This is a genomic window from Exiguobacterium sp. MMG028 (assembly GCF_027947425.1).
In the GTDB taxonomy this organism is placed as follows: Bacteria; Bacillota; Bacilli; order Exiguobacteriales; family Exiguobacteriaceae; genus Exiguobacterium; species Exiguobacterium aestuarii_A.
The window spans coordinates 1-922,746 of sequence record NZ_JAQJIN010000001.1 but is presented as its reverse complement, the minus strand read 5'-3'; the positions used below and the strand labels follow the sequence as shown (position 1 = coordinate 922,746).

At 47.3% G+C, this 922,746-nt stretch carries 969 protein-coding genes, 4 tRNA genes, 2 other RNA genes, 5 pseudogenes, 7 riboswitches and 4 other annotated features (1 of these 991 only partly in view); of the genes and pseudogenes, 414 read left to right on the top strand and 566 right to left on the bottom strand.

What is annotated here, in order from left to right:
• From smc to PJK55_RS04475, 84 genes are all read left to right on the top strand, one after another.
• On the top strand, positions 1-3,252 hold the 3' portion of the coding sequence (gene smc, locus PJK55_RS04890; protein ID WP_271304992.1) for a chromosome segregation protein SMC. Its footprint begins 306 nt before the window's first position; only the last 3,252 of its 3,558 coding nucleotides appear in the window; the start codon falls outside the window, past its left edge; it ends in the stop codon at positions 3,250-3,252.
• On the top strand, positions 3,249-4,274 hold the full coding sequence (gene ftsY / locus PJK55_RS04885) for a signal recognition particle-docking protein FtsY (protein ID WP_074034782.1): 1,026 nt from the start codon (positions 3,249-3,251) through the stop codon (positions 4,272-4,274). Before smc ends, ftsY begins: the two co-directional genes overlap by 4 nt.
• Before the next feature lie 96 nt (positions 4,275-4,370).
• Positions 4,371-4,694, top strand: coding sequence for a putative DNA-binding protein (locus PJK55_RS04880; protein WP_074034780.1), 324 nt, complete (start codon positions 4,371-4,373; stop codon positions 4,692-4,694).
• An 11-nt stretch (positions 4,695-4,705) separates the two neighbouring features.
• Positions 4,706-6,046, top strand: coding sequence for a signal recognition particle protein (gene ffh, locus PJK55_RS04875; protein ID WP_214745492.1), 1,341 nt, complete (start codon positions 4,706-4,708; stop codon positions 6,044-6,046).
• 82 nt (positions 6,047-6,128) lie between these two features.
• Positions 6,129-6,404, top strand: a complete 276-nt coding sequence (gene rpsP, locus PJK55_RS04870; RefSeq protein WP_015881366.1) for a 30S ribosomal protein S16 — start codon at positions 6,129-6,131, stop codon at positions 6,402-6,404.
• Positions 6,405-6,458: 54 nt separating this feature from the next.
• Positions 6,459-6,974, top strand: a complete 516-nt coding sequence (gene rimM / locus PJK55_RS04865; protein ID WP_271304991.1) for a ribosome maturation factor RimM — start codon at positions 6,459-6,461, stop codon at positions 6,972-6,974.
• Positions 6,964-7,680, top strand: coding sequence for a tRNA (guanosine(37)-N1)-methyltransferase TrmD (trmD, locus tag PJK55_RS04860; protein ID WP_224860659.1), 717 nt, complete (start codon positions 6,964-6,966; stop codon positions 7,678-7,680). The genes rimM and trmD overlap by 11 nt, the downstream gene beginning before the upstream one ends.
• A 114-nt stretch (positions 7,681-7,794) precedes the next feature.
• Positions 7,795-8,148 (top strand): 50S ribosomal protein L19, encoded by a 354-nt coding sequence (gene rplS / locus PJK55_RS04855; protein WP_015881369.1) that lies wholly within the window; start codon positions 7,795-7,797, stop codon positions 8,146-8,148.
• An 82-nt stretch (positions 8,149-8,230) separates the two neighbouring features.
• Positions 8,231-8,773 carry a signal peptidase I gene (gene lepB, locus PJK55_RS04850; RefSeq protein WP_074034770.1) on the top strand — a complete coding sequence of 181 codons (543 nt, stop codon included), beginning with the start codon at positions 8,231-8,233 and terminating at the stop codon, positions 8,771-8,773.
• Between the two features lie 12 nt (positions 8,774-8,785).
• Positions 8,786-9,646 carry a ribosome biogenesis GTPase YlqF gene (gene ylqF / locus PJK55_RS04845; protein WP_214745483.1) on the top strand — a complete coding sequence of 287 codons (861 nt, stop codon included), beginning with the start codon at positions 8,786-8,788 and terminating at the stop codon, positions 9,644-9,646.
• 41 nt (positions 9,647-9,687) lie between these two features.
• Positions 9,688-10,440 carry a ribonuclease HII gene (locus tag PJK55_RS04840; protein WP_271304990.1) on the top strand — a complete coding sequence of 251 codons (753 nt, stop codon included), beginning with the start codon at positions 9,688-9,690 and terminating at the stop codon, positions 10,438-10,440.
• A 14-nt stretch (positions 10,441-10,454) separates the two neighbouring features.
• Positions 10,455-11,300, top strand: a complete 846-nt coding sequence (locus PJK55_RS04835; RefSeq protein WP_271304989.1) for a hypothetical protein — start codon at positions 10,455-10,457, stop codon at positions 11,298-11,300.
• The gene (locus PJK55_RS04830) at positions 11,297-11,557 is read left to right on the top strand and encodes an EscU/YscU/HrcU family type III secretion system export apparatus switch protein (protein WP_271304988.1); all 261 of its coding nucleotides are present in this window, start codon (positions 11,297-11,299) and stop codon (positions 11,555-11,557) included. The genes PJK55_RS04835 and PJK55_RS04830 overlap by 4 nt, the downstream gene beginning before the upstream one ends.
• Positions 11,558-11,677: 120 nt before the next feature.
• Positions 11,678-12,838, top strand: coding sequence for an ADP-forming succinate--CoA ligase subunit beta (sucC, locus tag PJK55_RS04825; RefSeq protein ID WP_074034761.1), 1,161 nt, complete (start codon positions 11,678-11,680; stop codon positions 12,836-12,838).
• A gap of 12 nt (positions 12,839-12,850) precedes the next feature.
• The gene (gene sucD, locus PJK55_RS04820) at positions 12,851-13,768 is read left to right on the top strand and encodes a succinate--CoA ligase subunit alpha (RefSeq protein ID WP_026826262.1); all 918 of its coding nucleotides are present in this window, start codon (positions 12,851-12,853) and stop codon (positions 13,766-13,768) included.
• A gap of 50 nt (positions 13,769-13,818) precedes the next feature.
• Positions 13,819-14,613 (top strand): DNA-processing protein DprA, encoded by a 795-nt coding sequence (gene dprA, locus PJK55_RS04815; RefSeq protein WP_271304987.1) that lies wholly within the window; start codon positions 13,819-13,821, stop codon positions 14,611-14,613.
• A gap of 65 nt (positions 14,614-14,678) precedes the next feature.
• A complete protein-coding gene (gene topA, locus PJK55_RS04810; RefSeq protein WP_214745468.1) occupies positions 14,679-16,775 on the top strand; it encodes a type I DNA topoisomerase in 2,097 nt (698 codons plus the stop codon).
• On the top strand, positions 16,775-18,085 hold the full coding sequence (gene trmFO, locus PJK55_RS04805) for an FADH(2)-oxidizing methylenetetrahydrofolate--tRNA-(uracil(54)-C(5))-methyltransferase TrmFO (protein ID WP_214691808.1): 1,311 nt from the start codon (positions 16,775-16,777) through the stop codon (positions 18,083-18,085). The genes topA and trmFO overlap by 1 nt, the downstream gene beginning before the upstream one ends.
• 184 nt (positions 18,086-18,269) lie before the next feature.
• Positions 18,270-19,151, top strand: coding sequence for a tyrosine-type recombinase/integrase (locus PJK55_RS04800; RefSeq protein ID WP_214783782.1), 882 nt, complete (start codon positions 18,270-18,272; stop codon positions 19,149-19,151).
• An 11-nt stretch (positions 19,152-19,162) separates the two neighbouring features.
• Entirely contained in the window at positions 19,163-19,711 is a 549-nt protein-coding gene (hslV, locus tag PJK55_RS04795) for an ATP-dependent protease subunit HslV (protein ID WP_074034743.1), read from the top strand.
• Positions 19,708-21,078, top strand: coding sequence for an ATP-dependent protease ATPase subunit HslU (hslU, locus tag PJK55_RS04790; RefSeq protein ID WP_214745463.1), 1,371 nt, complete (start codon positions 19,708-19,710; stop codon positions 21,076-21,078). The genes hslV and hslU overlap by 4 nt, the downstream gene beginning before the upstream one ends.
• A gap of 36 nt (positions 21,079-21,114) precedes the next feature.
• Positions 21,115-21,894, top strand: coding sequence for a GTP-sensing pleiotropic transcriptional regulator CodY (codY, locus tag PJK55_RS04785; protein ID WP_214691812.1), 780 nt, complete (start codon positions 21,115-21,117; stop codon positions 21,892-21,894).
• Between the two features lie 273 nt (positions 21,895-22,167).
• Positions 22,168-22,536 carry a flagellar basal body rod protein FlgB gene (gene flgB, locus PJK55_RS04780; RefSeq protein WP_214745459.1) on the top strand — a complete coding sequence of 123 codons (369 nt, stop codon included), beginning with the start codon at positions 22,168-22,170 and terminating at the stop codon, positions 22,534-22,536.
• Positions 22,537-22,539: 3 nt separating this feature from the next.
• Positions 22,540-22,968, top strand: coding sequence for a flagellar basal body rod protein FlgC (flgC, locus tag PJK55_RS04775; RefSeq protein ID WP_074034731.1), 429 nt, complete (start codon positions 22,540-22,542; stop codon positions 22,966-22,968).
• Positions 22,969-22,981: 13 nt separating this feature from the next.
• Positions 22,982-23,263: a flagellar hook-basal body complex protein FliE gene (gene fliE / locus PJK55_RS04770; RefSeq protein WP_214760359.1), complete on the top strand. Its 282-nt coding sequence runs from the start codon at positions 22,982-22,984 to the stop codon at positions 23,261-23,263.
• A 22-nt stretch (positions 23,264-23,285) separates the two neighbouring features.
• A complete protein-coding gene (fliF, locus tag PJK55_RS04765; RefSeq protein ID WP_271304986.1) occupies positions 23,286-24,857 on the top strand; it encodes a flagellar basal-body MS-ring/collar protein FliF in 1,572 nt (523 codons plus the stop codon).
• 5 nt (positions 24,858-24,862) lie between these two features.
• Positions 24,863-25,870 carry a flagellar motor switch protein FliG gene (fliG, locus tag PJK55_RS04760; RefSeq protein ID WP_074034724.1) on the top strand — a complete coding sequence of 336 codons (1,008 nt, stop codon included), beginning with the start codon at positions 24,863-24,865 and terminating at the stop codon, positions 25,868-25,870.
• Entirely contained in the window at positions 25,854-26,579 is a 726-nt protein-coding gene (locus tag PJK55_RS04755; protein ID WP_271304985.1) for a FliH/SctL family protein, read from the top strand. Before fliG ends, PJK55_RS04755 begins: the two co-directional genes overlap by 17 nt.
• The gene (gene fliI / locus PJK55_RS04750) at positions 26,566-27,885 is read left to right on the top strand and encodes a flagellar protein export ATPase FliI (RefSeq protein WP_271304984.1); all 1,320 of its coding nucleotides are present in this window, start codon (positions 26,566-26,568) and stop codon (positions 27,883-27,885) included. The genes PJK55_RS04755 and fliI overlap by 14 nt, the downstream gene beginning before the upstream one ends.
• Positions 27,882-28,316: a flagellar FliJ family protein gene (locus tag PJK55_RS04745; protein ID WP_214745454.1), complete on the top strand. Its 435-nt coding sequence runs from the start codon at positions 27,882-27,884 to the stop codon at positions 28,314-28,316. The genes fliI and PJK55_RS04745 overlap by 4 nt, the downstream gene beginning before the upstream one ends.
• Before the next feature lies 1 nt (position 28,317).
• Complete coding sequence (locus PJK55_RS04740) at positions 28,318-28,887, top strand: MotE family protein (RefSeq protein ID WP_271304983.1); 570 nt, start codon at positions 28,318-28,320, stop codon at positions 28,885-28,887.
• A gap of 22 nt (positions 28,888-28,909) precedes the next feature.
• On the top strand, positions 28,910-29,974 hold the full coding sequence (locus PJK55_RS04735) for a flagellar hook-length control protein FliK (protein WP_271304982.1): 1,065 nt from the start codon (positions 28,910-28,912) through the stop codon (positions 29,972-29,974).
• Entirely contained in the window at positions 29,946-30,374 is a 429-nt protein-coding gene (locus tag PJK55_RS04730; protein ID WP_214691822.1) for a flagellar hook capping FlgD N-terminal domain-containing protein, read from the top strand. Before PJK55_RS04735 ends, PJK55_RS04730 begins: the two co-directional genes overlap by 29 nt.
• Before the next feature lie 18 nt (positions 30,375-30,392).
• On the top strand, positions 30,393-31,304 hold the full coding sequence (gene flgG, locus PJK55_RS04725) for a flagellar basal body rod protein FlgG (RefSeq protein WP_271304981.1): 912 nt from the start codon (positions 30,393-30,395) through the stop codon (positions 31,302-31,304).
• Positions 31,304-31,522 (top strand): flagellar FlbD family protein, encoded by a 219-nt coding sequence (locus PJK55_RS04720; RefSeq protein WP_031421671.1) that lies wholly within the window; start codon positions 31,304-31,306, stop codon positions 31,520-31,522. Before flgG ends, PJK55_RS04720 begins: the two co-directional genes overlap by 1 nt.
• Positions 31,515-31,967, top strand: coding sequence for a flagellar basal body-associated FliL family protein (locus PJK55_RS04715; protein WP_074034701.1), 453 nt, complete (start codon positions 31,515-31,517; stop codon positions 31,965-31,967). The genes PJK55_RS04720 and PJK55_RS04715 overlap by 8 nt, the downstream gene beginning before the upstream one ends.
• 9 nt (positions 31,968-31,976) lie before the next feature.
• The gene (fliM, locus tag PJK55_RS04710) at positions 31,977-32,966 is read left to right on the top strand and encodes a flagellar motor switch protein FliM (protein ID WP_074034699.1); all 990 of its coding nucleotides are present in this window, start codon (positions 31,977-31,979) and stop codon (positions 32,964-32,966) included.
• On the top strand, positions 32,963-34,099 hold the full coding sequence (gene fliY, locus PJK55_RS04705) for a flagellar motor switch phosphatase FliY (protein WP_271304980.1): 1,137 nt from the start codon (positions 32,963-32,965) through the stop codon (positions 34,097-34,099). The genes fliM and fliY overlap by 4 nt, the downstream gene beginning before the upstream one ends.
• Positions 34,100-34,112: 13 nt before the next feature.
• Positions 34,113-34,478 (top strand): response regulator, encoded by a 366-nt coding sequence (locus PJK55_RS04700; RefSeq protein ID WP_074034690.1) that lies wholly within the window; start codon positions 34,113-34,115, stop codon positions 34,476-34,478.
• Positions 34,475-34,969 (top strand): flagellar biosynthetic protein FliO, encoded by a 495-nt coding sequence (locus PJK55_RS04695; RefSeq protein ID WP_074034689.1) that lies wholly within the window; start codon positions 34,475-34,477, stop codon positions 34,967-34,969. The genes PJK55_RS04700 and PJK55_RS04695 overlap by 4 nt, the downstream gene beginning before the upstream one ends.
• Complete coding sequence (fliP, locus tag PJK55_RS04690) at positions 34,966-35,631, top strand: flagellar type III secretion system pore protein FliP (RefSeq protein WP_074034688.1); 666 nt, start codon at positions 34,966-34,968, stop codon at positions 35,629-35,631. The genes PJK55_RS04695 and fliP overlap by 4 nt, the downstream gene beginning before the upstream one ends.
• Before the next feature lie 11 nt (positions 35,632-35,642).
• Positions 35,643-35,915: a flagellar biosynthesis protein FliQ gene (gene fliQ / locus PJK55_RS04685; protein ID WP_015881403.1), complete on the top strand. Its 273-nt coding sequence runs from the start codon at positions 35,643-35,645 to the stop codon at positions 35,913-35,915.
• Complete coding sequence (fliR, locus tag PJK55_RS04680; protein ID WP_214745446.1) at positions 35,912-36,682, top strand: flagellar biosynthetic protein FliR; 771 nt, start codon at positions 35,912-35,914, stop codon at positions 36,680-36,682. Before fliQ ends, fliR begins: the two co-directional genes overlap by 4 nt.
• Positions 36,679-37,773, top strand: a complete 1,095-nt coding sequence (flhB, locus tag PJK55_RS04675; RefSeq protein ID WP_214745445.1) for a flagellar biosynthesis protein FlhB — start codon at positions 36,679-36,681, stop codon at positions 37,771-37,773. The genes fliR and flhB overlap by 4 nt, the downstream gene beginning before the upstream one ends.
• A gap of 13 nt (positions 37,774-37,786) precedes the next feature.
• Positions 37,787-39,808, top strand: a complete 2,022-nt coding sequence (gene flhA / locus PJK55_RS04670) for a flagellar biosynthesis protein FlhA (RefSeq protein ID WP_442899488.1) — start codon at positions 37,787-37,789, stop codon at positions 39,806-39,808.
• Complete coding sequence (locus tag PJK55_RS04665; protein WP_271304978.1) at positions 39,809-40,888, top strand: flagellar biosynthesis protein FlhF; 1,080 nt, start codon at positions 39,809-39,811, stop codon at positions 40,886-40,888.
• The gene (locus PJK55_RS04660) at positions 40,867-41,706 is read left to right on the top strand and encodes a MinD/ParA family protein (RefSeq protein WP_224860685.1); all 840 of its coding nucleotides are present in this window, start codon (positions 40,867-40,869) and stop codon (positions 41,704-41,706) included. Before PJK55_RS04665 ends, PJK55_RS04660 begins: the two co-directional genes overlap by 22 nt.
• A gap of 19 nt (positions 41,707-41,725) precedes the next feature.
• Positions 41,726-43,723, top strand: coding sequence for a chemotaxis protein CheA (locus tag PJK55_RS04655; protein ID WP_271304977.1), 1,998 nt, complete (start codon positions 41,726-41,728; stop codon positions 43,721-43,723).
• 12 nt (positions 43,724-43,735) lie between these two features.
• Positions 43,736-44,167: a chemotaxis protein CheW gene (locus PJK55_RS04650; RefSeq protein WP_214783739.1), complete on the top strand. Its 432-nt coding sequence runs from the start codon at positions 43,736-43,738 to the stop codon at positions 44,165-44,167.
• Entirely contained in the window at positions 44,157-44,756 is a 600-nt protein-coding gene (locus PJK55_RS04645; RefSeq protein WP_214691834.1) for a chemotaxis protein CheC, read from the top strand. The genes PJK55_RS04650 and PJK55_RS04645 overlap by 11 nt, the downstream gene beginning before the upstream one ends.
• Complete coding sequence (locus PJK55_RS04640; RefSeq protein ID WP_271304976.1) at positions 44,749-45,234, top strand: chemotaxis protein CheD; 486 nt, start codon at positions 44,749-44,751, stop codon at positions 45,232-45,234. The genes PJK55_RS04645 and PJK55_RS04640 overlap by 8 nt, the downstream gene beginning before the upstream one ends.
• A 12-nt stretch (positions 45,235-45,246) precedes the next feature.
• A complete protein-coding gene (locus PJK55_RS04635) occupies positions 45,247-46,017 on the top strand; it encodes a FliA/WhiG family RNA polymerase sigma factor (RefSeq protein ID WP_074034678.1) in 771 nt (256 codons plus the stop codon).
• 12 nt (positions 46,018-46,029) lie between these two features.
• Positions 46,030-46,419 carry a hypothetical protein gene (locus tag PJK55_RS04630; protein WP_224860693.1) on the top strand — a complete coding sequence of 130 codons (390 nt, stop codon included), beginning with the start codon at positions 46,030-46,032 and terminating at the stop codon, positions 46,417-46,419.
• 152 nt (positions 46,420-46,571) lie between these two features.
• Positions 46,572-47,312, top strand: coding sequence for a 30S ribosomal protein S2 (gene rpsB, locus PJK55_RS04625; protein ID WP_015881415.1), 741 nt, complete (start codon positions 46,572-46,574; stop codon positions 47,310-47,312).
• A 117-nt stretch (positions 47,313-47,429) separates the two neighbouring features.
• Complete coding sequence (tsf, locus tag PJK55_RS04620; protein ID WP_074034676.1) at positions 47,430-48,311, top strand: translation elongation factor Ts; 882 nt, start codon at positions 47,430-47,432, stop codon at positions 48,309-48,311.
• Positions 48,312-48,421: 110 nt separating this feature from the next.
• Positions 48,422-49,147: a UMP kinase gene (pyrH, locus tag PJK55_RS04615; RefSeq protein WP_074034675.1), complete on the top strand. Its 726-nt coding sequence runs from the start codon at positions 48,422-48,424 to the stop codon at positions 49,145-49,147.
• A complete protein-coding gene (gene frr, locus PJK55_RS04610) occupies positions 49,144-49,704 on the top strand; it encodes a ribosome recycling factor (protein WP_074034674.1) in 561 nt (186 codons plus the stop codon). Before pyrH (PJK55_RS04615) ends, frr begins: the two co-directional genes overlap by 4 nt.
• Before the next feature lie 84 nt (positions 49,705-49,788).
• Positions 49,789-50,526 carry an isoprenyl transferase gene (locus PJK55_RS04605; RefSeq protein WP_214691837.1) on the top strand — a complete coding sequence of 246 codons (738 nt, stop codon included), beginning with the start codon at positions 49,789-49,791 and terminating at the stop codon, positions 50,524-50,526.
• A gap of 1 nt (position 50,527) precedes the next feature.
• Complete coding sequence (locus PJK55_RS04600) at positions 50,528-51,325, top strand: phosphatidate cytidylyltransferase (protein WP_271304975.1); 798 nt, start codon at positions 50,528-50,530, stop codon at positions 51,323-51,325.
• A gap of 14 nt (positions 51,326-51,339) precedes the next feature.
• Positions 51,340-52,497: a 1-deoxy-D-xylulose-5-phosphate reductoisomerase gene (dxr, locus tag PJK55_RS04595; RefSeq protein ID WP_214691839.1), complete on the top strand. Its 1,158-nt coding sequence runs from the start codon at positions 51,340-51,342 to the stop codon at positions 52,495-52,497.
• Between the two features lie 3 nt (positions 52,498-52,500).
• Positions 52,501-53,751, top strand: a complete 1,251-nt coding sequence (gene rseP, locus PJK55_RS04590) for an RIP metalloprotease RseP (protein ID WP_271304974.1) — start codon at positions 52,501-52,503, stop codon at positions 53,749-53,751.
• A 32-nt stretch (positions 53,752-53,783) separates the two neighbouring features.
• Complete coding sequence (locus PJK55_RS04585) at positions 53,784-55,484, top strand: proline--tRNA ligase (RefSeq protein WP_271305270.1); 1,701 nt, start codon at positions 53,784-53,786, stop codon at positions 55,482-55,484.
• A 74-nt stretch (positions 55,485-55,558) separates the two neighbouring features.
• Positions 55,559-59,851, top strand: a complete 4,293-nt coding sequence (locus PJK55_RS04580; protein ID WP_271304973.1) for a PolC-type DNA polymerase III — start codon at positions 55,559-55,561, stop codon at positions 59,849-59,851.
• Positions 59,852-59,970: 119 nt separating this feature from the next.
• Positions 59,971-60,441, top strand: coding sequence for a ribosome maturation factor RimP (rimP, locus tag PJK55_RS04575; protein WP_015881425.1), 471 nt, complete (start codon positions 59,971-59,973; stop codon positions 60,439-60,441).
• Positions 60,442-60,455: 14 nt separating this feature from the next.
• Positions 60,456-61,619: a transcription termination factor NusA gene (nusA, locus tag PJK55_RS04570; protein ID WP_214691843.1), complete on the top strand. Its 1,164-nt coding sequence runs from the start codon at positions 60,456-60,458 to the stop codon at positions 61,617-61,619.
• Positions 61,616-61,891: an RNase P modulator RnpM gene (rnpM, locus tag PJK55_RS04565; protein ID WP_214788727.1), complete on the top strand. Its 276-nt coding sequence runs from the start codon at positions 61,616-61,618 to the stop codon at positions 61,889-61,891. Before nusA ends, rnpM begins: the two co-directional genes overlap by 4 nt.
• The gene (locus tag PJK55_RS04560) at positions 61,888-62,184 is read left to right on the top strand and encodes a YlxQ family RNA-binding protein (RefSeq protein ID WP_271304972.1); all 297 of its coding nucleotides are present in this window, start codon (positions 61,888-61,890) and stop codon (positions 62,182-62,184) included. The genes rnpM and PJK55_RS04560 overlap by 4 nt, the downstream gene beginning before the upstream one ends.
• A gap of 21 nt (positions 62,185-62,205) precedes the next feature.
• On the top strand, positions 62,206-64,407 hold the full coding sequence (infB, locus tag PJK55_RS04555; protein ID WP_214691844.1) for a translation initiation factor IF-2: 2,202 nt from the start codon (positions 62,206-62,208) through the stop codon (positions 64,405-64,407).
• A gap of 18 nt (positions 64,408-64,425) precedes the next feature.
• Positions 64,426-64,773, top strand: a complete 348-nt coding sequence (gene rbfA / locus PJK55_RS04550) for a 30S ribosome-binding factor RbfA (RefSeq protein WP_015881430.1) — start codon at positions 64,426-64,428, stop codon at positions 64,771-64,773.
• Positions 64,774-64,815: 42 nt separating this feature from the next.
• Complete coding sequence (truB, locus tag PJK55_RS04545) at positions 64,816-65,730, top strand: tRNA pseudouridine(55) synthase TruB (RefSeq protein ID WP_271304971.1); 915 nt, start codon at positions 64,816-64,818, stop codon at positions 65,728-65,730.
• Positions 65,731-65,746: 16 nt separating this feature from the next.
• Positions 65,747-66,673: a bifunctional riboflavin kinase/FAD synthetase gene (locus PJK55_RS04540; protein ID WP_271304970.1), complete on the top strand. Its 927-nt coding sequence runs from the start codon at positions 65,747-65,749 to the stop codon at positions 66,671-66,673.
• A gap of 124 nt (positions 66,674-66,797) precedes the next feature.
• The gene (gene rpsO, locus PJK55_RS04535; protein WP_074034662.1) at positions 66,798-67,067 is read left to right on the top strand and encodes a 30S ribosomal protein S15; all 270 of its coding nucleotides are present in this window, start codon (positions 66,798-66,800) and stop codon (positions 67,065-67,067) included.
• 130 nt (positions 67,068-67,197) lie between these two features.
• Positions 67,198-69,414 carry a polyribonucleotide nucleotidyltransferase gene (gene pnp / locus PJK55_RS04530; protein WP_214691847.1) on the top strand — a complete coding sequence of 739 codons (2,217 nt, stop codon included), beginning with the start codon at positions 67,198-67,200 and terminating at the stop codon, positions 69,412-69,414.
• A gap of 51 nt (positions 69,415-69,465) precedes the next feature.
• A complete protein-coding gene (locus tag PJK55_RS04525) occupies positions 69,466-70,683 on the top strand; it encodes a M16 family metallopeptidase (protein ID WP_271304969.1) in 1,218 nt (405 codons plus the stop codon).
• A gap of 84 nt (positions 70,684-70,767) precedes the next feature.
• Positions 70,768-72,228, top strand: a complete 1,461-nt coding sequence (locus tag PJK55_RS04520) for a UDP-N-acetylmuramoyl-L-alanyl-D-glutamate--2,6-diaminopimelate ligase (RefSeq protein WP_271304968.1) — start codon at positions 70,768-70,770, stop codon at positions 72,226-72,228.
• Between the two features lie 3 nt (positions 72,229-72,231).
• Positions 72,232-73,485, top strand: coding sequence for a lipid II:glycine glycyltransferase FemX (locus PJK55_RS04515; protein ID WP_271304967.1), 1,254 nt, complete (start codon positions 72,232-72,234; stop codon positions 73,483-73,485).
• A gap of 11 nt (positions 73,486-73,496) precedes the next feature.
• Positions 73,497-74,135 (top strand): M15 family metallopeptidase, encoded by a 639-nt coding sequence (locus PJK55_RS04510; protein ID WP_271304966.1) that lies wholly within the window; start codon positions 73,497-73,499, stop codon positions 74,133-74,135.
• 94 nt (positions 74,136-74,229) lie between these two features.
• On the top strand, positions 74,230-75,897 hold the full coding sequence (locus PJK55_RS04505) for a ribonuclease J (RefSeq protein WP_074034657.1): 1,668 nt from the start codon (positions 74,230-74,232) through the stop codon (positions 75,895-75,897).
• Positions 75,898-75,959: 62 nt separating this feature from the next.
• Positions 75,960-78,164, top strand: coding sequence for an FtsK/SpoIIIE family DNA translocase (locus PJK55_RS04500; protein WP_271304965.1), 2,205 nt, complete (start codon positions 75,960-75,962; stop codon positions 78,162-78,164).
• Between the two features lie 401 nt (positions 78,165-78,565).
• Positions 78,566-79,285, top strand: a complete 720-nt coding sequence (locus tag PJK55_RS04495; RefSeq protein ID WP_074034655.1) for a GntR family transcriptional regulator — start codon at positions 78,566-78,568, stop codon at positions 79,283-79,285.
• Between the two features lie 130 nt (positions 79,286-79,415).
• Positions 79,416-80,504: a BMP family lipoprotein gene (locus tag PJK55_RS04490; RefSeq protein ID WP_271305269.1), complete on the top strand. Its 1,089-nt coding sequence runs from the start codon at positions 79,416-79,418 to the stop codon at positions 80,502-80,504.
• 63 nt (positions 80,505-80,567) lie between these two features.
• The gene (locus PJK55_RS04485; RefSeq protein ID WP_271304964.1) at positions 80,568-82,094 is read left to right on the top strand and encodes an ABC transporter ATP-binding protein; all 1,527 of its coding nucleotides are present in this window, start codon (positions 80,568-80,570) and stop codon (positions 82,092-82,094) included.
• Positions 82,091-83,155, top strand: coding sequence for an ABC transporter permease (locus tag PJK55_RS04480; RefSeq protein WP_271304963.1), 1,065 nt, complete (start codon positions 82,091-82,093; stop codon positions 83,153-83,155). The genes PJK55_RS04485 and PJK55_RS04480 overlap by 4 nt, the downstream gene beginning before the upstream one ends.
• Positions 83,152-84,111, top strand: coding sequence for an ABC transporter permease (locus tag PJK55_RS04475; protein ID WP_214745401.1), 960 nt, complete (start codon positions 83,152-83,154; stop codon positions 84,109-84,111). Before PJK55_RS04480 ends, PJK55_RS04475 begins: the two co-directional genes overlap by 4 nt.
• A gap of 160 nt (positions 84,112-84,271) precedes the next feature.
• Here PJK55_RS04475 and PJK55_RS04470 read toward each other — a convergent pair whose 3' ends face one another.
• The gene (locus PJK55_RS04470) at positions 84,272-84,520 is read right to left on the bottom strand and encodes a ferredoxin (protein WP_074034651.1); all 249 of its coding nucleotides are present in this window, start codon (positions 84,518-84,520) and stop codon (positions 84,272-84,274) included.
• Between the two features lie 143 nt (positions 84,521-84,663).
• Between PJK55_RS04470 and PJK55_RS04465 the strand changes: the two genes are divergently transcribed.
• The 7 genes from PJK55_RS04465 to PJK55_RS04435 all read left to right on the top strand — a co-directional run bounded on the left by PJK55_RS04465 (position 84,664) and on the right by PJK55_RS04435 (position 91,409).
• Entirely contained in the window at positions 84,664-85,686 is a 1,023-nt protein-coding gene (locus tag PJK55_RS04465) for a helix-turn-helix domain-containing protein (RefSeq protein WP_271304962.1), read from the top strand.
• Positions 85,670-87,097 carry a RecQ family ATP-dependent DNA helicase gene (locus PJK55_RS04460; protein WP_271304961.1) on the top strand — a complete coding sequence of 476 codons (1,428 nt, stop codon included), beginning with the start codon at positions 85,670-85,672 and terminating at the stop codon, positions 87,095-87,097. Before PJK55_RS04465 ends, PJK55_RS04460 begins: the two co-directional genes overlap by 17 nt.
• 41 nt (positions 87,098-87,138) lie before the next feature.
• Positions 87,139-87,339, top strand: coding sequence for a hypothetical protein (locus tag PJK55_RS04455; protein ID WP_074034648.1), 201 nt, complete (start codon positions 87,139-87,141; stop codon positions 87,337-87,339).
• Between the two features lie 129 nt (positions 87,340-87,468).
• A complete protein-coding gene (locus PJK55_RS04450; protein ID WP_271304960.1) occupies positions 87,469-88,332 on the top strand; it encodes a MerR family transcriptional regulator in 864 nt (287 codons plus the stop codon).
• 60 nt (positions 88,333-88,392) lie between these two features.
• The gene (locus PJK55_RS04445; RefSeq protein WP_271304959.1) at positions 88,393-88,971 is read left to right on the top strand and encodes an adaptor protein MecA; all 579 of its coding nucleotides are present in this window, start codon (positions 88,393-88,395) and stop codon (positions 88,969-88,971) included.
• 96 nt (positions 88,972-89,067) lie between these two features.
• Complete coding sequence (locus PJK55_RS04440) at positions 89,068-89,994, top strand: D-alanine--D-alanine ligase (RefSeq protein ID WP_271304958.1); 927 nt, start codon at positions 89,068-89,070, stop codon at positions 89,992-89,994.
• A 146-nt stretch (positions 89,995-90,140) separates the two neighbouring features.
• Complete coding sequence (locus PJK55_RS04435; protein WP_015881453.1) at positions 90,141-91,409, top strand: Glu/Leu/Phe/Val family dehydrogenase; 1,269 nt, start codon at positions 90,141-90,143, stop codon at positions 91,407-91,409.
• Positions 91,410-91,448: 39 nt separating this feature from the next.
• Here the strand turns inward: PJK55_RS04435 and PJK55_RS04430 are convergent, their stop codons facing one another.
• Together PJK55_RS04430 and PJK55_RS04425 are read right to left on the bottom strand one after the other, a co-directional pair.
• Positions 91,449-92,429: a YpdA family putative bacillithiol disulfide reductase gene (locus PJK55_RS04430; RefSeq protein WP_271304957.1), complete on the bottom strand. Its 981-nt coding sequence runs from the start codon at positions 92,427-92,429 to the stop codon at positions 91,449-91,451.
• 51 nt (positions 92,430-92,480) lie between these two features.
• Positions 92,481-93,452, bottom strand: coding sequence for an asparaginase (locus PJK55_RS04425; RefSeq protein WP_214875528.1), 972 nt, complete (start codon positions 93,450-93,452; stop codon positions 92,481-92,483).
• A gap of 107 nt (positions 93,453-93,559) precedes the next feature.
• On the opposite strand from PJK55_RS04425, the gene prsW reads away from it, so the two are divergent.
• The 27 genes from prsW (at position 93,560) to PJK55_RS04290 (ending at position 115,238) form a co-directional block, all read left to right on the top strand.
• Positions 93,560-94,216 (top strand): glutamic-type intramembrane protease PrsW, encoded by a 657-nt coding sequence (prsW, locus tag PJK55_RS04420; protein ID WP_271304956.1) that lies wholly within the window; start codon positions 93,560-93,562, stop codon positions 94,214-94,216.
• Between the two features lie 14 nt (positions 94,217-94,230).
• Entirely contained in the window at positions 94,231-94,896 is a 666-nt protein-coding gene (locus PJK55_RS04415) for a flagellar brake protein (protein WP_271304955.1), read from the top strand.
• A gap of 74 nt (positions 94,897-94,970) precedes the next feature.
• Positions 94,971-95,645 (top strand): (d)CMP kinase, encoded by a 675-nt coding sequence (cmk, locus tag PJK55_RS04410; RefSeq protein ID WP_271304954.1) that lies wholly within the window; start codon positions 94,971-94,973, stop codon positions 95,643-95,645.
• Positions 95,642-96,265 (top strand): lysophospholipid acyltransferase family protein, encoded by a 624-nt coding sequence (locus PJK55_RS04405; protein WP_271304953.1) that lies wholly within the window; start codon positions 95,642-95,644, stop codon positions 96,263-96,265. Before cmk ends, PJK55_RS04405 begins: the two co-directional genes overlap by 4 nt.
• A 155-nt stretch (positions 96,266-96,420) precedes the next feature.
• Positions 96,421-97,569: a 30S ribosomal protein S1 gene (gene rpsA / locus PJK55_RS04400; protein ID WP_271304952.1), complete on the top strand. Its 1,149-nt coding sequence runs from the start codon at positions 96,421-96,423 to the stop codon at positions 97,567-97,569.
• A 138-nt stretch (positions 97,570-97,707) separates the two neighbouring features.
• Positions 97,708-99,018, top strand: a complete 1,311-nt coding sequence (der, locus tag PJK55_RS04395) for a ribosome biogenesis GTPase Der (protein ID WP_214691863.1) — start codon at positions 97,708-97,710, stop codon at positions 99,016-99,018.
• A 17-nt stretch (positions 99,019-99,035) separates the two neighbouring features.
• Complete coding sequence (locus PJK55_RS04390; RefSeq protein WP_214745386.1) at positions 99,036-100,061, top strand: NAD(P)H-dependent glycerol-3-phosphate dehydrogenase; 1,026 nt, start codon at positions 99,036-99,038, stop codon at positions 100,059-100,061.
• Between the two features lie 94 nt (positions 100,062-100,155).
• The gene (locus PJK55_RS04385; protein WP_074034636.1) at positions 100,156-100,356 is read left to right on the top strand and encodes a DUF2768 family protein; all 201 of its coding nucleotides are present in this window, start codon (positions 100,156-100,158) and stop codon (positions 100,354-100,356) included.
• A gap of 3 nt (positions 100,357-100,359) precedes the next feature.
• On the top strand, positions 100,360-101,070 hold the full coding sequence (locus PJK55_RS04380) for a hypothetical protein (RefSeq protein ID WP_214783674.1): 711 nt from the start codon (positions 100,360-100,362) through the stop codon (positions 101,068-101,070).
• 109 nt (positions 101,071-101,179) lie between these two features.
• Entirely contained in the window at positions 101,180-101,452 is a 273-nt protein-coding gene (locus PJK55_RS04375) for an HU family DNA-binding protein (protein ID WP_074034634.1), read from the top strand.
• Between the two features lie 125 nt (positions 101,453-101,577).
• Positions 101,578-102,150: a heptaprenyl diphosphate synthase component 1 gene (locus tag PJK55_RS04370; RefSeq protein ID WP_214875556.1), complete on the top strand. Its 573-nt coding sequence runs from the start codon at positions 101,578-101,580 to the stop codon at positions 102,148-102,150.
• Positions 102,151-102,170: 20 nt separating this feature from the next.
• The gene (locus tag PJK55_RS04365) at positions 102,171-102,872 is read left to right on the top strand and encodes a demethylmenaquinone methyltransferase (RefSeq protein WP_214691866.1); all 702 of its coding nucleotides are present in this window, start codon (positions 102,171-102,173) and stop codon (positions 102,870-102,872) included.
• A gap of 3 nt (positions 102,873-102,875) precedes the next feature.
• Positions 102,876-103,838, top strand: a complete 963-nt coding sequence (locus PJK55_RS04360; RefSeq protein WP_271304951.1) for a polyprenyl synthetase family protein — start codon at positions 102,876-102,878, stop codon at positions 103,836-103,838.
• A gap of 91 nt (positions 103,839-103,929) precedes the next feature.
• Positions 103,930-104,349 carry a nucleoside-diphosphate kinase gene (gene ndk, locus PJK55_RS04355; protein ID WP_214691868.1) on the top strand — a complete coding sequence of 140 codons (420 nt, stop codon included), beginning with the start codon at positions 103,930-103,932 and terminating at the stop codon, positions 104,347-104,349.
• 103 nt (positions 104,350-104,452) lie between these two features.
• On the top strand, positions 104,453-105,232 hold the full coding sequence (locus tag PJK55_RS04350; protein WP_271304950.1) for a CheR family methyltransferase: 780 nt from the start codon (positions 104,453-104,455) through the stop codon (positions 105,230-105,232).
• A gap of 9 nt (positions 105,233-105,241) precedes the next feature.
• Complete coding sequence (aroC, locus tag PJK55_RS04345; protein ID WP_271304949.1) at positions 105,242-106,405, top strand: chorismate synthase; 1,164 nt, start codon at positions 105,242-105,244, stop codon at positions 106,403-106,405.
• The gene (locus PJK55_RS04340; protein ID WP_271304948.1) at positions 106,399-107,454 is read left to right on the top strand and encodes a 3-dehydroquinate synthase; all 1,056 of its coding nucleotides are present in this window, start codon (positions 106,399-106,401) and stop codon (positions 107,452-107,454) included. Before aroC ends, PJK55_RS04340 begins: the two co-directional genes overlap by 7 nt.
• Positions 107,451-108,701, top strand: a complete 1,251-nt coding sequence (gene aroA / locus PJK55_RS04335) for a 3-phosphoshikimate 1-carboxyvinyltransferase (protein ID WP_271304947.1) — start codon at positions 107,451-107,453, stop codon at positions 108,699-108,701. The genes PJK55_RS04340 and aroA overlap by 4 nt, the downstream gene beginning before the upstream one ends.
• Positions 108,702-108,730: 29 nt before the next feature.
• The gene (locus PJK55_RS04330) at positions 108,731-110,005 is read left to right on the top strand and encodes a tetratricopeptide repeat protein (RefSeq protein ID WP_271304946.1); all 1,275 of its coding nucleotides are present in this window, start codon (positions 108,731-108,733) and stop codon (positions 110,003-110,005) included.
• Between the two features lie 23 nt (positions 110,006-110,028).
• Positions 110,029-110,562 carry a ReoY family proteolytic degradation factor gene (locus PJK55_RS04325; RefSeq protein ID WP_214691878.1) on the top strand — a complete coding sequence of 178 codons (534 nt, stop codon included), beginning with the start codon at positions 110,029-110,031 and terminating at the stop codon, positions 110,560-110,562.
• A 160-nt stretch (positions 110,563-110,722) separates the two neighbouring features.
• Positions 110,723-111,163: a DUF2487 family protein gene (locus tag PJK55_RS04320; RefSeq protein WP_271304945.1), complete on the top strand. Its 441-nt coding sequence runs from the start codon at positions 110,723-110,725 to the stop codon at positions 111,161-111,163.
• 110 nt (positions 111,164-111,273) lie between these two features.
• Positions 111,274-111,774 (top strand): QcrA and Rieske domain-containing protein, encoded by a 501-nt coding sequence (locus tag PJK55_RS04315; RefSeq protein ID WP_074034622.1) that lies wholly within the window; start codon positions 111,274-111,276, stop codon positions 111,772-111,774.
• Positions 111,775-111,793: 19 nt separating this feature from the next.
• Entirely contained in the window at positions 111,794-112,465 is a 672-nt protein-coding gene (qcrB, locus tag PJK55_RS04310) for a menaquinol-cytochrome c reductase cytochrome b subunit (protein WP_026826162.1), read from the top strand.
• 33 nt (positions 112,466-112,498) lie between these two features.
• Positions 112,499-113,293, top strand: coding sequence for a menaquinol-cytochrome c reductase cytochrome b/c subunit (locus PJK55_RS04305; RefSeq protein ID WP_074034621.1), 795 nt, complete (start codon positions 112,499-112,501; stop codon positions 113,291-113,293).
• Positions 113,294-113,381: 88 nt separating this feature from the next.
• The gene (locus tag PJK55_RS04300; RefSeq protein ID WP_271304944.1) at positions 113,382-113,999 is read left to right on the top strand and encodes a DUF1405 domain-containing protein; all 618 of its coding nucleotides are present in this window, start codon (positions 113,382-113,384) and stop codon (positions 113,997-113,999) included.
• Positions 114,000-114,037: 38 nt separating this feature from the next.
• Positions 114,038-114,721 (top strand): zinc metallopeptidase, encoded by a 684-nt coding sequence (locus PJK55_RS04295; RefSeq protein WP_214745364.1) that lies wholly within the window; start codon positions 114,038-114,040, stop codon positions 114,719-114,721.
• 61 nt (positions 114,722-114,782) lie between these two features.
• On the top strand, positions 114,783-115,238 hold the full coding sequence (locus PJK55_RS04290) for a GreA/GreB family elongation factor (RefSeq protein WP_271304943.1): 456 nt from the start codon (positions 114,783-114,785) through the stop codon (positions 115,236-115,238).
• Between the two features lie 41 nt (positions 115,239-115,279).
• Here the strand turns inward: PJK55_RS04290 and PJK55_RS04285 are convergent, their stop codons facing one another.
• A complete protein-coding gene (locus PJK55_RS04285; protein WP_271304942.1) occupies positions 115,280-116,155 on the bottom strand; it encodes a YitT family protein in 876 nt (291 codons plus the stop codon).
• A 112-nt stretch (positions 116,156-116,267) separates the two neighbouring features.
• On the opposite strand from PJK55_RS04285, the gene bshB1 reads away from it, so the two are divergent.
• From bshB1 to nth, 14 genes are all read left to right on the top strand, one after another.
• Positions 116,268-116,951, top strand: a complete 684-nt coding sequence (gene bshB1, locus PJK55_RS04280; protein WP_271304941.1) for a bacillithiol biosynthesis deacetylase BshB1 — start codon at positions 116,268-116,270, stop codon at positions 116,949-116,951.
• On the top strand, positions 116,948-118,069 hold the full coding sequence (gene bshA / locus PJK55_RS04275; protein WP_271304940.1) for an N-acetyl-alpha-D-glucosaminyl L-malate synthase BshA: 1,122 nt from the start codon (positions 116,948-116,950) through the stop codon (positions 118,067-118,069). The genes bshB1 and bshA overlap by 4 nt, the downstream gene beginning before the upstream one ends.
• Positions 118,066-119,205, top strand: coding sequence for a CCA tRNA nucleotidyltransferase (locus PJK55_RS04270; RefSeq protein ID WP_271304939.1), 1,140 nt, complete (start codon positions 118,066-118,068; stop codon positions 119,203-119,205). Before bshA ends, PJK55_RS04270 begins: the two co-directional genes overlap by 4 nt.
• Positions 119,178-120,140, top strand: a complete 963-nt coding sequence (locus tag PJK55_RS04265) for a biotin--[acetyl-CoA-carboxylase] ligase (RefSeq protein WP_271304938.1) — start codon at positions 119,178-119,180, stop codon at positions 120,138-120,140. The genes PJK55_RS04270 and PJK55_RS04265 overlap by 28 nt, the downstream gene beginning before the upstream one ends.
• Before the next feature lie 224 nt (positions 120,141-120,364).
• Positions 120,365-121,198 (top strand): 3-methyl-2-oxobutanoate hydroxymethyltransferase, encoded by an 834-nt coding sequence (panB, locus tag PJK55_RS04260; protein ID WP_271304937.1) that lies wholly within the window; start codon positions 120,365-120,367, stop codon positions 121,196-121,198.
• The gene (panC, locus tag PJK55_RS04255) at positions 121,198-122,028 is read left to right on the top strand and encodes a pantoate--beta-alanine ligase (RefSeq protein ID WP_271304936.1); all 831 of its coding nucleotides are present in this window, start codon (positions 121,198-121,200) and stop codon (positions 122,026-122,028) included. Before panB ends, panC begins: the two co-directional genes overlap by 1 nt.
• Before the next feature lie 5 nt (positions 122,029-122,033).
• The gene (gene panD / locus PJK55_RS04250) at positions 122,034-122,417 is read left to right on the top strand and encodes an aspartate 1-decarboxylase (RefSeq protein WP_015881490.1); all 384 of its coding nucleotides are present in this window, start codon (positions 122,034-122,036) and stop codon (positions 122,415-122,417) included.
• Between the two features lie 106 nt (positions 122,418-122,523).
• On the top strand, positions 122,524-125,334 hold the full coding sequence (dinG, locus tag PJK55_RS04245; protein ID WP_214691912.1) for an ATP-dependent DNA helicase DinG: 2,811 nt from the start codon (positions 122,524-122,526) through the stop codon (positions 125,332-125,334).
• Positions 125,335-125,397: 63 nt separating this feature from the next.
• Complete coding sequence (locus PJK55_RS04240; protein WP_015881492.1) at positions 125,398-125,583, top strand: YpmA family protein; 186 nt, start codon at positions 125,398-125,400, stop codon at positions 125,581-125,583.
• A complete protein-coding gene (locus PJK55_RS04235; protein WP_271304935.1) occupies positions 125,580-126,065 on the top strand; it encodes a hypothetical protein in 486 nt (161 codons plus the stop codon). Before PJK55_RS04240 ends, PJK55_RS04235 begins: the two co-directional genes overlap by 4 nt.
• A gap of 20 nt (positions 126,066-126,085) precedes the next feature.
• Entirely contained in the window at positions 126,086-127,273 is a 1,188-nt protein-coding gene (locus tag PJK55_RS04230) for a pyridoxal phosphate-dependent aminotransferase (protein WP_271304934.1), read from the top strand.
• Between the two features lie 20 nt (positions 127,274-127,293).
• Positions 127,294-128,595, top strand: a complete 1,302-nt coding sequence (gene asnS, locus PJK55_RS04225) for an asparagine--tRNA ligase (RefSeq protein ID WP_074034607.1) — start codon at positions 127,294-127,296, stop codon at positions 128,593-128,595.
• 62 nt (positions 128,596-128,657) lie between these two features.
• On the top strand, positions 128,658-129,242 hold the full coding sequence (locus tag PJK55_RS04220; RefSeq protein ID WP_074034606.1) for a DnaD domain-containing protein: 585 nt from the start codon (positions 128,658-128,660) through the stop codon (positions 129,240-129,242).
• The gene (gene nth, locus PJK55_RS04215) at positions 129,242-129,901 is read left to right on the top strand and encodes an endonuclease III (protein ID WP_271304933.1); all 660 of its coding nucleotides are present in this window, start codon (positions 129,242-129,244) and stop codon (positions 129,899-129,901) included. The genes PJK55_RS04220 and nth overlap by 1 nt, the downstream gene beginning before the upstream one ends.
• Positions 129,902-129,939: 38 nt before the next feature.
• Here nth and PJK55_RS04210 read toward each other — a convergent pair whose 3' ends face one another.
• The gene (locus PJK55_RS04210) at positions 129,940-130,791 is read right to left on the bottom strand and encodes a DUF3800 domain-containing protein (protein ID WP_198930015.1); all 852 of its coding nucleotides are present in this window, start codon (positions 130,789-130,791) and stop codon (positions 129,940-129,942) included.
• A 357-nt stretch (positions 130,792-131,148) separates the two neighbouring features.
• Between PJK55_RS04210 and recU the strand changes: the two genes are divergently transcribed.
• From recU to PJK55_RS04170, 8 genes are all read left to right on the top strand, one after another.
• Entirely contained in the window at positions 131,149-131,775 is a 627-nt protein-coding gene (gene recU, locus PJK55_RS04205) for a Holliday junction resolvase RecU (RefSeq protein ID WP_214783619.1), read from the top strand.
• A gap of 20 nt (positions 131,776-131,795) precedes the next feature.
• Complete coding sequence (locus PJK55_RS04200; protein WP_271304932.1) at positions 131,796-134,420, top strand: transglycosylase domain-containing protein; 2,625 nt, start codon at positions 131,796-131,798, stop codon at positions 134,418-134,420.
• An 80-nt stretch (positions 134,421-134,500) separates the two neighbouring features.
• Positions 134,501-135,061: a hypothetical protein gene (locus PJK55_RS04195; RefSeq protein ID WP_271304931.1), complete on the top strand. Its 561-nt coding sequence runs from the start codon at positions 134,501-134,503 to the stop codon at positions 135,059-135,061.
• Between the two features lie 15 nt (positions 135,062-135,076).
• Positions 135,077-137,326 (top strand): DEAD/DEAH box helicase, encoded by a 2,250-nt coding sequence (locus PJK55_RS04190; protein WP_214875613.1) that lies wholly within the window; start codon positions 135,077-135,079, stop codon positions 137,324-137,326.
• Positions 137,323-138,486, top strand: a complete 1,164-nt coding sequence (locus PJK55_RS04185; RefSeq protein ID WP_271304930.1) for a ribonuclease H-like domain-containing protein — start codon at positions 137,323-137,325, stop codon at positions 138,484-138,486. Before PJK55_RS04190 ends, PJK55_RS04185 begins: the two co-directional genes overlap by 4 nt.
• Positions 138,483-139,028, top strand: coding sequence for an SLOG family protein (locus tag PJK55_RS04180; RefSeq protein ID WP_271304929.1), 546 nt, complete (start codon positions 138,483-138,485; stop codon positions 139,026-139,028). The genes PJK55_RS04185 and PJK55_RS04180 overlap by 4 nt, the downstream gene beginning before the upstream one ends.
• Before the next feature lie 4 nt (positions 139,029-139,032).
• Positions 139,033-139,329, top strand: coding sequence for a cell division regulator GpsB (gene gpsB / locus PJK55_RS04175; protein WP_214691933.1), 297 nt, complete (start codon positions 139,033-139,035; stop codon positions 139,327-139,329).
• Positions 139,330-139,348: 19 nt separating this feature from the next.
• A complete protein-coding gene (locus PJK55_RS04170) occupies positions 139,349-139,924 on the top strand; it encodes an NERD domain-containing protein (protein WP_271304928.1) in 576 nt (191 codons plus the stop codon).
• 33 nt (positions 139,925-139,957) lie between these two features.
• On the opposite strand, the gene PJK55_RS04165 is transcribed toward PJK55_RS04170, so the two are convergent.
• Positions 139,958-140,245, bottom strand: a complete 288-nt coding sequence (locus PJK55_RS04165; RefSeq protein WP_214691937.1) for a hypothetical protein — start codon at positions 140,243-140,245, stop codon at positions 139,958-139,960.
• A gap of 95 nt (positions 140,246-140,340) precedes the next feature.
• Between PJK55_RS04165 and PJK55_RS04160 the strand changes: the two genes are divergently transcribed.
• Complete coding sequence (locus tag PJK55_RS04160) at positions 140,341-140,592, top strand: hypothetical protein (RefSeq protein WP_271304927.1); 252 nt, start codon at positions 140,341-140,343, stop codon at positions 140,590-140,592.
• Positions 140,593-140,642: 50 nt separating this feature from the next.
• Here the strand turns inward: PJK55_RS04160 and PJK55_RS04155 are convergent, their stop codons facing one another.
• Positions 140,643-142,181 carry an FAD-dependent monooxygenase gene (locus tag PJK55_RS04155; RefSeq protein WP_271304926.1) on the bottom strand — a complete coding sequence of 513 codons (1,539 nt, stop codon included), beginning with the start codon at positions 142,179-142,181 and terminating at the stop codon, positions 140,643-140,645.
• Positions 142,182-142,293: 112 nt separating this feature from the next.
• On the opposite strand from PJK55_RS04155, the gene PJK55_RS04150 reads away from it, so the two are divergent.
• The 13 genes and pseudogenes from PJK55_RS04150 to PJK55_RS04090 all read left to right on the top strand — a co-directional run bounded on the left by PJK55_RS04150 (position 142,294) and on the right by PJK55_RS04090 (position 153,773).
• On the top strand, positions 142,294-142,917 hold the full coding sequence (locus PJK55_RS04150; protein ID WP_224860765.1) for an NUDIX hydrolase: 624 nt from the start codon (positions 142,294-142,296) through the stop codon (positions 142,915-142,917).
• Positions 142,918-142,957: 40 nt separating this feature from the next.
• Positions 142,958-143,158 (top strand): DUF2187 family protein, encoded by a 201-nt coding sequence (locus tag PJK55_RS04145; protein ID WP_012726121.1) that lies wholly within the window; start codon positions 142,958-142,960, stop codon positions 143,156-143,158.
• A gap of 17 nt (positions 143,159-143,175) precedes the next feature.
• Positions 143,176-144,360 (top strand): DUF2157 domain-containing protein, encoded by a 1,185-nt coding sequence (locus PJK55_RS04140; RefSeq protein ID WP_271304925.1) that lies wholly within the window; start codon positions 143,176-143,178, stop codon positions 144,358-144,360.
• Entirely contained in the window at positions 144,357-144,809 is a 453-nt protein-coding gene (locus tag PJK55_RS04135) for a hypothetical protein (protein WP_271304924.1), read from the top strand. The genes PJK55_RS04140 and PJK55_RS04135 overlap by 4 nt, the downstream gene beginning before the upstream one ends.
• Positions 144,810-145,048: 239 nt before the next feature.
• Complete coding sequence (locus tag PJK55_RS04130; RefSeq protein ID WP_271304923.1) at positions 145,049-145,768, top strand: 3D domain-containing protein; 720 nt, start codon at positions 145,049-145,051, stop codon at positions 145,766-145,768.
• Positions 145,769-145,874: 106 nt separating this feature from the next.
• Positions 145,875-146,591, top strand: a pseudogene (locus tag PJK55_RS04125) (ABC transporter ATP-binding protein); the annotation flags it as partial.
• Between the two features lie 10 nt (positions 146,592-146,601).
• On the top strand, positions 146,602-148,107 hold the full coding sequence (locus PJK55_RS04120) for an ABC transporter permease/substrate-binding protein (protein WP_214783590.1): 1,506 nt from the start codon (positions 146,602-146,604) through the stop codon (positions 148,105-148,107).
• Positions 148,104-148,976, top strand: a complete 873-nt coding sequence (locus PJK55_RS04115) for a diacylglycerol/lipid kinase family protein (RefSeq protein WP_271304922.1) — start codon at positions 148,104-148,106, stop codon at positions 148,974-148,976. Before PJK55_RS04120 ends, PJK55_RS04115 begins: the two co-directional genes overlap by 4 nt.
• A gap of 122 nt (positions 148,977-149,098) precedes the next feature.
• Entirely contained in the window at positions 149,099-150,463 is a 1,365-nt protein-coding gene (locus PJK55_RS04110) for a sodium-dependent transporter (RefSeq protein ID WP_271304921.1), read from the top strand.
• A gap of 196 nt (positions 150,464-150,659) precedes the next feature.
• Entirely contained in the window at positions 150,660-151,382 is a 723-nt protein-coding gene (locus tag PJK55_RS04105) for a 5-bromo-4-chloroindolyl phosphate hydrolysis family protein (RefSeq protein WP_214691961.1), read from the top strand.
• Positions 151,366-152,595, top strand: a complete 1,230-nt coding sequence (locus PJK55_RS04100; protein WP_074034586.1) for a toxic anion resistance protein — start codon at positions 151,366-151,368, stop codon at positions 152,593-152,595. The genes PJK55_RS04105 and PJK55_RS04100 overlap by 17 nt, the downstream gene beginning before the upstream one ends.
• Before the next feature lie 51 nt (positions 152,596-152,646).
• Complete coding sequence (locus tag PJK55_RS04095) at positions 152,647-153,222, top strand: deoxycytidylate deaminase (protein ID WP_214783582.1); 576 nt, start codon at positions 152,647-152,649, stop codon at positions 153,220-153,222.
• A gap of 200 nt (positions 153,223-153,422) precedes the next feature.
• Positions 153,423-153,773 (top strand): hypothetical protein, encoded by a 351-nt coding sequence (locus PJK55_RS04090; protein ID WP_074034584.1) that lies wholly within the window; start codon positions 153,423-153,425, stop codon positions 153,771-153,773.
• 151 nt (positions 153,774-153,924) lie between these two features.
• On the opposite strand, the gene hisJ is transcribed toward PJK55_RS04090, so the two are convergent.
• The gene (hisJ, locus tag PJK55_RS04085) at positions 153,925-154,743 is read right to left on the bottom strand and encodes a histidinol-phosphatase HisJ (RefSeq protein ID WP_271304920.1); all 819 of its coding nucleotides are present in this window, start codon (positions 154,741-154,743) and stop codon (positions 153,925-153,927) included.
• Positions 154,744-154,853: 110 nt separating this feature from the next.
• On the opposite strand from hisJ, the gene PJK55_RS04080 reads away from it, so the two are divergent.
• From PJK55_RS04080 to hisIE, 9 genes and pseudogenes are all read left to right on the top strand, one after another.
• Complete coding sequence (locus PJK55_RS04080; RefSeq protein WP_214783576.1) at positions 154,854-155,777, top strand: ATP phosphoribosyltransferase regulatory subunit; 924 nt, start codon at positions 154,854-154,856, stop codon at positions 155,775-155,777.
• The gene (gene hisG, locus PJK55_RS04075) at positions 155,774-156,382 is read left to right on the top strand and encodes an ATP phosphoribosyltransferase (protein ID WP_214691980.1); all 609 of its coding nucleotides are present in this window, start codon (positions 155,774-155,776) and stop codon (positions 156,380-156,382) included. Before PJK55_RS04080 ends, hisG begins: the two co-directional genes overlap by 4 nt.
• Positions 156,379-157,596 (top strand): histidinol dehydrogenase, encoded by a 1,218-nt coding sequence (gene hisD, locus PJK55_RS04070; RefSeq protein WP_271304919.1) that lies wholly within the window; start codon positions 156,379-156,381, stop codon positions 157,594-157,596. The genes hisG and hisD overlap by 4 nt, the downstream gene beginning before the upstream one ends.
• Positions 157,593-158,609, top strand: a complete 1,017-nt coding sequence (locus tag PJK55_RS04065) for a pyridoxal phosphate-dependent aminotransferase (RefSeq protein ID WP_271304918.1) — start codon at positions 157,593-157,595, stop codon at positions 158,607-158,609. Before hisD ends, PJK55_RS04065 begins: the two co-directional genes overlap by 4 nt.
• The gene (gene hisB / locus PJK55_RS04060; protein ID WP_214783567.1) at positions 158,596-159,183 is read left to right on the top strand and encodes an imidazoleglycerol-phosphate dehydratase HisB; all 588 of its coding nucleotides are present in this window, start codon (positions 158,596-158,598) and stop codon (positions 159,181-159,183) included. Before PJK55_RS04065 ends, hisB begins: the two co-directional genes overlap by 14 nt.
• On the top strand, positions 159,180-159,767 hold the full coding sequence (gene hisH, locus PJK55_RS04055) for an imidazole glycerol phosphate synthase subunit HisH (RefSeq protein ID WP_271304917.1): 588 nt from the start codon (positions 159,180-159,182) through the stop codon (positions 159,765-159,767). Before hisB ends, hisH begins: the two co-directional genes overlap by 4 nt.
• Positions 159,745-160,458 carry a 1-(5-phosphoribosyl)-5-[(5-phosphoribosylamino)methylideneamino]imidazole-4-carboxamide isomerase gene (gene hisA, locus PJK55_RS04050; RefSeq protein WP_271304916.1) on the top strand — a complete coding sequence of 238 codons (714 nt, stop codon included), beginning with the start codon at positions 159,745-159,747 and terminating at the stop codon, positions 160,456-160,458. The genes hisH and hisA overlap by 23 nt, the downstream gene beginning before the upstream one ends.
• Positions 160,451-161,218, top strand: coding sequence for an imidazole glycerol phosphate synthase subunit HisF (gene hisF / locus PJK55_RS04045; RefSeq protein ID WP_271304915.1), 768 nt, complete (start codon positions 160,451-160,453; stop codon positions 161,216-161,218). Before hisA ends, hisF begins: the two co-directional genes overlap by 8 nt.
• Positions 161,167-161,804, top strand: a pseudogene (gene hisIE, locus PJK55_RS04040) (bifunctional phosphoribosyl-AMP cyclohydrolase/phosphoribosyl-ATP diphosphatase HisIE). Before hisF ends, hisIE begins: the two are co-directional and overlap by 52 nt.
• 37 nt (positions 161,805-161,841) lie before the next feature.
• Here the strand turns inward: hisIE and PJK55_RS04035 are convergent.
• Entirely contained in the window at positions 161,842-162,765 is a 924-nt protein-coding gene (locus tag PJK55_RS04035) for a DUF7916 family protein (RefSeq protein WP_271304914.1), read from the bottom strand.
• A gap of 85 nt (positions 162,766-162,850) precedes the next feature.
• On the opposite strand from PJK55_RS04035, the gene PJK55_RS04030 reads away from it, so the two are divergent.
• Positions 162,851-163,405: a maltose acetyltransferase domain-containing protein gene (locus tag PJK55_RS04030; RefSeq protein ID WP_274665082.1), complete on the top strand. Its 555-nt coding sequence runs from the start codon at positions 162,851-162,853 to the stop codon at positions 163,403-163,405.
• Between the two features lie 22 nt (positions 163,406-163,427).
• Here the strand turns inward: PJK55_RS04030 and PJK55_RS04025 are convergent, their stop codons facing one another.
• The 4 genes from PJK55_RS04025 to PJK55_RS04010 form a co-directional block, all read right to left on the bottom strand.
• The gene (locus tag PJK55_RS04025; protein ID WP_271304912.1) at positions 163,428-164,441 is read right to left on the bottom strand and encodes a pyridoxal phosphate-dependent aminotransferase; all 1,014 of its coding nucleotides are present in this window, start codon (positions 164,439-164,441) and stop codon (positions 163,428-163,430) included.
• Entirely contained in the window at positions 164,438-165,205 is a 768-nt protein-coding gene (locus PJK55_RS04020) for a transporter substrate-binding domain-containing protein (RefSeq protein ID WP_271304911.1), read from the bottom strand. The genes PJK55_RS04025 and PJK55_RS04020 overlap by 4 nt, the downstream gene beginning before the upstream one ends.
• Before the next feature lie 118 nt (positions 165,206-165,323).
• The gene (locus PJK55_RS04015; protein WP_271305268.1) at positions 165,324-165,827 is read right to left on the bottom strand and encodes a DNA topology modulation protein; all 504 of its coding nucleotides are present in this window, start codon (positions 165,825-165,827) and stop codon (positions 165,324-165,326) included.
• Positions 165,828-165,860: 33 nt separating this feature from the next.
• Positions 165,861-166,367 carry a hypothetical protein gene (locus tag PJK55_RS04010; protein WP_271304910.1) on the bottom strand — a complete coding sequence of 169 codons (507 nt, stop codon included), beginning with the start codon at positions 166,365-166,367 and terminating at the stop codon, positions 165,861-165,863.
• A 138-nt stretch (positions 166,368-166,505) separates the two neighbouring features.
• Between PJK55_RS04010 and PJK55_RS04005 the strand changes: the two genes are divergently transcribed.
• From PJK55_RS04005 to nhaC, 14 genes are all read left to right on the top strand, one after another.
• A complete protein-coding gene (locus PJK55_RS04005) occupies positions 166,506-167,972 on the top strand; it encodes a phytoene desaturase family protein (protein ID WP_271304909.1) in 1,467 nt (488 codons plus the stop codon).
• Between the two features lie 10 nt (positions 167,973-167,982).
• Positions 167,983-168,441, top strand: coding sequence for a GNAT family N-acetyltransferase (locus PJK55_RS04000; RefSeq protein WP_271304908.1), 459 nt, complete (start codon positions 167,983-167,985; stop codon positions 168,439-168,441).
• A 58-nt stretch (positions 168,442-168,499) separates the two neighbouring features.
• Entirely contained in the window at positions 168,500-168,931 is a 432-nt protein-coding gene (locus PJK55_RS03995; protein WP_012726155.1) for a RicAFT regulatory complex protein RicA family protein, read from the top strand.
• A gap of 53 nt (positions 168,932-168,984) precedes the next feature.
• Positions 168,985-171,513, top strand: coding sequence for a DNA mismatch repair protein MutS (mutS, locus tag PJK55_RS03990; RefSeq protein WP_271304907.1), 2,529 nt, complete (start codon positions 168,985-168,987; stop codon positions 171,511-171,513).
• Between the two features lie 4 nt (positions 171,514-171,517).
• Complete coding sequence (gene mutL / locus PJK55_RS03985) at positions 171,518-173,335, top strand: DNA mismatch repair endonuclease MutL (RefSeq protein ID WP_271304906.1); 1,818 nt, start codon at positions 171,518-171,520, stop codon at positions 173,333-173,335.
• Between the two features lie 165 nt (positions 173,336-173,500).
• A complete protein-coding gene (locus PJK55_RS03980; RefSeq protein ID WP_224860806.1) occupies positions 173,501-174,154 on the top strand; it encodes a 50S ribosomal protein L25/general stress protein Ctc in 654 nt (217 codons plus the stop codon).
• A gap of 212 nt (positions 174,155-174,366) precedes the next feature.
• Positions 174,367-175,197, top strand: coding sequence for a formate/nitrite transporter family protein (locus tag PJK55_RS03975; RefSeq protein WP_074035310.1), 831 nt, complete (start codon positions 174,367-174,369; stop codon positions 175,195-175,197).
• A 191-nt stretch (positions 175,198-175,388) separates the two neighbouring features.
• Complete coding sequence (locus PJK55_RS03970; RefSeq protein WP_271304905.1) at positions 175,389-177,239, top strand: anaerobic ribonucleoside triphosphate reductase; 1,851 nt, start codon at positions 175,389-175,391, stop codon at positions 177,237-177,239.
• The gene (gene nrdG / locus PJK55_RS03965; protein ID WP_271304904.1) at positions 177,217-177,672 is read left to right on the top strand and encodes an anaerobic ribonucleoside-triphosphate reductase activating protein; all 456 of its coding nucleotides are present in this window, start codon (positions 177,217-177,219) and stop codon (positions 177,670-177,672) included. Before PJK55_RS03970 ends, nrdG begins: the two co-directional genes overlap by 23 nt.
• 55 nt (positions 177,673-177,727) lie before the next feature.
• Positions 177,728-178,546 (top strand): fumarylacetoacetate hydrolase family protein, encoded by an 819-nt coding sequence (locus PJK55_RS03960; protein WP_271304903.1) that lies wholly within the window; start codon positions 177,728-177,730, stop codon positions 178,544-178,546.
• A gap of 111 nt (positions 178,547-178,657) precedes the next feature.
• Positions 178,658-179,923: a S1C family serine protease gene (locus tag PJK55_RS03955; protein WP_271304902.1), complete on the top strand. Its 1,266-nt coding sequence runs from the start codon at positions 178,658-178,660 to the stop codon at positions 179,921-179,923.
• 56 nt (positions 179,924-179,979) lie between these two features.
• Positions 179,980-180,324 carry a DoxX family protein gene (locus PJK55_RS03950; protein WP_074034557.1) on the top strand — a complete coding sequence of 115 codons (345 nt, stop codon included), beginning with the start codon at positions 179,980-179,982 and terminating at the stop codon, positions 180,322-180,324.
• A gap of 16 nt (positions 180,325-180,340) precedes the next feature.
• Complete coding sequence (locus tag PJK55_RS03945; RefSeq protein ID WP_271304901.1) at positions 180,341-181,429, top strand: amidohydrolase; 1,089 nt, start codon at positions 180,341-180,343, stop codon at positions 181,427-181,429.
• Positions 181,430-181,564: 135 nt separating this feature from the next.
• Complete coding sequence (gene nhaC / locus PJK55_RS03940; RefSeq protein WP_271304900.1) at positions 181,565-182,992, top strand: Na+/H+ antiporter NhaC; 1,428 nt, start codon at positions 181,565-181,567, stop codon at positions 182,990-182,992.
• 15 nt (positions 182,993-183,007) lie between these two features.
• On the opposite strand, the gene PJK55_RS03935 is transcribed toward nhaC, so the two are convergent.
• A complete protein-coding gene (locus PJK55_RS03935; protein ID WP_271304899.1) occupies positions 183,008-184,207 on the bottom strand; it encodes a hypothetical protein in 1,200 nt (399 codons plus the stop codon).
• Positions 184,208-184,287: 80 nt separating this feature from the next.
• On the opposite strand from PJK55_RS03935, the gene PJK55_RS03930 reads away from it, so the two are divergent.
• Positions 184,288-185,418, top strand: a complete 1,131-nt coding sequence (locus PJK55_RS03930; protein WP_271304898.1) for a mandelate racemase/muconate lactonizing enzyme family protein — start codon at positions 184,288-184,290, stop codon at positions 185,416-185,418.
• Positions 185,405-186,076, top strand: a complete 672-nt coding sequence (locus PJK55_RS03925; RefSeq protein WP_271304897.1) for a GNAT family N-acetyltransferase — start codon at positions 185,405-185,407, stop codon at positions 186,074-186,076. The genes PJK55_RS03930 and PJK55_RS03925 overlap by 14 nt, the downstream gene beginning before the upstream one ends.
• Positions 186,077-186,108: 32 nt before the next feature.
• On the opposite strand, the gene PJK55_RS03920 is transcribed toward PJK55_RS03925, so the two are convergent.
• Complete coding sequence (locus PJK55_RS03920; RefSeq protein ID WP_214745256.1) at positions 186,109-186,858, bottom strand: GDSL-type esterase/lipase family protein; 750 nt, start codon at positions 186,856-186,858, stop codon at positions 186,109-186,111.
• 118 nt (positions 186,859-186,976) lie between these two features.
• Between PJK55_RS03920 and PJK55_RS03915 the strand changes: the two genes are divergently transcribed.
• The 8 genes from PJK55_RS03915 (at position 186,977) to hfq (ending at position 194,787) form a co-directional block, all read left to right on the top strand.
• The gene (locus PJK55_RS03915) at positions 186,977-187,897 is read left to right on the top strand and encodes an ABC transporter ATP-binding protein (protein ID WP_214692074.1); all 921 of its coding nucleotides are present in this window, start codon (positions 186,977-186,979) and stop codon (positions 187,895-187,897) included.
• Complete coding sequence (locus PJK55_RS03910) at positions 187,890-188,888, top strand: ABC transporter permease (RefSeq protein WP_271304896.1); 999 nt, start codon at positions 187,890-187,892, stop codon at positions 188,886-188,888. Before PJK55_RS03915 ends, PJK55_RS03910 begins: the two co-directional genes overlap by 8 nt.
• A 175-nt stretch (positions 188,889-189,063) precedes the next feature.
• A complete protein-coding gene (locus tag PJK55_RS03905) occupies positions 189,064-190,593 on the top strand; it encodes a M4 family metallopeptidase (RefSeq protein WP_271304895.1) in 1,530 nt (509 codons plus the stop codon).
• 101 nt (positions 190,594-190,694) lie between these two features.
• Positions 190,695-191,555 (top strand): PPK2 family polyphosphate kinase, encoded by an 861-nt coding sequence (locus tag PJK55_RS03900; protein ID WP_271304894.1) that lies wholly within the window; start codon positions 190,695-190,697, stop codon positions 191,553-191,555.
• Between the two features lie 104 nt (positions 191,556-191,659).
• Positions 191,660-192,256, top strand: a complete 597-nt coding sequence (locus PJK55_RS03895) for an AmiS/UreI family transporter (RefSeq protein WP_271304893.1) — start codon at positions 191,660-191,662, stop codon at positions 192,254-192,256.
• A gap of 570 nt (positions 192,257-192,826) precedes the next feature.
• Positions 192,827-193,306, top strand: coding sequence for an SMI1/KNR4 family protein (locus tag PJK55_RS03890; RefSeq protein WP_271304892.1), 480 nt, complete (start codon positions 192,827-192,829; stop codon positions 193,304-193,306).
• Between the two features lie 269 nt (positions 193,307-193,575).
• Positions 193,576-194,511: a tRNA (adenosine(37)-N6)-dimethylallyltransferase MiaA gene (miaA, locus tag PJK55_RS03885; protein WP_271304891.1), complete on the top strand. Its 936-nt coding sequence runs from the start codon at positions 193,576-193,578 to the stop codon at positions 194,509-194,511.
• Between the two features lie 27 nt (positions 194,512-194,538).
• Positions 194,539-194,787, top strand: a complete 249-nt coding sequence (gene hfq / locus PJK55_RS03880) for an RNA chaperone Hfq (protein ID WP_012726185.1) — start codon at positions 194,539-194,541, stop codon at positions 194,785-194,787.
• 38 nt (positions 194,788-194,825) lie between these two features.
• Here hfq and PJK55_RS03875 read toward each other — a convergent pair whose 3' ends face one another.
• A complete protein-coding gene (locus PJK55_RS03875; protein ID WP_271304890.1) occupies positions 194,826-195,344 on the bottom strand; it encodes a hypothetical protein in 519 nt (172 codons plus the stop codon).
• 154 nt (positions 195,345-195,498) lie between these two features.
• Between PJK55_RS03875 and PJK55_RS03870 the strand changes: the two genes are divergently transcribed.
• The 6 genes from PJK55_RS03870 (at position 195,499) to PJK55_RS03845 (ending at position 201,945) form a co-directional block, all read left to right on the top strand.
• A complete protein-coding gene (locus PJK55_RS03870) occupies positions 195,499-196,677 on the top strand; it encodes an HD domain-containing protein (RefSeq protein ID WP_271304889.1) in 1,179 nt (392 codons plus the stop codon).
• Between the two features lie 15 nt (positions 196,678-196,692).
• Positions 196,693-197,643, top strand: a complete 951-nt coding sequence (locus tag PJK55_RS03865) for a CobW family GTP-binding protein (RefSeq protein WP_271304888.1) — start codon at positions 196,693-196,695, stop codon at positions 197,641-197,643.
• Positions 197,624-198,406 carry a 5'-3' exonuclease gene (locus PJK55_RS03860; RefSeq protein WP_214692097.1) on the top strand — a complete coding sequence of 261 codons (783 nt, stop codon included), beginning with the start codon at positions 197,624-197,626 and terminating at the stop codon, positions 198,404-198,406. Before PJK55_RS03865 ends, PJK55_RS03860 begins: the two co-directional genes overlap by 20 nt.
• A complete protein-coding gene (locus PJK55_RS03855; protein ID WP_271304887.1) occupies positions 198,387-198,779 on the top strand; it encodes a reverse transcriptase-like protein in 393 nt (130 codons plus the stop codon). The genes PJK55_RS03860 and PJK55_RS03855 overlap by 20 nt, the downstream gene beginning before the upstream one ends.
• A gap of 103 nt (positions 198,780-198,882) precedes the next feature.
• Entirely contained in the window at positions 198,883-200,286 is a 1,404-nt protein-coding gene (gene fumC / locus PJK55_RS03850; RefSeq protein ID WP_214761861.1) for a class II fumarate hydratase, read from the top strand.
• Between the two features lie 168 nt (positions 200,287-200,454).
• Complete coding sequence (locus PJK55_RS03845) at positions 200,455-201,945, top strand: GGDEF domain-containing protein (RefSeq protein WP_271304886.1); 1,491 nt, start codon at positions 200,455-200,457, stop codon at positions 201,943-201,945.
• A gap of 14 nt (positions 201,946-201,959) precedes the next feature.
• Here the strand turns inward: PJK55_RS03845 and PJK55_RS03840 are convergent, their stop codons facing one another.
• Both PJK55_RS03840 and PJK55_RS03835 read right to left on the bottom strand, forming a co-directional pair.
• A complete protein-coding gene (locus tag PJK55_RS03840; protein WP_271304885.1) occupies positions 201,960-202,448 on the bottom strand; it encodes a dihydrofolate reductase in 489 nt (162 codons plus the stop codon).
• On the bottom strand, positions 202,445-203,239 hold the full coding sequence (locus PJK55_RS03835; protein ID WP_271304884.1) for a thymidylate synthase: 795 nt from the start codon (positions 203,237-203,239) through the stop codon (positions 202,445-202,447). Before PJK55_RS03835 ends, PJK55_RS03840 begins: the two co-directional genes overlap by 4 nt.
• A gap of 163 nt (positions 203,240-203,402) precedes the next feature.
• Between PJK55_RS03835 and PJK55_RS03830 the strand changes: the two genes are divergently transcribed.
• The 3 genes from PJK55_RS03830 to PJK55_RS03820 all read left to right on the top strand — a co-directional run bounded on the left by PJK55_RS03830 (position 203,403) and on the right by PJK55_RS03820 (position 205,876).
• Positions 203,403-203,927 (top strand): type 1 glutamine amidotransferase domain-containing protein, encoded by a 525-nt coding sequence (locus PJK55_RS03830; protein WP_271304883.1) that lies wholly within the window; start codon positions 203,403-203,405, stop codon positions 203,925-203,927.
• Positions 203,928-203,953: 26 nt separating this feature from the next.
• On the top strand, positions 203,954-204,688 hold the full coding sequence (locus PJK55_RS03825; protein WP_214692109.1) for a Bax inhibitor-1/YccA family protein: 735 nt from the start codon (positions 203,954-203,956) through the stop codon (positions 204,686-204,688).
• A 75-nt stretch (positions 204,689-204,763) separates the two neighbouring features.
• The gene (locus PJK55_RS03820; protein ID WP_333781795.1) at positions 204,764-205,876 is read left to right on the top strand and encodes an NAD(P)/FAD-dependent oxidoreductase; all 1,113 of its coding nucleotides are present in this window, start codon (positions 204,764-204,766) and stop codon (positions 205,874-205,876) included.
• 36 nt (positions 205,877-205,912) lie between these two features.
• Here PJK55_RS03820 and PJK55_RS03815 read toward each other — a convergent pair whose 3' ends face one another.
• Positions 205,913-206,476, bottom strand: coding sequence for a TetR/AcrR family transcriptional regulator (locus PJK55_RS03815; RefSeq protein ID WP_271304882.1), 564 nt, complete (start codon positions 206,474-206,476; stop codon positions 205,913-205,915).
• Positions 206,477-206,597: 121 nt separating this feature from the next.
• Here PJK55_RS03815 and PJK55_RS03810 point away from each other — a divergent pair, with 121 nt between their 5' ends.
• From PJK55_RS03810 to PJK55_RS03785, 6 genes are all read left to right on the top strand, one after another.
• Positions 206,598-207,470 carry an ABC transporter ATP-binding protein gene (locus PJK55_RS03810; protein ID WP_271304881.1) on the top strand — a complete coding sequence of 291 codons (873 nt, stop codon included), beginning with the start codon at positions 206,598-206,600 and terminating at the stop codon, positions 207,468-207,470.
• Positions 207,471-208,265: an ABC transporter permease subunit gene (locus PJK55_RS03805; protein ID WP_271304880.1), complete on the top strand. Its 795-nt coding sequence runs from the start codon at positions 207,471-207,473 to the stop codon at positions 208,263-208,265.
• Positions 208,266-208,330: 65 nt separating this feature from the next.
• Positions 208,331-209,143: an aldo/keto reductase gene (locus PJK55_RS03800; protein ID WP_271304879.1), complete on the top strand. Its 813-nt coding sequence runs from the start codon at positions 208,331-208,333 to the stop codon at positions 209,141-209,143.
• A 116-nt stretch (positions 209,144-209,259) separates the two neighbouring features.
• Positions 209,260-210,012 carry a tryptophan-rich sensory protein gene (locus PJK55_RS03795; protein ID WP_271304878.1) on the top strand — a complete coding sequence of 251 codons (753 nt, stop codon included), beginning with the start codon at positions 209,260-209,262 and terminating at the stop codon, positions 210,010-210,012.
• A gap of 256 nt (positions 210,013-210,268) precedes the next feature.
• A complete protein-coding gene (gltB, locus tag PJK55_RS03790) occupies positions 210,269-214,708 on the top strand; it encodes a glutamate synthase large subunit (protein ID WP_271304877.1) in 4,440 nt (1,479 codons plus the stop codon).
• Positions 214,705-216,156: a glutamate synthase subunit beta gene (locus tag PJK55_RS03785; RefSeq protein ID WP_271304876.1), complete on the top strand. Its 1,452-nt coding sequence runs from the start codon at positions 214,705-214,707 to the stop codon at positions 216,154-216,156. The genes gltB and PJK55_RS03785 overlap by 4 nt, the downstream gene beginning before the upstream one ends.
• 138 nt (positions 216,157-216,294) lie before the next feature.
• Here PJK55_RS03785 and PJK55_RS03780 read toward each other — a convergent pair whose 3' ends face one another.
• The 3 genes from PJK55_RS03780 to PJK55_RS03770 all read right to left on the bottom strand — a co-directional run bounded on the left by PJK55_RS03780 (position 216,295) and on the right by PJK55_RS03770 (position 218,998).
• The gene (locus PJK55_RS03780; protein WP_271304875.1) at positions 216,295-217,614 is read right to left on the bottom strand and encodes a Na+/H+ antiporter family protein; all 1,320 of its coding nucleotides are present in this window, start codon (positions 217,612-217,614) and stop codon (positions 216,295-216,297) included.
• 143 nt (positions 217,615-217,757) lie between these two features.
• Entirely contained in the window at positions 217,758-218,471 is a 714-nt protein-coding gene (locus tag PJK55_RS03775) for a YebC/PmpR family DNA-binding transcriptional regulator (protein WP_271304874.1), read from the bottom strand.
• Positions 218,472-218,551: 80 nt separating this feature from the next.
• On the bottom strand, positions 218,552-218,998 hold the full coding sequence (locus PJK55_RS03770; RefSeq protein ID WP_031423822.1) for a MarR family winged helix-turn-helix transcriptional regulator: 447 nt from the start codon (positions 218,996-218,998) through the stop codon (positions 218,552-218,554).
• 389 nt (positions 218,999-219,387) lie between these two features.
• Here PJK55_RS03770 and adhE point away from each other — a divergent pair, with 389 nt between their 5' ends.
• From adhE to PJK55_RS03720, 10 genes are all read left to right on the top strand, one after another.
• Complete coding sequence (adhE, locus tag PJK55_RS03765; RefSeq protein ID WP_271304873.1) at positions 219,388-221,979, top strand: bifunctional acetaldehyde-CoA/alcohol dehydrogenase; 2,592 nt, start codon at positions 219,388-219,390, stop codon at positions 221,977-221,979.
• Between the two features lie 141 nt (positions 221,980-222,120).
• Complete coding sequence (locus PJK55_RS03760; protein WP_271304872.1) at positions 222,121-223,035, top strand: alpha/beta hydrolase; 915 nt, start codon at positions 222,121-222,123, stop codon at positions 223,033-223,035.
• Between the two features lie 135 nt (positions 223,036-223,170).
• The gene (locus PJK55_RS03755) at positions 223,171-223,914 is read left to right on the top strand and encodes a DeoR/GlpR family DNA-binding transcription regulator (protein WP_214875742.1); all 744 of its coding nucleotides are present in this window, start codon (positions 223,171-223,173) and stop codon (positions 223,912-223,914) included.
• Complete coding sequence (gene pfkB / locus PJK55_RS03750; protein WP_271304871.1) at positions 223,911-224,840, top strand: 1-phosphofructokinase; 930 nt, start codon at positions 223,911-223,913, stop codon at positions 224,838-224,840. The genes PJK55_RS03755 and pfkB overlap by 4 nt, the downstream gene beginning before the upstream one ends.
• Complete coding sequence (locus PJK55_RS03745; RefSeq protein WP_271304870.1) at positions 224,837-226,744, top strand: PTS fructose transporter subunit IIABC; 1,908 nt, start codon at positions 224,837-224,839, stop codon at positions 226,742-226,744. Before pfkB ends, PJK55_RS03745 begins: the two co-directional genes overlap by 4 nt.
• 140 nt (positions 226,745-226,884) lie before the next feature.
• Positions 226,885-227,406: a GNAT family N-acetyltransferase gene (locus PJK55_RS03740; RefSeq protein WP_214692154.1), complete on the top strand. Its 522-nt coding sequence runs from the start codon at positions 226,885-226,887 to the stop codon at positions 227,404-227,406.
• A gap of 276 nt (positions 227,407-227,682) precedes the next feature.
• Entirely contained in the window at positions 227,683-228,342 is a 660-nt protein-coding gene (locus tag PJK55_RS03735) for a hypothetical protein (RefSeq protein ID WP_271304869.1), read from the top strand.
• Between the two features lie 82 nt (positions 228,343-228,424).
• The gene (gene pyrH, locus PJK55_RS03730) at positions 228,425-229,165 is read left to right on the top strand and encodes a UMP kinase (RefSeq protein ID WP_271304868.1); all 741 of its coding nucleotides are present in this window, start codon (positions 228,425-228,427) and stop codon (positions 229,163-229,165) included.
• A 9-nt stretch (positions 229,166-229,174) separates the two neighbouring features.
• Positions 229,175-229,822, top strand: a complete 648-nt coding sequence (locus PJK55_RS03725) for an alpha/beta family hydrolase (RefSeq protein ID WP_271304867.1) — start codon at positions 229,175-229,177, stop codon at positions 229,820-229,822.
• A 58-nt stretch (positions 229,823-229,880) separates the two neighbouring features.
• Positions 229,881-230,393 (top strand): GNAT family N-acetyltransferase, encoded by a 513-nt coding sequence (locus PJK55_RS03720; protein WP_271304866.1) that lies wholly within the window; start codon positions 229,881-229,883, stop codon positions 230,391-230,393.
• A gap of 77 nt (positions 230,394-230,470) precedes the next feature.
• Here the strand turns inward: PJK55_RS03720 and PJK55_RS03715 are convergent, their stop codons facing one another.
• On the bottom strand, positions 230,471-231,106 hold the full coding sequence (locus PJK55_RS03715) for a peroxiredoxin-like family protein (RefSeq protein WP_271304865.1): 636 nt from the start codon (positions 231,104-231,106) through the stop codon (positions 230,471-230,473).
• 240 nt (positions 231,107-231,346) lie between these two features.
• Here PJK55_RS03715 and PJK55_RS03710 point away from each other — a divergent pair, with 240 nt between their 5' ends.
• A complete protein-coding gene (locus PJK55_RS03710) occupies positions 231,347-233,320 on the top strand; it encodes a methyl-accepting chemotaxis protein (protein ID WP_271304864.1) in 1,974 nt (657 codons plus the stop codon).
• Positions 233,321-233,359: 39 nt separating this feature from the next.
• On the opposite strand, the gene cls (PJK55_RS03705) is transcribed toward PJK55_RS03710, so the two are convergent.
• Positions 233,360-234,817, bottom strand: a complete 1,458-nt coding sequence (gene cls / locus PJK55_RS03705; RefSeq protein WP_271304863.1) for a cardiolipin synthase — start codon at positions 234,815-234,817, stop codon at positions 233,360-233,362.
• A 91-nt stretch (positions 234,818-234,908) separates the two neighbouring features.
• Here cls (PJK55_RS03705) and PJK55_RS03700 point away from each other — a divergent pair, with 91 nt between their 5' ends.
• From PJK55_RS03700 to PJK55_RS03685, 4 genes are all read left to right on the top strand, one after another.
• A complete protein-coding gene (locus PJK55_RS03700) occupies positions 234,909-235,343 on the top strand; it encodes an OsmC family protein (RefSeq protein ID WP_271304862.1) in 435 nt (144 codons plus the stop codon).
• A gap of 74 nt (positions 235,344-235,417) precedes the next feature.
• Positions 235,418-235,906, top strand: coding sequence for a GNAT family N-acetyltransferase (locus PJK55_RS03695; protein WP_271304861.1), 489 nt, complete (start codon positions 235,418-235,420; stop codon positions 235,904-235,906).
• A 57-nt stretch (positions 235,907-235,963) separates the two neighbouring features.
• Positions 235,964-236,959, top strand: a complete 996-nt coding sequence (locus tag PJK55_RS03690) for a Gfo/Idh/MocA family oxidoreductase (RefSeq protein ID WP_271304860.1) — start codon at positions 235,964-235,966, stop codon at positions 236,957-236,959.
• A 214-nt stretch (positions 236,960-237,173) separates the two neighbouring features.
• Positions 237,174-238,214, top strand: coding sequence for a lipid II:glycine glycyltransferase FemX (locus PJK55_RS03685; protein WP_271304859.1), 1,041 nt, complete (start codon positions 237,174-237,176; stop codon positions 238,212-238,214).
• A gap of 47 nt (positions 238,215-238,261) precedes the next feature.
• Here PJK55_RS03685 and PJK55_RS03680 read toward each other — a convergent pair whose 3' ends face one another.
• Entirely contained in the window at positions 238,262-239,296 is a 1,035-nt protein-coding gene (locus tag PJK55_RS03680; RefSeq protein WP_224860897.1) for a PTS sugar transporter subunit IIC, read from the bottom strand.
• Between the two features lie 264 nt (positions 239,297-239,560).
• Between PJK55_RS03680 and PJK55_RS03675 the strand changes: the two genes are divergently transcribed.
• Together PJK55_RS03675 and PJK55_RS03670 are read left to right on the top strand one after the other, a co-directional pair.
• The gene (locus tag PJK55_RS03675) at positions 239,561-242,224 is read left to right on the top strand and encodes a cation-transporting P-type ATPase (protein WP_271304858.1); all 2,664 of its coding nucleotides are present in this window, start codon (positions 239,561-239,563) and stop codon (positions 242,222-242,224) included.
• A 60-nt stretch (positions 242,225-242,284) separates the two neighbouring features.
• The gene (locus PJK55_RS03670) at positions 242,285-242,413 is read left to right on the top strand and encodes a hypothetical protein (RefSeq protein ID WP_256441151.1); all 129 of its coding nucleotides are present in this window, start codon (positions 242,285-242,287) and stop codon (positions 242,411-242,413) included.
• Positions 242,414-242,477: 64 nt separating this feature from the next.
• Here the strand turns inward: PJK55_RS03670 and PJK55_RS03665 are convergent, their stop codons facing one another.
• From PJK55_RS03665 to PJK55_RS03655, 3 genes are all read right to left on the bottom strand, one after another.
• The gene (locus PJK55_RS03665; protein WP_271304857.1) at positions 242,478-242,750 is read right to left on the bottom strand and encodes a hypothetical protein; all 273 of its coding nucleotides are present in this window, start codon (positions 242,748-242,750) and stop codon (positions 242,478-242,480) included.
• A 64-nt stretch (positions 242,751-242,814) separates the two neighbouring features.
• On the bottom strand, positions 242,815-243,456 hold the full coding sequence (locus tag PJK55_RS03660; RefSeq protein WP_271304856.1) for a hypothetical protein: 642 nt from the start codon (positions 243,454-243,456) through the stop codon (positions 242,815-242,817).
• Between the two features lie 88 nt (positions 243,457-243,544).
• The gene (locus PJK55_RS03655) at positions 243,545-243,901 is read right to left on the bottom strand and encodes a PilZ domain-containing protein (protein WP_271304855.1); all 357 of its coding nucleotides are present in this window, start codon (positions 243,899-243,901) and stop codon (positions 243,545-243,547) included.
• A 147-nt stretch (positions 243,902-244,048) separates the two neighbouring features.
• On the opposite strand from PJK55_RS03655, the gene PJK55_RS03650 reads away from it, so the two are divergent.
• Complete coding sequence (locus PJK55_RS03650) at positions 244,049-244,297, top strand: hypothetical protein (RefSeq protein ID WP_271304854.1); 249 nt, start codon at positions 244,049-244,051, stop codon at positions 244,295-244,297.
• A gap of 38 nt (positions 244,298-244,335) precedes the next feature.
• On the opposite strand, the gene PJK55_RS03645 is transcribed toward PJK55_RS03650, so the two are convergent.
• From PJK55_RS03645 to PJK55_RS03620, 6 genes are all read right to left on the bottom strand, one after another.
• Positions 244,336-245,031 carry a queuosine precursor transporter gene (locus tag PJK55_RS03645; protein ID WP_271304853.1) on the bottom strand — a complete coding sequence of 232 codons (696 nt, stop codon included), beginning with the start codon at positions 245,029-245,031 and terminating at the stop codon, positions 244,336-244,338.
• A gap of 569 nt (positions 245,032-245,600) precedes the next feature.
• Positions 245,601-246,794, bottom strand: coding sequence for a hypothetical protein (locus PJK55_RS03640; protein WP_271304852.1), 1,194 nt, complete (start codon positions 246,792-246,794; stop codon positions 245,601-245,603).
• Positions 246,795-247,000: 206 nt separating this feature from the next.
• A tRNA-Thr gene (locus tag PJK55_RS03635) sits at positions 247,001-247,071 on the bottom strand.
• 107 nt (positions 247,072-247,178) lie between these two features.
• The gene (locus PJK55_RS03630; protein ID WP_271304851.1) at positions 247,179-249,572 is read right to left on the bottom strand and encodes an immune inhibitor A domain-containing protein; all 2,394 of its coding nucleotides are present in this window, start codon (positions 249,570-249,572) and stop codon (positions 247,179-247,181) included.
• A gap of 138 nt (positions 249,573-249,710) precedes the next feature.
• Positions 249,711-250,502, bottom strand: coding sequence for a class I SAM-dependent methyltransferase (locus PJK55_RS03625; protein ID WP_271304850.1), 792 nt, complete (start codon positions 250,500-250,502; stop codon positions 249,711-249,713).
• Positions 250,503-250,542: 40 nt separating this feature from the next.
• A complete protein-coding gene (locus PJK55_RS03620; protein WP_026826028.1) occupies positions 250,543-250,854 on the bottom strand; it encodes a hypothetical protein in 312 nt (103 codons plus the stop codon).
• 180 nt (positions 250,855-251,034) lie between these two features.
• Between PJK55_RS03620 and PJK55_RS03615 the strand changes: the two genes are divergently transcribed.
• The 7 genes from PJK55_RS03615 (at position 251,035) to PJK55_RS03585 (ending at position 257,930) form a co-directional block, all read left to right on the top strand.
• The gene (locus tag PJK55_RS03615; protein ID WP_271304849.1) at positions 251,035-251,898 is read left to right on the top strand and encodes a cation diffusion facilitator family transporter; all 864 of its coding nucleotides are present in this window, start codon (positions 251,035-251,037) and stop codon (positions 251,896-251,898) included.
• Between the two features lie 87 nt (positions 251,899-251,985).
• Positions 251,986-252,462: an N-acetyltransferase gene (locus PJK55_RS03610; RefSeq protein ID WP_271304848.1), complete on the top strand. Its 477-nt coding sequence runs from the start codon at positions 251,986-251,988 to the stop codon at positions 252,460-252,462.
• A 48-nt stretch (positions 252,463-252,510) separates the two neighbouring features.
• Positions 252,511-253,500, top strand: a complete 990-nt coding sequence (locus tag PJK55_RS03605; protein WP_271304847.1) for a LacI family DNA-binding transcriptional regulator — start codon at positions 252,511-252,513, stop codon at positions 253,498-253,500.
• 107 nt (positions 253,501-253,607) lie between these two features.
• Complete coding sequence (locus tag PJK55_RS03600; RefSeq protein WP_271304846.1) at positions 253,608-254,546, top strand: carbohydrate kinase family protein; 939 nt, start codon at positions 253,608-253,610, stop codon at positions 254,544-254,546.
• Positions 254,547-254,548: 2 nt separating this feature from the next.
• Entirely contained in the window at positions 254,549-255,979 is a 1,431-nt protein-coding gene (locus tag PJK55_RS03595) for a sucrose-specific PTS transporter subunit IIBC (RefSeq protein WP_271304845.1), read from the top strand.
• A 19-nt stretch (positions 255,980-255,998) separates the two neighbouring features.
• Entirely contained in the window at positions 255,999-257,417 is a 1,419-nt protein-coding gene (locus PJK55_RS03590; protein WP_271304844.1) for a glycoside hydrolase family 32 protein, read from the top strand.
• 99 nt (positions 257,418-257,516) lie between these two features.
• Positions 257,517-257,930 carry a hypothetical protein gene (locus PJK55_RS03585; RefSeq protein WP_271304843.1) on the top strand — a complete coding sequence of 138 codons (414 nt, stop codon included), beginning with the start codon at positions 257,517-257,519 and terminating at the stop codon, positions 257,928-257,930.
• 22 nt (positions 257,931-257,952) lie between these two features.
• Here PJK55_RS03585 and PJK55_RS03580 read toward each other — a convergent pair whose 3' ends face one another.
• On the bottom strand, positions 257,953-258,798 hold the full coding sequence (locus PJK55_RS03580; protein WP_074034499.1) for an alpha/beta fold hydrolase: 846 nt from the start codon (positions 258,796-258,798) through the stop codon (positions 257,953-257,955).
• Positions 258,799-258,914: 116 nt separating this feature from the next.
• On the opposite strand from PJK55_RS03580, the gene PJK55_RS03575 reads away from it, so the two are divergent.
• The 4 genes from PJK55_RS03575 (at position 258,915) to PJK55_RS03560 (ending at position 262,280) form a co-directional block, all read left to right on the top strand.
• Positions 258,915-259,922 (top strand): helix-turn-helix transcriptional regulator, encoded by a 1,008-nt coding sequence (locus tag PJK55_RS03575; protein ID WP_214783147.1) that lies wholly within the window; start codon positions 258,915-258,917, stop codon positions 259,920-259,922.
• A gap of 200 nt (positions 259,923-260,122) precedes the next feature.
• A complete protein-coding gene (locus PJK55_RS03570) occupies positions 260,123-260,983 on the top strand; it encodes a metal-dependent hydrolase (protein WP_271304842.1) in 861 nt (286 codons plus the stop codon).
• 9 nt (positions 260,984-260,992) lie between these two features.
• The gene (locus PJK55_RS03565) at positions 260,993-261,757 is read left to right on the top strand and encodes a DUF817 domain-containing protein (protein WP_271304841.1); all 765 of its coding nucleotides are present in this window, start codon (positions 260,993-260,995) and stop codon (positions 261,755-261,757) included.
• Positions 261,758-261,839: 82 nt separating this feature from the next.
• Positions 261,840-262,280, top strand: coding sequence for a hypothetical protein (locus PJK55_RS03560; protein ID WP_271304840.1), 441 nt, complete (start codon positions 261,840-261,842; stop codon positions 262,278-262,280).
• Positions 262,281-262,298: 18 nt separating this feature from the next.
• Here PJK55_RS03560 and PJK55_RS03555 read toward each other — a convergent pair whose 3' ends face one another.
• Positions 262,299-262,613, bottom strand: a complete 315-nt coding sequence (locus PJK55_RS03555) for a hypothetical protein (RefSeq protein ID WP_271304839.1) — start codon at positions 262,611-262,613, stop codon at positions 262,299-262,301.
• Positions 262,614-262,820: 207 nt separating this feature from the next.
• On the opposite strand from PJK55_RS03555, the gene PJK55_RS03550 reads away from it, so the two are divergent.
• The 7 genes from PJK55_RS03550 (at position 262,821) to PJK55_RS03520 (ending at position 268,985) form a co-directional block, all read left to right on the top strand.
• Positions 262,821-263,681 carry an ABC transporter permease subunit gene (locus PJK55_RS03550; protein ID WP_271304838.1) on the top strand — a complete coding sequence of 287 codons (861 nt, stop codon included), beginning with the start codon at positions 262,821-262,823 and terminating at the stop codon, positions 263,679-263,681.
• Positions 263,681-264,724, top strand: coding sequence for an ABC transporter permease (locus tag PJK55_RS03545; protein WP_271304837.1), 1,044 nt, complete (start codon positions 263,681-263,683; stop codon positions 264,722-264,724). Before PJK55_RS03550 ends, PJK55_RS03545 begins: the two co-directional genes overlap by 1 nt.
• Before the next feature lie 99 nt (positions 264,725-264,823).
• On the top strand, positions 264,824-265,741 hold the full coding sequence (locus tag PJK55_RS03540) for an NAD(P)-dependent alcohol dehydrogenase (protein ID WP_271304836.1): 918 nt from the start codon (positions 264,824-264,826) through the stop codon (positions 265,739-265,741).
• A 146-nt stretch (positions 265,742-265,887) separates the two neighbouring features.
• On the top strand, positions 265,888-266,934 hold the full coding sequence (locus PJK55_RS03535) for a phosphotransferase (RefSeq protein WP_271304835.1): 1,047 nt from the start codon (positions 265,888-265,890) through the stop codon (positions 266,932-266,934).
• A complete protein-coding gene (locus PJK55_RS03530) occupies positions 266,931-267,569 on the top strand; it encodes a hypothetical protein (protein ID WP_271304834.1) in 639 nt (212 codons plus the stop codon). Before PJK55_RS03535 ends, PJK55_RS03530 begins: the two co-directional genes overlap by 4 nt.
• A 220-nt stretch (positions 267,570-267,789) precedes the next feature.
• A complete protein-coding gene (locus tag PJK55_RS03525) occupies positions 267,790-268,170 on the top strand; it encodes a DUF2199 domain-containing protein (protein ID WP_271304833.1) in 381 nt (126 codons plus the stop codon).
• Between the two features lie 125 nt (positions 268,171-268,295).
• Complete coding sequence (locus PJK55_RS03520; RefSeq protein ID WP_271304832.1) at positions 268,296-268,985, top strand: VOC family protein; 690 nt, start codon at positions 268,296-268,298, stop codon at positions 268,983-268,985.
• Positions 268,986-268,998: 13 nt separating this feature from the next.
• Here PJK55_RS03520 and PJK55_RS03515 read toward each other — a convergent pair whose 3' ends face one another.
• Entirely contained in the window at positions 268,999-269,814 is an 816-nt protein-coding gene (locus PJK55_RS03515; RefSeq protein ID WP_271304831.1) for a GGDEF domain-containing protein, read from the bottom strand.
• Between the two features lie 218 nt (positions 269,815-270,032).
• On the opposite strand from PJK55_RS03515, the gene PJK55_RS03510 reads away from it, so the two are divergent.
• Together PJK55_RS03510 and PJK55_RS03505 are read left to right on the top strand one after the other, a co-directional pair.
• Positions 270,033-270,569 (top strand): hypothetical protein, encoded by a 537-nt coding sequence (locus PJK55_RS03510; protein WP_271304830.1) that lies wholly within the window; start codon positions 270,033-270,035, stop codon positions 270,567-270,569.
• Positions 270,566-270,943 (top strand): NUDIX hydrolase, encoded by a 378-nt coding sequence (locus PJK55_RS03505; protein WP_271304829.1) that lies wholly within the window; start codon positions 270,566-270,568, stop codon positions 270,941-270,943. Before PJK55_RS03510 ends, PJK55_RS03505 begins: the two co-directional genes overlap by 4 nt.
• A gap of 78 nt (positions 270,944-271,021) precedes the next feature.
• Here PJK55_RS03505 and PJK55_RS03500 read toward each other — a convergent pair whose 3' ends face one another.
• Complete coding sequence (locus PJK55_RS03500; protein ID WP_333781794.1) at positions 271,022-272,254, bottom strand: MFS transporter; 1,233 nt, start codon at positions 272,252-272,254, stop codon at positions 271,022-271,024.
• Positions 272,255-272,312: 58 nt separating this feature from the next.
• Positions 272,313-272,566: a binding site (T-box leader), on the bottom strand.
• 101 nt (positions 272,567-272,667) lie between these two features.
• On the opposite strand from PJK55_RS03500, the gene PJK55_RS03495 reads away from it, so the two are divergent.
• A complete protein-coding gene (locus PJK55_RS03495) occupies positions 272,668-274,320 on the top strand; it encodes a M3 family metallopeptidase (protein WP_271304827.1) in 1,653 nt (550 codons plus the stop codon).
• Positions 274,321-274,343: 23 nt separating this feature from the next.
• Here PJK55_RS03495 and PJK55_RS03490 read toward each other — a convergent pair whose 3' ends face one another.
• Positions 274,344-275,582 (bottom strand): MFS transporter, encoded by a 1,239-nt coding sequence (locus PJK55_RS03490; protein WP_271304826.1) that lies wholly within the window; start codon positions 275,580-275,582, stop codon positions 274,344-274,346.
• 128 nt (positions 275,583-275,710) lie between these two features.
• On the opposite strand from PJK55_RS03490, the gene PJK55_RS03485 reads away from it, so the two are divergent.
• A complete protein-coding gene (locus PJK55_RS03485) occupies positions 275,711-276,475 on the top strand; it encodes an AraC family transcriptional regulator (RefSeq protein WP_271304825.1) in 765 nt (254 codons plus the stop codon).
• Here the strand turns inward: PJK55_RS03485 and PJK55_RS03480 are convergent.
• The 5 genes from PJK55_RS03480 to PJK55_RS03460 all read right to left on the bottom strand — a co-directional run bounded on the left by PJK55_RS03480 (position 276,462) and on the right by PJK55_RS03460 (position 279,264).
• Positions 276,462-276,866, bottom strand: coding sequence for a nucleoside 2-deoxyribosyltransferase (locus PJK55_RS03480; RefSeq protein ID WP_271304824.1), 405 nt, complete (start codon positions 276,864-276,866; stop codon positions 276,462-276,464). The genes PJK55_RS03485 and PJK55_RS03480 overlap by 14 nt on opposite strands.
• A gap of 18 nt (positions 276,867-276,884) precedes the next feature.
• Positions 276,885-277,169 (bottom strand): hypothetical protein, encoded by a 285-nt coding sequence (locus PJK55_RS03475; RefSeq protein WP_271304823.1) that lies wholly within the window; start codon positions 277,167-277,169, stop codon positions 276,885-276,887.
• Positions 277,153-277,632: a helix-turn-helix transcriptional regulator gene (locus tag PJK55_RS03470; protein ID WP_271304822.1), complete on the bottom strand. Its 480-nt coding sequence runs from the start codon at positions 277,630-277,632 to the stop codon at positions 277,153-277,155. Before PJK55_RS03470 ends, PJK55_RS03475 begins: the two co-directional genes overlap by 17 nt.
• A 29-nt stretch (positions 277,633-277,661) precedes the next feature.
• Positions 277,662-277,958 carry a hypothetical protein gene (locus tag PJK55_RS03465; RefSeq protein ID WP_271304821.1) on the bottom strand — a complete coding sequence of 99 codons (297 nt, stop codon included), beginning with the start codon at positions 277,956-277,958 and terminating at the stop codon, positions 277,662-277,664.
• A 100-nt stretch (positions 277,959-278,058) separates the two neighbouring features.
• Complete coding sequence (locus PJK55_RS03460) at positions 278,059-279,264, bottom strand: cation:proton antiporter (RefSeq protein WP_271304820.1); 1,206 nt, start codon at positions 279,262-279,264, stop codon at positions 278,059-278,061.
• A gap of 119 nt (positions 279,265-279,383) precedes the next feature.
• Between PJK55_RS03460 and PJK55_RS03455 the strand changes: the two genes are divergently transcribed.
• The 5 genes from PJK55_RS03455 to PJK55_RS03435 all read left to right on the top strand — a co-directional run bounded on the left by PJK55_RS03455 (position 279,384) and on the right by PJK55_RS03435 (position 282,779).
• Positions 279,384-279,752, top strand: coding sequence for a PH domain-containing protein (locus PJK55_RS03455; protein ID WP_214692319.1), 369 nt, complete (start codon positions 279,384-279,386; stop codon positions 279,750-279,752).
• Positions 279,753-279,853: 101 nt separating this feature from the next.
• Positions 279,854-280,537: a hypothetical protein gene (locus tag PJK55_RS03450; RefSeq protein WP_271304819.1), complete on the top strand. Its 684-nt coding sequence runs from the start codon at positions 279,854-279,856 to the stop codon at positions 280,535-280,537.
• 6 nt (positions 280,538-280,543) lie between these two features.
• The gene (locus tag PJK55_RS03445; RefSeq protein WP_271304818.1) at positions 280,544-281,200 is read left to right on the top strand and encodes a hypothetical protein; all 657 of its coding nucleotides are present in this window, start codon (positions 280,544-280,546) and stop codon (positions 281,198-281,200) included.
• Positions 281,201-281,306: 106 nt separating this feature from the next.
• Positions 281,307-281,783, top strand: a complete 477-nt coding sequence (locus PJK55_RS03440) for a GNAT family N-acetyltransferase (protein WP_271304817.1) — start codon at positions 281,307-281,309, stop codon at positions 281,781-281,783.
• A gap of 15 nt (positions 281,784-281,798) precedes the next feature.
• Positions 281,799-282,779, top strand: coding sequence for a Gfo/Idh/MocA family protein (locus PJK55_RS03435; protein ID WP_271304816.1), 981 nt, complete (start codon positions 281,799-281,801; stop codon positions 282,777-282,779).
• Between the two features lie 57 nt (positions 282,780-282,836).
• On the opposite strand, the gene PJK55_RS03430 is transcribed toward PJK55_RS03435, so the two are convergent.
• Together PJK55_RS03430 and PJK55_RS03425 are read right to left on the bottom strand one after the other, a co-directional pair.
• Positions 282,837-283,238 (bottom strand): carboxymuconolactone decarboxylase family protein, encoded by a 402-nt coding sequence (locus tag PJK55_RS03430; protein WP_271304815.1) that lies wholly within the window; start codon positions 283,236-283,238, stop codon positions 282,837-282,839.
• 82 nt (positions 283,239-283,320) lie between these two features.
• On the bottom strand, positions 283,321-284,205 hold the full coding sequence (locus tag PJK55_RS03425; RefSeq protein ID WP_271304814.1) for a LysR family transcriptional regulator: 885 nt from the start codon (positions 284,203-284,205) through the stop codon (positions 283,321-283,323).
• A 119-nt stretch (positions 284,206-284,324) separates the two neighbouring features.
• Between PJK55_RS03425 and PJK55_RS03420 the strand changes: the two genes are divergently transcribed.
• Positions 284,325-285,110, top strand: coding sequence for a 3-hydroxybutyrate dehydrogenase (locus tag PJK55_RS03420; RefSeq protein WP_271305266.1), 786 nt, complete (start codon positions 284,325-284,327; stop codon positions 285,108-285,110).
• A 132-nt stretch (positions 285,111-285,242) separates the two neighbouring features.
• Here the strand turns inward: PJK55_RS03420 and PJK55_RS03415 are convergent, their stop codons facing one another.
• Together PJK55_RS03415 and PJK55_RS03410 are read right to left on the bottom strand one after the other, a co-directional pair.
• Entirely contained in the window at positions 285,243-288,629 is a 3,387-nt protein-coding gene (locus tag PJK55_RS03415; RefSeq protein ID WP_271304813.1) for a dynamin family protein, read from the bottom strand.
• 16 nt (positions 288,630-288,645) lie between these two features.
• Entirely contained in the window at positions 288,646-289,266 is a 621-nt protein-coding gene (locus PJK55_RS03410; protein ID WP_271304812.1) for an NAD(P)-dependent oxidoreductase, read from the bottom strand.
• A 175-nt stretch (positions 289,267-289,441) separates the two neighbouring features.
• Here PJK55_RS03410 and PJK55_RS03405 point away from each other — a divergent pair, with 175 nt between their 5' ends.
• From PJK55_RS03405 to PJK55_RS03385, 5 genes are all read left to right on the top strand, one after another.
• Positions 289,442-290,533: an FUSC family protein gene (locus tag PJK55_RS03405; protein WP_214692333.1), complete on the top strand. Its 1,092-nt coding sequence runs from the start codon at positions 289,442-289,444 to the stop codon at positions 290,531-290,533.
• A gap of 252 nt (positions 290,534-290,785) precedes the next feature.
• Positions 290,786-291,253, top strand: coding sequence for a hypothetical protein (locus PJK55_RS03400; RefSeq protein WP_271304811.1), 468 nt, complete (start codon positions 290,786-290,788; stop codon positions 291,251-291,253).
• A gap of 140 nt (positions 291,254-291,393) precedes the next feature.
• Positions 291,394-292,068, top strand: coding sequence for a WGR domain-containing protein (locus tag PJK55_RS03395; protein ID WP_271304810.1), 675 nt, complete (start codon positions 291,394-291,396; stop codon positions 292,066-292,068).
• A 65-nt stretch (positions 292,069-292,133) separates the two neighbouring features.
• On the top strand, positions 292,134-292,661 hold the full coding sequence (locus PJK55_RS03390) for a PH domain-containing protein (RefSeq protein WP_271304809.1): 528 nt from the start codon (positions 292,134-292,136) through the stop codon (positions 292,659-292,661).
• Positions 292,658-294,157 (top strand): PH domain-containing protein, encoded by a 1,500-nt coding sequence (locus PJK55_RS03385; RefSeq protein ID WP_271304808.1) that lies wholly within the window; start codon positions 292,658-292,660, stop codon positions 294,155-294,157. Before PJK55_RS03390 ends, PJK55_RS03385 begins: the two co-directional genes overlap by 4 nt.
• A 212-nt stretch (positions 294,158-294,369) precedes the next feature.
• Here the strand turns inward: PJK55_RS03385 and PJK55_RS03380 are convergent, their stop codons facing one another.
• Positions 294,370-294,492 carry a hypothetical protein gene (locus PJK55_RS03380; RefSeq protein ID WP_255349577.1) on the bottom strand — a complete coding sequence of 41 codons (123 nt, stop codon included), beginning with the start codon at positions 294,490-294,492 and terminating at the stop codon, positions 294,370-294,372.
• Positions 294,493-294,774: 282 nt separating this feature from the next.
• On the opposite strand from PJK55_RS03380, the gene PJK55_RS03375 reads away from it, so the two are divergent.
• From PJK55_RS03375 to PJK55_RS03340, 8 genes are all read left to right on the top strand, one after another.
• Positions 294,775-296,037, top strand: coding sequence for an NCS2 family permease (locus tag PJK55_RS03375; protein ID WP_271304807.1), 1,263 nt, complete (start codon positions 294,775-294,777; stop codon positions 296,035-296,037).
• Between the two features lie 63 nt (positions 296,038-296,100).
• Positions 296,101-296,706 (top strand): Imm64 family immunity protein, encoded by a 606-nt coding sequence (locus PJK55_RS03370; RefSeq protein ID WP_271304806.1) that lies wholly within the window; start codon positions 296,101-296,103, stop codon positions 296,704-296,706.
• A 28-nt stretch (positions 296,707-296,734) separates the two neighbouring features.
• Positions 296,735-297,223 carry a hypothetical protein gene (locus tag PJK55_RS03365; protein WP_271304805.1) on the top strand — a complete coding sequence of 163 codons (489 nt, stop codon included), beginning with the start codon at positions 296,735-296,737 and terminating at the stop codon, positions 297,221-297,223.
• An 84-nt stretch (positions 297,224-297,307) separates the two neighbouring features.
• Positions 297,308-297,796: a DUF3916 domain-containing protein gene (locus tag PJK55_RS03360; RefSeq protein WP_271304804.1), complete on the top strand. Its 489-nt coding sequence runs from the start codon at positions 297,308-297,310 to the stop codon at positions 297,794-297,796.
• A gap of 452 nt (positions 297,797-298,248) precedes the next feature.
• Entirely contained in the window at positions 298,249-298,740 is a 492-nt protein-coding gene (locus tag PJK55_RS03355; RefSeq protein WP_271304803.1) for a GNAT family N-acetyltransferase, read from the top strand.
• Between the two features lie 5 nt (positions 298,741-298,745).
• Entirely contained in the window at positions 298,746-299,714 is a 969-nt protein-coding gene (locus tag PJK55_RS15160) for a barstar family protein (protein WP_333781793.1), read from the top strand.
• 24 nt (positions 299,715-299,738) lie between these two features.
• Positions 299,739-300,053, top strand: coding sequence for an NUDIX domain-containing protein (locus PJK55_RS03345; protein WP_333781792.1), 315 nt, complete (start codon positions 299,739-299,741; stop codon positions 300,051-300,053).
• Between the two features lie 172 nt (positions 300,054-300,225).
• On the top strand, positions 300,226-300,780 hold the full coding sequence (locus PJK55_RS03340; protein WP_271304802.1) for a suppressor of fused domain protein: 555 nt from the start codon (positions 300,226-300,228) through the stop codon (positions 300,778-300,780).
• Positions 300,781-300,833: 53 nt separating this feature from the next.
• On the opposite strand, the gene PJK55_RS03335 is transcribed toward PJK55_RS03340, so the two are convergent.
• The gene (locus tag PJK55_RS03335) at positions 300,834-301,544 is read right to left on the bottom strand and encodes a GntR family transcriptional regulator (protein ID WP_271304801.1); all 711 of its coding nucleotides are present in this window, start codon (positions 301,542-301,544) and stop codon (positions 300,834-300,836) included.
• A 135-nt stretch (positions 301,545-301,679) separates the two neighbouring features.
• Between PJK55_RS03335 and bglA the strand changes: the two genes are divergently transcribed.
• From bglA to PJK55_RS03300, 7 genes are all read left to right on the top strand, one after another.
• Positions 301,680-303,116: a 6-phospho-beta-glucosidase BglA gene (gene bglA / locus PJK55_RS03330; RefSeq protein ID WP_271304800.1), complete on the top strand. Its 1,437-nt coding sequence runs from the start codon at positions 301,680-301,682 to the stop codon at positions 303,114-303,116.
• Between the two features lie 92 nt (positions 303,117-303,208).
• The gene (locus PJK55_RS03325) at positions 303,209-304,018 is read left to right on the top strand and encodes an MBL fold metallo-hydrolase (protein WP_271304799.1); all 810 of its coding nucleotides are present in this window, start codon (positions 303,209-303,211) and stop codon (positions 304,016-304,018) included.
• Positions 304,019-304,087: 69 nt separating this feature from the next.
• Positions 304,088-304,411 carry an ArsR/SmtB family transcription factor gene (locus PJK55_RS03320; RefSeq protein WP_214692369.1) on the top strand — a complete coding sequence of 108 codons (324 nt, stop codon included), beginning with the start codon at positions 304,088-304,090 and terminating at the stop codon, positions 304,409-304,411.
• 88 nt (positions 304,412-304,499) lie between these two features.
• Entirely contained in the window at positions 304,500-305,324 is an 825-nt protein-coding gene (locus tag PJK55_RS03315) for an SDR family oxidoreductase (protein ID WP_271304798.1), read from the top strand.
• A 151-nt stretch (positions 305,325-305,475) separates the two neighbouring features.
• Entirely contained in the window at positions 305,476-305,700 is a 225-nt protein-coding gene (locus PJK55_RS03310) for an excalibur calcium-binding domain-containing protein (RefSeq protein ID WP_370149069.1), read from the top strand.
• 130 nt (positions 305,701-305,830) lie between these two features.
• Positions 305,831-306,385, top strand: a complete 555-nt coding sequence (locus PJK55_RS03305; RefSeq protein ID WP_271304797.1) for a helix-turn-helix domain-containing protein — start codon at positions 305,831-305,833, stop codon at positions 306,383-306,385.
• Complete coding sequence (locus tag PJK55_RS03300; RefSeq protein WP_271304796.1) at positions 306,378-307,322, top strand: alpha/beta hydrolase; 945 nt, start codon at positions 306,378-306,380, stop codon at positions 307,320-307,322. Before PJK55_RS03305 ends, PJK55_RS03300 begins: the two co-directional genes overlap by 8 nt.
• 22 nt (positions 307,323-307,344) lie before the next feature.
• On the opposite strand, the gene PJK55_RS03295 is transcribed toward PJK55_RS03300, so the two are convergent.
• Complete coding sequence (locus PJK55_RS03295; protein WP_271304795.1) at positions 307,345-308,196, bottom strand: alpha/beta fold hydrolase; 852 nt, start codon at positions 308,194-308,196, stop codon at positions 307,345-307,347.
• 181 nt (positions 308,197-308,377) lie between these two features.
• Between PJK55_RS03295 and PJK55_RS03290 the strand changes: the two genes are divergently transcribed.
• Positions 308,378-309,136, top strand: coding sequence for a glucose 1-dehydrogenase (locus PJK55_RS03290; protein WP_271304794.1), 759 nt, complete (start codon positions 308,378-308,380; stop codon positions 309,134-309,136).
• 16 nt (positions 309,137-309,152) lie between these two features.
• On the opposite strand, the gene PJK55_RS03285 is transcribed toward PJK55_RS03290, so the two are convergent.
• From PJK55_RS03285 to PJK55_RS03270, 4 genes are all read right to left on the bottom strand, one after another.
• Positions 309,153-309,809, bottom strand: a complete 657-nt coding sequence (locus PJK55_RS03285) for a helix-turn-helix transcriptional regulator (RefSeq protein WP_271304793.1) — start codon at positions 309,807-309,809, stop codon at positions 309,153-309,155.
• 334 nt (positions 309,810-310,143) lie between these two features.
• Positions 310,144-310,473 (bottom strand): hypothetical protein, encoded by a 330-nt coding sequence (locus PJK55_RS03280; RefSeq protein WP_271304792.1) that lies wholly within the window; start codon positions 310,471-310,473, stop codon positions 310,144-310,146.
• A gap of 76 nt (positions 310,474-310,549) precedes the next feature.
• Complete coding sequence (locus PJK55_RS03275; protein ID WP_271304791.1) at positions 310,550-310,933, bottom strand: hypothetical protein; 384 nt, start codon at positions 310,931-310,933, stop codon at positions 310,550-310,552.
• A gap of 24 nt (positions 310,934-310,957) precedes the next feature.
• Positions 310,958-311,218, bottom strand: a complete 261-nt coding sequence (locus PJK55_RS03270; RefSeq protein ID WP_214692393.1) for a DUF1294 domain-containing protein — start codon at positions 311,216-311,218, stop codon at positions 310,958-310,960.
• Positions 311,219-311,426: 208 nt separating this feature from the next.
• Between PJK55_RS03270 and PJK55_RS03265 the strand changes: the two genes are divergently transcribed.
• A complete protein-coding gene (locus PJK55_RS03265) occupies positions 311,427-312,215 on the top strand; it encodes a LysM peptidoglycan-binding and 3D domain-containing protein (protein ID WP_271304790.1) in 789 nt (262 codons plus the stop codon).
• Between the two features lie 48 nt (positions 312,216-312,263).
• On the opposite strand, the gene PJK55_RS03260 is transcribed toward PJK55_RS03265, so the two are convergent.
• A complete protein-coding gene (locus PJK55_RS03260; protein ID WP_271304789.1) occupies positions 312,264-313,484 on the bottom strand; it encodes a cation:proton antiporter in 1,221 nt (406 codons plus the stop codon).
• Between the two features lie 109 nt (positions 313,485-313,593).
• Here PJK55_RS03260 and cls (PJK55_RS03255) point away from each other — a divergent pair, with 109 nt between their 5' ends.
• Positions 313,594-315,060, top strand: a complete 1,467-nt coding sequence (cls, locus tag PJK55_RS03255) for a cardiolipin synthase (RefSeq protein ID WP_271304788.1) — start codon at positions 313,594-313,596, stop codon at positions 315,058-315,060.
• Positions 315,061-315,101: 41 nt separating this feature from the next.
• Here the strand turns inward: cls (PJK55_RS03255) and PJK55_RS03250 are convergent, their stop codons facing one another.
• The 5 genes from PJK55_RS03250 to PJK55_RS03230 form a co-directional block, all read right to left on the bottom strand.
• Entirely contained in the window at positions 315,102-316,079 is a 978-nt protein-coding gene (locus PJK55_RS03250; RefSeq protein WP_271304787.1) for a hypothetical protein, read from the bottom strand.
• Positions 316,076-317,104 (bottom strand): DUF58 domain-containing protein, encoded by a 1,029-nt coding sequence (locus tag PJK55_RS03245; protein WP_271304786.1) that lies wholly within the window; start codon positions 317,102-317,104, stop codon positions 316,076-316,078. Before PJK55_RS03245 ends, PJK55_RS03250 begins: the two co-directional genes overlap by 4 nt.
• 1 nt (position 317,105) lies before the next feature.
• Positions 317,106-318,014, bottom strand: a complete 909-nt coding sequence (locus PJK55_RS03240) for an AAA family ATPase (RefSeq protein WP_271304785.1) — start codon at positions 318,012-318,014, stop codon at positions 317,106-317,108.
• A 116-nt stretch (positions 318,015-318,130) separates the two neighbouring features.
• On the bottom strand, positions 318,131-318,829 hold the full coding sequence (locus PJK55_RS03235; RefSeq protein WP_214692406.1) for an amino acid ABC transporter permease: 699 nt from the start codon (positions 318,827-318,829) through the stop codon (positions 318,131-318,133).
• Positions 318,830-318,838: 9 nt separating this feature from the next.
• Positions 318,839-319,687 (bottom strand): transporter substrate-binding domain-containing protein, encoded by an 849-nt coding sequence (locus PJK55_RS03230; protein ID WP_214760938.1) that lies wholly within the window; start codon positions 319,685-319,687, stop codon positions 318,839-318,841.
• Positions 319,688-319,947: 260 nt separating this feature from the next.
• Here PJK55_RS03230 and PJK55_RS03225 point away from each other — a divergent pair, with 260 nt between their 5' ends.
• Positions 319,948-320,502, top strand: coding sequence for a GNAT family N-acetyltransferase (locus PJK55_RS03225; RefSeq protein WP_271304784.1), 555 nt, complete (start codon positions 319,948-319,950; stop codon positions 320,500-320,502).
• Positions 320,503-320,611: 109 nt separating this feature from the next.
• Here the strand turns inward: PJK55_RS03225 and PJK55_RS03220 are convergent, their stop codons facing one another.
• Genes PJK55_RS03220 through PJK55_RS03210 form a run of 3 tightly spaced genes read right to left on the bottom strand, consistent with a single transcriptional unit; the run spans position 320,612 to position 322,428 of the window.
• Positions 320,612-321,064, bottom strand: a complete 453-nt coding sequence (locus PJK55_RS03220) for a GNAT family N-acetyltransferase (protein ID WP_214782950.1) — start codon at positions 321,062-321,064, stop codon at positions 320,612-320,614.
• A 15-nt stretch (positions 321,065-321,079) separates the two neighbouring features.
• Complete coding sequence (locus PJK55_RS03215) at positions 321,080-321,793, bottom strand: MBL fold metallo-hydrolase (protein WP_271304783.1); 714 nt, start codon at positions 321,791-321,793, stop codon at positions 321,080-321,082.
• A gap of 11 nt (positions 321,794-321,804) precedes the next feature.
• Positions 321,805-322,428: an NUDIX hydrolase gene (locus PJK55_RS03210; RefSeq protein WP_271304782.1), complete on the bottom strand. Its 624-nt coding sequence runs from the start codon at positions 322,426-322,428 to the stop codon at positions 321,805-321,807.
• A 129-nt stretch (positions 322,429-322,557) separates the two neighbouring features.
• Here PJK55_RS03210 and PJK55_RS03205 point away from each other — a divergent pair, with 129 nt between their 5' ends.
• Positions 322,558-323,064, top strand: coding sequence for a DinB family protein (locus PJK55_RS03205; RefSeq protein WP_271304781.1), 507 nt, complete (start codon positions 322,558-322,560; stop codon positions 323,062-323,064).
• A gap of 32 nt (positions 323,065-323,096) precedes the next feature.
• Here PJK55_RS03205 and parC read toward each other — a convergent pair whose 3' ends face one another.
• From parC to PJK55_RS03190, 3 genes are all read right to left on the bottom strand, one after another.
• Positions 323,097-325,502: a DNA topoisomerase IV subunit A gene (gene parC, locus PJK55_RS03200; protein ID WP_271304780.1), complete on the bottom strand. Its 2,406-nt coding sequence runs from the start codon at positions 325,500-325,502 to the stop codon at positions 323,097-323,099.
• A 2-nt stretch (positions 325,503-325,504) separates the two neighbouring features.
• Positions 325,505-327,472: a DNA topoisomerase IV subunit B gene (parE, locus tag PJK55_RS03195; protein ID WP_214692431.1), complete on the bottom strand. Its 1,968-nt coding sequence runs from the start codon at positions 327,470-327,472 to the stop codon at positions 325,505-325,507.
• A 126-nt stretch (positions 327,473-327,598) separates the two neighbouring features.
• Positions 327,599-328,003: a CoA-binding protein gene (locus PJK55_RS03190; RefSeq protein ID WP_271304779.1), complete on the bottom strand. Its 405-nt coding sequence runs from the start codon at positions 328,001-328,003 to the stop codon at positions 327,599-327,601.
• Positions 328,004-328,344: 341 nt separating this feature from the next.
• Here PJK55_RS03190 and PJK55_RS03185 point away from each other — a divergent pair, with 341 nt between their 5' ends.
• Together PJK55_RS03185 and PJK55_RS03180 are read left to right on the top strand one after the other, a co-directional pair.
• Positions 328,345-329,406 (top strand): GGDEF domain-containing protein, encoded by a 1,062-nt coding sequence (locus PJK55_RS03185; protein WP_271304778.1) that lies wholly within the window; start codon positions 328,345-328,347, stop codon positions 329,404-329,406.
• Positions 329,403-330,416, top strand: a complete 1,014-nt coding sequence (locus PJK55_RS03180) for a tyrosine-type recombinase/integrase (RefSeq protein ID WP_271304777.1) — start codon at positions 329,403-329,405, stop codon at positions 330,414-330,416. Before PJK55_RS03185 ends, PJK55_RS03180 begins: the two co-directional genes overlap by 4 nt.
• A 62-nt stretch (positions 330,417-330,478) precedes the next feature.
• Here the strand turns inward: PJK55_RS03180 and PJK55_RS03175 are convergent, their stop codons facing one another.
• The 3 genes from PJK55_RS03175 to PJK55_RS03165 are packed head-to-tail and all read right to left on the bottom strand — an operon-like array spanning position 330,479 to position 334,054.
• Positions 330,479-331,618: a hypothetical protein gene (locus PJK55_RS03175; protein WP_271304776.1), complete on the bottom strand. Its 1,140-nt coding sequence runs from the start codon at positions 331,616-331,618 to the stop codon at positions 330,479-330,481.
• Entirely contained in the window at positions 331,615-332,826 is a 1,212-nt protein-coding gene (locus PJK55_RS03170; RefSeq protein ID WP_214782929.1) for a hypothetical protein, read from the bottom strand. Before PJK55_RS03170 ends, PJK55_RS03175 begins: the two co-directional genes overlap by 4 nt.
• Before the next feature lie 55 nt (positions 332,827-332,881).
• Positions 332,882-334,054 carry a MalY/PatB family protein gene (locus PJK55_RS03165; RefSeq protein ID WP_271304775.1) on the bottom strand — a complete coding sequence of 391 codons (1,173 nt, stop codon included), beginning with the start codon at positions 334,052-334,054 and terminating at the stop codon, positions 332,882-332,884.
• A gap of 115 nt (positions 334,055-334,169) precedes the next feature.
• Here PJK55_RS03165 and PJK55_RS03160 point away from each other — a divergent pair, with 115 nt between their 5' ends.
• On the top strand, positions 334,170-334,823 hold the full coding sequence (locus tag PJK55_RS03160; RefSeq protein ID WP_271304774.1) for a M48 family metallopeptidase: 654 nt from the start codon (positions 334,170-334,172) through the stop codon (positions 334,821-334,823).
• Positions 334,824-334,844: 21 nt separating this feature from the next.
• On the opposite strand, the gene PJK55_RS03155 is transcribed toward PJK55_RS03160, so the two are convergent.
• The 4 genes from PJK55_RS03155 to PJK55_RS03140 all read right to left on the bottom strand — a co-directional run bounded on the left by PJK55_RS03155 (position 334,845) and on the right by PJK55_RS03140 (position 338,969).
• Complete coding sequence (locus PJK55_RS03155; RefSeq protein WP_271304773.1) at positions 334,845-335,750, bottom strand: methyl-accepting chemotaxis protein; 906 nt, start codon at positions 335,748-335,750, stop codon at positions 334,845-334,847.
• A 157-nt stretch (positions 335,751-335,907) separates the two neighbouring features.
• Positions 335,908-337,194, bottom strand: coding sequence for a hypothetical protein (locus tag PJK55_RS03150; protein ID WP_271304772.1), 1,287 nt, complete (start codon positions 337,192-337,194; stop codon positions 335,908-335,910).
• Entirely contained in the window at positions 337,191-338,486 is a 1,296-nt protein-coding gene (locus tag PJK55_RS03145) for a hypothetical protein (protein ID WP_271304771.1), read from the bottom strand. Before PJK55_RS03145 ends, PJK55_RS03150 begins: the two co-directional genes overlap by 4 nt.
• A 99-nt stretch (positions 338,487-338,585) precedes the next feature.
• Positions 338,586-338,969: a DUF302 domain-containing protein gene (locus PJK55_RS03140; RefSeq protein WP_271304770.1), complete on the bottom strand. Its 384-nt coding sequence runs from the start codon at positions 338,967-338,969 to the stop codon at positions 338,586-338,588.
• Between the two features lie 161 nt (positions 338,970-339,130).
• On the opposite strand from PJK55_RS03140, the gene PJK55_RS03135 reads away from it, so the two are divergent.
• Positions 339,131-339,526, top strand: a complete 396-nt coding sequence (locus PJK55_RS03135; protein WP_012726343.1) for a Spx/MgsR family RNA polymerase-binding regulatory protein — start codon at positions 339,131-339,133, stop codon at positions 339,524-339,526.
• A gap of 30 nt (positions 339,527-339,556) precedes the next feature.
• Here the strand turns inward: PJK55_RS03135 and PJK55_RS03130 are convergent, their stop codons facing one another.
• The 5 genes from PJK55_RS03130 to PJK55_RS03110 form a co-directional block, all read right to left on the bottom strand.
• Positions 339,557-340,219 carry a methionine ABC transporter permease gene (locus PJK55_RS03130; protein WP_214794951.1) on the bottom strand — a complete coding sequence of 221 codons (663 nt, stop codon included), beginning with the start codon at positions 340,217-340,219 and terminating at the stop codon, positions 339,557-339,559.
• Positions 340,191-341,225, bottom strand: coding sequence for a methionine ABC transporter ATP-binding protein (locus PJK55_RS03125; protein WP_271304769.1), 1,035 nt, complete (start codon positions 341,223-341,225; stop codon positions 340,191-340,193). The genes PJK55_RS03130 and PJK55_RS03125 overlap by 29 nt, the downstream gene beginning before the upstream one ends.
• A gap of 11 nt (positions 341,226-341,236) precedes the next feature.
• Positions 341,237-342,058, bottom strand: a complete 822-nt coding sequence (locus tag PJK55_RS03120; RefSeq protein ID WP_271304768.1) for a MetQ/NlpA family ABC transporter substrate-binding protein — start codon at positions 342,056-342,058, stop codon at positions 341,237-341,239.
• A gap of 73 nt (positions 342,059-342,131) precedes the next feature.
• A riboswitch (SAM riboswitch) is annotated at positions 342,132-342,235 on the bottom strand.
• Between the two features lie 41 nt (positions 342,236-342,276).
• Complete coding sequence (locus tag PJK55_RS03115; RefSeq protein ID WP_271304767.1) at positions 342,277-343,293, bottom strand: iron-containing alcohol dehydrogenase; 1,017 nt, start codon at positions 343,291-343,293, stop codon at positions 342,277-342,279.
• Positions 343,290-344,465: an aminotransferase class I/II-fold pyridoxal phosphate-dependent enzyme gene (locus PJK55_RS03110; RefSeq protein WP_271304766.1), complete on the bottom strand. Its 1,176-nt coding sequence runs from the start codon at positions 344,463-344,465 to the stop codon at positions 343,290-343,292. The genes PJK55_RS03115 and PJK55_RS03110 overlap by 4 nt, the downstream gene beginning before the upstream one ends.
• Positions 344,466-344,543: 78 nt before the next feature.
• A riboswitch (SAM riboswitch) is annotated at positions 344,544-344,643 on the bottom strand.
• Between the two features lie 158 nt (positions 344,644-344,801).
• Between PJK55_RS03110 and PJK55_RS03105 the strand changes: the two genes are divergently transcribed.
• The 3 genes from PJK55_RS03105 (at position 344,802) to PJK55_RS03095 (ending at position 349,055) form a co-directional block, all read left to right on the top strand.
• On the top strand, positions 344,802-345,902 hold the full coding sequence (locus PJK55_RS03105) for an AI-2E family transporter (protein WP_271304765.1): 1,101 nt from the start codon (positions 344,802-344,804) through the stop codon (positions 345,900-345,902).
• A gap of 269 nt (positions 345,903-346,171) precedes the next feature.
• Positions 346,172-347,416: an MDR family MFS transporter gene (locus PJK55_RS03100; protein WP_271304764.1), complete on the top strand. Its 1,245-nt coding sequence runs from the start codon at positions 346,172-346,174 to the stop codon at positions 347,414-347,416.
• A gap of 145 nt (positions 347,417-347,561) precedes the next feature.
• Positions 347,562-349,055 (top strand): peptide MFS transporter, encoded by a 1,494-nt coding sequence (locus tag PJK55_RS03095; RefSeq protein ID WP_214874420.1) that lies wholly within the window; start codon positions 347,562-347,564, stop codon positions 349,053-349,055.
• Between the two features lie 42 nt (positions 349,056-349,097).
• Here PJK55_RS03095 and PJK55_RS03090 read toward each other — a convergent pair whose 3' ends face one another.
• A complete protein-coding gene (locus PJK55_RS03090; protein WP_271304763.1) occupies positions 349,098-350,393 on the bottom strand; it encodes a glutamine synthetase family protein in 1,296 nt (431 codons plus the stop codon).
• A 189-nt stretch (positions 350,394-350,582) separates the two neighbouring features.
• Here PJK55_RS03090 and PJK55_RS03085 point away from each other — a divergent pair, with 189 nt between their 5' ends.
• A complete protein-coding gene (locus PJK55_RS03085) occupies positions 350,583-351,620 on the top strand; it encodes an SDR family oxidoreductase (protein WP_271304762.1) in 1,038 nt (345 codons plus the stop codon).
• A gap of 31 nt (positions 351,621-351,651) precedes the next feature.
• Here the strand turns inward: PJK55_RS03085 and PJK55_RS03080 are convergent, their stop codons facing one another.
• Positions 351,652-351,972 carry a general stress protein gene (locus tag PJK55_RS03080; RefSeq protein ID WP_271304761.1) on the bottom strand — a complete coding sequence of 107 codons (321 nt, stop codon included), beginning with the start codon at positions 351,970-351,972 and terminating at the stop codon, positions 351,652-351,654.
• Between the two features lie 88 nt (positions 351,973-352,060).
• The gene (locus PJK55_RS03075) at positions 352,061-352,279 is read right to left on the bottom strand and encodes a hypothetical protein (protein ID WP_271304760.1); all 219 of its coding nucleotides are present in this window, start codon (positions 352,277-352,279) and stop codon (positions 352,061-352,063) included.
• Positions 352,280-352,363: 84 nt separating this feature from the next.
• Between PJK55_RS03075 and PJK55_RS03070 the strand changes: the two genes are divergently transcribed.
• Positions 352,364-353,422 (top strand): GTP pyrophosphokinase, encoded by a 1,059-nt coding sequence (locus PJK55_RS03070; protein WP_271304759.1) that lies wholly within the window; start codon positions 352,364-352,366, stop codon positions 353,420-353,422.
• A gap of 88 nt (positions 353,423-353,510) precedes the next feature.
• Positions 353,511-353,948, top strand: a complete 438-nt coding sequence (locus tag PJK55_RS03065) for a MarR family winged helix-turn-helix transcriptional regulator (RefSeq protein WP_074034413.1) — start codon at positions 353,511-353,513, stop codon at positions 353,946-353,948.
• 91 nt (positions 353,949-354,039) lie between these two features.
• Here PJK55_RS03065 and PJK55_RS03060 read toward each other — a convergent pair whose 3' ends face one another.
• The 5 genes from PJK55_RS03060 to PJK55_RS03040 all read right to left on the bottom strand — a co-directional run bounded on the left by PJK55_RS03060 (position 354,040) and on the right by PJK55_RS03040 (position 359,461).
• Entirely contained in the window at positions 354,040-354,558 is a 519-nt protein-coding gene (locus PJK55_RS03060) for a class F sortase (protein WP_271304758.1), read from the bottom strand.
• A 73-nt stretch (positions 354,559-354,631) separates the two neighbouring features.
• Positions 354,632-355,429, bottom strand: a complete 798-nt coding sequence (locus tag PJK55_RS03055; protein WP_074034410.1) for a DUF4397 domain-containing protein — start codon at positions 355,427-355,429, stop codon at positions 354,632-354,634.
• A gap of 248 nt (positions 355,430-355,677) precedes the next feature.
• Entirely contained in the window at positions 355,678-356,385 is a 708-nt protein-coding gene (locus PJK55_RS03050) for a glycerophosphodiester phosphodiesterase (protein ID WP_271304757.1), read from the bottom strand.
• Positions 356,382-357,854, bottom strand: coding sequence for a carboxypeptidase M32 (locus tag PJK55_RS03045; protein ID WP_271304756.1), 1,473 nt, complete (start codon positions 357,852-357,854; stop codon positions 356,382-356,384). The genes PJK55_RS03050 and PJK55_RS03045 overlap by 4 nt, the downstream gene beginning before the upstream one ends.
• Before the next feature lie 74 nt (positions 357,855-357,928).
• Entirely contained in the window at positions 357,929-359,461 is a 1,533-nt protein-coding gene (locus PJK55_RS03040; RefSeq protein WP_271304755.1) for an FAD-dependent oxidoreductase, read from the bottom strand.
• A gap of 193 nt (positions 359,462-359,654) precedes the next feature.
• Between PJK55_RS03040 and PJK55_RS03035 the strand changes: the two genes are divergently transcribed.
• Together PJK55_RS03035 and putP (PJK55_RS03030) are read left to right on the top strand one after the other, a co-directional pair.
• Positions 359,655-360,626 (top strand): D-alanyl-D-alanine carboxypeptidase family protein, encoded by a 972-nt coding sequence (locus PJK55_RS03035; protein WP_271304754.1) that lies wholly within the window; start codon positions 359,655-359,657, stop codon positions 360,624-360,626.
• A gap of 337 nt (positions 360,627-360,963) precedes the next feature.
• Positions 360,964-362,445, top strand: a complete 1,482-nt coding sequence (putP, locus tag PJK55_RS03030) for a sodium/proline symporter PutP (protein WP_271304753.1) — start codon at positions 360,964-360,966, stop codon at positions 362,443-362,445.
• Positions 362,446-362,496: 51 nt separating this feature from the next.
• Here putP (PJK55_RS03030) and PJK55_RS03025 read toward each other — a convergent pair whose 3' ends face one another.
• From PJK55_RS03025 to rnpB, 8 genes are all read right to left on the bottom strand, one after another.
• Positions 362,497-362,802 carry a hypothetical protein gene (locus PJK55_RS03025; RefSeq protein ID WP_083600139.1) on the bottom strand — a complete coding sequence of 102 codons (306 nt, stop codon included), beginning with the start codon at positions 362,800-362,802 and terminating at the stop codon, positions 362,497-362,499.
• A 15-nt stretch (positions 362,803-362,817) separates the two neighbouring features.
• Positions 362,818-363,372, bottom strand: coding sequence for a hypothetical protein (locus PJK55_RS03020; protein WP_271304752.1), 555 nt, complete (start codon positions 363,370-363,372; stop codon positions 362,818-362,820).
• A 71-nt stretch (positions 363,373-363,443) separates the two neighbouring features.
• On the bottom strand, positions 363,444-364,274 hold the full coding sequence (locus PJK55_RS03015; RefSeq protein ID WP_271304751.1) for a YihY/virulence factor BrkB family protein: 831 nt from the start codon (positions 364,272-364,274) through the stop codon (positions 363,444-363,446).
• 102 nt (positions 364,275-364,376) lie between these two features.
• Positions 364,377-365,795, bottom strand: a complete 1,419-nt coding sequence (locus PJK55_RS03010) for an alanine/glycine:cation symporter family protein (protein ID WP_271304750.1) — start codon at positions 365,793-365,795, stop codon at positions 364,377-364,379.
• 59 nt (positions 365,796-365,854) lie between these two features.
• On the bottom strand, positions 365,855-366,757 hold the full coding sequence (locus PJK55_RS03005) for a Gfo/Idh/MocA family protein (RefSeq protein ID WP_271304749.1): 903 nt from the start codon (positions 366,755-366,757) through the stop codon (positions 365,855-365,857).
• Positions 366,758-366,808: 51 nt separating this feature from the next.
• Entirely contained in the window at positions 366,809-366,991 is a 183-nt protein-coding gene (locus PJK55_RS03000) for a hypothetical protein (RefSeq protein WP_271304748.1), read from the bottom strand.
• A 117-nt stretch (positions 366,992-367,108) separates the two neighbouring features.
• Positions 367,109-368,275 (bottom strand): THUMP domain-containing class I SAM-dependent RNA methyltransferase, encoded by a 1,167-nt coding sequence (locus PJK55_RS02995; protein WP_214782847.1) that lies wholly within the window; start codon positions 368,273-368,275, stop codon positions 367,109-367,111.
• 125 nt (positions 368,276-368,400) lie between these two features.
• Positions 368,401-368,768, bottom strand: an RNA gene (gene rnpB / locus PJK55_RS02990) — RNase P RNA component class B.
• 120 nt (positions 368,769-368,888) lie between these two features.
• Between rnpB and PJK55_RS02985 the strand changes: the two genes are divergently transcribed.
• Complete coding sequence (locus PJK55_RS02985; RefSeq protein WP_271304747.1) at positions 368,889-369,293, top strand: hypothetical protein; 405 nt, start codon at positions 368,889-368,891, stop codon at positions 369,291-369,293.
• 44 nt (positions 369,294-369,337) lie between these two features.
• Here the strand turns inward: PJK55_RS02985 and PJK55_RS02980 are convergent, their stop codons facing one another.
• Together PJK55_RS02980 and PJK55_RS02975 are read right to left on the bottom strand one after the other, a co-directional pair.
• Positions 369,338-370,786, bottom strand: a complete 1,449-nt coding sequence (locus tag PJK55_RS02980; protein ID WP_271304746.1) for a S8 family peptidase — start codon at positions 370,784-370,786, stop codon at positions 369,338-369,340.
• 94 nt (positions 370,787-370,880) lie between these two features.
• Complete coding sequence (locus PJK55_RS02975; protein ID WP_214782839.1) at positions 370,881-371,288, bottom strand: hypothetical protein; 408 nt, start codon at positions 371,286-371,288, stop codon at positions 370,881-370,883.
• 169 nt (positions 371,289-371,457) lie between these two features.
• On the opposite strand from PJK55_RS02975, the gene PJK55_RS02970 reads away from it, so the two are divergent.
• The 5 genes from PJK55_RS02970 to PJK55_RS02950 all read left to right on the top strand — a co-directional run bounded on the left by PJK55_RS02970 (position 371,458) and on the right by PJK55_RS02950 (position 376,147).
• Positions 371,458-372,351 carry a hypothetical protein gene (locus PJK55_RS02970; protein ID WP_271304745.1) on the top strand — a complete coding sequence of 298 codons (894 nt, stop codon included), beginning with the start codon at positions 371,458-371,460 and terminating at the stop codon, positions 372,349-372,351.
• 71 nt (positions 372,352-372,422) lie between these two features.
• The gene (locus PJK55_RS02965) at positions 372,423-373,088 is read left to right on the top strand and encodes a response regulator transcription factor (protein WP_271304744.1); all 666 of its coding nucleotides are present in this window, start codon (positions 372,423-372,425) and stop codon (positions 373,086-373,088) included.
• Entirely contained in the window at positions 373,085-374,431 is a 1,347-nt protein-coding gene (locus tag PJK55_RS02960) for a sensor histidine kinase (RefSeq protein WP_271304743.1), read from the top strand. Before PJK55_RS02965 ends, PJK55_RS02960 begins: the two co-directional genes overlap by 4 nt.
• A gap of 67 nt (positions 374,432-374,498) precedes the next feature.
• Entirely contained in the window at positions 374,499-375,512 is a 1,014-nt protein-coding gene (locus tag PJK55_RS02955; RefSeq protein WP_271304742.1) for an FtsX-like permease family protein, read from the top strand.
• Positions 375,509-376,147: an ABC transporter ATP-binding protein gene (locus PJK55_RS02950; protein ID WP_271304741.1), complete on the top strand. Its 639-nt coding sequence runs from the start codon at positions 375,509-375,511 to the stop codon at positions 376,145-376,147. Before PJK55_RS02955 ends, PJK55_RS02950 begins: the two co-directional genes overlap by 4 nt.
• Here the strand turns inward: PJK55_RS02950 and PJK55_RS02945 are convergent.
• The gene (locus PJK55_RS02945; RefSeq protein ID WP_271304740.1) at positions 376,137-376,547 is read right to left on the bottom strand and encodes a hypothetical protein; all 411 of its coding nucleotides are present in this window, start codon (positions 376,545-376,547) and stop codon (positions 376,137-376,139) included. The genes PJK55_RS02950 and PJK55_RS02945 overlap by 11 nt on opposite strands.
• Before the next feature lie 179 nt (positions 376,548-376,726).
• On the opposite strand from PJK55_RS02945, the gene PJK55_RS02940 reads away from it, so the two are divergent.
• A complete protein-coding gene (locus PJK55_RS02940) occupies positions 376,727-377,650 on the top strand; it encodes an alpha/beta hydrolase (RefSeq protein ID WP_224861204.1) in 924 nt (307 codons plus the stop codon).
• Here PJK55_RS02940 and PJK55_RS02935 read toward each other — a convergent pair.
• Positions 377,583-378,278 carry a CPBP family intramembrane glutamic endopeptidase gene (locus tag PJK55_RS02935; RefSeq protein ID WP_224861206.1) on the bottom strand — a complete coding sequence of 232 codons (696 nt, stop codon included), beginning with the start codon at positions 378,276-378,278 and terminating at the stop codon, positions 377,583-377,585. The genes PJK55_RS02940 and PJK55_RS02935 overlap by 68 nt on opposite strands.
• Before the next feature lie 86 nt (positions 378,279-378,364).
• On the opposite strand from PJK55_RS02935, the gene PJK55_RS02930 reads away from it, so the two are divergent.
• On the top strand, positions 378,365-379,048 hold the full coding sequence (locus PJK55_RS02930; protein WP_271305265.1) for a lytic transglycosylase domain-containing protein: 684 nt from the start codon (positions 378,365-378,367) through the stop codon (positions 379,046-379,048).
• 28 nt (positions 379,049-379,076) lie between these two features.
• Positions 379,077-379,667, top strand: a complete 591-nt coding sequence (locus PJK55_RS02925; RefSeq protein ID WP_214692558.1) for a DUF1643 domain-containing protein — start codon at positions 379,077-379,079, stop codon at positions 379,665-379,667.
• Between the two features lie 13 nt (positions 379,668-379,680).
• Here PJK55_RS02925 and PJK55_RS02920 read toward each other — a convergent pair whose 3' ends face one another.
• The 7 genes from PJK55_RS02920 to PJK55_RS02890 all read right to left on the bottom strand — a co-directional run bounded on the left by PJK55_RS02920 (position 379,681) and on the right by PJK55_RS02890 (position 385,605).
• A complete protein-coding gene (locus tag PJK55_RS02920) occupies positions 379,681-380,415 on the bottom strand; it encodes an energy-coupling factor transporter transmembrane component T family protein (protein WP_271304739.1) in 735 nt (244 codons plus the stop codon).
• Positions 380,397-381,740: an ABC transporter ATP-binding protein gene (locus tag PJK55_RS02915; protein WP_271304738.1), complete on the bottom strand. Its 1,344-nt coding sequence runs from the start codon at positions 381,738-381,740 to the stop codon at positions 380,397-380,399. Before PJK55_RS02915 ends, PJK55_RS02920 begins: the two co-directional genes overlap by 19 nt.
• Positions 381,733-382,308 carry an ECF transporter S component gene (locus PJK55_RS02910; RefSeq protein ID WP_074034359.1) on the bottom strand — a complete coding sequence of 192 codons (576 nt, stop codon included), beginning with the start codon at positions 382,306-382,308 and terminating at the stop codon, positions 381,733-381,735. Before PJK55_RS02910 ends, PJK55_RS02915 begins: the two co-directional genes overlap by 8 nt.
• Positions 382,301-382,891: a YkoF family thiamine/hydroxymethylpyrimidine-binding protein gene (locus PJK55_RS02905; protein WP_271304737.1), complete on the bottom strand. Its 591-nt coding sequence runs from the start codon at positions 382,889-382,891 to the stop codon at positions 382,301-382,303. Before PJK55_RS02905 ends, PJK55_RS02910 begins: the two co-directional genes overlap by 8 nt.
• A gap of 82 nt (positions 382,892-382,973) precedes the next feature.
• Positions 382,974-383,074: riboswitch (TPP riboswitch) on the bottom strand.
• Positions 383,075-383,133: 59 nt separating this feature from the next.
• Positions 383,134-384,333 carry a GTP-binding protein gene (locus PJK55_RS02900; protein ID WP_271304736.1) on the bottom strand — a complete coding sequence of 400 codons (1,200 nt, stop codon included), beginning with the start codon at positions 384,331-384,333 and terminating at the stop codon, positions 383,134-383,136.
• Between the two features lie 111 nt (positions 384,334-384,444).
• Positions 384,445-384,711 (bottom strand): hypothetical protein, encoded by a 267-nt coding sequence (locus PJK55_RS02895; RefSeq protein WP_271304735.1) that lies wholly within the window; start codon positions 384,709-384,711, stop codon positions 384,445-384,447.
• A gap of 12 nt (positions 384,712-384,723) precedes the next feature.
• Positions 384,724-385,605: an SMP-30/gluconolactonase/LRE family protein gene (locus PJK55_RS02890; protein WP_271304734.1), complete on the bottom strand. Its 882-nt coding sequence runs from the start codon at positions 385,603-385,605 to the stop codon at positions 384,724-384,726.
• Positions 385,606-385,744: 139 nt separating this feature from the next.
• Here PJK55_RS02890 and PJK55_RS02885 point away from each other — a divergent pair, with 139 nt between their 5' ends.
• Positions 385,745-386,353 carry a class I SAM-dependent methyltransferase gene (locus tag PJK55_RS02885; RefSeq protein ID WP_333781791.1) on the top strand — a complete coding sequence of 203 codons (609 nt, stop codon included), beginning with the start codon at positions 385,745-385,747 and terminating at the stop codon, positions 386,351-386,353.
• Positions 386,354-386,390: 37 nt separating this feature from the next.
• Here the strand turns inward: PJK55_RS02885 and rlmN are convergent, their stop codons facing one another.
• Both rlmN and PJK55_RS02875 read right to left on the bottom strand, forming a co-directional pair.
• Positions 386,391-387,452 carry a 23S rRNA (adenine(2503)-C(2))-methyltransferase RlmN gene (gene rlmN / locus PJK55_RS02880; RefSeq protein ID WP_214692573.1) on the bottom strand — a complete coding sequence of 354 codons (1,062 nt, stop codon included), beginning with the start codon at positions 387,450-387,452 and terminating at the stop codon, positions 386,391-386,393.
• 65 nt (positions 387,453-387,517) lie between these two features.
• Positions 387,518-388,924 carry an amidase family protein gene (locus tag PJK55_RS02875; protein ID WP_271304732.1) on the bottom strand — a complete coding sequence of 469 codons (1,407 nt, stop codon included), beginning with the start codon at positions 388,922-388,924 and terminating at the stop codon, positions 387,518-387,520.
• A gap of 114 nt (positions 388,925-389,038) precedes the next feature.
• Here PJK55_RS02875 and PJK55_RS02870 point away from each other — a divergent pair, with 114 nt between their 5' ends.
• The 5 genes from PJK55_RS02870 (at position 389,039) to PJK55_RS02850 (ending at position 391,292) form a co-directional block, all read left to right on the top strand.
• Positions 389,039-389,200 carry a hypothetical protein gene (locus PJK55_RS02870; RefSeq protein WP_214692576.1) on the top strand — a complete coding sequence of 54 codons (162 nt, stop codon included), beginning with the start codon at positions 389,039-389,041 and terminating at the stop codon, positions 389,198-389,200.
• A gap of 44 nt (positions 389,201-389,244) precedes the next feature.
• Positions 389,245-389,344, top strand: a riboswitch (SAM riboswitch).
• 67 nt (positions 389,345-389,411) lie between these two features.
• Positions 389,412-389,936 carry a peptide-methionine (S)-S-oxide reductase MsrA gene (msrA, locus tag PJK55_RS02865; RefSeq protein WP_271304731.1) on the top strand — a complete coding sequence of 175 codons (525 nt, stop codon included), beginning with the start codon at positions 389,412-389,414 and terminating at the stop codon, positions 389,934-389,936.
• Positions 389,937-390,037: 101 nt separating this feature from the next.
• On the top strand, positions 390,038-390,559 hold the full coding sequence (locus tag PJK55_RS02860) for a DM13 domain-containing protein (protein WP_271304730.1): 522 nt from the start codon (positions 390,038-390,040) through the stop codon (positions 390,557-390,559).
• 144 nt (positions 390,560-390,703) lie between these two features.
• Positions 390,704-390,961: a hypothetical protein gene (locus PJK55_RS02855; protein WP_271304729.1), complete on the top strand. Its 258-nt coding sequence runs from the start codon at positions 390,704-390,706 to the stop codon at positions 390,959-390,961.
• 1 nt (position 390,962) lies between these two features.
• Positions 390,963-391,292, top strand: coding sequence for a DUF6678 family protein (locus PJK55_RS02850; protein WP_271304728.1), 330 nt, complete (start codon positions 390,963-390,965; stop codon positions 391,290-391,292).
• Positions 391,293-391,825: 533 nt separating this feature from the next.
• Here the strand turns inward: PJK55_RS02850 and PJK55_RS02845 are convergent.
• The 3 genes from PJK55_RS02845 to PJK55_RS02835 all read right to left on the bottom strand — a co-directional run bounded on the left by PJK55_RS02845 (position 391,826) and on the right by PJK55_RS02835 (position 394,008).
• Positions 391,826-392,152: a hypothetical protein gene (locus PJK55_RS02845; RefSeq protein ID WP_271304727.1), complete on the bottom strand. Its 327-nt coding sequence runs from the start codon at positions 392,150-392,152 to the stop codon at positions 391,826-391,828.
• 364 nt (positions 392,153-392,516) lie between these two features.
• Positions 392,517-392,939, bottom strand: a complete 423-nt coding sequence (locus PJK55_RS02840) for an SRPBCC family protein (RefSeq protein ID WP_271304726.1) — start codon at positions 392,937-392,939, stop codon at positions 392,517-392,519.
• Between the two features lie 205 nt (positions 392,940-393,144).
• Complete coding sequence (locus PJK55_RS02835) at positions 393,145-394,008, bottom strand: GRP family sugar transporter (RefSeq protein WP_271304725.1); 864 nt, start codon at positions 394,006-394,008, stop codon at positions 393,145-393,147.
• Between the two features lie 123 nt (positions 394,009-394,131).
• Here PJK55_RS02835 and PJK55_RS02830 point away from each other — a divergent pair.
• The 3 genes from PJK55_RS02830 (at position 394,132) to PJK55_RS02820 (ending at position 395,276) form a co-directional block, all read left to right on the top strand.
• Positions 394,132-394,204, top strand: a tRNA-Ala gene (locus tag PJK55_RS02830).
• Between the two features lie 113 nt (positions 394,205-394,317).
• Complete coding sequence (locus tag PJK55_RS02825; protein WP_271304724.1) at positions 394,318-394,650, top strand: four-helix bundle copper-binding protein; 333 nt, start codon at positions 394,318-394,320, stop codon at positions 394,648-394,650.
• 59 nt (positions 394,651-394,709) lie between these two features.
• Positions 394,710-395,276, top strand: coding sequence for a 3'-5' exonuclease (locus PJK55_RS02820; RefSeq protein WP_271304723.1), 567 nt, complete (start codon positions 394,710-394,712; stop codon positions 395,274-395,276).
• A gap of 23 nt (positions 395,277-395,299) precedes the next feature.
• Here PJK55_RS02820 and PJK55_RS02815 read toward each other — a convergent pair whose 3' ends face one another.
• The 5 genes from PJK55_RS02815 to PJK55_RS02795 form a co-directional block, all read right to left on the bottom strand.
• Complete coding sequence (locus PJK55_RS02815) at positions 395,300-396,361, bottom strand: bifunctional glycosyltransferase family 2/GtrA family protein (protein WP_271304722.1); 1,062 nt, start codon at positions 396,359-396,361, stop codon at positions 395,300-395,302.
• Positions 396,362-396,451: 90 nt separating this feature from the next.
• Positions 396,452-397,441 (bottom strand): sodium:calcium antiporter, encoded by a 990-nt coding sequence (locus PJK55_RS02810; RefSeq protein WP_271304721.1) that lies wholly within the window; start codon positions 397,439-397,441, stop codon positions 396,452-396,454.
• 187 nt (positions 397,442-397,628) lie between these two features.
• Positions 397,629-398,477, bottom strand: a complete 849-nt coding sequence (locus PJK55_RS02805) for an HD domain-containing protein (protein ID WP_271304720.1) — start codon at positions 398,475-398,477, stop codon at positions 397,629-397,631.
• Positions 398,478-398,577: 100 nt separating this feature from the next.
• Positions 398,578-399,282, bottom strand: a complete 705-nt coding sequence (locus tag PJK55_RS02800; RefSeq protein WP_271304719.1) for an SDR family NAD(P)-dependent oxidoreductase — start codon at positions 399,280-399,282, stop codon at positions 398,578-398,580.
• Positions 399,283-399,322: 40 nt separating this feature from the next.
• Entirely contained in the window at positions 399,323-399,868 is a 546-nt protein-coding gene (locus PJK55_RS02795; RefSeq protein WP_271304718.1) for a glycerol-3-phosphate responsive antiterminator, read from the bottom strand.
• A gap of 115 nt (positions 399,869-399,983) precedes the next feature.
• On the opposite strand from PJK55_RS02795, the gene PJK55_RS02790 reads away from it, so the two are divergent.
• Positions 399,984-400,409, top strand: coding sequence for a GNAT family N-acetyltransferase (locus tag PJK55_RS02790; RefSeq protein ID WP_271304717.1), 426 nt, complete (start codon positions 399,984-399,986; stop codon positions 400,407-400,409).
• Between the two features lie 25 nt (positions 400,410-400,434).
• A complete protein-coding gene (locus tag PJK55_RS02785; RefSeq protein WP_214874462.1) occupies positions 400,435-401,604 on the top strand; it encodes a cation:proton antiporter in 1,170 nt (389 codons plus the stop codon).
• 43 nt (positions 401,605-401,647) lie between these two features.
• Here PJK55_RS02785 and PJK55_RS02780 read toward each other — a convergent pair whose 3' ends face one another.
• Complete coding sequence (locus tag PJK55_RS02780) at positions 401,648-402,268, bottom strand: DedA family protein (RefSeq protein ID WP_271304716.1); 621 nt, start codon at positions 402,266-402,268, stop codon at positions 401,648-401,650.
• Positions 402,269-402,362: 94 nt separating this feature from the next.
• Between PJK55_RS02780 and PJK55_RS02775 the strand changes: the two genes are divergently transcribed.
• From PJK55_RS02775 to PJK55_RS02745, 7 genes are all read left to right on the top strand, one after another.
• Complete coding sequence (locus tag PJK55_RS02775) at positions 402,363-402,920, top strand: DNA-3-methyladenine glycosylase I (RefSeq protein ID WP_271304715.1); 558 nt, start codon at positions 402,363-402,365, stop codon at positions 402,918-402,920.
• Between the two features lie 120 nt (positions 402,921-403,040).
• Positions 403,041-404,528, top strand: coding sequence for a sodium/proline symporter PutP (gene putP, locus PJK55_RS02770; protein WP_271304714.1), 1,488 nt, complete (start codon positions 403,041-403,043; stop codon positions 404,526-404,528).
• A gap of 112 nt (positions 404,529-404,640) precedes the next feature.
• A complete protein-coding gene (locus PJK55_RS02765; protein WP_271304713.1) occupies positions 404,641-405,783 on the top strand; it encodes a CapA family protein in 1,143 nt (380 codons plus the stop codon).
• Positions 405,784-405,909: 126 nt separating this feature from the next.
• Positions 405,910-407,124, top strand: coding sequence for an argininosuccinate synthase (locus PJK55_RS02760; RefSeq protein ID WP_271305264.1), 1,215 nt, complete (start codon positions 405,910-405,912; stop codon positions 407,122-407,124).
• Positions 407,117-408,505, top strand: coding sequence for an argininosuccinate lyase (gene argH / locus PJK55_RS02755; protein ID WP_271304712.1), 1,389 nt, complete (start codon positions 407,117-407,119; stop codon positions 408,503-408,505). The genes PJK55_RS02760 and argH overlap by 8 nt, the downstream gene beginning before the upstream one ends.
• 130 nt (positions 408,506-408,635) lie before the next feature.
• A complete protein-coding gene (locus tag PJK55_RS02750) occupies positions 408,636-409,166 on the top strand; it encodes a biotin transporter BioY (RefSeq protein ID WP_271304711.1) in 531 nt (176 codons plus the stop codon).
• Between the two features lie 63 nt (positions 409,167-409,229).
• Positions 409,230-409,427: a hypothetical protein gene (locus PJK55_RS02745; RefSeq protein ID WP_214692645.1), complete on the top strand. Its 198-nt coding sequence runs from the start codon at positions 409,230-409,232 to the stop codon at positions 409,425-409,427.
• Positions 409,428-409,448: 21 nt separating this feature from the next.
• Here PJK55_RS02745 and PJK55_RS02740 read toward each other — a convergent pair whose 3' ends face one another.
• The 5 genes from PJK55_RS02740 to PJK55_RS02720 all read right to left on the bottom strand — a co-directional run bounded on the left by PJK55_RS02740 (position 409,449) and on the right by PJK55_RS02720 (position 416,182).
• Complete coding sequence (locus PJK55_RS02740; protein WP_214817722.1) at positions 409,449-410,297, bottom strand: sulfite exporter TauE/SafE family protein; 849 nt, start codon at positions 410,295-410,297, stop codon at positions 409,449-409,451.
• Between the two features lie 69 nt (positions 410,298-410,366).
• Positions 410,367-411,254: an alpha/beta hydrolase gene (locus PJK55_RS02735; RefSeq protein WP_271304710.1), complete on the bottom strand. Its 888-nt coding sequence runs from the start codon at positions 411,252-411,254 to the stop codon at positions 410,367-410,369.
• Positions 411,255-411,282: 28 nt separating this feature from the next.
• Positions 411,283-412,065 carry an aminoglycoside N(3)-acetyltransferase gene (locus tag PJK55_RS02730; RefSeq protein WP_271304709.1) on the bottom strand — a complete coding sequence of 261 codons (783 nt, stop codon included), beginning with the start codon at positions 412,063-412,065 and terminating at the stop codon, positions 411,283-411,285.
• Between the two features lie 5 nt (positions 412,066-412,070).
• Positions 412,071-415,079: an SbcC/MukB-like Walker B domain-containing protein gene (locus PJK55_RS02725; protein WP_271304708.1), complete on the bottom strand. Its 3,009-nt coding sequence runs from the start codon at positions 415,077-415,079 to the stop codon at positions 412,071-412,073.
• Positions 415,076-416,182, bottom strand: a complete 1,107-nt coding sequence (locus tag PJK55_RS02720) for an exonuclease SbcCD subunit D (protein ID WP_214782625.1) — start codon at positions 416,180-416,182, stop codon at positions 415,076-415,078. The genes PJK55_RS02725 and PJK55_RS02720 overlap by 4 nt, the downstream gene beginning before the upstream one ends.
• A 108-nt stretch (positions 416,183-416,290) precedes the next feature.
• On the opposite strand from PJK55_RS02720, the gene PJK55_RS02715 reads away from it, so the two are divergent.
• The 3 genes from PJK55_RS02715 to PJK55_RS02705 are packed head-to-tail and all read left to right on the top strand — an operon-like array spanning position 416,291 to position 419,163.
• Complete coding sequence (locus tag PJK55_RS02715) at positions 416,291-418,021, top strand: ABC transporter ATP-binding protein (RefSeq protein ID WP_271304707.1); 1,731 nt, start codon at positions 416,291-416,293, stop codon at positions 418,019-418,021.
• Positions 418,018-418,890: an NAD(P)-dependent oxidoreductase gene (locus PJK55_RS02710; protein WP_214749909.1), complete on the top strand. Its 873-nt coding sequence runs from the start codon at positions 418,018-418,020 to the stop codon at positions 418,888-418,890. Before PJK55_RS02715 ends, PJK55_RS02710 begins: the two co-directional genes overlap by 4 nt.
• Before the next feature lie 45 nt (positions 418,891-418,935).
• Entirely contained in the window at positions 418,936-419,163 is a 228-nt protein-coding gene (locus tag PJK55_RS02705; RefSeq protein WP_074033180.1) for a hypothetical protein, read from the top strand.
• A gap of 19 nt (positions 419,164-419,182) precedes the next feature.
• Here the strand turns inward: PJK55_RS02705 and PJK55_RS02700 are convergent, their stop codons facing one another.
• The 12 genes from PJK55_RS02700 to PJK55_RS02645 all read right to left on the bottom strand — a co-directional run bounded on the left by PJK55_RS02700 (position 419,183) and on the right by PJK55_RS02645 (position 433,449).
• Positions 419,183-419,827 carry a DUF975 family protein gene (locus tag PJK55_RS02700; protein ID WP_214782620.1) on the bottom strand — a complete coding sequence of 215 codons (645 nt, stop codon included), beginning with the start codon at positions 419,825-419,827 and terminating at the stop codon, positions 419,183-419,185.
• 72 nt (positions 419,828-419,899) lie between these two features.
• Positions 419,900-420,553 (bottom strand): copper homeostasis protein CutC, encoded by a 654-nt coding sequence (locus tag PJK55_RS02695; protein ID WP_271304706.1) that lies wholly within the window; start codon positions 420,551-420,553, stop codon positions 419,900-419,902.
• 13 nt (positions 420,554-420,566) lie between these two features.
• Positions 420,567-421,337: a DeoR/GlpR family DNA-binding transcription regulator gene (locus PJK55_RS02690; RefSeq protein ID WP_074033183.1), complete on the bottom strand. Its 771-nt coding sequence runs from the start codon at positions 421,335-421,337 to the stop codon at positions 420,567-420,569.
• A gap of 174 nt (positions 421,338-421,511) precedes the next feature.
• The gene (gene plsY, locus PJK55_RS02685) at positions 421,512-422,132 is read right to left on the bottom strand and encodes a glycerol-3-phosphate 1-O-acyltransferase PlsY (RefSeq protein ID WP_271304705.1); all 621 of its coding nucleotides are present in this window, start codon (positions 422,130-422,132) and stop codon (positions 421,512-421,514) included.
• A gap of 11 nt (positions 422,133-422,143) precedes the next feature.
• Positions 422,144-423,019 carry a M15 family metallopeptidase gene (locus PJK55_RS02680; protein ID WP_271304704.1) on the bottom strand — a complete coding sequence of 292 codons (876 nt, stop codon included), beginning with the start codon at positions 423,017-423,019 and terminating at the stop codon, positions 422,144-422,146.
• Between the two features lie 78 nt (positions 423,020-423,097).
• Complete coding sequence (locus tag PJK55_RS02675; protein ID WP_271304703.1) at positions 423,098-423,514, bottom strand: acyl-CoA thioesterase; 417 nt, start codon at positions 423,512-423,514, stop codon at positions 423,098-423,100.
• Positions 423,515-423,545: 31 nt separating this feature from the next.
• Positions 423,546-425,804, bottom strand: a complete 2,259-nt coding sequence (locus tag PJK55_RS02670) for an AAA family ATPase (protein WP_271304702.1) — start codon at positions 425,802-425,804, stop codon at positions 423,546-423,548.
• Positions 425,805-425,860: 56 nt separating this feature from the next.
• Positions 425,861-426,538 (bottom strand): hypothetical protein, encoded by a 678-nt coding sequence (locus PJK55_RS02665; RefSeq protein WP_271304701.1) that lies wholly within the window; start codon positions 426,536-426,538, stop codon positions 425,861-425,863.
• A 102-nt stretch (positions 426,539-426,640) separates the two neighbouring features.
• Entirely contained in the window at positions 426,641-428,206 is a 1,566-nt protein-coding gene (locus PJK55_RS02660; RefSeq protein WP_271304700.1) for a BCCT family transporter, read from the bottom strand.
• 124 nt (positions 428,207-428,330) lie between these two features.
• Positions 428,331-428,825 (bottom strand): DUF3939 domain-containing protein, encoded by a 495-nt coding sequence (locus PJK55_RS02655; protein ID WP_271304699.1) that lies wholly within the window; start codon positions 428,823-428,825, stop codon positions 428,331-428,333.
• A gap of 115 nt (positions 428,826-428,940) precedes the next feature.
• Complete coding sequence (gene acnA / locus PJK55_RS02650; protein WP_271304698.1) at positions 428,941-431,655, bottom strand: aconitate hydratase AcnA; 2,715 nt, start codon at positions 431,653-431,655, stop codon at positions 428,941-428,943.
• Between the two features lie 195 nt (positions 431,656-431,850).
• The gene (locus PJK55_RS02645; RefSeq protein ID WP_074033192.1) at positions 431,851-433,449 is read right to left on the bottom strand and encodes a peptide chain release factor 3; all 1,599 of its coding nucleotides are present in this window, start codon (positions 433,447-433,449) and stop codon (positions 431,851-431,853) included.
• A 178-nt stretch (positions 433,450-433,627) separates the two neighbouring features.
• On the opposite strand from PJK55_RS02645, the gene PJK55_RS02640 reads away from it, so the two are divergent.
• The 3 genes from PJK55_RS02640 to PJK55_RS02630 all read left to right on the top strand — a co-directional run bounded on the left by PJK55_RS02640 (position 433,628) and on the right by PJK55_RS02630 (position 436,201).
• Positions 433,628-434,059, top strand: a complete 432-nt coding sequence (locus PJK55_RS02640; RefSeq protein WP_074033193.1) for a DUF2621 domain-containing protein — start codon at positions 433,628-433,630, stop codon at positions 434,057-434,059.
• A 256-nt stretch (positions 434,060-434,315) separates the two neighbouring features.
• A complete protein-coding gene (locus tag PJK55_RS02635; protein WP_271304697.1) occupies positions 434,316-434,645 on the top strand; it encodes a DUF485 domain-containing protein in 330 nt (109 codons plus the stop codon).
• A complete protein-coding gene (locus tag PJK55_RS02630) occupies positions 434,642-436,201 on the top strand; it encodes a solute symporter family protein (protein ID WP_271304696.1) in 1,560 nt (519 codons plus the stop codon). Before PJK55_RS02635 ends, PJK55_RS02630 begins: the two co-directional genes overlap by 4 nt.
• A 33-nt stretch (positions 436,202-436,234) precedes the next feature.
• Here PJK55_RS02630 and PJK55_RS02625 read toward each other — a convergent pair whose 3' ends face one another.
• A complete protein-coding gene (locus PJK55_RS02625) occupies positions 436,235-436,687 on the bottom strand; it encodes a CcdC family protein (RefSeq protein ID WP_074033875.1) in 453 nt (150 codons plus the stop codon).
• A gap of 19 nt (positions 436,688-436,706) precedes the next feature.
• Positions 436,707-437,405 carry a cytochrome c biogenesis CcdA family protein gene (locus PJK55_RS02620; RefSeq protein ID WP_012726450.1) on the bottom strand — a complete coding sequence of 233 codons (699 nt, stop codon included), beginning with the start codon at positions 437,403-437,405 and terminating at the stop codon, positions 436,707-436,709.
• 188 nt (positions 437,406-437,593) lie between these two features.
• Between PJK55_RS02620 and PJK55_RS02615 the strand changes: the two genes are divergently transcribed.
• Positions 437,594-437,776: an aspartyl-phosphate phosphatase Spo0E family protein gene (locus PJK55_RS02615; protein ID WP_074033196.1), complete on the top strand. Its 183-nt coding sequence runs from the start codon at positions 437,594-437,596 to the stop codon at positions 437,774-437,776.
• A 77-nt stretch (positions 437,777-437,853) separates the two neighbouring features.
• Here PJK55_RS02615 and PJK55_RS02610 read toward each other — a convergent pair whose 3' ends face one another.
• The 7 genes from PJK55_RS02610 to PJK55_RS02580 form a co-directional block, all read right to left on the bottom strand.
• Positions 437,854-439,617: an ABC transporter ATP-binding protein gene (locus PJK55_RS02610; RefSeq protein WP_271304695.1), complete on the bottom strand. Its 1,764-nt coding sequence runs from the start codon at positions 439,615-439,617 to the stop codon at positions 437,854-437,856.
• Positions 439,607-441,361 carry an ABC transporter transmembrane domain-containing protein gene (locus PJK55_RS02605; protein ID WP_214693979.1) on the bottom strand — a complete coding sequence of 585 codons (1,755 nt, stop codon included), beginning with the start codon at positions 441,359-441,361 and terminating at the stop codon, positions 439,607-439,609. Before PJK55_RS02605 ends, PJK55_RS02610 begins: the two co-directional genes overlap by 11 nt.
• 124 nt (positions 441,362-441,485) lie before the next feature.
• On the bottom strand, positions 441,486-441,719 hold the full coding sequence (locus PJK55_RS02600; RefSeq protein ID WP_012726454.1) for a YneF family protein: 234 nt from the start codon (positions 441,717-441,719) through the stop codon (positions 441,486-441,488).
• Positions 441,720-441,844: 125 nt separating this feature from the next.
• Entirely contained in the window at positions 441,845-443,836 is a 1,992-nt protein-coding gene (gene tkt / locus PJK55_RS02595) for a transketolase (protein ID WP_214692706.1), read from the bottom strand.
• A 199-nt stretch (positions 443,837-444,035) separates the two neighbouring features.
• Complete coding sequence (locus PJK55_RS02590) at positions 444,036-444,269, bottom strand: DUF896 domain-containing protein (RefSeq protein ID WP_078147028.1); 234 nt, start codon at positions 444,267-444,269, stop codon at positions 444,036-444,038.
• Positions 444,270-444,329: 60 nt separating this feature from the next.
• Entirely contained in the window at positions 444,330-444,974 is a 645-nt protein-coding gene (locus tag PJK55_RS02585; protein WP_074033881.1) for a YneB family resolvase-like protein, read from the bottom strand.
• 71 nt (positions 444,975-445,045) lie between these two features.
• Positions 445,046-445,285, bottom strand: a complete 240-nt coding sequence (locus PJK55_RS02580) for a hypothetical protein (RefSeq protein WP_271304694.1) — start codon at positions 445,283-445,285, stop codon at positions 445,046-445,048.
• A 204-nt stretch (positions 445,286-445,489) separates the two neighbouring features.
• Here PJK55_RS02580 and lexA point away from each other — a divergent pair, with 204 nt between their 5' ends.
• Both lexA and PJK55_RS02570 read left to right on the top strand, forming a co-directional pair.
• Positions 445,490-446,110: a transcriptional repressor LexA gene (gene lexA, locus PJK55_RS02575; RefSeq protein WP_214794808.1), complete on the top strand. Its 621-nt coding sequence runs from the start codon at positions 445,490-445,492 to the stop codon at positions 446,108-446,110.
• Complete coding sequence (locus tag PJK55_RS02570; protein ID WP_271304693.1) at positions 446,110-446,550, top strand: metal-binding protein; 441 nt, start codon at positions 446,110-446,112, stop codon at positions 446,548-446,550. The genes lexA and PJK55_RS02570 overlap by 1 nt, the downstream gene beginning before the upstream one ends.
• A 65-nt stretch (positions 446,551-446,615) precedes the next feature.
• Here PJK55_RS02570 and PJK55_RS02565 read toward each other — a convergent pair whose 3' ends face one another.
• The 6 genes from PJK55_RS02565 to hflX all read right to left on the bottom strand — a co-directional run bounded on the left by PJK55_RS02565 (position 446,616) and on the right by hflX (position 453,065).
• Positions 446,616-447,557: a proline dehydrogenase family protein gene (locus PJK55_RS02565; RefSeq protein WP_271304692.1), complete on the bottom strand. Its 942-nt coding sequence runs from the start codon at positions 447,555-447,557 to the stop codon at positions 446,616-446,618.
• 65 nt (positions 447,558-447,622) lie between these two features.
• Positions 447,623-448,438 (bottom strand): AraC family ligand binding domain-containing protein, encoded by an 816-nt coding sequence (locus PJK55_RS02560; protein WP_271304691.1) that lies wholly within the window; start codon positions 448,436-448,438, stop codon positions 447,623-447,625.
• Positions 448,439-448,631: 193 nt separating this feature from the next.
• Positions 448,632-449,972, bottom strand: a complete 1,341-nt coding sequence (glnA, locus tag PJK55_RS02555; protein WP_214692727.1) for a type I glutamate--ammonia ligase — start codon at positions 449,970-449,972, stop codon at positions 448,632-448,634.
• A 47-nt stretch (positions 449,973-450,019) separates the two neighbouring features.
• Positions 450,020-450,424: a MerR family transcriptional regulator gene (locus PJK55_RS02550; RefSeq protein ID WP_271304690.1), complete on the bottom strand. Its 405-nt coding sequence runs from the start codon at positions 450,422-450,424 to the stop codon at positions 450,020-450,022.
• 92 nt (positions 450,425-450,516) lie between these two features.
• Positions 450,517-451,815: a methionine gamma-lyase family protein gene (locus PJK55_RS02545; protein ID WP_271304689.1), complete on the bottom strand. Its 1,299-nt coding sequence runs from the start codon at positions 451,813-451,815 to the stop codon at positions 450,517-450,519.
• 2 nt (positions 451,816-451,817) lie between these two features.
• The gene (gene hflX, locus PJK55_RS02540; RefSeq protein WP_271304688.1) at positions 451,818-453,065 is read right to left on the bottom strand and encodes a GTPase HflX; all 1,248 of its coding nucleotides are present in this window, start codon (positions 453,063-453,065) and stop codon (positions 451,818-451,820) included.
• Positions 453,066-453,166: 101 nt separating this feature from the next.
• On the opposite strand from hflX, the gene PJK55_RS02535 reads away from it, so the two are divergent.
• Entirely contained in the window at positions 453,167-454,171 is a 1,005-nt protein-coding gene (locus tag PJK55_RS02535) for a tyrosine-type recombinase/integrase (RefSeq protein WP_271304687.1), read from the top strand.
• Positions 454,172-454,268: 97 nt separating this feature from the next.
• Here the strand turns inward: PJK55_RS02535 and PJK55_RS02530 are convergent, their stop codons facing one another.
• The 5 genes and pseudogenes from PJK55_RS02530 to PJK55_RS02515 all read right to left on the bottom strand — a co-directional run bounded on the left by PJK55_RS02530 (position 454,269) and on the right by PJK55_RS02515 (position 458,014).
• Entirely contained in the window at positions 454,269-454,634 is a 366-nt protein-coding gene (locus PJK55_RS02530) for a transposase (RefSeq protein ID WP_442899493.1), read from the bottom strand.
• A pseudogene (locus tag PJK55_RS15175) lies at positions 454,627-454,770 on the bottom strand (GNAT family N-acetyltransferase); the annotation flags it as partial. The pseudogene PJK55_RS15175 and the gene PJK55_RS02530, both read right to left, overlap by 8 nt.
• Positions 454,771-454,963: 193 nt before the next feature.
• Positions 454,964-456,067 carry a hypothetical protein gene (locus tag PJK55_RS02525; RefSeq protein WP_271304685.1) on the bottom strand — a complete coding sequence of 368 codons (1,104 nt, stop codon included), beginning with the start codon at positions 456,065-456,067 and terminating at the stop codon, positions 454,964-454,966.
• A 387-nt stretch (positions 456,068-456,454) separates the two neighbouring features.
• Positions 456,455-457,048: a GNAT family N-acetyltransferase gene (locus PJK55_RS02520; RefSeq protein ID WP_271304684.1), complete on the bottom strand. Its 594-nt coding sequence runs from the start codon at positions 457,046-457,048 to the stop codon at positions 456,455-456,457.
• A gap of 15 nt (positions 457,049-457,063) precedes the next feature.
• On the bottom strand, positions 457,064-458,014 hold the full coding sequence (locus tag PJK55_RS02515; protein WP_271304683.1) for an alcohol dehydrogenase catalytic domain-containing protein: 951 nt from the start codon (positions 458,012-458,014) through the stop codon (positions 457,064-457,066).
• A gap of 158 nt (positions 458,015-458,172) precedes the next feature.
• Here PJK55_RS02515 and PJK55_RS02510 point away from each other — a divergent pair, with 158 nt between their 5' ends.
• Positions 458,173-459,330 (top strand): MFS transporter, encoded by a 1,158-nt coding sequence (locus tag PJK55_RS02510; RefSeq protein ID WP_271304682.1) that lies wholly within the window; start codon positions 458,173-458,175, stop codon positions 459,328-459,330.
• A gap of 31 nt (positions 459,331-459,361) precedes the next feature.
• Here PJK55_RS02510 and PJK55_RS02505 read toward each other — a convergent pair whose 3' ends face one another.
• Together PJK55_RS02505 and PJK55_RS02500 are read right to left on the bottom strand one after the other, a co-directional pair.
• Positions 459,362-459,880, bottom strand: a complete 519-nt coding sequence (locus tag PJK55_RS02505; protein WP_271304681.1) for a hypothetical protein — start codon at positions 459,878-459,880, stop codon at positions 459,362-459,364.
• Between the two features lie 14 nt (positions 459,881-459,894).
• Positions 459,895-460,686, bottom strand: a complete 792-nt coding sequence (locus PJK55_RS02500; protein ID WP_271304680.1) for a hypothetical protein — start codon at positions 460,684-460,686, stop codon at positions 459,895-459,897.
• Between the two features lie 88 nt (positions 460,687-460,774).
• Here PJK55_RS02500 and PJK55_RS02495 point away from each other — a divergent pair, with 88 nt between their 5' ends.
• Positions 460,775-461,323 (top strand): DUF4256 domain-containing protein, encoded by a 549-nt coding sequence (locus PJK55_RS02495; RefSeq protein ID WP_271304679.1) that lies wholly within the window; start codon positions 460,775-460,777, stop codon positions 461,321-461,323.
• Positions 461,324-462,012: 689 nt separating this feature from the next.
• Here PJK55_RS02495 and PJK55_RS02490 read toward each other — a convergent pair.
• The 24 genes from PJK55_RS02490 to PJK55_RS02375 form a co-directional block, all read right to left on the bottom strand.
• Positions 462,013-463,194 carry a glycine C-acetyltransferase gene (locus PJK55_RS02490; protein WP_074033211.1) on the bottom strand — a complete coding sequence of 394 codons (1,182 nt, stop codon included), beginning with the start codon at positions 463,192-463,194 and terminating at the stop codon, positions 462,013-462,015.
• Between the two features lie 13 nt (positions 463,195-463,207).
• Positions 463,208-464,284 (bottom strand): L-threonine 3-dehydrogenase, encoded by a 1,077-nt coding sequence (gene tdh, locus PJK55_RS02485; protein ID WP_214692771.1) that lies wholly within the window; start codon positions 464,282-464,284, stop codon positions 463,208-463,210.
• Between the two features lie 122 nt (positions 464,285-464,406).
• Positions 464,407-464,772 carry a histidine phosphatase family protein gene (locus PJK55_RS02480; RefSeq protein ID WP_271304678.1) on the bottom strand — a complete coding sequence of 122 codons (366 nt, stop codon included), beginning with the start codon at positions 464,770-464,772 and terminating at the stop codon, positions 464,407-464,409.
• Positions 464,730-465,032, bottom strand: a complete 303-nt coding sequence (locus PJK55_RS02475) for a histidine phosphatase family protein (RefSeq protein WP_271304677.1) — start codon at positions 465,030-465,032, stop codon at positions 464,730-464,732. Before PJK55_RS02475 ends, PJK55_RS02480 begins: the two co-directional genes overlap by 43 nt.
• A 90-nt stretch (positions 465,033-465,122) precedes the next feature.
• On the bottom strand, positions 465,123-465,383 hold the full coding sequence (locus tag PJK55_RS02470) for a stage V sporulation protein S (RefSeq protein WP_012726477.1): 261 nt from the start codon (positions 465,381-465,383) through the stop codon (positions 465,123-465,125).
• A 26-nt stretch (positions 465,384-465,409) separates the two neighbouring features.
• Complete coding sequence (locus tag PJK55_RS02465) at positions 465,410-466,204, bottom strand: TIGR00282 family metallophosphoesterase (RefSeq protein WP_214692776.1); 795 nt, start codon at positions 466,202-466,204, stop codon at positions 465,410-465,412.
• A 48-nt stretch (positions 466,205-466,252) separates the two neighbouring features.
• On the bottom strand, positions 466,253-467,815 hold the full coding sequence (gene rny / locus PJK55_RS02460; RefSeq protein WP_442899487.1) for a ribonuclease Y: 1,563 nt from the start codon (positions 467,813-467,815) through the stop codon (positions 466,253-466,255).
• Positions 467,816-468,002: 187 nt separating this feature from the next.
• Positions 468,003-469,052 carry a recombinase RecA gene (recA, locus tag PJK55_RS02455; protein WP_074033216.1) on the bottom strand — a complete coding sequence of 350 codons (1,050 nt, stop codon included), beginning with the start codon at positions 469,050-469,052 and terminating at the stop codon, positions 468,003-468,005.
• 76 nt (positions 469,053-469,128) lie between these two features.
• The gene (locus PJK55_RS02450; RefSeq protein ID WP_271304675.1) at positions 469,129-470,355 is read right to left on the bottom strand and encodes a competence/damage-inducible protein A; all 1,227 of its coding nucleotides are present in this window, start codon (positions 470,353-470,355) and stop codon (positions 469,129-469,131) included.
• A gap of 62 nt (positions 470,356-470,417) precedes the next feature.
• A complete protein-coding gene (gene pgsA, locus PJK55_RS02445; protein WP_214692781.1) occupies positions 470,418-470,996 on the bottom strand; it encodes a CDP-diacylglycerol--glycerol-3-phosphate 3-phosphatidyltransferase in 579 nt (192 codons plus the stop codon).
• Between the two features lie 32 nt (positions 470,997-471,028).
• Positions 471,029-471,901: a helix-turn-helix domain-containing protein gene (locus PJK55_RS02440; protein ID WP_074033219.1), complete on the bottom strand. Its 873-nt coding sequence runs from the start codon at positions 471,899-471,901 to the stop codon at positions 471,029-471,031.
• A 27-nt stretch (positions 471,902-471,928) separates the two neighbouring features.
• Positions 471,929-472,705, bottom strand: coding sequence for a YmfK family protein (locus PJK55_RS02435; RefSeq protein ID WP_012726484.1), 777 nt, complete (start codon positions 472,703-472,705; stop codon positions 471,929-471,931).
• 93 nt (positions 472,706-472,798) lie between these two features.
• A complete protein-coding gene (gene ymfI / locus PJK55_RS02430; protein WP_271304674.1) occupies positions 472,799-473,512 on the bottom strand; it encodes an elongation factor P 5-aminopentanone reductase in 714 nt (237 codons plus the stop codon).
• Positions 473,491-474,750, bottom strand: a complete 1,260-nt coding sequence (gene yfmH / locus PJK55_RS02425; RefSeq protein ID WP_271304673.1) for an EF-P 5-aminopentanol modification-associated protein YfmH — start codon at positions 474,748-474,750, stop codon at positions 473,491-473,493. The genes ymfI and yfmH overlap by 22 nt, the downstream gene beginning before the upstream one ends.
• Positions 474,747-475,985, bottom strand: coding sequence for an EF-P 5-aminopentanol modification-associated protein YfmF (gene yfmF / locus PJK55_RS02420; protein WP_271304672.1), 1,239 nt, complete (start codon positions 475,983-475,985; stop codon positions 474,747-474,749). The genes yfmH and yfmF overlap by 4 nt, the downstream gene beginning before the upstream one ends.
• A gap of 7 nt (positions 475,986-475,992) precedes the next feature.
• Positions 475,993-476,544: a cob(I)yrinic acid a,c-diamide adenosyltransferase gene (locus PJK55_RS02415; protein WP_074033223.1), complete on the bottom strand. Its 552-nt coding sequence runs from the start codon at positions 476,542-476,544 to the stop codon at positions 475,993-475,995.
• 49 nt (positions 476,545-476,593) lie between these two features.
• A complete protein-coding gene (locus tag PJK55_RS02410) occupies positions 476,594-478,303 on the bottom strand; it encodes a sensor histidine kinase (RefSeq protein ID WP_271304671.1) in 1,710 nt (569 codons plus the stop codon).
• Positions 478,300-479,016: a response regulator transcription factor gene (locus PJK55_RS02405; protein ID WP_026825821.1), complete on the bottom strand. Its 717-nt coding sequence runs from the start codon at positions 479,014-479,016 to the stop codon at positions 478,300-478,302. Before PJK55_RS02405 ends, PJK55_RS02410 begins: the two co-directional genes overlap by 4 nt.
• Before the next feature lie 160 nt (positions 479,017-479,176).
• Complete coding sequence (gene ccsB / locus PJK55_RS02400) at positions 479,177-480,361, bottom strand: c-type cytochrome biogenesis protein CcsB (RefSeq protein ID WP_214692798.1); 1,185 nt, start codon at positions 480,359-480,361, stop codon at positions 479,177-479,179.
• A complete protein-coding gene (gene resB, locus PJK55_RS02395) occupies positions 480,361-481,905 on the bottom strand; it encodes a cytochrome c biogenesis protein ResB (RefSeq protein WP_271304670.1) in 1,545 nt (514 codons plus the stop codon). Before resB ends, ccsB begins: the two co-directional genes overlap by 1 nt.
• A gap of 19 nt (positions 481,906-481,924) precedes the next feature.
• Positions 481,925-482,506 carry a redoxin domain-containing protein gene (locus PJK55_RS02390; protein WP_074033227.1) on the bottom strand — a complete coding sequence of 194 codons (582 nt, stop codon included), beginning with the start codon at positions 482,504-482,506 and terminating at the stop codon, positions 481,925-481,927.
• Positions 482,507-482,642: 136 nt separating this feature from the next.
• A complete protein-coding gene (locus tag PJK55_RS02385; RefSeq protein WP_074033228.1) occupies positions 482,643-483,401 on the bottom strand; it encodes a pseudouridine synthase in 759 nt (252 codons plus the stop codon).
• A gap of 4 nt (positions 483,402-483,405) precedes the next feature.
• Positions 483,406-483,999 (bottom strand): SMC-Scp complex subunit ScpB, encoded by a 594-nt coding sequence (scpB, locus tag PJK55_RS02380; protein ID WP_074033229.1) that lies wholly within the window; start codon positions 483,997-483,999, stop codon positions 483,406-483,408.
• The gene (locus tag PJK55_RS02375) at positions 483,977-484,744 is read right to left on the bottom strand and encodes a segregation/condensation protein A (protein WP_214692804.1); all 768 of its coding nucleotides are present in this window, start codon (positions 484,742-484,744) and stop codon (positions 483,977-483,979) included. Before PJK55_RS02375 ends, scpB begins: the two co-directional genes overlap by 23 nt.
• Before the next feature lie 83 nt (positions 484,745-484,827).
• On the opposite strand from PJK55_RS02375, the gene PJK55_RS02370 reads away from it, so the two are divergent.
• Positions 484,828-485,295, top strand: coding sequence for a DUF309 domain-containing protein (locus PJK55_RS02370; RefSeq protein WP_271304669.1), 468 nt, complete (start codon positions 484,828-484,830; stop codon positions 485,293-485,295).
• Positions 485,296-485,326: 31 nt separating this feature from the next.
• On the opposite strand, the gene PJK55_RS02365 is transcribed toward PJK55_RS02370, so the two are convergent.
• The 9 genes from PJK55_RS02365 to PJK55_RS02325 all read right to left on the bottom strand — a co-directional run bounded on the left by PJK55_RS02365 (position 485,327) and on the right by PJK55_RS02325 (position 492,240).
• Positions 485,327-485,605, bottom strand: coding sequence for a hypothetical protein (locus PJK55_RS02365; protein ID WP_271304668.1), 279 nt, complete (start codon positions 485,603-485,605; stop codon positions 485,327-485,329).
• Positions 485,606-485,694: 89 nt separating this feature from the next.
• Positions 485,695-486,051: a GCN5 family acetyltransferase gene (locus PJK55_RS02360; RefSeq protein WP_031423428.1), complete on the bottom strand. Its 357-nt coding sequence runs from the start codon at positions 486,049-486,051 to the stop codon at positions 485,695-485,697.
• A gap of 89 nt (positions 486,052-486,140) precedes the next feature.
• Positions 486,141-486,581 carry a peptidylprolyl isomerase gene (locus PJK55_RS02355; RefSeq protein ID WP_074033238.1) on the bottom strand — a complete coding sequence of 147 codons (441 nt, stop codon included), beginning with the start codon at positions 486,579-486,581 and terminating at the stop codon, positions 486,141-486,143.
• A 127-nt stretch (positions 486,582-486,708) separates the two neighbouring features.
• Entirely contained in the window at positions 486,709-488,010 is a 1,302-nt protein-coding gene (locus tag PJK55_RS02350; protein WP_271304667.1) for a pyrimidine-nucleoside phosphorylase, read from the bottom strand.
• A gap of 28 nt (positions 488,011-488,038) precedes the next feature.
• On the bottom strand, positions 488,039-488,848 hold the full coding sequence (locus PJK55_RS02345; RefSeq protein WP_271304666.1) for a purine-nucleoside phosphorylase: 810 nt from the start codon (positions 488,846-488,848) through the stop codon (positions 488,039-488,041).
• Between the two features lie 13 nt (positions 488,849-488,861).
• Positions 488,862-490,028 (bottom strand): phosphopentomutase, encoded by a 1,167-nt coding sequence (gene deoB, locus PJK55_RS02340; RefSeq protein WP_271304665.1) that lies wholly within the window; start codon positions 490,026-490,028, stop codon positions 488,862-488,864.
• Between the two features lie 23 nt (positions 490,029-490,051).
• Positions 490,052-490,936 (bottom strand): site-specific tyrosine recombinase XerD, encoded by an 885-nt coding sequence (xerD, locus tag PJK55_RS02335; protein ID WP_214761483.1) that lies wholly within the window; start codon positions 490,934-490,936, stop codon positions 490,052-490,054.
• 181 nt (positions 490,937-491,117) lie between these two features.
• Entirely contained in the window at positions 491,118-491,597 is a 480-nt protein-coding gene (gene fur / locus PJK55_RS02330; RefSeq protein ID WP_012726507.1) for a ferric iron uptake transcriptional regulator, read from the bottom strand.
• A gap of 112 nt (positions 491,598-491,709) precedes the next feature.
• Positions 491,710-492,240: an NUDIX hydrolase gene (locus PJK55_RS02325; protein WP_271304664.1), complete on the bottom strand. Its 531-nt coding sequence runs from the start codon at positions 492,238-492,240 to the stop codon at positions 491,710-491,712.
• A gap of 72 nt (positions 492,241-492,312) precedes the next feature.
• Here PJK55_RS02325 and PJK55_RS02320 point away from each other — a divergent pair, with 72 nt between their 5' ends.
• Entirely contained in the window at positions 492,313-493,143 is an 831-nt protein-coding gene (locus PJK55_RS02320; RefSeq protein ID WP_271304663.1) for an aldo/keto reductase, read from the top strand.
• Between the two features lie 6 nt (positions 493,144-493,149).
• Here the strand turns inward: PJK55_RS02320 and PJK55_RS02315 are convergent, their stop codons facing one another.
• Positions 493,150-493,692, bottom strand: coding sequence for a PadR family transcriptional regulator (locus tag PJK55_RS02315; RefSeq protein ID WP_074033894.1), 543 nt, complete (start codon positions 493,690-493,692; stop codon positions 493,150-493,152).
• Between the two features lie 57 nt (positions 493,693-493,749).
• Between PJK55_RS02315 and PJK55_RS02310 the strand changes: the two genes are divergently transcribed.
• Complete coding sequence (locus PJK55_RS02310; protein WP_271305263.1) at positions 493,750-494,136, top strand: thioredoxin family protein; 387 nt, start codon at positions 493,750-493,752, stop codon at positions 494,134-494,136.
• A 102-nt stretch (positions 494,137-494,238) separates the two neighbouring features.
• On the top strand, positions 494,239-494,592 hold the full coding sequence (locus PJK55_RS02305) for a hypothetical protein (protein WP_271304662.1): 354 nt from the start codon (positions 494,239-494,241) through the stop codon (positions 494,590-494,592).
• A 16-nt stretch (positions 494,593-494,608) separates the two neighbouring features.
• On the opposite strand, the gene PJK55_RS02300 is transcribed toward PJK55_RS02305, so the two are convergent.
• From PJK55_RS02300 to PJK55_RS02260, 9 genes are all read right to left on the bottom strand, one after another.
• Positions 494,609-495,535 (bottom strand): NAD(P)/FAD-dependent oxidoreductase, encoded by a 927-nt coding sequence (locus PJK55_RS02300; protein ID WP_271304661.1) that lies wholly within the window; start codon positions 495,533-495,535, stop codon positions 494,609-494,611.
• Complete coding sequence (locus tag PJK55_RS02295) at positions 495,532-496,113, bottom strand: CDP-alcohol phosphatidyltransferase family protein (RefSeq protein WP_214692829.1); 582 nt, start codon at positions 496,111-496,113, stop codon at positions 495,532-495,534. The genes PJK55_RS02300 and PJK55_RS02295 overlap by 4 nt, the downstream gene beginning before the upstream one ends.
• A complete protein-coding gene (locus PJK55_RS02290) occupies positions 496,106-496,993 on the bottom strand; it encodes an ABC transporter ATP-binding protein (RefSeq protein ID WP_271304660.1) in 888 nt (295 codons plus the stop codon). Before PJK55_RS02290 ends, PJK55_RS02295 begins: the two co-directional genes overlap by 8 nt.
• Positions 496,990-497,697 (bottom strand): ABC transporter permease subunit, encoded by a 708-nt coding sequence (locus PJK55_RS02285; protein WP_271304659.1) that lies wholly within the window; start codon positions 497,695-497,697, stop codon positions 496,990-496,992. The genes PJK55_RS02290 and PJK55_RS02285 overlap by 4 nt, the downstream gene beginning before the upstream one ends.
• Positions 497,694-498,467: an ABC transporter permease gene (locus PJK55_RS02280; RefSeq protein ID WP_271304658.1), complete on the bottom strand. Its 774-nt coding sequence runs from the start codon at positions 498,465-498,467 to the stop codon at positions 497,694-497,696. The genes PJK55_RS02285 and PJK55_RS02280 overlap by 4 nt, the downstream gene beginning before the upstream one ends.
• Positions 498,454-499,629 carry an ABC transporter substrate-binding protein gene (locus tag PJK55_RS02275; RefSeq protein ID WP_271304657.1) on the bottom strand — a complete coding sequence of 392 codons (1,176 nt, stop codon included), beginning with the start codon at positions 499,627-499,629 and terminating at the stop codon, positions 498,454-498,456. Before PJK55_RS02275 ends, PJK55_RS02280 begins: the two co-directional genes overlap by 14 nt.
• Positions 499,630-499,644: 15 nt before the next feature.
• Positions 499,645-500,388, bottom strand: a complete 744-nt coding sequence (locus PJK55_RS02270) for an SDR family NAD(P)-dependent oxidoreductase (RefSeq protein WP_271304656.1) — start codon at positions 500,386-500,388, stop codon at positions 499,645-499,647.
• The gene (locus PJK55_RS02265) at positions 500,385-501,359 is read right to left on the bottom strand and encodes an MBL fold metallo-hydrolase (RefSeq protein ID WP_271304655.1); all 975 of its coding nucleotides are present in this window, start codon (positions 501,357-501,359) and stop codon (positions 500,385-500,387) included. Before PJK55_RS02265 ends, PJK55_RS02270 begins: the two co-directional genes overlap by 4 nt.
• A gap of 108 nt (positions 501,360-501,467) precedes the next feature.
• Positions 501,468-502,904, bottom strand: a complete 1,437-nt coding sequence (locus tag PJK55_RS02260; protein WP_271304654.1) for an NADP-dependent glyceraldehyde-3-phosphate dehydrogenase — start codon at positions 502,902-502,904, stop codon at positions 501,468-501,470.
• Positions 502,905-503,126: 222 nt separating this feature from the next.
• Here PJK55_RS02260 and PJK55_RS02255 point away from each other — a divergent pair, with 222 nt between their 5' ends.
• On the top strand, positions 503,127-504,008 hold the full coding sequence (locus tag PJK55_RS02255; protein WP_074033256.1) for a chemotaxis protein CheV: 882 nt from the start codon (positions 503,127-503,129) through the stop codon (positions 504,006-504,008).
• A gap of 35 nt (positions 504,009-504,043) precedes the next feature.
• Here PJK55_RS02255 and PJK55_RS02250 read toward each other — a convergent pair whose 3' ends face one another.
• Complete coding sequence (locus PJK55_RS02250; protein ID WP_271305262.1) at positions 504,044-504,406, bottom strand: Hpt domain-containing protein; 363 nt, start codon at positions 504,404-504,406, stop codon at positions 504,044-504,046.
• A gap of 156 nt (positions 504,407-504,562) precedes the next feature.
• Between PJK55_RS02250 and PJK55_RS02245 the strand changes: the two genes are divergently transcribed.
• Positions 504,563-505,498, top strand: coding sequence for a magnesium transporter CorA family protein (locus PJK55_RS02245; protein ID WP_074033258.1), 936 nt, complete (start codon positions 504,563-504,565; stop codon positions 505,496-505,498).
• Between the two features lie 39 nt (positions 505,499-505,537).
• Here PJK55_RS02245 and PJK55_RS02240 read toward each other — a convergent pair whose 3' ends face one another.
• Entirely contained in the window at positions 505,538-506,650 is a 1,113-nt protein-coding gene (locus tag PJK55_RS02240; RefSeq protein ID WP_271304653.1) for a PP2C family protein-serine/threonine phosphatase, read from the bottom strand.
• Positions 506,651-506,794: 144 nt separating this feature from the next.
• Between PJK55_RS02240 and ytzI the strand changes: the two genes are divergently transcribed.
• A complete protein-coding gene (gene ytzI, locus PJK55_RS02235) occupies positions 506,795-506,986 on the top strand; it encodes a YtzI protein (protein ID WP_271304652.1) in 192 nt (63 codons plus the stop codon).
• A 15-nt stretch (positions 506,987-507,001) separates the two neighbouring features.
• On the opposite strand, the gene PJK55_RS02230 is transcribed toward ytzI, so the two are convergent.
• Complete coding sequence (locus PJK55_RS02230) at positions 507,002-509,128, bottom strand: DNA topoisomerase III (RefSeq protein WP_271304651.1); 2,127 nt, start codon at positions 509,126-509,128, stop codon at positions 507,002-507,004.
• A gap of 200 nt (positions 509,129-509,328) precedes the next feature.
• Between PJK55_RS02230 and PJK55_RS02225 the strand changes: the two genes are divergently transcribed.
• Positions 509,329-510,192 carry a DMT family transporter gene (locus PJK55_RS02225; protein WP_271304650.1) on the top strand — a complete coding sequence of 288 codons (864 nt, stop codon included), beginning with the start codon at positions 509,329-509,331 and terminating at the stop codon, positions 510,190-510,192.
• Here the strand turns inward: PJK55_RS02225 and PJK55_RS02220 are convergent, their stop codons facing one another.
• From PJK55_RS02220 to PJK55_RS02210, 3 genes are all read right to left on the bottom strand, one after another.
• A complete protein-coding gene (locus PJK55_RS02220) occupies positions 510,193-511,590 on the bottom strand; it encodes an MATE family efflux transporter (RefSeq protein ID WP_214748140.1) in 1,398 nt (465 codons plus the stop codon).
• Between the two features lie 78 nt (positions 511,591-511,668).
• Positions 511,669-512,910, bottom strand: a complete 1,242-nt coding sequence (locus PJK55_RS02215; RefSeq protein WP_271304649.1) for a peptidase U32 family protein — start codon at positions 512,908-512,910, stop codon at positions 511,669-511,671.
• 9 nt (positions 512,911-512,919) lie between these two features.
• Entirely contained in the window at positions 512,920-513,816 is an 897-nt protein-coding gene (locus tag PJK55_RS02210; protein ID WP_271305261.1) for a peptidase U32 family protein, read from the bottom strand.
• 154 nt (positions 513,817-513,970) lie between these two features.
• Here PJK55_RS02210 and PJK55_RS02205 point away from each other — a divergent pair, with 154 nt between their 5' ends.
• Positions 513,971-514,762, top strand: coding sequence for an SDR family NAD(P)-dependent oxidoreductase (locus PJK55_RS02205; RefSeq protein ID WP_271304648.1), 792 nt, complete (start codon positions 513,971-513,973; stop codon positions 514,760-514,762).
• Between the two features lie 197 nt (positions 514,763-514,959).
• Here PJK55_RS02205 and PJK55_RS02200 read toward each other — a convergent pair whose 3' ends face one another.
• The 7 genes from PJK55_RS02200 to rnz are packed head-to-tail and all read right to left on the bottom strand — an operon-like array spanning position 514,960 to position 519,621.
• On the bottom strand, positions 514,960-515,292 hold the full coding sequence (locus tag PJK55_RS02200) for a hypothetical protein (protein WP_271304647.1): 333 nt from the start codon (positions 515,290-515,292) through the stop codon (positions 514,960-514,962).
• 41 nt (positions 515,293-515,333) lie between these two features.
• On the bottom strand, positions 515,334-515,879 hold the full coding sequence (locus PJK55_RS02195) for a hypothetical protein (protein ID WP_271304646.1): 546 nt from the start codon (positions 515,877-515,879) through the stop codon (positions 515,334-515,336).
• Positions 515,852-516,808 carry an ATP-binding cassette domain-containing protein gene (locus PJK55_RS02190; RefSeq protein WP_271304645.1) on the bottom strand — a complete coding sequence of 319 codons (957 nt, stop codon included), beginning with the start codon at positions 516,806-516,808 and terminating at the stop codon, positions 515,852-515,854. The genes PJK55_RS02195 and PJK55_RS02190 overlap by 28 nt, the downstream gene beginning before the upstream one ends.
• The gene (locus tag PJK55_RS02185; RefSeq protein ID WP_271304644.1) at positions 516,786-517,472 is read right to left on the bottom strand and encodes a hypothetical protein; all 687 of its coding nucleotides are present in this window, start codon (positions 517,470-517,472) and stop codon (positions 516,786-516,788) included. The genes PJK55_RS02190 and PJK55_RS02185 overlap by 23 nt, the downstream gene beginning before the upstream one ends.
• Positions 517,423-517,830, bottom strand: coding sequence for a DUF4430 domain-containing protein (locus PJK55_RS02180; protein WP_074033270.1), 408 nt, complete (start codon positions 517,828-517,830; stop codon positions 517,423-517,425). The genes PJK55_RS02185 and PJK55_RS02180 overlap by 50 nt, the downstream gene beginning before the upstream one ends.
• On the bottom strand, positions 517,827-518,714 hold the full coding sequence (locus PJK55_RS02175; RefSeq protein WP_214820166.1) for a hypothetical protein: 888 nt from the start codon (positions 518,712-518,714) through the stop codon (positions 517,827-517,829). Before PJK55_RS02175 ends, PJK55_RS02180 begins: the two co-directional genes overlap by 4 nt.
• Before the next feature lies 1 nt (position 518,715).
• Positions 518,716-519,621, bottom strand: coding sequence for a ribonuclease Z (gene rnz, locus PJK55_RS02170; RefSeq protein ID WP_224861395.1), 906 nt, complete (start codon positions 519,619-519,621; stop codon positions 518,716-518,718).
• Positions 519,622-519,695: 74 nt separating this feature from the next.
• Between rnz and PJK55_RS02165 the strand changes: the two genes are divergently transcribed.
• Positions 519,696-519,869: a hypothetical protein gene (locus PJK55_RS02165; protein ID WP_214748115.1), complete on the top strand. Its 174-nt coding sequence runs from the start codon at positions 519,696-519,698 to the stop codon at positions 519,867-519,869.
• Between the two features lie 45 nt (positions 519,870-519,914).
• Here PJK55_RS02165 and PJK55_RS02160 read toward each other — a convergent pair whose 3' ends face one another.
• A complete protein-coding gene (locus PJK55_RS02160) occupies positions 519,915-521,042 on the bottom strand; it encodes a M20/M25/M40 family metallo-hydrolase (protein WP_214784020.1) in 1,128 nt (375 codons plus the stop codon).
• A 173-nt stretch (positions 521,043-521,215) separates the two neighbouring features.
• Positions 521,216-522,214, bottom strand: a complete 999-nt coding sequence (locus tag PJK55_RS02155; RefSeq protein WP_214782456.1) for an aromatic acid exporter family protein — start codon at positions 522,212-522,214, stop codon at positions 521,216-521,218.
• 77 nt (positions 522,215-522,291) lie between these two features.
• Here PJK55_RS02155 and PJK55_RS02150 point away from each other — a divergent pair, with 77 nt between their 5' ends.
• Entirely contained in the window at positions 522,292-523,362 is a 1,071-nt protein-coding gene (locus PJK55_RS02150; RefSeq protein ID WP_271304643.1) for an N-acetylglucosaminidase, read from the top strand.
• A 47-nt stretch (positions 523,363-523,409) separates the two neighbouring features.
• Here the strand turns inward: PJK55_RS02150 and PJK55_RS02145 are convergent, their stop codons facing one another.
• The gene (locus tag PJK55_RS02145; protein WP_271304642.1) at positions 523,410-523,955 is read right to left on the bottom strand and encodes a hypothetical protein; all 546 of its coding nucleotides are present in this window, start codon (positions 523,953-523,955) and stop codon (positions 523,410-523,412) included.
• A gap of 256 nt (positions 523,956-524,211) precedes the next feature.
• Between PJK55_RS02145 and fadH the strand changes: the two genes are divergently transcribed.
• Positions 524,212-524,982, top strand: a complete 771-nt coding sequence (gene fadH / locus PJK55_RS02140) for a 2,4-dienoyl-CoA reductase (RefSeq protein ID WP_271305260.1) — start codon at positions 524,212-524,214, stop codon at positions 524,980-524,982.
• A 43-nt stretch (positions 524,983-525,025) separates the two neighbouring features.
• Here fadH and PJK55_RS02135 read toward each other — a convergent pair whose 3' ends face one another.
• The 8 genes from PJK55_RS02135 to PJK55_RS02100 form a co-directional block, all read right to left on the bottom strand.
• Positions 525,026-525,595 (bottom strand): HD domain-containing protein, encoded by a 570-nt coding sequence (locus PJK55_RS02135; RefSeq protein ID WP_271305259.1) that lies wholly within the window; start codon positions 525,593-525,595, stop codon positions 525,026-525,028.
• A gap of 8 nt (positions 525,596-525,603) precedes the next feature.
• Positions 525,604-526,278, bottom strand: a complete 675-nt coding sequence (locus tag PJK55_RS02130; protein WP_214748101.1) for a metal-dependent hydrolase — start codon at positions 526,276-526,278, stop codon at positions 525,604-525,606.
• Positions 526,279-526,308: 30 nt separating this feature from the next.
• Positions 526,309-527,031 carry an amino acid ABC transporter ATP-binding protein gene (locus PJK55_RS02125; protein ID WP_214748098.1) on the bottom strand — a complete coding sequence of 241 codons (723 nt, stop codon included), beginning with the start codon at positions 527,029-527,031 and terminating at the stop codon, positions 526,309-526,311.
• Entirely contained in the window at positions 527,028-527,687 is a 660-nt protein-coding gene (locus PJK55_RS02120) for an amino acid ABC transporter permease (RefSeq protein WP_012726548.1), read from the bottom strand. The genes PJK55_RS02125 and PJK55_RS02120 overlap by 4 nt, the downstream gene beginning before the upstream one ends.
• A gap of 60 nt (positions 527,688-527,747) precedes the next feature.
• Positions 527,748-528,539 (bottom strand): transporter substrate-binding domain-containing protein, encoded by a 792-nt coding sequence (locus tag PJK55_RS02115; protein ID WP_012726549.1) that lies wholly within the window; start codon positions 528,537-528,539, stop codon positions 527,748-527,750.
• A 182-nt stretch (positions 528,540-528,721) separates the two neighbouring features.
• Positions 528,722-529,063: a DUF952 domain-containing protein gene (locus tag PJK55_RS02110; protein WP_074033280.1), complete on the bottom strand. Its 342-nt coding sequence runs from the start codon at positions 529,061-529,063 to the stop codon at positions 528,722-528,724.
• 56 nt (positions 529,064-529,119) lie between these two features.
• Complete coding sequence (locus tag PJK55_RS02105) at positions 529,120-529,548, bottom strand: BrxA/BrxB family bacilliredoxin (protein WP_214782447.1); 429 nt, start codon at positions 529,546-529,548, stop codon at positions 529,120-529,122.
• Between the two features lie 35 nt (positions 529,549-529,583).
• Positions 529,584-530,768 carry a class I SAM-dependent methyltransferase gene (locus tag PJK55_RS02100; RefSeq protein WP_214782445.1) on the bottom strand — a complete coding sequence of 395 codons (1,185 nt, stop codon included), beginning with the start codon at positions 530,766-530,768 and terminating at the stop codon, positions 529,584-529,586.
• A 99-nt stretch (positions 530,769-530,867) separates the two neighbouring features.
• On the opposite strand from PJK55_RS02100, the gene PJK55_RS02095 reads away from it, so the two are divergent.
• From PJK55_RS02095 to PJK55_RS02085, 3 genes are all read left to right on the top strand, one after another.
• Positions 530,868-531,641 (top strand): sporulation protein, encoded by a 774-nt coding sequence (locus PJK55_RS02095; protein WP_224861401.1) that lies wholly within the window; start codon positions 530,868-530,870, stop codon positions 531,639-531,641.
• An 80-nt stretch (positions 531,642-531,721) separates the two neighbouring features.
• Entirely contained in the window at positions 531,722-532,129 is a 408-nt protein-coding gene (locus PJK55_RS02090) for a hypothetical protein (RefSeq protein WP_271304641.1), read from the top strand.
• A 16-nt stretch (positions 532,130-532,145) separates the two neighbouring features.
• Entirely contained in the window at positions 532,146-532,361 is a 216-nt protein-coding gene (locus PJK55_RS02085; RefSeq protein ID WP_224861405.1) for a hypothetical protein, read from the top strand.
• A gap of 42 nt (positions 532,362-532,403) precedes the next feature.
• On the opposite strand, the gene PJK55_RS02080 is transcribed toward PJK55_RS02085, so the two are convergent.
• The 8 genes from PJK55_RS02080 to PJK55_RS02045 form a co-directional block, all read right to left on the bottom strand.
• The gene (locus PJK55_RS02080) at positions 532,404-533,720 is read right to left on the bottom strand and encodes a dihydrolipoamide acetyltransferase family protein (RefSeq protein ID WP_271304640.1); all 1,317 of its coding nucleotides are present in this window, start codon (positions 533,718-533,720) and stop codon (positions 532,404-532,406) included.
• Positions 533,721-533,732: 12 nt separating this feature from the next.
• A complete protein-coding gene (locus PJK55_RS02075) occupies positions 533,733-534,710 on the bottom strand; it encodes an alpha-ketoacid dehydrogenase subunit beta (protein ID WP_271304639.1) in 978 nt (325 codons plus the stop codon).
• Positions 534,710-535,717: a thiamine pyrophosphate-dependent dehydrogenase E1 component subunit alpha gene (locus PJK55_RS02070; protein ID WP_442899486.1), complete on the bottom strand. Its 1,008-nt coding sequence runs from the start codon at positions 535,715-535,717 to the stop codon at positions 534,710-534,712. Before PJK55_RS02070 ends, PJK55_RS02075 begins: the two co-directional genes overlap by 1 nt.
• 12 nt (positions 535,718-535,729) lie before the next feature.
• Positions 535,730-537,139, bottom strand: coding sequence for a dihydrolipoyl dehydrogenase (gene lpdA / locus PJK55_RS02065; RefSeq protein ID WP_271304638.1), 1,410 nt, complete (start codon positions 537,137-537,139; stop codon positions 535,730-535,732).
• Complete coding sequence (gene buk, locus PJK55_RS02060) at positions 537,123-538,214, bottom strand: butyrate kinase (protein ID WP_271304637.1); 1,092 nt, start codon at positions 538,212-538,214, stop codon at positions 537,123-537,125. The genes lpdA and buk overlap by 17 nt, the downstream gene beginning before the upstream one ends.
• 1 nt (position 538,215) lies before the next feature.
• Positions 538,216-539,337, bottom strand: coding sequence for a Glu/Leu/Phe/Val family dehydrogenase (locus tag PJK55_RS02055; protein ID WP_214782426.1), 1,122 nt, complete (start codon positions 539,335-539,337; stop codon positions 538,216-538,218).
• A 25-nt stretch (positions 539,338-539,362) separates the two neighbouring features.
• Positions 539,363-540,259, bottom strand: coding sequence for a phosphate butyryltransferase (yqiS, locus tag PJK55_RS02050; RefSeq protein ID WP_271304636.1), 897 nt, complete (start codon positions 540,257-540,259; stop codon positions 539,363-539,365).
• A 121-nt stretch (positions 540,260-540,380) separates the two neighbouring features.
• Entirely contained in the window at positions 540,381-542,018 is a 1,638-nt protein-coding gene (locus tag PJK55_RS02045; protein ID WP_271304635.1) for a sigma 54-interacting transcriptional regulator, read from the bottom strand.
• A gap of 135 nt (positions 542,019-542,153) precedes the next feature.
• Between PJK55_RS02045 and PJK55_RS02040 the strand changes: the two genes are divergently transcribed.
• Entirely contained in the window at positions 542,154-542,402 is a 249-nt protein-coding gene (locus PJK55_RS02040; protein WP_074033291.1) for a DUF2627 domain-containing protein, read from the top strand.
• A 655-nt stretch (positions 542,403-543,057) separates the two neighbouring features.
• Here PJK55_RS02040 and spo0A read toward each other — a convergent pair.
• The 15 genes from spo0A to aroQ form a co-directional block, all read right to left on the bottom strand.
• Positions 543,058-543,789 (bottom strand): sporulation transcription factor Spo0A, encoded by a 732-nt coding sequence (spo0A, locus tag PJK55_RS02035; RefSeq protein WP_224861415.1) that lies wholly within the window; start codon positions 543,787-543,789, stop codon positions 543,058-543,060.
• Positions 543,790-545,487, bottom strand: coding sequence for a DNA repair protein RecN (gene recN, locus PJK55_RS02030; protein WP_271304634.1), 1,698 nt, complete (start codon positions 545,485-545,487; stop codon positions 543,790-543,792). It abuts the gene before it with no gap.
• Positions 545,488-545,500: 13 nt separating this feature from the next.
• Complete coding sequence (ahrC, locus tag PJK55_RS02025; protein ID WP_214748051.1) at positions 545,501-545,950, bottom strand: transcriptional regulator AhrC/ArgR; 450 nt, start codon at positions 545,948-545,950, stop codon at positions 545,501-545,503.
• Between the two features lie 155 nt (positions 545,951-546,105).
• Positions 546,106-546,921: a TlyA family RNA methyltransferase gene (locus PJK55_RS02020; RefSeq protein WP_271304633.1), complete on the bottom strand. Its 816-nt coding sequence runs from the start codon at positions 546,919-546,921 to the stop codon at positions 546,106-546,108.
• A 6-nt stretch (positions 546,922-546,927) separates the two neighbouring features.
• Positions 546,928-548,820 carry a 1-deoxy-D-xylulose-5-phosphate synthase gene (dxs, locus tag PJK55_RS02015; protein WP_271304632.1) on the bottom strand — a complete coding sequence of 631 codons (1,893 nt, stop codon included), beginning with the start codon at positions 548,818-548,820 and terminating at the stop codon, positions 546,928-546,930.
• 123 nt (positions 548,821-548,943) lie between these two features.
• Complete coding sequence (locus PJK55_RS02010) at positions 548,944-549,822, bottom strand: polyprenyl synthetase family protein (protein WP_271304631.1); 879 nt, start codon at positions 549,820-549,822, stop codon at positions 548,944-548,946.
• The gene (xseB, locus tag PJK55_RS02005) at positions 549,819-550,043 is read right to left on the bottom strand and encodes an exodeoxyribonuclease VII small subunit (RefSeq protein ID WP_271304630.1); all 225 of its coding nucleotides are present in this window, start codon (positions 550,041-550,043) and stop codon (positions 549,819-549,821) included. Before xseB ends, PJK55_RS02010 begins: the two co-directional genes overlap by 4 nt.
• Positions 550,018-551,364, bottom strand: a complete 1,347-nt coding sequence (gene xseA, locus PJK55_RS02000) for an exodeoxyribonuclease VII large subunit (RefSeq protein ID WP_271304629.1) — start codon at positions 551,362-551,364, stop codon at positions 550,018-550,020. Before xseA ends, xseB begins: the two co-directional genes overlap by 26 nt.
• Complete coding sequence (folD, locus tag PJK55_RS01995; RefSeq protein ID WP_271304628.1) at positions 551,357-552,193, bottom strand: bifunctional methylenetetrahydrofolate dehydrogenase/methenyltetrahydrofolate cyclohydrolase FolD; 837 nt, start codon at positions 552,191-552,193, stop codon at positions 551,357-551,359. Before folD ends, xseA begins: the two co-directional genes overlap by 8 nt.
• A gap of 63 nt (positions 552,194-552,256) precedes the next feature.
• Entirely contained in the window at positions 552,257-552,643 is a 387-nt protein-coding gene (gene nusB, locus PJK55_RS01990) for a transcription antitermination factor NusB (RefSeq protein ID WP_214692966.1), read from the bottom strand.
• 112 nt (positions 552,644-552,755) lie between these two features.
• Positions 552,756-554,099: an acetyl-CoA carboxylase biotin carboxylase subunit gene (gene accC / locus PJK55_RS01985; RefSeq protein WP_214748033.1), complete on the bottom strand. Its 1,344-nt coding sequence runs from the start codon at positions 554,097-554,099 to the stop codon at positions 552,756-552,758.
• A 7-nt stretch (positions 554,100-554,106) separates the two neighbouring features.
• Complete coding sequence (accB, locus tag PJK55_RS01980) at positions 554,107-554,556, bottom strand: acetyl-CoA carboxylase biotin carboxyl carrier protein (RefSeq protein ID WP_271304627.1); 450 nt, start codon at positions 554,554-554,556, stop codon at positions 554,107-554,109.
• A 117-nt stretch (positions 554,557-554,673) separates the two neighbouring features.
• Positions 554,674-555,240: an elongation factor P gene (efp, locus tag PJK55_RS01975; protein WP_214692975.1), complete on the bottom strand. Its 567-nt coding sequence runs from the start codon at positions 555,238-555,240 to the stop codon at positions 554,674-554,676.
• A gap of 29 nt (positions 555,241-555,269) precedes the next feature.
• A complete protein-coding gene (locus PJK55_RS01970) occupies positions 555,270-556,337 on the bottom strand; it encodes a M24 family metallopeptidase (RefSeq protein WP_271305257.1) in 1,068 nt (355 codons plus the stop codon).
• A complete protein-coding gene (aroQ, locus tag PJK55_RS01965) occupies positions 556,333-556,770 on the bottom strand; it encodes a type II 3-dehydroquinate dehydratase (protein WP_271304626.1) in 438 nt (145 codons plus the stop codon). The genes PJK55_RS01970 and aroQ overlap by 5 nt, the downstream gene beginning before the upstream one ends.
• Positions 556,771-556,911: 141 nt before the next feature.
• Here aroQ and PJK55_RS01960 point away from each other — a divergent pair, with 141 nt between their 5' ends.
• On the top strand, positions 556,912-557,853 hold the full coding sequence (locus PJK55_RS01960) for a DUF1385 domain-containing protein (RefSeq protein WP_214748024.1): 942 nt from the start codon (positions 556,912-556,914) through the stop codon (positions 557,851-557,853).
• Positions 557,854-557,867: 14 nt separating this feature from the next.
• Positions 557,868-558,278, top strand: a complete 411-nt coding sequence (locus PJK55_RS01955) for an SA1362 family protein (protein WP_271304625.1) — start codon at positions 557,868-557,870, stop codon at positions 558,276-558,278.
• Between the two features lie 24 nt (positions 558,279-558,302).
• Here the strand turns inward: PJK55_RS01955 and hpt are convergent, their stop codons facing one another.
• Positions 558,303-558,830: a hypoxanthine phosphoribosyltransferase gene (gene hpt / locus PJK55_RS01950; RefSeq protein ID WP_074033308.1), complete on the bottom strand. Its 528-nt coding sequence runs from the start codon at positions 558,828-558,830 to the stop codon at positions 558,303-558,305.
• 174 nt (positions 558,831-559,004) lie between these two features.
• Positions 559,005-559,433 (bottom strand): transcriptional regulator MntR, encoded by a 429-nt coding sequence (mntR, locus tag PJK55_RS01945; protein WP_074033309.1) that lies wholly within the window; start codon positions 559,431-559,433, stop codon positions 559,005-559,007.
• Positions 559,434-559,596: 163 nt separating this feature from the next.
• On the opposite strand from mntR, the gene PJK55_RS01940 reads away from it, so the two are divergent.
• Entirely contained in the window at positions 559,597-559,977 is a 381-nt protein-coding gene (locus tag PJK55_RS01940; RefSeq protein ID WP_083600098.1) for a rhodanese-like domain-containing protein, read from the top strand.
• Between the two features lie 34 nt (positions 559,978-560,011).
• Here the strand turns inward: PJK55_RS01940 and gcvPB are convergent, their stop codons facing one another.
• The 13 genes from gcvPB to PJK55_RS01875 form a co-directional block, all read right to left on the bottom strand.
• On the bottom strand, positions 560,012-561,487 hold the full coding sequence (gene gcvPB / locus PJK55_RS01935) for an aminomethyl-transferring glycine dehydrogenase subunit GcvPB (RefSeq protein WP_371743085.1): 1,476 nt from the start codon (positions 561,485-561,487) through the stop codon (positions 560,012-560,014).
• Positions 561,487-562,824, bottom strand: a complete 1,338-nt coding sequence (gene gcvPA / locus PJK55_RS01930) for an aminomethyl-transferring glycine dehydrogenase subunit GcvPA (RefSeq protein ID WP_214748283.1) — start codon at positions 562,822-562,824, stop codon at positions 561,487-561,489. Before gcvPA ends, gcvPB begins: the two co-directional genes overlap by 1 nt.
• A gap of 25 nt (positions 562,825-562,849) precedes the next feature.
• Positions 562,850-563,926, bottom strand: a complete 1,077-nt coding sequence (gene gcvT, locus PJK55_RS01925; protein WP_271304624.1) for a glycine cleavage system aminomethyltransferase GcvT — start codon at positions 563,924-563,926, stop codon at positions 562,850-562,852.
• A 148-nt stretch (positions 563,927-564,074) separates the two neighbouring features.
• Positions 564,075-564,413, bottom strand: a complete 339-nt coding sequence (locus PJK55_RS01920; RefSeq protein WP_214748009.1) for a hypothetical protein — start codon at positions 564,411-564,413, stop codon at positions 564,075-564,077.
• Positions 564,410-564,898: a shikimate kinase gene (locus PJK55_RS01915; protein ID WP_271304623.1), complete on the bottom strand. Its 489-nt coding sequence runs from the start codon at positions 564,896-564,898 to the stop codon at positions 564,410-564,412. The genes PJK55_RS01920 and PJK55_RS01915 overlap by 4 nt, the downstream gene beginning before the upstream one ends.
• A complete protein-coding gene (locus PJK55_RS01910) occupies positions 564,891-565,190 on the bottom strand; it encodes a hypothetical protein (RefSeq protein WP_271304622.1) in 300 nt (99 codons plus the stop codon). The genes PJK55_RS01915 and PJK55_RS01910 overlap by 8 nt, the downstream gene beginning before the upstream one ends.
• Positions 565,166-565,570: a hypothetical protein gene (locus tag PJK55_RS01905; protein ID WP_271304621.1), complete on the bottom strand. Its 405-nt coding sequence runs from the start codon at positions 565,568-565,570 to the stop codon at positions 565,166-565,168. Before PJK55_RS01905 ends, PJK55_RS01910 begins: the two co-directional genes overlap by 25 nt.
• 13 nt (positions 565,571-565,583) lie before the next feature.
• A complete protein-coding gene (locus PJK55_RS01900) occupies positions 565,584-565,820 on the bottom strand; it encodes a hypothetical protein (RefSeq protein ID WP_271304620.1) in 237 nt (78 codons plus the stop codon).
• A complete protein-coding gene (locus tag PJK55_RS01895) occupies positions 565,807-566,238 on the bottom strand; it encodes a prepilin-type cleavage/methylation domain-containing protein (protein ID WP_271304619.1) in 432 nt (143 codons plus the stop codon). Before PJK55_RS01895 ends, PJK55_RS01900 begins: the two co-directional genes overlap by 14 nt.
• Positions 566,235-566,537 (bottom strand): prepilin-type N-terminal cleavage/methylation domain-containing protein, encoded by a 303-nt coding sequence (locus PJK55_RS01890; protein WP_083600099.1) that lies wholly within the window; start codon positions 566,535-566,537, stop codon positions 566,235-566,237. The genes PJK55_RS01895 and PJK55_RS01890 overlap by 4 nt, the downstream gene beginning before the upstream one ends.
• A 14-nt stretch (positions 566,538-566,551) precedes the next feature.
• Positions 566,552-567,529: a type II secretion system F family protein gene (locus PJK55_RS01885; protein WP_271304618.1), complete on the bottom strand. Its 978-nt coding sequence runs from the start codon at positions 567,527-567,529 to the stop codon at positions 566,552-566,554.
• Positions 567,511-568,317 carry an ATPase, T2SS/T4P/T4SS family gene (locus tag PJK55_RS01880; RefSeq protein ID WP_271304617.1) on the bottom strand — a complete coding sequence of 269 codons (807 nt, stop codon included), beginning with the start codon at positions 568,315-568,317 and terminating at the stop codon, positions 567,511-567,513. The genes PJK55_RS01885 and PJK55_RS01880 overlap by 19 nt, the downstream gene beginning before the upstream one ends.
• Positions 568,318-568,375: 58 nt before the next feature.
• Positions 568,376-568,762, bottom strand: coding sequence for a Spx/MgsR family RNA polymerase-binding regulatory protein (locus PJK55_RS01875; RefSeq protein ID WP_074033321.1), 387 nt, complete (start codon positions 568,760-568,762; stop codon positions 568,376-568,378).
• A gap of 250 nt (positions 568,763-569,012) precedes the next feature.
• Here PJK55_RS01875 and PJK55_RS01870 point away from each other — a divergent pair, with 250 nt between their 5' ends.
• A complete protein-coding gene (locus tag PJK55_RS01870) occupies positions 569,013-569,276 on the top strand; it encodes a DUF2626 domain-containing protein (protein WP_012726597.1) in 264 nt (87 codons plus the stop codon).
• Positions 569,277-569,306: 30 nt separating this feature from the next.
• Here the strand turns inward: PJK55_RS01870 and PJK55_RS01865 are convergent, their stop codons facing one another.
• A complete protein-coding gene (locus tag PJK55_RS01865) occupies positions 569,307-569,927 on the bottom strand; it encodes an MBL fold metallo-hydrolase (RefSeq protein WP_271304616.1) in 621 nt (206 codons plus the stop codon).
• A gap of 157 nt (positions 569,928-570,084) precedes the next feature.
• Between PJK55_RS01865 and PJK55_RS01860 the strand changes: the two genes are divergently transcribed.
• Positions 570,085-570,264 carry a DUF2759 domain-containing protein gene (locus PJK55_RS01860; protein WP_074033323.1) on the top strand — a complete coding sequence of 60 codons (180 nt, stop codon included), beginning with the start codon at positions 570,085-570,087 and terminating at the stop codon, positions 570,262-570,264.
• Positions 570,265-570,375: 111 nt separating this feature from the next.
• Here the strand turns inward: PJK55_RS01860 and PJK55_RS01855 are convergent, their stop codons facing one another.
• The 22 genes from PJK55_RS01855 to PJK55_RS01750 all read right to left on the bottom strand — a co-directional run bounded on the left by PJK55_RS01855 (position 570,376) and on the right by PJK55_RS01750 (position 592,777).
• Positions 570,376-572,292 (bottom strand): LTA synthase family protein, encoded by a 1,917-nt coding sequence (locus tag PJK55_RS01855; RefSeq protein ID WP_271304615.1) that lies wholly within the window; start codon positions 572,290-572,292, stop codon positions 570,376-570,378.
• A 224-nt stretch (positions 572,293-572,516) separates the two neighbouring features.
• The gene (locus PJK55_RS01850) at positions 572,517-573,479 is read right to left on the bottom strand and encodes an ROK family glucokinase (RefSeq protein WP_271304614.1); all 963 of its coding nucleotides are present in this window, start codon (positions 573,477-573,479) and stop codon (positions 572,517-572,519) included.
• A 93-nt stretch (positions 573,480-573,572) separates the two neighbouring features.
• On the bottom strand, positions 573,573-573,767 hold the full coding sequence (locus PJK55_RS01845; RefSeq protein ID WP_012726602.1) for a YqgQ family protein: 195 nt from the start codon (positions 573,765-573,767) through the stop codon (positions 573,573-573,575).
• Positions 573,764-574,786, bottom strand: coding sequence for a M42 family metallopeptidase (locus PJK55_RS01840; RefSeq protein WP_271304613.1), 1,023 nt, complete (start codon positions 574,784-574,786; stop codon positions 573,764-573,766). Before PJK55_RS01840 ends, PJK55_RS01845 begins: the two co-directional genes overlap by 4 nt.
• 12 nt (positions 574,787-574,798) lie before the next feature.
• Entirely contained in the window at positions 574,799-575,848 is a 1,050-nt protein-coding gene (locus tag PJK55_RS01835) for a rhomboid family intramembrane serine protease (protein ID WP_271304612.1), read from the bottom strand.
• A 122-nt stretch (positions 575,849-575,970) separates the two neighbouring features.
• The gene (locus tag PJK55_RS01830) at positions 575,971-576,927 is read right to left on the bottom strand and encodes an L-lactate dehydrogenase (RefSeq protein WP_074033328.1); all 957 of its coding nucleotides are present in this window, start codon (positions 576,925-576,927) and stop codon (positions 575,971-575,973) included.
• A 169-nt stretch (positions 576,928-577,096) separates the two neighbouring features.
• Positions 577,097-577,867: a DUF92 domain-containing protein gene (locus tag PJK55_RS01825; protein ID WP_271304611.1), complete on the bottom strand. Its 771-nt coding sequence runs from the start codon at positions 577,865-577,867 to the stop codon at positions 577,097-577,099.
• On the bottom strand, positions 577,846-578,400 hold the full coding sequence (locus tag PJK55_RS01820; protein WP_271304610.1) for a 5-formyltetrahydrofolate cyclo-ligase: 555 nt from the start codon (positions 578,398-578,400) through the stop codon (positions 577,846-577,848). Before PJK55_RS01820 ends, PJK55_RS01825 begins: the two co-directional genes overlap by 22 nt.
• Before the next feature lie 54 nt (positions 578,401-578,454).
• Positions 578,455-578,619: a 50S ribosomal protein L33 gene (gene rpmG, locus PJK55_RS01815; RefSeq protein ID WP_255313299.1), complete on the bottom strand. Its 165-nt coding sequence runs from the start codon at positions 578,617-578,619 to the stop codon at positions 578,455-578,457.
• 84 nt (positions 578,620-578,703) lie between these two features.
• On the bottom strand, positions 578,704-580,905 hold the full coding sequence (locus PJK55_RS01810) for a 1,4-alpha-glucan branching protein domain-containing protein (protein ID WP_271304609.1): 2,202 nt from the start codon (positions 580,903-580,905) through the stop codon (positions 578,704-578,706).
• A 15-nt stretch (positions 580,906-580,920) separates the two neighbouring features.
• Entirely contained in the window at positions 580,921-581,673 is a 753-nt protein-coding gene (locus tag PJK55_RS01805) for a DUF4912 domain-containing protein (protein WP_271304608.1), read from the bottom strand.
• A gap of 115 nt (positions 581,674-581,788) precedes the next feature.
• Entirely contained in the window at positions 581,789-582,451 is a 663-nt protein-coding gene (gene phoU, locus PJK55_RS01800; RefSeq protein WP_271304607.1) for a phosphate signaling complex protein PhoU, read from the bottom strand.
• Positions 582,452-582,467: 16 nt separating this feature from the next.
• Positions 582,468-583,229: a phosphate ABC transporter ATP-binding protein PstB gene (gene pstB, locus PJK55_RS01795; RefSeq protein ID WP_271305256.1), complete on the bottom strand. Its 762-nt coding sequence runs from the start codon at positions 583,227-583,229 to the stop codon at positions 582,468-582,470.
• A gap of 110 nt (positions 583,230-583,339) precedes the next feature.
• Positions 583,340-584,251: a phosphate ABC transporter permease PstA gene (gene pstA, locus PJK55_RS01790; RefSeq protein ID WP_271304606.1), complete on the bottom strand. Its 912-nt coding sequence runs from the start codon at positions 584,249-584,251 to the stop codon at positions 583,340-583,342.
• A gap of 1 nt (position 584,252) precedes the next feature.
• Complete coding sequence (pstC, locus tag PJK55_RS01785; RefSeq protein ID WP_271304605.1) at positions 584,253-585,197, bottom strand: phosphate ABC transporter permease subunit PstC; 945 nt, start codon at positions 585,195-585,197, stop codon at positions 584,253-584,255.
• Between the two features lie 83 nt (positions 585,198-585,280).
• Positions 585,281-586,222 carry a PstS family phosphate ABC transporter substrate-binding protein gene (locus PJK55_RS01780; protein WP_271304604.1) on the bottom strand — a complete coding sequence of 314 codons (942 nt, stop codon included), beginning with the start codon at positions 586,220-586,222 and terminating at the stop codon, positions 585,281-585,283.
• 153 nt (positions 586,223-586,375) lie between these two features.
• Positions 586,376-588,439, bottom strand: a complete 2,064-nt coding sequence (locus PJK55_RS01775; RefSeq protein WP_271304603.1) for a peptidoglycan D,D-transpeptidase FtsI family protein — start codon at positions 588,437-588,439, stop codon at positions 586,376-586,378.
• Between the two features lie 156 nt (positions 588,440-588,595).
• The gene (locus PJK55_RS01770; protein WP_271304602.1) at positions 588,596-589,204 is read right to left on the bottom strand and encodes a superoxide dismutase; all 609 of its coding nucleotides are present in this window, start codon (positions 589,202-589,204) and stop codon (positions 588,596-588,598) included.
• Between the two features lie 84 nt (positions 589,205-589,288).
• Complete coding sequence (locus tag PJK55_RS01765; RefSeq protein WP_271304601.1) at positions 589,289-590,761, bottom strand: alpha-amylase; 1,473 nt, start codon at positions 590,759-590,761, stop codon at positions 589,289-589,291.
• Between the two features lie 113 nt (positions 590,762-590,874).
• Positions 590,875-590,948, bottom strand: a tRNA-Ile gene (locus tag PJK55_RS01760).
• Positions 590,949-590,955: 7 nt separating this feature from the next.
• Positions 590,956-591,029 (bottom strand) — tRNA-Met (locus PJK55_RS01755).
• Between the two features lie 104 nt (positions 591,030-591,133).
• Positions 591,134-592,777, bottom strand: coding sequence for a Na/Pi cotransporter family protein (locus PJK55_RS01750; protein WP_271304600.1), 1,644 nt, complete (start codon positions 592,775-592,777; stop codon positions 591,134-591,136).
• 180 nt (positions 592,778-592,957) lie between these two features.
• Here PJK55_RS01750 and PJK55_RS01745 point away from each other — a divergent pair, with 180 nt between their 5' ends.
• Positions 592,958-593,416, top strand: a complete 459-nt coding sequence (locus PJK55_RS01745) for a hypothetical protein (protein WP_271304599.1) — start codon at positions 592,958-592,960, stop codon at positions 593,414-593,416.
• Positions 593,417-593,434: 18 nt separating this feature from the next.
• On the opposite strand, the gene PJK55_RS01740 is transcribed toward PJK55_RS01745, so the two are convergent.
• Positions 593,435-595,135, bottom strand: a complete 1,701-nt coding sequence (locus tag PJK55_RS01740) for a methyl-accepting chemotaxis protein (RefSeq protein WP_271304598.1) — start codon at positions 595,133-595,135, stop codon at positions 593,435-593,437.
• A gap of 213 nt (positions 595,136-595,348) precedes the next feature.
• Between PJK55_RS01740 and ispG the strand changes: the two genes are divergently transcribed.
• Both ispG and PJK55_RS01730 read left to right on the top strand, forming a co-directional pair.
• Positions 595,349-596,470: a flavodoxin-dependent (E)-4-hydroxy-3-methylbut-2-enyl-diphosphate synthase gene (gene ispG / locus PJK55_RS01735; RefSeq protein ID WP_074033343.1), complete on the top strand. Its 1,122-nt coding sequence runs from the start codon at positions 595,349-595,351 to the stop codon at positions 596,468-596,470.
• A gap of 76 nt (positions 596,471-596,546) precedes the next feature.
• Positions 596,547-597,131, top strand: a complete 585-nt coding sequence (locus PJK55_RS01730; protein ID WP_271304597.1) for a hypothetical protein — start codon at positions 596,547-596,549, stop codon at positions 597,129-597,131.
• Between the two features lie 39 nt (positions 597,132-597,170).
• Here the strand turns inward: PJK55_RS01730 and PJK55_RS01725 are convergent, their stop codons facing one another.
• From PJK55_RS01725 to PJK55_RS01710, 4 genes are read right to left on the bottom strand one after another with little or no spacing between them, the layout of a single operon-like run.
• The gene (locus PJK55_RS01725; RefSeq protein ID WP_271304596.1) at positions 597,171-598,559 is read right to left on the bottom strand and encodes an NAD(P)H-hydrate dehydratase; all 1,389 of its coding nucleotides are present in this window, start codon (positions 598,557-598,559) and stop codon (positions 597,171-597,173) included.
• 36 nt (positions 598,560-598,595) lie between these two features.
• Positions 598,596-599,021: a Fur family transcriptional regulator gene (locus PJK55_RS01720; protein ID WP_214747940.1), complete on the bottom strand. Its 426-nt coding sequence runs from the start codon at positions 599,019-599,021 to the stop codon at positions 598,596-598,598.
• Positions 599,014-599,871 carry a metal ABC transporter permease gene (locus PJK55_RS01715; protein WP_271304595.1) on the bottom strand — a complete coding sequence of 286 codons (858 nt, stop codon included), beginning with the start codon at positions 599,869-599,871 and terminating at the stop codon, positions 599,014-599,016. The genes PJK55_RS01720 and PJK55_RS01715 overlap by 8 nt, the downstream gene beginning before the upstream one ends.
• Positions 599,868-600,629 (bottom strand): metal ABC transporter ATP-binding protein, encoded by a 762-nt coding sequence (locus tag PJK55_RS01710; protein WP_271304594.1) that lies wholly within the window; start codon positions 600,627-600,629, stop codon positions 599,868-599,870. The genes PJK55_RS01715 and PJK55_RS01710 overlap by 4 nt, the downstream gene beginning before the upstream one ends.
• Before the next feature lie 187 nt (positions 600,630-600,816).
• Between PJK55_RS01710 and PJK55_RS01705 the strand changes: the two genes are divergently transcribed.
• The 3 genes from PJK55_RS01705 (at position 600,817) to PJK55_RS01695 (ending at position 604,778) form a co-directional block, all read left to right on the top strand.
• The gene (locus PJK55_RS01705) at positions 600,817-602,346 is read left to right on the top strand and encodes a Ppx/GppA family phosphatase (protein WP_271304593.1); all 1,530 of its coding nucleotides are present in this window, start codon (positions 600,817-600,819) and stop codon (positions 602,344-602,346) included.
• Positions 602,347-602,348: 2 nt separating this feature from the next.
• The gene (locus PJK55_RS01700) at positions 602,349-604,514 is read left to right on the top strand and encodes an RNA degradosome polyphosphate kinase (protein WP_271304592.1); all 2,166 of its coding nucleotides are present in this window, start codon (positions 602,349-602,351) and stop codon (positions 604,512-604,514) included.
• A 93-nt stretch (positions 604,515-604,607) separates the two neighbouring features.
• Entirely contained in the window at positions 604,608-604,778 is a 171-nt protein-coding gene (locus PJK55_RS01695) for a DUF1427 family protein (protein ID WP_012726630.1), read from the top strand.
• Between the two features lie 29 nt (positions 604,779-604,807).
• Here PJK55_RS01695 and PJK55_RS01690 read toward each other — a convergent pair whose 3' ends face one another.
• From PJK55_RS01690 to PJK55_RS01670, 5 genes are all read right to left on the bottom strand, one after another.
• On the bottom strand, positions 604,808-605,377 hold the full coding sequence (locus PJK55_RS01690; RefSeq protein ID WP_271304591.1) for a hypothetical protein: 570 nt from the start codon (positions 605,375-605,377) through the stop codon (positions 604,808-604,810).
• Positions 605,378-605,380: 3 nt separating this feature from the next.
• Complete coding sequence (locus tag PJK55_RS01685) at positions 605,381-606,283, bottom strand: deoxyribonuclease IV (RefSeq protein WP_271305255.1); 903 nt, start codon at positions 606,281-606,283, stop codon at positions 605,381-605,383.
• 81 nt (positions 606,284-606,364) lie between these two features.
• Positions 606,365-607,708, bottom strand: a complete 1,344-nt coding sequence (locus tag PJK55_RS01680; protein WP_214693072.1) for a DEAD/DEAH box helicase — start codon at positions 607,706-607,708, stop codon at positions 606,365-606,367.
• A 61-nt stretch (positions 607,709-607,769) separates the two neighbouring features.
• Positions 607,770-608,708, bottom strand: coding sequence for a sugar ABC transporter substrate-binding protein (locus PJK55_RS01675; protein WP_271304590.1), 939 nt, complete (start codon positions 608,706-608,708; stop codon positions 607,770-607,772).
• On the bottom strand, positions 608,705-610,459 hold the full coding sequence (locus PJK55_RS01670; RefSeq protein ID WP_271305254.1) for a sensor histidine kinase: 1,755 nt from the start codon (positions 610,457-610,459) through the stop codon (positions 608,705-608,707). Before PJK55_RS01670 ends, PJK55_RS01675 begins: the two co-directional genes overlap by 4 nt.
• A 129-nt stretch (positions 610,460-610,588) precedes the next feature.
• Here PJK55_RS01670 and PJK55_RS01665 point away from each other — a divergent pair, with 129 nt between their 5' ends.
• Positions 610,589-611,542, top strand: coding sequence for a 4-hydroxy-3-methylbut-2-enyl diphosphate reductase (locus tag PJK55_RS01665; protein WP_271304589.1), 954 nt, complete (start codon positions 610,589-610,591; stop codon positions 611,540-611,542).
• Positions 611,543-611,584: 42 nt separating this feature from the next.
• Here PJK55_RS01665 and PJK55_RS01660 read toward each other — a convergent pair whose 3' ends face one another.
• The 26 genes from PJK55_RS01660 to PJK55_RS01535 form a co-directional block, all read right to left on the bottom strand.
• Positions 611,585-612,697: a Nif3-like dinuclear metal center hexameric protein gene (locus PJK55_RS01660; protein ID WP_271304588.1), complete on the bottom strand. Its 1,113-nt coding sequence runs from the start codon at positions 612,695-612,697 to the stop codon at positions 611,585-611,587.
• The gene (locus PJK55_RS01655) at positions 612,697-613,413 is read right to left on the bottom strand and encodes a tRNA (adenine(22)-N(1))-methyltransferase (RefSeq protein WP_271304587.1); all 717 of its coding nucleotides are present in this window, start codon (positions 613,411-613,413) and stop codon (positions 612,697-612,699) included. The genes PJK55_RS01660 and PJK55_RS01655 overlap by 1 nt, the downstream gene beginning before the upstream one ends.
• A gap of 96 nt (positions 613,414-613,509) precedes the next feature.
• The gene (gene cccA / locus PJK55_RS01650; protein ID WP_012726639.1) at positions 613,510-613,848 is read right to left on the bottom strand and encodes a cytochrome c550; all 339 of its coding nucleotides are present in this window, start codon (positions 613,846-613,848) and stop codon (positions 613,510-613,512) included.
• Between the two features lie 132 nt (positions 613,849-613,980).
• Positions 613,981-615,075, bottom strand: a complete 1,095-nt coding sequence (rpoD, locus tag PJK55_RS01645) for an RNA polymerase sigma factor RpoD (protein WP_012726640.1) — start codon at positions 615,073-615,075, stop codon at positions 613,981-613,983.
• A 35-nt stretch (positions 615,076-615,110) separates the two neighbouring features.
• On the bottom strand, positions 615,111-616,922 hold the full coding sequence (gene dnaG, locus PJK55_RS01640) for a DNA primase (protein WP_271304586.1): 1,812 nt from the start codon (positions 616,920-616,922) through the stop codon (positions 615,111-615,113).
• 127 nt (positions 616,923-617,049) lie between these two features.
• Positions 617,050-617,892: a pyruvate, water dikinase regulatory protein gene (locus PJK55_RS01635; RefSeq protein WP_271304585.1), complete on the bottom strand. Its 843-nt coding sequence runs from the start codon at positions 617,890-617,892 to the stop codon at positions 617,050-617,052.
• A complete protein-coding gene (locus tag PJK55_RS01630) occupies positions 617,879-618,508 on the bottom strand; it encodes a helix-turn-helix transcriptional regulator (RefSeq protein ID WP_074033362.1) in 630 nt (209 codons plus the stop codon). Before PJK55_RS01630 ends, PJK55_RS01635 begins: the two co-directional genes overlap by 14 nt.
• A 20-nt stretch (positions 618,509-618,528) precedes the next feature.
• Positions 618,529-620,583 carry a glycine--tRNA ligase subunit beta gene (gene glyS, locus PJK55_RS01625; protein WP_271304584.1) on the bottom strand — a complete coding sequence of 685 codons (2,055 nt, stop codon included), beginning with the start codon at positions 620,581-620,583 and terminating at the stop codon, positions 618,529-618,531.
• Positions 620,576-621,469, bottom strand: a complete 894-nt coding sequence (gene glyQ / locus PJK55_RS01620) for a glycine--tRNA ligase subunit alpha (protein WP_214760239.1) — start codon at positions 621,467-621,469, stop codon at positions 620,576-620,578. The genes glyS and glyQ overlap by 8 nt, the downstream gene beginning before the upstream one ends.
• A 65-nt stretch (positions 621,470-621,534) precedes the next feature.
• Positions 621,535-621,714: a binding site (T-box leader), on the bottom strand.
• A 50-nt stretch (positions 621,715-621,764) separates the two neighbouring features.
• On the bottom strand, positions 621,765-622,514 hold the full coding sequence (recO, locus tag PJK55_RS01615; RefSeq protein WP_271304583.1) for a DNA repair protein RecO: 750 nt from the start codon (positions 622,512-622,514) through the stop codon (positions 621,765-621,767).
• A 3-nt stretch (positions 622,515-622,517) separates the two neighbouring features.
• Positions 622,518-623,426, bottom strand: a complete 909-nt coding sequence (gene era / locus PJK55_RS01610) for a GTPase Era (protein ID WP_074033366.1) — start codon at positions 623,424-623,426, stop codon at positions 622,518-622,520.
• A 30-nt stretch (positions 623,427-623,456) separates the two neighbouring features.
• Positions 623,457-623,804: a diacylglycerol kinase family protein gene (locus tag PJK55_RS01605; RefSeq protein ID WP_271304582.1), complete on the bottom strand. Its 348-nt coding sequence runs from the start codon at positions 623,802-623,804 to the stop codon at positions 623,457-623,459.
• Entirely contained in the window at positions 623,801-624,277 is a 477-nt protein-coding gene (gene ybeY / locus PJK55_RS01600) for an rRNA maturation RNase YbeY (protein WP_214782295.1), read from the bottom strand. The genes PJK55_RS01605 and ybeY overlap by 4 nt, the downstream gene beginning before the upstream one ends.
• Entirely contained in the window at positions 624,255-626,342 is a 2,088-nt protein-coding gene (locus tag PJK55_RS01595) for an HD family phosphohydrolase (RefSeq protein WP_271304581.1), read from the bottom strand. The genes ybeY and PJK55_RS01595 overlap by 23 nt, the downstream gene beginning before the upstream one ends.
• A gap of 41 nt (positions 626,343-626,383) precedes the next feature.
• The gene (locus tag PJK55_RS01590) at positions 626,384-627,340 is read right to left on the bottom strand and encodes a PhoH family protein (protein ID WP_074033920.1); all 957 of its coding nucleotides are present in this window, start codon (positions 627,338-627,340) and stop codon (positions 626,384-626,386) included.
• A gap of 134 nt (positions 627,341-627,474) precedes the next feature.
• Positions 627,475-627,897, bottom strand: a complete 423-nt coding sequence (locus PJK55_RS01585) for a hypothetical protein (protein WP_271304580.1) — start codon at positions 627,895-627,897, stop codon at positions 627,475-627,477.
• A gap of 5 nt (positions 627,898-627,902) precedes the next feature.
• Entirely contained in the window at positions 627,903-628,889 is a 987-nt protein-coding gene (floA, locus tag PJK55_RS01580; protein ID WP_074033371.1) for a flotillin-like protein FloA, read from the bottom strand.
• Positions 628,886-629,425, bottom strand: coding sequence for an NfeD family protein (locus PJK55_RS01575; protein ID WP_224861488.1), 540 nt, complete (start codon positions 629,423-629,425; stop codon positions 628,886-628,888). Before PJK55_RS01575 ends, floA begins: the two co-directional genes overlap by 4 nt.
• 105 nt (positions 629,426-629,530) lie before the next feature.
• On the bottom strand, positions 629,531-629,980 hold the full coding sequence (locus PJK55_RS01570) for a GatB/YqeY domain-containing protein (RefSeq protein WP_074033373.1): 450 nt from the start codon (positions 629,978-629,980) through the stop codon (positions 629,531-629,533).
• A gap of 34 nt (positions 629,981-630,014) precedes the next feature.
• On the bottom strand, positions 630,015-630,209 hold the full coding sequence (rpsU, locus tag PJK55_RS01565) for a 30S ribosomal protein S21 (protein WP_029334745.1): 195 nt from the start codon (positions 630,207-630,209) through the stop codon (positions 630,015-630,017).
• A gap of 74 nt (positions 630,210-630,283) precedes the next feature.
• On the bottom strand, positions 630,284-630,949 hold the full coding sequence (gene deoC, locus PJK55_RS01560) for a deoxyribose-phosphate aldolase (protein ID WP_271304579.1): 666 nt from the start codon (positions 630,947-630,949) through the stop codon (positions 630,284-630,286).
• A gap of 79 nt (positions 630,950-631,028) precedes the next feature.
• Positions 631,029-631,907 (bottom strand): EamA family transporter RarD, encoded by an 879-nt coding sequence (gene rarD, locus PJK55_RS01555; RefSeq protein WP_214693116.1) that lies wholly within the window; start codon positions 631,905-631,907, stop codon positions 631,029-631,031.
• Positions 631,908-632,015: 108 nt separating this feature from the next.
• Entirely contained in the window at positions 632,016-633,173 is a 1,158-nt protein-coding gene (locus PJK55_RS01550) for a bifunctional cystathionine gamma-lyase/homocysteine desulfhydrase (RefSeq protein WP_214749236.1), read from the bottom strand.
• Positions 633,139-634,077, bottom strand: a complete 939-nt coding sequence (locus tag PJK55_RS01545) for a PLP-dependent cysteine synthase family protein (RefSeq protein ID WP_271304578.1) — start codon at positions 634,075-634,077, stop codon at positions 633,139-633,141. Before PJK55_RS01545 ends, PJK55_RS01550 begins: the two co-directional genes overlap by 35 nt.
• Before the next feature lies 1 nt (position 634,078).
• Positions 634,079-634,546 (bottom strand): S-ribosylhomocysteine lyase, encoded by a 468-nt coding sequence (locus PJK55_RS01540; RefSeq protein WP_074033378.1) that lies wholly within the window; start codon positions 634,544-634,546, stop codon positions 634,079-634,081.
• A 16-nt stretch (positions 634,547-634,562) separates the two neighbouring features.
• Positions 634,563-635,186 carry a class I SAM-dependent methyltransferase gene (locus tag PJK55_RS01535; protein ID WP_214782286.1) on the bottom strand — a complete coding sequence of 208 codons (624 nt, stop codon included), beginning with the start codon at positions 635,184-635,186 and terminating at the stop codon, positions 634,563-634,565.
• A 310-nt stretch (positions 635,187-635,496) separates the two neighbouring features.
• Between PJK55_RS01535 and PJK55_RS01530 the strand changes: the two genes are divergently transcribed.
• The gene (locus PJK55_RS01530; protein ID WP_271304577.1) at positions 635,497-639,150 is read left to right on the top strand and encodes a S8 family serine peptidase; all 3,654 of its coding nucleotides are present in this window, start codon (positions 635,497-635,499) and stop codon (positions 639,148-639,150) included.
• 44 nt (positions 639,151-639,194) lie between these two features.
• On the opposite strand, the gene PJK55_RS01525 is transcribed toward PJK55_RS01530, so the two are convergent.
• From PJK55_RS01525 to hrcA, 6 genes are all read right to left on the bottom strand, one after another.
• Entirely contained in the window at positions 639,195-639,947 is a 753-nt protein-coding gene (locus PJK55_RS01525) for a 16S rRNA (uracil(1498)-N(3))-methyltransferase (protein ID WP_271304576.1), read from the bottom strand.
• A gap of 3 nt (positions 639,948-639,950) precedes the next feature.
• The gene (gene prmA / locus PJK55_RS01520) at positions 639,951-640,889 is read right to left on the bottom strand and encodes a 50S ribosomal protein L11 methyltransferase (RefSeq protein ID WP_214760170.1); all 939 of its coding nucleotides are present in this window, start codon (positions 640,887-640,889) and stop codon (positions 639,951-639,953) included.
• An 18-nt stretch (positions 640,890-640,907) separates the two neighbouring features.
• Positions 640,908-642,014 carry a molecular chaperone DnaJ gene (gene dnaJ, locus PJK55_RS01515; protein ID WP_214693130.1) on the bottom strand — a complete coding sequence of 369 codons (1,107 nt, stop codon included), beginning with the start codon at positions 642,012-642,014 and terminating at the stop codon, positions 640,908-640,910.
• 110 nt (positions 642,015-642,124) lie between these two features.
• Entirely contained in the window at positions 642,125-643,951 is a 1,827-nt protein-coding gene (gene dnaK, locus PJK55_RS01510) for a molecular chaperone DnaK (RefSeq protein WP_214693135.1), read from the bottom strand.
• 29 nt (positions 643,952-643,980) lie between these two features.
• Complete coding sequence (grpE, locus tag PJK55_RS01505; protein WP_074033385.1) at positions 643,981-644,568, bottom strand: nucleotide exchange factor GrpE; 588 nt, start codon at positions 644,566-644,568, stop codon at positions 643,981-643,983.
• A gap of 17 nt (positions 644,569-644,585) precedes the next feature.
• Complete coding sequence (gene hrcA / locus PJK55_RS01500; RefSeq protein WP_074033386.1) at positions 644,586-645,608, bottom strand: heat-inducible transcriptional repressor HrcA; 1,023 nt, start codon at positions 645,606-645,608, stop codon at positions 644,586-644,588.
• Between the two features lie 192 nt (positions 645,609-645,800).
• On the opposite strand from hrcA, the gene PJK55_RS01495 reads away from it, so the two are divergent.
• On the top strand, positions 645,801-646,406 hold the full coding sequence (locus tag PJK55_RS01495) for a DUF1054 domain-containing protein (RefSeq protein WP_271304575.1): 606 nt from the start codon (positions 645,801-645,803) through the stop codon (positions 646,404-646,406).
• Positions 646,407-646,450: 44 nt separating this feature from the next.
• Here PJK55_RS01495 and hemW read toward each other — a convergent pair whose 3' ends face one another.
• The 5 genes from hemW to lepA all read right to left on the bottom strand — a co-directional run bounded on the left by hemW (position 646,451) and on the right by lepA (position 653,014).
• Positions 646,451-647,629 carry a radical SAM family heme chaperone HemW gene (gene hemW, locus PJK55_RS01490; RefSeq protein WP_271304574.1) on the bottom strand — a complete coding sequence of 393 codons (1,179 nt, stop codon included), beginning with the start codon at positions 647,627-647,629 and terminating at the stop codon, positions 646,451-646,453.
• 43 nt (positions 647,630-647,672) lie between these two features.
• Positions 647,673-648,854, bottom strand: a complete 1,182-nt coding sequence (locus PJK55_RS01485; protein ID WP_271304573.1) for a DUF1015 domain-containing protein — start codon at positions 648,852-648,854, stop codon at positions 647,673-647,675.
• A 10-nt stretch (positions 648,855-648,864) separates the two neighbouring features.
• Positions 648,865-650,028, bottom strand: a complete 1,164-nt coding sequence (locus PJK55_RS01480; RefSeq protein ID WP_271304572.1) for a phosphoglycerate dehydrogenase — start codon at positions 650,026-650,028, stop codon at positions 648,865-648,867.
• Complete coding sequence (serC, locus tag PJK55_RS01475) at positions 650,006-651,076, bottom strand: 3-phosphoserine/phosphohydroxythreonine transaminase (protein ID WP_271304571.1); 1,071 nt, start codon at positions 651,074-651,076, stop codon at positions 650,006-650,008. The genes PJK55_RS01480 and serC overlap by 23 nt, the downstream gene beginning before the upstream one ends.
• Positions 651,077-651,190: 114 nt before the next feature.
• Entirely contained in the window at positions 651,191-653,014 is a 1,824-nt protein-coding gene (gene lepA / locus PJK55_RS01470) for a translation elongation factor 4 (protein WP_214693159.1), read from the bottom strand.
• A gap of 219 nt (positions 653,015-653,233) precedes the next feature.
• On the opposite strand from lepA, the gene rpsT reads away from it, so the two are divergent.
• Complete coding sequence (gene rpsT / locus PJK55_RS01465; RefSeq protein WP_012726675.1) at positions 653,234-653,494, top strand: 30S ribosomal protein S20; 261 nt, start codon at positions 653,234-653,236, stop codon at positions 653,492-653,494.
• Positions 653,495-653,521: 27 nt separating this feature from the next.
• Here rpsT and PJK55_RS01460 read toward each other — a convergent pair whose 3' ends face one another.
• Both PJK55_RS01460 and holA read right to left on the bottom strand, forming a co-directional pair.
• On the bottom strand, positions 653,522-653,959 hold the full coding sequence (locus tag PJK55_RS01460) for a GNAT family N-acetyltransferase (protein ID WP_271304570.1): 438 nt from the start codon (positions 653,957-653,959) through the stop codon (positions 653,522-653,524).
• Between the two features lie 9 nt (positions 653,960-653,968).
• Complete coding sequence (gene holA / locus PJK55_RS01455) at positions 653,969-654,979, bottom strand: DNA polymerase III subunit delta (RefSeq protein WP_271305253.1); 1,011 nt, start codon at positions 654,977-654,979, stop codon at positions 653,969-653,971.
• A 90-nt stretch (positions 654,980-655,069) separates the two neighbouring features.
• Between holA and PJK55_RS01450 the strand changes: the two genes are divergently transcribed.
• Positions 655,070-655,234, top strand: coding sequence for a YqzM family protein (locus PJK55_RS01450; protein WP_012726678.1), 165 nt, complete (start codon positions 655,070-655,072; stop codon positions 655,232-655,234).
• Positions 655,235-655,295: 61 nt separating this feature from the next.
• Here PJK55_RS01450 and PJK55_RS01445 read toward each other — a convergent pair whose 3' ends face one another.
• The 4 genes from PJK55_RS01445 to PJK55_RS01430 all read right to left on the bottom strand — a co-directional run bounded on the left by PJK55_RS01445 (position 655,296) and on the right by PJK55_RS01430 (position 660,852).
• Positions 655,296-657,413, bottom strand: coding sequence for a DNA internalization-related competence protein ComEC/Rec2 (locus PJK55_RS01445; protein ID WP_271304569.1), 2,118 nt, complete (start codon positions 657,411-657,413; stop codon positions 655,296-655,298).
• Position 657,414: 1 nt separating this feature from the next.
• Positions 657,415-657,990, bottom strand: a complete 576-nt coding sequence (locus tag PJK55_RS01440) for a helix-hairpin-helix domain-containing protein (RefSeq protein ID WP_214693170.1) — start codon at positions 657,988-657,990, stop codon at positions 657,415-657,417.
• A 250-nt stretch (positions 657,991-658,240) separates the two neighbouring features.
• Positions 658,241-659,884: a methyl-accepting chemotaxis protein gene (locus PJK55_RS01435; RefSeq protein ID WP_271304568.1), complete on the bottom strand. Its 1,644-nt coding sequence runs from the start codon at positions 659,882-659,884 to the stop codon at positions 658,241-658,243.
• Positions 659,884-660,852: a BMP family lipoprotein gene (locus PJK55_RS01430; protein ID WP_271304567.1), complete on the bottom strand. Its 969-nt coding sequence runs from the start codon at positions 660,850-660,852 to the stop codon at positions 659,884-659,886. The genes PJK55_RS01435 and PJK55_RS01430 overlap by 1 nt, the downstream gene beginning before the upstream one ends.
• 205 nt (positions 660,853-661,057) lie before the next feature.
• On the opposite strand from PJK55_RS01430, the gene PJK55_RS01425 reads away from it, so the two are divergent.
• A complete protein-coding gene (locus PJK55_RS01425; RefSeq protein ID WP_271304566.1) occupies positions 661,058-661,327 on the top strand; it encodes a hypothetical protein in 270 nt (89 codons plus the stop codon).
• A 52-nt stretch (positions 661,328-661,379) separates the two neighbouring features.
• Here PJK55_RS01425 and PJK55_RS01420 read toward each other — a convergent pair whose 3' ends face one another.
• The 3 genes from PJK55_RS01420 to PJK55_RS01410 are packed head-to-tail and all read right to left on the bottom strand — an operon-like array spanning position 661,380 to position 663,832.
• Positions 661,380-662,900, bottom strand: a complete 1,521-nt coding sequence (locus PJK55_RS01420; protein ID WP_214693180.1) for a flotillin family protein — start codon at positions 662,898-662,900, stop codon at positions 661,380-661,382.
• A gap of 3 nt (positions 662,901-662,903) precedes the next feature.
• On the bottom strand, positions 662,904-663,425 hold the full coding sequence (locus PJK55_RS01415) for an NfeD family protein (RefSeq protein ID WP_271304565.1): 522 nt from the start codon (positions 663,423-663,425) through the stop codon (positions 662,904-662,906).
• Positions 663,425-663,832, bottom strand: a complete 408-nt coding sequence (locus tag PJK55_RS01410; RefSeq protein ID WP_271304564.1) for a hypothetical protein — start codon at positions 663,830-663,832, stop codon at positions 663,425-663,427. The genes PJK55_RS01415 and PJK55_RS01410 overlap by 1 nt, the downstream gene beginning before the upstream one ends.
• A gap of 113 nt (positions 663,833-663,945) precedes the next feature.
• On the opposite strand from PJK55_RS01410, the gene rnhC reads away from it, so the two are divergent.
• The 3 genes from rnhC to PJK55_RS01395 all read left to right on the top strand — a co-directional run bounded on the left by rnhC (position 663,946) and on the right by PJK55_RS01395 (position 667,068).
• Entirely contained in the window at positions 663,946-664,860 is a 915-nt protein-coding gene (gene rnhC, locus PJK55_RS01405; protein ID WP_271304563.1) for a ribonuclease HIII, read from the top strand.
• A 71-nt stretch (positions 664,861-664,931) separates the two neighbouring features.
• Positions 664,932-665,744, top strand: a complete 813-nt coding sequence (locus tag PJK55_RS01400; RefSeq protein WP_271304562.1) for an alpha/beta fold hydrolase — start codon at positions 664,932-664,934, stop codon at positions 665,742-665,744.
• Positions 665,745-666,045: 301 nt separating this feature from the next.
• Complete coding sequence (locus tag PJK55_RS01395; RefSeq protein WP_271304561.1) at positions 666,046-667,068, top strand: PTS transporter subunit IIC; 1,023 nt, start codon at positions 666,046-666,048, stop codon at positions 667,066-667,068.
• 40 nt (positions 667,069-667,108) lie between these two features.
• On the opposite strand, the gene pheT is transcribed toward PJK55_RS01395, so the two are convergent.
• The 9 genes from pheT to infC all read right to left on the bottom strand — a co-directional run bounded on the left by pheT (position 667,109) and on the right by infC (position 674,659).
• Positions 667,109-669,484 (bottom strand): phenylalanine--tRNA ligase subunit beta, encoded by a 2,376-nt coding sequence (pheT, locus tag PJK55_RS01390; protein WP_271304560.1) that lies wholly within the window; start codon positions 669,482-669,484, stop codon positions 667,109-667,111.
• 12 nt (positions 669,485-669,496) lie between these two features.
• Complete coding sequence (gene pheS / locus PJK55_RS01385) at positions 669,497-670,519, bottom strand: phenylalanine--tRNA ligase subunit alpha (RefSeq protein WP_224861524.1); 1,023 nt, start codon at positions 670,517-670,519, stop codon at positions 669,497-669,499.
• Positions 670,520-670,821: 302 nt separating this feature from the next.
• Complete coding sequence (locus PJK55_RS01380) at positions 670,822-671,568, bottom strand: TrmH family RNA methyltransferase (RefSeq protein ID WP_074033405.1); 747 nt, start codon at positions 671,566-671,568, stop codon at positions 670,822-670,824.
• Between the two features lies 1 nt (position 671,569).
• On the bottom strand, positions 671,570-672,649 hold the full coding sequence (locus PJK55_RS01375) for a M42 family metallopeptidase (protein WP_271304559.1): 1,080 nt from the start codon (positions 672,647-672,649) through the stop codon (positions 671,570-671,572).
• 19 nt (positions 672,650-672,668) lie between these two features.
• Positions 672,669-673,151 (bottom strand): dUTP diphosphatase, encoded by a 483-nt coding sequence (locus PJK55_RS01370; protein ID WP_214749310.1) that lies wholly within the window; start codon positions 673,149-673,151, stop codon positions 672,669-672,671.
• A 24-nt stretch (positions 673,152-673,175) separates the two neighbouring features.
• A complete protein-coding gene (locus tag PJK55_RS01365) occupies positions 673,176-673,430 on the bottom strand; it encodes a hypothetical protein (RefSeq protein WP_271304558.1) in 255 nt (84 codons plus the stop codon).
• Positions 673,431-673,516: 86 nt separating this feature from the next.
• A complete protein-coding gene (gene rplT / locus PJK55_RS01360) occupies positions 673,517-673,876 on the bottom strand; it encodes a 50S ribosomal protein L20 (protein WP_012726696.1) in 360 nt (119 codons plus the stop codon).
• A gap of 27 nt (positions 673,877-673,903) precedes the next feature.
• Positions 673,904-674,098 carry a 50S ribosomal protein L35 gene (gene rpmI, locus PJK55_RS01355; protein ID WP_012726697.1) on the bottom strand — a complete coding sequence of 65 codons (195 nt, stop codon included), beginning with the start codon at positions 674,096-674,098 and terminating at the stop codon, positions 673,904-673,906.
• A 30-nt stretch (positions 674,099-674,128) separates the two neighbouring features.
• Entirely contained in the window at positions 674,129-674,659 is a 531-nt protein-coding gene (infC, locus tag PJK55_RS01350; RefSeq protein WP_074033409.1) for a translation initiation factor IF-3, read from the bottom strand.
• Positions 674,660-675,000: 341 nt separating this feature from the next.
• Here infC and PJK55_RS01345 point away from each other — a divergent pair, with 341 nt between their 5' ends.
• Positions 675,001-675,210: a hypothetical protein gene (locus tag PJK55_RS01345; protein ID WP_012726699.1), complete on the top strand. Its 210-nt coding sequence runs from the start codon at positions 675,001-675,003 to the stop codon at positions 675,208-675,210.
• An 81-nt stretch (positions 675,211-675,291) separates the two neighbouring features.
• Here PJK55_RS01345 and PJK55_RS01340 read toward each other — a convergent pair whose 3' ends face one another.
• From PJK55_RS01340 to PJK55_RS01300, 9 genes are all read right to left on the bottom strand, one after another.
• On the bottom strand, positions 675,292-675,705 hold the full coding sequence (locus PJK55_RS01340; protein WP_214749313.1) for a DUF2231 domain-containing protein: 414 nt from the start codon (positions 675,703-675,705) through the stop codon (positions 675,292-675,294).
• A gap of 98 nt (positions 675,706-675,803) precedes the next feature.
• Positions 675,804-676,676, bottom strand: a complete 873-nt coding sequence (locus tag PJK55_RS01335; protein ID WP_224861528.1) for a DUF1002 domain-containing protein — start codon at positions 676,674-676,676, stop codon at positions 675,804-675,806.
• Positions 676,677-676,780: 104 nt separating this feature from the next.
• Positions 676,781-678,724 carry a threonine--tRNA ligase gene (gene thrS / locus PJK55_RS01330; protein WP_214782220.1) on the bottom strand — a complete coding sequence of 648 codons (1,944 nt, stop codon included), beginning with the start codon at positions 678,722-678,724 and terminating at the stop codon, positions 676,781-676,783.
• Positions 678,725-679,024: 300 nt separating this feature from the next.
• A complete protein-coding gene (gene dnaI / locus PJK55_RS01325) occupies positions 679,025-679,939 on the bottom strand; it encodes a primosomal protein DnaI (protein ID WP_074033411.1) in 915 nt (304 codons plus the stop codon).
• A 4-nt stretch (positions 679,940-679,943) separates the two neighbouring features.
• On the bottom strand, positions 679,944-681,296 hold the full coding sequence (locus PJK55_RS01320; RefSeq protein ID WP_214693215.1) for a DnaD domain protein: 1,353 nt from the start codon (positions 681,294-681,296) through the stop codon (positions 679,944-679,946).
• A gap of 40 nt (positions 681,297-681,336) precedes the next feature.
• Entirely contained in the window at positions 681,337-681,804 is a 468-nt protein-coding gene (gene nrdR / locus PJK55_RS01315; protein WP_012726705.1) for a transcriptional regulator NrdR, read from the bottom strand.
• A gap of 12 nt (positions 681,805-681,816) precedes the next feature.
• Complete coding sequence (locus PJK55_RS01310; RefSeq protein ID WP_271304557.1) at positions 681,817-682,188, bottom strand: hypothetical protein; 372 nt, start codon at positions 682,186-682,188, stop codon at positions 681,817-681,819.
• A gap of 112 nt (positions 682,189-682,300) precedes the next feature.
• Positions 682,301-682,687, bottom strand: coding sequence for an adenosylmethionine decarboxylase (gene speD / locus PJK55_RS01305; RefSeq protein WP_026825618.1), 387 nt, complete (start codon positions 682,685-682,687; stop codon positions 682,301-682,303).
• A gap of 231 nt (positions 682,688-682,918) precedes the next feature.
• Positions 682,919-683,950: a glyceraldehyde-3-phosphate dehydrogenase gene (locus PJK55_RS01300; RefSeq protein WP_271304556.1), complete on the bottom strand. Its 1,032-nt coding sequence runs from the start codon at positions 683,948-683,950 to the stop codon at positions 682,919-682,921.
• 157 nt (positions 683,951-684,107) lie between these two features.
• On the opposite strand from PJK55_RS01300, the gene PJK55_RS01295 reads away from it, so the two are divergent.
• On the top strand, positions 684,108-684,590 hold the full coding sequence (locus PJK55_RS01295; protein WP_271304555.1) for a site-2 protease family protein: 483 nt from the start codon (positions 684,108-684,110) through the stop codon (positions 684,588-684,590).
• Between the two features lie 19 nt (positions 684,591-684,609).
• Here PJK55_RS01295 and coaE read toward each other — a convergent pair whose 3' ends face one another.
• The 15 genes from coaE to dnaE all read right to left on the bottom strand — a co-directional run bounded on the left by coaE (position 684,610) and on the right by dnaE (position 704,251).
• Entirely contained in the window at positions 684,610-685,215 is a 606-nt protein-coding gene (gene coaE / locus PJK55_RS01290; RefSeq protein WP_271304554.1) for a dephospho-CoA kinase, read from the bottom strand.
• A gap of 12 nt (positions 685,216-685,227) precedes the next feature.
• Positions 685,228-686,055: a bifunctional DNA-formamidopyrimidine glycosylase/DNA-(apurinic or apyrimidinic site) lyase gene (gene mutM / locus PJK55_RS01285; RefSeq protein ID WP_271304553.1), complete on the bottom strand. Its 828-nt coding sequence runs from the start codon at positions 686,053-686,055 to the stop codon at positions 685,228-685,230.
• A gap of 21 nt (positions 686,056-686,076) precedes the next feature.
• Positions 686,077-688,671 carry a DNA polymerase I gene (gene polA / locus PJK55_RS01280; protein WP_271304552.1) on the bottom strand — a complete coding sequence of 865 codons (2,595 nt, stop codon included), beginning with the start codon at positions 688,669-688,671 and terminating at the stop codon, positions 686,077-686,079.
• Between the two features lie 240 nt (positions 688,672-688,911).
• The gene (gene pnpS, locus PJK55_RS01275; RefSeq protein ID WP_271304551.1) at positions 688,912-690,639 is read right to left on the bottom strand and encodes a two-component system histidine kinase PnpS; all 1,728 of its coding nucleotides are present in this window, start codon (positions 690,637-690,639) and stop codon (positions 688,912-688,914) included.
• Entirely contained in the window at positions 690,636-691,337 is a 702-nt protein-coding gene (locus tag PJK55_RS01270) for a response regulator transcription factor (protein WP_271304550.1), read from the bottom strand. The genes pnpS and PJK55_RS01270 overlap by 4 nt, the downstream gene beginning before the upstream one ends.
• Positions 691,338-691,519: 182 nt before the next feature.
• On the bottom strand, positions 691,520-692,452 hold the full coding sequence (gene mdh / locus PJK55_RS01265; RefSeq protein WP_271304549.1) for a malate dehydrogenase: 933 nt from the start codon (positions 692,450-692,452) through the stop codon (positions 691,520-691,522).
• 37 nt (positions 692,453-692,489) lie between these two features.
• Entirely contained in the window at positions 692,490-693,758 is a 1,269-nt protein-coding gene (icd, locus tag PJK55_RS01260) for an NADP-dependent isocitrate dehydrogenase (protein WP_224862760.1), read from the bottom strand.
• A 99-nt stretch (positions 693,759-693,857) separates the two neighbouring features.
• On the bottom strand, positions 693,858-694,970 hold the full coding sequence (gene citZ, locus PJK55_RS01255) for a citrate synthase (RefSeq protein WP_271304548.1): 1,113 nt from the start codon (positions 694,968-694,970) through the stop codon (positions 693,858-693,860).
• A gap of 185 nt (positions 694,971-695,155) precedes the next feature.
• On the bottom strand, positions 695,156-695,620 hold the full coding sequence (locus PJK55_RS01250) for a DUF441 domain-containing protein (protein ID WP_012726718.1): 465 nt from the start codon (positions 695,618-695,620) through the stop codon (positions 695,156-695,158).
• Positions 695,621-695,687: 67 nt separating this feature from the next.
• Positions 695,688-697,430, bottom strand: a complete 1,743-nt coding sequence (gene pyk, locus PJK55_RS01245; protein ID WP_214693235.1) for a pyruvate kinase — start codon at positions 697,428-697,430, stop codon at positions 695,688-695,690.
• Positions 697,431-697,524: 94 nt separating this feature from the next.
• On the bottom strand, positions 697,525-698,493 hold the full coding sequence (gene pfkA, locus PJK55_RS01240) for a 6-phosphofructokinase (RefSeq protein ID WP_214693237.1): 969 nt from the start codon (positions 698,491-698,493) through the stop codon (positions 697,525-697,527).
• Between the two features lie 160 nt (positions 698,494-698,653).
• Positions 698,654-699,604: an acetyl-CoA carboxylase carboxyltransferase subunit alpha gene (locus PJK55_RS01235; protein ID WP_214693239.1), complete on the bottom strand. Its 951-nt coding sequence runs from the start codon at positions 699,602-699,604 to the stop codon at positions 698,654-698,656.
• Positions 699,582-700,436 carry an acetyl-CoA carboxylase, carboxyltransferase subunit beta gene (accD, locus tag PJK55_RS01230; RefSeq protein WP_271304547.1) on the bottom strand — a complete coding sequence of 285 codons (855 nt, stop codon included), beginning with the start codon at positions 700,434-700,436 and terminating at the stop codon, positions 699,582-699,584. Before accD ends, PJK55_RS01235 begins: the two co-directional genes overlap by 23 nt.
• 14 nt (positions 700,437-700,450) lie before the next feature.
• Positions 700,451-701,005 (bottom strand): FadR/GntR family transcriptional regulator, encoded by a 555-nt coding sequence (locus PJK55_RS01225; RefSeq protein ID WP_271304546.1) that lies wholly within the window; start codon positions 701,003-701,005, stop codon positions 700,451-700,453.
• A 78-nt stretch (positions 701,006-701,083) separates the two neighbouring features.
• Positions 701,084-704,251: a DNA polymerase III subunit alpha gene (gene dnaE / locus PJK55_RS01220; protein ID WP_271304545.1), complete on the bottom strand. Its 3,168-nt coding sequence runs from the start codon at positions 704,249-704,251 to the stop codon at positions 701,084-701,086.
• Positions 704,252-704,353: 102 nt separating this feature from the next.
• On the opposite strand from dnaE, the gene PJK55_RS01215 reads away from it, so the two are divergent.
• Positions 704,354-704,545 carry a hypothetical protein gene (locus PJK55_RS01215; RefSeq protein WP_074033430.1) on the top strand — a complete coding sequence of 64 codons (192 nt, stop codon included), beginning with the start codon at positions 704,354-704,356 and terminating at the stop codon, positions 704,543-704,545.
• A gap of 16 nt (positions 704,546-704,561) precedes the next feature.
• On the opposite strand, the gene PJK55_RS01210 is transcribed toward PJK55_RS01215, so the two are convergent.
• Positions 704,562-705,530 (bottom strand): DHH family phosphoesterase, encoded by a 969-nt coding sequence (locus PJK55_RS01210; RefSeq protein ID WP_214782187.1) that lies wholly within the window; start codon positions 705,528-705,530, stop codon positions 704,562-704,564.
• A gap of 75 nt (positions 705,531-705,605) precedes the next feature.
• Here PJK55_RS01210 and PJK55_RS01205 point away from each other — a divergent pair, with 75 nt between their 5' ends.
• Complete coding sequence (locus PJK55_RS01205) at positions 705,606-705,920, top strand: YtpI family protein (RefSeq protein ID WP_074033432.1); 315 nt, start codon at positions 705,606-705,608, stop codon at positions 705,918-705,920.
• Positions 705,921-705,962: 42 nt separating this feature from the next.
• Here PJK55_RS01205 and PJK55_RS01200 read toward each other — a convergent pair whose 3' ends face one another.
• A complete protein-coding gene (locus PJK55_RS01200) occupies positions 705,963-707,273 on the bottom strand; it encodes a DRTGG domain-containing protein (RefSeq protein WP_074033433.1) in 1,311 nt (436 codons plus the stop codon).
• 165 nt (positions 707,274-707,438) lie between these two features.
• On the opposite strand from PJK55_RS01200, the gene PJK55_RS01195 reads away from it, so the two are divergent.
• Positions 707,439-708,536, top strand: a complete 1,098-nt coding sequence (locus tag PJK55_RS01195) for a M24 family metallopeptidase (protein WP_214746449.1) — start codon at positions 707,439-707,441, stop codon at positions 708,534-708,536.
• Positions 708,537-708,582: 46 nt separating this feature from the next.
• Here the strand turns inward: PJK55_RS01195 and PJK55_RS01190 are convergent, their stop codons facing one another.
• Positions 708,583-709,305: a metallophosphoesterase family protein gene (locus tag PJK55_RS01190; RefSeq protein ID WP_271304544.1), complete on the bottom strand. Its 723-nt coding sequence runs from the start codon at positions 709,303-709,305 to the stop codon at positions 708,583-708,585.
• Between the two features lie 11 nt (positions 709,306-709,316).
• A complete protein-coding gene (locus PJK55_RS01185; protein WP_271304543.1) occupies positions 709,317-710,042 on the bottom strand; it encodes an SDR family oxidoreductase in 726 nt (241 codons plus the stop codon).
• Between the two features lie 183 nt (positions 710,043-710,225).
• Between PJK55_RS01185 and PJK55_RS01180 the strand changes: the two genes are divergently transcribed.
• A complete protein-coding gene (locus tag PJK55_RS01180; RefSeq protein ID WP_012726732.1) occupies positions 710,226-710,663 on the top strand; it encodes a universal stress protein in 438 nt (145 codons plus the stop codon).
• Between the two features lie 52 nt (positions 710,664-710,715).
• Here the strand turns inward: PJK55_RS01180 and PJK55_RS01175 are convergent, their stop codons facing one another.
• The 4 genes from PJK55_RS01175 to tpx all read right to left on the bottom strand — a co-directional run bounded on the left by PJK55_RS01175 (position 710,716) and on the right by tpx (position 714,501).
• The gene (locus PJK55_RS01175; protein ID WP_271304542.1) at positions 710,716-711,312 is read right to left on the bottom strand and encodes a 3D domain-containing protein; all 597 of its coding nucleotides are present in this window, start codon (positions 711,310-711,312) and stop codon (positions 710,716-710,718) included.
• Between the two features lie 379 nt (positions 711,313-711,691).
• Entirely contained in the window at positions 711,692-712,903 is a 1,212-nt protein-coding gene (locus tag PJK55_RS01170; protein ID WP_271304541.1) for an acetate kinase, read from the bottom strand.
• Between the two features lie 119 nt (positions 712,904-713,022).
• A complete protein-coding gene (locus tag PJK55_RS01165; RefSeq protein WP_074033439.1) occupies positions 713,023-713,916 on the bottom strand; it encodes a class I SAM-dependent methyltransferase in 894 nt (297 codons plus the stop codon).
• A gap of 96 nt (positions 713,917-714,012) precedes the next feature.
• Positions 714,013-714,501 (bottom strand): thiol peroxidase, encoded by a 489-nt coding sequence (gene tpx / locus PJK55_RS01160; RefSeq protein ID WP_074033440.1) that lies wholly within the window; start codon positions 714,499-714,501, stop codon positions 714,013-714,015.
• A gap of 149 nt (positions 714,502-714,650) precedes the next feature.
• Between tpx and PJK55_RS01155 the strand changes: the two genes are divergently transcribed.
• Positions 714,651-715,469, top strand: coding sequence for an NAD kinase (locus PJK55_RS01155; RefSeq protein WP_214694006.1), 819 nt, complete (start codon positions 714,651-714,653; stop codon positions 715,467-715,469).
• Between the two features lie 54 nt (positions 715,470-715,523).
• Here PJK55_RS01155 and PJK55_RS01150 read toward each other — a convergent pair whose 3' ends face one another.
• Both PJK55_RS01150 and ezrA read right to left on the bottom strand, forming a co-directional pair.
• Positions 715,524-717,095, bottom strand: a complete 1,572-nt coding sequence (locus PJK55_RS01150; protein ID WP_271304540.1) for an amidohydrolase — start codon at positions 717,093-717,095, stop codon at positions 715,524-715,526.
• 74 nt (positions 717,096-717,169) lie between these two features.
• Positions 717,170-718,900 carry a septation ring formation regulator EzrA gene (gene ezrA / locus PJK55_RS01145; protein WP_271304539.1) on the bottom strand — a complete coding sequence of 577 codons (1,731 nt, stop codon included), beginning with the start codon at positions 718,898-718,900 and terminating at the stop codon, positions 717,170-717,172.
• A 235-nt stretch (positions 718,901-719,135) separates the two neighbouring features.
• On the opposite strand from ezrA, the gene PJK55_RS01140 reads away from it, so the two are divergent.
• Together PJK55_RS01140 and rpsD are read left to right on the top strand one after the other, a co-directional pair.
• Positions 719,136-719,618, top strand: coding sequence for a GAF domain-containing protein (locus PJK55_RS01140; RefSeq protein WP_214782169.1), 483 nt, complete (start codon positions 719,136-719,138; stop codon positions 719,616-719,618).
• Positions 719,619-719,840: 222 nt separating this feature from the next.
• Positions 719,841-720,440: a 30S ribosomal protein S4 gene (gene rpsD / locus PJK55_RS01135; RefSeq protein ID WP_074033444.1), complete on the top strand. Its 600-nt coding sequence runs from the start codon at positions 719,841-719,843 to the stop codon at positions 720,438-720,440.
• A gap of 35 nt (positions 720,441-720,475) precedes the next feature.
• Here rpsD and PJK55_RS01130 read toward each other — a convergent pair whose 3' ends face one another.
• Positions 720,476-721,102: a GTP pyrophosphokinase gene (locus tag PJK55_RS01130; RefSeq protein ID WP_271304538.1), complete on the bottom strand. Its 627-nt coding sequence runs from the start codon at positions 721,100-721,102 to the stop codon at positions 720,476-720,478.
• Between the two features lie 96 nt (positions 721,103-721,198).
• Positions 721,199-722,446 (bottom strand): tyrosine--tRNA ligase, encoded by a 1,248-nt coding sequence (gene tyrS / locus PJK55_RS01125; RefSeq protein WP_214746427.1) that lies wholly within the window; start codon positions 722,444-722,446, stop codon positions 721,199-721,201.
• A 48-nt stretch (positions 722,447-722,494) separates the two neighbouring features.
• Positions 722,495-722,692 (bottom strand) — a binding site (T-box leader).
• A 168-nt stretch (positions 722,693-722,860) separates the two neighbouring features.
• Between tyrS and PJK55_RS01120 the strand changes: the two genes are divergently transcribed.
• On the top strand, positions 722,861-725,335 hold the full coding sequence (locus PJK55_RS01120) for a transglycosylase domain-containing protein (RefSeq protein ID WP_271304537.1): 2,475 nt from the start codon (positions 722,861-722,863) through the stop codon (positions 725,333-725,335).
• Between the two features lie 41 nt (positions 725,336-725,376).
• On the opposite strand, the gene acsA is transcribed toward PJK55_RS01120, so the two are convergent.
• A complete protein-coding gene (acsA, locus tag PJK55_RS01115; protein WP_271304536.1) occupies positions 725,377-727,083 on the bottom strand; it encodes an acetate--CoA ligase in 1,707 nt (568 codons plus the stop codon).
• Positions 727,084-727,238: 155 nt separating this feature from the next.
• On the opposite strand from acsA, the gene PJK55_RS01110 reads away from it, so the two are divergent.
• The 3 genes from PJK55_RS01110 to PJK55_RS01100 are packed head-to-tail and all read left to right on the top strand — an operon-like array spanning position 727,239 to position 729,679.
• Complete coding sequence (locus PJK55_RS01110) at positions 727,239-727,868, top strand: GNAT family N-acetyltransferase (protein WP_214693289.1); 630 nt, start codon at positions 727,239-727,241, stop codon at positions 727,866-727,868.
• A 12-nt stretch (positions 727,869-727,880) separates the two neighbouring features.
• A complete protein-coding gene (locus PJK55_RS01105; protein ID WP_012726747.1) occupies positions 727,881-728,513 on the top strand; it encodes an acetoin utilization AcuB family protein in 633 nt (210 codons plus the stop codon).
• Positions 728,510-729,679, top strand: coding sequence for an acetoin utilization protein AcuC (locus tag PJK55_RS01100; RefSeq protein WP_271304535.1), 1,170 nt, complete (start codon positions 728,510-728,512; stop codon positions 729,677-729,679). Before PJK55_RS01105 ends, PJK55_RS01100 begins: the two co-directional genes overlap by 4 nt.
• 52 nt (positions 729,680-729,731) lie before the next feature.
• Here the strand turns inward: PJK55_RS01100 and ccpA are convergent, their stop codons facing one another.
• The 4 genes from ccpA to PJK55_RS01080 all read right to left on the bottom strand — a co-directional run bounded on the left by ccpA (position 729,732) and on the right by PJK55_RS01080 (position 733,185).
• Positions 729,732-730,745 carry a catabolite control protein A gene (ccpA, locus tag PJK55_RS01095; RefSeq protein ID WP_214746416.1) on the bottom strand — a complete coding sequence of 338 codons (1,014 nt, stop codon included), beginning with the start codon at positions 730,743-730,745 and terminating at the stop codon, positions 729,732-729,734.
• 127 nt (positions 730,746-730,872) lie between these two features.
• Positions 730,873-731,964 carry a bifunctional 3-deoxy-7-phosphoheptulonate synthase/chorismate mutase gene (locus PJK55_RS01090; RefSeq protein ID WP_271304534.1) on the bottom strand — a complete coding sequence of 364 codons (1,092 nt, stop codon included), beginning with the start codon at positions 731,962-731,964 and terminating at the stop codon, positions 730,873-730,875.
• Positions 731,965-732,098: 134 nt separating this feature from the next.
• Positions 732,099-732,647, bottom strand: a complete 549-nt coding sequence (locus PJK55_RS01085; protein WP_271304533.1) for a YtxH domain-containing protein — start codon at positions 732,645-732,647, stop codon at positions 732,099-732,101.
• A 25-nt stretch (positions 732,648-732,672) separates the two neighbouring features.
• Positions 732,673-733,185, bottom strand: coding sequence for a DUF948 domain-containing protein (locus PJK55_RS01080; RefSeq protein ID WP_214782151.1), 513 nt, complete (start codon positions 733,183-733,185; stop codon positions 732,673-732,675).
• Positions 733,186-733,354: 169 nt separating this feature from the next.
• Between PJK55_RS01080 and PJK55_RS01075 the strand changes: the two genes are divergently transcribed.
• Positions 733,355-734,467 (top strand): aminopeptidase, encoded by a 1,113-nt coding sequence (locus tag PJK55_RS01075; protein WP_271304532.1) that lies wholly within the window; start codon positions 733,355-733,357, stop codon positions 734,465-734,467.
• A 41-nt stretch (positions 734,468-734,508) separates the two neighbouring features.
• On the opposite strand, the gene PJK55_RS01070 is transcribed toward PJK55_RS01075, so the two are convergent.
• From PJK55_RS01070 to PJK55_RS01045, 6 genes are all read right to left on the bottom strand, one after another.
• Entirely contained in the window at positions 734,509-734,961 is a 453-nt protein-coding gene (locus tag PJK55_RS01070; RefSeq protein WP_074033457.1) for a Dps family protein, read from the bottom strand.
• A gap of 97 nt (positions 734,962-735,058) precedes the next feature.
• Positions 735,059-736,366 carry a UDP-N-acetylmuramate--L-alanine ligase gene (gene murC / locus PJK55_RS01065; RefSeq protein ID WP_214746404.1) on the bottom strand — a complete coding sequence of 436 codons (1,308 nt, stop codon included), beginning with the start codon at positions 736,364-736,366 and terminating at the stop codon, positions 735,059-735,061.
• An 85-nt stretch (positions 736,367-736,451) separates the two neighbouring features.
• Positions 736,452-737,156, bottom strand: a complete 705-nt coding sequence (locus PJK55_RS01060; protein WP_271304531.1) for a hypothetical protein — start codon at positions 737,154-737,156, stop codon at positions 736,452-736,454.
• 54 nt (positions 737,157-737,210) lie between these two features.
• The gene (gene ytpR, locus PJK55_RS01055) at positions 737,211-737,825 is read right to left on the bottom strand and encodes a YtpR family tRNA-binding protein (RefSeq protein WP_224862764.1); all 615 of its coding nucleotides are present in this window, start codon (positions 737,823-737,825) and stop codon (positions 737,211-737,213) included.
• A gap of 54 nt (positions 737,826-737,879) precedes the next feature.
• A complete protein-coding gene (locus PJK55_RS01050) occupies positions 737,880-738,674 on the bottom strand; it encodes a DUF1444 family protein (RefSeq protein WP_271304530.1) in 795 nt (264 codons plus the stop codon).
• A gap of 6 nt (positions 738,675-738,680) precedes the next feature.
• Complete coding sequence (locus PJK55_RS01045) at positions 738,681-738,992, bottom strand: thioredoxin family protein (RefSeq protein WP_074033461.1); 312 nt, start codon at positions 738,990-738,992, stop codon at positions 738,681-738,683.
• A gap of 116 nt (positions 738,993-739,108) precedes the next feature.
• Between PJK55_RS01045 and PJK55_RS01040 the strand changes: the two genes are divergently transcribed.
• Complete coding sequence (locus tag PJK55_RS01040; RefSeq protein ID WP_214693325.1) at positions 739,109-739,441, top strand: hypothetical protein; 333 nt, start codon at positions 739,109-739,111, stop codon at positions 739,439-739,441.
• A gap of 37 nt (positions 739,442-739,478) precedes the next feature.
• On the opposite strand, the gene PJK55_RS01035 is transcribed toward PJK55_RS01040, so the two are convergent.
• Entirely contained in the window at positions 739,479-740,495 is a 1,017-nt protein-coding gene (locus PJK55_RS01035; RefSeq protein ID WP_271304529.1) for a PTS transporter subunit IIC, read from the bottom strand.
• Positions 740,496-740,647: 152 nt separating this feature from the next.
• Positions 740,648-741,721, bottom strand: coding sequence for a M42 family metallopeptidase (locus PJK55_RS01030; RefSeq protein ID WP_214782140.1), 1,074 nt, complete (start codon positions 741,719-741,721; stop codon positions 740,648-740,650).
• Positions 741,722-741,859: 138 nt separating this feature from the next.
• On the opposite strand from PJK55_RS01030, the gene PJK55_RS01025 reads away from it, so the two are divergent.
• From PJK55_RS01025 to dhaM, 4 genes are all read left to right on the top strand, one after another.
• A complete protein-coding gene (locus tag PJK55_RS01025; RefSeq protein WP_012726763.1) occupies positions 741,860-742,162 on the top strand; it encodes a PepSY domain-containing protein in 303 nt (100 codons plus the stop codon).
• Between the two features lie 102 nt (positions 742,163-742,264).
• Entirely contained in the window at positions 742,265-743,242 is a 978-nt protein-coding gene (dhaK, locus tag PJK55_RS01020) for a dihydroxyacetone kinase subunit DhaK (RefSeq protein WP_271304528.1), read from the top strand.
• A 19-nt stretch (positions 743,243-743,261) separates the two neighbouring features.
• Positions 743,262-743,852, top strand: a complete 591-nt coding sequence (gene dhaL, locus PJK55_RS01015; RefSeq protein ID WP_214693332.1) for a dihydroxyacetone kinase subunit DhaL — start codon at positions 743,262-743,264, stop codon at positions 743,850-743,852.
• A gap of 10 nt (positions 743,853-743,862) precedes the next feature.
• On the top strand, positions 743,863-744,213 hold the full coding sequence (gene dhaM / locus PJK55_RS01010; RefSeq protein WP_256441180.1) for a dihydroxyacetone kinase phosphoryl donor subunit DhaM: 351 nt from the start codon (positions 743,863-743,865) through the stop codon (positions 744,211-744,213).
• A 39-nt stretch (positions 744,214-744,252) separates the two neighbouring features.
• Here dhaM and PJK55_RS01005 read toward each other — a convergent pair whose 3' ends face one another.
• Complete coding sequence (locus tag PJK55_RS01005; RefSeq protein WP_224861577.1) at positions 744,253-744,762, bottom strand: hypothetical protein; 510 nt, start codon at positions 744,760-744,762, stop codon at positions 744,253-744,255.
• Positions 744,763-744,867: 105 nt separating this feature from the next.
• Positions 744,868-745,515 (bottom strand): tRNA (guanosine(46)-N7)-methyltransferase TrmB, encoded by a 648-nt coding sequence (trmB, locus tag PJK55_RS01000; RefSeq protein WP_271304527.1) that lies wholly within the window; start codon positions 745,513-745,515, stop codon positions 744,868-744,870.
• Between the two features lie 138 nt (positions 745,516-745,653).
• Between trmB and PJK55_RS15170 the strand changes: the two genes are divergently transcribed.
• Positions 745,654-745,764 (top strand): hypothetical protein, encoded by a 111-nt coding sequence (locus PJK55_RS15170; protein ID WP_012726769.1) that lies wholly within the window; start codon positions 745,654-745,656, stop codon positions 745,762-745,764.
• Between the two features lie 36 nt (positions 745,765-745,800).
• Here PJK55_RS15170 and PJK55_RS00995 read toward each other — a convergent pair whose 3' ends face one another.
• From PJK55_RS00995 to pepV, 6 genes are read right to left on the bottom strand one after another with little or no spacing between them, the layout of a single operon-like run.
• Positions 745,801-746,595, bottom strand: coding sequence for a phosphotransferase family protein (locus tag PJK55_RS00995; protein ID WP_214782134.1), 795 nt, complete (start codon positions 746,593-746,595; stop codon positions 745,801-745,803).
• 49 nt (positions 746,596-746,644) lie between these two features.
• Positions 746,645-748,810, bottom strand: a complete 2,166-nt coding sequence (pulA, locus tag PJK55_RS00990; protein ID WP_271304526.1) for a type I pullulanase — start codon at positions 748,808-748,810, stop codon at positions 746,645-746,647.
• 19 nt (positions 748,811-748,829) lie between these two features.
• Positions 748,830-749,669, bottom strand: coding sequence for an NERD domain-containing protein (locus tag PJK55_RS00985; RefSeq protein ID WP_271304525.1), 840 nt, complete (start codon positions 749,667-749,669; stop codon positions 748,830-748,832).
• Positions 749,639-750,214, bottom strand: coding sequence for an RNA 2',3'-cyclic phosphodiesterase (gene thpR / locus PJK55_RS00980; protein WP_271304524.1), 576 nt, complete (start codon positions 750,212-750,214; stop codon positions 749,639-749,641). The genes PJK55_RS00985 and thpR overlap by 31 nt, the downstream gene beginning before the upstream one ends.
• Positions 750,215-750,219: 5 nt before the next feature.
• Positions 750,220-751,371: an MFS transporter gene (locus PJK55_RS00975; protein ID WP_271304523.1), complete on the bottom strand. Its 1,152-nt coding sequence runs from the start codon at positions 751,369-751,371 to the stop codon at positions 750,220-750,222.
• Positions 751,372-751,430: 59 nt separating this feature from the next.
• Entirely contained in the window at positions 751,431-752,819 is a 1,389-nt protein-coding gene (gene pepV, locus PJK55_RS00970; RefSeq protein WP_442899485.1) for a dipeptidase PepV, read from the bottom strand.
• 308 nt (positions 752,820-753,127) lie between these two features.
• Here pepV and PJK55_RS00965 point away from each other — a divergent pair, with 308 nt between their 5' ends.
• Positions 753,128-753,349: a DeoR family transcriptional regulator gene (locus PJK55_RS00965; RefSeq protein ID WP_074033475.1), complete on the top strand. Its 222-nt coding sequence runs from the start codon at positions 753,128-753,130 to the stop codon at positions 753,347-753,349.
• Between the two features lie 98 nt (positions 753,350-753,447).
• On the opposite strand, the gene PJK55_RS00960 is transcribed toward PJK55_RS00965, so the two are convergent.
• Both PJK55_RS00960 and PJK55_RS00955 read right to left on the bottom strand, forming a co-directional pair.
• Entirely contained in the window at positions 753,448-754,158 is a 711-nt protein-coding gene (locus PJK55_RS00960) for a pseudouridine synthase (protein WP_271304521.1), read from the bottom strand.
• On the bottom strand, positions 754,158-755,855 hold the full coding sequence (locus PJK55_RS00955; RefSeq protein ID WP_271304520.1) for a putative polysaccharide biosynthesis protein: 1,698 nt from the start codon (positions 755,853-755,855) through the stop codon (positions 754,158-754,160). Before PJK55_RS00955 ends, PJK55_RS00960 begins: the two co-directional genes overlap by 1 nt.
• A gap of 143 nt (positions 755,856-755,998) precedes the next feature.
• Here PJK55_RS00955 and PJK55_RS00950 point away from each other — a divergent pair, with 143 nt between their 5' ends.
• A complete protein-coding gene (locus PJK55_RS00950; RefSeq protein ID WP_271304519.1) occupies positions 755,999-757,264 on the top strand; it encodes an NAD(P)/FAD-dependent oxidoreductase in 1,266 nt (421 codons plus the stop codon).
• Positions 757,265-757,380: 116 nt separating this feature from the next.
• Here PJK55_RS00950 and PJK55_RS00945 read toward each other — a convergent pair whose 3' ends face one another.
• The 6 genes from PJK55_RS00945 to PJK55_RS00920 form a co-directional block, all read right to left on the bottom strand.
• Entirely contained in the window at positions 757,381-758,373 is a 993-nt protein-coding gene (locus tag PJK55_RS00945; protein ID WP_271304518.1) for a DUF2268 domain-containing protein, read from the bottom strand.
• Positions 758,374-758,531: 158 nt separating this feature from the next.
• Positions 758,532-759,044 carry a hypothetical protein gene (locus PJK55_RS00940; protein ID WP_214693364.1) on the bottom strand — a complete coding sequence of 171 codons (513 nt, stop codon included), beginning with the start codon at positions 759,042-759,044 and terminating at the stop codon, positions 758,532-758,534.
• 17 nt (positions 759,045-759,061) lie between these two features.
• On the bottom strand, positions 759,062-760,204 hold the full coding sequence (locus PJK55_RS00935) for a hypothetical protein (protein ID WP_271304517.1): 1,143 nt from the start codon (positions 760,202-760,204) through the stop codon (positions 759,062-759,064).
• A 117-nt stretch (positions 760,205-760,321) separates the two neighbouring features.
• A complete protein-coding gene (gene leuS, locus PJK55_RS00930) occupies positions 760,322-762,727 on the bottom strand; it encodes a leucine--tRNA ligase (protein ID WP_214693368.1) in 2,406 nt (801 codons plus the stop codon).
• Positions 762,728-762,766: 39 nt separating this feature from the next.
• Positions 762,767-762,982: a binding site (T-box leader), on the bottom strand.
• Positions 762,983-763,035: 53 nt separating this feature from the next.
• Entirely contained in the window at positions 763,036-763,782 is a 747-nt protein-coding gene (locus tag PJK55_RS00925; protein WP_271304516.1) for a bacteriorhodopsin-like, read from the bottom strand.
• 129 nt (positions 763,783-763,911) lie between these two features.
• Positions 763,912-765,096: an MDR family MFS transporter gene (locus PJK55_RS00920; RefSeq protein WP_271304515.1), complete on the bottom strand. Its 1,185-nt coding sequence runs from the start codon at positions 765,094-765,096 to the stop codon at positions 763,912-763,914.
• Between the two features lie 179 nt (positions 765,097-765,275).
• Between PJK55_RS00920 and PJK55_RS00915 the strand changes: the two genes are divergently transcribed.
• Positions 765,276-766,250 (top strand): TIGR01212 family radical SAM protein, encoded by a 975-nt coding sequence (locus PJK55_RS00915; RefSeq protein WP_271304514.1) that lies wholly within the window; start codon positions 765,276-765,278, stop codon positions 766,248-766,250.
• Positions 766,204-766,776 carry a class I SAM-dependent methyltransferase gene (locus PJK55_RS00910; RefSeq protein ID WP_271304513.1) on the top strand — a complete coding sequence of 191 codons (573 nt, stop codon included), beginning with the start codon at positions 766,204-766,206 and terminating at the stop codon, positions 766,774-766,776. Before PJK55_RS00915 ends, PJK55_RS00910 begins: the two co-directional genes overlap by 47 nt.
• Before the next feature lie 30 nt (positions 766,777-766,806).
• Here the strand turns inward: PJK55_RS00910 and PJK55_RS00905 are convergent, their stop codons facing one another.
• Both PJK55_RS00905 and PJK55_RS00900 read right to left on the bottom strand, forming a co-directional pair.
• Positions 766,807-767,520 carry an alpha/beta hydrolase gene (locus tag PJK55_RS00905; protein ID WP_074033486.1) on the bottom strand — a complete coding sequence of 238 codons (714 nt, stop codon included), beginning with the start codon at positions 767,518-767,520 and terminating at the stop codon, positions 766,807-766,809.
• Positions 767,521-767,608: 88 nt separating this feature from the next.
• Complete coding sequence (locus PJK55_RS00900) at positions 767,609-768,079, bottom strand: GNAT family N-acetyltransferase (protein ID WP_271304512.1); 471 nt, start codon at positions 768,077-768,079, stop codon at positions 767,609-767,611.
• Positions 768,080-768,243: 164 nt separating this feature from the next.
• On the opposite strand from PJK55_RS00900, the gene PJK55_RS00895 reads away from it, so the two are divergent.
• The gene (locus tag PJK55_RS00895; protein ID WP_271304511.1) at positions 768,244-768,765 is read left to right on the top strand and encodes a hypothetical protein; all 522 of its coding nucleotides are present in this window, start codon (positions 768,244-768,246) and stop codon (positions 768,763-768,765) included.
• A gap of 43 nt (positions 768,766-768,808) precedes the next feature.
• Here the strand turns inward: PJK55_RS00895 and metK are convergent, their stop codons facing one another.
• Positions 768,809-770,017, bottom strand: a complete 1,209-nt coding sequence (metK, locus tag PJK55_RS00890) for a methionine adenosyltransferase (RefSeq protein ID WP_214782098.1) — start codon at positions 770,015-770,017, stop codon at positions 768,809-768,811.
• Positions 770,018-770,149: 132 nt separating this feature from the next.
• A riboswitch (SAM riboswitch) is annotated at positions 770,150-770,269 on the bottom strand.
• A gap of 322 nt (positions 770,270-770,591) precedes the next feature.
• Here metK and pckA point away from each other — a divergent pair.
• Positions 770,592-772,163 (top strand): phosphoenolpyruvate carboxykinase (ATP), encoded by a 1,572-nt coding sequence (gene pckA / locus PJK55_RS00885; protein ID WP_271304510.1) that lies wholly within the window; start codon positions 770,592-770,594, stop codon positions 772,161-772,163.
• A gap of 22 nt (positions 772,164-772,185) precedes the next feature.
• On the opposite strand, the gene PJK55_RS00880 is transcribed toward pckA, so the two are convergent.
• The 12 genes from PJK55_RS00880 to PJK55_RS00825 form a co-directional block, all read right to left on the bottom strand.
• Complete coding sequence (locus PJK55_RS00880) at positions 772,186-772,950, bottom strand: alpha/beta hydrolase family protein (protein ID WP_271304509.1); 765 nt, start codon at positions 772,948-772,950, stop codon at positions 772,186-772,188.
• Positions 772,931-773,404: an RNA deprotection pyrophosphohydrolase gene (gene ytkD / locus PJK55_RS00875; protein WP_074033492.1), complete on the bottom strand. Its 474-nt coding sequence runs from the start codon at positions 773,402-773,404 to the stop codon at positions 772,931-772,933. Before ytkD ends, PJK55_RS00880 begins: the two co-directional genes overlap by 20 nt.
• Positions 773,405-773,503: 99 nt before the next feature.
• Positions 773,504-774,856: a glucose-6-phosphate isomerase gene (locus tag PJK55_RS00870; RefSeq protein WP_074033493.1), complete on the bottom strand. Its 1,353-nt coding sequence runs from the start codon at positions 774,854-774,856 to the stop codon at positions 773,504-773,506.
• 106 nt (positions 774,857-774,962) lie between these two features.
• The gene (locus PJK55_RS00865) at positions 774,963-776,126 is read right to left on the bottom strand and encodes an iron-containing alcohol dehydrogenase (protein ID WP_271304508.1); all 1,164 of its coding nucleotides are present in this window, start codon (positions 776,124-776,126) and stop codon (positions 774,963-774,965) included.
• Positions 776,127-776,200: 74 nt separating this feature from the next.
• Positions 776,201-777,193 carry a Gfo/Idh/MocA family protein gene (locus PJK55_RS00860; protein ID WP_271304507.1) on the bottom strand — a complete coding sequence of 331 codons (993 nt, stop codon included), beginning with the start codon at positions 777,191-777,193 and terminating at the stop codon, positions 776,201-776,203.
• 101 nt (positions 777,194-777,294) lie between these two features.
• The gene (yugI, locus tag PJK55_RS00855; RefSeq protein WP_074033496.1) at positions 777,295-777,687 is read right to left on the bottom strand and encodes a S1 domain-containing post-transcriptional regulator GSP13; all 393 of its coding nucleotides are present in this window, start codon (positions 777,685-777,687) and stop codon (positions 777,295-777,297) included.
• A gap of 197 nt (positions 777,688-777,884) precedes the next feature.
• Positions 777,885-779,129 (bottom strand): lysine N(6)-hydroxylase/L-ornithine N(5)-oxygenase family protein, encoded by a 1,245-nt coding sequence (locus tag PJK55_RS00850; RefSeq protein WP_271304506.1) that lies wholly within the window; start codon positions 779,127-779,129, stop codon positions 777,885-777,887.
• Positions 779,130-779,187: 58 nt separating this feature from the next.
• Positions 779,188-780,372, bottom strand: a complete 1,185-nt coding sequence (locus tag PJK55_RS00845; RefSeq protein WP_214782077.1) for an aminotransferase — start codon at positions 780,370-780,372, stop codon at positions 779,188-779,190.
• Complete coding sequence (locus PJK55_RS00840; protein WP_074033499.1) at positions 780,369-780,863, bottom strand: Lrp/AsnC family transcriptional regulator; 495 nt, start codon at positions 780,861-780,863, stop codon at positions 780,369-780,371. Before PJK55_RS00840 ends, PJK55_RS00845 begins: the two co-directional genes overlap by 4 nt.
• 2 nt (positions 780,864-780,865) lie before the next feature.
• The gene (locus PJK55_RS00835; protein WP_271304505.1) at positions 780,866-781,666 is read right to left on the bottom strand and encodes a glycosyltransferase family 2 protein; all 801 of its coding nucleotides are present in this window, start codon (positions 781,664-781,666) and stop codon (positions 780,866-780,868) included.
• On the bottom strand, positions 781,663-781,911 hold the full coding sequence (locus tag PJK55_RS00830; protein ID WP_026825527.1) for a NifU N-terminal domain-containing protein: 249 nt from the start codon (positions 781,909-781,911) through the stop codon (positions 781,663-781,665). Before PJK55_RS00830 ends, PJK55_RS00835 begins: the two co-directional genes overlap by 4 nt.
• Positions 781,912-781,923: 12 nt before the next feature.
• Entirely contained in the window at positions 781,924-782,154 is a 231-nt protein-coding gene (locus tag PJK55_RS00825; protein WP_271304504.1) for a DUF1871 family protein, read from the bottom strand.
• 545 nt (positions 782,155-782,699) lie between these two features.
• Between PJK55_RS00825 and PJK55_RS00820 the strand changes: the two genes are divergently transcribed.
• The 3 genes from PJK55_RS00820 to PJK55_RS00810 are packed head-to-tail and all read left to right on the top strand — an operon-like array spanning position 782,700 to position 786,493.
• Positions 782,700-784,940 (top strand): ribonucleoside-diphosphate reductase subunit alpha, encoded by a 2,241-nt coding sequence (locus PJK55_RS00820; RefSeq protein WP_271305252.1) that lies wholly within the window; start codon positions 782,700-782,702, stop codon positions 784,938-784,940.
• A gap of 49 nt (positions 784,941-784,989) precedes the next feature.
• Positions 784,990-785,496 (top strand): flavodoxin domain-containing protein, encoded by a 507-nt coding sequence (locus tag PJK55_RS00815; RefSeq protein ID WP_214693399.1) that lies wholly within the window; start codon positions 784,990-784,992, stop codon positions 785,494-785,496.
• Positions 785,453-786,493: a ribonucleotide-diphosphate reductase subunit beta gene (locus PJK55_RS00810; protein ID WP_074033504.1), complete on the top strand. Its 1,041-nt coding sequence runs from the start codon at positions 785,453-785,455 to the stop codon at positions 786,491-786,493. Before PJK55_RS00815 ends, PJK55_RS00810 begins: the two co-directional genes overlap by 44 nt.
• A gap of 180 nt (positions 786,494-786,673) precedes the next feature.
• On the opposite strand, the gene PJK55_RS00805 is transcribed toward PJK55_RS00810, so the two are convergent.
• Positions 786,674-788,587: an N-acetylmuramoyl-L-alanine amidase gene (locus PJK55_RS00805; protein ID WP_271304503.1), complete on the bottom strand. Its 1,914-nt coding sequence runs from the start codon at positions 788,585-788,587 to the stop codon at positions 786,674-786,676.
• A gap of 126 nt (positions 788,588-788,713) precedes the next feature.
• On the bottom strand, positions 788,714-789,496 hold the full coding sequence (locus PJK55_RS00800) for a MazG nucleotide pyrophosphohydrolase domain-containing protein (RefSeq protein WP_271304502.1): 783 nt from the start codon (positions 789,494-789,496) through the stop codon (positions 788,714-788,716).
• Positions 789,497-789,581: 85 nt separating this feature from the next.
• On the opposite strand from PJK55_RS00800, the gene ytvI reads away from it, so the two are divergent.
• Positions 789,582-790,715: a sporulation integral membrane protein YtvI gene (ytvI, locus tag PJK55_RS00795; protein ID WP_214874589.1), complete on the top strand. Its 1,134-nt coding sequence runs from the start codon at positions 789,582-789,584 to the stop codon at positions 790,713-790,715.
• A 10-nt stretch (positions 790,716-790,725) separates the two neighbouring features.
• On the opposite strand, the gene PJK55_RS00790 is transcribed toward ytvI, so the two are convergent.
• Both PJK55_RS00790 and PJK55_RS00785 read right to left on the bottom strand, forming a co-directional pair.
• A complete protein-coding gene (locus tag PJK55_RS00790) occupies positions 790,726-791,385 on the bottom strand; it encodes a DUF429 domain-containing protein (RefSeq protein ID WP_271304501.1) in 660 nt (219 codons plus the stop codon).
• Between the two features lie 132 nt (positions 791,386-791,517).
• Positions 791,518-792,960: a leucyl aminopeptidase gene (locus PJK55_RS00785; protein WP_271304500.1), complete on the bottom strand. Its 1,443-nt coding sequence runs from the start codon at positions 792,958-792,960 to the stop codon at positions 791,518-791,520.
• A 325-nt stretch (positions 792,961-793,285) separates the two neighbouring features.
• Between PJK55_RS00785 and ptsP the strand changes: the two genes are divergently transcribed.
• Positions 793,286-795,004 carry a phosphoenolpyruvate--protein phosphotransferase gene (ptsP, locus tag PJK55_RS00780; protein WP_214746293.1) on the top strand — a complete coding sequence of 573 codons (1,719 nt, stop codon included), beginning with the start codon at positions 793,286-793,288 and terminating at the stop codon, positions 795,002-795,004.
• 50 nt (positions 795,005-795,054) lie between these two features.
• On the opposite strand, the gene PJK55_RS00775 is transcribed toward ptsP, so the two are convergent.
• The 6 genes and pseudogenes from PJK55_RS00775 to PJK55_RS00750 all read right to left on the bottom strand — a co-directional run bounded on the left by PJK55_RS00775 (position 795,055) and on the right by PJK55_RS00750 (position 802,520).
• A complete protein-coding gene (locus PJK55_RS00775) occupies positions 795,055-795,888 on the bottom strand; it encodes an aldo/keto reductase (RefSeq protein ID WP_271304499.1) in 834 nt (277 codons plus the stop codon).
• Positions 795,889-796,015: 127 nt separating this feature from the next.
• Positions 796,016-798,055: a glucose-specific PTS transporter subunit IIBC gene (gene ptsG / locus PJK55_RS00770; protein WP_271304498.1), complete on the bottom strand. Its 2,040-nt coding sequence runs from the start codon at positions 798,053-798,055 to the stop codon at positions 796,016-796,018.
• 137 nt (positions 798,056-798,192) lie between these two features.
• Positions 798,193-799,692: pseudogene (gene ptsG, locus PJK55_RS00765) on the bottom strand (glucose-specific PTS transporter subunit IIBC); the annotation flags it as partial.
• Between the two features lie 221 nt (positions 799,693-799,913).
• Complete coding sequence (gene glcT / locus PJK55_RS00760; protein ID WP_214746281.1) at positions 799,914-800,759, bottom strand: glucose PTS transporter transcription antiterminator GlcT; 846 nt, start codon at positions 800,757-800,759, stop codon at positions 799,914-799,916.
• A 104-nt stretch (positions 800,760-800,863) separates the two neighbouring features.
• On the bottom strand, positions 800,864-801,181 hold the full coding sequence (locus PJK55_RS00755) for a YuiB family protein (RefSeq protein ID WP_012726819.1): 318 nt from the start codon (positions 801,179-801,181) through the stop codon (positions 800,864-800,866).
• Positions 801,182-801,308: 127 nt separating this feature from the next.
• Positions 801,309-802,520: an NAD(P)/FAD-dependent oxidoreductase gene (locus tag PJK55_RS00750; RefSeq protein WP_214746276.1), complete on the bottom strand. Its 1,212-nt coding sequence runs from the start codon at positions 802,518-802,520 to the stop codon at positions 801,309-801,311.
• 263 nt (positions 802,521-802,783) lie between these two features.
• Between PJK55_RS00750 and PJK55_RS00745 the strand changes: the two genes are divergently transcribed.
• Positions 802,784-803,761: an NAD(P)/FAD-dependent oxidoreductase gene (locus tag PJK55_RS00745; protein WP_074033516.1), complete on the top strand. Its 978-nt coding sequence runs from the start codon at positions 802,784-802,786 to the stop codon at positions 803,759-803,761.
• 39 nt (positions 803,762-803,800) lie between these two features.
• On the opposite strand, the gene PJK55_RS00740 is transcribed toward PJK55_RS00745, so the two are convergent.
• Positions 803,801-804,655, bottom strand: coding sequence for an NAD-dependent epimerase/dehydratase family protein (locus PJK55_RS00740; protein ID WP_214820521.1), 855 nt, complete (start codon positions 804,653-804,655; stop codon positions 803,801-803,803).
• Between the two features lie 111 nt (positions 804,656-804,766).
• Positions 804,767-805,123 carry a HesB/IscA family protein gene (locus tag PJK55_RS00735; protein WP_074033519.1) on the bottom strand — a complete coding sequence of 119 codons (357 nt, stop codon included), beginning with the start codon at positions 805,121-805,123 and terminating at the stop codon, positions 804,767-804,769.
• A gap of 98 nt (positions 805,124-805,221) precedes the next feature.
• Positions 805,222-805,364, top strand: a riboswitch (FMN riboswitch).
• 163 nt (positions 805,365-805,527) lie between these two features.
• Here PJK55_RS00735 and PJK55_RS00730 point away from each other — a divergent pair.
• Positions 805,528-806,115: an ECF transporter S component gene (locus PJK55_RS00730; protein WP_214693438.1), complete on the top strand. Its 588-nt coding sequence runs from the start codon at positions 805,528-805,530 to the stop codon at positions 806,113-806,115.
• A 59-nt stretch (positions 806,116-806,174) separates the two neighbouring features.
• Here PJK55_RS00730 and PJK55_RS00725 read toward each other — a convergent pair whose 3' ends face one another.
• The 3 genes from PJK55_RS00725 to PJK55_RS00715 all read right to left on the bottom strand — a co-directional run bounded on the left by PJK55_RS00725 (position 806,175) and on the right by PJK55_RS00715 (position 808,527).
• On the bottom strand, positions 806,175-806,714 hold the full coding sequence (locus PJK55_RS00725) for a 2'-5' RNA ligase family protein (RefSeq protein WP_271304496.1): 540 nt from the start codon (positions 806,712-806,714) through the stop codon (positions 806,175-806,177).
• A 162-nt stretch (positions 806,715-806,876) separates the two neighbouring features.
• The gene (locus PJK55_RS00720) at positions 806,877-808,088 is read right to left on the bottom strand and encodes a NupC/NupG family nucleoside CNT transporter (protein WP_271304495.1); all 1,212 of its coding nucleotides are present in this window, start codon (positions 808,086-808,088) and stop codon (positions 806,877-806,879) included.
• 202 nt (positions 808,089-808,290) lie between these two features.
• Positions 808,291-808,527: a YuzB family protein gene (locus tag PJK55_RS00715; RefSeq protein WP_074033523.1), complete on the bottom strand. Its 237-nt coding sequence runs from the start codon at positions 808,525-808,527 to the stop codon at positions 808,291-808,293.
• Between the two features lie 98 nt (positions 808,528-808,625).
• Here PJK55_RS00715 and PJK55_RS00710 point away from each other — a divergent pair, with 98 nt between their 5' ends.
• Together PJK55_RS00710 and PJK55_RS00705 are read left to right on the top strand one after the other, a co-directional pair.
• Positions 808,626-809,681, top strand: coding sequence for an NAD(P)/FAD-dependent oxidoreductase (locus PJK55_RS00710; protein WP_214746262.1), 1,056 nt, complete (start codon positions 808,626-808,628; stop codon positions 809,679-809,681).
• A gap of 242 nt (positions 809,682-809,923) precedes the next feature.
• Entirely contained in the window at positions 809,924-811,354 is a 1,431-nt protein-coding gene (locus PJK55_RS00705; protein WP_271304494.1) for a S8 family serine peptidase, read from the top strand.
• Positions 811,355-811,445: 91 nt separating this feature from the next.
• Here PJK55_RS00705 and PJK55_RS00700 read toward each other — a convergent pair whose 3' ends face one another.
• The 3 genes from PJK55_RS00700 to PJK55_RS00690 form a co-directional block, all read right to left on the bottom strand.
• Positions 811,446-812,732: a globin-coupled sensor protein gene (locus PJK55_RS00700; RefSeq protein WP_271304493.1), complete on the bottom strand. Its 1,287-nt coding sequence runs from the start codon at positions 812,730-812,732 to the stop codon at positions 811,446-811,448.
• A 153-nt stretch (positions 812,733-812,885) separates the two neighbouring features.
• A complete protein-coding gene (locus PJK55_RS00695) occupies positions 812,886-814,169 on the bottom strand; it encodes a globin-coupled sensor protein (RefSeq protein ID WP_271304492.1) in 1,284 nt (427 codons plus the stop codon).
• 136 nt (positions 814,170-814,305) lie between these two features.
• On the bottom strand, positions 814,306-814,593 hold the full coding sequence (locus PJK55_RS00690; protein ID WP_271304491.1) for a YuzD family protein: 288 nt from the start codon (positions 814,591-814,593) through the stop codon (positions 814,306-814,308).
• 129 nt (positions 814,594-814,722) lie between these two features.
• Between PJK55_RS00690 and PJK55_RS00685 the strand changes: the two genes are divergently transcribed.
• A complete protein-coding gene (locus PJK55_RS00685) occupies positions 814,723-814,950 on the top strand; it encodes a NifU family protein (protein WP_012726833.1) in 228 nt (75 codons plus the stop codon).
• 19 nt (positions 814,951-814,969) lie between these two features.
• On the opposite strand, the gene PJK55_RS00680 is transcribed toward PJK55_RS00685, so the two are convergent.
• The gene (locus PJK55_RS00680) at positions 814,970-815,749 is read right to left on the bottom strand and encodes a TIGR01457 family HAD-type hydrolase (RefSeq protein ID WP_214693457.1); all 780 of its coding nucleotides are present in this window, start codon (positions 815,747-815,749) and stop codon (positions 814,970-814,972) included.
• Positions 815,750-815,753: 4 nt separating this feature from the next.
• Positions 815,754-816,197, bottom strand: a complete 444-nt coding sequence (locus tag PJK55_RS00675) for a DUF86 domain-containing protein (RefSeq protein ID WP_271304490.1) — start codon at positions 816,195-816,197, stop codon at positions 815,754-815,756.
• Between the two features lie 158 nt (positions 816,198-816,355).
• Here PJK55_RS00675 and glpX point away from each other — a divergent pair, with 158 nt between their 5' ends.
• Entirely contained in the window at positions 816,356-817,336 is a 981-nt protein-coding gene (glpX, locus tag PJK55_RS00670) for a class II fructose-bisphosphatase (RefSeq protein ID WP_047795127.1), read from the top strand.
• Positions 817,337-817,378: 42 nt separating this feature from the next.
• On the opposite strand, the gene PJK55_RS00665 is transcribed toward glpX, so the two are convergent.
• The 9 genes and pseudogenes from PJK55_RS00665 to PJK55_RS00625 all read right to left on the bottom strand — a co-directional run bounded on the left by PJK55_RS00665 (position 817,379) and on the right by PJK55_RS00625 (position 825,506).
• Positions 817,379-818,050, bottom strand: coding sequence for a DUF975 family protein (locus PJK55_RS00665; protein WP_271304489.1), 672 nt, complete (start codon positions 818,048-818,050; stop codon positions 817,379-817,381).
• A 103-nt stretch (positions 818,051-818,153) separates the two neighbouring features.
• The gene (locus PJK55_RS00660) at positions 818,154-818,459 is read right to left on the bottom strand and encodes a hypothetical protein (protein WP_074033530.1); all 306 of its coding nucleotides are present in this window, start codon (positions 818,457-818,459) and stop codon (positions 818,154-818,156) included.
• 214 nt (positions 818,460-818,673) lie between these two features.
• A pseudogene (gene tnpB, locus PJK55_RS00655) lies at positions 818,674-819,648 on the bottom strand (IS200/IS605 family element RNA-guided endonuclease TnpB); the annotation flags it as partial.
• A gap of 145 nt (positions 819,649-819,793) precedes the next feature.
• A complete protein-coding gene (locus PJK55_RS00650; protein WP_074033531.1) occupies positions 819,794-820,162 on the bottom strand; it encodes a YutD family protein in 369 nt (122 codons plus the stop codon).
• A 48-nt stretch (positions 820,163-820,210) separates the two neighbouring features.
• The gene (locus PJK55_RS00645) at positions 820,211-821,557 is read right to left on the bottom strand and encodes a bifunctional metallophosphatase/5'-nucleotidase (protein WP_271304488.1); all 1,347 of its coding nucleotides are present in this window, start codon (positions 821,555-821,557) and stop codon (positions 820,211-820,213) included.
• A 9-nt stretch (positions 821,558-821,566) separates the two neighbouring features.
• Positions 821,567-822,412 (bottom strand): DUF72 domain-containing protein, encoded by an 846-nt coding sequence (locus tag PJK55_RS00640; RefSeq protein WP_271304487.1) that lies wholly within the window; start codon positions 822,410-822,412, stop codon positions 821,567-821,569.
• Positions 822,413-822,423: 11 nt separating this feature from the next.
• Positions 822,424-823,605 carry an MFS transporter gene (locus PJK55_RS00635; RefSeq protein ID WP_214782026.1) on the bottom strand — a complete coding sequence of 394 codons (1,182 nt, stop codon included), beginning with the start codon at positions 823,603-823,605 and terminating at the stop codon, positions 822,424-822,426.
• A gap of 105 nt (positions 823,606-823,710) precedes the next feature.
• A complete protein-coding gene (brnQ, locus tag PJK55_RS00630; RefSeq protein ID WP_271304486.1) occupies positions 823,711-825,030 on the bottom strand; it encodes a branched-chain amino acid transport system II carrier protein in 1,320 nt (439 codons plus the stop codon).
• Positions 825,031-825,233: 203 nt separating this feature from the next.
• The gene (locus tag PJK55_RS00625; RefSeq protein ID WP_271304485.1) at positions 825,234-825,506 is read right to left on the bottom strand and encodes an acylphosphatase; all 273 of its coding nucleotides are present in this window, start codon (positions 825,504-825,506) and stop codon (positions 825,234-825,236) included.
• 92 nt (positions 825,507-825,598) lie between these two features.
• On the opposite strand from PJK55_RS00625, the gene PJK55_RS00620 reads away from it, so the two are divergent.
• Complete coding sequence (locus tag PJK55_RS00620; RefSeq protein WP_214760106.1) at positions 825,599-826,981, top strand: alanine/glycine:cation symporter family protein; 1,383 nt, start codon at positions 825,599-825,601, stop codon at positions 826,979-826,981.
• Positions 826,982-827,016: 35 nt separating this feature from the next.
• On the opposite strand, the gene PJK55_RS00615 is transcribed toward PJK55_RS00620, so the two are convergent.
• From PJK55_RS00615 to PJK55_RS00605, 3 genes are all read right to left on the bottom strand, one after another.
• A complete protein-coding gene (locus PJK55_RS00615; protein WP_271304484.1) occupies positions 827,017-828,000 on the bottom strand; it encodes an L-lactate dehydrogenase in 984 nt (327 codons plus the stop codon).
• 103 nt (positions 828,001-828,103) lie between these two features.
• Positions 828,104-828,526: a DUF6678 family protein gene (locus tag PJK55_RS00610; RefSeq protein ID WP_271304483.1), complete on the bottom strand. Its 423-nt coding sequence runs from the start codon at positions 828,524-828,526 to the stop codon at positions 828,104-828,106.
• Positions 828,523-828,957 (bottom strand): hypothetical protein, encoded by a 435-nt coding sequence (locus PJK55_RS00605; RefSeq protein WP_271304482.1) that lies wholly within the window; start codon positions 828,955-828,957, stop codon positions 828,523-828,525. The genes PJK55_RS00610 and PJK55_RS00605 overlap by 4 nt, the downstream gene beginning before the upstream one ends.
• Before the next feature lie 310 nt (positions 828,958-829,267).
• Here PJK55_RS00605 and PJK55_RS00600 point away from each other — a divergent pair, with 310 nt between their 5' ends.
• Together PJK55_RS00600 and PJK55_RS00595 are read left to right on the top strand one after the other, a co-directional pair.
• Positions 829,268-829,447, top strand: coding sequence for a hypothetical protein (locus tag PJK55_RS00600; protein WP_271304481.1), 180 nt, complete (start codon positions 829,268-829,270; stop codon positions 829,445-829,447).
• Between the two features lie 113 nt (positions 829,448-829,560).
• Positions 829,561-829,818, top strand: a complete 258-nt coding sequence (locus PJK55_RS00595; RefSeq protein WP_271304480.1) for a hypothetical protein — start codon at positions 829,561-829,563, stop codon at positions 829,816-829,818.
• 15 nt (positions 829,819-829,833) lie between these two features.
• Here PJK55_RS00595 and PJK55_RS00590 read toward each other — a convergent pair whose 3' ends face one another.
• Genes PJK55_RS00590 through PJK55_RS00555 form a run of 8 tightly spaced genes read right to left on the bottom strand, consistent with a single transcriptional unit; the run spans position 829,834 to position 835,004 of the window.
• Positions 829,834-830,103 (bottom strand): holin, encoded by a 270-nt coding sequence (locus PJK55_RS00590; RefSeq protein ID WP_271304479.1) that lies wholly within the window; start codon positions 830,101-830,103, stop codon positions 829,834-829,836.
• 1 nt (position 830,104) lies between these two features.
• A complete protein-coding gene (locus PJK55_RS00585) occupies positions 830,105-831,130 on the bottom strand; it encodes an N-acetylmuramoyl-L-alanine amidase (RefSeq protein ID WP_271304478.1) in 1,026 nt (341 codons plus the stop codon).
• A gap of 50 nt (positions 831,131-831,180) precedes the next feature.
• Positions 831,181-831,720 (bottom strand): hypothetical protein, encoded by a 540-nt coding sequence (locus PJK55_RS00580; protein WP_031423024.1) that lies wholly within the window; start codon positions 831,718-831,720, stop codon positions 831,181-831,183.
• A gap of 38 nt (positions 831,721-831,758) precedes the next feature.
• Positions 831,759-831,896: a hypothetical protein gene (locus PJK55_RS00575; protein WP_161777557.1), complete on the bottom strand. Its 138-nt coding sequence runs from the start codon at positions 831,894-831,896 to the stop codon at positions 831,759-831,761.
• A 51-nt stretch (positions 831,897-831,947) separates the two neighbouring features.
• On the bottom strand, positions 831,948-832,079 hold the full coding sequence (locus PJK55_RS00570) for a hypothetical protein (protein ID WP_271304477.1): 132 nt from the start codon (positions 832,077-832,079) through the stop codon (positions 831,948-831,950).
• A 50-nt stretch (positions 832,080-832,129) separates the two neighbouring features.
• Complete coding sequence (locus PJK55_RS00565) at positions 832,130-832,312, bottom strand: hypothetical protein (protein WP_271304476.1); 183 nt, start codon at positions 832,310-832,312, stop codon at positions 832,130-832,132.
• A 3-nt stretch (positions 832,313-832,315) separates the two neighbouring features.
• Positions 832,316-833,938, bottom strand: coding sequence for a hypothetical protein (locus PJK55_RS00560; protein ID WP_271304475.1), 1,623 nt, complete (start codon positions 833,936-833,938; stop codon positions 832,316-832,318).
• Positions 833,939-833,942: 4 nt separating this feature from the next.
• Positions 833,943-835,004 carry an RNA-directed DNA polymerase gene (locus PJK55_RS00555; RefSeq protein WP_271304474.1) on the bottom strand — a complete coding sequence of 354 codons (1,062 nt, stop codon included), beginning with the start codon at positions 835,002-835,004 and terminating at the stop codon, positions 833,943-833,945.
• A 77-nt stretch (positions 835,005-835,081) separates the two neighbouring features.
• Between PJK55_RS00555 and PJK55_RS00550 the strand changes: the two genes are divergently transcribed.
• A complete protein-coding gene (locus PJK55_RS00550) occupies positions 835,082-835,210 on the top strand; it encodes a hypothetical protein (RefSeq protein WP_271304473.1) in 129 nt (42 codons plus the stop codon).
• 49 nt (positions 835,211-835,259) lie between these two features.
• On the opposite strand, the gene PJK55_RS00545 is transcribed toward PJK55_RS00550, so the two are convergent.
• The 52 genes from PJK55_RS00545 to PJK55_RS00290 all read right to left on the bottom strand — a co-directional run bounded on the left by PJK55_RS00545 (position 835,260) and on the right by PJK55_RS00290 (position 866,578).
• Positions 835,260-835,619, bottom strand: coding sequence for a four helix bundle protein (locus tag PJK55_RS00545; protein WP_235189280.1), 360 nt, complete (start codon positions 835,617-835,619; stop codon positions 835,260-835,262).
• Positions 835,620-835,642: 23 nt separating this feature from the next.
• Entirely contained in the window at positions 835,643-835,951 is a 309-nt protein-coding gene (locus tag PJK55_RS00540; protein ID WP_031423017.1) for a hypothetical protein, read from the bottom strand.
• Positions 835,948-836,232, bottom strand: a complete 285-nt coding sequence (locus tag PJK55_RS00535; RefSeq protein WP_031423016.1) for a hypothetical protein — start codon at positions 836,230-836,232, stop codon at positions 835,948-835,950. Before PJK55_RS00535 ends, PJK55_RS00540 begins: the two co-directional genes overlap by 4 nt.
• Positions 836,229-836,888 carry a phage tail protein I gene (locus PJK55_RS00530; protein WP_031423014.1) on the bottom strand — a complete coding sequence of 220 codons (660 nt, stop codon included), beginning with the start codon at positions 836,886-836,888 and terminating at the stop codon, positions 836,229-836,231. The genes PJK55_RS00535 and PJK55_RS00530 overlap by 4 nt, the downstream gene beginning before the upstream one ends.
• On the bottom strand, positions 836,881-837,993 hold the full coding sequence (locus tag PJK55_RS00525; protein ID WP_271304472.1) for a baseplate assembly protein: 1,113 nt from the start codon (positions 837,991-837,993) through the stop codon (positions 836,881-836,883). Before PJK55_RS00525 ends, PJK55_RS00530 begins: the two co-directional genes overlap by 8 nt.
• Positions 837,980-838,300 carry a hypothetical protein gene (locus PJK55_RS00520; RefSeq protein ID WP_031423011.1) on the bottom strand — a complete coding sequence of 107 codons (321 nt, stop codon included), beginning with the start codon at positions 838,298-838,300 and terminating at the stop codon, positions 837,980-837,982. The genes PJK55_RS00525 and PJK55_RS00520 overlap by 14 nt, the downstream gene beginning before the upstream one ends.
• A 10-nt stretch (positions 838,301-838,310) precedes the next feature.
• Positions 838,311-838,988, bottom strand: coding sequence for a phage tail protein (locus PJK55_RS00515; RefSeq protein WP_051829413.1), 678 nt, complete (start codon positions 838,986-838,988; stop codon positions 838,311-838,313).
• A complete protein-coding gene (locus PJK55_RS00510) occupies positions 838,988-839,407 on the bottom strand; it encodes a phage baseplate assembly protein V (RefSeq protein WP_051829412.1) in 420 nt (139 codons plus the stop codon). Before PJK55_RS00510 ends, PJK55_RS00515 begins: the two co-directional genes overlap by 1 nt.
• Entirely contained in the window at positions 839,407-840,429 is a 1,023-nt protein-coding gene (locus tag PJK55_RS00505) for a phage late control D family protein (protein ID WP_031423006.1), read from the bottom strand. Before PJK55_RS00505 ends, PJK55_RS00510 begins: the two co-directional genes overlap by 1 nt.
• Complete coding sequence (locus PJK55_RS00500; protein ID WP_051829411.1) at positions 840,426-840,671, bottom strand: LysM peptidoglycan-binding domain-containing protein; 246 nt, start codon at positions 840,669-840,671, stop codon at positions 840,426-840,428. The genes PJK55_RS00505 and PJK55_RS00500 overlap by 4 nt, the downstream gene beginning before the upstream one ends.
• Before the next feature lie 12 nt (positions 840,672-840,683).
• The gene (locus PJK55_RS00495) at positions 840,684-844,298 is read right to left on the bottom strand and encodes a phage tail tape measure protein (protein WP_031423003.1); all 3,615 of its coding nucleotides are present in this window, start codon (positions 844,296-844,298) and stop codon (positions 840,684-840,686) included.
• Between the two features lie 171 nt (positions 844,299-844,469).
• Positions 844,470-844,793, bottom strand: a complete 324-nt coding sequence (locus PJK55_RS00490) for a phage tail assembly protein (RefSeq protein ID WP_271304471.1) — start codon at positions 844,791-844,793, stop codon at positions 844,470-844,472.
• Between the two features lie 23 nt (positions 844,794-844,816).
• Entirely contained in the window at positions 844,817-845,332 is a 516-nt protein-coding gene (locus tag PJK55_RS00485; protein WP_271304470.1) for a phage major tail tube protein, read from the bottom strand.
• Positions 845,332-846,783, bottom strand: coding sequence for a phage tail sheath family protein (locus PJK55_RS00480; protein ID WP_271304469.1), 1,452 nt, complete (start codon positions 846,781-846,783; stop codon positions 845,332-845,334). Before PJK55_RS00480 ends, PJK55_RS00485 begins: the two co-directional genes overlap by 1 nt.
• Positions 846,783-847,115, bottom strand: a complete 333-nt coding sequence (locus PJK55_RS00475; protein WP_271304468.1) for a hypothetical protein — start codon at positions 847,113-847,115, stop codon at positions 846,783-846,785. The genes PJK55_RS00480 and PJK55_RS00475 overlap by 1 nt, the downstream gene beginning before the upstream one ends.
• Entirely contained in the window at positions 847,112-847,591 is a 480-nt protein-coding gene (locus PJK55_RS00470; protein ID WP_271304467.1) for a hypothetical protein, read from the bottom strand. Before PJK55_RS00470 ends, PJK55_RS00475 begins: the two co-directional genes overlap by 4 nt.
• Complete coding sequence (locus PJK55_RS00465; protein ID WP_271304466.1) at positions 847,588-848,157, bottom strand: phage tail protein; 570 nt, start codon at positions 848,155-848,157, stop codon at positions 847,588-847,590. Before PJK55_RS00465 ends, PJK55_RS00470 begins: the two co-directional genes overlap by 4 nt.
• A complete protein-coding gene (locus tag PJK55_RS00460; RefSeq protein WP_271304465.1) occupies positions 848,154-848,477 on the bottom strand; it encodes a hypothetical protein in 324 nt (107 codons plus the stop codon). The genes PJK55_RS00465 and PJK55_RS00460 overlap by 4 nt, the downstream gene beginning before the upstream one ends.
• 5 nt (positions 848,478-848,482) lie before the next feature.
• Entirely contained in the window at positions 848,483-848,863 is a 381-nt protein-coding gene (locus tag PJK55_RS00455) for a hypothetical protein (protein WP_271304464.1), read from the bottom strand.
• Positions 848,864-848,866: 3 nt separating this feature from the next.
• A complete protein-coding gene (locus PJK55_RS00450) occupies positions 848,867-849,904 on the bottom strand; it encodes a major capsid protein (RefSeq protein ID WP_271304463.1) in 1,038 nt (345 codons plus the stop codon).
• An 18-nt stretch (positions 849,905-849,922) separates the two neighbouring features.
• The gene (locus PJK55_RS00445) at positions 849,923-850,294 is read right to left on the bottom strand and encodes a head decoration protein (RefSeq protein ID WP_271304462.1); all 372 of its coding nucleotides are present in this window, start codon (positions 850,292-850,294) and stop codon (positions 849,923-849,925) included.
• Positions 850,295-850,296: 2 nt separating this feature from the next.
• A complete protein-coding gene (locus PJK55_RS15165) occupies positions 850,297-851,394 on the bottom strand; it encodes a head maturation protease, ClpP-related (RefSeq protein ID WP_442899484.1) in 1,098 nt (365 codons plus the stop codon).
• A gap of 16 nt (positions 851,395-851,410) precedes the next feature.
• The gene (locus tag PJK55_RS00435) at positions 851,411-852,991 is read right to left on the bottom strand and encodes a phage portal protein (RefSeq protein ID WP_271304461.1); all 1,581 of its coding nucleotides are present in this window, start codon (positions 852,989-852,991) and stop codon (positions 851,411-851,413) included.
• An 18-nt stretch (positions 852,992-853,009) separates the two neighbouring features.
• Positions 853,010-853,246: a DUF6148 family protein gene (locus PJK55_RS00430; protein WP_200873982.1), complete on the bottom strand. Its 237-nt coding sequence runs from the start codon at positions 853,244-853,246 to the stop codon at positions 853,010-853,012.
• Positions 853,247-855,046 (bottom strand): phage terminase large subunit family protein, encoded by a 1,800-nt coding sequence (locus PJK55_RS00425; protein WP_271304460.1) that lies wholly within the window; start codon positions 855,044-855,046, stop codon positions 853,247-853,249. It lies immediately after the preceding gene.
• A complete protein-coding gene (locus PJK55_RS00420; RefSeq protein ID WP_271304459.1) occupies positions 855,024-855,617 on the bottom strand; it encodes a hypothetical protein in 594 nt (197 codons plus the stop codon). Before PJK55_RS00420 ends, PJK55_RS00425 begins: the two co-directional genes overlap by 23 nt.
• 152 nt (positions 855,618-855,769) lie before the next feature.
• Entirely contained in the window at positions 855,770-855,907 is a 138-nt protein-coding gene (locus tag PJK55_RS00415) for a hypothetical protein (protein WP_271304458.1), read from the bottom strand.
• Positions 855,908-856,231: 324 nt separating this feature from the next.
• Positions 856,232-856,747: a hypothetical protein gene (locus tag PJK55_RS00410; protein WP_271304457.1), complete on the bottom strand. Its 516-nt coding sequence runs from the start codon at positions 856,745-856,747 to the stop codon at positions 856,232-856,234.
• Positions 856,734-857,048 carry a hypothetical protein gene (locus PJK55_RS00405; protein ID WP_271304456.1) on the bottom strand — a complete coding sequence of 105 codons (315 nt, stop codon included), beginning with the start codon at positions 857,046-857,048 and terminating at the stop codon, positions 856,734-856,736. Before PJK55_RS00405 ends, PJK55_RS00410 begins: the two co-directional genes overlap by 14 nt.
• Positions 857,041-857,406 carry a hypothetical protein gene (locus PJK55_RS00400; RefSeq protein ID WP_271304455.1) on the bottom strand — a complete coding sequence of 122 codons (366 nt, stop codon included), beginning with the start codon at positions 857,404-857,406 and terminating at the stop codon, positions 857,041-857,043. The genes PJK55_RS00405 and PJK55_RS00400 overlap by 8 nt, the downstream gene beginning before the upstream one ends.
• Complete coding sequence (locus tag PJK55_RS00395; RefSeq protein WP_271304454.1) at positions 857,403-857,675, bottom strand: hypothetical protein; 273 nt, start codon at positions 857,673-857,675, stop codon at positions 857,403-857,405. The genes PJK55_RS00400 and PJK55_RS00395 overlap by 4 nt, the downstream gene beginning before the upstream one ends.
• 22 nt (positions 857,676-857,697) lie before the next feature.
• Positions 857,698-857,922, bottom strand: a complete 225-nt coding sequence (locus PJK55_RS00390; protein ID WP_271304453.1) for a hypothetical protein — start codon at positions 857,920-857,922, stop codon at positions 857,698-857,700.
• The gene (locus PJK55_RS00385) at positions 857,907-858,308 is read right to left on the bottom strand and encodes a YopX family protein (protein ID WP_271304452.1); all 402 of its coding nucleotides are present in this window, start codon (positions 858,306-858,308) and stop codon (positions 857,907-857,909) included. The genes PJK55_RS00390 and PJK55_RS00385 overlap by 16 nt, the downstream gene beginning before the upstream one ends.
• On the bottom strand, positions 858,268-858,465 hold the full coding sequence (locus tag PJK55_RS00380) for a hypothetical protein (RefSeq protein WP_271304451.1): 198 nt from the start codon (positions 858,463-858,465) through the stop codon (positions 858,268-858,270). The genes PJK55_RS00385 and PJK55_RS00380 overlap by 41 nt, the downstream gene beginning before the upstream one ends.
• Before the next feature lie 31 nt (positions 858,466-858,496).
• Complete coding sequence (locus PJK55_RS00375) at positions 858,497-858,682, bottom strand: DUF3797 domain-containing protein (RefSeq protein WP_271304450.1); 186 nt, start codon at positions 858,680-858,682, stop codon at positions 858,497-858,499.
• Positions 858,683-859,300 carry a hypothetical protein gene (locus tag PJK55_RS00370; RefSeq protein ID WP_271304449.1) on the bottom strand — a complete coding sequence of 206 codons (618 nt, stop codon included), beginning with the start codon at positions 859,298-859,300 and terminating at the stop codon, positions 858,683-858,685.
• 89 nt (positions 859,301-859,389) lie between these two features.
• A complete protein-coding gene (locus PJK55_RS00365; protein ID WP_271304448.1) occupies positions 859,390-859,701 on the bottom strand; it encodes a hypothetical protein in 312 nt (103 codons plus the stop codon).
• Positions 859,604-859,879 carry a hypothetical protein gene (locus PJK55_RS00360; RefSeq protein ID WP_271304447.1) on the bottom strand — a complete coding sequence of 92 codons (276 nt, stop codon included), beginning with the start codon at positions 859,877-859,879 and terminating at the stop codon, positions 859,604-859,606. The genes PJK55_RS00365 and PJK55_RS00360 overlap by 98 nt, the downstream gene beginning before the upstream one ends.
• On the bottom strand, positions 859,870-860,001 hold the full coding sequence (locus tag PJK55_RS00355) for a hypothetical protein (protein ID WP_271304446.1): 132 nt from the start codon (positions 859,999-860,001) through the stop codon (positions 859,870-859,872). The genes PJK55_RS00360 and PJK55_RS00355 overlap by 10 nt, the downstream gene beginning before the upstream one ends.
• A gap of 13 nt (positions 860,002-860,014) precedes the next feature.
• Positions 860,015-860,521, bottom strand: a complete 507-nt coding sequence (locus tag PJK55_RS00350; RefSeq protein ID WP_271304445.1) for a dUTP diphosphatase — start codon at positions 860,519-860,521, stop codon at positions 860,015-860,017.
• Positions 860,522-860,614: 93 nt separating this feature from the next.
• The gene (locus PJK55_RS00345; RefSeq protein ID WP_271304444.1) at positions 860,615-861,352 is read right to left on the bottom strand and encodes a hypothetical protein; all 738 of its coding nucleotides are present in this window, start codon (positions 861,350-861,352) and stop codon (positions 860,615-860,617) included.
• Between the two features lie 97 nt (positions 861,353-861,449).
• A complete protein-coding gene (locus PJK55_RS00340; RefSeq protein WP_271304443.1) occupies positions 861,450-861,848 on the bottom strand; it encodes a replication terminator protein in 399 nt (132 codons plus the stop codon).
• A gap of 3 nt (positions 861,849-861,851) precedes the next feature.
• Complete coding sequence (locus tag PJK55_RS00335; RefSeq protein WP_271304442.1) at positions 861,852-862,394, bottom strand: Holliday junction resolvase RecU; 543 nt, start codon at positions 862,392-862,394, stop codon at positions 861,852-861,854.
• Positions 862,391-862,849, bottom strand: a complete 459-nt coding sequence (locus PJK55_RS00330) for a hypothetical protein (protein ID WP_271304441.1) — start codon at positions 862,847-862,849, stop codon at positions 862,391-862,393. Before PJK55_RS00330 ends, PJK55_RS00335 begins: the two co-directional genes overlap by 4 nt.
• Positions 862,850-863,004: 155 nt before the next feature.
• Positions 863,005-863,262, bottom strand: a complete 258-nt coding sequence (locus PJK55_RS00325; RefSeq protein ID WP_271304440.1) for a hypothetical protein — start codon at positions 863,260-863,262, stop codon at positions 863,005-863,007.
• Between the two features lie 88 nt (positions 863,263-863,350).
• Positions 863,351-863,680: a hypothetical protein gene (locus PJK55_RS00320; protein ID WP_271304439.1), complete on the bottom strand. Its 330-nt coding sequence runs from the start codon at positions 863,678-863,680 to the stop codon at positions 863,351-863,353.
• The gene (locus PJK55_RS00315) at positions 863,677-863,826 is read right to left on the bottom strand and encodes a hypothetical protein (protein ID WP_161777551.1); all 150 of its coding nucleotides are present in this window, start codon (positions 863,824-863,826) and stop codon (positions 863,677-863,679) included. The genes PJK55_RS00320 and PJK55_RS00315 overlap by 4 nt, the downstream gene beginning before the upstream one ends.
• Entirely contained in the window at positions 863,823-864,932 is a 1,110-nt protein-coding gene (locus tag PJK55_RS00310; RefSeq protein WP_271304438.1) for a DnaD domain protein, read from the bottom strand. The genes PJK55_RS00315 and PJK55_RS00310 overlap by 4 nt, the downstream gene beginning before the upstream one ends.
• 41 nt (positions 864,933-864,973) lie before the next feature.
• Entirely contained in the window at positions 864,974-865,417 is a 444-nt protein-coding gene (locus PJK55_RS00305; RefSeq protein WP_271304437.1) for a single-stranded DNA-binding protein, read from the bottom strand.
• The gene (locus PJK55_RS00300) at positions 865,410-865,940 is read right to left on the bottom strand and encodes an HNH endonuclease (RefSeq protein WP_271304436.1); all 531 of its coding nucleotides are present in this window, start codon (positions 865,938-865,940) and stop codon (positions 865,410-865,412) included. The genes PJK55_RS00305 and PJK55_RS00300 overlap by 8 nt, the downstream gene beginning before the upstream one ends.
• A gap of 40 nt (positions 865,941-865,980) precedes the next feature.
• Positions 865,981-866,310, bottom strand: a complete 330-nt coding sequence (locus tag PJK55_RS00295) for a hypothetical protein (RefSeq protein ID WP_271304435.1) — start codon at positions 866,308-866,310, stop codon at positions 865,981-865,983.
• A 19-nt stretch (positions 866,311-866,329) separates the two neighbouring features.
• Positions 866,330-866,578: a hypothetical protein gene (locus PJK55_RS00290; protein ID WP_271304434.1), complete on the bottom strand. Its 249-nt coding sequence runs from the start codon at positions 866,576-866,578 to the stop codon at positions 866,330-866,332.
• A gap of 75 nt (positions 866,579-866,653) precedes the next feature.
• Between PJK55_RS00290 and PJK55_RS00285 the strand changes: the two genes are divergently transcribed.
• Positions 866,654-867,139, top strand: a complete 486-nt coding sequence (locus tag PJK55_RS00285) for a hypothetical protein (RefSeq protein WP_271304433.1) — start codon at positions 866,654-866,656, stop codon at positions 867,137-867,139.
• A gap of 5 nt (positions 867,140-867,144) precedes the next feature.
• Here the strand turns inward: PJK55_RS00285 and PJK55_RS00280 are convergent, their stop codons facing one another.
• From PJK55_RS00280 to PJK55_RS00245, 8 genes are all read right to left on the bottom strand, one after another.
• A complete protein-coding gene (locus PJK55_RS00280; RefSeq protein ID WP_271304432.1) occupies positions 867,145-867,546 on the bottom strand; it encodes a hypothetical protein in 402 nt (133 codons plus the stop codon).
• A 29-nt stretch (positions 867,547-867,575) separates the two neighbouring features.
• Entirely contained in the window at positions 867,576-867,764 is a 189-nt protein-coding gene (locus tag PJK55_RS00275; protein ID WP_271304431.1) for a hypothetical protein, read from the bottom strand.
• Complete coding sequence (locus PJK55_RS00270; RefSeq protein ID WP_271304430.1) at positions 867,761-868,015, bottom strand: hypothetical protein; 255 nt, start codon at positions 868,013-868,015, stop codon at positions 867,761-867,763. The genes PJK55_RS00275 and PJK55_RS00270 overlap by 4 nt, the downstream gene beginning before the upstream one ends.
• The gene (locus PJK55_RS00265) at positions 868,015-868,215 is read right to left on the bottom strand and encodes a hypothetical protein (RefSeq protein ID WP_214787046.1); all 201 of its coding nucleotides are present in this window, start codon (positions 868,213-868,215) and stop codon (positions 868,015-868,017) included. The genes PJK55_RS00270 and PJK55_RS00265 overlap by 1 nt, the downstream gene beginning before the upstream one ends.
• 95 nt (positions 868,216-868,310) lie before the next feature.
• Positions 868,311-868,589 carry a group-specific protein gene (locus tag PJK55_RS00260; protein WP_214787044.1) on the bottom strand — a complete coding sequence of 93 codons (279 nt, stop codon included), beginning with the start codon at positions 868,587-868,589 and terminating at the stop codon, positions 868,311-868,313.
• Positions 868,590-868,610: 21 nt separating this feature from the next.
• Positions 868,611-869,009, bottom strand: a complete 399-nt coding sequence (locus PJK55_RS00255; protein WP_271304429.1) for a hypothetical protein — start codon at positions 869,007-869,009, stop codon at positions 868,611-868,613.
• A gap of 214 nt (positions 869,010-869,223) precedes the next feature.
• Positions 869,224-869,976 (bottom strand): Rha family transcriptional regulator, encoded by a 753-nt coding sequence (locus PJK55_RS00250; protein ID WP_271304428.1) that lies wholly within the window; start codon positions 869,974-869,976, stop codon positions 869,224-869,226.
• A gap of 20 nt (positions 869,977-869,996) precedes the next feature.
• Positions 869,997-870,299: a helix-turn-helix domain-containing protein gene (locus PJK55_RS00245; protein WP_271304427.1), complete on the bottom strand. Its 303-nt coding sequence runs from the start codon at positions 870,297-870,299 to the stop codon at positions 869,997-869,999.
• A 145-nt stretch (positions 870,300-870,444) separates the two neighbouring features.
• Here PJK55_RS00245 and PJK55_RS00240 point away from each other — a divergent pair, with 145 nt between their 5' ends.
• From PJK55_RS00240 to PJK55_RS00230, 3 genes are all read left to right on the top strand, one after another.
• On the top strand, positions 870,445-870,855 hold the full coding sequence (locus tag PJK55_RS00240) for a helix-turn-helix domain-containing protein (RefSeq protein WP_271304426.1): 411 nt from the start codon (positions 870,445-870,447) through the stop codon (positions 870,853-870,855).
• Positions 870,856-871,272: 417 nt separating this feature from the next.
• Positions 871,273-871,641: a hypothetical protein gene (locus PJK55_RS00235; protein ID WP_271304425.1), complete on the top strand. Its 369-nt coding sequence runs from the start codon at positions 871,273-871,275 to the stop codon at positions 871,639-871,641.
• Positions 871,642-871,736: 95 nt separating this feature from the next.
• Positions 871,737-872,933 carry a tyrosine-type recombinase/integrase gene (locus tag PJK55_RS00230; protein ID WP_271304424.1) on the top strand — a complete coding sequence of 399 codons (1,197 nt, stop codon included), beginning with the start codon at positions 871,737-871,739 and terminating at the stop codon, positions 872,931-872,933.
• A gap of 126 nt (positions 872,934-873,059) precedes the next feature.
• On the opposite strand, the gene sufB is transcribed toward PJK55_RS00230, so the two are convergent.
• From sufB to PJK55_RS00180, 10 genes are all read right to left on the bottom strand, one after another.
• Entirely contained in the window at positions 873,060-874,457 is a 1,398-nt protein-coding gene (sufB, locus tag PJK55_RS00225; RefSeq protein ID WP_012726850.1) for a Fe-S cluster assembly protein SufB, read from the bottom strand.
• Positions 874,458-874,476: 19 nt separating this feature from the next.
• The gene (gene sufU, locus PJK55_RS00220) at positions 874,477-874,911 is read right to left on the bottom strand and encodes a Fe-S cluster assembly sulfur transfer protein SufU (protein WP_026825487.1); all 435 of its coding nucleotides are present in this window, start codon (positions 874,909-874,911) and stop codon (positions 874,477-874,479) included.
• A complete protein-coding gene (locus PJK55_RS00215; protein WP_031422927.1) occupies positions 874,901-876,121 on the bottom strand; it encodes a cysteine desulfurase in 1,221 nt (406 codons plus the stop codon). The genes sufU and PJK55_RS00215 overlap by 11 nt, the downstream gene beginning before the upstream one ends.
• Before the next feature lies 1 nt (position 876,122).
• Positions 876,123-877,391, bottom strand: a complete 1,269-nt coding sequence (gene sufD / locus PJK55_RS00210) for a Fe-S cluster assembly protein SufD (protein WP_271304423.1) — start codon at positions 877,389-877,391, stop codon at positions 876,123-876,125.
• 12 nt (positions 877,392-877,403) lie between these two features.
• The gene (sufC, locus tag PJK55_RS00205; protein ID WP_214786046.1) at positions 877,404-878,165 is read right to left on the bottom strand and encodes a Fe-S cluster assembly ATPase SufC; all 762 of its coding nucleotides are present in this window, start codon (positions 878,163-878,165) and stop codon (positions 877,404-877,406) included.
• Positions 878,166-878,343: 178 nt separating this feature from the next.
• Entirely contained in the window at positions 878,344-879,558 is a 1,215-nt protein-coding gene (locus PJK55_RS00200) for an MDR family MFS transporter (protein WP_271304422.1), read from the bottom strand.
• A gap of 96 nt (positions 879,559-879,654) precedes the next feature.
• Complete coding sequence (locus tag PJK55_RS00195; protein ID WP_074033542.1) at positions 879,655-880,488, bottom strand: MetQ/NlpA family ABC transporter substrate-binding protein; 834 nt, start codon at positions 880,486-880,488, stop codon at positions 879,655-879,657.
• A gap of 33 nt (positions 880,489-880,521) precedes the next feature.
• Entirely contained in the window at positions 880,522-881,184 is a 663-nt protein-coding gene (locus tag PJK55_RS00190) for a methionine ABC transporter permease (RefSeq protein WP_074033543.1), read from the bottom strand.
• Positions 881,174-882,202, bottom strand: a complete 1,029-nt coding sequence (locus PJK55_RS00185; RefSeq protein WP_214693486.1) for a methionine ABC transporter ATP-binding protein — start codon at positions 882,200-882,202, stop codon at positions 881,174-881,176. Before PJK55_RS00185 ends, PJK55_RS00190 begins: the two co-directional genes overlap by 11 nt.
• Positions 882,203-882,279: 77 nt before the next feature.
• Positions 882,280-882,386, bottom strand: a riboswitch (SAM riboswitch).
• 450 nt (positions 882,387-882,836) lie between these two features.
• Positions 882,837-883,094, bottom strand: a complete 258-nt coding sequence (locus PJK55_RS00180; RefSeq protein WP_214787019.1) for a thioredoxin family protein — start codon at positions 883,092-883,094, stop codon at positions 882,837-882,839.
• A 180-nt stretch (positions 883,095-883,274) separates the two neighbouring features.
• On the opposite strand from PJK55_RS00180, the gene PJK55_RS00175 reads away from it, so the two are divergent.
• Positions 883,275-884,330, top strand: a complete 1,056-nt coding sequence (locus tag PJK55_RS00175; RefSeq protein ID WP_251126844.1) for a PTS transporter subunit IIC — start codon at positions 883,275-883,277, stop codon at positions 884,328-884,330.
• Positions 884,331-884,372: 42 nt separating this feature from the next.
• Here PJK55_RS00175 and gcvH read toward each other — a convergent pair whose 3' ends face one another.
• The 6 genes from gcvH to PJK55_RS00145 form a co-directional block, all read right to left on the bottom strand.
• On the bottom strand, positions 884,373-884,756 hold the full coding sequence (gcvH, locus tag PJK55_RS00170) for a glycine cleavage system protein GcvH (protein ID WP_026825478.1): 384 nt from the start codon (positions 884,754-884,756) through the stop codon (positions 884,373-884,375).
• A 48-nt stretch (positions 884,757-884,804) separates the two neighbouring features.
• Complete coding sequence (locus PJK55_RS00165) at positions 884,805-885,158, bottom strand: arsenate reductase family protein (RefSeq protein WP_214693491.1); 354 nt, start codon at positions 885,156-885,158, stop codon at positions 884,805-884,807.
• Positions 885,159-885,205: 47 nt separating this feature from the next.
• Positions 885,206-885,937 carry a hypothetical protein gene (locus PJK55_RS00160; protein ID WP_271304421.1) on the bottom strand — a complete coding sequence of 244 codons (732 nt, stop codon included), beginning with the start codon at positions 885,935-885,937 and terminating at the stop codon, positions 885,206-885,208.
• A gap of 89 nt (positions 885,938-886,026) precedes the next feature.
• Positions 886,027-887,811 (bottom strand): acyl-CoA dehydrogenase family protein, encoded by a 1,785-nt coding sequence (locus tag PJK55_RS00155; RefSeq protein WP_214693500.1) that lies wholly within the window; start codon positions 887,809-887,811, stop codon positions 886,027-886,029.
• Between the two features lie 13 nt (positions 887,812-887,824).
• Positions 887,825-888,997 carry an acetyl-CoA C-acetyltransferase gene (locus PJK55_RS00150; RefSeq protein WP_012726865.1) on the bottom strand — a complete coding sequence of 391 codons (1,173 nt, stop codon included), beginning with the start codon at positions 888,995-888,997 and terminating at the stop codon, positions 887,825-887,827.
• 18 nt (positions 888,998-889,015) lie between these two features.
• Positions 889,016-891,427 (bottom strand): 3-hydroxyacyl-CoA dehydrogenase/enoyl-CoA hydratase family protein, encoded by a 2,412-nt coding sequence (locus tag PJK55_RS00145; RefSeq protein WP_271304420.1) that lies wholly within the window; start codon positions 891,425-891,427, stop codon positions 889,016-889,018.
• Positions 891,428-891,641: 214 nt separating this feature from the next.
• On the opposite strand from PJK55_RS00145, the gene PJK55_RS00140 reads away from it, so the two are divergent.
• The 3 genes from PJK55_RS00140 to PJK55_RS00130 all read left to right on the top strand — a co-directional run bounded on the left by PJK55_RS00140 (position 891,642) and on the right by PJK55_RS00130 (position 893,859).
• Positions 891,642-892,544, top strand: coding sequence for an SDR family oxidoreductase (locus PJK55_RS00140; RefSeq protein ID WP_271304419.1), 903 nt, complete (start codon positions 891,642-891,644; stop codon positions 892,542-892,544).
• 123 nt (positions 892,545-892,667) lie between these two features.
• Entirely contained in the window at positions 892,668-893,216 is a 549-nt protein-coding gene (locus PJK55_RS00135) for a YcxB family protein (protein ID WP_214760095.1), read from the top strand.
• 70 nt (positions 893,217-893,286) lie between these two features.
• Positions 893,287-893,859, top strand: coding sequence for a YcxB family protein (locus tag PJK55_RS00130; RefSeq protein WP_214693509.1), 573 nt, complete (start codon positions 893,287-893,289; stop codon positions 893,857-893,859).
• A gap of 15 nt (positions 893,860-893,874) precedes the next feature.
• Here PJK55_RS00130 and PJK55_RS00125 read toward each other — a convergent pair whose 3' ends face one another.
• From PJK55_RS00125 to secA2, 6 genes are all read right to left on the bottom strand, one after another.
• Complete coding sequence (locus PJK55_RS00125) at positions 893,875-894,792, bottom strand: proline dehydrogenase (protein WP_271304418.1); 918 nt, start codon at positions 894,790-894,792, stop codon at positions 893,875-893,877.
• A 157-nt stretch (positions 894,793-894,949) separates the two neighbouring features.
• Entirely contained in the window at positions 894,950-895,621 is a 672-nt protein-coding gene (gene trhA / locus PJK55_RS00120; RefSeq protein ID WP_271304417.1) for a PAQR family membrane homeostasis protein TrhA, read from the bottom strand.
• Positions 895,622-895,716: 95 nt separating this feature from the next.
• Positions 895,717-897,159 (bottom strand): carbon starvation CstA family protein, encoded by a 1,443-nt coding sequence (locus tag PJK55_RS00115; protein WP_271304416.1) that lies wholly within the window; start codon positions 897,157-897,159, stop codon positions 895,717-895,719.
• A 175-nt stretch (positions 897,160-897,334) separates the two neighbouring features.
• A complete protein-coding gene (locus tag PJK55_RS00110; RefSeq protein WP_271304415.1) occupies positions 897,335-899,620 on the bottom strand; it encodes a bifunctional 2',3'-cyclic-nucleotide 2'-phosphodiesterase/3'-nucleotidase in 2,286 nt (761 codons plus the stop codon).
• A 129-nt stretch (positions 899,621-899,749) separates the two neighbouring features.
• Positions 899,750-900,556 (bottom strand): SLAP domain-containing protein, encoded by an 807-nt coding sequence (locus PJK55_RS00105; RefSeq protein ID WP_271304414.1) that lies wholly within the window; start codon positions 900,554-900,556, stop codon positions 899,750-899,752.
• Positions 900,556-902,922 carry an accessory Sec system translocase SecA2 gene (gene secA2 / locus PJK55_RS00100; protein ID WP_271304413.1) on the bottom strand — a complete coding sequence of 789 codons (2,367 nt, stop codon included), beginning with the start codon at positions 902,920-902,922 and terminating at the stop codon, positions 900,556-900,558. Before secA2 ends, PJK55_RS00105 begins: the two co-directional genes overlap by 1 nt.
• Before the next feature lie 253 nt (positions 902,923-903,175).
• On the opposite strand from secA2, the gene PJK55_RS00095 reads away from it, so the two are divergent.
• Both PJK55_RS00095 and PJK55_RS00090 read left to right on the top strand, forming a co-directional pair.
• Positions 903,176-904,471: a Y-family DNA polymerase gene (locus PJK55_RS00095; protein ID WP_271304412.1), complete on the top strand. Its 1,296-nt coding sequence runs from the start codon at positions 903,176-903,178 to the stop codon at positions 904,469-904,471.
• Positions 904,468-904,797 (top strand): YolD-like family protein, encoded by a 330-nt coding sequence (locus PJK55_RS00090; protein WP_214746123.1) that lies wholly within the window; start codon positions 904,468-904,470, stop codon positions 904,795-904,797. The genes PJK55_RS00095 and PJK55_RS00090 overlap by 4 nt, the downstream gene beginning before the upstream one ends.
• Here PJK55_RS00090 and PJK55_RS00085 read toward each other — a convergent pair.
• From PJK55_RS00085 to PJK55_RS00075, 3 genes are all read right to left on the bottom strand, one after another.
• A complete protein-coding gene (locus PJK55_RS00085) occupies positions 904,794-906,350 on the bottom strand; it encodes a SulP family inorganic anion transporter (RefSeq protein WP_271304411.1) in 1,557 nt (518 codons plus the stop codon). The genes PJK55_RS00090 and PJK55_RS00085 overlap by 4 nt on opposite strands.
• A 133-nt stretch (positions 906,351-906,483) precedes the next feature.
• Positions 906,484-907,566: a hypothetical protein gene (locus PJK55_RS00080; protein WP_271304410.1), complete on the bottom strand. Its 1,083-nt coding sequence runs from the start codon at positions 907,564-907,566 to the stop codon at positions 906,484-906,486.
• 158 nt (positions 907,567-907,724) lie between these two features.
• Positions 907,725-909,137 (bottom strand): NAD-dependent epimerase/dehydratase family protein, encoded by a 1,413-nt coding sequence (locus PJK55_RS00075; protein ID WP_271304409.1) that lies wholly within the window; start codon positions 909,135-909,137, stop codon positions 907,725-907,727.
• A gap of 135 nt (positions 909,138-909,272) precedes the next feature.
• On the opposite strand from PJK55_RS00075, the gene PJK55_RS00070 reads away from it, so the two are divergent.
• Entirely contained in the window at positions 909,273-909,461 is a 189-nt protein-coding gene (locus PJK55_RS00070; protein WP_271304408.1) for a hypothetical protein, read from the top strand.
• Between the two features lie 245 nt (positions 909,462-909,706).
• Entirely contained in the window at positions 909,707-911,392 is a 1,686-nt protein-coding gene (locus PJK55_RS00065) for a GIY-YIG nuclease family protein (protein ID WP_271304407.1), read from the top strand.
• A gap of 185 nt (positions 911,393-911,577) precedes the next feature.
• Here PJK55_RS00065 and PJK55_RS00060 read toward each other — a convergent pair whose 3' ends face one another.
• The 12 genes from PJK55_RS00060 to PJK55_RS00005 form a co-directional block, all read right to left on the bottom strand.
• Positions 911,578-912,180, bottom strand: coding sequence for a hypothetical protein (locus tag PJK55_RS00060; protein ID WP_271304406.1), 603 nt, complete (start codon positions 912,178-912,180; stop codon positions 911,578-911,580).
• A 177-nt stretch (positions 912,181-912,357) separates the two neighbouring features.
• A complete protein-coding gene (locus PJK55_RS00055; RefSeq protein ID WP_214746089.1) occupies positions 912,358-912,501 on the bottom strand; it encodes an alcohol dehydrogenase in 144 nt (47 codons plus the stop codon).
• A 114-nt stretch (positions 912,502-912,615) separates the two neighbouring features.
• Positions 912,616-912,971, bottom strand: a transfer-messenger RNA (tmRNA) gene (gene ssrA / locus PJK55_RS00050).
• Between the two features lie 49 nt (positions 912,972-913,020).
• Complete coding sequence (smpB, locus tag PJK55_RS00045; RefSeq protein ID WP_214693541.1) at positions 913,021-913,491, bottom strand: SsrA-binding protein SmpB; 471 nt, start codon at positions 913,489-913,491, stop codon at positions 913,021-913,023.
• 54 nt (positions 913,492-913,545) lie between these two features.
• Entirely contained in the window at positions 913,546-915,951 is a 2,406-nt protein-coding gene (gene rnr, locus PJK55_RS00040) for a ribonuclease R (RefSeq protein WP_271304405.1), read from the bottom strand.
• A 15-nt stretch (positions 915,952-915,966) separates the two neighbouring features.
• The gene (locus PJK55_RS00035; protein ID WP_214758316.1) at positions 915,967-916,707 is read right to left on the bottom strand and encodes an alpha/beta hydrolase; all 741 of its coding nucleotides are present in this window, start codon (positions 916,705-916,707) and stop codon (positions 915,967-915,969) included.
• A gap of 102 nt (positions 916,708-916,809) precedes the next feature.
• Positions 916,810-917,034, bottom strand: a complete 225-nt coding sequence (gene secG / locus PJK55_RS00030) for a preprotein translocase subunit SecG (RefSeq protein ID WP_012726902.1) — start codon at positions 917,032-917,034, stop codon at positions 916,810-916,812.
• Between the two features lie 73 nt (positions 917,035-917,107).
• Positions 917,108-917,995, bottom strand: a complete 888-nt coding sequence (locus PJK55_RS00025) for a YitT family protein (protein WP_083600113.1) — start codon at positions 917,993-917,995, stop codon at positions 917,108-917,110.
• A 48-nt stretch (positions 917,996-918,043) separates the two neighbouring features.
• The gene (locus tag PJK55_RS00020) at positions 918,044-919,384 is read right to left on the bottom strand and encodes a glycosyltransferase (RefSeq protein ID WP_271304404.1); all 1,341 of its coding nucleotides are present in this window, start codon (positions 919,382-919,384) and stop codon (positions 918,044-918,046) included.
• On the bottom strand, positions 919,381-920,589 hold the full coding sequence (locus PJK55_RS00015) for a glycosyltransferase family 4 protein (protein WP_271305251.1): 1,209 nt from the start codon (positions 920,587-920,589) through the stop codon (positions 919,381-919,383). Before PJK55_RS00015 ends, PJK55_RS00020 begins: the two co-directional genes overlap by 4 nt.
• Before the next feature lie 21 nt (positions 920,590-920,610).
• A complete protein-coding gene (galU, locus tag PJK55_RS00010) occupies positions 920,611-921,492 on the bottom strand; it encodes a UTP--glucose-1-phosphate uridylyltransferase GalU (protein ID WP_214693547.1) in 882 nt (293 codons plus the stop codon).
• A gap of 330 nt (positions 921,493-921,822) precedes the next feature.
• A complete protein-coding gene (locus tag PJK55_RS00005; RefSeq protein WP_333781788.1) occupies positions 921,823-922,521 on the bottom strand; it encodes a phosphotransferase enzyme family protein in 699 nt (232 codons plus the stop codon).
• Positions 922,522-922,746: the final 225 nt, after the last annotated feature.

The window sequence follows — 922,746 nt, the reverse complement described above, 5'->3', positions numbered from 1 at the left end:
CGCGTGACCCGAAGTGGGGACAGCGACTATTTTATGAATAAAAAACCATGTCGTCTAAAAGACGTCATTGACCTCTTTTTAGACACAGGTCTTTCCCGGGATGCATTCGCAATCATCGGGCAAGGTCGAGTCGAACAAGTCATTTCCGGGAAGCCGGAAGACCGCCGTGCCGTCATCGAAGAGGCGGCGGGTGTCCTCAAGTATCGCCAGCGTAAAAAACAGGCTGAGCGTAAATTGCAAGACACTGAATTGAACTTGTCACGTGTCGACGACATTTTGTTTGAATTGGCTGACCGGGTGGAACCACTTCGTGAGCAGGCGGCGCTCGCTCGGGAATATACAGTGGCAAAAGCCCGTCATGACGAGCTCGAGACGGGGATCATGGGTGCCGAAATTCAGTTGCTCCAACAAGAAATTGAACAAGTGACGGTACGTCATACAGAATCAATCAAGCAATTATCGGATTGTGATCGTTCGGTACAACACCTCACGGAGGAACGTACTCAACTTGAGGCTACGCTATCGACCCTTCGTGACGAGTTATCCGAGATGAACCAAAAAGAGCGCGAACAGTCGACGTATGTCGAACGTTTGACCGGTGACATCAAGCTCGCGAAAGCACAAGAAGAGCATGGAGCCGAGATGAAAGAGCGTCTCGTCCGTCAACGTGAAGAAGTGAGCGCCGAGATGGAAGAGCTAGAGACTCGACTGGTGGTCGTTCGTGATGAATTGTCTAAAAAAGTAGATACGTTGCGACGAACGACCGAGGCGAGAGATACGCTTCAACAACAGTTGACAGCCGCCTCGCGTGATTTCAATGCCGAGATCGAAGCGTTACAAAGTGAGGCGTTCGAACTCGCGACAACACGAGCGACAATCAGTAACCAACAAAAGCGGGAGCAACGGGATATCGATGTCGCCATCGAGTCGAAAGAACGTCTCCTTCGTGAGAACAAACATCGTCTTGATGATCGGTCTTCACAAGAAGCAACACTCGAAGCGACACGGGAACGATATGAAGAAGTGCAAGGTCGTTTCGAACTACTGAGTAAAAAAGAAACGGAACTTCGCGACCAAGAGACGACGATCCGTGAGAAGTTGACGCGGGCAGAAACGTCTTACTATGACCTCGAACGTCGTCGTCAAAAGACGGAAGATCGGATTGAGATGCTTGAACGGATGAAACAATCGTATGAAGGATACTTCCATGCGGTCAAGTTTGTATTGAAAGAACGTTCATCAGGTGTGCTTGGTGCCGTCGCTGAACTGATTCGTGTTCGTCCTTCGTATGAAGCCGCCATCGAGACGGCTCTCGGACAGACGCAACAACATGTCGTCGTCAAAGACGAGACAGTCGGACGTCATGAAATCGATCGATTGCGCAAAGCGAACGCAGGTCGCGCGACGTTCTTACCGATGACGACGATCAAACCAAGATTCGTACCGACCGAAGTATTACACCGGCTCGAATCGATGACTGGATTTGTCGGAGTGGCATCTGATTTAGTCGAGACGGACGAGTCGTTCGAAACGTTGAAAAAATCACTTCTCGGTTCGGTGCTCGTCGCCGAGACATTAGAAGTCGCGAACCGGATTGCGCAAATGACCGGATACCGTTTCCGCGTCGTCACGCTCGAAGGAGACATCGTGAACGTCGGTGGTTCGATGACCGGTGGGAGTCGTAAGCAAGGGGTGGCCTTGTTCACACAATCGCGTGAGTTAGACGACTTGAAACAAGGATTGACGCAAGGGCTTGCGATGCTTCATGAGCAAAAACAACGTCTTCAAGAATACACGGAAGCGTTGAAGACAATCACTGAAGCATTATCAACGCTACGAGACGAGAAACGTACCGTCGAAGGATCGCTTCGAGAGGTCGAGGCAGCTTACCGTACCGCCGAACGCGCCTCGCTTGATGCCAAGTCACAACTTGAACTGTTCGATCATGAGATGCTGCGTTACGAGAAAACAATCGAAACATCGACAGCCGAACTCGAACGTTTGACGAAAACGTTGGCAGATACGGATAAAGAGCAAGCGGACATTCGTGTTCGACTAGAGTCGCTTCGTGCCGAACAGGCAAAAAGTGCCGAAAGTACGGGGCAACTTGAAACGTTGCTTCGTCAAAACGAGCTCGACCTACAACGCCATACGCTCGAAGAAGAACGGGTTCGTTATGAAGTGGAGCGCTTGACGACTGAACGGAAACGTCTACAGGATCGGACCGATCAGATGAATCGTGAACTTACGCGACTTGACAGTGGGGAAGTCGTCTCATCTGCCGAGTTAGAAGAAACGCTCGCTACGGCCAAACTTGAATTCACCAACATTCAAGAGCGACTTCAAGAGATGACGGCAACGCTCAAGTCAAATGAAGAGGCGTACCGCATCATGCGTCAACGTGTCGATCAAGCGACGGAAGCGCGGCGTCAAGCGGAAGCAGTCGTTCGAAAACTAGAGACGGCGAAACAAGAGTTCGAATTAAAACGACAGTGGAAGCTCGATGCGTTAGAGGAACACGGGCTTGTTGCAGAACTCTTACCGGCGCTTGAGATTCCTCTTGATGAGGCGAAAGAAGAGTTCAAATTACTCGTTCGTCAAATTGAAGAGATCGGACCGGTTAACTTGAATGCGATCGAGGAGTTCGATAGCGTTCACGAACGCTTTACGTTCTTGTCTGAACAGCGGGATGACTTGGTCAGTGCGAAAGAAGATTTGTATGAGATCATCGCCGAGATGGACCGTGAAGTGACACGTCTTTTCAAAGAGACATATACGAACGTTCGGGCACACTTCAAACAGACGTTCACCGAGTTGTTCGGTGGGGGCGAAGCCGATTTGAAATTGGTCGATGAGTCTGACTTGTTGAATACAGGGATTGAGATCGTCGCCAAACCGCCTGGCAAAAAGCTACAGACGCTCAGTCTGTTGTCTGGAGGAGAGCGTGCACTCACGGCAATCGCCTTACTGTTTGCGATTTTGAAAACGCGTCCGGTACCATTCTGTGTCCTCGATGAAGTCGAAGCGGCGCTTGATGAGGCGAACGTACATCGGTTCGGGGAATATATTCGCACGCTCTCAATCGACACGCAATTTGTCATCATCACGCACCGAAAAGGTACAATGGAAGCGGCAGATACGCTTTATGGCGTCACGATGCAACAGAACGGGGTGTCCGAAGTATTATCGGTCGAACTGTCTGAAGCAAAACGTGTCGTAGAAATGGATGAAGAGATGGAGGAATCACGTTGAGTTTTTTCAAGAAATTAAAAGAAAAATTAACGACATCTACCCAAGAGGTGTCACAAAAGTTTACAGACGGATTGACGAAGACGCGTGACGGATTTGCGAGTGCCGTCAACGACCTCGTTTATCGTTTTCGCGAGGTGGATGAGGACTTCTTCGATGAACTCGAAGATTTGCTCATCCAAGCGGATGTCGGCGTCACGACGACGATGGACCTTGTCGAAGACTTGAAAGAAGAAGTGAAACGACGCAACTTGAAAGACCCGGTCGCTGTTCGGGATGCTCTCGTTGAGGTGGTGGCGAAACGCCTTCAGGAAGACGAATCTGACCGTGAACTGAACATGCAAGACGGACTCACAGTCATCTTGTTTGTCGGTGTGAACGGTGTCGGAAAGACGACGACGATCGGAAAATTGGCGCATCAATTGAAGTCGGAAGGTCGTAACGTCATGCTCGCGGCAGGAGATACGTTCCGTGCAGGAGCAATCGAGCAACTTCAAGTATGGGGCGAACGCGTCGGAGTGCCGGTCATTCGTCAAACGGAAGGGTCTGACCCGGCCGCCGTCGTATACGATGCAGTTCAATCTGCGAAGTCACGTAACATGGACGTGCTCATCTGTGACACGGCGGGACGCCTTCAAAATAAAGTGAACTTAATGAAAGAACTTGAAAAAGTGAAACGGGTCATCGAACGAGAAGTCCCGAACGGACCACATGAGGTGTTACTCGCATTAGATGCAACGACCGGACAAAACGCTATGATTCAAGCAAAAGCGTTCAAAGAAGCGACGAACGTGAGCGGGATCGTCTTGACGAAACTCGACGGTACAGCAAAAGGTGGGATTGTTCTCGCGATTCGAAATGAACTCGATATTCCGGTCAAATATGTCGGTCTCGGGGAGAAGATGGACGATTTGCAAGAGTTTGACCCAGAGCAGTTCGTCCTGGGGTTGTTCGGAGACGTTTTCGAGGACAAATCAGAAGAGGACTCAACTGAAAATGAGGACACAAACAAAGACCTCGCCTAAGTTTTACTGTTAAGAAAAAAACTTGACAAGTACTAGGCACGGCTGTACTATTGGTAGTTGTAAAGGGATTTCACTTAACATGTGGAGGTGAAAGGTTTGACGCTCGAAAAAACGAATCGCATGAACTATCTCATCGATTTCTATCAAGCGCTCCTCACACCGAAACAGCGCAACTATATGTCTCTTTATTACCTAGATGACTACTCGCTCGGAGAGATAGCGGAAGAGTTTGAAGTCAGCCGTCAAGCGGTCTACGATAACATAAAGCGTACAGAAACGATGCTTGAACAGTACGAGGAAAAGCTCGCTCTATTCGAAAAATTCGAACAGCGTCAGCAACTTCTTCAGACCCTCAAACGTCAAGTCGAGCTCACGGATGACGTGCAGGCTACGATTTCTGCGCTTGAGAATTTAGAGTAGGGGGCTGGAGCATGGCATTTGAAGGATTATCAGAACGGTTGCAAGCGACGCTTTCAAAGATGCGCGGTAAAGGGAAAATCTCTGAGGCTGATGTCAAAGAGATGATGCGTGAGGTTCGCCTCGCCTTACTAGAAGCCGACGTCAACTTTAAAGTAGTCAAGCAATTCGTCAATGACGTGAAAGAACGTGCGGTTGGTCAGGATGTCATGAAATCATTGACGCCAGGTCAACAAGTTGTCAAAATCGTTCACGAAGAGTTGACGAATTTGATGGGAAGCGATGTCGTCCCGATCTCATTCAGTCAGAAACCACCGACAGTCGTCATGATGGTCGGTCTGCAAGGGGCAGGTAAGACGACAACGACCGGGAAGCTAGCGAACTTGATTCGCAAAAAGCATAACCGCAGTCCACTTCTCGTCGCGGCGGATATTTATCGTCCGGCGGCAATCAAGCAGCTCGAGACACTCGGGAAGCAACTCGATTTACCGGTCTTCTCACTTGGCGATCAAGTGAAGCCGGAAGAGATTGTGACGAAAGCGCTCGAGTACGCAAAAACAAATCATCACGATTTCGTGTTGATCGATACGGCGGGTCGCCTTCATATCGACGAGACGCTCATGGGTGAGCTCGAAAATGTGAAGACGATTGCCAAACCAAATGAAATCTTCCTTGTCGTCGACTCGATGACAGGTCAAGATGCGGTCAATGTGGCCGACAGTTTCAATGAGAAACTCGGAATCACCGGGGTCGTGCTTACAAAGCTCGACGGAGATACACGAGGCGGGGCAGCCCTTTCGATCAAGGCAGTCACGGGAGCGCCGATTAAATTCGTCGGTCTCGGAGAAAAGTTGGATGCCCTCGAACCATTCCATCCAGAACGCATGGCGTCACGGATCCTTGGAATGGGGGACGTGCTCTCGCTCATTGAGAAAGCCGAGACACAGATGGACCAAGACGCAGCGAGAGAGCTAGAAAGCAAAATTCGTGACGCGTCATTCACGTTCGATGATTTCATTGAACAGTTGGGTCAAGTGAAAAACATGGGCCCGATTGATGAATTACTTTCGATGTTACCTGGTGCAGGTAAGATGAAAGGGTTGAAAAACGTCCAAATCGACGAGAAACAACTCGATCACGTCGAAGCGATCATTCGCTCGATGACCAAACATGAGCGCGCCAACCCGGAAGTGCTCAATGCAAGTCGTCGGAAGCGGATCGCAAAAGGGAGCGGTCGCTCGATTCAAGAAGTGAACCGTCTCATCAAACAGTTCGATGACATGAAGAAGCTGATGAAGCAAATGTCAGGACAAATGAAAGGGAAGAAAAAGGGCTTAGGTCTTCCGTTCTTCTAACAAAAACTTTTGTCAGTCGGACAAAAAAGCTGTATACTATAAAAGTTGTCAATTCTTAAACACATGATGGAGGTATATTACCATGGCAGTTAAAATTCGTCTTAAGCGCATGGGCGCAAAAAAATCACCTTTCTACCGTATCGTTGTAGCAGACTCACGTTCACCACGTGACGGTCGCTTCATCGAGCAAGTTGGTCACTACAACCCGGTTGCAAAACCAGAAGCTGAAGTTCGCATCAACGAAGAACTCGCTCTCAAATGGTTGGCAGACGGCGCGAAGCCATCTGACACAGTACGTAACTTGTTCTCTAAAGCAGGGATCATGGAGAAATTCCACAACGCGAAAAACGCGAAGTAATGATGTGGCCGACCTTTTCTGAGGTCGGCCTATTTTGTTGAGGAGGGAACGCGAATGGATTGGTTATACGTTGGGAAAATCGCCAATACGCACGGCCTTAAAGGGGAAGTAAAGATTTTGGCGGCGACAGATTTTCCGGAAGAACGCTTTAAAAAAGGGAACACGTTGTTCCTTGACGTGGACGGAACGAAACAAGAGATGACGATCACGACGTATCGTCCGCACAAGCAGTTCCATCTCGTCACGTTCAAAGGGTTTGAGAATATCAACCTCATCGAGAAATATAAAGGCTTGAAGTTATATGTTCATGCCGAACACGTGCATAATCTCTCGGAGAACGAATATTACTATCATGAGATTATCGGTTGTGAGGCAATCGTCGATGGTGAGTCGATCGGTGTGATCGATGATATCTTTGAGACGGGTGCGAACGACGTATGGGTCATCAAACGCCCGGGTAAATCGGATGCCCTCATCCCTTATATCGAATCGGTCGTCAAAGAGATTGACGTCGAAGCGAAACGTGTCGTCATCACCCCGATTCCCGGAATGATTGACGATGAAGATTGATGTGTTGACGTTATTCCCGGACATGTTCAAGACGCTCGACCATTCCATCGTCGGCCGCGCGAAAGCGCTCGGACAAGTGGAGATGTCGTTCATCAATTTCCGGGATTTTTCAACGAACAAGCATCATAAGGTTGACGATTATCCGTACGGGGGAGGGGCGGGCATGTTGCTCACCCCACAACCGATCTTTGATGCGTTTGACTCGATCGAGGCGAAGTCACCACGTGTCATCCTTACGACACCGACCGGAAAGCCGTTCAATCAGCAGATGGCGGAAGAATGGGCGCGGGAAGAACACCTGATCTTTTTGTGTGGGCATTATGAAGGATTCGACCAACGCATCCACGATGAACTGGCGACAGACGAAGTGTCGATTGGCGACTTTGTCTTGACGGGTGGCGAGCTTGCGACGATGGTGATGATCGATGCGACGGTGAGACTGCTCCCGGACGTCCTCGGCGATCAGGCGAGCCACGAGGATGATTCGTTCTCGACCGGTCTACTCGAATATCCGCACTATACACGACCTGCCGATTTTCGTGGGTTGAAGGTACCGGACGTCCTCCTCTCTGGCAATCACGCCCGCATCGAGACGTGGCGACGCGAACAATCACTCGAGCGAACGTACAGACGTCGACCGGATCTACTCGAACAACTCGAGCTGACAGAAGACGATAAAAAGTTTCTCCAATCGTTGCGCGATTGAGAAATATATGCTATGTTTGAGCATGTGGGTTAAACCCATCGATTACCGATGTTCCGCTATTGGATGCTTGGGCATATGAAGATATGAACATTGAAGAAAAAGGAGATATGATTCATGAACACACAAAAACTGTTCCGTGAAATCACAGAAGAACAATTCAAATCGGACGTACCTGCTTTCCGTCCTGGTGACACAGTACGTGTCCACGTTAAAGTTGTAGAGGGAACGCGTGAGCGTATCCAGATCTTCGAAGGTGTTGTAATCAAGCGTAAAGGTGGCGGCATCAGCGAAACATTCACAGTCCGTAAGATTTCTTACGGCGTAGGTGTTGAGCGTGCATTCCCGCTTCACTCACCACGCGTTGCACAAATCGAAGTAGTACGCTACGGTAAAGTTCGCCGTGCGAAACTTTACTACCTCCGTAACCTTCGCGGTAAAGCAGCACGTATTAAAGAAATCCGTCGTTAAGATGGGAATTAAGCTTGTCGCTTGCGACAAGCTTCTTTTTTTCTAGTACAATAAGTTCAAATGGATAGAGGAGTGAGTGAAGTTGAAAGAAGTGTTTAGTTGGCTAAAGGCCATCGTTGTCGCTCTTGTCATCGCGTTCGTCATCCGGACGTTCATCTTCGTTCCTGTCATCGTTGAAGGGGAGTCGATGATGCCGACACTCCACAATGCGGATCGAATGATCGTCAGTAAAATTTCGAACTATGTTGGTGAGCTAGACCGAGGTGATATCGTCGTATTCCATGCGACAGAATCAAAAGATTATATTAAACGTGTCATCGCCATTCCAGGCGACACGCTCGAATATCGAGATGACGTGCTCTATATTAACGGTGAAGCGGTAGAAGAACCGTATTTAGATGAGTTCCGCGCACAGATGAACGGGTTCCCGCTGACGGAGAACTTCACGCTTGAACAAGTGACAGGCGAGTCAGTCGTCCCTGAAGACTCATACTTCGTCATGGGAGACAACCGTCAAAACTCGAAGGACAGTCGTGAAATCGGATTTGTGTCGAAAGAGGAGATTGTCGGTAAGACGAACTTCATCTTCTGGCCGCTCGACGATGTTGGCACGGTAGAAGATTAAGGTGGTGCTTTTTTGGCAATTCAATGGTTTCCTGGCCACATGGCCAAAGCAAGAAGACAAGTTACTGAAAAATTAAAATTAATCGATGTCGTCATCGAGCTCGTGGATGCACGTGTGCCACAATCGAGCCGTAACCCGATGGTCGATGAGATCACGGCAGGGAAGCCGCGACTCATCGTCCTCAATAAAGCGGACATGGCCGACCCTGTCGTGACGGACGCGTGGTTACGTGCCCTGAAGCGAGAAGAGGTCGAAGTCGTCGCGGTTGATGCAAAGCATAGCAAAGGCTTGAAACAGCTCATCACAGGCGCTCAAAAGTTGATGCAAGAAAAACATGACCGCATGCGTGAAAAGGGACGTAACCCTGGCCCGATTCGTGCGCTCATCATCGGGATCCCGAACGTCGGGAAGTCGACGCTCATCAACCGTCTCGCAGGTCGTAACATCGCTATCACAGGCGACCGACCGGGTGTGACGAAGCGTCAACAGTGGATCAAGATGAAAGGTGGCGAGATGGAGCTCTTGGACACGCCAGGTATTCTCTGGCCGAAGTTTGAGGACCAACTCGTCGGATATCGTCTAGCCGCGACCGGCGCCATCAAAGACGAGATTCTCAATTTAGATGATATCGCCTTGTATACGGTTCGTGAGCTGCATGCTCGTTATCCGGAACAATTAAAGGAACGGTTCAAACTCGAAACGTTACCGGAGGACGGCGTGGAACTCCTTGAGATGATTGGGAAAAAACGTGGTCTCATCAGTGGCGGTTACGTCGATTTTGAGAAGGCAAGCGAACTACTTTTGAATGAACTACGGCATGAAAAAATCGGACGGATCTCGCTTGAGACACCGGCTGACCATGAAATGGCGTAAAGTCCTGTGCAAACAGGGCTTTTTTGAATAGGAGGAAGAACGTGACGATTCAACAGATTAAACAACAACTAGCGGACATCCGATATGAAGAATGGGTACAAATCTTCCCAACCTTGTCACAAGACCCCCGTGCAGGCGTGCAAACGTTGCTTCGGCAAAAAGAGCGCCAATTTGAGCGAGAACAGGCATTGCAGGACGATTTTGAGCGTCGAATGACGTATGAACGTGAATGGAAGGCGCAAGGGTTCACTCGAATTGTCGGAGTCGATGAGGTCGGGCGTGGACCGCTCGCAGGACCGGTCGTGGCAGCTGCCGTCTTGCTACCGGAAGGGTTTTATATCGCAGGGTTGGACGATTCGAAGAAAATGTCGAAAACGGCGAGAGACACGGCATACGATTACATCATGGAAGTCGCGGAAATCGGTGTCGGAATTGTCGAGCCCGCGGTAATCGATGAGATCAACATCTATGAGGCGACGAAGCTTGCGATGATGGAGGCGATTCGTCAAGTCGGGGAGGTCGACGCTTTATTGATTGACGCCATGAAACTGGACCTCGACATTCCTCAGCAGTCCTTGATTAAAGGGGACACGCTCAGCGTCTCAATCGCTGCGGCGAGTGTTGTCGCTAAGGTCGTCCGGGACCGAATGATGGAAGAATACGACCGAACGTATCCTGGTTACGGGTTTGCCAATAACGCCGGGTATGGGACGGAGACTCATTTAGAAGGATTGAGACGCTACGGGGTGACACCAATCCACCGTCGTACATTTGCCCCCATCAAGCATATGTGAAAGGAGTGATGGCGTTGCGCATCGATCATCAAGGGGTTTTACCATTCAAAGTGACCGAACAGACGTCGCGACCGCTTTTGCTCGGGAATACAATTGTCGGGAAGGTGCTACAACTTCTGCCCGGAAACGAGGCAGTCATGCAGTTGCCGCAAGGAATATTCCGGGTCGGTGTCAATGCGAACGTGAAAGAGAACGTGACGTATAAGATGGTCGTCACGGACGTCGAGCCGAAGCTCGTCTTGAAAGTCGTCCCACAAGCGACAGAAGCGCTCGTGGCTTCCAAATCACCTCTCCAGACATTAGGGGAACAACTTGCCCGTTTCATACGTGAACCGATTCCGACACCAGAATCGGTCAAGACAGCCGGGAAAACGATGCTAGAGAGTGGAGCGGGATCTGATGTGAAGGCGCTCGTCGGCGAGCTGTTCAAAGCGAAAGGCGAGCCGAAGTTCGAGCAGTTCGTGCGAGCACAGGAAGCGTTCAATGCGACCCAAAGCCCTCCGTTCGTCGCTCAAGCATTTCACATACCGCATTTAGGTCCTTTTGAACACGTTCAACTTCGTTTAGAAGCACCAAAACGAGAGACGATTGATTCTGATCATGCCCGTATCGTCTTGTTTCTTGAAACGCCACGATTCGGCGAAACGGGAATCGATGTGTTGATTCAAAAAAGGTATGTATCCGTTCGGGTATTTAATGAGCAACATGATTTGAGTCCATACGTCCGTACATACGAACCGCTTCTAAAAGAAGGGTTGAAACGCGTCGATTTCGATTTGTCTTCTTTTTCATACGAAGCAAAGCGTGAGCGTGTGCCAGAAACATTTGCGCCTCTCGGAAAGGTGGATCTCCAAATATGAACGATCCAAAGAAAGCAATCGCTCTGTCATATGAGCAATCAATGGATGCCCCGCACATCGTGGCGAAAGGGACGGGGATTGTCGCTGAGCGGATGCTTGAGATTGCTCAAGCGAACGGAATTCCTGTTCATGAGGACCCGGCACTCCTATCCTTACTCTCAGCATTAAACATCGAAGAGCAGATTCCGGAGGACGTTTATCAAGTCATTGCCGAACTTTTTGTCTTTCTTTATCAAATGGAACAAGATAAAATTTGATTTGTCTAGGGTTATATGTGAAAAAAAGATGAAAACTTAAAGCAAGAACGATAGACAGCGCTTTCAGTTTTTCGTTACAATAGACGTGCCGATATTAAAGGGGACTAAGGGGGAAAACATATGAATATCCATGAGTATCAGGCGAAAGAATTGCTAAGAGAGTTTGGGGTAGCCGTTCCGACGGGTTATCCAGCCTTTACTGTTGAAGAAGCTGTAGCAGCAGCTGCTAAGCTTGACGGTGAGTTGAAAGTTGTAAAAGCTCAAATCCACGCAGGTGGACGCGGTAAAGCAGGTGGGGTCAAACTTGCGAAGACAGATGAAGAAGTGAAGCAATACGCGACAGAGATTCTCGGAAAAACGCTCGTGACACACCAAACAGGTCCGGAAGGAAAAGTTGTCCAGCGTCTCTATATCGAAGAAGGTTCTGCGATTGACCAAGAATTTTACTTAGGACTCGTGCTTGACCGTTCGATCGGCCGAATTGTCATCATGGGTTCATCAGAAGGTGGTATGGACATCGAGGAAGTCGCTGAACATACACCTGAGAAGATTCATAAAGAGATCGTCGATCCGGTTGTGGGCTTGCGTCCATTCCAAGCACGTCGTCTCGCATTCAAAATGGAAGTCCCGACGAAACTTGTGAACAAGTTCAGTGACATGGTCATGAAGTTGTACAAAGTATATGTCGAGACAGATTGCACAATCGCGGAAATCAACCCGCTCGTCACGACGAAAGACGGAAACGTCATCGCGCTCGATGCGAAGTTGAACTTCGATAGCAACGCACTTTATCGTCACTCCGATATCCTTTCGCTTCGTGATACGACGGAAGAAGATCCACGTGAAGTCGAGGCATCAAAACATGACCTCAGCTATATCGCACTTGATGGAAACATCGGTTGCCTTGTCAACGGTGCAGGCCTTGCGATGGCAACGATGGATATCATCAAACATTACGGCGCTGAACCCGCTAACTTCCTCGATGTAGGTGGCGGTGCGACAAAAGAAAAAGTTACAGAAGCGTTCAAATTGATTTTGTCTGATGACCAAGTCAAAGGAATCTTCGTTAACATTTTCGGTGGAATCATGAAGTGTGACATCATCGCAGAGGGGATTGTCGCAGCTACGAAAGAAATCGGACTCGACTTGCCACTCGTCGTTCGCTTAGAGGGAACGAACGTTGATGCCGGGAAGCGCATTCTCGATGAATCTGGACTTGCGATCACGACAGCTAGCTCGATGGCTGACGGTGCGGAAAAAATCGCAGCACTTGTTCGATAAGGGGGAAACGACATGAGTATTTGGGCGAATAAAGATACGAAAGTCATCATTCAAGGGATTACAGGGAAGCAAGGTTTGTTCCATGGTGAACAGATGCTTGCTTATAACACGAAATTGGTCGGCGGGGTCACGCCAGGTAAAGGTGGTACGACCGTTCTCGATAACGTTCCGGTCTTCAACACTGTCTCTGAGGCGGTCGAGGCGACTGGTGCAAACGCATCAATCATCTACGTACCACCAGCTTTCGCAGCTGACTCGATCATGGAAGCAGCGGACAGTGGCATCGAACTCATCATCTGTATCACTGAAGGCATTCCTGTAGTGGACATGATCCAAGTGAAACGCTATCTCGAAGACAAGCCGGCTCGCTTGATCGGACCGAACTGTCCTGGAATCATCACGCCAGGAGAAGCAAAACTTGGAATCATGCCTGGCTATATTCATACGAAAGGGCATGTCGGAATCGTGTCACGTTCTGGAACGCTCACGTATGAGGCGGTTCATCAGTTGACGACGGCAGGAATCGGTCAATCGACAGCTGTCGGAATCGGGGGAGACCCAGTCAACGGAACAAACTTCATCGATACGCTCAAGGCGTTCAACGAAGATGAGGACACGAAAGCTGTCATCATGATCGGGGAAATCGGTGGAACAGCTGAAGAAGAGGCGGCTGAATGGGTGAAAGCGAACATGACGAAACCAGTCATCGGCTTCATCGGCGGACAGACGGCTCCTGAAGGCAAACGTATGGGACATGCCGGCGCAATCATCTCAGGTGGTAAAGGGACGGCTGCTGAAAAGATTAAGACGTTGAACGCGAATGGAATCGAAGTAGCTGAAACACCAGCTGTCATCGGTGAAACGTTGATTCGTGTCTTGAAAAATGAAGGTCTATACGAAGCGTGTGTCACGGGTCAACCGACGACATAAGAATCATGAGGGATGCTTGCATCCCTCATTTTTTTAAAGGAGAGATTGTGATGAATCAAACAATAGCTCGGTTTGCCGCTGCACGAATTCCGGTTGAGTTTGTGCATCATTATTTGAACGGAACGCTAGAAGCACATCGCACTCATTTTTCTTCACATGTCTGGAAGCGAGCTAGTGCTGCGCTCCGATCGTCCGAATCGTTTACTCGATTTGTCACTTGGGAAGATGAAATGTTCCCGAAACGCTTGCTCGAGATTCCCAACCCGCCGTACTGTTTGTTTTACGATGGAGATTTAGAGGTACTACAAGAAAGAACGACCGCGATGGTCGGAAGTCGTGAGTTGAATCGAATTAGTCAATCGTTAGTGCAACACTATCACTCTTTAATAGAAGAAACTGTTTCCGTTTCGGGTGGAGCGCTTGGCATTGATGGTCTCGTCCACCATCATGCAGTAAATGAGAATCGTCCGACCGTGGCGGTGCTCGGAGCCGGACTGAACAACCTCTATCCAGCAGCGAATCGACAGTTGCTCTTACGGATTCCGAAGCAAGGGATTCTCTTAAGTGAGTATGCCCCGAACACACCTGTTCAAAAATTTCAATTTTTGGAAAGAAATCGATTGGTGAGCGGTCTCGGTGACACGCTCGTTGTGTTACAGGCGAGACGAAAGAGCGGAACGATGAATACGGTCGGACACGCGCTAGAGCAGGGAAAGACGGTGTTCGCGGTACCCGGTTCACCGCTTGATCCATTGGCGGAAGGACCGAATCGATTGATTGAAGAAGGCGCGATTCCATTGACGAATTCCGATCAAATTATTCGAGATCTCAGGATTGTACGTTGACAAACCGGTGAGAACATGAATATTATGGTAGGGATTTAAATGACCTCTAAAAGGGGAGCAGATGTATGGCAAAATATTTGGTGATCGTTGAGTCACCTGCGAAAGCAAAAACAATTAAACGTTATTTAGGTCCGAATTATATGGTCAAAGCTTCGATGGGACACGTCATCGATTTACCGAAGAGTCAACTCGGTGTAGACGTCGAACACGACTTTGAACCGAAGTATATTACCATCCGTGGTAAAGGACCCGTATTGAAAGAATTGAAGACAGCGGCGAAAAAAGCCACAAAAATCTTTCTCGCAGCCGACCCCGATAGAGAAGGGGAAGCGATTGCCTGGCATTTGGCTCGCGCTCTCGGCGTAGATGAAACGACTGAATGTCGTGTCGTTTTTAACGAGATCACAAAAGATGCAATTAAAGAATCATTTAAACATCCACGTAAAATCAATCATGACCTCGTCGATGCGCAACAAGCGCGACGGATTTTAGACCGTCTCGTCGGATACGGGATGAGTCCGTTATTATGGAAGAAAGTCAAAAAAGGACTATCTGCCGGACGAGTTCAGTCGGTTGCCGTGAAGATGATCATCGACCGTGAACGCGAGATCAATGCGTTCGACCCAGAAGAATATTGGACGATCAAGCTCGACTTGAATCATGACGGGGAGACGTTCGAGACTTCATTTTACGGAAAAGATGGGAAAAAGATGGAATTGAAGTCGGAAGAAGACGCTCAAGCCGTCCTTGATGCCATCAACGACGAATTCAAAGTCATCGACGTGACGAAGAAAGAACGTAAACGCAACGCTTCGTTGCCGTTCACGACAAGTTCGTTGCAACAAGATGCGGCACGTAAATTGAATTTCCGTGCGAAGAAGACGATGATGCTCGCCCAACAATTATATGAAGGAATCGACCTCGGTAAGAAAGAGGGGACGGTCGGTTTGATTACGTATATGCGTACAGACTCGACACGAATCTCGGACTTGGCGAAGGGAGAGGCGAAAGAATACATCGAATCGACATTCGGTGAAGAATACGTCGCCTCACAGAAGCAAAAGGAAAAGAAAGCGGCAAACGCACAAGATGCGCACGAAGCGATTCGTCCGACATCGGCACTCCGCGACCCTGCTTCTTTAAAACCTTATTTGTCTCGTGACCAGTTGCGCCTTTATAAATTGATTTGGGAACGTTTGATTGCGAGCCAAATGGCACCTGCCGTACTCGATACCGTCAAGATCGATGTAGAATCGAACGGAATGATCTTCCGTGCGAATGGCTCGACCGTCAAATTCCCAGGTTTCATGAAAGTATATATCGAATCGAAAGATGATGATATCGAGGATACGAATCAAGAGAAAGAGGGCTTGTTACCACCTCTTGAAGTCGAGGATACGGTCAGCTTTGAAGCGATTGAGCCGAAGCAACACTTCACGCAACCACCGCCGCGTTACACGGAAGCACGACTCGTCCGCGCGATGGAAGAGCTCGGTATCGGTCGCCCGTCAACGTATGCGCCGACACTCGACACGATTCAGCGTCGTGGTTATGTCGTCTTAGAAGAGAAGAAGTTCCTTCCGACAGAGCTCGGTGAACTCGTCATTGAAATGATTGATGAATATTTCAATGACTTCATCACCGTTCAGTTCACGGCCGATATGGAAACGCTCCTTGACTCGATTGAGCATAAAGAAGTGGAGTGGACAGAAGTCGTCGCCCCAATCTATCGTTCATTCGAGAAACGCTTGAAGCGTGCCGAAGAAGAAATCGAAAAGATTGAAGTGAAAGATGAGCCTGCGGGAATCGATTGTGAAGTTTGTGGTTCACCGATGGTCATCAAGATGGGTCGATACGGTAAGTTTATGGCTTGCTCGAACTTCCCAAACTGTACGAACACGAAACCAGTTCAAGTTGAGATTGGTGTCCCTTGCCCAGACTGTAAGGACGGACAAATCGTGGAACGTCGTAGTAAAAAAGGTCGCCTCTTCTATGGCTGCTCGAACTATCCAGAATGTGAGTTCGTCTCATGGGATAAACCGGTTGCGAAACCGTGCCCAGTATGCGACAGTTTGATGGTCGAGAAGAAAATTAAAGACGGCGTGAAATATCAATGTACGAAATGTACCCATACCGAGGTACATCAGCAAGAGGAGGATTAATGTTGCAACAACGTGTAACTGTAATCGGAGCCGGCTTGGCCGGTTCCGAAGCGGCTTGGCAACTCGCCAAGCGTGGCATTCAAGTAGATTTGTATGAAATGAGACCGGTCCGTCAAACACCGGCGCACCACACGGATCAATTCGCAGAACTCGTTTGTTCGAACTCGCTTCGGGCGAACGGCCTTCAAAACGCGGTCGGTGTCTTGAAAGAAGAGATGCGTACACTTGACTCACTCATCTTGAAAGCGGCAGATACGGCAAGCGTCCCAGCTGGCGGCGCCCTTGCTGTCGACCGACATGAGTTTGCTGGATTCATCACTGAGAAGTTGAAGAACCATGAAAACGTCACGGTGCATACCGAGGAATTAAAAGAAATTCCTGAAGGGATTGTCATCGTCGCGACAGGGCCATTGACGTCTCCGGATTTATCGGCATCGCTCAAAGCGTTCACAGGGGAAGATTATCTTTACTTCTACGATGCGGCCGCTCCGATTCTAGATGGCGATACGATCGATCGCGATAAAGTATACTTGAAGTCGCGCTATGATAAAGGTGAAGCCGCTTACTTGAACTGCCCGATGACAGAAGAAGAGTTTGACGTCTTTTACGAGGAATTGATCAAGGCGGAAGTCGTTCCGTTAAAAGAGTTCGAAAAAGAGATTTACTTCGAAGGTTGTATGCCGTTTGAAGTCATGGCTGAGCGTGGGAAGAAGACACTTCTCTTCGGACCGATGAAGCCGGTCGGTCTAGAAGATCCGAAGACGGGTAAACGTCCGTATGCGGTCGTTCAACTTCGTCAGGACAACTCGGCAGGAACGCTTTATAACTTGGTCGGCTTCCAGACGCATTTGAAGTGGGGCGAACAGAAACGTATCATCCGTCTCATCCCTGGACTCGAAAATGCAGATATCGTTCGTTACGGTGTCATGCACCGCAACACGTTCATCAATTCGCCGAGCTTGTTGAAACCGACGTATCAGGCGCGCACGCGTGACACATTATTCTTTGCCGGTCAGATGACGGGAGTAGAAGGATATGTGGAGTCAGCAGCGTCAGGATTGTTGGCGGGAATCAATGCAGCGAAGATGATCGCAGGAGAAGAGCTCGTCGTCTTACCACGTGAAACGATGCTCGGTTCGATGGCGCACTACATCACGACAGCGGACGGAAAGCATTTCCAACCGATGAATGCGAACTTTGGATTGGTCCCATCTTTAGAGGACGCTCCGAAGAAAATGAAAAAACAAGAACGGTACGAGCGTTACGCCAACCGTGCTTTAGAAACGATTCAACAGTTTAAGGACCTTTGAACAGGAGAGCCAATTTTTGGCTCTTTTGTTTTGAAATAAAGTTTCAATTGTGTATTTTGTTCCATACTTTGAAAATTTTCAGATTATTGAACGACTATCTATTGTCACTATACATTCTGTATGCTATGCTAATTTCGATTTGACGAGAACATGCGTTTTTACGTGTCATCGAGGAGGCGATAAAATGGGATTCTTAGAGGATCGACAATCATTTTTACGCTACTGCCAAATTGAACGTCGACTGTCTCCTCATACGAAACGCTCCTACGAGCAAACGCTCGACCAGTACGCCGCATATTGCCAATCGACGCATCAAGATCCCTACGATGCACAGACGGCGCGGCGTTATTTATATGTCCTTTATGAGAAGCAATTGGCCGCGTCTACAGTGTCCCAGAAAGTATCTTGCCTTAAACAGTTCGGGAAATATATGGCGAGAGAACATGGGGGAGAGCCCTTGTTCCACGACCTGACTTCACCGAAAAAGCGACAATCCTTGCCGACGTTCGCCGTACCGTCCGAAGTCGAACGGTTGTTAGAGGCGGCTTCCATGCAAGACGACCCTTTTTTACAGGCGAGAGACGTGGCAATTATTGAGGTGTTGTATGGAACGGGAATCCGTGTCGCAGAGCTTTGTGGGATGAACCTATCCTCCTTTGACGATGTCTTATCTTTCGTCCATGTGATGGGGAAAGGAAAGAAAGAACGGTACGTTCCAATCGGTCAATATGCCGTACAAGCATTGAAGCGCTATGTAGAAATACGGAAAGATGTCGGACTCCCGACGGAAAGCGCATTATTTTTGAGTCAAAAAGGGAATCGGATGACAACAGACCAAATTCGGTATGTCATGAAGCGTTTGAGAAAAGACAGTGGGGTACATAAGCCGTTGACCCCGCACTCGTTGCGACATAGCTTTGCAACGGACCTATTGGAGCGGGGAGCGGATTTGCGCGCTGTCCAAGAGTTGCTCGGTCACGAGTCCTTGTCAACGACCGGACGCTATACCCACGTATCGACTGAACGATTACGTTCGATTTATCAAGCGACACATCCAAGAAAGTAGGAGGTTACGATATGTTTCATGCAACAACGATTTTTGCAGTTCGACACAATGGCCAATGCGCGATGAGTGGAGATGGCCAAGTCACATTCGGGAATGCCGTCATCATGAAAAACAAAGCGAAGAAAGTCAGACGCTTATACGGCGGGAAAGTCGTTGCCGGTTTTGCAGGCAGTGTAGCCGATGCTTTCACATTGTTTGAAAAGTTTGAATCGAAACTTGAAATGTATAACGGTAACTTACCGCGTGCCGCGGTCGAGCTTGCCAAAGAGTGGCGCGGGGATAAAATCTTGCGGCAACTCGAGGCGCTATTGATTGTGATGGATGCTGACCATTTACTGCTCGTCTCTGGGAATGGAGAAGTGATTGAGCCGGATGACGGGATCCTTGCAATCGGTTCGGGTGGTAATTACGCACTCGCAGCAGGGCGTGCACTCGTCCGCCATTCCGCTGAGAAGTCAGCGGAAGAAATCGCACGAGCCGCTCTCGAGATTGCCGGTGAGCTTTGCGTGTATACGAATGATCAAGTCATTGTAGAAACGATCGGAGGCGATGCTGAATGAATCGAGAGTTGACACCAAGACAAATCGTATCGGAACTGGACAAGTTCGTAATCGGTCAGAAGGACGCCAAACGAGCTGTATCGATTGCATTGCGTAATCGTTATCGTCGTCAGAAATTAAGTGCAGACCTTCGTGATGAAGTCACACCGAAAAACATTTTGATGATCGGACCGACTGGGGTCGGGAAGACCGAAATCGCACGTCGTTTAGCGAAGTTGGTCGGGGCACCGTTCGTCAAAGTGGAAGCGACGAAATTTACGGAAGTCGGTTACGTCGGTCGTGACGTCGAGTCGATGGTACGAGATCTCGTCGAAGCATCCGTTCGTCTCGTGAAAGAAGAAAAGAAAGAAGACGTGAAGGAGCCGGCAGAGCGAGCAGCGACAGAACGATTGCTAGATGCCTTACAAGGGAAAGCGAAAGCTACACCAAGTGCATCAAACCCGTTCGAGGCGTTGTTCGGTGGGCAGACACAACAGCCTGAATCCACAACGGATACGTCAAAGAATGATCGGGCACAGCTTCGCCGTCTTCTCGAGCTCGGTGAACTAGAAGACCGAGTCATCGAAGTTGAGCTTGAAGAAAAGCAAACGATGGATTTGTTCCAAGGGCAAGGAATGGAAGGGTTATCGAATCTTCAAGATATGCTCGGACAAATCGTTCCGAAGAAACGGAAGCAACGGAAGTTGACCGTCCGTGAAGCGAGACCGCTTCTCATAGCGGAAGAAGCTGAAAATCTTCTGGATTTGAACGAAGTACATGATGAAGCGGTGCAGCGTAGTGAACAGATGGGCATCATCTTCGTCGATGAAATCGATAAGATTGCAACGAAGTCGCAAGACCATGCTGGTGTCTCTCGTGAAGGCGTGCAGCGCGATATCCTTCCGATTGTCGAAGGGTCAACGGTCGTCACGAAGTACGGACCGGTCAAAACCGATCACGTTCTCTTCATCGCAGCTGGAGCGTTCCATATGGCCAAACCGTCTGATTTGATTCCGGAGTTGCAAGGTCGCTTCCCAATTCGTGTCGAATTGAACAGCTTGACGGAAGAGGACTTCGTCAAAATCTTGACAGAACCATCTCAGGCGTTAATCAAACAATATACCGCATTATTGGAATCGGAAGAAATCACGGTCCGATTCACGCATGAAGCGATTGAAGAAATCGCAAAAATTGCGACACATGTCAATCGTGAGACCGATGACATCGGCGCGCGTCGCCTTTATACTATTATGGAACGCGTGTTAGAAGATCTTTCATTTGAGGCGGCAGATATGCCGCAAACGAGCGTGGAAATCACTCCCGCTTATGTACAAGCTAAAGTTGGGTCAATCGCGGATGATCGAGACCTCAGCCAATATATTTTATAAGATTCTGTATGCACATACAGGGAGGAAATAGACATTATGAATTTACTAGACAAAACTCGCCAATTAAACACGATGCTTCAACAAGAAGCGAGTGCGCACGTTGATTTTAAAGAAATGGCGGATAAAATGCGTGAAGTGCTTGAATCCAATACGTTTATCGTGAGCCGTCGTGGTCGCCTACTTGGCTTTGCGATCAAACAACAGATTGAGAATGACCGCATGAAGGCATTTCTCGTTGACCGACAGTTCCCAGAACCATATGCATCAAACTTGTTCAATGTGAAAGAAACGACAGCGAACATCGATATTGACAGCGAGTATACAGCGTTCCCTGTAGAGAACCACGATTTGTTCCTCAACTCAAAGACGACGATTGTCCCAATCATCGGTGGTGGTGAGCGTCTTGGGACGCTCGTGTTAGGTCGATTGGCTAACGAGTTCACAGAAGATGACCTCGTCCTCGCAGAATATAGTGCGACGGTCGTTGGCATGGAGATCCTTCGTGAGAAGGCGGCAGAAGCAGAAACGTCAGCCCGTAAAAAAGCTGTCGTTCAAATGGCAATCAATTCATTGTCGTATTCAGAGCTTGAAGCGATTGAACACATTTTCGAAGAGCTCGGCGGAAACGAAGGGTTGTTAGTTGCTTCCAAAATTGCCGACCGTGTGGGAATCACACGTTCTGTTATCGTGAACGCACTTCGGAAACTAGAAAGTGCAGGTGTCATTGAATCACGTTCGTTAGGAATGAAGGGAACGTATATCAAGATATTAAATGATAACTTCTTGTTTGAATTGCAAAAACTGAAATCAAACTGAAACACAACTTTAGATGTGTATTTTCCATTGAAAACACTATAAAAAGGGACTTTGTTCCTAAAAAACCGCTTTCTTCATTGAAGAAGCGGTTTTTTTTAGTGCAAAAGTAATCATTTTCAGAATTTGTCGTTAATTCGACAAAAAGATGCGAAGCCATTTACCTATGTTTTAAAAAATATCTTTCAGAACTGTTACAGATTTGTTTCAATGAAATAGTAGAATTTCCAAATCAGGTATATATCAGTAATGAGTATATGAAAGCGAGTGAACGCCGTGAATTGGATTGGTAGTGACTATCAATTACTCAAGCAAGCTGTAAATCATGCAGTCCTCAATCAAAAAGTGATTAGTCATAATCTTTCGAATATCGATACGCCAAACTTCAAAGCAAAGCAAGCCGTATTTGAACAGACGCTCCAAAGTGAGATGCGACTGAAGCTCCAAGGTGGGCGTCCGAGTGATTCGATGCAATCTACTGTCGTCGATCGGGCAGGTGGGGCGATGCGAAGTGACGGCAACAACGTCGACTTAGATTATGAGATGAGTGAACTGGCACGTAATCAACTCCAGTATGAGGCGATGATGGAGCAATTAAATCGTAGGCTAGGTGGATTGAAAACTGTTATCCGAGGAGGTCGTTAATCGATGGGAATGTTTGATAGTTTTCATATTTCAGCTACTGCCTTAACGTCTCAACGTTTAAGAATGGATACCGTATCGGCGAACATCGCCAACGCCCAGACGACTCGAGGGAAACTTGTCGATGGGGAGTGGCAACCGTATACGAGAAAGATGACGGTGTTACAGGAAGCACCTTTCCGTAAACAGTTAAATGCCGTCAATGGTGGGGTTCAGGTAGCTCAAATCATTGAAGACGATGCGCCGTATAAGCTTGCCTACAATCCGAGTCATCCTGATGCAGACGAGCGGGGGTATGTTCAAATGCCGAACGTTGATCTACTCAAAGAAATGGTCGACCTTATGGGTGCGACCCGCTCTTACGAAGCAAACATTGCCGCGATGAACGCATCAAAAGCGATGCTCGTCAAAGCGATGGAGATTGGAAAAGGATAAGGAGTGACGAAAGATGCAAATTAATCCGATTCAATTGATGAGCCCAGAGATCACGCCATCAATGAACAAAACGAACCCATCTCAATTTGGGTCATATTTGAATGAAGCGATGAATGCGTTGAACGAGACACAACAAGCAACGAGTCAAGCCCGTCAAGATTTAGCTGTCGGGAAAGCTGACCTTCATCAAGTTATGATCCAAAGTGAAGAGTCGTCGATTGCGATGCAACTTGCCATCGAGGTGAGGAACAAGGCTGTTGAAGCCTATCAAGAAATGATGCGAATGCAAGTTTAATTGTAGAGGATGACAAGTTGCGATGAATGAACAATTAAAAGAACGATTCAAATCGATGACCGATGGGCTGAAATCGATGCCAAAGAAGCGAAAACTCGTTTGGGGTATTTCCATCGCGGTCATTTTAATCGCGGCACTCTTACTCACTTTCTTCCTTGCACGACCAAATATGGCACCTTTGTACACGAACTTATCCGCACAAGAAGCGGGGGAAGTGACAGAGAAACTGACAGCGGACGGTGTGAAGTCGGAAATTAAAGCGACTTCGAACGGGGTCAGTGTATATGTGCCAAATGAAATGGTCGACCAATTGAAAGTGAGCCTTGCCGCGGCCGGGATTCCAAAATCCGGGTCGATTGACTATAGTTTCTTCAGTGAAAATGCTGGTTTCGGAACAACAGACCGAGAAATGGCGGTCATTGAACGAAGTGCGATGCAGACGGAACTCGAGCGGCTCATTACTCAAATCGAAGGAATCAATCAAGCGAAAGTCATCATCTCGCTTCCTGAGAAGTCAGTCTTTTTAGCGGAAGACCAAGGTGAGCCGACAGCCTCGATCGTGTTAAATATCGGAGCAGGAACGAATCTAGAACCAAACACGGTCAAAGGTCTTTACCATTTGATCAGTAAAAGTGTCCCGAACTTAAAACCTGAGAACATCTCAATCATGGACCAATACTTTACGTATTATGACCTTGATCAAACCGTTGTGGCTGGTGGCTCTTCCGCTGATCCGTTGGCACTGAAACGTCAAGTTGAAAAAGACGTCCGTCAACAAATTCAGCAGATGTTATCTGTTCTTCTTGGTGAACGAAGCGTTCTTGTCTCTGTCACAGCAGATATTGATACGACTCAGACGGCCGAAGAACAAAACCTTGTTACGCCAGTCAATGAAGAAAACATGGAAGGTATCGTGACGTCGGCTGAACGAATTGCAGAGGCGTATACGGGCGGTACGGGAACGGCGACAGAAGCGACAGGGACCGGTGAGAATGACACGATCAACTTCCCTGCTGCTACAGGTGACAGCACAGAAGAAAGTGAAAAAAATCATGAAATCATCAACTATGAAGTGAATCGCATTACGAAACAGATTCAAAATGCACCGTACACCATCCGCGACCTTGGGGTGCAATTGATTGTAGAACCACCAGACGGTGCGACGAGTATTGACCCACAGCTTGAAGGTGACCTGGAGACGATGATGTATTCCATCATTCGAACATCACTAGCGAAAACGGACGAAGCCATCACAGATGCGGAGCTTGAACAAAAAGTAGTCGTTGTTTCGAGACCGTTCGCTGAGGCAGAAGAGGTGGCAACGACAGAACAGCCTACACCATGGTGGATGTACGCTTCAGCAGCCGGAGCAGTCGTCTTGCTTGCTTTAATCTTCTTCGCAATGCGTAGACGCAAACAAGAAGTGGTGGAAGAGACGAACGAGTGGGAAGTTCCATACGAAGATGAAGTACCTGACCTAGACCTCGAGGAACGAGGCGAAGGGGCTGTGAAGAAGAAACAGTTAGAAAAATTAGCTGAAAGTAATCCAGAAGAGTTTGCTAAACTACTTCGTACTTGGATGTCTGAGGAGTGAGTAACGTGAACTATGCCAAACAATCGAATCGAGAAAAAGCAGCAATGCTCATGATCTCATTAGGTCCAGAAGTGGCAGCGAATGTTTATAAACATCTTTCGGAAGAAGAGATGGAACAGTTGACGCTTCAAATCTCAGCGCTCAAAAAAGTGTCTCCAGAAGAAAAAGAGAGCATTCTCGGTGAGTTCCACGAACTTGCGATGGCTCAGAGCTACATTACCCAGGGTGGGATTGGTTTTGCCAAAACAGTTCTTGAAAAAGCGGTCGGCGAAGAGAAAGCGATGGCATTGATTCATCGGTTGACGTCAACTTTACAAGTTCGGCCGTTCGAGTTTGCTCGAAAAGCCGACCCGAAACAGTTGCTGAACTTTATTCAAAACGAACATCCACAGACGATCGCTCTAATTTTAGCTCACTTGGAGCCGGTCAAATCAGGGCAAATCTTATCGGAACTTCCTCCTGAGATTCAATCGGAAGTTGCGAAACGGATTGCGACGATGGACCGACTCAATCCGGATGTCATTCATGAAGTCGAACAAATCCTTGAAAAGAACCTCTCGCAGACGGATATGCAAGATTATGCCCAGTCGGGTGGAATCGAGGCGGTCGTCGAAGTGTTGAATGGGGTCGATCGTACGACAGAACGTACCATTCTTGACGCTCTCGAGATTGAAGATCCTGAACTCGCAGAAGAAATCAAGAAGCGTATGTTTGTCTTCGAGGACATCGTCACACTCGATTCACGCGCGATTCAACGAATCATTCGCGAAGTGGCGAACGACGACTTGTTGCTTGCACTCAAAGTGTCGTCAGAAGAAGTGAAACAAATCATCTTCAAGAACATGTCTCAACGGATGGTCGAAACGTTCAAAGAAGATATGGAATTTATGGGACCTGTTCGATTGCGTGACGTCGAAGAAGCACAGAGCCGAATCGTCGGAATCATTCGTCGCCTAGAAGACGTCGGTGAGATCGTGATCAGTCGAGGTGGAGGAGATGACATCGTTGTCTAATGTGATCAAACGTCAACGCGCGACATCGCATATTCCACAGCGAATCGAATCAAAACGATTGGAAACATCTATTCCTGACCCGACTGATGGCATCGACCATCATCAAGTCATCGAGTCGCGTTATGAGAAATTAAGACAGGATGCAGAAGCGTTCCAACAGTTTCAACAGACAGAAATCGAGCAACTCGAAAGATTCAAACAAGAAGCGTATGAACAGGCTCGATTAGAAGGTTATGAAGCGGGTCTACTCCAAGGAAGACAAGATGGATATGCCGAATTTGAAGACGTCACGACACGCCTGAACTCGGTCTCCACTGAACTCGAACAACTGTTCCAAGAAAAATGGAAACAGGCAGAAGTACAACTCATTGACCTTGCGATTGCAATAAGTGCGCAAGTGACGACGGACCTTGTTCGAAAAGATGAGGCGCTGTTCGCGGCGATGATTCAAGAACAGATGGCGCAACTCATTGATGCGGAAGCGTTAACGATCTTCGTTCATCCCACACGTCTTGCTTCGATTCAGCGATTTGAATCGTTGTGGCGTGATGATGAGACACCACCTTTGAAATATCGGGGAGACAGCTCTTTAGATGAAACGTCCGTGCGCATTGAATCCCCGCATCGAGGAAGTGAAATGGATTTATCCTACAGTTTTGAACGAATCCAAGCCAAAATCGAGGAGGTTTTAGCGGATGGCGCTTATTGAGAAGGTCATCGATACGATCAAACAGTCTACAGATGGCGAGTTCACTCGCAAAATCGGGCGAGTTTGTCGGGTCGTAGGGTTGATGATCGAGTCAAATGGACCGAGTGCGTTTGTCGGGGAGCGATGTTTCATCATGCTCCCTTCAAATGAGTCGGTCGAAGCGGAAGTGGTGGGCTTTAATGAAGAGCGCGTCCTTCTCATGCCATACGGTGAAACGACACAGATTGCACCGGGTTGTTTAGTGAAAGGGACCGGGAAGATGCTCCAAGTCCCGGTCGGTGAGGAACTGATTGGACAAGTGCTCGACGGTCTAGGACGACCTTTGTCGGGTGAGAGACTTGCAACAGGTAAGCGATATGATGTCCAACGCAAACCGCCAAACCCGTTGAATCGTCCTCGGATTTTAGATACGTTGTCGACGGGTGTTCGTATGATCGATGGTCTCCTGACGGTAGGAAAAGGGCAACGTGTCGGTTTGTTTGCCGGTTCTGGGGTGGGGAAATCCACGTTACTCGGCATGATTGCCAAACGCTCTTCAGCAGATATTAATGTAATTGCTTTGATTGGGGAACGTGGTCGGGAAGTAAAGGAGTTCATTGAAAAAGAGCTCGGTCCAGAAGGAATGGCCCGATCTGTCGTCATAGTGGCGACGAGCGACCAACCCCCGCTCGTCCGATTGAAAGGAGCCTATACCGCAACCGCAATCGCCGAATACTTTCGTGACCAAGGCAAAGAAGTAGTGCTTATGATGGATTCGGTGACACGCTTTGCAATGGCTCAACGAGAAATCGGTCTCGCGACGGGAGAACCACCGACATCGAAAGGATATACACCGTCTGTTTTTGCGATGCTCCCGCAATTGTTAGAGCGAAGCGGGACGGCGGCGACCGGATCGATTACAGCATTTTATACGGTTCTCGTCGATGGTGACGATATGAACGAACCGATTGCCGATGCGGTGCGTGGGATATTAGATGGACACTTTGTCATGGACCGCGCGCTTGCAAACCGTGGACAGTTTCCTGCCATCCATGTCTTGAAGTCAATCAGTCGGGTCATGAACCAAATCGCCTCGCCATCACATCGTGAAGCGGCACAAACGTTTCGAAGTTGGCTGGCGACATATATCGATGCCGAGGACTTGATTAACATCGGCGCATATAAAAAAGGGTCGAATCCGGCGATTGACACCGCAATCGAGAAGTATCCATACTTATTGACATTTTTAAAGCAATCGATTGAAGAAGACGCCGCATTCCAACAAACGATGACTCATTTGTCACACATCGCGCGAGGTGAATCATGAACAGACTCATTCTAGAACGAATCATGCCAATTGCTGAACATGAGAAGGAAGATGCGGCTTCAGAAGTTAGAGGCTTCAAGGCGAAACTTGAAACGGAAATGGAAGCGTTGTATGACCTTCTCCTCATGTATGAGTCATTGATTAAGCATCAAGATGAACAGCAAGGGCATATTGATTTACTCATGTCTCAGTACCGAGAAAAAACACGTGAGCAAGTGAAGCGTCAAATCGAAACGCAACAGCTCGTCGTCCAACAAGCCCGCAATCGTTATCACGCATCGCAAGAAAGACTGCTTGGGAAAGTAGTGGAAGAAAAGAAATATGTGACGCTACATGAAAAGGTCAGTTTACAAGAGATGACAGCGGCAAAACTCACAGAGCAATTAATGATGGACGAACTCGCTGTGATTCATCATGGGAAAGGGAAGTAGCATGGCAAAAGAGAACAATAAACGAGGCAAACAAATGATTGTGGCGTTAGTCCTCATTCCAGCAATCTTCATACTAGTCGGCGGAATGGTCGTCATGAATTATGCGATGGATCGTCCACTTCTATCTGTACCATTCCTACCAGTTAGCGAGGAAGAAAAGTCATCAGAAACGCCTGAGACGTCTGAGGCGAAAGTGAACGTGACGGGCATCGACAGTGACACCACGAACCGGTTGAAAGCAGCAAACAATGAGATTGAGAAACTTCGAAATGAGAATGTGGAACTGACGAATGAAGTGAAAGCGAGACAAGAAGAGATCACCGATTTAATTCGAGAACGTGACCGTCTCGTCTCCGAACTTGCAGCAGCCACAACGGAAGAGGAAAATTCATCTGACATTTCGAGTGTGTATGAAGAGATGTCTGCCAAACAGGCGGCGGCCATCATGGGAGAACTAGAGAGTCCGCAAGTGGCCGAACTGTTGAAAGAACTATCACCGAAGCAACAGGCTGATATTTTAGGTCGGATGAATGCGCAACAAGCTGCGGTTGTGACGCAGCTTCTCCAATGAACATGAGAAGGGAGGACCCACATTGAATATTGCGTTACTAACTCAAGCCATTCAAGGTTCAACGACTCGTACCGGAGTAACGGAAGGCGAATCACAGGGGGCAGGCGGTTTTTTAAGCCTCTTATCCGCCATGCTTGCCCCAATGCAAGGCTCCGGGGAGCAAGCAGGGCTTCCTCAACTTGAAGAAGGCGCATTATCTGAAGAACTCGTCGACCTCGAAAAAGTGGCGCAGGAACTTGAGACATGGTTTCAAAAACCTGAAACTTTGAAATGGCTCAAATCACTTCCACAAGATGCGTATCGGACATTTATGGATGCATATGTAGGTGTACTCGGACAACTGTCTACGTCATCTGGAAATGTTGATTCAGCTCTTCCAAACGTTGCTCAAGCGGTCGCAACAAGTAGTGACATCGTCCAAAAGACGGATTTGTCTGCAAAAACAGGGTTGACACAGGCTGTCCCGAATCAAGAACTTGGAAAGCAAATCCAAACGATTCAACGGGTGATCACACAGTTTAATGGACCAGCCCGCAATATGAAGGAAGTTCCCGTTCTACCACAAGTTGAAACCGTGAAAGTGGCGAAAACGCTCCCTCAATCAAGCAGCGTGGATTGGTTACCGAAAGGCATGAACTGGTCACGACCACAAATTGATGTAGAGACTGTTATGTATGCTTCGAAAGGATCATTGCCTGAAAACTTACAGGCGAGAATTGAGTCCGCGCTTCAAAAAGCACCGTTTTCGAGCGGAGCGGACGGTTCGAAAGTGTTTACGGTACGTCTATATCCAGAACAGCTAGGGGAGCTCGTCGTCAAGCTTGAACGACATAACGGGGAACTCGTAGTCAAATTGTTCGCAAGCAATCAAGAAGCAAAACAACTGATTCAGTCACAAGTTCAGCAGTTGCAACAAACGTTAACGCCTCATTCCCAAAATGTTCGCGTCGAGGTCAACTTGACACAACAAGCACTCGATGCGAAGTCGACGATGCCAGACGGTTCCGAGCAACCGGAACAGGAGCAACCGCAGGAACAACCAAAAGGAGGATCTGAGGATGACGAGCATCCAGCCGAAGACGAATGATTTTACTTTGCCAGACCAGTCGCTTCCGAAAGCGACGAATCAATATGACAAGGACATGTTTATGAAGTTGCTGCTCGCTCAAATCGCGAACCAGGACCCGATGTCACCGATGGAAGACCGTGAGTTCATCGCTCAGATGGCGCAATTTTCTTCACTAGAACAAATGCAAACGATTTCGAAACAACTCGATTCGGTATTGGTTGACCGTCATATGGCCTCGATTTCTGAATTCAGTAGCATGATTGGTAAAACGATTGACTACAGTTCGGAATCGAGTGAAGAAACGACAAAAGGCTCAGGCCGTGTCGTCTCGATTTCACGATCTGATTTAACTGGATACATGGCCGACCTTGAAGACGGCACATCGGTCAGCGTGTACGATATCACTTCCATCAAATAAGCATAGGGGGAATTTATTATGTTAAGAGCAATGTACTCAGGGATCAGTGGTCTGAAGAACTTCCAATCGAAATTAGACGTCGTCGGGAACAACATCGCCAACGTCAACACGTTCGGTTATAAAAAAGGTCGTGTCACGTTTAAAGACCTCGTCAGTCAACAAGTCGGTAGTGCGTCTGCTGGAAATGCGACAACGGGTGGTATTAACCCGAAGGAAGTCGGCCTCGGGGGTACAATGGCGACGGTCGATAACGTCTATAACCAAGGGGCCATGCAAAACACAGGACGCGCCCTTGACGTCGGGATTTCAGGGGAAGGATTTTACGCTGCGATGGTCAATGGTCAACTCCAATACACGCGTGCAGGAAACTTCTATACGGACAACCAAGGTAATTTGGTAACAGGCGACGGGACGTATCTTGTTGGGTCACTCACTAGTACGTTGCCAGTTGCTGCTGGAGTAACAGCGACCCCAGTTGAAGCAAATTTCACAGGTCCATTAGCAAATTTAAATCATTATGCGGCAGATGATACGACAGCGAAAACAGATCGGTACGGAAGAATTCAAATTCCAACAGATGCAAAATCACTTTCAATTGGTAAAGATGGACAAGTTAGTTTCGTAGCAGCTAATGGTGAGCTTCGCATCGCTGGTTATATCGTCACGTCGAACTTCTCGAACAACGCTGGCTTATCAAAAGTCGGTGCCAACAACTTCGTACAATCACAAAACTCCGGTGCCCCTCAATTTGGCGTACCTGGTTCTGACGGTCGCGGAGAACTCGTTTCAGGTGCACTTGAAATGTCGAACGTCGACCTTTCTGAAGAGTTTACGGAAATGATTGTGGCACAACGTGGTTTCCAGGCGAACACACGAATTATTACAACGTCAGACGAGATTCTTCAAGAACTCGTCAACTTGAAACGCTGATGATTCGCGTCACAGCATTTCGGGGTGAGGAATTCGTGCTCAACGCTTTGCTCATTGAAACGGTGAAAGCAGAGCCCGACACGATTATCCAATTATTTAATGGCAAAACGTATCTCGTGAAAGAAACAAAAGATCAAATCATTGAACGAACTGAGGCCTTTTACCGCTCAATCGGTTTAGTCGGAACGATGTTCACAAGAGGTGAAGAAGATGAGTGAAGAAGAGAAGAAAAAGGGTGGCGGCCTGAAGGTTGTCATCATCTTACTAGTCGTCCTACTCGTCATGGGCGGAGCCGGTTTCATGACGTATAAATACGTGTTCGGGGATAACGTCACCGCTAAAACGAAACCGGTCACTGCCGAAGAATTGGCGGAACGAAGCTTTACGACCGATGACATGACGACGAACATTCAAGATGAGCGTTTCATCAACGTTCAATTCACGATTGTCACAGATTCTTTGGAAACAAAGGAGAATCTGGAGTTACGCAAATTCCAAGTACACAACGTCATTCTCGGAGATTTGGCTGGAATGACAAAAACACAGTTGGCAACAAAAGAAGATATGCAAAAGTTTGAACAAACACTACGAGAACAACTTAATGGACTGCTTGAAGAAGGTGAAGTCCAACGCGTCTATATGACGAAGAAAATTATTCAGTGAGGTGGCATCATGGGAGAAGTATTGTCTCAACAAGAAATTGATGCCTTACTATCTGCACTAAGCAGTGGGGATGTCGAAGCGGATTCCTTTCTTGCACAAGAGGAAGAAAAGAAAGTTCGGCAATACGACTTCAAGCGAGCCGTCCGATTTTCAAAAGATCAGATTCGCAGTTTGACTCGAATTCACGAGCATTTCACTCGCATGTTAACGACGTTCTTCTCGGCCCAACTTCGCACATATGTTCAGTTTTCTGTCAACTCGGTCGAACAACTACCGTATGATGAATTCATTCATTCTATCCCGAGTATGACGATGATCAACTTGATTGAAGCGCCACCGTTAAACGGACGATTCATCATCGAGGTCAATCCGAACATTTCTTATGCGATGCTGGATCGTCTACTCGGCGGACCTGGTGTCGAGATGGACAAAATTGAATCGTTCACAGAAATCGAGATGCGCATTTTGACGCAATTGTATAAGCGTGCCTTCTCAACGTATGGGGACGCGTGGGAATCGATTGCGGAAATCAAGGCGGAAATGTCTGCAGTGGAAGTGAATCCGCAGTTTCTTCAACTCGTTTCACCAAACGAGACGGTCGTCCTCATCTCGATTGGGGTGACAATCGGCGAAGTGAGCGGAACAATCAATGTTTGTCTTCCGTTCGTGACAATCGAACCTGTCTTGTCGAAGTTGTCGAGTCATTACTGGATGCAGGAGGCGAATCGTCGTAATGCGAGTGAGTCGAGCAAAGAACCACTCAAAGCACAGTTGATGAACTCGACGGTCGAGGTCGTCTCATTACTTGGCGAGACGACAATCACGTTTGGTGATCTGTTGCACCTTGAAGTTGGGGACTGTTTGGCACTCGATCAAGTGGCGAAAGAACCTCTATCCATCATGGTAGGGGAGAATAAAGTATTTAAAGGGCAAGTCGGTGTGAGCGGGAAGCGGATGGCGGTTCAGGTGCTTCACCGTGTGAAGGAGGAAGAGCAATGAGTGAAATGCTGTCACAAGATGAAATTGACGCGTTACTACGTGGGACAAGCGACAGTACGCCGACGCCAAAGGCGGAAAAAGAAGAGCACCTAGATTCGATGGAAAGCGATGCTCTTGGAGAAATCGGAAACATTTCGTTTGGGAATTCAGCAACGGCATTGTCGACGTTGCTACAACAAAAAGTAGAAATTACGACACCGGTTGTCAGTGAAGTGAGAATCGAAGAGTTGCGTGAACGATATCCGACGCCTCATGTGGCATTACGTGTCGGGTACACGGAAGGGATAAAGGGTGAAAACGTCCTCGTCTTGACTCGCGAAGATGCGGCCATCATCTCTGATCTCATGTTAGGTGGAACGGGAGAGAACGTCGATCCTGAAAGCCTTGATGAAATTCGCTTATCAGCCGTTCAAGAAGCGATGAACCAGATGATGGGTGCTGCCGCGACATCTTTATCGACGGTGTTCTCGAAGAAGATTGACATCTCCCCACCACTTGTCGAGGTGTTTGATGCGACGAAGAACCAAACCATTATCGACCGTCTCGAACTTTGGGAGACAATGGTACTGATTGAGTTCAATCTCAAAGTCGGTAATTTGATTGATTCAACAATTGTTCAAATTGCACCAATTCAATTCGGAAAACAGTTGGTCGACGAATTGATGAAAGCGACCGGTGAGGCACAAACGGCAGTGGAGCCTGTAAAAGAACAGCCGAAAACCGAGGCACCGAAACCTCAGCCACAGGCGCAACCACAGGCACAACCACAGGCGCAACCACAACCACAACCGGAAAAGCAAAAATCGATGCCAGAGGTCGCGGTAAGCCAAGCAGAATTCATGCCGCTCCAATCACCGGCTCCGCAAGAGTCCGTGCCGGCGAACTTAGGGTTACTGTATGACGTTCCGTTGAACGTGACCGTCGAACTAGGCAGAACGAAAAAATCTGTCCGGGAAGTACTCGAGCTATCACAAGGTTCCATCATCGAACTCGACAAGCTAGCAGGCGAACCGGTTGATATTTACGTCAACCAACAGCGGATTGCTAGAGGAGAAGTAGTCGTCATTGAAGAAAACTTTGGGGTACGTGTAACAGAAATTATTCAACCGCATGAGCGGATCGGAATCGTTTAAGGAGGAAAATAGAATGAGTGCAAAAGTATTAGTAGTAGACGACGCAGCGTTCATGCGTATGATGATCAAGGATATTTTGACAAAGAACGGATATGACGTAGTAGGTGAGGCAGAAAACGGAGCTGACGCGGTCGTGAAATATCGTGAGCTCACACCGGACCTCGTCACACTTGATATCACGATGCCAGAGATGGACGGACTTGCAGCATTGAAAGAGATTCGTAGTTTCGACTCGAACGCAAAAGTCATCATGTGTTCAGCGATGGGACAACAAGCGATGGTCATCGATGCGATTCAAGCAGGTGCGAAAGATTTCATCGTCAAGCCGTTCAACGCAGAGCGCGTCATCGAAGCGGTTTCTAAAACGGTCGCACAATGAAGAAATGGTGGTTGATTATTCTTCTCGTGGTCGGACTTTATATTCCGACCACGGTTGAGGCCGCCACCGTAGACCAACAATTCGAGCAAAAACAGACAGAAGAATTGGAAAGTAACGTTCCAACGACAGCGTCAACGATTGGGAATGGCGTGAAAGTCGTGTTGAGTCTCGTAGTCGTGGTCGGCGGTTTCATCGTCTTGATGCGTTGGCTCGGTTCCAAAACACAAGGTGTGAAAGCGACTCAGCATATGAAACATCTCGGAGGCGTTCCACTTGGAAAAGACCGTTCCGTCCAACTCGTGAAGCTTGGGGATCAAGTCTATGTCCTCGGCGTCGGGGAATCGATACAATTGATTGATCGGCTCGATGCGGAGACGATGGACGAAGAGCAGTCAGAGCCTTTATCACTCCGAACGGCGAATTCGAATGCATTTTTGGATACCTTTAAGAAACAACTTGCTCAACTAGAAGAAGTGAGGAAGAAGTCATGACAACGTTTGAGCAATTAATCAATTTAGAGACACCAGACAGTACATCTACATCGATCAAACTCTTGATTTTGTTGACGTTATTGACACTAGCACCATCTTTTTTAATTTTGATGACGTGCTTCACACGTGTCGTCGTCGTCCTATCTTTCATTCGGCCAGCACTCGGTACACAGCAAACACCGCCAAACCAGTTGATTGTCGGATTGGCCTTGTTCATTACATTGTTTGTCATGTCTCCCGTTCTCTCTGATTTGAATGAGAACGCATTAAAACCTTATCTCGATGACAAAATCTCACAAGATGAAGCGTTTGATGAAGCGAGCGGGACGATGAAAGAATTCATGTCGAAATATACGAGACAAGAAGATTTGCAACTCTTTTTGAAGTATGGGAACTACGAGCAGCCTGAATCACTTGATGACGTACCGCTTCTCGCGCTTGTCCCGGCTTATGCGATTAGTGAATTGAAGACAGCCTTCCAAATCGGATTCATGATTTTCTTGCCATTTTTAATTATCGATATGGTCGTCGCGAGTGTCCTCATGTCGATGGGGATGATGATGTTACCACCGGTCATGATCGCATTGCCGTTTAAATTATTGTTATTTGTATTGGTCGATGGCTGGCACTTGATTGTGGAATCATTGCTTAGAAGTATGTAGGGGGAACGGACATGACACAAGAAATGGTCATTTACTTGGCAACAGAGAGTGTGTGGACATTATTAAAAATTTCAATGCCATTGCTACTCATTTCACTGATTGTCGGTCTCGTGATCTCGATTTTACAGGCCACGACTCAAATTCAAGAACAGACGCTTTCGTTCGTTCCAAAAATTATCTCGGTCTTCATCGGTCTTGTCATCTTCGGACCATGGATGCTTCAACAAATTGAAGGATTTACGCGACTGATTTTTGAGCTGATGGTCGAGGTTGCGTCGAAATGAATGCGGTCGACTTCATCAGTATGTACGGTCTGACGTTTGCGCGACTTTCTGGCTTTTTTGTCAGTGTCCCTCTGTTCTCGACGAGGCAGTTGCCGGTTATGCATCGCGTCGGATTCAGCGCGTTTTTAGCGTATTACGCAATGTTCACATTGACTGAGCCAATCGTGATGACGAATGCGTTCGTCCTGCAAGTTGTCTATGAAGTCATGATTGGACTGTTACTCGGTCTATTGATTAATATTCTCTTTTTTGCTCCGCAGATTGCCGGTGGGGTCATCGATCTTCAACTCGGTTTGGCGATGGCTTCCGCATATGATCCGATGTTTGGCGGACAGTCGCCACTAATTGGACGATTTTATTATATTTTTACGCTGTTCATTTTATTGACGAGTAATTTACATTTACTCCTGATTGACGGTATATATTACAGTTTTCAAATCTATCCACCTGGTCAACCGATGATTAACTTCACGGAAGCTTCACTCATGATGGCAGTGAAAGTCGTTACGATGACGATGATGGTCGCCTTACAATTGGCTTTGCCGATGATGGCATCATTACTGCTGGTCGATTTGGCACTTGGTTTTTTAGCGAAATCGGCGCCACAGTTCAATATCTTTGCCATCGGCTTTTCGTTTAAACTCATTGCCGGATTTGCCGTCATGGTGTTGTTAATGGGATTGACATTGACAGGAATTAGTCAGTTCATTCCGCTATTACAAGATGTGATGCACGACTTTATGCTCATACTAGGAGATGCCTCATGAAGAAGCCTCTATATCCTTTATCGGTCAACTTGCAGTTTTTTGCAGGTGAAAAAACAGAAAAAGCGACACCGCGTAAGCGAGAGGATTCACGAAAGAAAGGGCAAGTCGCCAAATCAGCGGATTTGACGGGGGCATTTGCACTCTTTGCCATGTTTCTCATGCTATCTTTCTTCGGACCGATGATTGGGCAACAGCTGCTATCACTCATCGGAGATTTACTTAGCCCGCAATATTTACTCTTCAATGTATCTGAGGGCATGTCGGGTATGGTCATCGACTTGATGCTTCGAGTCGGATTGATTTTGGCTCCATTCTTCATCGTCGCTGTCGTGTTCGGGATTCTCATCAACTATTTACAAGTTGGAACGCTCTTTTCTTTGGAAGCAATCCAGCCAAAGCTCGAACGGATCGACCCAATCAAAGGGGTGAAACGGATTGTCAGCATGAAAGCGGTCGTCGAATTTTTAAAGTCCTTATTCAAATTTTTGATTATCCTGACAACCGCTGTCGCTGTCCTTTGGCAAAACCAAAAAGAATTGTCCCGTATGGCCGTCGAGCAGATTCGAGAATCCATCGTCGCGCTTGCGGGTATCACGATTGAGCTTGGGCTCTGGGTGAGTGTCGCCTTGCTCGCACTCGCATTACTTGACTTTTTTTATCAACGATTTGATTTCGAAAAATCGATTCGAATGTCAAAGCAAGACATTAAAGACGAGTATAAAAACTCGGAAGGTGACCCACTCATCAAATCCAAGATTAAGCAGCAACAACGAGAAATGGCGATGCGACGGATGATGCAAGAAATTCCGAATGCCGACGTCGTCATCACGAACCCGACCCATTACGCGGTCGTCATCCGCTACGATGACACGAAAGATTTTGCGCCGCTCGTTGTCGCAAAAGGGGTCGACCGAGTCGCCTTTCATATTCGAGATGTCGCAAAAGAGCACGATGTGGCGATTGTCGAGAACAAACCGCTCGCACGGGCGCTTTACGCCCAAATCGATATTGGAGAAGTGGTAGACGAATCATTCTATCAAGCAATCGCGGAAGTGCTCGCGTTCGTCTATCAAATGAAGCAACCGTCTTGAGGAGGAGTATGTGTTGGCAGTAAAAGCGAAAGACTTTGCAGTTTTGATTGGTGTCTTGATGATTGTCATCATGCTGATCATCCCGTTACCGGGCTTTTTATTAGACTTTTTAATCATCGTAAATATTTTAATCGCCCTCATGATCTTACTTGTGGCGATGAATGCCAGAGAAGCGCTCGACTTCTCCGTATTCCCTTCTCTCTTATTGATTGTGACGTTGTTTCGTCTCGGATTGAACGTATCGACGACCCGCTCGATCCTCTCGAACGGGTATGGAGGGGAAGTCATTGCGACGTTTGGTGACTTCGTCATCGGAGGAAATGTCCTTGTCGGATTCGTCGTCTTCCTGATTCTCGTCATCATTCAGTTCGTCGTTATCACAAAAGGTGCCGAGCGTGTATCTGAGGTATCCGCCCGCTTCACACTCGATGCGATGCCAGGGAAACAGATGGCCATCGATGCTGACTTGAACTCCGGATTAATTGATGACAAGGAAGCGCAGATGCGTCGCCGTAAAATTCAAAGCGAGGCCGACTTCTACGGTTCGATGGATGGGGCATCCAAGTTCGTCAAAGGGGACGCCATCGCCGGAATCATCATTGTGACGATTAACTTGATCTTCGGAATCATTATCGGCGTCGTTCAAATGGGATTACCGGTCGGGGAGGCGTTCCAAACGTTCTCGCTCATGACGATCGGGGACGGACTTGTCAGTCAAATCCCGGCACTCTTGATTTCGACGGCGACCGGGATCATCGTGACCCGTGCTGTCTCAGACGGCAATTTAGGGGAAGATGTCATCGACCAGCTCGGTCAAAACCCATCGCTTCTCTATATCGCAGGAGGCGTCGTCTTTTTGCTCGGTTTCGTGTCACCTCCACTTATTCCGGTGACGATGATCATCGCAGGTACGGCGTTCTTCGGAGCGTATACGATGCGACGAAACATCCGGCAGGCGACGGAGGAACCGATCATGGAAGAAGAACCTTCGACGGCTCCGACAGAATCTGTCGTCTCGCTCTTACAAATCGATTCGATTGAATTCGAGTTCGGATACGGCTTGATCCCCCTTGCGGATGAGTCACAAGGCGGTGACTTGTTAGATCGTGTCGTCATGATTCGTCGTCAGCTTGCACTCGAACTCGGCTTCATCTTGCCGACGGTTCGCATTCGCGACCACCTACAACTCTCGCCGAACGCGTATCGCATCAAAGTGAAAGGAAACGTCGTCGCAGAAGGAGAGTTGTTACTCGACCACTATTTGGCGATGAGCCCAGGGATTGAAGACCCAGAAGTATATGGGATTGAAACGACGGAACCGGCATTCGGGCTCCCTGCCCTTTGGATTGATGAGGAGACACGGACGCGAGCTGAAATGAGTGGGTACACTGTCGTAGACCCACCTTCCGTTGTCGCGACACATTTGACCGAAACGCTGAAAAAACATGCCGCTGATTTGCTCGGTCGTGAAGAAACGAAACAACTTGTCGAGCACTTGAAGGAAACTCATCCGGTTCTTGTAGAAGATGTCACGCCTTCAGTCCTTTCAATCGGTGAGATTCAAAAAGTGCTACGTCACTTATTACAAGAGAACGTATCGATTCGAAACTTGCCTCTCTTGTTCGAGACGATGGCAGACTACGGAAAGGTAACGAAAGATGCGGAAATCCTCGGGGAATATTGTCGCCAAGGATTGTCACGTCAGCTGACCGATCAAGTCAAGCCACCAGAAGGTCCATTGTATGTGGTTACGTTAGGTGGTCAGACGGAACAGACCGTTCAAGATGCCGTACAGAAGACCGAGTTTGGGAACTATTTGGCGCTCGACCCGGAGCAAGCACGTGAGATCATCGAGCGTACGGGAGAACAATTGTCGATGTTCGAACGCTACGGTGCGTCAGCGGTGATTTTATGTTCACCAACGATTCGATTGTTCGTCCGACAATTGCTCGAACGATACTATCCAGATGTTCCTGTTTTGGCCTATAACGAGTTACTCAGTTCCGTCGAAGTGAAAAGTATTGGGGTGATTTAAATGCAAATTAAAAAATTTACAGCGAAAACGATGTCTGAGGCGATGACGAAAGTGAAGCAAGAGCTAGGTGATGAAGCGGTCATCCTCAATTCGCGGCAAGTGAAGACCGGATGGTTTGGTTTATTCGCTTCGAAACAAGTGGAAGTCATCGCCGCACTCGAAAAAGAGAAGGTGGTCACGAAGACAAGACGGCCAGATCCGATTCGACCAGAGCCGGCGTCAGCGCCTGCATCTGAACCAACGCCATCACCTCAAGTACCGTCAACACCTCGTATGGTAGGAGGGACAGCACCAAGGCTCCATTCATCACTGCAACACATCGACGCGTTACTTTCGACGGAGTCGTTCGCAGAAGAGTCATGGGAAGAGACGTTGAACGAGCTATACTATACGACGAAGTCTGTAGAAGTAGCCGAACGATTCGTGTATGAGCAAGTCAAGTCATCCTTTATCGACCCGCCTGAAGCGAAACGTTATGTCATGCTCGTTGGACCGACGGGTGTCGGGAAAACGACAACACTTGCCAAGCTAGCTGCGCATTTCAAATTGACAGAAGGCAAAACGGTCGGGCTGATTACGACAGATACGTATCGAATCGCGGCCATCGAACAGTTGAAGACGTACGCTGAAATTATGAGTATCCCCGTTGAAGTGGCATACGACTTTCATGATTTTAAGCGAGCGAAACAATTATTTGCCCGAAAAGATATTGTATTGATCGACACGGCAGGTCGAAATTTCCGAGACCCAGCTTACGTGGAACAGTTTCACGAACATCATGACTTCACGGAAACGAGCCTCTCACTCGTATTGAGTCTGACATCCAAAATGAAAGATATGGATATGATCTATTCCCAGTTCGAATCACTTCCCCTCAGTTCGCTCATCTTCACCAAAGCGGATGAGACGAGTGACATCCACGCGATGTATCGAATGGTGAAAAAGAGCGGCTTGCCTGTCGCATGGATGACAGACGGTCAAGAGGTGCCAGATGATTTGATTCGAGGAGATGCGGAGGCATTGACGAAACGACTGTTCGAGAAAGAAGGGTGGGCCAGATGGACCAAGCAAGGCGTTTAAGAGCAATCAATGATGTCCATCCGACGACCATCGCTTTTGCGAGCGGAAAAGGCGGCGTTGGAAAGACGAACGTTTGCGTCAACACGGCCATCGCCCTTTCGGAACTCGGGAAACGGGTGTTGATTGTTGACTTTGATATCGGTATGGCCAACGTCCATATCTTGATGAACGCAATGAAGTCGAGAACGATGATCGAGTCCGTAAAAGCTCGTATTCCATTGGCTGCAGCTGTTCAGAAAAATGTGCATGGTGTCGATATATTACATGGAGGGAGCGGACAAGAGCAACTCGTCCATCTCTCAGATGATGACATGCAATTTCTCATGCGAGAACTCGAAGTACTGACCGCATATGATTACGTCCTTTTCGATATGGGCGCCGGGGCGACAGACACCTCCCTGCAATTTATTGCGGGGTGTGACGAAATGTTTTTGATTTTAACACCGGAACCGACTTCGCTCATGGACGGATACGCATATACAAAACTAGTGCATCATCAATATCCCGACTTACCACTCGGCGTCATCGTAAACCGAGCTCAGTCTGGAGAGGAAGCACTGCAATGTTTCGAACGGATGGAAGTCGCATGCAAGCAGTTCTTAAATAAGACGATTCGATTCCTCGGATTTTTACCGGATGACCCTTCAGTCCGAAAGGCAGTCATCGCACAAGTCCCGTTTTATCAATACAATCGAAAAAGTGATATTAGCTGGCGGCTCGAACGAATTTTGACAACGCTTACGGGAACGCCTCCAAAACCACGTCACTTGATGGACCGTTTGATGGGGAACTTACGGAAACAATGGAACCGAGTATAACGACAGGGAGGCAAAGAAGATGGACGTGAACGAATACTTAGGGTTGTTTTTAGATGAATCCCAAGAACATATCCAATCGATCAACACACAGTTACTTAAGTTAGAACAGTCGGGTGGGGCGGATGTCGTTCAAGAGATTTTCCGGTCTGCACATACGTTAAAAGGGATGTCTTCGACGATGGGGTACGAACGCGTCGCCAATTTAACGCATGAGATGGAAAGTGCACTCGACCTCGTTCGTGGTGGTAAAAAAGAAAGCAACCAACTTTTGTTGGACACGATGTTCATCGCTATGGAACAAATGGAAGACATGATCGCCGACATTGAGAACGGGGGACAAGGGGCAAACGTTGATGTTTCTGAAACGGTTGCCGCATTCCAATCATTCATCGGTGGAAAAGAGGCCGTGGTCACTGAAGCGAAAGAGTCGAGTACTTTCGACGTCGACCTTTACACAAACTCGGTCATCGACCAGGCGAAACAAACTGGGTTTGAAGCATATCAAATCACTGTGAAACTATCAGACGCCGTCGTCTTAAAAGCGGCTCGGGCGTACATGGTGTTTGATCGCCTTCAAGAATTAGGTGAAGTGGTACGGACACATCCGGAGACAGAAGAAATTGAACAAGAGCAATTTGACTTGTCGTTTGACGTCTTATTCCTCTCACAAGAGACAGCGGAAGTCATCGAACACGCCATCGCCCAAGTATCGGAAGTGGAACGTGTCGAAGTCAATGTGTTCACAGGAGCATCAGAAAGCGAACCAGAAGTCGCAGTCACAGCCGAAGCGGTAGTCCCAGAGCCAGTGGTGCAGACAGCTTTAGACCAGGAAGAAAAAGAAACAAAAGATACGAAAGAACAAGTTGCGGCACAGGCTCAAGCGAAGACGATTCGCGTCAACTTGGAACGGATCGATCGTCTCATGAACTTGTTCGAAGAATTCATCATCGACCGTGGACGTTTGGAACGACTCGCTGATGAGGTGGGGCAACCAGAATTGAATGAAACGGTTGAAAAAATCAAGCGGGGTACGAATGAACTGCAATCTCTCGTCTTGACACTTCGCATGATGCCAATCGAGCAAGTGTTCAATCGCTTCCCACGTATGGTGCGCTCAGTCGCAAAAGAAATCCATAAGAAAGTTCAATTGGATATTTCAGGTGCCGAGACAGAACTAGATCGGACGGTCATCGATGAGATTGGCGATCCGCTCGTTCACTTGATTCGGAATGCAATCGACCATGGAATCGAACGTCCAGAAGTACGCGTACAAGCCGGAAAGCCGGAACAAGGCATGCTCGCCCTTCGTGCTTATCACGGCGGGAACCGTGTCTTCATCGAAATTGAAGATGACGGCGCAGGGATCAATGTCGACAAAGTTCGTTCAAAAGCGTTAGAACGTGGCGTCATTTCAGATGAAGAGGCGACCATGATGTCTGAGAATGAGTTGGCGATGTTGATCTTCGCCCCAGGGTTCTCGACAGCAGATGTGGTGACAGACCTTTCAGGTCGTGGTGTAGGTCTCGATGTCGTCAAAAATAAAATCGAGTCGCTCGGTGGTGTCGTTTCGCTAGAGACGGTAGCGGGACAAGGGACGAAATTCCAAGTCAGCTTGCCACTCACCCTCTCCATCATCTCGGCCATGCTCGTACAAGTCGGCGAGGAATCGTATGCGATTCCGTTGTCATCGATTCTTGAGACGACCTTACTTGATGAAGCGGACATTTTGACGGCGCATCGTGAGCGCGTCTTTGATTTCCGTGGGCAATTGGTTCCGCTCGTCTACTTAAAAGAAATGTTCGGAATCGAATCAGAGACGAAGTCCCAATTCCCGGTCGTCGTCGTTCGAAAAGGCAACAAACTCGTCGGCGTCGTCGTCAATGATTTGATTGGACAACAAGAAATTGTCATGAAACCGCTCGGTACGTATCTTGAAGGGATTCCAGCTATCTCAGGTGCGACCATTCTCGGTGACGGTCGCGTCGCCCTTATCGTAGATAGTAACGATCTCTTTTAAGGAGGAATATAGATGGAACAGAAATGGGTAGTCTTTTCACTTGAAGAAAATACGTACGGGATCGATGTGCAGTCGGTCCGTTCAATCGAGCGGCTTCAGCCGATCACACGCGTCCCGAACGCCCCGTCACACGTGAAAGGGGTCATCAATCTTCGGGGTGTCGTCACACCGGTCATCGACCTTCGTCTACGCCTCGGTTATGAAGAAATCGAACCGACGGATGAGACGCGTATTTTAATCGCATCATTGAATCAAGGGGATGCGGGCTTCATCGTCGACCGCGCAAACGAAGTTGTCGAAAGTGATGAGGTTCGGATTGAACCGATTCCAGAATCAAGTCGTGACATGATTGCAGCACACTTAACCGCAATCGCTAAAGGGGAAGACAAACTCTTCTCGCTTCTCGATGCGAATGCGTTGTTTGAGGAACAATATGCTGAGTGAGTTTGAGCAAGATTTATTAAAGGAACTGGGAAATATAGGGTCTGGACATGCGGCAACTGCTTTATCCGCCATGTTAGCCAAACCGGTCAACATCACGGTCTCTTCAGCCGAGATGGAACCAATCTCGTATTTACCAGACCGAGTGGGTGGTCCGGAGCGACACGTCGCTTCGGTGCTACTCGAGTTAGACGGTGAGATTCGCGGCATGATTCTTATTTTATTTGCCGTTGAGGACGCCGAGCAGATGGTGTCGACACTGATCGGCATGCCATTCTCGTTCCAATCTGGTGATGAACTCGGACAATCGGCCTGGGAAGAAGTCGGGAATATTATGAGCGGTGCGTACGCACGTGCACTAGGTGATTGGTTGCAGACTCCAATCATGATCCAAGTACCGGCAACCGCCATCGATATGGCGGGATCGATCGTCGAGTTTGTCGTCACATCGGTTCAACCCGAGGAAGACGCCGCATTGTATATCGATACGACCTTTATGATTGATCAAAAAGTAAGTGCAGGACATGTGTTGTTCCTACCAACACATGGTTCACTCAAACGCATTCAAGAACGGTTGATTGGTCATGGCTGACGTTTTAAAAATTGGCATCGCCGAGTGGAAGCAAACGACGGCACCGAATCGGTTACGGACAGCAGGACTTGGTTCGTGTGTAGGTGTCATCTTATATGACACTCGTCTCCAATTGGCGGCAATGGCGCATGTCATGTTACCCGACTCGACCATTGCGCGGAAGAATCAAGCGATTGAAGTAGGAAAATATGCGGACACAGCCATCGATACGCTCGTCCGTTCTCTCAAACGAGAAGGAGCGACGCGGCTACAAGCGAAAATGGCTGGTGGGGCACAAATGTTTCAATTTAAATATGAGAATGAAGCGATGCGAATCGGTGAACGGAACGCCGAGGCGATTCGTCATGCATTAAAGGTTCATCGGATTCCGCTCGTGGCCGAAGATTGTGGGGGTCATAACGGACGGACGATTGAATTCGATGTTGCGACATCGGTCTTATCGATTCGGACGGTGAGCGTAGGTACGAAAGAACTATAAGGGGGGATCGACATGACGACTCATCTTACACAGTTGTGGGATCGCTGGAATACGGACCGTGATATGGATACAGCAAACGAATTACTAGCACATTACGAGTTTCTCATCCACTACCACGTACAACGGATGATCGTGACGCTTCCAAAGAGCGTCGAACGCGACGAATTGAAAAGTTTGGGTTACATGGGATTGTACGATGCCCTTATGAAATATGATCCAGAGCATAACAATAAATTTGATACGTACGCTGCATTTCGGATTCGTGGAGCCATCATCGATGGGTTGCGAAAAGTAGACTGGTTGCCTCGATCGGTTCGTGAGAAAGTGAAAAAAATCGATCAGGCGGCGGAACAACTTGAACAATCACTTCATCGCGCTCCGACGAAGAATGAGTTGGCGCTTGCTTGTGATCTCCCTGTTTCAGAAATCGAACGAACGATGGCAGAAGGGTATTTTGCTAATATGTTGTCGATCGACGAGGCCGTGACGTTACAAGAGGAAGGCAAAGTCATGTCAGTCACGTACTTCGACCCGGACTCCGAAAAACCGGAAGACACACTCCTTCAACGAGAGTTGATTGACGTGCTCGCGACAGAAGTGGACCATTTATCGGAAAAAGAACGGCTCGTCGTATCGTTATTTTATTTTGATGAATTGACATTGACTGAGATTGGGGAAGTGCTCGAACTATCGACTTCCCGCATTTCTCAAATCCATTCAAAGGCCTTGAAGACGTTGAAACAAGCGCTTGGACGATCCTATTTAGAAGAAAAGACATCGTGAGGAGATGAACAAGTGTATATTGTGTATGTAGTAACGGCTTGTTTGGTTGCTTACGGTTTTTTATTCGGGTACCGTCAAGTCCAGACGTTACAAGAACGGGTTGAGCGGCTCGAACGAGAGAAACAGGAGACGGAGACGTTGCTTCTCTCGTTTATGGAGTCGATGAATGATCTTGTCACGAAAGAACCGGTAGAGCGTAAAGTGGACGTTCATCAGGAGGATGTGTCCGTGCCCGTTGAAACAAAAGCGGATGTCGTGTCAAACGACTTAGATGAAGACAAGTCAAAACCGTCAATTGACGTAGACGATGTGTTACTGCGCCACTCGGTTCGAGACGCGGCCCGCATCCTCGGAAAAGGGGAAGGTGAACTCGCATTATATGCGAAACTTCGCAAAAAGTGAGAGTTGCCGGATTTCGTGACATATGCTATAGTAGTTCTCGGTGTTAAACACATCACACACGTCTCGGGATGGTATTCCTCGGTGCCGAAAGGTCGGAATACAACGATGAACGAGGCGGAGGACTTTTTTAAACCACAAGGAGGAAATTTATCATGGCAGTAATTTCAATGAAGCAATTGCTTGAAGCTGGTGTACACTTCGGTCACCAAACACGCCGTTGGAACCCAAAAATGGCGAAATACATCTTCACAGAGCGTAACGGGATCTACATCATCGACCTTCAAAAAACGGTCAAAAAAGTAGACGAAGCTTACAACTTTGTTCGTGAACTCGCGGCAGAAGGCGGAAACGTCCTCTTCGTTGGTACGAAAAAACAAGCTCAAGATACAATCAAAGAAGAAGCAATCCGTTCTGGAATGTTCTTCATTAACGAGCGTTGGTTGGGTGGAACACTCACTAACTTCTCAACAATCAAAAAGCGTATTAACCGCTTGAAGCAACTCGAAAAAATGGAAGAAGACGGCACGTTCGAAGTACTTCCTAAGAAAGAAGTCATCATCTTGAAAAAAGAAATGACTCGTCTTGAGAAGTTCCTCGGCGGAATCAAGGATATGCCTGGTGTGCCTGACGCCCTCTTCATCGTTGACCCACGTAAAGAGCGTATCGCAATCGCGGAAGCTCACAAATTGAACATCCCAATCGTTGCGATTGTCGACACAAACTGTGACCCAGATGAAATCGACTACGTTATCCCAGCGAACGACGATGCAATTCGTGCAGTTAAATTGCTCACTTCGAAAATGGCAGACGCAATTATCGAAGCGAAGCAAGGTGAAGAAGAAGTTGCTGAAGAAGCTGTAGCGACAGAAGCTGAAGCTACAGAAGCTGAGTAATCAGTGAGACAATAGGTGATAAAGGGAAAGCCTTTTATCACCTTTTTTTAGGACAAGTATTCAAAAAGCCTCGTGCTTTTTCTTAAAATTCGTAAGTTTTACAAGGAGGAATTTCCGATGGCAGTTACAGCAGCAATGGTAAAAGAACTTCGTGAAAAAACAGGAGCAGGAATGCTCGATTGCAAAAAAGCACTCGTTGAAACAGACGGTGACATGCAAGCAGCAATCGACTTCCTTCGCGAAAAAGGAATCGCTAAAGCAGCAGCAAAAGGTGATCGTATCGCCGCTGAAGGTTTGACAGCAGTAGCAGTTGAAGGCAACAAAGCTGTGCTCGTCGAAATCAACTCAGAAACAGACTTCGTTGCGAAAAACGAGAAGTTCCAAACACTCGTGAACAACGTAGCAAAAGCAGTACTCGCTTCAGGCGCAACAACTGCAGAAGCAGCACTCGCAGCTGATTACGAAGCAGGCAAAACGCTTGAAACGTACATCCAAGAAGAAGCTTCTACAATCGGAGAGAAAATCTCACTCCGCCGTGTAGCTGTTCTTGAAAAAGCTGACGACGCTGTATTCGGTACGTACCTCCACATGGGTGGTCGCATCGGTTCTGTAGTCGTAATCGACGGCACGTCTGACGAAACAGTTGCAAAAGACGTTGCAATGCATGTTGCAGCAGCACGTCCACTTTACGCGACACGCGATGAAGTATCAGCTGAAGAAATCGACCGTGAGAAGAAAGTCTTGACTGAGCAAGCTCTTAACGAAGGCAAACCTGCTAACATCGTTGAGAAGATGATTGCTGGTCGCATGAACAAGTACTTCGAGGAAATCTGCCTCGTAGACCAAACGTTCGTAAAAGACGGCGACTTCAAAGTTGGTAAGTATGTAGAATCTAAAGGCGGGAAAGTCAACTCATTCGTACGCTTCGAAGTAGGAGAAGGTATGGAGAAACGTGAAGAGAACTTTGCTGAAGAAGTTATGAACCAACTTAAAAAATAATCTGCGTCATCGTATATGATGCATTCAAAATTGGGAACACGTCTTTATAACCTTGAGTTAGTTCGTTAAGGGAGCGTGTTCCCTTTTTTCAAGCAAGAGGAGGCAAAGTTATGGAACCGAAATATAAACGAATTGTGTTAAAATTGAGTGGAGAAGCGCTCGCTGGAGATCAAGGTTATGGGATTGACCCTAACATTGTAAACTCAATCTCAAATCAAATTAAAGAATTGATCGAGATGGGTGTAGAAGTGGCCGTGGTTGTTGGTGCCGGAAACATTTGGCGTGGAAAGACGGGTAGTGAACTTGGAATGGACCGGGCAAACGCAGACTACATGGGAATGCTCGCCACTGTCTTAAACTCACTTGCCCTTCAAGACAGCCTTGAAACGTACGGTGTCCAAACGCGTGTCCAAACATCAATTGAAATGCGACAAGTTGCTGAGCCATACATTCGTCGCCGGGCAATGCGTCACCTTGAAAAAGGTCGCGTCGTCATCTTTGCAGCGGGTACAGGAAACCCATATTTCTCAACGGATACGACAGCTGCGCTTCGCGCTGCTGAAATCGAAGCCGATGTCATTTTAATGGGTAAAAACAATGTGGACGGCGTCTACTCTGCCGATCCGAAATTGGATGCCACTGCAGTGAAATATGAGTCGTTGTCATACCTTGATGTCTTAAAAGACGGGCTACAAGTCATGGACTCAACGGCAACATCACTCTGTATGGACAATCACATTCCATTGATTGTATTCTCATTGCTTGAAGAAGGTAACATTAAACGTGTCGTACTCGGGGAACATATCGGGACGGTAGTAGGAGGAGTCAATTCATGAGTGTCAAAGAAGTATTGCAAACAGCTGAAGAAAAAATGGAAAAAGCGCACACGTCACTGAAACGTGATTTTGGTACGCTTCGCACTGGCCGTGCCAGCGCATCGATTTTGGATCCTGTTCAAGTTGATTACTACGGTGTTCCGACACCACTCAATCAAGTAGCAAACATCAATACACCAGAAGCGCGCTTGCTCTTGATTCAACCATGGGATAAATCAATGGTTTCAGAAGTAGAAAAAGCGATTCAAAAGGCAGACCTCGGCTTGTCTCCATCTTCTGACGGAACAGTCATCCGTTTGGCGATTCCTGCCTTGACGGAAGAACGTCGTAAAGAATTGGTTAAAATCACGAAGAAATATGCGGAAGAGGCGAAAGTCGCTGTCCGTAACGTTCGCCGTGATGCCAACGAAAACTTGAAAAAACTCGAAAAAGATGGCGAGTTAACAGAAGACGATCTCCGCGGATATGCAGATGACGTTCAAACGTTGACGGATTCGTATATCAAGAAGATTGATGAATCTGCAGCAACGAAAGAAAAAGAAATCATGGAAGTGTAATCACGGAAGTGGTATACCAAAAAGCTGTGTGGGGACCCTTTTTCTGAGAGGGTCCTTCTTTCATACAATCAGGAGGATAACAGAATGTTTAAATGGGTGAATCCTAAAACAAAAATCGAGGCAGAATTAAGTGTTCCTGAGCACGTAGCCATCATCATGGATGGAAATGGACGTTGGGCCAAAAAACGTGGTCTCCCTCGCATCATGGGTCACCGAGAAGGGATGAAGTCAATCCGTGAAGCGGTTCGGACAGCGCAAGAACTCGGGATTCAATCACTGACGCTTTACGCGTTTTCTACGGAAAACTGGACTCGTCCGGAAGAGGAAGTCTCGTTCTTGATGAAGTTGCCGAAACAATTTTTAGAGACCGATTTGAAAGAACTTCATGAACAAAACGTCCAGGTGCTCGTCGCTGGGGACACGACGAAACTTCCACGCGAGACGCGTGAGGCTGTCGATCAGGCGAGAGAACGGACTGCTACAAATACAGGTTTGAAACTCGTCTTTGCACTCAACTATGGTGGTCGGGATGAACTTGTCCAAGCGATGCGTAGCATTGCCGAGGATGTACAGTCTGGTATGCTAGTACCAGACGCCGTGGATGATCAGTTAATCGGTGAACGACTCATGACTCACGTTCAAGATGTGGATCTCATCATTCGTACGAGTGGTGAACAACGACTGTCAAACTTTTTACTATGGCAAAGCGCATATGCTGAACTCCACTTCACAGAAGTATTGTGGCCGGAATTTAAGCGTGAGCATTTTGTAGAAGCGATTGAATCTTACAACGCGCGCACGCGACGTTTTGGTGGGGTGTAATATGAAGACACGAATTATTACAGGCCTATGGGCGGGCGCAATCTTTATTACCGTCATCGCACTCGGTGGTAACGCCTTTGTTTCTTTAATGGGGATTCTCGCCCTCATTGGATTGAGCGAATTCACATTGATGCGAAAACATAAGCTGTTGGCGTTCCCATTTTTAGTGACATCGCTCCTCGTTGCTTTCCCATTCGTCTTGTTGTTACTGGAAACGCGAATCGTCACGGGCGAGATGCCGTTCACGATTGAACAGTGGCTCGTATTAGGGCTTGTGTTATTACTGTTTTGGACAGTCGTCACAAAAAATCGATTCACGTATGAAGATGCTGGGTTCTATTTTGTATCCGCTGTCTACTTGGTCGTCGGTTTCTTAAGTTTCGCACTCGTACGCCTGTCTGACGACGGGTTGTCGAAAGTGTTGCTCATCTTGTTCATGATTTGGGCAACGGATTCTGGAGCCTATTTCACTGGGAAAGCGTTCGGGAAGGCAAAATTATGGCCATCAATCAGCCCGAATAAGACGATCGAAGGGGCAATCGGCGGAATTGTATCGGCCATTGTACTCGGCATCATCTTCGTCTGGATCGATCCGATTTTACCGGTATTAGAAGTGATTATTTTAGCCATTGTCGTTGCCGTCGTCGGACAGCTCGGTGATTTGGTACAATCCGCTTATAAACGTCAGTTCGGAGTAAAAGATTCAGGTCATCTCTTACCTGGCCACGGAGGAATCCTTGACCGGTTCGACAGTATGATTGCGGTTTTTACCGTCATTTGGGTGTTTAATCTGCTATAAGAAGGAGTGTCGAGATGAAGCGAATTAGCTTAATTGGGGCGACAGGTTCGATTGGCGTGCAGACATGTGACGTCATCGAACAGCACCCCGACCTGTTTGAATTAGAGGCGTATGCGTTCGGCACGAACGTCGATGTTGCCACGGAATGGATCAATCGACTTAGACCAAAATATGTGTCGGCGACAAGTATCGAGGTACTCGAACAATTGAAGCCGCGCCTTACATATGAACCTCTATATTTCATCGGTCCTGAAGGTCTCAAAGAGTGTGCGACGGCAGAACGCGCGGATATCGTCGTGACAGCAGTCGTGGGAGCGGTCGGTCTCGAGCCGACGCTTGCTGCGATTCAAGCAGGAAAAGATATTGCACTCGCCAACAAAGAAACACTCGTTACGGCAGGGCACCTCGTCAAGGCGGCCGTGAAAGAACATGGAGTTAAACTTTTACCTGTCGATAGCGAGCATTCTGCCATCTACCAATGTTTGAATGGGGAACGAAGAGAAGATGTTTCAAAAATTATTTTAACAGCGTCTGGTGGAAGCTTCCGTGACCGTTCGCGGGAAGAATTAGCCGACGTGACGGTTGAAGATGCATTGAATCATCCGAACTGGTCGATGGGGGCGAAGATCACAATCGACTCTGCGACAATGTTTAATAAAGGGCTCGAGGTGATCGAGGCACACTGGCTGTTCGATATCGATTATAATGATATTGAAGTCATCTTGCATCGTGAATCGATTATTCACTCGATGGTCGAATTTAAAGATGCAGCCGTGATGGCACAGCTCGGAAACCCGGATATGCGGGGACCGATTCTCTATGCGCTTTCGGAACCGAAGCGGCTTGAAATTGAGGGGAATAAGCGGTTAAACTTGAAAGAAATCGGTAAGCTACATTTTCAAGAGGCTGATTTCAACCGTTATCCGGCACTTCGGTTAGCGTTTGAAGCAGGAAGAATCGGCGGCTCCATGCCGACAGTCCTGAATGCGGCCAATGAGATGGCAGTGGACCTGTTCTTAAACGGTCAGATTACCTTCTTAGAAATTGAACGACTCGTGGAAGAGGCGATGGCTCAACATGAAGTGATTGCCGAACCGACGCTCGCACAAATTCTAGAAGTAGACCGAGCAGTACGTCAACAGATTCAGCAAGGAATTGAAGGTGGGGAATAAATCATGACGACTTTTATCGCCATCGTTCTGATGTTTGGGGTTCTCATTTCGGTACACGAATGGGGACACCTCGTCATGGCGAAACGGGCAGGCATTCTCTGTCACGAGTTTGCAATCGGATTCGGTCCAAAAATTGTTTCATTCCGTAAAAATGAAACGCTCTATACCATCCGTCTCTTACCAATCGGTGGCTATGTCAAAATGGCTGGGGAAGATTTCGAACCGATTGAAGTACGTGCAGGTCAACACGTGGGACTTCGTTTAACCGAACAAGGCACAGTGGACCGGGTCTATTTTCAGCCGGACACCGCTACGGATGTTCAAGTCGTCGGTACCGTCGATAAATTTGACGCGACGCATGAATTAAAAGTACAGCTCCTCATCGATGAGGAAGTGCGTGTCTATTCGTTAGAACGGGATACCCTTCTTGTCGACCAAGGGATGGAAATTCAAATCGCACCGTATGATCGCACGTTCGGTGCCCAATCGGTATGGAAACGGGTCTTGGCGATTGCAGCCGGTCCAGCGATGAATTTCGTTTTAGCGTTCATCTTGCTCATTATCGTGGGTCTCGTTCAAGGAACGCCCACGAACGATGGTCAAATCGGTACCGTTCAACCTGATTCAGCCGCTGATGAGGCAGGGTTGATGAGTGGAGATGAAATTGTTTCGATTGAAGGCGAACCAGTCACAGATTGGCTCGACTTGCGCACGGCTCTAGCTGACCGCGCCGATACGCCAACGGATGTCACGTACGTCCGTGATGGTGAGGAGGCGACCGTCACTGTCACACCACAAGCGGTTGAACAAAATGGAGAAACGGTTGGGATTCTTGGTGTCACGAACGCATTAGAGCGTTCACCATTCAAAGCTGTGACGACAGGTGCTGAGACGACGTGGACGATGTCCACCCTCATCTTCTCAGCCGTTGGTGATTTGGTGACGGGACAGGTTGGTGTCGATCAGTTGGCAGGACCTGTTGGAATCGTACGGATGACAGATGAAGTGGCAGCGAGCGGTTTGATTATGCTGTTGAACTGGACAGCGCTCCTTTCCGTCAACCTCGCTATCTTCAACTTGCTCCCGCTTCCGGCATTGGATGGAGGACGATTGATTTTCCTCTTGTTCGAAGCGGTACGAGGGCGTCCGATTGATCCGAAAAAGGAAGGATTCGTCCACTTTATCGGGTTCGCCTTATTGATGATCTTAATGTTGATTGTCACTTGGAATGACATTCAATCATTCTTTAAATAAGCTTTTTGTAGAGAAGGGAAACGTTGAACTGTATGAAACAATCTAGATTGCTCATGCCTACATTGAGAGAAGTACCGGCTGACGCGGAAGCGGTCAGCCACCAACTTCTCGTCCGGGGAGGATTCATCCGTCAAAATGCGGCAGGAATCTATTCTTATCTTCCACTCGGACATAAAGTGTTACACAACATCCAAACAATCATCCGTGAAGAGATGAATCGTGCGGGTGCACAAGAGTTATTAATGCCTGCCATCCAACCGGCAGAACTTTGGGAAGAGACGGGACGATGGGGCATTTATGGTCCGGAGTTGATGCGCTTGACTGACCGTCATGACCGTCGCTTCGCACTCGGTGCGACACACGAAGAATTGATTACGTCAATCGTCCGAGACGAGCTCAACTCGTATAAAAAACTTCCGATGAACTTGTATCAGATTCAAACGAAGTATCGCGACGAGCGTCGTCCGCGCTTTGGATTGCTTCGCGGACGTGAGTTCTTGATGAAGGATGCATATTCATTCCATGCGACACAAGAAGACTTAGATGAAGAATATACAAACATGTATAACGCGTACTCACGCATCTTCGACCGTACAGGTCTTAAGTATCGTCCGGTCGTCGCAGACTCTGGAGCAATCGGCGGGAAAGATACGCACGAATTCCAAGCGCTCGCTGATATCGGTGAAGACACGATCGTTTATACCGATTCATCGAACTATGCGGCGAACATTGAAATGGCAGAAACACTCGACCGTTATGAGATGCAACAAGCTGACGTACGTCCACTCGAAAAAGTGGACACGGAAGAAAATCGCACGATTGAAGACGTAGCGAAATTCTTGAACGTCGATCCAAAGACGACCATCAAATCTGTCCTATTCAATGTGGATGGAGAGACGGTGATGGCAATCGTTCGTGGCGACCACGAAGCGAACGAGGTCAAAGTGAAGAACGCACTCGGTGGACTCGATATTCAACTCGAAGATGAGGAAAAAATCGTCGAGTTGTTCAAGTGTGCACCAGGTACGCTCGGACCAATCCATGCGCCAGTTAAAGTCATTGCCGACTATGCGGTCAAGTATCTCGTGGACGCTGTTTGTGGAGCGAACGAAGCAAACACGCACTACACAGGCGTGAATGCCGAGCGTGACTTAGCAGAATTGACTTATCATGATTTACGTTTCGTTGTCGAAGGCGATTTAGCACCTGACGAGTCGGGTCCAGTTCGTTTCGCTCGCGGAATCGAAGTCGGACAAGTCTTCAAACTAGGGACACGTTATTCAGAAGCGATGGGAGCGACATTCTTAAACGAAGAAGGTCGTGCTGAACCACTCATCATGGGTTGCTATGGAATCGGTGTGTCACGGACACTTTCTGCCATCGTCGAACAACATCATGACGATCGTGGAATCATCTGGCCACGAAACGTGGCGCCGTTCGATCTTCATTTGATTGCAATCAATACGAAAGATGAGGCGCAAGTTGAACTTGCAAATCGTCTTTATGAAGAGCTCGGCCAAACGTACGATGTCTTGTTCGATGATCGAAAAGAACGAGCGGGCGTCAAATTTGCCGATGCAGACTTGATTGGTCTTCCGATTCGCGTCAACGTCGGGAAAAAAGCCGGTGAAGGAATCGTTGAAGTAAAAGTACGTGCCACAGGCGAAGTGATTGAAACTTCAATCGACGAATTGAAACAAGTCATCACTTCAAAATTTAGCGAAGTTCATTAATTAATGGATGAAGGTGACAGCGTAAGCGGTCACCTTCATTTGTCGAATTGGCATAAAGGGGGAAAGACGGACCCGTGGAAGCAAATCAAAAGATGCAACTATTATTAAGTGATCTTGGGATCACGACTGAGACAGACCTGTTCGACCAAGCGGAACTCTCACGACTCGTCGTCAATAAAAAACGACGCACGTGGACGTTTTATTTTACATTTCCGACAGTTTTACCGTATGACGTACATCAATTGTTCATGAGTCGATTAGAAAATCGGTACGCGACGTTCGCTGACGAAGTGTACGCGCGATTCTCGACGGCAAAAGGTGGGAGCGAGCAAGACTATATCGACTACTGGCCACGAATCGTCAGTGAATTGAGTCAAGTGTCCGGAGCGATGCGAAGCTATTTCGGATCGGTCTCACCGCGATTTGAACAGAATAAACTGTTGATCCCAGTACGGTCCGGACCTGAGGCGAGCTATGTGGACAAAGAGCTCTGTCAAGAAGTCCAAGCTCTCTATAGCGCTTATGGGTTCACGAAAAAACCGTGTCAGGCACACTTTTCTGAAGACGCCGAAGCCAGTCAGGCTTTACGTGAACAAGTGGTACAAGAAGATATCGAGCAAGCGAAAATGGCACTTGCGGCACAATTCGCTAAAGCGACGGAAACGAATGACGAGCCAATCACAGAGATTCGGATGGGTGCGCTCATCAAAGATGAGATTGTCCCAATCAAGACGATTATCGAAGAAGAGCGCCGCGTCGCCATTCGTGGTCTCGTCTTCTCCGCGGAGCGAAAAGAGCTGAAGAGTGGGAAAAAGCTATTCACCTTCAAAATGACCGACTACACCGATTCGCTCATCGTGAAAGTGTTTGCGCGCGATGACGATGACGATCGGATGTTAAGTGCCGTCAAAAAGGGCATGTGGATTCAAACGGCAGGACGAGTCGAGGATGATTCGTTCATGCGTGAATTATGCATGATGGCGTCGCAACTCCAAGAAGTAAAAGTCGAGCCACCCCGAGATGAGTGGGAAGGTGAGAAGCGGGTCGAACTCCACGCACATACACAGATGAGTCAAATGGACGCAGTCACGAACGTATCTGCTCTCGTCGCGCGTGCCGCGAAGTGGGGACATCGTGCGATTGCCATCACCGACCATGCTGGTGTCCAAGCGTTCCCGGAAGCGTATTATGCCGGGAAGAAAAACGACATCAAAGTGTTGTACGGAGTCGAGGCGAACGTCGTCAATGATGGCGTTCCGGTCGCATATCATCCAAGTGATGTGTCATTAGATGATGCAACATATGTCGTCTTTGACGTCGAGACGACGGGACTTTCTGCCGTCTACAATAAAATCATCGAGCTCGCAGGTGTCAAAATCAAGGACGGAGAGATTATCGACCGCTTTGAGGCGTTCGCTGACCCGAAACATGCGTTGTCGGCGACGACAATCGAGTTGACGGGAATCACGGATGACATGGTGCAAGGACAACCTGACCCAGAAGTCATCACGAAACAGTTCGTCGAATGGTGTGGTGACAGTATCCTCGTCGCCCATAACGCATCGTTCGACATGGGCTTCCTCGAGGCGACACTTCGGAGCGGAGGTCATGAACCGGATGATTACCCGGTCATCGATACACTCGAACTGGCTCGTACGTTGATGCCGACCTTGAAGAATCACCGACTGAACACGCTTGCGAAGCGATTCGATATCGAATTGACTCAGCATCACCGCGCGATTTATGATGCGGAGGCGACAGCGTACTTGTTGATGAAACTACTCGACCTCGCCAAACAGATGTTTGAGATGACGACGCATCGCTCGTTGAATGCCAAAGTCGGGAGTGACGTGTCGAAGATTCGTCCGTTCCATGCGACGATTTATGCGAAAAATAAAAAGCCGGGACTTCGTCATTTATACGAACTCATTTCACTCTCTCATATCGATTATTTATATCGGATGGCACGGATGCCACGTTCAGAGCTCGTGAAGCGCCGTGAAGGACTATTGATTGGTTCGGCTTGTGACAATGGTGAGATTTTTGACGCTGCTTTGAACAAGTCGGATGATGAGCTCGAGAAGATGATGTCGTTTTACGACTTTATCGAGATTCACCCGCCGGCGCTCTATCACCATTTGATCGATAAAGAGATTGTCGCGAATGAGATGGAGCTCCGTGAGATCATCAAACGAATCATTCGTGTCGCGGAGAAAGCCGAGTTACCGGTATGTGCGACAGGAAATGTGCACTATCTGGACCGGTCCGACCGTTCGTATCGTGAGATCTTGATTCGAACCCAAGGTGGGGCGAACTTCATCAATACACGTAAAGAGTTGCCACATGCCCACTTCCGGACGACGAAGGAAATGATGGAAGAATTCAAGTTTCTAGGTGACGACTTGGCACGTGAAATCGTCATCACGAACCCGAATGCAATAGCTGATCAAATCGAATCGATTCAAATCATCCCGGATGACTTGTATACGCCGAAAATTGAAGGCGCAGATGACGAGGTTCGGAATATGAGCTACGACATGGCCCGTTCGATTTATGGGGACGAGCTTCCTGAGATTGTGGAGGCGCGTCTAGAAAAAGAATTGAAGTCGATCATCGGCCATGGATTCGCGGTCATCTACTTGATCTCACATAAACTCGTTAAGAAATCTCTAGATGATGGGTACTTGGTCGGTTCGCGTGGGTCGGTCGGGTCGAGTCTCGTCGCTACGATGACAGAGATCACCGAGGTCAACCCGCTACCGCCGCACTATGTCTGTCCAAACTGTCAACACTCGCACTTCTTCAATGACGGGTCTGTCGGTTCTGGATATGACTTACCGGACAAAGAGTGTCCGGAATGTGGCACATGGTATACAAAAGATGGACATGATATTCCGTTCGAAACGTTCCTTGGATTCAAAGGGGACAAAGTGCCGGATATCGATTTGAACTTCTCGGGTGAATATCAACCGCATGCCCACGCCTATACAAAAGTGTTGTTCGGAGAAGAATATGTATATCGTGCTGGCACGATCGGAACGATTGCGGATAAGACGGCGTATGGGTACGTAAAAGGATATGCGACCGAGAACGACAAGATTTATCGTAACGCGGAAGTCGATCGTCTCGTCTCCGGGGTCACCGGTGTGAAACGGACGACGGGGCAGCACCCGGGTGGAATCATCGTTGTCCCTGACTATATGGACATCGCGGACATCTCACCGATTCAATATCCGGCGGATGACAACTCGTCTGAATGGAAGACGACACACTTCGATTTCCACTCGATCCATGACAACTTGTTGAAGCTCGATATTCTCGGGCACGATGACCCGACCGTCATCCGGATGCTTCAAGACTTATCCGGGATCGATCCGAAAACGATTCCGACAGATGATCCGACCGTTATGAAAATTTTCTCCTCACCAGAAGTGCTCGGGGTGACACCGGAACAGATTGAGTCGAAGACCGGCACACTCGGGATTCCTGAGTTTGGGACGAAGTTCGTCCGTCAGATGCTTGAAGAGACGAAACCGTCCACGTTCTCGGAGCTCGTTCAGATCTCAGGTCTGTCTCACGGAACGGATGTGTGGCTTGGGAACGCGAACGAGCTGATTTATAACGGGACGTGTGAACTGAAAGACGTTATCGGTTGTCGTGATGACATCATGGTCTATTTGATTTACGCAGGGCTCGAACCATCGTTCGCCTTCAAAATCATGGAGTCCGTCCGTAAAGGGAAAGGTCTCACAGAGGAGATGGAGTCAGAGATGCGGGAGAACGATGTGCCGGAATGGTATATCTCTTCTTGTAAGAAGATCAAATACATGTTCCCGAAAGCGCACGCGACGGCATACGTCTTGATGGCCGTCCGTATCGCATATTTCAAAGTGCATCATCCTATCTTGTACTATGCGACATATTTCACCGTGCGCGCCGGGGACTTTGACTTATCTGCGATGATCAAAGGCCCTCAAGCCGTCCGTAAAGCGATGTCGGATATTCGGGAAAAAGGCTTCGACGCGACAGCGAAAGATAAAGGATTGCATACGGTCCTCGAACTTGCCCTTGAGATGCTTGAGCGGGGCATGAAGTTCCAAAACATCGACTTGTATCGTTCAAGCGCGACAGAGTTCTTGATTGAGGACAATACGTTGATTCCACCTTTCAATGCGGTCGATGGGCTCGGGACGAATGCGGCAAAAGCGATTGTCGAAGCGAGGGAGGAAGGACAGTTCCTCTCGAAAGAAGATTTACGCAAACGAGCGAAGTTATCGAAAACGGTCATCGAGACACTTGATACAATGAAATGTCTTGAAGGCTTGCCTGATGAGAACCAACTCTCATTCTTTGATTTTGGGGTGTAAGTTGCGATTTGTCGGGAAAATATGATATATTGGTATCGAACAAAGTTGGATACTACGACGGAAAGGAGTAGGGAACCCTACTCCTTTCTTGTATGTAAAAGCCAGAAGGAGGGATGAGAGTGTCCAAAATAACAGAAGTCGTTGAATCGATTGCGTTGCCAATCGTCGAACGAGAAAACATGGAATTGGTCGATGTGGAATTCGTAAAAGAAGGTCCAGACTGGTTCTTGCGCGTTTATATCGATAAACCAGGGGGCGTCGATTTAGACGATTGCGTCAATATCAATGAACAACTCTCGGAAAAACTGAACGAAACCGATCCGATTGAACAGGCTTATTATCTTGATGTCTCGAGTCCTGGTGCGGAGCGTCCGCTGAAAAAGCCGAGTGATTTCGAACGTGCTGTAGGCAAAAACGTCTACATGAAAACGTTCGCTCCGATCGATGGTGCCAAAGAGTTTGAAGGAATTTTGACGGCATATGATGGGGAAACGGTCGTGATCGAGACACGCATCAAGACGAGAAAAAAAGCGGTATCGCTACCGGTAGACAAAATTGCACAAGCCCGCTTAGCGGTCACGTTTAGTTAAGGAGAGGGAAGAAGATGGGTCCACAATTACTCACTACAATCGATCAGATTGCCAAAGAAAAAGGAATTGACAAAAATATTATTATCGACGCTCTCGAACAAGCGCTCATTTCTGCATATCGCCGAAACGTCGCGAACCCGAACGAGCATGTGAAAGTCGAATTCGACCAGGTGACAGGAGACATTCGTGTCTATGCACTTTTAGAAGTCGTCGAACGTCTCACACAACCAGACCAACAGCTCTCGCTTGAGGAAGCACATGAAATCGACCCGAACTATGAGCTCGGTGATTTCCATAAAGAAGAAGTCACACCAAGTGATTTCGGACGTGTCGCAGCGATGACGGCGAAACAAGTCGTGACGCAGAAGATGCGTGAAGCGGAGCGTGAACGCATCTACAACCACTTCGCAGATAAAGAAGACGAGATCATGACAGGGATTGTGGAGCGTTTTGATCCACGCAACTTGTATATCGGTCTTGAGAACAACATCGAAGCGGTCCTTACTCCGAACGAACAAATGCCGAACGAGTCGTATCAGATTCACGACCGGATCAAGGTATACGTGACGAAAGTTGATTCGACGACAAAAGGTTCAGGTGCTGCGATTCAAGTGTCGCGTACGCATCCGGGACTTTTGCGCCGTTTGTTCGAACTTGAAGTGCCTGAGATTTCAAACGGAACAGTCGATGTCATGTCTGTATCGCGTGAAGCAGGTGACCGTTCGAAAATTGCTGTGCACTCGGATATCGTTGACCCGGTCGGCGCATGTGTCGGACCGAAAGGGCAACGTGTCCAAACGATCGTCGACGAGTTGAACGGTGAAAAGATTGATATCGTTCGTTGGTCTGAAGACCCGAAAGAGTTCGTTCGAAACGCACTCAGCCCGGCACAAGTCGTTGCCGTCTATGTCAATGAGCCTGCGAAGTCGACGACAGTCGTCGTACCGGACTACCAATTGTCACTCGCGATTGGAAAACGTGGTCAAAACGCTCGTCTCGCAGCGAAATTGACTGGTTGGAAAATCGACATTAAGAGCGAGACAGATGCGGAAGCACTCGATTTGTTCGATACGTTCGCTGAAAAAGTTGAATCAGAACCAGAAATTGTTCAAAATGAAGTTGAACAAGACTTATCAGATGCTTCAGTTGAAACAGCTGTGGTGAAAGAAGAGGAATGACCATGAAGCAAAAGAAACTTCCTTTGCGTAAGTGTGTGGTCACACAAGAAATGCTCCCGAAGAAAGAATTGATTCGTGTCGTTCGAACGCCTGAAGGTGACGTAGTCATCGATCAGACGGGTAAAGTGAACGGTCGCGGTGCCTACTTATCAAAAGATCTCGATGTCGTTCGTCAAGCAGAGAAAAAACGGACGCTCGATCATCATTTGAAAGTAAAGACGAGCGATACCTTGTATGAGCAGTTGAAAGCTGTCGCAGGTGACGAATCATGAGTAAGTGGGAATCATTGTTAGGCCTTGCCGCTCGAGCAAGGAAAGTAACGATGGGAGAAGAGTTTGTATTAAAGGATGTACGAGCAGGTCGTGCCAAGCTCGTCATTCTAGCCGGAGATGCAGGTGCCTCGACGAAAAAACGAGTCACCGACAAATGTGCATCTTACCAAGTGCCGCTGATTGAAGTGAGCGATCGCTATACGATCGGTGCCGCACTTGGGAAAGATATGCGTGTCGTCGTATCGGTGACAGAATCCGGATTTGCGAACAAGCTTAAGCAACTTCTCTCTTAACTATTAACGGAGGTGGATGCTTTGGGAAAACGCGTCTATGAATTTGCAAAAGAACAAAATGTAACGAGTAAGCAAGTTATTACTCAACTAGAAAAATTGAACAAACCGGTGAAAAACCACATGGCCGTCCTCGATGATGAGACAGTCAAACAGTTGGACCGTGTGTTCAATCCAGAAAAGTACCGTGCTGAGAAGCAAGCTGAAGCGAAAGCGACTTCAACTTCGAACGAGCCGAAACAAGAGAAAAAAGAACAGTCACGTCCGCAAGCGACGCAACAAAACCGTGGCGGTCAAAACAACCGCGGTGGTCAAAATCGTAACGACAACCGTAACAACGATCCACGCAATAAAAAACGTGGAAAAGGGAAAGGTAAAGGCAAGCCGGTAAAAGCGGCCGTGCCACAAGAAGCCGATCCAAATTCGAAGACAAGTCAGCGTAAAGCGGCTCGTCTCGCTCAAGAAGCCGAGATGGGGAACGTCATCAAGTATGAGGATGTGCTCAGTGTCTCTGACCTCGCAGAGAAAATGAACAAAAAACCAAACGAAATCATTATGAAGTTGATGGGTCTTGGTGTGATGGCGACAATCAACCAGACACTCGATGACGAAACAATCGAGTTGCTCGCTTCAGAGTTTGGTTTTGAAGTAGAAAAAGAAGTCGTCGTCGATGAGACAGACTTCGAAACAGTTGAGATTGACTTCTCACAATATGATCTTGAAGAGCGCCCAGCGGTCGTTACAATCATGGGTCACGTTGACCACGGTAAAACGACACTTCTTGACTCGATTCGTAACACGAAAGTCGTTGCAGGAGAAGCGGGTGGAATCACGCAGCATATCGGTGCGTACCAAGTGTCTGTAAACGACAAGAAAATCACATTCCTCGATACGCCAGGTCACGCGGCGTTCACAACGATGCGTGCACGTGGTGCGGAAGTGACAGACATCGCCATCATCGTCGTTGCGGCTGACGATGGCGTCATGCCACAAACAGAGGAAGCGATCTCGCACGCGAAAGCAGCGAACGTTCCAATCATCGTTGCGGTCAACAAAATGGACAAAGAAGGGGCAAACCCTGACCGTGTCAAACAAGAGTTGACTGAGTTCGGTCTCATTCCGGAAGAGTGGGGCGGCGAAACGATTTTCGTTCCAATCTCTGCGATTAAAGGTGAAGGAATCGATGAGTTGCTCGAGATGATTCTTCTCGTATCTGAAGTCGAAGAATACAAGTCGACGCCAGACATGCCAGCTCGTGGATCAGTCATCGAAGCAAAACTCGACAAAGGTCGTGGACCTGTTGCAACGCTTCTCGTTCAACACGGTACGCTTCGTATCGGTGACCCAATCGTTGTCGGTAGCACGTTCGGTCGCGTCCGTGCAATGGTTAACGACATCGGTCGTCGTGTGAAACAAGTCGGTCCATCTACACCGATTGAAATCACAGGTTTGAACGATGTGCCACAAGCCGGTGATCAGTTCATCGTGTTTGAAGATGAGAAGAAAGCACGTGCAATCGGGGAAAAACGTTACCAACGTTATCTCGAGTCACAACGCCGTGAATCAGCGAAAGTCAGCCTTGACGATTTGTTCAGCCGTATTCAAGAAGGTGAAGTGAAAGACTTGAACGTCATCATTAAAGCAGACGTACAAGGTTCAGCTGAAGCATTGGCTGGTTCACTTCGCAAGATCGATGTCGAAGGCGTCAAAGTTAACATCGTTCACCAAGGTGTCGGTGCCATCACAGAAGGTGACGTCATTCTCGCATCAGCTGCGAACGCCGTCATCATCGGTTTCAACGTACGTCCTGACGGTAACGCCCGTTCGATGGCTGAACAGGAAAATGTTGAAATGCGTCTCCACCGCATCATCTACAACGCGATCGAAGAAATCGAGAGCGCGATGAAAGGGATGCTTGACCCTGAGTTCGTCGAAGAAATCACTGGTCAAGTCGAAGTCCGTGACGTCTTCAAAGTATCGAAAGTCGGTACGATTGCAGGTTGTTATGTGACTGAAGGTAAAATCACACGTGACGCTGGTGTCCGTGTCATTCGTAACGGAATCGTCGTATATGAAGGCAAGCTCGATACGCTTCGCCGCTTCAAAGATGACGTAAAAGAAGTTGCGACTGGTTATGAGTGTGGGATTAAAGTAGAGAAATTTGATGACATCAAAGTAGAAGATGTTATTGAAGCGTTCGTCATGAAAGAAGTCGAACGTAAATAATGTGAGGAGGGATCACGTATGAAAATTCGTGCCCAACGTGTTGCCGAGCAAATGCGTAAAGAGATTACAGACGTCTTGTTACGGGAAGTGAGTGACCCACGTACAAAGAACGCTACAATTACGAGCGTTGATGTGACAGGGGACTTACAACAAGCAACGGTCTACTATACGGTGCTCGGTGATGAGGAAGATGTGAAAGCAGAAACGCAAGCAGGTCTCGACAAAGCGAAAGGATTTATCCGTCGCGAAATCGGGAACCGCATCCGTCTTCGTAAAACACCAGAAATCTCGTTTGAATACGATTCTTCGGTCGCATATGGTAGCCATATCGATTCATTGATTCGTGATTTGAACAAAGACCAATAATTTGAAAGGGGAGACATCGTTCTCCCTTTTTTGTATGGAGGGATGAAGTTGGAACCGAACGGAGTGCTTGTACTCGATAAGGACCGAGGCATGACGAGTCATGACTGCGTGTTCAAGTTACGAAAGTTGTTTCAAACAAAAAAAGTGGGTCATACGGGCACGCTTGATCCGGAAGTGACAGGCGTATTACCAATCTGTTTAGGACGTGCCACGAAGTTATCTCGTTTTATCACGGATGAGGGCAAGCGTTACGTGGCCGAGGTGACAATCGGGACGGCCACTATGACCGAGGACGCTCATGGCGAGGTCGTAGAACAGAAGACAGTCACACCGAATGAGTTGGACGAGTCACAGATTGATGAAGCGATGCGGCAATTGATCGGAACGATTGAACAGATTCCACCTTATTATTCAGCGGTCAAGGTCAATGGGAAGAAATTGTATGAGTACGCCCGCAAAGGCCAAACCGTGGAACGCCCCCGTCGGATGGTCGAGATTCACCGTCTGGAGCGGACGAGCGAGTTAACGTTTGAAGAAGGAGTATGTCGTTTCCAAATGGAAATCGATTGCGGAAAAGGGACGTACATTCGTACACTCGCTGTACAAATCGGTGAGAAGCTCGGTTACCCTGCCCATATGAGCGAACTGAGACGCACGAGCTCCGGCTCTTTCGAAGAAGCGAACGCTATATCCCTCGAACAGCTACAGGCATTAGAGACGGTCGAAGAACGAATGGCGCATGTCATCCCACTCGAAGAGGTCATCAAACGTTGGCCAGCCATCACGATTCCAAAGAATCGGGAGCGGTATATTCGGAATGGTGGCAAGCTGAACGGCGTTTCGCTCGAATTTGAGTTATTTACTGTCTATAATGAAGAAGGAATCCCTCTTGCTTTATATCGAAGACAAGATGGAACGACAGACGCTACAGTCGAGGTCATGCTGGCCATCGACTAAGGGGGAAATTGACAGTATGGAAACAAGACATCTCACCTATCCAGAAACGCCTGACCTGTATCCATCGGTCATGGTACTCGGTTTTTTTGACGGTGTTCATAAAGGACATCAAGCCGTGATCAATCATGCGAAGCGTGTCGCGGCAGAGCATCACCTTCCGGTGACGGTCGTCACGTTCGACCCACACCCGAAACAAGTGCTCTCAAATAAACCCGACGCGGTCCGTTATATTACACCGCTATCCCGGAAATTAAAACGAATCGAAGCGCTCGGGGTCGAGCGATGTCTCGTCTTGACGTTCACAAAAGAGTTGGCTGGATTATCTCCTCAACAGTTTGTCGATGATTATTTGATTGCTGCTGGAGCCGTACACGTGACGGCAGGATTTGATTACTCGTACGGCAAGTTCGGTGAAGGGACGATGGAAACTCTCCCATACCATTCTCGCGATCAGTTCACGACGTCCATTGTTACAGAACAGACGATAGATGGAGAGAAGGTATCATCGACGCGAATTCGTAAGCTATTGGCTGAAGGCCACGTTGATGCAGCTCAAGAGTTACTTGGTGCCCCATATGTCATCTGCGGTGAAGTCATTCACGGAGACGCGAGAGGCCGTACAATCGGGTTCCCGACAGCAAACGTGTTGATGGACGCCTCATATGTCATGCCACGGCTCGGCGTGTATGCGACACGTGTCACGCTCCCTGATGGTCGGACGTTCGAGGCAATGACCAATGTCGGGCGTCGCCCGACGTTCTATGAGACGGGAGCGGTCTCTGTCGAAAGTCATCTCTTTGACTTTTCGGAGGATTTGTACGGGCAAGTGATCGAGATCGAGTGGGTTCAGTATATTCGTAACGAGCGAGCGTTCGATGGGTTAGATGCATTGGTCGCTCAACTGAAACAGGATGAGGTATCGGCACGCTCAATCCTATCTTGACTTTCGGTTGCGGTTACGCTATCCTTGTCAAGTACGCAAAGTACACCGTTTCGCTTGGCTGGTCGATTCACCAACGCCGGCTCGGCAACGCGGCAATTTTTAATTAAATGGAGGTGGAGAGGCAATGGCACTCTCAAAAGAACGTAAAAACGAAATTATCGCGGAATACGCGACTAAACAAGGTGACACTGGTTCACCGGAAGTACAAGTGGCAGTGTTGACTGAACAAATCAACACATTGAACGCTCACCTTCGTACACACAAGAAAGACCACCACTCACGTCGCGGTCTCTTGAAAATGGTTGGACGTCGTCGTAACTTGCTTACGTACCTTCGTAACAAGGACGTTACGCGCTACCGTGAATTGATTCAACGCCTCGGTCTCCGTCGTTAATCGATCGAGACTGTTTAACGGGCTGGGACAACGTCCTAGTCCGTTTCTTGTTTGTTAAGAGGAAAATGATTAGACATTCGTAAGATAGAGTTACATAATAAACTAGATAAGGTTTGAGAGGAGAATGTACATGTTAGGTACGAAACAAGTATTCTCTACAGAGTGGGGCGGACGCCCATTGTCTGTAGAGGTCGGTCAACTTGCGAAGCAAGCAAATGGATCGGCGCTCGTTCGCTATGGTGACACTGTCGTCCTTGCGACAGTAACGGCTTCAAAAGCACCAAAAGATTTAGACTTTTTCCCATTGACGGTCAACTATGAGGAGAAACTTTACTCGGTAGGTAAAATTCCAGGAGGATTCCTTCGCCGTGAAGGACGTCCGGGGGAAAATGCGATTTTGACATCACGTCTCATCGACCGTCCGATTCGTCCACTCTTCCCAGATGGATTCCGTCATGACATTCAAGTCATGATTTACGTCATGTCGAACGATCCAGATTGCTCGGCGGAGATGGCGGGAATGCTCGGAACGTCAATCGCACTTTCGATCTCAGATGTACCGTTTGATGGTCCAATCGCAGGTGTGACGGTCGGACGTGTTGATGGCGAATTCGTCGTCAACCCAACGACAGCTCAAATGGAGAAAACGGATCTTGAACTTCAAGTTGCAGGGACATCGACTGCCATCAACATGGTTGAAGCTGGCGCGAATGAAGTACCAGAAGATGTCATGCTTGAATCGATCTTGTTTGGACATGAAGAGATCAAGCGTTTGATTGCGTTCCAACAAGAGATTGTTGATGCAGTCGGCAAACCGAAGTTTGAATATACGGTATCGAAATACGATGAGGCACTCACAGCAGAGCTTGAAGCAGCTCGTCCTGAAATCGTTGAAGCGGTTCAAGTGGAAGAGAAACATGCTCGCGATGAAGCCATCAACGAAGTCATTGCGAAATACGTGGCGATGTATGAAGAGCGCCTTGCTGATGAGCCATCAAAACTTGGAGAAGTTTCGGGCATCTTGAACAAATTCGTCAAAGATGAAGTCCGTCGCTTGATCACGGTCGACAAAGTCCGTCCAGACGGTCGTCGCCCAGATGTCATCCGTCCGCTCGCATCAGAGGTCGGATTGCTTCCACGCGCGCACGGTGTCGGTCTCTTCACACGTGGTCAAACACAAGTCATGTCGGTCGCAACACTCGGTGTCATCGGTGATGCGCAAATTATTGACGGAATCGGCTTAGAAGAGAACAAGCGCTTCATGCACCACTATAACTTCCCGCCGTTCTCTGTCGGGGAGGCACGTCCAGTCCGTGCACCAGGTCGTCGTGAGATCGGTCACGGGGCACTTGGTGAGCGCGCACTCTTGCCAATCATTCCGAAAGAAGCAGACTTCCCGTATACGATTCGTCTCGTCTCGGAAGTACTTGAATCAAACGGTTCAAGTTCACAGGCTTCAATCTGTGGCTCGACGCTTGCGTTGATGGATGCAGGTGTACCAATCAAAGCGCCGGTCGCTGGGATTGCCATGGGTCTCATCATGGAAGGGGAGCACTACACGGTCTTGACAGATATTCAAGGTCTCGAAGACCATCTCGGTGACATGGACTTCAAAGTTGCCGGAACGAAAGATGGGATTACGGCCCTTCAAATGGATATTAAGATTGCTGGAATCACGCGTGAAATCTTAGAAGAAGCGCTTGAGCAGGCACGTGTCGGTCGTCTACACATCCTTGACCATATGCTTGAAACATTAGACACACCACGTACACAATTGTCGAAATATGCACCGAAAATCGTGACGATGACAATCAATCCGGATAAGATCCGTGATGTGATTGGACCAGGTGGTAAGATGATCAACAGCATCATCGACCAAACAGGCGTCAAGATTGACATCGAACAAGATGGTACGGTGTTCATCGCCTCGACAGACCAAGAAGGTATTGATCTTGCCATGAAGATGATCGGGGACATCGTTCGCGAAGTCGTCGTCGGTGAAGTATTTGATGCAACGGTACGCCGCATCGAGAAGTTCGGCGCGTTCGTCGAACTCTTCAAAGGAAAAGATGCACTCGTACACGTTTCAGAATTCAGTCTCGAGCGTGTTGCAAACGTTGAAGACGTTGTGAAGCTCGGTGATACGATTCAAGTTAAAGTCACGGAAATCGATGATAAAGGTCGTGTCAACGCATCGCATAAAGCGCTCATCTTAGAAGGATTGTCTCCTGAAGAGCGTGAAGCGTATGAAGCGAAACGGAAGGCTGCACGTGAAAGCCGTCCACCTCGTGAAGGCCGTCCGCCACGTCGTGACGGGGACCGTCGTCCGCCGCGCTCGACAAATTAATTATTCTGGCCATCGTCTTGGTGCGATGGCCTTTTTCATAGGAGTGAGAATATGGAATGGATGACACTACAAAATGGTATCCGCGTCATCATCGAACCGATTGAAGGTTCTCGCAGTACGTCAACAGGTGTCTTTATTAAAGCTGGGACACGAACAGAGTCATTTGAAAACATCGGAATCAGTCATTTGATTGAACATATGTTATTTAAAGGAACATCGACGAAAAACGCGAAAGAAATCGCTTCCTTTTTCGATGAACTCGGTGGAAGTGTCAATGCCTTCACCTCAAAAGACCATACTTGTTTTTACGTGAAAACGCTCGACGAACATGCGGTCATGGCGCTCGACGTCTTGACGGACATGTTGTTTGATTCGGTACTCGATGAGACAGAACTTGAAAAAGAGAAACGTGTCGTCGTGGAAGAAATCAAAATGTATGAGGATACACCTGAAGATCTCGTACATGAACTATTGGCAGTTGCGGCATATCGTGACGATATTCTCGCACAACCGATCCTTGGAACGGAGGAGAGCGTCAATCGATTGACACGCGACCAACTCGTCGATTATTTACAAGAACGGTACGTGGCAGAAGAAATCGTCGTCTCCATCGCAGGACATGTCTCTGAAGAGTTGATGGAGGCAGTGAAGCGTAGGTTTGCCAACATCCCTTCTAGGGAATCGTCGAAAGAACTCAATCAACCAGAACTGTTCCATGATACGTTGACAAAACGTAAGGAAACAGAGCAAGCACATCTCTGTTGGAACTATGAAGCCATCTCGGCAACGGATGATCGTTTACCGCACTTGGCACTAATGAACAACGCCATCGGTGCAACGATGTCCTCACGGTTATTTCAATCGATTCGTGAAGAAGAAGGATTGGCCTACTCGATTTACTCGTACTATACGACGTTCGCCGATCATGGGACGTTTACCATCTATGTCGGAACATCTCCAGACACGTTGAATCAAGTCGAAGTCATTCTAGAAAGAGAATTGAAGCGTTTGTTCGAAGAAGGATTGACGGATGAAGAAGTCGATAAAGGGAAACGCCAATTGAAAGGTTCGCTCGTTCTCGGGAATGAAAGCTCGAGCGCTCGGATGAATCGGAATGGTCGGAACTTGTTACTACTTGATGAAGTGGAGCCGATTGAACAAGTGATTCAAAAAGTGGAGAAAATCAAGCGTGATGAGGTCAATGCGTTGATTCGTGAAGTGTTGAACCATCAGCCAGCGAAGTCATATGTCCTCCCAAACGAAGCGTGACTTGAAACCGAATTGTAAGTTCTCTACACTGATTAAGAGGTATTCTTTAGTTTGGATAGGATACAGGTGAAAGAAGGGAAAGACTTGAACTTAACGGACTTAGTGAAGACGATACAACTCATTAACCAACCAAATCTTGAAGGCATCGTGGTGACTCACGTGACAACCGATTCTCGGGAAGTTGTCCCGGGGACGTTGTTTGTCGCCATCAAAGGCTATACGGTCGATGGACATGAATATGCGGCTCAAGCTGTGGAACGAGGGGCAGTAGCGGTTGTCAGTGAACGACCGCTCGAACTTTCCGTTCCAAACTTGATTGTGCGCGATAGTTCTCGTTCAATCGGTCTTTTGGCTTCGGCGTTTTATGCGTATCCTTCTGAACAGATGCGACTTTTTGGAATCACTGGAACGAATGGTAAAACGACGACGACCACGATTTTACGGGATGTCCTAGACGTCCTCGGACACTCGACTGGCCTGATCGGCACCGTCGAGGTACGAATCAATGACAAGGTCGTACCGAGCAAGAATACGACACCGCAAAGCTCAGAACTGCAACAACTACTGGCACAAATGCGTGATGAAGGTGTGACAGATGTCATGATGGAAGTTTCTTCGCACGGTCTCGAGCTCGGTCGAGTCATCGGAACGGATTTTGATATCGTCGGATTCACGAATTTGACGCACGATCATCTCGATTTCCATGGAACGTTCGAAAACTATGCCCGCGCAAAGGGATTGTTGTTCGCTCAACTCGGTCAAATGGCATCACGGGGGAAAGTAGCCGTCTTGAATGCAGATGATGCACAAAGCGCTCTCTATGAGACAATGACAGGCGCTAAAGTGTTGACGTATGGAATCGACACAATGGCTGATTTGATGGCGTCAGAGATTGAACAGACGTTGTCTCAAACGAGCTTTGTGTTGAACTATCAAGGCAAACGCCTACCAGTGACCGTACAGTTTATCGGTCGTTTCAACGTGTATAATTTGTTGCTCGCGACAGGCTGTCTCCTCGCAGCAGGATACTCATTGGAGCAAATCGCTAAAGCACTTGAAATGATTCATCCGGCCAAAGGGCGTATGCAGCGTCTAGACGTGCCTGGGTACAACGTATACGCAGACTATGCCCATACACCCGACGGCATCGAACAATGTTTGAAATCGCTCGTCGGTGTACCGAAAGAGAAGATTGTCTTTTTAATCGGTACAGGTGGGAACCGTGACGTGACAAAGCGTCCAGCAATGGGAGAAATGGCGTCGACTTACGCTGGGACGGTCATCATTACCACGGACGACCCACGTTTCGAAGCGTATGAATCTATCACGAAAGGGATTGCGGCCGGAATGACACATGACAACTATGTGGAGATCGGCGACCGGGAAGAAGCAGTCCGATACGCAGCAACTTTAGCCAAATCAGATAATATTATCGTGTTAGCAGGAAAAGGGCACGAAAAATATCAAATTATCGGTAACGAGAAATTGCCACTCGACGAAGAGGCAATTGTCCGATCGACCATTTTGAATACGGAGGAAGCATGATTTATGGCAGTACAACCAGTTACGTTGACAGAAAAAGAACATGACGACTTCGTCAAAGCTCATGATCGTGGTGATTTATTACAACTATCAAGTTGGGGAGATGTAAAACGACAGAACGGATGGACGTCGGAGCGCGTTGCGGTTGCCCGTGATGGTTTAACGACCGGTGTTGCGTTACTGTTATTTAAGCGTGTCCCGAAATTACCGTATACGCTATGTTATGCCCCACGCGGATTAGTGGTGGATTATGATGACGTGGCGTCTCTTCAGGCACTTGTAGAAGAAGCGAAGCGAGTCGCTGCAACTCATAAGGCGATTGTCGTCAAAATCGATCCAAACATCGACCGCGATGAGATACCAGGCCTCTTGACGGAATTGGAAGCCGTCGGGTTCCATCATAAAGGATACGGGGGTGGCTTTGACTATGCACAACCTCGTTTCACGATGGAGACGGATTTACGTCCGAGTGAAAAAGAAATCTTTGCGAAATTCCATCATAAATTCCGTTATAACGTCCGATTAGCGGAGAAGAAAGGAATCGTCTGTAAAGAAGTCGGGCGAGACGGATTAAAGACGTTTGCTGACCTCATGAAAGTGACGGGAGAACGTGATGGATTTGCCATTCGAGGACTCAATTATTTTGAGAATCTATATGATTGTCTCCAACCGAATGATGCGCGACTCTTTTTGACAAAGCTCGAACCGAAAATTGCGCTCGATCAGCAACAAGCGACGCTTGAAAAAGCAAAAAAAGAGTTGGAAAAGATTGAACGTGGGTTAGAGAAGGAAACGGTCGAAAAGAAACGGACAAGCCTTCTTAACCGCAAAGAACAGACGGTGGCACAAATTCAAAAAGCTGAGCAGGCGTTACCTGAGCTCATCGAACTGAACAAGACTTATCCGGATGGACTCGTGTTGTCAGGTGGGCTATTGACACTTGCAGGACGACGTTCGTATTACTTATATGGTGCCTCATCGAATGAGTTCCGTGAGTTCATGCCGAACCATTTGATGCAGTGGACGATGATGCAAGCGGCGAAAGAGAGCGGAGCTGAACGATATGACTTCGGCGGTGTCTCAGGCAGCACAGACCCAGATGATGAATATGCGGGTCTCTATGCCTTCAAGTCCGGATGGGGAAGTGACATGATTGAGAAAGTCGGAGAGTTCGACCTCGTTTTAAACCGTCCTCTCTATATGGCACTTGAAAAAGGGTTACCAATCCTTAAAGGACTGCGTAAACGGTTAAGAAGATGAGGTGGACCGGCGTGTTATCACTTGCGATGGTCGCCTTCTTGATTGGGATTGTGCTGGCTTACTTTTATATGCAGCCACAACCTGTACCATGGGTAGATGAGCCGACGTTTGAAGCGGACATGTGTGTGCGGGACCTTGAGGCAGAAAGTACAATTTTGGCAAGAACCAACATTGACTTCGACCGCCTTCACCCACAAGTTGCGGAACGGGGAGCAACCTTTGTGCGCTTGGCGCATTCTTGTCTCGGTCTCGAAGTACGATTGACGTCAGGGTATCGTTCAGCGAAAGAACAGAACGCATTATATGCGCAAGGTCGGTCTAAACCCGGGCAAGTTGTGACGAACGCAAAAGCAGGTCAGAGCTATCATAATTATGGACTTGCAGTCGACTTTGTCATCATCCATGACAATAAAACGGATTATGACTTAAGTACGGACCGCAATCGTAACGATATACCAGACTGGCAAGAGCTCGGAGAATTAGGAAAGGCGCTTGGTTTTGAATGGGGAGGCGACTGGAACTCATTCCCTGACTATCCACATCTCCAAATGGACTTTGACTTGTCCATCCGACAACTTGACGCAGGGAAACGCCCGGACAAAGAAGCGGTCGCACCGCTTGCCGATACTCTAAAACCTCTACTAGATTGAACGGAAATGTTGGCAATGAAGCCGTTTTCCGATACAATATTCAGTAGCGATAAGGGACGAAACAGAATATGAAACATTTAGGAGGTTTTTGTTAGTGTCAAAAAAGAAGACAGAGAATATTAGCGTCTTTGCGCTTGGAGGCGTAGGCGAAATCGGAAAGAACATGTACGTCGTGGAGCTAGACGACGACATCTTCGTCATCGATGCCGGTCTCATGTTTCCAGGCGATGAGATGCTCGGGATTGATATCGTCATCCCAGACATCACTTATTTAAAAGAAAACAAGGATCGCGTCCGAGCGATTTTCATCACACACGGTCACGAAGACCACATTGGTGGACTTAGCTACGTCTTACGCGATTTAAAACACGTTCCGGTATACGGGACAAAATTGACTCTCGGGTTAATTGAACTGAAATTAAAAGAGGCCGGTTTGTTGAAAGAAGTCGACCTTCGCATGATTGATGCCAAAACGAAATTGACTATCGCTGATCATCTCGTCACGTTCTTCCGCGTCAATCACTCGATTCCCGACTGTGTCGGTGTTTGTATTCAAACATCTCAAGGTGCGATCGTCCATACCGGAGATTTCAAGTTTGATTATACGCCAGTCGATGGGAAACAATCCGATTTCAATAAATTAGCAGCGATTGGACAGCGCGGTGTACTCGCGTTACTTTCTGATTCGACAAACGCAGAGCGTCCGGGTCAGACTGGTTCAGAATCGATTGTCGGTGCTGAATTGAACGATGTGATTTATCAAGCCGAAGGTCGTGTCATCGTAGCGTCATTCGCGTCGAACGTCCATCGCTTACAACAAGTTTTTGCAGCTGCAGAAGCGAATGACCGTAAAGTCGCGGTTGTTGGCCGCAGTATGGTCAATATCGTCGAAGTCGCACAAAAATTAAACTACTTACGTTTCAAAGCGAAGACGCTCGTCGAGTTGTCGCAAGTGAATCGTCTTCCTGATAACAAAGTCGTCATCTTGACGACAGGGTCTCAAGGTGAGCCGATGGCTGCGTTGACTCGTATGGCACGTAACGCGCATAAGCAAGTGAACATTCGTTTGAATGACACAGTTGTCATTGCGGCGACACCGATTCCAGGGAATGAAAAGTCGGTTTCGAAAACGATTGATCTATTGTTCCGTTCTGGGGCAAACGTCATTTACAACCAACGTAAAGTCCACGTATCCGGACACGGTTCGGCTGAAGAGTTGAAGTTAATGCTCAACCTCGTCAAACCAAAATACTTCTTACCGATTCACGGGGAATACCGGATGCAAATGGCACACTCAAAACTCGCTGAACAAGTAGGTGTCAAACCGAACAACATCTTCATCGTCGAAAAAGGAGATGTCGTCGAGTTCACTGGTCGAAAAGCCCGGATGAGCCGAAAAGTTCCTGCAGGTAATGTATTGATTGATGGGATTGGCGTCGGTGACGTCGGGAACATCGTCTTACGAGACCGTCGTTTGTTGTCACAAGATGGGGTCGTGCTTTGCGTGGTCACATTGAATCGGAAACAGAAGAAATTGATTTCAGGACCTGAACTCATCTCACGTGGATTCGTGTATATGCGCGAATCGGAAGAAATGATTTCAGAGGCAAACCGTATTGTCACGAAACAGATTGAAAAGAGTCTGCAAGCTGGCAGTGATTGGACCGAATTGAAATCAAATATCCGCGAGCGACTTAGCGTCTTCTTATTCGAGCAGACGAAACGTCGTCCGATGATCTTGCCGATCATCATGGAGATTTAATGGAATGAGAGTGAGGCAAAAGTCATCTGACTTTTGCCTTCTTTTTTTAGGAGGAACTAAAAGTGGCTCAAAAAACGAGAAAGACACCCGTGAAGCGGAAGCGACCCGCAGCGCGAAACACGAGAAAACGGAAAAAACAACCGATTGCGCCACGTACATATGGATGGGGGATTTTCGTTCTTTCCATCGTCGCATTCGTATTTGCCTTATTCGATTTCGGATGGATTGGTCGGCAACTATCTGACTTGTCCGAATACCTGTTTGGTGGCTGGGGTGCGCTTACCTATTTGATGATTGCCATCCTGTTATGGATTATATTAAAACCGATGAAGCCGATGGAGCGAGCAGGATTGCTCAGTATGATCGCCTCATTTCTACTATTTGGAGATTTACTTTGGGGAGATAAGCGCGGTGGGGTCAACGGTGGACTTTATGACTTAAACCAATACTTATTTTCTGATTTCGGTCTCATCTTTTTAGGCATCGTCTGTTTGATCCTCGGTGTCTCCCTCTATGTGCCAACGATTTGGGGAACCATCTATCATCGCCTAGAGGAATCCGTAATGGCCGTGAAAAAAGAATGGCAATCGAGACCGAAAACAGAGAAAAAACAAGACAACAAGCAAAATCAAGAACCGAAGCGGTCGCGAAAACCATCGCCTGAGCCGATGCTGGCAGAAGCCGATTTAGAGGTGGAGTCAGAATCAGATGTGGTCACGATGAATGACATCCCAATCGTCGGATTCAGTGAGAAAGTTGTCGCGGAGAAAAAAGAGGAGCCTAAAACGGAGTCGTCTACGGAAACGGATGGATCCATCTCGACCGAGGAGATGATGATGACTGCGGCGCAAGATGTCTCAGACACGTATGAGCTCCCGCCGTTCACCAATCTGAAGGAACCGGTGATCACCGATTTATCTGGAGAAAATGCGCGATTGAAAGAGAATGCCGCCAAACTAGTGAAGACGTTAAAATCGTTTGGTGTAGGGGTGAAAGTATTGAAAATTCACCTTGGTCCGACGGTCACGAAGTATGAGTTACAGCCGGACATCGGTGTGAAGGTCAGTCGAATCACGTCGCTTAGCGATGATCTCGCACTCGCGCTTGCCGCGAAAGATATTCGAATCGAAGCACCAATTCCAGGCAAGGCGGCGATTGGTATCGAGGTACCGAACCAGGAAGTCGCTCCAGTCTGTTTACGAGAAGTGCTTGAAGCAGACCCAGTGAAACAAGACGATTCAAAGCTACTCGTCGCACTCGGACGAAGCATTAGTGGGGAGACTGTCGGCATCTCACTAAACAAAATGCCGCATTTACTCGTGGCAGGGTCGACAGGTTCCGGTAAATCAGTCTGTATCAACGGGATGATTGTATCCATCTTGATGCGTTCTCGACCGGATGAGGTCCGTCTCATGATGATTGACCCAAAAATGGTCGAACTAAATGTTTATAATGGTGTGCCTCATTTGTTGACGCCTGTTGTCACAGATCCGAAAAAGGCAGCCCAGGCATTGAAACAAGTCGTTGCCGAGATGGAAAGACGATATGAGCTGTTCAGTCGATATGGTGTCCGTAACATTGAAGGATACAATGAACTCGTCGACAAGTCCGATGATGAGGATGCGAAACGTCTACCGTTCATCGTCGTCATTGTCGATGAGTTGGCAGATTTGATGATGGTTGCTTCAAATGACGTTGAGGACGCCATCATGCGACTCGCTCAAATGGCACGGGCCGCAGGGATTCATATGGTACTGGCGACACAACGTCCGTCGGTTGACGTCATTACAGGGGTCATCAAAGCAAACATCCCGTCTCGAATCGCATTCGCGGTCTCATCACAAACCGATTCCCGTACAATCTTGGACGGAGGAGGAGCAGAAAAACTGCTTGGGCGTGGCGATATGCTCATGCTTGCTAATGGGATGAACAAGCCGGTGCGTGTCCAAGGAGCGTTCGTCTCCGATCAAGAGGTCGAAACGGTCGTCAATCACGTTATCGCACAGCAACGTGCGCAGTACGTAGAAGCGATGATGCCGAAAGAAGAAGAAGTGACGACAATTGACTCGGACGATTCATTGTTCGGAGAAGTCATTCAATTCATCGTTACCCAGGAAACGGCTTCGACCTCAATGATTCAGCGAAGATTTCGAATTGGGTATAATCGGGCAGCGCGTTTGATTGACTCGCTTGAAGAGGCGGGATACGTAGGTCCATCAGAAGGTTCGAAACCAAGGAAAGTATTAATTCATGAACAAGACGAATAAATTTAAAAACGAACGATTGTATACATAGATATACAATCGTTCGTTTTTTATTCCTTTTTCTACGATATGGAAATATTCGCGCAAATCAGAGAGGTTCGCTATAATATAAATGTAATATAGCACATATGTCCTATAACGTTTATTAGTACATACTTTTAAAAACGACTGAAACGCTTACATTTTTTAATAACGTTTACATTTTACAAAAGTTTTTCAAACTGAATCGAAATGGGTAAAATGGACTCAGAGGTACGGTTGGAGATGGTTTTTTAAAATATTTCCTTGATTCCGAACAAAAACTATTGCGTTCTAATTCTCGAATCCCTATACTTAATATTGGCAAGGACATTCATACGTCAGATGTCTGAGCACTGGTAAGTAAATTAAAGGTGGTGAGGCCAATGTCGATTAAGCTCGATCATCGATTGCTCTATCTTCGAGTGATTGAGAAAATTAAGCAAGATATCGACGCTGGTGTCTATCGTGAAGGTGAGAAGTTACCTTCAGAGTTCGAGCTTTCAAAGCAACTCGGAGTAAGTCGAGCGACACTTCGTGAAGCGTTAAGAATTCTCGAAGATGAGAAATTTGTCGTGCGAAAACATGGGGTAGGGACATTTATTAGTTCTAAACCGCCATTCACGTCAGGGATTGAAGAGTTGTTCAGTGTCACTGATATGATCACACGCGCAAAAATGACACCAGGAACGAAAGTATTGGTGGCCGAGAAAGTGTTGGCAACAGAGAGAGAAGCCGAGCGTCTCAAGATTGAGCCGAACTCACCGATTTATCGGATTGTTCGAATTCGATATGCGGATGACACACCGGTCGTTTATTGTGTCGACAAAGTGCCGGCCCATCTCGTCTCGAATCCCGAGGCATTGACTGAAGGGAAGTCTTTGTTTGACTCTCTCGAAAAAGAGGTAGGACGTCGAGTCGCATACGCAATCACGCACATCGAACCGAGTGTCAGCTCTGAAATTTCGTCACAACTTCAGACGGACCAACCGTTACTCGCTTTAAAACAATTGCATTACGATGAGAGTGATTTACCATTGCTCGATTCGGCCAACTTTTTCCGAGCTGATCGATTCGACTTCCACGTCGTACGTAAACGAGTGTAACCGAACAGTTTTTTGACGGAAGAGTTATTTTTGGGGAACAGCGTGAAAGCGCTTTCTTATACCGGTGTAAAGACTACTGATAACATGACAACAAAATTTGTTATGAACCGAAAGGGGAAACACGACGATGATGAACAAAAAGAAAACGATTCTCTCAGCTTTAGCAGCAGGACTCACACTCTCTACAGTACTCGCAGCATGCGGTGGAGATGACAACGAAGGCGGCTCATCTTCAAACGGCGAAGGCGGCGAGGGCGGCGACTTCAAAGTAGCAATGGTTACAGATACTGGCGGTGTTGATGACAAATCATTCAACCAATCTGCTTGGGAAGGTCTCACAAAATTCGGTGCAGACAACAACTTGACTGAAAACGAAGGATACAAATACCTTCAATCAGCTAAACAAGCGGACTACCAGCCAAACTTGCAACAATTGGCTCGTGACAACTTCAACTTGATCTACGGTATCGGCTTCTTGATGGCTGAAGACGTACAAAAAGTTGCTGAGCAGTTCCCAGACAACAACTTCGCAATCGTTGATATGGTTGTTGACGCTCCGAACGTTGCTTCAATCACGTTCAAAGAGCAAGAAGGTTCATTCCTCGTTGGTGTCATTGCCGGTCTCACAACGACAACTGATAAAGTCGGTTTCATCGGTGGAGTAGAATCAGACTTGATCAAGAAGTTTGAAAATGGATTTAAAGCGGGTGTCATGGCTGTTAACCCAGAAGCAACAATCGACGTGAAGTATGCAGAAGACTTCAACTCGGCTGAAAAAGGAACAGCAATCGCTTCAGGTATGTACGGTTCTGGATCGGACATCATCTATCACGCAGCTGGTGGTACAGGTGTAGGGGTATTCACAGAAGCGAAAAACCGTAAGAAGAACGGTGAAGAAGTTTGGGTAATCGGGGTTGACCGTGACCAGTACGAAGAAGGTCTTCCAGAAGACGTTACGTTGACTTCAATGGTTAAACGTGTAGATACAGCTACTTATGATGTATCGAAACAGACGATGGACGGAGAATTCCCAGGCGGCGAAATCATCGAGTTCGGTTTGAAAGATGACGGTGTCGGCATCGCAGAAACTTCTGACAAGCACGTTTCACAAGAGATTCTCGATAAAGTTGAAGAATACCGTACACAATTGGTTGACGGAGAACTCACTGCACCAGCAACTGACGCTGAGTTCGAAGAGTTCATGAAAAACGTAAAATAATTCATTTGAGTGAAGGGGGGACCCATGTGGTCTCCCTTTACTTAAAGTTAGGGGTGAACTTCCTTGGAATATGTAATTGAAATGCTAAATATTCGCAAAGAGTTCGGTACGTTCGTTGCGAACGACAATATCACACTCCAATTGCGCAAAGGAGAAATCCATGCGCTTCTCGGAGAGAACGGGGCGGGGAAGTCGACGCTCATGAACGTGTTATTCGGTCTCTATCAGCCTGAAGGCGGAGAGATTCGTGTGCACGGAAAGAAAGTGGATATTGAAAACCCGAACATCGCCAACGAACTTGGGATCGGGATGGTCCACCAACACTTTATGCTAGTTGAAAAATTCACAGTCACTGAGAACATCATCCTTGGACTTGAGCCAAAGAACGGTGTGACGATTGACCGTGCGACAGCCCGTAAAAAGGTCATGGATATTTCAGAACAGTATGGACTTAAGATTGATCCAGATGCCAAGATTGAAGATATTTCAGTCGGCATGCAACAGCGTGTAGAAATCTTGAAGACGCTCTATCGTGGGGCGGATATTTTGATCTTCGATGAACCGACGGCAGTGTTGACACCACAAGAGATTCAAGAACTTATCCAAATTATGAAACGTCTGATTGCTGAAGGTAAGTCGATCATCTTGATCACGCACAAGCTGAAGGAAATTATGCAAGTCGCAGATCGTTGCACGGTCATTCGCCGTGGACGTTATATCGGTACCGTTGAAGTGGATGAGACAGTTAACGAAGATAGTCTTGCTGAAATGATGGTCGGACGAGAAGTCAATTTTGATGCAGAGTATTCGAAAGCCGACCCGCAACAAGTCGTTCTCGACGTTCAAGGACTTGTCGTTAAAGACAGTCGTGGTTTGAAAGTCGTCGAAGGATTAGACCTTCAGATTCGTGCTGGAGAAGTACTTGGGATTGCCGGAATTGACGGTAACGGTCAGACGGAACTGATTGAAGCGATTTCTGGGCTGAAAAAACCGGAGTCGGGTAAAGTTTTGCTCAATGGAAAAGATGTGACGGGGCATACGCCGCGTAAAATGACGGAAGCTGGTATTGGACACATCCCACAAGACCGTCATAAACACGGGCTCGTCCTCGACTACTCGATTCGTGACAACATGGTTCTTCAAACGTACTATAAAGAACCATTCTCGAAACGAGGACTCATGAATTATAAAGCTGTAGCAGAGAAAGCGAAGGCGTTGATTGAGAAGTTTGACGTCCGAACTCCATCCATCGATGTTCCGGCGCGTGCCCTTTCTGGTGGTAACCAGCAGAAAGCAATCATCGCCCGTGAGGTCGATCGTTCACCTGATTTACTCATCGCAGCACAGCCGACACGCGGTCTTGATGTCGGTGCGATTGAATTTATTCACGAACAACTCGTTAAAGAACGTGAAAAGGGCCGTGCCGTCTTGCTTATCTCGTTCGAACTTGATGAGATTTTACACGTATCCGACCGTATCGCCGTTCTTTATGAAGGAAAAATCGTAGGAATTCGTGATCCGAAAGAGACGACGGAACAAGAGCTTGGCTTCTTGATGGCCGGCGGTCAGAGAGGGGACGACAAAGAATGAAAAAATTAAGTTTAAACCAACTTCTCATTCCATTCCTATCTATCATTTTAGGACTTCTCGTCGGAGCCATCGTCATGTTGATTGGTGGATACGACCCGATTCAAGGCTTTATCTCCTTGTTTGAAGGGATGTTTGGAAGCCCATATGCCATCGGAGAGACGCTACGAGCGGCAGCACCACTGATCTTCTCAGGTCTCGCGGTTGCCTTCGCATTCCGGACCGGGTTATTCAACATCGGGGTAGAAGGTCAAGTATTGATTGGATGGGTAGCTGCCGTTTATGTAGGAATTAACTTCGATTTGCCGATGTTCATCCATTTACCGCTTGCACTTCTCGCGGCGATGGTCGCGGCAGCACTCTGGGCGTTCGTTCCTGGATTCTTGAAAGCGAAGTTTTACGTTCACGAAGTCATCACATCCATCATGATGAACTATATCGCGCTTTACACGACGAATGCGATTTTGCGTAGCGTCATCGGTGTGACGAACGAACGTACTGACTCAATCAATGAATCGGCATCGCTTGCGTCACCTTGGTTGCAAGAGTTGACGACGTACTCACGTCTTCACTGGGGTGTCCTCGTTGCGGTGCTCGCAGCGATTGTGTACTACTATATTCTTCAGCGTACGACACTCGGTTATGAGTTGCGTGCGGTTGGTTTCAACAAACATGCCTCTCAATATGCAGGGATGAGCGTTGACCGTAACATCGTCCTTTCGTTTGTTATCTCAGGGATGTTTGCAGGTCTCGCCGGTGCGATGGAAGGTCTCGGAACGTTTGGTAGTATGACGCTCTCTGCATCGTTCACAGGTGTCGGTTTTGACGGGATCGCGGTAGCCCTTCTTGGTGCTAACACAGCAATCGGTGTCATTCTCGCAGCGATTCTATTTGCTGGATTGAACATCGGTGGATTGGCGATGCAGCTCGGTGCGAACGTGCCGTCTGAACTTGTCAAAGTCATCATCGCAGCAATCGTCATCTTTGTAGCATCTGGTTACGCCATCAACTATGTGGTTGAGAAACTTAAAGGAAATCGTAAGAAAGGAGTGGAGAAAAAATGAGCTTCTTAGAAGTCCTCTACATCGTCGTACCGGTTGCGCTCGCCTATGCGACTCCACTCATTATCGCAGCGCTTGGTGGGATTTTCAGTGAACGCTCGGGTGTCGTTAACATCGCTCTCGAAGGAATTATGATCATCGGTGCCGCAACAGGAATCATCACGACGCTTACGTTAACGGACTTAGGAGCCGGTGCATTTAGCCCATGGATCTCCTTGCTCGTTGCGATGGTAGTCGGTGCGCTCTTCTCGCTCTTCTTGGCTGTCCCTGCCATCCTATGGCGTGCAGACCAAACGGTTCTTGGAGTAGCAATCAACATGCTTGCGATCGGTCTCGCTATCTTCGTTGTACGTGTGCTTTACAACAAGGGTCAAACTGACTTTATCGAGTACCGTATTGCGAAAGAAAACGTACCATTTTTATCAGATATTCCGGTATTAAAAATGTTCTTCATTAACGTGCAATACACGTCATTCGTTGCCATCGCTTTAGCGTTTGTCGTCTGGTTCGTCATCTTCAAGACACCGTTCGGACTTCGTCTTCGCTCAGTCGGAGAACACCCGATGGCCGCTGACACGATGGGGATCAACGTCACAAAAATGCGCTTCATGGGCGTCATGCTTTCTGGTGCGTTTGGTGGTCTTGCCGGAGCAGTATATGCTGTCACGGTTACGACGAACTTCAGTGGAACGACAATTGTCGGTCAAGGATTCTTGGCAATTGCCGCAATGATCTTCGGGAAGTGGAATCCACTTGGAGCGCTCGGCGCTGGATTGTTCTTCGGATTTGCCCAGGCGCTATCGATTATCGGTAGCAACTTGCCTGTCATCAATAACGTGCCGCAACTTCTACTTTTGATTGCACCTTATGCCCTCACGATTCTTGCGCTCGCTGGACTCGTCGGTCGTGCGGATGCACCGAAGTCGGTCGGTATTCCATATATTAAAGGAAAACGGTAATCCGGAATAGGACATATGTCCATTATGAAAAGGTTGTTTGGTGCTTAAGCCGAACAACCTTTTTTGTTATACTTGGCTAGAGCTGTCATGATTAGAATGGAACGGAGAAGTGGATCAAAAAAAGACATATCGATCATTTGACCAATATGTCTTTCCAAATTTATTCGTACTTTAATGCATCGCCATCGAACGATTCGTCTGCCACTTTGATTGAATCGGTCGGGCACCCTTCGAATGCATCCATCATGTCTTCGTATAACTCGTCAGGGATTTCCACAGTACCTGTGTTGTCATCCATCAAGTTGAATGCGAGACCTTCATCATCGTAATCGTAAATATCTGGTGCTGCTGCGCCACAAGCTCCGCATGCGATACATGTATCTTTATCGACGATAGTAAATTTTGCCATGATAATAACCCTCCAAACGGTTCGTTTCTCTTAGAAATCAATCTACTGTCTACGAGTAATTGTAGTCTACATACCCAATTATTTCAATGAGGAAACGAGTGTCTTTTTGGTAGGATAATGATTTTTTTTAAGGATGTGACGACTTGGTTCATTTAGCAGATGGAGTTTTACTGCTGGCCATTAAGCGATTAAACGGGGAACGGAGTGAACGTAGCCTGTTCCATGTCTTGAACGGAAAGCGCTCGGCCACGACGTTACAAGACGCGTTCTTTTATGAGTTAGAGCCTGTTTTTGGTCAATTTCCTCAAACGACGTACTCATATGAGTCTTTATTAAAAGGATTTGAAAAGCGGGGATGGTTGGACCGTAAACAATTTAAACTGACAGAAGCGGGAAACCTATTGTCTTCACCTGAAACGGTTAAAGATTTATTCAATCGTTTAGGGGGAGAGCGCCGTGATTATAATGCGACGACGTGGAAACGTTTGAGCCTCTTTGTCCAGACATTCATGTCTAGGGAACATGAGAGGACGTTTTATCCCGTTCAAGCCGATCGACCCGCGGAACAATGGGTCAAACAGTTGTTGCAACTCGATCGAGATTGGAAGGTGCTTATGCAAACATTCCATCACGAGATTGAGGACGCTCTTGACATCATTGGGGACCCTTATGCGACAGCGGTCGTCTATCGTTTCACGGGAGCCTTCGAGACCGGTCTGACCTATGAACAAATCGCCAGTCTACTTGATGCCGACGCTGAGACGGCTCGCCTGTATTTTTTAGCGGGGTGGAATGAGCTATTGACCGTGTTACCGGAAGATGCGAAGCTTCGGGGTTTCACGTACGGGCTATCGACTGAACGTATGACCTTTTCGGCACGTGAATCGTTTGATCTCTTCCTCAAAGGATATTCGTTTCAACAAGTTCAGTCTCGCCGACGACTACGAACGAGTACGATCGAGGATCATGTGGTGGAGATGGCAATGTATTTAGACACCTTTCCCCTCGATCAATTTGTGCCGAGCGACGATATCGTCACCATCGAGAAGCTGCGAGACCCAGAGAGCTGGGCTTTGAAACCTATATTTGAAAAGATGGGCAACGTAAGTTACTTTCAAATACGCCTTGTGTTCGCAAGGTTGAAACGAGGTGAGACATTTGTATGAATCGACATTGAAACGCGTGTTCGGATATGATTCGTTTCGTCCTGGACAGCATGAAATCATCCATTCCGTTGTAGAAGGGCAAGATGTATTAGCCGTCATGCCGACAGGGGCAGGGAAATCGTTGACGTTTCAACTCCCTTCGTACATCAAAAATGGGGGATTGACGGTGATCGTCTCACCTCTCCTCTCTTTGATAGAAGACCAAATGCTCCATATCCGAGAGCGGGGAGAACGTGGTGTCGCACGTTTGACGTCGATGGAGTCTTCTGAAGAAAAACAAGAAATCATCAATCACTTGAAACGTTATCGATTTTTATATCTCTCCCCCGAACAGTTGGCCGTTCCGTACGTTACACGCGCACTCTCAAATGTGAAGATTCAAATGCTCGTCATTGACGAGGCGCACTGTATCTCACAATGGGGTCATGAGTTTAGACCAGAATATGCGCGCTTAGGCGAACTACGCAAACAAATCGGGAGTCCTCAATGCATGGCCGTCACAGCGACGGCGCCTGAGAGCGTGAAGCAAGATATCATTGAGAAGTTGGCACTCTTTTCACCGGAGCAGTTCGTGCATTCCGCGAATCGACCAGAAATTCGCTTGATGGTCGAACGACTTGAAAAAGAGAAGAAACTTGAACGGCTAAAAGAATTGGTGAGAGACGTTCCTAAACCGGCAGTCGTCTATACGGCGACACGTCGAGAAGCGGAAGCGTTGGCATTCGAACTAGACGACGCGTTATTTTATCACGGCGGCATGTCAACGGAAGACCGACGACTCGTCCAATCTCAATTTTTACGGAATGAAGTGTCGGTCATGGTGTGTACGAGTGCATTCGGGATGGGCGTGAACAAAGACAACGTTCGTTCTGTCATTCACTATCAAATCCCTGCAACGGTGGAAGCGTATATGCAGGAGATTGGACGAGCGGGTCGTGATGGAGAGCCGGCGTTTGCTGTCCTCCTCTATGCGGATGGGGATGAACGCATTCAACAATTTTTGATTGATGGTCAATATCCAAAAGACGAAGAGATTCGCTTAGCATACTTTGAGTGTGAAAATGGCACGACATTTTCGCAATTACCCCGTTTACTAAGGATGAACGAAGAAGACCCAAAATTCCTTCTTTTGAAGCAGATGCTGTCTGAACGCTCGCTTCAAGAGGCGCTCGATTGGGTAAAAGAAAGAAAACGGGATCGTTATCGTCAACTCGGACAGATGATGGATTATGCACTCATCCGAACGTGCCGACGTGATTATTTACTCCGTTATTTTTCGGAGCCGACAATCGAACAAGAGGAATGTTGTGATGTGTGTGGGACGATTGAGTTCCCTGAGACACCGCAAATCGTTCGAAAAAATGTGACAGAATGGAAAATACGGTTGACGCAAATCTTTTCCTTTGAATAATATCATAGTAAAATGATAAAAAAGGTAAAGGAGGGCATACGTTGCGACATCGGAATCAGGCAGATTCTTTGCGCGAGCAGTTGGCGGACACGTTGCCGTCTCGATCGGAGAGGCAAGAGCATGAACGAAAGAGAAAGTTGAATGATAACTTGATGAAGCGCCCGTTAGCGATGACTCTAACCTTCGCCATGTTAGCGATTATTCTCATTTTCATATATATCGGGCGAGATGCCATTTTTTAAGAAAGGTGCGGACATGGTCCGTGCTTTTTTTTTATTTTGGAAAAATACTCGATTGCACAATAAAAGGGGTAAACCTTTTCAATTGAGGATATACTTATATCATAGAACGAATAAGAGAGGAGGGCGGAGATGCCGAAATACTCCATTAAGACTGTGGCGACGTTGACCGGTGTCAATCCAACGACCATTCGAGCTTGGGAACGGCGATATCAATTTATCGTACCGAGCCGGACCGAATCAGGTCACCGCCTGTATTCAGATCAAGATGTCGAGAAAATTAAGTGGGTGGTAGACAAGCAAAAAGAGGGATTGACGGTCTCTCAAGCAATTCAACAACTCCACCAAGCTCCTGAACCAGAACCGACGTCTGTGAAGCTTTACGATGAAGAGTTGAAGGATGCCCTGCTTCAGGCATTGCTTTCTTTTGATGAGCGGACCTCGCATGATCTAATTAATCGTGCATTTAATACGTTCAGTTTTGAAAAGGTGACAAAAGATATCATCGGACCGTTACTGATGGATATTGGTTCAAAGTGGGAGCAAGGAACGATTACGATTGCCCACGAGCACTTCGCCACGGCGTTTTTACGGGCACGTCTCTCTACATTGTCACTTCAAATGCCGATGAACCCGTTTCTTCCCCGAGTCACTTGTGTCTGTGCACCGGGTGAGATGCATGAAATCGGATTGCTCTTCGTCACACTTTATTTGCGTCAACATGGGTACGACGTCATCTTTTTAGGAGCGGGCTTCCCAAAAGAAGATTTAAGCAAGGCGCTGCACGACATCAACACATCGTGCCTTATTTTTGCATGCACCTTGACGGATAATATCCCGAACTTGTTAGAGGCGATGGAATATATTCAAGAAGAGCATCCTACATTAAAGATTGGGGCGGGTGGATATGCGGTCAGCCTCGAACGGAGTCAGTTCGATGATGCATTTCTTGGCGATGCGCCAGAAGAGTGGACGAAATGGTTATCAACTATTTGACACGGGATTAAAACGGGAGTAGCTTATTAGTAGGATTGAATATTCACTGGAGGTTTTCGATTGAGATTTGAAAAACAAACAAAAGAACATCTTCGTGTATATGTGACTGCGAATGAGCTTTCGTTACGTGGAATCGCCATCGATACGATCGTGGGGGAAAACGGTCAACAGCTGTGGAAAGAATTACTTGAGACAGCAGAGAGTGAATACGGGTTTTCTCCGCAAGGAGCGGTCGATTTGAATGTGACGATGTTTCCACGCGATGGTCTCGTCATCGATGTTCAAAAAGGTGAGGCCATGGCAGAGCTTGATGTCGAGCAAGTTGAGATTCGACTCACAATTGATGTCATCCATCATTTGATTTATCAGTTTGATGATATTGAAGATGTGATTAACGCGTCGATTCAACTGTTTCCACATATACATGAAACTGAGCAGGGTGGAGCACTTTATCACTATGAGGGACGGTACTATCTCCACTTCGTGGAAGTACTACCAGAGAAAGTGGAAGAGCGTCTCGCTGCGATTTTATCCGAATATGGAAAGACGACCACGGTTAGTCCGTACGTCATGATGGAATATGGAAAAACGATTCAAACTGAACAGGCTGTGAAAGAGCTGTACGATGCATTCGCATAAGTACGGCTTTTTTACTTTTCTGTTTCTATTGTTTTTGACATGTCCGTGTTATGATTAGACATGAATTTTCAGTAGTTAGTTGAAGGAGAGATTGGAATGAAGGTCGCTGTATTGTATGGTGGAGTGTCAGGAGAACGTGAGGTATCCCTCACAAGTGGACAAGGGATGATTGAGGCATTGACGGAGCGTGGCCATGAGGTTACGGCAATCGATTTTCATCCAGAGCGCGCGAACGAGTTATTGACGTTAGATGTCGATGTCGTCGTCAGTGCATTACATGGGAAGTACGGCGAAGATGGTCGTGTCCAATCATTGCTTGAAATGGCGGGAATCCCGTACACAGGGTCAGGTGTCTTAGCGTCTGCTCTTGCGATGGATAAGGCACGAGCAAAAATCATCTTCGCAGCATCAGGCATCCGTGTGGCGCGCGACGTGTTAATTGAATCTGTGGATTCGATTGATGCGAAAGTAGCTGAGTGGGGAAATGAGTTTCCGTGTGTCGTCAAACCTGCCCAAGAAGGTTCTTCGAACGGTTTGACAATCGCGATGGACGAGTCGATGTTACGTGCGGGAATTGATCGAGCATTTGCATGTGATTCAGCGGTATTAGTCGAGCAGTACATTAAAGGAAAAGAACTGACGGTACCGGTCATCGGGAACTTCGGGAAAGAAGAAGCACTTCCTGTTATTGAAATCATTCCAAAAAATGAGTTTTACGACTATGAGTCGAAGTATACAGAAGGTGGTTCGATTCACGTATGCCCAGCCGAAATCTCAGATGAATTGACGACGGAAGTGCAACAAGCGGCCGTCATGGCTCACCGTGCGCTCGGTTGCTCAGGGTACTCACGTTCAGATTTCCTCGTATCGGAATCGGGTGAAGCGTATATTTTAGAAACGAACACGCTGCCTGGAATGACGCCGTTGAGCCTTTTCCCGGACAGTGCAAAAACAGTCGGAATTTCGTATGGCGAGCTTTTAGAGCGCTTTATGGATCTAGCACTCGAACGCGAGTCGAAGTAAGTTATCTGGATCATTCCACACTTCAAGAAAACGCTTTCATTATTTTTGTAAAACCCTTTCAAATTGAGCGTGTATCAGCTATACTTTTAAACGAATACGAGGTTAATTCTTGGGGGAGAATTGACAATTTAGGGGAGGAAACCTTCATGATTACGGATCAAGAAAAAGGTCATCAAAAACGAAAAAACATCTTGGAATCGACACAAGAGGTAATTCACGAAGCTTTAGATAAACTCGGCTATCCAGATGAGATGTACGAGTTGTTAAAAGAACCGCTTCGCATGCTGACCGTTCGGATCCCAGTTCGCATGGATGATGGCTCGACAAAAATCTTTACGGGTTATCGCGCTCAACATAACGATGCGGTCGGACCGACAAAAGGGGGAATTCGGTTCCACCCGAGCGTAACTGAAGTAGAAGTCAAAGCATTATCTGTATGGATGAGTTTAAAGGCGGGGATTGTCGACTTGCCATACGGTGGGGGGAAAGGCGGAATCGTCTGTGACCCACGCGAGATGAGTTTCCGCGAAATCGAACGATTGAGCCGCGGTTATGTGCGTGCCATTAGCCAAATTGTAGGACCGACAAAAGATATCCCTGCTCCGGACGTGTTCACGAACTCACAAATCATGGCATGGATGATGGATGAGTATAGCCGAATCGATGAATTCAACTCACCAGGTTTTATTACAGGTAAACCGCTTGTACTTGGCGGTTCGCACGGTCGTGAAACTGCGACTGCGAAAGGTGTAGCCATCATGATTCGAGAGGCGGCACTCCGCCGTGGCATCGAATTGAAAGGTGCCCGTGTCGTTGTTCAAGGATTCGGGAACGCGGGTAGCTTCCTTTCGAAATTCATGTACGATGCAGGAGCAAAAGTGATTGCGGTCAGTGACGCGTATGGCGCGATCCATGACGAGAATGGCTTAGATATCCCTTACTTGTTAGACCGTCGTGATTCATTCGGTACGATTTCGACGCTCTTCAAAAACACAATCTCGAATAAAGAGATGTTAGAACTCGACTGTGACATTCTCGTGCCAGCTGCTATCGAGAATCAAATCACGGAAGATAACGCCGATGCCATTAAAGCTTCCATCGTAGTGGAAGCGGCGAACGGACCGACGACGAACGAAGCGACGAAAATTTTGACGGAGCGCGGAATTCTCCTCGTGCCAGACGTATTGGCATCAAGTGGTGGGGTCACGGTTTCTTACTTCGAATGGGTACAAAACAACCAAGGTTACTACTGGACGGAAGAAGAAGTCGAGGAAAAACTTGAAAAAGTACTCGTTCATTCGTTCAACACTGTTTACAACACATCTTCAGCCCGCAAAGTCGATATGCGTCTCGCTGCCTATATGGTCGGTGTACGTAAGATGGCGGAAGCGTCACGTTTCCGCGGTTGGGTTTAAATCAAAAAGTTCGGTCAACATGCGTTGACCGAACTTTTTTTATACTTTAATACGATTTGCGATCGTGTCTGCGATGGCTTTCCCATGAAAGCGACCGTTCTCGATAAAAATCTTATTCGCATCGTTGCCGGCAGCGACAACGCCAGCGATGAACAAATGCTCGACATTCGTTTCGAACGTTTCCTCATCAAACGTCGGAACACCGCTCTCCTGATCGATCGTGATTCCCGCATTTTCAAAAAGGTGATGGTCTGGTTGATACCCTGTCATCGCGAGGACGTGATCGGCATACACATGCTTCTTTTCCCCATGTTGGTGATAATAGACGCCGTCTTCGGTAATGTGATCAATTGTCGCCTCAAATTCCATCCGAACTTTCTCATGTCGGACGAGTGAATCGAAGTTAGGGAGAACCCATGGCTTCACCGAAGGACTATAAGAGTCACCGCGATAAAGCACTGTTACATATGCTCCAGCCTTTTCGAGTTCGATTGCCGCATCGACTGCAGAGTTCTTTCCACCGATGATGGTGACGTGTTGTCGATAGTACGGATGGGCCTCGTGGAAATAATGATGGACATGTGGTAACTCTTCACCAGGCACGTCGAGCATACGAGGACGTCCATAATATCCTGTGGCTAAAATCACATAATCTGCCTCACGAACGATCTCCCCACGACGCTCATGTCTTGACGTCACGACAAACCGTTTGTCGATTTTCTCTACTGATTCGACGGTCTCGAACGGATGGACGTTCAATCCCGTACGGGTGACGACTTCCCGATAGTAGACGAGTGCATCTTGTCGCCGTGGCTTCAAATCTTTGCAGATAAACGGGATGTCCCCGATCTCTAACAGGTTTGCAGATGAAAAGAACGTTTGATGGGTCGGATATCGATAGATTGCATCAACGATATTTCCTCGTTCAATTATCGTACAAGAAACCCCAATCTTCTCTAACTCGATGGCCGCTGATAGACCACATGGTCCAGCACCCACAATAATCGCTTGTTTATTCACTGAAAATCACCTCTTTGCTCATTGTAGGGAAGGGAATGCGGAAGCGCAAGGTTATTGCTGGAAGCTAAAGCTATGCTCCATGACGGATTGAGATGAACCGGATTCGAGTTCCACGAGTAAACGCAGGCGAGCTTTTTGCGAATTCAACCCGTTCGAGAAAATGATCCCCATCTCTTTCAATTGTTTTCCGCCACCGGCATATCCGTATACGTCTTGGACGATTCCGTTAAAGCAACGGCTGACAATCACGACGGGGATTTCCTTGACTAAACGTTCAAGTGCCGGCAATAGTGTCGGTGGGACGTTTCCTTGCCCTAACACTTCGAGGACGAGTCCGTCGTATCCAAGTTCCATCACCGATTCGAGCAAATCAGGCTCCATTCCCGCAACGACTTTTAACACAGCTACCCGTTTTGAGATGGACGGAATCATTTTAGGCTGTCTCGTTGCCGGTTGACTATAGATGAGTACGTGGTCCTTTGTGACCATACCCACGTTTCCAAAATGAACCGACTTGAACGTATCGACGGATGACGTATGTGTTTTTGTGACGTTGAATGCCGAGTGGATCTCTCCGTTGAACACGACGAGTACCCCTTTTCCGCGAGCCGATTCACTCTTTGCGACCCGAAGAGCAGTAATTAAATTGAATTCCCCGTCTGAACCGACTTCATTCGAGGAACGCATCGCTCCTGTCAGGACGATTGGTACAGGCGCACCGAGCGTAATCTGCAAGAAGTAAGCCGTTTCTTCTAATGTATCTGTTCCATGCGTGATCACGACTCCGTCATACGTGTCCTGCGTCAACTCATGCTGAATGAAGTGGGCCAGTTCAAGCATTTTGTCGGGTGTCATATGCGGAGACGGGATATTTGAGAAATGCTTCGTCGTAATGTGGGCGATGTCCGTCGCCTTTGGAAGTGTAGCGTCGATTGGATTCACATCGCTCGGTTCGACGTGTCCTGTACCGGATTGGGACATAGCAATTGTACCGCCTGTGTGAATAAGTAATAAATGATTCATAAATGACCTCCTAATTATTTTTATGGATATTTCCATTTTCTAGGCGTTACACACTTTTTCTTTCAGACAATTCAGTGTATGCTAATGAGAGAAAGGAGAGATGCGTCATGATCGCAATCGCCTTGTCTGCGGTGGCACCAGGGCTTGCCCTTCTTTCCTACTTCTATCTTCGGCATGAATTGGAAGCAGAACCGCTCGGATATGTGATTCGTTCTTTCGTGGCCGGGGCCGTTCTTGTTTTCCCGATCATGTTTATCCAATATGCGTTCGTTGAAGAAGGGGTGCTGACTGGTCCGTTTTGGCAGGCATATGTCACCACTGCCTTACTCGAAGAGTTTTTTAAGTGGTTTATGATTTATTATACAATATATATACATAAAGTCTTTGATGATTACTACGACGGGATTCTCTATGCGGTCGCCTGCTCATTAGGCTTTGCGACGTTAGAGAATTTTTTATACTTATGGGTGTACGATTCATTGGAAATTGCGATTTGGCGCGCCATTTTACCGGTGAGCGGCCATGCGTTGTTTGCGGTTGTCATGGGCTATTGCTTAGGACGAGCCAAACATTCGGCACGTGAGCGGGTGTGGCTGTTTATGGCAGTCTTTTCTGCAACGGTCATTCACGGGACGTTTGATTTGATCTTGATTTTAGAACCGGATCATAAGTTACCGGCCGTGCTCTATATCGTCATTTTATGGATGGTTGCACTTCTGCTTGTGCGAGCAGCCAATCTGTCCAATCGTCGTCAATTTAAATAAAGGGGAGCATGCGTATGCTGAAAGAAGGACAAGAATTACGAATCGAAGTAGAAGGACGGAATGAGGGGAAAACAAAGATTGCTGCCATTGTGGATCAAATCGTTTGGATTGAATCACCAAGTGACATGACGACGCTCAAAACCTTCTTCTTACATGAAGAAGAAGAGATGCGTGTTTACTTTTTCAAAGGAGACAACCAATTGTTCGCATTTGATACGAAAGTTGCGAAGCGAATCAGTGATGCGCAGATGACGATTCGCTATGCTTTCAAGATGCCGGATGAGAAGAAAGTCAAACGGATTCAACGACGAGAATATTTGCGCGTTCCTGAAATGATTGACGTGACAGTCGTTGCGGCGGACGGGGCAGACTTTGAGTCGTTTGAAACGACATCGCTTGACGTATCGGCTGGTGGCATGAAAATCATTGCGAACCGTGCACCTGTCGAAGTGGATGAATCACTCATCGTCGTTTTTCGGATTGAAGACGAGCAAGGTGTGCCACAACTCTTTCGTGTGAAGAGTCGTTTAGTACGGATACATGAACAAGAAGTGAAGCAAGAGCTTTCCATGGCGTTCGAAGATTTGACCCCTCGTGATCAGGAGACGATTTTACGATACTGTTTCCGCGTTCAACTTGAAGCGCGTAAGCGGATAGGGTCTGTATTTTCTTCAAGATAAAAAACTGTTATGATGTTCTCGGGATTATAGACCGAGAGGAGGAGGGTATCGGGCACACTCGATACCCGTTTTGTATGAAAAAATCGTTACAAATTGCTTTAGATGGACCGGCTGGTGCTGGGAAAAGTACAATCGCCAAGTCGTTGGCGAAACAATTGGGCTATGTCTATATAGACACAGGTGCGATTTATCGAGCAGTCACATATCGTGCTTTAAACGAAGGGGTTAATCTTGAAGATGGTCCCGCACTTGCAAAGATGATCGAGAACATGTCGATTCGTCTCGTGCCATCTGAAGAAGGGCAACGTGTATTCGATGGCGAACAAGAAGTGACAGATGTCATTCGCTCTAGTGAAGTGACGAATAATGTGAGTTTTGTCGCTCGTCAATCGGAAGTACGGAATGCCTTGATGGATTTACAGCGTGGTTTAGCGAAGCATGGCGGTGTCGTCATGGATGGGCGCGATATCGGCACGCATGTGTTACCGAGCGCAGATTTGAAAGTGTTTATGACTGCCTCGGTCGAAGAACGGGCGCGCCGTCGTCATGAGGAAAATGTGTCGAAAGGAATCCCGAGTGATTACGAGCGATTGAAGGAAGAAATCGCCCTTCGTGACAAACGTGATTCAGAGCGTGAGGTCGCGCCTCTCCGTCAAGCTGAAGATGCTCATTATCTCGATACGACGACGTTGTCGATTGATGGGGTCGTCACGGCGATTGAACGATTAATTGAAGAGGTGAGAGCATGAGTAAACCGTTGAACAATGGTCCGTTTGGAATGTATCGGCTGGCGAGAGGCGTCGTGAATATCATTCAACGCGCATCGTTTCGTGTCGAGTTCATCGGACGCGAACATGTCCCGAAAGATGGGTCAATCCTCGTCTGTTCGAACCACCAGTCGAACTGGGATCCGGTCCTCCTCGCATGTGCGATTCCGAAAGAGCGCCCATTACGATTCTTTGCGAAAAAAGAACTTTTCAACGTTCCTGTATTGAAGCATATTTTGAACCGTGCGGGACAAATCCCGGTATCACGTGGGGAAGGTGACCGTCAGGCGCTACGTGTCGTTCTTCAAAAGCTAAAAGAAGATGAGGTCATCTCGATCTTTCCTGAAGGTACACGTTCAAAAGATGGGACGTTAGGAAAGGCGCAAGCTGGGGTTGGTTTCTTTGCGATGCGTTCGGACGCGCATATTTTACCGATTGCCATCATTGGTAGATATAAGTTTCGTGCGAAATTGCGTGTCGTCATTGGAAAGCCGATTGATTTGGCTCCTTTGAAGGAACGTAAGGCGAACGCACAAGAGGCAGCCGACTTAATCATGGATACAATCGCCGACCTCTATTTGAAACATTCATTCACGAAGTAATTATAGGTTTAGGGAATTGAGGTTTAAACTTCTTTCAATAGAGGTACAATCTTCATAACGCCTTGACAAATTCTCGGAATTATAAGAGATTTATACTAGGTGTAAGCGCCTCAGGGCGCTCCTTTTTGTACTCATCGTGAGGGGGTAGTGTTGGAATGGTCGAAGAAATGAAAGATATGCCTGATTTTGAAATTAATCGTGGTCAAATTGTGACCGGAACAGTTGTCAAAATCGAGGATAAGCAAGCGCTGATCGATATCGGTTATAAAACCGAAGCGATTTTGCCAATTAGCGAAGTATCAAGCATGCATCTAGACGATTTAAACGAATCACTCCAAGTGAACGACGAGATTCGTGTCAAAGTTAAAAAAGTCACGGACGAAGAAGTGGTCGTTTCGAAAAAAGACGTCGATGCTGAGGCAGCATGGGATCGAATTGTCCAGAAATTCGAATCGGGCGAAGTGTTTGAAGTGATGGTGAAAGATAAGGTCAAAGGTGGCCTTGTCGTCGATATCGGAATTCGTGGATTTATCCCGGCATCTCTTGTCGAAAGTCACTTTGTCGAAGACTTCTCGTCTTATTTAAACAAACCAATTACCGTAAAAGTCGTCGAGATTGATCGCGAAAAAAATCGCGTCATCTTGTCACATAAAGCAGTTGTCGAAGCAGAAATGAGTGCCAAAAAATCAGAGACGCTTGAATCGCTCGAAGTCGGTCAAGTGATCGAAGGAACGGTTCAACGGTTGACGGACTTCGGTGCGTTCGTTGATATCGGTGGTGTGGACGGTCTCGTCCATATCTCAGAAATGGCGCACAGCCGTGTTGAGAAGCCGAGCGATGTCGTTACAGAAGGCGACCGCGTCAAAGTGAAAGTCCTTGGTCTCGACTTAGATAATGAAAAAGTGAAGCTCTCGATTAAAGAGACACAACCAGGTCCGTGGGAAACGATTGAAGGGAAAATTCAACCGGGTGATGTGATCGAAGGAACTGTCAAACGTCTTGTGACGTTCGGTGCGTTCGTCGAGGTCGCACCACAAGTGGAAGGTCTCCTTCATATCTCGCAAATCGCGAACCGTCACATCGCAACGCCATCTGAAGTGTTATCAGAAGGCCAAGAAGTGAAAGTCAAAGTATTAGACGTTCATCTTGATGATAAGAAAATCTCATTGTCGATGCGTGCACTCGAATCATCTGAACCGACTCGTCAAGATGATGACCAAGCGTTACTCGACGAATACAGCGACCAAGGAGGATTCTCTGTCTCTGAATTGACAGGTGATGAATCTTCGGACGACTCTAAATAAGATGATCGTTCAAGCGGGAGTCATGCTCCCGCTTCTTTTTGTATGGTCACTTAATTTTGCCTGTGATATGATAGGTAAGTTGCGTTTCGAAATGTTGAAATGATGAAATTTTGATAGAAAGATTAGTGAGGTGTTGTTATGGGAATTCCAGCAGTGGCCATCGTTGGCCGCCCGAATATCGGGAAATCCACAATTTTTAACCGCATCATCGGAGATCGTGTCTCAATCGTCGATGATAAACCAGGTGTCACACGTGACCGTATTTATGGTACAGGAGAGTGGCTCAACCGTAAGTTCCATTTGATTGATACAGGTGGGATCGAAGTAGGAGACGAGCCGTTGCTCGTACAAATGCGTCATCAGGCTGAACTTGCCATCGATGAGGCGGATGTCATTATCTTCATGGTGAACGGTCGCGAAGGCATCACAGCAGCCGATGAAGAAGTAGCGAACTTGTTGTTCCGCTCGAACAAACCGATTGTCCTTGCCGTCAACAAAGTGGATAACTTTGAAATGAGAGATCTCATGTATGAGTTCTATTCACTTGGATTCGGCGATCCGTTCCCAATTTCGGGTACACACGGGTTAGGACTTGGTGACTTGTTAGACCAAGTGTTCGAACTTGCTCCTGAAAAGGATGAATTTGAATATAACGAAGACGTCATTCAGTTCTCGTTGATTGGTCGTCCAAACGTCGGGAAGTCTAGTTTGACGAACTCAATTCTTGGCGAAGACCGTGTCATCGTGTCAAACATCGCTGGAACGACGCGTGATGCCATCGATACACCGTTCACACGTGACGGACAAGAGTATGTCATCATCGATACGGCAGGTATGCGCAAACGCGGGAAAGTATACGAATCGACAGAACGTTACAGCGTCATGCGCGCGCAAAAGGCGATTGAACGGTCAAACGTCGTCCTTGTCGTCCTCGATGGTGAAGAAGGAATCATCGAGCAAGACAAACGTGTTGCCGGTCTCGCCCATGAAGCCGGGAAGGCGATTGTCATCGTCGTCAACAAGTGGGATGCAGTCGAAAAAGATGATAAGACGATGAAGAAGATGGAAGAGGAAATTCGCAAAGAATTCTTGTTCCTTGATTATGCACCGATTGTCTTCTTGTCGGCACTTACGTCGAAACGGTTGCAAACATTGTTGCCTGTCATCAAGCAAGTGGCAGAAACACATCGTCGTCGGATTTCGACGAGCGTATTGAACGATGTCATCGTCGATGCGGTCGCGATGAACCCGACACCGACAGATAAAGGACAACGTTTGAAGATCAACTACGCGACTCAAGTTGCCATCGAGCCGCCGACGTTCGTCTTGTTCGTCAACGATCCTGAATTGTTGCATTTCTCGTATAAACGTTATTTAGATAATCAAATCCGTAAAGCATTTGACTTCACCGGGACGCCGATTCATATCGTGGCTCGTCAGAAAAACTAATAACGGGGGTGCCACTTATGGCAAATGTAGCTGTCATTGGAGCGGGAAGTTGGGGAACGGCCATCTCGCTCGTATTAGCGGATAATGGTCATGACGTCCTGCTCTATGGACGTGAACAAGAGCATGTGGACGAAATCAATTCGTCTCATACAAACTCGTTTTATTTGAAAGACGCACCGTTACCGGAATCGATTCGGGCCACGACAGATTTGAAGGAAGCGCTCGACGGACGCAACATCGTCTTCCTTGTCGTCCCAAGCTCGGCGATTCGTCCTGTCTCGAAACAGTTGAACACCATGTTGAAGGAACCGGTCACCATCGTTCATGCCGCAAAAGGGATTGAACCGAAAACGCACAAACGCCTTTCGGAGATCATTGCGGAAGAAATCGACCCGTCGAAACGTCGGGCTATCGGTGTCTTGACTGGGCCGACTCACGCTGAAGAAGTTGCAGTGCGGAAACCGACGACAATCACGATTGCTTGTGAGGACCTCGATGTCGCTGACGAAGTGCAGGAGCTGCTTACAAACGATCAATTCCGTGTCTACTTGAACTCGGATGTCGTCGGTGCCGAGTATGGCGGGGCGCTTAAAAATATTATCGCTCTTGCTGCAGGTATGACCGACGGACTTGGTTATGGGGACAATGCAAAAGCTGCCCTCATGACACGTGGGATTGTGGAAATTGCTCGACTTGGAGTGAAGCTCGGAGCCAATCCGGCCTCTTTCTCTGGATTGACAGGAATCGGGGATTTGATTGTGACGGCGACGTCGCAACATAGCCGAAACTGGCGTGCCGGCAATGCGATCGGACGCGGCGAAAAGCTTGAAGACGTTCTTGGAAACATGGGAATGGTCGTCGAGGGTGTCCGTGCCTGTGAGGCAGCACACTCGCTCGCAAAAGAAGCGGGCGTCGAAATGCCGATCACGGAAGCGCTCTATAACGTGCTATTTGAAGAAAAGAGCCCTCATGATGAAGTGAAAAAACTTATGAGACGCCCACAAAAGCATGAGATGGAACAAGTATTTCATTTTGAAGAATAATACTTCGGAGAGGAGCTGACGTTTTCGTTCAGTTCCTCGCTTTTTTTTGCTACACTTGAAGTCTGGAGAACATAGAGAAAGTAGGGGGATAGACGTGACACCGTCACTCATCAAAATGTGGATTTCATTTGCGGGGATTGGTGCTTTTGCCATCGCTGCACTGATGGTCGCCATCAGTCACACGAAACTGACCGGATGGTTTGCGACACTTGTGCGCCTGATTGCGTTCATCATTTTCTTATTTGGGACAGTTATTATGATTTTTGTCGTCGTCTCAGGACCGACGGGAGGATAGACCATGAAAAAGAGCATCATCGCTGTTAGCGTACTGTTAACGACTTTGTTGGCAGGATGCATGTTTCCGGACTCGGAACGAGCTAACAATATTCCGTATGAAGACCAATTGAATACCGTACAAAGTGCGGTCGATGCATATCGTGAACAATCTGGCGTCTTGCCCATTAAAACAAAACCAGCGGAAACGCCGCTTATGGAGCGTTATCCAATCGAGTTTGCCCGGCTCGTACCAGGATATTTAGCAGACCCTCCAGGGAATAGCTTTGAGGGCGGTGGGTTGTTCCAGTATATTCTCGTCGATGTCGAAACGGAACCGACCGTCAAATTGATTGATTTGCGTGTATCGGAGCGTCTTCAACAGCTTCAGACAAATATTAATGCGTTTCGGGCAAAAGAAGGGAAGTTTCCGTTCGATGGCTCGCTCGGGAAAAACCAGTTCACGCTCGATTACGACAAAATATTTGTCACAGAAGAGCCGGTCATCCCAAGTCCGTACTCGGATCGTGAACTCCCGATCTACGTAGACGGTACCGGACAACTATTTGTGGACTATCGAGAAGACGTGAAAGAAGCGCTTCGAAATACGGATGAGTCGCCAGAAATCGGCGAAGACATTCGTTATTTGCTGTATGAAGACGCTCCATTCGCCCCTGCTTATTCACAAGGCTATACAATAGATGAACAAGGAGAAGTTGTTTTTTTAAACAACTGAGCTTGTTTTGATGGTGAATGTCGTGAATTCACGCAAAAAATGTTGTCATATCAACGTTTGTACGATATGATTAATCCCGTAAACTCCTAGTGAGAGGAGGTGAATCGTGATGAACAAAACTGAATTGATCCAAGCAGTAGCGGAGAAAGCAAATGTTTCGAAAAAAGAAGCTACAGTAGTTGTAGAAGCTACTTTCGAATCTATCACTGAAGCACTCCAAAACGGTGAAAAAATTCAATTGATCGGTTTTGGTACTTTTGAAGTTCGTGAACGTGCTGCCCGTAAAGGTCGTAACCCACGTACAAAAGAAGATATCGAAATCCCAGCGAGCAAAGTTCCTGCATTTAAAGCAGGTAAAGCGCTCAAAGATGCGGTCAAGTAATCTGCAATACATAAGTCGCCGAAAGGCGGCTTTTTTGTTTCGTTTGCGAGTTCGAATGACGTGAATGTGACAAAAATGTGCTATACTATGTCAGAATGACAATGAAGTGGACGAGGGGGGATAGCATGGAACAGTTGACAAATGAATTCGTTGTCACAGACCTTGCTCGTCAAATCCAACAACGTATGAATCATCCCTATTTGACGAAACACGAGGTTGTACCAGCGGTCGACATGCTGTTGCTTCGTTGGATGGTCGAGATGATTGATTTGGAATCGATTGAGCATCGACAACTCGTGATGGCAACTTATTTCGCTCATCAGGCGCTCGAATTACATGATCAAGTGAACAGTAGTCCGAAAGGGTCGCTAGAGCGCCAATTAAAAGTGCTCGCGGGCGATTTTGCTTCGGCTCAGTTTTATAAAATCTTGACGGCTTTCCCAGCGTCGTATAGCGATCGATTCGGACAGTCTGTACAACGTGTCAATGCTGCAAAGTGTACATTACTGCTCGATAAAAACGTTTCGATGAACATTTGGATCGAAGCGAACGTCGGATTGATTCAAACACTTTCCGAACTGATTGAACAACCTTATTTGACAACAAGTGGGAAACGAATGATTGATAAGAAAGCGACAGCGCTCAGACAGGACCAAAAGGAGCAGCTTAATACGTTGCTCGCGCATGCAGTCGCTTAGAACGGAAAGGATGTTACGCGTTGCAACCGATAGAAAAAGAGCAAAAAGTATACGAAGTATTTCAGTCCATTTCTCCGAGCTACGATACGATGAACTCGATTATCAGCTTCCGACTTCACAAATGGTGGCGTCGGACAACGATGAAGAAAATGAACGTCTTTCCGGGGGCTAAATGTCTAGATGTTTGTTGTGGCACAGCCGACTGGACGATTCAATTGGCTGAAGCTGCTGGAAATACGGGGGTCGTCAAAGGTCTCGACTTTTCAGAGAATATGCTGAAAGTTGGGGAGGAAAAAGTAAAATCAATGCCGACGATTGAGTTATTGCACGGGAATGCGATGGCGCTACCGTTTGGAGATCATTCGTTTGATTACGTCACAATCGGATTCGGACTTCGGAACGTTCCGGATTACATGACGGTTTTGCGTGAAATGCATCGTGTTTTAAAACCGGGTGGAACGGTCGTCTGTCTTGAAACGAGTCAACCGACGGCACCCGTCTTTAAGGAATTGTATCGATTTTACTTTGGGACGGTCATGCCTCTGTTCGGCAAAGTATTTGCCGGGTCATATGACCAATACAAATGGTTACAAGAATCGACCGATCAGTTTCCTGACCGTCTGACGCTCAAGCGCATGTTTGAAGATGCCGGGTTCGAACAAGTCGAAGTGAAGACATTCTCCGGAGGTGCATGTGCCATGCATCTAGGAAAGAAGTGGTGAAACATGTCTTTGAAGCGACTTTACCGTCACATGAATCGAGAGATTGATCAAATCGATCAATTTTTATCAACTCGAGTCAGGACGGACCACCCTGTTATTGAATCGGCATCTCGCCAACTACTCGATGCTGGTGGTAAACGCATCCGACCAGCTTTCGTTTTATTGAGTGCAGGATTCGGTGAGACGAAAGATATCCGTTTGACGAAAGTTGCCTCAAGTCTTGAGTTGATTCATATGGCATCGCTCGTACATGATGATGTCATCGATGATGCAATCCTTCGTCGGGGGAAACCGACCGTCATGGAGCGATATGATGAGACCGTTGCGATGTATACCGGAAATACGTTATTCGGAGAGGCGATTCGTCTCGTATCCGAAATCGATTCTCCGGAAGTGATGCGAATCATGGCGGACACGATGGAACGAATTTGCGTCGGCGAAATCAATCAAATCCAAGATCAATATGACTGGGGTCAATCACCTAAGCGATATTTAGATCGGATTGCACGAAAGACAGCCCTTTTGATTGAGACGAGTTGTGCGGCGGGCGCTGTTATTTCAGGAGCGTCACCTCAAGTCGTCAAACAGCTAAGCCTATTCGGATATGACATTGGGATGGCGTTCCAAATGACCGATGATTTACTCGATTTCACGGCAAAGAGTTTTCAACTCGGGAAACCGGTCGGAGAAGATTTAAAGCATGGTCATAAGACGTTGCCGCTACTCTATTCATCGGAGGATCCAACCTTTTACGAGCGTCTCCGTCAAGTGAGTGCATCGACAGACATGGAGATGACGAAATCACTTGTTCGTGAAGTGCAACGAAATGGAACGTTAGAACGAAGCCAACGCACGATTGACCGATACGTTGAACGCGCCATCCGACGACTCGATAGGTTGCCAGATGTGCCTGACAAACGATCTTTGATTGAAATTGCTCAATATATCGGGAAGCGTAAATGGTAAATGCCCATGTAACCCCTTTCAAAAATGTGCAGGAGCGTGTACACTAAATACGTACAACGTACACATTTATTGACTTAGGGGGATTTGGGGAATGGAAAAGACATTTTTAATGGTTAAACCGGATGGGGTAAAACGTGGATTGATTGGGGAAATCATCTCACGCTTTGAAAACAAAGGATATACATTGAACCGTCTCGAAATGGTGACACCGTCAGTTGAGGTCGCAGAGGCACACTATGCAGAGCATAAAGAAAAGCCGTTCTTTGGTGAATTGGTTGAGTTTTTGACTTCTGGTCCGGTCGTCGCGATGGAATGGGAAGGGGAAGACATCGTAGCCGTCTCTCGTCTCATGATCGGGAAGACAAAGCCGCTTGATGCACAACCTGGAACGATTCGTGGTGATTTTGCATCGACGATGTCACAAAACGTAATTCATGGTTCTGATAGTGTGGACAGCGCGGAACGCGAATTGGCACTTTGGTTCGCAGGAGTTGCCTCACACGTTTCATGACTTTTCGAAGGGACGGGGAAACCTGTCCTTTTTTTGATTCCCTTTTAAAAGCTTGTGGTCAGAAGAAAGAGGAAATGAGAAAGAATTGAGGTTGAAATTGGTGATGAATGATTATGCCATCTTCGTAAAAAAGTTTTATATCAAGTCTGGAATTGACTTGAATTTATATAAAGAGGCGCAGATGAAGCGTCGGATGGTCGCCTTACGCGAAAAGAAGGGATATGCGTCGTTCCTTGAATACTTAAAGGCGATGGATACAGATCGCCAGCTCTATGAAGAGTTCCTTGACAGAATGACGATTAACGTGAGTGAGTTTTATCGCAATCCGATACGTTGGCAACAGCTTGAGGAAGATATCCTGCCTCACCTAATTCGCTCGAGTCAAGGGAAACTCCGTGTGTGGAGTGCAGCGTGCTCGACAGGAGAGGAACCATACTCGCTCGCCATGTTATTGTCTAAACATCTGGCACCTTCTCAATTTTCCATTATGGCCACTGATTTAGATGACATTGTCATCGAAAAGGCGAAACAAGGGAAGTATCACGAACGTGCACTGATCGACTTGCCAGATGAGTTTAGAAACCGATACTTTACGCGTCGTGGAGACGACTATTTCATTTCGGATGAAATCAAACAACTCGTGACGTTTAAAAAACACAATCTACTAGCGGACGTGTATGAACGGAACTTTGATTTGATTGTTTGTCGAAACGTATTGATTTACTTTACGGAAGAAGCGAAAGAAAAAGTATATACGTCGTTTCAACGTGCCCTTCGTCCAGGAGGAATCTTGTTTGTCGGTGGAACCGAACAAATCTTCCAGCCGAAGCGTTACGGCTATGCGATGAAACAAAGCTTCTTTTACGAAAAAATAGATGGATGAGGTGAACAGATGCGCTATTTGACAGCTGGTGAATCACACGGTCCGGGACTGACGGTCATCATTGAAGGTGCCCCTGCCGGTCTCGCTATAGATTTAGATCAAATAAACCTAGAGTTGAAAAAACGTCAGTCGGGATATGGCCGAGGACGTCGCATGCAAATCGAGTCAGACCAAGTAGATGTTCGTTCTGGTATACGTCACGGTAAAACGACAGGCGCACCAATCACATTCTGGATTGAGAATAAAGACCATACCCATTGGAAGCACGTCATGCAAGCCGAGCCAATCGAAGAGGATGTTGAGATCAAGCGACGAGTCTCACGGCCGAGACCAGGGCATGCCGACTTAGTCGGTGGAATGAAGTATGACCATCGCGATTTGCGGGATGTTTTGGAACGTTCGAGCGCAAGGGAGACGGCGGCACGTGTCGCGGTCGGTGCCTTTTGTAAGCAATTGCTTCAACAAGTCGGGGTGTCCCTTTTCAGTTACGTCAAAGTGATTGGTGGTGAACAGGCGGCAATGCGTACGTTTGAATCGCTTCAAGAAGCAAAAGAAGTGATTGACGCCTCACCAGTTCGGACGCTTGACGAAGCAGCTGCTGAGCGGATGATGCGTCGCATCGATGAGGCTAAGGAAAATGGAGACTCGATTGGCGGCATTGTCTGTACGGAAGTCCATGGTGTCGTACCAGGTCTTGGTTCATATGTGCAGTACGACCGTAAATTGGATGCCAAAATTGCGCAGGCGGTCTTAAGTGTCAACGCATTTAAAGGCGTAGAGTTCGGAGATGGTTTTGAAATGGCATTCCGTCCCGGTTCTGAAGTGATGGATCCGATTGCATATGGAGACGAAGGATATACCCGGCTCAGTAATCACCTTGGTGGCTTTGAAGGCGGGATGACAACGGGTATGCCGATTATCTGTTCAGCCGTCATGAAACCAATCCCGACACTCTATAAGCCTCTTCAATCAGTCGATATTGATACGAAAGAGGCATTCCTCGCTCAAATCGAACGGAGCGATTCGTGTGCTGTCCCTGCAGCATCACTCGTCGTCGAGGCGGTCATTGCGTTTGAAATGGCGAAGGAAGTATGTGAGACGTTCGGTCATGATACGATGGACCGAATAAAACACCGAATCGATGAGTATCGAGAGGAGTTACGAGTATGGTGACCATTCCAATCGCGGCATCGACCCCGTATCAGGTTGTCGTCGACGATCAAGACCGCTGGATGGAAACAAATGATTGGTCACGTTACCCGATGCTCTGGGTCGTCACGGATGAAAGGGTCGACGCGCTTTACGGGGAATCGTTCCTTACAAAGTTGAAGCAAGTCCATCCATGCGTCGTCTCATCTGTCGTCAAGGCGGGTGATGCGTCGAAGTCGTTATCGCAACTCGAACAGCTCGTCACAGAAGGATTGAGACACGGATGCGACCGTCATACTCTGATTGTCGCTTTCGGTGGCGGGATGATTGGTGATTTGGCCGGTTTTTTAGCGAGTGTCTACATGCGTGGTGTTCCTTACATACAAGTCCCGACGACGATTTTGGCACACGATTCGGCTGTCGGTGGTAAAGTCGCCGTCAATCATCCGCTTGCGAAAAATGCGATTGGCTCATTCTATCAACCGATCGGTGTCTATTATAATGTTTCTCGTCTTCATACCTTGCCGATCCAAGAAGTTCGGAGCGGTCTCGGTGAACTATTGAAACATGCGTATTTATCACGTTACGTCCTCGAATCCTCTTTCGAGGACGACTTGTTTTCCGCTCTTTCTGAACATCAGGAACTGGATTGGGTCACATGGCTCGCACGCGGCATTGAAGTGAAACGAGAAGTTGTCGAGAAAGATGAGCAAGAGCAAGGTATTCGCGCTTGGCTGAACTTCGGGCATACGTTCGGTCATGCGCTTGAGTCCGTCGAGGCGTACCGTATCCCTCACGGAGAAGCGGTGTTACATGGGATGGTGTTTGCCTTTTTACTATCGGGAGACGAGACACGGGCGAAACGGTTGTTTGAATGGATTCGTCTGAACGATGTCACACCGATTGACTGGAAACCGTTCGAGCAATATGTCGAAAAAATGGTTCGTGATAAAAAGAATCGTCACGGCGAAATTCGGTTCGTCTTACTCCATGACACGATTGTCGTTGAATCTATGCCGCTCGAGCACCTTGAACATACATTTGAACAGATGAAAGGATGGTGGGAACAATGAGTTTAAACGGTTCAATCCGTGTGCCAAGTGATAAGTCGATCACTCATCGTGCGCTTTTATTCGGCATGATGGCGACTGGGACGACGCGCGTCGTGCATCCACTTCTCGGTGCCGATTGTCGCTCAACGCTCGAAATCATTCGATCACTCGGAGCAGAAGTGATCGAAAAACAAGACGAACTCCTCATCACGGGGGTCAAGTCACCACGTTCGGCACAATTAGACTGCGGGAACTCAGGGACAACGATGCGCTTATTGATTGGGCTCTTATCGGGGTATGACGGGTCATTTGAACTCGTGGGAGATGAGTCGTTGTCAAAACGTCCGATGCAACGTGTCAACGCACCACTTCGTGAAATGGGAGCGGACGTGAAAGGTGATCTGGCGCCAATCATGATTGAAGGAAAACCGTTACAATCCATCGACTATACGTTACCGGTAGCGAGTGCTCAAGTGAAATCGGCCGTCCTCCTTGCCGGGTTACGTGCGAAAGGGACGACGATTGTTCGTGAGCCGATGTTGTCTAGAGACCATACCGAGCGAATGTTGCCGCTCTTTGGGGCGCAACTCACTGTTGATGCGGAAAAAGAGGAACGAATCATTCGTGTCGAACCCTCTCGACTAAGGGGCGCGACGGTCGATGTACCGGCAGATCCTTCGTCGGCTGCCTTCTTCTGGGCAGGGGCGGCCATCGTGCCGAATAGCTCCGTCACGACGACGGACGTCTGTTTGAATGAGACGCGAATCGGATTTTTGCGGACGCTCGAACGGATGGGAGCAAATGTCGCTATTTCCAATGAACGAACCGTCGGGGAGGAATTGGTCGGTGACGTCACGGTGACGACAAGTGAATTGTCTGGGACGGTCGTAGAAGGGGATATGATTCCTTCACAAATCGATGAATTGCCGTTATTCGCACTCGTCGCTTCACAGGCAAATTCTCCGTCAATCGTGAACGACGCAGCGGAACTGAGGGTGAAGGAGACGGATCGGATTGACGTGGTCGTATCAGAGTTACGGAAATTAGGGGTGGACATCGTTGGAAAAGAGGACGGGTTTATTGTAAAACCGAGTCGTCTTCACGGCGGACACGTCTCGGCGCATGGTGACCATCGTCTGTCGATGATGTTACAAGTCGCTACACTCGTCACGGATGAAACCATCCAAATTGAAGACATTGATGCGTCCGATGTCAGCTATCCCGGCTTCCGTCAAGATTTACAACAGATTCAACGTGAGATAGAATAACGACAAACCGATGGCCAGGAGGACGAAATATGCTAGATGAAGCAGCATTAACACATATTATCGAGATGCTTGAATCAGGAGAGACTGAACATGCTCTTGCGCATATAGAAGAACTTGAGAAAGATGGGTCGGATGACGATCGCTTAGCGATCGCTGATTTGTATTTAGAGCTTGGTCTTGCCGACCGAGCGACAGAAGTCCTTTCAAAATTGTACGTGGATTACGAAGGTGACCCAAACGTCGCCCTTTCACTCGCGGAGGCATATTTAGACAGTGACCGTGAAGAAGAGGCAATTGCTGTATTAGAGAAGGTCAAGTCAGATGACGCGGAGACGCAAGTGAGAAGTCTTGTCTTATTGGCTGATTTGTATCAATCTCAAGGGCTCGATGAGGTAGCCGTGAAAAAATTGATGGAAGCTCTTGAAAAGAATCCGGACGAACCGTTACTCATTTATGGGTTGGCGGAATTGTACGCTTCGACCGGGTCGTTCGAGCAGGCTATCCCGCTCTATGCACGACTACCTAAAATGAATTTGCCGTCCGAAATCGATTACCAAGCTGACTATGCGGAAGCACTCACAATGGTTGGGTCGTTCGAAGAAGCGCTCGATGAGTATGAGAAAGCAACACATCGTAATTTAAATACCGTCTTCGGACATGCGATGACCGCACATCGAATCGGTCGAGAGGAAGTTGCCATCAAGCAGTTTAAAGAGCTTCAGGCGATGGACCCGGACTTTACCTCGCTCTATCTTCCTTACACCGAAGCATTGGACGCGAATGGTCAGACGGAAGAAGCGCTTGAAATCGTCGATCAAGGAATCACGCGCGACGACTATAATGACGAACTTCGTCACGTGAAAGCGAAATTGCTCCTCAAACTTGGTAATCGCGATGGAGCCGTTAAAGAGCTTCGAGAAGCACTCGTGTTGAATCCGGAATCGCTACAAGCGACAGAATTGATCTTATCGATTTTATTCGAAGCAGGAGAAATTGATGACGTCCTCGAAACAATAGATGCACTCGAAGATCATACGACGTCACCGCTGATGACTTGGTACAAGGCGAAGGCGAAATATGAGCTCGAGGAATATGACGAAGCTGTCAGTTTATATGCCTCGATTGAGCCGATGATGAAAGAGGACGTGTCATTTGTGACAGAATGGGCTACACTGTTGATAGAGGAAGGTCGTAGACAAGACGCGCGACGTGTGGTCGAGCAATCGCTTGCACTGGTGGTCGATCTTGAAGATCGCCAAGTGCTCGAAGTCCAGCTCGAACAATTGTCTGATGACGTAGAATGATAAAGGGAAGGGAATGAGGTCAGATGGTCGAGCGGAAACGGAATTTTTTGAAGCGATTTGTCGCTCATCATACACTTCGGAAACGTGAAGCGAAATGGATTCTTGACTACTGGTTGAGACATCCAGATAAGCTTGGCAACGTTCATTTCGTAACAAACGCCTCGGTCTCCCCACGTAGTCTTGTGATGACGGCGTATGGATTTGATGGTGAACCGTTTCGATATCGACGGGGAGACCTTGTGACCATGAATCCTGAAAAGGCTTATCATGACATCCGTCTGCACGATGGGCCAATTTATGTGGAATTGAATTTTCAAGGCATGATGATTGATGAGAATTGGATTGACATCGTGGAGCAAAATCCGTTTGAACCGGTGGCGGAAGTGAAAGATGAAGTATCGTCTTCTGCTCAGACGGTCATTCAAGCTTCCGTTGCCCAATTCGAAGAAGAGCGATTATTGATTGAAATCGATAAAGCGCTCGACCGTCGGGATGAGAACTTATTCCGCAATTTGACGAGTCAACTCCACCAAGTACGGGAATCTAAATTATTTTGAAAAAAACAAGCGCTTCCGTTCCGGTTAGCGCTTGTTTTTTGGTATATTAATAACGTAGGAATACACAATTATTTCACAGTTCGTTCATAAGTTTGAAACGTGAACGAAGTCATGTACGATACAATAGACATGATGAGATAAGTTGGAGAGGAGGGAAAAGATGAGGTTCGATAGTCAGGGGGCACTGCGCTCGATTGCCGAACGACAATACGTCGATACGCTCATCGTTCCGCTCGCAGAATTGGCGTTTGGTGAGGATATGGTTCGTAAAGCCGAAAGCTATGAAGTCATTCATGCCGTCACGGTTGAGACAGAACGTCAATTATCTGGTCGGACGATGCTCAGCCCAACGCTTAGTTACACCGATGTGGAAGCTGGTGTGGAACTGGCGAAAGATGTGGTGGCAAAAGCGGAATCATCCGGTTTTTCTCACGTTTTGTTTATTGCGTCAGACGTCCGTTTCAAGCCATATGATTTGCCGATGTTGTTCGTACCACCGCTTGCGCTAGGAGCGATGTCGAGCGATCAGGCGCACACGATGGTTCAAAATTTTGCGACACAAGTTATCACGGAACTTTCGAGCCGTTGGATGGCGACATGAAGCGGTTGACGTAGAGGTTTTATTGATATACTATTTTGTTGAGTGAGAAATTTTTGTGAAGAATGCATAAAGAATTATGGGGTTATGCACACGAATGAGGGGGGAACGAAATGGCTCAAAATGGGTCAAAAGTCACGCGCCGTCAGTTCTTAACGTACACACTGACTGGAGTAGGTGGCTTTATGGCGGCAACATTGATCAGTCCGATGGTCAACTTTGCGATCGATCCGGTTTTGAAAAAATCTGGAGCAGGCGACAAAGTAAAAGTAATGAGTCTTGATGACATCACGACTGAGCCGCAACGTGTCGACTTTAAGAAACAAACACAAGATGCTTGGTACGAATTTGAAGAAACGCTTTCGGCATGGGTATACAAAACAGAAAGTGGCGAAATCATCGCACTCTCTCCGATTTGTACACACCTCGGCTGTCAGGTAGCTTTTGCGGGTGATCCGACTCGTCCACAAGAATTTTTCTGTCCGTGTCACTTAGGACGTTACGAAAAAGATGGAACGAACATCCCGGGTACACCACCAACAGCACCACTTGCACGTTATGAAAAAGAAGAAAAAGACGGCTTCCTATACTTAGGTAGTCCAGTCGCTCAGTAATGAGAGGGGGAACTAGCCGATGTTACAAAAAATTTATGATTGGGTCGATGAACGCGTAGACATCACACCGCTCTGGCGCGATATCGCAGACCATGAAGTACCGGAACACGTCAACCCTGCTCATCACTTCTCTGCATTTGTCTATTGTTTTGGCGGTTTGACGTTCTTTACAATCGTCATTCAAATCCTTTCGGGGATGTTCTTGACGATGTACTATGTACCAGATATCATCAACGCGCACGCGTCGGTATACTATTTGCAAAATGAAATCGCACACGGACAAATCGTTCGTGGGATGCACCACTGGGGCGCATCCGTTGCCATCGTCATGTTATTCTTACATACGCTCCGCGTGTTCTTCACGGGATCGTATAAGAAGCCACGTGAGCTTAACTGGGTCGTCGGTGTTCTCTTGTTCTTCGTCGTCTTGGCGCTTGGACTTACAGGATACTTGCTTCCATGGGACATGAAAGCATTGTTCGCAACGAAAGTTACGCTTCAAATCGCTGAAAGTGTACCGGTCATCGGTGGTATTGCGAAGACACTTCTCGCCGGTGGTGAGATTGTCGGGGCGAGCACGCTCGCACGATTCTTTGCGATTCACGTCTTCTTCTTACCGGCTGCATTGTTCGGATTACTAGGGGCCCACTTCTTGATGATTCGTAAACAAGGTATTTCTGGACCGCTATAAGCCGATTCGAGGAGAAAAAGGAGGAGAAACGATATGCATCGCGGTAAAGGGATGAAATTTGTAACCGACTCTCGAGTAGGAATCTCGAATCGGAAACAAAACATTGCAAAAGACTATTCAGAATACCCAGGACGCACAGAGGCGTTTTGGCCGAACTTCTTGCTTAAAGAGTGGATGGTAGGGTCGGTCTTCTTGATCGGCTTCATCGCTTTGACAATCGTCGAAGCACCACCGCTTCAAAATATCGCCGATCCAACGAACACGTCATACATTCCGTTACCGGACTGGTATTTCTTGTTCTTGTATCAATTACTCAAATATCAATTCGCTGCAGGAGACTGGATCTTGCTTGGTACGGTCATCATTCCAGGTTTGGCGTTCACGGCACTTCTCATCGCGCCTTGGCTTGACCAAGGTCTCGAGCGTCGTCCGGCGAAACGTCCAGTCGCCATCAGTTTCATGTTGCTCGGTATTCTCTCGGTCTTCTACTTGACTTGGGAATCTGTTCAAACGACACACTGGGATCAAGTCCACGCTCAAGGTGAACTTCAAATTCCAGGTGAAGGTCCTGAAATTGATACAGCTGCACCAGGATATGAGATTTATTCAGCTCAATCTTGTGTGAACTGTCACGGTCAAAACCTAGAAGGTGGAGCAGCAGCTCCAGCACTCGTCGGAACACAGTATACAGCTGAAGAGATTGCGGATATCGCTGTAAACGGGATTGGGACGATGCCTGCTGGTCAGTGGGACGGCTCACCTGAAGATTTACAAGTACTATCTGAGTTCATCGCTTCATATGGTGAAGGCGGCGAAAATAACGAGTAAGCCATAAAGTGTAGCCTGAGAAACCAGGCTACACTTTTTTTACTTATGTATTCGTATTGCGATAAACTAAAGAAAAAAGGATGAGAACATGAACCCGACGTTTTTAAACACTTTCTTAATGAATCGAATCGTACTGGCGCTATTATTTGTCATCAACTTAGGCGGTACGATTTACGGTTATATTTGGTATGAGCCTCAACTTCGTGACACCCCATACGTATATTGGCCGTTTGTCCCGGACAGCCCGACAGCATCCCTCTTCTTTACGATCGTCCTCGGATTATGGATTGTGAAGAAGCGTTCTCCGCTATTCGAGACGCTTGCGTTCATTACCTTAATCAAATACGGGGTCTGGGCCGTCATCATGAATATCATGTTTTTAGGAACGTTACCCGTGGATGCACCGACCATCACCATCTTAATGGCGGTCATGTTGATGGTTTCTCATGGAGCGATGGCGCTTCAAGCACTCATCTACGCACCTTTTATGAAATGGACGATTACATCGTTTGTCTGTACATTGATTTGGGTAATTCATAATGACGTAGTTGATTATGTGCTTGGTCAATGGCCGCGCTATCCGTCACTCGCGGAACATATCATGTGGATCGGCTACGGCTCGTTTTGGTTAACGGGATTATGTTTTTTTATGGGATATGCGTTCGTCCTGCGCCCTTCGCTTGAAAATAAGTTCATAAGAATGTAAAATCAAATTATCAAATACACGCAGAGGTGAAATAGAAAATGTCATTAGGTGGCTATATTTTCTATCTTGCATTGATTATGCTCATCCCCTTATGGGCCCAGATGCGAGTGAAAAGCACGTACAAACAGTTTTTAAAACAACCGCTTCAAAGCGGTGTCACTGGCGCACAAGTCGCTGATTTCATTATGAAACAAAACGGTGTCCACAATGTACGAATCGAGATGGTTGATGGACTCATGAGCGACCACTATGACCCGGTCAATAAAGTTGTCCGTCTCTCTCGTGAAGTGTATCAAGGTTCGACGATTTCGTCGGCAGCCATCGCGGCCCACGAAATCGGTCACGTCATTCAAGATGCGACCGACTATAAGATGATGCGCGTTCGTCATAGTCTCGTTCCAGTCGTCAATATCACGTCGAACTTGTCGTTCCCATTATTACTCGGTGGTTTCTTGTTCGGTGCACTCGGATTGGCACAACTTGGTGTCATCATGATGCTCGGTGCGGTCGTGTTCCAATTGATCACGCTCCCGGTCGAGTTCGATGCTTCGAAACGGGCGATGGCTCAGTTGACGTCACACGGAATCGTGACGGCGACAGAAGAGTCTGGCGCACGGAAAGTATTGAATGCCGCAGCATGGACGTATGTGGCTGCAACGCTCGTTGCCGTTGCCGAACTCATCCGTTTGGCGCTCATCGTCTTCATGCCACGTGAGGAGTAGAACGAAATCCCGTCAAAATCGGCGGGGTTTTTTTATTTTTTGATGAAAGGAAATGTTGTTGATGAAACCGCAATTGACAGAGAACGGTCATGAGCAATTGAAAAATAAACTAGCCATGTTAAGACAGGATCGGACGGATGCTCGTGAACGTATACGTACAGCGCGGAAATTTTGTGATTTTCGAGAAGATGTCACCTATACTGAGGCGGTACGGGAATATGAGCGGGTAGAGGCGGATATTCAAGACCTTGAGCGCCTGCTTGCCGACGTGACAATCGTCGAATCCGAACAGTCAGAAGTCGTGACATTCGGGAATCGGGTCGTGATTCGTGAAGGCGACGAGGATACCGAGAGTTATCGAATCGTGAGTGAGGCAGAAGCGGATCTTGAACGAGGAAGCATTTCGATGACATCACCACTCGGTCTTAGTTTGATGGGGGCGACTGTCGGTCAAACGATTCAAATCGAAACGCCAGGAGGCACGATTCAAGTTGAGGTGCTCAACATTGAGCCATAAAAAATCGCCCGTTCATTCCTGTGAACGAGGCGATTTTTTGCTTATTTCAGCGGCATTCGATTCTCATCGAACGTAAAGCCTTCTCCGCCCACTTCATAGACGTGATGGAATGTGACGAACGCATGAGGATCGATCTGTTTGACGATCGTCTTCAAGCGATTCACTTCATTTCGCCCGACGACGACATACAGAACTTCAAGTTCGCGGTTCGAATAGCCACCTTTGGCAAGTAGTCTTGTCGTGCCGCGGTTCATCGTCGCATGAATACCGTCGGCGATGGCAGTCCGGTGGTCACTGATGATCATCGCCGCCTTACCGGCATACGTTCCTTCTTGCATTGAGTCGATGACACGTGCCCCGATATAGACAGCGAGAAGCGTATACATCGCCTCGCGGATATCGAGATACGTCAAACTGAGAACGATGACAAAGAAGTCAAAGATGAGGAACGTCTTTCCGATCGACCAGCCGATATAGCGTTGTACGAGTCGCGCGATGATATCGACACCACCCGTCGTTCCGCCATTGTTGAAGATGATGCCGAGTCCGACTCCGATAAAGAGACCGGCAAACAAACTTGCGAGCACCATGTCATCCGTCAAGTCGATGACGAGTGTAGAATATTTAGCGATGAGTGCATACCAAAATGAAAATGAGAATGTCCCGATAAGTGTATAGACGAAAGTCGTTCGCCCTAACAACTTATAACTCATGAAAAAGAGTGGGATATTTAACGCCAAGTTCGTGATGGAAGGCGAGATATCAAAGAGACCACGTAGAATCAAGGTGATCCCGGTGAATCCACCCTCTGCCAAGTTGTTTTGGACGTTGAAGTGATAAACGCCGAATGCAAAAATAAAAGAACCTATTAAGATGAATATAATATTTCGAACACGAATCGGTAATTGTACCGTCATCAGGTTCACCTCCCCTTAGATAGAGTACTCGAAAAACAGTTCGATTGACTACCCTGAACATATGACATTCAGAAACGAGTCGGCTATACTTTTCAAAGAAGAGGTGATGTAAATGAAAGTAGTAGCCATCGGGGCACATCCAGATGATATCGAGATCGGGATTGCAGGGATGACCGCCCAATGGACGAAAGAGAAGATTGAGGTCGTTTACGTCGATTTGACGAGAGCGGAACTTTCTTCAAATGGTGATGTAGAAACGAGACAACAAGAAGCCAGTGTGGCAGATGACGTGCTCGGTGTCCGCCGAATCAATCTCGGCTTTAAAGACCGGGGAATTGACGGGGGAGAAGAACAGCTCAAGGCAATCGTCTCCTTGATTCGACGTGAGCGTCCAACGCACTTGTTGTATCCATATGAAGTCGACCGCCATCCGGACCATGCGGCATGTGCTTATCTCGTGACAGAGGCGTTGTTCAACGCGGGTATTCGAAAATATTTACCGGAGCTTCCGGCATATCGACCAGAAAGTGTATATCAATATATGATCAATGCTCATGTCGAGCCGGATGTATGTGTAGATATTAGTGACACGATTGAAGTGAAGACACGGGCACTCCAATGTTACGCAAGCCAGTTCACTCCAGTCGATGGGGTGAAAACACCGCTCACCGATGCATACGTGGAACGGGTCATTGCCCGTGAACGCCATTTTGGGAGCTTGATCGGCGTGTCGTATGCGGAAGGATTGAAACGGGTGCGACCGTATGTCGTCAAACGGGCAGGTGAGCTCACATGACGTATCGAATCGGAATTCTGTGTTATCCATCTGTCGGTGGTTCGGGGATTTTAGCGACGGAACTCGGCATGAAGCTTGCGGACCGAGGACATGACGTTCATTTCATTACGAGCAGTATGCCGTTTCGTTTGAACGCCTATCATCCGAATATCACGTTCCACCAAGTCGAAATCAACCAATATTCGGTCTTTCGCTATCCACCGTACGATATGACACTCTCCGCGAAAATTGCGAGTGTCATCCAGTCATTCGGGCTCGATGTCATTCATGCGCATTATGCCGTACCACATGCCGTGTGTGCCGCACTCGGGCGTGAGATGGCCGGTGTGAAGACGCCAATCGTCTCGACGCTACACGGAACCGATATCACCGTTCTCGGTGAGGATGAAGAATTGAAACCGGCGATTTTATATGGGTTGCGCCAATCCAACGCGATTACGGCTGTCTCGCACAGTTTGAAACGGGAGACGGAGGAGCGGATTGCTAGTAATTTGCCGATTCAAGTCATTCACAACTTTATTGATGAATCGGTGTACACCCCACAATTCGACCCAACCTTACGGGAACGATACGGCTTAACGACAGACGACCGGGTCGTGATCCATATTTCAAACTTCCGTCCCGTCAAACGTGTCGACCTCGTCCTCGAGGCGTTCGACAAGATGGATGTCCCGCATAAAAAATTGTTACTCGTCGGAGACGGTCCACTCATGGGTTCCATGCGCCGTCTCGTGACGGAGATGGGGCTTGAAGATCAAGTCATCTTTGCTGGTAAACAAGAGCAAGTCGCTGCACTGCTCTCCATTAGTGACGTCCATGTCCTGTTATCAGATAAAGAGGCGTTCGGACTTGTGGCACTCGAGGCGATGGCAACGGGAGTCCCGTCGGTCGTCAGTGACGCAGGCGGACTACCTGAAGTGATCACGGATGGTGAGGACGGGTTCGTCGTTCCACGAGGCAATGCAACGAAAGCTGCTATGGCCATGCAACAGCTGTTGACAGACGCAACGTTACAGGAGCGTTTCAGACAAAACGGGTTGGTGAAATCGAAACGATTCGCCTCACAAGACATCGTGACACAATATGAACGCTTGTATGAACAGGTGGTGACATCATGACAGAATGGGAGTATGCAAAACAGATTATCGAGACAATTGAACAACATGGAGGCGAGGCGTATATCGTCGGTGGAGCCGTTCGGGACTATGTCCTTGGAAATTTGCCTGACGATATCGATTTGGCCACGTCCCTCTTCCCGGAAGAAGTGATGGCGCTGTTCCCGAAATCGGTCCCGACCGGCATCGAACATGGAACGGTCACGGTCATCATCGACCATCATCCGTTCGAAGTGACGACATTCCGGTCGGAAGGATCATATTCAGATTCAAGACGTCCGGATCATGTTGCACTCGGTGTATCGCTTGAAGAGGACATGTTACGTCGTGACTTCACAATGAACGCGATGGCGTTTCATGATGGACAAGTCGTCGATTTATTCGGAGGGCAACACGATCTAGATGAACGCATCATTCGCACGGTCGGGAGTCCTTTCGAGCGGTTTGGTGAAGATGCCCTTCGCATCATGCGTGCGCTCCGTTTCATGTCTCAGCTCGACTTCACATTACACGAAGAATTGCGTCACGCAGCGAGTTCGCTTAGTCATAAGCTTGAACAAATCGCGATGGAACGCATCGCAATCGAGTTTGAGAAACTGTTGACGGGACCGGCCTATCGAAAAGCGTTAGCAGAGATGGTCGAGCTCGGCATCCATCGGCATCTACCCAACGTGACGACTGAACTGATGCAACGGGTGCAACAAGATGATCGCACTCCAGTGAATGCGGTCAGTGGATGGGCCATCTTCCTCTATCACGCAAAAGATGAGGCATGGCTACTGCCATGGAAACGATCGAATGCGATTAAGCGGGAGGCTCGAGTGCTTGCGCAGCTCTGTGAGACCGGACTCGATGTGATGACGGTATATACGACGGATGAGCGGACTCTCTCGACCTACTTTAAAATGAATGGTGAACCAGACCGCAGTCGTGAACTGAAGGAGTCACTCCCAATCCAGTCACGCCAAGAACTGAAATTCAATGGACGGGATGCGCTCGAACTCGGTGCGACAGGCGAGGCGATCAAGCATCTATTGCTTGATCTCGAACGACGTGTCATTTCACAAGAGATTCCGAATTACGGGACCGTATTAAAAGAGGAGGCGAGACGATGGCTTCAACGCGCGGGCGTGTCTTGACATTATTACAAAATGGGGAAGTGTGGAGCGGACAAGAATTGGCGCGTCAATTGAATATTTCACGTACCGCTATTTGGAAACATATCGAAACCTTGAAGCAAGACGGATATGCGATCCATACCATTCCCCGTAAAGGATATCAACTGATCGAACAGAGTGACCGTCTGGATGAACCAGCATTTGTCTCATTCCGTAAAGGTCGATTCGGTCAGACAGTCCATGCGTATGAACAAGTCGATACGACACAACGAATCGCCCATGAATTGGCACAACAGCATGTGTCGGAAGGGACGATTGTCATCAGTGAGGAACAGACTGCCGGACGAGGACAACTCGGTCGTCATTGGCATAATCCGAAACATGTCAATATTGCGGCGAGCATCATCCTAAGACCCGATTTACCGATCCGAGACGCGTCGAAACTCACGTTGATGGCAGCGAGCGCATTCGCACGAGCGCTCAACCATCGAAATCTTGATGTCATGATCAAGTGGCCGAATGATTTATTATTGAATGGGAAGAAAATCGGTGGCATTTTGACAGAGATGCAGACGGAAGGCGACCGGATTCAGGCCGTCATCTTAGGGTTCGGGATGAACGTCAATGGTGAGGAGATTCCAGACGAGTTGACTCATCGGGCCACTTCTCTCTATCTAGAGACCGGAAAGCGATTCCGTCGAAGTGAACTGTTGGCTGAATTACTGGCTGAACTTGAAGTCGAATATGACCGATTCCTCGAAAGTGGTTTTGATCCGATTCGGGTCAATTGGATGCAATATGCTGCCTACTTGAATGAAAAAATCACGTTGAACGCTTCTCGTACTTCTCGTACAGGGGTCATGCGAGGGATATCCGAAGAGGGCGCGTTGCTTCTTGAAGAAGAAGGAAAGGTTGAACCGGTCTATTCTGCTGAGATTGCAGTGTGGAATGATTGATGAAAGCGAGACCATCGACTATACTTAATGTGTCGGACGCTATCAGTTTTTGAAGTGTACCGCGCTTGCAGACTGTCACAATCAGTTGTCTGCCTTGATCATTTTGACAGGGACAGAAGGACACTACTCATGAAAACCATGAAATTGTTTTTCGTGCGCCTTCTTGCCAACCGTGTAAGAAGGCGTTTTTTCTTTCCTGTCTCCACGTTTAGGAGGAGAAACAGATGCACACGATGACTTCATTATTGAAAAAGATGAACGAGCAGGAAAAGCTCGTCATGTTGACGGCGTATGATTATCCGTCAGCCAAACTTGCCGAAGCGGCTGGGGTCGATTTGATTTTGGTCGGCGATTCTCTTGGGATGGTCGTCCTCGGTTATGATTCGACAATCCCGGTGACGACAGAAGACATGCTTCACCATTCGAAGGCTGTTCGCCGTGGGGCGAAAAACACATTCGTCGTGGTGGATATGCCATTTGCGACATACCATGGTGATTTTGACCGAACACTTCAGGCTGCGTCCCGTCTCTTCCAAGAAGGACATGCGGATGCGATCAAACTAGAAGGTGCGGGTGAAGTCCTTCAGACGATTGAACGACTTACTCAAGTAGGAATGCCTTGTGTTGCCCATCTAGGGTTGACCCCGCAATCAGTCGGTGTACTAGAAGGGTATAAAGTACAAGGGAAATCCCTTGAGGCGGCAGAGACACTACTTCGAGATAGTTTGGCTGCCGAACGCGCCGGTGCGAAAATGCTCGTCCTTGAGTGTGTACCGCATCAGTTGGCGAAACGAATCGCAGAAGAGTTGACGATTCCAGTCATCGGAATCGGTGCCGGGGCAGAGGTAGACGGACAAGTACTCGTCTATCATGACGTGTTGAAATATGGCGTGGACCGCTTACCGAAATTCGTTCAGGCATATGCCGACGTGAATGAAGTGGCGACAGAGGCCATCCGTTCTTATGTGGAAGAGACGAAAGCTGGACAATTCCCGCTTGAACGTCACACGTTTACGATGGATGAGTCATTGCTCGACTCGCTGTATGGAGGAAAATGATGAAAATCGTATCAACAGTTGAAGAGTTACGTCACACGTTGCCAACGGATCAAACGATTGGTTTTGTACCAACGATGGGATATTTACATGAAGGACACATGAGTCTCGTCGAGAACGCACGACGTGAAAATGACGTCGTTGTCATGAGTATTTTCGTCAACCCGACTCAGTTCGGTCCGAACGAAGACCTCGACCGATATCCTCGTGACTTCGAACGAGATGAAAAATTGGCACGAGAAGCCGGTGTCGACCTTCTCTTCTATCCGACGACGGAGACGATGTACCCACTTGATATGGCGCGCGTCACTGTTCGCCAAGGGGCGGATGTATTATGTGGGGCGAGTCGTCCCGGCCATTTTGATGGTGTGTTGACAATCGTCTCGAAATTATTTAACCTTGTTCAACCGACACGTGCTTACTTCGGTCTGAAAGATGCTCAGCAAGTTGCACTCATCGAAGGATACGTCCGAGACTATTTTGTCCCGGTCGAGATTCGACGTTGCCCGATTATTCGTGAGGAGACAGGACTAGCCAAGTCTTCTCGAAACGTATATTTGTCAGACGATGAAAAAGAAGAAGCGAGTCAAATCTTTAAAGCGTTGACGACAGCGAGAGAAACACTTGAGACAGGACATGATCTTGAACAAGTGAAGCAACGACTGACTGAACGATTACACGAGATTCCGAACAGTCAAATCGACTATGTCGAACTCGTTGACTATCCAACGCTTGCTGACGCTTCAGGCGATTCGAAAGAAATATTGATGGCGGTGGCCGTTCAGTTTGAGCGAGCCCGATTGATTGATAATGTGATTTGGAAGAAGGGATGAATCCAATGATTCGTACATTTATGCACGCGAAGCTTCATAAAGCAACGGTGACAGAAGCAAACTTACACTACGTCGGTTCGATTACAATCGATGAGGATTTGATGGATGCAGTCGGCATCATGGAAAATGAACATGTGCACATCACGAACAACCATAATGGCGCTCGAATCGAGACATACGTCATCAAAGGCGAACGTGGTTCTGGTGTGATTTGTTTAAACGGTGCCGCAGCACGTCATTTCCAGGTTGGTGATGTTGTCATCATCATGGCGTACGGTCAAATGACTGCAGAAGAAGCGAAAACGCATCGTCCAAAAGTAGCAGTATTGAACGAGCAAAATGAGGTCGATCAACTTCTTTACGAAGAAATCGCTCACACGATTTTATAAAATATTCGGGGGTGTCGACAAAGGCATCCCCGTTTTTTCGTCGTTCGTTCTATGGTAAGATGAGACAGACAGAAAGCACGAGCGTGCCTAAGATGGGATGGATGTTATGGACACGTATGTGATTGTGGATATAGAGACAACGGGTCATTCCGTAAAGTCCGGTGATGAACTGATTGAGTTTGCGGCGGTCGTCGTACAAGATGGTGAAGTGATCGAGCGCTACAGCACCTTGATTCGACCGGGTCGACCAATCCCACCTTTTATTACGCAATTAACAACGATTAGCGATGATGACGTAAGTGATGCACCAACATTTGAAGAAGTGATCCCCGACATTTGGAAAATGCTAGATGGACGGGTATTTGTCGCGCATAACGTCGCATTTGATTTAACTTTTTTAAACGAGAGCCTTGAGCAAGCTGGCTATCTTTCGTTTCAAGGGAGAGCCATTGATACAGTTGAACTCGCTCGTATCCTCTACCCAACACTTGAGAGTCATGCCCTTGAAGCGTTATCCGAAACGTTCGACCTCGTACATACAGACGCGCATCGGGCACTCAGTGATGCAGAGGCGACAGCCGAGCTCTTTATCCGAATGCTCGAGCGCTTACGCGACTTACCGGTCGTAACGTTGAAACGACTTCGCGATTTGTCTGAATCGTGGACGAGTCATGTCGAGCCGTTGCTCGATGAAATCATCCTCGAGGTTGGGATTCGACCAGACGACGAAACGCGTTTTGATATTCATCGAAAGATTGCGTTACACCGTCCAAGCGATACGTTCGTTCCGGCAGAAGAACGAGAGCCATTTGAACCGTTTCTCCTTCGCACAATCGAAGAAACGCTCCCGTCAATTTTTGATCAATTTGAGCCGAGACAAAGTCAATTTGAAATGATGCGTCACGTCTATAAAGCGTTAGACGACGAAGAAACGTTGTTAGTCGAAGCAGGGACGGGAACAGGGAAGACGTTGGCGTATTTAATCCCGAGTGCTCATCATGCACTAGAGACGAAACGCCCTGTCGTCATCAGTACGCATACGATTCAATTGCAGGAGCAGCTTCTGAACCGAGATTTACCGGTACTTCGACAAATCTTTCCGGAAATTGAATTTACCTTGTTGAAAGGAAGACGGAACTATATCGATTTACGTAAATTCGAGATGGTGCTCGATGAATCGAATGATGGATTGCTGGTTTCGATGTGTAAGGCGATGGTACTCGTCTGGTTAACCGAGACTGAGACGGGGGATTTGGAAGAACTCTCATTCCCAGGATCTGCGACACAAGGTCCAGCTTCTTTTAAACGATTGATTCAAGCCGATGCTTCAAGTGAATTTGGTCGATTCGACCCTTGGTATAGCCGAGACTTCTTCACAAAAGCAGTCCTCCGTTCGAAAGAAGCAGATCTGATTGTGACGAATCACGCGCTCTTGTTCTCTGATTTACAACATCAGGCAGGCATCTTACCGACCGATACACCGCTCGTCTTAGACGAGGCACATCAAGTCGAAGAAGTGGCCTCTCACCATTTCGGTGTGACGTTTGATGCCATCCAATTTGATCGGTTGTTCAAATGGTTCGGATACGGTGCGGACGGGAAGTTTCATTCTCGGATCATTCAGCTGGCCGATTTGACGTCTGTGACAGAAGAGGCAGAAGCATTCAGTCAACAGATCGATTCTGCGCTCGCACGGGTTGAGGAAGAGCTCGAAGACCTCTTGACGGCACTACAGTCGCTAGGAAAGAAAAAAGAACCTCGGCAAACTGTTCGATTCGAGCGAGAAGGCGCATCATTCAGACCGATTCGTGAAGTGGCGAATCGATTAGAGGACAAGTTACGTACACTAAGGACGTCACTCAGACATCTACATCGACTGCTCGATGAGCGTAAAGAACACATGACGTTCAAACAACGCGCACTTTTGAGTGATTTGAAGACATTGATTAGCGACGTCCGTGAACTCGAAAGTGTCATTTATGAGACGATGTTGACACGCAATGATGATGCGGTCAGTTGGGTCGAGTTGAATTTAGGAAACCGTAAATTGACTTCGGTCTACACGCAACCGGTTGAAATCGGTCCGTTGCTGCACGAACGATTATTTAAGAAAAGACCGACGATTTTGACGTCGGCGACGATGACGGTCTCGGGCAAGTTTAGTTTCATGGAACGACGACTCGGACTTGAAGGAGAACCGGTCAGACGAGTCGTATTGCCTTCGCCGTTCAACTTTAAGGAACAGGCAAAACTGTTTGTTCCGTCAGACTTCCCATTGATCAATGATGTACCGCTGCCTCAGTTCGTCGATCAGACCGCTCAATCGATTGTTCAAATTGCAAATGTGACAAAAGGACGGATGCTTGTCCTCTTCACCTCGAATGAATTGTTACGTCTCACTTACGAACAAGTAAAAGATCATCTCGACCCTTCTTATACGCTACTTGCACAAGGAGTCAGTGGGGGATCGCGAAGCCGATTGACGAAACAATTCAAGCGGATGGAACAGTCGATTTTATTCGGGACGGCAAGTTTTTGGGAAGGTGTCGATATTCCGGGTGAGGCGTTGACGTGCCTCGTCATCGTGCGTCTGCCGTTCGCGCCGCCCGATCAACCAATCATGCAAGCACGTTCTGAAAAAATTGAATCGATGGGGAAATCTCCATTCTTCGAACTTTCGCTTCCTCAAGCAGTCATCCGTTTCAAACAAGGTGTCGGACGATTGATTCGATCGAAATCGGACTATGGTGCGATTTTTGTGTTCGACCGCCGGGTAGAGACGACTCGTTACGGGAAACAGTTCATCAATAGCTTACCGAAGGTGGACCGGATTGAAGGAACGCTAGAGACATCTCTATCCGAGTTGGAATTGTTCTTAGATGAAAAGGAAAACTCTGTGACAAGAAATGATAGATAACGCTAGGCATCATGATGTTATCGTTTTATAATGATACGTATAGGTTTTGGAGGAGGAGTCAACATGAATTCGAATATTGAGACGCTTGCGAGTGTGCGCATCGAACCGACTGCGGACGTTTATAAGATTGTCGATTTATTGAATCGGACGTTAAAAAGTCAAGATTTGATGTTCGGCCTTTCGCTTGAGAAGAAAGTGAATGATCCGAAGAAGGAAGAGATGGTCTTCACCATCTATCGTACAGAATGACCAGAAAAACAAAATGGATCGTCTCGTTACTGGCGGCACTGCTCGGTGTCGTCCTTGTCTTTAGCGTGATGTATCGATTCACGATTGGACACACAGAAAATCAAAAAGAGCAACTCATCGAGGAAGCATCGATTCGACTGAATGAGGAATCGCCAGACGTTCAAGTAGGTCAAGGAGAGCTGTTCAATGGGACAGAGGCATACGTCGTTTTTCCGGAAGAGGACGGAGACTCCATTTGGTTCGTTCCACTCGATGACGAGTTCGAGATTGAACAACGTGAAATCAGTGAAGTGAATGCGAATGACGTCTGCGCTCGTTCTGTCGAAGATACGGGCGGACAACTCATCAGTTGTAAGTACGGATTCGACGAGAGAGCACTCATCGAAGTGGTCACAAAGGCAGACGCTTCCTATACGTATTCGTATTACACGTTACAGACTGGAGAGTTTATTCGACGCGTCCAATTGACCGATCAAATGTGACGAATTAGAGGGGGATAACGATGGAACATCTATTAGCGAAACGAGTGAAACAACTCACGCCTTCGACAACATTAGCGATTACAGCTAAAGCAAAGGCGCTCAAGGCTTCGGGCAAAGATGTCATTGGACTCGGCGCAGGTGAGCCTGATTTCAATACACCGGAACGAATCATCGATGCTGCGTGTCAAGCGGCTCGTGATGGCGATACGAAATATACACCTTCGGGCGGAACTGTCGCGTTGAAGGACGCCATCATTGAAAAAACGAAGCGAGACAGCCAACTGACGTTTGAGCGCAATGAAGTAATGGTCGCTTCAGGTGCAAAACATGCGCTCTACGCATTGTTCCAAGCGATTTTAGATGAAGGTGACGAAGTCATTGTCCCGACACCTTACTGGGTCAGTTATCCAGAGCAAATCAAACTCGCTGACGGTGAACCTGTATATGTCGATACAAATGAAGACACATCCTTCAAATTGACACCTGAACTGCTCGAACGTGCGATTACAGATCGTACGAAGGCAGTCATTTTGAACAGTCCTTCCAACCCGACAGGAATGATTTACACGAAAGAAGAGCTACAGGCACTCGCTGATGTCGTTCTTCGACATAATCTTCTCGTCGTGAGCGATGAAATTTATGAGAAGTTGATTTACGGTGACGCTGAATTCGTATCGATTGCGACATTACCGAATATGCGTGAACGTACGATCATCATCAACGGTGTCTCAAAGTCTCATGCGATGACAGGGTGGCGTATCGGATATGCCGTCGGTGATGCGACAATCATCAGCGCGATGACAAACTTAGCTTCCCACTCGACATCAAACCCGACATCTGTCGCTCAGGCGGCAGCAGTTGAGGCATACAATGGACCACAGGATGATGTAGAGATGATGCGTCAGTCATTCGAAGAGCGACTCGACATCGTCTACAAACGTCTCGAACAAATTCCAGGAATCACTTGCCTGAAGCCACAAGGTGCATTTTACTTATATGCCAATGCGAAAGTTGCCGCGACTGAGAGTGGATACGACACAGTCGATGCTTGGTGCGAGGCAGTACTTGAAGAGGCAAACGTGGCACTTGTTCCAGGCTCTGGTTTTGGACAGGAAGACTACGTACGATTATCATATGCAACAGAATTAAAACGCGTATTAGAAGCGCTCGATCGAGTAGAAGACTTCATTACGAAGCGCACTCGATAAGCGAAAGGATGGAAATGAATATGACAACAATTTCGATTAACCAATTTAAAGACTACGAAGGACAGACGGTCCGCGTCGGAGCTTGGATTGCCAACAAACGTTCTAGCGGGAAGATTGCATTCCTTCAACTACGTGACGGTAGCGGATTTGCACAAGCGGTCGTCGTGAAGGCTGACGTCTCTGAAGAATTGTTCACTCTTGCTAAAGGTGTGACACAAGAGACTTCTGTCTGGGTGACAGGTAACGTCAAGTCGGATGGTGGACGTACACCACTCGGATTTGAATTAGAAGTGACAGATGTAGAGGTGATTGCAGAGTCAGTGGATTACCCAATCACACCGAAAGAACATGGAACAGAATTCTTGATGGATAACCGTCACTTATGGCTCCGTTCACGTCGCCAACACGCGATTATGAAAGTGCGTAACGAAATTATTCGTGCAACGTATGAATTCTTTAATAAAGAAGGATTCGTCAAAATCGATCCGCCAATCCTTACGAGCAGTGCACCTGAGGGCACGACAGAGTTGTTCGAGACAGACTATTTCGGTCAATCCGCTTACCTCTCACAGACGGGTCAATTGTATATGGAAGCCGCTGCAATGGCACTCGGTAAAGTATTCTCGTTCGGACCAACTTTCCGTGCAGAGAAATCAAAAACACGTCGTCACTTGATTGAGTTCTGGATGATCGAGCCAGAGATGGCGTTCTTCGATCACGACATGAACCTTGAGATTCAAGAGCAATACGTCTCATACATCGCACAATCAGCGCTTGAGAACTGTAAGGATGAACTTGAATTCCTTGGACGTGACCTTGAGAAGTTGGCACAAGTGAAGGCACCTTTCCCACGTGTCCGTTACGAAGATGCAATCAAATTCTTGAAATCAGAAGGATTCGACGATATCGAATACGGCGACGATTTCGGTGCACCGCATGAGACGGCGATTGCTAACGCACACGACCAGCCAGTGTTCATCACGCACTGGCCAAAAGAAATCAAACCGTTCTACATGAAAGTGGACCCTGAAAATCCTGAGCTCGTTCTTTGCGCAGACTTGATTGCACCAGAAGGATATGGAGAAATCATCGGGGGGTCTCAACGTGAAGACGATTACGACCGTCTAAAAGAAGAGATCATTAAAGAAGGTCTTGATGAAACAGATGCATACGACTGGTATCTCGAACTTCGTCAATACGGTTCGGTCCCACACTCTGGTTTCGGACTCGGACTTGAGCGTACGGTTGCATGGATTAGTGGAATCGAGCATATCCGTGAAGCCATTCCATTCCCACGTTTATTAAACCGAATCCACCCTTAACGATTAATCGGGGAAGACGTCATGTCCTCCCCGATTGATGTGTCTTAGAAAGGAAGTGCGACATGGATGCACATCAATTGATTCAATTATTCGAGCAAAGTCCGGTCGTTATTCCGCGCAAACTGTTCACTGACGCTAGACGACTCGACTTATCGCCTGTCGAATTCAGTCTCATCGTCCATCTTCTTGAAATGACGGGGGAAGGCATCGTCATGCCACTCCCGAGCGAGTTAGGGAAACGGTTGAACGTCTCTGAGAATGAGGCGCGTTCTGTGTTACTCGGCTTGTTGCAAAAAGAATTGATTGCCATTGACGCGTCGGGGAATAGCGAGCGTTATAGTCTATTACCGCTATTTGAGGCGTTACAAGGAGAAGAAAAAATCGCACCGCAACAGACGTTGAATGAAAATATCATCCATACATTCGAACGAGAATTTGGCACAATTACACCGTTTGAAATTGAACAAATCGTCGGGTGGATGACGGAAGATAATTTCAGCGAAGAACTGATCATGGCCGCGTTACGCGAAGCGAAACTTCGGAATGTTCGAAACTTCAAATACATGGATAAAATCTTACGCGTCTGGCAGGACCATCAAGTTGAGACGCTTGAGGATGTCGTGGAATATCAACGGAGGAATAAATGATGTTGACGAAAGTCCAGTTACAAGAAGTGTCTGATACGATGAGGCAAATGTTCCCGGATGCGCACTGCGAACTGACGCATCAAAATCCATTCGAATTAGTGGTCGCCGTCGCGCTCTCTGCCCAAGCGACGGATGCCCTCGTCAACAAGGTGACACCGGGCTTGTTTGAAGCGTTTCCGACAGTCGAAGCGATGGCTGCGGCAGACGTTTCGGAGATTGAGGCTTTGATCAAACGCATTGGATTGTATCGGAACAAAGCGAAGAATGTGAAGGCACTCTCTGAAAAAATCGTGAACGAGCATGACGGCATTGTGCCGTCGGACCGGGCATCACTTGAGGCCCTCCCAGGTGTCGGTCGTAAAACGGCCAACGTCGTCTTGTCGGTCGCGTTCCATGAACCGGCATTTGCGGTGGATACCCACGTCGAGCGCGTATCGAAACGTCTTGGTATTTGCCGCTGGAAAGATAACGTCCGACAAGTCGAGGATATGTTGATGAAGAAGTTCCCACGCGATGAGTGGTCACAACTTCATCATCAATTTATTTTCTTTGGACGCTATCATTGTAAAGCCCAACGACCTGCCTGTGAGACGTGCCCGCTTCTTCATATGTGTCGGGAAGGAAAGAAACGGATGAAATCCGCGAAAGTCACGACATAAAAAAGGCATCGACACAAATGTGTCGATGCCTTTTTGTGTTAATGATTCCAAGGATGGTCGCTCCACTCACGACGCTTTTTCGTGATGGGGACCTTTTTGAAGCCCCAGTTGCGGAAATCTTGGTCCGGACTTTCTTTACGAATGTAAATTTTGTCCTTGATTGCTTTAAAGATTCGGTTCTCGTCCCCATAATGGACGAACCGTGGTTTTACCTCAATCACACCTCGACGGACACGTGAAAGTGGGAGACAGACGAGGTCAGCGATTTCTAAACCGGATTGATACATCGTGTTCTGCTTCTCAGAGAAGATGAACCCTTTGATTTTTTGACGACTCTTTTCGACATCGAGATGGACCGTGCCCGAGTTGAAAATATCGAAGAATGCTTTTTGAATGAGTAAGTTCTGGTAATCATCTCGTGATTCGAGAACGACGCGTGCACTGACAGCCTCTGTTTCCTCTAAGAACGCATAGAACGACTTCATCAAGTGGGCGAAGGCGACTACATACGGATCTTTTGGTGTCGAATAAAAGTCATGTAGTTTTTGTTTATCGACTTCAACACTGACGATTGTACAATCGATTCCTCGCAAAAAATCAGGTAGCTTGTCCCAAAAATCACGCAACATGTCGATCGTGATGCCATCTTCTTTCCCATAAGGATGCTCGGCCTTTAAAATTTCTTTTAAATGAAGCGGGATTTGCTCGGTTTTAAAAACATCTCGCTTGAACGCGTGAAGACGTCGCTTCAATTCACATGGCATTCCAGTCTCATCCGCATCGATTGAATATTTGTACTCCATCAGAACACCAGTCAAATTGAACTGTGTGTTTCCTTTCGGTGTACCTGTTTCGTCGACGAACATGACATACTTCTTTCCACTTTCCATCCAATCCCTCCAAAACGGCTTAACAGTAACGTCTTTAAGCATTCTATTTTATTTCCGAATGATGATTCGGTCAATCAATTGCACAGGTATTGCACACTTTTTTTCAGAATGACATCAATTAGGTTTATCGATGTACAATCTTGGTTAAACAGAAGAGGTGCTATTATCATAGAAAAACAATCAAGTCTTACGTGACGAGAGCTTTTCAATTTGGATACACAATCGCTTACATACTAGTTTAACATACGGGAGTTTGGTACGATATGTGTTGCGGTAAATCCACACAAGTGTCGACCGACAGAAGTCGACAATCAGACCTGAGACGGAAGGAACGAGTGGACCGACCTGTTAATATGTATGTATGGGGTGACGACATTGTTCCATTATCCAAACGGTAAAAAAGCAAAAGTGACAAAGACACCAAAGGAGGAAGGAATTTCGAAACAACCCTCGAATTCTCCAACCTATGCGAATCGCGGAATGAATTTGGAGACATTGTTGAATGAAACGAATGAATTTTATCGAATCCATCAACGAGCCGTCATTCATAAGAAACCGACACCGTTACAAATCGTCAAAGTCGACTACCCAAAGCGAAGTGCAGCCAAAGTGACGGAAGCCTATTTCAAACAGGCATCTACGACTGACTATAACGGGGTGTATCGCGGCAAGTACATTGACTTTGAGGCGAAAGAAACGAATAATAAGACGTCGTTTCCTCTAGGAAATTTCCATGAGCATCAGATTGAACACATGCGCGAGTGCGAACGCCATGGAGGGATTTGTTTTGTCATCATCCGCTTTAGTCGCTATAATACGCAATATGTATTGACCACGGAACAACTAGTTCAGTGGTGGGAACAACGATTGACGGGACGTAAATCAATTCCACTTCGTTTTATCGAAGAGGAAGCGATTGAAGTCCCGACGAGAGCCTTGCCGTCGATTGACTATTTGGCGGTGCTCGATCAATGGCTCGATTGAATAGAAGGAGTGAACCATGAATGGAGCGAAGTAGGGTCGCACGTCGACAAGATTCGACGACGAATAAACGCAAAAAAACTGGCAAACAACCAAAGACGAAGAGTAAAAAACCGATGTGGAAACGCATCTTTTTATTAGGTTTCTTATTATTTATTGCAGCAGTCATCGCGTTCGGGGCTTATACCGTATATGCGATTGCAACGGCACCAGAGCTTGACGAAGAAAAACTAGTCGATACGTATCCGATTCAATTGATTTCGGCTGAAGGTGAACCGCTCGAAGGAGCTGGTCAGATTCGGGAATACGTCTCTATTGACGACATTTCAGAAGTGATGCAACAAGCGGTCGTCTCGATTGAGGACCGTCGTTTCTATGAGCACAACGGAATCGACTTACGTCGGATCGGTGGCGCAGTCGTGGCCAACTTGACTGACGGTTTCGGTGCAGAAGGTGGATCAACCATCACCCAACAGTTGGTGAAACAGTCGTTTCTTTCAACAGACAAGAAGTTGAAGCGTAAGCTTCAAGAGCAGTGGCTCGCGCTCAAACTTGAACGTGAGTATACGAAAGAACAGATTTTAGAGATGTATTTAAATAAAAACTACTATGGTAGTGGTGGATACGGTGTACAAACCGCATCGAAACGATATTTCAACAAGCCAGTCTCTGAGGTCAACTATCAAGAAGCGGCAATCCTTGCAGGTCTTCCGCAACGTCCGAGTGCATACGATCCAATCAACGGTGACCAAGAGTTAACGCGTTATCGCCAAGAACAAGTATTGTCTGCGATGAAGCGAGACGGTCACATTTCGGAAGAACAGTATAACGAAGCGCTTGATGTTGCCATTGCTGACGTCATCTCACCTGGTGAAGAGACGGAAGAAGAGGCGTTCACACGTGCGATTTATTCACGTGTCCAAGCAGAGCTTGAAGAAGATTATGGTCTTGAACAATCAGACATCTATGGCACAGGTTTGAAAGTATACACGTCAATCAATAAAGAACTTCACACAAAGTTTAATAGTGACATTAAGTCTGATAATGTAAACATTCCTAATGGTGCCTTTCCATCAGATGAACTTCGTATGGGTGCAACCGTGCTGAATACGAAGACGGGTGAAATTGTTGCCATCATCGATAGTCAACAGGCGAAGCAAGCTGATAAATATTATATTGATTATTCAAATGAAAAATATCAGATTGGATCCACGGCAAAACCGTTCTTTGACTATGGACCAGGTATTGAAAATGGACAATGGTCAACAGGAAAAATGTTACTTGATGCAGCATTTCCAGAAGGAAAACCAAGGAACTACTACGACGGTTATCGCGGTATGAACACGATGCGTCAATATTTGAAGATTTCAGCGAACACGCCGGCAGTTCGAGCATTCCAAGAAGTGCGAGATGAGTATGGACAAGAAGCCATCGAATCGTTTGTGAAGAACGTTGGAATTGAACCAGAGTATCCTAAGGGCGGCGATGAACTGCTTGAATCAAATGCTTTGGGTACGGCACAAGCGAGCACAACCCAAATGGCTGCAGCGTATGCAGCGCTCGGTGCGAACGGTATGTATACAAAACCTCACTTGATTCAAAAAATCGAATTTAACGACGGTTCAAGCATCAATTCGCCAGTCAAGGCGAAGCAGGCAATGGAAGACTATACAGCCTACATGTTGACAGACATGTTGCGTGATGTTGTAAGTGCCGAAGGTGGAACGTATGAACCAGGTGCATTCCCATGGGATGTAGCTGGTAAAACTGGAACAACAAATGATGAACAATATAAATGGTTTACAGGGTATTCAACCGATTACTCGATTTCGGTATGGACAGGAAAAGTTAATAAAGAAAGTAATAATAAACCGAACTACGCCCAATACTATTTCGAGTATATGATGCAACAGGTGACGAACGCGACGGGTCAACCAGATCGCTTCCAACGTCCAGACTCTGTCTTGTCTCTCGGGAATGAACTTTATGTCAAAGGGACGAAGCCAAAAGATCTTCAACCTGAGAAATTGACTGCTCCAACAGGCGCAAGCGTCAACTATGATGAAGATTCACAAGTCGGTTCTGTCACGTGGTCATACGATTTTGATGGCGCACAAGCAGATGGCTACTCAGACATTTCATTCACCGTGACGCAACAGTCAGCCGAAGGCGGTGAACAAGTCGTCGGTACGACGGGAGAGACGAGTATTGATATTTCAAACTTGGCTGAAGGGGACACAACGTTCACCATCGTCGCCAAGGCGACAAACCCATTGACGGGTGAACAGCAGTCTGCCCCGGCACAAGCGAGCTACTCGATTGAACCAAAAGAAGAACCGCAGGAGGAAGAAAATCCTTCTGATGAAGAGAATAACGAAGACAACCCATCGGACGAGAACAACGGTAACGGGAATAATAACGACAATGGTAACGGAAACGAAGACGGCAACGGAAACGGTGAAGATACCACTGACGAACAAAATCCTGATGAGCCAGCGACCGATGAAGGAACGGATGAAGGAACGGATGAAGGAACAGACCAACCGACTGACGGAGACGATGAAGGTGCTCCGCTAGAAGGTCAATCGAATAATGAATCGCCAGCCACGGAACGTGGGAACGGCAATTCGAATAACGGAAATAACTAAGGAAGGCAGGGCGACATTGTGCGCCCTGTTTTTCGTATGACTTTGTTATAATGGAAAGAAAGGGAACAGGATGGTGACACATGGTTCAACTCTCTTTAAAGCGAAAGATGAAAGTGTTATTTGTTATGGATCGACTGCAAGACGACGATTTCGGCGTACCGCTCAGTGGACATCTCGGATTAAAGCTTTCCCATCTGTTATTAAAAGAGTCGATTCCACTCGGACGTCTCATCCAAGATCAGACCGTCGCTGAAGCGATTGGACATTCTTACTTAAAACGAATCGGAGTCGAAACGATGTTCACGGGTGAGGAATCTTATTATCCAGACCTACTCCGTGGCAACCGTCAACTGTTATCGACAGACGAGGATTATTATAAAACGGTGCAACGCTACGCCAAACATCTATTAGCGGTTCATTCGAAATGTACGAAACTACATACCATTGTCTTATTCGGACGATCGACGCAACGTCTGTTTTCAGACGCGCTCATCCGTCTCGAAGAAGAGAATGCGCATGTGGCTGATACGTTTCAAAACATGACCATTTTAAAAATGCCCGCTGTATCGAGAATGATACGAGATGAACGGATTCAATCGATCCGACAAACCGTAGTCGAACTTGCACCTTCGAACTCATAAAAAGAAGGTGAACTGATGCGAAAATCACGCTCCGTCGAAGAGATGATTCAAGAATTAAAAGAAGACCCGAGCTTTGCCAAAAACGTCCGTCACTGGCATACAGTCGATGCACGCCCGGCACAATATGCACCCATTCCAGAGCAAGTGCCGGAACAATTGACAAACGTATTGAAAAGTCGGGGAATTGAGCAACTATACACGCACCAAGCTGAAGCCGTGAAACAAACGGCTGCTGGTCATTCGACCGTCATTGTGACACCTACCGCATCAGGGAAAACACTGTGTTATAACTTACCGGTACTTTCAAAGATGATTGAAAAACCAACAGCACGTGCGCTATATTTGTACCCGACAAAAGCGCTCGCCCAGGACCAAAATAGTGATTTGATGGAGATGGTCGAGGCACTCGAAGGGAATTTACGATGCTTTACGTATGATGGGGACACGTCTCCAGCTGCCCGAACGAAAGTCAGGGATGCGGGGAATATCGTCATCACCAATCCGGATATGTTACATTCCGGCATTTTACCGCACCACACGAAATGGATTCGTCTATTTGAAAATTTAGAGTACATCGTCGTCGATGAGTTGCACACGTATCGAGGCGTGTTTGGCAGTCACGTGGCCAACGTATTTCGTCGCTTGAAACGAATTTGTGCCTATTATGGGAGTCACCCAAAATGGATTATGACTTCTGCGACGATTGCAAACCCGCGAGAACTCGCCGAATTATTGACGGAAGAAGAAGTCGTGTTGATTGATCGGAACGGGGCGCCACAAGGGAAGAAACACCTCGTCTTCTACAATCCTCCCGTCGTCAATGAGGCGCTCGGAATTCGAAGAAGTGCAACGCTTGAGACGAAACGAATCGCGTCGAAGCTCGTTGAAGCGAACATCCAGACCATCGTCTTCGCACGTTCACGTGTCCGAGTCGAGGTGCTTCTGACGTATTTACAAGAACTGACACGACGTGAACTCGGACCAAAGTCAATCGTCGGGTACCGAGGAGGTTATCTTCCTTCTGAACGACGCGAGATTGAACGGCGCTTACGAAATGGCGAAATCAAAGCAGTCGTATCGACGAACGCGTTAGAACTCGGTGTGGATATCGGTCAATTGCAAGCATGTGTCCTCAATGGCTATCCTGGAACCGTCGCCTCACTCTGGCAACAAGCGGGTCGTGCCGGTAGACGTCACTCGGAATCACTCGTCGTATTCGTCGCATCGTCTTCCTCTCTTGATCAGCTCGTCGTCGAACAGCCGGACATGATTTTAGACCGTTCGCCGGAAGCGGCTCGTCTTGACCCGAACAACTTGATCATTTTAGTCGACCACATGAAGTGTGCCGCATTTGAACTACCGTTTCAAAAAGGAGAGCGTTTCGGAACGGTCGACACAGAGGATATTTTAGATTTCCTGACAGACGCACAAGTGCTACACGAACGAGCGAATAAATACTATTGGATGACCGATTCATTCCCGGCGCACGATATCTCCCTTCGGACGAGCGACCAAGAGAATGTCGTCATTGTCGACCAAACCGCGAAGCATCAAGTAATCGGTGAAATGGATACGTTCAGCGCGATGACCTTGTTACATGATGAAGCCATTTATTTACACGGAGCTGAACAGTATCAAGTCGAGAAATTAGACTTTGAAGAGAAAAAGGCATTTGTCCGTCGCGTCGATGTCGACTACTATACGGATGCGAATCTGGCAGTAGAACTAAAAGTGCTTGAAGAGAACAAAACGGATGGTGCAAAAACGTTTGGCGAAGTGTCGGTCATTGCGATGGCCACGCTCTTTAAAAAAATCAAATTCGGGACGCATGAGAATATCGGGTCAGGCCCGATTCATCTTCCGGAGCGAGAACTGCATACGACGGCGACATGGTTCACATTGGATGAACGCTTTGCTTATTCGGAGGCAGATCTCGAAGATCAACTCGAAGCGGTCAGTGACTTATTCAGACGGCTTGCCCCGCTCTACCTTATGTGTGATACGCTCGATTTATTTACAACCATTCAAATGAAGTCGACTCATACGAATAAACCGACAGTCTATTTATATGACCGCTATCCTGGTGGCATCGGTCTCAGTGAGGCGCTCTATAAAGATGCAGACATGGTGCTCGAGGCAGCAGAGCGGACGGTATCGGATTGTCCTTGCGAGAGCGGATGTCCTCGCTGTGTCGGTATGATTGGATATGGAGACTTCAAGCATCAGGTCATCCGTCAGTTACAAGCTTTGAAAGGATCGTTATGAAAGCAAAATTATCAAGATTGATTAAAACGAAAGAACCTGTCGAACGTCCGCGCGTTGCTTCACCTGATGAAGTGGAACAACAGAAATGGACTGAACAAGGTGGGGAAATTTTAACGTTCGAAGGAGAATGGTGTGTCCGCATCCGAAACACCTATCCGCTTGATGAGATTTATCACGACTATGCGTTCGGAGACGCCAGACAAATGATGCAGAAAACGAATCATCCGTTTTTCGCGGTCGACCTAAAACCAGATCAAGTCTTGTTTATGGATACAGAGACGACCGGGTTACGTGGGTCCGGAACGTCGATTTTTTTGATCGGGTTTGCACGGATTCGTGCGGAACAGCTTGAAATGATTCAGTATGTCTTGCCTCATCCTGCCTTTGAGACTGCCTTTTATTATCATTTTCTACAGGACATCGGGGATGAGGTACGGTTCGTCACCTATAATGGAAAGTCTTTTGACTGGCCACAAATCAAAACGAGACATACGTTTGTTAAATCACGTGTAAAAGCATTGCCTACCGTCGGTCATGTCGATCTACTACATGCGGCAAGACGGTTGTTGAAACCGAGATTAGAATCGGTGTCGCTCAAAGCGGTCGAAACGTATTTCGGTCACGGACGGACGGACGATCTACCTGGATTTTTAGCTCCGATGCATTATTTTCAGTACGTCAAAGAGCGCAACCCTGAGATTCTCATGCCGGTCCTTGAGCACCATCATGCGGATTGTTTGAGCCTCGTCTCTCTTTACACGCGACTCAGTCAACTCGTCATGACTCCTGAGACCGATTTCGGAGAAGAGCGTGCGCATTGGTTACATGACCTAGGGGAGCAGGAGCAGGCGCTTAAAGAATTCGAACAGCTATCTGACCCTTCGAAGCGAGCGGTCATGCGGCAAGCGCTCTTATTGAAACGAACAGGTCGTATGGAGCAAGCAATCCCGCTCTTTGAATCGTTGCATACGATTGAAGGGTACGTGGAGCTCGCCAAGTACGCAGAGCATAAGCAGAAGGACGTCGCACTCGCGATTGATTACACGGAACGAGCCATCGAACTGCTCGAGCAAAAGCGCACCGTTTTGCGTCAAACCGTTAATCGCGAGAAGGCCGAGCTCGAACATCGGCTTGCCCGTCTAGAAAGGAAGCGATCATGAAAGTTGTAGCCGTCACAGGATATCGTCCCCATGAACTTGGGATTTTCAAAGCGAACCATCCGGGGATCGACATCATTCAAGAAGCTTACCGAAAAAAAATCCTGGAAGTCATTGAATTAGGTGCTGAATGGTTCATCTTTAGTGGAACGAACGGTTGTGAATTATGGGCCGGACAAGTATTGTTAGAGTTAAGAGAAACATATCCGATTAAAATTGCGGTATTTCCTCCGTTCTTAAATATGGACGAACGCTATAAACCGTTCGAACAAGAATTGTTTGTTCAACTTCAACTCGAAGCAGATTTCTTTGAACCGTTGACGCAACGTCCATATGAGGATCCGAGTCAATTACGCGCAAAAACTGCATTCTTTTTAGATAAAGCAGAAGGATTGATTACCTTGTATGACGAAGAAACGGAGGGAAGTCCCCGTTTTCTAGTCGAAGGGGCTCGGCGAAAGCCGAATATGGAGGTCTTTCTCATCACACAGGAAGATTTACGTGTCATTGAGGAAGAAAAACAATGGGAACAACAATGGGAGTGATACAATGCAAACCGAATTAACGGCAGAGGCAATTTATAAACAAGAATTTAAAACGGCATTACGAGGCTACTCGCAAGAAGAAGTCGATCAATTTTTAGATGTCGTCATCCGCGATTATGAAAAGATGGCGAAAGAAATCGAACGGCTTCAGAAAGAAAATGATTCATTGCGTCGCGAATCGGCACCAGTGGCAGAACCTACAAAACCAGCGCAACCCGTTGCGTCGAACTATGATATGTTGCGTCGCATTTCAAATCTTGAAAAAGCAGTCTTCGGAAAGCAAGTGGGGCCAAGCGAATAAGGAATAGGGGGTGGAGTGAATGTTGCAAGTGTTAACGGCTACGGAGAAACAACCCGTTAAACAACAGACAAGAAAGCTGTTTCGAACGAAAGAAGAAGTGATGAAAGCACCGACAAGCTATACAGATCATCTCGTCGAAAACATCAGGCACACCTGTCGATTTGATTGGATGATGATTGAACAAGTCGAATTTGGCGAGGACCTCGTTCATTACGTGCTCGTCGGGCCGAAAGGTGTATTCTTGATTCAATTAAATCGAACTCCAGCCCCTGTCCATTTAACGAATCGCGAGTGTCGGACGGAGACGTCTATGGGATGGAAGCATATCTACCCACATCCTCTCACAGAGCTAGAGCGAATGACGAAACAAGTGCGGACACGGTTGAAAAAGGAGTGTGGGCAAGCGATTCCGGTCTATTCTTTCTTGATCTTCCCCGAGACGGAACAGTTGAAGCTTAAGCGGGTCAAGGCAAATTGTGGTGACTCTTTCGCATTCGTCAATCAGGTCATCAGCAAAACAAATCTTGAGACGTTGACAGAACCGCTCGTTAAACAAATTGCCTACTATTGCTCTGAACGACAAGTACATAAATAAGAAGAAGGCCAAATATTGTATTTGGCCTTCTTCTTATTTCAAGAGTTCTCTTGCCTTTGCCGCATCGTCACGATGAACGAACAGTGCGACACGGTCGTCTAAGTTTTTCGCGAGCGGTTTTAATAACTTTCCGGTCGGAAGTCCTTGCTCGATGCGACAGGTGATTCCCTGTTCTGTCAGGTAATGATAGTCACCTAGAAGTTCTTCCCCTTGTTTCCCGAACGCTTCACCGAAGCGAATCCATTTTAAGTTCCGAATCGTCCGAATCGTCACTAAAATGACGAATAAGATGGCAAGCACAATGATGAATAATGTTTCCAACGCATTCAACCCCTTCTTTACACAAGTTTAATAGGGTGGCGAGTTGAAAGCAATACGAACTGAACGTTATACTAAAATGGAAAAGAGGGGATTATATGAAAAAACCGATTCAATCGAGACGAGAGGCCATCTCGCTTCTTGAAAATCAGCAAGTACTCTATATTCGCATTCACAATGGGCAAACGGGCATGATCAAGTCGACGGAGGAGGGCATTATCGTTGCCATCCCGAATGAGGAGACTGACAAGATTGATTTTCGAAAGCTAGAAGATATCGAAGCGTTCGAAGCGTTTTATGATTTGACGCTCTCAAAACCAGGTATTCTGTACGTAAATGTTGAAGAATAAATGACATGGAGAGCTTCACCAATTCGGTGAGGCTCTCCATTTATAAACTTTTAAGATGATGGAAGCCAGACGGCCAACTTCTCTTGCAGCGGTTTTAGACGGACGTGATGTTGCTTGTGCAATAAATAACCGTCCGGACGAATGACTAAAATACCACGTTTCATAAACAGGGACTTGGCGAGTTCATTCCCTTGGTCGAAAAATGGACGACTCGTCTTCGACAAGGTGATGGTCTGAATGAACGGATGATGGTGATTTAAGTACTCATAGATTGACGTCAAATCACGTTTGCCATCGTCGAAAACGAGTACTTGGAAGCGACCGTCGGCAATCTCTGAAATCTTCGTCCGGAATCCATCATCTGTTCGTAAAATTTCCGTCTCTGGGAATATCTTCCCTTCTGCGACGCGGCGAAACGGCATGCGTAGCGTTTTTGGATAGGATAGATGAAGTTGAGAGATCCGTTCCGTGATTTTTTGATTGACGAGATTGACGCGAGTGAAGACATCTGCCCCAATCGCTTGAAACGGTAATAGCATCGGCAACGTCGTCTGGAGCATCACAGTCGCGACATTTGTCGTCTGAAGTACATTTTTGGCAACATGCTCACGCTCATTTCGATATGTTGAGACGACTTGATGTGGTGCCCCCGTCTTCAAATGGAGCCATAGCTTCCAGCCTATGTTGAATGCATCTGCAATCCCGGTATTCATTCCTTGTCCCCCGACCGGTGAATTGATATGGGCGGCATCACCCATTAGAATGACGCGATTATGGATGAACGTATCGACCATCCGGTTATGAACCCGAAAGAGCGAGAACCATTCGACATTGTGTATGTGAACGGGCATATGACTACGTTGCTCCACGAATTGTTGGAGGTCTGATTCGACAAACGACTCATCGGTCCGTAGGTTTCCTGTGATTCGAATCGTTTCATCCGTGAGTGGAAATACTTCGAGCACCCCTTGGTCCGAGAAGAAAATGTGAACCTCTTCGCGAGAAATCGGCCAATCGGCTTTCAAATCTGCCAATACCCACGCCTCTTTGAACGACTTTCCACTGAATGGGAGGGCGAGCATTCGACGAATCGAACTATTGGCGCCATCAGCAGCAACGACATACTTCGCTTCGACCGAACGATGAGTTCCGCCTTCAGCAGTCAAATGAGCGATTGTACGCGATGGATATTGAGTGATGGAAGAGAGTGATTCTCCACGCTTCACCGAGTGACCATGTTTTTTTAAGGCCCGTTCTAGAATTTCTTCTGTTTCATTTTGACGAAGTAGTGTCACGAACGGATAAGGGGTGACAAGTTTTGAGAACTCGAGCTTTGCGGTCCATTGACCTGAGAAGTAGAGATTCCCTCGCTCAATCGTCCGTGCCCGTTCGAGCACTTCTTGTGCAACATCCAAACGAGAAAACACTTCGATTGTACGCGGTTGGATTCCGATGGCTCGAGAATTATCCGACGGGGTCGTTTTTCGATCGATGATTTGAAATGATACGCCATATCTGGCTAAGGTGAGGCCGAGTGTTAGGCCGGTTGGTCCGGCTCCAACGATTAGTACATCCACTTGTTCGTCCAAAGTGATCAACTCCTATCATTAATAATGATATTTCCGACATTGGCAGCGATTAAACGAAAAGTGGGGTATAGAACGGTATAGGATATTCGATGACGGAAGGTGAGTGAACAGTGTGCAGCCATGGATCAAAGAAAAGCAAATTCGAGATAGCTTTACAATGGAAGAAGATTATGAACAGACGGCAGCGGTTTTGATACCGCTCGTTGAAATAGAAAAAGAGTGGCACGTCGTCTTTGAAGTACGTGCCCATACGATGCGACAGCAGCCTGGGGAGATTTCATTTCCCGGTGGACGACTTGAAAAAGGGGAGACGCCTGTCGAAGCAGCCGTTCGAGAAACGTGTGAGGAGCTCGAGCTTGACTCCAGTCAAATCGAAGTCATCGGTAAATTGAGGCCGCTCGCCACGCCTCATCGACAATTGATTTATCCCTTTGTGGGCATGTTGGCGGAGTTGCCGACCGTAAAAGAGACAGATGAGGTCGATCATTTGTTTACGGTACCGGTATCCACCTTGCTCATGATTGACCCGTTTCATGGGGAGATGGAATGGACGATGAACCCAGATCAAAATATTCCGTTAGACCGATTGGCGAATGCTAAAGCGTACAAAAAACGGGTAATAAAAATGAGAGAACCTTTCTATGAACATGAGGACTATATCATTTGGGGACTTACTGGAAAATTTTTGACACAATTTATTCAACGCATAAAAGAAAACGTATTCAAACCGACATAATTTCGTTATAATGATAGAAACAAATTTAGATTGGAAGTGAATGGGTGTGTCTGAAGAATTCCTCGTAGGTGATATCGTGAAGTCGACTCGTGAAGGATGGGTCGCAGAAGTGACCGCCGTACTGACCAATACTGTAATCGGAGACGTATCGATTATGGAAGAGTTCCAACAGCTCGGACTCGAGTTTGAGAAACAAGTTTTACTAAAATCAGAATTAGAATTGATTGAACGCGCCAGCTGACCTTTTTTCCGAAAGGGATGATTCAGGTGTCCATTGACAAAAAAGTACGTGAATGGCAAGAGGCGGGTTTGTTAGATGAAGCGACCGGTAAAAGACTAGTCGACTATGAACATAAACAACGGGCGGCTAGTGAGCAACATGATCACAAGCCGCCTGTTTTAGTCATTGTCGGTTCAATTTTACTGGCACTCAGTCTATTCAGCTTCGTCGCAGCCAATTGGCAGGCGATTCCCGACCTTTTGAAGATTGGATTATTTCTCATTTTTATGGTTGGGTTTTATGTGTTTGCCGAACGGGTCAGATTGAAAACCCCAAGGTACGTGACATTATTACGAGTACTAGGATTCGTCTTTTTTGTAGCGACCATGGCGGTCATCTTTACAACGTATAATCTGTCCGGACAGTTGACGTTTCTATTTTGGATTCTGTTCACAATGGCAGTCCTTCACCGAATCCTATATAAACACATCATCTTTTCGGTGATTTCCGCGATCACCGCATTTATGGCCGTAACGAACAGTTTCGAAAGTCTCGGATTGACGTTGATCGGATTTGCACTCATTGTGACATGGGTATGGTTCCATTTTGTAGAGGAATCGTTAGACCGAACGTTCGCTTGGCTTACCTTTTATGGCATTCTTAATATCTTTGGACAATATGTCGACTATGAAGGTAGATTATGGCCACTTTGGTCTCTTGTTATACTACATGTGCTGCTTCTCATTTATCGAAAACAAGCTGCATGGCAAGCTTCATATTTGTTCGTCGCAGCCATCCTCTCCATCGGTTATTTGGTGAACGTCACGGAAAGCTGGCTCTCTCAAAGACCGCCTTCGATCATAGAGGCTACGCTTTTATCCATTGCGCTCGTTGCCGTCTACTTGATTCATCGTCGGAGCGATTTGATGTGGGTAAGTTTGCTCGCGGTCATCCCGTTTGCGTTGTTCGAGGACTCTGGTGTTCTTTTGGCGGTATTAATTGAAGTGATTGCATTGGCTTATCTCGTTCGTCAAGACATGACGAGACAACGAACCATCTTTGCCTTCATCTATTTCTTAGTCGTCCAGATGACGATTTATTTCATTTACGTTTGGGACCGTCTCGATATATCTCTCTTCTTTTTGATTGGTGCACTGATCGTCTTTGCGTTGTCACTCGGATTATGGTGGCGTAATCGTACGAGAAGGGATGTGACGACATGAAACGATTGTCTACGTGGATCATTCCTGCTGTCCAAGTTATGATTGCGATTTTGTTTGTCATTCTTGTTTATGCCATCTCGTGGGTGGGAGAGACATACACGTTCAAGGGTACCTCGTTCGAACCGTATGATCCGTATTTTGGGGACTCGATTTATCTTGAATATGATGAATTCGAAGGTCGTCATAATGTGGAGACGGGCACCGTTTATGTCTCGTTCGAACAAGGGGATGATGGATTTGCTGTCATCGATCGAGTCGAGTCAAAACCGTTTTTCGGAGGAGTGCGCGCGAACTATTATGACCGTAACCTTTATATAGAAGAAATGGGGTCGTATCGTGTCCCTCTAGATGAAGTGGATAGAATCGAGGGTGAAAAATCGTTCACAGTGGAAGTTGATGTTGCACCGTGGGGGATGCTCAGATTGCATGATTTAAAGCCAATTGAATAAGTAAACCGCATGACAGGGAGATTACAGGTTTGTTACAAGACTTATTGTAACGAATCTGTAATTTTTTTTGTGAAACCTAGTAATGGCAACGTTTTTTGCAATTGTTACAATCTGTAACCACTTTTGAAGTCATATGTCAGGAATGTTTCACTTCGTTGAAATGGCTACTCGAATGTGACGGGTCGTGGTAAATTAACATCTGTTCGTTACATAACGAGAAAGGTGATGACCTTACTACGATGAAATTCATTAAATATATGATTCTATTTGGAACCGCGATGATGGGGATGTTCACATTTGTCGATCAAGCAGATGCTGCTCAGATCGGAATCGGGACAGAACAGAAGATCGTCCAAAATCCTCTTGAACTTGAACGACAAGCGATCGAAGAAGAACGACAAAAAGAAATCGCTCGTCAAAAGAAAATTGCTGAAGAAAAACGCATCGCTGAAGAAAAGCGTTTAGAAGCAGAACGTCTCGCTGCTGAAAAAGCGAAAGCGGAAGCAGAGAAAGCAAGACTTGCTAAACTCGAAGCAGAGCGTAAAGCGGAAGAAGCGCGTAAAGAAGCAGAACGTGCGGCGGCACAACAAGCAGCGGCTTCTTCGAGCAAGAAAACAACGGCAACACCGGTGTCTACGTCGCCGAATAAGAAAGTCATTACAGTCGAATCGACAGCATACTCGAATGATGTGGCTGATAACAAGGCGTATGGCGGTCGTGTCTTAACGGCAACCGGTCATGATGTCACAGATTCAATCTACTATAATGGGATGCGAATTATCGCCGTCGATCCGGCCATTATTCCATTAGGTTCTAAAGTCCATATTCAAGGTGTCGGTGACGCGATTGCCCTTGATACAGGCGGCAGAATCAAAGGACATATCGTCGATTTACTCGTCGATTCAAAACAGGATGCCATCCAGTGGGGGCGTCGACATATTCAAGTTACGCTTTATTAATGATGAGGTTCTCCGGAAGGAGAGCCTTTTTTTGTTTAACAAAGCAGAAAATAGGGCAAAATACTATTTGAATTTCCATTTTGGAAATAGTCGAGGAGGGATCAGGTTGATTGAGTTTCGTGATGTGTCAAAACGTTATGAGGACGGGACGTTAGCCGTCAAAGAATTAAGCTTAACAGTAGAAAAGGGAGAAATCTTTGTATTGATTGGACCTTCCGGTTGTGGAAAGACTACAACAATGAAAATGGTGAATCGTTTAATTGATCATACGGATGGAAAGATTCTAATCGATGGAAAAGAGATCTACCAGTTCAATATTTTCGAATTGCGTCGTAACATCGGTTACGTGCTCCAACAAATTGCTTTATTCCCCCATTTGACAGTGGAAGAAAACATTTCTGTCGTACCTGAACTATTGAAATGGAAAAAAGAAAGAACAAAAGACCGGGTGACGGAATTGATGAAAATTGCCGGTCTCGATCCAAAACTACGTTCGAAGAAGCCTTCGGAACTATCTGGTGGTCAACAGCAACGCGTCGGTGTATTACGCGCCTTAGCGGCAGACCCGGACGTCATCCTTATGGATGAACCCTTCTCTGCACTTGACCCGATAAGCCGTGGCCAATTGCAAGATGACATCAAACGACTAAATGACGAACTCGGTAAGACGATTCTTTTTGTCACACACGACATGCAAGAAGCGATGAAGCTCGGGGATCGTATTGCGTTAATGCGTGATGGGGAACTCATGCTAGTCGGAACACCAGAAGAAATCTTGGCGAGTGAAGACCCGTTCGTCTTAGAATTTACACAACGTGGAAGAGGTGAGCTGGATGCTTGAGACGTTCCAAAATAGACAAGGACAGCTTGTCGAGGCACTGATTGAGCACTTACAGCTCTCTGTCGTATCGCTATTGATTGCCGTCTTAATTGCCGTACCATTAGGGATTTGGCTGACGCGCCGTAAGAAGATCGCTGAAACCGCCATTGGCGTCACTGCGATTATTCAAACGATTCCTTCGCTTGCCTTACTCGGATTAATGATTCCGCTCGTCGGGATCGGGGCATTACCTGCCATTATTGCGCTCGTATTATACGCGCTATTGCCAATATTACGTAATACATTCACTGGTTTAAACGAAGTGGACAAATCGTTACTTGAAGCAGCTCGAGCTTGTGGGATGAAACCGAATCAAAGTTTGATGAAAGTCGAACTACCGCTCGCCCTACCTGTTATCATGGCAGGTATCCGTACAGCGATGGTCCTCATCGTCGGTACGGCGACACTTGCCGCACTCGTCGGGGCAGGCGGACTCGGTACGCTGATCTTGCTCGGGATTAACCGTAACGATAATTACTTAATACTACTGGGTGCCATCCCGGCCGCCATTTTAGCTCTCCTGTTTGACTTCTTGTTACGTCAGATGGAAGGTGCGACAGCGACCCGTAATAAGACGAAATTGATTGCCGTCTCTACCGTACTCGCCCTCATCATCATTACACCGCTCGCATTTGGTCGTTCGCAAGAGACAGACCTTGTCGTAGCCGGGAAACTCGGTCCAGAGCCAGAAATTCTTATGAATATGTATAAGTTGTTGATTGAAGAAGAAACAGATTTGACTGTATCGGTGAAGCCGAACTTTGGGGAGACGACATTTGTATGGGGCGCCCTCCAATCTGGTGATGTTGACATTTATCCAGAATTCACCGGAACGGCACTCGCGAGTCTCGTGAAGGAGACGCCAGAATCAAACGATGCCCGTGAAGTATATGAACAAGCTAGAGAGGCGCTTGCCGAAGACGGGTACGTCATGCTCGAACCGATGCAGTTCAACAATACGTACGCACTCGCAATCCCACGTGACTATGCCGAGGCAGAAGGCATCTCGGCCATTTCAGATTTACGAAATGTCCAGTCCGATATACAAGCCGGGTTCACACTTGAATTTACCGACCGTGAAGACGGATATCCAGGACTTCAAAACGAGTATGGTCTTGATTTCCCATCCGTCGTCTCGATGGAGCAAAAATTGCGCTATCGAGCCATTTCTCGAGGAGATGTCAATTTAGTAGACGCATATGCAACGGATCCTGATATTGCTGAGAACGATCTTGTCGTTCTAGAAGACGATCGACAATTCTTCCCGCCTTACCAAGGGGCACCGCTCCTGAAGGAAGAGACGCTTGAAGAGTATCCAGAAATTGAGGATGCGCTCAATCAGCTCGCAGGTAAAATCACAGACGAACAAATGTCTGAATTGAACCGTCGTGTCGCGTACGGAAATGAACGCGCCTATGATGTAGCGAAAGACTTCTTAGAACAGGAAGGGTTATTATGAGAGCATTGATTATTTCGAATCCGAAGTCTGGTACGAGCGAAACGATGCTCGGGGAAGTCCTCGGAACGATTGAATCGCTCTATGAAGAAATCATCATCAAGAAGACAAGAGAAATCGGGGACGCACTTCGATTTGCAAAAGAAAGTGGATTGTTCGACCATCTGATTGTCATCGGGGGAGACGGTACACTCAATGAAGTAGTCAATGGGTTGATGACGTTAGAGCTTGAGGAGCGACCGACAGTAGGGATCATTCCTGCAGGGACGTGTAATGACTTCGCACGAGCGCTTGAACTTCCCATTCAACCAACACAAGCCGCGAGCATCATCAAATCGAACCATGAGCAACATGTGGACGTGATTCAAGTAGATGAGATGTATGCCCTCAATTTCGTTGGAGTCGGATTGATTGCAGATACGTCACGCCAAATCGACCCGGATGAGAAAGAATCTTTAGGTTCAATCGGCTACTTTCTTGCAACTATCCGCCAATTTCGTGAAGCTGACCCATTTCAGATTCGGTTACGTCGAGGAGATGAACTTCTTTACGAAGGAGACGTCAGCTTCTTATATGTAGGGAACGGGAGTTATCTCGGAACCGTACCGACGAAATTGGAGACGCAATCGTTTTCGGATGGCATGTTAGAAGTCGTTCACAGTTCGTCTATTGGATTTCCGATGATCCGACAATTGTTAGCCCAACAGCTCGGTCTCGATCAAAAGTCAGAGGAGTGGAATCACTTTCAAACTTCACATGTTGAAGTTGAATTGAATGAGCCACAAGTCATCGATATCGACGGTGAACATTTCGAAACGGATCACTTATCAATCCAGATTCGAGAGCAGGCACTCACGTTTTTAACGCCATAAAGCATCAACAGAGAAAAGTATTCAGACTTTTCTCTGTTTTTATGTTGTCCTGACCCTTGAACCGTGTTAGTATTTCACTATTATTATGAAAATGAAATGAAAAACAGGAAGTAGGGGTAATCATGGCGCAAAACTCATTCGCCTCAAAAATTGGATTCATTCTAGCTGCCGCAGGGTCGGCAATCGGTTTAGGTGCGATATGGAAATTTCCATATGTCACTGGAACTAGTGGGGGCGGTGCCTTTTTACTCATGTTTTTGGCGTTCACATTATTACTTGGTCTGCCATTATTGATTGGTGAATTCATTGTTGGACGTTCAACTCAAAAGACGGCACTTCTTGCCTTCAAACAATTAGGGCATGGTCGTTGGAGCATTATCGGTTATTTAGGAGTCATCGCATGTTTCTTGTTGCTTTCCTTCTATAGTGTTATTGGAGGATGGGTCCTCATTTATATCGGTCTCGGTTTGAGTGGGACGTTAACTGGTCGTACAGCTGACGAGTTCGGAGATGTATTCGGAAATGTTGTGTCGACACCTGGCATCGCGGTACTCGGACAATTCTTATTCTTGTTAATCACGCTTTTGATTGTCTTACGCGGGGTCGAAGCTGGGATTGAACGGATGAGCAAGATTTTAATGCCACTCTTATTCATCAGCTTCATTGTACTCGTCGTCCGTTCTTTGACACTCGACGGAGCGATGGAAGGGGTTCGCTTCTTCTTACAACCTGACTTCTCTGCACTAACGGGTGAATCGGTACTATTTGCACTAGGACAAGCCTTCTTCTCCTTATCGTTAGGGGTAGCGGCGATGTTGACATATGCGTCTTACATTAAGACGAAAGGTACGTTGAATCGTTCTGCGAACATGATTGTTCTATTGAACATCACGGTTTCACTCTTAGCTGGACTTGCCATTTTCCCGGCAGTCTTTGCATCAGGACTTGATCCGGCTGAAGGTCCGGCGTTACTGTTCGTTGTATTACCAGCTGTCTTTAACCAAGTACCACTTGGCGGGTTCTTTATGGTGTTGTTCTTCCTCTTATTCGCGTTCGCATCGATCACGTCGTCAATCGCGATGTTAGAAGTTGTTGTCGCGGGTGTGACAGATCGGTTGAACGAAAAGAAATCGACTTGGACGAAGAAGCAAGTAACCGTAACGGCAGCCATTCTCGTGTTCGTCGTAGGCGTTCCATCTGCATTGTCATTCGGACTATTGAGTGATTTACAGATTTGGAATGGGCGTACGTTCTTCGATACAATGGATTACCTCGTCAGCTATATTTTGATGCCGGTCGGGGCGCTCTTGACATCGATTTTTGTCGGATATGTCGTCGATCAACGTATTTTGAAAGATGAGATTCAAACGTCAGAACCGGGTAAGAAGCTTTATCCGATCTGGCATGCGCTCATTCGCTACGTCATTCCTGTGACAGTAGCCATTGTTATGGTATCAACGTGGGTTACAACACTTACAGCACAATAACCGAAACCGTAGGCTCTCAGAGTCTACGGTTTTTTTCATAGCACAACGGGAAAGAAGTCGATATAGGTACTCGTTTTTACACCTGTGGACGGAGGGAACAACGAATTTTATTATGCTAAAATGATAGGGATGACGAAACTTTTTTTGATAGGTTTCGTAATGTACAATAGAAGTAACATGAGATGAGGTGAAAAGAATGAAAACATGGATGAAATGGGCCCTGACAGGGGCAGTCATATACTTTGCCATCAACGTATTCGATTTCTCCTGGTTATTCATTATAGTAGGGGCGCTCGTCTTGAATGAAGTTTGGTCGACGAACAAGCGCAAAAACCGTCAACGAACACCGACAATGGTCGCGAAGCGTGCCAAGAAAAAACTGTTGCTCGATGAGGACGAACCTTTCTCAGGTTCAAGAATCCTCAAGCCGATTGAGGAACCCGTCCCGGCGCGTCAATTCGAGGCGACGGACGATTTAGAACTTCAATTTTTGCAACGGACGATTGAACAAGGATATGAGAAGCTACAACAGATTGACCGCGTCCTTCCTGAAATCAAAGATGTGGAGGTAAGGCGTGAGATGAAAGCTGTCTCTAAAGAAGCACACGAATTGTTCGAAGAACTTTTCGAAAATCCACAAGACGCAAAACATGTTCGAGACTTGTTCACATTCTACTTAGATTCCCTCGTCTCGGTCGTCTTGAAATTTAAAGAACTTGAAGGAAAACGAGTCGTCATTCAAGAAGAGACTCGAGAGCAATTAATCACGAATATGCGACTAATTGTCGATAAATTTAAAGAACAACGCGGACGTCTTCTTGAAGATGACGCCGTAGACTTTGAACGCGAACTGATCATGATGGAGCGAGTCTTATCTGATCAGCCGGAAGGGAGAAAGAAACATGACTTCATCGAATGAAACGAACTGGCAGTCATGGCCGGAAGAAGAGCTGACATCTGATACAAAAACGAAAACAGAAACAGAGGGGTTTAGCGACCCATCTGTGGAATGGTCATCTGTTTCACAACCTCACGAAGTACCTGCCATCCAAGCCAAGCCAGACGTGCCTCAAGAGCACCGTGAGCGAATTACACGATTGGCGGAGTCGATTGATATTAAAAAGACAGATTCGGTCATGTTGTTTGGCTCGAACGTTCAACGTGAACTTTCACAATTCTCTGACCAAATTCTGACGGAAGTTCGAATGAAAGATGGTGGGGATGCGGGGAAACTCTTGTCTGACTTAATGCAGAACGTCCGAAAGATGGACCCGGACATGCTTCAACCGGAGAAAAAGAGTTTTATGGACAACATCCCGCTCATCGGTCGTGCAAAGAAGAAAGCCGAAAACTATAAGCTTCAATTCGAAAAAATGAACGTCTATTTGGAAGAGGTCATCCATAACCTTGATCGTGCGAAGTTCGGTCTGATGAAAGACATCACCATGCTCGATCAAATGTATGATAAGAATAAGCGGTATTTCGAAGAGTTGAACGTCTATATCGCTGCGGGTGAAACGAAACTTGATCATGTACGTGAACATGAAATCGCGCCACTTCGTCAAGAAGTCGAAATTTCAAAAGATCAGTCTAAACTTCAACAGTTGAACGATATGATTCAATTGGCAGATCGGTTTGAGAAGAAGCTACACGATTTGAAATTGAGCCGTACCATCAGCCTACAAATGGCGCCACAAATCCGAGTCATCCAACAGAACAACCAAATCCTCGCTGAGAAAATCGAGTCAGCGGTCGTCAATACGATTCCGCTTTGGAAGAACCAAGTCGTTCTCGCGCTTAGTTTGACGCGTCAGAAAACGGCACTTCGCATGCAACAGGACGTGACGAAGACGACCAATCAGTTGCTTGAGCAGAACTCGAAGATGCTCAAAGACTCTTCGATTGAAATCGCTCAAGAAAATGAAAAAGGGATTGTCTCTGTGGAATCCCTTAAAGTCGCCCACGAGAATTTACTCTCGACACTCGATGAAACATTACGCATTCAACAAGAAGGAAAACAAAAGCGTCGTGACGCCGAACGTGAACTCGACCGGATGGAGCATGAGCTCAAAGAGAAAGTCATTGAGATTGCCTCAAAAAATAAAGAACTGCCAAAAGATACAGGATATTAAGAAGGGAAGTCTGAGCAATCAGACTTTCCTTTTCTACGAGGAGGGGCTTACATGGAGAAACAACGTTTGTGGGACGAGACGTGGCTATTGTTCGCCGATATGATGGCAGAACGACATTCGAAATGTGCATCGAAAAGTGTTGCCTGTGTCATCGTCAAAGATGAAAAACCGATTTCAATTGGTCTAAATGGTACACCTTCCGGTCATACGAACTGCAATGAGATTTATATCAAGCAAGAAGACGGCTTCTACAAGCATGCTGACTATGTTTCATCATCGGATCTCGATATGATCAATGAGCCCGCTCGGCTTATTCGGGACGGTGTGACATATATCAAATGTACAGACCCGTATGATCATCATCACTGGTCGAAACAACATGAGATTCATGCCGAAATCAATGCGATTGGAAAATTGGCTGCCGATTCGACGAATGCGTTTGGTGCGACAGCCTACGTCACCCATTCACCGTGTCATGCTTGCTCTCTTGCTCTGATTGCAGCGCGCGTCGCCCGCGTCGTCTATGCGGTCGGATATGAGCATGGTGATGGATTAGAATTAATGCGTGAGAGTGGGATCGAAGTGTTACATATGCCACTTGAAAAAATGTACAAAAATACATTGTAAACGTTTTCATTAGATGATATATTATTAATGTACTGCCAATGGTGTTTTACTCTTCCATTATTCGCCCCTCTTCGGAGGGGCCTTTTTTGTTGTTCAAAATGAAGTGAGACAAACTTTACACATAATGTTCAATATTTCACAATATACTCTTTGAAATCTCTTATATAATAAAAGTAGATTCAGGAGAGGGGAATTTGTTCATGGAAAAACACGTTCGCTTTACAGATGGTGCATATGAAGTAGAAGCGTTAATCACACTTGAAGAAGTATGGGAAGATAAATTTGCGATTGGCATGCATCAGGAATTGGCAGTCAAATCGTTGACCATTAATGGAAATGAAGTTTCTGAGATTAAGCATGTCCGTGCACTTCTTCGTTACTATCCGACACTCGGGGTGTCAGGCATTTTGTTAGCACTAGATAAGGCGGCCGCTGAAATTGTCGCATTATCAAAAGATCAGGATCCTGCCCTTCAATATGTTGAACTTGTAGCCCTCCAAATGGATGAGGCAGCGACAAACGATTTGAAAACGTTATACGCAGCGATGTGATTTCAATTGGGTGAACCATTTCACCCAATTTTTTGTTGCATCTATTCTTCGTTATGGTATGATATTTACAGATGAAGAAATGGAACGCCATATCGTTGTCAACCATAAGCATGGGGATCTAGATAGCTAGATCGCTGTCAAAAAGCCACGTTCATAGGAACGTGGCTTTTTTTTGTGCAATGATGTCGAATCCAGCAGCTACATCTTTAGCGAGGTGAGCATCTGATCCTAACGTGAAAGGGATGTTCAATTGGCTCGCATCTTTGGCGAGTCCTGCGACGTATGGCTCACCACAATCAGGTTTTCTAAGTCCGGCGGTATTAAAATCGAGGCCGAATCCTCTGCCGGCAATTGCTCGCAAGAGACGTTCTTCCTCTTGTCTGACTGCTGAACGATCCCAGTCATAATTTTTTTGATATTTGATTGGTAAGTCGATGTGTCCAATCCGAGCGACTTGAATCGTTTCCCATGGAAAGCTAAGACTACGTTCAATCGAGTCATAATAAGCTTTCATCACGTTTTCAAATGAACCGAGCGCTTGAACGAGGTCGTCAAACGTTTCAGCAGAATAATCTATCGGCATATATACACCATCTACCAATAAAAAGTGTTGGGACAAGATGACTTCATCAAGAAGGGGAGCATATGGTTTTAACAAAGCAATCGTCTCTTCTTCTAGATGTGGTAACAAGTCGACTTCTAGTCCTACATTAATGTCAATGACCTCTTGATACTGACTTTTCATCTGATGCAACGTATTTAGGTAGTCAGGAAGGAGGTCGATCGACATCGCGGAGTCTTGATTCGGTACCGGGTCGATAAATGCCTGTGGGAACGGTGCGTGTTCTGTGAACGTCATCGTTTGCAGGTTTTTTTCAATCCCGACTTGAATATAGTGTTCAATCGGGTCTTTTGTACCGTGTGGACAATATGGGGTATGCACATGACCATCATGGGTAAAGTTAAACATCTGTTACACGTCCTTTTCAGTTCAATTGGTTGACAGGTGTTTCTCTGTTTGATAAATTTAACACACTACTTTAGTTTGGTAAAGTGATAATAAGATAAAGGGTGGTTATCATGATTTGGTCAAATTCGAAAGGTTCAATTCCAGAAGGATGGTATGAACTACAATCAGGAGATGTCATTCGACCAAAGCGGTGGATGCTGTCATTTTTAGAAAAGGCAGAGGCGAGCGGTTATGCCGTCATCGACCCGCCGTTACTCGAATACTATTCGCACTATCAAAATTTGGCGCTCTTTGATGAGTCGGCCTATTATCGTTTATTCGGGAATGACGGGGAACTCCTCGTCATGCGCCCTGACTATACATTGCAAATCGCAAGAAAGTTAGCAGACGGTCATGAACCGATGCGTGTCGCGTACGCCGGAGCCGTCTACCGTCGGACGATCAAACATTCCGGTCAACCACATGAACGACAACAGCTCGGACTCGAGTGGGTCGACGGGGAAATGAAGGACAGTCATCTTATCGAATCATTTCTCGATATGACGGAAGGAGTCCTGCCTACTGAGCGTTTGACAATCAAAATCGGATCAGCCGCTGTCATCTCGCTCATTGCGAAAGAGACGGGCATTCAAGAACGGACATTCCGAAAAATCTTAGCACTTCGAAATTTAGAATCGTTACGTGAGTTAGCAGAGACATATCGCTATCCATTGATTGCGAAGCTACCATTTTTAATTGGGAATTCAGCGCTCGAAGAATTACGGGCTGAGGCACCAGAGTCTCTAAACGATGCCATCGATGAAGTCGATGAGGCCGTACAACATTTGCGTGCAATCGGTCTAGACGTATCGTACGATTTCGGTCAAACGGGAGATTTCGATTACTATTCAGGTTTGACCGTGACGGGAAGTGTAGAAGGAAAGCGTGTCCTTTCAGGGGGACGATACGATTCCCTATATGGTCATTTCGGACACTCAAGACGAGCGTTCGGCATGTCACTCGATTTAGAACAGTTAGATGAGGTGATCAAATGAAGGTAGCGGTCGCGAAAGGACGAATCGAAAAAGCAGCTCGTCAATTTTTTGTCGAACGTGATTTACCCGTTTGGCCAGAGAAGCGGGGACGTGAACTCACAGTAAAAGCAGGAGATCATGAATTTATTTTCGTCAAAGGGGACGACGTCTATAAATATGTGATGCACGGAGCGGCTGATGTCGGAATTGTTGGTGGAGATATTTTACGAGAGAAAACGCCAGGTGTACTTGAAGTCGTCGACTTACCGTTTGGACGCTGTCGGATGGCCGTATGTGGTCCGAAAGTTCGACGTAATGGCACAAAGAAATTAAAAGTGGCGAGTAAATATCCGAACATCGCCATCTCACACTTCGCGTCAAAGCGACAAAACGTAGAAGTCATCGCTTTAAATGGGTCTGTGGAGCTCGCTCCGTTAACAGGACTAGCGGATTGCATCGTCGACATCGTCGAGACAGGTGCGACGTTAGCAGCGAATGACTTAGAGGAATATGAAACGATTTTTTCAATCAATGCAAAATTCATCACGAGCGAAACAGCTTTGGCAGAGCAGCCTGACGAATTAAAGGCATGGATTCGAAAGCTGAGTCAGGAGGAGAATGCATGAGTACAGAAACGAATCGATCACGGCGAGAAGCTTGGGCGGAAGCGGTCAAACCAATCGTAGAAGCGGTTGAGGCACGCGGAGATGAAGCACTCCTTGAATGGACGCGTAAATTCGATGGGGTCGACCAAATCGAGTCTGTCGATTTGTCTCGCTTTACCCCGCCGGCAGCGTATGCTGAACTGACGGAAGCGTTGACCTTAGCGGCAGAACGGATTCGCGCCTTCCACGCGCATCAAGTACGTCAAGATGATGTGTTCGAAGATAAGATGTTCCGACTCGGAAGACGTTATATGCCGCTCGATTCGGTCGGTGTCTACGTACCAGGTGGGACAGCCGTCTATCCGTCGAGCGTCCTGATGAATATCATTCCGGCGAAAGTGACCGGTGTCAAACGAGTCGTCATGGTCACCCCACCAAAAGCAGATGGGATCGACATTTCCCTCTTGATCGCAGCAAAAATCGCAGGGGCAGATGAGTGTTTTCTAGTCGGAGGCGCGCAAGCCGTTGCCGCACTCGCATATGGGACAGAAACGATTCGTCCGGTTGATAAAATTGTAGGACCCGGAAATGCGTATGTCGCGACGGCGAAGGCGCTCGTCTCGCACATCGTCGGCATCGACTCTGTAGCCGGACCGTCCGAAGTGTTGATCATTGCCGATGAAACGGCAAATCCGAAGTGGGTCGCGGCGGATCTTCTCGCACAAGCAGAACATGACGTAGAGGCGACGGCTATCGCACTCGTCACGACAGAAACGCTTCGTGAAGAAGTCGAACAAGAACTTGAGCGTCAACTTTCGCTCTTACCACGACAAGAGATCGCTAGGGAATCATTGAAACGTGGCGGAGTCATCGTTCGATCACTAGAAGATGCCATCGAGTACGCGAACACGATGGCTGCGGAGCACGTCCAGTTGGCCGTCAAAAATCCTGAAACGTTGATGGGTGCGATACGTCACGGTGGGTCGTTCTTCCTCGGTCACGAGGCGGCGGAAGCGTTCGGGGATTATATCGCTGGACCGAACCATGTCCTTCCGACAAGTGGGACGGCGCGATTCTCGAGCGGATTGTCCGTCGATGACTTTTATCGCCGTCAGACGTTCCTTGAAATGACAGAGCTTGATGAGGCGATCACAAAGGCTGCGATTCGAATCGCCAAACAAGAACAATTAGAAGGACATGCCCGTGCGATGGCTGTTCGGATGGAGGACGTATGAGACGAAATTATCAGAACATCCCGCGATATGTGCCCCATGCCGTATCAGGGTACGCGCTCAATCAAAATGAAAGTCAATATCCGTTACCAGAGCGGCTTGAACGGGCTATTCGAGACGTTTCACTCGAGGCGCTCAGCCGTTATCCGGTCGAAGAATTGCTTGCTTTAAAAGCGAGTTATGCGAACTATGCGGGAGTCGAGACGACTCAACTGATGGTCGGAAGTGGAAGCGATGAGCTGTTGGCCATTCTGAGTCAGGCCATTTTAGATACGGAAGACCATGTGGTCGCACCGGCTCCAGACTTCTCGATGTATGGCATATACACACAGATTGCGAGAGGGCACTACATGCAACCGGATAAGCATGGATTGAGTTACGATGCGCTAACCGAACTCATTCAAACGAATGAGCCGAAGCTCGTTCTGATTTCGAATCCAAATAACCCAACCGGTAAGATGTGGACACTTGAAGAATTGTCGGACATTGCGACACGTGTCCCTTATCTCGTTGTGGATGAAGCCTATATCGATTTCACGATGGAGGATTCATTTGTGTCTCGCTTGAACGCACATCCGAACGTCATCATTTTACGGACGTTATCAAAAGCGTTCGGTCTTGCGAACCTTCGAATTGGATTCATGATTGCGTCAGAAGAGATCATCGAACAGATCGACCGGTTCCGTTCACCGTTCAATGTGAGTGGACTCAGTGCCGCGGTCGCCAACGTTGTATTGCGTGATGAGACGTATATCCAAGAGTCGATTCAGTTCCATACGGCGCAACGTGAGAAATTAACTGAGTTGTTACGACCGATCGGTGAGATTTTACCGAGTCGTGCCAACTTTATCTATGTCAAAACCGATGACAGTGAAGGGTGGGCATCCCGCTTCCTTGAAAAAGGCGTCCATGTACGTGCGTTTCCGGATGGATTACGTGTCAGTGCAGGGACAGATGAGGCGTATGCCTATATCCGACAAACGATTGAAGAGGTGAATTCTGTTGAGAACAGCTGAACTAAAGCGTGAGACGAAAGAGACAAAAATTGAGATTCGAGTCAATCTAGATGGAACAGGAGAAAGCACCATCCAAACAGGAGTCGGCTTTTTTGACCACATGTTGACGTTACTTGCCTTTCACAGTCAGATGGACTTAGAGGTGAAAGTCGAAGGTGATACATGGGTCGATGCCCACCATACAGTGGAAGATGTGGGGATTGCACTCGGTCAACTCATTGCGAAGTCTCTCGGAGACAAAGTCGGGATTCGCCGCTATGGAACGAGTTATATGCCGATGGACGAGACGTTAGCGCGAGCGGTCGTCGATGTGTCAGGACGTCCCTTCCTTGTCTATCAGGCGGATATCCGCAATCCGAAGCTTGGGGATTTTGATACCGAGCTCGCTGAGGAATTCTTCCGAGCGGTTGCCATGAACGGTCGACTCACGCTTCACCTTGCGGTCCTGTATGGATCGAACTCACACCACATGATTGAAGGGTTGTTCAAAGCGTTCGGACGAGCACTTGCTGAGGCGGTCTCGAGCGATGGGACGGATCGTCTCCCTTCTACGAAAGGATGGATTGAAGGATGAAAGTAGCGGTCATCGATTATGGAATGGGTAACGTATTCAACGTCGAACGTGCGTTGCAGGCCATAGGTTGCTACGTCGTGATTACGAATGATGCAAGCCAAATTGAAGAAGCGGACGCCATTTTACTTCCTGGGGTCGGTGCTTTCCCGCAAGCGATGCAATCACTCGAACAGACGGGGCTCATCCCGCTATTACAAAAGATGGCGACGGAAAAGCCGTTTTTAGGGATCTGTCTTGGGATGCAGCTCTTGTTTGATTCGAGCACGGAAGGCATGCCGACGAAAGGTCTCGGGTTGATTCCGGGAACGGTTGAGCGAATGCGCGCGAAGCGTCTTCCACACGTTGGATGGAACTCGATTCTTCGCGATGAGGACGTCTACTTTGTTCACTCTTATCACGCCGTGACGGACGATGCCTATATTGTGGCGGAAGCAGATTATATGGGAGAGCGTGTTCCCGCGATTGTTCAAAAAGGACTCGTCACGGGCATGCAGTTTCACCCGGAAAAAAGTGGGGCGTTCGGTCTCAGTTTACTTCAAGAATGGAAGGAGGCGGTCGAGCGTGAAATTACTACCCGCCATTGATTTAATTGGAGGCAAAATCGTCCGTTTGACGGAAGGCGATTTTTCGACGGAAGAACAATACGGTGACCCGTATGAATTATTGAAAGCGTGGCAAGGAAAAGTCCCGATGATTCACTTGATCGACTTAGAAGGGGCTAAGGCAGGCGAACCACGTCACTTAGATGTCGTCCGTTATGCGAAGTCTCTTGGTTTTCACGTACAGACGGGTGGTGGAATTCGTTCAGAAGCCTCACTCGATGCGGTCATGGAAACCGGGGCGGACCGTGTTCTTTTAGGGACAAAGGCATTTACGGATCCTGATTTTTTAGACAAGGCGATTGAAAAGTATGGCAAACGAATTGCTGTGGCACTCGATGCATATGACGGAAAGGTCGCCATCAACGGATGGCAGGAAGCGACAAAGCTCGATGACATCTCGGTTGCTCAAGATCTCGTCAAACGAGGGATTGAGACGATTCTGTATACGGACATCGGATCTGACGGAAAACTGAATGGTCCGAACGTTGCGCGCATGAAGGCGCTACGCCAAATCGTCAACATCACACTCATTGCCTCAGGCGGTGTGACGACCGAAGAGGACGTGAAGGAACTAAAAATGGCTAAGATTGATGAGGCCGTCGTTGGGAAAGCACTTCTGTCCGGTAAAGTAAGTATCGATGAACTGATTGAATGGGAGGCGCGTTATGCTTAAACGCAGAATTATTCCATGTCTCGATGTGAAGGAAGGCCGTGTCGTCAAAGGGATTGAATTCGTTCAACTACGAGACATCGGTGACCCGGTCGAAATCGCGAAGTATTATGATGAGTCCGGAGCCGATGAACTCGTCTTTCTCGACATCACGGCAAGTACGGAACGCCGCCAGACGATGCTTGATGTCGTCAGTGCAGTGGCACGGAAAGTATTTATCCCGTTGACGGTCGGTGGAGGGATTCGTTCACTTGATGACATCTCGTCATTATTAAAAGCAGGTGCAGATAAAGTATCGTTGAACACGCTCGCTGTCGAATCCCCAAGCCTTATTCGAGAAGCGGCCGATCGTTTCGGGTCACAATGTATCGTCGTTGCAATCGACGTGAAATTTGAAGACGGGGAATACTTTGTGTACACATATGGCGGTAAACAGAAGACAGAACTATTAGCGGTCGAATGGGCGAAACAAGTGGCCGCACTCGGGGCGGGTGAACTTCTTGTCACGTCCATGAACCAAGACGGAAAGCAAAGCGGATATGACCTTGCGATTTTAGAACGACTTCGCGAAGTCGTCGACATTCCGATTATCGCCTCAGGTGGGGCGGGGAATGCCGAGCACGTTGTCGAAGCGCTCGAGAAGGTCGATGCCGCACTACTTGCCTCCATCTTACATGACCGAAAAACGACAGTAGAAGAGGTGAAGCACGTATGCACGAGTCACAACTTGCCGATGCGGTTCGTTTCGACGAAAATGGATTGATTCCCGCCATCATCGTCTCAGAAGAAGACGGGGCCGTTCTCATGCTCGGATATATGAACGATGAGGCCATGCATCAAACGCTACGTGAGCGGGTCGTGACGTTCTGGTCTCGTTCAAAAGGTAGGCTATGGATGAAAGGGGAGACGAGCGGCAACACACTTGACGTCGTCAGTATCCACGTCGACTGTGACCAGGATGCGCTTCTCGTTCGTGTCCATGCGAACGGTCCGACGTGTCATACCGGTAATCGAAGCTGTTTCTTTACGGAGGTGAACGTATGATTCATGAATTGGAGCAATTGATTCAATCAAGAAAAAATGAACCAAAGGAAGGTTCATATACAACGTATTTGTTTGAACAAGGCGTTGAAAAAATTGCGAAGAAGTTCGGTGAAGAATCGTTCGAGGTCGTGATTGCCGCAATGACGGACGAAGATTTGGTCGAAGAATCGGCCGACCTTCTGTATCACCTGCTCGTCTTATTGGCGGCTAAAGGTGTGCGCTTTGAAGATGTAGAAGCGTTACTTGCTAAACGTCACGGCACGACGACGCCTGCGAAGCCTCGTCGAGACGTCACGGAATGGTAAAGCAAAAGGAAGGAGCGCGTCTCCTTCCTTTTTTGTGTCAACGATTGACCGAGGCAGCCATGCGAATGTATGTATGACGTCGCCCGCGAATGGCAATTGAAAGTGCCTGAATGTTCTCTGGTACGGCAATCCCAGACAATCCGGCGTCACCGATATGAACGATATCTGCGCCCCCGCGCTTTGAAGAGAGTGCGATTTCGCGAACAGTCGCCACATCGGCCCCTTCTTGAGATGTCCCGATTGCGGCTAACGTGAGTGCTCCGAGTGCTTGCAGTTCTTGTACGAGTTCGTGGAATGCCTCTTCACGGACACCCGGAACGGTTCCTGGAGCCGGTAGAAGAATGATGTCTGCCCCTGCTTCAACGAAGCGGATGTATGCGTCGCGATCTAACACGCTGCCGACACCGGCCTGGTGCATCTTTCCGGCAATGATGACCCCAGCGAATTCACGACGCCCTCGGATAATCGCTTGTTCGATTGCTTCATTCGTAACCCCGGTATTCGGGTTGCCTGTCAGACAAACGAAATCGATCCCGAGCTCAGACGCTTTTTGGAACGCTTCGACTGAAGCGAGTCTGCCTCGTTTCACTTCATTCATCTCAGACGATTTCTCTGAAAAGTCGACAGGTTCTAAATTGACTCCAATTGGTAATCCAATCAGTCTTTTTAGTTCTAAAATCGGATGGTCGCTCATCTCATCACCTGGTAAATCGCCGAACAGCGCATGACTTTCAAGTCCTTTAATGTAAGGATGAAACACATCTAACATGTTCAATAAAATCAAGTCTGCACCGAACGCTCTTGCCAGTTCTGCATTCGTGACTTCTGGGTAGAGCGGTTGAACCGTCGGGATGACCTCCGCCATGACCGTTCGTCCTTCTGCTTTTCGAATCGACCCGACTAAATCTTGACGATTAAACGTGATAAAATCACTTGCCCGACACTCTAAAATACGTTTCATCACATCTTCCTCCTTCTGCTCATCCTTGTCTCTATTCCCTAAATGATTTGAAAATCCTCTATACTGAGTGTAAGGAGGGATCATGATGACGGAAAAAGAGAAGATGATTCGTGGTGAATTATATTTAGCTGGTGATGAGACGCTCGTTAAAGATCGGAAGCATGCCCGGCGATTGACCGAGCGATTCAATCGTTCCGGGATTGATGATTTGACTGAACGGAAAGAAATTCTTAGTGAGTTACTTGGTTCGACGAAAGAGTCGTATTACATCGAACCGAACTTCAAATGTGATTACGGGTACAATATACACTTGGGTGAACGATTCTATGCGAATTTTGACTGTGTCTTTCTAGACATCTGTCCCATCACTTTCGGGGATGACTGTATGCTTGCACCAGGTGTACATATCTATACAGCGACACATCCGATTGATCCGATTGAGCGCATTTCTGGGTATGAGTTTGGAAAACCTGTGACAATCGGGAACCGAGTATGGATCGGTGGAGGGGCCATCATCAATCCGGGTGTGACGATTGGAGATGAGGCAGTTATCGCATCTGGTGCAGTCGTCACAAAAGATGTGCCACCACGAACGGTTGTCGGAGGAAATCCGGCGCGCGTGATCAAAACAATCGACTGAGAAAAACTCCTGAACATGAGGTTCAGGAGTTTTTTACGTGACTTGTTTCTATAAAATGCTGAATTGCTGTATGTGCAAGCTGAAGTGCTGCTTCGTTACCGATGGTCACTCGAATGCCCGTCGGTTGTTTCGACGTGTGTACGTTCAATGCGGTCAAATGCGTCCATACCGCTTCAGGTTGCTCGAGTTCGATGTACAAAAAGTTTGTCGAGGCAGGTAGGACATGACCAATTGAATTAAATGCGGATGCCCACTTTTGACGCATCTCGTCATGCCATTCGATTGTTTCTTGAAGATAAGTCGCATCTTTTAAGAAGATGTTGCAAATCTTTGCACTCACCCCGCTAATGTTGAACGGTGGGATGAATTGACGGAAATAGTGTGCGAGTTCGTTGTTTGTCACCATGAATCCGATTCGTACGTTTGCCAATCCAAACGCTTTTGACATCGTGCGAAGCACGATGAGATTCGGATGGTTTGCAATGAACGGGATCATGCTGCCATCCGGTGTGAAGTCCATATACGCCTCGTCCACCACGAGGTACGGAACGAGTGAGGCGAGGTGCGTCAATTCTGCTACAGTCCATAGTTTCCCGGTTGGATTGTTGGGGTTCGAGAGAAGAAGAAGCTTCGGATGATGCGTCTCGATTGCCTCTACAATTGCCTCATATGATAAATCAACGGCTTGAACATGTTGCCCGTGGGCGATGGTCGTAAAGATGGGATACATCGAAAAGTCAGGTGCCGGGGACAAGACGATGTCATTTGGTGCGAGCAATGCTTGCGTCACGACATGAATCATCTCATCACTCCCACAACCAACGAGCAGTTGCTCAGGTGTCACACCGACGTACGCAGCGTAGCGTTCGAACAATTCATTGATCGGTTCGACCGGATATTCGTGTAAGTCATGATACGTCAACGAATCAAGCTGGCTCTTGATTCGGTCAGGTAACGGGAACTGACTTTCATTTTGATTTAACCGATGTCCCGTCGGATAAACGACGGGATAGATCGGCAGCTTGACTTGTCTCATTCAGTCGGCTCCATCGAGAACCATTTTTTCACCAATTCATCGATGTCGCCCGACTCCATCATCTTGTTCAATTCTTCGTTGAACTGGTCGCGTAACTCATCATCTAATTTGAAGGCAGCAGCTGATCCTTTTTCGCCATCCTCTTTTAAAGCGAATGTATAGAAGCTGTCGTCTTGATCGAGATACTTTTGTGCGACCGTGTCTTCGATGACCATTGCATCGATTCGACCTGTATTCAACTCTTGAACGATTTCAGGGATCTTGTTCAACGATACGAGTTCAGCGTCAGGCGCTTGTTCTTTTGCGATGTTTTCTTGAATCGAAGCCGTTTGGACACCGATTTTCTTACCAGACAAATCTTCGATTGCCTGAAGCGACTCATCTTTTGTCATGATCAAGTTTGTCGCGGAAAGATAGATGTCTGAGAAGTCTGCGTTCTCTTTACGCTCTTCTGTTGGTGTCATCCCTGCCATGACAAAGTCGACACGCCCGCTGTTCAAGGCCCCGAGTAAGCTACCGAAGTCCATGTCTTCAATCTTCAATTCGTAACCGAGACGTTCTGTAATCGTCTCCGCGATTTCAATATCAAATCCGACAATCGCATCCCCGTTTGCCGTATCGACAAATTCATATGGGAAATAATCGGCGCTCGTCCCCATGACGAGTGTTTTTTGCTCTGTCGCTTCACCTTCTGTTTCTTGACTACATGCACCGAGTAAAGCCGCGCTCAACATAAGTGTACCTGCTAATAACCATTTTTTCATATGTGTATAATGCCTCCCTGTTGTAGATGAGACTAAGTGTATATGTATAATTATTAATTGTAAAGCATAAAAATACAAAAAATACTAAAAAGAGAAACGCTTTTGAAATGAAAGCGTTTTAAATTGATTTCAAGTAGTTTCTGACTGCTCGTGACGATTTCAAATGAACCAAATTCGGTTGCTTTGGATGTTGTTGAATTTGTCGTAACAGTTGTGGCCGTTGAACGTTAGGAAAATTCCAAACCCATTTCAGAAATGCGAAATCGAGCTTTTCCTCACAGGATGTGCCCATGTCGGGCCGTGTCGTCCCACGGTAACGGGCAACTCGTTTGAGGACGCGATATACACAGACGATACGTGGAAGATCGATTAAAATAACGGTATCTGCTGCCTGCAGTCGTAAATCAAGCGTGTTCCTGAAGTTTCCGTCGATGATCCATTGATCTTTCTTCACGAGTTGCTGTTGAATATCGATTCGTTCCTCTCTCGGTGCCATCACCCATCCCGGTCTCCACATGAGAGCATCCAAATGATAAACATCAAGGTGTAATCGTTCCCCGAGTTGACGGGCGAGGGTGGATTTACCCGCACCACCAGAACCGATGATCATGATTCGTTTTATTTTGTGATGATGGTTATGCGGCAAGCTGCTCATTTATTCTTGTTCATCCTCCAATACAATCCATTTTTTCAATTGATCATCCTCTTCATAAATGACACGGACATCCATCTGTCCGATGACGAGGCGTTGTTCCGAACTGAACATGACGATCGGATAGTTCGTTGACACGGGTTTGTCCGTCTCGAAAATAGGGCTATGCGCCTGCATCGCGTAATACCCGTCCGACCTCGTGTTGGCAGCCCCTGCATCAATCTGTGTCACATGTTCAAATCCTCTCAGTCTGAGCACATAACTATAAGACGTTCTCGCTCCTTGCTCGAGACGCCATTCTTCGATGATGGCTGATTTGTCGTCCACCGATCGCTCTTCTAGCACTTTCTGTACCGTATACTCTTTTTCGTAAGGAATCATCTCCTGGATGCTGACGACGGTCATCGTCGCGAGCTTGAGCGATTCCTCGGAAGGTGGGGTAATCAGTATACCAATAAAGATGAGGATAGGAATCAATAAATAAACCATGACACGACTACGCATTTTCATCACCTTACCTTTTCAGACTGTAAACTATTTCTGCACAAGAGAATCAGTTCCCTTCAAAAGAACGCTGGAATCTCAAAAACCGATTCATTTCTTCAATTTTTTAAAGGAGCAGGTATGATACAGATAGGAGGGATGTACATGAAAATCGGGGTCATAGGTGGAGGTGTTGCGGGCTTGACGGCAGCTGCGCTCGCGCAACAAAAAGGGCATGACGTTATTGTTTTGGAAGCGTCGCGTGAATGGGGAGGGTGTGCCGGCAAGTTTCAACGGGGTGACTACTTGTTCCCGGCAGGAGCGACGCTCGGAATGGGATTTGAAAAAGGTGGAGTCCATCAGCGTGTCCTTGAGAAATTGGACGAATCGGTCGAGGTCACTTTATTGGATGAGGTGATGGACATTCATCTGCCTGACGTCACCCTCACTTACTATCGCGACCGAGAACGTCTGCTTGATGAGCTCAGTCATGCGTTCCCAGAGAACCACGAGGCAATCCATGCGTTTTATCGTGAAGTGTGGGGTGACTTTGAGAAGATTCGTCCGTTGTTTCAAGAGTTGCCGGCACTTCCGTTTCGCACGACATCGGATATGGTATACGCAATGAAGGGGTTCCGACCGAACCAACTTACCGCGCTCCTGAAACTCCAGCGGCCACTCGGTGACACGTTAGCTCGTCATGGACTAAACGGTACGATGTTTGAGCGATTTATCGATGGAGTCCTGCTCGATAGTTTGCAGACCGGTGCGAAAGAAGCGAGTCATTTACTCGGTGCAGTGGCGCTGTCGGTCTATCACGAAGGAGCGTACTATGTTGAAGGCGGCCTGTATCAATTGGCTCATGCGTTAGAGCGCGCCGTCCGAACGTTTGGTGGCGAGACGAAATTAGGGAGAGACGTCCAGTCCATCGAACGAGTGACGGATGGATGGCTCATCACCGATCGAAGAGGACGACTTGAACTGATCGATGTGATTGTTTCCGCCATCCCGATTGAGCGGACGAGCGAACTTCTCAAAGGACAGGAACAACGACGCTTCAAACGACAATATCGAAGACAGTTGAAACAGTCGCAATGGGGCACGTTCAGCCTCTACCTCGTCTTGCCTGAGGATGTCTGTCAACAGCAACCACTATTTCAACAAATCTATCACGAGCGATTACCGAGTGGGCATGCGTTCATATCCATGTCGGCGCCGGATGACGTGTTGCGCACAGAAAAACCGGAACGGACCATTACGGTATCCACACATATCGATTTATCAGAATGGCAGCATTGGAAAGACCGGGCGGCATATGAGAAACTAGAACAAGATTGGACCAATCGTCTCGTCGACGTCGTCGCAACTGCATTTCCCGATTGGGACCGTGAGTCGTCACTTCTCCTTCCTGGTGGACCAGGGGCATGGGTGAAGTATACGAAGCGTCCACATGGTGCAGTTGGGGGATATGCCCAGACACCAAGCCAGGCGTTGTTCCGTGCCGCAAGTTATCGCACTGACTTGCCGAACTTTTATGTATGCGGGGATACCGTATTTCCAGGGGCGGGGACGATTGGCGCAATGACGAGCGGGTTACATGTTGCCCGAGCACTCGGGGTGACGATTGATTAGGGGGATATTGATGAAGAAAAAAACATTTGATGAACTGACAACATTGGAATTGTATCGCTTACTGGCGCTACGGACTGAGATTTTCGTCGTCGAACAGAACTGTCCGTATCAAGAAATCGATGGAAAAGATGAACAAGCCATCCACTATTGGATCGAAGAAGATGGAGAGATTGTCTCTGCCCTTCGTGTTTTGACGGAAGCCTCTCCAGTCGCCGTCGGACGTGTCGTCACGAAAGCGACGCATCGAGGGAAAGGTCATTCTCGTAAGCTGATGGAAGCTGCAATTAAGGATTTTGGTCATGAGACGCTCTATCTTCAAGCTCAGACGTATGTGGAACCTTTTTATGCTTCGTTTGGCTTCAAACGGACGAGTGATGTGTATCAAGAAGATAGTATTCCACACGTCGATATGTTACGAGAATCAACGAATCCCGCTAGTACCGTTTCCGAATCGTTCATGTTAGAATGAGAAAGAACATTCACGTGCCTTTGAGCACGATTACATCATAGACATAAAGGGGTTTACAATGGTGACCGATCAACAAGTAATTGCAAAAGCAAGAGAATTGGCAGATGTATTAGCACAAACACCAGAAGTGGCGCGTTTCAAAGAAGCGGAAGCGAAAGTGAACGGAAGTGACCGCGTACAGACGTTGATTAAACGAATCAAATTCTTACAAAAAGAAGCCGTCAACTGTAAGCACTACGGCAAGACGGAAGCACTTGCGAAAGTCGAGCAGAAGATCGATAAGGCGATGGAAGAACTCGATTCAATTCCGGTCGTTCAAGCGTTTCAGGAAACACAAGTCGAAGTGAACGATTTGCTTCAATACGTGACGGTCACGCTCGCGAACTCCGTAACGGATCGCATCATCGAATCGACGGACGGAGACGTCCTTGCAGGGAAGACAGGGAGCGGCATGGCGGCTGAACAAGCACGCGGCGGCTGCGGATACTAAAACGACACAGCTGGCCGATGGTCAGCTGTTGTACTTTCTAGAGGTGAATTAACATGCAAGAAGTCCATCAGACACCAATGATGAAACAATATTTCTCCATCAAGGCAGACTATCCGGACGCCTTTTTATTCTATCGACTCGGTGACTTTTACGAGTTGTTTTTTGAAGATGCGCAAATTGTCGCGAAAGAGTTAGAGCTCACGCTCACTTCTAAAAATGGGAAACAGGCTGAGCATCCGATTCCAATGTGCGGCGTCCCACACCATTCCGCGGCAATCTACATCGAACAGTTGATCGAAAAAGGTTTTAACGTCGCCATCTGTGAACAGACGGAGGATCCGAAGGCAACGAAAGGGCTCGTGAAACGGGAAGTCATCCAAGTGATCACGCCAGGTACATACATGGCGTCACTCAGCGAAAAAGAGAACCGATATCTCGTCGCCATCTCAGACGTCGCGGGACGTTTTGGGATTGCTCGAGGTGACGTGACGACGGGGGAATCGTGGTTGACGACGCTCTCGTCAGAAGAGGCCGTCTTACGAGAAATCGAAGGATTGCTTCCGAACGAGGTCATCGTCGAAGACGAACGACTCGCTGACTTGTTACGACAGACTGGGATTCCTCTTTCGATTCAAGTGGACAAGCGGGATAGTCCACTCGCACAAGGTGCGAAAGACGAGGCGCAGCGCTCGGCATTTGAGTTGCTTTTCGCCTATTTGACGAAAACACAGAAACGTTCGCTCGATCACTTGCAACCAGCTGTCGCCTATGAGGTTGAACAGCATATGCAACTCGACGCCAATACGGCCCGAAATCTTGAACTGTTCCGTTCCGCTCGTTCGGGAGAACGGAAAGGGTCACTTCTCTCACTCCTTGATGAGACGACGACGGCGATGGGCGGCCGTTTGTTGAAGCGCTGGCTCGAACAGCCGCTCTATACAGAGCAAGGCATCAAAGAGCGACAGGACGCCGTGGAGAACTTAGTGGACGACTTCATGTTGCGCGATCAACTACAGGAAGAGTTGAAGCGAGTCTATGACATCGAACGCCTTGTCGCGAAAGTTGGGTACGGGACAGCGAATGCGCGAGATCTCGTCCAACTTCGCGACACGCTCGAGCGGATGCCTTCTGTCCGGTCACTCTTACAAACAGTGAAAGCGGATCGCTTGCAGCAAATCGAACAGAAGCTCGACTCGTTCGAGACGTTGAGTGAACAGCTCCGGACTGCCCTCGTCGACTCACCTCCGATCTCGACGAAAGAAGGCGGGATGATTCGTCACGGGTATTCAGAAGAGCTCGACGAACTACTAGAAGCGAAAGCGAACGGAAAATCGTGGATTGCCAACCTCGAACAACAGGAACGTATCGCGACCGGCATCAAGTCGTTAAAGGTCGGTTATAACCGCGTATTCGGTTACTACTTGGAAGTGACGAAAGCGAATGCGAAACTGCTCGAAGAAGGGCGTTATGAGCGGAAACAGACATTGACGAATGCGGAACGATACATTACGCCTGAGCTAAAAGAGAAGGAAGCCCTCATCTTGGGAGCGGAAGAGAAGAGCTGTACGCTCGAATATGACTTGTTTGTCGCACTTCGAGAAGAAGTGAAGACGTACACGAAGGCTCTTCAGCAATTGGCCCGTTCACTCAGTGAGTTGGATGTGCTCCTCGCCCTTGCCGTTGTAGCGGAAAGACGAGAATATGTACGCCCGAAAACTACATCGCACGTACAAATCGAACGCGGCCGTCACCCTGTCATTGAGACGGTCTTGCCGCGAGGTGAGTATGTCGCTAATGACTTGACACTTGACGACACACGTCAAATGTTACTCATCACCGGACCGAACATGTCCGGTAAATCGACGTATATGCGTCAGTTTGCGTTGATTGCGATCCTTCATCAAATCGGTTCATTCGTCCCGGCAGAAGCAGCGGAACTCCCGCTCTTTGACCGCATCTTTACACGGATCGGTGCGGCGGACGATTTGGTGAGCGGACAGTCGACGTTCATGGTCGAGATGACCGAGACGCGACAAGCCGTCACCGAGGCGACGAGCAATAGTCTGATTCTATTGGATGAGATTGGTCGGGGGACGTCGACGTATGACGGGATGGCACTTGCACAGGCGATTGTCGAGTATATTGCCTCAACAATCGGAGCGAAGACACTCTTCTCGACGCACTATCATGAACTGACGGTGCTCGAGGATTCGATTCCGACACTTGAGAATGTTCATGTTCGGGCGATTGAGCGGGATGGACGAGTCGTCTTCCTTCATGAAGTGCATCCAGGACGTGCGGATAAATCGTATGGGATTCACGTGGCGGAATTGGCTGAACTTCCGGATTCATTGATTGACCGGGCGCGGACCATCCTGTCAGAACTCGAATCCGAAGCAACGAAACCTGTCTTAAACGAGCAAACTGCTTCACCTCAAGTGGAAGAAGTCAGCCAGTTGTCGCTGTTCGAGTCGAATGACGCTGTTCGAGAACAGCTGCTCAAACTCGATCTATTGGCAATGAATCCAATCGAAGCGATGCAAGCGCTCTACGAACTGCAACAGACCGCAAAGAAAGGGTGAGTCGATGGGAATCATTCGAGAGTTACCGGAACAACTCGCGAACCGAATCGCAGCCGGGGAGGTCGTCGAACGACCGGCTTCCGTCGTCAAAGAATTAGTCGAGAATGCGATTGATGCGGGAGCGACGAAAGTGGACGTCGACTTACAAGAAGCGGGCATTCGTCTCATCAAAGTCCGTGATAACGGACACGGGTTCCATGAGGAAGACGCAGCCCGAGCCTTCTTACGACATGCGACGAGTAAGATTCGGGACGAGCACGACTTGTTTCGCATTCGGACGCTCGGTTTCCGTGGGGAAGCGCTCGCCTCGATTGCGTCGGTCAGTCACGTCTCGTTGAAGTCTAAACGAGCAGATGAAGACGGTTTTGAGATGGTACTTGAAGGCGGTGTCGTAAAGGAGACGAATCCAGCGGCGACGAACGTCGGGACCGAAATCGCGGTCAGTCAGCTCTTCTTCAATACACCGGCACGGCTGAAATATTTGAAGACATCGGCGACGGAACTCGCGAGCATTACCGATACGTTGAACCGTTTGGCACTGTCTCATCCAGAGATTCGCTTCACCGTCTTTCATGAAGAGAAAGAACTGTTGCGAACGAACGGGAATGGAGACTTGAAGCAAGTCATGCTCGCCATCTATGGTCGCCAAGTCGCCGCACAAATCGTCACGGCATCGAGTAAGACAAACGACTATACGCTGAGCGCGCATCTCGTGCGCCCGGAAGTGACTCGTTCGAACAAACAATACGTGACCCTCATCTTAAATGGGCGAAGCATCAAGAACTTTGCACTGACACAAAGTGTGCTCGAAGGCTATCATACGCTCTTACCAATCGGTCGCTATCCGATTGCTGTGCTCGAAGTGAAGATGGACCCGATGTTGATTGACGTGAACGTCCATCCGACGAAGCGTGAAGTGCGCTTGTCGAAAGAAAAAGAATTATGTCAGCTCATTCGAGAGACCGTTCAATTGACGCTCCGTGAGCAACGTCTTATTCCGTCTGTGAAACAAGAGCCAAAACCAAAACGAGAGACACCGTCCGAACAATCGAAACTCGACTTTTCGATGGAACCGCAACCTAAACAAGTAGACACGGTCGAGTGGAATTATCCGATTCCTCGCGAACGAAAAGAGTCGATCACGTCTCCTTCCCAATGGAATCCGGCACCGCTCGTTCATGAACCAGAGCCAGAGATGCTCCAGGCAGAACAGGTTGAGGAACCCGTTCGTCAGTCCGAACGTCTTCCTGCGCTAGACGTCATCGGACAACTGCATTCGAGTTATATCATCTGTGGAGCGGAAGACGGGATGTACGTGATGGACCAACATGCTGCCCAGGAACGCATCAAGTATGAATTGTTTTATGAGCAGTTAGGACGTCCGGAAAAAGAGTATCAACTCCTGTTGATTCCGTTGACGTTAGAGTTTACACAGGAAGAGACGCTCGCCATCGAAGAAGTGCTCCCGCTTCTAGCGGAAGCTGGCATTACGTTAGAACCGTTTGGGGGAAACACGTTCCTCGTGCGCGAGATTCCGACATGGTATCCGCAACATGACTTAGAGGGTACAATTCGTGATCTAGTGGAGATGGCGATTCAACAACGCTCGATTGACATCGCGAAATATCGTGAGGAAGCATCAATCCTCATGGCGTGTAAACGGTCGATCAAAGCGAATCATCCACTCAATATGGACATGATGCGACAATTGATTGAAGATCTTAGTCGAACGACGTCTCCTTTCACTTGTCCGCACGGTCGTCCGATTCTCGTGAAGTGGAGCACGTACGAACTCGAGAAGTTGTTCAAACGCGTCATGTAATCGTCTTGTTACCTTGTTTTAATACGATGTAACGTTTATTTACGAGTCCTCATGGGAAAACTATACACATGTCACTCAACGCATCGAGGTTGAGAGGTGGCTTTTTCACTGCCTCACCCTCAAGATGTCGACATGAAATGTATATCCATGTAGGAGGAAAAGAAAATGACGAACAAACTTCAAGTATCAAAACGAGAATTACGCCCACGGTCACTACGCACGAAGTTGCGTAACGAAGGAAAAGCGTTAGGAGTTGTCTATGGTTACAAAGTAGACAGCACGCCAATCGTTTTTGACGAGATGGACCTTCGTAAAATTCTTCGAGACCACGGTGACAACGCCTTGATTGAACTACATTTCGATGGAAACAAGATTAACACGCTCGTGCACGGATCAGAAACAGATCCGTTCACAAACTTCTATCAACACGTCGAATTCATGGCTGTGAAGATGGATGAAGAGACAGAAGTCGAAGCGGATATCGCCCTCGTCGGCGACGCGAAAGGCGTCAAAGAAGGCGGATATCTCGCTCAGTCGCTCTATAAAGTGACGGTTTCTGCGACACCTGCCAACATCCCTGAACGCATCGAACTTGACGTGTCAGACCTCGAAATCGGTGACTCGGTGACGGTAGCGGATCTTCCAGAAGACAAATCGTACACGATTGTCTCTGAACCAGATATGCACATCGCCTCTGTGAATGAGCCGGTTGCTGAGGAAGAGGAAGAAACGACTGAATCAGAGGAAGGTTCTACTGAGGAAGAAGCTTCTGAAGGATCTTCTGAAGAAACAGAAGAATCGACTGAGGATAAAGAATAATTGTAGAAAAAGTGCTTCGAGAAATCGAAGCACTTTTTCTTTGTCACAAATCCGCCATATGTAAACGATTACGATGTGAACACTCTGTCAAATCCTTCTAGAGGTGATTGCCAACAGAGACTGTACAGTTTATATTGTTAATGATTTCACATATTAGAACTGATACTTTCCTATTTAACTATTCAGAAAGAAGGGTTTGTGACATGGCATCAATGGAAATCCATGCACTCGAATCATTACGGAAAAAAGCACAAGCTTCCTCGCAAATGATTCATTATCGTCCAATGGAATACTTTTTACGGGCAATGTTAGCCGGGATCTTTATCGGCTTTGCTTCAATCTTCACGCTGAAAGTCGTCAACGGTATGTATTTAGCGGAATCTCCGTTCACGACACTCATTGGGGGCTTCTCGTTCGGGATTGCGCTCGTCATGATCATCTATGGGGGAGCGGAGTTGTTCACGGGAAATACGATGTATTTCACGACATCGACACTTCGCGGCTATACAACGCTCAGCGACACGATGCTCGTCTGGTTGCTCTGCTTCGTCGGGAACGCACTTGGGGGAATCCTATTCGCGTTGCTACTTGCACCGACTGGCGTCATCCAAGAGCTCGGGATGAACAACTGGCTGTTCTCAGTCGTCGAGGGAAAAATGCATCACACGACGGTCGAAATTTTCTTCCGCGCCATCTTCTGTAACTGGATGGTCTGTCTCGCCATTTTCTTACCGAAACAAATGAAAAATGAATTCGCTCAAATCTTCTCGATGATTTTCCTTGTCGCCGTCTTCTTCGCTTCAGGATTCGACCATGTTATCGCCAACTTCGTCTTGTTCGCCTTGACGCTCGTCGTCCCACACCCTGAGACGATCAGTATGGCAGGTGCAATCCACAACTTGATTCCTGCGACGTTCGGTAACATTATCGGCGGCGCCCTCTTCATGGGAGCCATCTATACATGGCTCAACTCAAAAGGTCTCCGTGAGGCACAAGAATTAGAGGAAGAAGTTGAATTAAAAGTCGTCAAAGCTGCTAAATAAATGACGTTTGTCACAAATAACGTTGGGCCTTGTCTTACCGAAGACGAGGCTCTTTTTTGTCGTATGCTCACACGTAAACTGTCACAATATCGACTCGTGACCATTAAGAAAAATACGTGTCATAATCTATATATAGGATTTTAAAAACGTTTGTGAATGTTTTTAATCCATATATAGTGAGGTGATGGGTTTTGAAATTACTGCAGTTGTATGAGGATGTCTGCGTCTTACCAGACCAAGACTTGGTACAAGAAAATGCGAATGTGGACGGAAAGTCCCCACTTGGGAAACTAGCACGACTCTCTTCAGAAGTGTCGAAAGAATTGTCGCAGACATATTTGATGTCGGAGCGCTCAAAACAGGCCGTCACTGATAACTATTTATACGTGCACGACGCCGACTATTACATCACAGGATCGACGACATGTTGTCAAATACCACTCGGTCAATTATTAAAAGATGGATTCCATACGGGACATGGAACGATCCGGTCGCCAAAGGACATTCGCTCCGCCATGGCGCTCGCGTCCATCATCCTTCAAGCGAATCAAAATATGCAGCATGGGGGTCAAGCGTTCCCGATGTTTGACGTCGATTTGGCACCATACGTCGAGAAGACATATGAGCGCCAATTGAGCAGACTCCAATCACTCCCTGTTGACTGGGACAAGACACAATTGGAACAACTCGCAGAGGAAGAGACGATTTCGGCGACATATCAGGCGTGTGAGGCGTTCATTCATAATGCGAACTCGATGCATTCACGAGGTGGCGGTCAAGTCCCGTTCGTCTCGATCAATTACGGGACAGATACTTCAAAGTGGGGACGCATTCTCATTCGTGAGCTACTTCGTGCCACGGAACGGGGATTAGGGAATGGGGAGACCCCGATTTTTCCCATTCAAATCTTTAAAGTAAAAGAAGGCATCAACTTCAACGAGGACGACCCGAACGTCGATCTTTTTCGTGAAGCGTGTCGCGTCACAGGCAAACGACTATTCCCGAACTTCTCCTTCATCGATGCCCCGTTTAATGCCGCTTACTATGATGGGACACATGAATCTGAAGTGGCGTATATGGGTTGTCGCACTCGGGTCATGGGAAACCGACACGGAGAAGAGACATCAGTCGGTCGTGGCAATCTTTCCTTTTCCACACTCAATTTAGTGAAGATGGCACTTGTCTCTGAATCACTAACTGACTTTTACCGCATTCTTAACCGATATATCGATATCGGCATCGAACAATTGGTTGAACGATTCGAGTATCAATGCACGCGTCGCGCTGAAGAGTTCCGTTTTCTTTACACACAAGGTGTCTGGCGCGGAAGTGAGCAGTTACATATACATGATGAGGTCCGAGATGTTTTGAAACAAGGAACGCTTTCCCTCGGCTTCATCGGACTCGCCGAAACGTTGAAGGTGTTGACGGGCAGTACACATGCCGAGTCGCGTGAAGCGGAACGACTCGGTCTCGATATCGTCACGCACTTAGCTGATCGGATGCGAGCGGCGGCCGAATCATACGATTTGAATTTCTCGTTACTTGCGACACCGGCGGAAGGACTGTCAGGTAAATTTGTGACGAGAGATCAGGAAGCGTTCGGCATGATTGACGGGGTGACGAATCGTGCTTTTTATACGAATTCCTTCCACATACCGGTATATCAAACCGTGTCCATCCGCGAAAAAATCCGGATCGAGGCACCGTATCACGCGTTGTGCGATGCGGGACACATCTCCTATGTCGAAGTCGATGGCTCACTTGCCCATAATGCGGAAGCGGTAGAATCGATTGTTCGCTTGATGCGTCAGCATGATATCGGCTACGGTTCCATCAATCATCCCGTCGACCGATGTGGGAATTGCGGGCTTGAAGGATTAATTGACGCGGCTTGTCCGACTTGTGGAGAAGATGAGAAAATCGAACGAATCCGTCGTATCACTGGCTATTTGGTCGGGACGATGGACCGCTGGAATACGGCGAAGCGAGAAGAAGAAAGGGCGAGGGTGAAACACGATGCGCATTCTATCCGTCGTTGAAGAATCCGTCGTCGATGGACCGGGGATTCGAACGGTCATCTTTACTGCTGGCTGTCCTCACCACTGTAAAGGTTGTCACAATCCTTCCTCATGGAATCCAGCCGGAGGTGAGGAAATCGAAGTGGATGAGATTGTCCGTCGCATCAAGATCAGTGGTTGGGACGGCGTGACCATCTCAGGTGGCGAACCGTTTCTTCAATCTTCAGAGTTAGCAAAACTCGTCATGGCATGTAAGTCGCTCGGTAAAAATGTGTGGGTGTATACGGGCTATACGATGGAACAGTTGGTAGCGATGCACGACGAAGCCGTTCAAACCGTGTTAGACTACGCCGATGTGCTCGTTGACGGTCGCTTTGAGCAGTCGCTACGAGACATGGGACTCCGCTTTCGGGGATCGAGTAATCAACGAATCATCTTTTTGAATAAAGTGTAATCGAGGCAGAGATGTCTCGATTTTTTGTATAATGATAAAAAAAGGGGGATTTTTGATGAAATGGTGTAGTTTTGACATGCAAGAAGAGCAACGAGTAGGGATCATCGAGGGCGATTTCGTCTACGATGTCAGCAATCAAGTACATACGACTAACTTATTAGAAGTGATTGCGCGAGAGTTCGAACCGGATATTGATTTAGACGTGGCGCCCTCTTATCGAGTGACGGACGTGAAATTGCTTGCCCCGTATCGACCGTTGAAAAATGTGATTTGTATCGGGAAGAACTATGAAGAACACGTGAAAGAAATGGATACGGCGGGAGCGGGGAAACTCGTCATCTTCACGAAAGCACCAACCTCAGTCGTCGGCCCGGACGCTGTCATCGAGCGCCATCCGGAATTGACGGACAAACTCGACTATGAAGGCGAACTCGCCGTCATCATCGGAAAGTCGGGACGAGACATCGAATCGGTCGAAGAACATATTTTCGGATACACGATTCTAAACGATGTGACGGCACGGGATGTGCAAAAAGAACATGTCCAATTTTTCCGTGGTAAGTCGTTCGATACGTTCTGTCCGATGGGACCGTTCATCGTGACGCCGGACGAGCTTCAGTTTCCTCTCCGAATCCAAACGAATGTCAACGGGGAGACGCGCCAAGACGGAACGACGGCCGATATGATTCGTCCGATTGACGAGCTCATTCGTACGTTATCGAAAGGTATGACGCTTGAAGCGGGTGACATCATCGCGACAGGAACGCCAGCCGGAGTCGGGCATGGAATGACACCACCGACCTATCTTCAAACGGGGGACACCGTCGAAGTGACGATTGAAGGTCTCGGCACGCTACGAAATGTGATTGTCTGAATGAAATGACGCAAAATGTGAAGAATCTTGTAATTCATTTATCATTTTATAAATGAGTGTTCCTCTTCGTTATAGTAAGGGTAGAAGATAACACAGAGGAGATGAATCATTATGGATCGTCACGATCAATCAAATGAACACGATCAATTACATGAATCAGAACAGCAAAAAGATTGGTTAGATACAGAACTCGGTTCATCCAACCGAGAAGAAGCAAAAGTACGAACACAGACAAAACCTTCATTCGTCAACCGCATGTTCCCAGGACTTGTCGGTGGGGTCATCGGGGCATTGCTGACGGGCGCAATCGCTTATCCGTTTATCGACCAACCCGCAACGAATGTGAGTGATACGAACGTGACCTCGCAAGGGACTCCGGTCCAGACGTCATCAAATGTGTCTGACTCTTCAGTCACGAATGCCGTCGCAACTGCTCAACCTGCCGTTGTCACCGTGAACAACTTCGCCCAAACCGGCTTCTCGAGTGAAGCGGTCGAGGCTGGAGTCGGTTCAGGGGTCATCTACAAAAAAGAAGGTGACTCGGCATTTATCGCAACGAACCATCACGTTGTCAACGGGGCAGACAAGCTGACGGTCACGTTTAATGACGGGACGACAGCGGAAGCGACGCTCATGGGCAGTGACGCGACGTATGACTTGGCGGTCTTGAAAGTGGACGCTGACAAAGTACCGGCAGTCATCTCAATCGGAAAATCGAGCGAATTGAAACCTGGACAAACGGTCATCGCCATCGGGAATCCGCTTGGACAATTCGAGAACTCCGTGACACGCGGTGTCGTCTCATCGACGTCACGTCTCGTCCCGGTAGATACGGATGAGAACGGACAGGCTGACTTCAACGCTGAGGTCATTCAAACGGATGCGGCCATCAACCCAGGTAACTCGGGTGGTGCGTTAATCAACGAAGAAGGACAACTCGTCGGAATCAACTCGATGAAGATTGCGACGGCAGAAGTCGAGGGAGTCGGATTCTCGATCCCGGTCGACATCGCCCTTCCGCTGATCAATCAAATCGAACAGACGGGAGAAGTGAATCATCCTTCGCTCGGCGTATCGCTACGTGATGTGTCAGAGTTCCCTCCAGGTTACTTGACGGAACAAATCAATTTACCTGAATCGGTAACGGCGGGAACGATTATCGTAGAAGTTCAACAAAATAGTTCAGCCGCAAAAGCGGGTCTTAAAGCGCGTGACGTCATCGTGAAAATCAATGACAAAGAGGTCAGCTCGTTCATCGACCTCCGTAGTGAATTGATTCGGGACACGGACGGAACGGTCGACATCGAATATGTCCGTGACGGAAAAACGGAAACGGTTCAAGTCGAGATTCAAAACGCAAACGGTTCTGCATTGTAAAAGGTGGGCAATAAGCCCGCCTTTTTTGCTATGCTTATACAAAAGGAGGATGAGATATGGTACGAAATTTATATGGGGTGTTACTATTCGGTGCAGGAATTTTACATTTTGTCAGAGAGAAGGCGTTCATGTCGATTATTCCGAAGTCTTGGCCGTTCCGCCGCTTGATGGTGCAACTGAGCGGGGTCGTGGAAGTCGTCTTCGGCGCAATGCTCTTACTAAACAAAGGGACGACGTTCGTAAAGCGGACGCTACCGGCATTCTTTATCGCCGTCTTCCCAGCCAATATCAACATGGCCGTCAAACCTTCTAGAATCGGTGGGAAAGTCATTCCGAAATGGATCACATGGGGACGACTCCCGCTTCAATGGGTTTTGATCAAAGGTGTCAAAAAAATATAAAGGTGTGGAGATACATATGACAAACGTATTGAAATGGTTTGAACATTTTCATGCACATCCAGAAATCAGTTGGAAAGAAGTCGAGACGACTCGAACAATTGCTTCGATTTTATCAGACTGGTCGATTCCGCATCGGACGTTTGAGGATGTGACCGGAGTGATCGCGGAGATTGGATCGGGTGAAGACGTGATTGCAGTCCGCGCCGATATCGATGCGTTATGGCAACAAGTGGACGGCACGTTTCGTGCGAACCATTCATGCGGGCACGACGCGAACATCAGCATGGTACTCGGTGCCCTCGAGCAGTTGAAGGACGAGGCGTTACAGAAACGAATCCGATTTATCTTTCAACCTGCCGAAGAGCAAGGGAATGGTTCCCTCGCCATGATCGAACGTGGGGCGTTAGAAGACGTGACGCAACTGTTCGGGATTCATTTGCGTCCACAAGAAGAGTTGAAGAAAGGTCAATACGCTGCGGCGATTCAGCATGGTGCAGCCTTCTTCTTAAAGGGAGAGGTGATTGGGGATGATGCGCACGGCGCAAGACCGCATCAAGGGCAAAACGCACTCGATGTCATCTTCACGATTCAACACATGCTCAAAAGCATTTACTTATCACCGTTTGAGCCACACTCCGTCAAGTTGACGAAAGTACACGCCGGGAGTGACAACATGAATATCATTCCAGGAAATGCGACGTTCTCGATTGATGTTCGCGCTCAACAAAATGAGGAATTGCTCGAACTGCGAAATCGTGTCGAAGACATTTTACTCCATGTTGGTCAGTTTCATCGTGTGACATTGGAGTGGGAGTGGCAAGACTTCACACCGGGAGCGGTCGTTGGGGAACAGTCGAGTCAAATTGCGAAGCAGGCGATCGAGCAACGCTTCGGTCAGTCGGCTCTCGTCGAGAGGATTGTCACGTCAGGTAGCGATGATTTTCATTTTTATACCGTTGAGAAACCGACGCTTGATGCGACGATGATTGGAATCGGCGCTGATTTAGGTCCAGGTCTTCATCATCCGCACATGACGTTTGACCGTGACGCGTTAGAAAATGGGGCACGCCTGCTTGCGGATGCGCTCCGAATTGCAGCAACATAATTCAGGATGAGTGTGATAGACAGATGTCTGTCCACTCATTTTTTTATTGCATCAAATAAGTGTAAGCGCTATCATGACGTTATTAGCGACAATATAACGACAATTCTGAATTTTCGCTATAGGGGAGGAAGTTAGATGGAAACAACGGGGAACAAGCAAGACATGAAACTAGGGTGGGCGCTCTTACCACTTGCCGTGATGATTGTCGTCATGCTCATCTCAATCGTCAAACTCGGACAAGGACCACACATCCCGCTCATCGTCGGGACGGCGGTCGCTTCGCTCGTCGCCTGGCGTCATGGGTTCAAGTGGAAAGAGATTGAAGAGATGATGTATAAAGGGATTCGTCTCGCTTTACCGGCAGTCGTCATCATCATTTTGGTCGGATTGACAATCGGTGCTTGGATTGGTGGGGGAATCGTTGCCACGATGATCTATTTCGGACTGAAGATCATCTCGCCGGCATACTTTTTGTTAACGATTTGCCTCATCTGTGCGGTCGTCGCGCTCTCGATTGGGAGTTCGTGGTCGACGATGGGTACAATCGGTGTAGCAGGGATGGGGATCGGGCTGAGTATGGGGATACCAGCGCCGATGGTTGCGGGAGCCGTCATCTCTGGTGCTTATTTCGGGGACAAGATGTCACCATTGTCAGATACGACAAACTTGGCGGCAGGATTGACTCATACAAATCTATTCGTACATATTCGACACATGCTATATACGACCATTCCGGGACTCGTCATCGCGCTAGGGGTATACGCTTGGCTTGGTAGACGGTTCGCAGATTCGACGACGGACTCGTCAGAGATCACACAGACGCTTAATATTCTTGAAGATAGTTTTGTCATCTCTCCATGGTTACTCGTCGTGCCGCTCGCTGTCATTTTGCTCGTCGCAAAAAAAGTACCAGCGATTCCAGCACTCGTCGTCGGGATTGCACTCGGTTTCTTGGCTCAAGTGTTCATCCAAGGCGGGTCACTTTCAGACAGCGTAGGTGCTCTTCAAAGTGGCTATGTCATTGATACAGGTAATGAATTGGTCGATAACCTCTTCAGCCGAGGCGGTCTTGATGCGATGATGTACACGGTCTCCATGACAATCGTTGCGATGACGTTCGGTGGAATTTTAGAATATTCAGGTATGCTTCAATCGATCATGAATCAAATCTTGAAGTTGGCGAAAACAGCAGGCTCGTTGATTGCTTCAACGATTTTGGCTGGGATTGCGACAAATGCGACCTGTTCGGAGCAGTATATCTCGATTGTCGTCCCGTCACGTATGTTTGCAGGGGCTTATGAAAAAATGGGATTACAATCAAAAAACTTATCTCGCGCACTCGAGGACGGTGGAACATTGACATCGGTGTTCATCCCGTGGAATACGTGTGGGGTATTCATTCTTGGTACGCTCGGGGTTGGGGCATTCGAATACGCGCCTTACGCCGTCTTAAACTTTATCGTACCGGTCATTTCGATTCTGTATGCCTTTACGGGATTCACAATCGAGCGCATGGCCGTCATTCAGCAAGAAGAGTCAGTTGTGAAGCAAGCAGCCCAATAAAACAATTCCCGGTCGTCAATCGACCGGGAATTGAAATTTATAGACGGTGCGCGGACGACCTTGGCTGTAGCTCATCTCTTCGCCAATCGGATGAACGAGTTTTGCATCAACCAATTTTTTGATGAGTCGCTCTGTCGTGCGACGGGTGACTTGTAAGTAATCGGTCAACTCTTTAGCCGTGAACTCAAGTTGATCGCGTGAGAAGTGGATGAGTTTTTCGATATTGGTCGGACTCATACCGGTCTGTTTCATCATGTCGTAGACACGTGTTTGCGTGACGCGATAGTGAATGGGTGAGGGTTGATCCGAGAACATAAGTCGCTTCGAATCATCGACGATGCGCATCTGTCGTTCACTTTCTGCATAAAGCGCGAGTCGTGCATGGTCGAGAGCGCGCTGATAGTCTGAGCCATATCCGATGCCGACATGGACAGACGAGGGATTCGGTAAAACAACACCATTTGAAATAGCGGTCTCAATTTTGCCTTTATTCGATAAGATTGTGACCCCCTCTTCATTCGATTGTAGCAACTTGCCACCGAAGAATTGTTGGTCAGACACGTGTGCTAACGTCTCTTCACTCGAATTCGAATACTGAAGAATAGCAAACTGAGACTGATTTGATTTTTGCAATCGAATCTGTTGAAGAAAGTCATTAAAGTGGTGAAGAATCCTCTCTTTCGGTTCAATCATGAGTTGACTCCGATAGCCGTCGGTTCTTAACCGGCGATGGATTTGCTCGACACTCGTCAAAGCGAATCGTGTCGTCCCATTTTCTTGAAGTTGTTTATGAAAGGCAATCAAGTCCTCGAAATTCATGTTTGGATGAATCTGTTTCACTTGCGATTGCGAGATACGAGTGGGAAATGGCTCTAACACCGATGCAAGTCGTGATGAGTCGACGAGGTCAATCGATAGATGTTCAAGCTCGACGTGTTGCGTCAACGTCATATATAAGAGTGAAGTCAATAGGACGACATCATCTTGAACGACATGATGTGCATACGGGAGGTTCGCCTTCTCCATCGCGTACGTATACGGAAATGAACCGGAGAAGAAAACACCGTCAAAAAAGTGTAGTTGATGGGCGATGTCTTTCGCTTCGCGTGGGTCATCATAAGGAAACCCTTCAATCCGGACATCGGGTAAGGAAGAACCATTTACAATATGTTGAATAAACGCTGGTGAGCCGACGACGGCGATATGGATGGACATTACAAAATCCCCCTTGCAATTTAACGACCATATAACGACAATATAGAGGAAAGCATAGACGAAGTAAAGGAGTGATGAACTTGAACATTCAAAGCATTGAAATTTTCTCGGTTCGATTTCCATTAAAAGTTCCATTTATCGTGAGTTATCATCGTTATGACGATATGCCATCTGTCATCGTCAAAATGACCACGTCTTGCGGACTGATTGGTTATGGGGAAGCGGTAGCGGATGAGCACGTGACGGGAGAGTCAGCTGAAAGTACGGTGAGTGTCCTCCGTCATCTATTGGCACCATTATTAATCGGGAAAAACCCGATGCATTTAGAGCGGATTCATGATGAGATGGACCGTGCGATAAAAGGTGTTCCTGCAGCAAAAGCAGCACTCGATATCGCCTGTCACGATTTGATCGGAAAGAAACTGAATCAACCGATTTACGAATGGATTGGCGGTCGGTACCATGAGTCGTTCCCGGTCACACACGTCTTAAGTATCGGAGAACCGGATCACATGGCACAAGAGGCTCTTGATCAAATCAAACAGGGCTATACGGCCGTGAAGATGAAAGTCGGGGTAGACGTACAAACGGACGTGGCACGTGTCAAAGCCGTGCGAGAAGCCGTTGGACCAAATGTCCCGATTCGGGTCGACGTCAATCAAGGGTGGGTCAATTCGGCCAACACGGTCCAAGCTATGCGTCTACTCGAACCATACGGAATCGACTGGGTCGAACAACCGGTCAAGGCGGATGACTTTGAAGGCATGTTCGAAGTAAAACAAAAAATTTCGGTTCCACTTATGATCGATGAAGGTCTGAAAGACATTCACGATATGAGGCGTCTCACGATGATGCAGGCGGCACATAAAGCAAACATTAAATTGATGAAGTGCGGTGGCATCTATCCGGCGAAGAAGCTAGTGAATATGGCGGAGATGTCAGGGATTGAATGCCAAATCGGCTCGATGGTCGAATCATCGATTGCATCGAGCGCGGGATTCCATGTCGCCTTTTCAAGTAAGATCGTGAAAACGGTCGAATTGACAGGACCGCTTCGCTTCGGGAAAGATGTCGGGAACTTAACATATGATTTGCCGATCATCTCATTGAACGACCGTCCTGGTCTCGGCATCGATGTCGATGAGGATCTATTGCGTGAACTGACAATCAATTCATATGTGATTGGAGAAGACTCACATGTGGCAAGGTGAGATCAAAGATCTTCCGCTTCAAGTGCGTGTTCTGACGTTGTCAGACTTACCTGAGTTGTTGTCGATTCAAGAAGCGGTGATTCAAGCGTTGGCTGAACCGGAGCACTATCAATCATTATCGATTGAAGAGTTCACGAAACTGTTGACGGATCAGACGTTGATTGGGGCAACGGCTGAAGGGCGACTGATTGCATTCCGTGCCATGCTGATCCCGCCGATTGACGATGAACATTTGGGACGAGATATCGGCTGGTCGGAGGTTTCACTTGAACGCGTCCTTTATCAGGAAGTGACGAATGTGCATCCAGACTTCCGTGGGTATGGACTACAGACACATTTAGGCAAACTATTGATGTCACAAGTTGAATCGGACAACCGATTTGATGTCGTCTGTGCGACGGTCGCACCGTTCAATATTCCAAGTATGAAAGACAAGTTCACGCTTGGACTCCGAATCGGCGCATTGAAAGAAAAGTATGGCGGGAAACTCCGCTATATCTTTTACAAGGAGCTTCATCGGTCATGGCAACCCACATCAGAAGTGGTGGATGTTCCAATGGAAGAACGGGCTAGACAAGTTAAGTTACTCCAAGATGGTTGGTTCGGGACTGGTCTCATGAAACAAGGTGAACAGTGGGTTGTTCGATATGAGAAGTAAAAAAATCCTCGTCAAGCTGACGAGGATTTTGATTATTCTAGGACGAAGAGTACATCATTCGCGAATTTTTCATACGTGCGGTCACTCGGATGGAATTGGTCGGTCGCGAGATCACGTGATAAGTCAGAGATATAGGCGAACGGGTCAATCACATCGATATTTTGCGCATTCGCTAATTGCTTCGCAGAGGCGTTCCAATCGAGGATGAGCTGATTGAACGCTTGTCCATTCTCATCATTTTGAAACGGGTTGTATAGGCCGATGTAGACAATCGTAGCTGAGTCGTTCAGCGCACGGATCTCAGAAAAAATCGTTTCAAGATTTGTCTTTGCATCCGTGACCACTTGTTGAATATCGACAGATTCAAAGTTGTCGACGTTCTCCCCACGGTTAAACAAATCGTTTCCGCCGATGGTCAACGTGATATATCGTGCGTTTTCAATTGTCCGACGTACTTCGGGTTGCTCGAGTTGAGCAAGTAAATCTTCAGTACGTGCCCCAGACACAGCTAAATTTTGTGTACGAACCCCATCTTCTTCTAGTACTGTACTAACAGGTTGTACATATCCCGCGCCTGACGTCGAGCCGACACCGCGAGTCAAGGAATCGCCGAGGGCGACGTAGATGTCTCCTTCTGGCTCAGGACGTTCGTCTTCAGAGACGGAAAGTGTTCGTTCTGGCGGATTGACGATATCTTGATAACCAATCCAAAGACCATATATGGCGATTCCGGTCAAAAGTACGGCGCCACTTAAAAATGCATACCATTTCGAATGTTTCATGGGCTGACCTCGCTTTCTATACAGACATCATATCAAAAATGTGACGATGTGCCCTATGTGAATGTTCGAATAGGACAGATTTGATTTTGTCCGATAGAATAAAGAAAGAGGTGAGACAATGGAACCGACTTTAAAGCTACATCAACTGACAAAGGTGATAGGGAAAAAGACGATCATCGATAATATTTCGTTAGAAGTCAACCCAGGTGAGGTGTTCGGATTTTTAGGACCGAACGGTGCCGGGAAGACGACGACGATTCGGATGATCGTCGGATTGATTAAACCGACGAAAGGTAATGTATCCATTTGTGGCTATCGTGTCGATAAACAGTTCGTTCAAGCGATGAATCAAATCGGCGCGATTGTTGAGAACCCGGAACTTTACAAATTTTTATCCGGACGTGAGAACTTAGAAGCGTTCGCCCGCATGTTGCCTGATGTGGACGATAAACGAATTCAAGAAGTGATCGACCTCGTCGATCTGACTGCTCGCATCGATGATAAAGTGAAGACATACTCGCTCGGGATGCGTCAACGGCTCGGAATCGCACAGGCATTATTGAACAATCCACGCGTTCTTATTTTAGACGAACCGACGAATGGACTTGATCCGATGGGGATTCGCGACTTACGACTTTTCATTCGTCGACTTGTCGAAGAAACGGGGCTGAGTGTTCTCGTGTCGAGTCATATCTTGGCCGAGATTGAATTGTTGGCGGATCGCGTCGCCATCATGTCGCGCGGGAAGATTGTCAAAGTCGGGACGGTCGATGCTTTGATTGAAGAACTCGCATCGACGGTCGACTTGCATGTCGCCAATAGTTTTGAAGTGTTACCAATCGTTCAAGGTTATGAAGGGATCGATCAAGCGGACGTGATCGATGAGCGAACGATTCGAATATCAATGAACGTTGAGGAAACAGCAAAATTGAATCGATATCTAATGGAGAGAGATGTCGACGTGTTCGGACTCGAACGTCGTGTACAAACGTTAGAGGATCTCTTCATTACATTGACAGGCGGTGATCACATTGCCTAATCCATCTTTACTCGGACTCATACGTAATGAAGTATTGAAAATTCATCGAAAACGCAGGTTGATGGTCGTCTCGATCATCTTGATTGTCCTTGTCTCGATGTTCACATACGCGAACTATCGTCAAATCGAGAAGCAACGTGAAGAGCAAGGGACGATCGATTGGCGTGTCGATCTTCAGCAAGAAATCATCGATACACAAAACCGACTCGCTTCCGCCAACGTCCAAGACGAGTTTCGTCAGATCCTTGAATTCCAAGTCCAACAGAACCAATACTATTTAGACAATGACATCAACCCGAACTATCCAGGCGCTCCGACTTTTATGCGTGTCTTCTTCTCGCAAGGGACGACGCTCGTACTGCCACTCTTTATTATCGTCTTGATGGCAGATATCGTCAGTGGGGAGCATAACGACGGGACAATCAAGACGCTACTGTCCCGACCGGTAAGGCGTTATAAAATTTTGCTTGCTAAATGGTTGACGACACTTTTGTATACGTCAATCTTAATATTTGTGACCGCCGTCGTCAGTTACGCCATATCCGGAATCGTTCTTGGATGGGACGGTTGGACAGCTCCGATTCTAACGGGCTTCCAAGCATCACCGACCGGTACATTCTCCACCGATTTCGTCCATACGCTGCCGATGTGGGAGTACTTGCTCATGTCGATGGGACTGTCTTGGTTAGTCGTTGCTGCCGTCGGTACAATCTCACTTATGATCTCGGTACTGGTGAAAAATACGGCGACCGGAATCGGGATCATGATGGCCGTCCTCATTTCAGGACCGCTTTTGACGTCGCTTGGATCAAATTGGGATAGCTCGAAGTACTTGGTGAACGTCAACTTCGGTCTTCATACCTACTTGGAAGGACAAGCTCCACCGATTGAAGGGATGACTCTACCGTTTTCTCTAGTCGTCATTCTCATTTGGTCAATGGCTGCTCTGGCGTACGCGTTTTATCACTTTACGCAAAAAGATGTATATTAATGTTTATAGTGCTACCCTCCTGGGTGGCACTTTTTTTAGTGGCTAAATGATTATGAATAAGAACAAATTAGTTCTATATACTCAATATTTAGAATTGTCAAAATAATTAAAAAGTTGGATACATTGTTTGTGGGAAACTGTGTAAAGTAAGAATCATCACAAAGGAGGCAAACACATGAAAAAAGTTGTATCTACATCGTTAATCGCAGGTGTCCTACTCGTACCACAATTGGTTGGGGCGGCAGAATTGAAATCAGGCACGTTGACGAAACCATCTGAAAGTGCTCCGACGACAATCGTCAAAGACTATGTGAAGTCAAAAGGTGAATTCAAAACGATCGAGTCGAAATCAGACAAACTTGGTAAAGTCGTCAAGTTACAGCAGACGGTAGACGGTGTTCCGGTATTCGGTGGTGTCGTTGTCGGTGTCGTTGATGAAGACGGGCAATTGAAAACAGTCGTAGATGATGCAAAATCAGTAAAGAATCTACATAAGTCAATCAAATTGAGCGAGAAGAAAGCCATCGCAAGCTACAAGGCGCTTGTCGGACATAAAGGTGCTTACGAACTCGAACCTGAAGCGGAATTAATCGTCTATCCAAATGGAGACAAGTCGGTCTACGCGTATCAAGTGACCGGAACGATTTTAGATGCTGAAGAGCCTTCACGTTGGACTTACTTCATTGATGCTGGTACAGGAGAAGTTCTTAACAAATTCGATCAGTTAGCACACGCAAAACCAACGAACGGTGTGACAGGGACTACATACACAGGAACAGGAATCGATGTTCTTGGATATAGTCAGACGTTCAAGACAACGAAGAGTGGTTCGTACTACTACTTACAAGATTCGACACGTGGAAAAGGAATCTATACGTATGATGCTGGAAACCGTACACGCCTTCCGGGTTCGCTTTGGGCTGATGTCGATAACGTTTTGAACACGACATACGATCGTGCTGCAGTTTCGGCACACGTCAACGCAACGAAAACGTATGACTTCTATAAGAACACGTATGGACGTAACAGCTATGATAACGCGGGTGCAGCCCTTAACTCGACGGTTCACTATAGCCGTAGCTACAACAACGCGTTCTGGGATGGTAGCAAGATGGTATATGGTGACGGAGATGGTCAGACATTCACATACCTCTCTGGGGCACTTGATGTTGTTGCCCACGAATTGACGCACGCTGTCACAGAGTACACGGCAGGATTGATCTATCAGAATGAGTCTGGGGCAATCAACGAAGCGGTATCGGATATCTTAGGTACAGTTGCTGAGTACAGTGTCGGAACAAACTTCGACTGGTTGGTAGGGGAAGACATCTACACGCCTGGAGTTGCGGGTGATGGTCTACGTTCGATGGCAAACCCTGCTGCATATGGCGACCCGGACCACTACTCAAAACGTTACACTGGTACGCAAGATAACGGAGGTGTTCACATCAACTCTGGTATCGTCAACAAAGCAGCATACCTCTTAGGTAACGGCGGATCACACTACGGCGTATCTGTCCAAGGAGTCGGTGTTATGGAGATGGGGGATATCTACTACCGCGCGCTCAATGTTTACTTGACGCCAACGTCTAACTTCTCAAACCTTCGTCAAGCTGTTATTCAATCCGCGAAAGATCTTTACGGTGCGACTAGCCCACAAGCAGTATCGGCTGCGAAATCGTTTGACGCTGTCGGAATCTACTAAGAGTCTAATCGAGAAATCCCTTCCGAGATAATTCGGAAGGGATTTTTTGTGTCGATTTGGGGTAAATCAAATTGGAATGATGACTGAAAAGGGGAAATAAGATGAATCTAAAAGAATATATGGCCGCACCGGGCAAGCAAATTCAGTTAAGTGATTTCTATACCCATGTGAAAGATAAACCCGATGATTCGACATTGACCGAGGAACTGATTCCGGACAGTGTAGAAAGATTAAAAGAGTTACATTGGAGACTATACGCCGAGAGCAAGACCGGGATTGTCGTCGTGTTACAGGCACTTGATGCAGGTGGGAAAGACGAGGCGATCAGCTACATTTTTTCGAACTTGAATGCTCAAGGGTTAAAGACGAATGCATTCCAAAAACCTTCCGATACAGAGAAGAAACATGACTATCTGTGGCGAATGCATGATTTGTTACCGGAAAGAGGTCAAGTAGGCATTTTGAATCGGTCTCATTACGAGGAAGTGATTGCTCCTCGTATCCATGACTTGTTAGGGGACGAAGTACTTCCAGATGAAGAGGATCAAGAAAAAGTGTGGAAAATGAGATATCGTCAAATCAACGATTATGAATTGTACTTAAAAGAGAACGGGTTTGAAGTCATCAAATTCTTTTTTAATGTGTCAAAAGATAAACAACGGGATCGTTTGCTTGAACGACTGAAAGACCCGAAGAAGAATTGGGAGTTTTCTTTCAGCGATGTGGAAGAACGACAATATTGGGATGATTATCAAAAAATCTTTGAAGAGATGATCACACACACATCAACGGACGTTTCACCGTGGTATATTTTGCCGGCAGACGACGAGTGGTACAGTCGTTATATCATTTCATCCGTCATGATTGATGTCCTCGAGCAAATCGACCCGCAATATCCGACGTTTTCGGATGAAGAGCAAGAACGCATCGATGAGGCGATTCAAATGCTCGAAAATGAGTAACGGATGACGTTCTCGTGAACAATCAAAAATCCCCTTGCACTGAAAGCGAATTCAAGCTAAAGTGATACAGTAGAATAGAGGTCAGACATCTGTACAAAGGGGTAATGAGTGTGGGTAACGTAAGTTTATTATTTGGTGGCGTCGCGCTATTTTTAAATAGTCTTGTCCTTCTCGGGAAGGTCGATATGAAGAGTGCCGGTGTATTCAGTTTGCTCACAGGACTTTTGCAAACGTTTATCGCAACGTGGTTACTGATTGGGGCAAGTCCTGAAGAACAGTTCGGCCTCGCGAGCATTTACTTGTTTGCGTTCACGTATTTATATGTCGGTGTGACGTTCATTTTGAATCTAGACGGACGTGGCGTCGGCTGGTTCTCGTTATTCGTGTCGATTGCAGCCGCTTTTTACGGGGTGATGGCAATCGCTGTAGCCGATTCGATGGGTGCATTGACATGGTTCTTCTGGTCACTATTATGGGGTCTCTTCTTTTTTGGAATGGGACTTGGCAGACCGAATGAGGCGATCACAGCACGTGTCGCTCTCGTATTGTCATGGTTGACGCTGATTGTCCCGGCGATGGTTGGGATGGCCGGACTCATGAACGGATTGTATGACATGATTTGGTGGGCAGCGAGTGGAACAGCGATTCTGTACTTTATTGTCTCCGTCAAACGAATGAAACAGGCCGTAGAAGTGGCTTGAATAAAGATATGACAATAAATAAAAATGAGGTAACTAAGTGAGCATGTTCTCACTAGGTTATCTCATTTTTTAATAAACGAAAACAACTATAAAAAATTATTAATCGTTTGACTGAATAATTGATCTCTTTTTGCATTTCTATTGTAGTTTCCATCCACGCCATATGAGTAATACAATAAATAGTATTGATTTTCTTTTGTCTCTTTGACGTAGAATCCATACTTTATGTGAGGTTCATCTAGGAATTCTAATTCATATATGTAACCAAACTTCGTCACGGATGATGAGGCAATCTTGTAATCTTGACTCTCGACTTGTGAGTAGTTCTCTAGAGTGGAAATCAAAAATTCTTCTCTAATTGTTTTTTCGTACGCAACATAGATGATTAACGATGCTACAACAATTGTTATGAAAATAATCAAACTATAAATTCTTTTGTTCTTCACTTGTAAATAACACCTCTAGTTAGTATATTTTATTAAATACATCTTATGATAAATGGGGAAAAAAGTTAATTTAATTCTTGAAACTACTTGTAGCCCAATAAACTAAATGATTGGTGTGAATATAATGATCGCGTTAGAAGCATTAAAAAAAAGATTAATTCATAATCGATTAGAAGTGCAGCGGGAAGAAGGCTATGTGGAAACAGAACTGTTTACGTTTCAGCCACCTGCTACTAAGGACGATTTGGCTAGATTACCGCATCGTTCACCATCTCAAATGATTGATTTTTTAACTTCACATAACGGCGCACAGCTATTTGTCCATCCGACCTACGGTGGGGGAATTCAACTTTTTAGTGTGGAAGAGATCAACGAGTATCGGGAAGTATGGGAATGTCCGGAGCAGTTTGTCCCTGTCGGCGCTGGTATGGATGGAGAATGGATCGTCTGTGAGGTCGTCAACGAACATGAAAACTACATATGGGTCGGAGAATTTTTGACTTATGAAGATGACATTGAAAAACTTCCCATGGATTATACACGTTGGCTCGACTACTTAATTGTCGCGCAAGGTGCCCATTTTTGGGATTGGTTCAGAAGATAAGGTTTAATTAGTAGGTTGCTCATACATCTTAGTTGGCACACTCTTCACGAGTGTGCTTTTTTCTCATTTATTTTGTGTCTAACATGTGAAAAGTGGGAATGAGGATGCTAAAGGAGGCGAAAGCAGATGAGTGATGGACTCGTGTTATTACTCGGATTACTTTTATGTGGTTGGATGCTGTTTGCCGTCGTATTTGATGATAGAATAAAAAGAAGAATTTGATGGCCCGTCTCATGAGGAGACGGGTTTTTAATTGAGGAGTGAGAAGTATGGAAAAAACACCTGTCGTCGTCATCGTCGGACCAACTGCTGTTGGAAAAACAAAGACGGGTATTGAACTCGCGAAAGCGTTCGACGGCGAGATTGTCTCAGGTGACTCGGTTCAAGTATACCGGGGCATGGACATCGGTTCGGCAAAAGTAACGAAAGAAGAAGCCGAAGGAATCCCGCACCATTTGATTGATATTTGTGACCCGGATGACGCAATGAGTGTCGCAGCTTTTCAACAGTTGGCTCGTGCTGCCATTGATGATATTTATGCCCGTGGCAAATTACCGATTATTGTCGGAGGAACAGGTTTATACATTCGCTCGATTTTATATGACTATGAATTTGTGGAGCGACCTGTGGACGAGGCGTTGCGGGCTGATCTCGAAGGGTTGGCAGAAGTCGAAGGACGTGAGGCGTTACATCAAAGATTAGTTCAACTTGATCCGGAACGTGCGGCTACGATTCACCCGAATAACGTCCGTCGCGTCGTGCGAGCGCTCGAAGTAGCGATGCAAGGGGATACGCAGACGACAGATAGTACGCCGTCCGAACATTATGATTATCGATTATTTGTCCTCCATGCTGACCGGGAACTTCTTTATGACCGAATCAATCAACGGGTCGATGCGATGATGGAAGCAGGACTTGTAGAGGAAGTAGAGAGCTTGATGGCGAAAGGATATCGAGATACTCAGGCGATGCGAGCCATCGGATATAAGGAAATCATTCCATATGTTGAGGGACATATCTCGAAAGATCGAGCGACAGACTTGTTGAAACAACATACGAGACAGTTTGCAAAGCGTCAGTTGACGTGGTTCCGTCATCAATTTGATGGAATTTGGGTGGATATGGGGCGAAAATCATTTGAACTATCATATAAATATATTTATGATGATGTAGAGGGGTTTTTTCGAAAATTCCGATTATTTTAAAGAGATAAAGACTAGGGGGAATCCAGCATGAAAGCGAGCTACAACATCCAAGACCATTTTTTGAATCAACTCCGAAAAGAAATGGTGCCAACGACCGTCTTTTTAGTGAGCGGTTTTCAAATTCGAGGTGTCATCAAATCATTTGATAACTTTACTGTCATCGTCGAATCAGAAGGTCGTCAACAATTGATCTACAAGCATGCGATCTCAACATTCTCACCGGCACGTAACGTCACGTTATACGAGCCAGATGCAGTCGAAGTTACAGAAGGATAAGCATGAGAAAAGGAGCGGCCCGGGGACCGCTCCTTTTCTCATGCTGTTTTTGATGTACCGGGCTCGGGCTGTTTGATCGCCTCTAGGACGCGCTGAACGGCGCAGCCACCGAGAAGAGAATCCATTTGGCCACAAATTTGTATCGGCGTTGAACGGTGTAACAATGTATATGTTCGTTTCCATGCCCGTTCTGCCGATTGAATCCGGACTAACAGGTCGGCATGGCTCAGTTCTTTCAACTTATCAATGTTAAGACGGTTCGTTCGTGTGAAAGCAGATAGAATGACCGCTTTTGCAAGTGGCGTCTGGAGTGGGTATCCAGATAGCTCGAGTGCGGCCATGGCACCTTTCATCTCGTGTTCGACGATTTTGTCGAGTGACTCATCTTTTACATATGGATTACCAGAAAGGTGAGTGAGTGACTGTTCTAAGTCCTTCATCTCTACCGGACAACTAGATGCTTGTAGAATATGTTCGATAGATTGTTGCTCTTGTGCATAACGTGTCGCTTCCCCTGAGGCGATGAAACGTTCATACGTATCGATTAATGAAATCATTATCGTTTCCCCTTTGTAGAACTACCTTTATCGTACCAATAATCGTAAGCGCTTTCAATATAATGAATGTGAAATCATGACCCTACTAGAAAGTATGTTCGCCTAATGTGTAGAAACGCGATACAATGTCAGAAGATGCGAGGAGGGAATGTTCATGAATTATTATCAACAAATTGATTCGGTCACAGGTTTATCGACGAACCGTGAAAGATTTCAGATACCACATATTGAAAAATCGAAAGAGCGATTAGATCAGTTGCCAGACGGGGCTCCTGTTCAGACGAAAGCGCTCGTTAGTACGGTAGAAGTGAGAGAAGGGAAAAGCGGGGCGAAATGGCTACAGTTAAGTGTCACGACGGCGAGCGGGATGATGCGTGCGAAGCATTGGCTACGTGGAAATGAGAGTGAACTACTTCCGATCTATGAATCGGGCGTCATCGAATTGTCCGGAAAAATCGATGTCTATCCAAAACCGGACGGTGCTAAGTCGATTACAATCGATCGTGTCCAACCGATTTCAAAAGATGAGGCGATTTCTTTACTCCCAGGGTTACCGGGTGATGAGACGATGGAACAGTTTGCAGATGAGTTGTTCAGTTTAATCGATACGTTATCACCGACCTATCAACAGATTGCCTACGGACTCCTCGATTTCGTCTGGGATGACTTTGTACTTTCGCCTGCAGCTCTTTATCACCATCACAATTACGCAGGAGGATTGCTGAAGCATACCGCCTGCATGTTGCGTCTCGGATACCGGATTCAGGAGCAGGACGACTATTTGGCAATGGTGTTTCGTGTGATCAAAGAAGCCGAGCAGTTGCATAAAGTCGACCTTTGGAATACGATGAACGGTGTTAAAATCGAACAAGCCTATAAAGGTACGTTCGAATCATTATATGCGGCATGTGAAGCGATGGCAGAGCGGAAGGAACCACTCAATTGGGATGAGCTTGCGCTAGGAATCCTCTTCCATGACATCGGAAAAATATATGAATACAGTCACCTGTTATCGAGCCCGAACCGTTTTGAAAAACTGTCGCCAGTCGAAGGGACGAGTGAGACAACAGGGATTTCCATCAATCCGCTAGGAACGTTAATCGGGCATATGCCGTATGGTGGACTTCTATTCGAAGAAACGCTGCGTCGTGCAGATGTTCGTCTGTCGATTGACGTTCATCACCGTATTTGGCATATGATCTTATCCCATCATGGGAAACGTGAGTGGGGTTCGAGTGTTTTACCGATGACGACAGAAGCGTGGATGCTTCACTTGATTGATTTATTAGACGCACGCTATGAAAAATGGGCTCGTGCGCATGAAGATTTGTAAGAAAAGGGTGGTACTATGATTCCCGTTCAGTTAGTGACCGGATTTTTAGGAGCAGGAAAGACGACGTATATGAACCGTCTACTCGCTGCGACAGATGAGAAGATTTGTTTGATTGTCAATGAACTCGGGGCGGTCAATATTGATGAACAGTTGATTGTAAAAATGGACCAGGAGCAAATCGAACTATCGAATGGCTGTATTTGTTGTTCGATCCAAAATGATTTGAGTAAGACATTTTATCAACTCGTGGCAAAGAAGGAGACGTTTGACCGAATCATCATCGAGACGACTGGTGTTGCCGACCCGGCCCCAATCATCCAGACGATTTATTATGATGAGTACTTACGTCAACATTTTAAGATGAACGCCATCTTGACTGTCGTCGATGCCAGTCAAATGGATCGTGACTTATTCAAAGAAGGCATTCATCAAATCGCGTATGCAGACATGATCTTATTAAACAAGACAGATTTAGTCTCGAGCGAGGAATTGAAACACGCTCGAGCACGGATCACTCAAATCAATCCGACCGTTCGTGTAGTGGAAACGGTCCAGACGGAAGGGGAATTTGACCTTCTTGAAAATACGTTCCAACTGTCGCGAGTCGATGAAGAACAATTGAGTCGTCTAACAGAAGCGACCGAATCTGTCTCTTCGCTTCGGGCCGTCACGTTGAATGCAGATCGTCCGCTCTCTCGTGAACGCGTGACGCGATATGTTCGTGAGGTATTGATGCATTATGAGGATTCAATCTATCGGATGAAGGCAATCGTTCGTCTAAAGGATGAGAATCGAAAATTTGTCATTCAAGCAACGAATCAACTCATGGGCGCGACGTTTGCGAATGAGGTACATGAAGGAAACCGTTCGGTATTCGTCTGGATTGGAAAAGAACTAGATGCCGATGCATTGGCACGAGGATTAAAAGCATGTGAGGTGGAGCAGGATGAAACTCATTCTCGTTGATGGATTTAACTTATTATCACGTTATTATTTTGCAACGGAGCGGAGAAGAGCACTCGACCCAGACGTGACGGTGAAAGGGTTGCTTCGAAAAGTCGATGCCTGGACGACGGACTTTTCACACATCGCTTTCTTTTGGGACGGGACGAGAGAAACGACGCATCGTTATGCCCTTTATCCTGAATATAAAGCGACGCGTAATGGATTGCCGGAACCGCTCTTCGAAGACTATGTCAAATTGAGAGCGGCCTTGGACGAAAGAGGGATTTTACAGTCAGAATTGACCGGCTATGAGGCGGATGACTTGATGGGAGCTGTGGCGACAGCGTTCCCAGGAGAATCATATCTTTATTCCTCTGATCGTGATTTACTACAATTGCTGTCACCAAACGTGTTTCAAATCATGCCGAAAAAAGGTGAAGAACAACTCGTCAATGAGAGTTCGTTTGAAGCGATGTATGGAGTGAAACCATATCAGTTTGTGGACGTGAAAGCATTACAAGGTGATTCTTCAGATAATATCCCTGGCGTTCGTGGCATCGGTCCAAAAACGGCAACCATCTTGATTCAACATTACGATACGGTCGAAACGCTTTACACGCACGTTCAAAATGCAACGCTCGAAGCACCACATCAGAAGTTTGCAAAAAAATTAGACGGGCATGAAGAGATTGCGCTCTTATCTAAACGTCTGTCACAAATTGATATCCATGCGCCTATCAATACGGACTGGGAGGCGTATCGATTTGGTTCACATTTATTTTGACGCAGCAACAAATCAGACAACCGAAGAGAACGGGCTTGGTGTCTGGATCAAGTCATCAGACGGTACGGTCTCGACGTTCAAGCGTCAAACGCAAGGTTTGTCCAGTGTCCATGCAGAATTAGCGGCTTGTGCCTATGCACTTGAAATGGCGCATTCGATGCAAGGAGAGACGTCATTCATGCTCCACTCCGATGCGGAAGTGATTGTTCGTGCGTTAGAGCAACGATTTATGAAAGATTCCTCGGCCAAACCTCTCTTTCTTAAAGCATTGATTGCGTATGATGATTTACCGAACGTCTTTATCAAATGGATTCCTCGTGCAGAAAATCGTGCAGATGTCATTGCACGTGAAGCATTAAATGGAACGAAGTAAGCGACTAAGATCATTCTTGGTCGCTTTTTGGATTGATTCGTTTCTTTTTAGATGGTTTTTCGCTAAAATGAAAGCGTAGTCAACTATAGAGGGGGAATTGAGCATGAAGGATTATCGAATCGAACGGGACACGATGGGGGAAATTAAAGTCCCGGCTGATGCAAAATGGGGAGCACAAACGCAACGTAGTCTTGAGAACTTTAAAATCGGTGCAGAAAAGATGCCGCTTGAGATTATACGTGCCTTCGCGATCTTGAAAAAAGGGGCGGCCCTCGCCAACGCTGAACTTGGAGTACTGGAAGAAGAGAAAGCTGAAATCATTGCGGAAGTAGCCGATGAGATTTTAGAAGGAAAGTACGACGCTGAATTTCCGCTCGTTGTCTGGCAAACGGGATCGGGTACCCAATCAAACATGAATGTCAACGAAGTAATCGCGAATATTGCGAATATCAAATTGCATGCGCGTGAGCAATCGATTTGGATTCATCCGAATGATGATGTCAACAAATCGCAGAGCTCGAATGACACGTATCCGACAGCGATGCACATTGCGGCCATCCTTTCCGTGCAAGATGACGTCTTGCCGGCAATCGATGCCCTTCACCAAACTCTTTCGCAAAAAGCGGAAGCGTATATGGATATCGTCAAAATCGGACGCACACATCTTCAAGATGCGACACCGGTCACGCTCGGTCAGGAAATCAGCGGCTGGGTGCGGATGCTCGAACTCTCAAAACAAATGATTGAACGGACGATTGAACCATTGACAGAGCTTGCTCTCGGTGGAACAGCTGTCGGTACCGGAATCAACGCCCATCCAGAATTCGGGGAAGTCGTGGCGAAAAAGATTTCTGAAGAGACAGGTAAACCGTTTGTCACGGCCGTAAACAAATTCCACGCTCTTACAAGTCACGATCAACTCGTCTTTACACATGGTGCTTTAAAAGCGTTAGCGATGGATGCAATGAAGATCGCGAACGATGTGCGGTGGTTGGCATCGGGTCCACGTGCGGGGATCGGCGAAATTACGATTCCTGAGAATGAGCCAGGAAGTTCAATCATGCCAGGGAAAGTCAATCCGACACAAAGTGAAGCGCTCACGATGGTTGCCGCCCAAGTTCTTGGTAACGACGCGACGATTGGTTTCGGGGCGAGCCAAGGGAACTTTGAACTGAACGTCTTCAAACCGGTCATCATGTATAACTTCTTACAGACTTGTCGTCTCTTGACGGACAGCCTACATTCATTCAACGATCATTGTGCAATCGGGATCGAGCCGAATCATGATGTGATTTCTCGTAACGTGGAACAGTCGCTCATGCTCGTCACAGCACTCAACCCACATATCGGATATGAAAATGCTGCGAAAATTGCGAAACTGGCACACAAAAACGGTACTTCTTTAAAAGAGGCGGCATTGGAAACGGGATTATTGACAGAAGAGCAATTTGATCAATGGATTCGTCCTGAAGAGATGACATCACCGAACCTAAAAGTGAAAAAATAACACAAAGCGGTCGCAAGACCGCTTTTTATATGTCTATTTTAGGACGTAAGCACTAGGGATATGTAAAACAATAGAAAATAAATAAGGAAATAGTTGTATTTTATCTGTAGAAGTCGCATAATCGATACATAAGAGAATTCGGGGAGTACGAACATAGGGGGGACGAAGATGGAGCAAGGTCAACTCACTGAGCGTATACATATGATTTTAAAAAAAATATCAGAGTCTAGACAAATTCCTAAATCCGATATCGAGTTTCTACTTGATTGGGTGAAGAAAGAGGTTAGACAGCGACGCTTTATGCATCTGTTAGAAATATTTAGTCGTGTCGAGTCTGATGCGAAGGAGTTGCCTAGCGTCCTTACCCAAGCAGAGGCAATGACCTTGATCTCACCGGTGAAACGATACATCCATACCGTTCTAGGAATCGAACAAGAAGACGAGGACCTCGTTCTAATCTTATCAGCAAGTTTTTCGACATTTAGTCGGTATAAATCGCGTGTTGAGAAGCTTGGAGCACGTCCTGTATTCTTACAAACACTCGAAGAAGCGGTCGAGTATGACTATGAGGACGTCCCAAAAGCCATCATCATGGACGTTGAACTATGGCCACAGTTTAAAGAACGTGACATCCAATCGTTTGTGAGCAAGATGAGAAAACTTTACGTCCCGCTCATCGTCATCGGTACGAATGAGCATTATCGTCTCGCTGCCTATTCCTATGGATTCGATGACTATTGGGAATCATGGGTACCGATGGAGGAGCGGTTAGTCCGTCTTGGTCTACATATTGAAAAGTCTCGTTTAGTTTCAAAGGCATTACTTGTCGATGAACTGACGGGTGCGTTCAACCGAAAATATTTAAAAGCGACGTTTTCTCGCTTCATCTCAAGGTTAGAGCGCTCTGGTGAGAGCTTTGCCGTTGCGCTACTTGATATCGACCATTTCAAACAGTTGAACGATACGTTCGGTCACTCTTATGGGGATGACGTTCTTCATCGGGTCTCGGAAGAAATCCGACACGCGATTCGATCGAGTGATGAACTCATCCGTTATGGAGGAGAAGAGTTTTTAATTCTTTTGAACGTATCTGACCGAGCGATTGTCGAATCGGTGTTAGAGCGCGTCCGTACCCGGATTGAAGAGATGGAGTTCCCGTATGAGCATCAAGTGACCGTATCAATTGGATATACCCGTGTCTGTCAGACAGGATATACGCTTGGCGAATGGTGTGCTTACGCGGATGAGGCACTCTACAAGGCGAAACGTGATGGTCGAAATCGCGTCGTCCGATACACGTCGGCGGTTCGTGAGGAAAAACGGATTGCTTACGTGACGATGTCCGAGAACACGTACACTTCGCTTGCGAACCGGTTGCCAAAAGAGCATCGTCGCTATGAGGTCGTGTATCGTCCGTACGAAGCGTATTCTTGTAACGACAACATCGAAATGTTCGTCTTAGACGATACCCGCGCCCATGAAGCGAGAGGAACGCTCTCTGCTGTGAAAGAACAGCGTGGTAAATATAGTCATATCCTCGCGGTTTCGAAGCGTACAGCATCCGAACTAGAAGCGATTTATGATGACTACGCTGATGATAATCAAGATGAAGTTATCACGAAAAAAATTGAACAGTGGTTAGAAAAACTACCTGACTAAAAAGCAGACATCGATTAATGATCGATGTCTGCTTTTTCATATTGTATGAACGAAAAGGCATATGCATGTCTTTCATCTTGTGGATGATCTGTCTGATTTTGAATCGTCCATGAACCGCTCCGTGCAGGGTAATACGTGTCTGCCTCGAACGTGGATTTTACTTCGGTGGCATAGATTCGACTCGTCATCGACATGGTCTGTTCATATAGCGTCGCGCCGCCAATGATAAACCATTCCTCGTTTTGACTTTCTTCGACGAGACGTTCTAAATCATGCCACACTTCAATGTGATCCCCTTTAAAAGTAGGATCGGACGTCACGACGATATTCCGTCGGTTCGGCAATGCCTTTCCAATCGATTCAAACGTTTTTCTTCCCATGACGACGGTGCCACCAGACGTGACAGATTTGAAGTGTTTCAAATCATCCGGCAATCGCCACAATAAATCATTGTCTTTCCCGATTTCCCGATTTAGTCCGTATGCGACGACGTGTGAAATCATACGCTCACTTCTCCTTTAATGTGTGGATGCGGGTCATATCCGAGAATCTCAAAGTCTTCAAAACGGAATGATTCAATTGAAGATACGTCTCGGACAATCTTAAGTTGTGGTAACGGACGAGGGTCACGCGACAGCTGAAGTTCCACTTGCTCGAGATGGTTATGATAAATATGAGCATCTCCAAGGGTGTGGACGAAATCGCCAACTTCTAGACCGGTCACATGGGCGACCATGTGTGTGAGAAGCGCATACGATGCGATGTTGAATGGAACGCCTAAAAACGTATCAGCACTTCGTTGATACAGCTGGCAAGAGAGCTTCCCGTCAGCGACATAGAATTGGAAAAGTAAATGACACGGTGGAAGGGCCATCTCATCGAGTTGCCCGGGATTCCATGCGGAGACGATCAAGCGTCTTGAATCAGGATTCGTTTTGATTTGTTCAATCACTTGAGCCAGTTGATCGACGGACGAGCCGTCCGGGCGTGGGAAAGAGCGCCACTGTGAGCCGTATACCGGACCGAGGTTTCCTTTTTCATCTGCCCATTCATTCCAAATCCGGACTCCGTTCTCTTGTAGGTAACGAATGTTCGTTTCTCCTGAAATGAACCAAAGGAGTTCATGGATGATCGAACGAGTATGTAACTTTTTCGTCGTGATTAAAGGGAATCCTTCCTGCAAATTGAATCGCATTTGATAGCCAAAAACGCTGGTCGTCCCTGTGCCGGTACGGTCTTCTTTCACTACTCCATTTTCGAGGATGTGTCGACATAAATCATGATATTGCTTCATAAGGTGATGAACCTCCTTTTAAATCTTCGATGACTAAAGGATAACACAAGATATAGTATCTAGGAGTGTATTCCATCCATATACTGAAAAAACAACCTTGATTCTTCGTTTTCGCGAACCTCTGTTTCGGGTATAATGGGGAATGAACAAAAGGAGGGGTTTGATGAAACTACAAGGAAAGAAAGTCCTTCAACTTGTCAGTAATGACTTCGAGGATTTAGAACTTTGGTATCCTGTACACCGTCTTCGTGAAGAAGGTGCGCACGTCATTTTAGCCGGGGAAAAGGCAGACCATGCCTACACTGGAAAGTATGGTGTGCCGGCGAAGTCGGATGTATCATTCGATGATGTGGATATCACATCGTTTGATGCGATTCTCGTACCAGGTGGCTGGTCGCCTGACTTGTTGCGCCGTTTTGATTCGGTGAAAGGCTTCGTCCGTTATATGGATGAACAAAAACGACCAATCGGCCAAATTTGCCATGCTGGATGGGTCTTGATTTCAGCGAATATTTTGGACGGGGTGAACGTCACGAGTACACCAGGAATCAAGGACGACATGGAAAACGCAGGCGCCATTTGGCATGACGAACCTGTTGTCGTCGATGGACATATCGTCTCAAGTCGTCGACCACCCGATCTACCAGACTACATGCGTGCGTTTATCGACGTGTTCGCAAAACAGTAATTGAATCATAAAGGAGCTATACAACGTTGAACTTAAAATCGAATCCACTACTTCGTAAATCAATGCAGTCTACAGCTTACAGTGCCGAGCCGATGACGAAAGCAGGGACATGGTCAAAAGTGTTCACCTTGCTTCTTCTCGTCACAGCGGCAGCCGGAACGACGTGGCTCGTCGTTCCTACAATCGGGGAAGGGCTCTTGTTCCCGCTCATGATCGGGTCACTCATCCTCGGTTTCATCTTTGCGTTACTCATCACGTTCAAGCCGAATACGGCACCAGTCGTTGCACCGCTATACGGAATTGTCGAGGGTGTCTTCGTCGGTTCAATCTCATACTTCTTTGAAGCGATGGTCCCTGGTATTGTCGGCCGTGCCGTCATGACGACGTTCGTCGTTGCTTTTGCGATGTGGTTCGTCTATACGACAGGTCTTGTCAAAGTGACGCAAAAATTCAGAGCAGGTGTCATGGCTGCGATGTTTACGGTCATGTTATTGTACCTTGTCCAACTCGTCATGAGCCTATTCGGTTCAGGATTGGCGTTTATGACAGGTTCAAGCCCACTTGCAATCGGCGTACAGTTTGTCATTGTCATCGTCGCTTCGCTCGCCCTCGTCTTAGACTTCGATTTCATCGCACGTCAAGTCGAAGAGCGGGCACCAAAACAATTAGAATGGGTTGCCGCGTTTGGTTTAATCGTCACGCTCGTCTGGTTGTATATTGAATTGTTAGACTTATTGTATCGTCTAGCGATGAGAGAATAACAATCAATCATCGATCCATTGGGTCGATGATTTTTTCACGAAAGGATGTGTTCATCTGTCTGAAAAGGCAGGTACATGATGAAAAAAATTGTGATTATTGGGTCGGGCATTGTTGGTGTCTCCACAGCCTATCATTTAGCTGGAAAAGCTGACGTGACGGTCATCGACCGTAAGGAAGAAGGACGGGCGACAGATGCGGCGGCAGGAATCGTCTGTCCATGGATTGCGCAGCGGCGTAACAAAGCATGGTATGCACTCGCTAAAGGTGGTGCTCACTATTATCCGCATGTCGTGAAAGAGTTAGAAGCTGAAGGGGAGACAGACACCGGATATAAACGTGTCGGGACACTTGCCCTCCATGAAGAGTCCAAACTTGATCAAATGATGGAGCGGACGATGGTTCGTCGCGAAGAAGCACCAGAAATCGGTGATTTAGAGCGATTGACATCAGAAGAGGCACAACGTCTTTTCCCTCCACTATCAGATGAATATGATGCGCTTCTAGTCAAAGGTGGCGCACGTGTGGATGGTGGGAAATTCCGTGCAGCACTTGAACGAGTCGCTATGAAACGTGGTGTGAAATTTGTATACGGTTCGGCACGGTTGACCGACGGGGACGCGATTGGCGTCGAGTGTGACGGAGTTCGATATGATGCGGATGAAATCATCCTTGCGACTGGGGCGTGGCTCCCGGAGCTGTTACAGCCTCTCGGATATACGGTACGTGTCGATGGAGAGAAGGCGCAACTCGTTCACGTCCAGTTAAAAGATACCGATGCCTCGAATTGGCCGGTTGTCATGCCGCCAAGGCGACGTTATCTACTTGGATTTGAAGACGGGAAGGTCGTGATCGGCTCGACCCATGAGAAAGGTAAAGCGTTCGATGTTCGCCCGACGGCGATCGGTGTCCACGAAGTGCTGACGAAAGGGCTTGAATCAGCACCAGGACTTGCGGAAGCAGAACTCATCGAGACGAAAGTCGGTTTCCGTCCGGTCACACCGAACTCGATTCCTGTACTCGGGAGAGTACCGGGGGCGAATCAATTGCTTGTGGCGAACGGACTAGGGTCATCCGGTTTGACGGTCGGTCCGTTCATCGGAAAAGTGTTAAGTGACCTCGTGCTGACGGGCGAATGTGAAGTGGACCTTTCACTCTATCCGATTGAAGACTTTATATTCAAAGCATAAGAAAAGGTGGCTGTCTCTTTATAGACAGTCACCTTTTTAGCGTTTAATGACCCCATTCAAAAAGAAATGAAAATAGTCTTCCATCGTCTCTTTCATGTCTCCGATTGAAAAATGCGGGTCGGATAGGATGGCCTGTTGCATCAATTGAACGTACCGTAAGTAGGAAGTGGTCGATAATGTGGCATCAATAGTGCCTTTTTGTTTTCCGTATTCGATTAAACGGGCGAAAGATGCATAACCACGAGACGCCAACTGCTCCCAGTTCGGATCTTGTTGAATCATCGTAGTGATGGTCTCATCAAAAAGAACAGCCGTTTTGATTTTTCGTTTCAAAATATCGACGAGTAACGTCTCAAACGGAGCGTTCGACTCAATTTGTTCATCAATCCAACTCATTTGTTCTTCCGTCATCTGCTGCAACACTTCAATGATGACTTGTTCTTTCGAGCCGAAGTAATTGTAAATCGAGACGGGAGAGACATGAGCTTGCTTCGCGAGTTCACTTACGGTAAACCGAGATTGTTTCTCCGTCATCAAGTCATATGCGGCACGTAAGATGGCCTGTCTTTTTTCCTCGGTGCGTTTTGCGAATCCATCCATAGGTCGGAGCGTTCCTTTCTATAGTTTTGTAATAAATATACCATTTCCATTTCAAAAAAGAACGTGATATACTAGTTTTGTAATCATATTAATCTTATATTTCAAAAAAGGAGGGTTTGTGATGATTCGGATTGAACGATTGACAAAACGATTCGATGCAACCCACGGTATTTTTGATGTGTCACTCGATGTGTTACCCGGTACGATTTTTGGATTCATCGGACCGAACGGTGCTGGGAAATCGACGACAATTCGTCATCTAATGGGTCTGTTGAAACCGAGCGAAGGGAAGGCGACCATTAACGGGTTCGACTGCTGGAGCGAAACCGAGCAGGTCAAACGAAATGTCGGTTATTTGCCTGGAGAAATCAATTATCCACAACATATGACCGGAGAAGAAATCATTCGGTTGACACGGCATTTGCATAAAACGGATCCTGCACGAGAGCGACGACTTCGGGAGCGATTCGCGTTCGATGAGTCGACGAAAGTTCGGAAGATGTCTAAAGGGATGAAACAAAAGCTCGCCATCATCACGTGCTTCATGAAAGAGGCACCCGTCTATATTCTGGATGAGCCGACGAGCGGACTCGATCCGCTCATGCAGGAACGTCTGATTGATTGGCTAATCGAAGAAAAAGAAGCAGGTAAGGCGATTCTGATGAGCTCTCACCATTTTCCTGAGATGGAGCGGACGTGTGATCGAGCCGCATTGATTAAAGACGGGCGCATCATTATTGAGGAAGATATGGAAGAGCTTAGACAGCACAGTGTGAAACGATATCAGATTGAGTTTTCTTCTGAGGCAGAGGCAATCCGATTCACCGACACGACTGGAACGCGAGATGGAATACACGTAGAAGTCGCCATCACGTCGCCAGAAGACTTGAACAACTTGATTCGAACGCTTGCCGACTATGAGATTCGTTCATTGGAGAGTGGCGCTGACGAACTCGAACACTTGTTTATGCAGTATTACGGGGAGGCGACATAAATGTTAATACGCTCAATGTTTAAACAGAATCGCGGTTGGATTCTCGGTTATTCGGTCGGGACAAGCGTCTATCTCTTCTTTTTGGCCGCTATATTCCCATCCATTCAGGAAACGGGACTGATTGAGGCGAAATTAGAGTCACTTCCACCTGAGTTACTCGAAGTGTTTCAAATTGATGCGACGATGGCGATGGATAATCTGCTCAATTTATTGTCGAGTAACTACTATGGATTGATTTTTTATGTACTCGCCGTGTTGTTTGCGTTGACGTTCGCCTCGAAACTTCTTGCCAAACCGGTCGATTCAGGTGAAATCATGCTGTATATGGCTGCCCCGATTTCTCGTGTCACATATGTATGGTCTACGTTCATCATCCTGGTCATTGCAGTAGGGTTGTTTGTCGGGTTGAATGGCTTCAGTCTCATGGTGGCAGATGTATTGTTCGATTTACAAATCGACTATGCGGTTCTATGGATGCTTCAATTGAACGGAGCGCTTATGCTTCTCGTATTAGGTGTCGTTGCCTATATGCTGGCCAGTTTGTTTGATGACAGTAGTAAATCTTATATGGTCACCGGCGGAATCTTCACGTTCTTCTTGATGGTAAATATTATCAACGGAGTAAGCGAGCAGTTCGAATGGTTAGGGAACATCTCTTTCTTCTCTCTCTTCGATGCTCCGGCAATCATGCGTGAAGAGTTCGGTGGCGTTCACTTTATTTGGTTAATCGGCTTGTTAATCGTGTTTTCAGCACTCTCATTCTTCCGCTTTACCCGAAAAGATTTAACGATTTAGTTTTCCGAAATAAATTGTCGGGTATGATACAATCAGCTCGTTAGAAAGAAAAGGGGATGAATGAAATGTTATATGCTACGTTACGAAACAAAGTAGAGATTCCGATGATTGGGTTTGGGGTATGGCAAGTCGACAATGAGACAGAGGCACCAGCTGCTGTCGTCGAGGCACTCAAGACTGGCTATCGCCATATCGACACGGCTGCCATTTATAAAAATGAAGAAGGCGTCGCAAAAGGGATTAAAATCTCTGGAATCGACCGTTCAGACCTATTCATCACATCGAAAATTTGGAATGATGATATTCGTGAAGGGAAGACGAAAGAAGCGTTTGAAGACTCATTAAAACGCCTCCAGACAGACTATTTAGACCTTTGTCTGCTTCACTGGCCTGTTGATGGTTTCGTCGATGCTTGGAAGGACCTAATCGAACTATACGAAGCTGGAAAGATTAAAGCAATCGGTGTTTCCAACTTCAAAGAACATCATCTTGAGACGTTAAAAGAAGAAGGACTGATGGCACCACTCATCAACCAAGTAGAACTTCATCCACAGCTTCCACAACCGGATTTGTTGGACTATTGCCAGGATGAAGGCATTCAAATTGAGGCGTGGAGTCCACTTATGCAAGGGAAGTTCTTGGATATCGATGCCTTCTCGGAGATTGCGGAGAAGCATGGAAAAACACCTGCACAAGTCGTGCTTCGTTGGCACCTCGAGTCAGGTCATGTCGCATTGCCAAAATCGGTGACACCGCACCGAATCCGTGAAAACTTCGACGTATTCGACTTCTCACTTGATGCGGACGATTTGGCGAAAATCGACCAGGTGGCGACAGGTGAACGTCTTGGACCAGATCCAGACGAAATCGACTTTTAATGACAAGGGGCTCGTATTTGCGAGCCCCTTTCTACGTGTAGAGTCACATGGATGCGGGTAATGATTACTATGTTGCTAAAAGGAGGTGTTTGATCTTCATTCAGAAGATCGTGCTTATGGACTTATCAAAATGGCCAATTGTCAACTGGGTCGCTTTTTTAGCGACCGTCGTCATCAATTATTTTGCGAGCGGAGATAATGCCGCGGTTTCAGACCGGATTGACATCTACTTTAAACCGGCGGGTTACGCCTTCTCCATTTGGGGCGTCATCTATGTCGCATTACTTGTCTGGTTAGTCTTACAATTGAAAAAAGGGACGACGGCGAATCGACAGGCCGAACGTATGAAAGCTGGATTCCTGATTTCATGTGTGTTGAACGGATTGTGGCTTCTCGCATTTACGAATGAGTGGTTCGTACTCTCGCTCGTGATCATGGTGGCATTCTTAGTGTCTCTATGCTGGCTGTACTATATTGCATTCCGCACATCTACGAGTTGGCTCGACCGCTTCCCATTCTCAATCTATATCGGTTGGGTGTCGGTCGCAACGATTGTCAACACGTTCGTCGTGATGAAGACAGAACAGATTACTTCTCTGTTAGGTTTGGATGAACTTGCATGGACATCGCTCATGCTGATGGTCGGTGTTGTATTAGCCTTACTCTTCATGTGGTGGCACCACGATTTCATTTATCCGCTCGTATTCGTTTGGGCCTATATCGGTATTTTCGCAAGAATCGAAGAAGGGACACTTTATGTCGTCATCGTTAGTGCGCTCGCATTGCTTGCGATTGGATATATCGGTTTGATCTTGTGGAAGCGTCCGAAATCGTTTTTGCATCACCCGCGAAAAACAGTTGAACACTAAGTTCGAAAGGGATGTCTATAAAGATATCCCTTTTTTTATGTTCTTAAGAACCTATAAATAAATAATATTCATGGATATTTATTCTTTATCTAACATAACTAAAACGATAAAACCTATTGATATCAGCTATGTATACGCTTTCAATCGTAATAGATTCAATTCCTATTATGCAAAAATACATACAGTCCACTTGATTTTTCAGAATATTTAGAACAGAATGTTAATTACGAAACTGTGAGTGAAAGGGGTCGATGATATGAGTCGAGTTGGACTGTATGACTCAAGATTTGAGAAAGACGCGTGCGGGATTGGATTATACGTCAATTTAAACGGACTAAAAAAACATGAGATTGTCCGTAAATCACTCTCGATGCTATGTAAATTAGAGCACCGAGGAGGGCAAGGTGTCATCGATGCCGGTGATGGTGCGGGTATTATGACTGAAATCCCACATGAACTTTTCACGCAAACGATGAACCTTCCGTCACCTGGTCGTTACGCTGTCGGAATGGTTTTTTTTCAGCCATCAGACGATCGGCTAAAGGAAAAAATAAATTTGATGGAACGCATGGCAGATGAATTAGACTGTTCGACTATCGAGTGGCGAGAAGTACCCGTGGACGCAACGCAAATCGGGGAACATGCACGCGTGACGCAACCGGTCATTTATCAGTGGTTCATCTCTTGTCCGTTTCTCGATGAAGATGCGAATGAACGTGTGTTCTATGAACTCCGACGAAAGATTGAAAAAGTTGAATCGCTAAACTTATATATTGCGAGCCTGTCGACGAGAACGATTGTATATAAAGGAATGCTGACGCCAGTTCAAATTGATGCCTTTTATTTGGACTTGCAATCACCGTATTATAAGAGCACGTTCGGAATCGTTCACTCTCGCTTCTCAACAAATACGTTTCCTTCATGGGAACGTGCACACCCAAACCGGATGATTGTCCATAATGGAGAAATCAACACGTTACGAGGCAATATCGATGCGATGCGAGCGCGCGAAGGGGTCACATCGACCGATTTGTTTGAGGATGTGAATCATTTGTTCCCAGTTCTCCAAGAGGACGGCAGTGATTCGTCGATGCTTGATAATGCCTTCGAGTTCTTCACGCGCACCGGTCGATCGATTGCGCATACGGCGATGATGTTGATTCCCGAACCGTTTGTTGAAGGTAAGATGGAACCGTTCAAACGTGACTTCTATCAATATCACTCATCCATCATGGAGCCGTGGGATGGTCCAACGGGCGTCGTATTTACCGATGGTCGACAAATCGGTGCAATTTTAGACCGGAACGGGTTACGCCCGATGCGTTACGTCGAAACATTAGACGGAGAATTAATCCTGTCATCAGAGACAGGAGTCATCCCTGTCGATGCCGAGAACGTCAAATCAAAACAGCGCCTACGACCTGGACAATTGCTCTTGATCGACTTGATTGAGAAACGTTTGATTCCCGATCAGGAAATCAAGGAGACGATTGCAAAATCGGAGCCGTATCATAAATGGCTCAAACAAATGATGAAAGTGGAAGATAGAGGTGTTCAGGAACAAGACGTCTCAGAACTCGATCGTGTGCAACGCGCGTTCGGGTATACAAAAGAGGATATCGAACAGTATATGATTCCATTGATCAACGACGAGAAAGATCCGATTGGGTCGATGGGACATGATCAACCAATCGCAGTCCTCTCTACCCGTCCTCGGTCACTCTTCCATTACTTTAAGCAACACTTCGCGCAAGTGACGAACCCGCCAATTGATGCCTTACGGGAGAAAATTGTCACAGCGACGTTCACTTGGATTGGTCCGCAAGGCGATCCGGTCCATACCGGACGCGGTCATGCGAAACGTGTGTGGCTGGATCATCCAATCATCGATGGTTCAACACTCAATCAAATCGGTGAGCGACTCAAGCTCATACGCGTCGATACGACGTTTACAAATGATTTAGAGGCGTCGCTTGAAGCCCTTTTGCAACACGTCAGCGAGATTGTACGAAATGGTGCGAACGTCATTGTCCTATCTGACCGTTATATGTCACGTGATTGGGCTGCGATGCCGGCGCTCCTCGTGCTCAGTGCCGTTCACCAACATTTGATTCGCGAGAACTTGAGATCGAACTGTAGCGTGATTTGTGAAAGTGGGGAAGTGCGAGAAGTGCATCAGGCTGCCACTTTGATCGGTTATGGGGCCGATGCGGTATACCCTTACGTTGCCTATGCAACGATTCAACACTTGGTCGAACATGAACAAATCGCTCATTCATTTGAAGCGGCAATTCGCTCCTATCAAAAAGCAGTCGTGGAAGGCATCGTCAAAATCATGTCGAAAATGGGAATCTCGACGATCCAAAGTTATCGTGGGGCTCAAATTTTCGAAGCGGTCGGATTAGACCGTGATTTGATTGAAACGCATTTCCGGGGGACGACGTCTCAACTATCAGGGATTGGATTCGTTGAATTAGAAGACGAGGCAAAAACGCTCCACAAACACGCATATGAGACAAATCGCCCGCTCGAAGCGGGAAGTGATTTCCAATGGCGTGCAGACGGAGAGGAACATGCATTCAATCCGAAGACGATTCACTTGTTGCAACGAGCCTGCCGTGAGAATGAACGAAAATATTACGATGCCTACGTAAAATTGCATGAGTCATCGGGACAATTTATCCGTCAGTTGTTCGCGTTTAAGGAACAACGTCCGGTGGCGATTGATGAGGTGGAACCGATCACGTCGATCGTACGCCGCTTTAAGACGGGGGCGATGTCGTTCGGATCCTTGTCGAAAGAAGCACACGAGACGCTCGCTATTGCGATGAACCAAATCGGTGCGAAAAGTAACTCAGGTGAAGGTGGGGAAGACCGTGCTCGCTTTGTTCCGGATGAATTCGGGAACGAACGCATCAGCCGCATCAAACAAGTGGCGAGTGGCCGTTTCGGCGTGACGGCGGAATATCTATATCATGCCGATGAGATTCAAATCAAGATGGCACAAGGGGCAAAACCGGGGGAAGGTGGACAACTTCCAGGGAACAAGGTGTATCCATGGGTCGCCGAAGTCCGGGGATCGGTCCCTGGCGTCGGACTCATCTCGCCGCCTCCGCATCACGATATTTATTCGATTGAGGATTTGGCACAACTTATTTTTGACTTAAAACATGTGAACCCGAACGCGAAAATCAGTGTCAAACTCGTTTCAAAATCAGGGGTTGGGACGATTGCAGCAGGCGTGGCGAAAGCGAACGCGGATACGATTGTCATTAGCGGATACGACGGTGGGACCGGTGCTTCTCCGAAAACATCAATTAAGCATACAGGTCTTCCGTGGGAACTCGGTCTCCTAGAGACACATCAAACGCTCGCATTGAACGGACTCCGGGGAAGAGTCACGCTCGAGACGGACGGGAAGCTTATGACGGGTCGCGATATCGTCATGGCAGCCATCTTCGGTGCCGAAGAGTTTGCGTTTGCGACAGCACCGCTCGTCGTTCTCGGATGTATCATGATGCGCGCTTGTCATTTAGATACTTGTCCGGTCGGTGTGGCGACACAAGACCCGGTACTTCGTCAGAAATTTATGGGGAAACCAGAGCATGTCGTCAACTTGATGACGTTCTTGGCTGAAGAAGTGCGGGAAATCTTGGCGTCACTCGGTGTCACATCACTCGACGAAGTGGTCGGTCGAACAGATCTACTCGAAGAAAGCGTGTGGAAGACGAATCATCCGAAAGCGCGACGTCTAGATTTGTCTCCAATGCTTTCGATGCCGACACCGTTGCCGGAACGAGAAGAACTCACTCATCCGGCATACCGTTCATACGATCATCGTAAGCTCATCCCGGCTGTATCACGTTCCATCACTTCTGCCCAACCGACGTTCTTCGTAGGTCGCATCCGAAACACCGATCGAGCCGTCGGAACACAGTTAGGTTTTGAAGTGACGAAAGTTCATGGTCAGGTCGGTTTACCGGACGATACGATTTCGCTTCGCCTTAGTGGATCTGCCGGACAAAGTTTGGGGGCATTTTTACCGAACGGGATCACGATCTCTGTCATTGGCGATGCGAACGATTATATCGGCAAAGGCTTGAGCGGAGGGAAATTGGCATTGATTGCTGAAAAGCATGCGCCGTTTGATGAAAGTGAACAAATGATTGCCGGTAACGTCTGCTTGTACGGAGCGACGAGCGGTCAGGCGTTCTTCAACGGACATGTCGGTGAGCGGTTCGCCGTTCGTAACTCTGGTGCGACGGCAGTCGTCGAAGGAGTCGGGGATCACGGGTGTGAATATATGACCGGTGGGACGGTGCTTGTACTCGGACAGATAGGACGAAATTTTGCCGCCGGTATGTCCGGTGGGACAGCTTATATTTACGGAGCGCAAGCCTATGAACAACTCGTCAATGAGGAGCTTGTCTCCGTCGTACGGGAGTTGGGCGATGAAGATATCGAACAAATTTATGCGCTTCTTGAAGCGCACCAATTCCACACAGACAGCGTCAAAGCACGGACGATTTTAGAGTCATTTGAACAAGTACGTTCACACTTTGTGAAAGTCGTTCCGAGAGACTACGCGAACGTCTTAGATGTGATGCGTCAAATTGAGGCGGAACGCCCAGAATTGAGTGAAGCAGACAGAGCACTTGAATTGTTCCGTGTCGTGACTGAAGGAGGTACCGTATGAAACATAACTTTTTAAACATCGCGCGAACGACGCTGCCAGAACGTCACGTCGAAGAGCGGGTGAGAGATTATGAGGAATATGCGACGAGAATGGATGATGAATCGGTCCAGCAACAAGCAGCGCGCTGTATGGATTGCGGCACACCGTTCTGTCACGTCGGTGATTTGATTGGTCAGGAGACGATTGGATGCCCGATTCACAACTATATTCCCGAATGGAACAAGCTCGTCACGAAAGCGGACTGGATGGGCGCGTACCATCGATTGATGGAGACGAACAACTTCCCGGAGTTCACGGGAAGGGTTTGTCCGGCACCTTGTGAAGGATCGTGTACACTCGGGATCAGTGAAGATCCAGTCGCCATCAAATCCATCGAGCGAACAATCATCGACCGGGCATTTGAAGAAGGATGGGTGAAACCGAGACCGGTTCATCGAAGAACTGGGATGACGGTCGCTATCATCGGAAGTGGTCCTGCTGGTCTAGCCGCCGCTGATCAATTGAATCAACTGGGACATTCGGTCACAATCATCGAGAAAGCAGATGAAGCGGGAGGACTGCTCATGTATGGCATCCCGAATATGAAACTCGATAAAGATGTCGTAAGACGTCGCGTTCGGTTACTCGAACAAGAGGGAATTGTCATTCGGACGAACGTCGAGGTCGGTACGGATGTAACGGTCGAATCGCTTCGGAACGAATACGATGCGGTCATCTTGGCGACCGGAGCTCAAAAACAGCGCACGCTCGGGATTGACGGAGATGATGCCGTTGGCGTTGAAATGGCGATGGATTATTTGACGGCATCCATGCATGAACGTAAAGGGGCTCCCCTTGCCTCTGATTATGACGCCAAAGACAAAAATGTCATCGTCATCGGAGGAGGAGATACAGGAGCGGACTGCGTGGCGACGGCAATCCGTCAAGGTGCAAAATCAGTCGTTCAATTTGGGAAGCACCCGTCAAAAGGGTTGCTCCGTGCACCAGAGAAACCTTGGCCACTTCAACCTGACACGCTTACGACCGATTATGCGTATGCGGAATCACTCGCGGTCTATGAGAAAGACCCGAGAACATATTTGATTCGCTCCAACCAAATCGTCACGAAAGAAGGACGTGTCACAGGGATTGAAACGGAACGGATGACGAAAGTCGTCAACCCAGATGGTCAAGCGACTTTCTTCGTAGAGGAAGATTCGATGGAGACGTACCCGGCGGACCTCATCCTCGTCGCCATTGGATTTGAACGACCAGAGCACGAGTTGCGGAAAATCGGCGTCGAGAAGACGAAAGATTTCCATACGGCAACGGATAACGTCTTTGTCGCCGGGGATGCGAAGCGGGGGCAAAGCCTGATTGTATGGGCAATTCGAGAAGGACGAGAGGTGGCAGAAGTGGTCGATGCATATCTCGATACTTGCAAGACCGTTTTAAAAACCTCATCATAAAAAGGAGCGACAACTGTCGCTCCTTATCTTTTGTTTAGGAGGAGTTTTATGTTCACCGAAATCCTCATGTATACGGGAATCTGGTTTATTCTCATCCTGATTTTATTAGGAACCATTTATTCACGACGGAAAAAATGATCAAAGCACCATCGCGGCAATCACCCCGAAGATGATGAGTGGAATGTTGTAGTGTAAGAACGTTGGCCAAACCGTTTCACGAAGGTGATCGTGTTGACCGTCAGCGTTCAATCCACTCGTAGGTCCGAGGGTCGAGTCACTCGCAGGACTCCCGGCGTCACCAAGAGCACCTGCAGTCCCGATGATGGCAATCGTCGCCTCGACAGAGAAGCCATACTGTACACAAAGCGGTACGAAGATGGCCGCAATGATTGGAACTGTTGAGAAACTCGAGCCGATGCCAAGTGTAATGACGAGTCCGACAAGTAACATGACAAGAGCTGCAATCATTTTAGAATCACCCATCAAATCGCTCGCACCGTTGACGAGCGGGTCGATGGCACCTGTTTCACGAATAACGGCTGCGAATCCACTAGCGGCAATCATGACGAAACCGATGAATGCCATCATGCGCATCCCGCTCGTGAAGATATCATCGGCCTCTGACCAAGGGATGAGGCGGAAAATCGAGAGTAAGATTAGTCCTGTCACCGCCGAAGCAATCATCGACTCCGTCTGCAATTGGACGATGAGGACGATAAGAACGACGACAAGTGTCATGATCATCTTGAAGCCACTCATTTGACGAACTTCATAGTCAGACGGTCCGAGTGCAATCGTTTCGTACGTTCGTGGTTTCCGGTAGTGAATGAACGCGGCAATCAATCCAACGAGCATCCCTAATGCCGGGATTCCCATGATTGAGATGATATTGACGTCTCCGACAGCTAAGCCGTTCGCTTCAACGTTTGCAATCAAAATCTCGTTCAAGTAAATACCACCGAACCCGACAGGTAGCAACATATACGGTGTCACGAGACCAAACGTCAAGATGGTCGCAACGAGACGGCGATCTAATTTCAATTCATTGAATAAGACGAGTAACGGCGGAATCACAATCGGGATAAAGGCGATGTGAATCGGGAGTACGTTTTGTGAGCTGATTGACAACAATAAGAGAAGCGACAACAAGAACGCTTTAACGTACATTACGCGCTTTCCTGAAACGTCACGACCTGACATCGCAATTAACTTTTCAGCTAAGACGTCCGGTAGACCCGTCTTCGACAATCCGACGGCGAATGCACCAAGGAGCGCATAGCTAAGGGCGATGCTCGCTCCGCCGCCGAGACCGTCGCTGAAGGCGGTCAACGTATCGTTAAACCCGAGCCCTCCAACAAGCCCACCGACAAGCGCAGCTAATATTAAGGACAATACAATGTGCACACGACTGATGGCGAGTGCAAATAAGACGATGACTGCAAGGAGTACTGCGTTCATATTGATCCAACACCTTTCACAATTTCTTTCTCTTGGTATCACTTTAATATGATAAAGACTTTTTGAAATTTAACATATGATGTGATCCTTGTCAAATTGATTATGAAAAAAAGCGATAACTCGTGAAAGTTATCGCTTACGTGTTACAGATCGACGTTGTGATACACTTGGCGAACATCTTCCAAGTCTTCGAGCACATCGATTAATTTTTCAAACTGTTCTTTCGAATCGTCATCGAGCGACACCTCGTTTTGTGGAAGCATCGTCAGCTCGGCGACGGCAAACTCTTCAATCCCGGCAGACTTGAATGCAGTCTGAACGGCATGGAACGCTTCTGGCTCAGCATAGACGATGACCGTCTCATCTTCTTCGATGACATCACGAACGTCAAGGTCGTGTTCCATCATGAGTTCAAGGACATCGTCTGCCGACATTTGATTGACACCGATGACGGCTGTCGCATCAAACATGTAGGCGACCGAACCGCTGACACCCATGTTTCCTCCGTTTTTACCGAAAGCGGCACGTACTTCAGATGCTGTACGGTTCACGTTATTCGTCAACGTATCGACGATGACCATCGCACCGTTCGGTCCGAATCCTTCATAGCGAAGCTCATCGAAGTTTTCCTCGTCGCCACCTTTTGCTTTATCGATGGCGCGATCGATAATCGCACGGGGCACGTTATACGTCTTCGCACGCTCCACAACGAATTTTAATGACTGGTTCAACTCAGGATCAGGTTCCCCTTGACGGGCGGCCACATAAATCTCGCGACCGAACTTCGCATAGACGCGACTCGTGTTCGCGTCTTTTGACGCCTTCTTCTCTTTAATGTTGTTCCATTTACGACCCATTACATGTCATCTCTCTTTCCATTTGTACGTAGATTCATTACAGATTATATAAGAAGTTGCGTGAATTGACGAGAAAAGTTTTACTCGTCGCCCTTATCCATCTTCTCAACAATCTCGGTGAGCGTCTTCAAACTGTCAATGAGGCGGTCGGTTTCATCCTCGTTTAAAAAGGCGAGACGCTCCTCAAAAAGCCTCCGGAACGAGTCTCTCCGTTCGAGTAAAATACGCTCACCTTTCTCTGTCAACTGGTTCCAAATGACACGGCGGTCCCGTTCATCCGGTACGCGTGTAATATATCCTTCATTTAACAGTTTCGTGATGAGCGGGGTAACATTGGGCGGCGCGATGGAGAGTGTTTCACTAATTCGTCCATTTGTGACAGCCCCCTCGTCCTCAATCAACATCAACAGATGGAAATGAGAGAAGTTCAAGTTCGGAATTTGTGGGAAATCAGATCGACGTAGCAGTTTACGACGAATTAAAGGGATCAGTTTGACGAACTGGTCCGCAGCATCTTGTTTCGGCATAGTAGATTCACTTCCTAGTTAGGTTCTATTTTCATTATACACGAGTTAGGTGCAGTTGAACCTAAAAACGGGTTGATGTGATGATTGATACATCTTAGAAGAAATAGAACCGACACAATTAATGTAAGCGTTTACATTAAATTATTTAATTGTTTTCATGAAAACGTATTCGATTTTACTGAGGACACAGTTAAAAATCAAGGGCTATCAACAAATGACAAAAAAATATTGTGAAAGAGTTCACATTGTTGTCACCCACAAACTCTGAAAAACATTGTATTCTATGAATGTGAAGGGAAGCACAATCTCTTGAAAGCAGTCATCACATTGTGTCTTCCATCAAGTCAATATGTTCATTAAAAGCTCTCAATTATGAGGAGGAACCCAACATGGCAGTCAAAGAGAAAGCAAAAGTGGAAACTACAGCAGAACAAATGGTGGATACGCTCGTAGAGGGTGCACACGCCGCACTCGATACGTTGATGACGTTCGACCAAGAGAAAATCGATGAAATCGTACAAGCGATGGCGCTCGCTGGTCTTGAGCAACACGTCGCACTTGCGAAATTAGCACATACAGAAACTGGCCGCGGTGTCTTTGAAGACAAGATGATCAAAAATATCTTCGCGACAGAATATATTTACAACTCACTCCGTGGAGAAAAAACAGTTGGCGTTCTTGAAGACGACGTTCAAAACGGAATCACATACATCGCAGAACCAGTCGGTGTCGTCGCTGGGGTCACACCGGTCACAAACCCAACATCGACAACGATGTTCAAAGCGATCATCGCCATCAAGACACGTAACCCAATCATCTTCGCGTTCCATCCATCCGCTCAACAGTGTTCAAGTGAAGCGGCACGTGTCCTTCGTGACGCAGCGGTAGCAGCAGGTGCTCCTGAAAACTTGATTCAATGGGTTGAAGTCCCGTCGCTCGATGCAACAAAAGCACTCATGAACCACCCAGGTGTGGCGATGGTTCTTGCGACTGGTGGGGCAGCAATGGTCAAATCGGCTTACTCGACTGGTAAACCAGCACTCGGTGTCGGACCTGGTAACGTACCGGCTTACATCGATAAGACTGCGAAAGTGAAACGTGCCATCTCAGACGTCATCCTCTCCAAAACGTTCGACAACGGTATGATTTGTGCGTCTGAACAAGCAATCATCGTCGACCAAGAAGTTTACGAAGAAGTGAAGGCAGAAATGACGGCACTCGGTTGCTACTTCTGTTCACCTGAAGAAAAAGCGAAACTCGAAACACTCGTCATTCGTACGGACACATGTGCGGTCAACCCAGAAATCGTCGGGAAGCCAGCAGCGTGGATCGCTGAAAAAGCAGGTCTCAACGTACCGGCTGACACGAAAATCTTGATTGCTGAACTTGAAACGGTCGGCGCAACTGAACTTCTTTCTCATGAGAAGTTGAGCCCGGTTCTCGGTGCTTATAAAGTACAGTCACGTGAAGAAGGATTCGCGATCGCTGAAAAAATGCTCGAAATCGGTGGTCTCGGTCACACAGCGGTCATCCACTCAACAGATGACGATGCCATCCTTGACTTCGGTCTTCGCATGAAAGCTTGCCGCATCATCGTCAACTCACCTTCAGCACACGGTGGAATCGGTGACCTTTATAACGAAATGACACCATCCCTCACGCTCGGCTGTGGGTCATACGGTAAAAACTCCGTCTCAGAAAACGTGACGGCGAAACATCTACTCAACGTGAAAAAGGTGGCGAGACGTCGCGTGAATATGCAATGGTTCAAAGTACCTGAAAAAATCTACTTCGAGAAAAACTCGGTGCAATACCTTCAATCGCTCACAACAAAAAAACGGGCGATGATCGTCACGGATGAAATGATGGTCAAACTCGGATTTGCTGACAAAGTCATCAAGAACTTGCCAGCAGGTGTTGAGTACCGCATCTTTGACCAAGTCGAACCAGACCCATCTGTCGAAACGGTCATGAACGGTGCCGAAGCGATGCGTCACTTCCAACCAGACATGATTATCGCACTCGGTGGTGGATCACCGATGGATGCTGCGAAAGGAATGTGGCTCTTCTACGAACGTCCTGAAGAGAAGTTCTCAAACCTTCGTCAGAAATTCATGGATATTCGCAAACGGACGTACAAGTTCCCGACGCTCGGTAACAAATCAATGTTTATCGCCATCCCGACAACTTCTGGTACAGGTTCTGAAGTGACACCGTTCACCGTCATCACAGACAAAAAACGTAACGTGAAATATCCGATTGCTGACTATGCAATCACACCAGACGTTGCAATCGTCGACCCTGAGTTCGTCATGACCGTGCCAGCATCGATTACGGCTGACACAGGAATGGACGTCATGACGCACGCAATCGAAGCATACGTTTCAGTCATGGCGAATGATTACACGGACGGCCTTTGCCTCCGCGCCATCAAGATGATTTTCGACTACCTACCAAAAGCGTATGAAAACGGTAGCGATGCGGAAGCACGTCAGAAAGTGCACAACGCTTCAACGATGGCTGGTATGGCGTTCGCGAACGCGTTCCTTGGAATCAACCATTCGATCGCTCACAAAATCGGTGGAGAGTTCCACGTACCACACGGTCGTACGAACGCAATCCTTATGCCACACGTCATCCGCTACAACGCGACACGCCCATCAAAACTTGCGGCGTTCCCGAAATATGAGTCATTCATCGCAGACGAGCGTTACGCAGAAATCGCACGTTACCTCGGCCTTCCGGCAAGTACGACAGCAGAAGGTGTCGAGTCACTCGTCCAAGCGATCATCGAGCTCGGTCAACGTTTGAACATCAAGCTCTCGTTCAAAGCACAAGGCATCAAGAAAGCAGAACTCGATGCGAAGATTGACAAAATGGCAGTCGATGCATTCGAAGACCAATGTACGACGGCAAACCCGAAAATGCCGCTCGTTGAAGAGTTGAAAGAAATCATGTACGCAGCATACGAAGGCGTATAAGAAATCAAATCAATCAAGGTGCCCGTTCGAGAGAGCGGGCACTTTTTTTGAGGAGATAAAAGGTTAGTTAAGAAACGGTACAGGCGACGACATATTTTTTTGGTTGTTCGTTTCGGGTATGATAGAAGTGGAGGCGATACGATGAAACAAGAGATGACGATTACGACAGCATATGGAACGATTGCAGGAACTTTTCTTTCGCATGAGGAGCCTCGGGCGACCATTGTCATGTTGAGTGGAAGCGGACCAAGTGACCGTGATGGGAATATGGGTGGCGTCGGCTTTAATACGTACGGAAAATTAGCTGAGGCGCTATACGATCATGGCTATAACGTCTTTCGGTATGATAAACAAGGAATCGGGAAGTCGGATGGTGACTTCAATAAGGTCGGGTTACATGATTTGATTAACGATGCGATTCTAGTCGTGCGGACGATTCGACAACTCGCAGATGTGAATCATCTCTATATACTCGGTCATAGTGAAGGGGCAGTCCTTGCGCCCGCTGTACAATTGGAGACGAAATCCGATGGACTCATTTTATTGTCAGGGTTCCATGAGTCATCGAAACAGATGTTTTTATATCAGGCAGATGCCTTAGCAAAGGACGTCGAACGTGTCAAAGGATTGAAAGGCATGTTTTACCGGGTGACAGGGGTGGCGAAAAAGGTGAGACAGCGGCAGGATGACTTGCTCGAGCGATCTTTACGCACGAACGTTTCCGCTTTTAAATATAGAGGACAAGTCGTGAATGCAAAATGGATTCGCGAACATGCCTCGTATGACGTACGGGAGCGGTTAGAACATGTCACCGTTCCGGTCCTTGCGATTACAGGGGGACGTGACGTACAAGTCCCACCGGAACACGTTCATATGATTCGGACGAAAGGGGAGGTTACGTCCTCGATCATCGATGACATGAATCACCTACTCGTGAAGCGGGATTCACCGCACTCTCTTCTGACGCTCCATAAAGAATATCGTGAAGCGATTGATGAACCAATTCATCCAAAACTCGTACAAGAAGTGGTGGAATGGTTAAGAAAACAGTCATAAACATAAAAAACGGTCATTTATTGACCGTTTTTTATGTTATAATTGTGACAGATTGAATGTATATGAATGTTTTTGAATGATTTTAGTTGTTTTTATTATGAAAACGCTTTATATTAGACATATGGAGGGAACATGATGTTAACGAAACAACGACATCAGTTGATATTACAACGCTTATCTGAGCAGAAAGTCGTCAAATTGAAAGAGTTGGTTGATTTGACGGATTCATCCGAGTCGACGATTCGTCGTGATTTGACGGACCTCGAAGCGGAAGGATATCTGGCAAGGGTGCACGGGGGAGCGACACTCATCGCGACTCCTGACGAAGAACCGACATTTGAAGAGAAACGAGATCGTTTCGTCGATGAAAAAGTTGCGATTGCACGGAAGGCCGCAACATTCATTGAAGACGGGATGTCGATCTATTTAGATGCCGGGACAACGACTCAAGCGATGGTACCGTTTTTAGAAGGAAAGAAAATTGTCGTCGTCACGAACAGTCTACCGATAGCGAATGAATTATTTGATCTTGATATTAAGACGTTTGTGATAGGCGGAGAATTGAAACGGTCGACTCAAGCGCTCGTCGGATACAATGCACGCGAGAGCATGATGAATTATCGAGTTGACCTCGCTTTCCTCGGAATGAACGGAATCGACCTTGATGCAGGCTACACGACACCGGACCCAGAAGAAGCGCTTGTCAAAAAGACGGCAATTGAATTGGCACAGACGTCATACGTGCTCGCGGACGCATCGAAAATCGGGAAACGAACGTTCAGCCGAGTCGCCACGTTAGACGCTGCGCAATTGATCACATCAAGCGATGCATCAATGAGTTCCATCCAAACAATAACAAAGGTGGTGAATGCGAAATGATTTACACGTTAACACTCAACCCTTCTATTGATTACTATGTGACATTACCAGAAGTAAATTTAGGAGAAGTGAACCGAATCGAAGAAACGACCGAACGAGCAGGTGGAAAAGGGATCAACGTTTCGATCGTGCTTCGAGAATATGAAAAAGAAACGAAAGCGCTTGGCTTTATCGGTGGAACGACAGGTGATTTCATCAAAAAGTCGCTCGTCGACCATGGTGTGCACACGGATTTTGTTGAAGTAAACGGAAATACTCGAATCAACGTCAAGATTCGTGCAAAAGAAGAGACCGAATTGAACGCGAGCGGACCGAACATCACGGATGGTGAACTCGAACAATTGAAAGCGAAGTTCGACCAAGTCGATGAAGGTGACATCGTCGTTCTTGCGGGAAGTATCCCAAGCAATTTACCGGACTCGTTGTATCGGACAATCGCTGAATCGATTCGCGAAAAAGGTGCTGACTTCGTCGTCGATACGACGAAAGATGCCATGCTTGAAGTCCTTTCGCTCGAACCGTTGATGATCAAACCGAACCATCACGAGTTAGGCGAACTGTTCGATACAGAGATCGAGACGTTTGAGGACGCTCTTCCTTATGCGGAGCAGCTCGTTGAACGTGGCGCGAAAAACGTCATCATTTCGTTTGCAGGGGATGGAGCACTACTCGTCAACAAGGCCGGCGCGGTCACGGCGAACACACCGGTCGGTAAACTCGTCAACTCAGTCGGTGCCGGAGACTCACTCGTTGCCGGATTTGTCGCAAACGTCAAAGTAAAAGGCGAACAGGAGGCGTTCCGCTACGCTGTCACAACAGGCAGTGCGTCCGCATATACGTTTGGTCTTTGTTCAAAAGAAGATATTGATCGATTGATCGATCAAGTACAACTCACACCACTCAAACGAATGGAGGAAACAACATGAAAATCACGGACTTGCTTCAACGCGATACGATTCAATTGAATCTTCGTGCTAGCTCTAAGCGTGAGGTCATCGAAGAACTCGTCGATGTCCTCGACCGTGCCGGCAAACTATCTGACCGCGATGGATATCGTGACGCCATCTTAAAACGTGAAAGCGAGAGCACGACTGGACTCGGAGAAGGGATTGCCATCCCTCACGCGAAAACGAGTGCTGTCCAAACACCAGCAATCGCCTTCGGACGCTCAGAAGGAGTCGATTACGAAGCGTTGGACGGTCAACCAAGCCGACTCTTCTTCATGATTGCGGCAGGGGAGAACGCGAATAACGAACACCTTGAAACGCTCTCTAAATTATCGGTTTACTTGATGGACCCAGCATTCCAAGAGCGCCTCTATGCAGCGACTTCTGAAAGCGATGTCATCCGTGCCATCGAGGAGAAGGAAGCGGCTGAAGAGAAGCCGGAAGTCGTCAAACCGACGAACGAAGATGCTCCGTTCATCTTAGCGGTCACGGCTTGTCCGACAGGAATTGCCCATACGTATATGGCGGCCGACAGCTTGAAACAAAAAGCGGAAGCGATGGGTGTCGATATTAAAGTCGAAACGAACGGTTCTACTGGAGTGAAGAACGAGCTTACACGGGCAGACATCGATCGTGCGACAGCTATCATCGTCGCAGCGGATAAAGCTGTGGAAATGGAGCGTTTCGCCGGAAAACGCGTCATTGAAGTACCGGTTGCACAAGGAATTCGTAAACCGGAAGAACTCATCAATCGTGCCGTCAATCAAGATGCGCCGGTATATGAAGCTTCCAAAACGTCTGGTGCACCGAAAGAACAACGTACAGGTGTCTATAAGCACTTGATGAGCGGTGTATCTGCGATGCTACCACTCGTCGTCGCAGGTGGTCTCTTGATCGCAATCAGTTTCTTCTGGGGCATCAACTCTGCTAACCCGGATGATCCATCTTACAATGAATTCGCAGCACAGTTGATGACAATCGGTGGAGCAGCATTCGGATTCCTCGTTCCGATTCTTGCAGGTTTCATCGCGATGTCGATTGCTGATCGTCCAGGTCTCGCACCAGGTCTCGTTGCAGGGGTACTTGCAACCCAAGGAAACGCCGGATTCCTCGGTGGCCTCATTGCCGGTTTCTTGGCAGGTTACGTTGTTCTCTTCTTGAAAAAGGCGCTCGCGAAATTGCCTGCTTCGCTTGAAGGGATCAAGCCAGTTCTTTTGTATCCGTTACTCGGATCGTTTATTTCAGGTATGATTATGTTGCTTGTCGTCAATGAACCGATTGCTGCATTTATGACATGGTTGATGGATACGTTGAACAGCATGAGTGGAGCGAATGCGATCCTTCTCGGTGTCATCGTCGGTGGTATGATGGCAGTCGATATGGGTGGTCCAATCAACAAGACAGCATACGTGTTTGGTACGGCAGCTCTCACAGCAGGAAACCAAGAAGTCATGGCAGCCGTCATGGCGGGTGGAATGGTACCACCAATCCTTGTCGCACTTGCATCAACCGTATTTGCTCGTCAGAAATTCTCGAAACAAGAGCGTGAAGCTGGTAAGACTGCATATATCATGGGTGCTTCATTCATCACCGAAGCGGCCATTCCGTTCGCTGCTGCGGATCCGATTCGCGTCCTACCATCTGCCATCCTCGGTTCTGCAATCGCAGGCGGATTGTCAGCATTCTTCACGATTCAATTACCGGCCCCACACGGTGGAATCTTCGTCTTCCCACTTCTTGAAGGTGCTGGAAATGTCGCGATGAGCATGGGACTCTATGCCGTTGCCATCTTGACAGGTGCCCTCGTCGGTGCATTGCTCCTTTCATTCTTGAAGAAGCCGTTGACGTCATCTGCACCAGTGCAATCAAAAGAAGTCGCATAAACCGAGAGAGTCGTTGCCTCAGTAGAGGTGGCGGCTCTTTTTTATGGCAGAAGAACGATGAAAATTCACATAATCTCGGATTGCAAGTTGGGGATTTGTGGTAAACTATTTGTAAAGCTTCGGGTTAGGAGGGGGTCACATTGGACATTCGAGTCGCCAAACCAGATGATGTGTATGGGATTGCGAGAGTGCGTGTGAACGGATGGCGTACGACCTATCGGGGGATCGTACCGACTGAGTATTTATTGAAAGTTTCGTCCGGTTCCATCGAATGGGCAGAACGATTGCGCACAGCGCTTCGTCGGCAGGAAGTCGCCGGCTTTGTGGCGATCGTGGATGATGAGATTGTGGGCTTCGTCCTTTACGGAGAAGAGCGTACGGGTGAGTATCCAGACCATACGAACGAAGTGTATGCCATTTATATTTTGGAAAATCATCAAGGGAACGGAATCGGGTCCGCTCTCCTTGAACATGCCGTCCAATCGATGTGCGAGGCGGGACTTTTGATTTGGGCGCTTGAGATGAACCCATTCCGCACATTTTATGAGCGGAAACAAGGGCAGGTCATCGACCAAAAGGATCGGGAATTTGGTGAATTGTTACTCCGTGAAGTGGCGTACGGTTGGGAAACGACCCGTCATGATTCGATTATGGGTGCCTAAGCTTAGTGACTGTAGAATGTTCTACGGTCTTTTTTTGTGCCGATTGGAGCTTTTTTATCTATAGCGATTCATTCTGCCTTTGAGCTACAATCATAAACATACATGAAATAAATTCACCGTTTCATCTTCTATGTTCAATAAATCCTAGTAATGTGCATCTAGTTATCATTAAGGAACTCATATTGCTACTTCATGTGTGGTGACAAAATGGTATTCAATCACCTAGTTAAATGAGGGGGAAGTAGTGAAAATTTGTTTTTTTTAGGGGAAAAGAAAATGATACATTTTGATCAAGAAATCCAAAAGATACAAACTATGGCACAATCGCCAAAGAAGCTGTACCTTGCAATCCGTGCCGCCAGAGAATTAGTCCGAGAGTACCCAGACGAATTCATCGCCTGGACGACTCTCATTAGTGCTGAAATGGATACGCCGGAAGAAGACTATGAGAGTGCCTCCAAACACTTATTCGAAGCATTTGATAAGTTTCCGGAGCATTCGATTTTCTTCGCCCTCGGCGTATATCTTGAATCAACTTTCGTCTATCCAGTATATGACGAAACAAAGATTGAAGAGATTGAGTCGATGCTGAATAAAATGGATGCTAAATCAAAAGGGATCCTCTACTATTCAATAGCCAATCTACATCAATTCGAACGTCCAGATCAGTATGAACCGTACCTGTTAAAGGCGATTGAGGAGTACCCAGAATTTCCTCGTTACTATCTTGATCTTGGACTTTACTATATCTCAAACGAGAATATTGAAAAGGGAAAGCAATATGTAAGAGAAGGTTTGCTAAGAGTAAAAGAGTATCTTAATGAATCATCACTCCAAGACTATGAAATTTCTTTATATACGTTTATCGATGAAGAAATCGGTGGACTTTATATGTTCGAGGAGTCTTACCAAAAATATAAAGAAATGTCCTCATGAATCAATTAAAAATAGTGTTGTTCCATTATTTAAACTCTTCTATACTGAATTGAACAAAAAATTCCAAATGAAGGGTTGGGGAATGATGGAGCACCGAAAAATCTGTATCAAGTTAAGTGGAGCCGCTCTAGCTGGTGATGGACCGGATAATTTTGATGAAATGAGCCTCAGCCTGATTGCAGAGGAGATCTTGTCACTCGCAAATAGCGGGGTTGAAGTGTGTGTCATGGTCGGCGGGGGAAATCTCTTCCGAGGGAATCAAGCAGAAACGTGGGGGATTAATCGAGTGGAAGCTGACAGCATCGGGACGCTCGGGACAGTCATAAATTCATTGATGCTGCGTGGCATTTTGAAACGTGATGCCAGTCGAGAAGTACGCGTCATGACGTCGATTCCAATGCCAAGTGTAGCCGAGCCATACATTCAGCTTCGGGCCATCAATCATTTGAAAAAAGGGTATATCGTCATTTTCGCAGGCGGTAACGGTCAACCGTTCGTCTCTTCAGACTACCCGGCTGTTCAGCGTGCCATCGAAGTGGGATGCGATGCCTTGTTTGTGGCCAAGAACGGTGTCTCCGGCGTATTTGACCGAGACCCTCGGTTGGATTCGGAGGCGCGTCAATACGAAACCCTACACTATAACGACGTCATCGCTCATGACTTGAAAGTGATGGATCAATCGGCATTACTCCTCGCTAGAGACCACGGTTTGCCGATTCACTTGTTCGACTTCAAGGAACGGAACGCCATTCATCGGATTCTCAAAGGAGAGACCATTGGAACGATGATTCATTACCATGACACGCAACTTTTGCAGAATTGAGGGGACGATATGCATGAAGTAACAGATGGTCAAGTCGTGGGGACAAACGGAATACCTGTCTCGTATTCGTTCCTGCAACCTGATTCGTCATCCGACACGCTCGTGATGTTGTTGCCGGGATACGGATATACGAATGATTCCCCGATGTTTCGCTATACGACAGCGTTATGTTTAGAGAATGGATTGAACGTTCTTGAAATCAACTACAATTATCGGGATGAGCGGTATGATTCAGTCGATGTATCAGTGGCGATTGTTGACGATGTTCGTCTCGTCATCGACCAAGTGCTACAATCCCATTCTATTAATGAATACATAATCATCGGAAAATCGCTCGGTACGATGGCGATGGCAAGTGAGCTTACCCGAAACGTGTTTCATGATGCCAAACTGGTTTGGTTGACACCGTTGTTGAAACAAGACGACATATACGAAGCAATCCTGTTCCATAAAGGTAAACAGCTCGTGCTAATGGGAACGGCGGACCAACATTATGTAGATGAGAGAATGAAGCGTCTTGAACATCTGGCCTTGACCGAACTCGAGATTGTCAAGGAGATGAATCATAGTCTCGAGTACACAGGAGAGACATACCGGTCACTACGGTTACTTGAAACACTTCTCAAGCGCGTTGAGAAATTTATCATTGCACCATAAAGTTGTAAGGTGGTGAGTGTTTATAGATACTCATCACAATCTACAAGGGGGAATCGATATGATATTTACCACTGAGCGTTTACAAATCAGACCATTCAAGAATAGCGATCTGCCTGCCACATTTAATATCTATAAAAATGCTGACGTGTGTAGATATCTCTTACATGACCCTTGGACCTCCGAGAATATGAATGAAGCGTTTGCTAAAAAAATGACGAATTCTACTCTTACCGAAACAGGTACGTTAAATTTGGCGGTCATACATCAAGATGAAGTGATTGGAGATCTCACTGTCTGGTATACGGGTATGAAAGAAACGGTCGAAATCGGGTATTGTTTTTCTGATTCACACTCAGGAAAAGGGTATGCGACTGAAGCAGTTAAGGGATTACTTGAAAAATTGTTCCACGAGTTCAACCTACATCGAATACAAGCCAATCTTGATGCAAGGAATGTCGCTTCTCAAAAATTATGCGAGCGAATTGGAATGAGAAAAGAAGCTCATTTCTTAAAGGACTATTGGAATAAGAATGAATGGACCGACAGCATGGTGTATGGAATACTACATTAGGAACTCAAGAAGTGATCAGACGATCAGTAAAAATAAGACTAAGAAAAGGAGATGACACACGTCACCTCCTTTTTCGTTTATAGTTTCTCAACGACCGTTTTCGGGTCGACTCGTTCTGTATAGTCAGCGGGCACATCACTGAATGAAATCGCACCATCCGGTTGGATGATGAACGTCGCTGGCTTCGGAAGTTGCCAGTCCTCATTGCCGTTATGTGCATCGACTTGAAGACCAGACGCCTCATAAATCTCAATCAAATAATCCGGCATATCAAAGACAAGGTCAAATTGGCGTGCGACTTGATTATCAACGTCGCTTAACACGTAAAAATCGAGCTCATTCTTCTCTTTCGTAGATAGTGAGTAATCCGGAGTCTCCGGGCTGATTGCCACGAGCGTCGCACCCTTTTCCTCAATTTGTGCCAATTCTCGCTGATACGCTCGGAGTTCGAGGTTACAGTATGGGCACCATCCACCGCGATAAAACGTGACGATGACAGGGCCTTTTTCAAGAAGTGTTTTCAAACCGACTTCTGTCCCATCCGCATGAGGCAATTCAAACAGCGGAGCTTGATCCCCGACTGCTAAACCGGTAGCCACCCCTGATTCTTTCAATTCTTGTGTCGCCTGCGCCATCAAACGTTGTTTTTCGGCTGGCGCTTTTTGCTTGAATTGATCTTTATACGCTTTGATTTCTTCCAATAATGTATTCATATTTTTACCCCCTTTTCCGATATGTTAACTTAATACATTTCAGATTTCGAATATAATGATTTGTCGTTATGTTCTGAATAAAGTGAAACTCCATTTCAGCTTCCGAAAAATAATTTTCGAATAATTCAATCAATGATTAACATCTATTTTTCCTAACCGATATTGTAAGTAACCCAAGGAGGATTCGGTACCCCATTCCGATGCTTCTTGAACATTCTATTCGGGGTAAGGAGATGTTTTATGAGACAGAAACGTACCATCAGCATCAAACAAAAATTAATTGTCTTATCAGTCCTATTACTACTCATTCCAGCAACATTGATCGGGGTCGTCGCTTATACGCAGGCGAAACAAAAAATCGAGTCACAAATGATCCAGTCTGCCAATTCGGGGGTAGACCGGATGAATAATGAAGTGACGAATTTGATTGCTCCGATTCAGACGGACATTTCATTCTTCTCCAATCGGATTGATGCATCCATCTATGAAGAAGGTGAAGACAATCAAGCGTTAGCAGAAAAGTTCACGGAATACTTAGACACACACCCTAAAGTGACAAATATTTATTTTGCCTCAGCGGAAGGTACGATGACGATCTATCCTGAGCAAGAATTGCCGGAAGGGTACGATCCACGGACTCGTCCTTGGTATGAGGCGGCAGAAGCGAGTGGTCAAGACGTCGCCATCACGAATCCATACGTAGACGCCGCTTCTCAAAAAATGATGATCACGGTCTCTAAAAAGACGGCAGATGGTCGCGGGGTCGTTGCGGTTGATGTGGACGTGAATGATATTGCAGAAGTCGCAAAGAATATTCAAATCGGTGAAGAAGGATATGTGGCTATCTTCGATGAGGCCAGACAAGTCGTCATTCATCCATCGATTGCTGTCGGAGAGAAATCAGAAGAGTCATCGATGGGATCTGTTTTTGCAACAGATGAGGGAATCCTGTCCGCTGAAGAGAATGGAGAGGGTGTCGAAAAGGCGTTCGTGACGAACCCGCTCACAGGGTGGAAAATCACAGGGACCCTATACGATGGTGAAATTCAAGACGAGACTGTCGGCATCCTTTGGACGACCGTATTCGTCATTATCGGTATGTTCGGTGTGGCGGCTATTCTTCTATATTTCGTTCTCCGCTCAATCTTGCGCCCGTTACGCTTATTAACCGAGGGGGCAGAACGGATCAAGTCCGGCGATTTGACTGAACCGATCAGCGTCTTATCGAACGATGAAATCGGTCGCGTTTCAGAGAGTTTCAATGAGATGAGTGCATCACTGCGAATGGTATTACTTCGTCTAGACGATTCAATTAGTCAAGTCGCAGCATCTTCGCAGGAATTGATGGCGAACTCCGCACATAATTCCGATTCGTCAGAACAGATTGCTCGTGCGGTCGACCAGATGGCGGTCAGTGCCGATGGTTCAAAACGTCAGCTCGATGACAACGCGACGTCACTCCAGGCCATCACGTCCGGAATCATGCGCATCTCAGAGAGCTCGATGGACGTGTCTGAACTATCACGTGAGACGTCAAATGAAGCAGAAGATGGATCAACGACCGTGCGAGAGAACGTTAAACAGATGCAGGCAATCGATGCGTCGGTCGTTACGTTTGAAGGTGTCATCCAATCGTTGGCACATCGTTCAAGCGAAATTGGAGAGATCGTCTCGGTCATCAACGGGATTGCAGAACAGACGAACCTGCTCGCTTTAAATGCAGCAATTGAAGCGGCACGTGCAGGAGAGAACGGGAAAGGGTTCGCTGTCGTGGCGAGCGAGGTTCGAAAGCTTGCCGAGCAGTCCCAACAGTCGACGAAACAAATTGCGGCATTGATTGACCGCATCAAACAGGAGACAGAGCAATCCGTCCACTTGATGCAAGAAGTATCCACTCATACGAAAGCCGGTCTCATTTCTTCAGAAATGACGGCAGACCGATTTGAGAAAATCAAAGAACGAACGGTCGCGATGACACCGCGAATCGAAGACGTTACTGCAACTGTCGAGGAGATTGCGGCAAACGTCCAAGAAGTAGCGGCGACCGCATCCCAAATTGCTGACATCGCCGACGAGAACTCAAGTGTCTCCAAACAAGTCGCAGCGACGACAGACGACCAGTTGAAATCAATTGAAGAAGTGTCACAATCGGCGAAGGCGCTCGCGACGATGGCGGAAGAATTACAAGACCTCGTCTCAAGATTCAAACTATAAAATGAAAAAGAAGCAGAGCGCCGAGCTCTGCTTCTTTCGTTATAAAATCGGGCTGAGGAGTCGTGAGACACCCTCCCGAGCACGTACTGTCCATTTCCGCTTTTCATAGTCTTCCATCGTATACGTTCGACTGACTGACGTGTCTGTCTCAAATAAGGAAACAAGTTCGAGGGCGACGCGTTCGTCGTAAATGACTGCGTTCACTTCAAAGTTGAGACGGAAACTTCGGGCATCCAAATTCGTCGTTCCGACCGTCGCAATCTCATCATCGACGACAAGTGTCTTCGCGTGGAGGAAGCCTTCATCATACAGATAGACGTTTGCCCCATAATCGAGCAATTCTCCGAGGAAGGAGAGCGACGCCCACATGACGAACGGGTGGTCCGGTTTTCCTGGGATCATGATGTCCATCTGTACGCCGGAGTTGAGTGCCATTTTACATGCATCCATAAAACTCGTGTCTGGTATAAAATAAGGGGTTTGGATGACGACCCGTCGTTTCGCTGACATAATCATTTTAATCATCATATTTTTTAAATGTTCGGTATCCGAATTTGGACCGCTCGTGACGATTTGCATTGGCGAATTGTCTTTAATCTCATGTCTCGCAAAGCAGAACGTATTCTCCGGGTCATGCTTGCGGTGACCTGAGTAATTCCAGTCCAGGATGAAGCGGTGTTGAAGATTGTAGACGACGTCTCCTTCGACGCGTAAATGGGTATCGCGCCAATATCCGAACTTCTCAACGAGTCCGAGATATTCGGTCCCGACATTAAAGCCACCGACATACCCGACCTTCCCATCGATGATGACGACTTTTCGGTGGTTGCGGTTGTTCAACTTAAAATTGATCATCCCAAGTGTCGGTGGGAAGAAGACGCGTACTTCCCCATCGTTCGCAATTAATTCTTTGAAGTCCGAGTTCCGAAGACTACGAGAACCGACCGCATCGTAAAGGAGCCGAACTTTGACACCCGCTTTCGCTCGTTCAATCAATTCCTTTAAGAGTGCTTGTCCGAGAGCATCACGCTGGATGATATAGTACTGAATATTGATTTCGGTTTCAGCGGAGCGGATGTCATCCATCAACGCCTTAAACTTTTGTTCACCGTCATGTAAGATGAGGGAACGGTTATGTACACTGATCAATGATTTTGAAGAGCGCAAGTTCATTTGAAGCAGTTGGTCATACTTTTCGAACAGTGGCTGCGCAAGTTGCGTCTGACGTGTGTGGATCTGTTCGAGCTGTGCTTCCACTTGTAGCGCATGAAAAGAGCGTTCTTCCACACTTAAATTATAAAAGTTATCCTTTTTGAGTTGTCGCCCGAGGAACAGGTAAATGATAAACCCGAGCACCGGCAAGAAAAATAGGACGAGCAACCAGGCCCAAGTCGCGCCGACGTCACGTCTTTCGGCAAAAATGACGGCGAGTGCGAACAATAAGTTTAACCCGAGGACGATATATAGCCCCCAATTGAAAATAACGGACCAATCCAACGACATACACCCCTTAAAAATCGATTTGTAGCTTAATCATACAACAAATGCGGGAATAGGTTGCTATCAAATGAAATAGGGGGAGAAGACAATGAACATGGAAGTCGTATGGAAGCAAGGCATGGCGTTTGAGACGCATACGCCGTCGGGGCACACGGTGACACTTGATGCGTCCGAGGACGTGGGCGGTCTCGACAAGGGACCTCGTCCGACGGAGATGTTACTTCACGCCACCGCGTCTTGCACGGGGATCGATATCGTCTCCATTTTGCATAAGATGCGTCAACCGTTAGAATCGTTCGAAATGAAGATCGATGGGGTTCGGGCAATCGATTATCCGAAACGCTTTACAGCCATTCACATCTTGTATATTCTGAAAGGCGACATGTCGGAAGAGCGGGTGCGACGTGCGATTGAACTATCTGTTGAACGCTATTGTTCTGTTTCACACAGTCTCAATGCCACTTTATCCTACAGCTATCAATTGAACGATGGCGAGGTCACGCCGTTCGAACTTCAACAGTGAGCAAGATGGTTGAAAGGCAATCTGTTCTCCGTTATATTTGTATTTCAAATACTGTATAACTAAAGGAGGACGTTATGATTCGACTCGCGACGAAGCGCGATGCCAAAAACATCGCGAACCTAATCGAACAACGAGCCGTAGCGCTAAATGAACAAGGAAGCGACCAATGGACCGAATATTTGGAACAGGACCTCGTAGAGCGTGTGCGCACTGACATTGCAGAAGGCAGTGTATATGTCTTTGAAGATGACCAACAAATTTTAGCTTCTATCGCCTTGTTGCCCCCGGACGACTGGGATGACAACTTATGGGACGACAGTGAGCGTGGACAATATATCCATCGAATCGTCGTCAGCGAAAAGCTGAAAGGTCGTGGCGTCGGGCAGCAACTCATGGAGCACGTACTAGAGGAAGCCGATGAAGATGAACCAATTCGTCTAGATTGTGTTGCTGACAATGAATTCCTAAATAGTTATTATCCACGTTTTGGTTTCGTCTTTGTCGATTCACGAAACGGGTACAATACGTTCGAATACAGATTAGATGAGAGCATGAGTGCATAAGGGTCTATGGACCCTTTTTTTTTGATACAATAATATAAGCGAAAAGGAGGAGTTTTCATGATTAAAACCATTTTGGTAGGGTTCGGCTTTTCAGCGAACACATTCCATCTGCCGTTTTTAAAGGCGATTGACACTTTTGAAGTGAGCGGCGTCGTGTCATCGCGTCCGGATGAAGTAAAGGCTGAATTACCGGATGCCACGGTGTATGCGACATTAGACGAGGCGCTGCAAACAGATGCTTCTTTGTATGTCATTACCACACCATCGCATTTACATAAAGAGATGATTGTTGCCTGCCTCAAAGCTGGGAAAGATGTGTTGGTTGAAAAACCCGCATTCCTGACAACGGCAGAAGGATCTGAGTTGATGAGCATCGAAGCGGAGTCTGAGGGAATCGTCAATGTTTATCAAAACCGTCGTTATGACGGTGATTTCTTAACGATTCGGTCATTGCTCGACTCAAATGTGTTAGGGGAGTGGAAAGTGATTGAATCCCGATTTGATCGTTTCCGACCGAACGTACGGGACCGTTGGCGTGAAAATGCAGGTCCGGGATCAGGGATTTTGTTTGACTTAGGAAGTCATCTCATCGATCAGACGCTCGCCTTGTTCGGAAAACCTGACAAGATTCAAGCGGATGTGATGATTCAACGCGAGGGTGGACAGTCTGACGACGGATTCTACGTGACATTCTATTATGGAGAGAAGCGAGTGTATCTTCGCTCGAATCCATTCATCGCTGGCGAAACTCCGCGGTTCGAAGTCCATGGAACGAAAGGTAGCTTCGTGAAGTTCGGACTTGACCCTCAGGAAGAGGCACTGAAGCATGGAAAGTTGGCGAGTGACGTGTTAGAAACTGGAATCTTATCGACGGATGAGGTCGAAACGATTCAAATCGAGAAAGGTGACTATTTGATGTATTATCATCAGTTAGCCGAAAGCTATCAGACACGGCAACCTGTCGTTTCATTAAGGGATGGGACACTCACGACGCAAATGATTGAACTCGCTCGACAATCGTCCGAGACGGGTCAAGTGATTTCAGTAGATTGATGTCCATAAGACTTCTATCAAGAACGAATTCGCCTAAGTGCGAGTTCGTTTTTTTTTGAACAAAAACGGAAAAGAAATCACGATATTTATTTCGTGAATTACCTTTATCGGATATTGATTGTTAACAACAAAAAGTTAAATTCTTCACTGGTGTGCTCATCCTTTAATGGGAAAAGTGGTTATGGAAATCACTTACTGAAAAGGGGATGAGATGATGGAATTCAAAATCATCAAAGACCAAATGGAATGGGAAAAATGGTTGGATCTAACAACATGCGATGCGTATGATCATTTTGATTATGTCAACGTGAATTGTGAATCGAACGACTCACCAGAGCTGTTTCTCGCCATCACGTCAAAAGGGATGCTTGTATATCCATATATCCGTCGCAGAATCAATGAAAGATATGATGACCTTGTGACAGCTTATGGATATGGTGGTCCGTTTCGTGTTGGGAAGTTCACAGATGATGAGGTGAAAGTTGCAAGGCAACATTTCATTGAACGCAAGGAGAACGAGAAAACGGTGACCGAAACGATTCGTTATCATCCATTAAGAATTGATGAGGTCATTATGGAAACATTCGGGAGAGCAATTCCAGTACGACAGACTGTCCATGTCCAACTAGATGAACCGTATGAATGTTTGGCTGAGCGATTTCATAAAATGACGAAGCGAAACGTGAAACGAGCCATCCGTGAACAGTTGACTGTCACGCGTGGTGACGCTTCAGATATTCACACATTTATGCATCTTTATGAGGCGACCATGAATCGTCGGGATGCGATTGAAGACTATTATTATACCGATTCTTATTTCACTCAGTTACTGACGAGCGAATCCTTTGAAGCGGAATTTCTATTTGCTGTGTTTGAAAACACCGTGGTTGCAGGAGTTCTGGTATTGTACGGAGATGAGGGAGCCAATTATCACCTTGGAGGGTCTCTTAAGGATTACTTACCTCTCCGTCCAAACCATTTCCTCTTCAGTGAAATGATTCGCCGGTCAATTGAGAAAGGGAAAAGACATTTGCACCTTGGAGGAGGCGCAACAGGAGAAGACGCACTTTATGAATTTAAGATGAGCTTCTCTGGGAACGAACCACTTACGTATTATATTGGTCAACACGTATTTAACGAGGACGTTTATCAGAAATTGAATACGCGTCATATCCAACAGCATGGAGTGTCAGACTACTTCCCAATTTACCGGACACCTGTAAGGTTGGATACCCCACTCCCGGAAGCAAAATAAAAAAATCGATGCCGCTGAACAAACCGTTCGAGCGTGCATCGATTTTTTTATGCGGCATCTTCTTCTGTTGATTCAACTTTTTCCGTATGACGGACAATCGGGAAATTTTTAAAGAGTCGACTTCCAATCAATCCGAATCCGATTCCAAGGATGAATAAAACAACAGCTGTCAGTGTGACGGTCTGCCAGTCGTTAAAACCATACATGACGAGTAGACCAGGAATACCCGCAGCCGACCCGGGGGCATCATTGATCATACCGGTCATCGCTACAATCAATCCTGCGATTGCACCCCCTACAAAGTTCACACTATAGATTGGGATTGGATTCGCCGAGATGAGGTCGGCCTGTGTCAACGGTTCAATGGCTACAGAAAGCTGGTCTTTTTTCGTACCGATTTTCAGTTGACGGAACAACAGGTAGTTCATCGAAATGGATGCAGTCAACGCGAGAGCGGCAATCGCCATCGGCACACCTGTCAATCCGAGCATCGCCGTCAAAGCCATTGAGCTGAGAGGTGACGTCGACACCACAGTAACGATTCCACCGAGAACGAGTCCCATGACGACCGGGTTTTGCGTCGCGGCGAGTTCGATGACTGCACCGATTTGTGCAAGTGTATTTGAAACCAGTGGGTCCACGCCAGTAGCGACGAGACGTGCGAGAGGTGCCATCACGATGACGTAGAAAATCATATCGACACCTGTCGGAAGATAGCGGTTTATTCGTGTGCCAGCCAGAGCCAAGATGTATCCTGCGAAAAATCCAGGAAGGATCCCGAAACCAGACACGGATAACCCGATCATTAAACTATAAACGGGATTGATTCCGAGTGCGATGGCAACGAGTGCCGCGGCAGCAGGACCAGATAATGAACCGGCTGCCTGCCCGACTTCTTCATATAAAGGGAGTGGCAGTAATCCGCCGATGGCATAAGCGTTGAATGCTTCGACGAGGAAGCTTGCGATTGCCGCACCTGCCAATGCGCCCATCGCTTTCATTCCGTATGGCGCCTTGTAACTGAAAAGTGTGAACAAGGCGAGGATGAGCAGTAAAAGTGCAATTCCTTGAATAATGACCATAAACTCTTCCTTCTTTCTATCTATCTGTATTCATTCATAATTTCTTCTATATTCAATGATTGAAAGGCTTCTGTAAAGCCATTTTCATCAGAAAAATCAAAATTGATTCATGATACCGTTTACATGAAGAAATAAAGAATCATGGGAGCGTTTTCTTTGAAAAATGACATCAATTATACAAGTTTGGACGTGTCGAGCCGCATCAGATTGGGAACAGAAAGGGGATAGATGTTTTCATAAAGTATTGGACGAGGAGGAAAGAACATGCAGAACGAAAACAGGGAATGGCATGCGCTCGAAGTAGACGAGGTTCAGTCCCATGTGGAGACTGATGTAGAATCTGGTCTCTCGAAGCAAACGGTCACCAATCGTCAGGAGGAGTTCGGAAAGAACGTCCTACCTGAAAAGGAGAAGACGCCTGAAATCATAAAATTTTTAAGACAGTTCAATGATATTCTCGTTTACGTCCTTTTAGGAGCGGCAGTTGTCACAGGTTTCCTTGGTGAATATATCGATACAATTGTCATCGTCTTGGTTGTAACGGTCATCGGGGTTGTCGGTTATCTCCAAGAGAATAAAGCGGAAGAAGCATTAGAAGGAATCAAAAAGTTGTTAGAGACGAAAGCGACCGTCATTCGCGATGGTAAACAATCCGAAATCGATTCAAGTGATCTCGTCGTCGGGGATATTCTCGTACTCGCTGCAGGCGACAAGGTACCAGCCGACGCAAGGGTCATTCAAGCGGAAAAATTTAAAGTGGAAGAATCCGCATTGACCGGTGAGGCCACAACGGTCGAGAAAAAATCAGACGTCGTCAAAGAGGAGGCCGTGCTCGCAGATCGAAAGAACATGGTCTATTCAGGAACGAGTGTGGCGACGGGAAGTGCGAAAGCCATTGTGACGGCAATCGGAGAAGGTACGGAACTTGGTCAAATCAATGCGTCCATTTCAGAAGTACAAACCGTGAAGACGCCACTGATTCGTCAGACGACGAAGTTTGGACAGACGGTCTCCATCGCCATCCTAATTATCTCTGTCATTATTTATGCATTCGGTTATTTCTTACGAGATTATGAACCAGTCGAACTCATGTTAACGACGATTGGTCTAGCAGTCGCGGCCATTCCGGAAGGATTACCAGCTGTCATCTCCATTATCTTGGCGCTCGGGGTCCGAAATATGGCAGAGCAAAAAGCAATTGTTCGAAGCCTGCCATCTGTTGAAACGTTAGGCGCAGTCTCGGTCATCTGTACCGATAAGACCGGAACGTTGACGAAAAACGAGATGACCGTCAAACAAATCGTGACGGCGAAACATGACATTGAGGTGTCAGGGAGCGGGTATGCACCGAACGGAGACTTAGAATTAAACGGTCAACCGTTTGACTTGGATGACGATGAGTCAATGATTGACCTATTGACTGTTGGGAAGACGTGTAACGATGCACAGTTGAACGAAGAAGATGGAGAATGGGTCATCAACGGAGATCCGACTGAAGCTTGTTTATTAACTGTCGCTGAGAAAGCGGAGCGCCCGATTGAGCGTCTTAAAGTCATCTCTAAAATCCCATTTGATTCAGAGTACAAATACATGGCGACGCTCGTTGAGTATAAAGACGAGCGCATGATCTTCGTAAAAGGGGCTCCGGATCGCTTATTTGATATGGCGACAACAGACGGATTCAAACAAGAATATTGGGATGAAAAACGAAAAGAGATTGCCGACCGTGGTCAGCGCGTTCTCGGTGCTGGATTAAAACGTGTCGACAGTTCAAAACAATCGATTGATCATGAGGACGTTGAAGATGGTCTTACTTTCCTCGGTTTGTTTGGTATCGTCGATCCGCCACGTCAAGAGGCGATTGACGCAGTCGCCGCGTGTCGTGATGCTGGAATCCGAATTAAAATGATCACGGGTGACCATAAGGATACGGCCGTCGCCATCGCAAAAGAGCTCGGTATGGAAGTTGAAGGGGCGCTCGAGGGTCGAGAGCTGACAGACATGTCTGATGAAGAAATCAAAGAGGCATCGGTTCATAATGACGTATTCGCGCGAACGAGTCCGAACGATAAACTTCGTCTCGTGAAAGGGCTACAAGAGAACGGTTTGATCACCTCGATGACCGGAGACGGTGTGAACGATGCGCCAGCCTTAAAACGTGCCGATATCGGGGTCGCGATGGGAATCAAAGGAACGGAAGTCGCGAAAGAAGCCTCTCAAATGGTTCTTGTCGATGATAACTTCAAAACCATCTATAACGCCGTCCGTGAAGGTCGACGTGTCTATGACAACTTGAAGAAAACGATTCTCTTCCTACTCCCTACGAACGGTGGGCAGGCGTTACTCGTTGCGATGAGTATTTTACTTGGGGCAGCAGCTCCACTCAGCCCAGTTCAAATCTTATGGGTCAACATGGTCGTCGCGATTACGCTTTCGTTGGCGATTGCCTTTGAACCACTTGAAGAGAGTACCATGAAGCGTCCTCCACGGCCGGCAAACGTACCACTTCTCAGTCGCTATTACATCTTCCGTGTCACGTTCGTGTCGATATTAATCGGGGGAGGTAGTTTATGGATCAACTACATGCTCGGAGATTTCGATTACTCGACCGAGAAATTACAGACCATTACTTTGAATGCGATTGTCATGGCACAGTTGTTCCACTTATATAACTGTCGCACTGAGTTGGTTCCGGCGTTCAATCGTCGTTTCTTCGACAATAAAATCGCGTTCCTCGTATCTGGACTGCTCATCGCCCTACAATTGTTCATCACGTATGTTCCGTTCATGCATACGCTATTCGGTACCGCTCCACTTACGTGGGAAGATTGGATTTATCCAGTGGCATTTGGAGCCGTCGTATTTATCATCGTAGAGATTGAAAAAGCCATCTCAAGACGAGTGATTGGTAATCAAAATATACACTAATGTGTTTCATGACGGAAGAAAACGGATAAACAAATGGAGTAACGATGAAGGAGGGATATGATGAAACGAGACGAATCGCAACCAGGGGTACATCCAGATCCAATTCCGGACGATGAATCAAACCCGGCACAAAAGCCGGCTCCGACCCAACACCCTGATCCAGATCCCGATGAAGAATCGGATGAATAAAGGGATTAACTTGTAAGACAACAACCTCCTCGTCAATTAGACGAGGAGGTTGTTCGTGTCGAGGTTACTTTTTCGTTTTAGAGGAACGGCTGTTTTGTAGACGGTTGAATTTCTTCTCATCCGTATGCTCCGTGATGACAAAATCACCAACAGGGCATTCCCACTTTCCTTTTGCGACAACACATTCACGCAATGTCACTTGATCATCATACAAATCGAGCTCTAGCGTTTCTTTTAAAAATTGATCTACTTTTGGATTTGGCACTTTTACATATTCATTCAACACGAGTTCTTCATTTTTAACAGTCACATAAGATGTGACCTGAAAATAGCGCATGCGGTAATCTCCTTTGTTTTAAATCTAATGTCTAGTATAACGGTTCATGAGATCAAACGGGAAATCAATCTTTCATCTCAGCGCGTTCACGTTTTGGTGGTGCCTCGTTAAACGGCTTTTGGTGACGGATCAAAAGCCAGAAAATCAAGCCGAACAGCGGGATATAGGGAAGTGGCCAGAGGCTCATCTTATAGCGCTTTGCATCGCGGTTCATTAACGTAATTTGGATGAATGCCAACAAGAAGAAATCGACGGTCATCGTGCGGACAAACTGGTTATTTTCCACATACGACCAATATTCCGCGACATTCCCGGTGTTCGCGGCGGCGATAAACAGTCCGATGGTCACCAATAACAACACGACGCCAAGGATACGCGTCGGGAGCGGTTTGACGGGAGTCGGATAAGGAGATTGTCTCGCAAACGCCAAATACGGAGCGAGTAAGAAACCACCTACAAAAAAACTACTGATGGCAGCAAGCAATGGATTCGGCTTCAGCTGGTTCACTTCTGACCAAAGGAGCGGGAACATCGCTAACGGGAACACGCCTAGGATGCTAAATAAAGAAAGGGAATAACCTTCGTACACATCCGTGTTATACATCACAAAATCGAGCAAGAATCGACCGTCAAACGGTACGTTCGGACCGAAAATGGCCAATGCGATGGCCACAGCCCATGGAATCAATAAAAATTTTCTCGTCATACGAACACCTCGCCCAATGATTTTCATACTGTTAGTATACCCTCTTTTAGAAACACGAAAAAATGAGAAGATGCAAAGGTGCATGTCCTCATTTGTTTTCGCGTGCATACATTTTTATCATCGTGACAAGTTGTTGCGTTTCGTCCATTTTGGCATCAAGTAAAATCCCATAGTCATACATCGAACCCAATTGGCTGCGGTGTCTAACATGTCCAATCAATTCAATGGGCTGAAGAGTCGGAACGAGATCGAGGACGAAATGGACTTGCAAGTCGTCGGAGAGTGGAAAAAGGTAATCTGATCGCAATTTCAGTCCATGTGAGCTCACATTCAGGAGAAGTCCTTCTCCATCATAGAGTTCTTTTTCTTCCCAGACGAGTCGATAAGGGATCGTACGGGGATTCGGTAGAATATAGCGAAAAGTTTCCTGTCTGCGATAACGCATCAATTCACCCCATTTCTCTACTCCCTATATCGGACATTTACAATTCGAAATGAAGTGGAAATAAGTATAATTTTTCGATAAGCTCGCTTTACAAATGTGAAAACGCTTTCTATAATAGGTGTACGATTTAAATAGGGAGGAGATCAGATGAATATACATGATTTACTCCGACGTTACTCGATCCAAACACCAGTCATCTATGAAAAAAAACGTAACGGGGAGTGGGTTAAACTCGAGCGTTTACCTGCCTATACCATTCTTGAAGTCGAAACGAATGATCAAACGATCGAAGCGGTCGCCATTGATGCGTTCAAAGCGATCACCGTCTGTCGAGAGTCGGCGTCGATTGAAGAAGCCCGTCCGTATGCTGTGCGTATCCAGATTGAACGACCATAAGAAAAGCCGTAACTTCGAAGGTGAAGTTACGGCTTATTTTATGCAGCGTCTTGTTCGGTTTCATCTTGTGGATTCGTACGTTTTGCATAGTACATGAATGGTGTTGCCATCCAAGCAATCACGAATTTCGCAACGTACGTCGTAATGAAGATGTTCCACCAGATGTCCCAATCCATTCCCCAAAAAGCGATAATACAGAAAGTGAACGTATCAATTAACTGTGAGAGCACGGTAGAACCTGTCGTTCTGAGCCAAAGTTTTTTCTCGCCCGTTTTGGCGCGAATCTTCGAGTAGACGAAGACGTCAAACAATTGAGAGACGAGGTAAGCAGCAAGGCTACCAAGTGTGATCAACGGAAGCATCGAGAAGAGTGCCTCAAAACTTTCGTGCATGAAGATCGCTTCTTCGAACGGTTCATACAAGAGGGCATATTGCATGAGTACCGTCGAAACGATCAAAATGAAGAAACCGAGCCATACCCCTTTTCGAGCCGCGGCTCGTCCGTGTTTTTCGTTCAAAATATCAGTCGCTAAATAGAGCGAACCGTAGACGATGTTACCGAGCGTAAAAATGTATCCGCCAATTACAATCTGTTGTGTGACTTGAATATTTGCGACAACTGAAGCCATCGCAATCCAAGCATATAATCCGACCCGTCCGAACAATTTGTAACTGAGGACGAGAAGACCGAGTGTAAGGATGGCAGAAGGAATCCATAACCATTCGTTTAGCATGAATCATGCTCCTTCCTCTAACTATTCAATGATTTCAACTTTTCAAGTTTATAGAGGAACGGAAATGATGTCAAGGTGAGGGGAGATGAAGAAGTTCTCGTTGATGTGTACCAGAAATCAAACTGTACCTTCTGAAATATTCAGAAGGTACAGTTTGTTGACTGACATAAATAATATCGCTCGCCCTTCCGACGCCCACGCTTATCGCAGGCAATCCCGGAGCCGCATCGCGACTTGGGTCGCTGCTGGGTCTCCGTTGGATTGCTCTCCTGCAGGAGTCGGGGCGTCGTCGGGCGAGCAACGCAAACAATTGTCATCTGGCGGCTGTTTGTCTTTTTCTGTGGCCTTGATGGTCGAAGAAAAAGCTCGGTATGTGATTTTAACCATTTGGTTGAACGGTATAGTTGATACCTTCGACGAGAATCAAAATCGTACTGCAGGATCATCATTTCCAGTTTAGGATTTCGTGGGAGTAGATTCATGAAAGGTATGGAGTGTTTGAATTATTGTATAAAACTGTGAATTCGCCTGTACATGGGCGGTAAGTGCGCATAATGCTGTGCAAAAAATCAGTAGCCGTAGACTTCTAAAAATTGCTTGACCGCAACTGGATCGAATTCTAAATCCTCGTAGAGTGAGTCAACTATTGACAGTACATTGTCATAGGTATCCGCGTTCCATTCAGATGTTTCGAGAATTGATTCGTACTCAATTAACTTTTCTTTTAAATCATCTAGTTTGCCTATTGCTCCAGATAATTCTTTTGAAGCCTCAACATCATTAAAGCTATTAGTTGCAATGACGGCTTGTTCGCGCGTAGACTCTATGAAGATAAGCGCTGTGTCTGCAGTTAAGAAGTCGGCTTCCATTGACTCGTAAACCGAATTGGATAGAGCGTTAATTTCATCTTCGATTGCAAGAAAGCCAACAATGACATTTTCTGCACTTTGTAAGGCTTCGGGAGATTCTTCATTTGTGATAGGTTCACCATTATCTTTGGTGCTTTCTTCTACATTATAATCCTGTTCGAGCACAGTTTCTCTGAGCGGAACTTTATACAATCGTTTTACTCTCGTACTTTCGGCGTATCCAATCGGTTCGGTCCACGACTCCCAAGAGTCAGCAAGTAACATTGTTTCTAAAGAATATCGCGTGGCGAGTAATTCTATTTCGAGATCGAATAGTTTTTGCGTGTTAAGCGCTGGTGGATCTTCCATGGCCATTTCACTGACGATTTCAGAGGCTTTCTGCAATTCATTACGTGACACTTCGATAACTTCTTCCATTGAGTCGAAACGCTCTTCTATTTCTGAAAGTGGCCTCTCTTCACACGAGCCATCACATTTACTAAAATTCTTCTCAATGAGTGTGAGTAAAGCATCAGTTCTCGTGATAGTTTCATTCACTTCACTGTAACGATCCGTATACTCTGTTGGAATACCAACTGGCAATTCATCAGTTTCATTGATGACTAGTTTGGTATCTACAAATACTTTTTCTTCTGAAGTGACTACTTCTTCGCTTTTTAATGTACTTTCTTCGGGTTTCGATGCTTCTTGATTTTCGTTATTAAAAGCGAATGATACGAGTATTAATAATGCACCTAGGCCCATGATTTGTCCTGAGAAACGTTTCATCTTCAACATTCTTAGAGGACTGTCTTGGCGTAGATGATAGTCTCGTTCAATTTCTTTTCGAGCTGACGTATAGAATAAAAATGAAATCGCAAACAGTACACCACCAATAATCCCTAAAATGTCCATGACTAACACTCCTTATTTTTTTGTATATATCGAATTATTCAATCTATATATACCCATATTTGTAAAATAAAGTTTCGTTTCAACAAAGAACTGCTCACGACACGAAAAAACAAAAACTGTGCAATTTCTGTGCAATGACAAAAAGAAAGCACCTCCTGATAATTTCAGGAAGTGCTCTGAGCCGCTTCATTGAGCGGTGTTTTTGATGCCTCCGACGAGAATCGAACTCGTGCTGCAGCATTACCATTGCTGAGGTCTGCCACTAACCTACAGAGGCGTTACACCAACTATGTTACACACGTTCCTTCCATTTTTCAAGCTTTTTCAGAATAATAAGACCTCCAATCTTCTTTGTTAGAAGACTGGAGGTCAAATGGTTCATGCTTATTTTGTGCGGATCCAAACAGCACCTGCAGAGTTGTCTTTCGCTTCACCGACAACGTCAATGACGAGCCCGTATTGCGGAAGTTTACGTCCTGCATCTGGGATGAGTGAGTTGATGTACGAATTCGCATCATTGAACTGCTTCACGCCAGCTTGTGCTTTGTAGTCATACACACCACGACTTGGTGAATCGATGTACCAAGCGAGTGTCTTATCGAGACTGAATGCAGCATCAGCGATTTGGTAACGCGTGCTACCTGCAACTGTCTCTTTCCCGTTCAAGTTTCCGATGAGCGCCTCTGGGTGAGAGTCGACGACACCGAGGAAGCCTTCACCAGGGTGGACACCGACCCAGTTGTCTGTGTACGAGTCATCACCGTACCACACGACAAGACCAGTGTTGTATTTCACGCCACGGCCGTTGAGAAGACCCATATCCGACCCGGCATGGTTACGCCATTCGAGGTAGTAGTAATGCGGTTTTGAATCGTATCCGTCTGAGTTGACGAATCCATCAAGCGTGACGGCTTCAGCGCCTTCCGCATCATCTGCGAAGAGTGTTGCTGATTCTGATTGGATTGACAAGTTGTCGACCGCGAAGCCTTTCATTGCGACGCCGCCATCTGTCACGTATTCGAATACGATCTGTACATCTTGTCCAGCGAATTGTGAGAGGTCATAAGACTTGTTGACCCATGCACCGTTCGTCGTCTCAGCAGGGTATCCAGCTTCGTTTTCGCCATTGACGTCGTCACCGAACACATCGAGGACAACTTCTTTACCGCCACTGACGGCTTTCACATACAAGTAGTCGTAATCTGATTCGACTTCATAGAATGCATCAAATGTGAGGACACCGTCCGCACCAAGTTTCACGCTAGGTGTAGCCATTTCCGTATGGATGTCGTCACCTTTTGTCGAGTAGTAGTAGCGCTCGCCATAAGCTGGTTCGATTCCTTTAATCTTCTTATCAGGAAGGTTGACTTTGACAATTCCTGGGTTTTTTGACTTCGTCACAGATTGGTCGAGTTGTGAGACAAAACCTTGTGAGTTGATATCTTCAAGGTCGACTTCTGTGATGTTCGCCCAGTTTCCACCCATGATTTTTTGGAAGTACTCTTTGTTTTGTGGTGAGAAGCTTGTTGGCTCTGTACCAGCGACTTTACCAGCCCAGCTACCGCCACTCATGATTGACCATGATTGTACTGGCTCACCTTGACCTGTGTACTGCGTATCGTACTCATCTGGAAGACCGAGGTCATGTCCAAATTCGTGTGCGAAGACGCCGACTGCACCGTCTTCAGGTTGAATCGTGTAATCGTACGCCGCCATTTTTCCGCCCCAGTAAGGAACTGCAGCTTCTGTGTTGGCTACCGGATAAACGCCGTTGAGGACCCAACGGTGTGACCATACTGCATCGTCACCGAGTGCACCACCACCAGCTTCTTGACCAGTACCAGCGTGGATGATCATCAAGTGGTCGACGAGTCCGTCTGGCTCATTGAAATCACCGTCTCCATCCAAGTCATAAAGATCGTATTGGTCGTGCTCGGCAAGATCGATTCCTGATGCGACCGCAGCGTTTAACGCATCTTTAACGAGTTGACGCGGACCAGGACCGACGTTATCATGACCACCATCGCCTTTGTCTGCACCATAATCTTTCGCAGTTCCTGGTACGGTTAACCATTCAGAAACTTCTCCGTCGACCGTGTAACTTCCACCTGATTGTTCTTCATAGTATTGTTTGAACGTTTGAACCTTTTCTCCGTTGAAGAGTTCAAATGGTTGGTCACCAAACATATAGTTCTCATAGTGCTCTTTGCTGAAGTTGTCACTATACATATAGCCTGCTTCTTGAATAATGTTATTGTGTTTGAAGTCGCTATACTCGACGAGAAGGACGAGGACTTTATCTTCACGAACCGAACCGTTATATGCCGATTGTTGTGCCGGAGAAACCTTCACTTGACCGTTCGGCTTTCCTTTACGGTAGTTCGCTTGACCTTTTTTCGCTTTGTCGAGAATTCGTTCAGTTTCTTTTTCGAATTGAGTATGTATCTTCTCTTTTGCTTTTGAAGCCTTCTCATTCAATTCGTCGTCGTGCTTATGTGGATCTTTCGCTTCGCCTTGTTTTTTCGCGATATACGCGTCGACCGCTTTCATGCGCTCAGATGCTGACAATCCTTTTTTGATGACGCCACGCTTTTCGAGTGCTTTTGCGAGACGGTCTTCATCGATGATGTTGTGGTCGAACGGAGCAAGCTCGCTCGTTGTCGGCACAGATGGTGCAACCGATAGCGGTGCAGCACCAGCAGCCGGAACGATACTGACTGTCATGGCAGATGTCATGAGAGCCGCGAGTGTCGTTCGACGGATGGAACGTTTTTTCATTTGTATGAACCTCCTGTTAAAAAATAATGGGAAAATGTGTGAGCTTGTTGTAAATGTACCGTTTGTGTCTGATTAATGTCAATATTCAGAAAATAATAACCAAAAAAAGAGTCTAAAGACCTATTTAGTCAATATGAACTAAATAGTCTTAGACTCCAGGTCGATATATCCATAATGGAACTTCGATGTTTTTCGCTTTATGTGAGTAAAATCATAGCGTTTGAAGGCATCGCTCTCAAAATGAGCCTTTAAAACAATTCGTTTCTTAGCTACTCGTTTTGCTTCAACCATCAACTCTTCCGAGAGTGGGGAGGTGTCGGCGATTGAACGAAGTGGGTTCAGATGAACCGATTCTGAAATCGTCTTTTCGAACATCGGATCAAAGTAAATACAGTCGAACGAATTTTCCGCACATGTTTTCAAATATTCGAGAGAATTCGTATGAACGACCTCAATGCGGCGCATCGCCTCATTGATTGACTCATCTTTTTCGACCCATACAGACATACCTTCCCGGACGAGTTGTGCCGTTATGAATTGGCTCTCAAGACCGATTACTTTTCCCGTTGAACCGACGGCATGGCTCATGACGATACTGTCCGATCCGAGTCCGAGCGTACAGTCTAACATATGATCACCAGGTATTGCTTGTAATGCGTCAATGAGTGGATCTGTTCCACCACGACTGAGTTGCTTCACACGAAAGACCGAGCTAGAAGGGTGAAAAAAGAATGGCTCTTTACTATGCATTGGTGTGAACTCGACACGTCGCTTGTCAAAGACAAGCACATCTTGGTGATGACGCTTTTTCAATTCTTCAATTGAATGTTTGCGTCGTTCGACAAATTTTATATTGTATGTGGTGGCATGCGCTTGCGCCCGAGACAATACTTCATCTGTCGGACGTAAACAAGTGGTTACGATATACATGGGACGAGCTCCTTCATAAAAAATGAGACGCAGTCGCGTCTCATTTTTTCTTACTGAGTAAATCTGACAGTTCGTCAATAAGTGCTTTGTGAGAAGCAAGTTCTTTCTTCTTCTCGTCGTTCACGTTCACCGGACGTTTTGAACGGCTTTGAAGTGCTTCGAGTGTCTCGTCGATTGACGATTTCAACGTATCACGTTCTTCAGGTTTCAAAGATACTTCGTGCGGATTTTCTCCAGACGCATCTAACTCACGAAGGCGTGCCATCAATTGTTTCGCCTCACGATTCAAATCCACTAGCAATCTGTCAATTTGTTCCAAACGCAATTTGATTCCATCTCGTTCTGTAAACATCTGTTTCACCTCTTTTGCGGTTTAACCCTAAGGTCTCTTCCTGTTTACTTTACCATAAAATTTGTTAAACGAAACTACCGGGAATATATTCCATTTATTTTGGCTGTAAGAAACATTGTTTCTCTATCCCCACACGAAGTTCACCTGCTATACTAACTGAGCTAATAAGGAGGTGGGCGGATGGAGACTACAAATCATCCACCAAAAGCGCTCAAGGGAGCGATTGTGTCAATCACGGCATATTTGATCTTATCTATATTAAAAGTGTTCTTCGGATATTTATATGAATCTGAGGCGGTTTTAGCCGATGGATTCAACAATACGACGGATATTATCGCGTCGGTCGCCGTCTATATTGGAATTCGGGTTGCGGCGTTACCTCGGGATGCCGAGCATAAATATGGTCACGCGAAGATGGAGACAATCTCTGCACTCATCGCTTCACTGATCATGATTGCGGTCGGTATTTTCGTCTTCTTTAATAGTCTGTCGAATTTAATCGGGGGAGAATATGCAGAACCGAACCCGTTAGCAGCGGTCGTCGCGTTCGCCAGTGCGCTCGTCATGTTCGGGGTGTATCGCTTCAACTTGAACCTCGCAAAGAAAACAAAGTCATTGGCACTTAAAGCTGCGGCGAAAGACAACTTGGCCGATGCGATGATTTCAGTTGGAGCCACACTTGGTGTGCTATTCGCTTATTTCCAACTTCCTTGGATGGATACGGTCTTGGCCATTGTCATTGCCGGCATGATCATCCGGACGGCGATCCAAATCTTTTTAGATGCCACCCATCAACTTTCTGACGGATTCCCTCCACACCTCGTCGAGACATATGAGGAAACGATTGAACAATTTGAGCGTGTGAAAGAAGTTCGGGAAATTAAAGGGCGTCATCTAGGAAATCACGTGATGATCGATGTGACGATTGCAGTTGATGGAGATTTGACAGTGGACGCGGCCCATGAATTATGTGATGAAATCGAACGAAAACTGGATGAACAGCATGCGGTCGATTCAGTGCATATTCATATTGAGCCGATTTGACGTTCGGTTATCTTTTGCGCTTCATGAATGGATTCGTTTATAATAAGCGCAGACAGATATTGAACTACTAGTTAAGGAGGGCACGGGATGAACATCGTGCGTCAACCTATTCGCCAGATTGATGAGATTGAATATGAACACTTTCAGAAATATGGAGAAAACTCATATGGCGTTTCTGCTGAAGAGTTGAAAGGGATCCTCGAAGAAATGGGGACGGAGCAACTCTATCATGCAGAAGAGCATAGTTATGGAGAAGACTTCTATTATGACTTGATGGTCGATGACAAACTTGTCGGTAAAGTCTTGTTACTCAAGCTTGCCCGAGTATACCAGCTTGACCTGATGGTGTTCGATGCATACAAAAATAATGGATATGCGACGGAAGGTTTGCGTCTCGCCTTATTGGACTCGGAATTGATGGAGGGACAAACAGTTCGCGCCGGGATTCCACCGACGAGTCCACATCAACAAGAGATGCATCAAGTGCTCGTTCAAAACGGATTTGAAAAGCGAAACGGGCTTTATTATTTAAATTTCAAGAAACGATATGTAGTAAACCATTAAGCTGACGGCGTATCGCACGTCAGCTTTTTTTCATATGGAGGGGTAAGGATGAAGCAGGTCACCATTAAAGATATCGCCGAGCTCGCAGGCGTCGCAAAGAGTACAGTCTCTCGCTATTTGAACGGTGGGTCGGTAGGGAAGGCGACGAGAGAAAAGCTCGATCGGGTCATCCGGGAAACCAATTATGAACCGAATCAATTCGCCCAAAGTCTTAAGTCAAAGCAGACGAAGATGATTGGGGTCATTGTTCCGCGACTCGATTCTTACGCTGCCTCGCGTACGATGATGGGAATTGATGAACGATTGACAGAACGAGGCTATCAGATGCTCGTCGTCAATACGGCACAACAGACGGAACGAGAGATTGAACAATTATACAACCTCGCCAAACAAAAGGTCGCAGGTATCATTTGGCTCGGGACGACTGTCACCGACCGTCACCTCGAAGCAATAGAGGCGATTCAAATTCCGGTGTTGCTGATTGGTCAACAGCATGACAACGTGCACAGTCTCGTCTACCCGGACTATGAAGCCGCATATGCCCTCGGTAATGAGTTCACGAAATGGGGTCATCGGGACGTTGTCTACGTCGGTGTTTCGGAGGCGGATATCGCAGTCGGTCAAGATCGGCGCGATGGTTTTTTGAAGGCATTTCATGAGGCGGATGCACGCGTCACAGTCGTTCAGGCAACCTTTAAAATCGAAGATGCCATTCCGATCGGAGAACGGTTGGCGAAAGAGATTGGTTCGACCTCACTCATTATTTGTGCAACGGACAATATTGCCCTTGGTGTATTGAAGGGACTGGCGAATCAAGGGATTTCTGTTCCGAATGATATCTCTGTCAGTGGCTTTGGGGGCTATGATTTCACGGAAGTCTTACATCCATCGATTACGACCGTTCATCTTCCTTATCGGCGAACTGGGTCTAAGTCGGCAGATATGATGCTTCAACTTTTACAAGGAAATGACGTCCCAATGAAAACGTTCACAATTTTTGAATTAAAAGTGCGCGAAAGCGTTGACAAGTTGAATTAAATCGTTTACATTTGTGTTGCGGAACCGGTTCCGCAACATTTTTTATTATAAATTGGAACCGGTACCAATCGGATGTGGAACTTATAAGATTTTTGGAGGTGGACGATATGAACACCGTACATTGTATCGGCGAATTGTTGATTGACTGGGTGTGCGAGGATGCTTCGAGCGACCTTGTCAACGGAACGACGTTCGTCAAAAAAGCAGGTGGCGCACCTGCGAATGTGGCGGCAGTCGTCAGTAAGCATGGTGGACAGTCGAGTTTTCTCGGACAAGTCGGAAATGACCCGTTCGGTCTTTTCTTGAAACAGACGTTGACCGAGAACCGAGTCAGCACAGACAACCTTGTTGAAGCGGGTGATACGACATTCGCGTTTGTGTCGATTCAAGAGGATGGGGAGCGGGACTTCACGTTCCGACGCGGTAGTGACGGAGATTATGCATTTGAATCCATCGATTTGTCATTGATTCAAAAAGGTGATCTCATTCATTTTGGTTCTGCGACAGCATTACTAGATGGAAAACTAAAAGATGCGTACTTCAAATTATTGCAATTTGCAAAGCGAGATGGTTTGTTCATCTCATTTGACCCCAACTATCGGGATGCATTGATCACTGACCTTGAGCAGTTCAAACAAGATGCGAGACATTTCATCGCGGAATCGGACTTTATTAAATTGAGTGAAGAAGAAGCGCACTTGTTGACAGGTAAAGAGCAACTTGAAGACGCTGTTCAAGCACTACTTCAATTAGGTGCAAAACAGATTGCGATCACATTAGGGTCTCGTGGGACGTTGATTGCGACAAGCACGCATCATGAAATCGTTCCTTCAATCTCAATCGACAGTGTCGATTCGACAGGAGCGGGAGATGCGTTTGTCGGTGCTTATTTGTATCGGTTGGCGACGCTCGGATTTGACCCGGAGCGCTTACGTTCCGACATCGAATATGCAAACGTAACGGGTGCATTAACATGTACAGCTTATGGCGCTATTCCAGCAATTCCATCACGACAACTTGTGAATGAAACGTTAGGAGGGAAATGAAAATGGATTACAAAAAAGAAGCAGCATCGATATTAGAAGCGATTGGTGGGAAAGAAAACGTTGCGGCAGCTGCCCACTGTGCGACGCGCCTTCGTCTCGTATTGAACGATGAGTCGAAGGTTGATGAGAAAGCTCTCGAACAACTCGATGTTGTCAAAGGGACGTTCTCTACGGGAGGTCAATACCAAATCATCATCGGGCAAGGTACGGTCAACAAGGTATATGCCGAGTTCTCACAGATGACTGGCCTTGGAGACATGTCGACGACAGATGTAAAATCGGCAGGAGCGAAAAAGATGAACCCGCTCCAACAGTTCGTCAAAATGTTATCAGATATCTTCGTTCCAATCATCCCGGCAATCGTCGCCGGCGGTCTCTTGATGGGGATCAACAACTTATTGACGGCGCCGGATTTGTTCTTCGAAGGACGTTCATTGATTGACCAGTATCCAGGCATGGCAGACCTCGCAGCAATGATCAATACGTTCGCAAATGCCGCCTTTGTCTTCCTGCCTGTACTCATAGGTTTCTCCGCAGCCAAGCGGTTCGGGGGTAACCCGTATCTTGGTGCAGCGCTAGGTATGATCATGGTTCACCCGGACTTGATCAACGCATATGCACAGGCTAGTGTTGAAGAAATTCCGGTTTGGAACATCTTCGGTCTTGAGATTGAGAAGTTAGGATACCAAGGACAAGTCTTACCAGTCCTCGTCTCAACGTATATTTTATCGAAGCTTGAAATCAACATTCGAAAAATCATGCCGGCATCACTTGATATCTTGCTTACGCCATTACTCTCACTCCTCTTCACAGCGTTCATCACGTTCGCTTTCGTCGGACCGATCACTCGTGAAGCAGGGAACTTGATCATTGATGGGTTGGTATGGACGTATGATTCACTCGGATTCGTCGGTGGCTTGATCATGGGTCTTCTCTACGCCCCAATCGTTATTACAGGTATGCACCATAGCTTCATCGCGATTGAAACACAGCTTCTTGCTGATATCGCCGAAACTGGCGGATCGTTCATCTTCCCAATCGCTGCGATGTCGAACGTCGCACAAGGGGCGGCTACACTCGCTGTTTTCTTCTTGACTGCTGATAAGAAGATGAAAGGTGTCGCATCAGCATCAGGGATCTCAGCATTACTTGGAATCACAGAGCCTGCCATGTTCGGGGTCAACTTAAAACTACGTTATCCGTTCATTGCAGCCATCGTCGGTTCAGCTATCGCCTCTGCTTTCATCGTCGGAAACGACGTATTGGCAGTAGCGCTCGGTGCTGCTGGGCTACCAGGAATCATTTCAATCGCACCTGGTTCGATCATCTCATATATCATCGGTATGGCCATCGCATTCGCAGTAACATTTGGATTGACATTCATCCTCGCGAAGCGACAAGCAAAAAAAGAAGCGGTCAAACAAGCCGCATAATGAAAAAGGAAGTGACACTATGAATTGGACGAAGGCCGAACGTTATCGTTCACTCCGTGACGTGAGCGCCCTCGAGATGGAGGTGCTCCGTACAAAGACGGCCGCATCCCCGTGGCGGTTTGGATACCATATCCAGCCGCCTACGGGCCTCCTCAATGACCCGAACGGCTTCGCATATTACGATGGAGAGTATCATCTATTCTATCAGTGGTTCCCGCTCGGACCAGTTCACGGTCTCAAACATTGGTACCATGTTAGTTCACCTGATCTTGTCCATTGGATTGACCGCGGGGTGGCGTTAGTCCCTGAAACGAAGGAAGATTCTCATGGTGCCTATTCGGGAAGTGGATTCATCGTTGATGATACCCTTCACGTGATGTACACCGGGAATCATCGTACCGACGATTGGACGCGTCACGCCTCGCAAATTATCGGTGTCTTACGTGACGGGGTAATTGAGCGTCGTAACGTGGCGATCCCGAGTATTCCAGCAGGCTACACGGAACATTTCCGTGATCCAAAAGTATGGGAAGAAGATGGATCGTATTATGCGATTGTCGGTGCACAGCGAACGGATGAGACGGGATGTGTCGTCTTATATCGTTCGACTGACTTGAATGAATGGACATTTTTAGGTGAAGTGAAGACCGAGCTTGAGCGGTTCGGTTACATGTGGGAATGTCCTGACGTGTTTGAACTGAATGGAAAGCATGTCCTCATTTTTTCTCCGCAAGGGATTGAGCCTGAGGGTCATCGCTACCACAACATCTATCAATCCGGATACGTCACAGGTACGCTTGATTTAGAAACGCTCGTCTTCACGCACGAGTCATTTGAAGAGCTCGACTTCGGTTTCGACTTTTACGCTCCGCAAACGACGGAGCATGATGGTCGTCGTATTCTAGTCGGCTGGATGGGCTTACCAGAGATTGAATATCCGACAGATCGCTACGGTTGGGCCCATGCGTTAACGCTTCCTCGAGAACTCTCGCTTGAAGATGGCGTATTAAAACAACGACCAGTCCCTGAAATGAAGCAACTCCGAACTAATCAGTTCGCAGACGAATCAGGTACGCATATCGAAATGATTTCGCCCGAACGTTATGAATTGAAATTGTCGACGTCCGGAGAAGACTTCGAGCTTGAACTATTGAAGACAGAAGAAGAGTCGCTTGTGATTCGGTACGAGAAAGATACACGCGAATTGACCATCGATCGGACAAACGCGGGTGAACCGTTCGCAACCGAGTTCGGGACGACCCGGACAAAAGTGATCGAGGTCAAGTCCCTTCATCTGTTCGTCGATTCCTCAAGTGTTGAATGTTTCGTCAACGACGGTGACGCCGTGGCAACGCTTCGCGTCTTCCCGAGTGATGACGAGAAACGAATTCGCTATGTCGGAGCGGATGCGACATTAGTTGGTTGGAAGTATGAATGAGTGTAAAAGCTGAGCGTTTGCTCGGCTTTTTTATTTTCCAAATGTTGAAACCGTTTCACAAAAACATACGTATATAAAACGAGACGGGAGGTTAGAGTGATGGATAAATGGATTCGTTTAGCAGGTGAGATTCGTAAAATGACGATGTCTTATAAAATCGATACAGAAGAACTCGAGAGAGAAGAAATGGAACGAGTGATGGTGGCGGAGTCATCAGAGCGCGGAACATTCAATCCAGAAGTAGCGTTAGAGTTTCATGAATTGGGCCAGGTGCGGGTGTTCGCGGAAATGCTCCGAAGTTCAGAAGAAATCGAAGGCATTGAGATTGAAGTGGCTCCTGATTTCGACCTCACAGTACAGTACAAGGGTGGGGAGTATGAACGTTATCAACTTTGGCTCGGTCAACCGAACCGTCCGAGTGTGATCACGAAACTCGAACGGACGGACGTTATTTGGAAGTTACCAGAACATACGACGAATCGCTTGATTGATATCCTCGGATTAAATACGTAAAAAAGCACCTCTTTTGAGATGCTTATGAGTTGAATCGAATGAATCGTTCGATTTGTCGCTCTGATTTTCTCGCTTGCCGTCCGACCCAAATGAGGTGTCCCGGGCTGTTCAAGATTGTTAGCTGAGCATGGGGAATCAACCGCTTCGCATAATGGGCGTGGCGTACGGGGACGGCTTTGTCATTTTTCGAGTGAATGATATAGGTCGGACATGACACACCGAGTAAGACCTCGCTCGATACACGCTGTTTCAAATCGAACTGGGCCCCTAAACCAAACGCCATTTGATTGGCGACGCGCTTGAGGAGGAAAATGTCATAAGGAGACACCTCTTCCCGAATCGTCTCGAGTGCCAACACACTCGTCGATTGAATCATGCGTGCCGTCGCTTCGAACGGATGTTTTTGAATGGCACGAGCAACGAACTGTTTCATGATGTATTGAAGTGCGATGAATGCGGGTTGGACAATATTTCTGCTGACTGTGTCCCGATACGGAAAATCGACGACACTCGTCACAGCGGCAGCGAGTGTCAAGCTTCTTACACGTTGGTTTTGGGAAGCGAGTTCAATCGCGGTCGGTCCTCCGGCAGAGATGCCGTAAACATGATATTGATCAATTTCTAGCATTTGCATCAAGTGAGCGAGTCGGGATGCAAAGAGTTGAGGAGATGCTGAAAAAGAGTACGGTGTTTCTCCATATCCGGGTCTAGATGGGACTATGACCCGAAAACCGGACAAAACGAGCTGGTCCACATGGTATGGTTCTAAACTCGATGACTGGGTCCCATGAATCAGTACGATCACAGGACCGTGACCACGGTCTATATATTCAATTTTTGAGCCGTCGACGTGTGCGTAATATTTCACTTCAGATGGCGCCTCCTTAAACAGTTTGTAATGGAAAATACCTTTATTTCGTGGAAATAAAATGATAATGTCTGTTTATACATATTATAGATATAGAAATGAAAGGGGATAGAACCGTGAATAACCGAGAGCGGTTACTTGAAGTTCGACGTTTCTTCGAACGTTACACGGACGAAGCAAATCCTAAAACACTAGAAGATTTGCTCGAATACTTGTCAACAATTGGAGATACTTCTAAGTTAGCAAAAAAATCGGTGAAAGACGATATCCAAGCACTGAATAATTCGGGGTTTGAAGTGCAGGATGAATTGGAGAAGAATGGTCTTGCCAAAAAATATTGGCACTCTGCTCGTTTGTTCGAGATTCACGAACTTCGAATGATGGTCGATGCCATCGTCGCAGCCAAATTCATCTCGGAAGACGTGACCGAAGAGATCGTTGAAAAGCTTCAAATGCTGACGAGCAATCCTGAAGCGAAGACGTTGCAATCAATCATTAAGACACCGAAGAAAAAGCACGGACAAATTCCGTATCACATTGACCGCATTCAGCGCGCAATCCATGAACGGAAAGCCATCTCGTTTCAATATACGGACGTCATCGGATTCGACGTCACGAAGCGAACGTTCCCGCTCCGTCGTGATGGAGAGCGGTACGTCATCAATCCAATCGACTTGCATTGGAATCACGAACAGTATTACTTGATTGGCATCGATGAATCAATCGGAGAGGTTCGGAACTATCGGGTCGACCGAATCGTCAACTCCGAGATTGTAGAGGACGGCACCATTCGTCCGAAACACCATCTTCCAGATGACTATTACCAAAAGTCCTTCAATATGTACAACGGCTTGGATGAGCAAATCGTCTTGTCCGTCGATGAGCGTGTTCTACCGGTCATTTTCGATAAGTTAGGAGAAGACGTCTCTGTGTCTGAACATGAAGAACGCTTCCTCATCCGTTTCGATGCGGCCGTTTCTGACGGATTCATTTACTGGTTGCTTTCTTTAGGGGCACAAGTAGAAGTCGTTGAACCACTCACGCTTCGCGACCATATGAAGGCAACGATTGAGAAAATGGCAAATACTTATGAGAATACAAGCATTCATTCATCCATCGAGTAATCAGATGTGCTATACTGCTTGCGACACTTAATGAAGGGGGACAGGCGGATGTTGAATTGGATGCCATTGATCATTCCGATTGTCGCTGTCATTTTCGTAACGATCGTCGCAAGACGCGCCATGAAAATGGATAAAGAGAACTAACATGAAGAGACATCATCCTTGATTGGGAGATGTCTCTTTCGCTATGGAGGTAGAACGTGGATACGATTACACATACGTTATTCGGTCTAACGCTATATGGTGCAGCCGATAAACGTGATTTACAACAACATGAAAAACGAGCCTTGTTCGTCACGACGCTCGTCGGGAGTCAAATCCCGGACAGTGATGTGATTTCAAGACTATGGGACACGGAAGGGATGTATCAGATGTGGCACCGCGGCATCACACACTCCATCTTTCTCGTCCCGCTCTTCGCACTGCTCATCTACATACTCGTTCGTCTTCTCTTTCGAGTGACGGACATCCGTTATTTTTGGTGGGCTCTGTTGTCTGTGTTCATACACAACACATCCGACTTATTCAATGCGTGGGGGACGGGCTACTTCGAACCGATCTCGGACGTGAGGATCACATTCGGTGTGATCCCGATTGTCGACTTTGTCTATTGGGGCATCTTCTTGGTCGCCTGGCTCGTGGCCCGTAAACAAGAAGTCCGCTATAAGACGTATCGGTATGCATGGTCTGCCCTCGTCCTATATGTCGCGATTCAAAGTGCGCAAGGAGCTTACTTGTATCAGGTATATGCAGATGAACACGACGAAGTAGCCCTTTCGGCTTCTTTCATCCCGACGCAGTTTACCGTCATCACAAAGACTGGAGAGAACGTTTCGCTCTATAATGATTCGATTTATCAAAAAGCAACCTTAGAATACAACTTGACGTCTAACGAACAAGTGAGTCTTGAACCATTGTTTGAAGCGAATCAAGAGGCACACACATTAACGAAATGGTCACCGTTCGTTGTCATCGTGGCAAATGAGGAACGGCTCGGCGTCTTTGACCCACGTTTTTATGACGGGGAGTCTTCTTTCTTATACGAATATATAGAAAGGTAGGATCAATCGATGGGACGCATCCGCTATCTCTTTATTTTCGCTTATGAACAAGCCCTCAGCTGTATTTTCCCAGTCGCCATCTTTGGTGCACTCGCCGTCACGAAATTTTTGGAGTTGCCGATTCCACGTTATGACGTCTTACTCATCTGGTGTTTATTCGTCCAGGTGGTCCTCGTGAAAACGGGACTCGAAACAATCGAAGAAGTGAAAGTCATCAGCTGGTTCCACGTCATCGGTCTTGGACTTGAGCTATTCAAAGTGCAGATGGGGTCATGGAGCTATCCGGATGAGGCGTTCACAAAAGTATGGGGCGTCCCGCTCTATGCGGGCTTTATGTATGCGAGCGTCGGAAGTTATGTCGTTCAAGCGTGGCGTCGTCTCGATTTACAGTTCACGAAGATGCCAAACCCAATCATCGCTTTCGGACTAGGCATTGCCATTTACTTCAACTTTTTTTGGCATCATGTTTGGATAGATCTGCGATGGTTATTGATCGCACTCATCTTCTTGGCGTTTGGCCGCTCGGTTGTCTCGTACAAGCTCGATGATCGGCGATTCAAGATGCCGGTCGTGCTCTCGTTCTTCTTGATTGCCTGTTTCATCTGGCTTGCTGAAAATATTGTCACGTTTTATAACGGCTGGGCGTATCCAGACCAGTTGAACGGCTGGGCTATTGTCGATATAGGAAAACTATCCTCTTGGTTCCTACTCGTCATCATCAGCATCCTCCTTGTCGCTTGGCAAAAGCGAAAACTAGAATATGAAACGACTTAACTCGACGTGTGTCGAGTTTTTTTGAGGGTTACCGAATCTTTTTTCGAGGAAATTCGTATTATAAATTGAGGTGATTGGGTTGTTGGAAATTGTATTCTATTGGTTCATTGGATTATTGTGTCTCGCTTCTCTTGTCATCTATTGGATGGAGTGGCGGAAGACACGCGATCGTGTGAAGTTAGGTCAAGCCGTTCTCGCGATTTTTTGCTCTGTTCTTGTAATTGGAATGGCAGGAATGGAGACGTACGACCGTATGACGACGAATTACATCGTCGAGACGGGAGAATGTTATGTCGTCGATGACCAATCATCGAGGGGTTCATCGAACGTGACGCTATGGTTCGGCGAGCGGTCATATGGTTTCAAAGAAATTCCGGACATTGCATATGGTCCGGGACAACTATTTTCATGTCGCGCGACGATGACGAAGCAGTTTCAAAGCGGGATAGATTATGAGTTGAGATCAGAGGAAGGCGAGCTATTGTTTTCGACTTATTCACAAAATAGTAAACAATCCGATTGAGGTGGAAGTATCCACTAATCAATCGGATTGTTTTTTATCGGAAGAGAGTCTTTTTTGCCGAATGTTCTCTAAAAATATCGGAAGAAGATTTAAAAAGATTGCCACAATCGTCAAGAACCACAATGCGCGTGACATGCCGGGCACCACATCCTTTAAGGCAGCCCAGTCTTCTGCATCGACCCACATATTGATTAGGCTATACTCGGCGCATAGCGTGAGAGCAGTTAAGGACAGCGCAATCGCCATTGGCAGTTTGTAATCTTTCTCCATCATAAAGACAGTCAAGTTCAAAAGCGTGGCTCCAATGGCAGCCAATCCAAAAATAATCCACATGTTTAAACCTCCTAAATATTTCTATATACATATCATAGCATACATCATTCTCCATATTAATTTCTGAAAATTGTTTCTATTCACATAATAAATATGCTAGAATCAATGGAACGTGACTTTGGATATTATTCCCTTTACAAAGTGAAGGAATAACGAGAGTCATTCCACACTTATGATTGAGATATGTCATCTAAAGGAGACAGAACTATGGCCTATATTGCACGAAAATCTGCACATCTTGTCATCGCATTCTTTGTCTTGATTGCGATCAGTGCGCTACCGACGATTGTCGTTCAAACAGATTTTAGTCTGACGAGTTACTGGAACGGCATCCAACAACAGCTGGACCAACTCCAAAAGCTTGATGAGATTACATACTACAACGTCACCGCTCAAACAGATTTACCTTTATTACCTGCACTTGGACCGCTCGTCAAAGAGTCGGTCATCATTTTTACGACGGCGCTTGCCGTGTCGACCATACTTGGTCTCCTGTATGCCTTCTTCTATTATCGGAGCGTCAGACGGGTTCGCACCGTCCTGCACCAAATGAGTCAAACGCTCGAGATGGTGCCTGATTTATTTTGGTTAATCTTTTCACAATTTCTCGCTATTTCTATACATAGAGCAACAGGGTTTGACCGAATCGAAGTAGCTGGTGGGTTCGCAGAATACATACGATTTCTACCGATTGTCACATTGACACTGACAACGTTATTCTTCTTTATCAAATGGCTGACCATCCATATCCATGAACAAGAAGCCATCTCTTACCTTGAACTTGCCCAAGCGAAAGGGATTCGACCGAGAGGACTGTTTTGGAACCATTTGTTGCCGAACATCATCTATCGCTTCTACCTTTTTTTCCGTTCAAACATTATCACCATCTTATCGACGCTACTCATCGTCGAATATTTGTTTAACGTTCAGGGACTGTTTCGATTCGCCGTCTACAATCCACAGATGGAGATTTTACTGGTCATCTTATTCGTCATCTATATCCCAATTTTTCTGTTGGATTTACTAATTGAATGGATTATTCCGAATGCATGGAAAGGAGGGATTTGATGCGACGCGTATTAATGCGTGACCCGATTTTTATCTTCTGCTTTGTCATCGTAGCGGGTCTCCTATTGATGAGTATTGGAAATACCGTATTTCGTGATGGGAACGTTGACCAAACCCTTATGCTCTACTCGGATGAAGGGAGACTGATCGGAATCCCACCTCTTGAACCTTCGAAATATCAGTGGCTCGGGACGGACAATGCGGGATATGATTTATTTCAGATGTTCGTCGAAGGCTTCAAGTGGACGGTCGGGATTTGTGCGATTGTCGCGCTTGGGCGCATGGCCATCGGTTTATTGGTTGGGATACCGCTTGCTTTCAGGGGAGCGCGATTGAATCACTTTTTTAAAACGTTGCTCGATGGATTCTTGATTTTACCGATTTCGTTACTCGCATTGATGATGTTGGTAGGAACACTGACCTTTTTTGATTCGACGCAAGTACCTCCACTATGGGATCGGGTGAAGGTTGAGCTAATCGTTTTAGTCGTTCTCGGATTACCTGCCGTCACGATATATCTCATCACGGAGATTCGTCAATTGTTACAACAAGAGTTTATGATTGTTGCCCAGACACTTGGTGGCAGTGTCTGGCATCGTGTGAGACTACATCTATTGCCCCATCTGATTCCGACGCTTGTCATCGTCTTTATGCAACAATTCGTACAGACGCTCATGTTGCTCATTCATCTTTCATTGTTTGGAATCTTCTTTGGAGGGACTGTTCTTCTGCATGAAGGGGTCATGCCGACGATTTATGAATGGTCTTCGATGTTTGGATACTATTTCGGACAATTCACAGCGATGACATGGATGACAAACCATCTATTCCTGATCCCTGCGATTGCGCTCGCAGCGCTGATTTTTATCTTTAATGTATTGACCAGTCGACTCGAACGGGCGTTCCGGCTACGTCGTCAAGAACCGATGGTGACCGAAATAAACATTGCACAGTCAGAAGCGGCAGCCGCGTCGCTCGACAATCCGTTTTCTCTCGTCAATGCGAGTGTATCAGTAAAGAATGAACCGGATGATATCGTATGATGTCATCTGGTTTTTCTATGACAAATCGACTGAACCCTCGTGATTGCGGGAACGTATATAACAGTATGAGATGACTAGTCAAAAAAGGAGTGAATCAACGTGAAAGCTGCGATTTGTACGAGGTATGGGGGACCAGAAGTGTTCGTTATTCAAGACGTAGACCGACCGAAACCTAAAAGCAATGAGCTACTGATTCAAGTACATGCATCGGCCGTTCACTCAGGGGATCGACGACTTCGCGCACTGGACGTTCCTGCACTCGGAAAACTACCGATGCGGATTGTTATGGGGTTTAATGCGCCAAGACAACCGATTCTTGGTGTCGTGTTGGCAGGTGTAGTGGTAGAGGTCGGTGGCGGTGTAAAGAGCTTTCAAGTAGGGGAGAACGTCTATGCGCTCACCGGGATGAGGTTTGGTGGATATGCGGAGTTTGCTTGCGTGAACGAATCGAAATGTGTGGTTCAATTGCCCGAGCATGCCAGCTTTATCGAGGCGGCGGCACTTCCGTTCGGAGGAACCACCTCGTTACATTTTTTACGGAAAGCAAACATCGAACGGGCGAGAACTGTTTTGATTTATGGTGGCTCAGGTGCGGTCGGCTCCACTGCCGTACAGATTGCAAAACATTTCGGAGTACATGTCACAGCAGTTTGCCATGAGCGGAACATCGAGCTCGTGAAGCGACTTGGGGCAGATTTGGTCGTCGATTATTCGAAAGAAGGATACGACCGCGAATTGGGTACGTATGATGTGGTATTTGATGCGTCTGGAAAAATTGATAAGCGATTGGCTCGAAACCATGTTGCGGAGAACGGGTCATTCCGTTCTGTTGCGGGACAGGGGCCAGCGAGTGAACGAAAAGAGGATTTGAGGTTCTTGAACGAATTGTTTGAAGCAGGAGAGCTGCAACCCGTTATTGATTCGGTTTATCCACTAGATGAGATTGTCGAGGCACACCGATATGTGGATCAAGGGAAAAAAGTTGGGAATGTGATTGTGAAGGTAAGCCAAGAATAAACGATATCAGCCAGCGATATTCATATTGAGTTTATGTCCCATCAGTCAGAAATAAATGAATCATTATAGGTTAATTTCAACTAAATGTTGAATGAGCTATAAAGAGAGAATCGTCATCGTCATAAAGAGAGAAGAGTGGTCAGATTATGAATGTAAGTGAAAACAATCGCTTTTTTAATTCCTTATGCAAGTTCGCACAAATCGGAGAACTGACAGCAAGCCCCGAACGAGTATCGGGAGGACTGTTGCATGAAATGTTTAAAATGGAAACAAGTCAGGGTTGGTACGCGATAAAAGTATTAAATCCAAAAATTATGGAGCGGAAAGATGCATTACAAAACTTTATTCACTCTGAAGAGATTGCTTATCTTGCTTCAAAACAGATACCGGCTTTACCGGCGATGCGTGTGAATGGGGGCAGTGTCCAGCATTCAGATGAACAGTACTACCTCATATTTGATTGGGTGCAGGGAACGTCATTAAGACAGAATGACATCACGACTCGTCACAGTCACGAGGTCGGAAGGATGTTGGGAAAGATTCATCACTTAAATTTGGCTAAGCATTTAGAAGGTCAAAATGTTCATTTAGAAGCAGTAAGTCTTCTGGACTGGGAAGGTTATCTAACTATCGGGACGGAGAAAAGCGCAGACTGGGTTCCAACACTCTTGTGTCTTAAAGATAAACTGATTGAATTGAATAAGACAGCATTTCAAGCTTCGAGCACCCTTTCATCCAGTAAAGTCATAAGCCACCGTGATCTTGATTCTAAAAATATTTTATGGGATTCGAATGGTCCTATCATCATCGATTGGGAATCTGCGGGCTACATTCATCCGATGCTAGACTTGGTTGAGACCGTTGTCTATTGGTCACAAGATGAGCAAGGAAATGTGGACAAAGCAAGATTCAACGCATTTTTAGATGGATACGGACAGATTTACCCACAACTACGAGTGGATTGGAAGGCGGTATTGTCACTCAGTTTCTGGAGTAAGTTGAAATGGTTAGAGTATAATTTGAAGCGATCAATTGGAATTGACAGTATGGACAATGATGATCAACTGGCAGGCATGGATCAAGTCAGAACAACGTTAAACGAATTACAAAGGGATGCCACTCAAATCCCTCGTCTCGATAGTTGGTTGAATGAACATATGAATGTAAACAAGGGAGTAGATGGCATTTCATGAACATATTAATTGGACAACCTAAAATGGAGCAAGATCTTAAGCAATTGAAGCTAGAGGTTGAGGCGAACCCGACAGTAGACTTGATTCTCTATCCGGAGGGATATTGTACATATACAGAATTAGATAGGGTTTGTCAGTTAGCTAGTGCATTCAAGACGGCAATTGTCTTAGGTTATCGGGATGATACGAATAAAGATCGCGTTCTCATTGTAAATAAGAAAGGTGAAACGCTGTTAACGCGACCGAAAACACCTGAAAGTGAGCGTTTGTTCATGCCATCAAGTGTCAAGGACGGAGCGGAGGAATACGGATATTTACTTTGCAGGGAGATTTTTATGGGTGTAGAGGGATTAAAGAATCATGAGCATCTATCAATCGTATTCAATCCAATTGGGGTCGGGATGTTTAGTGAAGAACAATTCATGGAGTGGTCCGAAGAAGCGAGAAAGATTGCGATGGAACGTAAAGCGATGATTATTGGAACGAGTCACGCGGATGGGTCGTATCGAAATTGTGGTGTATCGATACCAATCGCGTATTGTTATGATGAAAAGGGTGAAGAAGTGTTTCTATCGAAAAATGATACGAGGACGAGAATATTAGATACTGTTTCAAAAGGTACAATTATTGTCTGACCTATTATAATATTATTAGCATTTTGTTATTTCACATACCGTATTTTTAACTTAAAAATAGAAAGAGAGAATGTATGAGATACCCTTTTAAACGAAAACACAATAAAGATTGTACTTGCTCAAAATGTGGCAAGAGTACAGAAAGTGAAGTTGGTTTTGGATCAAGGATGCCAACAGTTCTAAATGGAATGACAACACGTGAGATGAAAAACGTGTCGTATTGACAGATGATGTATGTGTCCTCGATGAAGCCCACTTTTTCATTTACGGATGCCTCGAGATTCCAATCGTTGGGGAAGAAGAACCCTTCATCTGGAACGTCTGGGTGTCACTCAGTGCGGATAATTTTTTCAAAGTCATCGATTTATGGGATGAACCCGCTCGTGTTGACCTTGACCCGATGTTCGGCTGGTTATCGACGGAATTGCCGATTTACCCAGATACAATCAATCTGAAGACAAACGTCCATATGCGTGGAGTCGGATTACGTCCGTTGATTGAACTCGAACCGACGAATCATCCTCTTGCCATCGAACAGCGCAATGGCATTACGAGGTCGAGGGTCGATGACATTTTCCGACTCGTTGAAGGTGATGAATAAAGGAGTCAGGCCATTTGTAACGAGTTGTTAGGGTTGGATATGAGTTGGAGAAAGTACAAAACTTACAAGCGAATGATCAAGTGAAGGAATCAAGAATAGTGATGAGGAAAGCGAGGAAGGATTTCATGAGAATCACAGAAACGATGCTCTACACGAACCGACTTGACGAAATGAAACGTTTTTATACGGAAAAACTTGGATTATCAGTCATTGAAGAAGACTCGACGAGTTTTCGAATCAATCTAGGTGAAGATGTGTTGGTGTTTCAAGAGGCAGCGACCATTCAAGAGCGACAGTATCATTTCGCCATCAATATCCCGTCCAATCGACTCAAAGAAGCGAAAGAATGGACTAAATCACGTGTTCCACTTTTGATTGAAGATGGGGAGGATGAGATTTACTTCGAAGGGATTGATGCCTCGTCACTTTATTTTTACGATGCGGACGAGAATGTCGTCGAATTGATTGCTCGACATTCGATTAACCCGGAAAGTGATGCAGAGGTATTTTCTACTGATGACTTTCTTGGAATCGGCGAGATGAGCTTGACTGCAGTAGACCCGCTACATGTCGCACAGGAACTTGAGAACATCGAGATTCACCGCCGAGATGGCAACCCGATTGATGAGCATCACCTGAATTTTTTAGGCGCACCGAACAGCGATACATACATATTGTTAGTGCCACAAGGTCGTGTGTGGCTGTTTTCACCAAAGCTGTCGATTCCGAGTCCTATTCAAATGACCATCAATCGACAATATGTCATTGAAATCGATGAGAATCACAAATTGCAAATTCGTTCTATCAAAAAATGAGTCCATTGTGAACTCATTTTTTTTCGTCTTCATTTAAGTATATCCGAATCTCATCCAAACTCATAAATGAATTCTCTAAGGTCACTTCAAATGATTTATCTAAACAATCAATAGTAAGTAGTTCGCCATCTAGACGAGAGTATCCTTGTAACAGTGGTTTGATGCGTTCATGAACGATTTGTGCATTTTCGAGTGAGGTTTGAGGAAAGAGGACGGCAAACGTATCTGAGGCAACTCGGTATTTTTTATCGGTTCGTCGTGTCGCTTCATGTAATTCGTCACTGAAATAATCTAAAAACCATTCATATTCAGATTGTCCATAACGTTTTTCGAAATCGTTGAGGAGAGGTAATGTAACGAATGTGACGACGAACGTTCCACCGTTTCGAATCAATCGATCCCGCTCTGCTTCAAGGTCCATGAAGAATCGATTCCGATTATCAAACCCAGTCTCAGGATCGACGGCAATTAATTGACTGACTCTCGCTTCTGCGACGCTCAATGCAAATTGTGAGCGAAAAAGATCGACTTGAAGCAAGTAAGCAAGACTCGTCAACATCACTAACAACAGAAGAATCAGAAGTTGAACAATTACGGGAATCGTAGTTCCAGACATCATGATGAAAAAGTAAGCGCCGAATCCTAAAGAGATCAGGGCTCCAGAGGCTCGGTGTATGAGTAGCGTTGAAAGATAGAGGACAGGGATACAAATCATCCACCAGACCGGTAGATTGTTCATCATCAGAACAGAAGACAACAGAGTACTTACAATCAACGAGCCAATGATGAGCGCAATCAGTTGAAATGACATGGCAGACCAATGTCGCACCTCATCTCCCCCTTTCTAAAAGAAATAAATTGCAATAGTAACACTATTATCCATTTTCCAAAATAGTGATGATTCAAACCGATTCGTACACTTGATTCATTATAAGTGATTCTTTAAGTGAATAACGGAATATTTTCGAAAATACGCCAATGTTTCAGAACACTTATATACCGAAAGAAGGATCATTGATTGGTGTATAATGGAAACGGGGTGATGACATGGATCAAAAACATATCTTAATTGTCGGTGGTACCGGCATGTTAGCTGAAGTCACATTTTATTTGGCAAGCGAACATCTTGTCACTGTTATCGGGCGAGACCCGGAAAGAATGGCAAAAGTCGTTCAACGAAACCCTAAAACGTGTAATTCGCTACTTGTTGATTATCGTAACGAACAGGATTTATCAAAAGGGCTACAAGAATCAATCAAGCGATACGGACCATTCAAACAAGTCATCGCATGGGTACACCGGAACTCCGGAATGGCGATGCAAATCATCTTGAATCATTCCTTGCATGCAGATGTTCTACATATTTTAGGGAGCCAGGCGAACTCCGAACAGGAGAAACGGTCTTTATACATAAACGAACAACAAACGTACCGACAAGTTCAATTAGGTGCGAAGCAGGATGGTGAGAACTATCGCTGGTTGACGCATGAGGAAATTGTGCACGGTGTGATTGACGCGATTGAGCACTCATTCGATTATCATTTAATTGGTCAACTTGTTAAAAAGGGAGGTATGAGTGGGTGAATCAATGGATTGGTTCGGCTGCCTTATGCATCAACGAAGAGAGGAAAGTTCTCTTCGTAAAGAATCGTGACGTACAACAATGGAGTTTGCCATCAGGTGGTTTAGAAGAAGGAGAAACTCCTGAACAGTGTTGCCTGCGTGAAGTGTTAGAAGAGACGGGCTATCGCATTTCGATTAATCAACGACTACATATCAAACGAGCCATCCTTTCAAATGATCAAGTCGAGACGCATTATTTCTTGGCAACGTGTGAGGAGCGAGTGGCGACTGCCATAATCGACTCGGACATCGATGAAGTCAAATGGTGTTCAATTCATGAATTAGAACGGTTGAACCATGCATTTCCGGAGGATCTTGAGATGATTAAACGATAGAGTTTTATGAATGAATCAATTCTCAAAACATACATCGAATCATACAAGCCGGTCGTATAAAAACGACCGGCTCATGACTTAAGACGCTTCTTCAGTTTGATTGTGTATGAAATATTCCTGTTTCGAGCGGTCGCGAATGACATATATGGTGTAACAACCAACAAGGAAAAAGATAATCGAGAATGCGAGATAGACTGGGCGGATCCCAATCATTTCGGCAAAAAGTCCAATCCCGAATGTGAGCAGGATGACAAGTAGCGACTCTGCCACATTGATGACGCCAGAGAACCGGCCCATGATTTCGATAGGCACTTGGTGTTGATAGAATGACAAAAATCCGGTATTGGCGAACGCAAGCGCGAACGTCAGAATAAAAAATCCGACGGTAGCCATCGTGAACGAAGAAGAGCCTGCGAATAGGAGATAGCCGACGGGTGTCATGATTGCCCCGAATCCGATACAAAACGATAAGGATAAACGGTGACTCCATCTTGAATTGATGAGTGACCCAACGATAATTCCAATCCCAGCGATACTGACGAGAAAGCCATATCGGCTCTCAGATAAGTGAAGGACTTGGGTCGCAAATGAAGCCTCCAATGAATCAAGCCCAGACATGAAGATCGTCATGACGCAGAACAATCCATAGATGAGTGTCACATATCTGGCATTCGAAGCGAATCGGATGACGACTTTCCAATCTTCGATAATTAATCGGACGGAGAAGGATTCAATAGATGCATTCGTTCGAAGATGAGACGGAAGGCGCGACAACATTCCGACCGAGACAACGAGTGCGAACGCGTTCACGAAAATTGCAGTTGTTGGACTCCCAACTAGGAAGAGTAGTCCGGCAATTGTTGGACCTAAAATAAATCCGGATGACTGCACAAAGTTCTTCATCGCATTGAACTTTTGTCGATTCGAGGCAGGTACGAGTTGCGTCATGTAGACCAGACTCGATGATTCGAATAGCGAGCTCATTACATTGAGGAGAAAGACAATCCCGTAGATGAGCCACAGTGAATCAATCCAGCCTAAGCTGAACACGAGGAACGCGCGTAAACCATCCAATATCATCATTAATCGCCTCGTATCGACTCGGTCAATCAGGCTACCTGACCAAAGATTCGAGATGAGCGATGCGAGCGGGACTAATACATAGAGAATCGAGACGGCGAATGGGGATCCCGTCATCTCAAGTACAATCAAGTTGAGTGCGATAAAGTATACCCAGGCACCAAGGTTTGAGATTCCGACACTGACGAGCAGCAGCGCAGAGGTTTTTCGAAACGAGTTCAAGTTAATCACTCCTTCTATTTTTGATCACTTTCGGAACGCAAAAAAATCCCACCCCCAAGAACGAATTCTTGGGGACGAGATTCTCATCGTGGTGCCACCCCTGTTCGTCCGCACGTCACCGCACGAACCTTGTTCGGTACTGCCGAACGAGTCGGACTATACCTCAACTCTATAACGGGAGTGCCCGTCGCCATATCCCTCGGGATGAGTTCCATGGCGCTGCTCAGAGGCTTGTTTCGACCAACGTTCTTTACTCCTTTTCACCAGACGGAGCTCTCTACGAAAGATTCATTGATGTACTGTTCTCTTCATCGCGTTTGTCAGATCATTTTCGTAAGGATAGCATATTGTGCAAATATAAGGAATAAAAATTTTGGTTATAACCTCAATATAAAAAATTAACGAAGAATCGAGGTGCAGGGTTGATTGACTATAAAGAAATAAAAGAGACGAACCAAGTACTTGCGACTATTCATAAAATTGATTCTGATCAGTTGGATGGATTCATATCGAACTATTCAGCATTGATTGGAAAATATGATGAATATGTCACAAAGAGCTATATTGACGTTCAGCGAGACATCAATAGCGATGAAGCAAATCAAAGACAACATCATGTTCTAACCATTATAAAACCTGCACTCAATGAGCTGAAAAGACATGTTTCACGAATTGCCTTACAGTATATTGAGGATGAACATCATGTCACTCGCTTAATGCGAAATCGGATGAATCTTTATCATGAAGATAATGTTGATTTACTGATTGAAGAGGATCAACTCATACAGAGGTATTTGCAAACAATTGGTCAATTGACTGACCCGATAGATGATTCTAGATCGATTGCGGAACTTCAAGGAGACCTATACGATGCTGATGAATCCATCCGTAAACAAGCTTTTACGCATATGTATAAAGCGTATGTCTCGAAAGAAGATGCAATCACTGAATGCTTGAAAAGTCTTATTCAAAATCGGGAACAGCAGGCGCAACGCTTAAATGATAAGAGTTACCGTGACCTAGCCTTCATGAAGCTAGGTCGTCTAGATTATGATGCCGAGGATTGTATGCGATTTGCGAATCAAGTGAGTAAACATTTTGAGCCACTTCGCCGCTCGTTTCAGCAACTACAGACAAAGGAATTGAAGAAATCGAAACTTTCGCCATGGGATTCATTCATTTCTCCATTTTCGGATCATCACGATCTATCCGTTTCGTCGAATGATTTAATCGGTGGAACGGAACGAATCTTGAATGAAATCGATCCTTACTTTGAAAAACTGTTTAGGGACATGTGTGCGAAGGGTCATCTCGATTTATCACCTCGACCGAATAAAGCGGAAGGTGGATTTTGTGAATCTTTACCCGACTCAAAGTCATCTTTCATTTTTATGAACAGTTTCGGCGGATTTGATGACTACATTGTGTTATTGCATGAAATGGGTCACGCCATCCACCATGACCTCTCACAGCAACACCTATTTTTCGAAGCGCAGACCATTTCGTTTGAAGTCGGCGAATTCGCAGCCATGTCACTAGAGCTATTTTCGATGGACCATTGGACAAAAATCTTTTCAGATGAACGAGCTTTAATTCAAGCTAAACTAGAACAGTTTCGATTGATTATCGAATTTTTGCCAAGTGTTTTCATCGTAGATCAGTTTCAACACAATCTATATGATTTAGAAAAGAATATAGATTCATTTGATGATATCTTCAAATACTTGGTCGATCAATATGATACTGATTTAGTTGATTGGAACGATGTAAGCGATGTAAAGGGAAAACAGTGGTTGCGTGTGATTCATCTTTTTGAAACACCATTCTATTACATAGAATATGCGCTCGCTCAGATTGCTGCACTTCGAATGTACATGAAGTACAAGCAACATCCAGTCAACACTCTGAAAAAGTATAAGAACGCATTAGCTTTAGGTGGTACTGCTTCTGTCCCTGAAACTTATCGAGCAGCAGGCGTCTCCTTGTTTCCATCTGAGGAAGAATTGGTCGAGTTGACTGATTTTTTAAGTGCTGAGATTCAACAGTTAGTGAAGCAACTGAATAAAATCGATTGAATCAGACGTGAATGTTCATATGATTATGAGGCTTGGTTGTTAATTATAGTCGGTAATTCATTCAGCTGTTTTAAAATGGAACGATAGAAGAAGATTGCGAATATGCCAAAGCCAATATACGTCATGGTCATCCAAACCGGTGACACGAATTCATAAGCCGATACACTGATTGCGCCGATGAGAAGCGCGCCTCTGTAACGGAGACCATTCACAGCCAAGTATTGACTGCGGAGATGGTCTTCTGTGAGTCGAGCTAGCATGGCTTGATGGATGGGAACATACAGCAGTTCTCCGAACGTGAAGCAAGCCGTACCGAGCACTAACATTGAAAGATCATCTGAAACCGGCAAGATGGCAAATCCAAGACTGAACAGCGTGACACCTGTGTAGAGTAACGTTCGTTCAGAGAGTGATTTGGTCCAACGCATCAAAACAAGACCGAGCAGTAACACGAGAATCGTATTCTCCGCTCGAAGCAGTCCGAGAATCTTCGTCCCATCTAGTGAGAAATGGAAGACCGGAACAGCTTGTGACGTTTCAGCAAAGTGGATCGCGAGATAATGCGTCAGTTGCAACTCTAATGACAACGTCAAAATACCGGCGATGAGGTATTTCAAAAAGAGATGGTTCTTCATGACCGTCTGGTATCCTTTCCATACACCAGTGGGCTTCTGTCCTTTACGCGGAAAAGGTTTATAGTTGTCTTCTAGTTTGAAGGAAATCAGGAATACACATCCGAATGAAAGAATGGCTGCCGATACTAACAAGTAGAAGAGATGTTGTTCGAAGAAAAAACCTCCGAGCAAACTACCGATGACGATGGACCCGTTCATCAGCCAGTAACTGAATGTATATAAATATTTCCGCTGTTCCGGTCGGCTATCATCAATCAAGATGGCCTCGTTTGCAGGTGTGATGGCACTACCTAGAAGGTTACTGAAAAAGAAGAAGATAAAAAATATAACGGCACTGTCGATTTCATGAGAACCTGCGATTGCCATTCCGATATAACACACGAATCGTAGCATTTCTCCGATGAAGAGCACGCGTTTTCTTCCATATCGATCGGACAGAAGACCACCATAGAGGCTTGCGATGAATGAAGCAATCATCGTCAGAATGATGAGAGGTCCGGTCTCCGTCGCACCGAACTGTCGAACGAAATAAATCGTCATAAAGGGAAATATGGCAGTTTGAGTCAGCTTTTGAAAGAAGTTTAAGGTAAGTCGTATTTTTAAATTGGGATGAAGCGATTGAAACATGTGAATCACCATCTTTTCATAAGGTCAGCGAAGTGGCCACTTGACTGTTATGAACAGTATGCGTGATTTGAAATGAATCATCGTGCACTATATTGCTCGATTTTTGCGCAATAATCTGGAGGGGTATTATGGAACAATTACTTACACTGCCTGACGTCGCCATACGTTACGTCTCCTCTAGTGGGGATTGGACGACAGAGAGAGAAGAGAGCAAAGAAGACATCGTCTGGGTGCTCGTGTTAGAAGGGAAAATTGGGATTAAGGTGGATGCATTCGAATATCGTCTCCAAGACAGCGAATCGATTGTGGTTCAACCGAATCAGTTCTATCGACTGTTCGCTGATTCAACTGAAACGACTTATGTGAGTTTTCGGTTTATTGCGAGTCGATTGAACGGGTTTGAAAACAGGGTCAATCCAATGTTTCCTTCCATAGCGGTCATGTCGACAAGAAGACTGTTAGGGGAGTGGTCAAGTCGAGGATTTTTGGAGATTGATATTACAGATGATGTGATGACGTTCATTCAGAGTCACCTCATCCACACTTCTTTAGATGATGAAGACCTATTTGCACCAGTTTTGCGTGTCATTCATGATTCTTATTATACAGAGCTTCGCATCGAGGAATTGAGTCGAATCGTTCATCAAAGTAAGTATCAGTTCATAAGAAACTTCCGAGAGCGAATCGGTCAGACGCCGTATCAATACATCACGAGACAACGCCTGATTCATGCAAAGTCGCTCCTTCGCTATTCGGATCTTACACTACTCGCAATCAGTCAAGAAGTCGGGTTCAACAGTTCGGCTCAACTGAACAAGCATTTCACGGAATGGGTAGGTTGCACCCCGGCTCGATTCCGTGAGAATAAGGGGCATCAGCTCAAACGTGATTAGAGGATTTCACATGATGTTGGATTTGTCGGGGAAGGTCGTTGAACTGTCCCTCGCAGCGTTGTACCGCATCCACATGATAAAACGTGCTCGTCTCCTCCATATTCATCATTTGATCACCCAAATCGTAAAGGAAAACGGGTTTGTTCGTCCCGAGTGCAATCCCGAGTTCGACGTGTGCGCCTTTGCCTCCAGGCAAGAGGATGACAACGAAGTCCGCTGATTGAATACCAGCTACTTCTTCTTCACCAATTGAGCGTAATGCATCAATCGAAGCGGCACGTTCGTTTTGTGTCCAGTCATACGTATGCGTGTGACCGAGGGCCTTCAGCTCATCACGGATGAACCGTACTTCTTCCATATTTGAAAAGCTTGAACCCACATAAAATCGCACAGGAAACCCTCCAATTCGTTATATATGATTCATTTGAGCAATCGCGACGACATAAAATAGGATGATTAACAGGCAACAAAGTACAAGGAAAGAACTCACCATAATCAGGACGAATTTCATCAAAGAAAGTGGAACGTATGATTGAATCAATCGTGTCATATAAATCGACGAGAGGACAAGCAAAATGATTGTGCCGATAAACCAAATGGAACCATTCGTGACATTCGGAATCAGCCAAACATAGCCAATTGTCATCACGATTAGGCATAGAGCCACCACAAAATCTTTACGCTTTTGATTCATCAGTGCCCCCTCGTTGATGTTCCAACTTCGACCTTACCTGTTCGGCATCCTCGGCATCAAACGTGCTGTACCATCTCACATGATCGAGATCGATGACGCGGTAATGTCCGCTGATGATATTCTGTTGAAGAATGAAGTGGGGACCTGACTCGATTGCGTGCCAAAAAACACGTCCTCCGAGCGTCTTTTCTTTCGGTTCATATGTGTTCGCGGTCGCAATTAGTTTGACGAACTCGACCGGGTCATCACCGATTAAATGGATGAGGATCTCACTCTCATTGAACAAGGCGCATAGCGTCACTATGGTCGACCAACTCGCTTCATTCCGCTCCTTCTCGATTTGGATGAGCGTTTTTTTGGATATGCCAAGTAAATTCGCCATCTCATCCTGTGAATGCTGAGATTCGATTCTAATCAATTTCATCTTTCGAGAGACCTGTCCAATAAATTCGGATTTTTTCATAAGCGGTCCTTCCTTCCTGTTTGTCTGACTCAGAGCGTCGCAGAGCTAATAAAAAGCAGAATCCATGAGATACCGAGAAACAGGGTGAATAAGAGCAGGCAGACGACGATATAGCAGGAAATGTATTGCCAATATGTGAGTCGTTTTGATTGATAGAAGTGATATGTAAAACTGAACGTCGCAATGCCGATGACTAAGAAAGCAACAAGATCCCAGATGATTCCGACTTTTAAGAACGATGGAGTAAGGTACGTTGCAACAAGAGCAAGTACAACCGTCACAACTCCAGTAGAAATGGCAGCGGATGGCGTTGTCGCGTTTTCCAAAATAGACACCTCCTAATATATAACAAGTGTAATTTTACACTAAAAGTAGATAATGTCAATTTCTGAATTTAAAAAAACCCTTCTCTGAGGAAGGGTTCCGTCATTCGTCATGTTTATTCGTTAAGTATGTCGTCAGTGGATAGACGAAGATGCTTTGCAAGACAAGGGAGAACAGAATGACAGCAAACGCGAGGGATATCATTTCGCTCGATCCGTCGATTTGCTCTGCCTCTAGCCAGAGCACGAGAGCAATCGACATCGTACCTTTGATTCCGGACGATGTGAGTAACGAAGTCGCTGTCAAATCGTCTTGAAATTCTTTTCGCCACACGGGGACTATATAGACGAGACCGCCGACGACGATGAAGCGGCTGAGAATGGAGAGAAGGAATAATATAATAGAGAACATCCATAGAGAGGTTGATAAATAGCTAGTCGCTTCGATTCCAATCAACAAGAACAAGAGGGCAAGTAACATCGGGATGACGATATCCCAAAAACCATCCAAATGATGTTTAACGGTTTCATAATTTTTCTTCGTCCCGAGTTCGTGCGATAACATCATTCCAGCCGTCACAGTAGCAAGGACACCAGAGACTTCAAACGCATCGGCGAGATAGAAAGACCCGTAAGCGATGACAATTGTCAGCATGACGAGCTCATGCTTTTTAAAGCTGACAATTATCAATCTTTTTAGTAGAAATCCGAAAATGAAGCCGATGACAATCCCTCCAGCAGACACAATCAAAAATTCGGTCATAAAGCTGAGCGTTGAGAAACGTTCTCCTGTCATGAACATACCAAGAAAAATCGTGAAGATGACGACACTTGTGCCATCGTTCACCATCGATTCGCCTTCGACGACGTCAGTGATTCGTTTCTCCCCTTTACTCTTTTTTAAAATTGCCGTCACGGAAACGGGGTCGGTCGGAATCAAGATGGACGCCAACAAGAAAGAGGCGGTCAAGCTGAGCGGGGTAAAGAATTCGCTGATCCAAAACGTGCCATATCCCATCAAGATGGCGGTCAAGACAAGACCGACCGTACTCAACATAGTGATGATCCCGATATTATCCTTCAAATTTTTATATTTGAACTGGTAAGCCGACGTAAAGAGAAGCGCAGGCAGGAACACTTCGAAAATCATATCTTTTGAGATGAACACGGAATCAAAAAAGGCGATATACGAGAGACCAATCCCAATCAAGACCAAGATGACCGGGACAGGGAAGTAATTTCGTTTTGAATCAATCAAATAAATGAGATAGCCAATGAGTAGTAATGTGATCACCTGTTGCGCGATCATAACGACATCCTCCTCTACAATCAACTTGCTATACACTATCTTCCCATTCAAGGTCTAATCAAACGAGATTTGTGGAATATAGGGGATAGTACATTCATTTCAAATAGGGAGGAATTAATATGGGAAATCCGATTGGCGATTTGTCGTGGACTTTTTATTCAGAGTGTGAGGTGCCAAGTGATATCACCGAGACATTCATCGATGGGGAGCGGGCCGTCGCTGCCTACAAGACGGTTCGTGACGTCGCCGTCTTCACGAACAAACGCCTGATTGTCCGTGACGCGCAAGGGCTCACGGGGAAGAAGATTGAAGTCTACTCACTTCCGTACGACTCGATCAATATGTACTCGACAGAGAACGCGGGACGCATGTTCGACTTGAACTCAGAAGTCCAACTGTTCACGCGCGCCGGAACAATCAAAATTAATCTGAATAAAAAAGTGGATGTGCGTAAGTTCGACCGACTGCTCGCAGAAGCGATTCTTTAATGCGTTGGACCGAGAAATCTTTCGGTCCTTTCGTTTGGATTTTTCTGACAATCCATAATCTTGCATGATACGATAGTACATAATGTGTGACGGAGGTTACGATGCGATTTACAATCCGATTACTGCTGGTCATGCTCGGCGGTTTGATGTTGGTGACTGGATTTATCCATCTGGCTCGTTTGTTTTGGGAATGGTTTCACGACCCTACGGAGGGAGGGATTGTGCTTCTTTTTTCTGGAGAGGATGGTGAGAGCAGCGGTTTTTATGAAGGGAAGTCACGCAAGATGAGAGAGGACGATGATTTACAGTTCTTGAATATCGACTTTCTAGATTACACGTTCGGAGCAGGTGGGGCGGTGACGGAGTCAGGGAGTTCATACTGGTTATGGTTCCTTATTGGAGGATTGATTGTTTTAATGATTCTACTGATGATCACGATGCGAAGAAGAAAGCGTGTCGTCTCGAGCATTGATTTCTCGAGTGATGCCGTAAAACGAAGAGGGAGAAAGACTAAAGCAAAAGAGTTTGTAGAATCCAAAGAGATTCAATGGACCGATAGCGCGATTCGCAATGCGCTCATCCAGTTTAACTTGGATTTACCGGTTTCATTAAGGCATCAATCGAATGAGACCGTTTTGGACTGGTTCAAACGGATCGGTGTTGAAGAGGTGGACCTCTCGCCTTATTGGAAATCGAGATATGTGGATGAAGGAGTGACTGATGAAGAATCTAGACAGTTTCGAGAGGCGTTACAGTTCATGCGATTGGAAGAGGATAGGGGGTGATTGTGTATGAACGATGAAATAGAGGTGGTTGATTTCGATATGCAGAAGTCAATGGGTTCCGCTCGTTTGGTAAAGTCCAATCATCGATTCTACATTAATTGGGATGAGCTGGTCATAGACCTTAAACGGCATGAATATGTCTCGGGTATTCGAATCATCGACGAGAATCACTTGTTCATCTGGGCGTTTACGTTAGAAGGAGAACCAATCAATGCGTGGGTGCTGGATACGCATGGACAGATCAATCATTCCTTTCATGCAGGAAACGCGATTGCAGCAGTTGTAATGAACGATACTGGAATCTGGATTGGATATGGGGACGAGGGCATCTTTGGAGATGGGATCTCTACCGAGGCACTCGTCTGTTTCTCAAAGGAGGGAACCATACGTTTTCGCTATAATCAAGAAGTCAGAAAGGCTCCAGTTCTTCATGATTGTGACGTGATGTACGCGTCTAAGAAGGGGGTGTGGGTCATCTCTTCAATCGACAGTCGTCTCGTCCATGTCGATGTGAACGGACGGATTGACTCCTATCCGATGCCCCGTCATCTTCTTGACTGCTCGTCATTGACAATTAAAGACGACGGTGTAGCTTATGTCGAGAATAATGAAAAGATTTATCGTTGGCCATTCAAGGAAAGGAAGCGTGCCGAAATACTATAAGGGCGATGGAGTCGATAATGAAGAAGTTGAAGAATGAACTAATTTTATATTTCACATACCGCATGTGTATTCAAATTTTTATATATAAAAAACAGAGGTGAACATCATGATCTTACCAATCGTTTCTAGTATGCAAGAACAAGTTCAAGACTTCTTTATTAAGCAGTGGGGTTCATCTCAAATGGTCGTCTCTTCAGGAACCTATGATTGTGCGAAACTCGAAGGATTTGTCTACATGAAATCGAATCAAATTCACGGTCTTGTTACGTATGTTATTCGGGATGAAGAAGTAGAAATCATATCTCTTGATAGTCTGATAGAGAATAGTGGGATTGGCTCTCACTTACTCCATGCTATTGAAGAAATTGGTATGCAGCACCGAGCTAGGCAATTAATTGTCATCACAACTAATGATAATTTGAGAGCACTCGGCTTTTATCAACGTCGTGGCTATCGTTTAGAACGTATCATTCATGATGCGGTGACGCGGGCAAGAAAACTGAAATCAACAATCCCGCAAGTCGGATATGATAAGATTCCTTTATTGGATGAAATCTTACTTACGAAAAAACTGAAAGAATAGAAATGAGGAATTCACATGATTCGTTTCGGCATCATTGGTACAAACTTCATCACAGACTGGTTTATTGAAACCATCAATCAGTTGGATGATGTAGAAGTGACGGCACTTTACTCGCGCACGGAATCACGTGTTAAAGAATACGCAGAAAATCACTCCATTGTACATACGTTCACGTCACTTGAAGAGATGGCTCAGAGTGATGTCATCGATGCCATCTATATTGCGAGCCCGAACTCACTTCACGCCGAACAGAGCATCTTGTTCATGCAGCATGGTAAACACGTTTTGTGTGAAAAGCCTCTCGCCTCGAACGTCCAGGAAGTCACGCGTATGATTGAAGTCGCGAAGGAGAACCACGTCGTCTTACTTGAGGCACTACGTAATCTGTTCATGCCGAACTTTGAACGGGTTCAACAAGCGATGGAGCAAATCGCTCCGGTTCGCCGGGCCGTCTTCAATAAATCACAGTATTCTTCGCGGTACGATCTGTACAAGAACGGGGAAAATCCGAACACGTTCAATCCTGAGTTTTCGAACGGCTCGTTGATGGACCTCGGTGTCTATCTCCTCGGACCTGCTTTGAAACTGTTCGGTCAGCCGAATGAGATCCAGGCGAGCGGCGTTGCGTTAGAATCTGGAGTAGACGGGAGTGGTACGGTCCTTCTCTCTTATGATGACCTTGATGTAGTTGTCATGCACTCAAAAATCCATGCGACATCGACTCCCTCTGAGATCATTGGAGAAAAGGGACGCATCATCATCGACGATATCGCGACGTGCGATGATGTCCGTCTAGAGTTACGGGATGGCACGTCAGAAATCATATCAAAATCACAGAACGCTCCGATGTCCTATGAGATCAAAGCATTCGTGCGAGCAATCGAAGCTAAAAATTCAGAGGTGGTTGCACATTCAAGGACAGATATGATAGGTCTAGCTGCTGTGATGACAACGGTGCGAAAACAAGTTGGTGTTCATTACCCAGCGGACACATGAGAAAAGCCCATCCAAGCGGATGGGCTTTTCTCATGTTGAAGCAATTGTGAATATAGATTATACAGTAGTTGTGACAGTCAATCCTCGTTCCTCAAATACTGTTTTCGCAACGTCAAGTGCGTTGAGTACGCGCGGGAATCCTGTATATGGCACAAGGTGCATTATCGCCTCTACAATCTCCTCGCCGCTCAATCCAGCTGTCAATCCGGTATTGATATGAAGCGCTAATTGTGGCGCTGTGCCTTGTGTGACAAGCGTTGAGATTGTCACGAGTGCCCGGTCACGGTTCGGGAGCCCTTCACGGCTATAGACATCTCCATAAGCAAAATCTGTGATCCATTCTCCAATCGCAGGTGCAAGTTGTTCCAATGCATTCGCAATTCCGTCGTGTGTGGACCCAGCATCTTGACTCGTGAACTCTTTCAACTTGTTGACGCCTCGTTCATGTCTTGTTTCCATTTTCGATTCATCCTCTCTGTTGAAGCTGAATCCATCGTAGCAATTCTTCTATCATGCTTCCAATTCATCTTTTTTATATCAGTTATGCATCAAATGAATACTCCTCGGTCAGGTAACGGATAAATTCTTTCGTGGCATACGGTAAATATCTTTCCTTTGCCGTCGCTAATCCAAGTTGCCACGGGATACTTTGTTTGAGTGGAATCGCCTTTACCCCGTATATATTCATTTCTTGCATAATAGTGCGAGGTAATATGGTTACCGCGTTACCTTGTGCGACGGACATGCATAAAAAATCCCATTGCCCACTCTCCCCGATAAGATGAGGGGTGAATCCCGCTTGTTCACAGGCAGTTCGAACGACGTGATGGAGCGAAAACTCATCTGTAAACAAGACGAAAGGCTCAGATGCGAGTTCTTCAAGGAGGAGTTGTTTACGTGATGCTAAAGGGTGACGTTCGGGCAAGTAAGCATACAGTTCCTCAGTGACAAAAGGAATTTCTTCAAACGTGGAACTTGTCGGTAAAACAGTTGCAATCACATCTAATTCTCCTTTTTCGAGTGCACGTTCAAGCGTATGTCCACCGGCTTCTGTAATCTCGACACGGATATTCGGATAGTTTGAATGAAATATAGTCAAGAATTTCGTGAAAAATAATGATCCGATTAGCGGGGGAAGCCCAAGTCGAATGAGCCCCCGTTTGGATTTTGTGATATCGAAAACGTGATTCGGTAAGTCTTCGAGCTGACGTAGTAATAGTTCACTCTCAAGCATCAACGCTTCACCGACATCTGTTAATTCGATTTGTCGTCTTTGACGATCGAACAGTTCGACCCCAAGTTCTTGTTCTAAATGTCGAATCGTTTTGCTCAATGTAGGTTGTGTGACGTGTAGTGCTTCGGCTGCTCGCGTGAAACTTTTGGCCCTTGCAACCGCTATGAAGTATTGCATCTCTCGAAATTCCATTCTGCTCATCCTATTCTATCGTGGCATGGTTTGTATAATAAATATTCATTTTTACTATCATTTAACTAAGTATACAATGAAGTTTGTAAAGGTCAATGCGTTGCAATAGGGAGGAAGAAATCGTGAAACAATTACAAGATAAAATTGCACTAGTGACAGGGGCCGCTAGTGGAATCGGGTTAGAGATTGCCGAAGAGTTTGCGGAAGCTGGAGCAAAAATCGCCATTGTCGACATTCAGCTTGAAAAAGCTCATATTGCTGCGAGTCAGCTAAAGGAAAAGGGATACGATGCGATTGCGATTGAGGCGGATGTGACAAAAGAAGCAGCAATCAAACGTAGTATCGATCAGACGATGGAGGCATATGGGCGTATCGACATTGTGATCAACAATGCAGGCATGCAGCATGTTTCTCCACTTGAAGAATTTCCGACAGAGAAGTTTGATTTACTTCAAAGTATCATGCTTCGTGCACCGTTCTTATACACAAAACATGTTTTTCCGATTATGAAAGAACAACGATTCGGACGAATTATCAATATGGCGTCCATCAACGGCTTGATTGGCTTTGCTGGTAAAGCAGCTTATAACAGTGCGAAGCATGGCGTGATTGGACTCACAAAAGTCGCTGCGCTCGAGGGGGCGACTTCAGGGATTACCGTGAATGCGATTTGTCCTGGCTATGTGGACACACCGCTTGTGCAACAACAACTTGATGATTTGGCAAGAACCCGTAACGTTGCAAAAGAGCGAGTACTTGAGGAAGTCATCTACCCGCTCGTGCCGCAACATCGTCTGTTACAAGTCAAAGAAGTTGCAGACTATGCAATCTTCCTCGCAAGTGACCAAGCAAAAGGAATCACAGGACAAGCTGCTGTCATCGATGGCGGATACGTCGCTCAATAACCATAAAACTCCTCCGAACTTGCTCGGAGGAGTTTTATGGTTATTCTCTGTTCAAATAGAGATATCTCAGAAAGAGCCCCAAGACAAGCGTCATGACGACAGCAGGGATGAGACCGATGAGCAGTAGTGTGTTCATACTGTTTCCTTCCTAATCGATTCGAGGCGTTCACGCATCTCATCAAAAGAATGGCTGTCCGTCAACATGCTAAGCTCTGCAGCGGCGAGTTCTTTCACCTGAGTCGACCACTCTCGTTCAATCTCGATTTCAGAATTCCTGATCTCCTCGTTTGCCCGCTCGACCTGCTTGTTATGAACGCTCTCGAGACGAGACCGAATCATGTCACGGAGAAGTGCCGTCAATTCATCCTTCAGTTGCGTCCGACCCTCTCCCTCGAAAAATTGACTCGCGTTCTTATAGCGCTTCAACACCGACTGATAAGGTGGTGTTTTGAGATGAATCGGTTCGACAGCCTCTCGTAGCCATGCCACGTCGAGTTCACGGTCGAATTCAAGCGTCGGTAGGAGAGGCGCTTGACGTTCGGTCAACCGTTCGACCAAGGCTACGAATTCGCATTTGACGTATCGCTCCAATCGATACTGGAATACTTGGAGCTCTTGTTGGATGTCATAGGCGTATTTATCGAGTGTACGTCCGAGTGCACGCTCTAGGCTCTTCCTCGACCCGTCGACCTCGACCGGGTGGAAGGTCTCTTTGACGAAGTCCGAGAGGCGGAGGAGTGATCGCGTCTCGAGGTGGGCGAGTAGTTCTTTCGCTTCCCGATCAAACAGGTCGATGAGTGCTGATACATCGAGTGCCGGCGGGTTCTCGAATAAAGCAATCAATTGTTGGCGACGTTGTTCTTTTGCCGACTCATCTTCTTCTGCTTCGTGTAAGACGCGATCGAAGGCGGCGAGCAATGCTGTCGTCTCTTCCTGTATACGCATCGCGTTCGCGAGACGAAGGTCTTTGTCGACATAGCGTTCAAGCGTCGAGACGAATCGGTCGAATCCCGCGTCATCCCCTTGCATGGCGTTTCGGCTTGAGATGGGGAGAACGGTCGGTCGGCGGACACCGAGCGCGGTCAACTGTTGCGAAACATAGCTTGTGACCGCATCCCGTTCTTCGTCATCTGTCGCAAGATCGGAGGCGTTCACGAGGAAGAACATCTCATGGTCTCCGGTCCCTTGAACACGACCGAGCTGGATGACGAGCTCTCGGTCCGCTTCCGTGAACGCATGATTATAATACGTGACGAACAAGACAGCATCCGCGTCACGCATGTAACCGAATTGAACCTCGCTGTGTCGGTTGAACTGTGAATCGGCTCCTGGTGTGTCGACGAAGACGATGCCGCGTCGCGCCCACGATGAGTCGAGGTACAGTTCAATCTCTTTCACGATACAGCTTTTCTCTTCTTGTGCGACGAACGCGCAGAACGTGTCATAGTCGACGGTCTCCATTTGCCCGAGATAATCGAGCGGTGCTGATTTAACAGCATTGACGAATGGGTGATCGACATCGAGTGAGGCGAGGGAAGTCCCATAACCTTGTAACTCATCCTCAAGTTCATCTCGTGACTTAAAGGTGATTGTCGCTGTACGATTCGTCCGGCCGTTCGGCGGAACAATCTTCGTGATTGACGCCGTGAGCGGGTTCGGTGAGGTCGGTAACACCGTCTCTCCGAGAAGGGCATTGAGGGTCGAAGATTTTCCGGCTGAAAACGCACCGAAGATGGCAAACGTATATTGTTCATGCTTCGCACGCTCGATTTTCTTACGAAGAGTCGTGACACGGGAGCGGAATAAAGGATGATTCTCTAATATTTCACATACCGTATTTTCATAAGAAAAATTAAAATCAAACAAATCACGATCATCTTCCAAAATTGATGTCGACGCAACCTCTGATTGGACAACTCTCGCTTGTTTTTCAGGGAGATACGTTGCATCGACATAGTTTCGAACGGCCAACTGATCTAACTGACCTGAATCAAGTTGCAACGCTTCATATTGACCGATAGCATCCAGACGGTTCAAAAGGCGTAAGCGTAATGCTTCATTATCGAGCGCTTCATACAATTCGTCTTCTTCAGCCGAAAATTGTTCCAAGCGCATGTCGACTTCAGCTTTCATATACGTATCCGTCGAATGGACCCAAGGTTCCGAGACTTTCGTCACCCATGTCGCAAGGGCCGTCTCGATGTCACGACTGAACTGTAACACCGTATCACCACTGAGTGATGCGCCGGACTTCACTTGTTCAGTGATAAGTGAGCTCGGTGCAATCGGGAGGACATCACCTTTCGGTAGCAAGGTCTCTGGAAGTTTCAAATCCCGAACGATGTCTTCTGCATATTTCACGAGGTGCGGACGTAAATTCATATCAATCAAACGGTTGAACTCTTTGACGGCCACGTCTTCACGACGAGTGCGTTCTTGCTTCGTTTTCTCTTTCGAGAACAACAGACCGACCTTAAAGGAAGGGGCACAACTCTCGAGATAGGAACGTAGCAATTCACGGAATTCATAGGTCATGATAGGCGCACTCTCGACGATTGGCGCTTGATGTTTGAAGAATTCACGACGGAACGATGTCCACCATGCCCGTTTCTTCTCAAGGCGATGCAGGCGAGATTGCATTTCCTTCGGACTCTTCTCATAGCTCGGCAGTTGATCCAACGTCGATTGAATCGATGCTTCGTTGCGTCGGATTAACGTATTGATCAATGCATCCGCATGATCGACTTGTTGCTGTCTCGATTCTTTGATGACATGCCGCACATACGAGCGCAAACGCTCGACTTCGTTATGGGGATGTTGTAATTCCCGAAGTGAAATATAGAACGTGTCGTTCGGGACGATGTCATGATGACGGAACGCTTTCGTCAATGACGCCTTGAAGTCTACAAAGGAGAGTTCGTTCTCATCATGCTTATCGATTTGATTGATGATAATGGAATAGGGGCGTCCTTCCCGGCTAAATTGTTTCATCAGTCCGATGTTTTGTTCCGATTGGACATGGTTGTAATCCATCATGAAGAATAAATGATCGGCCAAGAAGAGCGATCGTTCCGTCGCTTGGCGATGTCGTTCATCCGTTGAATCAATCCCTGGTGTATCCATCAACACGACATGTTCATCAAATGGGAATCGGTCGATTGTATACTCGACTTCCTTGATTTCCTCCACTTTGCAATAGTCACTGATGTTTGATAGGGAAGAAGCGTCTAATGAAATCCAATCCGTATCATTGATCGCGACGGCTGCCGCTGATTCTCCACCCCGCAACGTGACGATATTGGCACTTGTCGGAATCGGACTTGTTGGAAGGAATCCGTCCTCTAGCCAGTCATTGAGCAATGTCGACTTCCCGGCTGAGAAGTGACCACAGACGGCAATCCAAACTTCTTCATTCGTTACTTTTTGTAGGGCGGTGCGGGCGAGTCGTGCCGCGTCCGTCATCTCCTCTTGTTCAAACGTTAAAGCAAGCCGTGCTAATTGTTCTCGTTGTTCGTGCATGTTTCCCATCCCCTAATTATGATTCCGTCGTGATGCCGACACGATGTCCGACATATTCATCATTCGTTAAACAATCCAGCACCAACTCGGCGACATCGTCTCTCGAGATTGGACCTGATTGTTTCGTGCCTAACACTTCTTTTGAGACGATGATGTCTCCATTCGATAGTTCATTGATCAGTTGAGTCGGACAGATGACTGTGAACGCCAATCCGGAGTCTCGTAATAATTCATAAGCCCGCGCATGATCCTCTGCTGCGGTTGTCATCGAACGCTTCGATTCTTTCGTTTCAAAGCGGTAATTGTCGCTGTCATGCGCCTGTAAGATGCCGGCGGTCCCGACAGTGATGATGCGTGTTACATCAAATTGTTTCATCGCGTCAATCACGAGTGGTGTGAATGTTGACAATACGTTTTGTTTGTCCGTCCCTAACGCCGAGATGACGACGTCTGCAGATTGTACCGTTTCTAGGACTGCTTCTTTGTCCGTCGCGTCTCCGATGATTTCGTTGACACCTTCCTTTGAATCCAACGAATGTCTCGTTAAAAGTTTGACGTCATGTCCTTGATTTAATAAACGCTCAAGTATCCGTTCCCCTGTACGGCCACTTCCACCGAATAAAGCAATTGTTGACAAGTAAACCCCTCCCCATCAATATGAAAGAAATATCCAACGCCATCATAACACGGAAGCGTTCACAAAACTGCCTGAAATGGTTCGATTCTGCTTGAAAAGAATGTGGTACGTTTTAGAATTGAAGAAGAAGGCAAAAAATACATATGACAAGCGTAAGAGAGGAAGGCACCATCACATGAAATTTGGGGCTCGAACAATTAAGACCGGACTATCGGTCGCAATCGTTTTACTGATTGCCGAGGCGTTTCAGTTCCAACAGATCGTCGTCCCGGCACTCGCTGCGTCACTCGCGCTTCTCCCGTCTGTTTATCAGACCGGACTTCGCTTAATCGAAGAGATGAAAGGGAACTTGATTGGGGCATTGCTCTCCGTCGGTTCCTTGTTGCTCACTCCGAATCCGACACCCATCGCTATCGGATTCGTCATCATCATCGCCATCTCCATCCTTTTGTTTTTAAATTTAGAATCGACGACACGGACCGTCATCTTGACGACGATTCTCATCATGGAAGGGGCAAGTCAGTCGGACATGCCGGTTTGGGTGTTTGCGGGTGAACGTTACTTACTCATCATGATGGGGATTACTGTTGCATTAATCGTAAACGCACTTTTGTTCCCACCTCGATATGAACGGAAACTGGAAGAGCAGGTGACGGAGGTATTTCAAATGGTCGTCCGGATCGCACGATTGTTTGCGGAAACGGAAGGCGGTCGCTCATCCTTCGAATCCTTGCCTGAGACGAAGAAGTTGCATAGTGATTCAAAACAAACATATGCCTATTTTGAAGAAGAAATTAAAGCGAATCGTTGGCTCGAAAAGAAGACGCCGATCTTCCGTCGTGCCGTCCTGAAGTCCAAGATGATTGAGACGAACCGGGCCGCGCTCCATGTCATCGAGAAACTTGATCACGATTTTCATACGATTGAACAACTTCCTCCACAATTGAGCGATGAGTTGTATCGCCACATTCGGCATTTGTTGCGTCGACATGAGCGTCTGTTTTCAGCCTATGAGCTTGAGAACGAGCACCTCATCGACCGGGATGAGGATCTCATTCATGAGAACTTTGACTTTGCGAAGTTAATGATTGAGAGGATGCGAGAAGAAGAGGAAGAACTCATCCTCATTGTCGTGCCGCTCGTAGCGACGATGACCGACTGGGTCAAGGCAATGAATGAACTCGAACGCTATCTTGTGACGGAAATGAAGAAACATGGAGATAACTTAAAAGTGGAACCACGTAAGAAGTGGTTTTTTGAGGATTAAGTAACGAGCAAGCCATCAAGAAAATTAAAGCTAACATGTCATTCGGCCATGAGAGTACACAAAATCGTGTGTGCCTTCATGGTTTTTTTTGTAGCGATATTTACTTGATTCTCAGGCGATTACTTAGGATAAATACCGACTATAAAACAATGGGTTTCTAACGATATATTTGGTAATAAACGTAAATTATGTTAGTCTGGAGAAATCATTGGCAACGTTGCTTTTATGGCTTAACTTAAAAGGGGAAAAAACATGAAAAGGATTTTAGTAACACTCCTCCTAATGACCTCAATGATGATCTCGTTGATTGGTTGTAACGCTACACCCTCCACGGAAGAAGTTGATCCTCGCCCGGTGATTTCTTTTGATGCCGGAACCATTCTCGGGGATGCTCAGAATCATCAAATAAAAATGCTAATGTTATCAAGTTTACCGATGGATAACGTTGACGTAGCAGGGGCAGTCGAAGAGCTAGAAGGATTCAAAGCAGAAAATGATGTATATCTTGATAAACTGAATGGTTTGAAACATAAAGATGAGACTTCTGAAGACTATAAAAGGTTACTTATGGAATATCTTCAAGAAGAGAATGATTACATCGACAAAACGATTGAAGCCGTATACGCCAAAGAAATCTCTCGCCCGAGTCGATTTTCACTAGAAACACTCTATGCGAGAGCGAACGAAAAAGTCGCAAGATTCCGCTACGAGCCGAAGTAAAGATACTCTCCATATTTACACTCGAGAGAGATTACGAAATGACAAAGGAAACGAACCGATGAGAAGGTTCGTTTTTTCTGATTCATCCGAGGTACAATCATCTTACTCCACAAAAAATTGGAGCGGGGGGGGGGATCTAAATGAACAAATGGTCGTTTGAGCAGGTTACAAAGTATTGGAACATCATAATCGAGGGCGATGAGTTTGTTGTAAACTACGGAAAAATTGGGACAATCGGAAAGGTACAAGTAAAATCTTTTGAATCCGATTCGGAATGTATGAAAGAAGCAGAAAAACTCATTCGTCAAAAGTTGAGAAAAGGATATGTTGAATGCCCTTTTGATTGGGACAACCATATGTATGTGGATGACCCGGAAGTTGGACCGAGTTTTCTGACCTCTCATCCGAAGTATCAGGAATGTTTCAACGATGAATTCTTTGTGGATTGTACGGAAGAATATGCTCCGTTCGGAGATGATGCTGGCGCCGATGCATTGGTTATGTACGAAGAAGTGATTCGAAAGGATAGAGAACTTTGTTATCTTTCATACGCTTACGCCTTAATTGAAAGTTGGATCAATCGAGACGTATACGGTCCAGAAGATTGGTCAACGTATGAATATGCCTATACATGTGATCAAGTCCTCGTCGCTGGTGCGTTTGCTTCCATAAAGATGACGGGAAAGCTGACAGGTAATTTGAAAATAACAGGATTAGCGGCCATCCATCGATTAAAACAAGCTTTCGAAATAGAGGATCAGTCTATGTTTGATAAGTTATATGAACGCTTGAGTACATTCCCGACCGAATCCTGAAACTTTTCGAGAAGAAACACGTATACAATAGAGACAGATACATATGAACGATAGGGGGATTCACCATGTCAGAAACAACACCGACACCAGAAGAAGGTGTCACACCACAACGAATCAGCGGAACACTTCCGATCGAGGCACGGGCGGTCTTTCGATTATCGAGTGCGATTTTTTATATCATCGGTCTCCTCATCACTGGAGCTCTCGTTGTCGCATCATACTGGTTCGACTGGCCGACTTGGCTACAGATTGGCTTTATCGTGCTGCTTGCCATCGATGTCGTCTATAGCTTGATTGATATCATCTGGTTCCAAAAGTGGAAACAGGAACGATTCACGTATGATGTCCAGCCGCTTGAGATCCGGATTCATCATGGAATCATCACGACACATGACGTACTCATCCCGATGACGAAGGTCCAATATGTTCATGCGGAACAAGGACCGCTTCTACGTAAATACGGGTTACAGACCATCACCATCGGAACAGCGGCCGGTTCTCACGAAATCTATGCGATTGAAGAGTCATTCGCGAAAACACTCCGTGAGCAGATTGCCATCTATGCACGTATTGAAGAGGAGGATGTCGTATGACCGAGACCGCGTTAACATGGCATCGACTCCCGAGTCGCGTTTTGGTGCTGCGTATTCTCGAAGTCATCAAGTCGTTCGCCATTCCAATCGTCTTACTCTTTGTGCTTAACAACGACTGGGAATCGACTTTCGGCATCATCATCCGAGTCGGCATCCTACTCTTTCTATTACTCGACATTGTCCAGAAGTTCTTTGGGTGGTTAAACTTCCGATATGCACTGGATGAAAAGACTGTCTATGTCATCGAAGGGAACTGGTTGAAAAAAGAAAAGTCGCTTCCACTCTATAAAATTCAAAGCGTTCATTCGAACAGTCCATTCCTCTATCGATTGCTTGGTGTCGTGGAATTGACGTTCGATACGAATGCCAACAGTGACGATGCATCATTCAAACTGGCTGGTGTCTTTCCGACCGAAGCCAAACGACTTGAAGAGATTCTCGAGCAAGTCCGTCATCGGAAACAGAATGCACAAACCGAAGACAATCCAGAAATGACAGATGCGACAACAGAACAGGCACAACCGTTATCAAGTCGCCTTTTATATGCCTTGTCCACGCGCGAAATCGTGTTGGCCTCCATCACGTCGCTCTCTGTGTTCGCCATCTTCCCGGTCGCTTCAACAATCATCTCTTCGATTGATGATTTCATCAATTTGGATGGAGCGTTCAACCAGGTCGAAGATTATGTCGTCCATGCATCCATCATCGTCATCGGTCTTCTCGTCATCGGGGTGTTGATACTGTCGGTCGTGATCGGCATGGTCATTAACTTCTTGAAATATGGAAACTTCCGACTCGAACGAAGAGGGGAGCGCATTCGTGTCGAAAAAGGATTATTGAACCGAAGTGCGAAAGAGATCCCGTATGAGAAGATTCAAGCGATTCGAATCAAAGAGACGTTCATTCGTCGCTGGTTCCACATCGTCGGAGTCGAACTCGTCGCAGCAGGGACGATGGATGAATTAAAAGACGAATCGTCAACGATTCTCCCGTTCGTTCGACGTGACCGTGCGATGCGAGTACTCCGTGAGCACTTCACGCACTTCACATGGTCGGATGAATTACATCGACTTCCAAAAAAGGCGTTAGGAATCAAACTACTGCGAATCAGCTGGTTCGGCTTCATCTTATCAGGACTCGTGCTCTATTTCTTCCGAGATTATGCATGGTGGCTCCTTCTTTTATGGGCCATTATCATCGGGGGACGTGTGCTCAGTTACGTCACGACAAAATATGTCCGTACCGATCAATTCATTCAATTGCGGACGGGTGCATTCAACGTCCGGTCGTTCTTGACGGACAAACCACGGATCGAACAGATTCAAGTGAAGCAATCGCTCTTGCAACGTCGATTCGGACTTTGTACGGTTCAGTTCTCGACTCGAGGAGGATTCTTGTCCGTCGAGACAATTGACGACATTCCGAAAGAAGAAGCGGACGCGATGCTCGTCTGGTTCTCTCGTTATAACGAAATGAATGAAAAACGCTCAGGATAAAGTCTCCTGAGCGTTTGAATTATTTGTGATTTTCGTATCAAATGATGTTTCTCTTACTGAAAACGCGGATAAAGTATGGTATGATGCAAGTAGAAAGAGACCGGTGCTGGACACACCGACCTCTGGCTTACAGGCTCCCACTTTAAGAGTGGTCCCAGCCGCCACAATGGTTAGTGAATCAGAAAGTGACCCATCTCATTGCGCCGAGGGGGTCATTTTTTTGTGCGTTCAGACGTTGCACGATCGGATGTTCGGTGAATCACCAAGTGAACGATGATCGGAGCGAGGATTGGGATCATGACATAATCTCCAACCCAGGTCCAAAGTTGTTCCATCCGCACCACCGCCTTCCTCCATTGTGGACTTGGCGGCTGACCCCACTATTGCTGCGTTAACCTGCCCCTTCATTATAACAGATTCGTTCGTAAAATGGCGTTAAAAATAAGAACAAACGTTCTTGTTTTATAAAATGAATCTTTTGATGGAATCGGTCTCATAAATGGGTCCAAAGAAGGAATTGAGTCGAATCGCTCTTGCTTGTTAGATGTCTGACAGGATATAATCAATCTCGTGTGTATACACGGGTGGGTGAGGGTGCCAATAAAGGATTGATTCCTATGGCAAAACAAACAGAATGGAAAACAGAAACATACGGGGGCGTGCTGAACCTTCTGGCGACAGCATACATCCCGGCCGTGCATGCGGCAATCTTGACACAAGCCGGACTCCCGTTCGAGGGGGCGCTCGTCGGAGCGATTTTGACAAGCATCATCGGGACGTTGATTGCGGGGTTCTTCAATCTTCCGCTGCTCTTGTTACCGGGAATGGGGATTAACGCGCTCTTTACGTACACGCTCGTCTTACAGATGGGGTTGAGCTGGCAAAGCGCGCTCGCTGTCTCGTTCGTCTCAGGTGTACTCGTCGTATTGTTGACGGTCACCAAGGTGGCGAGGAAATTGGCGAACGCGTTCCCGCCGATCATCCATGACGGATTGACGGTCGGTCTCGGCCTCTTCCTCATTTTGATCGGCCTCGAGGCGGCTGGAATTGTCTCAGGTGGAGGCGGGGCATTGCTCCACATCGGTGACCTCGGAGAGCGTAACGTCCAGGTGGCCTTTTTATCACTCTTCGTCGCCATCTTGTTGTTCTTGAAGATGGGACCGAGCAGCTTCCTATGGACAATCGGTTTCGGTGTCGGTCTCAGCGCCGTGATGGGAACGCTAGAGTGGACGGGAAGCTTCTCATTGTCACCGTTCTTCGAGTCATTCGGCACGGTGTTTGGGAACATCTCGTTCGCGGAATCTGCGTCTCCGCTCTTCTTAGTCGCGGTCGGTGTACTGACGCTCGTCTTGTTGATTGAAAACATCAGCTTGATCCAGAATCAGACACGTGCAATCGACAAAGAAAAGGATGCACCGAAAGGTCTCGTTGCACAAGGCCTCTCAACGATGGCCGGTGCCATGTTCGGGTCAAGTCCGACCGTCTCGACGGTCGAAGTGGCTGCCGGCATATCGGTCGGTGCACGAGGTGGGATTGCTTCATTCGTCACATCTGGATTGTACGTGGTATCGCTCTTATTGCTACCGCTCTTTGCCATCATCCCTGTGACGGCGATTGCACCGGTATTGATTATCATCGGCATGATGATGTTCCAAAACGTGAAGCATTTGCCGCTCGATAACTGGGAGCATGCCTTCCCGGCGATTCTCGTCATCATCATGATTCCGTTCACGTATTCCATCGTCGATGGGATCGGACTCGGGTTCATCGCGTACACGATGATTGTCTTGTTCAAGAAGGGCTACCGGTCACTCAGTCCGGTCGTCGGTGTCTTGACCGTATTGTTCTTAGTTTTCTTCTCATTACCAGTCTGGTTATAAGATAGGGCGGTACTGTGTATACGGTGCCGCTTTTTTGTATGATGAAACAAAGGGGGAGGTTCTATGGGGAAAGAAGGAGGGTTCGTTTCAATCGGAATCGCGTTCACAACAGGAAGTGGTCTGCTTCACAACCTTCAAGTCGTTTGTGAAGCGTTAATTCGAGATGGTGGGAAGATAAAACGCATTACCTATAGCAAAGACGAAGATGGAACGGAATGGGTGACGATTGAACCGAAGGGATTAGACCTAGACTTGTCTCAAATTCAGTATTATGGTTCCATCACCCTATCGACTGCTCGTTTCGGTCGACGTGACCAAATTGTGACCGTTTCATTGAAAACTGAAGTCGATTTTGAAGGGCTTCTCATTGATTTGGACTGGGAGGACTTGTTCGTGGACATGAATGAGACGGAATCGATTGTCAGAGCAACAGACAGTGTGGAACGACTGCTTATAGACGTATACCGTAGCACATCCTTCGCCTATGCGGTGGCGGGCCACGAGATTGAGCTGGACTGGGCACCTGAGACGCTTCTTCAAGACCGTAAAGTCATCGAAAGTCTTTCCATCTCTGTCATACCCGTTAAGGACGGATTCAAAGTGGTTCACGGGTCAATCGCACTTGATGGGATGACGCCACAAGATGATAAAAGCTCAAACCGGCGTTAGCTGAATGGTTGTTAGAAAGGGACATGTTATGAATACAATCATCACTCGATTTATTTCAATTCAACAGGTCATTGATTCTCTTGGCACACAGGTGATCAAGTACAATTGGATGCTGACAGATGTGGATGGAAATATACCAGATGGTTGTCTGCATTATTTTGATGATATATGCGAGTTTGAAGAGGGATGGGTTTATTGGATTAAAGGAGAGCAACTGATTCAATTCGTACACATGCCTGATGTATATTTCATCTGGGGCGTATTTTCAGGATTTGACTCTACGCAGCATATGACTTTTGAACAATTGAACATCTACCCGTTTGCAGACGGAAATACAGAGCTGTGGATTGAATCACCACAAATCCAACATCCTACTGCGGTTTGCGAATTAATCTTGTGGGATTCTAGTCACGTCTTATTGTTAAGCCAAAATCGCGAATTAACTGAACGGTTTCGTAAAGCCTGTCCTGACTGGAGAAGTTTAGAAGAATATAACCAAGCGAATGATCTATATTGATCTTGAAGCATTGCATCGGCATGGTATAATTTCCTTAATTTAGAAATTATTGAAGTTTTAATTTACATTGAATGAGGATGAACCATGAATCGAGAGCGAAAAATACGCGGCTTGCGTCGGAAATTAAGAAAAATGGTCGAGCACTTCGAGGAAACGACTTCTACGTTTCCGACAATGTTCATCAATGGATATTGGAACAGCAAAATCCCGGTCGGTCAGCCCACTCTGTTCTCCAAACGGTTCAAGATGCGCGGGAAACGTCTTGTTGTAGACACATTGTTGGATGGAGCGATCCGTTTGAAACATCTTCGACCTGACAAGTCTTATCAGATTGTCGTGCTATTAGACATCCCTACGCTGTGGTCGTCTGAAATCATTGTCTTTCAATCGGACGCAGCTTATCGAGCGTTTCTTCCAAATCAGAATTGGACCCTTGGATCGATGGAGTTCAAGGAACACGAAATCTTATTGCGACAATTACCTGGCGACATGGAACTGAATCGGTACGTGTCTTCACTATGTGACGAGGATGGTCAGTTTGAAAGTGAGATTTGGTTACTTCTTGTACAGTAGAGAAAGTGTGATGTAAATCCTCAAGAAAAGGATACTTTTCAACTCGAAATAGAATAAGTCAAAACGTGCGAACAGTTTAACACATAATCATGACCGACAAAACGAACACCCTTCATTATGCTTTCTACATATTTAGAATGGCTCGATTCACTGACCGACATCGACGAATGCACGTGGGACATCCCGCTCACAACCGGGAAATGGTCTATGAAGGCCATCATCCTCCATATGACAAACTGGGATACTTATCTCATTCAAGAGACGATTTCGCTGACTTCGTACAAAGAACTAGCCGGCGATTTATACACCGCACCTGGTGAACCGAGTGATAGCAACCTAATTGGTGGGGCATGCAGCAGATGAATCAGCGACACCACAAGAGCTTCGCCGTTACGCAATCGCCGTTTTAGCGTCTATCCCGCTCATCTATCTCGTGTTCCGCCGGCGGATCCATGTATAAAACTGCTGCGATCTTGACGTTTACGACAATCGACCCGGTTATCGATCGAGCCACCATCACGGCATTCCGAAACGACGCACATCGTTGCAGCTATGGAGAGAAGTTTCCGTTCGAAGAAGCGTCCTACTTGAAATGGATAGAGACACGCGTCGACCGATTTCCCGCTGGATTTGTGTTGGTCAAAGAAGATGGACAGCCCATTGGTCAGCTTGAATTGCAAATCGTCTTAATCGATGATGTCGATTTCGGCTTCATCAACCTTATCTATATCGTTCCTGCGTATCGAGGGAACGGATATGGTCACCTGTTGACCGATTATGCCGAGACGTTCTTCAAAAGCAACGAGGTCGAATCCTATCAGTTAAGGGTATCACCATTCAATACGCGCGCCATCGCGTTTTATGAAAAATCAGGCTTTCAAAAAATCAAGGAAGTGACGCAACCACATATGCTGTTGTGCTACATAAAAACAATCGGGAGGTGAGTGGGTTGCGGGTCACGATTGACGTGTCCACCGTCCAAACTTCAAAACAGTTGCACCTGCTCTTGAAAGATAGGTTACAGTTCCCGGACCACTATGGGGAAAATTGGGACGCGTTTTGGGATGTCATCACGGACGAGGATAGATTACCAGACATCGTGGAGTTTGTTGGGTGGAATTTATTGAGTCAGCACCTGCCGGAAGATGCTAGTTATTTAAAGGAGTGTTTAGCTGACTATGCGAAGGAAGCGGATTCGAAGCCGTGTCGCGTCATTTATGATTCGACGCAGATGGTCATCTTGCCGTCCCATGCCTTACAAAAAGGGGAGGCGCTCCGATTGATTCATCGACGTTTGGCGGACGCGACGTTCCCATTACGCGTCGAGCGAAAGACATCGTCGCGCCTCCCGAAGAGACATCGATTCTCGTCCGAACGGTGGGAAATAGCATCTGTCACAGAGGGGACTGTAAACAGTCTAGGAGCGGTCGATTCATGGCTGACTCTAAATGATAACGAAAACCAAAAAGACGTAGTGACCATCCGGGACGGTGCAGATTGGCTTCTCAGCTATTATTCGGACGGTTTGATCCTCCAAGGGATACAAATCGAAGCGGTCGAGCCGGCAGACACCGCCGACTACGAGACGTTTTTTCACCATGTGACACGCGGTGCATTCCCGATTGAGTTGACGTTTTGTTTAGGTGGCACGTTGGGACCACTGGAGAAGGTATACCGATTGACGCTACATGACGCGAATTGGGAGCGGGTGATTGAAGAAGAGTTGCTGCCGCAGCTCGACCTCAAGAAGACAAGGAAATTTTGGCAGTCCCTCTCACGGCCTACACAAATACAGACGCTAGAGACGTTCACAGGAGAGTTCCACCCAAACGTATTTGGGAACTTTGTCATGGCGCGTGATGCGAATGATGTTTATCATTTTTTTGACCATGTGAATGGAACAATCATAACGTTTTAAATTAAAATGAGCAGGTGAAGGATATTGAACTACATACAAGATATGCGGCAACTCATCGGATCCAATTTGTTAATGACGGTCGGATGCGGTGTAATCATCGAACGAGAAAATCAAATTTTGCTTCAACATCGTAAAGACCATGACGTCTGGGGCATTCCAGGTGGCGTCATGGAACCTGGTGAAACATTCGAGGCCGCGGCTCAACGCGAGGTGTTTGAAGAGACTGGTCTTACGGTCAATCAAATCAGCTTGTTCGGTCTATACTCAGGGAACGAAGGATATGCTTCTTATGAAAATGGAGACCAAGTCTTTAGTGTACAAGTCATCTTTCCTGCGTGAATTCTCAGGAGAACTCACGCAGGAAGGAGAAGAGAGTCACGAGCATCGCTTTTTCTCACGCCATCAACTCCCAACATTGAACAGCCACCAAGAGAGGTTCATTATGGATTGGGTGACTCGAGAACAAACGCCTATAATAAAGTAAGAATCCATTAAGAAAGTTGGAAACATAATGAATTACTTAGAGCATTTAGAATCCCATTGTGGAAAATTCACGAATCAATTCGAAACAGAAGATTTATTAGAACAGGCCATACAGTTCTTGCAGTTCGATGACAGCCCTGAAACCGATACGTTCACCATCTCGACATTAGGACTTCATTGGCACACGTTGCAAAATGAGGACGGTACTCATACGCATCAAGAGTTATTGTTGAGCTTCAAACAAAAACGTGCGTATGAAGACGTGCTTGAGTTGTTATGGCAATTAACGACGCACGCACTCGAGACAAATCACGCTTTCAAACTCGGCGAGTATTTCGAACTTCCCTCAAACGTCTTTAAACGATTCAAATTCTCTTCAATCTATGTAACGTCGCCATTTTACTTTGATAAATCGTTTCTTGTCTATGAAGGAGACGAACAAACAGTATTATCAGTATGGTTTATTCCGATTTTCCCGTCAGAAGAACGTTTTATCGAAGAACACGGTGCTGAAGCGTTCGAGGAATTGCTATATGAAACAGATGACGAACTGCTCGATTTGAAACGCAAACCGCTCGTCTAAAATGGAATCCTCGTTAACTGACAAGCCCTCATGCATGCGCATGAGGGCTTGTTTTACATATACGGTCCGTTCGCTTGGACCACGAACTGCGAGTGCTCGTAATGATACGTGATGCGTGAGTAGTCGAACGGTTTTCCGTTTGAAAGGTGGAAAATTGTCTCAATGCGCAGTGTTGGATCATCCGCATGCAAACCGAGGTGTACCGCTTCACTTTCCGTCAATCGACCGACCTGTAGGTACATGTCAGAAAATCCAATCGTGATACCGAGCGCACTTTGGACGTAATCGAAAATGGAGTCGGCCACAATCTCTCGATTCAAGTAAGGGACGATGGCTTTTACATAATACGATTCTTCATGACATAGTACTTCCCCGTCCACATACCTTACCCGTTCGACACGATACACATCGTCTGTTACGTCAATCCCGAGATTTTCGGCCACCAACGCATCTGGTTTCATAACAGACACGTCGAGTATATCAGAGGTCAAGATTCGATCTCCAAGGTTACTCTTGAATCCTTGGGTGGAAAAGAGACTCATATAACCGGGACGATTATGGCGTCTGACGAAAATGCCGCTACCACGGAGTTGAAAGATGATGCCTTTTCGTTCGAGCAGTTCCAACGCTTTCGTGATCGTACTCTTGCTGACGGCATATTGGCTCATCAACTGCTCGAGGACGGGTAGCTTATCACCTTGTTTTAAATTCTGTTCATGAATGTATTGTTCTATTTCATTCGCGATTTGTTGGTATTTTAACATGGTCATTCCTCACTTTTTCGTCACTTCTTGTATTATATCATGAAAAACCAAATTGTTATATTGTATCAACCTTGTTTAATTGTACCGGTACAATTATACTTGACGTGTATGATTCATTAGAAGGAGGAATAGAGGATGAAGACGTTACCGAAAGACTTTCTATGGGGAGGCGCACTCGCCGCCCATCAATTCGAGGGTGGTTGGGACGCTGACGGAAAAGGACCGAGCGTCGTCGACGTCTTGACAGCAGGCGCACACGGTGTCGCGCGTCGGATCACGGACAAGGTTGAGCCGAACGAATTCTACCCAAACCATGAGGCAATTGATTTCTATCATCGTTATAAAGAAGACATAGCGCTTTTTGCCGAGATGGGATTGAAATGCTTGCGCACCTCGATTGGATGGAGTCGCATCTTCCCAAATGGTGATGATCCAGAGCCGAACGAGGCGGGTCTTCAATTTTATGACGACTTATTCGATGAGTTACTCGAACATGACATCGAGCCAATTATCACGCTCTCGCATTTCGAGATGCCGCTCCACCTCGCACGTGAGTACGGCGGGTTCCGCAACCGTGTCGTCGTCGACCATTTCGTCCGCTTCGCGGAGGTCTGCTTCGACCGTTACAAAGACAAGGTCAAGTACTGGATGACGTTCAACGAGATCAACAACAAGATGGACGTCAATAACCCGCTCTTCTTATGGACGAATTCGGGTGTTCTTTTAGAAGAAGGGGAGAACGCGCGTGAAGTCATGTATCAGACGGGACACCACGAACTGATTGCGAGCGCCCTCGCCGTCGCCAAAGGGAAAGCCATCAATCCGGACTTCGAGATTGGGGCGATGGTGTCGCATGTCCCAATCTACCCGTATTCATCAAACCCGGACGACGTCATGTTGGCAGAGGAGATGATGCGTCAACGTTACTTCTTCCCGGACGTACAAGTACGTGGGTTCTATCCGAGTTACGCCTTGAACGAGTTCGAGCGCGAAGGGTACAACATCCCAATCCTTGAAGGAGACGAAGAGATTTTACTTAACGGGAAGGTCGATTATCTCGGCTTCAGTTACTATATGTCGACGACCGTCAAAAGTGACGTTGTCGCGGACAACAGCGGGGATATCGTCAACGGTGGTTTGCCGAACGGTGTCGAGAATCCGTACATTCAGTCGAGTGACTGGGGCTGGGCCATCGATCCGGTCGGTCTCCGTTATGTGCTCAATCGTCTCTATGACCGCTATCAAATTCCGCTCTTCATCGTCGAGAATGGATTCGGTGCCGTCGATGAGATTGTCGACGGGAAGATTCATGACGCAGCCCGAATCGATTATTTGAAAGCGCATATCGAACAATTGAAGCAAGCCGTCATCTATGACGGGGTCGACTTGATCGGGTACACACCTTGGGGCATCATCGACATCGTCTCGTTCACAACGGGAGAGATGAAGAAACGGTACGGAATGATTCACGTCGACCGCGACAATGAAGGAAACGGGTCGATGGAGCGGATGAAGAAAGACTCGTTCGACTGGTATAAACAGGTCATCGCGACGAATGGGGAAGAACTATAAGTGAAACAGAGGGGCAAAGAACTGTGAAATGTATGCAGGTCTTTGCTCTTTTTCGCTATAATAAAGAAAATTAGGATATAGGAGGGTGCATGATGCAAATAAAGAACTATGGACCGGTGACGGCAGTTTGCGCAAAAGTGAAGAACGGTCCATTCGAAATGTCGATGTATGTGTATTATATCGATGGCATGATCATCGATACCGGGACGCGTACGATGCTCCCCGCTCTACAATCCTTTTATGAGTCGGTCCCAATCGACCTCGTCAGTATCACTCACCCACATGAAGACCACATCGGAACTGCCGCATGGCTCGAGCGAACTTACGGAGTCCCAATCTACATACGTGAAACCGCGATCGAAATGTGTCGGGCGAGGCTAGATATCCCCGATTATCGGGCACGCTTCTCCGGTGACCCGGAACCGTTTCAACCAATCGCCTATCATGATAATCAAATCACGTCGGAACATCATTCATATGAGGTGATTCATACACCAGGTCATGAACCAAATCACGTCGTCTTATTCGATGAGGAGAACGGTCGACTGTTTTCCGGTGATTTGTTTGTCCATCCGTATCCGAAAGTGATGATTCCCGAGGAGTCCGTCCCCGAACAGATTCGCTCGCTAAAACGTGTCCTGAGTCTAGAATTTGAGGAAGTATATTGCCAACACGCTGGGCGTCTCGAGAAGGGGAGGGAGCAATTGACCAAAAAGCTCGATTATCTAGAACGTTTGACCGATGACGTGTTAACGAAAACCGCTGCGGGCTATACGATTGACGATATCAACGCTCACCTTTTCCCTGACCCGTCGCCGCTCGTCCAAATCTCCAAGCGGGATTATGACTCCAGACATATGATTTCAAGTATTCTTCGAGAAGTCTACGAACAACTTCGTTGACAGAAGGCGAATCACCTAGTATTCTGAATACATGATTAAACGTTTAAACTTTTAAACGGAGTGATGAATATGAAACAACCAGATACAACACCCGAGGCGTCGCTATCTTTATTTGAAGATGCAATCCCATTGTTCCAAGTATTAGCCGACGTCAATCGTCAACGCATCATCGTCGAGATCGCCAGACATGAGCGATTGAACGTCAATCAGATTGATGAAAAGATCGAGTTGTCTAGACCGGCCATCTCGCATCACCTCAAACTGTTGCGACAAGCAGGGATCGTCTCTTCCGAGAAAATCGGGACGGAGAATTTTTACTTCTTGACCCTCGAGGACGCGGTCGGACTGCTCAAAGCACTGACCCGTGCGATCGAAGATGAATGTATCTTATGACCTTTCTTTTTGAAAACAAAGAGAAAGGCTTCTTTTCCACTAATTAGTTTAAAAGTTTAAACATATAAACATTAAGAGGAGAATGAATATGAATCAGAAACAAACGATTGTCATCACGGGAGCGTCAAGCGGGATTGGTCGAGCGACCGTCGAACTGTTCAGCAAACGAGGCTGGCATGTCGCCGCAACGATGCGAAGTCCTGAAGACCATCAAGAACTGTCCAACCTAAAAGGGGTATCGCTCTATCAGCTAGATGTGACGAACGAATCGAGCATTCGTGACGCCTTCGAGCAAATCGTCTCGGATCACGGCACAATCGATGTGTTATTGAATAATGCCGGGTACGGAGCGGTCGGGATTTTTGAAGAAGCCTCTCCTGAACAGATTCAGCGTCAGTTTGATACAAACGTCTTCGGTGTGATGAATGTGATCCGGGCATCTCTCCCGTATTTCCGTAAACAACGGAGCGGGCGTATTGTGACCGTGTCTTCGGTCGGTGGTCAAATCACATTCCCAATCTATAGTCTGTATCATAGTTCAAAATGGGCGATCGAAGGGTTCATCGAATCGCTTCAGTTTGAACTGGCACCGTTTAATATCGACATGAAATTGATTGAACCAGGACCAATCAAGACAGACTTTTATGGTCGTTCCCAGGAACTCGTCCGTGACCAACCGCTCGACGTATATGATAACTATACGGAAGTCGCGCTCCATAACACGAATGCCGCTGGTGCGAACGCTGAAGGCCCGGAGGTCGTCGCCGAGACGATTTGGCGTGCAGCGACCGACCGGAAGAAGCGTCTCCGCTATCCATCGGGTAAACAGGCAGGACTGTTGATCGCGCTGAAGCGTTATCTGCCGAACCAAGTGTTCTTCTCTATCGTGCGACGTGTCGTAGAGAAAAATTAACATCAAGTATCTCTTTTGAACTTCATCAGTGTCGGAAAAAATTTTTTATCCACTCATTCAATGATAAATATCACACAAAATCACCCGATATAACTGTAAGAGGAGGGGTTTGATGAAAAAAGTCTCACTGGCATTATCGACGTTCATTCTTATGATTGGATTGACGGCAACACCGACAGACTCGGTCGATGCTGCGGCGAAACGCTTCAAAAACTGCACGGAGATGAACAAAGTGTATAAAGGGGGCGTGGCCAAATCGAAGACGACCAAAAACAAAGGTGGAAAGACGCGTTATAAACCTTATGTCAATAAAGCCTTATATGACGCGAATCAATCAAAAGACCGCGACAAAGACGGAATCGCCTGTGAACGGTGATCATAAATCATGCATCGAATCAGCCGCCATACGAGGGCGGCTTTTTGTATGGATATAGACAACGATTCGACCACATGATATTATCATAAATAATAACATTATCAAATATGATAACATTGAGGTGGAATCAATGAATCAAGATGTCTTAAAAAGTTTATTGAACCCGATTCGCATGAAAATCTTTCAACACGTTCTGATGAATGAAGGAGTCACGACCGGAGACTTAGCAAAAGCACTTCCCGATGTTCCTCAAGCGAGCCTCTATCGCCATATCAACAAAATGGTACAAGACGAGATTTTATCTGTCATGAGCGAAAATAAAGTTCGCGGGGTGTATGAGAAAGTATATGCGATTCAAAACAATCCGTTAACCAGTATCAACAAGATTGTTGAGGAGGAAGACCGAGAGCAACTGTATATGGTCTGTTACACGTTTGCGATGTCACTGCTCATGGATTTCGGCAACTATCTGAAGCGCGACTCAATCGATCTCCTAGAAGACAAAGTCGGATTCCGGAGCATCCCGCTCTACCTGTCCGATACCGAAAGTGACCGATTCTTAAAAGGTCTTTATGACTTATTAGAAGATGTGTTGGACCATGAGCCATCCGAAGAACGTACGTTACGAAAGTTCTCGTATGCGTTCATGCCGGTCGAAGAAAAGGAGGAGATGGATGATGTATAAGCAAGAACAGGTATTCATTCAAGGAGAATCAACCATCGCGGCTACAATGACGACTCCACATGGTAGCCAGTCGCCATTTCCAGCCATCATCCTTATCGGGGGGACCGGTGGATTGGACCGCGACGGGAATGGGACAGGCTTCAAGTCGAATCTGTATAAAGATCTGGCAGAATGGCTGACGACACAAGGTTTCGTCACGTTACGTTTTGACAAACGTGGCATCGGCAAAAGTGGAGGAAATCGGAATACCGTCGGTCTGTCTGGGCTCGTTGATGACGTGGCAACGATGATCCGTTATCTGAAATCGGTCTCACAAGACATCTTGTTGCTCGGTCATAGCGAAGGATGTATTGTCGCTACGCTTGCGGCTGAACGCGAGTCGGTTTCCGGCCTGATTCTATTGTCTGGTGCCGGTGCGGCCTTGAAGACGAGCATGCAGGAACAGGCGCACTTCTTACTCGATGAAGTAAAGCGTACGAAAGGAATCAAAGGGAAACTACTCCGACTCAGCTTGAACGAGAAGTCGGTCATCGGAAAGCAACAAAAACTGTTCGAACGTGTCACAGCGACGGACCAGGATACGATGCGAATCCAACTGATGAAATTCCCTGCCAAATGGTTACGGGAGCACCTTGCGTATACGGATGAGTCGCTCCGGGATCGCTTGGTTCAGTTGAATGTACCGACACTTGCGCTGACCGGAGATCGAGACGTTCAAACGGACGTCCATCATCTTGACGAGCTCGATGCTCTTCACGCGGAACATGTCGAGGTACAAAAGATTAGAAACATGGACCATATGTTGAAACATTTCGACGGGGAGATGAGCATTCTGGACGTGAAAAAACAATATCGTGCACAACTCACTGAGCCGCTTCATCCCGAGCTACAACACCAGCTCCACGAATGGCTCATACGCCACAACTGGATATCATGATAAAGAAGAAGGCAGCGGAGAATTATCCGTTGCCTTCTTCTTTACGTAAGAACCGCTCAACGTGTCCCATCGAGAAATGACGACTCCACTGGACGAAGTGCCCGCCTGGGACGGCAATCAATTGCACAGAGGGATGAAGCTCCCGTTCCGCTCGTTTGATATGCCGGAGCGTCCGTTTCGCCTCATTCAAATCAATACCTGTGAAGTCCGCATAATAGAGTTGCGTCGGCACTTTGACCCGTCGAAGCAAATCCTTAAAGTCCAGTCCGTCGTATCCGAACAATAAATGTATGCCACCGGTCGACAGACGAGCGGGCTGCTCGAAAGCTGTTCGAATCATCGATGTTGATTCAACCCCAATCCGTCGACAGAACAATTGAAACCGTTCCTCGGAAAATACGGAATCACTCTTGTTCATGTGAGCTTCAATCGAGTTCAAGATGCGCTTCGGGGAACTGTGATAGAGCAGTCGCAAAAGGGGGAAAGCGAATCCAAATATGCCATATTCACGAAAAGGCATCATGGCATTCGGTTTATGACCTTGATCGAGGAGAATCAACCGTCTGACCCGGTCTGGGTAATGGACCGCATAAGCAAGCGCGATGGCACCCCCCATCGAATGTCCGATCAACCGAATGGACTCCAATTGTCGTGAAGTTCGGTATGCTTCGACCCAATCTGCGAGTACTTTGGAGGTCGCATATGTATGTAGTCCTTCACTCTCACCAAAACCAGGTAAGTCTAACAGATGGATTTCAAATTGTTTATGTAACGCTTCGACAAACTGTTGTCCTTGAGACCCGGTGAATCCGCCACCGGGAAGGAATAGAACAGGGTCACCTTGACCGTGGATGGTTGCTTTGAATTGTCTCACTTCATCTCTCCTCTATATAGAATGGATTCCATTCAAGTATAAAGATGATTGGAAATCAATTGAAGAAATTTCGCCATCTTTCTCACGGTGTTCGTGAACAAATGAGGGTATAACTTAGTGATAGGTAGCTTTCTATCATCACGCATCATATACGCTCTTAAGTTTAAAGGAGGAATGATGGATGAAACTTTCGGGGAAAACAGCAATCGTCACCGGGGCCGGCTCTGGTATGGGGCGGGCCATCGCTAAACTCTTCGCGAAGGAAGGCGCGCGGGTCGTCGCATTCGATATGAATGAAGATTCTGTGCAGGCAGTGGTCGAAGAGATGAAGACGGGAGGTGGGGAAGTCGTCGGCATCGCTGGTAACGTCACGAATCAGTCAGATATCGACCGACTCGTCGATACAGCGAAAGAAACGTTCGGGTCGGTCGACATTCTCGTCAATAATGCGGGCATCATGGACAACTTTATGACGGTGGGGGAAGTGACGGATGAACTATGGGACCGAGTCCTTGCCGTCAATTTGACCGGACCGATGAAATTAGCCCGTGCTGCCATTCAAGTGATGGAGAAACAAGATAGTGGCGGGGTCATCATCAACAATGCGTCTGTCGGAGGATTGTTCGGCACTCGAGGTGGCGCAGCGTATGTGGCATCGAAACATGCCTTGATCGGGTTAACGAAAAATATTGCAGCAACCCATGGGACACTCGGTAAGATTCGTGCTAATGCCATCGCGCCAGGTGGTGTCAATACGAATATCGGTTCGACCATCACCGCTCCGAGCGAACTCGGGATGCGTGCCATCCAAGGTGCGGGGGAAGCACCGATGGGTGAACCCGAACAAATCGCGAACGTCGCGCTCTTTTTAGCGTCAGACGATTCAAGTTTTGTAAATGGAGATGTACTGAAAGCGGATGGCGGTTGGACGGCAAGATAAACGAAAAGAGCCGAAATCATTCGGCTCTTTTCGTTTGGTATTTTTTTCGATAGGCGAGCGGGGTGATCGAATGATGTGCTTTAAATGTCTGGACGAAGTGACTGACTGATGAGTATTCGTATAATTGAGCTGTTTCAGCAATTGATAGTTGAGTCGTAAGTAAAGTATTCGCAGCATTGTGCATACGAACTGACTGGATGTATTGAGAAGGAGAAGTACCTAGATATCTAGTGAATAAACGACAACATTCACTTTTGCTTAACTTGTTATGATCAGCTAACTGAGTTAATGTCAGCCGCGAATGTTTTTCAGAATGAATCGAATGAAGAAGATTCGTGACACGATTTAGTGAACTAGAACGATACATCGGCTCGTTCATTCGTTGGATACGATGGCGCCAAATGACCGTTAAGTGAAGAAGTGAATCAAACAATGAAAAGTCATCGTTTGATAATAGTCGATTCACCGCTTTCTCAGCCGCTTGAAGTGCGGCACGATCTTGCTTCTGATTAGAATCATACATGTAGGGTGGGTAATGGTTCTCTATATACGGTCGGACATATATGTCTTCTAATAGTGTTGATAACGTCCCTTGCGGGGTAAAGGAGATTTCGTATACGCGGCTCACCGATGTTGAAAGGCGTATCGAATAGAATTGATTCGGTCCAATCATACATCCTGACTTGGATGTAAGTTGATAACGAATCCCGTCAATTGATAAATCACATTCGCCGTCTATTACCCAAATTAAGTGGAATTGTTTCGAAACATAAAAATGAGACGTGGGGCAGTGTGAAGAGTCCCATATTGTTGCGGACGGATATTGAGTCCCTTCCAATGGATCACCTCAAAATCATGATATTTTTTAATGAGTTATACCGGGACATAAGAAATAAAACCGAATATCATGCCAAAATTCATACATTTTCCCAGACTGAACGAATGAAAATTGAACCAGTTTCTTCTATATAACTGATCAATCAATCCGCAGTTCATTCTTATCTCTGTCAATTGTACGGATATTCTAGTCTTATATATGTAATGATTGTTAAAATCGCATCATTGTAGCCTACGAGTTTATGTTCAATGGCTTCATCTTGTTGTTCAGATGTCTTGAATGAATCAGTTACTGAATCCAGCAACATTAGATACTTGTTAACAAATTCATCTTCATACATAACCGTAACATCTTCTAACATTTGTTCGAATGCTACTAACTGACCTTCATCATACGATTGATAGTAGGCTTTATCAAATATTGTCTGCTTATGAATAAACATGATTTCTCTTTCAATCATGTTTGCTAAAGTGAAACTCGACAACCATTCATTCTCCAAATGTCTCCCCTCCAGAGCGTCTATCAAAATGATTCCGAAACCTAAAAAAAAGTTTTCATCAATCAGACTCTTCAAGTCAGTACAATAAACCTTCAAAGTAATCTTCTAGCGCAATACAGAATTCGGGATCAATACAAGATAAGATATTGATGACTGCAGTAGTATAGCCGTTCAGATGATCAGCCTGGCTTCGGCTCGAAAATTCACCCACTTTATATCGCTCATTCAAATCATCCATCTCTGTTAGGTATTTTTCTAAAAACTGATTCTCTTTCATCTCAATGACATCTGATAACATATTACGTAGAGCCAGCAACTGGCCTGTTTGAAAATCAATTAGCCGACCTACTTGTAAATCGTTCACAAACAAATCTTCAAATACTTTGTTCGTCTCAACAAATTGAATTTGTCTCTCAATCACATCTTTGATCGTGAATGAAGATAGTTTCGTATGACTCACTAGAGTATCTCCTTCATAATCGATTTAAAAGATGAGCCACCCTGTAAAAGCCGCATGGACGAGAATCGCAACAGGTACCCCAATCCGGAATTTCGGCTTCAACGTTTTATGTCGGAAGATGCGCATTGCCAAATAAGCGCCGAATGCCCCACCAATCCATGCCATCGTCAATAACGTACGCTCCGAAATGCGCCAAGCCCCGATGCGAGACCGTCGTTTATCGACAAAAAATGACACAAACGCTAGTAAATTAGTCACAATGTAATATAGCAGTAATAGTTCCAAAGACCAAAACCTCCTTATTTCTCTCTTTATTATATCCTAAAATGGCTCTACAAAGCCGTTTTTATGGATTGAAACAATTTTCTGAATCCTCTCATCCCCATGAATTGTTCTGTAAATGAACTGATATGACTCTCATATCGTCCTGTAATCGCTATGAAATATAGAGGTGTTACAGTAAGGGGGCGTTAGAAAAGGGAGGAATATTCTTATGAAAAAACCACTATTGACACTAACGGCACTCGCTGGCCTTAGTTTAGGAGTCGCTGCTCCAGCTTCGGCAGCATCAACACACACAGTTCAGTCTGGAGATACACTCTACCGTATCGCCGTGAACAACAACGTCTCTGTAAACGACATTAAACAAGCGAACGGCTTAAACTCAAATATGATTTACCCGAACCAAGTCTTGAAACTTGGAAAGGCAGAAGCGAAGTCACAAGCTTCTACTGCATCTAAAACGTATACAGTTAAATCAGGTGATACACTTTATCGTATCGCATTGAACCACGGGATCTCTGTCAATCAATTGATGACTTGGAACGGTCTTGATTCAGATCTTATCTTCCCAGGCCAACAGTTCGCCGTGAAAGGTGCAGCAGCTGCATCAGTAGCGAATGATGCGAAGGCATCAGCACCGAAAACTTCAACATCAACACCTGTTACGAAAACAGCATCGTCTACAACGCAAACCCAAGCTCCGGCTTCAGGTAAGACAATGACTGTTGAAGCAACAGCGTATACACCATACTGTGCTGGATGTTCTGGTATCACAGCGACAGGTATCGATGTTCGTTCGAACCCTAACCAAAAAGTCATCGCGGTCGACCCTTCTGTCATTCCGCTCGGTTCTAAAGTATGGGTTGAAGGATACGGTACAGCCATCGCAGGAGACACTGGTGGTGCCATCAAAGGTAATAAAATTGACCTCTTGATGCCGACACAAGAGCAAGCGCTCAACTTCGGACGCAAGTCAATCACAATCAAAGTCTTGAACTAATTCAAGCTCATCAAAGACACTGCCATCGGGCGGTGTCTTTTTTTGTGTTTATCCTTTTTCCCAAGGATTCTTCACTTTCGTCAACCCTAAGCGTTTGGCGAGCGGCTTAATCGTCAATCCATGCAAGGCGACCGAGATAACGACGAGACCGAGCGTGGTCGGGAGCATCCGTTCTGCGTCTTCAATCCCTAATTCTGCAATCTCTTGTGCAAAAAATGCTGTCACCGTCATGGCGACGATCCCACGTGGGGCAATCCAACTGATGAGCGCCCGCTCTTTCGTTGTCAAAGGGGAGCTGAGTAAGGAGGTTTGCACGGAGACGGGGCGTACGATGAATAAAATTCCTAGAATCGACAAGAGGAGCGGCCAGTCGAAGATGGCAAGTAAACTGTCGCGGGTCAAACTCGCGGTCAGAATGATAAACACGGTCGAAACGAGCAAGATCGAGATGTTTTCTTTAAACTCGCGAAGTTGTTTCAAAATGTGGAGATGCCCATGTTTGGAGTTCGCCATCGTCAACCCCATCGCCGTCACGGCCAACAGTCCTACCTCATGCATGACCCATTCACTGATGGAGTAAACAAGAAGAACTCCTGAGAACGTCAACGTCGTCCGTAAATATTCTGGGACTTTCTCATTCCCGAACAAGCGGATGAGTAAATGTCCGACGGCAATCCCAAAAGCGACGGCGACGATACAGGACCAAAAGAAAGGTAGATGGCTCGCGAGTCCGTCATTTTGATACAAAATAAAGCCGATCCGTACGACGAAGAGACCCATCAATGCACCGAGTGGATCGACGATAATCCCTTCCCATTTCAACACTTTCGAAGGTCGAACTGATAAGTTTGCTTGACGTAATAACGGAATGATGACAGTTGGTCCTGTCACCACGAAGATGGCCCCCAGTGTGAAAGCCGGCAACCAATGAAAATCTCCAATCCAAATCAATAAGATAGAGGTCAGGATAAACGAAATGAAGACACCGACGGTAACGAGACGAAAAATTGGCTTTCTTAAATCATCAATCTCTTTAAACTCGAGACTGAGACTGCCTTCAAATAAGATGAGCGCCACGGCGATCGAGATGAGCGGGCTATATAAATCACCTAATATCAAGTCTGGCTCTAACCATCCGAAAATCGGACCGACCAGGATACCTGCAACCGTCATGATCAAGATGGCAGGGAAGTCAAAACGCCATGCAATCAACTGCGAAAGTGCACCGATGAGGACAAGTAAGCTGAATCCGATCATCATGTCTTCCATAAACACCCTCCATTTCATCGCTTCCTCATATATGTATACCCATATCATGAAAAACATCTGCTAAGAATGCCCGATTTCGGGTAAGAATTGAAGGAAAGGGAGGGATACGATGGAAGTAACAATCGGACTCATCATCGTCATACTGACATGGCTCATCTTATTGCTTAACCTCACGTTCGCCGTCACCATCATCTTTTTTGAGAGGCGGGACATCGGTACGACGTGGGCATGGCTGCTCGTTCTCTTCTTCTTACCACTCATTGGCTTTTTCGTGTACATCTTCTTCGGCCGACTGATCAAGTCTCAAAACTTTTATGAAGTGGAAGAAGAGAAACGCGAAGCATATCACCACCATGTCGAAGAACAACTCGATCAGCTCGACCGTTCGCTCGCCCCGTTCAATCATCCACTTCTTTTGAAATATCGCCGGCTGGCACGTCTGAACCTCGTGTCGACGAATGCGCTGATGTCATTCCACAACGATATCACCGTCCTGCACGACGGAACGGAAAAGTTCGACAAAATGTTTCAAGACATCGAGCACGCGACGAAAGAAGTGAACATTCAATATTACATCATCCAAAACGACCCGCTCGGTCAGTCTCTCATTCGTCTGTTAACGGAGAAGGCGAAACAAGGGGTACGCATCCGTCTCCTTTATGATGCTGTCGGATCGAGAGGATTAAGACATAAACACTTTAAGGATTTACTCGCTCACGGAGGAGAAGTCAAATCGTTCTTCCCGTCCAAACTCGGCATCAATTTCCGAGTCAACAATCGAAATCACCGAAAACTCTGTATCATCGACGGTGAACTCGGTTATATCGGGGGTTTTAACGTCGGGGATGAATACCTTGGAAAAGATGAGCACTTCGGCTATTGGCGTGACGTTCACTTACGAATCTCTGGCGACGCCGTGAAAGAATTATTAGAACGGTTCATCTTAGACTGGAATCGCTCGGTCCCGACGAAAACGAAAGCACGGAAAAACGACTTTGTCTGGCCGACCGAGGGAATCTCACATCATGCTTCACCGGTTCAAATCGTGACCTCAGGACCGAATTCCTCGACGGAGCACCTGAAGAACATGCTCGTCAAAATGATCACACAGTCAAAAGATTGTATCTATATTCAGACACCATACTTCATTCCGGATGCGAGCTTCCTTGATGCCTGTCGGATTGCTCTCATGGCAGGTACCAAAATCAAGCTGATGATTCCAAATAAGCCGGACCATATGTTTGTCTACTGGGCGACTTATGCGAATGCGGCGGAACTCGTACGCTACGGAGCTGAGGTCTTTACGTACGAAGAAGGATTCCTCCATGCGAAGACGCTCGTAATTGACGGAGAGGTCGCTTCTATCGGGACGACGAATATCGATGCGCGAAGCTTCCGTCTCAACTTTGAAATTTCAGCGCTCGTCTTCGACCGAGATGTCGCCCAGTCGGTCATCGATGCATTCGAACGGGACGAATCCCGTGCCGAACGGTTGACGATTGAGCGATACGAGTCGAGGACTCGTTGGATTCGTTTCAAAGAGAGCGTGTCACGCCTGCTCAGCCCGATCCTATAACGCGAAACATCCGGTAGAGGAAATTCCTCACCGGATGTTTTTTAACGTTTCTTCAATTGTGCGACAAGACGCTCGAATGACTCATTGACGTCTTTTGGAGCTTCCTTGTCTCCATATTCCGCCGCCTCTAACCATTCAGCGTATAAGGTATGGTTCGTAAACCCAATTCGTTGTAGCCAGTCAGATACCGTTTCTTCACGGAGACGCGGTTGCACTTGTTCGAGCTTCCGTCCCGTTTCGAGAAGCTGAATCTGTCTTGGGGAACGAACAATTCGTTTATCGGAAAGCGTCGGGTGATGAATACTCTTTGGAATCATCCCGTCTTCCTGGATGTCTTTTCGCTTCTGTAAATAGAAGAACAAACCGACACCAATCAACAAGGTGACAACAAAGATACCGATGAAAAAGAGTGACTCATTCGAAGCGGACTGGAGTAATGTCTCCTGTGACACTGTCTCCGCATCGATGTTTGGGTTATCTGGCACGAGGAAGCGGTTCACACGGTCATTCGGATCGAGTGTGATGCCGTCGAACCAGCTGCCAATCCATAAGAAGAAAGGACTGATCCAGGCGATGACATTCCCAAACAACAGCTCTTTGATCGTACGGATGATGAGGGAAACGGCTAACCCGATTCCTAGCCCGAGAGCAAGCATTGTCACCATGCGCTTATAGTCACGACGATAGTAAAGATTCCGCTGCCAAATCAAAAAGATGAACGGAAAGAGCACCATCGCGAGCGGCTGGGTCGCCGGTGGGAATAACCAGTCGGCCACTAAGAACAGGACACTCGCCATCGCGTAACGATCCGTCCAATCCAACGTTCGGATAAACGCATGCACGTACGTGAAGACCAAAAGCAAAATGCTCATTTCGTATGAGAAGTACAGGGCACCGATCGAAAGGACCGTCTGCACGATAAGTTGTGTGTTCCGAGAGAGACGTAGCGTCAATAAAAAGAGGAGCGGAAACACGTGACCGATATAAAATGCCGCGAAGACCCACCATAACCATCTCATTGACCGTCACCCCCTAACCGTAAGATCGATTGATTCCCGCTATACTTGGCGACTTTTCGTTCGAACAAGGAGCGTGCCAATGGAAAATCGCTCTCCGACAGACAGGCGAACGTCGTCATGATCTTACGGAAATGCACCTCGCCGCTTCCAGGAGGTAGGTCGTATGTGATCCCATCTTTCGTAAGCGTCGGGACGATGAGACCATAACTTGCGTTCTCTTTCTCGAAATCACGGCAGAGGGCTGCCGCTTGTGAGATGAGTCGTTCCATCTGATAGGTGAGGGCTCGTCCGTCTTTCGTCAACAAATCGAGGACGATCACATACTCATTCGCTTGGACCGGTTGCTCTGTGCGGGCAAGCAATTCCCCTGTTTTCGCATAGGCAGACCAATACAACTGTCGCATCGGTTGTCCGTGATACGGGGTGACCGACTGGAACGTCTCCGGGTCACGATAGGCGCTATGTCGGACCATCTCCTCCCCAGGGAGGGTAGGTGGCCGTTTCGGAATCGGATACGGTGAAAATTCAGGAAACACATAACCGATTCGGGGAAGGGTGTCTTCCTTGTATAGAGAGAACATACGAAGCGGGTCACGAATTTCCATCCCGATTGCCTCAAGGCGGATGGGGCCGCGCTTCTTGGCATGGAGCGGGATGGTAAAGTCGACGGTTGCATTCGTCTCGACAAAGTTCTCCTGGCGCCAAAACGCGTGACCTTCCGACTCGACGGTCGGATGTAAATACCCGGATAGACGTACGACTCCGAGTGGTACTTTTGCAGTGGATACGAGTTTTAACACGTAGACAGCGTCGTCGTTCGGGAACAGTTTTAACTCCTCGGTGAGGTCGACATGCACATGCTCCGCTAACCGAAACATGAAAGCCGGCATGACCAAAGCATAGAGACTGAAGCCGATCAATAGGCTCGCTATCAAGACATTCCCATATAGCGCTGTGAAGACCCCGACGACAAACAAGAGCCACATGTATCCGGACTCGAGATAGCGTGGGCTGACTAACTGCATCTTACACCTCTGATGGGACCTGGATGGTCTCGAGTACAGATTTGATGAGCTTCGTCGGTTTCGTCTTCAAGGAAGCTTCGACCGTCAAGACGATTCGGTGTCCTAGAATCGGAAGAGCGAGCGCTCGGATGTCTTCTGGTGAAACGAAGTCTCGTCCTTCCATATAGGCATGTGCCCGGGCCGCCATCGTATAGGCAAGGGTCGCTCGCGGACTCGGACCCACCTCGATATCCCTGTGGTGACGGAGTGACTCCATCAAATCGAGGAGATAGTCCTCCATCGCCTCATGGAACTTCACATCGCGAACCTCTTGTTGCATCTTCAACAGCTCGTCACGTTGAAGCGAGAATGGCTCTGTCGACAGATGCTCATTTCGAATCAAACGACGCTCTGAATCTCGTGACAGGGGAGCCAGTGTCAATTTGAACAGGAATCGATCCAATTGTGCTTGCGGAAGCGGAAATGTCCCTTGTCCGTCGAACGGGTTTTGTGTAGCAATCATAAAGAACGGTTCCGGTAACTGAAGTGACACTTCCCCGAGGGTCACTTGACGTTCTTGCATCGCCTCAAGCAAGGCCGATTGCGTACGCGGTGTCGTCCGGTTAATCTCATCGACGAGAAGAATTGACGTAAAAATAGGTCCCGTCCGACGTTCAAACGCCCCCGTCGTCGGATTGAACAATTCCATTCCTAAAATGTCACTCGGTAAAGTGTCCGGCGTACATTGGACACGCTGAAACGTCGCCGATATGGAACTAGCGAGACTTCGGGCGAGAGTCGTTTTCCCTGTTCCTGGACGGTCTTCCAGTAACACGTGTCCTCCTGATAATAATGCAATCGAGGCAAGTTTAATTGCTTTTGATTGCCCGATGACTTGATCATTTAAATGTGAAACCCATGGATGCACCATTCAAAATCCCCCTATATTTTTCTGATAATTAAGAAAATCATAGCATAATCGACGATTGAGGTGTGCGGAAAATCCGACGATAATCTAAAAAAGACCGACCGGCATCAGCCAGTCAGTCAACGTTTTGGGGAATCTAAGTATCGTTCAAAATGACGCTCGAGCCACTCTTGGAAAAACGACATGAACGTACAAATCGCCCAGTAAATCAATGCCACGACGATATAGACCGTCATATAATCAAACTCACGACCCCCGACGATTTTTGCTTTATTGAAGATCTCCGGGACAGTGATCATCGCCGCAAGGGAACTCGCTTTGATTAAATCGAGAAAGACGTTCGAGAGCGGGGGAAGGGCGATCCGTGTCGCCTGAGGTAGGACGACACCTTTGAGCGTCAACCATTTCCCCATCCCGAGCGAACGGGCCGCTTCCACCTGTCCGTCATCAACTGCACGAATCGACGAGCGGATAATCTCGGCGATATAGGCGGCAGAGTTCAAACTAAACCCGAGAATGGCTGCAGTCAATGCGGCAAACTCGATACCGATGAACGGGAATCCCGAATAGAGGATGAACAAGATGATCAGAATGGGCACACCACGCATGAACGAGATATAAAATGTCGATGGATAGCGAAGGAGTCGCGTCGGAGACAACTTCCCAAGCGCCAATATCAGACCAAGCACAAGACCGAAAAACATGCTCGTAAAGGAAATCCAAAGCGTGTTCGGTAATCCACCTAACAGATAAGGGAACGACTCGATGGCTAGGTCTACGTCAAAGATGGCGTCCCATTTGATGTCTGAGAACGTCATATCATTTCCTTACTTCGTCTCGACGATTGTCGCGTCCACATCAGGTTCAACCGAGACGTCGGCCCCGTTGTAGAATTGCTCTGACAACTCTTTGACCGTACCGTCTTCGAGCATTTCTTCCAGTACACGGTCGATATTTTCTTGAAGCTCGTCGTTTTCGTTATCCATCAAGAATGCGACTTCTTGCGGGTTATAAGCGATATCAGGGTGAATCGTGATATCGAACTCAGGGAAGAAGGCGAGAGCAAGCGTTTGAAGATAGTAATCGTTCAAGATGACATCGGTACGTCCTGTCGAGACATCACGCAAGTACTGGTCGTTCGTCGCGTTGTCATAGATGACTTCTTCAGCTCCGTATTGACGTGCCACATCCATGAAGACGGTCGTCGCTTCACCAGCGGCTTTTTTGCCTTTCAAATCTTCAAGCGATTCAATGCCTGAAAGGTCGCTCTTCCGAACGATGGCTGTTCCGTATGTGTACTTATACGGTTTCGAGAAAGCAAACTTTTCCTTGCGGTCTTCGGTGACCGAGATATCATTCGCCGCTACGTCGATTTGACCGTTTTGAACGCTCGTCAACATGTTGTCAAATGCCATTTCTTTGAACTCGACTTCAAGCTCGAGGCGCTTTGCGATCTCTTTCATGAGTTCCACGTCAAAACCTGTCAACGTATCACTCTCTTCTTCACGGAAAGAAGCGGGGTAGAGCGTACCAGCCGTTCCGACTGTCAACGTTCCTTCTTCTTGAATTTCTTCCCAACGTGTCGTATCTGCTTGATTCGTGCTATCATCACCACAAGCGGCAAGTGGGATTGCTAAAAACAATGTTGCTGCCAAACCTTTTGTTGTTCGTTTCACAAGAATTCCTCCTTAGATGCTTCATCTGTCTAAAAATAGCATGAGTTCACCGGTCTAGCAACTATGAAACACGTATTAAACAGATTCAAGTCACATTTGAAACGTTTATTCATAAAGCGCTAACATTCCGTTGAATGCGAAATTCATTTCTATAATACAGATATCATTAATTAATGAAACAGGTTTTCAACTGACATAACAACTAGGTTAATCGAAATGAACAAATGGAAATAATCCTATTATGAAAAGAGGCGGAACGAATGAGTCGTATTCAACTAAATGTACTAAATGAGTCACTTATCAATCAAGTGAATGACGCGAATGACCCATTTCCAATCATCGGTCGAATCATCCCAAGTTATATGAACGGAGAATGGACATATGTAGAAGAACTTTATGATAACAGAAAGGAAATATCATTCCCAGACGATCAGATTGATTGGCGAGATTACATGGAACGAGACAATCGCGTCGTATATTTAGCGATGGACAATGATGAATGTGTCGGGCAAATCCGGCTCGTGAAAGATTGGAATCGGTTTGCATACATAGAAAACATTGCGGTCAGAAAGACACACCGTAAACTAGGAATTGGACGAATGCTACTTGTGGCGGCAGAAAGATGGGCTAAAGAGAGAGACTTGACTGGATTATCTCTTGAGGCACAGAACGATAACTTGATTGCATGTCGCTTTTATAGAAAAGAGGGATTCCAACTCGGAGGAGTCGATACAATGAAACAACACGCGAATCCACAGATTGATTTGACCTTGTATTGGTACAAGATTTTCGAAGAAGGGGGTAATCATAAATAGAGTATTTTCATACTCTTTTTTATTAGTTTACATAACATATATTATCAGTAAAAATAAAGACTCATCTCATTATCTTAGTATACTTATGATAGTGAGATGAGATAGAAATTTAAGAAGAGTGTGTATATCGAATTAATGTGACACCGGGTTCTGGTTCAAATTCAGTACTTCGCACAAATCCGAGTTTCGTATAAAGACGCTTGGCGGGCCCGTTATGTTTGCCCGTATGCACGTATACGAGCTGTCCTTTATGAATACTCAACACGTGCTCAAGTAGCGTCGTCGCCAGTCTCGCCCGAAAATATGTCGGATCAATACAAAGCTTTGTGATCTCCACCGTGTTTTCGGATGCTTCAATGGTGACAAATCCAATCAACCGCTCCTCGACATACAATCCATAGCTCGTACCTGGCAAGTTTTGAATGACATCAATCGTCTCATATCGTGCCGGAATCTCGTCAAATCCGAGCAGTTCCGCTTCAACAGCATATGCATTCCGCTGAATCTCGAGCATCTGCTGGGCCTGTTCGAATTGATGGATCGGGATTTCTTTTAATTGCATCGTCTCACCCCTCCATTATCGAGTAAACTTCCTTGCCTGTTTGCGTTTCGCCCGCTTCAGTGCCAAATAGAGACGATGTGTCCCTTTAAGTGGCGGACCATGCCCGACAAAGGTCAAGAGTGGTGACAAATCAATCAATCGCTCCGCACTCCCTACAGCAACGGATCGGTTCCATGTCGCAAGACCAGGCAGCGGGAACAACGGACGGACGTCCCCCGCCACTGCGGCCCCTCCCTGCGACTGAAAAGCGTCTCCGGCGAATAATACCCGATTCGTTTCATCGTAAAATGCAATCGAACCTGGTGTATGCCCACTTGCGGCAAGGACACGTAGACCAAATAGCCGCTCACCGGGATCTAACAACGTATCTGGTGTAGAACGAATCGTCGGCAAGGAACCCCGTATCTTGTGCTCTTCTTCCTCATCTAGTGAACGGTCTCCTGATAGTAAGCGGGCATCACGCCGGGAGATGAACAATTCTGCGAGTGGATGTTCCGCTTTGATGGCATCTACCCCACCGACATGGTCTCCGTGGGCATGCGTCAATAAAATGGCAAGGAGTGGTTTGTCGAGTTCTTCAATATACGACAGAATATGTGCCGCATTTCGTTTTAGCGCCGTGTCGATCAAGACGAGCCCGAGCTCATGTTCGATCAGCTGGACGTTGATTGGAAGAACGGGAGCGTAAAAGGTTAGTTGGTGGATATGTCCGTATCGTCTCACTTTCATCGAAAATCCTCCTAATCGAATAAGGTGGTCCAGTCATCTTCTTGCCAGTGCGCGTCGAAGCACATATGAATCTGTTCGAGCGTGTTTCGGGCAAGGGAGAGCTCTGGTAAATGGTCGCGTTCAAAGAATCCGACATCCGTCGTCTCTACGCCGGCAGCGCCTTCCCCTTCCCCGTCACCGATCAATGCACACTCGATGAAGAGTTTGTAATAGTGCTCAGAAAGTGGCGGGTGTGGATGTTCGTGCATATCAAATAAGGCGAGTAACCGCACCGGAATGACATCCAAGTCGGCCTCTTCTTCGACTTCTTTGATGATATTCGCAGCAGGAGAACGGTTCACCTCACAGAAACCACCTGGTAGTGTCCATAACCCGTCCGACCGCTCCTTGACGAGTAACAATCGGTCCCCTTTGAAGACAACGCCCCGTACATCGAGCTTCGGTGTCGGATACCCTTGAACATGGACCAATTGAGAGACGGCCTCGTTCGGTAAGTCTGAATGTCGTTCATACATCTCTTTTGCGATTTCTTGGAGTTCTTCATATCGTTCTCGGTCATATTGATCACGTGTGAACGTCAGACCGGCCTGAGACAGCGCCTGAATCCGTTTCGCCCACGTCAGCCATTGAGACATATAGATCCCCCTATCATTTGTCCTACATGTTTCTTTCGGCAAATCGTCGCGTTCTCCTTTTTAGATTTATATTCCTCGAAGACTCGGACAAGCCACGTATACTGAAAGTAAACAGAGGAGAGGTGCAGCATGAATCGTTATGAACTGACTCATTTCAAAGAAACTTTGTTACATTATTCAGAATCTGACTTACGGTATAAATACACCCCTGCGATTTGGTCAATTGGTCAGATGTACGATCATATCATGTTGGTCGCGGATGAGTATTTAGATGAAGTCGACCATTGTCTTCAAGAAGACGGCAAACTCGGTGGAGAGAAGACACCATTCGGGGAGAAGTTGTTCCGAGAAGGTGGATTTCCTCCAATCAAAATCGAGCTCCCTCCCGAGATGAACCAACCTCCGAACAATATCGATACGAATGAGCAGTTACTCGGGCGGATGACCACCTTGATTTCAAGGATGGATGCGTTAGAAACCCGTCTAGGCGACGCCACAGACGATTGGAAGACCTTTCACGGTGGATTCGGCTGGTTGAATGCGAGAGAGTGGTTCGAGCTTGTCGAGATGCATACACGGCATCACCGTCGACAGCAACAAGAACTAGAAGGATGGCTAACACAAAAAGACCTGTGAGCGGCGATTATGCCGATCGACAGGTCTTTTCTTTAATCGAGATACACGTCCTCGATCTCACCGAATGAATCTTCGTCGAAGACGAACGATCCGTTGGCATAGCGATCAAGTAGCGTGAGTGTTTTTGTCTTCACTTGTTTTGCTTTCTCTTTTCCGACGATATGCAATGTCTCATCCCCATGTACAGGGAGCACACGACGGATTTGGTGCGGTTTTGATTTGACCTCACGAATGAGCATCGTTCCGCGAAGGTTGCGGTTCGTGCAATCGAACTGGTCTTCAAGTTTCATCTTCTTGACCGCTCCTCGTTGCGTCACGAGAACGAATAACGGTGGCGTGAAGAACGAGAAGGCATCCGCGACGACGTCACCATCTTTCAAGTTCATCGCTTTCACACCAGCTGCCCGCTGTCCAACGACCGGTACGTCATCTTCTTTGAACCAGAGGCCATATCCACGCTCGGAGACGAGGAACAACTGCCCAGGACCATCACTAATTCCAGCGAAAACGACCTCATCGTCACCTTTTAGCTTCAAGGCCATGAGCGGTTTCGACTTCCGCTGCGCGTCATAGTCTCGTAACGGCGTACGTTTGACCATTCCGTCTTTCGTCACGAAGAGGCAATGGGCATCTGTCTCGAACGTCGAGACAACGTCTGCCGAGATGACCTGTTCTCCTTCGATTGGGACGAGGTTGGCGACGTGCTGACCGGCATCCTTCCACTTCGATTCAGGGATCTGATGGATTGGGATGAGGAGGTAGCTCCCTTTGTTCGTCCAGACGAGCAAGTGGTCTGTCGTCATCGCTTGTGTCATGAGGAGAGGACGGTCTTTATCCTTCATCTCCGGTAAGACGTCACTTGAGGCGCCGTATGAGCGCATCGAGGCACGTTTAACGTATCCGTCACGGCTGACGAAGACCATCGTCTCTTCGACGGCAATCATGACTTCCGTCTTCAGCTTCAATTCTTCGACTTCCGACTCGATGACCGAGCGACGGTCATCCCCGAACTCATCACGTAGCGCCGTGAGTTCTTTCACGATCAACTTCCGTTTCGTCGCATCCACGTCAAGAATGTTCGAGAGGCGAGCGATCTCTTTTTGGAGTGCCTTCGCTTCTTTTTGCAACTCGACGATGTCCGTATTCGTGAGTCGATACAATTGGAGCATGACGACCGCTTCGGCCTGGCGTTCCGTGAATGAGAACCGCTCCATCAGTTTCTTCTTCGCGTCCGCTTTATCTTTCGCGGAACGGATCAATTCAAGCGTCTCATCGAGGACCGAGATGGCTTGTTCCAAGGCATCGACGATTTCAGCCCGTTTTTTCGCCTGTTCGAGTTCAAACGTTGTGCGACGTGTCACCACTTCTTCGACGTGCTTCAAATAGGCGTCGATGATCGGGATGATGCCCATCTGTTTTGGTGTCCGGTTCACGATGGAGACCATATTGTAGTTATAGGCGAGCTGCAGGTCCGTATGCTTCAAGAAGAAGTGAAGGACACCCTCCGCGTCTGCCTCTTTCTTCAATTCGATGACGACACGAAGGCCGGTCCGGTCCGTCTCGTCACGGACTTCCGCGACACCTTCGACCTTTTTGTCGAGACGGAGCTCTTCCATCTTTTTGACGAGGTTCGCCTTGTTCACTTCATAGGGGAGTTCGGTGATCGTGATCTGTTCACGGCCGCCTTTTAGCTGCTCAATCTCTGATTTCGCGCGGATGATGACCTTACCCTTGCCGGTCTCGAACGCCTTCAGGATGCCTTCTTTCCCCATGACTGTTCCTCCGGTCGGGAAGTCAGGTCCTGTGACATACTCGAGGGCGTCTTTCGCTGTATCGACATTGCCTTTCAGGCGTGCTATGGCGAGGTTGAGCACTTCCGTCAAGTTATGCGGCGGGATTTCTGTCGCATAACCCGCTGAGATTCCTGTCGTTCCGTTCATGAGCAAGTTCGGGAGGAGTGACGGCAAGACGAGCGGTTCTTCCGTCGAATCGTCAAAGTTCGGCGTATAGTCGACCGTATTCTTCGCGATCGACGTCAGCATGACCCCAGCAATCTTCGAGAGACGCGCTTCCGTATAACGCATGGCCGCTGCCGGGTCACCGTCCATCGACCCGTTGTTCCCATGCATGTCGATGAGCGGATAGCGTAGTTTCCAGTCCTGAGAGAGACGTACCATCGCCTCATAGACGGACGAGTCACCGTGCGGGTGATAGTTCCCGATGACGTTCCCGACCGTCTTCGCAGACTTCCGGTAAGGCTTGTCGTTCGTATTCCCCTCATGGTGCATCGCATAAAGGATACGACGTTGTACGGGCTTGAGCCCGTCGCGTGCGTCCGGCAAGGCACGGTCTTGAATGATATATTTTGAATAACGCCCGAACCGGTCACCGACGACCTGTTCGAGAGATAAGTTTAAAATGTGTTGAATCGTCGACATCGTTACATCACTTCCTCAATCGCTTTAGTCACATGTTCATTGGCGATGATCGAATCATCTTCCTGGAGTCCGAAGGCAACGTTCTCCTCGATCCACTCACGGCGATGCGTGACGTTATCGCCCATCAAGACCGAGACGCGCTTGTCCGCGACAGCCGCGTCGTCCACCGTGACACGGATGAGCGTACGGGTATCCGGATTCATCGTCGTCTCCCATAACTGGTCCGCGTTCATCTCACCGAGACCTTTATAGCGCTGGAGGATATAGCCTTTCTTATACACTTTGACCAACTTCTCGAGCGCCTCTTCGTCCCATGCGTAGTCGAACTGCTCGGACTTGCCTTTCCCTTTTGAGATGCGATAGAGCGGTGGCAAGGCGACGAACACACGGCCAGCCTCAACGAGCGGTCGCATATAACGGAAGAAGAACGTGAGAAGGAGCACTTGGATATGCGCACCATCTGTATCGGCATCCGTCATGATGATGATCTTGTCGAAGTTGCAGTCATCCAAATCGAAATCATGACCGACCCCGGCACCAATCGCGTGGATGATTGTATTGATTTCTTCATTCTTCATGATGTCCTGGAGTTTTGACTTCTCGGAGTTGATGACTTTCCCGCGTAACGGAAGGATGGCTTGGAACGTCCGGTCACGCCCTTGTTTGGCGGAACCACCGGCCGAGTCACCCTCGACGAGGAACAGTTCGTTCTTCGCGGCATTCTTCGATGTCGCCGGCGTCAATTTCCCGTTCAAGATGCTCGAACGTTTCTTCTTCTTACCGTTCCGTGCCTCTTCACGTGCTTTTCGTGCCGCCTCACGCGCCTGAGCCGCGCGAATCGCTTTTTTGATGAGCATCGTGGCCATCTGTGGGTTCTCTTCTAAGAAAATCGTCAGTTGCTTCGCCATGACGCTATCGGCACTCGCACGCGCCTCTGGGGAGCCGAGTTTCGACTTCGTTTGACCCTCGAACTGGAGGAATTCCTCTGGGATTCGGACCGAGACGATGAGTGTGAGTCCCTCACGGACGTCGCCGCCGTCTAGGTTCTTGTCCTTCTCTTTGAGCAATCCGTTCTTACGCGCATATTCATTCATGATCCGGGTCATCGCCGTCTTGGCGCCGACCTCATGCGTCCCACCGTCACGCGTACGGACGTTGTTGACGAAAGAGAGGACGTTCTCGGAATAGGCGTCTGTGAACTGGAATGCGAGTTCGATCTCAATCTCGTTCTCTGTCCCTTCGAAGTAGACGATCGGATGAAGCGTCGCCTTATCGTCATTTAAATATTGAACGAATTCAGCAATCCCATCCTCGTAATGGAACGTCTCTTGTTTATCGGTACGCTCATCCGTCAGTGTGATCGTCAATCCTTTTAAAAGGAAAGCCGATTCACGTAATCGTTCGGCGAGCGTGTCATAGTTATACGTTGTCGTCGAGAAGATCGATGCATCCGGTTTAAAATAGACGCTCGTTCCTGTCTGGCGCGTCTTGCCCGTCTCGAGGAGCGTCGTCTGCGGCACGCCGCCGTCCGCGAATGTCTGCTCGAACACTTTCCCGTCGCGATAAATTGTCACGACGACCTTGCTCGAGAGTGCGTTGACGACCGAGGCACCGACCCCGTGGAGACCGCCCGACGTCTTGTAACCGCCTTGTCCAAACTTCCCACCAGCATGGAGAACGGTGAAGATGACTTCAGGTGTCGGTTTTCCAGAGGCGTGCATCCCTGTCGGCATCCCACGTCCGTGGTCACGGACCGTGATCGCATCGTCCTTATGAATCGTCACATCGATTTGACCACCGAACCCGGCGAGCGCTTCATCGATCGCATTGTCGACGATCTCATACACGAGATGGTGAAGCCCGCGATGGTCGGTTGACCCGATGTACATCCCCGGTCGTTTTCGTACGGCCGTGAGTCCTTCGAGCACCTGGATGGCGTCTTCATTGTAATTAAATAGATCTGTTGACATAGCAGTCACCTCAATTTCGAACACACGTTCGTTTTTCTTTCCTATTGTATAGCTGTTCATCGATTCTGGCAAGCCTCCCTTGTCAGCCGTTGCTGAAAAAAAGGAGACCTACCAAGGAGGTAGGTCTTATCCGAGTAGACGAGCATGCTCCACGTACAGGCAGCGGTTCTCGATGTAATCGAGCCCGGCATCGCGTGCGATTTGCTCCGCCTCTGAACTTGAGAGACCAAGCTGGTTGAAGACGAGCCCGACATCCCCATGTCGTACCGCATCTTCCGCGACACCTGCTAAAAATTCACTGCGACGGAACACGTCGACGATATCGATTCTACCCGGGATGCTCTCGACGGACGGATATGCCTTGCGGCCGTTCCACTCCTCGAGCATCGGGTTGACAGGGATGACGGTATACCCGACACGAAGTAAGTACTCCGCAATCTGGTTGGCCGTCTTGTTCGGGTTGTCGGACACGCCGACGACCGCGATGGTCTTCGCTTCAGACAAAAGTTGCTTCAAACGCTGATCATCCATCCAAAATCCCCCTTTGGTTTACGTTTACAGTGTAACGTTACCTGACTTGCCGTTTCAAGTCCTATTTTCATCATAAGGTATAATGGTTCAACATTACAATTTCAAGACAAATCAATATGGTTTACATAACAAATTATTGTCTACCATTTATTTTGCGATAAAACTTATTGGTCGATTAACCGTTCGATTCAGAAACAATCATGTAACTCATAAACATTGCGTGAAATATCTATTTCACGCAACAATAAGGACGTGTTATAAGGTCTTTTCATGGATGATTTTGATGACTTTTATATAAATACAAGCGTTCTTTCGCTATACTGAATGAGAGGAGGTGTGAGATGGGAACAATTTATGATGCCCGTCGCGGAACGCTGTATAATGAACGCATCATGTTTTATGGCAACGTCATCGCCTGGTTCGTTCATCTATTGTTCTGTCTGTTATTCTGGCGATTGGATGTGACCTCTTTGTTCATCTCTAACGGAGTGAGCGTCCTATATTACACGATTTCATTTTATTTTGTACATAAGCGATGGTACGGCATTTTCTTCACCGGACTCTTCATCGAAGTCGTGTATAATGCGATCGTCTCGACGATCATTCTCGGTTGGGATGTCAACATGCATTATTTCATACTCATGATGGCCTATGGCGTCTTTTTCATGCCGAGCGTGACAAAAGGACAACGAATCTTGACGACCGCCCTCGCAATGATGATCTATAGCATCCTCTTCGTCAATGTGTCAGACGGAATGGTGACTTTGCCACAACCTATCGAACAGGCACTTGGGCTCTTTTGCATCCTTTCGACGGTCATGATGATTGCCGGTCTCTCATTCATCTTTGAATCGGCCGTCGTCGAGGTGACGGATGAACTCGAGCAATCGAACGAGCAATTGCAGGTTCTCGCTTCGACAGACGGATTGACCGGGCTGCTGAATCGGAAAAACGGGCATGAACGCGTCTCGGAATCCATCGAGCAGGCTAGTCGTGGCGGCATCTCTTACGCCATTGCGCTATGTGACATCGACGGATTCAAGTCGTTCAACGAGACATATGGCCACGATTGTGGAGACCGTGTCATCCAACAAGTCGCATCCATCTTGTCCTCGGTTGACGGGATTGCCGTACGCTGGGGTGGTGAAGAGTTTTTGCTCTTCTATACGAACTCGTCTGGGGACATTTACGCCATAACGGAACAGTTGCGACATCAAATCGAATCCACATGTTTGGAATACGAAGGTGAACAACTCCATATCACGATGACGTTCGGACTTGCCGTGCGTACACAGTTCGATACGTTAGAGGAGATCGTGAAAGAGGCAGATGATTATTTGCGTGAAGGAAAACAAAATGGAAAGAATCAAGTTAGATTCGTAAGAAAAGGAGAGGTTCAATGAGTATCTTCCGTCAACTCGGACAACGGCCGACAACAACGAACTTGAAACGGTTTGAGCTGAACGGATTGCACCGATTACCTGTGTTCATCCAACAGTTCTTCCACCACTTAGCGGCCAAGCACTACTCCAAACAGACCGCTCAACGCTATGTCTATGATGTATTGGACTTCTTCCGTTGGGTCGAACACGTGAGCGGGACTGAATTAGAACCTGAGACAATTGATTTGGCGGCATTTACGGAAATCGATCATGCGGGGGCAGAAGCATATGCGACTTACCTCGCCCTCGAGCTCGAGAACGCCCCGAGTGTCATCAATCGAAAATTGTCTACGTTACAATCACTCTTCAATTATTTGATTGAGACGAACCAGGCCACGATCAATCCATTTCAGGCCGTGGAGCGACCGAAGCGAGGCAAGCGGAACCCGATCTATTTGACAGAGTCAGAGTGGCTCGACTTCTCAACGCTCGTCCGAAGCAATGTTGGGATGACGAACCGTGAGGCGAGCTGGTATGAGGCAAATCGCGAACGTGACTTTTTAATTATCCAACTTCTCGGACTTACGGGTATGCGCGTGTCGGAACTCGTCGGACTCAATTGGACCGATATCAACTTCGAAACCGAAACCATCCGCGTCATCGGTAAAGGGAACAAGGAGCGCCTCATTCCGATAGCGGGTCCTCTTCAGCCCTTACTCATCGAATACCGTCAATTGTCGGGTGAAGGTGCGTTATTTCAGAATGAAAAAGGGAAACGAATTGCCGTTCGTACGGTTCAACACGTGTTAAAAGGTCATATCGATCGATTGAAACCATATCTCCCTTTCTTGTCATATAAACAAGTGACACCCCATAAGCTCCGCCACACGTTTGCTACACGACTGGCGATGAGCGGAATCGATGTATTGACGATTCAACAGCTGCTTGGTCATGAATCGGTGGCCACGACACAAGTGTATGCCCATATCGGTGACGAGCGGAAAAAACACGCAATATCAGGTTTACAATAATATGTTATGTAAACTATATATCCAAATATAAACACCACCTAATAAATGGGTGGTGTTTATATTTATGTGCTCGACATGGATAGGATTAATACGGCATCATCGATGACCATATAATAGGCATTTTCATATGCAAAGCGTTCCTCTGTCTTTAAATCGAAAATGACGACGCCGCTCGTAAGACCTTCTGTATACTCATGAACGAGATAGCGACGACCGATCACGCGCTCGAACGGTTCCACATCGATATAACGTGCCCCAGTCGCAACATCAATGACTTCCGTATGCATGTCACTCTCATCTACCTTGATAAAGATTGTCGAACTGACATCGTCATACGTGAAGTCGAGTGGTTCGTAGGCGCCCCAATCAACAACCGATACTTCGTGTAACACGTCAGGTGCCGTCAAGTCATAGATGACTTCTTCGTTCAAAGAGTCGACGAACGCTGAAAATCGAAGGATGCCCTCGTTCTCGCCAAGGTATTGTACCGTGTCGCCTTCCCCTTGCAATCGGAGAACGTCATCGAATGGCAATTCATCTCGTTGATCCCAGATCGCCTCGATCGCCTCCTCGAGCGGACAGATGAGTAGCGCCTCAGAATGGTCAATCAGATCGTCCGGAGAGACTCGTTCATTGTCGAGTGCATCATAGTAGTCAAATTCATCGAGTCTGGCGTTACAGACGATATACGCGATACCCGCGAATGTCGTCGTAAACAAATACAGCTCACGGAATCGTTCCGTCTTCCCGACTAGACGCTCGTCCCGAATACGCTCACGCTGACCGGTCACCCGATCATACAACCATGCCTCATCAGACGAATCAAACGCCGTCAAAAAGAGGAAGTAACGATGATCGAGTACCCAGAATAGCGTGCTATTCCCTCTCTTCTCAAATGTCGTTACAATTTCTTCTTTCCCTGCTTTATAAGAGAACGCGATCAACTCTGTTTTGATGATTCCTTCGCCGTCTGGGATCTCGTTTAAGAAGTACACGACGTCCCCATCCACGAAGAGTTTCGAATAGCCGTAGTCTTCATAGGGACGACGGTTCAACTGGGTAATCATCCCGTCCTCTTCATCAAAACGATAGAGGGAGAAAGTCGTCTCATCTTTCTTTTCCCGATAGTAGACCGATGATGATGTGACAGCAATCAAATCCTCATGGTCGATCGGCATGGCACGTGCGTCCACAATTCTCATAAAGCACCTCTTTCATGTCCAGATTCGGCTGGTTCGACAGTGACAAGGCCCGGTGGTCGTTTCGGGAACGTGATACGGAGATGAGCATATTCAATCACATTCTGGTGTGGATGATTCTTGTCAATCCAACGAATACGTTGTTGATTTGCCAGGGCATGACCGATTTTCTCTTCCATCTGAAATTTCGAGATGTCACGATACGCGACTTCTTGGATGTACGTCTCTTCATCAGTCTCAAACTGTTGCCAAATCCCCATGACAAGTTGACCGAGGGCTGAAACCCGTCGTTCCGGTAACGTGATCGTCCCTAACGTCTGACTCACTTCCTTGAGACATTCGTTAGGGTCATCCGATACCGCAAACAATCGCTTGGCCGTATTGTTCATAACGCGATAGCGACGCTTCCCGCTCTCGAGTCTGAGTACTTGCGCATAAGGTTCGACCGGCACGCCGTGAAAGAATGTCTCTGTTCCACCCCATGCGAACCCGAAGGAAGGGTCGAACTTTCGAATCGTCTGCATGAACGACATCATGAAGTCCTCGACTTCTCTCCGCTCGAGTCGGAGCCATTCGGCAAGGGCGAGTGTGCCTTTGTTTTTTGAGATACGGTCGACCGGGAAGAAGAGTTCTCCGTCTGCCAGACGATGAGGCTTTAACTCGACGCCATCCGCCCGATAATCGGTCGATGGTCTACCGCCCCTACCCGCGTAAATGACCCATTCCTCATCTGTACTCTCGATGGCATACGCCTGGTGGGCCCAAGGTGGGGTCACATACAAGGCAGGATACTCCTCGAATGTGTCGAGATGGATATAGGAGCGGTCATTCCACAAATGGGCGACGAGTCGGACGACCTCTCCCGTCTCAGAATCTTTCGGGGTGATGTAGTTTCCCGTATCACCGATGAACGTCAGTACATGGAACCCGTATCCGTTGTACAAATGACGTATGATCCTTTCGAACACGGCAGTCACCATCCGCTCGAATAAGGGATGGTCCTCGTTTCGATCAAGAGTCGGCGAATCGACCGCACACATGAGCCAGCCCATACGCTCATACAATCGGACACGGAGCGGATAAGAGATCAACGGAGAAGAGCTCGCATGAATCTCAGTCAAGCGAATATTGGACATGTTTTCGACTTGCAAGGTGAATCCACTGCGCCTTAGCTGTTCCTCCATTTTTTTCTTCCAGTTGATCGTCTCCATCCCATCCACTCACTTTCTCTCATCATCTCATTGTGAATTTTTCCCGATTCTCGTTTTACACAAACGCTTTTCGCTTCATTTGCGTGCTGAGACGTTGGATTGCCTCGTCTAGCAATTCGCGACGCGTCCCGATATTCATCCGTTCAAACGCTTCACCTTGAGGACCGAACGGAGTACCCGGTGACAAGAAGATTCGTACGTCTTGATGTAGCCAAGACTTTCTCTCCTCTGCAGACATCGGGAGCTCCGAAAAGTCGATCCACAATAAATAGCTCGCCTCAGGACGCGCCGTACGGAGCATCGGTAGATTGGTTTCAATCGAGTCGATGACCTCGCTCATTTGTTGCTCGAGTTCTTCACGTAACTGATCGAGCCATTGCTCCGCACGTTTGTCTGTATAGGCCGCGATGATAGCTGTATTGGCAAACGGTGTCGGGAGGACGTGATGTTTGTTCTGTACTTTCGTGATCTGCTTCCGCCACTCATCAACCGGACAGATGATGTAGGACGCAAATAATCCTGCGATGTTAAACGCTTTTGAGGGCGCACTTACCGTGATGACGCGAGGGTCGAGTGAGCCGATTGCGGTATGTTTATGAGAAGGGAACGTCAAATCCGCATGAATCTCATCTGCGACAACGACGACATCATATTGATTTGCAAGCTCGACGACCTTTTCCAGTTCTGCTCTCGTCCAGACACGTCCGACCGGATTGTGCGGAGAACAGAGCAAGAAGAGCTTCGCTTGTTTCATCGCTTCCTCCAAGGCGACAAAGTCCATCTCGTAGCGTCCATCGTTCTCTTTCAACGGCGCATCGAACACCTGTCGTTTCGAACCAACAACGAGTTCATGGAAAGGTGGGTAGACGGGTGACTGAATGACAACACTATCCCCGACTGCAGTCAGTGCTTCAACGATATGCGTCAACGCAGGAACAACCCCACTCGAAAACAAGACATGTTTCGGGTCGACATCTAAATCGTGACGTCGCCCGTACCAAGAGCGGACCGCATCCTGCGCTTCAGGCGCGAACAACGTATATCCAAATTCACCTTGAGCGGCTTTTTTGGCGAGTGCCTCCGAAATAGACGGTGCTGTACGGATGTCGATATCGGCCACCCAGAGCGGCAATACCTCTTCCGATAGATGGAACCAACGATCCAACCCATCCCACTTCACCGAATTCGTCCCTGTACGTTCAAGTTGTTGTTGTAAAATTGATTTCATGTTCATCCCTCCTTCCCCTACTGTATCAAAGTTGGTTCGACTGCGTGCCAAAAAAGCATGGCGGTTTCTTGCCGACTTCGATATACTCAATCGAGATATGGAGAGGAGGTTATGGATGAACGTCAACATCGTCAGACAGAAACGAAGGAAAAAAGCTGCATTTTATGTCACACCTAACGGCATCGAGCTACGCATCCCAGCTCGTTTGTCAAAACGAGTCGTCGATTGGATTTTAGAAGAACACGCCACATGGATTCGTCATACATGGCACAATCTTCCGAAACAGACGTCTGTTCTCGATGAAGGGCTCGTCTTTCACGGGAAAAACTTTCCGACTCAAAAAGATGATGGGACGTCACTCCGATATGACGGTTCCTCTTTTTCCGTCCCGAGGGATTGGGACGAAACCACCCTTATAAAATCCTACGAAGCGTGGTTACGTGAACGAGCGCGTGAATATGTGATTGAACGTGCACCGATTTACGAAAGCTCCTTAGGCGTTAAAGCAAAAAAGATTCGCATCGGTCATCAAAAGACACGGTGGGGATCTTGTAGTTCAAACGGGACCATCTCGATCAACGTCCGCCTCATGCTCGCACCAAAAGAAGTGATGGACTACGTCATCGCTCACGAATGGGTGCATCTCGTCCACTTCGACCACTCTGCCTCATTTTGGGATACGTTACGAACCGTTTATCCAAAAACGGATGATGCGAAGGCGTGGTTGAAGCAAAACGGTCATACGTTACAACTCAAAAAAACCGACTGACCCGTCAAAGGGTCAATCGGTTCATAAGTTTGAAGTGAACGTGTCAGCCGTATCATGTAACTCGGCTGCGGCCTGCTCGAACGTATGGAAACGCTCCATCGTCTGTTCCATCGTCTTTGCACTCAACTGGATCTCTTGATTGGATGCGGTGACCCCTTCTACAATCTTACGTAGCTCGACGTTCATCCCTTCGGTGTTCGAGTTGACGTCGATGACCGCACGCTCGACCATACGGGAGAGGTTACGCACTTCCGTCGCCACGACATTGAACCCGAGTCCATGCTCACCAGCACGCGCCGCTTCAATGGCGGCATTTAAAGATAACAGATTCGTTTGTGCTGCGATCTCTTTGATGGACAAGGCGATTTTCGCGATGTCATCAGCTTGACGACGCAAGTTCTGAAGGGCGTGAAGGTTGTCTGCTGCATCTTTGGCAAGACGTTCAATCGTCTCATTCAAGATTTTCGTATCTTGCATGCCTGTTTTCGCCCGTTCATCGAGCACATCGGTCATCGATTTGAAACGATATGCATAATCCTCAATGACTTGCTGACGCTCTGTGATATCTGAGGCAATCTTGACGACACCGATTACGTCATCCCCTTCAAAGATTGGCATATACGTTGCCTCGAGCCAAATCGTCTCTCCTTTCGCGTTTTCGCGCTCCACTTTATCCGAGAAACTGAATCCGCTCCATAATTTCTCCCAAAATGCCGTGTACTCCGGGCTCTTCACAAAAGAGGAAGGACAGAACAAATGGTGTTGCATGCCAATCATCTCTTCACGTCTATATTTCATCGCTTTTGCGAACGTATCGTTCACATCGACGACCCGGCGTTGCCGATCAAATCGAATCATCGCCATATTCGTTTCGATGGAACGAAAAACATCATCTGAATGAATCATTTTTTGGTTCAATGTACTCATCAACTATAGCAACCTTTCTTTTTCGTAGGATATTCGTACTAAATCGTGAATCTCAGTGTAACGTATTGAGCTATTTGTCATCGTCTACTTTTTGTATAGAAGGTCAATATCTTGATTTTGAAGTATTTACCAAATGAAAAGACGCCAATAGGCGCCTTTACTCTTTTAAGTCTGGAAAGTAGCTGAAGAACGTCTCTGCACCCTTACTCGACAATTTGAACGTCTGCTCCCGCGTTGGATCGGTTAAGTACACATCCACTTTTTTCGAGCGTTTCTTAAAACTTAATTGAAACTCTTGCCCTTTCCATCCGTCGATGATTGTGAGGAGCGAATACGCTCCCACGTCCCCCGCACGCTTGACGGGTTCTGCCTCATCGATGGCGTCCATCAAATCAGACATATCGATCCCTGCAGCGCGCAACACGTTCGGATAATCGATCGTTGCCTTTCCGTCTAAAGGGGACTTATGGACGAATACGAACGGACCACTTGGTACGTTTATATTCGACTCGATATCTGCCCCGACGGATTCATCCGTCAAAAATTCGCCATCCGTGTAGGTGAGACGCACGTCTTTCGTCACACGTTTTCCGTTCTCCATAAAAGAGAACGTATAGAGCGGTGTCTCGACCCCGGGTTCGAGCGAGTCTGCCTGCAATACCCGCTCGACCTGTAACCCTTCAAATTGCTTTGGCTGAAAATAATCGGTTTCGGTCATCGTGACAATCGGGTCGTAGGAGAGTAACCCACCTTCTGACTCAGCAAAAAAATAAGCTTCTTTTGATTGCTCGTCGTAGCCGAGTGCGATCGTCACGACTCCCATTTGCGCGTTATACGGTTCGATGATCGAGAGCGGAAAGATGCCTTCATCTTCTCCGATGGTTAATGTGATGCTTCCATTCAAGGAAGGGGTCACTTGAATCATCGTTCCGTCAACTAGATGGACAGGGACTTCGAATATATCGGAATAATCGCTCCCCTTCACACGCTCTTCGTGTTCCCTCGTTCCAACCCCGATAGTCGGGACGGTTGGGATGGTGACGCCCTTTGACGCTTGAACAAACGAAGGGAGTTCTTCAATGAGTCCGACTCTCATCTTTGGCGAAAAACCATCCTGACAAATGACATAGTTCTGTTGTCCTTTTACATACGTGACTAACTTATAGGCATGTGCATCGTAGTCCGAAATCATGGCTTTTCGGTTCAATGCATACGAATGATAGACCGTGACGTCTTCATGGATTCGGGGAATCGGATCATCGGTGCACGCACGGAGTAAATCATTCGCCCACGTCTCCGGCCCGGTCTCAAAGCTATTTGAGTTCATGTCTCGTACATCCCATTGCGCTGGCATATGATCCAGTTTGACGACACTTATTTCTTCCCCACCACAACCCGATAAAATTCCGACTGCACATAACGTGAATAAGATACGCTTCCTCATGACTCTTTGTACTCCGGGAAAATATCCAAGAACACTTCCGCCCCTTTACTGGATAATTTAAATGTCTGATCGCGAAGCGGGTCCGTCAGATAAATGTCGAGCTTTTTTGATCGCTGTTTAACACTGACTTCAAACGATTGGCCTTTCCATCCATCCGTTAACGTCAAGTATCGATAGTCTGCCGGCTCACCCTTACGGTTGACCGGTTCTGCCTCTTTCAATACTTCCATGACTTGTTCAGATTCTCCCGTCGGTATTTCGATAAAATCAGGATAAACGAGATCATTTCCGTCAAACGGCTTCCGGTGTGAGACGACCCTTGGACCGTCTTCCTGATCCGGCATCCACTCTTCAAGCATCGATTCCGGTTCTTCGCCTTCTTTCAGTAACGTTCCTCCAACAAAGCGAACCGTCATCGTTTCCGTCACGCGTTCCCCATCCCTCATATAATGGAATGTATATAAGGGAACCGCTTCTCCTTCTTTTAGCTGTCCAGGTTCGACGATGGTGTCGACACTTAGCCCCTCAAAGGCATGTTGTTCCATTGACGCCGGGTCTTCGAGTTCTGCCAACTGTAACGGTTGAACAACAAAACGTTCATTAAAAAATGAGAAAAGGATATACGGTTGAGATGTATTTCGATCGAGTCCGATCGCAAACTGTTGACGCGGCCTCTCGATTCCGGTCGGTTCAAAACTAGTGAGTGGGTGTCTCGTCGTTTTACCACCCAGTTCTAGTTCAAGTTCTCCGAATAAAGCCGGTTCAATTTCAAGTAACGTATCTCGGAACGGCATCATGTCAACCTCATCGATGTTCAGTTCGTCCGGATCCATTAGCTGATCTTTTGAAGATGACGATGTCTGATGAAGGCTAGGGAATCGCGAAACGCTGATTCCTTCGGTCGTGTCCACGAAGTCTGGGAAAGCATCAATCGTCTCCGCCATCAATTGGTTCGTATAATCCTCACGACAGACAACATATCGTTCATCCCCTTCTAAATAAGTGACGACTTTCATGGAGTACGGATCGATGGATGAAACGACGCCGTTTCGTCCTGCAAACACAGACTGATAAACCGTGACATCTCCTTTAAGCTCAGTCGTTCGGTCACCCTCACACGCCTTGAGTACTTCTTTCTTCTCGTCGATTTGAACGATTTCTCCTTCTTTCGTATAACTCTCGATGTTCCATTGATCCTCTATGTAATCCAGTTGAATGACTTCTCTATCAGATGCTCCACATGCGCTTAACAAAGACGCGCCAAGTAAGATCGTCATACCACGTTTGAACATAACACACCTCCACTTTTTCTTCTGTTCCAATTTTACCATTATCTAACTGTCCGATACGAAAAAAATCCACCCATGTTTCATGAGCGGATGCCACATCGATTATTTACTTTGGTCAATCGCACGCTGCAGTCTAGATTCGACGTCAGCTGCGACAGCTTGTAGCGATTCATCATCGATCAGTCGAATCAATGCTGTCGGTTTCGGCATACCGATGTGGGTGTGGTCGTCTTTTTCGAACACCGCTATTTTACAGGGGAGAAAGTAGCCTCCCTCCAATTGCTGCGACAGCACTTCTTTCGCCGCCTTCGGATTGCATACTTCTAAAATGCGATACTTCCCTTCAATGGCCTGCCCTTTTTTCTCTAACGTGTCGCTCAAATCAAAGTCCCATAATACACCGAACGATTCTTCTTTCAGCGCTTCTCCAAGACGGTCGATGACGTCCTCAACGGTACGGTCAGACTGTACAGTATAATCAAACATCTTCATTCCTCCTTATGTGATTCCTCTTGAAATCTGTACCCGAACGAAGTCGCTTTCAATCAAAAAGAAACTGTATGTGATTTGAAACATAATCACGAAACGTAACGTATAAAAAGAGATAATAGTTAGAACCAAACTGATGTAAAGGAGAAGTGGTTGTCGTGACGGTCACGGTATTCACGCATACGAGCTGCAGTTCTTCCAGAAAAACGATTGATTGGTTGCGGGAACAAAAGATTCCCTTCATCGAAAAGAAATTGACAGACCAAGGCTTATCCTTTGGTGAATTTAAAGAAATGCTAAGTCTGACTGAGAATGGGACGACCGACTTGCTGTCGGTACAGAAGAGCGTCTATAAGCAAGCGGCTGAGAAACTCGACGAGATGTCGATCCGCGAACTATACAGTTTTGTCGCATCAAACCCTCAAATCCTGAAAAGTCCGATCGTCTTCGACCATCATCGCATCCAAGTCGGCTTCAGTGAGAAAGAGATTCGGACGTTCATTCCTCGGCATGACCGCATCGCTGAACTAAAACGGTTGCTCCACAACGCATAAATCGTGTCGCCAAGGCGACACGATTCTTTTTTAGGCTCGTTTTAATTTAGCTGCCAATCGGTTTCCGAATGACTGAATCGATTGAACAAGTAGGATAAGGACAAAAATCGTCACATACATGACTTCCGGTTCGAAACGAAGGTGTCCGTATTGATACGCGATATCTCCAAGCCCACCGGCTCCAACGAGACCTGCCATGGCAGTTGCACCAATCAACCCGATCGTTGCAATCGTCAATCCGAGAACGATGGAAGAACGTGCCTCACGGATGAGGACGTACCAGATGATCTTTCTCGTCGAGATGCCCATCGCCTCATACGCCTCGATGACCCCGCGATCGACTTCAAGAAGAGCAGACTCCATGAGCCGTGCGATGTATGGGGCGGTGAAGACGATGAGTGGTAGAAGCACACCTTGGACCCCAATCGTTGTACCCATGATGAAACGTGTGAACGGTAAGATGAAAAACAAGAGAATGATGAACGGAATCGAACGGATGACGTTGATGACGCTCGATAATCCACCGTACACGAACCGGTTCGCGAGACGCCCGTTCGGTCTCGTCAGTACGAGCAACGTCCCGAGCGGAAGTCCAATCAAGGTCGAGATGAGGAGCGCGATACTCGTCATCGTCAACGTTTGAATCGTTCCCGTCCAAATGAGGTCACCCCAGTCTGTCCAGAACTGTTGCATGGTTCGACACCTCCCTTACGTGTACACCGCTCGTCTTCAAATAACGGACAGCAAGTTCTGTTTGATCGTGATCCCCGTCAAGGTGAACGAGCAGATTTCCGACAAGACCCGCTTTCAATTTCTTGATCCCGCCCCCGATGATGTTCGGTAAGATCCCGAATCGTTTCGTCAACTGGGCGAGCACCGCTTGTTCCGTTTGACTACCGATGAATGATAAATGAACGAGCGTGCCTCGCGTCTGTAATTCCGACACTACTTCTTTCGGAACATCGAGATTCGTCTTCAAGAACCGCTGCGTCGTTTCGTGTCTCGGGTTTGAGAAGACATCCAACACGTTGCCTTGTTCAATAATTTTGCCGTGATCGATGACGGCGACTCGGTCACAGATTCGTTCAATCACTTCCATCTCATGCGTGATCAAGAAGATGGTCAATCCGAGTTCTCGGTTAATCTCGAGCAACAACTCTAAGATTGACTCGGTCGTCTCAGGGTCGAGGGCACTCGTCGACTCGTCGCTGAGCAGGATGTCCGGTTCATGTGCGAGCGCTCGTGCAATGGCGACGCGCTGCTTTTGTCCGCCTGACAATTGTTCAGGATAATGGTTCCGATGTTCAGATAAACCGACGATGTCGAGATAGCGGTCGACCCGTTCACGGATGACTTGCCTTCCGAGCCCTTCGAGGCGGAGCGGGATGGCCACGTTTTCTTCGACGGTCGCCGTCTTTAATAAGTTGTAATGTTGAAAGATCATACCAATTCGCTGACGTAGCGAAGAAAGTTCTTTTTTCTTTAATTGTGTGATATCTTGTCCCTCAATCTCAACGACACCTGCTGTCGGGCGCTCTAATAGATTGATCATACGGATGAGTGTACTCTTCCCGGCACCGCTTCGCCCGATGATGCCGAAGATCTCTCCTTTTTCGATTGTGAGGGAGACGTCATCGAGCGCGGTGATCGTATCTCCATTGACGTGAAATTGCTTGGTGATTTGTTTCAGTTCAATCATCAAATACCTCCTCAGAACGCTGGTACGACAGATCCATTGAATTCCTCTTCGATGAAGGCACGTACTTCATCCGAATGGTAGTAAGACTTCAATGTCTCAACGACCTCATCTTCTTTATTGACCGAGCGGACAACCACATAGTTCGGGTACGGATTATCGACCGTGTCTTCATGGAACAGGGCATCTTCGTTGATGGAGAGACCTGCTCCCATCGCAAAGTTCGTATTGATGGCTGCAAGGGCTACTTCCTGTAGCTGTGTGGGAAGCTGCGACGCTTCAAGCTCGATGAATTCTAAATTGAGCGGGTTTTCTGCGATATCTCGTTTTGTTGCTTTATCCGTCAAGCCGTCCTTCAATGTGATGAGGCCAGCAGTTTCATACAGACGCAATGCTCGCAGTTCGTTCGCCGGGTCATTCGGTACGGCCACTTTATCCCCTTCTTTTAAATCCTTGATATCTGTCAACTTCTCAGAATATAGCCCCATCGGGAATGCGACCGTTTTGAATACGTCGTCGATCTTATAGCCTTTATCCGATTTTTGGAGCTCTAAGAACGAGAGCGTCTGATAACTGTTCACATCAAGGCTTCCCTCGTCTAGTGCCGTGTTCGGAGTGTTGTAATCGTTGAATACTTTGATATCGATCTCAAGTCCATCCTCTTTCGCGAGTTCCTGTACTTTCTCTGCAATCTGCTCGTGTGGGCCACCGGTCACGCCGATCGTCAGTTCTTCCGTGCTGAGCGTCTCGCTCGCCTCGGATTGCCCACACGCGGAAAGTGCGATTGCTGCAAGGAATGACGTACCTGCCAAAAGTGTTTTTTGTTTGATGTTCATGAATAGTTCCTCCTCCAAATGAAAAGCCCGCTACTCACGAAGAGCGGCGGGCACGACAAGTGAAAGTCGGACACGCTCATCTCCCAGACGTCTCGTCTGTTGGAATTAGCACCATGATCATACTGATCTGGTTGCCGGGTTTCATCGGGCCAGTCCCTCCACCACTCTTGATAAGCAATCGGTTCTATTATTTTGTTATTATATTACTGATAAAAGAATTATTTGTAAACCATTTCTTGAAGATTGATGAGAATTTCTTTTAACTGCTCTGAATCTTCAAGATTCCGAATCCCTTGAATCGTGATTTCTTCAACAATCGAAGTGACCAATTCATCGACTTGATCAGGATGAATCCCAAGTTGTGTTAGCGAAGTCGGCGCATCGATGGATTGAAGCCAGTCCTTGAGCAGGAAGGTGTCATCGGATCTAATCAATCGTTCTTGAACAATCAACCCGAAACCTACCTTGTCTCCGTGTAGCCAATGGTGGGTCGAACCAAAGCGACTGAGTGCATTATGAACAGCGTGCGCGACAGCAACACGCGTGCCGGCATCCCCGAATCCACCAACCGCACCACCGATTGCGAGGACATGGTCGACGAGATATCGGATGTCCGTGCCGTAGCGACGGAAATCCTGTTCGCAGATTGACAGGTCCATCAACTTGCCACACTGTGCCGCGAGCGATAGCCCTGACTGAATGCCTGCATCCCTTGATTTCGTCCCGCTAATATATCGGGCCTCGAACCACTTTGCGACCGTATCGATCACGCCAGCCTTGAAATAGTCGTAAGGTGAATCACGTAACAGTCGTTCATCCGCGATGACACGCTCGATGACGACCGGAAATGTGTCGTAACGGATATATGACCCTTCCTCAGTGTAGATGACGCTAAGCGGTGTGAAAGCGGCACAGTTTGACACGAGTGTCGGGACGACAATGAGCGGTACGCTCTGAGAAGCCGCGACTCGTTTTGCTGTATCAATCAATTTGCCGCCACCAACGGCAATCCATACGTCGGGTCGATAGGCATTCAAACGATTTACTTCTTCGTCTGAACATTCCCCGTTGAATCGCACGCTCGGAAGATTTGCTAGACGAGGAGATACGCGAACCGCTTCACCGTATCCGTTCGATCCTCTCAAAACGAGTGCCTCTCGATTCCCGATCACCGTATGAAGGTCCTCGAGCGCATCATTTGAATGGTCATATTCGAGCACGGCCTGACGTATCACAAGTGTACCTCCTCATAGGCTGCAAACAGTCTCTCAATCCGTTCTACCGCTTCATCGATCTTCTGTTCAGACGATACGAGACCGAAACGGATATGGTGCTCTCCCTCTGTTCCGAAGAAGTAGCCTGGTGTGACGGCGACTCCCGCCTCGTGGAGTAACTTTGTCGAGAACGATTTTGCATCCCCCTCAGGTACTTTCGCCCATACAAAGAACGAACCCTTCGGTGCCTCAATCTCCCACCCCGCCCGGCGTAACCCATTAATCAATCGGTTTCGTCTTGTTTCGTAAAGTGAGGCTAGGTCATCACGTAAGTCACGCGGGGATTCTAACGCCACGATTGCTGCCTCTTGAATGGCTGAGAAGACAGACACGTGGACGTGATCTTGATACGTGTTGATGGCTTCGATGATATCGGAGTTCCCAACAGCAAAGGCGACCCGCCATCCTGACATATTGAACGCCTTCGACATCGTGTATACTTCAATCCCAATTTCTTTCGCACCATCTGCCTGAAGAAAGCTCGGGGGAACATAACCGTCGAACCCGATGCTTCCATAAGCGAAATCGTGGACGACCATCACATCATGCTTCTTCGCAAACGCGACGGTCTCTTCAAAGAATGCCGGCGTCGCGACAGCCCCAGTCGGATTGCTCGGGTAGTTCAAATACATGAGCTTTGCGTGTGCCGGATCGAGTGTTGAATAGTCCGGAAGAAAGCCATGTTCCTCTTTTAACGTCAAGTCGATGATTTCCGCACCAGCCAGACGCGCCCCCGAGATGTAATCCGGGTAACCCGGGTTCGGGAGCAAAATCCCGTCACCCGGTTCGAGAAGGCATTGTGGGAGTGTGATCAAGCCTGATTTGCTACCAATCAAGATCGCGACTTCTCGTTCCGGGTCGAGTTCGACACCATATTCACGAGAGTAAAATGATGCGACCGCTTCTTTCAAGCGGGTCTGTCCACGAAATGGACCGTATTGGTGTGTCGCCGGGTCCGTGATGGCACGTTCGAGCGCCTCACAGATTGGAGCGGGAGTCGGTAAGTCGGGCGTCCCTTGCCCGAGCCGGATAACGGTCTTTCCACTAGCCTCTACCGCCGCGACCTCTTCTGCTAATCCGACGAAGTGTTGGGTTGGTAAAGATTTTAATAATTGTGAACGTCTGTCTGCCATGATTCTTCCTCCTGATACGAAAAAACACCCCTTTCTGAGGAAAGGGGTGCTCAATACAGACGTATGTAGTCAACCACCTTCCCATCTCTCAAGGTCACCTTGCTGGAATTAGCACAGTATTTTGCAATCTGTTGCTGAAGCTTCATCGGGCCAGTCCCTCCGCTTCTCTTGATAGAAAGTGTTATTCGCTATGTAATTTTAGTATGTCCCTAAGTTAACCAGACATTTCCAACGGTGTCAAACATTTTTTTCAAGGTGAACATCTATTGAATCCTTTTCAAAAAACATTCATAGTAAAAGGGTAGAAAAATTATATTTGTATGAGGGGATAGAGCATTGGAGCTTAATCGTCAACTTATTTGGAAACTCAGTGTGATCGGTCTGATTTTACTCGTCTTATGGCGGGTCATCAGTGAACCGGATACCATCTCACGTGTTTTGCAGTACACGTTTCAGTTACTGACCCCAATCATCATGGGGATTGCCATCGCTTTGTTACTCAACACCGTACTCTCTTATATTGAAGAACGGTTCCATTTGAAGCGATATCAAGGTCTGCTCATCGTCTACATCACGTTTATCGGGATTTTAGCGATCTCGGTCGTCACGTTGTTTCCGCGGATCTACTCGAGTCTTTCATCACTCATCGAGGAGTTACCCGCCTATATCCGTCAAATCGATGCGTTCTTAGGTGATGTAAACAATTACTTGAAAGACTATAACGCGACGATCGCCCAAGCGCTTGATTTTGCACGCTTCGAGGATCGTTATTCCGGATGGGTCGAGACGGCCGTCCTCTCGTCTGTCGGTTATGTCTCTAGTTTTACAATGACATTGATCAACTTCTTGATCGGGATTGTCATCTCGATTTATCTCTTGAAAGACAAGGAAGTCTTCGCTCGTATGTTCAAGCGTCTTCTCTATGCGCTTTTACCCGTCGGTACTGCGAAGACGACAATTGATATCTTTCAGGAGATGGATTACATTTTTAAACGATACATCATCGGTAAATCACTCGATTGTCTGATCATCGGTGTTCTCGCTGTCATCGGACTCTTAATCATCGGTGCTCCATATGCATTACTGCTTGGTGTCATCGTCGGCGTCCTCAACTTCATCCCGTATGTCGGTCCACTACTTGGGATGATTCCTGCGTTTATCATCACTTACTTCTATGACCCGTTCACCGCCGTATTGGTGCTCTTGTTCATCTTCTTGTTGCAACAATTCGATGGATTGTGGCTCGGACCGAAGATTTTGGGTGACAGCGTCGGAATTACGCCGTTTTGGGTCATCACGTCCATCATTATCGGGGGCAGCCTGTTCGGTCTCGTCGGCATGTTTGTGAGTGTTCCGATCACGGCGATGATTCAAGTCGTCTTGTCTAGACTGATTGATTATCGTTTAAACCGAAAAAATTTAAATGAATTAATCTAAATCCTCCCAATAATTTGTTGACACATTGATGAAATGTGTCATACAGTTTAAGAGAAGAACAACAATTAACAGAAAGGAGAGGTTCTCATGTCAGTAGTATCTTCGAAACCATTCATTCAAGTTCATACTGATTGGCAGGCACCTCTTCGATTGAAACAGATCTAAGACGCCTGCCTAACTAGGCATGCATAAACAACATGGGACGTCGTATGCCTTCATGCATATGACGTCCCTTTTGTGTCTAAAATTAAATAAAGCAGGTGACCTGTATGTTTCAATCACTCAAGCAACTCGACCGCAACATTTGGATACGTTTCTTAGGAGAGACAATCACGGGAATCATGATGTTCATGATTGCCCCATTCTTAGTCCTTTATTATAGTGACCAGTTAGACAGCTATCTTCAAGTCGGAATCATCATGGCGACGGGACCAATCATGGCGCTCCTCGGCTCGATGATTGGGGGAAGGTTTGCTGATATATACGGACGAAAACCAATCATGATGATTGCTATCGTTGGTGACGCGCTCGCCCTCATCGGTTTTGCGTTCGCCGATTCGTTTTGGCCATTGCTCTTACTCAATGCCATGCTCGGCTTGACTAATTCATTGTTCCACCCTGCAGCCAGTGCAATGGTCGCTGACGTCACGGAACCCGAGCATATGAACGAAGCATTCGGACTCTTACGAATGGGGCATAACATTGGAGCCGCATTCGGACCGCTTCTCGGGAGTGCGGTGCTGTTCATCGATCGGGAGCTGATTTTCTTTGCGGCTGCTTTCATCTTTGGTTTGTATGCCCTCGTGCTTGGGGCATTTATTCACGAATCATTGCCGGATTTAAAGGAAGACGAGACTCCGAGCAATCGGGAAGTGTTGCGCGTTTTCTATAACGACCGCGTGTTTCTTATCTTTATCTTTGCGGGTATATTCATATCAATGGGATTCTCGGTCGTCGAAAGTATGTTGCCGCTCTTTTTGAAGGAGTCGCTCCCGACGTATACGGATCAACAAAACCCATTCCCTTACCTGTTGGCACTTAACGGGATCCTCGTCGTTCTTTTCCAGTTCCCGATTGCATCAAAGCTCGGGAATAAGCCTTTTGGGAAAGTCATGTTTGCTGGAGCTACCGTATTCGGGATTGGGATGATCTTGATTGCGATCGTCCCGAGAGCATTGTACGCTCTCGACGTTCCTTATCTCCCACTCGTCGGAATCTTACTCGCTGTCTACGCGTTTTACACGTTTGGCGAGATGATCATGTCTCCTGTCCAACAGACATTCATCGCCTTGATTGCGCCAGAGAACATGCGCGGTGCCTACAATGGTGCTGCGAGTGTCCAATGGCTGATCGGCGGTGTCACAGCTCCGATTATCGCGAGTGTCTTCTTCGATCATCGTGCCGGACATATCGCACTGATCTTGATTGGTGGCGCGAGTTGTCTGTCAGGCATCATTTACTGGCAACTCGGACGTCATGTTCAAGCGACAGAAGCAAAGCAAAAATCCGCATAATCACTCATTGACCACACTGTCTGTTTTTTAGAAAGTGTGGTCTTTTCATTCTTTTCATCTTTATTAAAATTTGAAATTATCATTCAATTCACTTTACAATCATAATAATCCTTTTTATGATAAAACGGTTAAGGAGGGATCTTTCATGGAAAGGATCGATAAACAGACAATCGTGGACAGTGTTCCACAAAAAGGCTTCTTCGGACAACCGAAAGGGTTGTTCACCCTATTCTTCACGGAGTTTTGGGAACGTTTCTCGTACTATGGCATGCGGGCTATCCTCGTATTCTATATGTACTATGAGGTTTCTGAAGGTGGACTCGGGCTCGACCGTAATGTCGCGCTGTCCATCATGTCCGTCTATGGTGCGCTCGTTTATATGTCAGGGGTCATTGGGGGATGGCTTGCGGACAGAGTATTCGGGACGTCACGTGCGGTCTTCTACGGTGGTGTGTTCATCATGCTCGGACACATCGTCCTCTCGATTCCAGGTAGCGTCGTCTTCTTATTCATCTCAATGGCGTTGATTGTTATTGGTACAGGTCTATTGAAACCGAACGTATCAAGCATTGTCGGAGATATGTATAGTGAAACGGATCGCCGTCGCGACGCTGGATTCAGTATCTTTTACATGGGTATCAACTTAGGCGCATTCATTTCGCCTCTTATCGTTGGACAAGTACAAAAAGATTACGGGTTCCATTGGGGCTTCGCCCTTGCAGCAATCGGGATGTTCGTTGGACTTGTTGTCTTCGTGTTGACACGTAAGACGAACCTCGGGCTTGCTGGTTCGTATGTACCGAACCCGTTGTCTCCAGACGAGAAAAAGAAAACGATTCGAATCGTCAGTCTCGTCACAATCGGGATTGCCATTTTGCTCGCGATCTTAATCCCACTCGGTTGGTTCACAATCAACACGTTCATCTCACTCGTCGGAGTGTTCGGGATTGCGATTCCAACGATTTACTTCATCATCATGTATCGTAGTCCGAAAACGACAGAGGTCGAGCGTTCGCGCATCATCGCCTACATCCCGCTCTTCATCGCCTCAGTCATGTTCTGGGCAATTCAAGAACAAGGGGCAACAATCCTTGCGAGTTATGCCGATACACGGACTGACCTTGAATTCTTCGGATTCACATTGTCACCGGCATGGTTCCAGTCGTTGAACCCGCTCTTCATCATTCTGCTCGCACCGGTCTTTGCTTGGCTGTGGGTTCGCCTTGGTGACCGAGAGCCGAGTATCCCGACGAAATTCGCTTTCGGCATCTTGTTTGCAGGGATTAGCTTCTTGGTCATCCTACTCCCTGCTTACTTCAGCGGTCCGGATGCCCTCGTCAACCCGCTCTGGCTCGTCTTGAGTTACTTTATCGTCGTGTTGGGCGAGTTGAGCTTGTCGCCGGTCGGTTTGTCGGCTACGACTAAACTTGCACCCGCTGCGTTCTCTGCTCAAACGATGTCACTTTGGTTCTTATCGAACGCTGCCGCGCAAGGGATCAATGCCCAGCTCGTCAAGTTCTACTCACCAGAGAATGAGATGCTCTATTTCGGAGTCATCGGCGGTGTCGCCATTATCTTAAGTTTGATTCTGTTCGCACTCGCACCAAAAATCAAAGTATATATGCGCGGAATCCACTAATCATCAAAAACGCCAGCCGATCGAATCGGCTGGCGTCATTTTTTATTTGCGTACTTGAATGAGTGACAAGTAGCGGTCAATCATATTGTGGTTAAAGTAATCATGGAAGTTGTCTTGTTTCAGCGATTGAATCGATTCATGGAATGTCGCAGGAAGTGATGCGATTCCCTGGCTTTCGATTTGTTTCGCTGAATACTCGAACAAGTCGTCTTCATTCGGCTTAGACGGTTCAAGCTTCTGCTCGATTCCTTCTAAACCAGCGTAGATGAGGGCAGCAAGTGCCAAGTATGGGTTTGCACTCGGGTCAGGATTTCGGACCTCTACTCGAGTCGCACTTCCACGAGAAGCCGGGATTCGAATCATCGAACTACGGTTCGATGGACTCCAGCAAATATTGACCGGTGCCTCGAATCCAGGAACGAGACGCTCATATGACTCAGGGAGCGGGTTTGTGAAGATGGCCGTCGCACGGGCATGCTTTAAGATCCCTTCGATGAAATGACGAGCTGTTTGAGAGAGTCCATAATCGGCGTCAGCCTCATCAAACGCATTGTTTGTCGCCTTGCCCGCATCGTCGTTCTTCCATACCGAGATGTTCAAATGCATCCCAGAACCATTCACGTCACGCAAAGGCTTCGGTAAGAACGAGACAGATGCCCCTTTTTCTTTCGCCGCGATTTTGACGATTTCTTTGAAGAACTGAATGTTATCAGCCGTATGGAGCGCATCGTCATATTTGATTCCGATTTCATGTTGTGCCGGAGCGACCTCATGGTGGACCGCCTCGATGTTGAATCCGACATTGCTCAAGCGGTTTGCGATATGCTGACGTACTTCGTAACCTTTGTCTTCTGAACGAGTCGAGAAGTAACCGGCCTCATCATAAAACTCTCCATTTTCATCAAAGATGAAGAATTCAGGCTCTGCGCCGACGAATACCGAGTAGCCATCGCGTGCAGCTCGCTCGAGTGCATCCTTCAACACATTACGTGGGTCGTATTCATATCGCTCACCCTCTGGTGTACAAACATCACAGAAGAACGCCAAAATACTCTCATCACCATCTTGCTCATAACGTGGACGATCTAAATCCGGTCTCAAGAATAAGTCGGAGTTTTTGATGGAAGAGAATCCGTTGATTGAAGAGCCATCAAACATTGTTTTTCCTTCAAAAACCTCTGGCAACAATTTTGCCGAAAGGGTCAAGAGTTTCAAATCACCGAGAACATCTGAAAAGTAGAGATGGATTTGGGTAATATTTTTCTCTTGTACCGTTTTCTCAATTTCTTGTTGCTTCTTTGCTACGTCATCCTTGTCTGTTCCGAATAGATTTGCCATGATTCTTAAAAACCTCACTTCAATGGATTTGACAGGCAAGCTGTCGTTACGCACCTTTCGTACGCTTCTCTATAGTTCATAACCGACTTCGTTTTTTTCTAAACATGAAATTTTGAAAGACGTAAAGTAGCTACATGACGGAAGACTTGATATGATGGATGCAGAATGTCACAGAGAGGGAGAACGCGATTGTATATTTTTATGACTGGTGGAACTGGATTTTTAGGAGGTCGACTCGCCAAAGAGTTGATTGAACGGGGGCATCGGATTTGCATGCTCGCCCGAACACCGGAAAAAGTAAATGCTCAGTTCACGGTGGAAGAAAGAAAATCAATCGATGTGTTGCCTGGCGATTTGACGGCACACGCACTCGGTGCTGATGAACAATTTATCGATTCACATAAAGGAAAAATCGATTTATTCCTACACATGGCAGCACTCGTCAAATTTGATGAAGAGTTACGCGATGAATTGTTTGAAACAAATGTAACGGGGACAAAAGAAGCTCTTCGATTGGCCAAGTTGATTGACGTTCCTCGGTTTTTCCATGTAAGTACCGCCTATACACTCGGGGCAAAAGAAGTCGGCGGCGAGACATTATATGATGTATCCCAATCCTTTTTAAATCCATACGAAGAGAGTAAGGCACATGCCGAACAGGCTGTCTGGCAATCACGGGATGAACTCGACGTATCCATCTTCCGTCCAGCCATCATCGTTGGTGACTCTAAGACCGGAGAAGCGGATTCAAAGTTCACGATGTATGGCTATATGCGTGCACTCGAGCTGTTCAAACGAAAATTGGAGCGCCGCGGTCATGACTTTGAATCAATCCGTTTAATCGGATCGGCGACGGGTACCTCAAATCTTGTACCGGTCGATTATGTCGCGGATGTACTTCTGGCCGCTATCGAGCATGCGAAAGCGGGCACGATTTACAATGTCACAAATGACACGCCACCACGCAATGAGATGATGCTCGACTATATGAAAGAGTCGCTCTCTTTCCCGCATTTGACGATCACGGAGACGCCGTCGTCTACACTCAGCTCTGTCGAACAGTCATTTAACGACATGGTGAAAGTATTCAATCCATATTTGAATCGAAACATTACCTTCCATGACGAAAACACAAAACAATTGTTGAAAGATGCGGGATTCTCTCCACTGCGCCTCGACAAGCAGTCGTTGCGACGTATCGTGAATGCCTATTATCAAACAAAATAATAAAAAAATGGACCGGGCATCCGGTCCATTTTCATTTATCACAGACTAATACGATTTTTCCATCTTTGATTTCACGCTCGAGTGAATCGACCATCTCTTTCGTGAGACCGAGGCTTTCCATCTGTTCCATTCGATCTTCTGAGTTGCTCGTAAATTTCGAGAGCAACGACTCAAACATCCCTTTCTCCGGGATGCGGTACGGTTGGATACCGGCTTCCGCTGCCAGTCGAATCGTCAATTCTTCGTCTTTGGCAAACAAATAGATGTGTTCATTCACACACCCTCCTGAGATCATCTCGTTCACTTCATGGTCTACCGTTGTCATATCATTTACTACCCTTGTCTCTAACATGCCCCATCCTCCTAAACGTTCACAGTCATGGTTTTCACTGTTTTTGTTATTCCCGAAAAATGAGGCAGTAAACCTGAATCGTCCTCGTTTATTCGTGAAACGTCCATTCCTCCACATCGAAGTGTTGAACGATGCCTTCGATGCGACTATGCTCGCCTTCGATTGTACGCTGCCCAACCCCACGTGCGGTCACAACGTATTGCTCCCCATCTTCTCGAATACGAGAGATGCGGTAATCGGCTTGTTGCAATAATCCTGCGATGATTTCCAGTTTTTCTCTTTCGGTTGACCGAAACGTATGCATCATACTCATTCCTCCTCTGTACATATGCTACCATATCGTTTCGTGATGGAGATGATATACTAAAGACAGCGAAAAGGAGTGAGTGACGTGCCTAAACAAGATCTAAATACAATCATGCTTGAATATTTGAATGAAAAAGAAGATTATGAAGCGTTTGCCACAAAACTGAAAGCGCTCCTCAGTGAATTGTTGACGGAAGCCGGAATCCAGTTTCATTCGATTGTCGCCCGAGCGAAAGAGGCGGACAGTCTCTATGCCAAACTGTCCCGTAAACCATACCAATACCGTTCGTTACGTGACGTCCAGGACCTTGCTGGGATTCGGATTGTTACTTACTTCCATGATGATGTACGGACTGTCGCCCAAATATTGGAGGACGAATTCACCATCGACCGCGAACAGTCGATTGATAAATCTACACTCCTTGATTCCAATGAATTCGGTTATTTATCGGTCCACTATGTTGTGGAGCTGAGTGAAAAACGACTTGCTCTCGGGGAGTACCGACGCTTTGCCGAAAAAGAAGCAGAAATTCAGGTCCGCTCGATTCTACAACATGCTTGGGCTGAAATTGAGCATGACCTCGGTTATAAAAACCCGAATGCTGTTCCGCCTGAAATCAAACGTAGTTTTAGCCGTGTTGCCGGGCTTCTCGAGATTGCTGATTCTGAGTTTGTGAACATCCGTAAACAACTACGGACATTCGAACAAGAAACAGTTGAACAAATCCTCGATTCTCCTGAGAAAGTAGCCATTACTCGGGACAATTTAAACTATTATATTGCAAACGACCAAACCGTTGAAAAATTGGATAATGCCATCTTCCAAAGCGAATGGTTGCTCGAGACCGATCTTTCAGCAATCGTCGAATTGACTCGAATGTTTCATTATGCAGACATTCGAACGTTCAAAGACTTGAACGACACGCTTTCAACTTATTATACGCAAGCCGTCCAATGTGCGACGCTACTCCCTTCATCTCTACTGCCGAGACAAGGGATGGGTGTCGTCTATGCCGTCCTGGCTAAACTATTGGCAGAAGGCGATGATCCGCAAATCGAATTCTTCTTTAGACGATTCTATCCAGACTTGAAACATTACGAAGATATCATTCAACAAATCCGTGCAAAAGAGGAGCCTTTATAACTTTACAGACAACATGTTTTTAATGTAGAATGTTTTTATGTTCTGAAGTATATATGAATAATATTATCACTAGGAGGTAGTTTCGAGGATGACAACACCTGTACCAACTGCTTCACGTCGTCAGCTCGTCGCTGATGCTGAACGTGGAATCCGGATGAACTATCGCGGAGTGAAAAAAAATCTCCGTTCGATGTTCTCACAATATTTGACTCGTAATGAATTCTTCATTCTACGTTCTCTTTGTCAACAGAGTCCTCAAATCGCCTCTGCTTTGTCGAATGAGTTTCAATTTTCAGCTTCGATGATTACAGCACTCGCTGATGAGTTGACGAAAAAAGGGTTAATCTCTCGCGAACGCAGCGAGCGGGATCGCCGTGTCGTCGAACTTCAAGCGACAGATGAAGGTCGTGAGTTGTTCGAAACGTTAGAAAGCATGAAGATCGAATATTTGATGGATGTATTCACTGATTTCTCTGATGAAGAACTCATTTTACTCTCAAAATTATTAGACCGCATGGACGCTTAATCCATGAACAGACCTCAGCCACATTGGTTGGGGTCTATTTTTATGAGACATGAAAAAGGAGATGCAACATGTAAGTTTGCATCTCCTGCTTTTATTTCGTTTCAATTAAATGTGCCGTGACGACGATCCGGTCACGATACCCTAGTTTCTCATCGTATGGCCCTGCACACGTGATCAGTTGAATCCGCTTTGCTTGAGTCGCCGCAAAGATTGATGCGAGCGGGACTTGATCAAGGCGATATTGTTTCACGCTGACGACTTCATACGTTGCGACTTGGTCATCCTGTTGGAGCGTCACCACTTCTCCGATTGGTAGCTGACCTAGGTTCGCAAAGATGGCTGGACCGTTCAAGTCATCGAGATGACCTGACAAGACGACGTTTCCTGTCGCGCCTGCTTTCGCCCCATATTGATACCAACCGACCTGGTTCACGTTAGAAGGCGTATCCATCCTTCCAGCCTCGTCCTTCCCGACCGCTTCAATCGATGTATCGACATCGATTGAAGGAATGACGAGTCGGGATGGGACGAAACTGTTCGAATGAAGCGATTGCCGATCGACTTGTTTAGAAGTCAACACGAGTGGTTCAGCGAATTCAGCCTTTGGCATGATGAACGATTTTTCTGGGGCTTCCGCTTGCGCGCTCCATACGAGAAATCCGATGGTTCCTAAGAATACAAGTTTAAGCGTCTTGCTTCTGACGACGAAAGACGTAGAATCCAGCCGCTGCCGCTCCAACTACTGCTGCTGCGAGCAACCAGTTCATTGAAGCTGTTTGAGCAAGACCACCTTGTCCTGTTTCAGGCGCCATTGCCATTTCTCCGCCATCAGCAGCAAGGAGTACTTCAAACGCTGGTTCTCCTTCAAGGAGACCGATTGCGAATGCAGTATAGTTCTTACCACCTTCGAGTGCCACACCATCAAGTGCTTTCACAACATCCGTCGCACCTGCTGGACGAACTTCAAGGTCATACGTACCAGCATCAAGTGTGCCATAATCACTCACAGCTTTGAACTCAAGGTTCGAGAAGAGTGGGTCTCCACCTTTAGGTGCGACATCCACTGCTGGTGCATCTGGTGCAAAGTGTGCGACACGAACTTTAGATTTTCCATCTTCAAAGTTCGCATCATCTTCCATTGCAGCGATTTCGATGTTTTCAAGTTGACCGATTGCAGCGGCTGTGTAGAATTTGCCTGCTTCAATTGAAAGGTCAGCTGCAACGACGACTGTTTCTGCGTCACCTGCTGGCTTGATTTCAACGTTGTAATCTCCTGCAGGAAGTGTCAAGTAATCAGTAAGGTCTTTAAACTCTGCTCCCTCGACCGCGACTTCCCCATCCACATACACGTCAACTGCCGGTGCATCAGGTGAAGCATGTAGCACACGGACCATTGCATTTTCATGTCCATCGGCGCTAACCGGTAGGATGAAAGCAAAGGCCAGTGCTAGTGTACCCAGTAAAGACATCAACTTCTTCATGTGAAATTTCCTCCTTTTGTCTACGGTAACCTACGATTTGCATACAACAAGTGTGATGCAGTGCTACATGGTGTGCTACATCTGATTGCTATGTAGCTCGGTGACATCTTAAACTTAAGACAATCCGACAGTGACGTAAAGGGGACACTATGTCCTGAATGTGCTCCGATATGTTAACGGATGAAAGCGCAACCTTTACATTATTGTAGATTCCCAATCTCGACAAAGTAAAACCCCTTAATCTGCGACTAAAGGGTTTTACTTGCCCATTCAACATCATTGACGAATATAGCGTCGACTTGTAACACTCGGCAGCGCTCGAGTTGAGCCTTCGTCTTGATTGTGTAGGGTCTGACAGCAATATCATGTTGTTTCAACCATCGCACTTCTTCGTCCGTGATGCGCTCGATATGCGGATGGACTGAATCGGCACCTACGGATTCGAGATATCCGAGAATGTCATACAGCGGTTGAGCAAGTAAGATTGCTGCCTCGATATCTGGACGCATCTTTTTCAATCGATGAATCGTCTCATGATTGAACGATGAGAAGAGGATACGAGATGGGGCTATGCCCGAAGTCTCGATTATGTCGAGTATTCGGGACTCAATTCCAGCATATCGAAGCACATCGGTTTTCACCTCAAGATTTAATCGGATCGATTCATCCCGAACCAGTTCGAGGAGTTCTTGTAGTGTCGGGATGACCTCTTGTTGAGAAGATCGAACTCCGGCGTTAAATCTTCTCAATTCGTCGAGTGTGTATGAAGACACCAACCCGCTCCCGTTCGTCGTACGTTCCAATGTCTCATCATGAATGAGAACGAGCTCACCATCTTTGGTCAAATGAACATCTGTTTCGATCCCATCTGCCCCCGTATCCAGCGCGAGTCTGAATGCCGACATCGTATTCTCCGGTTGTAGTGCCATCACACCACGGTGCGCGAACCGTTTCATTTGGACACAGTCTGATACTTGTCCGTCAAATAGCGAACGAGAGGTTGAACCGAGATTTCTTGACCCGTCACTTTTTGGATGAGTTCATTTGGTGTCAGACGTTTTCCATATTGATGGACGTTTTCTTGGAGCCATGTTTTGACTGGCTCAATCTCACCATCTTGAATTAGTGTCTCAAATTGAGGTAGGTCTGTTTTCAATGCCTCCGTCAACTGAGCTGCATAAATGAGGCCGAGCGCATAACTTGGGAAGTATCCGAACGAACCACCCGCCCAATGTACATCTTGAAGTACGCCTTTAGCGTTTGTTGGAACATCGAGTCCGAGATACTCTTTATACTTCTCATTCCACGCGGCCGGAAGCTCGTCTACGGATAACGTTCCTTGAATGAGTGCTTTCTCGAGTTCATAGCGAATGATGATGTGAAGGCTATACGTCAGTTCATCCGCTTCGATTCGGATAAGTGAAGGTTTTGCCTCGTTTACTCCACGATAGAACGTATCAAAATCGATGTCACCATATACCGGGTAGAGCTCTTGGAGTTTCGGATAGACGCGGCGCAAGAACGCCTCACTTCGACCGATAAAGTTTTCAAAGAAGAGCGACTGTGATTCATGGATTCCCATCGATGCGCCACCGCCTAGCCCGAGCTCGTCAAGCATGGGGTCGATTTGTTGTTCATACGTCGCGTGCCCTGCCTCGTGCATCGTTCCGAACAAGGCATTACGGAAATCAGCCTCATCATATTTCGTCGTGATTCGTACGTCGCGACGGTTGATCGTGATCTCAAACGGGTGCACCGTCGCGTCAAGACGACCACGGGACAAATCGTATGCAACGACATTCATCCAGTCATGACAAATCTTTTCTTGAATGTCTGACGGCATCGACCAATCTAGTGAAAGTAATTCTTTTGGAAGCTGTTGAATGAGCGGCACCAGCTCGTCTCGGAGAGAAGCGAACAGCTGATCTAACAATTCGACGGTCATCCCTGGCTCATAATCATAAAGTAGGGCATCGTATGGATGCTTCTCATAGCCGAAATATTCCGCAAATTTTTGTTGGAATCCGATAATCTTTTTTAAATATGGAGCAAACATGTCCCAATCGTTTTGATTCTTTGCTTTTTCCCAAGCCGTTTCCGCTTCAGATACGAGCGTCACGTACGCTTGATACTCATCATGAGGAATCTTTGCGTTTCGTTCATATTGCGTTTTTGCGATTTCAAGCGAACGCGATTCGACTTCAGACAGTCCACTTTCTTCAGACATGCGTCCTAATAAAGAAGCGAACGACTCACTCGTTTGTCGTTTGAACGCCTCGGTCGACAAATATCCGATTGTTTCCGCACGGAGCGGTGCCGACTGTTCCGGCATCTGAGTGCGCATATCCCAATATAAGAGAGAGATTGCTTCATCGAACGCACGCAATTGCTTAAAATGTTCACGCCATTCTTTTGTTAGTTCCATCTGTCATTCACCCCTATGTGTTGTTCTGTTCTCTTTCTACTTTATTATAGCTGTCAACCTTTGCCTATACTAGTTTACAAATCTTCTCGCATCTTGTAGGGAAGCGGTTTTGTCGCAGGACCTTCTAGGACGGCTCCTTTAGCATCAAAACGAGACCCATGACAGGGACAGTCCCATGTCCTTTCCGCATTGTTCCATTTCACGGTACAACCGAGATGGGTGCATGTCAGATTGACTATGTGACAATGGTTGTCTAAATCTCGATACACTCCTTTTGTCTGATGGTCCACTTGCACGATTCCGCCTTCATCTAGTTGAAGCTCCTCAACACCCCTGCGTTCGAGTACGCGTTCCACGGTCCCTTTTGCGAATTGTGTCGCCGTATCGAGATTGGTTTTAACAAATGAGCCGACATCAGTTGGTTTGATGGTTTTTCGTAGTGGAGACACCAGATCTGAAAAATGATTCGGATGACCGGTAAGCTGGTCTGCGAGTAAATTCCCTGCTGCAATCCCGTTTGTCATCCCCCATTTTAGAAATCCTGTAGCTAGTAAGATGTCTGGTTCCCGTTTGAACATTTGCCCGACATAGGGAAGCGAGTCCAAGGTGATGAGGTCTTGAGAGGACCAACGATGTGTCGCCCGATTCGTCCCAAAGTGATGTTGGGCATCGCGCTCAAGATGATCATAACGATTTCGTGTATCCGTGACCTGTCCCGCTGTATGTCCTTCTCCACCAATTAATAAATATGTTTTTCCATCATCCACATATGACCGATACGATCGACTGTTTTGGTCAACACTTAAATACATCCCTTTCAGCGGAGCTGTATCTGTTTCACAAGCGACGATATAGGAGCGCTCTACTGAAAATTTTGACACGTATAAACCTCGTAGGTCATTGAATGGATAATGAGTCGCAATCACGACCTGATTGGCCTGAACCCGTCTTCCTGTAGCAGTCGTGACAATCGGGCGTGGACCTTGACTCACGTCTAGAGCCCTCGTCTGTTCATAAATCCTTCCACCCAGCCGGACGAATCGATCTGCCAATTCACGTAAATACTTGACTGGGTGGAACTGTGCTTGCTTTCGAATGACTAGCGCTTGATTAATTGAGAAGGGAAGCGTGTTTCTGACTTCCTCCGTCGCCTCCCCTCCATCAAGTTTCAACCGACGATAAGCATCCAGTTCTCTGGACAGTTCTTCACTCGGTTCCGTTGAATATAAAAACGAGTCTTCTATCGAATAGTCACATTCAAATCCTTCATCGATTTGCTTTTGGAGATAGACGAGTGCCTCCGCGTTAAATTCGTAGTATAGTCGGGCAGTCGTTTCACCGAAATGTCGAATCAGCTTCTGATATATCGCTCCGTGTTGGACAGAACACTTCGCCGTCGTGTGTCCTGTCGTGCCGTGTCCAATCTCTAATGCTTCTAGGAGCGTTACTTGTTTTCCTCGCTTTTGAAGTTCATAGGCACAGACTAGCCCGGCGATTCCGGCTCCGATGACCACGACATCAGATGATTCCGAAGCGGTTAACGGTGGATAAAGTGTCCCTGTGTCATGTTGTCGCCAGATGGAGTTTGTGAACGGATAACGTTGCATGGCTTATTCCCCTCTCATTAATGGCATTCTTACCTCTATACCCGATACACCATCGTTTCATCATCAATCATTGACCTAGTTCTTTATTTTATCGGCGCAATAAATATGCGTTTTCTATTATCTTTATAGAGTAACGATAAAGGAGGGACTTGTTTTGACCCGTAGAAGGAGACACCGAAGAAGAACGTACATCATGCGAAGAATGGTTGCAGCGGTAGTGTTGCTTGGAATCGTCGCACTGATCCCGACATTGGTCGGATTTAAGCAGGATAAAGAAGCACCGACACCCACTGAAACTGCGGCGCCAAAAGTAGAACCGATGAAACAAGGTCCCGTATTCCCCGACATCGAGATGGGAACTTGGCACCCAAGTGAAACGATGTTACTCCATAACGAAGACATTCCAGTCGGCGCGATGACTTTCGTAAATGTGGACAAACAAGAGATCATGATTGACAAAAATGCTGACGACCGTGTCTTCCCAGCCAGCACGACAAAACTGATGACAGCTTTACTCGCCTACGAGAAAGCATCGGTGGCAAACGAACTCGACCAGCCGCTCATTTCAATCCAGACTTCTACACTCGACATCCCTTGGGACAGCCACATCGCGCATCTTGAGATTGGTGATACATTAACGGTACGCCAGGCGCTATACGCCACGCTTCTTGAATCAGGGAATGATGCCGCAAACAGCCTGGCAGAGTATACGAGCGGTTCGACCGAAGCATTCGTTCAATTGATGAATGAACGGGCAAAAGTTCTTGGATTGACAGGTACCCACTTTGTGAATGCTCACGGTTATTCTGATCCAAATCACTACACGACGGCGAACGATATGGCAAAAATCGCATACGCATTTAGTACATATCCTGAACTCGTTGAGATTGCTGGTACATATGAATTTAAAGCGGAATTCAATGACAAAGACGGAAATGGCAAACGACGCTGGTGGTATCACCTCGGCTCATCCGTCAATGAGAGAAGTATCCACTACTCAAAGTATGTGACCGCTACGAAAACGGGGTATACCGATGAGTCGGGCTATACGATGGTGTTTATCATGAAACATCAAAACGAGACGTATATCTTGGTCACGATGCAGGCAAAATCCGGGCAAACTTTCCCGACGATGCGTCTGGTCGAAGAGAAGGCTTTTCAATAATGTAAGAAAAGGGCATGTAAATCCATGCTCTTTTTTCGTTTTTTCAGAAAAAATGACGTCTAATGTGACATTAATGTTACAACGAGAAGTCCTCAACATTTCAAATATTCAGAATATTTAAACTTTTTAACGTCTAATTTCCGCTCTTATGCGTTGATACGACGGGCTTTAGAGCCATTTTTCTGAAAAGATGACAGTTTGCAATCATTTAAATCGTTCGGTAAGGTAAGACACAAGTTCGCCTTTTCAACTTTTGTTATTGACTGTGTGATGTGTTCACACAATCGCGAACGAGTTTGATGAAATAGATTTTCTTAACTTAATAGGAGGTAATTCAATGCTATGGCAAGAATGGGTATCAATCGCGCTTTATCTCGTGATGATGCTTCTTATCGGATACGTTGCGTATAAACGAACGACCGATTCATCAGATTATATGTTAGGTGGCCGTAAAATGGGGCCAGGAGTTACAGCCATGTCAGCCGGGGCTTCGGATATGAGTGGTTGGATGTTAATGGGACTACCGGGTGCAATGTATGCAACTGGACTATCAGCAATTTGGTTAGCCGTTGGATTGGTCATCGGAGCTTACTTGAACTACTTGTTAGTTGCTCCACGACTTCGCGTCTTCACAGAGATGGCGAACGATTCGATTACGATTCCAGACTTTTTAGAGAATCGGTTCCGAGATCACTCGAACTGGCTACGGATCCTATCTGCATCCGTCATCATCATCTTCTTCACGTTCTATACGTCAGCCGGACTCGTTTCTGGCGGGAAGTTGTTTGAAAGCTCATTCGGATTAAACTATCAGACAGGTGTCATCGTTACAATTAGTGTCGTGATCTTGTATACCCTCTTTGGTGGGTTCACGGCAGTTAGTTGGACAGACTTCGCACAAGGTGTCATCATGTTCTTGGCACTCGTGCTCGTTCCATTTGTTGCTTTGACGGATCTTGGTGGAGTAGACACTGCTGTCAACTCTGCAACGACAATCAATGCCGACTTGTTTGATCTCTTCAAAGGGACAACGACACTCGGGATTATCGGTCTCCTCGCCTGGGGACTTGGCTACTTCGGTCAGCCACACATCATTGTTCGCTTTATGGCCATCCGTGATGTGAAATCATTGAAAACAGCACGTCGTATCGGGATGAGCTGGATGACCGTATCGATCATCGGTGCAGTCATGACTGGTTTCGTTGGAATCGCGTATTTCCGCGGACAAGGAAACCCACTCGGTGACCCGGAAACAGTCTTCATTCGATTCTCTGAAGTCTTGTTCCACCCATTCATCACTGGATTCTTGTTAGCCGCAATTCTTGCTGCAGTCATGTCGACTGTATCATCACAATTGCTCGTTACGTCATCTGCTTTGACAGAAGACTTCTATCGTAAGTTCTTCAATAAAGAAGCAAGTGAAAAAACAATGGTACGTGCTGGACGTATCGGTGTCTTGCTCGTCGGATTTGTGGCGACTCTTATGTCACTCAACCCATCTAGTACAATCTTGACACTTGTTGGTTATGCTTGGGCCGGTTTCGGTTCTGCATTCGGACCAGCAATCCTGTTATCACTCTATTGGAGCAAGATGACACGCCAAGGTGCCCTCGCTGGTATTCTTGTAGGTGCCATCACGGTTATCCTTTGGATCGTGACTGGACTCTCAACTGTCCTTTACGAAATGGTTCCTGGTTTCTTCTTAAGTATGTTGGCAATCGTGCTTGTCAGTAACTTTACAAGCCAGAAAGAACAGAAACGCATCAACCGTGAATTCGGTGAGATGGAAGCTGAATTGGCAGCTGCGAAAAAAGAATAATTCAGACCAATTTAAAAACTCGGTTCCCTTCAAAGGGACCGAGTTTTTGTATTACATCGATGCTGCGATTAACCAGACACGAATCACAAACGGTACGAGCACTAATACGAGCATCGCATTACGCATCCATTTGCTTCGATTCCAATAGTACGCCATCAACACGAATGGATGAAGTGCGACCAGTTCATATGGGTTGAACCAGAACCATGTGATGATCAGGACAATCAGATAATAAAGAACCGACTTTTCCTTCGTTGATCGATATTCACGCCACATGTCATATGCACCTTTGAAGAACGCAATGAATGTCGCAATCCAAAACAAAATGACGATTATATTGTCGAATCCACTAAACAACTGAGTAACCACCTTTTAGGAAGCATTTTCTACATAAAAACCGCCCCAATAAATATGACGGTACGTAAACTCTTTTCCACTCTCTACAGTAATCACAATTTCATCTTCCGTCAATACAAGGACGTGAACAGGCACTTCTCCTTGGCGTAACATCGGGCTAAACAATTGAAATTGTTTATTAAGCCATTTCCGTTCTGAAAAATTCTGATAGTGATGTAGCGCAAGCATCGGATGGCTCAAATATGCCGCTCCAACGATTGCGATGGTGACAGGTGGAGCCCCAATTTCCATCAGGAATAAGAAGACGAGAACGAGTGACAAAACTGAATGGCCGAACTCAACCAATTCCATGAAAGAAGCACGACTGGCAATGACATATTGAATCACTCGAAACATCAAATACAGGATGATGCTGACAGTCAAAAATTCAGAAAATGGTGAATGTCGAAACGATACGTCTAAATAGAACAAGACAGGTAACAGGAGAACCCATTTCCACAGATGTAAGGCGAGGTAAAACAATGATTGATCGATGAAACGACGATTGTGTACGAGCCGTTGCATATCCATGTTTCCCACCTCCGCTTAGATGATGTGACCTTACGTTACCTTTCCCTATTCTTTTAAATGATAACTAGCATTTACACGTCTAACGAAGTTTTTTCTTTCCTCTCGATTAATGTTGCGTTTAAGAGTCCTCCTAGCAAAATCACAGAAGCAGCAAGGTAAAACCAAATCAACAAAACGATGAACGCTCCGAGTTGCCCGTAGAACTGTTCATAGTTCGCGAACTGGGAATAGTAGCTGAACACGTTTGACACGATGAGGATTCCCACAGTCGCAAATGCCGCTCCAGCCCAACTATTCTTAAATGTACCCGAAACACTCGGTAACCACTTATAAACGAAGATAAATACCGTAAAGAGTAAACCAGTCCCTACGATCCATCTAAAGTAAAACCAAATCTGGGCATAGGTCGTGACAATTTCATCAATAAACAAGATATGTGAAGATACTTCACGTAACGCTGTTTCAATTATCGGTACGAGTAATGAGAACGGGAGTACAAACATGAGTGCCAATGTGATTGCGATGTCTTGCAAGACACCTCGCCAAAAAGCCTTATTTCGGACTGCCCGATAAGCATCGTTTAATGCCCGGACCAACGACTGCACAGCAATCGATGAGATCCAAAGAGCCGGCAAGATACTGAATGATGCCAATTTTAATTTAGAGTTATCGAAAATCGCTTCGATGTTCCCTTCTAACAGCTGATAACTCGCTTCAGGCATAATAAGCGATAACGCTTGAATCACATCACCACTCGTAAATGGTAAAAACCCTACAATCCCTAATACGAATAATAAGAACGGAAACGTGGATAAAATGAAGTAATAGGCCAACATAGCAGCTTGGTCAAAGAAGCGTTCTGTAAAAAAACGCTTGACGACTGTCGATAAAACTTGTTTCATATTTACTCTCTACTTTCTTTAATATAATATAAATGCGGTATTTGAAATATTATTTTTAAAATGAAGGAGAGCCTTCCGTTACCGGAAGCACTCTCACATCGGTCAACTGATTTCTTCTTTTTTCTCTTCCCACGCTTCGATGTGTTCTTTTCCAGGAAGGTCGACGCCATCTTTGAAGAATTCCGGGTCTCTCCCTTCTTTCTTCTGGGCCATGTAGTCATCGAGTAACGTCTTCGCGACTTTACTCAAGCGGAAGATCGCATACATGTTGACGAGCGCCATGAGTCCCATAAAAATGTCAGCGATGGACCAGACAAGCCCTGCCGACCGTACTGAACCAAACATGACCATACCGACGACTGCAATCCGATAGATGATGAGATAGCGTTTCTTTTCCGAGATGAACTCAATATTCGTTTCACCATAATAGTAGTTCGCCAGAATGGAACTGAAAGCGAAAAGTAAGATGGCGATGGTCATGAGCGTCGTCGCAATCGGTCCAATCTCGACGAGAAGTGCCTCTTGCGCAAGTTCAATCCCTTGGAACGACTCGGACCCTTCAACACCCGAGATCAAGACGATCATCGCCGTCGCTGTACAAATGAACAACGTGTCCACAAAGACGCTGAGCGATTGGATCAATCCTTGTTTGACAGGGTGACTGACTTCAGCCGTAGCTGCCGCATTCGGTGCGGAACCCATCCCCGCCTCGTTCGAGAATAGCCCACGTCGAATTCCTTGAAGGACAGCCGCACCGACCGCACCACCGAACAATTGTTGGAAACCGAGTACGCCTTCAGAGAAGATGGCCGAGAAGACTTGTGGCACGACATCAAGATTCGTCAAGACGACCCAAATGGCCAGCAAGATGTAGCCTCCTGCCATGACCGGTACGATGATTCCGGAAAGTGTTGAAATAGAACGAATTCCACCGAAAATGACGATGGCGGTGACGACTGACAGAATCAAGCCGACCCATACCGTGTCGACCTCAAACACATTGTTCACGGAGAGTGCAATGGTGTTGGCTTGTACCGAATTGAATGCAAAACCGAACGCAAACGTAATTAAGATCGCAAACACGATGCCGAGCCACCGTTCTCCGAGCGCCCGTTCGATGTAATAGGCCGGTCCCCCACGCCAAGCCTTGCCGTCATGCACTTTATACACTTGAGCAAGCGTGCTCTCAACAAATGCCGAGGCCGCTCCGATCAAGGCGATGAGCCACATCCAGAACACGGCCCCAGGACCACCTAATGCAATCGCCGTCGATACACCGGCAATATTCCCTGTACCGACACGTGCTGCGGTACCGATTGCGAACGCTTGGAATGAAGAAACTTGACCTTTCTCGTGTTTGAGTCCTTTGATAAACAGTAGTTTGAACATCTCAGGTAGCATTCGGAACTGGACGAACCCCATCCGAATCGTAAAATAAAGACCTCCTGCAATCAACACGAAGATGAGAAGGTACGACCATAGATAGTCATTGATTTGCATAATAAGTTCACGGATATCCAACGAAATCGCCTCCTTTTATCGGGTTTTTACCCGCTATGAATCTGACAGAAACAGCGGGTTCATTGCACGTTTTTAAGAATCTCTTCACATAAACGATGTGTCTCTAAACTATCCTCAGCTAGGACTGACTTGTTCGCTTCCCCATTTAACAGTTTGATAAAGTCATCAATCAAGTCGATAAAGCCCCGACGCTTTAAATTCGACTCCCATGGATCAAGCGGCCACTCTTTTACTCCGTCGACACCATAGTCTATGACTCGTTCGACGTCCCGCGTGACACGCTTCACAGATGGAGACATGACTTCCATCACTTCTTCCGTGCATCCATTATCCCGGTTCATCCAGCCGATTGCTTCAATTCCACCTGCCTGAAAATGAATCATCACCTGCTTCAACGTATCTCCTTCATATCGCGGCGTGACAGACAAGCGTTCGACAGTTTGAAGGTCCGTCAAATAACGAAGCGTATCGACGACGTGCACAAAGTCCTCGATGATAAATTCTCGAAGTGTCGCCGGTTTATACGTTCTGTTCTTTTGAATAAGTATCATGTTCTTTTGTTCGACTTGTTTAAGCGCCTCTGTCGCCGTAGCAAATCGGCGATTGAAGCCCGTGACGAGATGAACACCATTCTCTTTCGCAAGTGCAACGAGTCGCTCCGTCTCTTCTAGCTTAAATGTGATTGGCTTATCAATGAAGACATGCTTCCCTTTCCGTAAACAATATTCGGCTTGCTCGTAATGGGCAGCTGTCGTCGAATGAATCATGACCGCATCGATTTGTGTCATCGGTACGTCTTGAAGGTCCGTATATCCTTTTTCAAAACGATAGGTCGATATGATGTCCTGTAACTTCTGTTCATCCCTTGAGACAAGATACACATTCACGTTTTTTAATCCGGCGTATACAGGCAGATACGCTTTTTTGGCCACGTCACCTATGCCTACTACTAACATCTTCATCTACTCACTCCTCCAATAATATGTAGAAAGCCCGAAGCGACTGCCTCGGGCTCATGTAATAGATACAATCTCAAAACTGGTGATCGGTTCACGAATCGCGTCGGATACAATCTGGTAAGCCGCATTTAGTTCTTCTTGATTATTCAAATCTGGCACCCGGTTCATTTTCACCTCGACAGTCCGAGTGTTCTGTTCTTTCGCGTGTAATTGATATTCAACGGTATACTTTTGCATCACATGTCCCCCTCTAATTATACATATGTTATGTATAACCTGTTCATCGAATGATGAAACAAGTGAGTTTGTTCATCAGAAGCAAAAAAATGACCGCTCGCTAGAACGGTCATTCGTTTATGACTCCGATTTTGGTGACGCGTCACGATCTGGGCGTGGACGACGTTTTCCGAAAAATTGGTAGTACTGTGTCTCGATGTTACCGTTGTACAACTTCCGACGCTTCGTCGCCGGGCGACCGTATGCTTTTTCGAAGTCCTCATAGCTCGTCAGCATGTAGACGCTGTATCCAGGATACTTCGCATATTGTGCGCCGATCCGCTCGTACAAGTCGATGATTTCTTCTTCTGACTGTAGTCGTTCCCCGTAAGGTGGGTTACCGATGATGACGCCGTACTCTTCTTTCGGTTTCAATGCGGCCGCATCACTATGGACGAACGTGATCGCATCACGGACATCGGCGAGTTCCGCGTTGTCTTTCGCAAGTTTTACCATACGCGGGTCGAGGTCGATTCCATAGATTTTGAGCGGTTTATCCCACTCCGCTTTCTCGTTCGCTTCGTTCATGGCTGCATACCACGCTTTTTTCGGGATACACGTCCATTCCTGAGCGAAGTATTCGCGATTAATACCCGGCGCGATGTTCCGTCCGATCATCGCCGCCTCGATTGCGAGTGTTCCTGAACCCGTGAAGACATCATAAAATGGCATATCAGGACGCCAGTTCGTCAATTGAATCATTGCCGCCGCCATCGTTTCTTTAAGTGGTGCCTGTGAATGCAACTCACGGTAGCCTCGACGGTGAAGCGGGCCTGACGTATCGATTGTGATGGTCGCTACATCTTTTAACAAAGCAACTTCAATCGGGAATTTCGCACCTGACTTCGGCAACCATTCCCCTCCCTTATGGTAGCCACGCTGCATCGCTTCGACGATTGCCTTCTCCGTAATCTTTTGACAGTCCCGAATTGAGAACAATTTCGATTTGACCGAGCGACCATCAACCGTGAACGCAGCGTCCCACGGCATGAAATCTGTCCACGGCAATACCACAACCCCGTCGAATAGTTCTGTGAACGTTGTCGCCTTGAACTCCGCTACGACGAGTTTGACACGGTCTGCCGTGCGCAACCACATATTTAATCGTGGAATGTCTTCCATCTCCGCATCGATGTAAACTCGACCATTCTCGACTTCACATGTGTATCCTAAGTCTCTTACTTCTTTTGCAACGAGTGCCTCAATCCCCATCGCTGCTGTCGCAATCAGTTTACGTTTTGCCATCTGCAATCGCCTTCTTTCTACATTAAAATCTTTCATTCATGTTGTAAATTGTAAAAAAATCATGAAAAAAGGAGCTCAAGTATATGTGCTTGAACTCCTTGTCGTTGTTAGTTGAGACTATGTTGTCCTGTAAGCCATGTTCTGTACTCCGGTGCTCATAGCGGTCTCCCTGGCACGATGGAGTGACAATCATCTATCTGCGCACATCGGCGCCCTCCGTCCCGTTCGGTTCCGGTTCGGAAGTTCCCCTACCATAGTTTGGGTTTCTCGCTCGTGGGGTTTACCTCGTTCCACTCTGAACGTTTCCGATCAGACTTCGTCACTGTGGCACTTTCAAGAAGCGTACACCATATCCGAGGACTTAGGTGTTTCTTCTGCCGTCAACTTGCGTTGCCTACACTTATCTTTTCGTGTAGCACGATCACTACAGCCATCACAGGCTGTGCGAGCATGGACTTTCCTCAAAACTTGCGTCCCGCGATTGTCCAGACCTCATAGTCACTTCAACCATTGTAGCGGAAATTTCAACAATTTACAACTGAAATTCGAAACTTGATTTTACATTCAGTCAGCGCTAAAATAAGGCGTGTTCATTGAATAAGGAGGGATTTTGATGCATCAAGATGCAAAAAACGGTTGGATTCAACGTCTGACTTATGTAATAGAAATCGATGACATTAAAGTGCTCCACCCGAACAACGGCGTGTTCGCCTTCTACCGAAATAATCGTCTCGTCCGAGGGTTTGAACCGTTCGATATTAAAGCACCGAACGAACTCTCGAAACGATCTTATCATTTTGACCATCATAATTTAGCACACTTAGAAGAGCGTTTCCCTGACGCGATTCCGGTGTTCGACGAAACCCATGAAACGCGTCGCGTTTGGAGTGATCGGGTTCGTGTCGGATTATGCGAAATCATCCGCGATGGTAAACTCAGTTTTGAGCATATTGACGACCAAGGAAATGTATTAGAAGCGAGTATCCGTTGGTGTGGAGAAGCCATCACCATCGATTGAATTAGATAAGCCGTCTCTCCGTTCGGAGTAAACGGCTTTTTTCTTTATAAGGATTCAACCACAGGCGGTTCTTCCTCGACCACAGGCGGTGTATAACTCGTCGATACGACTTTTTCACGCACATCTGTCGGCTTTAGAATCACCGTCAACGGTTTTGTCGTATCTCCTCTCACCGGGAATGTTCCGGCGATATGGAGGGCTTCATACATTTTATTGCCATCCGCATCGAGAACGGTGACGATTCCTTTACGAGTAGTCTGTAAGGAGAACGTCTGAGCATCTGCCGCATCAACGGAGATGGACGTTTTGACCGTATTGATATAATCAATCGTCTTACTCGTAGACCGTTTGTATTTTCCATCAGTCATTTGGGCGACAAGTCGATACTGCCCACTCGGTAGCCAATCACCATATGCAAACATCGTAAAGTTTGTATTCGGACTTAACGTTTTAATTTTCTTACTACCCATATACAGTCCATACGTCGTTTTGATTGTCGGACGCTGCATGACATTCAGTCTCACATCGGTAATATAGCGTTGCTTCCAAGTAGAATCAGTACTTAGTGTCAATGGTCGAGGGGTCGCATCGAGTAGCTTTAATGTATTCAACTCCGTATACGTTTTCCCTTGAGAACGTGGCATTTTCGCGATCAGGGCATCCACCTCGTCAGGTGTTAAAAATGGATTGATTGATTTGACGAGCGCGAGACTCGCTGTGACCATCGGTGCGGCCATTGATGTACCGTCCATATAAATAAAACGATTATTGACCCCGAGTGAAAGGATATTCACACCAGGAGCAACGATTTTTACACTCGCATCCATATTGCTGAAGTCAGCAACTTGATGACGAGAGTCAATCGCACCGACAGCAATCACTTCTTTCATGTTTGCCGGGAACGACGTTTTAGTCATCCCATCGTTACCTGAAGATGCAACCACAACCACACCTTTGGCTCTCGCCTGTTTGATGGAAGCAGCTAAGCGACGATCATAGTCATCTCCACCGAGTGATAAATTGATGATCGTGGCTCCTTTTGCCACAGCTGTATCTACAGCTTTTGCAACCGTCCATGAGTCTGTATATTCAGAGTTTCTGCCATAGAAAACATTATAAAAATGATATCGCACGTTCGGGGCGAGTCCGGCAATTCCAAAACGATTATGCTTTCCAGCCATGATGCCGGCAGTATGTGTCCCGTGGGTATCCGCGCTATAGGGACCTTTCATCGAATTCACGACGCGTGGAACATTTTTTAAATCTGTATGATTACGGTCGGCAGATGAGTCGATTAACGCCACGACGATGTCTGAGGCACCTCTCGTTTTACTCCACGCCAGGTCTGTTCCGATTTGTCGTACATAATATTGATTTGTGATTCGTGGCTCTGAGACGACGTAGCCATGTTTTTCAAGCACGACAGGTTTCGCTGCATCCACACCTACAGGCAATAACAGCGCAATTGCTGTCAAAAGGGCAATCTTTTTCATTCCTTCCGCTCCATTCCAAACTGACAAAGTGATTTCATTATCTCAAACTTTGGATTAGATTTCCCTTTTTTTGAATAAAAAGTTGTCGACAAGTTTACCAATAGCTTGGTTCATCAGGATGTAACATCTCATATTCGACAATTCGTCCGATGGTCAAATACGTATAATACCGCGCCAGTTCGACTCGACTTGGGTCGGGACGAAATCCTTCTAAATCTTCTCCGAGCGGAGAGCCGTCGATTGTCTCAAATTGCTGACAAAAAAAAGACTCTGTTTCTGCATCCCAGACGATACGATCCCCGATATATCCACTTCCAAAGCGAATGTAGTCGATGATGGACGGGACGATGACTTCAGCTGGTAACCGTTCACTCATCCGTCCGACTAGTTCGTATCTGATTCGGTCTGCCTGATCCGCTTCTTCGAGGGAGACACATTTTAATACTTCTTTATTGATTTCAATCAAGACAACATAATCACCAGGTTCGATGGAGAGCTTCATTGTCTCACCTCACTTTTCATTCCTTCATCCGATTCTCTACACGTTACTATTCGTGATGGGATGTGGAAATCCTGTCCATTCCGTATGTTTTTCCAAATCTCAGTTGAATTCGCAACGATTGCATGGTTTTTGATATACTAATCGTATGAATCTAGAGAGGAAGTGCACCATGGCCAAACGACCGTTGACCCCTCGTGAAAGTGAATTGATTGCGACCGCTTTATATGTCGTCGAGACGATTCCATACGCAGGATATATCGACCGTCTCGAATCACTCACGTTACGAGACATCGCTGATGACTATTTGAATGGTACACTACCTGCCGCTGACGCGATTGACGCGCTTGACCAATATATTTATGTTCGACGCCATCGTTTCAAAAATGTGACGCCCCACAACCTTTGGACGTTGGATGACCGCACCGAACAAGAAGCGCTGCGTCACATCTCGAAACGACCTGAGTTGAAAAAAGGACAGACGCTGAATAAGCGGAACCAGCCGTTTCAAGTCGGACAAGACATTGAGTTCAAAGTGGACAAACACGTCGACCGGGGGCAGTTCCGTATTTATATCGGAAAACACCAAGGGTATACATGTAAAGCACAGTCTAAAGAACGGGACAAAATGAAATCGGTCACGGGATGGGTCACTCATATCGATCCAAAAGACCGCTTAGTGTTTGTCAACGTCACGGATTTCGGACGTTTGCCGATGGAACAGTCGATGAAGCAAGAACTCGAATCGATGAGTGCCTCATTACTCGGATGGTTCGCGACGGCGACCCTTCCTTCCGAAGAAGAAGCTCTACTTGCAAAACAAATGATTGCCACCCTTCAACGTCGCGATCAACCGTATTGGTTTACGTTGACAACCGCCCTTAATCATCCGAGACCAGAACACGTCAAACGTTGGGGAACAGTTGTGAATCTGCTCTTAAAAGCATCAACGGGCGATCAAAAAGCGATTCAGACATTAGAGACACAAGAAGATAAGTATTTCAAAGATGCATTTATCCGTGCGCTTCGCGCCTTGCACGAGGAAATGACGAAACAATTGAACTGATTCGACTCGAGGTGACGCCGTATGGGTCACCTCGTTTCGCGTGTATAGTTTTAAAGAAAGGAACGATTGACATGCGTTTACTCATCGTGGAAGATGACCCTTCTATTTTACGTCTTGTGAAAGAGACGTTCGAAGATGCAGGTCACGATGTTTTCATTGCAACAGACGGGAAGTCAGGCGAGCAGCTATATAGGACTCAGTCGATTGATGCAGCGATTATCGACATAATGCTACCAGGTATAGATGGTCGGGAATTGTGTCGCCGCCTGAAAACGGAACTAGATATTCCTGTCATTTTATTGACGGCACTCGGCGAATGGGAAGATAAACGTCAAGGGTTTGAGCACGGGGCAGATGACTATATGACAAAACCTTTCATCCCGGAAGAATTACTATTCCGATTACAAGCCGTTTCAAGGCGATATAACCGCTCATCTGCTTCGCGTATTCAAGCAGGACCGCTACAGTTGGATTTAACCGAATATGAAGTGAAGCTCGACGATCAATTGTTCTACCTTCCCAAAAAAGAGTTTGAACTATTGTTTCAGCTCGCTTCATTCCCAGGCAGGGTATATCGTCGCGAAGAGTTGATTGAGCTCGTATGGGGATTTGATTTCGAAGGAGATGAACGAACCGTCGATGTGCACATCAAACGACTTCGTCACAGGTTCGACCACCCTGCCCTTTCAATTCGGACAGTGCGCGGTGTCGGATATTCACTAGAGGTATTGAAATGAAGACATTATATACTCGAATCATTCTCACCATGTTTTTTATTCTGCTCATTTCTGGAGCCATCTCGTTATTGATTAGTAATGTCGCTTACTATACGTGGTGGCAACCTTCCTATAGTGAGAAGACCGAGGCAATCGCAAAACAGGCGTCGACCTATTTCTCAGAACATACCGATGCAGACGAAGACGCATTTTATTCTTTTTTGGCTGCGACAGGTTACCAATTGGTTGTGATTGATTCGACAAATACACGATCGCGCTATGGTGGTTCGTTTAGAGATGAATCGATTCCTAACGATGTGATTTCATCTGTTCGTGAAGGCACACCTTATCAAGGAATGCGTGATTTCCCATTTCACCTATTCCTTTTAGGGCTGTTTGATAATGAATTGACGAATACGTACGGATGGACACTCGACAACGGGGATGTCGTCTTCATTCGACCTGACCTGAGTGCCCAAATCCGAGAGCTTCACCTTTTTGTCGGCATGTTCTTCGCACTCGTAACCATTCTCGCGTTCAGCTTGATTGCGATGTCGACTCGTTCGCTCGTTCGACCGTTAAAAACGCTCACAGCCGCGACGACTGACGTGGCCATGAGGCAAGAGCCGAAACATCTGCCTATTGAACGAAAAGATGAAATCGGAACGTTAGCGAGACAGTTCCAAGAGATGACGAATGTGATCAAGCAGACCGAAGCACGACAACGTCGATTCGTCTCCAATGTCTCTCATGAGTTTCAGTCACCTTTGACGTCACTCGTCGGCTATGCGGAAAAGTTGGCTGAAGGTACCGACGGTGTATCGAAAGAATATGCACGCGTCATCGAACAAGAAACGAGACGTTTATCTCAATTGACCAAACAACTCTTACTGTTATCTCGTTTAGATGAACGTCCACCGACCCTTGCGTCGGATGTGAACGTGTTACAGTCTATCTCAGAGGTCATACAGATGAACGCCTTTTTGCTCGACCAAAAAGGGATTGCCGTCATGACCGACATTCCGTCTGATGTTAAATTGAAGAGTGACCCCGTCCTCCTCGCACAAGTGTGGAACAATGTATTAGTCAATGCCATTCATGCTTCAAACGATGGTGGAACGATCCGAATCAGATGCACCGTCAATCCTAGGGTATGCGTCTCCTTTATCGATGAAGGAATCGGAATGGATGAGGAGACGAAACGTCATGTATTTGACCGATTTTTCAGAGGCGATGCCGCACGAACGACTCAGGGAACCGGGTTAGGCCTCGCCATCACATCAGACATCATCGCCTTGCACGGTGGACAGATCACCCTCGAATCGACTAAAGGGATCGGGACGACGTTCCATCTTCATTTTTGACGCTGTTCATATTCCGTTCATATTGAACGATTACACTTCCTTCATAGAACTTGAAGGAGGTTTTTTTATGCAATTAGGATGGAAAGAGATGTGGCGACAAAAGCGAAAGTTTTCGATGCTGTTCGTGATCACGCTCATGATCGTCATGTTAACGACCTTGATCACGGGGCTTGCTGACGGACTAGCATATGACAACGGTTCTGCCTTACACGAATTGAACGTTTCAACGTATAGACTGGACAAAGATTCAGATGGTCAGTTGACGCGTTCCTTTTTGGACGTCCCAACTGATGCTTCAACTGAAACGATGAGTGTCCGTCCGCTCACAGTCACAATTGATGGAAAGAAAGAAGAGGTGACGCTCTTCGCCCTTCCTAACGGGAGCAAGATTGGGCCAGTCGAAGGTCTACAAAAAGGTGAAGTGGTCTTCGATTCTAGCCTTTCAGAGAACGTGAAGATTGGCGATACGCTGACCGACTTCGTGTCAGCGTATGATTTTACAATCGCTGGTGAGGCCCTTGGAAGATACAGCCATGGGCCCGTCCTCTATACGACGAATGAAACGTGGTTCGATTATTTACGATACTCCGAACAACGTCCATATGTATCTGCCGAGATTGGAGCAAACGCTACGGCATCCAATACACTCACGATGAGTCAACAGGAAATCATCGAATCTGTTCCCGGTTATAGCGCCGAACAGAGCACATTTACGATGATGCGGGCATTTTTACTGGTGATCGGAACCTTTATTTTGACTGCATTCTTTTATCTGTTCACCTTACAAAAGCTACCGGAACTCGGTATTTTGAAAGCAATCGGTCTCTCCCCACGAATCATCGGACAGGCATTGCTCTTCCAAGTCATCGTCATCGTATCATCCGCTGTCGTGGCGTCCATCGGGATAATGTATATCGCTGATGCCGTGATTCCATCGTCGATGCCGTTTATCGTCGACATCGGTCACGTTTCTCTATTTGGTTCCATGTTCATCATCTTATCGATTCTCGGCGCATTCCTTCCGCTCTGGAAGCTTCGCCAAATCGACGCGATTGAAATTATAGGAGGGAAAGCATCATGAGACTAGAGCATGTATCCCATCAATTCGATGGTCAGCTCGTTCTGAACGATATCAATTTACACGTGTCACCCGGAGAATGCATCGCTATCGTCGGTCCAAGTGGGAGCGGGAAGAGTACGTTATTGTATATTCTCGGTCTGCTCCGAAAACCAGATCAAGGAACATTCTCCATGAATGAACAAGATGTGTTTGATTTGGACGAAGAACAGCGACGGCTTCTCCGACTACATGAAGTCGGGTTCGTATTTCAGCAAGCACATCTGATCCCTTATCTGACAGTACTCGAACAGCTCGAGCTCATTCAAGAAAACAAAGATACCGACACAAAACAGTTACTAATGAAGCTTGGATTAGAACATCGATTACATCATCTCCCGACGACACTTTCGGGTGGAGAAAAACAACGCGTCGCCGTCGCTAGAGCCTTGATTAATTCGCCACAACTCATTTTGGCGGATGAACCGACGGCGAGTCTAGATTACGAGAACGGACGGCGTGTGATGGAGTTGCTGTCACAACAAGCACATCGTGAAGGACGAAGCGTCGTCGTCATCACGCACGATGAACGTATGCTCGATGTATGTGATCGTGTACTGCGTGTCATCGATGGCACATTGACTGAGGTCAATAGCTAAACATCGGTTCACGTTGACAGATTTGTTGAAGCTGATGCGTGAGCCAGCCACCGAAACGTACGGTGACCCCGATTTCTCCCTGTTGCGAGATGTCGGCACCTTCAATGACCATGAACCGCTCCGCAATATGATTTGATTCGAGTCGTATACCCGAGAGACAGGCAAACGCACGGACGACCTCTTCTGGTCGGCATCCCGTCGATTTTGCGATTTCCTGAACCTCGGTGTGCAGGCTCGTTTTATTGTGTAGAAAATAACGATCGAGCAACAAATCAAACACGAGACCAACGATTCGTTCGTCACCGTCACATGTCCATCTAAAGGTCACACCTCTTTCGAATGCCCCATTTGGATTACTCAACACACATTGAATCATTCGATAGCTATCCGCTCGTTCCATCACTGTTCTGATCCCCTTTATAGATTGTTTATCGATCATAGCGTGTATCATTATGTGATGCGAGAAGAGGATTGACATATAAACTTTGAGGTTATGGCACGTAAGAACCCAACTTACGTCAGAAAACAGCACGATTTCTCTTCGTTTCGGGTACAATTACGTTGAAAGGAGTCGATCATATGCAACGAAAATGGCAAATCGGATTAGCTTCACTTTTCACTGGTTATTACGCAATCAGCTACTATGCTTTCAAACGGATGACTCGAGGGAAACGGAAAACACCGGAGATGTTACTTGCTCCATACACGGAAGAGGACCGTGCCTTCTATCATGATGTCCCATTTGAACACGTCTCCATACAGTCGAGGGACGATTATCGACTCTATGGTCGAATTTATCGGAATGACGCCTCGACGAAATGGATTGTGTTTGTACATGGCTATACCGCTTCACATAGCTTCATGGCGCCTCATCTCGCCATGTTCCATCGTCTCGGATATAACTTGCTTGCTGTCGACTTAAGGTCACATGGGGAATCCGAAGGCGTTTATGCTTCTTACGGATATCATGAAAAAATCGATATGATCGATTGGGTCGAATGGTTGAAAACGAATGAAACAGTCGAACAAATCGGTCTTCACGGAGTCTCGATGGGTGCAGCGACGGTCCTTCAAACGACTCCGCTCACAGACGTCGATTTTGTCATCGCAGAATGTCCGTTTGACGATATGGGGCATTTGATGCGTTACCAATTGAAAGAATTGCATCGGATACCGGCAGAGCTCTTCCTTCCCGGAATCAATTATTTCTTATGGTCTCGTGCCGGGTTCACCATGAAGCAAGTACAACCGAAAAAGGCCGTCACTGAAACGACGACCCCAATCTTATTCGTACACGGCTCAAAAGATGATTTCGTCCCGACGTGGATGTCAGTCGAGATGAACGCGTTGAACCGCCAAAACGATTTGCTCTTGATTGACGGAGCAGAACATACAGATTGTATGATCAAGGACGCCCCTGCATATGAAGATGCGGTCAATGGTTTTTTGCATCGACATGGATTGGTCCAGCAATCAAGTCAAGTAGTACATGCAAGACCATGACCGGCCATAAGACACCCATACCTAAATATAGGAGACCGAGACCAAAACCGACAATGCCCGTCGTCAATACTCCTTTGACGCCTTGATAAGCATGTGCGATGCCGAAGAGTGCCCCACCAATTAGCGCAAGAGTGACGTTCGACCCATCGATATATAGTGTAATCGTATAAAGCAGAACGCCTCTAAAGATGAACTCTTCGGTCACACCTGCTGTGACCGAGACGGCACTCCATTCCTGTTCCTCTTTCTTCGTTCTAGGCAGGAGGAGCTTTTCTAAATCAAGCTCATAGTACGGGCGTAGGACACGTCGTAATCGGGATGAGGTCTTGACTAACAGATAAAAAACGAGTGTCACTGTGACGAGAATACATGATAGGAAAAAGACTTGCCACGCCTGTTCGTTGCCTGGTTCTGGCGAAAATGTCAAACCTACTTCCGATGGCGGTACTTGAAATAAAAAAATGAGAGCTACAATCAACAAGGTCAGTCCCCATGCTGATTTAACGGTTTGGTCGTATACCCACGTCCGTCCTTTCGTCTCAATCAATGGACGAATCAGTTTTGCGTTAAAGATTTGGACGATCAACATGTATCCAATAATTGCCGTGAAAATCAATCGTTCGAGCATCCATATCCACTCCTGTCCTTCCTCTTAGCTATATGCTACACTATTCGGGTATTGTCTAAAAGCTAGGAGGCGGTATCTTGAAACGTATGATGCTGCGACTGACCGGTTTCATCATTGTACTCGTGCTTTTGCTCGGGGCAATTGGCTGGCTCGGTCAACATGATAAAGTAAACAATGGATTGTATCGAACCTATTATGGCGAGCACGGTGTACCGAACGCTAATCTCACTGTGTATCAGGACGCCGCGGAGGCATACGATGTGGACTGGCGTCTGCTTGCTGCTGTACATCGCGTCGAGACGATCTTCTCACACAGTTCTTCGATGCGCTCCTCTGTTGGGGCAATAGGACCATTTCAATTTATGCCTCGCACTTGGCTAGGTTGGGAATATGATACGGATGATCAAAAAGGCGATGTTCCAGAAGACGAAGTCGATCTGACGGATCTGGCTTTAATCGAACAATACGGGGGTCTCGGTCGTGACGGGAATGGCGATGGCAAGGCAGACCCGCATAGTCTTGTTGATTCTGCCCACACTGCGGCGTATTATTTAAGTGAACACGGTGGGAAAAAGACAGATTCAGTCACATCGATACGGAACGCCATCTTCGAGTACAATCGAAGTGAGCAGTATGTCACTGATGTCATGACATACTATGAGAATTATGAATCAAGTGTGACGGTCATCCCGGATGAGCGGGACACCTTCAGTCAACATGTCGCTTATTATACGATTCGATACGTCGAGTGGTTTAAGACACTCGGCTGATGTTTACATGAAAAAGTGAGGAATGGAAATGAATACGCATATAGAAGAAGTAACCATCCGCGTAAAATCGATTTTCAACGAAGACAAAACGAAACGTTATATGCGAACGTATGAGTTCACGGATGTTGAGGATGGAGTGATTTGTGCCGTCATCATCTATTCACCGCGTATGAGCGATGCCTTTTTATCAGGTACGACAACGCAACGTGCTTATATGTTGATGCAAAATCATTTGTCGCAACCGATTCGGGAGATGCGTGTCATCAGCCTCGTGCCAACACTTGCCATCAATGATAATCTTCCATATGTGGAATCGCAGCTCGACGAGACGAATTATCACTATGTCGAAGAGACGTTACAAGAGGTGGAGGCGAGCGGCGGAATGATCATCGTCGGTTGGGGATCGCCTGGTCGATTGATGCACCATGCGACATCCTATAAATCGCTCTTTGCCGATTACGAGTCCAATATGTACTGTATCGGTACGACCGCTAAAGGTGAACCGCAACAGATTCGCATGGCCAACGAGAACACGGTGCTCGAGGCGTTCAACAACGAATCGGTAAAACCTAAGTTTCGGATTGTGAAGGAAACGAAGAAGGAAGATGACTCCATGTGAGTCACCTTCCTTTTTATATGCCCGCCCAGATGGCGATTCCAAATAACGCTAGTAATACACCTGACCAAACAAAATCACTTGATTTGACCTCAACCTTGTCATAAATCGTTCGTTTTCCACTCGTGAACCCTCTCGCTTCCATCGAGAAGGCGATGCGTTCTGCCCGTCGGATCGAACCGGCAAGGAGTGGCAACAGTAATTTCGGAACGTGCCGAAGGCGTTCCCATTTCGTGTTGAGCGAAATTCCTCGCAGCTGATGTGCATATTGGAGTTGCTGTAGCTCACGCTGCAACAAAGGGATGAAACGGAACCCGACAAGGGCACTATAGGCAATCGTCGGTGATAATTTCGCCTGTTGCATCAAACTCATAACGAATCGCTTTGAATCCGTTGTCATCATGAAAAGAAGGGAGAGGACCGTGAACGCCAGGACGCGAAGACTAAGGGCAACGGCAACACGTCTCTCTTCAACTGTGATGTCCTGACCGAGTATGGTCATCCACGTCTCTCCCTCAAGATTTTTCCCAAACACGAGCGTCGTCCAAAACGTACCGATCGCCGTGATTAAAAATGGAATTAAGAACATTCCCCATCTCTTCCACGATACGTCTGTCGCCACCAGCTGAATCAGTAGCGTACCGACAATGATGACGAGCGGTGTCCAAGGGTTGTAAAACAGTGCCAGACCGAACATGATGACCGTCAATGTCACAAACTTCATCGTCGGATTCATGTCATGGAGTGACATCTTTCTCCCCTCCCTTGCAATCGATAATCAAGGAGCATCTCTGTGTTCTTCCATAGTTCATCCCCGAACGGTCCCGAAAGTTCCCCATCCTTCATCAAATAGAACGTATTGGCGATATTGGCGAACGATAGGTCATGGGTTACGAACAGGATGGTCTGCCCTTGTTCCGCATGCCGCTTCATCAGCGCCTCGAGTGCATGGAGTGACGCTTCGTCCTGACCTGCAGTCGGTTCATCGAATGCAAGCAATTGCTTATTCGATAGCGACTGGATTCCAACTGCGAGCCTCCGTTTTTGACCATGGCTAAGGGATAACGGATGGAGGAATCTCTGATTATGAAGCTCCATGTCAGATAACACGGTCTCAATTGATGTTTCGTGACCAAACTGCAACTCTCGCTCAACGGAGTTCATAAAAAATAGATGTTCTGGTGATTGTGGCACGAGTCCGACCCGATGATCGTGTTCTGTTAAGCTTCTTAAAAATGTCGACTTCCCGCTCCCATTCGGTCCGAGAATGGCAATCACTTCTCCAGCCCGGACGTGGAGCACCGTCTCGTTGAGCTGAAACGAATCACGTCTGACCTCTTTAACCTTGTAGCGTTGAATAGCTGAGAGTGACGCGTTCGACTTCACGAATGCAAAATCCTCGACCGGACGGAATGATTCATTCCTAACGACACACCCTCGCTCTAACTCAATATGCCAGTCAAAGTAATCCCCCCATAGATGAGGGCGATGCTCGACGACAATGACGTTCAGGTCTTTCATCTTGTCGAGCCATTTTACAAATTCTTGCGCGGTCACTGGGTCTAGATGCGTCAACGGTTCATCGAGCAGTAGCCATTCCGGTCTTCCGACTAGAGCGCACGCAACAGCAATCCGCTGTTTCTGTCCGCCTGACAACGAATCGATTTTTCGGTTTCGATAATCACTCAACTGTAACGATTCGAGGATTTCCGTCACGCGTTGTTCGATGTCTGAGACAGGTGTCGACAAGTTCTCAAGTGTGAAGATCAGTTCTTCTTCCACCCGCTCCATGACAAATTGCGTATCCGGGTCTTGAAACACCGTCCCAACCCGCTGATTGATTTCGCCAGGTGCATAGTCGTCGTATGATCGTCCAAGTAGTTCGAGTCTACCATCAAGGATTCCGTCACAATTCTCCGGATAGAGACGGTTGAATAGCGCGAGAAGTGTCGACTTCCCGCTCCCGCTCGCCCCACTAAGAATCGTACGACCTTGACGGATTGAAACGGTCACGTCTTCAAGAATCGCCTCAGAACTCTCTGGGAATCGAAAATGAAGTGACTCTGTCTCAACCATGGACGTTCCCACTTCGTGAAATCGCATAACCGCGAAGTGATCCTGTCTTCAGCAATAGGTCACTGAGCAACTTCCCACCGATCCCAGCGATGACCATCCCACTGACGGCTCTTAGCCCGAACATCGTCGCCACATAACCTGGCTCTAACATCGCGAACCCACTCATGAAATATGTATAGACGAAACTCGTGACAGCCGACCCAAATCCGGCCAGCATAAGAACCCATAGCTCATAACGTCTGTAGCCCGTCATCGCAAAGACGGCTTCTGCCCCTAGACCTTGAACGATGCCGACCAAGATGATGCGTGGCCCAATGGCATTCCCAATCAACATCTCAATCGTTGCGGCCATCACTTCTGAGATGAATGCCGCCCCCGGTTTGCGAATGATGTATGCCGAGATAATCGATACGATAAACCAGATGCCAAAGATCCACTCGTAGGCGATGGGACCGATCAACCCTGCCCACAAGTTACCGATATGAACGAACAATAAATAGACGACCGCGAAGACAACAGATAATACGGAGACAAGGACGACTTCTTTCAATTTCCACGATTTAAGCATGTCGCCCTCCATGTGACGGACTATTTACGCTGAACGTCACCGTCATGACAACATGTCGGTTCTTTTCGCGCGTCCGCTTAAAAGCCCCCTCATAGTACGAGAACACGTCATCTAAGTTCCCATGGATGCCTGATGCATAATGCATCGACTCGTTATAGACACCAGCCTGTTTTGCTTGCTCGATTTCTTCATAGATGAGTTCCATGTAATTGTCAGCACCCATCGGATAGAGTGCGAACTGCGAAGACACATACTGGTCTCTTGATGCACCGTTTGATGGTTCGCTCGGAGCCTCGAGTGCCTCATCTCCCGTTGAATCTCCTGGACAACCGACAGAGAACGTTCCGCTCATCGAGACGTGCTTCCTTTCCTCCGAAGCAAGACTCAACACCGTTCGAGCGACGTCAAACACATGCTCGACTCGTCCACGGATGACCGTCGACACGTCATCCGTATGTTTCCACACACCTGACAGATCCGTTCGTTTTAGAGCACCTTTGATTGTCCCGACAAAATCGTCTGTCATCGGGCTCAGTGTGAATCGAAACCCGACAATCGGACTCGTACCACATGATTCATTCATTCTATTTCCCCCTCTAAATGTGTTTGCATAAAAAAAGCCGCATTCATGAGAATGCAGCAACAAAATCTATACAAACTTGCATAGAGAAAGTGCCGCACTTCCTCACGCCAGTATTATCTGGATCGAGTTATAAGGGATCGGAGCCATGCTCTCATCTCAGCCGAAGCACCCCTAGTGCAGTCATTAATATGCGGTTACTTATGCAGTCACAGTATAGCGATGTTTTAATCTTTTGTAAACGGTCAATCTGAATACGTGACGAATTGACCCGTACCAGGGAGCGGATCATGGAGCGTATCCCACGATGTTTCCATCTCCTCATCCGTCAACAAGCAAGCGTCAAGTGACCGCTCGACCGTCTCCCGGTCCATTCGTTGACCGATGAGGACCAATTCGTTCTGTCGGTCTCCGTACGGCTCGATGTAGTCTTCGCGCAGTTCTGGTTCGGTTGCAAACATAGCCTCTCGTTCACTCTCCGGAAGTGTCGCTAACCAACGACCCGCATGTTCGAGCGTTGATGCATACCCAGCCTGCGAAAACAGACAAGCGAGGTCGTTTCGTGTCGCAATCCATAAGAAACCTTTGGCACGAACGATTTCTTCAGGGTAATGTTCCATCCAATTCATCAAACGCTCAGGATGGAATGGTCGACGCCGACGGTAAACGAACGAACTGATGCCATACTCTTCCGTTTCCGGCGTATGTTCTTCCGACTCGAGTTCTTGAATCCAACCTGCAGCGCGCATCGCTTGGTCAAAATCGAACAACCGGACGTCTAGTAGGTCGTCTAACGCCACATTCGAGTAGGTCGACGTCAACAACTTAGCACTCGGATTGAGCGTTTTCAGTAAGCCCTTCATCTCCTGCAGTTCTTCTTCAGATACCCTGTCCGCCTTGTTCAATACGATGATGTCCGCAAACTCGACTTGGTCGACGAGAAGGTCGACGACTTCACGTACGTCACCTGTATCGACGGCTTGTTGGCGTTCCATAAGCGATTCACCGGAATTGAAATCTTTGAAGAAGCGGTACGCATCGACGACAGTGATCATCGCATCGATATAGACACGGCTCGTCAAATCGATCCCGAGCGCGTCGTCGGCATACGTGAACGTCTGCGCAACGGGAATCGGCTCAGAGATACCAGAAGACTCGATAATGATGCCATCTAGCTCGCGATCTTTCGTCAAGTCATAGACGGCTGTCAACAAATCTTCTCGGAGCGTGCAACAGATGCATCCGTTCGAAAGTTCGACTAATTTTTCATCAGTCCGGGAGAATCCTCCTTGCTCGATCAACTTTTCATCGATATTCAGTTCACTCATATCGTTCACGATGACGGCATATTTCTTGTGATCTCGGTTATGTAAGATGTGGTTAAGCAGTGTCGTCTTGCCGCTACCAAGATACCCAGAGAGTACCGTAATTGGAATTCGTTTCATGATATATCCTCCATTTAAATCGTAATGATTACTTTTTATATAATGGAATGGGAACATCTTTTTGTCAACAAAAAAACACGCCACACGGACGTGTTTTCGAAGAAAGTATAATCATTCTTCCAACGCTCTTCGTTCTGCTTCTGAGCGCGGGTAAGCATTCGCCTGCCATTCAGCCCGATAAATCGAGTCGAGTTGAGTCAATCCGACTTCATCCTCGTCTTTGTCTGAATCGACGCTCGGCACCTCATCCCACTTTGGGTCGAGGTACGAATGGTCTTTTTCACGTGCTCGATTTTCTTGGATCTTTTGAATCCCCATCTTAACTGCTGCAGCAACTGCCAACCCAATACCTGCTCGAACCAACAGTCGTTTCACCATCGTATTTCCTCCTCAGCGACCGAAACGATACAATGGCATCCCTTTCACTTCTGTGTCGACGATAAATACCGATCCCGCATCTGGATATTCGGCAAGCGCCTCCTCATCCATTCCTTCACGAGCCGTCGTGATGGCTAATCGATTAAGCCCATCCCCGATAAAGGCGCATGAGGTGACATTCGGTGCAGGAACATGCACTTCCAATAATTTTTTACCTGTCGAAGGGTCCCAACGTGACACTCTTCCACCAGCGTAATGTGCAATCCATAGACAGCCTTCAGAGTCGGACGTCATCCCGTCAGGAAAGCCTTCTTCCTCTGAAAAATCAACGACGACCTCTCCGTTCGAGAGCGTTCCTGACTTCAAATCAAAATCATACTTCCGAATTTTTTCAGTCGGTGTATCGATATGATAGAAAACGGAATGGTCAGGGGACCATGTCAACCCGTTCGAAAGTGTCAACCCGTCCATAAGTGTTGTTGTCGTTCCATCTCGATCGACTCGATACAATGTCGCTTCGTTTTCTTCATCCTCAAGGTGAAGCGTACCTGCAAAAATGCGACCATATGGATCAGCTTTCCCATCGTTGAAACGTAATCGACCATCAGGGTCATCCAACTCGACAATCTTATTTAGATCTCGATTGATTTCATCCCATTCATAGATTCCGTCTTTCAACCCAAGGACGACACCATCCGTCACTTTTGGTATGACAAAACCGACTTGTTTTCCGACCTCGAAAGAAGAGATTTCGTCTTCTCGCTCGTCATACCACCATAACGTATGACCTTCAATATCTACCCAATAAAAACGCTTCAATTCAGCATCCCAACAAGGACCTTCACCAAGCGTATTTCGTACCCGAATCCATAACGACGCATCTACTCTCTCCATTACTTAGCCTCCACTCTATCCATTAGTTCAGAAATCTATTCCCTTCTCCCATCTGGACTATGCATGAATTCAGAAAATCGTGATGGATTTTCACCGTCGTCCGTTCGATTTGCTATAGTGAAAGAAAAATAGAGAGGAAGTGAATGTCTTGTCTAAATGGGATGAACGATTTAGCTCGGAGGATTATGTGTATGGGACAGAGCCAAACGAGTTTTTACGTGAATGGTTCACGTCTCATCAAATTGAAGGAAAACATGTATTGGCCATCGCAGAGGGGGAAGGACGAAATGCAGTCTGGCTCGCCACGCTCGGCTTCAACGTCGAGATGTGGGACGCTTCAAAAATAGGACTCGAAAAAGCGAAGCGCTTGGCGACTTCACGAAACGTCACCCTTCAAACGAAGCAGATTGACTTGAATGAAGCGGTCTGGTCGCAAGATACGTATGACCTAGTCATCTGCATCTTCGGCCACTTCCCACCACAAGTCAGAGAAAAGGTGCTCGCCGGTATTCAAAAAATACTACGACCTGGTGGCGTATTCCTGACTGAAGTGTACTCTACAAATCAACTTGCCTACGGGACAGGTGGACCAAAAGACTTCTCCCTTCTTTACACCGAAGAGATGTTCCACCAACTAAATGACGATTTCGCACCTCTCCTTTTGCACGAGACGGTCGTTTGGCGAGAAGAGGGATCACTCCATCACGGTGAATCAGCTGTGATTCAATATGTCGGACAAAAACGATAAGCGAATGGCCTCCCCGAAATTCGGAGAGGCCATTTGATTACTTCGCGCCTTCGACGTTCATATGCTTACTGCGGAGCTGACCGCAAGCTGCATCGATGTCTGTCCCGTGTTCGAGACGGACACCCGTATTGACGCCACGCTTTTTCAAGATATCATAAAACGCCATGATATCTTCCGGTGTGCTTCGCTCATATTGGATATGCTCGTTGACCGGATTATACGGAATCAAGTTGATATAAGACTTGTCTTTGATGTCTTCAATCAAGTCCGCGAGTTCTTCCGCATGTTCCGGTAAATCATTCACTTTTGAGAGCAAGATATACTCGAATGTGATCCGCTTATTCGTCTTCTCGACGTAATAGCGAATCGACGGCATGAGTTTATCAAGCGGGAACGCCCGGTTGATTTTCATGATTCGTGTACGGAGCTCATCGTTCGGCGCATGGAGAGATAGCGCCAAATTGATGCGTAAGTCGAGGTCCGCAAACTTATAAATCTTGTCAGCAAGACCACTCGTCGACACGTTGATTTTACGTGGGGCGATTGCAAGACCACGCTCATCTTTTACGACGCGCAAGAAGTCGACCAAGTTATCGAAGTTATCGAACGGTTCACCGATTCCCATAACGACGATATGACTGACACGGTCCCCTTCTCCTTCTCCATCGAGGAAATGTTGGACAGTCATGATCTGCTCGACGACCTCACCAGCCGTCAAATCACGTGTCTTTTTCAACAAGCCGCTCGCACAGAAGCTGCAGCCGATGTTACAACCGACCTGTGTCGTCACACAGACCGAGCGACCATATTTATGACGCATGAGCACCGTCTCGATATAGTGACCATCATGCAATTTAAGTAAAAATTTGACCGTTCCATCGCCCGCTTCTTGTTTGACGAACAGTTCTTGTGTCGAGATGACATATTTCTCAGTTAAGTAATCGCGTACTTCGTCACGGACGTTCAGCGCGTCCATCGATTTGACTCGATCGATGTAGAGCGAGTCCCAGACTTGACGTGCGTGGAAGGCACCATATCCTGCTTCCGTGCACTCGTTTGTGAGCTGATCGAACGTCAACCCGTATATAGATGATTTCATTCTAACCTGTCCTTTCTCTAATCCGCATACGTACCATTGTAGCGGACGTCAGAGACGGGTGCAACTTACGAATAATCTGGAGGCGTCGGTCGTGTGATGAACTGTTCGAACGCATAAGCGACACGAATCAAATCTCGTTCCGCAAAGCTCGTTCCCGTGAACGATAGACCGAACGGGGCCCCGCTCTTTTTTCGTTTATAAGGGACCGTGATTGTCGGGTGTCCTGCTTTCGCAGCCATGTCATAGTTCATGTCATGTGGCAGGACGATTGCGTCCAGTTTTTGTCCTTTTAATAGCTCATCCATTCCGTCCACTTTTGCGAGATGAACATCATCAATCCGACGGTCGAGATAACTAGCTTCGACGAGACGCCCTGAACGTGCATCTGACTGTTCAAAGATGGTCTGCCCGTGCGGAATCGATTCGGGGTGGTCCGCGTTCCATTCGATCAAGTCGGAAAGCGTCTTAAATGGCACAGTTGTGTTCGCAAGATACGCCTCAATCCCAAGCTTGAATTCATCAAACAAAATATCTGCCTGTTCTAATGCATCGTGTTTCGGTAACGTGATCTCGACGAGTTCAACCTCGGCTTGACGCAGCAATCGAAGTGCCTGTTCATACAAACCGACTTCTTCGTCTGAAAGATTTGGCTTGATAAATCCGACACGCATCCCGACCGCTTGACGGACATCGAGACATGTCACATAAGGCGGTCCGACTGGAGTTTCCCATGTCGCAGGATCAGCCGAATCTTCACCACACATTGTCTGCAAGGCAACGACCGCATCACGAAGGGTACGCGCCATCGGTCCAGCCGTATCCTGAGAACGTGAGATCGGAATGATTCCTGAACGACTGATCAAGCCGACGGTCGGCTTGATTCCGACGATACTATTATGCACACTCGGGTGTACAATCGAGCCGCTCGTCTCAGATCCAACGGCAAGGAGTGTCAGGTTTGCCGCAACCGCCGAAGCCGATCCAGAACTCGATCCCCCGACATCTAATTGGTCGCCATAAGGGTTCTTCGTTTGTCCGCCAACAGCACTCCAACCATTCGGCATATCTTCCGTTAAAAAGTTCGCCCACTCGGACAGGTTCGCTTTTCCGAGAATGATTGCCCCGTCATCCCGCAATCGTTTCACGAGCTCGGCATCTCGACCTGCAAAATGATGTCGCATGGCGGCGGCACCTGCTGTCGTACGCATCAGACCGGCTGTCTCGATATTGTCCTTGATTAAGACGGGGATGCCGAGGAGCGGTTTGCGTACTCCTTTTTTATATGCCCGGTCTGCTGCCTCTGCCTCGAACAGGGCGTCCGGATTTACCTGGATGACGGCATGAAGTCGCTCATTATATGCAGCAATCCTTCTAAGATAATACGCTGTTATGTCTCGTGCCGTGAATTGTCCTTCTTTATACCCACGATGTGCACGTTCAATCGTCAGTTCATGTAATTGGATTTGTTCCATCCTACATTCCTCCTTTATCTCTCCCAACTTTATTCGTGCTCTATGCCTGATTTCCTTTTCGTATCGCCAAGTCGATGTGTTCTTGTTACACTTAAGAAAAAACAGGAGGTTCCTATGACACGCTCCTATATATTCGTGCTACTCGCTGTGTTCGGTCTATTTTTCTTGCAGTTATACGGAGAAAATGTGCCGTATGGTCCGTTCATTTCGATCGGGTTGATCGGATTCATCATCGTCTTGACGATTTTTCAGTTAAAGCGAAAACCGAATCATTGACGAAAGTATTTTGAGGGTGGTATGATGCTCTCACCAACTACATATCGATATCAAGAGTGAACGAGAGATCTGGCTCCATGACTTCACAGCAACCTGCCATAGGCAAGGTGCTACGACCAGCAAGGGAAACCTTGGACGATATGACGAGAGCGCTCATGTCATCCGACGTGAGCGCTTTTTTGTTGAAATACGATTTGGAGGGAACGACAAGATGGAAAAAGCAACATTTGCAGGTGGCTGTTTTTGGTGCATGGTAACACCTTTTGAAGAACTACCAGGGATTGAAGGAATCGTATCCGGCTATATGGGCGGACAGATCGACAATCCGACGTATGAAGAAGTCAAAACGGGAACGACTGGTCATTTAGAAGTCGTTCAAATCACATATGATCCATCTCTGTTCTCATATGAGCGTCTCCTCGAGCTATATTGGATTCAGACCGACCCGACCGATGACGGTGGTCAATTCCAAGACCGTGGACCTCAGTATGCCCCAGCCATCTTCTATCACACGGAGGAACAACGAATCGCGGCTGAGGCGAGTCGAGACGTATTAGCGGCAAGTGGTCGCTTCACGGCACCGATTGTCACAAAAATCACTCCGGCGACGACATTCTTCGAAGCGGAAGAGTATCACCAGGATTACCATAAAAAGAATCCGAAGCACTATAAAGAAGACCGGGCCATCTCAGGACGGGACACGTTCATCGAAGAGAACTGGACTGAAACCGTATAACGGTCATCAGACGCGAATTTTAGCATTCGCGTCTTTTTATAAGCTTATGAATCGGGAAAAGGCTATTAATGGTTCATCTATCCGAAAAGGAGGACTCATACATGAAAACTAGTACGAAACTCATCATCGGTGTGATCGGCGTAGCCGTGATCGCCGTCGCCTGGTGGCTTATCTCACCGCTTTTCTTGACAGAGACCGTCGATGAAGGATTACCACCGACAGCTGTTGAGACGCCTGTTCCAGAAGAAGAGACAGAGGAAGAGACAACCGAGACACCGGAAGCACAACCGAGTCAAACCGAAGTAGCGGGTGTGTTCATGGACGGGGAGAAAAATTATGAGACGACGGGCACGATTCGCTCCGTCGAGGCAGAAGACGGGACGTATCTCCGATTTGAAGAGTTCGAGACAACGAACGGACCTGACTTATTTGTCTATTTGACGAAGCCAGGACAAGAGACAACCGAAGGCGTCAGTTTAGGATCGTTAAAAGGAAACATCGGGAATCAAAATTATTTAGTCCCTGCGGATGTGAATCTAGAAGAGTACAACACAGTTGTCATCTGGTGTCGTGCGTTCAGCGCGACGTTCGGGACGGGAGAACTGACTTTAACAAGTGAATGAATTGACTAAAGGGTGACTGAATGAATCGGCCACCCTCTTTTCATTTGAGATTACCTGAAAAAATAAAGACCAATCATCCAACATCAATTGAGAACATGCTATCATATATGTAAATAAGTGTAATTCAATTGAGGAGGTACGATTATGGAGCAGACGTTGTCACAACCATATAAACATTACTTTTGGAAACGTTTCTTTCTATTCTTCATTCCATTAATGGTGGTGGGCATACTATCCGAACCGATAATTATTCAGAATCCATTCGAAGAGCTCGAAGACTATGGAGAATTTGTGTTTTTCTTGGCAATTTATATCCTTGTACTCGGTGGATGGGCAGCGTTTATAACGTCGATGATGTGGCGGATTAGACAACGCAAGTTGAAAAAAGAGGAGAATGATTAAAATGAACTCTTATTACTCCCATCCAGTGATGAATAATACAAAGTGGGAAGAAATTAGAGAAGCAATGTGCAATACTCCTAATCACTTCCAATGGCGGACAAAAGATATTGAAACCGGCTATATTACAATGTGGGATGCTGAGTGGTATTATCATTTCAGACTTGGGAACTACAAATACATTGAATGGTTAGAAATTAAGGCGGACACCGAGGAACTCCGAAAAGACCTTTTAGATATCCTTCAAAAAGTTCATGTCCCTGGAAAGGTTCTTGAGGATGCTATTCGAGTTTATGGATATGATGATACTGGATCATATGTTGACTATATCTAGTATAACTCAATATGATCAATTTACACTTTTCTCTCTTAATTTCAATTAGAGCGTAAGCAGACGTCCCAAATCCTTGTATTTGACTTTTCTCTTGCGCTCCGTGCCTCCCGTCTGAAAGGTAAGGAACATATTTCTTATCGGCGACACACGCATCCACTCGGAGTGTTCCATCACTCCCGAGAACGAGAACACCGTCCGGACGAACCGAACCAATCCTTCGAACGTATAGTCATCAAGTAGTCATTCGTTCATCACGTCTAAAATTCTTCCCATTCTCTACAGAACGACTTCTCTCAAAAAGTCCATTCAGTGCACCTACGGAAGTTTATCGCCAAAATCATCGGCAGAAGTGTAAAAAAGGGGTCTAGTCACCAAAAATTGATGACCGAACCCCTCTTTTTATTGAAAAGTTCTAAAATGGAATAGTAATAATCTAGCCTCACTTTGTTTAACTCATTTATTCCATAAAAGGGTTTGTTCCGCTTTAATAGTGGTTAAAAGGATTATCATTTATCTTACATATAGAGTAACCATTATAAGCAACTGTCTTTTATCTTTTTGTATAAAAGAGGATTTTGAACTTTTATCAAAGCAATTGCTTCTTCAAAGGCAACTCCATCTAACAAATTAATTTTATTACATTCAAAATTTGGATTTGTTAACCAAATTTGAGCTAAAGATTCTCCACAGCTGGCTCTTATCATTTCTTCTGTCGTTTGATCATTCGCGATACTTAATAATGCGGCTTCTACCATCTCATTGTTGGATGTGAAACCTAAATCTATGGCTGCGTCATCTCTAACAGCATCATCTATAGTTGTGTCTAGTAGAGTATTAATTAATTTTTGTGCTATATCCATTTTTTAAATCTCCCCGATAGTATATGAGTCCTTTCGAATTTCCCTATCGATTTGAAGAAGGTACAGCGAGTCAACTTGAGCGCACATTCAACAGGAAAATATTCGAGCTGAGCGACTTCTAACTCATCGAGAAAAGAATGAACGAAATAATTTAGTTGACGAAACTCTACTAACAAATTCGGACAAGCCCATTTTGCACATATATGAGCGCCCACCACAACGGACCATGTGCACGGATTTATTTACTCCAACTCGATGAAAGACGCTTAAACACCACTCAAAATCATCGCATCGCTCAGTATTCTCCAAAACCTTGTTCATATCATTGAAAAGGGAGCTGCTGTTCAAAGCATCTGTTTATCTTTTATACACTCTTACCATTCGCATATCGAGTGAAATTATCGAGAATTGCCTGCCAGCCTTGTCGTTGCAATTCAATCGGATTCATCGATTCTGTATCAAATACCTCGATCACTTTCGTCTGATTCCCTTCTGAAGCAAATGAAATTCTAACTCTCCGTTCATCGTCAAGACGATACTGAATGAGCTCATTTACTTTAACTTCTTCATACACTCCTTCAAAATCAAAGCCCATGCTTTGATCTTTTGCTTCCATCCGACTTCGAAATTTCCCGCCAATCCGTAAGTCGTTTTCCGCTTCGGTCGTATGCCAATCGTCAGACGCATGATTCCATTGTTTAATATGATCTGGGTCTGTCCACAGTTTCCAGACAGTGTCGATTGGTGCATCGACGACCGTTGATATCGTCACTACGTTTGATTCCATGATTCGTTTCCCCTTTACTCTGCAATTTTCCGAGCAATCCTGAATGTGTTACGTACCCTGTACCATGTAGATTACATGAGTAGGCATTACTTCCCTATCGGTCACATCATCTCCTGCTCTCCCTTAATATCGCTAATCAAAAAAACCTGAATGGCACGCTAGCACGAGTGCACATTCAGGGTTCTTATCATTTCATCATTGAAATTTAGCTCTTGGCAATCCCAAGCATAAATCCGGCAACGACAATCAAGCCAATTCCCATAAAGACATAGACGCGTTCCTTTGTCGTCTTCTCTTCTTTCAAGAGATAGATCCCACCGAGTGTCGCCACGACGACGTTCAATTGAGATAAAGCGAATGAAGTCGCAATCCCGACTTCTCCGCTCGAGACGAAGAGACCGAAGTTCCCAATCCCCCAGGCAATCCCGGCTAAAATATTCTTGAACGTACGTGGATCGAATTTCTTCACGTCCTTCTCACGGATACTGAAGAGAAGTGCTGCGATGAACATCCCGACCGATTGTGGAAGAATCGCCGTGATGCCTTCTACTTCAAAGTAGTTCGTCAAGACCGCATACGTGACGTAACCGATACTTGAAACGAATAAGACGAGTAACCCCTTCTTCAACGCACCGGCGCTATCTTTGTCTTTTTTCTGTTGATACGAAGTCATCGTCGCCCCGATGATAATCAAGACGAGCGCTGAGAACCCTAACCATAGCTCTGTCGTCGTCTGCCAGTCCCCGAGAACGATGACCCCAAAGAGAGACGTCCCGACGAGCTGCATTCCCGTACTGATTGGCATCGCTTTGGAGACGCTTAGGATTTGGAACGATTGGAACTGCAAATATTGACCGAGCGCCCAGAACGCCCCTGAGATAAATCCGGTCACGATGGCGAGTGTCGTGAACTCCGGTCGGAATACGAGGGCAATCACGGCCGCCATGATCATCGCCCCAATGGTCGTTCCGATTAACTGCTGAATCGGTTTTCCTCCCACTTTCGACACGATGAGTGGAATACTTCCCCACATGAGTGCCGGTAAGAGTGCCAAAAGAATCATTTCCATAAAGCACACCTGCTTTCTTAATATAACGTCTAACATGGAATTCCCACGTATCCAATTTTATAAACCTAAATTGCAAAAGGGAATTGCCATGTCGAATACTACGATGATATAATGATTTCGAACGGGGCATTAGCTCAGCTGGGAGAGCGCTACGCTGGCAGCGTAGAGGTCAGGGGTTCGAGCCCCCTATGCTCCATTAATTTGTCACATCTCGAATGAGGTGTGGCTTTTTTATTGGCATGATGCGATTCAACCCCTTTCTGAACGGGTAATGTTAGATAGACTTTTTCATATAAGGGGGAATTTTTGATGGAACGCACATCTGTTGAAGAGACATTGACGAGCGTGATCGAATGCATGCGCGCTTGTAACCATTGTTTCTCAAAAAGTTTACAAGAAGAAGATTTACACATGTTCACTGAATGCATCCGATTGACACGTGAGTGTTCCGACATCTGTTCGCTCGCATTGAATGCCTTAGAAACAGATTCAGCCTTCTCAAAACCAATCGTTGCCTTATGTGCTCAGGTATGTGATACATGTGCCGTCGAATGTGGCCGTCACTTGCATGACCACTGTCAGGCTTGTGCAAAAGCGTGTGAGCGCTGTGCGGAAGCTTGCCGTACCCTCGTCGCCGCTTAAGCACGACATTCGTCTAACTTTCTGTTAGACTTTTTTATTGTGAAGAAAGAAGGTGAACCATGCAACATACCATCCTCGCTCTCGATGTAGAGACCGCTAATCGAGATAGCCGTAGCATCTGCTCAGTCGGGTGGAGCATCCTGCAAAATGGAGAAGTGATCGAAACTGATCAACGACTCGTCAATCCAGAGGAAGACTTTGATATGGGGAACATACGGGTTCATGGCATTCGTCCGAGTGACGTGTGGGATGCCCCTGCGTTACCGGAAGTACTTGCCTCTCTTTACCCGATTTTACGAGAAGTCGACCTCGTCATCGCACATAACGCCTCATTTGATATGGGTGCCTTAAGAAAGGCAATTGTGAAATATGATTTATTCGATTTCCCTACAATTGAGTTTGGATGCACTGTCAAATTATCACGTAAACTGTATCCAGGACTCCCGAACCACAAGTTGAACACGATGGCAGAATACTTGAACGTGCCGTTTATTCATCATGATGCCGCAGAAGACGCTCGCGTATGCGCTCTTCTCATGCGTGATATGATGCAGAAAACCGGCATTACAAGCCCGAGAGAGCTACATCGCTATACGTCCGTAAAAACAGGTACACTCGCATATTAAACCGGTCATGAGCCCATGACCGGTTATTTTTTGAAGATCCATCGTTTTTGAACGTAATAACTGACGAAAAAGAGAAAACTGTCGACGGCAATTTTTAGGATGACTTCGCCTTGTCTAAATAGTAGAAACAAGAGATATACCAATAATGCCGAAATTCCCATCTGGAGAACGACGAGTGAAAAATATTTGGACAGTGATCGTCGTGCTTTCGAATGAAAGACAACTTTCCGATTGACGAGATAATTGAATAAAGATGAAATGACTCGTGCGAGTACCGTTGCAGCGATGACATGAGCTGTATCGAAGTACGGTGATAATAAATAGATGAAGACTGCATACATCCCGACGTCGACCACGAAAGATGCGACGGACGACAAGGAGTACATGAAAAACATGCGATAAATCAAAATCGAATCTAAAATCGGTCTGAAATGGGACGAGTCATTTTCATTCTCATATACCGTCTGGATGGTCGTCTGTTGAATCGGGACCTGCAAGCGCTTTGTGAATGTCAGCATATTCATCTCGAACTCATATCGGTTCCCAGGAATGTCGAGCAATTGTCTCGCATATCGCATCGGTATGGCACGTAGACCGGTCTGTGTGTCTTTCAGTTTTAACCCGCTCCCAATCAACATGACGAGTCGTGTCGCCTGATTCCCAAACCGACTTCTAAGAGGAATCTTGTCCCCACTGAAATCACGACATCCCATGATCAGATGATGCGGTTTGCTCACTCCCTCTTCATACACATTGACGACGTCCTCAGGTAAATGCTGTCCATCGGCATCAACCGTGATGACGCCTAGCTTGTCAGGATAGGTCTCCGCAATATACTTCAATCCAATCTTCAGCGCCGCGCCTTTCCCTTGGTTCTGTTCATGCGATAACACACCGTCGACGATTGAGGCCACCGTCTTAAAGACTGAATCGGACGATGCATCACTTCCGTCATTCACGACGATGATTGTCGAGAATCCGCTCGCCCTCAATTGCTCTACAAGTGTGACGAGTGCATCGTCAGGGTTATAGGCCGGGATTAGAATCGAGTACGCCTTCCGTATTCCCACTTCATGCATTTGCATCGCCACCCCTCCTCTCCTTTTCTTTATACCCGAAGCGACCGCATCACATTCCCACAAAAAAATGCATCAGCGAGAAGCTGATGCATGATATCATCCGACGAAAATCAAGTACGACGAAACAAAGTACACGACGACGACGAGTAATGAAGGAATGACGTAGCGTACCTTCGAGGTGACGTTCTGACGAAGGACGCTGTACATGACGAGAATCGATAGAATCGTGATTCCGACCGCTGACACAAGATGTGATGTCGAGACGTCTGCCAAAATCGAACCGTTGCGATAGAAAACGTCCGACATGGCAATAATGAGCATATTGAAGATGTTACTACCGAGGATCGAACCGAATGCCAAGTTAACGTTTCGAAGTTTGAGCGCCATAAACACGGCGACCGCCTCAGGTAATGACGTCGATGCGGCAATCAAAAAGCTCCCGACAAAACTTGAACCAAGTCCCGTGACGACGGCAATCTGGTCTCCTGTGATGGAGAGTGCTGTCCCGGCTGCCATGATCACCACTGCCGCAATCAAGAATCCGAATCCAGCTCGTTTCAACGTGATATCTTCATACTTACCGACGACAACCTCTTCTTCCACTTCCTGTTCAGCGACCGGCTCTTTTGGTTGCTTCCCAATGTAATAAATCCCAATCCCGTAAAGGATGGCGATCAAGAGTGCGTCGACACCGATTCCGATAAACGTCATATCGACCCGGACAATCAAGGCAATTAGCGTCGTGACGGTCAGCAATAGACCAAGTCCGGCCGTATACAAATGATCACGGCTCGCGTAGTTAAAGAGTTGCTTTTGGCGGAAATATAGATCAAACATCGCTAAAATGAAAATATTGAACAAGTTAGACCCGAGCATGTTTCCGATCGCAATGTCTGGGTTGTCAATCATGACAGCCGAGATACTCGTCGTCACTTCAGGTAATGACGTCGCACCTGCCAACAAAACGGTACCGACGAGCATTCCGCCCATTTTTGACTTTTCCGTCATGACATCGGCGTATGTGGACAACTTGATTGCGGCGTAGACCGTGATGGCCGCAGCTAATAAGAAATAAACAAATACCATTTTTTCTCCTCCTTGGGTAAACAAAAAAGACCTTTTTATGGACGACAAAAACGCCCATAAAAAGGTCTTGCGGACTTGTAAAAGCTCGATGGACCGAGTGCATGCGCACTGTAATGACGACCCATCGACCACGATTGTGGTCGCTACTCCCCTTTTTATCTTCCTTTTGACTATAGCATGAACAAGCCTAGTTGACAATCGAGCGACGCATGAGCGTGACAAAATCCGATGCATCCATAGCCGTTCGATAACCGAGTTCTTGCATCGCGGCTAACTCAGGCGGTAGCATCGGATAAGTCCAACCCGCTCGCTCTAGTTGCTGTCGAAACGCCTCATTCTCTTCATCATCTACAGCATCACGAGCAACAATTTCCTTTAACTCATATGCAGTCTGACAGAGAGGTGCCGCTTCTTGAACCCATTCATCTTCTGTGAAACAGGTTAGGATGGATTCAAAGAGTCTCACTACTTTCTGATTTTTTACATTCTTTTCACCATAAAACAAGGAATTAAGTTCCTGCTCATACAAGCCAATCAAATCCGTCGAACTACGAAACGGTTCGAATGCACGTAACAACTGATGATAGTACCAAGACTGATCTCGCATCGGACGTTTGAAACGTTGCCACACCGTCATCCCTTCCGTCTCTAGATCATAACGGATGGAACGAAGATTATGTAGCTTATCCGCTACGAGGAGTGCGACCTCATCGAATTGTAACGATGAGATGTGCTCAAGAGTCGTCTGTTTTCGTTGTTCCCACGTCTGATTAGGGTTCTTCTCAGATACAGCAAGTACAAGACGTAATACGTCCGGACCGAATCTAGCTAAGATTTCTTGAGGATCCGTTTTCGTATCCTCAATTAAATCGTGTAAAAGTCCTGCTGCAACGACCGTTGGTGGTTGGTGATCCGTTTCGAGCAATAATGCGACCGAAAATGGGTGTGACAAAAATGGAATCGATGACCCCTTCCGGTGCTGACCTCCATGACGAATCGATGAAAAGCGAAGCGCTTCTTCTATGAGCGGGTTCATGTCACCCTCCCCCTTCTTCCGGATGAAAACTCTTCTATTACTTACCCGGAATTAGGCATAAATAACATAAATTCTTTCTATAATTAGGTATATAGTCTTATCACTCTTCGTAAATCATTTTCTTCGTCATCCCACCATCGACGAGGAGATTATGACCGTTGACAAAGTCGTTGTTCCGGTCAATCAGATACCGTACCGCTCGGCCGATGTCATCAGGTTCGCCGACGCGGCCTGAAGGATGCTGACGATGGTCGATTTCTCGTAACACTTCGTCTGATGTATGAATCCAGCCCGGGCTAATCGCATTCACAGTTACCGGTCGATCACTCAATGAGATGGCAAGCGAATGAGTCAAACCGACAATCCCGCCTTTAGAAGCCCCATACGCATCCCAGTGCGGTTCGTTTTGCATGGCACGCGTCGATGCCATATTGATGATGCGACCATATGACTCATCTTTGTTCAATTCTAAAAAGTATTTCGCACAAGTAAACGTTCCTACTAAATTGACGTCGATGACTCGTTTGAACGTATCGATTTCAAGTTCGTCAATCGGTTTGACGAGAGAAGCGATTCCCCCGTTGTTAATCAACACATGGGCATGTCCAAAACGTGACTTTATGTCTTCGAATACACCCTGTAGCGCTTCCGTCTTGCCAAGGTCAACTTGGTAAAAGGACACCCCTTTTATATTCGGGTCTTCACCAATGTCCAAGCCCACAACTTCATATTGATTTGCGAACTCCTTTGCGAGCGCATAGCCAATCCCTTGCGTGACACCTGTAATGATCATAACGTCTTTCATCTGTTCATCCCTCCTAGAAGATTGTATACCCGAATGTGGCTTACTCAGTCCACAGTTTACGATTTGAGGTCGTGATGACACTTGCTCCAGCAGCAAGGGCTGCATTCACTTCTTCCGTCGTCTCAATCAACCCTCCTGCAAATACAGGTATACCAGTTCTCTCCTGTACTCGGCGAATATACTTCGGCACGATTCCAGGTAGCACCTCGATGTAGTCTGGTTTTGATCGTTCAATATGCTTGATGCTCTTTTCAAACGATGTCGAGTCAATTAAAAACAACCGTTGCACCGTCAACACATGATTTTGTTTTGCCCGTACAATCACGTTCCCTTTCGTCGAGATAATACCAAACGGTTTATACGTCTGACAGACATATTCGGTCGCAAATTCGTCCGCTTTCATTCCTTGGATCAGATCCATATGAACAAATACTTTTTTCTGATGTTTCTCTAACAACTTGAAAATCGACTCCAACCGACTCATATGAATTTCAAGCAGAACACCCAATTCGAGTTTGCTCGATAAAAATCGCTCTAAATCGCGCATATCTCGGATCGCCGGTAAGATGGATTGTCCGTGTAACATCCGCTATTCCCCCTGTCTTCTTTCCATTATGCCGACAGCTATTTTCATAAATCAAGGTTTACTCATTCAATATAGCGGGAAAGTAATATCAACTTGTGTAGAGGGGGATTTTAGTATGGTCAATGAAGTCACTGTAAAAGTTGAGACACCAACACCGGAGCAACATCAGTCGTTGCGGGTGAAGGCGGGGATGCCTCGACGCTCAGATGAAAGTACAGTCAAAGGACTTAAGAATACGCTATTTGGCGTCTGTTTATATTTAGATGATGAAATTGTCGGGATGGGGCGTGTCGTCGGGGACGGCGGGATGGTCTTTCATCTAGTCGACATCGTCGTCGATCCAGAATGCCAAGGACTTGGTCTTGGTAAATTAATCATGGAAAATTTAATGGAGTGGATTCTAAAAGAGGCAGATGAGACGGCCATCATCAGTCTGATTGCCGATATTCCTGCTGATGGCTTGTATCGTCAATTCGGCTTTGATTATTCACGGCCAGAATCAGTCGGAATGGAGTATCAATGGAATCAACTAGAAAGTTAACACACTTCAACGAAGGAGATGACTTATGGATGGATTGAACATCATCGTGTTGCTTGGACTGGCGCTCACGCTTATCTCCGTCTTCAGTCTCCTGATTGAACGTCTATACTTTCCAAGTATTTTAGCATTTATCGCCATCGGTGTTGGAGTCGGTTTTTTCTGGGACGGAAACGAAGTTTTCAAAATTGCCGGTGAAATTGGAATCATCCTATTATTTTTCCTTCTAGGGTTAAAGTTTCCGTTACGAGAATTATGGAAGCGCATGCGAAAGGTATGGAAAGCAGGCGTATTAGACATCGTCCTATCGTTCGGCGTCTCATTCGGAATCGCCTTACTGTTTGGATTGGACTTTCCTCGCGCCTTTTTGATTGGTGCCGTTCTATATGCGACGAGCTCTTCAATCTCAGCTAAACTACTTGAGCGCCACTCCGAAAAACATGAAGATATTAAAGAATTCGTCCTTGCTCTACTTATTTTTGAAGATATATTCGCACCACTGTTATTGACGATTGCGCCATTCATCATTCAAGAGGAACCGGTCGCCATGACAGATATCGGGAAAGTGTTCGCAGGATTTCTAATTTTTGGGGTATTATTGTTTATCGGATCTAGCTTTGTGTCGAAACAACAGAAGTTCTCGAAACACCTTTTACGTCAGGATGATGCGAGTATCGGGCTCATCGGACTCATTCTCTTCTTCGCCGGAATCGGTATGGTATTTGGTCTATCTGAGATTTTAGGAGCATTCATTGCCGGAATCATGCTTGCGGATATCCATGACGTTCGTCCGCTCAAACGTTTGACGGTACCCGTTCGTGACTTGTTTCTCCCAATCTTCTTTATTTCATTCGGAATTTCAATCAACTTGGAGAAAGGTGTCATCGTTAACACTTTATTCTTTGTCTTGATTGTTTGGGGCGTCTTATCTAAGTGGATTGTCGGTCGCGTCGGAGGAAGAATTTACGGGTTATCTCGTGTCCAGGCGAATGAGGCGGGGTTTTCTCTCGCTCCGCGTGGCGAGTTCTCCATCTTGTTTACCGCCCTTTCAAACGGGGCCATCAACTTGTTTGTCGGTCTTTATATTTTCGTGTCAGCCATTGTGGGAATCATTTTATTCCGGTTCTCGGAATACTTGGCCGAAAAGACGGAAAAGACGCTCACAAAAGTATTACCAGAAAAGAAAAACGAAGAGTAAACAGGCGAACCGAATTTTCGGTCCGCCTGTTTTATCCTCTCATTCATTCTTTCACTGTCTTTTTAGCATGTCGCTTTTTTCGCCAGATGAGGTATCCGATCACACTAACGAGCAACAGACCGTAAATCGTATAAGAATAAGCATCTAGATAGGCAAGTATATCTTGCCAGTTCTCACCGACTTTCATTCCGACCAAGACCAAGATTGTGTTCCAAATCGCTGTTCCAGCAGTGCTGAGAAGCAAAAATTTTAAGAATGGCATATTCGACATACCTGCTGGAATTGAGATGAGACTTCGAACGACCGGCATCAATCGACCAAAGAAGACCATCCACCCTCCGTACCGATCGAACCAGGCATCTGCCTTTTTGACGTCTTGAATATCAAGGCGTATCCACTTCCCGTATTTCTTCGTCCACTTCTCAATTTGCTCAACATCAAATAACAGACCTAGTCCGTATAATAAGACTGCTCCTAGTATGGCTCCAACTGTCGATGCCACGATGACGAGCGTGATGGACAAGTTCGTCTTTACGGCAAAAAAACCACCAAAGAGTAATACGACTTCAGAAGGGATTGGCGGAAAAACGTTCTCAATGAAGATCATGAACGCAATTCCTATGTATCCGTACTGTTCAATAATCGAAATCATCCAATCACTCATTATTGATGCCTCCATTCCCACACATTATACCCATCCTTTCTAATCGATAACCGTTGAGACATGCTACACTTATGAAAAAAAGGAGTTGATTGTGGTGGAAGAAACAATTCGCTGTCCGTGGTGCGGATCTGACCCGCTATATGTCCGTTATCATGACGAGGAATGGGGCAAACCTGTCCATGATGACCAAAAACATTTTGAGTGCCTGACGCTTGAGAGTGCACAGGCTGGACTCAGCTGGATTACAATTTTAAGAAAACGTGAAAACTATCGCTCCGCGTATGCGAATTTCGAGGTAAACGAAGTGGCTCATTTTTCAGAAGCAGATATTGAGAGACTGATGGCAAACAGTGGCATCGTCCGGAACCGCCGAAAAATCGAAGCCTCCATCAATAATGCGAAACAGTTCATGAAGATACAAGAAGAGTTTGGTTTATTCGATTCATATATTTGGTCATTTGTAGACAATGAAACCATCATTAATGCATGGGAACGGCTTGAAGAAGTCCCCGCAACGACAGAATTGTCTGAGCGATTGAGTAAAGACTTAAAACGACGTGGATTCAAATTTTTAGGTCCGACCACGGTGTATGCCCACTTACAAGCAACCGGTCTCGTCAATGACCACCTTGCCTCTTGTGCATTTCGATAAGTTAAGACCAGCTATCAAAAATATCTTTACATCTCCCCTATTGTTGTGACAATATTTTGACAAAGTGATACTCTATCACTGAAAGCGTTTTCATATTTTTTATCTTTCGGGGGGATGTTGATGAACGGAATTTTAGTGTCCATTGTCGTATACATGGCACTGATGGTCTTACTTGGGATCATCGCGTATCGAAGAACAAGTAGTATTGGAGATTATATGTTGGGGGGACGGGCATTAGGTCCCGGCGTCGCAGCTTTATCGGCCGGCGCGTCTGACATGAGTGGATGGCTCTTAATGGGCTTACCTGGTGCGATGTATGCAACGGGAATCTCAAGCGGTTGGATTGTCATCGGGTTGACAATTGGCGCCTATTTGAACTGGTTGTTGGTCGCTCCAAGATTACGCATTTATTCTTACATATCGGATGATGCGATCACGATTCCAGACTTTTTTGAGAAGCGGTTTAAAGACTCAAAAGGGTTATTACGTTCTTTTTCTGCTGCCGTCACCCTCATCTTCTTCACGTTGTATGCGACGAGCGGGTTCGTTGCAGGTGGTCGACTATTCAATGCCGTCTTCGACATTGAATTCGTAACAGGTGTCATTATTCTCGCCTCAATCATCATTTTGTATACGTTCATCGGCGGTTTTTTAGCCGTTAGCTGGACAGACTTTGTTCAAGGACTCATCATGCTTTTCGCACTCATTTTTGTACCTGCAATCGCCATCATGGCGACAGATGGTGTGTCAAATGCATTAGATACGGTCCGAGATATCGATGAAGCGTTACTCGACCCATGGACAGGTCAATCGCTCATTGGAATCATTTCTTTATTTGCGTGGGGACTCGGTTATTTTGGCCAACCACATATCATCGTTCGCTTTATGGCAATCGGGAAATTGGAAGACATAAAAACGGCACGTCGTATTGGCATCTCATGGATGGTCTTCACCGTCGTCGGGGCGATGGCGACCGGATTGTTTGGACTTGCCTACTATACGCAACAAGGACTGACAATCGATAATCCTGAAAACATTTTTATTAACCTATCGGATCTATTGTTCCCTGACCTAGTGACCGGTGTATTATTAGCTGCTTTACTCGCTGCCATCATGTCGACAATTTCATCACAATTGCTCGTCTCATCGAGTGCCGCGACGACAGACTTCTATCAAAAATTCTTCCGTAAGGACGCAGGAGACCGCGAACTCGTCATGGTCGGGCGAATCACAGTTGTTCTCGTATCGGTCGTATCAATTGTCCTTGCGCTCGATGCAGATGACACAATCTTGAACCTTGTCGGCTATGCTTGGGCAGGATTCGGTTCATCGTTTGGACCGCTCATTCTATTTAGTCTTTTCTGGAAACGGACGACTCGTCAAGGCGCTCTTGCCGGGATGTTGACTGGTGCATTTGTCGTTATCCTTTGGAAGAACTATGCTGCTTCACTATTTGGAACGTTCGGAACGCTCTATGAGATGATTCCAGCATTCTTCCTGTCTGCACTCGCCATTTATGTCGTTAGTTTGCTGACGCCTCCACCGAGTGAGGTCATTCAACGTGAATTCGACCAAATGCGTGACATGGTGAAAGAACATATCAAATAATCTTCTTGGCAGGTCATCTTGACCTGCCATTTTTATATACAAGGATTTTTCTAAATTTTTGACGAATAATATATAAATTGAGATTAATTCCATTTTGAAAAGGAGATTTTTGATGAAACCCTTTAAAACCATCTCTCATCTCACATTCGCTTCTAGCTTGATTCTGTTATTCGGCTGTGGTCAGTCTTCTTCGACAAATCAAGAAACCTCAGTTGAAACCGAAGAGCCAATCGTTGAGACACCTGTAGAAGAGACCCCTTCCGAACCTGAGCCAACCGTCACGACGGCATCCATCTATGCCATTGGTGATGTATTGCTGCACAATTCGGTATACAATGCAGCCCGTGTCAATGACGGATATGATTTTGATCCTTCTTTCGAACAAGTCGCGCCGATTTTAGAACGAGCGGATCTCGCAATCGCTAACCAAGAGAGTATGATTGGCGGGAGCGAAATCGGGTTATCGAGCTATCCGGCTTTCAACAGCCCATTCGAGATTGGCGATGCTTTGCAACGTGCCGGAATTGATTTAGTCACGACGGCGAACAATCATACGCTAGATCGCGGGGTTCGTGCGATTGAGAATTCGATTGGTCACTGGAATGAAATCGGAATGCCTTACACCGGTTCCTTCTTATCTGCTGAAGATAAGGCAAACATCCGTACATTGACCGCGAACGAGATTTCCTTTTCCTTTTTAGCCTATACGTACGGAACGAACGGCGTAATTCCAAAACAGCCATACCACGTCAACTATATCGACCTCGAGCAAATGCGCCCTGAAATCGAGAAAGCAGAACAAACTACCGATTTGACCGTCGTATCCTTACATTTTGGAACAGAATACGAGACCTTACCGAACGAAAGTCAGACTGAGCTTGCTCAAACTCTTTCAGACCTCGGTGTCGATATCATCATCGGTCACCACCCACACGTCCTACAACCACCGAAGATGCTTGAGGGAGCTGATGGCAATCAAACATTCGTCGTGTATTCACTCGGTAACTTCTTATCTGGACAACAAGGCGATGATCGGAACACGGGTGGAATCATCGGGATTGACGTCGTCAAAACGACGAAAGACGATGTTTCAACGTTCGAATTAAAAAATCCGATGTTTTATCCAACATTTACACAGAAATCATCAGAAGGACATTATGAAGTCGTCCCGTTACAATCAGCAAAACCCGAGCTCTTCTCTCCTGTCAGCGAACATATGTCGCAATGGTTACCAGAGCTTACAATCGAACAATGATGACCACGAATATCTTTCGTGGTCATTTTTATTTTCAAAAAAAGGTTGCCACATTGGGGATTATCCCTTACACTAAGTCGTATATTTATAAACATAAATTAATAATTATTCATAAGGGGTGCTTACATTTTGAAACAAAAACTCGTATTGGCTTACTCAGGCGGACTTGATACATCGGTTGCAATCAAATGGTTGGATGAACAAGGATATGATGTCATCGCTGTATGTTTAAATGTTGGAGAAGGAAAGGACTTAGAAAAAATTCAACAAAAGGCGATGAAAGTCGGGGCTAAAAAGTCAATCGTCATCGACGCGGTCGATGAATTCGTTAGCGACTTCGCACGCTACTCGATGCAGGCGCATACGTTGTATGAAGGTGTATATCCACTCGTATCTGCTCTATCACGCCCACTTATCTCGAAGAAGTTAGTCGAAGTGGCACAAGCGGAAGGTGCAGTCGCTGTGGCACATGGATGTACAGGAAAAGGAAACGACCAAGTCCGTTTCGAAGTGTCCATCCATGCACTCGATCCGTCACTTGAAATTGTTGCACCGGTTCGGGAATGGAAATGGTCACGTGAAGAAGAGATTGCATACGCGGCAAAACACAATATCCCAATTCCAATCGTTCAAGAAGAACCTTTCTCTATTGATCAAAACATCTGGGGACGGGCGATCGAATGTGGCATCTTAGAAGACCCTTGGGCGGCACCGCCGGAAAGTGCTTATGAGTTAACAGCAGCACTTGAAGATACACCTCATGAACCGACATATCTTGAAATCGAATTTAAGAATGGGGTACCAGTAGCCATCAATGGGAAGAACCAATCGTTCACAGATATCTTAAAAGAGTTGAATATCGTCGCCGGGGCGCATGGAGTTGGTAAAATCGACCACATTGAGAACCGTGTCGTCGGTATCAAATCACGTGAAGTATATGAAGCTCCTGGTGCGATGACACTGATCACGGCCCATAAAGCCCTTGAGGCATTAACACTTGTACGTGAAGTAGCTCACTTCAAACCAATCGTCGAGCAAAAATTGACAGAGACGATTTATAACGGACTGTGGTATTCGCCTCTCACGAAAGCACTACTCGCATTCATCGATGAGACACAACAGACTGTCACGGGTACGGTTCGGATGAAACTCTATAAAGGCCAAGCAATCGTAGACGGTCGTAAGTCACCGATTTCTCTATACGATGAGGAACTTGCGACATATACATCGGCGGACACGTTTGATCAACAAGCCGCTGTCGGATTTATCAAGCTTTGGGGCTTACCAACGAAAGTACAGTCAGAGGTATTGATGGAAAAAGGAGCGTTCATTCATGAGTAAATTGTGGGGAGGACGTTTTGAGAAGACGGCAAGCGATTGGGTCGATGCTTTCGGCGCATCGATTGAATTCGACGCTCAACTCGTCCTTGAAGATTTAGTAGGTAGCATGGCGCATGTGACGATGCTCGGAGACCAAAACATCCTATCAAAAGAGGAAGTCACTCAAATCCTTGAAGGATTACAACAACTCAAGCAGAAGGCTATCGCTGGCGAGTTGGCGTTCGAAGTTTATCATGAAGACATCCATATGAATTTAGAGGCTTTGCTTCATGAAGAAATTGGACCGGTTGCCGGGAAAATGCATACGGCACGTAGTCGTAACGATCAAGTCGCGACAGACATGCATCTTTACTTGAAAGCACGTGTGAAAGAAGTGATTCAATTGATTGAATCACTTCAACGTGAGTTGCATGCACACGCTTCAGTAAACGTAGAGACGATCATGCCTGGCTATACGCATCTCCAACGTGCACAGCCAATCTCTTTGGCACATCATTTGCTCGCCTATTTTTGGATGCTCGAACGCGACAAAGAACGTTTCACAGACAGTTTGAAGCGAATTGACTGGTCTCCTCTTGGAGCCGGTGCGCTCGCAGGGACGACGTTCCCGATTGACCGAGCCCGTTCAGCTGAACTTCTCGGCTTTGACCGAGTCTATCCGAACAGCTTAGACGCAGTGAGCGATCGTGATTTCATTCTCGAATTCTTATCGAACGCGTCGATGCTTATGATGCACCTCTCGCGCTTTTGTGAGGAGTTAATTCTTTGGGCTAGTGAAGAATACCGCTTCATTACTGTGTCCGATACATTCTCTACCGGATCGAGTATGATGCCACAGAAGAAAAACCCAGACATGGCTGAACTCGTACGTGGAAAATCAGGACGCGTCATCGGAAACTTGATGGGATTATTGACGCTCATGAAAGGACTTCCGCTCGCGTATAATAAAGATTTGCAAGAGGATAAAGAAGGCATGTTTGACACGGTTAAGACTGTTCAAGGCTCACTCAGCATTATGGCCGGGATGATGAACGAATTGACGTTCCATCCAGACACGATGAAGCAAGCAACAGAGCGCGATTTTTCAAATGCCACTGAACTTGCTGATTATTTGACGGCAAAAGGTATGCCGTTCCGTGAAGCACATGAAGTAACTGGGAAACTCGTTAAATATTGCGTAGATGAGCGTTTATATTTACGTGAGCTTCCAATGTCTGTGTTCCAAACGCATTCTGACTTGATTGAAGAGGACGTGTATCACGCTTTGACCCCTGAACAAGCGGTCGCGCGTCGTAATAGTTATGGCGGTACAGGCTTTGATGCCGTTCGCGAACAGTTGAAAGAAGCTTCGGTATGTATGAATGTCATACCTTCTTCTTAATGACCCTTGTCTCAGTATGATTGCTGAGACGAGGTTTTTTTGTTGACCTAGACTCAAGAAATGACTTGCCAACTCTATAAACTCATGTTAACTTTTATATTGTTAACGTTAACTGAAAAGGGGTTTACATATGAAGATTCAAGACATGACTCAAATTGCCTTCGGGGCAGCACTCATCGCAAGTGTCGGTTTCATCGAAATACCGATCGGACCCGTTCCGATTACCCTTCAAACACTAGCCATCATGACAATCGCTGGCGTATTCGGTGCGCGAAAAGGATTTTTGGCAGTCATCGTCTACCTCCTACTCGGCTTGATCGGCCTTCCCGTACTGAGTGGTCAAGGAGGTCTTGCTCCCTTCGTTGGACCAACCGTCGGATATTTAATTGGATTTCCAATCGCCGCTTTCTTCATTGGCTGGTTCAGCGAGCGCCATCGCTCCATCCCAGCATTGATTGGCTATAACCTTTTATTCGGCCTCGGGCTTGTATACCTACTTGGAAGCATCGGGCTCGAAATCGTTCTCGGTATGTCGTTCATTGATGCGCTAAAAGTAAATATCCCTTTTATTTTTGGAGATTCACTTAAGGCCGTGCTCGCTGCAATATTAGCAGTGAAAATTTCTCAGAATGTTCAAGTTCGTCGTTCCTTAGCATCTTAAACGTTCGAACGTTTCGCCCGTTTCCATATGTGGAATAAATGAAGTATGGAAGGGGGTGTCTCTATGAGCGACTCGACGTTTAAAAAACGCTTACAAAAAGCGACCCACTTTTATCAACGCTCTGACAAAGGGCAACGTCAAGGAGTTGACAAGTCGTCTCATGAGAAACGTGACACAGAAGCATTTGAGCGCAGACTTCGCGAAGCAAAAGCGAAAGTTGGAGAGATTCAAGAAAACATTGACCATATCGCTAGACGTTAAAACCCCGTCCAAAGACGGGGTTTATTTTTTGCGTGGTCGAATGATGAGCGTGATGATAAAGAGAAGCGCTAGTGTGACAAGTAATATAAGTGAGGCTGTATTCCATCCGACTAAATTAAGGGCCACACTAAATGCGACCGTGACATAAAAGCCACCTAATGCTTTTTTGACATGTTGTGAACTGAAACGCTGTAACTGTTTGGCTCCGAACGGAGATCCAATCATCGCACCTGCGATTAATGCGAGTCCATGCCAGTAATTCGTTTCAGCACCTGCCACGGCATAGCTGATTACGCCTGAAATTACGATGAGGAGAGCTGCTGAAATACTCGTTCCGACTGCACGCTTCATTTCAGTGTTCAGTAGCTTGACTTGGAGCGGCGTCAATACAAAGCCCCCACTTACCCCCATCAAAGAAGAGATAAATCCTGCAAAGACCCCGATAATCCCAAGTCGTGGTACAGAAGCTGTCCCGACACTACCTTCGACATGCTGTTTCGACCGGAAGAATGAAATCGCAAAGTACGTAAGTAACGCAATGTAGACGAGTGAGATGATCAGTGTCGCGCCGTCCACCCCTTCTAAGTAAAAGACAAGCGGTGTGGCAATCCAAGTTCCGACAATCCCGAACACACCAATCCATAGCGCATGTGACACGTTCACGTTCCGTAAACGAATGTGCGAGATTGTTCCTGCCGCCGTCGAACCAAGCGTCAACATGAGACTAAGTGCGATCGCCGCACTCGCTTCATAACCGAAGACGAGAAGGAGTGGCGTGAGCAAGATCCCACCACCGATTCCGAAGAAGCCACTCAATATCCCAATCAATGTACCGAGCAAGAGAAACTGAAATAGTTGTAATAAGTCCATTTTGCACCCTTCTTTCATTGGTCTCGTTTGCAATCATATCAAAAAGGGGCGCCAATTGCGCCCCTTTGCTCACAATGATCGTTCTAGAAAATCGAAAATCTTTTGACGGTATTCGGTCTGGAATGATTGATACGATCCGACATGACCATCGTTTTCCGTCACCCATAGTTCGACACCATCCTGCGCGCTCGCAAGCTTTTCACTTTCTGAGACAGGAATCGCATCGTCTCCTTTACTATGAATCAATAAAATCGGTGCTTCGATTGATTTGATATCTTGAATCGGTGAAACAACATCCGCATCCAGTCCAGTGAACCAAGGGGTCACTGTCATGATGACGGGTGTGAATGGGACGTTCGGGAGATCACTCCATACGGGGAGATTTGTCTCAAGGTAGTTCCGTAAATCACTGAACGGACTGTCTGCGATGACTGCGGCTACTTCGACATCATCTGCCGTAGAGAGGGCCGTCGCCGCTCCCATGGAAATTCCGTAAAGTACGATTGGGCCCTCTGCTCGACCTTTTGCGTATTGAATGGCAGCTTGTAAGTCCGATTGTTCTTTCGCACCGACCGTTACCCGATCCCCTTCTGAAATCCCAGATCCACGAAAATCGAACGTTAAAAATTGATATCCTTGCTCATGAAACTCGGGAATCAATTCTTTTAACGGAAGATCTTCCTGTTCTCGGTTCTTTCCATACCCATGAGCAAATACGATTGTCGCACGTGGCGTAGGATGGGGAATCCACCACCCATACAAGTCATGCCCTTCTTTTGATTGAATGGTCACGTTCTCATACTTCAATCCAAGTGACTTCGGTGTGTACGTCAACGTCTCTCGCTCAGGTGATGTTAATTGGTCACCGATATGTGCCGAGATCCCACCGATTGCCAATCCGGCCACCAGTAAGATGACTAGAGTCGAAATACTCAATAGTTTCATCCAACGATTCATCTATTTCTTCCCCTCGATTCTACATTCATTATCTTAACCAGCTTCGAAGTGCAATGAGCGCATGTTGCACTGGCTCCCATGTATTAGCTGGAATCAAATAGCACGTCGCATCATTGATGGTAAACATATGAACATCTTTCTGTTTGACGATATTTTCACCGATTGCACCAAACGGATCACTATTTACATCTGTATGTTCAAACGTTCGCCACACGCGTTCACCTTGTTCAATCACAGCACAACCGAACATTTTTGTCGGACCGTCAATCCCATACTCGGCATAGTGCCAAAGTGTCGTCGCATCAAGTGGCGACCCAAGATGAAGTACACGTGCATTTCGTTCAATCATTCGCTCGATTGGTGAACCTGGACCGAAGCCGACGTCTATCGAGTGACCAGACACAATTGTTTTTGCATCTTCACCCCATGCCGCGACTGACCACATCGGATGTGCGCTTCGATAAACGTTCGGATAGTTCCGAAACAGTTCGGGGACACGCCCCATTCCACGGGTTGATGTCTTTTCTTTTTCGTAAGGCGGCATTTCGGCACGAATCGTCTGCCACCATTCAACTGGAACAGGTGGTGCTTCCCATTCAGCCGGATCTGAATTGTCTCCGGTTTGGGTCGCCATCATGAGAAGCCCTGATGGTCCCACCACTTCTTGCAGTGCCTCGATTACAGTCTGCGCACCTCCACATACCCATCCGAGTTTTGAAAGCGAGGTATGAACAAACAAAGACTCTCCTCGTTGAATTCCTGCTTCTTTCAAATGATTGATGAGACTTGACTTCGTCACCATCTGTTTCATTTCGATCACTCCACAATCAGCTGGATCGTTGACCCGCTTCTAGATTTTTTCACTTCGATTCGGGCATCGACGCGATCTTTCAATTCTTGAACATGACTGATGACCCCGACAAGTCGACCTGTCGCCTGAAGCGACATCAATAATTCGATTGCCTGGTCTAAAGATTCGGCATCAAGCGTCCCAAATCCTTCATCGATGAGCATCGTTTCAAGACTCACACCCCCGCTCAACTGTTGCACCACTTCTGCTAGACCAAGCGCGAGTGAGAGAGACGCTTTAAAACCTTCCCCTCCGGAAAGGTTTTGCACACGGCGTGATTGACCGGTGTACGCATCGAATACGAGAAGTTCAAGTCCGGACTTAGCATTGCCTTTTGCCGTCTCCACTTTTCGCTCTAGTCGGAACTGACCGCTCGTCATCTGGTCCAAATGAATGTTCGCCGCATGTAAAATCTGGTCGAAGAACGCCGTTTGTACATATGTTTCAAACGTCATCTTTTGCGGATTGATGCCTTTTCCGGTTTCTGCAATCAACTTGATGGTTTCTAACTTCTGTTCTTCACGTGATGTGTCCTTACGAAGCGTATTCCACTCGGAGATGATTTGTCGGTGTCTAGACAAGGCTTCTTGTGAGGTGATGAGATGTTCTGATGCTCGCTCGTATAATTCCTTGGCTTCGTTCACCTTCGTTTCAATCGACTGAAGGTCAGGTTGTGCTACATTTCCTAATTTCTCCTCAATCATCTGGATGCGGTGTCGTAACCTTACGCCTTCCTCTTCTTCACGTTGTAAGTTCTCGCGGATATTCGCACGCTGATCGATTCGATCAGCTAGTTGTTCGTACCGCTCTTTGTTCAACTGTGCGACTTCTAATTGCTTATTCCAGGTCGTCTTTTGTGAATCGTATTGCTCCATCGCCTCAGCGAGTTGTTGGCGCAATAGAGTAAGTCGCTCTTCTTCTTTCCACGTTTCCTTTTTGACGATTTCAAAGTCATGGTCGAACGCTTCAATTTTTTTCGTAAGTATGGCGAGACGATGTTGTCGATTTGTCCGCTCGGTCTGTAACTCTTCTAATGTTGTTTCTTCTGTTTGACCGAGCGCATTCAGTTTTTGTTGTATCGCTTCAAGTTCTGTGAGGACAAGTTGACGTTCTTCAAATTGGTTACGTCGCTCTTCTTCAAGTTGTCGCATTTCACTGGTGAGTTGACGAAGCGTTCGTTCATTCTCGAGCCGCGTTCGCTCTTCACGTTGTAGACGATCCACATGCGCTTGCCATTTCTTGACTTCTTCTGATAATAATCCATCCACCTGAATATCTTTCGAAACCTCATCAAATTCTCGTCGTGCCTCTTCAAGCTGCGAATGGAGCGAACGATAATCGGATCTTGCTTCAAACAATCGAGTCGTCAATTCCTCCAGACGTGCCTTAGCCTCCTCTTCTTTTTCCATAGATTCAAGCAAGTCTTCGAACTGTGGGACATCATGGTGACGTGAACCACATACTGGGCAAGGCTCACCTTCTTGAAGGGTTTCACTCAGTTGTCTTGCCGCATTCATTTGTTCTTGTTGTTTGTATTTCGTCATCATTTCTTGCTGGATGGCATGCAGTCGCTGCACTTCTTTTCCGGACCGCTCACAAGTGACGAGCTGATTTGATAACTCATTCACTTTTGTCTCAAGCTTGACCAAATACATCAATCGGTCGACATATCGCTCCGCATCAACTGCACGTTCTTCAGGTTCAATCGACAACGTGTTGACTAATTGCCGCTCAAGGTCTTGAAGTTCTTGGAGTCGAACCTCTTTGGAAAAGGCATTTAATTCCTTCGCACGTTTCGTCAGTTGCTCACGTAATGTCACGTATTCTGCCCGCTCTTTCATTCGGGGTAACATCTCATCAATTAACCGAAGTCGCTCTTGAAGGGATAAGATTTCTTGTTTATTCTCTTCAATTGCAGATTGCTGCTCCGATAGTGAAGATTGCTTTTGTTGTAATTGTTCGAGTTTTTTAGAAGATGCTTGTTCTTCCGTCGTCAGTTGATGAACATGTTTCTTCATTTCTAATAATCGGTCATAGACTGGACGAATGTTCGCTGCTGCCTCTAAATGTCGCAACAACATGTGACGTTCGTTTCGTTCTGTCTCCCCTTTTAAAAATTGATCAAGAGCTTGCACGGTTTCTTGCTGTTCTTGAAATAAACTGACAAGCGCTTTCGCTTGTTCTAGTTCGGTACGCGCCTGTTCCAGCTTCTTCGAATGAACCTGTTTCTGTTTTGTTGCGGACTCAACAGTTGTGATCAAACGTTGTTCGCGCTCGTCTAGCCACTGATAGATCACATCAATCGATTTCGTCGAAATTTCTTCAATCGCTTCATCTTCGAGTTCTAGTAACTTGAGACGGGTTCGCTCGACTGCCCATTCGACTTGTTTCCGGTATGTGCTGAGACGTTCTGCCCACTTTTCTTGGAAAGCACGATACGCCTCCGTCTTGAAAATAGATTGCAGGATTTGTTGTTTCTCATTTGAGTTCGAATCGAGCAATTGTCTAAATTGGTTTTGAGGAAGTAACAAGATTTGACTGAATTGTTCATATGAAAGTTGTAAAATCGACTCGACTTGCTCTTGAACCTCGTTCACTTTTGTCGCGATTGGCTTCCAACCATCTTCCCATTCATACAGAACGGCCTCATGTGGGATGGGTGTCTTATTTTTCGAGTGAGGTTGCTGAGGTTGTCTCACAATTCGATAGTGGTCACCGCGAATCGTAAACGAGAAGTCGACCTCCGTCTTCATCTCAGGTTGTGCGAATTGACTTCTGAAATCACTCGCATTGCGCAGCGCCCCGCTGGCCCGTCCATATAATGCGAACGTCATCGCATCAAAGATGGTCGTCTTCCCTGCACCCGTCCGACCACTCACGACAAACATCGAGCGACCAACTAATTGTGTGAAGTCAATCGTTTCTCGTTCCGCATACGGCCCGAATGCTTGAATCTTCAATTCGACCGGTCTCATCTGACATCACCTTCTTCAATCATTTGTTTGACGGCATCCGAGGCCGTTCGGTCGTGTACAGCTTCAAAGAACTGTAGATACACTTCTTCGACGGATTGTCGTTCGAGCGTTTCCCGTTCAAATGTGGACGTCTGTTCTTGGCGTCGTAACAGCTCCAGTTCAAGATGAAGAATGTTCGGATAAACGGTCCGAAGCTTTGCCATCGGATCAAAAAGTGCTTTGTCATCGGTCAACACGATTTTCAAATAATCATCGGTTTGTTGTTGTTGATAAAACGAAGGTGCGAGTAACTCATCCAACGTTCCTGCGAGCTGTCTCATGTCCCGTTCTGGCGTCAACGTTCGACGTCTACGCTTCCAGTGTCCGTCCCATTCCAAAATATCTACCGATTTCTCATGATTGACCTCAGAGAAAGAATATTTCATGAGAGAACCACTGTATGCAATCCGTTCTGAATGGATTGCATCACGATTATGTAGATGTCCAAGAGCCGTGTATGAGAACGGGTCATAGAGCCCTTTCGCGACCTGTCCGGCGGTACCGACCGATAACTGGCGCTCCGAGTCGGTCTCAAGTCCTCCTGCGACAAAACTATGGCCCACTGAGACCGCATTCTTCTCAATCGGTCCATAAGCTTCAATGACGGCCTCTAATGCGTCATGGTGCGTGCGAATCGTTTCATTCCCTAATATGTGCCGAACACGTGCCGGCTCAAGAAAGGGGATTGGGTAAAACGGAATCCCGGCCACTTCAAGTGGACCAGCATCTGGGTTTAATTTACCGATGATATGTAATCCTACTTGTCTCAATAATTTTGAACTATATTCGAGACGCTCCGCTGAGTCATGATTTCCCGCGATGGCGACGACCGGGATTTCTCGCTTCAACACCAATTCTCGCCACATCTCATCGAGCAAATCGACAGCCTCGACGGGTGGGACAGCACGGTCATACAAATCACCTGCAATGATGACTGCATCTGGCTTCTCCTCATCGACGATTTGTAAAAATGAGTGGAATAAAATATTTCGCTGATCTTCTGTCATATGACGACCATGGACAATCTTACCTAGATGCCAATCGGCCGTGTGAATCCATTTCATCACGTATCACCTCTCTTTCTTATTCTAGCATGACTCAATCGTTCGATTCGACGTCTTGACACCCGATTTTGAAACAGCGAAAGTAAAGAGAGAGGAGGTTTGTTCAAAATGAATTCATCAACGTGGAAAACGTTTTTCCAACTTTTTAAAATCGCGAACCCTCCTAAAGGATTGTTTGTCGGAGCTATTCTGATTTCGCTCCTTCAAGCCGTTGCATCGCTAGCGATTCCTCTCATTCTTCAACGCGTCGTTGACCGTTGGAGTAGTGACCTGTTGACGCCTGAATGGATTGCATATTTTCTCTTTGCCTTTCTCGTCCAGGTCATCACGAGCGCGTTATCGATTTACTGGCTACATATTGTCGGTCAACGTGTCGTCGCCAATCTTCGGACGACATTGTGGGACCATCTCATCAAACTACCCATCCCTTTTTATGATGGGATCAAATCGGGAGAACTCGTCTCCCGCTTAAACAATGACACGACGACGCTACAACAGCTGTTGTCCGAGCAAAGTGTCCGCTTGTTGACCTCTTTCGTTTCGGTCATCGGTGCCGTCGCCATCTTGTTCACGCTCGATTGGCAAATGACGCTCGTCATCTTGTTTTCAGTTCCGACGACGCTTGTCATCGTCATCCCACTCGGCCGAAAGCTTCGAGTGATTGCAAAAGAAACGCAACAGGAGCTCGGTAACCTGTCCGGATTCTTTGCGGAACTGCTCGGTGAAATCCGTCTCGTCAAATCGCAGGCGACAGAACAAATGGAAGTACGGACCGGGAAAGTGAAAATCGAAACGTTGTTCGATTATGGTGTGAAAGAAGGACGAATTCAAGCCATTCTCATCCCTCTCCTTAACGTGACGTTGACGGGGATGTTGATTGCCATACTCGGATTTGGAGCATATCGTGTCTCGACAGGGGCCTTATCGACAGGTGAACTACTCGCATTCATGCTCTATGTATTCCAAATCATCACTCCTCTGATCACAATGAGTGAATTTTTGACGAGACTACAAAAAGCTCGTGGCGCAACTGAACGAATCGCTGAATTATTAGATGTCCGTCCTGAACCGTACAGCACATATCAAGAATCCATCGAGCAGGCTGACCTCTCTTTCGAGAATGTGACCTTTCATTATGGGACGGAGCCCGTTCTTCAAGAACTCTCTCTTCACGTTTCACCGGGCGCAACGACCGCCATCGTCGGTCGAAGCGGCGCCGGCAAAACGACACTTTTTTCGCTCGTCGAACAATTTTACACACCAACGGAAGGATCAATCCGGTACGGTAATCGCGATATTCAAACATATGCCCGGGATACATGGCGTCAAATCGTCGGTTATGTCGCTCAAGACTCTCCCGTCTTGTCGGGTTCTGTTCGGACAAACATCGTCTATGGTCTTCAACGTAAAGTAAGTGATGAGGAAATCAAAGAGGCGTGTGAAATGGCAAACGCATGGTCATTTATCGAAGTGATGCCGAATCAGCTCGAGACGGAGATTGGAGAACGTGGTATTCGCTTGTCAGGTGGACAACGACAGCGTCTTGCGATTGCCAGGGCATTGTTACGTAATCCTCAAATTTTATTGCTCGACGAAGCGACGTCGAGTCTAGATTCAGAATCAGAACGCGTCGTCCAGGAAGCGCTCGATCGCCTGATGGTCGGGAGAACCACACTCGTGATCGCCCACCGCTTATCGACCGTCAGACATGCCAACCAAATCGTCGTGTTAGAAGATGGACGCATCAGCGGGATTGGGAAACACGAACAACTTTTAAACGAGAACGCCCTTTATCAGCGTCTCGTCTCACAACAATTACTAGGGGGACAATCTACATGAAAACAATCGGGTTTATCGGTCTCGGGGTCATGGGCCAATCCATGGTACGAAATTTGATGAAGCATGGTTTTGACGTAAAAGCTTATACGAGAACGAAAGAGAAGGCTGCCTCGCTATTAGAGGAAGGTGTAGTATGGTGCGAAACGATTCAAGAGGTATGTCAAGATGCTGATGCCGTCATCACCATCGTCGGTTATCCATCAGATGTTGAGTCGATTTATTTCGGGGAGGGAAATATCCTCGACTCGGCAGAACCAGGTACGCTCTTGATTGATATGACAACCTCTTCTCCGAAACTTGCCGAACGAATCGCCGAAACGGCCATTGAACGGAGTCTTCTTCCGCTCGATGCACCGGTCACCGGTGGAGATATTGGTGCAAAAAATGGGACGCTTTCCATTTTGGTCGGTGGCGGAGAGTTCGCCTTCAATAAGGCAAAACCTTTATTCGAAGCAATGGGACAGTCCATTGAGCGGATGGGATATGCCGGGAGCGGACAATATGCGAAACTCGCAAACCAAATCGCCATTGCCGGAACGATGATGGGGAATGCGGAGATGTTCGCGTTCAGTAAACGAGCAGGACTTGACCCCGAAGCGCTCATCCGTACGATTCGTGGAGGAGCAGCCGGTAGCTGGACGCTTGAAAACTTGGTTCCACGGATGATTGTTGAAGATTATGCTCCAGGTTTCTTCATCAAACATTTTATTAAGGATATGACACTCGCCATCGAGAGTGCAAACGAACTTCAAGTGAAATTACCTGGACTCGAACTCGCTCATCGACTCTATTCGATTCTCGAAGAAAATGGATACGGGGAGAACGGAACACAAGCGCTCATCGAGTATTACCTTCATCAAGACGTTTGAATCATGCCGTTTGTGGAATTAGTAGGAGTGAAGGAGGCGATTTTCGTGCCATGGAACATGAAAGACTATCCTGAATCACTGAAAAACTTCGATCCACTTGTAAAAAAGAAAGCCATTGATATTGCGAACGCACTGCTCGCACAAGGCTATTCTGAGACGAAAGCGATACCAATTGCCACTGAACAAGCGAAAAAGTGGCATGCGGATGCGTCTGAACAAGAAAAACAAGATTTTGAAGACGCCCCTAACCCGAAAAAGACAGATCAGCATTGAACGTAAACAACCGGTCGGATTATCCGACCGGTTGTTTTGCGAGATATGACGCCTTCATTTCTAGATAGAGACCTGAAATCGCCGTCTGTAAGTAAGGCGTGACAAAGATGTAAGCGAGTCCCCCAGTAAGAAGGACGAGCGCGTACCATCCGATAAAACTTGCGAATAGCTTTAACATCGTCTGTTTATGCCCTTTCATCATCAAACGACTCTTTCGCATAGCTTGGAACGCCGAGAGATCTGGTTCTTCCCGCATGATGAACGGTGTGATGCGATACGTCAAATAAAACCAGACGCCAGGCACAATTAGGAATAACATCAACACGTTCAGTCCTAAATAAAACACCGCGTAATAAATCACCGCTCGTGAATACTCTTTCAGGGAGCCGAACGCTTCAATCAATAAGCCGAACTTAGGCTTCTCGTCTTTAGCGACCTGAAGAAACACCCAATTCTTCCCGAGCTCGATTGGAGCGAGAAGGACTGTCGCCCCATACAATAGTGCCACAGAAGTCATGAGAACTTCAGGGTCATTCGTTGATAGGTCTAGACGTGTCGTGATCATCGCCTGAATGACCATGACGGTCAAAACGACGAGTAATGATATGCCCCATTTTCCTGAGAGCATTCGAAGCGCATATTGTTTGTAAACGGAAGATTGCATGAGTTCACCTACACTTTGTATTTTCTTTCATTATAGCAAAAAAACAGTCTTTCGACTGTTTTCCGCTTTGACTCATCCACGAAGTTGTTTAAATTTATCCCCATCCAACTGTCCGTTTGTTCGTACGCCATTCCCGACGTGTACCATGTCGACGTTGAGTCGTTCCTGTAACGATGGCAAAGTTTCTGACGTGATGCCGGCTCCAGGCAATATAGTCATCTCTGCTTGCTCGTTCAGTCGGATCAATGTTTCGATACCTTCTAATGCAGTGTTCGCACCACCAGATGTCAATAAGATATCGATTTCTGGGAAATCATTTAAGACATCCAGCGATTCATATACATCACGCGACGCGTCGAAGGCACGATGGAACGTTAGTGCCATCTCACCTTTATGTTTGATGACTTCTCCTAAAATCCGCTCATCGATTGCCCCGTCTTTTGTCAATGCACCAAAGACGATTCCATTCACCCCGAGTTCACGGCATAGACCAATGTCTGCAAGCATTGTTTCCACATCATCTTCGTTGAAATGGAATGAACGTGTATGAGGTCGAATCATGACATGTACCGGGATGGATACGTGCTCGATTACATTCCGAATCGTCCCGAAACTTGGCGTGATCCCGCCATTCTCCATATCTGCAATCAGCTCGAGTCGATCTGCCCCGAGTTGCTCCGCCTCGATTGCTTCAGATAACGTTGTGACAATCACTTCTACTTTCATACAATCGCTCCTTTTACGGCGCGAACTTCCAGTCCACACCATGTTCGGCTAAGACGCCTTTAAATTCTTGTGGTTCCGGAAAATCTGAGATAATTGCCGTCACCTTTGAAAAGTCGCACACCCGATATCTTTTTTGTTGGTTCAACTGGGTATGGTCGGTTAATAAGAATGTCTCGCGACTTTGGGACATCACCGATTGTGTGATACTAGCGAGTCCGAAAGCATCGCACGTCAAGCCAAGAGTTGAATCGACCCCCTCAACAGATAAGATGGCAAGGTCGAACATATAGGTTTGGAGTTGTGCAAGAACTTGTTCGCCTGTCGTCACGAGATGTTTCGGATCGATTGTACCACCTAACAACTGAATCTCGCCACCGAGCACACCTTTCGCCCGTTGTTCAAACAAGGCTTTGGCGACCGTTAAAGATGGCGTGACCACCGTCACATTTCGTCCTCGTATACGAGACGCCACTTGTTCGGCTGCAACCCCATGACCGATATAGAGTAACGTATCGTCCGGAATCAATTGAAATGCCGTATACGCGATACGGCGGATCCCATCCATGTTGGCAATGACAATCGGCTGAAAAGACATGCTCTGATGAAGAACCGCCCCCCCATAAACACGCTTGATTCGATGTTCTTTCTCTAGTTCTTCTAAATAACGTCGAATCGATTCCCCTGATACATTCAATCGCTCAATCAATTCGCTCGTCTTCACTTTACCTTCTCGTTCGATCCACTCGACAATTTTCTGTTTACGTTCTTCACCGATTAAAGACACGTCCCTGCCTCCTCCACTAAAATCTTTCCTTTCCTAGTGTAACGAACGCATGTAAATTTAACGTAAATTGAAAGTAAAGAACGAGCAAATCCAACATGATTTTGCTTCTTTTTTATGTAAATCAACAACAATGCACAAAAAAGGTGCGTCTTGATCGGACGCACCTGAAAGAAATTAAGATTTATGTTTGTTTTGAAAAAGCGGGACTTTTGGTTCTTTCCCTGTTCGTATTCGTTGCCAGTTCGTATGATGTTTAATGATGATAAACAAGGCGAGCGGAACGATGACAATGAGAGGTAACCAATCCTTCGTCAACAGACTGTACGTCGTTGCCGTTACAAGACCTACAGCAGCGGCAGCCATCGAGGAGAGGGATACCATCCGTGAAATGAGAAGTGTCACAATAAACGTGCCGACGACGACAAAGAAGAACCACGGAAACGCTGCTAGAAGTACGCCGCCGCTCGTCGCGACCGATTTTCCACCTTTAAACTTCGCAAAAATCGGATAAGAATGGCCAATGACTGCCGGAATTCCAGCAAGAAGCAAACTCATCTCACTTCCGAATAATAGAGGTAGTAGTGCAGCGACTAGTCCTTTTCCCATGTCACCGAGTAAAACAAGAATTCCTGCTTTTTTCCCGAGAACACGAAACGTGTTCGTCGTACCTAAGTTGCCACTCCCATGTTCGCGAACGTCTACTCGATAGCCGAGCTTGCCGATGATGAGCGCAAATGGGATTGCACCAAGTAAATAACTTAAAATGATAATAATGATTTCTGTCACATATGGCATCGCAATTCCCCTTACTTCATATATTCCTCAATATATCGGTCATATGGCTGATTCAATGTGTGTACCGCTTTCGCATGCTCAGTACCGATGTAACGTAAGTGCCACGGTTCATACATATAGCCCGTCTCTTTTTCAAACGCTTTTTGATAGCGAATGATAAAGCCATACTCGTGAGCATGATCTGCGAGCCATTTCCCTTCAACCGTTTCACCAAGGCTTTGTATGAGTTGATAATTGACTGAAGCACTCGAAACGTCGATTGCAAGACCTGTCTGATGTTCAGAGTGTCCAGGTGGAGCGGAGTATTTCATCGCTTGCTCTTTGCCATCCCGTTCGACGTAAGCATTGAATAGCGTCACTTGATAACCGTATGAACGAAACGCACTCGTCCCTTTCAAATCGATACCAGACGTTTTTGCGTCACTCATCAATTCTTCGATTGCACGTGCCGCCTCTTTTCGCATCATCCGACGCTCACCGACCGCTGAATCGACAAAATCGATGTTGGCCTCAACTAAGTCGCTCGGCTGATAATTAGCCGGCAATGCAATTTGCTTATTTACGAGAATCAATTCTTCTAATTCTAAGTTTGCGACACCATCGACTTCAATCGGTTGGACAGGTGTAGTCGGTTCTTCTGCTGCTGGCGGTGTCGGCTCAGCTGGTTGTTCTTCGACTTTTGGTTCAGACTCCGTTGTTTCTTCGTCTGTCGGTGACTCGGTTTCCACTTCCTGATCCGAGGTCGGTTCGTTTGGTTCTGTTTGTGGTTCATCTATTGTTGATGACTGTGTCGTTGGTTCTTTCGGTTCAACTTGCTCGTTTGTCGTACAACCGGCTAACATGAACGTCAAGGCGCCGCAAACCATCAAGACTGATGGATAACGCATGCGATTTTCCCCTTTCTAGATAACAAAAAGTACCGTCAAGATATGATACCATACTGACGGTACGAAGACAGAAGATTCTTAGACAGGATTCATGACGTTCATGTACATGTCATGCCATTTCGGGAATTCTCGATCGAGACGAATCGGTTTGAAATCTCCTCGTTTGACCACAACATGAGTCGTCTTGGCTGTTCCCACGAGCTCACCATCTTGGTTCGTCAACTCATACCCATAAACCGTTCTGATCTTTGAGTATTGGTCGACCCATACGCGCACATGAACCGTATCGCCAAACGTTACGCTTCGCTTGTAATCCATCGATACGTTCGTCACCGGCGAAACGAAACCTGCTTCTTCCATGTCTTTGTATTCGACACCGAGCTGACGTAACAGTTCGGTGCGAGCAATCTCTAGGTACACTAAATAGTTGGCATGATAGACGATTCCCATCATGTCCGTTTCTTGATATCTAACTGGGATTTGAATCGTATGCATTGAATCATCCTTCTTTCCTGTTACTAGTGTATTATAGTTTACTCTTAATATCTACTACTAATAATTGTTGGAGTGAAGTCTCGTTCTCTTCCTCCGACATGAGTCGGTACGATTGACGAGCGATTGACTCATCGATCACAGACAAAGCCGTCCGTGCATTCGCGTGTTTGATTTCACTCAATCGAATCGATAATGCTTCAATCGCTTGTTCGTCCAGCTCGTATCCAAATTGGTTCGCATAGTTCACAGCAATCTCGACTAGTTGTTCTTGCGAATAATCTTCAAAATGAATCGTACGTTTCATGCGACTGCTTAGTCCAGGATTCGATTCAATCAATCGTCTCATCGGACCTTCATACCCCGCAAGGACGACAACAAGGTTTTCGCCATGTTTCGGCATTTCATCGACAAGTGTATCGATTGCCTCTCGACCGTAGTCATTCGCTCCTCCATTCAGGCTGTATGCCTCGTCAATGAGTAATACGCCACCGAGTGCATCACGAATCGCCGCTTTCGTTTTTTGTGCGGTCTGTCCCACATAGCCACTGACCAAATCCGCTCGACTGACAACGTTGACATGTCCACGCTTCAAATAGCCTGTACGCTTCAACATTTGAGCATATAGATATGCAAAAGTTGTCTTACCCGTTCCACTATTCCCTGTGAGTGTCATATGAAGTTGGACGGGTGCTGTCTTCAGACCGAGCGCTTTTCGTCTCTTTTGGATGTTCACGAGTGCTTCAATCTCTGCCAATTGTGCTTTGGCATCTTCCATACCGACAAGGTCGTCCAACGATGTTGGATTCGCATCTTCTTCGGGTTGATCAAAGTCTTCTTCGGTCAAAAGTGCCATCTCGTCTAGAGGGGCATCTGCACCGAAACGAGATCCTTTTTTAAACATCGCATCGAGTAGGATGTTATGAACCGTTCGCGCATTCCCGAACGTCGAATCGACTCGTTCACGGTCAATCCGGGTCAGAAGTGACCGTTTTGCTTCCTCCGTCAACACATAATTATTTTCCTGTGCCACTTTTTCACCGATGGCGACTAATTCCTCATCCCGATAGTTTGGCAACTCGTAGTGATTCGATTCGGGGAATCGTGAGCGTAAACCAGGGTTTGCAAGTAGAAAATGACGCATCTCTTCAGGATAACCGGCCAAGATGACGACAAACTTCCCAGCATATTCGCCGCTCGTCATCGCTGCGACGAGCGTGTCGATTGCAGCTTGCCCATAGTCACTGCCACTCGCATCTTGACGTTTTAGTGCATATGCCTCATCGATGAACAGGACGCCACCTTCTGCTTCTTTGACTTTATTCATCACTTGTTCTTCCGTTTGTCCGACATATGCGCCGACAAGACTAGAGCGATCCGCCTCAACGAGATCTGGTCGACTGAGCAGGCCGAGTTCAAAGTAAATCTCTGCCATGAGTCGAGCAAGCGTCGTTTTCCCGGTACCTGGATTACCCGTAAACACAAGATGAAGAGAGGGTTGGTGCTTCGATGAAAACCCTGCTTTTTCTCGTTCTTTCTGGAAGAGCAGAAAGCGATACCATGCTTTCACACGGTCTTTGATGTCATCTAGACCAATCATTTCCTCAAGTGATTCGATGGCGCTTGAGCGTGTCTCCGTTTTGCGTTCCGGCAGCAACTGACAGATTGCATCGAGTCGCTCTTTGACGAGCACAACGCGTTCACCGAAGCGACGAAACGCTTCTCGACTGAAGTAGTTCCCTTGCATCGATGCGAGTAAAGATGCCGTATCATCCTCTAACGATGCGACTTCCTGCATCGCCTCGATGATGGCCTCAAAGATCTTTTCGAGTTGCCCCCGCCATTCTGAGTCTCGCAAATCAGACTTGGCCGCCTCCACTTCATCGTGAAGTCGGTCGAGTTGGTCAAGTAGTGCAGATGTTTTTGACTCGTATTCCGTCAAAATTTGTACCTTCATTGAGGCGTAATCCGCTTCGCGAAGTGTCGGCCAATCAATTTGGAGCGCTTGCTTTGATCGACGCAACTGCTCGTTCAATTGAAACAGACGTAATTCAGGCGGTAACGCATTCATCGACTCCAATTCTTTCACCCAGCGGTTCAATAACGGGTCCATCGACTCCTTCTGCTCGAGTCGATGTGTAGCAAGCAATGTCAACGAACGAATCAATTCTTCTTCATGCCCAGTCGCACGTGACCAGTGCGCGTAAGATAAGAGCGCCGCCTCATTAATCTTTTCTCCAGCTTCCCAGCTCGTCAAATCCGTTTGAACTTGTTCAACTTGAATTTGTTTCATTCTGTTCTCCCTTTCAGACGACAAGGGAGCCGACATGTTGTCTGCTCCCCATCGGATTATCTTGATTCAAAAGACGTCATCCGAATCGAATGGAACAACTTTCCGTTATTCCGCGATTCTGCCGCAAGCAAAATCCGTTCATTCGCATCGACATAATATGTGACTGTCTCTTTATTTTCTTCTTCACTAAAAATAGATGGATAGTTTTGAACCCATTCTTCAGGAACCGTTTCAGCCGCTTCAGACTTCACATAAGCTTGCGCTGTTCGACCGACTAAATCTGTCTCGCCCTCACTTGACCCGAGTGTGCCATCGTCTAGCCATTTACGAATCTGTTCATTCGTGGCGCGGGATAGGAATGGATGCGGTGCGACTGCTCCGGAATTTGTCTCTTGTCGAAGAACCTCTTCTCCGTCCGGATTAAACTCCAAATACGTTTCTCCGTCCCACTCTGCTTTTGCACCCACGTTTGGTCCCATGACGACTTCTGAGACAAAATGTCCGTTTTCATCATACGTGACAAGGTACTCTCGCTCTTCGAGTGTTTCCCCTTCTTTCGGAAGTTTACGCTCTTGATACCCAATCACGACATTTGAGTAGAACGGTTCAACCTGTTCTCCCTCTTCACCATTCAGATTCATGAGTACGTAAAAATTATAAGCGAGTAATGCCCCGACAATGAGGATGCCGGCCAAAATGACCCAGCTCAACCGTTTTTTTATCTGTTGTTTCATAGCCTATCCTCCTCGTTTCTTCACTTACTATCCTACACTAGCTAAGAGGACAAGCAAAATATTTTTAACCGAAAAAAGGGTCTCATACGAGACCCCTCTAAATTATCCTAATTTGTCTTCATCTTTCTTCTGTGCTTCGAGCCATTTATCTCGTTCATCCGGCTCATCAGCCAAGTCTCTGAACAAGGCGACAATCATAAAGACGAGAACGAAGATGAATGGGAAAGCTGCGAGAATAGCAACAGCTTGCAGGGCAGCCAAACCACCAGCATATAGAAGCACGGCAGCGATAGATGATTGGATCACACCCCATGTCATTTTAATGCCCATTGGCGGGACAAGCTTCCCGTTTGAAGTGAGCATACCGAGTACGTATGTCGCTGAGTCAGCAGACGTGATAAAGAATGTCGAGATTAGGAAGATTGCGACAATACTGAGTACTGTCCCAAAACCACCAAACGTATCGAATAACGCGAACAGCCCGACTTCTGTACCGATTTCGTTCACTTGTCCAATCAAGTCGTATCCACCGAACAAGTCAGCCCAGATAGCTGAGCCACCGAAGACGGAGAACCATAAGAGTCCGAACGATGTAGGGACGAGTAAAATCCCGATAATAAATTCACGAATCGTGCGGCCTTTCGATACGCGTGCGATGAACGTTCCGACGAATGGTGACCACGAGATCCACCATGCCCAATAGAAGATCGTCCAGCCATTGATCCACTCACGTTCAACCGGTTCGAACGCGGCCGTACGGAAACTCATACCAGGAAGTTGTTGCAAGTATGTCCCTACTGTTTGAGTGAACAAGTCGAAGATGAACGCAGTCGGTCCAGCGAACATGGTCGCGACAAGTAAGACAATCGCTAAGAAGATGTTCGTGTTACTTAAAATGCGAATCCCTTTTTCAAGACCTGTTGAAGCACTAATCATATAAAGCACCGTTACGACGGCGATGATGATCAACTGTGTCACGAAGGCGTTCGGTACCCCAGGGATGAGATAATGAAGACCACCGGCAATCTGTTGAGCACCAAAACCGAGTGAAGTCGCTACCCCGAATGCCGTCGCAATGACCGCAAGAATATCGACCGTTTGTTTCACAGGTTGTTCGTAGCGGTTATGGACGAGCGAACCGATTGTCTCCCCAATCGTCGCAGGGCGCCCTTTTCTAAACGTTGAGTATGCGATTGCGAGTGCGATCATCGCATAAATTGCCCAAGGGTGGAAGCCCCAGTGGAAGAATGCATAACGCATTGCAGTACGCGCGTCCCCTTCAGGCGTCAAAGAAGAGAACGGTGGTGAATGGAAATGAAGCAGCGGCTCTGCCGCTCCCCAGAAGATGAGCCCAATCCCCATTCCGGCACTGAATAACATGGCGAACCATGACAAGTAACTGAATTCAGGTCGGTCCGTATCTTTCCCGAGACGAATCGATCCATAGCGAGAAAAGATTAAAAAGATAGCGACAAGTAAGAAGCCGGTCGCACTTAACAGGTAGAACCAGCCCATCCCGTTTGAGAGCCAGCCTTGTAACGTGCTGGTTACATTTAATAGACTAGCATTTCCTAAAATGCTTTCGGGAAATAATCCCCAGATTGTGAATAAGCCAGTTATGATTGCAGAAATGACGAACACAGGCGTCACACGGCTTTTCCGTTCCATAAAATCACTCCTATTTAATTTTCTATTTTCATATACGTTTTCCACCCTAACATACTTTTTAAACAAGTCTCAACCCCAACTGTCCATAAATGTGTCATTTACTGAAAAATAGATAGGTGTCTTGTCAAGAAGATGTTTCCTTCGGTTCAAGCGAGACAATTAACGTCTCATCCACCACATAATAAGGTCTTTTTGGAAGTGTCTTTAAGTAACCTCCCTCTCGAAGACGTGTCAAATCTAGCTGTAGTGCATTTTCAAATTTCCGCAATGGCAATTTTTTCTCTTGATCCATATACAGGTCTAGGGCACGCTGTACTTGGTCCATCTCATAGATGACATCACGCTCTTCTTCCGGAACGATATGAAACGTCTCTTTCGACATATAGAAACGCTGTTTCGGGATTCCGGATAAATGATGCTTCAATCGTTTGGTGTCAATCTCCTGTGTGTCATCTAGTAGGACGGTACGATTTACACCTTTTGGCAACGTCTGTTCATACTCGTGAATCGCGTGGCGTAATTCAGGTAACGAGATGTCGATTTCCCGATCAGGTTCTACCTCTTTTTGTTGTGTCAAACGTTTCCACCAACTCTTACCCTTTTTATTTTCCCGCTCCATAAGCACACCCCTCCCTGTCTTCCTGTTCCCGATTCTTTTAAAACTTTCACCATGAATTCGCATATTCATGAAAAAAACCTTCCTTTTTTCAAAGGAAGGTTTAATAAGCAGTGCCTTACTTAAGTTTGTTACGGAGAACCATTTGTAAGATTCCACCGTGACGGTAGTAATCAATTTCAACTTCAGAGTCGAAACGTGCGATGACTTTGAATTCTGTCACCGTTCCGTTTTCATGTGTCGCTTTTGCGTTCAAGATATCGCGTGGACGTACAGACTCATCGACTTGGATATCGATCGCTTCCTCACCAGTCAATCCGAGTGTCTCTGCTGATTCACCCTCTAAGAATTGAAGTGGAAGGACACCCATCATAACAAGGTTTGAACGGTGAATCCGCTCGAAACTTTGTGCGATGACCGCACGAATGCCAAGAAGGTTTGTCCCTTTCGCAGCCCAGTCACGAGACGACCCCATTCCGTAGTCGTTTCCAGCAAGGACGACAAGTCCAGTACCTTGTTCTTTATACTTCATCGCAGCATCGTACATCGGCATGATCTCACCTGTTGGCCAGTAAGTCGTGAATCCACCTTCTGTACCTGGTGCGACTTGGTTGCGGATACGAATGTTTGCGAACGTACCACGCATCATGACTTCATGGTTACCACGGCGTGAACCGTAAGAGTTGAAGTCAAGTGGCTCTACCCCTTTAGAAAGGAGGTATTGACCAGCTGGTGTCGTCTTCGAGAATGATCCCGCTGGCGAGATGTGGTCAGTCGTGACCGAATCCGCGAACTTCCCGATGACGCGTAAGCCGTTCAATGCATGAACTTCGCCCGCTTCTGGTTCGAGTTGTTCGAAGAATGGTGGGTTTTGGATGTATGTCGACTCATCTGAGAAGTCATACAAGTTACCTTCTGGAACGTCTAGAGCGTTCCAACGCTCGTTACCAGTGAAGACCGTTTCGTATTCTTTACGGAACGCTTCTGGTGACACGACGTCTTGTACGACCATCTTGATTTCATCGTTTGATGGCCAGATGTCTTTGAAGTATACTTCATTTCCATCTTTGTCCGTACCGAACGAATCATTCATGATGTCGAAGTTGACTGACCCTGCGAGTGCGTAAGCGACGACGAGTGGTGGTGACGCCAAGAAGTTCGCTTTCACGAGCGGGTGAACGCGTCCTTCAAAGTTACGGTTCCCAGAAAGGACAGAAGATACGAGCAAGTCGTTCTCCGTGATTGCTTCTTCGACTTCACGGTCAAGTGGACCCGAGTTTCCGATACATGTCGTACAGCCATAACCGACCGTGTTAAAGCCGAGTTCGTCCAAGTAAGAAGTCAAGCCGGCTTTGTCGAGATAGTCCGTTACGACTTTCGAACCTGGTGCGAGTGATGTCTTCACGTATTTTGGAACAGTCAAGCCGCGTTCTACCGCTTTCTTCGCAACGAGTCCGGCACCGACCATAACGTAAGGGTTTGATGTGTTCGTACAGCTTGTGATGGCAGCAATCGCGACATCTCCTGTGCTCATGTCGACGGCGCCATCTTCATAGTTGACCGTCGCCTTCTTCTCGAGTTCCGAACGGTCAAGTCCAAAGCCGCTGTTCCCTGCAGGAGCGCTCAAGCTATCGATGAACGATGTTTGAACGTCTGTGAGGTTGATTCGGTCTTGTGGACGTTTTGGACCCGCAAGTGAAGGTTCAACTTTTGACAAGTCGAGCGTCAACACTTTCGTGAACGTTGGATCTGCTTGGTCTGGCGTGTAGAAGAGGTCGTTCGCTTTCGAGTATTCTTCAACGAGTGAGATCAACTCTTCAGAGCGGCCAGTTGTACGCATGTAGTTCAACGTTTCCGTATCGACTGGGAAGAATCCACATGTCGCACCATATTCTGGCGCCATGTTTGCGATTGTCGCACGGTCTGAAAGTGGCATCGTGTGAAGCGACGGTCCGAAGAATTCAACGAATTTCCCGACTACTTTTTCATGACGGAGCATCTCTGTTACGACGAGTGCTACGTCTGTCGCTGTTACACCAGGGTTGACTTCACCGATGATTTTGACACCGACGACTTCTGGCACTGGGAAGTACGATGGTTGACCGAGCATACTTGCTTCCGCTTCGATTCCTCCAACGCCCCATCCAAGAACACCGAGTCCGTTGATCATCGTTGTGTGCGAATCCGTTCCGACGAGTGAATCTGGATAAGCCACAGTACCTGATGCATCGTTTTTCTCGAGAACGACAGAAGCCAAGTACTCTAAGTTTACTTGGTGCACAATCCCCGTTGCAGGTGGTACGGCACGATAGTTGTCAAACGCCGTCTGAGCCCAACGTAAGAATTTATAACGCTCTTCGTTACGTTCGAATTCAATGTCCATGTTTTTCATCAATGCGCCAGCGAAACCGTACGCATCTACTTGAACAGAGTGGTCAACGACGAGGTCGACAGGGATTTCTGGGTTGATTTTGTTCGGGTCTCCACCGAGGTCCGCCATCGCTTTACGAAGTGAAGCAAGGTCTACGACCGTCGGTACACCCGTGAAGTCTTGAAGTACAACGCGTGCCGGCTTGAACGGTACGTCAATGTCTTTCGAGACGTCGGCAGTACCCCATTTTGCCAAGTTCTCGACATGTTCTTTTGTAATCGCGCGACCGTCTTGTTGACGGAGTACCGATTCGAGAAGTACGCGAATCGAATAAGGTAAACGGCTGATGTTCGTTAACCCTTCTTCTTCTAATTTTTTCAATCGATAAAAATCATACGATTGCCCGTTCGCCTCGAATGATGTCCGAGATGCGAACGCGTCTAAAACATTCGTCTGTTCCATTGCAATTTCCCCCTTTTTGAAAGCGCCGACCACACGACAATGCGTAATCGCTTACTTTTCACATATTTATCATAATACAAGTATAGCGTGACGTAAAATACATTCCGTCACAAATTAGTCATAAGTAAAACTTATCAATTCACTAAAAAAGGGATAAACGACAAAAAAACACCTCAAAACTGAGGTGTTTGCACATTATTCTTCTGTTCCAATCTCTTCGTTGACATCTAAAGCCTCGACGAGAGTCAAATCGTCCGCATGACGTTCGGCGAACCGTTCATACGTGAACTCGTTCGCGAACAGGAAGACCGGACGTTCCCAGCGGTCAGTGACGAGCATGTTCCGTGAGTCTTGGAAAGGTTTCAATGCTTTCAATTCTTTATCTTTTACCCAACGTGCAACGCTGTACGATACAGGTTCCATCCGGATATCTACGCCATACTCATTGTTCAAACGATATTCAAACACTTCGAACTGGAGTTGACCGACCGCACCGAGATAAATTTCATTGTATTCGTTGCGATAAACTTGGATCGCCCCTTCTTGCGCGAGTTGCTCTACACCTTTGTGGAAGTGTTTCGACTTGAGCGAGTTGACTGGTGATACTCGCATAAACAGTTCAGGTGGGAAAGTCGGCAATGCTTCAAAGGCGATCTTTTGTTTGGATGTCGTAATCGTATCCCCGATTTGATACGTACCTGAATCATAGATCCCGATGACATCTCCTGCGAACGCTTGGTCAACCGTCTCACGATCGTTAGCCATGAGCTGCGTAGACTGGCTCAATTTGATTTTCTTACCGGTCCGGGTGAGTGTGACGTCCATTCCTCGTTCGAACACACCCGAACAGATCCGAACGAATGCGATGCGGTCACGGTGCGCCGGGTTCATGTTCGCTTGAATCTTAAAGACGAACCCACTGAAATCTTCTGATGTCGGATTGATTGGACCGACGTTCGATTTACGCGCCTCTGGAGCTGGAGACATCTCCAAATAATGATTCAAGAACGCAGTCACACCAAAGTCAACGAGCGCCGTTCCGAAGAATACGGGCGTCAATTTACCGCTTTGGATCGCTTCCACATCAATCTCATTTCCTGCTCCGTCGAGTAGGTCGATCTCATCGCGAAGATTCGTCAAGTTCTCTTCAGAAAGATGGTCAGCGAGCACCGGGTCGTTTACTCCGTCCTCACTTAGTTGAAGGGTCGACTTGTCTCCGCGGAACAAATGAACTTCATTTTTCATTCGGTCATAAACACCTTCGAACTGCATCCCGCTTCCGATTGGCCATGTGATGGCAACTGAAGGCATGCCGAGCACTTCCTCAAGTTCTTCCATCAATTCAAGCGGGTCTTTTGCTTGTCGGTCCAATTTGTTCATGAACGTAAAGATTGGAATACCGCGCATACGACAAACTTGGAATAGCTTCTTCGTCTGCGTCTCGATTCCTTTCGCGGCATCGATGACCATGACCGCGCTGTCGACAGATGTCAATACGCGATACGTGTCCTCACCGAAATCGTTGTGCCCAGGTGTATCCATGATCGACACGACTTTGTCTTGATAGATGAATTGCATGACAGAAGATGTAACCGAGATTCCACGTTGTTTCTCAATTTCCATCCAGTCTGATTTGGCGTGTTTTGAATTTTTACGCGCTTTGACGGTACCCGCTTCACGAATTGCACCACCGTGCAAAAGTAACTTCTCTGTTAATGTCGTCTTACCCGCATCCGGGTGAGAGATGATGCCGAATATTCGGCGTCTCTCGACTTCTTGTTTCAATTGGCTCATATACGATAGACCTTTCCTTTCTCGACTCACTTCATGCTTATTCTCGTAGCAACGCTATCTATTCTAACGAAATCGATTGAGTTCGTCTATCCTAACGAGACGTACGCCTTTTGCAAATGGATTCTTTTTTGTATACTAACGATGACAGTAAGTGAATGTATAGAACGGGGGAAAGACGATGCCAGAAAACTTGATGATGTATTTCATTGTATTCTGGGGATTCGTCATGATTGGACTCATGACGATTGGCGGGTACTTCATGTTTCGTAAGTTTTTAAAACGAATGCCGAAAGAAGACGGACGTTCCCTTTTAGACATTGAGGATGATTATATAGAGAGAACACGTCACTTATGGACGCCGGAAACGCGGACTCTGTTAGATCGACTCGTTTCACCGGTTCCAGAACTATTTCGAGACGTCGCCATCCGAAAAATCGCAGGCAAAATCGGTCAGTTTGCCCTCGAATCTCGTGCTAAGAAGATGACGACCGAACTCGTTGTAAAAGGATATATCGCTGCAACGCCTAAGCGAGACCACAAATTCCTAAAAAAAGCGCTAGCCGAAGAACAAATCGACTGGACACCTTACGAACACTATTTTCAGCAGTAGACTCTTTCCATCCAGGTTAGAGTTTTTTTATTTTGTCGAATTGTGCATTTTGCCTATTGGGTCGAAAGTACCTTTTCTTCCAATTTTAATTATATAGACATAACGTTCAATATTTGGACAATATTGAAAACGCTTACAACAAATTGGTATGACCAATATTACAATAATGTTAGTGAATTCGACATGAAAAAAAGGCATGACTCCTCTCATTTTTCCATCGCATAATGGATTTATCTTACAGCTTAGGAGGGGTTTTATGCATGATGTGACACAAGTTACCCAAACGACCAGTAGTCATTCCGCTCAGTCGATTACAGAACATGAGACGTTCCACCAATTGATGCGTGAAAAAAATCGTTTTATCGTTCCCGCTATCATCTTCTCACTTATTTTCTATTTCACGCTCCCTGTTTTGACAAGTTACACAACGATCTTGAATACAAAAATTGTTGGTGACATCACTTGGGCTTGGGCGTTCGCCTTCTCCCAGTTTATTATGACGTGGACACTGTGCGTGCTCTATAGTCGTCGTGCCCGGCGCTTTGATGCACTCGTGAGACAACTGAAGGAAGAGGTGAAATCATGAACTGGACAGCAATTGCCCTCTTTACCGCCATTGTCGGTCTCACCCTTGTCATTACATATTTCGCCGCTAGAAAAACGAAAACCGCCAGTGATTTCTACACGGCTGATGGTGGGTTGACTGGTTTCCAAAACGGTCTCGCGATTGCGGGGGACTATATGTCTGCCGCCTCCTTCTTAGGAATTGCAGGCATGATCGCACTCGCTGGATTTGATGGCTTTTTCTATTCCATCGGCTTCCTCGTTGCCTATCTCGTTGTCCTCTATCTCGTCGCGGAGCCACTCCGCAATCTTGGGAAGTATACGATGGCCGACATGATTGCCGCTCGCTTCAATAAGCCACGCGTGCGTGGTGTCGCTGCAATGAATGCCATCGTCATCTCTATTTTTTATATGATTGCCCAGCTCGTCGGGGCCGGTGCACTGATTGAACTATTGCTCGGCATCCCGTATACGACAAGTGTCGTTGTCGTCGGGATATTGATGACGGTCTACGTCGTATTCGGTGGGATGACGGCGACTTCATGGGTACAGATCACAAAAGCCGTCTTATTAATGATTGGGACAGCCATCATCTCATTTCTCGTCTTTGCACGATTCGACTTCTCAATCATGACGATGTTCAATGAAGTGAGCAAAGCCACACCGCTCGGTAGTGACTTCTTGAACCCAGGCAACAAATTCAAGCTCCCGCTCGATACGATTTCGTTAAATATGGCGCTCGTACTCGGTACGGCTGGTCTTCCACACATCTTGATTCGCTTCTTTACCGTCAAAGATGCACCGACGGCAAGACAGTCGGTCGTGTATGCGACGTGGATCATTGGAGCGTTCTACATTTTGACAATCTTCTTAGGTTTCGGGGCAGCAGCTTTTGTCGGACGAGACGCCATTCTCGCCGCGAACCCTGCAGGTAACATGGCGGCTCCTCTCCTTGCGCAAGTACTCGGTGGCGACCTCTTGTTCGCCTTCGTGGCAGCCATCGCATTCGCGACCATTCTAGCGGTCGTCGCCGGGCTCGTCTTGTCAGCCGCATCTGCTTTCGCTCATGACTTCTATGGTCACATTATCCGGAAAGGGGAAGCGACAGAGAAGGAACAAGTAAAAGCCGCCCGGATCGCTTCTGTGGCCGTCGCTCTCGTCTCGATGGGACTTGCGTTCTTCGCTCAATCGATGAACGTAGCGTTTCTCGTGTCACTCGCTTTTGCTGTTGCAGCAAGTGCGAACTTACCAGTCATTCTCTTCACGATTTTCTGGAGACGCTTTAACACAGGCGGTGCAATCTGGGGGATGGTCGTCGGTTTGTTCTCTTCTTTAATCTTGGTCGCACTCAGTCCGAACCTATGGGCACCGGACGGCTCAGCCATTTTCATTGGAGAAGCACTTTTCCCACTCTCAAACCCAGGAATCGTCTCAATCCCACTCGGCTTCCTTGCAGCCATCATCGGTACGCTCGTCACGAAGTCCGACGAAGCCGCAGGAAACTACGAACGGATTCTCGTCAAAGCAAACACGGGAATCGATTCGGAGACGGAAGTGGCTGTCACAAAAGAATCGTAAACAAAAATGGAGCGGCCATGAGCCACTCCATTTTTACGTAATCGCAATTCGTTTATACTTTTGATACATCGCGATTCGCCATGGGACGATCATCCCCCAGGCAATCAGGTAGAACAATCCACCTGTCGAGAAGATATCGACTTCATGACCGACCCAAACTTTCATTGCCGTACGAATCGCAAGTAGCGCGAACACGACGATAAAAAATGCTTTTGAGCGTGACAAGTATACTTCTCCGTCCCGTTTTTCGAAGTTTGACGTTTTGATGAGGAACAGACTAAAGATTAGCCCGACCGCTAACGCCTCAAGTACTTCGACCCACGATAAACGAAATGCGGGAATCAAGAACTGAATCATCCCGGTCGTCATCGCAAGTGGTGGAATTAAGATTTTTTTTGCATTCGTCGGTTTCGCTGATGCTTTCACACGCACGAAACTCGCCACGATACCCATCAATAACGCAACGAGAGTCGACCCCCATAACATTGACATCTCGGTCAACCCCTTAAAATCCGGTGAATCCGACAAGCTCGCTCATCCAAGCAGCGAAGCGGTTCATTCCGTCAAAATATAATAATACGCCGAATGCCATCATTAGATAACCTCCGACTTTTGCAACTTTTGCACTGTTTCGTGCTAAGTACTTGATCTTACCTACAAACGCGACCATCACCAAGAACGGAATCGCGAAACCGATGACATACGCTAACATGTAACCAAGACCTTGGCTCGGGTTGGTTGCCGCAAGTGCAATCACACCTGCTAAAATCGGACCCGTACACGGCGTCCATCCCGCAGCAAAACCAATTCCGATTAATACGGTTCCGAAATAGCCGCTCTTTCGTTCGCCAATGTCCATTTTCTTTTCGCGCATCATAAATTGCGGTTGCCATAGACCGGCCAAAAAGACGCCGAACACGAAAATTAAAATGGCGCCGAACATCCGCAAACTATCTTTATACTGGATGAAGACGTCTGCAATTAACGAGGTCGATAATCCAAGCACAAGAAAGACAATCGAAAAGCCGAACAAGAACGAAAACGTGTGGAACCAAGCTGTACGCTGTTTCAATCCTTCATTTTTTAATTCAGATACGGAAACCCCTGTAATATACGAGAGAAACACTGGATATAACGGGAGCGTACATGGTGACAAAAACGATAAGACGCCCGCCCCAAACGCGAGCCATAATGTGACTTCCATGACGATTTCCACCTTTCACGACCATTATAGCGAAAACCTATTTAAATTGCTCGAATCTTTTCTTTCAGAGCGAAACATCATTTTGTAATTTTTGAAATGGAAATGAAACTTGTCATCTGTAAACGTAGGTGCTAAGATTTGGATATTCTAGTTCGCAAAATTCTAATTTACATGATGGGGGAACGAACGTGGCAGTCACCGCAGCAGATACACTACACCAGGCCATTGAACAGAAACGTGATGAACTGTATAAAATCGCGTCAAAGCACACTTGGACCTCACCAGAAGTCATTCTGGTCAGTCAAGAACTTGACTCTCTCATTACTCGTCATGTCCTATCAAAGCATAAAAAAGATCAGCATTCAAATTGACCTTGATGGCTCGTCACTCTCCGTGGCGAGCTTTTTTTCCATGGAAAAAGGACACCCGTATAGGTATCCCTTCCAATTCAAGACATCAGACGTTGTCCAGACTGTAATTCATACATTTTTTTGTACAGACCGTTTTGCTTCAATAACTGTTGATGATTCCCACGCTCGACAATTTCTCCACGATGCAGTACCAAAATCAAGTCTGCATCTTGAATCGTTGAAAGACGGTGAGCGATGGCGATCGTTGTACGACCACGTCGCATACGGTCGAGCGCCGTCTGTACGCGTTCTTCCGTCTCGGTATCGATTGAACTCGTCGCCTCATCGAGAATGAGTACTTTTGGATTACGGGCGACCGTTCGCGCAAATGCGAGCAATTGTCGCTCACCGCTCGAAAATGTTGCTCCACGCTCTCCGACAACATGACCGTACCCGGCATCTAATTTCTCGATGAACGTGTGTGCCTGGACAAACTCAGCGGCTTCACGGGCACGTTCTGAATCGATATTTGGATTGAATAACTTTAAATTTTCTTCAATCGTCCCAGTGAATAGAAACGGATCTTGTAGCACCAGTCCGACTTGTTGACGAAGCTCTTGCTCTTCAAATTGTTCGAGTGGCTGTCCGTCAATGGTGATGTGACCCGAGCCATATGGATAAAAGCGGGTCAACAAGTTGATAATCGAACTCTTCCCGCTACCCGTATGGCCTACGAGCGCAACTGTCTCACCAGGTTTTGCAACGAATGAGATTCGCTTCAACACGTCGACATCCCCGTCGTAGCTGAACGTCACATCCTCGAACCGTACTTCACCTTCTGTAATCCGAGCCTCGCCCGGCATTTGCTTTCCTGGTGCCGGCTCATCTGTATCCAAGATTTTAAAGACACGGTCTGCCGACACGACAGCTTGTTGGAATTCGCTCAATCGCTGCATAATATCGAGAACTGGTCGGAAGATCCGTTCGATATAGCTGATGAATGCGTAGACGACCCCGACCTGTACTTGCTCACTCATCGAGAGCACCCCGTAATATCCGAGTAGACCGATGATTGAGAAAGCAAGAAGGAGCTCGATGATTGGGCGTAGCAACATACTGTCGAGCTTTAAGTTTCGATATCGTGCCTCTTGATGCGCCTCATTCGTCTCTTCGAACTGACGGATGAGCCGCTCCTCTTGACGAAACTGTTGAATAATCCCCATGCCGTTGATCGACTCGTTCAACTGAGCGTTGAGCTGTGACAAGAGATCCCTCACTTGCGCGAAATATTTCGTTGAAAAACGACGATATGCCCAAATGATGAGCCAGAAGAGCGGCAACAAGACGAGTCCCATCGTTGCCAGCGGCGGTTCTAATATGTATAGGAAAATATACGTCCCAATCAATTGAACAGCAGACTGTACGAACGTGCTCATCACACCGACGTACAATTCTTTGACCGCTTCCGTATCATTCGTAATCCGTGAAACGAGGACGCCCGCTGGTGTTCTGTCGAAATAGGCGAGCCGCATCCCCATGACGTGGCGGAAAATATCCATTCGTATGTTTTGAACAATCTTCAACGCAATCTTTTGAAACGAAATCGACTGCAGATAATCAAACACGATTGCGGATACATGAAGAACCATATAGACCGTGAAGAGTGCGATGACCCAGTTCGTCGGGTAGACACCTGGCGTGACGAACTCATCGATGAACACTTTGATTAAAAACGGACCGGCCAACTTGGCACCTGTCGCAATCAATAGGAAGACGAAGGCGATACTGAGCGACTTCCCGTAACGTGTTGCATAGCTGAGTAGCCGTTTGATGACCTGCCATTCTTGAACATCATGCTTCATCGTGTCCACCTCCTTCTACAATCGCCTCAAGTTGTTGACGATCATACGTCTCTCGGTACCAACCGGTTTCTTGCAGCAATGCATCATGACGCCCACGTTGGACGATTTTGCCGTCTTCAATCACGAGAATCTCGTCTGCATGTTCGACAGCAGAGAGGCGATGCGCCACAATCACCCGTGCCTGTTCAGGGTTTCCGACACGGAAGTGTTCGATGATCGACTCTTCCGTCTTCGCATCGACTGCAGATAGCGCGTCATCCAAAATCAAGACGTCCGCTTCAGTCATGAGCGCACGCGCGATGGAGATCCGTTGTTTCTGTCCACCTGACAACGTCACACCGCGTTCGCCGACAAGCGTCGCGTATCCTTCCGGTAGCCGGATGATATCCTCATGCACTTCCGCGACTTTAGCCGCCTCGATGATTTCTTCCATGCTCGCATCGGGTCTTCCGAAAGCGATATTGTTCGCAATCGAATCGGAGAACAAGAAATGATCTTGTGGCACGACAGCAACTTTGTCCATCAATAACGATTTTTTCACTTGGCGAATATTGATGCCTCCGATTTTAATCTTTCCGTCTTTCACATCATACTCACGGGTCAACAGACGGACAATCGTCGTCTTACCCGCACCTGTCCTTCCGACAATGCCAATCGTCTTTCCGCGCTCAATCCGAAAATGGACATCACGGAGTACGACGGTTTCGTCATAGGCGAAGTGTCGCACATCGACTTCCACTTCTGAATGTGCAAGTGTCGTCGCGGCCATCCGGTCATCTTGAATCTCCGGTTTGACGGCGAGCATTCGCTCGATTCGGTCATATGATGCCCGTCCACGCTCGACAATGTTGAATAACCAACCGAACGCCAGCATCGGCCACGTCAACAGCGCCAAATAGGCTGTGAAACTGACAATTTGTCCGATTGTCAATTCACCTTGTTCAATCAAGACGGCGCCATACCCGACCGAGAGGATATAGGACAAGCCAACAATCCCAAAGATGGTCGGATCATATAACGCATCAATTTTGGCAACTCGTACGTTTTTTGCCATGACCTCACTCGATAAGTTCTCAAACGAGTCCACGTCTCGGTCGACTTCCCCGGTCGACTTCAAGACACGAACTCCACTGACACTCTCCTGTACTTTGTCATTCAATTCTGAAAATGCTGCTTGGGCGACGCCAAAGCGGCTATGTAACATCTTCCCATACCGTGTCGTCAGAGCGACCATGATCGGCAGTGGGAGCAAAGCAACGAGTGTAAGCTTCCAACTGATCGTCGTGATCATCGTAATGATGACGAACGTCCCAAGCGTTACGCTATCGACGAGTGTCAATATTCCCGCACCTGCCGTCATCGATACGGCCTGCACATCATTCGTCGCGTGGGCCATCAGGTCGCCAACACGTGATTTCTTGTAAAATCGTTGATCGAGATCGGTAAAATGCCGATACAGTTGGCTACGTAACATTCTTCCTAGTCGAATCGAAGCGCCGAAGATGAAATAGCGCCAAAAGAAGCGGGCAACATAATTCCCAATCCCGACTGCTGCGAGACCCCCGAGTAACATCCAGAGCGTATTTGACGAGAGTGAACCACGGTTGATTTCGTCGACGATTCGACCAATGATACGCGGTGGAATCAATTCTAGCCCTGCCACGAATATGAGCAAGACGATGCCGAGTGCATACGTCTTCCACTCGAGACGCAAAAACCAAGACAATTGTTTAAATACACGAATATGAAACGCCCCCTTTGTCTTTATATGAAGATTATTCATTAATCGTAGCGAAAGTTTGTTCGATTGTCTAACAAAAAGAGGAAACAAAAAAGCACTTCGGATACCGAAGTGCTCTCGTGATTGATTATGATTTCTTTTCGTTTTTCATCTGCACGTTCATGGCGCGCATCACTTGGTTGACTTTCTTCTGTGATGGCTTTTGACCCATTTGCATCATCAACGTACGAATCATATCTTCATTGATTGGCGGGTTCTGTTCAAGGTAGTTCATCATGTATTTACGCGCGATAAAGAATCCGATCGCGATACCCCCGATGAGTGCTGCCACGACAAGAAGAATCCAGAATAATGTACTCAAGGCTTTACCTCCTCTACCATATGAAACATCGTTTTTTACTATACACTAAATTGACCAACTTCGCTAGTCGTCCAGAAAAAAAGTGACGACCAAACAAATGGTCGTCACGAGAATTTCGAATTCGATTAAAGCGATTTTACCGCATTGACGACGTTGTCGACTGACATGCCGTATTCTTTCATGAGGAGGTCCCCAGGTGCAGATGCTCCGAACTTGTCGATTCCGAGTACTTTTCCACCGAATCCTACGTATTTATACCATCCAAGTGTCGCACCCGCTTCAAGTGATACACGTTTCGTGATTGAAGATGGAAGGACAGACTCTTTATATTCAGCAGATTGTGCTTCAAAGAGTTCCCATGATGGCATCGATACGACTGCCGCATTCACGCCTTCAGCCGCAAGCTGCTCACGCGCTTCAACGAGGACGTGTACTTCAGAACCCGTACCGAGCAAGAGGACGTCTGCATCTTTCGATTCACCTGCAACGACGTATGCTCCTTTTGCTGCCGTTTCAACTGATGTGCCTTCGAGCTCTGGCAACGCTTGACGTGTCAAGACGAGGAGTGAAGGTGTCGTTTTCGATGTTACCGCTTGTTTCCAAGCAGCGATTGTTTCTTTCCCGTCTGCCGGGCGAAGAACAGAGAGGTTCGGCATCGCGCGGAAACTCATCAAATGTTCAACTGGCTCGTGTGTTGGGCCATCTTCACCAACTGCAATTGAGTCGTGCGTCAAGATGAACGTTGACGGAAGTCCCATGAGTGCAGCAAGACGAACTGCCGGGCGAAGGTAATCCGAGAAGACGAAGAATGTCGCACCGTAAGGAAGGACGCCACCGTGAAGTGCCATTCCGTTTACAGCTGCCGCCATTGCGAACTCTCGTACACCAAACCAGATGTTACGTCCAGCTGGATCTTCATCGAAGTCCACTGCACCTTTAATCATCGAGTTGTTTGACCCTGCAAGGTCAGCAGATCCACCGAAGAGTGTCGGTACTGCTTTCGCGATTGCGTTTAAAACTTCACCGCTCGTTTGACGTGTCGCTTTTTTCGAACCGATTTCGAATGTTGGCAACTCGCTGTCCCAACCTTCAGGAAGTTCGTTGTTCATCGCACGCTCGAACTGTGCACCGAGTTCTGGATGTGCCGCTTTATATGCTTCTACGAGTTCGTTCCAGTCTGACTCATATTTTGCGCCAGGCTCGACAACTTTCTCGTTGAATAAGTCATATACTTCGTTTGGTACGTAGAATGACTCGCCTTCCCATTTATAGAACTGTTTCGTCAATTCGATTTCAGCATCTCCAAGTGGAGCACCGTGTGATGCCGATTTACCTGATTTGTTCGGTGAACCGAATCCGATGACCGTTTTCACTTCGATCAATGTCGGTTTTGACGTTTCCGCTTTCGCTGCATCGATTGCTTTTGCGATTGAATCGATATCTGTTCCGTCTTCGACACGAATGACTTGCCATCCGTACGCGTTGAAACGGTCTTCTACGCTTTCAGAGAACGACTTGTGAAGATCGCCATCGAGTGAGATATCGTTTGAATCGTAAAGAACGACGAGTTTACCGAGCTTCAAGTGACCAGCGAGTGATGCCGCTTCTGCCGATACACCTTCCATCAAGTCTCCGTCTCCGCAAATTCCAAACGTGTAGTGGTCAACGACGTTGAACTCGTCGCGGTTGTAAGTCGCTTCTAAATGCTTCTCTGCCATGGCCATTCCGACAGCCATTGCAATCCCTTGTCCAAGTGGTCCCGTCGTCGCATCGACACCAGCCGTATGACGGTATTCTGGGTGACCAGGAGTCTTCGAGTCCATTTGACGGAATGATTTAAGGTCGTCCATCGACAAATCATATCCAGACAAGTGAAGGAGCGAATACAAGAGCATCGATCCATGACCTGCCGAAAGAACGAAACGGTCACGGTTGAACCAGTTTGGATTTTTCGGGTTGTGACGCATTTTGTCTGTCCAAAGTGTGAACGCCATAGGTGCAGCGCCCATCGGCATCCCTGGGTGACCAGAGTTCGCTTTTTGGACCGCATCAATTGAAAGCGTCCGGATCGAGTTAATCGCTAATAATTCTTTAGTAGTTGTTTCCACTAATTTCATCCTCTCTGTGTTAAGAAGGTTTTCTACCCGTCATATTTTATCACACTCATTCGTGTGTCACAACTAATTAATTAGTATAACACATTAAGTGAAATCGTTTCCTTCAATTGCCTTGAAAAAACAGCAATCCGTTCGTCTGATGACCGTTCGTGTATAACAAAAATGCACATCCTATACGAAATAGGATGTGCATTCAACATCACTCGCCACGATAGCGTTTTTGATCTTCTTTCAACTTCTCCGGGGTGACGTCGTTCCCATCTGGATCGACGACCTTCATCCCCATCATTTGTGACTTGAACGATTGACGGAACGCCTTCAAATATTCTTGACGCAAGTCTTGTTGTTCGTTCATTTCATCTTGAGACAGTCCTTCTGTCTTCGCTTTGTTGGCGAGGAAATTGATTCGCTCCAATTGTCCTGGTGCTAACATCTGACTCGCCCCCTCTCTAGTGAATTTGTTCTTATACTTTACAAAATCAGAGAGGAAGAATCAAGTTTCAGCTACTGACTGGTGCTCGAGATAACGTCGATTGACGGTCGCTTTCGACACTTCATAACCAAATCCGCGGAGTGTTGCCGCAATCTCAGCAAACGTCAACCCGCGCTCGCGCAGTTGGATAATCTCCTCGATTGGCACTTCGATTCGATGTCGCCCACCTTGATCGTTATTTTGAATATTGCGCTGTGGGTTAAATCCGTTGGCGACGGCACGGCGCATTCCGCGAGAAATTTTAGCATTGTGAATTTTGCGTTGATACTCTTCCACAACACTGACAATCTCTAATACCATTTTTTCGGCATCGGAAACGACATAGTCCGACGTCGATTGCATCGTCAGCAACCGAACGTCATGTTTCATCAATGTGTGCAAGATGGCAATCTTGGCATTCCCTCGTCCCAGGCGACTGTCGTCCGTGACAAGTACGGCATCCAAATCAGACATCGACACATGGTCAAGCAAATCAAGAAGCCCCTGTCGATTCACTTCATATCCACTTTCTTGCTCCGTGATGATTTCTATAACTTCTGCCCCTAGTTGCGAAGCCAGATGCTGTAATTCATCGACTTGTCGACTGAGTGATGTCTCTTGGGTGGACTTGTTCGTCGATACCCGACAATAGATGACGACTCGCATCGCATCACTCCCTTTCATCGCATTCATTCCTTACGATACACAGTTCGAGAACGGTTCGCAATGATCAACAATCACTCAGCGGCATACCATTTTGTTTTTCGTTCATGATGCTCTTCTCGTTCTGCCATAATTTGTGCTTCGAGTGATTCCGCTTGGACATAAGCGACTTCTTCTTCAATCGTACGTTTCTCCGTAGTGACGACTGGTTCGACTACTGCCGGTTCCCCTCGCATCTCCCCTGCCAAATAAAAAGCGAACATCCCGACCAAGAGCATCCCGACTAAAATGATTCCGTTAAGTGTGTCTTTCATGATTACATTGCCTCCTGTATAAGAATATATGTTCGTTAGAACGTTTGTTCGTTTATCTGTTCTCATCATAAAACAAGAACCCGTGTTCGGTCAACACAAAAAAAACGAACGAATGTTTGTACGCTCATGTGTTCTTGTGTTACACTAGATACATAAAGAATAGGATGCGTTTGCAGGTTATTCGATTACATCGAGGTGAACATAATGAAAAAAATGTCAGCGCGACAACAACAGATTCTTGATTTCATCAAAGACGAAGTTCGGGCAAAGGGATATCCGCCTTCTGTTCGTGAAATTGGAGAAGCCGTCGGCCTTGCTTCTAGTTCGACCGTACACGGTCACTTAGATCGTTTGGAAAAACGCGGGTTGATCCGTCGAGACAAGACGAAACCTCGCGCGATTGAAATTTTGACTGAAGATATGCCGACAATGGAAGAGCAAGAGTCCGTCATGTACGTACCGGTCATCGGGAAAGTTACCGCCGGGACACCGATTACCGCCATCGAGAACGTGGAAGAACACTTCCCGCTCCCGGCACATATCGTCGGTTCAGATAATGTATATATGTTGTCCGTTTCCGGAGATTCGATGATCAACGCCGGAATTTTGGACGGGGACCGCGTGCTCGTTCGTCAGCAAAGCACCGCCGACAATGGAGAGATTGTCGTCGCCATGACCGATGAGGGCGAGGCGACTGTGAAACGGATTTATAAAGAAGCTTCAAAAGTCCGTCTTCAACCGGAAAACGATGAGTTGGAAGCGATGTATTTTGACAACGTCTCGATTTTAGGGAAGGTCATCGGTGTATACCGGACGATTCATTAATGGCTAGTGGCAAGACCCATACCCGAACGAATCTCGTGGCAACCGGCGCACTTGCGGTTGCCACGCCTTTTATTGACATCGATATTCCGTTCGCATTGATCATCGGTGCGATTATCGGTACACTCTGGCTCTCCCCAGATCTTGACTTAAAATCAGATGCCTATTACCGATGGGGTCCACTTAAATTCATATGGCTCCCATATGTGAAGCTCATGCCACACCGTTCGCTCTTTTCGCATTTACCTGTTTTGAGTGATCTGATTCGGATTGCGTACATCGGCTTCCCACTCATTCTGCTCTTGCCCTTCACAGTATATGAAACAGAAATCCGGTCGTGGGTGGACGTACACGGCATGTCGTTCTTTTTAGGTCTTGTATTTGCGACGACACTGCACACGACGCTCGACTACACATCGACATTTTTTAAAAAAGCATTTTGATCAACCAAAAGGACCACCTTCTGTGCTTCACGAAGGTGGTCCTATTTTAGACATACAGCTTCTTCTCATCTCGTTTTTTGGTTAATGACGTCTGATATAAATGTATAGATATTCGATGGATGTTCAGCAATTCTGTGAACAACGTATAGATACCACTCTGTTCCATAGGTCACATATTTCTTAGTCGATATTCCTCGTTGTTTCAAACTATTCAATAGTTCTGACTGAACTCCATCCAACATCTCTACTTCCACGTGTGAACCTCTAAGAAGACCTTTCTCTTCCAATAAATTTAATAATGATACATCATGCGTTGCAAGAGAGAGCATTTGATTTGTAGACTGACATTTCTCAACAAACTTCACATAACGATCATTTAACTCATTCGATCTAGGTGTATATACTCCCTCATCTTCCTGATAGGCACCTTTTACTAACCGTATCCGTCTTTGTTTTTGAACCAGTTTTAATAAGTCGGCTTCAGTTCGCTTAAGATGAACTTGCAACGTCACTCCAATGTTTGAGTGTATTTCTTCCACATGATTATAAATCGAGAGAATTCGTTCAGTCTTCGCACTTTCTTCCATACTAATCATTATCGTCGCATCATATCGTTTTGCTTCAATTGCCAGTTCGAGCAAATTTGAGATTGCCAGTTCATCTGATACCATCATACCTATATGGGATAAATCTAATGAGATTGTAAAATGTCTTAAATGCTTACCTAGTTCAATCATTAATTCAAGAAACTCATTTTTGGCCCTATTACATTCTGTCTCAGACATCGTATTTTCGCCTATAAATTCAAGTGAGACTCGATGTCCTTCTGTTTGGAATTGAATAGCACGTTCAATTCCATCCTCCCTCTTCTCACCCGCAACAAATCGCTTCGCCCCACTTAAAAATAGTCGGTAGAGATTATCGTCATTTTGAATATATGACTTAATGTCTTGATTTCTAGCAATTGATTTTAAAGAATCAACAAATCTTTTTTCTTCGTGTGTCATCATATCTCTCCCTCATTCATAAAAGCTAAAATTAAGTCATAAAAAAGTGTGGTTATTGACACACTCTATGCGTGGTTAATCGCTTTGTATTGACCTGGTGTAAAACCAATAAAATCAATAAATGATTTATGAAGGTGACTTTGATCGACAAAACCCGTTTCAAGCGCTACATCTATTGGTCGTTCACCTTGTTCCAATCGTTTCTTCGCTTCGTTCACTCGAACAGTCTGCAAATATTTATATGGTGTGATTCCTTTATATTTCGAAAAAGCTCTTAGTAACGTGAACTTATTCATTCCAAAAGTTGCTGACAATTCATCTAAGGAAAGAGGACGTTTATAATTTTCATTTACGTACTGACAGATTTCCTCAATACCAACCTCACTTTTAACAACGTCGCTTCCATTGATTACTTTGGCATAATTGGTTATCAATTCATGAATCATACGATGAAATTTATCTACTTTTCCGGCTTTGTTTTCTTTATCCATAATCAAGTGATGAAGTTCACGAAGTAAACCAGCATGGTCTGCATGTTTAAAAACCGGAGACATAAAATAGGGAAGACTATATTCTCCTGTCAGATGATACATGGCTCTTCGCATAACATCAGACTCAATGTTCAGACAGCGGTAATCTAATTCTTCATGATTAATCGCCTCACAAGCATGAATATCAAATGGATTAAAGAATATTAGATCACCCGTACCGATTATATATTCTTGTCCTTTACATGATAGTTTTCTGTGACCTCGCTCAATAAACCCTAAGACGTAGTATTCGTGAAAATGACTCGGGAACTTCTGCATGATCCCTTCGAATCGATATGCTTCAATCCCTAATTCATGATCAAAACAAATTTCTCTAACTTCATTCTCCATATAACTTACCTCACTCATTTTGATACAAGAAACTATAACATGCTCTCGTCCCTGTTTCTTGTATATTATTGACTGTGCAACTCTTTTTTATGCTTCCACATTTGAATCGAATACAAAAAAAGTGCCGAAACACGCTTCATCGAAGCATATTTCGGCACTTTTAACATATCGCTATTTCAATATTAAGAGAAGATTAGTAGAGCGTCATGTACTGATCGCGTTCCCACTCCGTGACTTGCATACGGAACATATCCCACTCGATTTCTTTCAATTCGAGGAAGTGTTCGCCGATATGCTCACCGAGTGATTCCATCACGACTTTGTCCGCACGAAGGACTTCGAGTGCGTCGAAGAGCGTTGCCGGAAGATCGTCGATCCCGTTCGCTACACGTTCAGGTTTGTCCATCACGTAGATGTTGCTGTCGATTGGTTTTGGTGCATTCAAATCTTTTTCGATTCCGTCAAGACCTGAAGCCAAGAGAGCTGCAAGAGCGAGGTACGGGTTCGCTGCTGGGTCAACCGAACGTACTTCGATACGAGTCGAGAGACCACGTGCTGCTGGTACACGTACGAGTGGTGAACGGTTGCGTGCGCTCCATGCGACGTAGCAAGGTGCTTCGTAACCAGGTACGAGACGCTTGTAAGAGTTCACAGTCGGGTTACATACTGCTGTGAACGCACGAGCGTGCTCCAAGATACCAGCTGTGAACGCGCGTGCTGTGTCTGAAAGTTCCATGTCGCCATTTGGATCGTAGAAGACGTTTGTGTCGCCTTTGAAGAGTGACATGTTCGCGTGCATTCCTGAACCGTTCACTCCAAAGAGTGGTTTTGGCATGAATGTCGCGTGAAGACCATACTTCGCAGCGATCGTCTTAACAACGAGCTTGAACGTTTGGATGTTATCTGCCGTTGTGACAGCATCTGCGTATTTGAAGTCGATTTCGTGTTGTCCTGGTGCAACTTCGTGGTGTGATGCTTCGATTTCAAAGCCCATGTTTTCAAGTTCGATGACGATTTCTTTACGGCAGTTTTCACCGAGGTCAACTGGTGCCAAGTCGAAGTATCCACCTTGGTCGTTGAGTTCAAGTGTCGGACGACCTGATGCGTCTTTCTTGAACAAGAAGAACTCTGGCTCTGGTCCAACGTTGAACGCTGAGAAGCCAAGTTTTTGCATTTTCTCAAGGTTACGCTTGAGTGTACCGCGCGGGTCACCACTGAATGGTGTACCGTCTGGGTTATAAATATCACAAATTAAGCGAGCGACTTTTCCGCTGCCATCTGTCCACGGGAAGACAACCCATGTGTTGAGGTCTGGATATAAGTACATGTCTGATTCCTCGATGCGGACGAATCCTTCGATTGACGATCCGTCAAACATCATCTTGTTATCAAGTGCTTTGTCCAATTGGCTGATCGGTACCTCGACGTTTTTGATTGTTCCGAGGATATCCGTGAATTGAAGACGAATAAAGCGTACGTCTTCCTCTTGTGCGATGCGTTTAATGTCTTCTTTTGTGAACGTTTTTCTGGCCATGGTAAAATGTCCCCTCTCACATTGTGTAATGGTTGATGTGTGCGGCGTTATCGATAAAAACGTGAAAGCTCGCCTTGAATGAGCGACGTCTTATTGAAACGACCGGCTTCTTGAAGCTGTGTTTTCAACAAATGATGTAACTCTTTTTCCGAAACCTTTGGTGCTTCATTGACCGGTGCGGTCGGAGCAGACGTTTCTGCTTCTTTTTCACCTTCTTGCTCTAACATGTGGCGAATTGCCGCCAAATTAAAGCCTTGGTCAATGTAATCCTTGATTGCGAGTAGACGTTCGACATCATTAAAGGAATAAAGCCGTCGTTTCGATTCCGTCCGACTAGGCGAAATCAGACCCTGTTCTTCATAATACCGAATCTGTCTACCAGTCAGTTGCGTCAGATCTTGGACGATTCCAATCGGAAACAACGGGTTGGAGCGACGAAATTGATCAGCCATCCTTACCCCTCCTTTTCTGTCTCACAATGTGAGAATAATACATGACAACAATCCTGTCAATAGATGTTAAGAAAGTTAACATGACAGAACGGTTACAAATGCGCTTGCTGATTTTGGTCATTGAATTCGACCAGTCCTTTATCGTGTAATTGGCTCAACGCCAACATAAGCGCGACTTTCACGTGAGCATACGTCAGACCACCTTGAACATACGCTGTGTATGGTGCTCGGAGTGGTCCATCCGCTGACAGCTCGATCGATGACCCTTGAATGAACGTCCCTGCTGCCATGATGACGTCATCTTCATATCCAGGCATATAGGCCGGAACGGGTAACGCATGAGCGTTTACCGGTGATGCCATTTGGATGCTTTGACAAAACGCGATCATTTTCTCACGGTCGCGGAACGTCACTGACTGAATCAAGTCCGTTCTTGGAGTCGAATAATGTGGGTCAGTCTCAAACCCAATCAACGATAAAAGGCTTGCCGTCAAGTGTGCCCCTTTCAATGCCTGTGCGACAGTATGAGGAGCCATATAAAAGCCCTGATACATTTCTTGAAGTGAATAGAGTGATGGTCCGGCTTCACTCCCGATACCTGGAGTCGTCATCCGGAACGAACAACGTTCAATCAGTTCTTTCGTCCCTGCGATATACCCTCCCGTCTTCGCCAACCCGCCTCCTGGGTTCTTGATCAAGGAACCCGCCATCAAGTCTGCACCGACGTGCGTCGGTTCGATTGTCTCGACAAATTCACCGTAGCAATTGTCAACGAACACATACACATGCGGATGCGCCGCTTTGATGCGTTCGATGGCAAACTTGATTTCCTCGACTGGAATACTGCGACGATTCGCATATCCTTTCGAACGCTGAATCCCAACGAGTTTCGTCTCCGGACGAATCCGTTCGATGACGCGGTCGATGTCGATTTCACGTTCCTCTTTTAATTCAACAGTGTCGTAATGGACACCAAGTTCTTTTAATGAGCCGCGACCGTCCCCACGGATACCGACGATTTCCTCGAGCGTGTCATATGGCTTCCCTGTGATATACAACAATTCGTCACCTGGTAGGAGAACACCGAACAAGGCAATCCCGATCGCATGCGTACCCGAGATGATTTGCGGACGGCATAATGCGAGCTCTGCTCCGAACACATCTGCATAAATCGACTCGAGCGTGTCACGACCGAGATCATCATATCCATACCCTGTCGTCGGATTAAAATGGAAATCCGATACTTTGTGCTTTTTAAACGATTCGAGAACACGATACTGGTTGAACTCAGCCGTCTCTTCAATCTTCTCAAAAAATGGTTTCACTCGTGCCTCGGCCTTTTTCACATACGGCGCGAGTGCATCATAATGTTCAATCTTTTCTTGCCACATACTTACACCTCAAATTGTTTTAGCGTCGCATATAGACGCGTGTCTTCTCTCATATAGCCTACCAACTCGACAGAACCGTCATCCAAGAAGTTTTCTTCAAGACGGTACATCGCCTCCTTGGCTGGGTGGTAATGTTCAAAAGCCGTCACCGGTAAAACGACGTGGACCATTGTTAAAATGTCCGAGATTTTATCTTCGAGTGCACCAGTCAACTGTTCGATATCTTCTGATGCAATCGCAGAGATCAACAGCGGTCCACCGACGAAGTCTTCCGTGAGCCGGTCTTTCTTATTATATACCTCGAGTTGTGGGACCTCACTCGCACCGAGTTCTTCCAATACCGCATTCGTCGTATCGATTTGGTTCAAATAATGTGGGTTCGATGCATCGATGACGTGGAGGATCAAATCAGCACCGACCACTTCTTCCAAAGTCGAACGGAAAGCGGCAACGAGTTTCGTCGGTAAATCACGAATAAATCCGACCGTATCGGTAATCAACACTTTTCCACCGCGTGGAAGTTCGAGTTCACGCGTCAACGGGTCAAGTGTTGCGAACAACTCATCCTGTTCATACGTATCTGCATCCGTCAATCGGTTAAAGATTGTCGACTTCCCGGCATTCGTATACCCGACGAGCGCGACCTGGAAGACGCGATTTTCTTTCCGACGTTCCCGGTAGCGATCCCGGTGTGCGACCGTTCCTTCGAGTTGTTTCGTAATCTCATCGATGCGACGCTTGATGTGGCGACGGTCCGACTCAAGTTTTGTCTCACCCGGTCCACGAGTCCCGATTCCACCACCGAGTCGCGAGAGCTGTGTCCCTTGTCCGATGAGACGTGGTAGTAAATAGTTCATCTGCGCGAGTTCGACCTGCAATTTCCCTTCGCGCGATTGCGCACGGCTCGCAAAGATATCTAAGATGAGCTGCGTACGGTCAATCAGCTTCATCTCATCCGGGTCGTTCAAGGCGATGCGAATGTTCTTCGACTGCGCCGGTGTCAACTCGGCGTTAAAGATTAACAAATCCGGCTCGAACTGTTCGACGAGCATCGCGAGCTCTTCAATTTTCCCTTTCCCGATAAAGGTACGACGGTCGACTTGCTGACGTTTTTGGTCGAGTCGTGCGACGACTTCACCTTGCGCCGTATCCACGAGTTCGACGAGCTCGCCCATCGACTGTTCATATGTCCAATCATCGACATTCGGTAACTGACAGCCGACGATGACAACTTTTTCACGTTCTATCATGTAATCCCTCATTCCATAAAGTCTCACCTTTCATCTTACCACGAATCAACGTATAGAGAACGTCCGTTTGTGGTAGGATAAAAGAAGAAGGAGGCTCGACCATGACGAAACGTAGAAAAGACTATCCGCTCCCGGAATTTATCGAAACGTACTTGTATCATCTCGGAGCAAGCGGCCGTCAACCCTCGACACTAAAACGATATCGCTACGACTTGATTGACGTGCATAAATACTTTCACGACCACAATGTCGAACTGAACGAACCGACGGACTGGTTAGACGTCCCCATCGAATCGTGGAAGACGTTTGTGAATGACTTTTTAATCGAAGAGAAGCACTATCAACAGGCGACCGTTGCCCGAATCGTCACGGTCATCAATAGCCTGACCCACTTTTTAAATCCGCTCCGGAAAAAGATGCTCGCCTACTCGCAGCCGGCACATACGTTGTCCATCGACCAAATCGCACTCGAGTCTGAATTCGATCGTCTTGTTCATACGATTCGTTCGACGAGGGGCTTGAGCGAGAATCAGTTGCAAGCCCACCCATATCTCGTCAATCGGAACGAACTGATTGTGACGCTCTTCTATAAGTACGGCTTGCGCGTCCATCACATCATTCGTTTGCGTATGAGCGACCTGCATCTGGCTGATCACACCTTTGACGTGTATGACCGTCTCGGGAACCAGTTCACGTTGAAGCTCTCGCAAGAAGACCAATCGTTACTCATGAACTACCTAGCTGACATCCCGACACCGGTGCGACCACGCTGGTACTCGGAAGACCCAGTCTTCGTCTCATTCGATTTCGCAAGGATGACGTTCCGCTGGGTATATGCGAAAAATCAGCCGAAACAACTAACGATTGTCATGATCACGAAGATGATGCGGCAGCTAAACGAGCGGAGCGGACTCGCACGATCGGTCACCCCGTCAATGCTTCGAAACGCCCATGTGTTAAAGACATATGCGAGCGATATGACGCCATCTGAGCGAATGAACGTCACCTGTATGCACAAAGAATCTTCCCTTCGCCGTTACGAACAAGCGTATGAAGAGTTTGGAACTGAATTATTCGAGTCAGACGAAAGACCCGCCCTCTCGTGAAGGACGGGTCTTTGTCATGTAACTCAAGTGTATGGAGGAAAATACGAATCCACTTCAAATTGATCGTTCGAATCATCATATAACTCAATATAATATCTCATCTTCTATTCTCCTCGTCATTGCCATCCATGTTCAATTCGACCAATTCTAAGAATGAGTCCTGCAATTCATTCTCCGTATCTTGTGAGTCTAGGAGTAACTTAGGCTCAATCTCGCTATCATTTAGCGTGGAACTTCCGTCAATAATCCCTAGCATATGAGAGACTGTATCAATCATGATTTGTTCCATCATCTTTAATAAGATTTCCTTTTCTTCTGGATTAGAGTTTTGATATAAATTCCAAAACGCATCCATGTTTGAATCCACTTCTACCGTCTCATACATTTCTTTATATTCATCGATTCCTTCTCTGATTACCGTTTCAAAAATCGCCCTAACAAATTCTTGATTCACGTCAGTCATTATTTCCTCTCCATTCATCCTGCAACAACCCATAAACAACATGATCAACGTAACGGTCATACAGCCATTCTGCATCTCGAATGACCCCTTCTTCTTTAAAACCGAAACGTTCCGGGAGTGCGCAGATTTTTACATTTCATGTTGCGATTTTAATCTAAATCTTATATAGATTAAGCACTTAGAACCTGTACTCAATCATGCCCCCGAGTGTTTGAGTAATCATGTTTCTTGAATCTGAATGTGTGTCTCGACTTCATTCCAGAAGCAGAGAGCGTCATCGGCTTTTTTTATTCACGTTTGCGGGTTTCAAAAAATTTATCATTTATGTTTTATTCTACGACCAAATCTACTCCCATAGGGTAATCAATCCGGATAGCATTAATCAATTTCAAATTTTCATCGACAATTAACAGTCTACCAGATTTATCATCTTCTCCTACCTCGGTGAGATACGAGCGCTTCAAAATCGGATTGTAGTACAAGTATCGATATAGATTATTTTCATCCCAGTATGGAAGATCCATCTTTTCGACGGAAAAATCTTTTCCGAATGACCACTTCACCATCATTAGTTCGTCGACTGATGTCTCCGAATCATATTTTGAGACGATTTGATAGCCTATGTTCGCATCAATCATACGAATACCTTCATGAGAATTGTAATACGCGTTATCAATTACTTGATGATACGTCGAAGTTTTTTTCCCTGAAGCATCGATTCGATGCATCATACCTAGGCTGTCAGCAAAATAGGTGTTGTTCCCATCCGTATGTAACGCCGTATACTCATAAGGCTCCTCTTCACCGCGGTAAACTGTCGCTTCGCCAGTCACTCGGTCGAGAAACACCATCGCCGCGTCTTCTCCATCCGCCCCTTCTTCCCCTGCGCTCACATAAGCGATGTGATTCTCCGTCTCTAGAAGTGGCGAGTGGGTAGGTAAATTTTGTGGTGGCGTCAAATAATTCTGTCGTTCTTCAACATTTGAAATCGTCATCGACATTCCTAATCCTTCAACATACGTCTGCGTGCCGGTTTGATAAGATGCAATCGATTTAAACCAAGTCTGTTCTCCTTGATGACTAATTGAATCCAGCATCACATCGTGTTCGAAATAGGTAATATCTTCTTTGTTGAATCTTTTCGTGTCTAGATTGAATGTATAATAGTGATTGGCATACTGTCCACTATTCAAAGAACCAAAAAGCGTGTCTGGTCGAGTAGTCTTCGCATCAAGACTGATCGCCCCGAAATTTGAATCTTGAATACTTTCTTCATTCATGATATTTCCGTCTTGATCAATCTCTACTAAATACGTGTCTTTCGGCTCATTCTCGTCTGCCCATATATTTAAGTAAGGGTATAGCAAATAAAGATGTCCACTCGGTGGTTGAAACGTCACGTCCGTGATATCGGTCGAAATAACTGGTGCCAAGGGTCTATCTTCTGTTGTAAAAAATTGATGAATGGTATAAATTGTTATAACTCCTAAAATTGTTAAAGTAAAACTAATCATAACTTTTTTTGAAATGTACACTTTTACTAAAACCTCTTTCTTTATCCTCTCAATGCGAACTGGTATCCTCGGACGCAGTGAATTTTAACCTATCTGGGGAACATATCAATATTTTACTCGGCTATTTTCTTTACCCACAGGAAACAATTGCTTAAGCGTTAAAGGAACTCGATAAGAAATGAAATTACCATATGTGTTAACTACATAATGGACTGGCGAGTTCGTCTACCGTGTAGGTTGAATGTGCATGTCTGACAAAGTATATGGTTGTCATCCAATAGTCCCCTTCCAAAAGCAATGTACTTGTTATATGCGATTTTCAACCTCAATATCAGTTTTAAAATCATGCTTTAGCTGAAAAAAATCATTCTGCAGTAACCCATAAACAACATGATCAACATAACGGTCATACAGCCATTCTGCATCTCGAATGACCCCTTCTTCCCTAAAGCCAAGTCGTTCCGGGAGTGCGCGGCTTTTTACATTTTCAGTCGCGACTCGAATCTCAATCTTATTTAATTTCAAATCTCGGAACCCGTACTCGATGATGGTCTCCAGCGCTCGACTCATGATGCCTTTCCCCTGAAATTCTTGTCCGAGCCAGTAACCAATTGTGCCACATTGAATCCCACGATCGATTTCGTTAAATCCGATTGTCCCGGCAAGCACGGCTTTATAGATCACAGCGAATGATTTTGGGAATCCACCCGTCTCAATCAGTCCTTTAATTCGTCCTTCTATGTTCTTCTTCGAGTCTTCTACTGTTTCAATGTAGTCAAGCCAACCGAGCCACTCTCGGAGATAAGGTTTCGATGCCATCGTCAGTTCAAACAGTGCGTCTGCATCGTTTACATTAAACATTCTAAGTGTGATATCGTTATTTATTTTATAATCAAGCATATGGATTCATCCTTTTCAATTAGCAAATGATGTATTTTCTTTTTTATATGTCACTGCAATCTTAATTGGGTTGATGACATGTGCACTTAGTCTTTCAAACGTAGAAATTAAGCTATATTGATCAATGTCCAACTCAAAAATCTCTTGTATATATGAGGTTTGCCAACTCGCTTCAAAATACCACTTGAAATGTTCTCTATAGTCCCAACCGTCACTCGATCCGACGATATGTAACTCTTTTTCATAGAATTGCGGTTGAAGCACCAGTTCTTCTTGATTACCGTCTGATAAGATACAGATAGACCCATTCGGCATTACTGCCTGTTGAAGGTTCATGAACCCTTCGTTTCTAGCAGAACACTCCATGCCATAATGGTAGTGGCTGTCCTTCACCTCGTTCGGGGCGTATACCTGTTCAACTCCAAACCGATAAGCTAATTCTCTTCGATTCGAATCTGGCTCGATTGCATCAATCTTCTTCACACCATAATAATTTCTTAAGTAATATGTTGCGAGTAAGCCCATCGTCCCCAATCCAGAAACAATGACCGAATCGGTAGAGGATGGTGCTATTTTTCTAACCCCTTTCGCTGCATCACATGACAAAATCGCTAGCAACGCCGTTTTATAATCCACTTCCGGTGGAACATAAAACGCTTTCTGTGCAGAGACGATCCCGTATGTTTGTTGTCCATAAAAAGCAATCACCCGGTCGCCCACATGGAGTGTCGTGACATCCTCCCCCTTATCTACAACCCTTCCATAACTCTCATATCCCACTTTACGGGGATAGTTCGGACTCGAATCAGTCAAATCCGTTTCGTCATATTGAGGTAGCTCTGCCCCAACACTAATGGCGGTAGCGATGGTTTCAATCAAAACTTGATCTGCTTCAAGAGCAGGTACTCGTGTTGTGACCCACTCCAACTTCTTTTTACCTACGAGTTTCAAAGCTTGTTGAATCATTTCACCCTCCTAATATTAACAATTGCGACCATATGACAAGTTTACAGAATTAATCAAATTTTGTATAATTATTTTTATATCATTTTATGAAGAGGTGAAAATGTGTAAAAACGATTCGTCGAACCCACCCAATTGAATAGATTCGGAGGAGATTTGTGATGAAATCGTTTTATACACTGCTCGTTAGCCAATGGCTCGCCAATATTGGCGATGTCCTATACATCGTCGCGCTCATTGCCTCGTTGTATCAACAAACCGGTTCCGCTCTCATGGCGGCCAGCTTCCCGATTGCCGTGACTGCCGGTATGACACTCAGCGGACTCTTTTTCGCCCGTATCCTCAGCCGCTACTCGCTAGGGAAAACGCTCGTCCTGTCACAACTGATGAAGACGGTCACCCTTGTTCTCGTTCTCTTCACGGATTCGATTCTAGTTCTATGTCTTGTCGTGTTGATCGCTTTCCTCGATGGGTTCGCACGTCCCATCCAAGCGTCATTTATCCCAAGATTGACGACGAATCGTCAACAAGCGAACAGCCTCGTTCAAGGGTCTAATCAGTTCATCCAGCTCGCCATGTGGCCGCTCGGGACGATGCTCGTCTCTTTCACCTCGAGCGCTCTCGCGTTAGTCGTTTCCCTCGTTCTCTTCGTCCTTTCCACGATTGTGACGATTTACTTCAATCAATCGCTTACGGAAGACATCGTTGATGATGGAACGGAAGAATCGATTACCTTACGCGCTAGTCTTACTTATGCAAATACGTCACCATTCGCCCGTCATGTGACATGGTTTGTGACGTATGAATCATTTGTCAGCACGCTCTGGATTTCGGCATTACTTCTCGTCTATCTCGAACGACATCTACAAGTCGATACGGGCTGGTGGGGGACGCTCAACGCAACATTTTTGATTAGTATGATTGCGGCGAGTGCCCATCTTTATCGGTCTCGACGAGCGCCATCGTTACCGTCGACCGCTATCTTATCCATTGTTGCCGCCCTCTTGTTCGGCATGACTGCACATCTCGCGTTTGCAATTTTGGCGTTAGTCATTCAAGGCGCAGCTACACAAATCCGCATCATCCAGACGAACACCGTCATTCAAGAACAGATTCCGGCTACACAGCTTCCTTACGTATATAGTGTGCAACAGACAGGATACGCCCTTGCATTCAGTGTGGGGAGTTTGCTGTTCGGTCTTCTCGCCGACGGACTACCGATTGATTTGGTTTACCTTCTCGGAGCACTTTTGACCCTTCCGTTGATTTGGATCGGACGATTAACTGAACAGTCCATGTTAACCGTATCATCTGTATAAACAACAGGCGCCTTCTTAAAGAGAGGGCGCCTTACTTATAGAACTTTCCACCAAAATACATAGTTGGACTTCCTTTTCGATGACAATCGAGTGAAATCACAGATGCAATGGTCGGTTCCGAAAGCGTGATGATTTCTAGAACTGAGTTCAGGCCGCAAATACGATAGTGCGTGAACGGTGTTGAATCGTCATGTATCAACTCCCAAAACGAGAAACGCGTTCGTTTCAAAAAATCCAGGTATCCGGATTGCTTGAATCGTTTGATTTGCGAACCCTCGAACTCATCTGACGGTTCATCCATGATTCCATCCGCAAACGACTCTTGAATGACCTCCATATAGATGACGTCTTCAAAACATAGTTTTACATTGATCACTTCCCGTTGCGGATGAACTCCACCAACTTCGACCCGTTCACGGAATCTCGTGTTTCGCTTACTCTGGTGATCGAGTAACTGTAATTGAAAGGTCAGGCGGCTCGATCCTACATCATGTTGATAATCAAACACGTGCATCATCCCGTCATAGAAGAATAAATCCTCGAACTTCATTGCCATCCCCCCTCTTAGTTAATTTCGTATTGAAACACTCCGACAGCATCGCCACGTTTCAGATTTCCTAAAATAAATAGTGACAGAATGCTTACCTCGGTCTCAATCAAAAATCGAAAACCTTCCCACTCATCACTCTCCTCAATCATCGTAATCAATTGAAGAATTTCACCTTCAGATACGTTTGGAAGATGACAGGTCATCATATACTCATTCGACCACATCCATTTTCCGTAATGTTCGACACTGTATTCACACTTTGTCACATCTGCCCATCCCTTGAGATCAGTTAGAAATCGACTCTTCTTTAAAACTGCCTGAAATAAAGTGACGTTTAGTAATTTGAATAGTCGCAAGAGGAATGTCTCAGATGACTGTACTTTCGGCAACCCGAATTCCCTCCAATGACTATCCGATGATAGTTTATACAAGTCTTCACTCTTTAGTGAAGACGAATCAGGGTCATGAAAGTCTCGACTATTAGCACATAAGAAATCAATAGTCGAGATACTTTGTTCATTTGGATAATCGACTCGTGCATATGTTGAATAGATCGCACGACGATACGGATCATACAAAAAGAGAAGCTGTCCCTCTATATAAACGCCCAACGGCAAGGTCAAGTCAACGTACCGAAGTCGTCCTAATTGTGACTTTGTGACAATCACGTCAAGTTCACAATAGTCTGTGACTCGATACGAACCGACAGGCAATCGACTCAAATAGTCTGTTTTCAATGTGAACAGATCCATTGTCTGAAATACATTCACTTTTAGATGCTCAACGTATATTTCATCAAAATTCAATTTAGATTCCCCTTTCTCACAATGGATAAGACAAACTGTAGCGATTCATATCGTATACTAAAAGAAACAAATGATCGGAGTGATTCCCATGTCGAAGCTCTCGCACGAAGAAATTCTTGAGTTACTAAATACGTTAGAGTCTCGCTTCACCGAAAACGTTGAACGTCATCCTGACGTTGTCTGGTCAGACGTATTGGAACAAATTCAAGTTAATCAGGACAAGTTGACTACACTCTCCTTAATGGAACAGACAGGAGGCGAACCCGACGTGATTCGTCTAGCTAACGGAGATCTCGCTTTTTGCGACTGTTCAGTCGAGAGTCCGAGCGGTCGACGAAGCCTCTGTTATGACGAATCCGCTCTTGAGGCACGTAAAAAGAATAAGCCCGTCGGAAGCGCGGTCGCCTTATCTGAACAGATGGGCATAATCCTTCTCGACGAAGAAACATACCGACATTTACAAACGCTCGGTCAATTCGATTTGAAGACGTCGAGTTGGATTCTGACACCGAATGAGATTCGTCAAAAAGGCGGCGCCCTGTTCTGCGACCGCCGTTATGATCACACTTTTGTCTATCACAATGGTGCAGATTCTTATTATGCCGCTCGAGGATTTAGAGGGATACTCATGATTTAAGCAAGGCATTGCGCCTTGCTTCTTTTTTATCGGAATAACCAACTAAGGAATTGCGGAATATACATGATGAAAAACAAACTGACAGGAATCGTTGCAAGCAATCTTAACACCCACATAATTCTACTTTTTAACTTCCGAGAGTAGAACAACAATGCTCCAAACGTAATCGCATTCGCTGTTACATTTGGTTCTTCTATGTTGTTCTCAATCATTTGCATAAGAAAAGCTTTCCATCCTGGAAAGGATTCAAGGGCGAACGATTCATCGAAACTCGGTATAAGATTGTATTTTAGCCTTACAAACTAGGCTCCTATATAAACAGAGATGAATAAGATTGCGTAGGACATGAGGGCGAAGTTCCACAATTTCTCTTTCCACCCCTCACTCCGAACGTACAAGACATACATCACAATCATGACGCTAAAGATCACATTTATGATGAATGGTGGTGAAATGGTTAGAATGGAAAACGTCTCTCGATCTAACACCATTCCCACTTGAAATATTCCTTGCTGAAACATAGCCTTTCCTCATTTCTGATATGTACTGATTAAATCAAATTACGGTAATTGAAATATTTAAAAAATGCGTTATATTTCGGCTTACTCTACCTGTGCTCTATCTGAATATACTCGATTTCATGTGCAAATCCATCAAAAAACTGCAGACAGATTGTCTGCAGTCCTCATTCATGCGTGTAGTGTCACATTCAACTCTTCCGCTACCGTTTTGAACGCCTCGAGTGCACGTTCGAGGTCGTCTCGTGTATGCTCCGCTGTGACGATGGTCCGGATGCGTGCTTTTCCGCGCTCGACCGTCGGGAAAGCGATACTCTGTGCGAATACACCATGCTCTTTCAGTTTGTCCGAGAACGTATGCGCAAGTGTTTCTTCACCAAGCATGACCGGAGTGATCGGTGTTGTCGCATGTCCGATATCGAAGCCGAGGTCGCGTAGTCCGTTCTTGAAAAATTCCGTGTTCGCCCATAGCTTATCGAACAACTCTTCTTCCTCTTTCATGACACGGATCGCTTCACGGTTCGCCGCTACGACTGCCGGTGGATGTGATGTCGAGAAGAGGAACGGACGACCTTTGTGGATCAAGTAATCGCGTACGTCTTGTGAACAGGCAACATACCCGCCTAAGACACCGATTGCTTTTGAAAGCGTTCCGACCTGTAACGCGACACGACCGTCCAAACCGAAGTGGTTGACCGTTCCGCGACCGTTCTTCCCGAGAACGCCGGATGCGTGAGCATCATCAACCATGACCGCAGCATCATATTTCTCTGCAAGTTCGACAATCGCCGGAAGTGGTGCGATGTTCCCGTCCATCGAGAACACACCGTCCGTTACGACGAGACGTGTCCGATAATCTTGTGTTTCTTTTAATGCCTTCTCCAAGTCTTCAAGGTCGACGTGCTTATAAATGCGTCGCGCTGCTTTCGTAAGACGAATCCCGTCGATAATCGACGCATGGTTGAGTGCGTCACTGATGACGACATCTTCCGGTCCGAGAAGTGCAGACAAGACCCCGAGGTTCGTCGCGAATCCTGATTGGAAGACGAGCGATGCTTCCGTGTGCTTGAACTCTGCGAGTTCGCGCTCAAATGCTTCGTGCATCTCGAACGTACCGGCAATCGTCCGGACCGATCCTGTTCCCGCACCGTACTGTTCGACCGCTTCAATCGCTGCCTGCTTCAAACGTGGATGGTTCGCTAGTCCGAGATAGTTGTTTGATGATAGCTGGACGAGTGACTTCCCGTCGATTGTCACTTCGTTCCCTTGTGCCGATTCGAGTGGGACGAGCTTACGGAACGTCCCCTGTTCTTTCATCTCATTGATTGCTTCTGTAATATGTTCAAATGCCATGTTGTTTCCCCCTTTAAGGTATTAAGACGACCTTCCCACATTTCCCTGCCCGCATGAGTTCGAACCCTTTTTCGAACTCTTCGAGCTTGAAGACGTGCGTGATGATCGGTTCTACGTTCAACTGACCCGTCGCGAGCATCGTCGAGACTTGCCCCCACGTCTCGTACATCTTCCGTCCTGTGATTCCTTGGACACGGACACCTTTAAAGACAACATCACGCGTGAGGTCGATGGCGACCGGACGAGCTGGGAGTGACAGTACGTTGACATCCCCGCCTGCCGTGACCATTTTGAACGCCTGGTCGATCGCAATCGGATGACCGCTCATCTCACAGACGACATCGATTCCGTCTCCGTCGGTCTCACGCTCGATCAATTCGAGCGGATTCTCTTCTAAGCTATTGATGACGACATCGGCCCCCATCTCTTCTGCGAGCTTTAAGCGATACGGATTGACGTCAATCGCATAGACGCGACTCGCACCAGCTGCTTTAGCGACGCCTACCGCCATGAGTCCGATTGGTCCACATCCGACGATGGCGACCGATTTGGCAGACACGTCACTCGCTAGCACCGTGTGTACCGCGTTTCCGAGCGGTTCTTGAATCGAGGCGAGTTTCGCTGGCATCGACTCCGGGTTCACCCATAGGTTCTCTTCAGGCATAACGACATACTCTGCAAAACAACCTTGCGTGTCCACACCGATGATTTTTGTATTTTTACAGATGTGATATTGTCCACGCAAACATTGTTTACACTGATGACAGACGATATGCGTCTCAGCGGATACGGTCTGTCCGATTTTGATGCGTTTCGTCCCTTTCCCGAGTGCCACGACTTCTCCCGAAAACTCATGACCGAATACATACGGTGGTTTGACACGGCTTTGTGACCACTCATCCCACTCATAGATATGAACATCGGTCCCGCAAATCGATGTCGCTTTGACTTGAATGAGTACTTCTCCAGGTCCTGGCGTCGGAACTGGTACGTCGACCAGTTTTGCCCCAAAACCGGCCGTGTGTTTTTGAATCGCTTTCATTACTGGTGTCGTTGTTTCCTTCTCTGTGGTTGACACGAGTTGTTCCATTGAAAACGTCCCCCTCTTGTCTCTTATGATCGAACGATACGTTCTTTATCATCTTGTCATAAAATGACGAAACTGAGAAGATGCATCATGATTTTTTTATGACATTCTTCTGAGAGTTCGTCTTAACACGTCTCACTCAACTGATGTGAGATATCACCAATCGTCACTTCTTTATATTGATTGTTCGAATACTCAATCACTGTCAAGCTCGTTCCTTCAATCTCATCATCAAACCACAACTCAGATATATTCGCTTCTCTGATTTCTCGTAATATCGCTTGAATCACCATTCCGTGTGTCACAACCAGAACATTGCCACTCGTATTCGCTTGAATGATGTGTTGCATCGCGGATGAAACACGATTCGTGAATGTCAACATGGCTTCCCCATGATTCAATCGATGGTCATATTGACTCGGATTTGACCAAAATGTTTCAAATACATCTATTCGTTCGATTTCGTCTTCTGCCTTCCCTTCCCTTCCCAAACACCAAACGAGATTTCATCCAACTCATCTAAAATATGTATCGGTGAATCTAACGATACGTCCATCGCTTCTAACGTTTGAATGGCTCTACCACTGGGACTCACATAAACGGTCTCAAAAGCAATCGTTTGAAGTCGGTTTCCTAACTTCTCCGCATTCAAGATTCCCTCGCTCGTTAACGGCGAATTTTGCCGACCTTGTAAACGCCTTTCTTTATTCCACTCTGTCTGTCCATGTCTGACGATATATAACGTTAACACCTTAATCATCCTTTCACATCAGCATTAAAAAGAGGAGCCATCCGCGCCGATGGCTCCTCTTCACAAGAATAGGACCTATGTCCCGACCGCTCATCGTGGCTCAATGATGAGCTTGATGGCAGTACGTTCCTCTCCGTCAATCATAATATCGGTAAAGGCTGGAATGCAAATCAAATCGAGACCGCTTGGCGCGACGAAGCCTCTGGCGATCGCGACGGCTTTGATGGACTGATTCAGCGCACCTGCCCCAATCGCCTGTATCTCACACGTTCCTTTTTCACGTAGCACACCCGCTAAAGCACCCGCAACGGAGTTAGGGTTCGATTTTGCCGAAACTTTGAGTACGTCCATTCTTGTTTCCCCCTCGGGTAGGTTGTTCAATCAAACCAGACGGTCTGATCATCTAGGTGTATTCGTTCGATTTTTGTCGCTCGTTTCGTCTGATCATCGATTGTAATGAAAACTCCATTAAGTTGTTCCCGTCCCTCGGCAACTTCAAACCGAACTGGGAGTTGTGTCATAAATTTTTTTAAAACAACGGATGCATCCATCCCGAGTACCCCGTCAAGTGGACCCGTCATCCCGACGTCGGTAATATACGCTGTCCCGTTCGGCAAGACACGTTCATCTGCCGTCTGTACGTGCGTATGCGTCCCGACTACGGCTTGGGCACGCCCGTCAAGGTGATACCCCATCGCAATCTTTTCACTTGTCGCCTCGGCATGGACATCGACGAAGATGGCGTCTACCTCGTCACGCACTTCTTCAACGAGACGATCGACGGTACGGAACGGACAGTCAAGGGATGGCAAGAAGACATTGCCCATGACGTTGATGACGGCCAATTTCTTTCCATTTTGTTTCAACTTCATCATCCCGACCCCAGGTGTCCCGTCCGGATAGTTTGCTGGACGGACGATCCGGTCGGCATCGTCGATCCAATCAAAGATGTCACGGTTATCCCACGTATGGTTCCCCATCGTCACCCCATGGAAGCCGAGTTCTAAAAACTGTTGATAAATCTTTTTTGTGAGACCACGACCGTTTGCCGCATTCTCACCGTTGACGAGCATGAACGTCGGGTTGTATTTGTCTTTCAAACGACCAATCTGATTGCTCAAAATATCTCGACCGGGTTTCCCGACGACATCACCGATAAATAAAATTTTCATATAAAATCCTCCCTCAAACAGAAAAAGCGGAGAAATTCTCCGCTTCGTTTACTTCGCATAATCGACGGAACGTGTTTCACGAATAACCGTCACTTTAATTTGTCCAGGATAATCGAGTTCATCCTCGATTCGTTTACAAATATCGCGTGCCATCTTACCGGCGACGACATCGTCGACGACGTCAGGGCGAACGATAATTCGAACTTCACGTCCCGCTTGAATCGCATACGATTTCTCGACACCTTCAAACGACTCACAGATTGACTCGAGTCGTTCGAGACGGCGAATGTAGCTTTCTAGCGTCTCTTGACGAGCTCCAGGGCGAGCTGCCGACAAGGCGTCAGCTGCTGCGACTAGTACTGCAATCGTCGATGTCGCCTCGACGTCCCCGTGGTGGGAAGCAATCGAGTTGATGACGACCGGATGTTCCTTGTACTTCGTTGCAAGCTCTACTCCGATTTCGACGTGACTGCCCTCGACTTCGTGGTCGATCGCTTTTCCGATATCGTGCAAGAGTCCAGCTCGCTTCGCGAGTGTGACGTCTTCCCCGAGTTCGGCTGCCATCATCCCGGCAAGATGTGCCACCTCGACCGAGTGAGACAAGACGTTCTGGCCATAGCTCGTACGATAGCGCATGCGACCGAGTGTCTTGACGAGGTCTGGATGCAGTCCGTGAATTCCGGCTTCGAAAGTCGCCTCTTCTCCGTACTCACGAATGCGCTCATCCACTTCACGACGAGACTTCTCCACCATCTCTTCAATGCGAGCCGGATGAATCCGACCGTCCTGAACGAGTTTTTCGAGCGTCATTTTGGCGATTTCACGGCGAACCGGATCGAAACCTGACAAAATGACCGCTTCTGGCGTGTCGTCGATGATGAGGTCAATTCCAGTCAGCGTCTCGAGCGTCCGGATGTTACGTCCTTCACGCCCGATGATGCGACCTTTCATCTCATCACTCGGTAAGTTGACGACGGATACTGTCGTCTCCGCGACATGTTCAGCAGCGTATCGTTGCATCGTGAGAGATAAGAGGTGTTTCGCTTTTTTATCCGCTTCTTGTTTTGCTTTTTGCTCGATTTCTTTTTGAAGGAGAGCAGCATCGTGAAGCGCTTCCTGCTTCGCTTCGTCCATGATGATGGTACGTGCTTCATCTTTCGAGAGGGCTGCCACGCGTACAAGTTCTTGGCGTGCCTCTTCGTATAAGTCCTCCACTTTGCTTTCGAGCATTTCTGCTTCACGTTTGCGTTTTTCGAGCCCGCGCTCCTGTTCATCTAGCGAATCTTCTTTCCGCTCGAGCATATCTGCTTTGCGGTCGAGAAGCTCTTCTTTTTGAACGAGGCGATTCTCTTTCACTTTCTGGTCTTCGCGACGTTCACGCAATTCTTGTTCCGTCTCATTGCGAAGTTGAATCATCTCTTCTTTTACTTCAAGCCGTGCTTCTTTTTGCATCGCTTCCGATTGTTGTTTTGCTTGTTCTACAATCTTAGTCGCTTCCGTCTCGGCACCTTGAATCTTCGCTTCGGCGATCGATTTACGCACAAAAAAACCTGCAACAAAAGCTATCGGCAAAAGGAGGATCAGAATAAGCATATATTGCCATTCCATCATGTTCACCTCCCTTTCGCAAGGTTATTTTATTTTTTTAATAAGTGAGTAACGCAGGCAAGCCCGCGCATAACTTTATTGTACTTATTTAAGAGGGAGAATGCAATGCACGGACAGGATAGAACTACCAATTGCCTAAAAATTATACTAAAAAAATCTCACTCGGATGATTCCGAGTGAGACCTTGTGCTTATTCGTCATCAAGAAGTGAGAGAACTTCGTCGTCTTCACCTTCAACTGTGACTGTTTTTTCTCCGTTCAAGCCGTAGTGGTCACGAATTTGACGTTCCACTTCGGCCGCAATGGCTGGATTTTCTTTCATGTATTGTTTCGCATTTTCACGACCTTGACCGAGACGCTCCTCGTTGAACGAGTACCACGCACCGCTCTTTTGAACGATATCGAGGTCTGCACCGATGTCGATGAGTTCCCCTTCACGTGAAATCCCTTCACCGTACATGATGTCGACTTCCGCCGTCTTGAATGGTGGTGCGATCTTATTTTTTACAATCTTGATCTTCGTACGGTTCCCGACCATATCTTGACCTTGTTTGAGCGTTTCTGCACGACGTACTTCGAGGCGTACTGAAGAGTAGAACTTCAAGGCACGACCACCAGGTGTCGTTTCCGGGTTACCAAACATGATTCCAATTTTCTCACGAATTTGGTTAATGAAGATGACGATTGTTTTCGATTTGTTCGTTGCACCAGACAATTTACGAAGTGCCTGAGACATCAAACGAGCTTGAAGACCGACGTGCGAGTCTCCCATCTCCCCTTCGATTTCGGCTTTCGGTACGAGTGCCGCAACCGAGTCGACGACGAGGATATCAACTGCTCCCGAGCGAACGAGCGCTTCAGCGATCTCGAGCGCCTGTTCTCCTGTATCTGGCTGAGAGAGCAACAACTCATCGATGTTGACGCCAAGATTTTTAGCATACTTTGGATCGAGCGCATGCTCGGCATCGACGAAAGCAGCTTGACCGCCACGTTTTTGAACTTCTGCAATCGCATGAAGGGCAACAGTCGTCTTACCTGAAGATTCTGGTCCGTACACTTCAATGACACGACCGCGTGGATATCCACCCGCTCCAAGTGCGACGTCGAGGGCAATCGACCCAGAAGGGATGACCGATACTTGCTGGTCTGTATTTTCACCAAGGCGCATAATCGAGCCTTTACCGAATTGTTTCTCAATTTGGCGCAATGCCATTTCTAACGCTTGTTTACGATCACTCATAGATAAATGAGCCTCCTTTAATTGATACTTTCATTATACGTGAACATATAGCGATACACAAGTTTTTTACGAACATTTATTCGCCTTTTTTAATTCGTTGTATGAGGGCCCATAGTCCATCTTTTGCAGCCCGCAGCCGAATGACGTTACGTTCTTGATGCGGATAAACACGTTCGATGACCTCGATTCCATCCGGTGTTTTCACCCCGATGTAGACCGTACCGACGGGGCGCCCTGAATTTGAGGTTGGTCCAGCTTCACCGGTGAACGAGAGCGCGTAGTCCGCATTCGTTTGCTTAACTAATCCATCTACCATCTCATAAGCAACTTCTTTTGAGACGACTGAGTGCTGTTCAATTGTATCAAGAGCGACCCCTAAATACCTATTTTTTAGCTCATCTGAATAGGTAACGACTCCCCCTAAAAAGACAGCCGATGCTCCTGGCGTCGATGTGATCATCGATTGGACTTCTCCTCCTGTCAATGACTCAGCAATTGCCAGTGTTTGGTGATGACGTGTCAATGATTGCACGAGGTATGAGGCAATCGTTTCATCATCTGACCCGAAATAATACGAACCGACACGTCGTAAGATTTCATCTTTCATTTCTTCAATCATCAGTCGTGCAGCCGTATCATCTACCGCCCGAGCACTGATTCGAAGTCTCGCTTCTCCTGTCTCAGCATAAGGTGCGACAGTCGGGTTAGACCCGTTCAACAAGTCTTTGACGGCATCATCAAGTGCCGATTCTCCAATTTCATAAAATCGTAACGATTCTGAGACGAGCGTCGCGCCTGAAAACTTTTTCGGAAACGTCGCATCGATGAGCGCCCGCATCTCGCGTGGCACACCAGGAAGTAGCATCCACGTCGTCTCCCCTTCAATCCACATACCTGGAGCCAGACCGACCGGATTTTGTAAAACGTCCGCACCTGACAAGACGTCCGCCTGACGAGCGTCTCCTTCATTCATCTCACGGTTACGTGACTGAAGAAATTGTTGAATCGTGTGAAACGCCTCTTCGTCTCGAACAATCGGGCGTTCGAGCAAATCAGACAAGACTGTCTTCGTGACATCATCTGCCGTCGGTCCAAGTCCACCCGTAACGATGACAAGGTCTGAACGACGACGCGCAATCTCGAACGTCTCCCGCATTCGTTCCGCGTTATCCCCGACAACTTGATGATACAAGACCGAGACACCGTATTTCGACAGTTGTTCCGATATGTAACTCGCATTCGTATTGACGATTTCTCCTAAGAGCAACTCGCTTCCTACCGCAATGATTTCGGCTCGTTTCATCTTATTTCCTCCTCGACTTCAAAAAAAAGACGAGCTAGATCAACCAACTCGTCTTTGTCGACTTACATCGACTTCACAATAATCTTGTAGTTTTGTGCGAAATACTCGGCACCTGAGTAAATCGTGAGTGCGAGTGCCAACCACATCGCCCATTCCCCAAACGGGATGCCGACATAACTGAAGATCGGGTTACCGAATAGGAGGAAAATGATGGCGAACAGTTGCACCCATGTTTTAGCTTTGCCTGACTTACCCGCCGCGACGACAATCCCTTCGTCGGCAGCGACAAGTCGAAGACCCGTGACCGCAAACTCACGAGAAAGAATCACGACAACGACCCACGCAGCCACGAGGTCCATCTCGACGAGCAACACGAGCGCCGCTGTCACGAGTAGTTTGTCTGCGAGCGGGTCCATGAATTTCCCAAAGTTCGTGACCAAGTTGTGTTTTCGCGCCAAATGACCGTCCAACCAGTCTGTAATGGCCGCGATGGTAAAGATGACACCAGCGATAAATTGGTGTAGCGGGATCTCAGCACCTAAAAAGGCAATGTTTCCCCAATCAAAATCAACAGCGAGTAAGACGACGAATACGGGAATCAACACCACGCGTAACATCGTCAATCGGTTAGGTAGGTTCATGTAGAACGCCTCCTCTTAGAAGGAGAGTCGACTTATTCTGCGTCGACTCTCTTTACAAATATATTTTGTGTGACCGGAGACTCTTGAAGCTCGAGCTCGCGACCATTGACGACGATTTTCTCAACACCTGCGATGAGTCCGATCCGGATTCGTAACGTGTCCGTTTCAGCATCTTCAATGACAATCGGATTCTGTTTCGATTGGTTCGGATATTCAGGCGCAAGGAACGGACCTTCAAGTGATGTATCACGAACACCGACATATGAGGCTGGCGATTCTTTCACATAAATCTCGGTCGATAGTTTATCGCTCGTAGCGAGCTCATATGTGATGTCCGCCCCGTTCGATTCCGTTACCGCAATCGGACCAGATTCCGCTGGCGGTTCTTCCTCAGCAGGCTCCTCTGATACCGGTTCTTCCTCTGCAGGTTCATCCGCTGGGACATCCTCGTTCTGGTCGAGTGTGACATTTGAACTCGGTGGTTCAGCCGGACTTGCGTCTTGTCCACCGAAGTCGATGCTTCTCACGGCAAAATAGATTGCTGTAATGAGCAAAAAGACGGTAAGGGCGAGAAGTACTTTCGGAACCCATCTCGACACTCGACTCGTCGACTCGGACGCTTTGGAATACGTCTTTTTACGAGAAAGTTGAACGGATGGCTGTGCTTCGATTTTTGGTAGATCTTTTGCGTAAGTCTCATACAATTCGTCCACATCGAGACCGAGTGACTCCGCATACGTTTTAATGAACGCCCGTGCATAGAAAGAGCCAGGGAGATTTTTGTAATCACCTTCCTCGATCGCGATGATATAGCGCTTTTGAATCTTCGTCGTCTGCTGGATTTGGTCGAGCGTCAATCCGCTCTCCTCACGCTTTTGTTTCAAAAAAGTCCCTAGTTCTGTCACAGGGGTCCACACCTTCCATTCACATAATTATTCAAACCATTCTGACTCACGATGCGTTTCTTGTGGGATGATAATCGTCTCATCCGGATTGTTTCTCAATTCAATAATATAATCAAAGTCTTCGTACACGCAATCGGTGTTTCGGACATAAAGGTCAGGGTGTTCAATGACCTTCACGGCAGGCAACCGCATGACCTCACGGATCAGTTGACGATGTCGCTCGTCCATCGTACGCGTAGAGACCGCTCCATCGATTATGTATACATGATCGCCTTCCCGCTCTTCTTCAAACAAAGAGGTTCGGACCGTCTGTTTCATGAGGGTCGATGACAAGAACAACCACCGTTTATTCGCACACACACTGGCTGCAACGATGGATTCTGTTTTCCCAACGCGCGGGTTCCCCCGTACGCCAATCAATAGATGACGTTCTTCTTTCATCAGTTCTGCTACGAAATCAACAAGAATCCCTAAGTCTTCTCGGACGAAACGGAACGTTTTCTTATCATCGCTGTCGTGGTCGATGTAACGACCATGTCGAATCGCTATCCGGTCCCGTAATTTCGGGCGGCGCAATTTGATGACTGCGATGGCTTCCATACGTTTTAAAATATGCTCGAGTCGATGGACATGATCTGCGGCCGGAGCTTTGAGCAGCATGCCACGACGTTGCAGGTCGACTCCATTAATGGTGACGATGGAGATTTGAAGCATTCCCATGAGAGACGCGATGTCTCCGAGGATACCCGGTCGATTTTGACACAATTCATATTCGAGATACCACTCTTCGAATTTATGTTCCATCCCGAACCATCCTTTCGAGCAAATTCGCTACCTTGCCTATTTTAAATTATTTTAGAAGAATTGAAAAGAACTCGTTTATGCATCTTGATGAGATCATTGCCAACCGCCATCAATGCGTAATACTGTGCCGGTCATATATGAAGCATCCGATGAGCATAAAAATCGGATCGTCTTCGCCACGTCTTCAGTGGTACCAAGACGCCCAAGCGGAATGTCATCCATCACGGTTTGTTTCGACTCTTCTACCGTATCATTCATCGGCGTATCAATCCACCCTGGTGTGACCGCATTGATTCGAACATTGAACGGTCCTGCTTCACGCGCAAACGCTTTGACGAAACCGAGTTGTGCCGCTTTGACCGTAGAATAGAACACTTCGGCTGCTGCCCCGACTTCACCCCAAACGCTTGAGACGACGACAATATCTAGTGAATGGTCATACGGTTTACGCGCAACAACTGACTGAATCAATCGAACCATGGCGCGTACATGCACCTCGTAAAGTCGATCCAGCTCATCTACCGATTGGTCGACGACGAGACCGTGTAGCGCGTGACCAGCGACGTAGACGATTCGATCAACGGTATCGATTGACGACACCCACTTCTCTACTTCTGCTCGGTCCGATAAGTCACATATAATCAGTTCAGCCTGTAGCTTCTCAGTCTCCATCATTCGAGTAAGTGTCTCACGACCTCGATTCGCATGTAGCAAAAGCTCATCCTCACGAAAAGCGAGCGAGACAGCACGTCCAATCGCGCCGCTCGCTCCGACAATCAACGTCTTCATGGCTTTTTGACAACGCACACCGTTCGTTGCTCACTTCGGAACAATCGTACGTATGCTTCGTGAAGTTCATCTAATGTGATCGCATCGATCAAATTCGGAATCTCGAACAAGTTCCCGTCATTGAGTGCATACCGTGAGAACTGGTTGGCGATAAACTCTGGTGAATTCAGTGCTTTTAAAAATTGTCCCTGCATCATCCGCTTCTTACGATTGAGCGTCTCTTGATCAAGATGAAGTGGGCGCTCCAACGCACCCGTGACACGTTCGACAAAGGCATCGACATGGGACGTTTCCATCGACAGTGCGGCGAAGGCGAACGTCTCTTCTGACGTATAATCAAATGAGAATGCATCATCGATTAACCCTTCTGCGTACAATTCCGTGTAGAGGGGGGCTGTCGTATCAAAGAGCGCGTGCATGAGGAGCTCCACCGTCAACTCTTGTTTGAGACCGGCTTCTCCAGCTTGTGGGACATCTTTAAAGCCAATCATCACTTTCGGAACCGAGACATCCATCTCAATGACCCGTTCTGACAGACGAACCGTGGTCGGCTCTTCCACCGTCTCACGTGCGCTTAAAGGTGGCGCGTCAAATGATTTAGCTGCCTGATTGTCACGAATCAATTCAAGCATCTCATCCGGTTCGATGTTCCCGACGACGAACAACGCCATGTTGCTCGGATGGTAGAATGCCTGATGACACGTATACAAATCTTCTGCCGTGATTTTTGAGATCGATTCGATTGTTCCGGCGATATCGATTTTGACGGGATGCGTCTCATACATCGCTTCGATCAATCCGAAATAAAGACGCCATCCCGGATTATCTTGATACATCTGAATCTCTTGACCGATGATGCCCTTTTCTTTCTCGACTGACTCTTTCGTGAAATATGGTTCCTGAACGAAATTGAGTAGCGTTTGCACGTTTTCCGGCACGTTCGATGTCGCCCCGAACAAGTATGCCGTCCGCGTGAATGAGGTAAAGGCATTCGCTGACGCCCCTTGGCGACCAAACTGTTGGAAGACATCGCCATCCTCTTTTTCGAACATCTTATGCTCTAAGAAATGTGCGATTCCGTCCGGCACCTCTACCCAATCCTCTAATTTGAAGCGACGGTCAATCGAACCATATTTCGTCGTGAACGTCGCGAACGTTTTCTCATATCCAGTCTTCTTCAGCAAATACACGGAGAGGCCATTGTCGAGAACGTGGTGATGTAAAGTCTCTCCGACGTTTGGGAAATCTAGTTTCATGCTTCTCCTCCTTTCAGACAGTAAACTGCTTCGAGCGAAATCTCATTCGCAAGCGCGATGACGTGGTCGCGTGTCGTACTCTCGATGATTGCCATCTCTTCGTCGAGTGAAAACGGGCGGATGTCTGCACCACTCATCCATCCAATCAACTGACGAGGGCTGTCTCCGAGTTGGCGACGTTGGTGGAACAACATTTCTTTCGTCTGTTGTAACGTTTCGTCTTCGAACTCACCCGCCTGCAGTGCTTTTAACTGCTCTTCGATAATGTGTTCGGTCTTTTGTTGATTTGATGCATCGATTCCCGCATACACGAACAGTTTTCGACTGAGCGAACTGTATTGTGACGCGGCATAGTAGGCTAAACTTTCTTTTTCACGGACGTTCATGAACAGCTTCGAGTGCGGGAACCCACCGAATAATCCGTTCACGACTTGCATACGGATGGCATCTTCTGTCCGCGGATCGACGTCAATCGCGTAGGCGAGATGAAGTTTACTTTGCTTGATGTCTTGATGCTCTTCTAAGCGTTTGAACTCACCACGGCTCGGTTCGGGTAGACGTCTTGGTTGACGCGACCCGAGCGATTCGAGCGGGTTAAATGCCTGTTCGACTTGTTGACGGTCGACATCGCCGACGACATAAATGTCGACACGATCGTTCTGAATCATCGATTGATAAGCATTGAAAAGTGATTTCGGCGTGACGTGATCGAGCTGTTCGAGCGTACCGAGAGACGGGATGGCGAGCTCGCCTCCGAGCATCTCTTGCAGGCGCTGTTGAGCGAAACGCATCTTGTCATCATAGACTGACTCGATTCGCTGACGCTGCAATCGGCGTTCTTGCTCCACGATGAGCGGTTGGAACGCGCCATCATAGACATTCGGACGAAGTAACACTTCCTCCAGTAATTGAATGGCCTGACTCAAGACGTCTTCACCGACAAGATTGTCATTAACGACTTCGAGTTGAAATTGAATGACATGCTCTTTCCCAATTTTTGATGCGCCCGCATACAAGTTTGTATCGTATAAATTTTCTAGCGGTGTGTGAAATAACTCGATAGACGGATAAGCTTCTGTCGATTTTTCCATAATGAATGGAAGCAGTGCCCGGTCTGCCACCGTGTCCTGAGACAGCGGGGCCGCAAACGAGACGAGGCAAGTCGTCGTTTTAAATTTTTTGGTCGGATAGACCGAATAGTGCAATTGATGTTGGAACTGTTCGATTCCTTTCATCAGCCGATCACTCCTTTTTTCGTTTTGGTTGAAACACGGCAGCGCCGCGTGCATATTCTTGGTCCGGTACGCCTGCGACAACATTCGCATACCGTGCGACCGTGAAAAGATAGTCACTCAATCGGTTAAAATATGGAAGTTGTCGGTCGGCGACACCGAGTGCGGTCAAATCTCGTTCGACACGACGGCAAACGGATCGCGCCACATGCAGGCTCGCTGCTGCGACACTTCCTCCCGGTAAGATGAAACGCACGAGTTCTGGACATGATTTTTCCCATTCGTCCATCCATTGTTCAAGTTCCGTCACAATCGACAAATCGACCGTTTTCGGGGGCGCGTCCGTATACATCAGCTCCGAACCGAGGTCAAACAAGTCGTGCTGAATCTTCGTCAGCTGTTCCCGGAGCGACTCGTCGGTCTGTTGCGCAATCGCTAATCCGATATGACTGTTCAATTCATCAAGATGCCCCATCGCTTCAATTTGAGGATGATGTTTGTCGACACGGCTACCAATCAGTGATGTTTCACCCGTGTCGCCTGTGCGTGTATATCGCTTCATTCGGCTTCCCCCTTAAAATGCCACAAATGGTGACTCAGACGAGTCACCATTATGAGATATGTGGTTGTTCAAATGGTAAGTAAATGTCAAACGTCGTTCCGACACCGAGTGTGCTCGATACGCTGACTGTACCATGATGGGCATCGATCACATTTTTCACGATGGCTAAACCAATCCCGGTACCTGTCTTCGACCCGCTCGTCCGTGCTTTGTCGGCTTTATAGAATCGCTCAAACACGAACGGCAAGTCCTCTTTCGGGATCCCGTGTCCTGTGTCGGACAGTCGAATCTGCAACCCTTCAGGCATCTCGGTCGCCTCAATTCGAATCTCTCCTGAATCGGTATGGGCGATGGCGTTGCCGATCAAGTTCGTGAATACTTGCTCGAGTCGGTCACCGTCTGCTTCAATCTGTCGATGCGGTACGTCCGTCTGTAATCGAATCTCTTTTTCAGATGCCATTTGATTGAACTTTCTCATGACACGTGGCAAGAAATCACCGATATCGAACGAACTGAATTGCATCGTTTCTTTACCCGATTCGATGCGGGCCAAATCAAGTAAGTCGTTGACAAGTCGCGCAAGTCGAAGAGATTCGTCATAAATGATTGACGCAAACTCTTTCGTCGCCTCGTCACTTTCTGTCATCCCGTCGATGATTGCCTCTGAATAACCTTGGAGCGTCACGAGCGGTGTCCGAAGTTCATGGCTAATATTCGCCACGAAATCGGTTCGCATCTTATCGAGACGGTGGCTTTCAGATGTGTCGCGAATGACGACGACAGCTCCTTCGAAATCATCCTCCCCGATGAGCGGCGTGACCGTCAACGTATAGTAACGGTCATCTTGTTTCACTTCAATCGTCTTCTCAGCCGTCCCTTCCATCACTTCTTCATACAGTGACAGAACGACTTCATGCGGCTGACCGTCTTGAAGCAACGGACTAGCCTGTGGATTTGTGACGATCACGTTTGCGTGACGGTCGAGCGTGATGACACCGTCCGCCATCGAACGAAGAATCGAAGCTAGTTGCAGACGTTCTCGGTCTAACGCATCGACATATTTCGCCAGTTGACTGCTCATCGCGTTGAACGAGGCGGCAAGTTCTCCAATTTCGTCTCGAGTCTTCGTCTCAAGACGCAAGTCAAATTGTCCTTTCCCCGTCTTATTGACCGCATCCCGCATCGCTCGGAGCGGCGCCGTGATCCGCGTCGATAAGAAGAAGGCAAACACGGTCGTCACGATGATGGCAGAAGCAACAGTCCAAAAAATGATTGTTCGTGCACCAGCATTTGCACTCGAAATCGCATCGAGTGGTTCAAGTAAGTAGAGTGTATATTGTCCGGTCGATAACGAAAACGTCGTCCGGTAGGCAAGAGCAGCTTGGTCATCAAAAGAAGAGAAATTACCGATGGCCGTCTCTCCGACTGCCTGATAGGTTTCCCAATCTTGACGTTCAAGTTCAACCATCAGCCCGTCCACTTGATTCCCGAAATTTGAGCGCGTGGTCCCGTTTTCTAAAATATAGTTCGCACCATATACTTCGATGATTTGATCGATCGTCTGGGACGTGTCTCCTTCATTCAACAACACCGACTGAACCTGTCCGCCAAGTTTGGCGAGGTGACCACGTTCTTGGTCGATGTGAAAAGAGTTGAAAAATTCAAGCATCAATACCGAGACGATGAATAAGATGACGCTGACCAAAACGAGAATCGTCAGCCACAGTTTCGTGACGATGCTGTTTCGCCGAATCATCATTCACTAGCAGCTTCGAACTTGTACCCGACACCCCATACAGTCGTGATCATATGAGCCGCATCTGGTGAGACGCGATTCAATTTCTCACGAAGACGTTTCACATGCGTATCGACGGTCCGAAGGTCTCCGAAAAATTCATAGTTCCATACTTCTTTCAACAACTGCTCACGAGAAAAGACTTTATCGACCTGCTTCGCAAGGAAGAACAGCAATTCATATTCTTTCGGTGTAAGGGCAATCTCTTCTCCGTCGACCGTGACACGGTGCGCATCATTGTCAATCGTCAAGTGCGGGAACACGATCAAATCTTTTGATTTCTCACTCGTCTGCATAAACTTAGTCGAACCAGAACGACGAAGGAGTGCCTTGACGCGAAGGACGACCTCACGCGGACTGAACGGTTTCACGATGTAATCGTCCGCCCCGACTTCAAATCCTTGGACACGATCAATCTCTTCACCTTTCGCTGTAAGCATGATGACCGGTGTCGCTTTCGTTTTCCGGAGTTCTGTACACACTTCGACTCCGTCCATTTTCGGCATCATCAAATCAAGTAAGATGACGTCGTATTCGTTTTCAAGAGCGAGAGCGAGTGCCTCTTCTCCATTGACCGCTTCTTCAATCACATACTGTTCACGTTCTAAGTACATTTTCAAAAGTCGGCGAATTCTCTCTTCGTCGTCGACTACTAAAATCTTCGTTTTCTCAGCCATACCAGAAACCCTCCTAAGACCCATTACGAGTTGTAGCGAATGTTGCACAATTGTGAACATTCCACTCCCTGCCATAACTATACCACTCTATTATTTCGCTTCACAACGATGATTTGATGGACCAAATGAAAAAGAAGTCACAATTGTGACTTCTTTCGCGTCATGCATATGAATGTAGACCGGCGATGACCAAGTTGACGAAGACGAGGTTGAACATGATGATGGCAAATCCACCGACACATAACCAAGCCGCTTTCGTTCCGGTCCAGCCGCGCTGGATGCGCATATGCAAGTAATAAATATAAATGAGCATCGTAATGAGGGCCCATACTTCCTTTGGATCCCAACCCCAGAAGCGGTTCCACGCAATCTGTGCCCAAATCATCGCAAAGATGAGACCGCCGAGGATAAAGACAGGCAATCCGATTGCGACCGAGCGATAGCTGATCTCATCAGCAAGGTCGAGGTCGACCTTTTTCGCAAGCGGTTGAAGCGCTTCAGCAATGCGTTTTCGCAAAATCACGAAACGGAGCAACGCATAAATCACGACACCACCGATAACCGACCAGATGAGCGTGTTCAACTTGAGTGTATTGATCCAATTCGGCAACTCAAGTGACAAACCGCTCGCTCCTGACAAGAGCTGTGCCCCTTCTGGTACGAACAGGATTGGCATGAAGTATTCATACGTCTCGACTTGACCGCGGTCATTCGTAAATTCGACGACTCCACCGGCACCGATTCCTTTGAAGAGCATCGACACGATGATGAACCCGAGTGTACACATGAGAACGAACATCGTCACTTCAAGCCACGTCCGTGATTTAGACTGTTCTTTCATCGATGTCTCATTCAATAAGAAAATGAGACCTGACGCAAAACTGATGGCCAAAATCCCTTGTCCGAGCGCTGCCGTCGTGACGTGGATTTTTAACCATACACTGTTGAGTGCCGGAATGAGCGGTGCGACCTCACTCGAGAACATCGAGGCGAAAGCAATGACGAGTAACGCCACTGGCATCGCGAACAATCCGAGTACATCATTTTTATAAATCCCGTATACGACGAGGAATCCGAGCACCATCATCATGCCGAAAAACGTCGTATATTCATATAAGTTTGATACCGGCGCATAGCCGACACCTGCCCAACGCATAAAGAAATATGTCATTTGGGCGATAAATCCGATAATTGCCAAGATGAAGGCATACTTCCCATAGGCGACACGGTTGACGTTTCGATCCTTACGCATACCACTAACGGCAATCGTAAAGAGAACCGTCGAGATCGCGTAAAGAAAGAATGCGATAAACAGCATTCGGCTGCTCCATTCAATCCATTCCATCAAGATTCCCCTCTTTCATCTGTTGACTCGTTCTCCGGCTTCGAAGTAAATCTCGCCTGATCTTCCCACATCGGTAAACCGGACTGTTCTAATAATGGCGAAACCTCTCGACGGAGCGAGGACGGGTTTTTGTTCGTAAAGCCTGCAACGAGTACCTCATCTTCATGACGACGAATCCAGACACGGCGGTGTGGCCAATACATACCCATCACAATTCCAATCATGAAGATGGTCGCACCGACGATCAGAATCGGGTACGTCGAGTCACTCTTCACTCGAAGACCGCTCGTGCTTGCCATTTCTGTACCTGCAAACTGGACATCATAACGGTTCTCTTCATCGGCGACGTTGAGACGAATACCGACTAAGTTTGATTCCGTCTCGCCTTCAGGTGATTCGATATTGAAGAAGAAGGCAGGATTCAGTGCACGTGGTGATTTCGTGTTCGGTTGTCCATCCTTCACCTCAAAATCAGGATACAAGTCTTTCAACGTGACCGTGACCCCGTCTAAGTCATACGACTTTTCCGGATTCTCGAGGTCGACTTTAAACGGTCCATACTCGTCACCTGTCTGTTTATCGGCAAGCATGAACGACATCGACAAGAATTCCGGTCGACTTGAATATTGCTCTTGATACACTTCATATTTTTCAAATTTAAACGGGTGGTTGACTTTCGTCGAACCGACATCGACTTGTTCGAGTTGCGGCGATCCGTCCTCGTTCGTTCCCGTCTTCTTAAATAATGTCAGTTCCGTCTCATAGTTTTTTGGAACGGCTCCGGCTTTTTCAATGGCAGCTGCGAACTTCGCATCTTCCTCATTGTTCTCCGGGTCATACATTTCAAGAATGAACTGGTCGTTCCGTAAATAGTATTCTCCATCTGTCGCCTCTAGTGAGACCGTATCTCCTTCACGAACCCACTCGAGTGTATCCGTGTGGAATGCCGGGAACACGCGGAGCATCGCCCCGAGGAAGAAAATGACGAGACCGACGTGGTTCACATATGGACCCCAACGACCGAAACGGTGTTTTTCAGCCAATAAGGCATCTCCGTCCCGTTTGACACTGTACCGTTTTTTCTTGAGCGACACTTCCATTTCATCGATTTGAGCGTCTGTTCCTTCGCCTTGTCCGAAGAGGCGTTGTCCTTTCATAAAGCGCTCTGTCCGTCTAACCGGCTGATTCTTTAGCGCTTTATAGAGCGGGACGCCACGGTCAATCGATACGACGATGAGCGAGAGCGTCAACATGACGATGAGACCGATATACCACCATGACGTATATAGGTTGTGGAATCCAAGTGCATAATAAATCGAACCTGGCGTCCCATATTCCTCCAAGTAATATTGCTCTGGAGGTAACTGTTGTGGGATGTACATTTCTTGAGGGAAAATCGTCCCGATTGCCGAGCCGACAATAATCAGCGCAATCAACCACAATCCCACTTTGACCGATGCGAAGAAGTTCCACACCCGGTCAATGACCGATTTAGGACGACGCTTCGACCGTAAATCAGCGCCTTCGTATTTCATATCTAGCATCTGTGCGTCCCCCGTTCGCTTACAATGACTTCTCGGCTAGCTCCATCAATTTCTCTTTCGTGAGTTCACCTTCATATTTTTCAATTACGTTTCCTTCACCATCGATGACGAATGTGACAGGTAAGTTATAAATGCCATAGGCTTTCTCGACTTCACTCTTCGTGTCCATCAAGATCGGATAATCGAGACCGACACCGAGGTCGTTCACAAAGTTATCGACGCGAAGCGGCGTCTCACCGACGTTCACCGCCCAAAAATCGACACCCATGTCTTGCAGTGTTGCGTAATTTTCTTGTACGACTGGCATTTCTTTCTTACAAGGTTCACAGAACGTACCCCAGAAGTTGAGAAGCATTCCTTTTCCTTCGTATGTGTCACGCTCATAAAGGGTCGAACCGTCGAGTGTGACGAGTTTGAAGTTCGGTGCCTCGTCCCCTGCCTCGATGCGTCCGTCATTACCAGCTTGGTCGAACAATTGCATGACGGTGATGGCTCCCGCAAAGAGAACGACCGTCATAATCATCAAGCGCCAAAATGACCTCTTTTTCTTTTTCGCAACCGCTTGTTCCATGCGGTCGTCTTTGTTTTGATCTTTTGTCATCGTTTTCACACCATCCTTCAGTTGCTATTGTACTGAAAAAACATTAAAAACGCACATTAACAGACTTTTTTCATTTTTTTGTCACACAATTTACACAATCAAAAAAATCATCCTATTTCAGGACGATTTTTTGTTGTTATTTTTTCTTCTTTTTGCCTCGTGGTTTAGGTGGAACCGTCGGATTCGCGAGTTCACGAAGCTTGCTGATCTCTTTGTGTGAAAGTTCACGCCAGTCGCCGGTATTGAGACCGTCGAGCGTCAAGAAACCGAACTGTTCTCGCTTCAGTTTGATGACCTCAGAACCGATTGCTTCGACCATGCGACGGATTTGACGATTGTGTCCTTCTGAGATGACGATTTCAAGGATGGCCGTGTTCTTTTTCTGGTCGACAGACTTCATCTTCACTTTAGCGCTTCCCGTTTTGAACCCATCATCGAGCTGAACACCTGACTCAAGTTGTTTGATTGCCAAGTAAGAAGGGATGTTCTTCACTTTTGCCACATAGCGCTTTTGAATCTTATATTTCGGATGCGTCATCATGTTCGAGAACTCTCCATCATTCGTCAAGATGATGAGTCCTGTCGTGTTATAGTCAAGACGTCCGACCGGGAAAACCCGTGCTCCTGGTGGCACGAGGTCCGTGATTACTTTGCGTCCTTTATCGTCTTCTACCGTCGACACATAGCCGCTCGGTTTATAGAGCACGTAGTAGACATGCTCTTCTTGCTCGATTTTGACGCCATCGACCTCAATCTCTGACTTCGGTCCGACTTTCGTCCCGAGTTCACGTACCACTTTTCCATTGACACGGACGCGACCATCCAAAATCATTTCTTCCGCTTTACGACGCGAGGCGACCCCCGCTTGTGCGATTACTTTTTGCAAACGTTCCATATGATTAATCCTTCTCCAATCTCTCTTCTTGCTTCGGTGATTCCTGACCGAAGAACAAATCGCCTTCGTCTGTCAGTTCATCCTCAAATGTTAATGGTGGTAATTCCTCGAGCGAGTTAAATCCAAAGTGGTCGAGGAAATGCTCTGTCGTTCGATATAACTTGGCACGACCAATTGTTTTAGCACGACCGGCTGATTCGATTAACCCTTTTGATAATAGTGTATGAATGACTCGCTCCACTTTGACACCGCGAACCTCTTCGATGTCCGCCCGCGTGACCGGCTGCTTATAGGCGATAATGACGAGCGTCTCCATCGCCGCGCGTGAAAGTGCCTGCTCCGCCATCGTCCCGACATATTTTTGAATGTAGGGAGACACATCTGGAACAGTCACAAGTTTGTACACACCTGCCGATTCCATGAGTTGGAACGGTCGGTTCGATGTTTTAAACGAGGCTTCTAACTTACTGAGCTGTTCTCGCGCAGCAGCCTCTGAGATGTCGAGCGTCTCTGCGAGCGCTCGGACTTCCATCCCTTCGTCCCCGACGACGAATAGCAATCCTTCGATAATCGTTTCATAGGACAGCAACCGCTTCATCCCCTTTCTTTGATGATTCGATGAACGAGATTTGAATGTCTTGGTCAAGTTGTTTCGTTTCGACGACCCGTAGCTTGATCAGCTCAAGAAGCGCCATAAACGTCACGACGAGATCTGAGACGTTCGGTCGTTCTACAAAGAAGGCGAAAAACGATGTCTGTCGCGTAGAAGAAACGTGCTCATGAAGTCTCGTCATCTGTTCCTCGAGCGTTCGCTCTTCGCGTTTAATCGTCTTTTTACGTCGTTCTTTCCAACGTTTCCGTTCAATCATTTTAGAATAGGCATGAAGAAGGTCTGAGAAGTTCAGCGGTCCGTCGTACTTCGACACTTCCTCTGACATGTAGTTCGTCAAATCTTCTCCCGGTCGTGTATACAATTCAAGACGATGTTCTTCCTGTTCACGCATAAAAACGACTGCTTCTTTATATGCTTTGTATTCAATCAATTGACGAATGAGTCCCTCACGTGTTGGTTCTTCGCTAAAGTCTGGAACATCCTCATCTTCGACCTGAACAGGCGGTAACAACTGCTTGCTCTTTAACTGGAGCAACGTCGCCGCCATGACCAAGTATTCACTGGCCACGTCGAGTTCAAATTTTTGCATCGTGCGAATATAGCCGACATACTGGTCAGTGACTTCTGCCACGGAAATGTCGACGATATCAATCTCCATTTTTCCGATCAAATGGAGCAACAGGTCGAGTGGACCTTCGAACGTATCGATTTTAACGTTATAGGCTTCCATAGAGACACCTGCCATTTTACATTTTTGCGCTTTAGTATAACATGTTTTATAACACCGTGGACACGAAAGGAGAAAAATGATTCATGACCCCTTTTATTCATTATACGTTGCTTTTTGAATGTCATGCCGATTATTTCGAATGTCATGAGGTATTAGAAGAAGCGTGGCAGGCAGACGGACGTCGTCATCACGGCTATGCAGCACTGATCCAATACGCCGTCATTCACTATCATCTACGACGAGACAATCTAATCGGTGCGAAAAAGAGCCTGCGACTCTTACGTCGAAAGATGGATATCGCTTCCCCCTATTTAAATGAGCTCGGTCTTGATGTCGACTCCTTCATCGCACAGCTTGATGAATGGCCGTTACACACGAAGCTCCCCTTACAACAGGATGTTCGTGACACGGTCGAATCGCTAAAACCGACGTTCCCATCGACGGACCTGTCGTTCGAGCAATTAGTCCACAAGCATCTTCACCGTGACCGGAGTGAGGTCATCACAGAACGGGAGCTGGCACTTTTAGAACGGCAAAGAGCGAGAAGTTGACGTCAAGATTCAAGACGTCTCCTTTTTATGATCAATGATGATTTTTTAACTTCTTAAACGCTGTCACCCAACTCTCGAGATCGCTCCGATCATGTAAATATTCAGAAGGGGTTTCAAGTAAATCCATGCCAACTATCGTTTGTAAGCAGGACCAAACCACCTCGTCAGAAGCTGTCCAATCAAATCCATCAATATTTTCATACTGTTCCATCCACTGATATGCCCAGTCAGAGATTTCTTCTCTCGTTCGTTCTTGCCTGAGCACTTGCTCCAATCGATTGATCAGTTCATCGATTGTTACTCGATTCATGAATCCACCTCATTTAACGGGTTTGTGATTTACTCTATCAATATGTAAAACCCCCATAATCACAATCGTGATTACGGGGGTTTTTGTCATCAGACGACTAATTGATTCCATTTATCCAATAAATCGCCCGTCTTGCCTGTACCGGTTAACGTCAAATCAAGTGGAAGTACGTTTCTCACCTCGTCTAGAAGCTCGTAAGAACGTTTCTCGCCACGGAATGATGGCGACAAGGCGATATGGTCAATGACCATCGTCGTTCCTTGCTGCTCCATTCCAATGATGCCGACGAAGTCTTCACCGACTTTCCACAAATAGAGGAACTTCGACTCTTCCTCGTCATACGATCGGACGAGTTCAAGCAAGCTAAGCGGAGATTTGTCACTGCATGAGAATGCGAGTAGACCCATCGCCGTCTTTTCATAAGAACGTTTATATTTGACCAGCATCGCTGGGTTCACCACCTTTAGTCATTCAAGTTTCACGATGTGAAGACGTGAGAGACATGGTTCATTGTGCCATAACCTTCAGGCAAAAATCAATTCTCGTCCCAAACCTTCACTTCTGCCATCTTCGTTCCTTGACGAAGTTTGACGGCATGTTCAAGACCAGATGTCACTTTACCGAAAACTGTATGGACGCCATCCAAGTGTGGTTGTGGCTCATGGACGATGAAGAACTGTGAAGACCCTGTGTTACGTCCTGCGTGTGCCATCGAGAGTGATCCCGCTTCGTGTTTGTGTGGGAAAGAAGTCGATGTCTCACATGGAATCGTATAACCAGCGCCACCCATTCCAGTACCATCCGGGCAACCGCCTTGGCTGACGAATCCAGGAATGACACGGTGGAATGTTAATCCGTTGTAGAACCCACTGTTCGCAAGTTTTTCGAAGTTTTCGACCGTGATCGGTGCCTCGTTGTGGAATAAATCAAATTCAATCATTTCGCCATTTTCAAGTTTCATAGAACCTTTTTTCATGTTTCAAGCAACCCCTTTATTTGAATATGTATCCTGCTGTTTTACACTCACATTACCCATCTTATCAAAAAAACACGTCTGTCTCCACTTTTTTTGTGGAAACAGACGTTCTGCCCTATTGTCTGCCTTATTGGATGACAGCGTGAACGAGTGGGCGAGCTTCTGGTTTCGTCGCACCGATTGTATACGCGTGATCTAGACGTTCGACAGCCGAAGACATGTCTTCCATGTTCGAGCGGAGTACGGCAATCACATCGCCTGCCTCGACACGGTCGCCAACTTTTTTCTCAAGCGTGATCCCTGCCGCGAAGTCGATCTTGTCTTCTTTCGTCGCACGACCTGCTCCGAGAAGCATCGCTGCGACACCGACTTCGTCTGCGATGATCGACTCGACATAACCTGCTTCTTTTGCGACGAATGTCGTCTCGTAAGAAGCTTGTGGTAATTTTGTCACGTCATCGACGAGCGACGCGTCTCCACCTTGTGCTTCGACGAACTTACGGAATACCTCGAGGGCGTGACCGTCAGCAATTCGTTTTTCAAGGTCTGCATATGCTTCGTCAAACGTTGGATAGAAATCACCAAGGACAGCCATATGACCTGCAATCGTGAGCGCGATTGTTTTCAAGTCTTCTACTTCCTTACCTGAAAGAACTTCAATCGCTTCTTTTACTTCGTTCGCGTTTCCGATTTCAAAGCCGAGCGGTTGGTCCATGTCGGTGATGACAGCGACCGTCTTACGACCGACGTTCTTCCCGATTGCGACCATCTCTTCTGCGAGTGCTTTCGCATCATCGAACGACTTCATGAACGCACCAGAACCCGTCTTGACGTCGAGGACGATACTGTCAGCTCCAGCTGCAATCTTTTTCGACATGATTGAACTCGCGATGAGTGGAATCGACTCAACGGTAGCCGTCACATCACGTAGCGCATAAAGACGTTTGTCAGCTGGCGTCAAGTTCCCCGTCTGACCGATAATCGACATTTTAATATCATTTACTTGTTTCGTGAATTGTTCTTCCGTCAATTCGACGTTAAAACCTGGGAACGATTCGAGTTTATCAATCGTACCACCCGTATGACCAAGTCCACGACCACTCATTTTTGCAACCGGGATCCCGATTGACGCGACGAGTGGTGCGACGATCAAGCTGATCTTGTCACCGACTCCACCCGTTGAGTGCTTATCGACTTTCTTCCCTTCGATGTCCGAAAGGTCAATCGTATCACCCGACTTCACCATTTCCATCGTCAAGGCTGCCGTCTCGTTTTCAGTCATCCCGTTGAAATAGATGGCCATCGACAATGCCGACATCTGATAGTCAGGAATTGTTTCGTTCGTGAATCCTTCGACGACGAAGCGAATCTCCTCTTCGTTCAATTCTCCACCGTTACGTTTTTTCAAAATCAAATCGACCATACGCATAACTGTCGTCCTCCTAGAAATAAGTTACTTACATGCTTTTAATCGTGCCGCGCACGAGTGAAAGGAAGTCTTGACGGACACGTTCTGTCGTCTCGATGACTTCTTCATGGTTAAGTGGTTGATCTAAAATCCCAGCCGCCATGTTCGAGACACACGAAATCCCGAGGACGCGCATATCCGAGTGACGCGCGACGATGACTTCTGGTACCGTCGACATCCCGACGACGTCACCACCGAGAAGACGTGCCATTTTGACTTCTGCCGGTGTCTCATAAGTTGGACCTGTGTTTCCGAAGTAAACCCCTTTTTGGACAGTGAGTCCGAGGTCAGAAGCGACGCGTTCTGTCAATTTCACGAGTTCTTTATCGTACGCTTCTGACATATCTGGGAAGCGAGTCCCGAATTCACTCGCATTCTTCCCGATGAGTGGGCTCGTCCCGAAGAAGTTGATGTGATCCGTGATAATCATCAAATCACCTGGGTTGAATGACTCGTTACACGCGCCCGCCGCGTTCGTGACGATGAGTGTCTCGACACCAATCAATTTGAGGACACGAACAGGGAATGTCACTTGTTCCATCGAGTATCCTTCATAGAAGTGGAACCGTCCCTGCATCGCGACGACGCGTTTTCCTTCAAGTTGCCCGAACACGAGTTGTCCTGCATGTCCTTCGACGGTTGATACTGGGAAGTGTGGAATCTCTTCATAAGGGATTGCAACCGGATTCTCAATTTCGTCCGCGAGGACCCCAAGACCTGACCCGAGAATAAGTCCGATTTCTGGTGTATCGCCCATACGCTCCTGCAAAAACGCTTTTGTTTCGTTCCAATTTACCATGAATATTGCCTCCTCAAATTTCGTTTAAGAAACTCTTTCCGTTTGATGGTGCCGCAACGTCAAAGTTGTCAGCCACTGTCGCACCGATATCTGCGAACGTACCTCGAATACCTAGATCAACTGCCTTCGCTCCAGTGTGATGCACGATGAGCGGTACGTATTCACGCGTGTGGTCTGTACCAGCATGTACTGGGTCATTCCCGTGGTCTGCCGTGATGATGAGTAAGTCGTCTTCACGAAGACGTTCCATCACTTCAGGTAAACGGGCATCATATTCTTCAAGCGCGACGGCGTAGCCTTCTGGATCGCGACGATGACCGAACAATGCGTCAAAGTCGACCAAGTTCAAGAAGCAAAGCCCTTCGAAATCTTCTTCGAGTGATTCGACCAACTTGTCCATCCCGTCCATATTTGATTTCGTACGGACCGCTTTCGTCACACCTTCGCCGTCGTAGATGTCACTGATTTTCCCGAGAGCGATGACATCTTTCCCAGCCTCTTCGAGCGTATTCATGACTGTCTTGCCGAAAGGTTTGAGTGCGTAGTCATGACGATTTGCCGTACGTACCCATGCACCCGGTGTGCCGATGAACGGACGGGCGATAATGCGACCGAGCATATACGGGTCTTCACGTGTAATCTCACGCGCGTATTCACAAATCCGGTACAACTCGTCGATTGGCACGATTTCTTCGTGCGCGGCGATCTGTAGGACCGAGTCTGCTGATGTATAAACGATGAGCGCGCCTGTCTCGACATGTTCTTCACCGAGCTCATCTAGAATGGCCGTACCTGATGCCGGCTTGTTTCCGATGACTTTACGGCCACTGAACTCTTCTAGACGATGAATCAAATCGTCCGGGAATTCTTCAAAAACGCGGAACGGCGTCTCGATATGAAGACCCATGATTTCCCAGTGCCCTGTCATCGTATCTTTACCAGCCGAGATTTCTTCCATACGACCATATGCACTTGGCGTCTCCGACACGTCGATTCCTTGAATCGGTTTAATGTTCGCGAGTCCGAGTTTTCCCATATTCGGCATGTTCAATCCGTTATGTTCACGAGCGATATGTCCGAGCGTATCGGCCCCTTTGTCACCGAACTGTTCAGCATCCGGTGCTTCACCGATACCGACCGAGTCCATGACCACTAAAAAAATACGTTTAAACTTTTTCACAAAAAATTCCTCCTTTTCGATGTCTAGGCACGAGGGTGATGCTTGCGATACACATCATGTAGCCGCGACTTATTGACGTGTGTATACACTTGCGTCGTCGCTAAATCCGCATGACCGAGCATTTGTTGAATGGCACGTAAGTCTGCGCCGTTCTCGAGTAAGTGTGTCGCAAAGGAATGACGGAGAACGTGAGGTGTGATCTCCTTATCAATTCCAGCAAGCTTGGCACGTCGTTTGATCATCTTCCAAAATCCTTGACGACTGAGCCGTCCACCTCTGCCGTTTAAAAAGAGCGCTTCGGTCTCTCTGCCGCCGAGTCCGTTTCGAGCTTGTTGAATATATCGCTCAACAAACCCTTGCGCGACCGACGAAACCGGAATGATTCGAGCGCGCTCGCCTTTCCCTTCACATTGTAGATACCCCAATTCGAACTGCAAATCATCCAAATCAAGACCTAAAAGTTCACTGACCCGCATTCCGGTCCCGTATAGCAACTCGAGCATCGCACGGTCCCGAAGTGAGAGCGGGTCGGATGTCGGGACGCTATCTAAGAGACGCTCGACTTCCGCTTGCGACCAAGTATCTGGAAGCTGCTTTTCTGCTTTCGGCGTCTCTAGGTATAAAGACGGATCGGTCGTCGTGACCCCGGTCATTTTTAAGTGATGATGGAACATCCGGATTGAACTGACAGCTCGTCTCAAAGAGGACGAAGCACGTCCCGCCTGTGACAGTTCTTCGATATGCTTAACGATATGAGAACGTGTCACGTCGTTCCAATCTTTCACCCCCAACTGGTTTAAGGTCGATGCGTACTGCGTCAAGTCGCTCGCATACGCCTGTCTCGTGTTAGCGGACATCCGCTTTTCAACCGTCATGTACTGAAGAAATGACTCGATATGCGAACGCATCATACCCTCCTCCTTCCTCGTTTCACCTGAATACGCTTACAGCATATCACTTATGTAAACCGTTGTGAAGATGTCTGACCTCATTTTTTATTCACTTTTTTGTGACAAGAAAAAGTGAGTGTACTCTCTTAAAAGAACGTAAAAAAACCATCCTTATAGAAAGAATGGTTTGATGTAATGGTTAACCGTTGATTACTGCTTTATGACCTTCGAGCGTGACGCCTTTTGCTTGGCATACTTTACAGATGCCGTGAAACGTCAAGCGATGGTCTTTAATGAGAAATTCGTATTTGCTCTCGACTTTTTTCTCGACATCGACGAGCAAGTCTTCCATTATTTCTTCGACCGAGCCGCATTCGACACAGACGAGATGGTGGTGCGAATGATTCGCCCCTTCTGGACGCAAATCAAAGCGTGCGACCCCGTCACCGAAGTTGACTTTATCGACAACACCGAGTTCAGTCAATAACTCAAGTGTGCGATACACCGTTGCGAGTCCGATTTCTGGTGCGATGCTCTTGACGAGCATAAAGACGTTCTCGGCACTCAAATGGTCACTCTCATTCTCAAGTAAGATGCGAACCGTCGATTCACGTTGCGGTGTCAATTTATATCCTTTGGCGCTCAATTGCTGTTTAATTCGTTCAATTCGCGTTTCCATAAGGCGCCCCCTCTTTACATAGTTCACTACACAAAGCATACCGAAGTTTTAATCAATTTTCAATTTAAAATCATTACTATGTAAGTTTACCATATAAAATTTCAGATTAGAATTATTTTAATCTAGACAATTGCCACCACTGAATCGCCATGATTGTCTTCGCATCGGTGATAACACCTCTGTCTAACAAATCAACCGCCTCTTCAAAAGAAAATCGTTTTACATTTAAAAACTCATCTTCGTCAAGGTTCATCTCACCCGCTGATAATCCTTTCGCGACAAACACATCGACTCGCTCACTGCAAAAACCTGGGGCTCCGTAGAAAGAGAAAATCTTTTCGAGCGACTCCGCCGTATATCCGGTTTCTTCAGCTAACTCACGTTCGGCACTCGATACCGGTTCTTCCCCTTTTTCAAGTTTGCCTGCTGGGATTTCAAGCGACATCGATTCAAACGCTTTTCGATACTGCTCTACCATGACAATTTTGTCCGATTCATCGATGACGAGCACGGCAACAGCACCATTGTGATAGACGAGTTCTCGCACAGACGTGTTTCCATTCGGAAGGGAGACGACATGCTTTTCCACATCGAAAATCTTACCTTCATAGATGACTTCCCGCTCAATCGTTTTTTCTTCCATATGATTACTCCTCACTTTTCGATATACTCTGATTATGAGTCAAACCAACATTTCGAACAAGGAGGAATCCATATGAGTGAACTCGGACTCGGAACGATGACGATTTTGAAACATGGGGAGATTGAGGCAAAGAAGATCCTGGAGACGGCCATTCAATCGGGGATTCGCCATATCGATACAGCAGATGTCTATGCACGACAAGCTGTCGAGCGCGTAATCGGGGAAACGTTAGGTCAGGAACGAAAACAACTCTTTTTAGCGAGTAAGGGTGGAAATGAACTGACTGAAGACGGGATGCGTTGGAATCCTGATCCGTCCTATTTAGAGGAAGCGTTACACGGATCGCTCGAGCGATTGCAAACCGATTATCTAGATTTATATTATATTCACGGCGGTACGCTCGAGGACGACCTCGACGCAACGATTGAATGGGCGCAAAAACAAAAGCATGATGGTATCATCCGACAAATCGGACTCTCATCGATTCGACCGAACGTTATCAAACATTGGGTCGCTTCCGGAGCTCTCGATGTGCTCATGACGCCGTATTCCCTTCTTGATCGACGACCAGAGACGCTTGATTTGTCGATTCCAATCGTAGGTCGTGGTGTTCTTGCCAAAGGATTACTGACGGATGAATGGGAGACACGACTCGGGGATAAAGGATTTGAGGCGTGGCGAAAAGAGGAACTTGCCAGTGAATTGGCGATGATGCCTAATCCGATTCAGGCGTATGCACTCGAAGCCGCTAAGCGGTTCTGTGACGTCGTCTTACCGGGTGCCTCTTCAGTGAAGCAATTGAACGAGACGATTCGCGCGTACGAGACTGAAATCGATGAAGAAGCGCTTGACCGACTACTCGCTCGTCTGCCAATTCATTCATATACAAAACACGTGACCTGAACTGTTTCAGGTCACGTGTTTTTCATTACGCGCTTTAATCTGTTCGATTGCCCAGTCTGCCCATCCGGCATAGTTTTCCATCATCCGAATCGCGTATTCACTCGTCAATAAATAACCGAGCGTATCTTCATCAGATTGATGTTCTTCCTGGAACATTCGAATTTGTTGGGCAACTTGTTCGTGATGGGCTTTTGTCTCTTCGATATATCGGACCGCTTCTTCGACTGGAAGCAACTGAAGCAAACTGACTCGCAAAAGGTTCTCATCTTTCATTTTTGGTTGAAACGATGTCGGTTGACGTAGCCAGTTAATCAACTCCTCACGTCCTTGGTCCGTGATCGAGTAGATTTTCTTATCTGGCAACTCCTGTTGCGAAATATGCTCCGCTGAGACGAGGTCATCTTCTTCCATCTTTAACAGTTCCCGATAAATCTGTGTATGGTGTGCGTTCCAAAAATGAATCATCTGCGCCTTGAACGTCGCGTTCAGGGCATACCCGGTCGCAGGCTGATGGGTCAATAACCCGAGCAATGCGTGACGTAACGCCATATCCATCACCTTTTCCTTATCATGCTATTTTTATAAGTGTATCACATTCTTCAATGAATTCGAGAATGCCAATCTGTTGACGACTCGTTTAAAACCCGACAAAATAGATGGAAGAAAGGAGAGTTGTCTATGCAACCGATTCATTCATCACAACAATTTGACGAAGCCACAAAAGATCATGGAATGGTAGTCTTCACCACGTCATGGTGCCCGGACTGCAAACGTCTCGACATGTATGTCGACGAGCTCGTCAAAGACTATCCACAGTTTAACTGGCATGTTGTCGACCGCGACGAACTACCAGAATTATCTGATGCTCAAGAAGTTCGCGGCATCCCTTCACTTCTCTATTATAAAGACGGGGTAAAACAAGAACACCTCCACTCGGCAAACGCCAAGACGGAGATGCAAATTCGTTCATTCCTCGATACGATTCAAGCATAACCTGATTCCTGCAGACCTATCGGCTGCAGGATTTTTTTATACACGCTTATGTCATCCTCGTCTATACTGTAAGAAATAACCAAACAGGAAAGGAGAATGATCATGATTCGAACTCGCCTTTTTACCGCACTTTGTTTCACTATCTTCATGTTAGTCGGCTGTACACAATCATCCACCTCATCACCTATACGACCGGATGATGAGAAGGTCATCATAAATCATGCAATTGAATATCTAAACAATATGGATCGGCTACCAACCGACGAAGATGGCAAACAGGCCACGCTTCAATCCATCACAGTCGACGATCGTTTTGAATTAATTGATTCACGCTTTGAAGGGTCAAGGGCCTGGCTCGTCACGTTTCCTTCTGATTCACAGCGCACGATCGAGATTCCACAAGTGCTCGTTGAATCAGAATCGAATGAAGTGATTGGCTATTTGCCGAGCGAATGACGCTTTAGACCTCCGACTACTTGTAGTGCCGAACATATCGCGAGTCAATGAAACGCTTCACATAATATGGAAGACGTCCATGCCACGTGAACTGTCCAAATGTCAGCAAGGCACGACCTGGTGTCGTCAGTAGTATATTCATCGATTGACGTCTTCGAAATGGTTGACTCGTCTCACCGAGTAACCGCTTGGCGACAAAGCGCCCCGATCTGACAGCATCGACGCCTCCGTTTAAAATGGATGCCATATCTCCTGTTATATATATATTTGTAAACTGATGATGACGTAAATATTCATCCGTCGCTATAAAATTGTCAGGTTTTGCAAGCTCGGATTCAGCCCACCATTCTAAGGGAACAACACCCGTCGCATCTAGCAGGAGCCCCTCCGATGCGTCATCTTGAAGCTGTTGTTTCACGACCATAATGCCTGATTTCACTAGAAGACGTTCAATTTGTTTCTGTCTATGGAGCGGCACGTCTGGCAAAATCCTTTTTGCATACAGCGTCACGTCTTTCGTCTTTGCGCACGTAAACGCCAATTCTACACCGGCCTTGCCCCCACCGACAATCGTCACTACCTGACTCGAATTTATACGGTCAAGTAAAGCTTGTGACATCGGTTTAAGCGGTGTCCCAATGCCTCTACTCTTTGCACCAGTCGCCAGCACAAGTTGATCGTAGTGAAACAAGCCCTGTTCCGTTTGAACGGTTTGCTGATGAGGGTCAATTGAGATAACCCGTTCTGCGACCGGTTCAAGTCGTGGCAATTGGACTGTCGCGGAGTTCATGAGCCCGGCAATCACTTGTGGGAAGGCACCTGTATACACCGTCTGACGTCCTCCGATGAATTGAACTTCGTAATGCTCTCGAATCTCATCAAGACGGTCCAAAATTTCAAGCTGGCCGTGACCGAGTCCTACCAACATCAATACTGGTTTCATCGCAAAATTCTCCTCGCCTCGATGAATCGTTGCGTGATTGTCATCACTTCAAGTACTAAAAAGATGAGCGCAATCACACCGACCCAGTTCGGGAAGAGAATCATCAATGTGAACAAAATGAAGCATTCCGTTCGTTCAATGATTCCAGGCTGATAATAAAATGTCTTCTCTGATCGCCTTGAGCTACTTGCACCGACAGCCAAAAATAGCGTCATCGCAATGACAAATGATCCAATCAATATGAGAAAGATTGGCATGTATTCCGGATAGCGAAGTGCGAGGGCAATCACGACCGATAATTCGACGAACCGGTCCAAGACGAGGTCGAGCACAGTTCCAAAACCAGTCGTTTTGGATTTTCGTGCCATCGTTCCATCCAAGACATCAAACAAACCAGATAGCCACAATAAGATAACGGCTGTCCAGTGCATGTCATTATAAATAAAGATTCCTGTCGAAACCCCTATGATTCCGCCTAAAATGGTTACTTCATTCGGTGTAAAGTTCCATTTGAGCAGTCGATTCGCCCCCCGTTCAATGACAGGTTGGACGTAACGACTCCCGTACGTATCAAGCATGGTATTCCTCCTTTCGTTTGATTCGATATGTCATTCCGATTTGAAACCATTCATGCGTCGGTAACATGACCGACCTCCCATCCTCGAAATGATATTCCCCAAAGCACTGACCGAACCGATAAATTTTCTTCATCAATTGCACCGGTTCACCAATCGTTTCGGATATTTCCACCTCGGACAATGGTCGAAGTTTGCCATCGAGCATGACAAAGTCTCCGAATCCAGGTGCGGAGTCATATAACTCCTCTGCGGTCCCTGTCTGCGTCACCTTGCCAGCTTCAAGCAGTGTCACTCGATCTGCCATGAGCATCGCCTCTTCTCGGTCATGAGTGACCAATACTGCCGTGAGACTGAGCTCTTTGACTAAGTCACGGATAAAGCGTTGCAAATCAAGTTTCAGCTTCGGATCCAGATTTGTGAATGGTTCATCCAATAACAGAAGTTCCGGTTCTGCTGCTAGAGCCCGGGCAAGGCTCACGCGTTGCTGTTCGCCACCAGATAGTTCGTGTATTTCAGCATCGTACCGGTCAGCGAGGCGAACGACTTGTAACCAATGCTCCGCTTGTTTACGTGAACGCCCACGTGTCACGAGTGTGACGTTCTCCCCTACCGTAAGATGTGGGAACAACAATGCAGTCTGCGATAGCATCGTGACGCGACGTTTATGGGCGGGAATGTTGTTTAAGGAGCGATGATTCCACCACACATCACCTCCATCAGCCGTCTCGAGACCTGCGATGATTCGGAGAATTGTCGATTTCCCTGAGCCGCTCACTCCGACGATTGCATGAATGTCATGAGGTGCGACTTTAAAATTGACGCCATCTAATATGTGTCTTGATCCAAATTGTTTACGTAAATCGTGTACATTCAAACTCATTGTAGACGTCCTTTCAGCATACGCACCATCCACCGATTCCATCCGGAAAGCAAAAAATAGATGACTACGGGGAATAAAATGAGCATCCATGTGTTCGAGAGCGCGAGACTCCTATTGTTTCCCGCGTAAGATTGATACAATTCTGTCGTCACCGTCGGGATCAATCCTGCACCAATCAGCTGAATGAGTGCGAACTGACTGAGTAAAATGACGGTCGTGAATAATGCGATGGTCCGCATCGTTCTAGAGAAAAGCGGATACAGTACGTAAATGACTCGTCGCTTCATCGGCAATAGTCGGGCCTGTTCTAAAAGTGGACGACCGATGACCGCCATTCCGTTATAAGCGAGACGGATTGAATATGGAATCGTCACAACGAGCAAGGCGATTATGACTCCGATATAAGTCCCGATTAGCCCAACTTCAGCTAAGATCAGATAAAGCCCAAACAAAGTGGCAAGCATCGGAATGAACAACGGTAAAAACACGAGCCATTCTATGACACTTCTCCATCTCGATTCTGTCCATAAGAGCCACCAGGCAAATGTCGTCGCGAGCCACACATTGATGCCAGATAGAATAATGGTTAATCCAATCGTATGAACAATGGACTCAACATTCCCGATTTCCATTGACGGAGCGACTAAAAATAAACTGACGAACGGGAGTAACACAATAAGTATGAGGAATCCTTGACGAATCATCGCCTCACCCCCCGTTCAATCCGTCGACGAATAGATGCGGTGATCACGTAAGACACGAATACACCGAATCCGACAAGACATGTCCAAATAAGGGCGACGGCATACGGTTCTGTCGCCTCCAAATAGAGTCCCGTAGAGAGTCGTTCGTAAGCGAGGACACCGATTAGTTTCGGATAGGTCACACCGAGCAGTGCCGGAACCTCATACGCAAATGAGATGAAAGCAATTAAAATCCAGGTCGAGTCGAGCAACGGTTTAATCAAGAACGGGAACTCTGCATGTTTGAACTGTGCATAGGGAGAGAGTTGGAGCGTCTTCGCCGTTTCTACGTAACCCCGATTCAATTGTTCATATGTCCCGAGCATCATTAAAAAGACAAACGGGGTCTCCTTCCATATGTATGTCAGGATGACCGTCACATAATCTCGCTCGTTTGACTCAATCCCCCAAAAACCATTGGACCCACTAAACAATAGCCAAAACAAATACGCCGCTGCGATGTGAGGAACGAACATCGGGATTTTCAAGATTGTCGATGTGAATCGCCATCTTTTTTTTACAACCGTTCGTGCAACCCACGTTCCGAAGAAGAGTGATAGAGTGGTTGACACACTGACGACATAAAGCGTCGTAAATAAACTATCTCGCCACGTTTCGTCTGTCAACAGTGCGCCCCAATCCGTCCCGAGTGCCTCCATTCCTAGAAAAAGGAGGGCAGCGAGCGGCAAAAAAGATACGAGAATCGTTAACGCGACACTACTTCGCAACACTCGGCCACTCCTCGCGTACGACATCAATGATGTTCGGTCCGTAATCTGGAATCGAGCGTTCGAGCAACTGTTCCGGATTCGGATACGTCACGCCGTCTCCTAGCTCTTCGAAGGCTTGTTGGTCGTTTGCGTCAAGTTTTGTCAAATCGAGTGACGTCCCATCTCCCCAGTAATCAGGACCTTGTTTCACGAGCTGAGCTTCAGGCGATAACAGTTCTTGAATGAGGACGAGCGCCCCATCTGGATTTGGTGCATTGAAGGGGATGGCCAAAAAGTGCGTCGAGGCAATCGAGTGATCTAAAAGAAGTGCACGTGTCTCTTTCGGGAAAATGCCTTCCTTCACTTCCGCTTCTGCTCGACGTTCATTGAAGCCCATCGTCATCCACACTTCACCAGATGCATAGAGTTGATCGAGTTGTTCAAGCGTCTTCGGATACGTCTGTCCTTCTTTCCATAAATTCGGGGACCACGCTTTCAAATCATCCCAGAACGACTCTTCAATGGTCGTGTTCTTATTCAATTCGTCACCGTAGCGTTCATATAAAAGATGGCGGACAAAAGCATTTCCAGTAAAATCTGTGACTTCAGGATACGTGAAACGACCTGGGTTGTCTTCGGTCCAGCGACGTAATTCCTCAAACGATTCTGGAGGATTGTCTACTTTCGCTGCGTCGTAATGCAAGATGAACTGTACATTTCCCCAAGCGAGTTCCAAGTCATCTGTCGGTGTACCGGCATCTGATTGTTGAGCCGTTTCATTTAATAATGTGGCGTTTGGGACACGCTCCATCAGTCCATCCCGAAGGAGTCCTGCTTCTTTCGCATTTCGGAAATTGTCACCGTTAATCCAGACGACGTCGATTGTTCCGACTTGTCTGTCCGCTTTTTTGTCGAGCGATAGCTGACGTACGAATTCTGCCGTATCCATCGCGACACGATTTAATTCGACATCGTAAGATTCCTCAAGCCGGGGTGCCACATAGTCATCAATATAGCTATTGATTCCTTCGTCCCCACCCCACATATATAGGTTGACGGTCGACCCTTCCGCTGACTCAGCCGCAGCTTCGAATGTGTCCGAAAACTCAACCGCCTCTTTATTCCCACATGCTGCAACGAAAGTGAGCATAAGCGTTGCGAGCAATACTCTCCATTTCTTCATCGTTCTCCCCCTTTTTTACTTTTTCTCAAATCCCCGTTTTGCGAGCATTTCGAACATACTCGGGCAGATTGCGTACACATTCGCCCCGATGTTCATCCACCATGGTGCATTGATTTCGCGTTTGCGTGTAATAGTTCCTTTGACAATCACGTCGGCTAATCGTTTCGGATCAAGCATGATTCCTTTAACACTTTGGGCATATGTACCACTCTTATCGGCCCGTTCAAAGAACGGCGTGGCAATCGGTCCCGGATTGACGGTCATGACATGGATGCCACGTGGCTTCAACTCGAGTCGCAGGGCGTTCGAAAACTGTAAAAGTGCCGCCTTCGACCCAGCGTATACAGCTGATTTCGGTGTCGGAACTTTTGCAGCTTGCGAACAGACGTTGATGATGACACCTCCACGTCCTAACACTCTGGCAGCGTTTCTCGACAACAACATCGGAGCGACCGCATTCACATGCATCGTCTCTTCCATCACGTCGGTCGATTGATCCGTCACGAAATCAAATTCGGCCATCCCTGCATTGTTGACCCATGTGTCAAACTTTCCGAATCGCTCGATCACATCATCGACAAGCGTATCTGACTTTGTGACGTCCGCGCGCATCCATTCTCCCTCGCATGTGGACGCAATGGTTTTCAATCGTTCTTTATTTCTTCCAATCAATAACACGCTATATCCTTTTTCATAAAAAGAATGCGCCAATGCGGCACCGAGTCCGCTTGACGCACCTGTAATGACTACCCGTTTCATGACATCGCTTCTTTCTTTGTATAAATCCATTTTTGGTCATCTCGGCGTCTCTCGATGTCGCCACGCTCTTCGAGTAAACTGAGTCGTGCGAACACCTCGCTAAAGACGAGTGGCATACCACTTCGCATCTTTCTCCCATATAATTTCATCGACCAATCAAAGACACTGAGTCCATCTTCCCATTCAGTGAGCAATTGTTCACTGCGTTCATACCGTTGTCGGATCCGGTTCTCAATCAAATCGTTCGGATGATGAATCGGTTCACCATGTCCACTGACAACAAGTTTCAAATCGATTCCACGCAACTTTTTAAGTGAATCGATGTAGAGAATAACCGGTGAGGCAAACCCTTCATCCTCATACGGTTGTTCAATGAGTGGATTTGGTTCGACCTTATCAATCAAGTGATCTCCCGCAATCAAAACGCCTCCAGGACCGATCAATCCGAGCTGGTCACTCGCATGTCCCGGCAAATGAATCGTCTGCCACGCCCCGTCCGGTGTCACAGCTTGTCCGTCACTAAACGTCATGGTGACGGTCGTCGGCCCAATCCAACGTAATGCTTCCCGATAGTCTGGCAATTTTTCCACGAGTGGCGCCGGTGCTCCAAATGAGAGCGCCAATTCATGTAAAAAGTGGTTGCCCCTTTTTAGAAAATTCGGGGTTTGTTCTAAGTATCGAACGAGCTTCTCGTGCCCATACACCGGAATCGAGGCATCACGAAGTCGCCACGCCTGCCCCGCATGGTCGGCATGATGATGCGTCAAAAATAAAAAGTCGATGTCAGACAACGATAGTTCAAGCTCTTCAAGTTGCCGATTCAATGAAGTCCACGCTTCTTCCGTATCTGGTCCACAGTCGACCATAAAAAAGCGATTCTTATGTTCAACGATATATACGTTCACGTTTCCAACTTCGAACGGTGTCGGAATATCGAGTCTTGCCAGTTGGCTTGAAATCCAGTCCGCCACGTCATCACCACCCCTTCTTCCTGTCTTTCTCCATTATACCCGTCTGAAAGATGCGTTTTCAATCAAACAAAAAAGAGGGGGACATCTCCCCCTCACGAATGGTGAATATTATAAGTTGATAACCGTCACTTTATCGCGTGTCATCGTCTCGAGGCTACGCCCGATTCCTTGAACGCCAAGTCCCGATTGTTTCACGCCGATGAATGGGAAGTGGTCTGGACCACGTTCCGTACGTCCGTTCACTTGGACCGTACCGACTTCTAACTTGTCAGCGACTGTAAAGGCGCTATTCACATTTTGTGTGAAGACACTCGCTTGAAGACCGAACTCAGATTCGTTCGTGAGTTCAATCATCTCATCGAGTGATTTCACGCGAATGACAGGAAGGACTGGTCCGAACGGTTCTTCCCATGCGACACGCATGTCTGTCGTCACATGATCGAGCAATGTCGGATAAATGAGGTTTCCTTCACGCTCATTTCCATGAACGACCGTCGCCTTTTTGTTGACCGCATCGTCAATCAAACCTTGAACGTAATCTGTCGTTTTCGCATCGACTAAAGGAACGATGAAGCTGTTCTCTTCAGGTGAACCGACCGAGAGTTTCGCGACGCGTTCTTTCAACATGCCAACGAGCTCATCCGCTTGGTCTTCGAGGACGAAGACGCGTTTGATGGCTGTACAACGTTGACCTGAGTACGAGAATGCACCACTGACAATTTGATCTGCCGCAAGTGTCAAATCCGCATCCTCAAGGACGAGTGCCGGATCTTTCCCACCGAGTTCGAGCACGACCGGTACCATTGACGCTTGTTGTGACAAGTGTTGACCTGTACCTGTTCCACCTGTGAACGTGATCATGTCGATTCCTGGGTGAGACGTCAAGTAATCTCCGATGACCGAACCGCGTCCTGTCACAAGGTTCAAGAGACCTTTCGGAAGTCCTGCGTCATGAAGGGCTTCGACCATCTTGATGCCGCTAATTGCACCTTGAGTCGCCGGTTTGAAAACGACCGCATTCCCCGTTACGAGAGCTGGCGCAATTTTTGCCGCTGCCAAGTTGACCGGGTAGTTGAACGGTGAAATCGCGAGCACGACACCAAGCGCCTCTTTCTTGATGATGGCCATCTTGTTTTTCGAACCACCAGGGAACGAATCACCTTGCATGAATCCACCATTGAAACGAATGCCTTCTTCCGCTGTGTAACGGATGATTTCAGCTGTACGAACGACTTCTTTTTTTGCATCGTTCAAGTTTTTCCCGACTTCTTGCATGATGATTTGACCGATTTCATCAACGCGTTCTTCGAGTTTCTCTGCCCATGCATACAACAATTCAGCGCGCTTGTTGACCGGAAGCGCCGCCCATTCTTGTTGTGCACGTTTTGCGCCATGGATGGCTGCATCGACTTCATCGCGTGACATCGCCTGAACGCGACCTACGACTTCGTCTTTATATGGTGAAACGAGTTCAATCGTTTCCTGACTTGATGATTCCTGCCATTGACCATTTAATAAATATGGATATGTGTTCATACTCATCATCTCTATCTGCCTCCTGAGTAAGCTGTAATATCTCGTTGCCAACCCCATTGTATGCAGATTTTTTTGCATTGGACAACTATAACGATTCAGTTTATAAGATGTAAACGGTTACTATGAAACTTTTTGTGAATTCTGACGAGAGTTCGACAATTTTTCACTATAGATTTGATGATCCGAAACCGATAGTAAAGAAGAGAGTACGTGAAATAGGAGGGACAACCATTGAGCACTGATCATAATATTTTACTTGAGGCTGGAACGAACGAACTTGAAATCGTCATCTTCCAAGCTGGACCGTTCTTATTCGGTATCAACGTCATGAAAGTCCGTGAAATCATCACGATGCTTCCATTGACACCTCTTCCGGGCACCCCAGAGGCAATTATGGGACTGATCGAATTACGGGGTGAAGTCATGACCGTCATCGACCTTCCGATGGTCATCAATCACCCGCGTGAGGTTGGAAGTGACGATCGATTGATTGTCTGTGAATTTAACGGGGAAAAATCAGTCCTTCGTGTCGACCAAGTGACAGAGATCAAACGCATCTCGTGGGAGCAAATTGATACGCCATCTGACCTGGCACGCGGCGTCCAAGGGATTACGAACGGTGTCGTCAAAACGGGTGATCAAATGATTATCCTACTCGATTATGAGCGAATCGCACTCGAACTTTCGCGTAAAGATATCATGGCCCGCGAATCAGTCAAACGTCTCGGTGCTCGTGAACGCTCAAACAAAAACATTTGGATTGCTGAAGATTCGGAAATGCTTCGCTCCCTCATCCTCGATACGTTGGATGATGCGGGTTACTTCAACACGACCGTCTTCAATAATGGGAAAGAGGCACTCGATGCGTTCGAACAAGATGGCGTAGAGTGCGACCTTCTCATCACGGACATCGAGATGCCACAAATGGATGGACTCCATTTAACAAAACGTCTTCGAGAGATGGACCGTTACGCATCCCTCCCAATCATCATCTTCTCGTCACTCATCTCAGACGACTTGAAGCATAAGGGTGAGGCAGTCGGGGCGAACGCTCAAATCACGAAACCTGAGATTGGGATTTTGATTGCGACGTTAGACGAATTTGTAGGGTAACAAAAAAGTTTGCGACTTCACGGTCGCAAACTTTTTTACGTTAACTGCTCAAAATGATTGTTCCATTCGACTAAAAAGCGCTGACTATGCGACTCGATTGTCGCAAGCGTTTCATTTGCACCTTCAAGATGTGCATTCTCGCCTGCCATTTCAAGGTCATGAAAAAGAAGCGCGGTCTGTTCCAAGCCGACCGAATAGGACGCCCCTTTTAATAAATGGGCGAGTTGTTCGACCCGTGAATAGTCGTTCGACTCGACAGCTGCTTGCAATTCAGGATATTTTTCTTCGAACTGCTTAATATATGTGATAGCAATTTTATTTAAAAATTCCATGTTTCCATTTGCGATTTGGTGGAGCTCCGCTAACTTTTCTTCATTGAACAGAGCTTCTTCGGGCATTCTTGTCAATATAACCCCTCCTCAATAAACGATTATCCAATCGTTCCCTCTCACTGTAACATGTTTTCTAGAGAAAACAAAAAATCTCCTGCTTTGGATTGCACTCTTCATTTTCGCTACCTATAATAAGATTGAGTTAAGGTAGGAGGAAGATGCATGCTGACGATTTACCGTACTGACGCATCAGGCCATGTGGATGAAATCGAAGACTTTGATAAAGGAAGCTGGATTCAACTCGTGAATCCGACAAAAGATGAGGCCGATCAAGTCATCGAGGCGTCCGGCATTCCAGAAGACTTTGTATATGACCCACTTGATATCGAAGAAAAACCGCGTTTTGAAAAAGATGATGAAGGACTTCTCATGATCATTGACGTCCCGTACGTGGAGGAAGATGATACTGGGCGAACTTATAATACAATCCCACTTGGTATCATCGTGACTGGACGACATTTCATCACCGTCTGCTCCCGAGAGCTCGACGTTTTAAATTTATTCGCAAACGGCAAAGCACGACTGTTTCGGACGAATTATCGAAGTCGTTTCGTCTTTCAGATTTTACATCGTGTAAGTATGACGTATTTACGTTTCTTGCGACAAATCGACCGAAGAATGGATGAGCTTGAACAGGAACTACAACGTTCGATGCGAAACCAAGAGATCTTTCAATTGATGAACCTGCAAAAATCCCTCGTCTACTTCATGACCTCTTTGAAAGCGAACGATAGTGTCTTAGACCGAATCGTCAAGACACCAAGTTTAGAGAAACATGAAGAGGACGAAGAGCTATTAGAAGACGTGTTCGTCGAACACCGCCAGGCCATGGAAATGGCGTCAATCTATAATGACATCATCAGCATTAAGATGGAAGCATTCGGGTCAATCATTTCGAATAATGTCAACTTCGTCATGAAGTTCTTGGCGTCGATTACGATTGTACTCAGTATTCCAACGATGATTTCTGGAATCTTTGGGATGAACGTCCAAGTTCCTTGGGAAGGACAGCCGTTCGGATTTATCATGGCGATTACAATGATGATTGGATTTTCTGGTCTCGCCTTTTATATTCTATGGCGAAAGCGATATTTCTAAACGTACAAGAGCCTGATGCATCGTGCATCAGGCTCTTTGTTATGTGATCTTGACCGTGACGAGACAAAGGTCATCCTCAATTTCAATTTTGGAGACGAGTTGCTCTGCAACGTGACGACTATAGTCAAGACCGTACGTGGAGACGTCCTTCTCAAGCCAACGAATCCCATTGTCAATATCTTTGCTGTAACATTCCATGAGTCCATCCGTGTACATGTGAAGTGTCATACCCGGAGCAATATCAACTTCTTTAGACTCATAATTTGGTTCTTCGAACATGCCAACAGGTACTCCCGTCGTCTCAAGACGACAATTGCCTTCTTGTGACGTCACAATGACTGGAGGATGCCCTGCATTCACATACTCGATTCGACGCTTCGTTGTATCGATATAGCAATACACCGCTGTAAAGTAACTATGCATATCGTCACCCGAGAATAAGAACGTCATTTGACGATTCAACTCGGTCATCACGTCGATCGGATATTGAACATTTCCAACAAGTCCCGGAAGAATCGAACGAATTCCCATCGTAATGAGTGCGGAAGAGACCCCATGACCCATGACATCAAAGATGATGACCCCATACCGGTCCGGAGCGACCTGGAACCAAGCATACATATCCCCCGCTAATTTTTTCGAAGGTATATAGAGAGCACGCACATCAATCTCTTCATTACTGATTGGTGGCGTAAGTACACTTTGTTGGATTTTTTGCGCAAGATCTAAATCGTATTGGAGACGTGCCTCATAGATTTTCCGTTCATCGACGGCCGCTTTATAGCGGAGAGCAGAGCGGATACGTGCGAGCAACTCCGTTACCTTGATCGGTTTCGTCGTATAGTCTGACGCTCCTGCATCTAGTCCTTCAGCAATCTGCTTTTCATCTGTACGACCCGACACCATGATGACTGGCATTTCTTCGTAATCAGCCATCTGTCGAATTCGTTTACATGTCTCGATTCCAGAAATCCCGGGCATCTCGACATCCAACAGGACGAGATCATACAGCGATGTGGCTTGTGGGGCCATTAATAAGTCGAGCGCTTCTTCTCCGCTCGAAACCGATACCGTCTCATAGTCGTGCTGGTGAAGCAGTTGCTCGAGAACGAGCGTATTAACTGGTTCGTCGTCCACAATCAAAATCGCCATGATTTTCCCTTCCTTCTTTACGTAGTATTCTATATCGTATTGTACCATATCTTTTCGTCATCAGACGTAATTCTAGTCTGTTCATTCTAGTTGAAGCATCAGTCCACTATTTGGCATACTAAAGAGAGAAAGTGAGGGGTTCTTATGGCCTGGATATTTGCCGTCAGCGGTTTGATTATTTTGCTCGTTCTCATCGCATCCATCGTCGTCATCCAAAAAGGGTACGCCTATAAAGATAACAAAGACGACATCGTTCTCGACTATGACGAAATCAATCGTCGTATCGAAGACGACCAAAAAAGAGATAAGACTGACAAGACAGAAGGGCCGCTCTAATTTGCGACCCTTCTTTTATTTGAATTCAAATCGGAGTGTACCTTTTTCTAAATACAATGAGGCATTAAACGTCTTCTCGCCTTTTTTGAACGTATGCACGTTTGATTGACCTCCGTTGATCATTTGCTTCAACTCATCTTTGACAAGTCCGACGCCGAGCACCTGTTTGGAGACGGTGAAGCGACATCCTTCACGGTAACCACTACAACCGATGAACTTCGGATGCTCAACGAGGGCTTTGCCACAATTCGGACAGACTCCAAACGAGGGTTTCGGTCGATTCGCTCCTTTTTTCCCGTAACGCTTCGCCTCAATCGTATAACCTTCCGGGTTTGCTGCCTCGACTCGTGACTTTGCCTCTTCAACCAAATGAATCGACATCTTCTTCGCTTGTTCAATGAATTCAGCGGCAGATGCCGATGCTTGGCCGATTTCGTGAAGTCGTTTCTCCCATTTCGCCGTCATGACAGGCGATGCTAAAATACTGTCGCCGAGCACATCAATCAATAGACGTCCTTTATCTGTCGGAACGAGTTCTTTTTTCTGAAGTTGAACATAACCGCGCTTTTTCAATCCATCGATAATGTTAGCGCGTGTCGCCTCGGTGCCAAGACCTTCGACTTCTTTCATGATATGAATCAGCTCTTCGTCATCGAGCTGTTTTCCTGCGACTTTCATCGCCATGATCAGTGAACCTTCCGTATACCGCTTCGGTGGCTCCGTCTGTTTTGACAACACTTCAACTTTTTTCTCTTTTAATTCTTCGCCAATTGCCAACACAGGAAGCTCGACGTCTTTTGATTTCATCTCGACGACTTGACGATAACCTGGACTCACGACGACGGTCCCTTTTGCCCGATATAGGTCGTTTCCATCAATCAAGTCAACTGTCGTCTTCTCGAGCTTCGCCGCAGGTGCAAATGCCGCGAGAAAACGACGGTTAATCAAATCGTACAGCTTTGCCTCATCGCCGCTTAGACGTGTGACGTCACCACAAGCTTCGGTCGGAATGATTGCGTAGTGATCACTGACCTTTTTCGCATTGACGTAACGACGATTTTTTGACGGGTCCTCGGTTAAGATGTCACGAAGACCTTCATAGGCGGCTGACTTCAGCAGTCTCGCCTTCGTCTGAGGAAATAGCGTCGCTTCATCTGGGGTGACGAAGCCAGAATCCGTCCGAGGATAGCTGATCCACCCTTTCGTGTAAAGCTTTTGAGCGATATCGAGCGTCTTTTTCGCCCCGAAACCGAATCGTTTCCCTGCTTCTGCCTGAAGCCCGGATAAACTGAACCAAAATGGAGGTTGCTCCATTTTTTCTTCTTTGTCGATTGTTTTGACCGTGGCGGTGCCGGAAGCTCGTTTCACGACCGCGTCTGCTTCCTCACGCGTTTTGAGCTTCGTCGTCTTTCCGAGTGTATATTTTGCTTTGAACGTGCCCCGACCTTTTGCAAGTGTCGCCTCGACTTCAAAGTAAGGTTCTGGAACGAACTGCTTGATTTCTCGTTCGCGATTGACGATCAAGGCGAGTGTCGGTGTCTGGACACGACCGAGCGAGAACACGTCCTCGATCCCGATTGTTTTCAACAAGGTCGTATATGCACGGGAAGCGTTCATGCCAACGAGCCAGTCGGCACATGCGCGACTCATCGCCTCATGATAATAAGGGACTGTTTGCTCACCCGGTAACAGTTGAGAGAATCCGCGGTCGACCGCTTGTTCCGTCAGACTCGAAATCCATAGTCGCGCTAACGGTTTTTTGTTTCCCGCGAGCCGAAGAATTAATCGAACAATCGCCTCCCCTTCCCGCTCGGCATCCGAAGCGATAATCACATCGGTGATGGAGCGGTCATGTAGCCATTTCTTGATGGCATAAAACGGCTTTGATTTTCCTTTCGAGATTCGATAATCGAACCGTTCCGGAACAATCGGAAGTGCCTCGTATTTCCAAGACTTCCATTCAGGACGATAGTGTGACGGCTCCTGCAGTTCGCAAAGGTGACCGACCGCCCAAACGACAATCGCCCCTTCCGGGAAACGTGAGCATGGTGAGATTTCAATCTCATCTTTTCTTTTTTTAGATGGATAGGGAGCCGCCAACTTTTGAGCTTGCGATGGCTTTTCCGCGATGATTAGTCTCATAAGAACTCCTTACTTTGCCTTAAGTTTCGTGGCAAGACGTACGTGGTGGGATTGCTTCTTCTATGTATTTTACTATACCAAGTCGAGGATGGACATATCGAGAGGGGAGCATTTGTTTGTATTCCATGAATCATATCTTGCCACACGGCTGTTTTCCGATATGATTAACAGAGAACATACATATGTGAAGGAGTGTCGTCATGTCTTACCTCATTTTATTCGCTGCCGTTTTTTTCTTGTCGACGAGCGTCTTGTTCGTCAAATGGACGTCTGCTCCAGCTGAGACAGCTGCGTTTTACCGCATGCTGATCACATGTCTCATGCTACTTCCATTCGTCGATTTCAAATCACTCATCACAACGCGATTGATGACACGATATGCTTTGTTACTTAGCGGAACGTTGCTCGCGTTTCACTTTTGGCTCTGGTTTTTATCACTCGATTATACGACAGTAGCCAGCTCCACTCTTTTTGTTACATCGAGTCCGATTTTCGTCTTAATTGGAAACGCCTTGATCTTTAAAAAGAACCCGACGCGAAAAGGATTGGCATACGCGCTCGTAGCTGTCCTCGGTGGGATGCTTGTCGCTGCAGGTGATATTCAGCTCGGACGAGAAGCACTATTTGGTGACCTGCTCGCTCTGATTGCCGCCCTCCTCATCGCAGGGTACTGGCTCGTCGGTCAACATGTCCGGACATCGATGAACACGAATACGTACTCGTTTAGCGTCTATCTCGTCGCGACGGTCGTCCTTTGCTTCATGCTCCTCGTACGCGGGACGACGTTCACGGACTTTGAAACGGTCAACTGGTGGTGTTTCCTCGCCCTTGCCTTCTTCCCGACGATTTTAGGGCATAACCTGTTCAATTATGCACTCGCTCGGGTCAGTGCGACCGTCGTCAGTATTACCATCCTTGGAGAGGCCTTATGGGGAATGCTATTTGGGTACGCCTTTTTCGGTGAGCGACTCGGTCCGTTCCAGTGGCTCGGCGCCATCGTCTTGCTTGGCGGGATTTACTTGTTCCTAAAAGAAGACGCCCGCTCGACACGAGCGGACGTTTGATTATAAGTTTGTCGCTTTCGGATTTACATCATGCGCTTCTTGATCTTCTTCTGAAGGACGGAACAATAATTTACGGTCCCAGAACGCCAAGGCGACCGCTGTCAAAAACGTCATCGCATCGGCAATCGGAAACGCCAACCATACCCCGAACACTCCGAAGAACGACGGAAGTATAAAGACGAGCGGAATCGTATAGAGCGTCTGACGTGAAAGGGACAAGAACATGGCGACTCGCGCTTTCCCGAGTGACTGGTAAATCCCGTTAACGAGCATTTGAACACTTGGTAAAAACGAGACCGCGAACAAGATGTGAATCGCCGTCACGCCTCCCGCAATCAATGCCTCGTCCGTCGAGAACCATCCCATCAACGTATTCGGGAATACCTGCAAGATGAGCCAGATGATCACAGCGATTGCAATCCCTGCCCGCATCGCTGTCCATATGGTTTCGCGCATACGATCGTATCTTTCGGCACCATAGTTATAACCGACAATCGGTTGCATCCCTTGGACAATTCCCATGATCGGCATGCCGACGAGCGCCATGAACTTATTGATGATGGCGAAAATCGCCAACTCCTCTGTCCCACCGTATGTTCCGAGCATCACGTTGACGCCAACGAACAAGATGGATTGGGACACCATCATGATGAATGAAGATGAACCGATTGCCATAATCTCTTTCATCTCATCGAATCGTATCCGGAACTGTCGCCATTTGAAGCGCAGTTCCGTTTTTGGTTTTCGGGCGAAGAAGAATCTAAGCATCAATATGGAACCGATGACTTGAGCGAGTGCCGTCGAAGTCGCTGCACCGTACATCCCCCAGTCGAACGTGAAGATGAAAAGTGGCGTCGTGACGAGATTGACGAGAACGGTCGTCAACATGACCTTCATTTGATACGGTGCCTGACCTTCGGCACGAACCATCGCACTCGAAGCAAGTGTGAACATAAAGAATGGTGAACTGATCAAAACAACTGATAAGTACTGTCTACTGAGCTCCATAATCTCGGACGTCGCCCCGAAGACCATTAAAATCTCATCCAACATAAAGAAAGCGGAACTCACCGCGAGGGCAGCAAACAATCCGACGAGGACGAGCACATTCAAAAATGTGACAGCTGCACCGGCATCGTCTCCTCTACCTAACTTCCTAGAACTGATGGAGGCGCCACCGAGACCAACGGCACTCGACACGGCCATTAAGATCATCTGTATGGGAAACGCAATCCCGATGGCCGCGACGGCTGAAGCGCCAATGCCACGAGCGACAAAAATCGTATCAATGATATTGTAGAGCGCCGTCACGAGCATCCCGATCATCGCGGGTAGCGATAACTTAAACAGGAGTCGGCCGATGGGCTCTGTCCGCAATTGCTCCGTATTTTGGTTCATCCTTCCATCCCTCCGTCTCTATCTCTTAGGGTAGCAGGATTAGACAGTTCGGGCGACTATGTTGGCTCGGTGGATGTGTCAAACGAGGACTCGTGCCGGGACCCCTTTTCGCTTGCGCATGATGTAATCGGTCGCGACGGGTTTTTCCACTTTAACTCGAATCGTCATCATCGCTTGGTTGGCGGATTCGATTGGCTGACCGTCAACATCCTCAATCGTCTCGATGACTTGGGAGAAACGAACGAATCCAGGTCCGAAAAATTCAACTTCTTCACCGATTGAGAAGTGATTTCGTTGTTCGAGTGTCGCCATCCCGCTCGACGGGTCGTATGCGATGACACGTGCGGCAAATGCGTACTGAGGAATCGAACGTGGTTTCCCAAACAATTGTTCTTTCTCGGTCGGAATCCCGTAATAGAAACCACTCGCGAGTTCTCGCTGTGCCGCTTTCCAAATCTCTTCTTCCCAAGCCGGGTCGAAGACAAAGTTCTCAGGATCTTCACAGTATGCGTCAATCACTTGTCGATACACGTTACACACGGTCGCGACGTAGTGAATCGATTTCATTCGTCCTTCGACTTTCAAACTGTCGACTCCAGCGTCCACCAAGTCGGGAATATGTCGGACCATCGATAAATCGACCGAACTCATTGAGAACGGTTCTTCATCACGGGCCACCATCTCTTCCGTCAAGAGATTCCCCTCTTCAAAGAAGCCATATTTCCAACGACACGACTGGGCACAGCCACCTCGATTGGCATCCCGCAATGTCATATGATTCGACAGTGTACAACGACCGGAGTATGAGATACACATCGCACCATGGACAAACGTCTCGATTTCGACATCGACTTCTTGTTTCATTTGCACAATCTCATCCATCGATACTTCACGTGCCAATACAACCCGTTCAAGTCCTTCTTCTTTCCAAAAACGAAGTGTCTCGTAGTTCGTCGCGGAAGCTTGTGTCGACAGGTGAACCGGTAAGCCCTCCGCTTCTGTGAGACACGTCTCAATCATGGCAGGGTCAGAGACGATCACTGCGTCAATCCCGATATCACGGAGCGTGCGGAAGAAGTCACCAGCTCCTTCGATATCCCCTTCATGCGTCACCATGTTTGCAGCGACATATACTTTCGCCCCGCGAGCATGTGCGAAAGCCACACCTTCACGCATCTCGTCATAACTGAAGTTACCGGCACGCGAACGTAACCCGAATTGTTGACCGCCGATATAGACCGCATCGGCACCATAATGAATCGCCATCTTCAATTTCTCTAAGTTTCCTGCTGGCGCTAATAATTCTGGACGTTGTTTCATCTTGATCCCTCACTTGATCTCTTCTGGTTTGCGTAACAATAATCCCGTTCCGAGTCGAAACGCTTCCGGTTGTAATTCTCTGAGGCGGTGCTCCATCTCGATTCGGTCGAATTGACCATTCAATAGATTCGCCCGTGCGATGGTAAACAACTGAACGATTTCAACAAACTGTTCTTCCGCGTGCCAGCCGTCAAGTTTCCACGTATGCAGACCGTTTTTGACTAACGTCGGTAGCTGACCCATAAGCGTCAAATCTTCTGAGAAAATATGTGTGCCATTCTCGTCCTCGTAGATAGGATATCGACTCGCCGCATCTGCTGGCTCACTCATATAAAACTCACGTTGTTTCGCCTCTTCAGAAGGGCGTCCGAGTTCATTGAAATAGTTCGTCACGAGCGGTCGCTTCGAATGATGGATACACGTTGGACCGTACACTTGTACTTCAACGGGGAGACCGATTTGTTGCTGAATCAACACCAATTCCTCGAGAGTGACTTCTCGCGCAACGACGGCTCCGATGGCCTCACGTTTCCCCCAGAACTGAATCTGTTTGGCGGACGTGACGAGCGTTTGGGCATCGTACCAATATGGGATTTTCGCTTGACGGATTAAACGGATGGCCCCGGGATCCCCAGCTGTCACATCGTCGACGCCAATCGCTTTCAACGTTTGCAAATAATCCGGCAATTCTTGAATGTGGTCGTTATGCATCAAATTGTTGACGGCCACCGTCACTTCTTTTCCGTATCGATGGGCAAGCTGTGTGACTTCCCTCACAGCATCGATTGTCCAGTCTCCCTTTTGTCGCAAGCCGAACCTAGAATTCCCGATATACAATCGGTCCGTACCCGCTTTAATTAACGCTTCTGCTTGTTCGACGCTTTGCGCCGTAGTGACGAGCTGAATCATCATATTTGTTCTTCTCCCTACTTTGTGAGTCTAATCACATTTTCTTGCTATACTTTAGCATAGGATTGAATGTGCAAACGGGGCAGGATTTTAACAACTCGTGAAGAATTCAGTAACAATGTATGACTTTTCATTAAAGGAGTGGATCACGTTGTCAAAGACAGCTTTAATTACCGGCGCCTCGATGGGCATCGGTTTAGACTTGGCCGTACTCGCCGCACGAGACGGGTACGACTGTATTCTCGTATCCCGAAACGAACCTCGCTTACACGAACTGAAAAAAGTCCTTGAAACGAGATATCGAATCAATGTACATGTCTTCGCGCTCGATTTGGCGAAACATGACGCTGCCAAACAATTGACCTCGATGATTGAAGAAGCCGGACTAACCGTCGACTTTTTAATTAACAATGCTGGATTTGGAACGTCTGGTGCGTTCGCTGACCTCGATGCCGAGACGGAGGCGGACGAAGTACGATTGAACGTCAACACATTGACGGAACTGACAAAGGCCTATCTACCGGGTATGCTCGAACGAAATCACGGCTATGTGCTAAACGTCGCTTCCGTCGCTGCGTTCCAACCCGGTCCGTATATGGCCGTCTACTATGCGACGAAGGCTTATGTCCTCTCACTTACCGAGGCGCTGCATGCCGAAGTGAAAGGGAGCGGTGTTCACGTCAGTGTCCTCTGCCCTGGCCCGACAGATACGAATTTCTTTGATCGCGCGGGGAGTGAATTATCCTTCTCAAAAATGCCATCTCACCTTGTCGCCTTCTTCGGCTATAAAGGTGTCATGAATAATAAGCGCGTGATTGTGCCTGGCCTCTCGAATCAACTCCTAGTCGGGGTGGCCAAGTTGATGCCACGTGCTCTCAGTCTCGAAGTATTGCGTCGTGTCCAAAAACCAGCAGACGTGTCAGCCGCTAAATCAACGACATAAAAAAAGGAGCGACCGTCGCCGGTCGCTCCTTTACTTTATTAATCAATAATCATTCTACATGTATACAATTGAAGAAGAGAATCTATATCCAAATGATTGAAGGTCATACTCGATTTCAAAATCATCACTTCGAAAAATCAACCAGGTCGCAAAAGCAATCTGGTTGCTCAAACGTTTGAGGAGTTATATTGCTCCATTTATCGTTCTGAATGTAATCGAGAAACACTTACGAGCCGATGTAAAAAAACACCTGCTGGAATCATCGTCATGAGCGCTGTCGAGAGGACGACTCCCCACGCAAGCATAGCATCTAGTGACCATTCACCAGAGGTCAATTGATCCATCACGCTCAACTGTTCTACTGATAGAACAATCATCAGCGCTGGCCATACACTTGCCGCTAGAATGCTTAGCATGGCGAAACGTGCCCTCGTATAACGTTTCACTAATAGAACAAGGTTTAATAAGATAAACAACAACCCTACGAGTAGAAACATGCCGACTTCAGTAATGTTAATATATGCACTCATCCGTCGTTCACCTCACTCAATATGATAGGAATATTGTATATTTACCCGAGTTGTCGAAGGAATATGCGCTCAAATAGCGGACGAATCATGACCAAGAAGACGACATTCGAAATACCGTGGGCCAAATCGAATGGAAAACTGAGTAACAACAACTTCACGACATCCGTACCGACCACTTCAATGAACGCCAAGTTTGTCGTCCATCCATATAAAAAACCTGATAGTAAACCGAGTAGTAAGAAGAGGATTGTCGATTTCAAAAGAATCGGACGAAATAAACGGACGAGCACAACGACAAGAAGCCATCCTAAAAATTGAAAAAATACAAACGGACCAATCCCGAGCAATAGTCCTGACAAAATCGGGACAAAGAGCGCAAGGATAGCGGCCCCGTCCAAACTGACCAGTAAGGCCGTCAACATGATCATGGCTGTCGTCGGTTGAACATTCGGTATCGTCATAAAGAGCCAGCGTCCAATGACCGCAAGTGCTAACAATTGAACGAGTGGTTGAATCGGGATTCTAGATTTTTCGAACCGGTACAGCACGACGATTGCAATCAGGATGGCGAGGACGTATGTGACCATAAGGTGCTCCGATCTTGAAAAAGGTTCCGATCGCCTTGAAAGACGACTTGACCGCTCGCTAGATAAATCACATCCGTCGCAACCTGTATGAGGCCCATGTCATGTGTTGCACAGATGACGCGGGCCGACTTTGCTTTTTGTTGAAGCGCACTGAAAAACGCGTCCCGCTCTCCCCTCGTCAAATCCACGGTCGGTTCATCGAGTAAAAGGACACTCGACGGATCGTGTAGGACGGATTGAAGTTGGGCGACCCGACGCTTCCCTTTTTGTGGGAACGGACCCACTTCTGGATTGGCAGGAAGATAGACTGCTCGTTCTCCCTTTTTCACTCGCCCCTGAAGTGGACGTCTACTTCTAGCTAATAGTTCGAGTAAAGTTGACTTCCCACTCCCGTTCGTCCCGATACAAACTGTGAGTCCAGGCTCATTCATCTGAACCGTCACGTGATCAATCGCATAGGTCGCTTGCAGAGGATGCCGGTAAGATACGTCGGTCGCATCGATGGAAGGTGTCGTTTTCGATTCGTTGAACGTGAACGTTGCTTCTCCTGTAGGTTCTTTCGCTCGCTCGGTATAACCGATTTGCACCCCGATTCCAGAGATACGACGGAGCAACATTTCTAAATGCTCTCTACGAAATTGGTCTAGATGCCGAAATGGTTCAATCAAGACGATTGAATCCGGTCGATTTAATAGGGCATAGGCGACTCGAACAATCTGTTGTTCTCCACTCGAACATGCATCAAACCGCTTCGGATAAAGCGCGTCGATTTGTAATAGCGTAGCGAGTTCCGCACCTCGAAAAGAGTCGACGCTCGAAAGTAAGTGCCCAACCTTTCCTGAGAACGATTGTGTCATCTCGATCACATACGGGCGGTAACGTTCGACGTATTGCTCAAACGAACCGTCAACGGTAGATAACCATTGCATCACGCATTCCTCCTTTCGTGAGATAAGGATAAATCAGCCAAAGTCCGACAAACAGATGAAGTGAGGAAAAACAAATGATTCCGATGAGGACGATTTGCCATAAATCCTCTAAACGAAAGCGCCGTATCGGTTCAAATGCGAACTTCGGCTCAGTTTGCTGGCTTTCAATTCCGATTTGTACACCTTCTCGCCAGTATGCTCTCGGATGACTCCTGACTGCCTGACGTACCGCCTGCTCCATTGACGGGATGAGTGCCCATGCACCGTATAAGAGTGAAGACGACCGTGGAAAGTTCGATAAGAGCGGGAGCAACCGTTCGAGACGAATGATGCGTGCAATCCATAACATCCCGAGTAAAAAGGCAGCCAATTTCAAAAGCTGACGCCATATGTATCCATAAGAAATTTCCCAACCAATTAGGATGGGCATGATTGAAATCAGACCAAACGCAATCAGTATGGATAGCATTGACCAAGGGAAACGACGTTCAATGATAAGTAGCAAGAGGAGTCCAACCACAAAAAAAGTGACGTCTTCGACATTCATTAATATGTAAAGGTGACAGAAGAGATAGAAAAGGAGCGTGACAGGATGTCTCCGCTCCCAATCTGCCTCATTCGAAGAAAGCCACTGCATCTTCTTCGAACCGCCATTGAATGACATCCGTCGATTCCACTTCTTTGGCGCCCGCACCTTCATCCCCGGGTGCACCGTTGAAAGCAAATACCCATCCTGACGATTGTCCTTCAGATTTTTCTTCGATTCCTTCGATTGCCGTCACATAGGACATGTCACCGCTCCCTGTCACCTCAAGGTCGAGTCCTGTTGCTTTTAATGCATCGAGAACAGTCGCGTCCTCTTCTAAGCAGACACTTTTCTCTTGATAGAGCGTTTCCTCAGTCGCTGCGTTATAGACCGAAATAGTCGGACTCACTCCGCACGATTCTTGCTGCGCCTCTTCCCCGCCACATCCGGCAAGTAGTGCGGTCGCTAGTAGAGCAATCGTTACATATGATTTCATTGGTCTGTCAAATCCTCTCGTTGGTGTATCGAATAATTGTAAAGAATCGCATAGCGTTCACCTGTACTACGACCCTCTTGCGTCAGTCCGACGAGCTGGATACTGTTAGCAAGGACGGGTTCACGTTGTAGCCAGAACTTAACGAGTTCATTGTCACGGTTGATCATGAGCATCGACTCATTCTCGAACGTATACATATCATACAGCCCATCGTAAGAGAGTTGTAAGATTGGCGCGGCTATGACATCTGTATATTCTTCCCATGAAGGTTCCCTTAAAGTAGATAACATATGGTCAAATTCGACGAGTTTTTCAAAGAATGCCTGACCTGATTCTTTTCGTAATTCATCGACCTGTTCATAAGATAATTGTCCGTCTGCATACGTCACGCGAATTTGTTGGAACGATTCGGCTCGTTCGACCATCAGCAAATATTCAATCGTTTGGACGTTCCCTTCCCGATTAATTTGAAGTTTACCTCGGTCAAGTTTTATGGAGTCACTGTTGACTCGTTGCAAAATTTTCTCTGTCATCTCGTCGAAAGATTCATCCGTGACGGAGACGACACCAATTTGTTGCGATTCCGCACGAAATCCAGATTGGTCAAACAAGGGTACGAATAATAAGACGATAAAAAAGAAAAATCCTAAAAGCGCTCCATACCATTTATAGCGGCTGTTCTGTTTCGGGAAGAATAAAAAAGACAATAAAAACCCGATTGGGATATGAAATCCGCCGATTGGGAACGAAACGATGCCAAGCAGTGAATAAAATAAGAACTTCGGAAAGAAATTGGCTTCCGGTTCTTTCAATTGGTTCAAGCGAACACCTAACAGGACGCTGATCACTAAAAACGCGGCCCAAACATAGAGTTGAATGGTCACATCAATCCCCCACTGTATATTCTAGAAAGTCGGTCGCAACTAAACTCGATGGAAAATCCGAAACGACCTCTTGTTCAAATTCTTCCTCTCGTCCGACATAGCGAGCGGAAATATGTGTGACAATCAATTGGCCGACCGCAGACGCTTTCGCTAGTGTAGTCGCCTCACGCGTCGTCGAGTGACCATATTTTCGTGCGAGCGGTTGTTCACTTTCCATGAATGTCGCCTCATGAACGAGGAGGTCGGCCCCTTCTGCTAACAATCGCGCGTTCTCGCATGGTGTCGTGTCCCCAAGAATCGCAACGATTTTGCCCGGAGTCGGTTCAGTGACGTATTCTTTAGAATCGTACCATTTTCCTTCATATTCGAACCGTTCTTGTTCTTTGATTGTTTTATAGATGGGTCCACTTGGGATTCCAAGCTCTCTTACCCGATCGACGCGCAACGTTCCCGGTTTTTCCGGTCCTGTGACACGAAACCCATAAGAAGGGAACCGATGCTCTAATTTTCGCACAGTGATCGTATGACCGTCTTGCTCAAATGTGTCTCCGTCCGTGAATTCAATGACGTTCAACTCATAACCGAGATGAGAACCTGTGACGCGAAGTGTCGCTTCGAGCCATTTTTTCAATCCTTTCGGACCATAAACCGTGAGGGGATCCGTTCCGTCTAGCGCAGAGCGGGTCGATAAAAATCCAGGTAATCCGAACACATGGTCACCGTGCAAATGTGTCACCCATACCGCTGTCACTTTACGTGGTTTGACTTTCGTGTAGAGCATCTGATGTTGCGTCCCTTCACCACAGTCGACCAACCAAGTGACTTTTGGCAAGACGAGCGCAAGACCTGACACGTTGCGTTGTTTCGATGGCATACCCGAACCAGTTCCTAAAAACTGTAACTTCATAAATAAATTAGTCCTTTCTTCAAGTCCGTTCCATGCTATACTTGTGGTAATCGCTGAAAAGGATGTGATTTGTGATGACCAAGGCAGAACAACCCGAATCCATTTATGAGACGATTCGAGACCGTGCGGCTTTGATAAATCGCTTGCACCAACAGGAACAAGGCACCTCTATCCGCATTCACGACATAGCGATCGAACTTCATTGCACAGACGAGTTGATTTTGGAGTCTTTGGAGTTCGCAGCATAACGAGTACGAACACATACGAAGAGCCGACGAATGGTCGGCTCTTTTTTATTGCTTGGGTGATGCGACTTCTTCGACGATCGTGACGACATACTCGACGAGTTTATATAGCTCTTCAAGTGGCATCCGCTCGTTTGTCGTATGAATTTCTTCATAACCGACCGCTAAGTTGACTGTCGGAATCCCGCCACCGGCGATGACGTTCGCATCTGAACCGCCGCCTGAGTGCAAGATTCGTGTCGGACGTCCGATTGTCGCCGCCGCACGTTTTGCGACCTCGACAACTTCATCGCCTTCTTCAAACTTGAATCCCGGGTACATGATGTCGATGTCGACTTCGGCACGACCACCGAATGACTCCGCCACTTCGATATAGGCTTGCTTCATCGTTTCCGCCTGTTTCTCCATCTTCTCATGAATGAGCGAACGAGCCTCAGCGAGTACTTCGACATAGTCACAAACGATGTTTGTGGCACGTCCCCCTTCGAAGCGTCCGATGTTCGCCGTTGTTTCTTCATCGATTCGACCGAGTGGCATCTTCGCGATGGCTTTTGCTGCGATTTGAATCGCTGAAATCCCTTTCTCAGGAGCGACACCCGCATGAGCCGTCTTTCCATAAATCTTCGCGTTCACTTTCGCTTGCGTCGGTGCCGCGACGATGATGTCGCCGACTGGACCGTCCGAGTCAAGCGCAAAACCGAACTTCGCGTCGATTTTTGATAAATCCAAGACTTTCGCCCCGACGAGTCCTGATTCTTCCCCGACCGTAATCACGAATTGAATCTGACCGTGTGGAATCTGTTTTTCGTTCAACACGCGAACAAGCTCAATCATCGCTGTGAGACCTGTCTTATCATCTGCTCCGAGGATCGTTGTGCCATCCGTGACGACATATCCATCTTTGATGCTCGTCTTAATTCCCTTCCCAGGTGTCACCGTATCCATGTGAGCTGTGAAGTAAATCGGATCAACATTCTCTTTCGTTGCAGGCAACGTGATGATCAAATTGTTACCAGAATGTGCTGTCTTCGTTGATGCATCGTCTTCATACACATCACATCCAAGTTCTGTGAATACCGCTTTCAAGTGTTCACAAATGACAGCTTCTTCCTTCGTTTCTGAATCGATGCCGACCAATCCTAAAAATGTGTCGAGCACACGTGTCTCGTTTACCATAAACAACATCCCTCCATCCAAACATTTCTTGACCATTATAACAAACTCCCTTAGATTGCACGAATCTTTTCCATTCTGTACAATGATGGCAAACACGTACATGGAGGCAAGTTATGAAGAAAAAGCAAAAAAGACGACAACGCATCATTCAAATTGGCGTCATCGTCATCGTCTCAATCTTTTTGATCAGCACGTTTCTCTCGAGCATGACCATGTTCTTTTAAGAGCAAAATATAGCGCTCTTTCAAGATCAAGTAACTTTTCACATCCGATAAAATGTTCAACAAGGATGAGCGTACCTCAAATTCTTCACGTGTTGTGGGGAGAGGTACGTTTTTTCGATAATGTTCAATCATTTCTTCAAGTTCTTGCAGAAAAACGGAAGCGTCAGCCTGCTCGTTCACGTGGTCCCCGACACGACGCAAAAATGTTGCGACGGGTTTTGCTTCATTGACGACCATGGTGATCTCTCTTGCGTTATCAGCGACCCGCTTCAAAATATCGTATTGTCGCTCCCGCATCCGGAAGTAGAGATAGTCCATATCTTCATTCCGTTTCCCGATGGAGTTACCCATACGTCGAAGGGCTAAATCTTTCCCTTCTTTCAAATAGTCCCGTGTCTTGATCAGCATCATCGAATGATTGTTATACACACCGGTCTCGACACATGCTGCCACATCGTAAAAAAGTACGGCAAGTGATCGATCGATACTGTCTTTGATTCGCTCGATTTCGCGGTCTAGCGTCGGCATATACATGTTGACGACGAGTCCGACCCCGACCCCAATCGCGATGAGCAATAACTCGTTGATGAACAATTCAAGCGAGAACTGCGCCTCGGTATAGAGATGCGTCAAGATCACGACACTCGTAATGAGTCCATCTTGCAGTTTCAGTTGTTGTACGAGTGGAATGAAGATGACAAAATAAAGTGTGAGCGTCACCGGTGAATAACCGAGTAACGTAAACATCGCGGCGCCCATCCCGATGGCGAGAAGACTCGCCATGACACGCTCATAAGAGGCGCGAATGGATTTCTTGCGTGTCTCTTGAATACTCAAAATGGCGATAATAGCAGCAAATACAAAATAATCAAGATGAATCGTCTCGGAAATGAGCATTGCGATACCCGCTGCGACCGCGGTTTTTAACGTCCGCGTTCCAATTTTCATACTGATTTCCCCCTTCTCCATCAAATTGTTGACTAAATCAACTCGTTTGGCAATTCAAAAGTTTGGAAGTGATCTGATTGAAACGAAAGAAAAAACGTACGATTTGGCCGATGATTGCGACGCTTAGTCTCGCCATCGCCGCATTTTTATGGATTCAGTCCGGCCGTGAAGACACGTATACTGTCGAAACCGTCACGAACGGAGACCGTGTCACACGGTCGTTCGAATCTCTTGCTGAGGCAAAACGCTATATGGCAGCGGGAAACAACCGCACCTTATTCTCTCCTTCTGGAGAAGTTCTCGATTTCACAGGCACCGGTGTGGTCGTGACTCCAAGCGATGCCATCACGAACCTTTACGAAGATCAATCGTTTAAAAAACGTCAGTCTTATGTCGCTGGTGGTACAAGACTTCAACTTCTTGAACGAGGCGAAGACCATTTGAAAGTACGCATATCAGGCGCAGACGTCTATGTGAAACCGGATCAAATGGCATTGTTCCCAGAAGCCGTCGTGGAAAGACGTGGTTACTACGAGATTCGAAATGGTGATGTGTATCATTCCGTCGAGGCGAATGCGAATCTCGCCGGCACGTTTCTTGTCGGACCGACAGAAAAGCGCTCAGAAGATCGTTTTTATACGGAACGTGTCCGAGACGTCTTCGACTCTCCTTATCAATTCGCTTCGATCCGATCATCGTCGCCCTATTCCGCCAAAGCGTTCGATCAGTATTTACAATCCATCGACTCGCCACTCGCTGGAGAGGGTGACGCCTTTAAACGTGCGGAAGAGACATATGGCATCAATGCCTTATTCCTACTCGCTGTAGCCGGTCATGAGTCGAGGTTTGGGACGTCCGACATCGCACGGGAAAAACGTAACTTGTTCGGATTCCGGGCAACAGATGACGACCCGAGCGGCAATGCCACAACCTTTGAGACGGTTGAAGCGAGCGTTGACGCGGCTGCCGAACTGTTCGCCACAAAATATGTAAAAGGTCCATACGCACGCGGAGATTACCCTGGTAACAAACAAGAAGGAATTAACATCTTCTACGCCTCAGACCCGTATTGGGGTGAGAAGGTCGCCGGTACGATGTATGCAATCGATCGTGAACTTGGCTTGGAACAATTGAAACAAATGAAATGAACAGCAGCCCGGCTCAAATGAGTCGGGCTGATTGATGTATCATTGATTCATAGAGTATCCTTCACTTCTTTTTCGTAAAGCTCGATGAGTCGATTGTTGTCGAGCACTTGCTCACTTGACTCTTCGTATCGTTCCGTGATGAGTGGGATTAGTTTTTCCCAAACAACCCATTTCACATATTGATCGCGATCATAATTATGATTCAGCTCATATACACTCATTTCTTTTGCCTCAGCATACCGTCTTTGTGACTCGACTACCTCCGCATCAGGTCCTTGTTCAATCCAACCATCGACTTCTTCATCTGTTACGACGACCCCATACTCGTCTTTCGCATGAGTCAACCAAGCACGTTCAAAATCAGCTTGCTCTGAAGCGCGCGTTATGAGCTTGTTTATATCAATGCTTTCATCAAAAAGTTTCATCTCCACGTACAATCGTTCTGCCAACTTCCGTTCGAAATCGTTCTTGATTTGTGGAGCCACATCTTGTTGGAATTCAGTTAAGATACCTTTTAGTTCACCCACAGTCATCTCAGGAACGGTCTTTGTTTCGACTTGAGAATTCGTCACCTTTTCAATCGGTTCGGACAAATTATCATCTCTCATATTCGTAAAAATGAGCGCTATCAAAACAAATATACTGAAAAGTGTTATTCCTAACAGTCGCTTCATGGCTTAGCATTCCCCTCTACCGGATTGACATCATCTTACGCACTTCAATCGTACCATATTCTATATACGCTTCTTGTCGAAGAAATGATTCAACACCAAATGACATCTGATTGAAGGAATTTTAAATCAGAAGACGAATACATAGAATGAACGACCATTCATTTTTCAAGGGGGAATCATTATGAAAACGATTTGGATTACCGGGGGATCGTCTGGTATGGGGAAAGCCATGGCATTAAAATTTAAACAAGAAGGATGGAATGTCGCCATCAGTGGTCGAAACGAGGGACGATTGCTAGAAGCGATGAACGAACTGAACACTATTGAAGCAGGTCAAGCGATGAGTGTGCAGCATGATGTTCGTGATTATGAAGGATGCGCTCAAGCACTCGCTGACATCGTATCCGCTTACGGCCCGGTTCACGCACTCGTCAACAACGCGGCAGGTAATTTCGTCTGTCCGACACTCGATTTGTCTCCGAACGGTTGGGCAAGCGTCATTGATATCGTCTTGAACGGCACATTTAACTGTACCCATGTTCTCGGGAAACATTGGGAAGTAGAAGAATTGCGAGGCGGGTCAATCATTAACATGGTCGCCTCGTATGCATGGCAGGCAGGGCCTGGTGTCGCACCGAGTGCGGCGGCGAAAGCGGGCGTCTTAAATTTGACGAGAACGCTCGCAGTCGAATGGGGCTATCAGTTCGGTGCCCGTGTCAATGCAATCAGCCCAGGACCGATTGAACGGACAGGCGGTGCGGAAAAACTCGTGTCCCATGTGAAAGAAGTGGAGCGGATTCGCCGCAACGTCCCGCTCGGACGCTTTGGAACACCGGAAGAAATCGCTGACTTGGCCTATTGGATTGCCTCTGACGAGATGCGCTACTTGAACGGAGATTGTATCTCTCTTGACGGCGGCCACTGGCTAAACAAACATCCATTCTAATCTAATTAAAAGGACGGCCGAGTTAGATGTCTCGGTCGTCCTTTTATATGTCTTCTCCATCCCACTCCTCGTGAAACTGCACCAAAAAGCGCTCCATAAAAGCATGCCGTGACATCGCCAATTGTTTCGCTTTTACGGTGTGCATCCTAGACGCCAGTTTCAACAATTTATCTTGAAAATGTTGAATGGCACTCTGATCTGACAAATCGAGCGGTGTTCCGCGAGAACCAGCGTATTGGAACGTTCGCGCAATCCCAATGGCTCCGATGGCATCAAGACGATCGGCGTCCTGCAAAATTTCACTTTCGCGAGTCGTCGGTTGCCTTCCTTTTGAGAAAGACACTTCATCAATTAAAGTCAGCACCAAGTTTGCTTGCTCTTCAGTGATTTCTAGACAAGTCAAATGTTGTTTGATGAGTCCTTTCGGTCGACCGAACTTATGGTCTTCCACGTCATGTAAATACGCAGCAAGGATGAGCACCGTCTCGTCGACAGGCTCATCCTTCATCAAGCGCTCCACCAGTCGGACGACGCGCTCAATATGAGCGGTGTCATGCCCTGTATGGTCTTCTGCATGAATTTGTTCGACGAACGTTTTCGTCGCTTGTATCATATCCACGCTTAAATCTCGATCGTCGTGTTCGGTTCAATCAAAAGACCACGGCGATGTAACTGGTCGCAGAATGCTTGAGCGTCCTGCTTGATTGGCGGGAACGTATCAAAGTGGATTGGGACGACCCGTTTGGCTTGGAGCCACTGCGCCGCGTCTAATGCATCTGCAGGTCCCATCGTAAAATTGTCTCCGATTGGAAGGAAAGCGACATCGATTTCGAAACGTTCTCCGTACATTTTCATATCCGAGAACAGGCTCGTATCCCCAGCGTGATAGAGCGTCAGCTCATTCGTCTCAATGATGAATCCAGCTGGCATTCCCATATAGATCGGTGTGTCACCCATATCGAAACTTGAACTATGGAAGGCTTGCGTCATCGTGACGCGTCCGAACGGGAAGGCGTGTCCGCCACCGATATTCATTCCGTGTACAGAAAATCCTTTTTTCTCATAGTAGGTCGCGAGCTCATGCGTCGCCACAATCGTCGCACCCGTCTCTTTCGCGATCAATTCGACATCTTCGATATGATCAAAATGAGCGTGGGTGAGCAACAAATAGTCTGGGCGTAGTGTAGAAGGGTCTACTTCCGTATGAGGGTTACTCGTCAAAAATGGATCGATCAACACGTTTACGCCATCGATCTCAAATCCTACTGTCGCGTGTCCGTAATAAGTGATTTTCATGTGCATTCATCCTTCCTTCGTAAGTTCAGATTACAACACTTTTTCTAAGAATCGTTTCGCGCGGTCTGTCTGCGGGTTCAACAATAGGTCGGCCGGTTTTCCTTCTTCCATCAGAATTCCTTCATCAAGGAAGAGGACACGGTCTGCCACTTCACGAGCAAAGCCCATTTCGTGTGTGACGACGACCATCGTCATCCCTGTCTCAGCTAACCCCTTCATGACATCGAGTACTTCGTTGACCATCTCAGGGTCAAGTGCCGAAGTCGGCTCATCGAATAACATGACGTTTGGTTCCATCGCCAAAGCACGTGCGATCGCGACACGTTGTTTTTGTCCACCCGATAATTGGCTCGGGTAGGCGTCGATTTTCTCAGAGAGACCGACACGTTCGAGCAATTTTTTCGCACGTTCGAGTGCTTCAGTCTTACTAACTTTCAAGACGTTGACCGGTGCGTACGTCAAATTGTCCAATACGCTCATATGCGGGAAGAGGTTGAACTGTTGGAACACCATCCCGATATTTTGGCGAGCCTTCGCGACGTTCGCCCCTTTTTTCGTAAGTTCGAATCCATCCACACTGACCGTCCCGCTCGTCGGGATTTCTAGCATGTTCAAGCAACGCAGAAATGTCGATTTACCAGACCCAGACGGTCCGATGACGGCGACCACTTCACCACGCTCAATCGTCGTCGTGATTCCCTTCAATACTTCTAAGTCACCAAATTGTTTGTGTAGGTCTTTAACTTCGATCATCTTCCATCACTCTTTCTTAACCGTTTTTCTAGACGTTGTCCAAGATACGTCAAGATCATCACTATCGTAAAGTATATCACACCGGCGAATAGAAGCGGTTCGAAGTAGATCGCCTTCTGCCCACCGACAATCTGTGCGCGGCGCATGATGTCGAGTACGCCGACCGTCGAGACGAGGGCCGACTCTTTTGTCAACGTGATCATCTCGTTGACGAGGGCGGGCAAGATGTTCTTGAACGCCTGCGGCAAGATGATTGAACGTAATTGTTTGACGTATGGGACACCTAAGGCATCAGATGCTTCCCATTGGCCTTTATCGACCGCTTGAATACCAGCACGAATAATCTCTGAAATATACGCCCCTGAGTTTAATGAGAAGGCGATGACTGCCGATTGATACGGTGTCGTGATATAGCCAGTCAATTGCGGCAACCCGAAGTGAATGATGGCAAGTTGCAAGATGAGTGGCGTCCCACGGAATACAGCCGTGTATGCATGTCCAATAAAGTTGATGAGACGATTCGGTACGATTTTCAGTGTTGCAACGACAATACCAAGTGAGATCCCGATCAATGCCGAGACGATGACCACCTGGAACATGACTGGGATCCCCTCAAGTATGTAAGGGATCGAATCATAAATCCGGCTAAAATCCATTGTAAGTTCCTCCTAAAAAAAGGCTGACCGATTCATCTTCAGTCAGCCTCGTACGATTCATTATTCGGCTGGTGCAGCCTCTTCTTCAAACCATTTTTGTGCTAACTCTTCGATTTCTCCACTGTCGATCATCTTCTTCAACTCTTCGTTGAATTGATCGCGGAGTTCATCGTCTTTACGGAAGGCAGCAGCAGAGCCCGCTTCTTCTTCGTCCACGATTTCAAATGTTGTCAATTCGCTGTCTTGCTCGAGGTATTTCTTCGCGACCGTATCTTCGATGACCATTGCGTCGATACGTCCTGTCTTGATTTCCTGGATGATCTCAGGAATTTTGTTCAATGAGACGATTTCAGCGTCTGTGATTTGATCCTGTGCGATTCCTTCTTGAATCGAACCAAGCTGGACACCAATCTTTTTGCCTTTCAAATCTTCAAGTGATTGAAGTGAATCATCTTTTGATAAGATCAAGTTCACCGCTGTGAAATAGATATCCGAGAAATCGGCATTTTCTTTACGCTCTTCTGTCGGTGTCATACCAGCCATGACGAAGTCGACACGACCCGCGTTGAGGGCTCCGAGCAAGCTTCCGAAGTCCATATCTTCAATTTTCAATTCATATCCCATGTTTTCCGCCACTTTTTTGGCGATATCGATATCAAATCCGACGATTTCGTCGCCGTTCGCTGTGTCAACGAATTCATAAGGGAAGTAATCGGCACTCGTACCCATGACGATGACTTTGTCATCCTCACCATCGGTCGATGTCGATCCTCCTTCGTTCACGTCTGCCCCACATGCGACTGAGAACGCGGCCAGTCCTGCTAAACATAATGCTAGAAAACCTTTTTTCATCTTCATCTCCCTTTCATAGTTGAATGATAATTATCAGAACTTTAACAAAATTATGACATATGTGTGAACGTAGCTCAACTGTTCTAGGACACATCAGTTGTCCGACTTGTGTCTTCAACCACTATATACACATAATTATTACTTGTAAAGTATATTCATGCATTTTATACAAAAAAAGAAGGTCACATTCGCTCGAAAGCGAAATATGTGACCGTTCCATTGTCGCGAGACCCATATGGTTGGACTTGTTTAACGGATGACATTGGGATGGCACTATAAACGTGCGGATAACGTTCCCCATCCTCATCTAACTCATAATGTAACAGTTGCCCAAGACGATTGACGTAAAGGGAGACGAGCACGACCGCTTCTCCCGGATACGACGCTTTGACGACCTTTCCGATCTGTTGCGGTGTACAACATTTAATCGTCCCTTCCGATTGAAGCGACGGTTCATTGATCTCACCGCGTGACAGGGCAATCATATATTCTGCCTCTGTCATAATTTTGATGACTGGTTCCATATACACTGCCCCTTTTCACAAAAGCGCAAAGGCAGTGCCTTTGCGCCGATGCTTGATTATGCGAAGTAGATATCGAACAATGTTTTTAATTGGTCGACGAGTTCTTCCGCAGTTGACGACTCGATTTCACTACGCTCTACCATCGTCACGATGTTTCCATCCTCGAGGAGGGCAATCGATGGTGAAGACGGTGCATATCCTTCGAAATACTCACGTGCACGATCTGTTGCTTCACGGTCTTGACCTGCAAACACGGTCACGAAATGGTCAGGTTTGACGCCTTCCATCTTGTTTACGTAAGCCGCGGCCGGACGAGCGATTCCGCCTGCACAACCACAAACCGAGTTAACGAGTACAAGTGTCTTCCCTTCTTTTTTCAGTGCCCCGTCCACTTCGTCCGGTGTCGTTAGCTCTGTGTATCCTGCAGCACGCACTTCGTTACGCGCTTGTTCGACTACATCTTGAAAATATAATTGAAAATCCATGTTGTTTCCCCTTTCGACATTTCGTCTATACTCCCTTATTTTACGTCTTGTTCTACCTCGAGGACAAGTCTATCGCTCAATTCACGTTCTAAGAACGGATCTGCCTGTAACATTTGTTTAAAAGCGAGGTAACGAGCCTTCGTCTCATCACTCGCTACTCGATTCGTCAAATAGGCACGAATCATGATGTTCTTTGGCGTATGCTCGAGGTCGATGAACTCCAGTAATTGAGCTTCATAACCGACAAGTCCAAGAAGTTCGGCCCGAATCGAATCTGTTGCGAGCGAGGCGAACCGTTCTTTGATCAATCCGTGCTGGAGCATCACGTCTAGATTCGGTGCTTGAAGTTGACGATTTAACTCCTTCTGACAGCAAGGGACGCTCAAGATGACTTTCGCCCCCCACCGGACGGCACGGGCTAACGCCATATCGGTCGCCACGTCACAAGCATGAAGCGTCACGACCATATCGACAGCTGTCTCCCCTTCATATTCATTGATGTCTCCGACTAAGAACTCGAGTCGCTCATATCCTAAGTCTTTCGCAATCGATGCACATTCTTCGATGACTTCTTTTTTCAAATCGAGACCCGTGATATGGACATCATACCCTTTCATCTCGTGTAAAAAGTGATAGAGCGCGAACGTCAAATACGATTTCCCTGAACCGAAATCCAAGATTCGGACGGTACGGTCTGTCGGCAAGTGTTTGAGCGAATCCTCAATGAACTCAAGGAAGCGGTTGATTTGTTTAAACTTGTCATACTTTTGTCGCTTCACTTTCCCATCACTCGACTGGATGCCAAGTCGAATCAAGAACGGGACCGGCTTATCGAGCGGAAGTACATACTGCTTTTCCCGATTATGGCTCAACTGAATTTCTTTTTGAGCTGTCTGCTTTTCTTTCAATGTCACTTTGAACTTTTTCGATAACTGGAATTGGAGATCAGATTCCTTTAACTGAAACTGTCCCTGTCTGAACGTTTCAAGAAGTTCGAGCAATTCTTCTACAGCCTCATCCGGCGGTAAGTTTTTATGGTTCATCACCCGTTCGTACTGATATTCGAACTGGATGTGGTATGCATTCCGAAGCATGACCGGTTTCAATTTGACGCGTCTGAGATCACTTGATTTTTGACGGGGTTGACTGATTGTCGCCGACACGAGATGATTTAATTGGATCACGTCTTCGAGACGTTCTTGTAACGCTTTATATTCCAATGGATTCAATCCTTTTTTAGAAATTTTGAAACATATCGTTTCACCTGTCCGTACATACTATTACACGAAGACGACGTTACGTCAAAGGAGGATACACATATGTTTAAAAAGATTTTATCATCAATCGGAATTGGTGCCGCAAAAGTGGATACACGTCTGAATGAAAGCCACTGTACGCCTGGTGGAGAACTGAACGGGGTCGTCCATATCGAAGGTGGTTCGGTCGAACAATCAGTCGACAGCATCTACCTATTCTTCAATACGCTGTACAAGCATGAGGTCAACGACAAATCGACATACTCGACCTTCACGATCGAAAAGATTTTATTGAATGAGGCTCCATTTATGATCGGACCTGGAGAAGTGAAAGAGATTCCGTTCACGGTCAACGTCCCGTTCAATACCCCACTCTCTGTCAGCCAATCAAAATCATGGATTGAGACCGGACTCGATATCGCACAAGCCGTCGATCCGAAAGATGAAGATGCGATTACCGTACAACCGAACGCGGCACAACAAGTCATTTTAGATGCGATGGACGAGCTCGGTTTCCGTCTCAAGAAAGCCGACACAGAGATGCTCCCGGCACGCCATCGTTCAGGTCGTCTTCCGATTGCACAAGAACTCGAATATTCAGCGAACGGCTCACGTTTCGGGCGTCAGTTAGATGAAGTCGAAGTCGTCATCTTACAAGAAGAGGATTCGATTGAATTACTCATACAAGTCGACCGTAGTGTCCACGACCTCGGAAGTCTTTTCGCAGACTTGACAGGAACAGACGAGTCAACGCATCGTGTCCGCTATGATGCTGCACGTTTGTCACCAGCTGAAGTTCGTCGCGACATCGAATCGATGATTGAACAATCGATATAAAGAGCTCACCGACACGCCATTATTAGAAATGGCGTGTTGTTTTAGACCTCGAGTTCAACCATCCAATATGTTACAATTATATGGAATTAATTGGAGGTGACGTCATTTTATTCGCGTGTATCTTAATCGGGAGTATCGGTCTTACGATGCTTGCTTTGCCCATTTTAGAGACTAACTTGTCTGACTCGCTCGCTTTCTTCACGCTTGGTGGCATCGGATTTTTCATCGGTATGATTGTAATCTTCGTCATACGTCATCCGTCTGCGTATGCCCGATCATTCATAAAGTTCGTTCCATATTTTATTTTTCTGTTTCATTTTCCAGCCTCACTCGTTCTTCTCTGGATTTCTTCGATCAGACATGATGGGGTTCCCGAATTTGCCTTAGACTATACCTTCGTATACTGGATGTTCCTTCTCGTGTTTGTTGTGACCATCAAATCGATGGATCACGTCCATCAACGACAATTCGAGAAGGTGCAAGATTAGAAAGGACGATTCAACATTGGATTTACTTCACCTTCTTTACGGTCGAGCAATCCCGCTCACGTTATTCACGACGCTCGGCATATTCAGTTTCATGTTTGCGTATGCGCTCTACAAAACCAAACAACGACTCTCCAAAGGACTCGTCATCATGGGCATGTCCATGTCGCTCCTTCTCTTACTCATCTCAGCTGCAAGTTTCTTCTTCACGCTATTCATTGGCTATAACTCATGAAAAAGGAGGCGCCCCACTAGGAGTGCCTCCTTTTTTTATACATCAATAGACTGTATATGTGTTCGGGTCAATCGACTCGAGCGACTGCTTGATCGCTTGCAAGAACTGACCTGCGACGAGACCGTCGAGGACACGATGGTCGACTGACATACACAGGTTGACCATGTCCCGTGCCGCGAACATCCCGTTCATCCAGACAGGACGTTTCACGATTGATTCGACAGATAGGATTGCCGCTTGTGGGTAATTCAAAATCGGTGCCGATTGGATTGAGCCAAACGCCCCTGTGTTGTTGATCGTGAACGTCCCGCCACGCATCTCTTCAGCTTTCAAGCGATTCTCACGCGCACGTGATGCCACGTCTTGAAGGGCCACGGCAAGCCCTTTTATATTCTTCTCATCCGCTTGACGAATGACCGGCACATACAGGGCATCGTTTGCCGCGACGGCCACAGAAAGATGAATGTCTTGGTGAACTTTGATGTGATCGCCTGCCCATTCCGAGTTCATCATCGGATACTTCTTCAATGCCTCGATGGCCGCTTTCATAAAGAACGGCATGAACGTCAACTTGACCCCTTCCCGCTTCATGAACTCATCCTTCAATCTCGCACGTGCCTCGACGAGATTCGTTACATCGACCTCAATCATGAGCCATGCGTGTGGCGCCTCATGCTTCGAGCGAACCATATTGTTCGCAATCGCTTGACGCACACCTGCTGTCGGAATCGTTTCGTATCGACCTGTAGATGTCGAGGCAGCTGGTTGTGAAGGCTCGACGGCAGGACGTGGTGCCTCAGTCGGAACATCCATTTTTGTTTGTACCATTGTCTCTTGGAGAGGTGCTTGTGTCACTTTCTCAGGAGTTGATGCAGGGCGTCCTTCTGATAAATAACGAAGAATATCTTTCCGCGTGATCCGACCGCCTAGGCCGCTTCCGCTCAATTCATTCAAATCGATGTTGTTCTCATTCGCGAGTCGGATGACGGCAGGAGAATATCGACCGTTCCCACTCTGTTTTTTCGGAACCGTCGCAACAGCTTGCTTCGCTTCAGATGGAACTGACGGTGCAGCTTCCGCGACTGGTTCTGTCTTCGTCTCGGTCACAGCTTCCTCTGCACTTTCGACTTCCATCGTCAGGACTGGTGTCCCGACACTGACCGTCTCACCTTCTGGAATGAGAAATTCTTTTACGATTCCTGCACTTGTTGCCGGAATTTCGGCCGTAACTTTATCTGTCATCACTTCGGCGAGTGGTTCATACTCTTCCACACGGTCGCCCGGTTTGACGAGATATGTCGTAATCGTGCCTTCCGTTACACTCTCACCAAGTTGGGGCATTATAATCGTTTGTTCCATGGAGCCGCCTCCTTAAAACGCGGCGAGCTGACGCGCCCGCTCGGCAATTTTTTCTGGGGATACGATAAAGAATTTTTCCATAGGTGGTGCATATGGCATAGCCGGAACATCAGGACCCGCTAAGCGTTCAATCGGCGCATCGAGTTCAAAGAGCGCCCTTTCTGCGATAATCGCCGCGACTTCTCCGATGATGCTTCCTTCTTTATTGTCCTCTGTCACGAGTAACACTTTACCGGTCTTCTTGACCGACTCGATGATTGCATCCTGGTCGAGCGGATAGACGGTACGAAGATCAAGAATATGCGTACTGATTCCTTCCTCTTCGAGTGTTTTCGCAGCTTCTTGTGCCATATGGACACAAAGACCGTACGTGATGATTGTGATATCGTCACCTTCACGTTTGACAGCTGCCTTACCGATTTCAACCGTGTATTCGTCCGTTGGCAAGTCCGCCTTCAAAAGACGATAGGCACGCTTATGTTCGAAGAAGAGGACAGGGTCGTTCGAACGGATTGCTGCTTTCAACAATCCCTTCGCATCGACCGGGTCTGATGGAATGACGACTTTAAGACCTGGCGTCGAACTGAACATCGCCTCGACAGATTGCGAGTGATAGAGTGCCCCGTGAATGCCACCACCGAACGGAGCGCGGATGACCATCGGACACGTCCAGTCGTTGTTTGAGCGGTATCGAATTTTTGCCGCTTCCGATACGATTTGGTTCACTGCTGGCATGATAAAGTCTGCGAATTGCATTTCTGCAATCGGACGCATGCCGTACATGGCAGCCCCGACTCCTACACCGGCAATCGCACTTTCAGCGAGCGGTGCGTCGATGACACGGTCTTCACCATACTTCTCAATCAAGCCTTGTGTGGCACGGAATACACCACCACGTACGCCGACGTCTTCCCCGACGACGAAGACGTTTTCGTCGCGCTCCATTTCCTCATGAATCGCTTCATTGATCGCTTCGATAAACGTTTTCATCATTTTTCCTCCTCATAGACGTAATCCAATGCAGATTCAGGTGATGCGTACGGTGCTTTGTCTGCATATGTCGTCGCTTCATTCACTTCAGCATCGATTTGTGCATCGATTTCGGCAAGTGTATCCGCCGTTGCAATACCGTCGTTCACAAGTCGTTGACGGAACAATTGAATGCCATCCCGCTCTTTTAATCCTGCCAATTCTTCAGCTGAACGGTATGCTTTGTCATCATCATCTGATGAGTGTGGGACGAGACGCTCGACTTCTGCTTCGATTAGCGTCGGTCCTTCTCCGCGAAGTGCACGTTCACGCGCTTCCTTCACGACCGCATATACAGCAATCGGGTCTGTCCCGTCGACTGTCACACCTGGCATCCCGTAACCTTTTGCACGGTCTGATACACGCTCGCATGCCAACTGTTTCGTAAGTGGTACCGAAATCGCATATTTGTTGTTCTCACAGAACAAGATGACCGGTAATTTATGGACGCCAGCAAAGTTTGCCCCTTCGTGGAAATCACCTTGGTTTGATGAGCCTTCTCCGAACGAGACGAACGTGACGAGTTCTTCTTTTTTCATCTTCGCCGCAAGTGCAATTCCGACCGCATGAGGGACTTGTGTCGTAACCGGAGATGAACCCGTCACGATGCGATGTTCTTTCGAGCCGAAGTGACCAGGCATCTGACGACCGCCCGAGTTCGGATCTTCCGCTTTCGCAAATGCAGACAACATCAAGTCTCTTGATGTTTGACCGAAGTGAAGAACAACCGCCACATCACGATAGTAAGGCAATACGTAGTCGACTCCTTTCTCGAGCGCGAACGCCGCACCGACCTGCGCCGCTTCTTGTCCTTGACATGAAACGACGAACGGGATTTTCCCGGCGCGGTTCAACTTCCACATCCGTTCATCAATCTTACGGGCGCGTACCATCGTTTCATACATCGCCAATAAATCTTGTTTGGTTAAACCAAGCTCTTCATATGAGTTTACAGTCATCTGTTCCATCCTTGTTCCTCCTTAGGCGTGAATCGGTAATCCATCGACGGCAAGTGCCGCTTCTTGGAAGGCTTCGCTTAATGCAGGGTGTGGGTGCACGAGTTGTCCCATCTCCCAAGCCGTCGCGTTCAAGACGAGCGCGAGTCCACCTTCTGTGATGAGTTCAGTCGCTTTCGGTCCGACGATATGAACACCGAGAAGGTCATCTGTTTCTTTGTCTGAAACGAGTTTGACGAATCCGTCGGCTTGTCCTTCAATCCGCGCTTTCCCGAGTCCATTGAAGCGATATGTCCCCGTTTTCACATCATGTCCGGCATCTTTCGCCGCCTCTTCCGTCAAGCCGACCGAAGCGACTTCAGGGACGCTGTATACACAACGTGGGATGAGCGCGTAATCGAGTGGTGTTGGTTCAAGTCCAAGAATCGTTTCGACCGCCTTCACGCCTTCTGCAGACGCGACGTGAGCGAGTTGTAACTTCCCGATGCAATCCCCGATTGCGAAGATATGACGTTCTTTCGTCCGATACTGACTATCGACTTGAATGATCCCATTCTCTACGACGATAGAAGTGTTTTGAAGTCCTAAGTCTTCCGTGTTGGCAACTCGGCCAACCGAGACGAGGACACAGTCTACTTGTAACATCTCTTCCCCGACAGCAAGCTCCACTGTATTTTCGTGAATCAATGTTCGTTCGGCGTCGACCGTCACGCTCTTCTTCACACGGACGCCACGCTTCTTCAATAGACGTTCCACCTCACGAGAGACCGCCTTGTCCTCAAGTGGAAGTAATCGATCTCCTACTTCGATCAACGTCACGTTCACATCTAAATCGACGAGCATGGACGCCCATTCGACTCCGATGACACCACCACCGACAATCGCAATCGATTCAGGTAGTGTCTCAAAATTGAGGAGGTCGTCCGAGTTTAAGATACGTTCGTGATCGAACGGCAATCCAGGAAGTTCACGCGGAATCGAACCTGTTGCGATAATCAATTGGTTTGGCAAGATGAGTTCTGACTCACCGCTTTCATCTTCAACGGATACGGTCCCAGGTTGTGGCGAGAAGATACTTGGTCCAAGGATCGAGGCTTTTCCGCGAAACACTTCAATTTTCCCTTGTTTCATCAAGTGCTCGATTCCTTTTTCAAGACCAGCTACAAGATCGCGTTTATACGTTTGGGCTCGTTCCATGTTGAACGTCACACTTCCCGTTTCTACGCCGTACGTTGCCCCCTGTTTCGCCGTTTGATAGACATGGGCAGCTTTTAGAAGAGCTTTCGTAGGGATGCAGCCTCTATGTAAGCAGGTGCCGCCTAATTTTCTCGCCTCGACGATTGCGACAGATTTACCAGCCTGTGCAGCCTTGATCGCAGCCACATATCCTCCTGGTCCTCCACCAATGACGACAACATCAAATTCTCGTGCCATGTGTATCCCCCTCATATTCTCTTGCGGTCTCTTCCTTCTCGATGACGCGAAGTGCCCCTTCTGCCAAGGCTTTCAATTCATCTTCACCTGGATAAACGTATACCGGCGCGAGGAATGCGACACGCTCTTTAATCTTGTCAGTCAGCCAGTCAGAATAAGCGATTCCACCTGTCAATAAGATGGCATCCACTCGACCACTGAGCGTCGCACCATGTTTTGAAATCTCTTGTGCGACACGGTAAGCCATCGTCTCATAAAGGAGTCTCGCCTCATCATCTCCCGATTCCATTCGTTGCTCAATCTCAATCGCATCGAATGTACCGAGGTGTGCGAACAACCCACCTTGACCGACAATTTTCTTTTTCATTTCCGATTCTTTATACCTGGTACTATAACATAGTTCTACTACCTGTCCAACAGGAATTGAACCTGCCCGTTCTGGAGCAAGTGGTCCATCACCGTCTAGTCCGTTGTTCACATCGATGACGCGTCCATGCTGATGCGCACCGACCGTAATCCCTCCGCCCAAGTGAGCGACAATCAAATTCAGCTCATTGTAATCGCTTCCATTTTCAGTCGCAAAGCGTTTGGCGACGGCTTTTTGATTCAGGGCATGATAAATACTACGGCGATCGATGTCGGCCATCCCGGTCTTTCTTGCCAACTCATGCATCTCATCGACAACGACAGGGTCAACGATGAAACTTGGGATTCCTTCAATCTCTCCTATTTTGGATGCAATCAATCCACCGAGGTTAGACGCATGCATTCCGAATCTTCCGCTCGTCAAGTCCTCTCGCATCAAATCATTGACGGTATACGTTCCTGATGTCATCGGTGCAAGCAAACCACCACGACCGACAATCGCGGTCAAATCATTGACCGCGATGCCAGTCTCTTCTAACAAGGCACGCACTTCTTGCTCACGATGAGGTAACTGCTCAGGAAGGCTGAGACCGGTCACGTCAATCTCATGGCGGACCGTACGTGTCATCACTTCTTCCTTCCCATCAAACAATCCAACTTTTGTCGAGGTCGACCCTGGGTTGATCGCAAGAATTAGCCGTTTTGTCATCTTAGCGTCTCCCTAGAATACTTTTTTCAACTTTAAGGAACTGACTACGTGAACGTGCCATCATGTGAATCCGTTCTTCGGCCATCTTGTCAGCCGCCACGTGCGTCGGTACTCCATCACGCTCCGCGATTTCAAAGACACGCATCATGTTGTCATAGATGAGTTCGACTTTCTTCATTGCCCGTTCACGGTTGTAACCTTCAAGTTCGTCCGCGACGTTGATGACACCTCCAGCGTTGATGACAAAGTCTGGCGCGTAGAGGATCCCGTTCTCGTCAAGCACATCCCCGTGACGATCTTCCGCCAATTGGTTGTTTGCGGCACCCGCAACGATTTGTGCTTTCAATTGTGGAATCGTTTTGTCGTTGATGACTGCACCGAGTGCACATGGAGCAAAAATGTCACACTCGACTGCATAAATCTCATCTGGTTTGACGACCGTCGCACCAAAGTCTGCTTCTGCACGTTTGAGCGCTTCTTCGTTGATGTCTGTCACAATCAAATGCGCGCCTTCTTCGTGGAGGTGACGACATAAGTTGTAGGCTACGTTACCGACACCTTGCACGGCAACCGTCTTCCCTGCGAGTGAGTCTGTTCCGAACTTCCATTTCGCAGCGGCTTTCATACCGCGGTAGACACCATACGCCGTTACTGGTGAAGGGTTACCACTTGAACCGAAAGCAGGGCTGACTCCTGTGACGTAATCCGTCTCCATATGGATGAAGTCCATGTCAGCAACCGTCGTATTCACATCTTCAGCAGTGATGTAACGTCCGCTGAGTGATTGTACGTAACGACCGAATGCGCGGAAGAGAGCTTCTGACTTGTCCGTCTTGGCATTTCCGATGATGACAGCCTTCCCGCCTCCAAGGTTGAGACCAGCCGCAGCATTTTTATAAGTCATTCCTTTTGCGAGACGCAACACGTCTGTGAGCGCTTCTTGCTCTGACTCATAATTCCACATGCGAAGTCCGCCAAGTGCTGGACCGAGCGTCGTATCGTGGATCGCAATGATTGCTTTTAGCCCAGACGCTTGGTCTTGGCAAAATACGATTTGTTCGTAATCCTCAGATTGTAAGACATCAAAAATACGGAAGCGTGGTTCTGTGTTTGTTTCCATCATGATCAATTCCTCCTGTTAAGTACGATTAGTTTTTGGCATGTAACAAAGCGAATGCGAGGGAATAAAGTTTCGCCTCCGCTGTATCGGCACGACTCGTCAATACGACAGGGGCAGATGCGCCAACGACAATCGCCGCAACGCTCGCCTCTGCGAAATACATGATTGATTTATAAAGGACGTTGCCGACCTCTATGTATGGTACGACTAATAAATCTGCTTGCCCCGCCACTTCACTATTAATTCCTTTTTGTTTCGCTGCGATCATATCGACCGCGTTATCAAGGGCGAGCGGTCCATCTACGATACAGCCTTTGATTTGTCCCCGACGATTCATCTGACTGAGCAATGCGGCATCGAGCGTCGCGTTCATCTGAGGGTTGACAACCTCAACAGCGCCAATCGCTGCGACTTTTGGCGATTCGTAACCGATGTCATGCATCGCCTCTACCGCATTATGAATGATTTCGACCTTTTCTTCGAGCGATGGCGCGATATGGATTGCAGCATCAGTCACACCAATCAATTTTTCCCGATTTGGAATTTGAAATAATGCGATATGACTGAGCGTCCGGTTCGTCCGAAGACCGGCCTCTCGATTGAGGACGGCTTTCATGAATGTCGATGTCGATACCATCCCTTTCATGAGCACATCCGCCTCTTTGTTTTTCACGGCCAGTGCAGCACGTCTGGCAATTTCTACATCACCTTTTGCATGTAAAATATCGACGTCTGACTCATCGATTCCATACTGTTCACATAACTTTCGGATTTCCCGGGCTTCACCAAATAAAATGAAACGTGACAATCCATGATCTGTGGCAAGTTTTACGGCTCGGATCACTTCTTCATCCGCTGCCCCCGCAATGGACACCGTACAACCCTCTAGTTGTTTTGCGTTCGTCAGCATCCGTTCAAAATTCATCATTGTCCCCCCTTGCTCTCTACACTATAACATAAGCAAGTTTGTTTCCTAAATTGTAAGCGCTTTATCACGCGGGTAACTATGCAAATAATTGCTTACCGTGCAGATAAATTCATGCATTTTACTGCATGGTTTCTAATTTGTTATACAAAGTTCGAATTGAAATTTTTAATCGACGTGCAGCTTCTGACTTATTCCCACCAGTTTCTTCAATCGTTCGTTCAATCAAATCACGCTCATATTTCGCAACCGCCTCATGGAGCGTTCGAGACTCGACGACTTTCTGACTCGGCGTGCGAGGTGATAATTGCAGGTGATGTGGAGCAATCCATTGTTCCGTGCTCGCCATATAAATCATCGCCCGACCAATCACATTCTCAAGTTCTCGGACGTTCCCTTTCCAATGCTGACTTTTTAGAAGCATGAGGGCATCTTCATCCACCCCTTGAACACTCCGACCATATTCTTGATTTAACTTTCGAATGATCCGGTCACAAAGTGCCTCGAGTTCATTCAACCGTTCACGAAGGGGAGGGATATGGATGGGCATGCGATTGATGCGATAGTACAAATCTTCACGGAAGGTCCCATCTGCCACTTTCTGTTCAAGATCGGCATTCGTCGCAGCGATGATGCGGACATCAATCGGAATCGCCGTCGTCCCTCCGACTCTGACAATCTCATTTTCTTGAAGGACACGCAGAAGCTTCACTTGGACATCGAGTGGCAGTTCTCCGATTTCGTCCAAAAAGAGCGAGCCGCCGTCTGCCTCCTCAAAGTAACCTGTCTTTCCACCACGCTTCGCACCACTGAACGCACCATCTTCATATCCGAACAGTTCACTTTCGAGAAGCGTGGGTGAAATGGCTGCACAGTTTACCCGGATAAACTTTTTGAATTTCCGAGGGGACTCCCCATGAATGGCATGGGCGAACAGTTCTTTTCCTGTTCCCGATTCTCCGCGAATCAATACTGTCACCGGGGTCACAGCTGCCAATTTCGCTTGATCGATGACGAATCGCATCGTATCACTTGTCGCGATGATATCGGCAAACTGATATTTCGCCTCTAGATTTCGAATGCGTGTTTTCGCTTCTTGTAATTCATCACGCAGCGCACGTATTTGAGACACGTCTCGAATGACGCCGACCGAACCTCGCAATTTCCCCTCAACGATGATTGGTTCGGCATTTACAAGGATGTCACGTCGCGTCGCCCCGATTTGCATCCGAATATCTCGAACACCCTGCCCCGTCGATAATACTTTCAAATGTACACTCTCCTGCATCCCGATGTCGGCAGTGGCAGGCTTATCGACGACATCTTCCTTTTTGAATCCCGTCAATCGTGTGTAAGACGGATTGATCAAGATGGTGTTGCCGTGATGATCGGCTACCGAAATCGCCTCACTCGTACACTCGATGATTGCCTCAAGCATCTGTTGATTCTGTTTCAATCGCTCGACAACGATTCGAATAAACTCTCCCGGCAACACAACTGCGTCTTGATAATGATCCTTCAACTCTTCAAACGTTTGATGCTGCCCTGTCGTCTCAATGACAAAGTCCAATGCTGCATCCGCATATTTCGTCCAATTGTCCGTCACGGCAATTCCATAACTTTTGGCAAGTGCGATTCCTTCAGCCGATGCATCGGAGTCCACGACCGCCACGATTGTAGCAAGCGGAGAGTCCATCAACATGTTCAGAACTTCCGTCCCCCCTTTTCCTGCCCCGACAATCATCAACCGTTTATTCATACGAATACCCCCATCTTTCTCTCTTCTCATCTTCATGCTACTGAATCCAAACATGATGCGCAAGCCGCCTAAAAATAGACAGTGTGGAATGAATGAATTTCTGTTAAAATAATGTATGGTAAAGGAGGAGATTGCATGCGTTTCATCGCGCTTCTAATCTTAATCGTCCCTGGTTTACTCGGTGTTTACGGAATCAAATTACTTCGTGATAGCTTCTTTTTGAAGACGAGTGGACCATTCACATGGATTGATTCACTCGCTGCCGCCTCCATGTTGCAGGGGACTTTTGGACTTCTGCTCGCCATGGGCGGGATCGGATTTGTAGCTGGCTATATATTTAACCGCGACAAAAAAACAGGTAAAGTTCAACGACTCGACTCATAAGCGCACAAAAAAAGGTTCCCTAACTTGACTTCATTTCAAGTGCGGAACCTTTTATTCGTATTGAATTGTGATCACTACGGATGATCTCCTTTCCAACTGCTATACTTCCATTGACATGAGATCCAACGTCTTCTTAATGAAGAAGTATGAAAGAACTTTAGTAACTGCCGTCTTGCGTGAACGGAACACTTCCATTCGAGTTACTAACTTTTTTTGTTATCGGATCATGTCCAACCATCCATCGTGAAGTCGAACGCTTGCCATAAACTATTCAACGGTTGACAACACTCCTTTTGGTTAACTGAACGATTCGTTTTTCCTATATCAACCCCTAGCTTCGAGTTGATGATAGAATCGTCTCGCGAATGAGCGACTGTCGCGACCTCACGTCGGGACATTAACGACTTGAGATGTCGTTCCCACCTCTGAGCTATTGTCGGATAGCGAACCGAGATGATTTTGTTTCTTCAAACATTGCTCCGGAACAAGTTTGAAAAGCGTTCATCTGACGCTTGTCCAAGTAACTTGGTACACCTTTATTATAACAAAACACTCTCGTTTTGCAAGCGCTTTCTTTCATAAAGTAAATAAATTTTTTATTGATTATTTTACAAAAAGGACTAAGCCATCAAACAGCTTAGTCTTTTTGAACGATTCAGTTGCTTTTAAACGACAAGTAGGTGACGAAATATGAAATGAACTCCGAGTTCTTCGGACTCCGCTCACGCTCAGGTCGCCCTTCAAACATCTCATGATCGCGCATTCCATTCTCCCACGCCGTCTTGATGGCGTGACGCATCGCCCGCTCTACACGTGACGAAGTCGTATCATGCTCTTTTGCGACCATCGGATACAATTCCTTCGTAATCAATCCAAGCAAATCTTGACGCTCGCGTACGTAAATGACGGCTTGGCGGATATACTTGAACCCTTTAATTCGAGGAGAAATCCCAAGCTGTTGGAGCAAGAGCGAAATTTCAATTTCGTCTGGAGACATTCCTTCGAATTCGCGATTCGCACCATCCGACAACTCACGAATTTTCGTCAATAGTTGTTGGATATTGAAAGGTTTGACGAGAAAGTAAGAGGCACCCAATTGAACCGCTTGTTTCGTCACTTCATCTTTTCCGAACGCACTCAACATGATCACTTCTGGCTTATCATCACCGAACTCTTCATGTAAACGTTGCAATACTCCGATCCCATCCAAATGAGGCATGATAATATCGAGTAAGAGTACATCCGGTTGGTGTGTCTTGACGACCTCCAAGCACGCTTCACCATCGTGCGCTGTTCCAACGACACGGAGATCAGGCTCAGATTCTAGTTGTCGGCTCAACAAATCGACGATTTCTCGATTGTCGTCCGCAATACATAATGTAATCACTTATGACACTCCTTTGATGAACTTCTGTTTTACTTGCTGTGACATTTCGAGCAACTCTTCAACATGTTGCTTCGTCAAGTCTGTCATTTGAATACCAGCAATCATTCGACCTAGCTCGTCAATCCGGCTCTCGCGGTCGAGAGTGGCAACGTTTGTCTTCGTCCGGTCGTCTGTTTCCGTCTTCGTGATATATAGGTGCTGATCTGCCATTGCAGCAACTTGAGCTAAGTGCGTGATACACAACACTTGCGACCCGACAGACAGACGGAAGATTTTTTCTCCCATCGCCTGTGCGACACGCCCTGATACTCCTGTATCGACTTCATCAAAGATAATCGATGCGACTCCGACCGTGCGGGAAAAGATTGATTTAAGAGCTAACATGACACGGGAAAGTTCACCACCTGAAGCTACTTTTGCAAGTGGCTTGAATGGTTCCCCGACGTTCGTCATCATATAAAACTCGACATCATCAAGACCGTCTTGTTTTAATGGCGTCGTTCGGAATCGGACTTCAAACGCTGTTTTCTCCATATATAATTCTTTTAATTCTCGATGGATGTCGTGCTGAAGGGACTCAGCCGCCGCTTTACGTGACGCTGACAGTCGTGCGCCTGCCTCTTTTGCGACTTTCTCTAATCGCAAAAGATCTTCTGACAGTGTTTGCAGCAACTCCTCACGATTCGTCATCGATTTCAATTCATCGGATACTTGTTCACCGTAAGTGATGACTTCTTCGATTGTCGTGCCATATTTCCGCTTAAGCTGTTGGAACAGTGCAAGACGCGACTCGATTTCATCTAACCGAATCGGATCGAACTCAAGTGAGTCGAGTTGGTCTCGTAACTGAAATTTCGCATCTTCGAGCAAATAATAAGCATTCGAGATTGTCTCTGACACAGATGCGAGGGAAGAGGACAATTGAGAAGCTTCTTCCATCTCGCGCATTGCGACCCCAATTTGGTCAAGTCCGTTCGAATCTTCCGCGACCGCCTCATAAGACAGGCGAATGTGTTGATGAATGCGTTCAAAGTTCGCTAATTCATCCCGTTCTTCCATTAACGCCTGTTCTTCACCCTCTTTTAGTTCAGCAGCTTCAATTTCTTTCGTTTGAAACGATAATAAGTCCATGCGTTGTGCAAGCTCTTGTTCACTTTGGCTGAGTCGCTTCAGTTCATCCGCGACTTGCTTCCAAGATGCGTACGCTGTCTGATATTCCTCTAATAATGGAGCGATTTCCTTTTCGGCATAATGGTCGAGAATGCCCAAGTGAAATTCTGAGTCCATCAAGTGTTGATGTTCATGCTGACCATGAATATCGACAAGTAAGCGACCGAATTCACGTAGCGTCGAGAGTGGCATCATCTTTCCATTCACACGGCAGACGCTTTTCCCGCTACTATGTAAGTCTCGGCGTAAAATGACTGTCCCGTCCTCGATTTCGATGCCGTATTGTTCGGCCGCCTCAATGACCGGATGATCCGATTCAACCATGAACATCCCTTCGATTTCGGCCTTATCCTGACCATAACGAACGAATTCGCTCGATCCACGTCCTCCAACAAGCAACCCAATCGCATCTAACAAAATCGATTTACCGGCACCTGTCTCACCCGTGAGAACGGTCATGCCCCGATTAAACGGAATGTTTAATTCGTCGATAATCGCAAACTGTTTGATTGATAGTTCTGCCAACATACGTACTTTCACCTCATAACATTCCGAGTAGTCGATCGATGATTTGTTTCGCTTTCTCCTCATCGCGAGCAATCATGAGAATCGTGTCATCTCCACAAACTGTTCCAATCAATTCGTCCCATGACAGATGGTCAATCAAGACACCGATTGCATCCGCGTTACCTGGTAGTACTTTCATGACAACCAAGTTTTGAGCTGAGTCGACCGAGACGAAGCTGTCACCGAGGATGCGCTTCATTTTTCCGTATGGGTTAAAACGCTGATCGGCAGGCAAGCTGTATTTATATCGTCCGTCATTCAAGGGAACTTTCACTAAATGTAACTCTTTAATATCCCGAGATACAGTCGCCTGTGTGACGGGATATCCTAAGCGACGAAGTTCGTCTACTAATTCATCTTGCGTTTCGATTTCACGATTCGTTACGATGTCTCGAATTTTAATCAATCGCTGTCCTTTATTCATAAGCGCTGACACCTCATTTTTCGTTTCACATACACATTATCATTCTAAAGTATTGTCGAAAAAAGGTCTAGCATTCCAGTGGGTATTTCCACCATTCCCCATCTCTTCTTCATCGATAACAAAAAGCTACAGACAAATCTGTCTGTAGCCAATGCTTATCCCTTTAGTTTGGCATGTGCCGCATCCACCACGTCTTCGACTTGTAGGGATGGTTCGATCCCGCCTACTCCCGTATAACGGGCGAATAAGAGGAATTCAATATTTCCGTCTCCGCCTGTGATCGGGGAGTAATCCAATCCTTCGACGAAGAACCCTTCCGATGCAAAATAGCGAACCATATCACTCGCCACTCGCACATGTACGTCACGGTCTCGCACAATGCCTTTCTTCCCGACGTCGGCTTTACCGGCTTCGAATTGTGGTTTGACGAGCGCCATGACGACACCTTCCTGCTTTAAAATCGCTTTTAGAGGTGGCACCATAAGACGAAGTGAGATGAAAGAAACATCAATCGTCGCAAAATCTGGTTTAACCGGGAATTGATCAGCCGTCGCATGACGGAAGTTCATCCGTTCCATGACCACAACCCGATCATCGCTCCGAAGTTTCCAGGCGAGCTGATTGTAACCGACATCGACCGCATACATTTGTGTTGCACCGTTTTGAAGGGCACAGTCTGTAAACCCTCCAGTCGAGGAGCCGATATCAATCCCAACACGTCCTTCGACGTCGAGCGGGAACACTTGCAGAGCTTTCTCAAGCTTAAGTCCGCCTCGTCCGACGTACGGTAGAACTTGACCTTTCACTTCAAGAGGGATATCGTCAAACACTTTATCGCCTGCTTTATCCAGACGTTCGGTCCCGCTGTAGACAAGACCGGCCATGACAGCCCGTTTCGCCTTCTCTCGTGTTTCAGCGAGACCGCGTTCGACGAGTAGTACATCTAATCTTGTTTTCGTTCTTTTTTCCATAATCCCTCACACATTCTGTCGATTTGTCTCCATCACGAACCGTTCAATCGATTCCGCCATTTGGGCTGGTCGGAGACCAATCTCTTCTAAAAGTTGGTTGACGCCGCCGTGCTCGATATATCGGTCTGGAATCCCGAGGCGTTGAATCCGCGGGAACGCTCCTGTTTCATTCGCATGTTCTAACACACTGCTTCCAAAACCACCTGCGAGTGCTGCTTCTTCAAGTGTCACGAGCGGAATGCCCTCTGCATATAAAGAAGTGAGCATTGCATCATCGAGCGGCTTGATCGTGCGACAATTGATGACGCGCACACTGAGCTTGCCTTCTAATAATGAACGTACTTCTAACGCGTCTTGAACTTGTGGTCCGAACGTCAAAATGGCGACATCCGTTCCTTCCGCCTCGACTTCCCAATCATCGAGTGAGATTTCTTGGAGCGTATCACTCATTGGTACGCCAATCCCTTCGCCACGAGGGAAGCGGATTGCAATCGGTCCATCATCGTAACGAAGCGCGGAGTAAACGAGTTGTTGTAACTCTTCTTCATCTTTCGCCATCAAAATTCGAATGTTCGGTACGTGACGCATGAAGGCGATATCGAATACACCTTGGTGCGTCTCTCCATCTGCCCCGACAAGTCCTGAACGGTCAATCGTGAATACAACGTTCAAGTTTTGACGACAAATGTCATGGACGAGTTGATCGTACGCACGCTGGAAGAACGTTGAGTAAATCGAGACGACCGGTTTCAAACCTTGTGTCGCTTGACCTCCCGCTAGCGTTACCGCATGCTGTTCGGCAATCCCGACGTCAAACATGCGTTCCGGGAATTTTTTTGTGAAGCAGTCGAGTTTCGAACCGACACTCATTGCCGGCGTGATCAACGTCACCCGATCATCCGACTCTGCCACTTTCGTAATCGTCTCTGCGACGACTTTCGAGTAGCTCGGTCCTTTTGGCTTCCCTTTGATCACTTCACCTGACTCAATCTTGTAAGGTCCTAAACCGTGCCACGTTCCGACACCGTCTAACTCAGCGGGACGGTAACCCTTCCCTTTTTTCGTGATGACGTGAACGAGAACAGGTCCATCGATTTTTTTCGCGTACTCGAGTGTCTCAAGCAAGTCTTTCAAATCGTGACCGTCAGTCGGTCCAAAGTAAGTGAAGCCAAGTTCTTCAAAGAATGTGCCCGGAATGAGTGCAGACTTCAATAAATCTTTTACTCGCTCCCCACTTCGTTCGAGTGAATTGCCGACAAGTGGAATGTGCTTGATGATCGATTCCATCTCTTCCCGTGCATGCTTCAGTTTACGTGACGCACGGATTCGACCGAGCATATTATGCATCGCCCCAACGTTCGGCGCGATCGACATCTCATTGTCGTTCAAGATGACAATGACATTCTGCTTCTCGGCACCGATGTGGTTCAATGCCTCGAGCGCCATTCCTCCAGTCAACGCTCCATCACCGATGATGGCAATGGCACGATCATTCGCACGTCCTTTTAATTCATTTGCGATTGCAATCCCCATTGCTGCTGAAAGCGACGTCGAACTGTGGCCAGTTTCCCATACATCATGTTCACTCTCACAACGTTTAGGGAACCCACACAACCCGTTGTATTGTCGAAGGGTATCAAACTGGCTCGTACGTCCTGTCAAAATTTTATGAACGTACGCCTGATGACCGACGTCCCATACAAATTGGTCTTTCGGACTGTCAAATACACGGTGTAGGGCTAGCGTCAACTCTACAACTCCTAAGTTTGGCGCTAAATGCCCTCCCGTCACTGCCAATTTTTCAATCAAGAATCGTCTAATATCTGAGCCGAGTGATTCGAGTTCGGTTACAGACATCCTTTTCAGGAATGACGGGTCTTGAATGGATGTCAAGTCCATAATGACCATCCTTTCTCCTCACAATTTACTGATTCGTACCTTACATTTTACAAGAATGTGACGGTAGATGCCACACATTCCCCAAAACAAAGGTGACACGATGTGCTCATCGTGTCACCGGGATCAATGATTTCGTTTCACCACAAATGCCAACAAGTCTAATAATAGCGGAGCTTGAATCGAAAGGGACTCAATGGCAAAGGTCGCTGCCTCTACTTCTGCATCGAGTGCACGCTTCGCCCCGTCTAATCCGAGCAGTTTCGGATACGTCGTTTTTTCATTCTCTTCATCCGAACCGACACGTTTACCGATTGTCTGTTCGTCCCCGACGACATCTAAGATATCGTCTTGAATCTGAAATGCGATGCCCAGATGTCGACCGAATTGTTTTAATTGTGTCCGATCTTCCTCCGACACACCGGCAAGGATTCCACCCGCTTCAAGCGCATAGACGAGCAGTGCACCCGTCTTTCGTTCATGAATCGACTGGAGTTCCTGTAACGTGACGTCACTCCGTTTCTCAGCGAGCATATCGTCCAACTGACCGCCGACCATGCCAGAGCTACCAGCTGCTAGACCGAAAACGCGAATGATTTCGACGATTTCTTCAGCAGGGAGCGACATTTGCGCAAGAATGCGAAATGCATCCGTCAAAAGCGCATCTCCTGCTAAAATGGCAGTCGCCTCATCAAACTGTCGGTGATTCGTCGGTCGACCCCGGCGAAGATCATCATCATCCATCGCCGGCAAATCATCGTGAATAAGTGAATATGTATGGACCATCTCGAGCGTCGCTGCAACCTCACTGCCTCGCTCGAGTGGAACACCGTACGTTTCTAAAACAGCATAGACAAGCGCGGGACGGATTCGTTTTCCGCCCGCTTCTAGAGAATAGACCATCGCATCGCGAAGTCGCGTCGGCATGTCACTCGCCTCAATGAGCGAACGCATCGATTCCTCGACAGTTCGCTTCCACTTATTTAAATCATCTGTGCGGTTCATGCAGACCCTCCTTTTTCACGAAGGGTACCGTCTAACTCGAGTATTTCGTCCATTTTCTTTTCAGCGGCCGAGAGTTTTGTCTGGCACAAAGCAGATAACCGGACACCTTCTTCATATAAAGTCATCGCTTCCTCTAACGGTACGTCACCGGTTTCGAGTTGTGAGACAATCTGTTCGAGTCGTTCAAGTGCCGCTTCAAACGTCTGTTCTTTTTTCGTCACCAACAATCCTCTCCTTCACCTCAGCGACAGCGTGACCGTCCCGAAAACGAATCGAGATGTTCCCATCGCGTAATTCTTTCACATTTTGCACATATGCTCCATCTTGTTCAATGAACGTGTAGCCCCGTGATAGGACGGCGAGCGGACTGACCGCATGCAATCTTCCTACCTGTTGTGTAAATTGTCGTTTCGATTGTTCTAATGGTTTCGTCCGATGAAGTCGATCGACCATTTGATTGACCTGTTCTCCTTGTTGCGACAAGGTTTTTGAGAAGCGTTTCACATCAAGCTGTTGTGACAACTGACGGAGTTGATGAGTCGCTTCGGAAAGATGTCGCTTCATCCCTTGCTCAAGGCGAATCTCCGATTGTGCAAAACGTTCTCGTTTTTGAGAAATCGTGTAACGTGGTGATTTCAAGCCATAACTGTTAATCATCCGGTCTACACGATTCCGAGAGTCCTCGAGTTGAACCTTAACGGATTTGTGCAGATGGGTGTCTAGACGCTCCACATCTTTCCGCTGGGCATCAATCATCGCTGTGGCGAGTTCGGCCGCCGCTGTCGGAGTTGCCGCCCGAACATCTGCGACAAAATCAGCGAGCGTATAATCTGTCTCATGGCCGACAGCAGAGATGACCGGGATGGTCGACGCATAGATGGCTTCGACCACGACATCTTCATTAAACGCCCACAATTCTTCAATCGAGCCACCCCCACGACCGACGATGAGTACATCACAGTCGGTCCGTTCATTCATCCAACGAATGGCAGATGCCACTTGTGGGGCAGCCATTTCGCCCTGTACGGCCACAGGAGCGAATGTGATGGCGACGTGAGGCGCACGACGCCGAAGTGTCGTCGCAATATCATGCAACGCTGCACCTTTTGGAGATGTGACAATTCCAATCCGCTCAGGAAACGTCGGAAGGAGTTGTTTTCGGTCTGCATCAAACCAACCGTTTTCCTCAAGTTCACGTTTTCTCGCTTCATACTGTTCGTACAATAAACCGATCCCGTCTTGACGCATCAGTTCGACGTACAATTGAACGTCACCGGTCGCTTCATACATCGTCACTCTTGAGACGGCAATGACCTTCATTCCGTCTTTCGGTTCGAATTGAAGCTGTTTCGCATCTCGAGAAAACATGACGGCTTTCATGCGGGACGCATCATCTTTCAAGGTAAAATAACAATGACCAGATGAATAGCGTTTAAAATTCGAGATTTCACCGATGACCGCGACTTGTCGAAGCAAGACATCATCATCGAGTTGTCGCTTCACATATCGAACCACTTCGGAGACCGGAAGTGGGTTAGCCACGTGACGCTACCTCAACCGTATTGTGCATGAGCATCGTGATCGTCATCGGACCGACACCGCCAGGAACCGGCGTAATCGCACTCGCCTTCTCTTTAACGGTCTCATAGTCGACGTCGCCAACGAGACGACCTTCGACACGGTTGACGCCGACGTCGATGACAAGCGCACCAGGTTTGACCATGTCTGAAGTAACGAGACCCGCACGACCGACTGCGACAATTAAGATGTCTGCCTGTCGTGTCATTTCTCCAAGGTCTTTCGTTTTCGAATGACAGTACGTGACCGTAGCAGATTCATTCAAGAACAACATGCCGACTGGTTTTCCGACGATTTGACTGCGACCGACGACCACGACATGTTTCCCGGCGATCTCAGTTTGTGTCTTTGCGAGATGCAAGATGCCGTGTGGTGTACATGGAAGCAACGTATCAAGACCGAGCATCATCTTTCCGACGTTTTCAGGATGGAAGCCGTCTACGTCCTTCTTAGGAGAGATGCGCATGATGACTCGTGATTCGTCAATGTGTTTTGGTAGTGGGAGTTGCACGAGAATCCCGTGAACTTCCTCATCCTCATTCATCAAGTCAATCAAGTCGAGCAATTCTTTTTCGGTAATCGTCTCATCGAAACGGAGCACTTGTGAATCGATCCCGATTTCTTGTGCTGCCCGTTCTTTCCCGCGTACATAGCTATGACTTGCTGGGTCATCCCCAATCAATACTACTTTTAATTTCGGTACGATGTTGCGTGCGCGAAGTTCCGTCACACGTTCTTTCAACGTTTCTCGATATGATGCTGCCACTTGTTTCCCGTCGATCACTACTGCCATCTCTCTCATCCCCCGTTGTCTTTAGGTTTTTCTGTAGTTGGTCTGGTGTCTTATCTCTATTTTTTAGTCTTCTTTAATAATGTTGCCGAGTACGCCATTCACGAGCTTACCGGCTTCTTCGTCTCCGAACGATTTCGCGAGTTCGACCGCCTCGTTGATGGTAACGTTCTCTGGAATCGTTTCAACGTATAGCAATTCAAACGTCGCCATACGTAAAATCGTACGTTCGACATTCCCTAGACGATCCAAGCGCCAGTTTTTCAAGTTTTCGACGAGCAAAGCGTCAATATCCTCTTGATGCTCTAGCGTTCCTGTGACGAGTTGTTCGTAAAACGGATCAGACTCTTGCCCGTCCAATGCGAATTCGATGGCTTCGTCCACCTCTAATTTAGATACTTCGATTTGAAAAAGCGTTTGAATCGCTTTCTCTCGTGCTTCATGACGTTTCATTCAGTTACTCTCCTTTTACATGCTTTCATTGTGATAGTTTAGCATAAAGCACTCATAAATTCAGTACAAAAAACCAGGAAGCCGAAATAATGTTCGGGCTTCCTGGTTGTTGTTATTTCGCCAATGACATTTCTTTTTCGACAAATTTCGTGTCGAATGTACCGATTCGGAACTGTTCATGTGCCATCACTTGTTGATGGAACGGAATCGTCGTTTTGATTCCCGAAACCGTAAACTCGTCTAAAGCGCGTAACATCTTTAAAATCGCCTCGTCGCGCGTCGGCGCATGTACGATCAATTTGGCGACCATCGAGTCGTAGAACGGAGGGATCATCGCTCCTGCATATAGACCGCTGTCCACCCGAACGCCCATACCACCTGGGACGATGTATTGATCGATTTTCCCCGCCATCGGACGGAAGTCCATGAACGGGTCTTCTGCGTTGATCCGGCATTCAATCGAATGCCCAGAGAACGTGATGTCTTCTTGAGAGATGGCGAGCGGATGCCCGAGTGCCACTTCTAATTGTGCTTGCACGAGATCGAATCCGGTGATCATCTCCGTGACCGGGTGTTCGACTTGAATCCGCGTATTCATTTCCATGAAATAGAACTCATTGGATTCTGGAACATAGATGAACTCGATTGTCCCCGCTCCAGAATATTGAATCGCTTTCGCCGCTTTGACTGCCGCATCTCCCATCATTTGACGTGTTGCTTCGTCAATCGCAGGTGATGGCGCTTCTTCAACGAGCTTCTGCATCCGTCGTTGAATCGTGCAATCACGCTCGCCTAAATGAATCACATTCCCGAATTGGTCAGCGAGAACTTGCACTTCTACGTGACGGAACGACTCGATAAATTTCTCGAGATACACGTCTCCGTTACCGAACGCCTGCTTCGCCTCTTTGCGTGTAGCGACCAACCCTTGGATGAGTTCGTCTTCGTTTCGGGCGACCCGAATACCGCGTCCCCCACCACCTGCCGTCGCCTTGATGATGACCGGATAGCCCATCTCGCGCGCAAGTTCTACGGCCTCTTCATCCGTGACGACACCGCTAGAACCCGGGACGACCGGCACACCTGACTCAATCATCGTTCGTTTGGCCTCATCCTTGATTCCCATCTTGCGGATGGCATAGCTACTCGGTCCGACAAATTGGATGCCACACGCCTCACACATCTCGGCAAATTCAGCGTTTTCAGCTAAAAATCCATATCCAGGGTGCACCATCGTCGCGTCCACGGCACATGCGACCGACAAGATGTTTGGAATGTTTAAATACGAGTCTTTGGACGGATTTGGTCCAATACAGTATGCTTCGTCGGCCAAATGAACATGTAACGCTTCACGGTCTGCTTCTGAAAAAACAGCGACCGTCGGAATATTCAATTCTTTTGCAGCACGTATGATTCGAACCGCGATTTCTCCACGGTTAGCAATTAATAATTTCATAACGACCTCACTTCACGCTGAAGAGCGGTTGACCGAATTCGACGAGATCGCCATCTGCGACGAGCACTTCTACGATTTCGCCACTGATTTCCGCTTCGACATCGTTAAACAGTTTCATCGCCTCTAGAATACAGACGATTTGTCCTGACTCCACTCGATCACCTACATTGACGAAGGCTTCTTTATCCGGAGCTGGACGGGAATAAAACGTTCCGACCATTGGAGAGGTGATTGTACGGTAAGACGCTTGTTCTGGCGTCGATTGTTCTTTATATTCTTCTGCTTGAGGAGCAGGCGCAGGTGGCGCGATTGCTTGTGTCTGCATCACAGGCGCGTTCATGACCGCTTGCGCTTCTTTCTTTAATGACAGTTTGAAATCAGATGTTTCAAGCTCCATTTCATGAACCGTTGACTGGTCCAATAGTTGAATGAGCTCTTTGATTTGATCGATTTGCATCTTTCTTACCCCCTGTTTATACCTGGTACTAATCTCCTCTTCACTATAACTGGTCAGACCAATGAATGCAACGAGAAAAAAAGAGTGCCCATTCATTCGAATGAACACTCTTTCAGATTAACCGTTGTAACGACCCATGAACTCTCCAGTACGTGTATCAACTGTCACTTTTTCACCTGGCTCGATGAAAAGTGGTACTTGAATCACATGACCTGTTTCAACTGTCGCGTTTTTCTTCACGTTCGATGCTGTGTCCCCTTTGACGCCTGGGTCTGCTTCGATGATTGTCAACACCACGCTCGTCGGAAGCTCGATTCCAAGAATCTCACCATTGTAGTCCGCGATACTGACTTCCATGTTTTCAAGCAAGTAAGGAAGCGCTGCTTTCACTTGTTCGCTCGTCAACTCAAGTTGCTCGTATGATTCATTGTCCATGAAGACATACGTGTCGCCCATTGGATAGAGATATTGCATACGCTTACGCTCGATGTGCGCACGCTCGATTTTTTCTCCACCGCGGAACGTTGTTTCTTGGATCGCTCCGTTGCGCAAGTTACGCATTTTTGTACGAACGAATGCTGCACCTTTACCTGGTTTTACGTGTTGGAATTCGATGACTTGCCAAATCGAACCATCAGATGTTTTGACTGTCAATCCTGTTTTTAAATCGTTAACTGATACCATGTTGATTTCCTCCTAAATTCAGACGAGACTCAAGCCTCAATCGTAATTAACTCTTTTGGCGACTGCGTCAGACGGTAACATCCGTCTTCCGTAACGACGACATCGTCCTCAATTCGGCAACCGCCGACACCGTTGATGTAAATACCCGGTTCAATCGTGACGACCATCCCTGGCTCGAGTACTGTTTCCGAGCGGAATGATAATCCAGGTGCCTCGTGCACTTCCATGCCAAGACCATGACCTGTCGAGTGGCCGAAGTATTCACCATATCCTGCTTCTTTGATAATGTCTCGTGTCAATGCGTCAGCTTCAATCCCTGTGATGCCAGCACGTGTACCTTCCACACCAGCGAGTTGGGCACGAAGCACTGTGTCATAGATTTGACGCAACTCGTCCGAAATCGGTCCGACCGCGAGTGTACGCGTAATATCTGAGCAGTACCCTTTATAGTAAGCACCAAAATCAAGTGTGACAAGTTCGCCAGATTCGATGACCTTATCGCTCGCAACGCCGTGCGGAAGTGCCGAGCGGAGACCAGAGGCAACGATCATATCGAACGATGACGAATCAGCACCTTTTGAGCGCATGAACATTTCGAGTTCGTTTGCGACTTCTCTCTCGGTACGACCCGGACGAATGAATGTCTGGATATGTGCATACGCTGCATCAGCGATTGCCGCAGCTTCCTTCATAATCTTAATCTCTGATTCATCCTTAATCAAGCGCAGTTTTTCAACGATTCCAGACGTCTCGATCAGATTTGCATCCACTTCTTTTTCATAAGCGCGATATTGACCGACTGTCATCGCGTCTTGCTCGATTCCAAGGCGTGCGATTGACTCACGTGACACAACATCTGCTACCGATTTGATGAGTGACGTATCAAGTTCAATGATGTCATATCCTTTTACTTGATTGTTCGCCTGTTCTGTGTAACGGAAGTCTGTGATAAAGCTTGCAGATTTCGCCGTGATGACGATCACACCACTTGATCCAGTGAAGCCTGATAAGTAACGGATGTTCTCTCGTTTTGTGACGAGCAATGCGTCAATCTCGTTTGCCTCTAACTGTGATTGCAGTTTGTTTACGCGTTCAATCATGTCGATTCCTCCAATGTTCGATTAGTGCATGCAGTGCCAACGTGTAACTCGTCAGCCCGAAGCCGGTAATGACACCTAAACAAACGCCTGCGAGTTTTGACTCGTGGCGAAATGTTTCTCTGGCATGCACGTTCGAGATATGTACTTCAACGACTGGGGCAGCGATTGCAGATATGGCATCGCGAATCGCGATTGATGTATGCGTATAAGCACCCGCGTTCAAAATGACACCATCATAGTCGTAGGCATCATGTAGCGCATCAATCAACGCTCCTTCGTGATTGGATTGAATGAAAGTGAGTTCGACGTCATCCGTTGCAGCAAGCATCAATTCGGCAGCTAGACCTTTTAACGACACGTCCCCATACACGTTCGGTTCACGGCGACCCAATAAATTTAAATTCGGACCATTCAACACTAGAATCTGCAATCTTCTTCCCCCTCGTTCGTCAAGTCTTATCTATTGTAACAAATTTATCGAAAGAACGTGAATCGAGCCTTCCGCCCTTTCGTTTTTTTTATAAATCGCGGTATAATTCAAGTACAACTCTGTAAGAATCGAGGAAAGTGAATGAATTCTAAACCAAACATTCCTGTCGGAGGACAGGCACTCGTGGAAGGCGTCATGTTCCAAGGCCGCTCCGAGAGCGCATCCGCCATTCGGCGAAAAGACGGTTCCATCGAAACGTTCGAGCAAGCGCGCATCCTCGTCCCGTGGGTCCAATCGTTGAAAAAGGTACCGTTTTTGAGAGGAATTGTCGCATTATATGAATCACTGAAGAACGGATCAGCGCATATGAATTTTGCAAGCGATCGTTATGACGTCGACCCGAGTGAAGATGTCAGTACGAACGAGGAACAGAAGCAGAGCATGTGGATGATTGCCTTCATTGCCATCATCGGTGTGATTTCTTATGTCTTTGGGAAGTTGATTTTTAACGTGACTCCAGCTCTTCTTGCCTCGATGTTTCAAGACGTGCCGTTATTTTCCGGACACGTGGTTCAAAACCTCCTTGAAGGGGGAATAAAATTAGTATTGTTGCTCAGTTACCTCTATTTGATATCGTTGACGCCACTCATTAAACGCGTCTTCCAATATCATGGGGCTGAACACAAGGTCATCAACTGTTATGAGTCCGGACGTCCGATTACGGTCGAACAAGTTCGAAAGAGCTCACGTCTTCATTACCGTTGTGGGTCGAGTTTTATTTTGTTCACCGTTTTCGTCGGGATTGGCGTATACATGATCGTCCCAATCGATCCACTTTGGCTACGACTCGTCAGCCGAATTGCGCTCTTACCTGTCGTCATCGGAATCTCATTTGAAGTCCTACAATTCACCAACCGTTTCCGTGAACATCGCTTCCTTTCATTCCTCGGAAAACCGGGTCTGTCACTCCAACTATTGACGACTCGAGAGCCGAGCGATGAACAGATTCAAGTCGCAATCGAAGCATTCGAGACATGGGAACGTAAAGAGTTAGGAGAATCGGTCATTCATAGAGAGGGATAAGAGGAGGAAGCACCATGATCAGACAACGAATTGGTTCGACCGCTGCAACAATCGTGTTTATCTTAGGCTTCATCGGGGTCGGGCATATGCTCGCCACCGATCCCGGTCGATTATTTAGACAATTGTTGTTCATCGGGATATTCGGGTTAGTCTTTTATGTGATCTACCGCGTTTTCATCGGACGACGTATGTCCCCAGAGGATATGCGCTATCGTAAAACCGCTCAAGCCTCTAAGAAACGGATGCAAGGGAACCGTGGACCTCAAGTCAAACCTTCCGCATCCGTGAAGAATAAGAAAAACAAGAAGCCGGGTTCGAACGTCACGAAGTTGTCCAAACGATCGAACGGACATCGAAGCAATCCCCCGCACCTCACCGTGATCGAAGGAAAAAAAGGGAAGAAGAAAAAGAAAGCCAACATGTAAAAAGGAGCGCCGCGGCGCTCCTTTTTACGTTGTCTCCACATATCCGATGTATGGTAAGTTGCGATACTGCTCGGCATAGTCGATGCCATACCCGATGACAAACTCATCCGGAATCTCAAAGCCGACATAGTCTGCATCTAATTGCACGAGACGTCGAGCTGGTTTATCGAGAAGCGTACAGATTTTCAGCTGTTTCGGTTGATGGAGTTCCATATGTTTGCACAAGAACTTCAACGTCTGCCCTGTATCGATGATGTCCTCGATGATCACGACATACTTTCCTTCCACATCCAAGTCAAGGTCTTTACGTAGTTGTACACTCCCACTCGAAACGGTCTTTTTCCCGTAAGAAGACGTCGCGACTGTGTCGAGTTGTACACTCCCTTTCATATAACGCATCAAATCAGCAGCAAACACCATCGATCCTTTTAAGACCGCAACAATGACAATAGGTGTCCCGTTTGCGTCTTTCTCAATTTCTTCTGCTAATTCTTGTACCCGATTTCGAATTTGCTGCTCATCAAACAGCTTTCCTTTAATTTGAATGTCCATCAGCTTGGCGAATGTTCGCCGTCACCCCCTATTTCATAAATCCACGATTCATCTTATCATAATATCGACTTAAAAATATACATTAGAAGATAAATTAGATGTTTTCGTTCGTATTTAACTCCTATTCGCCCAATAAAAAAACGTCAATCGTAAGAAATTGACGTTTTTCATACATTACTCTTCTGCTGCTCGCTCTTGCTCACGAAATTCTCTGAATTGATCCATCAGTTCAGGTTTGTCTTCAAAGAACTCTACAAACTGCGTCATGCAATCGAGCGTATTTGAACTGAGGTGATGTTCGATTCCTTCCACATCCTCATATACATCCGCTTCGTCGACTCCAATCAGACGTAAAAAAGACTCGAGCATCGCATGGCGCTCGACGAGTCGTTTCCCTACTTTTTGACCTTTCTTCGTAAGCATGAGGCCGCGGTATTTTTCGTACACCAGATATTCTTCACGGTCCAATTTTTGAACCATTTTGGTGACAGAGGAGGGATGAACTCCTAAATGTTCGGCAATGTCAGAAACACGCGCATATCCTTTTTCTGACATGAGTAAATAAATCCGTTCTAAATAATCTTCCATACTCGGTGTCGGCATGGGCACGACCTCCCCTAATGTTCCGGTTTCCACTTTATATTTTATCCTAACGAAGCTGAAATCGAAAGGGAAAGCCCCGATTCATTCAGTCAATCATTGTCTCGTGACCTTAAATTCATTATAATGAGATATGGTAACTTTGAAAGAGAAGGGAAGAACATCTATGGGAATCGAAACAATCCTCGTCATCCTCCTATGGGTTGCCTTGATCGCCTACATCGTATGGCGCTTCATGCCAGCTCGCGGGTTGAAAAAAATGAAACAAGAAGAATTCCGCGCTTCACTCCGCAAAGGACAATTGATTGACGTACGTGAACCGAATGAATATAAAGGTGGTCACATCGTCGGTGCTCGAAACATCCCGGTCGGTCAACTCAAGATGCGCATGAAAGAATTACGTAAAGACCAACCGATCTTAATCTATTGCCAAGGAAGCTCACGTTCTAACCAAGCGGCCAAACTACTCATGAAAAATGGATATAACAATATCTACATGCTTGAAGGCGGCTTCAAGAACTGGAAAGGCAAAATTAAAAAAGCATAAAAATGGGCGGGTCGATTGAATCGACCCGCTCCTTTTATTTCACGGATGACGCCTCACGACGTTCATATTTTAAAACAGGCTTCCGAGCAGCGAGCGTCTCATCCATACGTTTAACGACCGTCGTATGCGGGGCCGTCTGTACGATTTCTGGATTTTCTTCCGCTTCTTTTGCAATTTGAAGCATCGCATCGCAGAACGCATCAAGCGTTTCTTTTGATTCGGTTTCAGTCGGTTCCACCATAATGCACTCTTCCACATTTAATGGGAAATAGATTGTCGGTGGGTGGTACCCGAAGTCGAGCAATCGTTTCGCGATATCAAGTGTACGGACACCAAGTGCCTTTTGTCGCTTACCTGACAAGACGAACTCATGCTTGCAATACGTATCGTATGGTACGTCGAAGGCATCTTTCAATCGAGCAAACATATAGTTCGCGTTGAGCACGGCTTCACGTGATACACGCGTCAACCCTTCTGCTCCCATCGTTTTAATGTAGCTATACGCGCGAACATTGATTCCGAAGTTTCCATAGAACGGCTTGATTCGCCCAATCGAGTGAGGACGATCATAGTCCAAGCCAAACCCTTCGTCTGTCTTCGTGACGATTGGCGTTGGTAAGAACGGAATTAGATCACGTTTTACACCTACTGGACCAGAACCCGGACCACCACCGCCGTGAGGACCCGTGAATGTCTTGTGCAAGTTCAAGTGAACGACGTCAAAGCCCATGTCTCCTGGACGTGCGATTCCAAGAATCGCGTTCGAGTTCGCACCGTCATAGTAAAGCTTCCCACCAGCCTCATGAACGACTTTTGAAATTTCGAGGATGTCCGCTTCAAACAATCCGAGCGTATTCGGGTTCGTCAGCATGAGGGCAGCCGTGTCTGCACCAACTTTTGATTTCAAATCATCCAAGTCAACTAGACCACGCTCATCCGACTTGACCGTCACCGTCTCAAATCCAGCAACGACGGCAGAAGCCGGGTTCGTTCCGTGCGCCGAGTCTGGAACGAGTACTTTCGTACGAGCCGTATCCCCATTGCGTTCGTGGAACGCTTTGATCAACATGAGCCCTGTCCATTCGCCATGCGCCCCTGCTGCTGGTTGCAACGTCACTTCATCCATCCCTGTGATTTCCGCAAGTTGCTCTTGTAAGTCGACCATGAGTTCAAGCGCACCTTGAATCGTCTCAACGGGCTGCAAAGGATGAATGTGCGCGAATCCAGGAAGGCGTGCCATATCTTCGTTCACTTTCGGATTATATTTCATCGTACAAGAACCAAGTGGATAAAATCCTGAATCTACTCCATGGTTTCGTGTAGAGAGCGCCGTGTAATGACGAACGACATCGAGCTCAGATACTTCAGGAAGTTCAGCCACTTCTTTTCGAATCATCGTCGCCGGCAATAATGACTCGAGGTCAACTTCCGGAACGGTTGGCGTCGGTAAGTTATATCCTGTTCGTCCTTCACGTGATACTTCAAAAATTAGCGTTTGTTCGTGTTGCATCATTTCATCCCCCCGACCACTTCGACAAACTGATCAATCTCTTCTTTTGTACGTAACTCTGTCGCACAGACTAGCATCTGTGACTGGCGCTCTTCTTCATACGTTCCGAGCGGAAGTCCACCAATCATTCCATGTTCAAGCAAGTGACGAGATACTTCTTCTGCATCGCGTCCGAAATCAACAACGAATTCATTAAACATTGGTCCCTCGTCAACGATTGTAAATCCTGCTGCTTTCAATGCTTCTTTCATGTAATGAGCTGTTTGGATATTCCGGACAGCCATGTCTCGAATGCCATATTTCCCTAAAGCGGACATCGTGATTGAGGCAGCCAATGCGTTGAGCGCCTGGTTCGAACAGATGTTTGAGGTTGCCTTGTCACGACGAATGTGTTGTTCACGCGCCTGTAACGTCAAGACGAATCCACGTTTTCCATCCTCATCTACCGTTTGTCCTACGAGTCGACCAGGTAGTTTACGCATCAACGACTTCTTCACTGCAAAATATCCACAAGACGGACCACCAAAGCTTTGTGGAATCCCGAACGGTTGAGCATCCCCGACCGTAATGTCCGCTCCAAGCGCACCTGGTGATTCCAAAATGCCTAATGCAAGCGGGTTACTTGATACGACGAACAGTGCACCTGCATCATGCGCTTGTTTCGCCAATTGCTCCAAATCTTCAATACGACCGTAGAAGTTCGGATATTGTACGACGAGACATGAAGCATCTGTTAAATCGAGGTCAGTTACATCCGTCACCCCATTTGTGACGTTTGTATATTCGACAGAAAGTCCTGGACCATCCGCATATGTGCGAATGACATCTTTCGCTTCAGGATGTACCGCTCCAGAAACGACAACGCGTTTTTTCTTCGTCTGCGCACTCGCTAGGTAAGTCGCTTCAGCAAGAGCCGTAATTCCGTCATACATCGACGAGTTTGCGACATCCATCCCGGTCAACTCACAAATCATCGTCTGGAACTCGAACATCGCCTGAAGCTCACCTTGTGAGATTTCAGGTTGATATGGCGTATACGCCGTATAAAATTCAGAACGTAAAAGCATATGGTTCATCACGGTCGGTGAAAGATGATCATACATCCCGGCTCCAAGGAAACTTGGATATGACTTTGTATGCTTGTTCTTATCCGCTAGTTTCGTCATATGACGAACGAGATCCACTTCCGGAAGTGGTGACCCGATTGCTGCAAGCGACGCTTTTTCGCGAAGCGACTCTGGAATATCCGCGAGCAACGATTCGATGGAATCCACTCCAATCGTTTGAAGCATGTCTCGCTCATCTTGTTCGGTCATCGGTAAATAACGAAATTCCATTCTATTCATTCTGAATCCCCCTGTTTCATTTCGTTCGTTTATAGAAAGGTGTCGGTACGCGTTCGGCTTCAATCTTTTTGCCACGAATGTCGATGACAAATCGCTCTTCATCTTTATACCGTGCATCCACACGTGCCCAGGCGATTGACTCATTGACTGTCGGAGGCATTGTACCAGTAGTAACGACTCCAACGACGTTCCCATCGACTTCTACTTGCGCGCCTTGACGTGCGATTCCGCGACCAAGCAATCTCAAGCCCACCATCCGGTTCGGGATGTTTTCTTTTTGTGTGGCGAGCGCCTCTTTTCCAATAAAGTCAGTATCTAATTTGACCGCAAAATTAAGGTTCGCCTCGAACGGCGTAACCGACTCATCTAGTTCATGCCCATAGAGCGGAAGGCACGCTTCAAACCGTAGCGTATCTCGTGAACCTAACCCGCAAGGTGTAACACCCTCTGCTTCAAGCGCTTCCCAGATTGCTGAGATCCCTTCTGCCCGCGCATAAATCTCGAATCCGTCTTCTCCCGTATAACCACTTCGCGAAATGATCGAAGCAACACCGGCCACATCGCCGTTTATAAATTTAAAGAAACCAACTTCGTCAAGCGCTACGTTCGTAATCGTTTGAAGAACAGCTTCCGCATTTGGACCTTGAATGGCAATTTGGCCATATTCATCAGACTCATTCGTCACCGTGACGTCGCCACTAACAAATTGACGAATGTGCGCCTCGTCTTTTTCGATATTCGAGGCATTGACGACGAGCCAATAAGCATCTTCATCTAACCGGTAAACGAGTAAGTCATCCACTACGCCACCATTCTCGAGACAGAGAAGGTTGTACTGCGCTTGACCGACTTTAATCTTTGAGACATCGTTCGTCACAAGATTCTGCACTTGTTCTAGAGCGTCCGGTCCTTCAATCCGAATTTCTCCCATGTGAGATACATCAAACATCCCCACGTTTTGACGTACAGCCTGATGCTCTTCTTTAATCGAAGAAAACATTATCGGCATTTCAAACCCCGCAAAATCAACCATCTTCGCCTTCGGTTCAATCAATTCGAACAAAGGCGTACGTTTCAAAGTAACCTTTTCCATAATATCCCCCAATCCCGAACATAAAATGCTTTTGTTTTTGAAATCTTTCGTTTTCCATTCCACTTTAACAATTTTTATTCTTTCTGCATAGTTAAAAAAGCGAAAAAGAAAAAGGATGAAAAACGAAAACGTTTTCATCCTCATTATTTCATATTTTTGTCTCGGTGGAAACGTCAGAGCGTTCGATTCCCGCTGTACGTTTGATTTCATGTGTCAGCCCGACTGCCGCCTGTTTCAATTCAATCGATTCGTCTTTAGCTTTGATGCCGAAATCTTTGATTTGCGTAACGGAACGGTTGACCGCGTCCACATGCCCTTTGATTTCAGTGACTTGTTGGTTGATGACGTCAGCACGAATCTTAAATCGTTCCGTCAAACGGTTTAATCTTCCAAACGTCGGCTTCATCTGTTTTTTAAATAACAAATATCCATATACACCAAGTCCAATGATGGCGAATAAAAGAATTGCAAGGTTAATCCAAATCATAATTTTTCCTCCTTCATACGGATAATTTGTTCTGCAATACACCGCGGTGTCTGAGATGCATCAATCGTCTCGTCCGCTTCTTGATAAAGAGTGGTTCGTCGGTTGTATAATGCCCGAACTTCTGACTCTCCTTTTTTCACAAGTGGTCGATCCGAATCTTTGATCCGTGCCCAGCATTCCTCAAATGGTAAGTCTAAATGAATGATTTTACCGTGTTCGCGCATCCAACGTATGTTTTCAGAGCGTTCGATCACACCGCCACCCGTGAGGACAAAGTCAGCATCAATCCGCTGCAGCACTTTTGATTCTACGTCGCGAAACGCTGACTCCCCGTATTGGTCAAAATATGTAGCGATGTCGGTTCCAATCCAGGCTTCGATTTCTTCATCGAGGTCCACGACGTCTCCATGTTCTTGCATAAAAGTGAACAAGGTAGACTTACCTGTACCCATAAATCCCACGATATAAAACGGTTTCTTATTCATAAGCAATCACCTCTTTATGACGTTCACCAGATGTCAACACCATCTCCACTTCCGTTCGATTCGGTGCAATCGGACGACACGTCACCGTCCCCGTTGGTTTGGTGAGTGTTACTAGTTGATTGCCACAGCGTTCTTTCGCCAACAACAAGTGGGATTCAAAACGTATGGCCAATATCTCATCTGAGATTCGTCTCGTCGTTCGTTCTACATCAGTATACCAAAATAATGCTGTACCAAGTAACCACACGACGATTGTCAACGTGGTGATTAGAAAGAATCCTCTTTCATACACATGACGTACCGCTCCCTCTCGAAAGTTGAATCTTTCCAAGAGATTCGAAATCCCATACCGACCGTTTCGACGCGATACTGATCGATTCCTCTTAAAAATAACAAGTTCCCCCCTCCATCTCCGACCATGACCAAGTTTCCATTCAGCTGTTTGATCGTCCATGGCCACACTTCTTCATCTGACTTAAGGAAGTCACCTCTTAATCGTCCCCCATCGACGCGACAATTTTTGCTGTTCTGCAAACGACGCACAATGAGTTGGGGAGTCGTATGGTGTTCCCACTTCGGTTGTTCGTAAAGGCGTTGACCAAGCGTGAGCAATTCGACCAACAATAATATAAAGATGGGAAGAATCAACAATACTGCCGTCATTTCTAGCATGGTAAACCCCGGTTCAAAGCGTCGGTAAGCAAAAATCCTTTTCACACACTTCTTCACGCCCAGTCGGTTCAGCGGCTTCAAGCAGCACCTCTCCTTGTAATCGTTCATAAATGAACAACGTGTCACGCAACCTTGCGACTTGGTCATTTCCTTGTGTCACAAACGACGTCAAAATGAGTACCCAGCCCATTACAACCGCTAGGCTCACAATCACTTCCCATAACGAGAATCCTTTCTCATCCCCCTTCATGGATGATCACATCCGGTTCATACGTTCCAAGTCGAAATTTAAACGTGACGGATGTTTTCCCACTGACAAATTTCCACTGTCCTGCATAGGAAGCTGTTGCCTGGGAGAAGGTGATGGTATTGTAGGTCGGAAGATAAACAATGATTCCTTCCGGTACGTCCACCCTTCGCACTAACGTCATTCCACACATGATCAAATACCTTCGCTGTTTAGCCACCCAAATCAACTTCGGCACGCAACTTCCATTTTCGGAAATGTACGGGTATTGTCCCGCTTCTTGAATATTCGTCACTAACGTATCTGTAAAATCAAATAGTTCAAGTCGCTCAAAAGGCTTCACTACAGGACTACTGATCAGCAGGAGGAAGGAAATGATCACGAGTACCCACGCCATCTCAACAAACGTATAGCCTTTCATTGTTTCTTCAGCGAACCATCAAGTGGAGAATATGTGTAGGCTGACGATTGACAACTATACACTAGTGGATCCGATGCAGAAGCACGCTCAATCACTTCTAATGTGGCAGGGTACGATTTATGTTCGGCATAGTGTAAATTGATTTCTGACTCGACGATTCGGACACTTCCCTCACAACTCACTTGGTCCGCCCGTGACTTTCCTTCTGTCAGCGTCGGCACGAGCAATAACAGTAAAATTGAAATAATGAGTAAGACTGCAGCCATCTCAACAAGCGTGAATCCTTGTTCTTCCTTCATGTGAATGTCCCCTTTCATAATTGAGCCATGATAAGTTTTACAGGCAAATAAAGCGTGTAGAATAGAGTGCCGACCATGACGCTGAGCACTCCATAAAGTGCCGGCTCTACTTTTTCGATCAATTGACGACTATATTGCTCCATTTCTTCGAATACTAGTTCTCGATGAAGTGACATCAATTCACCGAGTTCTCCACTCATCGACCCCACTCCTAACAAGCTGACCACTTCATAGTCAATAAATCTTTCCTGTTTGACAGACATTTCAATTCCTTCACCGGCAGACAACCGATTGTGAATCCGATTTGCCATTTCAGCCATCTCCCCCCTTTCATTGGCGAGACGACTAATAATTTGCCTGATGTTCGTTTCCGTCTGTTGCAACAACGACAATTCGCTGACAAACAAATAAGTCAGGTACAGAGTTTTACCACGGTGCCATATGTAAAACGGTAGTTCCACACCTTGTCGATGCAACATGTAGACCGTGATCCCAAGCATCACAAATACAGAAAATAGTACTGGAAAGAACCATTTCGATAGTAAAATTGAACCTGCTCCATCATACGTGGATACATCAACCATACCCATCAGCTTCGGGAAAATGTACAATGCATAGACCATTCCAAGACTGAGCAAGATAAAGAAAATGATTAAAGGATATCGAATGAGTCGCTTCAATTCTTCCTTCAGCCGCATCCGCATTTCTAAAACTAAAACAACTTGAGATAACCCATCCATAAACCGTCCGTTCCGCTCGGCTGTCATCAATATCTCTTGCATTTGGCGATTTGTGATGATTAGCGAGAACACGTCCGCTAAGGAAGTACCAGCCTCAAGTTGTGCCCTCATCTCCTGAACATCCGCTTTCCTGTTTCCTTTTTCATGATATTCAAGTGTTTCCATTGTGGCTTTCAACGATACACCTCGGGATTGAAGACGCAGAAAACGGTGAATCAATTGAATCGGTGGTTTTACTGAAGCGTTGCCCATTCACACGTCACCTCCTGATCACGCGTTAGTACACACCAACGTCTTGTTACTGACGATTTTCCGAGCAATTGTTCAAGCCGTTTCTCCCCATCCTGAATCGTCGCTGTATGAAACGTAGTAATCGTCAAATGCCCACTGAGTGCAGCATCGTAGGCGACGTTCAACTCTTCCTCTGTACGTACCTCCCCGATTACAATGATGTCTGGGTCGGCACGTAACGTTTCTTTTAATAACTGCCGATGATTCAACCCTGCTTTTGCATTCACCTCGAGTTGAATCACCCCATCAATCTTTTGTTCTGGAGGATTTTCAATCGTGACGATCCGCTCACGCTTTAAGTGATTAAGAAGCGCATACAATATTGTCGTCTTGCCCGCACCAGTAGCACCTCCGATTAATAGGAGACCATGTCGCGATGCAGACATTTCTTGAAAACGTTCAACGTCCCCTGGTCTCAACAAGTGATGAAGCTCAAACGCTTGATTCGGTACCCTCCAGGACATCAATGTTTGAGTAAATGATGGGAGAAATGTTACGCGGATGACTTCTCGATCAAGTTCGTACACGCCTGACTGAGGCACACGTTGATTCGTGTCCGGTAACGAACACCAATATCGCATATGAAGTGTGAGACGGTCATATTGATCGATATCCATCGACTGAAGATCAAGCAGTTTCATATCTGATCGGATTTGAATCTTCACTTCATGTGTACTCGGTATAAAATGAAGATCGCTTGCCCCCGCCTCTCTCGCCACAATCATCAGTTGTTCAATAAGCTCCTTCATTTCGTTCACCTCGAGAACAGCATAAAAAAAAGCCCACCCTGTTGAAAGTGGACTTGTCTTATGAAACTTGTGTCGAAACGACATGATGACGACGTGCATATGTTTCGATTGAAACCTTGTCATAACCGACAATGACTTCTTTTCCGTCTGTTAAAATCGGACGTTTTAACAATTTTGGATTTTCACTCATCAGTTTGAGTAGTTCGCTCAGCTTCAAATCCTCAACATCAACGTCGAGTTGTTTGAAGGCTTGGCTTCTAGTAGCAAGAAGAGAATCTACACCTTCTTCACTAATCGCAAGGAGTTGTAGTAATTCGTCGACAGTCGGTGCATCTCTGAAAATGTGACGTTCACTCACTTGAAGTTCTTGTTCCTGTAAAAACGCTTTCGTCTTCCGGCAAGAAGTACAGCTCGGGTACGTGTAAAACATTAATTCTGATGCCATTTTATGTTCCTCCTCATTTCAACTTTTCACTTCGCTCATTTTGTATAAGTTGATTATACATCTCTTATACCCTGTTTGTACATATTTTGTACAACTTTTTTATAAATTTTGTACAACTTTATTTTCCGTATTGATTTCACATATTTTTCACGATTATTTTGCTCAATTCTCACGTTTCCATAGCATTTTTTCGAATGTGTTGGTAAAATAGTGAATGAGAATGGAATAATGCACGTATGGGGGGATTAACATGGCAAGAATGTTTCGTGTCCTAGGCTTCTGGACTGGGCTAGTGGCGGCACTTGCTTTCGTAGGCGCACTAGGCGGCGACCAAAGTAGTAGTGAACATACTGGTGACTTTATCGTTATGGGACTTGTCTTCTTAGCACAAACGATTTTCTTCGTCGCACTTGGCTACTTAAAGCTTACTGAAAAAACATATGTATACGTCTTCGGCGCGTATTTGACAATTTTCTTCGTTGTCTTTACGTATTGGAGCAACTTCCAAATGTAAAAAAGATTGTCTCGTCGGAGACAATCTTTTTTATTTCTTGAAGAATGGATTTGTTTGCTTCTCTTCTTCAAGCGTTGTTTTTGGTCCGTGACCTGGATAAAGAACCGTCGCACCCGGAATCAAGTGCTTCATGCGTTCAATGGATCCCATCAACGTTGCCTGATCGCCTCCGAATAAATCGGTACGACCGACTGATTGTTTAAAAATCAAGTCACCGCAAAACGCAATCTTTTCATCCGCCATGTATAACACGACGCTACCTGGTGAATGACCAGGGGTGTGATAAAGATCGAATGTAAAATTGCCGATAGTCAACGTATCGCCTTCATATACCTTTTCAGCCGGCTTCATCGCCGGTACAGGAAGATTGAAAGCGTGCGCTCCGTTCTTTTCTCCATTCGTCAACCAATCACTTTCGAGACGATGGACATATACTGGAACTTTATAGCGTTCACGGAGTGCATCCACTCCTCCAATGTGATCAAAATGGGCGTGAGTCAACAAAATCGCAGCGGGTGTACCAAGACGATCGATCACCTCAAAAAATCTTGGGTCATCCGTTCCTGGGTCGATGATGACGACACTGCCTTCTTTTTCAAGGACGTATCCATTCTCCTGTGCTAAGCCTGACGTAATCTTCTTCACTTGCATATGATTGATCCCCCTCTCATTCAAAACAATATTGTGGCAAAATTGTATCGATGTCAACCTTTGCTCGACAGCGCCTCAATAATCGGATAAAATAATAATGATATTTCAGTGAAATTTTTATGAATTTCATGACGTATAATTAAAGGGGGAACTCGTCATGCATTTGTATGAACCGTTCGGATGGATTTCTGTCATCGTCGCGATTGTGGCTGTATGGGGAATGATTCGTTCATTCAAAAAACGCCAATTCTTTCCACTCGCAGTTGCAGGCTTAACTGTACTCGTATTCGGATTCTTTGGTGTTGCCACGTTGATCTACGGCGGTATTCCAGGTTAATGGATTCGTATCAAGCAATCATCAAGCGACTTCGGTCGCTTTTTTTGTGCCTATAATTCCTCGATATAAAAAACGAACCAAATCACATAGTGGTTTGGTTCGTTTTTTAGGTTATTCATTCGTTTGTTCTTTAAAGCGGAGAAGGTCGGAATAGATCAAATCATCGTTCATTTGTAAGATCTTTTCTGCTTCTTCCGTCATTGGACCACAAAGCGTTGTGTCCTCAACCACTTCTCCAGAAGTAGCATTGTAACAAGTAGATTGTGTCCATACATATTCATCCGTCACAACCGTACCATCTCGGAAGATTGCACGACTATTTCGGTTTTCAGAGAACAAGTCATTCCCGAATCCGATTGTGTCCGATGTATCAATTCCAAGTAAGTGCAAGATTGTCGGTTTCATGTCGACGTGACTTCCGATCGTTTCATGCACTTCACCTTTTTCTTGATCCGGCAAGTGAATCGCAAACGGAACCTGTTGTAATTTCGCCACATCATATGGTGTCAACTCTTCTTTACCAAGCAACTCTGCCATCGCATTGTTGTGGTTCGTCGAGATACCGTAGTGGTCACCATAAACAACGAAAATCGTATCCTCCCACATTCCGTTCTCTTTCAATTGATCGATGAAGAGACCGAGTGCATAGTCTTGATAAGCAAGCGCCTGCGGGAAGTTGTTTAACGTCGTCGAACTTGTCTCGAACTTCGGTACGAGTTCATAGTCTTCGCTTGGCATCGTATATGGGAAGTGGTTCGTCAATGTGATGAACTTCGCATAGTACGGCTCAGGCAATTCTTGAAGCATCGGGATCGATTGTTCGAAGAAACTATCATCCAAGAGACCCCATTCTGTCATGTCTTCTGGGTTTCCGAGATCGTAGCTCTTCTCATCGAAGAATTGATCGACACCGATATTTTTATACATTTGGTCGCGGTTCCAGAACGATTTGTTATTCGCATGGAAGACGGCTGAATAATAGTTATCATCTTTAATCAACTCTGGAAGTGCTTGATATTCATTATCTGCATTCGTAAAGTATACGGCACCACGCGGTAGGCCATATAGCGAGTTATCGAGCGCAAACTCCGCATCCGATGTCTTCCCTTGACCTACTGTATGGTAGTAGTTTGGCCAATAGTGAGACTCTTCGATCAGCTTGTTCAAGTTTGGCGTGATATATTCACCGTTCGGCGCTTTCATGTTATGCGTGAAATTTTGTGCAGATTCGAACGAAACGACAATCACGTTTTTCCCCTTATACTTACCGAACAAATCAGGATTCGGTGCAGCATAGTTCTGACGAGTGAATTGTTCGATTGTTGCAAGCTCTGATTCGTCAGCCATCGCTTTTTGAGCAGATGTTTTCGTTTGAAGCATCGCGTCATACACATGGAAGTTAAATGTTCCGATGTTTTTCACTAATAGCTCACGGTCGAATGAACGAGTCAACAATTCCGGACGTTCTGTTTCCGCCAATGAAAGGTTGAACAAGAATACCGATACAGCTGCAACGAACGTCACGAGTGCGCGACGATGTGAAGCGGCATTCTCTTTCATATTCATACGCCATAAGATAAACGGTAAGACAAAAACGTCACCAAGAATGATTAAGTCTTTCCATTCCAGAAGTGATGTGAACGATGTCGACAGCGTCTCCATGTTCGATGGTTGCATAATGACCGGCATCGTTAAATAGTCCGTAAATTCACGATAATACACGGCATCCGCAAACAAGATGAAGGATGCGAGCGCGTAAAGCGTGTAGAGCACCCATTTTTGTTTGTTTCCTTTAAAGAAGAAATGGAAGGCAAACAAGAATAATGTCGAACTGATCGGGCTGATCAGTAGGATAAAAGCTTGTGCGGTGTTTTCAATCGGAATGTTGAAGAAAAATTGATAGACGATATACGTCTTCGTCCAAAGCAATAACGTAAAAATCCAAAATAGACGATATTCTTGAAACGAAGCGCGGACCGTATCGTTCAGTCTCGTCGATAGCTTCGAGAAGCGTTGAGATGAATTCATCTGACGGTCTCCTCCTCTTTTCAGTTTTCGGCATGTTTTTATAGCCATTTATTTTTATATTTGTTCATACATTGTACAATTCGATTTGAATAGTACACGTCCAGTATCAAGTCCAAATCTTACCCCTTTTTTAATAAAAAATCAACTGTGACGTTACAAATTTTACAATATCCCATACCCTTTCCCACAAGAAAACACGCCTGCGATGTGCAGACGTGTCAGTTTTATACGCGTGTCGGAAGGAAGTGTTTGCGTGCTAACCAGCCACAACCAATGACTCCGGCATCATTCTCAAGTTCAGCGATTTTAAACGTCGTTGACTCATAGACACGTTCGAGTGCGAAACGCTTGAACTGAGAATCGAGCGGTTCAAGCAATGCTGAACCTGCTTTTGAGACACCGCCACCGATGACAATCATTTTCGGGTTGAGTGTGTTGGCGATATTCGAGATCGTCAATCCGAGATATTCCGTCATCTCATTGACCACTTCTGTCGCGATTGTATCCCCAGCTTTATAAGCTTCGAATACGTCACGTGCCGTCACTTCTTTCAATTCGTTCAACGAAGTATCTTGATTTTTCCGTTTTTGCAACGCTAAACGTGAAATACCTGTCGCAGAGGCAATCGTTTCGATACACCCTAATCGGCCACAGCCACATTTTACAGCTTTCGCCTCATCTCGTTCGACGGTGATATGACCGATTTCTCCTGCCATACCAGCCGTACCATGAACGATGTTTCCGTTCGTGATGACGCCACCACCGACGCCTGTACCGAGCGTAATGGCAAGTAATTCGGATGCACCTTCACCTGCACCCTTCCACATTTCCCCGAGGGCAGCGGCATTCGCATCGTTTTCGAGGACCGCGGGGAGTCCGACCGCTTTTTCGAACTCACTCACAAGAGCGAAGTCTTTCCATCCGATGTTCGGTGAATACTCGACAACACCTTCAGAGAAATTGATGAATCCAGGGGCTCCGATACCTGCACCTGCGAAGTCTTCTTTCTTCTTGCCTGACGTCTCTAAATACGTTTCAAATGAGGCTGCGATGTCTTTTGGTATATGTACACCGTTTTCTCGAATATCCGTTTTAACTTCCCACTTATCAGAAATGATGCCATTCATGTCTAAAACAGCCATCTTCACCGTTGTACCACCGATGTCGATCCCTAATAACCATTTCATACCGTTCACTCCTCATCTCAACTAAATCGCTTTCATTCAATAGTGTACACTATTATCCCCTTAGTGCAACCCTTTGCACTAAGGGGATTTCTGTCAATCTGTTGAATTTTTCAATTCGTGGGTCAAAATGATTTTCGCCGTATCGTATACACGCTGCTCGATGATGCCCCCTTCATACAACTCGTCGAGTTCCATCATCATCAGTGAGATTTCAGCATCCCGCTCCCCGATGTAAATAATGGTCCCGAACGACTTTAAAAACTGTTGGACATCATAAAAGTTTTTCATGCTTCTTCCTCCATCGTTGACAAGACATAACGATTTAACAATTCTCTTGTCGCTTCCATAGACGTCACATGTGTCCGTTCATAACTATGACTTGACTCAATTCCTGGACCAATCAAAGCGTGCTTCACATCGTAGCCTGCACGGATCGCAGCCGACGCATCCGAGCCATAATAAGGATAGATATCCACTTTATAAGCGATGTCATGTGCCTTACATAATGAAGTAAACTTACGGCGCAAGCTAATATCATATGGTCCAGATGAATCTTTGGCACAAATCGAAACCGTATATTCATCTGAATGTTGCCCGTCTCCGAGCGCCCCCATATCGACGGCAATGTATTCCACAACATTTTCAGGAATGCCGGCATTTCCCCCGAATCCGACTTCTTCATAATTCGAGATTAAGAAGTGGACCGTATGTGGCAACTCATCATTAACCAAATCTTTAGCTAGGTCTAACAAGATGGCCACAGAAGCCTTGTCGTCCAAATGACGAGATTTGATGTATCCGGAAGACGTCACCTTGAATCGTGGATCAAATGACACAAAGTCACCGATTTCAATTCCAAGTGCCGTGACATCTTCACGAGAATGGACTTTCTCATCCAATCGAACTTCAATGTTTGAAGCAGAGCGTTCTGCAGAGTTCGTGTCTTTATACACATGAACGCTCGACTGATGGATGAGGATGGTTCCTTCGATCGCCTCCCCCTCCTCGCGATGAATGAGACAGTTTTCTCCTTCGATCGCCGTCCAAGCGTATCCACCCACTTGCGTGAGTCGTAAGCGTCCGCTCGGCAAGATGTCCTTGACCATCGCCCCAAGGGTATCGACGTGCGCCGTCAAAAGACGCGCCTCGTCCGAACGTCCTGGGAACGTCGCAAGCAACGCTCCTTTATGTAAACGAGACGTCTTGACACCGAGTGTTTGGAGTTCATTTTCTGCAAATCCAATCGCCTCCTCCGTCATACCAGACGGACTCGGGATTTCAACTAATGTTTTCAGTGTTTCTATCATCATATTCTCCCCTTACCAAGATCCATACCCGTACAGTAGACCAAATAACGTGGCCGTGAGCACAGAAAATAAGATGCGTTGTGTTCGATTTTCCTCATCAGGCAATCCGACGACACCAGAGACGACGAATCCACCTAGTAAACCACCCGCGTGTGCAAAATGATCCAAGTTCGCACCCAATACGAACGCGAGTCCTACATTTAATCCTAACATAATAAAGAGCGGAGGTCCGAGTGTCTTCATAAAGAGCGAACGATCCCGCAGTCCAAAATAGAGTAAGGCACCGACCAGACCAAATAAGGCTCCTGATGCCCCCGCTGAAATGGATTCACTGAACGCGTACGATGCTGTCGTCGCTAAAATCCCACCGACCACGTAGATGATGAAAAAGCGGAGGGAGCCGTACATTCGTTCAACGAGCGGACCAAGTGACCAGAGCGCAAACATATTGATGACAAAATGGAACCATCCGATATGCAGAAACATCGGCGTAATGAACCGCCACCATTCCCCTTCTTCGATGAGCGGGTTCACTTTCGCACCGAATGCGATCAACGTGTTCGGGTCGAATGTCGAACCGACCGATTCAGCTAACCACATGACTAAAAACGTGATGAACATCAAACCGTAAACTACTTGCGGTTTACCAAAGGAGAATCGTTTCTTTAACTCCGCTTTCTTCTTTCGATCCATTGCGACCGCGAGCAGTCGAAAACGGTCGTCCTCCATCGTAGGTGTACAAATCGAGCGAGATAATGTCACTCTCGCTGGAATCGGGAACGTCATGGAGTCGACCCGCTCTTCATCAACGAGACGGTCACCATATATGTGAATCGTCAAACGCTTTCGTCCAATACGAGACAGACGAAAGGCGCTCAAGATTGCGTTAATGTCAGTACCGACATGATTCGCCCATGCTTTTTCAGTTTGAACGTATAAGTCATAGCGATCACCTGCTTTTGTATCAAACAAGATGACTGCACGGGATGGTTCTAATATCCCTTCGATTCGTCCACCGTTCTCGATCGCTTGATAAATGTCTTCCCAGAAGCAAGTCGCCAACAAAATCCCTCCTCTCTCATTCTATTGTAAATCACGTTGTACCTCACGACAAAGTCGTGGCTTGCCTCAAACGTACAAAAAACCCGCAACCTTTACGGCTACGGGTCACTCATATATCGCGATTACAAGACAGGTTCCATCGTTTTCATAAGGACGTTCGCAGAATGTTGCATTTTTTGATGTTCTTCTTCTGACAACTCAATCTCAACGACCTCACGCACGCCCTGACGGTTGATGATCGCCGGTACCCCGATATGAATATCGTGTAAACCGTATTCCCCATCAAGATGAGCACCGACTGTCAGCAACGTGTTCTCATTACGAAGGACCGCTTTGACCAAACGGAGTAATCCGAGTCCAATGGCATAGTATGTCGCACCTTTACGTTCGATGATGTGATAAGCCGCATCACGTACGTTCACATATATGTCTTCAAGGTCTTGCCAGTTATATTCATCATGCTCTTCAAGTAACTGCTCAACAGACTTTCCATAGATACGAGCATTACTCCAAGCAGCAAATTCAGTGTCACCGTGCTCACCCATGATATAGGCATGACAGTTACGTGGGTCGACATTGAAATAGTCGCCAAGCATGTAACGTAAACGCGACGTATCGAGTACAGTTCCTGAGCCGAAGACGCGATGTTTAGGTAGTCCTGAATACTTCCAAGCCAAATGCGTCATAATGTCGACCGGGTTTGAGGCGATAATGATAATGCCATCAAAACCAGAATCCATAATATCTGAAATCATCGATTTCATGATTTTCGCATTTTTTTCGACAAGGTCAAGACGAGTCTCACCTGGACGTTGCGGTGCACCTGCAGTAATGACGACGATGTCTGCTACACCACAGTCTGCGTAATCCCCTGCCCATACACGCATCGGTGAAGACGCGAACGAGACGCCGTGGTTCAAGTCCATCGCTTCCCCTTCTGCTTTTGCCTTGTTGATGTCAATGATGACGAGTTCTTCACAAAGGCTTGCTGTCGTTAACTGGTACGCAAAGCTCGCTCCAACTGCCCCTGCCCCTACAAGTGCGACGCGCGTTACTTTAGCATGATTTAATGTTTCCATATTGATTCTCCACCCTTCGATCAATCTGTTTCATGTTTTTGTTATCTCTGTTACAACAAGATTGTAACATCATTCACAAACCCTAACTACAGTGGAAACCGTTTTCACTTTGGCGATATTGTGACAACATTCACATTCATTTGAAACATCTTCATTTTCTGTACTACCCTCATCCGAACACCAAAAAACAAATAGACGCCGCTCCAAGAACGGATAAGAAATTGACTGCATCATTCCCTAGCACACGCCACCCTGACACATATGTTGTAGAAACTTGATGATGAACTTTCTTTTCCGTCAGCTTTCCACAAACCGTACAACGAAACTTCCGTTGAACCGTCGCCCCGAGCAATGTGTCGATGACACTCCCACTCAGTCCGATTCCCCAAAGCGCCAACAGTAATGCCATATCCAATTCGACAAACAGGAGAGAAGAGCAAACGATCACGAATGCGCCTACAATCGACATGACCGTCCCAAATGTTGAAACGGCACCGCTCGTTCCCGGCTCAACTTCTCTAAACGTGAACATGAAGCGCGGTTTACGTTTTGCGAGGACACCGAATTCAGATCCCCACGTGTCACTCGTCGCTGCCGCAATGGACACGATGTACATATAAAGATAAACGAGGTCATCTGTCAGTAAGTAACCGAGGGCACAGAGAATCCCTACCCCACCGTTTGCTAACACTTGAATGGCGTCGCGCGCTCCCGTTTTTTCGACAATGTCATCTACATTTTGTTTATCACGAGATCGATATTTCGATGCAAGTGAAGATGTCGAGAAGAATACGCCGAGTAAATAGAGGCCGAACCAACCAAACGATAACCCGATCAATACTCCCGTCACCACTGTCAAGAAGGCTCCCGAGATCGTCAAGGAGCGTAACCGATACCCGAGAAAGGCGACGATACAAGTTACAACAAATATGGCGAACATTGAATCATCTCCTTTTCTGTCACAATCCACTGAACAGGTAGATCATGTGGTTCAGTCGGCACTTGATCGACCAATTGAATGGAGTACGCTAATGAAACCGTCTCCCCTTCATATGTACGTAAAAATCGGTCATAGTATCCTCCACCCCAACCAATTCGATATCCTGAACGGTCAAACACCCTTCCCGGCACAAGACAGAGGTCGATGCTTTTCGTCGTCGGCGGGGTCGTCGGCTCCAAAATATTCATGACGCCCTTCTCAAGGTCATCTACTGAATGAATAATATGAAACGTTAACCCCTGCTCCGTTACTTTCGGGACGCACACCGTTTTTCCTGCTTCAAACGCTTCATGAATGATTGGCGATGTATCGATTTCAAGCGGAAGTGACGATGTCACGGCAATCGTCTGGCTTTCTTTCCATATCTCTGTTGAGAACAACCGCTGATGGATGACTCGGTCAACTTGTTGGCGATTGTTCATTTGTTTAATATACTGATGGACCGTTCGTCTTAACGCTGCTTTGTCTTCCACAACGCATTCCTCCTTACAAAAAAAGCCGCCACATATGTGACGGCCGGTCCCTCATTACTTCACTTCGCGGTAAAGCGTGTGACGACGGAGACGTGGGTTGTATTTGCGCAACTCAAGGCGCTCTGGGTTGTTACGTTTGTTTTTCTTCGTGATGTACGTGCGATCGCCTGTTTCTGTGCAAGCTAATGTAATTTTAACGCGCATTTCTTTCACTCCCATCTTAATGATGTTGTATCAAGTGCTTTTGCTTTACAGTCTAAGCATACTCAATTATCCTACCAAGTTTCTTATGAAAAAGCAAGGTTATTTCACGTTCTTTTTCATTGATTCCTGTCCGTAAGGAGAAGATTCAAGAGGTAGGCATGTGTTGACATTCTCGCTTACTTTATACCATTGTTTCAGGTCGTTCATCGAGAGCTCTTCGCCGACATAAACGTACTCCGCTGACGAGAACACACTGTTTTCAATACGATGGATCGCATCGAATAAACCACCGTGTCCGTGCGGGTTCCGTGTCGCTTCAAAGGACAACATAGTTGAGTATAACGGAAGCGCAAGTGATTGCGCAAGTTCTCTTGCAGCAGGAATCGTCATCCAATCAAAGTGATGAATCACTTTGAATGATACCCGTTTCGAAAGTTCATGAACGAGTTTGACATACGCAATATTTTGCGTGGCAACCTGATTCATGACGTGCTCTAAAAATGGGCTAGTCGGACGAACTCGATACACATGAACGTTTCCGTGTCGTTCGTATTCCGGTAACTCATCGTGATACGGCGTCAGCACATAGACGGTTTCTCCCTCATTTGCTCTCGCCTCCACTTCCTCGACGACACGATGACCAAGTCCACCGACGATATGACCGTGATATTCGGGTGTCAGCATAAGAATTGCCGACTCTTCTGCTTCTCGTTCAGTCGTCACGTAATAGTCGTGCGGGGAGAGGAATGAATCGACATCAAGATCTTCGTCTTGAAGGAATGGATACGCCGCATAATGATCATCGAGCAACTTGTTCGAAACAGTGCCTTGATAAAGCGCCGTTTCAAGTTCGGCGAAGAGTCGTGTATGCTCCCTGAAGCGTTCAGCCGCATACTGTGCTGTCGTTTGTCCATCTAAGATAAACGCCCAGTCACTCGATACAGCCAACACATAATGGCGAATCAATTGCTTTAACGCACGATTCGTCAAATCCGATTGATCACGATAATCTGCTACGTCTTTGACGAGTTGCATCTCCATCATATGCAGGTGACGGAGCATCCATTCATTTCGTTCATTGATCCAAACTTCACCGTAGCCTTTTCGTCCCCATGTGTTCATGGAAACATGGACGGTTTGTAAATCTTGAAAGTGGCGCTCAAGGAAAATTGCTGGCGTAATCGTTTCGATACCAAATTCTTCGAGCCGCTCTGCGACTTTCCCAAGAAATTCAGGACCCTCAAACCACCAGTGACCAAACAATTCCGCGTCGAACGGTGCTGTGACCAAGAACGGTGGGAACGTTTGTCCGCCATGGGCCTCCAGATGCCCTTCTAACGTTTGAGCGAAGTCTGTCGCATGGTTCTCGATTTGATGCTCAGCCCACTCACGTACATAGAAGTCTTTTTGATCGGTGTCACCTGTGATGCGGTGCATTTTTAATCCTGTGTCGAATCGAATGCCTTCCGGATGCATGAACGATTGGATATAGTCCCAATCTCGATCGTAGGCCAAATCTCGATAAAATTCACGATAGTCAGGGTGACCTGGATATCCGATCATCGAACTCCAGATTTTACCCGAGATGATTTGGTCCCGTGGGAACAATGCGACACCGTGTGGAGAATAGACCGGAGCACCAATGCCTTTTTCAGGAGTCGGGTCCGCATCGAGCAATGCATGTTCATCGACAAACGTATATCGAATCCCTTCTTCATAAAGAATTCGGTCTACGCCTGGTGTATACGCACACTCTGGTAACCAAATCCCCGTCGGCCGGAACCCGTAGTGACGTTCGAAACAGTTGAGACCTGTACGAATTTCAGCACGTGCCGCCTCCTCCGTGAAGAGATGCGGGTTGAAGCCGTGAGTCGCTGTACATGTCACCATGTCGATATATCCCGCTTCACGATATGTACGGAACGCTTCATTCAAATTTTTATTCCAATGAAGGAACGTATTTTTCAAGTCGTGATAACGCTGTTCATAGAAATGTAACGTCGACGTCTCCTCATCCGTTCTTCCCTCTGAGAGTTCTAACGCAATCAATTCAAGCATCTCATCTATATGCTCGACGTAGCGGTCTTGGATGAGCGGGTCTGCGAGCATTTCCACAACTGGTGGCGAAATACTGACTGTCCAATGCAATGGCCGCTTCAAGCGGTCAACTTGCCAAAGGATTGGAATATACGTTTCTGAGATGGCTTCATATACCCATCTTTCTTCTAAACGGTGCTTCTCTTCATGCCTAACGTACGGTAAATGAGCATGAAGGACGAGTGAAAAGTATCCTGGTTTCATGTAAAAAAGTCCTCCTTAACGTACGTGACGGTATGCCGCATATTTTGGTAATGTATCTAATAACTCAGGAGAATCCACTTCTCCGTACTGCCAACGTCTCACCGGTTCCGCGAAACGTCCGATGCCAGCTGGTTCTGCACGCGGTGTATCAAGCGGTGCCGATGCCACGATTGGTAAAAATTCTCCCTCCATCGTGCGAATCCCGAATTCGAACACATATGTCGTGTTCGGATCGAGAGGACGAACGAACCAACTATTCGTCATTTCAGGTAGGTCAAACGTATATGAACGATTTGCATGACCGCTCGCATAATCCAATAAGGTCACGTCTAAAATACGGAATGCTTTCGGTAATTCTTCCCATCGTCTCATAAACTGAAGTTCTAACGTCTCTTTGACCAAATCAGACACTTCCCAGCACACATAAACCGAGTTCGGTGATTGCACGACCGCATGTAAAAAGTCGACGTTGTATCGGTCTGGCAACTGCCAGTATCCTTCTGGTCCTTTCGCAAGAAGTGGCGATACGTTCACATCACTCGTTTCTTTCGCTGTGGCGACTTGTTTACGCGAAGTGGATCCTGGCGCTTTAGCTTTAGCTTTCTTATTGCTCTTTTGTTTCACAGGGACAACTTCCTCCACCTCTTGTTGCTGATTTCTCCATTTTCGCCATGCGTATTGGACTTTGCCAATCGGGACGTCTAGTTCTGCCGCAATCTGTTTCAACGTAAGTCCTTGTTGCTTCAAGGATACGATTTTCTCTTCCATCTCTGTATGGCTCCCTTCATGTAAAAATCCATGTAGACTAGTATTCGCTCATTCTTTATGAATTCCTGCCCAAAAAAATAAAGAACAACAGCACTGTTGTTCTTTACCACTAATCTTATTGATTCAAATCATAATGTTTCCCTTTTTCAAGAAAAATTAAATGTTCTCCGAAGTTTGTCACGTGATCGCCCATCCGTTCGAGATATCTAGCGATGTTTGAGAACTCGTATACATCGTTCGTTCCGACCGTCATTGCCGGAAGGGAACCGATGTATTGTTTAATCACCGTTAGATTGATTTCGTCAATCACACGGTCCATTTCATTGAGTTCACGGACACGACTCACTTCTCCTTTACGATACGCGCGCGTCGCCAACTCGAGCATATCAATCAGCTGTTCAGCCATCTGTTTGAGTGGTTGAATGTCATGTAAATAAGGAACATGTTCAATTCGCGTCACAGCTTTGGCGATGTTCGTCGCGTAATCCGCAATACGTTCTAAGTCTGTCGCCGATTTCATCGTTACAATCAGACGACGTAAGTCAGTCGCAACAGGCTGTTGCTTAGCAATCAATAAAATCGCTTCGTCGTTGATTGCTAATTCTAAATCATCTAGTTCATTGTCGTTGTCGATTACTGTTTGCGCTAACTCTAGATCATGTTTTTCTAACACTTCGATTGCCGTCGCCGTTTGTCGCATCGTCAAGTTTGCCAAATGGACCACTTTATCTTCTAATTCAGTTAATTTCGTATCAAAAAATGTGCGATTTTGTGCCATCAATCTAGTCTCCTCCTTAACCGAAACGGCCAGAAATATAGTCTTCCGTCCGTTTGTCAGATGGATTCGAGAAAATCTTATCAGTTACATCGAACTCGACAACTTCTCCATTTAAGAAAAAGGCCGTTTTATCCGAAACACGGGCAGCTTGTTGCATGTTATGCGTTACGATAATGATTGAGTATTGCTCTTTCAATTCTTGAACGAGTTCTTCCACTTTCAATGTAGAAATCGGGTCAAGGGCAGATGTCGGCTCATCCATCAAGATGACGTCAGGTTCGATTGCTAGCGTACGAGCGATACAGAGACGTTGCTGCTGTCCACCAGAAAGCCCATATGCGTTTTCGTTCAGACGATCTTTCACTTCATCCCAAATAGCAGCGCCACGAAGTGAACGCTCAACGATCTCATCGAGTACTTTTTTATTTTTGATGCCATGCGTACGAGGACCGTACGCTACGTTATCGTATACCGATTTCGGGAACGGGTTCGGTTGCTGGAATACCATTCCGACCGACGTACGTAAATCTTCTACTTTATATCCACGACCGAAGATATTCCGACCATGATACAAGATTTCACCATTCGTCCGAACGGATGGAACGAGTTCTACCATACGATTCAACGTTTTAATGAATGTTGATTTCCCGCACCCAGATGGTCCAATGATTGCCGTGACTTCATTCTTTTTAATGTCGAGGTTGACGTCAATCAAAGCTTGATCTTCACCATACCATAAGTTCAAATTGTTAACGACATAAGCGCTATCTTTTTTCATCTCAGTAGTTGTCGGTTCTGTCGTAGTTGTGTTCACGTTTTGATCTCCTTTATTGAGCTCTTGTTGTTTCATCATCTCGAGCTTCCTCCTCATTCATCTGCAAAAACGACTCAATGTCGGTTCGTATATTTGTTTCGGATATAAATCGCTACAGAGTTCATCGTAATGAGCATTGTCATGAGTACGATGATTCCTGCCGCGGCCAAGTTTTGGAACTCTGCTTGCGGTCGGCTCGTCCAGTTATATATCTGGATTGGTAGCGCCGTGAAGTCAGAGAAAATATTATTTGGTGTCGTTGAAATAAACGTTGCCGCACCGACCATGATGAGTGGTGCTGTCTCACCGATTGCACGAGAGACGGCGAGGATAATACCAGTGATGATCCCCGGCAACGCTGACGGTAAGACGACATTGAACGTGGTCTGCCACTTTGAAGCTCCTAGCGCTAAAGAGGCGTGTCGTAATTCCATTTTGACTGCCCGCAATGCTTCTTGTGACGCTACGATCACAATCGGTAAACTCATAAGACCAAGTGTCAAGGCACCCGCGATAACCGAGTTGCCTAATTCCATCACTCGGACGAATATCGTTAATCCAAGCAATCCGAAAACGATTGAAGGGACTCCGGCCAAGTTCGAAATATTAACTTCAATAAATGAAGTCATTCGATTTTTTGGCGCATATTCTTCTAGGTAAATCGCTGCACCAACACCGATAACGAACACCATTGGTACGATTAATAACATCAACCATACCGATCCGATTAATGCAGGATATAGCCCGGCATCCTCAGGACGACGTGACGGGAAGTTCCGTAAGAAATCGAGGTCGACCCAACCTGCCCCTTTTGAGACGATGTCATAAATCAAAGTCGACAAGACAAGAAGTGCAAACACAAGTCCTGCCAAAAAGACATACTTAAAAATTTCATTTAGTTGTAAACGGCGCTTGATTCTTTCAGACACCGTTTCACGATCCATCAGGTTCTTCGTATTCTTGAACTCACTGTTCGGTAAAGCCATATTAGTACTCCTCTCTGAAGCGGCGCGTCACCCAGTTTGCGAGCAAGTTCATCAAGAGAGTGAAGACGAACAATAACGCACCGACCGCATAGATACTGTAATATTCGATTGTGCCGTAACCTGCGTCACCTTTTGCGATCTGAACGATATACGCTGTCATCGTTTGAATCGCGTTGAGTGGATTGAATTCAAAGTTCGGCTGCGAACCACCCGCGATGGTAACAATCATCGTCTCACCGATCGCACGGCTCATTCCGAGAACGATCGAGGCAATGATTCCAGACGTCGCTGCAGGCATGACAACTTTTGTTGCCACTTCAAGGCGTGTCGCACCGAGACCGAGCGCACCATCCCGAATTTTCTTCGGCACCGCACTCATCGCATCTTCAGAGATGGAAGCAATCATCGGAATAATCATGATTCCGACGACAATTCCTGGACTAAGTGCATTGTAAATTTGAAGTCCCGGAATCAACGCTTGCAAAATCGGTGTGATGAATGACAACGCGAAGAAACCAAATACGATGGTCGGTACACCTGCCAACACCTCTAAGATCGGCTTTAGCACACGACGTGCCCGCTCTGAGGCATACTCACTCAAATAAATGGCAGACGCTAAGCCAAGCGGTACGGCAACAATCATCGCAATCACAGTAATTTGGAGCGTTCCCATGACAAGTGCCCATACCCCGAAGCGCTGATCTGCACTAAGCGGGTACCATTCTGTCGTTCCTAAAAATTCAGCGACCGGCACTCGTTCAAAGAACTTAAATAGCTCAAAGCCAAGTGTGAACGCAATTCCGACTGTCGTGACGACCGATACGAATGCGCTCAAGAATAATAAGAACGGCATGATTCTATCAAACACGTTCGTCGTACTATATTTCTTTTGTTTATTTTGTTCAATCATCTCTCGAATCGAGAGCTCTTTGTTTGGTTCATTCATCTCGTATATCGCTCCCTACCTCTTCATACTAGAAAGCATGGCGAGAAGGTGAGAGTTCCTCTCACCTTCTGCCACGTATCATCTTATTCTCCAGCGATTTCGTCGATCATCTTCATGTTTTCGTCGTAACGTGCTTGTTCCATACCGACATATCCAACTTCTTCAGAAAGCGCAGCAGCATTTTCGTTCATGAAACGTGCGAAGTCTGCAACTTGCTCTTTATCTTTCAACGAAGCGTTGTTGACGTACGTGAAGATTTCACGTGAAAGCGGGTAAGAAAGGTCATTGATTGTTTCTGGAGTTGGCTCTACACCTTCGACTGCCATGGCACGGAGCGTGTCTTGGTTCTCGATGTAGTATGCGAAACCGAAGAATCCGATTGCGCCTTCCGTTCCAGCAACACCTGTTACGAGGACGTTATCATCTTCTGACAATTGAGCGTCTTCACGAATGTCTGTATCGTCGAGAACAGCTTCGTTGAAGAAGTCGAATGTACCTGAGTCTTTACCAGGCGCGAAGAATGAGATCTCTTCATCTGGCCAGTCCGAGCGAACGTCTTTCCACGTTTTCACGCTTGTATCTGTCCACATTTTATTCAATTCTTCAATCGTGATATCTTGTGCCCAATCGTTTGCTGGGTTCACAACGAGTGAAAGACCATCAAGTGCGACTGAGAGTTGTGTGAATTCCACACCGTTCTTTTCAGCTTCAGCTGCTTCTTCTTCTTTAATTTCACGTGATGCGTTCGAGAAATCCGTTTCTCCCGTCACGAAGCGTTTGAAGCCACCACCCGTACCAGAGACACCGACCGTCACTTCAACTTCTGATTGCTCAGCTGAATATTCTTCTGCAACTGCTTCCATGATTGGGAATACAGTTGATGATCCGTCCATGACAACTTTTCCTGAGAGCGCATCGCCGCCATCAGCAGCGCCACTTCCTTCTTCATTGTTCCCACATGCTGCACCTACGAGTGCGACCGAAGTGATTGAAGCGAGTAAAGCTGATTTTTTCATCCAAGACATTTGTGACGTCCTCCTTGAGTTTGCTTTGATTTTTGTTGTGGATCTGTTGTTCTGTCCTACAATTAATATCCTAATGAACTTCTATTAACGAGAAATAAACGGAACGTAAAAGAATTGTAAAGACAAAAAAAGAAGCCACCGAAGTGACTCCTTTCATTGAAGCATTGCATTCACATCTTCTAAGTTAAAGTAGGCTTTCATAATATCGTGCGCGACACGTGTATTGATTCCTTCCGCCTCAAGTCCAGGCATGATGATTGCCCATGCGATTTCAGGATCGTCGAATGGCGCCCAACCGACGTGGTTCGAGTTAAGCGTCTTGATTGGTTCCCCTTTCGCGTTCCGTTTCGCCTGACCGTCTGCACCTTCAGCAATAGCCTGTGCCGTTCCGGTCTTACCGGCCGCAGTCATTCCTGTCTGTTGCAAAATTCGAGATGAACCAGACGAAGATTCAACCCCTTGGCGATAGCCTTCTCGAACCCGCTCGATATATTCGTCTTGAATATCCACTTTATTCAACGCGTTCGGTTGGAACGTGCTGACGACTTGCTTCTTGTTTTCATCGAGCGACCCTGGCTCAATAATTTCTTTTAATAAATGCGGCTGAATGCGATAACCGCCATTCGCTAACGTAGAAGTATATTGAGCCAATTGGATTGGAGTGTATGAGATATACTGTCCAATCGACATATCCATGAGGAGCGTGACACGGTCGGGAACGCTACGGAATCCAGTCGACTCGAACGGTAAATCAATTCCCGTCTCGATTCCGAGGCCAAATTGTTTATAGTAGTGCTCCATCGTTTCAAACGCTTGTGTGACGTTTTCCCCGACAATTTGACCGGTCGAATAATAGTCAGCCAAACGTAACGCGATTTGGAACATATAAATGTTTGACGACATCGCGAGTGCATCTAAATCGTTAATGTTTCCCATGTTTCGGTAAGAGGCTTTGGTCGATGATCCGATTTTAATCGGCGCGTCATAAATATATTCTCCTGGCTCGACGACGCCTTCTTCAAATCCATAAGCGACCGTCGCTCCTTTGATCGTTGACCCGATTTGGCTTGCACGGAGCACAGTACCGGTCGAAACGTCTTTAAACTCATTCGTCTCTAAATCAAGCTCCTGACCCGACAAAGCGAGTAGTTCACCCGTCTGCGGATTCATGACGACAGCGAACGCTCGATCGAAATGAGGACTTCCCGATCGACCGGCCCGAATCGCCTTCTTCAAAATCTCATCGACTTCTTTTTGGAATTCGATATCAGTCGACAAAACGATATCTTTACCCGGGTTCCCGCTCACGCGAGTCGGTTCCCCGACCGGTTCACCTTTATACGTTGTGAACACATCGTATGCAGGCGTCCCGCGAAGGACGTCTTCATATTGTTGCTCCAGATAGGACGTCCCGACTCGGTCGTTCAATCCATACCCTTTTGCCTGATAAGAAGCTCTTTGTTCGGCCGGGATTTGACGATAGCTTCCTAAGAAACTCTTGAACGTCTCATCGAACGGATAGTCCCGTTGATAGTATGGCTCGACGCTCACACCTGGCAACATTTCTAAGTTTTCTTCAATGACTGCCATCTCTTTTGGGCTTGCGCCGATTTTAATAACTTGTGGGTCGAGCGCATAGCCGCTCTCCATATTATGTTTGATCGCGATGATTTCTTCTGTCGCATCATCGAACGTGATTTCTTCTTCTGTGATGGAGTCGAGTAAGAGCCGGTCCACGTCTTGGTTGGACAATGCAGCGCGCTCATCTTCCGGTAACTCTTCCAACAATGCTTGTGTACGTTCTTGTGCGAGTTCTGGATTTGTTGCAATCCAGTAATCTTTGCGGTCACGTTCCGTCATTTTACGGTCTTCTTTTGGAATATCGACAATCTCCGCTAATTTTTTTGCGACATCTAAGCGCTCATCCGTTTTTGTCACTTGCGAACGGCGGTACATGACCGAGTAGTTCGATATCGTATCCGCAAGCACTTGACCGTTACGGTCATAAATCTTCCCTCGCGGTACTTCGTATTTAATCTTACTCGACTCGGTTTTTTGTACTTCACGTGCAATCAATTCCCCATTCACGATTTGAACGACTCCTAATCGAAAGATCAAGGTCGCAAATAGAACGAAGACGATGAAAAATAACAAATTCAAACGTAACGGTAAGTGGTTTCGCCGTTTCTTCGGCACTTTCACACGATTTTTTGCCAAGTCCGTTATCTCCTTCCACAATCGATTCCTTCTATAGTATAGCGTACACGGTCATCTACTATTTTGTCCGTTTTTCACTATATCATAATTTGTTTACAAATTAATGAAAGACACAAAAAAACCCGAGACTCTATGAAGAATCTCGGGACAAACGACTTATTTTGCGTCAGCGTACAACTTCGCAACATAATCCCAGTCGATGACGTGGAAGAATGCATTGATGTAGTCAGGACGACGGTTTTGGTAGTTCAAATAGTAAGCGTGCTCCCAAACGTCAAGGCCGAGGATTGGCGTAACACCTTCCATGATCGGTGAATCTTGGTTTGGTGTAGACGTCACTTCAAGTTTGCCGTTCTTCACGACGAGCCATGCCCATCCTGAACCGAAACGAGTAGTTGCAGCTTTTGTGAACTCGTCTTTGAATGCATCAAAGCTACCGAATGACTCGTCGATTGCAGAAGCGAGATCGCCTGAAGGTGTCCCGTTCTCGTTTTTCTTCAAGAGTTTCCAGAAGAACGAGTGGTTCCAGTGACCGCCACCATTGTTACGGACAGCAGTTTGAATGTCAGCAGGAAGCGAATCGATTTTTTGAAGCAAGTCTTCGAGTGAAGAGTACTCCACGTCTTTTCCTTCGAGTGCATTGTTTACGTTTGTGACGTAAGTGTTGTGGTGTTTCGTGTGGTGGATTTCCATCGTGCGAGCGTCAATGTGTGGTTCGAGTGCATCATATGCGTAATCAAGTTGTGGTAATTCAAATTTAGCCATTACTAAAATCCCCCTTAATAGTGTTTTGAACAACGTTCGTTATAAATGTAACAGATTTGTGACGGTCGACTCAATTGTAATGCTTCACTCTACATCTTCTTCTGGTAACGCCCAGACCGAAATAGACCCCGCCGCCACTTTAAATACCCCAAAACCTTCTTCATCAATCTCAATTTTATCTTCTCGTGTATTTGTCAAGTCGACCCATATTTCGCCAGCTCGCTCTTCCCCGACGAACATTCGCTTTTCAGCCTCGTCCGAAGTTGAGATGAGAACAGCACATCCTGAACGCTCAATCTCCTCCACACCTTTGCGTACCCAGCCGATGACGTTTGCATCATCAAAGTAATCATCCTGTTCCCCATATGCCTTTTCTCGACGGGCATATAGTAGCGTATCAATCGCAAGCTTCATCCCATCGGTTGGACGTGGACCATCTATGCCGTAGTAATCCCCGTAGAAGACACATGGATAGCCATCTTTACGAAGCAAGACGAGACCGTATGCGATTTGCTTGAACCAATCTTTTACCCACGACTCAAGTGCCTCTTCAGGTTGTGAATCGTGATTGTCTACAAACGTCACTGAATGAAGTGGGTGTGACTGGACGAGCGTATCATCAAAAATGGTGCGCATATCGAATGCGGCCCCTTCCTCTGACGCCTGATGTAATTTATAGTGAAGCGGAACATCAAATAGATCGACGTGGTAATCGATGTTATCAAGAAATTCACGGCATGCGTCAAGATCAGACTTCCAGAACTCTCCGACGAAATAGAATTGATCGCCTTTCTCTTCACGCATTGTTTGACTGAACTCTTTCACGAAGTCATAGTTGATGTGTTTGATTGCATCCAATCGGAATCCGTCACATTTCGTTTCTTCAATAAACCATTTACCCCAGCTCAACACTTCTTCCCGAACTTCAGGATGATGGTAATCGATGTTCGCAAACATCAAATAGTCATAGACACCGAATTCATCGTCAACATTGTCGTTCCATCTTTTATTTTCTCCAACAATAAAGAAAATACCAGAACGGTCCGTCGCTGCATCATAATCCGTCCCGTTAAAATGATTGAAATCCCATTTAAATGTAGAATACTTCCCATCACGAGCTTCATAATCAAACTTTGTCCATCCCTCGATTTCAAAAGGCTCATCTGACAGCACTTTTGTGCGATCATTTTGGTCCACTTCTAACACTTTAAACTTCTCGGTTGCATCCGCCCCTGCTTTATGGTTCATGACGACGTCCATATAAATTTGCATACCTAGTTCATTCTGACAATAAGATGTTGCTTCAAGAAGTTCTTTTTTCGTTCCATATTTTGTAGCAATCGATCCTTTTTGGTCGAACTCCCCTAAGTCATATAAGTCATAAATGCCGTAACCCGTATCCTCACTACTCTGTCCTTTTGTGACAGGAGGTAACCAGAGCGCTGTAATACCAGCTTTATTTAACTCTTCGGCTCTCTCTTTTAACCGCTTCCAATGTTTTTGATCTGCTTCGACATGCCATTCAAAAAACTGCATCATGGTGTGATTTCGTTCCATTTTGTCCGCCTCATTTCATATTTTTCAAAAAACAAAATGCTAACGACTATTTACCCACGAATTTTAGATTGAAAACAAAAAAACAACTTTCACAAAATGAAAGTTGTTTTGAATGGACCCTGTAGGACTTGAACCTACGACCGGACGGTTATGAGCCGTCTGCTCTAACCAGCTGAGCTAAGGGTCCTTATAAGTAGCGGCGGAGGGAGTCGAACCCACGACCTCACGGGTATGAACCGTACGCTCTAGCCAGCTGAGCTACACCGCCATGTTGTTATACAGTAATAATATACTGAATATGCTCCATACTGTCAAGGGAAATTCCTTTCCATCGAAAAAAAAGCACCCCAACTTAGTTGGAGTGCTTCATTTTTATACAGTTGCTTCCTGTGCGTCCTCAAGTGTGATTTCTGTGATGTTCATGGCATGGTCACCAATCCGCTCAAGGTTTGAGAGCATGTCGACGAAGAACATACCTGCTTGTCCATCACAAGCGCCCGTGTTCAAACGAACAACGTGGTTTTTACGGAATTGACGCTCGAGCATGTCGAGTTTCGCTTCCATTTCGATGACTTTACGTGCTTCGACCATGTCACCGCTTGCTAACGTCTGAAGTGATTTCTCTAACGTTTCGCGTGTGAGGTCATACATTTCAGTCAATTCTTTTTGAGCATCTGCCGAAAGTGTTACTTTTGTAGCTGTCTTATAGTCAATCAACTCAATGATGTTTTCAACGTGGTCACCGATTCGTTCGATGTCGTTGATCGCATGCATGAGCGTCTTGTGCTCTTGTGATTCTTGCTCAGTCAAATCAACCGCAGCCAATTTAACGAGGTAATCTGTGATTTTCGCATTCAATGAGTTTAACGCTTCTTCGATATGCGCAGACTTTTCAGAGTGCTTCTTATCTCCTGTTGTCAAATAGTTACGCGCTTCGTCAAGACCAAGTTTTGCGAAATCGCCCATACGGATGACTTCGTATTTCGCTTGTTCCACTGCAATCGAAGGAGATTGCTGAATGAAGATTGGGTCCAAGTGCTGTGCTTTCGTATCGACGATCGAATCCTCACCAGGCACCAATTTCGTTACGATCCAAGCAATAGTTCCAATGAACCAGAACTGAATCAATGTGTTGACGATGTTAAACGTACCGTGAGCGAATGCAATTTGCATCTTGTCTTCGATTGCCAAGAAGTCTGTAATCCAATAAATATAGTTTGTGAACGGAATCAACAAGATCATGAAGATCGTCGTTCCGATTAAGTTAAAGATAACGTGTGCTGCAGCTGCGCGACGTGCGGCAACCGATGCACCGATCGATGCCAAAATGGCAGTGATTGTCGTACCAATGTTATCACCAAACAATACTGGAAGAGCGGCATCCAAGTCGATTGAACCACCTGCATAGAGTTCTTGCAAAATTCCGATTGTTGCAGAAGATGACTGAACGATGACTGTAAATACAGTACCGACGATGACACCGAGGAACGGGTTGTCACTCATTGATTGCGTCAAGTCGATGAAATACTCACTTGAGCGGAGTGGACGCATGCCGTCTCCCATCAACTCAAGACCGTAGAACAATGCACCAAGTCCAAAGATGACTTGTCCAAGATGTTGGTAACGCTCTTTCTTAAAGAAGAAGAGTAAGACTGCACCGATTGCAATCATCGGGAGTGAATACTCACCGACATCGAATCCGATGATAAATGCCGTCACCGTTGTACCGATGTTTGCCCCCATGATGACCCCAATCGCTTGACGGAGTGTCATGAAGCCGGCGCTAACAAGTCCGACCGTAATAACGGTTGTACCTGAAGAAGATTGAATCAATACAGTAACGATAATCCCGGCGAGTACACCAAGGAATGGATTCGTTGTATACTTATCTAGGATGTCGCGCAGGCGATTCCCTGCAGACTTTTGGAGTCCGTCTCCCATCGATTTGATCCCGAAGAGGAAGATCCCTAGACCTCCAAAAAACATGAATAACATTTCTTGCAAATTGTATTCCACGATTTTTGTACTCCTTTTAATTAAGAATTGGTTGGATTTGCTTGGTTTTTAATGCCCTACTCATTATGCCTTCATCGGCATCTTGATGTAAACACGTTTTATGTAAAAGTTTTATTAAAACACTGTACTATTTTTAATGATTTCTACCACATTGTAATATAACAGATTGGAGTTCTTTGCATGTTGTCCACTATTTTCACGTTTCTCCGCACGAGTTTAGTCCCATCTAAGCGAGCGCTTCGCCTTCGACTCGCTCCGCTTCACGCCTATATGGGAGCCACTTTTGTATTGGCGCTACTCATTACCGTCTTGGACTTCATTGTGATTCGTCCTGACTTTTTCATTCCGATGTGGCTCTTCTTACATGGGTTCGCCATCTTATTTTTCTACTTGATTTGGGTCGCGATCATGGCCTTGTATGTCCAACTGTTTACGAGAGTCTACTCAAAAAACATGTGGGCCTATCGTCAAGCTTGGCCGTATACCGTGTCGATGACATTCGTTCCGACAATTATATTGGTTGCGCTGTACCACATGAATTCATCTCTTATGTGGATTGGCGTGCTGTTTGGACTCGGCTATATCACCTATCCATTAACGAAAGTACCTCAAAAAAAACAACGACGAGCGTCTTCGTAACCGCTCGTCGTTGTTTTTTTATGCTGGAGAGAGTTCCTCAAGCGTCTGATTCAGTGCCTCACTTTGATCACTCAAATCCGCACCTGCTGATTGTAAAGATGACTGTACGTGTGACCACCGCTCTACACCTTCATTTAGTTCGAGTAATTTTCGTTCAAGTAACGAACTGATTTCTCGCAATTGCTCATTGGATTCGATTAATTGCAAAAGTTGTCTCCCGGTATGAGACGTTTGATCCGTGATGGACTGAAACTCATCTAACTGAACCTTGATCTCATGGTCAATCGTCCCGATTCCAATCTCCACCCGAGACACTGCATCTTTCAATAGATGAACTTCTTTTATAAAGTCGTTGACTTCCACCAACAAGTCTTTTCGTTCTTCGTTCAATGCTTCGATTGCATCCACAGCGAGAAGTGTCGCTTCATTCGTCATTTTCGCCAACTTCCCAACTTCATTGGCCACAACCGCAAATCCTTTCCCATGTTCGCCTGCACGGGCTGCCTCGATCGATGCGTTTAGCGATAGCATCTTCGTAGCTGTCGACACCGAGAGGATACTCTTCAGCGCCTCATCCGCTTTTGAAGAATTCGATTCACTTTCCACAAGCTTTTGTTGAATGCTCTCCACTTGATGCTCGACATAATGACTCGCTTCTTTCACAGAAGAGAATGTTTCAAGCTCTTCATGTAAAATTGACTTCAGTCGATTGCCACGTTCATCCACACTTGAAATTTGATGTTCAAGCGTTTCGATTTGCTGCGTGACCTCCCTCATTTTGAATGTGGAATCGCTCGTCACCGACTGATACGAATGACTCGTATGTTCAACGGTAGCCGCAACTTCACGAAATTGTTCCACTTGATGTTGGCTGTTCATCAGCTCTTGTTTAAAAATCGGAAGACTTTGATGGAACGCACTCGCTGTCTTATCCATCATATCCATAGACCGGTTCCATAATTGAATGAACGTGTTGAACTCGGTTTCGAGTATATGGATTTCTTTGGATTTTGCTCCAAGTGCCACATCGTCGAATCGGCGTGTTTCAACGGCGTGGCGCAATGAATGGGCCAATATACTCAACGGTTTGACTTCACGATGAATCAATCGTGTAAAGAGGATGGCCATCCCAATCATCGCAATCAATAAGATGAAAATGATATATTGTCGCAGTTCAGCCATTGGACCGAGCGCAGATTCTTTCGTGACGACGAGAACGTAATCTGCCTTTAACTCAGGTATCGCAACCGACGCCATTAACCATTCTTCCGTCTCTTTGACTTCCGAACTTGTCGTTTGTGCAATCTCCTCTACGATTTGTTCTGTCTTCATTCCTTTTGATCCACTCAATTGCTCAATAGACTCTCCACGCACTAAAAATTGTGCGGCTTCGAATTCATCTCCCGATAAGATAGAAGCTTGTTGCATATAAGTAGATTTTAGGGAACGGTTTAGTTGCTTATCGTTTGCAACGTACGCACTATAAGATGTCTTCACCGATTCGCGCATGACCGTAACTTCTCGCATGAGGCGTTGCTCGATTTCTGCGGATAATAATTGTTCAGATTTCAGGGCGAACCAACTGAAGGTCGTGATAAAGACAAGTAGAATAATCGGCATGAGTGTCCATTGAAGACGGTGTGCCATTTTAAAATGACGATTCGGTCGATTGTTTCGTCGTGTTTTCTTCCTTCGATCGCGTTTGAAGCTCCATTGCATATGTTGCCACCTCTTTTTCTATTCTCGCCTTTATATCGGTCTTGAGACGGTGGAAAATTATGAAGTAGATGTTAAGATAACGTTAGAGTTTGTAAAGAGCACACATCCGTTACGCATCCTAGATGCTTTTTCACATTCTTTTCGTTATGATAATGAAGAAACCTTATTTTCTTAAATCGATTGGAATCTTTCCAAAAGAAGGAGATTACGTATATGTCAGAAATTTTGCATCGTTCATTAACTCGTCCGATTCGCGTCGGTAATTTGATTATCGGAGGATCGAACGAAGTCGTCATTCAATCTATGACTACAACAAAAACTCACGACGTCGAGGCAACTGTCGCCGAGATTAAGCGTCTAGAAGAAGCTGGGTGTCAGGTTGTTCGCGTGGCATGTCCAGACGAACGTGCAGCTGACGCACTCGCTGAAATCAAGAGCCGCATTAACATCCCGCTCGTTGTCGATATTCACTTCGATTACAAGCTTGCCCTAAAAGCCATCGAAAGTGGCGTCGATAAAATTCGAATCAACCCGGGTAACATCGGTCGCCGCGAAAAAGTAGAAGCGGTCGTAAACGCCGCGAAGGCAAAAGGAATTCCGATTCGAATCGGTGTCAATGCCGGGTCACTCGAAAAACAATTCCTTGAAAAGTATGGTTACCCGACTGCACAAGGAATGGTCGAGAGTGCGATGCACCACGTGAAAATTCTCGAAGATCTCGGATTCTATAACACAATCATTTCACTCAAAGCTTCTGACGTGAACTTGGCGCTTGAAGCGTATACGCTCGCTGCGAAGACGTTTGATTACCCGCTCCATGTCGGAATCACAGAATCAGGTCCACTTTTCTCTGGTTCACTTAAATCAGCAGCTGGGCTTGGCGCAATCCTCTCACTCGGAATCGGTTCAACGGTTCGTGTCTCTCTTTCAGATGACCCAGTCGAAGAGGTAAAAGTTGCGAAAGAAGTGCTCAAGTCATTTGGTCTTGCTGCAAATGCCGCAACATTGATTTCTTGTCCGACGTGTGGTCGAATCGAAATCGATTTGATCTCGATCGCGAAAGAAGTAGAGGAATACATCCAAAACATTAACGTCAACATTAAAGTTGCTGTTCTTGGTTGCGCGGTAAACGGTCCTGGTGAAGCACGTGAGGCTGACATCGGGATCGCCGGTGCCCGCAATGAAGGTCTTCTTTTCCGCCACGGTAAGATTATCCGTAAAGTTCCTGAAGCCACGATGGTTGAGGAATTGAAAAAAGAAATCGACGCCATTGCTGCTGAGAAGATGGCTGAACGAGAGCGTGAAGAACAAGAGCTTGCTAATCAATCAAATTAATGAACCCCCTTTCCCGCACGGTTGCAACCGTGCGGGTTTTTGATAGAATAGAGGGCATGTGAGGAGGAGTGATGAGATGCGAATCGGTATTGATTTAGATGGGACCGTAACAGACCCTAGAAGTTGCTTTATATATATGAATGAATCACTTGGGTATTCCATTGATTATCATCGTGCGACAGAGTATGAACTGCATACGTACACCACGATGAAACAGCATGAGTTTTGGAAGTTTATGATTGAAGAAGGACATGAGGAAGCAATCTATCGTCGTTCCCTTCCCCATTCCGATGTATTGGACGTATTATGGGAGTTGAAACAACAACATCACCTTCACTACGTCACTGCAAGGAGCGAAGCGGTTCGTCCTGTTACAGAAGAATGGATTACGAGTCACCGACTTCCACTCGATTCGCTCGTGATGACCGGATCACACGAGAAAATCAATGTCGTCAAAGACTTGTCACTCGAATTATTCATGGAGGACCGTTATGAGAATGCAGTGTCCATCCACGAAGAAACGTCTATCCCTGTCCTATTGTTCGATGCACCTTACAATCGGAAAGTGCTACCTGAAGGTGTGACACGCATCTCAACATGGCGTGAGGCACATCACCAGATTGCGCATATCGAAAAACAAATGGTTCTTAACCAACGCTAAAAGGCAATCCCGTTCAGCTAACGGGATTGCCTTTTTTAATTAGATGCGGCCGAGTTCTTCAATCACGTCACTTGCGAGTACACTTGCTGGATGAATCGTTTGACTGATCGATTTAGCTGCGAGCGCGTGCCAAAGGACTGCTTGTTCATTTGGTGACCATGACCCACCTTCTCTCGCCCATAATGCGAGCAAAATTCCTGTCAACACGTCGCCGCTCCCTCCTTTGGCTAAGGCAGAGGCTTCCACTGCATTGACCGCGCCTGTTCCATCGGGTGCCACGATAAGGGTATACGTCCCTTTTAAAATCAGGTGGACACGGTGCTCTATTGCAAATTCGGCAGCAATGGTGAAACGGTCACTTTCAATCTCTTCAACTGATCGACCTGTCAATTTAGAAAATTCACCAGGGTGCGGCGTGAGGATGAGCGGTCCTCGTGCTTCAAGTCGCTTCGTCGATAGTGCACCCGCGTCAACGATGACGGGGCACGATTGCCGAGTCACTTGTTGCCAAATCAAGTCCAAACCCTCACCTTCCACCATTCCAGGACCGATTGCAATCGCGTCGTATGTTTTTTCCAAGAGATCCGTATGCTGGTCGTACATCGCTTCAGGTAACGTCGAAATGAGAGGACTCGCCTCCCTTGGGATCGAGAGGTTTAACAAGCCAATCCCGGAGCGAAGTGCTGCGCGGCCCGCCATAAATGGGGCGCCGAGGAGATGACGACTTCCCCCAATCAATATGCCGTGCCCATAATCCGTTTTATGACTGAATCGGTCTCTCTTTAGAAGCGATTGATCAAAATCAGATTCGGTCAATACTTTCCAGTCCGATGTATGCGGGAGCCCGATATCGATTCGTTCGAGCTGTCCAAAATAAGGTGCAGTGCGGTTTAAAAAAGCTGTCCGCTTATAGCCATGTAAAGAATAAGTATGGGTCGCCTGAACAGCCAGGCCATCAAACTCACGAGCGTGGTCACTCGGCATACCGGAAGGAATGTCAATCGACAACACCTCTGCCGATTGTTCATTGATCCATTCAATGACGTCTCTCGCTTTTCCTGAAACGGGTCCTGAGAGTCCGACACCGAACAACGCATCAATGATGACGTCCGTAGTAATCGGTTGCTCAATAATTTGAACGAATGATGCCGCATAAGTCGCGTGTGTCGATGCCGCCTCCGATTTACTTTCACCGAGTGGTGACCAAACGCTCACGTTGTGACCTTTCACCGCAAGTTCTCTCGCGACAACCCATCCGTCTCCGCCGTTATTGCCTTTTCCACAAATTACTAAAATTGTTGAAGAGGAATCTATCTGCATCTTCGGCACGATTGCCGAAGCCGCTCGTTCCATCAATACTGCCTCAGGCATCCCGTTTTGACTGGCGGTTTGATCGGTCTGTTTGATTTCTTTCGCTGTGTAAATCATCTGACTTCCCCCTTTCGATACAAAAAAGGGATTGAATCAATTCAATCCCTTTTGCTTACATTCTTTACAATACCCATATATCTCAAATTTATGATCGACCACTTCAAATTCAGGATCCACTGTCTCTACAAAACGCATCGGACACAAATCAAGTAGTTTTGTCTTTCCGCAACTTCGACAAATCAAATGGTGATGATGGTGCGATGCGCTACATGTGACGCGAAACGACTTTTCGCCTTCAAGCTCCGTCGCTTCGAGAAGACCTTCCTCAGCAAAAGACTTGAGGTTTCGATAAACTGTATCAAAACTCATCGTCGGATGCTTATCGCGCATATATTCCAGTACGTCTTTGGCACTGACATAGCGATCTTCTTCAGAGAGAAAGGCGTACATTTCAAGACGTTTCGGCGTAACTTTTAAAGAAGATGCACGAAGACGGTTCAATTGTTCAGTCTCATTCATGTTGTACCTCCTTTTTCCTGAAACTCATCACTTTTTCAAGAATCATGACACCCGCCAAGATGCCGACCGCGATCAACACGATGACTCCACCTGGTGCGACATCAAGGTCGTAAGCAAGGACAAGTCCACCGATTGTCGCAACTTCACCAAAGATGATTGACCAAAGGATTGTCTGTTTGAAACTTGAGGTGAAACGTAACGCCGCTGCGACAGGTAGCGTAATCAAACTTGATACGAGAAGCGTGCCGACGATTCGCATACTGACAGCGATGACAAGTGCCACAATGAACATAAACAATAGATGGAGCATTGTGCTCGGTAGTCCTGAGACTTTCGCTTGTTCTTCATCGAATGACAAGAACAGTAACTGTTTATAGAAGATAAAAATCACAAGGACCGTTAAGATCGCCACACTGACAATCAAGCTGATATCTGACTGACTCACTGCGGAGATTGATCCGAATAATAGTGTCGACAAATCCACGGAGAATCCTCTTGAGAGCGAGATGAAAATAGCACTCAGTCCCATTCCAGCTGACATCATGATTGGAATTGATAATTCTTGAAAGTGAACATATTTACTCCTTAACCAGTTGAGCCCGAGCGCCGCCAATACCGAAATCAACGTTCCCATATATAGCGGATTGAGGTCAGCGAACAAGGCGATGTATTGCCCGAGAAATAAACTGAATGAAATACCGGCAAGCGTCATGTGGGACAGGGCATCAGCAATCAAACTCATTCGTCTGACGACGATAAACGAGCCGATGAGCGGTGCTGTGAAACCGATGACAAGCGCTGCAATGAACGCATAACGCAGAAAATTGTATGTCCATAGGTCTGCAATCATGTTGTACCCTCATGGACAAGCACTTTCACGGGATATGGCTTAATGGATGACGCCAGTTCACCGAGCTCGCTATATTCTCGAAGACCACAATTACATGCCAAACGCCCACGGTCGAGATGGACGACTTTCGTGACGAGATCCGTCACGACATTTAAATCGTGGGTGACGAGGACGAATGTACACGTCGTATGCTCTCTGAGCATATGCAGCACTTCATAAAAGTCTTGTAAGTGTTTCTGGTCCACACCAACCGTGGGCTCGTCTAAAATCAAAAGGTCAGGTTGGTTGACCATCGCTCGAGCGATAAAGACGCGTTGTTGTTGACCTCCTGATAGGTCCCCAATTTTCCGATGGCGGAACTGCCACATGTTGACCGTCTCAAGCGCATTTTGGATCGCTGCCTGATCCTCGATTTTTAGACGTTTGAATAAACCGAGGCGGCCATATCTCCCCATCGCCACAACTTCTTCAACGGTAACCGGGAATCCCGAGTTAAATGAAGCCGCTTTTTGGGAAACGTAACTGATACGAGACTTGTCTTTAAACTGCGAAATTGGCTTGCCGAACAGTTCAACGGATCCTTGTTGTGGTTGTAATAAACCAAGAATCGTTCGAATCAACGTCGACTTCCCAGAACCGTTTTCTCCAACGATGGCGACGAAGTCCCCTTGTCGAATATCAATCGAAACTTGTTGTAAGGCCGGTGTCCCATCATAGTAATAAGACACATCGTTTAATTTGACGACGGATGCTGTCATCTAATCCCTTCTCTCATTTGATAAATCGTAATCATTTCTACTTTCTAGGCGTTTGTATTATACAGAATATCCGACACGCCTTCAAGCGAGAGCGTTTTCGCCAATCTATTTGTTTAAAAATCACGTAAATCATATGTTCGTCCAAAACCTTGTCGATTACACTAAGGATATGAAGGGGATGGTTTTTATGGAAAAGAAACTGGCAGTCATCGATATCGGATCCAACTCGATTCGGAATGTCATCTTTGAAGTCAACGAGGAGGGACAATATTTCGAGCGTTTGAACGTGAAGGAAGTAGCTCGTTTATCTAGTCATATTAGTGACTCGAATGAAATGACAGAGGACGGAATCGCTGCTTTGATCGATACGCTTCGCCATTTTAAAGAATTGAACGATTATCACACCGTTACCGATGTGCTTCCTGTCGCGACAGCAGCCATCCGAAATGCAAACAATTCGGATGACATCTTACAGCAAGTGAAAAACGCCACGGGTATGACGATTCGCTTACTGAGTGATTATGAAGAAGCCTTCTACGGATATTCTGCCATTGTCAATTCGACGTATGTTGAAGATGGTTACTCGGTCGATATCGGTGGGGGTTCCATGGAAGTCACCTATTTCCAGAACCGTGAGCTCGTCTTCTATCATAGTTTCCCGTTTGGTGCTGTCACCTTGACGAAAGAGTTCATGAAAAACGATACGATGACAAAAGACGAACGCAAAGCGTTGACCTCATACTTAAAGAAAGCATTCAAGGAAATCGAATGGTTAGAACCTCATGGTGTTCCGCTTGTCGGCGTCGGAGGAACGGCCCGTAACTTAGTTCGTGTCGAGCAGAGCATGTCGAATTTCCCGCTTGAAGGAATCCATCAATACACGATCTCATCCGATCAACTCGAAAAAGTCGTGGATGAGCTTGTCGGCATGTCGAGCAAGCAACTCGGACGAATGGATGGACTGTCAAAAGATCGGGTCGACATCATTGCCCCGGCTGTCACAGCCATCGGTGAGCTTGCGAAATATTTGAAAGTTCCGGAATTCACGATGAGCAATAACGGTCTTCGAGAAGGATTGTTCTATGAGAATTATTTACATGAGCATGATAAAGTGCGGTTTGCTGATGTGAAAGAAGAAAGCTTTCGACATTTTGAAAAACAATATGATGTGAACCCGACCCGCCACCAACACTTGATTCGATTGGCTCGTCAGCTGTATACCGGACTGATTGAAGAGAAGGCCATCAAACCGAAACCGTTCGAGCCTGGTCTACTCGAGGGTGCTTGTCGTCTCGCCTATGTCGGTGAATATATCGACCATAACAATAAGAGCGACCACACCTTCCATTTGATCACGACGAATGATTTCAAAGGGTTGAATAACGAAGACCGGCTCGCACTCGCGCTCGTTACATCATTTAAATCAAAACGCGTGTTAGAACAACATATCGAGGCCTTTCCGAAGTGGTTTGACCAGAAGTTGTTGAAGAGTCTTGAATTACTCGGTTCAATTGTCAAACTTGTCGACGCACTCGATTTGACAGAGCGCCAAATCGTCACGGATATTCACGTCTCTGGCTCAAAAGATGGTCTTACATTCTCACTTGATACGAACGGGTCTGCCCGCTTTGAGTTACAACGAAGCACACGACACAAAAAACATTTAGAGCGTGCAATCGACCAATCGATTGAAATCGTTTTGAATGAGGAGGAATAAGCATGTCTGACTATACGTATGAACATTTTAACAACCGCGAACTAAGTTGGCTTGATTTTAACGAGCGCGTCCTCGAAGAAGCGATGGATGAACGAAACCCGCTTATGGAACGGTTGAAGTTTCTCGCCATATTCAGTTCTAACCTCGATGAATTTTATATGGTCCGTGTCGGCGGGTTAAAAGATGAGGTGCTCGCGGGGTTTAATCGTCCGGAAGACAAGACAGGACTCACTCCGAAGCAACAGATTAAATCCATCTCGATGCGTGCTCAAGAACTTGTCGAGACACAATATGCGACGTATAAGAAAATCACGAAACAATTATCCAATCAAAACGTACGGTTTTTGCGCACAAAGCATTTGAATAAGACACAACAAGAGTTCGTGAAAGAGTATTTCCGGACACATGTCTTCCCGGTTCTGACGCCGATTGCTGTCGATGCTTATCGTCCTTTCCCGATGTTGCTCTCAAAATCGTTGAACATAGCCGTTGAGATCGCTTCAAATGAAGAAGGAAAGAAACGACTTGCGCTCGTTCAAGTTCCTTCTGTCCTTCCACGTTATCTAGAGCTTCCTACAGATGACGAGGAACATACCGATTTGATTTTGCTTGAGGATTTGATTATCCAATTCATCGACTCGCTGTTTAAGGGATTTGTCGTCGAATCGACGATGCCGTTCCGCATCACACGTAACGCGGATATGCCGTTCCATGAGGAAGGCAGTCGTGACGTGTTGAAACAAATTGAAAAGGAACTGAAAAAAAGGCGATATGGGGTCGCCATCCGACTTGAAGTACAACAACGCTCGTTACGAAAAGAGCTATTGTTCATGCTCCAGGATGTCCTTGACTTGCATGAACGTGATATTTTCATTGTTGATGGTCCGATTGATTTGACTTTCCTGTTCGGTATCTATAGCCAAGTCGGGATGGAATATGACGACATGATCAACGAGACATTAATTCCGTTCATCCCGGAAGGTCTTGAATCCGGCAAAGATTTATTTCAAAGTATCGCCAAACAAGATTACCTGTTACATCACCCGTATCACTCGTTCGACCCGATTGTACGATTCATCGTTCAAGCCGCCAAAGACCCGAACGTATTGGCCATTAAACAGACGCTTTACCGAGTTTCCGGGGACTCTCCGATCATCAAGGCCTTGACCGATGCGGCCGAGAGCGGCAAACAAGTGACCGTCCTCGTTGAATTGAAAGCACGATTTGATGAAGAGAAAAATATTCAATGGGCCAAACAACTTGAAAAAGCAGGTGCTCACGTCATTTATGGCTATAAAGAGCTCAAGACGCATTCCAAGATCACACTTGTCGTTCGTATTTTAGAAGGTGGTGTGTTGCAACGTTTCATTCACCTAGGAACGGGCAACTATAACGACTCTACGGCAAAACTGTATACGGATATTGGACTCCTGACGACAAATGAAGAGCTTGCCGAAGATGCTACAAACTTTTTCAACTGGTTATCCGGTTATGGTGAAAGACCGTCTTGGCATCAGTTCGAGACGTCACCAGACGACATGAAGGATTTCTTCCTTCAAAAAATCGAAGAAGAAATCAAGCTGCATGAGAAGTACGGGAATGGTCACATCGTCGCGAAAATGAATTCGATTACCGATCGAGCCATCATCACGAAATTATATGACGCTTCCTCCGCAGGTGTAAAAATCGACTTGATCATTCGAGGTATCTGTTGCTTACGACCAGGAATCAAAGGAATTTCTGACAATATTCGAGTCATCTCAATCATCGATCGATATCTCGAACATTCTCGAATCTTTTATTTCTATCAAAACGGCAAAGAAGATTTATATTGTTCTTCCGCAGACTGGATGACACGCAACATGAAAAAGCGAATCGAAATCCTCTTCCCAATTCTCGATCCATCACATAAAACGTACATCAAAGATATGATGGCACTTCAACTCGTCGATAACGTGAAGGCGAGAAGACAACGTTCCGATGGACGTTATGTGTATGTGAAACGAGAAGACAATGAAGAAGAAATTCAGTCTCAAATTATTATTCATCAATATACCGGAGGTCGTTGGAACAATATTCCGAGTGTATTCGAGCGCGAACCTTCAAACTGGGCTGAACGAGAAGTATTACGTCTTCGGGCAGAGAATGAGAAAATGACAGATGACTGATGTTAGACTTCAAAAAATAACAATCTCATTGTATAATGAATGCGGTTCAGCTATTATAAAGCGTTTTCATTAAAAGAGACGGAGGAATCATACATGCAAGAAATTCTACTTTCACTACTCGCCGGCTTAATCTGTGGTGCCATCTTCACGGCACTCAAATTGCCATTACCGGCCCCACCGGTGTTGCCTGGTGTCGTCGGAATCTTCGGGGTTTTCCTCGGGATGAAAGTATATCAGTTTGCCGTGGCGAACTGGCCATTCTAAAAAAACGATGCCTGAGAGGCATCGTTTTTTTAGTCTAACGTATGAATCGCTTTATGACAGGTTGGACACACCCAAATCCCGTCGTCACCTTGCAGATGATATTCCATCAGTTTCGATGCATCGTTTCCGTATCGTTCGAAAAGATTGATCTCACAAACTGAGCATGTTGTCACCGGAGCGTACGGGATGACAAACTTCTCCCGAAACAAATGTGCTTCATAATTTTCTTTTGTCCATTTCGAAGAAGGAACATCGTACCCATCCATCCATTTCTGATGAATCGATTCGTACGGTTCATCCGCCTCATACATCCCTATTTTCAAAAGCGGATGGTGAAAATGAAGTTGGATTAAATCGACCAAACTGTACGTCGCCACTTCTTCCTTTTTAGCGCCAAACCAGTACGGATCGTCAGGTTGCTCAATCATTTCCTCTAACAATACTTCTGCCTCTGCCACAATCCCATGCCCAATCACTTCGATGAACGCTGTCGGGGTCGTTACGGACCCTTTTACGTAAACAGGACTCTGTTCAAGAAAATAGGTTGGGAATGCGTTCCACACATCATATTGCTTTGGGTCGACCTGAAGGATCGCCATCGTTTATTGATGCGAAAACGTGAAGCGTTCACGCCATTCAGGATCAAATTGATTCGCACGGAACATCTCGATTTCTTGTTTATAAGGTGCCACTTTCGTTTTTTCACTAACTGAGATATATGGCGTCTCTAAAATTTTTGGGAGATGTGCAAATGCCTCATGATGAATGATTCGATTTAATGTATCGAACCCAATCTCACCATACCCGATATTTTCGTGCCGGTCTTTTCTCGCACCGCGCACGTTTTTTGAATCATTCACATGAATCACACCGAGACGGTCGAGACCGACGATTCGATCGAATTCTTCAATCACTCCGTCCAAATCACCGACTAAGTCGTAGCCTGCATCATGTACGTGACACGTATCGAAACAGACAGAGAGACGATCATTGTGTGTGACGCCGTCTATGATTGTCGCCAATTCTTCGAACGTCTTTCCGAGCTCGCTTCCCTTCCCTGCCATCGTCTCAAGCGCAATCTTAACCTGTTCGTCGCCAGTCAACACTTCATTCAGTCCTTCAATGATCCGCGCAAGACCAATGTCTTCCCCGGCACCAACATGAGCCCCTGGGTGAAGAACGACGTGACGAGCAACTTGGAGTGCTTCAGCACGCTTCAACTCTTGTGTCAAAAATGAAACGGCCAATTCGAACGTTTCAGGTTTTGTCGTATTTCCGAGGTTAATGATATAAGGTGCATGGACGACAATCTCTTCGATATCGTGAGCAGCCATATGTGTGAGTGCCGCCTCGATATTCAAATCCTCAATCGGCTTTCGACGTGTATTTTGAGGAGCTCCCGTATACACCATCATCGTATTCGCCCCATAAGAAACAGCCTCTTCACTACCTGCAAGTAGCATTTTTTTACCTGATACCGAAACATGTGAACCTATTTTTAACATCATCATCTTCCCTTCATAAGCTTCTATCTTCAGTTTACACAAAAAGAAGAACCGACTCCAAGAAGTCGATTCTTCAAACGATTAACGCTTGTTTTTCTTACGAGCGGCACGACGATCTGAGCGCTGCTGTTGCATGTGCTCGCGTGAAGCCGTCTCTTTTAACTTATACTTAAATTTCTTCTTATAGCCAGGTTTCACTTTCTTCTTCGCCTTCTTGATTTCACCGGCCATACGACTATGTGCCGTATGTGAGACTTTCATCTTCCGGTCCGTTTGGCGACGACGACGTGTTTTGATTGGCTGAATCGAACCATTGCGCAAGTCCACGTGTGTGAATTCGAACCCTCGTTCTTCGAGTCGGTTGATTGGTCCATTTTCATGGTCCTCATACAATGTGTATGCCTCACCAGATGCGCCCGCACGACCTGTACGACCGACACGGTGCGTGTAGAAGTCAAGGTCTTTCGGAATCCCATGGTTGATGACGTGAGAAACGCCTGAGATGTCGATTCCTCGAGCTGCCAAGTCTGTAGCAATCACGTATTGATACTTCGCGTCATTAATGTCCTTGATGGCTTGTTTACGGCGACGTGCCTGCATGTCCCCGTGTAACGTACCGACATTCAGTCCCGCTTCACGGAATGATGTCTCCAATTCATCCGCTTCTTGTTTCGTATTTGTGAATACGAGACAGACGAACGGATTGATTGCTTTTGCAATTTCGACGGTCAATTCCTTACGGTCACGGTGACGTACCGGAATGACGTGGTGCTTGATTTTTGGTGCGACACGATGTTCCGGGCTCGCTTCAGCAAAGCGCGGGTCGTGCAAGTAACGCTTCAAGAACGGCTCGAGCTTCTCAGGGATTGTCGCTGAGAAGACCATCGTTTGAAGTTTTTCTGGAAGTGATTGCGCGATGCGGTCAACTTCCGGCAAGAATCCCATATCGAGCATTTGGTCAGCTTCATCGACAACGAAATGCGTCACTTTATGCGGGAACAATGCTTGTGCTTTCATCAAGTCAAGGATTCTTCCCGGTGTCCCGATAATGAGTTGTGGTGGATTTTTCATCTTATCGATTTGACGTTCGCGGTCTGTTCCTCCGACAATCAAACTTGATTTGATGTAATCCGGATTCTTAATGAGGATTGATTTTAATTCTTCATGAATCTGCCATGCGAGTTCACGTGTCGGTGCGACAACGATCGCTTGGACAGATTCCTCTTCTGGGTTGATCGCTTCTACGATCGGTAATAGGAACGCAAGTGTTTTCCCCGTTCCTGTTTGTGATTTCCCAATAATATCTCGACCATTCAGTGCAGCCGGAATAATCCGTGCTTGTATATCGGTCGGTTTCGTGATGCGTTTTTCTGTTAACGCATCGATCATAAACGGTAGCAATTTGAACTGTTGGAAGCTGTTCAATCGATACACCTCCTGTTTCTTTCCACTTTTCCTAGCATAGCGGAATCAAATCATTTGTCAATCAATCTTTTGCCACGCCTTCATATAAATAACTCGACGAATAATAATGCTTGGCAATTTTCTTTCCATTTAAATGTTGTTCGAGCGCTTTAAAGCCGACTTCCATCATCTCATTCGGGGACTGTACGACAGTCGCATTGACTTTCCCATTTTGAATGAGTGGATAAATATCAGAAATGCCGTCTACTGATACAATCGTCTTATCCGTTAAGTCATGACTTTCTAAAGCTCGGACGACACCGAACGTATTATCGTCATTGTGCGAAAAGACGGCATCAAATGGAATTTCTTCTTCTAACCAACGTGACATCTCAATCTCTGCTTGAAATGTATCATAGTTCCCCGTGATGGAGGCAATGATTTCGAATTGGTCGGCATTCGCTTTTTCGTACTCCCGAATCCCAAGACTGCGGTCCATCGTAGAGCGTACCTTCGGCGTACCCGTCACCTCGACGACACGAATCGGTCGATCGAGGTCACTATACTTTGCTGCAATCTGCTCTGCTGCCATGCGCCCGATATCAACATTGTCGGAAACGACCGACGTTAACACACTCGAATGGTCAATCATTCGGTCAATCGCAATGATTGGGATGTTTTCTCGTCTTGCACGTTCTAACGATGGTTGGATGAATGTGTCATCGAGCGTCGTCAAAAAGATGGCCTCGACGCCCCGATCAATTAAAGAGTCTAACTTTTCTTTCTCTAACACACGCGAGTCTTCACTCGTCGTTGGAATGGGAATGAACCCTTTCTGGTTGGCCGTATGGACGAATGAATCTAACAACTTATTGGCATGTTCATGCTTGTCACTGACGAACACGAATCCGACTTCTTTTTCATTTGTTTTTTGCTCCGGTAATTGAATCGATGTGATGAGAAGGATTGTCATGGCCCAAACAATTGGTAACCAAAACCAATAGTGTTTGAGTTTTTTCATGACGGATCTCTCCTTGGAATTTTAATCAACATCGCTGTCCCTTTGTCGACGACACTGTCAATTTCCATCGATCCGTTCACACTCTTCAAGTATTCTTGAATCATGTAAATCCCAAGACCGTTTCCGTTGTCTTTCGTCGTGTTGAATGCCGAACCGACTGTCTTGAGTTGTTCTTCTGTCATCCCAATCCCGTTATCTTCAATTAAGAACCGATATTCCTGCTCCGTAAAGAGGACGGTCACGACAACACTTCCCTCTGCGCCTTTCGACTCGACAGCCTCGACCGCGTTTTTGAACAGGTTATAGATGATTTGAACGAGCATATCGAACGAGGCATAGAAAGGAGGCATGTCATTCGGAACGAGTAATTCCCACTTGGTCGGACGCTTATAACATTCAGCATCCATCAAGAATTCGAGTCGCTTCGCAAAGTCTAACATATCAATCCATTCTTCGTCTCTTCCTGCCTGATCAGGTTTGGCGAGTGTCAGCATCGTCGAGATTAAATCATTCGCCCGCTCCAACTCTTTGATGGCGACGTCTACCATGTCTTTATTGCTTTGTCCTTCTCGTGCCAACTGTAAGGTGATATGCACCGGTGTGAGCGGGTTTCGAATCTCATGGGCAATCCCGGCTGCCAATTGTCCAAGTGATGCTAGCTTTTCTTGATGTAAAATCAATTGTTGCTGGCTCAACTGTTCACGCCTTGATGTTTCCATCCGCTGGGCGTAGTCGTTATACGTATCCAGTAACGTCTCGACTTCTTTTGAACCGGTCCTCTCGAGCGTGATGGCACCGAGTGACTGTTGCTTCTTGATCTGATTGACAAGTTCGACGAGCGGGTTCGTCAACGTTCGCGAGAGCAACAATCCGACAAGGATGCTCAAGAAGAATGTCACAAGTGCAATCATCAAGTACTGCCAACGCGTATCGTAGACCGTCTCATATACGGAGTCATTCTGATGTTTTGCAAGCATACTCCAGCCACTGACTCGCGCATCCGGTTCGTACATCATCGTGTCTTCTTCCGTACTTAAAATCGTACGTGTACTCCGTCCTAGCACGTCGTCAATGACTTCACGTGACACGCGACGTTCTGCATCTGTGACCAAATTGAACGACGTCGTCAATACTTCTCCTTGTTCATCTAACAGGTAAAGAATCATGTCATCATTCGATGACTCGAGCGACCGACGGTACAAGTCAGAGTTGAGCACACTGATGCTTCCCCCAAAAATACCGATTGGTCGGTTGTCTTCAATGACGGGAACATATAAGAACGTTCCCATGTCCCCACTAATCATGATAGGGTCACTCATATATAATTCTTTTCCACTCGCAGTCAATACTTCTGCGAACTTAGGGTCCCGTTTAATCACAGAAGATGAAACTTGACGCTCAGAATACCATTTAAACGAATTCTTGCTGACATCATAATAAAAAATCGATGTAAAACTCGTTCGTTGATTTAAATACCCTGTCCGGATCCGCTCTTCAATCCACGGTTCGTTCCCGACATAAGCTCCAAGATAAACCAGATCCTCATACAATTTACCGAGTCGGGACTCGACATTTTCAATACTATCGTCAATCGCATAGTCAAATTGCTCTTTCGCAAGCTCTTCTGCACGAGACACCGTGACGCGATCAGCAGAAAATGCAAGTGACGAGATAACAAGTGCTAGAATAATGATGATAATAAACGTAATTTGGAAAAAATATGATTTTCTAAGTTCACGTAACTGTTTCATTCGATTCACGATGTCCCTCCTTTCTAACCTAAAAATTATAGCATGAATACACGCAAATCTTTTCGTATTTTCGAAACAATGTTAGACTAATATGTATGAAAGCACTTCGAAAGGAGCCTTCGTCTTCATATGAAAGTTAAAAAAATTAGTCCACGCGGATATTGCTATGGTGTCGTTGATGCCATGAAACTCGCAAATGAGGCAGTTGCAAATCCAGATTTGCCACGCCCGATTCATATACTCGGAATGATTGTCCATAACCGTCATGTCACACAGGCGTTCGAGGATCTCGGTGTCAAAACCGTTGACGGTGAGGACCGGATGCAGGCGCTTGAAACGATCGATCGCGGAACGGTCGTCTTCACGGCGCACGGGATTTCCCCACTCGTCCGTAAACGTGCCATTGAAAAAGGATTGACGATTGTTGATGCCTCTTGTCCTGACGTCCTCGTCACACACGACTTGATTCGGGAAAAAACAGCCGAAGGATATGACGTCATCTATATTGGAAAACATGGCCACCCAGAACCAGAGGGCGCGATTGGAGTCGCACCGAACCATGTTCATTTGATTCAATATGACCATGAAATCGATCAGTTACCGAGTCGGTTATTCGATCGGAAAATTCTCGTGACGAACCAGACGACGATGAGCCAATGGGATGTCTCTGCACTGATTGAGACGATTCAGTCCCGCTATCCACACGTTGAAGTGCATAACGAAATTTGTAATGCGACTCAAGTTCGTCAAGAAGCCGTGGCCGAACAAGCCGGAGACTGCGAATTATTAATCGTCGTCGGCGATCCAAAATCAAATAACTCGAATCGTTTGGCGCAAGTCTCTAAAGAGATTGCCGGCACAAATGCATATCGCATCGGCGATTTGAGCGAACTTGATTTGAACTGGCTCGAGGGTGTCGAGACCGTCGCCGTGACGTCTGGCGCATCTACACCGACACCAATCACGAAAAAGGTCATCGATTTCTTGTCACAGTACGACCCAGAAGATTTGAGTACACATGATAAAACACCATATCTCGAACTTCGCAGTATCTTACCGAAAGTAAAGGCATTACGTAAGTGAACGAATCCCCCATTCTCAACGAGAAAATGGGGGATTTTTTTGTCATCTGAATTGAAACGGGTTCGTGTTCGCTTCGGAAATCATCAACTCGACATCAATTTTTGCTTTCTGAAACTTCTCTGTGAGAATCCCGACCACGCCATGCTTCATGACACTTTCGACATGGTGTCCTGGGTCGACGACCGCGAGTCCTAACGCCATCGCATCATGCGCCACGTGGAAGTATAAATCACCCGTTACGTAAGCATCTGCTCCTTTGAAATGTGCAGCGGAAACATATTTGTTTCCGTCCCCTCCAAGTACAGCCACTTTCTCAATCAATCGTTTCGGGTCTCCGACGAAACGGACACCTTCCACTCCAAAGCTTGTTTTCACATGGTCAGCGAACGCTTCAAGTGTTAATGCCTGTTCAAGTTTACCGATACGTCCTAAGCCATATACGTGCCCTTCAATCTCATCTCGAATCATGTCGTATGCCACTTCTTCATAAGGATGAGCATCTTTCATCGCTTTCAAGACTCGCTTCTTCTGACTTTCGCGAACGACCGTCTCGATTCGAATCTCATCGACTTGTTCTGTCTCGTGAACTCTACCAATGAATGGAGTCGTTCCTTCGAGCGGAGTGAATTGTCCTTTTCCAGAAACACGGAACTGACAATCCGCATAGTCTCCGATATGTCCGGCACCTGCTTTGCCTAATGCACGTGACACGGCTTCTGCGTGTGATTCCGGCACGAACACCGTTAATTTATAGACTGGCTCCTCATACGTTGGTACGAGTACTTTTGTGTCGTGCAACCCGATTGCTTCACTCATCCAATCGTTCACACCGCCAACACAAACATCTAAATTTGTATGTGCCACGTAGACCGCGATGTCATGCTGAATACATTTCATCGTGATTTTCCCTGCCGTAGAACGATCATTGACTTGAGATAACGGACTAAAGATAGGCGGATGATGGGCAATGATCAAATCCACCTTTTTCTCAATCGCTTCATCCACGACCGATTCAAGCACATCGAGCGTTACCATGACCCGCTTGACCTCTTTATTGAGCGATCCGATTTGCAAGCCGATTTTATCGCCTTCGACTGCTAAGTGCTTTGGCGCAAACTCTTCAAACAACTGGATCACTTGATTGCCGTTCGCCATTACTGACTCACCTCTCTCATTTTGTCACGCATCCGTTTGAATTCGATTTGTTTTTGAACCAACGCCTCTGACTGAATGCCATCTGCCATTTGACCGAGTACGTATTCGAGCTTATCCGCTTCACGACTCCACTTCAGTTTGAACGCCTCAGGGCGTTCCTGAATCAAATATGGACCGAATAATAGTTGCCAAGTCCGTTCTGTGAGATCGTCACTATACATCGTCTCAGACCCTTTTTCGCCGACGAGAATCTCATATACTTTATCATTTTCTTCGACAATCGCTTCTTCAACGAGAACATATCCGTTCTCAAGTAGCCAACTCCGAACGTGTTGTCCGTCGACATTCGGTTGAAGAATCAGACGCTCGACTGCACCGAGCTTCTCTTTCCCGGATTCTAGAATCGAACGAATCAAACTGCCTCCCATCCCACAAATCGAAATACATGTCGCTTCGTCTTCTTGTAGTACAGCGAGACCATCACCGAGACGCACATCGATGACTTCTCGGGCTCCAATCAAGTCCACTTGCGCTTTCGCGGCCTCCATCGGACCAACATTTACTTCGCCAGCAATCCCTTTTGAAATGATTCCTTGTTGAAGAGCATAGCATGGCACATATGCGTGATCTGAACCAATATCAGCGAGCACGCTTCCTTTCGGGATATAATCGACAACTTGCTTCAAGCGCCGATCTAAGATGACACGTTCTTGCATGTAAGACAACTCCTTTGTTCTACTTCTTCCCTAGCGTATCGAATTCTTTACACTTCGACAACAAAAAACGCACCCCGCTACGGAGTGCGCCACTTCTTATTGTTCAATCAACCAGTTCGCAAGCACTTCTGCTTCTTCAGCTGATGCAAGACCTGCAGGCATCGCACCTTGTCCGTTGACAATGATGTTTGCGATTTCTTCTGGCGAAAGACGATCGCCAACACCAGTAAGTGCTGGACCAACGCCACCTTCAAGGTTTCCGCCGTGGCAACCTGTGCAACCCTTCGCTGCATATAACTCTTCTGGGTTCATTTCAGTGACTGCTGGACCTTCAGCCGCTTGTTGCGCCTGATTCACACCAAAATACGATAATGATACCATGGCAATAATTGCGACGATTGCGATTGCCGCAAACGGTAACAATGGATTACGCATTGTAGTTCCCCCTCATGTTCATTCCAAATTTCTATCCAACACTATTTTACTCAAAAAATAATAAAGAAGGAAGGAAAATCACTCATTTTCCTTCCTTTCTTCTAAAACTTCACACTTTATTCAAATATGAACTTAATCGAGGAAGTCTTTCAAGCGTTTAGAACGACTTGGGTGACGTAATTTACGAAGAGCTTTCGCCTCGATCTGACGAATCCGCTCACGCGTGACGCCGAACACTTTTCCGACTTCTTCAAGTGTACGTGTACGACCATCGTCTAAGCCGAAACGAAGACGAAGAACGTTTTCTTCACGGTCCGTCAACGTATCGAGCACGTCTTCTAACTGTTCTTTTAACAATTCATAGGCTGCCGCATCTTGTGGGGCCATCGCATCTTGGTCTTCAATGAAGTCACCGAGATGTGAATCGTCCTCTTCCCCAATCGGTGTTTCAAGTGACACCGGTTCTTGCGCGATTTTTAGAATCTCACGTACTTTTTCAGGTGTGAGTTCCATCTCTTTCGCAATCTCTTCTGGAGAAGGTTCGCGTCCGAGATCTTGGAGCAATTGACGTTGAACGCGAATCAATTTGTTGATTGTTTCGACCATGTGAACCGGGATCCGGATTGTACGCGCTTGGTCAGCAATCGCACGAGTGATGGCCTGACGAATCCACCATGTCGCATAAGTCGAGAATTTGAACCCTTTCATGTAGTCGAATTTTTCGACCGCTTTAATGAGGCCCATGTTTCCTTCTTGAATCAAATCAAGGAAGAGCATTCCACGACCGACATAACGTTTCGCAATCGAAACGACGAGACGAAGGTTCGCTTCAGCAAGACGTTTTTTCGCTTCTTCGTCTCCTTGCTCGATTCGTTTCGCAAGCTCTGTCTCATCTTTCGCACTGAGAAGGTCGACACGACCGATTTCTTTCAAATACATTCGAACCGGGTCGTTGATCTTAATTCCAGGTGGTACCGATAAGTCGTTTAAGTCGACTTCTTCATCTTCTTTTTTCGCAGGTGTTTCTTCTGCGTCAGCTGCGTCCTCTGTGACACGGATATCTTTCGCTTCTAAATCTTCGATGAAGTTATCAATGAAATCCGAGTCCACCTCAAAATGACTGAGGCGGTCTTGGATGGCTTGCATTGAGACGACGCCTTTTTTCTTTCCTAACTTTTCGAGCTCTTCTATGGCGTTAAATAAATCCTCTTTCTTCTTCTCTGCCATTTAGCAGTTCAACTCCTTCCAAACTTCATCCACGTTCATCGTTCTCGTAGACGACGACTACGGGCAATCAATTCTTGTAGCTTGGACGCCTGGTCAACAATACTTTCGGCGTCTTGAGCGATTTCCCTTTTTGCACGCTCGATTTGACGTTGCTCCTCATAACTGTTTATGACCCGAATGTATTCGTCTAAAACCTCTTCAGACAGTTCATCCGGTCCAGCCATCAGTCGGATCTCCGCAAAACGCATCGCATAATCGGGACGTTGGTCGCAGTAACGCTCCATAAACGGTAACGTCACTTGATCGAACTCATCTTGTGTCATCGTCTCAGAGACGATTTCATATAATGCCGAGCCTAACATACGATGTGTTTCATCCTGATAACGGAGCCCTAGACGATCGCGTACGAAACGGACTTGTTCCGGTCCGGTCAACATGGCACGTAACAAATACTTCTCTGCTTTCATCCAGCGGGGTTCGCCCGTTTTACTCGAACGCTTTCGTACAGGTTCCGCAGGCTCCATCGAACGGACGGGTGTCGATTCGCTTAACGTCGGACGAGGGATTCTCGAACGAAGCGTCTCAATCGGAATCTCAAATTCATCCGCCAGTTTTTTCACATATAAATCTCTTCGAATCGAATCATTCGTCTTACCGATCTCTTCAAGCATAGATTCAATAAAGCGAATCCGTTCTCCTTCTCGGTTCAAGTTTTTTCCTCGTCTGAGCATGCGATTCATAAAATCGAGCACGCTCAACTGTTCCGTCTCGACAAACTGTTGCCAATGCGACGCCCCGTGTTGACGTATATAATCATCCGGGTCTGTCTTTTCGGGTAACGGTAAAACTTGTACATCGAGAGGTGATGACTCTAATAAGCGAATGACTTTTTGAGTCGCCTCTTGTCCCGCATGGTCTCCGTCATAACAGATGATGACTTCTTCCACGATTCGTGACAATGCTCTTGCATGTTGTGGAGAGAAGGCAGTCCCAAGTGATGCCACAACTTCTTGTGTACCCGCTTGCGCGACTTGTAAGACATCTACGTTCCCTTCTACAAGGAAGACTCGTTTTTTCTTACGCATCAATGCCCGGGCTTGAGAGAAGCCAAATAGCAATTCACTCTTGTTGAATAGCGGTGTTTCAGCCGTATTCACGTATTTTGGTTGTCGGTCATCAATCGCACGTCCGCTGAAGCCAACGATGGTGCCGTCTCGATCCGCAATCGGAAAGACGACCCGTCCTTCAAATCGGTCAAAATATTCACCGGATTTGGACTTCGAGATTAAACCTGCCTCAACCATCACTTCTAAATCAAACCCTCGCCGCTCCAACAACTCGACAGTAAAGCGCCGTTGGTCTGGGGCAAATCCAATCTTGTATTGCGCAATCGTTTCTTCCGATAAATCACGGTTTCGCAAATACGACAATCCCACTTCGCCAGCTTCCGTTTTCATCAAGACTTCATGGTACAAGTCCGCGACGAGTCGATGTGCATCACGCATTTGTTTGCGCCATACTTGTTCACGTGTGAGTTCTTCGTCCCCTTGTATACCGTCTACTGAAATATTCGCGCGCGTTGCTAAGCGCTCGACTGTCTCAGGAAAAGATAATCCTTCCGTCTCCATCACGAACGTGAACACGTTCCCTCCGGCACCACAACCGAAGCAGTGATACATCCCTTTTTCAGGTGAAACGGAAAAAGACGGTGAGTTTTCGGAATGAAATGGACATAACCCGACAAGCCGATGCCCTTGTTTCTTTAATTCGACACGCTCGCCAATCAATTCGACGATATCTGTCGCTTGCTTCACTTCTGCGATGACTTCATCTGGTATCCGTGGCATCTTGACCACTCCCTGTTTCCAATCTCGCAACGAAACGGAACGCTCATCACGTTCCGTTTCACTGTACTGTCAATACTCTATTATACCCTCTCAAAGCAACGATTACTAATTGAAACACTTATGCACATTAGTCGTCTTTTGATTGTTCGAGATGACGTAAGATAATACCCGCCGTCTCTTCGACCGCCTTGTTCGTCACATCGATCACATCACAACCGATTCGTTCATAAATCCCGCGAGCATATTCGAGTTCTCGGTTGATTCGTTCAAGTTGTGCGTAGTCCGCTTCCGGTTTCAAACCGAGTGACTTGAGGCGCTCCATTCGAATCGAAATCAACTTCTCTGGAGAGATGATTAACCCGACACACCGTTCTGCCGGTAAGTCGAATAACTCCTCTGGAGGTCGTGATTCTGGTACGAGCGGGACGTTCGCGACTTTATATCGCTTCAATGCTAAATATTGAGACAGTGGTGTCTTCGATGTTCGTGAGACGCCGACAAGTACGATGTCGGCTTTCTTCAGACCACGCGGGTCTCGACCATCGTCATATTTGACGGCAAATTCCATCGCTTCGATTTTGCGGAAATAATCATCGTCCAAGCGATAGATGAGTCCCGGTTTTTCACGTGGGGCTTCTTTCAGTTGTCCCGATAAGACATCGAGTAAATCACCAAGCAAGTCAACCGTCTTGACCTGGTGTTCTTCCCCGAGCCTCATGAGAAGCGCGCGATGTTCTTCATTGACGAGCGTGAATGCAATGATTGCGTGTTGCGCCTTCGCTTGTGTAACCACATCGATAATCGTCTGCTCATCCTCAACGAATGGGATTCGGAGCGTTTCGATTGCATTCTCATGGAATTGGATACTCGCTGCTCGGACGACGAGCTCACATGTCTCTCCGACCGAGTCACTTACCACAAAAACGAGTTGTTTCGTAGTCAAATCGGTTTCCTCCTCAAATCGACTCATCGTTCGCTAACGCAATGAGCACCTTCGTCATGTTCGTTTTCGTCATCCGACCGAGAACAATCAATTTGCCATCCTTCTCTTCAACGACAGGCATTGCATCGATTTGCTTCTCAATCAATTTCATTCCCGCACGAATCAATGTCTCGCTTTTCTCGCAAACCGTGATATTCGGCATGCGTGTCATGATGACGTTGACCGGCAATTGATCTAAATCTTGATTCCCAATTGCTGCGCGGAGGAGGTCTTTACGTGACAGTACTCCTACGAGTTCTCTGTCACGTCCGACAACGAACAGCGAGCCCACATCTTCTAAGAAGAGCGTGACAATCGCATCGTATACCGTCATCTCATCCCGAACGACTTTCGCAGAGGACATAAAATCTCCGACCGTTAAGGAATCTAGCTTTTCGCGGAGCATCGACGAATTCCGTTTGCCAACGAACGTGTAGCCGACGCGAGGCCTTGCTTCAAGTATTCCTGTCATCGTCAAAATCGCAAGATCTGGACGCAAGGTCGCACGCGTCAGCGATAATTCCTGCGCGATTTGCTCCCCTGTAATCGGTCCATTTTCTTTTACAATCTCGACGATTTTTTGTTGGCGTTCATTCAGTTGCATAGCCAACCCCCTCTAGTTTGTTAGAGTACGAGCGCGTTGAAGTCTGCGACACTCTTAATCGTCGTAGCAAGTCGGTTCATTTCGTGGAGTCGGTTTTGGCGTACCGCCTCGTCATCACTCATGACCATTGTATGTTCGAAATACATCATAATTGGTGATTCAAGCGTCTGAAGAAGTTGAAGCGCTTTGTTGTAGTCTCCTGTTTGAACGGCAGTCATCGCTTCAGGAGCAGTCTGTTCGATCGCTTCATGTAATGCAACCTCTTGGTCGTTTTCAAACAATGACGGATCGACGTCTCCTGGCTCACCTTTTTTCGAGATATTGACGACGCGTGACAATTGCTCGATCAATGACTTCGCGTCCGTCGAAACGAATTGTTGAATCGCATGTGCACGAGCATCAAGACGGTCCACCGTAAGCGTAGTCGTCAACACGGCATCAATCACGTCATAGCGAACCTGCTGTTCTTGCAAGCGATATTTCAAGCGAAGTGTAAAGAACTCCACGAGCTGTGCCTTGACTTGTTCTTTATCGGCTTCATAGAGTCCTGCCTCCAGTTGTAATTCGACAACTTTCGAAAGAAGTTTGTCGATTGAGAGATCGATCTTCCAATCCCCAAGGATTTGTACGACCCCTTGTGCTTGCCGACGAAGTGCGAACGGATCTTGTGAACCACTCGGGATCATGCCGATACCAAAGAACGCAGCAATCGAATCGAGCTTATCTGCGAGAGCAAGCACGGCACCTGTTGCCGTCTCCGGAGACGAATCACCAGCGAAACGTGGCATGTAGTGCTCACGAATCGCCGCAGCTACTTCCTTGTCCTCACCTTGTTGAAGGGCATACTTCTCACCCATGATTCCTTGAAGCTCTGTGAACTCGTAAACCATCTGGCTGACAAGATCAAACTTATGAATCGCACCAGCACGATTTACTTTTTCAAGGTCCGCATCAAACAAAGGAGCAAGGGCTTGTGCGATTTCGGTCACACGTCGCGCTTTCGCACCAGTCGTTCCTAATTTTTCGTGGAAAACGATTCGGTCGAGACGTGCAAGCTGATCATCGATTTTTGTCTTCTTGTCTTCTTCGTAGAAGAAGACCGCATCCGCAAGACGCGCACGGATGACCTTTTCGTTCCCACGTGCGACGTTTTCAAGATGATCGGCGTTCCCGTTTCGAACGGTAACGAAATAGTTTTTCAACGTTCCATCAACATATACCGGGAAATAGCGCTGGTGCTCTTTCATCGTTGTAATGAGAACTTCTTCCGGTAATTCAAGATACGTCTCATCAAATTCACCAAAGAGGGCAGTCGGCCACTCGACTAAGTTCGTGACTTCCTCTAACAAGTCGGCATCAAGCGGAATCGTCCACCCTTGATTTGTCGCAAGCGTTTGAATTTGACGTTCGATTTCGGCTTTACGTGTCTCGTAGCTTGCCATGACAAATGCAGCCTCTAGCGCTTTCACATATTCAGCAGGTGACTCGACGACGACATCTCCCTTGCTGAGGAAACGGTGACCTCTCGTCACATTCCCTGTTTTCACGCCTTCAATCGTAAAGTCGATGACGTCTTGACCGGAGAGGGCAATCAACCAACGAATCGGACGCATGTAGCGTAAACTGCTCGTTCCCCACTTCATGTTTTTCGGGAACGTCAAGCTCCGAACGACATCTTCAAGGCCATTCAATAACGACATCGTATCTTGACCCGCCTCATGACGTTCTGCGAAGACGTATTCAACACCTTTTTCTTCGGCGAAGTATAAGTCTTCTACTGTTAATCCACGACCACGAGCAAAGCCTTCTGCCGCTTTCGACCAGTTCCCTTCAGCGTCTTGAGCAATCTTCTTCGCAGGCCCACGAAGGGTTTCCGTCAAGTCTTGTTGTGTTTCTGCCACGTCGCGAACGATTACAGCTAAACGACGAGGTGTAGAATACACATCGATTGAACCAAATTCAACACGCGCTTCTTTCAAGAACGCATCGATGCGCTCTGCCAATTGCTTCTCTGAGCGCAAGACGTATTGAGCCGGTAATTCTTCTAATCCAATCTCTAGTAAAAGGTCACGCATTCAAGTCACCTGCTTTCTCTTGTTTCAAAAGCGGGAAGTCAAGGCGTTCCCGTTCTTCGATAAATTTAGCAGCACATGCACGTGACATATTACGGACGCGTTGGATGAATCCAGTACGTTCTGTCACGGAAATCGCACCTTTTGCGTCTAACAAGTTGAACGTATGTGAACATTTCAAAATGTAATCGTACGCAGGGAAGACGAGATTTTCTTCGAGAGCACGTTTTGCTTCCTTCTCATATGTGTCAAATAGCGTGAAGAGCATATCGACATCTGATAACTCGAACGTATATTTCGAATGTTCGAACTCAGGCTGGTAGAAGATGTCTCCATACTTAAATCCATCCGTCCAAACGAGGTCGAATACGCTCTCGACTTCCTGAATGTACGAAGCGAGGCGTTCGAGACCGTATGTGATTTCAACTGCAATCGGGTCACACTCAATTCCCCCGACTTGTTGGAAATACGTGAATTGCGTGATTTCCATCCCGTTCAGCCATACTTCCCAACCGAGACCGGCTGCTCCGAATGTCGGGTTTTCCCAGTTATCTTCGACGAAGCGGATGTCATGCTCGAGCGGGTTGATTCCAATCAACTCGAGACTTTCTAAGTACAACTCTTGGATGTTGCTCGGCGACGGTTTCATGATCACCTGGAACTGATGGTGTTGATACAGGCGGTTCGGGTTCTCCCCATAACGTCCGTCAGCCGGGCGGCGTGACGGTTCCGTGTAACAAACGTTCCAAGGCTCTGGACCAAGGCTTCGAAGGAACGTCATCGGGTTCATCGTCCCTGCTCCTTTTTCCACATCGTACGCTTGCATCGTCAAACAGCCTTTCGATGCCCAAAAGTTTTGTAGCGTGAGAATAATCTCTTGCACAGTCATGTGCTTCATAAATGACACCTCCAATAGTATTGAAACGACAAAAAAACGCCCCTATGTGCCTAGCACATAGGGACGGGATTGATTCCCGCGGTTCCACCCTACTTGCCCCAACAACGGGGCCACTCTTAAAAGATGTGGGCGCTCTGGAATCGCCATTCACTCTTCTCATGACGCTCGGCTCACACCACCCCGAACTCGCTTTATTCATGACAGAAAGAGTTACTTTTTTCCTTCATCGCGCACGCTATTTCATTTGTCTAATCGTAACTCATCGTATCGAATTCAGTTTGAAAAGTCAATCCTCATTCAGATGAAGCCGGATCATTTGGTCGAGCACTCGTTTCGTCTTCAATCGGAGTCCGCTATATGACTCCATGTATACATCAAAGAGTTGACGCAAGAGGAGTCTAGAGTCGTTCGATAACGGTACGTTCCGAAATTCTGACAGTTCGTGTTTACTCATCAAGTAAAGCAATTTGGCGAGACGTTCTGATAATGGAACCGCTCCCTCTTCTCGATGCCGCCCACATAAAAAACCGCCAGAAGCGACCGAGAAATACATCGGGTCCGTCACGTCCCCACAGCGGACACACCCTGTCAGCACAGGAGAAACACCTAGAAGATGCAAGATACGCAGTTCGAGATGATGGGTGATCACATCTGCGTCCATGCCCGCATTCAATGCTTGAAGCGCATCCTGTAAAATCCGAAAGAGCGGACGATTTTGTACCCGATCCTCGACAGACCGGTCGACGAGCTCTAACCAATACATGGCGTACGCCATCCGATCGACATCTTTCCGGATTTCCGGATAGGACGTCATAACATCGGATGATTTTAACTGAGCGAGCCCACGGCTAGAGGGGAAAATATACACACCTTCTACAAACGGTTGGCTCGAGGCATGAAACCGACTCCCCGGTTTTTTTGCGCCTCGTGCCATAATCGCAACTTTGCCAAGCTCTTCTGAAAACAATGTCACGACTTTATTCGATTCACCATAATTGACGGTACGAATGACGATTCCCGTGACTTTTTGTAACATGGCTTAATACTCGTCGTCGCGGAAACCGAGGTCACGAAGCTGACCCATCTTGTTACGCCAGTCTTTCTGTACTTTGACCCAAAGGTTCAAGTACACTTTCGTGCCGAGAAGTGCCTCGATGTCTTGACGAGCATCTGTCCCGATTTCACGGAGCATCGTCCCTTTTTTCCCGATGATGATTCCTTTTTGTGAATCGCGTTCCACCATGATGACGGCTTCAACATCAATCATCTCCGAGTTATCACGTTTCTTGATTGATTCGATTGCCACAGCGATCGAATGCGGGACTTCGTCTCGCGTCTTATGCAACACTTTTTCGCGAATCATCTCTGAGATGATAAATCGCTCCGGGTGGTCCGTCACTTGATCAGCCGGGTAGTACATCGGTCCTTCAGGTAACAATTTCTTAATTTCTCCTAGGAGTGGTTCGACGTTATTACCTTGTAATGCCGAGATTGGCACATATGCTGCGAAGTCCAATTCATTTGTATATTGCTCAATCACTTTCGGCAGTTCATCCGGGTGAATCAAGTCGATTTTATTCATCACCAAAATGATAGGTGTGTCGAGTCCTTTCAATTTTTCAATGATGAAATCATCTCCGGCACCACGAGGTTCCGTCACGTTCACCATGAAAAGAATCGCATCGACTTCGCGAAGGGCGTTCGTCGCCACTTTCATCATGAAGTCGCCGAGGCGGTGTTTCGGTTTATGGATTCCCGGTGTATCGATGAAAATGATTTGAGAATCATCCGTCGTATATACACCTTGTACTTTATTTCGTGTCGTTTGTGGTTTATCCGACATGATGGCAATCTTTTGACCGATCACGCGGTTAAGGAATGTCGATTTCCCGACGTTCGGCCGACCAATGATCGACACGAAACCAGATTTAAAATCTTCTTGATACATAATGCACCTGCTTTCTCAATTTCAGAACTCTTAGTATAGCACGTTCCATAGCCTTGGACCGAATATAATGAGTGCTGTCACAGCCGCTCCGACTGAAGCGACGAGGACGGCACCCGCGGCCACGTCTTTCGCCTGCTTCGCGAGCGGATGGACATCTTTTGTGACAAGGTCGACCGCCCGTTCGATTGCCGTGTTCATGAGCTCTAAACTCAGGACTAGTGTCACCCAGGCAAGGAGGACGAGATTTTCCATCCTTGTCGTTTGTAGCCAAATCGCGACAGCAAATACGAGCAGGGCGGATATGAGATGGACACGCATATTCCGTTCTGTCCGAATGGCATGGAGGATTCCCTCACATGCCACACGAAACGGTCTCACACGTTGCCTCGCTTCAACTCGAAATGAGTGAGAACTTCCTCTTGTCTTGCGGTCATTTCCGCCTCTTCCTCTGGCGTCATATGGTCATATCCCAACAGATGGAGGAATCCATGGATGGCCAAGAAACCGAGTTCTCGCTCAAAGGAATGTCCGTAGTCCGCTGCTTGTTCGCGGCATCGTTCCACCGAGATGACCAAGTCTCCGAGGAGATGCGGTTCGTCCTCATCGAGTGTGAAGTCCATTTCGTCTTCGCCCATCTCATCAAAGGCAAAGCTGATTACATCAGTCGGGGCATCTTTGCCTCTCCATTCCCGGTTCACCTCATGGATTTCTTCATTCGTTAAATAGGTGACCGACAATTCACTCGGTTCTTCTACCTCTTCTAATTGTGCGGCATGTTTCAGAATCGACTCGACAAGCTCGATTTGAGACACCGTCAACAATTCATGTTCATCGTTCGAGATGATTTGCATGTAGTTCTCCCTCTTTCTTTAGTTCTGGATATTCAATTCGCTCGTGGAACAAGCCCGTCAACGTCTCGCATGCGCTCTCACCGACGCGCCAAATTTCTTTTGTCGTCAAATCGCAGTCTTCAAACTGTCCGTCTGCCAGTTTATCACGGATGATGGCACGAACGAGCATCCGGATTTTCTCCGGAGTCGGTTGTTTTTGCGAACGAACGGCCGCTTCGATTGAGTCGACAATCATGACGACCGCCGCTTCACGTGTTTGAGGCTTTGGACCAGGATAACGATATCGGGACTCCACCACTTCTTTCTCCTGATCTTCTTTCGCTTTGACAAAGAAGTATTTCAATAAAGATGTACCATGATGTTGTTCAGCAATATCGATGATTTCCTTTGGTAGTTTATAGCGTCTCAATAGATCGGCCCCGTCATAAGGGTGAGCCATGATGATGTCAGCGGACTCTTCTGGTGTCAGACGATCGTGCGGATTTCCTCCACCTTGCTGATTTTCAATGAAGTGAAGAGGACGTTCCGTTTTCCCAAGGTCGTGGTAATAACTCGCCACTCTCGCGAGTAAACCGTCCGCCCCAATGGCTTCACATGCCGATTCCGCCAAGTTTGCCACCATCATACTATGGTGATACGTGCCAGGCGCTTCCATCAAGAGCTTTCGGAGCAATGGATGTGTCGGACTCATCAATTCGACGAGTCGACCAGACGACAAGACGCCAAACCATGGCTCTAGGAAGGGCAAGAATCCAAATGTCAAAACGATGGACAACAGGGCACTGATGACGGCGAACCCAGATAGGTACATCGCCATTTCCCAAGTCACTTGAACGTTTCGCAATAAGAGCAACGCGATGACCATGATGATATTCACGATGCCGAGTAAGACGCCCGACAAAAACAAGCGTTTCCGCTGAATTTTTGGTTCGACTAAAAAGACGGCTAAGAAACTTCCGGTCGCGACATATACCAATGTCATGAAGTTCGTGCTTTGTCCGAATGTGACGACGATACTCCCCGCAATCATGGTAATGAACGCCGATGCGAGGGCGACACGCTCGTCAATCAAGATACGTAGTAATAATACGACGAAGGCGGTCGGTGCCAAAAGATAAGCATACGTCGTGTAGTCGACGCCGATGTATCCGACGCCAAAGAAGATACCGAGTTGTAACAGAAGCAACCCATAGACGGTCACTAATATTTTCGGGCTTAGTAATAGATCTTTGATTTTCGAGCGGATAAGCATGAATAAGAAACCGCCCGTCAATAATCCGCTCAATAAGAATGATCCGAACAGTGGAGCGAGTGACCGGTTTGGATCGATCGCTCCAGTGAGTTCTAGCTTCCGATAAATCTCACGCGTGACGACTTCTCCTTGGCTGACAAGGAGTTGCCCTTCTTGGATGATGACAGGGTCGACCGCATCGACGGCTTCTTGTTCTTTCTGACGAGTCGCCTCAGAATCAAACACATAGTTCGGAACGATGAGTTCATCGCTTAGTGTTTTTGCGATCGCACGGAATTCAAACGAGAGTGGTGATTGATCGACGATTGCAGCCGCGCGGTCTCTGGCCGCTGCGACCGCTTCATTACTCGTCTCAATCCGATCATCCATCACTTGTTGCAAAGCCGTCACCGTCACGTCTTCAACGGTTTGGCGCGTATCTTCCGTCGCCTCAAGGAGTGAGTTCAGTTCTTCGTCCGCGAGTACCCCGCTCGCTTCCGTCGAGTTCAGACGGTTTTTAATATCTGCAAGTTCCGTCTCTTCGTCGGTCTGGTCGAACGCTGCGAACAACTGCTCGACTTTAGCAATCTGTTGGTCGGAAAATTCCCGGCGAAGCGAAAACTGACTGCCGACACCATTTGTGACTTCTTGCTTCAACCGTTCAGTCGCCACCCGGTCCTCGACCGTAATCGGAGACCGAATGTCCTGTTCGGCAATCCCTAACGGTTCCACACTGATAATGGATGGGCGCACGGTGAAGTATAAAATGGCACCTAGTAAGAGAAAGAAAATCAACGAGATCGTCGCGACTGTCCAATGTTTGGCTTGCTGCATTCGTGCCCCCCCTTTCACGATAGTTGACCTCTCTAATATCCTTATGTGAGGTCTGTACTATAGGCGTTGATAATTTTCTTAACGAGTGGATGGCGGACGACGTCTGACGCACTGAAGTGTTCAAAGTGAATCCCATCCACACCCTCTAATAGTCGTAACGCCTCTTGTAAACCTGACGCCTTGCCTTTCGGTAAATCGACTTGTGTCAAATCCCCCGTGACCACCATCTTCGATCCGAAACCGAGTCGCGTCAAAAACATCTTCATTTGTTCTTTCGTCGTGTTTTGTGCCTCATCTAATATGACAAACGCATCTTCTAATGTACGTCCACGCATATAGGCGAGAGGAGCCACTTCGATTGTCCCTCGTTCTAATAAGCGATTCGTCTGTTCAACGCCGTAGACGTCGAATAAGGCATCATATAACGGTCGAAGGTAAGGATCCACTTTCTCTTTCAGATCACCTGGTAAAAAACCAAGGTTCTCACCTGCTTCAACGGCAGGTCGCGTCAAGATAATCCGTTTGACCTGACCTTCTTTTAACGCACGAGCTGCTAGTACGACTGCTAAATACGTTTTACCCGTTCCAGCCGGTCCGATTCCAAAGACGAGGTCTCGTCGTTCGATTGCACGAACATAGCGACTCTGCCCAACTGTTTTAGCACGAATCGGTTTTCCCTTGTTAGTAGTGAAGACGACACGCTCATAATGTTCGAGCAGTTCGTCTCCCTTTCCAACTTGGATATGTTGAATGACACTGATGGCGTCACTTTCGTTAAGACGTGCACCTTTTTTCACTAACGTCTGTAACGTGAGGATGACTTGTTTTGTCAATTCTAGTGCTTCTCCAGTATCGGCTTGGATAATCAATTCCTCGCCTCTTGGAATGAGTGCCACTTTCAATTCTGTCTCAATAGCTTGGAACACTTCATCTTTCGGTCCGAGTAAAGCTTGTGCTTCATTCGCATGTTCCATGACGAAAGGTATTTTATCAGTCATAATCAATGGATACGTTGCCCCCTCTAAATATCGGTTATTCCTCTTTTACTTTAGCACTATCACGCCTATCGTGAAAGAAAGACCGTGTATTTTCCCCATGCAAAAGGCAGTAACGCGAGGTTACTGCCTTTGCCTTACTTCTTTCGTTTCGAGACCGGAGGCTGTAATACCTCGCTCCAAATGACAGCTTCCCGCATTTGTTTTTTCGAAACTTTCAGTTGTCTCGGTTTGATTTCCTCCTGAATTGGAGGGATTTTCACCGCTTGTTCAAACTGCGCACTCACTTTCGGCATCTCGACTTGACGTTCCCGAGGCGCTGGTCGCTCTTCGGTACGCGCTACCCGTCGTCTCACCTTTTGTGGTGCTGGCTTTTGTTCTGATTCGGAGTCGTCAAACGCCGATTCAATTTCTTTCATCACGTCTCCGACCGAATCCAAGTAGCGTTTCAGTTCACTGCTCTGAGGACGGTCGCCTGAAGACGATGACTTTTCAAGCCGCTTCATCACCGCCGAGGCGATCCCAAAGGCTGCTAACAAAAGTACCCATAGTCCTTCCATATTTATCACTCACTATCTGATTCAGAATCGATAGGGGACCCGATCGCTTTTCGCATTTCCGTATCTGCTTGAACGTTCAAGTAATTCACGTAATCCATAACGCCGAGTTTACCGTTACGCAACGCTTCGGCCATCGCAAGTGGGACTTCCGCTTCGGCGCCGACAACTTTCGCACGCATTTCCTCTACAGAAGACTTCATTTCCTGTTCGCGAGCAATCGCCATCGCTCGGCGTTCTTCCGCCTTCGCTTGGGCAATCTTTTTATCTGCTTCGGCTTGGTCAGTCTGAAGGACCGCCCCGATGTTCTTACCGATATCGATATCTGCAATATCAATCGAGAGAATTTCAAACGCCGTACCTGAATCCAACCCTTTTGTGAGTACGGTACGTGAAATCATATCTGGGTTCTCAAGTACGTGCTTATGATTGTTTTGCGAACCGATTGTTGATACGACACCTTCCCCGACACGTGCGATAATCGTTTCTTCCCCTGCACCACCAACGAGACGATCGATATTGGCACGCACCGTAATACGCGCTTTCGCCTTCACTTCAATCCCGTCCATTGCCACACCGGCGATAAATGGTGTCTCAATGACTTTCGGGTTAACCGACATTTGTACGGCTTCAAGTACGTTACGTCCTGCCAAGTCAATGGCAGCGGCACGCTCGAACGATAATTCGATGTTTGCGCGGTGTGCCGCAATCAATGCGTTTACGACACGGTCAACATTACCACCCGCCAAGAAGTGACTTTCGAGTTGGTTCGTGTTTAAACCGAGACCGGCCTTGACTGCTTTAATCAGTGGGTTAACAATTTTTGATGGTACGACGCGGCGAAGGCGCATCCCGACCAATGTGAAAATCGAGACGTGTACACCCGCTGCGAATGAGCTGATCCATAATCCGATTGGTACAAACGTGAAGAAGACAGCAAGCGCAATCAATCCTCCACCTGTGATGAGTAACGTCGTCAATAGTTCTGGTGTCATTCTGTTACATCCTCCTTCGGTTCTATAAAGGTCCGAACGACAATCCGCCCTGAATCCACTTTATATACCTGAATTTTTGTCTGCTGATCGAGATAGCCACCCTCTGTCACGACGTCAATACGTTCTCCGTCGATTTCGGCAGTACCGGCCGGGCGAAGTGGTGTTAACGTCACACCGACTTTCCCGAGAAGTTGTTTACGGTCATCATGGGACAAGTAACCTTTTTCGGTCGATGTCGAATCCGTCAAAATCAACCCTTTATAAATGAGCGGACGATTCGTACTTAATCGGCGGTATGCCCAGAACCCAAGTCCAGTGAGCACCGCTGCTGCCAAACCGATGGAGAGCCATAGCTGACCGATTGTCGCACCCGCCATGATCAAACTGGCAACGACCGCTCCGATCCCAAGCAAACCGAACAATCCAAACCCTGCAACGAACACTTCAATTCCAAGAAGGACGACTCCGACAAAAAAGACTGTCAGAATCACTCCGAGACCAAATGTCATCGTCTTGCTACCCCCTTCCAAATTCAAAGCTATCTCCTATCTCTAGTGTATACGAAACAAGAATGAATGTGGTTTCAGAATACGCAAAAAAAAGCAGAAACTTTCGGTTTCCCGAAAAGTTCTGCTTTCTCATCAATTCGTCAATTGTTGTTTGACGATTCGGTTCACAAGACCACCGTCTGCCTTGCCTTTGACTTGCGGCATGACGACGCCCATCACCTTACCCATATCAGATGGAGCAGATGCATTCGTTTGAGCAATTGCTGCTTGGACGATCGCAGTCACTTCATCTTCTGAAAGTTGTTCAGGCATATAGGCTTCTAGGACGACAATCTCTTCTGCTACTTTGGAAGCAAGGTCTTCACGACCAGCGCTTTCGAATTCTCGGAGGGAGTCTCTGCGCTGTTTCATCTCTCGGTTGAGCACCGTGAGTTCCTCTTCCTCGGTAAGATCTTGACGGCCTAGTTTGATAGCCTCATTTTGGAGCGACGCTTTTACCATCCGGATCGTCGTGAGACGATCTTTTTGTTTAGCGCGCATGGCTTGCTTCATGTCGTCCGTCAAGCGTTCTTGAAGACTCATGAGCCAACACCCTCTCTACACAATGAAACTGGAATCAGAATTTCTTACGCTTACGCGCAGCTTCTGATTTCAATTTACGTTTTACGCTTGGCTTTTCGTAGTGACGACGTTTACGAACTTCGGCAAGTGTGCCATCTTTCGAAACACCGCGTTTGAAACGACGAAGAGCGTCTTCAAGCGATTCGTTTTTACGGACACGAGTTTCCACTAGTTTTCCCTCCCTCCGAATTACACGACTAAGGAAACGTGTTTCACACGTCATATCATATTATAGTGAAATTAAGTCGTGTGGTCAACCACTTATTAATAGTCGCTGTCTGAACGTCCGCCTGTGACGATTGCGATACCAGCTGAAGCACCGATGCGTGTCGCACCAGCTTCGATCATTGCTTTCGCGCCTTCGAAGTCACGAACACCGCCTGAAGCTTTTACGCCGAGGTCTGGTCCGACTGTTTCACGCATGAGACGAATGTCTTCGACCGTTGCGCCACCAGTTGAGAAACCAGTTGATGTTTTGACGAAATCTGCTCCAGCTTTCACTGAAAGTTCAGCAGCTTTCTTAATTTCTTCTTTTGTAAGCATGCAAGTTTCAAAGATGACCTTGACGAGTGTACCGTTTGCCGCTTCGACAACCGCACGAATGTCACGCTCTACGAGGTCGTAGTCGCCGTCCTTGAGTGCTGCGATATTGATGACCATATCGACTTCATCCGCACCGTTAGCGATCGCGTCTTTTGTTTCGAACGCTTTCACTTCAGGCGTGTTCGCTCCGAGTGGGAATCCGATGACTGTACATACTTTGACGTCGTCATCTGACTTAAGTTGCTCCGCAGCATATTTGACCCATGTCGGGTTGACACAGACACTTGCGAACTTATATTCGAGTGCCTCTGCACAAAGTTTTGTAACTTGATCTTTTGTTGTTTCAGCTTTTAAAGCTGTGTGGTCGATATAACGGGCTAATTCCATTATTCATTTCCTCCTCTGACAAATAAGTCTGACATCTAACATATTACCATGTTTTCTCGAGATGTAACAGCTTCCAAATTCAAATGAGTTGACGACGTTTACGAGCGACGACCCAACTGTTCCAACTGAAAAAGAAGATGGCTAGCCAAATACAAGTAAATGCGAAGACATGATACGCTGTGAACGGTTCATGATACATGACGACTCCGATAATCAGGCTGAGTGTTGGTGCGATAAATTGAAGGAATCCGACGAGTGTGAACGGGATATGTTGTGCCCCGTAACCAAACAAAAGAAGCGGAAGCGCCGTCACCACACCTGTTCCTAGCAATGCGACCCAAATCATCGGTGACATGTCGAAGGCAATCTGGTCCGTGACGACCTGATTGCTGAGAAAGATGAGCGCGACAGGAACGACTGCTAACGTCTCAATCCCAAGACTGACTGTTGAAGCGAGAGGTCGCCGTTTCTTCACCATTCCATAAAAACCAAACGTACTCGCTAATACGAACGAAATCCACGGAAACGAGCCATATCCAAGCGTCAAGACGAGGACGCCGATTGACGCGATCCCGACTGCCATCCATTGGACTCGGTTTAATGATTCCCGAAAGACGAGCACCCCTAACACCATACTGACAAGCGGATTAATGTAATAGCCGAGGGATGCCTCGATGATATAACCGTGATTGACAGCCCATATGTACACGAACCAGTTTGCACTGACGATGAATCCGTTCAACATGAACGCGTTTCGTGTGGCAGGGTGGCGAAGAGCGTAACCGAACTCTTTCCACTGATTCGTCCATCTTAATACGAGTAAAATAAATAAAAAGGACCAAACGATACGATGTGCCAAAATTTGCCCGCTCGGCACTTCTTGCAAAAACTTCCAATAGATTGGGAGGACGCCCCACATCACGTAGGCCCCGATTGTCGTCCATACTCCCTTGTTCACACGTTCACCCGCTCTCTTTCAAGATAAAAATAGTTTAGTCGATGAATGACTTCCGATACAAGGCTTTTGTTTCATGAAAAAAGGACGCGAAATCGCGTCCCTTACTGTTTATTGCTTTACCTGTTCGATGGCGGATAGAGCTTGTGCTAAATCTTCAACTAAATCATCGATATCTTCTAATCCAACTGAGATTCGAACGAGTCCGTCCGTGATCCCGAGTTCTGCACGTCGCTCAGCCGGAATCGACGCATGTGTCATACGAGCCGGAACACTGATCAAGCTTTCCACTGCACCTAGGCTCTCTGCGAGCGTGAAATACTTCGTCTTCGCGACCATCATTTCAGCCGCTTCGGCCGAACCGACGTCAAACGCAATCATGCCACCGAACCCACGCGCTTGCGACAAGTGGACGCGTTTCGCTTCTTCACTAGAGACACTCGGGTGAAGGACACGTGACACGTTCTCATTCGATTGTAAGAATTCAACCAACGCCCGTGCGTTCGATTCAATCTCTTCCATTCGAACGGCAAGTGTCTTGATTCCACGGACGACGAGGAAGCTGTCTTGAGGTCCGAGGACTGCACCGACTGAATTTTGTAGGAATGCCAACGCCTCTCCTTGTTCTTCCGTACGTGCGACGACTAAACCTGCCACGACGTCACTATGACCGCCTAAATATTTTGTAGCACTGTGTAAGACATAGTCGGCACCAAGGTCGATCGGATTTTGGAAGTAAGGTGTCATGAACGTGTTGTCTACGACGAGCAAGACATCTGCCTCATCCGCAATTGTGCGCATCGCTCGGATATCCGTCACGTTCAAGAGTGGATTTGTCGGTGTCTCCACATAAATCATTTTCGTGTTCGCTTGTAGCGCATCACGAACCGCCGTTTCATCGGATGTATCGACAAAAGTTGCCTCCAAGCCTCGTGACTGAAATACTCGATTGAATACACGATACGTTCCTCCATATACATCAGACCCGACAATGACGTGGTCTCCAGATTTCAACAACATGAGTACGGTCGAGATGGCAGCCATCCCAGAACCAAATGCAAAACCTTGCACACCGCCTTCGATATCCGCTATGAGTGTCTCGAGTGCGGTACGTGTCGGGTTCGCAGATCGAGAATACTCATATCCTTCCCGTAAGTTACCGATTCCGTCTTGCTTATATGTGCTCGTTTGATAAATCGGTGGTGTGACCGCGCCTGTTAATGGGTCGGTCGTTTTACCGCCGTGAATGAGTGCTGTCTTTGTACGCATGTTCTGCCTCCTTGACAATTCCTTGACTTAAATATCGTTCTGCACTGTCTGGCAAGATCGTCACAATCGTGCCTTCTGACATTTGATTTGCTTCCTTTACACATGCTGCGATGGCAGCACCAGAAGAACTTCCGATGAGCAATCCTTCCTGTTTCGCAAGATGCGCCACGTAATAGAAGGCTTCTTCATCTGTGATGGTATGAATCGCATCGACATAAGCCTTTTCCAAAAATGACGGCCATTTTTCGACGCCGATTCCTTCAGTTTTATGCGGACCTGGCTCACCGCCGTTCAAAATCGAACCAACCGGCTCCACGACGACGGTTTTCGTCCCTTGTGGTTTTAACGTTTTGGCGACACCGGTGAACGTACCTCCTGAACCCGCACCCGCTACAAATACATCGATTTGTGGCACGTCCTTCAACAACTCTTGCGAAAGAATGTCGACATAGGCGTCCGGGTTGTCCGGGTTTGAAAACTGTTCCGGCACGTATGCATCATATTCTTCAGCCAACTCGAGTGCATGACTGATTGCGCCTTTCATTCCAAGCTCGGTCGGTGTGTTGACGACGGTCGCTCCAAGGAGACGCATCAATGCTTGTTTCTCTTGACTAAACTTTTCAGGGGTCACGGTAATCAGACGAATGTCGTATCGCTGACAAGCGAGCGCGAGTCCGATTCCCGTATTCCCGGCTGTCGGCTCGATCACCGTACCACCTGGTGCCACGTCTCCACGTTTCATCGCCCGCTCAATCAAATTCATGCCGAGTCGGTCTTTGACACTTCCTCCCGGATTCATCATCTCCATCTTCCCGTATACTTTTACCGTAGCTGGAACAGGTAATGAACGGAGCTCGATGAGCGGTGTGTCCCCGATGAGTTCATAGACGTCACGGACAATCATCTTACGCTTCGTCCTTGAAGACGATATGCCACTCGTCACGTTTTGCAAGCATGTCAGCTGCTAATTTTTTGGCTCCCTCAAAATCATGATGGTTCGCATTCCCGCACTGTACCGGGTTTTGCGCTGGCAATTCTTCCGCGTTCATCGCATCGCGCAATGTCGCTTCTACGAGGTCGAGCATGCGCTCATAGTCCCCATCATTCAACATCGTCCAATAGAAACCTGTTTGGCATCCCATCGGCGAAATGTCCACGATGTCTTCTGAATGATTACGGCTGTTTTCGGCGATCAAATGCTCGAGAGAGTGAACAGCACGCATCGGCATGAGGCCTTCGTTCGGTTGGATGAAGCGAATATCATACTTGTAAATCGTGTCAGCCGTTCCTTCTTTCACACCGGCGAGACGGACAAATGGAGCTTGAACTTTCGTATGATCCAAGTTAAAGCTTTCAACGTTATATGTTTTCATGAGTAATTCCTCCTAATTATTTTGTAGCGACGACAAGCCAAACAAATTTATTTTTCTGTGTCATTGTCACGTTGTATCCATTCGCCTCTAGCATCGTACGAATGGTTGTCGTATATGGATAATATTCACGATTTAAATCCTCGACCAAGTCTGAATAGCCTTGTTCCGTAGCCCAGTCAATAATTTCTTGACGTGCGTGTGGAGATTCGAACATCGTATCAAGCAATACGAATTTCGGATGTCCCCAATCACGAACATATTGACCGATCGCTGTTTCTTTCTCAGAATCCGTCAAGTGATGGAAAGCGTACGAGGAAACGACCGTATCGACATGTGAGAACGTTGGATAACGGAGAAAATCTCCATGTTCGACCGATATGCCCAACTTCTCAATTGCAATCTGCCTCATTTCTGGAGAAGGTTCGATTGCAATTAAAGGATGTCCCTTTAAAATTCGGGCACTCAAGTTGCCTGTACCGACACCAAATTCTAAGACCGTTCCTTCAACGTGTAACGCAACGTCATCAAGCATTTGATCATATCCGACAAATACTTCATGATATTGTTCGTCATGCCCCCCGACTGCCGTATCGTAATCTTTCGCCCAATCCTTGAAGATATCCATGAATGGTAAATTCATAGCGCCACCCCATCCTTAATTCTGACTAAATTGATATGTTTTATTGGTATTTGACATTAACGTTACATTAACAGGTTTTTTTGGACATTTCAAGTCATTCGCGTGATTTCTGACGATGAACAAAATTTGATATAGGTCTTATGATTCAGGTCTTTAGTAATTGTCTGAACATTTAAATTTGTGCAAAAACACTCCCCTACTTTACAAAAAAATCCACTCTTTTTCCCCTGAACAACGATATGATAGTTCACAATGCAAGAGGAAATCTTTGTTTTTTACAGGTAATAACAAATATTAGGGGGTAAAAACGTTGTCAAGAAGAAAAGTCTACTTAAACGCTTCACTTGCTACATGTATTGCTTTAACACCTGTGTTGATTCAAGCGGGTACGTCATCTGTTTCAGCAGAAGCTTCCATCAAACCAAAAATTGAGCTCGAAAAGAAACAGAAAAAAGTCCGGGTCGTCGTCGAACTCGTCGGTGCACCTGCAATCGCAGAAGCAGCGCAAAAAGGGAAAAAATTTAATGAGTTGACGAAATCAGAACAAAACAAGGCACAACAATCTGTTCAGTCTGAACAAAAACGCGCAAAATCCGCTTTGAAAAAACAAGGCGTGACGGCTACACCAATCGAAGAGTTCACGACCGTCTTTAACGGCTTTTCTACTTTCCTCTCTACAAGTGAAATTGCAAAAGTTGAAGCTTTACCTGAAGTAGCGACTGTCCATGTCGTCAACGAGTATGAACGTCCTGAAGTGAAACCAGATATGGTCACAAGCAACGGAATGGTTCAAGCCGAACAAACATGGGGCGATTACGGATTTGCCGGAGAAGGCACCGTCGTCGCTGTCATCGACTCGGGAATTGATGCCGACCACCGAGATTATCGAATAACGGATGCAAAAACGGCAGAATTGACGAAATCAGAAGTCGATCAGGCCATCACTTCATTCGGTCTACCTGGTGAATATGTGAATGAGAAAGTTCCATACGCCTATAATTACTACGACGAAAACGATGATATTAAAGATGATTCCCCAGGCGCTTCTATGCACGGTCAGCACGTCTCGGGAACGGTCGCTGCAAACGGTGATCTCGAAAACGGTGGAATTAAAGGAGTCGCACCTGAAGCTCAAATCCTTGGTCTTAAAGTATTCAGTAACGACCCGAACTACGCATCTACATACGGAGATATTTATATTAAAGCGATTGACGATGCGATCAAGCTTGGAGCTGACGTCATCAACATGAGTCTTGGTTCAACAGCAGGTTTTGTCGATGCCGACTCACCTGAGCAACAAGCCGTTCAACGCGCTGTAGACAACGGCGTCTTCATGTCCATCTCTGCTGGGAACTCAGCATACTTCGGACATGGATTCGACTTACCAACGGCTTCAAACCCTGATACGGGTGTCGTCGGTGCGCCAAGCGTAAGCCAAGCATCGACATCGGTCGCTTCACTCGAGAACGATCAAATTCAATTGGACGCTTTCCGCGTCGGTGACGAAAAAATCGGATGGAAGAAACAAGATGGACCTGCATTCTCGGAAGGTACATATGACGTCGTTTACGTCGGAGATGGGCAACCAGAAAACTATGCTGGTAAAGACGTGAAAGGAAAGCTCGTCCTCGCCGTTCGCGATGGAGGATACTTCTACTCGAAGATTCAAAAAACGGCTGAGGCACAAGGGGCAGCCGGTGTCATCGTACGAGGCGCCGTTTCACACGGAGACTATGTGTCGATGGCTCTCGATCAACCACTCATCCCGATGGCATCACTCAGCATCCAAGACGGGAATGAATTAAAAGAGAAATTAGCAGATGGACCTCTCCAACTCACGTTTGCCGGTGACCGGATCAGCGTCAACAACCGTTCGGCAGGCGCGATGTCTGATTTCACATCTTGGGGTGTCACACCGAACCTTGACTTCAAGCCGGAGCTCTCAGCCCCAGGCGGTCAAATCTTCTCAACGTTCAACGACAACCAATACGGTTTGATGAGCGGAACATCGATGGCCGCACCTCACGTTGCCGGCGGTGCAGCACTTGTTCTTGAACGCGTCGATCGCGATTTCGACTTGAGCGGAGCGGCTCGTGTGACGATGGCAAAGAACTTGCTACTCAATACGTCGAAGCCCGTCACAGACATCGGACCGTATAACCAGGAATTGAAGCAGTCTCTTCCATATTCACCACGTCGGGCGGGAGCTGGTCTCATGCAACTCCATGCGGCCGTCACATCTCCGGCAGTCGCGTATGAGAAGAAGACGAAAGAAGCGAAAGTCGCTTTAAAAGAATTGTCGAAGAGTAAGGCGAAGTTCACGATTGTCGTTGAAAACATGTCTGACGAATCACTCACATACGATGTGGCCGCTTCCCTCCAGACAGACCTTGCCGTTACTAACAAGGACGGCGTCATTCAGAATGCGATGGAAGCTCAGGCGCTTCAACAAGCAATCATTAAGATCAATGGCAAAAACACAACTAAAGTCACGTTGAAGGCAAAACAAAAGAAAGAAATCACCGTATCGATTGACGTCTCGAAGGCACAAGTACTTAATCCTGAGACGTTAGAAGGAACGGTATCTGCAAAATCAGTCTTTGAGAATGGTTATTTCGTCGATGGATTCCTACGCTTGACTGACCCACGTGGGACAGACGGCAACCCGTCACTCGTTGTCCCGTTCGTCGGATTCGAAGGCGATTGGGGCAAAGCACCAATCTTTGACGAAACGATTTATGAAGATGGTTCATTCTATGGAATCTCTGGATTGGTCGATGCGGCCGGGAACTATTTAGGAGAGAAACTTGATGAGTCTGTAGCTGAAGAAGCGGTAGCGATTTCGCCTGACGGAGACGGTTCAAAAGACACGGCTACCCCGGTCTACTCGCTCTTGCGAAATGCGAAAGACATCAAGTATCGGATCGTCGATGAGAAAGGAAACGTCCTGCGTACCCTTAAAATCGAAGAGGAATTGAGAAAGAACTACTTTGATGGCGGAAGTGGTGACCCATACTACTACACGTCAGATAACGCTTGGGACGGAAAACTGAACGGAGAGATGGCGCCGAAAGGAACGTACTACTACGAAATTGAAGCGAGCATCGACTACATGAAAAAACAAGCCCAGACGCTTCGGATTCCAGTGAAAGTGGATTACACAGACCCTCGTTTCACGATTCGTTGGAACGAAGGTGTGGCTAGTGTCAAAGCATCCGACGACTTTGCAGGAATCAATGGTATCGAATTCCTTCTCAATGGGAAAGTTGTTGCGAAAGAAGCAAAAGATACAGCAAACTTCACACTCGATGCGCCACTTGAATCAACGGACCAACTATCGGTTCGCGTTTCAGACAATGCGGGTAACGTGATCACACGCGACGTATCTACAGAAAATGACGCAGATAAACCAGGAGTCTTTGTCGATGCACCACTCGCCCTGTCTCCATACGGTTCATCAATTGTGCCAATCATCGGTCAAATCAAAGATGCCTCTGACGTTGTATCGTTCACTGTCGACGATGTGGACGTACCACTCACGTATGACGCAGCTGCAAAACAATACACGTTCAATACGACACGTTCGTATGAAGATGGATTCCACAAGATTCGTTTCATCGCGGAAGACACGTCTGGTAACGTGACGAACTTCGTCCGTCCAATCTTTGTCGATTCTACGGAAGCTGCAATCTCAATCAGCAACGTGCCGAAAAACGTCTCGGCGAAGCAAGACACTGTGAACGTGAAAGTTCAAGTAAAGGATAACTTTGACGATATTAAACTTCGTGTCAACGGTGATTTGAAATGGAGTCATACGTTGAAAGAACCTTATGCGATGCGTGCGTTCTCGCGTACCGATACCATCTCACTTCCTGTGAAGAAAGGTCAAAATATCTTCACATTTGAAGTGACTGACCTCGGTGGAAACGTGACGAAGAAAGTCATCACGATCAATAAAAAATAATTTATTCACGAAAAAACGGCTGCCCACGAGGGTCAGCCGTTTTCTTATCCTTTCGCCAATTCAAGTGCGTATGAGATGGCAGACAGTGCATATAACGGAGCCGTCTCCGAACGAAGGATACGAGGTCCGAACGCACAAGCCGTCGCCCCCGCCTCTATCCATTGCGTGACTTCTCCTGTGTCAAATCCGCCTTCCGGTCCTGTGATGACGAGGAGGCGTTGTTTTGATTGAAGTCGATTCAATGTGTTGGCAAGTGCCGACTGCTCGCCTTCTTTCGCCGATTCTTCATATGCGATGATGACTTCGTCGTATTGTTCGAATTGCTGTGACAGTTGCTTCGAAGTGAGGAACGTACATGACGGGACGACGGCCCTATACGATTGCTCAGCCGCCTCTTGCATGATTTTTTGAATACGTTCTACTTTTTTCGGCACTTTTTTCGAGTCCCATTTGGCGACTGATCGGGAAGATTCGAACAATAGAAGATGATGAACGCCGAGCTCGGTCGCTTTTTGCGCGACAAGTTCGACCTTGTCTCCTTTTGGCAACGCATAAGCGAGCGTCACGTCAATCGGCAGTTCGGTCTCTGATTGACGAGTCGACAATACTTTAGCCACTCCACTCTTCTTCTCAAGCGACGTCACGACACATGCATACTCATTGCCCGTCCCGTCGAGAAGAACCATTTCGTAACCCGCCCCTTGTCGCAGGACCGTTCCGATATGATGAGCGACATCTGAAGGAAGTGTCACAACATCGCCTGTGAAAGCTTCTGGTGTCAGAAAATAACGTTGCATAGCTTATCCCTTCTTGGCGATGATCGCGACCCAGTCTTCCATCACGCGTGTCTCTTCAATTTCAAACCCTGCAGCTATCAGAGCGTTCGTGACTTCCGCCCGTTTCTCTCCAATGATACCGGATGTGATGAAGCGACCACCCGTTTTCGTACGAGCATACGCATCTTCGATGAAGAGAAGAATGACATCAGCAAGAATGTTTGCCACGACCAAGTCATATTCTCCGTCCACACCTTTTAATAAATCTCCCGTATCCACTTGAACGAGCGATTCGACACCGTTCGTCTCCACGTTTTGACGAGCCGATTCAACGGCAACCGAATCCAAGTCTAGCGCTTTTACGCTCGTCGCTCCAAGTTTCGCAGCGGCAATCGACAATACGCCTGATCCTGTACCGACATCGATGACGCGGTCACCTTCCCGGATGTAGTTCTCAATCGCTTGAATACAGAGCATCGTCGTCGGATGTGTCCCTGTACCGAACGCCATGCCCGGGTCAAGCAAGATGACATTCTCTTCCGGTTGTGGTGTGTACTCTTCCCACAAAGGGACAATCGTTAGTTGTTGTGAGATTTTGACCGGCTTGTAATACTGCTTCCAAGAATGCGCCCAATCTTCCTCATCAATCTCTGCGACCGTGACCTCACCTGATCCGATATCAAGCATGTTCCGGAGTCGCTCGATTTCTTTTTTCAAGTTTGCGAGCACATCTTGGAAATCACCTGAAGCCGGCACGTACGCTTTGACGTGTACTCCAGAAGTCGGATACGTTTCACGATCCGAAACGTCCCAAATCTCTCCGAAATGGTCTTCCGCCATCATTCGGTCGAAGTCTTCGACGTCCTCGATGACGACACCTTGTGCCCCCACTTCGTGTAATAAGTTCGATACGGCTTCCACCGCAAGCTGTGTCGTGTGGACACAAATTTCAGACCATTTCATCGTTTGTACACACTCCTTTTAGTGACTAAAGAACTTTTTCATTTTTTGGAACATGCCGTGTTCCTCTTCGACACCCGATTCGCCACTGATTTCTTCGAATTCACGAAGCAATTCTTTTTGGCGGTCCGTCATATTTTTCGGTGTCATGACAATGACGCTCACGTACTGGTCGCCATTCGCGCCACCACGCACACTTGGCATCCCTTTTCCGCGTAAACGGAACTTCGAGCCAGTTTGTGTTCCAGCTGGCACTTTCAAACTCACGTTCCCGTGAACCGTCGGAACTTCGATTTCTGCACCGAGTGCCGCTTGAGCGAACGTGACCGGCATTTCCATCGCAATGTGTTGGTCGACACGTTCAAAGATCTCATGAGCTTTCACGCGGACGACGACGTATAAGTCTCCGGCTGGTCCTCCGTTCACGCCAGGACCGCCTTTTCCAGATAGACGGATCTGTTGCCCGTTATCGATACCGGCTGGGATTTTCACTTCGACGGTCTGTTTCTTCTTCACATGACCTGAGCCGTGACAAGTCGGACATTTTTCTTTGATCGTCTTACCGCTACCGTGACACTTGCTACAAGGACGTTGATTGACCATACGACCGAGAATTGTGTTTTGCTCAACCGTTTCAACACCACTACCGCCACATTGGTTACACGTTTCTGGTTTCGTTCCAGGTTTCGCACCGTTCCCCATACACGTGTCACACTCGACTTCGATTTCGAGCTCGATTGTTTCCGTCTTGCCTGTCACACTCTCCATGAAGTCAAGGTCGACTACATATTGATAATCTTCACCACGACGCGGTGCGTTCGGGTCTTGACGGCGTCCGCCGCCACCGAAGAACATGTCAAAGATATCACCGAATCCACCTTGGAAGTCACCGCCGCCTCCGAACTGGTTCGCCCCTTCAAAACCGAATCGGTCATACTGGGCACGTTTTTGTTCGTCAGAAAGCACTTCATAGGCTTCACCAATTTCTTTAAACTTATCCGCCGCATCTGCTTCTTGGTTGATGTCCGGGTGATATTGACGGGCCAATTTTCGGTATGCCCGCTTGATTTCTTGTGCCGAGGCCGACTTGTCGAGCCCGAGCACTTCATAATAATCTCGTTTCGCCACTATTCTCGCTCCTATCCTTACAATCTACGTATCGATTTTACCGATTCTACCTTAACATGGAAAGAGCCAAAGCAGAAACCTGCTTTGGCGCTCTCCTTTACAACGGCTGTTTATTTACGGTCGTCGAGATCCTCAAACTCTGCGTCCACGACATCATCGTCCTGTTTCGCTTCTGTTTGTGGTTCTGCGCCTTCAGCACCTTGCTGTTCAGCCATTTTAGCATATACTTTTTGCGTCAACTCTTGAACGACAGCTGACAATTCGTCTTTGGCTGTACGGATCGCCTCAAGGTCTGAACCTTCGAGAGCAGTTTTCGCTTTTTCTTTCGCAGCTTCTGCTTTTTCTTTGTCCGCCTCTTCCACTTGCTCACCAAGGTCTTTGATTGCCTTGTCTGTCGCGAAGACGAGTTGGTCTGTTTCGTTGCGAAGTTCCGCTTCTTCTTTACGTTTGTTATCTGCGTCAGCGTTCGCTTCAGCTTCTTTTACCATACGCTCGATTTCTGCCTCATCGATACCTGAAGAAGATTGGATTGTAATCGATTGTTCTTTGTTCGTACCGAGATCTTTCGCTGATACGTGAACAATTCCGTTTGCATCGATATCGAATTTAACTTCGATTTGTGGCACACCACGTGGTGCTGGCGGAATGTCAGTCAATTGGAAGCGACCAAGTGTCTTGTTGTCTGGTGCCATCGGGCGTTCCCCTTGAAGGACGTGGATGTCAACAGCAGGCTGGTTATCTGCAGCAGTTGAGAACACTTGTGATTTCGATGTCGGGATTGTCGTGTTGCGATCGATCAATTTCGTCATCACGCCACCCATTGTCTCGATACCGAGCGAGAGTGGAGTAACGTCGAGAAGGACGACGTCTTTTACGTCTCCAGCGAGAACTCCACCTTGGATTGCCGCACCGAGTGCAACAACTTCATCCGGGTTTACCCCTTTGAATGGCTCTTTCTTCGTGAAGTCGTGGATTGCTTTTTGGACGGCAGGGATACGTGTCGAACCACCGACGAGAATGATCTTATCGAGGTCAGATGGTGTAAGTCCTGCATCTTTCAAGGCACGACGAGTTGGTTCCATTGTGCGTTCGACAAGGTCAGCCGTCAATTCTTCAAACTTCGCACGCGTGAGTGTCATCTCCAAGTGGAGTGGACCTGCTTCACCTGCTGTGATGAACGGAAGGCTGATATGTGCGCTTGTGACGCCTGAAAGGTCTTTCTTCGCTTTTTCAGCTGCATCTTTCAAACGTTGAAGTGCCATCTTGTCTTTCCCGAGGTCGATGCCGTTCTCTTTTTTGAATTCTGCAACGAGGTAGTCGATGACTTTTTGGTCGAAGTCATCTCCACCGAGACGGTTGTCACCAGCTGTAGCGACAACTTCGAATACGCCATCACCAAGCTCAAGGATTGAAACGTCGAACGTACCACCACCGAGGTCATAGATCAAAATCGTGTGGTCTTCACCTTTATCTAATCCGTAAGCGAGTGCCGCAGCTGTTGGCTCGTTGATGATTCGCTTGACATCAAGACCAGCGATTTTACCAGCATCTTTTGTCGCTTGACGCTCAGCGTCGTTGAAGTATGCAGGAACTGTGATGACTGCTTCCGTGACTGTTTCACCGAGGTAGTCTTCAGCATCTTTCTTCAACTTCTGCAAAATGATTGCCGAGATTTCTTGTGGTGTGAATTTCTTGCCGTCTACGTCAACTGTATGTGACGTTCCCATGTGACGTTTGATTGATTGAATCGTGTTCGGGTTCGTGATGGCCTGACGTTTTGCGACCTCACCGACTTGACGCTCTTCTCCTTTGAATGCAACAACCGAAGGAGTCGTACGGTTACCTTCTGCGTTTGAGATGACGACTGCTTCGCCACCTTCCATTACTGCCACACATGAGTTTGTAGTCCCTAAGTCAATACCGATAATTTTACCCATCGTTTATTCCTCCGTCTCGTTAAGTAGTATTATTCTGCAACTTTTACCATGCTTGGACGAATGACTCGACCATGCATCGTATATCCTTTTTGAAGCTCCATCGTCACGATGCCCGACTCGAACTCGTCGCTCGGTTCTTGCATGACTGCTTGATGGAAATTCGGGTCGAACGGCTGTCCGACTGCTTCAATCACTTCGACTTGCTCAGCATTCAATACGTCAAGCAGTTGACGATGAATCATGTCGACGCCTGATTGAATTTGCTTGGCATCCTCTGAAGTTGCTTGCACTTGAAGTGCACGCTCAAAGTTATCAATGAGCGGAATCAATTTTTCAATGACAGACTGTGAAGCAAACTTGACGCGTTTTGCATTCTCTTCATTCGTCCGACGACGGAAGTTGTCAAAGTCGGCACGAATGCGGAGTTCGCTCGCTTTCAACGCTTCGATTTCTTTTTGTAAGTCCGTCCCCTCAGAACTTTCTTCCACAATCTCAGCATTTAAAACCTCATCTTCATTTGATTCAGTTGACTCGTTCTCTTCTGTCTGTGCCGAGTCTACAGATTTTTCTTCAAGCACGTCTTCTTGTTCGTGCCCGTTTTGATGATCTGCTGTCATAGTAAAACTCCTTTCCGTCACTCATCTAGTTTCGTTCGTCGCAACGCTTCAATAATTTGTCCCATCATTTGGACACCGTGACGGTAATTCATTCGAGTCGGGCCAATCATGGCGATCGTTCCGAACGTTTTTCCATCTAGTGTATAATCCGAAGTGATGACACTACAATTTTGAAGGGCGACAATTCCGTTCTCGCTCCCAATGCTCACATAAATCTCGCGATTTGGCAACGATTCGAGCCAGTGCGTCAATCGTTCTTGCTCATCAATCCATTCTAGGAACGGTCTGAGCGTGTCTAACGTCTGAAACTCAGGTTGGTTGAAGATATTCTTCTTACCCCCGAGATAAAGCGAAGACGGCGTTTGAATGCCAACCGTCGATTGAATCAGTTGCATCATATTTTCATATTGCTGTCGCTGCGCGAGTTGCAATTTTGCAACTTCTTCTCCGATTCGGACTTTAAGTTGTCCGATCGCTGTCCCGACGAGACGATCGTTTAACAGTCGAATCGTCTCCTCGATGACTTCAGGAGCTACACGTGATTCGAACATGACCGTACGATGCTCGACATGACCTTGATCCGTGACGATGAGAACGACACCTCGTCGCTCATCTAATGGCATAAAGTCCACACGTGCCAATCTTTCGGATTGGCTATTGGGACCGAGGGCGACCGTCGTATAATTGGTCAAATCAGAAAGGAGATCTGCAGCTTGGCGAATCAGGATCTCAGACTCTTTTGAAGATTGCTTTAAACGTTCTTCTAAGCGACCCGTTTCCCGCTCGTCGATGATTTGCTTCTCGACGAGGTGGTCCACGTAATAGCGGTATCCGACCTCTGACGGGATTCGACCCGCGGAAGTATGTGGTTTTTCAATCAACCCCATGTCTTCCAAATCGGCCATATCGTTCCGAATCGTTGCCGAACTAAACGTCAAATCGTCTCGTTTCGATAACGTACGCGAACCGACCGGTTGAGCCGTCTGAATATAATCGTCAATGATGGCTCGAAGAATGAGCAATTGTCGATCTGTCAGCACAACATCACTCCTCTCTGAAAAAGTTACCTCGCTTTATTAGCACTCATATTTAACGAGTGCTAATCACACTTCAAATATTATCACGTTCTCACTATTTGTCAATTCATACACTCGGATTTTTTCACCTTTTTTACAGACGGCAAACCTGAAAAAGAAACAGTGTTTCGTTATGATAGAACGTGAGGTGATGAAATGTTTACAACAAAACAATTTAACGTATTCAAACAGGACGGACTCGACGAACGCATGTCTGGCATCCGTTCGGATATTCAACCGCTCTTCCATCGGATTTATGACGAGGTCGGGCCACAACTCGAGGCAGATGTCGGAATCCCCCTCTACCTGCATGTCGCGAAACATGCACGTCGCACGGTAAACCCTCCGAAAGACACATGGATGGCCATCTGTCACGATAAGCGCGGATATAAAAAACATCCCCACTTACAAGTCGGACTTTTCGACGACCGCGTTTTCATCTGGCTCGCATTCATCTATGAGATGCCGAACAAAGACGCAATCGCGAAACATTTGCAACAAATCGATTTCAAATCAACGTTTACTGATTTCCATATTGCGGGCGACCATATGAAAAAAGATGCGTTCCTGATTGAAGAGACATCAAACGAAGACATCCAAGCGTTGCTCGAGCGATTCGGCTCTGTCAAAAAGGCTGATTTCTTAATCGGACGACAACTCCCTGCCGATGCATCGATTCTTCAAAACGAAGACGCTTTTCTCGCTTTGGTCGAAGACACGTTCGCGCGACTCACGCCGCTCTATCGTGATCTCGTCTTATAATGCTAAAAAATGGACAAATCCCAAATAAGGGACTTGTCCATTTTTCATGACTCGGTATGCTCGAGTTTTGCCTCTCCGATAAATGCTGCGAACGCTTCGTTCGCGAGTGGTAGACCAGACGCCGTCAATCGGATATGGGAGTCTGTCCGCTCAATCAACGACTTCTTCACCAAATCGTCGATGACGTGACCGAACACATGATCGAGTGCCACACCATATTTCTGTTCAAATATCTGAAGGGAGACCCCTGAACGCATGCGCAGCCCGAGGAACAGCTCTTCTTCCATTTTTTCTACTTCTTCGAGGTCAGTCACCCGTTTCACCGGGATGCCTTCTGCTTTAATATAGTGAGGAATCGGCGCGATATTGGCACGACGCGTGCCATTCAAATAACTGTGCGCACCTGCCCCGAATCCATAATACTCTTCGTTCCGCCAGTATACCTGGTTGTGACGACTTTCTCGACCCGGCAACCCATAGTTCGAGATTTCGTATTGCTTCAGTCCATGCCGTTCAAGCGTCTCCATCACTTTCAGGTACATCTCGACCTCAACATCCTCTCCCGGTAGACGGAGCTTACCTTTTCGATCCTGAATCGCAAACACGGTATGCGGCTCAAGAATTAAGGAATAGGATGAGACGTGTTGAATCGGAAGCTCGAGCGCAAGCTTCAAGTCTCGGTCAATCTGCTCGAGCGTCTGTTCTGGTAACCCGAACATGAGGTCAATCGAAATATTATCAAAGCGCTTCGCCGCTTCATTCACCGTTTCAAATACGTCGTCGGCGCGATGCGTTCTTCCGATTCGTTCGAGTCCACCATCGTCGAATGTTTGGACACCGAAGCTGAGTCGATTGACACCACCGGCTTTCATCGTGTCGAGTTTTTCCGTACTCACAAAGTTCGGGTTCGCTTCGACAGAATACTCTAAATCGTCTGAAGCGAGCGGGAGGAGGTGTCGACGGACCATGTCCATCAGGCGACCCATCTGCGCTTCATTGAGAGCCGTCGGTGTGCCCCCTCCAATAAAGATGGTCTCAATCCGCTCTGTCGGAAACGCTTCGAGCGTCAATACCATCTCTCGTTCTAATGCATCTAAATATTCATCAACAGGTTGGTTTTTTAAAAACACCTTGTTGAAATCACAGTAATAACAAATATGTTCACAAAATGGAATGTGAAGATATACGGCTTTAGCCAATTTCGGCCACCCCTTTCTTCTCATTCCATTTATAACGCTTTTCGTCCGTTCTTTCCAGCCTGCGCCATCAATCGAACCGATGAATAAACAGACCGCTCTTTAATTTTGGTTCGAACCATGTCGATTTTGGTGGCATCTGCCCACCCCCATCAGCCACTCGCATCAACTGTGGCATCGTCGTTTCATGGCACGTAAACAGTAATTGGTCGGGTACTTGCGCGAGTTGTTGCAATTCTTCGATTGACCGGTTCCCTCCAACAAAATCGACTCTGGCATCCGTACGAATATCTTCGACGTTGAAGTACGGAGCAAGGATATCACGCTGTAAGACGGCGACATCGAGATCCGTTTCATCTTTTCGTTTCAATAACTTGTAATAATTCCCTCGATACGCAGCGCCGAACACGCCATGACTTTCAGGTAAGACGAGTTCATCTTCTTCTGTCACTTGATACGAGAACGAAAGTCCTTCCAACATATGTTCTACTTCTTCAGGTGCGATCGTTGTCAACAGGCGATGATATGGCAAAATCGTCAACTCGTCGCTCGGGAAGAGGACACCTAAAAAGTGTGTTCGTTCATTCTTTTGAGAATGTCCCCCACCCATTTCAGAAACGACCGCTGCCGCTTTCGCGCGATGATGACCATCTGCGATATAGATAGACGGGATCGTCGCACCGATCATCATGACGCGCGCAAGTTCTCGGCTCGGAATCATGAATCCTTCGTGTAACACGCCACGATCATCCGTAAACGAGAACAGCGGCTCTTCTTCCGTCGCACTATTTAAAATCTGTTTCAGACTCGCATGTGGCGGGTGGCTAAGTAAAATCGGACCGGTATGCGCCCCCGTCGCTCGGACATGTTCGACACGTTCCCGTTCCTTCGTTTCACGGGTATGTTCGTGAATCTTGATTCGCCCGGCTTCATAGTCCGCGACTGAAAATGTGGCGACTAAGCCCGTTTGCTGACGCTCGTTCCGGGTCAATCTGTATACGTAAAATCCACTCGGACGAACCGTCAGCTCGTCTTCATATAGACGTTCAAGCTCTTGACGAGCACGCTTTCCCCAGTCTTCGAGTGAAAGGTCTGATTGAAGTGCTTCCGGTTTATCTACCTTCAAAAATGAGTTCGGTTGCTCAGCGATGATCGCCTTCGCCTCTTCTACAGAAACGACGTCATACGGATCTGCGGCAACATCTTTAGCATGTATTGGCATGTATGGACTGAACGGCTTAAATACGACCATAGGATCCTCCTTAAAATTCTCGGACGCGAATGACGCCCTTGATGTCATACAGTGCATGAATCGATAACGGTTCATGTTCATTGTTGTCTAAATCAATCAATGTATAGGCCATCTCGCCTCGGCTACGGTTGATCATGTTATCGATGTTCAATCCATGTGAGGCGAGCTCTCCCGTAATTTGTCCGACCATGTTCGGCACATTTTGATGCAAAATCGCGAGGCGACGTTTGCCGGTATACGGAAGTTCCGCATTTGGGAAGTTGGCGGACGAACGGATGTTACCGGTCTCCAGATATAATTTGAGCGTCTCGACGGCTTGAATGGCACAGTTGACTTCTGATTCCTTTGTCGAGGCACCGAGATGAGGCAATGCCATCACTTGAGGATGTCCGATGAGCGAGTGTCGAGGGAAGTCGGTGATATATAGCCCGACATGATGATGGAATGCTTCAACTAAATCAGCATCCTTCACAAGCTCCCCACGTGCGAAATTCAAAACGGTCATCCCTGGCTTCATCCGCTCGAACCAACTCCGGTCGATACTGAAGCGCGTCTCTTTCGTCAGCGGCATATGAATCGACAAGAGATCAACGGACCCTAGAACCTCACTCAAATGCTTGGCGCGTGTGACGTGTTTTGAAATATTCCAAGCGGCATCAACCGAGAGATGAGGATCATATCCGATGACATCGACCCCGAGTTGGAGAAGGTCATTGGCAAGTGAAGCCCCGATGGCCCCAAGGCCGATGATCCCCACTTTTTTCCCACGTAACTCCGCTCCGAGGAACTGCCGTTTCTGTTGCTCCATCGCTTCTTCCAACTGAGATTGTGACTCGGTCGCCTGTTCATTTACCCAGTTGAAACCTTTTACGATCGGTCTGACCGAGAGGATCATGCTGGCAAGGACGAGTTCTTTTACCGCATTCGCATTCGCACCCGGAGTATGAAACGCCACGACTCCTTGTTTCGCCAGTTGATCAAGCGGGAGATTGTTGACTCCGGCACCTGCCCTTGCAATGGCGAGCAGATGGGGCGGAATTGCTTCATCGTGCACGTTATGACTTCTCAGTACCCAAGCATCGGCCTGTTCTGAAGCATTGATGATATATTCATTCGGCTCAAATCGTTTAAGACCCGCTGTAGCGATTTGGTTAAATGTTTTGATGTGATACATTGTTCTCCTCCTCAAATGCTCTCATGACGTCGACAAGGCGCACAGCACCTTCTTTTGGCATCGCGTTATAAAGACTCGCCCTCAGACCACCGACGGAACGATGACCGCCGAGTTCGAGTAATCCGCGTTCAAGGGCAAATTGTTGAAAGCCCTTGTCTCGATTACGGTCACCCGTCGTGAACGGGATGTTCGTTAAGGAGCGGCGTTCTCCCGACACGAGAGAAGAAAATACATTCGATTGTTCAAGGAACGAATAGACCGTATCGCTTTTTTCACGATTCAGTTGCTCCATCGCCTCGACACCTCCTTGATCTTCGACCCACTTGAGGACACGTTCGGCCGCATACATACTGAACGTCGACGGCGTATTGAATAACGTATCGACATGAGACGCGTATTGAAGATAACTTGGCAGCTCCATCGACTGAATCAAGTCGCGGCGTATGATGACGACCGTCAGTCCTGCTGGACCAATATTTTTCTGGGCACCAGCATAGATCATCCCGAAGCGCTCAACGTCAATCTGCTCGGCAAGAATGTTCGAAGAGGCATCCGCAATGAGCGGAGCATCCGTTTCGGGTATAGTCGTAAATCGGGTTCCTTCAATCGTATTGTTCAACGTCACGTGAAGATAGTCGACATCTTGAGCGAGTCTCGGTTCAAATGACATCCCACCCGCCTCATCTATGAGTGGATGGATGACGTCGACCTGTCCGAAGTGCTTGGCATCTTCCATCGCTTTTTTAGACCAAATCCCTGTATCGACATAGGCGAATCGATTTCGATTCCGTAAATTCATCGGGATCATGGAAAATTGCAGTGTCGCCCCACCTTGCAACCAAAGAACGGCATAGTTCTCAGGAATATGCATGAGTCTTCTGAGCCTTGCCTCGAGCGAGTCGACCACTTGTTGGAATGACTCTGAACGATGACTCGTTTCGATGATCGAGACCCCTTCATATTCGAATGTCAGCAGATGTTGTTGAATCTCTTGCATCACTTCTTTTGGTAGCATGCCGGGACCCGCAGAGTATGTATACGTCGACACGGTGTTTCCTCCTCTTTTGTCTGTCTAAGGGTGTACTCTTCCTTAAACGAAGTGCCATTTCCTGCCTAAACAAAAAAATCACCCCGATTCGAACATCAGGGTGATTCAATCCAATTATTCTTCGTCCATCGATAGAACGGACATGAACGCTTCTTGCGGGACTTCGACAGACCCGACCATCTTCATGCGCTTCTTACCTTCTTTTTGTTTCTCAAGGAGTTTCCGCTTACGCGAGATGTCTCCCCCATAACATTTAGCCAAAACGTTTTTACGAAGTGCTTTGATTGTCGAACGTGCGACGATTTTTGTTCCGACGGCAGCTTGTACCGGGACTTCGAACTGCATCCGTGGGATGAGTGCTTTCAACTTCTCGACGATCACTTTTCCGCGCTCATACGCAAAGTCACGGTGGACGATGAAGCTGAGTGCATCGACCACTTCGTTGTTGAGCAAGATGTCCATCTTCACGAGACGTGATTGACGATAGCCGATCAACTCATAATCGAGAGACGCATACCCTTTCGTGCTCGACTTCAATTGATCGAAGAAGTCATAGACGATTTCACTCAGTGGGATCTCATACGTGATTTTGACGCGTGTCGTGTCGATATACTGCATATCGATGAACGTCCCACGTTTCTTCTGGCAAAGCTCCATGATGGCCCCGACATAATCGTTCGGTGTCATGACGGCCGCTTTGACGTAAGGTTCTTCAATCGATTCCACTTTTTGTTGTTCCGGCATCTTTGATGGGTTATCAACGTGGACGACTTCTCCTGAAGTTGTCGTCACGTGATAGATAACCGATGGTGCCGTCGTGATCAAGTCGATCCCGAACTCACGCTCAATCCGTTCTTGGATGATTTCCATGTGAAGCATCCCTAGGAATCCACAACGGAAACCGAATCCGAGTGCCTGTGACGTCTCAGGTTCAAACTCGAGCGCGGCATCAGAAAGTTGAAGCTTTTCGAGTGCCTCACGAAGATCGTTGTAGTTGGCTGCATCGATCGGATACAATCCACAGTACACCATCGGGTTCATTTTACGGTAACCCGGAAGCTGACTCGTGGCAGGATTTTTCGCAAGTGTGATCGTATCCCCGACACGAACATCTCCGACTGTTTTGATTGATGCAGAAAGTGTTCCTACATCACCGACGTTCAATTCTTTGACCGAGACAGGCTTCGGTGTCGATACACCGAGGTCCGTTACTTCGAACGTCTTCCCGGTAGCCATCATCTGAACTTTATCTCCTACTTTGACCGAACCGTTGACGATTCGAATCGATGCGACGACACCACGGTAGGCATCATAGTACGAGTCGAAGATCAAGGCTTGTAACGGTTCTGACGGATCACCTGTCGGAGGTGGAACAAGTTCGACGATTTGCTCGAGAATCTCTTCGATTCCAATCCCCGCCTTGGCAGAAGTCGGGACCGCATCGCTCGCGTCGAGACCGATGACGTCTTCAATCTCTTGACGCACGCGATCGACATCCGCTGACGGCAAATCGATTTTATTGATGACCGGAATAATTTCGAGGTCGTTATCGAGTGCTAAGTAAACGTTCGCAAGAGTCTGCGCTTCAATTCCTTGTGCCGCGTCGACGACGAGAATTGCACCTTCACATGCCGCAAGCGAACGCGACACTTCATACGTGAAGTCGACGTGTCCTGGCGTGTCAATCAAGTGAAGAATATACTCTTCTCCGTCTTTTGCCGTATAGTTCAATTTAACAGCGTTCAATTTAATTGTAATCCCACGCTCACGCTCTAAATCCATCGCGTCAAGCGTCTGCTCTTTCATCTCACGAGCCGTGAGTGCACCAGTTTTCTCAAGAATCCGGTCAGCGAGTGTCGACTTTCCATGATCGATGTGAGCGATAATCGAAAAGTTACGAATCTTCTTCTGACGATTCTCTAATTCTTGTTTATTCATATATGGGTTCACCTATCCTTCTCATGCATACCGTGTCATTATATCAAAATCCTAAAGTAATGTGTACGACCTACTACAACAATACCACATATAGTTTTCAGAATAATCATCAAGTGGTTGCTTTTCATATAACCGTTTGCTACAATTGTGCTTGTTCTGTTGAATGATTACTTGAAGTAATAAGAACATACACTTTCTTGTTTCAGGAGGTGACAAACAATGGCAAACATCAAATCAGCAATCAAACGTGCAAAAACTTCTGAAAAACGTCGTGTTGCGAACTCTCAAGAGAAAGCGGCAATGCGTACAGCAGTAAAACGTGTTGATGCTCTCGTACTCGAAGGAAACAAAGAAGCTGCTCAAGAAGCTTTCGTCCTCGCTACGAAGAAGCTCGACAAGGCTGCATCAAAAGGCCTTATCCACAAAAACAAAGCAGGTCGTGATAAATCACGCCTCGCAGCTCGTATCGCTGCTCTCTAATTAGAGACCAAACGAAACAGCCGCCTCCTACTCGGAGCCGGCTGTTTTTTTGTATACCATGACATAGTGAGGACCAATTCCAGGAATATCGAACGGTTCACCAATTCGCTCGAGACCGTTCCGTTCGTAGAAGCGAACGGCCACCTCTCGGGCGTTACACCACCACGAGCTATCTAACTCTTCATGCAATGCCTGTAAGAAATGCGACCCGATTCCTTGTCCGGCTAGATCCGGATCCGTCGCCATTCCCCGAAGTTGATACGGCACAAACACGCCTTCAATTTCTCTTGATGACAACATGACAGTCGCGATCGATTGCACGTGGTCTCTTTCGACCCAAGCAAAATGACGTGTCGTCGACGCCTCATCCCCTTCAAAATAACAAGTCTCAATCCCTTTACCTGGTCTGAGTACAATATGCCGAAGCGGAATCACATCTTGTAGTGATACTTGTTCCAATCCCATCTTCTCACCTCACAGTAAGGCCAGTTGACAAACGAGTGTATCGAATACGATTTGTTTATCGCCACGACCTGTTTTCATCGCTTCATCCGCATCTGCAATCAACGTCAATGCTTGCGCGAGCTGCGCTTCTGAAAAATTACGACTCGCTTGTGTTGCTAGTTTGACGGTATATGGATGAGCACCAATTTTTGAAGCGATTTGTTTTTCTCCGTACCCCGCTTCTGTCAACTGCTTTGATAAATACATGTTTCGGTATTGCCTTGCTAACAACCCGAGAAGTCCAATTAATTCCTGTCCCTGCTTCTCTAAGTCACGTACTAACCGGAGTGCCGCATCTGCGCGTCGTTTGACGAGGAGCTCGGACAGCTGAAACACATTATCCTCTAGCGTACGTGGCACCAAATCATTCACGATGTCAATCGGAATCATCGCTCCTGTTCCAGCGTATAACTGTAGCTTTTCTAATTCTCGGACTAATTTTCCCCAGTCATCCTGACATAAGAACAACAGTCGCTCCATGGTCGCACGCTCCATTTTTTGTTGTTCCTGACTAAGCGTATCATTCACATAACGCATCAATTCTGCTTGGCTCGGCTTTTTCGCTTCGAGTACGATAGCCCGTTCTTTCAATCGTTTTACGATTTTTTTTCGTTCATCGAGTTTTTCTGACTCGACAACGAGGACGAGGACCGAGTAAGTCGCGGGCTGAACGACATATTCGGCGAGACGGTCGACGTTATGCTTTTGCTTTTCTTTCGCTCCCGTCAAAAATTGGGCATTCTTGACGATGACTGTCCGAAATTCACTGAAAAAAGGGACCGTTTCCGCTTCATCGAGCGCAGTATCTAATGACGTCTCTTGGAGATCGAGTTGCATGACATCAAATTGATCACCGGATGGGTTGGCCGCCTTCACGATTCCACGTTCCCAATTCTCTAATAAATACTTTTCAGTTCCATGGAGAACATAGACGCTCGCTAGTTTACCATTATGTAACCACGGTTCATTCAAAACACACACCACTTTCACAATTTATTCTCATCTAAACATAGATTATCTTCGCATGATTCGCTATACTTATAAAGGAAGTATGATAAGGAGGGACCTAATATGCAAATCAACTCTGTACGCCCACCGAGTGAAAACCCGTTTGAAAATGATGTTCAATGCAAACGTAATGACGCGATCGACTCTGCGATCGGCTTCATCGTCCCATTTGGCTTTTTCTTCACGATTTTCTTCATCGGTGTCATCATCAAGTTCTTAAGCCTATAAGTTTTCAAACGATTGCCCCGGGGGAGCAATCGTTTTTTAGTGTATCATATTTATTCACGTGCTAGTCGATGATCCCCCGACACATTCTTTTTTCACAGATGATCATCCCATCGAGATCCGTTCGCAACAAGCGACGTCCGACAATCCGGTCTAACGTCTCCTGATGTGGGTGGCCATAACGATTGTTCGCTCCGACGCTCGCAATCACCCATTCCGGATCGATTCGCTCGAGCAACTCTTCCCCTGACGACGTATTCGATCCATGATGCCCTAACTTAAACACGTCGACATCAATCGTCGGTAAGTTAGTCTCTTCTTCTATAGGCAAATCCCCTGTCAATAAATACCGCATGCCACCTACGTTCATATAGAGGCAGATCGAATGATCATTTTCATCTTCATGCACTTGAGTCGGTGCGACAATCCACATCCAAGACATCGGTCGATCTCCTGCCTCGAGATAGCGAACGGATGCCCCATATTTTACCGCCAACTGAAGAATCTCCTCACGCTTCTCAGCATTCGCCACTTCTTTCGATAACCAAATCTCCTTTACATGCACGAGCATCAACAATCCTTCTAAGCCACCGATGTGGTCATGGTCCGCATGCGTCAAGAGAACAAAATCAAGTGCACGCTCCCCTCGCTTCCATATATATGGAGCCACAACGTCCGCTCCCGGGTCATATATTGTCCGTTTTTGCTCGTTGGGATCCTGAAAGACGCCGCCGACATCAATCACACCGATTGTGTCCCCTGACTCTATAACAATCGCATCGCCTTGACCGACATCTAAAAATGTCACCCGTGGAGACTCTGTCCATTCGGCCCAACCGGCAACGAGGATACACGTCAACATGGCCATACACCATCCGAACCATCGCTTTCGTTGGACGAGAAGTAAACTTCCCCAAATCCCAATCCACAAAGCGACTTGCTGCGGAAATGTCAGTTCATGCAACGGTAGCCATGGTCGATTCATATCATGCATGGAAAATATTCCGTTAATGGCGTCTAGGATCACCATGAATATCGGTGCAATTTCAGGAACGACCCAAACAATCAGTGCGAGCGGCATCATCACCCACGATATGCAAAACGCCATGATGATATTGAAAAGGGGTGCAGCAACGGATAGAATCGGTTGAACTTGCCAAAGGACAAATAATCCAAATAATTGGGCAAACACGGACAACTCCAACAACCCGGTCCACATTTGTCTCGAGACCAACAAGAAGAACGTCATCCCGACCGTTAACTGAAACCCTAAGTTTGAGAGAAGGTGAGGTTGAAAGGCAAGCATAGCAGCTGCGCACCAACTTAAAAGACGAATCGGGTCCCTTACCGATACACCAAATAAAGAAAGGATGAGCAACACATCTGCCACGAGGACAGCTCGTGCGACCGGTGGTGAAAAGCCGGTTAGCCACCCGAACGCCGTAATCGTCAATAGAATCAAAATCGTCTTCGTCTCTCGTCGAATTGGGATTGGTCGAAACATTGCTCGAAGGGCGACGATCAGCATGGCGATATGCGAACCTGAGATGACGAGAAGATGTAGGAGACCTGTCACTCGATATGAGAAAGAAGTCTGTTCATCGAGCATCCGGCTCTCACCGAACAGTAAGGCCTCTATGTATAGTGCGACATCGGCGCGATATTGTTGTTCAATCTGTTGAAGACGTCTCTCTTTCCACCTCAACATCCAACCGTCCATCCCCGCTGTCGGATGGCACTCGTCGATTCGCTTGATTTTTCCTTTAAAAGATAAGTCCGCGCTAGCCGCCCATTTTTCTTCGTCAAATCCCCCGATGTTCCTTAACGGCTGAAACGATTCTTGTTCCATTTCTACGAGACACGTCTCACCAGGTCTACCAATCGTGAGCTCCCTCCCCCGCAACACACCTTGATGAGTCCCCACGTTCCCATATAATCGGGCCGTCTTCCCGTTCTCTTTACGACTCTCAATCGAGAACACGACTGTGTCTGTCGGTGTCCATTCTGCTGGCTCGGCATTTAGCCATGCAATCAGGATGAGGAAAATGACACCGAGTTTCGCATATAGATGTTGTCCGCCTCGAGACGCGACATATAACACACCGGAAACGATTGTGACGGGGTAGATTCCTTCAGTCAATCCGGTCACCATCACTATCGCAAATAGTGGAAATAACGGCATCTCATGGTACCAATAAGTAAGGTTTCATACTTTCTAATGTTTTCTCCCCAAATCCTTTCACATCACCTAAGTCCTCGTATGTTTTAAAGGGACCATTCTCTTTCAGGTGGTTCAAAATCGCGTCTGCTTTTGCAGGACCAATACCAGGGACCGACATCAACTCGTCTTTCGTGGCACTATTCACGTGTACCCCATTTGCTTCTAACTCTGTGCTAGGTACCTCTTGTGCAATCGGCGCTTCTCCTTTTTTGGGTACGATGATTTTTACACCGTCCACGAGCAGTTGTGCCAAGTTCAATTGTTCCGGGTCGGCTTCATCTGTTAATACGGCCAACGAGAGAACATCCCCGACTCTAGCACCTTCTGGCACGGTATAGACGTTCGGAGACTCGACCGCGCCTGTGACATAGACGACGATTTCTAATCGCTCTACGGTCTCATCCGGAACTACTTCTTCTGATTCTACGACGAATTCATCGACGACACGTTCTTCTGGTTCTTTACTATAAAATAAATAACCAACACCTAAAAACAGGACGACGACAACACCAATGATGACCTGCTTCCACTTTTCCAAGACGATTCTCCCCCTGTTTCGACTATTGTATCTAGTATGACGAATCTAACGTGACTACACTTGTCCCGTTCCAGGTCTTAATTCACTCTCAACGGAGTCGTTTGCTTACCTGCTACGTACTCGACCCTCATACAATCTGAAAGATAATCGCTCATTTCCTTGCGACAACAGAAGAAGGGGCCCAAACATTCGAAACAGCAAAAAAAACCGAAAACCAACGATGGTCTTCGGTCCTTCTGCATAAGGATCATTACTCTTCCTCGAAATGCTGGACTTGGTCAGCGAGTGCCGCAGCCTGTCCTTCTAGTTCTTGCATCAACGTAAAGATTTGATCAAAGCTTGCTTGTTGTTCCTTCATCGAGGCCGCTACTTCCTCGTTCCCGGCTGCCAATTCTTCCGTCACGCCCGACACTTCCTCGACACGACGCAACACGTTGTTCACCTCACTACTAGATGTGCGCATCTCTTGTTCAATTGTACGGACGAACGAGGCGACATGGTCTGTCCGTTCATGGATTCGATTGAACGCTTCCTTCGTCAATCCGAACGCTTCGAGTTGTGCTTCTTGTTCGCGTTTTGATTCGTTCACCGTTTCCGTCAATCGTACGACTTCTTGTTGAATCGTCTCGACGACCTTGAAAATCGAGCGGGTTGCCTTATTGCTCTCTTCGGCCAACTTTTTCACCTCGCTCGCCACGACCGCGAACCCACGTCCTGCTTCACCTGCACGAGCCGCTTCAATCGCTGCGTTCAAAGCGAGTAAATTCGTCTGAGCCGCTACGTCTTCCACGAGCTTCGCCATCGATTCGATTTCCGTCGTCTGTCTAGCAAAATGATCCATTCTCGTAACGAGCACTTCATTTCGTTGGCTTGAGCGATCAAGGATGTGTTCCTGATCCGTCAACGTCTCAATTCCGGCTGCCACTTCACGTGTCATCTCCGACGTCTCTTCTGTCGTCAGTTTCGTTTGATTCAAGCTCGTCTCAAACGAAGTCGCCATCGTATGGACCGAGCTGAGTGTCTCCTGCAATTCATTGGCGATGGACTGCGCACCATGTGCCATTTCATCAACAGCGTTCGTGATGTTTGACGTCGTGCTGACGACCGCTTCATTTTCAGACGCTGCCGTTTCGGTCATCCCATTCACTTTCATCGATGTCACACGAATCGAACCGATGACCGTTTGGAGAGATGCTGTCATCTCGCGCATGGCGCGTTCGAGTCGCCCGATTTCATCCTTCCGAGTCGACTCTGGCAATGTGATCAGACGTCCTGAAGCGATGGCTTCTGCGACTTTCACGTTGCGCTCGAGCGGACGTGTGATGGAACGCGCGAAAAAGAAGTTGTAAATGCCGAGTGCTAAGACAACGAGAATCGTCAACAAGATTGAGATGAATAATAAACGCTCTGTCTCATTCGCCGCCTCTACTTGAAGCGCCTCGTAGAACGAACCGTTCTTTGCAATCAGTGTGTTGATATCATTTAACAACCCTTCGAGCTTGGCAGCTTGAATCCGCGCTCCAATCCCACCTTCTAATGCAGACTCGACGTCATCGTTCACCTGCTCATACTTCATCGTGGCACGTTCTAAATGATTCGAAAACTCTGGAATCAAGTAAGTTTGTTTGAGATCGTCAAACGTTTTCGCATTCGATACACGGATTCGCTCAAGTTGGACGAGTGTTGATTGATTCGATTGTTCGCCAAGCGACGTCCAGAGCGACTGTTCTTGTAAGAGTGACGTCTCGAGCTGAGACAATTCAATCATCTGACTCCCGTACTGTTCATTGTAAGTCTGCAGACGGTTCAAGGTCGACAAGACATAACTCATCATGAGAACGATCAAGACGACGGTGAACACCGTTGAGAAGATAAACCGTTTACGTAAAGTCATTATAGTGTCCCCTCTTTCAGTTGACGTTCGACCGATTCATACTGAGTTGTCTCATTCTCATCCCATTGAATGCGACGAAGTGGTGCTAAGCCGACGCCTCCTTCTTCAATACCAAGGATGACATGATCGTTGAACGGCTGTGTCGTCACACGACCTGCGATTTCGACGATTGCCAAATCGACTTGTTTCAACATTGAAGTCACGACCGCATCAGGTGCAATCATCGATTGATCGCTATCGACTCCGATTGCCTTAATTCCATACTTTTCAGCAGTCTCCAATACCCCGACTCCTGTGAGACCCGCCGCTGCGTAGAGGACGTCTGCCCCCTCTTTGATTTGTTTCTCTGCTAGTTCGCGTCCAAGCTCTGGTGAGGCGAAGTCGTTCGAGAAATCAACGAGCATCTCGACATCCTCGTTTACGGATTTTGCTCCACGCTCAAATCCTACCTCGAACTTCTGAATGAGTTCAATATCCATACCACCGATAAAACCGATTTTATCCGTCTCCGTCTCAAGACCGGCTACCGCACCCGCGAGCGCACTACCTTCTCCTTCTTCAAACGTGACATTTAAAACGTTCGGTAAGGCTGACACGCCATCGATGAGGGCAAATTGTTGATCCGGATGTTCTGCCGCTACCGTCTCAAGATCTTCCTGACAGGCAAAACCGAGACCGACAATCACATCATGTCCCTCTTTGACCAACTCTTCAAACCCTGCCTGATATGTTTCTGTCTCTGATAATTCACGATAGTCGACGAACCATTCGCCCGTCTCACGTAACTCCCCCATGCCACGCATCGCCGCATCACTGAACGATTGGTCCCCGAGACCAACATCCGATAGGACGACACCCATCGTCTGACGTTCTTCAACAGCGGCAGTCGGGTCATCAATGACCGACTGACAACCTGACAACCACAGTGAACAAGCTGCGATTGTACTGATGATTATGCTTTTCTTCATGTATTCCATACTCCCTCTCTCTATTGGTCTGACAACTCTTTTATCGACAGAGAGGACACGGTTCTCCATATTTTTTTTTTAAAGTTGTGGGAATAAAATGTGGGGACATCTGACAATGTCAGGCGTTATAAAAGGGGATTTTTTCTAATTATTGAATACATATAAGAATGACTATGATGTCTGATCCGAAGGGAAGATGAAGGGAATGATTGAAAAGATAATTCGACATAGTTGGAACGTCATATCTGGATTGTTTGTGTTCTTCTTGTCAATTTGGTTGAGTGGTCCTGGTATATCAGAGACAGATTCCCCTCTATATCGTTGGTATTTCATGCTTTGGTTTGTACTATGGACGGTCGGTTTTGTTTTACAGTTTAGACCGCGAACGAAATGGTTCGGTCTATTCATCACGTTCGTGCCGACATTGTATTATTTTATTTCCGTCCTAAAAGCATTTGAAGTCATTTCATACTAGTCAATCATGTACAAAAATCAGAGCCATAGACGATGTCTATGGCTCGTGTCAATTATTCTTTTGATGCAGCGACCGTCGTATCCGCTAACTCTCGCTCCGGTGCAGGCGCCTTCGCGACGTTCCCTTTACCGGCAAAGTTCTCGAGCAAGTCTTTCATATCGATACCCGAAGAGGCTTTCAACGTTTGTTGCAATGAAGCCATAAGGTCCGTTGCATATCCCGTCACCTTCCCTGCTCCACCGTTTTGACCACCGCCTGTGTCGACGACCGTGATTTGATCGATGTTGCCAAGTGGTGCCGCAATTTCCTTCGCATAATCCGGAAGCATTTTGACGACCATATCGAGAATCGCTGCCTGCCCATATTGAGCAAACGCCTCGGCGATTTTCTCTTTCGCTTCCGCTTCAGCAAGACCCGTCAAGCGAATGATTTCAGCTTCCGCTTCACCTTTCGCGCGTTCAGAATCGGCTTCAGCAAGACCAGCCAAACGTACACGTTCCGCATCCGCTTTCGCTTGTGCTTCGATGCGATATTTTTCGGCATCTGCGCTTGCGATTTGACGTGCTTTATCCGCAGCGGCCGATTGTTCGATCGAATAACGGTCCGCATCGGCTTTTTTCTTCACTTCTGAATCATACTGCTTTTCACGACGCATGATTTCTTTCTCTTCGAGCTCGATTTGCTTTTGACGCTCGATGATTTGAACTTGCATCTGTTGTTCTGTCACTTCTTGTTTCGCACGTGCTTCCTCGAGCTCGTACGCTTGGTCGGCCCGGGCTTTGGCAACGTCTTGCTCGCGACGGTATGCCGCAATCCGGAGCTGATTCTCTTTCTCTGCTTCTGCGATTTCTGATGCTCGTTCTAACTCTGCTTTTTTCGCATCTTTCATCGCTTCCGCCTGTTTGATGCGCGTTTCTTTATCCGCTTCCGCTGTTGCGATATCGGCATCACGCTTCACTTGCGCGATACGAGGTTTACCGAGTGATTCTAAATAACCATTTTTATCTCGAACATCTTTGATTGTGAAGGAGACGATGACAAGTCCCATCTTCGCTAAGTCTTGAGAGGCGACACGTTGCACTTCTTGAGAAAACTTGTCTCGGTTTTTGTAAATTTCTTCAACCGTCATCGAACCAAGAATAGATCGCAAATGCCCCTCTAATACTTCTTTCGCCTCGTTTTCTCGTTCAACTTTTGGTTTTCCAAGGAACTGTTCTGCGGCTGTCGCAATTTCACTGATGGACCCGCCGATTTTAATGATGGCCGTTCCGTCCGCCATGACCGGTACACCTTGTTCGGTATACACTTCAGGCGTTGTGACCTCTAGCTTGCTAGAAAGTAAACTGAGTGGTTCTGCTTGTTGGAACACTGGGAGGACGAACGTTCCTCCACCACGAATGATTTTGACACGGTTGCCCGAGGTGTCGCTATGTACATTTTTCTTGCCTAAATAACTACCTGTTACAATCAACGCTTCGTCAGGTCCGACCGTGCGGTATTTCAAAACGAATACAAACACGAGTGCGAGGATGATGACCCCGACGATGATGCTGACTAAAATAGCCGTATTCATAAGTTATTTCTCCTCTCGAATCGTAGGTTCGTCATATGTCATGACGATGGCGATATTACTTTTCACTTCAATGATAATGACGCGATGATCTGTGGAAATCGATGTCCCATCCAAACTTTGAGCTGTCTTCAAAAGGGAACCGGTCACTGTCTCAATCATGACTTCACCGTATCCGCCTTCTGGGATCGGTACCGTCAACCGTCCGACTTGTCCGACCAACGCTTCATCTGTCAATCCAATTGACTCTTCAGCATTGGATAATGGTAACAACACGAACAAATAGAGAAGTGTTGTTAGAGCGAGCGACCCGACCAATGCGACAGCAAGGCCAATCATCGGTGACACGTGCGCCAATGCGTTTAAAATGAGTCCGATTCCAGCACCGAGTGCTAAAAACGATAAAATAACTGCAGGGTTAAACCAGCCTTCAAACATGTCAAATGCATCAGAGAACATCATATAGATGAAGGTTCCAAAACCAGCGATGATCAACACCCACCAGTACAGTTGATCGATTGCCTCCATTACCACCCCTCCTCCTGTCGACGTTGCTGTTCCATTAATAACATACGTCGAAGTTGCTCGACTTCAAGGGCGAGCTGATCCTCAATCTTATCCCATTCGGATAAGGACGACGTGGATAGATCGTTCGCTTCCCGAACTCGACCAATCGATTGTTCAATGCGCCGTCGATTATATACATCGACAAGCTCTTGACGTTCGAGTCGCATCCTGTTTAAAAAATGTTCAACTTCCTTTTGAACCTGAACCACCTGATCCGTCACGTCCTCAGAAGAATCTTGCATCAGCAGCCGACGCACTCTCACTTGATGAGCCACTAACTTGGCAATTCTCGATTCGAGTTCGAGAATGTGCTTGTACAATTCCTCTACCTCATCTTGATTCGTGTCATCGCGCCACCACACGTCCATCTCACCTCACTTTACTCTAATCACTTTCATATACGACAAAACCTCATCATCGGTTTCAAAAATTCATAAAAAAATGTAAAATGAATTTGCCAGACAGAAAGGAAGTGCTCATTTTGGGCAACCAAGTCATCAAGCTATCAACTGCTGATCAAGAAAAACTAAAAACCATGTATCACAAGTATGCAGTCACCCCTCCTCCTTACGCGACTTTCAGTGCAAAGACCCCTGGATTTGTCGTCACGATTTATCAGTCGGGTAAAGTGATGTTTCAAGGTAAAGATGCAGATTCCGAGGCAGTGAAATGGGGAATCCCTGCCAAGAAAAAACAAGCGTCTCCACGAAAGACGACACTACCTGAAGGCTTTTCAAATTGGTCTGTCGTCGGGAGCGATGAAGTCGGAAAAGGGGATTATTTCGGACCGCTCGTCGTCGTGTCCGCTTTTGTATCACGCGACCAGATCGCACTCGTCAAAGAGCTCGGCGTCAAAGACTCAAAACAGCTATCCGATCCCGAAATCATCCGAATCGCCAGGGATTTACACGCAACCATCCCATATCAAAAAGCGACACTGCATAACCCGACGTATAACAAGATGCAACGCACGATGACACAAGGCAAAATGACCGCCATCGCACATAATGCTGCACTTCATGCATTGCTTGAAAAACTTGAACAGAAACCAGACGCCATCCTGATTGATCAGTTTGCGGAAAAGTCGGTCTACTATCAACACCTACGGGCAGAGCGCGATGTCGTCCGTGATGACGTCTACTTTTCAACAAAAGCGGAAGGACTACACGTTGCAGTCGCAGCCGCGTCCATCTTAGCCCGTGCCTTTTTCTTAAAAGAGATGGATAAACTAAGTAAACAAGCAGGATTGACCCTTCCGAAAGGGGCAGGGGCAAAAGTCGACCAAGCGGCCGCTCAAATCATCAGACTTCATGGACAGGAATATTTACAAAAGATTGCTAAAGTCCATTTTGCCAACACGAAAAAAGCAATAAACTTAAACGAACGTCGTCTGTAGAGGTTCGATTTCAAATATGATATACTAATTTTATGGTTAAATGAACTTAAAATTTTTGGAGGATAGCGTTCATGTTGCATTATAAAACCTACACAATCAGCGATGACCATCCTTGGGTCGTCTTCATTCACGGAGCTGGTGGAAGTTTGTCACATTGGTATCGTCAACTTCGCCCATTCCGTAAGAAATATAATGTGTTGCTCGTCGATTTACGTGGACATGGTGGTTCATACGATGCTGAACAATCGCTCAAACAACCATTGAACGCCTATACGTTCGATGTTGTCGCAAAAGATGTCATCGAGGTCATGGACCACTTAGGCATCGAAAAAGGTCATATGGTTGGACTCTCTTTAGGTACGATTGTGATTCAAGCGATGTTTGAACATTATCCAGACCGGATCGCATCGGTCGTCCTTGGGGGCGCCATCGTCAAGTTTAACGTTCGTTCAACGCTTCTCATTCGACTCGGTAGCCTCGTTCAAAATTTCGTTCCCTATATGTGGTTATACAAATTGTTCGCATGGATTTTACTGCCGAAAAAACGGCATAAAAAATCACGGATGATGTTTGTACGTGACGCTGCGAATTTGTGTCAACGCGAATTTATTCGCTGGTTTAAGATGACTGAGAACATCAATCCATTATTAAATCAAATCACTTCGATTCAAACGACCGTCCCGATTTTATATATCATGGGCGATGAAGATTATATGTTCCTTGAAGCTGTGGAACGGACCGCAAAACACCAACCGACTGCCAATGTTGAAATCGTTGCAGACTCTGGTCACGTCGTGAATGTGGACCAACCCGAGAAATTTAATTCATTGTCGATGAAATTCATCGATGATCAAATTCAAGCACGCTCTCTTCAAATGAGCTAATTCAGGATGCCACCATACATCCTGAATTTTTTTCAGTTTATTTTCAGAAAATATTGATTATTACAAAAATAGGTGGTATTCTTTAGCAAATCCAACAAAGAGGAGATGCTTGAGATGTTGAAACCCGTACATATGAATAGCCTGCTGATTATTATTCGACTGAGGGACTGAAATCGTTTTGTTTTTGAAAAACGACTTTTCAGGCCCTTGTTCCCGTGGTAATCGGACAGGCGCCTGCACACGTAACCCGCGCCTATCCTAATTGGATAGGTTTTTTTATTGGCACATAGACAAAGAGGAGATGATGGAAGTGAAGCAGTATATGATGGATCGAATGGTAAAAATTTCAGCAGGGATGGCAAACGCCGTACTCGTCACGCTCGGTGTTGGTCTATTGATTGAGACGATTGGTAATTTGACCGGGATCGCGATGCTCATTCAAATCGGGCAAGTTGCGAAATCCTTGTTGGCACCAGCACTAGGAGCCGGTGTTGCCTTTCAACTCGGTGGGAACACGCTCATCTTGTTTAGCGCAATGATTGCCGCAACGATTGGCGGTGCTGCTTTAAAAGCGACCGAAAGTGGGCTCGTCCTCGTTCCAGGTCAACCGATTAGTGCATTGATTGCAGCTGCCGCAGCAGTATGGCTCGGTAAACGCGTTCTCGGAAAAACAAAGTTCGACATGATGGTCGTACCCGTAACAGCTGTTCTCGGAGGTGGAATCGTCGGTGTAGCCGCAGCGGCAGTCACGACCCCTCTCATCAACTCCATCAGCCAAGGAATCACAGCATCCGTTGAAACGTCACCAATCGCGACATCTCTCGTCATCGCCCTTGTCTTCAGTGTCATGCTCATGTCACCTGCTTCATCGGCCGCACTCGCCATCGCCCTTCAATTAGACCCTGTCGCCAGTGCTGCCGCATTGATTGGTTGCTCTGCTCAGTTTGTCGGATTTACATTGATGGCGTATCGTCAAACCGATCCAGGTGGTTTGGTCGCTTCCTTCTTTGTCACGCCGAAAGTGCAGTTCCCGAACATCATCAAAAATCCGCGAATCGTCGTTCCACCATTCATTGCCGCGATGATCTCAGCACCGATTGCCACGTTAATGTTCTCACTACAAGTGCCGTATGAAATCGCCGGTCTCGGACTCAACTCTCTCATTGCCCCGCTTCAAATTTTAGCGGTACAAGGAATGGACGCGTTTCTCATCTTCACGATGACAGGTGTCGTTCTTCCTGCACTCATTACCTGGGCACTTTATCGTGTCACGAGCCTCGTCGGTTGGACGAAGTTCGGTGACCTTGCCCTTGAAATCCAATGAAATAAGGAGCGCTGTCCAAATCGGACAACGCTCCTTATTTTTACGCTCGTACTTCAGCGCCGTGTGCTGCACGGACTGCTTCGACGATTGTTTCATATGCTGCTGTTACTTCTTCATCTTGTAACGTTCGTGACGGGTCTTGGAACTTGAGTGAGAAGGCAATCGACTTCTCTTCTGGTCCAACATTCTCCCCTGTGTATACGTCAAACAAGACGAGATCGATCAAGAGTGGACCTGCCGCTTCACGGATTGTTTGCTCCACTGTTCCAGCCGGAATCGAACGTGACAAAACGAGTGCCAAATCTCGTGAAATCGATGGATAACGTGGCACGTCTTGATAAAGAAGTGTCTCTTCCCCACTAAGTGCCAATAGGTCGAGTTCAAATACATACACTTCCTTCATCCCATAGACTTCTTTTGACGTTCCTGGATGCACTTGTCCAACATAACCGATGACGTCACCGTTCATCAAAATGTTCGCCGTGCGACCTGGATGCATATCTGGCATCGATACCGCTTCATACGTGACATCAAGACGAAGTGTTTGAACCAACGTGTCGACAATCCCTTTCGCGACAAAGTAGTCGACCGGAATCCGAGTGCCTTGTGAACGATGATCCATCCAAAGACCTGTGACAACTCCCGCCACCCGTTCTTTTTCACGTGGTAACGTATCACCTTGCTCTGTATAGACACGCCCTGTTTCGTAGAGTGCGACGTTTGATTGTTGACGCGCCGTGTTATAACGTGCCGCCTCTAACAACCCAGGGATGAGTGATGTGCGAAGTACAGAACGCTCTTCACTCATTGGCATCGCTAGACGGACGAGTTGATCGGCTTGACCACCAAAACGCGTCGCATGTCCTTCACTCGTTAATGAATAGGTGATCGCTTGTGATAATCCGACACCTTGTAACATGCGGCGTGTCTTTCTGCGCAACACGTTGATTGTTGGTAAATAGCCTTTCGACTGAGATGCAGGTAACGTCGACGGAAGACTGTCATATCCGTATAGACGCGCAACCTCTTCCGTGATGTCAGCTGGCAGCTCTAAGTCCGGACGCCGAGAAGGGATATGAACACTCAATACATCATCGCCTTCTGTAGCTAGACCGAGACGTTCTAGAATACGTTCAATCGTTTGACAATCGAGTGTCATCCCTAAACGTTTATTGATGTAATCGACCGAGACTTCGATTTGACGAGCGCGTGACTCCTTTTCACCAGAAACAGTCGCTTCCCGAATCTCGCCTCCACCGAGCTCCACAATCAATTGAGCGGCACGGTCGAGCGCAAGCATGACACGTTCCGGGTCCACACCTTTTTCAAAACGAGCGCTTGAGTCAGAACGAAGACCGAGCGTACGGCTCGTCTTACGAACTGAAGCCGGATCAAAGTATGCTGACTCCAAGACGATATCTGTCGTAGAGGCGTCCACTTCAGTGTTCGCACCACCCATGACACCTGCGATTGCGACCGGTGTCTGACCATCTGTGATGACCATCATCGAAGCGTCGAGCGTACGTGTCACATCATCCAGTGTAACCATCTCTTCTCCATTCTCAGCCTGGCGGACCACAATCGATTGACCGAGTTTTTTCGCATCGAATGCGTGGAGCGGTTGACCGATCTCAAGCATCACGTAGTTCGTCACATCAACAATATTATTGATTGGACGAACGCCCTCTGCAATCAAGATGTTTTTAAGCCATTGAGGAGATTCTGCGATTGTGACTCCTCGTACTTCACGCGCCGCATAGTACGGGCAGTTCGGTGTAGCGAGTTCAATCGATACTTCAGACGTAGAAGATGATGTGACATCTGCTTCTGGCAACGTGTACGGACGTTCTAGAATTGCCGCCACTTCATGAATGATTCCATAAAGGCTCAAACAGTCCGAACGGTTCGGCGTCAGGCCAAGCTCGATGACCTCATCGTTCAAGTCGAGTAAATCGAGTACGTCCGCTCCAACTTGGACATCTTCACGGAACGTGTGAATTCCGTCTTGCTCATCTTCTCGAATTTGTTTCTTCTCGAATCCGAGTTCCTCGAGCGAACAGATCATTCCTTGAGATTCGACACCGCGAAGTTTTGCTTTTTTAATCTTTAGTCCTGGTAAACGTGCGCCAACTTTCGCCACGATGACGTGTTGACCTTCGCGTACGTTCGGTGCGCCACAAACGATTTGAACGGAATCACATTCCCCGATGTCTACTTTTGTCACGTTCAATTTATCCGCTTCTGGATGCTTCTCACATGAAAGAACGCGACCGACGACAATCCCGGAAAGTCCTTCTGCACGGTTTGTGACACTTTCCACTTCAATCCCGTTTTTTGTGATCAAGTCACCAAGTGCTTCTCCGCTCAAATCTGACACATCAATATATTGATTCAACCATTTTTTTGATAGTAACATCTGTCTTCCTCCTTAGAATTGCTCGATGAAGCGTAAGTCGTTTGTGTAGAAGTGGCGGATGTCATCGACACCGTGTTTGAGCATCGCCATACGCTCAACACCGATTCCGAATGCGAATCCTGACACTTTTGACGAGTCATAGCCTGCCATCTCTAACACATGTGGATGTACCATTCCGCCTCCGAGAATTTCAATCCAGCCGGTTCCCTTACAGACGTTACAACCTTTTCCTCCACACTTGAAGCATGAAATATCAACTTCAACTGACGGTTCCGTGAATGGGAAGAAGCTCGGGCGAAGACGAATTTCACGTGCCTCACCGAACAATTGCTTCACGAACACTTCAAGCGTCCCTTTTAAGTCTGCCATCGAAATCGACTCATCGACGACTAACCCTTCGATTTGCATGAATTGATGCGAGTGCGTCGCGTCATCTTCATCACGACGGTATACTTTTCCTGGGCAAATGATGCGAATCGGTTTCCCGTTCGCCTCTAACATCGTCCGTGCTTGTACAGGTGACGTATGTGTACGGAGCAACGTTTCCTCGGTAATATAGAACGAGTCTTGCATATCACGTGCTGGATGGTCTTTTGGCAAGTTGAGCATCTCAAAGTTGTATAAATCCGTTTCGACTTCAGGACCTTCTGCGATCGTGTAACCAAGTCCGACGAATAAATCTTCCATCTCGTCGATGATCTGTTGCAATAGATGACTGTGTCCTGGAGCCGATGTACGTCCCGGGAGCGTCACGTCGAGCGTTTCCGCTTTTAACTTCTCTTCCAGTTCGATTGCCTTCACTTCTTCGATTCGAGCGTCGAGCGTCGTTTGAATCGACGTGCGGACCGTGTTCGCCAATTCACCAATGACTGGACGTTCCTCTGCGGATAACTTACCCATCCCACGAAGTACCTCGGTCATCGGACCTTTTTTCCCTAAATATTTGATGCGGACATCATTTAATGATTTTTGTGTGGATGCCTGTTTGATTTCTTCAAGTGCTTCCATTTGTAACTGTTCTAATTGCTCTTTCATATGTTCACTTCCTCCTCTACATAAAAAAGTCCCTTCAGTCGTTGACTGAAGGGACGAATCATCGCGGTACCACCCTACTTGGCCAATAGTTGGCCCACTTGAGAGCATCGTTATCGAGATGCCAAACCGGTGTTGTCTCCAACACGACTCCAGAGTGAATTCAGCGACGATTCCGGCTTAGGCTTTCAGTCACGGCCCATGCTCCCTGAACGGAATCGGTCATTCGCTTACTATGTTCTTTCAACGTCATATCTTATTCATCGATGTGTTTAACCTATCACGTTTTTCACGCGCTGACAAGATTATTGTAAAGCGATCCGATACATTAAAATACCGGCAGCGACCGCCGCATTGAGCGATTCTGCCTCACCAAGTACTGGAATATGGACACGTGTGTCGCACAGTGCCAACACATCGGCATGTACACCTTGTGCTTCATTTCCGATGACCAAAGCTACTTTGTCTTCAAATGCCACCTGCTCATACGATGTCGCTTTCGAAAGGGCTGTTCCATATACATGGAAACCATCTTCTTTCAGTTCAGGTAGTTTTTCAAGCAAGTCAACCGAAGTCACGTTCACGTGAAACAGGGAACCTTGAGTCGCACGAACGACTTTAGCATTGAACGGATCGACCGTCCCTTTCCCGAGGAGCACCGTATCAAATCCGGCTGCATCTGCCGTCCGGATCATCGTACCTAGGTTACCTGGGTCCTGTACCCGGTCTAATACGAGGACTTTCTTCATCTTACGCTCTACCGGTGTCATCTTCACGACAGCAAACACACCTTGTGTCTTTTCTGTCTCAGATAACAGGTCAGCGACATGATCAGATAACTCGAGCACCGGCATGTCCTCGATGCGCCACGTCTTTTTCGGCACGTACGACTCTGCCATGATGAGTTGTACGAGACGACCTGCTCGGATTGCCTCATCCACCAAATGCTCTCCCTCTACAAGGAATTGCCCGGTTTCTTGGCGTCCTTTTTTCGTCATCAATCGTTTTAATCGTTTAATCGTCTCGCTCTTCGTAGACGTAATCTTCGTCATATTATCCCTCTTTCAACCATTGGACCGTCTCGTGGTCTAAGCGTTTCGTTAATGCGACAACGAGTTCAATTGCTGCTTCGTAGTCGTCTTTATGAATGATTGACACGTTCGTGTGTAAATAACGAACTGGTACTGTCAACGCAATCGCCGGCATTCCAATCCCAGACAAATGGAATCGTCCTGCGTCTGTTCCGCCACCTGGTGTCAAATCAAGCTGATATTTGATGTCGTTTTCTTTTGCTACCTCAACAATGAGGTCGACGAGACGTGGATTCGTCACGGTTGTTGCATCAAAGAAGATGACTTGAACGCCATCACCAAGTTTTGACAACCCTTCTGCTGGTGTCATTCCTGGCGTATCACTTGGAATTCCTGTATCGACAGCAATCGCCACATCTGGTTGAACCAAGTTAGCTGCTGTAACCGCTCCACGTAAACCAACTTCTTCTTGTACCGTCGCACCTGTATAGATGACACCTGGGAATGCTTCATCTTTCAGGCGTTTTGCAGCTTCAATGGCAATGGCACAACCGATTCGGTTATCCCAAGCTTTCGCCATCAAGAAGTTCTCATTTTTCATGACCGTGAATTCACAATGCGGGACGACCGTATCACCCGGACGAATTCCCCATTCGGCGACTTCGTCTTTTGATGTCGCTCCGATATCTAAGAACATGTCTTTGATTTCAACTGGTTTTTTACGTGCTTCAAGGGGAAGGACATGTGGTGGTTTCGCACCAATCACTCCCGGGATTTTTTCACCAGAACGCGTCACTACATCCATCCGTTGTGCCAATAAGACTTGGTTCCACCATCCACCAAGCGCTTGGAAACGTAGGAAACCACCTTCTTCCACACGCGTGACCATAAAGCCGACCTCATCCATGTGACCTGCAATCATGACACGAGGACCTTCTGATTTTCCAGTCACTCGACCAAATAAACTTCCGAGACCGTCTTGTTCAAATGATTCGACATGTGGTTCAAGGTATTCACGCATTAATTGACGGACTTCACCTTCATTTCCTGGGACGCCAGTTGCGTCTGTCAGACGTTTTAACATATGTAACGATTCATTCATACCAATCCGCTCCTTTTCCTTAATAGCCTAATTGTTGTCGCTCATGGTTCACTTCATTTTTGTTCATATACGCCATGAAAATGAGTTGTTCATTGAACCCAAGCGTATAGCCAAGTTCAAGATACGCTGCCATCAGCGTCTCGTACATCGCTTCTGTTTTCGAAAGACCAAAGTTCGTCACTTTTCGATAAATATCTAAAAAAGCATCAGTCGCATCAAGATATGAGCTCCCCGCAGGAAACGCGTCTCGTTCATACCCAAGTGCAAGGCCGAGTGACAGTAAGAAATGAATGCCGTCTACATATTCTTCTAAGATCACATCTTGAGGCGACGGTCCTTTCTTCGACCAAAACTTAAAGCTACGTGTTTCGTTAGCCAGTTCACCGAGTTCGACAAGCAGCGCCAGTAACCGTTCATCGAATTGATTGCCGGATAATCCATGTTGTTCTTTGATCCGCTCGTCTAATTCGCGCTGCCGATCAAACAATGTTGTCCAGTTCACCGGATGTTCCTCCTCTATCTCCACTTATAGCAGTACTAAAATCATTAAAGACCAGCCTACCGCTAAAATCAATACTTGTAATTGGAGCAGTTTTGGGGCATGAACGGTCTTTTTTCGTGTCAAATGGAGACCGAACAAGGCACCGATGGCTCCTCCCGCATAGGCGTATAGTACGTTGAAATCACCTTGGCCATGCGTATAACGTTTTGCTCGGATATAGGTATATACGTTCAAGACGATCAGCGCAAGGGCAACGATAGCGACAACTGATTGATTCATACGCTTTCCTCCTTCTCTTAATTCTAAGAAATTCTGAAGAAAAAAGAAAGCGCCGAGAGAGTGTCTCGGCGCTGTCGATTGAACGATTACGCGTTCAATTTTGATTTAGCTGTTTCAGCGAGTGACGCGAATGCCTGTGCATCTGTCACAGCAAGCTCAGCAAGCATCTTACGGTTGATGTCGATTCCTGCAAGCTTGAGGCCGTGCATCATACGGCTGTATGAGAGACCGTTTGTACGTGCTGCCGCATTGATACGTGTGATCCAAAGACGACGGAAATCACGTTTCTTCTGACGACGGTCACGGTAAGCGTACATGAGTGACTTCATGACCTGTTGTTTTGCTACTTTAAATAGAATGTGTTTCGAACCAAAGTATCCTTTGGCAAGTTTAATTTGCTTTTTACGACGTTGACGAGTCGTATAACCGCCTTTTACGCGTGGCATATGGATTCCCTCCTAATTGTTTCTGTATTACTTCGCGATCATGTTGCGAATGCGTTTGAAGTCTCCAGCTGATACGATAGCGCCTTTACGGAGCTTACGTTTCGCTTTAGTCGATTTGTTTGCGAACAAGTGACTTGTGTAAGCGTGTGAACGCTTGAGTTTACCTGATGCTGTACGTTTGAAACGTTTTGAAGCACCGCGGTGCGATTTCATTTTCGGCATGAGTATTTCCTCCCCACTGAGAATCGATGATTAATCTTCTTTGTTCGGAGCCAGCACTAAGAACATGCTGCGTCCTTCCATCTTCGGCTTTTGTTCAACTGTTGCCAAATCGGCACATTCCGCTGCCATTTTGTCCAAAACACGTTTCCCGATTTCCGAGTGTGTGATGGCACGTCCGCGGAAACGAATCGAAGCCTTCACCTTGTTTCCTTTTTCAAGGAACTTGCGTGCGTTACGCAATTTTGTTTGGAAATCGTTGTCCTCGATTGTTGGACTGAGACGTACTTCTTTCATTTGGATGACTTTTTGGTTTTTACGCGCTTCTTTCTCCTTTTTCTGGAGTTCGAAACGGTACTTCCCATAATCCATAATTTTAGCGACCGGTGGATTCGCTTTGTCCGCGACTAAGACTAAGTCTAGTTCCGCTTCTTCAGCTAAACGTAACGCATCGTTACGCGATTTCACACCGAGTTGTGCGCCGTCTGCGCCAATGAGACGTACTTCACGGGCACGAATGTTTTCGTTGATAAAGAGCTCTTTGCTAATGGTTAGCACCTCCATCGTGCGATTGCACGAGATTTAGATTGACAAGACAACATGGCAATAAAAAAAGCGTCGGCAGTTTCCCACCCACACATCAGTTGAGGTCATAAAACGGCAGACGATGCCGATTGAACCAAGAACTTGATGGACCTGCCTGATGACTCTCAGACGAGGTGAAAAGCGGGTGCTTCTGCTTTGTTGTTTTTAATCACTATGTCATCTTAGCACTAGCAGGAAAAGATGTCAAGATATCGCGCATGAATAATTGGTAGCTCACACTTTTATGATGATACCAGTCATTCTCTCGTTTCGCAATACCTTTTCAAAGGGAATAATGAATTATCAAAGGAGGGATTTACATGAACTGGCGAAAAGACGTCTCGCGCGAACATGACTATCACGACCAGGTTCAGCAGATCGTCAGTAAAACGATGCAGGCGCATGGCTTAGAAGATGAAAAGTTGCAGGCAGTATTAACGGACTTATTAGAAGAGATGAATCGTATCACATTAAAGATTGTCGATGATCACGAGTCGGCTCAAAACTACATTCATAAACGATGGTATTAAAATGTGAGGAACTCTGTCCTTCCTATGTTTCATGAAAAAACGTCCAGTTCCACATCAATGGAATTGGACGTTTATTCATGTTTACTGTGCGTAAACCATCTGTCCACCGAGGTGCCCGGCGTATGCAAGAAGTCCCGCTCCCACAAGTGCGATCACAAAACTAAGCGTGATCCATAGCTTCCCTTTCGCACGATATCCGATGGCAAGCAAGACAACAGTGATGCCAAACGCGATCAAGCTGTACAAGGCAAAATGTTCATGGTTTTCAATCATCGCCTCTGTGACCGAAGGAAGGTTTGCTTCCGCATACTCCTCGGCACTGTCACCCGATAGAAATGCCACTCCGCCTGATATTAATCCAGCAACGAGCGTGACGAGTGCAAACAGTCGAAAACTTGTCCATTTGAAGCTAATCAAAATCAAAAGCGTCCCAAACAGTAGAAGACCAATCGGAGCGTGCACGAGCAATGGATGTAGCGGAACACCACCGAGCATAACGATTCCTCCCTAAGATTAAGATAATGGATGAAAGTTATTTACCCCGTCTGATGATTTCCTTATCCAGTTTTCCTTCTTTTCACAATGATACACAATTAATTCGTGAGCGACTTGAAGAAGTTACTGATTGCTTCAAACAATCTTGCGAAAAATCCTTGGACTTCCTCTTGTTCAAGAAAAGCCTGTACGTCCTGCCCTGCATCTTTTAATCCGTTACTGATCGCAGACCAATCCAGATTCGCTTGTTGCATGTTTTCAAATAGTGTCGTCAATTGGTCGAGTTGTCCTTCAGACAATTGAACGTTATTTTGATTTAACACTTGAATGACGATATCGCGAATCTCAATATTCGTCTCCGGCATTTGGTTCGCGATTTCCGCTTTGATTTCGTTCATGAGACCGGCTACATCTTCTTGACCGACCGTCTTGCCGATTTCAGACGTCACTGCTAACTCTTCTTGCGCAAGCTCTTTTCGCTCATCAGACAGTTCAATTCCGGTTTCGGCCGCCGTTTGATCATACGCCTTCATGATCCCTGTCAAAGCGGACGTACCCGTCACGTTGATTGGTGACGTGATATAGATGTCCGCATCCGTCACACCTGCCGTGACCAATGCGTTCGCATACATATCTTTCGTGACCCACGTCACATTTTCAGTTTGAATATCAAGACCTGTTCCGTCCGTCAATTTGATTCGTGCGGACGAATACATACCACCCCCACGTTGCGCTTGTGGGACAGAATCTCCTAAATATTTTTCTTCATCCGCTGCCGTCGTAATAATCGGTTCGATTCCCTCTGGCGCGTCCATACGTTCAAGTACCCATTTTTGTTGTTCTGAAGAGAGCGATTCCCCGAGCGTCACAATCGTGTCATTGACGATTGCCTCCGCCCCGACTTTTGGAAGTGCTCCTGTAAATGCGACTGCTCCAATAGTAAGTGCCAATACTGGCTTCATATAATTCATGAATTATCACTCCTTATTGTTTACGATACGTGGAGACGACAAAATACACATCCGTCTTTAGACCGAAAAAAGCCACCTTTCTAGATGGAAAGGTGGCTCTTCACTTAGCGTGAACGATTCGCGATCTCTTCTGTGAGGGATGCGATGAATTCGTCAAGTGATGCTGATACTTGTTCTTGTTGACCGTAACGACGAATGTTGACCGCACGCTCATCACGTTCCTTGTCCCCGAGAACGAGCGTCATCGGAATCTTCTTCATTTGCGCTTCACGAATCTTATAGCCAAGTTTCTCGTCACGGAGGTCCGTTTCGACGCGGACACCACGCTTGACGAGTTCCGCTTTGACTTCAGCGACATACTCATCATGGACATGTGATACCGGAATCAATTTCACTTGTACCGGTGCGAGCCATGTTGGGAATGCGCCTTTGTATTCTTCAATCAAATACGCAACAAATCGCTCCATCGTCGAGACGACACCACGGTGCAAGACGATTGGACGATGGTCTTTTCCGTCCGGCCCAGTGTACGTTAAATCGAAACGTTCTGGAAGTAAGAAGTCAAGCTGAACAGTCGAGAGCGTTTCTTCTTTCCCGAGCGCCGTGCGTACTTGCACGTCGAGTTTCGGTCCGTAGAATGCCGCTTCACCTTCCGCTTCGAAGTATGGAAGTTCGAGCTCGTCCATTGTTTCTTTCAACTGGCTCTGCGCCATCTCCCAAATCGCATCATTATCGAAGTACTTCTCTTTATCGGCAGGATCGCGATACGAGAGACGGAAACGATAATCTTTAATGCCAAAGTCAGCATACACTTCTTGAATCAAGTGAACGATGTCTTTGAACTCTTGTTTCATTTGTTCAGGTGTCACGAACGTATGCCCGTCGTTCAAGACCATGTAGCGGACACGCTGAAGTCCTGTGAGCGCGCCTGACATCTCGTAGCGGTGCATCCCACCAAGCTCAGCGATACGGAGTGGAAGCTCACGGTATGAGCGTGGCTCATGTTTGTAGATTGTCATGTGGTGCGGACAGTTCATCGGACGAAGGACGAGTTCCTCATTGTCCATCTCCATTTTCGGGAACATGTCATCTTGATAGTGGTCCCAGTGTCCAGATGTCTTGTACAAGTCGACCGACCCAAGCACGGGTGTATAGACGTGTTGGTATCCGAGCTCGAGCTCTTTATCGACGATGTAACGTTCGACCGTACGACGAATCGATGCACCTTTTGGTAGCCACATCGGAAGTCCTTGACCGACTTCTTGTGACACGAAGAAGAGGTCGAGTTCTTTTCCGAGTTTACGATGATCGCGCTCTTTCGCTTCTTCAAGAAGTCGCAAGTGCTCTGCGAGTTGTTCTTTCGTTGCCCAAGCCGTCCCGTAAATACGCTGTAACATCTTGTTGTCTGAGTCACCACGCCAGTATGCTCCGGCCACGCTCATCAATTTAAAGATTTTTAACTTCGAAGTCGATGGGACGTGCGGTCCGCGGCAAAGGTCGAAGAATTCACCTTGATGATAGATTGTAAGTGTCTGATCGGCAGGAATGTCTTCGATCAACTCGATTTTGAGCGGGTCTCCCAGCTCTTTATAGCGAGCGAGCGCTTCGTCACGTGAAACAACTTCACGAGTGATTTCTAAGTTTTCATCGACGATACGTTTCATCATCTTCTCAATCTCAGGAAGGTCTTCCTCATTGATTCGGCGGTCCATTTCGATGTCGTAATAGAATCCGTTCTCGATTGTCGGTCCGATTCCAAGATAGATGTTATTCTCTTCTCCATACAGACGCTTGATTGCCTGTGCCATCAAGTGCGCTGACGAGTGACGCATCAGGTCGAGACCGTCCTCTGAATCTGGCATGACGAGCTCGATTTTGCCGTCCTGTTCAATCGGACGACGGTAGTCGATAAGTTCTCCGTCTAGTTTTGCTGCGATTGCTTTTTTGCGAAGTCCCGGGCTGATTGAGCCTGCGACGTCTTCTGCTGTGACGCCGGCATCAAATTCTTTTACCGCGCCATCTGGAAATGTCAATTGAATCATGTACATCTGTCCCCTCTCAAAAAATGAATATAAAAAAAGCCCATCCCTCAAAAAGGGACGAGCTTTGATTCTCGTGGTACCACCCTCGTTCCCAAGCATCAATGCTTGGCTCGAACACACGATAACGAGTGTGAATCGCCGCACGATTGACCCGTACGGTGCTCTGAGGGAGTAAATGCATCGTCGTCGTTAGGAAGCTTCCACCGCCCTTCCCTCGCTAAAACTCGTCTCGATGATTCATATCCTCTTCTATGCATCACTTATATGGTTATTAGTATAGTCAACTCATCCGAGAAAAACAATCCTTTACCGACGTCGATTTTCACCCTTCAGTTCGATTTGGGTCGTCGTCGTTGAAATTCGCTGCATGAGACGCTGCGCTTTCATTTTATTTTGCGCGGACCCATCGATTGAAAAGTGAGTCTCAAGCTCTTCTCCGCTAAAGTTTGAACTATATAGCGTCGGCAATCGATGCATCATCCGATATTGGAGAATGATGCCGAACAGTTCATCGCGCACCCACGGGCTGATTGCCTCGGCACCAATGTCATCAATCAACAAGACAGGCACGTGTTGAAACGACGTCAAAAATGAATCAAACGATTCCGTACGGATTTTGCGTTTTGCCTCTGATACGAATCCAGGGGCATGAACTAAAATCGTCTCAATATCCGCCACTTTCAATTCATTGGCAATGGCGGCGAGTAGATACGTTTTCCCGACACCAAAACTCCCGTGTAAATAGAGTCCGTTCACTTTTTGTTTGGACTTCATCCCCGTCACGAAACGCATCGCTTCCCGAAGTGCGATCTTGCGTGCATCGTCCGCCCAATCAAATGACTCAAAGCTCGCCTCACGGACTTCTTCGGGTAAAAACAGGCTCTTAAACTTTCGGTCCATCTCTTTTTGGCGTCTAGCTTGTCGGTGAGCGACCGTCTCTTCATAACGAATGGCAATCTGCCCGAGGTCGACATAGAGCACCGGTTGATGACCAGGAATGACGGCCTGTTCTTCGATGAACGTCTTTCCATCCATCTGCTCGGCATACTCACTCAGCTTCGTGAATCCAATTTCAATCGCTTTCTCTTCTAACTCAGGATGAGCGTTCAAAAAGGCGATCACTCCCGGATGATTGAGCGTTCGTCTGCGAATCGACTCATACGCTTCGCGGACTTCTTTTCGATTCATCAACTGCGATAACGACTGATTGATTCGTTCCATCCCCTCACCCCTTCTCTTTCAATTCATTTAATAGTTTTACAAGCTCCGCATCATCTGGAACGGAAGATTCCAATTCTTTCTTTCTAGCTTGATCATACGATCTCTGTTGTTTCGCTTCATCTTCGAGCCATTTCGGCATCTCGCCTTGTTGAGGTTTCCGACGCGAACCGACAGTCGTCCGCTGCACATTTTCACGTTTCTGTTGTTTCTTCTCAATGAGCGCATCTTGTGACGCTTCTTGCTCCAACGCCTCTTTCGCGTTCGTATAACCAGCCGTCTTCCAACTCGTCGCGATGCGAAGGACATAGTTCTCGTTCAGACGAGTCTGTTTCTTCACTTCAATACAATAATAGAAGAGTGCGTTGATCACGCCTGGTGCGAGCCCGAGCGTATCGACGAGTTCGATGACCAACTGTTCGTCACTCTTCGACAGCTGAGGTGTCTTCCGAAGTGTCGATACATACTGATGGGGGTGGGCCGCTTCCATTACCGCTGGATCATGTAAATCTCCCAGTTTGGTCTCTTCGAGCTCCACCGTCTTCTCTTTTCGATGCCGCGTTTGTTTTTTCTTCAACTGGAGTACCATCTGACGACATCCGTCTCGCTTCTCCTGCTCACTGAGCGGCAAATAGGCTTCGTGAACAAAATATTCTTTCAACATCTCCGCCATCGTCTCTTCATCGAGTTGAGACACGTAGGCCAACTTTGTGATGGTTTCGTCTAATTTTTTTGTGAAGAACCCGACTGGGAAATTCGTCAATTTCTTCACAATATCCATATCGAACGAATAGTTGATTTCAATCTTCGCACGGTCTGGTTTTTCGTAGTTCTTTTGTGTGAACGCTCGATGGTTGACGCCTTTCACATCAAATACTTCGTTAAAATCTTTCGTCACCTCGACGATTCCCGCTGGTAAAGGGTCGATCGTGAAACGCCCCTGAAGTTGTTTAAATCGCACTTCCCCTACTTTATAGAAGAGAAAGCTCGATAACAGCCCATCGTTTAAAAACGTATGCGGTGCGAGCGGCACACGCAACTGATAGACGTATTGCGTCAATCGGGCATCTTTCGTTTTGTACGTTCGTACCAATCCGATGGCTTCGAGGCGAAATAGATTATCCGTCAATTCATTGATGGAGTACTCCAACATCTCACACAAGGCACTATGTGACATATAGTTCGATTTCATTTTGCCTGGTTTCAATTCACTCCATAGCGTCTGATATAGCGCGAGCGCTTTGACGCCGATGACAGGCTGATATAAGTGGTAAAGGGACTGATACGATTCGCGGTCAACAAGACCTGTACTCATAATGAGCAGTTCGTCCGTCCCAAAGATTGTACGTTCTTTCTCCATAGCTCTCTCCCCTGAAAAAGGGCGACCAGCAGGCCGCCCTTTAGTTGGTCGAATTTTCTTGCTTCATTAAATCTTCAAGTTCTTTAAAGAACACAGTGATATCTTTGAATTGGCGATAAACCGATGCAAATCGGACATATGCGACTTCATCGACACGCGCGAGTTCATTCATTACCAACTCACCCACTTGCTCACTCGGAATTTCCGACTGTGCGAGGGCGCGAAGTTGTTGCTCGACTTTTGTCACGACCCCTTCAAGCTGTTCAAGTGTGACCGGTCGCTTTTCACACGCACGAATGATTCCACGGAGCACTTTTTCGCGACTGAATTCTTCACGGTTTCCATCTTTCTTCACAATGATGAGAGGTGTCTGTTCCACCGTCTCAAACGTTGTGAACCGATACCCACATTTTTCACATTCACGACGACGTCGAATCGAATAATGGTCTTGCACCGGTCGGGAATCGAGCACTCTCGTTCCATTGTGATCACATTTCGGACAACGCATGCTCAAGCCTCCTTATCGTTCGACAGATTTATTTCCGATAGCACGAAGCGGGAATTGTTGTGTGAGCGCCTCGTAATAGTGAGTAATGATTTGTCCAAGGTCAGTTCCGAGTCGCTGTTCGCGGTTCAGTGTAAAATCGACCGCCGTACGACCACCGTCCACTTGCACGATCGTAATGAGTCCGTCCCATCCATCACCAATGAACGAGAGTTCGCCGCGATTCGCGTCGATTCGACGGACCGTCTGTCCATTTGCCTGAATCTGACTTTCTAACCATTGTAAGATTGCATTCGGAGATGCCGCATAGTAACGTGTCCGAAGCAATTCATTTTTATGTGTATCTTTCGTTTCAATATGTGTTTGTAACTTATCTAACAGTCCCATGATCCACCTCAACGCCTGAGTTATATACGTTAAGCATATCAAAATTAAGGCAACAACAAAACAATTAAAAGGGCTGACCGTCAAACGGCCAGCCTCAAAAGGTTCTTCTAAATTATTTAGTTAGTGCAACTTGTGCTTCTGGAACACGAATCGGTCCCATTCCACGCTCAAGTTTCACATCTTCACGTACTTTTGCATCCAAGCCTTCGGCGATGTATTGCGATGCCGTAGCTGGATCGATTCGATCTCCACATGTGAACACGTCAACCGACGCGTAGCCATGCTCTGGGAAACTGTGAATCGTTAAGTGTGATTCTGAAATGATGACGACTCCACTCACACCGTGTGGCGCGAATTTGTGGAAAGCGACTTCGCGGACTTCAGCGCCCGAACGAAGAGCAGCATCGACGAACAAACGCTCGATGTAGTCGATATCATTCAATTTGTCGGGATTGCACTCCCAAAGTTCTGTAATAATGTGACGTCCCATAGTATCCATATTAGTGGATCCCCCTTTACATCAATGGTCTCAAAGTAGTTGATGATCACTCACTTTGTGCCTGAATCGCCCACAACCACGGGGGCAAGTTAGTCCTAAGAGGTCCTAACCCTTTAAGTTGCGTTTGTCAGACCAATTGAAGTTCACGAAACTGAGTGTAACGTGTTTGGGACGTCGTTACAAGACATTTGTTTAAAAAAATCAAAAATATTTTTTAGACCGTAATATTTTTTAGGCGTGTGTTTCTTGTTGCCCGATTTGAAGGTAACTCGCCACCATATCCAACAAGTCGACGACACGGCACGAATAGCCCCATTCATTGTCGTACCATGCGAGTACTTTTACATGATTCCCGCCGAGTACCATCGTCGAATCCATATCGATAATTGAAGAACGGTCGTCTCCATTGAAGTCAATCGATACGAGCGGTTCATGAGAGACACCTAACACGCCCGTCATCTCTCCAAACGCCGCCCGCTCAAACGCTTCATTCACTTCATCGACGGTGACGTCACGGTGGAGCTCGACGACTAAATCGACGAGTGATACGTTCGGTGTCGGGACGCGGAGTGCCATTCCGTTTAATTTCCCTTGTAGCTCTGGCATGACAAGCCCAATCGCCTTAGCCGCTCCTGTCGAAGTCGGGATGATTGAACTGCCACAAGCACGTGCCCGGCGTAAGTCCTTATGCGGGTTATCAATATTATTTTGGTCGTTCGTGTACGCATGAACAGTCGTCACTAAACCAGTTTCAATACCGAATGTCGAGTGTAACACCTTCACGACCGGTCCAAGACAGTTTGTCGTACACGATGCATTTGAAATGATGTGGTCTTCCTCCGGGCGATAGTCTCGATCGTTGACACCCATCACAATCGTACGTAATTCCCCTTTCCCTGGCGCAGTTAAAATTACTTTTTTTGCGCCTGCATCCAAATGAAGTTTCGCCCCAATATCCGAGTTGAACTTCCCTGTCGCCTCGACCACGATATCGATACCAAGGTCTGCCCACGGTAAACGTGATGGATTACGTTCTGAAATCAGTTCGATTCGCTTCCCATCGACTTCAAGCGCATCCCCTTGCGCTCGAACTGTCAATCCGAATGGTCCGTGAATGGAATCGTGTTTGATGAGATGAGCGAGCGTTTCCGCTGGATAACTCGCATTGATTGCCACGACTTCATGACGTCCCTCAAGCATCAATTTCCGGAATACCATTCTCCCGATTCGACCGAATCCGTTAATCGCAACTTTTGTCCCCATGCTAAATCCCCCTTTTTCTACATTACGGTTTCATTATAAAGGATAACTGTAAGCGTTTTCACTATGAATCGTCACATTTTTTTCGTTTTTCTTTGTTTATTTTTTGAAAATGAGGGAAATTTCTTGTCGTAAAGCACATCAGAAAGGAGGCGTCACCATGTTTGATTGGGGAGATATCGATAAGTTCTTCATTTCGTTTTTCATCATCTTACCGATTGTGACGTTGATTCACGAGTTCGGACACTTCTTTTTCGCAAAGTTGTTTGGGGGCTCGCTCGACATGCAAATCGGCACAGGAAAAAAACTATTTAAAGTAGGACGTCTTCAAGTGAACCGCGTCTATTTTTACGATGCGTGGTGCCAGTTTACAGATTTAAAATGGAGCAATAAGGTCACACGCACGCTTGTATATGGCGGTGGAGCCATTTTCAATCTGGCGAGTATCTTAATTGTCAATTCATTTATTTTAAGTCGAGATATTGAACCGACGTTGTATACGTATCAGTTCGCTTATTTCTCGTTTTACTATATTTTCTTTTCACTGTACCCGATCTATTATTCGAATGGTCATCCAAGTGATGGACGTGCCATTTATGATACGTGGAAAAAAGGATCTCCCGATTCCGATCCATTAAACTAAACGAAAAGAAGGCGAATCATCATTCGCCTTCTTTTTCGATTGTCTTAAATTGTTCGACCAAACGGTCAATTTGCGGTGGTAAGTCACCGAGTGAACCGTTGTTATTGACGAGAAAATCGGCCTGATGCTTTTTCTCTTCGATCGGGATTTGAGAATGAATCCGAGCGAGCGCCTCTTCTTTCGTCAATCCATTCCGCTCCATGAGACGCATCAGTTGAATCTCTTCGCGACAATAAACGACGACAGAATAATCGACGAGGTCGAGCATCGTCCCTTCAAATAAGAGAGGAATATCAAAAATGACGACAGACTCCCCGTTTGCTTCATAAGCACGCATCTGTTCCTTCATCTCTTCACGAATCGCTGGATGCATCAGCTGATTGAGATGTTGACGCTTCGTCTCATCATGAAAGATTTCACGCCCTAGTGCGGGACGGTTTAAGACATCGCCGTCAAAACATTTTGGAAATGCCGCTTTTACGCCCTCAATCGCCTTGCCTCCAGGTTCGACGACCGTCCTCGCAATCAAATCGGCATCGATGATCGGAATCCCCTTTTTCCGAAAAAGTCGAGACACCGTGGACTTCCCGGTTGCAATCCCACCCGTCAATCCAATTTTCAACATAACGCCCACTCCTTAACGTTGTTGACAGTGTGGACAATAATGCGTACCACGACCGCCTAGTTTCATCTTTTCAATTTCTTGTCCGCAACGACGACATGGTTCACCGGCTTGTCCGTATACATAAAGTCGTTCTTGGAACGTTCCCGTTGCTCCGTCTGGATTCGTATAACTGCGAATCGTACTGCCTCCACGTTCAATCGCCTCATTTAGCACGGCTACCGCTTCAATGCGTACACGCTCCACTTCTTCGTGCGTCAAACTAGCAGCTGGTCGTGTCGGATGCACACCAGCACGAAACAATGTTTCATCTACATAAATATTCCCTAATCCAACGAAGATGGACTGATCGAGAAGCGCCGTCTTGATAGCGCGTGTCTTCATCCGCTCTAGACGCTTATGCAACGCATCCGTTGTCACACGCTCGTCAAACGGTTCGTATGCAAGTAGTGACAGTGGCGGTGTCGTATGAACCGCCTCATTCGTCCGCAACTCCATCGTTCCAAACTTCCGCACATCGTTATAATGCAAGGTTGATTGGTCCGTGAAGTTGATGACGACATGCGTATGTTTAGCCGGTGCTGTGATTGTCTCATAAGGGAAGAACTTCCCTTCCATCCGGAGATGGGAGACGAGATATCCGTTCGTTAATTTGAATAAAATAAATTTCCCTCGACGTTCTACATTTGTAATGGTCTCTCCAATCAAATGGTGTACCCATTCTTCTGGCTCGAGTCCTCGAATGATTTTAGGGTCGTACACATCGATAGACTGAATCGTCTTTCCGGAAACGGCAGGTCGTAATCTGCGACAAACCGTTTCGACTTCTGGTAATTCTGGCATACTGATTTCCTTTCTATCTTCTTATTTCGTATCGAACCACGTCGTTCCAACGGCTCCATCCGCACGTAACGGAACGTCGAGTGTCACCGTATGCTCCATCGCTTCCGTCACCAATTTTTCTAATGCTTCCATCTCTTCAGCCGGACCTTCAAAAATCAATTCATCGTGTACTTGTAACAACAACTTAGATTGAAGTTGCGACGATTGAAGGGCCTGATCGACGTCAATCATCGCTTTTTTGATGATGTCGGCTGCCGTTCCTTGAATCGGCGTATTGATCGCCGTACGTTCGGCGAATCCACGCAAGTTGAAATTACGAGAATGAATGTCCGGGATATTACGACGTCGTTTTAACATCGTCTCGACGAACCCATGCTCACGAGCTCGTTCAATCGCAGCATCCATGAACGTCTTCACTCCCGGGAATTGTTCAAAGTACGTATCGATAAACGTTTGTGCTTCTTTTCGTGTGATACCTAGGTTTTGCGAGAGCCCATAATCACTGATTCCATATATGATTCCGAAGTTGACGGCTTTCGCCTGACGACGCATGAGTGAAGTGACTTCCTCATTTGCGACTTTGAACACGTTCGCCGCCGTCGACGTGTGGATATCCTCATCATGCAAAAAGGCCGCCATCATTTTCTCATCTTGTGACATATGCGCCATGATTCGAAGTTCGATCTGTGAGTAATCGACCGCATAGAGTACCCAGCCCGGCTCACTTGCGGTGAACGCCTTACGAATTCGACGTCCTTCCTCTAATCGGATCGGAATGTTTTGTAAGTTCGGGTTGACTGACGAGAGTCGTCCCGTTTGCGTTAACGTCTGCGTGTAACGGGTGTGAATCTTGCCATCTTCCTTCACAACTTTCTGCAATCCTTCTACATAGGTCGACTGTAGTTTCCCGAGTTCACGATAATGCATGATTTTCTCGATGATTGGATGAAGCGGCGCCAACTTCTCAAGGACATCCGCCGCAGTCGAGTAACCCGTCTTTGTCTTTTTCACAGGGGGAAGCGCTAGTTTCTCAAACAGGACGACCCCTAGCTGTTTCGGCGAGTTGATGTTGAACGGTTCGCCGGCCAATTCATGAATCGTTACTTCAAGCGCAGACAGGCGCTCTCGAAGATCTGTCTCCATGTGCTGAAGTGTTTCAACGTTTACATGAATGCCTGCCCATTCCATCTCGGCTAACACCGAGACGAGCGGTTTTTCAAGCGCCTCATATAATTCCGTCTGTTCGTTGTCTTTCAGTTCTGATGCGACACGTTCGAACAACGTCAAAATCGCATGTGCTTTCTCCGCGAGATGGGAATGGAATACTTCCTCATCTGGGACTTTCACTTTTGCGCCTTTCCCATATACTGCTTCATCTTCTTCAAGAGGATACGAAAAATGAGAAGCAATCGAACTGAGTGACGTTCCACCAGATAAATTCAACAAGTATCCGGCAACGAGTAAATCTTCATAACCGCGAAGGGATAGGTGATGTCGCTTCAACTGAATGATTGTCTGTTTAGCATCGAGACAAATCGTCGTCTTCGATTCGTCTTCAATCCATTCCTTGACTCGTGCATCTTGTAACAGTGTCACGTCGCCGACGGTCACGCCACGATCTGATGCGATTGCAACCCCAACGATGTCTTCTTCGAAGTAGTCATCGTGTAGTTGCTCAAGAAACAGGACAGCTCGAGACAAATCTTGTTCAGAAAGGTCGATGGTTGGCCGCACTTCTTTTTCGACCGTTTCTTCTGTAGAGCTATCCGCTAATTTTCCAATCAACGACTTGAATTGAAGTTCCATGAACAGAGGTTTTACGACAGAAGCGTCATAAGGTTTAAAAACGAGATCGTCAACGGTCACATCAAGTGGCACGTCCGTATAAATCGTCGCCAACTGTTTTGACATCTTCGCCTCTCGCTCGTTCGCTTCCACCTTTTCTTTCTGTTTCCCCTTTAGTTCATCCGTATGTTCGTAAAGGGACTCGACGGTTCCGTATGTTGAAATCAACTTGAGCGCCGTCTTTTCTCCGACACCCGGGATACCTGGAATGTTATCCGATTTATCCCCCATCAACCCTTTTAAGTCAATCATCTGAATCGGTTGTAGTCCCTCATAACGTTCCTGGAACGCCGTTTGGTTCATTGTCTCGACATCTGTGATGCCTCGTTTCGTCAAGTAGACGGTTACGCGATCATCGATCAGTTGCAGTAAATCTTTATCTCCCGTCACAATCGTCACTTGATCGTATGATGTATCCTTGGAGAGCGTGCCGATGATATCATCCGCCTCATATTGATCGAGCTCTAAGACAGCGATACCAAACGCACGACAGACGTCTCGCACGAGCGGGAACTGTTCGCGTAATTCCCCAGGAGTCTTTTGACGCCCTCCTTTATAGTCAGCAAACGTATCGTGACGGAACGTCTTTTTTGACGCATCGAACGCAACGGCGAAGTGCGTCGGTTGCTCATCTTCCATCAATTTCAACAACATCATCGTAAAGCCGTACACCGCGTTCGTATTTCGACCTGACGCGTCCGACATCGGAGGCAGTGCAAAAAACGCACGATATGTTAAGGAGTTCCCATCTAGGACTAGTAGTTTATTCATTCAATCGACCTCCATTCTTCTCTTTATTCATCATACCATACGGGTACATGCGTTCGAAAAAAAAGACCCTTTTCTACGAATAGAAAAGGGCCAAATTCTCGATCGTGTGGAGATGAGCACCGATCGAGTCACGAGATGATGAAGAGGTCTCATTCATAGAATAGCAAGGTTTTGTAAAGCAAATATGAATGGAATGGCAAGGTTTTGTAAAATGATTGATCACACGTGAGGTAAAGGATTTCAAACTTTTGGGAACGTGATGGTGAACGTCGTCCCTTTACCTTCGACGCTATCGACATCGATTGTCGCATGATGGAGATCGATGATGTGTTTCACGATAGCAAGACCTAGACCCGTGCCACCTGAATTTCGACTTCTCGCTTTGTCGACACGATAGAATCGTTCAAAGATTCGGCTCACTTCTTTTTCAGCAATCCCGATTCCATTGTCCTTGACGCGTAACTTGTAGGCATCCTCATTCGCCTCGACGGAAATTTCGACACGACTTCCTTCAGGAGAATAGTTGATGGCGTTCGCGACGAGGTTCATGATGACTTGTTTCATCCGATTCAAGTCGGCCTGTAAGACGGCAGTCCCCTGATGCTTCGCCTCTAGATGAATCGACTTCTTATTCGCTTTCTGACTGAGCAAGAGACATACTTCATCGACAAGCTGGTTCAAGTCGACGGATACCAGCTCCATCTGGAAGTCATCACGCTCTAATCTCGACAGCTCAAGTAAATCTTCAACGAGCATCTGCATCCGCGTCGCCTCTTTTTGAATGATGTCTAAGAACTGGTCGCGGAGTTCAGGGACTTCTTTTGCCCCATCGAGTAATGTCTCACTAAATCCACGAATGGAGGTGAGTGGGGTTTTGAGTTCATGACTGACGTTCGCGACAAAGTCTTTACGCATCTTCTCGAGTCGCTTCAGCTCCGTGATGTCGTTGAATAATAATGTCGTCCCACGAAGCATTCCTGTATCACTGAAAATCGGTGCAGCAGACACCATATACGTCTTCTGATTGAAACCGGTCCGAATCGACAGCTGACGACGATGGACTTCTTCCGTCAAATAGACGTCTTCGATCAGAGTCTCGACGTCAGGACTCGGTAACATCCCGTGATAAAATTGTCCAATCGATAAATCATCGTACTGGAACATCTCGCGATACGAACGGTTGACTAATGTGACGATGCCTCGCTCGTCCACGAGAAGGAGCCCTGCCCCCATATATTCGATGAGCGATTCGAGTCGTGCCCGCTGAACCGATTCTCCGAGTGAAATCGATTCTAAGTTTCGGGCGAGGACGTTGATTGATCCAGCGAGACTTCCGGTCTCCTCGTCATTTCGCAGTTCATAAACGCGAGCCCGATAATTACCATCGGCGAGTTCCCGTAAGACGATGGTCGCCTCATCGATTGGTCGTATAAATTGGTTCGTCAGATGCTGAAGGACAAATAGGATGATGAAAAATGAAAAGAACAGCGCGAGCGCAATCGTTAACCAAATTCGATCATACACACCTTCAAGGTCTGATACGTAACGGATGAACGTTAAATAGACCGTCTCCCCTGTCGCAAGTTCAATCGGTTTTGTGAACTGAATTAGTTCATCTTCGTCCGCTTCACCAAACGTTCCGTCTTCGGGCACCAGACTTGGTTCAATCTTATAATCGATTGACCCGACACGAAACGGCGTCCCGGCGATGACTTCATTTCTGCTATTAAGAAGCAGTATGTCAAAGCTACTCCCGTCATCGATTTGACCGACATATTCTCGAATTTCGTCTAGCTCTCCGCCTTCAAGGTATAGGGCAGCTAGCTGAGCATCCTCTTTCAAGCGGTCACGTTCAGAATCCAAGTAGAAATCTTTGAACAGTTGGCCGAGCACGATGCCAAGCGTTAAAAGTACGCCCGTGACGAGAAGGATGAGCGTCGTCATGAATCTAGAGCGATACGTCTTCATTCAGAAGTCGGCTCCTCCATCTTATAACCAAGTCCACGAATCGTTTTAATATACGTCGGTTTCTTCGTGACCGGTTCGATTTTTTCACGGAGATGACTGATATGGACGTCGACGATTCGTGTGTCACCGACGAAATCATAATTCCAAATAGCGGATAACAATTGGTCTCTTGTCAGTACACGTCCTTTATTTTTGGCCAGATATGCTAACAGTTCAAACTCTTTCGGAGTCAATTCGAGACGTTCGCCTTGTTTGAACACTTCGTAGTTCGAAGCGACAATTTTTACGTCACCGATTTGAATGACGTCCTCTTCGACTGTGGTCTCTTGTGGCGCCGAGCGTCTTAGAATCGCTTTGACACGAGCCACGACTTCGCGAGGACTGAACGGTTTCGTCAAATAATCATCTGCACCGAGCTCGAGTCCGAGAACTTTATCAAACTCATCATCTTTCGCCGTTAGCATCAAAATCGGTGTGTTGACTTTTTGTTGACGGAGTCGCTTACACACTTCAAGTCCGTCCATTTCCGGAAGCATTAAATCGAGCACGATTAAGACGGCATCCTTCTTCTCAGCGAGTTCCAATCCTGTCTTTCCGTCATGGGCGGTCTCCACCTCGAAACCAGCTTGTTCTAAATTAAATTTTAATAACGTCGCAATCGATACTTCATCGTCGACAACAATTACTTTATCTGCCACACTACTTCCTCCTCTTAATCCATCAAATGTCACTCTCTATTTTACAAATCAAAGCTTGCAACGACCAACCTCAAAGCAAATCTTTACAAAAACAAAACAAATCCACTTTTAGTGTAGCATGCCCCACATGATGGAAACCGCAAAAAAGTGCTTCCCACAAAATTGTAGGAAGCACTTTCTACTTATAAGACGCCTAATACGGAGCGGACCGAGTCGGCAGAACGTGAAAGTGCTGCTTTCTCCTCATCCGTCAACTCGAGCTCAAGTACTTGCTCGATGCCATGTTTCCCAAGAATAGTCGGGACGCCAAGATACAAATCGCTAAATCCGTACTCGCCTTCTAGATAAGCAATAGCAGGTAAGATTCGACGCTGATCTTTTAAAATCGCCTCGACCATCTCTACGATTGCGGCAGCTGGCGCATAATACGCCGAACCGTCACCTAGCAGTTGGACAATCTCACCGCCACCTTTACGTGTCCGTTCGACGATTTGCTCGATCCGCTCATGTGGTATGAGTTTTTCAAGCGGGATTCCCCCGGCGTACGAGTAACGCACGAGAGGCACCATATCGTCACCATGTCCTCCGAGAACGAACCCGGATACATCTTTGACGGAAACGTTTAATTCTTGAGCGACAAACGTCCGGAAACGAGCCGTATCTAGCACTCCAGATTGTCCGATGACGCGTTCTTTCGGGAAACCCGATTCTTTGAACGCCGCATAGGTCATTGCATCTACCGGATTAGTCAAGACGATCAAAATCGCTTCCGGTGAATAGCGAGCAATCTCTTTGACGACAGAACGCATGACGTTTGCATTCGTTGCAACGAGATCGTCTCGACTCATCCCTGGCTTACGCGCGATTCCCGCCGTAATCACCACAATGTCCGAATCAGCCGTATCGGCGTAATCTGATGTTCCCGTAATCCAAGCGTCAAACCCTTGAATCGGAGCCGTTTCTTGCATGTCGAGCGCTTTCCCTTTCGTCGGTCCAACTTTTTCTTCCATATCGAGTAGAACGACATCCCCTAGCTCACGTTGAGCCAGGTATAGTGCAGTGGTTGCACCGGTGAAGCCACTTCCAATTACAGAAATTTTGTTACGACGAATCATGAGCTCTCCCCCTCAATTGGCGACTTATTCGTTTAAATTACATGTTTTTGATCAATTCATCCGCAAATTCAGAACACTTCACTTCTGTCGCGCCGTCCATGAGACGTGCGAAGTCATATGTGACAACTTTCGAAGCGATTGTTTTCTCCATTGAGTTGATGATGAGGTCAGCCGCTTCGTTCCAGTTCATGTGGCGGAGCATCATCTCACCTGAAAGGATGACTGAAGATGGGTTTACTTTATCGAGACCCGCGTATTTCGGAGCTGTACCGTGTGTCGCTTCGAAGATTGCATGTCCTGTGATGTAGTTGATGTTTGCACCAGGTGCAATCCCAATTCCACCTACTTGCGCAGCAAGTGCGTCTGAGATGTAGTCACCGTTCAAGTTCATTGTCGCGACGACATCGAACTCACGTGGGCGTGTCAAGATTTGCTGGAGGAAGATATCAGCGATTGAATCTTTAACGATAATTTTTCCTTCAGCTTCTGCTTTAGACTGAGCTTCGTTCGCAGCTGCTTCGCCAGACTCTTCTTTGATGCGGTCATACTGTGCCCATGTGAACACTTTATCACCGTATTCAGCTTCAGCGAGTGCATAACCCCAGTTTTTGAATGCGCCTTCTGTGAACTTCATGATGTTTCCTTTGTGTACGAGCGTGACAGATTTACGATCGTTCGCAATCGCATATTCAATCGCAGCACGGACGAGACGTTCTGTCCCTTCAGAAGAAACAGGCTTGATGCCGATTCCTGATGTCTCTGGGAAACGGATCTTGTTCACGTCCATTTCATCTTGCAAGAATTTAATGAGTTTTTTCACTTCGTCGCTTCCTGACGCGTACTCGATTCCTGCGTAGATATCTTCTGTATTTTCACGGAAGATGACCATGTCTGTATCTTCAGGACGTTTTACTGGCGAAGGAACACCTGTGAAGTAACGAACTGGACGAAGGCATGTGTATAAGTCGAGCTCTTGACGAAGGGCAACGTTCAATGAACGAATCCCACCACCGACCGGTGTCGTAAGTGGTCCTTTGATTGCAATCAAGTACTCGCGAATTTGATCGAGCGTTTCTGTCGGGAGCCACTCACCTTTTTCGTTATAAGCCTTCTCCCCAGCGTATACTTCCATCCATTCGATTTTCTTGTCGCCGCCGTATGCTTTTTCAACTGCAGCATCGAATACACGAACAGCCGCGTTCCAAATATCAGGACCTGTTCCGTCACCGATAATGAATGGTACCGTTGGAACGTTTGGTACGTTCAATACACCGTTTTCAACTGTAATTTTTTGTCCTTGTGTCAACATAATGAATCCCCCTAAGTACATTACTGTAGGTCGACGCGTACGCCGACCTACGTCACTTGTTAGTTTACCAAACTTTTGTCTAAAATGTGTCTCGAATTAACGTTCGTTCACAGGAACATATTTACGGCTTGTTTCACCGACATATTCCGCACGCGGACGAATCAAGCGGTTATCCGCATATTGCTCGAGAATGTGCGCAATCCAACCTGACATCCGTGATACGGCGAAGATTGGCGTGAATAAGTCTTCTTCAAGACCGAGCGCATAATACGTTGATGCCGAGTAGAAGTCGACGTTTGGTTTCAATCCTTTTTCTGTTTCAACGAGATGATCGATTTTTTCAGACATCTCATACCACTTCGGCTCGCCGATTTGAGCAGTCAACTGGCGGCTCATTTCTTTCAAGTGCTTCGCACGAGGGTCGCCGTCCTTATAGACACGGTGACCGAAGCCCATAATTTTTTCTTTGCGCTCGAATTTACCACGTACGTATTCTTCAACACGGTCGACCGAGTCAATTTCATGAAGCATTTTCATAACCGCTTCGTTTGCACCACCGTGAAGCGGTCCTTTGAGTGCTCCCATCGCCGCCGTCACACCAGAATACATATCAGAAAGCGTCGCCACACAGACACGTGCCGTGAACGTCGAAGCGTTCAATTCATGGTCTGCATGAAGGATAAGTGCTTTGTCGATTGTCTTCTCTGCGACTTCGCTTGGTTCTTCTCCATTCAACATGTATAAGAAGTTAGCTGCATATGAAAGACCTTCTTTTGGAGCGACAGGTTGCTCGCCTTTACGTAGACGTGCGAACGCCGTCACGATTGTAGCGACTTGAGCTTGAAGACGAATCGCTTTACGCATGTTTGCCTCGTCACTCATGTCTTCGGATTCCTCATCATATAGAGCAAGTTGTGAGAGTGCCGTACGAATCGTCGCCATTGCATTGGCTGATTTCGGTGCACGAGCTAACGTATCGATCACTTCCTCTGGCAACGTCGCTTCTTTCACGAGTGCCTCCGAAAGTGACTTTAATTCTTCTGCATTTGGTAAACGGTCATTCCACAATAAAAATACAACTTCTTCAAATGTGGCATGGTCCGCTAAATCATCAATGGTATATCCTCCGTAAGTCAATTGACCGTCAATAATTGAGCTGACTTTTGAGGCTGCTGCCACAATACCTTCTAACCCTTTTGTCGTTGACATTCATAACTCCCCCTCAGTCTTGTTTGAAAGTGGTCGACCGTAAAAACAGTCTGTGTATAGGGAATAAGGATACGGGACGGGTTTTTCCCCTGCATTCACCCAGTCTCCGTTTACCCTGTCCTTTATATAGTATAAACAATTTATTGCAAAAAAGAAATGTAAGCGGCTTCAGTTGTCAGAAAATATCAAAACCATTTTTCAATGACTTGATATCCCCCTAAAATCAAGGCTGCGATTCCAGCTCCTACGAGTGGTCCTACCGGGATCCCTTTCATGAATCCGACCGCTAGAATCGTGCCTGCGAGAAGCGCTGTCGTGACGACCGGGTCGACGCGCATCAATTGAACACCTTGTCCAGCAGCGATTGCAACGAACATCCCTGAAGCAAATGCCACAATCCCGACAGGTCCTTTAATACTATTCCACAATTCTTTAAAACCGATATCGCCCGTCGCGATGGGAACAAGGACAGCGATTGTAATAATCGTCACACCCCAGCTGATTCCTTTCGATGCGAGTGTCGGAAATAACTGATCACCAAACCCGATTGCTTTAATAATGAGCAAGACGCTACTTGCGATAATAACTGACTGATTGTTTGAAATGACACCGATTAACACGAGCATCAATAAAAATAAATATGCACTCATACGTATTCCTTTCTTCGAACGGAAAAAGAACCGACCTTTGTAGAAGGCCGGTTCGATTGTCGTTCAATTATGCGTTGTAGATTTTACCTGTGAGTGGGTCGATTGAAATCATCTGACCGTCACGAAGTGAAGTTGTAGCTGTGTCTACACCTACGATGACTGGCTTACGGAGTGATGGTCCAACGATACCAGCATGGCTCGTCAATCCGCCGTCTTCCGTGATAATTCCAGCCGCTTTTTCGATGGCAGGCATCATTTCTTTATCTGTGAATGGCGCGACGAGAATCATGCCGTCTTTCGCTTTTGCGTTTGCTTCTTCCGCATTTTTTGCGACAACGACTTCTCCAACGACACCGCGCTCACCGATTCCACGTCCGTCTGCGAGAGCATGACCAACGATGTGGACTTTCATCATGTTCGTCGTACCAGCTGTCGCTGCAGGAATACCAGCTGAGATGACAACGAGGTCACCGTCAGTGACGAATCCAGCGTGACGTGCTGCTTCTGATGCTTGAACCAACATTTCATCCGTGTTGTTTGGCATCGTCTCAGCAACGATCGGGTATACGCCCCAAACGAGGTTCAACTGACGAGCAACGCGCTCTGATTCAGTGACTGCGATGATGTTCGCTTCTGGACGGTATTTCGCCGTACGAGCAGCTGTGTATCCTGATTGTGTTGGCGTCAAGATCGCTTTCGCGTTCAAGTTGATTGCTGTGTGAGCAACCGCTTGTGAGATCGCATCCGTTACCGTATGCTCACTGCGCTTCTGACGATCTTTCAACAAGTTTTTGTAGTCGAGCATGCGCTCAGTGCGTTCTGCGATGGCAGCTTGCATTTGAACTGACTCGATTGGGTAGTCCCCTGCAGCTGTTTCACCAGAAAGCATGACTGCATCTGTTCCGTCCAAGATCGCGTTTGCTACGTCAGATGCTTCCGCACGTGTCGGACGTGGGTTACGTTGCATCGAGTCGAGCATTTGCGTTGCCGTGATGACCGGCTTACCGAGGTCGTTACACTTCTTGATGAGTTCTTTTTGAACAGGTGTTACTTCTTCTGTCGGGATCTCGATACCGAGGTCACCACGAGCAACCATCAAGCCGTCAGAGATTGCCAAGATTTCTTCGATGTTATCCACACCTTCTTGGTTCTCGATTTTCGGGTAAATCTTGATGTGTGACGCGTTGTGTTTTTCAAGAAGTTGACGAATTTCTACCACGTCAGACGCACGACGTACGAACGATGCTGCGATGACGTCGATGTCTTGTGAGATACCGAACTCGATGTCCGAGATATCTTTGTCTGTAAGGGCAGGAAGGTTTACCTTGACGTTTGGCAAGTTAACACCTTTCTTCGTCTTGATGATTCCTTCGTTTTCGATTACGCAACGGAGGTCGCGGTTCGGAAGTTTTTCAACGACACGGAGTCCGATGAGACCGTCGTCGAGCATGATGTGTGAACCGACTTCTACGTCTTCGTAAAGACCTTCATACGTTACAGAGAAACGATCTTTCGTTCCGACGATTTCTTCGCTTGAAACGATTGTGACTTCTTTCCCTTTTTCAAGAAGAGCTTTTCCATCTTCAAACGTATGTGTACGGATTTCTGGACCTTTCGTGTCAAGAAGGACTGTGACCACTTTCCCAGCTGCTTTCGCTGCTTCACGGATGTCACGGATACGTGCGCCGTGCTCTTCATAGTCACCGTGTGAGAAGTTGAGACGGGCAACGTTCATTCCAGCTTCAATCATTTCAGGAAGACGCTTCTCAGAAGCCGGTCCAATCGTACATACAATTTTCGTTCTACGCATAATATAAAAACCTCCTAGGGGATATAGTGCAACTTACACACAGAAAACGGGGGGCCATAGACCTGATCCCGTCTCTGCAACTTCTAAAAATCATTTAGATCGACAATTGGTTGACGAGGTCAATCAATTGCATATCGATTGTGTGCTTGTTGTGGTCGAGCGCCTCATCGATATCAAGATCCATCATCTGGTTATTACGGATACCGACGACGCGGCCCGCTTTGCCTTCAAGAAGAATTTCGACAGCGTATGCACCCATACGGCTTGCAAGTACACGGTCTGCAGCAGTTGGGGAACCACCACGTTGAATGTGTCCGAGAATCGTAACACGTGTCTCTGAGTTCGTCTTCTCGGCAATCAATTTGCCGATTTCTTCAGCACTTCCGGCACCTTCAGCAACAATGACGATTGAGTGCTTCTTACCGCGTGCAATTCCGTGATTGATACGTTCCACGATTGCATTCAACTCTTCTGGGCGTTCTGGGACAAGAATCGACTCCGCGCCACCAGCGAGACCAGAATAAAGCGCGATATCACCAGCATCGCGACCCATTACTTCAATCACATACGTACGTTCATGAGATGAAGCTGTGTCACGAATTTTGTCGATGGCGTCAAGCGCTGTGTTGAGCGCTGTATCGAAACCGATTGTCGCATCCGTTCCCGGAATATCATTATCGATCGTACCAGGAAGGCCGATTGTTGGGAATCCGAGTTCCGTCAATTTTTGAGCTCCGCGATATGAGCCGTCTCCACCGATGACCACGAGGGCATCGATATTGAATTTCTTCAACTGTTCTACTGCTTTTGCGCGTCCTTCTTCTGTTCTGAATTCAGGACAGCGTGCAGAGCGAAGGAACGTACCTCCACGTTGAATGATGTCGCCGACTGATCCAAGGTTTAATTCGACTAAATCACCTTCGATTAATCCTTGGTAGCCGTTATACACACCGTACACTTCAAGACCTTCGAAAATCGCTTTTCGGGTCACGGCACGGACAGCAGCGTTCATTCCAGGAGCGTCTCCTCCGCTCGTTAATACCGCAATACGTTTTAAATTCACGTCACTCACCTCTTATGTGTTTTAACGAAATCTGAAAATAAAATACCATGTCTGACCTTTGTTTTACAACACAAGTATGTGAAAAAAATGCATAGGGTATCCTACAAAGCAGTCACTTGATGAATGAATAACTCTATATTCAAAGCCATTGTTACCGTTTTCACTCACTAATTGTGCCAATTTGATGATATTTGGTCGCACGTCCTTGAATGAGCTGAGAAGTCGACAAATCGAGCAACTCGTTCATGTGCTGTAATAATACAGGTTTCAAGAGTGATGACTGTAATGACACATCGACATGCGCGCCCCCATACACTTCCCCTACAACTTCATCTACGATCCCTAGGTTGAACAAATCTTGTGCTGTAATTTTCATCGTTTCTGCTGCACGCTCTGCTTGTTTGGCATCTTTCCACAAAAGTGCCGCTGCACCTTCTGGCGAGATGACCGAGTACGTACTATTCTCAAGCATCAACAATCGGTCGCAAACACCAATCCCAAGCGCACCACCAGAACCGCCTTCTCCGATAACGACGGAAACGATCGGTACTTTCAACGTCGCCATTTCAAACAAGTTTCGAGCAATCGCTTCACTTTGACCTCTCTCTTCAGCGGCTTTCCCTGGATAAGCCCCTTTCGTGTCAATGAATGTCAAAATCGGACGGTTGAACTTCTCGGCTTGCTTCATGAAACGTAGTGCTTTTCGGTATCCCTCAGGGTGTGGCATCCCAAAATTCCGCTTCATGTTTTCTTTCGTATTTCGACCACGCTGATGCCCGATGATGGTCACCGGAACACCTTCGAATGTCGCAAGTCCCGATACGATTGCCGCATCATCATACCCGTGACGATCGCCATGGAGTTCCATGAAATCAGGGAACATGTGATGGATGTAATCGAGTGTTGTCGGACGTTTCGGGTTTCGCGCCAATTGTACGCGGTCCCACGGTTTCATATTCCCATAAATATCTTTTTCTAATCGGTCGAGCTTCAACTCCAGGTGACGAATCTCACGTGATAGGTCAATCCCTTTCGTTTCGGCTGTCTCACGCAATTTATTTAGCTGTTCGGTCACTTCTTTGATTGGGTCAAACATGTCGAACACCCCCATCGTGTAATCCGATCATTTTCTTCAAGAACGAACGCATCTGTTCACGATGGATGACCGCATCCAATTGTCCGGACTCGAGTAAGAACTCTGCCGTCTGGAAGTTTTCCGGAAGTTTTTCCCGAATCGTCTGTTCGATGATTCGTCTTCCCGCAAATCCAATAAGTGCACCGGGCTCTGCGACGTTTAAGTCGCCAAGCATCGCAAAACTTGCTGAAACCCCGCCTGTCGTCGGATGTGTCAAATAGGCGATGTAGAGAAGACCCGCCTCATCATGTTCTTTTAAAGCGATGGACGTGTTCGCCATCTGCATCAAACTGACCATCCCTTCTTGCATTCGTGCGCCACCTGACGCCGTGAATAAGACGACCGGGAGACGACGTGACGTCGCTTGGCGAACAGCAGAGGCAATCGCTTCCCCTACGTAAGCACCCATCGACCCCATTCGGAATCGAGCATCCATCACGCAAACGACGAGTGGTAGTCCATCAATCGTCGCTTTTCCGCAAACGACGGCTTCTTCAATCCCGGTCCGTTCACGGTCTTTACTCAACTTTTCTTCATAATCAGGAAAATCGAGTGGATTTGCTTTGACGGAAGGTCCCGCAAACCGTTCGAAAGAACCTTCATCGACGAGCATGTCGATTCGTTCCTGTGAATGAAGCGGAAAATGGTAGCCACAGTCACATACCTTATGATTTTCGTTTAACTGTTTTGTATAATGCATATATTTACAAGATGGGCACTTCGTCATTAATCCCTGTGGAGCGTCAATTTTTGGTTCTCGTTGACGCAAAGGCATATATCGTTTCGGTTTCTTGAAAAAAGCAGTCATCGCTTCCCCCTCGTTCATTCCGGCATCCCCATTCCACGCCACGTCTCGACAAAACGCTTACGTTCTTCGAGCGTATATAACTCCCCAACATCTAGTCCCTCAAAAAATCGGTTCACTTCGTTCCAAATCCTGATGAACAACTCATTCTTCAACTGAAAAATGAGTTGTTGACGAAACGTTCGATCCTCTTCGATCACTGCCTCTAATTGAGTCAGTCTCTCCTTCGTCGGCTCTACTTCCGAAAAAGCCATTCGCTCTAACAGTTTGAGCATTTCGATGATATCGGTCGCTTTCGTCTGTTTCGTGACGATGAACTCCGACAAAATCTCGATGTAGCGATGCCGGTCTTGTTCACATAGGAAAGTACCACCACCGCGCCTTGTTTCGACGATGCCTAAAAAGCTTAACGCGCGTAGCGCTTCTCGAACTGAAGCGCGACTAATGGATAGCGTCTCCGCAAGTTCACGTTCGGATGGAAGCCGGTCTCCCGGGACCAACGACGATTGGACAATTAATTTTCGTATCTTTGAAATATTCTCGTGAAATGTGGATGCGTGTTTTTCATGCATCTGACCGTTCAACTCCCTTATTTGGATCACTTATCAATTTTTAAGTGGTCAGACCAATTAGTGCGATTATATCACTTTTTAGGACTTGGTACTAGTTTCTGGACCAACCATTTTATGATCGATTCGTTTTAACACAACATTCTCTTCTCCGAATCGTCTTTTCGCTTCTACGACGTACTCCTCGTTCGGGTTAATCGAAAAAGCGGATGCCAGTTGTTTCACTTCTTTCGAATCCGTGAACCGACAGACGACCGGAACGTCACCCTGCGCACGCTGAATCCAGTCTTCTAGTTCAGGGAATCGATCTAACGTGAGCCTTACGAACAAAGCTTGACCATGTAATGGACGCACACGTTCGACAATCAATTGTTTACGTCCATCCCTTTCATTTGAATGAACTTCAAGCAACAAAATGTTACCTACGTAGAGGGAACGACTGAATTGGGCGAACGTTCGTGGAAAGACGACGACTTCTTCTTGCGTCACACCATCATCCACCATCATGACACCCATTCGTTCTTGCTTTTTCGTCATGAACGTACGCACGTCATCCACATACACGACTAGATACCCGTTCGTTCCGTGCACAACGTCTTCAATCGTGGAAGGCTCGATGCCCACGTCAGGAATCGTTGTAAGCGGAGAGTGCACAACCCATGTTCCGAGTGCTTCCCGCTCTTCTTCAGACCAGTTTGGCTCTTTCGCTTTTTTCTGCTTAAGCCCGAGTGATGACAGTTCATCTGGTAAGAAGTGCGTACCGGCCTCTTCACGTAAACGTTCGACTGCTTCAAACGCACTCGTCCGGTCACCGTGATACATGCGGTCAAGCGCCCCAGCTCCTAGCAAACGTCTCAACTTCAGTTGATCTTTACTCTTCCATTCCATCGCTTCCTGAAGAGTGCGGACGTCTTTTAGCTGTCCATTCAGCTCGATGAGTCGTTCGACGTCTCGTTTCGTCAGTCCTTGAATCGCTTTAAGCCCAAGACGGACGCCAGGACCTTCAAGTGTCGCATCGGCATGCCCGTGCAATACGTCTGGCGGATACACAGGGATTTTGTCTTTACGCAATAGTCTCACGAGTTGACTGGTCTTCTCCGACGTCACGACATGGAAGACACGGGGATAATGCGCTTTGACGTAAGCCAATCGATAACTGATCAAACTGTAGGCGACCGCATGGGAACGGTTAAAACCGTACCCTGCAAACTTTTCAATCCAAGAGAAGCTTTGTGACAAGACATCACGGTTATTTCCTTCAGATTGATGTAAAAACCGCTCTCGTTCCCGTTCAATCGTACCGGTATCTTTTTTGGCAATCGCTCGTCTGACCAAATCCGCCTCGGCATATGAATATCCACCGAGTTTTCGAAGAAGTCGCATGACCTGTTCTTGGTAGACGAGCACGCCATACGTCGACTTCATGATTTCTTCGACGTCCGGGTGAATCGGTTGATATGGCATACCGTGTTTTCGTTTTGCATACGTTTCAATAAACTGCATCGGTCCTGGTCGATAGAGCGACATCGTCACGACGATATCCTCAAATTCCGTCGGTTTGACTTGACGCAACGCCTGTTTCATACCAGACGACTCAAACTGGAAGATCCCGTCGGTCTCTCCTCTTGCTAATAATCGGTACGTCCGGGCGTCATGTAAGGGAATGGTCTTTAAGGAGAACATCGCGTCACTCTCGCGGACCAATTCCTCCATATGACGAAGGCGAGTCAAGTTTCGGAGCCCGAGCAAATCAATTTTGAGCAGCCCGATTTCTTCCAAATCCTTCATATTGTATTGGGTCACATGATCCTCGAGTTCGGGTTGAAGTGGAGTCACGTCTTCAATCGGTTGACGACTGAGTACAACCCCAGCGGCGTGTATGGATGATTGACGTGGCAACCCTTCTAGCTGTTTCGCAATCCGAATCAACTGTTGACGCTTCTGGCTACCTGCGAACCATTTCATCTGTTTTGGATTCGCCATCAATTCGTCCAACCCACCTGATTTCACTTGTTTACTTGCAGCCTGCCCCTCTTCTAACGTCATACCGAGCGCCCTCGCGACGTCACGGATGGCCGCCTTTGCTCCAAAGGTTGCGAGTGTCCCGATTTGCGCCGCATGAGCCTCTCCGTATTTTGACAACACGTACGAAACGACTTCTTCTCGACGCTCATCTTCAAAATCTAAGTCAATATCCGGCATTGAGACGCGTTCCGGATTGAGGAACCGTTCAAATAGGAGACCATAGCGAACTGGGTCGACTTCTGTAATGTGCAGTGCAAAACTGATGAGCGAGCCGGCCGCCGACCCCCGACCTGGACCGACCTCGATCCCGGACTCACGGGCGAATCGGATAATATCTTCGACAATCAGAAAATACGAAGAAAACCCGGTCTTGGCAATGACGTCGAGCTCAAACTTCGCTCGTCCGATATACGGCTCTTTCATCAGTTCCATCGCTTTTAACCGTTCACCGACGAGCCGCTTCAACTTTTGATCAGCGTCCGGTAACTCTGGAATCGCGCCTTCCGCTTGTGGAAGATGAACGATTTGAATCAGTGCTTCAAATCGTTCAAGCTCGCCCAGTTCTTCTGAGGTGAACCAGTCGTTCATCTCGCTTGGAAGCCGGACATGCAGACCTTTTTGACGTACATCCTCCTCTGACATCACTTCGCCTTCTCGAATGGCAGAGATTGCCCGGAAACCCTCCACATCTTCAGGTCGCATATATCTCGTTTCAGGGACTGGAATCAATTGGACGTCGAGTTCTTCTTTCATCATGCGAAGTTGTTTTAACAGTTGTACCTGTTCTGTCGTCTGCGGTGCCGGGAGACCGAGCCATAGTCTGTTCTCGTCTACAAAAGACAGCAGTTGATGATAAAGACGACGTCGATGGACCGGGTCGCTCGCTTTCCAGTTTTCCGGTAAGACAATGAGGGGCATCGTCGTACGTTCATCGATCCCGCCTTTCTTGATAATTCGGTATTGTTCTTGTAGTTCTGCTTCGTTCGAGGCATAAGCAAGTACCGACACATCGAGCCCGTCTAGTCGAAGGACGGTTCTCAGCCCCATGAGCGGCTTCACCCCACAGCGTTTGCAGTAAGATAGAAACGATGGCACACCATAAAAGGCATCGTCTGCGATGGCGACCGCGCGACTCCCCCGCTCTGTCATCTGCATCACATATTGTTCTAGTCGAATCGTGCTTTGTAGTAAGCTATAAGCAGTTCTGACATTAAGATGAATCATCTTCGTCCTCCTCTCTATTTAATGGAATTGTCAAACTCAATTCTCCACTTCTCTGATACAATAATTATAGACAAAACTCACGACAAAAGGGGGCAAAAGCGTATGATTATCAATCGGGGACAAATTGCGCGCGATAAGTTAGAGAAATTACAGAACGGTCAAACCGTCTTTGCGGACAGTCCTGAAATCATCGACCGACTTCGAAAGTATATTGCAGAATATCAACTCGATGTCGTCGAAGATGTGACCGACCGCGGCACGTGGTTTATCCCACAAGAAAATGGAGACAAATGAAGAGAGCTGACCGCGGTCAGCTCTCTTCATTTTCTTCAAACGTGAATTCTCCTGCCACTTCATTCAAAGCAGCAATAACGTCATCCATTTCATCCCACGTATCAATCGTGGCACCTGACGCCATCGGATGGCCACCACCACGGTAACGCTTCGCCACTTCATTGATGACAGGTCCTTTCGACCGAATCCGGACACGAATCTCTTCTTTGTTTTCGACAAACATGACCCAACATTTCAATCCTTCGAGACCAGAGAAGCTATTGACAAGTTGCGATGCCGCTTCCGGGGACGCATGGAACGTCCGGAGCACATCTTTATCAATCTTCACATACCCGACGCCTTCTTCTGTGACATTGACGTGCTGTAACACGTACCCTTGTAACTGAAGCGTCGCTAAGTTGGTCTTATACATGTGTCGGTACAGTTTGTTCGTATCGATGCCTTTGTCAATCAATCTCGAAGCAATCTCAAACGTACGTGCCGTGGCATTCCGGAACTGGAAGCGCCCCGTGTCACCTACGATACCGGCATATAATAAGAAGGCCGCTTCTTGATCGATCGGATAATCCCAAATGTTCGCCAACTCCACAATCATCTCGGACGTCGAACTGACCGTGGTGTCCACGATTTGTGTCATCGCATACGGGTCTTCATCAGGGTGATGATCGATTTTAATGATTGTTTTTCCTTTTAACGCATATGGTCCATCGATTCGTTCCTGATTCGCTGTATCTAGAATCAAAACGAGCGCATCCTTATACATTTCTTCCTCAACGTGTTCCATCTTCCCTAAAAATTCAAGGTCGGGCACCATACCACCGACTACATAGATCTTTTTATCCGGATGAACCGACTTTAAAATACGTTGAAGCCCGAGCTGACTCCCCAATGCATCGGGGTCTGGTCTGACATGTCGATGAATAAAAATGGTGTCAGCCGCCTCGATTTCTGTTTTGATTGAATCCGCTTTCGCCCATGCCCACATGATGATTCCTCACTTTCCTACACACTATTATGGTATGATGATAACAGATTACGAGAAAGAAAGGGGTTCCTTCACTTGCAACTTGTCATGATTGGACTCATTTTGTTCGCGCTCGGAGCGTACCTTGTCTTCAAGCGTCGTGCTTTTTTGACAAAGACGCCAAACCGTAAAGCCTTGTTCAATACACAAGCTTTAATCTGGTTAAGTTTATTCCTCGCGCTATTCGCCGCGAACCAAATGGTCGGTGGATTCGGTTTAAATTCATCGGTCGGTTGGATTGTCAGTATCGTCATGTTGGTCGTCGGCTTAGGCAATGCGGTCGTTGGATTTATCCGTTACCGGAAAATCTATCCGCTCGCCGCAGAAGAACCGACGAATACGCCTTCATAAAAAGAGAGCACCCGCTACTCGTGTAGCCGGTGCTCTTTTAAGTTACCGATCAATCAACTGAGCCGTGACAAGCGCCTTGGCGACAAGTTGTGTACCTTGTGTCATTTCTACGTCGACTTTCCCGAACTTTCGTCCGAGATCGAAGACGTTTGCCGACACTCGAATCTGACTCTCAATCTGAATCGGTTTCATGAAATAAACGGTGATGTTCTCGACCACCAAATCCCCTTTTTTCATATGACGCAGACTGCGCGTCGCCCCTTCGACTAACAAAGTCGTCAACACACCTGATGATGCGGTCCCCATATGGCTCGTCATTTGCGGAGCAACCTCGACAGTGAACGCCGTACCGTTCGACGCGGGATCTTCTTTCAATTGGTTCGTGATCATGTTGTCGAACGTTTCACCGACTTGCGGCTGACGATTCGCAAGCTGCAACGCCTTCAACACATCTTGACGACTGATGATCCCGAGCAAGCGACCATAGTTATCGACGACAGGGAGCATCTCAATCCCTTCCCATACCATCTGGTGCGCAGCGTTGGTCACGCTCGTCTGAACACCGACCGTAATCGGGCTCTTTGTCATGACTTTCTCGATGTCATAGTCGTGCGATTTATCGATGACATCTTTCGCAGTGATCACCCCGACCACCTTCATCTGCTCATCGATGACCGGATAACGATTATGCTTCGTCCGCTCATTCAATTCGTGCCAACGTTTCACCGTGTCATCCGATTTCAAATAAAACGTGTCGTGAAGCGGAATGACGATGTCTGAGACAAGAAGAATCTCTTTCTTGATGAGTCGATCATAAATCGCCCGGTTAATCATCGTTGCGACGGTAAAGCTGTCGTAAGAAGTCGAGATGACGGGCATATCATACTTATCCGCCATTCGTTTCACTTCATCCGTCGTATCAAAACCCCCTGTGATCAACACGGCCCCGCCGGACTGCAAGACGAGTTCATGCGCCTTCTCCCGGTTTCCGATGATGACGAGTGAATCGACATCGATATAACGCATCATCGCTTCCAATTTCATGGCTCCGATGACAAATTTAGATAATGTCTTATGCAAACCATTTCGTCCACCTAACACTTGTCCATCGACAATATTGACGACTTCGGCAAATGTCAGCTTTTCAATATTCTCTTTTTGTTTACGCTTGATCCGAATCGTCCCTACACGCTCGATGGTAGAGACGAAGCCCAGGTTCTCAGCTTCTTTGATGGCCCGATAAGCCGTACCTTCTGATACAGCTAACTCTTTAGCGATTTGGCGGACCGAAATTTTTGACCCAACATCGAGTGACTCGATATGTGCTATGATCTGTTCATGTTTTGTGGTCATACGCGGAGTCCCTTCTCTCAATACATTTTCTACTCTTTCTAGTATACTGTATCAGTCAAACTTGTTCAAACTGTACTAATCAAATTGCAACATTTCCTTTCTGTTTTCGAAACAGCTATAATAGACGAGTAGTCAACGTAAGAGTGAGAAGGGAAGGGATTCATCTTGAATCAACGCACCAATCAAATTGCACAATCTTTAGCGACGAAAGGATTAGACGCGGCATTCGTCACGTCAAAGGCATCTGTATTTTACTTCTCGGGAGTATACGCAGAAGCACACGAGCGGCTGATTGCCATCCTCGTTCTAAAGAATGGGACAACTGCCATCATTTGTCCTGCTCTTGAAAAAGGAATTGTCGAAGCGAGTGACTGGTCAGGTGAAATCGTGACGTACATGGACCACGAGAATCCGTGGGATAAAATCGTCAAGTTGTTCCTCGATAACCAAATCGTTCCTGAGCGTATCGGGATTGAAGGCGAGCATTTGACATTCAACCGTGTCGAGCAACTCCGCGCTGGTTTTGCCGGATTGTCGATTATCGATTTGACAGACGAACTCCAAACGTTACGCATGATCAAATCACCGGATGAAGTGCGTACAATGAAACGTGCCGCTGAACTTGCAGATATGGCAATCGAAGCAGGAATTCGGTCACTTCGTGAAGGCGTGACCGAGCTCGAAGTCATCGCGGACATTGAATATGCGATGAAACAACAAGGCGTTCGTGAAATGTCATTCGACACACTCGTATTGTTCGGTGAAAACAGCGCTGACCCTCACGGTGTACCAGGCAACAACCGTTTGAAGAAAGGCGATTTCGCCTTGTTCGACCTCGGTGTCGTCTGGCAAGGGTATTGCTCGGATATCACTCGAACGGTCGTCTTCGGTGAAGCGAGTACGAAACAACGTGAAATTTACGAAACGGTATTACAAGCAGAAGAAGCAGCGATCGAGATGGCGAACGTTGGCACGACGCTCGGAGCGATCGATATCGCAGCTCGTCAAGTCATCACGTCCGCTGGATACGGTGAGTACTTCACACACCGTATCGGTCATGGAATCGGAATCGAAGTTCATGAACATCCATCAATGGCTGCGAACAATGATATGACAGCCCAAGTCGGGATGACGTTTACGGTCGAACCAGGTATTTATCTACCGGGCGTAGGTGGTGTCCGCATCGAAGATGACCTCGTCATGACAGAAAGCGGTCCGATTACGTTGACGAGCTATCCGAAAACACTTCAAGAGATTCAATAAAAAAGGTGGGGTCCAATTAAGGATCCCACCTTTACCTATATATTCATTAATAGAACAATCGAAACATGACATCTCGTTGCGGAACTTCATAACGTTCCATTTTTTCTAGAAATGTTCGCTTGTCATAAGGCACAGCTCGCAGATCAATCTGCATCCCGTTTTCCCCGTCTGACAAAATCGCGAACCGCGCAAGTTCATCTCGGGCGACACCGAGCGCACCTGGATTGACGTACCGCTTCTTCTCGTCTTGGAATAGGTGAACCGGGTGGTGATGCCCAAATAAGATGACATCCCCATCATACTCTCCATACAACCGTTGCATGTTTTCAAGTGTCGGCTCGAGAATGTCATGGAACGGTTCATCAACGATGGTGGCTTGACGCTTTTCACTCGGGATATGGTAATGGATACCGAATGCCTTTTGACTAGCCAACTCACCCGTGATTGTCCGCGGAAGAGACTCAAGAACATCCACATATCTAGATTGAAGATGACGCGCGACCCACTCATGATGCGGTCGCGTATGCGCATAACTTTCTGGATGACCTTGTCCGGCTAGTAGAGAAACGACCGCTTCATCATGATTACCTGAAATCATGTGTGCCCCGCGGTCAATCAATCGCTCCATGACCGCGTTTGAGTCCGGCCCCATCGCAATCATGTCACCGAGTGACCAGATGATGTCGACCTGCTCTGTATCTAACGCATGAAGGACTGCCTCTAGCGCCTCTAGATTTCCGTGAACGTCAGTCACAACCCCAATCTTCATCGCTCTCCCCCTCACTTTCGATACTGATGGACCACGTTGACCCCGCCGGTCACATCGATGACGGCGCCCGTAATCATATCTGATTCCTCATGTAATAGGAAGGAAATGAGTCGTGCGATATCCTCTCCAGTTCCGTGTCGTCCGACTGGAGTCCCTTCATCGATTTTCGCCTCCTCGATACGCATCTCTTTTTGAGATCCGACGATGTTTCCTGGATTGACCATATTTGCCGTAATCCCAAAAGGCGCTTCCTCAAGAGCGACCGATTTCGTCAAACTGACGAGTGCCGTTTTTGCTGCCGCAAACGCTGAACGGTGAATCCATCCGGGAGCCGATGCGCTTTCCGGAAACCCGTATGAGATGATGCGCCCGAAACGATTCGAGCGCATCGAAGGAATCGCGCGACGCATCAACCAAAACGAGGCAGACAGGTTACCTGTCACCACTTCATCCCACTCCTCATCCGTCAATTCGACGAGCGGTTTCCGTTCAAAAATGTATGGACCCGCATTTAAAATCAAGGCATCCGGTTCACCAAACCGCTCGACCGCTTCCTCATAGGCCGAGAGCAGCTGTTTGCGATCCGTCAACCCTGCCTCGATCATATGTATCCGCTCATGTTCCCAATCAATCGGATTCCGCTGCAATATACTGACGTGCCATCCTTCTTGCAAAAGACGCTCTGTCACGACACGGCCAATCCCTTTCGCACCAGAAGTAATCATTACATGTTTCATCGTCCAACCTCCTCCGCCTTATTTTACCCGTTCTTTCACGTGAATTCCAAACTTGGACATGTCGTGAACAATTCCATGAAAAAATTCACTCCTTTTCATGACGAAAAAGCGTGAAATTCGAAAGAAGTGGTATACTATATATGTAAGCCGAACGTATATTTCGAGCGAAAGGTTGGGATTTACATGGCAATTGTATACAAACACATTCTATCTGCCGTTGACGGCTCTAAAGAGGCGGAACGTGCATTCGAAACTGCAATCGATGTCGCTATTCGTAACGAAGGGAAACTGTATGTGGGTCACGTGATTGACACGCGTACATTTGCGACAGTTGAAGCCTACGATCGGACGATTACGGAACGCGCAGAAACGTATGCCAAAGAGTTACTCGAAGACTATGTGAACCGCGCGAAAGAACGTGGCGTGAAAGAAGTCGAGACCGTGATCGAATACGGTTCTCCAAAAGTGACAATCGCTAAAAAGATTGCTCCTAACCATGATATTGATCTTATTATTTGTGGCGCGACTGGGTTGAACGCTGTCGAACGCTTCTTTATCGGAAGTGTTTCAGAAAGCATCGTCCGCTATGCGAAGTGTGACGTGCTCATCGTCCGTCAATAATCATTTATTCTCGAAAAAGGGGTCTTGCGCAATCGCAAGACCCCTTTCTTTATTACAACACCTTGACCGTAACCGTTTTACGACCGAATTGAATCGCCGCACTGTGCGAATACATTAAGATGTCGATTTTATTTCCTTTGATGGCGCCGCCAGTATCTGCAGCCGTATACGTTCCTAACAATTTGCTTCCTACGTATACTTGAACTTTCGTTCCAAGTGGAATGACACGCGGGTCGACCGCAATCACATTACGTTTTTGTTTACGAACGTCCCAACCGAGAGCCGTCTTTCCTGAACAACCTTTGCAAAAAGGTGTATACGCCGATGCTTTCATCGTGTACGTTTTGCCGACAGACTGTTTCTTCGCTCCTGTTGTCGTGACATAACTTGTCGCAACCCATGCTTTTTTCTTTTTATAATAAACTTGTGTCCAGGCACCTTTTGAACCTAAACGTTGTAACTTTTGACCTTTGTTTAACTTGCCTAAGATTTTTGTACCCATTCGTGCATCTGAACGGATATTTAAATCGTTCACTTTACTGACGACATAAACTTTATTTGAAGAGGCAGCTTGCACTTGCGATTGTGGCAGGAAAAGCGTTGAAACTAAAATCGTAATTAGCATCATCCATCCTAACTTTTTAAGCATGCAATCGTTCCTCCTTTAGTTCAGATCGTGTCATCGATGATTTGTACATCGAATGTTTCGTCCAGATAACTATATGATGAAATATGTAGCAGTGCCGTTACACTTACGGTTCATTTAAATGTCACGAACGTTACAACTTGATGTCAAAAAAGCCGATTCTTTGCTTTAAATTGCACTTCCGAAACGAAGTAGCGATATTTATATAAATAATCATCCAATATATGGCTCTTTCATGACTCAAATGTTACAAAACGATATAAAACATGCACCCAATGTTACAAAGCGAAAATTCATTTGTCCTATTCATCCTCTAGCACGTTAGGAAAAAAGGCTCAAAAAAAACCCACGTTACGCGAGGTAACGTGGGTTTGAGTGATTCTTATGCGTGCTCTTCAACGAGGTTTGCAATGCGAACCGTATCGCGCGCGATAACCAATTCTTCGTTCGTCGGGATGATGATGACCTTAACTGGTGAGTGTGGGTAGTTGATGAACAACTCTTTGCCTCGTGCACCATTATTAAGTGAAGGATCCCAGTAGACACCCATGAATTCGAGACCACGAAGGATACGCTCACGGATGACATCCGAGTTTTCACCGACACCCGCTGTGAAGATGATGGCGTCGACACCATTCATTTCAGCGGCATATTGACCGATGTAACCGTGAATACGGTTTGAGAAGATTTTGAGTGATACTTCTGCACGGTGGTTGCCTTCTGCAGCCGCTTGCTCGATGTCACGTAAGTCACTTGAAATACCAGAGAGACCGTAAACACCAGACTCTTTGTTCATGACGTTCAAGACGTCTTCAGCAGACTTCCCTGTCTTTTGCATCAGGAATGGGATAAGGGCCGGGTCAAGCGAACCTGAACGAGTTCCCATCGTAATTCCTTCAAGCGGTGTGAAGCCCATTGTCGTATCAATCGAACGACCACCTGCAACGGCTGCGATTGACGCACCGCTACCGAGGTGACATGAGATTAAACGCAAGTCTTCGAGCGGACGACCTAGAAGTTCTGATGCACGTTGTGTCACGTACTTGTGGCTAGTCCCGTGGAAACCATATTTACGAACACCGTGCTCTGTATAGTATTCATACGGAAGACTGTACAAGAAGTTCTCTTCTGGCATCGATTGATGGAATGCCGTGTCGAATACCGCAACTTGTGGAACGTTTGGCAAGATTGCTTGGAAAGCACGAATCCCAGTCAAGTTTGGTGGGATGTGAAGTGGTCCGAGCTCTGTGAAAGACTCGATGTTCTTCATGACTTCATCGTCGATCACAACCGAATCCGCATACAACTCTTTCCCGTGTAACACACGGTGACCTACGCCAGAAATTTCATCGAACGATTGAATGATATCAAGTTCGATCAGTTTCTCTAACGTCAATTCAACCGCTTCTTTGTGCGTGTGAAGCGGCGTGACCACGTTGAACTTCTGTCCTTCACCGTACTTAATTGTAAAAATTGCATCTTCTTTCCCTACACGCTCAACCAATCCGACTGCGAGCAACTCTTCCGTTGGCATCTCGAGTAACTGGAACTTGAGCGATGAACTGCCAGCATTGACTGCCATAATTTTCGTCATGTCATACACCTCTTACCTTTCGTTTTAAACGCGTTTCTTTATCTGTTCAATTTAAAACTGATAACTGTATCATAATGAAGATACTTGATTTTGAATACCTTTTTCAAGTATTTTGTCTATTATTTTTGCGTTGTTTTGAACCAATCATCAATCTGTTTCACTACATTGGCAACCGCTCGAACGTCCGTGAACGACGGAAGCTCAACGAATAAGGCTTGTTTCGGACGTGTGACGCCTTCCCCTACTTTTTGAAGGAGCAACAAACTTTTCGCATAGCGTTCATCTTTAAACATCGTTGTCGGAAGTTGGATCACACCTTTGACAACCGCTTCACGGTCCATCCATTGTTTTAATTTCCCTTCATCATCTTGTTCAAACAAATTGTTCGGAATGACGAACAATCCGTGTCCACCCGGTTTCGTATGACGGATCGCCTGTTCCATCATCAAGAAATGAGAATAGGCATGTCCTTCATTACGTTTCATGTCGTATTCGGCCGCGACTTCATCATTTGGGTAGTAACCGATCGGCAAATCCGCAAGTGACAGGTCGCTCGGCTCGACAAACAACGGGGCGAGCGCGTCTTGATGGAAGTATGAAACCGGCTCTCCTAATAAATTGCTGATCGAATAAGAGAGACGAAGCAACAATTCATCGACTTCGACCGCTTGTGCCGTCGCTTCTTTCAATTGCGAGAGGACCGCATGTGTCAACGTGCCTGTGCCGCTCCCAAGATCGAGAATCGTCGCACCATCTTTGAGGAGCTTCGTTGCCAAGTAGCCCATGAACAAACTGACCGCATCCGGAGTCGGTTGGTTGTTCGGTGGGAGTTGCGTCGTTTCTTCAAGCACGAGTAGACTGACAGCTTTCCGCACGTCATCCATCTTCTCATTTTCGATGTCGACATGGTCAAACACTTGCACGAGTGCCTCAATCGGTAATACATCAAGGTCGTTGACAAGTTTTTTCGCTTCTTTCTTCCAATCACGATACAGTTGTTCAAAACGTTCCATTTTCGTTCATCCTTTCCATACAAAACCGGCCCCCATAAGAGGACCGGTCGGTTCACGTACTAGTGTAAGCTATTTTAATCAATTTCGCCAAACGAATCAATTCGCTTGTTCGAATGCCTGAAGCGCTGCTTCGAAATCAACTTCGTCTGTCATTTCATCCATATATTGAACGTACTGGACGACGCCGTTTGAATCGACGACGAACACAGAACGAGCGAGGAGACGCATTTCTTCAATTAATACGCCGTACGCTTTCGCAAATGATAGATCACGGTGATCAGAGAGCGTGACCACGTTGTCAAGACCTGAAGCCGAGCACCAACGACGTTGTGCAAATGGGAGGTCGTTCGACACAGTCAAGACCGTTCCGCCAAGTGATGATGCTTTCTCATTGAATTCACGCGTTTGTGCGTCACATACGCCTGTATCAATTGAAGGAATGACACTGATCAATTTTTTCCCCGGATAGCTTGCTAATGTCACTTCTTCTAAAGCTGTCGTCAACACTTGGAAGTCAGGAGCTTGGTCTCCCACTTTTACTGGATTTCCTTGTAATGTCACGTTATTCCCTTTAAATGTTGGCATGAACTCATCCCCTTTGTTGTAGTTACCTTCTCATCATATCGATGAAATTGAGCCTTTGACAAACTTCCTGCTTTTGGCTCTGTTTCAGTTTTCCCTATATTGGTTGAAGGAAACACGTTATAATAAGGGGAACACCATTGACAAAGGGGATGACTCAGATGAGAAATAACGTCTATTTGTACCATCGTAACGTCAACGAATTCACTAAAGAAGTGAAAAAGCTAAAAGAAATCGGGGAAAAACACGGGTTTAACATCGTCAATCAACCAGAAGATGCGAATATTATCGCTGCGGTTGGTGGAGACGGCGCCTTTTTACAGGCTGTTCGCTATACAGGTTTTCGTCAGGATGCCATCTATGTCGGATTCGGACGCGGATTGAACGAGTTTTATTGTGACTTTGACATACATAAACTCGATGAAGTCGATCGCCTCTTCTCGGACAACTCGACGCGAATCGAAGAAGGTCTCGAAGTACGCAAATATCCACTTCTTTCTGCATCAATCAACGAATCGACACCGCTTCTTTGTTTAAATGAAGCTTCCATTAAATCGAGTATCATCAAATCACTCGCGATTGAGGTTTATATCGACGACTTGCACTTTGAGACATTCCGTGGGGACGGAATGGTCGTGTCGACTCCAACCGGTTCGACTGCTTATAACAAATCGTTGAGCGGCGCGGTCGTCGACCCGCTCATCCCATGTATGCAAGTCAGTGAAATTGCTTCGGTCAACAACAACCGTTACCGCACACTCGGCTCTTCGTTTATCGTACACGAATCGCGCAAGCTATCACTTCGCATCGTCGAAGACGGAAACGATTACCCGATCATCGGTATGGATAATGAAGCACTTAGTTTGAAGTACACCGACCGGATCGACATCGAACTTTCTGACAAAGTCATCAAGACCGTCAAACTTCGCACGAACTCGTTCTGGCATAAAGTACAACGTTCATTCTTCTAATAAAAAAGAGGAGCCAATTGATCCTAAATAGGGTCGATTGGCTCCTCTTTTTTTTTACGATGTGACGACTTCCGCCTCATATACCGGTTTTCCTTCGACGACCGTCATGGCTAAACGATTGTGAAGAATGTCCTCCCCTTGTAATTGGAAGAAGTCCTCGTCCCACACGGTGAAGTTCGCGTTGTAACTTTGAATCAACAACCCGTTTCTTCCGTGTGTACCCGTGGCGACATGAGGTGAATACGTAAAGCTGCGAAGCGCCTCGTACATCGATAGACGTTCACTTGGATTTAACGTGCTCGAACCTTTAAACGACTGTCTCGCCACCGCTCCGAACAATCCTTTCCGAACATCAACGGATGAGATTGGGGCATCACTTCCCCCGAGCAACAACGCTCCCGTATCAAGAAGTGACTTGAAGCGATACACATCATGAACGCGTTCATTCCCTAACCGTTCAAACAACATATCTAAGTCGTCAGAAAGAAAGACCGGTTGCGCATCGATTAGAACAGGCAGGGATTTGATACGCTTGATCAGTGAATCGTTCAACAAGGAAGCATGGATAATCCGGTCCCGCGTTCCTTTTTTAGCTGGATATTTCTCAAGCAGACTGACAAACTGTTCGACGGCCGCATCCCCAATCACGTGAGCCGCCACGTTCATCCCGTACGTACGCGCCTTTTTCACAAGCGCTTCTAGATGATCCGGCCGATGTACTTCGATCCCTCGCTGAGCCAGGTCATCAGCATACGGTGCTGAGAGCAGCGCTGTCCGTCCCCCAAACGAGCCGTCTACGAACAGTTTCATCGCCCCAAAGTCAAATCGTTTTCGTTTTGTCATCGCATCATGCTGAATGACACGGTCCACGACTTGTTCATGAACGAGAAGATGCGCTTGGAACGGCAATTCATCTAGCACGTCCTCATACGCTTGAATCGTCTCTAACGGGTCACCATGATAAAACAAGTCCTCGGTGTGGGCACCAACGATCCCGTGTGCGAACAACGAATCGATGGCACGTCGGAGTGAGGCAGCATTTTTCTTCCGATTCCCACTCAGTTCTTTATATAAGAGGTCGAGCGCGGCATCATATAAGACACCGTTCAACTTCCCTTCCTCATCCCGGCCGAGCTTCCCGCCTTCGATGACCGTGTGATGAATCAGGCCGAGGCGCTCGAGTCCTTTCGAGTTCACGACCGCAACATGACGGCAGACACGCTTCAAGACGACGGGACGATCCGAGATCACTTCATCAATCATGTCTCGCGTCGGCATTTCACCGAGTAATCGATCATCAAATCCTTCTGCAACCACCCATTCGTCATCTGATCCTTGTTGCTTCATCATCTCAAGTAATTCTCGAAGGTTGGTCGCCTCGCTTGCATCGACACGGTCTAGCGCTTCTCCGTAACCGACAAGGTGAATGTGCGAGTCTGTGAAGGCAGGATAGACACTCTTTCCTTCCAAGTTCACAATCTCTTCAATCCGACCGGCGTATGTACGACGGAGATGACCCTCTTCGCCCATTTTTAAAATTCGTCCATGCTCCACGAACATAGCTCGCATCATTTCCCCCGGTTTATTCAACGTATAGATGTTTCCATTAACCCATAACGTACCCATCTGACGATTCCTCCTTGATTGAAAAAAGATTGACGTCTACGTTTTTCCCGTTTCCGTCAATCTTCATGCATCGTTTATTTTTTTAGCAGTTCTTGCTGTTCTAACCCTTGATCGACACGTCGACGAATCTCATGCGCACCATCTTCTTCGAAGCGGCCGAGCACACGCTCACCGATTTCAACGGCAGTACCGTACTCACCGTGCAAAAACTTGTTTTCTGCGAGTGTCAAAGCGATGTGCACTTCGTTGTCACGACGACGGAATCGGTTGGCGTATTGTAACAACTGTTCAGCATACGTCACTTGACGAATGAGCGCATGGACACGGTCGCGGAAGTGATCCATCATTTCTTCTACATCATGACTGAGTCCGACGATATAGGTCATATTAAATGGCGCTTTATCGAACTGTTCATCTAGAGACTGTACGCCTTTTTGAAGTTGACGTAAGTCGTTGGATAAATCGTTCGGGACGACAGGCATCGCGCTTTTCGCCAGAAGGCGGCGGTGCGCAGACAATTCTTTCTTCCACGTTTCGAGCTTATGGCGTACTTCGAGTTCTTCTTTTCGTAACGAATTCGTGTCCTCGACGAATCGCTCATGCATGGCATTGAATTGATCGAGCGAACGTTTCGCTTCTTGGACTTTCGATTTAATCATGCTATACGGCAACATTTGGGCGACGAGCGCTTGCTCGATATCGATTACGTTCGCCGTGAGCGTCGTCCGTTCGCGTTCTAACTGTTCAAACTCCTCGCCGACGCGAGCATTGATCTCATAGTTACTGACGAGTCGAGACATTTCTGTTTGCAGGTTGCCCATGATTTCGGAAGACTGACGTTCGCGCTCCTGAATCGTCGCAAATTCCTTCTTCACATATTGACGTGCATCGACTTCCGTTCGGAACGCTTCAAACAGCTGGTCGATATCGGAACTCAACTGTTGCATGTCCTCTTCGAAATGATCGAATTCCAATCGTTCGATGCGAGCCATTAGTTCTTCACGACGCTCTTCCGCTTGATCGATTTCTTCCATTAATCCGAGCGGTTCGAGCGCATATCCGTCCATTTGCATTTCTTTATGTCCAGCCCGTAACTGTTGAAGTTGTTGTTTCAACTCCACTTGGACCGTACGTACGAATTGTGGAATGATCCGAATCAATTCACGGATATGACCGACTTGGTCCGATAAGGCTTGTCCAGTCTCGAACGCCTCAGAGACTTGACCGACTTGTTTCAAGTTGATCATTTCACTGCGCTTCGCCTCAGCGGCGGCAATCTCTTGCTCGACGAGCGTATACGTCGGTCCGAACGCATGATTTTGTGAGTTCAATGTTTTGCGGAACTGATACAATTCTTTCTCGTCTTGCTTCACGATGTCCATGAGCGAAGTGTGGTGTGTCGTGAACTCATCCATCTCATCGAGCATGGCGTGTACCATCGTCTCGAGTTCTTCGATGAGTTGTTCTGTCGCATTCAAGTCTGACTTTACTTTCATGAAGCGATATTTATCCAAGTCTTCCTCAGCTCGATATAACGCCTCATCGATTTGACCTGCATGCACACTGACCAACTCATCCCAAGATTGATGCCAACGATCGAACTTTTCTTTCGTTTCCCCTTCCATTGGCCATTGCTTGAACTTTTGAAGTTCAACCGGAATGCTCGCGCTGAGCACACTTTGTTTTCTCATATCTAAGTCATCGATTTTTTGGTAAAAATTCCTTCGAATGAGCATACTCCCCAACATGCCGCCTAATACGACGACGATGATTCCAATGATTAACCCATAAATTCCGTAATCCATCTTTGTCACAACCTCCAAGCCGCTTTCGTGGACTTATGTACCTTATATAAAAAAGAAGTATTTTATAAGAATAGATATACCTAATCATATTATAGAACCAATGATTTGCATAGGTTTTCCAATGGTTTCAGTGGAGATTGTTCATTTTTTCGGAACTTTCACGCAAGACAAATCCGAAATTTGCGTGTACCATAATGCTAAATTCTAAAAACAAGAAAGATGGAGGGGATTCAATATGTTCCAAACAACATCCTATTCAGGTGATTTAGCTGCCGGTTACGATTTATTAAATAAACAACTCGCCGCTCTATTAGAAGGCGAAACAAATGCGGTCGCCAATCTTGCCAACGCAAGTGCTTTACTGAACCAATTTTTAGATCGAATCAATTGGGTCGGCTTTTATGTGACAGACTCTGAGGATAGCCTCATCCTCGGTCCTTTCCAAGGTCTTCCAGCTTGTGTGCATATCGCATTCGGAAAAGGCGTTTGTGGAACAGCGGCGGCTACACAAGAAACGCAACTTGTCGCTGACGTTCATCAATTCCCAGGACATATCGCGTGCGACGCGGCTTCAAACTCTGAAATCGTTGTACCACTCGTACGGGATGGGAAGACAATTGGCGTCCTCGATATCGACAGTCCAGAATTCGATCGTTTCTCCGAAGTCGATCGTGTTGGACTCGAACGTTTTTGTGAGACGCTACTTCGCTTTATTTGATTGACAAGCATTTACTTTCATCGTATACTCATCTTTGTGCATGAAATGACGATAGCAGTCATAGACAAACGTATCCATCTTTCGGGCCTCGACTTAGTCGGAGGGGCATCTCGTAGCTTCGCTATCAAGTGAAGGTGCTTGCACCTTGAAAGGGGCGTTACTCGTCTTTGACACCGTTGTTCTTTTGTGCAAAATACATGAACAACAAGGAGGAGTCCAATCATGGCTCGTTACACAGGTCCAGCTTGGAAACTCTCGCGTCGCTTAGGCATCTCGCTTAGCGAAACGGGTAAAGAATTAGTAAAACGTCCTTACGCACCAGGTCAACACGGAAATGGTCGTAAGAAAATCTCAGAATACGGTCTTCAGCTTCAAGCGAAGCAAGCACTTCGTCACATGTACGGAGTGAACGAGAAGCAATTCCGCCGCATCTTCAACGATGCTGGTAAAATGCCAGGCATCCACGGTGAGAACTTCATGTTCTTGCTCGAATCACGCCTTGACAACCTCGTTTACCGTTTCGGCCTCGCTCGCACACGTCGTGGAGCACGCCAACTCGTCAACCACGGTCACATCACAGTTGACGGATCACGCGTAGACATCGCGTCTTACCGCGTAAAACCAGGTCAAGTTATCGCAGTTCGCGAAAAGTCGAAAAACGTGAAAGCTATCGCTGAAGCTCTTGAAGTAGCACCAGCTACAAAAGACTTCGTATCGTTTGACGCTGAGAAACTCGAAGGTACATTCGTACGTCTCCCAGAACGCGCTGAACTCAACGACCAAATCAAAGAGCAACTCATCGTCGAGTACTACTCACGTTAATGCTTTTAATCCCCTTCTTCGCGAAGGGGATTTTTTTATATCTTCAGAATCTCTTGTCGAATGCGCCCCATCTGCGTATCGAGGGCGTCGGCCATAAGAGCTGCTTCTATTAACTCTTCTTTAGATGATTCCGGTACGTCATGCTGGTATTTATACTGAAGTTTATGTTCCGTCGCCGCCCAAAAATCCATGGCGAGCGTGCGAATTTGAATCTCAGCCGGTACCCAGATGATCCGCTCGGCTAAATAGACTTTTGTCTTCACGATCAGATGTAAACTCCGATACCCGCTCGGCTTCGGATGCTCAATGTAATCTTTGATTTCGATGATGTCCAAATCATCCCGTGCCTCTAAATGACGCAAGATCTCATAAATGTCATCACGGAAGCTCGTGACAATCCGAATCCCCGCCACATCATGGACGTGTTCCCAAAGTGCAGACACCTCTAGAGGTAAGTCTTTCCGATTCATTTTGCGCACGATGGACGGTAACGTCTTCATTCTCGTCTTTACGTGTTCAATCGGTGAATAACCGAGTCGCGTCTGCCAATCCAAGTCAATGATCCCGAGATCGCTCTCGAGCTCCGTGATCGCCATTTCATAATATCGAAAGTGTTCACGCCATTGATGGAACTGGTCGCCGAAAAATTCTTCAATCTCCATCGTCATCCCTCCTATCTCCTCATTTTATCAAATCCGAATAATATAAAATGTACAAAAAACGTCCATTCCCCAACAAATGAGGAACGGACGTGATGATTATACGTGACGAATCACAAAGTACTTTTTCTTACCGCGACGAATGATTGTGAATTCACCGAGCGTGTCTTCACGTGTGACGACTTTATCAAGCGCTTGTTCGCGTTCGCCGTTCAAGTAAATCGCTCCGTTCGTCACGTCTTCACGTGCTTGACGTTTCGATGGCGAGATCTTCGCCTCGACGAGGAGGTCGACGATGTTGCGCTCACCATCAAGCTCGAATTGTGGCATTCCTTTGAAAGCATCTTCCATGTCTTCTGGTTGAAGCGATGTCAAATCTCCGCTAAAGAATGCTTTTGTGATGCGTTCCGCTTGTTCAAGTCCTGCTTCACCATGGACGAGCTTCGTCATCTCTTCTGCGAGACGGCGCTGCGCCACACGCTTCTCAGGTGCTTCTGCCACTTCAGTCGCAAGTGCTTCAATCTCTTCATGCGACATGAATGTGAAGTATTTGATGAACTTGATGACATCTGCATCGTCGACGTTGATCCAGAACTGGTAGAACTCGTATGGTGACGTCTTGTCAGCGTCTAACCAGACCGCACCGCCAGCTGTCTTTCCGAACTTCTGTCCGTCCGACTTAGTGACGAGCGGAACCGTAAGTCCGAACGCTTTTTCAGAATGGCCGAAGCGACGAATCAATTCAAGACCTGCCGTGATGTTCCCCCATTGGTCACTTCCACCGACTTGAAGACGACATTTCTCTGTCTCGTATAGTTTCAAGAAGTCGTAAGATTGGAGCAACATGTATGAGAATTCTGTGTACGAGATCCCGTTCTCCATGCGTGAATCGACGGAATCTTTTGCAAGCATGTAACTGATTGGGAAGTGCTTCCCAATGTCGCGAAGGAAATCGATGATTGACATCTCTTCCGTCCATTCGTAGTTGTTGCGAATCGTGATCGGGTTCTCCCCTTCAAGTGGAAGGAATCGGCTCAACTGATCTTTGATGCGGTCCGAGAAGAGTTTGACCGTATCCAATGTGTTCAATGAACGTTCATCCGAACGACCAGACGGGTCTCCAATCATACCTGTCGCCCCGCCGACGAGCGCGATGACCTGATGGCCTGCTTGTTGGAAACGTTTCAGCGTCAAAATCGGGAGCAAGTGCCCGATATGAAGCGAGTCAGCTGTCGGGTCAAATCCCGTGTACAACGTCGTTGGTTGTTTCAGTTGTTCTTTCAATCCTTCTTCATCTGTCATTTGGTTGACAAGCCCTCGAAACTCTAAGTCTTTTAATAGTTCCATCTGTTCCACTCCTTCAATTGACATAAAAAAAACGTCCCTTCTCATATGAGAAGGGACGGAGATTCCGCGGTACCACCCTACTTGTCGCAATTTGCGACCGCTTAAGCGAGAGATAACGGTCTCGAACCGGCCTAAAGGCACGCTCTGAAAGTGTAATTCATCGTTTGGCATTGGCTAGTTCACAGCAACCACTAGCTTTCTGGACAAGAGGCCCACCGACTACTTCGCTTTCTTCATCGCGTCATGATATCGTTGACTATGCTATTCATTTTATAAGCATCGTTTTCAACTTGTCAACTCCCATATCGAAACTTGCACGAGACTTCGGTTTCAAGGTAAGGTGTAGGTTGAATTGTGCTATAATCGAATATATTACTGTCTAAAATAGTTTTACACCATATTAAGGAGGCTGTCATGCTGCAGAAGATTCGAGATTTATGGAATAATCCGACGTCCATGAAAACACGTCGCTATGCCAATGTGATTTATGATGTGTCGTGGAACGTCTTACTCCTCACCATCATTTCTGTTGTACTAATCGGATTTTTAGGTGCCGGAATCGGTGTCGGATATTTCGCATCCCTTGTCAAAGATATGCCGACCCCTGCCTATAAGACGATGACGTCACAAATCAATACGTATACGTCGACGTCGAATATTTATTTCGGGAGCGGAGAACGCATCGGGAACTATACGACCGATGAAGTGCGAGTCCCAATCCCTATGGAAAAAGTGTCACCATTCGTTATTGATGCGCTTCTCGCGACAGAGGACGTCGAATTCTACGAACACGATGGCGTCGTGCCGAAAGCGACACTCCGTGCCATCTTACAAGAAGCGACAGGGTCTGAAGATCGGACAGGTGGTTCGACCTTGACGCAACAATTGATTAAAAACCAAATGCTGACGAACGAGGTATCGTTCGAACGGAAAGCAAAAGAAATCTTGCTTGCCCTTCGTCTTGAAAAAGCGATGGATAAGGATGAGATTTTAAATGCCTATTTGAACGTCGTCTCATTCGGTCGTAACTCGATGGGACGCAACATTTCAGGAATCGAAGCCGCGGCGAATGGTGTCTTCAACACCTCTGCCGAGAAATTGACGCTTCCACAAGCGGCATTTTTAGCAGGTATTCCGAAAAACCCGTTCTTCTATACACCTTACTATCAAGGTGGGGTCATTAAAGAAGATGTGTCAGGTGCGGTCAACCGAATGAAGACCGTCTTGAACCGGATGTATGTCGCTGGGAAGATTACACAAGAAGAGTATGACGCCGCGTATAACTACGACATTACGCAAGACTTCATGAAGACGCAGTCAAAACCACGGGATAAGTATCCGTACGTTATTGATTTAGCTGAGCAGGAAGCCAGAGCTATTGTCACAGACTATTTACTTGCTCAAGACGGCATCAATGTCAATGATCTCGAACCAAAAGAACGAGAAGAAATTCGCTCAAGTTACGCGAAACGTGCACACAATGCATTACGTCAAGGGGGATATGATATTCATTTAACACTTGACCGAGATATCCATGAATCCATGCAGAAACCTGCAAAAAATGCAGATAATTTTGGACCTACAAAAAAGATAGACGGTAAAAGTTATCCGGAACAGACTGCGAGCGTTATGTTGGAGAACAAAACCGGAAGAGTTCTCGGCTTTGTAGGTGGTCGATATATTAATGGCAAGACAGAAGAATATAATCATGCCGTCAGTATGACTCGTCAAATTGGATCGACGGCAAAACCAATTCTTGTATACGCCAGTGCGATTGAAGCTGGTATGATTACACCCGCTACTCAAATTATTGATGAAGAATACTTCTATAAATTTGATTACAGTAATCGAAAAGACCCCGTTAACAACGAAGGAAAGAAATATCGTGGTCCAGTTACTGTACGTGATGCGCTCAAACTTTCTTTAAACGTTCCTGCTGTTAAAATATACGAAGAAAGAAATCAAATGGTGGCAGACACGCAACATCTTGTTGATATGGGAATTGAAGTATCGGATGTTAACCGCAAAGCATCTTCAATGGCTTTAGGCGTTGGTGAAGTAAGTCCAGTTAACTTGGCGTCTTCATATGCAATGCTTGCCAATTACGGAGAGCATGTTGAACCTTATTTCATTGATAAAATTGAATTTAATGGAGAAACAATCTTCAAGGCAGAAGCTAAGAAAACACAAATTTACGAAGATCGAACATCATACCTCGTCGTCGATATGCTTCGCGATGTGTTCACATCAGGAACGGCCACGTATGCCAAATCGCTTATGAATGTTCCCGGAGATTGGATGGGTAAAACCGGTACAACTCAATTGAAACGCGACTCGTATCTGGTAGCTTCGACACCTGAGGTCACTCTTGCCGTATGGTCAGGCTACGATAGTCAAGAACTTGGTATGACTGATGCATATCCTTATGGACCATATTACCAACGTACTCAACGCATTTGGGCACAAACAGTAAATGAAGTTTATGCGAATAATCCAGAACTATTTAATGCCGGAACTCGCTTTAAACAACCTTCAAGCGTAACTGCGAAAGACTTCAAAGACTCTGGTTCATTCTCTGAGAAGAAAAAAGTAGAAGAGAAAGAAAAAGAAGAGGAAGAGAAGAAGAAGGAAGAAGAAGAGAAGAAACGAGAGGCGGAGGAAGCGAAGGAAGAGGCTGAAGAGAAGAAACAAGAAGCCGCTGCCGATGCTGCCGCTAAGAAAAAAGCTGAAGAAGAAGCTAGAGCAAAAGCTGAAGCCGAAGCAAAGAAAAAAGCCGAAGCCGAGGCAAAGAAGAAAGCCGAGGAAGAAGCGAAGAAGAAAGCTGAAGAAGAGGCTCAACAAGAAACTGAGCAACCAGCTGAAGAGAATGCCGATTCGGACGGTGCTTAAACAAACGGTCGACACATCGCGTGTCGACCGTTTTGTATATCTCAATCTTCCATCGTCGAGAGATCACCTGTCTCAAGGTTCAACTCCCATGCTTTCAAGACGCGTCGCATAATCTTACCGCTTCGCGTTTTTGGCAACTTGTCTTTGAATTCAATTTCACGTGGTGCCGCATGGGCAGCCAATCCTTCTTTGACGAATTGTTGGATTTCTTGTTTTAACTCATCCGACGGCTCATAACCTTTCCGAAGCGCGATGAACGCTTTGATGATTTCGCCTCGGATTGGGTCCGGTTTCCCGATGACACCTGCCTCAGCGACAGCCGGGTGCTCTACGAGTCGGCTTTCGACTTCAAACGGACCGACACGCTCTCCAGCCGTCATGATGACGTCATCCACACGTCCTTGGAACCAGAAGTATCCGTCTTCATCCATGTAAGCCGAGTCGCCCGATACGTACCAATCTCCCCAGAAATAGCTCTCATACTTCGCATCGTTCTTCCAAATCTTCCGCATCATCGATGGCCAAGGCGTTTTGAGTGCCAAATTCCCCATTCGGTGTGGCGGAAGTGGTTGACCCCGGTCATCCAAAATGGCAGCTTCACATCCTGGGATCGGTTTCCCCATTGAACCCGGTTTGATGTCCATCGTCGGATAGTTACAAATCATCATCGCGCCGGTTTCTGTCATCCACCACGTGTCATGGATCCGGAGATCGAACGCTTCGTGCCCCCAACGAATGACTTCAGGATTCAACGGCTCACCGACCGATAAAATGTGTCGTAGCGACGACAAGTCATACTTTTCAAATGCCTCATCGCCCGCACCCATGAGCATCCGGAACGCCGTCGGTGCACTATACCAGACCGTCACACCGAATCGTTCGATAACCGAATACCAGAACTCAGGGTTGAATCGTCCCCCGACGATGACGTTCGTCGCCCCGTTCAAGAACGGCGCAAAAATCCCGTAGCTCGTCCCGGTCACCCAGCCTGGGTCAGCGGTGCACCAATAAATATCGTCCGGTTGAAGGTCGAGCACCCATTTTCCCGTCATCATATGTTGAACCATGGCGTTATGAACGTGAAGCACCCCTTTTGGCTTCCCTGTTGATCCCGATGTATAATGTAAAATTAGACCGTCTTCACGGTCGACCCATGTTAAGTCAAGATCTGTCGTCGCCTCATTCGCTAGCTTCCGATAATCGAGCACTTTCCCAGACTCCTCGACGTCGTCACCTACGAGTAGGATTGTTTCAAGATGTGGCAATTGGTCGACTGGCACACGTGGCAACAACTCTTTCGTCGTCACGATCACTTTTGCTTCAGAGTCGAGCAATCGATCGTGTACCGCCTGTTCCATGAACGCCTCAAACAACGGTCCTACGATGGCACCGAGTTTGATGGCACCGAGTAAAATAAAATAAAGTTCTGGTTGACGTGGCATAAAGATAAAGACACGGTCGCCTTTCTCCACACCAATCGACTTCAGAACATTTCCAGAACGATTACTTTCTTGCTTCATATCCGCATACGTATAGCGCTCTTCCCGATCCCCATCGAAATAGAGCAATGCCACTTTCGTCGCCAATTCACTTTCCGCATGACGATCGATTGCTTCGTATGCCAAATTGACCTTCCCCGTTAAGTTCCAAGAAAATAAAGCTTCTGCTTGTGTCCATTCAAACGACTGACAAGCCTCTTCATACGACGCTAATTGATGTTCCCCTGTTAACGCTTTCAATTTTTCCATCGCTAAAGATTCGCCTCCCCTGTACAGATTGGTATAACCACTTTCAGTATAGTGTTAAAATTATGACAAATCAATGAATTTCCAATTTCATCAAAACAGGATGATTCCTACTTGATGAAAGCGCTATAATAAGAGGTGGAAAAGGTGGTGACCCAATGGAAAAACAATATCATTCAAAAGTGTGGCAGACCTCACAAGGTGACGTCACGATTGACGGTCCGGTTGCGCCCGACGTGCTGCAGACGTATCGTCTTGATGAAGGATTGACGGCTTTTCGTGAACCAGAAGATCAGCACGAGGCTCTTGTCGATATTGCTGGGTTGAAAGAAGGAAGAATTATCGTCGCCAGACAGGATGATCTCGTGATCGGTTACGTGACATTCCTCTATCCTGACCCATATGAGCGTTGGAGTGAAGGAAACGACCCATACATCCTGGAACTTGGGGCAATCGAGGTGAGTCCCCGCTTCCGTGGTCAACGAATCGGGAAACAGTTACTCGAAGTATCGATGATGGACCCACATATGGATGACTTTTTGATTTTAACGACTGAATATTATTGGCACTGGGATTTGAAAGGCAGCGGACTCTCGATTTGGGATTATCGAAAAGTCATGGAGAAGATGATGAATCATGGTGGACTTGTCTTCTTCCCGACAGACGATCCTGAAATCGCCTCTCACCCTGCCAACTGTTTGATGGCTCGCATCGGCAAAAACGTGCGCCAAGAATCAATCGATCATTTTGATTCGCTACGGCTTCGCCGGAGATTTATGTACGACTAAGGAGGGGATTTCATGCTAATCGAACAGATGATGAATCGACATGTTGTGACGATTCAACCGACCAATACGATCGCTCATGCCGCTAAATTGATGCGCGAGCATCGTGTCCGACATTTAATTGTGACAAACCCGGCCCGCCAAGTCGTCGGGATCGTCGGACAATTCGAGATGAGTGGTGCGACGAGCGTCTTTCATCCTGAAAGTGAAAATGCTGACTTTCAAAACCCTGTATCGAGCATCATGCGATCCGAGGTACCGACAGCGCATCCTTTCGACTTCTTTGAAGATGCCGCAGCTTTGTTTTATGAAAACCGGCTAACCTGTCTCCCCATCGTCGAACAAGGGAAACTCGTCGGTGTATTGACAGAGACCGATTTATTACGTTATTTCGTACAATTGACCGGCGCACTCGAACCAAGTTCACAAATTGAGATCCTCGTCGAAAATACGACCGGTACACTCGAAAAAGTGACCCGACTCCTCGCCAAAACAAACGTCAATATCATCAACGTCTTCGTTCATCCGACGAGCGATCCGTATAAGCGCATCATCTCGTTCCGCGTCCAGACGATGAACCCGCTCCGAATCATCGAACGGTTGAAGCGTGAAGGCTATGATGTTCTCGGTCCGGAGATGTCACGATGAGACCGATTTACATATTTGGCGAAGACGAGACGTCTTATCGCTTTCATGAGGATCATCCGTTCAATCCGCTACGACTTGAATTGACGACATCGCTTTTGATTGCAGCCGGAAAACTTTCCAAATCGGAATGTGTGTCTCCTCCACTCGCCTCGGTTGAAGAGTTAGCGCTCGTTCACGACCTCGATTACATCGAAGCCGTCCAAGCTGCGGCTGCAGGAGAACTTTCTACGCTGAAAGCGAATAAGTTTGGTCTCGGTACGGAAGACACACCTATCTTTCCGACGATTCATGAGGGAGCCGCTCGGCTTGTCGGCGGGACGATTCATGCGCTCGATTTGGTCGCGAGCGGGAAAGCGGAGCGCGCCTTTCATGTCGGCGGCGGTTTACATCATGGCATGCGACGCAAAGCATCCGGATTTTGCGTCTATAACGACGCAGCCGTCGCGATTGCACATGTCAGGAAACAATACGGATCGCGCGTCCTTTATGTCGATACGGATGCGCATCATGGGGACGGCGTCCAATGGCTCTTCTATGACGATGATGATGTGATGACACTGTCGATTCATGAGACGGGACGCTATTTGTTCCCCGGCACCGGAATGGTGACAGAACGAGGGAACGGCAAAGGATACGGCTACAGTTGGAACGTACCCGTCGATGCGTTCACCCAGGATGATTCATTCTTGACGTGCTATGAGACCGTCTTACGCGAGGCGTGCGAATGGTTCAAACCTGATATCATTTTGACTCAAAACGGTGCAGACGCCCATGCCTTTGATCCGCTCACCCATTTGGCATCAACGATATGGACGTTCGAACAAATCCCGCAGATCGCCTCACGCCTGGCCGATGAATATACAGATGGCCGTCTCGTCGCCCTTGGTGGCGGTGGGTATGACTGGTATCGTGCCGTACCACGCGCTTGGGCTCAAGTGTGGGCAGGGTTGACGAGAGAAGCACCCTACTCTGGAGATATCCCGCGCGAGTGGATTGAGAAGTGGTCAGGTATCGCTGGTCAACCGTTGCCTAATCGGTGGGACGACTCTCTATATTCGTTTGACCATATCCCACGTCGTCAACAAATCGAAGAAAAGAATTGGGAAGTCACGAAACGAGCCTTTTGGCCGTTTATCTCAAATGACCGAAAATCAATTTACCTATAAAAATAAGCCTCCCCTTTCCCTCACGTGACGTGACGGATGGGGAGGCTTTTCATTAGTCTTGGCGAAGCGAATCACGACGCTCGATCCGGTGAGGAAGCACGACGTTTTTCTCTTCGATTTCTTCTGCGTTCAAGATCTTCGTCAAGAGACGCATCGCGACGGCTCCGATATCGTACATCGGTTGAACGACAGTCGTCAACTTCGGACGAATCATCGTCGCGAGACGCGTGTTATCGTGCCCGACAACTTCAAAATCGTTCGGAACTGAGAAGCCGGCATCTTGAATGGCATGGATGACACCGAGGGCCATCTCATCAGTCCCAGCAAAGATTGCTTTCGGGCAATCGTCTCGCTGCAACATTTTTTGCATCGCTTCAAGACCTGATGCGTATGTGTAATTCCCGAGAATCATATCGTTGTCGTGGAATGGAAGACCTGCATCTTCTAGAGCGCGACGGTATCCCGCGAATTTCTTCTCGCCATTGATCTGTTGCTCGAGTGGCCCAGTGATGAATCCAACACGGTCATGCCCATGGTTGATTAACATCTGAGTCGCGTCATATGCCGCTTGCTCATAATCGATGTTGACGGCCGGGAGGTCATATCCTTGGTTTAATGTCGCTGCGAGAACGATTGGAACCGGTGATTTTTTGAACTCTTCGACGAGATCTTCATGCAAACGTCCACCCATGAAGATGATGCCGTCCACTTGTTTCCCTAATAGCGTATTCAATAAATGAACTTCTTTGTCACGACTTGAATCCGAGTTTCCAAGGATGATGTTGTATTTGTACATCGTCGCCACATCTTCAATGCCTCGTGCCAAATCGGCGAAGAAAATATTTGAGATGTCTGGTACGATGACACCGACCGTCGTCGTTTTCTTACTTGCTAGTCCACGTGCGACGGCGTTCGGACGATACCCAAGACGGTCAATCGCATCTTGTACTTTCTTGCGTGTCGTTGGTTTGACGTTCGGGTTTCCGTTGACGACACGAGAGACGGTTGCCATAGACACCCCGGCTTCTCGTGCGACATCGTAAATCGTTACGTTGTTACTATTCATAAACTACTCCTCCTACAAGTCATGATTTTCAAAAAGTTTTCATAAAACGTCTTAAAAAAGGAAGACAGGTATCTGTCATCCATTTACCCTGTCTTCATGCGATATAAAACGTTTCCATTTGGAAAGCTTACTTTTTCACCAAATCAAGTTGAGGAAACTGGAACGTCAGTCCTTCCACAAATTGATCGAATTGATCGAAATCCAATTGTTGTTGCGCATCCGATAAGGCAATGGCAGGATTCGGGTGTACTTCGACCATGACACCGTCTGCCCCAATGGCAAGTGCCGCTTTAGCAGCCGGCAACAACAAGTCACGACGACCTGTCGAATGGGTGACGTCTACCATAACCGGTAAATGCGTCTCTTGTTTCAAAATCGGCACCGCTGTGATGTCTAACGTATTGCGTGTCGCACGCTCATACGTCCGGATCCCTCGCTCGCACAAGATGACTTGGCTGTTCCCACTCGCCATAATGTACTCTGCCGCATAGATGAACTCTTCGATTGTAGCGGATAATCCACGCTTCAACAAGACCGGTTTGTCTGTCTTACCGACTTCTTTCAACAAATCAAAGTTTTGCATATTCCGGGCACCAACTTGAATGATATCGACATATGGCAAGGCCGACTCGACTGCTCCTGGCGTCATGATCTCCGTGATGACTCGTAAATCATGACGGTCCGCTGCCGCCTTCAGCATTTTCAACCCTTCAAAACCTAAGCCTTGGAAGTCATACGGCGATGTACGTGGTTTGTATGCCCCGCCTCGCATCACTTTCACTCCAGACAAGGCGAGCTTCTCTGCGACCGCATTCACTTGTTCGAACGATTCGACGGCACATGGCCCCGCAATCAGCTGCGGACGTCCATTCCCAATCGTCACGTCCTTCACATGGACCAACGTATCTTCCGGTTGACGTTTACGCGAAACGAGTAATGTCTTATCCCGGTCTTCGCCTTGCAGTTCAGCAGACGCTTTGAATACTTCTTTAAAAATATGTTGAAGACGTGACGTTTCGAACGGTCCTTGATTCGAAGCTGCGATGAAATCGAGCATCTCTCGTTCCCGGACCGGGTCGTATCGTTCGACGCCTTGAAGACGTTTGATCTTTCCAATTTCGACGGCAAGTGCACCACGCCGACTCAGCAAGTCGAGCATTTCATGGTTCAATTCATCCATTTCTCGACGTAATCGATTCAATTGATCTTGTGGACTCATTCGTTTCCCTCACATTCTTAAGCCGTTCTTTCCAGAAACCTAATTATATCGAACTTTGTGCGCTTTGTCATAAGGAAACCTTCTACGTCACAAAATCACCAAAAAAGGACCGAAGGCGTTCGGTCCTCTCTACTTTATTCTTCCTTCTTCAGGTCTTTCTTCAACTCTTTGAGTTCTTCTTTCGACTCATCATCGAGCAACTCATTGACAGGTGCTTCGAGTGAATCGTCCGACTCAGATTCAAGCGATGAGTCCGCCGTCTCTTCTTCAGCCGCGCGGTCCATCTGTTCTTTCACTTCAGATTCCGCTTCTGCGACGAGTTGATCCGCTTTCTCCATTGCCTCTTCGATTGAGAGGTCATCCTCATCCATCTGCTGTTTCAATTCGGCAGCTTCACGCGCCTTATCTTTCACGATATTGAGGACCGGTGCCGCTTTATCGCTCGCTACTTTAATCCACTCGCCGACGACTGGTTCTGCCTTCTCACGCATTTCCTTCGATTTGACAGTCAATCGCTCACGCGATGTAGATGTCTTTTCGTCTAGGTACGTTCGCACTTCACGTCCGCTTTTCGGTGATGTCAATAGTGCGACAGCCGCTCCGACGATCCCTCCAAGAATAACACCCGTTAAAAATCCACTACTTGATTGATTCTGTTCTGTTGGTTGCTTTTGGTCTGTCATGTGTGAGTTCCTCCCCGATGTATCGTTATTTGATTGTATCGTCCGTGTTAATCATGTCGGGTGATACAGGTGCTTCCTCTTTCTTTTCACGTCGCGTGCGACGGCGTGGGCGTTCTTTCGTAGTTGATGATTCTGGTTTGTTTTTCTTGAACAATTCTACCGCGACCGATCCCCATCGAACCGCTTGAGCAATCTGTTCTTTGTTTTCATCCGCTGCCGAGTGGACAGAAGTTGAGACGGTACGGACCGATTCAGTTACCTCGTTCAAGGATGTACCTAATTCATCGAGTGCATGGGCAACAGGTGCGAGCAACTCTGTTTTTTCTTCCACGTTGTCGACGAGACGGTTCGTCTTATGTAAGAGCGCCGTCACTTCCATTGTGATTCCGTCGAGCTGGCGTTCTAAGTTTTCTGTCGTATTGGCGACGCTACCGAGTGTACGGTTTACATTCGATAAGACACGTGCCAAGAAGATGACGAGTACGACAAACGCGAGGGCCGCAATCAGGCCAGCGATGCCTCCTAATGTGATCTCCATTCAATCCATTCCTCCTATTCAATCGTTTCTTGTTTCATTATAGCACCATTATGACTGAAAAGATTTGCTACAACCGTTTTCGCCATTCGGTCTGATTATTCCTTTACCCGTTTTTATGTTTTCGATTACACTAAAATAGAAATTCATAAAAAAAATTAGGGGTGGTCGTGTGAGAGATCCAAGAATTACACAATTAGCAGACGGTTTAATCAATTATTCCGTCAAGTTACAACCGGGGGAAAAAGTACTGATTGAGAATTTTGGCGTAGAGGAATCGCTCGTCGAGGCACTCGTCGAAAAAGCATATGAGGCCGGCGGACACCCATTCGTCTTGTTGAAAGAGAGCCGCATCTTACGCAAATTGTATACGGGAGCAAGTCGTGAGCAACTCGAACTCATGGCTGACATCGAACGGAAACAGATGCAGGCAATGGATGCGTACATTGGTTTACGTGCCGGTGATAACATCAACGAACTTTCTGACGTGCCGAGTGAGCAACAAAAACTCGTCGGTGCCACACTCGGTAAAATGCACACGGAAGACCGTGTCAAAGGGACGAAATGGGTCGTACTTCGTTACCCTTCTCCATCAATGGCACAATTGGCAGGTAAATCAACAGAAGCGTTCGAAAACTTCTACTTCAATGTATGTACACTCGACTACGGCAAAATGGACCGTGCAATGGACGGATTGGTCGAATTGATGAACAAGACGGACCGTGTCACATTGAAAGGACCAGGAACGGATCTCTCGTTCTCCATTAAAGATATCCCGGCAATCAAGTGCTCTGGTCAAATGAACATTCCAGACGGTGAAGTGTTTACGGCACCGGTAAAAGATTCGGTCAATGGCGTGATCACGTACAACACGCCATCTCCATACCAAGGATTCACGTTCGAGAATGTGAAGTTGACGTTCAAAGACGGTAAAATCGTGGATGCGACGGCCAATGATACAGAACGAATCAATGAAGTGTTCAACACAGATGAAGGAGCTCGTTATGTCGGTGAGTTCGCAATCGGTGTGAACCCATACATTCAACATCCGATGAAAGATATCCTTTTTGATGAGAAAATTGATGGCAGCTTCCACTTCACGCCAGGTCAAGCGTATGACGATGCCTATAACGGCAATAATTCGTCAGTTCACTGGGACCTCGTCAACATCCAACGCCCGGATTATGGCGGTGGTGAAATCTGGTTCGATGATGTCCTCATTCGTAAAGACGGACGTTTCGTCATCGATGCGTTGCTTCCACTCAATCCGGAAAACTTGAAATAATATAAAATGGTGCGCCTTCGTCAGGCGCACCATTTTTGTGGTTACAATTTTGTTTTTTTACCGAGTGCGGCAGACATCATCCAAATCTCTTTTTCGAGTCGCTCGATATGAGAGACGAACGTATCTTCAATCGCTTCATCCCCGTCTTCAAAGTTTTCCATCGCATCTTGCATCTCTTGGCGAATTTGTTTGAAGTCGTTGATGATATCTTTAATCATCTGATCCGTTTCTGCATGACGATCACCTTCTGTAAGCGTCGAGTGTTCCAAATACTCTTTCATCGTCGCATACGGTTCACCGTCATTCATAAGAAGTCTTTCCGCTACGTCATCGTAGAGTTCCGCGACTAAGTTATAGAGCTCTTCGAGTTTCTCATGATACGTAAAGAAGTGAGGACCGCTAATATACCAATGATAATTATGCAGTTTCACAAACAGTAACCCATAGTTTGCGACTTCCTTGTTTAACGTATTGAGTGCACCTTGACTAGCCATTCCAAACATCTCCTTTGTCATATTCATCGATACTACTATTACCGAGATTTTGGTTGGCTAAACATAAAAAAGGAGAGACATTCGTCCCTCCCCCGTCTTATGCTTCAAGTTTTACGATTTCTTCATATTCGCGCTGGTACGTTTGGATGTCACCTGCACCCATGAACAAAAGTACTGCCTTGTCATGATTGCGTAAGACGCTCGTACCACCACGTTTCAAAATATGCGCACCGTCGATTCGTGATTGAAGGTCCTCGATTGTGACAGTCCCTTCTTGTTCACGGGCTGAACCGAAGATATCACAGAGATAGACCGTATCTGCTTCAGCCAATGCTGTTGCAAAGTCATCCATGAACGATTTAAGACGTGTGTACGTATGTGGTTGGAAAATCGCAACGACTTCCCGTTCTCCATACTTCTTCCGAGCCGCTTCGACCGTTGCACTGATCTCACGTGGGTGGTGTGCATAATCGTCTACGAGTACTTGATTGTTAAGCGTTGATTCACTAAAACGACGCTTCACCCCGTTGAATGATGCAAGACGCTCTTTCACCAATTCTTTAGGTAAGTTCTCGTAATCACATGTAGCGATGACAGCAAGAGCGTTCAACACGCTATGGTCTCCGTATCCAGGAATGCGGAACGTTCCGTAGAAATCATCACGTAAAAAGACATCGAACGTCGTTCCGTTCTCTGTCGACGTAACGTTTTCTGCACGGAAATCGTTATGCGTCCCAAACCCGTAATAAACAAGTGGAACGTTCGCTTGAATGTGCTGAAGATTCTCATCATCGCCACAAGCAATGATTCCTTTCTTCACTTGTTTTGCCATCTCCTGGAATGCATCGATGACATCGTCTAAACCAGAGAAGTAATCTGAATGGTCAAAGTCGATATTCGTCATGATGGCATAGTCTGGACGGTAATATAAGAAGTGACGCTTATATTCGCAAGCTTCGAAGACAAAGTTCTTCGAATCGGCAACACCTTCACCTGTTCCATCACCGATTAAGAATGATGTCGGTTCGATTCCACGCATGACGTGGGCAAGCAAGCCTGTAGTCGATGTTTTACCGTGTGACCCTGTGATGGCGACACTTGTGTAATGATTCGCGAGCTCACCTAAAAACTCGTAGTACTTATAAATCGTCAATCCGAGTTCACGCGCGCGTACGATTTCTGGATGATCGTCGCTGAACGCATTTCCTTGTACGACGATTTGATCTTCAGAAATATTTTCAGGGTCGAATGGCAAAATTTCAATCCCTTTTCGTTTCAATGCTTCTTCTGTAAAAAATGCTTTTTCAACGTCCGATCCACGGACCTCATTATTCATATCAAATAAAATTTGAGCTAAAGGACTCATGCCCGTTCCTTTAATTCCGACGAAGTGATAACGGTTCATCTGTAAATAGCCCCCCTAATTCATTGCGGCTCGTCAAAATGCGACAAACCTTTGTCATTATAGCAAAACTCACTGAGTCGTGCTATTACAGATTATTGTTTTTTTGCGCAAGTCGTCGGCTACGGTACATTGCCATGCGATCTTTTGGCGTCATCATCACGTTTACAGGCGGTTGGTCGGCTTTAAACGAAACTTGAACAGCCGGTGTCAATTCGGTGTCAGCCGGTAATTCTTCTTGTTCAGATGGCGTTTGTAATTTTTCTGCAATCTGCTCAATCGACTCTCCGATTTGTTCCATAGAACCATCGATGTCTAAACTTTCATCTGGCGCTGCACTTTGATGAACTTCCACGACCTCTTCTTTTTTCGAGCGGGATAAGTCCGTTGATTGCATAAAAACGGACGAAAAACCGTTATCTAGAATCGAGACCTGACCGAGAATCGATTTTTCTTCTTCGGTTGTTTCCCCGGAAATGTCTTCAACATGTTCTGCGTCTATTTCAGGACTAATGCTAACGATCTCTTCATCTTGAAGTGACTCTTCAGACGGAACCACTTCAGACGCTGTGCTCATTTCGAACGGTTCTCTCGTTTCAGGAGAATGCTCGACCGGCAGAACAATCTTCGGTTTTGGACGGGCATATCCGTAAATCGGTGAAGGAACATCAGTCGGAATGAATTCATCGGTGATATCTACCTTCGGAGGTGGTGAGACCGGCTGTCCTTCTCTCGACAGCTCTCGTTTGATTCGATCTGCTTGTTGTTTCAATGAACGTTCATATGCATCCATACTTGATTCCTCGCTTTTTCACTCAATCCATATTTAACAAAAAATCGGTCGAGTTTAGCGACCGATTTCAAATGCTGTACCTACTTCATATTCGTTATCTAATACTAAAATCCCTTTTTCTTGCGGGGCATTTGGAAGATTTAATTCACGCGCCGAGCAAATCATGCCATGCGAGCTCTCTCCGCGAAGTGCCGATGGTCGAATAATCAAACCGGTCGGCATGACCGCTCCTGGTTTGGCTACGACTACCTTTTGGCCAGTCGCGACGTTTGGTGCGCCACATACGATTTGAACAGTGCCTTGATCGATTTGAACTTGGCAAACGGATAATTTATCCGCATCCGGATGTTTTTCCGCACTTTCCACATAACCGACGACAAACTTCGGTGTCACATCTACCCATGAGAAGTCTTCGTCAATTCCATTTTCCTTCAAGACAGCTTGTACCTGTTCAACTAATTCCGTTGTCAAATCAACTGGACCATTCCAACCTGTGACGTCAAAGTGCTCACTTGCTTGAAACAAATTATATCCGTTGACGGCTCCGTCTTCAGATTTGACGATGGCGACGTCACCTGTCCGTTCTACAGATTGATGGTGACGTTCTCCTTCTTTCAATAACACCATGAGTACATCGCCGATTCCTTCTCGGTTATAAAACACATTCATTTGCATACGTTCCTACGTCCCTTCTTTCAAACTCATCTCACTTATTTTATCAGATTATGTGTTCGATGGCGGGGTCTTTTTTCCGACAATAAAAATCGGTTCAAGTTGCCCTGCCTCATAATGAAAGGCGAGTGCAGTTACTGGGACACGACCATTCGTAAAGAAGTCAAACATCAATTGTTGCATCGCATCATACCCTTGGTCGTTTCGGATATCGGCGATAATCATCACATCTTGATGCGGTACACCGACAAGCATATCCCCTTCAACTCGGCGCTCCATCATTCGAAGAAATTCATCGTTTAAAATGCGCGATGCCTCGTAGCCGTCTCGCGTCGATAAAAAGTAGAACGGGTTGCCTGCAACTTCATCTTGTTTCATCTCGGTCGGGAGTTTTTTGACATTTTCCCGGGCAATGCGTTCAATCGTTTCAAGCGTCAAATCACCGGATACATGCTTCTCCTCGATTAAACGATAGCCGTTCCCGCGATCGAGCGCGTAAAAGATGGCGGTCTCCGCCGTATGCGGACTGAAAATAAGTGGTTCTCCACTTTTCGTCGTCTTTGCGAACGAGTTCGAACGAATGACCGGATAGATGGCATCCAATTTTCCGGCGAGTGAGATGTGATCATCTGCCTTCATTGCCGACTCGATGTATTCGATGACTTCATCGACTGCCACTTTGCCCCGCGTTTTCGCTTTCGCGACGATTGGTGCGAGTCGAATATTCACACCAAAGCGATCAGTTTTCCGTTCGACGCGCAACACCTCATTCTCGCGGTCATAAGATGTGCGATAGTCCTCTTTGAAATTCGCTTCTAAGTAGCGTCTTAACTCATTCCGTTCCATAAAGGGTCACCCTAATCCATTCAAGAATGCTTCGACCTGTTCCGGCGTCTTCCGTTCGCGACCGACATAGCGATCGATTTCCTTACCATTTTCAAATGCGACAAAGCTTGGGATCCCAAAAATATCGAGCTCTTGCGCGAGTTCCATAAACTCGTCACGATCGACGTAATAAAACGTCCAATCTTCAAATTTCTGTTCGATTTCAGGCATGAACGGGTCGAGGAAACGGCAATCTCCACACCATGTTGCCGAGAACATGAAAATACTTTTTGATTCTTTTGCTTCTGTATATTCTGCCATTGTTGATAGTTGTTTCATAATTGACCACTCCTGTTCGTTTTTCCCTCACTTATAATAGCATAAGTCCTGTCACACATTCTGCTCTGGTGTTTGTTATAATCAAAGCCGAAACTAGTTGAAACAGGTGAACTCATATGAAATTGACACGAGAAAAATTGAATCCTGAAATGAAACATCCCCTCGAACAGATGGTCGGCGTCTTTGGAATGCTCGCCATTTTGCGATATGGATATTTATTTATTGATACCGATAAAACGAGACTCGAGATTTTGATTTGGCTTGTTGTGGGCTTTGCCGTCATTTATGTTCTTGAAAAATGGCTCAAGCAACTCGCCCGTCATTTACCAATCGTACGAAAACGATATTTGATCCCAATCTATGTAATCGTCCTTCTACTGTTCCTCATCAGCTTCCGCGTCCCTCGCGAGACGGTAGATTCTGTCAAAGTCTTATTCGGTATCGGATGACACGAAAAGGCGCCGTTTGCTTCAAACGGCGCTTCTTTTAATAGTCAATTTTCATATCGTTTGGCTGAATACGTCCAGTTCTTCTCAATACAGCGTATACCGCATAACTTAACAAAGCAGGTCCGATGACTAGGAAGCCGAGGACAATGATAAACGTGTACCAACTGAAGCCCATCGTTTCTAGCATGACAATCGGACCGACGAGTCCACTCGTCCCCATCCCTGCCCCAGCTGCCACACTTTCTAATTCAAACAATAGAATCGCGATTGGTGCGAGGACAGCCCCAGCTAATGTAGGGGGTAAAAGAATCCAAGGATTTTTCACGATATTCCCGACTTGGAGCATCGACGTTCCGATTCCTTGCGCAATCGCTCCGCCGACTCCGTTATCGCGATAACTCGTAATCGCAAACCCAATCATTTGAGCAGCACATCCGACCGTCGCGGCACCAGCGGCAATACCGTTCAACCCGAGCATCAAAGCGATGGCTGCACTCGAAATTGGCGCAGTCAATGCCAACCCCATGAGTGTCGCTACGACGAGTCCCATGAACAATGGTTGTTGCTCAGTCCCCCACTCAATCCAACTACCGAGCTGTGTCATGAACATCCCTACATATTTCCCGATATATGTCGCTGTGAAGAAACCGACTGCGATTGTCGTAAATGGCGTCACCAAAATATCAAGCTTCGTTGATTTCGATACAAGTTTTGATACCTCAACGGCTAAAAGTGTGGCGACGTAACTACCGGCCGGTCCAAACTCATATCCGAACGTCCCGACAACGAGTGCAGAAAATAGAATAAGGGGTGGCGCCTCAAGGGCATAAGCAATCGCAATCCCGATCGCTGGACCCGTCAGACTCATCGCCACGTCCCCAATTTGAACGAGCGTAGCGCTTATTCCAGCAAGTGCGGTCCCTTCAAGCTGACCACCAATCGTCTTCATAATCAAACCGATGATCAACGTACTGAACAACCCTAGTGCCATATAACTAAGTGCCGTCACAAAATAAACAGACGGGCTAAGTGAGATTCCTTTTTTCTTGAACATACGAGATCCTCCTTACAATCATACAGGTGTCTTTACATAAGTAAACAGCATGTATAAACACCTCTATCAGTATAAGGTGTTTTCTTGAAATAGCAAGAACATCTACACAAAAAAACCGTCCACTCAACATCATGAGTGAACGGCATGTACGTTTAGCGAGACGGACGAAGTGTTTCAAGCGTCGAACGGTCAAGTCGTTTGACCAACGCTTTCAGTAACGCTTTCGCCGCATCGTAGTCGTCTGTATGAAGAATCGAAGCATGTGTATGGATGTAGCGTGATGCGACACCGATAACGGCTGTCGGTACACCTTCGCCACTCATATGCACGCGTCCAGCATCCGTACCGCCTGGCGAGACGAAATACTGCGTTTTAATATTTTCATCAGAAGCCGTGTCGAGCAAGAAGTCACGCATTTCAGGCGACATGACCATGACCCGGTCTAAAATTCGAATCAAGGCACCCTCACCGAGTTGTCCAAACTCCGTCTTACTTCCAGATGCATCGTTCGCCGGTGAAGCATCGAGTACGAGTGCCACGTCTGGCTGAATCAATTCAGATGCCGTCTGCGCTCCACGTAGTCCAACTTCTTCTTGTACGGTAGCACCCGAGAACAAGATGTTCGGGTGGTCTGCTTTTGTCGTCTCTTCTAACAATTCGACAGCCAGACCGACACCGTAACGGTTGTCCCATGCTTTCGCCATAATTTTTTTCGGGTGATGGAGTGGTGTAAAAGCGCTCGATGGTACTGCAGGAACACCCGGACGCACTCCCCATGATTCTGCTTCTTCTTTTGAATCGGCACCGATATCGATGAACATTTGTTTGATGTCCATCGGTTTACTCATCGCATCTGGTCCGAGTAAGTGAGGCGGTGTCGAAGCGACGACACCTGGGATTTTCCCGTTCGAAGTGATGATGTCAAAACGTTGTGCCATGAGCACTTGGCTCCACCATCCGCCGAGCGGTTGTATGTATAACATGCCATTCTCCGTGATGCGTGTCACCATGAAGGCAACCTCATCCATGTGACCGGCTACCATTACTTTAGGTCCCGCTTCGTCCCCGACACGTTTCCCAAAAATTGATCCGATGCCATCCGTGACGATTTCATCTGAGTGTGGTTCAATTCGTTCACGTACGAACTGACGAACTTCTGACTCGAACCCAGGAGCACCTGGTAGTTCTGTTAACGTCTTAAATAAATCTCTCGTCTTTTGATCCATCTTTTATCATCCCTTCCTAACCGTTCTTGTCTCATTATATACAAAAGTTTTGATAGGATGCGAATGCTTTTCATTCCATTCGGGTACAGGTTTTGGTACGATGTACATGATAGCCATAGTTCAAGGGGAGGTAGTCATATGAAAAAAAGGTATTGGTTTATTGGAATCGGGGTTGCCGTCATTGCCGCACTTATGACGAAAAAGGCTTTAGATGAACGTAGCTTATCTGCAGAAAACGCGTTGGAATACACAAAACGTGCTTTCTCAGCTAAAGGTCATGTCCAAGGGGCATGGATCTCTGCATCACCTGAGATTTACACGTATGACGGTCGTGAATACGATGTCTACAAAGGTGGAATCTCGGTTCTTGAGAACGACGAAGAAAAAACGTATGAGTTCACAGTCGATTCTGAGACTGGCGCTTTACTCGAATATGCATGACACGAAACCGACGAATGATTCGTCGGTTTTTTTGTTTAGTTACAGCGAAAGAGTGGAAAATTGAAATTGGTAGTTTTCAATTTAAAAAAGGAGTGATCTCGCGTGAAAAAGCTAATCGGTGAGGCAAGTGAACTCGTATCGCAAATGGTAGAAGGAATGGTCCATGCCCATCCTGAACTGTACGGTCGTGTCGAAGGATTCAATGTCATCTGTCGGGCGAACGGTGCAAAATCCGGTAAGGTCGGGCTCGTCTCGGGTGGTGGTAGCGGACACGAACCGGCACACGCCGGTTATGTCGGAGACGGCATGCTCGATGCGGCAGTTTGCGGGGAAGTCTTTACATCCCCTACTCCGGACATGGTGCTTGAAGGAATCAAAGCAGCTGACGGTGGCAACGGTGTCTTGTTGATCGTCAAAAATTATTCGGGGGATGTCATGAACTTCGAACTCGCCGCCGAATTGGCTGAAGGAGACGGGATTAAAGTCGACCATGTTGTCGTCGCCGATGATGTCGCGATTTCAAACAAGGAAGACCGTCGTGGTGTTGCCGGTACCGTCTTCGTTCATAAAATCGCAGGTGCCGCTGCAGCAAGCGGCAAATCACTCGAGGAAGTTAAATCGATTGCGGAAAAAGTCGCATCACACGTCCGCTCAATGGGGATGGCGGTAGAACCTTGCTACATGCCAGTGAGTGGCAAGCCTGGTTTCGACTTGAACGAGGAAGAAATGGAAATCGGGATCGGGATTCACGGGGAGCGCGGTGTCGAACGTAAACCAACGAGCGATGTCGACCAAATCGTCGATGACCTTCTCAGCCATTTGAAAAAAGAAGTTGAGCCTGGCGAAGTCGCCGTTATGGTAAATGGAATGGGCGGGACTCCATTGTCCGAACTATATGTGACGTATCATTTCGTCGCGCAAAAACTCGAAGCAGCTGGATATACGTTGAAACGGAAATATGTCGGTAACTACATGACGTCACTCGAGATGCACGGATTCTCGATTACTTTGTTACCGCTTGATGATGAGATGACCACTTATCTAGATACTCCATCGGAAGCACTTGGATTTAAACTTTGATAAATGAGGTGTTTGTTTTATGTTGACGATTGATCGGATGAAGCAAGCGTTACGCGACACACAAGTCGGAATTGAAGACCAAAAAGACACACTGACAGATTTAGACCGTGCCATCGGGGACGGAGATCACGGGATCAACATGTCCCGTGGTTTCGACGCGGTCTCTTCCATTTTAGACGAGGAGTATGACTCTCTCGGAGCGCTCAGTAAAAAAGTAGGCATGACTCTGATGTCGAAAGTAGGCGGTGCGGCTGGTCCATTATATGGCTCTGCTTTCGTCAAGATGGCGACCAAGTTCGGGGATGCGACCGAAGCTGACTTTGATCTTCTCAAAGAAGCACTCCAAGAAGGTTCCGATTCGATTAAAGCGCGTGGAAAGTCAGAAGTCGGTCAGAAAACGATGGTCGACGTTTGGGACCCGTTCCTCGAACATGTGAAACAAGGGGACGACTACAAACAACAGTTAGACGAACTTGTGCAAAAAACGGAAGATATGGTGGCGACGAAAGGTCGAGCTTCTTACTTCGGTGAAAATTCGCGTGGGACGGTCGACCCGGGTGCCCTCTCCAGTTCGATTCTGTTAGCCGCGATTATGAAGGAGGTCGATTGACATCGTTGAATTGATTATCGTCTCGCACAGTGCAAAAATTGCGGAAGGGATCCAAGATCTCATGAAAGAGATGGCGCCATCCGTCCCCATCCATCTAGCCGGCGGTCTCGAAGACGGTTCGATTGGAACAGACGTCACGCGCATCTTGGAGGCACTCGACCAAGTCGAAGGGGAAGCGCTTCTTCTTAGCGATATCGGTTCGGCCACGATGAACGCCGAACTTGCCATCGACATGTACGAAGGAAGTAAAGAGGTCGCATTTTTTGATGGTCCGATTGTCGAAAGTGCATTCATCGCTTCGGTTTCCTCAGGAAACGACATGTCTCTCACAGATATCGTCGAACAGCTGAAGCAACAATGAAAAAGCACCCCGTTCAGGAGAACGGGGTGTTTTTATGTCTTAACGTGGGTTGTCATTCTTTTCATATACGGCATTCATATATGAGCTTGTTGAATAGAAACGTGGTACGACCAAGAACAAAATGAGTGCTGGAATCGCAATCAATAGAAGCAATACCAATACCGGCAACCAGTAGACAATTTGTTGACCGAGCATATCGATGTTTGCATCTGCGAATTCGGCTGCTCCTTCAACTTCTACGAGATCTGCTGATGAGAGGATCTTGTTGTCTGTCGCATCAAAGTAATGGTACTCGGTTTTACGTGTGATGAAGATCCCATCACGAATCGTATCGAGTTCTACGACAGCCGCGATCACTTCGTTGCCATTTGAATGGCGAAGCGTCTCTTCTTTGATGATTTCAGCTGTTCCTTCTTTATAATCGTAATGCGTCGCTTTCAAATCCTCTTCGAGTGCGTCCAAGAACGCTTCGTTCGCTGAGGTATTCATTGGTGCGATTGTTAGAATGAAGATTACTGCAAGCAGGCTTGCCCATGCTTTTTTCAACATCCCCATGTTCCCCCTTCTCTTATTCCAGTTTAGCGTCATTCCTATTGTACCAAGAAGAAAGAAAAAAGTGTGAAGAAAATACTATTAAAATAAGAAAAAAGCGTGTCAATTTTTCGGACGGAATACAGCTTCCATTCGATAAATCGGCTGACCGAGCGCACTGAAGCGCTCTTCATACTCTGTTCGAATATTATCTTCCGGTTCATTTACATGCAAATTAAGTGAAATTTCTGTGAAGAACATCCCATATTGACTCATGCTTTGAAGAGAATATTCAAAGAGTCCGCGGTTGTCCGTCTTGAAATGAATCTCCCCTGCTTTCGGAAGAATTGCTTCATATGTCGCTAAAAATGTCTTGTACGTCAAGCGACGTTTCGCATGGCGTGTTTTCGGCCAAGGGTCCGAGAAGTTTAAGTAGACGCGGTCGACTTCTCCAGCTTCAAAATATTCGACGAGTCGCTTCGCATCAACCGTCAGTACTCTCACGTTCGGCATCGGTGTCTCGACGAGCTTTTGAACGATTGAGACAGCTACGCTTTCAAATAGTTCGATTGCGATAAAGTTCACGTCCGGATGTTGTTTCGCCATCCCTAAAATGAATTGCCCTTTCCCTGAACCGACTTCGATAAAGAGCGGGTGGTCATTGCCGAACTCGGCGTCCCACTTCCCTTTTAATTGTTCAGGATGTTGAATAAATACGTGTTCTTGAGCTTCCATATATTCTTTTGCCCAAGGCTTATGTCGTAAACGCATGAAAATCCTACCTTTCGTTCATCAAATGTTCAAGTTTAATGGGAATATGCACGTTACGTACGAGCAGTCCTCTTGCGATTATACACGAAATCATAGTTTAATGAACGTGAATCATCCTTCACAAGGAGGTTATATACGATGAGTACATTAGATCAATTCTTAATTTTTTATGCAGCTCCACTTACGTTTTTCGCAGGCGTCATCGCAACGTTCGTTTGGGCTTACTTCATGAATCCAGACGACATCTAAACACATTCAAAAAGGGGTGGCGCACAGCCATCCCTTTTAATTGATTCGTTCATACGCCTCATCGATCAATTCGCGCAGTACATGAAAACCTTCTGTTCGTGCTGCATCGTTTCGTTCCCCATAAATCGTTAAAATCGTTTGGGCAATTGCATACCAATGCATTCGATTATGAAGTTCACTCGAAACCTCAACGCCATAATGCGTGAACCAGCGCTCCCATTCCGCCTCTTCGACATAGCTATAGACTACCATCGCCAAATCAAAGGCACGGTCCGCGATGATCGCATCGTCCCAATCCGTCAAATAGAGAAGACCGTTTTCATCTTCAATCCAGTTGTTGTGATTTAAATCAGAGTGGCATACGACGAACTCTTGCTCGTCGACTTTCGGCAAATGGTGTTTTAACCATTGAATCGCCTCTCCAATCGTAGGATCTGTCTCATCTTGTTCATATGCCTCACACTGACGAAGCAACAAGTGCGGCGTCACCGGTGTGTGATTTAATTGTTGTAACATGAATAATAGCTCTTTCGAATCATGAATCTTTCCGAGTTGTGCCGCGACATCTGGTCGCTTCATATCTTCTGGTGAAAGTTCGCGGCTCTCAATGAATTGTTGGGCACTTAGTACGTCCCCGTTAAACATCCGCTTTGTCCAAAGAAGTTTCGGAACAATTCCTTCCGCTGAAAGAATCGCCAAGAATGGAGAAGAGTTCCGTTTCACAAAAATCTTCTGTTGGCGCGTCGTCGCTACATACGCTTCGCCCGTAATGCCTCCGGCTGAAGCGACTGTCCACTCTTTCCCGAGCGCACCGACTATATCTGAATACATATTCATCACGCTCAAATCTTACTTGAATTAAAGAGATACAATCAACATCTTAACACGCGAGAATCGTCATTGACAACGACTCGACTTGAATGTGTGACGGGTTTCTTTCGATCGGGACGAGGCTAGCAGTCTCCCCCTGAACATAGACGTTCCATTTCGCATCGCTTTCGAATGACAGTTTTTCGAACGTTCCATTAATATATACGCGTACCCGCTGCCAAGCGTCATACGAGTGGCTCGCCGTCAGTTCATAAATGATGACGCCAGGCGGCGACGGCAGGAATGTGAAATGGTCGATAACTTCCTGACGTGAATCGTAACGGAAACACGTATGCAGTCGTCGTAGTTTCAAAAGCGTCTTCACATACTCGATCTCACTGATTCGCGCATCTCGTAAGTCCCAATCGAAATGATTGATGTGATCTGGTGAATTATAGCTATTCTCCACGCCATGTTTCGTTCGTCCGAACTCTTGACCCGCGTGGATAAATGGGATCCCTTGAGACGTGATGACGACCGCATTGGCGAGTCGCTGCATTGCGAGGCGAGTCGCTTCATCAATCCCTTCACATGACAACTGTAATTTGTCATAAATCGTATAATTATCATGGGCTTCGGCATAGTTGATCGAATACGTCGGGCTCGGAAAACGTCCGACCGTCACGTTCGGAATATGAACGGCCCCGGTCAGACATTCACGCAGTTCCCATTCTCGCCACTCATTTCCTGAAATGAATCCACGTTCTCGATCATTGAAGGTTGACCCTTTTAAGGCATCCCGAATCATGTCGTTGAAGTGTCCGATTCGAGGCATTCGGGCTGCATTTTGCGAAGTCGCCTTTAAGGACTGTCCGAGCGGTGTCGCCAAGTCCCACCCTTCTCCATACACAAGGATGGACGGGTCAACTTTATCAAGGGCGGCTCGCACTTGATTCATCGTCTCGACGTCATGGATACCCATCAAGTCGAAACGGAATCCGTCCACTCGATAAGTTGTCGCAAAGTATGAGACGAAGTCGACAATCATTCGCCGCATCATATAGCGTTCCGATGCCGTATCGTTTCCGACACCTGTCCCGTTTGCGACCGTTCCGTCATGCTCATAACGAAAATAATAATAAGGGACGAGGGCCTCGAGCGGTGAATGTTCACGAATATAGATGTGATTCATCACGACGTCTGTGACGACACGAAGACCTGACCGGTGAAGATCCGCGACAAGTGACGCGTACTCGAATACCCGACTCATTGGCACATCCGGGCTAGAGGCGTAACTTCCTTCAAGGCTGAACCAATGAATTGGATCGTAACCCCAGTTATACGGCATTCGTGTCGCTTCATCGACACTTCCGAAATCATGAACGGGTAACAATTGGACATGGGTCACGCCGAGTTCATTTATATAATCAAGTCCTGCACTGTGACCGTCTTTCGTCTGAACTCCTTTTTCGCTTACCCCTCCGTATAGACCTTTCAGTTGGCTCAACGATGAGGGATGGCTTGTGAAGTCTCGGATGTGCAGTTCATAGATGACGGCATCGGTCGCTTTCCAAAGAGGTGGACGCGGAGCTTGTTCGACTTGTTCATTCACAAATCGTTCCACGTCCATCAATACCCCAAACTCTCCGTTCAAGCTAACGGCTCTTGCATAAGGGTCAACGACTTGTCTCGTATCGACGGGTGTCTTTACTTCTAAACGATATAGCATCCCTTCGAACGCTTTTGGCACTTCTCCATTCCACTCTCCACGAGAACCGCGATGCATATGGAAGCGTTCGAGTTCACGGTGGTTCGTGTCGTCATGGACGGTAATCCACATCGAGAGTGCGACAGGCGACCAAACGGTCACTTCCATCCCGTGTGGCGTAAATGACACGCCAAGTGGTCCATCATATGAGAATCGACGCTCGAACTCTTCGGAGCGTACAATTTCTCGAGGAACGATGACCGTCGTCTTTTGTCCCGGATGAAACACCGTATACATCATATCTAAAGAAATAGGTTCATATAGTCGCAGAATTTGCTCAATCATCCCTGATTCGGTCACATGTTGTTGTTCAATCATGTAGTCAATCTGGCGTCCATTCTGTTCGATTTGTACTGGAACGGATTCATATTCGCGCACAATCTCAAGTTGTATGGTCTCAAATGATACGAAAGACGCGCTCTCAATCGTTACATGCGAGGCAGTCTTTTGATCTGGTGTGTGATGCATATGCGTCCCTTCCTCTCAATCACTGATCCATAAATTGACGAAACGGCATCTTGGCTGTCACTTCTAACAATGTAGCGACATCACGGACTTGCTGCGCTTTTACAATCGGTGCGCGCCCATTCACTTGTTTCATCCATTCTTTATACTCATTTCGTCCCACATAATGCGTCGTTCGAGCGCTCGGAACGTTATCAAAATAACCATTTACTGCAATGACGACCTTTTGAAGGACACCAGCATAGTTCGGTACAATTTGTCGAACAAGTTCTTCGGTGCGTGTCAACGCAATGAGCGGGTTCACTACACGAGTATTTTCCCCTTTCAGCGGTTGATGAACCCACGTCTTCTCTTTCGATATGTGATAGATGCTTCGGTCTCCCTCGAGCCACTCCACGATATAGAGATGCGTCGGACCGACAAGGACGTGACTTAATTCAACGGTCGCACCGTTCCACTCAATGACGGGACGATAAAAGAAGAAGTGGCGTTCATTCCATTCGGAACGCATCATGCGATATGCAAAATCTCTCGTGAATGCCAAATGTGGTAAATCTGCCTCAAGTACCCCTTCACAAGCAAATTGCAGTTTTTGAATGTGTCGGCGCTCTCGAAGTAATTTCTGATACTGTGATTCGGCGAGTGGTTTTGGTTCTAGTTCAATCCTTTCCGACTTCGCCCAAAATTTCCACCACGGCCGATCAATTTCAAGCACTTCGACCGGACTCAGTCGATTGTTTTCATGAAGACGCTGCAATCGGGCCGTATCGGATTCTACATATTCTAAATAGCGATTGTATTGATCTAATACATCACGTTCATATTTTGAGATTACGTCAAAAATTTTAACCGGGATTGCCATATGTCCTCCTCTGGCCGTCTTAACGGAAATACTTCAATCGCCCTATAGGACGGAGTATGATTCGGCTGCACTTCATACAGGATCACTTCTTCCACCGACTCGGTCACGTTAAACTCGGGTGGGACGTAAGCAATCCGTTCCCCTTTGTCCCACTTTTTTGCGAGAGTGACATGAGGGACGAACGTTTTTCGGTCTAAATTTGGAATCAATGCGACGAGCTCTTGACGCAGCGCCGTCGCAAATCGCTGAAGAGCATCTGACGCATCAGGTACGATCGTCAACACGCGTGGACGGTCTGCTCTCCCGAAATGGTCGATGGCATGAAACGTCAACGTGAACGGAAGGGTTTCTTGACTGATTCTTCTAGTGATTTCTTTCACTTCATCCAGCTCCTCACCATCGACCCCCCCTAAAAATTGTATCGTCAAATGAAACTCGTCCGGTCGATAAATTCGCCGATACGAGTAATACGGTAAGATGGCTTGTTGCACAGCGGCGAGTTCGGCCGCTTCGATTGGAATCGCAATAAAATAATGCGTGCTCATCTGATTCATCCTTTCAGTGCGCGACGTGACAGTCCAATCCAAATCACTGCCCCGATTGCCGTGACGATCGTATACATCCAAAATACGCCGATGATGTCATCGAGTTCGATGATTGTACCACTCAACTTGTTGAATCCCGCTGTCGCGAGTCCTGAAGTCAACGCCATGTAAACACCGATTGCCGTTGAAGAGACTTGACGGTCGACAAGTTTCCGGACGAACTGAAGCGCGACCGGAATTAAAAGTCCGACGACGAGACCTTGTGCGATTGCTAGCAACCAAACGACCCAAATGGGTGGCTCTAATGCAAGGATTCCATTTCGCATAGCCGATATGGCTGCCGCCCCGACGAGTACCGGCACGCTGCCGAAGCGTTCTACCAACTGTGATGCCACTTTCATGAAGGGAATTTCAAACAAGACCGCGACGAGGAATAGTGTTCCGACGAGCGTCGTCGATCCCCCGCTACTTGTCACGTACAATCCAAAATAGTAGTTGTTCGCATAAATTGGTCCAAAGACGAGCATGCCCCCGAGCAGAAAGAATAAGAAGGTCTTATTCCATACAGCTGTCCATGAAATCGGAGCTAACGTGACGTCTCGAATCGAGCTCTTTTCCGGAATCATTCGGACGAACACACTTCCGAGAATAAGCAGTATGGCACTTACTACGAACGTACTAGCAAGGCCCCACGTCGAATCGGAAATCCGTCCCATCGCAAATACCGCGATGGCGAAACCAACCGATCCATATAGACGAATTGCACCGTAGTCTACTTTGGAACGGACCGTATAGTCGAGTGTCATCATATCAACGAGAGGGATGTGCGCGCATTGGAACACCGACCAGATGACCATGAGCACCACGATCCATACGTAAGAAGTCGCCACTAAAAAGGTGAACGAAATGATCGCAGCACTTAACATCGCTAAAATGAGCCATGCCCGAACCCTACCTGTGCGATCGGTCAACATTCCCCAGAGTGGTTGTACCCCAATCGAAAGAATGGGCAGAATAGCCACGATATTCCCGACCTGACTAGGACTCAATCCAAATTGATCTTGTGAAAAATATAAAGCCATATAAGGAATCAATGCCCCTTGTGCGAAGAAAATGGCGACGTACACAGATTGAAACAATCTTTTTTGCGAATTCAATGATAACTTCCTTCCTAAAGGACAGAGAGCCGACTACATCAGTCAGCTCTCCATAGTTCTTATTTAGCGAGCTCGTAAATCGCTTCAGCATAAATCGCTGCTGCGCGTAATAAATCTTCTATCTCCATATATTCATCGACCTGATGCGCTACATCTTTAGCGCCTGGGAACAATGCACCGAATGCGACCCCCGCCTCGAGTGAACGGGCGTAAGTTCCCCCACCGATTGCCATCAAGTTCGCATGCTCCCCCGTCTGACGTTCGTACACATTAGCGAGCGTCTTCACGAGCGGATGATCTTCAGCCACGTGATGCGGTGGCATATGTTGACGCGTCTTCAATTCGAAACCGAGCGACAACGCGATTTCACGTAGGTTTTGCAACCGCTCTTCAAACTTCGCCGTATAAGGGTAGCGAATGTTAACCGTAGCCGTGCGCTCATCTTCGTGATAGCGGAACACACCACCGTTGATCGTCAAATCACCTGTCTCGTCACTCGCCTCAATCCCGAGTGAAATCCCGCGAGAATCGGCAAACACATGACGAACGAGTTCAATATAGCGCTCCCCTTGAATATCGAGAGGAAGGTGCAACAAGAATCCAGCGAGGACGTAGGCGGCATTGATCCCGTTGTCCGGCTCCATTGCGTGCGCCGCTTTCCCTTTCATCGTGAACGTATATGTGCCACGGTCATAAACGCATGTCCCGTCCGCTTCATACTTTTCAAGATAAGCCTCGAACTTTTCTTCGAGTACCTCGTCTGTTTTCAATTCAGCTTTCGCGAAGTCCGGCACCATGTTCGGACGCTCTCCACTCGTGAATGAGAGAAGGTGATACGCCGACTCTGGTGCGCGTTGAATCGGAAGTTGTGTCAATACACCGTCATATAGCCCTTTCTCTGCGTTAATGATTGGGAAGTCCGCGTCTGGTGCAAAGCCGTATGTCGGCATCTGTTCTTGTTTAAAGTATTCGCGGACACAGCGCCACTCGCTCTCCTCGTCACAACCTGCGATCAGGCGGACACGCTTCGAGAGCGGTAATCCGAGTTCTTTAACGATACGTAAACCGTAGTAAGCAGCCATCGATGGTCCTTTGTCATCATTACTTCCGCGAGCGACGATTTTTCCGTCCGATGTAATCGTCGGATTGAACGCACCATATGTCCATCCTTCACCAGCAGGAACGACATCAAGGTGACATAAAATCCCGACGATGTCCTCACCATCCCCATACTCCAAGTGTCCTGCATATCCACCGACGTCCTTCGTTTTAAAGCCATCTCGCTCACCGAGTTCAAACATGTAGTCGAGCGCTTTTCGAACATCTGGCCCGAATGGCATGTTCGGCGCGGCTTTTGATTCATCAAGCACGCTAGGGATTTGTAATAATCCTTTTAAATCTTCTAAAAATGCATCTTTACGATTGTCGACTTCTTGTCTCCAATTCATGTTCATCTCCCCTTTTGCGAATGTTCTCTCCCTTACTAGTATATCCAAATGAATGAAAGACGAACATTCATTTAGAAAAGTTTTTTTCGTTCGTGTTTGACCTCATTTTAAATACAAAAAAACAATCTTCATTCGATATTTACGTTCATAATCAAATCTTTACAAACAGATTGTTCGTGCTTTCTGCTTGCATTTTTGTACAGGAGCGGTATACTAAAGGTGTAATTTTAGAAAATAACAATTTTATATTTCATTTTGTCGTCTGTAGGTATGGTTTATCATTATTCTACACATTGGGAGGTTATCCAATGAAAGGCTCAACAGATCGGATGTTAACGCGCATCAAGTCCATTTATTTGTTCATCAATGAAAGGGAGACAGTTACCACTTCAGAACTAGTAGAAGAGTTCGGCATCACGTCGCGCACTGTGCAACGTGATTTGAACGTACTTGAGTACAATAATCTTGTGGAGAGCCCTAGCCGTGGCACGTGGACTTCATCGAAACGTTCACTCAAGACGGCAAATTGAAACGTATATGTAGATTCAAGAGACCTGACATTCAGGTCTCTTTTTTGATTAAAAAAGAGAATCCGCCCAATTGGACAAATTCCCTCTCACCTCTTTAATTATTGAAGAAACAATTGAACTTCTTCTTCCGTCAACTCACGATATGCCCCGAGCTCAAGCGTCTCATCGAGTTCTAGCTCCCCGATTTGAACACGCTCTAATCGCTCGACGTGTTTGCCTACCGCCGCGACCATTCGTTTCACTTGGTGATATTTCCCCTCAGACAATGTGAGACGGATGACAGAGCGACGCCCGCTCCGACTCAAAATCTCGAGTCGGGCCGGCTTCGTCGTATATCCATCCTCTAATTCGACGCCGTTTGCAAACGCCTTGATGTCGTCCACGGTCATCTCCCCATCGACTTCGGCGATATACACCTTGTCGACATGTTTACGTGGTGACATGAGCGCATGGTTGAACGCACCATCGTTTGTAATGAGGAGAAGGCCTGTCGTATCTTTGTCGAGACGTCCGACCGGGAAAAGGTCGTAATGGGCATACTCCGGATCAATTAACTCGATGACTGTCGTCTCGACTTGATCTTCCGTCGCACTGATGACCCCTTCAGGCTTGTTCATCATGAAATAGATGAATGGACGATATTCAACGACTTCCCCAAAAACGGTGACCCGCTCTGATTCAGGATTGACGTGCCGTTTCGCATCTTTTACAGGCACATCATCGACTCGTACTGCCCCTTGTTTTAATAAGATTTTTACATCTTTTCGTGACCCATATCCCATGTTCGATAGTAATTTATCAATTCGCATTATCCGTTCCTCCGATATTCAAAGCGTTTCCCTAATAATTTCCCTGCAAGATGGCTGCGCCAGCCGAGATATCCGTATACGAGAATCCCGACAATGACACCGACGATTGTCGCAAAGATGTCATTTCCCCAACTCGCTTCTTCTTGCAACGTGACGAGAAGAGAAAGGTAAACAGCCGCAAACATCGCCGCCCCCATCAAGAACATCAAGATGGTCCGACGAAGCAACTGCTTGTATGGGAAATGTAGAGACCGCTGAATCATCCATACCATGAGCACGATCGCCACGATGTATCCCGCAATCGTCGCATAACCCGCACCGATACCACCGAGCCAATAGACGAACGGTACGTTCAGGGCGAGTTTCGCCAACAGACCCATCGATGTAGCAAAGATGGTGAAGTACTGACGGTTAATCCCTTGGAGGATCGCAGCCGCAACTGAGTAATAGGCTAAGAAGAAAGCACTCGGTGCATAATGAAGTAAATACACCCATCCTTCACGGTCTCCCGGGAACAACGTCCCAAACAGCGGCTCCGCGAGAGCCACGAGACCGATGACAGCAGGAATTGTCACGAAGAACGAGACTTGGAAAATATGATTGACTTGATTTCGTACCTTCAGCATATCTCCTGTCGTGAAGGAACGGGTCACGAGCGGGATGGTCGCCATCGAGACACTCGCCGCAATCGACACGGGGATCAATACAATTTTATGTGCGTTTCCAGTTAAAAATCCATAAGCTGAAGTCGCTTCGGATACGGTCGCACCCGAACTGAGTAACGTATTGACCATCGTCAACTGATCAATCAGCTGATAGAGAGGGGTCGATACCCCGACCATCACGATTGGGATTGAGTAGCTGAGCAACTCGAGTAACAACGACTTCATCGAACGGACAGGTGTGCCAGCTGGATTATCCGTCTGACGATGGATATCTTTTCGACGCTTCCAGTACATCATGAGTACGACGAAACTACCGATTGCCCCGACAAAAGCACTGAACGTCGCAATCGTGACGGCAATGACTTTCAATCCATTCAGTTCAGTCGTCTCGACGGATTGCGTTCCCCCAAGAGCGTTTGCGATTGGTCGAATGAAATCAGAGTCCGCAAAGACGAACAAGACGAGCATCGTCCCGCTGAGAAGGAATAGAATGCGCACAATCTGTTCGATGACTTGTGAGATTGCCGTCGGAGCCATGTCTTGATGTCCTTGGAAATAACCACGAACCATACTCATCGCTGGGATGAGTAGTAACGCAAAACTGACGCTTCTCGTCACGAGTGTGAGCGAGTCAATGTATTGCTGATTGTTCTCCGAATTTCGGACCATCAGCTCGGACAGCCATGGTGCCGCAAAAAAGAGTAATAAAAAAGCGACGACACCGGTCGCAAGCATCAGCTTCATTCCTTGTCGGAACAATCGTTGACTCGTTCCGTATTCCCCTAGCGCATTATATTTGGCGATAAATTTCGAGACGGCAACAGGAATCCCTGCCGTCGATATGGAGATCATGATTGCGTAATACGTATAAGCCGCTTGATACAACGTCACTCCGGCAATCCCGACCATCGCTTGGAACGGGAATGTGTACAACAGCCCTAACATCCGAGAAATCAAGTTTCCCGCCGATAAAAGAAGCGTTCCTTTGACGAAGGAGGCTCTTCCAGAATCTTGTTTGGCGCTTGATGACATGAGGCACCTCCATCTATAAATCAACTGTTCATATGAATTCAGTTTTACAAAACAACCGCTTCTCATTATACTCTTACTGTTACGGATAATAAAGTTACGATAATTTTACTAATCATATAGATGAAGAAATGAGGAGATTTTACATGAAAGATGTCATCGTCATCGGCGGAGGTCCAAGCGGACTTATGGCAACGTATGCGGCTGCAAAGAGCGGCGCATCGACCTTGTTGATCGATAAAGGGTCTAAACTCGGGCGAAAATTAGCGATTTCAGGTGGGGGGCGTTGTAACGTTACGAACCGAAAACCAATCGATGAATTGATTCAGTTCATCCCTGGGAACGGCCGCTTCTTATATAGCGCCCTCGCCCAGTTCGACAACCAATCGATTATCGACCTCTTTACAGGATTCGGCATCCCACTGAAAGAAGAGGATAACGGGCGCATGTTTCCTGTGACGGACAAGGCACAAGACGTGGTCAACACGTTACTTCGTGCCATTGAAGACCTCGGTGTCGAGATTCGAAAAAAAGCAGAAGTCAAAACGCTTCATTTTAATGAAGAAAACGAGTTTCACGCGGTCGAGTTGATGGACGGTGAAATGATTGAAGCGAAAGCATGTGTCGTCGCGGTCGGTGGACAATCCGTCCCCCACACCGGTTCGACGGGTGACGGTTATCCGTGGGCACAAAAAGCCGGGCATACGATTACGGAACTATTCCCGACAGAAGTACCGATCAAGTTGAACGATTCGTTCATCGGAACGAAACAACTTCAAGGATTATCATTACGTGACGTCGCGTTGACGGTACACGGCAAAAAGGGGAAAGCCATCAAGACGCACCAAGGCGACATGATCTTTACCCATTTCGGGATCTCAGGTCCAATCGCACTCCGTTGCAGTCAGTATACGATTAAAGAACGGAAGCGCAGCAAAGAACAAGTCGTCCTTTTGTCACTCGACTTCTTCCCGGACACGACACGAGATGCGCTCGTCCAGGAACTGTGGAACCAAGTACAGAGCCAACCGAAGCGTGCCGTTAAAAACGTATGGAAAGGCTATATCCCCGAGCGACTTCTTGACTTGTTGTTAGAAGAGCTCGCATTTGGAGAAGAAGACGCCAGTCAGTTGAAGAAGCAATCCGTCATTGATTTCGCAACGCGCTTGAAAATGTTCGAGATGCACGCCGTCGGGACACTCGACTTTGATAAGGCGTTCGTCACGGGCGGTGGTGTTTCTGTCAAAGAGGTAGCGCCGCAGACAATGATGTCGAAGAAGGCACCAGGTCTCTTCTTTGCCGGTGAAGTACTCGACATTCATGGATACACAGGTGGCTACAACATCACGGCTGCTTTCACGACAGGACATTGCGCCGGATCGCACGCAGCTGAACTTGCGACAGAGCGGTAAAGGGTTCGGCCCAACGCATCGTCTGCGTTCTATCGCGATCACTAAAGCATATATGCACAATCAAAAGGCTTAATCCTGTCTCATTCAGGGTCAAGCCTTTTAACATTCTTTTTCACTTAATTTTCCAATTCCATCACATCTCGATATTTGTATCCTTCTAAAATTTCATGACCTTCTTTGAACGTCCATTCGGGAATCGACAGCTCTGGGTGCGCCGTCAAATAGTCATGGAGCACATCCCTCCCTAGAATATAGTTACTCCAACGTGGCATATCCTTTTGATAATTACCGACTACAAAATCTGTGTGGGACGTTTCATAATCATTCACTCGGCTCGCGATATGTTCCATGGTCGCATCATCGATTGGTACATACCATGGTGGCGTTACCCCTTTGACAATGCGGTCGGCAAACGTATCGGCTTTCCCTTCAATGATGACAGAATCAAGAATTGTATTAAGACGGAACTCAGGTTGATCATAAAGAATCAGATGATGATACTCATGAGCCGTCGAATGGGCTAGCACACCTTTGTCAAAATCTGTATCGAGAAACAAGATGAAGGTATCATTATAGGCTTGGCCGGCCACACCTTCCAACGCTTCACTATCGTAGAAGAATTCAGGATTGTAAGGGGCAACAAACACCATACCCTTCTTTTTAGGAAGGATTTGATTTGAATCGATATATGTTGATGCAATAATCTCATTAATCTCGTCATGCTGCTCGATTAATGCGTCCAACTGCTTCAGCAATTGTTGCTTATGAGGAGTCGGCTTTAGTAAAAAATTTGTTTTGATGAGGGATGTATCGATCTTTTCTTCCTCTCCGACCTCTCCTATGTAATCTAGTACGTATTTTTTGAAGTTTTGTTTGTTCTCCTCCGAATCGGTTGATTCAAGGGATGCGTTCAAATATTGCTGGTATTGGGTGTAGAGTGGCACGATTGTCAATTCATTCTCTTCGTTGATTTTTATCGTTTCGATTGAAACGTCAGGCTCAGACGCTTTAGATTCTGACGTTTTTTCATCATCAATACATGATGCTAACAGGAGTACTGAACTACAACATAGAATACCGAATAACTTTTTCAGCTGAATGACCTCCATCTCTATAAATAATACTTCTTATTCGTTACTTATGTTAAATTATACCATAAATTACTCTCGTAACCTTTATGATCCCATCTAATTCCACGATGTCATCACGACCATCACAACGAAAAACGACTCGAACCCACTCTAATGAGGGCTCAAGCCGTTTGTGATTATTCTTTCCCTGCAATTTGACGACGCACTTCTTTTTCGAGCTCCGGCTCCGGAGGCATCCATCCTTCAGGTTTCATGACTTTATTGTCCGACTCGCGTAAAATCGGTTTTCCGTCCGGTCCAAGCTTCGCCATGTTGGCACGCTGGACGATTTCAAACAACGGAACGGGATCAAGTCCTAGTTCAACGAAACTTCCCATCACAAAATATAACGCATCCGTTAACGCATCCCCTTGACCGACGAGGCGTTCCACATCATCTGACGGTGGTGCGTCTTGTAATGATTTTTGGACCGCTTTTTGGAATCCTTCTTGGAATTGCTCGATCGCCTGTAAGAACTCTTCTTCTGTCTGTGACGATTGGTGTAAAAATTCAACGACCGCTTCCTCTGCCGTCCAAACCGATCGTTTTGTCGCACGATCAAGTGTCAACGGTTGAGGAGATTTTGCTCCTGGATGTCCGAAAGTCTCATGGAATTGTTTCACTTCTTCAAAAAAGTAACGTTTGCTCATCTGTTCTTCCCCCATTGTTAGTCCACGGAGACGAATGCATCCAAATCGAATACTTCCGGGTGGACGATTGCAAAGATTTCATTGTCTTGTAAAAACATGCCGGTCGAGTCATACACGCGAGGTGTCACCATCTGACCGTTGATGGTACCTTCTTCCGGATTGACTGTATAGAGGACGAGCTCTTCTGAGTCGAGCACGTATATCCGGCCTTGTCGTTCGACAAGCCCGACGCCCTCGAATCGCTCAAACTTTTGCTGGATCGAAGCGCTCATCCCGTCAGCCGATAACGCTTGACGCGAATCGAGCATCCATTCCGTTTCCGGTTCTTTTTCCTCGACTGCCTCTTCTGGCGCATCCTGCTCATTCTCAGGTGTCTCTTCTTCCGCAACGGCCGTCTCACTAGAGACACCGTCACTTGTCGAAACGTTTTCTGTTGTCGTTTCTTCTGTTGTCGTTTCTTCTGTTGATTCTTCAGTACCTTCAACATTATCATCAGATTCTGTCGATTCTTCTGACTCGTTTTCTGCAGGCGCTTCCGGTTCAATTTCACGCTCTTCAATATAGAGGAGCTCAAGGTCCGGCGTGTCTGCTAATCGATTCATCATGAAGAGACGATTCGATTCTCGGTCATAGCCGAGACCAAAGATTCGGTCTTCCGATACGAGACCTTTGATTTGTTTACGTGGTCTCTCGATCCAGCGTCCTTCTTCTCGCTCGATTGTAATGAGCGTCCCGTTTGCTGTCACCGCATATACGAGGTTCTCTTCGACCATCCGCATCCCGATAAAGTCATCGAGACGCGCCTGTCCCGTATTTTCGAGTTGAAGCACTGAGTTGACGCGTGTGCCGTTCCCGCTCACTTCGAAAAACTCAGCCTGCTCGGTAAGCACGAGATAGGCCCCGATCGTATCGCTATAGTACACTTCATCGATCTGGTTGATTTGCTCGAGCGCATCGGTCGTATCAATATCTTCGTCATCTTGTGCTGCCTCCACAGGTGGGAGGGATGCCGTTTGATGACTCGTTTGAATGTCGATTTTTTCAAATGTCGAGGCGACCTGCCGCTGAATCTCTTCATCAGAGAAGACAAAGACATAGCAAAGGATCACGCCGACCACGACAGCACATAGTGTCGTGTATAGCACATAAGAACGTTTCATGGACATGTCGTCCCCTTCTACTTCAGTATCGCCCTTTAGTGTATCAAAACCGACCGTAAAAGAAAATGACCTCACCAAAAAGAAAAGAATGTGCGACAATGTCACACATTCTTTCGATTACCCAACTACAATATTGACGAGTTTTCCAGGAACGACAATAACTTTACGAACCGTCTTGCCTTCTGTGAACTCTTGGACACGCTCGTTGCCGAGTGCCTCCGCTTCAAGCGCTTCTTTTGATGCGTCACGCGAAACGTGCATTTTCGCACGGAGTTTCCCGTTCACCTGGATGACGACTTCAATCGTGTCACTCACAAGTTTTGACTCATCGTACGTCGGCCAAGCCGCATACGTCAACTCTTCCGTCATGCCCATCTTCTCCCACAACTCTTCAGACAAGTGCGGAGCGACTGGTGAGAGCATCTTGATGAAGTCGACCATTTGCGATTTCGGCAACGTCTCTTGTTTGTTCGCTTCATTGACGAAGACCATCAACTGAGAGATTGCTGTGTTGAAGCGAAGTGCTTCATAGTCTTCAGTGACTTTTTTCACCGTCTGATGATACGTACGTTCAAAGTCGGCAGTCGGTGCCACGTCCGCAAAGTTCGTTTGATCGAACAAACGCCATACGCGGTCGAGGAAGCGACGTGCCCCGTCAAGACCATTCGTTGACCATGCGATTGCCGCGTCAAGTGGGCCCATGAACATTTCATAAAGACGGAGTGTATCCGCCCCGTGTGACTTCACGATATCATCTGGGTTGACGACGTTCCCACGAGATTTCGACATCTTCTCGTTGTTCTCACCGAGGATCATCCCTTGGTTGTACAATTTTTGGAACGGCTCGTTCGTCGGGACGACACCGATATCGTAAAGGACTTTATGCCAGAAACGTGCATAGAGCAAGTGAAGAACGGCATGTTCCGTACCACCGATATACAAGTCGACTGGAAGCCAACGCTTGAGTTTTTCAGGGTCCGCAATCATTTCTTCGTTATCTGGATCGATGTAACGGATGTAGTACCAGCAGCTACCTGCCCATTGTGGCATCGTGTTCGTCTCGCGACGACCTTTTTCCCCCGTGACAGGATCTGTGTACGTCAACCACTCTTCTGCGTTCGCGAGTGGCGACTCACCTGTACCAGATGGTTTGATTTCATCGATGATTGGAAGTTCGAGCGGAAGCTCTTCGACCGGTACCGTCTTCATCGTTCCGTCTTCCATGTGGACGACCGGAATCGGCTCTCCCCAGTAACGTTGACGGCTGAACAACCAGTCACGAAGACGGTATGTCGTCTTCGCACGACCCGTACCCGCAGCTTCAAGTTCTTCAATAATCGTCTTGATCGCATCGGCTTTATTGAGTCCGTTCAAGCTACCTGAGTTGACGTGCTCCCCGTCTTCGACATAAGCCGCCTCTTCCAAGTTTCCACCTTTGACGACTTCACGGATTGGGAGGTCGAACGTTTTCGCAAACTCATAATCACGCTCATCGTGTCCAGGAACGGCCATGACTGCACCTGTCCCGTATGTCGAGAGGACATAGTCTGCTGTCCAAATCGGAAGTTTCTCACCGTTTACCGGGTTGATCGCATAAGCGCCCGTGAACACACCTGTCTTCTCTTTCGCAAGGTCTGTACGCTCGAGGTCCGTCTTCTTCGACACTTCCTCGATATATGCTTCCACTGCCGTTGATTGTTCAGGCGTCGTGATCACTTTCGTGAACGGATGCTCCGGTGCGAGCGTCACATAAGTCGCTCCGTGAAGCGTATCCGGACGTGTCGTGAAGACCGTGACAATCTTGTCGTGACCGTCGACCTTGAAGTCGACCTCGGCACCGACCGATTTCCCGATCCAGTTGCGTTGCATCTCTTTGACGCTCTCTGGCCAGTCAAGACCTTCCAAGTCTTCAAGCAAACGCTCCGCGTATTCTGTGATGCGAAGCACCCACTGTTTCATCGGGACGCGGTATACCGGGTGGTTCCCACGCTCTGACAAGCCGTCGATGACTTCTTCGTTCGCAAGGACCGTACCGAGTGCCGGACACCAGTTGACGGCCACTTCATCGACGTATGCGAGGTCACGCTCAAAGAGTTGCGTGAAGATCCATTGTGTCCATTTATAATATTTCGGGTCTGTCGTACTGATTTCACGAGCCCAGTCATACGAAAAACCGAGTTCCTTCAACTGACGGCGGAACGTCTCGATGTTACGTGCTGTGAATTCGCGTGGATCATTCCCTGTGTCGAGTGCGTACTGCTCCGCAGGAAGACCGAACGCATCCCAACCGATTGGGTGAAGGACGTTATATCCTTGCATCCGCTTCATACGAGCGATGATATCCGTCGCCGTGTAACCTTCCGGGTGACCAACGTGAAGGCCGGCACCTGATGGGTATGGGAACATATCAAGGACGTAGAAACAATCCTTCTCCGGGTCTTCTGTCGTTTTAAATGCGTCTTTCTCTTCCCAACGCTTTTGCCATTTCGGCTCGATTTCTTGATGTTTAAAATAGCTCAACATTCTTCCTCCTCTGCATAATAAAAAGCCTTCCGTCCCCGAAAATGGGACGAAAGGCTTGAAAGCTCTCCGCGGTACCACCCATGTTGCATTGCTGCCACTTGAGACGCCGATAACGAGACGTAACCCCGGTTTTCCCTACTCGGTTCAGGAAAACAGCTCCAAGGCGAGTTCACGACCTCCATTTATCGATTCACACCAACCATCGACTCTCTTTGAAACGGAACATTCGCTACTAATCCTCTTCATCGCTTGCTATTCATCGTAGTCTATTTTAGCCCATTCTGAAATTCAACGTCAACTTGAAGTTTTCAAGCTTTGACTTGTTTCTGCGTCGAAATGGTTTTAACAGCGAAGAACGCAATCAACCCAAATCCTACTTTATTGATTAAATCCGCCACGTTGTATATCAATTCGCGCACGAGTTGAATTTCGATCCCTGTAGCGAACAACGTCACAGCATAGCCAATTGGGTAAATCGCCCATCCAATCAAAATGAAGAGACGCATGTTGAGCAATGCTTTTCGAATAGGTGGAGGTGAAGACTCAGCCGCCTTCGTGACATTCGTGAAGAGCAAGTAAATAATATAAATCCAAGCGATACAACCGACAAGATATCCCCAAAGTCCAAGTTGCGTAAAGCCACCGTTCAAGTTAATTGATGACTCACCGAGATACCCAGCTACAATCATGATGATATCTGCGATAATCAACTTCGTTAATAATCCAGTTTTCATCTTCCCTTGTAGGCTGAGGAGCAGCGGGAACTTAATTAACAATAACGGTGTCGTCACGAGCCAATCGATATACCGAATCTCCGTCGGAAACCCTGTGATTTCCGACAGTAACCCTGAATCTCCGACCGCGTCTTTCATAAAGTAATAATGAATCGCTGCTACAAACGTAACAAGTGCCGCCACGGTCGCGACCGAACGGTATTCGGGATCGAGACTGCTCCGTTCAACTAGAAAATACAATGTCGCTGCCGCCATTCCTACAAAACCAACCCAAAACATATACTGCGTTGCCAATACGAGCAAATTGACTTCCTCGTTCATCATGCCCATCCCCTTTACTTCAGAGCTGACCGACAACAAACATATGTGGTTGAAAGGATCCTTCACCTAAATTTTATCTACGAAAGTCATTAAGACGAAGGTTTAAATCTGTAGAGAATATGCGAAATGTCACGAACTTTGAACATTTAATGAACGAATACGTAAAAAGACAATATTAGCCGTAATGATTAGCAAAATAATCAACGTGAATACTGCATTCATTCCGAACGCATCGAATAATAAGCCCGAGAATGTCGGTCCAATCATTCGTCCGACAGACGCTGCGATATTGACGAGCCCTTGATACTGTCCCGCCTTACCAGGAGGGGCAAGTTTTGCTGCAATCGTCGGGACTGCTGGCCAGACGAACATTTCCCCGATTGTCATGACGACCATCGCGACCATGAACATGCCAAATCCACCAGCGAACGGCACAATCAAGAAGGCACCGAGGAAAATAGAGGCCCCGATAATCAGTTGACGTTTTAAGTCATCCTCAAATTGTCGCAAGACACGGTTGAGTAACGGCTGTGCAAATACGATCATCGCCCCGTTCACCGTCCAAAGCAGTGAATATTGGCTGATCGTGACACCAAGGTCTTTCGAATGAACGGCGATCGTCCCTTGCCACTGAACGTAAACGAACCAAAGCACGGCGTAACCGACGGCGACATACCACATCGACTTCATCGTCGCGCTCGAGAGCGTCGTGGCTGCTGCCTCTAGTTGCGACTGAACGACCGGACGTGCCGGGTTTTTCAAGTAACGAAGTCCAAATAAGAGGACCACGACAAATAAGACTGACAAGAAGAAGTTCGCATAAAAGATCCACTCGATGTTCAAGCGCGCGATTTGACCACTCATGGCCGTACCGAGTGCGACACCTACGTTTTGCGCAACATAAATCGCGTTAAACGAACGGCGTCCACCTTCTGGCCAGATGAGTCCCGCAAACGCGTAAACGGTCGGAAAGACGAGTCCACCTGAGAACCCAATCATACCGAGCCACACCAAATAGCCGAAGAACGTGGCGTGGAACAGTAAAAATCCGAGTGAGCTCGCAAGCAACAAACCGACAGAAATCATGAGCGTCATCTTTCCACCGATTCGGTCGAATAATGTCCCTCCGATGTAGTTTCCGACGATTGCGAGTGCGGAGTTCACAAGAAGTGCCACCCCAGCAAGTGTCATCGACTCACCTAAAAAATCATGAATATACAGTGTGTTAAATGGCCATAAAAAAGACGCCGCCGTTGTATTGAGCGCCATCGCAATGACTAGAATCCATACCGAAATTGGCATTTTATTGTTCACACCAAGTCCTCCTTTCATTCCTCTTTCACATCAAAAAAAATCGGCACAAATGGCCGAATCGACAAGATTTCCTTATCAAACCTAAACGAATGCCAAAGAAGTGTCAAGAAAAATTACTTATTATGAAGTTTTGTCATTTTTCATTTGTGATAGCATGAGCAAGGAAGGAGAGATGTTGAATGAATCCATTTGGTCAAAACCGATATCATACGTTGAACGAGGCGTATCGCCGAGAATATGGAGGAAAGGTGTTCAAAGTCCCGCTCGATGGCGGATTCACCTGTCCGAACCGTGACGGGCGCGTCTCAAAGGGAGGATGTACGTTCTGTTCAGACGACGGAAGTGGTGACTTTGCAGGAAATGCTTGCGACCCGATTCCCGTTCAGTTTGCCGAAGTGAAAGCCCGTCTTCACCGAAAGTGGAAGAACGCCAACTACATCGCTTATTTTCAAGCATTCAGTAATACGTACGCGCCGGTCGAACGATTACGTGAGTTGTATGAACCTGCACTCCGAGAGGAAGGCGTCGTCGGTCTCTCGATTGCGACACGTCCGGACTGCTTGCCAGAGGACGTCGTCGCCTATTTAGCAGAATTAAATGAACGGACGTCGCTTTGGGTGGAGCTCGGCCTTCAGACCATCCATGACACGACGGCGAAAAAAATCAATCGCGGACATGACTACGAGACATTTTTGAGCGGTCTTGCAAAACTTCGGCGCCACAACATCCGTGTCTGTGTTCATATCATCAACGGTTTACCCGGTGAGACACTAGAGATGATGCTCGACACAGCCCGAGAAGTTGCTAAAATGGACATACAAGGAGTCAAGATCCATTTACTTCACGTCTTGAAACATACACCGCTCGCCCGTCAATACGAAAAAGGCCTACTCGAATTGATGGAGGAAGATGACTATGTCTCTCTCGTCTGTGATCAGCTCGAATGTATACCTCCCGAGGTCATCGTTCATCGTTTGACCGGGGACGGCCCACCTGACTTATTGATTGGTCCGTTATGGAGTCGTCACAAGATGCAGGTGTTAAACAAGATCCGTGCAGAATTGGAACGACGAGATTCTTTCCAAGGAAAAAAGAAGGATGAGATGTATGGGATTAATGAGAGTACTACCGTTTGCAAAACAATTACTACATGACCACCTTGAAGAAGGTCATGTCGCCATCGACATGACCGCCGGAAACGGACACGATACGCTGTTTTTGGCGAATGCAGTGGGCGAAACGGGTCATGTGTATGCATTTGATATCCAGTCAGAAGCGGTCGCGTCCACACGCGCACGTATACAGGAAGCCGGTCTCGATGAACGGGTATCCGTCATTCATGACAGTCACGACACGGTTCAAGCGGTCGTCGCGAACGAGACGCGCCCCATCTCCGCTGCCGTCTTCAATTTAGGTTATTTACCAGGAAGCGATAAATCAATCACGACTCACGGGAATACGACGATTGCCGCGTTATCTCAATTATTAGAGATCATGACCGTCGGCGGCGTCATCGTCATCGTCATTTATCACGGGCATGAGAGCGGAAAAGTCGAACGGGATGAAGTGCTTCATTACGTGGAGTCGCTCGATCAAAAACAGGCCGGCGTCCTCCGCTACGGTTTCATCAACCAAATCAATCATCCCCCATTCATCGTGGCGATTGAAAAACGCGCATAAGAAAAGGCGGCTCATTCGAGTCGCCTTCTGTCATTCTTGAATCAATTCATAAAATGTCATCAATGTCTCCGCAAACTTGGTGTTCAAACGTTCATATCCAAAATGCGGGAATCCTTCCAACCGACGGATGTACACTTGATCCCCACCAATCTTTCGGCAGACGTTTAACGTCAACTTCACGTCCGCAAATTGATCATCCGGTGCATAGAAACAAGCAAGTGGAAGTCGTGGTAAGTGCTTCTTCTCTTCTTGATGTTCCACGATTTCTTCTTCAATCTCTCGATATTGCGCATACGTGATCTCACCGAAGCGTGACGATTCCTCGCCTCCCCCGGTGAATGTCATCATCCCGAGCGGCAAGTCTGGGCGGAACCGGTCGACAGCACTTGCGACGACTTGTTTCAATCCTCCGATTTGACGAGTGGCATGCCAATCAAATAAAGGAGAGATATACGTCAAACTTCCAAGCGGCACATCGTACTCTTGCAAGAGTCGGTTCGTGAAAAGTGCCCCTAGACTGAATGCCACGACATGGATTGGTAGTTTGTATTCCCCTGCCTCACGCAACGCTCGCTTGATGAGCTGTTTATGGTCATCTGCCGTCAATCCGACCGATTGGTCACGGACGACAATTACTTCGTACTCGTCTTGGAGTCGGCGAATAAAGTTCTCACTAATCCGTGACGTGAACTGTAGCGGGTACACGATGACGATGACCCCTTTTCGTGCTTCTTCATATGTCATGCTGCCGTCACCTCATTTATAGACTATGTGTATTGTATCAAAAAAACATCAGCCGCAACTGATGTTTGAAGAAAATCCGTCTGGAGGCTTAGCTCGGATGATATCGTAAATGAATGAGTTCCATCGGTTGGTCGTATACCTCTTCTTGGATCCGATTCACTTCTTTAAACGATTGATGCAAAAGGAAGGCAATCGCTTGGTCATTTGAATTTTCAACGTACACTTCCATCGGTTGTTCTTTTTTCGATTGGAGATAGTTTAAAAAGGCTGCCCCATACCCGTTCCGGTGATAATCAGGATGAAGATAAAGACGAAGCATCTCCCACATGTCACCGCGATCGATGGCATGACAAAATCCGATGACATCTTCTTCGAACTCGCCGACGATAAAGTATTGCTCTCGTGCTTCTTCACTCGAACTGATCGCTCGCACAATCTCTTCTTGTCGATAAGCGCGCTCCATCGCTTTCAAACGATTCAAATCATCCTCTGAAATCGTCGCAAGTGCAATCGTTCGAATTAATGCTGCATCTTCTGGAACTGCTTCCCTCATGTTCATGACAGCTTCCCCCTTTTGGCCAATCTATTTGTATCATTCCCTATCGTCACGTTTTTATCCTGCCATTCGTTTCTTTTTCGTGACGATTCATAAGAAAACGTTATGTCCGCAATCGACTAGGGTATAACACTATCAATGCCAATCACATGAAGGAGTGGAACAACATGGAACCAAAATTAGAGCATGACCCGAAAGTCGAACAAACAGAGAATCCAAATCGTCAATTCGACCAAATGGATGCAGGGGGTCCAAAAATCAGCGTTGTGACCGGGATGTTACTCGGTGCCCTCGTCGGTGGTCTCCTCGCCTTACTTAGCTCCTCGAATCGGGAGCAGACGAAACAATCGCTTACGAATGCAAAATCTTCGGTCGGAGGCATCGTGAACGAAGTCAAACAAGATCCAGCCGGGAAAGCATCTCAAGTCATTGAACAAGTAAAGACCGCTTCCGGCAAGATTCAGGAAGTCTCAACAGACGTCCAAAACGTATATGAAAAAGTGGTCGGAGAAGTCGATACGGTCAAAGAAGACGTCAATAAAATCGTCGAGACGGCTCAAGAAGCCAAATCAGATTTACAAGACATCGGTGAAAAAGTCGTCGAAGCGAAGGATACCGCGCTTGGACAAGAAAACACTTCAACTGATTCGTCATCGAATGACAATAAACAGACACCTCCAACGACTTGAACCTAAAAAAACGACCTTTCCGCGGAAAGGTCGTTTTTGTTGATTACGCGAAACGCTTCGCGCCTTCTTCAAGAACTGCTGCTTTATCTGTTTGCTCCCATGGGAGTTCGATATCTGTACGACCGAAGTGACCGTAAGCTGCTGTTTGCTTGTAGATTGGACGGCGAAGGTCAAGCATCTTGATGATGCCTGCTGGACGGAGGTCGAAGTTCTCACGAACGAGTTCAACGAGCTCTGTTTCGCTCAATTTACCAGTGCCGAACGTATCGACAGCGATTGATACTGGATGTGCTACCCCAATCGCGTAAGCGAGTTGAACTTCTGCTTTATCCGCAAGCCCTGCTGCAACGATGTTTTTCGCTACATAACGAGCTGCGTATGCTGCTGAACGGTCAACTTTTGTAGGATCTTTACCAGAGAATGCGCCACCGCCGTGACGTGCGTATCCACCGTACGTATCGACGATGATTTTACGTCCTGTAAGACCTGCATCTCCTTGTGGTCCACCGATTACGAAGCGACCAGTCGGGTTGATGAAGTATTTTGTTTCAGCATCGATGAGTTCAGCCGGGATGACTGCTTCGATGACATACTTTTTCAAGTCTTCTTGAATTTGCTCGAGCGTGATCTCTTCTGCGTGTTGTGTCGAGATAACGATTGTATCGATGCGAACAGGGTTGTTGTCCTCATCGTACTCAACCGTTACTTGAGTCTTACCATCCGGACGGAGGTATTCAAGCGTACCGTTCTTACGAACTTCAGCAAGACGACGTGACAATTTGTGAGCCAACGAGATCGGGAGCGGCATGAGTTCAGGTGTCTCGTTTGTCGCGTATCCGAACATGAGACCTTGGTCCCCAGCACCGATTGCATCGAGTTCCTCTTCAGTCATCTGACCTTCACGTGCTTCGAGAGCTTGGTCAACACCTTGCGCGATGTCTACTGATTGCTCGTCAATCGACGTCAAGACTGCACATGTTTCTGCATCGAAACCATATTTCGCACGTGTGTATCCGATTTCACGAATTGTTTCACGGACAACTTTCGGGATATCCACGTAAGTTGACGTTGTGATTTCACCAGCTACGAGTACAAGACCCGTTGTGACAGACGTTTCTGCCGCAACACGGGCATTCGGGTCTTCCGCTAAAATGGCATCCAAAATCGAGTCAGAGATCTGATCACAAATTTTATCTGGATGTCCTTCAGTAACCGACTCTGAAGTAAAAAGTCGACGGTTCAATTTTGACATTCAAAAAACCTCCTATAATAAGGGTGATATGTGGACGGTACTCGTTCCCCTTACGCGTTGCTTTGGGACGGTAATGAAAAAAACCTCCCCCGATGACATACATGGGGAAAGGTTGAATCGTTCTTCCTTACCCTCTTATCGTTCGAAGCTAATGGCTTCGCTTCAGGATAGCACCTTTTCCGCACAAGACTTCATGTCGGACGGTTGCTGGGCTTCGTAGGGCCTTGTTCCCTCCACCGCTCAGAATAAGAGTATCCGTTACGAAAACCATCATATAAATGACGCTCGATTATGTCAAGGGAATCGGACGAATTCGTTAAAGTTTTCACTGACTTGCAAAACATTTCTGTTTGTGAATCGTCAAACATTTTTTTAATTCGTTTCTGTTTTTTAACACCTTGTGATAAGAGAATGTGATAAACTGTCTTTGTAAGAAAGCGCTTACTTAGAGAGAAGAAACGCTTGTATTTAATTAGTGTGTCACATATAATTAAAAATGTCATACTGATTAATCGTAATCGCGGAAGTATGCGGATTTCATCCACATCTATTTAGGGGAAAGGTGGGATTCAGGATGGCGACAACGCTCCTGAAAATCGAAGAATTAATTAATGGTGCCGACATGAAACGGAACTTGACGGTTCCAGAACTGGTGGAAGAAGCCATCCAAAATGGTGAAGGTGTACTGACAAAAGACGGGGCTTTATCTGTCAGCACGGGTGCTTTTACCGGACGGTCACCGAAAGACAAATTCGTCGTACAAGATGAAGTCAGCAACAACCTTGTCGATTGGGGAAAAGTGAACCAACCGATCGCGGAAGAGAAGTTTTCAGCACTTCTCGACAAAGTACTCAACCATTTAGAAAAGAAAGACAAACTTTATTACCTCGAAGCGTCTGCTGGTGCCGATGAGCACTATACGTTACCGGTCCGTGCCATCACGGAATATGCATGGCATAGTCTGTTCGCAAAACAGCTATTTTTACGTGAATGGCCAACGAAAGGTGCGTTCGATCCGTTCACTGTGATCTATGCACCGAGTTATAAAGCAGATCCTGCAGTGGATGGCACCAACTCAGAGACGTTCATTCTCGTTTCATTCGCCAAGCGCACAATTCTGATCGGGGGAACAGAATACGGTGGCGAAATTAAAAAATCAATCTTCTCCGTCATGAACTTCTTGTTACCTGAGCAAAACGTCTTATCGATGCACTGTTCGGCAAACGTCAACGATGCAAACGAAACGGCACTCTTCTTCGGATTGTCGGGAACTGGGAAGACGACTCTTTCAGCTGACCCACAGCGCCACTTAATCGGAGACGATGAGCATGGATGGTCACCGGATGGGGTTTTCAACATTGAAGGCGGTTGCTACGCGAAGACGATCAACCTGTCGCGTGAGAACGAACCACAAATCTATGATGCAATCCGTTTCGGTTCATTGATTGAAAACGTCGTATTGAATGAAGATCGTACGCCGGACTACAAGAACATCTCCTTGACTGAAAATACGCGTGCGGCATATCCAATCGAATTCATCGACAACGCGATGCTCCCATCACGTGCCGGTCATCCAAATACGATCGTCTTCTTGACGGCCGATGCGTATGGTGTCTTGCCACCGATCAGCAAACTGACGAAAGAACAGGCGATGTATCACTTCTTGTCTGGTTATACGTCTAAGCTTGCTGGTACAGAGCGTGGTGTCACAGAACCACAAGCAACGTTCTCGACTTGCTTCGGTTCACCGTTCCTTCCGCTCGCCCCTGAGCGTTATGCGGATATGCTCGGTAAATTGATTGAAGAACACGATGTGGATGTCTACCTCGTCAACACGGGATGGACAGGTGGAGCATACGGCGAAGGTTCACGTATGAAACTCGCCTATACGCGTGCGATGGTCAATGCCGCCGTCAACGGCCAGCTCAGTGATGTGGAGACGATGAAACATGACATTTTCAATGTCGAGATTCCTGTAGCCATCGATGGTGTACCGAGCGACGTGCTCAATCCGCGAGATACGTGGAGCGATCCAGCTCGTTATGATGTAGAGGCAAAAGCACTCGCCATGAAATTTAAAGAAAACTTCAATCGCTTCACGAAAGCAAGTGAGTCCGTCATCGCAGCCGGACCACTCGTCATCTAACGTAAAAACACTGACTCGATTTTTAACGAGTCAGTGTTTTTTCTTGTCGCAACATCCAGTCCATGGCTTGTTCGGTCGTCTCCCATTTATCCCAAAACGGAAGCTGGTGACCAAACGGAAGCACCCAAAACTCTGCTTGCTCTCCTATTTTCTCTGCAACAGCTGTCGCATGACGTAAGCGAACCTGTTCATCGTCCGTACCATGGATGAGAAGCGTCGGGGCATCCCATTCCTTATAAAGTGGAGAACGATCGACATACGCAGATTCTGCGGATTCGGGGTCCCCACCCGTCATCCGACGTAACATCTTCCGCATCGAACGCTGTTCTTCATACGTCCACTCGAGGTTTGTCACGCCAGCCCATGATGTAACCGTCGTGACCGGTCGTTCAGAAGCGAGGGAGAGGGCCATCATGCCTCCTCTTGAAAAGCCGAGAACGTGGACCGGTCGCCCGCTCATGTGGACACGATCGAATAGCGAGAGCACATCCTCTAAGTCTTCTCCACCGAAGTCCTCTTTTCCAGTCCCGCCGTGATTGCCACGATAGACCGGGGCGACGACGTGAAAGCCCCGCGATGCAAATTGCATGAGACGTGGTAAACGGACATCGCCGATTCGGGCCGTTCCTCCTCGTAAGTACATCAACACTTGGCCGTTTGAACGTTTCGGCTCAATCGAATACGCCACGACCTCTTCCCCATCTGTCGTCGTGTACCATCCTCGCGTTACCCGGTAACCCGCATAAGGTGGCAACACATCGATTCGGTCAAACCAGTTTTTGATCATAGAGAACCCTCATCGTTTCCGGTAGGACACGGTCTTTCATCATGAAGCTGTAGCGTGGATTGCGCAATAAGTTATCCGGCAAGGCATCGATCAGGACAGCCCCATCTGTCTCGTCAATGGCAGGATGATCCTCGAATCGCTCAATCTCCGCATAATAAATGTTTTTGATGACCGTATCACCTCTACCTAACACACGGTACTGTCCCAAATAGCGCAACGTTTTGACGACTCCACCGGTCTCTTCGTACACTTCCCGGATAGCGGCATCGTCCTCGTGTTCTCCTGGCTCGACTTTCCCTCCTGGAAACTCGAGTCCGCGCTGTTTATGCTTCGTCAATACCCACTTGTCTTCATATCGGGCGACGACCCAGACGTGGAGCGGCGTGTCTGAGAACGGATAATGGGTGAAGCTTAACTCGACTTGATTATGATAGTAATCCTTGAATGTCTTCATAGTCCATCCCTTTCTTTCCCCTGTCTACTCTCACTTTACCTTGTCTTCACCCAGTTTCAAACAAAAAAATCGGTCCGACGCGCGGACCGATTCGTTTTCTTATTGATTCAAACGTTTTTCGAGCTCTGCTTTTTGTTCTTCATACCCTGGTTTACCGAGTAACGCGAACATGTTCGCTTTGTAAGCTTCGACGCCTGGCTGGTTGAACGGGTTTACTCCGAGGATGTATCCGCTCATCGCACATGCTTTTTCGAAGAAGTAGAACAAGTAGCCGAGGTGATACGGTGTCATCTCTGGCAATTCGACGACCAAGTTCGGTACATCGCCGTCAGTGTGTGCGAGAAGTGTTCCTTCTGTCGCTTTGTCGTTCACGAACTGAATCGTTTCGCCTGCGAGGAAGTTCAAACCGTCCAAATCTTGAGCGTCTTCTGGGACGTTCATCGAGTGACGGACTTCTTTCACACGAATGACCGTCTCGAACAAGTCACGACGACCTTCTTGGATGTATTGCCCCATCGAGTGGAGATCCGTCGAGAAGTCGACAGCCGCTGGGAAGATCCCTTTGTTGTCTTTTCCTTCTGACTCACCGTAAAGTTGTTTCCACCATTCTGACACGTAGTGAAGAGCTGGCTCATAGTTAACGAGCATCTCAATCGATTTGCCTTTCGCGTAAAGGGCGTTACGTACGACTGCATACTGATACGCTTCGTTTTCAGCCAATTCTGGTGAGCTGTAAGCGTTTTGCGCGTCACGTGCACCTTCCATCAATGCATCGATATCAATTCCTGCAGCGGCAATCGGAAGAAGTCCGACTGGTGTGAGGACAGAGAAACGTCCACCGACATCATCTGGAATCACGAACGTCTCGTATCCTTCTGCGTCCGCAAGTGTCTTGAGTGCACCACGGGCACGGTCTGTCGTTGCATAGATCCGCTCACGCGCTCCATCTTGACCGTACTTGTCTTCCATGAACTGCTTGAGGACACGGAATGCAATCGCAGGTTCTGTCGTCGTTCCTGATTTCGAGATGACGTTGATTGAGACCTCTTTGCCTTCAAGCACTTGAAGCAACTCTCTCATATACGTTGAAGAGATATTGTGGCCCGCATAGAATACTTGTGGTGCCTTGCGCTCTTCTTTTGACAATACGTTGAAGAACGAATGTTGAAGCATTTCGATCGCTGCACGGGCACCGAGGTAAGATCCTCCGATTCCGACGACGACGAGAACGTCTGAATTCTCGCGAATTCGTTCCGCCGCAGCTTTGATTCGTGCGAACTCATCTTGATCGTATTCGGTCGGAAGATCGACCCACCCAAGAAAATCACTTCCGGCACCGCTCCGCTCGTGAATCACCGAGTGAAGGGTTTTTACCGTTTCTTGCATTTGGTCGATTTCGTGCTTCCCTACGAATGAGAGCGCGTTTGAATAATCGAAACGTACAGTTGACATGTCATTTCCTCCTTTAAATCGCTCGTAAAAGAGCCATACATGACCCATCATAAACGGAAACGCTAGATTCGTTCAATCATTATTGCAAAATAGGCAATAAATTGCCTTATTTGCTGAGTTCGAGGATATGCGCGACATCTTCACGTTCGAGTGTACGGAAACGACCGAATGCGCCACGTTTCATCGCAGAATCGAGAATCGCATCGAATGTCGACTCATCGATATCGTAGTCACGGAGTGAGTTTGGTGCGCCGAGCTGGTCGAAGAATGCACGAATCGCTTCGATTGTACGTTTCCCAGTCTCCAAGTCGTTTTCACCTGGTTCCACATCGAATACCTCCGTACCGAGTCGAGCGAAACGTGCAGCATTGTCTTCATCCAATACATGTTCCATCCAACGTGGGAAGAGGATCGCGAGACCACCAGCGTGCGGGATATCGTGGACAGCCGATACGGCGTGCTCGATGTTGTGCGATGCCCAGTCACCAGCAGCACCCATTTGAAGGACGCCGTTCAACGCCATCGTACCTGAGAACAAGATGATGGCACGAAGATCAACGTTTTCCAAATCGTTCACGAGTTTCGGCGCCGATTCAACGACAGCTTTCAAGACACCTTCTGTCATGCGTTCCTGTACCGGCGCATGGTTCGGGTGGAAGTATTGTTCGAAACAGTGGCTCATCATGTCGACAATACCGTAAATCGTCTGATCTTTTGGAACCGAGACTGTATAGCGTGGGTCAAGGATTGAGAATGTTGGGAAGACGAGTGGATGACCCCATCCGAACTTCTCTTGTGTTTCCCAGTTCGTGATAACCGAGCCTGAGTTCATTTCTGATCCTGTTGCCGCGAGTGTGAGGACCGTCCCAAATGGTACCGCCTCTGTCGGGATATGTTCACGTAGCACGATGTCCCACGCATCCCCTTCATAAGGAATCGCTGCTGAAATCAGTTTCGTACAGTCGATGACGGAACCTCCGCCGACTGCGAGCAACGCATCGACGTTTTCTTCACGTGCGAATTTGACTGCACGACGTACCGTCTCGATGCGCGGGTTCGGTTCGACGCCAGAGAAGTCTACGTATGAGATGCCAGCCTTTTCAAGCTCAGCCACGACTTCATCGTACGTTCCGTTCTTTTTGATGCTTCCGCCACCATAGACGAGCATCACTTTCTTCGCGTCGAGCGCGCCAAGTTCTTTCGATAATGTTTCGACCTGATGTGTACCGAAAATCAATTTTGTCGGGTTTTTGTATTCAAAGTTGTGCATGATTCATCCTCCTCGTAGAAATATGTAACACCTACACTATATACCCTGTTTTCAAAGAATGAAAAGTATCGTGCTTATGCGTAAATGCGATCGATGATGCGATGGAGTATGACGGCTTCCTCGGCTTGACGATAGTTCGGTTCCTTTCGGCACGCTTCGAGAAACAGCTGAATTTGACGTTCATACGGATCATGCTCCGTCAAATAGGCAGGTCGTTCGTCAAACAGTGCCCCATGTTTTTCAGTATGGAGCGTGAGCGGGAATAGACTTGCCCCGGCGTTCGTCCCTCTGCACTCGACACGCATCGTATCTTCTGCTTCGACATTGGCCATGTAACTGACATCGAGCAACAAAGAAGCACCCGTATCGAAGGTGATCATCGCTCTCGCCGTGTCTTCGACAGAGAGAGATTCATGATCCCATTTGCCCATCAAGCCCACACCCGGACGGTTCCCCAAATATTGCCCGACATGACCGATAACCTCTTTCGGTTCCGGATAATCCATCAAGTGAAGCGCGAGATCTAACATATGGACGCCGATATCGAGTAGCGCCCCTCCACCCTGAAGCTCTTTGTTCGTAAACACGCCCCATCCGGGAATACCGCGTCGGCGAAGGGCAAGTGCCGTTGCCGCATAGATGTCGCCCATCTCTCCTACGTCAATCATCCGCTTTAAGAGAACCGTGTCGGCACGATGCCGATAATGAAATCCATAATGAAGTGTCTTCCCCGCTCGTTTCGCCGCTTCTAACATCTCCACCGCTTCATCTTCCGATATGCCCGGGGGCTTCTCACAGAGCACGTGGCATCCTGCTTCTAGTGCAAGGAGCACTTGCTCTTTATGTAAGGCGTTCGGCGTACAGATACTGACCGCATCGAGCTGTTCATGCGTGAGCATCTCTTCGACCGTCTCATAGACGTTCGGGATGTCAAACTGTCGTGCGACACGTTCCCCATTCGCCCGTGTCCGGTTCATGACCGCTACCACATCCATCCCTGCTTTTACATAATTCGGAATGTGGGCACTCGTCGCAATCCCGCCCGTTCCAATGATGCCAATCTTCATATAATCTCCCCCTATTCGAATTACAGTTTCGTCATAAGCCCCATCGATTCCTGTAAAACACAAAAAAGGTGACCCGTTTAAAACGGGTCACCTTCGAACACTTACTTCTTGAAGTTTGTGTTTTTGATCCAGTCTTCAAGTTTGTCTTTGAGGACTGTGAATCCTGGAGCTTCTTCTTGCTTGAAGTTTGAAGATGCTTCGTTGCGGCGTGGCGCACGACGAGCTGGCTTCGCAGACTTCTCGCGTTTTGGAGCTTCTTGAGTCGCTTTCATTGAAAGCTTGATCTTTTTAGAAGCTTCGTCCACTTCAAGGATTTTCACTTCAACTTCTTGACCAACTTGAACGTAATCGTTTACGTCTTTTACGTAGTCGTGTGAGATTTCTGAAATGTGTACAAGACCTTGAGTCTCGTCATCGAGTGCTACGAAAGCACCGAAAGGTTGAATTCCTGTTACTTTACCTGTTAATACTTGATCTTTTTCGTATTTTGCCATTACAAACAACTCCTATGCTAAATTCATCAACTTACTATAACACACTTTTTTCGATAAAGTGTACAAATTAGTAAAAAAGATTATTTTTGACGTGTTGATATGTTTTAAAGTCGAAGCGCGGGGTAAATACAAATCAAGCAAGACTTCAAGTATTCCCCCCTGATTCCGCTAGGCGACTCGCCTAGCCCTTTTTTTGTTCAAAACGTCGTGAACGGCTTTTGATGGCGAATCGGATAGACCGTTTCTCCAGCCATTTCGTTCAACATCACCGCATTTCGATAGACGGCCATCCCTAGATTCGTTGCTGCGGGGCCATGGGAATGCTCCAAGTTCGTATGTGTGAACAACTTCCCACCTAACGACTCGCTCATCATCACTTCATATGTGTCATGCACTGCCCATTCTCCCTCTTCTTCCCATACTACCGGAAGCTTATCGACCCAAGATGGGATTACCGGGCGATACCCTGTCGCCACAACGACGAGGTCGTACTCTTTCTCAATCACTTCTCCTGTATAGCGCTGCGTCCCCTTCAAACGATGCGTCAACCAATCATAGGAAATGGATTCCACCTCGACTTGCGTCAGCATCTCTGCTCGCTTCGGCTCACCTTCTGCAGTCCGGTGATAGAGCGCCTCATAAATCGCCGTCATCGTCTCAGGGTTGACGCCATGGCGGAAACGTTCAAATGACTGAAGCAATTTCTGACGTGCTTCGTAAGGTAAGCCGTGAAAATATTCGATGTAGTCCACACTAAAAATCTCGTCCCCAATCTTTCCTGCTTCAAGTGACTCGAAATGATCAGAACGTGTGATCCAGTCGACACGTTGTTCATCCGTCGCTTCACGAAACAGATCAAGAAACACTTCTGCCGCACTCTGTCCACTGCCGACGACCGCGACGCGATAACGATCTCGAAGGACGTCCCGATAGGTCAAATACTCGCTCGTATGGATAACTTGTTCAAAACCTTCCGGCACAAACGGTTCTGCCCCAGTTCCAAGAACAACATGTGTAGCTTGAACTTGAGTCGTTTCACCGTTTGATTCGACCGTCACGAGAAAACCATTTTCCTCGACCAACACATCCGTCACCTCATGATTGAAGTGGATGGTCGACAGCTGTTCGGCGACCCAACGCAAATATCGATTGTATTCCGTCCGAGGAATTTTATCTTGTTCTTGCGTGATGAACGTCTGGAGACGCCCCGTCCCACTCAAGTAGTTCAAGAAACTCGATGGATTGGTCGGGTCTGCGAGCGTGACGAGATCTTGTAAGTAATGTGTTTGCATCGTCATCCCCTCGATAAGCATCCCTTCATGCCACATCATTTCCTTCCGCTTTTCAAAGCAAATCCCGCGTAGTGATGTTTTTTCCGCGAGAGCCATTAATCCAAGATTATAAGGACCACATCCGATTGCAACAAAGTCAACTTGTTTCATTTTCTTCACCTCGCCCGTCTTTTCCCTTTCATTATATCGCTAAAACGGCAAAAGACCCTCACGAATGAGAGTCCTTGACTGCTGTGACTTCGAATTGCTGCATGAATCGATGGATGCGTCGAATCGCTTCTTGTAACTGTTCAAGCGACGTCGCATAGCTCGCTCGCACGAACCCTTCCCCACTCTCACCGAAGGCGTTCCCTGGGACGACGGCGACCCGTTCTTCAAGCAAGAGACGTTCCGCAAATTCTTCACTTGTCAACCCCGTGTGTCGAATCGACGGGAAAGCATAGAATGCTCCACCCGGCACGTGTGTCGGGAGACCTGCCTCATTCAGTGCCTGAATGAAATAGTTCCGACGTTGACGATAGCTCTTCACCATGTTCGGTACGTGTTGATGACGTGAACGAAGCGCCTCGAGTCCCCCAAATTGAACGAGCGTCGGGGCACACATCATACCGTATTGATGAACCTTCAACATTTCCCGCGTCACGACTTCAGGGGCACAAGTGAAACCGAGGCGCCATCCCGTCATCGCGAACGCTTTTGAGAAACCATTGATGACGATTGTCCGGTCCCGCATATCGTGAAGTGTCGCGAAACTCGTGAACGGCTCGTCATAGCAAAGTTCTGCATAAATCTCGTCACTGACAACCCAAAGGTCATACTTGGTCGCGAGTTCCGCGATTTGCGCGAGCTCGTCGGCGTTCATCGTCGCTCCCGTCGGGTTGGACGGGAAGCAGAGGAGAATCGCCTTCGTCCGCTCGGTAATGACGCGCTCGACATCATCACGGTCGAGGCGAAAACCCTTTTCAGGACGACAGGCGACAGGAACAACTTTCCCACCCGCCATCTCGATGAGCGGTCCGTAAGATACGAAGGCAGGTTCGACGACGATGACTTCATCTCCTGGGTTCAGGAGGGCACGGAATGCGATATCGAGCGCCTGTGAGGCACCTGTCGTCACAATTAATTCCGATGCCGGATCGTATTTGACTGAAAATCGTTCTTTCATATAAGTAGCAATCTCTTCACGTAATTCGATGAGTCCTGCATTGGCACTATACGCCGTATATCCTTGTTCGAGTGCGACATAGCTCGCTTCTCGTACGTTCCAAGGCGTGATGAAATCCGGTTCTCCCACCCCGAGAGAAACCACGTTTTCCATCGTCTGCGCCAAATCAAAAAAGCGGCGGATGCCTGATGGTTTCATCGAGACAACTTGATTGGATAATGACTTCATGGCGTGATGTTCAACCGCTTGTCTTCAGTTTGTGGGGTGAACAAAATCCCGTCGTGTTTGTACGTCTTCAATTTGAAGTGTGTCGTCGTCGATAAGACCGAGTCAAGGGGTGACAACTTGTCAGAGACGAACGAAGCCACGTCTTGGAGCGAGCTCGCTTGAATGACGACTTGGAGATCGTAAGCACCTGACATCAGATAAAGGGCCGTCACTTCCGGGAAGCGATAAATACGCTCGGCCACATCATCAAATCCACGTCCTCGTTTCGGCGCAACTTTGACATCGATAAACGCCGTGACATCATGCCGGTTGATTTTTTGCCAATTGACCATCGCCCGAAAACCAAGCAAAATGCCGTCTTGTTTGAACTTCTCGAGCATCGACTCAATCGTTTCTTCATCAAGCGCCAACAAATCAGCCAACATCTTCGTCTCCAAATAGCCCTTTTCTTCTAACAACTCTAATAGTTCAAGTTCTTTTGATGAATACATACTTATTCTCCTTCCGTCCGACCAGGTAACACGCCTGTGAACGTTCTCTCTGTCTGCCTCACATATGGACGTCGTTCCTCTTGGACCATATGGAAATTCTTCATCCCCATGTCTGTCAGCCCATGCTTCTGACAAAAGCGGTCAAAGTAACGACGTCTCGTTTCGTCTTGTTTCGCTGATAAGTTGTCTGTCCCATTGAATGCGTAGAGAACCGTTGCTCGAGCGGGATGGGACACGGTGAACGTCTCCATGACCCTCAAGAAAAAATCCCAGTCCCAATAATTGTAGACATCCTCATCAAAGAGACCGATTGTCTCGTGGATCGATTTTCGATACATCGTGCCGGACGGAATGAACGTCGAGTCTTTTCGCATGCGCTCACGGTCGAAGTCATATGCGAACGGTTCCCAGTCCGTCACTACTCGACGACCGCCTTCCCATGTAAAACGGAATAGCTCGGCATCCGTATAGACGAAGTCCGCTTCTTGAAGATCGTGCAAACCGTCCTCGATGTGAGTCGGCATGAGCAAGTCATCATCGTCCAACAATAAGATGACGTCCCCTTTTGCTTCGAGTACGCCACGATTCCGCGCCCGAACATGGTGATTCTCGCCAACCTCAATGACACGTACATCCAGCTGATTCAAAAAAGGCGCCAAAATGTGATGTTTTGGCGGCCCTTCGTTATTCATGACCAAGACTTCGAACTGCTGAAACGTTTGGACCGTTAAGCTTTCAAGCAGCTCCGTCAATTCCGTCTCTCGTTTGTAAGCCGGAATGATGATCGTGACAGTCGGATTCATCCGCGATATGCCGTCTCGACTTGTGGAAGGATCGCTTCCCAGCTCACGCCGTTCTCTTTTGAAACGGTCACGAAGTCGCCGTATGCGAATACACTCTCGACGCCTTCAATCTCAACGAGTTTCGCAAGGAGCGGCTGATCTGTTGCTTCTCCTGCTTTCACGCTTTGGCTTTTCGCTCCGAATACGTTTTCTGGAAGTGTGACTTTCATCGCATTTGGGTTTGGTGTTGGATCAATTCGTAACATTATAATTCCTCCTTATAGTTGGCAAGACGACGATGCGAGCAGGCGCTGCGCCATCTTGAAGATCTCTTGTTCAGGTGGACACTCATCGAACGCCTCAAGGAACGTGCGGCGAATCACCTCGGTCAATTGTTCGGTGGATTCGACATAGGTTAATGCCATCATCACCTCATCGAACTCAGGTCCGTATGAACCTGCTCCGTAACCGAGCGGGTCCCATGTTAATAATAAGTCTTCTGTACGCACTTGTTAAACCCTTCTTTTCGTTAGAATCCATGCCCTACCTCATCAATCTACCTTACTTTTTGTTCGGATACCAGCCTTGACAAATTGATTCATTCGTTACGATTTAACGAAACACTATATCTAGTATTGATCGATTCATGTAGGTATTTCGCTAAGCGACGTCAAATACAATACATTCGTGCTTAAATCGTAAACGAAGTAACCCTTTTTCGGTGATGAAATCGAATTCATTTTCTGTGAAGAACTGTGCAATTAGAATTCATAAAAAAATTTCATCTCATTTTTCTGTCTCAAATTGGGTCATGAAGCCCTTTTCGAACAAAAGCAAAACACCACCCCGCACATTCAAGAATGTCAAGGATTGAAAAACTAAATATAGGTGTTTTATGATTAAAAAGATAAAAATGTGTCAATATATAGTTAACAGCTATTTTGGTCGTTGACACATTATTGTGACAGGTTAGGAAGTTCTTATTATACTTTCATAACGTCTACATCTATTAAAGGAGTGATCGATTTTGACATCCCCTATTCACCACGAGACGATGCTACCAGCGACGCCAACGCTTGCTGATGTTTCTTCTCTTATTCAATCTATCCAAACACGGTATCCTCATTTAAGTGTACAGCGTTACGAGGAACGCGCGATTCGGGCGCTCGAGACGAAGACGCTGACACAAGATGTAGTATATGACTTATTGACGATGCATGCGCTCGATATGTTGAAAGCCGAAGAGCCGGACTGGACGTTCGTGGCGACTGAGATGTATTTGAACCGTCTCTATCTTGAGGCGGCACGCAATCGCGGCTATGATGCGTCGATGCGCTACGGCAACTTCCATCACTTGATTGAGACGTTGACATCAAAACGCATCTTCACTTCAGCGCTGATGGATACGTATTCAAAAGAAGATATGGACCACCTCGAGACCTTGATTGACCCGTCTCGCGATCGCCTCTTCACCTACATCGGGCTTCGCACGTTATCGGACCGTTACCTCGGCCGCGACCATGTGAAGAACTTATACGAGCTTCCACAAGAGCGCTTCATGGTCATCGCGATGACCCTCATGCAAAAAGAGGATGAGAAAACACGCCTCAAACTCGTCGAAGAGGCGTACTGGGCGCTCTCAAACCTTTATATGACCGTCGCGACACCAACGTTATCGAACGCCGGTAAGTCATATGGTCAGCTCAGCTCTTGTTTCATCGATACAGTCGACGACTCGCTTCGCGGCATCTACGACTCCAACACCGACGTGGCGACACTTTCAAAAGGTGGAGGCGGAATCGGTGTCTACCTCGGAAAAATCCGCTCACGCGGAAGTGACATCAAAGGATTCAAAGGCGTCTCGAGTGGTGCCCTTCCTTGGATGAAACAATTGAACAACACGGCCGTCTCTGTCGACCAACTCGGCATGCGCCAAGGTTCAATCGCCGTATATCTAGACATCTGGCATAAAGATATCTTCGAATTCTTAGATGCGAAGTTGAACAACGGGGATGAGCGTCTTCGGACACATGACTTGTTCACAGGAGTCTGTTTACCGGACCTCTTCATGCGTACGGTCGAGGCACGCGGTGAATGGCATTTGTTCGACCCGCATGAGATTCGCACGGTGATGGGATATAGCCTTGAGGACTATTTTGACGAGACAGAGAACGGCGGTAGCTTCACCGAAAAATACATGGAGTGCGTCAACACACCAGAATTGTCTCGCGTGACCGTACCTGCCATCGACCTCGTAAAGCGTTATATGCGCTCACAGCTTGAGACAGGTACGCCGTACATGTTCTTCCGTGACGCCGTGAACCGGGCTAACCCGAACAAACACGCCGGTATGATTTATAGCTCGAACCTCTGTTCAGAGATCGCACAAAACATGTCGGCAACGACGATTGAAGAAGAGTACACACAAGACGGAAAAATCGTCATCACGAAAACACCAGGTGATTTCGTCGTCTGTAACTTAAGCTCAATCGCACTCGCTCGCGCAGTCAAAGCAGACGTCCTCGAACGCCTCATCCCGGTTCAAATGCGTATGCTCGACAACGTCATCGACTTGAACACCATTGAAGTGCCACAAGCGATGATCACGAACCAGAAGTATCGCGCGGTCGGTCTCGGAACATTCGGATGGCATCATTTGCTCGCCCTCGAAGGAATCCGCTGGGAATCAGTCGACGCCGTTCAATATGCAGAGAAACTTTATGAGAAGATTGCTTACCTCACGATTCAAGCTTCGATGGAACTCGCGAAGGAGAAAGGCGCGTTCGGCGTCTTCGAAGGATCGGAATGGCATACAGGGGAATACTTCAAACGCCGGAACTATCGCTCGCACGACGATTTGGATTGGGATGGTCTCGCAGAAGCCGTCCACCAAAACGGTGTCCGTAACGCCTATATGATGGCTGTTGCACCGAACTCGTCGACCGCTATCATCGCAGGTAGTACCGCGTCGATTGACCCGGTCTATAAGAAAGTCTACTCAGAAGAGAAGAAGAACTATAAGATTCCAGTCACGGTGCCAGATTTGACACCTGAGACGAACTGGTTCTATAAATCAGCCTTCGAAGTCGATCAACTATGGAGCATCCGTCAAAACGCATCGCGTCAACGTCACATCGACCAAGCAATCAGCTTCAACTTGTACGTGAAGAACGACGTGAAAGCGACAGAGCTTCTCGCGATGCACTTAGAAGCTTGGTCTCTCGGTATGAAATCGATTTATTACACACGTTCAACGACCGTTGAAGTAGATGAATGTGAGTCTTGTGCCTCATAACTTGTTCGATTCATCATTAGTCCGTTTTTAATGAAAGGTGGTTAACGACATGAACATTGCAATCATTTGTCATTCGATGAGCGGAAACACGGAAGAAGTGGCGACGCTCATCGAGTCGACCCACCATCATCGTGGTGACCACGTTGTCCGTTACGACGCGGATCGGGTCGGATATCGGGAAGCCCAGTCTCTTGCGTCATGTGACCTCGTCTATTTCGGGTCTTACACATGGGCAGATGGCATCTTGCCGGATGAAATGAAGGACACGTTCCGTCTCGTGCTAAAAGAATTGAATGTACCGATTCGTCAGGCAGCCGTATTCGGAACGGGTGACAAAATGTTTGTTCATTTCTGTCGAGCGGTCGATGAGATGGCGTACCACCTTTCAAAATACGGAATCCCACTAGCCGGTGAACTGCTTAAAATCGAGCAGTCGCCTCGCAACCAACCGTTCAACGTCCAGCACTGGGCAGAACGGATGGCTCAGAATGTAGAAGAAGGAGTCATGCACCATGTCGATTCAGAAAATCAAATTATTGTCGCCCAAACATCCTAACCGGGCAACCGCCATCATCGGTGGCGAAACAAGCTCAATCGTGAACTGGAACGATATCGCATATCCTCAGTTTTATACGATTTACAAACAATTGCTTTCAAACTTTTGGATCCCAGATGAGATCTCGATGTCGAAAGACATGCAACAATGGCCCCAACTAACTGAACGTGAACAAGACGCGTTCAAACGGATCATCGGACTGTTATCGATTCTCGACTCTGTCCAGACGCGATACATCCTCGAGTCGTCGATGTTCTCATCAGACTCATCCGTGCACGCCGTACTTGCCGTCATCGCGCAACAGGAAGTCGTACACAATCAATCGTATAGTTACGTTTTATCAAGCCTTGTCCCACTCGCTGAACAAAATCGCATCTTTGATATTGCGAAAGACGACGAGATGGTCATGAAACGTAACCAATTCATCCTGGACTTATATGAAGAATTCCGCGACACACCAAACGCAGAGAATTTCGCAAAATCACTTGTAGCCTCGGTCATTTTGGAAGGCATCAACTTCTATTCTGGCTTCGCCTATTTCTATAACTTGGCCCGTCATCAAAAGATGGTCGGGACGTCAACGATGATCAGTTATATCCAGCGTGACGAGATGCAACATTCTTATTTCATCAGCCAGTTGCTCCGTGCCGTCTTGACTGAAAATCCAAAGATTGATGCGGACGGACAGTTCAGCCAGTTCGTATACGATACGATGGCAGAGGCCGTCGACCTTGAGATTGAGTGGTGTGAATACGTCCTTCGCGACCTCGATGGACTCGATGTCAGTGAGATGCGTGACTACGTCAAATACTTGGCAAACAAACGCTTACGTGTAATCGGTCTGAACGACTTGTACGAAGGATATGACGAAGATGTCATGCCTTGGATCCGTGCATACTCAGACGACTCGCTCAACGCAACAAAATCTGATTTCTTCGAACAAAAATCGCGTTCGTATGCGAAAGTGACAGACGCAAACGGTTTCGATGACTTGTAAGATTCTCGCTCAACGCAACAAAATCTGATTTCTTCGAACAAAAATCGCGTTCGTATGCGAAAGTGACAGACGCAAACGGTTTCGATGACTTGTAAGATTCTCGCTCAACCGAACCTTTACATGGTTCGGTTTTTTTGATGCATCAAAAAACCTTAGACACGTTCGTCTAAGGTTTAAGGATTAATGATAGGTTTGTACGTATTTAGCGATTCCTTCTGCAACACCCTCTGCCATACGCTGGCGAGATGCGTCACTGCGGAGATACGTCAAATCCGTCGGAGAAGAGATGAACCCGAGCTCAACGAGAGCCGATGGCATCGTATTATTCGTAATGACGTAATAGTTTGCCGTCTTGACACCTCGGTTTGACATCCCACTCATCTTCCCGACTAGGTTGCTTTGAATGTTCGAAGCCAACACACGACTACGTGCACTATGGGCCGACCGTGTCGAATAGAATGTTTCCAATCCTTTTGCTGCTGGAGAATCTGCTGCGTTGATGTGCATACTGACGAACAAGTCACCTCGTAACGACTTCGCTGCAGCGACACGTTGATCAAGCGTCAAGTAAACATCTGTCGAACGCGTCAGACGAACTGTATACCCGTATTTCGAACGAAGATAAGCTTCTACACGTTTTGATAAATCTAATACAATCGTCTTTTCATAAAGTGAACCGTTTAGTGCTCCCGGATCTTTCCCACCATGTCCAGGATCTAGAACGATGACAGCTCCTGAAGATTCACTCGGTTTCGACGACGAAACGAATCCTGAAGAAACGTAAGCATCTTTTCCGTTGTATTTGATCTTGTGGAAACCATTTACCGTTGCATAGTAAGTAACAGCCGTGCCGTGATCGAGTTTCCCTACTACGCTTGAGTTAAGACTCGCTTGAGAACGAACATTTAATACATCACCTGGCGTGTTAATATATACCGTTCCCTTGGGTGCCGCTTCAGGCGCAGCCGGAGATTTTCCAGCAGTCAACCATGAGCTTGCCGTGTAGTAGACTTTCGACCCGATGTGAACCGTCGACCAGCTTGCATTATACGATTTGTATGATACAGCTGTGTATTTCGGAAGCACAAGTTGAACTGGTGAACTTTGATGCGTTCTTCCGAACAAGTTAACGTTTCGGTTAGCATATCCCTGAGTCAATCCGTCGTTTGGTTCCGTTGTTGTAGGTGGTTGTGTTTCCGTTTTAGAAGTTGAGATCCAAGCTGTCGGTGTATAATATGTCGCATTACCGATATATACGGTCGACCAACTTGAATTGTACTTACTTGAAACAACTGCAGTGTTTATTGGCAAGACTTTAACTACTTCAGAACTTTGGATTCGCGTCAGGAACAGCTTTAATTCTCGGTTTGCGTATCCATTCTCTTTAACAGTCTGAGGTTTGAGCGATCCAGGCGTAATCCACGCTGTCGGCGTATAGTATGTCGCGTTTCCGATATATACGGTCGACCAACTCGAATTGTACTTGCTCGACATGACAACCGTATGTTTCGGCAATACCTTTTGGATAGGCGAACTTTGCATCTGAGTCGCAAACAATTTCATTTCACGGTTCGCGTAACCTTCCGTTCGGTTCACTGTTGCATCTGTCAGTTTTGGTGCAATGTACATCTTCGCAGCATAGTAAGTTTTTCCGTTCAAATAGACTTTCGCCCATGAAGAGTTATGAACGGCATACTTGACTTCTGTCCCTTTTTTCAACGTCGTGACAATGCTGGCTGAACGATGTGATGTGACACGGATATTTAAATTTTCGGTTGTCACACCTGTTGAAGTTGCTGACTGAGTCGTCAACGAACTCGAAGGAGAAGAAAGTTTGCGGATGTATTGAGCCGATGCATAATATGTACGACTATCGACATACACTTTATGCCAGGACTGATTATACGTCCCGTATTTCACTTTCGTGCCTTTCGGCAATGTCTTGACGACTGTCCCGCTCAAACTTGGTGTTGAACGAATATTCAAATTCACAGTCGTCTCCCCATCGTACGTTGCGGCTTCAACTGAAGGAAGTTGCATTCCAAATAAGAGAACCGTTAAGATGAGTGCGATTTTTACAAGCTTCATTTTCATCCAAAATATTCCTTTCTTCTAGCGGCATTTCCTACTAACAACAACTTCATATTAGCATAATGCTTTTTTAAAAAAAGTAAATATTTGAAAAAAAGATGAATTTTTTTGATAAAAAGGTAAATGTTTTTATTGTTGGGGTTTGATGACTATGAATTGATGATTTTCGTAAGTTTCTTCTACAATATGAAAGGTTTCAGGAATCCGATATTCATAACCATCTTCATATAAAAGACCATCTTTTGATTGTTGAATCACAAATCCATCAAGCCCCTCAATATGAGCAATTTTCAGAAAGCGTTCTATATGTTTCTCTCTCTCCATGTATCGGTCAAATCGCTCAAAAGGTTTAGGGTTAATCCCACCCCAATAGCGTCCAGACTGATACGTGACATAGGTTCTGACGGAAGTTTCCGTAATCGGATCCGGTGTATGATCGAAACGCCCGAAGTCACGTGTCGATTTTTCATCAATCAATGCATACAATGAGTCAAACAATTCATAGTTGCACTGTTCTCCTAAAGAAATCACGGCACGTTGCAGTTGCTCGATATGCAGCTGTAACGACTCCCCTTGGCGATTCGGCTTCAGCTTTTTATCTCCTTCGTAAGCATTCAATATCCTCGCCACTTCGCCGGCCTCTTCTACGATTTGAAAATATAACTGTTCTTTCGTCACTTCTCTTACATCCGCTTCTTGTTGTTGAAGTGAGATGGCATACTGGTTTGCGAGACAAGTGGAAATGACAAGCACATCGAGCAGTTCTTCTTTTAGCTCCTCCGCTGATCCTTTGCGCATCGCACCTCCCACTTCTCCCACTTCTTCTAATAATCGTGCCAGCCCCGATAACGGTCTCCAGTAACCTCCCAAATGAAGAATCATCACATCAATTTTTTGTTGAATCTCTCTCATGTTCATTCACCTATCTTTCTGCTTTATTTACCGTCTACATGATATACTATGCTCAATCTAACTGTCCGGAAAGGGTGGGTTTTTCATGTCTTCGGTAAGACTTTGGCAACTGCTTCGGTTCGTACTTGTCGTAATCGGCTTATTTTTGATTACATGGGTACTGAACATCCTCTTCGAATATACGTATCCTTTCGTGTTTGCCCTACTCTTATCTCTCTTGACCGTTCCACTCGTCAATTTTTTTGAACGAAAAACCAACATGCCGCGTGCGCTCGGGACACTGATCTCGTTGTTGATCGTCCTCAGTATCGTCGTCGGCATCATCACGATCGTCATCATCCAATTGATTCATTATGCGACAATCGCAGCGGAGCGACTTCCTGAACAAATCCAAACGTTCACTGAATATGTCCAGCGCTTGTTCAACGAAAAGATTGCACCACTCGTCAACGATGCGTATGAGAGCTATCAACAATTGAATCCTGGACAGACGACTTCATTAGAAGGTGGCATCACAGAGCTCGGTGTCCAACTCGCTGCCGCAATCGGTGTTTTATCCCGTGGTGTGGCAAGTGTCCTACAAGGCATGTTGGCAGCACTCCCACTCGTCCTGCTGCTTGTCGTCGTCATTGTGCTCGCCTGGTTCTTTATTACAAAAGACTGGCCCTCTTACGTGACGTCTCTAAATCGCCTGAATAAACGCAAAGGATTTAAAGAGTTCGAGGAAGTGATGATCAACCTGAAGTCCGCTTTATTCGGTTACGTTCGAGCACAACTGACGCTCATTTCCATCACCTTCGGAATCGTACTGGTCGGTATGTTCATTCTCCGAGTCGACAATCCGCTCTCATTCGCTTTACTCGCAGGGTTCTTCGACCTTTTACCTTATTTAGGTGTCGGTACACTACTCATTCCATGGGCCGCCTATGCCGCAGTATCGGGCGATTGGTTCGTCGCCATCGGATTGATTGTCCTATACATCATCGTCATCGTTCAACGAAACTTGGCTGAACCGAAGATTGTCGGTTCCCACATCGGGTTGAATCCGCTTGCCGCACTCATCTCGATTTTTGTCGGTCTAAAACTATTCGGTGTATTCGGCTTCATCTTAGGTCCCGTACTCGCCGTACTACTAAAAGCTGTATACAACGCTAAAGTCTTTCATTATATGTGGCGGTTCATCATCGGTCCGTCTGCCACAACAGCAAAAGAGCGATGAAATCAACATTTCATCGCTCTTCTTTCATTTGAGGTACAGCTACTTTCGGCTCATTCGCTTCAGCCGGGTGTAACGAAAGACCACTCGTCCCCGCTTCATAGGCGGCTACCGCTAAGATGCAAGCATCGATAATGTCATCGATTTGGACGTTCGACATTTTCCATTTCCACGGAGTGCTTTTCGAGTATTTTCGAAGTAACTCGATTCGTTCGTCCTGCCCTTCGACTGTCTTTTTCGAATGACTTGCCTCATGCCCCATCATGACTGAGAAGCATACTTCTGGGTGAGATTCATAAACGTCCTCCACTAACACATGCTGGAACTCACGGATACGCGGAACCAAATGCCAAGCCTGTTTGCTAATCCCTTTATCGATCAACAATCGACTTTGTTTGTTCGCTTCCTCGTATGTCTCTTCATGAAGCACTTCTTGAATCGGCGGGGTAAAGACGGACGATTTCCGCTCGACGAGTTGGCTCCGCATCCACGCGTCACATGCTCGACTCGGATGGTCGACCGTCCCTAAATCTTTCGGCATATCCACGAAATGCATCGCACCGTCAATGAGCAACTCCTCTAGCGTTTCTGAAATCGTCAAACATAAGGAAATGCTATCGTATGTGATGCGCACCCAGCCTCCGCGTGCGCCGTCAATTCCTACTCCTACCATGTCTTACCTCCTGTAACATCATCAACACGCCGAACACGGCGAAAAATACTGTACATCCTAACCAGATCCGGTTCGGCCAAACCGTGTACGCAAAGCCACACAGAATCGCCAAACCGATCAAGAGGAGCGCTCTTAGCGCTCCCACGTTTCAATCATCCGTGCAAGCGTTCGGACCATGACACCAGTCGGGCCTTTCGGGCCAAGGTCGTTCGCTGCAGCACGTTCGCTCGTTCCTGCGATATCGAGGTGAAGCCACGGTGTATCGCCGACAAACTCGCCGACAAAGGCTCCACCGAAAATCATGTGACCGAAGCGACCAGGTGAGTTGTTCAAGTCGGCTACTTCTGATTTTCTCACTTTGTTGATGAACACATCAAAGTATGGCATTTGCCAAACGAGTTCATTCGTCTCGCGACTCGCTTCTTCGAGTGAGCGATAGAGGGTATCATCGTTCGTCAGACAGCCCGTCACGTCTGTACCGAGTGCGACGAGTACACCGCCCGTTAGCGTAGCTACGTCGATGATTGCTGTTGGCTCATACGTTTTCGCGAACGTGACAGCATCCGCTAAAACGAGGCGTCCTTCCGCATCTGTGTTGAGTACTTCGATTGTCTTACCGTTCATTGCCGTGATCACATCATCCGGTTTGAAGGCATCACCTGAAATCATGTTGTCTGTCGCACCGATGATTCCGATGACGTTTTTATTCGGACGTGTGCGTCCGAGTGTCTCGAATAGTCCAAGGACAGTAGCCGCACCACCCATATCGCCTTTCATTCCGACGATGCCATCTTTCGGCTTGATTGAATAGCCACCTGTATCGAACGTGACGCCTTTTCCGACAACCGCAATCGGAGCTTCTTCCTCTGCACCACGATATTCCAACACGATCAATTTCGGCGGGATCGTCGAGCCTTGGTTTACGGCGAGGAGTGCACCCATTCCGAGCCCTTCCATTTCTTCCTTTTCTAACACTCGGTATTTGAAATCATGGCGTTTCGCTAATTCTACCGCATAATCCGCCAACGTCTCTGCTGTCAAAATATTAGCCGGCATCATCGTCAACGTTCGAGCGACATTGACCCCTTTCCCATAAGCGACACCTGCATCGATGTCTTCTTGTGACACATCCCCAAGAAGTGTGATGTTTGGCTCTTCGACCGTTTGTTTCGGCTCTGACTTGTATGTAGGATGAGCATACGTCGCCATTTCAAATGCTTCTGCGAAAATGCGAGCCGCGTCGTTTGTGAACGTGTCGAGTGCGACTGCAACGTCCTTTAATCCACGCGCGTGGACGAGCTTCGCCACTTTCCCGAACCAGTTCCGTACATTCTCTGTCGTGATGTCGTTTCGTTGTCCAAGTCCGACAAACAAGACGCGTGCCGTTTCCCCGGCGAACGTCGGCAATAACGTCACTTCTCCTGTTTTCGTCGAAAGGTCTCCTGATTGAATGAGTGCTTTCACTCGTCCACCGAACAATGTGTCGAGCCCTTCGTCGATTGAATCGGCCGCACCGATTCCAACAATCATCGTGTCATATGAATCTGTCCAATTTAATTGAGCAATTTGATACATCTTGCCACTTCCCTTCTTTATATATGGTAAGCATAGCGAACTTCTCCAAAATAATGAAATAGTATGCGTAAGAGTCAAGAAATCTTCGAATTCGTGGGCTATCTCCTCGTTGTGACGTTGTTTTATTTTATGATAGGATAAGAAAGTACGCAATCGGGCTTCTCTTCATCGTGAAGTGAGGCCAATTTGACTGGTCGAGGCTTCCCCTAGTCGTAGACCGTTGCTACTTTAACTTTCTTCGTTCTCGTTAATTCTTTTTTCTTTTCGGGTATGAAGTAACGAGGCAGGAAAGTACACTATTTCTTTGAAAAGAGGGACTACGCTTATGTCACACATTAAAGGTATTGGTGCATCTGCAGGGATTGCAGTTGCAAAAGCATTCGTTATGGAGACACCTTCATTCGATATCCCAACACACAAGATTGAAGATGTCGCTGCAGAAAAGGCACGTTTCCAAGATGCAATCGCACAATCTAAAACGGAGCTTGAAGAAATCCGCGAGCACACGCTTCGTGAACTTGGTCCAGACAAAGCCGAGATTTTCTCAGCTCACCTTTTAATCGTTGAGGATCCAGAAATCGTTTCGCAAGTGAACGATAAAATTGAAAGCGAAAACATGAACGCTGCGAAAGCACTTGATGAAGTCGCACAGACGATGATCATGATTTTCGAATCGATGGACAACGAATACATGCGCGAACGTGCAGCTGACGTTCGTGACGTGACAAAACGTGTTTTGGCACACATTCTTGGGGTGACATTCGTGACACCTGCATCGATCTCAGAAGAAGTGATCATCATCGCTGAAGACTTGACGCCTTCAGACACGGCACAACTCAACCGTAAATACGTCAAAGGGTTCGCGACAAACATCGGTGGACGTACATCACACTCTGCCATCATGTCACGTTCACTCGAAATTCCAGCGGTCGTTGGTACGAAAGTGGCCCTTGAAGAAATCAAAAACGGTGACCTCGTCATCATCGACGGTACGGAAGGTGACGTGTTCGTCAACCCTTCAGAAGACCTCGTCAAAGAGTACGAAGGCAAACGTGCTGATTTCGAAGCTTACAAAGAAGAGTTGAAACAACTCGTCAACGAAGAGTCTGTCACTGCTGACGGTCATAAAGTGAAGCTTGCAGCGAACATCGGAACGCCAAACGACTTAGAAGGCGTCTTGAAAAACGGTTCAGATGCAATCGGTCTTTATCGTACAGAGTTCTTGTACATGGACTCTGAAACATTCCCGACAGAAGAAGAGCAATACACAGCATACAAAACGGTTCTTGAAGGTATGGAAGGCAAGCAAGTTGTCATCCGTACACTCGATATCGGTGGCGACAAAGAATTGTCTTACCTCGACCTCCCGAAAGAGATGAACCCGTTCCTCGGCTATCGTGCGATTCGTCTTTGCCTCGAGGAAACAGATTTGTTCCGCACGCAACTTCGTGCCCTTCTCCGCGCGTCAGCTCACGGTAACCTCGCGATCATGTTCCCTATGATTGCGACACTTGAAGAGTTCCGCGCAGCGAAAGCCCTTCTCCTTGAAGAAGAAGCGAAGTTGAAAGAAGAAGGAATCGAAGTCGGTCAATATGAAACAGGGATGATGGTTGAAATTCCATCTACAGCTGTCATGGCGAAACAATTCGCAAAAGAAGTCGACTTCTTCTCAGTCGGTACAAACGACTTGATTCAATACACGATGGCGGCTGACCGCATGAACGAAAAAGTATCTTACTTGTACCAACCGTTCAACCCTGCCATCTTGAACCTTCTCCATAACGTCATCACAGAAGCACACAAAGCTGGCAAATGGGTCGGTATGTGTGGAGAGATGGCTGGAGAAGAGCTCGCGATTCCAATCCTTCTCGGTCTTGGACTCGATGAATTCTCGATGTCAGCTTCAAGCGTCCTCCGTGCACGTAGCCTCGTGAAGCGCTTGACGAAGACAGAAACAGAATCGATCGTCAACGAAGTCCTCAACATGGACACAGCTGAAGAAGTCGTGAACTTCCTTAGCGAAAAGTTTGACATTAAAAAGTAACGTCAAAAGTCCTTCTCTCGAGCGAGAGAAGGACTTTTTTTACATACTATTTAAAAATCGAAGTCGTCCGGGTCTGGACCGACACGTTTATACTGATCGAGTGCATCAATTCGTTCCATTTGATCTTCGTTCAATTCAAAGTCATGCAGACTGAAGTTTTCTTCGATGCGATGCGATTTGACCGATTTCGGAATAATCACCCATCCTGTCTGAAGATGCCAGCGCAACATCACTTGAGCGACAGAACGCTCCACTTCTTTCGCGATTGTAACTAACGTCGGCTCTTCGAACAATCCACCTTGCATGAGCGGTGCCCAAGCGACTGGTACGATGCCATGCTCGGTCATATACGATGCTAATTCGGTTTGACGAAGCAATGGATGCCGCTCGACTTGGTTCACGGCTGGAACGAGTTCACTGTTTGCAGCCAATGTCTCAAGGTGATGAATCTGGAAGTTACTCACTCCGACTGCTCCGACACGTCCGTCTCGATACAATTGTTCAAGGGAGCGCCAAGAGTCAACAATTTTGTCTTCCACCGGCCAATGAATCAAATACAAATCCAATTGTTCTAAGCCGAGGCGTTCGAGTGAAGCTTCATACGCAGCGATGGCTGATTCATACCCTTGATCGGCATTCCAAAGTTTTGAGGTGATGAACAAATCATCCCGGGAAATATTCGCCATCTCCATTCCTTTTCGAATTCCGATTCCGACACCTTCCTCGTTCTCATAAACAGCTGCCGTATCAATGTGGCGGTATCCTTGACGAATCGCTTCCACGACAGCATCGATGACCGTATCCCCGTCCTCTACTTTAAAGACGCCAAGTCCGATGGTAGGAATGGCTTTCTGACCATGATTCAACTCTATAGATTGTTTCATTTGTACCCCTTCTTTCGTGAGAATTCTTCTTCACTATAAAAGGGATTCTCACTTTTCGGAATAAGGCACATTGAAGTAACTATACAAAAAGAGCCGCTCCATTACTGGAGCGGCGTGTGAAACTTGGTTACTCTGGACCTCTGTCATCGGCTCTAAAGTCGAGCGCTTCACCTGCGACGACCGTCTCACCGAACGGTACGACGACGACTTTTCCGTCTCCGTTCGTCCAAATGATCGGTGTGATGAGTGAAGGTACTTTATCTCGAATCGCATTAAGATCGACTTCGAGAAGGACGTCTCCCGCTTCGACTCGAGCACCTTCTTCTACTTTCGCAGTAAATCCTTCCCCTTTCAAATTGACCGTATCGAGACCAACATGAATCAGTAGTTCACGTCCATCGTCAGCCAAGATACCGATTGCATGTTTCGTTGGGAAGAATGTCGTGATTTGACCCGTCACCGGCGAAACGACCTGACCCGAACTTGGTTCAATCGCAAATCCTTCTCCCATCATGCGACCAGAGAAGACTTGATCTGGTACATCATCAAGTGACAACAATACACCTGACATCGGAGCGAGGAAGCGATGATCAGCTTGTTCAGCCGCTTCCGGTGTAATGACCGCTTTTTCAACTTTTTCTTTCGGTTTATACTCGCCACCTTCGATGATGGTCGCGATTTGTGATTTGAGCGTATCCGACTTCGGTCCAAAGATGGCCTGAATGTTATCCCCTACTTCAAGGACACCGGCAGCACCAAGTGTTTTCAGGAGGTCTTTGTCGACTTGTTTGACGTCATTGACCGTAACACGAAGTCGAGTGATACAAGCATCCAAATGTTTAATGTTTTCAGGACCACCGAGTCCGACGAGCACTTCGTACGGCAAGTCGTCCCCAATACCGGCTTTGTCACCTTTCGCGCCGGTCTGAACGTCACGTCCAGGGATTTTCAGGTCGAACTTCGTAATGGCGAAACGGAATCCGAAGTAATAGATGACCGCAAAGACGAGTCCGACCGGAATGACGAGCCACCAGGCGGTTCGGTTCGGCAAGACTCCGAAAAGAAGATAGTCAATGAGACCGCCAGAGAATGTCATCCCGATCTTGACGTTCAGTAGATGCATCGTCATGAAGGAGAGACCTGCAAAGACGGCGTGAATTCCAAAGAGAAGTGGTGCAACGAAGACGAATGAGAACTCGACTGGTTCTGTGATTCCTGTCAAGAATGACGTGAGGGCAGCTGAGAAATAGAGACCTTCGACGTCTTTCCGACGTTCTTTCGGAACCGTGTGGAACATGGCGAGACAGGCAGCAGGTAACCCGAACATCATGAACGGGAATTTCCCGGTCATGTACGTACCAGCTGTGAACTCGACGCCGTCACGTAGTTGCGCGAAGAAGATCCGTTGGTCACCTTGTACGAGATCACCGGCTTGGTTCGTATATTCCCCGAATTGGAACCAGAACGGAGAATACCAAATATGGTGAAGACCGAACGGAATCAAGGAACGTTCTACCAATCCAAAGATGAATGCTGATAAGGCAACGTTTGCCTCGATGACCGTACTTGAGAACGTATTGATCGCATTCCCGATCGGTGGCCATATATACGCGAGCGCAATCCCGATAATCAAACTGAATGCGGCCGTCGCAATCGGGACGAACCGCTTCCCTGCAAAGAATCCTAAGAAATCTGGCAACTTGATGTTGAAATACTTGTTGTACGCAAAGGCTGCAACAAGACCTGCGATAATACCCCCGAATACCCCCATTTGGAGTGTTGGGATACCGAGAACGGTTGCATACTGCGGGTCGCCTTGAGCGATTTCCGCGGTAATCCCGTTCCACGTGCTGATGACTTTGTTCATGATCAAATAACCGACAATGGCTGCTAGACCAGCAACCCCATCCCCATTCGCCAGGCCGATTGCGACCCCGACGGCAAACAGTAACCCTAAGTTTGCGAAGACGATGTCCCCGGCATCTGTCATGACTTGCCAAATCAGGACAAGTGAGTCATTTGCCAGAAACGGGAGCAATTCAACGAGGTCCGGGTTTTGGAATGCGGTACCAAACGCCAAGAGAAGACCGGCTGCCGGTAAGATCGCAACCGGAAGCATGAGTGCTTTCCCGACCCGTTGTAAAACGCCAAACACTTTCTTCCACATCATGGTTCCCTCCTTTGTCAGAATACTTACTTTTTCCCTCAAACGTTTGGATGAAACCGTTTCATATAAAAAGAAAAAGACCAACCCCGAAGGATTGGTCTAAATGATGATTAGTTTGCTTTCTTTTCGTTACCTGAAGCGATAACCGCTTGGATTTCTGATTTCAATGCATCCGAACGTGGTCCGAAGATTGCTTGAATGTTGTTACCAACTTCAAGGACACCAGATGCGCCAAGGCGTTTCAACTCATCTTTGTTGACTTGGTTCTTATCTTTTACTTCGACACGAAGACGTGTGATACATGCATCGAGGTGTTTGATGTTTTGTGAGCCACCAAGACCCACGAGGATATCTTGTGCAAGTTCCGAACCAGTAGCTGTTGATTGTTCAACAACCTCATCTTCACGACCTGGTGTTTTAAGGTTGAACTTGCGGATAACGAAACGGAATCCGAAGTAGTAAACAACCGCGAACACGAGACCGACTGGAATGACGAGCCACCAAGCCGTACGACCTGGAAGAACACCGAAGAGCAAGAAGTCGATCAAACCACCTGAGAACGTCATCCCGATCTTAACGTTCAAGAGGTGCATCGTCATGAATGAAAGACCTGCGAATACTGCGTGTACTGCGAAGAGAAGTGGTGCTACGAACAAGAATGAGAACTCGATTGGTTCTGTGATACCAGTCAAGAACGATGTAAGGGCAGCCGAAGCCAAGAGACCACCGACAACCGCTTTACGCTCAGGACGTGCTTCGTGGTACATTGCGAGTGCTGCTGCAGGAAGACCGAACATCATGAACGGGAATTTACCAGTCATGAACGTACCTGCTGTCAACTCAGCACCGTCACGAATTTGTGCGAAGAAGATCGCTTGGTCACCACGAACGACGTTACCCGCTGCATCTGTGTATGAACCGAATTCAAACCAGAACGGTGAGTAGAAGATGTGGTGAAGACCGAATGGAATCAATGAACGTTCGATCAAACCGAAGATGAACGCTGCAAATGTACGGTTTTCATTCAACATGAAGTTTGAGAATGAGTTCAATCCGTGTTGAACTGGTGGCCATACTAATAGTAAGACGAAACCAGCAACGACTGCTGCAACTGCTGTTACGATTGGAACGAAACGTTTACCAGCGAAGAAACCAAGGAACTGTGGCAATTCAATATTGAAGTACTTGTTATAGGCCCATGCGGCGATGAGACCCATGATGATCCCTCCGAATACCCCTGTTTGGAGTGTTGGGATACCGAGTACGTTCGCGTATGCTGGGTCACCTTGAGCTAACACTTCAGGTGTGAGTTCGAGCCAAACACCCATCACTTTGTTCATGATCAAGAATCCAACGATTGCTGCAAGTCCGGCAACCCCGTCACCTGCTAAACCGATGGCGACACCGACTGCGAACAAGAGCGCCAAGTTCGAGAAGATGATTCCACCTGCTTGCTCCATCAATTGAGCGAATTTCACGATGCTTTCGTTTGTTAACCAACCAGCACGTGATGTAAGTTGTGGGTTTTGCATTGCGTTACCGAATGCAAGAAGAAGACCGGCTGCCGGCAAGATCGCAACAGGAAGCATAAGTGCTTTACCGACTTTTTGAAGAACACCAAAGATCTGCTTAAACATCAACATTTCCTCCTTTTTTTAAGTACGTATAAACAATATGATAGCGGTGTAGATGTCAGACAACCGACGTATCTAAACGTTTTCATAAATCACGTTTATAAAAACAGAAAAGGCATGAATAAGGATAGAACGTAGACCTCTCCCAATGGAGAAATCACATAACGTTCCACTCCTTACTCATGCCTGATCGAATCAGTAACACGTAAGACACGTGGTATCATTTATCTACTTGTTAGGCGCTGGAGATGCATCGTCAAATATGTCGCTTCACCTCGTGGGACGGGACGCTTTAATTCGCGTTCCATGATACCCATCAGCTCCCAAGCAGTACTATAGCATAGCGGATATTCGTCGCGCAACACCTTTTCAATTTTTTGTGGTGCCTCGACCATCTCACCCGTCGCAACCCGCTCAACGGCGTACCTTAAGTGCCGAAGTAAGCGCTTATAATCGAGTGAAGTTCGGTCCAATTTTACGTTCAAACGACTCTCAATCGTCTGGACGATTTGGCCGATGATTTGGTTATGACGATTCACTTCCAGGACATTTTTGAACGTCGTCGCTGAGTGAATATGGAGGGCAATGAATCCAGTCTCCGCATCTGGAAGAAGTACGTTCAATCGTTCATGGAACATATCGACGATTCGTTCCGCGAGCGCAAACTCGTTTGGATAGAGGGATTCCGTCTCAAGTAAAAACGGATTCGTCACTTCCATCCCTTGCTCGATTCGTTTCATCGTGAAGAACAAATGGTCGGTCAAGCCGATATGAATGTGCTCATCGACTTTTTTACCCGTACTCGTCTCGATGAAGCCGACGATCTCTTGCATGAACGCAATAAAATCCTCATCGACATGTTTGACGAGCTCTTGATACTGCGACTGTTCTTCTTTATCTGTCAGTTGATACACTTTCTCCGGGACGCTGGCCGGGTCGACGAGGTCGCCTGGTTTTTTGCCAAAGCCAATTCCCTTCCCGAGTAGAATGACTTCCGGATCCGTATCATGTTGACAAATGACAACGCTATTATTCAACACTTTTTTGATCGTATACATCGGTAATGTCATTCGCATCGCATCCCTTACTAAAAATCGTTTCGCTATCTAGTATATCGGTTCATGCCCTAAAAAAGTAGGGACAAAACAAAAAAGGCGAACATTTCTGTCGCCATTTAAAACATTGAATAACCGCTCTTCCGTAAGAAACGAATCGTCACGCCAGCCAAGATTGCTCCGAGCAACCCGAAACCGAGCATGAACAAATCGAGAAGTTGCAATCCGACGAGTCCTTCATAGATCCCCGTGAGTGCAGTTGACGTCTCGGTCACGTAACTTGAAAGTTTGACATTATCAATCATCATGATGACAAAAATTGGATAAATGAACACAAGTGTCCATGTCTTTTTAAGTAACATATTCAAGATGAAGCCGATACTGAAAAAAATCGTCATATATAAAACGGCCCCAATGACTGCTTGGATAATATGCATGTGATGCCCCCCTTGTCCGCTCTCCATTATACAAAATTTCAACCGACGTGGTCAAAGAACTTCCTATGACAATTTCGAAAGAAAATAGCTCGTTCTGAATCAGAACGAGCCGTACGTTAATCGAAAATTAGAACTTTCCTTTTTTGAGGACGAGTCCGTATTTTTTCAATTCGATGAAGTGTTTGTTGTCGATGACTTTCTTCATGAATGAAGCGTTGCGACCGAAGATTTTTTTACCCATGACGATTCCGATTCCATCGTTATGACCGAGTGAAGCAACTGTTCCTTTGCTCTCGTAAGTGAACTTCGAAGTCGATTTGCCATTGATAAGTGCCGCGATGTTTTTCGCAACGTTGTGCGCTTGTTGTGTTGCGATTTGTGCCGTCGGTGGGTATGGACGGTTCGAAGCAGGGTCCATGACTGCCGAGCAGTCACCGATGATGAAGACGTTGTCGTGACCTGGTGCACGGTTGTCCGCTTCCACCATGACACGGTTACGAACCGCTTCAAATCCTGATTTTTCAATAATCGGGCTACCACTTACGCCACCTGTCCAGATGATTGTGTTGGCGTGGATCGTTTCCGTCGTGTCACCTTGAAGTGGACCAAACGTAACGACACCTGGCTCAACACCTTTGATTCCGTTACCGAGTTTCATCTCGACACCGTTACGCTCCAACCATTTCTGTGCATACGTTGTGAGTTCTGGGTCGAATCCTGGAAGAACCGTTGGCGCTGCTTCAATGTTGACAATGCGAACAGCTTCGCGTGGAACGTCATATTGTTTGCAAAGTTCTGGGATTCGGTTGACGATTTCACCGAGGAATTCAATTCCTGTGAATCCAGCCCCACCGACAACGATTGTTACGAACGAGCTGTCAGAAGAACCGTTTGTTTTATATTGAGCGAATGAGTACTCGATGTGCTCTTTAATTTTACGAACGCTGTTCAATGAGCTGATTGTCATTGCGTTTTCTTTCAAGCCTGGGATACCGAATGTTTCCGGTACACCGCCGAGACCGATGACAACGTAGTCGTATTCGACGACAGAACCATCTTCAAGCGTAACTTGTTTCGCAGCAGTATCGACGCGATCGACGATCCCTTTGACAAGTTTCACACGTGATGGGTTCACAATATCGTTAATGTAAATGCGTGCTTGGTCTGGGTTCATCGTTCCAGCAGCTGGTTCGTGAAGCCAAGTTGTTTGGTAGTGATAATCATGCTTGTTGATGAGCGTGATGTTCGCGTCACCTGCAGCGAGTGTCTTTTGAAGGTTGACGGCTGTGATGAGTCCGCCAAAGCCCGCGCCAAGAATAACAATGTTAGGTCGTTTCATGTTCATTTCCACCTTGTTTAAAGTTTTGTTTTTTTGAACAACTATGTTGTGTGTTTCTTCACATAGATGTTCACAATAAAGCCCATTCTTGTTCAACATCTGTTCACAATTGCTTCTGTTTCATTGTACGCTCTTTAATTTGAATTCTCAATGGAAAAGCTTATCTTCTTGAATTTTTTTTGAAAGTGTTGCATGTTTGTACTGAATGGATTTAATTCAATAAACTCTCTATAATAAATGTATACGCTTTGAGGAGGAATTCGATGAAGACGACGAAAGATGTAATCATCATCGGTGGAGGTCCGGTTGGATTGTTCACCGCATTTTACGCAGGCATGCGCCAACTCGATACGACGTTGATTGAAAGTTTACCGCAACTCGGCGGTCAATTGTCAACGCTCTATCCTGAAAAATATATTTATGATATCGCTGGCTTCCCGAAAGTGAAAGCACAGGATTTGATTGATCAATTAAAAGCACAGGCTGATCAATTCGAGCAAGACTACCGCCTCGGCGAAACAGTTGAGACGGTGGAACGTCTCGAGGACGGCACGTTCGTTTTGACGACAAATAAAGAAGAGTACCATACGAAAGCGGTCATCATCACTGCTGGAAACGGTGCCTTCTCGGCTCGTCCACTCGGTCTTGACGGTTGCGAAGATTACGCAAACCTTCATTACTTTGTCGACAACATGGAGAAATTCCGTGATCGCCGCGTCATGATTGCCGGTGGTGGCGACTCTGCTGTCGACTGGGCACTCATGCTCGAAGGAATCGCGAAAGAAGTACACATCGTCCACCGCCGTGACCGTTTCCGTGCTCACGAACATACGGTCGAACAAATGAAGGCATCTACGATTAATGTCCTTACGCCGTACAACATCGAGTCACTCTCAGGTGAGACACACATCGAATCTGTTGAATTGACGGATAAGGACGGCGAGTCAAAAATCGTTGAGATCGATGATTTGATTTGTAACTACGGATTCGTGTCATCTCTTGGCCCAATCAAGAACTGGGGAATGGAATTTGAGAAGAACACAATCCGTGTCGACTCACGCATGGAAACGACAGTTGCCGGGATCTTCGCTTGTGGTGATATCGCCACATACGAAGGAAAAGTGAAGCTGATTGCGACAGGTTTCGGTGAAGCACCAATTGCCATCAACCAAGTGAAGCAACTTGTGGATCCGACTGCCCGTCATCCGCAACACTCGACATCTGTATTTGCCGGGAAATAATGATCAATCCTCTGTGGACTGTGTCCACAGAGGATTTTTTCATTTCCGCATCGTTTGAATGATGACCCGGTCAATCCAGTCATCGAGTTGCGTGAACACGAAGCCCGCCTTTTTCGCTTCAGCGATCGACATGTAATAGTCGACGTCCGAATCATATGGGGACGACTCCCCATCTTTTATGATATGGACAGGTTTTCCGACATGTTGCCCGATTCGCTCCATCAAAGCACCCATGGAGATGAGACCATCACTCGCTGCGTTGAAAGGTCCAGTCACGTTCGCACGTCCCACCCATTCTAAAAATGCTGCTGCTTCCGCGCTCGAGATGAAGCCCATCTTCGCTTCTGGATGATGCAACACAATCGGTTCCTCGTTGCGAATGGCGTCCACATAAAATTTGAGTCGATCTGTATAATCATCTGGTCCGAGGACAATTGGTAAGCGTACGGTCGCAACTGGGAATGAAGCCCGGTGGAAGAAGAACGACTCTGCCTCTCGTTTCCCTTGTCCGTAGTCATGCTCGGCTTCTAAATGATATTCATAATGGAGCGGATTAAAGTCACTCTCCTTTAAATCAGGTCCCGGCGCGTATACCGACATTGTAGACGTCAGGACATACTTTCCGACCTTATCCATGAACGCATCCGAAGCGATTTTTGCCTGATACGGGGTAAAACAAATATTGTCGTAGACAAGGTCGAACCGTTCGCGTGCCAAGTCTTTCATCGTCGCGACCGATTGTCGGTCTCCTTTAATGGACCGTATTCCTTCGGCTTCTGGAACTTGCAATTGCCCCCTCGTCACAATTGTCACATCATCCCCCGCCTCCGCGAGTCGTAAGGCAAGTCGTTTCCCGAAATAGCGTGATCCTCCAAAAATCAATACTTTCCTCATCACCCTAGCCCCCTTCAATACGATTCTCTTCCCTACATTCCCTTTCCCCGACGTTCCGTAACTGGTCGAATCGCACAAAAAAAGACTATGGCGCTCCATAGTCTAAAATAATTAACATTCTCCTGGTGTCCCAGCGTTCGTCGCCGTCCGGAAACTTGAACCGCAGCCACACGTGGCGATGGCATTCGGGTTTTTAATCGTGAATCCCCCACCGAGCATCGATTGCTTGTAGTCAATCTCGAGCCCATCGACGACACCGTGATCGACTTCCGCAACGATGACGCGGACGCCGTGATGGTCGAATTGAATATCTTTATCCGTCTTTTCCTCATCAAAGCCCATTCCATATGAAAGTCCTGTACATCCGCCACCTTGGACCTTCACTCGCAAATATTGTGCATCCGGGCGTTCGGTCTGTTTCATCATCTCTTGTACTTGAAGTGCTGCTGATTCTGTCAAATGAATCATCTGAACTCCTCCTCATTTTATCTTCAATTCAAGTCAATTGACTTGTAGTTTTGTGCATTATCTTGTATAACTAAACTGTAACAAAAAAAATTAAATCGTTCCATCTTCGGGGCAGGGTGAAATTCCCGACCGGCGGTATTGAAGAATTTATTCTTCTCAGCCCGTGAGCGAGCAAGGCGTTGCTTGCTGATTTCGTGAGATTCGAAAGCCGACAGTACAGTCTGGATGGGAGAAGATGGCGGCATCCGACCGATATCCGGATGTTTTCTTTGACGTGGACTTTTCCACCTCGGAAAACATCTATTTCGTATGCGCGTAAACTCTCCCGATTGTCTTCATTGCAATCGGGTTTTTATATGCGACGGGTGCCATTCATCGAGGAGCGACCTAAAGGAGAGATTCTGATGAAAACTACGCGCAACAAACGATTGACAACTATGGTGACTTTGGCGATGCTCGGGACGATTTCGTTCGTACTCATGCTATTCAACTTCCCGCTCCCATTTTTACCGCCATTCCTCAAAGTGGATTTCAGTGACATTCCTGCACTCATTGCTGGGATCGTCTTTTCTCCACTCGCAGGTGTCGTGGTCGTCGGATTGAAAAACGTCTTGTACTATGTCTTTAACGGTGGCGGTGTCCCGGTCGGAGAGGTCGCAAACTTCTTCGCAGGTGTCGCATTCATGTACCCGGTCGCATGGTTCTATCACAAACGGAAGACGAACAAAGCACTCGCTTCTGGACTACTCGCCGGTACAATCACGATGGCACTCAGCCTCGCCATTTTAAACTATCTCGTCATCTTGCCAGCCTATGCCTTCTTCTTCGGAATGGCAGACATGGCCGACCCGGCCGTGAAGACGGACCTCGTCCTTTACGGGATCTTACCGTTCAACTTGATTAAAGCGATCTTGATCAGCGCACTCTTCGTTCCACTCTTCTTGAAATTGAAGCCGTGGATCGAACGTCAGCGCGTACAACTTCAAGCATAAACGATAAGCAAGCACCTAGATTAAATTCTAGGTGCTTTTTCTATGTATATACCCATTCTTCAATAGCGAAGTTTTATTGTATAGAGGGTCTTCACATGATTACGCTCAGGGACTTGAATCAATGCTAAGGACTCAAGCTTCCCTTCGATTTTTTGAATACGCTTTGTCAAATACTGAAATGCAGCTACTATCTGCGTGTCGGATAAGTGATTGGCCAACGTACAATGGGGGATCCATTTGTTCGGTATGTATAATGAATCCGAACAATCGTCAAAGTTTCCGTGTTGCGCATGGTGACTTTGATGAAGTCTGGCTAGTCCATCATTCAGCGTCGGAGCTAAAAATATTGTTTTCGAGTCAATGAAAGTCCCTATCGATTCAAAATTGATTGGAACCACTTGCGTTTTGGAATAATGCCGCGACAACCACTCGATATACATATCTACTGCTAACATTTTATAGCTCGCCAACGTGATATGAGGACGTAGATTTTTAATTTTAAACGCGTAGCTGGAGATTCCTTCTTCTTTTAACGAATTCCAAAGTTTCTGCACTTCCGCATCCGTTTCCTCGTCAAAATAGGCTACTAGAGCATACATTACAATCCCTCCTCACCTTTGATAATAGCGCACCCAGGATTGATTTTGTAAATTTTTCTAAGCGAATCGGTTATGTATCAAACATCCCCTACTAATTCCTTCGTCGCTGATTATTGAACACAAAAACGCGACCACCGAAGTGATCGCGTTTTCTTATACTAATTAGAGAAGAAGTCCAGCCAATGTAGCTGACATCAAGTTTGCAAGCGTACCTGCGAGAATCGCGAGGACACCCATACGTGCGATGTCACCACGACGGTTTGGTGCCATACCACCAAGACCACCGAGAAGGATCGCGAGTGATGAAATGTTGGCGAAACCACAAAGTGCGAATGCAATCATTGCTTCTGTACGAGCTGACAAATCACCAGAACCGATGATTGGTGCAAACTCAGAGAAGGCAACGAATTCGTTCAAGACTAGTTTTTGACCGAGGAAGCTACCGAATTGTACTGCATCTGCCCACGGAACACCGATAACAAATGCAAGTGGAGCAAACACGTAACCAAGGATCAATTCGAGTGACAAGCTATCAAATCCGAAGAGTCCGCCGACTGAACCGAGGATCAAGTTGACGAGCGCAATCAATGAAACGAACGCGAGAAGCATTGCACCGACGTTCAAAGCAAGGAAGAGACCGTCAGAAGCACCACGTGCCGCTGCATCGACGAAGTTCGCCGCTCTGTCTTCTTCGTCCTCTGCAATCTCGATGTCATCATCGTATTCTTCTGTTTCTGGAACGATGATTTTCGCGAACAAGAGACCAGCTGGCGCTGCCATGAAGCTCGCTGCGAGCAAGTACTCGAGTGGTACACCGAGTGCTGCGTATCCAGCAAGTACAGAACCGGCAACCGATGCGAGACCACCGACCATAACTGCGAAGAGCTCAGACTGTGTCATCGTAGGAAGGTAAGGCTTGATGACAAGCGGTGCTTCCGTTTGACCGACGAAGATGTTTGCTGTTGCTGAAAGTGACTCTTTACGTGACGTTCCTAATGCTTTCGCGAGTGCCGTACCAAGGATACGGATGACCCACTGCATGACGCCAAGGTAGTAGAGTAACGCGATTAATGATGACATGAAAACGATAATCGGAAGGACTTGGAATGCGAAGACGAAGTTATCGCCGCCGACCGCTGTTCCGAATACGAACGCGATCCCGTCACCCGCCGTGTTCAGGATTGCTTGAACCCCGCTCGAGATCCATTCAAGTGCCGAACGTCCCCAAGACGTGTACAGTACAAGGAAAGCAAATGCGAATTGAACAGCGAACGCTGCCAAGACCGTGCGCCATTTGATGGCTTTACGGTTGGTAGAGAAGATGTAAGCGATTGCAATTAGTGCCAAAATACCAACCACACTCATGATTTTCATTGATGTTGTGCTCCTTTCATATTAAACAAAGCGATTATATGTGTCATACCCGAAAAGAGATGTGCCCTACCGTTTGAAACGCTTTCTTTTTCTCGTTGTTAAACGTCAGACAACCTACATTCGAACCTCTTAGAATATAACATCCCTCTTTTTAAAATGCAACGGGTGAAATAAAAAAGTTTGAGGTCATCCCTCAAACTTTTTACCATGCCATCTCTTCTATTTTTTCATACACCTTCGTCACCAACTCATCCGGCGTTTCACCGGTCACGACTTCCCCGTCGACGAGGCAAAAGAGATCAAGGGAACAGACGCCACAGTAGCCTGTACAGCCGTATTCGACCACATCGAGATCAGGGTCAGACTCTAATTTCGCTCGGGCCACTTGTGAGCCCATCGCTAAATTCGAGGCGCAAAATTCGATGATTGGATTCATCATATATGTCACCGTCTTTCTTTACGTGAATTATCGGAAAATGGTTCTTCTACGGCAGATTATAACATGATACAGTTGAAGAGTAACAAAGGGGGATTATTATGCGCAAATTAGTCGTCTTAGGGGGCGGTTACGGGGGTATGCGTGTCATCGAAAGAGTTCTTGGACATCAGTTGAAGGACGTATCGGTCACGCTCGTCGATCGCTTACCTTATCATGGATTAAAAACAGAGTATTATGCGCTCGCTGCAGGAACGGTCTCGGACCGAGATATTCGCATCGATTTTCCGGAAGAAATTGACTACATATACGGACAAGTCACGGATATCGATACGGAAGACAAGATGGTTCTTCTCGCGAGTGGAGAAAAAGTACCTTATGATGACCTCGTCATCGGATTAGGCTGTGAAGACAAGTATCACAACGTCCAGGGGGCAGCAGAGTTCACGTACAGTATTCAAACACTTGAAGAATCACGAAAAACACAGCAAGCGATCAACGGGTTACGGCCCGGATCGGTCGTCTCGGTCGTTGGAGCCGGATTATCCGGCGTCGAACTCGCAAGCGAACTACGCGAGAGTCGTCCTGATTTGACAGTTCGCTTGTTTGACCGTGGACCTTCCGTATTATCATTCTTATCCAATCGTGTCTCCATGTATGTGCAATCTTGGTTCGAAGAGCACGGAGTCGAAGTCATCAACAATGCCAACATTACGCGCGTCGATGCCGATGGCTTATGGAACCATGAAGATTTGTTCCCTTCCGACTTGACCGTATGGACAGCCGGTATTCAACCGGTCGCTGTCGTACGCAACCAAGGATGGGAGCTTGATGGAGGCGGACGTGTCAAACTGACGGAGCACCATTTCGTCCCTGGCCTACCAGACGTATTCGTCGTCGGAGACAATGCGAGCTTGCCATACGCACCATCGGGACAGCTCGCCGAAGCTCAGGCGGAACAAATCGTTCAAGTGCTCCTCTGTAAATGGAAAGGACTTGCCTATCCAGAGTTACCAGACATCAAATTGAAAGGGACGCTCGGTTCCCTTGGGAAGAAAGCAGGCTTCGGGGTGTTCATGGGGAAACAATCACTCACCGGAAAAGTCGCCCGCTTGTTGAAGTCCGGCATTCTTTGGAAACATAAAGTCATCAAGTAAACAATTGCGAATGGACCTGACGGGTCGATTCGCTTTTTTCATGTACCGCATCACCGATTTTCTGTTACCGTTCCGTCCTCTTGAGTCAAAAGTCTTGTATCTGAATCCCCTGTATCCTTATCTAAATATTCAGATTTTTAATGCCTACGACATATTCTATCCGTTGGAAAAACTTGTTACTCTATGAACACGGCAGCCCGACATCTTGTCATCTTGCCTACTACCTTAAAGGAGGAAACAAGTTGAAAAAAATCTGTAGCACCGTCCTCGCATCATTGCTCGTCTTATCAACCGTCCCAGGAGGCGCAGAAGCCGCCCCGAACAAGGAGAAAGAACGCGTCCTCGTCGTCTTCAAAGAATCGGCAAAGAAAATCCCGCTCTCGATTGAAGGCATGGAAGTTAAACAACAGTATTCGAATATTCCTGCAGCAGCACTCGAAGTTCCAAAAGCTGCCTTGAACGGACTGAAGAATAACCCGCATGTCGCACACGTGGAAGTCGATCAAACGGTACATATCGAAAACCAAAACCAGGATTGGGGAATCCCTAAACTTCAAGCTCCTTCCGCTTGGCAAAGTGGATTCACTGGGAAAGGTGTCAAAGTATCCGTCGTTGATACGGGTATTTCCGCTCATCCTGACTTAACGATTGCTGGTGGTGCCTCGTTTAGTACGGTCACGAGTTCTTACGCCGATGATAACGGTCACGGTACACACGTCGCCGGGATTATCGGAGCCCGTAACAACAGCATCGGTACGGTCGGAATCGCTCACGAGGCAAGCATCTATGCCGTCAAAGCACTTGAGGCGAACGGTAGCGGTAGTCTATCAAGCATCATCGCCGGTATTGATTGGTCGATCACAAATGACATGGACATCATCAACTTGAGTCTTGGGACGACAAGCCCTTCGACGACACTCCAACAAGTCGTGGATCGTGCGAATAACGCAGGCATCCTTGTCGTTGCGGCAGCCGGAAACAACGGACGTACCGATGGGTCGGGCGATCTCGTTAACTACCCAGCGCGTTACAGTTCGGCAATCGCCGTCGCTGCGACGGATATCAACAACAACCGTGCCTCGTTCTCAGCGACAGGTGGCACAGTCGAAGTCGCAGCACCTGGTGTCAGCATCAATTCAACCCTCTCAAATGGCGGCTACGGTCAAATGAGCGGGACATCGATGGCGACGCCTTACGTTGCAGGTAACCTCGCGCTCATGAAGCAAGCTTTCCCAACGTTATCGAGCACGCAACTCCGTACGAAATTATCGCAAGATTCGATTGACCTCGGTACGGCAGGTCGTGACACTTGGTTCGGAAATGGACTCGTCCAAGCCCCTACTTCTGGTGGTACGACACAACCGGTACAAGCACTCACGACGACAGTATCGACTTCGAAGTCATACTACTACGGGGGTGAAGTCGTCTCGATTTCTTCAACAGTTCGTAATTCGAATGGCCAAGCGGTCGCAAACGCCGATGTCCGTGTGACGGTCACACAACCGAACGGCGCGACGCTCGTCGGTACAGGCAAGACGAATGCTTCAGGAGCCATCACGTTCACACTCTCTACGAACTCTTGGTCACAGCGTGGTACGTATCAAGTGAAGTCTGACGCGACGCTTACAGGTTACACGGCTGGTTCAGCAACGTCATCGTTCCAACTTCTCTAAACAAAAAAAGTCGAGCGCTTGGCTCGACTACACTGATTGACGAATCACGTCGCTTCATACGACCTGGTTCGTCTTTTTGTAGTGTGAACATCTACAATCGTTGCGCCGTATCCATCAACTGTGTCGAAGATGTCGCAATCTGTGTCGTCGCCCGCTTGAGTTCGGCAATCGACTCCACAATCTCATCGATGTCCCCGGCAAGGCTCCCCATCTGTCCGTCGGCATGTTCCGAGTCACCAGAGATCTGGAGGAAGGCATCCGTCACTTGATTGATTCGTCCCATCGTCTGCTTCATCTCTTGCTCGGTTGAAAGCACTCGACTCGATGTCTCTTCCATTTGATTCGTCAAACGCTTCACCAAATCCTCAACTTCTTCCGCTGCTTGCTTGGACTGACTCGCAAGCGTCCGGACCTCGGAAGCGACGACTTGGAACCCTTTCCCTTGCTCTCCAGCCCGCGCCGCTTCGATGGCCGCATTCAAACTGAGCAAGTTCGTCTGATTGGCAATCTGTTTCACCGAATCTGCAATCGTCATGATCTCATTCATCAACTTTTCGAGCGCTTTGATTTCTTGAGCAGAATCTGAAAGGTCTCGTGTGATCTCATCGAGACGGCCTGTCTCGGACAAGATAGCGTCTTTCCCACTCACCGATGAATGAAGCACTGTCCTTAACTTCGTCTGAGTCAATGAACTTGAATGTTTCATATCATCCGCTCTCTCGTTCATCGACTGGAAACTGGCCATGACCTCTTGCGAGAGCGCCGCTAAGTCCTCACTAGCCTGTTGGATCGTTTGACTGATTTCATCCTTCACAAGTTGCATTTGGTCACGAACGACTTCAGCTTCGTCATCGAACATCTCCAGTACGATCTGTTGCTCGAAATTAAAGATTTTCGAAACCGCCATCATCAACTTCATTTTTGATTCGGCGTCGAGCTGCTCATCTTGAATCGATAAGACGAGTGTTTCAAATATTTTTTGGAAGGCAGCCATGTACCACTTTCCTTTTAAGCCGATTAGATAATGACGTTTGGCGATGGCAAGACGTCTATGAATGTAAGGTTCATTCAACTTCCCCTCAAACATCTCCATAATATGGTTCGAGAGGGTAAGTTTCAGTTTGTCCGAGGACGAATGTTGCCGAATCAATGCTCTCATCTCATCAATCTTTTCGAGCTCCTCATAGAACACATCAACTAAACGGGGTGTCAATTGACGTAGTTCATGTTGATAGGCACGCAAATACGCGAGATCTTCACGTTCGAGGCGAATCAACTGTCGTTGACGTTCCAACTCATCCGGTAAAGCAATCAACAAGTGCTCCATTTGGGACGAGATGTCTAAATGGATCGGCATATTTCGTTTTCGGGCAAACATTGAACAGTCCTCCTCAATGAATGGATTCACTTAATTTTCAAAATATTATAAAAATTATGCAGGTTATGTTCAGTTTAGACCGATATACAAAAGTTGTAAAATGTTTTTCTCGATAATAAGGAATTAATAACCGACCTCTCATGTGAAGTCCGTTCAAAGTTTTTCTGTAGAAACCAAAAGTTCTTCCGATGAAGTTGCGATTTGACTTGTCGCCTTTTGTAATTCCATAATCGCATTCGTCACATCTTGAACTTCATCGAACAGACGGTTCATCTTTCCGTCTGTCAACGTCGAGTCTGTCGCAATTTTAATGAATAAGTCTGTTACTTGATGCATCCGAATCATCGAGTCTCGCATCTCTCGCTCCGTGATTGTCACACACTCGGTCGTTTCCTGAATCTGATGGTCCAAGCGTTTTGTCAATGCTTCGACTTGCTCGGCTGACGTCTTCGATTGATTAGCTAGCTGCCGTACTTCTGAAGCCACAACCTGAAAACCTTTCCCTTGGTCTCCAGCGCGAGCTGCTTCAATTGCTGCGTTCAAACTAAGCATATTCGTTTGCTCAGCAATTCGTTTGACACCATTTGTAATTAGATTGATTTCAGACATTAATTGATTGAGTTCTCCCATTTGATTTGCGGAGTCAGACAAGTTTTCAGATATAGTCGTCAGATGTGACGTCTCATTCATCAACGCTTCTTTTCCAGATTGTGATGACTCCCTCATATCTTCTAGAGTTATTTTCGTTCCCTCGCTCATTGAACGCATTGCACCGACCTTTTCATTCATCAAACTAAAGTTAGCTGTCATCTCCTGCGTCATCGAGACCAATCCTTCAGTGGTCGTTTGAACCACTCGACTCATCTTTTCTCGATAATCAATTTCCTGTTGCATGTTCGATGCTTCTTCATCAAACATTTCTAACACTATCTGCTGTTCGAAATTAAATATTTTGGTCACTGCTGAAATGAGTTTCACTTTTGAGAGCGAGTCAAACGCTTCTGCCTCGATTTTGTCTAACACATAATCAAAGATTTTTTGAAACGCCGCCATGTACCATTTTCCTTTTAGACCAATCATATGATGACGCTTCGCAATTCGATATCGCTTTTCAATATAAGCACTATCAATGACACCCTCAAACATCTCACTGATATGAGTCGTTAACGTCAGTTTGAGTCGCTCAGACGACGAATGTTGATTGATCATTTGTTTCATCTCTTCAATTTCTTCTAAATGACTATAAAATACATGAACGAGTTGTGGCAGTACTTCTTGAATACGAAACCGGTAACTTCTTAAATATGCTAGGTCTACTAAGGTCAATTGAATCAGCTGTCTTTGCTGATTTAGTTCAGGTGGAAGATCGATTTTGACTTGATTCATTTCAACGTTCTCATCTAGTGTAATCTGTACTTGAATCTTTTTCCGAAACATCTTCGTCGCCTCCTAAATTCTCTACAGTAAATAGGATACAAAAAGACGAACTTATTTCCTTTATTCAAAAATAAGATGTTTTTGTAGACAAAAAAGACGATTTCATCACATATAAAATCGTCTTTTTTGCCATATTTTAATTTTTCTTCGCTTCAATCGCCGCGTATACTTTCCGCAATTGAACGACACCCTCGTCAATCACTTCCCCGTCGAGCAAGACGAGCGGATAGAACCATTCGTCTTCTTTGAGCGCCTGGGCGAACTCATCTTCGCTCTGTTCGAAATCGATATATTCAAACGAAAAGGATTGCTCCGGATACTTTCGTCCGAGTGCACTTTGCAACCATTCATACGTCTCGGTCGAGCTCGGTGCACCGACACAACTCGCGCATTGAACCTCTGCGCCATATACCGTAATCTTCATCCTCATTCCCCCTCGAATCCATTATACAAAATTCTTTCCCTCTCTCGATGATGAAACGCTCAGCGTAAATGATTGAGAAACGCTCTCAAACTTGCTAGAATAAAGTAGAACGAGAAAGGGGTAGATACCATGGAAATGTTTGATCAAGTCCAAGAAGTGCTCGATAAATTGCGTCCGTTCTTGCTTCGTGACGGCGGAGACGTCGAACTCGTAGATGTCGAAGAAGGCATCGTCAAGCTCCGTTTAATGGGTGCTTGCGGCAGCTGCCCGTCTTCAACTATCACGTTAAAAGCCGGTATTGAGCGTGCGCTCATCGAAGAAGTACCAGGCATCGTCGAAGTAGAACAAGTATTCTAAGCAAAAAGGGAGACATTCGTCATCCCTTTTTTTCATGCTTCCATTCATCTAAGCTCTCGACCATATAGGTCGGGAGTTTTTCTTGTTCTTGGATAAATGCCGGTCCATGTACACCTGAATTCACATGGAGTGTACGAATGCCACCATTGATTCCAAATAAAATATCTGTGTGATAGTTATCCCCTACCATGACGACATCTTCTTTATTCAACCCAATCATGTCGAGTGCGATGTCAATCATGACCGGTTCCGGCTTTCCGATGAAGAAAGGATCTTTCTCCGTCGTCACGGTCAACACAGACGTGAGTGATCCGTTCCCCGGTAAAAATCCACGTTCGGTCGGAATGGCGATATCCCCATTCGTCGAGATGAATCGAGCCCCTGAACGGATGGCGATTGCGCCTCGCGCCAACTTCTCATACGTGATGTGTCGGTCGAGTCCAATGACCACGTAGTCCGCCTTCGGTTCGTCCGTGACATGAAAACCACGAGACTCTAACGCGAGACGGAGTCCGTCTTCCCCAATCATATAGACGGTTGCTCCTGGCGACATCTTCTCAATATAAAAAGCCGTCGCCATCGCGCTCGTCAAGACGTTTTCTGCCTTCACGTTTGCGCCCATCGCAATCAATTTATCCGCGATCTGTTGTTGTGTCATCGATGCGTTGTTCGTGACGAACAAATACGGGACGCCCGTCGCTTCTAGTTCGTTGACGAAATCAACCGCTGCCTGAACGGGTTCTGTACCGGCATACATCGTGCCGTCTAAATCAAACAAATATCCTTTAATCGGTTCCATCCAATCACTCGCTTTCTGGTAAGAATGCGGACACTGGTCCAAGCTCGACTTCTAAGTAGTGACGAACTTGTGCGGAGAATGCCGTGAAGTCTTGTTTTGACGTCTTCACCCACTCATCAAATTTTGATGCGTCGGCGTGCACAAACTCACGAACGTAATAGGCACGTAATCCGACGAGCGCTTTCGTCGCGTTCGCCGTCGTCTCATCGAGTACGCGCTCATCCAGTAAGATGTCGACAATGTCTTCATAACTGCCCGGATCTCGCATAATGAACCCGTCAATCATCGAGTTCCCAACATCGATGACACCTTCCATAAGAAGGACGGCCATTCGCTGTTTCGCAAGCTCCACCGTGAACGCATCCCCCGTCAATTGATCGGTGTGCGCTAACATCGTCTCTATTTGTTCCAGTGTCTGATTAATCTTCTCTCTATTCACAAAATACATGATGATCCCCCCTGCTGTTAATACTAATGCTTTTTCGGTCAGGAGAAAAGAATCTGTCCTATTTACATCATTTATAAAATTGTGATACACTAATCAACGGATTTAAACCGCAAAAAGTATAACACATTGAATAGAGATAACGTGGAGGGTACAACACTATGGAACGTGAATTAGCATTAGAAATCGTACGGGCAACAGAAGCAGCAGCACTCGCATCATCGAAATGGATTGGACGCGGCCAAAAGAACGAGGCCGATGATGCAGCAACGTCAGCGATGCGAGAAGTTCTCGGAACGGTCAACATGGATGCGACAGTTGTCATCGGAGAAGGTGAACTCGATGAGGCTCCAATGCTCTACATCGGGGAAAAACTCGGAACGACATTCGGTCCGAAAGTTGACATCGCTGTCGATCCACTCGAAGGAACATCCATTGTCGCAAAAGGCCTTGGAGATGCGATGGTCGTCATCGCCGTTGCTGATGAAGGTGCCCTCCTCCACGCACCAGATATGTACATGGACAAGCTTGTCGTCGGTCCAAACTTAAAAGGGAAAGTCTCCCTCGACGAACCGCTCGAGTCAATCATTGAAAAAGCTGCGAAATATAATAACAAGCGCATCGAAGAAGTAACGGTCATCATGCAAGACCGTGACCGCCACGAACACCTTCGTCAAGCCGTCATGAATGTCGGCGCACGCGTCAAGTTATTCGAAGATGGCGATGTGTCTGCGGGAATCGCTGCTGCCGTCAAATCGAACCCGATCGATATTTTCATCAGTACAGGTGGAGCTCCTGAAGGAGTCATCACAGCCGCTGCTGTCAAAGCGCTTGGTGGAGACATGCAGGCTCGTCTACATCCGATGAACGAAGAGGAATCAGCTCGCGTCATCTCAATGGGAATTGAAGACCCACTTCAACTTCTTACGCTCGACGACCTCGTCAAGAGCGACGACTGCATCTTTGCTGCGACGGGTGTCACGTCAGGTGAGTTGCTCGATGGCGTCAAGTTCTTGACGGATGATATCGTCGAGACGACGTCACTCGTCATGCGCTCGAAGACACGCACGATTCGTAAAGTCGTGGCTGAACATCACTTGTCATTGAAGCCATACTTACAAAAAACTGAAGTCAACGCCTAAAAAAACGCCTTGCTCAATAAAATGAGCGAGGCGTTTTGTTGATTAGAATCCTTGTTCCGTTCCGTGTACCGGCTCTTCCGAACCAACTTGATTGTCGCGAATCGAGTCATAGAACGTCGCATACGTTGTCGAGAAGTAAGGTCCGATAAAGAAGAACCCAATCCCGAGCGTCAAAATCCCGACGAGGAACCATCCGAAGAACGACAAGAAGAGCATGAATGCTTCCATCTTGTGCCCGTCCATGAGACGACGCGATTCCGTGATCGATTCAAGTGCCGAAAGCTCAGGCTGATCGCGTAAGATATACGGCGTAAGCGAGTACGAAAATCCTTTGATGATTCCAGGTACAATCAATAACAGTGTCCATAATACGATAAAGAGGCTCATCACAAATGAAGTGATGACATGTTTCACGTAACGTGTTTGAAACGGTTTGAACATTGTCGAGAGTGACGCGCCATTTCCGCGTGATACGTTAAGCGCGAGCCATGACCAACCGATGGCAAGTGGCGCAATCAAGATTTGAAGAATTGTCGACACGAAACTTAACGTGGCGTCTGTCGATGTGAACGCTTCTGGTGAGTTGGGATCCATTTCAGGAGCGAACCACTGTGGAATTCCGTTGACGATGACAAACAAAAGCGCCAATCCAGCCATGAGCCACCATTTTCCTTTCAGTGCTTGTCGTGCATGTTGTTTCCATTCAGATCTCATTGTAACCCATCCTTTTTTATAGTCTTCTCTACAGTGTACGTGAAAAGGTTGAAGGACGTTTCAAAAAAACATAAAAAAAGGGAAAGGATTTTTTCCTTTCCGCTTAACGAATCATTACGTTACCTAAAAAGAACTGAGACATGGATAAGATCAACAAGAGCACTCCGAGCGAAAACGCAAGGTGAGACGTAACTTTGAAGACGCGACTCCGTAAAAAAGAGTGGCTGTATTCAAAGCGACGGACGATCAACACATGAATGAGTTCAAAAAGAATGACTGCCGCCGTAAAATAGAAGGTCATCATGATATGAAAGCCAAAAAAGAACATGGCCAGTATCCCTAGTCCGAGATTATGAATTCGATTATGGACGTCATCCCGATCCCCGACGGTCGTTTGCACATGTTGCATCCAATCACCTCACTCGAAAAAACCAAAACTACGTAGCTATCCTTAATGACAATTTATCACATTTTCCAACCTTTAAACTCAAAGTCATGACTTTTTTACCTAAACGAAATATTTGGAAATTAACTGTAATTTGAACTACCCCTACCTACGCTTCGCTGAGAGGTGGGGGATTCCTGAGTTGTCCTCTCTAACGAGAGAAACCTGATCAGGCTAGCCCCGTCGTCCCGACGGTCTTCCCGTACCAGTCGGCCTTATACTCGAGCATGCGAAAGAACGCTGACCAGCTGACCTCGGAGATTGACTTGCTCAACTAGCAGTCCTGCTGCATGTCCTTCACCTGCAGGGTCTCGATGCCGATGACGTCGTGGTTTTTGACGATCTCGGTCGACACCTTGTGCAGGAAGTCGGTGCGTCTGTTGGCGATCTTCTCGTGGATACGGGCGACCTTCCGCTTCTGCTTCTGGTAGTTCTTCGCCTCGGAGAGTGTCACCCTCTTGTTCAGGGCGATGCGCTGACGACGGGATAACTTGCGTTGTTCTCTAGCCAGCTTCTTCTCGAGCGTACGGAAATAACGGTCGTTCTTGTATACGGTTCCGTTTGATAGGATGGCGAAGTGCTTCAATCCGACGTCCACGCCGACCGATGAACCGGTCTTCGGCAGTTCACCGATCTCCTGCTCTGCAAGCAGGGAGACGAAATATTTGCCCGAAGCCGTGCGTCGGATCGTGGCGTTCAGGATGCGACCCTCGACCTGTCTCGAGTTGGCGAACCGCACCCATTTCAGCTTGGGGAGTTTGAGTGTGTTCCCGACGATCGAGACCTCGGGGAGCTGGGACTTGCCCTGGATGTTCGTCTTATAGGATTGCACGGGGTTTCGCTTCGACTTGAATCGGGGTCGCTCGTTCTGCTTCTTGAAGAAACGATCAAACGCATCGGCCAGGTGTCGGACGCTCGCTTGGATAGACGTGCTATCGACCTCCTTCAGCCACTCGAACTCTTGCTTGAGTATGGAAAGTGCTTTCGAGCAGGCATCATACGACAGTCCCTTACCGGTCGTTTCATAGGCCGCGTCCCATTTCGATAGGAAATGGTTGAACACGAAACGCGAACAGCCGATCGTCTTGGCGATCAGAATTTCCTGTTCCTTCGTCGGATAGATCCGGAACTTGTAAGCCTTGTGCTTCACCATGATATTCACCTCCTTGAAGAAATCATACCCCAAAGACAGGTTGGCGATTCATCTCCCACTTTCACACAAGCCCTGTCCTTAACGTTTAGAAGTGGGCGTATTCTCGCCTAATTTTGATAAAAAAAAGTGCTGATCGCTCAGCACTTTACGCATTCGTCTCTTCAGTCTTGTTAAACTTCCGCTTCAACTTCAGTTTCTGCTTCGTTCCACCAAAGACAGGACCACTCTCTTCTTCGTTAATGTCCGTCTCTTTCTTCAGAACGAAATAAGGACATCCGAAATTACAATACTCGTATACATAGTCCATCACGTGATCGATCCGGTTCTCATACGTCGCTAACTTTGATTGCGGTTCATAGAACCCTTTCAAACGTAGCTGTCCGTGTCCCCAGTCACCGACAATATAGTCGTATTTATCAAGCACGTCACTATACCGTGCGATAAACGCTTCTTCATCAAATCCGTCGCGCTTCTCTTCTAAAACGGTATATCCGTGGCGATTCACTCGAATCATCGCTCCCACCTCCACTCTACTATCATAGCATGTCCCGCTATGACGGCTCTATCCTTTTCGAATGACCTCATGACGAGCGACAATTGTCTCTCGCAACACATCCCTTAGTAATTCCGGCATGAAATATCGCTTCGGCTGGTCTGCTAAGTATGGAAGGAGCGGGCCAAACGTCAACATATCGACTGTCGCGACGCGATATGTCCGATTCAAATCTAGCTTTTCTCCCATTACATAGTACTGACCGTCCCGCTGTTCGATTTGATAGTAACTCGGCTCACCGAGTACGGTGCCTCTGAATCCTAGACCTCTGACGTGCATATTCGTGAACGTTTCCTCATTTACGTCATGTAAAAATCGTTCGAGCGTCTTACCGTCAAGTGTCAGGACACATGGGTTGATTGGATGTGGACAGATCCGATGCAACATGTTCAGCGTGACTTTTCCTGGAGCGAGACCGTCTAGGACGACTCCGGACGGAATGATTCCGACATCGGCTGCACACCATTCGACCATCCCTTCTACAAGCAACTCACCAAGCGGAGAATGCCCGAACCAATCAGATGCATATCCTTCAGTTTCTGCAATTGTGATATCAAGGAGGCGTTCGGCATCTGCCCCTTCTGTATCTAACAACGCCAACGTATCTGGACTATCTGATTGTTGTGACAGTTCGTGGAGGCGAGCTTCTTTCGAAACGACTCCTGACTCATCGAGCGTCAGCGTCACTTCCCCGACATACTTCCCATATTTCCCGGCTTGTGCAATGAGCACTCCGTTCGTCGTCACGCCTTCATCTAAAACGTGATGCGTATGGGCCCCGAGGATGACGTCAATGTCAGGATACATGTCTGCTAATCGTTCATCCCCGAAGAAACCGAGATGACTGAGTGCGATGATGACATCACAATGTGCCAACCGCTCTAACGCTCGCTTTGTCGCTTCGTAAGGCGATTCGATTTGCCAACCAAGTTCGGGATACAACTCTTCATAAGGGGCTGTGACACCAAATAAGCCAATTTTCAACCCATCACGCTCAAGAACAAGCGTTTCTTCGACCCAATCTGGTCGCGACCCGTCTGCTTCATACACATTCCCAAGCAAAATCGGGAACGTCGCCTCTTCATATAGATCGGCTAACCAATCGTGTGGAAACGTGATGCCTTCATTGTTTCCAATCGTGACGGCCGTCGGTTGAAGTCGCTCGAGTAAGCGAACGTTCAACTTTCCGCGCGTCACCTCAGTCGCCGGATGTGTGCGATCGGCATGATCTCCTAAATCAAAATAGAGTGTATCATCCGTACGCCGTTCTTCTAGAAATGAAACAAGTTTCGGCCATTGGTCGAACTTTGAGTGAAGATCATTGTAGTGAAAAATAGTAAGTTTCGTCACGACCATCCCTTCCTTCTAAAACAGACTAATTTGTCTAGGTGCAAGCTCGTATTCGAGCCCGAGAATTTCAATCAAACGTTTGGCGTTCGGAGCCGCGTCCCCGGCCGAGTTGTTGTTAAAGTATACATACACATCTTTCGCTTCACGGTCAATCTCGCGGAGCGAGGCGGCGAGGTCCTGAAGTTCTTCCTCGCTATAGCGATATAGACAACGGACGTGCCGCCATTCTTGACTCGTCATGCCCGGCTTTTTAAGCCAACCTGATGTATTACGTCCATGTAATCGAACGACGGCTACCTCAGGGTGTGTCACGACCGGCACGAACGGAATACTGCTCTCTTTCGTCTGTGGCTCATCACAAATCGTATTGATGAATCGCTGTTCCTTTAAAAATTGAAGCGTACGATCCCGGAACGCCTCAGAGAACCAAGTCGGATTACGAAACTCGATGGCAATCTCATAATCAGAGAGTTCGGCACGGAGTGTTCGCAAATAGTCGAGATGTGGTTTCGATACGTCGAACCAAGGCGGAAGCTGGACGAGCACGGCCCGTAACTTCCCTGCCTGTTTCAATGGATCGACCGAAACACGATAACGCTCAAACAACTCAATAAGTGGCGTTTTTGGTTCACGGTCATGCCCGCTCATTTCCCGGGAAACTTTGACGACGAATTGGAAATGGTCCGGCGTCTCGGCATCCCACATCTCGAAATTTTTCACGGGTTGTATCGCATAAAATGTCGAATCGACTTCAACGGTCGGGAAATGACCCGCGTACGTCGATAGTTTATGTTTTCGTTCCTCTGGGGTCGTGTATAACAGATCGTGGTCACCCCATCCAGTCACACCAACGTAAATCATAGCGTCCTCCTTTATGACTCCGAAATGACGGTCGCTTTCCGTTTCGACCAGTTCCATGTGCCTGTATACGTAATGAGCAACAAGACCAGCCCCATGATGAACGGATAGCGCATATCAATATCAAACGCAATACCCGCGAGTGTCGGTCCTAAAATATTTCCGATGCTCATATAGGCGTTGTTCATCCCCATCGCGAGTCCCTGCTCGTTTCCGGCAAGTTTTGAGACGAGCGTGTTCAATACCGGACGCAAGATAGACGTCGACAAGAAAATGACGAGTGTCACTGCAAAGAACAACATATACGTTCCCGCGAAGAGCGATAATAGGAAACCGAACGCCGCGAGAGCGATGAAGGCGAGAACGACTTTGACCTCTCCCATCAACTCGACTAAACGGTCTACCGCGAACAGTTGGACGATGACACTGACAACGCCCGTTCCCGTCACCATGATCGCAATCTCTTGAGGCGTCGCGCTGAACATTTCACTGACGTATAATCCAAGCACTGATTCATACGCCATGAGTCCGAACGCCATGACTAAGTTGATCAATAACACGAAGAAGTATGGTTTACGTGTCGACATGACCAATTGTGTCGGTAATGATTCCTTTATTTTCGGTGCTACGTAAGGAGCACGGTCCGGTTCTTTTAAAAGAAGAACGGATGAAATGACAGCAATGAACGAAACGATTGCTGAGACGAGTAATGGTGTCTTTAGCCCGAACTCGGCAAAAAATCCACCAATCCCTGGTCCGACGACAATCCCTAGCGACATTGCCGCGGAAATATAACTATTCCCTCGCGCTCGTTGTTCGAGCGTCGTGATATCCGCTACATAGGCAAAGATGGCAGGAATCAATAACGCGGCCCCGACTCCCCCAATGGCACGCGATACGAGCAAGATTGTTAAATTATCCGATAGGTAGAAGACGCCCATCGAGATGGTAAATCCAATGAGACCTAAAATAATCATCAAGCGACGACCATACACGTCTGCCCATTTCCCCGCAATTGGTGACATGACGAGCTGAGCACCCGCAAATACGGAAATCATCAACCCGGCGGCGGTTCCCCCTTCGCCAATCATCTTTAAGTAATCCGGAATAATCGGGATGATGATCCCGAAGCCGGCGACGGCGATAAACATATTTAACATGAGGATCGCCAATTGATTTTTTTGTTTTGTTGTCAACGCATGTCACTCCCTTTTCATCTTTCCATTTTACTGTTTGAGCTCACATATGGGCAAACAATAAGACAGAAAAAAGCCCATCCTTGACCAAAGGATGGGCTAGACTTATGAGATGCGTGACTGAGCAAGTGATTCTTGCGATGCACCCTTCGGAAGAAGGAGTGTGATCGCATAGACAATCATCGTTGGAACCGCCCAAGCAAGACCGATTTCCGCCATTGGCAAGCTTGAGATCCAAGAAGTGACCGCAGACGGCTGGATGCCATTCCACGTCTCAAACAACGAAAGAACGAGTGCCGTGTAAATCGTAGCCTTCATCGCCACACCAGGGTTGCGTTGAAGTCGTTCTGTCACCGACACGAGCACGAGCGCGATCATGACCGGATAGAGAAGCGTGAGAAGTGGGACCGCGATTTGAATCAACGTGCCCAATCCGACGAGCGAGATCAAATAGCCGAACAATGTAGTCGCGATGACAACATGGTGGTATTTGAGTGAATCAAACTGGTTGCTGATGAAGCGTGAGAACTCTGAGATGAGTCCAACTGCTGTCGTCAAACAAGCGAGGAAGACCGCTAACCCGAGTGCAAGCATTCCGACTTGTCCGTAAGACGTACCTGCGAACGCTTGGAGAAGGCTTGCGCCACTCGTCGTTCCTTCTGCGACCGTCATATTCGCACCGATCGAACCGAGCGAGATATAGACGAGCATCAAACAGGTAACGGCAAGCATGCCTGCAGAGCGAAGGAGCGAAGACGCTTCTTTTTGGTCACTCAACCCATTTGCTTTCAACGTGACGAGGACGATTGCTCCAAAGACGAGAGCCCCGAATACATCCATTGTCAAATAGCCTTGTTGGAAACCTTGGCCGAGCGCGCCCACCCATGTCTCAAACCCTTCTGCTGGAGCTCCCGGCTCTCCGAGAGGCGAGATGAGGTTTGTGATTCCAATCGCTGCGAGTAAGAACAAGAGGATTGGTGTGATGATGCGTCCGATGACTTCAATCAACTTTTGAGCACGGAGCGTCAAGAAGAACGTCAACCCGAAAAAGACGGTCGAACTCATCGCAAGTGTCAAAGTAGAAGGCGCATCGAGAAACGGGACGAGTCCCATTTCATACGTGACGGCAGCCGTACGCGGGATTCCGAAGAATGGTCCGATGGCTACATACATCAATCCTGTCAAAACGAGTGCGAGACGCTTTGGAATATAACGAGCAATTTGGTCTGTCCCGCCGCCTACCCGAGCGACTGCGAACAAAGCAAGAAGCGGTAAACCGACACCCGTAATGACGAACCCGATCATCGCCGGTACGAGGTTTTCCCCCGCCAAGGCGCCGAGCTCTGGTGGGAACAGCAAGTTCCCGGCCCCAAAGAATAAAGCAAAAATCGTAAACGCTAACGGGAACAATGTCGATTTTTTCATACAACTACCTCCATACACTTGATATTCCGAACGAATTAACAAAAAAATAATAACTAAATTTTCTGACAATATATCGCTTGGTCTATTTCATTATACACACTTCCTATCGTTTGACCACCCCATCTCCAAAATTCGAGGTTTAATTTTTTGAAATGTAGATTTCACAAAAAAAATCTCCCTTCACACGTAGGGAGATGTAAGCGTTAATAGCGGATATCAAACTTACGGAATGCTTGATCGTCTGCCTTCGTTTCGTCAATTCGCTCGACGCCGACGAAACGATTTCCGTCTTTTAAAGCTTTTTGAAATGACTCGATATCTTCACTCGTGCCTTCTACATGAAGTTCGACCGTCCCGTCATTCAAGTTTCGTACCCATCCTTTGATTCCGTATTGGCGAGCGGTCTCTTGTGAAAAATATCGAAACCCGACACCTTGGACACGTCCAGATACAATCAAATGTTTAGCGACTCTCATTCTATATTCCTCCTTTATTTTGACAAAGATGTTTAGAGGTCCTTACTTTAGGAAACAGTATTTAAGTAAAATAATGGAATTGGAGTGGTTATATGAATGCAGTTATCGATATCGTTACGAGTTTTTCGAATTGGCTTTGGGGCGTGCCGATCATCTCGTTACTCGTCTTATCCGGTGTGTTTCTCACGATCAAACTTGGTTTCTTTCAGTTTCGTTATCCAATCTACATATTTAAGCAAACATTCGGTAGCATCTTTAAAAAACCAAAAGGTGAAGGCGACATAAGCCCGAGACAAGCCTTAACGTCAGCGCTCTCTTCAACAGTCGGGGCCGCGAACATCATCGGTGTACCTGCAGCGATCATGTTCGGGGGACCGGGTGCCATCTTCTGGATGTGGGTCATTGCCATCATTGGCATGGCCATCAAGTTCTCAGAGAGCGTACTTGCCGTGCACTATCGTGAAAAGAATGACGCCGGCGAATTTGTCGGTGGACCTGTCTACTACATATCAAAAGGCCTTCGTTGGAAGTGGCTTGCGACTTGGTTCGCCTTCGCCCTCATGATTGAACTCATCCCGAGTATCATGGTGCAAGGCAATGCCGTCAGCTCGGCAGTCCGTGAGACGTTTAACGGAAATACGCTCATCACCGGCATTGTCGTTGCTGTTCTTGTCGGCATCATCGTCTTCGGTGGTCTGAAACGGATCGCGAAAGTGACCGAGATTGTCGTTCCTGGGATGGCACTCGTCTACGTCGGGGCCGGGCTCATCATCGTGTTGATGAACTTGTCTGAGATTCCAAACGTGCTCAGTCTTATCTTCTCTTATGCGTTCGAGCCGATGGCCGCCTTCGGTGGTTTCGCCGGAGCCGCAGTCGCCGAAACGATTCGTTGGGGTTTTGCCCGCGGTCTATACTCGAATGAAGCCGGTCTAGGGACGGCACCAATCGCCCATGCCGCTGCGCAGACGGATCATCCGGTACGCCAAGGATTCTGGGCCGTCATCGGAATCGTCATTGATACGTTGATCATTTGTAGTACGACCGCCTTCGTCGTCTTGTCTTCAGGCGTGTGGACGGCGGATGGGGCAATGGAGGACCCGGCGGCGTTGACGACGATCGCCTTCCGTGAATACTTTGGGTATACGGGAAGTTTACTCGTCACCATCTCCCTCATTTTCTTCGTGCTCTCGACGATTATCGTCATCATCTTTTACGGCTCGCGTCAGGCCGAGTACTTGTTCGGTTTGACAGCAGGAAAAATCATGAAGGCGGTCTATATCGTCTCCATCGTCATCGGTTCGATCGGAGGCGCTCAAATGATTTGGAACTTCCTCGACTTGATGCTCGCGATGATCCTTATCCCGAACATGATTGCCGTATTGTTACTCAGTAGCGAAGTGAAGCGACTAACGACCGAATTCTTCACGTCCGAGAAGTATTATAAGAAAGATATCGCCGAAGAAGAGGCGTCTTAACCAACAATCCGACTGCTTGCGCAGTCGGATCTTTTTTAGGATGCCGGTTCGACTTTCTCGATTCCAGCCTTGACGGCTTGTACCGAGGCGTCAAACTTCTGTTGTTCTTCGTCCGTCAATTCAATCTCGATGATTTTGCGAATACCGCTTCGGTCAATCAAGGCTGGTACGCCGATATGCACGTCAGTCGCCCCATACTCGCCGTCTAAATGAGCCCCAATCGTAACGACGGAGTTTTCATTTCGCACGATGGCCCGGATGATGCGTAGCAAGCCGACCCCGATTGCATAATAGGCGGCACTCTTATACTCGATAATCTGATAAGCAGCGTCACGCACATCTGTATAAATAAATTCCAAGTCCTCAAACTGATACTTCTTGTTCTCTGCCAATAGTTCATCGATACTCTTTCCGTAGATGCGGGCGTTGTTCCATGCGACAAATCCAGTATCACCATGTTCCCCCATATAATAGGCGTGGCAATTTCGTGGAGATAATTCGAAATAGTCTCCGAGTTTGTAGCGGAGTCGTGCCGTATCGAGGACAGTCCCTGAACCGATGACACGTTCTTTCGGTAGACCCGATGCTTTCCAAGCGACGTGTGCCATGACATCGACCGGGTTCGTCGCAACGACTAAGATGCCGTCAAAGCCACTCTTCATCAAGTCTTGTGTCACGGTACGAACGACTTTCGCGTTTTGCTCGACGAGGTCCATCCGTGTTTGGCCGAGTTTTTGCGCCGCTCCTGCCGTGATGACGACGATATCTGCGTCTTTACAATCTGAATAATCGCCTGCCCAGATTCGGACCGGTGTCGGGGCGAACGAGATCCCGTGATTCAGGTCCATTGCCTCCCCTTCCGCCTTGGCATGATTCGAGTCGATTAAGACAAGCTCTTCACAAAGGGCTGCTGTCGATAATTGATAAGCAAAACTGACCCCGACCCACCCTGCACCGATGACGGCGATGCGAGTGATGTCTTTCGGGTCAATATCATCTTTATGCGGAATACGTGTCATGTAGATCCTTCCTTTCTATATATCATTCTCTTTTTAGCATACCCGACTCTTCCATCTTTAACGACAAAAGCCGCATGAAAAATACATGATTACGTTAAATATCCTACTTCGGTTCAAAGATTCCTGTATTCCGAATATAACCGAAAATCTGAATCGTCTCATTATCGAAGATGAACGGAATTTTTTCTCTCTCCAAAATTGTAATGAGTTCGGTGGACATATCACAAACATCTGGGTCAAGAATCACTCCTTTATAGAGCAGTACGCTTGGTCGCAAACGAATCCATTCGATAGACCGTAAACGGGATTCCAGCCAGATTTCATCCCACTCTCCCCACAATATTTCATACTCGGGTAACGAGTCACTTGGAAATAACGTATGCTCCCCTAAGTATTTCACTTGATACGGCGGGGCATGCGTCAACACTTCAGAGACAGCTCGATTGAGACGTTGCCATTTAGTCTCGTTCATCACCGATGTCAATTGGTGTCTCTCTATGTATTGGAGTTCTTCTCGTCGGTTCATGCTGTTGAACCTTCTATCATAAGCTCTAATTTTTCAATCGTTCGTAACACTTCTTTACGGTTCTGCTTGCTTTTCATCCAAGCGGGTATTCGACTTTCGAGACTACGTTTCGTTCCCTCGCTCGTCCGAATCTTCGCCTCGATATAATTCTTGATATAGTTGAGGTGTTCACGGTTGTAAGCCCATAACACATGACCACAACAACCTGTTTGTAAAAATAGCGGCAAACCAAAATGAACATCGATCGCTTCTCCGATGTACTTCGCACCGCTCTCCTTCATTTGCAAATGACCGCAATGAAGACAACTTAGGCGCACCTCATCATTCTTCTGCCGCACATCGGCCTGTCCCCCGCAACTCGGGCAAATGACAAGCATGGGATTCATGAATGTATAAATGTCTCGGCTCTCTAATAAAAATCGATGGGTCACGTTATCGCCTCCTTATTTCATTATACAAAAAACCAGCGAAGCTTAGCTTCGCTGGTTTTTAAGTCACGATTATCCAATCGAACCTTCCATCTCGAACTTATTTATTTGCACTATATATAGAAGGAAATAGTTTTGTTTTATCGCTTATTTAATGGATTTTTAATGTTTTGGTTTGTATTGATTTGTATAGTTTGTTTCAATTTTGAGGGCTGAACTGAGGGCTGAGAGGGCTGACTCGTTTCGCCGTTTTACGCTGCGGGTATAGGAGCAACAACACGTCACCTGTTTGCGGCACGGGGAGGCACTAAACATGCAACTGGCAATCATCGGGTCGAAGGAAGAAATCATGGAAGTGATGCGATACATCGAAGGGATGCGGGTGATCCAGAAGGGCGAGCAAGTGGTCCGGGCGGAGATGGTCACACGAACGGAGGAACGGATGCAGTTAAGATTTGAAGACATTCCTTCTAATACGACGAAAATCGGTTGAGCTCTCGTATGAGGGCTTTTTATTGTATCATCGTTTAGTCACATCAACCTTTCACAATTCGGACGATTGCCGAATAAATCGGACAGGGCGTATGCTCGATATGAGGTGATGATATGCAGACGATGGAGCAACCATTTTTATTGTACGATGATACATACGAATTGATCTATTCACGCTTAGTGATGGCGAATCTCGACCCGCACATCTCATTCCGAGTCATCGAGGTACATCCGCTCAGGATGAGCTATCTTTGCGAAGTGCAAAGCAAGGACACAACCTGGTGGCAATGGGTATCCCTTCATCGAGGGAATAGTCGCAAGATGTATACGAAACCAAAAGTAAGGCACAAAAAAGTCCCCGCTCTCACATGAGCGGGGTTTATATGTTTATTCCTTCGTATAGCCGTCACGTGCTTTTCCTGACTCATAAAGACCCACAGAAGTAAGTCCGGCAATCGCCCCGGCCCAGATCCGGATGAACACATCGACCGTCGTGAATGGCGCGGATGCAATCCCTACCAAGATGCCGATAAAGATGGCGACGACGGGAATCATCCTCTTTGGAATACGTACCGCTTGCTTCGCCACCTCGTTCAATCCGATGATCACTGGCGAGATCAAGGTGACCAGTAACAAAAGTTCTCCTGGGAATTCCATATCATACGTCCTCCACTTCGATTTTTTTGAAGTTGCTTCTTAACGCTTGTAATACATTTCTTTCAAGGTTTTCCTCGTCACCGAACGAACCGATTCGTTTGCCATCGACGACCACCCGTCGCAAATTCACCTTGTGTTCCTCCGGAGGTTGAGATGTGTCCTCCGGAGGTTCATCCTTTTTTACGGGCGTGTAAATGAAGTTTTTGCCATAATTCGATGGTATATACTCGCCACCATAAAGACGGTACCAACCGTTTTCAGCATCGTAAACGTTTCGTTTCTCGCCTTTTTTAATGATTGTCGGGATTTGTGTTCCGAATTCTGGACGGGCATACGCTTGGACATCGCGCAACATGACCGCTTCACCTTTTTTCGTTTGCTTGCCGGATGGTTTGACGACTTGCGGTGTTTCCTTCTCCGGTTTGTATGTCACGCCGTAATATTCACAGACCGCCATCGCAATTTCTTGCGCACATTCTTTCTGGAATGATTTATCGACCATCAACAACGCCTCACGGTTATTGTCCATAAATCCAAGTTCAAACAAGACGGCTGGCATCTTGGTATTGGCCGTGACATACAACTGCTGCTTCACGACACCTCGATTTTTTTGAACCGTCCCTTTGGCCAAATGTTTGAGTGCGATCTTCGCGAACACCTCAGACTGACCGCCGGAAGGGTCGATGTGCGCTGAAAACCCTTCTGGATCTTTTCCAGGTCCGTCGAACTTTCCATCGACTGCGTTAAAGTGGATTGAAATGAATAGATCCACCTTCGCATCATTCGCTCGTTTCACACGTGATTCGAGTGAATGGTCCTGGTCTCCCGGCGCAGTTTCGACCACCTTGAACCCGCAACGTTTCAATTCTTTTACCAAGTAAGCCGCTACCGCTCTGTTGAATTCGTTTTCCGGAATGAAACGCCCAATCGATTGTATGAAGGGCGTTCGTTTTCCGGGCGTCAAGGGCGCCAGACCATGCCCGTCATCGACGCCGATTTCAATCTCATCTGCTTGAGTATTCGCCAATGTGATTCCTCCTTGCGATTAAAAATAAAAGACGCCATCCGGAGATGACGTCACTTGATGACGAAATGCCAAATCGCGGCTACCCCTCCGCCGATATACGGCGTGACGATGAGCAACCATTTGAAATAATGTGATTTGACCTCGCGCTCTGTCTCGAATCGTTTCTGTCTCGTCTCTTCAATCTTGACATTGACCTGACCGTCTACTTGCACCTGTTCCTTAAAAATGTCTAGAATCTTGTCGGATTGTTTGATCACGGTCTCCATCGTCACCTCGTGTCGGCCGTCACGCTTCGCCTGTTCCGACCGGAACTCCTTCAGGTCCGAAGCAATCGTCTCGACACGACTTCCCATCAAGAGATTGCTTTGCGCCTGTGCCGCGACGTTCTCCGTCATCGACTCGAGCGACTTCTCTAGTTTCCCGATTGAGTTTTTCAATTCGATGTGATTCGATTCGAGTGTCTCGACGGCTGGGACTAGGTCTGCCCCCGCTTTCGCATTCTTCTCGATTCGTAGAATTGTTTTCTTCTGCACCTTCAACTCTTCTTCCAACTGTCCTACGCGTTGTTCTAGCAGCGCTTCGTTTGCCATGTCTTACAACTCTCCCTTTTAGGGCTGCCGCTAGCCTCTCAATCTGTCGGTAATGTCAAAATCACCCGCATCTGTTCCTCTGAGATCCAGTCCCATGCGCAGAGCAAGCGTATCGTCGTTTCACTGATATATCCGAACACCCATAAAGTCGCCGCCAAAGTGAATACTTTTTTCATCGTTGTCCCCCGTTAAGGAAGAGGCGGGAATGCCGCCTCTTTTTAGTCTGCTTACTCGACTGCCAAATACCCGAGACCACTCTCTTCCAAGATTTCTTTTACCGCCGGTTTGAGTGTCGAAGGTACATCCTTGTAAGCCGTCTTCTCAAGAATCGCACGTTGCGCAAAAAACATTGCCATCATATCCTCACCTCCTTTCAAATGGTTCAGAGCCCAAAATAAAAACGCCCTGATCATTGATAGACAACCATCGCCAATTCGGCGATGAGTTCCTCAACAAAATCAGATCGTTCGACAGATGCCTCGTGCTTTGCGGTAAGAAGATGGTTCTCTACTTTGAGTTGTTCAATTTCTGTAGCCTGTTCGGCCAATTTCTCATTCGCCGACTTTCCGGACTTCAATAGTTTTCTCGCCATGTTCTAGTTCACTCCAATCGCAATGGATTTGATATCAATCATCCCGGTCGCCCCATTGGCTTCGACCGTCACTTTGACGGCAACTGCACGGGTCCCTGCTTCAAGGAACTCGTACGGGACGTTCGATTCGTAAGACGAGGTCATCTCTTCCCACACCGGCTCCGGTTGATCGGCGGAACGACTTGCGAAAACTCGGATCGTCGCTGCCGGGTCTATGACCCTCTCGAGCAATACGAAGATTCTTGTCGGCTCGAAATCCATCACTTCCGGAATCGTCTCAAATTCAAGCGAGTCCCCCACTTTGACTTCGACAGGGTCCGAATGGCTCGGGGAAGTGGAACCTGAATCGACCGATGTGATTCGTAAGAATCTCGTAGTATTCAGGGGTAAATCCGCGTCCACACGAACCCGCAAGGGGATTCCGACATGTTCGTTCGCCAACGTAGTGATTGACGTCCAAATCCCCTCGTTCAAAATTTCAAACCCGCCTGTCTGTTCCGACAGAGAGTTCGTAAAATTGATGTCGTTTGCAATCTGCAATTTCAACGATTGCGAGTCGGACTCTGCATCCGAATTGATCATGAATTCAACAATCGGTCGCGACTTCACACGCATGCCGTTCGCCAGGTTCGTGATCTGGGGTTTTCCGGCCGGGCTGTTCGTTTTCGTGAATGTCCACGTCCTAACGCTAGAAGCTCCAGAATTATCGGTCGCTGTGACGCTTAGCGTATGAGTACCGAGCGACAGGTTTGCCCAATCCGGAGCTAGATCATAACTGAACGAACCGTTGCTCTGATTGGTCAACGTTTGTTTCGTCACACCGTTTAAACGTACTGTAACCCCGAATGTGTTTCCCACGTCGGCGTCGTTGACCGTGAATGCTTGTGTGAATGGGGCTACCTTGTTCCCTAAACTGCTATCGGTGCCAGAGATCGCAGGGGCAGAGTTCAGAACCTCAAGGACGGGGCGCCAACCAATAATCGAAGTCACGTACGTCGCCGAAAAGTTGTTCCAGTAGCGGGCAGAACCGTAACCGCGACAAGAACGGAAGGAGCTGTTACCGGTGTACGTTTCCTGCGTCCACGAGTAGACACCCATCCAGTTCCAGAACTGATTATGCGCCGAGCTCTTATCGGTCGAGTTTATAGTCGAATCGAGATCTGATGAGACGGGTGAAGGTAGTCCCGAAACATTCGATTCGTTCGTGATGAACCGGTCCCATTCATTGCTTGAAGGAGCACCGCCACTGTAATTATCACTCCCGGTTCTGTAGTTCGATCCACCCGTTAAGGAACGGACTAAATATTGTTGCCCATCAATCGTAATTGTCTTTCCTAAAATTAAATTTTGACTATTTAAAGCGTCCCAACTGACATCGACGCAGAGCACACGATCAGCGATAAGGAGTTTTTTACTCCCGTCGTTCACTTCTCGCCAATAAATCTGGTCCGCTTCAGCGGCACCTGTGTTGCGAATCTCGATATTGCCGCCAGGGTAGCTTGGGATATTCCCTATCCCCGCCCCCGTGTATGGTTCACTTGAGTTGCGCCAAGGCAGTGTCGGTCTTGCGTACTTGCTGTTGTTCATATACAGCGTTCCGAGTTTTTTCAAGTCTCCATTTGCCAAACGATCACGTCCTTCCTAAAAAGTAATGCTCGCCCTCCACTTTGATATATGGATAGCGAGCAAATATTTTCTTCGATAGATTGTAGCTGTTCGAGTGTCGGGCATGGCCAAGCCACGCATTCACCGCTTGGACGACCTCGCCTTCTTCCAGCTCTCCCGCTTTCAATTTCCGGTCCATGACTTTCATGCGTCGTTTCATACGACGTTTGCTATCGTCCCTTACCAAACGGTGGGTCGTGTAGATTTTGAAGCCATATGCGTTCACCCCTTGTGATAAAGGGAAAATCTGCGACTTCTTCGGATGTGCGTCGAGATGGAGTCTCTCGTGCAAGAACCCCTTCAGATCCTCGAGTACCGCCTGCGCCTCTTGTTTCGTCCGAACCACGCAAACAATATCGTCCATGTAACGGCAGTACCACTTGATTTTCAGGTATCGTTTCGCATATTGGTCGATTTCGTTAAGGTATACGTTCGCAAAATCTTGACTGGTCACGTTACCCAAAGGGAGACCGACGTCCCCTTCAGGACTCGAATCGATAATCTTGCATAGAAGTCCATAAGTCTTATCGTCAAACCGATATTTGATCAGGATGCGTTTCAATATCTCTCTGTCGATCGAATAGAAAAACCGCGACACATCGAGCTTCACAATCCAACCGTCACCATGCTCGCGCTTGCAAAGGCGCATAATCTGTTGGACGTAGTCGACCGCCGCCTGGGTACCCCTCTCGTCGATGCAGCCAAATGATGTGCTGATCCATTTCGATCTCAGCCTCTCATGAATCTGCCGATGAACCGCGAATTGCACGATCTTGTCGCGAATCCTCGGGGCGGACACCCAACGTTCTTTCGGTTCGTAGACCTTGAACTTGATATATTCCCCTGGCTCGTAGGTGCCTTCGAGCAAGTCCTTGCGGATTTGAATGAGATTGAGTTGACGGACGATATCGAATACGATGTTGTCACGTCTATACTTCCTGTATCCTCGCATCTGCTGTCGACACGATTCCTCGATATTTTCGATAGCGCAAATCTTATCGTATGCTTCATAAAAAACAGGCGCCAATGGGGCATCTCCTCTCGAGCTTGGCTCATTGACTGTTCATGTGTTTAGCGCATCGCGCAAGGATTGGGACTCCCTTGATGTCTATCAAAGCCTGTCATCGTAGCCTTGGCACCGATGATCAAAATGCAAACAAGTCGGGGCGCCAACCAATATTCGAATTCACGTTCGTCGCCGAATTGTTGTTCCAGTTGCGGGCAGAATTGTAACCGCGATAAGAACGGTTGGAGCCAAACAGTCTCAACCCTGAGTCAAACTTTACGATTTTGCTCGCATCCACCCGCCGAGCAAACGACCGATCTCCACGATTCGCATCTGGATGATCGCATGTTTCTTTTTATTGATGTAACGCTGACCGAGCGAGATGTTGAACAACACCAGTAGCAGTTTCACCTCGGCGTCCGCCTCCTCTTGATGAAGACGACGTCTGCTCTTCACGTTGTTTGCCAAAGAAATCGCCCTCAGCAATGAGAAGAATGACTGTTTGATTTCTTGGCATATCCCAAATTTCTCCGCCTTCGGATAAACCTTCAGCAGAGGGTATACGATTTCGTTCAGTAATGTCTCTGTCTTTTTGTAGATCAACAACTCACTTGAAGCCAATGCCTTCTGTTCCAACGATGACCCTTCTTCCGTACAGGCTAGATTTTGACACTTCCGGACTCAAAATAACCGGATCGGATGACGATGTCCGACTCTTGTTCGATTCTATCGACATATACATGTCTCAAATCACTCACGGTGACGATGTTCATGACCGATAGTTCGAATACGACCTTGGCCAGATCCGCGGTGACGGACGCCAACTTCGAGTTCGTGCCGTCGTTGAGGGACTCCTCCAACGCGATGACGGATTGCTGAACACTTAGGATTCCATTCTCCCAACGATTCAGGTCATGCTCCGTCACCGGGTCATCCGGTCCCCAATCGGTTTTTGCGTTATAGCTCATTTGTTGGTCACCTCCCACTCCATCTCGAGCTCGACCAGTTGCATGGAAGATACGAGGATGTTCGTCACCTTGCGAGAGAGGATGTTGTCGAGGTCGTCATAGACGGTGATCGAGGTGATACTGTTCAAGTGATCGATTCCCCCGATCTTCAATACCGTTTTGTTCTCGTTCGCCGTGACCGATAAAACCTCGGCCTCTTCGGATTCATTGATGACCACCCGGCTGACACGTTCGCTGACATCCATGCTGACACGATTCAGATAGCCGATCGACACACTCATAGTGTCACCTCCGTTTTTGATTTCATGACCGCCTTCCCGATTCCCCACTCATCGACAGACCGATACGTCTTCGTTTTGACAGACAGCCGATCGACCAGTTTCAGACCACCCTTCAGGATGGGTTTCGTATAGACCAGTTCCCCGTCGAAAAAGATTTCGTAATAAATGCCTTCCGCCTGTTTGAATAACAAGGACTCGAGTACAGCAGTTTTTCGTTTGTGTCGATTGATCAGGCGGAACACGTTCGGCAACCCTTTTTCATCCGGTATCGGTGTATCGATCGTGATTTTGAATCGGAATGGCTGCCCGCCATATTGGAACCATTCCAGCACCTCGGATTTTTCAAGTATGGTCGATAGGACCGTCTCCACGGCAAAAGGGGTCCCTTTCTTCCGGTGGATATCATCTGATTTCCGAATCAATTCTCGCTTCCGTTCGTCCGATACACCTTCATCATAGAAGTCTACCCGTCGTTCACCTGCCGTGAAATCGAGCATCTCTCCGGACTCGAGAGTCAACGGATCGATTGCCCCGACTTTTTGATGGATGACTTGAAGGACTTCGTTCATCGATTCAATCAGAGCATATGCATCGGGATCCCGTAAGAATTCTTTCGGTAACAGTTCTGCCAGGTGGAGGTTGTCAAAATCAATCATCGATGAACCCTCCGAACTCGATAATGATGTCTCGATCCCGCGCGACCTGATTCTTTTCTAGCGAGACGAACACGTTCGGCTCGACTGTGACACGTTTTGCATCCGCCTTCAAAAGAGCCGAATAGAGCTCGCCGGGGTCGATGCCTCTGCCTAACTTCGAACGCTGCCATGTCTTGTATCCCGAAATCGCACTTCCGATCGCCGTATCGAAATCACTCTGTCTGCTCCGAGCATACTCGGGCAGGTAATATGTGATGGTGAGGTCGTAGTAGACGACCTCTGGGTCTTCGACAATCACAAGATCCGTGAGTGGACGGACGTCACGACGATTGCACGCCTCTAAAATTTTCGTTTTGACGTCTTCATTCGCAAGCTCTCCGCCAGACATCAACGGATAGATGGCGACCGTCGCCTCGGAAGGGCTCAAGACCTGCACATCCACAATCCCTTGATGTGCAGATTTCGCATGATAGATATATGCCAACTCTGGTCCGGCCGTCGAGTAGCCCTCGGGTGATAAATAAATACGTTCGGCGTATGCATCGTTCTCCTCCCAGTCATAGCCTCCGGATGTGACCGTGATATTTGATACCTTCGTCACCCAAGAAATCGGGTTGCTCATCGTCGAGAGCTCTCCCACCAAAATCCCATTCCCTTCTGTACCTTCAGTGGTACATACAGCTTCGACCGTAACATACTCATCTGTCGCTTTTGCCAAAACATCGTTCTTCGGAACGAATGTCACCACCCCATTCGTCACTTCTGTATTTGCTGGGATGACGTAATCGACCACGTTGGTTACATCAAAACGAAGAGTCGTCTCCGCCGGCTTCGGTTCGAGGCGTGGAATGTTTCGTTCTTCTCCGATATGATCGAGATATTCATCTTCAGCAAAAGCTAGGCGATTCTGTTTGCCTGTGTAATCGATATTGTTCGCAATCATTGAAGCCGCGTATACGAACGCTTGAATCATCTTTCGTCTTGGATCTGCCTCCGAGAGAGCCGCACCCGGATGTAGCGACTCAAACTTTCGGACTGCGATCTCCTCAATTTCTTCCGGTGTGATCTCGACAAAATCGACGTCCGGTAAATTAAATCTCGCCATCTTCAATCCCCACCTTCACCGTGACTATAATCAGCCTACCTAATTCAGTTTGCGTCAATGTCACTTCATCGACATTAACGCCTGTGACATTACGCTCGATACTCGTGATGATTTGCGCTGCCCATTCGTTCTGGGCCATCTCACTAGGGTCGTCAATCGGCGGATCCATTCCGAAAGAACGGTCCATCGGGAATGTGTCGACGAGCGAACGTAATAAAAAACGGACGCTTTGTATTTTCGCTCCTATGCCAATCGCTCCGTAATCAATCGGTAGACTTTCCGCACTGCTAATCGTATAGGCCTCCATTAATCCAACCTCACTTCTTCTTGAACGTCGTGTATTTCGATACAGCCGAAATATATAGACCTGCCCCGACGTTGAACCAGGTCAAACCACTTCCGGTCTTGTAACCATAGACTTGAACACGTTGCCCCCGTCTGAGGACCTTTTTGATCCTCGCATTGAGCGATGGCCCCATTCTGCAGTTCAGCATGCCGACTTTGACCGTAGCTGTTCCGATCGGGCCTTTACGCTTGGCTGAGCTAGCCATCGACGTAGAAGTTTTTTTCTTGGCTTTCGGTTTGAGTCGGATAGGCTTATCTTTCGGGTACTCTTTTAAACTGAGGGTCAAATCAATCCGGCTCGAGATCCCTTTGTTATCGATTCTGCGGTGATCCTCCTGCAAGTCCTCGATATACCAGAACCCATTCGTCACCGGTTTCTTTCCGATCACGAGAGTGGACACCTTGCCTGAGTCACGAAATTTACGAAGTTGTTCCGCCACCTTCTCTGGATTGACCTTCTTCGAGCGATGTAGCGAGATTTTCATGCTGATTGATTCCTGACCCGCTCCTAGGAATTCCGGTAACGGCTTTTGGAGTGCGATATCATGCACCGCCCAACGGGATGACCCACTTCTCGATAGCGCATCGAACGTCAGAACTTTTTGAGCAGATACTTCGAATGACACACCAGCAAACGTTCCGATTTTCATCAAATTCCACCTCCCTCTCTGACAATCAATTTATCGACCGACACGGTACCTTTGACGTCGAGTGCTCCTCCTTCAGGCAATGTGATGGACATGACCTTTGAACGGGTATCATATTCGACTGATGCCCCGTCTGGAAATGAGAGGTGTCTCACTTGTTGCGCGGAAACCGGTACACGATCGATGTCATTAAAGAATGTCCCTACTACAAAACCTTGTTTCTGCGACCCCTCGAGAAAAACACAGAGCACCATCTCATTCACTTCGGGTATCCAGTAATCTTTGACGCCCATGCTCCCCTTCGAAATAATCGATAGTTCACGAGAGACAATCCCATCGCTTCCGTAATCATCAAAAAGCACTCGAGCCGTCGCACGTTCGGGATAGACAGCGCTGATTCTGCCGATATCTATTTGACGCATCAATACCCCTCCAATACTTTTCTGAGCGATATGGACGTCTCTGTTCCTCCGACGAGTGTCGCGCTGACTGTCGTGGCGATGTACTTACCATCGAACGAGTCAAAACCGGTCAGACGTACCGTTTCTCCAGAATGAATATTTATAAAACCGGCCAACTTCAAACTGAATGTGACCGCCTCTTTGTTCGCTTCTCTCAGTTTCGCCATCGCAAGTTTTTTCGCAGCGCTTTCCGATTTGATTTCTTCATTCACATACAATATGCGATTGGACTGCGGTCGTTTCGTAGGCGTGAACGTATAACGTTTCGATTTTTTCGTTTTTGGGTCAGTCCATCTGACGGAGCAACTACGATATAACCCGGTGATGGAGTTCTCTCCTGAATAGTCTTTGATCGCCTTGTCTTTCTCGTTGATCACCAATTTCTCTTGGGCTTCCTCTAGTTTCCTTTCGTCCATGATGATGAGCTTCTGATCGGCAATCTTCAAAGTCATACTTGCCTCGGTGCAGAGTTTCATCAAAAAAGAGAGGTCTGTTTGCCCCTCTTGGTCGACTCGATCATATTGTGGGTTATCGGTGGCCGAGAAATACAATTTCATGTTGTTCGTTCTGGCGATGTCGCCTGCAACCTTTTTCAGATTCGCCTTTTCCCAACCTTTCGTCTTTTGCGCTTTACTCAAACTCGAACTCTGCGGAATCGACAAGGCGTCAAAACTAATTTCCTTTGGCGGTCCACCGATACGGATTCTGTCAATCTCAAACAAACCGATCGACCTTGATACCACTTTCGTATCGTCCCATCCCGTTGAAATCCCGAAAGAACATTTCAGTTGCGACCCCTGTTTAGGTCTTCGGCTTCCTCTCCATCTCCCATCTCGGTCTGCAAGGGTGAGTGATACTGAATCCGCCTCTCCAGAGATGTTGTCCGTGAACGAAAAAGCTTTCAGATGATCTTTGATTTCCCCTGTGACATCGACATTGTCCAGTGTCACATGCGGTTGCACGCGTCTTGCGAATTTTATCATCCGAATTCACCCGTTTCGTCAACTTCTAGATTCGATCCTTCATCGTCTAACCAATCCGGGTTCTCTGATTCGTCGATCATCTCAAGGTCTGGTATTTTCAAAACCACTCCGGCAGAAAAGATGACGGTCATCCGATGCTTCGGATTTTCTTTCAAAAGAAAAGGGAACAAATACTCGCTCCCGTAGAATTTCGAAGAGATCTTATCAAAAGTATCTCCCGACACTGTCATATAGGTACGCATTTATCCCCCTCCTTAAAATGCTTTTCGCTGTCTGTCGCGCATGAAACGTTCCATCATGACTGTAAAATCTTCATAACTCATCTTGAGCGCATCATCCATTTCACTGCGTGATACGTCACCACCAAGGTTGATCACCGGGCTATAAACAAACTGGATACCTTCGTTTGAAGCATTGGAGGAAGCGTTCGTCTTACTAGAGACGTAGTCGATGATGCCGCGCATCCCGCCTCGTTTCTCTCCGACCTCCATTCCGAACGCCGAGGCGACACGTCTGAGTAGGTTGGTCGCCACACCTCGTTTGTCACCAGACAAAGGAATGATTGCCTCTGGTCCCGCCTCGCCGACGAGCCCCATATGTGGCCGAGTGATGATGCCGCCATTGGCATACGGAAGGTATCCTCCACCACGCATCATGTTCACGATTCCGGGATGATTCATGATGCCTCCATATCGACCATCCATATATCGAATGGCAGCAAGTGCCGAGTCGAGTGGATTGCGGCGATTGTTGTAGCCTGGCATCTTCCATCGTTGGAAGGTGGAGTTGATGATCTGGAACAGACCGACCGACGGGTCACCTCGCTGAGCGTTAATGTCCCAGTCATTGATCGCGTTCGGGTTGAAACCGGACTCTTTTTGGGCGATCGTCATCAAGGGACCGAGTAGACTCATTGGTTTATTGAGCATCGCAAGAGCCTGAGAGATTGCTGTTTTTGCCATCGCGGACCCCGAACCGCTAAACGACGCGCCTAACGATTCACTCATTTTTGGCACGAGCCCTTTGATGTAAGACAGTGCATGGTCTTTCACGCTTGAGAACGCGCCGGCGGCAAGGTTTCCGAGTGCTCCATCAATTTTAGGGACTTCGATTCCGAACTTTTCAAGCATCGTAGCCAATAATTCTGTCGGGTTCGATAGATAGCTAAAAACGTCAAACGCTGCATCTTTTGCTTGACCCGCTTTGTCTCCGATCCACGACATTCCCGTGTTGAAGGCATCGGTCACTTTCCCTACCATCGTCCCGAGTGCATAGCGTGGTGCCTGATTCGCAAGAATCGCCCGGGTCACTGTCGCACTGAGAACTTCTGTTCCTCTCGGCAGGTTCATCAAAGTGTCCCTCGCAGGGCTCAATCCTAGTCTGCCATCTGGTGTTCGATACATTTCCGGACCGGCATTCGCACCTCGACCATCACCTAAGATTGCGGGTCCCCCTGGATGACCTTTGGTACCGTTAGCGTATTGCGGCACAGCCCATGTCGGGATAGTCGTTTTGATACCAAGCTTCCCACCGACCCAGTTCAGACCACCGATGACCCCGTTCACAGAACCTCCGATTTTAGAAAGAAGTTTGTTCCCGACCGTCACCGCACCTTCGACTGCTTTTCCAGCCATGTTTTGAATGCCTTGACCCATTTTTCCTGGTAATGCCTTGGCCATGTCGATGATCTCGTTGAATTTTGAGGAAATTGAGGTCTTCATTTCTCCGACTACTGAAAGTGCCTTATCCTTCATCAATCCAAATTTTTCTCGAATTCCGCTAGCCATTCGCGACGCCGTCCCGACCACCGCATCCTTCAATGCGTTGAACGTATTAACGCCGAACGTCTTTGCGGTCTGAAAAATATTGACCCCATAGGCCCACATATCTTTGAAATACATTTTGATATTTCGTCCCATCGAAAAAACCGATGCAACGACTCGAGTTCCTAACAATTTGATTCCTGTGATGATTCGGCCGACGAACATAAGATTCATGTAATTCCATACGAATTCGACCGCACCGAAGAAGATCTGTTTGACTCCTTGCCACATTTTCGAGAAGTCCCCAGTGAAAATACCAGTGAACAATCGGACCGCTCCCATGATGACGTTCAGCGCGCCATTGACCAATCCAGAAATCGTGGACCACAACATTTTCAAAATCGGGAGTACGACCGGTGCCAAAAACTGAATGACTTTGACGATTCCACCGAAAATATTTTGAACCGCTTCAAGGATTTGAGCACCGTCCGTCTGCCAAAAGCTAAGAATTTTCGATGCGAAACCAGTGACCGAGTTCATAATAATCGGTACCATCGGTTGAACGATGGACAGGAGGTTTTTGACCACGTTAAACGCTCCACCGATCGCCGATCCGACGAGCCCGAAAATTCCAGTCGCTAAGGCAACTATTTGTGGTCCGTTTTCTGACCAGAACTGATAAATGCCCGAGAATACCGACGATGCGATATCTCCTATTTTTGCGAGTACGGGTGTCGCCTTCGCCCCGAGGTCCATGAAAATGGATGAGACGCCTGACAAGTAATCGCGAATCATGATGACACGGTCTTTGAACATATCGATCTGCTTATGATCGAAACCTACATCCATCATGATTTTCCGACCACTCACAAAGTCACCACTCAACATGTCTTTAGCGGCACGTAGAGGGGCCGTGAAGTTGCCAATCGTCTTTCCTAAGTTCGCCATTCTCTTTTGAATCGCTGGCATTTGATCCTTTAAATAACTGGAGAGCTTAGTAAGATGTGGAAGGGCTTTTGATCCGATAGGGATGATAAGTCCCGTTTCAACCTGTCTTGCGATCCCTTGAAACGCATCGCCGATGGTGTCGTACTTGATTTTGGATACGCTCTCCATGGTGTTTTTTGTCATGTCGAATTGCTTTCTCGCGCTACCCATCGCCGTCAGAACGTCCATCTCAAGGTCTTCAGCTTGTGTGCCGAACAAACCTACGGCAATTGCGTTTTGCTTCACCGGATCTTTTACTTTCGCTATTGCATTTACGACTTCTTGGAATGACTTTTGAGCAGTAGGTCCGCCCTTCGCAAATATTTGAGACATTTTTTCAGCATCTAGACCTAATGCACGATATGCCTCTGCAGACGCTTTTGAACCATCTTTGGAACGAATGTTAAATTCTTTTACAGAATCTCCCACTTTATCTAAATTAAAAGCCCCATTTTCTAATCCTGTATTGAAAATGTCGAACATTTGGTTAGCGGTGAATCCTAACGTGTCAAAATATGGAGCATACTCATTCGCGGAATCTAACAATTCCTCCGATTTGTCCAACCCGTTTTGCGCACCTTGAGCAAGCAAATTGAACGCTTCGGTATTCGAGATGCCGAAATTTCGCATCATGGTATCCGCGGTCTTGATCGAACGAGTCACATCCTCGCCGAACACGTCCCGATAGACAAGCGCGTTCGCCGTTGCCGTCTCAAGTTCTTTACCGGACAGCTTTGTTACACTCCGCGTCTTCGAAATCGCGTCTGCGAGATCGTTCCAATCCTCGCCGAGGTTTGCGTTGTAAAGGTTGGTGGACATCTTTTTGAGTTGAGCGATTTCACGAGTGGACATGTTTGTCGAAGCCTGGACTTGTTTCATCGCCCCGTTGAACGCATCGGCGTTCTTGGCTGCGCCCGAGAGTCCGACCGCCACCGCACCAATAGCCGCCCCGGTCGCGACCGCTGCCGTTCCAAGGGCTTTCATCGTCCCTGCTGCCGCTTTGGATTTCGAACCCATTTGTTCTAGTCCACCGTTCGCTTTGGCGAATGCGCTCTTCATAGAACCATCTACGATACCGGCCAACCGGAATGCAATTTCATAAACTTGAGCACTAGCCATTCTTTTTCACCTCTTGGACGTCCGTGATGAAGTCGACGAGTTCACGCAAGGGCAATCGCATGAAATAATCCAATCCTGTATGTGACACAGAAGAAAGACGGACACATGCTTTGCGCACGGTCCGCCCTTGAATGATGATTTCCAGTCGATTCCCCTTTGTTTCGGCGACTCCTAGTTGTTTAAAAAACGGACGACCTCGTTCTTGATCTTCAACGCCTCTTTACCAGGGATGCGTTTAAAGAACTCTTGAGGTACGCCTGCCGCTGTCGCCGCTACGCTCAAGGCATAAGCGAGTGTCAGCTCCGGAACAGGTGAGTAGTTCCCTGATGCCGTATATGCTTGATCTGCCTTCAGCAAATCGTCACCCGTCAAATTCTCGAGTCCGGACAAATCAATCTGTTCGTATTCTTTCCCTTCAAACGTAAAGGGCTTCGCAAAGACGATGACGCCCTCTTTCTCAACCTTTTCAGCCAATACATTGTCAACTTTCGGCATTTCAATTTCCCCCTAAGATTTTTTTAGATTAAATTACGAATTCCGGCCAACTGATCCTCGCCGTTGAGCACATAAACAAAATTGAGTTTATCCAACTCGACAAGCACCTTACCATCTTCCTCGATCTTGATGTACATGATTTCGTACACGACCGTCGTCTCTGTGTTGGCATTGACGGCGATTTTTCCGGTGTTCAAGCCTTTCGGCTGACCTTTCATCGAAATCTTGAGCCCTCGATGCTGGATACCCCCGGACGAGACATCATAGGCTTGTTGCGCCGCCCGCAAGACGAGCATCCGGTCTTTCATCTGTTGCAAGGAAATCGCTTGGCTCCCTAGATTTCGGAAAGAAATTTCAACAGACTGACTGCCGAAGTGACCTTGGGAAACGCTCTCCCATTCCCCGAGGATACCCGCTCCCGAGATAGTCTCGGTCAACGGCTCGAAGTTCGGGAGCGTCATCTCGGCCCCGATTCCGAGAAGTTTTTCTACATCGTCGTAAAGGTTATAGTTTACGACCTTTTCTGGGATAAAATTCATTACGATGCACCTCCAAAGATTGCGCTAGTCAACATCTGCGGATCGAATTCGAGAATGTTCGTGATATGTTCCGCCGGCAAGAATCCTGCCAAGCGTTGAACAAAAACGATTTTTCCATCGAGCAGATCGGTAGTCGGGTTCATGTCTGAACGAAATTCCATGCGCGCCCCTGCGATTTGCCCACGAGCCGCGTAACCATTCGCTCGAATGTTTTCAGCATCGACGATGGACTCGATTAGACGTGTGTTGGTCGGATCGTCCACCTTGTCGAAGTAGGACAAGATGAATGTATTGCCCCACCAGTTGAAGATTCGTCGAATCGCGACATAACGATCTTTCGGATCCGTCGTGTTTGGGTACGCGGCCGTATTGTTACCCCACGTTTTCCAGCCGTTCCAGTTGAGCAAAGTCGTGACACCGACCCCGTTGAGATGATTCGCCTCTGCTTGATCAAGGTATACTTCGGTACCATCGGCCAATACCGCGCCAGAAATGGCAACGACTTCGTTCGACGGTGATTCGTGCGGCACTGAGTCGTTTCGCGCGTCGACCATCGCCATCACAGCACCCATGAGCGCCGAATAATGAATCTGCTTGTCTCCTACTTTTACTTTTGGCCAGAGTGCTACGGCATGTGTGCTGTTATAGCTGTTGGAATTCTTCCATGCCTGCGCCTCGTTGTAGGATGTCACCGCCGTTGTATCAAGATCAAGCAATGCAATAGCGTTGAAGCTACCGTTAATCTTTTTCGTTTTTGCCTGCAACACTGCACCGACTTCCGGAAGATGCGAGAAGCCCGGTGCGAGAATTGTTCCGGCGACCACGTTGAACTTTGGATAAATCACTTTCAACAGTTCAAGACCCTTGTAAGACTTCGATACCGCATCGTAGCCCCCAATAATGTCCTCGGCGGTCACGAGCGACGAATCGAGTTTGTCATAGTCGACCGTCAACGAGGCATTGTCAGCCAACGTATCCGAAAGTTTCACGATAACCGGTTTACCATAACTGTTGAACGATACGAGGTAATCAACATCCTTGATTAACGTCGATGCACCGCTCTTGACGAGTAACGTGTCGAGCAGGACACCCGAGTCTTCGACGATTCCTTCTCCATTTGCTAAAGAAACTGCTTTGGCCGAGATTGCCGTCTTGTGCACCGCAGGATCTAGCACATTGATGAAGATGATTGGCGCGACCGCCGCCAATTGGAACGAGGCGTACATTGACTCGCATAACGTGTATGCGTTGAAGTCATCACTATATCCCAGCTTCCGTTGCGCTTCCGCCAAACTATAAGCAAGGACCGGTTGATTGACCACGCCCGAGATATTTTCTGAAAGATGTACCGGCGCAGTTCCGACTACCACTTGTACCGCAGAATCTGCGGTAATCGGTGGCGTCAACGACGTCGGGTTTTCGACGATGTCGATACCGTGTTTGTATGCCATTACGCATCACTCCCTAATTGTTTTTTCGCTGCATTGAACAGAAGATATTCCTTGCTGCCGACACGAGATAATCGATCTTCGATTGTAGGCATCTCGCTCAACTTGACTATCAATTTCTCGAGCACCGGATGCGCCTTCACTTTCTCTCTCAAATGATCAGGCAATCCGTTGTGGAATACACTGAACTGAGGCACCAACTCTAAGTCTGGACCTACATAGACAATCGTCGATGAATTCTCCTCGGCTTTATCGATTACTTGGACTTCTTTTTTCTTCGATTCAGTCGATTGAACCTCTGGAACTTGTTCTTTCTTACTTTTTTGTGCCGTCATATTAATCCCTCCACATCTTTTCTGAACGTGTTCGGAGCATCCCAATAAGTGTCGATTGAACCGAGCCATTGTGGCGCGGTGTCTTCCTCATAAATGGATGCCTCTAGTGGGTAAGAGAGTTCATACATATCGCCTAAGATTGGGAATTCTTCGAGCGAACTCACTATTTCATTCATCACATTCACCAAATCACGATATCCCTGGTTGTCTATCGCATCATCGTAAATTCCGATGATAAATCCAATCCTCGTCCTTGCCTGTATATCTGCTTTTTCTTTGCGACCATGCATCAGCTTCACAATCACGAAAGGGAACTGAATGTCTGACTCACTCTGTTTCGCAGGGAGAGACTGAGGGAAAATCAACATTTCACCTTCACCGGTCGTCCCGTCTAACAAAGGCTTCTTGAATTTACGCCCTGCAAACATCACCTTCATTCTCTCGACAATCGCATCTTGTAACGAGATGGCAATCATGTGCTCGCCCCCTTCGCCAAGATGCGTTCGATTTCATGATCGATGCGTTTATTGAACATTTTTTGACCAGTGACATCGATCCGATTTCGGATATCCTCACGGTTTAACATCTGTGGCACCGAGGGACCGAACAAACGCTCAATCGGGAGACGCTTTTTCGAGCTTCGCTTAAATACTTTGATACCATTTATATCCGCATTGAACGCTCCTCCGAGTGGTTTAGCGGCGCCCTTCTTAACCGCAACCTTGATTGGAGATTTTCGTTTCGGGTTGACCGTTTTCGGGCTCACCTTAAACCGGTCTAATGGAACGACGGGACCACTACTCTTCAAGACCGCGTTCACGTCGCTACGCTTCGCCCGGGTTCGGGTGATTGTCGGTTTGATATCTGATGTCTTGATATGATAGTTCTTGCGTAGTTCTTCATTGACCGCTTTGGCCACGCTCGACATTGCACGGTTGAGAGAGTTCGCAATGACTTGCGGCGCTTTCTTTTCCATCGACCCTAGTCTCATTTTGATGGATTCAATCGCGCGCTCATCAACAGTAACGCTGGTCGTGATCATAATGCCGACACCCCTTCTAGCACGATGATGAGTACACCATCTTCATCCGTGATTTCCATCACTTCGTAGGGACGTCCTTTGAACGCGAGGCGTTGGCCACGGAATGGACGTTTGTCGAAGGCGGTCGCATCCGCATAAAAAAGGAGCTCACCTTTCGTAAGCCCCTCCTCGTCATTCTTCCGATTAAAACGTTCCAACCTCTCCTCGTCGAAGGTGATGTTGACCAAGGTGCCGTTGAAAGACACCGTCTCCGAAAATTCATTCGGGTTGAAGAACGTCGTCGACACGTCTCTCGTCAACTGCTCCTTGAACAAAGACATCTACTTCACTCCGTTCCCTCGTCTTCTAGCAGGTCCAATAACTTCTGTGCCTGACCACTCTCGATGATCGCCTCGATCAAATCCGCCTTTTTGAGAGATTTGTCAATGCCCACGATACCGACCTCATCCATATCGTCACGTAACTCGTCCAGTTTCCATTCTTCGTCGATTTGTTTTGCCAATTCGATTTTTTCTGGTACCCGGTCCGTCGAACCTCCTTCATCCGTCCCGACATTGGTAGATTCTTCGTCAAGAGCGACGTGTGCGACTGCGAGACCGTTTGCGACCAAGAACTTGACGTCCTTCTCACTCAACTCCACGATGTCATCCTTTCGAAATCGCTCTCCTTGATAACGCGTATGGGTCATGAATCGTAATTTCGCCATCGCTTACACCACCTTCGCGACGAACCACGAATCGACATCGTTCGGTTTCGGCAGTGGACGGCTACTGACACGCATCATCTTCACTTCGTTCGCACGATCTGCCCACATTTTCGGGACGCGTGACCCTTCATACGTCATGAAGCTTTCGTCCTGCTCCATCTGCGTGATTGCCCCATACGCAAAGGTACCGAGTGCGGCAGGTGCCATGAGGATTCGGTCTTCTGGGACGAACGGTTTCGACACGTTGTCTTCATCGAGATACCAGGCATCATATGTCACCAAGTCTAGCCCGAGGCCGGGAAGGCGACCGATGAAGGTCGTGCCGTCGCCACGGACCGTCGGCTCGATTTGACCGAAGTTCATGTTTCGGATGTCGAGGAGTTTTTGCATCTTCTCATCATTACGGAGTTTGATAGCCGCTTGACGGCCGAGTACGACGACCGCAGGTGCGATACCCGTCTTCTGGATGATCTCCAAACGCCATTCTTCGAGATCGGAATAGATGTCCGCTCCTTCGCCCCAACGATCTGTGAGCGTAAGCGTCTCGGTATTCGTGAACTTATAGTCGATCTGTTGTTCGACGAAGTTCTTGCTCTCAAAATCGACGTAACCTTTCAAGATCGCGCTTCCGAAGAACAAGACTTGTGCTGCCATCCATTCTTCGCGTCGCGTGATCATCGCGTCAAGTTCTTGCAAGTCTTTCGCAACAAGTTCTGCCTGACGGTCTTCCGGCGTCCGTGCGCTCACGATTGATTCGCCGAAACCGCGTTTCTTGATGTCATCAATCGTCGTCACGCGTTGCGGGGCGATGCGAGGAGCCGTGTATTTTGTCGTCTGGAATCCTTGACGCTCCATTGTCACACCACCGACGCGCGGTGCCACGAACGGGGCCATCTTTTGATTGCCCTTACGAATGTCGAGAAGAACTTCCTCCGTCAAAAATGTCTCTTCACCAGGGAAGAATGTGTCTTTCAAGAACGAACGGGCCGGCGGCATCTGCTCGACTGCCTGCAATAGAGTTAAAGTGTTTGAAAAGTCCATGTCTGTTTATCCTCCCTCTCACATCTTATCTTTCAAATAAATACCTAGTTCACGTAGGCGTGATTCGTGGTCCTCCGCCGAGTCGGCTCCACCGACGATCAATGCTTTGCGGTTGAATCGCCCTGAAGCGTAGGCGACATAAGACACTGCGCCATCCGTCGTGTCGATTGTGTCCGCTAGGATGCAATCCGCCTCCTGCGACCCGTCAGCGCTCGCCGAATCCACGACGACCGCCTCGCCCGTTGCAGTGATGATTCCGAGCACGGTGCCTCGTTGAAGTACGCCTTGCCCCTGTTTCAATTTGACCGATTTGGTCACGAACGGAATTTTGTCATCGAAGATGAGTTCATCGAATTTCTGTTCACCCGCATCATTCACTAATTGGAACATGCTCATTTACCTCCCTTTTTGCCGAATTTCTCGGCGATCTTATTGGCAGCCTGTTTGACCTCATCGCCATCACCTTGTGCCCCATCTCCACCGTGCGTCCCTTTGACCTGATTAATCGGGTTCGCATCCTGTTGTCGATTATCAAGGTAGTGTTGTCGGTTCGTCGCATCCGCCTCGGCCGCCTGGTTGAGGATCTTCATCGCGACCTCTCCTGCATTGGCGTTTACGTCCGCCTTTGCATCGTTCATGATTTGTTGGAACTCCTCGTTCTTGATGCCCGCCGGTTTCTTCAGCGAGTCGATGTTCTTGATTCGCTCATTCTCATTCTTAACCCCTTCTGCGATTCCAAGGTTCATGACCTCTCGACACAGTTCAGGATGTTCGTTCTTCAATTTTTCTAAATTCATGATTTCATTTCCCTCCGTTCCATCGTTTTTCGGTTGTACCGGATTCGGCTGAGGTGCTTGATTCGCAATTTTCATCACGTTCGGCATCTCATTGCGCAGTTTGTCAATCACATTTTGTGGAAGCAACCCGCTACCTAAGTCTGTCAAATTCGCCACGACTTTCGGCGCCTCGTTCTCGAACATGACCGCGTCGATAAAACCATGTTCTTTCGCTTGGTCCGCGCCGAGCCAAGTCTCTTTCGACATCATATCGAGTAGCTTCTCATTCGATAGTCCCGACTTTTTGGCATACGCATTCGCAATCGTGCGGTCAATCCCTTTCAGAAAATCAGCTGTATGTTTCATATCGCGATGGTCGCCCGCCGATATCGTCGATGCGTTGTGAATCATCATCTGTGCCGTCGGAGACATTAACACGTTGTCGCCTGCCATTGCGATGATGGATGCCGCGCTCGCCGCAAGTCCGACGATTTGAACCTCGACGTTGCCTTTATGCGACTTCAATGCCGTATAGATTTCGGAGGCGTCGAACACGGACCCGCCCGGACTGTTGATCTCGACGATGATGTCCTCGTCCGATAAATTATCGATGGCGTCTGCAATCATTTTCGGGGTCGTGTGGTCGATCCCGAACCATTCATAAATCCACGCCTCATCGTTTGAGATGATGGCTCCCTTGATGCTAATCTTCATTCCTGTTCACCTCCTTTCAGGCGTCCTCTTCTTCATCTGTACCATCTAGTAGATTCGTCTCATCTGGAACACCGGATGCCATGCCCGCCTCGCGTCTCGCCTGTTCTTCGCGGACACGAAGGTTGTGGTTGCGGAACCAGTCGCCCCCGCCGAGTGCCACTGTCTCGGCAGATCGGGTCGTGAACCCGTTCTCGACACGTTTCTCTGCGGCGTTCACTTCTTTGAGTGGGTCGAGTTGTCCCTGTGACGGTCCGTTCCACTCGGCCCCGCTATAGGCTTTCCGAATCATCGGGTCGATAAAATAACCGGGTGCGTCGATGCGCCCCTTCGCGATCGCCTCGCTCAAAAATTCTTCGTAGATTGGCTGACAAAATCCCTCTGCCATCCATTGGCGTCTCATTTTGAACATCTTCCACGCCTCGAGCAATGCCCCGCGTGATGCAGAATAAGAGGACGTGAAGTTCTTCAGTAGCACCTCGTACGGAATCTCGAGCGCTGCACCGATCTGACGACACATCGACGTGACGAACGAGTCAAAGTTTGCGTTCGGTCGACCTGGTGTCGCCTCCTGAATCTTTTCGTTCTCGCCGAGGAAATGGACCGTACCAGGTCCGAGTTCAATCGTGGTGTCGTTGTCCGAGTCCACCTCCTCCTCTTCAGGGATGCTACTGAACGGGTCCGAACCGTCACCTGAATCCGCTTCTGACGTGATGAACACTGAATAGAGCGCATTGACGACCGCGGCCATCAGTTCGGCGTCCGAATATCGGGCGAGTTGTTTCATGGTCTCGATGACCGGCGCGAGCAATGGGACACCGCGCCGCTGTTCCGGCCGCTCCATCTCGATGAGGTGGAGGATGTTCGGTCGCCCCGTGCTCCGTCCGAACTTTTCGATGCGGACCCGCTTGTTCTGTTCGAGCGCATAGGCGCCCGGGTGGCGTTCGGAAATGTGGTAGGCGATGACCTCGCCGTCCCCGTCAATCTCGACCCCGTTCAACACTTTTGGATTCCCGCTCGAGAGATCGAGGTTGTCCGGACTGTTCACTCGGTCGGACTCGATCAGTTGAATGCGCAGATCATACGGCATGCCTGCTCTTGGCTTGATCGGGAGCAAACAAAAAACATCCCCGCTCATGAGCCATGAGAGGAATGCAAGTCCTTGCAATTGATAGAAATTGTTCATCCTCTGCATGTCGCAATGGATCGATTCGGCCCAAAGGTTGAACTCCCGCTCGACCTTCGTCTCCCAAATGTCCGCCTCCTCGCTCGTCATGCCGAGATAATCGGCATCCACTTGCGCATTGAGTCGCAAACCCGAGCCGATGACGTTCGTCCGCATTGTCTTCAAAGCACCCGTCGCGAGTGGCGCTCCCATGAAGAGGTCTCGCGAACGTTCACGGAGTTTCGGGATGTTCTTCTCGATGTCATCGATGACCGAACCGTTCTGTGTGACCCACCCCGCCATGCTGCTCTTTCGGCTACTGGCGCCATGATTCCCATATCCACGGTTCATGACCGTCAGGAGTTGCCGGTCCCGTTCGCGCTTCAACGCTTTCGCCGGGTTGAAATACGCGACGGTCTTGTCTATCCAGTTCATATCAATGGTTCACCCCCTTCATAGGTCGCGTGGCACGATACGTTTTGCCCGTCGTCTTGGTTTAGTCGACAAGGCGGCCACCCGTCCTTCCCAGTATTTGATTTGCTGTCGAATATCATCCATGTCCGCACGTGTGAGCGATCGAGAGCCGATGGTATAACTTTTTCCTGTCGATACGGCCAAGTCCGCCTGATACCATGCCTCGAGATGTGTCTTGGCACGTTGCAGGGTCATGACCCCAGTCGTTTCATTCAATTACGTCACCCCTTTCGATGACTTTCGTCGTTTTTTCTTCTTGCGCGCCGTTCCCCCGACGACATATTCCCGTTCACCGTTCAAATCGGGGTTCAGGATCTCGAGCGCCGCCGTATTGTACACCCGTAAATCGAGTGGCTCGTTTCGGCTACGGATTTTCTTCCAGACCTTATACGGGACACCTTTCTCGTATTTCGTCACGAGCGCCTCTGCCGTCAGTCCTAAGAAGTAGTTCCCGTCATACCCACGACCTTCAGGGAAGTGGCAATAGTTCGGACCGATCTCTGGGACACGAATGTTCGACATGACACGTGCCTTCCCTTCGGACACGCCGAGACTGACGAGCACCGCCTTGATTGGTTTCGGTCTCGTGTACCCTGCGATGAGAGGCGTGTACTGTCCTTTCGCATCGGAACGACCCTTGATAGCGTAAATCCGACGATTCTCACGCGCTTTCGTGAAGCGATAGACCTCACCTGTGAAGTGACCACCGGAGTCCATGAAGGTGACTGCGATGCCGAATCGCTTCCCGTCCGCTTTTGACCAGGTTCTCGAGAGGTACTCATCAAGTTCCTGCCACGGACGCTCGGTTTTGAGGTCACCATAAATGACATGATACTCAATCCCCCACGATTCACGACCTGCTCCCCAACCGACCACTTCGACCTCGAAACGGTCGTCCTGTGTGTCGACCGCTGCGGTCAATACTTTCACTCGATCCGGTACCTCAGCCCCATAATCTTCACGGCGATTTTCGAGGACGTCGGTGTCGACCTCTTCCGTCTCTTCCTCCCACGTCTCGCCTAGCGAGGTGTTGACCCACACCTTCATCGCTTCTTGCCCCTTTTTTTTCGCGTCGAGGAAATCGTTGATAATCTCCCGCCACTTCTTCCAGGGCGAGGCGAGCTCGTTCAGGTGAAAGCCCCGGCTTCGCGCCTCGGGATTCCGCGCGACCCATTTACCTGGTCGACGCTTCCAATCGTATTCGTCATGGAGCGATCCACAGCAACTACAGGACATCGACTCGCTGTCGAAATGGATCTGCGCCCATTTGAGTGGTTGGTATTCGCCACATGATGGGCAGGATAGCGTCCATTCCTCCATCGTCGAGAGTTCGTACTCTTTCTCGATACGGGATGCCCCTTTGATAGTCGGCGTGGAGACAAAAATCTTTTTTCGGTTATAAAAGTTGTTCGTCCGTTTCTCAGCGAGTGACAATGGGTCACCCTCGGTACCGGCAGAGACCGGAAATCGGTCGATCTCATCGGCCAAGAGGATTCGGATCGGGCGTGATGCCAGTCCGGATGGTGCGTTGGCTCCCGCCAAAACGATGTAGCCTCCTGGGAACGCTTTTTGAAGTGTCGTATTTCCGGAATCGCGGCTTTTTGCATCAGCGATCTTATGTTTGATGGCTGGCGTGTCCCGAATCATGGGCGCGAGACGTTCTTTTGAGAAAGATTGCGCCAACGCCACCGTCGGTTGGACGACCAAGATCGGGCCCGGGTCGAAGTCGACATGGTATCCAAGTGTATTTAAAATGAGTTCTGTCTTCCCGACCTGCGCACTCGACATGATAACGATCTTCTCATACTCCGGATCGTTGACCGCATCCATGATTTCACGTTGATACGGCGCCCGGTCCGTCCGCCATTGTCCCGGCTCCGCTGAAGATTCGGATGAAAGTTTACGATAGGCGTCCGCCCACTCCGATACTGTCAGATCTGGTGGTGGCGCTACTGTATTCTTGACGATGTCACGGAACAAGGACTCGGTGTTCTTACTTTTTCGACTTGCCGTCATGACGCACCGGCTCCCCGTTCAGTTCTTCGTCGATGGAAGTGACCTCATCCGCGTCTTCTAACAGCATCTTGTCCTTGCTGATATCATAAAAGACCATCGGATCGTAATCAGACAGTTCATCCAACGCTTCATGGACCGCCTGCTTCAACACCACCTTAATCGGAGGAATCTCGGTCAGTCCGACCAGTCGAGGGGAGAATTTCGACGGGATCGAGAGGATTCTTGCCCGGAATGCGCCGAGCATGTCGTTCATGACCCGCCTCACATCTTCCGATCGGTGCAGGTCGCCCCGCATGATTTGGAGTTCAAGCTCCGTTTTTTGTCTCCGCGCCCGGGTCCACATCGCCTCTTCGGTCGATTTATCGAGGACACCTTCTTCTTTCGTGTCGTCCAGACGATACTCGATGAATGAATTGATTGAGGCCGGGAGGTCGAATTGACCGTGGCCGACCCGGACGAACACCCCATCCTTCGCCAACTGTTGCACCCTTCGCGTTGAAATCCCGAAGATTTCGCTTATTTCGGCTGTGGTGACGGTATATGTGTTTTTCTCTGAATCCTTGCGTGCCAAGGCTTCAACCTCCCTTCTGACGATTATTTCCCAACAGCGACATAACGAAAGCGAAACGAACTTTTAGCGAAAAAAACTAGCGCTTTCGTGGGCTCGCAGCTACCCGTAGGTATTTTTGACCCCCAAAAAGAACCTATGCCTTTTCAGAGGAATCAACGATTTCGTTCATCCCACAAATAATTTGCCCACTTGCTCCGTCTTCGGATACGTGTCGGACCAGTCCGCTTGTCCTTTCGCATCGGATGGACAATCCACTTGATCTGATAGAACTCGGCGCCGTACTTCCTCATGTCGTTCCCTCCCTCATCCCTTGTGTACATCAAACACCAGATGAGCCATCGGTCCTAGCGGCCAAGTTCGGGGATACTCGACCGCGACCGAAGTGGGGATATGCTCATCTGGTCGTTGATGCATACAAAAAGCCATCGAATCCGCTCGATGGCTTGAGTGTGTCCCTACGACCGGAGGGACTATTAAATTTTGAGTGAACGGCAAGGAGACGCGGTCACTTGCGGCGTGTGTGCGCTCCTCTACAACCCAATTATCACACGCTTTTCAAAGGGTGGAGTATCAAATGCGTATCATATCCGTATCAAAATCGTATCAAATCCGTATCATGTTTTTAAAACGGAGGATAGTTTCTCACGTGCTAGTGACCCGATTGGACGTATATCTTCCGGTCCATGTACCTCGAAGACCTCTCTGTCATTCAGGATGCAGTAAAACTCGGGCTCGACATATCGTTCCAATGCATACAAGAGCTCAGCTCGGTCCCCTTGCTTCAGCCGCTTGATCTCTTCAGCCGCCTCAAAGAGCGTCTTGTTTCGCTCAGCCAGGAGTTGGGCTCTATCGTCATACATCTTTTCCATCTGTCCAACGGCTTCTCGATATGCCCCCTTACATTCATTCAATGTCAGGGTCTTCACTTTGAGCTCCTTGTTCAGCTTATACAGCAGGATGGTCACATAGGCGAGTAAGCATGCGATTATTGTATCGAACCAGTTGGGCGCCACCTCCCCGTAACGTGCCCACTCGTACAGTTGCCAGATCAGCGAGATGCCAATATAGCAGATGAAATAGTACACGATCTCTATGGGCGCAAGTATCCATCTATGTTTATCGTTTGCCATGTCTGATTCCTCCGATTCGTTTGAGTGCCGGGTGTCGTTGGTCCGTCTGGTGTGCCCGTTCAATCTTAAGGGAGTTGCCGATGTGCGACCCTGACGACTGTCGGGTCATTCGGTCTGTACGTGACGGGATTCGGATATACCTCGGTCGCTTCTTCTCTGCAACGGTCATAGATGAGGCCGCGGTGTCGTGAAACTCCTTAACCATACTCCACAACTTCGACGTGAAATCTATGATCCTTTTAATTGCTTTCACCACTTGACTCATGAATGTGGTTACTGCATCCTTCTCGTGATCATTCATGGCGTGACACCTCTTTTCCTGTTGGATTGGCTGTATGTGAAATAATATGACGGAACGTGCTCTCCATCGGTAACCCCTTGCGTCGGCGATAGAGCTGATACCCGATGATATCGATCACGTCACCAGGTCTCGCCTTCGATTGCTTGAGCCATTCAGCATAGACCGGGTTGACCCCGATGGCCATCGAGGGATGTCTGCCCTCGATATGCCAGTCTTGGACGATCGTCGACTTGGGTGGTCGGATGGACGTACAAGCCGATGTCTTGTGTTGGTTCGCCGCTCGGTGAGGAACAGGAACTGGTGTGTCATCAGCTGAGTTCATATGTTCGGGTCTCTCTTGCGTTTTCATTGTCATCACTTATCTGCACCCTCTTTGTAAGAAATGGAAGTATGTACCGTTTGCACACCACTTAGTTTGTGGGCACGTTTGATGCACATACCTTCGACTTTCCGACGTCTATATTTCTTTTGAGTCATGCCGTTCGCCATTGCCGCTTCACGCGCATTCTTCATTAATCTAAGTTTGTCCTCAATCAATACTGTCCATCTTGCATATGAATATATTTCACGATTGAGTCGATGTTTTCGACGGTTCTTCTTTTGCCTGCCGTATAACGAATAGTTCATTCAATCCACTCCTTGATAAAATCTATCGATTGCACCATTCATCCGATAAGAGGACCAATTCCTCAATCTGTCGCATGTCGAGCACTTTGAACGTTCGATGATAAGGCGAGAAGAACTTCTCTTTCGGTCTCACTTCGATTCTTCCGCTCGGACATTTCACCCCGTCCGCGACCACGTTTCCTTCGAAATAGATCTGCACATGATTTTCACGACACGGATGCTGGACGATCTTCACGACTTCTGACATGTGTCCACCTCATCATCTTTGTTTTTATTCAAGCGCTCCGGATGTTCGAACGCATTGCCTATAACATCCACAAATTGATTGTTGTTGAAAACACGCTTGGCGAGGAATGGACCGAACATGACGCTACCGTTCGATATATGAACTCGACTGGTATAAGCTGTCTCCCATGGTTCAAATACGCACTCTACAATATCGCCTACATAGATTCGCCGCCCTACCTTATCGGACAATCCTGTGAACGGCAGCAAGGTGACATCCTTCATCGGGACACGCTCACTTATCTCGTCGTATTCGATGGTCAATGTCCCGGTCTTTAAATTGATGCTCGTGACCTCATACATCCATTCACGTTCGTTGTGCCATGCTCTGAAACTGATGTCGTTCATATACGCCCTCCTTGTCGGTCATTGATTCATAGCGGCTCGAGAGGGACTCGAGTTCGAGCGCCCTCGTCTCCCGCTCCACCTGTAACAATCGGATCATCTCGTCATACATCGTGACTTCGTGCCTCAACAACTTCATACGTTCTGCCAGTTGCTTCATGCGATGTCCTCCGTCTGTAAAATTCATAATTTTACTGATTGATTAGTTTTTCGTTACCTTGCGCATCAGTTTCTACTTCCCAACCGCATTTACAAGAACGATAAAATCTATCGTCTTCAACAATCAATTTACCTGCGCCGTTACCGACTTTGTCATTACCGCACAAAGGACAATCACTGTACTTCTGAATTAATTCAAACGTTTTTAAAGCGTTCACTTAATCCCCTCCCTGATTATTCTTTGCTTCGAGTTGTTCAATGACCATTTGTAACCCTAACCAGTAGGAAATTAGAGCGTGTGAAAGTTTTTTGCCGCAATCAGAAACATAGGACGCGGATTCACTATCAAACCAGTCAACACTTGTATTTGAGTAGATTGAGTAAATGACAGTTGAAAACTGATCACAAGTGCTCCATTCTTCTGTTTCGGAAGTCAATTCTGCAAACAACTCTCCGTCCTCTTCTTCTAGGTCGTTTATATCGCTCACATCACACATGTCGATAAAATACTCTTCGATTTCGGCTTTAGCCAACTTACTGTCAAAATCATATTTAGGATGTTCTGATGTTGACAATTTTTTAGTGAAGTATGACAAGTTGAAATCTTTGATGTTTTCCAAAGTTGCAGCACAAGTTAGAGAATAAACAGCATCGCCCAAATCACCACTAACAAAAACGTTCCGTCCAGCTAACACGTAGTTGATTTGATACATGTTAGTTCCTTCTGCGCCCCAAATAATGCGTTGAAGTCCCTTTTCACCTTCGATTGATTTAACCTTGTGATTCTCGAACCATCTTTCACGAATTTCCGTTTTTGCTTTTTCGATATGATCCATCTGTATCACCCTCCTATAAAATTTATCTTTGCTTTGCTATGTCTGATAAAAAGACCGTGGCTTGTATTTGAAGTTTCATTCTCATAATTTCATGAGTGTCGACCGATCGTTCCGTTCAAGAACGCCTTCGCCTTCTCTTGGATGGATTCGTCGAACGCCTCATCGAAATGCTCGATCAGTTGCCTCGTCCGTTCTGGTCCGACCCCTTTCACTTTTTCGGTCGCCTGCAGCATCGCATCGTGATGCATCGACTTCGACGCCTCGAACGTGTCGAGCATCGTCTGGAACACGATCTTCTGCACCTCAGTCCCAGAGTACCGTTTGCTCAAAGCGCTCTTCCGCTTCGACTGGAACTCTCGCTCCTGCTTCCGGCGCTGTTGCCGGTTCAGCTGTTCCGCCATCTCTTTCCTCTCCTCTCTGCCATACCTCGTTTCGCATGAATCGTGCACCATCTCCCCTGAGGAGCTCCAAGTTCCGTCGACAGCCCGACTCCCCTTCGGCGACGGTCACGAACGACTGCTCCGTGCCGTCCTCGAGATAGTGCACCCGATACATCTTCCAGTCCGGTGTCATCCCCATCGTTCATGTTCCTCCTTCCGGTCGACATGCATCCCGATGAGGGTCAGGAGCGCGAATACGGATAAGACGTTCATCCCGTTCAGCGCACCATATAGGACGGCGATCACCCCTGACCACATCATCAGCACGCCCATCTCAGTAGCCTGTCGCCATCCGACCGTAGTTCTTCTTGAGCGAGTCCTCGAACGCTGTCATGATTTCGTCCGTCGTGGCACCGAGCGCCTCCGATATGGCGATCAGCGAGGCAATGGATTCTTGGACCGTCCCTTTGACCGCTTTGTAGAAGATGTCCTCATGCGGATAGCATTCCCGTGAGACTCGGGACACCTTCTGATATTCATGGTCGATGGCCGCATAGCAATAGCCGACGGTCCTTGTCTGGTTCGCCATGCTCGCGACGAAGTGGAAACAGTCGGCGATCTCTTTGATGAATCGCTCACGGTTCCGTTCCTTGTGCGTCCACCACTTCCAGTCTTTCTGGAGCTCCTTGATCGCCTCGTTCGCTTCGTTCGTATAGGCGATGTCGAGCGATTTCAGTGACGGCGCCTTCGTTTCGCGCGTTCGATAGATGTGTGTGTCGAGCTTCTCCTGTTCCTCGCACATGTGACGGAACAGCTCGCGTGTCAGTATCATTTCTGCCATGATTGGACCCCTTTCTGAGCCTGTTTTCGATTTTTGGGTAGAAGAAATCCCCGATTCGGTTAGAGCCGGGGATCCAGTTGTCGGTCGTGCCGATCAGATAATGAGGATGCGTTCGTTCTCGACGTCCTCGCTGAGCGCGTCAGCCAGGAAATCTTTGATGTTCTCGATGGCCGCGTTGCGCCATTGTCCGCCGTCTGCCTCGAAGAGTGCCGCCGTCGGTCCTTCCTTCATCCGGAAGATGAACTGACTTTCGACCTGTTCGACCTCGACGAACGTGCGATACGGTGCGAGCGTGACCGGGTTCGGTACCGCGACCTTGCCGATCGTGGCGACGCCCGTCTTCGCACTGATGATCTGAGACACACCATCATCCTCGCGGGTTTGGATGTTCTCTTCGACAACGGAACCACATACCTTGAGCAGGACGTCGCGGTCATCGTTCTTCACGAAAATCGACTGCAGCTTGATGTTCATCTGTTCCATGTCGAGGAATCGCTCGAACGGGTATTGTGGCAAGAGTGCCTCCGATGTGACGTAACGGCTGCGGCGTCCCTGGTCGTTCAACCGGCCGTAGAGATGTACCGTCGTCGGGCTCTCGACATGGATGAGATATTTGTCTCCGTCGTTCTCTTTCACGAACGTCGTGTTCTCATCGATCTCGCTCAAAACATAGCGCACAAGCGATTGAAGTGAGTTGACCTTAACCGTGTTCGCCGTCGGGTCTTCCAGGCGTTCGACGCTGCGGCTGACATACGTCTGTGATTTGTGATACAGCTCATCCACCTTCCCGTGGTTTTTGATCCAGTCGAATGCGTCTTTGAGAATTGTCATGATAGTTTGCTCCCTTTTCTTTTTCGATTTTTTTGGATAGATGGTCCACGGGGGGGGAGACCGAAGCCCCTCACCCATGAACAAAGCGATCGTCGGGTTACTTGGTCTTCCGGAAGTCGATGACGGTCGATTCGGTCTGCTCTTCCACCTTGGACCCGTCGTCATTGACGATTTCTCCTGAGTCGACGTCGACCATGTATTGGCCCGGCATCGCCGACTTGAGCTCACGCCCGATGACCTGTCGTCCGTCATGGCCGATCATGAGCGATGCGGACACGGCGGTCGTCGGTACCAGTGTGGATTTGACGGATGAGACGACGTTGGCGAGTTCGCGACGGTCGTTGGGCTCGATTTCGAGCGTGATCGTCACCTTGCGCTTCTTCGTCGCGTCGGTGTTCATGTCTTGGATGTTCTCGAGCACCTTTCCGATCTCCATGTTGACGCGTTCGAGCAATGCCCCTTCCGCGAAGTTGTTCAGGTCGATGTGTTTGTGCATGATTTAGTCCTCCGATGTGTGTGATTTGGTTGATTTGAATGCCAGTTCTTCCTGGATCGGGTCCAGATAGTCGAGGATGAGCCCGTTCCGGCTGTAAACCCGATGGCTCGGACGCTCGCGGAACCATTCGATAGGGATAGACTTCCGCTCGGTGCTGTTGCGCCACCTGAGGGCGTCCTCGGCTTCCAGGAGGTATGTCTCACTATGGAGCTCGAAGTGCACGAGCAGGAACGACATCCCGCCGAAGTCGAGCACGCGTCTCAGTTCCGTGTACTGCTCATCACTCACCTTGTCGACGGACAGGTAGTTCTTCCGTGTCGACTTGGCGTCAAATGCGATGAACCGGCCGTCCACGGTGCCCATGTAGTCGAGCCCGCCTGAGCGTTCGAACCAGTGCTTCTGGATGGTCCCCTTCTTGTCCCGCTGGATCTTCGACTCCGGGAACGTCTTCCGGACGTGGGCGATCCGTTTGAGGCGGTACGTGTGGTTGGCCAGGTCGACCATCTGCTCGAATCGCTGCCCGCGGTTTCGTGGACTGATCTTCATGGTTTCCCACCTCTCAGGTCGTCCCAGAGCCCGAACACGTCGGCGACCCTGCCGAGCAGTGCGTCCCGGTCGTTGAAGTAGCTCTGTCTGTTCCCGTAGCCGAGCTCCTGGATGACGATGGCGTCGGTGTTGCGTAATCCCTTCCGGAATCGTAAATCCCAGATGCGGATCAGTTCCGGCTGCGTCTCCTCGAGTAGCTTCCGGAGATAGACGAGCTCGGACAGTTCGGCGAGCGCGTGGTCGAGTTCCTCCCTGGCGAGCACCGCCTTCTCGACGGGCGACGAGGGCGCCTTATGGCTCTGTCCCTCGCTCGTCTGATAGTTCGGTGTCGTCGCGGTGACCAACCGGCTCTCCAAGTGGTCGATGCGGATCGGGAGCGTGTAGAAGTTGTTCAGCTTCTGCTCCGCGATGTTCCGCGCCGTCTTCGATAGTTTTTGGTCGACGATATGGTCCATTCACCCCTGCTCCTTTGTCTGCTAGATTGATAGGCGTCTCCACCCTTGGTCGACGAGTCGCTGCGTTTCCTGATGTGTGGCATATGGTATGTACTGATGGACAACCTGCGTGCCTTCTATCCTCGTCAGATATTGTTCTTTGGTGCCCTTGTACCTCAGGACCTTGTCCGGGCGTCTCGGTTTCGTGCCTCGTGCTTTTCTTTCCACCTCGTCACCACCGATCGGTACGGTTCCCCGTTGAGTGACCATTCGTCCTGTTCCCGGTAGAGCAGCTCTGCCGTCTCGATCGGGCAGAGCCAGTTCTCGACGTCGACCAGGTCACCTCCCTCGACGCGGTGCCGCGTGATGTTCTTGGACACGATGATCAGATGGACCGTGTCCCCCTCCACTTTGCGATAAACGATTCCGTCCATGCCTTGACCCCTTTCCGCCTTTGCCGTCTGATTTGCGACTGGATGCGATGCAGTGCCTTGCGTTGGATTGCACGTGACTCGAGGTAGTTCATAACGGGTTCCCCGCCGCCATCTGATATTTCACGATGCGCTCGGCCGCCCGTGGCATCGTCAGCGCCGCCCGTCCGGACGTGACCGGGTAGTCGAACACGTCCTTGTTCTTCCACTTGCGCTCGATGCGGTAGTCCCCGCCGAGCTGTCCGTTCGCCGATAGGAGGACAGGGATCATGGCCGATACCGTCTTTCCGTCCACTTTATATCCGAGGTCCACCCACTCGAACGAGAAGACCTGTCCTTTCGCGTCCCGCATGATGCGTCTTGGTGTCTCACCCTCGAAGGCGAGATAGGAGACGTGCGGATCCATCTCTGTTGCTCTCATGTTCGTTCACTCCTGTTCCGTTCGATTTGTTTGAGCTGTTCCGAGAAGTGGCGCAGGCATCGGGCGACGACATCGTCACCCTTCGCCTCATAGCGCCGCATCTCGCGTTCCAGTGATTCGATTCGGTCGTTGCGGTCTTGCGTCAAGCGCTCGTCCCGCCCTTCAGTCCCTGCAGCAATGTCTCGATCTCGTCATCGTCAGGCACCTCCGACTCGAGTTCCGCCTTCTTGCGTGCCGCATGCTCGCGGGACTCGCGTTCCTCCTCGACGAGCCATTCCGGCGTCTTGGCATCAGGGTTCGTGCCGCCCTGGCGTTGCTGACGACGTGACTCTTCCAGACGGATGAGGTCGAACGTGAACAGCTTCTGGGCGATGCAACGGTCGACGATGCGCTTGACGTAGTTGAGCGAGCGTCGTTCTCGGGCGACCGCCTCCTCGAGGGCATAGCGTACCGATTCGTATGAGGACTCCTTGATCATCTCCTCGAGCTCGCTGATGACGTAAGGTGTCGCCGTGCTGATGTTCTGTTCGAAGAAGGCGACCACGTCGCTCAGTTGAACCGCCACCACCGCATCATTTGTCGGTTTCTCTTTTTCTTGTTGTGGTTGTGGTTTTGTTTCTGTTTTTGATTCTGTTTTTGTTTTTGTTTTTGTTTGTCCGTTTTTTTGGGACGATTCGTCATACGATTCGTGGTACGATTCGTCCTTTTTTGTCAAAACGGCTTCGTTGTGCGGTTCTTGACTTGACGATTCGTGTGCCGATTCGTTGCACGATTGGTGGGTCGATTCGTCCGACGATTCGTCATGCGATTCGTGGCACGAATCGTCATACGATACGTAGTACGATTCGTAGACCTGTCGGATGCCGTCTATCGGGACATGTTTTCCGACGATTTCGATATAAGGCTGATGTTTCACCTTGGCGAGCTCGGACTTGATGAGATCCTGCACCGGCTTGCCCCCTCGTTTGAAGTTGTACTTCGCCCAGTTGAAGATGACGAGCTCTCTCGTCTCGACGTGATAGTCGATGAGCTTGTGATAGGTGATGAACCGGTCCATCAAGGCGTTGACCGTCTCGGTCGAATAGCCGAGCTGGAAGGCCATCTCCTTCTTCGTGATGCCGTAGATGCCGCATTGTGTCGTGTTCGGGTTCGTGAGGAGGTAGAGATAAAAGAGCTTATCTTCGGGCGTGAAATCCTCCATGATCTTCGGGTCTTTCCAAAAGTCTGTCTGTACTGTGCGATAAACGCTCATTTCGTTCACTCCGTTCTGTTATAAGCCGATGGATGCGGTCGTTAGAAAGGCAGGTCTGAGTCATCGAGATCGATGCCACCAGAGTAAGGTTGTTGGTCAAATCCACCTTTTGCCGGCGGAACTTCATCGTCCCTTGGTGGCGGTGCACTGTCGCGACCTGCGTCCCCTCTCGAGCTCAGGAAGCGTACGCTGTCGGCGACCACTTCTGCGCGATATCGTTTCTGTCCGTCCTGTCCTTCGTAACTGCTGATCTGGAGACGGCCGTCGACGCCGGCCATGCTCCCTTTCGATAGATACTTCGATACGTTCTCCGCCTGTTTGCGCCAGACGACACAGTCGATGAAGTCCGCCTCCCGTTTCCCGTCCTGTCCGCTGAAAGGACGGTCACAGGCGAGCGTGAAACGAGTCACGGCGATGCCCGACTGGGTGTATCTGCATTCAGGATCGCGTACCAGTCTTCCAACCAAGACAACTCTATTAATCATTTGCAATTTTCTCCTTAGTGATTCCGAGATATTCAAGTTTGTTGTAAACAGTCTTTCGGGAGATACCTAACCGGCGGCTAATTTCTGTCGGCATTACGCCGGACTTGTATAATTTTTCAACCTCGATATCAACATCTTTGTATGACGGATGTTGCTTTTTATTTTGGTACCGCTTGATAGCTCGAAGGCGAATCTTCTCTTTTCTTTCATCAGAAAACTTAACGCCTGTATGGTGCAATATCGTGTGCTCGGCATGGTCCAGAACTTCTAAGTTCAAAATTCGGTTATCGTGTTTTACGTGATTCTTATGATGAACAACCTCGTCACTCTTTAAATAACGGCCAAGGTGCATTTCCATCACGATTCGATGTTCCATGATGTATCCATTCTTAGCAGCGTTAGGGTGAGAGTGAATCAGGAGAGTCACATAACCTTTCGGAGTGCGCTTTCTTCCTGTCACATCGTGACTTTCTTCGCCAACTCTGATGGTGTACATTACTTGTCGTTCTGTTCTTGTCGACATTAAATCACCTCAAGTCTGCCTACTGATACGATTCGGTTGCTCATTGACTCCCTACTTTCTTTCCGACGGTGTCCACCTCGTATTGTTCGTCCCCTTCTCGGTAGAAGGTCTCGTGCTTCGGCACGACCCAGACCCAGTTGTGGTTCGGGTTGAAGCCTTTCGGGTTCACCAACAGCTCATATCCGACGCCGTTCTCGAGCTCATACTCACGGATGCGTTCTTTCACCCGCTTCACGTTCCCGTCCGTCCTCTTGAGATAGAGCCAGACGAGGCCGTCATCACGGCGCATGGTGTGGCTGCCATCCATGCCAGAGGCGTGGAGCTGTTCGACGAGCTTGTTGTTATGGATCCGCAGGCGATGCCGGCTCATCCGGAGCATGTTCTGGTGCTTACGTCGTAGGTTGAGCGAGTTCATGCGTTCCACCCTCCAATTGATTGATTTGACGCTGGATGGCATTGACCATCACGTCGACTTGTGTTTGGGCGACGGTCAAGGTATAGAAGGCTTTGCGTTTTCCGCCTTTAAGTGCGATGGCTTTCAGTTCCTGCTGGATGTCGTCCAGGTCGGCCGCGAGCTCGACGAGCCGGTTGACGTCGTCATAATGCCGTTCGAGTTGTTCAGGTTCGTGTGTCTGCATGGCGATTCTCCTTTTACAAAAAATGTTAACGGCGTATTTCAGTGGTATACTCTCCCAGAAAGGAGGTGATTGCTTATGAAAAATCATCACTATCTTCATGCTTTTGAGTACATGTTGAATTTGCTCAATGAGGACAGCGAGGTGAAATCGATTCGCCAACCCCTTCAGCTCGTGATTGAGGTGGATGGCAAGCTCTGGACAGGTTCCCTTTTAAGACAAGAAGGGATTCAGATTTTCTCTTATTATCTAGATGACGAAATGGAAGAAGCCTACGTCATGCGGAGTCCTGAATTCAGGAACCAGGACCGATTCCTGTTGCCCATCCACGGTACTTATTTGAAATACGCAGAGGCGCTCAGAACCATTTCTGACGAGTTTCTCCTTTATCAGACGGTTTCAAAACTGATTGACATGACACTCTTTTCGGATGTCGATACCGACCTGGAGCCTGTCATCTATGACGCCCGTCTGATAGATGGGAGTTTCACCCTGCCGTTCTTTTATTTTGGTGATAAAGAGGCGACCGTCGTCTCCTTGGTACCCTGCGAAGATTTTGAGTGACGGTGTTATTCCGTGATGCCCTTGTTGGCCATCCGTTTTCTGACCATGTCCATTCTGCCTCGGTAGGTTTCTGCGGCCTTATAAAACTTTTGAATGAGATCTAGGATGACTTCTTCCTTTTCAAACTCGCTCAACAGACGGTCTTGCATAACAATAGAAATCCGTTGACGTAACAGCGTCAATGGGTTTCTTCCTTCTTTTCGGATTTTGAGTTGTTCCTCGACCACCGTTACATATTTTTTGAACTCGTCCTCTTCCATCGCTTCCACCTCGTCGGCTCTTTTCAAGACCGATTCTTTCATTTCATTGCCTAAATCCTCGAGTGCTTTGCGAAGTATAGAAGTTCCGAAAACGTTGTTTTCCTCAACTGAATTCTTGTATATATGCTGACGCTCTTTTAGATCCATATCCTACTTCCTCCCATTGTTGTTTTTACTTACATGTTGGATGCACGGAACAGGTCATCGTCCCGTCGCTTCAGGTGATGCGTGACGATGTCGAGCGTCTTCGTCAATGCCTCGATGACAGGTACGTCGATGATGTCGGCGCAGGTCTCTTTCTGGAGTCGTCCGATGACGGTCTGTTCGAGCGCCTCGAGCGTGACGGTTTCGGTCTGCGTGTTCATTCAGCGTTCACCTCCTCTGATGCATCCAATGGGACGCACTGGTCGATGACTTCTTCCGTCAGTAACAGAGGCGGTTCGGCGATGAGCGCAGCGCCCTGTCGCTCAGAGTCGAATTGCACCTTATACCAACCTTCTTTGATATAGGGATTCGTATCTGCCATGTAGATCTGGGCGACCGGTTCGTCCGGACGTTCGAGCATCTCTTTCCGGACGTCGAATTGATCTCGCGTTTTTTCCTCTTGATTTGACATCACTCGCTCGCCCCTTCCTCGATATCCTCATCGATCATGTGTAGCGCCCCGTAGAACACGGCACTCATGACGAACGCGACAGCGGGAATGACCCAATATTCGAAGCGTGCGTTCATCGTGAGCAGTAGCCAGACCCCCGACCCGAGCGCCGTCAACAGGAGCCCGTAACGGACGGTATCCAGTTTTTGTTGCAGATGCATGTTGCCCTCTCCTTTTCAACTCGCCCCGCCCGTGCTACACTAAAACTGTTCAGGTTTTTGTGTAGCCGTGTTGTCCGTTTGGGCGACGCGGTTTTTTATTTATTCAGATTCTTGTCCTGGCGTCTGAGCCAGTCTTTCAGAAACGCCCTCACCTCCTCTCCCACCATGAGCCATTTGGTGCCGGCCCGGTATTTCGGGAAGTCATCCTCATAGAAGAACGATTTCAAGATGAAGGACTTGCTGAGGTTCGTCTGGCGGCACAGTTCCTCCATGTCCCAGAGGAACACGTCGGCGTGTGTCTGTTCGATGTGCTGTCGGATCTGCGCCTTGGCGATGTCGAGAATCTCGTTCTCGTCGATATGGATCTGTAGCATGTCGACCCTCCTTTCCGTTTGTTACCATTCGTCATCCGCGATGGGCTGTTTGATGATTGAGTCGACTATTTCCAAAACCTCGATGTATTGATTCGTATCGTTTTGTTTAATTTCTCGGAGTGACCATAGCGCGTGCTCCTGCGCAATCCCTAGATTGAATCCCCACTTCCTATGAAATGAGTCATGGTCGTATCGGTGATTCAACGAGGCGTATAACATCGACTCGATGCGCTCATGGGGATGGATCACCTTGAACTTCCTTACCATGAAACGGTTGTAATCTTGATGCCTCTCGGTCATCGGGACAATCATTGTGGCGAGGAAATCAACTCCGCGAACCCCTTCGCGTAGTTTCGTGTCGATGAGCCAGTCCTCGAAGTCGTGCATTGCCGTCTCTGGATTGAAGTTCATCTCTTTCATATCGTGTCACCTCCTTTCGACGTAACCCTAAGGAGAAGTTAGTCTTGACGACCTAAGTTATTCTTAGACCGAAACTTTTATAGAACTGCTATGAGCAAACCTAAGGGAATCTTATGTTTGCTGGGTAAGGCTAGGATGTTTCGTCCCACCCTTTTAATACTTGTTTTCGATGACGGTACGGCATTTCGCCGTATCATCGATTTTTTAGAATTTCTCAGGATTCGAAGTCAAGTTCGAGTTGGTCATTCAACTTACTGATGGTCATGCGATTCTCAGTGTTCGGCGTCCACTCTCGAATAAACATTTTCGCTTCTTGGAGTTTGACCCTAGGCAGGTCACCTTTACGTGCAATCTCGAAGTAGTCCTTGAACTCTTTCCAAAACTGCGAGTAGACCGTTTGGCGAAGTGACGCGTCCTTGTAAGCTCGCGCCTTCTTACCGCCGAGCGACTTAGTGACCCGTTGATTCGCTAGGTTCGAGAACATCTGCTCGTCACTTGTGGAAAGACGCATCTCACTCTTGAGGAACTTGACGTCATTCTTGATACCTTGCGTCTCTTCTAAGAGGTCAGCTTGCGAGCGGAACAACATCGCGAGTGATTGCTCAGGACTGACTTGTTGCGCCTGTTCCATTTGGTTGAAGTGTTTCACGTAAAATGCAGTGAATAGGATCCCCTTCTCACCAGTCAGTTTGTTGGCGATCATCTCGCAACCGAGTTTCGTGAGAAGATAGCAGCGGTAACTCTTTCCGGTTCCAGCTTGATAAGATGACTCGATGTAGTAATCATCAGAATCCAATTTTGGATTTTGATTCATTACTTCAATATGGTTATCAATGTCACGAACAAGATGCGCGTGTTGCTTGCCGACCATCTCAGCAACATCGCGACTGTCGATGGCCTGTTCCTGTTCTTTGACTCGCCCCGCGACTTGCATCGCTTGGAACATTGGTGTTTTAAATTCATTCACATTCATCGCTCCTGTCTGTTTTACTTGCACGCCACTTCTTTAATGAGAGAGTTAAACTCTTCCTCATTAATCACTACATAACTTTTGGGTTTTGAGGAATCTTCAACACTTGACGAAAAAAAATATTCAATATTTATTCCATAAATGTTTGAAAGTTTCTCAATCTCGTCAATAGTAATAGGAGAGAGTCCATTTTCTTTGCGGGACAACCACCCTTTGGTCTTGCTTAATGCGTCTTCAACAGCACTTTGAGAGTATCCTTTCAACACTCTGGCTGATCGTAATTTTTTCAAATCAAATTTCCATTTACGTGTATCTTGCATTAGTTTCACCTCTTTCGTTGAGGAATGTTCAACCCTTAAACAGAGTATATATTGATGAATCTTCAAAATCAACTACTTTTTTGCATTTTATTCAACTTTCATCTTTTTTGTTGAGGAATATGAGAAAATAAAGGGGATAATCTATATGGAAATGGTGATTAATTTGCAAGAGTATGTTGATATCGGGGAAAGACTTAGAACTGCTCGTTTAGCAAAAGGACTTTCTTTGACCGCTTTATCGGATATCGTTAACATCGATAAAGGCGCATTGTCTAGAATGGAACGAAATAAGCAAGGCATCACTATGCCTCAGCAAGTAGAAATCTGCCGAGCTTTAGGGATTACTTCTGATTACCTGATTGGGCTTGTTAATGACCCGACCATGACTCATGAAGAATACATCAAGGTCGCACAGGAGAAATACAAGTTCATCGGGGACGTGTTCACAGAGGAGCTTCTTCAATCCTTATCACAAGAGCGTCTCGAGAAGATCGTCAACTATATTAAAGAGCAGGCGATTATGGCCCAGCTCGAACAAAAAGATGATTCCAAATAAAACTCCGCAGTCTCATTTAAGAGGGTGCGGAGTTTTTGATTTATATTCTTGAATCAATCTAGTGGCTTCGTTGCTTGGAAAGGCAACATATGTCTGAATCTCCTCTACCCATACCGCCGTAGCTCTCTCCGACTTACCATCCTTAATAAAAATCATTTGTCTCGTTGCGACCTCAGCCAAAAGAAACCCCTCCATTTACGAACGCACGTTCTTATTTATGTTCTCAGTATGAACCGAACACAAAATATTTTCAACCATTTTTCCCAAAGAAACAAGGGCGTCTGTTCGACAAAGTGGGATTTTGTACCTATTTTTGTCGAACGATTCTCAATTAGAAATTATGTATATATAAGGATAATGTGGGATTTGATTGTTATAATCGAATCGAACTACATATTTTTTAGGAGGTTTTTCATCATGAAAACAGTTTTGAAGATCATCATCGGCATCGTGCTCGCCTTCGTGATCATCGGTATCGGTATGGTCGCCTGCACGGGCGCGTTCATCAACGAGGTGGACAAGGAGATGACCAAGACGACAGAAGAGGCGAAGACGGACGAGTCGAAACCTGGTCTCGCTGAGTACGAGCAGGTCGAGACGGGTATGACAATCGAGGAAGTCAACGCGATCCTCGGCGAGCCGATGGACACGACGGTTTCGGAATCAGACGGTTTCAAGATGGAGATGGTATCGTATGACGCTCGCGGTGATCTCGGTGCCAACATCCTCGTGACGTTCACGAACGGTGCTGTCGATTCGAAGACACAGACCGGCGTTGCTGAATAATCTTGACTAGGTGCCTGCGCGGCACCTTTTTTAGTTGGATGCGATTGCGGTTAGGGCGTCCATCGCCTATCATAACAACGAGAGGAGTGAACGATATGGCAATCTTCCGTAAGCGGAACGGAAAATGGCAATACCGCATCTATTTTTACGACGAGGTCGGACGGCGGCGCGAACGATCACGGAGCAACTTCGGTTCGAAACGCGAGGCGCAGATGGCCGCCGCCAAAGAAGAGGCGAAACTGTTGAACAACACGTTCGTGATGGACCAGAACGTCCGGTTCGACGCGTTCGCCCTCGAGTGGCTCGAGACGTTCAAACGACCACACGTCAAAGAGTCGACCTATGACCGAATCAGCCGTACCGTCAGGAACCACCTCATCCCTCAGTTCGGGGAATATCGATTGATCGACATCAACCGGGTCATGTACCAGAAGTGGATCAATGAGAAGGTCGAGGTCTATAGCCTCGGGACCGTCCGTTCGTTCCATTCGACGTTCTCGAGCATCCTCGATCATGCTCTTTTAGATATGAACCTCATTGAGAAGAACCCTGCCCACCGAATCCAGATATCGAAACGGGATGATACGCCAGACGATGATGACGGCATACTCGAATTCTTAGAGATGGACGAGCTCAATCGCTTGCTCACTTACCTCGAAATGACGCCACACGGGAAGTACAAACGATCCATCCAGTATCTCGCCCTATTCACACTAATCGCCCGAACTGGCCTCCGTGTCGGTGAGGCGTTGGCGCTCGAGTGGGAGGACATCGACCTGGATGCCGGCACTATTCGCGTGAACAAGACCCTTTCGTTCGGATCGAAGCTAGAACTCAAGGTGACGAAACCGAAGACGAAGAAGGCGAATCGGACGCTGCGGATCGATGCCCAGACCAACGAGCTCATGCGACGGCACCGGACCAGTCAAAAGGAAGTCTATCTCGCCTATCCGAATTACAAGAAGCCTGAACTTCCCCTCGTGTTTCATAGCCCGAACGGGACGTGGCTGCGGACGAGTATTGTGAGGGACTATTTGCGAGATGCCTGCAAAAAGAGCGGCGTGCAGCACATTAGTCCGCACGTACTTCGCCATACCCACGCTGTCCATTTATTGGAGGCTGGTGCCGATGTGAAATACGTGGCGGATCGTCTCGGCCATGCCGACACGAAGATCACGATGAACATCTATCTGCATGTCTCGAAGAAGATCGAGCACGATGCGATGGAGCTCTATGAGATGCGATTGAATCAGACGAGCACGACACAAAAAAGCGCCGACGGGTCACGATGACCTGCCGGCGCTTTTGGCGTTTTTCGGGTGCCATCCCCCTCGTCGTTCAGACAACTTTGAGGGCTGGCTGAGGGCTGAGGCGATTTTCAGAGCCTGAAACCAATTGAAAACGTTGGTGTTAAGCCATTATCCAATCGAACCTTCCATCTCGAACTTGATGAGACGGTTCATTTCGACCGCATATTCCATTGGCAATTCTTTTGTGAATGGCTCGATGAAGCCCATAACGATCATTTCTGTCGCTTCTTCTTCCGAGATTCCACGGCTCATGAGGTAGAAGAGTTGCTCTTCTGACACTTTTGAGACTTTCGCTTCGTGCTCGAGCGACACTTGGTCGTTCAAGATTTCGTTGTACGGGATTGTATCTGACGTCGACTCGTTGTCCATGATGAGCGTGTCACATTCGATATTCGAGCGTGCGCCCTTCGCCTTACGGCCGAAGTGGACGATTCCACGGTACGATACTTTTCCGCCTTGTTTCGAAATCGATTTCGAGACAATTGACGAAGACGTGTTCGGCGCGAGGTGAATCATTTTCGCTCCAGCGTCTTGGTGCTGTCCTTTACCGGCGAGGGCGATCGAGAGTGTCATCCCACGTGCACCTTCCCCTTTCAAGATGACAGCCGGGTATTTCATCGTGAGTTTCGATCCGATGTTTCCATCGATCCACTCCATTGATCCACCCGCTTCACAGACTGCACGTTTCGTTACCAAGTTGTAGACGTTGTTCGCCCAGTTTTGGATTGTCGTGTAACGGCAGTATGCGTCTTTGTTGACGAAGATCTCAACGACCGCTGAGTGAAGCGAGTTCGTTGTGTAAACCGGTGCTGTACATCCTTCGACGTAATGAACCGATGCGCCTTCGTCGACGATGATGAGCGTACGCTCGAACTGACCCATATTTTCCGAGTTGATGCGGAAATAGGCTTGGAGCGGTTGCTCGAGTTTCACGCCTTTTGGTACGTAGATGAACGAGCCACCCGACCAAACAGCTGAGTTGAGGGCCGCGAACTTGTTGTCCGTCGGCGGGATCAACTTCCCGAAGTACTCTTTGAAGATTTCTTCGTCTTCTTTGAGTGCTGTGTCTGTATCTTTGAAGATGACACCTTTTTCTTCGAAGTCTTCTTGCATGCTGTGGTAGACAACCTCAGACTCATACTGAGCCGAGACACCTGCCAAGTATTTTTGCTCTGCTTCTGGGATACCGAGCTTGTCAAACGTACGTTTGATTTCTTCTGGTACCTCATCCCATGAGCGTTCTGTCTTTTCAGATGGTTTGACATAGTAAGTGATTTCGTCGAAATCAAGTGCCGAGAGGTCTCCGCCCCATGTCGGCATCGCCATCTTGTTGAAGTGATCCAACGACTTCAAACGGAAGTCGAGCATCCATTGTGGCTCTTCTTTCATGCGCGAGATCGTCTCTACGATTTCTGTCGTCAAGCCTCGGCCTGAACGGAAAATCGAAACGTCCCGATCATGGAAGCCGTATTTATAATCGCCAATTTCCGGCATGTTCTTTGCCATATCGGTCTCCTCCTTCTCCTTACGCGTCCTCGTCTACTCCTTTTTCAAGCGCCTTCCACGCGAGCGTGGCACACTTGATTCGAGCCGGGAATTTCGATACGCCTGAGAGCGCCTCGATATCACCGAGGTCAAACGTATCCGTGTCGTACTCTTTGCCTTGAACCATTTCAGAGAAGATGTTAGCGAGTTGAAGCGCCTCTTCTACTGTTTTTCCTTTGACGATTTGGGTCATCATCGATGCCGAGGCGAGACTGATCGAGCAGCCTTCTCCTTCAAACTTCGCATCTTTGACGATGTCGTCTTCGACTTGTAGTTGAAGACGAAGCGAATCCCCACATGTCGGGTTGTTCAAGTCCACCGTCACGCCATCTTCGATGACGCCACGGTTTCTTGGGTTTTTATAGTGATCCATGATGACCTGGCGGTACAACATGTCGAGATTATTAAAACTCATAATTGAAATACTCCTTCGTTTGACGTAATCCCTCGATGAAACGGTCGACCTCTTCTTTTGTGTTGTACAAATAGAAGCTCGCCCGTGCCGTCGATGATTGCTTCAAAAGACGCATGAGTGGTTGTGCACAGTGGTGACCGGCACGAACCGCGATGCCTTGCATATCGAGAACGGTCGCGAGGTCATGCGCATGCACGTCCTTCAAGTTGAACGTGACGAGACCGACGCGATCTTCAGGACCGTAAATCTCGATCCCTTCAATCGTTTTCATCTGCTCGATCGCGTAAGACGCGAGTTCACGTTCGTGTGCTTCGACGTTCTCAAGCCCGATTTCTTCTAAGAAATCGATGGCTGCCGCAAGTCCGACCGCCCCAGCAATGATTGGTGTTCCCGCTTCGAAGCGGTATGGGATGTCTTTCCACGTCGATTCATACAAATCAACGTAGTCAATCATTTCGCCACCGAACTCGACCGGCTCCATGTTTTTGAGGAGTTGTTTCTTCCCATATAAGACACCGATTCCAGTTGGTCCGAGCATCTTATGTCCAGAAAAGGCAAGGAAGTCACAGTCGAGCGCCTGAACGTCCAGTTTACGATGCGGTGCACTTTGTGCGGCATCGACGACCATGACGGCACCTTTCTCATGTGCGAGTCGAGCGACTTCAGCAATCGGATTGATCGTACCGAGCACGTTTGAGACGTGGCTCATCGCGACGATTTTTGTCCGATCTGATAAGACTGCTTGAACGGCATCCAATGTGACACGTCCGTCCGGCGTGAGTTCAACGTAACGAAGCGTCGCGCCTTTGCGCTTGGCAAGTTGTTGCCACGGAATCAAGTTCGCATGGTGTTCCATCGGAGTGAGGACGATTTCGTCGCCTTCACCGACATTTGCATCTCCATAGCTCGACGCGACCAAGTTGATGGCCGTCGTCGTCCCACGTGTGAAAATGATTTCTTCAGGAACCGCCGCATGGATGAACGAGCGGACGCGTTCGCGTGCTCCTTCATACGCATCCGTCGCTTGCGTCCCGAGCGTATGGACGCCACGATGCACGTTCGAATGGTTGCGACGATAATAGTCCTCGATCGCCTCGATGACAGCGAGCGGCTTTTGTGAGCTCGCCGCGCTATCAAGATAAACGAGCGGGTGTCCATTGATTTCCTGATCTAAAATCGGAAACTGTTCACGAATCGAGGCGTTCAACATCTTAACGTACTTTCCCTTCGATGACTTCGCGGAGACGGTCTTTGACCGAATCGATTGCGAGTTCTTCGACGACAGGCGTCAAGAATCCGTGGATGATTAAACGCTCTGCCTCTTGGCGAGACAAACCACGGCTCATCAAGTAGTACAATTGAACATCATCGACACGGCCGACTGATGCCGCGTGACCTGCCATAACATCATCTTCATCGATGAGAAGAATCGGGTTGGCATCCCCACGTGCTTTTTCAGAGAGCATCAAGACGCGCTCTGTTTGAACACCGTTCGATTTTGACGCACCGTGATGAATCATCGATGTCCCGCTGAAGATTGCAGTAGCTGCGTCTTTTTGGACACCGTGAATCAAGATGAATCCTTCAGATGCTTTTCCGAAGTGATCGGTACGGATGTTGAAGTTTTGTTTTTGTGCACCGCGACCGATTGTCACAGCTTTTGTATCCGAATACGTGTTGTCTCCGACGAGGTGAGTCTTCGTCTCGACGACCGAGTTCCCGTCGTTCATGTGACCGAGCGCCCAATCGAGGCGACCGTTCGCATAGACGACACCGCGACGGTTCATGAACGTGAGTGCTGATTCAGCAAGCTGATCGACACCACCGAAGACGACTTTCGCGTTCTCTCCAGCGAATACTTCCGTCACGACGTTGACCGTGTGCGGTTCGTTCGTGCCAGAAAGGAAGTTTTCGATGTATGTCACTTCACTGCCTTCATCAGCGACGAGGATTGTGTGGTGATAGAGGGCACCGTTCGCCTGTTCCATCGTGAAGATCGCTTGAAGCGGATCTTTCAATTGCGTGTTTTTCGGTACGTAAATGAACGCACCACCGTTTGTGAGGGCAGCGTTCAACGCCGAAAGACGCTCTTCATCGACACGTACGCCTTCCGTCATGAAGTATTTCTCAACGAGTTCAGGATGTTGCTCCATCGCTTCTTTGATTCCCATGAACAAGACGCCTTCTGGCATCGACAATTCGTTATAGACGACATGACCGTTGCGTTCAACGAGCACGTTTGTCCGGTGGTCTCCGAGGAGTGATTCGATGTCAGTCGTCAAACCGTCTTTCGGTTCGAGATTGACATCACCTGCTGCGAAGTCCCATTTATCAATCTTAATCTTTTCAACTTTTGGCAAAGCAAGTGTCGGCGCAAGTTCTGCTGCCTCTTTACGTCGGTTGACCATCCATGCTGGTCCGCCGAGCGCTTCTGCACGTGCCGACAACGCTTGTGCATCCAATTCAAATTGTACGGTCATCGTACAGCCTCCTTACGCTTCTGTGTCTACTGTCATTCCGAGATCTTGCTTCACCCAGTCGTAACCTTCTGCCTCGAGTCGTTGTGCGAGCTCTTTGCCACCAGACATGACGATTTTTCCGTCCATCATGATGTGTACGAAGTCTGGCTCGATATAGTTGAGGAGACGCTGATAGTGCGTGATGATCAAGCAACCGAACTCTTCTGAACGCATTTCGTTGACGCCTTTTGCGACAACTTTGAGCGCATCGATATCAAGACCTGAGTCGATTTCATCCAAGATGGCGATGTTCGGTTGGATCATCATCATTTGAAGAATTTCGTTACGCTTCTTCTCACCACCTGAGAATCCTTCGTTTAAGTAACGGTGTGCCATTTCTGAAGGGATTTCGAGAAGTTCCATCTTCGCATCGAGTTCACGGATGAACTTCATGAGTGAGATTTCTTGACCTTCTTCACGACGTGAGTTGATTGCTGAACGCAAGAAGTCTGCGTTTGTCACACCGCTGATTTCAGCCGGGTACTGCATCGCAAGGAACATTCCTGCTTGTGCGCGCTCGTCGACTTCCATCTCGAGGACATCTTCGCCGTTTAATTCGACGCTTCCCCCAGTGACCTCATAAAGTGGATGACCCATGAGTGCTGATGCGAGTGTTGATTTACCAGTCCCGTTTGGACCCATGATGGCATGAATTTCGCCACCTTTAATTTCTAGGTTAAGACCTTTGACAATCTCTTTTCCTTCGATTGAGACGCGGAGGTCATCAATTTTCATTTGTGGTACGTTAGACATTCGGATACCCCTTCCGTATTTTCTCGCCACAGTGAATGGCGTAGATTAGATATATTCTAATCTTAGACTAGTCATTTTTTTATTTCAAGCGACTCACCTTAGAATTCATTCTCAATAGAATGATAAAAGTTGAGAATGCTAATAGTAGGAAATCAAGACATTATCCGGCATTCTCTTCGACGAGTGCGAGGACGGCTTTCCGCTCTCGTACTGCGGCCGCGAAGAAGAAGGCACCACATCCCGTTAAGAGCGCCAAACTTCCGAACACCGGAAGCGATGATTGCCCGAACGTATCCAGTAACACCCCACCGATAATCGGTCCGATTGTCTGACCGAGTGACGTCAATCCCATCGCCCCAAAATAAGTTCCCCGTAAATGTTCAGGTGCGAGTTCATCCGTCAATACGTCCGTCATCGTGAACATCAACACCTCGCCGACCGTGAAGATGGCCATCGCAACGAATAACACCCACTCCACCGTCGCAAATCCGATGAGCAAGAGTCCGAACGACAATGTCGAGATTCCAAAAAAGAGTGACTTGATCGGAGAGACACGAATCCCGAAACGCATAATTGGATACTGGACGATGAGCACCGTGACGGCATTCGTCGTTAATAAGTAAGCGAACAATCTCGAACCGTCTTCTAACCCGTCGCTTAATGCGATGAATTGGGGAAGTGTCGAATTGAATTGACTGTAACCGATAATTGCAAAGATCATTCCGATGATGACCGCACGGAATGTCCGGTCGTCTCGTAGGACGCGAAACGTCTCCGTCAAACGTGGCCGTGCCTTGACCCCATCTCCTTCTTCAAACGGATACTTATAAAACAGGATCGAGATGATGATTCCATACAATATGTACACTGCCGTTACGACAAAGAATGCGGTCTTTACACCGGTAAGCGATAAGACAACCGCCAAGAGTGGCCCGATGGCCGCGGCGATATTGATCATAAAGTAACGGACGTTATAGACGATGACCCGTTGGTCTGCCTGCGTCGTGTCACTGATGAGTGCGCGTGAAGCCGGTTCTAAGAAAGACCGCGACATGCCCATCAAGATCGATAGCATATATAACCAAAACAGATCGGTCGCGAGCGCAAGTCCAGCGAACGTGACGGCATTGAGCACGATGCCGATCAACATGAGTTGTTTTCGCCCATATCGGTCAGAGAGTGTCCCCCCAAAGAAGCTCATGAACAGACCCGAAAGTGCCGTCACGGCAAAAATTGTTCCAATCACACTCGCCGAAAAGCCGAGCGTGGCCAGATAGATCGCAAAAAATGGCATGACAAAAAACGTCGCCAGTCGTGCAAAAAACGTCCCGAACAGGACGCCCCACGTCAGTGGATGAATCTGTCTGAACTTCATCCAAATCCCCCCTTTTCTTTCATATATGTAGTGTACTTCTCTTTATGAAAGAACACTAGACGAAAAAAAAGACCGGGAAGTCCCGGTCCTCTCAGATTAGTTGCTGACTGGAATGACAGCACCTTGATATTCTTCTAAAATCCATTCTTGCGTTTCTTTTGATGTCAACACTTCAAGAAGTGCCTTCACACGCTCATCGTCTTCTTCGCCTTCACGTGTCACAATCAAGTTAACGTAAGGAGATTCTTCGCCTTCAAGTGCAATCGCATCGTCGAGCGGGCTAAGACCTGCGTCGATCGCATAGTTTGTGTTAATGAATACCGCATCCCCTTCATCATTATTGAATGCTTGTGGAAGGAAAGCAGCCTCGACATTCATCGTGAATTTCAAGTTTTTCGGGTTGTCCACAATATCATCAACTGTAGCATCTGTTGTTTTTCCGTCAGCAAGTGTGATGACGCCCTCTGTTTGGAGCAATGTCAACATGCGGCCATGTTCCGCGACGTTTGAACTCATGATGACTTCCGCACCGTCTGGTAGTTCATCAAGTGACTTGTATTTTTTCGAGTAAATTCCGATTGGCTCAACGTGCACACCACCGGCTGAGGCAAACTTGTAATCTTTATTATCTTTCATTTGAAGATCAAGGTACGGTTGATGTTGGAAGTAGTTCGCATCGATGTCCCCGTCCGCCAATGTTTTGTTCGGAAGGACATAGTCTTGGAATTTTTTGATTTCAAGCTTATAACCCTTCGCTTCGTATTCTTCTTGCACATGCTCTAAAATCTCAGCGTGCGGAACGTTCGACGCTCCGACAATCAATGTTTTTGATTCTCCTGAACCCGATTCAGAATCACCACCGCCACACGCTGCCAAAATCGTCAAGGCAGAGGCTGCTGTTACACCAAGTACTTTTTTCCAAGATTTCATAATTTAATTCCTCCATTTTATATATATTTTTTATTAAGCAGAACGTTTATCAATTTTCGCCACGAGCGTATCACCAATAAATTGAATGATAAAGACGAGGACTAAAATCATAACAGTCGCAACGAATGTCACATCATTTTGCGAGCGCTGGAAACCGTCAAGGAAAGCTAATGTCCCAAGCCCTCCGCTTCCTACAACACCTGCCATGGCCGTATAACCGATGAGTGCCACTACAGTGACGGTAATTCCAGAAACGAGTGAAGGTAACGCTTCAGGGAACAAGACTTTATAAATAATTTGCCATTTTGTCGCGCCCATCGATTCCGCCGCTTCGATGACACCACGGTCGACCTCACGTAACCCTAACTCGACCATTCGAGCATAGAAAGGGGCTGCGCCGATGATCAATGCCGGTAGTGCTGCCGTTGAACCGAGAATGGTTCCAACAATTGCACGCGTAAACGGAATGAGTAAAATGATTAAGATGATGAACGGAATCGATCGGAAGATATTCACGAACGCCCCGACAATTGTGTAGATGAACCGATTTTTTAACATCAATGGTTCATTCGTTACATAGAGAACCATGCCAAGCATCAGTCCGAATATGAATGTGGCGACACCTGCTACCAACGTCATGTAAAGTGTATTCCACGTTTCAAAAAGCATTACTTCCCAGTCTACGTTAGGAAACATCGCTTTCCACCTCCACTTCTACGGATTGCGAACGAATCGAGGCGATGGCGCGTTCGATTTCCCGTGCTTCCCCAATCAATTGGATGAATAGCGTGCCGAGCGCACCGACTTGTGACTGGGTCACGTTCCCGCCGATGATGTTGAATCCGATGTCATGCGTCTTAAGGACGTCAGACAAAATCGGTTGTTCTGCCGTTTCGTTCAAGAATTTCAATTTGACGATTTGCCCACTCGGATAGCGTGCTTTCAAATGTTCGAACGTGAGCGACAGATCGTCGACCGCCCCAATTTGTTTCACGAATTCTTTCGTGATCGGCTGCTCCGGATGTTGGAACACGTCAGAGACTTGACCCGTCTCGACAACTTTCCCTGCCTCCATCACGGCGACGCGATGACAAATCTTTTGGATGACGTGCATCTCATGCGTGATGAGGACGATTGTCAATCCGAGCTTCTTATTGATGCTGACGAGCAGTTCAAGAATCGAATCCGTCGTCTTCGGGTCGAGCGCGCTTGTCGCTTCGTCACAGAGGAGCACCTCTGGATTTGTAGCGAGCGCGCGGGCAATCCCGACTCGCTGTTTTTGACCGCCGGATAATTGTGACGGATAGCTGTCTTCGCGACCTGATAGTCCGACGAGCTCGACGAGTTCCTGAACCCGACGTTTCCGCTCACTTGCCGGAACCCCGATCAATTCGAGTGGGAAGCTGATGTTTTCTGCGACCGTGCGCGACCACAGAAGGTTAAAGTGCTGGAAGACCATCGAGACGTTCTTGCGAACCCCTCGTAATTCTTTCGGGCTGAGCTTCGTGAGCTCACTCCCGGCAACCTCGATTTCACCGCTAGACGGTGATTCGAGGCGGTTGAGCAATCGGATGAGCGTCGACTTCCCCGCCCCCGAATATCCGATTATTCCAAAAATTTCACCGCGATCAATCGTTAGTGACACATCATCCACCGCCTGGACACGACCATTCTTCGTATCGAACCATTTGGCGACGTTTCGTAATTGAATCAATTCCTTTCCCTCCTGACAACAAAAAAAGCGCGCACGTTTGAGCAAACGTGCGCACTTTATCGTACGGACAACGATTGCTCTCATCTGTCAAGGTTTCTCACCTTGCTGGAATTAGCACCATTTCGGATTGCTCCGCGGTTGCTGGGCGTCATAGGGCCAGTCCCTCAGCCTCTCTTGATAAGAGTGTTGTGTATTCGATTAGCTTTATCATAGCGACAGCTTTTTCTGCTGTCAAATCATTTTTTCAAAAAAATCAAAAAAAGGTGCCGTCCGAGGACGACACAGAACGTAGCACCTTGAGTCACGGAAGGACAGCCCATAGATGAAAATCTTTTGCCCGTTCAAGATTTACATCCTTATATGGGGGAGATTCACCAATCATCACTCGATCTTGACTTGGACCGTGCGATTATACGGAACGTCTTTCTTCGCTTGATTTTTTTGGGGGACAATCGAAGGGAAGACTGACGTGTATTCGTATAAAGGTAGCATCGGCTTCATCAAAACGTCTTGATGTCGGGAATATCGCGTCCTATTTTGTGTTCAAGTAAGATGTTGTAATGAATATACCATTCGTGAACTTTCTGTGTCAACTGATTATTTAAAATTTTCAGATTATTCTAATGTTCCTCTCTCACTTCACGAAAGAGAGGACGTGTTGAACGTTTTGAAAGGCATAAAGGCGATCCCGAACCTCGCCATTTTCAAGCTTTAACAACGCTGGGACGCTCATCACCTGATAAGCTTCAAGTTCTTTTGGGATATAGTTCGCATCGCGCTTTTCAATCTGAATTTCAGGGTCGACCGCCTCGACAACCGTCAACATTTTCTCCGCGACAGCGCATGTACCACACATTGGGGCGTATATATATAAGAATCCGTCTGTAATCATTTTTCTCACCTCTCTTGTCATTATAATGGTCGTTCGAGTCCCGTTCAAAAATCGTGCTCTCGTGAAATTTCAGAATTTTTCAATGATTCTCTTGACTCTTCTGTCGGATAGGAATAATATGGGTTCTAACTTTATCGCTTTTGTACATAACAGCAAAGAAGAAGGACAGGTGAATGAATGATGACGGAACAGGCAACAGGTACGACAAAGCAATTTACGATGAACGTCTTAAACGGTCTCAGTATGGCGATTCTGATCGCCCTCATCCCGAGCGCGCTGCTCGGTGAACTCACGAAAGCTATACTCCCTTATTTTCCGTCTCTTCAATTCATATTGGATGCGACGACGATTGCAATGCGCCTCCTCCCGGCCATTATCGGTCTTGCCGTCGCGATGCAGTTCGGACGATCGATTTTAGAGGCTGGAACGATCGCCATCGCAACCTATGTCGGCAGTGGCGCCGTTCGAATTAATGAAGGTGCGTTTGTGATGGCCGGAATCGGTGACGTGATCACAGCCGGTGTGACCGCTGCGATCGCTACGATTCTCGTCATGAAGCTCGCCCCACATTTGAAGACGTATACCGTCATCGTCATGCCGATGACAGTCATTGTCGTCGCAGGCGGCATCGGTGCCTTCTTATTGACGTATATCTCACAGATCACGACATACATCGGATACCTCATCATGACGATGACGGATCTTCAACCGGTTCTCATGGGCATCCTGATCGCGATGGCGTTCTCGCTCATCATCGTCTCGCCAATTTCGACTGTCGGAATCGCGACCGCGATTAGCCTATCAGGCGTTGCGGCCGGTGCGGCAAACCTCGGCGTCGTCGCCGCTGGATTCGGTCTCGCCATCGCGGGTTGGCAGGCGAACGCGACCGGGACATCGATCGCCCACTTCCTCGGGTCACCGAAGATTCAAATGGCAAACTTCGTCCGACGCCCAATTATGATGCTTCCGATTTTGGCGAATGCGGCCATCCTCGGTGCGCTCGCTGGTATATTAAGAATCGAGGGAACTCCAATCAGCGCAGGGTTTGGCGTATCTGGACTCATCGGACCGGTAAACGCGCTACATCTCATGCCGGGCGGATTCGCCTTGTTCAACGTGCTTCTTGTGATCGTCTTGTTCGGGCTCATTCCAGTCGGACTCGGAATTTTCTTCTATCGTGTGTTCGAACGGGCGACGCTCGTCAAATCGGACCACTACCGACTCGATTTCGAGTAAACAAAAAAACCGGCTTCTCCAATCAGGAGAGGCCGGTTTTACTTATCCTTGAATCATCGCTTCATATTCTTCTGCAGACATAAGCTTGTCGAGATCTGACTCTTCCGTCAACTCAACTTCGACCATCCATGCATTTTCAAACGGTGACTCGTTGACGAGTTCTGGAGAATCTGCAAGGTCCTCGTTTACTGCTGTGATGCGTCCAGATACTGGCGCATACAACTCAGAGACCGTCTTGACTGATTCGACTGAACCGAATGGCTCGTCGAGCAAAATCGTACCGTCAACTTCCGGGAGTTCCACAAACACGATATCCCCTAGTTCGCTTTGTGCGAAATCCGTGATGCCGATGCGGGCTTTTGTTCCGTTCACTTCTACCCACTCATGTTCTTTTGAATAACGTAAATTTGCTGGTACTTTGCTCATCCTAACTTCCCCCTCAAATAAATTAGACTCACATCTGTATTATAGCACTTAGCCCCAAACGTCCGTAAAGGACTTTTCTGAAAATCCGACCGTCGTTTTTTCACCATTTGTGACGATTGGACGCTTCAAAAGCATACCATTGCTTGATAATAGCTCGAGTTGTTCGTCTTCTGATAGATTTGGTAGCTTGTCTTTGATGCCTTCGTTCCGATAGACTTGCCCGCTCGTATTGAAGAACTTCTTAAGCGGTAAGTCCGATTGTTTCCACAGCTCGGCGAGTTCTTCTTTCGTCGGTGTCGATTCGACGATATGAACGTATGTATACTCGACCCCTTGCTCTTTCAACCATTTTTCTGCTTTTTTACACGTACTGCATGGTGGATAGCCGTATAGTGTCACCATCTGTTCATCACCTCTCTCATCAATGTAGCATATTCAGAGAAATTAATTCACGTCTCAAGCAACCGTTCGATCTCTCGCTTCATCGTTGGGTTGACCTCATATCGCTCTTCGATAAAACGTAAGATGACCGCCGCCGCGACGCCCGACTTGCCATATCCTAATACCCCGCCCATCAAGAAAGAAATCATTTGTGGATGTCTCGACTCAACCCGACGTGTCGGGTTGAACGGGTCTCCTTGTCCACCGAGCGCCTTCAAGACGTTTTGGACGGCCGCGACTTGGACGAGTTCGAACCCGGCGAGCATCTCGCCCCGACGTTCCCGAAGCAAGCCGACATATAGGTTCGTCAACGCTTCTTCATAATAGTAAGCCGTCGCTTCACGCGCGATCTCGAGACGTGGTGACGCGAACACGTCGAGTGCTTCGTCCCGTCGCCAGACGACCCGTCCTGGTGTATAGGCGATCGTCGCGAGTTCATGTACTTCAAAGACGGCGAACTCACCGTAGATGCCGTCGTGATACATGATCTTGTGCCCATCTTTCGTGTTTTGGAACTGATAGTGAAGCGGCTCGACCTCGAGCCAGTCGAGTCGGTCGATAAAGCGTGCCTTCTGCCCGTCCTCGACAATCAAAAAGAAATCGAGGTCCGAATAATCATCCAACCGCTCCGTCTCTTGTCCGATCGACCCTAATGCCAGCAGCATCAGCGTTCCTTCGTGTGCGGCAACCGATTCCCCGATTTGTTCCATTCGTTTAAGCAATTTATCACGTGTTTTCATCGTCTCTCCCCCTCGTTTCTATTGTACGTGGCAGAGGTCAAAAAAAGAAAGGGTCGACCGCGTCCGGTCCACCCTTTCTGTCGATTGAATTACACGATAAACTTGTTCGCTTTGATGAGGCTCGCAGCGACTTCACGCTTCGTCCCGATCACATTGATCGGCTGATAGCGGCTGAACTTCTTCATTGCCGAGAGAAGCATGCGCTGCTCGTCACCAGATGCCGCTGCATACAATACTTCTTTCGCCATGAGTTCGACTTGTTTGAACACTTGTTCCGCAAAGATTTCTGTATAGCGGACTTTGAGCGTGTTCTTCTCTTCGCCTGTGCGTGCGATCGCTTTTTCTGTACGAGCGATGGCTGCTTCAAGCGCGTAGATGGCACTGATCATGTCTGCGATCTTCGCCAAGATTTCTTGTTCGTTTTGAAGGTCTTGTTGATACTTCTGAACCGCTGTACCTGCGACCATCAAGTTGATTTTCTTCATGTTTGAAAGGAGCATCTTCTCGCGTGCGAGCGGTGAGCCGTCCAATTCTTGCGGCATGTAGCTCATGAGCTCTTTTTGAAGTTTTTGTGCTTCTGCGAGGAGCGGCAATTCACCTTTCATCGCTTTCTTGAGAAGCGTACCCGGAACGATCAAACGGTTGATTTCGTTCGTTCCTTCGAAGATTCGGTTGATCCGTGAGTCACGATAGAGGTTTTCGACTTCATACTCTGCCATGAATCCGTATCCACCATGGATTTGGACCGCTTCGTCGACAACGTAGTCGAACGTTTCAGAAGCGAATACTTTGTTGAGTGAGCATTCGATCGCATATTCAGCAATCGCTTGTGCCACTTTTGATCCGTCGCGCATGTTCTCGTCACCAAGTGCGTCGAGGCTATCTTGGAACAAGCCGCCCGTACGATACACTGAGCTTTCCATCGCATAGATGTTGGCTGCCATCGTTGCCAATTTCTCTTGGATGAGCGGGAATTGGCTGATTGGTGTCTTGAACTGTTTGCGCTCGTTCGAATATTGTACGGAGAGGTCGAACGCACGTTTTGATGAACCGACTGCTCCGACTGCGAGTTTGTAACGACCGACGTTCAAGATGTTGAAGGCGATGACGTGACCTTTTCCAATTTCACCGAGAAGGTTGTCGACTGGTACTTCGACGTCTTCAAGGATGAGCGTACGTGTCGACGATCCCTTGATCCCCATCTTCTGCTCTTCTGCGCCAGTTGAGACTCCTTTGAAGTCACGCTCGACGATGAAAGCACTGAACTTGTCACCATCGATTTTTGCGTAGACGACGAAGACGTTCGCGAAGCCAGCGTTTGTGATCCATTGCTTCTCACCGTTCAAGACGTAGTGTGTGCCCGCTTCGTTCAAGACAGCCGTCGTTTTCGCACCGAGGGCGTCTGACCCTGAGCCTGGCTCCGTGAGCGCGTAAGCCGCGATCCATTCACCTGTCGCGAGTTTCGGCAAGTACTTGTGCTTTTGCTCTTCTGATCCGAAGAAGACGATCGGGAGTGTCCCGATTCCGACGTGTGCGCCGTAGCTGAGTGCGAACGAACGAGCTTTCGCGAAACGCTCCGTGATGATCGAAGAAGAGATTTTATCGAGTTGGTAGCCGCCGTACTCTTCTGGAACGTCTGCTCCGAGGAGACCGAGCTCACCTGCTTCTTTCAACAATTCGACAGAGAGGTCGAACTCGTGTTTTTCGATGCGCTCGAGAACTGGCATGACGCGGTCATCGACGAATCCTGCCGTCGTGTCCCCGATCATCTTATGCTCATCTGAGAAATCCTCTGGTGTGAAGAGACGCTCTGCGTCAAGTGCGTCAATGACAAAGCTACCGCCTTTAATCAATTCATGTTCTGTACGTTCCATATCCGATTCCCCCTTAAAGTAATTCGAAGACACCAGCCGCGCCCATTCCGCCGCCGATACACATCGTGACAACCCCATACTTCTCATTACGTCGTTTCATCTCATGCAAGATCGAGACAGAAAGTTTTGCTCCTGTACAACCGAGTGGGTGACCGAGGGCGATAGCGCCACCGTTCACGTTCACTTTCGATGGATCGATTCCGAGTTCACGGATGACACCGAGTGATTGGCTCGCGAACGCTTCGTTCAACTCGAACAATCCGACTTCTTCTAACTTCACGCCAGCCATTTCGAGTGCTTTTGGAATGGCGACGACTGGACCGATTCCCATCACTTCCGGACGGACACCGCCGACTGCGAACGAGAGGAACTTCGCCATCGGTTGTAACCCTTGGCGTTCTGCTTCTTCACGGTCCATAACGAGGACTGCTGCCGCTCCGTCTGACACTTGTGAGGCGTTACCCGCCGTGACCGAGCCTTTGATTTTGAAAGCTGGGCGAAGTTTACCGAGCGCTTCGATTGTCGAATCGGCACGGACACCTTCGTCATGCTTCACGACTTTCTCCACTTCTGCGACTTTACCGTCTTCACCGAGCACGTGCTCGATGACCGTCACAGGAACGATTTCTTCCTGGAACTTGCCACCCGCGATGGCTGCAGCCGCTTTTTGGTGACTGTTGATAGCGAACGCATCTTGGTCTTCGCGCGAGATGTTATATTCGGCCGCGACACGCTCTGCCGTATGACCCATGCTCATGTAGTACTCAGGCGCCGTCTCCATGATGTGTGGGTTTGGACGGATAACGTGACCACCCATCGGTACTTGGCTCATCGACTCCATACCGCCGGCGATGATGGCCGTTGCTTGACCGATCATGATTTTTGCCGCCGCATCTGCGATGGCTTGAAGACCTGACGAGCAGTAGCGGTTGATGGTGATCGCTGGAACTTCGTGCGACAGTCCCCCCCGGACCGCCGCATAGCGAGCGATGTTCATCCCTTGCTCCGCTTCTGGCATCGCACAACCCATGATGACGTCATCAATCGGGCCTTTATATCCTGAACGCTCAAGCGTTGCCTTGATGGCATATCCCGCGAGCTCGTCCGAACGAACGTTACGGAACGAACCGCGTTTTGCTTTTCCGACCGGCGTCCGTGCGCCGGCTACGATGACTGCTTCCCTCATCTGTTTTGTCCCCCTTTATCAGTTCCGTAGTGGTTTGCCTTTCACGAGCATATGTTGCATCCGTTGTTGTGACTTCGGCTCCCCGATGAGGCTCAAGAAGGCTTCACGCTCGATGTCGAGGAGGTACTGTTCGTCGACGAGCGTACCGTATGCCAAATCGCCACCACTGATGACGTGTGCGAGTTTCTTCGCAATCTTCAAATCATGCTCTGAAATATAACCGCCGTAGAACATTTCGTACGCCGCAAGTTCGAGCGTCGCTTTACCCGTCTGACCGACGACTGGTAACTTCTCACGAACAGGTGCCGTATATCCATCGGCAAGTTCGAGTACCGTCTGTTTCGCATCGAACGTCAAGTGATCACGGTTCATCGAGATCCCGTCGACCGCACGGTGGTAACCGAGTGTCTTCGCATCAAATGCCGACTTCGATACTTTCGCCATCGCGATGTTCTCGAACGTCTGTTGCGCAGCCTTCTCGATGTTTTGCATCGATTTTGGCGTCTGTTCGAGGAGACGACGATACGTGTTGACGTTTCCGCCCCCACCTGGGATGAGACCGACACCGACTTCGACGAGACCCATGTATGTCTCAAGCGCAGCTTGCATACGTGCTGCCGGTAAGCTGATTTCTGTTCCGCCACCGAGCGTCATGCCGTATGGTGCGGCGACGACCGGACGACTTGAATAACGAATCTTTTGAACGACTTGTTGGAACTTGTTGATGATCCAATCGAGTTCGAACCAGTTTTCGTCTTCTGCTTCCATGAGCATCATCGCAAGGTTCGCACCGACACAGAAGTTCTTGCCGTCGTTCGCGAGAACCATTCCTTTGAAGTCTTGCTCGACACGATCAATCGACTGTTCGATCATCTGCATGATGTCGACACCGATCGCGTTGTTTGGTGATGTGAATTCGAGTGCGACGACGTCATCGCCGATATCGACGAGGCGTGCCCCACCGTTCTCTAAGATGATGCCGTTTGATTTTGCGAGTGGCTTGAGTTTCAATTCTTTCGGGTTGACGGTCTTCTCGACATACGCCTTCGACGCTTTATCGTAATACTGGTCTCCCTTATAGAATGACGTGTTACCTGCAGCAAGCATCTCATCGATCCATGCCGGGACTTCGTAGCCTTCCGCTTTCATACGTTCGACTGATTTTTCAACACCGAGGGCATCCCACATCTCGAACGGTCCGAATTTCCAACCGAAGCCCCACTTCATCGCATCGTCGATGGCAACGATCGTGTCTGCGATCTCACCAGTAAGACGTGCCGAGTAAGCGAGCGTCTTCGCCGTGATTGGCCAGAGCAGTTGTCCGACGCGACCTTTGTTCAAGATGGCACCTTTCAACTTCGCTTTCGATCCAGGAAGTGATTTGATTTGATCGAGCTCAGGACCTGTAATCGCTTTCAATTGTTCGTATTCGAACGTTTGAAGATTCAATTCCTGAATGACCTTTCCTTCTTTCTTATAGAAGCCTTGACCGGCCTTCTGTCCGATCCAGCCTTTTTCCACGAGTTGCTTCATTTCTGAAGGGACGTCGAACGTGTCCTTCTCTTCCCCAGCTTCGAGCGTCTCGTAGACGTTACCCGCCACGTGAACGAACGTGTCGATTCCGACGACATCGAGTGTGCGGAACGTCGCTGATTTCGGACGACCGATGAGTGGACCTGTGATCGAATCCATCTCTCCGATTGACGCGTTTTGCTTGAGCATCTCTTCGAACGTGACGAGGAGACCGTATGTCCCGATACGGTTACCGATGAAGTTCGGCGTGTCTTTGGCTTCGACGACACCTTTCCCGAGACGGTCTTCCGCGAAGCGTGACATGAAGTCGATGACCGGGCGTGCTGTCTTCTCCGTCGGGATGAGTTCGAGCAACTTCAAGTAGCGCGGTGGGTTGAAGAAGTGCGTCCCGAGGAAGCGTGATTTCAATCCTTCCGGAAGGGCACTTGCCATCGCTTCGATGGAGATCCCTGACGTGTTCGAGCTGAGGATCGCATCTTCACGGATGTAAGGTGCAATCTTCTCGAAGAGCTGTTGCTTCACATCGAGGCGCTCGACGACGACTTCGATGACCCAGTCCGCTTCTTTCAAACGCTCTAAATCATCTTCTAAGTTCCCGACTTCGATGAAGTTGAGATGGTCGGCTGTCGCAAGCGGTGCCGGATTTTGTTTCAATAGCTTCTGACGGTTTTCTGAGGCGATACGATTTCGTACTTCTGGTGACTCGAGCGTCAACCCTTTCGCTTCCTCTTTTGCTGTCAATTCACGTGGTACGATGTCGAGCATGAGCGAACGAATCCCCGCGTTCGCCAAGTGAGCCGCAATCCCCGCCCCCATTACTCCTGAACCGATGACGACCGCAAAACGAATTGAGTTCGTCAAACGGAGGTCGGTTGATTGTTCGATGTGACTCGTCATAGTGTTCCCCCCTAAAATGAGAATGAATAGTGATTCATTTCACGCGTAAAAAAAATCGCAATCACCATCGTGTTTACTCTTCTATCATAAATGAATGAACATTCATTCGCAAGCGTTCATTTTTCAATTTCATTCCATTTTTTGATTAAACGATTAGTTTTCAACAAGTGTGGTATAGACAACAAGAGTCAAATTTAGAAAGGGGAATGTACGCATGCGTGATAATCGTTTAAACACTACCGGTAGCCGAAAGGACTTTGAGTCATTTAAGAAGAATGCCCAGGAACAGGCACACCAACCGGGAATCGATTCGAAGATGGAACCCTTCCCGATCTATGAACGTGAAGATTATAAAGGAAGTGACAAGTTAAAAGACAAGGTCGCGATCATCACCGGTGGGGATTCCGGGATTGGGAAATCGGTCGCTATCTTCTTCGCCCATGAAGGTGCGAACTCGGTCATCGTCTATAAAGATCAAAACGAGCTCGAGGATGCGGAAGCGACGAAAGAACGGATTGAAGATTTGGGGCAAGCCTGCCTCTTGCTGCAGGGAGACCTCGGGGAATCTTCCTTCTGTCAACAAGTCGTCGAGGAGACGCTTGAGACGTTCGGTCATATCGACATTCTCGTCAATAACGCTGCCGAGCAGCATCCGCAAGAATCGCTTCTCGACATCTCGGACGAACAACTCGAGAAGACGTTCCGCACGAATATCTTCAGCATGTTCTACTTAACGAAAGCCGCGCTCCCTTATTTAAAAGAAGGGGCGAGCATCATCAATACGACTTCAATTACGGCATATGAAGGAAACGACCAATTGATTGACTATTCATCAACGAAAGGCGCCATCACCGCGTTCACCCGCTCGCTCGCCAAAAACTTGGCGGATAAAAAAATTCGCGTCAACGGAGTCGCACCGGGTCCGATTTGGACACCGCTCATCCCGTCGACGTTCCCTGCGGACAAAGTTGATTCGTTCGGCGATTCGGCAGAGATGAAACGACCTGGGCAACCGGCTGAACTCGCACCGGCCTATGTTTATCTTGCAAGCGATGACTCGACGTATGTCAGTGGCCAAGTCATCCACGTCAATGGTGGTACAGTGATTAATGGATAATTTTGAAACAGGCTCAGTCATCAGGTACTGAGTCTGTTTTTATGGGAAATTAATCCACTACATGATACAGTGGTTAACAGATATTACTTCGTTAATCAGATGAAAGGAAGGAGTTAGTGATAGATGATTCATTATCAATTGACAAAAAATGATTTTTTCATGCTACAAAAAAATTTTATTGAAAACTCGGTTTCGGAAAAACGGAAATCTTTACTTATCACGATTGTACTCATGTTGCTGACAGCTTTTTATGGATTTGCCCTCGCAATCACCTTGTTACCTGAAACAATGTCCGCCGCCATCATCCTCATACTCGCTGTCGGTACCGCTGTTGTAGCACCGCTTCTCTTGTTCCCATTCTTCAAGAAAGTGCATTTTACAATTAGGCTGAAACTATTGCGTTCCATATTTCGACAGGAATCGAAATGGCCACGTGACTTGACATTATCAATTTATGAGAACGGAATTGAAGTCAACTCTCTCCACAACGCCGTCAATAAACAGGTTCGAGTCTCATGGAAAGCAATTGAAAGAGTAAGTGAAGACGAAACCAACTATTATCTATACATCGAAGCGACGGAAGCAATTATTATACCGAAGCGAAAGTTGCGTGAGACTAATCAAACAACCATCAATCACTTGTTACAAAAATACTTAAATATCACTCTCTAAGCAACTATATTCAAGGTTCAATACTCCCTAGACATACATGCATATGACAAACTACAAAGGAGCAGATGTTATGGTCACCACGTACAAACTGACGCTTGAAGATTTTTCAGCTTTCCAAAACGACATGATTCACCATTCTGATCAACATAAACGAATTCGCAGCGTATGGTTGAAATATATGAATATTCCGCTATTCGCGCTTGGGTTCATTGCTACAATCTTATTATTTCCTAATCTCGAATCGACGATGACCCGATTGTTGATCACATTTGGAATTGGGATGTTGTTCGCCCTATTACTTAGACCGCTGTTTAAAGATTTACATGCCCCACTCTACCTTTGGCAGATCCGTCGCATCCTCAAAAAACAGAACGTTTGGCCAAAAGACATTAAGCTTCAGTTTTCTGAAACTCACGTCGAAATGCAAGCCGTTCGCGGTAGTATCCACCGTACGACACAAGTTCCTTGGACATCTATTCTTCGCGTATATCAAGACGAGTCGTATCGCTTCCTTTATTATGAAGAGGATGAAGCTTTGATTATCCCGAAAATGAAAGATGGGATTACCGAAGTCGAACAAAGTGAAATCGATCGGATACTCGAAAAACATCTACACACAGAAAAGCACACAAGTTCAACGTGAACTCGTGTGCTTGTTTTATTTCTTCACCATTCCTTTTAACACGAACGCCACGTTTGCCGGACGCTCCGCGAGGCGGCGCATGAAGTATCCGTACCAGTCACGGCCGTATGGCACGTAGACACGGACTTTGTATCCTTGGCGCACGAGCTCGAGTTGACGCTCGACGCGGATGCCGTATAACATCTGAAACTCGAACTGGTCGAGTGGGATGTTGTTTTCTTTGACGTGCTCGATGATGGCGTCAATCATATGGTCATCGTGTGTCGCGATGGATGCGTAGTTCCCGTTCGCAAGATGGAGTTTAACGAGCTTCACGTAGTTATGGTCGACGTCCTCTTTTTCAGGGAACGCGACCGTCGCCGGCTCTTTATATGCCCCTTTGACGATCCGGAGGTTCGGCTTGAGCGGCGCGAGGTGATTGATGTCATCTTCCGAGCGATATAAGTACGACTGGATGACCGTCCCGAGACCGTCAAATTCCGCCTTCAGCCTCTTGAACAACTCGAGCGTCTTCTCACAACGCTGTTCATCTTCCATATCAATGGCAACAAAGACCCCTACTTCTCGTGCGACCGTCAAAATTTGACGCATGTTGTCTTCAATCAACTCGTCCGAGATGTCGAATCCGAGTGACGTCAATTTAAGGGACATATAGGCGTCTAATTGCTCTTCTGCCATAATTTCAATCGCACGCATGATTTCGTCACGATTCGTATTCGCTTCTTCGACCGTCTTAATAAATTCCCCGAGGTGATCGACCGTGACCGACAACCCTTTCGCGTTCAATTCGCGAATCGTCGGAACGGAAGCCTTAAAGTTTTCCCCTGCTACAAAGCGTGATGCACCAAATCGTAGGCCATATTTCTTTGCCAAACTGTTGAGTGTTTTGTTTTGTGACATGTAGATAAATCCATCGCGCAACACTTTTTCCATCTGATTTTCCCCCTTACTTTTACACCCATCTATCTCTATGATGATGTCTGCAATTATTATGACACACAAACGTCAATTCGTCTGTATTTTTGTAACCGTTTGCAGCACTTTCTTCCCAACTTTTCAAAAAAGACAGACGCCCCGTAGGACGGCTGTCTTATAGGCCTGTCGAAGGTGCGACATAGAGTAAAATACTGAGGAAGATGAACACACTTCCCGCTAGGACGAACAAGTGCCAAATCGCATGGTTGAACGGCAGTTTTTGCCACACATAAAACACGATTCCGACCGAATAGGCGATCCCTCCCGCGAGGAGGAGCATGAACCCTTGATGACCGAGTGATTCATAGAGCGGACGGATGGCGATGATGCAGATCCAACCGAGTGCGAGATACGTCACATTCGACACCCACATGTACTTCCCGGTCGAAAACAGTTTCCAGACGATCCCGAGAATCGCCACACCCCATACAATCCCGAACAACGTCCAGCCGAGCGTCCCATGAAGGGTCACGAGGGCAAACGGCGTATAGCTTCCGGCGATGAGTAAGTAAATCCCCGCATGGTCGAACACTTGCAACACCCGTTTCGCCCGTGGATGCGGGATGGCGTGCATGAGTGTCGAGAAGAGGTAAAGTAAGATCATCGATACCCCGAACACGCTGACCGCCGTGACGTTCCACGTGCTCCCACTTTCCGTCGCACTCATGACGAGTAAGACGAGGGCGACGATGCTGAAGATGACTCCTAAGCCGTGCGTGATCGCGCTCGCGATCTCTTCCCCGAGCGTGTCGGCATGGAGCATCTCTTTGAGTTGATCTTGTTTCATATGCGTCCACCTTCCTTAACTGTTCCCTCTAGTATGGACACTTCCCGATTTGAAAGCAATCAAAAACACGGGCTACCGATTAGCCCGTGTCGAGATTATGCGACTTCTTTCACCGGAACGTCACATTCCATTTGTGCAGCCCTCATCGCGCGTGCCCGTTTGTGGAATAAGACGAGTAACGTCAATGTCCCGAGTGTCGAAATGACATACGGTAGGATCCCGTCCAGCTTGAAGCCGATTGGTGCCGTCAAAATGTAGAACCAGACCGCATACAACATGAACGTCCCCGGAAGGAGCGCGATGTAATGGTTCTTCCCTTTAATGTACAGGTACATCGCCCCGACAAACAGTGCGATAACCGCTGTCGTCTGGTTCGCCCAGTTGAAGTATTGCCAAAGCATCTGGAAGTCCATGTTCGTGAGCACGTATGAGATCGCGAAGAGTGGAAGTGCGATCCAGAGGCGTGACGAGAACTTCTTCTGTGCGATCGACAAGTAGTCCGCGATAATCATACGGGCACTACGGAATGCCGTGTCGCCTGACGTGATTGGTAATACGATGACACCGAGAATCGCGAGCGTTCCACCGATGCTACCGAGCATGAGTGTCGCCACTTCTTGGACGACGAGTGCCGGCGTCCCTGAGTTGATGAGTCCGAGCAATTCACCTGGCTCGAAGATGGCCATCGCAGCCCCAGCCCAAATCATGGCGATGACGGCTTCGGCGATCATCATGCCGTAAAAGATTTCACGCCCGTTGCTTTCTTTCATCGTCGTCCGCGAGATGATTGGCGACTGTGTCGCATGGAATCCCGAGAGCGCCCCACACGAAATCGTGAAGAAGAGGAGCGGCCAAATCGGTAAGCCGTCCGGATGCATGTTCGTCAATGTCATCTCTGGGATTTGGTAGCCTTGCGCGAACAAGCTGACCGCGATCCCGATAGCACTGACGACGAGTAATGCCCCGAAAAATGGGTAGATGCGTCCGATGATCTTATCGACCGGGAGAAGCGTCGCCAAGATATAGTAGGCGAATACGCCGAAGATGACGAACATGAGCGTCGATGCATTCCCATCGAACAAGTTATTGATCATGTTACTCGGAGACGTGACGAACACCGTTCCGACGAGTAACAGAAGTAAAAGTGCGAATCCGTTGACGATATGACGGAGCGAGCGTCCGAGGAACTTCTCCGCTAGTTGTGGCAAGTGTGCCCCGTTATTCCGAAGGGAAATCATTCCTGTCAAATAGTCGTGTACCGCCCCAGCAAAAATCGACCCGAAGACGATCCAAAGAAATGCGACCGGTCCGTAGAGCGCCCCCATGATTGGTCCAAAGATTGGTCCGACACCGGCGATGTTCAGTAATTGAATCATCGAGTTCCGCTTTTTACCCATCGGCACGTAGTCGATGCCGTCCTGGGAAGCGTAAGCGGGCGTCGTCCGCTCTTCCTTGATGCCGAACGTCTTCTCGACGTAACGACCATATACCAAATACCCGACCAAAAGTAGTGCGAGTGCGACAAAGAATGTAATCATCTGTCAGTCCCCTTTTCCGTCCATATGTAGCTGATCCCCGCCAGCTCTTCGGTTTACATGTATCATGTAACCGATTACATGATTGATTATACAAGAAGAATCTATGAAATGTAAGGGTTTTCATTCACATTTTTGCCACAAAAAATGAGCCCCCATTCAGGAAGCTCATTTCCAATTAACGAAGCGCTGGTTCACCGACGTGGCCGGCACCGACGACTTTCATTTCTGACTTCGTCTGACCGTCTTTTTCACTGACGACTTCGACTGTTTGGCGAAGCTTGAGCGGTTTGACAGACAGTACATATTCCCCGTTCTCATTTGCGACCGTCTCAGCCAATACACGATTGCCGTCGCGAAGCGTCACGTCAGCTCCAGGAGCCGTCTTACCCGTCACGCGTTTTGAACCTGGTTTGATCGTATCTACCGTGAGGGTCAATACGAACTCTGGTGCTGTCGGCTCAAGACCGAGCGTATACGTCCGGAAGAGACGCCCCGCTGCGTCCGCACGAGTCGCGTCTGTCGCTTCGATGCCTTCGTAAAGGTTCAAGTACTGCTTGCCGGCATCTGCTGTCTCAAATGTCACAGAACGTTTTGCATCCGCGACAATCTTCCAGTTGTTGTCGGCTTTATAGTCCAAGTTGCTGCCACTCGACACGATATAGTCCGAGATGACGTTACGTGTCTCATACGCTGAGCGATAGACGATGTTCTTCCCGCCACCGAGACCCGGGAATGAAGACGAACCGGCACGGTAGTTGTTCGTCGCGACCAAGAACTCTTGGTCCATCGTGATCGGTTGACCGTTATACTCGACGTTCTTCACGCGGTTGGCGTTCTCGTTGACGAGCTTCCCGCCGACATCGAACTTCGCCGGACCTGTGACATCAATCTCATACGTCAAACCGTCGAGGACGTCGAAGTTATAGCTACGGAACTGGAGGTTGAGAAGGTTTTCCCCATCTGTCTCGATTTGGTCATATGCCCCCGCTGACATCTCGAGCCAGTCCATCACATCTTTCCCTGTCACTTTGACGACTTCAAGCGTGTTCGGATAGACATATAGGTCCGCCACGTTCTTCAAGGCGATTTGACCTTTCGGGATGTTCGTGTAATAGCTCGCGTCCGTCAACTCACGACCGCCCGCTTTAAACGGCGCTCCTGCCGACAAGAGTGGCAGGCCTTTGTAAGGTGAAAGCTCAGGGTTCGTCTCGAGTTCTTTCTCGACGTACCATTTCTGTGCGTTCGTCACGAACTGGACCGACGCATCGTCGCGGACGAGCGCGAAGTAGCTTTGAATATCGTCTTGAATTTGACCGACTGGCTGGTTGATGTAGTCGATTGTCGCCAAGTGGTCGTCTTCGATCAACGCCTGGATTGTCGGGTCGACCACCGTATCGGCTGTCACCGTATCGAGCGCAGCTGATGCGTCGAGAATCTGCCATTTGCCGTCGACGAGTTCGAGTTCGAAATCGATGACGCCGAGGTCTTTCCCTTGGTTGTTCGCCATGACGACCGGTTTGCCGTTGATCGTCCCTTTTGCCATATCGACGTTCGGGAACGACGCGAACATACCTTTCGCATCCGGGAAGCGACCGTGCTGGTGTCCCGTCATGACCATGTCGAGCCCATCAATCTTCGTGAGCGCATATCCGACGTTCTCTTCGCTGTCGAGTTGTTCGTCCGCAAGTGCTGCACTTTCGCCGATGCCTGAGTGCGCGAGCGCAACGACGACGTCTGCTCCTTGGTCTTTCAATTTTTGAACCGATTCACGTGCCGATGGGATGATGTCCTCTGCCGTCACGCGGCCTTGTAGGTTCCCTGAATCCCATGACATGATTTTCGGCGGCACGACACCGAACACACCGACTTTGATTGTATGTGTTTCCCCATCCAAGTCTGTGACCGTCCGTTCGATGATTTGGACCTCTTGTCCATCCACGTTGAACTTCGAGACGATCGGGTTGCCTTCTAAGTCTTTGACGTTCGAGTTGACGAAACGGAGCTTCCCTTTTGATCCTTCCATCGCGTTGTACAAGAATTCGAGCCCGAAGTTGAATTCGTGGTTCCCGAGTGTGACAGCGTCATAGTTGAGTGCTGCCATCGCTTTATACATCGGATGTTCGAACGCTTCATTGTTCCCAGCTTGAAGCTCACGGACGTAGTCGCCAAACGGTGTCCCTTGAATCGTATCGCCGTTATCGAACAAGAACGTGTTCGATTCCCCAGCGGCTGTACGATGTTCATTGATGAGTGTCGCGACTTTCGACAACCCGATCGTGTTGTCGACCTTGTCTTGGAAGTAGTCATAGTTCGTGATGTTCGTATGTAAGTCTGTCGTCTCTAAGAAACGGAGCTTGACGATATCCTCGTCGACTTCTGCCAAAACGTTTGGTGCCTGTAGCGGTAAAACGGTTGGTAACACGAGCGCGGTCGCGATCGACCATTTCCATGCACTTTTCATGTGATTGTCCCCTTTGTCTGGTTGATAAGTGTCTAACCATACTCAATATAACACCAGCCTCGTTGACCTTCTATTAAAATTTCGTATAAAAAAGACCCGATTTCCTTTACAGAAATTAGGTCTTTCGTCTTATGAGCGTTTAATCCGTACGGTGAACGGGCCGTCCCCTTCCACGTTCTCGAACGTGACGGAGATCGGATAGGCATGTTTGCTGTGGACCGGGTTCTCGAGACGGATTGTCGTGAGACCGACAACTTCTTCTCCACTCATGAGTTCGAGCGGGAGTTGTTCCACATTCAAATCGTGGGCATAGCCGTTTCGGAGAAGGAGTGTCGTCGTGACACGCGTCTCGTCTTTTTCGACGGCGACGAGCATCATGTTGAACTCGTCTTCCCCGACCGGTGGTGTCGCAACGTTCGTGCGCATCACTTGTTGCCACGCCCCTGGTGAGAACTGTTCCATCGCCTCGCGTGAGATGGCTTGGATCGCGTCGATCGGGTTCATTTGGAAGACGAGACGAAGTGGTGCAGACGTGTCAATCTCACCAAACAATTCATCAGGGAAAAAATTTAGATACACTGGTTTACTTGTCCATGGCTCAAATGTCGGTAAATCAATACGACTTAATTTTTTTCGACCAGATGGTATATTATTTCCATCAAGTAATAAGATTGGAAGTTCATCAATCTCAAAAGAGCTTGGGAGAGTATTTCGGAACAGTGCAACAATTGATATTCCCTCTTCTAAATGTTCAGCATGTAAGAGTTCAATAGACACTTGGTTTTCAATCAGATTCGGAAGCCGTTTCGCATGATAACGGAAGACGTACTCATCCTCTTTCGCGATGCCCATCTCATCGTCAATGACGAGCGTCAATTGGCGTCCTTCCTCTTTATTGCCTGTCTCAATCTGTTTACGTTTACGAAATCCTAGCATTATACTTCCTCCTCTGCCATTTCGGCGAAGTAGCGGTCGAGCTGGCATAGTTCCGTCGTGACATCCCGTGCAATATTAATATACGTCTGTTCGAAGATTTCCAGGCCTTCTTTTCCGAACTGACGGCTCGGGTCTTCCTGACCGTAACTGCGAAGACCAATTCCTTCTTTCAATCCACTCATCGTCGTCAAATGATCCGTCCACTTCATGTCGACGGCACGGAGAAGCGACTCTTTCGCGAAGAGGACGATGTCGTCTTGTTCGAGGCGTGACGCTGTCGTTGCGATAATCGTCTCCATCCAATCGTTTAAAGCATCCTTCAGTTCACGCGTATCGGCGATATCATTTGCCCATGTCGGTTCTTGCATCGTCAAGTAGCGCAAGTCTTCCTTCAACTCATCGATTGGCCATTCTTCCGGCACGAGTTCGTCCGAGACATGCATGTCGATACTGTTCTCAAGGGCAAGACGCATCATGCCAAGCACGTTTTTCGTAATCGCGTTCGCGTCGGCATTGACGGCCTGATTACGAATCGTATAGATGATATTCCGTTGCTCGTTCAAGACGTCATCAAGTTTAAACAAGTAGTCTCGAATCGAGACGCCGAGTCCTTCGATTGTCGTCTGCGCATATTCGATGATTTCAATCGCGTCTTTCGACGAGACCTCCCCTGTCGCGCTCGGTTTCAATTTCTTCTCTACGCGCTCTAGCTTCTGCGCCGCATAGCGTTTCACAATCTCATCTTCGAGCGAAACGAAGAACTCAGTTGCACCTGGATCGCCTTGACGTCCCGAACGACCGCGAAGCTGGTTGTCGACACGTTTTGACTCATGCCGCTCCGTTCCGATGACGAAGAGACCGCCTGCCTCCTTCGCTTTTGCGTCGAGCGTGATATCCGTCCCACGTCCGGCCATGTTCGTCGCAATCGTCACTTTCCCGAACTGTCCGGCGTCGGCGATGATGTCCGCTTCCTGAGAGACCGTCTTCGCGTTCAACACGTCATGTTCGATTCGCTTCTTCTGCAAGTGCTTGCTGATGGCCTCCGATTGCGCGATTGAGGTCGTCCCAATCAAGACCGGGCGCCCCATCGCATGCAATTTGTCGACTTTTTCCGTCACGGCCGCATACTTCTGTTCGATCGTCATGAAGATACGGTCCGGATGGTCGATTCGTTTCCGTTCACGGTTCGTCGGCACTTGCACGACGTCCATGTTGTACGTCTTCAAGAACTCTTGACGCGACGTCTGTGCCGTACCCGTCATCCCGCCGACGAGCGGATACATGCGGAAGTAATGCTGGATCGTGATCTCCGCCGTCGTCTTGTTCTCCTCGGTGATCGTGACGCCCTCTTTCGCCTCAAGCGCCTGATGCAATCCTTCCGAGAGACTGCGTCCTTCCATGATACGTCCCGTGAACAAGTCGATCAGTTCAATCTTATCGTCACGGACGATATAGTCGACGTCGAGTTCGAACAACACGTTCGCACGGAGCGCCTGTACGAGATAGTGGTAGAGCACCTGATGCGACGCACTGAACAAGTTGTCGATGACGAACAACTCTTCAATCTTGGTGATCCCAGCTTCTGTAAACGAGGCCGCTTTCGATTCCAAATCGACTTCATAGTCCGTCTCTTCGAAGCTCGAGATGACTTGTTGCGCGAGCTGTTTCAAGCGGATGTGCGAACGGTCCTTTTGTGCGATGATGAGCGGCGTCTTCGCCTCATCAATCAAGATGCTGTCCACTTCGTCGACGAGGGCGAAATGAAACGGACGCTGGACCCGCTCTTCCGGATTATGAACAAGGTTGTCACGCAAGTAGTCGAACCCGAACTCGGTCCCGACCCCATACGTGATTTCCGCCTGATAAGCGGCGCGCTTCTCGTTTGGCTCGATGTCCGGTACGTTCAAGCCGACCGTTAAACCGAGGAAGTCATGAATCTTGCCAATTTGTTCGGCATCACGTCTCGCCAAATAATCGTTCACCGTGATGACGTGGACGCCTTTTCCTTCAAGTGCCTTGACGTAACTTGGCAAAGCGGCGACGAGCGTCTTCCCTTCCCCTGTCGGCATCTCCGAGATATTCCCTTCGAGAAGGGCAAATCCACCGATGAGCTGGACGTCGTAATGACGCATCCCGAGCACGCGGACCGATGCTTCGCGAACGAGGGCGAACCCTTCTTCGGCGATATCATCGACTGTCTTTCCATCTAGGAGACGTGCCTTGAGCGTCTCCGTATATGTACGCATCTCGTCATCCGAGAGTGCTTGCATCGTTGTCTCTAATTCGTTGATTCGCGCGACCCGTCGTTCGTACGCTTTCAAACGCCGGCTTTGATCATTCGTTAATTGTTTTACAAATTGGATCACACTAATAGCCTCCATCTTTCTGTCAATTCATCTGTTACATACTCGTCTATTATAACGAAAATCGAGTGAATTCGGAGATTTTTTTACGAAAACTTCCTAAAAGTTGGTTTTTGTCATGTTAAAAACCTATAAATTTTGGTTAATTTTCAAAAAGTCTTTGTAAAAATATTTTCAATTCACTATTTGAGACGGCGTGAGACCGTGTTACGATGAGAAAAACAGAACATTTGTTCGTAAAAAAGGAGTGGTGACGATGCGCAGGCGAATCTTTTGTATCGACAGCGTCTCGTTCTATGCCAGTTGCGAGTGTGCCGCGCGCAACAAAAATCCTTACCGCACAAAGCTCGTCGTCCTCTCAAACCTCCAGGATAGCGGGGCACTCGTCCTGGCGGCGACCCCGAAGATGAAGCAGCTCGGCATCAAGACCGGGTCGCGTCGCTTCCACATCGACCGTCTTCCGTGGCACGAACGGCGGGATGTTTTGTATGCCGAGGCGCGGATGAGTCATTACTTGAACGTCTCCATCCAAATCATCCACATCCTCCATCAGTTCGCCCCGCCCGAAGCGATTCGCGTCTACTCGATTGACGAGACGCTCGTCGACATGACGGGGACGGAGCGGCTATTCGGAAGTGACGAGCACGTCGCCCACCTCATGCGTGCGACGATTTTTCGCTATACGGGCATCCCTGTGACGATTGGCATCGGACCGAACAACGTCCTCGCCAAGCTCGTCCTCGACTTGCATGCGAAAAAGAAAGGTGTCGTCACGTGTCTTCTCCACGACGTCGAGCGACTGATTCATCCGGCCCCGATTGAGAAGATGTGGGGCGTCGGGGCGAAGATGGCAGTCCACCTGCAACGGCTCGGTATTTGGACGATTGGTGATTTGGCCCGTTACCCGCTCGAGTCTCTTCATGAAAAATTCGGCGTGATCGGTGCCGAACTCTGGCATCACGCCTGGGGCATCGACGAGTCGCCGACCATCTTGCCGGCGAGCTCCTTGTTCGGGGCGAAACGGACGCGACCGAAGTCGATCGGACATGGGATCACCCTCATGAAAGATTACACGACATATTCCTCGATCCGGCTCGTCCTACAAGCGATTGCGGTCGAAGTCGGGATGCGGACCCGGCAAGCGGGACTCGTCGGGGGAACGATTCATCTCGGGGTACGTTATACGCGGACGAGCGACCGAGGCGGGTTCAGCAAACAAAAGAAGCTCCCCCGCTTCACAGCGGACGAGCAAGAGTTTTTACCCATCTTATTGCAACTATTTTTAGATGGCTGGGAAGAGACGGAAGCCGTCCGTTACGTCTCGGTCGCCCTCGGAAAGCTCGAGCCACGGAGCGACCACGTCCAATTGTCGTTCTTTGAAGACGAATGGGCGAAGGCGAAGCGGCTCGACTTCCTCGATTTGATTGACGGTTTGAACGTCCGGTTCGGTCGCGGCACGATCCGACCGGCGTCGAGTTTACTGAAAGACAGTCCGCTTCGGACACGCCAACGCTTAATTGGCGGACACAAACAAGGAGGCGATTCCTCATGAGTAAGACCCGCTATCGTGACCGAGGTGAATTGAAATGGATCCCATTTCTCATGCCCGAGCACGTCGCCCTACTGAAACGTTATTATGCCCAAATCCAAAAGATTGAACTGCCCGACTTGGACGAACAGCTCCTCTATCTCTGGCAGACCGAGCTCGAACGCGCCATTCGTGAAGGCGACCAGGTCGAAGTGACCTTGTTCGTGGACGGTTTAACGAAAAGCATGCGCGGCTACGTCCACGCCATCTATTATGCCGAGCGCGAAGTCGAACTGTTCGACGGTGAAGTACGGCGCGTCCCATTTGGAGATATCTTGTCCGTTCGTTAAGACGCCTCGATTGCCTCTTGGGTTGTCTCGAACGTCTCAATCCGGTCGAGTAGTCCATAGTGAGCAAGCGTCGCACGGACCGATGGCGACAAGTGTGCGAAGATGACGTGACGGTCAGCCGCTTTCAGTTCGGTGACGACACGACGCAACTCCTCGACCGCGGTCACGTCGATGACCGGGCAGCGGTGGAAGTTGAAGATGAATACGTTCGGCTCCCGATGGATGTGATGGAGGACGTGCTCGAACAGCTCGACCGCACCGAAAAAGAGGGGACCTTCGACACTGAAGACAATCTGCCCGTCTCTTGTGATGTACCGTTCTGTCCGTTCACGCACGTCGATCGTATCCGCCATCCGCTTCGCAAAGAGCGCGAGCGCACAGATGACCCCGACCTCGACGGCGACGACCAAGTCGACGAATACCGTCAACAGTAGCGTGACGAGCAAGACGAGCGACTCGGATGAACGATGACGTAACATCGCCATCACGTGATGGCGTTCGGACATGTTCCAGGCGACCCGCATCAAAATCGGAGCGAGTGCGGCGAGCGGCACGTAACTCGCGAACGGTGCGAGGACGAGTACCGCAACGAGGACCGTGATTCCGTGAACAACGCCGGCGCGTCGGCTGACCGCTCCGGCCTGAATGTTTGTCGCCGTCCGAGCGATGGCACCTGTCGAGGGAATTCCACCGAAGAACGGTGTGATTACGTTCGCGAGCCCTTGCCCGAACAGTTCCTTGTCCGGCTTCATCTTCGTCCCCGCCATCCCATCGGCGACCGTTCCCGATAAAAGTGATTCGAGCGCACCGAGGAAGGCGATGGCGAACGCAGACGGAAGGAGCGTCGTGATCAAGTCGACGTCGATCGCGAGCCAGTTGAATTCTGGCAGTCCGCTCGGGATGCCGCCGTAGGCACTCCCGATTGTCGCGACTTTACCTGGGATGAGGAGACTGACGAACGTCGGGACGAGCATCGCCATGAGTAAGAGCGGTAAACGAAACGGCAGCTTCGGCACGAGCCAAAGCGTCAAAAAGCCGATCCCGGCAATGACAAGCGGCCACATGGACGCTTCGGGCAACGCCTGACCGAGACGAAGCAAGTTCTCGTGAAAGTGCGGCGCCTTCTCAAACGTGACCCCGAACAACTCATCGAGCTGGTCGACGAAGATGACGACGGCGATTCCCGCTGTGAAGCCGATCGTGACGGCACGGGGCATGAAACGGATGAGCCGTCCGACCCGGAGCACGCTCATGAGGAGCAGTAACATACCGGCGAGGACGGTCGTGACGAGTAACCCTTCATACCCGTATGCGAGAACGACACCCGAGACGATCGGGATGAACGCCCCCGTCGGTCCGGCGATTTGGAACGTCGAACCCCCGAACAGGCTGACGAGGATTCCAGCGAAGATGGACGTGTAGAGCCCGTATACCGGCGGGACCCCAGAGGCGATGGCGAATGCCATGGCGAGCGGGATGGCGACGACACCGACCGTGATGCCGGCCGAGATGTCTTTTTGCCACATCTCACGTGTGGAGAGTGAGTCTTGCATCATACATTCCTTCTTTCCAATCAGTTCAAAAGCGAGTTCAGTGTACGCCTGGAAAGAGGGCTTGTAAACGGGTTGAGAAAAACGTTAACAGAATGTACAAAACAAGCATCACGTCTATGATTGGTTAAAGAGATCATCGTTCAGTCAAACATGTTCTAGCAAGCTGTTTGAGGGAATCGTTCAGCTCGAATAACCGAGTGGTGATAGCCTGCTTATCTCCATAACGAATGATATCTTCTCGCGTCAATTTTTCTTCGCTTAACAACTGATGATGGAGATATACCGTCTCCAGTAATTGGAGTAGTTGTTCCCCTCGTACTTCACGAATGATGGACTCGTCTCCGTCACAATAACCTTCGAGGAATCCTGTTGCTATGGCTTTCAATTGTTCTTCACACGTATCAAACCGATGCTTTCGGTAGCGCTCCGTTTGTGACAATGCGAGAAAGTAGTTCTCATATAAATTCATGAAGTTCCCTGCCATACCTCGCGGTGCATAGACGATTGGATACGGATCGATTAAACAGACATGATTCCCTTTCAATAAAATATTTTCAGGAGATGCATCTTGGTTAACGAGACTTGGAACAGAGACCTGTTTGTTCCGCAATTCTGTCGCTGCATGAAGCATTTGCGCTACCACATCGTCTTGAATTTCAGGATATGCTTCACACAACACTTTGTAATCTGCCAACTGTTCGTCACTTTCTTCTCGTACAAACGTATGTAGGTCACCGCTCAAACTACCGTGCAACTTCTTGTCTTCCGTCCAAATCAAATACCCTAGTCCTTCGACACCGTGTTCAATTTGATCCGTTTTCCTATAGATTTCCCCTACTTGGACTCCGATATAGGCAGCTTGCTCTATCGTCATTGTATATAACGAAAGTGAATCACCCCCGAACGATTCTAATGTATACGTGAAATCAGGAGACACATAGAATTCGTAAAAATCAGGAGCAGCCCCAGGAACCGCTTGGTTGACGGACTGATAATATAGCTTCGTAGCTGCGTACTCTGCCGTCAAGGCATTGTAATCGAACGTCACTCGCTTTCCATACGCCACTTCTTTCGGAATCCGAAGAACCCGTTCGCAACCGTCTTTTAAGACTTTCCACGCCTCATGCCACGCACCCTCACCTAAAAAGCTCGGTTCAGCGACCTCAGCATGCCTAAACACCTTGAGCCGTTTTTCATTATTCATTTGTTGAATCATAAATTGATCACCCCTCTGTTTTCAATCTCAAGCGTTTGATTCGAATATAGGTGTGTTGTCCTTATGTACACTTTCTACTTTTGACAAGGTTACATTGATTGTATCGTACTTCCGAAAATTGGAATCAAAAAAGACGCACCTTTTCGATGCGTCTCCCTTCAATTCGTCGGAGCCTCTACGACTTGATCACCATCTTCTGCGTCTTTCGCCAACAACTTCACATGACGACCGAATAACCACATGACGACGAGATGGGCTTTCGCCTGAGTCTTCGTATAGAACCACCACGGAAGTGCTGGGACGAACTCATGGATGGCGACGAGTCCTTCATCCGACTCCGGTAATCGTCTAAATTCGAGACGTCCCGTCTTATCCTCTTCACTCAATTTGACGAACTTGCCTCCGTCAATCGCAAAGGATGCCATATCATCCGTCGCTTCTCGTTCAAGTGATAGATGAAGCGCGACGAATGACGGATCGAGAAGCGCAATCTCCCAATCATCGTCCTCTTTTGTCGTCTGAATGAACGGATACATAAAACGACCGAGCCACTCAAAGTACGTGTCCGCCATCCAAAGTGCCGACTTTTCTTCCGGTAGGCCGAACCGCTGAATCGAGCGGACGGTATACGACTTTGGCTGCTTTTTCTTTTTGCCGCCTGAGGATTGTTTCTCTTCCTCTTCAAGCGCATGTTCGACAGCCTGTTTGAATGGAATTTCACCTTGTCCAATGCCTTCCACGGTATCTTCTGCCACCATCGCATGCCCCATGCTCTCGACGAGCGGATAGACGGTTGCCTTCGGTTCACCCGTGACGGCCATGACCCACAGACGCGACAGTTTGATTGTCGGGAACGGGAAGTCGATCAGGACGCGACGCTTGTCCATGACCTCAGCCGTCTGTTCGATCATCTTCCGATATGTCATCACTTCGGGACCCCCGATGTCGATATGACGATCATAAAGCGACTCGGCACCGACGACCGAGATGAGTGCCTGAACGGCTTCCCGAATATCAATCGGATGCGTCTCCGTCTTCGTCCACCTTGGCAAGATCATCGACGGCAACCGTTTGACGAGTTTCGCTAAAATCGGAAACGATGAACCTTCCGGACCGATGATGAGCCCTGCCCGAATCGTCGTTACGGGTACGCCTTGTCCGCCGAGGATGCGTTCGACCTCGAGTCGGCTCTTCAAATGACGCGACAATGTCTTCTCTTGTTTCGGAATGATGCCGCTCAAATAGACGATTTGCTCGATATCGTTCGCCTTCGTCGCCCGGGCAAAGTTATCGGCAATGAGCGCATCCATGTCTTCAAACGTCGCCTGCGTCAAGCCACCATCCGGAATCATCGAGTGGACAAGGAACATCGCATAGTCCGCACCCTCGCATGCTTCTTTGGTCGCCTCATATGAAAATAAGTCACACGCACGCCACGTGATATGGGCTTGATCTTCTTTATTTTTCGTCGATCGCGACAACGCGATGATGTCATACTCTTCTTTCAGTTGATCCATCACGTTCGAGCCGATATAGCCGCTCGCCCCCGCAATGACAATCGTTTCCCGCATAAAGCTCACTCCCCTTCATTTTCACATAGAGGTAATGTACCCGTCTTTTCGAAAAGATAAATCAGTCTAAGTATGTAGAGCCTGCCCGTTCGATACGTAATAAAATGAGAATAATTAGAAAAAGGAGGGATATTGATGGGATTTTGGTATTTTCTTTTGCTTGGATTGGGAATGATCCTCGTCGTGCGAGGGATTGCAAGTAGCGCAAAACAAGGTGGATTGATTTTAGTCGGGCTCGTAATGGTCGGGGTATCCATATTCATGTTTCAAGATGGCAGCGCGGACTTGGTCGCAAGTTGGTTTGATCAAATCACGGGTCAATAGGTCATACGTTATGAACAGGAGCGGAATAAAACGATAGTACCCGTTGTTATAAGTTCAGTTTGACCTTTAAAGCGAAGAGGCTTTAACTCTTAGTGCGAATCATTTATTATATGGAGATAAAAACTCGAATAATTAGACCGTCTCGTAAAATTATTTTACATTTTTAACTAATTATAATGTTTCATTGTCATTTATTGAGTAAAATATTATTAGTAAATATCTACATAAGGGAAAGGTTGAGGCTAATGAGCTCAGAAAAGATTGAAAAAGCGAAGATAAAAACACCTTGGTATTTTAGTTGGTGGACAATATTCCTTTTAATTTTTGCAGGAATTATTACGTTTGGCGTGACTTCAATTGCAGGTTTTAGTTTACTGTTTGGTCGCTATTATTATATGAAGTCAGAAAAATTAAAACTACAGATCTCTGAAGTTGAAAACTTGCAACAAGAAATTACTTCTTTGAAAACCGAATTAAACAATCTAGAAGTCGAACGTAACCAGATTCAAGTTAACATTTCAAATTCCCAAGACATTTTTGAGGAAAAAAAGACGCAATATATAAAGCAAATTCGCGTTGAATACGAATCAGAAGGAAAACAAATTATCGATAAAATCATATCAGATAATCAAAAAAAAATATCTGAACTTCAAAAATTCGCAGAAGAACGTGATACTTTAGCAGCTGAAAATGAAAAGCTAAGCAAAAATATTAAATCCCAAAGTACAAAACTTTTAAAGTTAAAAACTGAGTTTAATGGCATTCGCAATTTAATTGACTTATTCCCACAATTATTCAACGAAGAAAATCTTCCAAATGAGTTAGAACTATTATTAGCAAATTACAATGAAGATAGTATTATGAAAAGCCTGGTAGAGCTAGATTACCATGCATTGAATTCAAAAGAACTACGTAAACAAATTAATAAAATCAAAAAAGAAATCGCAACATTGTTAGATAAGTATAAAGAACGTTACAAAACAAAGGCAAACCAAGCAATTTATCAACTAATGGTGATAGGTTTACAAGCCGAGTTACAAAATATTCTTTATACTCTTTCATACGCCAAACATGAGGAAGCTATCGATAATGCGAGAGCTTTAATTAGAAAATATTTAGTTATTTCAACAAATGGTAATGCTTCGATCGCACCAACTATTTCTAAATTTCTAGCAGAACTTGAACCGTTGTTCATTGAAGCCGTTGAAGTTGAGTATCAGTATTACATTAAACGTGAACAAGAAAAAGAAGAACAACGTTTAATTCGAGAACAAATGCGTCAAGAAGCTGCGGAACGTAAAGAATTAGAAGCTCAAAAGAAAAAGTTAGAGGCAGAAGAGGCAAAATTCGAGGCAGAGCTACAGCGAACAAATGAGCTGCTAATCAGTGAAACTAATCCAGACATAATTACTCAATTACAGTCACGTATTTCAGAACTTGAGCAACAACAGAACAATGTTGTAGAGCAGAAAGAAGAAATTTTAAAACGAGCGAATGGTAAAGCTGGTTATGTTTATGTTATCTCAAACTTAGGTTCCTTTGGTAAACAAGTATTCAAAGTAGGAATGACAAGACGAATGAATCCTCAAGATCGAGTTGACGAACTTGGAGACGCATCTGTACCTTTTAAATTTGACGTACACGCAATGATTTTCTCAGATGATGCAGTGGGATTAGAATATCAACTTCATCAAGAATTAAGTCCTAAGCGATTAAATAAAGTGAACTTACGTAAAGAATTTTTTGTAACAACGGTTGAAGAATTACAAGCTTTAGTTGAATCAATCGATCCAACCGCTGAATTTAAGACAACAATGGTTGCACAAGAATACTTTAGAAGTATCGAAATGGATGAAGAGGGGATTATGCCTACTTCAAGCTTGTCTTTCGAAAGTGATGAAGTTGAAGTGAATGAAACTATTCTGAATTGAGTATTTAAATCAAAATTAAAATGCACTCCGATTATTAGATGTTTTTAACAATCGGAGTGCATTTCATCATCTAGGATTTATTTAGTGCCGTTTTCGAATGACTGACTACATACTTCTTCAAAGAATTATGTAAGCTAATTTTCAAATTACAAATACGAACGATTAAAGTAGCAACTTGCGTTGAGTCATACAGGAGCGGAAAACTCTCTTTTGATTTGTTCGATATCAATCATTGTTTTTTCATGAACATACTGAACGAGCGCATCATACTGTTCGACCGTATTCAGTTTTTTAAATTTCTCTACATCCCCTTTAAAGCCTGCGAAATATTCACTTTGATACTCTGGATTGTTGAATAGTCTTAAATATTCCATATAGTCTTTGATTGTCATTTGGCTCACGATGTGAGATAAAATGGCCTCCCACTCTTTGATTCGTCCCTCATGAATCTGTTTTTTGATAACGATGTCTTGTGCTTGCTCCATTTTGATTTGTTGAATGCATTGCTCCACTTCTAGTCTATATTGGAACAACTCATCTCGATTTCGAGTGTCTAGCGTAGGAGTCACTTCAGTTAAATAGTACTGATACCGTTGCTTTCGCGGATGCTTGTTCTTGGCTTTTTTAGGGCTTTGATCGAAATCATCGGATTTATTAAATCGTTTCTTTAAATTGATGGACCCTATAGCCCCAATGATTTCTTTGTTATGTTTTAATGCAAGTTTTCCTACAGTCGGACCATATTTTTTGACTCCATTCACAATAAGTTCCGTTGATTTTTTAGACATGAGGAATTCTCCTTTGGTATGTATATTTTCATGACGATTTTCAAAAAACAACTCGTAGTTTCTATTCAACAAAGGTATGCTTAATCCCTTGAATCCACTCAAAAACCTAATAAATAGCGTCCGCTATCTATAAAGAAAAAAGATTATTGAGCAGGCACTCAATAATCCTTCGTCAAATCACTTCTTCTCTTGTTGCTTCTGCAAATACGCCTCACGAAGCTTGTTCAATCGTTCCTTCTTGTTCGAGACAGTCGGCTTTTTCCCGTCTTGATACTTTGCCGCAGCTACTTTGCTTCTCGTGTCTAATTGATATTTCCCCATGCTCTTCACCTTCCTTTCTTTATAGCTTCAATCAAAAGCAAAGACCCTCTAATCTCAATGAAATTAGAAGGTCTTCATGAAAATCATTGATCGCAGTCGTTACAGACTGCTTCAAAATGGAGACGGCGGGAGTCGAACCCGCGTCCGAAGGCATCGTAACGTATGCTTCTACGTGTGTAGTTTATCTATTGAATCTCGATGTGACACTGCCGATAAACAGGCGTTGTCGCATCCAGTCTGTTTCATCTCTTCTTCGCGCCCTCAGACGGCGAGGTTGAAGCGTAGCTTGCTTAGTTTGAGACCCTGAAAGTCATCCACACAAGCGATGGATGTCAGGATCCGCAGGGCACTTAGGCTGCTGCGAGTTGTGTGTTAGTTTTGCCAGTTATAGGCGTTTGCGTTTTAACGAGGCCGACCCCTCGACACGCCACATACGACCGACCTACCCCCGTCGAATCCATAACGTCCCCGGGGTGGTAATTGGTACTATATTTAATATACCACAATCAGGATTCGTTGTCAGTATTTTTGCCGATCACGCATCGCACGGTCGACGTCACGTTTCGCGTCTTTCTTCTTCAAGTCCTCGCGTTTGTCGTACTTCTTCTTCCCTTTTCCGACGCCGAGCAGGCACTTGGCGAACCCGTTCTTGATATACACTTTGAGCGGGATGATCGTGTAGCCGTCACGCCCTGACGCCCCGATGAGCTGATTGATTTGCTTCTTATGCAACAATAGCTTTCGGACGCGGAGTGGCTCATGGTTGAAGCGGTTCCCCTGGTCGAACGGGCTGATATGACAGTTGTGAAGCGTCGCCTCGCCCCCGTCGAACCGGACGTACGCATCCGCGATATTGATCTTCGATTGACGGACCGACTTGATCTCCGTCCCTGTGAGCACCATACCCGCCTCAATCGTATCCTCGATCGCGTAATCGAAGGACGCCTTGCGGTTTTGGGCGAGTGCGTTCGAATCTTTCTTCTTGGCCATACACATTCAGTCCTTTATCTACAAGATACGGAGGAAGGGACGAGCCCCTCCCCGTCAGCGACGCTTCTTCGCACCTCGTTTGGCGTCGCCTTTTCGTTTATGCTTGTCTTTCTTCTTCAAGTCGAGTGCCGAACGGCCTTGGGAAGACTTCTCCCCGTCACGTTTCGGTTTCTCACCTGGTTTACCCGGCTTCCCAGGTCGTCCTGGTTTGCCGCGCTTCTTCTTGTCGTCCCGACCGCGACCGCCACGACGGTCTTTCTCGTCCTTCTTCGGACGACCGCCTTTCGCTTTGATCGTCGTCGGTTGGCGACGCGTCGATGGTTCCCGTTTCGGCATGCCGACGACCGTGAAGTCAATCGTCCGCTCGTCTAGGTTGACGGCGTCGACTTTGACACGAACGGCGTCCCCGATCCGGAACTGACGTTTCGTCCGCTCTCCGAGCAGCATGAGCTGTGATTCATCGAAGTGGTAGTAGTCATCCATCGACTGAAGACGAACGAGCCCTTCAATCGTATTCGGAAGCTCGACGAACATCCCGAAGTTCGTGACGCCGGCGACGACACCATCGAACTCTTCACCGAGATGGGCTTCCATGTATTCGGCTTTCTTGAGCGCCTGTGTCTCTCGCTCTGCGTCGACCGAACGACGTTCCCGTTTCGATGCCTGTTCGGCGATCGCCCCGAGACGGTCCTCGTACTTCGCAATCGTCTTCTCCGACAAGTCGTTGTTGAAGACGTACGTGCGCATGAGACGGTGGACAATCAAGTCCGGGTAACGACGGATCGGTGACGTGAAGTGCGTATAGAAGTCCGTCGCGAGTCCGAAGTGACCGAGCGATACATCGTCATACTTCGCCTGTTGCATCGAGCGAAGCATGATTGTGCTGATGACCGGCTCTTCCGGTTCTCCGTCGATTGCTTTCAAGATTTTTTGAAGCGTCTTCGGTTCGACAGTCTGTCCTTTGATGCGTTCGATGTGAACGCCAAAGTTTGCGACGAAGTCGAAGAAGAAGTCGAGCTTGTCCGGCTTCGGATTGTCGTGGACACGATAGATGAACGGCACGTCCATCTTGTGGAAGTGTTCAGCGACCGTCTCGTTGGCCGCGAGCATGAACTCCTCGATCAACTTCTCGGCGACCGAACGTGGACGAAGCACGATATCCGCCGGCTTCCCTTCCTCGTTGACGACGACTTTCGCCTCGGCGAAATCGAAGTTGATGGCACCGCGCGAGTTGCGTCGTTTCCGAAGCACTTCCGCGAGCTCGGCCATGAGGTCGAACTCACCGACGAACGGCTCGTACTTTTTCAACGTCTCTTCGTCATCGCGCTCGATGATCTCACGGACGTTCGTATACGTCATCCGCTCCGTCGTCTTGATGACACTCGGGAACAAGTCATGGCTGACGACCTTCCCGTTTTGCGGGGAGATCTCCATGACACAGCTGAGCGTCAAGCGGTTGACGTGCGGGTTGAGGGAACAGATCCCGTTCGAGAGTCGGTGCGGCAACATCGGAATGACACGGTCGACGAGATAGACACTCGTCCCGCGCTCGAGCGCCTCGACGTCGAGCGGCGAGCCCTCTTTCACGTAATGTGAGACGTCGGCGATATGGACACCGAGCTCGTAATTCCCGTTATCGAGTTTTTTGACGTGGACGGCATCGTCCAAGTCTTTCGCATCTTCGCCGTCAATCGTGAAGATCGTCTCGTCACGAAGGTCGACGCGACCGATGAAGTCTTTCTCATCCGCCTCGTCCGGCACCGCGTTCGCCTGCGCGATCACGTCCTCCGGGAACTCCGTTGGAATGCCGTGCTTATAGACGATCGACAAGATGTCGACACCTGGGTCGTTCTTATGCCCGATGATGCGAACGACGTCACAGGCACCGGCGAAGCGTCCGTCCGGATACTTCGTGATGCGCACGACGACTTTATGTCCGTCGACGGCACCGAGCGATTTTTCCGGGTTGACGACCGGCCAGAAGTTGATGCGCTTGTCATCCGGCTCGATGAAGGCGAACTGGTCGAGTCGACCGCTCGGGAGCGTATACGTCCCGACGAACTCCGAGAGTCCGCGCTTCAATACTTTCAATAGGATTCCTTCTGTCTTGCCACGGTTGTCCTCGCGTTTTTTGACGAGGATCGTATCGCCATGGTAGACGTCCTTCAGTTGGTCGGGCGGCAAGAACACGTCTTCCGCTTCCCCTTCGACCGACAAGAAGCCGAATCCGCGCTGGTGGATCGAAATGATCCCCGCGACTTGGCCGAGCGAGGCGAGCGTCCCGTAACGGTTCGTCCGCGTTCGGCCGATGGCACCCTCTTCCTCGAGGGCATTCAATGTGCGGATGAGTTCTTTGAAGTCATCCGTCGACGCGAGCTGTAGTCGCTCGGTCAGTTGATCGACAGAGAGCGGTTTCTCGCTCGCCTGTAAGATCTCTAGTAATTGGTCACGTAAATTCAACGTGACACCTCCTTCTTAGACTGACCAGTCTAACGTTTCGAGAAAATCGAGCACGTCCTGGTGCAGTTTCTCTTTTTCTTTGTCGAGCGTGATCACATGTCCCGAGTTCTCATAAATCAGCAACTCTTTTTGGAACGTGTTGACCGCCTCGTAAATTTGATTCGCCGATTCCGGGTCGATCATGTTGTCTTTGGCGCCTTGGACGACGAGTGTCGGGACGAAGATGTCCTCGAGCTTCGACGCCGTGTCGCGGACGAAAGCACGGAGGTCTTTTAGCGTTGGCATCGGTTTGAACTCTGCCATCTCCTGCTCGATCTGTTCCGGCGACTTTTCTTCTCTACCCTTATATTCTCGGGCATATGCCTGGACTCCTTTGTACAAGCGGTCCTCGGCATCGATTCCAGTCGGCGCGCACATCGGGATGACCGCCTTGACGTCTTTCTCCTCGGCGAGACGGAGTGACATCACGCCACCTAGCGATAGTCCGCAGACGACGATCTCCTCATGGCCTTTGTCGACGAGTGTCTGGTAGGCGTTCAAGACGTCTTCCCACCAGTCTTTTGGTCCATATTGGAGTAACTCTTCCGGTGGGACGGCATGACCACGATAGATCGGTCCCATACATGTGTATCCTTCTTTTTGAAGGAAGCGACCGAGCATGCGGACATCCGCGCTCGATCCAGTGAAGCCATGTAACATCAACACGGCACGTTTTCCGCCCTCGAAGAAGAACGGTTTTGGTGCAGTCACTTTCATTTTATCTGTCATCTCCTCGTATCTACATTATTCCCAAAAAATAAATCGAAAAAACAAAAGCTGACCGCCTCACGTGAAAATCGAGAACGATCAGCCTTATCATCATAATGATGCGACTAGTAATCCTAAAATGAAAAACAAAGTGCCTAGTACAGCTGCAGTTCGGTTCAAAACAGCATCGAAGCCGCGCGCTTTCTGGCGTCCGAACAACTGCTCCGCGCCACCTGCAATCGCTCCAAGACCTTGCGACCGACCTGACATGAGCAGTACGACGACAATCAATAAGACAGCCACGACAAGTAGGCTGATTGTAGCGATCGTTTGCATAGTAGTCAGTTCCTCCTTCTATTTACACGCCTTTTATTATATAGAAGTTATCGTCAAAACACCAGCATTCAAATTATCGGGACGGGTAGCTGAACCCTTCCCCGATGACTTCCTTCACTTGGTGGATGACGACGAAGGCACGGTCGTCCGTCACTTGGACGATTTTTTTGAGTGGCGCGATCTGACGTTTGTCGACGATCATATATAACATGTTTTTATCTTGCTTCGTGTAGTAGCCATGTCCATGGATGATCGTAGCCGAGCGACCGAGCGTCTCCGTCAAGACGACGGCGAGCTCTTCTTGCTTGTCGCTGATGATCGTGACGGCCTTACGGATATTGAGTCCTTCCGCGACGAGGTCGATGACCCACGAGCCGATGATGATGGCGATGAGCGTATAGAGGACGACCTGTTCCCCTAAGAAGAAGCCAGAGGTCGCAACGACGATCGCATCGATGATGAACATCGAGACGGCGACGCTCAAGTGGAGATAGCGCTCCATGAGACGGGCGATGATGACGCCCCCGCCGGTCGTCCCGCCGACACGGAGCACCATGCCGATCCCGACCCCGATCATGATCCCGGCATAGACGGCCGCGAGCAGTTTGTCCTCGGCAGGGCTGCCCCAATCGTGCGTCAGACTAAGGAAGAATGACGTCGCGACGACGGCGATGACCGAATAGACCATTGTCCGGCGGTCAAGCAGCTTATAGCCGACGATGAAGAGAATCCCGTTCCCGATGATTGACGTGAGCCCGAGGTCCCAGCCGAAGACGTAGTACAGGATGATCGTGACCCCGAGCAGGCCACCTTCTGAGAAATCGTTCGGTACGGTGAAGTAATTGACCCCGAATGAGAGAATGAATGAGCCCGCGATGATCCATGCAATGTCCTTCACCGAGATGGTTTGTAACTTGCGCCATACTTGTTGGCGCAATAGATGTTGCTGTTGACGTTTCATAAATTGTCCTCCTTCCATATAAAAAAGACCGCGGCCAAAGCCGCAGTCTTAAGATTGTACTGGCTTTGGCGCACCGTCTTTCATAATCGGCAACTTACGCTCCGCTGCGTTCGCGTAGACGTTCAAGAGTGCCTCTTTTTCCAAATCCCAGTTATATTTCTCACGCGCGGTCTTCGTGTTCTCTTTGACACGCGCATAGAGTGCTTGGTCTTCAATCATCCGGTTGACGCCGTCTGCGATCGATTGTGGATCGTGTGAGTCGACGAGCACCCCGACATCGTTCCCCGCAACGACCCGTTCGATCTCAGGGAAGTCACATGAGACGACCGGTACTTCGGCCATCAAATACTCGAACAATTTGTTCGATGACGCCGAGTAGTGGTTGAAGCAGACGTTGTTCAATACTTGGAAGCCTAAGTAGGCGTTCATCGTATAGTAAGGTAACGCTTCGACCGGTACTTTGTCAATCATCTTGACACGATTGCCGACGCCTTCCGTCTCAATCAACTGTTGAATCGTCGGTTTGAGCTTCCCGTCCCCAATCATGACGAGCGTACCTTCTTTGAAGTCTTTCGCCGCGAGCACGAGTTGTTCGAGACCGCGCCCTGCTTGAATCCCACCTTGGTACAGGAGAATCTTCTCGTCTTTCGGCAAGTCGAGCAGCGCATGCAAGTCCTTACGGAGCGAGAAGTCGAGCGGACGATAGAACGGATAGTTGTGGAGCACGTACGGATAGAATCCGTATAACTCTTCGTTGTGTGCCGCACGCGTATGGTTCTCGACCATCATCGTATCGACGAACGGCAAGAGCCATCCTTCGAGGTTACTTTGGATATAGCCGTAACCGGTACGGTCCGTCTGTACTTCATGCGAATCGTAGACGATTCGACCTTTGTTGAACACCTTTCCGGCGAGGAGTGCCTGCGGGAGCGTGTTCAAATCGTTCGCATGATAAAAGTCATATGACTTCTTCGTCGACGTGAACACCATCTCGAGCATCGCACTCGCATTGACGATTTGCTTACGCACTTGCGGCAACAAAATTGTTCCAAGCGACGCACCGACAGCGAGCATTGTGAACGGTGCGAGTAGGAACAAGCCAGCACCAACAAGTCCGGCACCTAACTTGCGTTGTGGTTTTGCAAAAATCCATTTTTTTAACTTACTAGCCATTTTCATTGAATTTATAAGAATCGATGGCTGACGCTTCACGCGGATGACACGGAAACCTTCCGGCCGCATCTCTTCTTTCGGTAACTCTTTATTCTTCGGGTCTTGGAGCGCAATCAAATCAACTTTATAACCTGCTTCGGCGAGTGCCGAGCATTCGCGAAGGACGCGCGCATCATTCGTAAAATGGTTCCATACAAACATACATACTGACTTCATTGTGTTTCCTCCATCACTAACTGTTGTACGACTTGATCTAACACGTCGATATTCTCTTCCCAACATAAATTCTCTTTGACGTAACGAATCCCGTTCGCCCCGAGCGCCTCCCGAAGGTCCGGTCGGTCGAGGAGCTTGCGGAGGATCAGCTCGATCTCATCGATATCCCGTTTCCGAGAGACGAATCCGACTTCAGCCGCTTCAATGACATTCGCCGCATGGCCTGACACTGCTGCGACAATCGGTTTGCCGACCGCCATATAGTCGATGAGTTTCCCCGGGATGACCGTATCGAACACTTCTTGCTCGATCAGGCTGACAAAGGCGACGTCCGCATTTTTAATCGCCTGAAACGCCTCCGTCCGTGGCATCGCTTCAAGGAACAAGAAGTTTTGGAAACCACGCTCCTTGATCGTCTGCTTCAACTCTTCTTTCCGATACCCGTAGCCGATCAGTTTGAAGTGAATCCGCGGTTCGTCACGGAACCGTTCGGCGAGCTCGAGTAAGAGTGACACGTCCTGGGCGAGCCCCATGTTTCCGGCATATAAAATCTCCATCCGGTCGTCCGGCGGGATCGTCCGCTCAAGCGCTCGTTCCGATTCTCGAATCGAGTTCGGCATGTAGTGGATTTTCTCGTTTGAGACACCGCGTTGACGCAGATAGCTGCGGAAGCCTTCCGAGTTGATGATGACCTCGTCAGCGGCACGATACAATCGTTTCTCGAGCCAAAATGCCGGCGCGAGCACCCAGTCGTGTTTGAACACGCCGACCCCTTTCACCGATTCCGGCCAAAGGTCACGAACGTCCAAAATGAGGGGGACACGATACTTCCGTTTCGCATATACCCCGACAAACGCCATAAAAAAAGAAGGGGTCGTCGCAAATACGACGTCTGGCTTCAATTTTAACTGACGGACGGACCCGATCCCTTTCACCATCTGTTCGAGGAACAAGAAGAGACGGCTGACCATATTGGACGTATGTTTTCGCTTCTTCGTAATGAGTCGTTTGATGAACGGTTGGTCGTTCAGCTCCCGGTCATTCCAGAAACGGTCGTCCTGATACATATCAAAGCTCGGGTACGAAGGGGCGGCCGTGATGACCTCGACTTCATACCCGCGCTGCTTCATCAAATGCGTAATGTTTTGCATCCGGTTACCGGCGCTGCCGATCTCCGGATAATAGTTTTGACACACCATGAGCATTGTTTTCAAAAATAACACACCTTACTGTTGATCAAGTTCGTCCACGAGCCGTTTTAACAAGGCATGGACGTCATCTTTTAAATCAGGATCGCTGAGCGCGTGGCAAATCGTCGTCTCGACGAATCCGATCGGCTCCCCGACGTCATAGCGTCGACCATCAAATTCGTAAGCAAAGACTGTCTGCGCTTCATTCAAGCGTGCGATCGCATCCGTCAATTGAATCTCGCCTCCTGCCCCTGCTTCTTGCCCTGACAACGCCTCAAAGACGTCCGGTGTCAGAACATAGCGACCAAGGATGGCAAAGTTCGATGGAGCCTCACCGACGGGCGGTTTCTCGACGAACGTCCGCACCGGGATGAGCTTCCCTTCGACGGCAAGCGGGTCAATTATACCATATCGGTTCGTCATTTCATACGGGACACGCTGCACACCGATGATCGAGCGTTCATGCGCCTCATATTGGTCAATCAACTGTTTCGTCGCCGGCACATCGGATTCAATGATGTCATCTCCGAGCAAGACAGCGAACGGCTCGTCCCCAATAAATTTCCGAGCACACCAAATCGCATGACCGAGACCTTTTGGCTCCTGTTGGCGTATGTAGTGAATGTTCGCCAAGTTCGAGGAGTGTCGGACCGATTCGAGTAAGCGGGTCTTCCCTTTTGACTCCAAGTTTTGTTCCAACTCGAGCGCACGGTCAAAATGATCCTCGATGGCGCGCTTATTCTTACCCGTGACGATGATGATGTCTTCGATTCCTGAAGCGACGGCTTCCTCGACGATGAACTGAATCGTCGGTTTGTTGACGATTGGCAACATCTCTTTTGGCATGGCTTTCGTGGCTGGTAGGAAGCGGGTGCCGAGACCGGCGGCTGGGATGATGGCTTTACGTACTCGTGTCATTAGCATTGGCTCCTTTACTCGTTATGTAATGAGTATACCCAATATTTGTGTGTTCTGACACAAAATAGAGGTCATGACAAAAGAGTCATGACCAATCATCGTCGCGCTTCGTTTTTAGATAATACCATACTCCAAATGCGATCAGACCGATGACGAGAAGAATCCCTAGCATCATCATGAGAAACGCCTCCCCATTCGCGCTTCACTAATCTATTCCCTTCCTACATCGTTTCAGAACCACTTCTGACCATGTGCTCGAATGAAACGAAGTTCTTCTTGATAATGATCGTAGTGTCCCTCATCCATCATCTTTTGGAAGGCGATATCCCCTTAAGCGGCTTTCCGTTTCATCAACAGACAGAGTGCCTCGATGCGTAACTGCAACATCTCAAACAAGTCTTCCTTAGGTTCGTCCCAACCATACGCCTTTAAGAATAATGAAACACGTTCTTGATACGACTTATCATCTCGAATCGCATCGTAATAGATGACTTCTCCTGATTCAGCTTGATGCCGGCGACTGAGCGGGACGAACGTGTATAGCGCGTAGACGATATCCCAAGCTCTCGGACCTGGCGCAGCCAAATCAAAATCGATGATCCCCGATACTTTCCCCTCATGAAAAATCGTATTGTAGACGGCAAAGTCATTATGGCAAATGACTTCTAGCGGTTGAGGCGTGTTGCCAATCGGTGCCCACTCCGGTGACCATTCAAAATCTGTCGACGCATCATGCAGTCGTCTCATTAGTCTTGCAACATCTTGAATCGCCTCATCGAACCACATATAAGACTTTAACGGATAGTCTGCGGTTTCTCCTTCCAAGTAAGTTAACACTTCTCTTCCTTGATCATCGATTCCAATAAAGCGTGGCACTCCGGAAAGTTGCTTTGCCTCCAAGTGAAGTAACCATCGATGAATACGCTCGCTGCCTTCCTTTTGAGTGCGATAGACATAATTCCCCTTTTTATAAACAGTCGATACGTTCCCGCCACTCAATCTTTTTTCTTGTTCATTCGATTGGTCCATCCAATCCCCCCCTACTCTTTATCAGTCACGTTCAGTATACAGCACGGCATGAGGTCTCAATGGCGGATACAGAGCGTTCGTGTCCGTCGAAGCGGTACCGTGACTCTTGCAGGAAAGCATCGGTGCCGTAAGACGGGTTGACGACCGAACAGTTTTCCCACCGTCGATTAAACGGTTATTCCACACAAAAAAACAGGCCCGCCATTTGGCGAGCCTGAAACAATC

Excerpts from the sequence above, each read along its gene's own strand:
- PJK55_RS01430 (WP_271304567.1), bottom strand. The coding sequence starts at position 660,852 with ATGAAGAAAAGCATAATCATCAGTACAATCGCAGCTTGTTCACTGTGG.
- PJK55_RS02435 (WP_012726484.1), bottom strand. The coding sequence starts at position 472,705 with ATGGAACATAAATTCGAAGAGTGGTATCTCGAATATGAATTGTGTCAA.
- PJK55_RS03555 (WP_271304839.1), bottom strand. The coding sequence starts at position 262,613 with ATGTGGATTATTTTTGGATTGGCTGCCATTGGAGCCACGCTTTTGAAC.
- nth (WP_271304933.1), top strand. The coding sequence starts at position 129,242 with ATGTTGACGAAAGTCCAGTTACAAGAAGTGTCTGATACGATGAGGCAA.
- PJK55_RS02260 (WP_271304654.1), bottom strand. The coding sequence starts at position 502,904 with ATGATGAGTATGAACACATATCCATATTTATTAAATGGTCAATGGCAG.
- PJK55_RS00240 (WP_271304426.1), top strand. The coding sequence starts at position 870,445 with ATGGAAATGGTGATTAATTTGCAAGAGTATGTTGATATCGGGGAAAGA.
- pnp (WP_214691847.1), top strand. The coding sequence starts at position 67,198 with ATGTTAGGTACGAAACAAGTATTCTCTACAGAGTGGGGCGGACGCCCA.
- PJK55_RS00255 (WP_271304429.1), bottom strand. The coding sequence starts at position 869,009 with ATGAAAGAGATGAACTTCAATCCAGAGACGGCAATGCACGACTTCGAG.
- hemW (WP_271304574.1), bottom strand. The coding sequence starts at position 647,629 with ATGAGAAGAAAGGGGTGGCCGAAATTGGCTAAAGCCGTATATCTTCAC.
- PJK55_RS00900 (WP_271304512.1), bottom strand. The coding sequence starts at position 768,079 with ATGAACATGAGGGAAGCAGTTCCAGAAGATGCAGCATTAATTCGAACG.
- PJK55_RS01715 (WP_271304595.1), bottom strand. The coding sequence starts at position 599,871 with ATGATTGCAGACCTATGGACATACAATTTTCTGCGTTATGCGTTCATT.
- PJK55_RS01880 (WP_271304617.1), bottom strand. The coding sequence starts at position 568,317 with ATGAAGGAGCTTATTGAACAACTGATGATTGTGGCGAGAGAGGCGGGG.
- PJK55_RS04265 (WP_271304938.1), top strand. The coding sequence starts at position 119,178 with ATGGCTTCAACGCGCGGGCGTGTCTTGACATTATTACAAAATGGGGAA.
- PJK55_RS04305 (WP_074034621.1), top strand. The coding sequence starts at position 112,499 with ATGCATCGCGGTAAAGGGATGAAATTTGTAACCGACTCTCGAGTAGGA.
- PJK55_RS00335 (WP_271304442.1), bottom strand. The coding sequence starts at position 862,394 with ATGAAGATCAGTCCACGAAACCGCGGGCAGCGATTCGAGCAGATGGTC.
- PJK55_RS00320 (WP_271304439.1), bottom strand. The coding sequence starts at position 863,680 with ATGAGAGCAACAGAGATGGATCCGCACGTCTCCTATCTCGCCTTCGAG.
- PJK55_RS03545 (WP_271304837.1), top strand. The coding sequence starts at position 263,681 with ATGCGACGCGTATTAATGCGTGACCCGATTTTTATCTTCTGCTTTGTC.
- PJK55_RS00925 (WP_271304516.1), bottom strand. The coding sequence starts at position 763,782 with ATGAACGAGGAAGTCAATTTGCTCGTATTGGCAACGCAGTATATGTTT.
- buk (WP_271304637.1), bottom strand. The coding sequence starts at position 538,214 with ATGACAAAACGGCTAATTCTTGCGATCAACCCAGGGTCGACCTCGACA.
- PJK55_RS01875 (WP_074033321.1), bottom strand. The coding sequence starts at position 568,762 with ATGGCATCAGAATTAATGTTTTACACGTACCCGAGCTGTACTTCTTGC.
- PJK55_RS03265 (WP_271304790.1), top strand. The coding sequence starts at position 311,427 with ATGAAAAAACCACTATTGACACTAACGGCACTCGCTGGCCTTAGTTTA.
- folD (WP_271304628.1), bottom strand. The coding sequence starts at position 552,193 with ATGGCAGTAGTGATCGACGGGAAACAAGTGGCAGCATCATATCGAGAA.
- PJK55_RS03775 (WP_271304874.1), bottom strand. The coding sequence starts at position 218,471 with ATGGGTCGTAAATGGAACAACATTAAAGAGAAGAAGGCGTCAAAAGAC.
- cmk (WP_271304954.1), top strand. The coding sequence starts at position 94,971 with ATGAAAAAATCGTTACAAATTGCTTTAGATGGACCGGCTGGTGCTGGG.
- PJK55_RS00035 (WP_214758316.1), bottom strand. The coding sequence starts at position 916,707 with ATGAAAGTGACTGCACCAAAACCGTTCTTCTTCGAGGGCGGAAAACGT.
- PJK55_RS04475 (WP_214745401.1), top strand. The coding sequence starts at position 83,152 with ATGAGCTTCTTAGAAGTCCTCTACATCGTCGTACCGGTTGCGCTCGCC.
- PJK55_RS01180 (WP_012726732.1), top strand. The coding sequence starts at position 710,226 with ATGGCAATTGTATACAAACACATTCTATCTGCCGTTGACGGCTCTAAA.
- PJK55_RS02020 (WP_271304633.1), bottom strand. The coding sequence starts at position 546,921 with ATGGAAAAAAGAACGAAAACAAGATTAGATGTACTACTCGTCGAACGC.
- PJK55_RS02560 (WP_271304691.1), bottom strand. The coding sequence starts at position 448,438 with ATGGAGAATGAAGTTAGAGAAATTTGTTTTGATCATGAATTAGGGATT.
- PJK55_RS04285 (WP_271304942.1), bottom strand. The coding sequence starts at position 116,155 with ATGACGGTACAATTACCGATTCGTGTTCGAAATATTATATTCATCTTA.
- PJK55_RS01375 (WP_271304559.1), bottom strand. The coding sequence starts at position 672,649 with ATGAATGAATCGTTACATATGTTAAAACGTCTGACAGACGCAACTGGC.
- pnpS (WP_271304551.1), bottom strand. The coding sequence starts at position 690,639 with ATGAAGACGTATCGCTCTAGATTCATGACGACGCTCATCCTTCTCGTC.
- PJK55_RS01175 (WP_271304542.1), bottom strand. The coding sequence starts at position 711,312 with ATGCTTAAAAAGTTAGGATGGATGATGCTAATTACGATTTTAGTTTCA.
- PJK55_RS00800 (WP_271304502.1), bottom strand. The coding sequence starts at position 789,496 with ATGAGAGAGATTCAACAAAAAATTGATGTGATGATTCTTCATTTGGGA.
- PJK55_RS04200 (WP_271304932.1), top strand. The coding sequence starts at position 131,796 with ATGGAGCGAAGTAGGGTCGCACGTCGACAAGATTCGACGACGAATAAA.
- PJK55_RS03980 (WP_224860806.1), top strand. The coding sequence starts at position 173,501 with ATGACGAACAAACTTCAAGTATCAAAACGAGAATTACGCCCACGGTCA.
- PJK55_RS02195 (WP_271304646.1), bottom strand. The coding sequence starts at position 515,879 with ATGGTCACATACGTCCTCGCCATCCTGATTGCAATCGTCGTGCTGTAC.
- PJK55_RS00055 (WP_214746089.1), bottom strand. The coding sequence starts at position 912,501 with ATGGGGAAATATCAATTAGACACGAGAAGCAAAGTAGCTGCGGCAAAG.
- PJK55_RS01740 (WP_271304598.1), bottom strand. The coding sequence starts at position 595,135 with ATGCAATGGAGCTTCAAACGCGATCGAAGGAAGAAAACACGACGAAAC.
- PJK55_RS01700 (WP_271304592.1), top strand. The coding sequence starts at position 602,349 with ATGTCTGACTATACGTATGAACATTTTAACAACCGCGAACTAAGTTGG.
- PJK55_RS03190 (WP_271304779.1), bottom strand. The coding sequence starts at position 328,003 with ATGGATGATCAGCGTTTGAAGCAACTTTTGTCTGAAGCGAAGACCATC.
- PJK55_RS01310 (WP_271304557.1), bottom strand. The coding sequence starts at position 682,188 with ATGGGACTGTTAGATAAGTTACAAACACATATTGAAACGAAAGATACA.
- PJK55_RS03435 (WP_271304816.1), top strand. The coding sequence starts at position 281,799 with ATGATTCGTTTCGGCATCATTGGTACAAACTTCATCACAGACTGGTTT.
- PJK55_RS04370 (WP_214875556.1), top strand. The coding sequence starts at position 101,578 with ATGGAACAGTTGACAAATGAATTCGTTGTCACAGACCTTGCTCGTCAA.
- PJK55_RS02075 (WP_271304639.1), bottom strand. The coding sequence starts at position 534,710 with ATGAAAACGTTTATCGAAGCGATCAATGAAGCGATTCATGAGGAAATG.
- PJK55_RS00355 (WP_271304446.1), bottom strand. The coding sequence starts at position 860,001 with ATGATGTGGTCAGGGGTGATCGCCGTCCTATATGGTGCGCTGAACGGG.
- parC (WP_271304780.1), bottom strand. The coding sequence starts at position 325,502 with ATGTCGACGATTCAACACATTTTAAACTTATCTCTCGAACAGGTCGTC.
- PJK55_RS00245 (WP_271304427.1), bottom strand. The coding sequence starts at position 870,299 with ATGCAAGATACACGTAAATGGAAATTTGATTTGAAAAAATTACGATCA.
- PJK55_RS03315 (WP_271304798.1), top strand. The coding sequence starts at position 304,500 with ATGAATCAGAAACAAACGATTGTCATCACGGGAGCGTCAAGCGGGATT.
- PJK55_RS00450 (WP_271304463.1), bottom strand. The coding sequence starts at position 849,904 with ATGGACTTTTCAAACACTTTAACTCTATTGCAGGCAGTCGAGCAGATG.
- PJK55_RS03055 (WP_074034410.1), bottom strand. The coding sequence starts at position 355,429 with ATGAAGAAGTTGATGTCTTTACTGGGTACACTAGCACTGGCCTTTGCT.
- PJK55_RS02215 (WP_271304649.1), bottom strand. The coding sequence starts at position 512,910 with ATGAAACAACGTCCAGAATTATTAGCGCCAGCAGGAAACTTAGAGAAA.
- PJK55_RS02740 (WP_214817722.1), bottom strand. The coding sequence starts at position 410,297 with ATGGACTTATTACAACTATTTCAGTTTCTCTTGCTCGGTACATTGATT.
- PJK55_RS02735 (WP_271304710.1), bottom strand. The coding sequence starts at position 411,254 with ATGAATCGTTGGATGAAACTATTGAGTATTTCGACTCTAGTCATCTTA.
- PJK55_RS00895 (WP_271304511.1), top strand. The coding sequence starts at position 768,244 with ATGGAACCAAAATTAGAGCATGACCCGAAAGTCGAACAAACAGAGAAT.
- PJK55_RS00690 (WP_271304491.1), bottom strand. The coding sequence starts at position 814,593 with ATGAAGATTACGGTATATGGCGCAGAGGTTCAATGCGCGAGTTGTGTC.
- lepA (WP_214693159.1), bottom strand. The coding sequence starts at position 653,014 with ATGAATAAACAAGAATTAGAGAATCGTCAGAAGAAGATTCGTAACTTT.
- PJK55_RS00090 (WP_214746123.1), top strand. The coding sequence starts at position 904,468 with ATGAGTAAGACCCGCTATCGTGACCGAGGTGAATTGAAATGGATCCCA.
- der (WP_214691863.1), top strand. The coding sequence starts at position 97,708 with ATGGGAATTCCAGCAGTGGCCATCGTTGGCCGCCCGAATATCGGGAAA.
- PJK55_RS02275 (WP_271304657.1), bottom strand. The coding sequence starts at position 499,629 with ATGAAGAAATGGAGAGTATTGCTCGCAACGCTTATGCTCACTTTCGTT.
- PJK55_RS01140 (WP_214782169.1), top strand. The coding sequence starts at position 719,136 with ATGTTCCAAACAACATCCTATTCAGGTGATTTAGCTGCCGGTTACGAT.
- PJK55_RS00135 (WP_214760095.1), top strand. The coding sequence starts at position 892,668 with ATGATTCATTATCAATTGACAAAAAATGATTTTTTCATGCTACAAAAA.
- PJK55_RS04135 (WP_271304924.1), top strand. The coding sequence starts at position 144,357 with ATGAAACGATTGTCTACGTGGATCATTCCTGCTGTCCAAGTTATGATT.
- PJK55_RS00110 (WP_271304415.1), bottom strand. The coding sequence starts at position 899,620 with ATGAAAAGTGCATGGAAATGGTCGATCGCGACCGCGCTCGTGTTACCA.
- PJK55_RS00230 (WP_271304424.1), top strand. The coding sequence starts at position 871,737 with ATGGCAATCTTCCGTAAGCGGAACGGAAAATGGCAATACCGCATCTAT.
- PJK55_RS02645 (WP_074033192.1), bottom strand. The coding sequence starts at position 433,449 with ATGAGCCAATTGAAACAAGAAGTCGAGAGACGCCGAATATTCGGCATC.
- gltB (WP_271304877.1), top strand. The coding sequence starts at position 210,269 with ATGAGTCGAGTTGGACTGTATGACTCAAGATTTGAGAAAGACGCGTGC.
- PJK55_RS01810 (WP_271304609.1), bottom strand. The coding sequence starts at position 580,905 with ATGAAACCAGGATACTTTTCACTCGTCCTTCATGCTCATTTACCGTAC.
- PJK55_RS02950 (WP_271304741.1), top strand. The coding sequence starts at position 375,509 with ATGAGACTAGAGCATGTATCCCATCAATTCGATGGTCAGCTCGTTCTG.
- glcT (WP_214746281.1), bottom strand. The coding sequence starts at position 800,759 with ATGACATTACCGATGTATACGATCAAAAAAGTGTTGAATAATAGCGTT.
- flhB (WP_214745445.1), top strand. The coding sequence starts at position 36,679 with ATGAAGAAGCCTCTATATCCTTTATCGGTCAACTTGCAGTTTTTTGCA.
- PJK55_RS03905 (WP_271304895.1), top strand. The coding sequence starts at position 189,064 with ATGAAAAAAGTTGTATCTACATCGTTAATCGCAGGTGTCCTACTCGTA.
- PJK55_RS00910 (WP_271304513.1), top strand. The coding sequence starts at position 766,204 with ATGGGATTAATGAGAGTACTACCGTTTGCAAAACAATTACTACATGAC.
- PJK55_RS00595 (WP_271304480.1), top strand. The coding sequence starts at position 829,561 with ATGCAGACGATGGAGCAACCATTTTTATTGTACGATGATACATACGAA.
- PJK55_RS04730 (WP_214691822.1), top strand. The coding sequence starts at position 29,946 with ATGACGAGCATCCAGCCGAAGACGAATGATTTTACTTTGCCAGACCAG.
- PJK55_RS03485 (WP_271304825.1), top strand. The coding sequence starts at position 275,711 with ATGGAACAATTACTTACACTGCCTGACGTCGCCATACGTTACGTCTCC.
- asnS (WP_074034607.1), top strand. The coding sequence starts at position 127,294 with ATGACAACAATTTCGATTAACCAATTTAAAGACTACGAAGGACAGACG.
- PJK55_RS00935 (WP_271304517.1), bottom strand. The coding sequence starts at position 760,204 with ATGAAACGTTCTTATGTGCTATACACGACACTATGTGCTGTCGTGGTC.
- glyQ (WP_214760239.1), bottom strand. The coding sequence starts at position 621,469 with ATGACTGTGCAAGAGATTATTCTCACGCTACAAAACTTTTGGGCATCG.
- PJK55_RS00620 (WP_214760106.1), top strand. The coding sequence starts at position 825,599 with ATGAATGCAGTTATCGATATCGTTACGAGTTTTTCGAATTGGCTTTGG.
- PJK55_RS03215 (WP_271304783.1), bottom strand. The coding sequence starts at position 321,793 with ATGAAAGTGAGACGATACGGACATATCCACCAACTAACCTTTTACGCT.
- PJK55_RS03100 (WP_271304764.1), top strand. The coding sequence starts at position 346,172 with ATGTTTCAATCACTCAAGCAACTCGACCGCAACATTTGGATACGTTTC.
- PJK55_RS04650 (WP_214783739.1), top strand. The coding sequence starts at position 43,736 with ATGGAACAGAAATGGGTAGTCTTTTCACTTGAAGAAAATACGTACGGG.
- PJK55_RS02470 (WP_012726477.1), bottom strand. The coding sequence starts at position 465,383 with ATGGACGTACTCAAAGTTTCGGCAAAATCGAACCCTAACTCCGTTGCG.
- PJK55_RS03995 (WP_012726155.1), top strand. The coding sequence starts at position 168,500 with ATGGTGACCGATCAACAAGTAATTGCAAAAGCAAGAGAATTGGCAGAT.
- PJK55_RS04295 (WP_214745364.1), top strand. The coding sequence starts at position 114,038 with ATGTCATTAGGTGGCTATATTTTCTATCTTGCATTGATTATGCTCATC.
- PJK55_RS02920 (WP_271304739.1), bottom strand. The coding sequence starts at position 380,415 with ATGTCACTCCATGACATGAATCCGACGATGAAGTTTGTGACATTGACG.
- PJK55_RS00600 (WP_271304481.1), top strand. The coding sequence starts at position 829,268 with ATGCAACTGGCAATCATCGGGTCGAAGGAAGAAATCATGGAAGTGATG.
- PJK55_RS01215 (WP_074033430.1), top strand. The coding sequence starts at position 704,354 with ATGATTATCAATCGGGGACAAATTGCGCGCGATAAGTTAGAGAAATTA.
- PJK55_RS01380 (WP_074033405.1), bottom strand. The coding sequence starts at position 671,568 with ATGACGAAGATTACGTCTACGAAGAGCGAGACGATTAAACGATTAAAA.
- PJK55_RS04470 (WP_074034651.1), bottom strand. The coding sequence starts at position 84,520 with ATGGCAAAATTTACTATCGTCGATAAAGATACATGTATCGCATGCGGA.
- PJK55_RS04665 (WP_271304978.1), top strand. The coding sequence starts at position 39,809 with ATGCAAATTAAAAAATTTACAGCGAAAACGATGTCTGAGGCGATGACG.
- PJK55_RS00820 (WP_271305252.1), top strand. The coding sequence starts at position 782,700 with ATGCTACCAGCGACGCCAACGCTTGCTGATGTTTCTTCTCTTATTCAA.
- PJK55_RS03630 (WP_271304851.1), bottom strand. The coding sequence starts at position 249,572 with ATGAAAAAACGTTCCATCCGTCGAACGACACTCGCGGCTCTCATGACA.
- PJK55_RS02415 (WP_074033223.1), bottom strand. The coding sequence starts at position 476,544 with ATGAAGCGATATACACGCACAGGCGACACGGGTGAAACATCACTGATT.
- PJK55_RS00755 (WP_012726819.1), bottom strand. The coding sequence starts at position 801,181 with ATGCATATTATCCAAGCAGTCATTGGGGCCGTTTTATATATGACGATT.
- PJK55_RS00275 (WP_271304431.1), bottom strand. The coding sequence starts at position 867,764 with ATGAACACGCAGACCGAAACCGTCACGCTCGAGGCGCTCGAACAGACC.
- gcvPA (WP_214748283.1), bottom strand. The coding sequence starts at position 562,824 with ATGGAATTTCGTTATTTACCGATGACCGAACAAGATGAGCGAGACATG.
- PJK55_RS03080 (WP_271304761.1), bottom strand. The coding sequence starts at position 351,972 with ATGTTAGAGACAAGGGTAGTAAATGATATGACAACGGTAGACCATGAA.
- PJK55_RS02680 (WP_271304704.1), bottom strand. The coding sequence starts at position 423,019 with ATGCGTTATCCATCAGTCTTGATGGTTTGCGGCGCCTTGACGTTCATG.
- hisD (WP_271304919.1), top strand. The coding sequence starts at position 156,379 with ATGAGTACAGAAACGAATCGATCACGGCGAGAAGCTTGGGCGGAAGCG.
- PJK55_RS02325 (WP_271304664.1), bottom strand. The coding sequence starts at position 492,240 with ATGGAAGAAAAAACGATTGAGCGGGAAGTCATCTATGAAGGTAAGATT.
- PJK55_RS03610 (WP_271304848.1), top strand. The coding sequence starts at position 251,986 with ATGAACATCGTGCGTCAACCTATTCGCCAGATTGATGAGATTGAATAT.
- PJK55_RS03860 (WP_214692097.1), top strand. The coding sequence starts at position 197,624 with ATGAAACTCATTCTCGTTGATGGATTTAACTTATTATCACGTTATTAT.
- PJK55_RS02490 (WP_074033211.1), bottom strand. The coding sequence starts at position 463,194 with ATGGCATTTGAACATATTACAGAAGCAATCAATGAGATGAAAGAACAG.
- PJK55_RS02930 (WP_271305265.1), top strand. The coding sequence starts at position 378,365 with ATGATGCTGCGACTGACCGGTTTCATCATTGTACTCGTGCTTTTGCTC.
- truB (WP_271304971.1), top strand. The coding sequence starts at position 64,816 with ATGAAGTTGGAACCGAACGGAGTGCTTGTACTCGATAAGGACCGAGGC.
- PJK55_RS02095 (WP_224861401.1), top strand. The coding sequence starts at position 530,868 with ATGTTTAAAAAGATTTTATCATCAATCGGAATTGGTGCCGCAAAAGTG.
- PJK55_RS00955 (WP_271304520.1), bottom strand. The coding sequence starts at position 755,855 with ATGTCATCAAGCGCCAAACAAGATTCTGGAAGAGCCTCCTTCGTCAAA.
- floA (WP_074033371.1), bottom strand. The coding sequence starts at position 628,889 with ATGACACCAGAACTATTGACGACGTTACTCATCACAGGTGGAGGATTG.
- PJK55_RS01940 (WP_083600098.1), top strand. The coding sequence starts at position 559,597 with ATGGGAATCGAAACAATCCTCGTCATCCTCCTATGGGTTGCCTTGATC.
- topA (WP_214745468.1), top strand. The coding sequence starts at position 14,679 with ATGGCAAAATATTTGGTGATCGTTGAGTCACCTGCGAAAGCAAAAACA.
- pfkB (WP_271304871.1), top strand. The coding sequence starts at position 223,911 with ATGATTTACACGTTAACACTCAACCCTTCTATTGATTACTATGTGACA.
- infC (WP_074033409.1), bottom strand. The coding sequence starts at position 674,659 with ATGGAGGTGCTAACCATTAGCAAAGAGCTCTTTATCAACGAAAACATT.
- PJK55_RS04290 (WP_271304943.1), top strand. The coding sequence starts at position 114,783 with ATGAAACCGCAATTGACAGAGAACGGTCATGAGCAATTGAAAAATAAA.
- PJK55_RS03620 (WP_026826028.1), bottom strand. The coding sequence starts at position 250,854 with ATGTTTACAGAACGAGATGGAATCAAATTGCGTTTGGAACAAATTGAC.
- PJK55_RS02185 (WP_271304644.1), bottom strand. The coding sequence starts at position 517,472 with ATGTCATTCAATGGCGGTTCGAAGAAGATGCAGTGGCTTTCTTCGAAT.
- PJK55_RS01745 (WP_271304599.1), top strand. The coding sequence starts at position 592,958 with ATGTTGTCCACTATTTTCACGTTTCTCCGCACGAGTTTAGTCCCATCT.
- PJK55_RS02550 (WP_271304690.1), bottom strand. The coding sequence starts at position 450,424 with ATGGCTGATCAATTTCGTCGCTCCAACCCGTTGTTTCCGATTGGAATC.
- PJK55_RS03760 (WP_271304872.1), top strand. The coding sequence starts at position 222,121 with ATGAAACAAGAGATGACGATTACGACAGCATATGGAACGATTGCAGGA.
- PJK55_RS00175 (WP_251126844.1), top strand. The coding sequence starts at position 883,275 with ATGACGGAACAGGCAACAGGTACGACAAAGCAATTTACGATGAACGTC.
- PJK55_RS00660 (WP_074033530.1), bottom strand. The coding sequence starts at position 818,459 with ATGCAACATGTGCAAACGACCGTCGGGGATCGGGATGACGTCCATAAT.
- PJK55_RS02725 (WP_271304708.1), bottom strand. The coding sequence starts at position 415,079 with ATGAGACCGGTCGAATTGAAGATTCAAGCATTCGGGCCGTATGCGGAA.
- PJK55_RS02620 (WP_012726450.1), bottom strand. The coding sequence starts at position 437,405 with ATGGAAGTCACATTATGGCTCGCGTTTGGGGCGGGCGTCTTATCGTTT.
- PJK55_RS02640 (WP_074033193.1), top strand. The coding sequence starts at position 433,628 with ATGCCAGAAAACTTGATGATGTATTTCATTGTATTCTGGGGATTCGTC.
- PJK55_RS00510 (WP_051829412.1), bottom strand. The coding sequence starts at position 839,407 with ATGCGTCAAATAGATATCGGCAGAATCAGCGCTGTCTATCCCGAACGT.
- PJK55_RS02200 (WP_271304647.1), bottom strand. The coding sequence starts at position 515,292 with ATGAGTGCATATATTAACATTACTGAAGTCGGCATGTTTCTACTCGTA.
- PJK55_RS01130 (WP_271304538.1), bottom strand. The coding sequence starts at position 721,102 with ATGGAGATTGAAGAATTTTTCGGCGACCAGTTCCATCAATGGCGTGAA.
- parE (WP_214692431.1), bottom strand. The coding sequence starts at position 327,472 with ATGTCAACAGATCTATTTAATTACAATGAAGACGCCATCCAGGTGCTC.
- PJK55_RS02565 (WP_271304692.1), bottom strand. The coding sequence starts at position 447,557 with ATGACACACGAAGAAAAAAGATTTGTTGATTCTTTAAAATCAATTGCT.
- PJK55_RS00775 (WP_271304499.1), bottom strand. The coding sequence starts at position 795,888 with ATGAAACAATCTATAGAGTTGAATCATGGTCAGAAAGCCATTCCTACC.
- PJK55_RS00940 (WP_214693364.1), bottom strand. The coding sequence starts at position 759,044 with ATGAGCAAACGTTACTTTTTTGAAGAAGTGAAACAATTCCATGAGACT.
- sucC (WP_074034761.1), top strand. The coding sequence starts at position 11,678 with ATGAATATCCATGAGTATCAGGCGAAAGAATTGCTAAGAGAGTTTGGG.
- PJK55_RS00425 (WP_271304460.1), bottom strand. The coding sequence starts at position 855,046 with ATGACGGCAAGTCGAAAAAGTAAGAACACCGAGTCCTTGTTCCGTGAC.
- PJK55_RS00025 (WP_083600113.1), bottom strand. The coding sequence starts at position 917,995 with ATGAAACGTCAACAGCAACATCTATTGCGCCAACAAGTATGGCGCAAG.
- PJK55_RS04700 (WP_074034690.1), top strand. The coding sequence starts at position 34,113 with ATGAGTGCAAAAGTATTAGTAGTAGACGACGCAGCGTTCATGCGTATG.
- aroA (WP_271304947.1), top strand. The coding sequence starts at position 107,451 with ATGAGTTTAAACGGTTCAATCCGTGTGCCAAGTGATAAGTCGATCACT.
- PJK55_RS04340 (WP_271304948.1), top strand. The coding sequence starts at position 106,399 with ATGGTGACCATTCCAATCGCGGCATCGACCCCGTATCAGGTTGTCGTC.
- PJK55_RS02385 (WP_074033228.1), bottom strand. The coding sequence starts at position 483,401 with ATGGAACGTTTGCAAAAAGTAATCGCACAAGCGGGGGTCGCCTCGCGT.
- PJK55_RS02160 (WP_214784020.1), bottom strand. The coding sequence starts at position 521,042 with ATGGTAAACGAGACACGTGTGCTCGACACATTTTTAGGATTGGTCGGC.
- gcvT (WP_271304624.1), bottom strand. The coding sequence starts at position 563,926 with ATGGAAAAGGTTACTTTGAAACGTACGCCTTTGTTCGAATTGATTGAA.
- PJK55_RS01675 (WP_271304590.1), bottom strand. The coding sequence starts at position 608,708 with ATGAAAAAACTCAAACACTATTGGTTTTGGTTACCAATTGTTTGGGCC.
- PJK55_RS01860 (WP_074033323.1), top strand. The coding sequence starts at position 570,085 with ATGCATTTGTATGAACCGTTCGGATGGATTTCTGTCATCGTCGCGATT.
- coaE (WP_271304554.1), bottom strand. The coding sequence starts at position 685,215 with ATGTTGAAAATTGGATTGACGGGTGGGATTGCAACCGGGAAGTCCACG.
- fliI (WP_271304984.1), top strand. The coding sequence starts at position 26,566 with ATGGCGCTTATTGAGAAGGTCATCGATACGATCAAACAGTCTACAGAT.
- PJK55_RS03165 (WP_271304775.1), bottom strand. The coding sequence starts at position 334,054 with ATGAAATCAATTTTACAACAACAACTTGAACGTACAGGGACGAATTCG.
- gcvPB (WP_371743085.1), bottom strand. The coding sequence starts at position 561,487 with ATGCAACACGAACAAACGCTAATTTTTGAAGTATCACGTGAAGGACGA.
- PJK55_RS02115 (WP_012726549.1), bottom strand. The coding sequence starts at position 528,539 with ATGAAAAAAGGTTTTCTAGCATTATGTTTAGCAGGACTGGCCGCGTTC.
- PJK55_RS00715 (WP_074033523.1), bottom strand. The coding sequence starts at position 808,527 with ATGATGAATCCAATCATCGAATTTTGCGCCTCGAATTTAGCGATGGGC.
- pyrH (WP_271304868.1), top strand. The coding sequence starts at position 228,425 with ATGATGGAGCACCGAAAAATCTGTATCAAGTTAAGTGGAGCCGCTCTA.
- lexA (WP_214794808.1), top strand. The coding sequence starts at position 445,490 with ATGAAAAAAATGTCAGCGCGACAACAACAGATTCTTGATTTCATCAAA.
- PJK55_RS00290 (WP_271304434.1), bottom strand. The coding sequence starts at position 866,578 with ATGCAGACACACGAACCTGAACAACTCGAACGGCATTATGACGACGTC.
- PJK55_RS02320 (WP_271304663.1), top strand. The coding sequence starts at position 492,313 with ATGAGTGAACTCGGACTCGGAACGATGACGATTTTGAAACATGGGGAG.
- PJK55_RS02110 (WP_074033280.1), bottom strand. The coding sequence starts at position 529,063 with ATGGAACCAGTCATCAAAATTATGACAGAGGCAGAATATATGATTGCC.
- PJK55_RS00385 (WP_271304452.1), bottom strand. The coding sequence starts at position 858,308 with ATGAACGACATCAGTTTCAGAGCATGGCACAACGAACGTGAATGGATG.
- PJK55_RS03735 (WP_271304869.1), top strand. The coding sequence starts at position 227,683 with ATGATACATTTTGATCAAGAAATCCAAAAGATACAAACTATGGCACAA.
- PJK55_RS00665 (WP_271304489.1), bottom strand. The coding sequence starts at position 818,050 with ATGAGATCTGAATGGAAACAACATGCACGACAAGCACTGAAAGGAAAA.
- PJK55_RS02800 (WP_271304719.1), bottom strand. The coding sequence starts at position 399,282 with ATGAAAGACGTTATGATCATTACAGGTGTCACGCAAGGGATTGGCTAT.
- PJK55_RS02245 (WP_074033258.1), top strand. The coding sequence starts at position 504,563 with ATGCTGACGATTTACCGTACTGACGCATCAGGCCATGTGGATGAAATC.
- phoU (WP_271304607.1), bottom strand. The coding sequence starts at position 582,451 with ATGGCACAAAATCGCACATTTTTTGATACGAAATTAACTGAATTAGAA.
- rpsB (WP_015881415.1), top strand. The coding sequence starts at position 46,572 with ATGGCAGTAATTTCAATGAAGCAATTGCTTGAAGCTGGTGTACACTTC.
- PJK55_RS00810 (WP_074033504.1), top strand. The coding sequence starts at position 785,453 with ATGTCGATTCAGAAAATCAAATTATTGTCGCCCAAACATCCTAACCGG.
- PJK55_RS01420 (WP_214693180.1), bottom strand. The coding sequence starts at position 662,900 with ATGAATACGGCTATTTTAGTCAGCATCATCGTCGGGGTCATCATCCTC.
- PJK55_RS01345 (WP_012726699.1), top strand. The coding sequence starts at position 675,001 with ATGAACTGGCGAAAAGACGTCTCGCGCGAACATGACTATCACGACCAG.
- PJK55_RS04440 (WP_271304958.1), top strand. The coding sequence starts at position 89,068 with ATGAAGGTCGCTGTATTGTATGGTGGAGTGTCAGGAGAACGTGAGGTA.
- accC (WP_214748033.1), bottom strand. The coding sequence starts at position 554,099 with ATGAAATTATTAATTGCTAACCGTGGAGAAATCGCGGTTCGAATCATA.
- PJK55_RS01845 (WP_012726602.1), bottom strand. The coding sequence starts at position 573,767 with ATGAAAAACTTTTATGATGTCCAACAGTTTTTAAAGTCGTTCGGGACC.
- hisG (WP_214691980.1), top strand. The coding sequence starts at position 155,774 with ATGAAGGTAGCGGTCGCGAAAGGACGAATCGAAAAAGCAGCTCGTCAA.
- cls (WP_271304788.1), top strand. The coding sequence starts at position 313,594 with ATGGAAGTAACAATCGGACTCATCATCGTCATACTGACATGGCTCATC.
- PJK55_RS04830 (WP_271304988.1), top strand. The coding sequence starts at position 11,297 with ATGAACGATCCAAAGAAAGCAATCGCTCTGTCATATGAGCAATCAATG.
- fliQ (WP_015881403.1), top strand. The coding sequence starts at position 35,643 with ATGACACAAGAAATGGTCATTTACTTGGCAACAGAGAGTGTGTGGACA.
- PJK55_RS02675 (WP_271304703.1), bottom strand. The coding sequence starts at position 423,514 with ATGCATACGATTCAAATCCCAGTTAGATATCAAGAAACGGACATGATG.
- PJK55_RS00815 (WP_214693399.1), top strand. The coding sequence starts at position 784,990 with ATGAACATTGCAATCATTTGTCATTCGATGAGCGGAAACACGGAAGAA.
- PJK55_RS01705 (WP_271304593.1), top strand. The coding sequence starts at position 600,817 with ATGGAAAAGAAACTGGCAGTCATCGATATCGGATCCAACTCGATTCGG.
- hisJ (WP_271304920.1), bottom strand. The coding sequence starts at position 154,743 with ATGTTTAACTTTACCCATGATGGTCATGTGCATACCCCATATTGTCCA.
- PJK55_RS02530 (WP_442899493.1), bottom strand. The coding sequence starts at position 454,634 with ATGACTGACGTGAATCAAGAATTTGTTAGGGCGATTTTTGAAACGGTA.
- lpdA (WP_271304638.1), bottom strand. The coding sequence starts at position 537,139 with ATGGCACGAGAATTTGATGTTGTCGTCATTGGTGGAGGACCAGGAGGA.
- PJK55_RS01200 (WP_074033433.1), bottom strand. The coding sequence starts at position 707,273 with ATGACCACAAAACATGAACAGATCATAGCACATATCGAGTCACTCGAT.
- PJK55_RS04185 (WP_271304930.1), top strand. The coding sequence starts at position 137,323 with ATGAAAGCAAAATTATCAAGATTGATTAAAACGAAAGAACCTGTCGAA.
- PJK55_RS04715 (WP_074034701.1), top strand. The coding sequence starts at position 31,515 with ATGAGTGAAGAAGAGAAGAAAAAGGGTGGCGGCCTGAAGGTTGTCATC.
- speD (WP_026825618.1), bottom strand. The coding sequence starts at position 682,687 with ATGGATACTATGGGACGTCACATTATTACAGAACTTTGGGAGTGCAAT.
- PJK55_RS01590 (WP_074033920.1), bottom strand. The coding sequence starts at position 627,340 with ATGACTGATAAAATACCTTTCGTCATGGAACATGCGAATGAAGCACAA.
- PJK55_RS02180 (WP_074033270.1), bottom strand. The coding sequence starts at position 517,830 with ATGAAATCATATGTAACGATTGCTCTACTAGCGACCGCACTACTTGCC.
- PJK55_RS00580 (WP_031423024.1), bottom strand. The coding sequence starts at position 831,720 with ATGGCAAACGAAGCGCTGCTAGAACAACGCGTAGGACAGTTGGAAGAA.
- PJK55_RS02120 (WP_012726548.1), bottom strand. The coding sequence starts at position 527,687 with ATGGATTTTAGCCGGATTTATGATTCGATCCCTTACATACTTGAGGGG.
- PJK55_RS03725 (WP_271304867.1), top strand. The coding sequence starts at position 229,175 with ATGCATGAAGTAACAGATGGTCAAGTCGTGGGGACAAACGGAATACCT.
- PJK55_RS01885 (WP_271304618.1), bottom strand. The coding sequence starts at position 567,529 with ATGGGCAACGCTTCAGTAAAACCACCGATTCAATTGATTCACCGTTTT.
- PJK55_RS04375 (WP_074034634.1), top strand. The coding sequence starts at position 101,180 with ATGAACAAAACTGAATTGATCCAAGCAGTAGCGGAGAAAGCAAATGTT.
- PJK55_RS02805 (WP_271304720.1), bottom strand. The coding sequence starts at position 398,477 with ATGAACCCGCTCATAGAAGAAGCGCTTCGCTTTTCATCGATTCGTCAT.
- rpmG (WP_255313299.1), bottom strand. The coding sequence starts at position 578,619 with ATGGGAGTGAAAGAAATGCGCGTTAAAATTACATTAGCTTGCACAGAA.
- PJK55_RS02965 (WP_271304744.1), top strand. The coding sequence starts at position 372,423 with ATGCGTTTACTCATCGTGGAAGATGACCCTTCTATTTTACGTCTTGTG.
- PJK55_RS03440 (WP_271304817.1), top strand. The coding sequence starts at position 281,307 with ATGATCTTACCAATCGTTTCTAGTATGCAAGAACAAGTTCAAGACTTC.
- PJK55_RS04640 (WP_271304976.1), top strand. The coding sequence starts at position 44,749 with ATGGCTGACGTTTTAAAAATTGGCATCGCCGAGTGGAAGCAAACGACG.
- sufC (WP_214786046.1), bottom strand. The coding sequence starts at position 878,165 with ATGAAAATTGATGACCTCCGCGTCTCAATCGAAGGAAAAGAGATTGTC.
- hfq (WP_012726185.1), top strand. The coding sequence starts at position 194,539 with ATGAAAGCGAGCTACAACATCCAAGACCATTTTTTGAATCAACTCCGA.
- PJK55_RS00615 (WP_271304484.1), bottom strand. The coding sequence starts at position 828,000 with ATGACACGTATTCCGCATAAAGATGATATTGACCCGAAAGACATCACT.
- PJK55_RS03155 (WP_271304773.1), bottom strand. The coding sequence starts at position 335,750 with ATGAGTACATTGAACCAAAAAATGATTCATTCAGATGATGTTTTTCGT.
- ytkD (WP_074033492.1), bottom strand. The coding sequence starts at position 773,404 with ATGAAGACATTCAAGGATTACTATCATAATCAAGTCGAGTTAAGCTTC.
- PJK55_RS02750 (WP_271304711.1), top strand. The coding sequence starts at position 408,636 with ATGAAGATTCAAGACATGACTCAAATTGCCTTCGGGGCAGCACTCATC.
- PJK55_RS00470 (WP_271304467.1), bottom strand. The coding sequence starts at position 847,591 with ATGATTGCCATCTCGTTACAAGATGCGATTGTCGAGAGAATGAAGGTG.
- PJK55_RS04030 (WP_274665082.1), top strand. The coding sequence starts at position 162,851 with ATGACGGAAAAAGAGAAGATGATTCGTGGTGAATTATATTTAGCTGGT.
- PJK55_RS00565 (WP_271304476.1), bottom strand. The coding sequence starts at position 832,312 with ATGGCGAGAAAACTATTGAAGTCCGGAAAGTCGGCGAATGAGAAATTG.
- PJK55_RS02900 (WP_271304736.1), bottom strand. The coding sequence starts at position 384,333 with ATGAAACGAATTCCAATTACGGTACTCTCTGGGTATCTTGGTAGCGGC.
- PJK55_RS03455 (WP_214692319.1), top strand. The coding sequence starts at position 279,384 with ATGGGAAATCCGATTGGCGATTTGTCGTGGACTTTTTATTCAGAGTGT.
- mutS (WP_271304907.1), top strand. The coding sequence starts at position 168,985 with ATGCAAGAAGTCCATCAGACACCAATGATGAAACAATATTTCTCCATC.
- PJK55_RS03945 (WP_271304901.1), top strand. The coding sequence starts at position 180,341 with ATGACAAACGTATTGAAATGGTTTGAACATTTTCATGCACATCCAGAA.
- PJK55_RS00345 (WP_271304444.1), bottom strand. The coding sequence starts at position 861,352 with ATGACAATTCTCAAAGACGCATTCGACTGGATCAAAAACCACGGGAAG.
- PJK55_RS03205 (WP_271304781.1), top strand. The coding sequence starts at position 322,558 with ATGAATCGTTATGAACTGACTCATTTCAAAGAAACTTTGTTACATTAT.
- pckA (WP_271304510.1), top strand. The coding sequence starts at position 770,592 with ATGGCGACAACGCTCCTGAAAATCGAAGAATTAATTAATGGTGCCGAC.
- PJK55_RS02625 (WP_074033875.1), bottom strand. The coding sequence starts at position 436,687 with ATGTTATGGGGGTCGACTCTCGTTGCGTTATTGATGGGTATCGTGGCG.
- PJK55_RS04240 (WP_015881492.1), top strand. The coding sequence starts at position 125,398 with ATGAATTCGAATATTGAGACGCTTGCGAGTGTGCGCATCGAACCGACT.
- PJK55_RS04755 (WP_271304985.1), top strand. The coding sequence starts at position 25,854 with ATGACATCGTTGTCTAATGTGATCAAACGTCAACGCGCGACATCGCAT.
- sufD (WP_271304423.1), bottom strand. The coding sequence starts at position 877,391 with ATGACCGTACAATTTGAATTGGATGCACAAGCGTTGTCGGCACGTGCA.
- PJK55_RS01045 (WP_074033461.1), bottom strand. The coding sequence starts at position 738,992 with ATGAAACAACTATCAACAATGGCAGAATATACAGAAGCAAAAGAATCA.
- PJK55_RS04515 (WP_271304967.1), top strand. The coding sequence starts at position 72,232 with ATGGCAGTACAACCAGTTACGTTGACAGAAAAAGAACATGACGACTTC.
- PJK55_RS01670 (WP_271305254.1), bottom strand. The coding sequence starts at position 610,459 with ATGAAACAGTTACGTGAACTTAGAAAATCATATTTTTTCCAAATTACG.
- PJK55_RS03895 (WP_271304893.1), top strand. The coding sequence starts at position 191,660 with ATGAGTGTGGGTAACGTAAGTTTATTATTTGGTGGCGTCGCGCTATTT.
- PJK55_RS00950 (WP_271304519.1), top strand. The coding sequence starts at position 755,999 with ATGAAAGATGTCATCGTCATCGGCGGAGGTCCAAGCGGACTTATGGCA.
- PJK55_RS00310 (WP_271304438.1), bottom strand. The coding sequence starts at position 864,932 with ATGAGCGTTTATCGCACAGTACAGACAGACTTTTGGAAAGACCCGAAG.
- PJK55_RS00945 (WP_271304518.1), bottom strand. The coding sequence starts at position 758,373 with ATGGAGGTCATTCAGCTGAAAAAGTTATTCGGTATTCTATGTTGTAGT.
- PJK55_RS02655 (WP_271304699.1), bottom strand. The coding sequence starts at position 428,825 with ATGGAGCGGGAAAATAAAAAGGGTAAGAGTTGGTGGAAACGTTTGACA.
- PJK55_RS02130 (WP_214748101.1), bottom strand. The coding sequence starts at position 526,278 with ATGAAAATCACTTATTACGGACACGCGACAGTAGGATTTGAGATCGAT.
- PJK55_RS03845 (WP_271304886.1), top strand. The coding sequence starts at position 200,455 with ATGGAGCAAGGTCAACTCACTGAGCGTATACATATGATTTTAAAAAAA.
- polA (WP_271304552.1), bottom strand. The coding sequence starts at position 688,671 with ATGAATAAACTACTAGTCCTAGATGGGAACTCCTTAACATATCGTGCG.
- PJK55_RS00140 (WP_271304419.1), top strand. The coding sequence starts at position 891,642 with ATGCGTGATAATCGTTTAAACACTACCGGTAGCCGAAAGGACTTTGAG.
- putP (WP_271304753.1), top strand. The coding sequence starts at position 360,964 with ATGCTATGGCAAGAATGGGTATCAATCGCGCTTTATCTCGTGATGATG.
- PJK55_RS02730 (WP_271304709.1), bottom strand. The coding sequence starts at position 412,065 with ATGAAACAGATGGTGACGAAGTCAAGTCTCATCAATCATTTGAAAGAA.
- PJK55_RS00685 (WP_012726833.1), top strand. The coding sequence starts at position 814,723 with ATGGAAATGTTTGATCAAGTCCAAGAAGTGCTCGATAAATTGCGTCCG.
- frr (WP_074034674.1), top strand. The coding sequence starts at position 49,144 with ATGAGTGTCAAAGAAGTATTGCAAACAGCTGAAGAAAAAATGGAAAAA.
- PJK55_RS02285 (WP_271304659.1), bottom strand. The coding sequence starts at position 497,697 with ATGATTCGTCAAGGATTCCTCATACTTATTGTGTTACTCCCGTTCGTC.
- PJK55_RS01540 (WP_074033378.1), bottom strand. The coding sequence starts at position 634,546 with ATGAAAACATATAACGTTGAAAGCTTTAACTTGGATCATACGAAAGTT.
- PJK55_RS04300 (WP_271304944.1), top strand. The coding sequence starts at position 113,382 with ATGAACCCGACGTTTTTAAACACTTTCTTAATGAATCGAATCGTACTG.
- gcvH (WP_026825478.1), bottom strand. The coding sequence starts at position 884,756 with ATGAGCAAAGTACCAGCAAATTTACGTTATTCAAAAGAACATGAGTGG.
- rpsT (WP_012726675.1), top strand. The coding sequence starts at position 653,234 with ATGGCAAACATCAAATCAGCAATCAAACGTGCAAAAACTTCTGAAAAA.
- PJK55_RS03260 (WP_271304789.1), bottom strand. The coding sequence starts at position 313,484 with ATGGAAGACATGATGATCGGATTCAGCTTACTTGTCCTCATCGGTGCA.
- PJK55_RS02825 (WP_271304724.1), top strand. The coding sequence starts at position 394,318 with ATGGAACGCACATCTGTTGAAGAGACATTGACGAGCGTGATCGAATGC.
- PJK55_RS01955 (WP_271304625.1), top strand. The coding sequence starts at position 557,868 with ATGATCAGACAACGAATTGGTTCGACCGCTGCAACAATCGTGTTTATC.
- PJK55_RS00300 (WP_271304436.1), bottom strand. The coding sequence starts at position 865,940 with ATGTCGACAAGAACAGAACGACAAGTAATGTACACCATCAGAGTTGGC.
- PJK55_RS00075 (WP_271304409.1), bottom strand. The coding sequence starts at position 909,137 with ATGCGGGAAACGATTGTCATTGCGGGGGCGAGCGGCTATATCGGCTCG.
- PJK55_RS02125 (WP_214748098.1), bottom strand. The coding sequence starts at position 527,031 with ATGATCGAAGTTAAAGACCTACACAAACAATTTGGTGACTTAGAAGTA.
- PJK55_RS03645 (WP_271304853.1), bottom strand. The coding sequence starts at position 245,031 with ATGCTAAACGAATGGTTATGGATTCCTTCTGCCATCCTTACACTCGGT.
- PJK55_RS02630 (WP_271304696.1), top strand. The coding sequence starts at position 434,642 with ATGAACTGGACAGCAATTGCCCTCTTTACCGCCATTGTCGGTCTCACC.
- rnz (WP_224861395.1), bottom strand. The coding sequence starts at position 519,621 with ATGAAGTTACAGTTTTTAGGAACTGGTTCGGGTATGCCATCGAAACAA.
- PJK55_RS03375 (WP_271304807.1), top strand. The coding sequence starts at position 294,775 with ATGGCAAAACAAACAGAATGGAAAACAGAAACATACGGGGGCGTGCTG.
- PJK55_RS02225 (WP_271304650.1), top strand. The coding sequence starts at position 509,329 with ATGTCTTACCTCATTTTATTCGCTGCCGTTTTTTTCTTGTCGACGAGC.
- PJK55_RS00395 (WP_271304454.1), bottom strand. The coding sequence starts at position 857,675 with ATGAACTATTCGTTATACGGCAGGCAAAAGAAGAACCGTCGAAAACAT.
- PJK55_RS02710 (WP_214749909.1), top strand. The coding sequence starts at position 418,018 with ATGAAAACAATCGGGTTTATCGGTCTCGGGGTCATGGGCCAATCCATG.
- PJK55_RS04525 (WP_271304969.1), top strand. The coding sequence starts at position 69,466 with ATGGAATGGATGACACTACAAAATGGTATCCGCGTCATCATCGAACCG.
- PJK55_RS03870 (WP_271304889.1), top strand. The coding sequence starts at position 195,499 with ATGAATTATTATCAACAAATTGATTCGGTCACAGGTTTATCGACGAAC.
- PJK55_RS01060 (WP_271304531.1), bottom strand. The coding sequence starts at position 737,156 with ATGGATGCATATGAACGTTCATTGAAACAACAAGCAGATCGAATCAAA.
- PJK55_RS02230 (WP_271304651.1), bottom strand. The coding sequence starts at position 509,128 with ATGAGACTAATCATCGCGGAAAAGCCATCGCAAGCTCAAAAGTTGGCG.
- PJK55_RS04010 (WP_271304910.1), bottom strand. The coding sequence starts at position 166,367 with ATGAAAATGCGTAGTCGTGTCATGGTTTATTTATTGATTCCTATCCTC.
- flgG (WP_271304981.1), top strand. The coding sequence starts at position 30,393 with ATGTTAAGAGCAATGTACTCAGGGATCAGTGGTCTGAAGAACTTCCAA.
- fliE (WP_214760359.1), top strand. The coding sequence starts at position 22,982 with ATGCAAATTAATCCGATTCAATTGATGAGCCCAGAGATCACGCCATCA.
- rpoD (WP_012726640.1), bottom strand. The coding sequence starts at position 615,075 with ATGGCAGAGAAGAAGAAAGAGGATTTATTTAACGCCATAGAAGAGCTC.
- PJK55_RS02715 (WP_271304707.1), top strand. The coding sequence starts at position 416,291 with ATGAATTCATCAACGTGGAAAACGTTTTTCCAACTTTTTAAAATCGCG.
- PJK55_RS03365 (WP_271304805.1), top strand. The coding sequence starts at position 296,735 with ATGAATACAATCATCACTCGATTTATTTCAATTCAACAGGTCATTGAT.
- PJK55_RS04160 (WP_271304927.1), top strand. The coding sequence starts at position 140,341 with ATGAAAAAACCGATTCAATCGAGACGAGAGGCCATCTCGCTTCTTGAA.
- PJK55_RS02890 (WP_271304734.1), bottom strand. The coding sequence starts at position 385,605 with ATGGAGAGAGTAGATGCGTCGTTATGGATTCGGGTACGAAATACGCTT.
- fur (WP_012726507.1), bottom strand. The coding sequence starts at position 491,597 with ATGGAAACGCGAATTGAACGAATTAAACAGCAATTGAGCGCCAAAGGA.
- PJK55_RS01495 (WP_271304575.1), top strand. The coding sequence starts at position 645,801 with ATGTTTACAACAAAACAATTTAACGTATTCAAACAGGACGGACTCGAC.
- PJK55_RS02765 (WP_271304713.1), top strand. The coding sequence starts at position 404,641 with ATGAAACCCTTTAAAACCATCTCTCATCTCACATTCGCTTCTAGCTTG.
- PJK55_RS01450 (WP_012726678.1), top strand. The coding sequence starts at position 655,070 with ATGCAAATCAACTCTGTACGCCCACCGAGTGAAAACCCGTTTGAAAAT.
- PJK55_RS01545 (WP_271304578.1), bottom strand. The coding sequence starts at position 634,077 with ATGATTGTCCGTGACGTCTATGAACTCATCGGGGACACACCGCTCATC.
- dhaL (WP_214693332.1), top strand. The coding sequence starts at position 743,262 with ATGTTGACGATTGATCGGATGAAGCAAGCGTTACGCGACACACAAGTC.
- fliF (WP_271304986.1), top strand. The coding sequence starts at position 23,286 with ATGAATGAACAATTAAAAGAACGATTCAAATCGATGACCGATGGGCTG.
- PJK55_RS00005 (WP_333781788.1), bottom strand. The coding sequence starts at position 922,521 with ATGGACCAATCGAATGAACAAGAAAAAAGATTGAGTGGCGGGAACGTA.
- PJK55_RS00190 (WP_074033543.1), bottom strand. The coding sequence starts at position 881,184 with ATGTTTCCTAACGTAGACTGGGAAGTAATGCTTTTTGAAACGTGGAAT.
- PJK55_RS03060 (WP_271304758.1), bottom strand. The coding sequence starts at position 354,558 with ATGCCAAAGGCTGAATTCGCTGAACCACTCGTGTTGACTTCTAAACAA.
- PJK55_RS01850 (WP_271304614.1), bottom strand. The coding sequence starts at position 573,479 with ATGAAATGGTTATTAGGGATCGACATCGGTGGTACAACGGTGAAGATG.
- ezrA (WP_271304539.1), bottom strand. The coding sequence starts at position 718,900 with ATGGATTACGGAATTTATGGGTTAATCATTGGAATCATCGTCGTCGTA.
- miaA (WP_271304891.1), top strand. The coding sequence starts at position 193,576 with ATGGAAAAAACACCTGTCGTCGTCATCGTCGGACCAACTGCTGTTGGA.
- PJK55_RS01855 (WP_271304615.1), bottom strand. The coding sequence starts at position 572,292 with ATGAATTCATCTCAACGCTTCTCGAAGCTATCGACGAGACTGAACGAT.
- PJK55_RS03925 (WP_271304897.1), top strand. The coding sequence starts at position 185,405 with ATGTGGCAAGGTGAGATCAAAGATCTTCCGCTTCAAGTGCGTGTTCTG.
- brnQ (WP_271304486.1), bottom strand. The coding sequence starts at position 825,030 with ATGAAAAAATCGACATTGTTCCCGTTAGCGTTTACGATTTTTGCTTTA.
- PJK55_RS03490 (WP_271304826.1), bottom strand. The coding sequence starts at position 275,582 with ATGTTTCAATCGCTTCATCCCAATTTAAAAATACGACTTACCTTAAAC.
- PJK55_RS04490 (WP_271305269.1), top strand. The coding sequence starts at position 79,416 with ATGAACAAAAAGAAAACGATTCTCTCAGCTTTAGCAGCAGGACTCACA.
- PJK55_RS00720 (WP_271304495.1), bottom strand. The coding sequence starts at position 808,088 with ATGAAAATCATGAGTGTGGTTGGTATTTTGGCACTAATTGCAATCGCT.
- rplS (WP_015881369.1), top strand. The coding sequence starts at position 7,795 with ATGAACACACAAAAACTGTTCCGTGAAATCACAGAAGAACAATTCAAA.
- PJK55_RS01830 (WP_074033328.1), bottom strand. The coding sequence starts at position 576,927 with ATGGAAACATTAAATCATGCTAAAGTAACGCGCGTCGCACTTGTAGGG.
- PJK55_RS02360 (WP_031423428.1), bottom strand. The coding sequence starts at position 486,051 with ATGCTGGTCAAATATAAACGTTCTTATGAAAAGACGGCGATGGGTCTA.
- PJK55_RS03680 (WP_224860897.1), bottom strand. The coding sequence starts at position 239,296 with ATGGTCATTATTCAAGGAATTGCACTTTTACTGCTCATCCTCGCCTTG.
- PJK55_RS02610 (WP_271304695.1), bottom strand. The coding sequence starts at position 439,617 with ATGAAGCATGATGTTCAAGAATGGCAGGTCATCAAACGGCTACTCAGC.
- nhaC (WP_271304900.1), top strand. The coding sequence starts at position 181,565 with ATGGAAACAACGGGGAACAAGCAAGACATGAAACTAGGGTGGGCGCTC.
- PJK55_RS02695 (WP_271304706.1), bottom strand. The coding sequence starts at position 420,553 with ATGAAAGTAGAAGTGATTGTCACAACGTTATCTGAAGCAATCGAGGCG.
- trhA (WP_271304417.1), bottom strand. The coding sequence starts at position 895,621 with ATGAAACAAGATCAACTCAAAGAGATGCTCCATGCCGACACGCTCGGG.
- bshA (WP_271304940.1), top strand. The coding sequence starts at position 116,948 with ATGACGTATCGAATCGGAATTCTGTGTTATCCATCTGTCGGTGGTTCG.
- PJK55_RS00880 (WP_271304509.1), bottom strand. The coding sequence starts at position 772,950 with ATGATCAAAAACTGGTTTGACCGAATCGATGTGTTGCCACCTTATGCG.
- PJK55_RS01365 (WP_271304558.1), bottom strand. The coding sequence starts at position 673,430 with ATGAATCAATCAGTTGTCGCTATCGTTGCCCTTGCGCTGATCGTCTTG.
- sufU (WP_026825487.1), bottom strand. The coding sequence starts at position 874,911 with ATGAGTTTTAATAATCTCGACATGTTGTACCGCCAGGTCATCATGGAT.
- fliR (WP_214745446.1), top strand. The coding sequence starts at position 35,912 with ATGAATGCGGTCGACTTCATCAGTATGTACGGTCTGACGTTTGCGCGA.
- PJK55_RS03290 (WP_271304794.1), top strand. The coding sequence starts at position 308,378 with ATGAAACTTTCGGGGAAAACAGCAATCGTCACCGGGGCCGGCTCTGGT.
- PJK55_RS04170 (WP_271304928.1), top strand. The coding sequence starts at position 139,349 with ATGTTGCAAGTGTTAACGGCTACGGAGAAACAACCCGTTAAACAACAG.
- recA (WP_074033216.1), bottom strand. The coding sequence starts at position 469,052 with ATGAGTGATCGTAAACAAGCGTTAGAAATGGCATTGCGCCAAATTGAG.
- PJK55_RS03835 (WP_271304884.1), bottom strand. The coding sequence starts at position 203,239 with ATGAAGCAATATCATGATTTATGTCGACACATCCTCGAAAATGGAGTA.
- PJK55_RS00150 (WP_012726865.1), bottom strand. The coding sequence starts at position 888,997 with ATGAGGGAAGCAGTCATCGTAGCCGGCGCACGGACGCCGGTCGGAAAA.
- PJK55_RS00235 (WP_271304425.1), top strand. The coding sequence starts at position 871,273 with ATGAAAACAGTTTTGAAGATCATCATCGGCATCGTGCTCGCCTTCGTG.
- PJK55_RS03605 (WP_271304847.1), top strand. The coding sequence starts at position 252,511 with ATGAAGCAGGTCACCATTAAAGATATCGCCGAGCTCGCAGGCGTCGCA.
- bglA (WP_271304800.1), top strand. The coding sequence starts at position 301,680 with ATGAAGACGTTACCGAAAGACTTTCTATGGGGAGGCGCACTCGCCGCC.
- PJK55_RS03745 (WP_271304870.1), top strand. The coding sequence starts at position 224,837 with ATGAAAATCACGGACTTGCTTCAACGCGATACGATTCAATTGAATCTT.
- PJK55_RS03890 (WP_271304892.1), top strand. The coding sequence starts at position 192,827 with ATGATCGCGTTAGAAGCATTAAAAAAAAGATTAATTCATAATCGATTA.
- PJK55_RS02405 (WP_026825821.1), bottom strand. The coding sequence starts at position 479,016 with ATGGCTGAGAAAACGAAGATTTTAGTAGTCGACGACGAAGAGAGAATT.
- PJK55_RS00265 (WP_214787046.1), bottom strand. The coding sequence starts at position 868,215 with ATGCATCTGCAACAAAAACTGGATACCGTCCGTTACGGGCTCCTGTTG.
- PJK55_RS01225 (WP_271304546.1), bottom strand. The coding sequence starts at position 701,005 with ATGCATGAAAAACACGCATCCACATTTCACGAGAATATTTCAAAGATA.
- PJK55_RS03640 (WP_271304852.1), bottom strand. The coding sequence starts at position 246,794 with ATGGACATTTTAGGGATTATTGGTGGTGTACTGTTTGCGATTTCATTT.
- PJK55_RS01165 (WP_074033439.1), bottom strand. The coding sequence starts at position 713,916 with ATGGAACGTTTTGAACAACTGTATCGTGATTGGAAGAAAGAAGCGAAA.
- PJK55_RS04635 (WP_074034678.1), top strand. The coding sequence starts at position 45,247 with ATGACGACTCATCTTACACAGTTGTGGGATCGCTGGAATACGGACCGT.
- PJK55_RS03360 (WP_271304804.1), top strand. The coding sequence starts at position 297,308 with ATGAATCGAGAGCGAAAAATACGCGGCTTGCGTCGGAAATTAAGAAAA.
- PJK55_RS00130 (WP_214693509.1), top strand. The coding sequence starts at position 893,287 with ATGGTCACCACGTACAAACTGACGCTTGAAGATTTTTCAGCTTTCCAA.
- PJK55_RS01425 (WP_271304566.1), top strand. The coding sequence starts at position 661,058 with ATGATTGAAAAGATAATTCGACATAGTTGGAACGTCATATCTGGATTG.
- rpsP (WP_015881366.1), top strand. The coding sequence starts at position 6,129 with ATGGCAGTTAAAATTCGTCTTAAGCGCATGGGCGCAAAAAAATCACCT.
- PJK55_RS03130 (WP_214794951.1), bottom strand. The coding sequence starts at position 340,219 with ATGCAACAGTTCTGGACAGACTGGGGTGACCTCATTTGGACGGGAACG.
- PJK55_RS01335 (WP_224861528.1), bottom strand. The coding sequence starts at position 676,676 with ATGAATTATATGAAGCCAGTATTGGCACTTACTATTGGAGCAGTCGCA.
- PJK55_RS03335 (WP_271304801.1), bottom strand. The coding sequence starts at position 301,544 with ATGTTAAAATACCAACAAATCGCGAATGAAATAGAACAATACATTCAT.
- PJK55_RS03385 (WP_271304808.1), top strand. The coding sequence starts at position 292,658 with ATGACCGAGACCGCGTTAACATGGCATCGACTCCCGAGTCGCGTTTTG.
- cccA (WP_012726639.1), bottom strand. The coding sequence starts at position 613,848 with ATGCGTAATCCATTGTTACCGTTTGCGGCAATCGCAATCGTCGCAATT.
- PJK55_RS00065 (WP_271304407.1), top strand. The coding sequence starts at position 909,707 with ATGAGCTCAGAAAAGATTGAAAAAGCGAAGATAAAAACACCTTGGTAT.
- PJK55_RS04435 (WP_015881453.1), top strand. The coding sequence starts at position 90,141 with ATGATTACGGATCAAGAAAAAGGTCATCAAAAACGAAAAAACATCTTG.
- PJK55_RS03000 (WP_271304748.1), bottom strand. The coding sequence starts at position 366,991 with ATGCAAAAGTATACCGTTGAATATCAATTACACGCGAAAGAACAGAAC.
- pgsA (WP_214692781.1), bottom strand. The coding sequence starts at position 470,996 with ATGAACCTACCTAACCGATTGACGATGTTACGCGTGGTGTTGATTCCC.
- PJK55_RS01690 (WP_271304591.1), bottom strand. The coding sequence starts at position 605,377 with ATGGCGATCCTTCAGGTCGACCCAAAGCAATATGATGTGTGGAACGCA.
- PJK55_RS01025 (WP_012726763.1), top strand. The coding sequence starts at position 741,860 with ATGAAAAAAAGGTATTGGTTTATTGGAATCGGGGTTGCCGTCATTGCC.
- PJK55_RS00515 (WP_051829413.1), bottom strand. The coding sequence starts at position 838,988 with ATGAAAATCGGAACGTTTGCTGGTGTGTCATTCGAAGTATCTGCTCAA.
- PJK55_RS01595 (WP_271304581.1), bottom strand. The coding sequence starts at position 626,342 with ATGCAGCAAGCCAAACATTGGACAGTCGCGACGATCTCGTTGATTTTC.
- PJK55_RS02290 (WP_271304660.1), bottom strand. The coding sequence starts at position 496,993 with ATGAGTTTGAATGTACACGATTTACGTAAACAATTTGGATCAAGACAC.
- ccpA (WP_214746416.1), bottom strand. The coding sequence starts at position 730,745 with ATGAATAGTAACAACGTAACGATTTACGATGTCGCACGAGAAGCCGGG.
- PJK55_RS04740 (WP_271304983.1), top strand. The coding sequence starts at position 28,318 with ATGGCAAAAGAGAACAATAAACGAGGCAAACAAATGATTGTGGCGTTA.
- PJK55_RS00535 (WP_031423016.1), bottom strand. The coding sequence starts at position 836,232 with ATGAGTGTGTCGATCGGCTATCTGAATCGTGTCAGCATGGATGTCAGC.
- PJK55_RS02795 (WP_271304718.1), bottom strand. The coding sequence starts at position 399,868 with ATGTTACACGGACAATCCATCTTACCGGCGATCCGAGATATGCGCGAT.
- PJK55_RS00460 (WP_271304465.1), bottom strand. The coding sequence starts at position 848,477 with ATGTCTTTGTTCAAGGAGCAGTTGACGAGAGACGTGTCGACGACGTTC.
- rseP (WP_271304974.1), top strand. The coding sequence starts at position 52,501 with ATGACGACTTTTATCGCCATCGTTCTGATGTTTGGGGTTCTCATTTCG.
- PJK55_RS02780 (WP_271304716.1), bottom strand. The coding sequence starts at position 402,268 with ATGAGTGATTGGATGATTTCGATTATTGAACAGTACGGATACATAGGA.
- PJK55_RS02465 (WP_214692776.1), bottom strand. The coding sequence starts at position 466,204 with ATGAAAATTTTATTTATCGGTGATGTCGTCGGGAAACCCGGTCGAGAT.
- PJK55_RS03660 (WP_271304856.1), bottom strand. The coding sequence starts at position 243,456 with ATGACGAGAAAATTTTTATTGATTCCATGGGCTGTGGCCATCGCATTG.
- panC (WP_271304936.1), top strand. The coding sequence starts at position 121,198 with ATGAAAATCGTATCAACAGTTGAAGAGTTACGTCACACGTTGCCAACG.
- PJK55_RS02585 (WP_074033881.1), bottom strand. The coding sequence starts at position 444,974 with ATGCGAGTCGTCATCTATTGTCGGGTATCGACGAACAAGTCCACCCAA.
- PJK55_RS04090 (WP_074034584.1), top strand. The coding sequence starts at position 153,423 with ATGGAAAAACACGTTCGCTTTACAGATGGTGCATATGAAGTAGAAGCG.
- PJK55_RS01480 (WP_271304572.1), bottom strand. The coding sequence starts at position 650,028 with ATGTATCACATCAAAACATTTAACCAAATCGCTACAGCGGGTCTTAAA.
- PJK55_RS02495 (WP_271304679.1), top strand. The coding sequence starts at position 460,775 with ATGTCGAAGCTCTCGCACGAAGAAATTCTTGAGTTACTAAATACGTTA.
- hslV (WP_074034743.1), top strand. The coding sequence starts at position 19,163 with ATGTTTCATGCAACAACGATTTTTGCAGTTCGACACAATGGCCAATGC.
- PJK55_RS00390 (WP_271304453.1), bottom strand. The coding sequence starts at position 857,922 with ATGTCAGAAGTCGTGAAGATCGTCCAGCATCCGTGTCGTGAAAATCAT.
- recU (WP_214783619.1), top strand. The coding sequence starts at position 131,149 with ATGTATGGGGTGACGACATTGTTCCATTATCCAAACGGTAAAAAAGCA.
- PJK55_RS02785 (WP_214874462.1), top strand. The coding sequence starts at position 400,435 with ATGGATGGATTGAACATCATCGTGTTGCTTGGACTGGCGCTCACGCTT.
- PJK55_RS02055 (WP_214782426.1), bottom strand. The coding sequence starts at position 539,337 with ATGATGGAAACAAACACAGAACCACGCTTCCGTATTTTTGATGTCTTA.
- PJK55_RS01105 (WP_012726747.1), top strand. The coding sequence starts at position 727,881 with ATGCTAATCGAACAGATGATGAATCGACATGTTGTGACGATTCAACCG.
- PJK55_RS01210 (WP_214782187.1), bottom strand. The coding sequence starts at position 705,530 with ATGTGGGCATGGGCGAAAGCGGATTCAATCAAAACAGAAATCGAGGCG.
- thrS (WP_214782220.1), bottom strand. The coding sequence starts at position 678,724 with ATGTACATGATTCAATTGACATTTCCAGATGGCGCGGTAAAAGAATTT.
- PJK55_RS04130 (WP_271304923.1), top strand. The coding sequence starts at position 145,049 with ATGAAATTCATTAAATATATGATTCTATTTGGAACCGCGATGATGGGG.
- PJK55_RS01100 (WP_271304535.1), top strand. The coding sequence starts at position 728,510 with ATGAGACCGATTTACATATTTGGCGAAGACGAGACGTCTTATCGCTTT.
- PJK55_RS00520 (WP_031423011.1), bottom strand. The coding sequence starts at position 838,300 with ATGGAGGCCTATACGATTAGCAGTGCGGAAAGTCTACCGATTGATTAC.
- PJK55_RS04450 (WP_271304960.1), top strand. The coding sequence starts at position 87,469 with ATGCCGAAATACTCCATTAAGACTGTGGCGACGTTGACCGGTGTCAAT.
- PJK55_RS01110 (WP_214693289.1), top strand. The coding sequence starts at position 727,239 with ATGGAAAAACAATATCATTCAAAAGTGTGGCAGACCTCACAAGGTGAC.
- PJK55_RS04020 (WP_271304911.1), bottom strand. The coding sequence starts at position 165,205 with ATGAAAAAATGGTTATTAGCAGGTACACTTATGTTGAGCGCGGCTTTA.
- glpX (WP_047795127.1), top strand. The coding sequence starts at position 816,356 with ATGGAACGTGAATTAGCATTAGAAATCGTACGGGCAACAGAAGCAGCA.
- PJK55_RS01415 (WP_271304565.1), bottom strand. The coding sequence starts at position 663,425 with ATGGAGGCAATCGATCAACTGTACTGGTGGGTGTTGATCATCGCTGGT.
- PJK55_RS04655 (WP_271304977.1), top strand. The coding sequence starts at position 41,726 with ATGGACGTGAACGAATACTTAGGGTTGTTTTTAGATGAATCCCAAGAA.
- nrdR (WP_012726705.1), bottom strand. The coding sequence starts at position 681,804 with ATGCGTTGTCCGAAATGTGATCACAATGGAACGAGAGTGCTCGATTCC.
- PJK55_RS01445 (WP_271304569.1), bottom strand. The coding sequence starts at position 657,413 with ATGCCGTTATTTCCACTATTTGCGATAGTGATGGTGACCGGATTGACT.
- citZ (WP_271304548.1), bottom strand. The coding sequence starts at position 694,970 with ATGTCAACGACAAAAGGGTTAGAAGGTATTGTGGCAGCAGCCTCAAAA.
- ndk (WP_214691868.1), top strand. The coding sequence starts at position 103,930 with ATGGAAAAGACATTTTTAATGGTTAAACCGGATGGGGTAAAACGTGGA.
- PJK55_RS03595 (WP_271304845.1), top strand. The coding sequence starts at position 254,549 with ATGGATTACAAAAAAGAAGCAGCATCGATATTAGAAGCGATTGGTGGG.
- PJK55_RS04065 (WP_271304918.1), top strand. The coding sequence starts at position 157,593 with ATGAGACGAAATTATCAGAACATCCCGCGATATGTGCCCCATGCCGTA.
- panD (WP_015881490.1), top strand. The coding sequence starts at position 122,034 with ATGATTCGTACATTTATGCACGCGAAGCTTCATAAAGCAACGGTGACA.
- PJK55_RS00505 (WP_031423006.1), bottom strand. The coding sequence starts at position 840,429 with ATGATAAAATTCGCAAGACGCGTGCAACCGCATGTGACACTGGACAAT.
- PJK55_RS03510 (WP_271304830.1), top strand. The coding sequence starts at position 270,033 with ATGGATCAAAAACATATCTTAATTGTCGGTGGTACCGGCATGTTAGCT.
- PJK55_RS00590 (WP_271304479.1), bottom strand. The coding sequence starts at position 830,103 with ATGGAATTCCCAGGAGAACTTTTGTTACTGGTCACCTTGATCTCGCCA.
- flgC (WP_074034731.1), top strand. The coding sequence starts at position 22,540 with ATGGGAATGTTTGATAGTTTTCATATTTCAGCTACTGCCTTAACGTCT.
- PJK55_RS03800 (WP_271304879.1), top strand. The coding sequence starts at position 208,331 with ATGTTATATGCTACGTTACGAAACAAAGTAGAGATTCCGATGATTGGG.
- PJK55_RS02240 (WP_271304653.1), bottom strand. The coding sequence starts at position 506,650 with ATGGCGATTTTGATTGTGGACGACGAACCAGTTAATACGCTCGTTCTC.
- PJK55_RS02045 (WP_271304635.1), bottom strand. The coding sequence starts at position 542,018 with ATGAATAAACGGTTGATGATTGTCGGGGCAGGAAAAGGGGGGACGGAA.
- PJK55_RS04495 (WP_074034655.1), top strand. The coding sequence starts at position 78,566 with ATGTCGATTAAGCTCGATCATCGATTGCTCTATCTTCGAGTGATTGAG.
- PJK55_RS03430 (WP_271304815.1), bottom strand. The coding sequence starts at position 283,238 with ATGGAAACAAGACATGAACGAGGCGTCAACAAGTTGAAAGAGTTCACG.
- PJK55_RS03175 (WP_271304776.1), bottom strand. The coding sequence starts at position 331,618 with ATGAGAATTGTGGACGCACGTGCCATGCCGATCGACCATGAGGATTTG.
- PJK55_RS00070 (WP_271304408.1), top strand. The coding sequence starts at position 909,273 with ATGGGATTTTGGTATTTTCTTTTGCTTGGATTGGGAATGATCCTCGTC.
- PJK55_RS04005 (WP_271304909.1), top strand. The coding sequence starts at position 166,506 with ATGAAAATCGGGGTCATAGGTGGAGGTGTTGCGGGCTTGACGGCAGCT.
- PJK55_RS04100 (WP_074034586.1), top strand. The coding sequence starts at position 151,366 with ATGACTTCATCGAATGAAACGAACTGGCAGTCATGGCCGGAAGAAGAG.
- PJK55_RS03285 (WP_271304793.1), bottom strand. The coding sequence starts at position 309,809 with ATGATTGGACCGAATCAATTCTATTCGATACGCCTTTCAACATCGGTG.
- PJK55_RS02375 (WP_214692804.1), bottom strand. The coding sequence starts at position 484,744 with ATGGAAGCCTATAACGTTAAAATCGATACGTTCGAAGGTCCACTCGAC.
- PJK55_RS02370 (WP_271304669.1), top strand. The coding sequence starts at position 484,828 with ATGACCCCTTTTATTCATTATACGTTGCTTTTTGAATGTCATGCCGAT.
- PJK55_RS03250 (WP_271304787.1), bottom strand. The coding sequence starts at position 316,079 with ATGAGATGGTTATGGTGGGTCTTCGCGGCATTTTATATCGGTCACGTG.
- PJK55_RS00985 (WP_271304525.1), bottom strand. The coding sequence starts at position 749,669 with ATGGCAATCCCGGTTAAAATTTTTGACGTAATCTCAAAATATGAACGT.
- PJK55_RS03590 (WP_271304844.1), top strand. The coding sequence starts at position 255,999 with ATGAATTGGACGAAGGCCGAACGTTATCGTTCACTCCGTGACGTGAGC.
- PJK55_RS02665 (WP_271304701.1), bottom strand. The coding sequence starts at position 426,538 with ATGAAACAACAGATAAAAAAACGGTTGAGCTGGGTCATTTTGGCCGGC.
- PJK55_RS03355 (WP_271304803.1), top strand. The coding sequence starts at position 298,249 with ATGTATAAAACTGCTGCGATCTTGACGTTTACGACAATCGACCCGGTT.
- PJK55_RS01120 (WP_271304537.1), top strand. The coding sequence starts at position 722,861 with ATGCTGCAGAAGATTCGAGATTTATGGAATAATCCGACGTCCATGAAA.
- PJK55_RS03235 (WP_214692406.1), bottom strand. The coding sequence starts at position 318,829 with ATGACGTTCTCAGACATCAAATGGGACGCCATCTTTGACGTAGACCTA.
- PJK55_RS02875 (WP_271304732.1), bottom strand. The coding sequence starts at position 388,924 with ATGGAACAAATCCAATTACATGAACTGACGATTGAACGTGCACATCGT.
- PJK55_RS01295 (WP_271304555.1), top strand. The coding sequence starts at position 684,108 with ATGTTTGATTGGGGAGATATCGATAAGTTCTTCATTTCGTTTTTCATC.
- PJK55_RS00095 (WP_271304412.1), top strand. The coding sequence starts at position 903,176 with ATGCGCAGGCGAATCTTTTGTATCGACAGCGTCTCGTTCTATGCCAGT.
- PJK55_RS00080 (WP_271304410.1), bottom strand. The coding sequence starts at position 907,566 with ATGATTCAACAAATGAATAATGAAAAACGGCTCAAGGTGTTTAGGCAT.
- PJK55_RS02390 (WP_074033227.1), bottom strand. The coding sequence starts at position 482,506 with ATGACAAAAGATCAAAACAAAGACGACCGCATGGAACAAGCGGTTGCG.
- PJK55_RS03140 (WP_271304770.1), bottom strand. The coding sequence starts at position 338,969 with ATGTTTGATTATACTGTACAGTCTGACCGTACCGTTGAGGACGTCATC.
- acnA (WP_271304698.1), bottom strand. The coding sequence starts at position 431,655 with ATGGAACAGACGAATGTTTTAGACGCGTTCGCATCTCGGACATCATTC.
- PJK55_RS01840 (WP_271304613.1), bottom strand. The coding sequence starts at position 574,786 with ATGATAGAAACACTGAAAACATTAGTTGAAATCCCGAGTCCGTCTGGT.
- murC (WP_214746404.1), bottom strand. The coding sequence starts at position 736,366 with ATGAACCGTTATCACTTCGTCGGAATTAAAGGAACGGGCATGAGTCCT.
- PJK55_RS00325 (WP_271304440.1), bottom strand. The coding sequence starts at position 863,262 with ATGGACGGAATCGTTTATCGCAAAGTGGAGGGGGACACGGTCCATCTG.
- ptsG (WP_271304498.1), bottom strand. The coding sequence starts at position 798,055 with ATGTGGAAGAAAGTGTTTGGCGTTTTACAACGGGTCGGGAAAGCACTC.
- PJK55_RS03695 (WP_271304861.1), top strand. The coding sequence starts at position 235,418 with ATGATTCGACTCGCGACGAAGCGCGATGCCAAAAACATCGCGAACCTA.
- PJK55_RS01185 (WP_271304543.1), bottom strand. The coding sequence starts at position 710,042 with ATGAAACATGTAATGATTACTTCTGGTGCGAAAGGGATTGGCCGTGTC.
- PJK55_RS00415 (WP_271304458.1), bottom strand. The coding sequence starts at position 855,907 with ATGAGGAAGTACGGCGCCGAGTTCTATCAGATCAAGTGGATTGTCCAT.
- PJK55_RS00575 (WP_161777557.1), bottom strand. The coding sequence starts at position 831,896 with ATGAAAAAAGTATTCACTTTGGCGGCGACTTTATGGGTGTTCGGATAT.
- metK (WP_214782098.1), bottom strand. The coding sequence starts at position 770,017 with ATGTCAAAATTGAACCGTCGACTTTTTACTTCAGAGTCGGTTACTGAA.
- ytzI (WP_271304652.1), top strand. The coding sequence starts at position 506,795 with ATGGCCTGGATATTTGCCGTCAGCGGTTTGATTATTTTGCTCGTTCTC.
- PJK55_RS00995 (WP_214782134.1), bottom strand. The coding sequence starts at position 746,595 with ATGTATTCAGATATAGTCGGTGCGCTCGGGAAAGAGTGGACAGTCGCT.
- dnaI (WP_074033411.1), bottom strand. The coding sequence starts at position 679,939 with ATGGAACGAATCAATCAGTCGTTATCGCAGTTGATGAATCGAAAAGAA.
- PJK55_RS00330 (WP_271304441.1), bottom strand. The coding sequence starts at position 862,849 with ATGGACCATATCGTCGACCAAAAACTATCGAAGACGGCGCGGAACATC.
- PJK55_RS02515 (WP_271304683.1), bottom strand. The coding sequence starts at position 458,014 with ATGATTCAACAAGCTTTGAAACTCGTAGGTAAAAAGAAGTTGGAGTGG.
- rpsO (WP_074034662.1), top strand. The coding sequence starts at position 66,798 with ATGGCACTCTCAAAAGAACGTAAAAACGAAATTATCGCGGAATACGCG.
- PJK55_RS03865 (WP_271304888.1), top strand. The coding sequence starts at position 196,693 with ATGATTCCCGTTCAGTTAGTGACCGGATTTTTAGGAGCAGGAAAGACG.
- PJK55_RS01905 (WP_271304621.1), bottom strand. The coding sequence starts at position 565,570 with ATGCTAGAAATGACGGCAGTATTGTTGATTCTTCCCATCTTTATATTA.
- PJK55_RS01190 (WP_271304544.1), bottom strand. The coding sequence starts at position 709,305 with ATGAAGATTGGGGTTGTGACTGACGTTCACGGAAATCTAGAGGCGCTA.
- PJK55_RS04360 (WP_271304951.1), top strand. The coding sequence starts at position 102,876 with ATGTCTTTGAAGCGACTTTACCGTCACATGAATCGAGAGATTGATCAA.
- PJK55_RS03045 (WP_271304756.1), bottom strand. The coding sequence starts at position 357,854 with ATGGAACTAACAAAAGAATGGCGTGAACATTTTAAGCAATTGCGTGCG.
- PJK55_RS03685 (WP_271304859.1), top strand. The coding sequence starts at position 237,174 with ATGGAATTCAAAATCATCAAAGACCAAATGGAATGGGAAAAATGGTTG.
- PJK55_RS03185 (WP_271304778.1), top strand. The coding sequence starts at position 328,345 with ATGGGAACAATTTATGATGCCCGTCGCGGAACGCTGTATAATGAACGC.
- PJK55_RS01915 (WP_271304623.1), bottom strand. The coding sequence starts at position 564,898 with ATGAATAAGAAACCGTTTTATATCGTGGGATTTATGGGTACAGGTAAG.
- PJK55_RS01720 (WP_214747940.1), bottom strand. The coding sequence starts at position 599,021 with ATGAATGAGACTGAACAATTGAACCGTCTTCGTGCATCTTCTTTAAAA.
- rpmI (WP_012726697.1), bottom strand. The coding sequence starts at position 674,098 with ATGCCGAAAATGAAATCGCACCGCGGTGCTTCAAAACGTTTCAAACGT.
- PJK55_RS02815 (WP_271304722.1), bottom strand. The coding sequence starts at position 396,361 with ATGCAAATGCATGAAGTGGGAATACGGAAGGCGTACTCGATTCTAATC.
- PJK55_RS02700 (WP_214782620.1), bottom strand. The coding sequence starts at position 419,827 with ATGCAATCTTCCGTTTACAAACAATATGCGCTTCGAATGCTCTCAGGA.
- PJK55_RS02570 (WP_271304693.1), top strand. The coding sequence starts at position 446,110 with ATGGCTAGTGGCAAGACCCATACCCGAACGAATCTCGTGGCAACCGGC.
- PJK55_RS01695 (WP_012726630.1), top strand. The coding sequence starts at position 604,608 with ATGCAAGAAATTCTACTTTCACTACTCGCCGGCTTAATCTGTGGTGCC.
- PJK55_RS02955 (WP_271304742.1), top strand. The coding sequence starts at position 374,499 with ATGCAATTAGGATGGAAAGAGATGTGGCGACAAAAGCGAAAGTTTTCG.
- mntR (WP_074033309.1), bottom strand. The coding sequence starts at position 559,433 with ATGCCGACACCGAGTATGGAAGATTATTTAGAACGGATTTATTTACTC.
- PJK55_RS02450 (WP_271304675.1), bottom strand. The coding sequence starts at position 470,355 with ATGAAACGAGCCGAAATCATTGCGGTAGGAAGCGAGTTGCTCTTAGGA.
- PJK55_RS03300 (WP_271304796.1), top strand. The coding sequence starts at position 306,378 with ATGTATAAGCAAGAACAGGTATTCATTCAAGGAGAATCAACCATCGCG.
- PJK55_RS01170 (WP_271304541.1), bottom strand. The coding sequence starts at position 712,903 with ATGACGAAAATTATGGCAGTCAATGCTGGCAGTTCATCGCTCAAGTTC.
- PJK55_RS04105 (WP_214691961.1), top strand. The coding sequence starts at position 150,660 with ATGAAAACATGGATGAAATGGGCCCTGACAGGGGCAGTCATATACTTT.
- PJK55_RS01410 (WP_271304564.1), bottom strand. The coding sequence starts at position 663,832 with ATGGACGTGTGGTGGCGCGATGACACGAATCAAGATGAGGTAGAGGAA.
- PJK55_RS02935 (WP_224861206.1), bottom strand. The coding sequence starts at position 378,278 with ATGCTCGAACGATTGATTTTCACGGCAATTATTGGATACATGTTGATC.
- PJK55_RS02745 (WP_214692645.1), top strand. The coding sequence starts at position 409,230 with ATGAGCGACTCGACGTTTAAAAAACGCTTACAAAAAGCGACCCACTTT.
- PJK55_RS00785 (WP_271304500.1), bottom strand. The coding sequence starts at position 792,960 with ATGTATCAAATTGCTCAATTAAATTGGACAGATTCATATGACACGATG.
- PJK55_RS01895 (WP_271304619.1), bottom strand. The coding sequence starts at position 566,238 with ATGAAAGGCTATACGTTTGTTGAGATGGCGTGGGTACTCGTGATCATT.
- PJK55_RS02635 (WP_271304697.1), top strand. The coding sequence starts at position 434,316 with ATGCATGATGTGACACAAGTTACCCAAACGACCAGTAGTCATTCCGCT.
- PJK55_RS02545 (WP_271304689.1), bottom strand. The coding sequence starts at position 451,815 with ATGTGGCAAGAAAAGATTGAACATTATGATGCACTCGCGCCGTATGTG.
- PJK55_RS03550 (WP_271304838.1), top strand. The coding sequence starts at position 262,821 with ATGGCCTATATTGCACGAAAATCTGCACATCTTGTCATCGCATTCTTT.
- PJK55_RS01340 (WP_214749313.1), bottom strand. The coding sequence starts at position 675,705 with ATGCTCGGTGGTGTTCCGCTACATCCATTGCTCGTGCACGCTCCGATT.
- PJK55_RS00905 (WP_074033486.1), bottom strand. The coding sequence starts at position 767,520 with ATGACATATGAAGAAGCACGAAAAGGGGTCATCGTCATCGTGTACCCG.
- PJK55_RS00845 (WP_214782077.1), bottom strand. The coding sequence starts at position 780,372 with ATGAAGTCATTATCCAATCAAGTTGTCTCGATGAAACCATCAGGCATC.
- rny (WP_442899487.1), bottom strand. The coding sequence starts at position 467,815 with ATGATGGAATGGCAATATATGCTTATTCTGATCCTCCTTTTGCCGATA.
- PJK55_RS02845 (WP_271304727.1), bottom strand. The coding sequence starts at position 392,152 with ATGGATATAGCACAAAAATTAATTAATACTCTACTAGACACAACTATA.
- PJK55_RS03380 (WP_255349577.1), bottom strand. The coding sequence starts at position 294,492 with ATGGAACAACTTTGGACCTGGGTTGGAGATTATGTCATGATCCCAATC.
- PJK55_RS00260 (WP_214787044.1), bottom strand. The coding sequence starts at position 868,589 with ATGCTACAGATCCATATCGACGAGAACGAGATTCTCGACATCGCCAAG.
- PJK55_RS02040 (WP_074033291.1), top strand. The coding sequence starts at position 542,154 with ATGCGTTTCATCGCGCTTCTAATCTTAATCGTCCCTGGTTTACTCGGT.
- PJK55_RS01780 (WP_271304604.1), bottom strand. The coding sequence starts at position 586,222 with ATGTCTTGGATGAAAAAATCAGCTTTACTCGCTTCAATCACTTCGGTC.
- PJK55_RS00790 (WP_271304501.1), bottom strand. The coding sequence starts at position 791,385 with ATGGTAGGAGTAGGAATTGACGGCGCACGCGGAGGCTGGGTGCGCATC.
- PJK55_RS02080 (WP_271304640.1), bottom strand. The coding sequence starts at position 533,720 with ATGGAACAAACGATTATAATGCCCCAACTTGGTGAGAGTGTAACGGAA.
- PJK55_RS03535 (WP_271304835.1), top strand. The coding sequence starts at position 265,888 with ATGAATGTAAGTGAAAACAATCGCTTTTTTAATTCCTTATGCAAGTTC.
- PJK55_RS00740 (WP_214820521.1), bottom strand. The coding sequence starts at position 804,655 with ATGAGGAAAGTATTGATTTTTGGAGGATCACGCTATTTCGGGAAACGA.
- PJK55_RS04325 (WP_214691878.1), top strand. The coding sequence starts at position 110,029 with ATGGTCGAGCGGAAACGGAATTTTTTGAAGCGATTTGTCGCTCATCAT.
- PJK55_RS00180 (WP_214787019.1), bottom strand. The coding sequence starts at position 883,094 with ATGATTACAGACGGATTCTTATATATATACGCCCCAATGTGTGGTACA.
- prsW (WP_271304956.1), top strand. The coding sequence starts at position 93,560 with ATGATCGCAATCGCCTTGTCTGCGGTGGCACCAGGGCTTGCCCTTCTT.
- PJK55_RS01525 (WP_271304576.1), bottom strand. The coding sequence starts at position 639,947 with ATGCAACGTTATTTTCTGACACCAGAAGCTTTCACAGGCGATGTTGTG.
- PJK55_RS02535 (WP_271304687.1), top strand. The coding sequence starts at position 453,167 with ATGACGAAACGTAGAAAAGACTATCCGCTCCCGGAATTTATCGAAACG.
- tdh (WP_214692771.1), bottom strand. The coding sequence starts at position 464,284 with ATGGAACAACTCGTGTCAACCACAGAGAAGGAAACAACGACACCAGTA.
- deoC (WP_271304579.1), bottom strand. The coding sequence starts at position 630,949 with ATGGAATTAGCCCGTTATATCGACCACACAGCTTTAAAAGCTGAAACA.
- PJK55_RS01725 (WP_271304596.1), bottom strand. The coding sequence starts at position 598,559 with ATGATTTACACAGCGAAAGAAATCAAACAGACCGATCAAACCGCCAGT.
- PJK55_RS02985 (WP_271304747.1), top strand. The coding sequence starts at position 368,889 with ATGCATCAAGATGCAAAAAACGGTTGGATTCAACGTCTGACTTATGTA.
- PJK55_RS00865 (WP_271304508.1), bottom strand. The coding sequence starts at position 776,126 with ATGCACAACTTTGAATACAAAAACCCGACAAAATTGATTTTCGGTACA.
- PJK55_RS03655 (WP_271304855.1), bottom strand. The coding sequence starts at position 243,901 with ATGCGTTATCGCAGACAGGAAACTTTTCGCTATATTCTACCGAATCCC.
- era (WP_074033366.1), bottom strand. The coding sequence starts at position 623,426 with ATGTATCAAGAAGATTTTAAATCTGGTTTCGTGTCGATCATTGGTCGG.
- PJK55_RS03805 (WP_271304880.1), top strand. The coding sequence starts at position 207,471 with ATGTTAATACGCTCAATGTTTAAACAGAATCGCGGTTGGATTCTCGGT.
- PJK55_RS01040 (WP_214693325.1), top strand. The coding sequence starts at position 739,109 with ATGAAATTGACACGAGAAAAATTGAATCCTGAAATGAAACATCCCCTC.
- PJK55_RS01485 (WP_271304573.1), bottom strand. The coding sequence starts at position 648,854 with ATGGTCGTATTTAAGCCGTTCAGTCCATACATGCCAATACATGCTAAA.
- PJK55_RS01005 (WP_224861577.1), bottom strand. The coding sequence starts at position 744,762 with ATGTTGAAAAAAGCATGGGCAAGCCTGCTTGCAGTAATCTTCATTCTA.
- PJK55_RS03210 (WP_271304782.1), bottom strand. The coding sequence starts at position 322,428 with ATGTCTCAATGGCTGACGTGGGCGAAACGGATTCAGGCGCTGTCTCAG.
- ytvI (WP_214874589.1), top strand. The coding sequence starts at position 789,582 with ATGTCTTCGGTAAGACTTTGGCAACTGCTTCGGTTCGTACTTGTCGTA.
- PJK55_RS04745 (WP_214745454.1), top strand. The coding sequence starts at position 27,882 with ATGAACAGACTCATTCTAGAACGAATCATGCCAATTGCTGAACATGAG.
- PJK55_RS02960 (WP_271304743.1), top strand. The coding sequence starts at position 373,085 with ATGAAGACATTATATACTCGAATCATTCTCACCATGTTTTTTATTCTG.
- PJK55_RS01400 (WP_271304562.1), top strand. The coding sequence starts at position 664,932 with ATGTTGCATTATAAAACCTACACAATCAGCGATGACCATCCTTGGGTC.
- PJK55_RS04035 (WP_271304914.1), bottom strand. The coding sequence starts at position 162,765 with ATGAAACGTATTTTAGAGTGTCGGGCAAGTGATTTTATCACGTTTAAT.
- PJK55_RS03720 (WP_271304866.1), top strand. The coding sequence starts at position 229,881 with ATGATATTTACCACTGAGCGTTTACAAATCAGACCATTCAAGAATAGC.
- rbfA (WP_015881430.1), top strand. The coding sequence starts at position 64,426 with ATGAAAATTCGTGCCCAACGTGTTGCCGAGCAAATGCGTAAAGAGATT.
- PJK55_RS00840 (WP_074033499.1), bottom strand. The coding sequence starts at position 780,863 with ATGTATTCATCAAAAGAACTTGAACTATTAGAGTTGTTAGAAGAAAAG.
- recN (WP_271304634.1), bottom strand. The coding sequence starts at position 545,487 with ATGTTGGCAGAACTATCAATCAAACAGTTTGCGATTATCGACGAATTA.
- PJK55_RS01395 (WP_271304561.1), top strand. The coding sequence starts at position 666,046 with ATGATGGAAGTGAAGCAGTATATGATGGATCGAATGGTAAAAATTTCA.
- PJK55_RS04390 (WP_214745386.1), top strand. The coding sequence starts at position 99,036 with ATGGCAAATGTAGCTGTCATTGGAGCGGGAAGTTGGGGAACGGCCATC.
- PJK55_RS03615 (WP_271304849.1), top strand. The coding sequence starts at position 251,035 with ATGGAGACTACAAATCATCCACCAAAAGCGCTCAAGGGAGCGATTGTG.
- PJK55_RS04585 (WP_271305270.1), top strand. The coding sequence starts at position 53,784 with ATGAAACAATCTAGATTGCTCATGCCTACATTGAGAGAAGTACCGGCT.
- PJK55_RS02790 (WP_271304717.1), top strand. The coding sequence starts at position 399,984 with ATGGTCAATGAAGTCACTGTAAAAGTTGAGACACCAACACCGGAGCAA.
- PJK55_RS00465 (WP_271304466.1), bottom strand. The coding sequence starts at position 848,157 with ATGATCACGACCAGCGTTACTGTTGATGAGCGCGCGATTGAATCCATC.
- PJK55_RS00915 (WP_271304514.1), top strand. The coding sequence starts at position 765,276 with ATGAATCCATTTGGTCAAAACCGATATCATACGTTGAACGAGGCGTAT.
- PJK55_RS04145 (WP_012726121.1), top strand. The coding sequence starts at position 142,958 with ATGGGTGTGTCTGAAGAATTCCTCGTAGGTGATATCGTGAAGTCGACT.
- trmD (WP_224860659.1), top strand. The coding sequence starts at position 6,964 with ATGAAGATTGATGTGTTGACGTTATTCCCGGACATGTTCAAGACGCTC.
- PJK55_RS02155 (WP_214782456.1), bottom strand. The coding sequence starts at position 522,214 with ATGAAAATTGGAACGCGGACGTTAAAAACCGCGGTCGCAGCGGGTATC.
- PJK55_RS04095 (WP_214783582.1), top strand. The coding sequence starts at position 152,647 with ATGGAGAAACAACGTTTGTGGGACGAGACGTGGCTATTGTTCGCCGAT.
- PJK55_RS02190 (WP_271304645.1), bottom strand. The coding sequence starts at position 516,808 with ATGCAATGGTTATCTACCGTTGACGGTTCGTTTGAGCAATACGTCGAA.
- PJK55_RS02915 (WP_271304738.1), bottom strand. The coding sequence starts at position 381,740 with ATGGTTGAGACAGAGTCACTTCATTTTCGATTCCCAGAGAGTTCTGAG.
- PJK55_RS02895 (WP_271304735.1), bottom strand. The coding sequence starts at position 384,711 with ATGGTGAAACGACTGTTGGTTCGAGCAGGTATTGGGTTGGCAGTTGCT.
- PJK55_RS04220 (WP_074034606.1), top strand. The coding sequence starts at position 128,658 with ATGGATGCACATCAATTGATTCAATTATTCGAGCAAAGTCCGGTCGTT.
- PJK55_RS02910 (WP_074034359.1), bottom strand. The coding sequence starts at position 382,308 with ATGCTTAAATCGTGGAAATTGAAAGAAGTCGTCCTTGTCTCCGTATTA.
- PJK55_RS04230 (WP_271304934.1), top strand. The coding sequence starts at position 126,086 with ATGGAACATCTATTAGCGAAACGAGTGAAACAACTCACGCCTTCGACA.
- PJK55_RS01710 (WP_271304594.1), bottom strand. The coding sequence starts at position 600,629 with ATGACAGCATCCGTCGTCAAATTAAACGATGTGTCTTATTACTATGAT.
- PJK55_RS02355 (WP_074033238.1), bottom strand. The coding sequence starts at position 486,581 with ATGAAAAAAGGTTCTATGAAACTTGAAAATGGCGAAATGATTGAATTT.
- PJK55_RS04660 (WP_224860685.1), top strand. The coding sequence starts at position 40,867 with ATGGACCAAGCAAGGCGTTTAAGAGCAATCAATGATGTCCATCCGACG.
- PJK55_RS03780 (WP_271304875.1), bottom strand. The coding sequence starts at position 217,614 with ATGAACGCAGTACTCCTTGCAGTCATCGTCTTATTTGCACTCGCCATC.
- rnpM (WP_214788727.1), top strand. The coding sequence starts at position 61,616 with ATGACCATGAAGCAAAAGAAACTTCCTTTGCGTAAGTGTGTGGTCACA.
- yfmH (WP_271304673.1), bottom strand. The coding sequence starts at position 474,750 with ATGAAACTAGATTTCCCAAACGTCGGAGAGACTTTACATCACCACGTT.
- PJK55_RS03520 (WP_271304832.1), top strand. The coding sequence starts at position 268,296 with ATGAGAATCACAGAAACGATGCTCTACACGAACCGACTTGACGAAATG.
- PJK55_RS00725 (WP_271304496.1), bottom strand. The coding sequence starts at position 806,714 with ATGTATGCTCTAGTAGCCTATTTTGACGAGGAAACGGATGCGGAAGTG.
- ptsP (WP_214746293.1), top strand. The coding sequence starts at position 793,286 with ATGTCACACATTAAAGGTATTGGTGCATCTGCAGGGATTGCAGTTGCA.
- PJK55_RS02835 (WP_271304725.1), bottom strand. The coding sequence starts at position 394,008 with ATGGAAATGATTCTTTTGGCACTCTTACCGGCACTCATGTGGGGAAGT.
- PJK55_RS03875 (WP_271304890.1), bottom strand. The coding sequence starts at position 195,344 with ATGATTTCATTAATCGATACGTATGAACGTTTCATCGCCTCAGGGGAA.
- PJK55_RS01685 (WP_271305255.1), bottom strand. The coding sequence starts at position 606,283 with ATGTTAAAAATAGGTTCACATGTTTCGGTATCAGGTAAAAAAATGCTA.
- PJK55_RS02995 (WP_214782847.1), bottom strand. The coding sequence starts at position 368,275 with ATGGCAAAACGTAAACTGATTGCGACAGCAGCGATGGGGATTGAGGCA.
- PJK55_RS01570 (WP_074033373.1), bottom strand. The coding sequence starts at position 629,980 with ATGAGTCTTCAAGAACGCTTGACGGACGACATGAAGCAAGCCATGCGC.
- efp (WP_214692975.1), bottom strand. The coding sequence starts at position 555,240 with ATGGTATCAGTTAACGATTTAAAAACAGGATTGACAGTCAAAACATCT.
- PJK55_RS04405 (WP_271304953.1), top strand. The coding sequence starts at position 95,642 with ATGAGTAAACCGTTGAACAATGGTCCGTTTGGAATGTATCGGCTGGCG.
- pstB (WP_271305256.1), bottom strand. The coding sequence starts at position 583,229 with ATGAAAAAAGATAGCGCTTATGTCGTTAACAATTTGAACTTATGGTAT.
- PJK55_RS02860 (WP_271304730.1), top strand. The coding sequence starts at position 390,038 with ATGAAAACTAGTACGAAACTCATCATCGGTGTGATCGGCGTAGCCGTG.
- PJK55_RS03040 (WP_271304755.1), bottom strand. The coding sequence starts at position 359,461 with ATGCAACGTTATCCGTTCACAAACTCCATCTGGCGACAACATGACACA.
- PJK55_RS02365 (WP_271304668.1), bottom strand. The coding sequence starts at position 485,605 with ATGAATCGAGTAACAATCGATGAACTGATCAATCGATTGGAGCAAGTG.
- PJK55_RS03710 (WP_271304864.1), top strand. The coding sequence starts at position 231,347 with ATGAGACAGAAACGTACCATCAGCATCAAACAAAAATTAATTGTCTTA.
- mutM (WP_271304553.1), bottom strand. The coding sequence starts at position 686,055 with ATGCCAGAATTACCAGAAGTCGAAACGGTTTGTCGCAGATTACGACCT.
- PJK55_RS02510 (WP_271304682.1), top strand. The coding sequence starts at position 458,173 with ATGAAATCGTTTTATACACTGCTCGTTAGCCAATGGCTCGCCAATATT.
- PJK55_RS03390 (WP_271304809.1), top strand. The coding sequence starts at position 292,134 with ATGTCAGAAACAACACCGACACCAGAAGAAGGTGTCACACCACAACGA.
- PJK55_RS00710 (WP_214746262.1), top strand. The coding sequence starts at position 808,626 with ATGCGCAAATTAGTCGTCTTAGGGGGCGGTTACGGGGGTATGCGTGTC.
- PJK55_RS03075 (WP_271304760.1), bottom strand. The coding sequence starts at position 352,279 with ATGATGCATACGTTTCGGTCAACCGAAAGAGAAAAACTGGAAATCATC.
- PJK55_RS00680 (WP_214693457.1), bottom strand. The coding sequence starts at position 815,749 with ATGGAACCGATTAAAGGATATTTGTTTGATTTAGACGGCACGATGTAT.
- dinG (WP_214691912.1), top strand. The coding sequence starts at position 122,524 with ATGGACACGTATGTGATTGTGGATATAGAGACAACGGGTCATTCCGTA.
- dprA (WP_271304987.1), top strand. The coding sequence starts at position 13,819 with ATGAATCAAACAATAGCTCGGTTTGCCGCTGCACGAATTCCGGTTGAG.
- nrdG (WP_271304904.1), top strand. The coding sequence starts at position 177,217 with ATGCGCATTCTATCCGTCGTTGAAGAATCCGTCGTCGATGGACCGGGG.
- panB (WP_271304937.1), top strand. The coding sequence starts at position 120,365 with ATGCACACGATGACTTCATTATTGAAAAAGATGAACGAGCAGGAAAAG.
- PJK55_RS00625 (WP_271304485.1), bottom strand. The coding sequence starts at position 825,506 with ATGAGAGTCGCTAAACATTTGATTGTATCTGGACGTGTCCAAGGTGTC.
- PJK55_RS03405 (WP_214692333.1), top strand. The coding sequence starts at position 289,442 with ATGAAATTTGGGGCTCGAACAATTAAGACCGGACTATCGGTCGCAATC.
- plsY (WP_271304705.1), bottom strand. The coding sequence starts at position 422,132 with ATGCCATATGTGACAGAAATCATTATTATCATTTTAAGTTATTTACTT.
- rpsD (WP_074033444.1), top strand. The coding sequence starts at position 719,841 with ATGGCTCGTTACACAGGTCCAGCTTGGAAACTCTCGCGTCGCTTAGGC.
- PJK55_RS00350 (WP_271304445.1), bottom strand. The coding sequence starts at position 860,521 with ATGGCAGAAATGATACTGACACGCGAGCTGTTCCGTCACATGTGCGAG.
- PJK55_RS04480 (WP_271304963.1), top strand. The coding sequence starts at position 82,091 with ATGAAAAAATTAAGTTTAAACCAACTTCTCATTCCATTCCTATCTATC.
- PJK55_RS01460 (WP_271304570.1), bottom strand. The coding sequence starts at position 653,959 with ATGGGATTGGAACAAGTATCACTACAAGATGTGATTCCGCTTCGGCAT.
- PJK55_RS03400 (WP_271304811.1), top strand. The coding sequence starts at position 290,786 with ATGAAAAGGATTTTAGTAACACTCCTCCTAATGACCTCAATGATGATC.
- PJK55_RS00550 (WP_271304473.1), top strand. The coding sequence starts at position 835,082 with ATGTCTATCAAAGCCTGTCATCGTAGCCTTGGCACCGATGATCAAAAT.
- codY (WP_214691812.1), top strand. The coding sequence starts at position 21,115 with ATGAATTTACTAGACAAAACTCGCCAATTAAACACGATGCTTCAACAA.
- PJK55_RS04120 (WP_214783590.1), top strand. The coding sequence starts at position 146,602 with ATGCTTGAGACGTTCCAAAATAGACAAGGACAGCTTGTCGAGGCACTG.
- PJK55_RS00360 (WP_271304447.1), bottom strand. The coding sequence starts at position 859,879 with ATGGGGATGACACCGGACTGGAAGATGTATCGGGTGCACTATCTCGAG.
- PJK55_RS02810 (WP_271304721.1), bottom strand. The coding sequence starts at position 397,441 with ATGGTATTTGTTTATTTCTTATTAGCTGCGGCCATCACGGTCTACGCC.
- PJK55_RS00860 (WP_271304507.1), bottom strand. The coding sequence starts at position 777,193 with ATGAAGATTGGCATCATTGGAACGGGCGGGATTGCGACGAGTGCCCAC.
- PJK55_RS04695 (WP_074034689.1), top strand. The coding sequence starts at position 34,475 with ATGAAGAAATGGTGGTTGATTATTCTTCTCGTGGTCGGACTTTATATT.
- yfmF (WP_271304672.1), bottom strand. The coding sequence starts at position 475,985 with ATGAAAGGAATCGAACAGTTCCAACATCAATTGCACTATTCGGTCTAT.
- PJK55_RS15170 (WP_012726769.1), top strand. The coding sequence starts at position 745,654 with ATGAGTACATTAGATCAATTCTTAATTTTTTATGCAGCTCCACTTACG.
- PJK55_RS00295 (WP_271304435.1), bottom strand. The coding sequence starts at position 866,310 with ATGAGCCGGCATCGCCTGCGGATCCATAACAACAAGCTCGTCGAACAG.
- PJK55_RS02010 (WP_271304631.1), bottom strand. The coding sequence starts at position 549,822 with ATGAACCGCACAGATGATTTAAATAAGTGGAAGCGAACTGTCGAGGAA.
- PJK55_RS02975 (WP_214782839.1), bottom strand. The coding sequence starts at position 371,288 with ATGAAGCTCTCCATCGAACCTGGTGATTATGTTGTCTTGATTGAAATC.
- PJK55_RS04540 (WP_271304970.1), top strand. The coding sequence starts at position 65,747 with ATGGAAACAAGACATCTCACCTATCCAGAAACGCCTGACCTGTATCCA.
- PJK55_RS03170 (WP_214782929.1), bottom strand. The coding sequence starts at position 332,826 with ATGGAGACGATCAACTGGAAGAAAAAAATGGAGGAACAGCTAAGGCGC.
- PJK55_RS02590 (WP_078147028.1), bottom strand. The coding sequence starts at position 444,269 with ATGTTAGCACCAGGACAATTGGAGCGAATCAATTTCCTCGCCAACAAA.
- PJK55_RS00495 (WP_031423003.1), bottom strand. The coding sequence starts at position 844,298 with ATGGCTAGTGCTCAAGTTTATGAAATTGCATTCCGGTTGGCCGGTATC.
- PJK55_RS03370 (WP_271304806.1), top strand. The coding sequence starts at position 296,101 with ATGGGGAAAGAAGGAGGGTTCGTTTCAATCGGAATCGCGTTCACAACA.
- PJK55_RS01535 (WP_214782286.1), bottom strand. The coding sequence starts at position 635,186 with ATGAATTTACCATTCATGGATATCTTCAAGGATTGGGCGAAAGATTAC.
- dnaE (WP_271304545.1), bottom strand. The coding sequence starts at position 704,251 with ATGATTCATCTTAATGTCAGAACTGCTTATAGCTTACTACAAAGCACG.
- PJK55_RS01300 (WP_271304556.1), bottom strand. The coding sequence starts at position 683,950 with ATGGGGACAAAAGTTGCGATTAACGGATTCGGTCGAATCGGGAGAATG.
- nusB (WP_214692966.1), bottom strand. The coding sequence starts at position 552,643 with ATGAAACGTCATGAAGCACGAGAGAAAGCGATTCAAACGCTTTTTCAA.
- PJK55_RS00085 (WP_271304411.1), bottom strand. The coding sequence starts at position 906,350 with ATGCAAGACTCACTCTCCACACGTGAGATGTGGCAAAAAGACATCTCG.
- acsA (WP_271304536.1), bottom strand. The coding sequence starts at position 727,083 with ATGGAAAAATTGAAAGCGTTAACAGGGGAACATCAATTAGCGTCGTAT.
- ytpR (WP_224862764.1), bottom strand. The coding sequence starts at position 737,825 with ATGAATGTGTTTTATAACCGAGAAGGAATCGGCGATGTACTCATGGTG.
- PJK55_RS03810 (WP_271304881.1), top strand. The coding sequence starts at position 206,598 with ATGATTCGGATTGAACGATTGACAAAACGATTCGATGCAACCCACGGT.
- PJK55_RS04140 (WP_271304925.1), top strand. The coding sequence starts at position 143,176 with ATGATTCAGGTGTCCATTGACAAAAAAGTACGTGAATGGCAAGAGGCG.
- prmA (WP_214760170.1), bottom strand. The coding sequence starts at position 640,889 with ATGAAATGGTCTGAAATTTGTGTCCACACGACACAGCTTGCGGTGGAA.
- PJK55_RS04025 (WP_271304912.1), bottom strand. The coding sequence starts at position 164,441 with ATGAGACAAGTCAAGCTGCCGATCTATCCCGTCGTTTATCCGACGGGA.
- ffh (WP_214745492.1), top strand. The coding sequence starts at position 4,706 with ATGGCATTTGAAGGATTATCAGAACGGTTGCAAGCGACGCTTTCAAAG.
- PJK55_RS03935 (WP_271304899.1), bottom strand. The coding sequence starts at position 184,207 with ATGTCCATCCATATCGCCGTCGTCGGCTCACCAGCGTTTATTCAACAT.
- PJK55_RS01320 (WP_214693215.1), bottom strand. The coding sequence starts at position 681,296 with ATGGAGAAAGAACGTACAATCTTTGGGACGGACGAACTGCTCATTATG.
- PJK55_RS00645 (WP_271304488.1), bottom strand. The coding sequence starts at position 821,557 with ATGGTCGTGACGAAACTTACTATTTTTCACTACAATGATCTTCACTCA.
- PJK55_RS01150 (WP_271304540.1), bottom strand. The coding sequence starts at position 717,095 with ATGGGTACGTTATGGGTTAATGGAAACATCTATACGTTGAATAAACCG.
- PJK55_RS04720 (WP_031421671.1), top strand. The coding sequence starts at position 31,304 with ATGATTCGCGTCACAGCATTTCGGGGTGAGGAATTCGTGCTCAACGCT.
- PJK55_RS03245 (WP_271304786.1), bottom strand. The coding sequence starts at position 317,104 with ATGCAGTTAGTCAGCCCACGCTATCTCGAGTCCGGATACATGTGGCTC.
- PJK55_RS02520 (WP_271304684.1), bottom strand. The coding sequence starts at position 457,048 with ATGCTTGATTATAAAATAAATAACGATATCACACTTAGAATGTTTAAT.
- PJK55_RS02850 (WP_271304728.1), top strand. The coding sequence starts at position 390,963 with ATGAACTCTTATTACTCCCATCCAGTGATGAATAATACAAAGTGGGAA.
- PJK55_RS02270 (WP_271304656.1), bottom strand. The coding sequence starts at position 500,388 with ATGAAACGGGTAGTCATTACAGGTGCGTCAAGCGGACTCGGTGCCGCA.
- PJK55_RS02250 (WP_271305262.1), bottom strand. The coding sequence starts at position 504,406 with ATGCCCGAAGAAGCTCTGTTCAATGAAGAAAAGTTAGCGGAGCTCCAC.
- PJK55_RS00340 (WP_271304443.1), bottom strand. The coding sequence starts at position 861,848 with ATGCACAAACACATCGACCTGAACAACTTCGCGGAAGGGGCATTGCTC.
- PJK55_RS02350 (WP_271304667.1), bottom strand. The coding sequence starts at position 488,010 with ATGCGTATGGTCGATTTGATTTTGAAAAAACGTAACGGTGGAGAATTG.
- PJK55_RS04110 (WP_271304921.1), top strand. The coding sequence starts at position 149,099 with ATGGCGCAAAACTCATTCGCCTCAAAAATTGGATTCATTCTAGCTGCC.
- PJK55_RS00530 (WP_031423014.1), bottom strand. The coding sequence starts at position 836,888 with ATGATTGATTTTGACAACCTCCACCTGGCAGAACTGTTACCGAAAGAA.
- rlmN (WP_214692573.1), bottom strand. The coding sequence starts at position 387,452 with ATGAAATCATCTATATACGGGTTGACGTTCGATCAGCTCACAAACGAG.
- PJK55_RS04380 (WP_214783674.1), top strand. The coding sequence starts at position 100,360 with ATGAAAAAGAGCATCATCGCTGTTAGCGTACTGTTAACGACTTTGTTG.
- pyrH (WP_074034675.1), top strand. The coding sequence starts at position 48,422 with ATGGAACCGAAATATAAACGAATTGTGTTAAAATTGAGTGGAGAAGCG.
- PJK55_RS02970 (WP_271304745.1), top strand. The coding sequence starts at position 371,458 with ATGGCCAAACGACCGTTGACCCCTCGTGAAAGTGAATTGATTGCGACC.
- PJK55_RS03715 (WP_271304865.1), bottom strand. The coding sequence starts at position 231,106 with ATGAATACATTATTGGAAGAAATCAAAGCGTATAAAGATCAATTCAAG.
- PJK55_RS00165 (WP_214693491.1), bottom strand. The coding sequence starts at position 885,158 with ATGGTGACACTATACGGCTATCCACCATGCAGTACGTGTAAAAAAGCA.
- PJK55_RS01900 (WP_271304620.1), bottom strand. The coding sequence starts at position 565,820 with ATGAAGGGGGATGAGAAAGGATTCTCGTTATGGGAAGTGATTGTGAGC.
- rpsA (WP_271304952.1), top strand. The coding sequence starts at position 96,421 with ATGGTCGAAGAAATGAAAGATATGCCTGATTTTGAAATTAATCGTGGT.
- PJK55_RS00200 (WP_271304422.1), bottom strand. The coding sequence starts at position 879,558 with ATGAAGTTCAGACAGATTCATCCACTGACGTGGGGCGTCCTGTTCGGG.
- PJK55_RS03950 (WP_074034557.1), top strand. The coding sequence starts at position 179,980 with ATGGTACGAAATTTATATGGGGTGTTACTATTCGGTGCAGGAATTTTA.
- thpR (WP_271304524.1), bottom strand. The coding sequence starts at position 750,214 with ATGAGCACGCATTATTTTATTGCGATTCCAATCGAAGCGGCCGAACTC.
- PJK55_RS00435 (WP_271304461.1), bottom strand. The coding sequence starts at position 852,991 with ATGAACTGGATAGACAAGACCGTCGCGTATTTCAACCCGGCGAAAGCG.
- PJK55_RS01070 (WP_074033457.1), bottom strand. The coding sequence starts at position 734,961 with ATGGCTAGTCAAGGTGCACTCAATACGTTAAACAAGGAAGTCGCAAAC.
- rplT (WP_012726696.1), bottom strand. The coding sequence starts at position 673,876 with ATGCCACGCGTAAAAGGCGGTTATACGACTCGTCAACGTCGTAAAAAG.
- PJK55_RS02660 (WP_271304700.1), bottom strand. The coding sequence starts at position 428,206 with ATGGAACGGAAAAGCCGTGTGACGCCTGTGTTCGTCATTTCTGCAATC.
- PJK55_RS00270 (WP_271304430.1), bottom strand. The coding sequence starts at position 868,015 with ATGTCAAATCAAGAGGAAAAAACGCGAGATCAATTCGACGTCCGGAAA.
- PJK55_RS03220 (WP_214782950.1), bottom strand. The coding sequence starts at position 321,064 with ATGCAATTAAAAGAAATCCCGATCCATCAATTCGAACAGGCCCAGCAG.
- galU (WP_214693547.1), bottom strand. The coding sequence starts at position 921,492 with ATGACACGAGTACGTAAAGCCATCATCCCAGCCGCCGGTCTCGGCACC.
- PJK55_RS03530 (WP_271304834.1), top strand. The coding sequence starts at position 266,931 with ATGAACATATTAATTGGACAACCTAAAATGGAGCAAGATCTTAAGCAA.
- PJK55_RS01865 (WP_271304616.1), bottom strand. The coding sequence starts at position 569,927 with ATGCAAGTGAAGAAGATTACGTCAGGCTTAGCACAGGAGAATGGATAC.
- PJK55_RS00570 (WP_271304477.1), bottom strand. The coding sequence starts at position 832,079 with ATGATGGCAATGTTTTTTGCGCAACGTGCGATTCTTGAGAAGACGGCT.
- xerD (WP_214761483.1), bottom strand. The coding sequence starts at position 490,936 with ATGCGTTCGCATATCGAGTCATTTCTTCAGTACATGACGGTTGAAAAG.
- PJK55_RS02870 (WP_214692576.1), top strand. The coding sequence starts at position 389,039 with ATGACACGCTCCTATATATTCGTGCTACTCGCTGTGTTCGGTCTATTT.
- PJK55_RS04330 (WP_271304946.1), top strand. The coding sequence starts at position 108,731 with ATGCTAGATGAAGCAGCATTAACACATATTATCGAGATGCTTGAATCA.
- gpsB (WP_214691933.1), top strand. The coding sequence starts at position 139,033 with ATGCAAACCGAATTAACGGCAGAGGCAATTTATAAACAAGAATTTAAA.
- PJK55_RS04415 (WP_271304955.1), top strand. The coding sequence starts at position 94,231 with ATGCTGAAAGAAGGACAAGAATTACGAATCGAAGTAGAAGGACGGAAT.
- resB (WP_271304670.1), bottom strand. The coding sequence starts at position 481,905 with ATGCTAGATATGAAATACGAAGGCGCTGATTTACGGTCGAAGCGTCGT.
- leuS (WP_214693368.1), bottom strand. The coding sequence starts at position 762,727 with ATGTTGAGCTATTTTAAACATCAAGAAATCGAGCCGAAATGGCAAAAG.
- PJK55_RS02315 (WP_074033894.1), bottom strand. The coding sequence starts at position 493,692 with ATGGCGTTACGTCACGCATTGCTCGGGTTATTGACCCATCAGCCTGCG.
- PJK55_RS00750 (WP_214746276.1), bottom strand. The coding sequence starts at position 802,520 with ATGAAACGACCTAACATTGTTATTCTTGGCGCGGGCTTTGGCGGACTC.
- PJK55_RS02165 (WP_214748115.1), top strand. The coding sequence starts at position 519,696 with ATGACCAAGGCAGAACAACCCGAATCCATTTATGAGACGATTCGAGAC.
- tyrS (WP_214746427.1), bottom strand. The coding sequence starts at position 722,446 with ATGGAACTATTAAAAGACTTAGAGTTTCGAGGGCTTGTCAACCAAATG.
- PJK55_RS01655 (WP_271304587.1), bottom strand. The coding sequence starts at position 613,413 with ATGCAAGAACGTGTCATCTTAGATCGGCGCTTGAAGCAAGTTGTCGAT.
- PJK55_RS02505 (WP_271304681.1), bottom strand. The coding sequence starts at position 459,880 with ATGAAGTTCGAGGATTTATTCTTCTATGACGGGATGATGCACGTGTTT.
- pepV (WP_442899485.1), bottom strand. The coding sequence starts at position 752,819 with ATGAATTGGAGACAAGAAGTCGACAATCGTAAAGATGCATTTTTAGAA.
- PJK55_RS03320 (WP_214692369.1), top strand. The coding sequence starts at position 304,088 with ATGAAACAACCAGATACAACACCCGAGGCGTCGCTATCTTTATTTGAA.
- PJK55_RS00650 (WP_074033531.1), bottom strand. The coding sequence starts at position 820,162 with ATGATTCGAGTGAATCGCCACGGATATACCGTTTTAGAAGAGAAGCGC.
- pheS (WP_224861524.1), bottom strand. The coding sequence starts at position 670,519 with ATGAAAGAGCAATTAGAACAGTTACAAATGGAAGCACTTGAAGAAATC.
- yugI (WP_074033496.1), bottom strand. The coding sequence starts at position 777,687 with ATGGCAAAATACGAAAAAGATCAAGTATTAACAGGTAAAGTAACAGGA.
- mutL (WP_271304906.1), top strand. The coding sequence starts at position 171,518 with ATGGGAATCATTCGAGAGTTACCGGAACAACTCGCGAACCGAATCGCA.
- tsf (WP_074034676.1), top strand. The coding sequence starts at position 47,430 with ATGGCAGTTACAGCAGCAATGGTAAAAGAACTTCGTGAAAAAACAGGA.
- PJK55_RS01730 (WP_271304597.1), top strand. The coding sequence starts at position 596,547 with ATGCGAATCGGTATTGATTTAGATGGGACCGTAACAGACCCTAGAAGT.
- PJK55_RS02105 (WP_214782447.1), bottom strand. The coding sequence starts at position 529,548 with ATGGATTTTCAATTATATTTTCAAGATGTAGTCGAACAAGCGCGTAAC.
- PJK55_RS03145 (WP_271304771.1), bottom strand. The coding sequence starts at position 338,486 with ATGTTCAAACGTGGTATGACGATCTTACTTGGCGCGTCTTTGTTAAGC.
- PJK55_RS03900 (WP_271304894.1), top strand. The coding sequence starts at position 190,695 with ATGAATCTAAAAGAATATATGGCCGCACCGGGCAAGCAAATTCAGTTA.
- PJK55_RS03960 (WP_271304903.1), top strand. The coding sequence starts at position 177,728 with ATGAAATGGTGTAGTTTTGACATGCAAGAAGAGCAACGAGTAGGGATC.
- PJK55_RS01805 (WP_271304608.1), bottom strand. The coding sequence starts at position 581,673 with ATGGAAGAGAAAATCGTATCCTTGAAGCAACAAGGACTTACGTTGAAA.
- PJK55_RS00115 (WP_271304416.1), bottom strand. The coding sequence starts at position 897,159 with ATGATTACATTCTTTGTCGCACTCGCACTACTTTTGGTCGGGTATTTG.
- PJK55_RS00870 (WP_074033493.1), bottom strand. The coding sequence starts at position 774,856 with ATGTCAACTGTACGTTTCGATTATTCAAACGCGCTCTCATTCGTAGGG.
- PJK55_RS00060 (WP_271304406.1), bottom strand. The coding sequence starts at position 912,180 with ATGTCTAAAAAATCAACGGAACTTATTGTGAATGGAGTCAAAAAATAT.
- pheT (WP_271304560.1), bottom strand. The coding sequence starts at position 669,484 with ATGTTACTATCAAAAAAATGGTTGAATCAATATATTGATGTGTCAGAT.
- PJK55_RS03150 (WP_271304772.1), bottom strand. The coding sequence starts at position 337,194 with ATGAGGAAGCGTATCTTATTCACGTTATGTGCAGTCGGAATTTTATCG.
- PJK55_RS03240 (WP_271304785.1), bottom strand. The coding sequence starts at position 318,014 with ATGGTGCATCCATGGGTTTCACATTTAAATGATCAAGTCATCGGGCAA.
- PJK55_RS03425 (WP_271304814.1), bottom strand. The coding sequence starts at position 284,205 with ATGGAATTTCGAGAGATGCAATACTTCATAGCGGTTGCAAGGGCCAAA.
- PJK55_RS03015 (WP_271304751.1), bottom strand. The coding sequence starts at position 364,274 with ATGAAACAAGTTTTATCGACAGTCGTCAAGCGTTTTTTTACAGAACGC.
- adhE (WP_271304873.1), top strand. The coding sequence starts at position 219,388 with ATGGCAGTCAAAGAGAAAGCAAAAGTGGAAACTACAGCAGAACAAATG.
- smpB (WP_214693541.1), bottom strand. The coding sequence starts at position 913,491 with ATGGCCAAGAAGAAAGATTCGAACGCACTCGCCCAAAACCGCAAGGCG.
- PJK55_RS01765 (WP_271304601.1), bottom strand. The coding sequence starts at position 590,761 with ATGGAACGAAATCACACCATGATGCAGTTTTTTGAATGGCATGTCGAA.
- ccsB (WP_214692798.1), bottom strand. The coding sequence starts at position 480,361 with ATGGAATGGATTGAATGGAGCAGCCGAATGCTGTTTATCGCATTCTTT.
- fliY (WP_271304980.1), top strand. The coding sequence starts at position 32,963 with ATGAGTGAAATGCTGTCACAAGATGAAATTGACGCGTTACTACGTGGG.
- PJK55_RS01085 (WP_271304533.1), bottom strand. The coding sequence starts at position 732,647 with ATGACAGACCAAAAGCAACCAACAGAACAGAATCAATCAAGTAGTGGA.
- PJK55_RS00480 (WP_271304469.1), bottom strand. The coding sequence starts at position 846,783 with ATGGCATACAAACACGGTATCGACATCGTCGAAAACCCGACGTCGTTG.
- PJK55_RS00365 (WP_271304448.1), bottom strand. The coding sequence starts at position 859,701 with ATGGCGGAACAGCTGAACCGGCAACAGCGCCGGAAGCAGGAGCGAGAG.
- PJK55_RS04605 (WP_214691837.1), top strand. The coding sequence starts at position 49,789 with ATGTTTAAATGGGTGAATCCTAAAACAAAAATCGAGGCAGAATTAAGT.
- PJK55_RS03120 (WP_271304768.1), bottom strand. The coding sequence starts at position 342,058 with ATGAACATCAAACAAAAAACACTTTTGGCAGGTACGTCATTCCTTGCA.
- bshB1 (WP_271304941.1), top strand. The coding sequence starts at position 116,268 with ATGAAAGTAGTAGCCATCGGGGCACATCCAGATGATATCGAGATCGGG.
- PJK55_RS04000 (WP_271304908.1), top strand. The coding sequence starts at position 167,983 with ATGAAGAAAAAAACATTTGATGAACTGACAACATTGGAATTGTATCGC.
- PJK55_RS03090 (WP_271304763.1), bottom strand. The coding sequence starts at position 350,393 with ATGGCAAATCTATTCGGAACAGACAAGGATGACGTAGCAAAGAAGCAA.
- PJK55_RS01890 (WP_083600099.1), bottom strand. The coding sequence starts at position 566,537 with ATGAAGGAAGAACAAGGATTCACGCTTGTTGAGATGGCTGCAGTCTTA.
- PJK55_RS04350 (WP_271304950.1), top strand. The coding sequence starts at position 104,453 with ATGAATGATTATGCCATCTTCGTAAAAAAGTTTTATATCAAGTCTGGA.
- PJK55_RS01235 (WP_214693239.1), bottom strand. The coding sequence starts at position 699,604 with ATGGGGGTGTTCGACATGTTTGACCCAATCAAAGAAGTGACCGAACAG.
- PJK55_RS00700 (WP_271304493.1), bottom strand. The coding sequence starts at position 812,732 with ATGTTTGCCCGAAAACGAAATATGCCGATCCATTTAGACATCTCGTCC.
- PJK55_RS03110 (WP_271304766.1), bottom strand. The coding sequence starts at position 344,465 with ATGGCAGACAGACGTTCACAATTATTAAAATCTTTACCAACCCAACAC.
- PJK55_RS03340 (WP_271304802.1), top strand. The coding sequence starts at position 300,226 with ATGAATTACTTAGAGCATTTAGAATCCCATTGTGGAAAATTCACGAAT.
- PJK55_RS00960 (WP_271304521.1), bottom strand. The coding sequence starts at position 754,158 with ATGCGAATTGATAAATTACTATCGAACATGGGATATGGGTCACGAAAA.
- PJK55_RS01660 (WP_271304588.1), bottom strand. The coding sequence starts at position 612,697 with ATGGCGAACGGCAATCAAGTGATCCAGTTGTTTGAAGAGTTTGCGCCA.
- PJK55_RS03415 (WP_271304813.1), bottom strand. The coding sequence starts at position 288,629 with ATGCACGAACAACGAGAACAATTAGCACGGCTTGCTTTAACGTTTGAA.
- PJK55_RS00155 (WP_214693500.1), bottom strand. The coding sequence starts at position 887,811 with ATGGAACGTACAGAACATGAATTGATTAAAGGCGGTAGCTTTGTCATT.
- PJK55_RS01550 (WP_214749236.1), bottom strand. The coding sequence starts at position 633,173 with ATGCGTACAAAGACAGCACTCATTCACGGCGGTAAAACGACCGACCCA.
- trmFO (WP_214691808.1), top strand. The coding sequence starts at position 16,775 with ATGTTGCAACAACGTGTAACTGTAATCGGAGCCGGCTTGGCCGGTTCC.
- PJK55_RS03050 (WP_271304757.1), bottom strand. The coding sequence starts at position 356,385 with ATGAAACGGTTCGCGCACCGTGGTGTGATGGCACTACAACCGGAGAAT.
- glyS (WP_271304584.1), bottom strand. The coding sequence starts at position 620,583 with ATGCGTGACCTTTTACTAGAGATTGGATTAGAAGAATTACCGGCTCAA.
- PJK55_RS04180 (WP_271304929.1), top strand. The coding sequence starts at position 138,483 with ATGAAAGTTGTAGCCGTCACAGGATATCGTCCCCATGAACTTGGGATT.
- PJK55_RS02300 (WP_271304661.1), bottom strand. The coding sequence starts at position 495,535 with ATGAAACCAGTATTGATGTTGGTAGGACTCGGTCACGGCCAGCTTGAA.
- PJK55_RS02295 (WP_214692829.1), bottom strand. The coding sequence starts at position 496,113 with ATGCTTGATACGTACGGGAGTCGTTACGTCCAACCTGTCATTGAACGG.
- PJK55_RS02670 (WP_271304702.1), bottom strand. The coding sequence starts at position 425,804 with ATGAAACAAATTCAAGTTGAACAAGTTCAAACGGATTTGACGAGCTGG.
- PJK55_RS00835 (WP_271304505.1), bottom strand. The coding sequence starts at position 781,666 with ATGAATCCGACTGTCACGATCATCATTCCGGCTTACAAACGAGAGACG.
- PJK55_RS00015 (WP_271305251.1), bottom strand. The coding sequence starts at position 920,589 with ATGCTCATGGTGTGTCAAAACTATTATCCGGAGATCGGCAGCGCCGGT.
- PJK55_RS00125 (WP_271304418.1), bottom strand. The coding sequence starts at position 894,792 with ATGGAAAAAGTGTTGCGCGATGGATTTATCTACATGTCACAAAACAAA.
- PJK55_RS03795 (WP_271304878.1), top strand. The coding sequence starts at position 209,260 with ATGGACTTATCAAAATGGCCAATTGTCAACTGGGTCGCTTTTTTAGCG.
- putP (WP_271304714.1), top strand. The coding sequence starts at position 403,041 with ATGAACGGAATTTTAGTGTCCATTGTCGTATACATGGCACTGATGGTC.
- PJK55_RS04210 (WP_198930015.1), bottom strand. The coding sequence starts at position 130,791 with ATGGAAAGTGGAAAGAAGTATGTCATGTTCGTCGACGAAACAGGTACA.
- PJK55_RS03670 (WP_256441151.1), top strand. The coding sequence starts at position 242,285 with ATGAAACGAGACGAATCGCAACCAGGGGTACATCCAGATCCAATTCCG.
- PJK55_RS01630 (WP_074033362.1), bottom strand. The coding sequence starts at position 618,508 with ATGCAACTGAATGAACGCCAACAAAAAATCGTCGAGATTGTAAAAGAA.
- PJK55_RS03470 (WP_271304822.1), bottom strand. The coding sequence starts at position 277,632 with ATGAAAAAATCCGAATTTATTGGACAGGTCTCTCGAAAGATGAAATTG.
- argH (WP_271304712.1), top strand. The coding sequence starts at position 407,117 with ATGAGTAAATTGTGGGGAGGACGTTTTGAGAAGACGGCAAGCGATTGG.
- PJK55_RS03840 (WP_271304885.1), bottom strand. The coding sequence starts at position 202,448 with ATGATTTCACACGTCGTCGCATACGGACTAAATCGGGAAATCGGGAAA.
- PJK55_RS04115 (WP_271304922.1), top strand. The coding sequence starts at position 148,104 with ATGAGAGCATTGATTATTTCGAATCCGAAGTCTGGTACGAGCGAAACG.
- PJK55_RS04195 (WP_271304931.1), top strand. The coding sequence starts at position 134,501 with ATGGTTCAACTCTCTTTAAAGCGAAAGATGAAAGTGTTATTTGTTATG.
- PJK55_RS02980 (WP_271304746.1), bottom strand. The coding sequence starts at position 370,786 with ATGAAAAAGATTGCCCTTTTGACAGCAATTGCGCTGTTATTGCCTGTA.
- PJK55_RS01050 (WP_271304530.1), bottom strand. The coding sequence starts at position 738,674 with ATGGAACGGAATGAGTTAAGACGCTACTTAGAAGCGAATTTCAAAGAG.
- PJK55_RS00410 (WP_271304457.1), bottom strand. The coding sequence starts at position 856,747 with ATGGCAAACGATAAACATAGATGGATACTTGCGCCCATAGAGATCGTG.
- PJK55_RS00730 (WP_214693438.1), top strand. The coding sequence starts at position 805,528 with ATGAAAACTACGCGCAACAAACGATTGACAACTATGGTGACTTTGGCG.
- qcrB (WP_026826162.1), top strand. The coding sequence starts at position 111,794 with ATGTTACAAAAAATTTATGATTGGGTCGATGAACGCGTAGACATCACA.
- dnaK (WP_214693135.1), bottom strand. The coding sequence starts at position 643,951 with ATGGGTAAAATTATCGGTATTGACTTAGGGACTACAAACTCATGTGTG.
- PJK55_RS03325 (WP_271304799.1), top strand. The coding sequence starts at position 303,209 with ATGCAAATAAAGAACTATGGACCGGTGACGGCAGTTTGCGCAAAAGTG.
- PJK55_RS00285 (WP_271304433.1), top strand. The coding sequence starts at position 866,654 with ATGAAAAATCATCACTATCTTCATGCTTTTGAGTACATGTTGAATTTG.
- accB (WP_271304627.1), bottom strand. The coding sequence starts at position 554,556 with ATGCAAATCGATCAAATCAAAGAGCTCATTCAACTATTGGACCAGTCA.
- secG (WP_012726902.1), bottom strand. The coding sequence starts at position 917,034 with ATGCAAACGATCGCTACAATCAGCCTACTTGTCGTGGCTGTCTTATTG.
- glnA (WP_214692727.1), bottom strand. The coding sequence starts at position 449,972 with ATGGCCAGAAAAACGTTCACAAAAGAAGACATTAAACGCATCGCACAA.
- PJK55_RS03565 (WP_271304841.1), top strand. The coding sequence starts at position 260,993 with ATGGGACGCATCCGCTATCTCTTTATTTTCGCTTATGAACAAGCCCTC.
- hpt (WP_074033308.1), bottom strand. The coding sequence starts at position 558,830 with ATGGACATTCAAATTAAAGGAAAGCTGTTTGATGAGCAGCAAATTCGA.
- PJK55_RS00280 (WP_271304432.1), bottom strand. The coding sequence starts at position 867,546 with ATGGATCTAAAAGAGCGTCAGCATATATACAAGAATTCAGTTGAGGAA.
- PJK55_RS00020 (WP_271304404.1), bottom strand. The coding sequence starts at position 919,384 with ATGAAGTCAGTATGTATGTTTGTATGGAACCATTTTACGAATGATGCG.
- PJK55_RS03955 (WP_271304902.1), top strand. The coding sequence starts at position 178,658 with ATGGATCGTCACGATCAATCAAATGAACACGATCAATTACATGAATCA.
- tpx (WP_074033440.1), bottom strand. The coding sequence starts at position 714,501 with ATGCCAACATTTAAAGGGAATAACGTGACATTACAAGGAAATCCAGTA.
- dnaG (WP_271304586.1), bottom strand. The coding sequence starts at position 616,922 with ATGCCACGGATACCAGATGAAGTCATCGCAGAAGTGAAGCAAGCGACA.
- ahrC (WP_214748051.1), bottom strand. The coding sequence starts at position 545,950 with ATGAATAAAGGACAGCGATTGATTAAAATTCGAGACATCGTAACGAAT.
- PJK55_RS02720 (WP_214782625.1), bottom strand. The coding sequence starts at position 416,182 with ATGAAATGGATTCACACGGCCGATTGGCATCTAGGTAAGATTGTCCAT.
- PJK55_RS00370 (WP_271304449.1), bottom strand. The coding sequence starts at position 859,300 with ATGGATCATATCGAAAAAGCAAAAACGGAAATTCGTGAAAGATGGTTC.
- PJK55_RS03650 (WP_271304854.1), top strand. The coding sequence starts at position 244,049 with ATGAATATACATGATTTACTCCGACGTTACTCGATCCAAACACCAGTC.
- PJK55_RS03600 (WP_271304846.1), top strand. The coding sequence starts at position 253,608 with ATGAACACCGTACATTGTATCGGCGAATTGTTGATTGACTGGGTGTGC.
- PJK55_RS03975 (WP_074035310.1), top strand. The coding sequence starts at position 174,367 with ATGGAAATCCATGCACTCGAATCATTACGGAAAAAAGCACAAGCTTCC.
- PJK55_RS03305 (WP_271304797.1), top strand. The coding sequence starts at position 305,831 with ATGAATCAAGATGTCTTAAAAAGTTTATTGAACCCGATTCGCATGAAA.
- PJK55_RS03820 (WP_333781795.1), top strand. The coding sequence starts at position 204,764 with ATGATGAAAAAAATTGTGATTATTGGGTCGGGCATTGTTGGTGTCTCC.
- PJK55_RS04270 (WP_271304939.1), top strand. The coding sequence starts at position 118,066 with ATGACAGAATGGGAGTATGCAAAACAGATTATCGAGACAATTGAACAA.
- scpB (WP_074033229.1), bottom strand. The coding sequence starts at position 483,999 with ATGAAGCGGTTGCTGTCCTATGAAACGATTATCGAAGGATTGCTATTC.
- PJK55_RS03785 (WP_271304876.1), top strand. The coding sequence starts at position 214,705 with ATGAAACATAACTTTTTAAACATCGCGCGAACGACGCTGCCAGAACGT.
- PJK55_RS03445 (WP_271304818.1), top strand. The coding sequence starts at position 280,544 with ATGAACGATGAAATAGAGGTGGTTGATTTCGATATGCAGAAGTCAATG.
- PJK55_RS00215 (WP_031422927.1), bottom strand. The coding sequence starts at position 876,121 with ATGTTGAACGCCTCGATTCGTGAACAGTTTCCGATTTTAGATCAGGAA.
- dxr (WP_214691839.1), top strand. The coding sequence starts at position 51,340 with ATGAAGCGAATTAGCTTAATTGGGGCGACAGGTTCGATTGGCGTGCAG.
- PJK55_RS00475 (WP_271304468.1), bottom strand. The coding sequence starts at position 847,115 with ATGACGGCACAAAAAAGTAAGAAAGAACAAGTTCCAGAGGTTCAATCG.
- PJK55_RS03770 (WP_031423822.1), bottom strand. The coding sequence starts at position 218,998 with ATGCCGAAACAAGATGCTGCGGACCAGTTCGTCAAACTGATCCCTTTA.
- PJK55_RS00540 (WP_031423017.1), bottom strand. The coding sequence starts at position 835,951 with ATGAGCTATAACGCAAAAACCGATTGGGGACCGGATGACCCGGTGACG.
- PJK55_RS00965 (WP_074033475.1), top strand. The coding sequence starts at position 753,128 with ATGAAAGGCTCAACAGATCGGATGTTAACGCGCATCAAGTCCATTTAT.
- PJK55_RS03225 (WP_271304784.1), top strand. The coding sequence starts at position 319,948 with ATGAGTCGTATTCAACTAAATGTACTAAATGAGTCACTTATCAATCAA.
- PJK55_RS00145 (WP_271304420.1), bottom strand. The coding sequence starts at position 891,427 with ATGACGAGTCACATCGAACAATCAACCGACCTCCGTTTGACGAACTCA.
- PJK55_RS03700 (WP_271304862.1), top strand. The coding sequence starts at position 234,909 with ATGAACATGGAAGTCGTATGGAAGCAAGGCATGGCGTTTGAGACGCAT.
- ybeY (WP_214782295.1), bottom strand. The coding sequence starts at position 624,277 with ATGCAAATCATCTCGAACGATGAACATGAATTGTTGACGGTGTCTCAA.
- PJK55_RS00405 (WP_271304456.1), bottom strand. The coding sequence starts at position 857,048 with ATGAATGATCACGAGAAGGATGCAGTAACCACATTCATGAGTCAAGTG.
- PJK55_RS01155 (WP_214694006.1), top strand. The coding sequence starts at position 714,651 with ATGACTCAGATGAGAAATAACGTCTATTTGTACCATCGTAACGTCAAC.
- PJK55_RS04800 (WP_214783782.1), top strand. The coding sequence starts at position 18,270 with ATGGGATTCTTAGAGGATCGACAATCATTTTTACGCTACTGCCAAATT.
- PJK55_RS01870 (WP_012726597.1), top strand. The coding sequence starts at position 569,013 with ATGGCAAGAATGTTTCGTGTCCTAGGCTTCTGGACTGGGCTAGTGGCG.
- PJK55_RS00830 (WP_026825527.1), bottom strand. The coding sequence starts at position 781,911 with ATGTTACGAATTGATCCAACACCAAACCCAAATGCGATGAAAGTCACA.
- PJK55_RS00500 (WP_051829411.1), bottom strand. The coding sequence starts at position 840,671 with ATGCGTACCTATATGACAGTGTCGGGAGATACTTTTGATAAGATCTCT.
- PJK55_RS03450 (WP_271304819.1), top strand. The coding sequence starts at position 279,854 with ATGCGATTTACAATCCGATTACTGCTGGTCATGCTCGGCGGTTTGATG.
- PJK55_RS02940 (WP_224861204.1), top strand. The coding sequence starts at position 376,727 with ATGCAACGAAAATGGCAAATCGGATTAGCTTCACTTTTCACTGGTTAT.
- hisH (WP_271304917.1), top strand. The coding sequence starts at position 159,180 with ATGAAAGTAGCGGTCATCGATTATGGAATGGGTAACGTATTCAACGTC.
- fliP (WP_074034688.1), top strand. The coding sequence starts at position 34,966 with ATGACAACGTTTGAGCAATTAATCAATTTAGAGACACCAGACAGTACA.
- PJK55_RS03395 (WP_271304810.1), top strand. The coding sequence starts at position 291,394 with ATGAACAAATGGTCGTTTGAGCAGGTTACAAAGTATTGGAACATCATA.
- PJK55_RS03585 (WP_271304843.1), top strand. The coding sequence starts at position 257,517 with ATGGATAAATGGATTCGTTTAGCAGGTGAGATTCGTAAAATGACGATG.
- pulA (WP_271304526.1), bottom strand. The coding sequence starts at position 748,810 with ATGCATCACACACCAGATCAAAAGACTGCCTCGCATGTAACGATTGAG.
- PJK55_RS03920 (WP_214745256.1), bottom strand. The coding sequence starts at position 186,858 with ATGAAACATTCGAAATGGTATGCATTTTTAAGTGGCGCCGTACTTTTG.
- PJK55_RS03675 (WP_271304858.1), top strand. The coding sequence starts at position 239,561 with ATGCAGAACGAAAACAGGGAATGGCATGCGCTCGAAGTAGACGAGGTT.
- PJK55_RS00485 (WP_271304470.1), bottom strand. The coding sequence starts at position 845,332 with ATGAATTTTATCCCAGAAAAGGTCGTAAACTATAACCTTTACGACGAT.
- pstA (WP_271304606.1), bottom strand. The coding sequence starts at position 584,251 with ATGGCTTTACCGAACAGTGAGTTCAAGAATACGAAGAACCTGATGGAT.
- PJK55_RS00380 (WP_271304451.1), bottom strand. The coding sequence starts at position 858,465 with ATGAAGCAACTGGCAGAACGTATGAAGTTGTTGAGGCACGAAGTCACG.
- PJK55_RS01960 (WP_214748024.1), top strand. The coding sequence starts at position 556,912 with ATGAATTCTAAACCAAACATTCCTGTCGGAGGACAGGCACTCGTGGAA.
- PJK55_RS03815 (WP_271304882.1), bottom strand. The coding sequence starts at position 206,476 with ATGGATGGATTCGCAAAACGCACCGAGGAAAAAAGACAGGCCATCTTA.
- PJK55_RS01920 (WP_214748009.1), bottom strand. The coding sequence starts at position 564,413 with ATGATTTGGATTAACCTTGCAATTCTTTTATTCGCCATCATTGGACTT.
- PJK55_RS00195 (WP_074033542.1), bottom strand. The coding sequence starts at position 880,488 with ATGAAATCTTGGAAAAAAGTACTTGGTGTAACAGCAGCCTCTGCCTTG.
- PJK55_RS02220 (WP_214748140.1), bottom strand. The coding sequence starts at position 511,590 with ATGAACCAAAATACGGAGCAATTGCGGACAGAGCCCATCGGCCGACTC.
- trmB (WP_271304527.1), bottom strand. The coding sequence starts at position 745,515 with ATGCGTTTACGACATAAGCCTTGGGCAAAAGAATATATGGAAGCTCAA.
- PJK55_RS02820 (WP_271304723.1), top strand. The coding sequence starts at position 394,710 with ATGCAACATACCATCCTCGCTCTCGATGTAGAGACCGCTAATCGAGAT.
- PJK55_RS03475 (WP_271304823.1), bottom strand. The coding sequence starts at position 277,169 with ATGAATCAAAAGCGTAAAGATTTTGTGGTGGCTCTATGCCTAATCGTG.
- PJK55_RS03160 (WP_271304774.1), top strand. The coding sequence starts at position 334,170 with ATGAACGTCAACATCGTCAGACAGAAACGAAGGAAAAAAGCTGCATTT.
- PJK55_RS01250 (WP_012726718.1), bottom strand. The coding sequence starts at position 695,620 with ATGAGTGCATATTTATTTTTATTGATGCTCGTGTTAATCGGTGTCATT.
- PJK55_RS01825 (WP_271304611.1), bottom strand. The coding sequence starts at position 577,867 with ATGTTCGCCATATTTGTTGTAACTTGTATCGTCGCCTTTCTCGGGTAT.
- PJK55_RS02905 (WP_271304737.1), bottom strand. The coding sequence starts at position 382,891 with ATGAATGAATCATGTGGTACGAGTCCGATTGTCGGGTTTCGATTCACA.
- msrA (WP_271304731.1), top strand. The coding sequence starts at position 389,412 with ATGGAAAAAGCAACATTTGCAGGTGGCTGTTTTTGGTGCATGGTAACA.
- PJK55_RS04600 (WP_271304975.1), top strand. The coding sequence starts at position 50,528 with ATGAAGACACGAATTATTACAGGCCTATGGGCGGGCGCAATCTTTATT.
- PJK55_RS00745 (WP_074033516.1), top strand. The coding sequence starts at position 802,784 with ATGAAGACGACGAAAGATGTAATCATCATCGGTGGAGGTCCGGTTGGA.
- recO (WP_271304583.1), bottom strand. The coding sequence starts at position 622,514 with ATGTTACAAAAAGTCACGGGAATCGTCATTCGTACCGTCAATTATGGT.
- PJK55_RS02840 (WP_271304726.1), bottom strand. The coding sequence starts at position 392,939 with ATGGAATCAAACGTAGTGACGATATCAACGGTCGTCGATGCACCAATC.
- PJK55_RS01030 (WP_214782140.1), bottom strand. The coding sequence starts at position 741,721 with ATGGATCAAAAGACGAGAGATTTATTTAAGACGTTAACAGAACTACCA.
- PJK55_RS02070 (WP_442899486.1), bottom strand. The coding sequence starts at position 535,717 with ATGGAACAGATGACTGTAAACTCATATGAAGAGCTTGGTTTAACCAAA.
- PJK55_RS04080 (WP_214783576.1), top strand. The coding sequence starts at position 154,854 with ATGATTTGGTCAAATTCGAAAGGTTCAATTCCAGAAGGATGGTATGAA.
- PJK55_RS04320 (WP_271304945.1), top strand. The coding sequence starts at position 110,723 with ATGAGGTTCGATAGTCAGGGGGCACTGCGCTCGATTGCCGAACGACAA.
- PJK55_RS03065 (WP_074034413.1), top strand. The coding sequence starts at position 353,511 with ATGACAACACCTGTACCAACTGCTTCACGTCGTCAGCTCGTCGCTGAT.
- PJK55_RS01435 (WP_271304568.1), bottom strand. The coding sequence starts at position 659,884 with ATGACTTTACGTAAACGGTTTATCTTCTCAACGGTGTTCACCGTCGTC.
- PJK55_RS00735 (WP_074033519.1), bottom strand. The coding sequence starts at position 805,123 with ATGATTCATTTGACAGAATCAGCAGCACTTCAAGTACAAGAGATGATG.
- PJK55_RS04190 (WP_214875613.1), top strand. The coding sequence starts at position 135,077 with ATGCGAAAATCACGCTCCGTCGAAGAGATGATTCAAGAATTAAAAGAA.
- hisF (WP_271304915.1), top strand. The coding sequence starts at position 160,451 with ATGCTTAAACGCAGAATTATTCCATGTCTCGATGTGAAGGAAGGCCGT.
- nusA (WP_214691843.1), top strand. The coding sequence starts at position 60,456 with ATGGGTCCACAATTACTCACTACAATCGATCAGATTGCCAAAGAAAAA.
- PJK55_RS04560 (WP_271304972.1), top strand. The coding sequence starts at position 61,888 with ATGAGTAAGTGGGAATCATTGTTAGGCCTTGCCGCTCGAGCAAGGAAA.
- rimM (WP_271304991.1), top strand. The coding sequence starts at position 6,459 with ATGGATTGGTTATACGTTGGGAAAATCGCCAATACGCACGGCCTTAAA.
- PJK55_RS04645 (WP_214691834.1), top strand. The coding sequence starts at position 44,157 with ATGCTGAGTGAGTTTGAGCAAGATTTATTAAAGGAACTGGGAAATATA.
- PJK55_RS00610 (WP_271304483.1), bottom strand. The coding sequence starts at position 828,526 with ATGAACCGACGAGAAGAACTCCAATACATAGAGAGACACCAATTGACA.
- accD (WP_271304547.1), bottom strand. The coding sequence starts at position 700,436 with ATGACTGCTTTTTTCAAGAAACCGAAACGATATATGCCTTTGCGTCAA.
- PJK55_RS01080 (WP_214782151.1), bottom strand. The coding sequence starts at position 733,185 with ATGGAGATCACATTAGGAGGCATCGCTGGCCTGATTGCGGCCCTCGCG.
- PJK55_RS04425 (WP_214875528.1), bottom strand. The coding sequence starts at position 93,452 with ATGAATCATTTATTACTTATTCACACAGGCGGTACAATTGCTATGTCC.
- pyk (WP_214693235.1), bottom strand. The coding sequence starts at position 697,430 with ATGCGTAGAACGAAAATTGTATGTACGATTGGACCGGCTTCTGAGAAG.
- fumC (WP_214761861.1), top strand. The coding sequence starts at position 198,883 with ATGAAGGATTATCGAATCGAACGGGACACGATGGGGGAAATTAAAGTC.
- ispG (WP_074033343.1), top strand. The coding sequence starts at position 595,349 with ATGTCAGAAATTTTGCATCGTTCATTAACTCGTCCGATTCGCGTCGGT.
- PJK55_RS03095 (WP_214874420.1), top strand. The coding sequence starts at position 347,562 with ATGGAAAGGATCGATAAACAGACAATCGTGGACAGTGTTCCACAAAAA.
- PJK55_RS04315 (WP_074034622.1), top strand. The coding sequence starts at position 111,274 with ATGGCTCAAAATGGGTCAAAAGTCACGCGCCGTCAGTTCTTAACGTAC.
- PJK55_RS00445 (WP_271304462.1), bottom strand. The coding sequence starts at position 850,294 with ATGTTCCAATTAGTGAATGATGCGGGTGAACAGAAATTCGATGAACTC.
- PJK55_RS03915 (WP_214692074.1), top strand. The coding sequence starts at position 186,977 with ATGGAACCGACTTTAAAGCTACATCAACTGACAAAGGTGATAGGGAAA.
- PJK55_RS00525 (WP_271304472.1), bottom strand. The coding sequence starts at position 837,993 with ATGGCGAGATTTAATTTACCGGACGTCGATTTTGTCGAGATCACACCG.
- PJK55_RS00850 (WP_271304506.1), bottom strand. The coding sequence starts at position 779,129 with ATGAAACAAGTTGACTTTGTTGCAATCGGATGTGGTCCTTATAATCTT.
- PJK55_RS03830 (WP_271304883.1), top strand. The coding sequence starts at position 203,403 with ATGAAACTACAAGGAAAGAAAGTCCTTCAACTTGTCAGTAATGACTTC.
- PJK55_RS00640 (WP_271304487.1), bottom strand. The coding sequence starts at position 822,412 with ATGATTTACGTTGGTGTGACTGGATGGGGTGACCACGATCTGTTATAC.
- hflX (WP_271304688.1), bottom strand. The coding sequence starts at position 453,065 with ATGATAGAACGTGAAAAAGTTGTCATCGTCGGCTGTCAGTTACCGAAT.
- PJK55_RS02345 (WP_271304666.1), bottom strand. The coding sequence starts at position 488,848 with ATGGTAAATTGGAACGAAACAAAAGCGTTTTTGCAGGAGCGTATGGGC.
- PJK55_RS00695 (WP_271304492.1), bottom strand. The coding sequence starts at position 814,169 with ATGTTTCGGAAAAAGATTCAAGTACAGATTACACTAGATGAGAACGTT.
- PJK55_RS15165 (WP_442899484.1), bottom strand. The coding sequence starts at position 851,394 with ATGAAGATTAGCATCAAGGGAGCCATCATCTCAAACGATGAGGCGTGG.
- PJK55_RS01035 (WP_271304529.1), bottom strand. The coding sequence starts at position 740,495 with ATGTTCAAGAAAAAAGGAATCTCACTTAGCCCGTCTGTTTATTTTGTG.
- PJK55_RS04235 (WP_271304935.1), top strand. The coding sequence starts at position 125,580 with ATGACCAGAAAAACAAAATGGATCGTCTCGTTACTGGCGGCACTGCTC.
- PJK55_RS00455 (WP_271304464.1), bottom strand. The coding sequence starts at position 848,863 with ATGGCGAAATTACGATTCATGACCCATACGCGTTATCAAGGAGAGCGA.
- tkt (WP_214692706.1), bottom strand. The coding sequence starts at position 443,836 with ATGAAATTAGTGGAAACAACTACTAAAGAATTATTAGCGATTAACTCG.
- PJK55_RS00305 (WP_271304437.1), bottom strand. The coding sequence starts at position 865,417 with ATGATTAATAGAGTTGTCTTGGTTGGAAGACTGGTACGCGATCCTGAA.
- PJK55_RS03755 (WP_214875742.1), top strand. The coding sequence starts at position 223,171 with ATGTTAACGAAACAACGACATCAGTTGATATTACAACGCTTATCTGAG.
- PJK55_RS03125 (WP_271304769.1), bottom strand. The coding sequence starts at position 341,225 with ATGATTGAACTGAAACAAATCACCAAGCAATTTCACGTCAATGGAGAT.
- sufB (WP_012726850.1), bottom strand. The coding sequence starts at position 874,457 with ATGGCAAAGAACATGCCGGAAATTGGCGATTATAAATACGGCTTCCAT.
- PJK55_RS03035 (WP_271304754.1), top strand. The coding sequence starts at position 359,655 with ATGCGAAGAATGGTTGCAGCGGTAGTGTTGCTTGGAATCGTCGCACTG.
- PJK55_RS03005 (WP_271304749.1), bottom strand. The coding sequence starts at position 366,757 with ATGAAGATGTTAGTAGTAGGCATAGGTGACGTGGCCAAAAAAGCGTAT.
- PJK55_RS03690 (WP_271304860.1), top strand. The coding sequence starts at position 235,964 with ATGATTAAAACCATTTTGGTAGGGTTCGGCTTTTCAGCGAACACATTC.
- dxs (WP_271304632.1), bottom strand. The coding sequence starts at position 548,820 with ATGGACTTGACATCCATTCAAGACCCGTCATTCCTGAAAAGGATGTCT.
- PJK55_RS02305 (WP_271304662.1), top strand. The coding sequence starts at position 494,239 with ATGATTCGAACTCGCCTTTTTACCGCACTTTGTTTCACTATCTTCATG.
- PJK55_RS03460 (WP_271304820.1), bottom strand. The coding sequence starts at position 279,264 with ATGATCGCGCAACAGGTGATCACATTACTACTCATTGGCTATCTCATT.
- PJK55_RS03310 (WP_370149069.1), top strand. The coding sequence starts at position 305,476 with ATGATTGGATTGACGGCAACACCGACAGACTCGGTCGATGCTGCGGCG.
- PJK55_RS02135 (WP_271305259.1), bottom strand. The coding sequence starts at position 525,595 with ATGATACAAGCGACGAAAACGTTCGTCGAACAAATTCATGCAGAAGAC.
- PJK55_RS02580 (WP_271304694.1), bottom strand. The coding sequence starts at position 445,285 with ATGAAAGACACACTTAACGGAATCATTTTAGTCGGGATGCTCTTGGTC.
- hslU (WP_214745463.1), top strand. The coding sequence starts at position 19,708 with ATGAATCGAGAGTTGACACCAAGACAAATCGTATCGGAACTGGACAAG.
- PJK55_RS01665 (WP_271304589.1), top strand. The coding sequence starts at position 610,589 with ATGAAAGTTAAAAAAATTAGTCCACGCGGATATTGCTATGGTGTCGTT.
- PJK55_RS03625 (WP_271304850.1), bottom strand. The coding sequence starts at position 250,502 with ATGTATATCGTAACCACTTGTTTACGTCCGACAGATGAAGTATTGTCT.
- sucD (WP_026826262.1), top strand. The coding sequence starts at position 12,851 with ATGAGTATTTGGGCGAATAAAGATACGAAAGTCATCATTCAAGGGATT.
- PJK55_RS00105 (WP_271304414.1), bottom strand. The coding sequence starts at position 900,556 with ATGCTAGGATTTCGTAAACGTAAACAGATTGAGACAGGCAATAAAGAG.
- PJK55_RS01090 (WP_271304534.1), bottom strand. The coding sequence starts at position 731,964 with ATGAGTCCACAAGATCAATTGAATCGATTACGTCGAGAAATGGATGAA.
- aroC (WP_271304949.1), top strand. The coding sequence starts at position 105,242 with ATGCGCTATTTGACAGCTGGTGAATCACACGGTCCGGGACTGACGGTC.
- PJK55_RS01585 (WP_271304580.1), bottom strand. The coding sequence starts at position 627,897 with ATGGAAGGACTATGGGTACTTTTGTTAGCAGCCTTTGGGATCGCCTCG.
- yqiS (WP_271304636.1), bottom strand. The coding sequence starts at position 540,259 with ATGAATTTTGAACGGATGCTGACGAACGCAAAACAACTAGAGGGTTGT.
- PJK55_RS01635 (WP_271304585.1), bottom strand. The coding sequence starts at position 617,892 with ATGAGTCGATTTGAGGAGGAAACCGATTTGACTACGAAACAACTCGTT.
- PJK55_RS02925 (WP_214692558.1), top strand. The coding sequence starts at position 379,077 with ATGAATACGCATATAGAAGAAGTAACCATCCGCGTAAAATCGATTTTC.
- PJK55_RS00805 (WP_271304503.1), bottom strand. The coding sequence starts at position 788,587 with ATGAAAATGAAGCTTGTAAAAATCGCACTCATCTTAACGGTTCTCTTA.
- PJK55_RS02090 (WP_271304641.1), top strand. The coding sequence starts at position 531,722 with ATGGAATTAATTGGAGGTGACGTCATTTTATTCGCGTGTATCTTAATC.
- PJK55_RS02945 (WP_271304740.1), bottom strand. The coding sequence starts at position 376,547 with ATGGAACGAGCGGATAGCTATCGAATGATTCAATGTGTGTTGAGTAAT.
- fliM (WP_074034699.1), top strand. The coding sequence starts at position 31,977 with ATGGGAGAAGTATTGTCTCAACAAGAAATTGATGCCTTACTATCTGCA.
- PJK55_RS01770 (WP_271304602.1), bottom strand. The coding sequence starts at position 589,204 with ATGGCTAAATTTGAATTACCACAACTTGATTACGCATATGATGCACTC.
- PJK55_RS02855 (WP_271304729.1), top strand. The coding sequence starts at position 390,704 with ATGGAGCAGACGTTGTCACAACCATATAAACATTACTTTTGGAAACGT.
- PJK55_RS00490 (WP_271304471.1), bottom strand. The coding sequence starts at position 844,793 with ATGCCGAAAGTTGACAATGTATTGGCTGAAAAGGTTGAGAAAGAGGGC.
- PJK55_RS03180 (WP_271304777.1), top strand. The coding sequence starts at position 329,403 with ATGAGTATCTTCCGTCAACTCGGACAACGGCCGACAACAACGAACTTG.
- pstC (WP_271304605.1), bottom strand. The coding sequence starts at position 585,197 with ATGAATGAACCAAACAAAGAGCTCTCGATTCGAGAGATGATTGAACAA.
- PJK55_RS03020 (WP_271304752.1), bottom strand. The coding sequence starts at position 363,372 with ATGGATATGCAACGGCTCGTACACAATCGTCGTTTCATCGATCAATCA.
- mdh (WP_271304549.1), bottom strand. The coding sequence starts at position 692,452 with ATGATTCGTCGTAACAAAATTTCTGTAATTGGAAGTGGCTTCACCGGT.
- grpE (WP_074033385.1), bottom strand. The coding sequence starts at position 644,568 with ATGACAGCAGATCATCAAAACGGGCACGAACAAGAAGACGTGCTTGAA.
- PJK55_RS00160 (WP_271304421.1), bottom strand. The coding sequence starts at position 885,937 with ATGAAAACACGTGATAAATTGCTTAAACGAATGGAACAAATCGGGGAA.
- PJK55_RS03665 (WP_271304857.1), bottom strand. The coding sequence starts at position 242,750 with ATGCGCTATTTTCAGGTCACATCTTATGTGACTGTTAAAAATGAAGAA.
- PJK55_RS02410 (WP_271304671.1), bottom strand. The coding sequence starts at position 478,303 with ATGATGATTCGGCGAAACAGCATCGTCACGAAACTGTGGCTGACGATT.
- PJK55_RS00675 (WP_271304490.1), bottom strand. The coding sequence starts at position 816,197 with ATGTATTTTGTGAATAGAGAGAAGATTAATCAGACACTGGAACAAATA.